836 protein-coding genes, 14 tRNA genes, 3 pseudogenes and 1 riboswitch (1 of these 854 cut by a window edge) are annotated in these 922746 nt (G+C 36.5%); of the genes and pseudogenes, 299 read left to right on the top strand and 554 right to left on the bottom strand.

Annotated elements, in window-relative coordinates; genetic code table 11:
• The first annotated feature begins 205 nt into the window (after nucleotides 1-205).
• Together EG339_RS14935 and EG339_RS14930 are read left to right on the top strand one after the other, a co-directional pair.
• Nucleotides 206-496 carry a DUF1272 domain-containing protein gene (locus EG339_RS14935; RefSeq protein ID WP_123870771.1) on the top strand — a complete coding sequence of 97 codons (291 nt, stop codon included), beginning with the start codon at nucleotides 206-208 and terminating at the stop codon, nucleotides 494-496.
• A gap of 63 nt (nucleotides 497-559) precedes the next feature.
• Nucleotides 560-1168: a hypothetical protein gene (locus EG339_RS14930; RefSeq protein WP_123870770.1), complete on the top strand. Its 609-nt coding sequence runs from the start codon at nucleotides 560-562 to the stop codon at nucleotides 1166-1168.
• 69 nt (nucleotides 1169-1237) lie between these two features.
• Here EG339_RS14930 and EG339_RS14925 read toward each other — a convergent pair whose 3' ends face one another.
• The gene (locus EG339_RS14925) at nucleotides 1238-1609 is read right to left on the bottom strand and encodes a VOC family protein (protein ID WP_123870769.1); all 372 of its coding nucleotides are present in this window, start codon (nucleotides 1607-1609) and stop codon (nucleotides 1238-1240) included.
• Between the two features lie 292 nt (nucleotides 1610-1901).
• On the opposite strand from EG339_RS14925, the gene EG339_RS14920 reads away from it, so the two are divergent.
• Nucleotides 1902-2276, top strand: coding sequence for a helix-turn-helix domain-containing protein (locus EG339_RS14920; protein WP_317125933.1), 375 nt, complete (start codon nucleotides 1902-1904; stop codon nucleotides 2274-2276).
• A gap of 631 nt (nucleotides 2277-2907) precedes the next feature.
• Here EG339_RS14920 and EG339_RS14915 read toward each other — a convergent pair.
• The 4 genes from EG339_RS14915 to holA form a co-directional block, all read right to left on the bottom strand.
• Nucleotides 2908-3792, bottom strand: coding sequence for a helix-turn-helix domain-containing protein (locus EG339_RS14915; protein WP_123870767.1), 885 nt, complete (start codon nucleotides 3790-3792; stop codon nucleotides 2908-2910).
• Between the two features lie 141 nt (nucleotides 3793-3933).
• On the bottom strand, nucleotides 3934-4311 hold the full coding sequence (locus EG339_RS14910) for a VOC family protein (protein ID WP_123870766.1): 378 nt from the start codon (nucleotides 4309-4311) through the stop codon (nucleotides 3934-3936).
• A gap of 334 nt (nucleotides 4312-4645) precedes the next feature.
• On the bottom strand, nucleotides 4646-5587 hold the full coding sequence (gene trxB / locus EG339_RS14905) for a thioredoxin-disulfide reductase (RefSeq protein WP_123870765.1): 942 nt from the start codon (nucleotides 5585-5587) through the stop codon (nucleotides 4646-4648).
• 169 nt (nucleotides 5588-5756) lie between these two features.
• Nucleotides 5757-6794 (bottom strand): DNA polymerase III subunit delta, encoded by a 1038-nt coding sequence (holA, locus tag EG339_RS14900; RefSeq protein ID WP_123870764.1) that lies wholly within the window; start codon nucleotides 6792-6794, stop codon nucleotides 5757-5759.
• 7 nt (nucleotides 6795-6801) lie between these two features.
• Here holA and EG339_RS14895 point away from each other — a divergent pair, with 7 nt between their 5' ends.
• Both EG339_RS14895 and EG339_RS14890 read left to right on the top strand, forming a co-directional pair.
• Nucleotides 6802-7233 carry a type I restriction enzyme HsdR N-terminal domain-containing protein gene (locus EG339_RS14895; protein WP_123870763.1) on the top strand — a complete coding sequence of 144 codons (432 nt, stop codon included), beginning with the start codon at nucleotides 6802-6804 and terminating at the stop codon, nucleotides 7231-7233.
• Nucleotides 7234-7462: 229 nt separating this feature from the next.
• Nucleotides 7463-8206, top strand: a complete 744-nt coding sequence (locus EG339_RS14890) for a dienelactone hydrolase family protein (protein ID WP_123870762.1) — start codon at nucleotides 7463-7465, stop codon at nucleotides 8204-8206.
• A gap of 88 nt (nucleotides 8207-8294) precedes the next feature.
• Here the strand turns inward: EG339_RS14890 and EG339_RS14885 are convergent, their stop codons facing one another.
• The 7 genes from EG339_RS14885 to EG339_RS14855 form a co-directional block, all read right to left on the bottom strand.
• The gene (locus tag EG339_RS14885) at nucleotides 8295-8681 is read right to left on the bottom strand and encodes a PEGA domain-containing protein (RefSeq protein WP_123870761.1); all 387 of its coding nucleotides are present in this window, start codon (nucleotides 8679-8681) and stop codon (nucleotides 8295-8297) included.
• A gap of 234 nt (nucleotides 8682-8915) precedes the next feature.
• Nucleotides 8916-9287 (bottom strand): cupin domain-containing protein, encoded by a 372-nt coding sequence (locus EG339_RS14880; RefSeq protein ID WP_123870760.1) that lies wholly within the window; start codon nucleotides 9285-9287, stop codon nucleotides 8916-8918.
• Nucleotides 9274-9810, bottom strand: coding sequence for a GNAT family N-acetyltransferase (locus EG339_RS14875; protein ID WP_123870759.1), 537 nt, complete (start codon nucleotides 9808-9810; stop codon nucleotides 9274-9276). Before EG339_RS14875 ends, EG339_RS14880 begins: the two co-directional genes overlap by 14 nt.
• A 2-nt stretch (nucleotides 9811-9812) precedes the next feature.
• A complete protein-coding gene (locus EG339_RS14870; RefSeq protein ID WP_123870758.1) occupies nucleotides 9813-10415 on the bottom strand; it encodes a DUF2911 domain-containing protein in 603 nt (200 codons plus the stop codon).
• 29 nt (nucleotides 10416-10444) lie between these two features.
• The gene (locus EG339_RS14865; protein WP_123870757.1) at nucleotides 10445-10957 is read right to left on the bottom strand and encodes a methylated-DNA--[protein]-cysteine S-methyltransferase; all 513 of its coding nucleotides are present in this window, start codon (nucleotides 10955-10957) and stop codon (nucleotides 10445-10447) included.
• A gap of 42 nt (nucleotides 10958-10999) precedes the next feature.
• The gene (locus tag EG339_RS14860; protein WP_123870756.1) at nucleotides 11000-11548 is read right to left on the bottom strand and encodes a DinB family protein; all 549 of its coding nucleotides are present in this window, start codon (nucleotides 11546-11548) and stop codon (nucleotides 11000-11002) included.
• A gap of 53 nt (nucleotides 11549-11601) precedes the next feature.
• Nucleotides 11602-12120, bottom strand: a complete 519-nt coding sequence (locus EG339_RS14855) for a Crp/Fnr family transcriptional regulator (protein ID WP_123870755.1) — start codon at nucleotides 12118-12120, stop codon at nucleotides 11602-11604.
• A 129-nt stretch (nucleotides 12121-12249) separates the two neighbouring features.
• Here EG339_RS14855 and EG339_RS14850 point away from each other — a divergent pair, with 129 nt between their 5' ends.
• From EG339_RS14850 to EG339_RS14830, 5 genes are all read left to right on the top strand, one after another.
• Nucleotides 12250-13254, top strand: coding sequence for a hypothetical protein (locus tag EG339_RS14850; protein WP_123870754.1), 1005 nt, complete (start codon nucleotides 12250-12252; stop codon nucleotides 13252-13254).
• 170 nt (nucleotides 13255-13424) lie between these two features.
• Nucleotides 13425-13835 carry a hypothetical protein gene (locus EG339_RS14845; RefSeq protein ID WP_123870753.1) on the top strand — a complete coding sequence of 137 codons (411 nt, stop codon included), beginning with the start codon at nucleotides 13425-13427 and terminating at the stop codon, nucleotides 13833-13835.
• A gap of 113 nt (nucleotides 13836-13948) precedes the next feature.
• Nucleotides 13949-14368 carry an SRPBCC family protein gene (locus EG339_RS14840; protein WP_123870752.1) on the top strand — a complete coding sequence of 140 codons (420 nt, stop codon included), beginning with the start codon at nucleotides 13949-13951 and terminating at the stop codon, nucleotides 14366-14368.
• The gene (locus EG339_RS14835) at nucleotides 14365-14778 is read left to right on the top strand and encodes an EVE domain-containing protein (protein WP_123870751.1); all 414 of its coding nucleotides are present in this window, start codon (nucleotides 14365-14367) and stop codon (nucleotides 14776-14778) included. Before EG339_RS14840 ends, EG339_RS14835 begins: the two co-directional genes overlap by 4 nt.
• Nucleotides 14779-15228 carry a MarR family winged helix-turn-helix transcriptional regulator gene (locus tag EG339_RS14830; protein WP_123870750.1) on the top strand — a complete coding sequence of 150 codons (450 nt, stop codon included), beginning with the start codon at nucleotides 14779-14781 and terminating at the stop codon, nucleotides 15226-15228.
• An 81-nt stretch (nucleotides 15229-15309) separates the two neighbouring features.
• Here the strand turns inward: EG339_RS14830 and EG339_RS14825 are convergent, their stop codons facing one another.
• From EG339_RS14825 to EG339_RS14785, 9 genes are all read right to left on the bottom strand, one after another.
• Nucleotides 15310-16365 carry an alpha/beta hydrolase gene (locus tag EG339_RS14825; protein WP_123870749.1) on the bottom strand — a complete coding sequence of 352 codons (1056 nt, stop codon included), beginning with the start codon at nucleotides 16363-16365 and terminating at the stop codon, nucleotides 15310-15312.
• A complete protein-coding gene (locus EG339_RS14820; RefSeq protein ID WP_123870748.1) occupies nucleotides 16349-17623 on the bottom strand; it encodes a PepSY-associated TM helix domain-containing protein in 1275 nt (424 codons plus the stop codon). Before EG339_RS14820 ends, EG339_RS14825 begins: the two co-directional genes overlap by 17 nt.
• 302 nt (nucleotides 17624-17925) lie before the next feature.
• On the bottom strand, nucleotides 17926-20097 hold the full coding sequence (locus EG339_RS14815; RefSeq protein WP_123870747.1) for a TonB-dependent siderophore receptor: 2172 nt from the start codon (nucleotides 20095-20097) through the stop codon (nucleotides 17926-17928).
• Nucleotides 20098-20300: 203 nt separating this feature from the next.
• The gene (locus EG339_RS14810; protein ID WP_123870746.1) at nucleotides 20301-20798 is read right to left on the bottom strand and encodes a hypothetical protein; all 498 of its coding nucleotides are present in this window, start codon (nucleotides 20796-20798) and stop codon (nucleotides 20301-20303) included.
• A 125-nt stretch (nucleotides 20799-20923) separates the two neighbouring features.
• Complete coding sequence (locus tag EG339_RS14805) at nucleotides 20924-21706, bottom strand: hypothetical protein (RefSeq protein WP_123870745.1); 783 nt, start codon at nucleotides 21704-21706, stop codon at nucleotides 20924-20926.
• A 447-nt stretch (nucleotides 21707-22153) separates the two neighbouring features.
• Nucleotides 22154-25333, bottom strand: coding sequence for a carbamoyl-phosphate synthase large subunit (gene carB / locus EG339_RS14800; protein ID WP_123870744.1), 3180 nt, complete (start codon nucleotides 25331-25333; stop codon nucleotides 22154-22156).
• A gap of 49 nt (nucleotides 25334-25382) precedes the next feature.
• Nucleotides 25383-25742, bottom strand: coding sequence for a four helix bundle protein (locus tag EG339_RS14795; RefSeq protein WP_123870743.1), 360 nt, complete (start codon nucleotides 25740-25742; stop codon nucleotides 25383-25385).
• An 11-nt stretch (nucleotides 25743-25753) separates the two neighbouring features.
• Nucleotides 25754-26836 (bottom strand): carbamoyl phosphate synthase small subunit, encoded by a 1083-nt coding sequence (locus EG339_RS14790; protein ID WP_123870742.1) that lies wholly within the window; start codon nucleotides 26834-26836, stop codon nucleotides 25754-25756.
• 146 nt (nucleotides 26837-26982) lie between these two features.
• Nucleotides 26983-27873 (bottom strand): aspartate carbamoyltransferase catalytic subunit, encoded by an 891-nt coding sequence (locus tag EG339_RS14785; protein WP_123870741.1) that lies wholly within the window; start codon nucleotides 27871-27873, stop codon nucleotides 26983-26985.
• A 240-nt stretch (nucleotides 27874-28113) separates the two neighbouring features.
• Here EG339_RS14785 and EG339_RS14780 point away from each other — a divergent pair, with 240 nt between their 5' ends.
• Nucleotides 28114-28575 (top strand): Lrp/AsnC family transcriptional regulator, encoded by a 462-nt coding sequence (locus EG339_RS14780; protein WP_045495405.1) that lies wholly within the window; start codon nucleotides 28114-28116, stop codon nucleotides 28573-28575.
• 184 nt (nucleotides 28576-28759) lie between these two features.
• Here EG339_RS14780 and argH read toward each other — a convergent pair whose 3' ends face one another.
• The 8 genes from argH to EG339_RS14740 all read right to left on the bottom strand — a co-directional run bounded on the left by argH (nucleotide 28760) and on the right by EG339_RS14740 (nucleotide 37548).
• On the bottom strand, nucleotides 28760-30064 hold the full coding sequence (gene argH / locus EG339_RS14775) for an argininosuccinate lyase (RefSeq protein ID WP_123870740.1): 1305 nt from the start codon (nucleotides 30062-30064) through the stop codon (nucleotides 28760-28762).
• A 313-nt stretch (nucleotides 30065-30377) separates the two neighbouring features.
• Nucleotides 30378-31460, bottom strand: a complete 1083-nt coding sequence (locus EG339_RS14770) for a M20 family metallo-hydrolase (protein ID WP_123870739.1) — start codon at nucleotides 31458-31460, stop codon at nucleotides 30378-30380.
• Nucleotides 31435-32229, bottom strand: coding sequence for an acetylglutamate kinase (gene argB / locus EG339_RS14765; RefSeq protein WP_123870738.1), 795 nt, complete (start codon nucleotides 32227-32229; stop codon nucleotides 31435-31437). The genes EG339_RS14770 and argB overlap by 26 nt, the downstream gene beginning before the upstream one ends.
• Nucleotides 32230-32346: 117 nt before the next feature.
• A complete protein-coding gene (locus tag EG339_RS14760; RefSeq protein ID WP_123870737.1) occupies nucleotides 32347-33306 on the bottom strand; it encodes a Rossmann-fold NAD(P)-binding domain-containing protein in 960 nt (319 codons plus the stop codon).
• 197 nt (nucleotides 33307-33503) lie between these two features.
• Nucleotides 33504-34649, bottom strand: a complete 1146-nt coding sequence (locus EG339_RS14755) for an aspartate aminotransferase family protein (RefSeq protein WP_123870736.1) — start codon at nucleotides 34647-34649, stop codon at nucleotides 33504-33506.
• A gap of 72 nt (nucleotides 34650-34721) precedes the next feature.
• Entirely contained in the window at nucleotides 34722-35687 is a 966-nt protein-coding gene (argC, locus tag EG339_RS14750) for an N-acetyl-gamma-glutamyl-phosphate reductase (RefSeq protein ID WP_123870735.1), read from the bottom strand.
• Between the two features lie 54 nt (nucleotides 35688-35741).
• Entirely contained in the window at nucleotides 35742-36938 is a 1197-nt protein-coding gene (gene argG, locus EG339_RS14745) for an argininosuccinate synthase (protein ID WP_123870734.1), read from the bottom strand.
• Nucleotides 36910-37548, bottom strand: a complete 639-nt coding sequence (locus EG339_RS14740) for a GNAT family N-acetyltransferase (protein WP_225717862.1) — start codon at nucleotides 37546-37548, stop codon at nucleotides 36910-36912. Before EG339_RS14740 ends, argG begins: the two co-directional genes overlap by 29 nt.
• 160 nt (nucleotides 37549-37708) lie before the next feature.
• Here EG339_RS14740 and EG339_RS14735 point away from each other — a divergent pair, with 160 nt between their 5' ends.
• The 12 genes from EG339_RS14735 (at nucleotide 37709) to nhaA (ending at nucleotide 53315) form a co-directional block, all read left to right on the top strand.
• Nucleotides 37709-38125, top strand: a complete 417-nt coding sequence (locus EG339_RS14735; protein ID WP_123870733.1) for an IS1/IS1595 family N-terminal zinc-binding domain-containing protein — start codon at nucleotides 37709-37711, stop codon at nucleotides 38123-38125.
• Nucleotides 38126-38295: 170 nt separating this feature from the next.
• Nucleotides 38296-39675, top strand: a complete 1380-nt coding sequence (locus EG339_RS14730) for a porin (protein ID WP_123870732.1) — start codon at nucleotides 38296-38298, stop codon at nucleotides 39673-39675.
• Nucleotides 39676-39778: 103 nt separating this feature from the next.
• On the top strand, nucleotides 39779-41359 hold the full coding sequence (locus EG339_RS14725; RefSeq protein ID WP_123870731.1) for an MFS transporter: 1581 nt from the start codon (nucleotides 39779-39781) through the stop codon (nucleotides 41357-41359).
• A gap of 43 nt (nucleotides 41360-41402) precedes the next feature.
• Nucleotides 41403-41630 (top strand): DUF6814 family protein, encoded by a 228-nt coding sequence (locus tag EG339_RS14720; protein WP_123870730.1) that lies wholly within the window; start codon nucleotides 41403-41405, stop codon nucleotides 41628-41630.
• Between the two features lie 166 nt (nucleotides 41631-41796).
• Nucleotides 41797-41991: a hypothetical protein gene (locus EG339_RS14715; protein WP_123870729.1), complete on the top strand. Its 195-nt coding sequence runs from the start codon at nucleotides 41797-41799 to the stop codon at nucleotides 41989-41991.
• On the top strand, nucleotides 41984-44686 hold the full coding sequence (locus EG339_RS14710; RefSeq protein ID WP_123870728.1) for an ATP-binding protein: 2703 nt from the start codon (nucleotides 41984-41986) through the stop codon (nucleotides 44684-44686). Before EG339_RS14715 ends, EG339_RS14710 begins: the two co-directional genes overlap by 8 nt.
• Nucleotides 44687-44694: 8 nt before the next feature.
• Nucleotides 44695-45054: a response regulator transcription factor gene (locus tag EG339_RS14705; protein WP_123870727.1), complete on the top strand. Its 360-nt coding sequence runs from the start codon at nucleotides 44695-44697 to the stop codon at nucleotides 45052-45054.
• A gap of 74 nt (nucleotides 45055-45128) precedes the next feature.
• Complete coding sequence (locus tag EG339_RS14700) at nucleotides 45129-47015, top strand: AMP-binding protein (protein WP_123872690.1); 1887 nt, start codon at nucleotides 45129-45131, stop codon at nucleotides 47013-47015.
• Between the two features lie 112 nt (nucleotides 47016-47127).
• Nucleotides 47128-49035 carry an acetate--CoA ligase gene (gene acs, locus EG339_RS14695; protein ID WP_123870726.1) on the top strand — a complete coding sequence of 636 codons (1908 nt, stop codon included), beginning with the start codon at nucleotides 47128-47130 and terminating at the stop codon, nucleotides 49033-49035.
• A 412-nt stretch (nucleotides 49036-49447) separates the two neighbouring features.
• Complete coding sequence (locus tag EG339_RS14690) at nucleotides 49448-49813, top strand: hypothetical protein (protein ID WP_123870725.1); 366 nt, start codon at nucleotides 49448-49450, stop codon at nucleotides 49811-49813.
• A gap of 110 nt (nucleotides 49814-49923) precedes the next feature.
• Nucleotides 49924-52134 carry a RelA/SpoT family protein gene (locus tag EG339_RS14685; protein ID WP_123870724.1) on the top strand — a complete coding sequence of 737 codons (2211 nt, stop codon included), beginning with the start codon at nucleotides 49924-49926 and terminating at the stop codon, nucleotides 52132-52134.
• A 2-nt stretch (nucleotides 52135-52136) separates the two neighbouring features.
• A complete protein-coding gene (gene nhaA / locus EG339_RS14680) occupies nucleotides 52137-53315 on the top strand; it encodes a Na+/H+ antiporter NhaA (RefSeq protein WP_123870723.1) in 1179 nt (392 codons plus the stop codon).
• Here the strand turns inward: nhaA and EG339_RS14675 are convergent.
• Nucleotides 53312-54325: a YihY/virulence factor BrkB family protein gene (locus EG339_RS14675; RefSeq protein WP_123870722.1), complete on the bottom strand. Its 1014-nt coding sequence runs from the start codon at nucleotides 54323-54325 to the stop codon at nucleotides 53312-53314. The two genes, nhaA and EG339_RS14675, sit on opposite strands and share 4 nt — an antisense overlap.
• A 205-nt stretch (nucleotides 54326-54530) precedes the next feature.
• Here EG339_RS14675 and EG339_RS14670 point away from each other — a divergent pair, with 205 nt between their 5' ends.
• The gene (locus EG339_RS14670; protein WP_123870721.1) at nucleotides 54531-55004 is read left to right on the top strand and encodes a 23S rRNA (pseudouridine(1915)-N(3))-methyltransferase RlmH; all 474 of its coding nucleotides are present in this window, start codon (nucleotides 54531-54533) and stop codon (nucleotides 55002-55004) included.
• A gap of 30 nt (nucleotides 55005-55034) precedes the next feature.
• On the opposite strand, the gene EG339_RS14665 is transcribed toward EG339_RS14670, so the two are convergent.
• The 4 genes from EG339_RS14665 to EG339_RS14650 form a co-directional block, all read right to left on the bottom strand.
• Nucleotides 55035-55490: a tRNA (cytidine(34)-2'-O)-methyltransferase gene (locus tag EG339_RS14665; RefSeq protein ID WP_123870720.1), complete on the bottom strand. Its 456-nt coding sequence runs from the start codon at nucleotides 55488-55490 to the stop codon at nucleotides 55035-55037.
• A 123-nt stretch (nucleotides 55491-55613) separates the two neighbouring features.
• Entirely contained in the window at nucleotides 55614-56426 is an 813-nt protein-coding gene (locus EG339_RS14660) for a tetratricopeptide repeat protein (protein ID WP_123870719.1), read from the bottom strand.
• A complete protein-coding gene (locus EG339_RS14655) occupies nucleotides 56423-56989 on the bottom strand; it encodes a phosphatase PAP2 family protein (protein ID WP_123870718.1) in 567 nt (188 codons plus the stop codon). The genes EG339_RS14660 and EG339_RS14655 overlap by 4 nt, the downstream gene beginning before the upstream one ends.
• Nucleotides 56990-56992: 3 nt before the next feature.
• Entirely contained in the window at nucleotides 56993-57331 is a 339-nt protein-coding gene (locus tag EG339_RS14650) for a Sec-independent protein translocase subunit TatA/TatB (RefSeq protein ID WP_123870717.1), read from the bottom strand.
• A 326-nt stretch (nucleotides 57332-57657) separates the two neighbouring features.
• Between EG339_RS14650 and EG339_RS14645 the strand changes: the two genes are divergently transcribed.
• Nucleotides 57658-58602, top strand: coding sequence for a hypothetical protein (locus tag EG339_RS14645; RefSeq protein WP_123870716.1), 945 nt, complete (start codon nucleotides 57658-57660; stop codon nucleotides 58600-58602).
• A gap of 144 nt (nucleotides 58603-58746) precedes the next feature.
• On the opposite strand, the gene arsB (EG339_RS14640) is transcribed toward EG339_RS14645, so the two are convergent.
• From arsB (EG339_RS14640) to secD, 7 genes are all read right to left on the bottom strand, one after another.
• Nucleotides 58747-59778 carry an ACR3 family arsenite efflux transporter gene (arsB, locus tag EG339_RS14640; RefSeq protein WP_123870715.1) on the bottom strand — a complete coding sequence of 344 codons (1032 nt, stop codon included), beginning with the start codon at nucleotides 59776-59778 and terminating at the stop codon, nucleotides 58747-58749.
• A 9-nt stretch (nucleotides 59779-59787) separates the two neighbouring features.
• Complete coding sequence (locus tag EG339_RS14635) at nucleotides 59788-60279, bottom strand: GNAT family N-acetyltransferase (protein WP_123870714.1); 492 nt, start codon at nucleotides 60277-60279, stop codon at nucleotides 59788-59790.
• A complete protein-coding gene (locus tag EG339_RS14630) occupies nucleotides 60260-60892 on the bottom strand; it encodes a low molecular weight phosphatase family protein (protein WP_123870713.1) in 633 nt (210 codons plus the stop codon). The genes EG339_RS14635 and EG339_RS14630 overlap by 20 nt, the downstream gene beginning before the upstream one ends.
• Nucleotides 60893-60917: 25 nt before the next feature.
• Complete coding sequence (locus EG339_RS14625) at nucleotides 60918-61391, bottom strand: DUF6428 family protein (RefSeq protein WP_123870712.1); 474 nt, start codon at nucleotides 61389-61391, stop codon at nucleotides 60918-60920.
• 56 nt (nucleotides 61392-61447) lie between these two features.
• Nucleotides 61448-61774 carry an ArsR/SmtB family transcription factor gene (locus EG339_RS14620; RefSeq protein WP_123870711.1) on the bottom strand — a complete coding sequence of 109 codons (327 nt, stop codon included), beginning with the start codon at nucleotides 61772-61774 and terminating at the stop codon, nucleotides 61448-61450.
• A 222-nt stretch (nucleotides 61775-61996) separates the two neighbouring features.
• The gene (locus tag EG339_RS14615; RefSeq protein ID WP_123870710.1) at nucleotides 61997-63217 is read right to left on the bottom strand and encodes a TCR/Tet family MFS transporter; all 1221 of its coding nucleotides are present in this window, start codon (nucleotides 63215-63217) and stop codon (nucleotides 61997-61999) included.
• Nucleotides 63218-63526: 309 nt separating this feature from the next.
• Nucleotides 63527-66421, bottom strand: coding sequence for a protein translocase subunit SecD (gene secD, locus EG339_RS14610; protein WP_123870709.1), 2895 nt, complete (start codon nucleotides 66419-66421; stop codon nucleotides 63527-63529).
• A gap of 216 nt (nucleotides 66422-66637) precedes the next feature.
• Between secD and EG339_RS14605 the strand changes: the two genes are divergently transcribed.
• The gene (locus EG339_RS14605; RefSeq protein WP_123870708.1) at nucleotides 66638-68008 is read left to right on the top strand and encodes a PQQ-dependent sugar dehydrogenase; all 1371 of its coding nucleotides are present in this window, start codon (nucleotides 66638-66640) and stop codon (nucleotides 68006-68008) included.
• A 54-nt stretch (nucleotides 68009-68062) separates the two neighbouring features.
• Here EG339_RS14605 and hemN read toward each other — a convergent pair whose 3' ends face one another.
• From hemN to EG339_RS14590, 3 genes are all read right to left on the bottom strand, one after another.
• Nucleotides 68063-69421 carry an oxygen-independent coproporphyrinogen III oxidase gene (gene hemN / locus EG339_RS14600; RefSeq protein WP_123870707.1) on the bottom strand — a complete coding sequence of 453 codons (1359 nt, stop codon included), beginning with the start codon at nucleotides 69419-69421 and terminating at the stop codon, nucleotides 68063-68065.
• 244 nt (nucleotides 69422-69665) lie between these two features.
• Entirely contained in the window at nucleotides 69666-70676 is a 1011-nt protein-coding gene (locus tag EG339_RS14595; protein WP_123870706.1) for a WD40/YVTN/BNR-like repeat-containing protein, read from the bottom strand.
• A gap of 51 nt (nucleotides 70677-70727) precedes the next feature.
• Complete coding sequence (locus tag EG339_RS14590; protein WP_123870705.1) at nucleotides 70728-72245, bottom strand: amino acid permease; 1518 nt, start codon at nucleotides 72243-72245, stop codon at nucleotides 70728-70730.
• Nucleotides 72246-72410: 165 nt separating this feature from the next.
• Here EG339_RS14590 and pnuC point away from each other — a divergent pair, with 165 nt between their 5' ends.
• The 5 genes from pnuC (at nucleotide 72411) to EG339_RS14565 (ending at nucleotide 78379) form a co-directional block, all read left to right on the top strand.
• Complete coding sequence (gene pnuC, locus EG339_RS14585; RefSeq protein WP_123870704.1) at nucleotides 72411-73082, top strand: nicotinamide riboside transporter PnuC; 672 nt, start codon at nucleotides 72411-72413, stop codon at nucleotides 73080-73082.
• A gap of 4 nt (nucleotides 73083-73086) precedes the next feature.
• Nucleotides 73087-73716: a hypothetical protein gene (locus EG339_RS14580; protein WP_123870703.1), complete on the top strand. Its 630-nt coding sequence runs from the start codon at nucleotides 73087-73089 to the stop codon at nucleotides 73714-73716.
• A 105-nt stretch (nucleotides 73717-73821) separates the two neighbouring features.
• Nucleotides 73822-74589, top strand: coding sequence for a diaminopimelate epimerase (gene dapF / locus EG339_RS14575; RefSeq protein WP_123870702.1), 768 nt, complete (start codon nucleotides 73822-73824; stop codon nucleotides 74587-74589).
• 31 nt (nucleotides 74590-74620) lie between these two features.
• On the top strand, nucleotides 74621-75646 hold the full coding sequence (gene mltG, locus EG339_RS14570; protein WP_123870701.1) for an endolytic transglycosylase MltG: 1026 nt from the start codon (nucleotides 74621-74623) through the stop codon (nucleotides 75644-75646).
• Between the two features lie 129 nt (nucleotides 75647-75775).
• A complete protein-coding gene (locus tag EG339_RS14565; RefSeq protein WP_123870700.1) occupies nucleotides 75776-78379 on the top strand; it encodes a TonB-dependent receptor domain-containing protein in 2604 nt (867 codons plus the stop codon).
• A gap of 46 nt (nucleotides 78380-78425) precedes the next feature.
• Here the strand turns inward: EG339_RS14565 and EG339_RS14560 are convergent, their stop codons facing one another.
• The 4 genes from EG339_RS14560 to EG339_RS14545 form a co-directional block, all read right to left on the bottom strand.
• Nucleotides 78426-78878 (bottom strand): adenylyltransferase/cytidyltransferase family protein, encoded by a 453-nt coding sequence (locus EG339_RS14560; RefSeq protein WP_123870699.1) that lies wholly within the window; start codon nucleotides 78876-78878, stop codon nucleotides 78426-78428.
• A 13-nt stretch (nucleotides 78879-78891) separates the two neighbouring features.
• On the bottom strand, nucleotides 78892-79656 hold the full coding sequence (locus EG339_RS14555; RefSeq protein WP_123870698.1) for a methyltransferase domain-containing protein: 765 nt from the start codon (nucleotides 79654-79656) through the stop codon (nucleotides 78892-78894).
• 19 nt (nucleotides 79657-79675) lie between these two features.
• On the bottom strand, nucleotides 79676-80695 hold the full coding sequence (gene galE / locus EG339_RS14550) for a UDP-glucose 4-epimerase GalE (RefSeq protein WP_123870697.1): 1020 nt from the start codon (nucleotides 80693-80695) through the stop codon (nucleotides 79676-79678).
• 129 nt (nucleotides 80696-80824) lie between these two features.
• The gene (locus tag EG339_RS14545) at nucleotides 80825-81949 is read right to left on the bottom strand and encodes a DegT/DnrJ/EryC1/StrS family aminotransferase (protein ID WP_123870696.1); all 1125 of its coding nucleotides are present in this window, start codon (nucleotides 81947-81949) and stop codon (nucleotides 80825-80827) included.
• 87 nt (nucleotides 81950-82036) lie between these two features.
• On the opposite strand from EG339_RS14545, the gene EG339_RS14540 reads away from it, so the two are divergent.
• Complete coding sequence (locus EG339_RS14540) at nucleotides 82037-83641, top strand: S8 family peptidase (RefSeq protein WP_123870695.1); 1605 nt, start codon at nucleotides 82037-82039, stop codon at nucleotides 83639-83641.
• Nucleotides 83642-83698: 57 nt separating this feature from the next.
• Here the strand turns inward: EG339_RS14540 and EG339_RS14535 are convergent, their stop codons facing one another.
• Nucleotides 83699-86233 (bottom strand): phosphoenolpyruvate carboxylase, encoded by a 2535-nt coding sequence (locus EG339_RS14535; protein WP_123870694.1) that lies wholly within the window; start codon nucleotides 86231-86233, stop codon nucleotides 83699-83701.
• A 230-nt stretch (nucleotides 86234-86463) separates the two neighbouring features.
• On the opposite strand from EG339_RS14535, the gene EG339_RS14530 reads away from it, so the two are divergent.
• From EG339_RS14530 to EG339_RS14515, 4 genes are all read left to right on the top strand, one after another.
• Entirely contained in the window at nucleotides 86464-87069 is a 606-nt protein-coding gene (locus EG339_RS14530) for a hypothetical protein (RefSeq protein ID WP_123870693.1), read from the top strand.
• Nucleotides 87070-87281: 212 nt separating this feature from the next.
• Entirely contained in the window at nucleotides 87282-88445 is a 1164-nt protein-coding gene (locus tag EG339_RS14525) for an iron-containing alcohol dehydrogenase (RefSeq protein WP_123870692.1), read from the top strand.
• 311 nt (nucleotides 88446-88756) lie between these two features.
• A complete protein-coding gene (locus EG339_RS14520; protein WP_123870691.1) occupies nucleotides 88757-89236 on the top strand; it encodes a lipocalin family protein in 480 nt (159 codons plus the stop codon).
• Between the two features lie 64 nt (nucleotides 89237-89300).
• On the top strand, nucleotides 89301-89957 hold the full coding sequence (locus EG339_RS14515) for a GDSL-type esterase/lipase family protein (RefSeq protein ID WP_123870690.1): 657 nt from the start codon (nucleotides 89301-89303) through the stop codon (nucleotides 89955-89957).
• Nucleotides 89958-89995: 38 nt separating this feature from the next.
• Here the strand turns inward: EG339_RS14515 and EG339_RS14510 are convergent, their stop codons facing one another.
• From EG339_RS14510 to EG339_RS14500, 3 genes are all read right to left on the bottom strand, one after another.
• Nucleotides 89996-91348: a DEAD/DEAH box helicase gene (locus tag EG339_RS14510; RefSeq protein WP_123870689.1), complete on the bottom strand. Its 1353-nt coding sequence runs from the start codon at nucleotides 91346-91348 to the stop codon at nucleotides 89996-89998.
• A 133-nt stretch (nucleotides 91349-91481) separates the two neighbouring features.
• Complete coding sequence (locus EG339_RS14505) at nucleotides 91482-91991, bottom strand: hypothetical protein (protein WP_228459621.1); 510 nt, start codon at nucleotides 91989-91991, stop codon at nucleotides 91482-91484.
• Between the two features lie 79 nt (nucleotides 91992-92070).
• A complete protein-coding gene (locus EG339_RS14500) occupies nucleotides 92071-93720 on the bottom strand; it encodes an ABC1 kinase family protein (protein WP_123870688.1) in 1650 nt (549 codons plus the stop codon).
• Nucleotides 93721-94049: 329 nt separating this feature from the next.
• Between EG339_RS14500 and EG339_RS24310 the strand changes: the two genes are divergently transcribed.
• Nucleotides 94050-94217 carry a hypothetical protein gene (locus EG339_RS24310; protein ID WP_164465470.1) on the top strand — a complete coding sequence of 56 codons (168 nt, stop codon included), beginning with the start codon at nucleotides 94050-94052 and terminating at the stop codon, nucleotides 94215-94217.
• A 56-nt stretch (nucleotides 94218-94273) separates the two neighbouring features.
• On the opposite strand, the gene EG339_RS14495 is transcribed toward EG339_RS24310, so the two are convergent.
• Complete coding sequence (locus EG339_RS14495) at nucleotides 94274-95776, bottom strand: bifunctional GNAT family N-acetyltransferase/carbon-nitrogen hydrolase family protein (RefSeq protein ID WP_123870687.1); 1503 nt, start codon at nucleotides 95774-95776, stop codon at nucleotides 94274-94276.
• Between the two features lie 90 nt (nucleotides 95777-95866).
• Between EG339_RS14495 and EG339_RS14490 the strand changes: the two genes are divergently transcribed.
• On the top strand, nucleotides 95867-96253 hold the full coding sequence (locus tag EG339_RS14490; RefSeq protein WP_123870686.1) for a hypothetical protein: 387 nt from the start codon (nucleotides 95867-95869) through the stop codon (nucleotides 96251-96253).
• A gap of 610 nt (nucleotides 96254-96863) precedes the next feature.
• On the opposite strand, the gene guaA is transcribed toward EG339_RS14490, so the two are convergent.
• The 10 genes from guaA to EG339_RS14440 all read right to left on the bottom strand — a co-directional run bounded on the left by guaA (nucleotide 96864) and on the right by EG339_RS14440 (nucleotide 108976).
• Nucleotides 96864-98393, bottom strand: a complete 1530-nt coding sequence (gene guaA, locus EG339_RS14485; protein ID WP_123870685.1) for a glutamine-hydrolyzing GMP synthase — start codon at nucleotides 98391-98393, stop codon at nucleotides 96864-96866.
• Nucleotides 98394-98555: 162 nt separating this feature from the next.
• Nucleotides 98556-99794 (bottom strand): phosphoribosylamine--glycine ligase, encoded by a 1239-nt coding sequence (gene purD / locus EG339_RS14480; RefSeq protein ID WP_123870684.1) that lies wholly within the window; start codon nucleotides 99792-99794, stop codon nucleotides 98556-98558.
• An 89-nt stretch (nucleotides 99795-99883) separates the two neighbouring features.
• Entirely contained in the window at nucleotides 99884-101401 is a 1518-nt protein-coding gene (purH, locus tag EG339_RS14475) for a bifunctional phosphoribosylaminoimidazolecarboxamide formyltransferase/IMP cyclohydrolase (protein ID WP_123870683.1), read from the bottom strand.
• A gap of 174 nt (nucleotides 101402-101575) precedes the next feature.
• Nucleotides 101576-102139 carry a phosphoribosylglycinamide formyltransferase gene (gene purN, locus EG339_RS14470; protein ID WP_123870682.1) on the bottom strand — a complete coding sequence of 188 codons (564 nt, stop codon included), beginning with the start codon at nucleotides 102137-102139 and terminating at the stop codon, nucleotides 101576-101578.
• An 83-nt stretch (nucleotides 102140-102222) separates the two neighbouring features.
• On the bottom strand, nucleotides 102223-103215 hold the full coding sequence (gene purM, locus EG339_RS14465) for a phosphoribosylformylglycinamidine cyclo-ligase (protein WP_123870681.1): 993 nt from the start codon (nucleotides 103213-103215) through the stop codon (nucleotides 102223-102225).
• Between the two features lie 303 nt (nucleotides 103216-103518).
• Nucleotides 103519-104070 carry an NADPH-dependent FMN reductase gene (locus EG339_RS14460; protein WP_123870680.1) on the bottom strand — a complete coding sequence of 184 codons (552 nt, stop codon included), beginning with the start codon at nucleotides 104068-104070 and terminating at the stop codon, nucleotides 103519-103521.
• 102 nt (nucleotides 104071-104172) lie between these two features.
• Nucleotides 104173-104901, bottom strand: coding sequence for a pirin family protein (locus EG339_RS14455; protein WP_123870679.1), 729 nt, complete (start codon nucleotides 104899-104901; stop codon nucleotides 104173-104175).
• A 284-nt stretch (nucleotides 104902-105185) separates the two neighbouring features.
• On the bottom strand, nucleotides 105186-106568 hold the full coding sequence (locus EG339_RS14450) for an MFS transporter (RefSeq protein WP_185147651.1): 1383 nt from the start codon (nucleotides 106566-106568) through the stop codon (nucleotides 105186-105188).
• Between the two features lie 14 nt (nucleotides 106569-106582).
• Complete coding sequence (locus EG339_RS14445) at nucleotides 106583-107104, bottom strand: nuclear transport factor 2 family protein (protein ID WP_123870677.1); 522 nt, start codon at nucleotides 107102-107104, stop codon at nucleotides 106583-106585.
• 9 nt (nucleotides 107105-107113) lie between these two features.
• A complete protein-coding gene (locus EG339_RS14440; protein WP_123870676.1) occupies nucleotides 107114-108976 on the bottom strand; it encodes a glycoside hydrolase family 13 protein in 1863 nt (620 codons plus the stop codon).
• A gap of 395 nt (nucleotides 108977-109371) precedes the next feature.
• Between EG339_RS14440 and EG339_RS14435 the strand changes: the two genes are divergently transcribed.
• Nucleotides 109372-110352: a sterol desaturase family protein gene (locus EG339_RS14435; RefSeq protein WP_123870675.1), complete on the top strand. Its 981-nt coding sequence runs from the start codon at nucleotides 109372-109374 to the stop codon at nucleotides 110350-110352.
• Nucleotides 110353-110416: 64 nt separating this feature from the next.
• Here the strand turns inward: EG339_RS14435 and EG339_RS14430 are convergent, their stop codons facing one another.
• The 9 genes from EG339_RS14430 to EG339_RS14390 all read right to left on the bottom strand — a co-directional run bounded on the left by EG339_RS14430 (nucleotide 110417) and on the right by EG339_RS14390 (nucleotide 122625).
• On the bottom strand, nucleotides 110417-111562 hold the full coding sequence (locus tag EG339_RS14430) for a hypothetical protein (RefSeq protein WP_228458933.1): 1146 nt from the start codon (nucleotides 111560-111562) through the stop codon (nucleotides 110417-110419).
• An 18-nt stretch (nucleotides 111563-111580) separates the two neighbouring features.
• Nucleotides 111581-112453: a hypothetical protein gene (locus EG339_RS14425; protein WP_123870674.1), complete on the bottom strand. Its 873-nt coding sequence runs from the start codon at nucleotides 112451-112453 to the stop codon at nucleotides 111581-111583.
• Nucleotides 112454-112458: 5 nt separating this feature from the next.
• On the bottom strand, nucleotides 112459-113292 hold the full coding sequence (locus EG339_RS14420) for a hypothetical protein (RefSeq protein WP_123870673.1): 834 nt from the start codon (nucleotides 113290-113292) through the stop codon (nucleotides 112459-112461).
• Nucleotides 113289-114470 (bottom strand): radical SAM protein, encoded by a 1182-nt coding sequence (locus EG339_RS14415; RefSeq protein ID WP_164466443.1) that lies wholly within the window; start codon nucleotides 114468-114470, stop codon nucleotides 113289-113291. Before EG339_RS14415 ends, EG339_RS14420 begins: the two co-directional genes overlap by 4 nt.
• Before the next feature lie 128 nt (nucleotides 114471-114598).
• Nucleotides 114599-114817: a hypothetical protein gene (locus EG339_RS14410; RefSeq protein WP_123870671.1), complete on the bottom strand. Its 219-nt coding sequence runs from the start codon at nucleotides 114815-114817 to the stop codon at nucleotides 114599-114601.
• An 85-nt stretch (nucleotides 114818-114902) separates the two neighbouring features.
• Nucleotides 114903-117056: a glycoside hydrolase family 97 protein gene (locus tag EG339_RS14405; protein WP_123870670.1), complete on the bottom strand. Its 2154-nt coding sequence runs from the start codon at nucleotides 117054-117056 to the stop codon at nucleotides 114903-114905.
• Nucleotides 117057-117141: 85 nt separating this feature from the next.
• Complete coding sequence (locus EG339_RS14400; RefSeq protein WP_123870669.1) at nucleotides 117142-118215, bottom strand: SusF/SusE family outer membrane protein; 1074 nt, start codon at nucleotides 118213-118215, stop codon at nucleotides 117142-117144.
• 19 nt (nucleotides 118216-118234) lie between these two features.
• Entirely contained in the window at nucleotides 118235-119836 is a 1602-nt protein-coding gene (locus EG339_RS14395; RefSeq protein ID WP_123870668.1) for a RagB/SusD family nutrient uptake outer membrane protein, read from the bottom strand.
• Between the two features lie 11 nt (nucleotides 119837-119847).
• On the bottom strand, nucleotides 119848-122625 hold the full coding sequence (locus EG339_RS14390; RefSeq protein WP_123870667.1) for a SusC/RagA family TonB-linked outer membrane protein: 2778 nt from the start codon (nucleotides 122623-122625) through the stop codon (nucleotides 119848-119850).
• Between the two features lie 334 nt (nucleotides 122626-122959).
• Here EG339_RS14390 and metG point away from each other — a divergent pair, with 334 nt between their 5' ends.
• Nucleotides 122960-124996, top strand: a complete 2037-nt coding sequence (gene metG / locus EG339_RS14385) for a methionine--tRNA ligase (RefSeq protein WP_123870666.1) — start codon at nucleotides 122960-122962, stop codon at nucleotides 124994-124996.
• A 46-nt stretch (nucleotides 124997-125042) separates the two neighbouring features.
• On the opposite strand, the gene EG339_RS14380 is transcribed toward metG, so the two are convergent.
• Complete coding sequence (locus tag EG339_RS14380; RefSeq protein WP_123870665.1) at nucleotides 125043-125375, bottom strand: winged helix-turn-helix transcriptional regulator; 333 nt, start codon at nucleotides 125373-125375, stop codon at nucleotides 125043-125045.
• Nucleotides 125376-125503: 128 nt separating this feature from the next.
• On the opposite strand from EG339_RS14380, the gene EG339_RS14375 reads away from it, so the two are divergent.
• The gene (locus tag EG339_RS14375) at nucleotides 125504-126046 is read left to right on the top strand and encodes a cysteine hydrolase family protein (RefSeq protein ID WP_123870664.1); all 543 of its coding nucleotides are present in this window, start codon (nucleotides 125504-125506) and stop codon (nucleotides 126044-126046) included.
• Here EG339_RS14375 and EG339_RS14370 read toward each other — a convergent pair.
• From EG339_RS14370 to EG339_RS14340, 7 genes are all read right to left on the bottom strand, one after another.
• Complete coding sequence (locus EG339_RS14370) at nucleotides 126043-126747, bottom strand: class I SAM-dependent methyltransferase (RefSeq protein WP_123870663.1); 705 nt, start codon at nucleotides 126745-126747, stop codon at nucleotides 126043-126045. The genes EG339_RS14375 and EG339_RS14370 overlap by 4 nt on opposite strands.
• Nucleotides 126748-127077: 330 nt before the next feature.
• Nucleotides 127078-127890, bottom strand: a complete 813-nt coding sequence (locus EG339_RS14365; protein ID WP_123870662.1) for a siderophore-interacting protein — start codon at nucleotides 127888-127890, stop codon at nucleotides 127078-127080.
• Between the two features lie 107 nt (nucleotides 127891-127997).
• Nucleotides 127998-130211, bottom strand: a complete 2214-nt coding sequence (locus EG339_RS14360) for a TonB-dependent receptor (RefSeq protein WP_123870661.1) — start codon at nucleotides 130209-130211, stop codon at nucleotides 127998-128000.
• A 304-nt stretch (nucleotides 130212-130515) separates the two neighbouring features.
• Nucleotides 130516-132108: an efflux MFS transporter permease gene (locus tag EG339_RS14355; RefSeq protein ID WP_123870660.1), complete on the bottom strand. Its 1593-nt coding sequence runs from the start codon at nucleotides 132106-132108 to the stop codon at nucleotides 130516-130518.
• 101 nt (nucleotides 132109-132209) lie between these two features.
• Nucleotides 132210-133328 (bottom strand): HlyD family secretion protein, encoded by a 1119-nt coding sequence (locus EG339_RS14350; protein ID WP_123870659.1) that lies wholly within the window; start codon nucleotides 133326-133328, stop codon nucleotides 132210-132212.
• A gap of 24 nt (nucleotides 133329-133352) precedes the next feature.
• Nucleotides 133353-134663 (bottom strand): TolC family protein, encoded by a 1311-nt coding sequence (locus EG339_RS14345; protein WP_123870658.1) that lies wholly within the window; start codon nucleotides 134661-134663, stop codon nucleotides 133353-133355.
• 89 nt (nucleotides 134664-134752) lie between these two features.
• Entirely contained in the window at nucleotides 134753-135598 is an 846-nt protein-coding gene (locus EG339_RS14340) for a helix-turn-helix domain-containing protein (protein WP_123870657.1), read from the bottom strand.
• A 73-nt stretch (nucleotides 135599-135671) separates the two neighbouring features.
• Between EG339_RS14340 and EG339_RS14335 the strand changes: the two genes are divergently transcribed.
• Complete coding sequence (locus EG339_RS14335; RefSeq protein ID WP_123870656.1) at nucleotides 135672-136145, top strand: Mpo1 family 2-hydroxy fatty acid dioxygenase; 474 nt, start codon at nucleotides 135672-135674, stop codon at nucleotides 136143-136145.
• An 88-nt stretch (nucleotides 136146-136233) separates the two neighbouring features.
• Nucleotides 136234-137184: a DUF4349 domain-containing protein gene (locus tag EG339_RS14330; RefSeq protein WP_123870655.1), complete on the top strand. Its 951-nt coding sequence runs from the start codon at nucleotides 136234-136236 to the stop codon at nucleotides 137182-137184.
• Here EG339_RS14330 and EG339_RS14325 read toward each other — a convergent pair.
• From EG339_RS14325 to dnaA, 6 genes are all read right to left on the bottom strand, one after another.
• Complete coding sequence (locus EG339_RS14325; protein WP_123870654.1) at nucleotides 137140-138147, bottom strand: hypothetical protein; 1008 nt, start codon at nucleotides 138145-138147, stop codon at nucleotides 137140-137142. The two genes, EG339_RS14330 and EG339_RS14325, sit on opposite strands and share 45 nt — an antisense overlap.
• 5 nt (nucleotides 138148-138152) lie before the next feature.
• The gene (locus EG339_RS14320) at nucleotides 138153-138440 is read right to left on the bottom strand and encodes a hypothetical protein (RefSeq protein WP_123870653.1); all 288 of its coding nucleotides are present in this window, start codon (nucleotides 138438-138440) and stop codon (nucleotides 138153-138155) included.
• A gap of 10 nt (nucleotides 138441-138450) precedes the next feature.
• On the bottom strand, nucleotides 138451-139149 hold the full coding sequence (locus tag EG339_RS14315) for an SAM-dependent methyltransferase (RefSeq protein WP_123870652.1): 699 nt from the start codon (nucleotides 139147-139149) through the stop codon (nucleotides 138451-138453).
• 4 nt (nucleotides 139150-139153) lie between these two features.
• Nucleotides 139154-139654 (bottom strand): nuclear transport factor 2 family protein, encoded by a 501-nt coding sequence (locus EG339_RS14310; RefSeq protein ID WP_123870651.1) that lies wholly within the window; start codon nucleotides 139652-139654, stop codon nucleotides 139154-139156.
• Nucleotides 139655-139656: 2 nt separating this feature from the next.
• Nucleotides 139657-140109: a low molecular weight protein-tyrosine-phosphatase gene (locus EG339_RS14305; RefSeq protein ID WP_123870650.1), complete on the bottom strand. Its 453-nt coding sequence runs from the start codon at nucleotides 140107-140109 to the stop codon at nucleotides 139657-139659.
• A gap of 117 nt (nucleotides 140110-140226) precedes the next feature.
• The gene (gene dnaA, locus EG339_RS14300; protein ID WP_045495212.1) at nucleotides 140227-141681 is read right to left on the bottom strand and encodes a chromosomal replication initiator protein DnaA; all 1455 of its coding nucleotides are present in this window, start codon (nucleotides 141679-141681) and stop codon (nucleotides 140227-140229) included.
• Between the two features lie 138 nt (nucleotides 141682-141819).
• Between dnaA and EG339_RS14295 the strand changes: the two genes are divergently transcribed.
• The 5 genes from EG339_RS14295 to EG339_RS14275 all read left to right on the top strand — a co-directional run bounded on the left by EG339_RS14295 (nucleotide 141820) and on the right by EG339_RS14275 (nucleotide 147178).
• A complete protein-coding gene (locus EG339_RS14295) occupies nucleotides 141820-142239 on the top strand; it encodes an acyl-CoA thioesterase (protein WP_123872687.1) in 420 nt (139 codons plus the stop codon).
• 164 nt (nucleotides 142240-142403) lie between these two features.
• Nucleotides 142404-143252, top strand: coding sequence for a prephenate dehydratase (pheA, locus tag EG339_RS14290; RefSeq protein WP_123870649.1), 849 nt, complete (start codon nucleotides 142404-142406; stop codon nucleotides 143250-143252).
• 359 nt (nucleotides 143253-143611) lie between these two features.
• Nucleotides 143612-144319: a hypothetical protein gene (locus EG339_RS14285; protein ID WP_123870648.1), complete on the top strand. Its 708-nt coding sequence runs from the start codon at nucleotides 143612-143614 to the stop codon at nucleotides 144317-144319.
• A 108-nt stretch (nucleotides 144320-144427) separates the two neighbouring features.
• Nucleotides 144428-146644 carry a DUF2339 domain-containing protein gene (locus EG339_RS14280; protein ID WP_123870647.1) on the top strand — a complete coding sequence of 739 codons (2217 nt, stop codon included), beginning with the start codon at nucleotides 144428-144430 and terminating at the stop codon, nucleotides 146642-146644.
• 114 nt (nucleotides 146645-146758) lie between these two features.
• Nucleotides 146759-147178: a hypothetical protein gene (locus tag EG339_RS14275; protein ID WP_123870646.1), complete on the top strand. Its 420-nt coding sequence runs from the start codon at nucleotides 146759-146761 to the stop codon at nucleotides 147176-147178.
• A 48-nt stretch (nucleotides 147179-147226) separates the two neighbouring features.
• On the opposite strand, the gene EG339_RS14270 is transcribed toward EG339_RS14275, so the two are convergent.
• The gene (locus EG339_RS14270; protein WP_123870645.1) at nucleotides 147227-148504 is read right to left on the bottom strand and encodes a replication-associated recombination protein A; all 1278 of its coding nucleotides are present in this window, start codon (nucleotides 148502-148504) and stop codon (nucleotides 147227-147229) included.
• 136 nt (nucleotides 148505-148640) lie between these two features.
• Between EG339_RS14270 and yidD the strand changes: the two genes are divergently transcribed.
• Both yidD and lgt (EG339_RS14260) read left to right on the top strand, forming a co-directional pair.
• The gene (gene yidD / locus EG339_RS14265; RefSeq protein ID WP_225717812.1) at nucleotides 148641-148856 is read left to right on the top strand and encodes a membrane protein insertion efficiency factor YidD; all 216 of its coding nucleotides are present in this window, start codon (nucleotides 148641-148643) and stop codon (nucleotides 148854-148856) included.
• Between the two features lie 511 nt (nucleotides 148857-149367).
• Nucleotides 149368-150156 carry a prolipoprotein diacylglyceryl transferase gene (gene lgt / locus EG339_RS14260; RefSeq protein WP_262706924.1) on the top strand — a complete coding sequence of 263 codons (789 nt, stop codon included), beginning with the start codon at nucleotides 149368-149370 and terminating at the stop codon, nucleotides 150154-150156.
• 153 nt (nucleotides 150157-150309) lie between these two features.
• On the opposite strand, the gene EG339_RS14255 is transcribed toward lgt (EG339_RS14260), so the two are convergent.
• Nucleotides 150310-151824, bottom strand: a complete 1515-nt coding sequence (locus EG339_RS14255) for an NAD(P)H-hydrate dehydratase (protein WP_123870644.1) — start codon at nucleotides 151822-151824, stop codon at nucleotides 150310-150312.
• Between the two features lie 246 nt (nucleotides 151825-152070).
• On the opposite strand from EG339_RS14255, the gene mscL reads away from it, so the two are divergent.
• Nucleotides 152071-152451, top strand: coding sequence for a large conductance mechanosensitive channel protein MscL (gene mscL, locus EG339_RS14250; protein ID WP_123870643.1), 381 nt, complete (start codon nucleotides 152071-152073; stop codon nucleotides 152449-152451).
• Nucleotides 152452-152525: 74 nt separating this feature from the next.
• On the opposite strand, the gene EG339_RS14245 is transcribed toward mscL, so the two are convergent.
• A complete protein-coding gene (locus EG339_RS14245; protein WP_123870642.1) occupies nucleotides 152526-153485 on the bottom strand; it encodes a D-2-hydroxyacid dehydrogenase in 960 nt (319 codons plus the stop codon).
• 88 nt (nucleotides 153486-153573) lie between these two features.
• Nucleotides 153574-153984, bottom strand: a complete 411-nt coding sequence (locus EG339_RS14240; protein ID WP_123870641.1) for an LNS2 domain-containing protein — start codon at nucleotides 153982-153984, stop codon at nucleotides 153574-153576.
• A 315-nt stretch (nucleotides 153985-154299) separates the two neighbouring features.
• Between EG339_RS14240 and idi the strand changes: the two genes are divergently transcribed.
• Genes idi through gcvT form a run of 3 tightly spaced genes read left to right on the top strand, consistent with a single transcriptional unit; the run spans nucleotide 154300 to nucleotide 156369 of the window.
• Nucleotides 154300-154809 carry an isopentenyl-diphosphate Delta-isomerase gene (gene idi / locus EG339_RS14235; protein WP_123870640.1) on the top strand — a complete coding sequence of 170 codons (510 nt, stop codon included), beginning with the start codon at nucleotides 154300-154302 and terminating at the stop codon, nucleotides 154807-154809.
• A 3-nt stretch (nucleotides 154810-154812) separates the two neighbouring features.
• Nucleotides 154813-155283 (top strand): hypothetical protein, encoded by a 471-nt coding sequence (locus EG339_RS14230; RefSeq protein ID WP_123870639.1) that lies wholly within the window; start codon nucleotides 154813-154815, stop codon nucleotides 155281-155283.
• Between the two features lie 9 nt (nucleotides 155284-155292).
• Nucleotides 155293-156369, top strand: a complete 1077-nt coding sequence (gene gcvT / locus EG339_RS14225) for a glycine cleavage system aminomethyltransferase GcvT (RefSeq protein ID WP_123870638.1) — start codon at nucleotides 155293-155295, stop codon at nucleotides 156367-156369.
• Between the two features lie 68 nt (nucleotides 156370-156437).
• Here gcvT and EG339_RS14220 read toward each other — a convergent pair whose 3' ends face one another.
• Entirely contained in the window at nucleotides 156438-156791 is a 354-nt protein-coding gene (locus EG339_RS14220) for an arsenate reductase family protein (protein ID WP_123870637.1), read from the bottom strand.
• A 120-nt stretch (nucleotides 156792-156911) separates the two neighbouring features.
• Between EG339_RS14220 and EG339_RS14215 the strand changes: the two genes are divergently transcribed.
• The 5 genes from EG339_RS14215 (at nucleotide 156912) to EG339_RS14195 (ending at nucleotide 162026) form a co-directional block, all read left to right on the top strand.
• Nucleotides 156912-157379, top strand: a complete 468-nt coding sequence (locus EG339_RS14215) for an acyl-CoA thioesterase (protein ID WP_066698372.1) — start codon at nucleotides 156912-156914, stop codon at nucleotides 157377-157379.
• 183 nt (nucleotides 157380-157562) lie between these two features.
• Entirely contained in the window at nucleotides 157563-158402 is an 840-nt protein-coding gene (locus EG339_RS14210; RefSeq protein WP_123870636.1) for a GLPGLI family protein, read from the top strand.
• A gap of 236 nt (nucleotides 158403-158638) precedes the next feature.
• Nucleotides 158639-158706: riboswitch (Fluoride riboswitch) on the top strand.
• Between the two features lie 31 nt (nucleotides 158707-158737).
• Complete coding sequence (locus EG339_RS14205) at nucleotides 158738-160045, top strand: voltage-gated chloride channel family protein (RefSeq protein ID WP_123870635.1); 1308 nt, start codon at nucleotides 158738-158740, stop codon at nucleotides 160043-160045.
• Between the two features lie 77 nt (nucleotides 160046-160122).
• Nucleotides 160123-160998, top strand: a complete 876-nt coding sequence (locus EG339_RS14200) for a LysR substrate-binding domain-containing protein (RefSeq protein WP_123870634.1) — start codon at nucleotides 160123-160125, stop codon at nucleotides 160996-160998.
• A gap of 92 nt (nucleotides 160999-161090) precedes the next feature.
• A complete protein-coding gene (locus tag EG339_RS14195; RefSeq protein WP_123870633.1) occupies nucleotides 161091-162026 on the top strand; it encodes a YeiH family protein in 936 nt (311 codons plus the stop codon).
• A 78-nt stretch (nucleotides 162027-162104) separates the two neighbouring features.
• Here EG339_RS14195 and EG339_RS14190 read toward each other — a convergent pair whose 3' ends face one another.
• The 8 genes from EG339_RS14190 to EG339_RS14155 all read right to left on the bottom strand — a co-directional run bounded on the left by EG339_RS14190 (nucleotide 162105) and on the right by EG339_RS14155 (nucleotide 168393).
• Nucleotides 162105-162287, bottom strand: coding sequence for a hypothetical protein (locus tag EG339_RS14190; RefSeq protein WP_073300227.1), 183 nt, complete (start codon nucleotides 162285-162287; stop codon nucleotides 162105-162107).
• 171 nt (nucleotides 162288-162458) lie between these two features.
• The gene (locus EG339_RS14185) at nucleotides 162459-163700 is read right to left on the bottom strand and encodes an MFS transporter (protein ID WP_123870632.1); all 1242 of its coding nucleotides are present in this window, start codon (nucleotides 163698-163700) and stop codon (nucleotides 162459-162461) included.
• Nucleotides 163701-163773: 73 nt separating this feature from the next.
• Nucleotides 163774-165339 (bottom strand): ribonuclease Y, encoded by a 1566-nt coding sequence (gene rny / locus EG339_RS14180; protein ID WP_185147650.1) that lies wholly within the window; start codon nucleotides 165337-165339, stop codon nucleotides 163774-163776.
• Nucleotides 165340-165570: 231 nt separating this feature from the next.
• A complete protein-coding gene (locus EG339_RS14175; RefSeq protein ID WP_066699074.1) occupies nucleotides 165571-165858 on the bottom strand; it encodes a cell division protein ZapA in 288 nt (95 codons plus the stop codon).
• The gene (locus EG339_RS14170) at nucleotides 165858-166247 is read right to left on the bottom strand and encodes a hypothetical protein (RefSeq protein WP_225717805.1); all 390 of its coding nucleotides are present in this window, start codon (nucleotides 166245-166247) and stop codon (nucleotides 165858-165860) included. The genes EG339_RS14175 and EG339_RS14170 overlap by 1 nt, the downstream gene beginning before the upstream one ends.
• A gap of 52 nt (nucleotides 166248-166299) precedes the next feature.
• Complete coding sequence (gene porT / locus EG339_RS14165) at nucleotides 166300-167085, bottom strand: type IX secretion/gliding motility protein PorT/SprT (RefSeq protein ID WP_123870630.1); 786 nt, start codon at nucleotides 167083-167085, stop codon at nucleotides 166300-166302.
• A gap of 3 nt (nucleotides 167086-167088) precedes the next feature.
• A complete protein-coding gene (gene ubiE, locus EG339_RS14160) occupies nucleotides 167089-167751 on the bottom strand; it encodes a bifunctional demethylmenaquinone methyltransferase/2-methoxy-6-polyprenyl-1,4-benzoquinol methylase UbiE (RefSeq protein WP_262706923.1) in 663 nt (220 codons plus the stop codon).
• 72 nt (nucleotides 167752-167823) lie between these two features.
• On the bottom strand, nucleotides 167824-168393 hold the full coding sequence (locus tag EG339_RS14155; protein ID WP_123870628.1) for a hypothetical protein: 570 nt from the start codon (nucleotides 168391-168393) through the stop codon (nucleotides 167824-167826).
• Nucleotides 168394-168494: 101 nt separating this feature from the next.
• Between EG339_RS14155 and EG339_RS14150 the strand changes: the two genes are divergently transcribed.
• Both EG339_RS14150 and EG339_RS14145 read left to right on the top strand, forming a co-directional pair.
• Entirely contained in the window at nucleotides 168495-169562 is a 1068-nt protein-coding gene (locus tag EG339_RS14150) for a 3-oxoacyl-ACP synthase III family protein (protein WP_123870627.1), read from the top strand.
• A gap of 69 nt (nucleotides 169563-169631) precedes the next feature.
• Complete coding sequence (locus tag EG339_RS14145) at nucleotides 169632-170837, top strand: metallophosphoesterase (protein WP_123870626.1); 1206 nt, start codon at nucleotides 169632-169634, stop codon at nucleotides 170835-170837.
• Nucleotides 170838-170895: 58 nt separating this feature from the next.
• Here EG339_RS14145 and EG339_RS14140 read toward each other — a convergent pair whose 3' ends face one another.
• The 3 genes from EG339_RS14140 to EG339_RS14130 form a co-directional block, all read right to left on the bottom strand.
• Entirely contained in the window at nucleotides 170896-171648 is a 753-nt protein-coding gene (locus EG339_RS14140) for a polysaccharide deacetylase family protein (protein ID WP_123870625.1), read from the bottom strand.
• A gap of 84 nt (nucleotides 171649-171732) precedes the next feature.
• The gene (locus tag EG339_RS14135; protein WP_123870624.1) at nucleotides 171733-172698 is read right to left on the bottom strand and encodes an NAD-dependent epimerase/dehydratase family protein; all 966 of its coding nucleotides are present in this window, start codon (nucleotides 172696-172698) and stop codon (nucleotides 171733-171735) included.
• Nucleotides 172699-172802: 104 nt separating this feature from the next.
• A complete protein-coding gene (locus tag EG339_RS14130) occupies nucleotides 172803-175715 on the bottom strand; it encodes a TonB-dependent receptor plug domain-containing protein (protein ID WP_123870623.1) in 2913 nt (970 codons plus the stop codon).
• Nucleotides 175716-175948: 233 nt separating this feature from the next.
• Here EG339_RS14130 and ggt point away from each other — a divergent pair, with 233 nt between their 5' ends.
• Nucleotides 175949-177637 carry a gamma-glutamyltransferase gene (gene ggt, locus EG339_RS14125; protein ID WP_123870622.1) on the top strand — a complete coding sequence of 563 codons (1689 nt, stop codon included), beginning with the start codon at nucleotides 175949-175951 and terminating at the stop codon, nucleotides 177635-177637.
• A gap of 161 nt (nucleotides 177638-177798) precedes the next feature.
• Nucleotides 177799-179067 (top strand): dicarboxylate/amino acid:cation symporter, encoded by a 1269-nt coding sequence (locus EG339_RS14120; protein ID WP_123870621.1) that lies wholly within the window; start codon nucleotides 177799-177801, stop codon nucleotides 179065-179067.
• 104 nt (nucleotides 179068-179171) lie between these two features.
• Here the strand turns inward: EG339_RS14120 and EG339_RS14115 are convergent, their stop codons facing one another.
• The 6 genes from EG339_RS14115 to gyrB form a co-directional block, all read right to left on the bottom strand.
• Complete coding sequence (locus EG339_RS14115) at nucleotides 179172-180023, bottom strand: diacylglycerol/lipid kinase family protein (protein ID WP_123870620.1); 852 nt, start codon at nucleotides 180021-180023, stop codon at nucleotides 179172-179174.
• 44 nt (nucleotides 180024-180067) lie between these two features.
• Nucleotides 180068-180895: an RsiV family protein gene (locus EG339_RS14110; RefSeq protein WP_123870619.1), complete on the bottom strand. Its 828-nt coding sequence runs from the start codon at nucleotides 180893-180895 to the stop codon at nucleotides 180068-180070.
• A 101-nt stretch (nucleotides 180896-180996) separates the two neighbouring features.
• Nucleotides 180997-182928 (bottom strand): transglutaminase-like domain-containing protein, encoded by a 1932-nt coding sequence (locus EG339_RS14105; protein WP_123870618.1) that lies wholly within the window; start codon nucleotides 182926-182928, stop codon nucleotides 180997-180999.
• 1 nt (nucleotide 182929) lies between these two features.
• On the bottom strand, nucleotides 182930-184822 hold the full coding sequence (locus EG339_RS14100; protein ID WP_123870617.1) for a DUF3857 domain-containing transglutaminase family protein: 1893 nt from the start codon (nucleotides 184820-184822) through the stop codon (nucleotides 182930-182932).
• Between the two features lie 242 nt (nucleotides 184823-185064).
• A complete protein-coding gene (locus tag EG339_RS14095; protein WP_123870616.1) occupies nucleotides 185065-185487 on the bottom strand; it encodes a DUF5684 domain-containing protein in 423 nt (140 codons plus the stop codon).
• A 78-nt stretch (nucleotides 185488-185565) separates the two neighbouring features.
• Nucleotides 185566-187500 (bottom strand): DNA topoisomerase (ATP-hydrolyzing) subunit B, encoded by a 1935-nt coding sequence (gene gyrB / locus EG339_RS14090; RefSeq protein ID WP_123870615.1) that lies wholly within the window; start codon nucleotides 187498-187500, stop codon nucleotides 185566-185568.
• 234 nt (nucleotides 187501-187734) lie between these two features.
• Between gyrB and EG339_RS14085 the strand changes: the two genes are divergently transcribed.
• From EG339_RS14085 to EG339_RS14075, 3 genes are read left to right on the top strand one after another with little or no spacing between them, the layout of a single operon-like run.
• Nucleotides 187735-189078 (top strand): cytochrome ubiquinol oxidase subunit I, encoded by a 1344-nt coding sequence (locus EG339_RS14085; RefSeq protein WP_123870614.1) that lies wholly within the window; start codon nucleotides 187735-187737, stop codon nucleotides 189076-189078.
• Nucleotides 189075-190079 carry a cytochrome d ubiquinol oxidase subunit II gene (locus EG339_RS14080; RefSeq protein ID WP_123870613.1) on the top strand — a complete coding sequence of 335 codons (1005 nt, stop codon included), beginning with the start codon at nucleotides 189075-189077 and terminating at the stop codon, nucleotides 190077-190079. The genes EG339_RS14085 and EG339_RS14080 overlap by 4 nt, the downstream gene beginning before the upstream one ends.
• 4 nt (nucleotides 190080-190083) lie before the next feature.
• Nucleotides 190084-190599 carry a ClbS/DfsB family four-helix bundle protein gene (locus tag EG339_RS14075; RefSeq protein WP_123870612.1) on the top strand — a complete coding sequence of 172 codons (516 nt, stop codon included), beginning with the start codon at nucleotides 190084-190086 and terminating at the stop codon, nucleotides 190597-190599.
• A gap of 170 nt (nucleotides 190600-190769) precedes the next feature.
• Here the strand turns inward: EG339_RS14075 and EG339_RS14070 are convergent, their stop codons facing one another.
• The 6 genes from EG339_RS14070 to EG339_RS14045 form a co-directional block, all read right to left on the bottom strand.
• Nucleotides 190770-192206 carry a glutamate synthase subunit beta gene (locus tag EG339_RS14070; RefSeq protein WP_123870611.1) on the bottom strand — a complete coding sequence of 479 codons (1437 nt, stop codon included), beginning with the start codon at nucleotides 192204-192206 and terminating at the stop codon, nucleotides 190770-190772.
• The gene (gene gltB, locus EG339_RS14065) at nucleotides 192206-196735 is read right to left on the bottom strand and encodes a glutamate synthase large subunit (protein WP_123870610.1); all 4530 of its coding nucleotides are present in this window, start codon (nucleotides 196733-196735) and stop codon (nucleotides 192206-192208) included. The genes EG339_RS14070 and gltB overlap by 1 nt, the downstream gene beginning before the upstream one ends.
• Nucleotides 196736-197029: 294 nt before the next feature.
• Nucleotides 197030-198727: a lysine--tRNA ligase gene (gene lysS, locus EG339_RS14060; protein WP_123870609.1), complete on the bottom strand. Its 1698-nt coding sequence runs from the start codon at nucleotides 198725-198727 to the stop codon at nucleotides 197030-197032.
• Between the two features lie 234 nt (nucleotides 198728-198961).
• On the bottom strand, nucleotides 198962-199888 hold the full coding sequence (gene rlmF / locus EG339_RS14055) for a 23S rRNA (adenine(1618)-N(6))-methyltransferase RlmF (protein ID WP_123870608.1): 927 nt from the start codon (nucleotides 199886-199888) through the stop codon (nucleotides 198962-198964).
• 3 nt (nucleotides 199889-199891) lie between these two features.
• Nucleotides 199892-200263, bottom strand: coding sequence for a c-type cytochrome (locus tag EG339_RS14050; RefSeq protein ID WP_123870607.1), 372 nt, complete (start codon nucleotides 200261-200263; stop codon nucleotides 199892-199894).
• Nucleotides 200263-200478 (bottom strand): hypothetical protein, encoded by a 216-nt coding sequence (locus tag EG339_RS14045; protein ID WP_123870606.1) that lies wholly within the window; start codon nucleotides 200476-200478, stop codon nucleotides 200263-200265. The genes EG339_RS14050 and EG339_RS14045 overlap by 1 nt, the downstream gene beginning before the upstream one ends.
• 199 nt (nucleotides 200479-200677) lie before the next feature.
• Here EG339_RS14045 and EG339_RS14040 point away from each other — a divergent pair, with 199 nt between their 5' ends.
• The 11 genes from EG339_RS14040 to lipB all read left to right on the top strand — a co-directional run bounded on the left by EG339_RS14040 (nucleotide 200678) and on the right by lipB (nucleotide 210430).
• On the top strand, nucleotides 200678-201133 hold the full coding sequence (locus tag EG339_RS14040; protein WP_123870605.1) for a cupin domain-containing protein: 456 nt from the start codon (nucleotides 200678-200680) through the stop codon (nucleotides 201131-201133).
• 183 nt (nucleotides 201134-201316) lie between these two features.
• On the top strand, nucleotides 201317-201961 hold the full coding sequence (locus EG339_RS14035) for a hypothetical protein (protein WP_123870604.1): 645 nt from the start codon (nucleotides 201317-201319) through the stop codon (nucleotides 201959-201961).
• Nucleotides 201962-202212: 251 nt separating this feature from the next.
• Nucleotides 202213-203637 carry an anthranilate synthase component I family protein gene (locus tag EG339_RS14030; protein WP_123870603.1) on the top strand — a complete coding sequence of 475 codons (1425 nt, stop codon included), beginning with the start codon at nucleotides 202213-202215 and terminating at the stop codon, nucleotides 203635-203637.
• Nucleotides 203638-203681: 44 nt separating this feature from the next.
• Complete coding sequence (locus tag EG339_RS14025) at nucleotides 203682-204284, top strand: anthranilate synthase component II (protein WP_123870602.1); 603 nt, start codon at nucleotides 203682-203684, stop codon at nucleotides 204282-204284.
• Between the two features lie 78 nt (nucleotides 204285-204362).
• Nucleotides 204363-205349 (top strand): anthranilate phosphoribosyltransferase, encoded by a 987-nt coding sequence (gene trpD, locus EG339_RS14020; RefSeq protein ID WP_123870601.1) that lies wholly within the window; start codon nucleotides 204363-204365, stop codon nucleotides 205347-205349.
• A gap of 37 nt (nucleotides 205350-205386) precedes the next feature.
• Nucleotides 205387-206160 (top strand): indole-3-glycerol phosphate synthase TrpC, encoded by a 774-nt coding sequence (gene trpC / locus EG339_RS14015; RefSeq protein ID WP_123870600.1) that lies wholly within the window; start codon nucleotides 205387-205389, stop codon nucleotides 206158-206160.
• A 53-nt stretch (nucleotides 206161-206213) separates the two neighbouring features.
• Nucleotides 206214-206897 carry a phosphoribosylanthranilate isomerase gene (locus EG339_RS14010; RefSeq protein ID WP_123870599.1) on the top strand — a complete coding sequence of 228 codons (684 nt, stop codon included), beginning with the start codon at nucleotides 206214-206216 and terminating at the stop codon, nucleotides 206895-206897.
• A gap of 158 nt (nucleotides 206898-207055) precedes the next feature.
• Entirely contained in the window at nucleotides 207056-207601 is a 546-nt protein-coding gene (locus EG339_RS14005; protein WP_123870598.1) for a GNAT family N-acetyltransferase, read from the top strand.
• 4 nt (nucleotides 207602-207605) lie between these two features.
• Nucleotides 207606-208784 carry a tryptophan synthase subunit beta gene (gene trpB, locus EG339_RS14000; RefSeq protein WP_123870597.1) on the top strand — a complete coding sequence of 393 codons (1179 nt, stop codon included), beginning with the start codon at nucleotides 207606-207608 and terminating at the stop codon, nucleotides 208782-208784.
• 151 nt (nucleotides 208785-208935) lie between these two features.
• Nucleotides 208936-209670: a tryptophan synthase subunit alpha gene (trpA, locus tag EG339_RS13995; protein ID WP_123870596.1), complete on the top strand. Its 735-nt coding sequence runs from the start codon at nucleotides 208936-208938 to the stop codon at nucleotides 209668-209670.
• Nucleotides 209671-209701: 31 nt separating this feature from the next.
• Entirely contained in the window at nucleotides 209702-210430 is a 729-nt protein-coding gene (gene lipB, locus EG339_RS13990) for a lipoyl(octanoyl) transferase LipB (RefSeq protein WP_123870595.1), read from the top strand.
• A 65-nt stretch (nucleotides 210431-210495) separates the two neighbouring features.
• Here lipB and EG339_RS13985 read toward each other — a convergent pair whose 3' ends face one another.
• A complete protein-coding gene (locus tag EG339_RS13985) occupies nucleotides 210496-211338 on the bottom strand; it encodes an IS3 family transposase (RefSeq protein ID WP_123868394.1) in 843 nt (280 codons plus the stop codon).
• Nucleotides 211326-211853: a helix-turn-helix domain-containing protein gene (locus tag EG339_RS13980; RefSeq protein ID WP_123868395.1), complete on the bottom strand. Its 528-nt coding sequence runs from the start codon at nucleotides 211851-211853 to the stop codon at nucleotides 211326-211328. Before EG339_RS13980 ends, EG339_RS13985 begins: the two co-directional genes overlap by 13 nt.
• 204 nt (nucleotides 211854-212057) lie before the next feature.
• On the opposite strand from EG339_RS13980, the gene EG339_RS13975 reads away from it, so the two are divergent.
• Both EG339_RS13975 and EG339_RS13970 read left to right on the top strand, forming a co-directional pair.
• Nucleotides 212058-213017, top strand: a complete 960-nt coding sequence (locus EG339_RS13975; RefSeq protein ID WP_123870594.1) for a protein-glutamine glutaminase — start codon at nucleotides 212058-212060, stop codon at nucleotides 213015-213017.
• A gap of 70 nt (nucleotides 213018-213087) precedes the next feature.
• Nucleotides 213088-213399, top strand: coding sequence for a hypothetical protein (locus EG339_RS13970; RefSeq protein WP_123870593.1), 312 nt, complete (start codon nucleotides 213088-213090; stop codon nucleotides 213397-213399).
• A gap of 10 nt (nucleotides 213400-213409) precedes the next feature.
• Here the strand turns inward: EG339_RS13970 and EG339_RS13965 are convergent, their stop codons facing one another.
• Nucleotides 213410-214162, bottom strand: coding sequence for an SDR family oxidoreductase (locus EG339_RS13965; protein WP_123870592.1), 753 nt, complete (start codon nucleotides 214160-214162; stop codon nucleotides 213410-213412).
• A 247-nt stretch (nucleotides 214163-214409) separates the two neighbouring features.
• On the opposite strand from EG339_RS13965, the gene EG339_RS13960 reads away from it, so the two are divergent.
• From EG339_RS13960 to EG339_RS13950, 3 genes are read left to right on the top strand one after another with little or no spacing between them, the layout of a single operon-like run.
• Nucleotides 214410-215042, top strand: a complete 633-nt coding sequence (locus EG339_RS13960) for an NAD(P)H-dependent oxidoreductase (RefSeq protein WP_123870591.1) — start codon at nucleotides 214410-214412, stop codon at nucleotides 215040-215042.
• Between the two features lie 30 nt (nucleotides 215043-215072).
• A complete protein-coding gene (locus EG339_RS13955) occupies nucleotides 215073-215510 on the top strand; it encodes a MarR family winged helix-turn-helix transcriptional regulator (RefSeq protein ID WP_123870590.1) in 438 nt (145 codons plus the stop codon).
• Entirely contained in the window at nucleotides 215507-215932 is a 426-nt protein-coding gene (locus tag EG339_RS13950) for an organic hydroperoxide resistance protein (protein ID WP_123870589.1), read from the top strand. Before EG339_RS13955 ends, EG339_RS13950 begins: the two co-directional genes overlap by 4 nt.
• 270 nt (nucleotides 215933-216202) lie before the next feature.
• Here EG339_RS13950 and EG339_RS13945 read toward each other — a convergent pair whose 3' ends face one another.
• From EG339_RS13945 to EG339_RS13905, 9 genes are all read right to left on the bottom strand, one after another.
• The gene (locus EG339_RS13945; protein ID WP_123870588.1) at nucleotides 216203-216832 is read right to left on the bottom strand and encodes a peptide deformylase; all 630 of its coding nucleotides are present in this window, start codon (nucleotides 216830-216832) and stop codon (nucleotides 216203-216205) included.
• 290 nt (nucleotides 216833-217122) lie between these two features.
• On the bottom strand, nucleotides 217123-217995 hold the full coding sequence (locus EG339_RS13940; RefSeq protein ID WP_123870587.1) for a ChaN family lipoprotein: 873 nt from the start codon (nucleotides 217993-217995) through the stop codon (nucleotides 217123-217125).
• A 137-nt stretch (nucleotides 217996-218132) separates the two neighbouring features.
• A complete protein-coding gene (locus tag EG339_RS13935; protein WP_123870586.1) occupies nucleotides 218133-219161 on the bottom strand; it encodes a hemin-degrading factor in 1029 nt (342 codons plus the stop codon).
• A gap of 4 nt (nucleotides 219162-219165) precedes the next feature.
• Nucleotides 219166-219816 carry a class I SAM-dependent methyltransferase gene (locus tag EG339_RS13930; protein WP_123870585.1) on the bottom strand — a complete coding sequence of 217 codons (651 nt, stop codon included), beginning with the start codon at nucleotides 219814-219816 and terminating at the stop codon, nucleotides 219166-219168.
• Nucleotides 219817-219818: 2 nt separating this feature from the next.
• Complete coding sequence (locus EG339_RS13925) at nucleotides 219819-220592, bottom strand: heme ABC transporter ATP-binding protein (protein WP_123870584.1); 774 nt, start codon at nucleotides 220590-220592, stop codon at nucleotides 219819-219821.
• Entirely contained in the window at nucleotides 220592-221632 is a 1041-nt protein-coding gene (locus EG339_RS13920; RefSeq protein ID WP_123870583.1) for a FecCD family ABC transporter permease, read from the bottom strand. Before EG339_RS13920 ends, EG339_RS13925 begins: the two co-directional genes overlap by 1 nt.
• A complete protein-coding gene (locus EG339_RS13915; protein ID WP_123870582.1) occupies nucleotides 221616-222494 on the bottom strand; it encodes a heme/hemin ABC transporter substrate-binding protein in 879 nt (292 codons plus the stop codon). The genes EG339_RS13920 and EG339_RS13915 overlap by 17 nt, the downstream gene beginning before the upstream one ends.
• A gap of 21 nt (nucleotides 222495-222515) precedes the next feature.
• Nucleotides 222516-223622 carry an HmuY family protein gene (locus tag EG339_RS13910; RefSeq protein ID WP_123870581.1) on the bottom strand — a complete coding sequence of 369 codons (1107 nt, stop codon included), beginning with the start codon at nucleotides 223620-223622 and terminating at the stop codon, nucleotides 222516-222518.
• Between the two features lie 10 nt (nucleotides 223623-223632).
• Complete coding sequence (locus EG339_RS13905; protein WP_123870580.1) at nucleotides 223633-225750, bottom strand: TonB-dependent receptor plug domain-containing protein; 2118 nt, start codon at nucleotides 225748-225750, stop codon at nucleotides 223633-223635.
• 95 nt (nucleotides 225751-225845) lie between these two features.
• Between EG339_RS13905 and EG339_RS13900 the strand changes: the two genes are divergently transcribed.
• Both EG339_RS13900 and EG339_RS13895 read left to right on the top strand, forming a co-directional pair.
• Entirely contained in the window at nucleotides 225846-226637 is a 792-nt protein-coding gene (locus EG339_RS13900) for a T9SS type A sorting domain-containing protein (RefSeq protein WP_123870579.1), read from the top strand.
• A gap of 170 nt (nucleotides 226638-226807) precedes the next feature.
• Nucleotides 226808-228100 carry a T9SS type A sorting domain-containing protein gene (locus EG339_RS13895; RefSeq protein WP_123870578.1) on the top strand — a complete coding sequence of 431 codons (1293 nt, stop codon included), beginning with the start codon at nucleotides 226808-226810 and terminating at the stop codon, nucleotides 228098-228100.
• 164 nt (nucleotides 228101-228264) lie between these two features.
• On the opposite strand, the gene EG339_RS13890 is transcribed toward EG339_RS13895, so the two are convergent.
• From EG339_RS13890 to EG339_RS13880, 3 genes are all read right to left on the bottom strand, one after another.
• Nucleotides 228265-228555, bottom strand: a complete 291-nt coding sequence (locus tag EG339_RS13890) for a putative quinol monooxygenase (protein ID WP_123870577.1) — start codon at nucleotides 228553-228555, stop codon at nucleotides 228265-228267.
• A gap of 89 nt (nucleotides 228556-228644) precedes the next feature.
• Nucleotides 228645-229532 (bottom strand): sulfite exporter TauE/SafE family protein, encoded by an 888-nt coding sequence (locus EG339_RS13885; RefSeq protein ID WP_123870576.1) that lies wholly within the window; start codon nucleotides 229530-229532, stop codon nucleotides 228645-228647.
• 123 nt (nucleotides 229533-229655) lie between these two features.
• The gene (locus EG339_RS13880; RefSeq protein WP_123870575.1) at nucleotides 229656-230063 is read right to left on the bottom strand and encodes an RrF2 family transcriptional regulator; all 408 of its coding nucleotides are present in this window, start codon (nucleotides 230061-230063) and stop codon (nucleotides 229656-229658) included.
• A 139-nt stretch (nucleotides 230064-230202) separates the two neighbouring features.
• Between EG339_RS13880 and EG339_RS13875 the strand changes: the two genes are divergently transcribed.
• The 3 genes from EG339_RS13875 (at nucleotide 230203) to EG339_RS13865 (ending at nucleotide 232231) form a co-directional block, all read left to right on the top strand.
• A complete protein-coding gene (locus EG339_RS13875; protein ID WP_123870574.1) occupies nucleotides 230203-230631 on the top strand; it encodes a DUF4268 domain-containing protein in 429 nt (142 codons plus the stop codon).
• Nucleotides 230632-230739: 108 nt separating this feature from the next.
• Entirely contained in the window at nucleotides 230740-231378 is a 639-nt protein-coding gene (locus EG339_RS13870; RefSeq protein WP_123870573.1) for a hypothetical protein, read from the top strand.
• A gap of 34 nt (nucleotides 231379-231412) precedes the next feature.
• Complete coding sequence (locus EG339_RS13865) at nucleotides 231413-232231, top strand: DUF2314 domain-containing protein (RefSeq protein WP_123870572.1); 819 nt, start codon at nucleotides 231413-231415, stop codon at nucleotides 232229-232231.
• A gap of 258 nt (nucleotides 232232-232489) precedes the next feature.
• On the opposite strand, the gene gldG is transcribed toward EG339_RS13865, so the two are convergent.
• The 4 genes from gldG to kbl form a co-directional block, all read right to left on the bottom strand.
• On the bottom strand, nucleotides 232490-234160 hold the full coding sequence (gene gldG / locus EG339_RS13860) for a gliding motility-associated ABC transporter substrate-binding protein GldG (RefSeq protein ID WP_123870571.1): 1671 nt from the start codon (nucleotides 234158-234160) through the stop codon (nucleotides 232490-232492).
• Between the two features lie 3 nt (nucleotides 234161-234163).
• Complete coding sequence (locus EG339_RS13855) at nucleotides 234164-234892, bottom strand: ABC transporter permease subunit (protein ID WP_123870570.1); 729 nt, start codon at nucleotides 234890-234892, stop codon at nucleotides 234164-234166.
• A 55-nt stretch (nucleotides 234893-234947) separates the two neighbouring features.
• Entirely contained in the window at nucleotides 234948-235499 is a 552-nt protein-coding gene (locus tag EG339_RS13850; RefSeq protein ID WP_123870569.1) for a CopD family protein, read from the bottom strand.
• 191 nt (nucleotides 235500-235690) lie between these two features.
• On the bottom strand, nucleotides 235691-236887 hold the full coding sequence (gene kbl, locus EG339_RS13845; protein WP_065397192.1) for a glycine C-acetyltransferase: 1197 nt from the start codon (nucleotides 236885-236887) through the stop codon (nucleotides 235691-235693).
• Nucleotides 236888-237108: 221 nt separating this feature from the next.
• Here kbl and EG339_RS13840 point away from each other — a divergent pair, with 221 nt between their 5' ends.
• Nucleotides 237109-237924: a cupin-like domain-containing protein gene (locus EG339_RS13840; RefSeq protein WP_262706866.1), complete on the top strand. Its 816-nt coding sequence runs from the start codon at nucleotides 237109-237111 to the stop codon at nucleotides 237922-237924.
• 26 nt (nucleotides 237925-237950) lie between these two features.
• Here the strand turns inward: EG339_RS13840 and EG339_RS13835 are convergent, their stop codons facing one another.
• The 3 genes from EG339_RS13835 to priA all read right to left on the bottom strand — a co-directional run bounded on the left by EG339_RS13835 (nucleotide 237951) and on the right by priA (nucleotide 244044).
• Nucleotides 237951-239879, bottom strand: a complete 1929-nt coding sequence (locus tag EG339_RS13835) for a M1 family aminopeptidase (RefSeq protein WP_123870567.1) — start codon at nucleotides 239877-239879, stop codon at nucleotides 237951-237953.
• A gap of 86 nt (nucleotides 239880-239965) precedes the next feature.
• A complete protein-coding gene (gene dacB / locus EG339_RS13830; RefSeq protein ID WP_123870566.1) occupies nucleotides 239966-241435 on the bottom strand; it encodes a D-alanyl-D-alanine carboxypeptidase/D-alanyl-D-alanine endopeptidase in 1470 nt (489 codons plus the stop codon).
• Nucleotides 241436-241596: 161 nt separating this feature from the next.
• The gene (priA, locus tag EG339_RS13825) at nucleotides 241597-244044 is read right to left on the bottom strand and encodes a replication restart helicase PriA (protein ID WP_123870565.1); all 2448 of its coding nucleotides are present in this window, start codon (nucleotides 244042-244044) and stop codon (nucleotides 241597-241599) included.
• A gap of 132 nt (nucleotides 244045-244176) precedes the next feature.
• Here priA and EG339_RS13820 point away from each other — a divergent pair, with 132 nt between their 5' ends.
• On the top strand, nucleotides 244177-244746 hold the full coding sequence (locus EG339_RS13820; protein WP_123870564.1) for a hypothetical protein: 570 nt from the start codon (nucleotides 244177-244179) through the stop codon (nucleotides 244744-244746).
• A gap of 41 nt (nucleotides 244747-244787) precedes the next feature.
• On the opposite strand, the gene EG339_RS13815 is transcribed toward EG339_RS13820, so the two are convergent.
• The 6 genes from EG339_RS13815 to EG339_RS13790 all read right to left on the bottom strand — a co-directional run bounded on the left by EG339_RS13815 (nucleotide 244788) and on the right by EG339_RS13790 (nucleotide 253208).
• Nucleotides 244788-245696, bottom strand: coding sequence for an AEC family transporter (locus EG339_RS13815; RefSeq protein WP_123870563.1), 909 nt, complete (start codon nucleotides 245694-245696; stop codon nucleotides 244788-244790).
• Between the two features lie 234 nt (nucleotides 245697-245930).
• Nucleotides 245931-248411, bottom strand: coding sequence for a beta-mannosidase (locus EG339_RS13810; RefSeq protein ID WP_123870562.1), 2481 nt, complete (start codon nucleotides 248409-248411; stop codon nucleotides 245931-245933).
• Nucleotides 248412-248539: 128 nt separating this feature from the next.
• Nucleotides 248540-249202, bottom strand: a complete 663-nt coding sequence (locus tag EG339_RS13805) for a copper homeostasis protein CutC (RefSeq protein WP_123870561.1) — start codon at nucleotides 249200-249202, stop codon at nucleotides 248540-248542.
• 12 nt (nucleotides 249203-249214) lie between these two features.
• A complete protein-coding gene (locus tag EG339_RS13800; RefSeq protein WP_123870560.1) occupies nucleotides 249215-249781 on the bottom strand; it encodes a hypothetical protein in 567 nt (188 codons plus the stop codon).
• A gap of 31 nt (nucleotides 249782-249812) precedes the next feature.
• Entirely contained in the window at nucleotides 249813-250808 is a 996-nt protein-coding gene (locus tag EG339_RS13795; protein WP_123870559.1) for an isoaspartyl peptidase/L-asparaginase family protein, read from the bottom strand.
• A gap of 141 nt (nucleotides 250809-250949) precedes the next feature.
• Nucleotides 250950-253208: a glycoside hydrolase family 20 protein gene (locus EG339_RS13790; protein WP_123870558.1), complete on the bottom strand. Its 2259-nt coding sequence runs from the start codon at nucleotides 253206-253208 to the stop codon at nucleotides 250950-250952.
• Nucleotides 253209-253505: 297 nt separating this feature from the next.
• On the opposite strand from EG339_RS13790, the gene EG339_RS13785 reads away from it, so the two are divergent.
• Nucleotides 253506-254342 carry a DUF4197 domain-containing protein gene (locus tag EG339_RS13785; RefSeq protein ID WP_123870557.1) on the top strand — a complete coding sequence of 279 codons (837 nt, stop codon included), beginning with the start codon at nucleotides 253506-253508 and terminating at the stop codon, nucleotides 254340-254342.
• Nucleotides 254343-254560: 218 nt separating this feature from the next.
• On the opposite strand, the gene EG339_RS13780 is transcribed toward EG339_RS13785, so the two are convergent.
• The gene (locus EG339_RS13780; RefSeq protein WP_066695789.1) at nucleotides 254561-255214 is read right to left on the bottom strand and encodes a CoA transferase subunit B; all 654 of its coding nucleotides are present in this window, start codon (nucleotides 255212-255214) and stop codon (nucleotides 254561-254563) included.
• Between the two features lie 257 nt (nucleotides 255215-255471).
• Here EG339_RS13780 and EG339_RS13775 point away from each other — a divergent pair, with 257 nt between their 5' ends.
• Entirely contained in the window at nucleotides 255472-257274 is a 1803-nt protein-coding gene (locus tag EG339_RS13775; protein ID WP_123870556.1) for an ABC transporter ATP-binding protein, read from the top strand.
• 109 nt (nucleotides 257275-257383) lie between these two features.
• Here the strand turns inward: EG339_RS13775 and EG339_RS13770 are convergent, their stop codons facing one another.
• Nucleotides 257384-258085: a CoA transferase subunit A gene (locus tag EG339_RS13770; protein WP_123870555.1), complete on the bottom strand. Its 702-nt coding sequence runs from the start codon at nucleotides 258083-258085 to the stop codon at nucleotides 257384-257386.
• A 381-nt stretch (nucleotides 258086-258466) separates the two neighbouring features.
• On the opposite strand from EG339_RS13770, the gene EG339_RS13765 reads away from it, so the two are divergent.
• Complete coding sequence (locus tag EG339_RS13765; RefSeq protein ID WP_123870554.1) at nucleotides 258467-260002, top strand: toxin-antitoxin system YwqK family antitoxin; 1536 nt, start codon at nucleotides 258467-258469, stop codon at nucleotides 260000-260002.
• 98 nt (nucleotides 260003-260100) lie between these two features.
• Here EG339_RS13765 and EG339_RS13760 read toward each other — a convergent pair whose 3' ends face one another.
• Complete coding sequence (locus tag EG339_RS13760; RefSeq protein WP_123870553.1) at nucleotides 260101-262848, bottom strand: fibronectin type III domain-containing protein; 2748 nt, start codon at nucleotides 262846-262848, stop codon at nucleotides 260101-260103.
• A 293-nt stretch (nucleotides 262849-263141) separates the two neighbouring features.
• Between EG339_RS13760 and rplS the strand changes: the two genes are divergently transcribed.
• Nucleotides 263142-263498, top strand: coding sequence for a 50S ribosomal protein L19 (gene rplS / locus EG339_RS13755; RefSeq protein ID WP_002980648.1), 357 nt, complete (start codon nucleotides 263142-263144; stop codon nucleotides 263496-263498).
• Nucleotides 263499-263770: 272 nt separating this feature from the next.
• Here the strand turns inward: rplS and EG339_RS13750 are convergent, their stop codons facing one another.
• Nucleotides 263771-264214, bottom strand: coding sequence for an SRPBCC family protein (locus tag EG339_RS13750; RefSeq protein WP_123870552.1), 444 nt, complete (start codon nucleotides 264212-264214; stop codon nucleotides 263771-263773).
• Between the two features lie 315 nt (nucleotides 264215-264529).
• A complete protein-coding gene (locus EG339_RS13745; protein WP_123870551.1) occupies nucleotides 264530-265312 on the bottom strand; it encodes an AraC family transcriptional regulator in 783 nt (260 codons plus the stop codon).
• A 74-nt stretch (nucleotides 265313-265386) separates the two neighbouring features.
• Between EG339_RS13745 and EG339_RS13740 the strand changes: the two genes are divergently transcribed.
• A complete protein-coding gene (locus EG339_RS13740; protein WP_123870550.1) occupies nucleotides 265387-266535 on the top strand; it encodes an MFS transporter in 1149 nt (382 codons plus the stop codon).
• 162 nt (nucleotides 266536-266697) lie between these two features.
• On the opposite strand, the gene EG339_RS13735 is transcribed toward EG339_RS13740, so the two are convergent.
• The 9 genes from EG339_RS13735 to rpsA form a co-directional block, all read right to left on the bottom strand.
• Complete coding sequence (locus EG339_RS13735; protein ID WP_123870549.1) at nucleotides 266698-267189, bottom strand: DUF3592 domain-containing protein; 492 nt, start codon at nucleotides 267187-267189, stop codon at nucleotides 266698-266700.
• A gap of 16 nt (nucleotides 267190-267205) precedes the next feature.
• Nucleotides 267206-267667, bottom strand: coding sequence for a DUF3592 domain-containing protein (locus tag EG339_RS13730; RefSeq protein ID WP_123870548.1), 462 nt, complete (start codon nucleotides 267665-267667; stop codon nucleotides 267206-267208).
• Nucleotides 267668-267670: 3 nt separating this feature from the next.
• Complete coding sequence (locus tag EG339_RS13725; RefSeq protein WP_123870547.1) at nucleotides 267671-268444, bottom strand: hypothetical protein; 774 nt, start codon at nucleotides 268442-268444, stop codon at nucleotides 267671-267673.
• 107 nt (nucleotides 268445-268551) lie between these two features.
• Nucleotides 268552-271500, bottom strand: coding sequence for a hypothetical protein (locus EG339_RS13720; protein WP_123870546.1), 2949 nt, complete (start codon nucleotides 271498-271500; stop codon nucleotides 268552-268554).
• Nucleotides 271501-271508: 8 nt separating this feature from the next.
• Nucleotides 271509-271979, bottom strand: coding sequence for a DUF4280 domain-containing protein (locus EG339_RS13715; protein WP_123870545.1), 471 nt, complete (start codon nucleotides 271977-271979; stop codon nucleotides 271509-271511).
• Nucleotides 271980-272026: 47 nt separating this feature from the next.
• On the bottom strand, nucleotides 272027-273019 hold the full coding sequence (locus EG339_RS13710) for a hypothetical protein (protein ID WP_228459620.1): 993 nt from the start codon (nucleotides 273017-273019) through the stop codon (nucleotides 272027-272029).
• 146 nt (nucleotides 273020-273165) lie between these two features.
• On the bottom strand, nucleotides 273166-274161 hold the full coding sequence (locus EG339_RS13705; protein WP_123870544.1) for an alpha/beta fold hydrolase: 996 nt from the start codon (nucleotides 274159-274161) through the stop codon (nucleotides 273166-273168).
• 88 nt (nucleotides 274162-274249) lie between these two features.
• Nucleotides 274250-275236: an EamA family transporter gene (locus tag EG339_RS13700; protein ID WP_123870543.1), complete on the bottom strand. Its 987-nt coding sequence runs from the start codon at nucleotides 275234-275236 to the stop codon at nucleotides 274250-274252.
• Nucleotides 275237-275649: 413 nt separating this feature from the next.
• Complete coding sequence (rpsA, locus tag EG339_RS13695) at nucleotides 275650-277440, bottom strand: 30S ribosomal protein S1 (protein WP_123870542.1); 1791 nt, start codon at nucleotides 277438-277440, stop codon at nucleotides 275650-275652.
• Nucleotides 277441-277843: 403 nt separating this feature from the next.
• Between rpsA and EG339_RS13690 the strand changes: the two genes are divergently transcribed.
• Nucleotides 277844-279151: a DEAD/DEAH box helicase gene (locus tag EG339_RS13690; RefSeq protein ID WP_123870541.1), complete on the top strand. Its 1308-nt coding sequence runs from the start codon at nucleotides 277844-277846 to the stop codon at nucleotides 279149-279151.
• A 191-nt stretch (nucleotides 279152-279342) separates the two neighbouring features.
• Here the strand turns inward: EG339_RS13690 and EG339_RS13685 are convergent, their stop codons facing one another.
• Nucleotides 279343-280236, bottom strand: coding sequence for an SMP-30/gluconolactonase/LRE family protein (locus EG339_RS13685; RefSeq protein ID WP_123870540.1), 894 nt, complete (start codon nucleotides 280234-280236; stop codon nucleotides 279343-279345).
• A gap of 256 nt (nucleotides 280237-280492) precedes the next feature.
• Between EG339_RS13685 and ccoG the strand changes: the two genes are divergently transcribed.
• Nucleotides 280493-281935, top strand: a complete 1443-nt coding sequence (gene ccoG / locus EG339_RS13680; protein WP_123870539.1) for a cytochrome c oxidase accessory protein CcoG — start codon at nucleotides 280493-280495, stop codon at nucleotides 281933-281935.
• A 120-nt stretch (nucleotides 281936-282055) separates the two neighbouring features.
• Here ccoG and EG339_RS13675 read toward each other — a convergent pair whose 3' ends face one another.
• The gene (locus EG339_RS13675) at nucleotides 282056-282934 is read right to left on the bottom strand and encodes an AraC family transcriptional regulator (RefSeq protein ID WP_123870538.1); all 879 of its coding nucleotides are present in this window, start codon (nucleotides 282932-282934) and stop codon (nucleotides 282056-282058) included.
• A gap of 240 nt (nucleotides 282935-283174) precedes the next feature.
• On the opposite strand from EG339_RS13675, the gene EG339_RS13670 reads away from it, so the two are divergent.
• On the top strand, nucleotides 283175-283519 hold the full coding sequence (locus tag EG339_RS13670; protein ID WP_123870537.1) for a MerR family transcriptional regulator: 345 nt from the start codon (nucleotides 283175-283177) through the stop codon (nucleotides 283517-283519).
• A 144-nt stretch (nucleotides 283520-283663) separates the two neighbouring features.
• Nucleotides 283664-284932, top strand: a complete 1269-nt coding sequence (locus EG339_RS13665; RefSeq protein ID WP_123870536.1) for a helix-hairpin-helix domain-containing protein — start codon at nucleotides 283664-283666, stop codon at nucleotides 284930-284932.
• 90 nt (nucleotides 284933-285022) lie between these two features.
• Here the strand turns inward: EG339_RS13665 and EG339_RS13660 are convergent, their stop codons facing one another.
• The 6 genes from EG339_RS13660 to EG339_RS13635 all read right to left on the bottom strand — a co-directional run bounded on the left by EG339_RS13660 (nucleotide 285023) and on the right by EG339_RS13635 (nucleotide 290021).
• Nucleotides 285023-286246 (bottom strand): YncE family protein, encoded by a 1224-nt coding sequence (locus EG339_RS13660; protein WP_123870535.1) that lies wholly within the window; start codon nucleotides 286244-286246, stop codon nucleotides 285023-285025.
• Nucleotides 286247-286424: 178 nt separating this feature from the next.
• A complete protein-coding gene (gene rluF / locus EG339_RS13655; RefSeq protein WP_123870534.1) occupies nucleotides 286425-287147 on the bottom strand; it encodes a 23S rRNA pseudouridine(2604) synthase RluF in 723 nt (240 codons plus the stop codon).
• Between the two features lie 28 nt (nucleotides 287148-287175).
• Nucleotides 287176-287874 (bottom strand): tRNA pseudouridine(55) synthase TruB, encoded by a 699-nt coding sequence (gene truB / locus EG339_RS13650; RefSeq protein WP_123870533.1) that lies wholly within the window; start codon nucleotides 287872-287874, stop codon nucleotides 287176-287178.
• A 21-nt stretch (nucleotides 287875-287895) separates the two neighbouring features.
• A complete protein-coding gene (locus EG339_RS13645) occupies nucleotides 287896-288714 on the bottom strand; it encodes an undecaprenyl-diphosphate phosphatase (RefSeq protein WP_123870532.1) in 819 nt (272 codons plus the stop codon).
• 108 nt (nucleotides 288715-288822) lie between these two features.
• Entirely contained in the window at nucleotides 288823-289119 is a 297-nt protein-coding gene (locus tag EG339_RS13640) for a DUF3098 domain-containing protein (protein WP_185147649.1), read from the bottom strand.
• A gap of 2 nt (nucleotides 289120-289121) precedes the next feature.
• Nucleotides 289122-290021 carry a cell division protein FtsX gene (locus EG339_RS13635; protein ID WP_123870531.1) on the bottom strand — a complete coding sequence of 300 codons (900 nt, stop codon included), beginning with the start codon at nucleotides 290019-290021 and terminating at the stop codon, nucleotides 289122-289124.
• A 92-nt stretch (nucleotides 290022-290113) separates the two neighbouring features.
• Here EG339_RS13635 and rsmA point away from each other — a divergent pair, with 92 nt between their 5' ends.
• Entirely contained in the window at nucleotides 290114-290884 is a 771-nt protein-coding gene (gene rsmA, locus EG339_RS13630) for a 16S rRNA (adenine(1518)-N(6)/adenine(1519)-N(6))-dimethyltransferase RsmA (protein ID WP_123870530.1), read from the top strand.
• An 81-nt stretch (nucleotides 290885-290965) separates the two neighbouring features.
• Here rsmA and EG339_RS13625 read toward each other — a convergent pair whose 3' ends face one another.
• From EG339_RS13625 to EG339_RS13590, 8 genes are all read right to left on the bottom strand, one after another.
• Nucleotides 290966-293323 carry a choice-of-anchor L domain-containing protein gene (locus EG339_RS13625; RefSeq protein ID WP_123870529.1) on the bottom strand — a complete coding sequence of 786 codons (2358 nt, stop codon included), beginning with the start codon at nucleotides 293321-293323 and terminating at the stop codon, nucleotides 290966-290968.
• Nucleotides 293324-293599: 276 nt separating this feature from the next.
• Entirely contained in the window at nucleotides 293600-297187 is a 3588-nt protein-coding gene (locus tag EG339_RS13620; RefSeq protein WP_123870528.1) for a choice-of-anchor L domain-containing protein, read from the bottom strand.
• 169 nt (nucleotides 297188-297356) lie between these two features.
• Nucleotides 297357-299681, bottom strand: a complete 2325-nt coding sequence (locus tag EG339_RS13615; protein WP_228459619.1) for a choice-of-anchor L domain-containing protein — start codon at nucleotides 299679-299681, stop codon at nucleotides 297357-297359.
• A 237-nt stretch (nucleotides 299682-299918) separates the two neighbouring features.
• The gene (locus tag EG339_RS13610) at nucleotides 299919-300473 is read right to left on the bottom strand and encodes a DUF1003 domain-containing protein (RefSeq protein WP_123870526.1); all 555 of its coding nucleotides are present in this window, start codon (nucleotides 300471-300473) and stop codon (nucleotides 299919-299921) included.
• An 11-nt stretch (nucleotides 300474-300484) separates the two neighbouring features.
• The gene (locus EG339_RS13605; protein WP_378113119.1) at nucleotides 300485-301255 is read right to left on the bottom strand and encodes a TIGR02757 family protein; all 771 of its coding nucleotides are present in this window, start codon (nucleotides 301253-301255) and stop codon (nucleotides 300485-300487) included.
• A 7-nt stretch (nucleotides 301256-301262) separates the two neighbouring features.
• The gene (locus tag EG339_RS13600) at nucleotides 301263-302177 is read right to left on the bottom strand and encodes a ribonuclease Z (protein WP_123870525.1); all 915 of its coding nucleotides are present in this window, start codon (nucleotides 302175-302177) and stop codon (nucleotides 301263-301265) included.
• Between the two features lie 136 nt (nucleotides 302178-302313).
• Nucleotides 302314-302898: an RdgB/HAM1 family non-canonical purine NTP pyrophosphatase gene (rdgB, locus tag EG339_RS13595; protein ID WP_378113117.1), complete on the bottom strand. Its 585-nt coding sequence runs from the start codon at nucleotides 302896-302898 to the stop codon at nucleotides 302314-302316.
• 28 nt (nucleotides 302899-302926) lie between these two features.
• A complete protein-coding gene (locus EG339_RS13590; protein ID WP_123870524.1) occupies nucleotides 302927-303757 on the bottom strand; it encodes a CPBP family intramembrane glutamic endopeptidase in 831 nt (276 codons plus the stop codon).
• A gap of 95 nt (nucleotides 303758-303852) precedes the next feature.
• On the opposite strand from EG339_RS13590, the gene EG339_RS13585 reads away from it, so the two are divergent.
• The 4 genes from EG339_RS13585 to EG339_RS24785 all read left to right on the top strand — a co-directional run bounded on the left by EG339_RS13585 (nucleotide 303853) and on the right by EG339_RS24785 (nucleotide 307265).
• Nucleotides 303853-304572, top strand: a complete 720-nt coding sequence (locus tag EG339_RS13585; protein WP_123870523.1) for a hypothetical protein — start codon at nucleotides 303853-303855, stop codon at nucleotides 304570-304572.
• Nucleotide 304573: 1 nt separating this feature from the next.
• Nucleotides 304574-305272: a hypothetical protein gene (locus EG339_RS13580; protein ID WP_123870522.1), complete on the top strand. Its 699-nt coding sequence runs from the start codon at nucleotides 304574-304576 to the stop codon at nucleotides 305270-305272.
• 120 nt (nucleotides 305273-305392) lie between these two features.
• Nucleotides 305393-306988 carry a peptide chain release factor 3 gene (locus tag EG339_RS13575; RefSeq protein WP_123870521.1) on the top strand — a complete coding sequence of 532 codons (1596 nt, stop codon included), beginning with the start codon at nucleotides 305393-305395 and terminating at the stop codon, nucleotides 306986-306988.
• Between the two features lie 148 nt (nucleotides 306989-307136).
• A complete protein-coding gene (locus EG339_RS24785; protein ID WP_378113113.1) occupies nucleotides 307137-307265 on the top strand; it encodes a DnaJ domain-containing protein in 129 nt (42 codons plus the stop codon).
• Here the strand turns inward: EG339_RS24785 and EG339_RS13565 are convergent.
• Together EG339_RS13565 and EG339_RS13560 are read right to left on the bottom strand one after the other, a co-directional pair.
• Entirely contained in the window at nucleotides 307249-308169 is a 921-nt protein-coding gene (locus EG339_RS13565; protein ID WP_228459756.1) for an ISAon1 family transposase, read from the bottom strand. The genes EG339_RS24785 and EG339_RS13565 overlap by 17 nt on opposite strands.
• A 37-nt stretch (nucleotides 308170-308206) precedes the next feature.
• Nucleotides 308207-308560, bottom strand: coding sequence for an ISAon1 family transposase N-terminal region protein (locus tag EG339_RS13560; RefSeq protein ID WP_123869105.1), 354 nt, complete (start codon nucleotides 308558-308560; stop codon nucleotides 308207-308209).
• 315 nt (nucleotides 308561-308875) lie between these two features.
• On the opposite strand from EG339_RS13560, the gene EG339_RS13555 reads away from it, so the two are divergent.
• From EG339_RS13555 to EG339_RS13545, 3 genes are all read left to right on the top strand, one after another.
• Nucleotides 308876-309826, top strand: coding sequence for a DUF4349 domain-containing protein (locus EG339_RS13555; protein WP_123870519.1), 951 nt, complete (start codon nucleotides 308876-308878; stop codon nucleotides 309824-309826).
• 64 nt (nucleotides 309827-309890) lie between these two features.
• Nucleotides 309891-310418 (top strand): helix-turn-helix domain-containing protein, encoded by a 528-nt coding sequence (locus EG339_RS13550; protein ID WP_123870518.1) that lies wholly within the window; start codon nucleotides 309891-309893, stop codon nucleotides 310416-310418.
• Nucleotides 310322-311245, top strand: a complete 924-nt coding sequence (locus EG339_RS13545) for an IS3 family transposase (protein ID WP_228459755.1) — start codon at nucleotides 310322-310324, stop codon at nucleotides 311243-311245. The genes EG339_RS13550 and EG339_RS13545 overlap by 97 nt, the downstream gene beginning before the upstream one ends.
• A 170-nt stretch (nucleotides 311246-311415) precedes the next feature.
• Here EG339_RS13545 and EG339_RS13540 read toward each other — a convergent pair whose 3' ends face one another.
• Both EG339_RS13540 and EG339_RS13535 read right to left on the bottom strand, forming a co-directional pair.
• Nucleotides 311416-311781: a hypothetical protein gene (locus tag EG339_RS13540; RefSeq protein WP_123870516.1), complete on the bottom strand. Its 366-nt coding sequence runs from the start codon at nucleotides 311779-311781 to the stop codon at nucleotides 311416-311418.
• A 21-nt stretch (nucleotides 311782-311802) separates the two neighbouring features.
• The gene (locus EG339_RS13535; protein WP_123870515.1) at nucleotides 311803-312942 is read right to left on the bottom strand and encodes an acyl-CoA dehydrogenase; all 1140 of its coding nucleotides are present in this window, start codon (nucleotides 312940-312942) and stop codon (nucleotides 311803-311805) included.
• A 368-nt stretch (nucleotides 312943-313310) separates the two neighbouring features.
• On the opposite strand from EG339_RS13535, the gene EG339_RS13530 reads away from it, so the two are divergent.
• Nucleotides 313311-315089 (top strand): AMP-dependent synthetase/ligase, encoded by a 1779-nt coding sequence (locus EG339_RS13530; RefSeq protein ID WP_123870514.1) that lies wholly within the window; start codon nucleotides 313311-313313, stop codon nucleotides 315087-315089.
• 228 nt (nucleotides 315090-315317) lie between these two features.
• On the opposite strand, the gene EG339_RS13525 is transcribed toward EG339_RS13530, so the two are convergent.
• From EG339_RS13525 to EG339_RS13515, 3 genes are all read right to left on the bottom strand, one after another.
• Nucleotides 315318-316094, bottom strand: coding sequence for a zinc ribbon domain-containing protein (locus EG339_RS13525; RefSeq protein ID WP_066693517.1), 777 nt, complete (start codon nucleotides 316092-316094; stop codon nucleotides 315318-315320).
• Nucleotides 316095-316096: 2 nt separating this feature from the next.
• Entirely contained in the window at nucleotides 316097-317194 is a 1098-nt protein-coding gene (locus EG339_RS13520; RefSeq protein WP_123870513.1) for a Nif3-like dinuclear metal center hexameric protein, read from the bottom strand.
• A gap of 117 nt (nucleotides 317195-317311) precedes the next feature.
• Entirely contained in the window at nucleotides 317312-318160 is an 849-nt protein-coding gene (locus EG339_RS13515) for a hypothetical protein (protein ID WP_228458925.1), read from the bottom strand.
• A 249-nt stretch (nucleotides 318161-318409) separates the two neighbouring features.
• Here EG339_RS13515 and EG339_RS13510 point away from each other — a divergent pair, with 249 nt between their 5' ends.
• A complete protein-coding gene (locus tag EG339_RS13510) occupies nucleotides 318410-319237 on the top strand; it encodes an ion transporter (RefSeq protein WP_123870512.1) in 828 nt (275 codons plus the stop codon).
• A 43-nt stretch (nucleotides 319238-319280) separates the two neighbouring features.
• On the top strand, nucleotides 319281-319439 hold the full coding sequence (locus EG339_RS24305) for a hypothetical protein (protein ID WP_164466442.1): 159 nt from the start codon (nucleotides 319281-319283) through the stop codon (nucleotides 319437-319439).
• A 160-nt stretch (nucleotides 319440-319599) separates the two neighbouring features.
• Here the strand turns inward: EG339_RS24305 and EG339_RS13505 are convergent, their stop codons facing one another.
• The 3 genes from EG339_RS13505 to dnaE all read right to left on the bottom strand — a co-directional run bounded on the left by EG339_RS13505 (nucleotide 319600) and on the right by dnaE (nucleotide 329636).
• On the bottom strand, nucleotides 319600-321561 hold the full coding sequence (locus EG339_RS13505; protein ID WP_123870511.1) for a T9SS type A sorting domain-containing protein: 1962 nt from the start codon (nucleotides 321559-321561) through the stop codon (nucleotides 319600-319602).
• A gap of 125 nt (nucleotides 321562-321686) precedes the next feature.
• A complete protein-coding gene (locus EG339_RS13500; protein ID WP_123870510.1) occupies nucleotides 321687-324623 on the bottom strand; it encodes a T9SS type A sorting domain-containing protein in 2937 nt (978 codons plus the stop codon).
• 345 nt (nucleotides 324624-324968) lie between these two features.
• Nucleotides 324969-329636 carry a DNA polymerase III subunit alpha gene (gene dnaE, locus EG339_RS13495; protein ID WP_123870509.1) on the bottom strand — a complete coding sequence of 1556 codons (4668 nt, stop codon included), beginning with the start codon at nucleotides 329634-329636 and terminating at the stop codon, nucleotides 324969-324971.
• A 268-nt stretch (nucleotides 329637-329904) separates the two neighbouring features.
• On the opposite strand from dnaE, the gene EG339_RS13490 reads away from it, so the two are divergent.
• The 3 genes from EG339_RS13490 to EG339_RS13480 all read left to right on the top strand — a co-directional run bounded on the left by EG339_RS13490 (nucleotide 329905) and on the right by EG339_RS13480 (nucleotide 335749).
• The gene (locus EG339_RS13490; RefSeq protein WP_123870508.1) at nucleotides 329905-332019 is read left to right on the top strand and encodes a S8 family peptidase; all 2115 of its coding nucleotides are present in this window, start codon (nucleotides 329905-329907) and stop codon (nucleotides 332017-332019) included.
• Between the two features lie 421 nt (nucleotides 332020-332440).
• The gene (locus tag EG339_RS13485) at nucleotides 332441-334513 is read left to right on the top strand and encodes an alpha-ketoacid dehydrogenase subunit alpha/beta (protein ID WP_123870507.1); all 2073 of its coding nucleotides are present in this window, start codon (nucleotides 332441-332443) and stop codon (nucleotides 334511-334513) included.
• 204 nt (nucleotides 334514-334717) lie between these two features.
• Nucleotides 334718-335749, top strand: coding sequence for a bestrophin family protein (locus EG339_RS13480; RefSeq protein ID WP_123870506.1), 1032 nt, complete (start codon nucleotides 334718-334720; stop codon nucleotides 335747-335749).
• Nucleotides 335750-335800: 51 nt separating this feature from the next.
• Here EG339_RS13480 and EG339_RS13475 read toward each other — a convergent pair whose 3' ends face one another.
• Complete coding sequence (locus EG339_RS13475) at nucleotides 335801-336259, bottom strand: Lrp/AsnC family transcriptional regulator (protein ID WP_123870505.1); 459 nt, start codon at nucleotides 336257-336259, stop codon at nucleotides 335801-335803.
• A gap of 157 nt (nucleotides 336260-336416) precedes the next feature.
• On the opposite strand from EG339_RS13475, the gene EG339_RS13470 reads away from it, so the two are divergent.
• Entirely contained in the window at nucleotides 336417-337643 is a 1227-nt protein-coding gene (locus tag EG339_RS13470; protein WP_123870504.1) for an aminotransferase class I/II-fold pyridoxal phosphate-dependent enzyme, read from the top strand.
• Between the two features lie 301 nt (nucleotides 337644-337944).
• On the opposite strand, the gene EG339_RS13465 is transcribed toward EG339_RS13470, so the two are convergent.
• The 3 genes from EG339_RS13465 to EG339_RS13455 form a co-directional block, all read right to left on the bottom strand.
• Nucleotides 337945-338949, bottom strand: coding sequence for a glycosyltransferase family 2 protein (locus tag EG339_RS13465; RefSeq protein WP_123870503.1), 1005 nt, complete (start codon nucleotides 338947-338949; stop codon nucleotides 337945-337947).
• 79 nt (nucleotides 338950-339028) lie between these two features.
• Nucleotides 339029-339430, bottom strand: coding sequence for a branched-chain amino acid ABC transporter substrate-binding protein (locus EG339_RS13460; RefSeq protein ID WP_123870502.1), 402 nt, complete (start codon nucleotides 339428-339430; stop codon nucleotides 339029-339031).
• Between the two features lie 14 nt (nucleotides 339431-339444).
• Nucleotides 339445-340611 (bottom strand): THUMP domain-containing class I SAM-dependent RNA methyltransferase, encoded by a 1167-nt coding sequence (locus EG339_RS13455; protein WP_123870501.1) that lies wholly within the window; start codon nucleotides 340609-340611, stop codon nucleotides 339445-339447.
• Nucleotides 340612-340748: 137 nt separating this feature from the next.
• Here EG339_RS13455 and EG339_RS13450 point away from each other — a divergent pair, with 137 nt between their 5' ends.
• Nucleotides 340749-341474, top strand: a complete 726-nt coding sequence (locus EG339_RS13450; RefSeq protein ID WP_123870500.1) for a class I SAM-dependent DNA methyltransferase — start codon at nucleotides 340749-340751, stop codon at nucleotides 341472-341474.
• A gap of 2 nt (nucleotides 341475-341476) precedes the next feature.
• Nucleotides 341477-342184 carry a ZIP family metal transporter gene (locus tag EG339_RS13445; RefSeq protein ID WP_123872678.1) on the top strand — a complete coding sequence of 236 codons (708 nt, stop codon included), beginning with the start codon at nucleotides 341477-341479 and terminating at the stop codon, nucleotides 342182-342184.
• 78 nt (nucleotides 342185-342262) lie between these two features.
• Here EG339_RS13445 and EG339_RS13440 read toward each other — a convergent pair whose 3' ends face one another.
• Nucleotides 342263-343666: an OmpP1/FadL family transporter gene (locus tag EG339_RS13440; protein WP_123870499.1), complete on the bottom strand. Its 1404-nt coding sequence runs from the start codon at nucleotides 343664-343666 to the stop codon at nucleotides 342263-342265.
• Between the two features lie 32 nt (nucleotides 343667-343698).
• Entirely contained in the window at nucleotides 343699-344754 is a 1056-nt protein-coding gene (locus EG339_RS13435; protein ID WP_164465464.1) for a prolyl-tRNA synthetase, read from the bottom strand.
• A gap of 142 nt (nucleotides 344755-344896) precedes the next feature.
• Between EG339_RS13435 and proS the strand changes: the two genes are divergently transcribed.
• The 5 genes from proS (at nucleotide 344897) to dnaJ (ending at nucleotide 351144) form a co-directional block, all read left to right on the top strand.
• Entirely contained in the window at nucleotides 344897-346372 is a 1476-nt protein-coding gene (proS, locus tag EG339_RS13430) for a proline--tRNA ligase (protein ID WP_123870498.1), read from the top strand.
• Between the two features lie 116 nt (nucleotides 346373-346488).
• On the top strand, nucleotides 346489-347811 hold the full coding sequence (locus EG339_RS13425; RefSeq protein WP_123870497.1) for an OmpA family protein: 1323 nt from the start codon (nucleotides 346489-346491) through the stop codon (nucleotides 347809-347811).
• A 113-nt stretch (nucleotides 347812-347924) separates the two neighbouring features.
• The gene (locus tag EG339_RS13420) at nucleotides 347925-349259 is read left to right on the top strand and encodes an Nramp family divalent metal transporter (protein ID WP_123870496.1); all 1335 of its coding nucleotides are present in this window, start codon (nucleotides 347925-347927) and stop codon (nucleotides 349257-349259) included.
• A gap of 125 nt (nucleotides 349260-349384) precedes the next feature.
• Nucleotides 349385-349924 (top strand): nucleotide exchange factor GrpE, encoded by a 540-nt coding sequence (locus tag EG339_RS13415; protein ID WP_185147681.1) that lies wholly within the window; start codon nucleotides 349385-349387, stop codon nucleotides 349922-349924.
• 101 nt (nucleotides 349925-350025) lie between these two features.
• On the top strand, nucleotides 350026-351144 hold the full coding sequence (gene dnaJ / locus EG339_RS13410) for a molecular chaperone DnaJ (RefSeq protein WP_123870494.1): 1119 nt from the start codon (nucleotides 350026-350028) through the stop codon (nucleotides 351142-351144).
• A 236-nt stretch (nucleotides 351145-351380) separates the two neighbouring features.
• On the opposite strand, the gene EG339_RS13405 is transcribed toward dnaJ, so the two are convergent.
• Nucleotides 351381-352262, bottom strand: a complete 882-nt coding sequence (locus EG339_RS13405) for a DUF808 domain-containing protein (protein WP_123870493.1) — start codon at nucleotides 352260-352262, stop codon at nucleotides 351381-351383.
• A gap of 145 nt (nucleotides 352263-352407) precedes the next feature.
• On the opposite strand from EG339_RS13405, the gene EG339_RS13400 reads away from it, so the two are divergent.
• Genes EG339_RS13400 through EG339_RS13385 form a run of 4 tightly spaced genes read left to right on the top strand, consistent with a single transcriptional unit; the run spans nucleotide 352408 to nucleotide 354909 of the window.
• Nucleotides 352408-352884 (top strand): tetratricopeptide repeat protein, encoded by a 477-nt coding sequence (locus tag EG339_RS13400; protein ID WP_123870492.1) that lies wholly within the window; start codon nucleotides 352408-352410, stop codon nucleotides 352882-352884.
• A gap of 11 nt (nucleotides 352885-352895) precedes the next feature.
• A complete protein-coding gene (locus EG339_RS13395) occupies nucleotides 352896-353489 on the top strand; it encodes a Crp/Fnr family transcriptional regulator (RefSeq protein WP_123870491.1) in 594 nt (197 codons plus the stop codon).
• 60 nt (nucleotides 353490-353549) lie between these two features.
• The gene (locus EG339_RS13390; RefSeq protein ID WP_123870490.1) at nucleotides 353550-353978 is read left to right on the top strand and encodes an SRPBCC domain-containing protein; all 429 of its coding nucleotides are present in this window, start codon (nucleotides 353550-353552) and stop codon (nucleotides 353976-353978) included.
• A gap of 55 nt (nucleotides 353979-354033) precedes the next feature.
• Nucleotides 354034-354909, top strand: a complete 876-nt coding sequence (locus EG339_RS13385; protein WP_123870489.1) for an alpha/beta hydrolase — start codon at nucleotides 354034-354036, stop codon at nucleotides 354907-354909.
• 130 nt (nucleotides 354910-355039) lie between these two features.
• Here the strand turns inward: EG339_RS13385 and EG339_RS13380 are convergent, their stop codons facing one another.
• From EG339_RS13380 to EG339_RS13340, 9 genes are all read right to left on the bottom strand, one after another.
• Complete coding sequence (locus EG339_RS13380) at nucleotides 355040-355735, bottom strand: DedA family protein (RefSeq protein ID WP_123870488.1); 696 nt, start codon at nucleotides 355733-355735, stop codon at nucleotides 355040-355042.
• An 85-nt stretch (nucleotides 355736-355820) separates the two neighbouring features.
• Nucleotides 355821-356933, bottom strand: coding sequence for a peptide chain release factor 2 (prfB, locus tag EG339_RS13375; protein ID WP_123870487.1), 1113 nt, complete (start codon nucleotides 356931-356933; stop codon nucleotides 355821-355823).
• A 162-nt stretch (nucleotides 356934-357095) separates the two neighbouring features.
• Nucleotides 357096-357584, bottom strand: coding sequence for a hypothetical protein (locus EG339_RS13370; RefSeq protein ID WP_123870486.1), 489 nt, complete (start codon nucleotides 357582-357584; stop codon nucleotides 357096-357098).
• An 18-nt stretch (nucleotides 357585-357602) separates the two neighbouring features.
• Nucleotides 357603-358709, bottom strand: a complete 1107-nt coding sequence (locus EG339_RS13365) for an NAD(P)/FAD-dependent oxidoreductase (RefSeq protein WP_123870485.1) — start codon at nucleotides 358707-358709, stop codon at nucleotides 357603-357605.
• Between the two features lie 151 nt (nucleotides 358710-358860).
• Entirely contained in the window at nucleotides 358861-360210 is a 1350-nt protein-coding gene (locus EG339_RS13360) for an AAA family ATPase (protein ID WP_123870484.1), read from the bottom strand.
• A 346-nt stretch (nucleotides 360211-360556) separates the two neighbouring features.
• Nucleotides 360557-361657, bottom strand: a complete 1101-nt coding sequence (gene msrB, locus EG339_RS13355) for a peptide-methionine (R)-S-oxide reductase MsrB (protein ID WP_123870483.1) — start codon at nucleotides 361655-361657, stop codon at nucleotides 360557-360559.
• A gap of 17 nt (nucleotides 361658-361674) precedes the next feature.
• Nucleotides 361675-362124, bottom strand: coding sequence for a DUF417 family protein (locus EG339_RS13350; protein ID WP_123870482.1), 450 nt, complete (start codon nucleotides 362122-362124; stop codon nucleotides 361675-361677).
• A gap of 79 nt (nucleotides 362125-362203) precedes the next feature.
• Nucleotides 362204-362473: a hypothetical protein gene (locus EG339_RS13345; RefSeq protein WP_123870481.1), complete on the bottom strand. Its 270-nt coding sequence runs from the start codon at nucleotides 362471-362473 to the stop codon at nucleotides 362204-362206.
• A gap of 2 nt (nucleotides 362474-362475) precedes the next feature.
• Nucleotides 362476-363024 (bottom strand): sigma-70 family RNA polymerase sigma factor, encoded by a 549-nt coding sequence (locus EG339_RS13340; RefSeq protein ID WP_123870480.1) that lies wholly within the window; start codon nucleotides 363022-363024, stop codon nucleotides 362476-362478.
• A gap of 246 nt (nucleotides 363025-363270) precedes the next feature.
• Between EG339_RS13340 and alaS the strand changes: the two genes are divergently transcribed.
• The 4 genes from alaS to EG339_RS13320 all read left to right on the top strand — a co-directional run bounded on the left by alaS (nucleotide 363271) and on the right by EG339_RS13320 (nucleotide 370241).
• A complete protein-coding gene (alaS, locus tag EG339_RS13335) occupies nucleotides 363271-365874 on the top strand; it encodes an alanine--tRNA ligase (RefSeq protein ID WP_123870479.1) in 2604 nt (867 codons plus the stop codon).
• Between the two features lie 215 nt (nucleotides 365875-366089).
• Nucleotides 366090-368486: a hypothetical protein gene (locus EG339_RS13330; protein WP_123870478.1), complete on the top strand. Its 2397-nt coding sequence runs from the start codon at nucleotides 366090-366092 to the stop codon at nucleotides 368484-368486.
• 42 nt (nucleotides 368487-368528) lie between these two features.
• Nucleotides 368529-368765, top strand: coding sequence for a hypothetical protein (locus EG339_RS13325; RefSeq protein ID WP_066696191.1), 237 nt, complete (start codon nucleotides 368529-368531; stop codon nucleotides 368763-368765).
• Between the two features lie 6 nt (nucleotides 368766-368771).
• The gene (locus EG339_RS13320) at nucleotides 368772-370241 is read left to right on the top strand and encodes a M20/M25/M40 family metallo-hydrolase (RefSeq protein WP_123870477.1); all 1470 of its coding nucleotides are present in this window, start codon (nucleotides 368772-368774) and stop codon (nucleotides 370239-370241) included.
• A 144-nt stretch (nucleotides 370242-370385) separates the two neighbouring features.
• Here EG339_RS13320 and ilvA read toward each other — a convergent pair whose 3' ends face one another.
• From ilvA to folP, 8 genes are all read right to left on the bottom strand, one after another.
• Nucleotides 370386-371648 (bottom strand): threonine ammonia-lyase IlvA, encoded by a 1263-nt coding sequence (ilvA, locus tag EG339_RS13315; RefSeq protein WP_123870476.1) that lies wholly within the window; start codon nucleotides 371646-371648, stop codon nucleotides 370386-370388.
• An 11-nt stretch (nucleotides 371649-371659) separates the two neighbouring features.
• Nucleotides 371660-372706, bottom strand: coding sequence for a ketol-acid reductoisomerase (gene ilvC, locus EG339_RS13310; RefSeq protein WP_123870475.1), 1047 nt, complete (start codon nucleotides 372704-372706; stop codon nucleotides 371660-371662).
• Nucleotides 372707-372968: 262 nt separating this feature from the next.
• On the bottom strand, nucleotides 372969-373250 hold the full coding sequence (locus EG339_RS13305) for an ACT domain-containing protein (RefSeq protein ID WP_052480532.1): 282 nt from the start codon (nucleotides 373248-373250) through the stop codon (nucleotides 372969-372971).
• An 11-nt stretch (nucleotides 373251-373261) separates the two neighbouring features.
• Complete coding sequence (ilvB, locus tag EG339_RS13300; RefSeq protein WP_123870474.1) at nucleotides 373262-374986, bottom strand: biosynthetic-type acetolactate synthase large subunit; 1725 nt, start codon at nucleotides 374984-374986, stop codon at nucleotides 373262-373264.
• An 11-nt stretch (nucleotides 374987-374997) separates the two neighbouring features.
• Entirely contained in the window at nucleotides 374998-376674 is a 1677-nt protein-coding gene (gene ilvD, locus EG339_RS13295) for a dihydroxy-acid dehydratase (protein ID WP_185147647.1), read from the bottom strand.
• Entirely contained in the window at nucleotides 376664-376798 is a 135-nt protein-coding gene (locus EG339_RS24655) for a hypothetical protein (protein WP_262706864.1), read from the bottom strand. The genes ilvD and EG339_RS24655 overlap by 11 nt, the downstream gene beginning before the upstream one ends.
• 55 nt (nucleotides 376799-376853) lie before the next feature.
• On the bottom strand, nucleotides 376854-377726 hold the full coding sequence (ilvE, locus tag EG339_RS13290; RefSeq protein WP_123870472.1) for a branched-chain-amino-acid transaminase: 873 nt from the start codon (nucleotides 377724-377726) through the stop codon (nucleotides 376854-376856).
• Between the two features lie 339 nt (nucleotides 377727-378065).
• A complete protein-coding gene (folP, locus tag EG339_RS13285; protein ID WP_164466441.1) occupies nucleotides 378066-378953 on the bottom strand; it encodes a dihydropteroate synthase in 888 nt (295 codons plus the stop codon).
• A gap of 226 nt (nucleotides 378954-379179) precedes the next feature.
• Here folP and EG339_RS13280 point away from each other — a divergent pair, with 226 nt between their 5' ends.
• From EG339_RS13280 to tpiA, 6 genes are all read left to right on the top strand, one after another.
• Nucleotides 379180-379746 carry a DUF1599 domain-containing protein gene (locus EG339_RS13280; protein WP_123870471.1) on the top strand — a complete coding sequence of 189 codons (567 nt, stop codon included), beginning with the start codon at nucleotides 379180-379182 and terminating at the stop codon, nucleotides 379744-379746.
• A 1-nt stretch (nucleotide 379747) separates the two neighbouring features.
• Nucleotides 379748-380857 (top strand): BT_3928 family protein, encoded by a 1110-nt coding sequence (locus EG339_RS13275; protein WP_123870470.1) that lies wholly within the window; start codon nucleotides 379748-379750, stop codon nucleotides 380855-380857.
• 14 nt (nucleotides 380858-380871) lie between these two features.
• Entirely contained in the window at nucleotides 380872-381552 is a 681-nt protein-coding gene (locus EG339_RS13270; RefSeq protein ID WP_123870469.1) for a DUF6058 family natural product biosynthesis protein, read from the top strand.
• Nucleotides 381553-381555: 3 nt separating this feature from the next.
• Nucleotides 381556-381903 carry a TerB family tellurite resistance protein gene (locus tag EG339_RS13265; RefSeq protein ID WP_123870468.1) on the top strand — a complete coding sequence of 116 codons (348 nt, stop codon included), beginning with the start codon at nucleotides 381556-381558 and terminating at the stop codon, nucleotides 381901-381903.
• Between the two features lie 24 nt (nucleotides 381904-381927).
• Complete coding sequence (locus EG339_RS13260) at nucleotides 381928-384054, top strand: S9 family peptidase (protein WP_123870467.1); 2127 nt, start codon at nucleotides 381928-381930, stop codon at nucleotides 384052-384054.
• 84 nt (nucleotides 384055-384138) lie between these two features.
• Entirely contained in the window at nucleotides 384139-384897 is a 759-nt protein-coding gene (gene tpiA / locus EG339_RS13255) for a triose-phosphate isomerase (protein WP_123870466.1), read from the top strand.
• A 192-nt stretch (nucleotides 384898-385089) separates the two neighbouring features.
• Here tpiA and EG339_RS13250 read toward each other — a convergent pair whose 3' ends face one another.
• From EG339_RS13250 to dnaG, 3 genes are all read right to left on the bottom strand, one after another.
• Entirely contained in the window at nucleotides 385090-386358 is a 1269-nt protein-coding gene (locus EG339_RS13250; RefSeq protein WP_123870465.1) for an esterase-like activity of phytase family protein, read from the bottom strand.
• A 171-nt stretch (nucleotides 386359-386529) separates the two neighbouring features.
• Nucleotides 386530-387213 (bottom strand): ATP-dependent Clp endopeptidase proteolytic subunit ClpP, encoded by a 684-nt coding sequence (gene clpP / locus EG339_RS13245; RefSeq protein WP_066697282.1) that lies wholly within the window; start codon nucleotides 387211-387213, stop codon nucleotides 386530-386532.
• Between the two features lie 112 nt (nucleotides 387214-387325).
• A complete protein-coding gene (gene dnaG, locus EG339_RS13240; RefSeq protein WP_123870464.1) occupies nucleotides 387326-389311 on the bottom strand; it encodes a DNA primase in 1986 nt (661 codons plus the stop codon).
• A 351-nt stretch (nucleotides 389312-389662) separates the two neighbouring features.
• On the opposite strand from dnaG, the gene tsaE reads away from it, so the two are divergent.
• The 8 genes from tsaE (at nucleotide 389663) to EG339_RS13200 (ending at nucleotide 396506) form a co-directional block, all read left to right on the top strand.
• On the top strand, nucleotides 389663-390070 hold the full coding sequence (gene tsaE, locus EG339_RS13235; RefSeq protein WP_123870463.1) for a tRNA (adenosine(37)-N6)-threonylcarbamoyltransferase complex ATPase subunit type 1 TsaE: 408 nt from the start codon (nucleotides 389663-389665) through the stop codon (nucleotides 390068-390070).
• 69 nt (nucleotides 390071-390139) lie between these two features.
• The gene (locus EG339_RS13230) at nucleotides 390140-391330 is read left to right on the top strand and encodes an alanine dehydrogenase (protein ID WP_123870462.1); all 1191 of its coding nucleotides are present in this window, start codon (nucleotides 390140-390142) and stop codon (nucleotides 391328-391330) included.
• Complete coding sequence (locus EG339_RS13225) at nucleotides 391331-391702, top strand: DUF4258 domain-containing protein (protein WP_123870461.1); 372 nt, start codon at nucleotides 391331-391333, stop codon at nucleotides 391700-391702.
• Nucleotides 391703-391720: 18 nt separating this feature from the next.
• Nucleotides 391721-392494, top strand: coding sequence for a sensor histidine kinase (locus EG339_RS13220; RefSeq protein ID WP_123870460.1), 774 nt, complete (start codon nucleotides 391721-391723; stop codon nucleotides 392492-392494).
• Nucleotides 392469-393179, top strand: a complete 711-nt coding sequence (locus EG339_RS13215; RefSeq protein ID WP_123870459.1) for a LytR/AlgR family response regulator transcription factor — start codon at nucleotides 392469-392471, stop codon at nucleotides 393177-393179. Before EG339_RS13220 ends, EG339_RS13215 begins: the two co-directional genes overlap by 26 nt.
• A gap of 163 nt (nucleotides 393180-393342) precedes the next feature.
• Nucleotides 393343-395625 (top strand): cation:proton antiporter, encoded by a 2283-nt coding sequence (locus EG339_RS13210; RefSeq protein WP_123870458.1) that lies wholly within the window; start codon nucleotides 393343-393345, stop codon nucleotides 395623-395625.
• A 94-nt stretch (nucleotides 395626-395719) separates the two neighbouring features.
• Complete coding sequence (locus EG339_RS13205; protein ID WP_123870457.1) at nucleotides 395720-395926, top strand: hypothetical protein; 207 nt, start codon at nucleotides 395720-395722, stop codon at nucleotides 395924-395926.
• A 43-nt stretch (nucleotides 395927-395969) separates the two neighbouring features.
• Nucleotides 395970-396506, top strand: coding sequence for a hypothetical protein (locus EG339_RS13200; protein WP_123870456.1), 537 nt, complete (start codon nucleotides 395970-395972; stop codon nucleotides 396504-396506).
• Nucleotides 396507-396661: 155 nt separating this feature from the next.
• On the opposite strand, the gene EG339_RS13195 is transcribed toward EG339_RS13200, so the two are convergent.
• Entirely contained in the window at nucleotides 396662-397312 is a 651-nt protein-coding gene (locus EG339_RS13195) for a hypothetical protein (RefSeq protein WP_123870455.1), read from the bottom strand.
• Nucleotides 397313-397507: 195 nt separating this feature from the next.
• Between EG339_RS13195 and EG339_RS13190 the strand changes: the two genes are divergently transcribed.
• From EG339_RS13190 to EG339_RS13125, 15 genes are all read left to right on the top strand, one after another.
• On the top strand, nucleotides 397508-398533 hold the full coding sequence (locus EG339_RS13190; protein ID WP_123870454.1) for a LysM peptidoglycan-binding domain-containing protein: 1026 nt from the start codon (nucleotides 397508-397510) through the stop codon (nucleotides 398531-398533).
• Between the two features lies 1 nt (nucleotide 398534).
• Nucleotides 398535-399380: a DUF4280 domain-containing protein gene (locus EG339_RS13185; protein ID WP_123870453.1), complete on the top strand. Its 846-nt coding sequence runs from the start codon at nucleotides 398535-398537 to the stop codon at nucleotides 399378-399380.
• Between the two features lie 18 nt (nucleotides 399381-399398).
• On the top strand, nucleotides 399399-402002 hold the full coding sequence (locus EG339_RS13180) for a M23 family metallopeptidase (RefSeq protein ID WP_123870452.1): 2604 nt from the start codon (nucleotides 399399-399401) through the stop codon (nucleotides 402000-402002).
• A 4-nt stretch (nucleotides 402003-402006) separates the two neighbouring features.
• The gene (locus EG339_RS13175; protein ID WP_123870451.1) at nucleotides 402007-402771 is read left to right on the top strand and encodes a hypothetical protein; all 765 of its coding nucleotides are present in this window, start codon (nucleotides 402007-402009) and stop codon (nucleotides 402769-402771) included.
• Nucleotides 402772-402853: 82 nt separating this feature from the next.
• Nucleotides 402854-403879: a DUF5675 family protein gene (locus tag EG339_RS13170; RefSeq protein WP_228459618.1), complete on the top strand. Its 1026-nt coding sequence runs from the start codon at nucleotides 402854-402856 to the stop codon at nucleotides 403877-403879.
• A complete protein-coding gene (locus tag EG339_RS13165) occupies nucleotides 403872-405113 on the top strand; it encodes an SH3 domain-containing protein (protein WP_123870449.1) in 1242 nt (413 codons plus the stop codon). The genes EG339_RS13170 and EG339_RS13165 overlap by 8 nt, the downstream gene beginning before the upstream one ends.
• Nucleotides 405114-405173: 60 nt before the next feature.
• Entirely contained in the window at nucleotides 405174-405848 is a 675-nt protein-coding gene (locus EG339_RS13160; protein ID WP_123870448.1) for a hypothetical protein, read from the top strand.
• Nucleotides 405845-406462 carry a hypothetical protein gene (locus tag EG339_RS13155; RefSeq protein WP_123870447.1) on the top strand — a complete coding sequence of 206 codons (618 nt, stop codon included), beginning with the start codon at nucleotides 405845-405847 and terminating at the stop codon, nucleotides 406460-406462. The genes EG339_RS13160 and EG339_RS13155 overlap by 4 nt, the downstream gene beginning before the upstream one ends.
• A 64-nt stretch (nucleotides 406463-406526) precedes the next feature.
• A complete protein-coding gene (locus tag EG339_RS13150; protein ID WP_123870446.1) occupies nucleotides 406527-406733 on the top strand; it encodes a hypothetical protein in 207 nt (68 codons plus the stop codon).
• An 82-nt stretch (nucleotides 406734-406815) separates the two neighbouring features.
• Nucleotides 406816-407466 carry a hypothetical protein gene (locus tag EG339_RS13145; RefSeq protein WP_123870445.1) on the top strand — a complete coding sequence of 217 codons (651 nt, stop codon included), beginning with the start codon at nucleotides 406816-406818 and terminating at the stop codon, nucleotides 407464-407466.
• A 14-nt stretch (nucleotides 407467-407480) separates the two neighbouring features.
• Nucleotides 407481-407615, top strand: coding sequence for a hypothetical protein (locus EG339_RS24650; RefSeq protein WP_262706863.1), 135 nt, complete (start codon nucleotides 407481-407483; stop codon nucleotides 407613-407615).
• Between the two features lie 165 nt (nucleotides 407616-407780).
• A complete protein-coding gene (locus EG339_RS13140; RefSeq protein WP_123870444.1) occupies nucleotides 407781-408623 on the top strand; it encodes a prephenate dehydrogenase in 843 nt (280 codons plus the stop codon).
• A 162-nt stretch (nucleotides 408624-408785) separates the two neighbouring features.
• Nucleotides 408786-409058, top strand: a complete 273-nt coding sequence (locus tag EG339_RS13135; protein WP_123870443.1) for a DUF2089 family protein — start codon at nucleotides 408786-408788, stop codon at nucleotides 409056-409058.
• A 10-nt stretch (nucleotides 409059-409068) separates the two neighbouring features.
• Nucleotides 409069-409650 (top strand): YIP1 family protein, encoded by a 582-nt coding sequence (locus EG339_RS13130; protein WP_123870442.1) that lies wholly within the window; start codon nucleotides 409069-409071, stop codon nucleotides 409648-409650.
• Nucleotides 409651-409656: 6 nt separating this feature from the next.
• Nucleotides 409657-411309, top strand: coding sequence for a serine hydrolase domain-containing protein (locus EG339_RS13125; protein WP_123870441.1), 1653 nt, complete (start codon nucleotides 409657-409659; stop codon nucleotides 411307-411309).
• Between the two features lie 57 nt (nucleotides 411310-411366).
• Here the strand turns inward: EG339_RS13125 and EG339_RS13120 are convergent, their stop codons facing one another.
• The 7 genes from EG339_RS13120 to EG339_RS13090 form a co-directional block, all read right to left on the bottom strand.
• Nucleotides 411367-412785 (bottom strand): L-serine ammonia-lyase, encoded by a 1419-nt coding sequence (locus EG339_RS13120; RefSeq protein WP_123870440.1) that lies wholly within the window; start codon nucleotides 412783-412785, stop codon nucleotides 411367-411369.
• Between the two features lie 155 nt (nucleotides 412786-412940).
• On the bottom strand, nucleotides 412941-414284 hold the full coding sequence (locus EG339_RS13115; RefSeq protein WP_123870439.1) for an ammonium transporter: 1344 nt from the start codon (nucleotides 414282-414284) through the stop codon (nucleotides 412941-412943).
• Nucleotides 414285-414385: 101 nt separating this feature from the next.
• Entirely contained in the window at nucleotides 414386-415033 is a 648-nt protein-coding gene (locus EG339_RS13110; protein WP_123870438.1) for an alpha/beta hydrolase, read from the bottom strand.
• Nucleotides 415034-415258: 225 nt separating this feature from the next.
• Nucleotides 415259-415885: a YceI family protein gene (locus tag EG339_RS13105; protein ID WP_123870437.1), complete on the bottom strand. Its 627-nt coding sequence runs from the start codon at nucleotides 415883-415885 to the stop codon at nucleotides 415259-415261.
• 78 nt (nucleotides 415886-415963) lie between these two features.
• Nucleotides 415964-416530, bottom strand: a complete 567-nt coding sequence (locus tag EG339_RS13100) for a YceI family protein (RefSeq protein ID WP_123870436.1) — start codon at nucleotides 416528-416530, stop codon at nucleotides 415964-415966.
• Between the two features lie 142 nt (nucleotides 416531-416672).
• Entirely contained in the window at nucleotides 416673-417722 is a 1050-nt protein-coding gene (locus EG339_RS13095) for a glucokinase (RefSeq protein ID WP_123870435.1), read from the bottom strand.
• A gap of 115 nt (nucleotides 417723-417837) precedes the next feature.
• A complete protein-coding gene (locus EG339_RS13090) occupies nucleotides 417838-418401 on the bottom strand; it encodes a hypothetical protein (RefSeq protein ID WP_123870434.1) in 564 nt (187 codons plus the stop codon).
• A gap of 356 nt (nucleotides 418402-418757) precedes the next feature.
• On the opposite strand from EG339_RS13090, the gene EG339_RS13085 reads away from it, so the two are divergent.
• Together EG339_RS13085 and EG339_RS13080 are read left to right on the top strand one after the other, a co-directional pair.
• On the top strand, nucleotides 418758-420137 hold the full coding sequence (locus EG339_RS13085; RefSeq protein WP_123870433.1) for a DUF1800 domain-containing protein: 1380 nt from the start codon (nucleotides 418758-418760) through the stop codon (nucleotides 420135-420137).
• A gap of 34 nt (nucleotides 420138-420171) precedes the next feature.
• Nucleotides 420172-421356 carry a DUF1501 domain-containing protein gene (locus EG339_RS13080; protein ID WP_123870432.1) on the top strand — a complete coding sequence of 395 codons (1185 nt, stop codon included), beginning with the start codon at nucleotides 420172-420174 and terminating at the stop codon, nucleotides 421354-421356.
• A 301-nt stretch (nucleotides 421357-421657) separates the two neighbouring features.
• On the opposite strand, the gene EG339_RS24300 is transcribed toward EG339_RS13080, so the two are convergent.
• The 3 genes from EG339_RS24300 to EG339_RS13070 all read right to left on the bottom strand — a co-directional run bounded on the left by EG339_RS24300 (nucleotide 421658) and on the right by EG339_RS13070 (nucleotide 423289).
• On the bottom strand, nucleotides 421658-421795 hold the full coding sequence (locus EG339_RS24300) for a hypothetical protein (RefSeq protein ID WP_164465458.1): 138 nt from the start codon (nucleotides 421793-421795) through the stop codon (nucleotides 421658-421660).
• Between the two features lie 126 nt (nucleotides 421796-421921).
• Nucleotides 421922-422932 carry a helix-turn-helix transcriptional regulator gene (locus tag EG339_RS13075; protein WP_123870431.1) on the bottom strand — a complete coding sequence of 337 codons (1011 nt, stop codon included), beginning with the start codon at nucleotides 422930-422932 and terminating at the stop codon, nucleotides 421922-421924.
• A gap of 21 nt (nucleotides 422933-422953) precedes the next feature.
• Nucleotides 422954-423289: a HopJ type III effector protein gene (locus EG339_RS13070; RefSeq protein ID WP_185146534.1), complete on the bottom strand. Its 336-nt coding sequence runs from the start codon at nucleotides 423287-423289 to the stop codon at nucleotides 422954-422956.
• A gap of 736 nt (nucleotides 423290-424025) precedes the next feature.
• On the opposite strand from EG339_RS13070, the gene EG339_RS24780 reads away from it, so the two are divergent.
• The 3 genes from EG339_RS24780 (at nucleotide 424026) to EG339_RS13060 (ending at nucleotide 427005) form a co-directional block, all read left to right on the top strand.
• The gene (locus EG339_RS24780; protein ID WP_378113674.1) at nucleotides 424026-424826 is read left to right on the top strand and encodes an RtcB family protein; all 801 of its coding nucleotides are present in this window, start codon (nucleotides 424026-424028) and stop codon (nucleotides 424824-424826) included.
• Nucleotides 424827-424948: 122 nt separating this feature from the next.
• Nucleotides 424949-425057: transfer RNA gene (locus EG339_RS24295), tRNA-OTHER, on the top strand.
• 193 nt (nucleotides 425058-425250) lie between these two features.
• Nucleotides 425251-427005 carry a hypothetical protein gene (locus EG339_RS13060; protein ID WP_123870429.1) on the top strand — a complete coding sequence of 585 codons (1755 nt, stop codon included), beginning with the start codon at nucleotides 425251-425253 and terminating at the stop codon, nucleotides 427003-427005.
• Nucleotides 427006-427221: 216 nt separating this feature from the next.
• On the opposite strand, the gene cobC is transcribed toward EG339_RS13060, so the two are convergent.
• From cobC to cobT, 3 genes are read right to left on the bottom strand one after another with little or no spacing between them, the layout of a single operon-like run.
• A complete protein-coding gene (cobC, locus tag EG339_RS13055; RefSeq protein ID WP_123870428.1) occupies nucleotides 427222-427776 on the bottom strand; it encodes an alpha-ribazole phosphatase family protein in 555 nt (184 codons plus the stop codon).
• Nucleotides 427761-428543 carry an adenosylcobinamide-GDP ribazoletransferase gene (locus EG339_RS13050; RefSeq protein WP_123870427.1) on the bottom strand — a complete coding sequence of 261 codons (783 nt, stop codon included), beginning with the start codon at nucleotides 428541-428543 and terminating at the stop codon, nucleotides 427761-427763. The genes cobC and EG339_RS13050 overlap by 16 nt, the downstream gene beginning before the upstream one ends.
• On the bottom strand, nucleotides 428544-429548 hold the full coding sequence (gene cobT / locus EG339_RS13045) for a nicotinate-nucleotide--dimethylbenzimidazole phosphoribosyltransferase (RefSeq protein WP_262706862.1): 1005 nt from the start codon (nucleotides 429546-429548) through the stop codon (nucleotides 428544-428546).
• Between the two features lie 257 nt (nucleotides 429549-429805).
• Between cobT and EG339_RS13040 the strand changes: the two genes are divergently transcribed.
• Complete coding sequence (locus EG339_RS13040) at nucleotides 429806-430582, top strand: nucleotidyltransferase domain-containing protein (RefSeq protein WP_123870426.1); 777 nt, start codon at nucleotides 429806-429808, stop codon at nucleotides 430580-430582.
• On the top strand, nucleotides 430563-431627 hold the full coding sequence (locus tag EG339_RS13035) for a nucleotidyltransferase domain-containing protein (RefSeq protein WP_123870425.1): 1065 nt from the start codon (nucleotides 430563-430565) through the stop codon (nucleotides 431625-431627). Before EG339_RS13040 ends, EG339_RS13035 begins: the two co-directional genes overlap by 20 nt.
• A 99-nt stretch (nucleotides 431628-431726) precedes the next feature.
• Here the strand turns inward: EG339_RS13035 and EG339_RS13030 are convergent, their stop codons facing one another.
• Complete coding sequence (locus EG339_RS13030) at nucleotides 431727-432071, bottom strand: TfoX/Sxy family protein (protein WP_123870424.1); 345 nt, start codon at nucleotides 432069-432071, stop codon at nucleotides 431727-431729.
• 143 nt (nucleotides 432072-432214) lie between these two features.
• Here EG339_RS13030 and EG339_RS13025 point away from each other — a divergent pair, with 143 nt between their 5' ends.
• The 4 genes from EG339_RS13025 (at nucleotide 432215) to EG339_RS13010 (ending at nucleotide 437180) form a co-directional block, all read left to right on the top strand.
• Nucleotides 432215-432730 (top strand): DUF2975 domain-containing protein, encoded by a 516-nt coding sequence (locus EG339_RS13025; protein WP_123870423.1) that lies wholly within the window; start codon nucleotides 432215-432217, stop codon nucleotides 432728-432730.
• A gap of 1 nt (nucleotide 432731) precedes the next feature.
• Nucleotides 432732-432935, top strand: coding sequence for a helix-turn-helix domain-containing protein (locus EG339_RS13020; RefSeq protein WP_123870422.1), 204 nt, complete (start codon nucleotides 432732-432734; stop codon nucleotides 432933-432935).
• Between the two features lie 199 nt (nucleotides 432936-433134).
• Nucleotides 433135-434007, top strand: a complete 873-nt coding sequence (locus tag EG339_RS13015) for an ABC transporter ATP-binding protein (RefSeq protein WP_123870421.1) — start codon at nucleotides 433135-433137, stop codon at nucleotides 434005-434007.
• A gap of 2 nt (nucleotides 434008-434009) precedes the next feature.
• A complete protein-coding gene (locus tag EG339_RS13010; RefSeq protein ID WP_123870420.1) occupies nucleotides 434010-437180 on the top strand; it encodes an ABC transporter permease/M1 family aminopeptidase in 3171 nt (1056 codons plus the stop codon).
• A gap of 11 nt (nucleotides 437181-437191) precedes the next feature.
• On the opposite strand, the gene EG339_RS13005 is transcribed toward EG339_RS13010, so the two are convergent.
• From EG339_RS13005 to EG339_RS12985, 5 genes are all read right to left on the bottom strand, one after another.
• The gene (locus tag EG339_RS13005) at nucleotides 437192-438283 is read right to left on the bottom strand and encodes an SH3 domain-containing protein (protein ID WP_123870419.1); all 1092 of its coding nucleotides are present in this window, start codon (nucleotides 438281-438283) and stop codon (nucleotides 437192-437194) included.
• A 4-nt stretch (nucleotides 438284-438287) separates the two neighbouring features.
• Nucleotides 438288-440672, bottom strand: coding sequence for a glucosaminidase domain-containing protein (locus EG339_RS13000; protein ID WP_123870418.1), 2385 nt, complete (start codon nucleotides 440670-440672; stop codon nucleotides 438288-438290).
• A gap of 63 nt (nucleotides 440673-440735) precedes the next feature.
• The gene (locus EG339_RS12995) at nucleotides 440736-440999 is read right to left on the bottom strand and encodes a hypothetical protein (RefSeq protein WP_123870417.1); all 264 of its coding nucleotides are present in this window, start codon (nucleotides 440997-440999) and stop codon (nucleotides 440736-440738) included.
• Nucleotides 441000-441011: 12 nt separating this feature from the next.
• On the bottom strand, nucleotides 441012-441515 hold the full coding sequence (locus EG339_RS12990; RefSeq protein ID WP_123870416.1) for a DUF4280 domain-containing protein: 504 nt from the start codon (nucleotides 441513-441515) through the stop codon (nucleotides 441012-441014).
• A 28-nt stretch (nucleotides 441516-441543) separates the two neighbouring features.
• Nucleotides 441544-442620, bottom strand: a complete 1077-nt coding sequence (locus EG339_RS12985) for a hypothetical protein (RefSeq protein ID WP_123870415.1) — start codon at nucleotides 442618-442620, stop codon at nucleotides 441544-441546.
• 211 nt (nucleotides 442621-442831) lie between these two features.
• Between EG339_RS12985 and EG339_RS12980 the strand changes: the two genes are divergently transcribed.
• Together EG339_RS12980 and EG339_RS12975 are read left to right on the top strand one after the other, a co-directional pair.
• Complete coding sequence (locus EG339_RS12980) at nucleotides 442832-443272, top strand: MarR family winged helix-turn-helix transcriptional regulator (RefSeq protein ID WP_123870414.1); 441 nt, start codon at nucleotides 442832-442834, stop codon at nucleotides 443270-443272.
• A gap of 6 nt (nucleotides 443273-443278) precedes the next feature.
• The gene (locus EG339_RS12975) at nucleotides 443279-445690 is read left to right on the top strand and encodes a TonB-dependent receptor domain-containing protein (RefSeq protein WP_123870413.1); all 2412 of its coding nucleotides are present in this window, start codon (nucleotides 443279-443281) and stop codon (nucleotides 445688-445690) included.
• A gap of 120 nt (nucleotides 445691-445810) precedes the next feature.
• Here EG339_RS12975 and EG339_RS12970 read toward each other — a convergent pair whose 3' ends face one another.
• Nucleotides 445811-448051 (bottom strand): polyribonucleotide nucleotidyltransferase, encoded by a 2241-nt coding sequence (locus EG339_RS12970; RefSeq protein WP_123870412.1) that lies wholly within the window; start codon nucleotides 448049-448051, stop codon nucleotides 445811-445813.
• Between the two features lie 212 nt (nucleotides 448052-448263).
• On the opposite strand from EG339_RS12970, the gene EG339_RS12965 reads away from it, so the two are divergent.
• Entirely contained in the window at nucleotides 448264-449481 is a 1218-nt protein-coding gene (locus EG339_RS12965) for a hypothetical protein (RefSeq protein ID WP_123870411.1), read from the top strand.
• A gap of 279 nt (nucleotides 449482-449760) precedes the next feature.
• Nucleotides 449761-451173 carry a sugar MFS transporter gene (locus tag EG339_RS12960; RefSeq protein WP_225717674.1) on the top strand — a complete coding sequence of 471 codons (1413 nt, stop codon included), beginning with the start codon at nucleotides 449761-449763 and terminating at the stop codon, nucleotides 451171-451173.
• Between the two features lie 281 nt (nucleotides 451174-451454).
• Here the strand turns inward: EG339_RS12960 and rpsO are convergent, their stop codons facing one another.
• Nucleotides 451455-451724 carry a 30S ribosomal protein S15 gene (gene rpsO, locus EG339_RS12955; RefSeq protein WP_045494446.1) on the bottom strand — a complete coding sequence of 90 codons (270 nt, stop codon included), beginning with the start codon at nucleotides 451722-451724 and terminating at the stop codon, nucleotides 451455-451457.
• Between the two features lie 173 nt (nucleotides 451725-451897).
• Between rpsO and EG339_RS12950 the strand changes: the two genes are divergently transcribed.
• From EG339_RS12950 to mgtE, 7 genes are all read left to right on the top strand, one after another.
• On the top strand, nucleotides 451898-452446 hold the full coding sequence (locus EG339_RS12950) for a pyruvate decarboxylase (RefSeq protein WP_123870409.1): 549 nt from the start codon (nucleotides 451898-451900) through the stop codon (nucleotides 452444-452446).
• A 416-nt stretch (nucleotides 452447-452862) separates the two neighbouring features.
• Nucleotides 452863-453009 carry a bacteriocin-like protein gene (locus EG339_RS24850; protein ID WP_410671650.1) on the top strand — a complete coding sequence of 49 codons (147 nt, stop codon included), beginning with the start codon at nucleotides 452863-452865 and terminating at the stop codon, nucleotides 453007-453009.
• Nucleotides 453010-453165: 156 nt separating this feature from the next.
• Complete coding sequence (locus tag EG339_RS24290; protein WP_164465456.1) at nucleotides 453166-453309, top strand: bacteriocin-like protein; 144 nt, start codon at nucleotides 453166-453168, stop codon at nucleotides 453307-453309.
• Between the two features lie 18 nt (nucleotides 453310-453327).
• Entirely contained in the window at nucleotides 453328-453474 is a 147-nt protein-coding gene (locus EG339_RS24845; protein ID WP_410671647.1) for a bacteriocin-like protein, read from the top strand.
• Between the two features lie 150 nt (nucleotides 453475-453624).
• Complete coding sequence (locus EG339_RS24285) at nucleotides 453625-453774, top strand: bacteriocin-like protein (protein ID WP_164465454.1); 150 nt, start codon at nucleotides 453625-453627, stop codon at nucleotides 453772-453774.
• A 17-nt stretch (nucleotides 453775-453791) separates the two neighbouring features.
• Nucleotides 453792-453953 (top strand): bacteriocin-like protein, encoded by a 162-nt coding sequence (locus EG339_RS24840; RefSeq protein ID WP_410671645.1) that lies wholly within the window; start codon nucleotides 453792-453794, stop codon nucleotides 453951-453953.
• A 163-nt stretch (nucleotides 453954-454116) separates the two neighbouring features.
• Nucleotides 454117-455439 (top strand): magnesium transporter, encoded by a 1323-nt coding sequence (gene mgtE / locus EG339_RS12945; RefSeq protein ID WP_123870408.1) that lies wholly within the window; start codon nucleotides 454117-454119, stop codon nucleotides 455437-455439.
• A 77-nt stretch (nucleotides 455440-455516) separates the two neighbouring features.
• Here mgtE and EG339_RS24280 read toward each other — a convergent pair whose 3' ends face one another.
• Nucleotides 455517-455669 carry a hypothetical protein gene (locus EG339_RS24280; protein WP_164466440.1) on the bottom strand — a complete coding sequence of 51 codons (153 nt, stop codon included), beginning with the start codon at nucleotides 455667-455669 and terminating at the stop codon, nucleotides 455517-455519.
• 197 nt (nucleotides 455670-455866) lie between these two features.
• Here EG339_RS24280 and EG339_RS12940 point away from each other — a divergent pair, with 197 nt between their 5' ends.
• Together EG339_RS12940 and EG339_RS12935 are read left to right on the top strand one after the other, a co-directional pair.
• The gene (locus EG339_RS12940; RefSeq protein WP_123870407.1) at nucleotides 455867-456607 is read left to right on the top strand and encodes an ABC transporter substrate-binding protein; all 741 of its coding nucleotides are present in this window, start codon (nucleotides 455867-455869) and stop codon (nucleotides 456605-456607) included.
• Between the two features lie 37 nt (nucleotides 456608-456644).
• A complete protein-coding gene (locus EG339_RS12935; protein ID WP_123870406.1) occupies nucleotides 456645-457112 on the top strand; it encodes a cupin domain-containing protein in 468 nt (155 codons plus the stop codon).
• Between the two features lie 54 nt (nucleotides 457113-457166).
• Here the strand turns inward: EG339_RS12935 and EG339_RS12930 are convergent, their stop codons facing one another.
• Nucleotides 457167-457616, bottom strand: coding sequence for a GAF domain-containing protein (locus EG339_RS12930; RefSeq protein WP_066695598.1), 450 nt, complete (start codon nucleotides 457614-457616; stop codon nucleotides 457167-457169).
• Between the two features lie 13 nt (nucleotides 457617-457629).
• Entirely contained in the window at nucleotides 457630-459057 is a 1428-nt protein-coding gene (locus EG339_RS12925) for a TonB-dependent receptor (RefSeq protein WP_123870405.1), read from the bottom strand.
• A gap of 54 nt (nucleotides 459058-459111) precedes the next feature.
• Here EG339_RS12925 and EG339_RS12920 point away from each other — a divergent pair, with 54 nt between their 5' ends.
• From EG339_RS12920 to EG339_RS12895, 6 genes are all read left to right on the top strand, one after another.
• Nucleotides 459112-459879, top strand: coding sequence for an MBL fold metallo-hydrolase (locus EG339_RS12920; RefSeq protein WP_123870404.1), 768 nt, complete (start codon nucleotides 459112-459114; stop codon nucleotides 459877-459879).
• Between the two features lie 92 nt (nucleotides 459880-459971).
• Nucleotides 459972-460051: transfer RNA gene (locus EG339_RS12915), tRNA-Leu, on the top strand.
• A gap of 165 nt (nucleotides 460052-460216) precedes the next feature.
• The gene (locus EG339_RS12910) at nucleotides 460217-461449 is read left to right on the top strand and encodes a DNA cytosine methyltransferase (RefSeq protein WP_123870403.1); all 1233 of its coding nucleotides are present in this window, start codon (nucleotides 460217-460219) and stop codon (nucleotides 461447-461449) included.
• Nucleotides 461436-463592, top strand: coding sequence for an ATP-binding protein (locus EG339_RS12905; RefSeq protein ID WP_123870402.1), 2157 nt, complete (start codon nucleotides 461436-461438; stop codon nucleotides 463590-463592). Before EG339_RS12910 ends, EG339_RS12905 begins: the two co-directional genes overlap by 14 nt.
• A 6-nt stretch (nucleotides 463593-463598) precedes the next feature.
• Nucleotides 463599-464963 (top strand): hypothetical protein, encoded by a 1365-nt coding sequence (locus EG339_RS12900; protein WP_123870401.1) that lies wholly within the window; start codon nucleotides 463599-463601, stop codon nucleotides 464961-464963.
• Between the two features lie 3 nt (nucleotides 464964-464966).
• A complete protein-coding gene (locus EG339_RS12895) occupies nucleotides 464967-465407 on the top strand; it encodes a very short patch repair endonuclease (protein WP_123870400.1) in 441 nt (146 codons plus the stop codon).
• 102 nt (nucleotides 465408-465509) lie between these two features.
• Here EG339_RS12895 and EG339_RS12890 read toward each other — a convergent pair whose 3' ends face one another.
• The 18 genes from EG339_RS12890 to EG339_RS12810 all read right to left on the bottom strand — a co-directional run bounded on the left by EG339_RS12890 (nucleotide 465510) and on the right by EG339_RS12810 (nucleotide 481189).
• Nucleotides 465510-465776: a hypothetical protein gene (locus tag EG339_RS12890; protein WP_123870399.1), complete on the bottom strand. Its 267-nt coding sequence runs from the start codon at nucleotides 465774-465776 to the stop codon at nucleotides 465510-465512.
• A 197-nt stretch (nucleotides 465777-465973) separates the two neighbouring features.
• Nucleotides 465974-466738: a T9SS type A sorting domain-containing protein gene (locus EG339_RS12885; protein ID WP_123870398.1), complete on the bottom strand. Its 765-nt coding sequence runs from the start codon at nucleotides 466736-466738 to the stop codon at nucleotides 465974-465976.
• Between the two features lie 186 nt (nucleotides 466739-466924).
• Nucleotides 466925-467104 carry a hypothetical protein gene (locus EG339_RS12880; protein WP_123870397.1) on the bottom strand — a complete coding sequence of 60 codons (180 nt, stop codon included), beginning with the start codon at nucleotides 467102-467104 and terminating at the stop codon, nucleotides 466925-466927.
• Between the two features lie 6 nt (nucleotides 467105-467110).
• A complete protein-coding gene (locus EG339_RS24275; protein WP_164466439.1) occupies nucleotides 467111-467284 on the bottom strand; it encodes a hypothetical protein in 174 nt (57 codons plus the stop codon).
• 5 nt (nucleotides 467285-467289) lie between these two features.
• Nucleotides 467290-468498: a DUF2130 domain-containing protein gene (locus EG339_RS12875; RefSeq protein WP_123870396.1), complete on the bottom strand. Its 1209-nt coding sequence runs from the start codon at nucleotides 468496-468498 to the stop codon at nucleotides 467290-467292.
• 35 nt (nucleotides 468499-468533) lie between these two features.
• Nucleotides 468534-470444: a type IV secretory system conjugative DNA transfer family protein gene (locus EG339_RS12870; RefSeq protein WP_123870395.1), complete on the bottom strand. Its 1911-nt coding sequence runs from the start codon at nucleotides 470442-470444 to the stop codon at nucleotides 468534-468536.
• Between the two features lie 15 nt (nucleotides 470445-470459).
• Complete coding sequence (locus tag EG339_RS12865) at nucleotides 470460-471221, bottom strand: DUF5712 family protein (RefSeq protein WP_123870394.1); 762 nt, start codon at nucleotides 471219-471221, stop codon at nucleotides 470460-470462.
• Between the two features lie 11 nt (nucleotides 471222-471232).
• Complete coding sequence (locus tag EG339_RS12860; protein WP_123870393.1) at nucleotides 471233-471637, bottom strand: BfmA/BtgA family mobilization protein; 405 nt, start codon at nucleotides 471635-471637, stop codon at nucleotides 471233-471235.
• Between the two features lie 127 nt (nucleotides 471638-471764).
• Entirely contained in the window at nucleotides 471765-472601 is an 837-nt protein-coding gene (locus tag EG339_RS12855; protein ID WP_164466438.1) for a toprim domain-containing protein, read from the bottom strand.
• Nucleotides 472602-473038: 437 nt separating this feature from the next.
• A complete protein-coding gene (locus EG339_RS12850; protein WP_228459616.1) occupies nucleotides 473039-474127 on the bottom strand; it encodes a hypothetical protein in 1089 nt (362 codons plus the stop codon).
• A gap of 270 nt (nucleotides 474128-474397) precedes the next feature.
• The gene (locus EG339_RS12845; protein ID WP_123870390.1) at nucleotides 474398-474676 is read right to left on the bottom strand and encodes a helix-turn-helix domain-containing protein; all 279 of its coding nucleotides are present in this window, start codon (nucleotides 474674-474676) and stop codon (nucleotides 474398-474400) included.
• A gap of 160 nt (nucleotides 474677-474836) precedes the next feature.
• On the bottom strand, nucleotides 474837-476153 hold the full coding sequence (locus EG339_RS12840; protein WP_123870389.1) for a hypothetical protein: 1317 nt from the start codon (nucleotides 476151-476153) through the stop codon (nucleotides 474837-474839).
• On the bottom strand, nucleotides 476144-477367 hold the full coding sequence (locus EG339_RS12835) for a site-specific integrase (RefSeq protein WP_123870388.1): 1224 nt from the start codon (nucleotides 477365-477367) through the stop codon (nucleotides 476144-476146). Before EG339_RS12835 ends, EG339_RS12840 begins: the two co-directional genes overlap by 10 nt.
• Nucleotides 477368-477658: 291 nt before the next feature.
• Entirely contained in the window at nucleotides 477659-478579 is a 921-nt protein-coding gene (locus tag EG339_RS12830; RefSeq protein WP_228459750.1) for an ISAon1 family transposase, read from the bottom strand.
• A gap of 37 nt (nucleotides 478580-478616) precedes the next feature.
• Complete coding sequence (locus EG339_RS12825; protein WP_123869105.1) at nucleotides 478617-478970, bottom strand: ISAon1 family transposase N-terminal region protein; 354 nt, start codon at nucleotides 478968-478970, stop codon at nucleotides 478617-478619.
• Between the two features lie 76 nt (nucleotides 478971-479046).
• The gene (locus tag EG339_RS12820; RefSeq protein ID WP_123870387.1) at nucleotides 479047-479505 is read right to left on the bottom strand and encodes a MaoC family dehydratase; all 459 of its coding nucleotides are present in this window, start codon (nucleotides 479503-479505) and stop codon (nucleotides 479047-479049) included.
• Nucleotides 479506-479823: 318 nt separating this feature from the next.
• The gene (locus EG339_RS12815) at nucleotides 479824-480018 is read right to left on the bottom strand and encodes a cold-shock protein (RefSeq protein ID WP_123870386.1); all 195 of its coding nucleotides are present in this window, start codon (nucleotides 480016-480018) and stop codon (nucleotides 479824-479826) included.
• A gap of 52 nt (nucleotides 480019-480070) precedes the next feature.
• On the bottom strand, nucleotides 480071-481189 hold the full coding sequence (locus EG339_RS12810) for a DEAD/DEAH box helicase (protein WP_123872673.1): 1119 nt from the start codon (nucleotides 481187-481189) through the stop codon (nucleotides 480071-480073).
• Between the two features lie 459 nt (nucleotides 481190-481648).
• Between EG339_RS12810 and EG339_RS12805 the strand changes: the two genes are divergently transcribed.
• Both EG339_RS12805 and EG339_RS12800 read left to right on the top strand, forming a co-directional pair.
• Nucleotides 481649-482602, top strand: a complete 954-nt coding sequence (locus tag EG339_RS12805) for a beta-1,6-N-acetylglucosaminyltransferase (RefSeq protein ID WP_123870385.1) — start codon at nucleotides 481649-481651, stop codon at nucleotides 482600-482602.
• A 386-nt stretch (nucleotides 482603-482988) separates the two neighbouring features.
• Nucleotides 482989-484386 carry a hypothetical protein gene (locus tag EG339_RS12800; RefSeq protein WP_123870384.1) on the top strand — a complete coding sequence of 466 codons (1398 nt, stop codon included), beginning with the start codon at nucleotides 482989-482991 and terminating at the stop codon, nucleotides 484384-484386.
• Between the two features lie 130 nt (nucleotides 484387-484516).
• Here the strand turns inward: EG339_RS12800 and EG339_RS12795 are convergent, their stop codons facing one another.
• The 21 genes and pseudogenes from EG339_RS12795 to EG339_RS12695 all read right to left on the bottom strand — a co-directional run bounded on the left by EG339_RS12795 (nucleotide 484517) and on the right by EG339_RS12695 (nucleotide 502647).
• Nucleotides 484517-485107: a hypothetical protein gene (locus tag EG339_RS12795; protein WP_123870383.1), complete on the bottom strand. Its 591-nt coding sequence runs from the start codon at nucleotides 485105-485107 to the stop codon at nucleotides 484517-484519.
• 49 nt (nucleotides 485108-485156) lie between these two features.
• Nucleotides 485157-485465, bottom strand: coding sequence for a hypothetical protein (locus EG339_RS12790; RefSeq protein WP_123870382.1), 309 nt, complete (start codon nucleotides 485463-485465; stop codon nucleotides 485157-485159).
• Nucleotides 485462-486175 (bottom strand): hypothetical protein, encoded by a 714-nt coding sequence (locus EG339_RS12785; protein WP_123870381.1) that lies wholly within the window; start codon nucleotides 486173-486175, stop codon nucleotides 485462-485464. Before EG339_RS12785 ends, EG339_RS12790 begins: the two co-directional genes overlap by 4 nt.
• Nucleotides 486168-487535 carry a glycoside hydrolase family 19 protein gene (locus tag EG339_RS12780; protein WP_123870380.1) on the bottom strand — a complete coding sequence of 456 codons (1368 nt, stop codon included), beginning with the start codon at nucleotides 487533-487535 and terminating at the stop codon, nucleotides 486168-486170. Before EG339_RS12780 ends, EG339_RS12785 begins: the two co-directional genes overlap by 8 nt.
• A complete protein-coding gene (locus EG339_RS12775; RefSeq protein WP_123870379.1) occupies nucleotides 487523-488227 on the bottom strand; it encodes a hypothetical protein in 705 nt (234 codons plus the stop codon). The genes EG339_RS12780 and EG339_RS12775 overlap by 13 nt, the downstream gene beginning before the upstream one ends.
• Nucleotides 488227-490053 (bottom strand): phospholipase effector Tle1 domain-containing protein, encoded by a 1827-nt coding sequence (locus EG339_RS12770; RefSeq protein ID WP_123870378.1) that lies wholly within the window; start codon nucleotides 490051-490053, stop codon nucleotides 488227-488229. The genes EG339_RS12775 and EG339_RS12770 overlap by 1 nt, the downstream gene beginning before the upstream one ends.
• Before the next feature lie 21 nt (nucleotides 490054-490074).
• The gene (locus EG339_RS12765) at nucleotides 490075-491079 is read right to left on the bottom strand and encodes a DUF2931 family protein (protein ID WP_228459615.1); all 1005 of its coding nucleotides are present in this window, start codon (nucleotides 491077-491079) and stop codon (nucleotides 490075-490077) included.
• Between the two features lie 135 nt (nucleotides 491080-491214).
• Entirely contained in the window at nucleotides 491215-491511 is a 297-nt protein-coding gene (locus EG339_RS12760) for a hypothetical protein (protein ID WP_123870376.1), read from the bottom strand.
• A gap of 1 nt (nucleotide 491512) precedes the next feature.
• Nucleotides 491513-493372 (bottom strand): type VI secretion system Vgr family protein, encoded by a 1860-nt coding sequence (locus tag EG339_RS12755; RefSeq protein ID WP_123870375.1) that lies wholly within the window; start codon nucleotides 493370-493372, stop codon nucleotides 491513-491515.
• 213 nt (nucleotides 493373-493585) lie between these two features.
• Nucleotides 493586-493999, bottom strand: a complete 414-nt coding sequence (gene tssD, locus EG339_RS12750; RefSeq protein ID WP_123870374.1) for a type VI secretion system tube protein TssD — start codon at nucleotides 493997-493999, stop codon at nucleotides 493586-493588.
• A 244-nt stretch (nucleotides 494000-494243) separates the two neighbouring features.
• A pseudogene (locus EG339_RS12745) lies at nucleotides 494244-494938 on the bottom strand (VIT1/CCC1 transporter family protein).
• Nucleotides 494939-495054: 116 nt separating this feature from the next.
• Complete coding sequence (locus EG339_RS12740; protein ID WP_123870373.1) at nucleotides 495055-495801, bottom strand: polysaccharide deacetylase family protein; 747 nt, start codon at nucleotides 495799-495801, stop codon at nucleotides 495055-495057.
• A gap of 37 nt (nucleotides 495802-495838) precedes the next feature.
• Nucleotides 495839-496201, bottom strand: coding sequence for a hypothetical protein (locus tag EG339_RS12735; protein ID WP_123870372.1), 363 nt, complete (start codon nucleotides 496199-496201; stop codon nucleotides 495839-495841).
• Nucleotides 496202-496218: 17 nt separating this feature from the next.
• Nucleotides 496219-497685: an alpha-amylase gene (locus EG339_RS12730; protein ID WP_123870371.1), complete on the bottom strand. Its 1467-nt coding sequence runs from the start codon at nucleotides 497683-497685 to the stop codon at nucleotides 496219-496221.
• 46 nt (nucleotides 497686-497731) lie between these two features.
• Nucleotides 497732-498130, bottom strand: a complete 399-nt coding sequence (locus tag EG339_RS12725; protein WP_123870370.1) for a low affinity iron permease family protein — start codon at nucleotides 498128-498130, stop codon at nucleotides 497732-497734.
• Nucleotides 498131-498215: 85 nt separating this feature from the next.
• Nucleotides 498216-498839 carry a Crp/Fnr family transcriptional regulator gene (locus tag EG339_RS12720; RefSeq protein ID WP_123870369.1) on the bottom strand — a complete coding sequence of 208 codons (624 nt, stop codon included), beginning with the start codon at nucleotides 498837-498839 and terminating at the stop codon, nucleotides 498216-498218.
• 37 nt (nucleotides 498840-498876) lie between these two features.
• Nucleotides 498877-499284, bottom strand: coding sequence for a cytochrome C (locus EG339_RS12715; protein WP_123870368.1), 408 nt, complete (start codon nucleotides 499282-499284; stop codon nucleotides 498877-498879).
• A gap of 5 nt (nucleotides 499285-499289) precedes the next feature.
• A complete protein-coding gene (locus tag EG339_RS12710) occupies nucleotides 499290-499562 on the bottom strand; it encodes a hypothetical protein (RefSeq protein WP_164466436.1) in 273 nt (90 codons plus the stop codon).
• Between the two features lie 2 nt (nucleotides 499563-499564).
• Nucleotides 499565-500563 carry a cbb3-type cytochrome c oxidase subunit II gene (locus tag EG339_RS12705; protein ID WP_123870367.1) on the bottom strand — a complete coding sequence of 333 codons (999 nt, stop codon included), beginning with the start codon at nucleotides 500561-500563 and terminating at the stop codon, nucleotides 499565-499567.
• Between the two features lie 11 nt (nucleotides 500564-500574).
• Nucleotides 500575-502326 (bottom strand): cbb3-type cytochrome c oxidase subunit I, encoded by a 1752-nt coding sequence (locus EG339_RS12700; protein ID WP_123870366.1) that lies wholly within the window; start codon nucleotides 502324-502326, stop codon nucleotides 500575-500577.
• Nucleotides 502327-502407: 81 nt separating this feature from the next.
• Nucleotides 502408-502647, bottom strand: a complete 240-nt coding sequence (locus tag EG339_RS12695; protein WP_123870365.1) for a hypothetical protein — start codon at nucleotides 502645-502647, stop codon at nucleotides 502408-502410.
• Nucleotides 502648-502797: 150 nt separating this feature from the next.
• Here EG339_RS12695 and lgt (EG339_RS12690) point away from each other — a divergent pair, with 150 nt between their 5' ends.
• The gene (lgt, locus tag EG339_RS12690) at nucleotides 502798-503634 is read left to right on the top strand and encodes a prolipoprotein diacylglyceryl transferase (RefSeq protein ID WP_123870364.1); all 837 of its coding nucleotides are present in this window, start codon (nucleotides 502798-502800) and stop codon (nucleotides 503632-503634) included.
• Between the two features lie 72 nt (nucleotides 503635-503706).
• On the opposite strand, the gene EG339_RS12685 is transcribed toward lgt (EG339_RS12690), so the two are convergent.
• Nucleotides 503707-504462 carry an SDR family oxidoreductase gene (locus EG339_RS12685; protein WP_123870363.1) on the bottom strand — a complete coding sequence of 252 codons (756 nt, stop codon included), beginning with the start codon at nucleotides 504460-504462 and terminating at the stop codon, nucleotides 503707-503709.
• Nucleotides 504463-505156: 694 nt separating this feature from the next.
• Here EG339_RS12685 and EG339_RS12680 point away from each other — a divergent pair.
• A complete protein-coding gene (locus EG339_RS12680; RefSeq protein ID WP_065396973.1) occupies nucleotides 505157-505585 on the top strand; it encodes a cold shock domain-containing protein in 429 nt (142 codons plus the stop codon).
• 187 nt (nucleotides 505586-505772) lie between these two features.
• Here EG339_RS12680 and EG339_RS12675 read toward each other — a convergent pair whose 3' ends face one another.
• The 7 genes from EG339_RS12675 to queG form a co-directional block, all read right to left on the bottom strand.
• A complete protein-coding gene (locus EG339_RS12675; RefSeq protein ID WP_123870362.1) occupies nucleotides 505773-507215 on the bottom strand; it encodes an efflux transporter outer membrane subunit in 1443 nt (480 codons plus the stop codon).
• On the bottom strand, nucleotides 507196-510318 hold the full coding sequence (locus EG339_RS12670; protein ID WP_123870361.1) for an efflux RND transporter permease subunit: 3123 nt from the start codon (nucleotides 510316-510318) through the stop codon (nucleotides 507196-507198). The genes EG339_RS12675 and EG339_RS12670 overlap by 20 nt, the downstream gene beginning before the upstream one ends.
• Before the next feature lie 28 nt (nucleotides 510319-510346).
• The gene (locus EG339_RS12665) at nucleotides 510347-511435 is read right to left on the bottom strand and encodes an efflux RND transporter periplasmic adaptor subunit (RefSeq protein ID WP_123870360.1); all 1089 of its coding nucleotides are present in this window, start codon (nucleotides 511433-511435) and stop codon (nucleotides 510347-510349) included.
• 60 nt (nucleotides 511436-511495) lie between these two features.
• Nucleotides 511496-511828, bottom strand: a complete 333-nt coding sequence (locus EG339_RS12660) for a hypothetical protein (protein ID WP_123870359.1) — start codon at nucleotides 511826-511828, stop codon at nucleotides 511496-511498.
• 275 nt (nucleotides 511829-512103) lie between these two features.
• Nucleotides 512104-512556 (bottom strand): SRPBCC family protein, encoded by a 453-nt coding sequence (locus EG339_RS12655; RefSeq protein WP_123870358.1) that lies wholly within the window; start codon nucleotides 512554-512556, stop codon nucleotides 512104-512106.
• 69 nt (nucleotides 512557-512625) lie between these two features.
• Complete coding sequence (locus EG339_RS12650; protein ID WP_378113301.1) at nucleotides 512626-513303, bottom strand: TIGR02117 family protein; 678 nt, start codon at nucleotides 513301-513303, stop codon at nucleotides 512626-512628.
• Between the two features lie 366 nt (nucleotides 513304-513669).
• Complete coding sequence (gene queG / locus EG339_RS12645) at nucleotides 513670-514608, bottom strand: tRNA epoxyqueuosine(34) reductase QueG (protein WP_123872671.1); 939 nt, start codon at nucleotides 514606-514608, stop codon at nucleotides 513670-513672.
• Between the two features lie 390 nt (nucleotides 514609-514998).
• Between queG and EG339_RS12640 the strand changes: the two genes are divergently transcribed.
• Together EG339_RS12640 and EG339_RS12635 are read left to right on the top strand one after the other, a co-directional pair.
• Nucleotides 514999-515298 (top strand): rhodanese-like domain-containing protein, encoded by a 300-nt coding sequence (locus tag EG339_RS12640; protein ID WP_123870356.1) that lies wholly within the window; start codon nucleotides 514999-515001, stop codon nucleotides 515296-515298.
• 24 nt (nucleotides 515299-515322) lie between these two features.
• Complete coding sequence (locus tag EG339_RS12635; protein ID WP_228459614.1) at nucleotides 515323-515943, top strand: HD domain-containing protein; 621 nt, start codon at nucleotides 515323-515325, stop codon at nucleotides 515941-515943.
• Nucleotides 515944-516404: 461 nt separating this feature from the next.
• Here the strand turns inward: EG339_RS12635 and EG339_RS12630 are convergent, their stop codons facing one another.
• The 9 genes from EG339_RS12630 to EG339_RS12590 form a co-directional block, all read right to left on the bottom strand.
• Nucleotides 516405-517175 carry an alpha/beta fold hydrolase gene (locus tag EG339_RS12630; RefSeq protein WP_123870355.1) on the bottom strand — a complete coding sequence of 257 codons (771 nt, stop codon included), beginning with the start codon at nucleotides 517173-517175 and terminating at the stop codon, nucleotides 516405-516407.
• Nucleotides 517176-517208: 33 nt separating this feature from the next.
• On the bottom strand, nucleotides 517209-518198 hold the full coding sequence (locus EG339_RS12625) for an NAD(P)H-dependent flavin oxidoreductase (RefSeq protein ID WP_225717634.1): 990 nt from the start codon (nucleotides 518196-518198) through the stop codon (nucleotides 517209-517211).
• A gap of 259 nt (nucleotides 518199-518457) precedes the next feature.
• Nucleotides 518458-519825, bottom strand: a complete 1368-nt coding sequence (locus tag EG339_RS12620; RefSeq protein ID WP_123870354.1) for a peptidylprolyl isomerase — start codon at nucleotides 519823-519825, stop codon at nucleotides 518458-518460.
• A gap of 86 nt (nucleotides 519826-519911) precedes the next feature.
• A complete protein-coding gene (locus EG339_RS12615; protein ID WP_123870353.1) occupies nucleotides 519912-520835 on the bottom strand; it encodes a PfkB family carbohydrate kinase in 924 nt (307 codons plus the stop codon).
• Nucleotides 520836-520862: 27 nt separating this feature from the next.
• Nucleotides 520863-521420 (bottom strand): gliding motility lipoprotein GldD, encoded by a 558-nt coding sequence (gene gldD, locus EG339_RS12610; protein WP_123870352.1) that lies wholly within the window; start codon nucleotides 521418-521420, stop codon nucleotides 520863-520865.
• Nucleotides 521421-521464: 44 nt separating this feature from the next.
• Complete coding sequence (gene mutY / locus EG339_RS12605) at nucleotides 521465-522499, bottom strand: A/G-specific adenine glycosylase (protein WP_123870351.1); 1035 nt, start codon at nucleotides 522497-522499, stop codon at nucleotides 521465-521467.
• Between the two features lie 76 nt (nucleotides 522500-522575).
• The gene (locus EG339_RS12600; RefSeq protein ID WP_123870350.1) at nucleotides 522576-523031 is read right to left on the bottom strand and encodes a hypothetical protein; all 456 of its coding nucleotides are present in this window, start codon (nucleotides 523029-523031) and stop codon (nucleotides 522576-522578) included.
• Nucleotides 523032-523109: 78 nt separating this feature from the next.
• The gene (locus EG339_RS12595; protein WP_123870349.1) at nucleotides 523110-524471 is read right to left on the bottom strand and encodes a DUF5458 family protein; all 1362 of its coding nucleotides are present in this window, start codon (nucleotides 524469-524471) and stop codon (nucleotides 523110-523112) included.
• Nucleotides 524472-524491: 20 nt separating this feature from the next.
• Complete coding sequence (locus EG339_RS12590) at nucleotides 524492-524938, bottom strand: type VI secretion system contractile sheath small subunit (RefSeq protein WP_123870348.1); 447 nt, start codon at nucleotides 524936-524938, stop codon at nucleotides 524492-524494.
• A gap of 347 nt (nucleotides 524939-525285) precedes the next feature.
• On the opposite strand from EG339_RS12590, the gene EG339_RS12585 reads away from it, so the two are divergent.
• The gene (locus EG339_RS12585) at nucleotides 525286-526332 is read left to right on the top strand and encodes a hypothetical protein (RefSeq protein ID WP_123870347.1); all 1047 of its coding nucleotides are present in this window, start codon (nucleotides 525286-525288) and stop codon (nucleotides 526330-526332) included.
• Nucleotides 526333-526394: 62 nt separating this feature from the next.
• Here EG339_RS12585 and EG339_RS12580 read toward each other — a convergent pair whose 3' ends face one another.
• The 4 genes from EG339_RS12580 to EG339_RS12565 all read right to left on the bottom strand — a co-directional run bounded on the left by EG339_RS12580 (nucleotide 526395) and on the right by EG339_RS12565 (nucleotide 535671).
• Complete coding sequence (locus EG339_RS12580; RefSeq protein WP_123870346.1) at nucleotides 526395-528491, bottom strand: M13 family metallopeptidase; 2097 nt, start codon at nucleotides 528489-528491, stop codon at nucleotides 526395-526397.
• 187 nt (nucleotides 528492-528678) lie between these two features.
• On the bottom strand, nucleotides 528679-530736 hold the full coding sequence (locus tag EG339_RS12575; protein WP_123870345.1) for a M13 family metallopeptidase: 2058 nt from the start codon (nucleotides 530734-530736) through the stop codon (nucleotides 528679-528681).
• Between the two features lie 197 nt (nucleotides 530737-530933).
• The gene (locus EG339_RS12570) at nucleotides 530934-534332 is read right to left on the bottom strand and encodes a polysaccharide deacetylase family protein (RefSeq protein WP_123870344.1); all 3399 of its coding nucleotides are present in this window, start codon (nucleotides 534330-534332) and stop codon (nucleotides 530934-530936) included.
• 88 nt (nucleotides 534333-534420) lie between these two features.
• On the bottom strand, nucleotides 534421-535671 hold the full coding sequence (locus EG339_RS12565) for a CinA family nicotinamide mononucleotide deamidase-related protein (protein ID WP_123870343.1): 1251 nt from the start codon (nucleotides 535669-535671) through the stop codon (nucleotides 534421-534423).
• Between the two features lie 104 nt (nucleotides 535672-535775).
• On the opposite strand from EG339_RS12565, the gene EG339_RS12560 reads away from it, so the two are divergent.
• Nucleotides 535776-536249: a DUF7832 domain-containing protein gene (locus EG339_RS12560; protein ID WP_123870342.1), complete on the top strand. Its 474-nt coding sequence runs from the start codon at nucleotides 535776-535778 to the stop codon at nucleotides 536247-536249.
• 46 nt (nucleotides 536250-536295) lie between these two features.
• Here the strand turns inward: EG339_RS12560 and EG339_RS12555 are convergent, their stop codons facing one another.
• The 4 genes from EG339_RS12555 to EG339_RS12540 form a co-directional block, all read right to left on the bottom strand.
• The gene (locus EG339_RS12555) at nucleotides 536296-536847 is read right to left on the bottom strand and encodes a lipocalin family protein (RefSeq protein WP_123870341.1); all 552 of its coding nucleotides are present in this window, start codon (nucleotides 536845-536847) and stop codon (nucleotides 536296-536298) included.
• 72 nt (nucleotides 536848-536919) lie between these two features.
• Nucleotides 536920-537654: a LytR/AlgR family response regulator transcription factor gene (locus EG339_RS12550; protein ID WP_123870340.1), complete on the bottom strand. Its 735-nt coding sequence runs from the start codon at nucleotides 537652-537654 to the stop codon at nucleotides 536920-536922.
• A gap of 33 nt (nucleotides 537655-537687) precedes the next feature.
• Nucleotides 537688-538413, bottom strand: coding sequence for a PA3715 family protein (locus EG339_RS12545; protein ID WP_123870339.1), 726 nt, complete (start codon nucleotides 538411-538413; stop codon nucleotides 537688-537690).
• A gap of 9 nt (nucleotides 538414-538422) precedes the next feature.
• Nucleotides 538423-540204 carry a tetratricopeptide repeat-containing sensor histidine kinase gene (locus EG339_RS12540; RefSeq protein ID WP_228459613.1) on the bottom strand — a complete coding sequence of 594 codons (1782 nt, stop codon included), beginning with the start codon at nucleotides 540202-540204 and terminating at the stop codon, nucleotides 538423-538425.
• Nucleotides 540205-540619: 415 nt separating this feature from the next.
• Here EG339_RS12540 and EG339_RS12535 point away from each other — a divergent pair, with 415 nt between their 5' ends.
• Nucleotides 540620-541294 (top strand): SIMPL domain-containing protein, encoded by a 675-nt coding sequence (locus tag EG339_RS12535; protein ID WP_123870338.1) that lies wholly within the window; start codon nucleotides 540620-540622, stop codon nucleotides 541292-541294.
• Nucleotides 541295-541425: 131 nt separating this feature from the next.
• Nucleotides 541426-542613, top strand: a complete 1188-nt coding sequence (locus EG339_RS12530) for a VWA domain-containing protein (protein ID WP_123870337.1) — start codon at nucleotides 541426-541428, stop codon at nucleotides 542611-542613.
• Nucleotides 542614-542736: 123 nt separating this feature from the next.
• On the opposite strand, the gene EG339_RS12525 is transcribed toward EG339_RS12530, so the two are convergent.
• Nucleotides 542737-543942, bottom strand: a complete 1206-nt coding sequence (locus tag EG339_RS12525) for an NAD(P)/FAD-dependent oxidoreductase (RefSeq protein WP_123870336.1) — start codon at nucleotides 543940-543942, stop codon at nucleotides 542737-542739.
• A gap of 114 nt (nucleotides 543943-544056) precedes the next feature.
• On the opposite strand from EG339_RS12525, the gene EG339_RS12520 reads away from it, so the two are divergent.
• Both EG339_RS12520 and EG339_RS12515 read left to right on the top strand, forming a co-directional pair.
• On the top strand, nucleotides 544057-544437 hold the full coding sequence (locus EG339_RS12520; protein WP_123870335.1) for a SpoIIAA family protein: 381 nt from the start codon (nucleotides 544057-544059) through the stop codon (nucleotides 544435-544437).
• A gap of 176 nt (nucleotides 544438-544613) precedes the next feature.
• Nucleotides 544614-544958: a mannan-binding lectin gene (locus EG339_RS12515; RefSeq protein ID WP_123870334.1), complete on the top strand. Its 345-nt coding sequence runs from the start codon at nucleotides 544614-544616 to the stop codon at nucleotides 544956-544958.
• 109 nt (nucleotides 544959-545067) lie between these two features.
• Here the strand turns inward: EG339_RS12515 and EG339_RS12510 are convergent, their stop codons facing one another.
• Nucleotides 545068-546270 (bottom strand): MFS transporter, encoded by a 1203-nt coding sequence (locus tag EG339_RS12510; protein ID WP_185146533.1) that lies wholly within the window; start codon nucleotides 546268-546270, stop codon nucleotides 545068-545070.
• Nucleotides 546271-546445: 175 nt separating this feature from the next.
• On the opposite strand from EG339_RS12510, the gene EG339_RS12505 reads away from it, so the two are divergent.
• On the top strand, nucleotides 546446-547351 hold the full coding sequence (locus EG339_RS12505; RefSeq protein ID WP_123870333.1) for an AraC family transcriptional regulator: 906 nt from the start codon (nucleotides 546446-546448) through the stop codon (nucleotides 547349-547351).
• A 265-nt stretch (nucleotides 547352-547616) separates the two neighbouring features.
• On the opposite strand, the gene lipA is transcribed toward EG339_RS12505, so the two are convergent.
• Complete coding sequence (lipA, locus tag EG339_RS12500; protein WP_066698565.1) at nucleotides 547617-548483, bottom strand: lipoyl synthase; 867 nt, start codon at nucleotides 548481-548483, stop codon at nucleotides 547617-547619.
• Nucleotides 548484-548590: 107 nt separating this feature from the next.
• Between lipA and EG339_RS12495 the strand changes: the two genes are divergently transcribed.
• The gene (locus EG339_RS12495; protein ID WP_123870332.1) at nucleotides 548591-549220 is read left to right on the top strand and encodes a hypothetical protein; all 630 of its coding nucleotides are present in this window, start codon (nucleotides 548591-548593) and stop codon (nucleotides 549218-549220) included.
• A 64-nt stretch (nucleotides 549221-549284) separates the two neighbouring features.
• On the opposite strand, the gene EG339_RS12490 is transcribed toward EG339_RS12495, so the two are convergent.
• Entirely contained in the window at nucleotides 549285-549845 is a 561-nt protein-coding gene (locus EG339_RS12490; RefSeq protein ID WP_123870331.1) for an RNA polymerase sigma factor, read from the bottom strand.
• 210 nt (nucleotides 549846-550055) lie between these two features.
• On the opposite strand from EG339_RS12490, the gene tyrS reads away from it, so the two are divergent.
• Entirely contained in the window at nucleotides 550056-551351 is a 1296-nt protein-coding gene (gene tyrS, locus EG339_RS12485) for a tyrosine--tRNA ligase (protein WP_123870330.1), read from the top strand.
• 73 nt (nucleotides 551352-551424) lie between these two features.
• On the opposite strand, the gene EG339_RS12480 is transcribed toward tyrS, so the two are convergent.
• The gene (locus EG339_RS12480) at nucleotides 551425-551847 is read right to left on the bottom strand and encodes a hypothetical protein (protein ID WP_123870329.1); all 423 of its coding nucleotides are present in this window, start codon (nucleotides 551845-551847) and stop codon (nucleotides 551425-551427) included.
• A 203-nt stretch (nucleotides 551848-552050) separates the two neighbouring features.
• Here EG339_RS12480 and EG339_RS12475 point away from each other — a divergent pair, with 203 nt between their 5' ends.
• On the top strand, nucleotides 552051-554024 hold the full coding sequence (locus tag EG339_RS12475) for a tetratricopeptide repeat-containing sensor histidine kinase (protein WP_123870328.1): 1974 nt from the start codon (nucleotides 552051-552053) through the stop codon (nucleotides 554022-554024).
• Nucleotides 554014-554652: a response regulator gene (locus EG339_RS12470; RefSeq protein ID WP_123870327.1), complete on the top strand. Its 639-nt coding sequence runs from the start codon at nucleotides 554014-554016 to the stop codon at nucleotides 554650-554652. The genes EG339_RS12475 and EG339_RS12470 overlap by 11 nt, the downstream gene beginning before the upstream one ends.
• A 46-nt stretch (nucleotides 554653-554698) precedes the next feature.
• Here EG339_RS12470 and EG339_RS12465 read toward each other — a convergent pair whose 3' ends face one another.
• Nucleotides 554699-555133, bottom strand: a complete 435-nt coding sequence (locus EG339_RS12465; RefSeq protein WP_123870326.1) for a hypothetical protein — start codon at nucleotides 555131-555133, stop codon at nucleotides 554699-554701.
• 350 nt (nucleotides 555134-555483) lie between these two features.
• Here EG339_RS12465 and EG339_RS12460 point away from each other — a divergent pair, with 350 nt between their 5' ends.
• From EG339_RS12460 to EG339_RS12450, 3 genes are all read left to right on the top strand, one after another.
• On the top strand, nucleotides 555484-556122 hold the full coding sequence (locus tag EG339_RS12460; protein ID WP_123870325.1) for an alpha/beta hydrolase: 639 nt from the start codon (nucleotides 555484-555486) through the stop codon (nucleotides 556120-556122).
• Nucleotides 556123-556245: 123 nt separating this feature from the next.
• Nucleotides 556246-557571, top strand: coding sequence for a PDZ domain-containing protein (locus tag EG339_RS12455; RefSeq protein WP_123870324.1), 1326 nt, complete (start codon nucleotides 556246-556248; stop codon nucleotides 557569-557571).
• Between the two features lie 5 nt (nucleotides 557572-557576).
• The gene (locus tag EG339_RS12450) at nucleotides 557577-558104 is read left to right on the top strand and encodes a hypothetical protein (protein ID WP_123870323.1); all 528 of its coding nucleotides are present in this window, start codon (nucleotides 557577-557579) and stop codon (nucleotides 558102-558104) included.
• Here EG339_RS12450 and EG339_RS12445 read toward each other — a convergent pair.
• From EG339_RS12445 to EG339_RS12430, 4 genes are all read right to left on the bottom strand, one after another.
• Nucleotides 558097-559140 carry a L,D-transpeptidase gene (locus EG339_RS12445; protein ID WP_185147646.1) on the bottom strand — a complete coding sequence of 348 codons (1044 nt, stop codon included), beginning with the start codon at nucleotides 559138-559140 and terminating at the stop codon, nucleotides 558097-558099. The genes EG339_RS12450 and EG339_RS12445 overlap by 8 nt on opposite strands.
• A gap of 111 nt (nucleotides 559141-559251) precedes the next feature.
• Nucleotides 559252-560010 (bottom strand): response regulator transcription factor, encoded by a 759-nt coding sequence (locus tag EG339_RS12440; protein ID WP_123870322.1) that lies wholly within the window; start codon nucleotides 560008-560010, stop codon nucleotides 559252-559254.
• Between the two features lie 650 nt (nucleotides 560011-560660).
• Complete coding sequence (locus tag EG339_RS12435; protein ID WP_123870321.1) at nucleotides 560661-561173, bottom strand: hypothetical protein; 513 nt, start codon at nucleotides 561171-561173, stop codon at nucleotides 560661-560663.
• 2 nt (nucleotides 561174-561175) lie between these two features.
• On the bottom strand, nucleotides 561176-563224 hold the full coding sequence (locus EG339_RS12430; RefSeq protein ID WP_123870320.1) for an IgGFc-binding protein: 2049 nt from the start codon (nucleotides 563222-563224) through the stop codon (nucleotides 561176-561178).
• Nucleotides 563225-563587: 363 nt separating this feature from the next.
• On the opposite strand from EG339_RS12430, the gene EG339_RS12425 reads away from it, so the two are divergent.
• Nucleotides 563588-563992: a transposase gene (locus EG339_RS12425; RefSeq protein WP_123870319.1), complete on the top strand. Its 405-nt coding sequence runs from the start codon at nucleotides 563588-563590 to the stop codon at nucleotides 563990-563992.
• An 82-nt stretch (nucleotides 563993-564074) separates the two neighbouring features.
• On the opposite strand, the gene EG339_RS12420 is transcribed toward EG339_RS12425, so the two are convergent.
• The 6 genes from EG339_RS12420 to EG339_RS24270 all read right to left on the bottom strand — a co-directional run bounded on the left by EG339_RS12420 (nucleotide 564075) and on the right by EG339_RS24270 (nucleotide 568261).
• A tRNA-Asp gene (locus EG339_RS12420) sits at nucleotides 564075-564148 on the bottom strand.
• Between the two features lie 465 nt (nucleotides 564149-564613).
• Entirely contained in the window at nucleotides 564614-565435 is an 822-nt protein-coding gene (locus EG339_RS12415) for an SMODS-associated NUDIX domain-containing protein (RefSeq protein WP_002981076.1), read from the bottom strand.
• Nucleotides 565432-566316 (bottom strand): AAA family ATPase, encoded by an 885-nt coding sequence (locus EG339_RS12410; RefSeq protein WP_002981077.1) that lies wholly within the window; start codon nucleotides 566314-566316, stop codon nucleotides 565432-565434. The genes EG339_RS12415 and EG339_RS12410 overlap by 4 nt, the downstream gene beginning before the upstream one ends.
• A gap of 2 nt (nucleotides 566317-566318) precedes the next feature.
• Nucleotides 566319-566828, bottom strand: a complete 510-nt coding sequence (locus EG339_RS12405; protein ID WP_002981078.1) for an HORMA-1 domain-containing protein — start codon at nucleotides 566826-566828, stop codon at nucleotides 566319-566321.
• An 8-nt stretch (nucleotides 566829-566836) separates the two neighbouring features.
• A complete protein-coding gene (locus EG339_RS12400) occupies nucleotides 566837-567823 on the bottom strand; it encodes a CBASS oligonucleotide cyclase (protein ID WP_002981079.1) in 987 nt (328 codons plus the stop codon).
• 261 nt (nucleotides 567824-568084) lie between these two features.
• The gene (locus EG339_RS24270) at nucleotides 568085-568261 is read right to left on the bottom strand and encodes a hypothetical protein (RefSeq protein ID WP_002981080.1); all 177 of its coding nucleotides are present in this window, start codon (nucleotides 568259-568261) and stop codon (nucleotides 568085-568087) included.
• Nucleotides 568262-568427: 166 nt separating this feature from the next.
• Between EG339_RS24270 and EG339_RS12395 the strand changes: the two genes are divergently transcribed.
• The 4 genes from EG339_RS12395 to EG339_RS12380 all read left to right on the top strand — a co-directional run bounded on the left by EG339_RS12395 (nucleotide 568428) and on the right by EG339_RS12380 (nucleotide 570823).
• Nucleotides 568428-569123, top strand: coding sequence for a hypothetical protein (locus EG339_RS12395; protein ID WP_002981081.1), 696 nt, complete (start codon nucleotides 568428-568430; stop codon nucleotides 569121-569123).
• Nucleotides 569110-569454 (top strand): hypothetical protein, encoded by a 345-nt coding sequence (locus EG339_RS12390; RefSeq protein ID WP_002981082.1) that lies wholly within the window; start codon nucleotides 569110-569112, stop codon nucleotides 569452-569454. Before EG339_RS12395 ends, EG339_RS12390 begins: the two co-directional genes overlap by 14 nt.
• The gene (locus tag EG339_RS12385) at nucleotides 569447-570247 is read left to right on the top strand and encodes an ImmA/IrrE family metallo-endopeptidase (protein WP_002981083.1); all 801 of its coding nucleotides are present in this window, start codon (nucleotides 569447-569449) and stop codon (nucleotides 570245-570247) included. Before EG339_RS12390 ends, EG339_RS12385 begins: the two co-directional genes overlap by 8 nt.
• A 354-nt stretch (nucleotides 570248-570601) precedes the next feature.
• Nucleotides 570602-570823 (top strand): hypothetical protein, encoded by a 222-nt coding sequence (locus EG339_RS12380; protein WP_027374968.1) that lies wholly within the window; start codon nucleotides 570602-570604, stop codon nucleotides 570821-570823.
• A 302-nt stretch (nucleotides 570824-571125) separates the two neighbouring features.
• On the opposite strand, the gene EG339_RS12375 is transcribed toward EG339_RS12380, so the two are convergent.
• The 57 genes from EG339_RS12375 to EG339_RS12100 all read right to left on the bottom strand — a co-directional run bounded on the left by EG339_RS12375 (nucleotide 571126) and on the right by EG339_RS12100 (nucleotide 632802).
• Entirely contained in the window at nucleotides 571126-573396 is a 2271-nt protein-coding gene (locus tag EG339_RS12375) for a multicopper oxidase family protein (protein ID WP_027374967.1), read from the bottom strand.
• Nucleotides 573397-573409: 13 nt separating this feature from the next.
• On the bottom strand, nucleotides 573410-573886 hold the full coding sequence (locus EG339_RS12370) for a heme-binding domain-containing protein (protein ID WP_002981086.1): 477 nt from the start codon (nucleotides 573884-573886) through the stop codon (nucleotides 573410-573412).
• Nucleotides 573887-573897: 11 nt separating this feature from the next.
• Entirely contained in the window at nucleotides 573898-575115 is a 1218-nt protein-coding gene (locus EG339_RS12365) for an efflux RND transporter periplasmic adaptor subunit (protein WP_002981087.1), read from the bottom strand.
• A 3-nt stretch (nucleotides 575116-575118) separates the two neighbouring features.
• On the bottom strand, nucleotides 575119-576381 hold the full coding sequence (locus EG339_RS12360; RefSeq protein WP_105603046.1) for an efflux RND transporter periplasmic adaptor subunit: 1263 nt from the start codon (nucleotides 576379-576381) through the stop codon (nucleotides 575119-575121).
• Nucleotides 576378-577625 (bottom strand): TolC family protein, encoded by a 1248-nt coding sequence (locus tag EG339_RS12355; protein WP_108721186.1) that lies wholly within the window; start codon nucleotides 577623-577625, stop codon nucleotides 576378-576380. The genes EG339_RS12360 and EG339_RS12355 overlap by 4 nt, the downstream gene beginning before the upstream one ends.
• 16 nt (nucleotides 577626-577641) lie before the next feature.
• Nucleotides 577642-579588: an efflux RND transporter permease subunit gene (locus EG339_RS24645; RefSeq protein ID WP_027374966.1), complete on the bottom strand. Its 1947-nt coding sequence runs from the start codon at nucleotides 579586-579588 to the stop codon at nucleotides 577642-577644.
• The gene (locus EG339_RS24640; protein ID WP_002981091.1) at nucleotides 579585-580877 is read right to left on the bottom strand and encodes an efflux RND transporter permease subunit; all 1293 of its coding nucleotides are present in this window, start codon (nucleotides 580875-580877) and stop codon (nucleotides 579585-579587) included. Before EG339_RS24640 ends, EG339_RS24645 begins: the two co-directional genes overlap by 4 nt.
• Before the next feature lie 15 nt (nucleotides 580878-580892).
• Nucleotides 580893-581531, bottom strand: coding sequence for a DUF3347 domain-containing protein (locus EG339_RS12340; RefSeq protein WP_024566629.1), 639 nt, complete (start codon nucleotides 581529-581531; stop codon nucleotides 580893-580895).
• Between the two features lie 6 nt (nucleotides 581532-581537).
• Nucleotides 581538-583637: a heavy metal translocating P-type ATPase gene (locus EG339_RS12335; protein ID WP_228375313.1), complete on the bottom strand. Its 2100-nt coding sequence runs from the start codon at nucleotides 583635-583637 to the stop codon at nucleotides 581538-581540.
• A gap of 39 nt (nucleotides 583638-583676) precedes the next feature.
• Nucleotides 583677-583964 (bottom strand): phosphoribosylpyrophosphate synthetase, encoded by a 288-nt coding sequence (locus EG339_RS12330; RefSeq protein ID WP_228378866.1) that lies wholly within the window; start codon nucleotides 583962-583964, stop codon nucleotides 583677-583679.
• Nucleotides 583965-583996: 32 nt separating this feature from the next.
• Nucleotides 583997-584872 carry a DUF3347 domain-containing protein gene (locus EG339_RS12325; protein ID WP_123870318.1) on the bottom strand — a complete coding sequence of 292 codons (876 nt, stop codon included), beginning with the start codon at nucleotides 584870-584872 and terminating at the stop codon, nucleotides 583997-583999.
• A gap of 268 nt (nucleotides 584873-585140) precedes the next feature.
• Nucleotides 585141-585320, bottom strand: coding sequence for a hypothetical protein (locus EG339_RS12320; RefSeq protein ID WP_123870317.1), 180 nt, complete (start codon nucleotides 585318-585320; stop codon nucleotides 585141-585143).
• Nucleotides 585321-585602: 282 nt separating this feature from the next.
• The gene (locus EG339_RS12315) at nucleotides 585603-585824 is read right to left on the bottom strand and encodes a heavy-metal-associated domain-containing protein (protein ID WP_024566625.1); all 222 of its coding nucleotides are present in this window, start codon (nucleotides 585822-585824) and stop codon (nucleotides 585603-585605) included.
• 101 nt (nucleotides 585825-585925) lie between these two features.
• Nucleotides 585926-588337 carry a heavy metal translocating P-type ATPase gene (locus tag EG339_RS12310; RefSeq protein ID WP_123870316.1) on the bottom strand — a complete coding sequence of 804 codons (2412 nt, stop codon included), beginning with the start codon at nucleotides 588335-588337 and terminating at the stop codon, nucleotides 585926-585928.
• An 88-nt stretch (nucleotides 588338-588425) separates the two neighbouring features.
• Complete coding sequence (locus tag EG339_RS12305) at nucleotides 588426-588989, bottom strand: helix-turn-helix domain-containing protein (protein ID WP_024566623.1); 564 nt, start codon at nucleotides 588987-588989, stop codon at nucleotides 588426-588428.
• Between the two features lie 115 nt (nucleotides 588990-589104).
• Nucleotides 589105-589929, bottom strand: a complete 825-nt coding sequence (locus EG339_RS12300) for an RteC domain-containing protein (RefSeq protein ID WP_002981101.1) — start codon at nucleotides 589927-589929, stop codon at nucleotides 589105-589107.
• Between the two features lie 329 nt (nucleotides 589930-590258).
• Nucleotides 590259-592304, bottom strand: coding sequence for a heavy metal translocating P-type ATPase (locus EG339_RS12295; RefSeq protein WP_123870315.1), 2046 nt, complete (start codon nucleotides 592302-592304; stop codon nucleotides 590259-590261).
• 17 nt (nucleotides 592305-592321) lie between these two features.
• Nucleotides 592322-593599, bottom strand: a complete 1278-nt coding sequence (locus tag EG339_RS12290) for an efflux RND transporter periplasmic adaptor subunit (RefSeq protein ID WP_123870314.1) — start codon at nucleotides 593597-593599, stop codon at nucleotides 592322-592324.
• 7 nt (nucleotides 593600-593606) lie between these two features.
• Nucleotides 593607-597974: a CusA/CzcA family heavy metal efflux RND transporter gene (locus EG339_RS12285; protein ID WP_123870313.1), complete on the bottom strand. Its 4368-nt coding sequence runs from the start codon at nucleotides 597972-597974 to the stop codon at nucleotides 593607-593609.
• Between the two features lie 152 nt (nucleotides 597975-598126).
• Entirely contained in the window at nucleotides 598127-598402 is a 276-nt protein-coding gene (locus EG339_RS24775) for a hypothetical protein (RefSeq protein ID WP_394343426.1), read from the bottom strand.
• 108 nt (nucleotides 598403-598510) lie between these two features.
• On the bottom strand, nucleotides 598511-598918 hold the full coding sequence (locus EG339_RS12280) for a Fur family transcriptional regulator (protein WP_123870312.1): 408 nt from the start codon (nucleotides 598916-598918) through the stop codon (nucleotides 598511-598513).
• 6 nt (nucleotides 598919-598924) lie between these two features.
• Entirely contained in the window at nucleotides 598925-599263 is a 339-nt protein-coding gene (locus EG339_RS12275) for a hypothetical protein (RefSeq protein WP_002981107.1), read from the bottom strand.
• A 79-nt stretch (nucleotides 599264-599342) separates the two neighbouring features.
• Nucleotides 599343-599549 (bottom strand): GDCCVxC domain-containing (seleno)protein, encoded by a 207-nt coding sequence (locus EG339_RS24525; RefSeq protein ID WP_081457773.1) that lies wholly within the window; start codon nucleotides 599547-599549, stop codon nucleotides 599343-599345.
• Complete coding sequence (merTP, locus tag EG339_RS12265) at nucleotides 599549-600151, bottom strand: mercuric transport protein MerTP (RefSeq protein WP_002981108.1); 603 nt, start codon at nucleotides 600149-600151, stop codon at nucleotides 599549-599551. Before merTP ends, EG339_RS24525 begins: the two co-directional genes overlap by 1 nt.
• Nucleotides 600148-600522 (bottom strand): ArsR/SmtB family transcription factor, encoded by a 375-nt coding sequence (locus tag EG339_RS12260; protein ID WP_002981109.1) that lies wholly within the window; start codon nucleotides 600520-600522, stop codon nucleotides 600148-600150. The genes merTP and EG339_RS12260 overlap by 4 nt, the downstream gene beginning before the upstream one ends.
• A 263-nt stretch (nucleotides 600523-600785) precedes the next feature.
• A complete protein-coding gene (locus tag EG339_RS12255) occupies nucleotides 600786-601064 on the bottom strand; it encodes a VOC family protein (RefSeq protein ID WP_002981110.1) in 279 nt (92 codons plus the stop codon).
• 89 nt (nucleotides 601065-601153) lie between these two features.
• Nucleotides 601154-602185 (bottom strand): ACR3 family arsenite efflux transporter, encoded by a 1032-nt coding sequence (gene arsB / locus EG339_RS12250; RefSeq protein ID WP_002981111.1) that lies wholly within the window; start codon nucleotides 602183-602185, stop codon nucleotides 601154-601156.
• A gap of 7 nt (nucleotides 602186-602192) precedes the next feature.
• A complete protein-coding gene (gene gcvH, locus EG339_RS12245; RefSeq protein ID WP_002981112.1) occupies nucleotides 602193-602570 on the bottom strand; it encodes a glycine cleavage system protein GcvH in 378 nt (125 codons plus the stop codon).
• Between the two features lie 17 nt (nucleotides 602571-602587).
• Nucleotides 602588-603361 (bottom strand): metallophosphoesterase family protein, encoded by a 774-nt coding sequence (locus EG339_RS12240; protein ID WP_123870311.1) that lies wholly within the window; start codon nucleotides 603359-603361, stop codon nucleotides 602588-602590.
• A gap of 27 nt (nucleotides 603362-603388) precedes the next feature.
• On the bottom strand, nucleotides 603389-603880 hold the full coding sequence (locus tag EG339_RS12235; protein ID WP_066439501.1) for a GNAT family N-acetyltransferase: 492 nt from the start codon (nucleotides 603878-603880) through the stop codon (nucleotides 603389-603391).
• Between the two features lie 10 nt (nucleotides 603881-603890).
• Nucleotides 603891-604364: a DUF6428 family protein gene (locus EG339_RS12230; protein WP_066439503.1), complete on the bottom strand. Its 474-nt coding sequence runs from the start codon at nucleotides 604362-604364 to the stop codon at nucleotides 603891-603893.
• Between the two features lie 56 nt (nucleotides 604365-604420).
• Nucleotides 604421-604747, bottom strand: a complete 327-nt coding sequence (locus EG339_RS12225) for an ArsR/SmtB family transcription factor (protein ID WP_002981116.1) — start codon at nucleotides 604745-604747, stop codon at nucleotides 604421-604423.
• 143 nt (nucleotides 604748-604890) lie between these two features.
• Complete coding sequence (locus EG339_RS12220; RefSeq protein ID WP_123870310.1) at nucleotides 604891-609999, bottom strand: Eco57I restriction-modification methylase domain-containing protein; 5109 nt, start codon at nucleotides 609997-609999, stop codon at nucleotides 604891-604893.
• Nucleotides 610000-610001: 2 nt separating this feature from the next.
• The gene (locus EG339_RS12215; RefSeq protein WP_002981118.1) at nucleotides 610002-610682 is read right to left on the bottom strand and encodes a hypothetical protein; all 681 of its coding nucleotides are present in this window, start codon (nucleotides 610680-610682) and stop codon (nucleotides 610002-610004) included.
• Nucleotides 610683-610757: 75 nt separating this feature from the next.
• Entirely contained in the window at nucleotides 610758-612752 is a 1995-nt protein-coding gene (locus tag EG339_RS12210) for a hypothetical protein (RefSeq protein ID WP_050791123.1), read from the bottom strand.
• Nucleotides 612753-612803: 51 nt separating this feature from the next.
• The gene (locus EG339_RS12205; protein ID WP_027374958.1) at nucleotides 612804-613502 is read right to left on the bottom strand and encodes a hypothetical protein; all 699 of its coding nucleotides are present in this window, start codon (nucleotides 613500-613502) and stop codon (nucleotides 612804-612806) included.
• A gap of 13 nt (nucleotides 613503-613515) precedes the next feature.
• On the bottom strand, nucleotides 613516-614373 hold the full coding sequence (locus EG339_RS12200; protein WP_002981121.1) for a M23 family metallopeptidase: 858 nt from the start codon (nucleotides 614371-614373) through the stop codon (nucleotides 613516-613518).
• Between the two features lie 16 nt (nucleotides 614374-614389).
• Entirely contained in the window at nucleotides 614390-616378 is a 1989-nt protein-coding gene (locus EG339_RS12195; protein WP_123870309.1) for a type IV secretion system DNA-binding domain-containing protein, read from the bottom strand.
• Between the two features lie 49 nt (nucleotides 616379-616427).
• Complete coding sequence (gene traN, locus EG339_RS12190; RefSeq protein WP_002981123.1) at nucleotides 616428-617294, bottom strand: conjugative transposon protein TraN; 867 nt, start codon at nucleotides 617292-617294, stop codon at nucleotides 616428-616430.
• Between the two features lie 5 nt (nucleotides 617295-617299).
• Complete coding sequence (gene traM / locus EG339_RS12185; RefSeq protein WP_029296697.1) at nucleotides 617300-618511, bottom strand: conjugative transposon protein TraM; 1212 nt, start codon at nucleotides 618509-618511, stop codon at nucleotides 617300-617302.
• Nucleotides 618501-618854, bottom strand: a complete 354-nt coding sequence (locus tag EG339_RS12180; protein ID WP_002981125.1) for a hypothetical protein — start codon at nucleotides 618852-618854, stop codon at nucleotides 618501-618503. Before EG339_RS12180 ends, traM (EG339_RS12185) begins: the two co-directional genes overlap by 11 nt.
• A 1-nt stretch (nucleotide 618855) precedes the next feature.
• On the bottom strand, nucleotides 618856-619470 hold the full coding sequence (gene traK, locus EG339_RS12175) for a conjugative transposon protein TraK (RefSeq protein ID WP_002981126.1): 615 nt from the start codon (nucleotides 619468-619470) through the stop codon (nucleotides 618856-618858).
• 21 nt (nucleotides 619471-619491) lie between these two features.
• On the bottom strand, nucleotides 619492-620727 hold the full coding sequence (locus tag EG339_RS12170) for a membrane protein (protein WP_029296699.1): 1236 nt from the start codon (nucleotides 620725-620727) through the stop codon (nucleotides 619492-619494).
• A gap of 1 nt (nucleotide 620728) precedes the next feature.
• Nucleotides 620729-621556, bottom strand: a complete 828-nt coding sequence (locus EG339_RS12165; protein ID WP_027374951.1) for a hypothetical protein — start codon at nucleotides 621554-621556, stop codon at nucleotides 620729-620731.
• 4 nt (nucleotides 621557-621560) lie between these two features.
• Nucleotides 621561-622226: a hypothetical protein gene (locus EG339_RS12160; protein WP_002981129.1), complete on the bottom strand. Its 666-nt coding sequence runs from the start codon at nucleotides 622224-622226 to the stop codon at nucleotides 621561-621563.
• 1 nt (nucleotide 622227) lies between these two features.
• Complete coding sequence (locus EG339_RS12155; protein WP_002981130.1) at nucleotides 622228-622908, bottom strand: hypothetical protein; 681 nt, start codon at nucleotides 622906-622908, stop codon at nucleotides 622228-622230.
• A 10-nt stretch (nucleotides 622909-622918) separates the two neighbouring features.
• Nucleotides 622919-623572: a hypothetical protein gene (locus tag EG339_RS12150; protein WP_002981132.1), complete on the bottom strand. Its 654-nt coding sequence runs from the start codon at nucleotides 623570-623572 to the stop codon at nucleotides 622919-622921.
• Nucleotides 623559-626630 carry a TraG family conjugative transposon ATPase gene (locus EG339_RS12145; protein ID WP_002981134.1) on the bottom strand — a complete coding sequence of 1024 codons (3072 nt, stop codon included), beginning with the start codon at nucleotides 626628-626630 and terminating at the stop codon, nucleotides 623559-623561. Before EG339_RS12145 ends, EG339_RS12150 begins: the two co-directional genes overlap by 14 nt.
• Nucleotides 626602-626916: a DUF4133 domain-containing protein gene (locus EG339_RS12140; protein ID WP_002981136.1), complete on the bottom strand. Its 315-nt coding sequence runs from the start codon at nucleotides 626914-626916 to the stop codon at nucleotides 626602-626604. Before EG339_RS12140 ends, EG339_RS12145 begins: the two co-directional genes overlap by 29 nt.
• 1 nt (nucleotide 626917) lies before the next feature.
• A complete protein-coding gene (locus EG339_RS12135; RefSeq protein WP_027374949.1) occupies nucleotides 626918-627238 on the bottom strand; it encodes a DUF4134 domain-containing protein in 321 nt (106 codons plus the stop codon).
• 119 nt (nucleotides 627239-627357) lie between these two features.
• On the bottom strand, nucleotides 627358-627906 hold the full coding sequence (locus EG339_RS12130; protein WP_123870308.1) for a hypothetical protein: 549 nt from the start codon (nucleotides 627904-627906) through the stop codon (nucleotides 627358-627360).
• A 27-nt stretch (nucleotides 627907-627933) separates the two neighbouring features.
• The gene (locus EG339_RS12125) at nucleotides 627934-628584 is read right to left on the bottom strand and encodes a ParA family protein (protein ID WP_002981143.1); all 651 of its coding nucleotides are present in this window, start codon (nucleotides 628582-628584) and stop codon (nucleotides 627934-627936) included.
• A 39-nt stretch (nucleotides 628585-628623) separates the two neighbouring features.
• On the bottom strand, nucleotides 628624-630081 hold the full coding sequence (locus EG339_RS12120; RefSeq protein ID WP_002981144.1) for a relaxase/mobilization nuclease domain-containing protein: 1458 nt from the start codon (nucleotides 630079-630081) through the stop codon (nucleotides 628624-628626).
• The gene (locus tag EG339_RS24520; protein ID WP_228370545.1) at nucleotides 630078-630302 is read right to left on the bottom strand and encodes a hypothetical protein; all 225 of its coding nucleotides are present in this window, start codon (nucleotides 630300-630302) and stop codon (nucleotides 630078-630080) included. The genes EG339_RS12120 and EG339_RS24520 overlap by 4 nt, the downstream gene beginning before the upstream one ends.
• 170 nt (nucleotides 630303-630472) lie before the next feature.
• Nucleotides 630473-630796, bottom strand: coding sequence for a bacteriophage spanin2 family protein (locus tag EG339_RS12110; protein ID WP_002981146.1), 324 nt, complete (start codon nucleotides 630794-630796; stop codon nucleotides 630473-630475).
• Nucleotides 630797-630834: 38 nt separating this feature from the next.
• Nucleotides 630835-631926: a hypothetical protein gene (locus tag EG339_RS12105; protein ID WP_228370546.1), complete on the bottom strand. Its 1092-nt coding sequence runs from the start codon at nucleotides 631924-631926 to the stop codon at nucleotides 630835-630837.
• A gap of 84 nt (nucleotides 631927-632010) precedes the next feature.
• On the bottom strand, nucleotides 632011-632802 hold the full coding sequence (locus tag EG339_RS12100; protein ID WP_002981148.1) for a hypothetical protein: 792 nt from the start codon (nucleotides 632800-632802) through the stop codon (nucleotides 632011-632013).
• 1385 nt (nucleotides 632803-634187) lie between these two features.
• Here EG339_RS12100 and EG339_RS12095 point away from each other — a divergent pair.
• Complete coding sequence (locus EG339_RS12095; RefSeq protein WP_123870307.1) at nucleotides 634188-635279, top strand: hypothetical protein; 1092 nt, start codon at nucleotides 634188-634190, stop codon at nucleotides 635277-635279.
• A gap of 233 nt (nucleotides 635280-635512) precedes the next feature.
• Here the strand turns inward: EG339_RS12095 and EG339_RS12090 are convergent, their stop codons facing one another.
• Both EG339_RS12090 and EG339_RS12085 read right to left on the bottom strand, forming a co-directional pair.
• Nucleotides 635513-635935 carry a hypothetical protein gene (locus EG339_RS12090; protein WP_228459746.1) on the bottom strand — a complete coding sequence of 141 codons (423 nt, stop codon included), beginning with the start codon at nucleotides 635933-635935 and terminating at the stop codon, nucleotides 635513-635515.
• A 59-nt stretch (nucleotides 635936-635994) separates the two neighbouring features.
• Nucleotides 635995-636354 (bottom strand): DUF6876 family protein, encoded by a 360-nt coding sequence (locus EG339_RS12085; protein ID WP_123870305.1) that lies wholly within the window; start codon nucleotides 636352-636354, stop codon nucleotides 635995-635997.
• A gap of 413 nt (nucleotides 636355-636767) precedes the next feature.
• Here EG339_RS12085 and EG339_RS12080 point away from each other — a divergent pair, with 413 nt between their 5' ends.
• Nucleotides 636768-637307: a transposase gene (locus EG339_RS12080; protein ID WP_123870304.1), complete on the top strand. Its 540-nt coding sequence runs from the start codon at nucleotides 636768-636770 to the stop codon at nucleotides 637305-637307.
• A 205-nt stretch (nucleotides 637308-637512) separates the two neighbouring features.
• Here the strand turns inward: EG339_RS12080 and EG339_RS12075 are convergent, their stop codons facing one another.
• From EG339_RS12075 to EG339_RS12035, 9 genes are all read right to left on the bottom strand, one after another.
• The gene (locus EG339_RS12075) at nucleotides 637513-638316 is read right to left on the bottom strand and encodes a PRTRC system ThiF family protein (protein WP_123870303.1); all 804 of its coding nucleotides are present in this window, start codon (nucleotides 638314-638316) and stop codon (nucleotides 637513-637515) included.
• Nucleotides 638313-639035: a PRTRC system protein B gene (locus EG339_RS12070; protein ID WP_123870302.1), complete on the bottom strand. Its 723-nt coding sequence runs from the start codon at nucleotides 639033-639035 to the stop codon at nucleotides 638313-638315. Before EG339_RS12070 ends, EG339_RS12075 begins: the two co-directional genes overlap by 4 nt.
• 9 nt (nucleotides 639036-639044) lie before the next feature.
• Complete coding sequence (locus EG339_RS12065) at nucleotides 639045-640208, bottom strand: hypothetical protein (RefSeq protein ID WP_123870301.1); 1164 nt, start codon at nucleotides 640206-640208, stop codon at nucleotides 639045-639047.
• 77 nt (nucleotides 640209-640285) lie between these two features.
• Nucleotides 640286-640504, bottom strand: coding sequence for a PRTRC system protein C (locus EG339_RS12060; protein ID WP_076506291.1), 219 nt, complete (start codon nucleotides 640502-640504; stop codon nucleotides 640286-640288).
• Between the two features lie 17 nt (nucleotides 640505-640521).
• Nucleotides 640522-641073 (bottom strand): PRTRC system protein E, encoded by a 552-nt coding sequence (locus tag EG339_RS12055; RefSeq protein ID WP_123870300.1) that lies wholly within the window; start codon nucleotides 641071-641073, stop codon nucleotides 640522-640524.
• A gap of 33 nt (nucleotides 641074-641106) precedes the next feature.
• Nucleotides 641107-641538 (bottom strand): hypothetical protein, encoded by a 432-nt coding sequence (locus EG339_RS12050; RefSeq protein ID WP_123870299.1) that lies wholly within the window; start codon nucleotides 641536-641538, stop codon nucleotides 641107-641109.
• Between the two features lie 56 nt (nucleotides 641539-641594).
• Nucleotides 641595-642074 (bottom strand): DUF1281 family ferredoxin-like fold protein, encoded by a 480-nt coding sequence (locus EG339_RS12045; protein WP_123870298.1) that lies wholly within the window; start codon nucleotides 642072-642074, stop codon nucleotides 641595-641597.
• 12 nt (nucleotides 642075-642086) lie between these two features.
• Nucleotides 642087-642296 (bottom strand): addiction module toxin RelE, encoded by a 210-nt coding sequence (locus EG339_RS12040; RefSeq protein WP_123870297.1) that lies wholly within the window; start codon nucleotides 642294-642296, stop codon nucleotides 642087-642089.
• A 12-nt stretch (nucleotides 642297-642308) separates the two neighbouring features.
• Nucleotides 642309-642707, bottom strand: a complete 399-nt coding sequence (locus tag EG339_RS12035; protein WP_123870296.1) for a single-stranded DNA-binding protein — start codon at nucleotides 642705-642707, stop codon at nucleotides 642309-642311.
• A 659-nt stretch (nucleotides 642708-643366) separates the two neighbouring features.
• Here EG339_RS12035 and EG339_RS12030 point away from each other — a divergent pair.
• Entirely contained in the window at nucleotides 643367-643543 is a 177-nt protein-coding gene (locus tag EG339_RS12030; protein WP_002981164.1) for a histone H1, read from the top strand.
• Nucleotides 643544-643839: 296 nt separating this feature from the next.
• Here EG339_RS12030 and EG339_RS12025 read toward each other — a convergent pair whose 3' ends face one another.
• From EG339_RS12025 to EG339_RS11985, 9 genes are all read right to left on the bottom strand, one after another.
• The gene (locus EG339_RS12025) at nucleotides 643840-644673 is read right to left on the bottom strand and encodes a toprim domain-containing protein (RefSeq protein ID WP_123870295.1); all 834 of its coding nucleotides are present in this window, start codon (nucleotides 644671-644673) and stop codon (nucleotides 643840-643842) included.
• Between the two features lie 418 nt (nucleotides 644674-645091).
• A complete protein-coding gene (locus tag EG339_RS12020; protein ID WP_123870294.1) occupies nucleotides 645092-646189 on the bottom strand; it encodes a hypothetical protein in 1098 nt (365 codons plus the stop codon).
• A 59-nt stretch (nucleotides 646190-646248) separates the two neighbouring features.
• Nucleotides 646249-646470: a hypothetical protein gene (locus EG339_RS12015; protein WP_123870293.1), complete on the bottom strand. Its 222-nt coding sequence runs from the start codon at nucleotides 646468-646470 to the stop codon at nucleotides 646249-646251.
• A 39-nt stretch (nucleotides 646471-646509) separates the two neighbouring features.
• The gene (locus EG339_RS12010) at nucleotides 646510-647145 is read right to left on the bottom strand and encodes a helix-turn-helix domain-containing protein (RefSeq protein WP_123870292.1); all 636 of its coding nucleotides are present in this window, start codon (nucleotides 647143-647145) and stop codon (nucleotides 646510-646512) included.
• Between the two features lie 3 nt (nucleotides 647146-647148).
• On the bottom strand, nucleotides 647149-647400 hold the full coding sequence (locus tag EG339_RS12005; protein WP_123870291.1) for a DUF3853 family protein: 252 nt from the start codon (nucleotides 647398-647400) through the stop codon (nucleotides 647149-647151).
• The gene (locus EG339_RS12000; RefSeq protein WP_123870290.1) at nucleotides 647397-647951 is read right to left on the bottom strand and encodes a hypothetical protein; all 555 of its coding nucleotides are present in this window, start codon (nucleotides 647949-647951) and stop codon (nucleotides 647397-647399) included. The genes EG339_RS12005 and EG339_RS12000 overlap by 4 nt, the downstream gene beginning before the upstream one ends.
• A gap of 16 nt (nucleotides 647952-647967) precedes the next feature.
• A complete protein-coding gene (locus EG339_RS11995) occupies nucleotides 647968-648231 on the bottom strand; it encodes a helix-turn-helix domain-containing protein (protein ID WP_123870289.1) in 264 nt (87 codons plus the stop codon).
• Nucleotides 648232-648832: 601 nt separating this feature from the next.
• The gene (locus EG339_RS11990; RefSeq protein ID WP_123870288.1) at nucleotides 648833-649678 is read right to left on the bottom strand and encodes an RteC domain-containing protein; all 846 of its coding nucleotides are present in this window, start codon (nucleotides 649676-649678) and stop codon (nucleotides 648833-648835) included.
• 51 nt (nucleotides 649679-649729) lie between these two features.
• Nucleotides 649730-651388 carry a helix-turn-helix transcriptional regulator gene (locus tag EG339_RS11985; protein ID WP_123870287.1) on the bottom strand — a complete coding sequence of 553 codons (1659 nt, stop codon included), beginning with the start codon at nucleotides 651386-651388 and terminating at the stop codon, nucleotides 649730-649732.
• Nucleotides 651389-651699: 311 nt separating this feature from the next.
• Between EG339_RS11985 and EG339_RS11980 the strand changes: the two genes are divergently transcribed.
• The 4 genes from EG339_RS11980 to EG339_RS11970 all read left to right on the top strand — a co-directional run bounded on the left by EG339_RS11980 (nucleotide 651700) and on the right by EG339_RS11970 (nucleotide 653184).
• Nucleotides 651700-651948: a hypothetical protein gene (locus EG339_RS11980; protein ID WP_123870286.1), complete on the top strand. Its 249-nt coding sequence runs from the start codon at nucleotides 651700-651702 to the stop codon at nucleotides 651946-651948.
• 37 nt (nucleotides 651949-651985) lie between these two features.
• Nucleotides 651986-652150 (top strand): hypothetical protein, encoded by a 165-nt coding sequence (locus EG339_RS24265; protein ID WP_164466435.1) that lies wholly within the window; start codon nucleotides 651986-651988, stop codon nucleotides 652148-652150.
• An 11-nt stretch (nucleotides 652151-652161) separates the two neighbouring features.
• The gene (locus tag EG339_RS11975; RefSeq protein WP_123870285.1) at nucleotides 652162-652590 is read left to right on the top strand and encodes a MauE/DoxX family redox-associated membrane protein; all 429 of its coding nucleotides are present in this window, start codon (nucleotides 652162-652164) and stop codon (nucleotides 652588-652590) included.
• Nucleotides 652591-652869: 279 nt separating this feature from the next.
• On the top strand, nucleotides 652870-653184 hold the full coding sequence (locus EG339_RS11970; protein ID WP_123870284.1) for a hypothetical protein: 315 nt from the start codon (nucleotides 652870-652872) through the stop codon (nucleotides 653182-653184).
• A gap of 59 nt (nucleotides 653185-653243) precedes the next feature.
• On the opposite strand, the gene EG339_RS11965 is transcribed toward EG339_RS11970, so the two are convergent.
• The 3 genes from EG339_RS11965 to EG339_RS11955 are packed head-to-tail and all read right to left on the bottom strand — an operon-like array spanning nucleotide 653244 to nucleotide 659143.
• Entirely contained in the window at nucleotides 653244-654593 is a 1350-nt protein-coding gene (locus EG339_RS11965; RefSeq protein ID WP_123870283.1) for a RagB/SusD family nutrient uptake outer membrane protein, read from the bottom strand.
• 11 nt (nucleotides 654594-654604) lie between these two features.
• Complete coding sequence (locus tag EG339_RS11960) at nucleotides 654605-657784, bottom strand: SusC/RagA family TonB-linked outer membrane protein (RefSeq protein WP_123870282.1); 3180 nt, start codon at nucleotides 657782-657784, stop codon at nucleotides 654605-654607.
• Between the two features lie 57 nt (nucleotides 657785-657841).
• A complete protein-coding gene (locus EG339_RS11955) occupies nucleotides 657842-659143 on the bottom strand; it encodes a TlpA family protein disulfide reductase (protein ID WP_123870281.1) in 1302 nt (433 codons plus the stop codon).
• 959 nt (nucleotides 659144-660102) lie between these two features.
• Here EG339_RS11955 and EG339_RS11950 point away from each other — a divergent pair.
• From EG339_RS11950 to EG339_RS11940, 3 genes are all read left to right on the top strand, one after another.
• Nucleotides 660103-660324, top strand: a complete 222-nt coding sequence (locus EG339_RS11950; RefSeq protein WP_123870280.1) for a helix-turn-helix domain-containing protein — start codon at nucleotides 660103-660105, stop codon at nucleotides 660322-660324.
• A gap of 1022 nt (nucleotides 660325-661346) precedes the next feature.
• Nucleotides 661347-661583 (top strand): hypothetical protein, encoded by a 237-nt coding sequence (locus tag EG339_RS11945; protein WP_123870279.1) that lies wholly within the window; start codon nucleotides 661347-661349, stop codon nucleotides 661581-661583.
• 548 nt (nucleotides 661584-662131) lie between these two features.
• Nucleotides 662132-663091, top strand: a complete 960-nt coding sequence (locus tag EG339_RS11940; protein ID WP_123870278.1) for an arsenic resistance protein — start codon at nucleotides 662132-662134, stop codon at nucleotides 663089-663091.
• A gap of 517 nt (nucleotides 663092-663608) precedes the next feature.
• Here EG339_RS11940 and EG339_RS11935 read toward each other — a convergent pair.
• The 46 genes from EG339_RS11935 to EG339_RS11705 form a co-directional block, all read right to left on the bottom strand.
• Nucleotides 663609-665879, bottom strand: coding sequence for a multicopper oxidase family protein (locus EG339_RS11935; protein ID WP_123870277.1), 2271 nt, complete (start codon nucleotides 665877-665879; stop codon nucleotides 663609-663611).
• 150 nt (nucleotides 665880-666029) lie between these two features.
• Nucleotides 666030-667316: an IS1182 family transposase gene (locus tag EG339_RS11930; protein WP_072996593.1), complete on the bottom strand. Its 1287-nt coding sequence runs from the start codon at nucleotides 667314-667316 to the stop codon at nucleotides 666030-666032.
• A gap of 148 nt (nucleotides 667317-667464) precedes the next feature.
• On the bottom strand, nucleotides 667465-668337 hold the full coding sequence (locus EG339_RS11925; RefSeq protein WP_072996594.1) for a DUF3347 domain-containing protein: 873 nt from the start codon (nucleotides 668335-668337) through the stop codon (nucleotides 667465-667467).
• 556 nt (nucleotides 668338-668893) lie between these two features.
• Nucleotides 668894-670114, bottom strand: coding sequence for a hypothetical protein (locus tag EG339_RS11915; protein WP_072996596.1), 1221 nt, complete (start codon nucleotides 670112-670114; stop codon nucleotides 668894-668896).
• Nucleotides 670111-670557, bottom strand: a complete 447-nt coding sequence (locus tag EG339_RS11910; RefSeq protein WP_072996597.1) for a QcrA and Rieske domain-containing protein — start codon at nucleotides 670555-670557, stop codon at nucleotides 670111-670113. The genes EG339_RS11915 and EG339_RS11910 overlap by 4 nt, the downstream gene beginning before the upstream one ends.
• A gap of 2 nt (nucleotides 670558-670559) precedes the next feature.
• Nucleotides 670560-671762 carry a di-heme oxidoredictase family protein gene (locus EG339_RS11905; protein WP_072996598.1) on the bottom strand — a complete coding sequence of 401 codons (1203 nt, stop codon included), beginning with the start codon at nucleotides 671760-671762 and terminating at the stop codon, nucleotides 670560-670562.
• A gap of 398 nt (nucleotides 671763-672160) precedes the next feature.
• Nucleotides 672161-673240, bottom strand: a complete 1080-nt coding sequence (locus tag EG339_RS11900; RefSeq protein ID WP_002981203.1) for an endonuclease — start codon at nucleotides 673238-673240, stop codon at nucleotides 672161-672163.
• Nucleotides 673241-673559: 319 nt separating this feature from the next.
• Nucleotides 673560-674357, bottom strand: a complete 798-nt coding sequence (locus EG339_RS11895; RefSeq protein WP_228459745.1) for a phosphatase PAP2 family protein — start codon at nucleotides 674355-674357, stop codon at nucleotides 673560-673562.
• 184 nt (nucleotides 674358-674541) lie between these two features.
• Nucleotides 674542-676581, bottom strand: a complete 2040-nt coding sequence (locus EG339_RS11890; protein ID WP_072996601.1) for a heavy metal translocating P-type ATPase — start codon at nucleotides 676579-676581, stop codon at nucleotides 674542-674544.
• 43 nt (nucleotides 676582-676624) lie between these two features.
• Complete coding sequence (locus EG339_RS11885; protein ID WP_084081246.1) at nucleotides 676625-677101, bottom strand: MgtC/SapB family protein; 477 nt, start codon at nucleotides 677099-677101, stop codon at nucleotides 676625-676627.
• A 5-nt stretch (nucleotides 677102-677106) separates the two neighbouring features.
• The gene (locus tag EG339_RS11880) at nucleotides 677107-679011 is read right to left on the bottom strand and encodes an LTA synthase family protein (protein WP_228459744.1); all 1905 of its coding nucleotides are present in this window, start codon (nucleotides 679009-679011) and stop codon (nucleotides 677107-677109) included.
• Nucleotides 679012-679243: 232 nt separating this feature from the next.
• Nucleotides 679244-680137 (bottom strand): cation diffusion facilitator family transporter, encoded by an 894-nt coding sequence (locus tag EG339_RS11875; protein ID WP_123870274.1) that lies wholly within the window; start codon nucleotides 680135-680137, stop codon nucleotides 679244-679246.
• 28 nt (nucleotides 680138-680165) lie between these two features.
• A complete protein-coding gene (locus EG339_RS11870; protein ID WP_072996604.1) occupies nucleotides 680166-681044 on the bottom strand; it encodes a bestrophin family protein in 879 nt (292 codons plus the stop codon).
• Between the two features lie 31 nt (nucleotides 681045-681075).
• Complete coding sequence (locus EG339_RS11865; RefSeq protein WP_072996605.1) at nucleotides 681076-681816, bottom strand: methyltransferase family protein; 741 nt, start codon at nucleotides 681814-681816, stop codon at nucleotides 681076-681078.
• Between the two features lie 60 nt (nucleotides 681817-681876).
• On the bottom strand, nucleotides 681877-683196 hold the full coding sequence (locus EG339_RS11860; RefSeq protein WP_072996606.1) for an efflux RND transporter periplasmic adaptor subunit: 1320 nt from the start codon (nucleotides 683194-683196) through the stop codon (nucleotides 681877-681879).
• A 71-nt stretch (nucleotides 683197-683267) separates the two neighbouring features.
• Entirely contained in the window at nucleotides 683268-687632 is a 4365-nt protein-coding gene (locus EG339_RS11855) for a CusA/CzcA family heavy metal efflux RND transporter (protein WP_072996607.1), read from the bottom strand.
• 155 nt (nucleotides 687633-687787) lie between these two features.
• Nucleotides 687788-688120: a DUF6660 family protein gene (locus tag EG339_RS11850; protein WP_228409064.1), complete on the bottom strand. Its 333-nt coding sequence runs from the start codon at nucleotides 688118-688120 to the stop codon at nucleotides 687788-687790.
• Nucleotides 688121-688393: 273 nt separating this feature from the next.
• On the bottom strand, nucleotides 688394-688963 hold the full coding sequence (locus tag EG339_RS11845) for a class I SAM-dependent methyltransferase (RefSeq protein ID WP_425551480.1): 570 nt from the start codon (nucleotides 688961-688963) through the stop codon (nucleotides 688394-688396).
• A gap of 84 nt (nucleotides 688964-689047) precedes the next feature.
• On the bottom strand, nucleotides 689048-690091 hold the full coding sequence (gene arsB / locus EG339_RS11840; protein ID WP_076553851.1) for an ACR3 family arsenite efflux transporter: 1044 nt from the start codon (nucleotides 690089-690091) through the stop codon (nucleotides 689048-689050).
• Nucleotides 690092-690098: 7 nt separating this feature from the next.
• Nucleotides 690099-690476: a glycine cleavage system protein GcvH gene (gene gcvH / locus EG339_RS11835; RefSeq protein ID WP_076553852.1), complete on the bottom strand. Its 378-nt coding sequence runs from the start codon at nucleotides 690474-690476 to the stop codon at nucleotides 690099-690101.
• 17 nt (nucleotides 690477-690493) lie between these two features.
• Complete coding sequence (locus EG339_RS11830) at nucleotides 690494-691267, bottom strand: metallophosphoesterase family protein (protein ID WP_076553853.1); 774 nt, start codon at nucleotides 691265-691267, stop codon at nucleotides 690494-690496.
• Between the two features lie 46 nt (nucleotides 691268-691313).
• Complete coding sequence (locus EG339_RS11825; protein ID WP_002981233.1) at nucleotides 691314-691787, bottom strand: DUF6428 family protein; 474 nt, start codon at nucleotides 691785-691787, stop codon at nucleotides 691314-691316.
• Between the two features lie 118 nt (nucleotides 691788-691905).
• The gene (locus EG339_RS11820; RefSeq protein WP_002981234.1) at nucleotides 691906-692235 is read right to left on the bottom strand and encodes an ArsR/SmtB family transcription factor; all 330 of its coding nucleotides are present in this window, start codon (nucleotides 692233-692235) and stop codon (nucleotides 691906-691908) included.
• A 715-nt stretch (nucleotides 692236-692950) separates the two neighbouring features.
• Nucleotides 692951-694174, bottom strand: a complete 1224-nt coding sequence (locus EG339_RS11815) for a site-specific integrase (RefSeq protein ID WP_072996611.1) — start codon at nucleotides 694172-694174, stop codon at nucleotides 692951-692953.
• Nucleotides 694175-694421: 247 nt separating this feature from the next.
• Nucleotides 694422-694495: transfer RNA gene (locus EG339_RS11810), tRNA-Asp, on the bottom strand.
• 33 nt (nucleotides 694496-694528) lie between these two features.
• A tRNA-Asp gene (locus tag EG339_RS11805) sits at nucleotides 694529-694602 on the bottom strand.
• A 33-nt stretch (nucleotides 694603-694635) separates the two neighbouring features.
• Nucleotides 694636-694709 (bottom strand) — tRNA-Asp (locus EG339_RS11800).
• A gap of 32 nt (nucleotides 694710-694741) precedes the next feature.
• A tRNA-Asp gene (locus EG339_RS11795) sits at nucleotides 694742-694815 on the bottom strand.
• A 131-nt stretch (nucleotides 694816-694946) separates the two neighbouring features.
• Nucleotides 694947-695264 (bottom strand): thioredoxin, encoded by a 318-nt coding sequence (gene trxA, locus EG339_RS11790; protein WP_027374941.1) that lies wholly within the window; start codon nucleotides 695262-695264, stop codon nucleotides 694947-694949.
• Nucleotides 695265-695347: 83 nt separating this feature from the next.
• Nucleotides 695348-696523 (bottom strand): cysteine desulfurase family protein, encoded by a 1176-nt coding sequence (locus EG339_RS11785; protein ID WP_123870273.1) that lies wholly within the window; start codon nucleotides 696521-696523, stop codon nucleotides 695348-695350.
• A gap of 2 nt (nucleotides 696524-696525) precedes the next feature.
• Nucleotides 696526-696999 (bottom strand): hypothetical protein, encoded by a 474-nt coding sequence (locus tag EG339_RS11780; RefSeq protein WP_123870272.1) that lies wholly within the window; start codon nucleotides 696997-696999, stop codon nucleotides 696526-696528.
• Nucleotides 697000-697023: 24 nt separating this feature from the next.
• Nucleotides 697024-697611: an HAD family hydrolase gene (locus EG339_RS11775; protein WP_123870271.1), complete on the bottom strand. Its 588-nt coding sequence runs from the start codon at nucleotides 697609-697611 to the stop codon at nucleotides 697024-697026.
• Nucleotides 697612-697616: 5 nt separating this feature from the next.
• A complete protein-coding gene (locus EG339_RS11770) occupies nucleotides 697617-698342 on the bottom strand; it encodes an SDR family NAD(P)-dependent oxidoreductase (protein WP_123870270.1) in 726 nt (241 codons plus the stop codon).
• Nucleotides 698342-699664: an FAD-binding oxidoreductase gene (locus EG339_RS11765; protein ID WP_123870269.1), complete on the bottom strand. Its 1323-nt coding sequence runs from the start codon at nucleotides 699662-699664 to the stop codon at nucleotides 698342-698344. Before EG339_RS11765 ends, EG339_RS11770 begins: the two co-directional genes overlap by 1 nt.
• The gene (locus EG339_RS11760; RefSeq protein ID WP_123870268.1) at nucleotides 699661-700548 is read right to left on the bottom strand and encodes a decaprenyl-phosphate phosphoribosyltransferase; all 888 of its coding nucleotides are present in this window, start codon (nucleotides 700546-700548) and stop codon (nucleotides 699661-699663) included. Before EG339_RS11760 ends, EG339_RS11765 begins: the two co-directional genes overlap by 4 nt.
• Before the next feature lie 108 nt (nucleotides 700549-700656).
• Nucleotides 700657-701346, bottom strand: a complete 690-nt coding sequence (locus EG339_RS11755; protein ID WP_123870267.1) for an OmpA family protein — start codon at nucleotides 701344-701346, stop codon at nucleotides 700657-700659.
• Nucleotides 701347-701370: 24 nt separating this feature from the next.
• Entirely contained in the window at nucleotides 701371-701862 is a 492-nt protein-coding gene (locus tag EG339_RS11750) for a lipocalin family protein (RefSeq protein WP_123870266.1), read from the bottom strand.
• Nucleotides 701863-702088: 226 nt separating this feature from the next.
• Nucleotides 702089-703762 carry a S8 family serine peptidase gene (locus EG339_RS11745; RefSeq protein ID WP_123870265.1) on the bottom strand — a complete coding sequence of 558 codons (1674 nt, stop codon included), beginning with the start codon at nucleotides 703760-703762 and terminating at the stop codon, nucleotides 702089-702091.
• Between the two features lie 79 nt (nucleotides 703763-703841).
• The gene (locus EG339_RS11740; protein ID WP_378113231.1) at nucleotides 703842-704459 is read right to left on the bottom strand and encodes a WbqC family protein; all 618 of its coding nucleotides are present in this window, start codon (nucleotides 704457-704459) and stop codon (nucleotides 703842-703844) included.
• 57 nt (nucleotides 704460-704516) lie between these two features.
• The gene (gene lepB / locus EG339_RS11735) at nucleotides 704517-706166 is read right to left on the bottom strand and encodes a signal peptidase I (protein ID WP_123870264.1); all 1650 of its coding nucleotides are present in this window, start codon (nucleotides 706164-706166) and stop codon (nucleotides 704517-704519) included.
• 130 nt (nucleotides 706167-706296) lie between these two features.
• A complete protein-coding gene (dapB, locus tag EG339_RS11730; RefSeq protein ID WP_123870263.1) occupies nucleotides 706297-706998 on the bottom strand; it encodes a 4-hydroxy-tetrahydrodipicolinate reductase in 702 nt (233 codons plus the stop codon).
• A gap of 59 nt (nucleotides 706999-707057) precedes the next feature.
• Nucleotides 707058-707696, bottom strand: a complete 639-nt coding sequence (locus EG339_RS11725) for a DUF5683 domain-containing protein (RefSeq protein ID WP_123870262.1) — start codon at nucleotides 707694-707696, stop codon at nucleotides 707058-707060.
• Complete coding sequence (locus tag EG339_RS11720; RefSeq protein WP_066698653.1) at nucleotides 707697-708587, bottom strand: ParB/RepB/Spo0J family partition protein; 891 nt, start codon at nucleotides 708585-708587, stop codon at nucleotides 707697-707699. It lies immediately after the preceding gene.
• Nucleotides 708588-708655: 68 nt separating this feature from the next.
• Entirely contained in the window at nucleotides 708656-709429 is a 774-nt protein-coding gene (locus tag EG339_RS11715; protein WP_123870261.1) for a ParA family protein, read from the bottom strand.
• Between the two features lie 163 nt (nucleotides 709430-709592).
• Nucleotides 709593-710438 (bottom strand): energy transducer TonB, encoded by an 846-nt coding sequence (locus EG339_RS11710; RefSeq protein ID WP_123870260.1) that lies wholly within the window; start codon nucleotides 710436-710438, stop codon nucleotides 709593-709595.
• A gap of 523 nt (nucleotides 710439-710961) precedes the next feature.
• A complete protein-coding gene (locus EG339_RS11705) occupies nucleotides 710962-712248 on the bottom strand; it encodes an adenylosuccinate synthase (RefSeq protein WP_123870259.1) in 1287 nt (428 codons plus the stop codon).
• A 179-nt stretch (nucleotides 712249-712427) separates the two neighbouring features.
• Between EG339_RS11705 and EG339_RS11700 the strand changes: the two genes are divergently transcribed.
• Entirely contained in the window at nucleotides 712428-713012 is a 585-nt protein-coding gene (locus EG339_RS11700; protein WP_123870258.1) for a hypothetical protein, read from the top strand.
• A gap of 434 nt (nucleotides 713013-713446) precedes the next feature.
• On the opposite strand, the gene EG339_RS11695 is transcribed toward EG339_RS11700, so the two are convergent.
• Nucleotides 713447-714724, bottom strand: a complete 1278-nt coding sequence (locus tag EG339_RS11695; protein WP_123870257.1) for a hypothetical protein — start codon at nucleotides 714722-714724, stop codon at nucleotides 713447-713449.
• A gap of 945 nt (nucleotides 714725-715669) precedes the next feature.
• Between EG339_RS11695 and EG339_RS24260 the strand changes: the two genes are divergently transcribed.
• Nucleotides 715670-716110 carry a helix-turn-helix domain-containing protein gene (locus EG339_RS24260; protein ID WP_164465451.1) on the top strand — a complete coding sequence of 147 codons (441 nt, stop codon included), beginning with the start codon at nucleotides 715670-715672 and terminating at the stop codon, nucleotides 716108-716110.
• A 210-nt stretch (nucleotides 716111-716320) separates the two neighbouring features.
• Here EG339_RS24260 and EG339_RS11685 read toward each other — a convergent pair whose 3' ends face one another.
• Complete coding sequence (locus tag EG339_RS11685) at nucleotides 716321-717910, bottom strand: ABC-F family ATP-binding cassette domain-containing protein (protein WP_123870255.1); 1590 nt, start codon at nucleotides 717908-717910, stop codon at nucleotides 716321-716323.
• 196 nt (nucleotides 717911-718106) lie between these two features.
• Between EG339_RS11685 and EG339_RS11680 the strand changes: the two genes are divergently transcribed.
• From EG339_RS11680 to EG339_RS11660, 6 genes are all read left to right on the top strand, one after another.
• Nucleotides 718107-718661 (top strand): phosphoribosyltransferase, encoded by a 555-nt coding sequence (locus EG339_RS11680; protein ID WP_123870254.1) that lies wholly within the window; start codon nucleotides 718107-718109, stop codon nucleotides 718659-718661.
• Nucleotides 718662-718785: 124 nt separating this feature from the next.
• On the top strand, nucleotides 718786-719364 hold the full coding sequence (locus EG339_RS11675) for an adenylate kinase (RefSeq protein WP_066698685.1): 579 nt from the start codon (nucleotides 718786-718788) through the stop codon (nucleotides 719362-719364).
• 61 nt (nucleotides 719365-719425) lie between these two features.
• On the top strand, nucleotides 719426-720409 hold the full coding sequence (gene obgE, locus EG339_RS11670) for a GTPase ObgE (protein ID WP_123870253.1): 984 nt from the start codon (nucleotides 719426-719428) through the stop codon (nucleotides 720407-720409).
• Nucleotides 720402-720746, top strand: coding sequence for a hypothetical protein (locus EG339_RS11665; protein WP_123870252.1), 345 nt, complete (start codon nucleotides 720402-720404; stop codon nucleotides 720744-720746). The genes obgE and EG339_RS11665 overlap by 8 nt, the downstream gene beginning before the upstream one ends.
• 61 nt (nucleotides 720747-720807) lie before the next feature.
• Complete coding sequence (locus EG339_RS24770; protein ID WP_378113316.1) at nucleotides 720808-720930, top strand: DUF6438 domain-containing protein; 123 nt, start codon at nucleotides 720808-720810, stop codon at nucleotides 720928-720930.
• 244 nt (nucleotides 720931-721174) lie between these two features.
• A complete protein-coding gene (locus tag EG339_RS11660) occupies nucleotides 721175-722488 on the top strand; it encodes a DEAD/DEAH box helicase (protein WP_123870251.1) in 1314 nt (437 codons plus the stop codon).
• 40 nt (nucleotides 722489-722528) lie between these two features.
• Here EG339_RS11660 and EG339_RS11655 read toward each other — a convergent pair whose 3' ends face one another.
• The 8 genes from EG339_RS11655 to EG339_RS11620 all read right to left on the bottom strand — a co-directional run bounded on the left by EG339_RS11655 (nucleotide 722529) and on the right by EG339_RS11620 (nucleotide 730229).
• The gene (locus EG339_RS11655; protein WP_123870250.1) at nucleotides 722529-723299 is read right to left on the bottom strand and encodes a TatD family hydrolase; all 771 of its coding nucleotides are present in this window, start codon (nucleotides 723297-723299) and stop codon (nucleotides 722529-722531) included.
• Nucleotides 723300-723304: 5 nt separating this feature from the next.
• A complete protein-coding gene (locus EG339_RS11650; protein ID WP_123870249.1) occupies nucleotides 723305-723826 on the bottom strand; it encodes a DUF4269 domain-containing protein in 522 nt (173 codons plus the stop codon).
• Nucleotides 723823-724776, bottom strand: coding sequence for a GSCFA domain-containing protein (locus EG339_RS11645; protein WP_123870248.1), 954 nt, complete (start codon nucleotides 724774-724776; stop codon nucleotides 723823-723825). The genes EG339_RS11650 and EG339_RS11645 overlap by 4 nt, the downstream gene beginning before the upstream one ends.
• Before the next feature lie 114 nt (nucleotides 724777-724890).
• The gene (locus tag EG339_RS11640; RefSeq protein ID WP_164466434.1) at nucleotides 724891-725502 is read right to left on the bottom strand and encodes a hypothetical protein; all 612 of its coding nucleotides are present in this window, start codon (nucleotides 725500-725502) and stop codon (nucleotides 724891-724893) included.
• Nucleotide 725503: 1 nt separating this feature from the next.
• The gene (locus EG339_RS11635) at nucleotides 725504-726475 is read right to left on the bottom strand and encodes a polyprenyl synthetase family protein (protein ID WP_123870246.1); all 972 of its coding nucleotides are present in this window, start codon (nucleotides 726473-726475) and stop codon (nucleotides 725504-725506) included.
• 103 nt (nucleotides 726476-726578) lie between these two features.
• Complete coding sequence (locus EG339_RS11630; RefSeq protein WP_123870245.1) at nucleotides 726579-727721, bottom strand: inorganic phosphate transporter; 1143 nt, start codon at nucleotides 727719-727721, stop codon at nucleotides 726579-726581.
• Between the two features lie 23 nt (nucleotides 727722-727744).
• On the bottom strand, nucleotides 727745-728383 hold the full coding sequence (locus tag EG339_RS11625) for a DUF47 domain-containing protein (RefSeq protein WP_066698712.1): 639 nt from the start codon (nucleotides 728381-728383) through the stop codon (nucleotides 727745-727747).
• Nucleotides 728384-728534: 151 nt separating this feature from the next.
• Nucleotides 728535-730229 (bottom strand): DEAD/DEAH box helicase, encoded by a 1695-nt coding sequence (locus EG339_RS11620; RefSeq protein WP_123870244.1) that lies wholly within the window; start codon nucleotides 730227-730229, stop codon nucleotides 728535-728537.
• A gap of 375 nt (nucleotides 730230-730604) precedes the next feature.
• On the opposite strand from EG339_RS11620, the gene EG339_RS11615 reads away from it, so the two are divergent.
• The 3 genes from EG339_RS11615 to EG339_RS11605 all read left to right on the top strand — a co-directional run bounded on the left by EG339_RS11615 (nucleotide 730605) and on the right by EG339_RS11605 (nucleotide 733790).
• Nucleotides 730605-731273, top strand: a complete 669-nt coding sequence (locus tag EG339_RS11615) for a DUF2461 domain-containing protein (RefSeq protein WP_123870243.1) — start codon at nucleotides 730605-730607, stop codon at nucleotides 731271-731273.
• A 234-nt stretch (nucleotides 731274-731507) separates the two neighbouring features.
• Nucleotides 731508-732302 (top strand): FkbM family methyltransferase, encoded by a 795-nt coding sequence (locus tag EG339_RS11610; protein ID WP_123870242.1) that lies wholly within the window; start codon nucleotides 731508-731510, stop codon nucleotides 732300-732302.
• A 9-nt stretch (nucleotides 732303-732311) separates the two neighbouring features.
• Nucleotides 732312-733790, top strand: coding sequence for a lipopolysaccharide biosynthesis protein (locus tag EG339_RS11605; protein ID WP_123870241.1), 1479 nt, complete (start codon nucleotides 732312-732314; stop codon nucleotides 733788-733790).
• A 13-nt stretch (nucleotides 733791-733803) separates the two neighbouring features.
• On the opposite strand, the gene EG339_RS11600 is transcribed toward EG339_RS11605, so the two are convergent.
• The 4 genes from EG339_RS11600 to EG339_RS11585 form a co-directional block, all read right to left on the bottom strand.
• Nucleotides 733804-734850, bottom strand: coding sequence for a hypothetical protein (locus tag EG339_RS11600; protein WP_123870240.1), 1047 nt, complete (start codon nucleotides 734848-734850; stop codon nucleotides 733804-733806).
• A gap of 58 nt (nucleotides 734851-734908) precedes the next feature.
• Nucleotides 734909-735763, bottom strand: coding sequence for a glycosyltransferase family 2 protein (locus EG339_RS11595; RefSeq protein WP_123870239.1), 855 nt, complete (start codon nucleotides 735761-735763; stop codon nucleotides 734909-734911).
• A 70-nt stretch (nucleotides 735764-735833) separates the two neighbouring features.
• Nucleotides 735834-737234, bottom strand: coding sequence for an aspartate ammonia-lyase (gene aspA / locus EG339_RS11590; RefSeq protein ID WP_123870238.1), 1401 nt, complete (start codon nucleotides 737232-737234; stop codon nucleotides 735834-735836).
• 72 nt (nucleotides 737235-737306) lie between these two features.
• The gene (locus tag EG339_RS11585; RefSeq protein WP_123870237.1) at nucleotides 737307-738332 is read right to left on the bottom strand and encodes an N-acetylmuramoyl-L-alanine amidase; all 1026 of its coding nucleotides are present in this window, start codon (nucleotides 738330-738332) and stop codon (nucleotides 737307-737309) included.
• Between the two features lie 135 nt (nucleotides 738333-738467).
• On the opposite strand from EG339_RS11585, the gene EG339_RS11580 reads away from it, so the two are divergent.
• From EG339_RS11580 to EG339_RS11570, 3 genes are all read left to right on the top strand, one after another.
• Nucleotides 738468-738552: transfer RNA gene (locus EG339_RS11580), tRNA-Ser, on the top strand.
• A 14-nt stretch (nucleotides 738553-738566) separates the two neighbouring features.
• A tRNA-Pro gene (locus EG339_RS11575) sits at nucleotides 738567-738641 on the top strand.
• A gap of 43 nt (nucleotides 738642-738684) precedes the next feature.
• Nucleotides 738685-738758, top strand: a tRNA-Arg gene (locus EG339_RS11570).
• Between the two features lie 622 nt (nucleotides 738759-739380).
• Here EG339_RS11570 and EG339_RS24765 read toward each other — a convergent pair.
• The 3 genes and pseudogenes from EG339_RS24765 to EG339_RS11550 form a co-directional block, all read right to left on the bottom strand.
• Nucleotides 739381-740322, bottom strand: a pseudogene (locus EG339_RS24765) (recombinase family protein); the annotation flags it as partial.
• 219 nt (nucleotides 740323-740541) lie between these two features.
• Entirely contained in the window at nucleotides 740542-740760 is a 219-nt protein-coding gene (locus EG339_RS11555) for a hypothetical protein (protein WP_078764597.1), read from the bottom strand.
• A 181-nt stretch (nucleotides 740761-740941) separates the two neighbouring features.
• Nucleotides 740942-742801 carry a PAS domain-containing sensor histidine kinase gene (locus EG339_RS11550; RefSeq protein ID WP_060868906.1) on the bottom strand — a complete coding sequence of 620 codons (1860 nt, stop codon included), beginning with the start codon at nucleotides 742799-742801 and terminating at the stop codon, nucleotides 740942-740944.
• 850 nt (nucleotides 742802-743651) lie between these two features.
• On the opposite strand from EG339_RS11550, the gene EG339_RS11545 reads away from it, so the two are divergent.
• Nucleotides 743652-744632 (top strand): phage integrase SAM-like domain-containing protein, encoded by a 981-nt coding sequence (locus tag EG339_RS11545; RefSeq protein ID WP_123870236.1) that lies wholly within the window; start codon nucleotides 743652-743654, stop codon nucleotides 744630-744632.
• A 45-nt stretch (nucleotides 744633-744677) separates the two neighbouring features.
• Here the strand turns inward: EG339_RS11545 and EG339_RS11540 are convergent, their stop codons facing one another.
• Nucleotides 744678-744959 (bottom strand): hypothetical protein, encoded by a 282-nt coding sequence (locus EG339_RS11540; protein ID WP_060868909.1) that lies wholly within the window; start codon nucleotides 744957-744959, stop codon nucleotides 744678-744680.
• A gap of 860 nt (nucleotides 744960-745819) precedes the next feature.
• On the opposite strand from EG339_RS11540, the gene EG339_RS11535 reads away from it, so the two are divergent.
• Genes EG339_RS11535 through EG339_RS11475 form a run of 13 tightly spaced genes read left to right on the top strand, consistent with a single transcriptional unit; the run spans nucleotide 745820 to nucleotide 753087 of the window.
• Nucleotides 745820-746215 carry a single-stranded DNA-binding protein gene (locus EG339_RS11535; RefSeq protein ID WP_060868910.1) on the top strand — a complete coding sequence of 132 codons (396 nt, stop codon included), beginning with the start codon at nucleotides 745820-745822 and terminating at the stop codon, nucleotides 746213-746215.
• A 51-nt stretch (nucleotides 746216-746266) separates the two neighbouring features.
• On the top strand, nucleotides 746267-747340 hold the full coding sequence (locus EG339_RS11530) for a DUF932 domain-containing protein (RefSeq protein ID WP_060868911.1): 1074 nt from the start codon (nucleotides 746267-746269) through the stop codon (nucleotides 747338-747340).
• Between the two features lie 60 nt (nucleotides 747341-747400).
• The gene (locus EG339_RS11525; protein ID WP_060868912.1) at nucleotides 747401-747817 is read left to right on the top strand and encodes a hypothetical protein; all 417 of its coding nucleotides are present in this window, start codon (nucleotides 747401-747403) and stop codon (nucleotides 747815-747817) included.
• A gap of 12 nt (nucleotides 747818-747829) precedes the next feature.
• A complete protein-coding gene (locus EG339_RS11520) occupies nucleotides 747830-748234 on the top strand; it encodes a hypothetical protein (RefSeq protein ID WP_060868913.1) in 405 nt (134 codons plus the stop codon).
• A 2-nt stretch (nucleotides 748235-748236) separates the two neighbouring features.
• Nucleotides 748237-748683 (top strand): hypothetical protein, encoded by a 447-nt coding sequence (locus EG339_RS11515; RefSeq protein ID WP_060868914.1) that lies wholly within the window; start codon nucleotides 748237-748239, stop codon nucleotides 748681-748683.
• A 4-nt stretch (nucleotides 748684-748687) separates the two neighbouring features.
• Nucleotides 748688-749044, top strand: a complete 357-nt coding sequence (locus EG339_RS11510) for a hypothetical protein (RefSeq protein WP_060868915.1) — start codon at nucleotides 748688-748690, stop codon at nucleotides 749042-749044.
• Complete coding sequence (locus EG339_RS11505) at nucleotides 749028-749237, top strand: hypothetical protein (protein WP_060868916.1); 210 nt, start codon at nucleotides 749028-749030, stop codon at nucleotides 749235-749237. The genes EG339_RS11510 and EG339_RS11505 overlap by 17 nt, the downstream gene beginning before the upstream one ends.
• 2 nt (nucleotides 749238-749239) lie before the next feature.
• The gene (locus EG339_RS11500; RefSeq protein ID WP_060868917.1) at nucleotides 749240-749608 is read left to right on the top strand and encodes a hypothetical protein; all 369 of its coding nucleotides are present in this window, start codon (nucleotides 749240-749242) and stop codon (nucleotides 749606-749608) included.
• A complete protein-coding gene (locus EG339_RS11495; protein WP_060868918.1) occupies nucleotides 749595-750149 on the top strand; it encodes a PRTRC system protein E in 555 nt (184 codons plus the stop codon). The genes EG339_RS11500 and EG339_RS11495 overlap by 14 nt, the downstream gene beginning before the upstream one ends.
• 12 nt (nucleotides 750150-750161) lie before the next feature.
• On the top strand, nucleotides 750162-750380 hold the full coding sequence (locus EG339_RS11490) for a PRTRC system protein C (protein ID WP_060868919.1): 219 nt from the start codon (nucleotides 750162-750164) through the stop codon (nucleotides 750378-750380).
• A 17-nt stretch (nucleotides 750381-750397) separates the two neighbouring features.
• Nucleotides 750398-751558, top strand: a complete 1161-nt coding sequence (locus EG339_RS11485) for a hypothetical protein (RefSeq protein WP_123870235.1) — start codon at nucleotides 750398-750400, stop codon at nucleotides 751556-751558.
• A gap of 12 nt (nucleotides 751559-751570) precedes the next feature.
• Nucleotides 751571-752278: a PRTRC system protein B gene (locus tag EG339_RS11480; protein WP_112376473.1), complete on the top strand. Its 708-nt coding sequence runs from the start codon at nucleotides 751571-751573 to the stop codon at nucleotides 752276-752278.
• On the top strand, nucleotides 752275-753087 hold the full coding sequence (locus EG339_RS11475; RefSeq protein ID WP_060868922.1) for a PRTRC system ThiF family protein: 813 nt from the start codon (nucleotides 752275-752277) through the stop codon (nucleotides 753085-753087). The genes EG339_RS11480 and EG339_RS11475 overlap by 4 nt, the downstream gene beginning before the upstream one ends.
• Before the next feature lie 296 nt (nucleotides 753088-753383).
• Here the strand turns inward: EG339_RS11475 and EG339_RS11470 are convergent, their stop codons facing one another.
• The 7 genes from EG339_RS11470 to EG339_RS11440 all read right to left on the bottom strand — a co-directional run bounded on the left by EG339_RS11470 (nucleotide 753384) and on the right by EG339_RS11440 (nucleotide 760650).
• Nucleotides 753384-754280, bottom strand: coding sequence for a hypothetical protein (locus EG339_RS11470; RefSeq protein ID WP_060868923.1), 897 nt, complete (start codon nucleotides 754278-754280; stop codon nucleotides 753384-753386).
• A 39-nt stretch (nucleotides 754281-754319) separates the two neighbouring features.
• Nucleotides 754320-755099, bottom strand: coding sequence for a tetratricopeptide repeat protein (locus tag EG339_RS11465; RefSeq protein WP_112376472.1), 780 nt, complete (start codon nucleotides 755097-755099; stop codon nucleotides 754320-754322).
• A gap of 28 nt (nucleotides 755100-755127) precedes the next feature.
• Nucleotides 755128-755847, bottom strand: a complete 720-nt coding sequence (locus EG339_RS11460; RefSeq protein ID WP_060868925.1) for a hypothetical protein — start codon at nucleotides 755845-755847, stop codon at nucleotides 755128-755130.
• 11 nt (nucleotides 755848-755858) lie between these two features.
• A complete protein-coding gene (locus EG339_RS11455) occupies nucleotides 755859-756191 on the bottom strand; it encodes a DUF4280 domain-containing protein (protein ID WP_060868926.1) in 333 nt (110 codons plus the stop codon).
• Between the two features lies 1 nt (nucleotide 756192).
• Nucleotides 756193-758298 carry a type VI secretion system Vgr family protein gene (locus tag EG339_RS11450; RefSeq protein ID WP_060868927.1) on the bottom strand — a complete coding sequence of 702 codons (2106 nt, stop codon included), beginning with the start codon at nucleotides 758296-758298 and terminating at the stop codon, nucleotides 756193-756195.
• A gap of 378 nt (nucleotides 758299-758676) precedes the next feature.
• A complete protein-coding gene (locus tag EG339_RS11445) occupies nucleotides 758677-758856 on the bottom strand; it encodes a hypothetical protein (protein ID WP_060868928.1) in 180 nt (59 codons plus the stop codon).
• Nucleotides 758857-758925: 69 nt separating this feature from the next.
• Nucleotides 758926-760650, bottom strand: a complete 1725-nt coding sequence (locus tag EG339_RS11440) for an AraC family transcriptional regulator (RefSeq protein ID WP_061083920.1) — start codon at nucleotides 760648-760650, stop codon at nucleotides 758926-758928.
• Between the two features lie 383 nt (nucleotides 760651-761033).
• On the opposite strand from EG339_RS11440, the gene EG339_RS11435 reads away from it, so the two are divergent.
• From EG339_RS11435 to EG339_RS11425, 3 genes are all read left to right on the top strand, one after another.
• Nucleotides 761034-761282, top strand: coding sequence for a hypothetical protein (locus EG339_RS11435; protein WP_061083921.1), 249 nt, complete (start codon nucleotides 761034-761036; stop codon nucleotides 761280-761282).
• A 175-nt stretch (nucleotides 761283-761457) separates the two neighbouring features.
• Nucleotides 761458-761907 (top strand): MauE/DoxX family redox-associated membrane protein, encoded by a 450-nt coding sequence (locus EG339_RS11430; RefSeq protein WP_061083922.1) that lies wholly within the window; start codon nucleotides 761458-761460, stop codon nucleotides 761905-761907.
• Between the two features lie 98 nt (nucleotides 761908-762005).
• Nucleotides 762006-762263 carry a hypothetical protein gene (locus EG339_RS11425; RefSeq protein ID WP_061083923.1) on the top strand — a complete coding sequence of 86 codons (258 nt, stop codon included), beginning with the start codon at nucleotides 762006-762008 and terminating at the stop codon, nucleotides 762261-762263.
• 48 nt (nucleotides 762264-762311) lie between these two features.
• On the opposite strand, the gene EG339_RS11420 is transcribed toward EG339_RS11425, so the two are convergent.
• From EG339_RS11420 to EG339_RS11400, 5 genes are all read right to left on the bottom strand, one after another.
• Nucleotides 762312-763754 carry a TlpA family protein disulfide reductase gene (locus EG339_RS11420; RefSeq protein WP_061083924.1) on the bottom strand — a complete coding sequence of 481 codons (1443 nt, stop codon included), beginning with the start codon at nucleotides 763752-763754 and terminating at the stop codon, nucleotides 762312-762314.
• 23 nt (nucleotides 763755-763777) lie between these two features.
• The gene (locus tag EG339_RS11415; RefSeq protein WP_061083925.1) at nucleotides 763778-765139 is read right to left on the bottom strand and encodes a RagB/SusD family nutrient uptake outer membrane protein; all 1362 of its coding nucleotides are present in this window, start codon (nucleotides 765137-765139) and stop codon (nucleotides 763778-763780) included.
• Between the two features lie 10 nt (nucleotides 765140-765149).
• Nucleotides 765150-768689: a SusC/RagA family TonB-linked outer membrane protein gene (locus EG339_RS11410; protein ID WP_082723043.1), complete on the bottom strand. Its 3540-nt coding sequence runs from the start codon at nucleotides 768687-768689 to the stop codon at nucleotides 765150-765152.
• Nucleotides 768690-768812: 123 nt separating this feature from the next.
• Nucleotides 768813-769979: a FecR family protein gene (locus tag EG339_RS11405; protein ID WP_061083927.1), complete on the bottom strand. Its 1167-nt coding sequence runs from the start codon at nucleotides 769977-769979 to the stop codon at nucleotides 768813-768815.
• A 62-nt stretch (nucleotides 769980-770041) separates the two neighbouring features.
• Complete coding sequence (locus tag EG339_RS11400) at nucleotides 770042-770623, bottom strand: RNA polymerase sigma factor (protein WP_061083928.1); 582 nt, start codon at nucleotides 770621-770623, stop codon at nucleotides 770042-770044.
• Nucleotides 770624-770863: 240 nt separating this feature from the next.
• Between EG339_RS11400 and EG339_RS11395 the strand changes: the two genes are divergently transcribed.
• From EG339_RS11395 to EG339_RS11380, 4 genes are all read left to right on the top strand, one after another.
• Nucleotides 770864-772195 carry a hypothetical protein gene (locus EG339_RS11395; protein WP_123870234.1) on the top strand — a complete coding sequence of 444 codons (1332 nt, stop codon included), beginning with the start codon at nucleotides 770864-770866 and terminating at the stop codon, nucleotides 772193-772195.
• A gap of 12 nt (nucleotides 772196-772207) precedes the next feature.
• A complete protein-coding gene (locus EG339_RS11390; RefSeq protein WP_061083930.1) occupies nucleotides 772208-772597 on the top strand; it encodes a hypothetical protein in 390 nt (129 codons plus the stop codon).
• 49 nt (nucleotides 772598-772646) lie between these two features.
• Nucleotides 772647-773027, top strand: a complete 381-nt coding sequence (locus tag EG339_RS11385) for a hypothetical protein (RefSeq protein WP_061083931.1) — start codon at nucleotides 772647-772649, stop codon at nucleotides 773025-773027.
• Nucleotides 773028-773417: 390 nt separating this feature from the next.
• Nucleotides 773418-773882: a hypothetical protein gene (locus EG339_RS11380; RefSeq protein WP_123870233.1), complete on the top strand. Its 465-nt coding sequence runs from the start codon at nucleotides 773418-773420 to the stop codon at nucleotides 773880-773882.
• 571 nt (nucleotides 773883-774453) lie between these two features.
• Here the strand turns inward: EG339_RS11380 and EG339_RS11375 are convergent.
• The 4 genes from EG339_RS11375 to dinB form a co-directional block, all read right to left on the bottom strand.
• Entirely contained in the window at nucleotides 774454-775143 is a 690-nt protein-coding gene (locus EG339_RS11375) for an O-methyltransferase (protein ID WP_061083933.1), read from the bottom strand.
• Nucleotides 775144-775419: 276 nt separating this feature from the next.
• Nucleotides 775420-775872 carry a PA2169 family four-helix-bundle protein gene (locus tag EG339_RS11370; protein WP_061083934.1) on the bottom strand — a complete coding sequence of 151 codons (453 nt, stop codon included), beginning with the start codon at nucleotides 775870-775872 and terminating at the stop codon, nucleotides 775420-775422.
• A 65-nt stretch (nucleotides 775873-775937) separates the two neighbouring features.
• Complete coding sequence (locus tag EG339_RS11365) at nucleotides 775938-778982, bottom strand: DNA polymerase III subunit alpha (protein ID WP_061083935.1); 3045 nt, start codon at nucleotides 778980-778982, stop codon at nucleotides 775938-775940.
• Nucleotides 778983-778984: 2 nt separating this feature from the next.
• On the bottom strand, nucleotides 778985-780142 hold the full coding sequence (dinB, locus tag EG339_RS11360; protein ID WP_061083936.1) for a DNA polymerase IV: 1158 nt from the start codon (nucleotides 780140-780142) through the stop codon (nucleotides 778985-778987).
• A 79-nt stretch (nucleotides 780143-780221) separates the two neighbouring features.
• Between dinB and EG339_RS11355 the strand changes: the two genes are divergently transcribed.
• A complete protein-coding gene (locus tag EG339_RS11355) occupies nucleotides 780222-781001 on the top strand; it encodes an XRE family transcriptional regulator (RefSeq protein ID WP_204991134.1) in 780 nt (259 codons plus the stop codon).
• A gap of 48 nt (nucleotides 781002-781049) precedes the next feature.
• On the opposite strand, the gene EG339_RS11350 is transcribed toward EG339_RS11355, so the two are convergent.
• The 7 genes from EG339_RS11350 to EG339_RS11320 all read right to left on the bottom strand — a co-directional run bounded on the left by EG339_RS11350 (nucleotide 781050) and on the right by EG339_RS11320 (nucleotide 787029).
• Nucleotides 781050-782075, bottom strand: a complete 1026-nt coding sequence (locus tag EG339_RS11350; RefSeq protein ID WP_061083937.1) for a hypothetical protein — start codon at nucleotides 782073-782075, stop codon at nucleotides 781050-781052.
• A gap of 26 nt (nucleotides 782076-782101) precedes the next feature.
• Nucleotides 782102-782422: a hypothetical protein gene (locus EG339_RS11345; protein WP_123870232.1), complete on the bottom strand. Its 321-nt coding sequence runs from the start codon at nucleotides 782420-782422 to the stop codon at nucleotides 782102-782104.
• Between the two features lie 19 nt (nucleotides 782423-782441).
• A complete protein-coding gene (locus EG339_RS11340) occupies nucleotides 782442-783215 on the bottom strand; it encodes a DUF2314 domain-containing protein (protein WP_112376463.1) in 774 nt (257 codons plus the stop codon).
• Entirely contained in the window at nucleotides 783209-783787 is a 579-nt protein-coding gene (locus EG339_RS11335) for a hypothetical protein (protein ID WP_123870231.1), read from the bottom strand. The genes EG339_RS11340 and EG339_RS11335 overlap by 7 nt, the downstream gene beginning before the upstream one ends.
• Nucleotides 783788-783794: 7 nt before the next feature.
• Entirely contained in the window at nucleotides 783795-784343 is a 549-nt protein-coding gene (locus EG339_RS11330) for a hypothetical protein (RefSeq protein WP_061084794.1), read from the bottom strand.
• Between the two features lie 9 nt (nucleotides 784344-784352).
• Nucleotides 784353-785468: a putative toxin gene (locus tag EG339_RS24255; RefSeq protein WP_185097493.1), complete on the bottom strand. Its 1116-nt coding sequence runs from the start codon at nucleotides 785466-785468 to the stop codon at nucleotides 784353-784355.
• Between the two features lie 61 nt (nucleotides 785469-785529).
• The gene (locus tag EG339_RS11320; protein ID WP_061084796.1) at nucleotides 785530-787029 is read right to left on the bottom strand and encodes a regulatory protein RecX; all 1500 of its coding nucleotides are present in this window, start codon (nucleotides 787027-787029) and stop codon (nucleotides 785530-785532) included.
• Nucleotides 787030-787649: 620 nt separating this feature from the next.
• Here EG339_RS11320 and EG339_RS11315 point away from each other — a divergent pair.
• The 5 genes from EG339_RS11315 to EG339_RS11295 all read left to right on the top strand — a co-directional run bounded on the left by EG339_RS11315 (nucleotide 787650) and on the right by EG339_RS11295 (nucleotide 796227).
• Nucleotides 787650-788174, top strand: a complete 525-nt coding sequence (locus EG339_RS11315; RefSeq protein WP_082723084.1) for an RNA polymerase sigma factor — start codon at nucleotides 787650-787652, stop codon at nucleotides 788172-788174.
• An 82-nt stretch (nucleotides 788175-788256) separates the two neighbouring features.
• Nucleotides 788257-789087, top strand: a complete 831-nt coding sequence (locus tag EG339_RS11310) for a FecR family protein (protein WP_061084798.1) — start codon at nucleotides 788257-788259, stop codon at nucleotides 789085-789087.
• 224 nt (nucleotides 789088-789311) lie between these two features.
• Nucleotides 789312-792320: a SusC/RagA family TonB-linked outer membrane protein gene (locus EG339_RS11305; protein ID WP_082723085.1), complete on the top strand. Its 3009-nt coding sequence runs from the start codon at nucleotides 789312-789314 to the stop codon at nucleotides 792318-792320.
• Between the two features lie 11 nt (nucleotides 792321-792331).
• On the top strand, nucleotides 792332-793696 hold the full coding sequence (locus EG339_RS11300; protein WP_061084800.1) for a RagB/SusD family nutrient uptake outer membrane protein: 1365 nt from the start codon (nucleotides 792332-792334) through the stop codon (nucleotides 793694-793696).
• Complete coding sequence (locus EG339_RS11295; RefSeq protein WP_061084801.1) at nucleotides 793696-796227, top strand: S9 family peptidase; 2532 nt, start codon at nucleotides 793696-793698, stop codon at nucleotides 796225-796227. Before EG339_RS11300 ends, EG339_RS11295 begins: the two co-directional genes overlap by 1 nt.
• A 15-nt stretch (nucleotides 796228-796242) precedes the next feature.
• On the opposite strand, the gene EG339_RS11290 is transcribed toward EG339_RS11295, so the two are convergent.
• From EG339_RS11290 to EG339_RS11215, 16 genes and pseudogenes are all read right to left on the bottom strand, one after another.
• A complete protein-coding gene (locus tag EG339_RS11290) occupies nucleotides 796243-796491 on the bottom strand; it encodes a DUF6520 family protein (protein WP_061084802.1) in 249 nt (82 codons plus the stop codon).
• 111 nt (nucleotides 796492-796602) lie between these two features.
• A complete protein-coding gene (locus EG339_RS11285) occupies nucleotides 796603-798087 on the bottom strand; it encodes a DoxX family protein (protein ID WP_204991133.1) in 1485 nt (494 codons plus the stop codon).
• A gap of 126 nt (nucleotides 798088-798213) precedes the next feature.
• On the bottom strand, nucleotides 798214-798984 hold the full coding sequence (locus EG339_RS11280) for a helix-turn-helix domain-containing protein (RefSeq protein ID WP_112376462.1): 771 nt from the start codon (nucleotides 798982-798984) through the stop codon (nucleotides 798214-798216).
• A 270-nt stretch (nucleotides 798985-799254) separates the two neighbouring features.
• Complete coding sequence (locus EG339_RS11275) at nucleotides 799255-799731, bottom strand: DUF3872 domain-containing protein (protein WP_060868797.1); 477 nt, start codon at nucleotides 799729-799731, stop codon at nucleotides 799255-799257.
• A 15-nt stretch (nucleotides 799732-799746) separates the two neighbouring features.
• On the bottom strand, nucleotides 799747-800304 hold the full coding sequence (locus tag EG339_RS11270; RefSeq protein WP_060868796.1) for a conjugal transfer protein TraO: 558 nt from the start codon (nucleotides 800302-800304) through the stop codon (nucleotides 799747-799749).
• 11 nt (nucleotides 800305-800315) lie between these two features.
• Nucleotides 800316-801200 (bottom strand): conjugative transposon protein TraN, encoded by an 885-nt coding sequence (gene traN / locus EG339_RS11265; protein WP_060868795.1) that lies wholly within the window; start codon nucleotides 801198-801200, stop codon nucleotides 800316-800318.
• A 24-nt stretch (nucleotides 801201-801224) separates the two neighbouring features.
• Nucleotides 801225-802556, bottom strand: coding sequence for a conjugative transposon protein TraM (traM, locus tag EG339_RS11260; RefSeq protein ID WP_060868794.1), 1332 nt, complete (start codon nucleotides 802554-802556; stop codon nucleotides 801225-801227).
• Nucleotides 802537-802818 carry a nitrogen regulatory IIA protein gene (locus tag EG339_RS11255; protein WP_060868793.1) on the bottom strand — a complete coding sequence of 94 codons (282 nt, stop codon included), beginning with the start codon at nucleotides 802816-802818 and terminating at the stop codon, nucleotides 802537-802539. The genes traM (EG339_RS11260) and EG339_RS11255 overlap by 20 nt, the downstream gene beginning before the upstream one ends.
• 15 nt (nucleotides 802819-802833) lie before the next feature.
• A complete protein-coding gene (locus EG339_RS11250) occupies nucleotides 802834-803256 on the bottom strand; it encodes a hypothetical protein (protein WP_060868792.1) in 423 nt (140 codons plus the stop codon).
• A gap of 12 nt (nucleotides 803257-803268) precedes the next feature.
• Nucleotides 803269-803892, bottom strand: coding sequence for a conjugative transposon protein TraK (gene traK / locus EG339_RS11245; protein ID WP_060868791.1), 624 nt, complete (start codon nucleotides 803890-803892; stop codon nucleotides 803269-803271).
• 2 nt (nucleotides 803893-803894) lie between these two features.
• Nucleotides 803895-804920, bottom strand: coding sequence for a conjugative transposon protein TraJ (gene traJ / locus EG339_RS11240; RefSeq protein WP_060868790.1), 1026 nt, complete (start codon nucleotides 804918-804920; stop codon nucleotides 803895-803897).
• Nucleotides 804921-804935: 15 nt separating this feature from the next.
• A complete protein-coding gene (locus EG339_RS11235; protein ID WP_060868789.1) occupies nucleotides 804936-805568 on the bottom strand; it encodes a DUF4141 domain-containing protein in 633 nt (210 codons plus the stop codon).
• 21 nt (nucleotides 805569-805589) lie between these two features.
• Nucleotides 805590-808165, bottom strand: a pseudogene (locus tag EG339_RS11230) (TraG family conjugative transposon ATPase).
• Entirely contained in the window at nucleotides 808162-808530 is a 369-nt protein-coding gene (locus tag EG339_RS11225; protein WP_061085371.1) for a DUF4133 domain-containing protein, read from the bottom strand. The pseudogene EG339_RS11230 and the gene EG339_RS11225 overlap by 4 nt, the downstream one beginning before the upstream one ends.
• On the bottom strand, nucleotides 808517-809356 hold the full coding sequence (locus EG339_RS11220; protein ID WP_164466433.1) for a DNA adenine methylase: 840 nt from the start codon (nucleotides 809354-809356) through the stop codon (nucleotides 808517-808519). The genes EG339_RS11225 and EG339_RS11220 overlap by 14 nt, the downstream gene beginning before the upstream one ends.
• A 41-nt stretch (nucleotides 809357-809397) precedes the next feature.
• Complete coding sequence (locus tag EG339_RS11215; RefSeq protein ID WP_061085369.1) at nucleotides 809398-809706, bottom strand: DUF4134 domain-containing protein; 309 nt, start codon at nucleotides 809704-809706, stop codon at nucleotides 809398-809400.
• A gap of 563 nt (nucleotides 809707-810269) precedes the next feature.
• Here EG339_RS11215 and EG339_RS11210 point away from each other — a divergent pair.
• Entirely contained in the window at nucleotides 810270-811469 is a 1200-nt protein-coding gene (locus tag EG339_RS11210; RefSeq protein WP_027374817.1) for an alcohol dehydrogenase catalytic domain-containing protein, read from the top strand.
• A 115-nt stretch (nucleotides 811470-811584) separates the two neighbouring features.
• Here the strand turns inward: EG339_RS11210 and EG339_RS11205 are convergent, their stop codons facing one another.
• The 12 genes from EG339_RS11205 to hxlB form a co-directional block, all read right to left on the bottom strand.
• Nucleotides 811585-812490, bottom strand: coding sequence for a helix-turn-helix domain-containing protein (locus tag EG339_RS11205; protein ID WP_034722849.1), 906 nt, complete (start codon nucleotides 812488-812490; stop codon nucleotides 811585-811587).
• 114 nt (nucleotides 812491-812604) lie between these two features.
• The gene (locus EG339_RS11200) at nucleotides 812605-812859 is read right to left on the bottom strand and encodes a SemiSWEET transporter (protein WP_027374815.1); all 255 of its coding nucleotides are present in this window, start codon (nucleotides 812857-812859) and stop codon (nucleotides 812605-812607) included.
• Nucleotides 812860-812912: 53 nt separating this feature from the next.
• Entirely contained in the window at nucleotides 812913-815477 is a 2565-nt protein-coding gene (gene uvrA / locus EG339_RS11195; RefSeq protein ID WP_123870230.1) for an excinuclease ABC subunit UvrA, read from the bottom strand.
• Nucleotides 815478-815494: 17 nt separating this feature from the next.
• Nucleotides 815495-816388: a bestrophin family protein gene (locus tag EG339_RS11190; RefSeq protein ID WP_123870229.1), complete on the bottom strand. Its 894-nt coding sequence runs from the start codon at nucleotides 816386-816388 to the stop codon at nucleotides 815495-815497.
• A 148-nt stretch (nucleotides 816389-816536) separates the two neighbouring features.
• On the bottom strand, nucleotides 816537-817688 hold the full coding sequence (locus EG339_RS11185) for an iron-containing alcohol dehydrogenase (RefSeq protein WP_061084742.1): 1152 nt from the start codon (nucleotides 817686-817688) through the stop codon (nucleotides 816537-816539).
• 291 nt (nucleotides 817689-817979) lie between these two features.
• Nucleotides 817980-819626, bottom strand: coding sequence for a glucose-6-phosphate isomerase (pgi, locus tag EG339_RS11180; RefSeq protein WP_112376459.1), 1647 nt, complete (start codon nucleotides 819624-819626; stop codon nucleotides 817980-817982).
• A 63-nt stretch (nucleotides 819627-819689) separates the two neighbouring features.
• Nucleotides 819690-820565: an AraC family transcriptional regulator gene (locus tag EG339_RS11175; RefSeq protein ID WP_061084744.1), complete on the bottom strand. Its 876-nt coding sequence runs from the start codon at nucleotides 820563-820565 to the stop codon at nucleotides 819690-819692.
• Between the two features lie 14 nt (nucleotides 820566-820579).
• Nucleotides 820580-821308, bottom strand: coding sequence for a 6-phosphogluconolactonase (gene pgl / locus EG339_RS11170; protein ID WP_061084745.1), 729 nt, complete (start codon nucleotides 821306-821308; stop codon nucleotides 820580-820582).
• A gap of 49 nt (nucleotides 821309-821357) precedes the next feature.
• Complete coding sequence (gene zwf, locus EG339_RS11165; protein ID WP_061084746.1) at nucleotides 821358-822821, bottom strand: glucose-6-phosphate dehydrogenase; 1464 nt, start codon at nucleotides 822819-822821, stop codon at nucleotides 821358-821360.
• A gap of 11 nt (nucleotides 822822-822832) precedes the next feature.
• A complete protein-coding gene (gene gndA, locus EG339_RS11160; RefSeq protein ID WP_061084747.1) occupies nucleotides 822833-824230 on the bottom strand; it encodes an NADP-dependent phosphogluconate dehydrogenase in 1398 nt (465 codons plus the stop codon).
• A gap of 131 nt (nucleotides 824231-824361) precedes the next feature.
• Nucleotides 824362-824991, bottom strand: coding sequence for a 3-hexulose-6-phosphate synthase (hxlA, locus tag EG339_RS11155; protein WP_061084748.1), 630 nt, complete (start codon nucleotides 824989-824991; stop codon nucleotides 824362-824364).
• A gap of 38 nt (nucleotides 824992-825029) precedes the next feature.
• The gene (gene hxlB, locus EG339_RS11150) at nucleotides 825030-825593 is read right to left on the bottom strand and encodes a 6-phospho-3-hexuloisomerase (RefSeq protein ID WP_112376614.1); all 564 of its coding nucleotides are present in this window, start codon (nucleotides 825591-825593) and stop codon (nucleotides 825030-825032) included.
• Nucleotides 825594-825983: 390 nt separating this feature from the next.
• Between hxlB and uvrB the strand changes: the two genes are divergently transcribed.
• From uvrB to EG339_RS11110, 8 genes are all read left to right on the top strand, one after another.
• Nucleotides 825984-827960, top strand: a complete 1977-nt coding sequence (uvrB, locus tag EG339_RS11145) for an excinuclease ABC subunit UvrB (protein WP_112376456.1) — start codon at nucleotides 825984-825986, stop codon at nucleotides 827958-827960.
• A 186-nt stretch (nucleotides 827961-828146) separates the two neighbouring features.
• Nucleotides 828147-829727 (top strand): Na+/H+ antiporter, encoded by a 1581-nt coding sequence (locus tag EG339_RS11140; protein ID WP_112376455.1) that lies wholly within the window; start codon nucleotides 828147-828149, stop codon nucleotides 829725-829727.
• Nucleotides 829728-830065: 338 nt separating this feature from the next.
• Nucleotides 830066-830677, top strand: coding sequence for an RNA polymerase sigma factor (locus EG339_RS11135; RefSeq protein WP_112376454.1), 612 nt, complete (start codon nucleotides 830066-830068; stop codon nucleotides 830675-830677).
• A 118-nt stretch (nucleotides 830678-830795) separates the two neighbouring features.
• The gene (locus EG339_RS11130) at nucleotides 830796-831953 is read left to right on the top strand and encodes a FecR family protein (RefSeq protein ID WP_123870228.1); all 1158 of its coding nucleotides are present in this window, start codon (nucleotides 830796-830798) and stop codon (nucleotides 831951-831953) included.
• A gap of 197 nt (nucleotides 831954-832150) precedes the next feature.
• On the top strand, nucleotides 832151-835408 hold the full coding sequence (locus EG339_RS11125) for a SusC/RagA family TonB-linked outer membrane protein (RefSeq protein ID WP_164466432.1): 3258 nt from the start codon (nucleotides 832151-832153) through the stop codon (nucleotides 835406-835408).
• Between the two features lie 17 nt (nucleotides 835409-835425).
• Nucleotides 835426-837147: a RagB/SusD family nutrient uptake outer membrane protein gene (locus EG339_RS11120; RefSeq protein WP_164466431.1), complete on the top strand. Its 1722-nt coding sequence runs from the start codon at nucleotides 835426-835428 to the stop codon at nucleotides 837145-837147.
• A gap of 31 nt (nucleotides 837148-837178) precedes the next feature.
• On the top strand, nucleotides 837179-838060 hold the full coding sequence (locus EG339_RS11115) for a hypothetical protein (RefSeq protein ID WP_112376450.1): 882 nt from the start codon (nucleotides 837179-837181) through the stop codon (nucleotides 838058-838060).
• Nucleotides 838061-838219: 159 nt separating this feature from the next.
• Nucleotides 838220-840043: a DUF3472 domain-containing protein gene (locus EG339_RS11110; protein WP_164466430.1), complete on the top strand. Its 1824-nt coding sequence runs from the start codon at nucleotides 838220-838222 to the stop codon at nucleotides 840041-840043.
• A 250-nt stretch (nucleotides 840044-840293) separates the two neighbouring features.
• Here EG339_RS11110 and EG339_RS11105 read toward each other — a convergent pair whose 3' ends face one another.
• From EG339_RS11105 to EG339_RS11080, 6 genes are all read right to left on the bottom strand, one after another.
• Nucleotides 840294-841091, bottom strand: coding sequence for a hypothetical protein (locus tag EG339_RS11105; RefSeq protein ID WP_123870226.1), 798 nt, complete (start codon nucleotides 841089-841091; stop codon nucleotides 840294-840296).
• Between the two features lie 136 nt (nucleotides 841092-841227).
• A complete protein-coding gene (locus EG339_RS11100; RefSeq protein ID WP_123870225.1) occupies nucleotides 841228-841629 on the bottom strand; it encodes a hypothetical protein in 402 nt (133 codons plus the stop codon).
• Nucleotides 841630-841675: 46 nt separating this feature from the next.
• Nucleotides 841676-842245 carry a hypothetical protein gene (locus tag EG339_RS11095; protein ID WP_123870224.1) on the bottom strand — a complete coding sequence of 190 codons (570 nt, stop codon included), beginning with the start codon at nucleotides 842243-842245 and terminating at the stop codon, nucleotides 841676-841678.
• Between the two features lie 49 nt (nucleotides 842246-842294).
• Nucleotides 842295-842591, bottom strand: coding sequence for a DUF3408 domain-containing protein (locus EG339_RS11090; RefSeq protein ID WP_228459743.1), 297 nt, complete (start codon nucleotides 842589-842591; stop codon nucleotides 842295-842297).
• A 1-nt stretch (nucleotide 842592) separates the two neighbouring features.
• Nucleotides 842593-843000, bottom strand: a complete 408-nt coding sequence (locus EG339_RS11085) for a DUF3408 domain-containing protein (protein ID WP_112376438.1) — start codon at nucleotides 842998-843000, stop codon at nucleotides 842593-842595.
• 1 nt (nucleotide 843001) lies between these two features.
• Nucleotides 843002-843769 carry a nucleotide-binding protein gene (locus EG339_RS11080; protein ID WP_112376437.1) on the bottom strand — a complete coding sequence of 256 codons (768 nt, stop codon included), beginning with the start codon at nucleotides 843767-843769 and terminating at the stop codon, nucleotides 843002-843004.
• A 615-nt stretch (nucleotides 843770-844384) separates the two neighbouring features.
• On the opposite strand from EG339_RS11080, the gene EG339_RS11075 reads away from it, so the two are divergent.
• From EG339_RS11075 to mobB, 4 genes are all read left to right on the top strand, one after another.
• Complete coding sequence (locus EG339_RS11075; RefSeq protein ID WP_228459742.1) at nucleotides 844385-844696, top strand: hypothetical protein; 312 nt, start codon at nucleotides 844385-844387, stop codon at nucleotides 844694-844696.
• 291 nt (nucleotides 844697-844987) lie between these two features.
• Nucleotides 844988-845350, top strand: coding sequence for a DoxX family protein (locus EG339_RS11070; protein ID WP_123870223.1), 363 nt, complete (start codon nucleotides 844988-844990; stop codon nucleotides 845348-845350).
• A 396-nt stretch (nucleotides 845351-845746) separates the two neighbouring features.
• Nucleotides 845747-846178, top strand: a complete 432-nt coding sequence (gene mobA, locus EG339_RS11065) for a conjugal transfer protein MobA (RefSeq protein ID WP_112376434.1) — start codon at nucleotides 845747-845749, stop codon at nucleotides 846176-846178.
• Nucleotides 846175-847455: a conjugal transfer protein MobB gene (mobB, locus tag EG339_RS11060; protein ID WP_112376433.1), complete on the top strand. Its 1281-nt coding sequence runs from the start codon at nucleotides 846175-846177 to the stop codon at nucleotides 847453-847455. The genes mobA and mobB overlap by 4 nt, the downstream gene beginning before the upstream one ends.
• A 20-nt stretch (nucleotides 847456-847475) precedes the next feature.
• Here mobB and EG339_RS11055 read toward each other — a convergent pair whose 3' ends face one another.
• On the bottom strand, nucleotides 847476-848372 hold the full coding sequence (locus tag EG339_RS11055; protein ID WP_112376613.1) for a helix-turn-helix domain-containing protein: 897 nt from the start codon (nucleotides 848370-848372) through the stop codon (nucleotides 847476-847478).
• A gap of 211 nt (nucleotides 848373-848583) precedes the next feature.
• Here EG339_RS11055 and EG339_RS11050 point away from each other — a divergent pair, with 211 nt between their 5' ends.
• The 9 genes from EG339_RS11050 (at nucleotide 848584) to EG339_RS11010 (ending at nucleotide 857701) form a co-directional block, all read left to right on the top strand.
• The gene (locus tag EG339_RS11050; RefSeq protein ID WP_123870222.1) at nucleotides 848584-849345 is read left to right on the top strand and encodes an SDR family NAD(P)-dependent oxidoreductase; all 762 of its coding nucleotides are present in this window, start codon (nucleotides 848584-848586) and stop codon (nucleotides 849343-849345) included.
• A gap of 28 nt (nucleotides 849346-849373) precedes the next feature.
• On the top strand, nucleotides 849374-850573 hold the full coding sequence (locus EG339_RS11045; protein ID WP_123870221.1) for an aldo/keto reductase: 1200 nt from the start codon (nucleotides 849374-849376) through the stop codon (nucleotides 850571-850573).
• Nucleotides 850574-850588: 15 nt separating this feature from the next.
• Complete coding sequence (locus EG339_RS11040; protein ID WP_123870220.1) at nucleotides 850589-851590, top strand: DUF6282 family protein; 1002 nt, start codon at nucleotides 850589-850591, stop codon at nucleotides 851588-851590.
• 18 nt (nucleotides 851591-851608) lie between these two features.
• Nucleotides 851609-853522 (top strand): pyrroloquinoline quinone-dependent dehydrogenase, encoded by a 1914-nt coding sequence (locus tag EG339_RS11035; RefSeq protein ID WP_123870219.1) that lies wholly within the window; start codon nucleotides 851609-851611, stop codon nucleotides 853520-853522.
• Between the two features lie 36 nt (nucleotides 853523-853558).
• Nucleotides 853559-854068 carry a cupin domain-containing protein gene (locus EG339_RS11030; protein ID WP_112376431.1) on the top strand — a complete coding sequence of 170 codons (510 nt, stop codon included), beginning with the start codon at nucleotides 853559-853561 and terminating at the stop codon, nucleotides 854066-854068.
• An 11-nt stretch (nucleotides 854069-854079) separates the two neighbouring features.
• Nucleotides 854080-855135, top strand: a complete 1056-nt coding sequence (locus EG339_RS11025) for a carboxymuconolactone decarboxylase family protein (RefSeq protein ID WP_112376430.1) — start codon at nucleotides 854080-854082, stop codon at nucleotides 855133-855135.
• A 3-nt stretch (nucleotides 855136-855138) separates the two neighbouring features.
• Nucleotides 855139-855528: a DUF2255 family protein gene (locus tag EG339_RS11020; RefSeq protein ID WP_112376429.1), complete on the top strand. Its 390-nt coding sequence runs from the start codon at nucleotides 855139-855141 to the stop codon at nucleotides 855526-855528.
• Between the two features lie 142 nt (nucleotides 855529-855670).
• The gene (locus EG339_RS11015) at nucleotides 855671-856732 is read left to right on the top strand and encodes an NAD(P)-dependent alcohol dehydrogenase (RefSeq protein ID WP_204991130.1); all 1062 of its coding nucleotides are present in this window, start codon (nucleotides 855671-855673) and stop codon (nucleotides 856730-856732) included.
• 180 nt (nucleotides 856733-856912) lie between these two features.
• Complete coding sequence (locus tag EG339_RS11010; protein ID WP_123870217.1) at nucleotides 856913-857701, top strand: metallophosphoesterase; 789 nt, start codon at nucleotides 856913-856915, stop codon at nucleotides 857699-857701.
• On the opposite strand, the gene EG339_RS11005 is transcribed toward EG339_RS11010, so the two are convergent.
• The 3 genes from EG339_RS11005 to EG339_RS10995 form a co-directional block, all read right to left on the bottom strand.
• Nucleotides 857702-857962, bottom strand: a complete 261-nt coding sequence (locus EG339_RS11005; RefSeq protein WP_112376428.1) for a hypothetical protein — start codon at nucleotides 857960-857962, stop codon at nucleotides 857702-857704.
• 624 nt (nucleotides 857963-858586) lie between these two features.
• Nucleotides 858587-858985 carry a low affinity iron permease family protein gene (locus EG339_RS11000; RefSeq protein WP_078764471.1) on the bottom strand — a complete coding sequence of 133 codons (399 nt, stop codon included), beginning with the start codon at nucleotides 858983-858985 and terminating at the stop codon, nucleotides 858587-858589.
• Between the two features lie 201 nt (nucleotides 858986-859186).
• Nucleotides 859187-859651, bottom strand: coding sequence for an META domain-containing protein (locus EG339_RS10995; protein ID WP_112376427.1), 465 nt, complete (start codon nucleotides 859649-859651; stop codon nucleotides 859187-859189).
• A gap of 229 nt (nucleotides 859652-859880) precedes the next feature.
• On the opposite strand from EG339_RS10995, the gene mobC reads away from it, so the two are divergent.
• Both mobC and EG339_RS10985 read left to right on the top strand, forming a co-directional pair.
• Complete coding sequence (gene mobC / locus EG339_RS10990) at nucleotides 859881-861869, top strand: conjugal transfer protein MobC (protein WP_112376612.1); 1989 nt, start codon at nucleotides 859881-859883, stop codon at nucleotides 861867-861869.
• 40 nt (nucleotides 861870-861909) lie between these two features.
• Nucleotides 861910-862773 carry an ADP-ribosyltransferase-containing protein gene (locus tag EG339_RS10985; protein ID WP_123870216.1) on the top strand — a complete coding sequence of 288 codons (864 nt, stop codon included), beginning with the start codon at nucleotides 861910-861912 and terminating at the stop codon, nucleotides 862771-862773.
• Nucleotides 862774-862777: 4 nt separating this feature from the next.
• On the opposite strand, the gene EG339_RS10980 is transcribed toward EG339_RS10985, so the two are convergent.
• The 8 genes from EG339_RS10980 to EG339_RS10945 all read right to left on the bottom strand — a co-directional run bounded on the left by EG339_RS10980 (nucleotide 862778) and on the right by EG339_RS10945 (nucleotide 876110).
• Nucleotides 862778-864010: an IS256 family transposase gene (locus EG339_RS10980; RefSeq protein WP_120334405.1), complete on the bottom strand. Its 1233-nt coding sequence runs from the start codon at nucleotides 864008-864010 to the stop codon at nucleotides 862778-862780.
• Between the two features lie 87 nt (nucleotides 864011-864097).
• On the bottom strand, nucleotides 864098-864856 hold the full coding sequence (locus tag EG339_RS10975; protein ID WP_112376425.1) for an immunity 22 family protein: 759 nt from the start codon (nucleotides 864854-864856) through the stop codon (nucleotides 864098-864100).
• Between the two features lie 238 nt (nucleotides 864857-865094).
• Nucleotides 865095-870413, bottom strand: a complete 5319-nt coding sequence (locus tag EG339_RS10970) for an N-6 DNA methylase (RefSeq protein WP_123870215.1) — start codon at nucleotides 870411-870413, stop codon at nucleotides 865095-865097.
• The gene (locus tag EG339_RS10965; protein ID WP_112376424.1) at nucleotides 870400-870837 is read right to left on the bottom strand and encodes a DUF1896 domain-containing protein; all 438 of its coding nucleotides are present in this window, start codon (nucleotides 870835-870837) and stop codon (nucleotides 870400-870402) included. The genes EG339_RS10970 and EG339_RS10965 overlap by 14 nt, the downstream gene beginning before the upstream one ends.
• Nucleotides 870838-871010: 173 nt before the next feature.
• A complete protein-coding gene (locus EG339_RS10960; protein WP_123870214.1) occupies nucleotides 871011-873095 on the bottom strand; it encodes a type IA DNA topoisomerase in 2085 nt (694 codons plus the stop codon).
• A gap of 11 nt (nucleotides 873096-873106) precedes the next feature.
• Nucleotides 873107-874495, bottom strand: coding sequence for a DUF3945 domain-containing protein (locus tag EG339_RS10955; protein ID WP_123870213.1), 1389 nt, complete (start codon nucleotides 874493-874495; stop codon nucleotides 873107-873109).
• A gap of 72 nt (nucleotides 874496-874567) precedes the next feature.
• A complete protein-coding gene (locus EG339_RS10950) occupies nucleotides 874568-874867 on the bottom strand; it encodes a helix-turn-helix domain-containing protein (protein WP_078764479.1) in 300 nt (99 codons plus the stop codon).
• Between the two features lie 400 nt (nucleotides 874868-875267).
• Complete coding sequence (locus EG339_RS10945; protein ID WP_112376611.1) at nucleotides 875268-876110, bottom strand: RteC domain-containing protein; 843 nt, start codon at nucleotides 876108-876110, stop codon at nucleotides 875268-875270.
• Between the two features lie 581 nt (nucleotides 876111-876691).
• Here EG339_RS10945 and EG339_RS10940 point away from each other — a divergent pair.
• From EG339_RS10940 to EG339_RS10930, 3 genes are all read left to right on the top strand, one after another.
• Nucleotides 876692-877303 carry a Crp/Fnr family transcriptional regulator gene (locus EG339_RS10940; RefSeq protein ID WP_112376420.1) on the top strand — a complete coding sequence of 204 codons (612 nt, stop codon included), beginning with the start codon at nucleotides 876692-876694 and terminating at the stop codon, nucleotides 877301-877303.
• A gap of 221 nt (nucleotides 877304-877524) precedes the next feature.
• On the top strand, nucleotides 877525-878670 hold the full coding sequence (locus tag EG339_RS10935; RefSeq protein WP_164466429.1) for a C10 family peptidase: 1146 nt from the start codon (nucleotides 877525-877527) through the stop codon (nucleotides 878668-878670).
• A 19-nt stretch (nucleotides 878671-878689) separates the two neighbouring features.
• Nucleotides 878690-879187 (top strand): hypothetical protein, encoded by a 498-nt coding sequence (locus EG339_RS10930; RefSeq protein WP_112376418.1) that lies wholly within the window; start codon nucleotides 878690-878692, stop codon nucleotides 879185-879187.
• Between the two features lie 1054 nt (nucleotides 879188-880241).
• On the opposite strand, the gene EG339_RS10925 is transcribed toward EG339_RS10930, so the two are convergent.
• From EG339_RS10925 to EG339_RS10910, 4 genes are all read right to left on the bottom strand, one after another.
• Nucleotides 880242-881147, bottom strand: a complete 906-nt coding sequence (locus EG339_RS10925) for a helix-turn-helix domain-containing protein (protein ID WP_123870212.1) — start codon at nucleotides 881145-881147, stop codon at nucleotides 880242-880244.
• Nucleotides 881148-881226: 79 nt separating this feature from the next.
• Complete coding sequence (locus EG339_RS10920) at nucleotides 881227-881754, bottom strand: TetR/AcrR family transcriptional regulator (RefSeq protein ID WP_123870211.1); 528 nt, start codon at nucleotides 881752-881754, stop codon at nucleotides 881227-881229.
• A gap of 42 nt (nucleotides 881755-881796) precedes the next feature.
• Nucleotides 881797-882060, bottom strand: coding sequence for a hypothetical protein (locus EG339_RS10915; protein WP_123870210.1), 264 nt, complete (start codon nucleotides 882058-882060; stop codon nucleotides 881797-881799).
• Nucleotides 882050-882481, bottom strand: coding sequence for an SRPBCC family protein (locus tag EG339_RS10910; RefSeq protein ID WP_123870209.1), 432 nt, complete (start codon nucleotides 882479-882481; stop codon nucleotides 882050-882052). The genes EG339_RS10915 and EG339_RS10910 overlap by 11 nt, the downstream gene beginning before the upstream one ends.
• 498 nt (nucleotides 882482-882979) lie before the next feature.
• Here EG339_RS10910 and EG339_RS10905 point away from each other — a divergent pair, with 498 nt between their 5' ends.
• The 3 genes from EG339_RS10905 to EG339_RS10895 all read left to right on the top strand — a co-directional run bounded on the left by EG339_RS10905 (nucleotide 882980) and on the right by EG339_RS10895 (nucleotide 888559).
• Nucleotides 882980-884020 carry an efflux RND transporter periplasmic adaptor subunit gene (locus EG339_RS10905; protein ID WP_123870208.1) on the top strand — a complete coding sequence of 347 codons (1041 nt, stop codon included), beginning with the start codon at nucleotides 882980-882982 and terminating at the stop codon, nucleotides 884018-884020.
• 20 nt (nucleotides 884021-884040) lie between these two features.
• Nucleotides 884041-887178 (top strand): efflux RND transporter permease subunit, encoded by a 3138-nt coding sequence (locus tag EG339_RS10900; RefSeq protein ID WP_185147676.1) that lies wholly within the window; start codon nucleotides 884041-884043, stop codon nucleotides 887176-887178.
• Between the two features lie 94 nt (nucleotides 887179-887272).
• A complete protein-coding gene (locus tag EG339_RS10895) occupies nucleotides 887273-888559 on the top strand; it encodes a TolC family protein (RefSeq protein ID WP_123870207.1) in 1287 nt (428 codons plus the stop codon).
• Between the two features lie 139 nt (nucleotides 888560-888698).
• Here EG339_RS10895 and EG339_RS10890 read toward each other — a convergent pair whose 3' ends face one another.
• Nucleotides 888699-890006 (bottom strand): hypothetical protein, encoded by a 1308-nt coding sequence (locus EG339_RS10890; protein ID WP_123870206.1) that lies wholly within the window; start codon nucleotides 890004-890006, stop codon nucleotides 888699-888701.
• Nucleotides 890007-890151: 145 nt separating this feature from the next.
• Nucleotides 890152-890676, bottom strand: a complete 525-nt coding sequence (locus tag EG339_RS10885; RefSeq protein WP_123870205.1) for a thermonuclease family protein — start codon at nucleotides 890674-890676, stop codon at nucleotides 890152-890154.
• Between the two features lie 326 nt (nucleotides 890677-891002).
• On the opposite strand from EG339_RS10885, the gene EG339_RS10880 reads away from it, so the two are divergent.
• From EG339_RS10880 to EG339_RS10865, 4 genes are all read left to right on the top strand, one after another.
• Nucleotides 891003-891077 (top strand) — tRNA-Pro (locus EG339_RS10880).
• 13 nt (nucleotides 891078-891090) lie between these two features.
• Nucleotides 891091-891164: transfer RNA gene (locus EG339_RS10875), tRNA-Arg, on the top strand.
• 98 nt (nucleotides 891165-891262) lie between these two features.
• Nucleotides 891263-891337: transfer RNA gene (locus tag EG339_RS10870), tRNA-Pro, on the top strand.
• An 18-nt stretch (nucleotides 891338-891355) separates the two neighbouring features.
• Nucleotides 891356-891429 (top strand) — tRNA-Arg (locus tag EG339_RS10865).
• Nucleotides 891430-891486: 57 nt separating this feature from the next.
• Here the strand turns inward: EG339_RS10865 and EG339_RS10860 are convergent.
• From EG339_RS10860 to EG339_RS10850, 3 genes are all read right to left on the bottom strand, one after another.
• Nucleotides 891487-892389 carry an alpha/beta hydrolase family protein gene (locus EG339_RS10860; protein WP_164465449.1) on the bottom strand — a complete coding sequence of 301 codons (903 nt, stop codon included), beginning with the start codon at nucleotides 892387-892389 and terminating at the stop codon, nucleotides 891487-891489.
• A 348-nt stretch (nucleotides 892390-892737) separates the two neighbouring features.
• Nucleotides 892738-893424, bottom strand: coding sequence for an MBL fold metallo-hydrolase (locus EG339_RS10855; RefSeq protein WP_123870203.1), 687 nt, complete (start codon nucleotides 893422-893424; stop codon nucleotides 892738-892740).
• A 54-nt stretch (nucleotides 893425-893478) separates the two neighbouring features.
• The gene (locus EG339_RS10850; RefSeq protein WP_123870202.1) at nucleotides 893479-894066 is read right to left on the bottom strand and encodes a Crp/Fnr family transcriptional regulator; all 588 of its coding nucleotides are present in this window, start codon (nucleotides 894064-894066) and stop codon (nucleotides 893479-893481) included.
• A 264-nt stretch (nucleotides 894067-894330) separates the two neighbouring features.
• Between EG339_RS10850 and EG339_RS10845 the strand changes: the two genes are divergently transcribed.
• Nucleotides 894331-895155 carry a 5'-nucleotidase, lipoprotein e(P4) family gene (locus tag EG339_RS10845; RefSeq protein ID WP_123870201.1) on the top strand — a complete coding sequence of 275 codons (825 nt, stop codon included), beginning with the start codon at nucleotides 894331-894333 and terminating at the stop codon, nucleotides 895153-895155.
• A 455-nt stretch (nucleotides 895156-895610) separates the two neighbouring features.
• Here the strand turns inward: EG339_RS10845 and EG339_RS10840 are convergent, their stop codons facing one another.
• From EG339_RS10840 to EG339_RS10800, 9 genes are all read right to left on the bottom strand, one after another.
• Nucleotides 895611-896456, bottom strand: a complete 846-nt coding sequence (locus tag EG339_RS10840; protein WP_123870200.1) for an SH3 domain-containing protein — start codon at nucleotides 896454-896456, stop codon at nucleotides 895611-895613.
• 15 nt (nucleotides 896457-896471) lie between these two features.
• Entirely contained in the window at nucleotides 896472-897299 is an 828-nt protein-coding gene (gene prmA, locus EG339_RS10835; RefSeq protein ID WP_123870199.1) for a 50S ribosomal protein L11 methyltransferase, read from the bottom strand.
• 328 nt (nucleotides 897300-897627) lie between these two features.
• Entirely contained in the window at nucleotides 897628-898341 is a 714-nt protein-coding gene (locus EG339_RS10830; RefSeq protein WP_123870198.1) for a 3-ketoacyl-ACP reductase, read from the bottom strand.
• Nucleotides 898342-898606: 265 nt separating this feature from the next.
• On the bottom strand, nucleotides 898607-900172 hold the full coding sequence (locus tag EG339_RS10825) for a calcineurin-like phosphoesterase C-terminal domain-containing protein (RefSeq protein WP_123872662.1): 1566 nt from the start codon (nucleotides 900170-900172) through the stop codon (nucleotides 898607-898609).
• A 52-nt stretch (nucleotides 900173-900224) separates the two neighbouring features.
• Nucleotides 900225-901679 carry a SusD/RagB family nutrient-binding outer membrane lipoprotein gene (locus EG339_RS10820; RefSeq protein ID WP_123870197.1) on the bottom strand — a complete coding sequence of 485 codons (1455 nt, stop codon included), beginning with the start codon at nucleotides 901677-901679 and terminating at the stop codon, nucleotides 900225-900227.
• A 10-nt stretch (nucleotides 901680-901689) separates the two neighbouring features.
• Nucleotides 901690-904665, bottom strand: coding sequence for a SusC/RagA family TonB-linked outer membrane protein (locus EG339_RS10815; RefSeq protein ID WP_123870196.1), 2976 nt, complete (start codon nucleotides 904663-904665; stop codon nucleotides 901690-901692).
• Between the two features lie 240 nt (nucleotides 904666-904905).
• Entirely contained in the window at nucleotides 904906-905118 is a 213-nt protein-coding gene (locus EG339_RS10810; RefSeq protein WP_123870195.1) for a hypervirulence associated TUDOR domain-containing protein, read from the bottom strand.
• 308 nt (nucleotides 905119-905426) lie between these two features.
• Nucleotides 905427-906173 (bottom strand): glycerophosphodiester phosphodiesterase, encoded by a 747-nt coding sequence (locus EG339_RS10805; protein WP_123870194.1) that lies wholly within the window; start codon nucleotides 906171-906173, stop codon nucleotides 905427-905429.
• Between the two features lie 167 nt (nucleotides 906174-906340).
• Nucleotides 906341-909436 carry a TonB-dependent receptor gene (locus EG339_RS10800; RefSeq protein ID WP_123870193.1) on the bottom strand — a complete coding sequence of 1032 codons (3096 nt, stop codon included), beginning with the start codon at nucleotides 909434-909436 and terminating at the stop codon, nucleotides 906341-906343.
• A 240-nt stretch (nucleotides 909437-909676) separates the two neighbouring features.
• Between EG339_RS10800 and ligA the strand changes: the two genes are divergently transcribed.
• On the top strand, nucleotides 909677-911683 hold the full coding sequence (ligA, locus tag EG339_RS10795; protein ID WP_123870192.1) for an NAD-dependent DNA ligase LigA: 2007 nt from the start codon (nucleotides 909677-909679) through the stop codon (nucleotides 911681-911683).
• 73 nt (nucleotides 911684-911756) lie between these two features.
• Here the strand turns inward: ligA and EG339_RS10790 are convergent, their stop codons facing one another.
• The 9 genes from EG339_RS10790 to EG339_RS10745 form a co-directional block, all read right to left on the bottom strand.
• Nucleotides 911757-912218, bottom strand: coding sequence for a hypothetical protein (locus EG339_RS10790; RefSeq protein WP_123870191.1), 462 nt, complete (start codon nucleotides 912216-912218; stop codon nucleotides 911757-911759).
• Nucleotides 912219-912273: 55 nt separating this feature from the next.
• Nucleotides 912274-912780: an STM3941 family protein gene (locus EG339_RS10785; protein ID WP_123870190.1), complete on the bottom strand. Its 507-nt coding sequence runs from the start codon at nucleotides 912778-912780 to the stop codon at nucleotides 912274-912276.
• 42 nt (nucleotides 912781-912822) lie between these two features.
• On the bottom strand, nucleotides 912823-914538 hold the full coding sequence (locus tag EG339_RS10780; RefSeq protein WP_123870189.1) for an ATP-binding protein: 1716 nt from the start codon (nucleotides 914536-914538) through the stop codon (nucleotides 912823-912825).
• 7 nt (nucleotides 914539-914545) lie between these two features.
• Complete coding sequence (locus EG339_RS10775) at nucleotides 914546-915655, bottom strand: sensor protein KdpD (protein ID WP_123870188.1); 1110 nt, start codon at nucleotides 915653-915655, stop codon at nucleotides 914546-914548.
• 45 nt (nucleotides 915656-915700) lie between these two features.
• Nucleotides 915701-916762: a porin gene (locus EG339_RS10770; RefSeq protein WP_123872661.1), complete on the bottom strand. Its 1062-nt coding sequence runs from the start codon at nucleotides 916760-916762 to the stop codon at nucleotides 915701-915703.
• Nucleotides 916763-916860: 98 nt separating this feature from the next.
• Nucleotides 916861-917418 (bottom strand): potassium-transporting ATPase subunit KdpC, encoded by a 558-nt coding sequence (gene kdpC / locus EG339_RS10765; RefSeq protein WP_123870187.1) that lies wholly within the window; start codon nucleotides 917416-917418, stop codon nucleotides 916861-916863.
• Between the two features lie 10 nt (nucleotides 917419-917428).
• Nucleotides 917429-919468 (bottom strand): potassium-transporting ATPase subunit KdpB, encoded by a 2040-nt coding sequence (gene kdpB / locus EG339_RS10760; protein WP_123870186.1) that lies wholly within the window; start codon nucleotides 919466-919468, stop codon nucleotides 917429-917431.
• Between the two features lie 179 nt (nucleotides 919469-919647).
• Nucleotides 919648-921342, bottom strand: coding sequence for a potassium-transporting ATPase subunit KdpA (kdpA, locus tag EG339_RS10755; protein ID WP_123870185.1), 1695 nt, complete (start codon nucleotides 921340-921342; stop codon nucleotides 919648-919650).
• Nucleotides 921343-921778: 436 nt separating this feature from the next.
• Nucleotides 921779-922746: the 3' portion of a sigma-54-dependent transcriptional regulator gene (locus EG339_RS10745; RefSeq protein WP_123870184.1), read on the bottom strand. Its footprint extends 358 nt past the window's final position; only the last 968 of its 1326 coding nucleotides appear in the window; its start codon lies off the right edge, out of view; its stop codon occupies nucleotides 921779-921781.

The following is a 922746-nucleotide window of genomic DNA, read 5'->3' as shown; positions in this document are numbered from 1 at the left end:
TTCCGGGTCTAACCACAAAAGTTTTAGGAAACCATGAATTTATAGATTAAGATGATCTGCCGATAAAACAAAATCTATATGGCTGTATTTGTCTATACAGCGTTACTTTTTATCAGTCTTGTAAAAGTTAACTAATCATCCCGCAAATACCTTTATCTCCCTAAAATTTAGTTAACTTCGTATCTCAAATAATTACCCTCAATACATGTTAGAAATAAGAACCAGCTGCGAAAATTGCAGGAAACCCTTACCTTATGACTCATCTGAAGCCATGATCTGTACATTTGAATGTACGTTTTGCAAAGATTGTGTTGACCGGATTTTTAAAAATGTTTGCCCCAACTGTGGAGGCGGGCTGGAAAAACGTCCCATCAGACCCAAAAGTCTTCTTGCAAAATATCCTGTAAGCACTGAAATTGTATATCAGCCCATTAATGAAGCAGAATTCAAAATTAAACAAGAAAGATTAATAGATATCCCTTTAGGTGAAAGATAAAAGGTTCTCTTTATTCAGATCACCAAAATTGCCATTAAACCAACTCCCTAGTATAAAAGAAATATGAAAAAATCATCGCTATATATTGTTTTATTCCTTCTTCTGGCAACTGTAAATGCCTATTCACAAAAAACTACTGATAAAGACCGTTTTACATTCCAGGTGCAAAATGAGGAAGGTGACCTGAATAAAGATAAGCAAAATGATAAAGTTATTGTAGAAATGGATCTGAAGGATGAAACCAGACCTCTAAGGCTGCAGATTTTCCTCTCACAACCTAATAAAAAGCTTCAGCTGGCGGTCTCTTCCACTAAAATCATTGAAAGCGAATACCCCGCCCATAAAAAAGCGGAACATAACGGAAATAATATTCCGGATTTCATCATTGAAGACGGTAACTTAAAAATGCTTACCGATAGCAATGGCCGGAAAAGTAATTATGAATTCAGGTACAACCAAAACAACTTTGAACTGATAAAAATTTCAAGAGCTTCATGGGACGGAAAAAATACTACATCAGAAACTGAAATTGATTTTCTGACGCAAACCAAATTAGAGTTCCAGCAGGAATTAGGCTCAGATAAAATAGTAAACAAAAAGACCCAGAAGATCAAAATAAAATCATTGCCCAAAATTCAGGACTTAAGCTTTTCTGATTTGGAAAAGTATTAAAATAAAGTAATTTTATTTCTCTACAAACAATAAACCTACTCATTACAGTAGGTTTTCTTTGTTTTTATCTTAGGATGGTGTTGGCTGCACATTAAAGACCGTACCTGCCGGATCCATAATCCAGTGCATGTTTTCCGGAAGTTCCTCAATTTCATCGCAGGTTTCTACGCCGTTTAATTGCAGATATCCTGTTGCTTCTTCAACATTGGGAACAGTGAGCTGAAGCCAGGTTTCTGAATGCGTGTAATTATCTACACAATCTAACCAGATGATATTGGTACCGAATTTCACTTCATGAGTTCGGGAAACAGTGGGATTATCAATCTTCTTCTCCTCTACCTGTAGTTTTAAAATATCCCTGTAAAAAGCAACGGTCTTTTCATATTTACTTTTAGGAATTTTAATGGCGATATTAATGCCTGCCTCAAATTGGATACTCATATTAATTATTTTTGTTCAGTTGGTTTTGTAAAGGTATGATATTGAATCTTCGGAAGGCTTACCTTATGACAAGATTGGATTCAGAATATTTAAAAGAAATCCATATAAGAGAAACTTATTCCGGTTTTTGTCTTTCCATTAGTTCTTTCAATATAGATAATAATGGAGGACATCACAATTTGAAGGATACTCACAACTAAAAAATAGCGGCCAGGGTTAAGAAATAATTTCCTACTCTCACCTGTTACCGCTATTTTTTCTATATTTGTAAAAACACAGTATCCCTATGACAATGGAAAAGCTAAAAAACCTAAGAAAGCAGAGAGGTTATACACAGCAACAGATTGCTGATATTCTTGCAACCGATGTCTCCAACTACAGCAGAAAAGAGAATGGAGAAGTAAAGATATTCGATGATGAATGGGAGAAACTGGCCAAAGCTCTAGATACTTCTATAGAGGATATCAGAGAAGAAAGAATTGCAAATGTTGTACAGAATCTCACCTTCAACGACAGTAGTTCTAACACAAGTAACCAATCTGGAAATTACAATCAATATTGCAGTATTCCTGACTATATGTTAGAGAGTCAGCAGGAATACATTAAGCTTTTAAGAGAACAAATTGAGATGTTGAAAGCTGAAAATGCTAAATTAAAAAAGAAATAATCTTTACAAAACATACAGAAACGGCTGCCAAATGGCAGCCGTCTTTGTTTAATAGAACTCAAAAGCCGCTACCCCGTTCCCTAACCCCCTCCAGCCCCTTCTATAAGTACCTGAAGGGAGTTCAGAACCCCCGATACCCCCTTAGGTAAGGGGGTAGATCCCCTTCTATAAGGGGCTAAAGCCAGTTCTGAAGGGCCTGGAGACCGTATAGCAACTACCTCCAGGGGCTTATGCAGGTACCTGGAGCCCGTTCACTAAGTGATTGCAGCCATTTATGCAGCCCCAGATCCATTATTTTTCAACATATATATAGAACAAAACCTGTTTCCTTCGAAACAGGTTTGTACTTTTCCGGAAAGCCACAGGTTTTTATATCAATATAATTGCCTCAGCCTTACTCCCGGTCCTGAGTTTTAAAAAGTTCTCAAGTAAGTATTCATGGTTAAAGTTTACTTTTTCGTTGAAATAATTTTCTTCAAATCCATTAAAACGGAATTACTGGTAAACAGGCTGCATTCCCTGTATCAGTTAAAAAAAATCATCATTTGCGTTTGGTAATAATAAAAATCTTTATCCGTTACTCTACAAAAAAGGCTAAAATGAATGGGAAGTATTGCTATACCCTATCTTATTACACCATTTCCGGGACAAAACTAGCAACAGAAAATGATAAAAAATTGTAAAAATGGAACATCATGAAAGATGGCAGCAAATGCCAGAAAAGTGTGTCTTCCTGTCCTAATATAGTTCCTTTAGAGAAAAAAGATTTTGGGGAATTTTTAGTGAAGTTCTTGTACGTTTTATTGAAATGAGACTGGTCATTAAAATTAAACTCGTGAGCAAGCTCTGTAAAGTTACGGTCAGGATTTTCAAAAAGTTTCTTATTGATGGTTTGCCTGAAAAGAACAATTTCATTGAATTTTTTTACAGAAACTCCTAAATGAGCCTGAAAAAGCCGGTTTAAATGCTGCCTGCTTACCCCAATTTCCTTTGAAATCTCTGCTACTGAAAAGTTTTCGTAGTGGTTAAAAATATAATCAATAGCCTTTTCAAGAATGATGTTTTCAAATTTCCTGAATCTTTTCTCCAGGCCCTTATCCAGTAAATCTGTATGAACGTCTGTATCTATGGTAGAGAAAATTTCGCTTAATTCCTGCTGAGTAAAAAACTCATAATCTGTAATATAATCTGTAAAATCTAAGTTTTTATAAAACTGATGGATTCCCAAAGGAGGAAACACCACTACAATTCTATACACCTTCCCGGATTGTTTCACATGGAGAACTTTTTCCCGGATAGGCGTGAAAATCTGACACGGTGGAGCGGTTTCATCATAAATCACCTCTTTAGTTTCTAACCGGATGTGGGATTTGTAAAGAGAAATTGAATTGTTAAAATTCGGAAAACACTCAAACTCATAGATTACATTATTATCCTTAATGTCCAGATAATAATAGTCCACATACTTTTTTACAATGGAACTTTTGGGTTTGAATGTTTTAAAAGTATCCTGCATTTCTTTTACAATGAGTTTTCTTAAGGTATTAGCTAATAATCAAATATACGCAATGGTTTATTACTTTACAACCCATTGAAATCCGGAAAAACAAAACAACTGCTTCACTCCGGAAGTTTTTATTTTATTATGCCGCAGCGGTTACGCTCCTGCCGGTTCAAATAATTCAATTTTATTTCCTTCGGGATCCATGATATGAACAAACCTGCCATATTCATACGTCGTAATTTCATCAAGGATCTTGATGCCTTCCTTTTTCAGTTCTTCTACCAAAGCTTCAATATCTGCCACATGGTAATTGATCATAAAATCTTTTTCTGAAGGTTCAAAATATTGGGTAGATTCTTTAAAAGGGCTCCATAAGGTATATCCTTTTTTATCAGAGTCTGCTTCTCTCCAGTCAAATTTAGCACCGTATGGACTGGTCTCCACACCAAGATGCGTTTTATACCAATCGTTTACCTGTTCCGGATCTTTACATTTAAAGAAAATGCCACCAATTGCGGTTACTTTTTTCATGACTTTAGTTTTTGTTAAGTTTTTATATTCAATTATTCTGAAGCTTCACAAATATATTAATGTTTTTGTTACGGTACTCTAATTTATCTGAAGGATTAGTAAGACTTGCTGAATTGGAAATCGCAAGGGCGCAAAATAAGCTAATAGTATGATGCTTTTAAGGCGCGAGGATTTTATCTCCGATAAAATTGTATGTTGCTAAAATTTCCTTTTATAATCGTTACAAATGTATATTAATTCTTTGCGCCTTCGCGTTTCCAACAAAAAATTTCGTTATTAATAACAAAAAAAGCGCACCCATTGGGTACGCTTTGTATCATTGAAAGCTGAATGATTAGTGTAATTCAGCTAAATATTTTTCTGCATCCATTGCAGCCATACATCCGCTTCCTGCAGCTGTAATAGCCTGTCTGTAGATATGATCCTGAACATCTCCTGCAGCAAAAACTCCCGGAAGATTGGTTCTTGAAGAACCTTTCTCAGTTACAATATATCCGTTTTCATCAAGATCTACCTGACCTACAAAAATATCCGTATTCGGTTTGTGGCCGATGGCGATGAAGATCCCCTCAACATCCACAGTAGAAGTCTCCTGAGTCTGGTTATTGATAATTACCGCTCTTTCTACCAGGCTGTTTTCTCCTTCAATTCCGATAAGTTCATGGTGGAATTTAACTTCAATATTCGGAGTGTTTTGTACTCTGTGTACCATTGCTTTTGAAGCTCTGAAAACGTCTTTTCTCACCAATAATGTTACTTTTCTGCATAGTTTAGCAAGATAAGTAGCTTCTTCAGCAGCTGTATCTCCTGCTCCTACTACCACTACATCTTTTCCTCTGTAGAAAAATCCGTCACATGTAGCACAAGCGGAAACTCCGCCTCCTGCATATTTTTTTTCGTCTTCAAGACCTAAATATTTTGCTGTAGCGCCTGTAGAAATAATTACCGTTTTAGCTAAAATTTCTTTATTTCCTGCATATAGTTTATGAACACCGCCAACTTCTTTTGAAAACTCAGCTTTGGTGATCATTTCATAATGCACTTTGGTTTCAAATCTTTCTGCCTGCTTCTGCAGATCCATCATCATTTCAGGACCTGTAATCCCTGCTGGATACCCTGGAAAGTTATCAACCTCAGTAGTTGTAGTTAATTGTCCGCCCGGCTCCAAACCTGTATACAATTCAGGTTTTAAGTCTGCTCTTGCTGCATAAATGGCAGCTGTGAAACCAGAAGGTCCAGATCCAACGATCACACAATCTAAAATGTTTTGCTCCATAATTTACTTGTTCGAAAAAAGATGTATTTAAATTAAGACCGCTAATTTCGTAATTTTTGCCGGCTTTTTAAAGTTATTTTAATGATAGTTGTCAATAAGAGATATGCGGATTGTCAATAACGGTAAGGATGCGAGTTCCGGGACCTAAAACTCTCCCTCAAACATAAAATCACACTTTCATTTTAATCTTATCTACATTAATGATCTTGTACACCAATTCCTTAATAAGTTCTGCTTCTCCCATATTCACAGCGCCCAGCCCTTTTCCTTTCATATCAAATTCTCTCAGAATAGAAATGACCCTTGTGGCATGTTTTAAAGGATACAGCCTCGCACTTTCTGCATAGTCTTTCACAAAATAAGGATTCACACCCATCTGAGAGGCTATGGCCTGCGGTGGCTGCCCCGCCATTGTCTGATAAATAATCACATTGGAAAAGTAATTATAAAGACTAGCCAGCATCATTACAAAAGGGTTATTCTTAGGATTTTTACCCATAAAATGGGCAATTTTAAAGGCTGCATTGGCATTCTTTGTTCCCAAGGCCTTCTGAAGTTCAAAAATATTGTACTCTTTGCTGATCCCGATATGGTTTTCAACAATAGTTCCGTCCAGCACTTCACCTTCTTTAAGGATAATCTTCAGTTTATTCAGTTCATTGGCAATTCTTGAAAGGTCGTTTCCAAGATATTCTGCCAAAAGGTGGGAAATATTAGGGGCTGTTTTAATGTTCAGCTTTGTGCATTCATCAGAAATCCATTTGGGAAGGTTGCTTTCTTTAACAGATTCACTAAGGAAAAGTGCATTGGCCTTATCCAAAGCTTTAGCCGCCTTTTTCCTGCTGTCAAGCTTTTTGTGCTTATGGGCAAAAACCAATACCGTGGAAGGAACAGGATTTTCAACATAAGCTTCCAGAATTCTGTTTTCTTCCTCATTAAACTTCAGGTCCTGGGCTTCTTTTACGATAATCACCTGCTTATCGCCCATCATCGGAAACTGTCTTGCCAGGGAAAGCACTTCCTGATAAGAGGTATCTTTCCCGTATGTAACAGTTTGGTTGAAGGCTTTTTCATCCTCCTCCAAAAAGTTGTGTTCAAGGGCTTTTACGGCAACATCAATAAAGTAGGCTTCTTCTCCGTGGAAAAAATAAATAGGTAAAACTTCTTTATTTTTAATATTTTTGAGGATTAAATCTAATTCTTTCATCTTATAAATGGAACTTCCAAAACTGAATTTTCAGGAAACTTTTGATTTTAAATTCAAGAAAGACAAAGATAAGTTTTTTATTTATGATTTGGTCCGCAAAACTTATCTTCTGCTCACTCCTGAGGAATGGGTAAGACAGCACTGGATCCATTACTATCTTACTGTAAAATCTTACTCTACATCTGCTTTAATTACTGAAAAAAAGATTATTCTTAATGGTTTAACCAAAAGAATTGACCTTTTAATTACCGAAAAAACAGAGCCTGTAATTCTGATTGAATGTAAAGCCCCACAAATTAAACTCACGGAAAAAACATTTGAACAAACCGCCCGGTACAACTCTATTATTGGAGCCAGGGAAATTGTTTTAACGAATGGGCTTCAGCATATTAATGCTTATTATGAAAATGAGCAGTATACGTTTTATAAACCGGACTAAAGTAGTCACAGCTTACATTGGAAAGATATGCGCATCTGAAGTAGGAACCTGCTCATCCGGGATTGAAACCTGATGATCTGAATTATCAATTTTTAATAATTCTCAGCTAATTAATTTTCATTAATTTAGATAAGCAGTACAGTTCATATTATAAAATAATTTATTAAGAGCTGAAACACTGTGCTGCAAGCAATTTTTAAGCTCCTAAACCATCACAAAAATAAAAAATATGATACGTTCAATTTTATTAACCGCCTCAATTATTGTCTCCGGAAGCCTTTTCAGTCAAAAGCTTAAAACAGTTTCCTATCTGGACGATTCCCAGAAACTAAATGGATTAGTGACTTCCAATGCCGGGAAAAAACTTCCCGGAGTATTAATTCTACCTGCATGGAAAGGAATTGATGATGAAGCTAAAACAGCTGCCCTTGAACTTGAAAAGCAAGGCTATATTGCTTTTATTGCAGATATCTATGGGGAAGGAAAAATTCCTGCCAATAATGAGGAAGCTTCGAAAAGCTCAGGATATTACAAGAAGAATTATGCTGAATATCAAAAAAGAATTTCACTGGCCTTAGAGCAGTTGAAAAAAAACGGAGCGATTTCTGATAAAACTGCTGTCATCGGGTATTGTTTTGGCGGAACGGGTGCGTTGGAATCTGCCAGAGGAAATTTACCTGTTGCAGGGGTAGTTTCTATTCATGGAAGCCTGGGAAGAGACCAAAGCAGAAAAAATGAAAAATTAAATGCTAAAATCCTGGTAGAAAACCCGGCAGATGATATGAGCGTAACACCTGAAGACTACAGCAACCTCATCAAAGAAATGAATGATGGAAATGCAGACTGGCAGATCATCACTTACGCCCATTCCAAGCATACTTTTACGGATCCTAAATCTCCGGATTATAATGAAACAATGGCTAAAAGAGCCTGGAACCATACATTGATGTTTCTGAAAGAAATACTGAAATAAGCTCAATATAACAATATATCAGTATAACAATGTACCAATGCTTTGATGTGAATCAGCTATTGGTACATTGTTTTTTTATATCTCTACTTTATTGTTGCTGCTTCGCTTCTAACTCAACATCATATTTCTTGGTGGAATACTTTGTCAGTGAACCGGTTGCAGCGTCAATTCCAACACCTATTGCTCCTCCAAAAAGAATATTAAGAAGGGTTACTGCATTAAATGACTTATCCAGTTTAATTTTCTGAGAATCAAAACCTTCTTTTTCAACAGTAATGAATTGTTTACCCAAAGATCTGGAAATGGGTGCAGTACAAGGTGTTGTACATTTTTCTTCTCCGTTATGAATTACTTTAGCTCCTTCCGGGCTGGAGTTGAAGGTAATCTTATCACGGGTTCCTGTAAAAATGGTTGCACAGGAAGTTGTGGAAAGTGCAGTAACCAACAACAATACAATAGATAGATTGTTTTTCATATATTTTATTAAAAAGTTAAATACGCCTACTCATTTTCGGCGCGCGAACATACAAAATAATTAGTGATAACAGGCATTTACAGGGGATAATATCCTTATCCAAAAGGTAAGTCACTGATATCTAAAATATTTTTTTCCGTGCTTTTTAATAAAAAATATGGTGTTATCCTGTTTAAAATAAAAAAGCTATCTCCGTTTTGAGACAGCTTTATGTATTTCTGTAAAGTGTAAAAATTAATCTACTCCTTCCACTTCCCTGTTCACCAGTTCCATAGAAAATGCAGGCAGACAGATGGAAAGATATTCGCAAGGTTCTGAGAACGGGTTGCTGTAACGAATTCTAGCTCCTTTTTCAATAAGAATACTGCTTCCTTTTTCAAGGGTCACAATTTCTCCATCAATTTCAAACTGTTTCTTCCCTGAAATGATGTAGGTAAACTCATCAAATTCAGGGGTCTGGTGAGGTTCGCTCCAATCTGGCGGAGCTACCATATGTGCAATGGAGACATTAGCATTGCCTGTAGAATTTCCCCAGTGTTCTTCAATCAGTTTCCCGTCTGTAGTAGGAACTACAAATGGAGACTGCTGTATTTTATACTTTTTCATACCAATCTTCTTTTTTAATTTCATATACAAAATTAGTTCGAACAGGTTCGGCAAAATATGCCACTTCTTCTTCCGCTATTTTGATGCCGCCAAGCTTTTCCAATGCTTTTTGCGAGCGGTAATTCTCTTTTCCGATATGGAAGTGAACTTTATCTACATACTGGAAGATATAATCCAGCATCAGTTTCTTGACCTTCGGATTGATGCCTTTTCCCCAGGAATTTGTTCCATAAAAAGTATAGCCGATGAAAATATGGCTGTCATTTTCATCAAAATTATAGTAACGGCTGCTTCCCAGCACATTTCCTGTTGCTTTTTCAATAATTTTAAAGGCTCCTTTGCTTTCCATTGCTCCTATAAAGAAATTTTCAAACACTTCTCTTTGGTAGCGGTCTTTGTTAGGATGTTGTTCCCATACTTTAGGATCTGATGCTACTTGGTATAAAGATTCAAAATCCCCTTGCTGTAAGGGGATTAATTTAAATTCTTCATTCTCTAAAACAGGCTGAACAGAAAAATTCATGCTTAGCCTTTTTTGTTAGAGTCTGATTCTATCTTCTGGATTTCTTTCAGCTTATCGGAGATTTTGATCACCGTATCTAATTTCGCTGGTTTCAACGGAATTTCAGCCTGATTCATATCCCATTTTATCACAAGGTTCCCAGAGTTTTCATCTGTTGGGTTCAGGGTAATTTCAAACCATTCCTGTTTATCTGCCAGCTTATTTACCGGAACTGTAACATCTACTACATCCTGTTTCGGATCATAGGTATAAGCTCCCCACTGCTGGAAATCTTTGTTCAGAATTACTTTCCATTCTTTTTCAGTTGGAACAATAAATAATCCGTAAGTTCCTGCCTGAACATTTTTTCCGCCAAAATTAACGGTCTGCCCAAATGTAATTTTTGTAGAAGAGTTAGCTCCTGCTCTCCAAACCTGGCCATAAGGAACCAGTTCTCCAAAAATCTTACGTCCTTTTACTCCCGGTCTTCCATAATCGATCGTAATTTTAGACATAGAAAACTGCTGCTCTACTCTTTGACGCGGACTTACTGCCGGTACTGAGTAATCCTGTGCTAAAGCAAATGCTGAAACTGAAATACAAACTGCTGCTAATAACTTTTTCACGTGTAAATTTTTGTTTAAAATTACAAAAATCAAAATAAAATAGCTTTCTCCAGCTCCAATAATTTTTGCTTTCTCCAGATCCCTCCGGCATAGCCCACCAGTTCTCCGTTGGAGCCGATCACCCGGTGACACGGTATTAAGATAGCGATCTTGTTGATCCCATTGGCTGTTCCTACAGCACGGATTGCTTTAGGATTTCCAAGCAGTTCAGATTGCTGCCTGTATGTTCTTATCTCACCCATCGGGATTTCACGCAGCAGCTGCCATACTTTTTCCTGAAATTCTGTTCCGGTAGTCAATAAAGGGACTTCAAACCGGGACCTGTTCCCCTCAAAATATTCTTTCAACTCCTTTTCCAATTGCTGAAAATGGATATGTTCTTTCTCTATAATTTCGGCTTTCAACTGTTTTGATAAAGCTTTTAGCTGCTTCTCAATATTCTTTCTGTCTGTAAATTCAAGCAGACAGATGCCCTGGTCTGTTGCACAGGCAATCATTTCTCCCAGTGGAGTCTGTATTGTTTTTTGGTGTATGATTTCCATTAGATTAAAATTACTATTTTTCCGGAACTCACACCCTTTCTTTTATATATTCTTTAAAATGTTCTCAATTTGAACCATATGTCTTGCATTATGATAGATAACAAAACGGAAAGTATCTCCCAGCTTCAGGGTTATTAATTTTGAAATACTGATGGCTGTTTTCGTTTTTTCAAGGTTAACATATTCTGCTTTTTTCAACAGATCAAGTAATTGCTTCTGCTGTTGTATAAACTCATTTATAACTTCTTTATTCAGTTGGCTACGAATAGGATTCATCCCTTTCAGGGTTTTCATTTTATTGAGTTTTTCTTTGGGAAGCATGCTTCCTGCAAAATAGTTTCCGAGAATTCCCGGTTTGAAATCTGCTTTTGGACTTGTTGCGGAGGAAGAAATCCTGTGTGAAATTTCAGGAATATAAAAGTTTCCGTAACGGTTAAGATGCTCCAGGCATTCCAATATGCTCCAGCTATCGGCAGCTATTCTGAAATTGAGCATATTTTCAGGTTTTAGTAAAAGAGTTCCGGCATATTGCAAATGTTTTTCAGTTCTGCCCGTCAATTCCTCTAACAATGTTGCGGTTGAAATTTTCATTACTGTTTTTCTGCAAATTTCAGGATCATTTTATTCCTAAATCTTGATTGAACTCAAGATTTTTTAAGCCTTGACAGGGTTTCCGGAGACATTCTGAGATAATTGGCAATATATTTATTCGGAATTTCCTGAAACAGCTTCGGACTACGTGTTAATACTCTTTCAAAACGTTCACCCGGAGCATTAATCAGCAAATCTTTTTCTCTTTCCAGCTGTTGCACCACCAAATCTTCCAAAGTGCTTATCCAAAATTTCATATGCTCTTCATCAGACTGAATAAATTCATAAAATTCCTTTTTGGAAGCTACTTTTACTGTTGTTTTCTTGATGGCCTGAATATAAAGCTCCGAAGGTTTTCCGGAAAGAAAAGAATCCAGACAGACAATAATATTGCCTGTATATCCGAAACGGATGATCCTTTCTTCATTTTCATCTGTCATATAAATCCGAACACTTCCTTGTTCAATAAAATAAATATGGGTATCTGTACTTCCTGAGATTTTCAGAAATTCATTTCTTTTAAATACTTTACGTTCCCAATGTATTCCGCTTTGAAGTACTTTTTCAACCATTTCACTTTATTATTTGGTGTTCCAAAGATAATGGGTAATTTTAAAGGTTGAAACACCAAACACGAATAATATTCGGGAAAGAATATTATTCTAAGTCTTACTACAAATTAAATTCAAATATTCTTAAACATGAAGATTAATACAGCTTTAGTGCTTTTATGTTCACAACTGATGATTATAAGTTGTAAAAAGGAAGACAAACAACCTGTCCAGAATAAGCAAGCCATTATAAAAGATACTGTAAAAACGGCTAAAGCAGAAGAGGAAATAGATTTTAAGAATTTCAATATTTACAATGTTTCCACTATGCAGCGAAAAGATCTTATGGATTCTTTTATCTCTGTATCCGACATTTACAATGGCAAAGATGCTATCCCTGCAGATTTTCTAAAAAAACAAAAAGAAGTTCCTTTCGAAAAGATGGCTTATATTGAGCTTCCCGCTCTTTACAGGAAGAAAATGCTGGATGGCATCCATATCACTGAAAATGATTCCCTTTATCTTTACAACTATGAAACAAATAAACTGCAAAAAATCCCTGTAAGCAAACTAAAAGCAGTGGCTTACCTCTCTCCTTATATCGTTGAAGGAGATGAAGTTGATGCAGAATCTTATATGGTGGGATTCCAGGTTGATACCCAAAAAGGAAACGACATTTTTGATAAATATATGAATGTGATTGCCTATTTCGGAAGCAAAAATCCATTTGTAGAAAATAAAATGAAAATGATTAAATGGGAAAAAGCAGATGCTGATATTCAGAAAAAATATTTTTCCGGTTCAACACTTAAATATGGCGGTACCTACCAATATAAATACGAAAACCTTACCTATTATATACAGGATCTCCTTGAAGAATATGGTCCTCAGGAACGGAAGCTGGTAGTTATTGATGACCATAATGAAAAGATATTTGAGAAAACATTTACCATTGGGGATGGTGCCGAATTTACTCCACTTCAAAAAATGCCTGATGAGGAAACGAATTATTATGCTCAATGGACAGGCAGATTGTTTAAAGGAAAAGCTCCAGTGGTCTTTAATTTCATTACTCCTTCTTTCGGATGTCATACCATTACATTCCTTGATAAAGAAAAAACTGAACTTACCATTAATTGTGATAACAGACATTAAGTTACCAACTCTGATGCAGAATTAATTCAATCACTATTATTTATCTATACTAAATTTATAAGATAATAAACTCAAAAGCAAATCTGTGAATATACAGGTTTGCTTTTTTGATGTACCCTGCTTTCGGAATCAAAAAATAATGTAATTTTGCCACCAAACACAACACAATTATGAAACAAAATATACTGCTGTTTACGCTATGCGTTTTCATCAACTTACTGATCGGCAACATCATACTAATTATTATATTTCCAAATTTACCTTTCCTATACAATATCCTTATTTCACTTTTTGTATTCATCATCTATGGAATTGTATTTTATAGGCTGGACGTTGTTCCCAAGCATTACAAACAGTGGGAAATTGCAGGAATTTCAGCAGGATTAAGCCTCTCTTCCTTATTAATTGCCTGTATTTTCACTTCCATCGCTAACCGCCTACCTACAGACTCTATAATGACTGCCGGATTAAAAGGAATTATTCCCTTATTCATTTTTGCATTAGTTTTAGCTTCCCCTTTCTGGATTCCTATAGCAATTTTTAATTTCGCCTGTCTTTATTTTATGAAAGAGGATATTTAAGCAAAAAAGCAACCTAATTTACAGCAATTTAGAAGTTAATTTAACCCAACACTCATTTTTCGATTGTAATTTAATATGTACACTTACTATATTTGCGCTTATAAAATAATATTATGTGGAAAAAATCATATTCAGTATTCACAAAAGAAGTTACAAAAGAACAGCTCTGGAAACTGACAACGGATATCAATCATTGGAAAGATTGGGATGATGCGGTTGAATACTCTAACCTTTTGGGAGCGTTTAAAGAAGGGAGCTTTTTTATTCTAAAACCTAAAGGAGGCCCAAAAGTAAAAATAAAACTTATTGAAGTGATCCCTTTCCTGAAGTTCACCGATTTAACTTCATTTCCTCTGGCAAAAATGTATGGAGAACACATTTATGAAGAAACGGAAGACGGTTTAAAGATTACGATTACTATGACCGTTAAGGGTTTATTATCTAAGCTTTGGATAAAACTGGTAGCGAATGATATTGTAAAACATCTTCCGGCAGATATTGCCAATCAAATTAAAAATGCAAAAAAATTATGATACGGTACTGGATGGCCTCTGTGTCTAAAGAGCATACTGAACGGGGAGTTGAAGGCAGCTTTATACAGGTTTGCCATGGAAAAAAAGCTCCATTACAGCGAATGAAAAAAGGAGATTATATTATTGTGTATTCTTCCAAGATAAAAATGAATAGTCCTGAGAAATTACAAAGCTTCACAGCTATAGGAAAAGTAATGGATGAAGAGGCATACTCTTTTCAGATGACGGAAACATTTATTCCGTTCAGGAGAAATATAGAATTTTATGACTGCAGGGAATGTCCTATTATTCCATTGATTGATGAACTTGATTTCATTGAGAATAAAAAATTCTGGGGCTACCCTTTTCGCTACGGACATTTTGAAATCTCTGAAAAAGACTTTAATTTAATTGCTTCAAAAATGATTTAAATGAATAAGGATAATACATTCAGTGTACAGAAAGCAGAAGACAGTTCCGGATTTTTACTGTGGCAGGTTACCAATCTCTGGCAGCGGGAAATTAAAAAAGCGTTATCACCGTTTGATCTCACTCATTCACAATTTGTTATTCTGGCCAACACTCATTGGTTATCTCTTCAAAAAACCGAAGTTACCCAGATCATACTTTCTCAGCATACCAAAATAGATCCTATGACTACTTCACAGGTATTGAGGGCCTTGCAAAAGAAGGAATTTATCAGCAGAAAAGAGCATGTGACAGATACCAGGGCCAAAACTATTGAAATAACAGCCGCCGGAAAAAAAATCATTAAAAAGGCCGTTATTGCTGTTGAGAATTTTGACCGTGAGTTCTTTTCAAAGCTTGAGAATTCACAACAGGAATTCAACAGAAACCTGCAAAGTTTATTAAAATATTGATAACTGAAAATTAAATAAAAACGGGATACATTGTCCAGCATCAATGTATCCCGTTTTCATCTTCTTTATAGTATATTTCAGTTATTTAACCTTAGGATAAAGCTTGTCTTTAAGGTTGATAAAATAGGTTTCAGATTCTTTGAAGCCATTACTTTTCATGAACTTCAGAATCACATTCAGGTAGGATTCTGAAGGATTGAACTCAGATCCCATCTTTCCTGAAAACGTTTTATATTCTGATTCCAGCAGGCCGGGATTTTTAGCAATCTGCTTAATATCTGTTCTGAAACCTTTGAAAATGAATTTTAAAGCTTCATAATTCCCAGGATAGGAAACTGTACCGTGGGTTTCGCCTTCAAAAAAGGTGTGCTTATAGTTCAAAGTTCCGTTTTTATCTGCCATACCTTTAAATTTCTCAATAGCCTGTGTCATGTCTGAATTCCAGTTTTTCTGCTGCTCTTCGTTATCTGCCTGGGAAACATATAAAGATTTGTCGGCAGGGAAGTTTTTGTTCTTTTCAAGATAATCTTTTGTTCTGGAGATCGTTATTTCATTATCCCACCATAAACTTGGATCATTGGCCACATATGCATTGAAATATTCCGGATGGGTAAGCAAAACATTGATGGCAAACAATCCTCCGAATGAATGTCCTACCAACACTGAATACTCCTGTGCCCTGTAGTTTTTACTGATAAAAGGCTTCAGTTCCTCCTGTATGAATTTTATAAAGTTTTCACTTCCGCCACTGTCTGCAAAAAGTGTTACAGCAGGATTTACGGGGCTTTTCTTTTGAGATTTTGTAGGGGTAAGATCTCTTGTACGCTCTGTATTTTTAATTCCAACCACAATACATTCAGGAATATCGGCATAGGGAGTTCTGGCAATAAAATCTGTTAATCCGGCATAGTACCCGAAATTGTTTTCGGCATCTAAAAGATAGATCACCGGATATTTTGCCGGATTAATGGTGGTATCGTTATACGTTTTAGGCAGATGGATCCAGATTTCTCTGTTTTCTCTTAAAACTTTTGAAAATAGTGTCTGCTTCTCTCCTACAGTAAGCTTTTCCTGGGCTTTACCCAATGTAAAAAATGAAAATGCAAATACGTATAAAATTTTAAACCAATTGTTCATGATGTGATTCTTTTCTGTGTTGATGAATGTTTTTAATTTCTTTTACTTTTTTTCCTGATTTATTTTTTCTTCCCCACCAAATGAGAAAACCCGTCACCGGAAGGCTGGTACAGATGATTCCGATAATGAATGTGAAAATCTTTCCGAACATTCCGCCCCAATATCCCACATGCAGATCAAAGTTCGTGTGTTCAATCTCTTCGTGCATAAGAACTTCTTTTGGATAATTAATTTCATCTCCGGTATATTTATTGACTTCCTTTTTTTCCCCGCCAATAATACTTTTCAAACCAATAAATTTAGCAGCTACCACATTGTAAACTGCTACAGAATCTTTGCGTGGAATACTCATTCTTACCTGCTGAGCCTGAGGAATTTCTTTAAAACTCCGGTCTATAAAATCTGTAAAAGGCAATGCTTTTTTATCAGGGTCATATTTCGGCTTATATTTTTCTGCAATCTTATGAGCATCCGGAACTCCCCCGAAAGCAACCTGAGTAAGATCCGTCAACACCTTATAGGCCATAATTAATCCTGTAATGGTAATAAATACGGCAGGCAGAAGTGAATAAAACCCGAAAACATTATGGAAATCGTAATTTTTCCGGCGCCATTGGGTTCCTGATTTTATTTTAAATGCCGCAGTTTTCGTTGTTTTGTTCCATTTTTTCGGCCACCAGAGGATTAAACCACTTATTAACTGAATGAAAAATATAATAGAAGCAACTCCTACTACTGTTTTTCCGAATTTTCCAGCTAGCAGCTGTGCATGAATATGGGCTACCACATAAAAAAATTCATAGCTTTTGGTAGAACCCGTAATTTTTCCGGTGTAAGGATCAAGATAATGGTAGGCAAATACCCCTCTTGGGCCATGTTCTTTTCCTTTAGTCTTTTGGACCTTTTTTTCATTCTTATCTTTTGGAGGCTTAGTGGCTGAAGCCACACGAAAAGTCCTGTCTGCCTGCCTGTAGGTATCAAAATAAAAAGCTTTTCTATCTGGAACCTGTTCATGAAATCTGACAAGCAGTTCTTCCGGTGTCATTTTTTTGGCATGAGCCGGAACGTGAATATATCTGGCACTTCCGGCACAAAGATCAACAATCTCGTCACAGAATACGAAAACTGTTCCTGAAAGTGTAACGGTAAGTACTATAATCCCGGAAACAAGCCCGAGCCACAGATGGAGCCATCCTGTAATTCTTTTGGTAAAGGATTTTCCTTGTCTTTTCCTGGGGTTAGTTTTTTTATTTTCCATATCTGAATGTGTTGCCTTTATGTGATTGCTGCTGGAAGACGCAAGGGAGCGAGGCCCTGTAACATGTTTGTGCTGTAAGAGTGTAAAGATTTTATCTTCGATATAATTATAGGCTGTACTATTATCTTTCGCAGAATATACAGATTATGCAGATGTTTCAAAACAAATGACATAATCTATTTAATCTGTAAAAATCGATGTACGGATGAGCTATTTCCTGTTGAAAACCTTGATTTTTTTACTCCTTTGCGTTTTTCCAATCAACTTTAAGGTTGAGACAATGTTTTTGTTTTTTAAAGGTATTAGAATTTAAATGCGAAGTTGGCTAAGAATTCTCTCGGTTTTTGTGGCTGCCCGTAGAAGTTCCAATAGGTTTCATTTAATGCATTGTTCATTTTCAGGCCAATTCTGTATTTTTTCTTGTCATAGAAAATGGTTGCACCCACTGTTGTATAGGCTGGTGCCAGAAAATGGTTTGTGATATTAATATATGTTTTATCTACAAAATTAAATCCTGCACCGAAGCCGAGCCCTTCATAGGTTCCATCCATAATTTTATAACTCGTCCATAGATTAGCAACGTGTTTAGGTGCCCAGGCCACTCTTTTTCCGGCATCTTTAGTTCTGTCATCATAACGGTTGTCATTGAACCCATAGCCACCTACAATATTCCATCCTTTTACCGGATTGATAACAAGATCTATTTCAAATCCCTGATTTTTGATATTGCCATCCTGTCTGCTTCCCAATCCTCCCGGATCAGCAATTACTCTGTTTTTGATTCTCATATTGTAATACGAAACCGTTGACAGTAGCTTTTTAGCGAACAGGTCCAGTTTAAAGCCGGCCTCAAACTGGTTTCCCTGTTCAGGATCCCATTGAGTAAGAATTCCATCCTGATTGGGCCCCGGAGCAATATTTTTAAATCCGTTCACATAATTAGCAAAGAATGAAATTTCATCTTTTTTAATTTCATATACTAAACCAAATTTTGGAGAAAACTGAGTTTGACTGTAGCCTTCGGTCCCGTTTACTCCATTTCTTTTAATATCATCATTTTTGTAATGATCCATTCTTAAGCTCGCCATTACAAGCAAATTATCTGTAACATTCAATACATTGGAAATATAGGCGCTGTATGTACTGTATTGGGCAATTTCATATTTTGTGGCCGTTCTTGGAAGTTTTTTTACTACATCGCGGGAAATAGGAGTCCAATCAGAAGTAGCGTTTAATTGAACAATGTCATTTCCTTTCTCTGTACCGTAAGAATCTCCAATTACCCCATTTAAAGGATAAGGAGCAAAGGCTGAGTTGGTATTTTTACCTACTGTAAATACGGGATATTGGTTTTTACCGGTTTGGTGGAAATAATCCAATCCTACAACCAATCTGTTTCTATGATTACCTATCTTAAAGTCACCAATAAAATTCTGCTGAATATTGTCTGTTGTAATTTTATAGTTATCAAAAGGGCGGATACTTCGGCTTACCCTGTTATTATCCAAATAATTTAAAACCAAAAAGATAGATTCTTTTTCATTGGCTTCTCCTCTTTGATAGGAAGTTCTGGAAATCCATTGGTCATTGAATTTATGGGTAACTTCAGCCATGGTTACAAAATGGGTTCTCTTTGATCCGACATCATTACTGGTAAATGACCTTCCATGAATGGCTTCAAGATCTTTCATAGAATGATAAGTCAATTTTTCCGACTGTCTTACATAGGCATTCAATGTTTTTTCCGGTGCGTGGAACTCTGTGTCTAAAGTTACCATAGTTTTTTCACTTACTTTATATAAAATACTTCCTGAAAAGAAAACTCCTTTGTTGTATCCTGCATCCTGGAAAGAATCCTGAGAATAAGCTGCAACATTGAATCTTGCCAATGCTGTTTTTTCTTTGTTTAAAGGGGTATTCACATCTGCAGTAATCCTGTTCATTCCCCAGCTTCCTGTAGTGTAACTGATGATTCCACCGAAGTTTTCCTGTGGTTTTTTGGTTACAATATTTACAACTCCTCCATAATTGGCCAAAGTTCCCCCAAATAATGTTCCTGATGGTCCTTTGATGACTTCTACTCTTTCAATATTGGCAATTTCCGACTGTACTCTTGGGTTCTGTATCAATCCGTTTCTAAAACTGGCATTGGAACTGAAGCCTCGCAGGAAAATATCATTACCACTGTCGTTCACACTATTGCTTACCACTACCCCTGGTGCTGATGCCATTGCCGTATTGAAATCAGTGGCATTCATTTCACTGATAATTTCTTTAGGAACAAGGTTATAAACCGTTGGGTTTTCAAGGTTTTCTAATGGAAGTCTTGCCACTGATTCTGACTTTCTGGTTCTGTAATTATGGGTTCCTTTTAAAGACACTGACTGGATCTCGGCTACTTTTAAGGTGTCGCTTTCCTGTGCTCTTAACATGGTGACTGCCAGTAATGATGCAGAAATAATAGTTTTTTTCATTTTATAATTAAGCTTAGTGCCGCAAATGTACTTTATTTTTATTAATTCTAAATAAAAACATGATGGAAATCATAAATCTCATTTGGCAAAAAAGCCTATAAATAAAGGGTTCCCGGAAACCCGAAAACCCTTTATTTCATTCACAGATGAAATGTTCATCCTATATTCTGATAGAAAAGTATGTTCTGTATTGTTTTAAGTTGTTATACAATAGCAGCCACCATCATAGACATATAATAATTGGCACAGTGTAATGAAGTAAATAACAACAGGTCTTTATTTGAAAATCCTTCAAAACTGTCGGAGGTTGCAATATGGTATTCATAGTTCATGGAACTCCATTTAAGATGGGGCTTTATTACAAAAAGTTCAATGCCCTCCTGATCTGTGAGTACGAATGCTTCTTTGAATATTCCTCTGTGCTTAAAAGCAAAACTGTCTTTTACGCCATCAAAGTAAGTTTGTATCACTATTTCACCATTCCAATTCATCCTGAATTTTAAAAGAACTTTATCCTGATCTTTCAGTTCAATGGTAGTTCCCCAAAAACCTTTTGGTTCTATAAGATAAAAATGATTTGAAGTTTCTATTTCAGCATTAAACCTGAACCAGTTTTTATAAATAAGCTTTCCTATTAACTGATCGTCCTTATTGAGTTCAAAGGATAAAGAATCATTGGATTTTGCGTAATATTCTGCCATGGTTGTTGTATAGTTTAATAAAATCAGATCAGGTAATTATAATTCTGAAATAATTTATTTATGATCCTCTAATTTACAACCTCTTGCATAAATCAGCAAAAAAAATTAAATAGTTTACTTTATGATCATTTTGTCTTGAGATATATCCCTTCAACTGTGGCATTCATTCCGAATTGTCCGCTGCATACTCCCTGTGTATACTGAACAACAGCAAATCCTTTGTAGAATTTCACATTAAATTCGCAATCATCTGTATCAGGCAATTTATAAGTAAAACCGGTTGTTTTAAGGCTGATTGTGTCATCATCTATTTGCGCAAGATTTCTTCCCGGCGCTCCTGTAACTGATGTTATTCCAAAAACAGCTTTTGAATCCGGGAATTTTCTAATTACCAAATCTCCCTGATATCCTTCTTCACTGTACTGGTAATGATAATGCCCATACAAATCCTCTAATTTTGTTTCTATTTTCTTTGAAACAAGAGCAGTATCCTTCTTTACAAGATTGAGTGCAAGCTCCTTTCTGGTTTTTGGTGAAAACCAGCTTCCTTTAAAAACGTCTTCTGCTGGTTTTCCGGTAATGACACCCGTTATATTTCCGGATTTCTCAAATTCTAAAATCCTGTAGTTATTATCACTGTCAATGGTTCCTAAAAGCGTTATTGGCAATTTATTTTTAGTATTCAGGTAGGTAATTTCGCCAACAATTATATTACCATCCAGCTGGTAGTGAATAAATACAGGAGTTTTCCCATTCAGGAATCCTTTCCAGGATATTTCTTTCCCAACTTGATTGTTTACGGATGCTAAAGTAACTGATCTTTTTGGAGTTACAGAATTTCTTTGGTCAGGTTGATTACAAGAAATAATTGTCAATAACGAAACGTAAAGTAAATATTTGTATTTCATGGTGCTGTAGATATCTATATACGAAGATACGGTTTAGATTAGTCTTATAAAATTATTTTATGCCGATGATTATCATAACAACCCAACCTAACAATTCAATGTTTTCAATCATAATGTCCAATATTCTTTTGAACAGATTCAATTCCAGTAGTATCTTTTACTACTCAGGAGACAATAAAATAAGAATTAAAGAAATCTGAAAGGTTATTTTGGCTTCAGATACAATCTAACAGGTTTTTGAAACCTGTTAGGTTTATTTTTGAACATTAATAAGAAAGTATATTTCAATATCCGGAAGAAAACAAGATCTAAGAATCTTGTGATGACTCATTATATTTTAGCTTAGATGGCTTTTGTAAAAATAATAGAATACCTTGATTTATAAGTTGCTTCCATAAAAAAATCCCGCAAGAAAACTTACGGGATTTTGAATATTGCTTTTCGAAATTACATGGTCTCCATTTTGAAGCTCATGCTTTCGATTACTTTTAGAATGGCTTCCACCGTATCCATTGAAGTTAAACAAGGAACTCCGTTTTCCACACTCATTCTTCTGATCTGGAATCCGTCTCTTTCTGCCTGTTTACCTTTTGTAGTGGTGTTTACCACATACTGCACTTTTCCTTTCTGGATCAGATCTATAAGGTTTACGTCTTCTTCTCCTATCTTGTATCCTATTTTGCAAGGGATACCTTTTTCTTCGAAGAATTTTGCTGTTCCTTCTGTAGCCCAGATCCCGAAACCAACTTCATGGAACCTTGCTGCCAGATCAGCCGCTTCTTCTTTATGCTTATCTGCTACTGTGAACAGAATAGAACCGTGCATCGGAACTTTTCTGCCAGCAGCTACCAATCCTTTGTAAAGGGCTTTTTCCAAAGTAGTATCTTTCCCCATAACCTCTCCTGTCGATTTCATTTCAGGGCCTAAAGAGATATCAACTTTTGTCAGTTTTGAGAAAGAGAATACCGGAACTTTTACAAAAACACCTTCTTTATTGGGTACCAATCCGTTTTTATAACCAAGATCTGCTAATTTCTGTCCTAAGATCGCTTTCGTTGCAAGGTTAGCCATCGGAACGTCTGTGATTTTGGATAGGAACGGAACTGTTCTTGAAGAACGTGGGTTTACTTCAATCACATATACATTTCCTTCGAAAAGAACGTACTGGATATTCATTAACCCGATTACGTTTAATCCTTTTGCCAATCTCTGGGTATAATCTACCAAGGTATCAATTTCACTCTGAGAAATATTCTGTGGCGGGTATACTGCAATAGAGTCTCCGGAGTGAACTCCTGCTCTTTCGATGTGCTCCATAATTCCTGGAATCACTACTGTTTCACCGTCACAGATGGCATCTACTTCAATTTCCTTCCCTACCATGTACTTGTCAACCAAAACCGGATGTTCAGGGCTTGCATCTACCGCATGTTCCATATAGTGAGCCAATTCTGACTCTGCGTATACAATTTCCATTGCTCTACCTCCCAAAACGTAGCTTGGACGTACCAATACCGGGTAACCAATTTCATTTGCAATCTTAATGGCTTCTTCTTTTGAAGTGGAAGTTCTTCCTTTGGGCTGAGGAATTCCCAATTCCTGAAGTGCTTTTTCGAATTTATCTCTGTTTTCAGCTCTGTCAAGGTCTTCTAATGAAGTTCCTAAAATCTGTACTCCGTGAGAAGCTAATTTATCTGCAAGGTTGATGGCAGTTTGGCCACCAAACTGTACTACTACTCCTTTTGGTTTTTCAAGTTCGATGATGTTCATTACATCTTCTTCCGTAAGTGGCTCGAAGTATAATTTATCTGAGATAGAGAAGTCTGTAGAAACAGTTTCAGGGTTATTGTTGATGATGATCGCTTCGTAACCCATTTCTTTGATTGCCCATACTGAGTGAACAGTTGCGTAGTCAAACTCAACTCCCTGCCCGATTCTGATAGGTCCTGAACCCAGAACGATGATCTTCTCCTTGTCTGAAACTACGCTTTCATTTTCTTCTTCGTAAGTTCCGTAGAAGTAAGGCGTTTCACTTTCAAACTCTGCAGCGCAGGTGTCTACCATTTTGTACACCGGCATTACTCCATTTTCTTTTCTGAAGTTGAATACCTCACGTTCTTTTACATCCCAAAGAACTGCAATATTGATATCTGCAAAACCTAATCTTTTCGCTTCAATTAGAGTTTCTTTATCAAACTTATTGGCAGCGATTACTTTTTCGAAATCAACCAGTTTTTTCAGTTTCCAAATGAAGAATTTATCAATTTTACTCCATTCTACGATTTGTTCCCAGTCGTATCCTCTTCTTAAAGCATCTCCAATGATAAATAATCTCTCATCATCACATACTCTGATTCGTCTTTCGATTTCCTCTGCTGTAAGTGCCTGAGCCTGCTTAGTTTTTAATCCTAAATGTTTGATTCCTGTTTCTAGTGAACGGATTGCTTTCTGTAAAGATTCTTCAAGGTTTCTTCCGATCGCCATTACTTCCCCGGTTGCTTTCATCTGAGTGGAAAGTCTTCTGTCTGCCGTTTCGAATTTATCGAATGGGAATCTTGGGAATTTAGTAACCACATAGTCCAGAGCCGGCTCAAAACATGCGTATGTTTTGCCTGTTACCGGGTTCATAATCTCATCCAGCGTTAATCCTACAGCAATTTTTGCTGCAATCTTCGCAATCGGGTATCCTGTTGCTTTACTTGCTAAAGCTGATGAACGGGATACTCTAGGGTTTACCTCGATGATATAGTAGTTGAATGAATGCGGGTCTAATGCTAACTGTACGTTACAACCTCCTTCAATTCCTAATGCTCTGATGATTTTTAAAGAAGCGTTTCTCAGTAACTGATACTCTCTGTCTGAAAGGGTCTGAGAAGGTGCCACTACGATAGAATCTCCTGTGTGAACTCCTACCGGGTCAATATTTTCCATGTTACAAACCACAATGGCGTTGTCGTTTGCATCACGCATTACTTCGTACTCTATTTCTTTGAAACCTGCAATTGATTTCTCGATAAGACACTGCGTAACCGGGCTGTGTTTTAGGCCCAATTCAGCAATTTCTTTTAATTCTGCTTCATTGGAAGCAATACCTCCACCTGTTCCTCCCATTGTAAAGGCAGGACGAACAATTACAGGATATCCGATCTCATCAGCGAATGATAATGCTCCTTCTACTGTGTTTACGATGTCAGATTCAGGAACCGGCTCATTCAGTTCTCTCATCAGTTCACGGAAAAGGTCTCTGTCTTCTGCTCTGTTGATGGCAGAAAGCTTAGTTCCCAATACTTCCACTTTGCATTCTTCAAGAATTCCTGATTTTTCAAGTTCTACCGCCATGTTAAGACCAGTTTGTCCTCCCAGTGTTGGTAATAATGCATCTGGACGCTCTTTTCTGATGATGTGGCTTACAAACTGTAATGAAATCGGCTCAATATATACTTTATCAGCGATTTCCACATCCGTCATGATCGTTGCAGGGTTTGAATTGATCAGAATTACTTTGTAGCCTTCTTCTTTTAAAGACAGACAAGCCTGCGTTCCTGCGTAATCAAATTCAGCTGCCTGACCGATGATGATAGGTCCTGAACCGATTACTAAAATTGTTTTTATATCGTTTCTTTTCATAGGGGTTTAAAATGTAACAATTTATCAATCTAACAGTGTAACAATGTTACTATCCGTTTTCATTTGATAAACTCGTGCTTAAAATTTTATAAATAATCTTTCCAATTTCTATAATCTGTGTTTCCAATTTTTCATCAAATGGATAACTTTGAGAATGTTTACACAGATATAACCAATATTTTGTTTCTTCAAGCTCTTTAGCAGCAATTTTAATTTTATTCACAAAATCTTTTTTACTGTATGGATTTTGTGCTTCAAAAGAATTTGCGCCAATACTCGTTTCCGAACGTAATAACTGTTTAGCAATAATAAATTTCTTCTTACTTTCCAATAATTCGCAGAATTCTATAATGTCTAATGAGAATTTAACGTTTTTTTCAATTAAAGGATTGTTTTCGAAATTGATCATTTTAATTATTGTTAAACTGGTACATTTTTAAATTGGTACATTAAATCAATGAACTCATCAAACAGGTAGTTTGCATCTTCAGGACCCGGGCTTGCTTCAGGGTGATACTGAACAGAGAAGCAAGGGTGGATTTTGTGTCTCAAACCTTCGTTCGTTCTGTCGTTTAGAGCGATATGTGTTTCTATAAGGTCTGTTCCTTTTAAACTTTCCTGATCTACTGCGTACCCGTGGTTTTGAGAAGTGATGGCCACTTTGTTTTTCTCTAAATCCAATACAGGGTGGTTTCCTCCTCTGTGTCCGAATTTTAATTTAAAGGTTTTTGCTCCACAGGCAAGACCAATTAGCTGGTGCCCTAAACAGATACCGAAGATTGGAACTTTTCCTAATAATCCACGGATCATATCTAATGCATGAGGTACATCTTCCGGGTCACCGGGACCGTTTGAAAGCATGATGCCGTCTGGATCCATCAATAGGATTTCTTCTGCTGTTGTATCCTGAGAAACCACAATGATATCACAGTTTCTTTGAGATAATTCTCTGATGATTCCTAATTTGGCACCAAAATCTACCAATACTACTTTGAAACCTCTGTTAGGATTTGCATAAGGTGTTTTAGTAGAAACCTCTTCCACCTGATTGATCGGGAAAGTGGTTGTTTTTAGCTCTGCGGCTGTAGCGGCTTCATCCGCATCGGCATTCACAATTTTTCCTTTCACAACTCCGGAGTTACGAAGAATTCTTGTTAGTCTTCTTGTATCAATTCCTGAAATTCCTGAAAGTTTTTTCTTCTTAAATAATTCATCTAAAGTAATCTGAGTACGGAAGTTAGAAGGCAAGTCGCAAAGTTCTTTTACGATAAGCCCTTTAATAGCCGGCTCAATACTTTCATAATCATCACGGTTAATACCATAATTCCCGATAAGCGGATAGGTCATACAAACTATCTGACCGCAATACGATGGGTCAGAGATCAATTCCTGATACCCTGTCATTCCGGTATTGAAAACTACTTCCCCTGCAGTTTCCAATTCTGCTCCGAAACCTTCTCCATGAAACACTTCACCGGACTCCAGTATTAATTTTTTCTTCATTTTTTTTATTTAGATTTCTTTTTTATTAACAGGTCACCCTTACAGGGGTCACAATTGTTGTCTTCTTTATCTTCCATGGTTTTACCCGTGGCTATAAGCAGGCCGCTCCTACGGAGCTCATCATCCTTTACGCTTACTCTGGCACTTTATTTAAAAGTAAACCCTTTTTCTTCCAATGCATCTTTTAAGATGGCCATTCTGGCGAAAACACCGTTTTCCATTTGCCTGAAGACTCTTGAGCGTTCGCATTCTACCAGGTCTGAGTCTATTTCCACTCCTCTGTTGATAGGTGCGGGGTGCATGATGATTGCTTCTTTTTTCATGGCATGTTCTCTTTCTTTAGTCAGTCCATATTTTTTATGATAGTCAGATGCTGTAAAGCTCATGGCGGCATCGTGTCTTTCATGTTGTATTCTCAATAGCATCAGAACATCTACTTCAGCGATCAGTTCATCTACTGAAAGGTAAGTTCCGTTAATTAATGCCCCTTCATCAAACCATTGTTCAGGTCCTGAGAAATATACTTTAGCCCCTAATCTTCTTAAAGCTTCAGCATTGGAGTTGGCCACACGGCTGTGTTTTACATCTCCTACAATTCCTACTTTCAGTCCTTCAAACTTTCCGAATTCCTGATAGATCGTCATCAGATCCAGCATACATTGTGAAGGGTGGTTTCCTGTTCCGTCTCCGCCATTGATTACAGGAATTTTAATATTTTTCAGCTCCTCAAAATACCTGTCCTTCTTATCTCTGATCACTACAAGGTTTACCCCAAGGCTTTCAATGGTCTTAACAGTATCATAAAGACTTTCTCCTTTATTTACAGAACTGTGCGAGGCATCAAAGGGAACAACCTGCAATCCTAATTTTCTTTCTGCAATATCAAAGCTTGTCTTTGTTCTTGTGCTGTCTTCAAAGAAAAGATTGGAGCAAAAAACTTCGCCTTCAATTTTAGCAGTTTTCCCATTTCTGAAAGCTAATGCTTCTGTCACTATACTGTTGATTTTCTCGGTACTTAGTTCTGTAATCGTAAACATAATCTTAATTTTTGAGCATAAAAAAAGCGAAGACAACAATCTTCGCTAATAACAATAAATATCGTAAAGAGCGCTTTCGCCCGGTAAATCTAATGATATAAATGCTTTTTTATTCATTAGGTGCAAAGATACAACAATTTTATGAACCTACAAAACCAAAGTTTAAAATAAATTAAAACCCTGAGTATTTCCTTATTCTCATTTAAAATTAATATTTTTGTTACAACACAACTTTATTCTATGGATTTAAAAGACAAAATGATTCTCAGCATTATACAGGAAGACTCTACTTTATCAGTGAAAGAAATTTCAGAAAAGATAGGTCTTACCTTTACTCCAACGTATGAAAGGATCAAACAATTGGAGAAGCAGGGGATCATTCAGAAGTATGTAGGTCTTTTAAACCGCGAAAAGTTGGGTCTGAACATTGTAGTTTACTGCAATGTACGTCTTAAAGAACAGTCTAAGAAAGTATTGGAGACTTTTGAGAAGCATATTGGAAAATATGATGAAGTACAGGAAATCATCAGCCTTTCCGGAGAGTATGATTACATGTTGAAGATTATTGCCAAAGACATCAACTCTTACAATGAGTTTGCCGTCAATGTTATTTCAAACATTCCCAATATCGGTCAGTATCACAGTTCCATCGTTCTTCATGAGGTAAAAAAATCTACCAAGTTCAAGATTGATCTTGAATAATTCAAGAACCTTTTTGGTCCTTTATTACAATCATCAAATTCAAAGAGCAAAATAAAAATCCAACCATTAAGACGGCTTAAGCAATTAAGATTTAAGGATTTCACAACGATAAAACATAGGCGATCTAAAGTAATTCAGATTGTTTATGTTCGCTTAAGCCTTTATTATCTTAATGGTTCAGATTTTAACCCAATAATTTATTCTTCAGTTTATTGAACTGGTATTCTATTTTATCCAAGCAAAGATTTCCTATACTTCCCTGGTGAGTATGATCCAAAGCGCCCGGTTCGAATTCAAACTCATTATTTTCAATCTCCTGCCCTACTTTTACATATGCATCACGGAAGGAACTTCCATTTTTCACTTCTTCATTAATCTTTTCTACACTGAACAGGTATTTATACTTTTCATCCTCAAGAATTCCATCTTTTACCTGGATATTCGGTAAGGTATAGCTTAAAATTTCCAGACATTCTTTTAATGAATCAATGGCAGGGAAAAGAATTTCCTTAGTAAGCTGCACATCTCTGTGATATCCTGACGGAAGGTTACTGGTTAACAGGATCAATTCATTCGGTAAGGCCTGGATTCTATTACAACGTGCACGAACAAGCTCAAAAATATCCGGGTTCTTTTTATGAGGCATAATACTGCTTCCTGTTGTAAATTCTTTAGGAAAGCTTATGAAATCAAAATTCTGATTCAGATAAAGACATACATCATAGGCAAACTTTCCAAGTGTTCCTGCTAAAGTTGCCATTGACATGGCCAGAAGCTTCTCTGATTTTCCACGGGTCATCTGAGCATATACCGAATTATAATTCATGGATTGAAATCCAAGATTATATGTTGTACTTTCACGGTTGATCGGGAAAGACGAACCATAACCTGCTGCTGAACCTAATGGATTCTTATTAATGATATTCTTGGTTGAAAACAACATTTCAACATCATCCAAAAGAGCTTCTGCATATGCCCCAAACCATAATCCGAAAGAAGAAGGCATAGCAATCTGCAAATGGGTATACCCAGGAAGCAATACATTTTTATGCTGATCTGCCAATTTGATCAGAATCTGGAAAAACTCATCAGTAAGCGCTGTGATCTCACGGATCTCATCCAATAAATAAAGTTTAATATCCAGTAAAACCTGATCGTTTCTTGATCTTGCCGTGTGGATTTTCTTTCCTATGTCTCCTAACTTTGTAATCAGGATGGCTTCTACCTGAGAATGGATATCCTCAGCTTCTTTATCAATTTCAAAATTGCCGTTTTCAATTTCCTGTAAAATATCGTTTAATACTGCCAGCATCTGCTCAGATTCTTCTTGAGAAATAATTCCGGTTTCTGCCAGCATTTTACAATGTGCCATGGAACCTTTGACATCATATTTCGCCAAACGTTCATCAAAGTCAAGATCCTTTCCTACGGTAAAGTTATTGACTAATATATTGGTGGCCAGGTCGTCCTTTTGCCATATTTTTTTCATAAGTAAGTTTTGATTTTCTAAGACTGTATTATCGTTTTCCGATTTCATCACAGTCCGATTTAAAATATTTAATTGATTTTGACTGGCCCAGCAAGGCGATCCTTATTACTATTAACTATAAAAAAACATTTCCTTATTATGTAAAGTCTCTTTCTAATGGTATTTTTTGCATAAATCTTTATTAAAAACGAAACTTTAATGCCTGCTGAGCGTAGTCAAAATATATTGTAAGCTGGAAGCATAAAGCTAGAGGCTGAAAGTTAATCGTAAACTATAATACCCCCTTTTCTTCTATCTTCCTACTCTCCTGTTGTTATAACACCTTTTCCAAAATCTGGATATAGATATCAATTCCTTCTTCTATTTCACTGATATAGATGAATTCATCTGCCGTATGAGAGCGCCTACTGTCACCAGGCCCCAATTTTACAGATGTGCATGGAATAATTGCCTGATCTGATGATGTTGGTGAGCCATAGGTTGTCCTTCCTATTTCCAATCCTGCTTTCACAAACGGATGATCCATTTCTATTTTGGATGAATTTAACCTGAAAGACCTTGCAGTAAGCGTTGATTTCATCTGAGACTGGATAATTTCAAAAGCTTCTTTGTTGGAATACTCATCTGTTACCCTTACATCCAATGTGAAATGGCAGGATTCCGGCACTACATTATGCTGCACCCCGGCATGAATTCCTGAAAGGGTTACTTTGACTTCTCCCAGATAATCAGAAACCTTTGGAAACTTAAAGTTCAAAATTCCCTGCAGATCCTCCATACATTTTACAATGGAGTTGTCATCATTAGGATGAGCAGCATGAGAAGGAGTTCCTTTCATCTCTCCGTCAATCACCAACAGTCCTTTTTCAGCAATTGCCAGATTCATCTGCGTGGGTTCTCCTACAATGGCAAGTTCTATATTGGGTAACTGTGGAAACAGAGCCTCAATTCCGTCAAAACCTGAAATCTCCTCCTCTGCCGTCAACGCTATCACTAAATTATATTCTAAATCTTCTTTATCATAAAAATGTAAAAAAACCTGCGCCATAGAAACCAGAGAAGCTCCGGCATCATTACTTCCCAAACCGAACAGCTTGCCATCTTTTTCAACCGGAACAAACGGATCCAGCGTATAAGCTTTATTGGGCTTTACCGTATCGTGATGTGTGTTCAGTAAAACGGATGGTTTAAACACATCAAAATTTTTATTCACCGCCCAGATATTGTTTTTAAAACGCTTGGTTGGGATCTGGTGTTTCTTGAAAAAGTTTTCAATTTCCACCGATGTATTGAATTCATCTTTACTGAATGAAGGAATTTCAATCAGCTTTTTAAGCAGCTCAACTGCATTATTCAATAATTCTTCTTTATTATAAACAGATTTCAGTTCCTGCATGATGATTCTCTATATGGTTTTTCAGCTCTGTTTCTTTAATCAGAAACACTTTATTTACATTATTCTTTATTGCTCCGAGAGCATTCTCTAATTTGGGTAAAATCCCTTTATGAAGCTTTCCTTCTTCTTTCAATGTGGCAAAATCATCTTCAGAAATACTTTTGATAAGAGATTCCGGATCATCCACATTTTCCAAAACCCCCTGCTTATCAAAACAATACAGCAGTTCCACATCATATTTCTCAGATAAAGCCTGAGCCATTACAGAAGCAATAGTATCTGCATTGGTATTGAAAAGATTCCCCTTTTTATCGTGGGTAATTGCAGAAAAAACAGGAATAAGATCCAGCTTCATCAATTTTGAGATGAGCTTTCTATTCACACTCTTCTTATTGATATCTCCTACAAATCCGAAGTCTATTTCAGGATGCTCTCTTTTCTTAGCTTTAATCAGATTCCCATCTGCTCCGGAAAACCCTATGGCATTACATTTCTTCTGCTGCAGTTTCTCAACAATGTTTTTGTTGATTCCGCCGGCATATACCATCGTTACAATATCCAATGTATCTTTATCCGTAATCCTCCTTCCATTAATCATCTTCTGCTCAATACCGAGTTTATCAGCCAGTGTTGTAGCTAACTTCCCTCCGCCATGCACAAGGATCTTCTTCTCTTTAATTTCGGAAAACTGATCTAAAAACTGATCCAGTAATCGTTCATCATCAATGAGCGCCCCGCCTATTTTTATGATGTATATTTTCTGTTTCATTTTTATTTTACATTTAGAATTAACAGGAATAAATTCCTATCTTAGGATTAAAGCGTCCCTCCGGGACTCATTGGATTATTTTCTCTGGTTAGATTTACCTTCTTTGTGACAGGATTATTAATCAGTATTTAATTCATTCAAAATTTCACTGAAAACAGCCTGTGCTGAAAAAATACGGTTCTTTGCCTGCTGGTAAATGATTGAATTTTCTCCATCCATTACTTCATCACTTAATTCTACATTACGACGAACCGGAAGACAGTGCATTACTTTTGCCTGGTTGGTATTGGCCAGTTTTTCATTAGTAAGCATCCAATCACCTTTTACTTCAGGCATTGCAGCGTAATCGTCAAAAGAAGACCAGTTTTTCACATAAATAAAGTCTGCATCTTTCAAAGCTTCCTCCTGATTGTGAATCACTTTTGTATCTTTTGTGAAAGCAGGATCCAGATCATAGCCTTCAGGGTTAGTGATTACCAACTCAACATCCATTTCCTGCATCCATTCTGCAAAAGAGTTTCCTACTGCATGAGCAATCGGCTTAATGTGCGGTGCCCAGGTTAAAACTACTTTCGGTTTATGTTCTTTCTTCCAGTTTTCTGTAATGGTAATACAATCTGCCAGGCTTTGCAGCGGGTGGCGGGTTGCTGATTCCAAAGACACAACAGGTACTTTCGCGTGTTGCTCAAACTGGCTCAGAATACTTTCATTCACATCATCTTCCTTGCTTTTCATTCCTGCAAAGCAACGTACCGCAATGATATCACAATATTGGTTTAAAACCTCAATAGCATCTTTAATGTGTTCTACCGTATCTCCATTCATTACTGCTCCATCAGCAAACTCAAGATTCCATGCTTCCTGTGCTGCGTTTAATGTCAATACATTTAAACCGAGGTTCTGCGCTGCAATCTGACTGCTCAAACGGGTTCTCAGGCTTGAATTTAAAAATACAAGTCCAATGGTTTTCCCCTTTCCTTTTTCTGTTTCTGAAAGCGGGTTCGCTTTTATTTCCAAAGCTTTTTTTATGATTTCCTGTAAGTTTTCTACATCACTTACAGCAGTGAATTTTTTCATTTTGAATTGATTTAAAGATTACTACCTATTCATTGTTAACTAACCACAAAAGTTTTATTTAAGCATACTTCAGCTCTTTATGACTTTTGTGATTTAAAGATTTTAAAAGCCTAATCACTCTGTTCAGGTCCCTGGAATAACAAATATTGTGTTAAAATTTATCTTCCTTTTATTATTTGAGGCCTGGCTTCTAACCTTTAGTCTTCAATGTTTTCCAATACTGTTTTCAAAGCATTGATAAAAAGATCCGTTTCCTCTTTTCTGATATTGAGTGCCGGAAGAATTCTCAACACGGTTTTATCATTAGAGTTTCCGGTGAAGATATGATGATCAAACAGTAAGCTTTTCCTTACTTCTGAACAGTCCCTGTCGAGTTCTATTCCGATCATCAATCCTTTCCTTCGGATAGATTTAATATGTGGTAACCCTTTAATTTCATTTTCAATATACGCTCCCATCTGTTGGGCATTTTCGATGAGATTTTCGTCCTTCATCACATCCAGAACCGCAATAGAAGCTACACAAGCTAAATGATTCCCTCCAAATGTTGTTCCCAGCAAACCATTGCTAGCCTTAAATTTAGGGTGAATTAAAACTCCGGCAACCGGAAATCCATTCCCCATTCCTTTAGCTGTAGTGATAATATCTGCTTCAATGGCAAATTCCTGATGAGCAAAGAAATACCCACTTCTTCCGTATCCTGACTGCACTTCATCCAGAATCAGAACAGCATCAAATTTCTCACACAGTTTTTTAATTTTGGATAAAAATTCCTGGGTTGGAATCATAATTCCCCCTACTCCTTGAATTCCTTCAATAATTACAGAGGAAATTTCACTTCCGTGTACGGCAAAGATTTCTTCAAGCTGCTTGATATCATTCCATTCTGATTTAATGAATCGTTCTGAAAAGTTTACCGGAGCAACAATCTTCGGATTATCCGTTACAGAAACTGCTGCGGAAGTTCTTCCGTGAAATGATCCTGAGAAATAAAGCACTTTGCTTTTTCCATTGTGAAAAGAAGCTAACTTCAATGCATTTTCATTAGCTTCTGCTCCTGAATTACACAGAAAAAGATTGTAGTCTTCATACCCTGACAGTTTTCCCAGCTTGTCAGCCAGTTCTACCTGCAGTTCATTCTGAACAGAATTAGAATAAAAGGAAATCTTCTCTAACTGTTCTTTTAATTTGTTTTGATAATGCGGATGATTGTGCCCGATAGAAATAACGGCATGACCTCCGTAAAAATCAAGATATTGTTCTCCTTTATCATCCCAAAGGAAAGACCCCAGAGCTTTAACCGGATGTATGTTGAATAATGGATATACGTTGAATAAATTCATTTTTTTGTTTTTTTATTTTTCTTTTGTCTTAAAACAAAAGTTCAAGACCTGGAAGACTGGCTTATTAATTATTTAAAATGCTATCGGTTTCAAATTCAAACCTGCATTTTCTTCCCAGCCCATTGCGATGTTCATGTTTTGTACAGCCTGCCCAGAAGCCCCTTTCAACAAATTGTCAATCGCTGAGTGAATAACGGCAACATTTCCACTCTTTTCAATCTGAATCACACAGCGATTGGTATTGACAACCTGCTTTAAATCAATTGCTTTTTCACTTACCGTAACAAAAGGTGCCTCTTCATAAAAATCCTTATACAATTGGTAAATGTCAGAAAGTCCCAAATCTGTTTTCACCGTAGAACTTGTAAAAATCCCTCTTGCAAAATCCCCTCTCCATGGAACAAAATTCAGGCTGACATTTTTATGGTTAAACAAAACTATTTGTTTCAAAATTTCGTCTACATGCTGATGAGTCAATGTTTTATAAGCCGACACATTATCATTCCTCCAGGTAAAATGGGTTGTCGGCTGTAAAGACTGCCCTGCTCCTGTGGAACCTGTAATTCCCGTAGTAAAAACCTCATCCAAAGATTCCTTTTCTGCCAATGGTAATAATGCCAACTGAATAGCTGTTGCAAAACATCCCGGATTGGCAATGCTTTTTGAACCCGACAGTTGTTTTTTATTGATTTCAGGCAGTCCGTAGATAAAATCTCTGCTTTCAAAATTTCCATCCAAACGGAAGTCATTTCCTAAATCAATAACCAGCGTTTCTTCTTTAACCGGGTTCTGAGTTAACCAGTTCTGGCTTTCTTTATGAGGAAGACATAGAAAAAGAATATCTACTTCTTCAGGCTGGTCTGTCAGCACCATTTCACAAACTGTCGTTAAATCCGGGTACAGATCCGAAATTCTTGTCCCCGAATTCGAACGACTATATAAAAAACTCAATGTCACATGGGGATGAAAAGCCAGTAAGCGTATTAATTCGCTTCCTGTATAACCGTTAGCTCCAACTATTCCTACTGTTTTCTTCATTTTTAAACTGACAGAACTGCGTCCTATCTTGCATTAAACCGTTCCTTCGGAACTTTAGTTGATATTTTTATTAATCTGATGGTATATGTTCAAGGAATTGCTTACAATTTTAGTGTATCCTTTTACATCTTCTCCCGTCCACGCTCTGTTGGCTTCTCCGTAACTTCCGAACTTGTCAGACATCAGATCGTGATCAGATTCAATTCCATTTAAAATAAATCTGTAAGGATGAAGAGTTATATATACTTTCCCACTCACTGTTTTCTGAGAATCCATTAAGAAAGATTCAATATTTCTCATTACCGGATCTAAGAAAAGCGCTTCATGAAGCCAGTTTCCATACCAGTCGGATAACTGGGATTTCATCATTTGCTGGTATTTTGAAAGCGTATGTTTTTCCAATAAATGGTGTGCCTTTATAATTACTGAGGCTGCAGCTGCTTCAAATCCAACTCTCCCTTTAATTCCTACAATAGTATCTCCCACATGGATATCACGGCCAATTCCGTAAGCAGAAGCCAATTCTTCTATTTTCTGAATAGCATATACAGAATGATTAAAACTTTCTCCATTCACCGCTACCACTTCCCCATTTTTAAACTCAATCTCCAATTCTGAAGGCTGGGTTTCCTGAACCTGAGACGGAAATGCTTCTTCCGGAAGATAATTTCTAGACGTTAAAGTCTCTTTACCGCCTACAGAAGTACCCCAAAGCCCTTTATTCACTGAATATTGTGCTTTCTGGAATTCCATTTCATATCCATGGTTTTTCAAAAACTCAATTTCTTCCTCACGGGATAAAGCCATATCACGGATAGGCGTAATGATCTCAATATTCGGACACATTACCTGAAAAATCAAATCAAAACGAACCTGGTCATTTCCCGCTCCTGTGCTTCCATGAGCAATGGCATCAGCTCCTACTTCAATGGCGTATTTTGCGATTTCCTGTGCCTGGATTGTACGCTCCGCACTTACAGAAAGAGGGTATGTGTTATTTTTCAATACATTCCCGAAAATCAAATACTTCACACAAGAATTGTAATAATCCTCCTGAGCATCTACGCACCTGTATTCTTTCACCCCAAGGTTTAAAGCTTTTCTCTCCAGTTCTTTTTCTTCTTCTTTGGAAAAACCTCCGGTATTTACAGTAACCGCATACACATCATACCCCAGTGTCTCACTAAGATATTTTGCACAGTAGGAAGTATCTAAACCTCCACTAAACGCTAAGATGACTTTCTTGTTCATTGTTATATTTAATTTCCGGTTGTGCATCCACAACACTGTTTACTTTATTATTATCAGACTGATTGTTTACAGCCTCATTCTTTTTGACGTCTTCCGGAACAAATAACATGGCTGTACATAAGCAGTTTTTTCGCTCCTTTTTCATTAAAATTTCATAGTTCACACAGTTCTTGCAACCATTCCAAAACTCTTCATCCTGAGTAAGCTCAGAATAAATAACCGGCTTGTACCCCAAATCACTGTTGATTTTCATTACCGCAAGACCTGTAGTTAATCCGAACACTTTTGCTTCCGGATATTTTTCTCTAGATAACTGGAAAACTTTATGCTTGATCTGAGTAGCCACTCCACCGTTCCTGAATTTGGGAGATACAATCAGTCCCGAATTAGCAACAAATTTCCCATGTGACCAGGTCTCTATATAACAGAAACCTACCCACTCACCGTTTTCAGTGGCAACCACAGCATTGCCTTCTGAAATCTTCTTACTCAAATATTCGATGGAACGTTTTGCGATTCCCGTTCCTCTACGCTGTGCAGAATCATACATTTCCTGCTGTATTTCACTCACATACACTAGATGTTCGCATGAGGAAATTTCTATTTCCATTTATTTATCTAAATTTTTTGGCAAATTTAAAATATAATTCCTTTAAAAACCAAATTAAAAAGATATTTTTTTTGTTTTAAAATTTTAAACAGGTAAAATTATCTTTAATTAAAAATATATATTTGCTAATTTATTATATATTTGCTAAAATAATATATTTATGGAAAATATATGCCCTAAATGCAAAAGTAACAAAGTTGTTAAAAGCGGTATTATCAACGAGAAACAAAGGTTTCACTGCAAAAATTGCAACTATTATTTTACTGTCAAAAAACTAGGAAAGCAGATTGATGACTACTATGTGACCAAAGCATTACAACTCTATCTTGAAGGATTAAGTTACCGTGAAATTGAACGGATTATCGGGGTTTCACATGTTACCATAAGCTCCTGGATTAAAAAATACAACATCACGAGACCGCCGCATTCGGAATTCCACCCTGTATATAAAATACTGAAACAAAATGAATTAATTGAATATATAGCTCAGGAAGAAAATATAAAAAATTCAGGAATCATTATTACTCAATTCGCCGATAAGTATATGCTGATTAAGTGGGAAAGATTTAAAAAGTAGAAGGCAGACAAACAGAAAATAGACGGATAGATAATAGACTTTACAGACTGTTTATTTCATTTCAGTCTATATAACTATACTATTACCACTAATATATATTAAATTTTCGTAAATAAATTATTAATTACAATTTGGCTTTCACAAAAAACAACGCCAAAAATTGATAATTTATGAAGAAATTACTTACATTTATTGGAGTAGCCTTAATTAGCGGTTCTATGTATTCGCAGGGTTCTCCTGATTACGGCAGCGGATTAAAAATAAACCTCAATCCTGAGGGAAACAAATTCATCAGATTTATTTTGTGGGATCAGCTTTGGCTAAGAAACAGCTCCCTGAATCCTGGCAGCATGGTTGGAAATGAGCCAACAGATAACACATGGAACCTGGGAAACAGGCGATTGCGTGCTTTAACGTATGCACAGATCTCCAAAAGATATATGATCCTTCTTCATTTTGGAATCAATAATCAGACTTTCATCAACGGAGGGGCTTCAGGCACCTCAGGAACAGGAGGTTACGGAAACGGCAAGAAAACCCAGATGTTTTTTCATGATGCCTGGAATGAATATGCAGTTATTTTACCTGGAGAAGCAGGAAAATTCAGTTTATCTTTAGGAGCGGGACTTCATTATTATATGGGACTTTCCCGTATGACGATGGCTTCTACGCTAAATTTTCTTACAGTAGACTCACCGGTATTCTCCTGGCCACTGATCGATAATTCGGATCAGTTCGGAAGACAAATTGGAATGTTTGCCAAAGGTAAATATGGAAAACTGGAGTATCGTTTCAGCTTAAACAAGCCTTTTGCTACGGATCTTGTGCCCGCTAATGTAACCGATCCATCTAAAGCTGTAGCAGTAGACAATAACGGAAACCCAAGTTTCTCAAAAGCAGGATATGTTGAATACCAATTCCTTGATGAGGAATCCAACACCTTACCTTTCAAAGTGGGTTCTTACCTGGGAACAAAGAAAGTCTTTAATGTTGGAGCCGGATTTTATCACCAGGCGGATGGAACCCGAACTTCTGTTAACTCAAACGTAGAAAAGCACGATATTACTCTTTTCGCCGTAGATGCTTTTGCAGACATTCCATTGGGAGAAGCAAAAAACAAAATGGCTGTTTCTGCTTATGCCGGATATTACAACTACAATTTCGGTCCAAACTACATAAGAAACCTGGGAACCATGAATATTGCAGCTTCTGATCCTAATTTTACAGGTAATAAAGCTATTGCAGGACCGGGAAATCTACAACCCACTATCGGAACAGGTAATATTATCTACGCACAGGCCGGTTTACTATTGCCCAGCCAGGCAGAAAAGCCCAAAATAAGAATACAGCCTTTTGCTGCTTATACTCACAAAAATTTTGAAGCTTTTGATAAATCATCCTCTCAGTTTGACATCGGAGCCAATTGGTTTATTGATGGGCATCACGCAAAAATCACTACCCAATATTCCACAAGACCGGTTTACACCAATCCTACCGAAAGCCCTTCTTCAAAAGGAGAATTTATTGTACAGTTCCAAATCTATTTATAACCCAACATCAAGGTAAAAAAAATATAAGATGAATTAAGTTAAGTTCTGTTATGAATAAAACTTTCACTCATCCCTTTTTCATTAACATCAAAAACTAATCAATATGAGCGATAATCATCACGAAAGCTACGAGAATATGTCCGATAGGCAGAAAAACCGCACCATTTGGAGCGTCATCACGGCATCATCCCTCGGAACCCTTATAGAATGGTATGACTTCTATATTTTTGGAAGTCTGGCTATTGTTTTAGCCACTAAATTCTTCCCGGCAGATAATCCAACAGCAGCATTCTTATCTACACTGGCCACTTTTGCGGCAGGATTCGTGGTAAGACCTTTTGGCGCTTTATTCTTCGGAAGACTAGGAGACCTCATCGGAAGAAAATATACTTTCCTGGTCACTTTACTGATTATGGGATTTTCAACTTTCCTTATTGGGTGTATCCCAAGTTATGAAACAATCGGGTTCTTTGCTCCGGTGCTGGTTTTAATACTGAGATTATTACAGGGCCTTGCTCTTGGAGGGGAATACGGAGGTGCCGCCACTTATGTTGCAGAATATGCACAACCTCACCGAAGAGGATACTGGACTTCATGGATCCAAACAACTGCCACAGCAGGTCTTTTCATTTCACTGATCGTTATTTTGATTACCAAAACTTCGCTTTCTCCTGAAGAATTCGATGGCTGGGGATGGAGAGTTCCTTTCTGGATTTCAATTTTAATGGTAGGTGTTTCTTATATTATCAGAAAAAACATGAAGGAATCTCCGCTTTTTGCAAAGGCAAAAAGTGAAGGCAAAACTTCTAAAAACCCTTTAAAGGAAAGCTTCGGAAATAAATTTAATTTCAAGTTTGTTCTGCTTGCTCTTTTTGGAGCAGCAATGGGACAAGGGGTTATTTGGTATACGGGGCAGTTCTATGCCATGAGCTTCATGCAGAAAGTAATGAATATTGACTCTACCCAGGTAGATTATCTAATGGCAACGGCGCTATTTTTAGGAACTCCATTTTTTGTATTCTTCGGCTGGTTATCAGATAAAATAGGACGAAAAGCTGTAATGATGACAGGAATGCTGATTGCTATTTTAGCCTACAGACCTATTTATGACAGCATGTTCAAAAGCGTCAGCCTTGAAAATAAGACAGTTGCTGCCAGCGGAATTACAGAAAAAAGAACGGATAAGATTCACAATGACATTGCTACAGACAGCCTTGTTACCTTCCATAAAGAAACGCTTTTTACAGATGGAACCCTCATTAAAAAAGACAGTATTGTACACTGGTCACCAAGCGGCCCGGTAATGAAGGACGGAAAAGCTGAAGAACCAAAGGTTTCACAATCTGTAAAAGTAAGTGACAGCACAAAATGGTACTTAGTATTCTTAGTATTCATTCAGGTAATCTTCGTAACCATGGTGTATGGACCTATCGCAGCCTTCCTTGTTGAAATGTTCCCGGTAAGAATCCGTTACACCTCGATGTCTTTACCTTATCACATTGGAAATGGGGTATTTGGAGGACTTCTTCCTGCTGTAGCTACTTACCTTGTAACTACCGGAAAGGAAGCAGGACATGCCACATGGTATCTTGAAGGATTATGGTATCCAATTGGAGTAGCTGGAGTCTGCCTGGTCATCGGATTAATTTATCTTAAAAATAAGAACAATAATCTTCATGATTAAGCATTGAATCACTTAAATTTTTATTAATTTTAAAACTACTAAAATGAACGGACTAAAAAAAATATTTGGCATATTCTGGATCGCAATTGCAGCGGTCGTGGGATATTTTGGAATTACGGTAATGGGAATTCCTAAAATTACTTCAGGAAAACAGGAAGACCTGGTTTTTGGTATCATCATTCTCTTTGTGCTGATGCCGATCATCTCAGGCGGAATGGCTGTTTTCGGATATTATGCATTAACAGGAGAATATTCTGACGATAAAATTTAAAGCAATATAAAAACAGATAATTGATGGATGATATATTCATCAATTATCTGTTATCAATTATAGAAAATGGACATCACAATTAAAGCAATTCTCGTCCCTCTGAAGATAAAAGAGTTATTGATCTCATCCGTAGATTAAATACTTCTCTTAAGGAACTAAAATAGTTATGAAAAAAAGACATGAACAAAAACTGATTATTCTGAGCATTGGGTTAATGATTGCTTTCAGTATTCCTGTTTCACTGCTTTTCAATAGTGAGCGGGAAGTTTTCGGATATCCCATGATTCTGATCTACCTGTTTGTTGTCTGGATGATTTCCATCGTGATTTCCCTTGTAATTGTAAAAAAGTACAATGAGTAGCTTCGCTTTATTTTTTGTGGTGTTGTTTTACCTGGCTCTTCTGTTCTTAGTTGCCCATCTGGCAGAGAAGAAAAGAAGTAAGTTCTGGATCAACAATCCTTACATTTATGCATTGTCACTGGCTGTGTATTGTACAGCATGGACTTACTACGGAAGCATTGGAGTAGCTGCTACAAGCGGACTTAACTATCTGCCGATTTATATTGGCCCTGCCATGATTATTCCTGCCTGGATTTATATCAATACCAGAATTGTAAGAATTGCCAGAGTAAATAAAATAAGCAGCCTTGCAGATTTTATCTCATTACGGTACGGAAACAGCAGAAGCATGAGCGCTATTATCACTGTTGTCTGCTTATTAGCGATTGTACCTTATATCGGATTACAGATCAAAGCAATATCCGAAACATTTCATTTGGTAACAGAAACCCCGATGTCCAAAGATATCCTGACTGATAATGCAACATTTGTTGTTATTTTAATTGCTCTATTCTCTTCTTATTATGGAACCAGGTATGTAGATGCGTCAGAAAAAAGGCTGGGAATTATCTCTGCTATTGCGCTGGAGAGCTTTTTAAAATTATTTTTCATTATTATTCTTGGGCTTTTTGTGATCTATTATGTTTTTGACGGATTCAATGATATCTACCAGAGAGCAAGTCATTTCGAAGATTTCAAAGAAAAAAATACATTCAACGGTATTGAAGGCGCAATGAACTGGATGGTTTTATGCATGATCTCTGCAACAGCCATCTGCATATTACCCAGACAGTTTCACACTGCAATTGTTGAAAACAGACAGGAAAAACATATCAGAACAGCAATATGGTTTTTCCCACTTTATTTACTGATATTTACTATATTCATTTTTCCTATTGCCTGGGGCGGAAGGCTTATCTTTGACGGTGAAAAAGTTAACCCTGAATTCTACTCTATTTTAATTCCGCAGCATTTTGACAATACTTTAATTACTGTTCTGGTTTTTCTCGGAGGGCTGAGCTCATGCATCTCCATGATTATTATTTCCGCCATTACTTTATCTATCATGCTTTCCAACAACCTTATTATTCCTTATGGACTGCTTGGAAAACTGAAGTCTGAAAACGAGACACAAAATACAAGAAGTATCACCACCATCAGAAAATTCAGCATTTTCGCACTGATTATCATGGCTTTTGTTTTCTACAAATATTTCATTTTAAAAACATCGCTGGATTCTGTTGGGCTAATCTCGTTTGTTGTGATCGCACAGCTGGCACCAGCATTTTTTGGGGCTATATTCTGGAGAAGAGGCAGTTATAAAGGTGCTGTAATTGGGTTGGCAGCCGGACTGGCGATCTGCTATTTCGGATTGATTATCCCTCAGTACTACTTTTCATATAATCAGGAATTCAAAGGTGTTTTAAGAGATATGTACAACTCTTTTGATTTTTTCACGATCTCTTATCTGGGAAGAATTCCGCAGATTTTTTTCTGGTCAATTCTTGTCAATACAGGTTTGTTCACTATTATTTCTGTAAGTACTAAAGGAAATTACCGTGAAAGAAACTTTGCTGAGCTGTATGTAGACATTGATAAATACATTCAAAATCACGAAAACGCTTTTATCTGGAGAGGAACCGCTTATATTTCCGATATCCAGAACATTCTGGAAAGATTTTTAGGTAAAAACAAGACCGAACAGGCATTGAGAATTTTCAATTTAAAATACAATATTGATTCTAAAACAGAGACTGCCGATTCAAGATTCATTAAGTTTTCAGAAAACCTTCTGGCCGGAAGAATAGGAACAGCTTCTGCTAAAATTTTAATTGAAGGCGTAACCAAAGAAGATAAAATATCTCTGAAGGAGGTTTTAAACATCCTGGAAGAATCTAAAGAAAATATCATTTTAAACAAAAAGCTTACAGAACAGTCTGAAGAATTGCAGAAACTTTCTGACGACCTCAGAACCGCTAATGAAAATCTCATCGTTAAAGACCGCCAGAAAGATGATTTTCTGGATTCTGTTGCTCATGAACTGCGGACCCCGATCACCGCTATCCGTTCAGCAGGGGAAATTCTGGCTGACGATGATGATATCCCTTTTGAAATAAAACAGGAGTTTTTAAACAATATTATTACAGAGTCTGACCGGCTCAGTGAGATCATCAATGATATCCTTTATCTTGATAAGCTTCAGCATGGGGAGATCTCTTTGAATATTCAGCAAAATAATATTCTTGACACTTATAAAAAAGCATTAAGCCCTATTTTACACCTGATACAGCAGAAAAACATCCATTTAAGTGAAGTCAATCTCCTGAACCGGGTTATATTTGAATATGATGAAGCCAGAATGATCCAGCTTCTTCAGAACATCTGGGGGAATGCTTTAAAATTCACAGATGAACAGGGAACAATACAGACTAAATTGTTTGAAAAAGAAAATCAATTGGTAATTACCATTTTCAATACCGGGAAACACATTCCTGAAGAGGATCTGGAAATGATTTTCGACAAGTTTTATCAATCCAAAAATCAAAATATATTAAAACCTACAGGAAGCGGACTTGGTCTTGCAATTTCAAAGAAAATAATACAAGCCCACAATGGAAGTATAAAAGCTGAAAACAGCGGCCTTGGAGTTACTTTTTCCATTACCCTTCCTGACAGAATACTAAACGAGATTAGAAATGAAGTTGAACACCTTTAAAAAGCCTTATGAAAAAGATAATCATTGCGGATGATGAACACAAAATACTCATGTCCCTGGAATACAGTTTTAAAAAGAACGGTTACGATGTTTATATTGCCCGTGACGGAACAGAAGTTCTGGAATTTTTAAAAACAATGGTTCCGGACGTAATTCTGCTCGATATCATGATGCCAAACCTTGATGGATACAGCACATTAGACCTCATTAAACAGGATGAAAACCTGAAAGACACAAAAGTTATCTTCCTGAGTGCAAAAAATAATCCGAAAGATATTGAAAAAGGTCTTGAAATGGGTGCTGACGCTTATGTAACAAAACCCTATTCTATTAAGAAACTGATACAGCAGATTGAAGAGATGTTTTAGAAAAAGCTATCATCCTTGTCTAGGTTTTAAATCCTGGCATGGATAACAAAAAATATAAAAACACGATTATTGATATGAATACAGATATTTTATTTAAAGAAAGCATAGAAGACAAGGAAAAGTTCTGGAAAGAACAGGCCGAAGCCATACAATGGTTTAGATTCCCGCAGCAGATCCTTTCAAACGATCCCAATGATTATCCGCAATGGTTTGCTGATGGAAAGCTTAACATGTGTTACTTGTGCATTGACAAACATATTGAAGATGGCTTTGGAGATCAGAATGCAATTGTTTATGATTCACCAGTAACAGGCCAAAAGACAATATACACTTTCCATCAGGCTAAAGAAGAAATCTCAAAATTAGCAGGTGGATTAAATTCTTTAGGATTAAAAAAAGGAGATACTGCTGTTATTTATATGCCCATGATTCCGCAAACTCTTTTTGCCATGCTCGCATGTGCCAGAATCGGAATCATCCACAATGTAGTTTTCGGCGGATTTGCACCTCATGAACTGGTGGTAAGAATTGATGACTGTAAGCCCAAAGTGCTAATCACGGCCACTGCAGGAGTAGAAATTGCCAAAAGAATCCCTTATCTCCCATTGGTAGAAAAAGCCATTGAGCTAGCTCAGGATAAAGTAGATAATATTGTTGTTTACAACAGGAAACTGGTAGATAACCAGCATGAAATGTTTGACGGACTGATTGATTATGAAGAGCTGATTCAAAAATCAGCACCTGCCGACTGTGTTTCAGTAGAATCTACCCATCCACTCTATTTACTTTACACCTCAGGAACTACAGGAAAACCTAAAGGAATTGTTCGTGATACCGGCGGCTATGCCACAGCATTAAAGTTCTCCATGAAATATATCTACGGCATTGAACCGGGAGAGACCTATTGGGCTGCATCGGATTTCGGATGGGCGGTAGGACACAGCTATTCTGTTTATGGACCGCTCCTTAATAGAAATACAACAATTATTTTTGAAGGAAAGCCTATTATGACACCTGACGCAGGAACTTTCTGGAGAATTATTTCAGAATATAAGGTTTCTGCCATGTTCACAGCTCCTACCGCCATCAGAGCCATCAAAAAGGAAGATCCCGATGGTGAGCTGGTGAAAAAATATGACCTGTCAAACTTCAAAAAACAATTTCTTGCCGGGGAACGGTGTGATGTAGCTACCCTGGATTGGTTTGCTGAACATATTGGTGTTCCGGCTATTGACCACTGGTGGCAGACAGAATCCGGATGGCCGATGTTAGGATTATTAACCTTTGACGAAAATTATAAAATCAAAAGAGCCTCTGCCGGAAAACCTATTCCAGGATACGATATCAAAATTTTTGATGAAAACGGGCTGGAGCTGGATCCACATCATGAAGGTTACTTAGTGATAAAACTTCCTCTTCCACCAGGAGCTATGCTGGGAATCTGGAAAGATTACGCCCGATTTGAAAACAGCTATTTATCACAATACAAAGGATATTATTTCTCAGGAGACGGCGCTATACAGGACGAAGACGGCTATATTTTCATTACCGGGCGGGTGGATGATGTTATTAATGTAGCCGGCCATCGGCTTTCAACCTCAGAAATGGAAGAAATTGTCTCCTCACATCCTGATGTTGCAGAATGCGCTGTTGTGGGTATTGATGATGATCTAAAAGGTCAGGTTCCTTTTGCTACGGTTGTTTTAAAGAATGGTGCCTCTATTACTGAAGAGGAATTGGAAAAGAACATCGTCCAAATGGTTCGCGAAAAGATTGGCGCTGTAGCTTTTCTGAAAAACGCAATGGTTGTCAAACGATTACCTAAAACAAGATCCGGAAAGATCTTAAGAAAACTGATCAGAACACTACTGGATGGAAAAGATTTCCAGATTCCTTCCACTATTGATGATGAAAAAATCATCGAAGAAATCCAGGAAAAGATCCGTGAATATAGGGCTTAAACAAAAAATTAAACATATATTTAAATATCATTTTGATTTAAATTATTCCCAAAACTTAAAATCAAAAACAAACTATCAATACAATTCAAATTTCAAAAAAAACAAAAGGGATATGAGAAATTACTTAATAGAAGATTTACCACAATATTTTGAAGATTATAAAAAGTCTATCAAAAATCCGAAGAAATTCTGGGACAAGGTAGCAGATCAAAACTTTGTCTGGTACCAGAGATGGAGCAAGGTTGTTAAGTACGATATGAATGAAGCTAAAATTGAATGGTTCAAAAATGCCAAACTTAATATTACCAAGAACTGTCTGGACAGGCATCTATCCATAAGAGGAGACAAAACCGCCATTATCTGGGAGCCGAATGATCCGAAAGAAGAGGCACAGCATATTTCCTATAATGAATTATACACCCGCGTCAATAAAACAGCCAATGTTTTAAGAGATATGGGTATTGAAAAAGGAGACAGAGTATGCATTTATCTTCCAATGATCCCGGAACTTGCCGTTACCATGCTGGCGTGTGCTAAACTTGGGGCCGTTCATTCCGTTATTTTCGCAGGATTTTCTGCCTCTGCGGTATCTTCAAGAGTGAATGACTGTGAGGCAAAAATGGTAATTACCTCTGATGGAAGTTACAGAGGAAGCAAAGTGCTGGATCTTAAAAGTATTGTTGATGAAGCGCTGGAGAAGACTCCAACCGTTGAAAAAGTGCTGGTAGTTAAGAGAACCCACAACAAAATCAAAATGAAAGAAGGAAGAGATTACTGGTTAGCAGACCTGTATGAAAAAGCTTCCCCTGATTTTGTAACGGTTATTATGGATTCTGAAGACCCTCTTTTCATTCTTTATACTTCCGGTTCTACCGGAAAACCTAAAGGAATGCTTCATACCTGCGCCGGATATATGGTATACACCGCCTATACCTTTAAAAATGTATTTAATTATAAGGAAAACGATATTTATTGGTGTACAGCAGATATTGGCTGGATCACCGGCCACTCCTACATTCTTTATGGACCATTGCTGAATGGGGCCACTACCGTAATTTTCGAAGGCGTTCCTACGTATCCTGAACCGGACCGTTTCTGGGAAGTGATAGAAAAACATAAGATCACCCAGTTCTATACCGCTCCTACCGCTATCCGTTCTTTAGCCAAAGAAAGCACAGAATGGGTGGACAAACATGATCTGAGCTCTTTAAAAGTAATCGGATCTGTAGGAGAGCCTATCAATGATGAAGCATGGCACTGGTTTAATGACCATGTCGGCAAGAAAAAATGTCCTATTGTTGATACCTGGTGGCAGACTGAAACAGGAGGAATTATGATTTCGCCGCTTCCTTTTGTTACTCCTACCAAACCTACTTACGCTACCCTTCCTCTCCCGGGAATTCAGCCTGTTTTGATGGATGACAAACGCAACGAAATCACTGGGAATCAGGTTACCGGGAATTTATGCATCCGTTTTCCATGGCCGGGAATTGCAAGAACCATCTGGGGCGACCATCAAAGATATAAAGAGACTTACTTTACCGCTTTCCCTGGAAAATATTTCACTGGTGACGGCGCTTTGAGAGATGAAGTGGGCTATTACAGAATTACAGGACGTGTAGATGATGTTATCATTGTTTCCGGGCATAATCTTGGAACAGCACCTATTGAAGACAGTATTAACCAACACCCTGCTGTTGCAGAATCCGCAATTGTAGGCTATCCTCACGACATCAAAGGAAATGCTTTATATGGCTTTGTGATGCTTAAAGAGACAGGAGAAAGCCGTGATAAGGAAAACCTGAAAAAGGAAATCAATCAACTGATTTCCGACCAGATCGGACCTATCGCCAAACTGGATAAAATACAGTTCGTTTCCGGACTTCCTAAAACACGTTCCGGTAAGATCATGCGTAGAATCCTTAGAAAAATTGCTGAGGGTGATTTCAGTAATTTTGGAGACATCAGTACCTTATTGAACCCTGAAATTGTAGATGAAATTAAAAACGAAAGAGTGTAATTACTTTTAAACAGCAAAATAAAGAGATCATTTCCATGTGAAGTGATCTCTTATTCTTTTATGAGAAATTTGAACTTCTGAATTGTGCTGCAAACCTTCAGATATAATCCAGTAGTTATTAAATTGGCTTAATCTGGACGAACAGCCAAAAAAAATAATCAAAAATTAGAGTTAAGTGACAAAAAAAATTCACAGTCCCCATGATCAGAAGATTTTACAAATCCTTATTATTTTTGAGAATTTGAAAAAAAATTAGTAAATCAACAAATTCAAACGCACGTTCAATAGATATTCTCAAACATTTTAACATTATATTATAGATGAAATATTAGAATATAAATTTTATTGCATTTATATAAAAAAATAAGGAAATTTTCAGTAACTTTAATCAAAACTTTAAAACCCATTAATTATGTCAAATATATTAGCTGGGCTATTTGAGCACCATAGCGATTACAAAAAGCTTGAGAGTGATCTGGAAAATTCAGGAATTCCTAGTTCAGATTACATTGTATACCTTAGCAGTGAAGCAAGTAACGCCCAATACCTGGCAAGTGTGGCGGTAAAGGACAGCAGCCAGGCGGATAGTGCCCAGAGCATCTTCAGGCAAAATGCTGTTATTAAAACTTATTTATTCGAAAATATGAGCATTGATGAGGCCAATTATGATACAATTAAAAAGTATATTGATGCCAGAAACAAAGCCGAAATCCACAACAGCCCTGATATTAAAATTAAATCCGCCAGTGACGGTATGAATTCAGAGGTAAAATTTTAATCAACATAAAACTAAATAACCGGAAATCCGTAGTGCGTACTACGGATTTTTTTATGTTTGAAAAAAGTAAAAATTTTCGTATTTTCGTCTAAATATAGGCATCTGCACAAATGAGTTACGATTTAGAACAAGAGAACAAAGAGATCCTTGCAAGATATAAGGATCTGATTTCTAATACATACAGAACACTGGATGAGGAAAACAACAAGCTTATCCGAAAAGCATTCGATATTGCATTGGATGCTCATAAAGACCAAAGGAGAAAATCCGGGGAGCCTTACATCTATCACCCTATCGCTGTAGCCAAAATTGTAGCAACGGAGATCGGTTTGGGGGCTACCTCTATTGCCTGTGCATTGCTGCATGATGTAATTGAAGATTCCGATTACACCTATGAAGACCTGAAAAAGATCTTTGGTGAAAAAATCGCCAGTATCGTGAATGGATTAACCAAAATATCCATCATGAACCATCAGAATATCTCTGTACAGTCAGAAAACTACAGAAAGTTACTGCTTACACTATCTGAAGATTTCAGGGTTATTCTGATCAAAATTGCAGACCGTCTTCACAATATGCGGACGCTGGAAAGCATGGCTCCGGACAAACAGAAAAAAATTGCGTCAGAAACAGTTTATATCTATGCTCCCATGGCACACCGTCTTGGATTGTATAACATCAAATCTGAACTGGAAGACCTTTCTTTAAAATACAATAATCCTGAAGTATATAATGAGATCACGGAGAAATTGGAACTGGCCAAGGAAAACCGTGAAAGATATATTGAGGAATTCAAAACTGAAGTTTCTGAGCGACTGAAAGAAGAAGGCTTAAATTTTACCATCAAAGGCCGTGCGAAAGCTATTTCTTCCATTTACCGAAAAATGCTGAAGCAGGGAGTTTCCTTTGAAGAGGTTTTTGATAACTACGCCATCAGAATTATTTATAAATCGGATGCCAAAAACGAAAAATTCCTGGCATGGAAGATCTATTCCATCGTTACGGATGTTTATCACAGTAATCCTTCAAGAATGCGTGACTGGATCACCCAGCCCCGCTCTACAGGATATGAAAGTCTGCACCTGACCGTTCTGGGGCCTGATAAAAAATGGATTGAAGTTCAGATCCGTTCAGAACGAATGGATGAAATTGCTGAAAAAGGGGTTGCCGCACATTACAAATATAAAGAAGGTTATAAACAGAGTTCGGATGACCGTAATTTTGAAAAATGGGTTACAGAGATCCGTGAGGTGCTTGAACAGCAGCAGAACCTTTCTACCTCTGAGCTATTGGATAATATCAAGCTGAATCTTTATTCAAAAGAAGTGTTTGTATTTACTCCAAAAGGAGAAATTAAGATCCTTCCTACCAATGCAACGGCACTGGATTTTGCTTTTTCAGTTCACTCCGACCTGGGAATGAAGTGTCTGGGCGCTAAAATTAACGGAAAGCTGGTTCCTATTTCCTATGTTCTTCAAAACGGGGACCAGGTGGATATTCTGTCTTCTCAGAATCAAAAACCGAAATCGGACTGGCTGGAATTTGTAGTAACCTCCAAGGCCAAGTCTAAGATTAAAAGCTACCTGAATTCTCAGAAAAATCAGCTGGTAGAAGATGGAAAAGAGATTTTACAGAGAAAACTCCGTCATGCAAAAATCAATTTCAATGATGATGAAATTAACAAACTGCAAAAATTCTTTAATTTAAAATCGTCCCAGGAACTGTTTCTTAAATTCCAAAGCAATGAACTGGATGCAAGCAGTTTAAGAAAATATATTGAAAGTAAGAATGTGTTTAACAACTTACTTTCCAGATTCAGAAAATCTCCGTCTAAAAATCTTCACTTCGAGGAGCCGAAAGAGCAAAACCTTGATATGATCGTATTTGGAAAAGATGAGGAAAAACTGAATTACAGCTATGCAAAATGCTGTACAGTTATTCCGGGAGATAAGATCTTCGGATTCATTACCATTTCCGACGGAATTAAAGTGCACAGTGACAACTGTCCGAATGCCATTAACCTTAGGGCTCAGTATGACTACCGTGTCATTCCTGCTAAATGGGTAAATGCAGAAAGCTTTAAGAACAGAGTAAAAATTGAGATCGAAGGCCTTGACAGAATGGGTATGATTAACGATATTACAACAGTTATCAGTGGAAGCATGGGTATGGATATGAAAAGTATGTCTATTGAATCCAACAACGGAGTTTTTACCGGAAACATCAATCTTGAAGTCAAGAATAAGGGGCAATTGGAGGAAACCTTCAAGAAGCTCAAGAGTATTAATGGAGTCTCAAGAGTGAGACGACTACAATCATAAATATGAATTTATCACTTTATTTTAAAAAATTTTTCAACAACAGCCAGGCCTCAGGAATTGTCCTTATTTTCTGTGTGCTTATTTCGTTACTTATTGCAAATTCTTCTCTTGCCGGAAGTTTTCAGAACTTTTTGGATAAGGAAGTTGGAACCCACCTGTTTCATCTGAACTATCCTGTAAGCATCTGGATCAATGATGGTCTGATGGCTATATTCTTCCTTTTAGTAGGATTGGAAATTAAAAGAGAACTCGTAGAAGGTGAACTTTCTTCTTTCAAGAATGCCTCATTGCCTATTTTTGCTGCAGTTGGCGGAATGCTGGTACCTGCAGTTATTTACAGTATCTTCAACTCCGGGACGGAATACAGCAATGGCTGGGGAATCCCGATGGCAACCGACATTGCTTTTTCTTTGGCTATTATTTCAATGTTAGGAAAGAAAATTCCCAATTCAATCAAAATATTCCTGGCAGCATTAGCCATTGTGGATGACCTGGGAGCTATTCTTGTGATTGCTATTTTTTATACTGACCAGATCCACTGGAGCTATCTCCTGCTCTCTTTTGGAGTAACAGCACTGCTGTTCATTTTAAATTTTTTAAAGGTTACCAAAACAATATTTTATATTATTCCGGGATTGTTTTTATGGTATTTTCTGCATCACTCCGGCATCCACGCAACCATTGCAGGGGTTTTATTAGCCTTTTCAATTCCTACCAATGCTTCAAATGTAGAAATATCACCATTGGAAAAACTGGAACATCAGCTTCACATTCCGGTAAGCTTCTTAATTATGCCTGTTTTTGCCTTAACGAATACCAATATTACTTTTTCAAGTGAAATGGTAGCAGGTGTTACAAGTACATTAGGATTGGGGATTATCTGCGGATTGGTTCTTGGAAAGCTGATCGGAATCAACCTGTTCTCTATGATCGCCATCAAATTAAAACTCAGTTCCCTGCCTCAAAACAGCAACTGGACTCAGATGATTGGCGTAGGTCTTCTGGCCGGAATTGGATTTACCATGTCCATTTTTATTGCCCTGTTATCATTTAAAGGAGAAATTGTAATTCAGGATGAAGCAAAATTTGCAATCCTGATTGCTTCTTTTGTTGCAGCCATTCTAGGATTTACGATATTAAGTCTAAGCTCTAAAGGAAATATGGAACCGGAAGAAGATTAATTCTTTTTCTGGTCTTCCAATTTTCTCCTGTGTTCTTCATCACTTTCAAAATCCGGCTCTGTAACAGGAGTATGATAATTAACTGCTTCCTTCTGAATTTCATCGGACAGCAGCTTTTCTATTCTAAGCTTTCTGATCGCCATATTCAGTTCATTTCCAAAGAGTAAAAGGTAGACATTCACATTCACCCAAACCATCAGCAGGATCATACTTCCAATGGAGCCATAAAGAACGTTGTAGCGGGCAATATCTTTCACATAGATCGCAAAAATATAGGTTGTAAGCACAAATAACACCGTGGTAAGAACTGCTCCCGGAACCGCCTGTCTGAATCTGGTAATTTTCACTGTTCCCAGCCAGTAAAACAAGGTTAAAAGAATAAAATAAAATAACGGAAAAGAAACAAAACCAATGATGCTGGAAAGATTATCCACCAGCCAGCTTACATCATAAGCAGGAGTAAAAAGTTTCATTACAACTTCTACATAATAGACCCCGAAAAGGGCTAAAAACACAATGGTAATAAAACCAATTGTAATAAAGAATGAAAGGATAAATTCCTTTACATCACTTAGCTTTTCTTCTGTATTTTCATTAAACCCGTTAATCAGGGAGAAAGTACCATTGGTTGCAAAAATAAGCGCCAGTACAATGGTCAGATTACTGATCCCTTTCATATTGGGGATAATACTGGTTTCAATATAGCCTCTTACATCCCCTTCCATATTGGATGGAAAAACATTATGCATCAGTACATCAAAAATATAAAACTGCAGCTTGTCATAATGCGGCATATAAGGTAATACGGAAAGCAGGAACAGGATAAAAGGGAATAAACTTATGGTAAAGCTCCAGGAAATAGCAGCGGCTTTTCGCCCTATTTTCCCTTTAAAAATCCCGGAGATATAGATCTGAAACATCTGCCAAAGCGATATTCCCAAAACAGGAATATGAATGTTATCAAAAAAATCTTGAATCTTCAGAATAAAATTAGGAACTTTTATACCCATCTATTTGCTTGTCTTTTTACAAAGGTAGGGGAATTAAATTAAATAAGTGAAAGAAAAGGAACTGTAAACCGGGGAGAAAAATGCACGAAAAGAAATGAGAACTTAGATTTGTGATTATTGAATAATATACCATCTTAAACATCGACCGGTAAACTTTAAACCTTGAACATAAAACCTTATCTTTGCCGCCTGAAACTTTCTTACAATGCGAATCAGTTTACTTTGTATCGGCAAAACGGATGATAAGGAGATTACATCCCTTATTAATTACTACTTAAACCGCCTTCCCAAGCACTGGAATTTTGAGATCACTGAGATTCCAGATGTAAAAAACGCCAAGAACCTGTCTCCGGATCTCCTTAAAAAAGAGGAAGCCAAGCTTTTTATTAATCATATTGATAAAAATGATCTGGTTGTAATTCTGGACGAAAAAGGAAAACAATTTACAAGCCGTGAATTTTCCCAGAAAATTGACAACTGGATGAATTCTTCCATAAAAAAAGTACATATCCTGATTGGGGGCGCGTATGGTTTCTCAGAAGATATGTATAGCAGGGCCAATGAAAAGATGTCATTATCTAAAATGACTTTTACCCATCAGATGATCCGTCTTTTTATTGTGGAACAGCTTTACCGTGCAGACCAGATCCTTCAGGGAAAGCCTTATCATAATGACTAAAAGCCACTTTTTTAAACTGTAAATAATAAGTTATCCTTTTAAACCTATTTGTCTTTTAGCCTCTCCTATCACAAAAGCTACAGAATTCGCAATATTAAAGCTTCTGATCAGCTTTGACATCGGAATGGTTAAATGGTTTTCAAATTGGTTTAAAACTTCTTGACTAAGCCCAACACTTTCTTTCCCGAAAACAAGCCAGTCTCCATCCTGAAAATCATTTTCCAGATAGGATTTCTCTGCATGGGAACTCATTAAAAAAACACGGGACGGATCAGGAATACTGCCTATCCATTCTTCTACATTGGCATATTCTGTAACATCAAGATGCACCCAATAATCCAATCCGGACCGCTTCAGGTTTTTATCATTAATTACAAATCCAAAGGGATGAACCAAGTGCAGTCTAGATTCCGTACCTACACATAAGCGTCCGATATTTCCTGTATTATTTGGAATTTCGGGCTCTACAAGAACAACATTTAACATCTATATTTTTTATATAAACAAAAACAGCTAAAGATAAGCATATAGCTATATCCAGCTGTTTTTTATTGATGATTAATACATTCAAAAATCCTGTTAACAGGTATTACAATAATTGAATAAGTATTATTTTTTAACGCATTTGGCATAATACTCAGCCAAAACAGCTCTTTCATACCCTAAACTAACAGCTTTGTCCAGGTTTTCACAGGCTTCTTTAGGCTTTGCCATATTAAATAAGACCAGTGCTTTCGTTACAAATGCCTGGGCAAACTTCGGATCAATAGAAATTGCTTTATTGACATCTGCAAGTGCTTCCTTATTTTTTTTCATTCTCAAGTAAACATCTGCCCTTCCGCTATACAGCAATGATTCCGGCTTTTCTGCAATGAGTTTATTATAATCTTTCAATGCATCATCCAGTTCACCATTATTCTTTTTAAGATTAGCTAATCCTGTTTTGGCAAAGATATTATCCGGTGCAAAGGTCAGGATATGATTAAGATCGGCTTTGGCCTGCTCTTTTTTATCCTGAATTTCATAGATTTTGGAACGGGTGAGGTATAAGTCAGCGCTTTTATCATCTACTTTAAGGCCACTTTCAATATACTCCAGTGCCTTTTTCTTGTCTCCTTTCTGGCTGTACAGGGAAGAAAGGTTTTCATATACAGAAACAGACATTGGATTGGTTTTTAAGGCCATATCATATGATTTAAATGCAAGATTAGTTTTTCCTAATCTTCTTTGCGCTGTTCCGAGATAATTATAATATTCTGATTGTATTTTCCGGATCTGCTCCTTTTCTGCCAGTTTGGAATATTGCTCTTCAGCACATTTATAATCTGCTTTTTTAAAACATTCTTCGGCTATTTTTTTATCCTGGGCAAGGATATTTAAAGAGAAGCTGACTGAAACCAGAACTAATAAAGTTTTTTTCATGAAGTTATATTTTGCTTGTTGATTACTTTCCTGGCGAGCGCACCAAATATCACTCCCAATAAAGATCCAACAAACGCCCCCACCAAAATATCAATTGGAAAATGCACTCCTAAATATATTCGGCTGTAGGAAACCACTATAGCCCATACAAATATAACATAAGGAAACCATTTAAGTTTATTTTTAAGTAAAATACATAAAAAGGCGGCTAAAAAAAATGTATTGGAGGCATGTGCGGAATAAAATCCGTATTGTCCACCACACTTCACAATTCTCATATAGTGTTCCAAACTGGGATCATGACACGGCCTTAACCTTGCGACTCCATATTTGAATACACTTGCCAGCTGATCTGAGACTGTTGCTCCAAGGGCTAAAAATATAAGAATAAAAACTAATGATTTTAGTTTGTAATTTTTGTATAAAAAATAAAGGAATATACTATAGAGCGGCACCCAGATCCAAGTGCTTGAAATAAGCATCCAAAACTGGTCAAAAGCCGGGTCGCCCAAATTATTAAGGTATAAGAATACCTGCTTATCTTCCTGAATAATTTCCTCCATACATTATCGGCTTACAGGTCCTTCGTAAGTTTCATCATCGGCAGGCTTTGGTTTTGGAGGTTCCTGAGTGGTAGATGCAGGCTCTGTAAGAACATCTTTTTCAATATCCTTCATTGGGTTGAAATCCTTGGCAGCATCTTTTACTTTCTCAATTTCACGCTTAATTTCAGAAACAGGGTTATCTGTTTCCTTCATGATTTCAGTTTTGATATCTTCTACTGCACCACGCATCTTTCTAACACCCGCACCTAAGTCACGTGCAATCTGAGGCAGTTTATCCGGACCGAATAATACAACGATTGCCACTGCAATCAATGCCATTTCTCCAATGCTTAATTCCATGCTGTAAAATTACGAAAGATTATACATTTATTTGCTGTAAACTAAAAATTTAAACAAATTTTAAGATTTTGAGTAAGAAGTCGATTTAAAATCTACTGGTAATAGTTCAAAATTTATTGGATACATGAGCTCCCGGCCGTTTGCGTGTTTAAGGTTTAAGGTCTGGTTCGATCCATTCAAAATCTCAAAAACTGAGTCTTTCCTCCTTCTCATATTTTTCCAACAAACAGCAAATGAATGCGAATTAATAAATAATTAATTCAAAATATTGAGAATTAAATACTATTTAAGTATATTTACTAAACACAACCAAAACTAAATATATTATGAAAAAACTAGTTACTGTCTTTAAATTTGCAGCCGTATTATCTGTACTAACACTTAGCAGCTGTAGTGATGAAAACAATGAAATTACAAAACAGGAAGCAGTTCAGACAAAAATAACCACTGCTGATTTACAAAAAGAAATCACTCCTATTTCACAAGCCGTTCCAGGTACTGTACAGATCCAGCTGGATGAATCTCAAAAAAATCTTGAAAAATATCTGAAAAGTGATTTACAGATTGCCGGCACTAGAGTTATTGGACAGATCTCAACACAAAAAGGAATTGAAATGTCAAAAAGCCTTATTTCCGAGAAAGACCAGTTTATTGCGGTGGGAAACCTTATGGATCTTTCTACAGTTAAATTAGGAAGAATTGGAGATCTTTATACAGGCGATGATCTTACGATTGCACAAACCGGATTGAAAGAAATGGTGAATGAAGAAATCAAAACAGGAACCAACGTTATGGAAGTGATCTGGAGCAATAAAAACGGAAAGTTCACCAGTCTTTGTTTCTATAATGATTCAGGAATTATCTGGGATAATGTTCTTGGAGGTCTGATTGTGATGGACACAAGAGGCGCTGTAGAAAATTCAAATGAAGCAGCTGCAAAAGTATCTTCTAAATGGTATAAGGAATGGTGGACTGCAAGCTGGCTTTGGGGATCTAAAAGAGGGGAAATGGGGTATCAGATTACGATATACTATACTGGTTCAACGGTATCTAATACCGATGTTAATGACTGGGCTAACATTAGCTTAGGAAAAGCAAAAAGTGAAAGCAGGATTACTAAAAAGACTGGTGCTTACGGACAATGTCAATACGCATTGGGACTTTGTACGCCAACCGGATCTTTAAGCTTTAATGCAAGCAAATTCTCAGTGTCATTCTCTGGATTGGGCAGTAATATGGTAAGCAATGGATACAAATCATTATATCCTTAGTTTCATAGAATATAAAATTTCAAAATGATAAAGGGAAGTCTGCTAACGTCTTCCCTTTATTATGTAATTTAATCACAGTTTGTCTATTATTTCCTGTTTCAGAACTTCAATAGCATGAAAAATATTGATTTGTAATATATTTTCTCAGGTATAATAGTTCTTTTTCAACCATAGACTTAATTTTACAAGTAATATCAAAACCGGCACTTCCACCAATGGTCCAATTACTCCAACAAATGCTTGCGGAGAATGAATTCCGAATACTGCAATAGACACTGCAATTGCTAATTCAAAGTTATTACCGGTTGCAGTAAAGGCTATGGAAGCATTTTTATCATAAGGAACTTTGAATGATCTATTTATCAGAAAACTTGCCAAAAACATCAGAACAAAGTATACAATCAACGGTACAGCTACTTTTAAAACATCTAATGGTAATTCCAGTATCTTATCCCCTTTCATACTAAACATGATTACAATCGTAAATAAAAGAGCATAAAGAGTGAGTGGAGAAACTACAGGAACAAATTTCCTGTTATACCATTCCAAACCTTTTAACCTGATTAGTAAATACCTGCTTAAAAAGCCCGCTATGAAAGGAATACCCAGATATATAAAAACACTTCTTGTAACTTCCCCCATTGATACTGTTATATTAAAATTAGCTAAACCTAATTTTTCTGGTAAAACATTAATAAAAAGCCAAACCATAAAACTATAACAAAGTACTTGAAACAGGCTATTTAAAGCTACCAATAGTGTTCCATATTCACGATTACCTTTTGCTAAATCGTTCCAGACGAGTACCATTGCGATACACCTTGCCAAGCCGATCAGAATTAAACCAATCATATAGTCAGGTTCATTTCTAAGGAAAATAATAGCCAGTACAAACATTAATACAGGGCCTATTACCCAATTTAACAACAAAGAAATTCCTATGATTTTTTTATCTGAAAAAACTTTTGGCAGTAAGGAATAATCGACCTTTGCTAATGGTGGATACATCATTACTATTAATCCAATTGCCAGAGGAATATTTGTAGTTCCAACAGATAAAGAATTGGTTAAATTTAAGATACCAGGAAAGAAATAACCTAAACCTATTCCTAAAAACATTGCTAAAAATATCCAAAGCGTAAGATATCTATCCAGAAATTTTAATTTTGGCTGCATAATATATATTTAATCTATTCCTACCACTTGGCTTCTTCTCTCCATCATTACGCTATCCCTCCATACACCCTGCAGCTTCCCTATTCTCTCCCGGTACCCGATCATTCTAAATCCAAAAGTTTTATGCAATGCTATGGTAGCCTTATTTTCAGGAAACATTCCAGATTGTAAAGTCCAGATTCCGTTTGCTTCGCTTTCTTCTATAAGTTGATGCATTAAAAATTTACCCACACCTTTTCCTCTATGGTTTTCCGATACATATACACTTACTTCAGCTACGCCTTCATAAACACAACGGCTGCTCACTTTGGATAAGGCAGCCCAGCCTAGTACAATATCCCCCTGAACAGCTATGATCCTGCTATGCAACAATTTACTTTCATTCCAGCTCTCCCATGATGGAACAGTGGTCTCAAATGTTGAAATGCCGGTGTCAATACCTTCCTGATATATTTTGGAAATATCCGGATAATGTTCCTTATTAATTGAAATTATTTTCATGCTGTTTTTTTATTTGTGAAAAGACATACAGCATCTCTGCTCCTATCTGTAAACTTTTTTCGTAATAAACCTGGTTCTGTTCAGGGGTACCGTCTGAAAGTTTAGGATCTTCAAAAGTAATGGGAATACGTTTATCTGCTCCCGGAATGAAAGGACAGCCTCCATCAGCCTGCGAGCAAGTCATAACTGCAGCAAAACCATGTTTGGGATTAAAAACATTATCATATTTTTTTGAAAAACCAATAATGGGATGCAGATTTTCATCATACCTGATAGCGTATACAGGATTTTCCGTATCTGAAATCTTTATGATCAAAAAGCCTTGCTCCCTCAACGTTTCCGCAACCTTAGGAAACATTGCAGTTTCTTCAGTTCCTCCTGAATAACAAGTTACATTGGGAATATTAAAGTATACGCTTGCTGTTTGTGCCCAAACTTGTGATAAATGGCTTCTTCTTGAGTTGTGGGTACAGATGAAATTAATATCAATTATTTTCCTGTTATCAAGTTTGTCCTGAATAAAGTCAATTAATAATTTTAATGTAGCTTTCCTGTCTTTGCTAATTTGCTGATCTTTTAATAACTCAATTGTTTCTAATAGTTTAGGGTACATCTTTAATTTTTTGAGTTATTTAAATTTAACAGCATCCTGAATTGGGTGTACAGCAAGAATTCTTGTTTGAAGAAAGCTCTGACAGGCTTACTTTCTGCTTTTCTACAGGAATGCCACAGGCGTCCTGAGCTAAACAGGCTGTTGTCTTATTTTTAAGAACAAATGTTTTTCCATTAAACTCTAAATCATATTTCCCAATGGTTGTATTTTGATATTCAACTTCAATTTCACCCTCTTCAATACCCAGCTTTTCTTCCGATAATTTAATAATATTTAAAAGCTTCCCAGGTTTTAACCTGTGTTCAAAATCATTGGCATTCCATAATTGAAAATTAACCACTTTTTCATGGCGTATGACCCCACCACAATCAATAAAATGTTTTGTTACAGTTCCTACTTCTGTAACATGAAAATGCTCAGGAACAAAAGCTCCGTTTTCTAATTGAAATTCAACATTATCCAGTGTTGACAAAATTTCTTTAATCTCAGATAATTTCATATTCTTTTTACTTATTGGTAAAACGCTATATTACGATTAATTTACGCAAAAAATTCTTAACAGCATTTCTGATTGGAAACTGTAAGTATGATTTTTGAAAAATAGTCTTTTAATATTCCAAAGGTAGTTTCATCAATACAATAACAGATGGCAGTTCCTTCAATATTTCCTTTTATCAGACCTGCATTCTTTAATTCTTTCAGATGTTGTGAAACTGTGGCTTGTGCTAATGGAAGTTCATTCACAATGTCTCCGCAGATGCAGGTATTTACTTTTAACAGATATTCAATAATAGCAACTCTGGCAGGATGGCCTAATGCTTTTGCAATGATAGCGATCCTGTTTTGCTCGTCTGTGAAATGGTCAGTTTTAGTTACTCCCATAGGTTGAATAATTATATCGCAATATTACGATAAATATTTATCAAAAAAAAGAGAAAACTATAAATTTAATTTTTAGATCTCCTAATTTTAAAAGTATATTACAAGTGAATAAACATTCCCCAGGCAACCCAGGCCAAGGATCCATTAAGCGCATTGATATATATTGGGGGAATAAATTCATATCTAAAATGATTTATTCCCCTTAATTAAAATTCAGTCTTATTAAATCTTTCTTTTTTTCTTAAAAGCAGAATAAGTAATGACTACACTAATGGCCATTAAAATAAATGCCAGGAAGAACGGAGCCCCCGAAAACTCAAATGGTGCTTCATCATGCGTAAAGAAATAGAACAGGTTCGTCATCATTGGAGGGCCAATAATTGAAGTAGCACTCATTAAACTGGTTAATGCTCCCTGAAGTTCACCCTGCTCATTGGAAGGCACGCTCTTTGTAATTACAGACTGCAAAGCAGGCCCACAGATTCCTCCTAGACAGTATGGAACTAAAAATGCAAACATCATCCAACCTTCTGAAGCAAAAGCAAATAATAATAAGCCTATAGCATACATCGCAAGACCATAATAAATACTTTTCTGTTCTCCCAACCTTGGTGTAGTCCATCTGATTAAAAGTCCCTGTACTAAACCTACAAGTAAACCTACTACTCCCAACGAAATCCCTACCATCCTTTCTGTCCAGTTAAATTTATACATTGTAAAGAAACTCCAGTTACTCTGTACGGCATGTCCTGCAATATAGATCAGTATTAATGCGGTAATAAGGCCTGAAATTTCCGGGTGCTTCCCTAAAAATTTAAAGGATCCTACGGGATTGGCGCGCTTCCAGTCAAACTCTCTTCTTTTATCTTTATCTAAACTTTCAGGAAGAATGAAATAGCCATACAGGAAATTAAGAAGACATAAACCTGCTGCTGCATAAAAAGGAACTCTTGCACCGTAATGCCCTAAAACACCTCCCAAAACAGGGCCTATAATGAAACCTAATCCAAAGGCAGCCCCTATCAGTCCAAAGTTTTTTGCTCTGTCTTCATCTGTGGAAATATCTGCAATATAAGCACTGGCAGTGGTTACACTTGCTCCGGTAATTCCCGCAATAATCCTTCCCAGAAACAGCCACCAGATACTTGGAGCCAGGGCCAGGAAAATATAATCCACCGCAAATCCGAAAAGTGATATTAGAATAATAGGTCTTCGCCCGTATTTATCACTCAGATTTCCCACCAGTGGAGAAAAGATAAACTGTGTAAATGCGTAGGCAAATCCTAACCAACCTCCATATTTTGCAGCCTCACTGATATCTGCATGAATCAACTCCTCAATTAATTTAGGAACAACAGGGATAATGATTCCCCATCCGGTAATATCAATCAGTAAAGTAATAAATATAAAGCCTATAGCCGCTTTTTTCTTTGAATTTTCCATGATGGTGCAAAATTAATCAAATCTTAAAAATAATGGTTCTAAATTGTACTCTATTAAAGAAGTATAATACTGAATACCATAATTATATTAAAAAACTCTTTGTTTTTATATTATTTCCAACAACCCGGAAGGCTGGAAATTGAATATCTGCCAATAATAAAATATAAAACATGATTTCAAATGAATATGATATACCTTATAACAGATAACTTGTGCCACAATGATTATTGCTTAAACAACTCTCAACTCAGTAGGAAATAAAAAAAGCCTTTCTTTCGAAAGGCTTTTACTAATTTATTGTAGTTTGTATTATTTTGAAGCAAGTACTTCTTTATCAGAAGTGGTTTTTCCGTGTACTTCTTCTTCTTTACCTTTCTTAAGGAAGTCATAAGCAATTGCCGATGCAATAAAGATTGATGAGTAAGTACCGAATCCAATACCGATTAACATAGCAAACATGAAACCTCTCAGGTTATCACCACCAAAGATGAAGATCGCAAGGATCACCAAAATCGTAGTGAATGAAGTGTTGAATGTTCTACCCAATGTACTTGAAATAGAGTCATCAAATAATCCAGCTAATGTTAAAGATTTTTTCTCTCTAAGGTATTCTCTAATTCTGTCGAAGATAATTACCGTGTCATTGATTGAGTATCCTAATACCGTAAGGATCGCAGCAATGAAATCCTGGTTGATCTCCATGTTAAACGGCATATATTTATGAAGTAATGAATACGTTCCTAAAATAATCACCGCATCGTGGAACAATGCTGCTACAGCTCCTAAAGAGAACTGCCATTTTCTAAATCTGAATAAGATATAGATAAAGATACCAGCCAATGCAGCAACTACCGCAAGGATACCGTGTGTCTGAATATCATCAGCAACCGTAGGACCTACTTTTTCAGATGAAATGATACCTGCATGGTCTTTGTCTGCTGATTTGAAGTCATTTAAAGTAATATTAGAAGGAAGGTCTCCTTTTAATCCTTCGTATAACTTCTGCTCAATAGTCTGGTCAGCTTTTAAAGATTCATCTTCAATAAGGTAATCTGTAGAGATTTTCAATTGCTTAGAGTTTCCGAAAGTTTTAGCTTCTACAGAAGAGTTTTTACCATCTTCAGTTTTGAATAGTTTTACTAATTTTTCTTCAACATCATTAGCGTTTACGTCCTTATCAAATCTTACTACATAGTTTCTACCTCCTGTAAAATCAATACCATATTTGAAACCGTGAGTAAACATTGATACTAAACAGATCACTGTTAATACAGCAGAGATGATGTATGCATACTTTCTCTTCCCAATGAAGTCGATCCAGGTATTTCTGAATAGGTTTTTTGTTGGCGGAGTCCATACAGAAAGGTGTTTACCTTTGTTCAGCCTGCTGAAGATCATTACTCTTGATAATAATACAGAAGTGAACAATGTCATGATAATACCGATCATCAATGTCAATGCAAAACCTTTAATAGGCCCTGTTCCAAAGAAGAACAATACAACTGCAGTTAATAACGTAGTAGAGTGACCGTCAATAATCGCACTTAATGCGTGTTTGAAACCGTCTTTATAAGCTTCTAAGATGCTCTTACCAGCGAATAGTTCTTCTTTAGTTCTTTCATAGATAATTACGTTCGTATCTACCGCCATAGCCATCGTTAATACGATACCAGCAATACCAGGAAGCGTAAGAGTGAAGTCTCCGGAATCCATAATTCCGAAAATATAGAAAAGGTTAATTACCATCGCAATTACAGCGTACACCCCTGCACCACCGTAATAGAAAATAATATAAACAATGATAATTAAGAATGCGATTGCAAATGAAATCATCCCTGCATTAATAGACTCCTGCCCTAAAGACGGACCTACCTGAGTAGCCTGAACTACTTTAGCACCTGCAGGTAATTTACCAGCCCCTAAAACGTCAACCAATTCTTTAGCTTCTTCCTGAGAGAAGTTACCAGAGATCTGAGTTCTACCGTTAGGAATGGCACTTACAACGTTAGGAGCAGTGTATACTCTGTTATCAAGTGTTACAGCTACTGGTTTTCCAACGTTTTTCTCTGTTAGGGTTTTCCATTCTTTAGCTCCTTTAGAGTCCATCTGCATGTCTACCACTACTCTTCCAAGTTCGTCGTAGCTGATGTTTGCAGTTTCTACAGCACCGTCAACCGGAGCTTTTTGGTTGATGTTACTTCTGATTGCATACAATACTAAATCATCAGGACTTGTAGCTTCAGGTTTGTAACCCCACATGAACTGTGTATATTTAATGTTTGCAGGACGTAAAGCCATACCTACTTTGCTGTTTAAGATTTTGTTTACAACAGCAGTATCAGATAATTTTACATTCGCTACACCATTACTTCTTAATTTGTCAAGCTGTAAAAGGTTCATGAAGTTCACATTCTTTGCAACTCCCATAGAATCTCCTTTTGCAGCAACCATAGTTGTTAATGTCTGGAAATAAGGTGCAATTTCAGGAACCTGCTGTACTTCCCAGAACTGTAGTTTTGCAGAAGTCTGAAGCATTTTCTTTACCTTGTCGATATCCTTCATACCAGGCATTTCTACAGAAATCCTAGCTGTACCAGGTACTCTCTGAACGTTTGGCTGGATTGCTCCAAGCTTATCAATTCTCGTTCTGATTACCTCGAAAGCCGTTCCTACAGAAAGATCAATTCTTCTTTTAACAATACTTTTTACCTGCTCATCAGTAGTATTATACTTGATTTCAGATAAGTTTGTGTTTCCGAAAAGTTCCGGATCAGCAAGCTTCAGGTTTGTTCCTTTTGCTTTGTTAACCGCATCGAACTGTTCAAAGAAGTTGTCGATGTAAGATTTTGTTGAGTTTTTCTGAGCTTCATCAGTCTTGTTTAAAGCCTCAATAAGAACAGGATTTGTAGAATAATTGGTTAAATCGTTCACCAAATCTCTCTGGTTGATTTCCAAAAGAACGTTGATCCCTCCTTTTAAGTCAAGACCCAATTTCATTTCCTTGTCTTTAGCTTTTGAATAATAAAGCTTCGTATACCCAAGATTAAGAGTATCTTCTTTGATTCGTTTGATCTCTTTCTCGTTTCCTTTCGCAGCTTCTATCTGCGATTCAATTTTGCTGGCGTACCAGGTTGGTAATAGCTCGTTTAAGCAAATCAACCCCAGGACAATAGCAACAATTGTAATAAGTCCTTTTCCTTGCATTTTGTTATAACTACGTTAAATTAAGTCGGCAAATATAATGATTTTCTTGTATTTTATGAATTTTTAACAACAGAAATGGTTTATTTTCAGATATATCAGTATTCTGATTTCTATTTAAGATTTAACAATTATTTCATGGTATCATAGTGAAGTTCTCAAAATTTAATTGGTATAAAATTTTCATTCATATTTCAACACCTTAACTATCAAAATATTATGAAAAATCTACTTTTTACCCTAAGTATCTTTTCTTCCTTAATCGTTAATGCTCAAAGCATTAATTTGGTTGAATTTGCCACCGGGCTAACCAGTCCTGTGGAGATTACAAACGCCAATGACAGCCGGTTATTCGTGGTTCAGCAGAATGGTATCATAAAAATAATTCAGCCTGATGGGACAATTAATCCCACTAATTTCCTGAATATTTCTTCAAAGATTCTTTTTAATGGTGAAAGAGGTCTTTTAGGACTTGCATTCCATCCGCAATACTCTACCAATGGGTATTTTTTTGTGTATTATAATAATACGGCCGGTAATGTTGTATTGGCAAGATATAGTGTCAATTCCACCAATCCTGATGTGGCAGACCCCAATTCTGAAAAAATATTACTGAACATTCCCAAACCATTTGCCAATCACAATGGCGGAAGCATCCACTTTGCCCCTGATGGAAAACTTTGGGTTATAACCGGTGACGGTGGAAGCGCCGGAGATCCCAACAACAATGCTCAAAATAAAAACTCATTACTGGGAAAAATGTTGAGATTAGATGTAGACGCTACCGGTCCATATAATATTCCTCCTGATAATCCTTTTGTAGGAAACACCATTGATGGTGCAGATGAAGTATGGGCCTATGGACTCCGAAATGCATGGAAATTTTCATTTGATATTACTACCGGAAATGCTATGATTGCCGATGTAGGCCAGGGAGCCATTGAGGAGATCAATAAAATGCCTATTACCCAAGCTGGAAGCAATTATGGATGGCGCTGTTATGAAGGAAATACGGCTTACAATACAACAGGATGCCCAGCGCAGTCTACAATGACATTTCCTGTTGCTGTCTATGATCACTCCGGAGGAAAATGCTCTATTACCGGCGGCTATGTCTACAGGGGAACTCAATATCCATCTCTTCAGGGGAAATATTTCTTTGCAGACTATTGCTCTAACCAGATAGGTATTCTGAATACTGATAATTCGATCACATGGACATCTGCATATAGCGGAAACGGCTTTTCTTCTTTTGGACAAGATTCCCAGAAAGAACTTTATGTAGCCGGAGTTGAAAGTGGAAAAATTTATAAAATTACAACAGGAACCTTAAATACCCATGAAAATGATTTTCCAGAAACAATAAAAATCTATCCCAACCCTGCTTCAAAACAGATTTTCATCAGTGGAGTTAAAGGCAAAAACACAACAGCAGAGATCATCAGTGCCGAAGGGCGAAAAATGTTAAAAACAGATAATATCACTAATGAAAAGGGTATTGATATTTCCGGACTTACTCCTGGAGTTTATTTTATCAATCTGAAATCAGGAGATTATAAATCTTACAGCCAGAAAATTGTTATCAAGTAAAAAGAGTAAACTTTAACCAAAACAAAAGCGGTTCAAGACCGAACCGCTTTTGTTTTATATTGTCATTGAGAATATTCTCGTTTCCGGTTTATTTCTCATCATTCTTAGATCAAAAACCATTGCTACATTTCGGGTAAAAGCCCTGCCTGCTTCTGTAATTTTAATTTCCTTACCTGAAATTTCAACCAATCCGTCATTTTCCATTTCTTTCAGCATGTCTAAAGCGTTATCAAGCTCAGCAAAAGAATTATCTGTAGTAAAAGTGGTTTCAAGCTGACACATCAGATTTAAAATATGTCTTCTTACAATCAGATCTTCTTCATTCAGAACATGACCTTTCACCACTGGAATTTTACCTTCTTCTACCATCGTCTGGTATTCTTCTACCGTTTTTACATTCTGGGCAAAAGCATACCATGAATCTGAAATGGCAGACATTCCGAGCCCTACCATCAGCTGGGTATTGCTTGAGGTGTATCCCATAAAGTTCCTGTGAAGCCTTTTATGAATCAGAGACTGGTATAAATCATCATGTTCTAAAGAAAAATGATCCATCCCTACCTCAATATATCCTAAATCCTGAAGCAATTTTTTACCATCTTCATACAAACGGCGTTTTTCTTCTCCGCTTGGAAGGTCATTTTCATCAAAACCTCTCTGCCCTACTCCTTTTACCCATGGAACGTGAGCATAAGAGTAAAATGCCAGTCTATCAGGCTTCAGCTCCATTGTTTTTCTGATGGTATTTTCCATGGCCTCCCAGGTCTGGTGCGGAAGACCGAAAACCAAATCATGACTGATTCCTCTGTAGCCAATTTCTTTAGCCCATTCCGTTACGTTCTTCACGTTCTCAAAAGGCTGAATCCTGTTAATGGCTTTTTGTACTTTAGGGTCATAGTCCTGCACCCCAAAGCTTACCCTTCTGAAGCCAAGATCATATAAAGTCTGAAGATGTTCCTTCGTAGTATTATTCGGGTGTCCTTCAAATGAAAACTCAGGGTGTTCTGCAATTTCTACTGTTGAAAAAATTCCTTCCAATAATGTTCTCAGATTTTCAGGAGAGAAAAATGTTGGAGTACCGCCCCCCAAGTGTAATTCTTTTAACTTTGGTTTTTCATTAAAAAGTCCCAGATAGAGTTTCCATTCTTTTAAAACACTTTCCAGATAAGGAATCTCAACACTATGTTGCTTCGTAATACGTTTATGACATGCGCAGAATGTACACAATGCCTCACAGAAAGGCAAATGGATATAAATAGAAATTCCCTCCTTTGCATTGCTTTCCTGAAAAGACCTTATTACACTCTCCTTCCAGCTTTCCGGTGAAAATGTAGATTCATCCCAATAAGGAACCGTAGGATAAGAAGTGTAGCGGGGTCCGGGAATATTATACTTATCTATTAAAGAATTCATTTTGAAAATAAAATTTTATAAAAGGAAGTTTAACATGATTAAAATTCCATCCTACAAAATTAACCATTAGTTATGAATTTTAACCTATGAATTATATTAGGTTATAGTTTAGAATGAGTCTAAATACACTGTTTAAACCTGTTAGGGATATAATGATAAATTCTATCAGTAACATTTATTTTATTGATACGAATTGAACAACCATTAAAAAATATAATCCCTCAATTTTTCCCATCCGCGAATCTTATTTTATTTTCATTACTAAAATTTTATCTTTACCTGCTAAAACCACACTGCTTCCATCAATCCATTGACAGACATACAGTCCCTTTTCATCAGAAATCTTCTTCCATGTCTTACCAAAGTCTGATGAATAACTGATGTGCCGGTCTCCTACCGCAATGATCTCCTTCCCTTTTGAACCCGGCTTAATTTTCACACAGGTCATATAACCTGCATTCTGGCCTGAAGCCTGGATCTGCCAGGTTTCACCACCATCTTTAGTAGTCGCAATATTATTAACATTAGCATCCTGTTTGGTATAGTCGCCTCCTACTGCAACTCCAAACTGGTCATCATAAAAATCGATGGAATACATCCCTTGTGAAGACTCTCCCTGGATAAAAGGTGTATTAAATATTTCCAGCTTTTCATTCTTAAGATTCAGCTTTATAATTCTCGAAGCCTTCCCTCCTGTGGCTATCCAGAGATTTTTTTTCGTAGAAGAAATATTGGTATTACTGGCAGCAAAAGCAGCTTCGCCTTCATTCAGCTTTACATTATTCTTAAACATTCCCCATTTACCATCTTTATAAACAGCCAGCTTTAATAGCTGGTCACTGTCTGAATCACTGAATGTATAGGCAAGTTTATCATTCACAAAATGTAAAGCATCGTAGAATGCAGTTTTTGCAGAATCTGTATAAACAATCTGCGATTTCAAATCTTTTTTATCAATTTTGAAGAAACGGGCCGGACTTACAATATTGATTGCATAAAACGAGTTCTTATCCTGTGCAAGGGTTCTGAATTCAAGCTTTTCATCAGAAAGCTTAATTTGCTTTTGATTTTTGATATCCTTAAGATCCACAAACCCGAACTTAGATTCCGAGCCGCTGTACCATACTTTGTTATCATATAATTGAAGGGCCCGGATGCTGATTTTATCATTAAGGACCACTTCAATATTCTCTACCTGTTGGGAAAATGCAGTTATTCCTACAGAAAGGAATATAATGGACAAAAACTTTTTCATATTTTCTGTTATAGGTTATTTGCAACAAAAAAACCGCCGAAGCGGTTTGTATTATAATTCATCCTGATACTTTTCAGGGTTGTTAAGTTTACTGTTTCTTTTACCATAAAGGAAATATACAATTCCACCTAACAATAACCAACCTGCAGAAAGCTCTTTTGCATGATCACTCAGGTTATAAATCAAATATAAATTGATGATCACTCCTAATCCTACTACTATTTTATAAGCAGGAACTCTGAAAGGTCTTATCAAATTAGGTTCTTTTTTTCTCATTACCCAAACAGCGATACACACCAATGTAAATGCAAACAGGGTTCCGAAGCTCGTCATATCTGCCAAAGTGGAAATTGGAGTAAATGCAGCAATAAATGCCACAATAACTCCCAATAAAATAATTCCTTTATAAGGTGTTTTTGTTTTTGGGTGAAGTTCTCCAAAGAATCTAGGAATTAAACCGTCTTTTGCCATTCCGATAAAGATTCTGGATTGGCCCATCATCATTACCATTACTACAGAAATTAAACCTACAGTAGCCGCGATGGTTACGATATTACTTGCCCAGTGTTTTCCGGCAATTTCAAATGCATAAGCTACAGGTGCTTTAATGGCATCCGGATATTTTCCGTTTGGATTAAAGTCTGTATAATGCATCATTCCTGTTAATACAAGTGATACACAGATATATAAGGCAGTACAGATCAGTAATGAAGCAATGATGGCAAACGGTACATCTTTCTTAGGATTAATGGCCTCTCCCGCCTGAGTAGAAACAGCATCAAAACCAATATAGGCAAAGAAAATAGCAGCTGCACCTGAAATAATACCTTTAATTCCATATGCGGAAACCAGATCACCTTCAGAGTTTTTGATCGGAACCTGATCCGGGATAAAAGGCTTCCAGTTTTTCACACCGTCTGCAGCACTGTACAATTCTGGATTTGAAAAAATAATATAAGTTCCTGCAATTACTACGAAGATAACGGCTGAAGTTTTTAACAATACAATCAGATTATTAGCTCCTGCTGCTTCTTTAGTTCCTTTTACCAATAAGGCTGTGATTAAAAGAACAAGAATAAATGCCGGCAGGTTCATTGAAAAACCACTTCCTGTATAACTTGCAGGATCTGAAGTAAGATAAGCGGGTAAATGAACCCCAAAAATTTTCAAAAATTTGGTGAAATAACCGGACCAGCTCACGGAAACTGCCATACTCGCCATGGCATATTCCAGAATGAGACACCAACCCATGGCCCAAGCGAAAATTTCTCCCACTGTTCCGTAAGCATAAGCATATGCTGATCCCTCAACAGGGATAATGGAAGCGAACTCCGCATAACATAATGCTGCAAAAACGCAGGCAATTCCTGCTATAATAAAAGAGATTGCAAGTGCAGGTCCTGCATGATAATAGGCTCCTGTTCCTGTAAGAACAAAGATTCCACCTCCAATGATAGCACCTACTCCTATTGCTGTTAAACTCCATTTTCCAAGGACTTTCTTCAGCTCACTTTTCTTCATATCTGCCTCATAGGCACTTAGTGGCTTTTTAACCCAAATTTTCGACATGTTTTTTATTTATTTAAGGATTCACAAAAATATAAAAAATTTAGGAACTCTCACGTTTATCGTTAAACTTTCATCATTTATTTTACATTAAAGCCTTCAAAAACACAAACAACACATTATATAATCCATTTTAAAAAGTCCATTTTTTTGCTTATTTTTGATCGCATGAATTTATATGATCTTTTTGTAAAGCCTTATGAAAGCTACGATTCTTTACAGATTATGCTGGAAGCATCGGGTGCAATTTTCGGAACTTTGAGCGTATATTTTTCCATTAAGAAAAATATATGGGTGTACCCTACCGGCATTATTTCAACCCTGATCTATGTATATATTCTTTTTAACTTCGGACTATTGGGGGATTGCCTGATTAATGTATATTACACCATAATGAGTGTCTATGGCTGGGTTCTATGGGCAAAAAATTCTAAAGATCACGTTCATGTAGACGTTTCCTGGGCCACGAAAAAAGAATGGATATATGCTATTATTCTTTTTATCCTGAGTCTGGGACTGGTTACTCTTATTTATTATTATAAACCTTATATTGACAATCATTTTTCAATGGATGGTACCAGCCTCGGATTATACCATTTGGATTGGGCCAATTGGATGGATGTTTTTACAACTTCAATATTTTTAGCAGGCATGTGGTTTATGGCCAAACAGCGCATTGAGAACTGGATTTTCTGGATTATCGGAGATTTTATTTGCATGCCTATGATGATTTTTAAGGGTCTTGGCATCACTTCGGTTCAATATTTGGTATTTACTATAATGGCTATCTTAGGATACCTCAATTGGAAAAAAAGTTTTAAAGAAAAAAAAGTACAATAAAGTTATGAAAAATTTATTCAAAATAGCAGTTAGTATCTTTGCTATAAGCACTTTAACATCTTGTCTTGCATACACAGATGGTTATGGCAGTAACGGCTATGGTTATGGTGACCCATATTATAACAACGGATATTATTATGCTCCTTCAGGATATTATGGCAGTGGCGGATATTATGGTAATGACGGATATTATTACAGAAACAATATTAATTACTACTATGATAATGGTATCCCTTACTATTATGATACTTATAATAACTCCAGAAGAAAAGTATACGTAGAAAGAAGAACTACTGTGACTTCACAGAGACCGAATAATGGCTTCCGTAATAACGGAAACAGTGGATATAATGGTGGATACAACAGAAACTCCAACAATAACAGCAGTGGCGGTTTCAGAAACTCAAACAGTGGCTATCAAAACAACCAGGGAAATCAGAATAACCAAAGCAACGGTGGGTTCAGAAACTCAAACAGCTTTGAAAACCGAGGAACCAATTCTGGTGGATTCAGAAATTCAGGGAATACAAACAGCGGAAGATCCGAATCATCAGATGGTGGATTCAGAAATAGTTCAGGCAGCAACCAAAGCTCAGGTTCAGAAAGACAACAGAGCAGCGGCGGCTTTAGATAAAGAATTATAAATAACGATTATAAATAAGGAAACGAACAGTTAACACTGTTCGTTTTTTCATTTTAAATATATTAATTTTGTTTCTTCATTTAGACAAAAAACAATATGGAATTTTATAAATATCAAGGCACGGGAAATGATTTTGTGATGGTAGATAACCGTGATCTTCAGTTTCCCAAAGATAAAAACATCATTGAAAAACTATGTGACAGACGTTTCGGGATAGGTGCCGATGGACTTATCCTTCTGGAAAACGATCCTGGTTATGATTTTAAAATGGTATACTATAATTCTGACGGAGGAGAAAGCACAATGTGTGGTAATGGAGGAAGATGCCTGGTGGCTTTTGCTTTTTTTCTGGACGTTTTTGAAGACAAATGTAAGTTCATTGCCATAGATGGTGAGCATGAAGCAGAAATTCATAATGGGATCATTAAATTAAAAATGATTGATGTAGATACTATTTCACATGATGGAAATGATGCGGTCCTGAACACCGGTTCTCCTCATTATGTAAAATATGTAGAAAATCTTGCCGATTATGATGTTTATACCCAAGGGCATAATATCAGAAATTCGGAAAATTATAAAGAAAAAGGGATCAATGTCAACTTTGTTGAAAAAATTTCAGATAATGAGATTTTTGTAAGAACCTATGAACGAGGCGTTGAGGACGAAACCTACAGCTGCGGAACAGGAGTTACGGCTTCTGCTTTAACTTTTCTACAAAAAGACAATCTAACTTCCGTAAAAGTTAAAACTTTAGGTGGTAATCTTAAGGTATATGCTGAAAAAAATGGAGGTTCTTTCTGTAACATCTGGTTAGAAGGTCCTGCAAAGCAAGTTTTTAAAGGTAAAGTAGATATTCTTTAAAATCAGAAACTTTTAATCAATATTATTAGGAATGAAAAAAACTATTCTCATTATCATACTGCTTGTTTTTGTAGTAGCAGGATTTTTTGGATTGAAATTTTATAATAAATATTTTGGAAACAATGTAGAAAAGGATGGTTATGTTCTGATCCCTCATAAGGCAAATTTTAATCAGATCCTGGATTCTATTACACCATACATTAAAGACCGTGCTTCTTTTGAGGAGGTAGCAAAAGATAAAGGTCTTGCTGCCAATTTTAAAGCAGGACGTTATCACATCCAAAGTGGGAAAGGAAATACAGACCTTGTTAATATGATTAAAGCAGGTAACCAGACTGCAAATTCATTCAGAATCGGAGATTTTGGAGATATGTACCAGATGATTGGAAAGGTTACCAAAAAAACAGAGCTGGATTCTCTTCATTTTGTAAATGACCTTGACGTGGTGGCACAGCAAAAAGGATATAAAAATGTTGAAGACCTGAAGAAATATTTCTTCATTGATACCTACAATTTTTTCTGGACTGTAAGCCCGAAAGAGTTTTTTGCAAAATTCGAGGATCAGTACAATGAGTTCTGGACCAGTGAAAGAAAAAACAAGGAACAGCAATCCGGACTTTCAAGAGAACAGATTTATGCTCTTGCGTCTATTGTATATAAAGAATCGGGAGGAAAAAAGGATGAAATGAAAACGATCGCTGGCTTATATTTGAACCGTTACAGAAAAGGTATGAAACTTCAGTCTGATCCTACTGTAATCTATGCAATCAATAAGCAGACAAATTTTAAAGAACCCATAAAAAGGGTTTTATATAAGCATCTTTCCACTCCATCCCCATATAATACTTATGCTAACGCAGGAATTCCTCCGGGCCCAATATGCGTAGTGGATAAGAACTCGGTGGATGCTGTCTTAAATGCAGAAAATAACAATTATATATTTATGTGTGCAGATCCTGCAAGATTTGGATATCACAAATTTACGGCAAGTGCGGAAGAACATGCTGTAAATGCAAAAGCTTATCAGGACTGGCTTAACTCTAAAAATATAAAGTAGGCTTAGCAGACACCAGAATTTTACAGATTAAAAACAATACATAGATCATAATATTTTGATAATCAAATAATATTGAATTTCAAAATATTAGGGGTTATCCTTTCACGATTTTATACAAAAAAATAACCTATGAAGAATAAGACAGAAATTGTCAATATTTTCACGAGAAAAACACTAGGACTTACTTTAGTACTCTCAGCTGCTGCTATGGCTTTTGCTCAGGAGAAGGCTGATGTTTCAGGAATCATTGTCAACAAGAAGAACCAACCGGTACCTTATGCTTCGGTAACCTTTAGCAACAAGGCCAACAAATCATTAAGCGATGCTGTATTGACTGATGAAAAAGGTCAGTATAAATTACAGCTTACCCCAGGAAGCTACGATATCACTGTAGAAGCTATTGATTACAAAAAGAGCACCATCAATAAAAATATAACGGGAACCGGAAATATTGGTGCACTATCTATTGAAGCTGAAGCTAGCTCTACCCTGGATGGGAAAACACAGGAACTGCAAGGGGTTGTTATTACAGCTTCCGCGGCTAAACCCTATAAGGTGGAGCTAGATAAAAAAACATACGACCCGTCACAGGATATTGTGAGCAAAGGAGGAAGTCTTCAGGATGTTTTAACGAATGTACCTTCAGTTACCGTAGATACAGATGGAACGGTTTCTATGAGAGGAAGCTCAAACGTAAAATTCCTGATCAACGGTAAGCCTTCTTCCCTATTGGGTATTGATGATGGCGCAAATGCTTTACAGAGTATTCCGGCAGATCAGATTGAAAGAATTGAAGTCATTACCAACCCTTCCTCCAAATTTGAGGCAAGCGGAACTTCCGGTATTTTAAATATTATCCTTAAAAAGAGTAAAAAAGTAGGATTTAACGGCAGTGTGGTAGGAACTTTAGGATATTATCCAAGAACCGCTCTTAATGCCAATTTAAGCTGGAGAAAAAATAACTGGACGTGGTTTGTAAATGGTGGTGGCGGTTACACTGAAAACAGAACAAAAAATAATTCGGAAACCACCTATCATAATATTGAATTTCCAAAAATACTTCCTAATGTAATACCTAATGATGTACCTGTACATCAACTGCAAAACTCTGTCAACAAAACGTATAATAAAAACTATAATGCAAGTGCAGGTTTTGTTTATGATCTTTCTGAAAAAACATCCATTAACCTAACAGGATTGGTAAGAACCTTTGAAGGAGACGGGAATGAACTTGTTGATACCTATGATACCTTATACAGGTTTTTCAGAGATTCGTCAGATCTAAGTACTACAGCTGGAAAATGGAGCTTATTAAATCCTTATGGGCTTAGAGATTCGAAAAGTGTATTCAATAATCTTGCATTCCAGGGAGATGTAGGATTAGATCACAAATTTGATGATAAGGGGCAGAACTTATCCTTATCTTTAAGTTTACAAAGAAACAGAAGCAACAACAATGCAGACATCCTTGAAACGTACGACCTTCGTCCTGATGTACAGGACATTACCAGAAGACATTCTGTAAGCAAAACTGTTATTGGGAAAGCGGATTATGAATTGCCACTAGGTGAACAATCTAAACTTGAAGCCGGATACAGATTAGACGTTAACCATAATACTTATGATAATTTTGTAAGCAGTACATCCGGAAACCCTTTTATCCCGGATTACAATAACAATACAGACTATAAAGAAATGTTCAATGCATTCTATTTACAGTTTAAAAGTAAGATCGGAAACTTTGGCTATCAGGTAGGATTAAGAGACGAAATCTCTAATGTTAAAATTAATTATATCAGCCAGAATCCTAAAGCCCTTCCATTAGATAAGACCAAGAATTACAATAATCTGTTCCCAAGTGTGTTCTTAAGTTATGATATTGCGAAAAACAACCAGATCTTAGTTAACTATTCCCGCAGAATAGACAGGCCAAGATCATTCTTTATGGTTCCTTTCCCAAACTATAGTAACAGCCAGAATATTTTTGAGGGAAATATTGATTTAAATCCATCCTACGTAGATTCTTATGAAGTAGGTTATAACCTTACAAAGAAGAAGTTTACCATTAACCCTACTTTGTATTACAGACATGCTACAGATGACACTAAAATGCTAGTCTACAGGCCGGACGAAAGAAAGACTGTTTTCTATACCAAGCCTGAGAATTTAGGTAATGACGACCGTATTGGTTTGGATCTGAACTTCACTTATGATCCTTTTGCATGGTTTAAAATTATGGGTAGTGCAGATATCTTCAGATACAAAACAACTGGAATCACTTCTTATGCAACCATAGATAAAGACGGATTGAACCAGACAAGAACATTAGACTTTACAGGAAGTGGCTTCTCAACCAGATTACGTCTTAATACAACGTTCAGACTTGACAAGACATTAAGTGTACAATTACAAGGATTCTACAGAGGAGGTCAAAAAACAGTAAGTCAGGATAGAAAAGACATGTATGCTGTAAACTTTGGTGCATCTAAAACAATCTGGAAAGGGGACGGAACCATTGCGTTCAATATTCAGGACATCTTTAACACAAGAGCTATGGAAAGCATTAGTTACAGCAACGATAATACCCGTAACAACTATATGCAGTGGCAGCCAAGACAATTTTCTATCTCTTTAACCTACAGATTTAAACAGGGTGAGAAAATAGAGCAACCTAAAAGAAAAAAAGATATTAATTCTAATGCAACCGGTGACGACCAGCAAGGTCCGATGTAATACAATAAAAACCCGAAATTTAAATTTCGGGTTTTTATTTTTATTTTTATTTTACTGATTCTTCTTTTTCTTCTTTTGCCTTCTCAGCTTCGTAAATTCTTTTTCTTAAGTCGCTGGTAGAAAACCTGTGATCTCTTTTGTTATAAAAGATCTCAATTCCTTTTTCTTCACAGTATTGCTTACCTGTAAAATCTCTGTCTATATAATCATCACCAATGATTCTTATATCAATTACAAAAGATTTTAAAATATCCAACAAATCTTCTTCTGTGTAGTAAGGCACAATTTCATCCACAGCATTTACTGCTTTTAACTGAATATAACGCTCTACAATGGTCTGGCTTGGTTTATTTTTGTTCGGACGGTCGTGAGACGGATCAATCTGCAGACCAACAATCAGATAGTCACACACTGTTTTTGCTTCTTCAAGCATTTTGATATGTCCTGCATGTAATAAATCAAATGAGGAAAAAGTAATACCTATTCTCTGTGTCTTCATATTAATATTAAAATTAAAATTTCGCTGAAATAAATGTTCTTTTAAAAGGATAAAAGACCGGTGATTCAGGGAAGATGTTTTGTAATTGTTTTTTATAATCGTTTTTAAATTCTTCTTTCATTCCATCAGGGAGCTTTTCTATATAAGGAAGCATCGCTGTTCCGGAGGCCCAGGTAAATACTGCATCTGCATCTGCAAGAACATGAGGAAATACTTTTTCAAATACAGTAATTTCTTTTCCTTTATTTTCAAATAATATCCTGGCGTAATCCTCAATGCTCAACACTGTATACTCTCTTTCCCAACCGCTATAGGCACTTTTAAAAGGCTCTGTACCGGCAATTTTTCTAAGGAGCTGATGTACTACATATTCGTGATTAGAAGGAACCTGCACCGCTAGTTGCCCGCCTTCTTTAATCTTACTGATTATTCTTGGAAAAAGTTCTTTATGGTTACTGCACCACTGGATGGCTGCATTAGAAATAACCAGATCGTAAGTATCTCCCAAATGAAGCTGCTCCTCGATACTTCTTTTTTCAAAGGTCAATCTGCTTGCCTTAAACTGAGAAGCTTTTTCAAGCATTTCTTCTGAAGAATCTATTCCTAAAACCTTTGAATCCTCTAAATAATCCAAAAGCTTTGAAGTAAGCTCTCCTGTTCCACATCCTAAATCTATAACTGATATTCCCGTTCTTGACTCTACAAGTTTTAACAGGTCAAAGAAAGGTGCTGAACGCTCTTCTTTAAATTGGTCATATACTTCAGGGTTCCAAGCCATAATAACTGAATTGATAAGTTTAGTTTCTCGAATTGAGATATTTTTGCCATTCCCAAACGGTCTTTAAAGACTCTTCCAAAGATGTGCCAGACTTCCAGCCAAGCTCTTTTTCTGCTTTAGAAGGGTCAGCATAAGCAATTGTAATATCTCCTTCTCTTCTATCACAGATCTGATAAGGGACTTCAACATTATTGGCTTTTTCAAATGCTTTCACAACTTCCAAAACAGATGATCCTTTCCCTGTTCCCAGATTATAGGTATCAATCACTGTTTCATGGGATTGATCCTCTATCAGTTTTTTTAGGGCTGCTACGTGTGCTTTGGCCAGATCTACAACATAGATATAATCACGAACTGCTGTTCCGTCTTCTGTAGGATAATCATCACCCCATACACTTAGTTTCTCACGAACTCCTGCAGCAGTCTGCATTACGTAAGGAACAAGGTTATTAGGGATTCCTATTGGCAACTCTCCAAGCTTTGCTGATGGATGGGCTCCAATCGGGTTAAAGTATCTTAGCAATGATATTTTACGGTTGTATGCTTTTGCAAAGTCAATAAGAATCTCCTCACCCATCTGCTTGGTTTTCCCATAAACACTTTCGGGCATTTTTAAAGGTGTATTTTCATCAATAGGCATCACATCAGCCTGCCCGTATACGGTACATGATGAGCTGAAAATAAAGTTTGAGATTTCTCTTTCTTTAAATTCCTGTAGAATATTAATAAGGGAAAACAGATTATTTTCATAATAATCTACAGGTTTTACCTGGCTCTCTCCTACTGCCTTAAAAGCTGCGAAATTGATACAGCCTTCAATTTTATGGGCATCAAAAACCTGGGCAAGAAGTTCCTTACGCTTCAGATCAAAAGGATAAAAAACGGGCTTCTTACCTGTAATTTCCTCTATATTATTTAAAATAAACCGCTCCGAATGGGACAGATCATCTACAATAACAACTTCAAAGCCATTATTGAGCAGTTCTACAACGGTATGAGAACCAATATATCCAAGTCCTCCTGTAACAAGTATTGCCATTTTTTAATCTTCGTGTTTTCCTATATTTTCTATTTTCATTAATTTGAAAATGCTGATATTATAAAATTAACAGGCCGGTTATTACAGCTAAGTAATAAACCAGCCTATATTTAAATATCTTTCTTTTCGTTATCCCATAAACTCAAGTACAGCATCTGTAATATACTTCAACTGCTCTTCGTCTAATTCCGTATGCATTGGTAAAGAAATTACCTGATCCAAAAGCTTATCAGTATTTACAAAGTCTGCATCATTACTTTCCTGGAAATATGCTTTTTGTTTTCTTAAGGCAACCGGATAGTAGATCATTGCCGGAATTTCCTTTTCTGCAAGGAATTTCTGCAGTTCATTTCTCTTCCCGTTCAGAATTCTCAGTGTATACTGGTGGAATACATGGGTAGAATTCTCTGACCTTTTTGGAGTTAAAATATTTTCGTGACCTGCAAATGCTTCGTCATAATAGTCAGCTGCTTTTCTTCTCGCTTCGTTGTATGAGTCCAGATGTGGCAGTTTTTTTCTTAAAACCGCAGCCTGAATACTATCCAAACGCGAGTTTACCCCAACCTCATCATGATAGTATCTTTCATACATTCCATGGTTTACAATTCCTCTTAAACGGTGTGCCAAGTCATCATTATTGGTAAAAATTGCACCTCCGTCTCCATAGCATCCAAGATTTTTGGAAGGGAAGAAAGAAGTTGTTCCTACTGTTGCCATTGTACCGGCAAACTTTGAAGTTCCGTCAGAGAATGTATATTCTGCACCAATTGCCTGTGCATTGTCTTCAATTACGTATAAATTGTGTTCTTCAGCAATTTTCAGGATTTCTTCCATATTGGCACATTGTCCGAATAAATGCACAGGAATAATAGCCTTTGTTTTGGGTGTAATAGCTTTTCTCAGAGCTTCAGTAGAAATTGTAAATGTATCATAATCAACATCAACCAAAACAGATTTTAATTTAAGCAGATGAATTACTTCTACTGTAGCAGCAAAGGTAAAATCAGCAGTAATAATTTCGTCTCCCTCCTTCAGATCCAACGCCATAAGAGCAATCTGTAATGCATCAGTTCCATTAGCACATGGAATAACATGTTTTACGTCTAAATAAGACTCCAATTCATTCTGGAAAGACTTTACTTCAGGACCGTTGATAAAAGCCGCAGAATCCATTACATTTAAAACTGCATTGTCTACATCATTCTTTATTTTGTAATACTGACTTTGCAAGTCAACCATCTGAATTTTTTTCATAAATAAATTATTTCTGTAAAAATAAGGATTTTAAAATCCTATCAAAAATTTTATTGATTTTGTTTTTATCTTTATACAAAAATTTATATGAAAAAAATTTTACTGTTTTGTTTCCTAGCAGGTTACTCCTATACCTCAGCACAAACTCAGCTTGTTTTTGTGTTCTTTAAAGATAAACCCAATAAAGCTGCATTTTTTGCCAATCCTCTTTCTGAGCTTAGCCAAAAATCACTTGACAGGCGTACAACATTAGGCATACTGCTTAATGACCAGGATGCTCCTATAGAGCCATCTTATATACAAAATCTTCAAAATCTCGGATTTACTGTTACCGATTATTCCAAATGGCTTAATGGAGCTGCTGTAAATGCAACTCCTGCCCAAATCACGCTTTTACAGACCCAGCCTTTTGTATTGTCTGTAGAAACCTTTGCCCGAAACAACACTCCTGTTGTACAGCCAGCTCCCGTTAATAAATGGAAAATACCAACAAATCACCAGAAGATTCTTACTACTTTTGAATATGGCACCAGTACAGCCCAGATAGATCAGAGTAACATAAGACCTCTTCACCTGGCTGGCTATACCGGAAACGGAGTTTCTATTGCTGTTATTGATACCGGATTTCCTACGGTAAATACCGGAGATGCATTTCTTAGGTTGCGCAACAATAACAAAATAAAGGGAGGCTATGATTTTGTTGCCAAATCCACCGATATCTATAACTCTTCCCTGAACGCACATGGCACAACCGTTTTAGGTGTTATAGGAGGCTATCTGGAAAATGTATTTGTAGGTTCAGCTCCTGATGCAGATTTCTACCTGTACCGCAGTGAAAATACAACTGCTGAAATTCCGGAGGAACAGCTCTATTGGATTGAAGCTGCTGAAGAGGCAGATAGAAAAGGGGTAGATATCATTACCACATCACTTGGATATAATATTTTTGATAATCCACAATACAGTTACACATATGCTGATATGAACGGAAGCACCTCTTTCATTGCAAGAGGAGCAGGAATTGCTGCAGAAAAAGGAATTTTTGTTCTTGCTGCTGCAGGAAATTCAGGAAATGGTTCATGGCATTACCTTCTGACACCGGCAGATAATGCCAAGGTATTTACGATTGGTGCAGTAGATTCTTCTGGGAATTCTTCAGCTTTTTCATCTTATGGCCCTAATTCACTCGGGGTTGTTAAACCAGATGGAAGCACCCGGGGAACTGCTACAGCTACTGTTTTAGGGAATACAACCTATTCTACTAACGGAACTTCCCTTGCTACCCCTATTGCTGCTGGCGGAGTTGCCTGCCTTCTTCAGGCTTTTCCTGCCATGAACAGGGACCAGCTCAAAACAAAATTAAGACAGACAGCTTCCCTTTATCCTAATCATACGGATCAGATGGGATATGGCATCCTAAATTTCGGGAGTTTATACAACAATGTGCTCAATACTTCCGAAATTGTTAAAAAAGAGAAATTTGCCCTGTTTCCCAACCCTGTTAAAAACACCTTGAATATTGCTTCAGAAAGTGAGATCAGTTCACTAGAAATTTATGATAACCTGGGAAGACTGATAAGAAAGGAAAGGAAGCAGAAGTCTGTAAAGGTTGATGATCTTTCAAAAGGAGTTTATTACCTTAAAATAATTTCAAAAGATAAGTTTTACTATGAAAAGTTCATTAAAGAATAAATAAAGCGGCAGCCTCAGATGAGGCTGCCGCTTTATTTAAGTTATTTTTTTACTTTCTTAAGCTGAGTTTCTGCTTGCATTAATGTTTCCAAATAAAGATCTTGTCACCAATTTTTCATAGGCTTCTTTATTGCCCTCTCCTTTCTGGATTTTCATCAGCGCATATTGCTGAATACTCAGCAACGGAAGCACAATCTTTTCACGAATCTTTACAGATTTTCTGGAGAGCGGATCTTCTTCCTGAAGCATCTTGAAGCCGGTAAGCTCCAGCATGATATCTCTTGAAATTTCATATTCACTGAAAAGGATATTCCAGAAAGCTCCAAACTTAGGATTGTTTTTGATGTAATAAGTCAATGGAAAATAAGACTTGTTCATACTCATCATAGAGTTTAATACCAGAGTTTTAAAGAAATCTGAGCCTTTATACAATTCTCTTACTTCATCAAACCTTCCCTGTTCCTTCATCTGCTGCATTGCATAGCCGAACCCGAAAAACCCGGGAACGTTCTGCTTCAGTTGTGACCAGGATCCTACAAATGGAATGGCTCTTAGATCTTCAAACTTCAGTTCACTTCCGTTTCCTCTTTTAGACGGGCGACTTCCGATATTGGTTTTTCCGTAATATTCCAGTGTGCTCATCTCCTGCAGATAAGGTACAAACATCGGATGGGCCTTCAGATCAGAATATTTCTGATAGCTGATATCGGCCAGTTCAATAATCAAAGCTCTTTCTTTTTCTGTGAGCTCTTTTTTAGCATTTTTGAATACATCATTTTCTACTCCGGCTGTTAAAAGCTGTTCAAAATTGTATTTTGCCTGTTCTTTATTTCCAAAAATGCTGGTAATAGTCTGCCCCTGAATAGTAAGTTCAATTTTATTATTGGCAATTGTTTTTCCTTGGGAAGCATAGAAATCGTGGGTTTTTCCACCACCTCTTGCAGGCGGCCCACCCCTGCCATCAAAAAACACAACTGTGATATTATTCTGTTCTGAAAGTTTGGTAAGAACTTCTTTAGCCTTATAAATTTCCCAGTTGGCTTTTAAATAGCCACCATCTTTGGTTCCATCAGAGAAGCCCAGCATAATCGTCTGTTGGTTCCCTCTTCTTTCAAGGTGTTTTTTATAGACAGGGTTCTGATACAGCTCATTCATCACGTGCTCAGCATTATTAAGTCCTTCCATGGTTTCAAAAAGTGGGACAATATCCATATTAATGTCTTCATCCTGATATCCACAGATTTTAAAGAATGCATAAACATTCATAACATCTTTCACCGCATCGGAATTGGAAATAATATAACGGTTCATTCCTCTTAGACCATTTAAATCCTGAATTTCAGAAACCTGAGAAACAGTCAATAAGGTATCTTTTACAATATCTTCAAAGTCATCAGCGTTTACAGGACCTGAAATATGAATCAGTTTATTGAATTTCTGTTCATAATCAGCTTCTTCACTGCCATAAACTTTTGCAAAAACCTCATCAATTACTTTCTGGTGAATTCTGCTGTCCTGACGGATGTCTAAGGTTGCAAAATGAGTCCCGAAGATCTTCACGCGATCCCTGAAATTCTCCAAAAGATCTAAAAACAAGGAGTTATGTTCATGAATTAATATTTTTTCAGCTTCCTCTGTTTTCTTTAAAATAGCTTCTGCAGTAATTGTTTTACCTGCAAAAATAGCAGCATACAATTCATCGCTCAGTGCTGTCAATACTTCAGAAACTCCCCTGAAGCTTAATCTTCTTCTGATGAATTTCAAATGGCTGTAATAAGACTTTAGAATGGCCGAACGAAGCTCTTCTGCTACTCTTTTGGTAACCTCTGCTGTTACAAAAGGGTTTCCATCGCGGTCTCCGCCTGGCCAGAAGCCAAGCTGTATAATGTCTTCATGCAGATGGAAATGTCCGTTTCCAAAAGTCTTTTTAATTTTGGTAAACAGCTCACCAATGGTATCATAGTATACATATCTCAGATAGGAAATAATACTTAAGGCTTCATCTATCGGAGTAGGTTTTTCTTTGTTAACAAAAGGAGTTTTTCCCAGTTGTTGTAAAAGCATATCGATCTGCGTAACGGAATCACTGGTAATAGCTCCTCTCAAATCCTGAATGATCCTCTGCACTGAGCTTGGATAAAACTGAGTCGGGTGCGCCGTAAACACTACCTTCACACTGAAGTCTTTCAGTTTTTCACGTACTTTTTCAATTTTATGATCCTGGAAAGAGCGTTCAAAAAGATTGATAACGGTTCCACTATCACTTTCGGAATGCAGGTTAGGAAATGCAGCATCTTCAATACTGTCGAATAAAACCACCTGCCTTTCTATATATTGGATGATCTTGAAAAGCAGTTCAAGCTTCTGTTCTTCGGTATGAAGATCGGTATGATTTTTAAAAAATTCTTCGACGATGTTTTCAGGTGTTTTTCCTGCTTCATAGCCGGTTCTGCTTTCCTCATAAAGAAATGGAAGCAGCATTCCGATATTCGTCATTTTATCATAAGGCAGGCTCATAAATAATGAATTATAGATCTGGAACTTATTCTCCACGATCTGCCTGAATTTTTCTGCGCGTTGGTCGTGTCTCATAATAACAAATGTAAGTGATTTTGGAATTAGTTGAATTGATAAATGACAAAAAATAACAACTTTATTGTAGCTAAGTCAAAACAATAATAATGATTACAGCTTAATTACGATAAAAGGTAAGGATTACATAAATCACTCCCATATATATCCTCAATGACGTTTTTATAATATTCCAGAGGCATTAAGAAGCATAAGTTATTTTTGTAAATTTGTCCTAAACATCTTTCTTTATGAAAATTATCATCATGCTTTCCCAGATCCTTTCCAGTCTGCTTCCTGCACAGATCAAGGTTCCTGATGATTATAAAAAGATCCCGGATATTCTGGACACTACCGAATATCTCTATCCTTTCGTTATTCCCAGTAAAGAATATGCTTACTGGAGAGTGCTTACCAACGATCCTGATCCTGATAAAGCTGTAATCTATGAAAGTCAGGCTCCTCTCTTTATGACAATTAATGAGCCGGTTCCGGAAAAAGGATTTTTTCAGAAATGTATTGGAGATGGTTGCTTTTCCTATATTCTGGCGTGTAAGAAGGAAAGACCTGTTTATTTCTCCAATGAACAGCAATTAAGAGATTTTATCGGAACTGTGGACAATCTTCCGGAAGCTGTTTTATTAGCTAAGACTTACGGCTACTCTATTGATACTCAAAATCGCTTTACGGGTTCTTATAAAATTGAAAATCATTCTATCTCTCTGTATGCTTTTCAATCTAAAGGCTGCCCTGTAACTAAGGAATCTTTTTTAATTAAAATCAATAGAAAGACAGGAAAACTGGAAGCTAAGAGTAATGGAGTTTATTCAAAAAGTGAAGATTGCTCTGCTTTATGACCTTTTAAACATAAAGCCACAAGAATCTTACACTATGCTTGAAACCAAAAGAAGTAAGGTATTTTGCTCATAGACAAATATTCAGCATCACTTCCGCAGTAATTCATATTTAATGATAGCTTTCATAAAATTCAGTGATAGCAATTTTAAACTTTCATTAACTTAATTTTCTTTTTTCATTCCGTAAATTTGGGTAAAATAAATTTAAGACAATGCTTAATTTCGAGTTTAAAAATCCAACCAAAATACTTTTCGGAAAAGGTGAAATCGCCAAAATTTCCAAAGAAATTCCTAAAGATGCCAAAATATTAATGATCTACGGGGGTGGAAGCATTAAAAACAACGGGGTTTATGACCAGGTAAAGGAAGCTTTAAAAGAGCATGAAGTGTATGAATTTGGAGGTGTTCCTGCCAATCCTGAATATGAGGTTTTAATTAATGCGATCAGCTTTATCAAAGAAAATAATATCAATTATCTTCTTGCTGTAGGTGGTGGTTCTGTAATTGACGGAACTAAGTTTATCTCTGCAGCAGCTAATTATGACGGTGAACCATGGGATATTCTGAGAAAGCAAGTAAGGACTTTTGAAGGGGAAGGAATGCCTTTCGGAAGCATCTTAACTCTTCCTGCAACCGGCTCTGAAATGAATTCTGGCTATGTAATTTCCAGAAGAGAAACCAATGAGAAACTGTCTTCAGGTGGTCCGGGACTTTTCCCACAATTTTCTGTTTTAGATCCCGAAGTAATCAGATCTATTCCTAAAAACCAGATCGTTAACGGTCTTACCGATGCTTATACCCATGTATTGGAACAATATATGACAGCTCCGTCTTCTGCGGATCTTCAGGAAAGAATTGCTGAAAGTATCTTAATCAGCCTTCAGGACACTGCTCCAAAAGTATTGGCTGATGAATTCAACTATGATGCTGCCGGAAACTTTATGTGGTGCTGTACTATGGCTTTAAACGGGCTGATTCAGAAGGGAGTTATTACAGACTGGGCTGTACATGCTATGGGGCACGAATTAACTGCTTATTTTGGTATTGACCACGCCAGAACACTAGCCATTATTGCGCCTTCTCACTACCGTTATAACTTCGAAGATAAAAAAGGAAAACTGGCTCAGTATGCTGAAAGAGTGTGGGGAATTAAAGAAGGAAGCATTGAAGAAAAAGCTGAACTGGGAATCAAAAAACTGGAAGAATTCTTCCACAGCCTGCATATCAAAACCAGACTTTCCGAATATACGGAAGACTATAAAGGGACTGCTGAAAGAGTGGAAAAAGCCTTTACAGAAAGAAACTGGCTGGGACTTGGTGAATACAAGAAACTGACACCTCAAGATGCATCTAAGATTGTAGAAATGAGCTACTAAAGGACTCAACGATTTTAAAGGTTAAGGCTTAAGAGGTTACTTTAAGTTTTGACTAGCGAATTCGTTTATATACCTAGGGTGGGCCTTTGGCCCACCTTTATTGATATTGATACCCGTGCCAATATTGGGTATTTAGTGAATATCTTTTATCTTTTAAGACATATTTCCCCTTTTTATCTCCAGATCTATTTAAAATCTCAAACACACTTTCAAAAATTGACTTATTTGTAAACATTCGTTTAAAAAAAGATCATTTCATCATATATATTTCAAATTTATTTATATTTTAGCATATTCTTAAATTTGTGAAAATGAAAAAACAGCTACTTTTATTTGCCTTTTCAACTCTGGCGCTTACTTCTTGTAATGATGATAACCTTGCAGCCTATGAAATGGATATTATGAAAGGGGATTGGAAAGAAGTAAAGACAGAAATTATTTCAGGAAAAGATAATAAAACTGTGCTTGAAACTACAACTCCGGAAGGATGCAGCGCTAAAAATACACTTTTCTTCAGAACAGATTATTATGTAAGTTATACGGCTTATGATGGAGATGCAGATGGAACCAATTGCCAGCTTGCAGCTAAGAACGAAGGAAAGTATACTTATGATACAGATTCTAAAGTTTTGAATATTCAACTAAAAGGAGAAGATAATGAACTTGGAAATATGAGTTTCAGAGTGGATATGCTTACGCAAACCGAATTTAGACTGGCACAGCTGGTTGGAAATTATGATAAAGACGGAGACAAAATTATAGATGTCACCTACATTACTTATAAAAGATAAACTTAAACTCCCGCTGATCGGGAGTTTTTTATTACTTTTATCTCAAATTTTAAAACTGAATATAATGAAGAAGCTCCTATCAGTATTTCTATTACTGTGTTTCACTCTTGCCTTTTCGCAGGAGAAAAAGCCTATGTTCTGGCATGACATCCAGGAATTCAAAAAACAAGATCAACAAAACCCACCACCACAGAATGCCATTTTACTAATTGGCAGCTCATCTTTTACAAAATGGACTGATGTAGCAGACTATTTCCCAACCAAGACGATCATCAACAGAGGTTTTGGAGGCTCAAGACTTACAGATCTCAATTATTTTGCAGATGATCTTTTAGCTCCTTATCAGCCTAAACAGATCATAATCTATTGTGGTGAAAACGATTTTGCTGATAACCCTCAGCTGAAAGCAGATAAAGTAGTAAAGAGATACAAAAGCTTTTATAAAAAAATACGTGCAAGATTCCCGAATATTGAAGTAGATTATATTTCTATGAAGTATTCGCCCAGCAGAGAAAAGCTTTGGCCACAGATTAAAGAAGCCAATGCCAAGATCGAAGCTTTTATGAAAAAGCAATCTAATGCTCAGTATATTGATGTAACCAAAGCAATGCAAGATGCCAACGGAAATGTAAGAAAAGATATTTTCGTAGATGATATGCTTCACTTTAAGCCTGAAGGATATCAGATCTGGGCTAAGGTAATTACGCCTTATATGAAATAAAAAAAGCGGCAGTTCTAGTAGATCTGCCGCTTTTTTTATTATTTCTTTCTCTTCGATTTAGAGATTGCTTTCTGCTGTGCTCTGTTAGCTCCATATTTCTTAGGAGCTTTTCTTTTTGATGGTCCACCCCAGTTCTCTTTTGTATTCTTCGCTTTTTTCTCATGGAAAGCTCCTCCACCCTCGTTCAGTTTTACCTGTACCGGGTTTTTCATCACTACTTCATCTTTCTCGGAAGCAATTTTGGCCGGATTGATTTTAACGCCTTCAGGGAAGTCATTAAATTGTAATTCCTTATCCATTAAAAGCTCTATATCCAGAATTAAAGGCTCTTCTTTTTTAGTTACAAAAGTGATTGCCTTACCTTCTTTATCAGCTCTACCTGTTCTACCAATTCTATGGATATACTGCTCAGGAATATCTGGGGTTTCAAAGTTGATAACATGGGTAATATTGGAAATATCAAGACCTCTTGCCATTACATCCGTTGTAATTAATCCTCTGATCTCTTCATTTTCAAATCTCTTCATTGCTTTGAGCCTGTAGTTCTGAGACTTGTTAGAGTGAATAACGTCAAACTGTTCAGGGAAAAGCTCATCTATCTTGGTAAAAAGAAGGTCTGCATGTTTTTTATTATTATTAAAGATCAATACTTTAGACATATCTGCATCATTCTTCAACAAATGTTCAAGAAGGTTGATCTTTGTATTGAAGTTTTCAACTTTGTAGGCGGTCTGCTCAATCTTTTCCAGCGGAGTTCCTGATTTTGCCAATGAAATTTCTATAGGACTGGCAAAATATTCATCCAACATTTCGTCTACTGCTTCTGTCATGGTTGCAGAGAAAAGGATGTTCTGTCTCTTCTCTCTCATCATTTCAAAAATGTGGGTTAACTGTGGTCTGAAACCAAGGTTAAGCATTTCATCAAATTCATCAATGATAAGCTTCTGAACTTCTTTTAAAGAGATGGCATTATCTATAGAAAGGTCCATTACTCGCCCCGGCGTTCCTACTAAAATGTCACAACCGTCATTGAATAAAAGCTTCTGAGTATTGATATTTTTACCACCATACACACCAATTACTCTTGCAGTAATATTCTCTGTAAGCTTTTCAAGAATTTCCGTTACCTGCACTACCAATTCTCTGGTCGGAACAAGTACCAAAACTGTTGGATTACCTGTTTTACTGTATTTCCAGGCTTTAAGAACAGGTAAAAGATAGGCCAATGTTTTCCCGGTTCCGGTTTGTGCAATTCCCATTACATCTCTCCCGGAAAGGATTGGCTTTAAACTCTTTACCTGAATAGGAGTAGGTTCAAATAATTCTAAATCTGCTAAAACATCAAGAATTTTAACCGGCAGGTCAAAATCTGCAAAAGTGAGTTTTTCCATTTTGCAAAGATAGGTATTAATATGTAGAATCTGAAATCAGGTTTTTACAGTAGTAAGACAGAGGCGTAAAATAAAAAAATGAGAATCTGAAACCAGGTTTAAAACTCTGTAACAGCAACATTCACTTAAACAATTAATTAACCTTTATGCTTTTACTGCTTATTTTAATATCATCATCTTTCCATTCACTGGTGGTGATGATTACATTTCCTTTCTTTTTAGGATCTTTTTTAATTGGAAATTTGTCTTCTTCCCATTGATTGCAATGGGTGGAGATAGGATCTACCAGCGGTTTCCATCCTGTTTTGCTTAATGTATAAGTATAAAAAGGATGCCAGCAACTTGTACACCAGTTAGGATAAAAACCAATCTCATCCTTTCCATCTCCATTAAGATCTCCCAAATTATACAAGCTACCCCCTTTGGCAGGTGAAATCACAAAAGGTTTTATATTCTTATCACTGAAATAGATTGTGGTTTCACATTTTCCGTCACACTCATCGCTGCAATCGCTCACTTTGGCATAAATATATTCTTTTGTTCCGTTACCATCAAAATCTCCCTGAAGTTTTTCTTCGCTTCCCTCCAGAGCCATGTAGAATGAGCTGAAAAGAGTTACTGTGGTTATGATTAGTTTTTTCATTGTTTTATTTTTTTAGGTGGTTCGGGTACAAGTTTTAGAGCATATATCTTATATACAATCGCCCAACCCCCTATCTCGGTTATTTTCTGGTTACTCTCAGCAAAAGTATGAATACTAAAATAACTGAGAATACAAATCCTAAAACGGCTGCTAAGGACAATTCACCTATTCTCGGGCCAGATTCTGATACAAAAACGATCGCCGTTGCAATGATATTGGCTCCTAAGATGATGGCTAAAATCAAATTGACAACGCTGGATTTTATCAGCTGATTGGTTTTTTCTATATTTTTGATCTCACTGGAAACCGTAAACTTATTTTCATCCAGTTTCTGAAGCACAGAGCGGAGTTCTTTTGGGATTTCATCTACATTATCTGTAAAATTCATCATCCTGTCCATCCCGGTTTTTAAAATATTCTGGGGGCTGATCTTTTTGGTGAATATTTTCCGGGTGTACGGATGAAGGCTTTTCACAATATCCAAATCTGGATTGATATTTCTGCCAACTCCTTCTATCAGGCTGATTCCTTTAAATAAAAGATAGAAATAATCAGGCATATACAGCCTGTTATCTTTTAAAATATCCTTCATTTTATTGATAATAACCTGAACATTGATTTCTTTTAATGAGGAACTGTGAACGAAATTCAGAATGTCTTCTACATCGTTTTCAAATCTCCTTTCATCTGGGATTTCATAGCTTATCGCCATTTTTTTGAGATAACGGACTATTTTGTGTGGATTTTTGGATACGAAACTTACGATCAGATTTTCAAGAATCTCCTTATCATTGGGCTGAATCTTTCCAACCGCACCAAAATCAATGAAAACAATTTTTCCGTCTTTTTTTACTAGAATATTTCCTGCATGCGGATCAGCATGGAAGAAACCATAGTCTAAAATCTGGGAAACAAAGAGCCTCAAGCCAGTTTCAGAAACCTTTACAGGATCAATATTATTGGCCATAAGAACAGATTTGTCTGTTACCTTAATCCCATCAATGAATTCCATACAAAGAATGTTATTGTTGCAAAATTCTTCATATACTTTGGGAACATAGGTTTCTTTATTATTTTTAAAATTGAGACGGAACTGTTGAATATTATTCCTTTCATTAATCAAAGAAACTTCTTCCAATAAAGATTTTTCAAATGTTGAGATAGCCTGTTTGAGATTAAGCTTCTCTCCTATTTCCGAATAGGCTGAAATAAGTTTTTCAATATCCTTAATGAGCAATAGATCGTCTTCAATAACAGATTGCACATCTGGTTTTCTGAGCTTTAAAATAACAGGAGTTCCATCCAGTAAAACTGCTTTATACACCTGTGCTATGGAAGCTGTAGCCAATGGCTCTTTCTGAATTTCCTGAAAATGATTTTTCACGGAGATATTAAACTCGCTTTCCAGTGCTTCTTCTACATCCATATCTACCGTTTCTACCTTATCCTGCAACTTTTGCAGTTCCTGAATCAGTTCCGGCGGCAACAGATCTTCCCTGTTACTGAATGTTTGCCCAAGCTTTACAAAAGTAGGTCCAAGCTCTTCTAAAGCCAGTCTGATCCTTTCATAAACAGTTCCTTTAGAAATAACTTCATCTGAATTACCTGAAATTTCTTCCTGCTTATTTCCGCCGTTCATTCTTGCGAGAATATCTTTAAAGCCATATTTGCTTAATACGGAAATCAGTCTTGCGGATCTTTTAAGTTTTCTTTGCTGCTTATCAAACATAGTGTATTAATAGTAAGTGCAATTTACTCCAAAAACTATTCCTAATACTATTTTCTCTTAAGCCTGGAGTAAGAAAATTAAGGTTATATGGCTGGAAGTAACTTTCAGGCATATAATTACTGTCTGTGTGATTATTAAACTCTTTTGAGTTTATCTTTAGATTATTTCACAAACATAATATCACAATCACGGGATTAAAAACATCCTCACATAATCAATATTTTACATCATTATTTCCAATCATAATGAAAAAACAATGTCATATATAATAATATTTTATATATTTACAGAGTACAAACATTAAAACAAACCAATAAAAGTATTACAACATGAAAAATTTACGCAACAGCAAACTTTCAAGAGAACAATTAAAAAATGTTTCAGGAAGCGGGATCATCATCGGTGGAAAATGTTCTTACCAGTGCTGCCCTACTGACGGACTTCCAAAATGCCCGGGATTAATTTGCCCTGCGGTAGTTTGCCCGGAGTATAAATAATTCGCTCAAAAAATTTTAGGTAAAATAAAAACAGAATGCTTTCGCATTCTGTTTTGTTATTTAAGGTAGGTTTCATACAGGTCTTTTCTCCGGTCTTTCATTACCTGAACGGAGCCGTTGTGATGGAGATCTTTCAGTAAATTCAGATCTACATCTACAATCAATGTCATTTCCGTATTAGGGGTTGCCTCTCCTTTCACAGCATTAGATGGAAACGCAAAATCTGAAGGAGTAAATACAGCTGCCTGTCCGAACTGGATATCCATATTGTTTACTTTCGGAAGATTTCCTACACAGCCTGCAATGGCTACATAACATTCGTTTTCTATAGCTCTGGCTGCGGCACAGTGACGCACTCTCATATAAGCATTCTGAGTATCGGTAAGGTAAGGTACAAACAGGATTTTCATGCCCTGGTCTGCCAGGATTCTCGGTAATTCAGGAAACTCAACGTCATAGCAAATCACAAGGCCTATTTTACCACAATCTGTATCAAAAACTTTTATTTCGTTACCGCCTTTCATTCCATAATACCGTTTTTCATTTGGAGTAATATGGATTTTTCTATATTCATCCATCCGGCCGTCACGGTGAAGAAGATAACTTACATTATAGAGTTCATTATTTTCAAAAACCGGCATACTTCCGGAAATGATATTGACATTATAACTAATTGCCAGTTCCGAGATTTTTTCCTTAATCTGTACAGTAAGCTTTGCAAGCTCAATCATACTGTCTCTTTCTGAAAGATTATTGAAAGGAGCCAGCAAAGGGGTATTGAAAAGTTCCGGAAACAGTACAAAATCTGATTTATAATCTCCCATTACATTCACAAAGAACTCTACCTGCTCATAAAAGGCTTCTATATCTTTGAAATGCCTCATCTGCCATTGTACCAGCCCCAGACGGATGATACTGTCCTGCATAGTATTTGGTCTTTTGCTGTAGTAAATATTGTTCCATTGCAGAAGAACAGCATTTTCTTTGGAAGCTTCGTCTTCCGGGAGGTATTTTCTCAGCACCCGGATTGGCAGGAAATTATTGGAAAGCTGGAAAGACAGTACCGGATCATAAATTTCCTTGTCTCTTACTTTTCGTATATATTCTCTGGGAGAAAGCTCGTGACTGTATTTGTGATAGCTCGGAATTCTTCCACCAAGAATGATGGATTTTAAGTTTAACTGTTCGCAGAGTTCTTTTCGTGCGTCATAAAGCCTCCTTCCCAACCGCAGCTCACGGAATTCAGGGTCTACGAAAACTTCAATTCCATACAGAACATTTCCGGTGGATGAATGGGTGTTGAAGGTATAGTTCCCCGTAATATCACTGTAGGTATGATCATCCCCGAATTCTTCGTAATTAACAATAATGGAAAGTGCTACTGCCGCTAATTTCCCGTCTACTGTAATACAGATCTGTCCATTAGGGAATATTCTCGTTAGTTTTTCTATACTTTTTTTAGACCATATGGATTCCGACATTTGGGGATAGGCTCTTTTCATTGTTTCTGCCAACTCATCATAATCCTGAACAGTCAGGGGTCTTGTTTCTATTTGCATTGGGTGTATTTTTACTTAAATTTAGGGAAAATATTTTACTTAAATCCTTATAGATAACTACTTCCCCAACTATTTATACAAAATTTAACAGTGGATATCACCGAAATTTTACAAGCAGCAGTTCACTCAAATAATTATTGGAAACACTCTGATTTCAGTTCTGTAATCGAGGCGCTTTCATTTCCTTATCGCACTGATATAGAAAAGGAAACAGAAAAAATTGCTATTCTAAATTTGGGAAATAAAACTGTGGGATATATCTGTCTGAATTATCCTCTGATTTTTATAGAAAAGCTATATGCTTTACAGGTAAAAAATATTCTGCATACATTTCGTGATATAGAATACATTATTGTTGATACTTTATCTAATCCGTATTTGACTGTAAATCATGATATTTACAATATTTATTTTGACTTTATGGAAAATTTGAATGCTTTTTCTGCTGAAGATTTTTATTTTTACAATGTCAATTAAAAATCATTCTCGTCCGATTAAAATTAATGTGTAATTAACAGGTCGCTCCTCTAGAGCTATAATTTTAAAACAAATATGTCCTATTAACAGTTAGCTCCCAGTGGAGCTGGATTTAATCCCGTCGGGATCTGCTGTTAATAGAAAAAAAGGAGTTCCCATAAAAATAAAGCTCCAGAGGAGCGACCTGTTAATTCATGATATAAATATTGATATTTCCAATGTATTTATACTTTTTATCGGACAATAATGATCATATTAAATTTTTATTAGCTGATGAAACCATACGCAGTAATTTTACTCATAAGCGTCACCATTATGTTTATTTTAAAAATCTTTTATGCTGATACATCAGTCAATGTTTCGCATAATTTAAACTTGTTTTCAGCATCTGAAATAAAACCCCAGGAAGCAAAAAGTTTTATTTACTTTTATTTAATAGGTACTATGTTAACAAGTTATGTCATTTTCCATAAACATATACTCTTCAAGTTGATATATTGCTTATTAATTGCTTTAAATATTTTACTGATCATTTCTTCATTGAAACAATTTTAACAAAAAAAAATCCCACCCAAACGGGCAGGATTTATATGTTAAATTCAAGCTGAAATTATTCCCACTCAATAGTTGCAGGCGGTTTGCTTGAAATATCGTAAGCTACTCTGTTGATTCCTCTTACTTCGTTGATGATTCTGCTGGAAACAGTATCCAGGAACTCGTAAGGAAGTCTGCTCCAGGTTGCCGTCATAAAGTCGATGGTATTAGCGGAACGTACTACAGCGGTGTACTCATAAGTTCTTTCGTCTCCCATTACTCCTACAGATTTTACAGGTAGAAGCACTACAAATGCCTGAGATACTTTTTCGTAAAGGTCATTTTTGTATAATTCTTCAATAAAGATATCGTCAGCCTCCTGAAGGATTCTTACTTTCTCAGCATCTACTGCTCCCAATACTCTGATCCCTAATCCAGGACCAGGGAAAGGATGTCTGTATACCAAATGGTGAGGAATTCCCAATTCTTCTCCTACTTTTCTTACTTCATCCTTGAAAAGTTCTCTTAATGGCTCCAGTAATTCGAATTCCATATCTTCAGGAAGTCCTCCAACGTTGTGGTGAGATTTGATTACTGCAGATGGCCCGTTTACAGACTGGCTTTCGATAACGTCAGGATAAATGGTCCCCTGGGCTAAGAATTTAGCACCTTCAATTTTGTGAGATTCTTCATCAAATACGTGGATAAACTCGTTTCCGATGATTTTTCTCTTTGCTTCGGGATCATCTACTCCTGCTAATTTTGAAAGGAATCTTTCTTTAGCATCTACCATTTTGATATTCATATGGAAATGCTCTCCATACTGGTCCATTACCTTTTTACCTTCATCCTTTCTCAATAATCCGGTATCTACGAAAATACAGGTTAACTGATCTCCGATCGCTTTATGGATCAAAACTGCTGCCACAGAAGAATCAACACCTCCGGAAAGGCCAAGGATTACTTTATTGTTTCCTACTTTCTCACGGATTTCTTCAACTGTTTTCTCAATATAGTTAGTCAGCTTCCAGTTTTTCTCTGCATTACAGATTCCAAATACAAAATTTTCAAGCATCTTCCCTCCTTCTTCTGTATGGGAAACTTCCGGGTGGAACTGAACACAGAAGATTTTTTTATCTTCATTGGAAATAGAAGCAATTACTCCTGATTTGGCATTGAGTTCAAACCCTGCCGGCAGCTCTCCTACCTCATCAAAGTGACTCATCCAGACTACAGAGTTCTGACTCACTCCTTTTAATAAAGAGCTCTCTTTAACGATCTCAAGATTAGCCTTTCCATATTCTCCTTTTTCTCCCTTGTTTACTTTCCCTCCTAAAAGGTGAGCGGTCATCTGCATTCCATAGCAAATACCCAACACAGGAACTCCCTGCTGGTATAGTTCTTTTTCAACAAGGTGGGCATTTTTTGCATTTACAGAACTTGGCCCTCCTGAAAGAATAATTCCTTTTGGCTGTTTTGCTAAAATATCTTGTAAAGGTGTATTGTAAGGCAGGATTTCAGAGTATACTCCCATTTCACGGATTCTTCTTCCGATAAGCTGGTTGTACTGGGATCCGAAATCTAAAATAATAATACCGTTGTTCATTTTTGATAATTGATAAATGATGAATGATTATAAGCTTTAAGCTTCAGGCTATAAGCTTTTTATACCGCAATAAGCCTGCTGCGTAGCCTAAAACCTATTGCTTATTAACTGTTTTACAAAAAAAGACTTGGAATGGCTCCAAATCTTTTTTCATGATTTTTATTAAAACTTTCCGATGTCTTCTCTGTAGAAGCCGTAATCGAAATGTACGTGACCAGCATCTTCGTAAACTTTTTTGCGGGCATCATCGAAAGTTGCTCCTGTAGCTACGATGTTCAATACTCTACCTCCATTGGAAACTACTTTATCTCCTTTTCTGATAGCTCCTGCATATAACAGTTTACTGTGTTTTACTTTGTCTTCTCCCGTAATTTCAAATCCGGTTTCAATATTTCTTGGGTAACCTCCTGAACACATTACAAGACAAATTGCTTTTTCGTCTTTAAACTTAAGCTCAATGTCTTTTCCGTCCATACAATCCTGAATTACATCTAAAAGGTTGTTTTCCATAAGAGCCATCAACACCTGAGTTTCAGGATCCCCGAATCTCATGTTGTATTCAAGAAGATAAGCACCGTTCTTGGTAACCATTAGTCCGAAGAAAATGATTCCTTTGAAACTAAACCCTTCGGCTTTAAGACCTTTAATAGTAGGCTCTAAAATATTTTGTTCAAAATCAGCGTAATGCTCCTGAGTGAATTCCGGGCTTGGAGCCACTGACCCCATTCCTCCTGTATTGGGTCCTGAATCTCCGTTTCCAGCTTTCTTATAATCTTTTGCAGCAATGCAAGGGAATAGTTTTTCACCGTTTGAGAAAGCGATAATGGATGCTTCAAACCCCTGTAAATATTCCTCGATTACCAAACGGATACCAGCATCTCCATAGATTCTTCTGATCATGAAGTCGTGGATCGTAGCTTCAGCTTCTTCAAGGTTATCGCAGATTACCACACCTTTTCCGCCTGCTAAACCACTGGCCTTAATCACTAAAGGATACTGCTGTGTCTGGATATATTCTTTTGCTTCGTTGTATGAATCAAATACTACTGCTTTAGCTGTTTTGATATCATAGGTCTGCATAAATTTCTTAGAGAAAGCCTTACTTCCCTCCAGGCTTGCTACTTTCTGAGTAGGTCCGAAAACCTTAAGATCGTGCTTTTTAAACTCATCCTTGATCCCAGCTACCAATGGTGCTTCCGGTCCTACAATGGTTAAATCAATCTTTTCTTTAATAGCGAAATCTCTAAGTTCTTTGATTTCTGATAAATGAACATTTTTCCCTATTACATCGGTAGTAGCATTCCCGCTGGCAAAAAACATTTTAGAAATTCTCGGGTCATTCTGAAGCTTTGCTGCTAAAGCAGATTCTCTACCGCCTTCACCTATGATTAATATTCTCATACTTTATTTATTATCTAGTCTTATTCTACAAATATATAATTTTGGATGCTATAAATACAATCCTCAATTATTTTTTAATTCTATTTTAATTAGTGGAAAAAGTGTCTCACCCCGGTAAACATCATTGGAATACCGTGCTCATTAGCAGCTTCTATACTGTCCTGATCTTTTACACTTCCACCAGGCTGAATAATGGCTTTGATACCTTCCTGAGCGCAGAAATCTACCACATCGCGGAAAGGGAAAAATGCATCTGATGCCAATACCAAATCTCCTGTGAATTTTTCTTTTGCTCTCTCAATAGCCTGTTGTGTTGCCCAGATTCTGTTTACCTGTCCGCCTCCGATTCCGAAAGCCTGAATTCCGTTGGAAACAACAATAGCGTTAGATTTCACATATTTTACCACTCTCTGGGAGAAAAGCAACGCTTTTTTCTGCTCTTCTGTAGGCTGGGCTTCAGTAACTACTTTGATCTCATCAGAGAAATGCAGATCATTATCCTGAACCAGGATACCGCCATCCACTTTTACCCACGTTTTCTTGTCAGAAACAGGGTTTACGATTTTGATGATTCTAAGGTTTTTCTTTTTTCTTAAAACTTCAAGAGCTTCTTCATCGAAATCCGGAGCCATTACAATCTCAAGGAATGTTTTGTTTAGCTCTTCAGCCGTTGCGGCATCGATCTTATAGTTCATAGCAACAATTCCGCCAAAGATAGAAACCGGATCACATTCGAAAGTTTTTTGGTAAGTTTCCAATGCTGAAGTTCCAATAGCAACGCCACAAGGAGTAGAGTGTTTTACGGCACAACAAGCCATTTCTTCTTTGAACTCATTGACTACTTTCCAGCAAAGGTCCATATCACGAAGGTTGTTGAAAGAAAGTTCTTTACCGCCAAGCTGTTCGAAATCCTTCATTGCTCCATTCTCGAAAGTAGAAACATAGTAAGCTGCTGACTGGTGAGGGTTTTCACCATATCTCAGATCAGAAACCTTTTTGTAGGATGCATTTAAATAGGTTGGATATTCTTCATCTAAAAGCATTCTTGAGATCGCTGCATCATAAGCTGATGTAAGGTTGAATACTTTTCCTGCAAGTTTCTTACGCGTTTCGATATAAGTATCCCCGTTTTGTTCCATTTCCAGTTTTACGGTTGTATAATCTTCTACATCGGTAATTACAGTAACAGAATCGAAGTTTTTGGCTGCAGAACGAAGCATAGACGGACCACCGATATCGATAAACTCTACTTTCTCGTGTAAAGAAATGTCTTTATTCACGTTTTCAAAGAAAGGATAAAGGTTTACGATCACCATGTCTATCAGACCAATTCCGTGTTCCTGAACGGTTTTCATATGCTCTTCGTTGTTACGAACCGCTAACAGTCCACCATGAACTTTCGGGTGTAAAGTTTTCACTCTTCCGTCCAGCATTTCAGGGAAATTGGTTACCTCATCAATCTGAATTGGATTTAAACCAGCGTCTTTCAAATGTTTGAACGTTCCTCCTGTGGAGATCAACTCATAATTCTGAGCTTCCAAAAACTGTGCGAATTCAATTAATCCACTTTTGTCAGAAACACTGATTAAAACTCTCTTTTTACTCATTACTTTCAATTTTTACTTTTCACAGTTATTTCAAACTGTATCCGGGCCTTTCAATTCCGGATTACTTTTTATTTTACTTAGATTTTTTTTCTCAATGTAACAATGTATCAATTTAGCAATGTAACAATACCCTCAACATTGGTAAACTGTTACATTGATACATTGTTATATTTATTAATTTCCCAAGACCTTATTAATGGCTAAAGGAAATATTTCATATTCAATCTGGTGAACTTTCTGGGCTAATGTCTCAGGAGTATCCTCTGCTGTTACTTCAAAAGATTTCTGAAGAATAGCCTCTCCTTCATCAATACCCGGTGTTACAAAATGTACTGTTGCCCCACTCTCTGTTTCTTTGGCTTCAATAACAGCATTGTGAACGTTCATTCCCCACATTCCTTTTCCTCCGAATTTCGGAAGCAATGCCGGATGAATATTAATTATTTTACCGTTCCATTTTTCGCAGAATTCAGGTTTTAAAATGGAAAGGAATCCTGCCAATACAATAAGATCTGTATCTTGTGGAATTACTTTAGCCAATTCGCTGCTGAAATTCTTACCCCTTGGAATGAGTATGCTTTCTATATTATGATTTTTAGCTCTCTCCAATCCGAAACACTCTCTGTCAGCTACCACCAAAGCTACTTTTGCGTTCTGAATTTCTCCAGCTTCAATGGTATCAATAATTCTCTGCAGATTGGTTCCTGAACCGGATACGAGTACAACGATGTTCTTCATATTTTGAATGTAACAATGTAGCAGTCTAGCAATATAACAATGATTTCAATTGGTATACTGATATGCTATACATTATTATATTTTTATAATGATAAATTGATTTTCTCTGCTCCTTCTGTGATTACTCCAATCTCGTAAGCATCATCTAAAAGGTGTAATACTTTTTCAGCGTGTTCAGCATCTACAACAATCACCATACCTACACCCATATTGAATGTACCATACATTTCTTCTCTTGTCACTCCGCCTCTTTTTTCCAATTCAAGCATTACACTTGGGATTCTGATCTTAGAGCTGTCAATAGAAGCGCAAAGCCCTTCCGGGATTATTCTTGGTACATTTTCGTAAAGACCTCCACCTGTAATGTGAGCAATTCCTCCTACTTTTACTTCTTCCAATACTCTGTGAATATCCTTGAAATACAATCTTGTTGGAACCAAAAGGGTTTCATATAATGGTTTTCCTTCAAACTCTTCTTCGAAGTCCGGGAATACTTTTCTTACTAAAGAGAACCCGTTTGAATGAAATCCCGAGCTTGGTAAAGCAATGATTTTGTTACCTGCTTTGATGTTAGACCCATCGATGATTTGGTCTTTTTCTACAATTCCTACGCAGAATCCGGCAACATCATAGTCTCCAGGCTGATACATCCCCGGCATTTCAGCGGTTTCTCCGCCAATTAATGCACAGTTGTTATCCTTACAAGCTTCTACCATTCCTAAAACAATTTCAGCGGCAATCTCAGAATCAAGTTTTCCGCAAGCTAAGTAATCTAAGAAGAATAAAGGTTTTGCACCGTGGCAAAGAATATCATTAGCACACATTGCGAAACAGTCTACCCCAATAGAGTCATATTTTTTAGTATCCAAAGCTACTTTAAGCTTTGTTCCTACTCCATCTGTTCCTGAAACAAGAACCGGATTTTTGTATCCTCCGATTTCATAGAAAGCCCCAAAGCTTCCCAAATGGTTCAGTACATTGGAATTGTGGGTTTCTCCAACTGCTTTTTTAATCTTGTCAACCGTTTTGTATCCTTCTTCTTTGTCTACTCCTGCTGATTTGTAAGTGTTGCTCATGCTTAATAATTTATTTAATGTAACAGTTTAACAATGTAACAATAGTCTAATTTTAAAAACCGGAAAATTGGTATATTATTGCATTGGCATACTGATGCATTTCACTTTTATATTTTACTTTTTATATTCGATTTAGAAAACAAAAAAGCCGACAATCTTTTCAGATTATCGGCCGTTATTTTATCTCAGAATTTCAGAGCCCACAATTTTCCCTTTATGAAAAAAACATTGTTTATAGGAGGTCTGAATTTTCATCTCTTTTTCTTTTTGCAAAAATAGTAATTTTAAATGAATATTCAAATTCTATTTTTCAAGGATGGTTTCAATAGCCGCAATCTTCTTTACTTTTTCCTTTAATTCACTGTCTTTCTCAGCATTAGAAATTTTTTGTTCAGCTTTATCAAAATTATCATTGAAGAATGGAAGTGAAAATGTTTCTACCACATTTCCACCGTGGAAAGGGAAACGCTTAGATGCTGCTTCCAAAACTCCAGCCCCGCCTCTGCCTCCAGGAGAGGTAGACATTAATAGCATTGGTACTTCATTCCATACAGTTCTGTCTTTGATTCTTGATACCCAGTCGAACACATTTTTGAAAGCTGTAGAATACGTTCCATTATGTTCTCCTAAAGAAACCAATAATAAGTCTGCCCCATCAATTTTAGCTGCAAAATCATGTGCCTCCTGAGGAACTCCGCCTGCTAATTCTCTTTCATGTTTGTAGATTGGCATTTCGAAAGGATTTAAATCAATCACTTCTACTTCTGCTTTATCAAATAATGTTGATGCATAAGCTACCAACTGTTTGTTCATTGATACTTCTGAATTACTTCCTGCTATTGCTAAGATTTTCATATTTCGTATTAAAGTTTAAAGTTATAAATTAAAAGAATCTCCATCCACAAGAACTTTGTTGATGGCGGTCCTGTTTTATTTTAAGAATACAAATTTAGTTTTTTATTTAAGATAAGAAGGTAATTCCATGGGCACTTCCATCAATAATATTTCGGTGTCTTCCACTGCTTCAATATTAAAGCTTTGTGTATCCCATATTCCCAATCCGTCTCTTTCATTAAGAATACGGTCTCCCACTTTTGCACTTCCTTTTAAAACAAATGCATACACTCCGTTGCTTTTTTTATTCAGCATGTAGTTTTTGCCATTCCCTTTTTTAAAGTTGGCTATATTAAACCATGCGTCCTGATGAATCCAGACTCCTTCATCATTTTTATTGGGTGATAAAATCTGTTGAAATCCGTTGATTTTTTCTCCTTCCTTAATGCTTTTCTGATCGTATCGTGGTTCTACATCCAACTCTCTCGGGAAAACCCAGATCTGTAAGAATTTTACTTCTTCGTCTTTATTTTTGTTGTATTCACTGTGCATGACTCCGGTTCCGGCACTCATGACCTGAATTTCTCCTTTTCTGATCACCGCAGTAGTTCCCATTGAATCTTTGTGTTCCAAGTCTCCTTCCAAAGGAATAGAAATAATTTCCATATCCCTGTGTGGGTGTGTTCCGAATCCCATTCCCTGAGAAACGGTGTCGTCGTTCAAAACCCTCAATACTCCAAAGTTTGTTCTGTCTCTGTTCTGATAGTTGGCAAAACTGAAAGTATGGTAAGAATTTAACCAACCATGGTTGGCATGGCCTCTTGAATCTGCTTTATGATATACTGTTTTCATTTTCTGTGATTATTTATGGTACAAATGTACGGGATGCGGAGGTGAAAAAAGTTGATATAGGATAAGAAAGGAAAACTGCTGATAAATCTATATAAGGTATTAAAATCTGTACCACCTGCAAAATCTGTGAGCCTATCATACATGAAGCATACGGGTTTTGGCCAAGCCAATTGGAATGTATTTAAAATATGAAAGCGGGCTAAAGCCCGCTTCTATTGAATTTTAATGTTATTGTTTTATCTTACAAATGTCTTATTTCTAACTTCAGTCTTCTTTTTTTCAGGCTAAAAATGAACCTGTTTAATCTCTTCTTCAATTTCTTTAGGGGTCTCATCTTCAGATTTAACAAAGATCATTGTAACCAAAGCACCGATTAACATACACGCACCGCCTACCACAACATAATCCATGGCCTGTTTTCCAAAGATGCTGCTTACAATAGGACCTCCAAACAAACCGTTAATGATCTGCGGAATTACAATAAAGAAATTGAAAATCCCCATATAAACGCCCATTTTTCTTTGTGGAATCACTTCAATCAGCATAGCATAAGGCATGGCCAGGATACTGGCCCAGGCAAATCCTAATCCGATCATTGAAATCCATAGATTGTCTACATCTTTGATAAAATACATGGAAATTAACCCTAAACCACCACATAAGAGGGCCAAAGCGTGGGTTTGCTTTTTACCGATCCATTTAGCAATAGGTGTTAATAAAAATGCAAAGGGAATGGCCCAAAGGTTATACATTCCAAAGAGCTTGCCGGTTAAATCTCCCGCATCATTGAATGCTTTTGAATGGGTATCTTCCGGAGAAAGTCCCAAATGATGAGTCGCCAAAGCACTGGTTGTAAATACCCACATGGTAAATAGTGCAAACCATGAGAAAAACTGGACAATTCCCAATTTTTTCATTTGGGCAGGAATAGCAGCAAAATCTTTGAAAATATCGGAGAATTTAGATTTTTCATGTTCTATTTCTTTTCCATCTTCAAAGGCTGCAAATTCTTCCGGAGAATATTCTTTGGTTGTAATGATGGTATAAAGAATAGAGATAATCAGCAATGTTGCCCCAATATAAAAGGAATAAATCACATTATCTGCAACAAAACCTTCAGGAGCTACGTTGGAAATCCCAAGTTTCGTTAACCAATCTGGTAAATAAGAGCCCAGTACTGCCCCAAATCCGATGAGAATGGTTTGTACTGAAAATCCTATGGTTCCCTGATGTTTTGGAAGCATATCTCCCACCAATGCTCTGAAAGGTTCCATCGCAACATTTACAGACGCATCCATCATCGCCAGGAAAATTACGGCTAATAAAAGGGCGTTAGCCGCAAACATCTGGGTTACAGAAGCGGCATTAGGCAGTAATACCAATCCTATAGCACACAGAACAGCTCCAATCAGGAAATAAGGTTTTCTTCTTCCCCACGGACTCCAGGTATTATCTCCCATGTGGCCAATAATAGGCTGAACGATGAGCCCGGTGATAGGAGCTACCAGCCAGAACCATGACAGTTCGTGAACATCTGCTCCTAAATTGGCAAGGATACGGCTTGCATTTCCATTCTGTAATCCGAATGCCATCTGGATTCCGAGGAATCCCATACTCATATTGATGATCTGAGTAAGTGAAAGTTCCGGTTTCATTTTTCCAGCCATAATTGTTTTTATGCTTATTTTGTTTTTAATTCTTTAATCAAAACGTCTTCAAGAGCTGTTTTCTCAGCTACTACTTTATCTACAACATCGTTAGGAACCGTCATAGAGAGAACGTATTGTTTTACCTTCCATTGTCCATTGATCTTTTCCACTACTCCTGAACCACGGCAGATCTTCATCTGGGTATCCAGCAACTCATCAAACCAGGCCAGTTTTCCGTCTTTACTGAAATAAATATTTCTTTTTAATGCGGTAAAATTCCAGGTTCTTTTTTTGTCAAAATGAGGTTTTGCCCACACCATAAATTCTTTTTTATTCCAGACTTCGGTAGCATCTGTTCCGATAAATGTAGATTCATCGGCAAAGAAATTGAAGTAGCCCGCGTAATCTGCTTTGGCAGCTGCTACATTGAAGGCATCCAGCATGGTGCTGATCTCTGCTTTTTCTTTTGCAAATGTTTTGTCTGATTGTGCTGAAAGCACTGTAAATCCGAATAAAAACAGAATCAATGTATGAACAGCTATTGATTTTTTCATAGGTATTATTTATTTTTCAAGTTCAATAATGAATGGGGTTTGGGCAGGAACTGTTAAGGTATTCTGTAATGAGAATTCTTTTCCTGAAATTACCTCTTTTCCTTTGGAAAATCCTTTTAATGATTCTTCAAAGTATTTCAGGTCTAACGTCTGATCTTTTATATTATTGTTGATAACCACCATCACGCTTTCTTTATCATTATACCTGAAGTAGGTAAATACTCCGTCTTTCGGAACAAAGTTTTTCGTTTTTCCGGTATGAATTACGTCTTTTCCTTTTCTCCAGTTTAATAATTTCTGAGTAAACTGATAAAATTCTTTCTGTTCGGTTGTTTGCGTTGCCGGGTTGAATGCATTTTGTTTATCAGACTTCCAGCCTCCCGGGAAATCTCTGCGGATATCGGCATCACCTCCTTTTTCTTTATTTCCACGCATTCCTACTTCTGAACCGTAATAAATCTGCGGGATTCCACGGACTGTCGAAATCAGGGTTAATCCCATTTTATAAACGCTCGGGTCTGCGTTGAAGATCTCATTCCATCTTTCAGTATCATGGTTTTCGAAGAATACCATTACATTATTGATATCCGGATAAAGGAAATCGCTGCTGAAAGAATCATAAAGCTTAATCATTCCTGTATTCCAGCTTTCTTTTTCTTTAAAAGCTTTCGGCATATCCGCAAAGAGCATGAAATCCATTACGGACGGCAGGTTTGAATTATATCCGGCCGCTTCTCCTGTTTTAGAATTTTTCTGCCATGCTGAAATTTGCCCTGCAGTATACAGCCAGGACTCGCCTACAATATTAAATTTCGGATATTCATCAGTAATGGCCTTCGCCCATTTCGCCATAGCTTCTTTATCATTGTAAGGATAGGTATCTACCCGGAAACCTCCTAAATCAGCATATTCGATCCACCAGATGGCATTTTGGGTTAAATATTTTAAAACCAAAGGATTCTTCTGGTTGAGATCCGGCATTGTTTTGTCAAACCATCCATCCAGCGCATATTTTTTATCAATATCCGAAGCGTTAGTATCAAATTGGGTGGATGTTTTGTAATTAGATCTTTTAAAGCCGTCTTCTCCTTCTTTGAACCAGTGAATCCAGTCTTTTGTAGGAAGGTCTTTCATCATCCAATGGGAAATTCCCCAGTGATTGGTAACATAATCCATCACCAGCTTCATCTTTCTTTTATTTAATTCCTGGGAAAGTTTTTTATAATCTTCATTGGTTCCGTAGCGGGCATCTATTTTATAAAGATCGGTTTGCGCATATCCGTGATAAGAATACACTTTTTCATTGTCTTCGTTTACGGGAGTTAACCAAACAGCTGTTGCACCAAGATTTTGGATATAATCAAGGTTATTGATGATACCCTGAAGGTCACCTCCATGTCTACCGTTGGGTAAACTGCGATCTGCTTTTTCAGTTAATTCCGGAACAGAATCATTTTTTTCATTCCCATTAGCAAAACGATCGGGCATAATCAGGTACATTACATCCTTTGAGGTGTAGGATTCACGGTCTGCAGATCCGGGATTCCTCTGCTTCAGTTCATAGCTATAAGAACCCAGATTTTTTTTGTCTTTTTGAATATTGATGGTAAACTTAGGAACATTGATTTCATTGGTGTTAACCGTAATAAAAACGTAGTTTGGGTTATCTACTTTCTGAATATTTTTAATTTTTGCTCCGTCTGAAAGTGAAATTTCATTGTTCGCAATTCCTTTTCCATAAACAAGGATTTGCAATTCAGGATTTTTCATTCCTTTCCACCAGAATGCCGGCTCTACTTTTTCCAGTACTTTTGATTGTGAAAAAGCCATAGCAGCAACAGAAAAGGCAAAAAACGTATATATTTTTCTCATAACTTAGTTTTAGTCTCCAATTAATTATCAGCTACTCATTATGGAATGACATTAACAACACTACTCACGATATTAAAAATCAACAAGTTACATTAACATACACAACATTTTAAGTATGAACAACCTAGCAGCAAATTACAAAAAAAACTTTAGAGTTATTACAAAATAACAAATAGAATTTCTCTTTTATCCATCAATCTTACAGAGATTTGCTGGATTGATGAAATGAGTACTGAAACAAAGTATCATTCATAACATTTTTTTAAAGAAAACAACAATATTTCACAATTTGCACCTAATTTTTTATTAAATTTTCATTAAATTATCATATAAAAAGAACATTTAAATTAAAATAAGCATTTTTTAACGGTTTTATTTTTAGATTTACAGAAAAAATGTTTGATTTCAGTAAAATGTTTCAAAGTGATGGGCCAGATATTGTTTACCCTTGGGCCATTCCTATGTTTGCGGGTATCATTTTTATAGAGATGGCCTATAGCCATTTCAATAAAGAGAAGCTTTATGAAACGAAAGATGTGGCTACCAATGTGCTTTTAGCACTTTTAAATTATAGCCTGGATATCATTATGAAAGGCTTTTCCATGCTCGTTATGATGTTTTTTTACTATCATCGTATTTTTGACTGGGAGGTTGGAGTCTGGTATTGGATTGCCGTATTCCTGGCCCAGGATTTTGCCTATTATGTTCATCATTATGTAGATCATCATTCCCGTGTGTTTTGGGCGGTACATATTACCCATCATAATTCTGATTATTTCAATATCACCACTGGATTTAGAAGTCCTGTCTTCCAGCCTTTATACAGATACCTGTTCTTCTCTCCTTTAGCATTCATTGGTTTCCATCCTCTGCACGTTATGGTGGCTTATTCTGCCATCCAGATTTATGGAACGTTTGTTCATACACAATCAATAAAAAGCATGGGCTTCCTGGAATACATTTTAGTAACGCCTTCCCATCACCGTGTACATCATGCCTGTAACATCAAATACCTGGACCGTAATATGGGAATGGGGCTTATTATATGGGACAAAATCTTCGGAACATTCGAAAAGGAAGATCCGGAAGTACCTGTTAAATATGGCATTTATCCTAAGATGAAATCTAAAGACCCTGCCACCGTTCTGTTTTATGAATGGAGGAGAATTGGCAAAGATCTGAGACAACCAGGACTATCCTTCACTGATCGTTTGAAATACCTCTTCTACTCCCCGGGATGGAGACATGATGGAACCGGAAAAACCGTAAAACAGTTTCAAAAGGAATACAAAGAAAATATAAAAAATAAGCCACTTCCCACTCAGCCAAAAAAAAAGAAGCTATTGAGCCTGAGTATAGTTCAAACTAAAGAATAAAAGTCTCTAAGCTACTTACTTAGAGACTTTTATTTATATACATTCCTACTATCGGAATAAAAACTTATTTGCTTTCAATATAAGCAGCATCAATTAATTGATTAGGCTTCAGATAGACGATGTTGTTTTGAAAGTCTAAAAATAAGTTGAATCTTTTTATGATTTCATTGCCTAAAATATTCATTCTGGAACCTGTTACCAGCCTGCTCTGAGATAAAAGCTGTGCAGGGATATCTTTTAGTTTTGTTTTTCCTAATGATAGGGTCTGAAGGTTTGAGGTCATCACAGGAATTTCATTTCCCTGGGCGCCTTTCATAATCACTTTTTTAATAACTGTCATTTTATCGGTAGGAAATCCCTGTTCCTTCAATAGTGGGCCGTCTAACATGGCTGTTCTCTGATATCCTGTATCAAACAGATACCAATCTTTGTTTTTAACTTTGTCCTGTGAAATCCCCACCTGCACCAGGAAAACATTATTAAAATACTTTATCGGGGCCGGAGCATACTCGGACTTCACATGGGATGGCAGCTGAGAATGCACCACCATTAATCCTTTATCATGATTTAATTCTACAATCATTCCATCAAATAAATCCCATCCAAACCTGCCATCTGTACCGTGGCCTGTAAGCTGTGCCGGATAAATATTAAAACCCTGGTATTCTTTTTTCCCGATCTGCAGAATATTGGTTCCTGATTTTAATGAACTCTTGATTTTATTTTTCAAAGTTTCCTGTGTAAGCACAAGATCACTTGTCCCCGTATCAAAATTAAGTAAAAGAGTATCCACTTTATTAAGGATCGTTTTTACAAATATTGTATTCTGTGCGTTCATATGAAGCTGCAGTGTATCTTTAAAGGACATCTTACTAAAGTCTTTCGGCGGCAGGGATTCAATTCTTGTTAAGGCAGAATCTTTGCCTTTAAGAAGAATAATAAAATCTTTTTTTTCTCCTTTTTTGAGATCTATAACAAGAGAATCTATATCTGTTTTTATAGTAACTCTCTTATCAGAAGCAGCTATTTTGGATACGGTATAGACATCCGGTTTAATTTTAGGATCTATATTCCAGTCTGTTTTTAAGCCATTGTCTTTTTCGTAAATAACAGCTTTAGATCCGTTTGCGTTGAGAACAGGTAATTTATGCTGCGCCTGCAAAAGGGAGGTTAAACATAAGACCATCAATAATGATAAGAAAGGCTTCATACTTCAATATTATTTAATTTATATGCAAAATTTACCCAAATATGTCATTACAACATCTATAGCTGTATTACCTATTGTGGTACCATCGTGAAAACAGTTATCTGTAGGTGCTATGTAAAACTGATACGGTTCCTGCTTCATTTTGATCACAGGATAATCAGGATAATGTTCTAGAAAATAACCTGTAATATTCTCATTAGTTATCTCAGCACTCTTAAGCTCTTCTTTTTCCTTAAGCATATTATACGCCTGTTTCATTGTAAGATTTACAAATAAAAAATAGCGGGGCTGTTCTCCTAAATTAACGGTAAATCTGTTCCCGTACTGATAACAGGTATGCAGCGTCATATCTTTAGAACTGTCTTTATGGACCCCTATAAAACGAATGTCCTTAAAAGTATAATTTTCAGGCAGCTTTCTTTTATTCAAAGAAACGACCTCACTATTGGGATAGTTGGTTGCGATGCTCATAAACCTGTAAGGCGCCAATGAAATCTCATCCAATACACCATTCAGATGAGTATTTAATTCTAAAACCAACTCTTTATTTTCAATAAATTTCTGAAATGCATCATCATCTGAAGTAGCCGAATGAAGATTCAGTTTATGGAACATTCCTTTCAATTCTTCAGGGATTTCCCCTATAAAAACCGAATTATAATCCTTCTTATTGATGTGATCTCCTTTTAGGGTATCCAATTCCTGTTCTGAAAGTCTTCTCCAGTCTCTTTTTGCAAGATGAGCATTGGGTTCATACTGTGCTTTAAACTTAATATCCCTGAATACAATTTCTACTGGCTCCTGTTTCGAATGATGAACACAGCCGGAATTGATTTCTAAAACATCCTCCAGGTTTTCCCCATATATTTTGATTCCTGATTTTAGTTTCATAATGATTAGTAATTATTAAATTCTCCCACAAATACCATGGTTATATCAAATTTTTTATTTCCCAGTGTACTTCCGTCATGAATGAAATTATCTGTTGGAGCAATATAATACTGGTAAGGTTTTATTTCTATTCTGATTACCGGATAATCAGGATACAGTGAAAAGAACAATTCTACTATATTATCTGAATTAACAGAAATATCCTGATAATGCTTCTTAACATCGTTATAAACCTGCTTCAGTGTCAGGTTTATAAAATACAGGTATCTGGATTCTTCACTGATATTAATAGAGATCCTGTTATCTGATTTATAGGCTGTATTAGGAGTAAACTTTGTGCTTTGGTCTATATGCAGACCCGTATATTTTATATGTTCTTTATTATAGAGATGAAAAGTAGTGGTATGCATATCCGGAAGACATCTTGTAATACGGTGAAAATTATATCTCCGGGTATCTGATTTCTGGTTAAGATACTGATTTAAGGCTTCATTAAGCTGTAAGGTAAGTTTTTCGTCTTCCTGAAATTTAGGCAGCACATCAAAGAGAGTTTTACATTCTTCTAACTTAATGGCTTTAAATAATGTCTTCAATTCATCCGGAATTTCTCCCAAACCTAAGGTATTGAACATTTTATTTTGTTTCCCGGAATTAGAGAGCATCTTATATTCAGATTCAGTAAGGTTCCGCCATTCACTAACAGGTAAATAAGCGTTATCAAAATACTCAATTCCTGTATTGACAGTCTTCTCTGCCACTACTCCTTTATTGATTTTAAGCTGGTTTTTCCAGTTGAAACCGGAATTTCCAACCAGATACATTCCTTTCTTCAGGTTCATGCTAAACGATAATGCATTAGTTTTTCTTTTATTTCAGATTCAATCAGAATTTCTTTGTTTTCAGATTCAAGCTCATTAACGATATCCTCATAGGAAACTTTAGACAATTCCATTTCTTCCTGTGTTTCCTGTGGAATGTCATCAATAATATCATTCTGAATATAGGTGATAAGCTTAATCATATCATGACAATAAATAGTAGGATTATCAAAACCTCTGTCATTGGAATAACGATTGCCTAAAAATCCTCCGCCACAAAAATCATAAACAGAACAGTTGAGGCATTTCTGGGATACCATGGCATGAGCATTCATGTATACATCAAAAAGTCTGTCTTTAAAAACATCGCTAATAGCATGGGTATGAATATTAATATCGTTTCTGGTAATTCCTTCATAGCAAGCTCTTATAAAATCTGCTACTTCTAAATTTCCATTGGTTTCCAGTACAGCAACTCCATTGATATTTTTTCCTAAAACCTGATCTCCTTCCTCTTCACCCACAATCAGATCAATCAATGTCTGAAAAAATCTTACGCTCACCCTGTCTTTGTCGTTCTTCCAAATCTTAAATAATTCGATGAGCCAATCTGCATAGGGAGTATAATTTTTTGTATTAACCCATTCTTTTTCCAGCCCATCAGGAAGCTGATCAAAGTGGCCATCCGGCAGAAGAATATTAAGTCCTTTCACTTTAAGCTTCTTCACTTCATCATAAAGTTCCTGAGGCGGAATTTTAATATTTATAACAGATAATATTCCATTAAGCCCATAATTCTGTCCCAGAATAATGGCATCTTTCACTTCTTCATAGGAACCTTTTCCATTATGAAAAACCCGGTATTTGTCATGATATTCTTTGGGACCGTCTATACTTATTCCTACCCTGATATCCAATTCATTAAAAAGTTGATACCATTCATCATCCAGCCCCACCCCATTGGTCTGGATCACAAAGTCGAAATAATTGTCCGGAAGTATTTTTCTGAAAATACTGATAGATTCACGATAAAATTCTTTGGATATCAATAAAGGTTCTCCTCCGTGAAAAACAATCTGTATATTATTCAAATTATTTTCCAGGCAGTATTCATTAAGTTTAACGGCAAAAGCTTTTATGGTGTCAATTGACATGAACTTAGGTTGTTTCAGATACGTTTTATCACCCAAATTATACATGTAACAATATGAGCAGTTGAGATTGCATCTGCTTGCAACCTTTAATACAAAAGATGTAATCATAATTTTTATCGGATAAAAAAATAGTTCTCCGCCATAGCGAAGAACTATACATTTTAATTTAGCAATTACAGCTTAGGAGTAGCTAATAAAAACTGATCAACTCTGTTATAAGCAGCAGATGCTCCTGATCTGGCTGTTACGCTACAATTCTCAGGTGAGATTATAACAGAATTTCCGCCACCAAAAATAGATTTGTATAAATCTACATTTTCAGAAGACTGCATCGCTTTTTTAAGGATGTTCTTTTGTTCTAAATTGCTCGTGATTTTTAATTTCTTTTTCATGATAAAATGGTTTTGGTTAATAATTATAATAATTCTCCAAATATAGATATTTTATCAAACGAAAAAAGAAACTTTTACAAAATAATTACTTTTTTTTAATAGTTATTGCAAAACCACCACTTCTAGCCATCTTAAAATTAATTTTTGATTTGCTGGTAATTGTTTTCTTATAAATATGATAACTCTGAGGATTATCAATATAGTCAGCATCTTTTCCATCTTCATAGATGGTGGCTTCATATGTTTGCCCCTTATCCAGGAATGAGAAATCTACGGTGTACTCACGTTTGTTCTCATCGGTAATCCCTCCTACAAACCAGTTCTCTGTACCTTTTGCTTTTCTTGCAGTAATTACATAATCTCCAGGTTCTGCAGATAAGATCTTTGTATCATCCCAATCAGCAGCAACATCTTTGATGAACTGGAACGCATCCATGTGCTTTTTATAGTTCTCAGGAAGGTCTGCTGCCATCTGAAGCGGCATATACATCGTTACGTATAAAGCCAGCTGTTTTGCCAGCGTGGTCTTAACAAAACGGTTGTCTCCAGGGAAGTAATAGTCTAACTTTGTCTGGAAGATTCCCGGCGTGTAATCCATAGAACCACCCATCCATCTTGTAAACGGAAGTACAGTCTGGTGATCCGGCTTATTTCCTCCGAATGCTTCATACTCTGTTCCACGTGCTGCTTCTGCAGAGATGTAGTTCGGATATGTACGGCTTTCACCTGTAGGACGTACAGACTCATGAGAATTCACCATGATTTTATAGTTGTTTGCCTTTTCAGCAATTCTATAATAATGATTGATCGTCCATTGAGAATAATGGTGCTCGCCTCTTGGAATAATATCACCTACATAACCTGTTTTTACAGCATCATAACCATATTTATTCATTGTCTGGAAAGCTTTATCTGCCCATCTTTCATAATTTGTGGCAGAACCTGAAGTTTCGTGGTGCATGATAAGTTTAATTCCTTTCGAATGAGCATAATCATTCAGCATTTTGATATCAAAATCCGGATAAGGGGTAATGAAATCAAAAACAAACTCTTTAGAGTGCCCGAACCAGTCTTCCCAACCAATGTTCCATCCTTCAATTAACAATCCCTGGAATCCATTTTCAGCAGCAAAGTCGATGTATTCTTTCACCTTGGTATTGTTTGCTGCATGCTTTCCGTTTGGTGTTAACTTCGTAAAGTCTGTTTTACCCAAATGAACATTTTCAGCAGTAGAATATGCCCACTGAGATTTTCCGATGATCATTTCCCACCATACTCCCATGTATTTTGTAGGGTGAATATAAGACGTATCTGTATATTTTGTAGGCTCGTTCAGGTTAAAGATCATTTTGGAATCTATGACCTCTTCTGCCTTTGGTGCCACGATAATTGTTCTCCAAGGCGTTACTGACGGAGTCTGGATATATCCTTTTGCTCCCTGTCTGTCTGCTGTTAAGTGTGTTTTGAACTTAAAGTTCTGCGCATCTACTTCAAGGTGCGAAGCCGGATAATCTAATACGGCAGCTTCTGCAACATTGATATAAAGAGGCGACTTCCCTTCTTTTTTAAGCATTAACGGAGACTGAACTGCATTTTTTACCAAGGTCTGCGAAGCATTGGCATCAAATGCTTTATCCCATTTTGCCGGAATTTCAGAAACTTTTGTTTCCTGGTACTGATATTCCTGGGAATCGTAATCTGCTACGATCCACCATGCTTTCATATCGGTTGGGAAATCAATTTCAGAATCTTCTTCTCTGATAACGAAATAATTTAGATTTTTTTGTTGTGGGAACTCATATCTGAATCCAAGACCGTCATTAAACAATCTGAATTTAACCACAATACTCCTGTCTGTAGAAGCCTGATTTAACGTTACCGCCAATTCATTGTAGTGATTGATATAATTTTTCTTTTCTCCTAAAACCGGCTGCCAAGTCTCGTTTTTAGAATCTCTTTTTTCATCTACCTTTGCAAAACCGTTGTTAAGGTCGTATTTTGCATCTTCTGGTTTGGCAATCTCAGAAGCAAATTTTATGGCTGTGTCTTTAAATAATCTCAATCCCAATTTTGAATCTTCTACAACCACCGCACCGTTGTATTTCAGATTATAGAAAGGAACTCCATCCTTTAACTGGAAATTCATTTCAAACTTACCGTCCGGCGATTTTAAAGATTGTGCTTTCACACCTGTAAACATCATTGAGAGCAAAAGTGCTCCAACTGTAATTTTCTTCATAATGACTATTTATTAACTTTTTAAAAATAGATAAAGTGCTGCGGTAAAGCAGCACTTTGCTTTTTTAATTTGATTTTTTATTGACTTAAAATACTGGAATTACTGAGAATTCTCCAGTGATATCATTGAAATACACATCGTATTTGAAAGCTTCACTTACAGGAATATTCCCTCCTCCAAGATCTGCCACTCCAAAAAATTCTTTAGCCACTCCCCAATTCGTTCCCCAATCGTGATTCGCTCTGAATTTAAATTCCCCGGAATTCAATGTAATATTTTTCTTTACCCAAATATGAGCATCAAAAGTTGATTTTTCCATATCCACATCTGTATTCCAATCTCCTGAAGCAGATCCAATCATTGAAATGGTAGTATATGTGGTGGTGGGAGCAGGAATTGACACGAATGTATAGCTTAACGCATTAGTATCAACGGTTAATTTATAATATCCTGCTGTAGCTACCGGAATGTTTCCAGAAGATCCGCTTGCACTTAGTATACCATCAGCACCTCCCATTCCATATTGAGCATCCCAAGATCCTGGAGTTTTGATAAGTTTAAACCCACCTTTTGCAAAATATCCTGTATATGAATATTTCCCAGCAGTAGTTGTTTTCTGTAAAGGATACAATTTTGTATTGGTTGCAGAGTTATCCCAAGCTGCAGCTGTAGCATCACCAATCAGGAAGAGATCGGTATAATTGTATACTGGCCCTAGAATATAAGGTGTTACCTGCAGTGTAATTACATTGGAGTAAAAATTGGCCCCGCCTACAGCAGTCTTAAATCTTACTTCTATTTCATTAACCACATTTGCGGTTCCTCCCATACTAAGTATTAATGTATTAAGCTGTTTATTGGTTATAGAAAAAGGAGAAGTCACAACATCGATTAACTTACTGTCTTTAAACCCTTTTCCTTTTATTCCGAACTCAATCTGCTGAGTAGATACCACAGAAATACTAAAAGCTGATTTTGCCCACTTAAAATTTACAGCGGTAGCGTCTACATTACTCTTATCAAGAACAATGGTTGTTTTATCCGCAGAAATGCTACTTTGTGAAGTTTCATTAAGAATAGCCTGATCTTCATCTTTTTCACAAGAAATAAGTGCCATTCCTATAAAAGCTATTGCTAATATTTTAAATATATTTTTCATGTTTAAGCAATATTTTAAATTAGTACCCAGGATTTTGCTTCAGGTTAGGATTTGCGATAATATCTTTTGCTGGGATTGGGAAAAGATTTCTATAGCTTTCTACCGCTTTTCCGTCTTTAACATTTCCTTTCCATGGCCACAAATAATCTCCTGTTGTAAATTTATTGAAACGGATAAGATCACTTCTTCTTGTTGATTCCCAGGATAATTCTCTAGATCTTTCATCCAAAATAAAATTAAGATTTATTGAAGATACATTTCCACTTGAATCACCATAAGCTCGCTCTCTTAATTTGTTTATGTACTCAATAGCAGTAGCCTGATTTCCACCAGAACCACCTCTGAGTACTGCTTCAGCATACATAAGGTAAATATCTGCTAAGCGATACAATGGGATATCAGCTTCAACCCAATTTGTATGTGCACCTGGAGATCCATTGCTTTTTATATTCTTATATTTTATAAATGCATAACCATCACTAAAAGATCCTAAATCATTAATCTCCAGATTCTGGCCTGATGTATAGAACCTACCTCTTTTATCACTTCCGTTTGTTGGAAATAATCCAACAAAAGATTTGGTGGTTCTTATACCTCCCCATCCTACATTAATCCCAAAATCAGAAGAAGGCATTGTTCCACCTACTGCTGCATGTACCAAAAAAGTTGTTCCACCATTTGTTTGTGTACGAAGTCCATCAAAGTTTACGCTTAAGATCTGTTCAGGATTATTTATATTATTATCTGCTAGGAATAATTCCTCATATTTTGGTTTTAAAGAGTAACCTGCTGCAATTACTTTATTGCAATAAGTAATACAATCTGTATTTCTTTGAGTGCCTGTATATACTTCAGCATTCAAGTACAATTTGGCCAGTAATGACCAAGCTGCAGCTTTATCCGCTCTACCATATTCATTGGTTCTCGGATCTTTTAACTCTCCAGCAACAGCTAATAATTCAGACTCAATAAAATTAAATAATGCTTTTCTTTCTATTCTTTGGGGTGGATTTTTTGATCCCGGCATATAAGATTCATCAACAAAAGGGACATTTCCAAACATATCAATAGCATAAAAATAGGACTGTGCTCTTAAAAACCGAGCTTCCGCTTTCATCAGCTTTGCCTCATTAAGATTATCACCAGTAATACCATTTGATGCCAGTTTCTCATCTGTAACATTTCTCAAAAATTCATTACAAAAAGCAATTTCAGTATAAATTCTGTAATACATTGCCGCAATAAATTCATTAGAAGAATCCCAGGTCATTTTATGAAGGGTATGAAGATTACCATCGTTCCAACCAATTACCGCTTCATCAGTAGTAACAACATTCAGGTTATAAAGTAGTCTTGTATATTGGGAAAAGCCACCATTAATTCCATTAATATCACTATTTGGCTGATCACCATCTCCACCAACCTGGCCTCCCATAGCATAACCTCCATACAATTTTGCCAGAATATTCTTATAGTTTGAGAAATCCTTATAAACACTGGCGGAAGTTACGTCAGTTATAGGTTCTCTTTCAAGATCTTTCACACATGAAGTGGCTGTTAATAAAAATACCGCAGAAAGAGGCAATACAATATTTTTAATTTTGATTTTATTTAGTTTCATTTTATTCTTATTTAAAATTGGAAATTAAAGCCCAAAGAATAAATTCTAGGCATTTGATAGTAACCATTATCTATCCCTCCGAAAACCTCAGGGTCAACGCCTGAATATTTGGTGATCACAAAAACATTTTGTGCCATTCCATATACTTTAAGGTTACTTCCCTTAGAGAAAATTTCTCCGAAATTATATCCGATATTGATATTATCCAATCTTAAGAATGAAGCATTCTCCACATAAATATCCGATTTATACTGAGGAACTGAAAATTTATATTGAGGTGCTGTCATAAATACATTCTGAAGATATTCATTAGTAGATGCAGACTGTAAAGAACTGTTTGACGCCGCATTATTATAGACATAATTACCTAATACTGCCCTTGCGCTTAAAGAGAAGTCCCAGTTCTTATGAGTTACTTTAGTAGAGAAGCCTAAAATGGCATCTGGTGTTGTAGATTTATAATAATACATATCTTTTGTATTAATTATACCATCCCCATTTCTATCTACATACGCTCCATCTACTGGTTTTCCATTAGCATCATACACTTGTTGATACACCCAGAATGCATTAGGAGCATATCCTACAGCATGCGCCTGAATTCTATTTCCTGCTGCTCCTTCAATACCACCAACTTCCATATTGAATGATTCATCAGCACGCTCTTTCAATTTGGTAATCACCGGCTTATAATGAGTAGCATTGAAACTCACCTCCCAAGTAGTCTTCTCAGTTTTAATTGGAACAACAGTAATACTACCTTCAATACCCTCATTCTTCATATCTCCTACATTTTGCCAGCTGGCATTACTTAATCCTCCTGCAGCTTCATCAGCATACACTAAAAGATCTTTAGTATCCTTTCTGAAGACATCAATTGATCCTGTGATTCTGTTACTATTAAATCCAAAATCCAACCCAAGATTCTTTGTTGTTGTAGTTTCCCAAGTAAGATTCGGATTATAGTTAGCAGGTCTGAACATATAGTAGTATTGATTTCCAAACTGATAACTCGCTTCCGGGTAACTTGGATTATATGATGCAAAAGCAGGATAGTTATTAGGTTTGTTTCCATCTAAAGCCGGAAGTTCCTGCTGTCCAGTTTTTCCCCACCCTGCTCTCAATTTTAAAGTACTGATTGCAGAGATGTCTTTGATAAAGCTTTCTTCGTTTAATTTCCAGGCTGCAGAAACTCCAGGGAAAACACCCCATACATTATCTCTTGTTCCGTTAAAGAACCTTGAAGATCCATCTCTACGTACCGATCCTGAAATCACATATTTATTATCTATTGTAAAAATTGCTCTTCCATAGAAAGAGATTAGAGTATTTTGGGTCTTAAAATCCAGATCCTTACTATTGATACCTGTTCCTCTATAAGTTACTGCTCCCGGAATAGTAGTTTGAAAATCCTGATAAGCGTATCCCGCTGTAATATCTACTCCTGTATTAATAGCAGATATATTCTTAACGTAGTTAAAATAAGTCTCTAATAACTTATTATTTTTTTCCATAGAATAGAAATTAGAGCTACCTTTGTCATCATAGCCTGCTTTATAATTTCCATCTTTCACTTTATGCCCTTCACTTTTTGTGTAGTCATATCCAGCATTTACATTAAATCGAAGATCTGGAAGAAAATGAAATTTATAATCTAACTGAATATTTCCTAATCCTCTGGTTACGGAAGATACATCACGAATTGCATTCAACATGGATAATGGATTTGCATTTGCATTACCATTCAGCTTATTTGTAAGGACTCCATTTTTATTTTCTGTTAAAAACCATTCATAGTAACCTCCATTGCCCGGTACAACATTAACATTATCATATATAGGTTGTGTAGGATCAAAATAAGTGGCAGCCTTAATTACTCCACCATCTACAAATCTGTTATCTGTAAATGTTCCTTTAGCATTAATGTTTACACTTAAATGATTGTCAAAGAATTTAGGGTTAATATTTAAACCTACAGAGGTTCTTTTAAATGAATTGGTCTTTACAATACCGTTTTGCTCATTATATCCTACAGATAAGCGATATGGCAAGCCTTTAATCCCTCCTGAAAAAGCAACATTATTATCTGTTCCCCAAGCTGCCTGATAAATCTGATTTTGCCAATTGGTATTTGCTGACCCTAGCCTTTTTCTATAACTTTCAGATGCATTTGCATTTACAAAACTTCTGAATTCATCTGCATTAAGTACATCTACATTTCCCATTTTTGTTGAAACTGAGGCTACCGTTGAAAAATTCACTTTAAACTTTCCTGCACTTCCTTTTTTAGTAGTAATCAAGATAACCCCATTAGAAGCCCTGTTACCATAAATTGCTGTAGCTGAAGCATCTTTTAAAATATCAAATGTTTCAATATCATTAGGGTTAATTAAAGCTAATGGATCTGAAACTCCATTTACTCCCACAAAATCTTGTGGTACCCCATCAATTACAACGAGTGGAGAATTCTCACCACTTAAAGATGATGTTCCTCTGATTCTGATTTTTGTTCCTGAACCAGGAGCTCCACTGTTATTCGTAACCTGTACCCCTGGTGTTTTACCCTGGATTAGCTGTCCGGCAGAAGTTGCCCCGCCATTAAAGTCTTTGGCTGTGACAGAAGTTATAGAACCTGTAAGGTCAGATTTCTTCTGCTTACCATACCCAATCAAGACTACCTCCTCGATTTTTTTCTCTTTAGTGGCAGAGTCTTTGATCTGCGCATGCATTACTGTACTTGCCAGTAAAAAAGCAGGCGCTATTTTTAATACTGTTGTAAAATTCTTCACAATTTTATTTTTATAGTTTCGTTTTTTCAGTCTAAATCTGGCTTGGAGCCATGCTTGCAATTTAAAAAAAAATTAGAATTATCATAATTTTAATATAAATTATAATAAAATTATGTATATTACGAAACCGTTTTTAGTTAAAATTATACACCTCAATATTTTACACGATAGTATGCTATGCATACTATTTGTCTTACATTAACAAAAAGTTAAACATTCGTTTAACTTAAATTCATATTCATTGCTGAAAAATGGTAAGCTTCATCATAATAACTCCACAAAAAGCGGTATTCAAGAGATAATTCTTATCTTTGCAGTCAAAACTTTACTATAAATGTCAAACAGAAAGATGATTACGGCAGCTTTGCCTTATGCAAACGGCCCGGTTCATATAGGACATTTGGCAGGTGTTTATATTCCTGCGGATGTTTACGCAAGATTTCAAAGAAGATCAGGAAAAGATGTAGCATTTATCTGTGGTTCGGATGAGCACGGTATTCCTATTACCATAAGAGCTAAAAAAGAGGGAGTTACTCCTCAGGATATCGTTGACAAATATCACGGGATTATTAAGAAATCTTTTGCTGATCTGGGAATTTCATTTGATGAATATTCCAGAACAACTTCTCCAAAGCATTATGAGACCAGCCAGGATTTCTTCAAGGTTCTTTATGAAAAAGGGAAATTTACGGAAGAGGTTTCTGAGCAGTATTTTGATGAGCAGGCAGGAGAATTCCTTGCAGACCGTTATATTGTAGGAACTTGTCCAAACTGCGGCAACGAGAATGCTTATGGTGACCAGTGTGAAAAATGTGGTTCAACCCTTTCTCCATCTGAACTGATTAATCCGAAATCTATGCTTAGCGGAAATATTCCTATTCTTAAAGAAACAAAGAACTGGTATCTGCCACTTAATGAATACGAGGATTTCTTAAACGAATGGATCATTGAAGGCCATAAAGATGACTGGAAACCTAACGTATACGGCCAGGTTAAATCATGGTTAAATGATGGGCTAAAGCCACGAGCAATGACCAGAGACCTAAACTGGGGTGTTCCGGTTCCGCTTCCGAATGCAGAAGGAAAAGTTCTTTATGTTTGGTTTGATGCCCCGATCGGATATATTTCTTTCACCAAGGAATGGGCTGAGAAAAACGGAAAAGACTGGAAAGATTACTGGCAAAGCGAAAACAGTGATTTAGTACACTTTATCGGAAAGGATAATATTGTGTTCCACTGCATCATCTTCCCATCAATGATGAAAGCACATGGTGATTATATTATGCCTGAAAATGTACCTGCTTTTGAATTCCTGAATCTTGAGAATGATAAAATCTCAACTTCAAGAAACTGGGCTGTTTGGGCACACGAATATGTAGAAGACTTCCCGGGACAACAGGATGTATTAAGATATGCTCTTCTTTCATCAGCTCCTGAAACTAAAGATAATAACTTTACATGGAAGGATTTCCAGACGAAGAACAATTCTGAATTGGTTGGAATCTTCGGAAACTTCATCAACAGAGTTGCGGTACTTATTCATAAATATTATGACGGAGTTGTACCTCAGGGAGATGTTAACAGTCCGGAATTAAAAGAGATCAATAAAGCAGCAAATGAAATTTCAGAATTCCTTGATAAGTATGAATTCAGAAATGCTTTATCTGCATTAATGAACCTTGCAAGATTCGGAAACCAGTATCTTCAGACTGAGGAGCCTTGGAAAACTATTAAGGATAATCCTGAGAAAGCAGCTCAGTCTTTATTTGTAGGAGCTCAGATTGCTGTTGCTTTAGCTCAACTGTGTGAGCCATTCATGCCTTTCAGCTCTGAGAAGCTACTGAACATGTTCAATGTTGAAAAGAAAGGCTGGAATGATGTTGAAACGCAATCTGTTTTAATTGAAACCGGTCACAAAATCAATGAAGCATCTCTTCTATTCTCAAAAATTGAAGACAGCGTAATTGAAGCTCAAATCCAAAAGCTTGAAGATACCAAACAAAACAATAAGAAAACAAACCCTAACGCCAACCCAATGAAAGAAGAAATCACTTTTGATGATTTTACTAAAATAGATCTTAGAACAGCAACCATTTTAGAAGCTGAAAAAGTAGAAAAAGCAGATAAATTACTTAAACTTACTGTAGATACTGGAGTAGACGTAAGAACTGTGGTTTCAGGAATTGCAGAAAGCTTCACACCTGAAGAAGTAGTTGGTAAGCAGGTAATGATCTTATTAAACCTTGCTCCAAGAAAGATCAGAGGAATTGAATCTCAGGGAATGCTATTATTAACGACTAAACCTGATGGCAAATTATCTTTTGTAACACCGGATGACAGCAATGTTGAAAACGGTATTGAGATCGGATAATTGAAATAAAGATAAAAAAGAGAGACTGCAGTTTTGCAGTCTTTTTTTATGGGTTATTCTTTTCAATCTGTTCTTCACCCCATTCTTTCATATATAAAATAAACGGAGCCATTCTCTTCCCTCCATCTGTTAGCTTATATTCTACTTTAGGTGGAACTTCTGGATACACGGTTCTTTCAATAAGGTTATCATCCTCCATTTCTTTGAGAGACAAAGTCAGAGTTTTGGTATTAATATCATTCATGGATTTTTTCAGTTCACCATACCGTAATACTCCATGATGGTAAAGTGCCCAGATAATTCTTCCTTTAAATTTACCGCCTAATCTCTTAAAGGCATAATCTATGGAACAAAGTGTTAAATTTTTATTTTCTTTCATTTTTATCTTGCTGTTTTTCAACAATACTTACCTATAGGTCTGTAAGTTACATTTCGGTACATACTTGATTTCCCTCATCAATATCTCTACCTTTGAACCTTTAATAATACAAAAATAAGTTTTACAAAATGAAAAAAGCATTAATATTAATTGACATTCAGAATGATTATTTTCCAAACGGGAATATGGAGTTGGTAAACAGTATCCAAGCCGGGCAAAATGCAAGAACTATCCTTAATAAATTCAGAAAGAACAATGATCTTGTAGTACACATCCAGCATATTGCAGCACAACCGGAAGCTACTTTCTTTATTCCGGATACTTATGGTGTAGAAATCCATGATCTGGTAAAACCTGAAGCTAATGAAAAAGTGATCATTAAGCATTACCCTAACAGCTTTCAGGAAACGGGCTTACTGGAATATTTAAAAGCCAACCATATTGAACAGCTGGTTATTGCCGGAATGATGACTCACATGTGCGTAGATGCAACGTCCAGAGCAGCAAAAGATTTTGGATTCCCAATTGAAATTATTGGTGATGCCTGTGCTACCAGAGACTTGGAGATCGATAACAAAGTAGCCAAGGCAGAAGACGTTCAGACCGCTTTTCTTTCTGCCTTGAAGTTCTATTATGCCGATATAATTAAAACAGCAAATTATCTAAATTAGTTCAAGGTAAGCTTTGCCAGATAAGAATCTTCATCCTGCAATACTTTCTCTATTTTAAATCCGTTATTTTCAGCGGCATTTTTCAAAGTATTAAAGTCCAGATAAAGCCACGTGATAGGATTTTCAGATTGCCCTTTATAATGAACAATATATTCCAGTTCTCCATAATATCCACCGGCAGGAATATATACTCCGCCATCTTTATCGCGGTCAAACATATAAAGAATATCTGTGCTGTCAATCAGAATCTGCCCGCCTTCGTTAAGTAATGTTGCCAGTTTTTGAAGATACATATCAATTCTGGATAATCCTTCAAAAATTCCGGTACCATTCATTAATAATAAAACAGTGTCAAACGTTTCACCAGAAAAATCAAGGATATTCCTACACATTGCTTTTTTAATTCCTCTTAACCGGCAAACTTCGATGGATTTTGGAGAAATATCCAAAGCTGTAACATCAAGATTCGCATCATTCTGAAGATACACTGCATGTGAACCGGCTCCGGCACCAATATCCAAAACTTTCCCTTTGGATAACTGCAATGCCTTTTGCTCAATGTCATTCATATCTTCAAAATCCCTGAACAGATAGTCTACAGGAAGTTCATCCAATTCAGAGATTGAAGTTTCCGTCTGCAGGTCTTCAGGATTTTCATCATGATAATAATCCCAGATGGCTTGGCCCATTAAATCTTTCATGCTGCAAAGATACGGCTTCAAGCGGTAAAGTTCAAAGTTGGAATGGCGAGTTTTGAGTTGTTGGATTCGGGTTACGGGTTACGAGGTTTGTATTACTTTAACTTTACTGGGATCTTCATCATATGCAATATTATAACGCAATAGATCGCAAGGTTTTTAGGATGTTCATGCTTTTTATAAGATCGCAAAGGCGTTTTCACTCAGCAATGAAACAGTGTATGTTTTAGCTACATGAAATGCCTTTGCGAACGAAAATATTTTCAAGTTTAATAAAAAACTTTGCGACCTCAGCGTTAAAAATATTGAGAAATTTTCTTACCAGGGCCCAGGTTATGCTATTGATTCTTTTTCTTCATGTCTGTCTGCCTGCGATTCATTCTCTGCTTTCCCTGCTTTCCAGTAAGAAAATGCATAGAGTTCTTTTGATGTCCAGTTTTTTTCTTTTCGCAGATAAGTGCGTATTTCTTTAACACTGGAAAATTCACAAGCTACATATCCGAATTTTGAGGTTTCAGGAATCTCAATGTTCTTTACTGCATCAGCAATTTCACTACTGATCTGAGGTTGCGGATTATGAAGCCATTTAAACTCAATATCTGCTTTAGTTTCCAATACCTGTTCATCTTCTTTGCCGTGAACTTCAATAATACAGATTCCTTTTGCTGTTTCAGGAAGGGTTTCCAGAATAGCGCTCAGAACAGGAATTGCCGTAGTATCTCCAGCCAGTAAATACCATTCTGCTTCAGGATACAGCTTTTTTCCATCCAGGCGCATCATGATACCAAGTTTTGCCCCGGCTTCTGCTTCCCTTGCCCATTTTGAAGCTGGGCCACCATCTCCATGATCTGCAAAATCAATAAACACTTCATTCTTTTCCAGATCAATTCCCCTGTGTGTATAAGTTCGGATAGAAGGAGCGACTTCTTTTGACGGATATACCCATTCATGGTTTTCATCCAGCATCGGAAAATAAACTTCATTTAATCCGGCAGGTGGAACTGCAATTTTATTATTGTCTCCGATTGTGGTATTTTTGAATAAATAAACTTCAGGAGAATACAGATATACTCTGATAAAGTGATCTGTGATGTATTCTTTTCTGGTGACTTCGGCAATAAACTGCCCTGTTGAAATTTGAGCCATAACTGAATTAATTTTTAAGTTAAAATCCGGCTTCCGATCAGTATCAGAAACCGGATTTGTAGAAAGTATTTGATCCAGACTAAGGCATGAGTACCCTAATCTTATTTTTAAAATTCGAAAGTATACGACAGATTAAATGTTCTGCCTCTTCCTTTATAGTTAAACAGGTCCGGAATTCCATAGCTTGAATATAAAACCTGGGAACGTTTGCTCCAGATGGTCTGATAATCTGTATTGAACAGATTCTGAATTCCAAGATTCAATTTTCCAAACCGGAATCGGTAACCCATCATAAGGTCCGAGGTATTGTAGCCCTCCACTACATTCTTAAGTTCATCCTCCTGCTTGAAATTCTGTAATGACTGAAATCTGAACGACCAGTTTTTCACATTATATCCAATATAGGTTACCAGTTTTGATGGTGAAGCATTATAAATTTCCTGTTTCTGCCATTCTCCTTTGTTGTCTACTTCGGATCTGATCAGTAATCCGCTGGCTCCAAAATACACTCCATTATTCATGGAATAAGAAACCTCAGCTTCAATCCCCATATTTCTTAATTTCAAATCATTGACAAGGATCTGGAATGTTTTTTTGTCCACCGTTACAGTTTTGTCAGAATTGCTTAAGAATCCGGCCATCTGTGCTCGCAATCCGTCTTTATTGATACGGTATCCTACTTCAAACTGGTTGGTTTTGATAGCTTGTAAAGGCTGGTCTTTTACATTGATACTTGAAATTACATCCCAATTTCCGTTTCCATTCAGAGCATATTTTCCTATTCCGTAGAATTTAGCCGGGTCTGCCAGACTTGCGCCCTGAGAGAATGTTCCCCAAACCTGATGCTGCTCGTTAATTTTATATAGCAATCCGGCATTCGCTAATGTTACGTTATAAGAGCTTTCTCCTCCGGGAATGGCAGAAGCAGAGGTTCCGTATCCCATAGCAATTTGCGTTTGCTGCTCAGAGCCTACAAAATCATCCATCTTTACATTGATGTGCTGGTAACGTACTCCTGCATTTAGCTGTAATTTTGGAATGATATTGTATTTTGCCTGAACATACCCTGCATAGCTTTGTGAGTGATTGGTAGGATATCTTCCAAGTCTGTATTGGGTTTCATTAATCAGTCCCCCACTCGACATTGTTTTTGTTATATCATATATAGATTGCGTTCCTTCAAATTTTTCAAAATCTATGTCTGCTCCATAGGTAACATTGAATCCCTTCCATGATTTAGATAATAATGCTTTTATTCCTGAATAATAGGTATCCTGCTGCGAAGAAGACATATAAGCAATCTTTGAAGTCTTTAAAGCTACATTACCCGGGAAAGGATAAAACCCTAATTTCTCTCCTCTTGTAGCAAGCTGGATATACAGATCCTGACCTCCCAGAATTCCGTTTCCGTTATAAGCCACAGTTGCCATATAACGTTCTGTTCCTACATTTTTATCAGAGGAAAAACCATCTCTCATTTCCAGAAGACTTCCATCTTTCTTTGTAAAAGCACTAAGGTTTTCACCCAAATACAGGCTTCTGTCACCATTGAATCTGGAATTATAATATTGAAGGGAAGCCGTTATTTTATGCTTGCTGTTGAATTGATACCCTCCTGTTGCCAGGATGTCAATAGATTGGTTGTACTGAAGATCGGTCTGGGTAATATCGGTAAACAGCTGTTTCTGATCTGCTCCATACACTCCTCCATTCTGCTGGTAAGCTACCCCTAATCTTCCGAAGAACTTATCTCCTTTTCCTGAAATGGATTGGGCTGCACGGAAATCATGATCATCTTTACCCATAAATCCTGTACGCACTCCTAATTCTGTTTCTCCGCCTATTCCTTTTTTAAATGGTGTTTTTGTAATAATATTGATAATACCCCCTGTCGCATTTCCTCCATAGATAGAACTTGCTCCGGAAAGCACCTCTATCCTTTCAATATTAAATGGGTCAATAGCATCCAGCTGACGGCTGATTGCACGGATACTGTTCAAAGAAACTCCATCAATCATCACCAAAGCGGAACGCCCTCTCATGTTCTGCCCGTAATTGGTTCTTCCCTGCGGACCGATATCCATACTTGGGATTAAAATGGATAACATTTCCTTAATTGGAACACCACTTTTGGCCTGTTCCTGAATCTTTTCTTTCTGAACAACCCAAACAGTACCTGGAATTTCGGAAATTTTGGTAGGTTTTCTGGATGCTACAATCACAACATCTTCTATGCCTTTAGAGGCTACAGAGTCTTTAAGGGTCTGGGAAAATAGTAATCCCGATGCTAAAAGACCTATGAATGCATAATGCTTTTTCATTCCTTCAAATCAAAGTTTTATAATCCCGCAAATATAATTTTTATTTAGAAACAATAAAAATAAGAAAGCATGAAATTTTTCATTTTTTTGAAAAAAGGCTGGAAGATAGAAACTGGAGGCTGGAAGTCATCGATGTCATCAGTATAGCTGAAGTAATCGTAACTTCTTTGCAATAATTTACTTACGCTGAGCCGTTACCCGTCTTTGATCACTCTCATCTTGCAGCCTCCCGCTTTCCCGCTAAAAATGCAAGATCCCAGCCCAATGAAGGACCAGGATCTTACTGTGAAAAACAAGGTATCTTTTACATCGCAGGCCCTGCCGCGTCTTTTATTTCTTCTAATAATTTTTTACGTTCACGAAGTCTTCTTCTTGCAATAACAGATTTACCTCCAAGAACTCTGATGAACCTGAAATACTGGAATCTTTTCGCTCCAAAATGATGGGTAATCACATAAAGTAAAATTCCGAAACCAATCAGAATAATAAATCCAAATATCTTTTTAGTGGCTATCAGAATAGCATTTAACTGAATACTTTTCATATTCGCCATTACATTCTGCGGAGTAACGGTCATTCCATCCATATAAACAGCAAGATCACCTATTGCTGTAACCTGAAAACGGTACTGTAACCATGAATATAAGGTTGAAAATATACCTACTGCCAAAAATGTCCTCCAAACCAATACCAATCCGATGGCCGCAAGCATTTCGTCCATTTCAAGCTTATCCAGAGTATAGAACCATACAGAAATAAACAATGAACACATTCCATACCCCTTTAAAAACATGGGAAGATACCAGCTGTCATAGCTGAACTCAAGCACCATAGAGAAATACATAATAATTGCATAACCTATCATTGCTGCAAACCCGGAAAAAATATACATTTTCAATGGTTTTTCTTTTTTAAACCAGAATATAGCAATTATCCCGGCTACAATGATTCCCGGAATCATCATCATACTCAACTTGGCATTCGTTAATGGATCATATCCCAGGACTCCGACGGCAAAAGTATTCTGAATGGAAGCTGTTCCCAGGAACATTCCCAGCCAGAACAGCATAAATAAACCATGCTGTACATTACTTTTGGTAAAAATCCTGAATGAAAGATACGGTCTCTTCAGCGTTAACTGACGAATGGAAAGCAGTGCAAAACTCACAAATGCAGCAATACTTGCATTGATAATATTCGGCGAATTCAGCCAGTCCTGTTGTCTTCCGAATGCATATACATAAGCAGAAAACATAAATGTTGAAATGAAAAGCAGGATGCTCAGCCAGTCAATATAATGCAACGGAACTTTCAATGCAAAGTATTTATCATGCATAAAGATCCAGTGTATCAACGCTAAAATAAAACATAGCACCGCAGTAAAAATGTAGAACTGCTGCCAGTTGTAAAGAAGTGCAAATTCTGCTGAATAATAAACGGCCACCTGGTTCATTACCAGAACAAATGTATAGAACACGCCATAAAACATTCCTCTGTTTCCTATCATAACCATCAATGGCAGGAAAAGCTCTATGGTAACCATCATCTTCATAAACCCGATCAGTAAAGCCGAAAATACAAAGATCATGGGTTGTAAAGTAGTGCCATTGATATAGCTAAGCAGTCCTAAAAGAACCAATAGCAGCACCATTTTATCTCTTACCTTAAACCTCATTTTGATTCTGAGAACAACAGGCATACAGGCTCCCATTCCTATTGTGGTTGCATAATTCGCCCACATAAAATATTCTGTCATAGCTCCGGTACCGCTCACAAGATAACTGATGTTCCCGGTATACACCCCGCCAATCGGCATTACTACAGCAAGCAGCAAGACAATCAGCAGAAGCTGTATGGGTTTTGGCACCCAGTCGCTATATAATCCTTTATTGTACATATTGTAGATGATAGATTTCAGATATCAGATGACAGACTTTTCAGACATTCAACCATAGCCTTTCACACTGCATATGTCTGGAATCTGATATCTTCCATCTTCTAGTCTTTATTAATATTCACGTTCATATTCATCCCTGCGCTCAGCTTCTCAAGATCTTCTTTTTTATTAGAAGCTGTGAACTCAATTCTCACAGGAATTCTCTGCTGTACTTTAATGAAGTTACCGCTAGAGTTATCTGTCGGTACACTTGAATATCTTGATCCGGTAGCTGCAGAAACAGCAGTAACCACTCCTTCAAACTGTTTTCCACCCAAAGCATCTGCTGTCATCATCATTTTCTCTCCTACTTTAATATTAGGCATCTGGCTTTCAAGGAAGTTAGCAGTTACCCATTTCTGACCATTTAATACGATGGTTGCCACTTGCTGACCCGGCTGAATCAGTTGGCCTTCGGAAATTGTTCTTCTTCCCATCACTCCGTCATAAGGCGCTGTAATAACCGTGTAAGAAAGGTTGATTCTTGCCATATCCAATGCAGATTTTGTTCTTTTGATCTCTGCATCATTGATTCCTAATCTGCTTTTGACTTCTGTAGTGGAAAGGTTTGCCGATTGTTTTTGATTCACCAATGTTTCATAGGCAGCCTTTTGGGCATCATATTCTGTTTTTACCTGATCGTACTGTTGTCTTGTTACCGCTTCTGCAGCTAAAAGATTTTTATATCGGTTAAGGTTCTGTTCTGCATTCCAAAGTCTTGCTTTTGCTCCGGCAATATTAGATTTCATTACATTAATATTGTTGGAAACGGTATTTACCGAAGAACTGGTTGCCGTTTTCTGAGCCATTGCATTCTGGTAAGCTGCTTCAGCCTGTCCTAATTGGGTAAGGATTTCACGTTCATCCAGAATAACCAGCGTATCTCCTTTTTTAACCTTTTGGTGCTCAATAAATTTTATTTCTTTGATATAAGCAGAAACCCTTGTATTAATAGGATTAATGAATTCTTCTACCTGAGCCGCTTCCGTATAGGTTTTGTTTCCGATATGAAAATATTCACGGATCAGCCAAAATAGCCCGAATCCGATCACCAGAAAAACAATGATATTGGAAATGATTGCTCTGATTTTATTTTTCTTGTTCTGCTTTTTTTTGCTGTCTGCCGCTGGTCTTGCGGGAGCAGGCGTAGTATTTTGAGTTGTTTGTTCCTTGTTTTCCATTGTGTTGATTTCAGTTTTAAAAAATTAAAGTGTTCCCGTAGCTTTCAAAAGGTTATAATATTGATACAAAACATTGATCTCTGCATTGGCATAATCCAGTTCTGACTGCAGTTTCTGGTTCTGTGCATCAATCATTTCTGCCTGCACAGCCAATTGATTCAGATATTTAGCTTCGGTAATTTTATAGTTTTCCTCTGCCAGCCTCTTGGAATCGTTTAAAATATCTGCCTGCTGAATCGCTTCCTGGTATTTGGTATAGGCCGCATTCACTCCCATATCTACATTCTGCTGTACCAAGGTCATCGCATCATTCGCCTGATTTTTCTGCAGCTCTCCTAATTTTACTTTTTCCTTTGTTTTATACAGGGTATCGATATTGTAACTAAGAGAAACACCTGTCTGCCAACCTCCTGAATACATATCCAAAACAGGGTTTCTCGTAGTAATTGGTCTTTGTAAGGTATATCCGCCAAATCCTGCTACCGTAGGCAGGTTATCGGTTTTAATAATTTCAATATTCTTATCCGCTACCGCAATATTTTTTTGTGCCGATTTCAATGCGGGATTGCTGTTGTGCGCAAGATCCATATAATAATCCATCCCGATTCCGGATGCTTTATTTTCCAGACTTTCAGTGGGAATTATTTCTGTGTCAGAAGGCAAACCTAAAGCAATATTTAAATTGTAAGTAAGGATCTTTCTATTGTTTGATAGCGTTAAAATTCCCTGATCCAGATTTTTAAGAGCAAGCTCACCGCGAATTACTTCGTTTCGGGTCACCATTCCCTGCTGATAGAACTTCTGGATATTTTTAAGACGTTCCTGGGCTAGCTTTTTATTATTCTGAAAAACTTCTTCCTGGTTAATGATCTTATACACATCCAGATAATTGGAAATCACTAAAAATTTCACATCCTGCTTATTTTTCTCCAGATCCAGTTCAGAAAGCTGTTCACGAAGCCCCGCCATTTCAATGGATTTATTCACCAGTCCTCCTTTGAAGATCAGTTGTGTGGCCTGAACCGCATACGAACTTCCGTAATGAGGCATAGGTACTTTTGTAGAATTTGAAAAGTCTTTATCAATGGCTACTGCATCCCCCAAATAGAATTGGCTTGTAGAAGCTGTTATGGTTGGAAGTTTCTGAAGCTTTGCGACATTGATATTCTGTTTGGCAATATCAATATTCTGCGCTGAAACCTTCAACTGCTGATGATTCTGAATTGCCAGTTCGGCAATCTCACCTGCGGTCATCTGTTTCACCTGTTGCGAAAAAAACAGCGCAGGAAAAGCTGCTATCAGAACTGATAGTGCTGTTTTTATTTTCTTTGTCATTTTACCTTGTTTTACGGATACAAAGTTAGGACAACAACAAAATCAATCAAATGTTTGATTTTTGGAAAAAGATGTTCAAATGTAGGATTTTAGTTTTCGAACTGATGTCTGTACTGTCTGGGGCTCACTTCCATATGCTTTTTAAAAAAGTGAGAAAATGCATACTGATCGCTAAAACCAAGGATAGACGAGATCTCTGAAACAGGTTTATTGGAAGAGTTCAGGAGTACTTTGGCTTCATTCATCACAATTAAAGCAATGATCTGGCTGGCAGACTTTCCTGTCACTTCTTTAACGACAGATGAAAGATGTCTGGTTGTAATAGACTGTCTTTCGGCATAAAACTCAACAGTTCTTTCTGTAAGATGATATTCGGCAAGGTCTGTAAGAAAAACAAAGACAATTTCTTCCTGCCTGGACATCTGATTCATAGAATTAGTATCTTCTTTCGAGATAATTCCGGCCATCTGGTAGCAGAAAACAGAGAAAAGATGTTCCACCATTTCTTTTTTGTAGAGCATATCAGTCTCAGAATCCAAAATGTATTTTAGGAAATTGACACTTTTCCATACCACCTCCATTTCATTTTCAGGAAATGGAACTCCCTTATTCATCTGCTGCCTGAAATAGCGATACGTAATCAGCCTGTTGAATTTTAAAGATAAAGCTGAGATAAATTCTCTTTTATAAGAAACCATTCTGGATTGAAAATCGTCAGTCACCGATATCACTTCATAAATGGTTTGCGGATCGGTTACCATAAACATATTGGCAGAAACTTCCAGATCACTAAAGTGCTGGCGAAGTCTTATAGTTCCTGATTTAATGAAAATAAAAGCCGGATTATCGGGACGGAAAGGCTTATCAACAGCAATTCTCTCGAAAATGTTTTTTTGCGTAAAAATTTCAACTCCGAACTTTTCTAAGGCAGACATAACACAAATGTAAGCAAACTTATCACTGATTACAAAATTTTATTATTTTAGCATCAATCCAATTCCTGTCAGTATGAGAAAGGTTGATTTATTATTTGCAGAATATAGTAAAAGCCATAGAAATGCGACCAACAAGTTCATTCATTGGTTTTGTGTACCTCTGATTTTTTGTTCTATTCTGGGGTTCATTTCCCTGATTCCTTCCCCTCACTTCTGTGTTGCCTATTTCGGATGCATCAGTATCATCAGTTTAATTGCAATTGCTCTTATCAGTTTATATTATTTACGGCTTTCTTTCCTCATTGGCCTTATTATGATCTTTATAATGCTTCTGGCTGAACATTTCATTTACCTTACCAATATTAGTATGGGCAAGAAGTCATGGCTCATTTATCTCAGTATTTTTGCCATTACATGGATTTTTCAATTGATAGACCATAAAATTGAAGGCAAAAAGCCCTCATTTCTGAAGGATATCCAGTTTCTTCTGATTGGCCCGATATGGCTGCTAGGCTTTATCCTGAAAAAAACCGGGATCAGATATTAATATATTTAGTTTATGCTTTTAAACAATTCCTGAGCATTTATTTTTCTAAGCATGGTTTTTGATAGTATTCATAAAAAATTAACTTTTCATGAGAACTTTATTTTTACCCTTACTTTTTTTCGCTCTTGTCAATTGTAGCAAGTCTAATAGTGATAAGAATTCTGCTAATGCTGCCTTTACTCCAATAATAGCAGAAGACGAAGCAACTCTGAACAAGGTCTCTTTAGTGAATGCTAAAACAGACAATACACCCTCTTCCGGATCTAACAAAATGGATAGTATATCCCGGAAAATCATCAAAAACGGGAATATGAGAATTCAAGTTGGTGAAATAAAAAAAGCGCAGACCCTCGTCAATGAAATTTTAAAAAATAACAATGCTTATATTCAAAAAGAGGAATTTCGAAATACAGATGTAGATGAAAATCTTGATTTAACCATCAGAGTACCTCATAAAAACTTCGATAAACTTATTAATTCATTTTCTGATGGTGTAGGTTCTGTATTGTCTAAAAATATTTCATCAGATGATGTTACAGAAGAATATACTGATGTATCCATAAAATTGGCTAACAAAAAAATTTATCTCGAAAAATACAGGGATATGCTTAAAAGTGCTGCCACCACAAAAGATATGCTGGAAATACAGGAAAAAATCCGCGGTCTGGAAGATGAAATTGATATAGCTGAGGGAAGACTACGCTTTATTGATGACCGTGTAAATTACAGCACTTTAGATCTAAGCTTATATAAAGAAAAAGTAAGAAGTTCCGCCACTTCAAAAATTGGTTTTGGAAGTCGCTTTGTAGACTCCCTTACAGAAGGCTGGAACAGTTTTGTAGCCTTTTTATTAGGAATTATTTCTTTCTGGCCTTTCTTTTTACTGATTCCTGCTATCGTTGCTATATGGAGAAAATGGAAAAGAAAAAGCAAAAACAGTAGGTTTTCCTTATACAATTACAAAACCGAACTTCAGAGAGGTTCGGTTTTTATTTTAATGGGCATATTTTGTAGGAAGATCCGGATAAACGTCTTTTAACAGAATTGTTTTTCCACCTTTAGAAATTTCAGCTTTCGGAAAAGCATTTTTAACCAATTTAAAAGTAATTAGCACTGGCTCATTACTCTTTATCTGATTTAAGTCTTTAAAAGCGTTCAAGATTTCCTGGCCGTCAAAAGAATAGTTACTTCCATATTTCTGCGTATTACCCCAATCAATAGAAAATCTGTTTGGAATATATCTTAACTTTGCACTCTCAAAGGTGTCGCCATCCATTCTCATTGATTTTCCATCAAAAGCATAAGCTGAAATTTCTGAAACTTTCTCAGTATTTTCAGTTTCAATTTTCACCATCCAGGTATATTTTTGAGTAAGAATATCTGAATAATCCGAAATACTTTTCAGAGAAGGGAAATCATTATATTCTTCCCTAGCATACGTTCTATATACCAGCATTTTCAACGTTCCCGGAAATTCTTCTGCCTGGAAATTTCCTATTAATACGGATCCGGCATGATGGTTTCCCACCGGTTTAATTTTCAAGGAAACCTTCCCTTTTGGCTGAACTTCCAGCCTCAAATCTGCTCCCGGACTTTTATTTTCCAAAGAATTCTGTTTTTTATCTAAAGAAAGCCTTGTATTCAGCTGATAAAACTTTTTCTCTTCAACAGAAAAGTATCTGAGGGATAAAGAATCGGGTAACAGGTCATTCTGTGACCAGAAATAGGCGGAATCGGGTCCTTTTGAAACAATTAATCTTGGAGAATTGTTATTCAGCCTATTTTCAGAATAATTGAAAGTATTGATAAAAACAGCATCTAGAATCTTCAACATACCCGCCTTTTCATCCGTTGAATTCGATCCTAAGCTTATTATTTCCGAAGACCACTTTATTTTATTGAATTCTTTTTTCTGCAGCAAAGCAATCCCATAGAGAAGAACCAGTACGATAAAAACGCCTGTAAGAAATAAATTCAGATAATCTATGACCGTTTTTCTCATATTCTTTAATGTTGATAAGCTTTTCCTAAAGCCCCTAAATAAGACAATGCCACAAATATTAAAAGGGAAGCAATCACTATAAAAAAAGTAAAATACCTGAATGATTTTTTATACCTGGACTCTCCCGTAAACAAATTAAGAATTATAGAAACGGTTGGAATAAAAAAACAAATAAAAGCAATATGCAACCCTTCCCCCCCTTCAGTTTCAAAGTCTATATAATCCAAGTATTTAATAAGCAATACCTGAATACAAAACAATAGAAGAACAGTAAGAAACGGATTATTTTTCATCGCTATTATTTTATTTTCCCAATACAAATACAGCCGGAACTTTATGAAGTTCTGGCTTTTGTTTTTGCCAGTCTTTTATGGTCTTTGTTCTGATAAATTCATGCTCGGGATCATTGATATTGGCAGCAATACAAAGCTTCGAATTGGGAGATAAGAACTTGGTAAGATCTTCAATAAGCTGATTGTTTCTGTAAGGAGTTTCCATAAAAATCTGGGAATAACCGGTTTTCTGAACCAGACTTTCCAAATGCTGAATCTGCTTCTTTTTCTCTCCTTTATCAATCGGAAGATAACCATGGAAAGTAAATTCCTGCCCGTTGAATCCACTGGATATTAAAGCCAGAATAATGGATGAAGGCCCTGAAACAGGAACTACCTGGATGTTTTTCTCATGGCACCATTTTACCATCAGGTTTCCAGGATCTGCAATACATGGCAATCCTGCCTCTGAAAGCAATCCAAAGTCCTGACCTTTCAACATCAGCTGCTGTGCTTCTTTAATATCTGCATTTTCCGTATACTTATCCAATAAAAACAGTTTCAGATCTGCCTGCTTTTTTTCGGGAGCAAAAAATTTAACGACTTTTCTGGCCGTTTTCTCATTTTCTACAAAGAAGTAATCCGTTTGCATAATATATTCTTTGATAACAGGTGCAAAATGAGTAATAGAGGTATTTTCTGATAAATAAGCAGGGAGTAAAAAAAGCATTGTTTTATTTTTTAGTTCTTTCGTTTAGTGAAGGTTGTGGGAAGTATTTTGCAAGGTCCATGGAAAAGGTAACAGAAGTGATTTTCCAGATTCCGTTAATCTTCATCAGCGTCCATATTTCTTTTCCCCAGTTTTCCATTTTACCGTCATACCAAAAACTGTAGTCGAAATTGGCGGAAGCTACTGCTCCATCTTCAACGATTTTAATATTGTCAAATTTTTCTTCAGACTTGTCATCTTTAAAGCCTTTAATAAAAGCTTTGTAATCATCAGCAAAATAATATTCAGCCTTGGGATTTTTCTCCAGACGCTTGGCCTGCGTTCTGTCTTTGTAAATCCCAGTCCAGAGTACCGGTTCCTGAAATAATGACAGATATTGAGTTTCATTCCGGGTTTTAATACTTTCCATAAAGTCATTCATAACTTTACGGATTTCTGTTTCATCTTTGGCTTGGGCAAAAGATAAATTGAAACTTAGCACAAATAATAACAGCAGTCTTTTCATGGTTATGGTATTAAGATTTGTTTGCTGATGGCATCACACCCTTTATCCAAAAGCTGAAAAACATTTTCGAAGTCTTTCATGTCTCCCCAATAAGGATCCGGAACCTCAGCATTCTTATGATCTCCCAAGACTTCCAGGAATAATGATATTTTCTGACGTTCTTCTTCATTTTTAGCTTTGGAAATAACATCTTCCATTACGTCTATATCCATACAGTAAATCTTATCAAAAGTTTCATAATCTCTTCTTGTGATGGGTCTTGATCTTTGTCTGGAAATATCAATATTGTGATGGGCAGCGGTTTTAATGGCTCTTTTATCCGGATGTTCACCTTCATGCATAGAGATCGTTCCAGCAGAATCTACCACAAAGCTTTCAGGTACTTTTGTTTTCATAATTCCTTCTGCTAAAGGGCTTCTGCATATATTTCCAAGGCAAACCATCAGGATTCTCATAGTGTGATATTTAATAATTCAACTGCAATTAACGTTTATTAGCTTCAACAAATCTAAATAAAAAATGAAGAATACAACTATTCTTCATTTTTTAATATTTCTAAGTTAAGATGGAGCTTACTGCTTTATTCTTTCAGTAAGGTCTTTAACATATTTCTTGATTTCTTTATCAATTTTGGAAACATCCTTGATGGTATCACAGGCATACATTACTGTAGAATGGTCTTTTCCGCCCATTTCTTCACCAATTTTAGTGAATGTGGAATTGGTAAACTCTTTTGAGAAATACATGGCCAATTGTCTTGGTAAAGCGATTTCTCTTTTTCTTGTTTTAGATAGAAGCTGTTCTTTTTTGATTCCAAAGTAATCGCATACCACTTCCTGAATATAAGGAATATTGATAACTTTCTTTTGATTTGCTGCAATTCTGTTGATGGTTTCCTTCAATAATTCAAGACTTAAATCTCTTTTATATACTGTAGAATAAGCAATTACAGAGTTAATAACCCCAATTAATTCTCTTACGTTTGTTTTTGTTTCAACAGCAAGGAAATCAAGCATATCTCCGGGAAGAACAATTCCGTCTCTGCTTAATTTGTCTTCAATGATCTGTCTTCTTGTGGATAAATCCGGAGATTTGATCTCTGCAGAAAGCCCCCATTTGAAACGGGAAACAATTCTGTCCTGAATATCCATGATATCTGCTGGAGCTTTATCAGAGGTAAGGATGATCTGCTTTCCATTTTGATGCAGGTGATCGAAAATATGGAAGAAGCTATCCTGAGTTGCCGATTTTCCTGATAAGAACTGAATATCATCAATAATCAATACGTCCACCATTTGGTAGAAGTTGGCAAACTCTGTCTGTTTATGTGCTTTCGCAGCAGAGATAAACTGCTGGATGAATTTTTCTGAAGATAGATAAAGAACAACTTTGTCTGGAAACTGATTCTTTACTTCAAGACCAACGGCCTGGCCCAAGTGGGTTTTTCCAACTCCATATCCTCCATATAAGAATAATGGGTTGAATGCTGTAGCTCCCGGTCTTTTAGCAATAGATCTTGCTACGGTAGCAGCAAATTTGTTGCTTTCCCCTTCTACATAACTGTCAAAAGAATAGTCTGGTTTCAGATTAGAATCAATATTTACTTTTCTGATTCCAGGTACCACAAAAGGGTTTACAATATTAGCAGAGAATCCTTGTGGCATTGTTTCCTGTGTTTTTGGAGTAGGAACACTTTGTCCCTTCATGTTCATGGTAACCGGTTTTTCTTCACCTTTCGGTCTGTTTTCCATTACAGAATACCATAATTTCACTCCTTTTCCTACATTTTTCTTCAGGGCAGCAGAAAGTAAGGACAAATAGTTATCCTCAATATATTCCTTGTAGAAATCACTCGGTACGATAAGTGTAAGGTTATTAGACACTAGTGAAAGTGGCTGTACCTTATCAAATAACATATCGAAAGATTTTTCAAGTTTTTTCAGGTCAGAATTATCTTCAGCTGCGTTCAAGTTATCGCGCATAAACTGAAGGCACTTCTGCCATATCATCATTAAGTTGTCATCCATTTTTTATGCCCTGATTAATTCTTTTGTTTGTACTGTTTTTAGAAGGGAGACAAAGGTCCAATTTTTTCTTTTTAAAAAAAAATATTGCAGGTATTGATTATTTAAAAATATATTTGTATGTATAATTTAAGACCTAAAATGATACACACAACACACTCAATACGAGTACGTTACGCAGAAACAGACCCCATGAAATATGTATACTATGGTAACTACGCTCAATACTTTGAAGTAGGCAGAGTTGAACTCTTCAGAAGCATAGGAATTTCATACGATGAAATTGAAAACCAAGGAATTTGGCTACCTGTTTCAGACTATAAAATTAAGTATATCCGCCCGGCTTTATATGATCAAAAATTAGAAATCCATACCTATGTAAAAAAAATTCCTGGGGTAAGAATAGAATTTGAATATGAAATTTACAATGAAGAGCATATTAAAATTACTGAAGCATCTACTACCCTTTTCTTTTTAGATGCCCAAACAAATAAAATTATCAAATGTCCGGATTTTCTGATGGAAATGATTGAAGCTAACTGGAAAGAGACTACAGAGTAAAAATTATAAAGGCTTGAGGGAGGTAATACAGAAAATGAAGGATCGGATCTTGATATTCCGTAACCTTACACTTTAAACGTCAAACTTTGGACACTCTTCCCTTAAACTTTGAACTATAATTCGCACCTTTGTCTTTTAATTATAACAACACCTTATATTTACTTATGAAGATTGCATTTTTGGGGCCTCATGCCAGCTTTACCCAGCTTGCTGCTGCACAGCTTTTTCCTGATGACGAGCTTTTACCACAAGCAAGCATTCTGGACTGTTTTGGAGCAGTAGAAAGCGGAGACGCCCTTAAAGCCGTTGTTCCTTTGGAAAACTCCATTGAAGGCACTGTATCAATGACGCTGGATTATCTGTATAAGACACCGTCCGTTAAAATTGAAGCTGAGGCTGTAATGCCGATTGCCCACCACCTGATGATTCATCCTGAAAATTCTATTGAGGAAATAGAAAAGATTTATTCTCATCCGCAGGCACTGGCTCAGAGCTTCCATTTTCTAGACAATCATTATAAGGAAATTCCAAAACAGGACTTTTCTTCTACTGCGGCTGCAGCTAAATTTGTTTCAGAAAACAAAGAGGTCAAAATTGCAGCAGTAGCCAATCAGTTTGCAGCCAACTTATATGGATTGAACATCGTCAACCGTAATATCCAGGATTTTGAACAAAATCACACCCGCTTTATCATTATCTCCAAACAGCAAAACAAGTATGATAACAGCCAGCTGGAAACATTAGGAGAAAAATCAGGGATGCTTATTACCCTTCCCGAAGATCATCCGGGAGGTCTCCATCAGGTATTATCTGTTTTTGCATGGAGAAAGATGAACCTCAGCAAGATTGAATCCAGAACATTGAAGACCGGATTAGGCAATTATTTCTTTTTTATTAATGTAGAAGGCCCATGGGAAGATGTACTCCACGGGAATGCGCTGAAAGAACTTGAATCCATTAACGCGGATGTTGATTTTCTTGGAAACTACAAAGAATTCCTTTTAGAGAGCTAAATTGGTTACAAATTTATTAAAAACACGGCTAAATAGCCGTGTTTTTTTTTGGATTTTACACTTAAATAAGATTTAAAATAAAAATATTTTACTACAAAATCATTCATTTACAAAACAGTATAACTCTAATAAAATAACCCACACAACTGGGATATTTTATTTTACAAAAAGCCTGACAGACACCACTTTAGAAAAATAGTAAAAAAATAATTCGTAAATAGAATATGTAATTATATACTATAAAATACAAACATATGTTTAAATATTTCATATCATAATAATACAAAAAGTAAAAATTTCACAATGTAGAGTATAATTTTTGTCGTATATTTGTTAGCAGCTAAATAAAAATCTTGATCATGAAAACTAAAATCTACAGCCTAATTGTAGCATTTGCTACTCTACCGCTATTTTCCCAAGTAGGAATTAACACTTCCACTCCAACAGCTACCTTGGATGTAAATGGAAATATGAGAGTTAGAAACACTCCTGCTGCAACTACAGTACCCGGATACCAACTTTTAGTTCAAGACAATAGCAGTACAGAAGTATTTGCTATGGATCCACAATTATTAATAGGAGCTGCCAATGTTAATTCAGGAATGTTTGCTGCTAAAAAAACAGCCGGAATCAGCCTTGTGGATGTTACATTATTTCCATCAACCTTCAGACCTGTCAATTTCCAGGCAACTGATAGAAGTATAGGATCTGCAAGTATGTTTTCTGATACGGACAGTTCTTTTATCATTCCATCTACAGGTGTTTATTTAATAGGCTATAATTTCCGATATGGAACAGGATTACAGGCTAATCTTCTTGTTAACGGTTATGGTATCGGAATAGCAAGAACAAGAAGTGGTGTAGGTACAATTATTGATACCCGACCGTTTACAGGTATTGATTTAGGACTGGTAAGCTTAACAATTTCCGAGTCAAATATAAATTCTTTGTACTCTTTCCAGGCTGGTGATAAAATAAGTTTTGGCCTTACAGGAAGTAATGTTCTGAACTTATCAATTTTAGGTTCCACCGTTTCTTCATTCTACATTTACAAAGTATCTAATTAATAAGAACATATTGTTAGTTATCTATATCGTTAACCCATCGTCCCTATCACGATGGGTTAATTTTTCAGCACCATTTTAAAATTCTTTATATTTGATAAAAACTATGTAATGAATGAGTATCTTGCGGTGATCCTGATCATAATTATTGCCATCATTTTCAGCAACCTGAACACCAAGATCCGGAAACTTGAAAAAGAGGTATCTGACCTTACTTCAAAGATCAATAAACAAACGATACATCCTGAGATCCCGCAGGAAGCAATTACGTCTGAAGAAACCATTACTTCGCCAACACCAATTCATGAATCCCACGGAAAAGCTATTCTCCCCAGCAGAAACAGAGAAGAACCGTCAAAGCTTCAAAAAGACTGGCTAGATCCTGTTTTTGAATTTTTAAAACAGAATATCCTTACTGTTATTGGAATTTTTACTTTAGTTCTCGGAATAGGCTACTTTGTAAAATACGCCATTGATAAAAACTGGATCGGAGAAACTGCGAGAGCAGGAATTGGTTTTGGTACCGGAACAATAATTATACTTACAGGACATTTTCTCCGAAAAAATTATAAAACTTTTGCTTCCATCATCACCGGAGGAGGGATTGCCGTTTTATATTTCACAACAACAATCGCTTTCAGAGAATATCATCTTTTCAGCCAGAATATTGCTTTTGTCATTACTTCAGCAATTACTGCCGCTGCCATCCTGCTTTCCTATTATTACAGAAGTGAAATTTTAATTATTTTTTCACTGATTGGCGGTTTTACAGCACCTTTAATGATTAGTACAGGAGAAAATAATTACATATTTCTTTTCACTTATATTACCTTATTAAATATAGGAATGCTGGCCGTTGCTTTCCTTCAGCAGTGGAGAAGTGTGGGATGGACAGCATATATTTTTACCAGCATATATCTTTTTTACTGGACAGCAAATCTTCCTGAGCTTTTAAGCATTACTTTTTATCTTATCAGTTATGTTATTTTCTACACTTTTGCCCTTCATCATTACTTCAGGAAAAATGAACTTGCTGTTCCGGACATCTTAATGCTCGCCCTTGTTAACTGTTCAAGTATTATAGGTCTCACTTATATCTTCAATGAATTACAATATGAACCTGTTATCATCTTCCCTTTAATTTTTGCATTGGTAAATGCCTTCCTTCTTTTCAGGGAATACAGAAAAAGAAACCTTGGTATTTCATTTTCTGTTTTTGCGGGAATAACAGTCAGCTTGATTACAATAGCTGTTGCTTTACAGTTCAAAGCCCACCTTATTACCAGTGTTTGGGCCATAGAAGCCACTTTACTTCTTTATATATGGAAAAAAACTGGCTATAAAATTTTTAAAGTATGTTTTTATGTGCTTTTCCCTTTGGTTATTTTTGCGCAGCTTATTACGTGGTGTGAATATTTCAACGCCACCAAGCTCAGCATTATATTCAATCCTGTATTTTTAACAAGCCTGGTAACTACTGTTTCCATCGGAATCAATTTATATCTATTAAAAAGCAGCAAAGAAACAGAAACAGGGACGCATACTTTTTTTGAAGACCTCATTACAGCTGCAAGCTATGGGGTTATTTATACGGCTATACTTCTTGAAATTATTTATCATATTAATAGCATGCCATGGGCTGCTATAACCAGTGTAGGGTTATTATACAGTATTTATTATATTTTCATCTTGTTATTTTTCAGAAAGAAACTGAGTATTGCCAAAGATCTTCAAACCGGACTAATCTACCTGTTATTCTTCTTTGTAATGGTCAATATTTCTGTTGCCACCACATCAGTAGTTACAGATATCATATCTAAACAGCTTCATAACAGTTTCTATATACTGCATTTACTTCAATGGATACCTTTTATATATGTATCACTAAAAATTATTCCTGATACAGCATTTCATCATTCAAAAATATCATACTGGATCATTTCTTTAGCATTCACTGTTTCCATCAGCTATGAACTCCATCACTTGTATGTATTGGCCACATCGCACAACCTAACTGATTCTTATGCCGTAAAAAATCATTTCAATATACTTTACTTGCCTATCATCTGGACTATCCTTGCGAGCCTGTTTATTTATATAGGATTAAGGAAAAACATCCAGGAATACAACAAAGTTGGCTTTGCCCTGATTGGTCTGATGGCTTTAAAACTTTACGGTTATGATGTGTGGCAAATGGATAATATTTCAAGAATCAGTGCATTCATTGCTCTTGGGATCATTTTATTGTTAAGTTCATTTACTTTTCAGCGTCTTAAAAAGATTATCAAAAATATGGTTGACACTAAAGAAAAAAAACAGGAATTATAATTGGCTTTAAAAGTTTGCATTTGTAAATAAAATGCAAAACATTTTAATATTTAATTCACATTTTACAAAAAATAACTATATTTATCACGTTTTTAACAGTTACATATTCTGATTATGAAAAAAATACTCTATTCTTTTTTAATACTGTCATCTGCAACTTTATTTGCACAAAAAAAGCTTGCTATAGCTGATAATATGATTGGAACAGAAGATCTGTTCAAGTCTGCGAAACCAAGCATGCAGGTTTTGAAAGTTTACAATACCGCAGCCAGCCTGCCTGCCAATTTGAAAAAATACAGTTCTGTTTTTTCCAGCGGGGTCACTGTATATAAACTTAGTAAAAAAAATATTCTTGATAGGATATCTTTAGCACAGCTAAATAAGCAGGTTGATATTCCTGCAGATAATTCCGTTTTTATTGATGGGTATGAATTTACCGATTCATCTACTAAAATCTTCACAGATATTATGGCAAAGACAGAAAAAAAGGATCACAACGGAAAGCCAACTTACTTTATTTACACAACGAAGTAATTTAACAATACAAAAAAAGGATAGCGTTTTTACACTATCCTTTTTTATTTAATATTTCTTTCCCCACTTTTTCTTCAGTTCTTCATAAATCTTTTTTTCTGTGGAATTGTTTCCCGGTTCATACAGTTTCACATCTTTGATTTCCTGGGGAAGAAAATCCTGATCTACAAAATTACCTTCATAAGAATGGGCATATTTATACTCCTTACCATAATCAAGATCCTTCATCAGTTTTGTAGGGGCATTTCTTAAATGAAGAGGTACAGGTAAGTTTCCTGTTTGCTTCACCAATGCCATTGCTTCATTAATAGCCATATATGCAGAATTACTCTTAGGAGAAACGGCAAGATATACAGCTGTTTCACTCAGAATAATCCTTGCTTCAGGGTTTCCGATCACATTGATAGCCTGAAAACAGTTATTGGCAATCACCAGCGCATTAGGATTGGCCAACCCTATATCCTCCGCTGCCAGAATAAGCATTCTTCTTGCAATAAACTTAATATCCTCACCTCCTACAAGCATTCTCGCCAGCCAATATACCGCTCCGTTAGGATCACTTCCGCGCATTGACTTAATGAAGGCTGAAATAATATCATAATGCTGCTCACCATTTTTATCATAAAGTGCCATTGTCTCCTGAAGAACTTCCAGCACATCTGAATTAAGAATCTCCTTCGTATCTGTATTTTTATACTGATTTAAAACCAATTCTACAGAATTAATAAGCTTTCTGGCATCTCCTCCGGAATACTGTATCAGTGCTTCTTTTTCAAGAATTTTAAAATCTGCCCCTTCGTCTTTATTATACCTTTCGGAAGCAATATCAATGAGTTCTTCAAGCTTTTCATAACTTAGAGCTTTCAGAATATACACCTGGCTTCTGGACAATAAAGCGGAAACCACCTCAAAACTTGGATTTTCGGTAGTAGCACCTATCAAAACAATCCAGCCTTTTTCTACAGCATGCAACAAAGAGTCCTGCTGAGACTTATTAAAGCGGTGAATCTCATCAATAAATAAAATGGGAGATTTCCCGGAAAATAAATTCTGTTTTTTAGCATCTTCAATTACGTCTCGAACATCTTTCACTCCTGAAGAAACGGCGGAAAGCTTATAAAATTTCCGTCCTGAGCTTTCGGAGATAATTTCTGCCAATGTGGTTTTTCCTGTTCCCGGAGGCCCCCAAAAGATCAGAGAATTCAGAGTGTTATTGTTGATCATTTTTCTGATCGTCCCTTTTTCACCGGTAAGATGCTCCTGCCCCAAAACTTCATCCAGGGTTTTAGGTCTTAATTTCTCGGCTAATGGAATATTTTGATTCAAAGTATTTTATTTTTAAGATCTATATTTCAGATTTCTATGGTCTGAAACTTCTAACAAAATTAAACTAATTTTCATTTTTTTACCCTATTTTTGCATTGTTTTGAAACTTACATTTAATAAAATCATTACGTTTCCTATGGTAATTTTGATAAAATTTTACCAATGGTTTATCTCGCCCTTACTTCCTAAAAATTGCCGTTACGAGCCTACCTGCTCTCATTATATGATAGAATCTTTGCAGGTTCATGGTATATTTAAAGGGTTCTGGCTGGGATTGAAAAGGATTTTACGATGTCATCCATGGGGAGGAAGCGGCTACGATCCTGTTCCACCAAAACATAAACATCAATAAAAAAACAACAAACTATTAAATCAATAGAAAAATGAGTAATATTTTTTTCAGAATTTACCTTGTTATATTTGCATTGGTTACTCAGTGCCTTTTCGCACAGGAATATCCCGGAGGTTTATCTGACGGAACTTTAGATATCAATGGAAATGATGTCCCCGTGAAGATCTATTCCACTACAGAAATGGGAGACCTGGCTGCTTTTCCGGACAGAGGTATTAAAGATAATGTTCTTGTTATCCTGAACGAATCCAATTTTGAACCTGCTTACTATAACTACGGTGTTTCCATACTGGCAAGATTCAAGGATTCGCAATACCAATTTCTGGATAAAAGCTTCAAGTTAATAGATACAGCCCCTACAAAAGATAACATCACCACATTCAAATATGCAGTAAAGTCTGCAAAACCGATCTCTGATGCTGATAAAGTAGAACTTAAAACATCTTTTAAAATCTGGGATCCTTCAAAAGGTATTCATATCGGAATATTTACGTTACACTTCTATAGTTTAATGTTCGTCTTTGCATTTGGTTTTGGATATGTTTTAATGACCAGAATCTTTAAAATTGATCATGTTAACCAGAAATATCTTGAACCTCTTTTCACATGGACATTAATAGGAACTATTCTTGGAGCAAGATTAGGACATGTTATTTTCTATCAGCCAGAACTGTTTAAAGAAGACTTCTGGAGTGTATTTTTACCAATCAGCACTAAAAACGGTATCAAATTCACCGGATTTTCCGGACTGGCAAGCCATGGAGCAACGATAGCATTGATCCTTACCACGCTTTATTATTCCTATAAAATTATCAAGAAAAATCCTTTCTGGGTATACGACAGATTAGGGATCGTAGTAGCTTTAGGAGGCGCATTTGTAAGAATGGGGAACTTTTTCAATTCTGAAATTGTAGGAAAACCAGCTGATCCTAATTCACCTTTTGCACTGCTTTTCCCACAGCAAAGCAGCGAATATGGACTTACAGTTCCGCGTTATCCGAGCCAGCTATTTGAAGCTGCAGGATATGTTGCCCTATTCATTTTATTATGGATTCTTTACAGAAAAACAGATAAAAAATACCAGCAAGGATGGCTATTCGGATTATTTTTTATCATTCTTTGGGCGATCAGATTCTTTGTTGAGTTCCTTAAAGAGCCTCAAGGCGATGAATTTATTCAGATCGGAGGTTTAAATACCGGCCAGGTTCTTTCTATTCCATTTATGATTGCCGGAGTTATCATTATGGTTGTTTCCAAGAAGTTTAAAATTACGGAAGCAGAAAACGCAAAACCTGAATAATAAGACTATACAGTCCATTAAAAAATATAAAAAGGCAGATTTGTAACAAATCTGCCTTTTTTCGTTTAGATTTAAATAACTTTATACCATCCTTATTGAGATTAAAAAAAACTGTTTATTAAACTTAATTTATTTAATTTCTACCTGCTTTAATTATAAATTCCTTTCTGTTCTCCTATTTAGTTCATTAAAAACATTTCCCAGCTCATCAATTACATCTGTAGGAAGCATAGACTCTTTTGAATGCTTTTCTGCGGCAAAATCAGCAGCTTTTCCATGTAGCCATACTCCCACGATGCAGGAATGTTTTGCAGAATATCCCTGGGCTAAAAGCGAAGTCAGAATTCCGGTCAGAATATCTCCGCTTCCGCCTTTAGCCAGCCCGGCATTGCCCGTCAGATTGTAGTAAACATTCCCTTCAGGGGTCACCACCTGTGTATGGTGATCTTTTAATACAATATAAATACTGAATTCTTTTGCTTTTTCCTTTGCCAATTCCAATCTTTCAAATGAATTTTCCGTTTTGCCGAACAGCCTTTCAAACTCTTTGGGATGAGGAGTAATAATTGAATGCCTTGGAATAAGCTGAAAATCTTTCTCCCCAGCAATAATATTTAATGCATCTGCATCCAATACCAATGGATTTTGATAATCTTTAAGGAAAGTGAAAAGAGCTTTTTGAGTGTCTCTATGAATGCCCAAACCCGGACCAATTCCAATGGTTGCATCATTGTCAATCTCAAAATGAGTAATGAACCGGTCTCCGCCTTCCATAAACATGGCTTCCGGACAAGAGGTCTGCAACACGTTATACCCACATTGAGGAGCCAATGTAAAAGTAAGCCCTGCCCCCGTTTTCAAAGCAGATTTCGTGGCTAATACCGCTGCTCCGGTCTTTCCATAACTTCCCCCTGCAATAACCGCTTTACCATAATTTCCTTTGTGAGCAAAATCATTTCTTGGGATAAAGAGTGATCCCGCAAAGGAATCATCAGTCGAAAAATAGCTGGTTTCTGTTGCTTCCTTATACTTTTCACTAAGTCCGATATCTAAAATGATTACTTTACCGGTATACTTTCCAGTTTCCGGATGGAGAAAACTCCTTTTCCAGCTTTGAAAACTTAGTGTATAATCTGCTTTTAGGACACTAGAATTACCATCAAACAGTCCGTCAGCAGAAAGCCCGGACGGAACATCTACCGCTATTTTAAGATGATCTTTTTCATTGATCCTATCTACCAATACTTTATACTCATCAGCTAGGGGTCTTGATAATCCGGTTCCGAAAAGAGCATCAATAATAATTGTTTTATCATCAAAACTATATTGTTCAATCTGGCTGAAGGTTCGCACTGAAACCCCTGAAATCTCCCTTAATCTTTTAAAATTCAATGCTGCATCTTCTGAGAATTTCCCTTTGGGATCATTAACAAATACATCAATGTCAAAACCTTTCATATACAGCATTCTCGCTATGGCAAATCCGTCACCACCATTATTTCCGTTTCCACAAAGAACAACGGCTTTTCTGCGAACTTTACAATGTTCTGATATCCAATTGGCAACAGTTGCTGAAGCCCTTTCCATCAATTGAATGGAAGATATGGGTTCCCGGGATATGGTAAACTGATCCCAGCTTCTGATTTGTGCGGCAGTAAAAATTTTCATGTGTGAATCTGACGTTTAAATAAATTATAAAAGATATTTCATTACAGTGAAGCCTCGGCAACAAAAATACAAGGACATCATTAATGAGATAAAATATAAGATTAAAGTTACGATTTCTATTAAAACAGATAGTATCGATTTACAACAAAAATCCGTGTTTTATGGATAAAAAACTACAAAAAGTAGCGTTTTTTAAATTTTTTAATTATATTTTTGTGTATATACTAATTAAAAAAAATATAAATTATGGGATTTGTTAAGGAATTTAAAGAGTTTGCCTTTAAAGGAAATGTTCTCGATCTTGCTGTTGGTGTAATCATTGGTGCAGCATTTGGTAAAATTGTTTCGTCTCTAGTGGAAGACGTTATAACCCCTTTGATCTTAAACCCTGCGCTTAAAGCAGCCGGTGCAGAAAATATCGCTAAACTTACCTGGAATGGTGTTGCCTATGGAAACTTCCTTTCTGCCATAATCAGCTTCCTGTGTATTGCTATGGTTCTTTTCTGGATCATTAAGGGTGCTAACAAGATCAACAAAAAAGAAGCTCCTGCTCCAGCTGGACCTACAGATGATCAGAAGCTACTGGCTGAGATCAGAGATTTATTGAAAAGCAGAAGCAACATATAATCTGTCATTAACAGTTTAAAAATATAAAAGCACCTTTTTGAAGGTGCTTTTACTTTTTTATAATATTATTCCAATTACTGGATCTGTAAAATGCTTGAAATCTGATCTGCCAGAGAAAGCCCGATTCTATCCTGAGCTTCAAGTGTAGAAGCACCAGTGTGGGGTGTCAGAGAGATTTTAGAATGGGTAAGGATTTCTTTAGAAGGTGTTGGCTCGTTTATGAAAACATCCAATCCTGCAAATTTCACTTTACCGGAATCCAAAGCTTCAATTAAAGCTGTTTCATCAATCACACCACCTCTGGAACAGTTTACAATTGCTACTCCATCCTTCATCATTTCAAACTCATTCTTACCAATCATATATCCGTCTTTCTGAGCAGGAACGTGAAGGGTAATAAAATCTGAATGTTTTAAAACATCCTGTAAAGGTTCAGTTTCGATATCTACGTTGATGAACTGATTGTTATAGAATTTCACTTTAATGCTTGCTCTTCCTACATTATTATCAGCTGCAATCACTCTCATTCCCAGTCCAAGAGCAATTCTTGCTACTTCCTGGCCTATTCTTCCCATCCCGATAATTCCGATGGTCTTTCCTCTCAATTCAATTCCTGCAGCATATGCTTTTTTAAGCCCTGCAAACTCTGTATCTCCTACCAAAGGCATTTTTCTGTTAGAGTCCTGAAGAAATCTCGCTCCGGAAAATAAATGAGCAAAAACCAGCTCAGCAACGGATTCTGAAGAAGCAGCCGGTGTGTTGATCACATGAATACCCTTTTCTCTTGCATAATCTACATCAATATTATCCATTCCTACACCGCCTCTTCCGATGATCTCCAATGATGGGCAGTTGTCAATAATATCTTTTCTTACCTGTGTAGCACTTCTCACCAGTAAAGTACGCACCTGATGCTCGTTAATATAATCTACTAAAAATTCCTGTGGAACTTTTGCAGTAATCACCTCGAATCCTTTTTCTGTTAATGCATCAATTCCAGATTGGTCCAGGCCGTCATTAGCTAAAACTTTCATAAATACAACTATGTTTTAAAAGTTGAAAGATTTAAAAATTAAAGGATACACTCCATTCAATTTTTAAATCTTTCTTTATATTATAAATTTATTCTCCGTCTTCTTTGAACACTTCTATAGTTACTTGTTTTTCTACCAGGTCTGTAAATCTTCCCTTGTATCTGGTAGCGCGTACCAGGTGATTATCGATCCAGTGATAATTCCCTCCTCTTGGTTTTCCACAAAGTACACTATGGTATTTGAAACCGTGTTTATCCAGCCAATCGATAGTGATTTGTTTCAGGTTTTCGGTTCTTGAGGTGAAAAAACAGATCTGATGCCCTTCATCATACCATTTATTAATGGTTTCCAAGGCGTCAGGATATGGTTCACAGGTAACCATTCTTTCGGGTTCTTCATTAGGAACGTCCTCTGTAATGGTTCCGTCTATATCAATTAAGTAATTTTTAACTCCATCCTTGAGAATAGGACTGATGTGCTCTATGTATTCTAATTCCATCACGAAAATTTGAGTAACAAAGTTACGGTTTTTATAACTATCAGATGTATTAATCTTAGTTTATATTAAAAACTTACTATAAAAACATTTATTTAATAAATAATATAAACATTTTATTCATGTTTTAAGGTCTTCTGATTAAAATTTTTCTTTTTTAATTTTAGTTTAGAAATCGAAATAGGGAATTTTTTGTGTTTTCGGTGAATCTTACTTACTTTCAAAATTTCATCTCTATTCTCTGCGCTATTCATTCAAAAGATATAATGTTTTCCTAAAAATTTCCAAAATACATTTATTACGCTTACATTTGTAGAAATGGAAGAATTAGTAGTTTTAGTAAATCCTGATGATGTGGTTCTGGGCTTGATGGAAAAACAGCAAGCTCATGTTAATGGCCTGTTACACCGTGCTTTTTCTGTATTTCTATTCAACAGTAAGGGCGAAATGCTTCTTCAGAAAAGAGCACCAGGAAAATACCATTCTCCCAATCAGTGGACCAATGCTGTGTGTTCACACCCAAGAATCGGGGAAACTTATCTTGCCGGAGCCCAACGAAGACTGAAAGAGGAATTGGGAATAGAGGCGGAACTTTCAGAAAAATTCAAATTTATTTACAAAGCAGATGTAGGGGGCGGCTTGTGGGAACATGAACTGGACCATGTTTTTGTAGGAAACTATGAATCTGAATTTAACCTGAATAAAAACGAAGTGGCAGAAGTAAGATTTATTTCTCCCGAAGAACTATATAAGGAGATCTCTGAAAACCCCAAACACTTTACAGAATGGTTCAAGATTATCCTTGAAGAATATAAACACCATTTTTAAACGATGAAAAAACTCCTTCTTTTTACTGGCATATTATCAGGAAGCCTGTTTTTTGCACAAAAAGCAACCACTTACGACAGTCCAAATTACTCTATCAACGTTCCTGAAGGCTGGAGATCAACCAATGACAGTGATATCATCAATATTTTTCCAACCAATGAAATCGGAGCCATCACCATTTCCGAATATCATGATCTGAATCTTCCCAAAACCGAAACGAAGAAATTCATTCTGGCTCTTTATAAATCTGAAGATGCTGAAAAAAAGGTAAAGGAAAGCAGAGGTAAAAAAGGATATACAGAATATTTCTACGAATATTTTGACGAAAAAGAAAAACTTTTCTGGATCACAAGGGCTTTTCAAAAAGATAAGGATCTTTATCTGGTCACCATTAACTGTGGCCAAAAGTTCTGGAACGGAAACTATATGACCCTATTTAATGAGACTTTTAACAGTTTTAAAATAAAGAAATAAAAATTAAATATGAAGAAAACAGCTTTGTACGACAAGCACGTTTCATTAGGAGCTAAGATCGTACCTTTCGCAGGTTTTGAAATGCCTGTGCAATATTCAGGAGTAACAGAGGAGCATTTTGCAGTAAGAGAAAAAGCGGGATTGTTTGATGTTTCCCACATGGGGCAGTTTTTCATCGAAGGTCCGGGATCTAAAGATCTTTTACAATTCGTAACCACTAACAATGTAGATACTCTTGAAAATGGGAAAGCTCAGTACTCATGTCTTCCGAACGAGAACGGAGGTATTGTAGACGACCTTATCGTTTACAAAATGGAGGATGACAAATACTTTGTAGTAGTAAATGCGTCCAATATTGATAAAGACTGGAACCATATCTCAAAATACAATACTTTTGGAGCAAAAATGACGAATGCTTCTGATGACATGTCATTATTAGCAGTTCAGGGTCCTAAAGCTACTGAAATCCTTCAGAAACTTACTGATGTAAATCTTTCTGAAATTCCTTACTATCATTTTACTGTAGGAAGTGTTGCGGGAGTAAATGATGTTATCATTTCCAACACAGGATATACAGGAAGCGGAGGTTTTGAAATCTATTTTAAAAATGAAAGTGCTGAAAAACTTTGGGATGAAGTAATGAAAGCTGGTGAAACAGAAGGAATTATTCCTTGCGGACTGGCTGCCAGAGATACTTTAAGACTTGAAAAAGGATTCTGTCTTTACGGAAACGATATTGATGATACCACTTCTCCAATTGAAGCCGGCCTGGGATGGATCACGAAATTTGATAAAGACTTTGTTTCTAAAGAAGTTTTCGCAAAACAGAAAGAAGAAGGTGTAACAAGAAAGTTAGTTGGGTTTGAGCTTCAGGATAAAGGAGTTCCAAGACACGACTACCCTGTTGTGGATGCTGAAGGAAATGTAATTGGGAAAGTAACTTCCGGAACCCAGTCTCCAATGAAAAAAATCGGTTTAGGTCTTGCGTATGTAGACAAGCCTCACTTCAAATTAGGTTCTGATATCTTCATCCAGGTAAGAAATAAGAACATCCCTGCAAAAGTGGTGAAAGCTCCTTTTGTATAACTGTTCAAAAAATATTTAAAAAATCAGCCTTGTAAAAATTACGAGGCTGATTTTTTTCTTAGATAAAATTATATCACACCGAAGAACTTCTGTAGCTCCTCAACATTATTTTTATCATTTCCTACAAAAATCTCTTTGTCTGTCATAAAAACAGGACGTTTTAAGAAGGTGTAATGATCCAGTAACAACTCTTTAAAGTCTTTTTCTCCCAAAGATTTCACATCCAGCCCTCTCAACTTGATCTGAGTAGATTTTCTGCTGAACAAAGCATCATATGATTTTGTCAGTTTATGCATTTCTGCTAATTCTTCTTTGGTAATAGGCTGCTTTTTAATCTCACGAAGCTCCCAGTCTGTAAGGTCAAATTGAGCTAAAATTTTTCTACAGGTATCGCAGGTGTTCAGGTAAAATACTTTCTTCATTGTTATTCTTAATTCTTTTATTGGTTAAAATTCCACTTCATTATTATTTCGCGTTTCAAAAGTAGGATTTAATCTAAAACTTTCGAAATTATTAAATAACTTTATTCAAATTTTATAAAGATGCAGAACAAACCTATTACTTTTCAGTTTATTTCAGAACCTTCAGATGTTAATTACGGTGGAAATGTACACGGCGGAAGCGTTATGAAATGGATTGATCAGGCAGGCTATGCGTGTGCCACCACGTGGAGTGGAAATTATTCTGTGACAGTATACGTGGGTGGAATCCGTTTTTATGAACCTATTAAAATTGGTGAAGTGGTAAAAGTAGATGCTCAGGTGATCTATACAGGAAGCTCAAGCATGCACATTGCTATCAATGTTTTTTCCAGGAACCTGAAACAGCCTACTTTTGATAAGAAGACCCACTGCATCATTGTATTTGTTGCCGTAGATGAAAATGGCAAGAAGCTTCCCGTTCCGAAATGGATCCCTGAAACCGAAGAGGAAAAACAACAGGAACAATATGCCAAGCGACTAATGGAGCTGAGAACGCAGATTGAGGATGAAATGAAGCCTTTTTTATAGAAGAATGAAATGCTTTAGAGCATAAAGTACTGAAAAATATGGTGCAAGGGTTCCATGTTTTAATTATATAAAGGAATAAGATTCATAGCTGCCATTATAAATTCATGAACATACTTTTTTCATATGATATTGCACAGCAAATTAGGATTAACTAATTTAGTATCAATCCATTTAAAGTATAATATGAAAAATATTTTTACAATTAGCGCAATTCTGTTGATAATTTTTCTTCAGGCGCAAACACATAGATTTATTTATGAGCTTCAGTATAAAATGGACTCTACTGAAGCCGGATATGAAAAAGCGAATATGATCCTGGATATCGCCCCAAAAGAGGTGAAATTCTATGGAAGGGATCTCGCCATCAGAGACTCTCTGAATAAAAAATTCGGAACGAATTTCAGCTATACTGATATGACCGGACAAGTGGTTAAAAGAAAGATCAATTCTTTTGATAATGAAAATTTCATCAACATTAAAAATGGATATTATACATTTAAAACTACGGATAAGATCAATTGGGTGATTGCTGATGAGATTAAAAAGGTAGAAAATTACACCTTGCAAAAGGCCACTACGAAATTTGGAGGGAGAAGCTGGACCGCGTGGTTCTGCAAGGATATTCCATTTAATGAAGGCCCTTTTAAACTGCGTGGGTTGCCCGGCTTGATCTTTGAGCTGTCAGATGCTAAGAAAAATTTCCTTTATACTCTTGTAAAAAGCAGAGAACTTCCGGAGGACTACTCCACTTCAGATTTCCTGGAGTCCAGTTTTGGTAACAAAGCAATTCCCATCAACGAAAAGCAAAAGCATAAGCTGATGATGGAGTTTTACAATGATCCTTTCGCCTTTGAAAGAAATAATATCAGCAAATCTAATAATGATCTCAGAATTAATATTAACGGAAAGGAAATTCATAATGTGGATGAACTGAACACTCAAACCAAGAGCATGCAGGAGGTTATCAGAAAATATAATAACCCCATTGAAATTGATAAGGCAATGCATTATCCGATATATTAAACACAATATCATCAATATCTCTCGCTTTGTTTTTAAATAAAGACATCTGATTTTAGGTTTTCTCTAAGCCAATGGAATGTGATGACTATTTATTTGGCCGGACTTCCTTCGTCTAGCCCGCCCCTATTGATGTTGCTATCTGCATGAATAAAAAAGTTATTTAACAACAAGATCTTTTATCTTTTATCTTTTATCTTTTATCTTTTATCTTTTATCTTTAATTATTATATTTGCAATATCAAAAAGGAAATGGTGTTCTTCCTTCCCCAACCGCTTTACATAAGCTGATGACGCCTGATTGAGAGATTATTAACCAATAACTAATCAGGATTATTATGTCAAAAAGTCAACGAACACTAGGTCAGAAAACAGTTTTTCATACTCAGTTTTTCTTCAGAAAGTTTCCGGCAGTTCCATATATTTTTAAATGGCTTATTATCTGCCTTATTATTGGTATTCTGACAGGAAGTGCCTCTGCGGGATTTCTTCAGTCATTGGAATGGGCGACGAATTTCAGGGAAAATCATCTATGGCTTATTGCTTTACTTCCTATTGCCGGTTTTTTAATTGGACTTTTGTATTATTATTGGGGAAAGGATGTTGAAGCGGGAAATAACCTTCTGATTGACAATATTCACGATCCTAAAGGGATTATTCCGTTCAAAATGGCTCCGTTTGTTTATTTAGGAACTATTGCCACGCATTTTTTTGGCGGTTCGGCAGGGCGTGAAGGAACGGCGCTTCAGATGGCGGGGGCTATTGCAGATCAGCTTAGCAGACCTTTTAAGCTTGATAAAAATGAAAGAAGAATATTAATTATTTCGGCCATTGCTGCAGGATTCGGCTCTGTTTTTGGAACTCCTTTAGCCGGAGCCGTATTTGGACTTGAGGTTTTCCTGATCGGAAGAATACGCTATAATGCCATATTCCCAGCTTTTACATCTGCCATACTTGCCGATTGGACTACAAACCTATGGAATGTAAAACATACTCATTATCATATTGATTTCGTTCCAAAGCTGGAGCTTTTACCGGTTCTTTACAGTATTTTAGCCGGTATTGTTTTTGGAATCTGTGCAGCAGCTTTCAGTAAGATCATTCATTGGACAGGCTCTTTTTTCAAATCAAAAATTAAATATCCGCCATTTCGCCCTGTTGTTGGAGGGACTATCATTGCTCTTGCTGTTCTGCTAATGGGAACAACACGGTACATAGGTCTTGGGGTACCTGTTATTGTGGGGTCTTTCGAAAAACAGCTTCCCCTATATGATTTTGCTTTAAAAATGGGTTTTACTATTATTACTCTTTCTGCCGGATTCAAAGGAGGTGAAGTTACTCCCTTATTCTTTATCGGAGCTACGCTGGGAAGTGCATTATCGCTGTTTATTCCGCTGCCCTTTGGATTATTGGCAGGAATGGGATTTGTTGCTGTATTTGCAGGAGCTACCAATACCCCACTGGCCTGCATGTTGATGGGCATTGAACTATTCGGAGCGGAATGTGGCGTTTATATTGCTATAGCCTGTGTTGTTTCCTATCTTCTTTCAGGTCATAACAGTATTTACACCAAACAGAAGATTGGAGAGGCAAAAAACAGAAGATATGAAAACCAGCAGGACAGAACGATCTCTGATTTTTTATAAGGGGTTATGGCATTAAACTCTTCACTCCCAAACTCGCTCCACTTCCCATTTCCAACTATAATTCGTAATTTTACCCCATGTTCGATTACAGGTTAAAGGTTTTCCATACGGTAGCTTCCAGATTAAGCTTTACCAAGGCTTCAGAAGAGCTTCACATTTCGCAGCCGGCAGTTACCAAACACATCAAAGAAACTGAGGTGCAGCTGGGCACAAAATTATTTGACAGAAAAGGAACTTCCATACAGCTGACCCAAAGCGGTAAAATCCTGTTTGAATATGCTGAAAAAATCAGAAATATCTACCGTGACCTGGAATTTGAAATCAACCAGGTTAACCAGCAGCACAAAGGAAAACTTATTATCGGAGCCAGCACAACCATTGCCCAGTATATCCTACCTGAAATCCTTGCCAAGTTCAATGCTTACTACAAAGATATTAAGATAGAACTTCTGACAGGGAATACAGAAGCCATTTCCTCTCTTTTAAAGGATGAAAAGATAGACCTGGGGATTATTGAAGGAGAATCCCAGTCTTCTTATTTTGATTACAAGGCGTTTAAACCTGATGAAATTGTTCTCACAGCTAAATCAGATCATCCTTTAGCTCATAAAACAATTAACGTTAAAGACCTGTATCAGCTTAATCTTATTTTCCGGGAACAGGGTTCAGGAACTCTTGAATTCATCCAAAACCGGTTAAAGGAAAAGGGCATTAATATTAATGAGCTAAATACTGTTATCCAACTTGGAAGCAGCGAAAGTATCAAAAACTATCTTCTTCATTCGGATTGTATGGCATTTCTTTCTATCAGCACCATTCTGAATGAACTGAAAAATAATATCCTTACTGTTATTGACATTAAAAACTTCAGTATTGAAAGGGATTTTCATTTTATCCTTCCTAAAGGAGGGCAGTCTGAACTGATAGAATTATTCTTGAGGTTTGCAGAGTAATTATAACTTATAGTTATCCAGCATAACAAAATGCGATTTACTTCGTAATAACATATTGTCGAATTTTGATTCCGATTTTAAAAGTTCACAATATGAAATATTTCATTCAAAATGAAAGAACACGAAAGGTAATTTTTATTGGACTGGCAGTGTTGTGCCTTACTCCATTTATTTCTTCTCCCATTGCCCTGGCCTTAGGTTTTGTCCTGGCAGTTTTTATGGGAAATCCATTTGAAAAACATTTGCATCAATATATTCATCTGCTGTTGCAGGTCTCTATTGTTGGGTTAGGTTTCGGATTAAAACTTGATGAAGCGCTGCATGCCGGAAAAACGGGATTAATGCTAACTGTTGTGAGCATCATCAGTGTAATGGTTTTGGGATATTTTCTGGGAAAGATCTTTAAGCTTGAAAGGCCTTTATCTTATCTTCTTTCTGCCGGAACAGCTATTTGCGGAGGAAGTGCCATTGCAGCGGTTTCACCCATTATCAAACCCAGTACAAAGCAGATCTCTTTGGCACTAGCTATTGTTTTCACCTTAAACTCGATTGCTTTATTTGTTTATCCCGCTATCGGACATCTTTTGAATCTTACCCAGGAACAGTTCGGGCTATGGTGTGCAGTCGGGATTCATGATACAAGCTCTGTTGTAGGAGCTGCCAGCAAATATGGCAATGAAGCTTTAAAAATCGCAACCACGGTTAAATTAGCCCGTGCGTTGTGGATTATTCCTGTTTCCCTGATTACCATGTTCATTTTTAAAAGTAAGGATTCAAAAATTAAAATTCCATGGTTTATTGGTTACTTCATTCTGGCCATTCTGCTGAACACTTACTTTCCTTTCATGAATCAGTTCAGCACAGCTATCACCTCTTTTGCCAAATCAGGGCTTAATCTGACTTTATTCTTTATTGGATCCACCCTTTCCATCCAGACTTTAAAAACGATAGGTTTTAAGCCGCTGTTTACCGCTGTATTGCTTTGGGTAACTATCAGTATCGGAAGTTTACTTTATATTATTCACTAAAAGCAGCAGCACCCTTCTGAAACCAGTAGGGTGCTGCCTATTAAATGTGGAAATGTTTATTTCATAATTCAATAACTTCTATACCTGTCCACAGTTATAAACCTGTGGGCAACCCATATATATGGAGCAATAATCCGGACCCGTAACAGCTCCTGAGCAGCTGCATCCGCAAAGAGACAGATCTGGTTTACCGCTTATTCCTCCTGTAATACTTTTAAGATCCTGTTTTTTTAGCTTTTTAGCATTTTTAATAATGTTCATGTGATTTGTTTTTGGATTAAACAATATAGTTTTAGTTACCTCCCAAAGTTAAACAAATATTAATTATCTGCAACAAAATTATATTCAAATTTCAATAATTTATTGATTTAAATATAATTATGATACCACAAAACAAGACAAACCTATTTTAGTTTTTTAAACAGCTTTAAATCACTCTGTAAATTCAAGGTCTTTATTATGCGTCTCTGCAATCGTTAGTGAAGAATAAAACGCTAATCCAAATACAACTACTCCTACAATAGCAGCACTTTCGATTACTGAAAAACTACCTTTAAGACAATCAAAAGCAAGAATCATTACAGGTACTAATCCCCGTACCATATTCGGAACAGTTGTGGTTGCCGTATTTCTGATATTGGTTCCGAACTGCTCTGCCGCAAGGGTTACAAACATCGCCCAATACCCTGTACCGAAGCCCAGCCATATGCAGAACAAGTAATATTTTGTCTCGGTATTGGTATTTCCAAACAGCATAATTCCTACCCCAGCCAAGGTGAAAAGCAGCATGTAGAAAATGGCCATTTTACGCGATTTCAAAGCATGGGAGATAAAACCACTCATGAGGTCTCCTGCAGAAATGCCTACATAAGCCCACATAATTGCTTTTCCGGGGCTGATATCTTTAATTCCGAATTCAGGAGCAAATTGGTTGGCTAAAACTGCAAGAATCCCTATACAATACCAGGTAGGCAATCCTACTGCAATGCATTTCAGATAACGGATCAGCCTGTCCTTATTGGTGAAAAAGGAAAGAAAATTCCCTTTGGAAACGTTTTTATGCTCAAGATTTTTATAGATCCCGGATTCTGAGACACTTATTCTCAAGAGTAATAACAGAATTCCCATTATTCCACCAATGATATAGGAAATATTCCATCCTCCCGCTAATTCTACTGTTAACTGAGCAACAACAGCCCCCATTAATCCAAAACCGGCAACCACAGAGGTACCAATTGCTCTCAGATTCTTCGGCAGACTCTCAGAAACCAGTGTAATTCCGGCTCCAAGCTCTCCGGCGAGGCCAACACCCGCTACAAACCTTAAAGCAGCATACTGGTATACTAAATGTCCTTTTGGGAAATAGGGTAAAAATCCACAGGCGATATTCGCCAGAGAATATACAAGAATAGAACCAAAGAGTACGGAAAGTCTTCCTTTCTTATCTCCGAAAATGCCCCAGAATACTCCGCCAAGAAGAAGCCCTACCATCTGGCAGTTCAAAATAAAGGTTCCGTCAGCATCCGGGTTAAGCCCTAGTGCTTTTAAACTGGGAATCCTTACAATCCCAAAAAGAAGAAGGTCATAAATGTCTACAAAGTAGCCTAGCGCCGAGATAATAACAGGAATAGAGAAAATGTACTTCAGTTTTGAAGACAGAGATAGTTCTTGCATTGTTAAGTTTTGATAAAAATAAAAAACCTTTCAATTTCTTGAAAGGTTTTTATAAAATATCTTGCTGTGATTATTATCTTGCAATGTTCACTGCTCTTGTTTCTCTGATTACGGTTACTTTCACCTGTCCAGGGTAAGTAAGCTCATTCTGGATCTTTTCAGAGATATCGTAAGACAGTTGAGAAGCTACTTCATCGTTCACTTTTCCACTTTCTACCATTACTCTCAGCTCTCTACCTGCCTGGATTGCATAGGCGCTGGATACTCCATCGAAGCTTAATGCTGCAGATTCAAGATCTTTCAGTCTCTGGATATAAGATTCCAATACCTGTCTTCTTGCACCTGGTCTTGCACCTGAGATAGCATCGGCTACCTGAATGATTGGAGACAACAGAGACTTCATTTCAATTTCGTCGTGGTGAGCACCAATAGCGTTTACCACTTCAGGGTTTTCACCGTATTTCTCAGCCCACTGCATTCCTAATAGCGCGTGAGGTAATTCTGATTCCTGCTCAGGAACTTTACCGATATCGTGTAAAAGACCCGCTCTCTTCGCTAGCTTAACGTTTAATCCTAATTCTGCAGCCATAGTTGCAGCAATGTTAGCTACTTCTCTTGAGTGCTGTAACAGGTTCTGTCCGTAAGAAGAACGGTATTTCATTCTACCAACGATCTTGATTAACTCAGGGTGTAATCCGTGGATTCCTAAATCAATAATCGTTCTCTTTCCTACTTCAATAATTTCCTCTTCAATTTGTTTTCTTGTTTTTTCTACAACTTCTTCGATTCTTGCCGGGTGAATTCTACCATCGGTAACCAATCTGTGAAGTGATAATCTTGCGATCTCTCTTCTTACCGGATCAAAGCATGAAAGCAGGATGGCTTCAGGGGTATCATCAACGATGATCTCAACTCCTGTTACGGCTTCTAAAGCACGGATATTTCTACCTTCTCTACCGATGATTCTACCTTTTACTTCATCAGATTCAATGTTGAATACTGATACGGAATTTTCGATAGCCTGTTCTGTACCGATTCTCTGAATGGTTTGGATAACAATCTTTCTCGCTTCATTCTTAGCATTCATCTGAGCTTCCTCCATAATGCTCTGAACGTGTGCCTGAGCTCTGGTTTTAGCTTCTGCTTTCATGGTTTCTACCAATTCTGCTTTAGCTTCTTCAGCGGTATAGTTTGATATCTTTTCAAGAATTTCAACTTTTTTAGCTGTAGCAGTATCCAATTCGTGCTGCTTCTTCTCCAAAATTTCATTTTTCTTAGAATAATCAGCAATCTGTCTGTCTAAATCTTTTTCAAGTTTTCCAATCTTGCTAAGCTCATCATTAAGCTTATGCTCCTTGTCTTTAGTTCTTTTTTCAATCTCCTGCATTTTCTTTTCGCGGGACTGGATGTCAGCATCATGCTGTGATTTCAGTTCAAGGAACTTTTCTTTAGCCTGCAGGTTCTTTTCCTTCTTTATGGATTCAGCCTGTACGTTGGCTTTTTCTATAAGATTTTCGGCGTTTTTCTTTGCATCATCTATAATAAATTTTGCCTTAGTATTCAGAGAACTCCTGGAGAAAAACATTCCCACGGCCGCTCCGATTACCAAACAAACAACACCGACTATAAGTTCTATCATAATGTATATTGAGTTTTAATTGTATTCATATCCTTTTAAAATAAAATAGCCTACAATAATCCAGAGATTGAGAGTAAACTCCTAATCAACACGATTTGAACTGATTTCCACTGTCTGTAATCCGGAAGACCGGCACGCCATTCAGAGGACATTTGTTCGGTAATTGTTTAGCGTTGAGTTTACCTTTAATGTGTTAGAATTATTGTAGGCAGCTTGTTCAGGAAAAAAAATCTATTTCCCGATTTCATTCAACGATTGATTGATCTGTTGTAATCTTTCGTTGGTAGAATTAATATTTTTCTCGTAGTTAAGAGAAACAACTTCTGCATTGGTTCCCAGTTTAAGGGCACACATTGCCAAAGCATCCTGTTTATCTCTTACATCGAAGTTCTGTTCAAAATCTTTAATCATATTCTCGATCTGCTTCCCTACCTTACGCAACGTTTCTTCTTCTGCTGCCGGTACGTTCAGCGGATACACTCTTCCTGCAATGTTGATGGTTATTCTCCTTACCTCCATTATAATCCACTGTTTTGAAGCTGAGCAATACAGAAATCAATTTCTTTCACTAATCTGTTGATGTGGTTTTTCATTAACCTATTGTGTTCAGGATTTCCTGATATTGCTGAATAAAGTTTTATATTTTTTTGCTCTTCTGCTAATACCTGATTTCTTCTTCTTTCCTCATCATATTTCACCTTCAGCTCTTCATGCTCACTAGTCAATTCTGATAACTTTTCAGTAAGATTTTTATAATTCTTTTGCAGAGCCAAAATTTTTCTCTCTAATTCTGAAAAATTGTTTTCTAAATCTTGAAGCATTTCAGGTTTGTATATTCTAACTTGTAGCAAAAATAAAAAAATATTAACACTAACAAAAATAAATAGTCCTATATTTTGATCTGCCAACAAAAAAGGAGACGCAAAAGCATCTCCTGAGTATTTTTAGTATAATAATTTCTTATTCGAATTTCAGTACGAACATTACAGCTCTGGTCTGTAATGTAGAAATTGCAGAAGCCCAATAAGGAGGTGTAGTAGCATTATCTGCCACTTTCTCATTATTCATGAAGAATGTACCTCTGATGGCAGGAGTCAGTTTAAATTTATTGAAATAAAACTGGATTCCCATTTCTGCAGACCACGCGAAATTGTGGGTAGTAGTTCTGAAAATCTGCTGCATATTGTCATCTGTAGAACTGGAGTTAGACTGTAGGTTCACTACGTAGTTTACCCCGGCAGCAACGTATGGTCTTGAGTTATACCATCTTCTTCCATGAAGCTCCAAAAGTACCGGAATGTCAACCAATGTGGATTTAATATCCCTTACTTTATCTTTTTCCTGTAAAGGGATCGGCGTAAAAGGAGGATTAGTTACAGATCCGCCTGCATACGCATCATTGGATTGAGTATCAAAAGTCAGCTGTCTTTGTGCAAACTGTAACCCCGGCTCTACTCTTACATCCAGATAATCATTCAGTCTCCATTTGGCAATAAGCCCTGCACCGAAGCTGTAACTTTCTTTAGTGCTGGTCACAAGATTCTGATTATCTTTCATCCCATAGGTTGGATGCAATACGATTCGGTAGTCCAGTTTATTCCCGTTCAAATAAAAACCCCAACTGAATTTCTGTTCGTCGAAATCTTCCAACTTATCCATTCTGTTTCGGGTTCTAAACTGCGCGTTTGCAAAAACGGCAACATTTACTGAGGTTAAAACCAGTGCTTTTAATAGAAATTTATTCATAGGTTACTTTGTTGCTTTATAAATTGTGGCTATACCTAAACTTAGTTTTTTATATTCAACTTTCTTAAATCCCGTATCTAAAAGAATTTGCTTCATCTTCTCCCCAAAAGGAAAAGCATTTACAGAATCCGGAAGGTATGTATACGCCCTATTATCTTTGGAAACCAGCCTGCCTATTGCAGGTAATATGTTTCTGAAATAAAACATATACAATGGTCCCATGAAACCCTCAACCTTTGAAAACTCCAGTATATAAACACTCTTGTTATCTTTAACTACTCTTCTTAACTCTGCCAAACCTTTGGTAAGGTTCTCAAAATTCCTTACTCCAAATGCAACGGAAACAGCATCAAATCTATTGTCCTCGAAAGGTAAATTTTCTGCATCACCTTTTTGCATGGAAATTTTGCCGTCTAATTTAAGTTTTTTTATTTTAATAACGCCAACATTGAGCATTTGTTGTGATAAATCTAAACCAACTACTTTTGAACCGGTTCCTTTTTCAATCGTAATTGCCAGATCTCCCGTTCCTGTAGCCACATCCAGCACTTCCTGCGGATTATCATTTTTCATCCATTTTACCAGTTTATTTCTCCATAAAACATCAATTTTCATGGATAAAACATGGTTCAAAAGGTCATACTTCGGCGCAATATTGTCGAACATATCCTCTACCTGGCTTTTCTTGGTAGCCTCAGAATTGTAGGGAGTAACTTTAGTGATATCTTTTGTCAAAACTTAAAACTTGTAATATTCTTTATAATAATTTAGGTAATCCTGCTTTCTGAAGATTTTTGATCTCGATTCCACTTTCTGGACATTTTTGATCACTTTGTCATAGTCTTCATCTACATTGTAGTAAAAATCTTCTGTGTAAAGCTTATTGAAACGCTTTGCTCCTCCGTAGTAATCCTTTCCGTCAATAACGGTTTTATCAAGAGCCGTCAATAACGAATCTTTTTTAAGGTTATACCCGTAGTACTGGTCATTCACGTAGTAATCCTGATGCGCAATATTAAGCAGACCACGAAGTTTGTTTACTTCAAATGCTGAATCATAAAGCATTTTTTTATTCTGATCGAAAACCTGAATAGAGTTTTTCCCTTTATTCAAATCCACATGCACATACTGCCCCGCCGATATAATTCCTTCAGAACCGTTATTGATTTTAAAGTAATACGTGTTAGGGGTAGGATTATCTACAACATAATAATTCTTCTTGGCTAAAAAAAGGAAGTAGATCCCAAAGGCAACGATAAACGCCACACCTGCAATAAGTAAGCCTTTTAAGGATGGGTTGTTTTTCATAGATTGTAAAGTACAATTTTTGCAAATTTAATAATATTTTTAATTCTCCGTTATTAATATTAATTATTAACTTTGCATCTTTAAAAAAATCATATAAACGAATGCCGAATACGATCATTATTGGCTCTGGATGTTATATTCCGAACAGAGTTATTGGTAGAGATTACTTCATGAATTCCGAGTTTTATACTGAAGACGGAGTAAAGATTGAAAAGCCTGTGGAAGAGACCATTGCGAAGTTTGTAGAAATTACAGAAATCGAAAACAGGAGGTTTATTGAGGATCATCTTTCCAATTCACAGATCGGTTATGAAGCCGCAAAAATTGCCCTTGAAGATGCAAAAGTAGACGGCGAAGAACTGGATTATATTATTTACGCAAGCAATTTCGGGGAAGTTACTGAGAACGGATATGCAGACTTTATGCCTACAATGGCAGCGAGAGTAAAAAATAAGCTGGGAATTAAAAACAGAAAATGTGTAACCTATGACATGATCTTCGGTTGCCCGGGATGGGTAGAAGGTATGATTTTAGCAGACAACCTGATTAAAGCTAAAGTTGCTAAAACTATTCTTGTTATTGGGGCTGAAACATTAAGCCGCGTAACTGATCCGCACGACAGAAACAGGATGATCTTTGCCGATGGTGCCGGAGCTGTAGTAGTAAAAGCAACAGATGAAGAAAATGTAGGAATTATTGCCCATAATACAATCTGCGACAACGGACCTGAGTTAAATTATCTTGAAAACCAACCTTCTATCAACAAAGAAATAGATCAGAAACGTCTTTATGTAAGAATGCTAGGAAGAAAAATCTACGAATACGCTCTTAAAAATGTTCCTGTAGCGATCAAAGATACGATTACTGATGCAGGACTTTCTATTGAAGACATCGACAAAATTCTTATCCACCAGGCTAACGCTAAAATGGACTATGCTATGATTGAAAGACTTCACAGACTTTATGATGTGAAAGAATATGATCATGCTATTTCTCCTATGACAATCCAGGACCTTGGAAATACATCTGTTGCAACCATTCCAACTATGTATGATTTAATAATTAAAGGAAAAATGGAAGGTCAATCGTTTAAAGAAAAAGGTAACATTGTAATGACTTCGGTAGGTGCCGGAATGAACATCAATGCTATCGTTTACAGATTTCCTTAAGAATAATTTTAATTAAAACAGATAAAAGCACAAAGGAAGTCTTCTTTTGTGCTTTTTTTGAATCAGAATATGCCAAAGAATCTTTTAATTACCGCCGGAATCTTCCTGTTTTTGGAGATTTACATCTACCAGGCCATCAGAACCCTTACAGATAACTTCTGGATAAGAACAGGATATTGGGTAATATCTTTAATTGTATATGCAATCTTCGCTTATGAAGTCACTCATTACCAGAGATCAGACCGAAGCATGCTGAGGGCCCAGATCATGATTTCAGTATTTCTGGTCTTTATCCTTCCCAAAATCTTTATCGTTTTATTTTTATTAATTGATGATATTGTAAGAACAGGAGGTTATTTGGTAGGCTTTGCCAAACCATCTGAAAATTTCTTTCCGGAGAGAAGAAAATTCCTGAGCCTTGTAGGATTAGGGATAAGCGGTGTACTTTCAGCCCTGTTCATTGATGGTATTACATTCGGGAAATACCGTCATAAGGTACGAAGAGTAAAAGTTAAACTCCCTGATCTTCCGATAAGTTTTAAAGGATATAAAATCATTCAGATCTCTGATGTTCATAGTGGAAGTTTCTCTGATCCCAGCAAGCTGCAACATGCTGTTGATCTTATTAACGAGCAAAAACCAGATCTTGTTTTATTCACCGGAGACATGGTTAATAATGTAGCAGATGAGTTTAGGCCATTTATTCCTTTGTTTTCAAAAATTAAGGCTAAAGACGGTAAGTTTGCAGTCTTAGGGAACCACGATTACGGAGATTATGTAACATGGCCATCACCTGCAGCTAAGAAAGAAAATCTTGATACTTTAATCCGTTATGAAAACCAAGCGGGATTTGATATGCTCAGAAACGAACACAGGATTATTGAAAAAAACGGAGAAAAACTCTATATACTAGGTGTTGAGAACTGGGGATTAAAGCCATTCCCTCAGTTCGGCAAAATTGATAACGCCTTAAAAGGAGTTCCCGAATCTGCCACAAAGATCCTGATGAGCCATGACCCAACCCATTTTGATCATGTAGTAAAAAAACATCCTGGAAACATTCATCTAACCCTTTCAGGGCATACCCATGGAATGCAGTTTGGCCTGGATCTTAAAAATGTAAAATGGTCACCGGTACAATACAAATACCCTAAGTGGGCAGATTTATATGAAAGCGAAGGAAAACTTCTGTATGTCAACAGAGGGTTCGGAGTATTGGGATATCCGGGAAGAGTCGGTGTTTTACCGGAGATTACTCTTTTTGAACTTAGTTAGTAAAGGGATTCAGGTTTTGAAATTTCGAGTTAATCTCGAATTACACTACCCCGAAATTCTAGAAAATATAATCTTTCATACGGGAAGTAGCCATATCCTTCTCGTTAAGAAAAGTAAGGAGGGCATCTAATTTGTCCTCCATTTTTTTGCCCGAAAATAAGCTTCGGTAAAAAGGAATATCAAAACGGTATTTTTTAAAATCCGTAAACTGCCATGCATTAAGATAAATCAGAACAAATTCTTCATTCTGTAATGTTTCCAGTACCATATTCTGATAATATTTCATCGGTAAGATCTGAAAGACAAAATCATTATAAGGCAACTGGCTGTATGGAGAGATACTTTCCGGCACAATACTCAGCCCATCTTCTTCTGTAATTTCAGTATTTCTTTTCAGACGTTTGAATGGAAAAAGGATATTAGCATTGTCAATATTTGAAACATAATTAAACTCCAGAAGTTTTAAATTTTCCTGAGCAATTTTCACATCTTTCTGACGAATTCCCCTGATCTGTTTTTCTAAAAGATCCTCGATATTCTTCTTAGCGATTTCAATTTCTTCAAGATTTGAGCCTTGATTATAAAAAGCAATTTCATGCCCTTTGGATGAAATTGCTTTTATAAGATTCTGCAGTTTTTCTGTGAGAGAAACTTCTACAAAAAAACTTGCTTTTATATCATGAATATCTAAAATTCTAAGAATCGCTTTTGTATTCTCTTCAGTAATTTTCAACCTTTCATCACGGGTAATCTGAGAGCCTTTTTTGGCTTCAGCTGCAATATTCGTAATGTTAAAAGTCAATAATACCATTTAAATAAAATTTTAGATAAAATTTATAATAGATTAAAAATCAGATGTTAAATCAATATCCAAATAAAGTAATACTTTATATTATTAATTCTTAGCTAATTTTACTTTCAGATTCTTAATCATGTCTTTCGTCATTTCAGAAATTCCGAAATCATAAGTCAGCCCCCAATCTTTTTTAGCTACAGAATCATCAATAGAAGCCGGCCAGGAATCTGCAATGGCCTGTCTGAAATCCGGGTTATAATCAATGCTGAAATCCGGGATTTCTTTCTTGATTTCTTCTGCTAATTCTTTTGGAGTAAATGACATTCCTCCTAAATTATAAGATGAACGAACAGTTAATCTTTCCTTTGGAGCATCCATTAATTTCAGAGTAGCATTGATGGCATCATCCATATACAACATCGGCATTCCGGTGTTCTCTGAAATGAAACTTGTATACTTACCGTCTTCAATAGCTTTATAGAAAATCTCAACAGCATAATCGGTTGTACCACCACCTGCCGGAGTTTTCCATGAAATTAATCCAGGATATCTGATACTTCTTACATCCACTCCATATTTATCAAAATAATATTCGCACCACTTCTCCCCTGCCATTTTAGAGATTCCATAAACGGTTGTTGGGTTCAACACCACATCCTGCCCTACATCATGTTTTGGAATTCCTTTTCCAAATACTGCAATGGAACTCGGCCAGAAGATCTTTTTAATAAGCCCCTCTTTCGCCATTTCACAAAAATGAAGAAGAGGCTCAAGATTTAGTTTCCACGCAAAAATTGGCTGCTTTTCCGAAGTTCCGGACAGAAGCGATGCAAGGTGATACACTGTAGTGATATCATAATCTTTAATCACCTGTCTCACTAATTGAGTATTGGTAACGTCCATTCTTTCATAATGCCCTGCAGAGGTAATTCCCTCCTGCCATCTGTCAAGACCTGAAGCTACAACATTGTCCGCTCCGTGAATTTCAACAAGTCTGTTAGTAAGTTCGGTGCCGATTTGTCCCAAGGCACCTGTAATCAGTATTCTTTCCGTATAGGATTCCATTTTCAGATTTTTTTAGAATTGTACAAAAGTAAAAAAAACATACTAACCATAATAAAAAAGGTATACTTTCGTATACCTTTTATTTGTCACCAAAACAATAGTGATTAAAAATTAAGATTCACTCTGGCAAAAAGAAACCTTCCATTCATTCCAAACTGAGAAACATTTCTTGAGTATACAAACTGATTCTGATTAGAAAGATCAATAGCAGGAGCATCCACATATACAAGATTCCCGGATGCATTCAGAGAAGGTGTTTTCACCATTGTCGGACCATAGTTTTTATCCGGATAAATATCAAACAAATTATTAGCTCCGATTGTCAGTTTAAAATTCTTAGTAAACATATAGCCCACAGATAAATCTGTAATTATTTTTCCTCCCCAAACCGGATGTTCTGTAGCAACAGCCTGCCCGTTGATGATTTCTCCACTTACAATTCCATCCCCGTTAGCATCCATTGTATTAGGGTCTGTAACTTTCCCGAAATAAACATTTCTTAACAAAACACTGAATTTATTAATTTCCAATGCATTATTGAGAGAAGCCTTGAATCTTGGGATCGCTTCTTCAAGATAAACACGGCTGGATTCCGAATAATATCTGTTGATTTGCCCGGCATTGATCAAAACATCGGAACCATGGATATCACCTACCCTGTTTGTTTTTGACACCGTAACTGCAAAATCAGAATTCAGGGCTAGTGTCTGAGAAAATCTTGCTCTGTGCGAAATAACACCTTCTATACCTTTTGTCTGAGTATCAATAGCATTAGCAAAGAAAGTAGCAGCATTCGCATTAGCCTTGTCAAAAGCGGCCTGTAATTTACCAAGATCACTATCCGCAGGATAAGTTCCTGACGGTCTTGAAAACTGATCAGTCAAAACCACCCTGTTTTTGATTTTAATATAATAACCATCTACTGTAAAAGTTAGATTTGCCTGTGGGATCTTAGCTGTAAAACCAACAGAATAACTCTTTGATTCCTCTTGCTTCAATTGTGGAATTCCTAAATATTTGGCTGCATCAGAATCATTAGAAAATGTTCCCACTTCATATGGCACTCCACCTACAAACTGTGTAGCTGTAGCATTAAAATAAATCTGCTGTAAAGAAGGCGCTCTAAATCCTGTAGAATGGGCTGCCCGTATATTAATATTGTCCGTAAGCTTATATCTTGTGGCAACTTTATAATTGAAAGTAGACCCAAAATCTGAGTAATTTTCAAACCTAAGTGCAGCACTCAGCAACCATCTGTCAGTTACATCCAGTTCCGTATCCGCATAAACAGCAACGGAATGCCTTCCCTTATTAAGAGCATTCTCAGGACGAAAACCTGGAAATACCTGCGCACCTCCCGGCCTGGTACTAGTAGTTGACCCTTGATTATTTGGGCCAATTGGAAAATCAGGATTTGGAGGAGTATAAACTCCAAAAAAATCTGTAGGTTTCAAGAGAGGATTTGTCCCTGGAGTCTGTATATTTCCGTTAATATCATAAAGAGCCCATGAAGCTTCTTCCCCTTTTTCTATTTTGTATTTTTCAAATCTCATCTCTCCTCCAAAAGCAACATTAAACCCTTTCAGCCAATCGATCTTAGTATCAAAGTCTGCATTAATAGTATTTTGAGAAAAACCAAGCCCTCCTGCATTGAATTCCTTTTTACTGGGATATAACATTGATGCATTGGCCGTATTTTTTATTGTGTAGTCAAAAGTATTTCTCCCGAAAGTGTTGCTGATATCGTAATTAATATTTCCTAATTTTCCTTTAAATCCTGCGGCAAAAGAGAGATCAATAACATCAGAAGCAATTTCCGGCAGGAAACCATTAGGATATATTGATGTAGAAGTTCTGTTTTGATTGGGTCTCCTGTAAAAACCTGCTGCATTCCCTGATCTGTAGGATATTCCCCCAAAAGCATATCCACGGATCGTTGAAGACAGATCAAATTCTGAGTTCATAAAAAACTGACCCGACCCTAGTCTGGACTGCCCAACCCTCATATTAAAATCATCTCTTGTTAATCCTCTGTAGGCAAGTTCATTTTCAGTAACATCAGCCTTGAGAAGATTCTGCAATGCGGTAATTGTATTCGCAGACTGAATACTAGCCTGCTGTGCTGCTGTAAAATAGCTTACATCCTGAGCATACTGATGTATATAGTTGACGATTTGCTGTGTATTGGATGTATTGTTGATATTCCCAAAAAGAGAAGAAATATTAACCCCTTTTTCTAATGCTCTCTGCTCAATAGCATTATAAGCATTAAAAATATCACCTGCCGCTGATTTTGCTCTCCTTGTATCATTTCTATGCAGTAAGCTTGCTGTAAAATTGATGAATCCATTACTACCAATTTTAGTTCCATAGTTCAGATCCAGCTGATATTTATCCCCATCCCAGCCTCCATGATGGTCATTAGCTCCTTTTGAATTAAAGCCTCCTCCCGTAATGGCCGCGGTAAAGGCATTCGTATTTTTCTTCATGATGACATTAATAACTCCGGCAATAGCATCAGAACCATACTGTGCCGATGCACCATCCCTCAATACTTCCAGCCTTTCAATAGCAAAAGCGGGAATAGCATTAAGATCCGTCCCTACAGATCCTCTTCCTGGAGAACCATTGATATTAACCAAGGATGAGGTATGTCTTCTCTTTCCATTAAGCAAAACAAGCACCTGATCCGGCCCTAGTCCTCTCAATTGTGCGGGATCAACGTGGTCTGTACCATCTGCCACAGTTGTTGAGTTGGACGTAAATGATGGTGCGGCATAATTCAAAATCTGGTTTAGATCAGTTTGTGGGCTTAATACAGACTGTGATCCGATATTGATAACATCCACGGGAACCGGCGTATCAGTTGCAACGCGGCTTTTATTCCTGGACCCAACAGTTATCTTTACTTCATCTACTGATTTTACTTTTATGGAATCTTTTACTTGCGCATATGCATTTGCTGACACAAAGAACAAGGTTCCTAAAAAGATAATTTTCTGGTAATTTTTTTTCATGTATTTTTTTTTTCAAATGTAGCAATTCAAATCATAAAAAATGAATGAAAAATCATAAAAAATCTAAATAAATTAAATATTAATCAAAGCAATTAAATAATAAAAGAATTAATTACAAATAAATTTAAAATATATTAATAATTATGAAAAACAAAAGATAATTTTCACATTCCTAATAATAGCAGCCATTTACCAAAAAAATCAATAATTTTGTTTCAAGAAAAAACAATCATATGAAGAAGATTTTAATTGCTTCGGTTATATTAGCCAGCCAGCTTAGCTGGGCCCAGTTTACAGACATCAATATTGTAAAAGAGGTAAAGGTTAAGAATAAAGGTGTGGTAGTTTCTGCACATCCACTTGCAAGTGAAGCAGGAGCAAAAATCCTGAGAATGGGCGGAAATGCCTATGATGCCATTACAGCTACCCAGTATGCACTAGCTGTAGTGTATCCACAGGCAGGAAACATTGGCGGAGGCGGATTTCTGGTGGGCGTAAAAAATAATGGGGAGAAATTTACTTTGGATTACCGAGAAACTGCTCCTAAAAAAGCTTCCAGAGACATGTATCTCGATAAAAACGGAAAAGCCAATACTGATCTATCTCAAAATGGGCGCCTTGCAGTAGGTATCCCTGGCAGTGTAGCAGGTTTTTTTGCTACATTGAAACACTGTAAACTTCCAATGGAAAAAATCATTCAGCCTGCTATTGATCTGGCAGAACAAGGATTTGCCATTACTGAACAGGAAGCAGAAATGCTTAACAATAATCAGGAACATTTTAAGAAACATAATAAATCAGCTATCGTTTTTGTAAAAGACACTCCATGGAAAGCAGGAGATCTTTTGGTACAGAAAGATCTGGCAGAAACTTTAAAACTGATCCAAAAACTAGGTGCAAAAGGTTTCTATGAAGGTAAAACAGCAGATCTTCTGATCGCTGAAATGAAAAGAGGAAACGGAATCATTACTTTGGAAGACCTTAAAAATTATAAGGTTGCAGAAAGAAAAGCCCTGGAATTTGAATATAAAGGCAACCATGTAGTCTCGATGCCTTTACCTTCCAGCGGAGGTTTACTTCTTGCTCAGATGCTGAGAATGGCCAGCTTTGAAAACCTTGAAAAATATCAGCAAAACTCTGCACAGGCTGTACAGATCATGACAGAGGCTGAAAGAAGGGCTTTTGCAGACAGAGCAGAATATATGGGAGATCCGGATTTTATCCAGGATAAAACATCTTATCTGATCTCCGACGAATATTTAAAGGGCAGATGGAAAAGCTTCAGCTTTAATAAAGCCACTCCTAGTTCTGAAGTTGGAAAAATTATAGAACAACCTAAAGAGTCTACTCAAACCACTCACATTTCCGTGCTTGATAAGGATGGAAATGCAGCATCTGTAACAACCACTCTTAATGGTTATTATGGAAGCAAAGTTCTTGTTTCCGGAGCCGGCTTCTTTTTAAACAATGAAATGGATGATTTCTCCATTAAACCAGGAGTTCCGAATATGTTCGGAGCTGTAGGCGGAGAAGCAAACTCTATCCAGCCGAATAAAAGAATGCTTTCTTCCATGACGCCTACGATTCTGCTTAAGAACGGAAAACCTTACATGGTAGTGGGAACTCCGGGAGGAACTACCATCCCAACCTCTGTATACCAATCTATTGTAAACGTAGTTGATTTTAAGCAAAACGCCAATATTGCGGTAAACGCTCCTAAATTCCATCATCAGTGGCTTCCAGAAACCATAAAAGTGGAAAATAACTTCCCGGAAAGCACTATAGCTGATCTGAAAAAGAAAAACTATACCTTTGAAAAGGTAAAACAAATCGGAAAAACAGAAGTAATAGTCCTGGATGAAAATGGAAACATTCACGCTGTTGCAGACGGACGCGGAGACGATTCTGTAGCAATAGAATAAATATTTATTCCACTAACAATATAGCTTCGGCTTCATTCTTTGAATGAAGCCGATTTTTTTATCCTTAATCAGAGAGAAGTAGATTAATTTCTATGACTTTTGTCAGTTTTTCAGATGAAAAATTCTTAATTTTCGGCCTTAAAAAAACAAACGACTGTTCATTGAAAGCAAAAAAAATATACAATCAGCTTTATTTCCAGGTTATCATCGCTATAACTGCAGGTATTTTTCTTGGAAACTTTTATCCCGAACTGGGAGAAAAAATGAAACCATTAGGAGATGGTTTTATCAAATTGGTAAAAATGATTATCGCTCCGGTCATCTTTATTACCCTTACCCTTGGAATTGCCCATATGACCGATCTCAAAAAAGTAGGAAGAATTGCAGTGAAGGCAATGATCTATTTTTTCACCTTCTCTACCCTTGCTCTTATTATTGGTCTGATAGTTGGGAATCTTTTACAGCCTGGCCATGGTTTGAATATTGATCCTACAACCCTTTCAGGAGATGTATCAGAGTATCAGGAGAAAGCTCACGAATCTACACTCACAGGGTTTATTATGAATATTATTCCGGAAACACTATTCAGCCCTTTGGTAGGCGATAATATTCTTCAGGTACTTCTTGTTGCTATTTTAATGGGGGTTGCATTGGTTTTAACAAAGGAAAAAAGTCAGAAAGTAACTGATTTCCTTCAGGACCTCTCAGCTCCGGTATTCAAGATCGTTCATATCCTGATGAAGCTTGCTCCTGTAGGAGCTTTTGGAGCAATGGCCTTTACCATAGGAAAATACGGACTTCATTCGGTTTTGAATCTTATATTCCTGGTAGCAACATTCTATATTACCTCTTTCCTTTTTGTGGTCTTGGTTTTAGGCACTGTGGCGTGGTATAACGGGTTTAATATTTTCAAGCTGTTATTTTATCTTAAAGAAGAGCTTCTTCTGGTGTTAGGAACAAGTTCTTCGGAATCTGCTCTTCCGGGAATCATGGAAAAAATGGAAAAAGCAGGCTGCTCCCGAACAATAGTTGGCCTTGTAGTTCCTACAGGTTATTCTTTCAATCTTGACGGAACTAATATCTACATGACACTTGCCTCTCTGTTTATAGCCCAGGCCCTTAATATTCATCTTCCCATTGAGAAACAGCTGATGCTTCTGTTGGTGGCCATGTTAAGCTCAAAAGGGGCAGCCGGTGTTACTGGTGCAGGTTTTGTGACATTGGCTGCAACACTGGCAGTTGTACCCGAAATCCCGATTGCCGGAATGACACTTATCTTAGGAATTGATAAATTTATGAGTGAATGCCGTGCCTTAACGAATGTTATTGGAAACTCTGTAGCTACTGTTGTTGTAGCTAACTGGGAAAAGCAACTGGATAAAGAGCAGTTACACTATTGCCTGAATAATTCTTACCAGATTGAAAAATGATTTTCAGGTAAAAAAATAGATAATATATCACTAATCAATTTTACTTCGCAAGTGAATAATGAATGCAAAGCGGATGATTACACGACAAATTTAAACCTTGAACTTTAAATTAAAATACTCAAACTCGCCGGCTGTACCTTCACGTGAACCGGTGATTCTATCTTATTGAACTCACCATCAAGGTGCCAGTTTTTAGTATTTACTTTGAATGAAATTTCCGAAACAGGAAGATAGGTTACATATTCATCATCCTTTAGCCTCTTGGTGAACATCCTGAAAGCGAACAATGCAGAATACGTAAGAGGGAATTTTTTAACCAAAACCATATCTACCAATCCATCACTTTTACTTGCTTTGGGTGCGATATAGGCATTATTCCCGAACTGCCGGGTATTGGCAATATTGAGCATGAGGTATCTGCCATTATACTGCTTATATTCTTCATCAAAGAAGGTAACCTTAATTGGTTTATAGTTAAAGAAGGTCTTCAGTGAAACTTTAATATAGTTTTTAAAACCACGGCTGGTCTTTTCAAACTCTTTCACCACTTTTCCGTCAAATCCTGTTCCTGAAACGTTGATGGAAAGTCTTCCGTTTACAGTAAAAGTATCTATTTTTCTGGACTGCTTTGCGTTTATTTTCTCTAAAAGCTCATCAAGATTCTTACTGAAACGGGTTTCATTAGAAAAGCCATTTCCTGAACCAGCTGGAAAGATTGCTAATATCTTATCGGTAGAAATCAGATTTTTAGCTACGGTAGAGATTGTTCCATCGCCGCCAATCGCGACAAAGATATCCACTTCATCAAAATGTGTCTTGATGAATTCGTCTGTTCCCGGAATGGATTCGGAAACATAATACAAAGGATTACCGACCTTATTTTTAAGTTCATTCAGAAACGGCTGATAATTCTTTTTGGCCGAAAAAGGATTGATGATAAAAGCTACTTTTTCCATTACCGCAAAAATAGAAAATGCTTCCTGAACCCGGAAGCATTAAGCTATTTAATTTTCATTCTTTCTTTAAATTCCGGATTTAATGTACCCTTCAGCTCCTCCCATGAAATTGGAATGGTGATATCTCCTGCTGCAAATGCGGCAATTTCATATGGACTATAGTGGAAATACAGATTTTTGTCATCAAAATAGAAGTTGTTTGAAGCTGGAATCTTTTCCACCAATAACATTTCTGAGTTTTTTACACTTCCGTCACCATCCATCGTACCACTGTTAATATTATCAATGTTCTTCATCAGCATCGCTTCAAGTTTTGCTTTTGGAGTGGAAGTAATATCTTTTAATTCTAATTTCTTATTATTTTTAAGATCAAAAATTCTTTCCGAAAAACCATAATTATCATGTGCTCCGCCTTCATAGCCGCTTCCGGTGTACTGAATATGCATGTAGCCATTACTATTGGACACAAGATTCATATGAGAACTTGAATACCAGTCCTGAGCATAAGTGATATCTGAAGCCCAATCCTTGCTGTCCTTTTTTACAGAATTGAAGTAATTATTTTTTTCATTTTCCAGATAAGCCTGCAAACCAGCCTTGGAAAAATCTTTTATTTTATCATTCTGGAAGTAGATACTATCTAAAAGTTTTTTATCTTTTATTGTTGGGAATACCAGTAGTTTGGAGGTATAAGTAAGCTTCAGCGAGTCAGTAATTTTTGTAGAATCTTTTACTATTACAGAATCTACTACAAATTCTTCGGACTTTTTATTTTCTGTTTTCTCTATTGATGTTGCTGCTGTTTCATTTTTTTTACAGGCAGTAAAAACAAAGAACGAAGAAAGTGCAATAATAGTTATCGTATTTTTCATAATTCTAATTTTGGGTAGTCAATACAAAAACCATTCAAAAAATGAATGGTTTTAAAAATTTATTCAAAAAAAATGAAATTGAAACTATAAACAGCCTTCCATTATTTCTTTACTAAGCTGATAACCTGATTTTCTTGTTTAGATGCTACTTCCCAAATTTGTTTGAATGCCGGATAATATTCTTTGGGATAATCAGCACTTGAAACTTTTGTAGTAGAAGTTACTTCCAGTTTATTTCCTTTTTGCTCAATATTGTAACTGTATGAAATCTCTTTATCTTCCGTAACAATCTTTTTACTCTTAGGCATTTCTTCAATCACATATCCTTCTGGAATTTCCAGGATTACTTTTTTTACTTTTGTAGTAGGTGCTCCGAAATCAATAGGATATTTTCGGGCATCAACCTGGTCAAATTCATTAGAAGTTTTGCTTAAAAATAACATCGGATTGATGATCAGTTTCTTTCCTACCCTGTCTATTAAATTAGATGATGAAAATTTCATTGTACTTTCAAACTCACCATTATCAAGTACCTTGGAGTCAATTCCTGTAAAATCTATAGAGAAGTTATCTTTATATTGCTTCTTATATTTTTCAGGGTTTTCATCGTAGCTATCTTTTACATACATTGCAAACGCTCCTGTATCTTTATCTGAATAAGATCCGGAAATACTTCCATCATCATTTAGCTTGGCATCAACCGTCAGAAATGTACTGCTTACCTTCATATTTTCCATCTGGATCTGTACTGCTTTAGTCTTGGTTACCAAAACTGCATACTGATTCCAGTTTCTTAAAGGTAATTCATCAATGGAGGATTGCTTGGAAGTTGCATCATAAATATGATAAATTCCATTAATATTTACTGACGCCAGTACAAAATTCATATTGGAAACATTAGGTGAAACCAGATTAATCAGTCCATTTTCTACAGTTGAAATCACCACCGGATCTGCTTTAATCCCTGCTTCCCTCAGAAGCATAACCAAATACAGATTAATTTCTGCAGCATTACCCACTTTAGTATCCAGCATTTTTTTGATTCCATTATCTGTATAAATCCCTTTGTCTTTACTCCAAGTAAACGTTTTTTGAACATAATCAAATAAAGCATTCGCTTTTTCAAGATCGGTTTTCATCTGCAATATATTTTCCGGCATATTGTCTTTGGCCAATCTGGTTTTCTTTAATTCTTCGCCAAAATCATCACTTTCATAAAGTCTTTTACCGATCTGATCCCAAGAAGACGAATAAAGCTTTAATTCTTTAAAATTGGTAGAATGAAGCTCTGCACTTACTTTTGTTCTATAATTCCTATCATTTCTTACAAATTTTTCTGTTTTGAAACCTTTTATATTTTCAAATCCAAATCTATATGTTTTGTATTGAGAACCATACAAAGTCTGCTCTTCCACAAATCTATGTTTTGGAGCCAAAGCTCCTGTATAATTAATATTATATGAGATGTTGATAGGGGTATCCAAAACATATTCTGTATAAAGAGAAGGTGTATCTGACTCAATTAAAAACTCCGGAATGTTGTATAAAAATGGAGATACAATTTCATACTGATATTCAAGTACAGAGCCATTTTTCACATTAGGAAAAGCAAACTTCGTTACGTTTACATATTTACTTTCCTTACTTTTATACTGCGAACTCTTCTCAACTTTTACAGGAACAGCAGCTCCGTTTTCAAGATTGTAGGTAAAGGCTTTGAATTTTCCTAACGTTTCTTTATTGGTTCCATACTGATAAAGGGGCACTTCCAAGTTCAGCCAGTCTTCAGCTTTATCCTTATCATAGATTTTAATCCTATAAAAATATTTTTTATTCAGATTTCCTGTAGAATTATCAACCATAAAATGCACAGATTTATACAGAATCTCAGCAGGTGCGTTTTCATCTAATAATGACTTTGGTTTGGAAAGATCTGCATCAGAAAATTTAGGTGGGTTCAAAAACTCATGTTTCTGAGCTTTAACCACCATTACATTGACTGAACATATCAGTATTAATACTATTTTTTTCATCTTATATTTTTGTAATTAAAATTTTTGAGTTATCCATATTGAGTATTTTTTTTCTGAATCCTACATAATCGTTGTATTTCTCCTTAGGGTAAGTTCCTTTATTAACCTGAATTTTTCTGCTCACCTTTATCTCTTCCCCATTTTTCACAAAACTCAGTTTATAATTTCCAAATTCAGAATTAATAGTGATATCATTAGGTGTTTCATCGGTTTTATAACCCTTAGGAATTATAAAACTGATCTCATATTCATCTTCAAATGACTGTCTGATTTCAAAAGGAAGTTCACGGCTCTCGTCTGATTTATAAACATTATCAGAGAAAATAGGAACAGCTCTGAAAATAAGGCTGCTCCCCGCATTCTTACAATAATTGTTGGTTTTAAAATCTATATCGTAAGTAATAACAGCTTTGTCTTTATCGTTGACAAAATTTTTCATTTCGACTTTCTCAAAGTTTAAGACATCAAATCTTTTTTTTAGAGCGTCATTCTTTTCTTTTGGACTAAGGCTTACAAAGCCTAAATTGTAGTCATATTGATTTCCAGTGTAGAAAAAATTACCTTCTCCTGTAATACTGTTATCCTCTCCTATCTTTATTTTCAGTTTTTGTTTTTCTTTATTCTGATCTGCTGAATATACCGGAGTATTAATCAATTCTATTCCATTTTTCCTTATAGAAAGCACATTTCTATCGGTAGTACTAAATCCTAAATGGTTAAATGCTGTCTGTTGTGAGGTATTTTCAAGCCAGATATTTCCATTTTCTGTAGGAACCATCAGAATTGCGTGATTACCGCCCATTTTAGGAAAATCCGGATCAAAGGACACCTGTGAAAGACCTGAGTTAATTACACAATAATAAGAAGGAATTCCAGCTTCATCCAGTAAGGTTTTCATATAATTGGTAAGACCTTTACAGTCTCCATATCCCTTCTTATGAACCTCATCCGGCATCATAGGAAGCCAACCTCCAATTCCCAATCCTACATATATATATCTGGTTTTGGTCTGCATATACTGATAAATCTTTCTTACCTTGTCTTCTACAGAACCCTGGAGTTGTAAAGCGGCAATTTCAGCTTTAATTGCAGGAGTTGATACCGCTACCGGATCAATAAGATTGTTATAGTACCAGGTTCCAAAATCTGCCCAGTTATTTAATGTGCCCTGCTTGCCTGCCAGATTGAATTTAGCAAGTGCAAAACTTACACTAGGCAATATTTTAACAGGCTCCGGAATAAGTACCGCATCATCAATTGCCGGTACATTTTTGTAAGAATAATTTTTTTCATTCCCATTACTGCTCTCAACTACTGAAGCATAATTATACTTTGAGGGGTAAACTTTGGAACGAAGATCAATTCCAGAGGTATTAATGATCTTCATCTGCGCATCTTCCAAAGACGTATTGGTAGAATAAAACGGAACAAAATCAGGAATAAAAACAGTATTTTTATCTTGAGATTGATAAGAAAAATCGATAGTATACGGATATTGAACAGGTGTATATGAAAATACCATTACCCTGTTATCGGAATAAAATACGCCCTGTCTGTTATTGGCAAAATCACTAAAATCAGATTTGGAATAACTTTTTACTTTCTTTCCGGATTCATCATACACAGTAACCTTTACATCAGAAATACTTCTTGATTTATCATAAGGAATATAAACAACAGCCTTTTCATCACCATCTTTATTTAAAACGGTGGTTACCGTATTGTATTGATATCTTATTTCATCAATTTTATTAATCTGAACTGTTGTAAGGTCTTTTCTGACCACAACATTAGCATTTTTCTTTAAGTTTTCAGGAATTGAAGATACCGGATAGATTTGGGCAAAATACATTGAGGCAGTAGACAGGGCCCCAAGAAATAATATTTTCATCATGGTTATTAAAATTAGACAAAAATAATAAAATCTTAATAACTGTTAAAAAAATAAATATTAAAAAATTAAAATAAAAAAACAGCGCTTATAAAAACATGATTTACAAAGCATTGCAACTTATAATTTTCTCAAACTGATGAAATAAAAAAGCTGTATATAACGGAAATCATATAATTCTAAAAACCAAAATCTGCCAAAAAAAAGACTTCATTTCTGAAGTCTTTATTCTTTATCATGTTTCTTTAGTCATTGGGAATTCTTTTACTGTCATAAGTATCACTTCCAAGCCCTAACACAGGAATAAAAATAAACCCTAGGAAAAACAGTAAGATTGTATAAAGAGGGGTTTCTTTTGCAAAGCCTTTAGCTAACCGGTCATTAACTACCCACGCTGCATAAAGGTTTACGAATGGTATTAAGAATAAAATGATCCACCAAATTGGTTTTTTCACAATATCCAGCATGACAACAGCATTATAGATAGGAATGAAAGCTGCCCATGCATCTTCTCTGCCTGCCTTTTTAAAGATTTTGAACATACAGTATCCATAGAACAGATACAACAATAAGCTCATAAACATTGAGCCAATCCCAAGTCCTGCAGCGGCTGCACCGGAAACCGCGTCTACCCCATTGTAGGGGTCTGTTTGTAAAAGAGTTAACATATTATTATTTTTTGGTTTGTCCAAATATAAAAAAAGCTTCTAAATAATTAGAAGCTTTTTTTAATATTTTAAAAAGGTTTATGCATCAATTTTTGCATATTTTGCATTTTTCTCAATAAATTCTCTTCTTGGTGGAACTTCATCTCCCATCAGCATTGAGAAAACACTGTCTGCTTCTACTGCATTATCAATAGTCACCTGTTTCAGAATTCTGTGTTCCGGATTAAGAGTTGTTTCCCAAAGCTGCTCCGGGTTCATTTCTCCAAGACCTTTATAACGTTGTACCTCTACTCCTTTTCCATCCGGAGACATTTCCAGAGTAAACTCTTCACGCTCTTTCTCATTGTAAGCATATACTTTTTTGTTTCCTTTTTTTAGCAGATATAAAGGAGGCTGAGCAATATAAATATATCCGTTCTCTATAAGTTCCTTCATATATCTGAAGAAGAAAGTAAGGATCAAGGTAGAAATGTGGGATCCATCAATATCGGCATCGGTCATGATAACGATTTTATGATATCTTAGCTTAGCCATGTTCAATGCTTTGCTATCTTCTTCTGTTCCTACGGAAACTCCAAGGGCTGTATAGATATTTCTAATCTCTTCGTTATCATATACTTTATGAAGCATAGACTTTTCTACGTTCAAAATTTTACCTCTTAACGGAAGAATCGCCTGGAAATGTCTGTCACGTCCCTGTTTCGCTGTTCCACCCGCGGAATCTCCCTCCACAAGGAAGATTTCAGATTCTGCCGGATCTTTGGATGAACAGTCGGATAGTTTTCCCGGAAGCCCTGAACCTCCCATAGGAGATTTTCTCTGAACCATTTCACGGGCTTTTTTAGCGGCTTGTCTTGCTTTCGCGGCTAAAACAACTTTCTGAACAATTTGTTTTGCTTCGTTCGGATTTTCTTCAAGGAAATTGGTTAACATTTCCCCTACAATTTTATCTACAGCCCCGGAAACTTCAGAGTTTCCAAGTTTTGTTTTGGTCTGTCCTTCAAACTGAGGTTCCATTACTTTTACAGAAACTACGGCTGTTAATCCTTCACGGAAGTCATCCCCTGTAATCTCTACTTTTTCTTTTTGAGGAATTCCTAAATCATCAGCATATTTCTTAAGGGTTCTTGTTAAGGCACGTCTAAAACCGGCTAAGTGAGTTCCCCCTTCATGAGTGTTGATGTTATTTACATATGAGTGAAGATTCTCATTGAAAGAAGTGTTGTAACGCATTGCTACTTCTACCGGAATATTATCCCTCTCTCCTTCCATGAAAATTACATGTTCCATAATAGATTCACGGTTTCCATCTATGTAAGCAACAAACTCTTTTAATCCTCCCTCAGAATGGAAAACTTCTGATCTGAAAGAACCATCTTCCAGTTTCTCTCTTTCGTCTGTAAGGGTAATGGTAATACCTTTATTAAGATAAGAAAGCTCTCTTAAACGATTTGCTAAAGTATCGTAGTTGTAAACTAATTCTGTAAAAATAGTATCATCCGGCTGGAAAAACTGCTTTGTTCCTCTTTTTTCACTATGCCCGATTTCTTCAACACCAGTTTGAGCTTTTCCTTTTGAATATATCTGTTGGTAAACGTTCCCGTCTCTGTAAACAGTAGTGATCATTTCATTAGAAAGGGCGTTCACACATGATACCCCAACTCCGTGAAGACCTCCTGAAACTTTGTAAGAATCTTTATCAAACTTACCTCCGGCTCCAATTTTCGTCATTACAACTTCAAGAGCAGATTTTTGTTCTTTTTCGTGGAAATCAACCGGAATACCTCTACCGTTATCACTAACCTCTATTCCATTTCCTTCTTTAATCGCAACAAAGATCGTGTCACAGAATCCTGCCAACGCTTCGTCGATAGAGTTATCTACTACTTCATAAACCAAATGATGGAGACCTCTAACTCCCACATCACCAATGTACATTGAAGGACGCATACGTACGTGCTCCATTCCTTCCAATGCCTGAATACTACTAGCTGTATATTGTTTTTGACTCATATTAAATATTAAAAATTCTGCTATATGCAAAGACTCACAAATATCGTGATTTTTTTCGAGGTACGAAAGTTAAAAAGTGTCAAAAAAATGTAGAGTTTTCTTAGAAATAGTATAAGGAACAGCAAACTTATAAAAGATTCAAAATTAAAGGGTATTGTTGAAATAATAACTGTTTTAAATCATACTCAACATCAATAATTTATGCGTAAATTTATTTACTGAAAAGTTGATATTATGGATGATTTTATAGCTGCCCGTGCCCAGATGGCGCTCTCTTTGGGCTTCCATATCATATTCTCCTGTGTGGGAATGGTAATGCCTTTCTTAATGGCTTTTGCCCATTGGAAGTATCTAAAAACCAATAATGAAGTGTATAAAGGTCTTACCAAAGCATGGAGTAAAGGGGTTGCGATCCTATTTGCTACCGGTGCTGTTTCAGGAACGATGCTTTCCTTTGAGCTGGGACTTTTATGGCCCGGATTTATGAAACATGCAGGTCCTATCTTTGGAATGCCATTCTCACTGGAAGGCACTGCCTTTTTTATTGAAGCCATCGCTATCGGCTTCTTTTTGTATGGATGGGATAAGTTCAATAAGTGGTTTCACTGGTTCTGCGGTTTTCTTGTAGGTGTAAGCGGACTGGCATCAGGGATCCTGGTGGTAGCTGCCAACTCCTGGATGAATTCTCCTACCGGTTTTGATTATATTAACGGACAATATCTTAATATAGACCCTATTAAAGCGATGTTCAATGATGCCTGGTTTCCACAGGCGCTTCACATGACGGTTGCAGCGTTTTGCGCAACAGGATTTGCGGTAGCCGGAGTGCATGCTTTTTTAATTATGCGGAGAAAGAATGTGGAGTTTCATACCAAAGCGTTCAGGATTGCGGTAGGTTTTGCCTTAATTGGAGCATTTGGAGCACCTTTAAGCGGGGATGTAGCAGCAAAATCTGTTGCAGAAAGACAGCCTATTAAATTAGCAGCTATGGAAGCCCACTTTGAAACAGAAAAAGGAGCCTCATTTGTAATTGGTGGAATCCCAGATGAGAAAAATGAAGAAATAAAATATGCCATTAAAATACCAAAGGTGTTAAGTTTTCTTGTAAGCAACGACTTTAATGCTGAAGTAAAAGGACTTAAAGACTTTCCAAAAGATGAATGGCCTCCGATAGCGGTTACCCACTATGCCTTTCAGATCATGATATTCTTTGGAGTGATAATGATCTGCATTGGAGCGGTATACCTTTATGCATTCTTCTTTAAAAAGGAATGGCTGATTAAAAACTGGTTATTAAAAACATTCCTTATCGCCACTCCTTTCGGATATATTGCTTTGGAAGCAGGATGGACTGTTACTGAAGTAGGAAGACAGCCATGGATTATTTATGGAGTGATGAAAACAATAGATGCGGTAACCCCAATGCCGGGAATACAATATTCTTTCTACTTCTTCACTGCCATCTTTATATCATTATCATTAATCCTTGTATTCCTTTTAAGAAGACAGGTACAAATGGTTCCGAAACTTTATGACCCAACAGACCCACAGTTTAACGATAAAAATAAAAAATCATGATCTACATTGTTATAGGTTTTCTCTGGCTTTCCATCTGTCTTTATATTATTCTGGGGGGAGCTGACTTTGGAGCAGGTATTGTAGAAATGTTCACCAATAAAAAAGCCCGCCATAAAACCCATGAGATTATGTATGAATCTATTGCTCCTGTTTGGGAAGCCAATCACATGTGGCTGATTATTGCCATCGTTATCCTTTTTGTTGGCTTTCCGGAGATTTATACCACTATGTCTACTTATCTTCATATTCCTTTAGTCTTAATGCTTTTAGGAATTATTGCAAGAGGAACAGCTTTTACGTTCAGGCATTATGATGCTGTGAAAGACAATTGGCAGGTTTTATATACGCAGATATTTTATTATGCGAGCCTTTTGACTCCCTTCTTTTTGGGGTTAATTGCAGCTGCAACGGTTTCCCACTCTATTAATCCTGATGCAACAGGTTTTCTTGATCTGTATGTTTACAGCTGGCTTAACTGGTTTGGAGTGTCTGTAGGACTTTTTACTGTAGCGTTGTGTGCTTATCTTGCGTCTATTTTTTCATTAAGAGAAACCCGTGGGAAAGAAGAATTGCTATTAATGATAAGAAAATCAAAACAAACAATGATATTTGTTGTGATTACAGGAATTCTGGTATTTGCCACTGCTTACCTTTCAGATATTCCTCTTTTGATGTGGGTATTTTCAAAGCCTTTGGGAATTATGGCTATTGCTTTTGCTACGGTTGCTTTACTGCTTATTTTAAGAGCACTGAATACCCAAAAATTACTTCCAGTGAGAGCTCTTGCAGGCTTTCAGATGGTGATGATTCTTGTGGCCGCTACTTATCAGCATAACCCGGATATTATACTGTTAGGTAACGGACAGCATCTTTCATTGTTAGAGCATATGGCACCGCCTAAAACTATTGCTGCATTAGGCTGGGCATTGATGCTGGGATCTTTATTTATTCTGCCTTTTTTATTTTATTTGATGGCTTCTTTCAGTAAGCTTAGAAAATAACACTATGAAAGGTTATAAAGACAAAACTGAACTTATTGAAGAAATTAAAAAAAGGTTCCTTCTCTACAACAAGGAATTCGATGATATTAAAGAAAATGAAAAAGATTGGCTAAAAGTAGGGGTTGACAAAACACCATCCCAAAATATATCCTATCAGATTGGCTGGACCCAACTGCTCCTACAGTGGGAAGCTGATGAAAAGAAAGGAAAGGAAGTAAAAACACCTACCCCTGAATATAAATGGAATAATTTAAAAGGATTATATCAGTCTTTCTATGAGCAATATAGCTCCTATAGTCTGGCAGAACAAAGAGGTCTCTTACAAAAGCAAGTCGATGAAATTATAAAATGGATTGAAGACCTTGATGATAAAATCCTGTTTGAACCTAAACAAAGGAAATGGGCAACAACGCCCGCTAAATGGCCCGTATGGAAATGGATACATATCAACACAGTTGCTCCTTTTAAAAATTTTAGAATACAACTCCGGAAATGGAAAAAAGAAAAAAGTACAGAATAACTCTGTACCTTCTATTTTTATTTCTTTATGAATTTTGTCTGGTGCCTCATTTGGTCATTGAAGAAAATAAATTCGGGACTAAAGGCTCGAAGCTGTATAAAATTACCTACATACTACTTTCAGCTGCCCATCTAATTTTCTTGAATAACATAATCAGGAGTCAGATTATTTCATGATTTATTTTTAAAAAATTCATCAATTTTCTCTGCGCATTGTCTGCCTTCCGCAATAGCCCATACTACAAGGCTTTGTCCTTTTCGGGCATCACCACAGGTGAAAATTTTATCCTGATTGGTTTTATATTCTTTATTATTTCCGATTAAGTTTCCTTTTGGATCCAGGTGAATATCTAATGCTTCCACCAGCCCTTTATGCTCAACATGCGTATATCCTAAGGCAATAAAAATAATATCACATTCGAGTACAAATTCAGATGCTGGTTTTTCAGTATATAAGTTCCATTTTCCTTCATCAGAATCTTTAGTCCATTCTGCTTCCACCAGGCGAATTCCCTTTAGGTTTCCATTTTCATCTTTCACAAATTCTTTTGAATTCACAGACCACATACGATCACACCCCTCCTCATGGGAGGAAGTAATCTGCAGTAGAGCAGGATAAGTGGGCCATGGCATCGTTTCATCCCGTTCTGTTGGTTGCATAGGTTTATAATAAATCTGATATACAATTTCTGCTCCCTGGCGGTTAGAAGTTCCTATACAATCGGACCCTGTATCTCCACCTCCTATGACCACTACTTTTTTTCCTTTCGTATTAATTTCTTCTTCTTCAAAAGGAATCCCGCTTACTTTTTTATTACTTTGTTTAAGAAAATCCATAGCGAAATAAATACCTTTTGCATCCCGGTTGGGAATGACCAGATCTTTGGGAACAGTACTTCCTGTTGCTAATACAATTGCATCAAAATTGCGGTTCAATTCTTCTACAGCATAATTTACACCTACGTTAATTCCAGTACAAAATTCAACTCCTTCTTCCTTCATCCATTGAACTCTGCGTTCTACAATATTTTTATCCAATTTAAAATCCGGTATTCCAAACCTTAATAATCCTCCTATTTCAGGATCTCTTTCAAAAACTGTAATAGTATATCCCATCTGATTCAATTGATATGCTGCCGCCAACCCGGCAGGTCCGGAACCTACTACCGCAACCTTTTTATCTGTTTTCAGCTTGGGAAGTCTTGGCTTGGCAAAACCTTTCTCGAAAGCTATTTCTATAATATTCTTTTCTATTTCCTCAATGGTAACGGCCTTATCGTTAATTCCCAAAACACATGCACTTTCGCAGGGAGCAGGACAAATTCTTCCGGTAAACTCAGGAAAATTATTGGTAGATATTAAAATCTGATATGCTTTTTGCCATTGTTTTTTATATACGGCTTCATTAAACTCAGGAATGAGATTTCCCAGCGGGCAACCACTCTGGCAAAACGGAACTCCGCAATCCATACATCTTGCCGATTGACAATTCAACTGCTGATCAGAAGGCTTCTGAATAAATTCTTTATAATCCTTAAGTCTCTTTTCAACATCCAGTTTAGAAGGAAGTTCCCTCTCATATAATAAAAATCCATCTATCTTCCCCATTACGTAATATTATTTATCTGGTTTTCAATCACTTTCTTATATTCTCTCGGATACACTTTCGTAAAATGTTTACAGCTGTTATCCCAATCACTTATTATATATTCTGCCAATGTGCTTCCTGTATTTTCAAAATGTTCCCTGATCAGATTAAAGATCGATTCTTTATCATCCTCTGTAATAGATTCCAGATCCGCCATATCAGGATTAAAATGATATTCTAAGGTTTTATTTACATCCCATACATAAGCAATACCTCCGCTCATTCCTGCGCCAAAATTTCTTCCGACTCCTCCCAGAACAATAACTTTCCCTCCAGTCATATATTCACATCCATGATCGCCAATTCCTTCCACAACTGCAGTAGCTCCGGAATTCCGAACGGCAAAACGCTCTCCTGCTATGCCACTGATAAATACCTTTCCGGAAGTGGCTCCATATAAAGCAACATTTCCAACAATACTATTTTCATTGGCACGGATAATAGCCTCTTTATGCGGAAAAATAATCAGCTGAGCACCAGAAAGCCCTTTCCCTAAATAGTCATTAGCGTCTCCTTCCAGACGCATAGTAATCCCTTTATTACAAAATGCTCCAAAGCTTTGCCCTGCGGTTCCTTTAAAATTAAATAGTAATGAATGCTCATTCATTCCCTCAGACTTATAAATTTTGGTTAATTCATGGGAAAGAATAGTACCAACTGTACGATCCGTATTTTTTATATCAAATTCGGCTTCCATCGATGTATTATTTTGAAGGGCGTATTGAGCCGCTTCAACCATTTTCCAGGAAATAGAATGATCCAGCCCCACATCCTGTTCTTCAGATTTAATTACCGGCAAATCGGTTTCTATTTTATAAAGAATCCTGCTTAGGTCTATCCTTTGATGTTTCCAGAAGGTAATATCTGTTTTTCTTTCAAGACATTGAGATTGCCCTACCATTTCATCAATGGTCCTGAAACCTAAATTAGCCATAATCTCACGAACTTCCATCGCAAGAAATTTAAAATAATTCACCAGGTGTTCAGCTTTTCCCTTGAATTTTTTTCTTAATTCTTCCTTTTGAGTGGCAATTCCTACAGGACAAGTATTCAAATGACATTTCCTCATCAGTATGCAGCCTTCAACAATGAGCGCAGAAGTAGCAATTCCCCACTCTTCTGCCCCTAGCAAAGTAGCTATAGCCAAATCGCGTCCTGTTTTCATCTGCCCATCAACCTGCAGAGTAACTCTTTGTCTCAGTTTATTTTTAATCAAAGTCTGATGGGTTTCAGCCAATCCAAGCTCCCAAGGCAAACCGGTATGACGGATTGAGCCTAAAGGTGATGCACCTGTACCTCCATCATATCCCGAAATCAGAATATGATCTGCTTTTGCCTTTGCAACCCCCGAAGCTATAGTTCCTACTCCTGCTTTTGAAACTAACTTCACCGATAACCGGGCATGGCGATTAGCATTTTTTAAATCAAAGATAAGCTGGGCTAAATCTTCAATAGAATAAATATCATGATGTGGCGGTGGAGAAATCAGTCCAACGCCAGGTGTCGAGTGTCTCGTTTTACCAATCCATGAATCCACTTTATCCCCCGATAATTGCCCGCCTTCTCCCGGCTTAGCACCCTGAGCCATTTTTATTTGAATTTCATCTGCTTCCGCAAGGTATCTGGCAGTAACCCCAAATCTTCCGGAAGCAACCTGTTTAATGGAAGAACGCAGGTTATCTCCATTCTTGTCAGGTGTATACCTAGCTTCATCCTCTCCTCCTTCTCCTGTATTACTTTTTGCCCCTATCCTATTCATTGCAATTGCCAAGGTGGTATGTGCCTCCCACGAAATAGACCCAAAAGACATTGCTCCTGTTGCGAAACGTTTCATTATGTTTTCTATGGGCTCAACTTCTTCCAACGAAATGGGCTCTCTGTCATTTTTAAATTCCAGTAACCCCCTCAATAGAGATGCTTTACCCATTTGCTGATTGACAAGTCTTGAATATTTTTTAAAAATACCATAGTCATTGTTCCAAGCGGACTGTTGAAGTAAGTGAATGGACTGTGGATTAAACTGATGATATTCATTATTACTTCTCCACCGGTAAATACCTCCTGTATCCAGTAAAGAGTTTTCCATATCCTCCTTGAATGCATCCTGATGTTTTATCAAAGCTTCCTTCGCAATTTCATCAAATCCAATACCTTCAATTCTGGAAACAGCTCCCGTAAAGCACGTATTGACCACAAGTTTATTCAACCCTATAATTTCAAAAATTTGTGCTCCATGATAAGATTGCAAAGTGGAAACTCCCATTTTAGAAAATATCTTTAAAAGCCCATCTCCTACTGCCTTTTTATAATTATCTTTTAGCCTTGGTAAATCCTCTTCTTCAAATTCTCCATCATCAAACATTTGTCTGATACTTGCCAATGCCAGATAAGGATTAATTGCCGTTGCTCCAAATCCTAATAACGTTGCAAAGTGATGAACCTCCCAAACATCTCCTACCTCCATTACCAAACCGATCTTTCTACGGATACCTTTTCTGATCAAATGATGGTGTACCGCCGAACATGCCAGTAATGAAGGAATAGATGCATGCTGAGAATCCAGTGACCGATCCGAAAGTATTATTACTTCAAACCCATCATCTACTGCATCTACCGCATACCTGCAAATCCTGTCGATCGCTTTTTTCAGTTCACCTTCTTTCCCTCTTGCATTAAAATAAGTATAAATCGTCTTGGCTTGAAATCTACCTGTATCAACACTTCTTAATTTTTCAAGCTGATTATTATTAATAACAGGGTTGTCCAGTCTGATAGAATGTGCAAAGTTTTTATCCTCTTCTAAAAGATTGCCATTTCCTCCTATAATTGTAGTCAAAGACATCACCAGTTTTTCCCTTATCGGATCTATCGGTGGATTGGTTACCTGGGCAAATAACTGTTTGAAATATGAGCTTAAGTGCTGTGGCTTCTCACTCAATACAGCTAAAGGAGCATCAAACCCCATTGACCCAATTGGTTCTTTACCGTGAGACGCCATTTCTTTAATCACTCCATCCAGATCTTCTCTGGAATATCCGAATGCCTTCTGATACTTAAAAATATCTTCTGTCTGAAGTTTATTGAACCGGATTTTAGGGTTGGGTAATTCGGTGATATTAATCCTCATACTGTCCAACCATTCACGGTAGGGTTTTGAGGTACATATTTCTTTTTTTAATTCATCATCACTGATGATTGCTCCTTTTTTCATGTCTACAAGAAACATTTTACCCGGCTGAAGATGTCCTCTCTTAATTATTTTTTGGGGATCTACAGATAATGCTCCTGATTCGGATGCCATAATGACCAAATCATCCGATGTAATACAATATCGTGAGGGGCGAAGCCCGTTTCTATCCAGCGTAGCTCCTATCATATCGCCATCTGTAAAGGAAATGGAAGCTGGCCCATCCCAGGGCTCCATCAGGCAGGCATGAAACTCATAGAAATCTTTTTTGTAATGTTCCATCTGCTCATGTCCATCCCATGCTTCAGGAATCAGCATCATCATTGTATGAGGAAGCGACCGTCCCGAATGGTACAACAGCTCTACCATATTATCGAGATATGAAGAATCTGACTGTCCCGGTTTTGTTAAAGGGAGAAGCATATCCATTTCCTGAGGGGTAAAAAATCGGCTTTGGAACATCTTTTCAGAAGATCTTAACCAATTAAGATTTCCCCCTAAGGTGTTGATTTCACCATTATGCGCCAAAAATCTAAATGGCTGTGCCAAGCTCCATGTAGGTGAAGTATTGGTGGCAAAACGGGAGTGTACCATTCCAAATGCAGAACGAATTTTAGGATTGGTAAGGTCTTTAAAATAATTCCGAACCTGAATACTTCTCAACTGACCTTTATAAATAAGCTTTTTACAGGAGAAGGAAGCTACATAAAACCCAATAGGATCATTATTTGTAATACTGGTCATCTGATGAGAAATATAATTTTTAAAAATAAATAGCTTTCTCTCAAAATCTTTTTCAGTATCTACATCGAAAGGACGCTCTATAAAAAGCATCTCCATCACTGGTTCTACACTCTTTGCCAAATCTCCAAGATCAATATTACTCACCGGAACAGGCCGATATCCTAATATTTTAAGATGTAACTTGTCTGCAGACTGTGCAATGACCTCTTTACATTCTTCCCGAATAAAATTATTCTGAGAAAAAAATAACATTCCAACACCGTAATACCCAGATTCTGGTAAATCTATTCCGACGTTTAATGCCTCATCATATAAAAGCTCATGTGGGATCTGGATTTGTATCCCTGCACCATCCCCGGTATTACTTTCATATCCGGTAGCGCCACGATGCTCCATGTTCTCCAGCATGGTAATAGCATCACTTACAATCTTATAACTTTTTACTCCTTTAATATTCGCTACAAAACCAACTCCGCAGGAATCAAATTCAAATTCAGGTTCATAAAGACCCTGATTTTTTTTAAAATTATCTGGATTTTTTTTTCGTGTTGTATTCATCTACATGTTCATTTTCATATCAAATGTAATAAAAAGAACAATCTTAAAGAATTTAAATTACATTTATTTTATCAAAAAGCATTCAAAACATAGTTTTATCTTAAAAAAACAAAACAATAAATAAACATAATATCAAGAATAAAACAAAAACATAAATATTAGATAATAAAGCATATTTCTTTATTGAGTCTAACACTGGACAATTACCGGATTACTTTCAGGAATTACTGCTGGAAAAAAGAAAAAGGTACAGCATAGCACTGTACCTTTTTTATTTATATTTTCTGAGAAATCCTAAGCTAATTTCATCAAAAGATTTTCGTCAATTTTCTCAACTTTTACAATATTGTTCTTTGTCAAAGTTTTGGAAGCTTTATCCCATTTTTTACCGGACAGCTGGCTTCTTTGTTTTACTTCAGCCAAAGCCATCGGCTCTTCCTGAGAATTAAGGATTTCAAGGATTACTTTTTCATCTTCTCCCAATTCAATCTGCGGAGCAGCTTTTTCCGGTCTCATCTGAGGGAAGAATAATACTTCCTGAATCGATGCATTATTGGTTAAGAACATGATCAATCTGTCCATTCCGATTCCTAATCCTGAAGTTGGCGGCATACCGTATTCCAATGCTCTCAGGAAGTCCTGGTCGATGAACATTGCTTCATCATCACCTCTTTCAGATAAAGCCATCTGTGCTTCAAAACGCTCTCTCTGGTCAATAGGATCATTAAGCTCTGAATACGCGTTTGCGATTTCTTTACCGCACACCATTAATTCAAAACGTTCTGTTAAGCCTTCTTTGCTTCTGTGTTTCTTTGTTAATGGAGACATTTCAATCGGATAATCTGTAATGAAAGTCGGCTGAATGAAGTTTCCTTCACATTTTTCACCGAAAATCTCATCAATCAGTTTTCCTTTACCCATAGTTTCATTCACTTCAATACCGATAGACTTTGCGAAATCGTATAATTCCTGTTCAGTTTTTCCAGTGATATCAAAACCTGTAAATTTCAGGATTGCTTCTGTCATAGAAACTCTTGGGTAAGGTGCTTTAAAATCTACTTCATGCTCCCCGAAAGTTGCCTTTGTAGTTCCGTTTACCTGAATAGCACAGAATTCTAATAGCTTTTCTGTGAAATCCATCATCCAGTTGTAGTCTTTATAAGCTACATAGATCTCCATTGCAGTAAATTCCGGATTGTGGGTTCTGTCCATTCCTTCGTTTCTGAAGTTTTTAGAGAACTCATATACTCCGTCAAAACCACCTACGATCAGTCTTTTCAGATATAATTCGTTGGCAATTCTTAAATATAATGGAATGTCCAATGCATTGTGGTGCGTGATAAACGGTTTTGCTGCTGCTCCCCCTGGAATCGACTGCAGGATTGGTGTTTCCACTTCAAAATACCCAGCATCGTTGAAGAAAGTTCTCATGGCATTGAACAGTTTTGTTCTCTTCACGAAAATTTCTTTTACCTGTGGGTTTACCGTTAAATCTACATAACGCTGTCTGTATCTTAATTCCGGATCGGTGAACCCGTCGTGTACAACTCCATTTTCATCAGTTCTTGGTTGAGGAAGTGGACGAAGAGATTTAGTAAGAAGTACAAAATTTTTCACTAAAACCGTCTTCTCTCCTACCTGAGTAGTAAACAATTCTCCTTCAATACCGATGATATCACCAATATCCAAAAGGTGTTTGTATACTTCGTTATACAGTTCTTTATCTTCACCCGGACAGATCTCATCCCTGTTGAAATAAACCTGGATTTTTCCTTTAGAATCCTGCAATTCTGCGAAAGAAGCTTTCCCCTGAATTCTGCGGGACATTAATCTACCAGCGATCTTCACCTGTTTACTTTCAGAAAAGTCCTGTTTTATAGATTCTGTAGTATCTGTAATTGTATACTCATCCGCAGGGAACGCATTAATCCCCATTTCAGTAAGCTTATTCAGCTTTTCTCTTCTAATGATTTCTTGTTCTGATAATTGCATTTCTTATTTTTCTAAAAGCGTACAAATTTAGGCATTTTTGAGTTGACCGTCAATTGATTTTTTCAGAAATTTTAAAATGAAGATGGTGAACAGGAAAAACTATAGCCCTATAGAGGTTAAAGCGAGGATTGAAGATGATAAGTGTAATATGAAATAAGGTGAATAGTGAATTATCAAATAATATAATATCATTCGCTATTGACTTGTGCAGCAAAACTGGCTATTAAATATAAACTATATCCAATCCTTTCGTTTCTGCTGAGGAACAAACGTCCAAACCAATATTCGGCTCACTTTCTGGCCCTGAGCCATATCAATTGTTTTGAAATCTACTGCCTTTACTTTCTTTAAAAGCGTTGTCAGTTTATAAAGATTGTCTTTTTTAGAAACCAGACAGGTAAACCAAAGAATCTGGGATGAATACTGAACACTTTCAGTAATCATATTGGTAATGAATGCCAGCTCGCCTCCCTCGCACCATAATTCTGACTGCTGTCCTCCAAAATTAAGTAATGTTTTCTGTGTCTTTCCCTTATTTAAATTCTTTGTTTTTCTAAGATTTCCTTTTATCATTGATTCTTTTGAATCATGAAAAGGAGGGTTACACATAGAAAATGTGAATCTATCTTCAGGAGCTAGGATTCCCTTAAATATATGATGAGAATTGGGCTGGTGTTGTAATTGAATTGACGATGACAGATCTGGGTTCTGATCCAGAATATGCCGGGCATTTTTTAAAGAATCTTCACTGATATCCGTTCCCAACATCTTCCAACCGTAGGATTTATGGGCAATTAAAGGGTAAACAAGATTTGCTCCTACTCCAACATCCAATCCTTTCACAGAATTTCCTGTTGGAATTTCACTTTTCTGTTCTGCCAGCAAATCAGCAATATAATGTACATAATCTGCCCTTCCCGGAATGGGTGGACATAGATTAGCCTCAGGAATATCCCAATTCCTGACATTATAAAAATGTAACAGTAAAGCCTTGTTAAGTAATTTTACAGCCTCAGGAATGCTGAAATTAATAGTTGCTGTCCCGTGAACATTCACAAAGACATAATGTTTCAGTTCTGGCACACAAGAAATAAGCAGATCAAAATCATAGGGATTACGATGCAGATTTCTTGTGTGCAGACTGGATTTTTCTGTGGACATCTTTTATTTTTTCTGGCTTAGAATATACTCCACCATTTTTTTAGCATCTTCTTTAGACACCTGTGGATGAGCAGCCATAGGGACTCCGCCCCAAACTCCACTTCCGCCTTCTATAATCTTGGAGGCCAACAGTTCAATATCTTTATCCGAATATTTAGCCGCGATCTCCTGATAAGAAGGTCCTATCATTCTCTCATTAACAGAGTGACACCCAGAACAATCCAATGTTTCCATGATCTGATCACCGGAAAGATTGGATTGAGCCGGAGCGGACACTGATGCAGCATCCGAAGATGCTACTTCTGTTGTATTTTCTTTTTTAGAACAGGAAAAGATCAAAAGACCCAAAGTTCCCGCCAAAAATATTTTTTTCATTATTTCTTCGCTGTAGAATCTGTTTTAGCAGCTTCAGGAGCAGGTGTAGTTGCAGCAGGAGCAGGAGTAGCAGGCTTAGCTGTTGAATCTACAACTGTAGTTGCTGCCGGCTCTTCAAGCATCGTGTTGCTGTCCTGTAATGAGTGATCTGCTTTTTTAGAGCAGCTTGCCAATAATAAACCTCCAATAAATGCGATAGCTAGTACTTTTTTCATTTTTTTCTAATTTGAAAGCAAAAATATAAAAAATAAACGTTTCAGCTTATGACAAATGTTTCTTTGAAAAAGTTTTTTACAATTTATAATATTTAATATTTTCAACTAAAAACAATTCAATTAACAGTGAGAATTTAAATTAGGTTATTATTTTTGTATAAGAGATCACATATAAATACAAACTATTAATCTACAATGTATGACTTTTAAAAATTTATTCAGTACAGCTCTTTTACTAACACTACTCTATTTTCCTTTATCCTGCCACACCTCTGAGGACGAGCAGCCCAAATCAGAATATTCAGATAAAATTGAATCCGTAACGTTATTGAAGACCACAAAATCATGGGACGGAACTCTGTATGGCAGCTATCCGACCGGGCAGCCGGAAATCTCCATTCTTAAAATCTCCGTTCCCCCTAATAAAGCATTGGATTGGCATAAACATCCTGTTATTAATGCAGCTTATGTAGAGAAAGGAGAAATTCAGATAGAAAGAAAAGAAGACGGTAAAACACAATGGGTAAAAAAGGGTCAGGTTCTCCCTGAAATGGTTAATATCGCCCACAGAGGAAAAACCGGAGATAAGGGAGCTACTCTGATTGTTTTTTACAGCGGAGCAACGGACATTCCTCTTTCTGAACCCGTACATTAAGCCATATAACACAGGGTTTGTGAAATCATAAACAAAAAATTTCAAAAGCCCTGATGTTTAATATCCATGAAAACCTTTATACAACTCCTTTTCCGTAATAAAATAAATAAAACATGGTTTCATTTGTTTTTTTTGATAAGTTTAAACTAATTTTAGGTCAAAGAAATCATTATAAAATCAGCTATGGTCTTAATCTCGAAAATACTGTTTTTCACCAGTCATCATGGTTTTTATACGGTGATCCTTCTTTTCCTGATCTTAGGATTACTATCTTATTTCACCAAAAAAGTATGGTTTGTTATTCTTGCCATACCGCTCTCTATTTTAAACGGATTTGGCGGACAGTTTCTGAATGCCTGGTTTCTGAACAAATATGGAGTGGAAAGCACCGCGATCATTACTTCTGATGAGGAAACCAATTCAACATTAAATGACATGTATATTCATGATTATGAAGCCATTGTCAAAAAGCAGGATGGTAAATACATTTCAACCTACTTCTCTACTACATCAGCAACTATTTATCCTATTGAAAATGCCATCAGAATACCCCGGATGGAAATAAGCTTCCCCGTAAAATATATTCCGGGATATGAAAAAAATATTGTGATTCTCTACAATGAATCTGAGGAAGGAAAAGCAGTACTTAAATACACAAAACTAGCTCCGGTAAATTCTGCAAGAATTAAATATGAAGCAGACAGAACCAATAAAGTATTCATTGCAGAATACATCAAAGCCCTGGAAAACTATACAGCATCTTATGATGAGGAAAGCTATAAAAGAAAACTAGAAGAACTCAAAGAAGAGCTTAAACAACTGAAATAAAAGCCTTTCAATATTAAGTTTTTCATTTTTTTTGTTTTTTTTGTTTTTTGTATTAAAAAAATTTCTACATTTGCCTCATGTTTACAATGAGCAACAATATTTGGTGGTGGCTTTCAAACTCTTCGTCGGGTCTGAAAGTATTGTCATGTTGCTAACCCAGCATCAGATATAAACAAAACAATATACAAGGCTTTGACGGATTCCGTTGAAGCCTTTTTTATTCCTAAACCTTACAAAAAATAAAACAGAAGATGTTTACACAGAAAATAAAAATAAAAACCGTTTCGAAAAAAACTCTTGGAGATCTTCATACTCCAATGAATATTTACCTTAAGATCAGGGACAAGTTCAGAGACACTATTCTACTGGAAAGCTCAGATTCAAAAAGTATTGATAACAATTTCTCTTTTATCGCAATCAACGCTGTTGCCGGAATTGAAGTAAAAAATTTAAATGAGTTTGAAATTAAATTTCCTGACTCCGCTCCGGCAAAACAGTTCATTATGGAACGTAATATCACCGATATATTTGAAGACTTCCGCAATGTCTTTGACTGTGAAAAAACCAATGATCCTATTGAGCAGACTGCACAAAGCCTATTTGGGTATACAAGTTTTGAAGCGGTACAGTTCTTTGAAAACATCAATTTAAAAGCACAAAGCCCGGAAGTAGAAATTCCGATTCTCAGATACAGATTATACCAATATGTAATTGCCATCAACCATTTTAATGATGAAATGCATATTATTGAAAACCAAATGGAAGGCGTAAAATCTGAACTTCATCTTTTAGAAAACCTCATCAAAAACCAAAACACTCCAGTCTATCCATTTGAAAAAAATGGGCAGGAAACCTCGAATATTACGGATGAAGAATATATTGAGCTGGTAAAAACAGCCCAAAAGCACTGTATGAGAGGTGATGTTTTCCAACTGGTACTGAGCAGAAGATTTGAACAGAAATTTACAGGGGATGAGTTTAATGTGTATCGTGCTTTAAGGAATATCAACCCTTCTCCTTACCTGTTTTATTTTGATTATGGAAACTACAAATTATTCGGATCCAGCCCTGAAAGCCAGTTAATCATTAAAGATCACAAAGCTGTTATCCATCCGATTGCCGGAACTTCTAAAAGAACAGGGAACCTTGAAGCTGATCTTCAAGCCATTGAAGTCTTAAAAAATGATCCCAAAGAAAATGCAGAGCATACCATGCTGGTAGACCTTGCCCGTAACGATCTTGGGAAATTGGGTAAAAATGTAACGGTTACCAAGCTGAAAGAAATTCAGCTTTTCTCTCACGTGATCCATATGGTAAGTGAAGTAACAGCAGATCTTCCGGAGCAGATCAATCCTCTTGAGATGATCTCTGCCACTTTCCCCCAGGGAACTTTGAGCGGCGCTCCTAAACATAAAGCCCTTCAGCTTATTAATCAATATGAAAAAGATTCCCGCGGATACTATGGCGGATGTATTGGGATTGTTGGTTTAAACGGCACATGCAACCAGGCGATTATGATCAGAACCTTTTTAAGCAAAAACAACACTTTATATTATCAGGCCGGGGCCGGCCTTGTTGCGAAATCAGTTCCTGAAAATGAACTGCAGGAAGTAAATAACAAATTAAATGCGCTGAAAAAAGCAGTTGAGAAAGCAGAAAAAATAGTAGGAAATTAAAAACCACATCAACCCTTCACCCATTAATACTACAAAAGAAAGAAATGAACAACAATACAAACTCTCAACAGTCACAGCCTAAAGTTCTGGTTTTTGATAACTATGACAGCTTTACTTATAACCTTGTCCAGATCATTGAAAGAATACTGAATCAAAAAGTAGATGTTGTAAGAAACGACCAGATCACTTTGGAAGAAGTTGGAAAATATGACAAGATCATCCTTTCTCCAGGCCCTGGAATTCCTGAAGAAGCCGGAATTTTATTGGAACTGATTAAAGAATATGCTCCTACAAAAAGTATTTTAGGGGTATGTTTAGGACAACAAGCCATTGCAGAAGCTTTTGGTGGAAGCCTCATCAACCTGTCTGAAATCTTCCACGGAGTGGCTACTACTACTGAATTAGTAAAGGAAAACACTAAGCTTTTCAAAGATTTAGCATCAGGACTTGAAGTTGGAAGATACCACAGCTGGGCTGTGAATCCTGAAAACTTTCCTGATGAACTGGAAATTACAGCCGTTGATAAAGATGGGATGATTATGGCTCTTCAGCATAAGACCTATGATGTACATGCGGTACAGTTTCACCCGGAAAGTATTTTAACTCCTGAAGGAGAAGTAATTATCCGTAACTTTTTAAATCAGTAGAAATTTCTGTTGAAAGTTTAATGAAGTAAGCTCAATATGAAAACAAAACAAGATCCATCAACCATAAAAACACCTCAAATGAAAGAAATTTTGCAATATATGTTCAATCACAATACTTTATCAAAGTCTGAGGCAAAAGCCATGATGATTGAAATAGCCCAAAACAAGTTCAATGCAGCAGAAGTAACAGCTTTCATCAGTGTTTTCCTGATGCGGAATATTACCCTGAAAGAATTGGAAGGATTTAGAGAAGCACTATTACAAATGGCGGTTCCAATACATATTAATGCCAGCGATGCCATTGATATCGTAGGAACAGGCGGTGACGGAAAAAACACAATCAACATATCAACATTGGCCAGCTTTGTGGTGGCCGGAGCCGGGCAGAAGGTAACTAAACATGGAAATTATGGAGCTTCAACCACTACAGGCTCATCCAATGTACTGGAAGAATTGGGATACCAGTTCAAGAACAGTTCGGAACAGCTGAATGAAGATCTTGAAAGAGCTAATATCTGCTTTTTACATGCTCCTTACTTCCATCCTGCTCTACAATCTGTTGGATTATTAAGAAAATCTTTGGGATTAAGAACCTTCTTTAATCTTCTTGGACCTTTGGTAAATCCTGCAAAACCTCAATATTCAATGATTGGAGTGTATAACCTTGAAATTGCAAGAATCTATCAATACCTTTTACAAAAAGAGGCACAGGAATTTATCCTGGTTCACGGATTGGATGGGTATGATGAGATCAGCCTTACCCATGACAGTAAAATTATTACCAAAAAAGGAGAAGAAATATATTCTGCAGAAGATCTTGGCTTCAATCCTGTAACTTTAGAAGATATTAAAGCAGGAAATACCACCAAAGAAACGGCAAAAATCTTTATGAACATTCTGGAAGGAAATGGAACAGAACAGCAAAACTCTGTGGTTCTGGCCAATGCATCTGTAGCTCTTTACCATACTCATAAATTCGGAACATATGATGATTGCTTACTGTTGGCACAGGAAAGTTTGGAAAGTGGAAAAGCATTAAAAACATTTGACCTTTTAATTAATTAAGAATTTAAAGCCATCTATAACATTCTAATCTTTACCCATGACCATACTAGATAAAATTATTGAAAGAAAAAAAGAAGAAATAACGGTTTCAAAAGCAGCTGTTTCGGTTGATGAGCTAAAAAACTCTGAGTTTTTTAAAAGGAAAAGTTCATCATTGAGAGAATCTATTAAAAATAAAAGTGGAATTATTGCTGAGTTTAAAAGACAGTCTCCATCTAAAGGAATCATTAATAACAGTGTTCAGCCTTTAGATGTCACTTCAGCTTATGAAAAATTCGGAGCCAGCGGAGTTTCCATTCTTACAGATACAGATTTTTTCGGTGGAAATTTCAAGGATATCTTGAATGTAAGAAAGCATATTAACATTCCTATTCTGCGTAAAGACTTTATGATTGATGAATATCAGTTTTATGAAGCGAAAAGCATGGGTGCCGATGTTATTTTACTGATAGCTTCCTGTCTTTCTCCCAATCAGGTTCAGGAGTTCACTGAGCTGGCACATGAACTGGATCTGGAAGTTTTATTGGAAATTCATACGGAAGAAGAGTTGAAACATTTTAATTCCAATATCGATTTGGTTGGAATTAACAACAGAAACCTGAAAGATTTCAAAGTGGATTTACAGCATTCCGTTCAGCTAAAAGACCAACTTCCTATGGATACTTTATCCGTTGCAGAAAGTGGCATTTATAGTCTTGAAGATTTTAAATATTTAAAAGAAAAAGGATTTGACGGTTTTCTGATGGGAGAATATTTTATGAGAAATTCAGATCCAGCAAAAGCATTTGAAGAATTTTCTGTATTGATTTGAACATAAGCTTATCACCGGATCATCAAAAAATCCACAACAATCCATTAACTATCATGAACCAACAGCCAACAACCAATATCCTCCCATCTCTTAAAGTCTGTGGCCTGACAAAGCAAGATCAGATTCAGGAACTGATCTCTATCAATGTAGATTTTCTAGGTTTTATTTTCTATAAAAAATCGCCGCGATATGTTCTGAATCATTTGAGTCTGGAAGATATTGCCCAGATTAACCATCAGGGAAAAGTTGGAGTTTTTGTCAATGAAAAAGTTGAAGCCATTGTTGAAATTGCTGTAAAAGGAAAACTAAATTTGATTCAGCTACATGGTGATGAGGATCATCATTTTATTATTGAATTAAAAAAACAACTAAATCCTGATGTTAAAATAATCAAGGTAATAAGAATAGGAAACGATATCACTGAAAACAAAAATAAAATAACACAGACTTTCAATAGCAGCCTTGAACCCCAAAATCTGCAACCTATTTCCTATTACCTGTTTGATACAGACAGTAATGCATTCGGAGGAACAGGCCAACAATTTGACTGGAGTGTATTAAATGAATTTGAAATCCCACTCCCCTATTTTCTGAGCGGCGGTATTTCAGAGGAGAATATTAAGAATATTGAAGAATTGAAGCAAAAACCTTTCGCACTAGATATCAATTCAAAATTTGAAAAAGCGCCGGGGGATAAAAATACAGACAAAATAAAAAAATTGAAAACATCAATATGAGTCTCAACGGGAAGATTTAACCCAAAATTGAAAACATCCCAATTAATACAAACCACCAATGATGATTTCGAAAGCTATGCATGATTATAAATTTCATCCTCTGCTGTGATTAAACCGTCCCTTCGGGATTCTTATAAAATTTGATTATATTAAAACTCATGAAATATCATATTAAACAAACCAACGAATTAACAGACAGTGATATTGAACATATCCTCCGGCTTTGGGACATTTCTGCATGGAATACCATGAAGTCTGCCTACTTCCGCGCTTTTTTTAAAGATTCGGAATTTCATTTCCTGTTGGATTCTCACTCAGAAATTCTGGCAGTTTTCCGTCTCAATTTTGATTTTGTATTGGAAATTTCAGGAACACAATATGTTTTTGCAGAAGCCGTAGGACTGGTTGCAGCCCATAAGAAAAAAGGATATGGGGCTATGCTGGTACAGCAATTTAAGGAAAATGTTACCCAGAGAAATCTGGAGACTATTGGTTTCTGCCATGCTGACCTTCGTCCGTTTTATGAAAAATGCAATATTGAAATCCTTTACGATAAGGCAAAAGCGATTAAGGAACAGGCGGACTCAGAATGGATCAATTCAGAAGATGATGATATATTAATTTTTAATGTCTCACACAAAATAAAAGAACAGCTCAATACATTAAGTGAACAAAACAACGCTTATTTAATTACTAAAGAATAAAGAAATGAATTATAAAAACCCAGATGAACACGGATATTATGGAGAATTTGGCGGAGCTTTTATCCCTGAAATGCTTTATCCGAATGTAGAAGAACTTCAAAAGAATTATCTTGAGATTATTGAGTCCGAAGACTTTCAGAATGAATACCAGGATCTGCTTAAAAATTATGTAGGCAGGGTGACACCACTGTACTTTGCTAAAAATTTAAGTGAAAAATACAATACTCAGATCTATTTAAAACGCGAAGATCTTAATCATACCGGAGCTCATAAGATCAATAATGCTTTAGGGCAGGTTCTTTTGGCAAAACGTCTTGGAAAAACAAGAATCATTGCAGAAACCGGTGCCGGACAACACGGCGTAGCCACTGCAACAGCCTGTGCATTGCTTGGTCTTGAATGTATTGTTTATATGGGTGAAATTGATATCCAGAGACAGGCACCGAATGTAGCGAGAATGAAAATGCTGGGTGCAGAAGTTATAGCAGCCACATCAGGATCAAAAACCCTTAAAGATGCCGTAAATGAAGCTTTAAGAGACTGGATCAACAATCCTGTTACCACTCATTATGTAATTGGAAGTGTAGTTGGACCTCATCCTTTCCCGGATCTGGTGGCAAGATTCCAAAGCATTATTTCAAAAGAAATCAAGGAACAGCTTAAAGAAAAAATCGGAAGAGTAAATCCTGACTATGTTATTGCATGTGTAGGTGGTGGAAGCAATGCAGCCGGAACATTCTATCATTTCGTAGATGAAAAAGAAGTTAAAATCATCGCAGCTGAAGCCGGCGGCCTTGGCGTTGATTCAGGAAAATCTGCAGCTACTACATTCCTGGGAACCCTTGGAGTACTTCACGGAAGCAAAAGTTTGGTAATGCAAACAGAAGACGGGCAGGTTATTGAACCCCACTCCATATCCGCCGGACTTGATTATCCGGGGATCGGACCCTTTCATGCCAACTTATTCAAGGAAAAAAGAGCAGAATTTTTCAGCATTAATGATGACGAGGCTTTGAAATGTGCTTTTGAGCTGACAAAATTAGAAGGTATTATTCCTGCCCTGGAAAGTTCCCATGCTCTTGCTGTTTTAAACAAGAAGAAATTTAAGGAAGATGAGATTGTTGTTATTTGTTTAAGCGGCCGCGGAGACAAGGATATGGAAACGTATCTCAAAAATCTGTAAAATGTCGGATGTAAAATGTCGGATGTAAAATGTCGGATGTAAAATGTACAATGTATTTTCTCCGCTGACTAATGCCTATTTTATGCATTGTATCTGGTACACTATACTTTATACATTGTACTTTGTACATTATACTTTAATACAATAAAAAATGAAAAAACTAAATATATACTTCACCGCAGGAATTCCGGAACTGGAAAGCACTACAGACATTATACAACTGATTCAGGACTCCGGAGCAGACATGATTGAAATCGGGATGCCTTATTCTGATCCCGTAGCAGACGGTCCTGTGATTCAAAAAGCCCATGAACTGGCTCTCCAAAACGGAATGACTATTGAAAAGCTTTTTTCTCAGTTAAAAACAATAAAAGATGAAATAAAAATTCCGGTCATTTTAATGGGTTATATTAATCCCGTATTAAGCTTTGGCTTTGAAAAATTCTGTAAGGAATGCTCAGAAAGTGGAGTTTCAGGACTTATTCTTCCTGACCTTCCTCCTATTGAATTTGAAAAAAATTATCAGCATATTTTAAAAAAATATAATCTCAATTTTACATTTCTGGTAACTCCGGAAACTTCGGATGAAAGAATACAGTACCTGGATTCATTAAGTTCCGGATTTCTGTATGCCGTAAGCTCTTCATCCACTACCGGAAACGAAAATACAGTTATAAAGAATGAAAACTACCTGACAAGACTGGCTGATCTTCCTCTTAAAAACCCAGTAATGATCGGATTCGGAATAAAATCAAAACAGGATTTTGAAAATGTGACTGAAAAAGCTGATGGCGGAATCATCGGAACAGCCTTTGTGAATGTTTTGCTTCAGGATAAAGATTGGAAGAAAAATGCCATAGATTTTATCCATTCCATAAAAGCTTAAAATTCACTAAATTTGTATATCAAAAATTAAAATGAATACAAATCAAAATAAAGCAGTAGAATTTGAAGATTTAGGAATTAAGGAATATCAGCCCGCATGGGATTATCAGGAGAAACTGATGAAGGATATTATTGATACTAAAATCAAGAATCGCGACCTGCCTGCAGAACAGCATATCACTACCCCGAACCATCTTCTTTTTGTAGAACATCCTCATGTATACACACTGGGAAAAAGCGGGCACGAAGAAAATTTGCTTGCAGGAATGGATAAACTGAAGGAAATTGAAGCTACCTATGTAAAAACCAATCGTGGTGGAGATATTACTTACCATGGTTATGGCCAGATTGTAGGTTATCCTGTTCTTGACCTTGAGAATTTTTTTACAGATATTCATTTATATATGAGAAATCTTGAAGAAGTGATTATCAGAACCATTGGTGAATATGGATTGAAAGGAGAACGTTCCCAGGGAGAAACAGGTGTCTGGCTGGATGTTGGAAAACCTTATGCCAGAAAGATCTGTGCTATGGGAGTAAAAGCTTCCCGATGGGTAACCTTACACGGTTTTGCATTGAATGTGAATACCGATATGCGTTACTTTGAATATATTATTCCGTGCGGAATTAAAGACAAACAGGTTACTTCTTTAAAAAGAGAACTTGAGAGAGAGCTCACTCCGGAAGAAATGGAAGAGGTAAAAGCAAAGATCAGAAAACATTTCGCTGATGTATTTCAGGCCGAACTGATTTACAAATAAAATTAATTTAAAATATTAAAATCCCTATGTAGCCGATTAGACTGCACCCAAAAGTTTAGACAAAATTAAACAATATTATTATATGAAAGAGTTCGGTACTGTACCGGACTCTTTCCTTTTAGATTAAGTCTTATTCTGTCGTTATTATAGTAATTGATATACTTCTTTATTTCTTTTTTGAGTTCATCAATGGTTTTAAATTTCTTAATATAGAACATTTCAGATTTTAAAGTTCCAAAGAAGTTTTCTATTACCGCATTATCAAGGCAGTTTCCTTTGCGGGACATACTTTGGATAATGCCTTTTTCTTTTAACATGTGCTGATAGGTTTTCATTTGATATTGCCAGCCTTGATCAGAGTGGATAATGAGGTTTTCAGTATTCTTAATCTTTCTAAACCCTTTTTTGAGCATATTCATAACCTGCGCAAAGACAGGCCTTTCCGAGAGATCATAACTGATAATCTCGCCATTGTAAAGGTCAATTATCGGCGAAAGATACAATTTACTGCCTGATACGTTAAACTCTGTCACATCAGTGGCCCATTTTCTGTTTGGCTGATCTGCCTTAAAGTTCCTCTCCAGAATATTTGGTGCTATCCTGCCTTGCTCTCCCCGGTAAGATCTGTATTTCTTAACCCTAATGATACTTTTCAATCCCAGTGCCTTCATTAGTCTTAAGACCGTTTTATGATTAATTACAATTCCTTGCTGTTTCATCATCAAAGTAATACGACGGTATCCAAATCGACCTTTATGCCTATGATAAATCTGTTTGATCAAAGTTTTTACTTTTCCATACTTATCCTTTTTATTAAGAGCTTTCTGATGGTAATAGAAACTACTTCTGGCCATACCTGTACAATCCAGCAGGAGCGACAGATTATATTTTCGCCTTAATCCTTCGATGGCCTCTGCTTGTTCTTTTTGAGAGTTAAGGCGTCTAACTTTTTTAGAAAATCAATTTCAGCTCGCAATCTTTCGTTTTCCAATAAAAGTTCTTCTTCTCTGGTCAATGGCTTATCAGACTTTCTTTTTTTACGCTTGTAATCACTCATAATACAGGGCCTTCCTTTAGGTTTATTCTTTAATCCTAAAATACCACTTTTTTCGTAATCCCTTTGCCAATTCAGCACGGTAGATTGAGCTGCGATATCAAATCGGATACATGCTTCTCTTTGTGAGATATGTTCTATTTCGATAGTTTTTAAAACTTTAACCTTGAAATTCACAGAATAGATCTTATTTCTTCTTGGTTGTAAACCCGAGATTCCGTACTTATTATAAAAGCCCATCCACTTGCGTAGATTACTTTCGTTAAATCCTTTCTCTGTTGCTATAGATCCAATTGAACGATGAGAATTTTTGTGGAGGTTAATACATTCTAATTTGAAAGCAACGCTAAATTTTTCTTTTCTATACATAAAAAAATGCCCCTAAAAAGTGTCTAACTTTTTGGGGGCAGTCCAGATACATAGGGATTTTTTTATAAGCAATTTTTAAATATTGATTATTTTTTGAAAAAAATTACTTGCATATATTTGAATTTTTCATAATTTTAATATCACTAAATAGTGAATAACAAAATACTGTTTAGAAAAATCATTAACCACCAAAATATGAGAACTATGAAAAAATTTTTGCTATCCATGATGGTATTTATATCAGTACTGTCCATCAACTCCTGTTCAGATTCCAACGCGAATCAGGAAACCGTAAATCCGCAATCCAAAGAAATTGCTATGAAAGAGTTCGGAAGAACTGTTCCGGTAGGAATCAATAAAGAAGGAACAAGCTATAAAGTTTCCTTTATCCTTTCCGCACAGCCTTACGAAATTAAAGACACTAAGGAAAACGAAGCTTACATTTCCATGATCAGTGAGGCCGTGAAAAATGAATCTCCGGTTCATATTTTTCTTAAAGCTAACTCCAATGAAATTGCTAAAGTAGACAGCCCTACACTGGAAGACATCCGTTTCTTTAAATCTTCTTTAACCAAAGAAATAAAAACAGAAGATGGGGCAAACAGAAAATTGGCCAGTGTTATACCGGATTTGGCTACTTTAAACAGTTTATTTACTCAAATCAAAAACCAGTCTTGCGGAACTTCTACAGCTTCTTCTCCATGCATCACATTCAGATACCCTGTAGACGGGTGCTATGCAAGAGCTCACAAAATGAGACAGATCTTAAACAATGCCGGATATGAGTGTGAAAAGCAATTTGTATATGGTAATTTAAGAGCTTCTACCGGTACCTGCTGTGTGTCATGGGTATATCATGTTGCCGTATTGGTAAGCTTTAAAAATGCTTCAGGTATTGTTGAAAAAAGAATTATTGACCCTTCTCTCAATTCAACAGGTCCTATCACCGATACTGCATGGAGAGCTGCCTGTACCAATTCTACCTGTGGTTCTACTTCTGTTTCTTCTTATGCCAATACGGCAGGGAATGTTTATTACAGAAGTCCATCGGGATCTTTACTATATGATAACAATCTGGTAAATACCAATTGTACTTTAACGGCATTCTCAGCTCTTTCAGGCTGTTCTGCTCCGGTACCTAGTACTGCACATTGTGGATTCTAACTAACTTTTTTATAGAGCTCCTGCAATTATTTATATATTGCAGGAGCTTTTTACTCAACAATTTATTATTATGAAAGCCTGGACTTATTTATTATTAGTGTTTGTCATGATTACATCCTGTTCTTCCCATTCAGAATCCCAGAAATTAACCTGGTACAATAACGCTACCATCACTAATATCCTTGAAGATCCTGATAGACCGGACGAAGTTGTTCGTGTGGCCATTGGAATAAGCGCACAGGTTTTTTACCTGTCAAAAAAATCTTCTGACTATAAAACGTTGATGGAAAAGGTTAATCTAAGTTTTAAAAAAGGTAACATTTATAATATAGGTGTTGAAAATAAAACCAATATGATCAAAGAGATCAATGAAGTGAAATAATTCTGCCCGATTATCTTATAACAGATATTCCGGCATCCACCTTCACTTCCGCACCATGAATATAGGATGCTTCTTCTGAAGCAAGAAATAGAACTACACTGGCAATTTCCTCAGGATTCCCCTGCCTTTTAAAAGGTATTGTAGGAATAATATCCTGAACCGCCACTTCAATCTGCTCAGGAGCAAGCCCTGTATTGTTAAAAATATTGGTCTTGATATGTCCCGGGCTTACTCCGTTCACACGGATTCCCCGCTCTGTAAGTTCTACTGCAAATGTTTTAATGAATGACTGCACCGCAGATTTAGCTGCTGAATATACTGAAAAACTATTCATAGCAATCTCTGTAGCAATAGAAGTATTAAAAATAACTGAGCTTCCTGCTTTCATTAATGGTAATAACTGCTGAACGGTAAAAAAAGAACCTTTTGCCAATACATTAAAGAGTTCATCAAAATGGTTCTCATCAACGTTTTCAACAGGAGCAAATTTACCATAGCCTGCATTGGCGAAAATAACATCAATTTGATCAGTATATTTTCTTACCTCTTCTTGTAAACCCAATAAGTCCTTCATATTCCCTGCATCAGAAATAATTCCAAAAGCGTTCCCCCCTAATTCTTCCAAAGCATTATTAACTGTTTGTTCACTTCTGCCGGTAATAATAACACGGCCACCTTCTTCTATAAATTTCTGAGCGGTAGCTAAACCCATTCCGTTAGTTCCACCTGTAATAACTGCTGTTTTGTCTTTAAATCTCTGCATTATTTTTTAGTTTTAAAATTCTGTTACAAAGATTGGAATCCTCATGGCAAAAAAAAATCCGAATCATGCTGAAAACAGATTATCCATTCCACTCATTTTTTATAAAATAAATAATAGTCATCAATAAAATCTTTCAAAATTAAATTGCGCGCAATTTAATTGCTTGTATATTTGCATAGTTAAATGATCACAAAATAAAATTTGGAACTCAATAATTGCAAACAGTTTAATTTTAAAATAAAAGAAAATGTCATTAATAGAAGACCTTAACTGGAGACACGCTGTAAAAGCTTATGACCCATCTAAAAAAGTATCTAACGAAGATTTAAATACCATTCTGGAAGCAGCAAGACTTGCTCCTACTTCATCCGGTTTACAGCCTTTCCGTATTATTGTTGTGGAAAATCAGGAATTAAAAGATAAAATGGTTGCCGGAGCTCTGAACCCTGAAGTAATGAGAGATTCTTCTCATGTTTTAGTTTTTGCTGCATGGGACAGCTACTCCAATGAAAAAATTGACAAAGTATATGATTACCATACGGATGTAAGGGATCTTCCAAGAGGACGTTTTGGAAGCTATACAGATAAAATTAAAGAGATGTATGGTGCCCAAACTCCTGAACAGCACTTTGCACACACTGCCCGCCAGACATATATTGCCTTAGGAATTGCTCTCGCTCAGGCTGCCGAACTTAAAATTGACAGTACTCCAGCAGAAGGATTCAGCAATGAACTTGTGGATGAAATACTGGGATTAAAAGAATTAGGCTTGAAAAGTGTGAGTTTATTATACCTTGGATACCGCGATGAAGCCAATGACTGGTTATCTTCTATGAAGAAAGTCCGTATTCCAATGGATGAGTTTATCATTAAAAAGTAATACCTTCACGAATCTTTCGTACTTCAGCTTATGGAACTTTCAAATACCCCCAAACTGGAAAACCAGATCTGTTTCCCATTGTATGTAATTGCTAAGGAAATCACCGGATTATACCGTCCTTTTCTTGATGAACTGGATATTACCTATCCACAATACCTTGTGATGATGGTATTATGGAATGGTGACGGACTTACAGTAAGCCATATCGGAGAAAAACTGTTTCTGGATAGCGGAACGCTTACTCCTCTTCTCAAAAGGCTGGAGACTAAGGGTTTTATCATAAGAAAACGTAAAAAAGAGGATGAAAGAGTTGTTGAAGTGTTTTTAGCCGAAGCCGGCAGGCAGCTTCAGAAAAAAGCCTGTGAAATTCCGGGTAAGATCCAGAAAAAAATCGGGATACAGCCTGAAGAACTGTTGGAACTCAAAGAAACAGTTTTAAAAATACTAAACAAAATAGAAAATAAATGAAAACTTTATATACAACAAAAGTTACTGCTACAGGCGGAAGAAATGGCCATGTAAAAAGTGAAAACGGAGTCCTTGATCTTGAAGTAAAGATGCCAAAGGCTTTAGGAGGCGCAAATGATAACTTTACCAATCCTGAAATGCTTTTTGCAGCCGGATATTCTGCATGCTTTGACAGTGCTTTGAACAGAGTAATCAGTCTGGGTAAAGTAAAAACAGGTGAAACTACGGTTGCTGCCCAGGTAAGCATAGGACAGATTGAAAACGGTGGTTTTGGATTGGCCGTAAAATTAGATGTAAATATCCCTGGAGTTTCTATTGAAGAAGCACAGTCTTTAACAGAAAAAGCGCATCAGATTTGCCCCTATTCAAATGCAACAAGAAACAATATTGAGGTTACGCTTTCTGTAACGAACAATGACTAATCCAATTTTTTTTATAATTATATTTGAAATGAGCTGTTTTTTGAGATAAAAACAGCTCATTTTTATTTTTAATCGCAGATTTTCTCAGATAATCAAGCTTGATTATGGATAGTTTGGAGAAATAATTTGTGAGCTAAGAATTAGTATGATTCGTATTTTCTTAGACGCAAAGATTTATTTTGACTATTCTTTATTTTGAGTAAGCAAAGGCTTAATCGATACATCAATTGGATGAAGCGATCTTTTTAGCCGGTACGTCATTACTCATTACTATCTCTTATTGAGATCACTTTTCTGGTAGGCGTCTACTTTTTTGTATGAATCATTTTTCTCTTTTTCCTTTTTGTCTGAGATCAGAATTCCGAACAGGTGGTCAATTTCATGCTGGAAGATCACCGCTGTGAAACCTTCTACAATTTCTGAATATTTCTGCCCTTTTAAATCCACATATTCCAGCTGAATGACTTTACTTCTGTAAAACTGATCTCTGAAATCAGGAATTGAAAGATCTCCTTCAGGTCCCAGGTTCTGCAAATCAGATCTCCATACAATGACCGGATTGATAAAGTATTCCAAAGGAGTTCCCTCTTTATCAAAACGCTGTACCCAAATTACTTTTCTGTTGATTCCTACCTGCGGAGCCGCAATACCTACTCCACCATCGGTTGAGAAAAGAGACTCTTTCATTCTTTTTACCAAAACAGCGGTATTGGGATCAGTTGGGTTGATTTCCGAAGAAAGGCTCAGTAATGTTTTATGCTGATGAGCATCAGTAGTCTGATAGATTGGCAATGCTGAATTTACATCTCCCTGATTGATGATAGAAAGTTCATCAGAAGTTAATTTCTGGGCATTAAGCAACCCAACAAAAAGTACAAATAGAATGGATATTTTTTTCATATAAACAGATGTACTACAAATGTAGAAATTGTTGGATAAAAATGGGTAATTATGTTGGAGTTTTAAGGCGGAAAGCCGGAAGACTGGAAATTATTATTGACCGTTAAATATCTATACATGTTTCATTATCAAGTTTTGGCTAAAGCCATTGGAATGTTTATATAAATAAAGAACGGGCTAAAGCCCGTTCCTATTGAATTTGATATCTCTATGTTGATTAATCCTATAAGTAGAATATCACATTCCAAAGTTAAAAATCTGCGAAATCTGTGGGATTTGTGGGAAGAAAATTAAAAAGTCTTCGTCATATCACTTGGAATAACCAGGTTGAACTCCGTTGGGGTATAGTCTTTTGAAGGAATTCTCAGTTCAGGGTCTTCTGATTCAAAAACAGAAATCACCGCTATTTTTAAGTTTGGATTTTTCTGTTTGATGTACCAATAGGTTCCGCCAAATTCTTTACTGTGATAATTGCCATTATAATGAATAAACGTCTTTCCTGCCTGAATGTTTTTAAGGATAGATTCAGCCATGGTAGCATCTTTTACAGCCTGTGCCGAGATAAAGTTCATCACTTTGGTTCCTTCTGCATGATCGCCCATCATCGCTTTCATTTCAGGATAGCCCGGTGTATCAAGAGTAACTTTGATGGGCAACTGAGCAATATATGTTTTTTCCTGATCACTTAATTTATTCAAGGATTCAATTCCTTCTTTGGCTGTTTGTGAGGCATATCTCCTGGGAATATTCGTTGCAATGAAATTCAGCTTTTTATTTTTAGCAAAATCTACCAGCGGTTTGTAATCTGTTGCATAATTGCTCCATAAACGGGCAGAATCTTTCAGTATTTTTGCATCAAACTTTCCGTTTAAATACTGGTTCAGCTGACGCTGATTATCTCTTTCAAACATTTCTGCCCCCAGAATAAGCTGTCCGTTTTTCTTTTCAAACAAAGCTTCTGTTATTTTAAGCTGAAGCCAGTGATTGATGGAACTGTTATGATTTTCACCAAAGAAAACAACATCATAGCCAGCCAATTCCTTCACCAATTTATCCGTTTTTATTTCTTTGCCTTTTTGATCATAAAACTGATAGGCTTTAAAGTTCTGTGCGCTGAGTGAGCAAAAACCTGCCAGCAAAATCACTATGAAAATATTTTTCATTTTTATATCTCTCTATTTTAATTTAACCCTAAATTACATTATATTTTGGTGCTTTTCATAATGCTTTCCAAAATCCAAAAGAAAAAGACCGCTTTGAATTTACATACAAAACGGCCTCTCTTAAAATCATCTAATTATTATTGTTCAAGAGTTGCTACAAGATCTTTCCATTCCTGAAGTTCAGGAATTCCAGGTTTTCTTTTGCCAAAAAACTGAACGATGAAGTCTCCTTCTTTGTTGAAAACTTCAATAGCCGTTACTTCTCCGTCTTCAGTTGGTTTTTTCACAATCCATGCTTCTGCAATTTTGGTAACATCCAGGTGTAAATTGAAATCAGGATCCATTACATTGAACCATTGCTGGTGCCAAAGGGTTTTCTTCACGTTTCCGGTGTGAATCTGGATAATTCCTCTGTTTCCGACGAAAACCATGATAGGAGTTCCTTTTTCAGAAGCTTCTTCAAGGATATTCACTACTTTCGAGTTATCAATTTTCTGAGCAAATCCTTCCGGAGCCAGTCTTAAAGCCTGAGTCCTGCTTACCCCGAATTTTCTGGTCATCATGAAGAAATCGTGTGTATCTTTTAATTCTGTCCATGCTTTTTTAAATCCTTCAACATCTATTTCAGTATCTGGTTTTTCTGCCTGTTTTGGAGCTACTGCTTCAAAATTGAAAGCCTGATTTTGCTCTTCAGTCTTAAATTTTTCTACAATAGCATCGAAAGCAGCCTCCTCACTGTTTTTAGTCAGGTAGATTTTATGCAATGCCAATCCGTCTTTTCCAAAGAACTGAAGACTTTTTTTATCTCCTTCCACTACTGCAAATGCAAACTTCCAATGGTTAAGGAAAATTCTAAGATCGATATCTTCCCCCACGAACAGCTGAGCATGCGGACTGCTGAAATCTCCGTTCTGATAAATTCCTTTTCTTTCATGAACACACTCATCATTACGGGTAAGCGCCATTACTTTTCCCAGTTTTTCTGCTTCCGTAAGAATTCCCGGAAAGTCCGGGTTCAGAACTGTAACGCCTTCTCCGATGCTTGTTGCCAATAGCTCAGCCTCACTTACTCCAAACTGTGCTGCGGCATTTCTTATTCTTACATGTGGATTTTCAGCTTTCAGGGCTTCCCATTTTTCCTTTAAATCATTCACTAATATGCTCATTATTTTATTTTTTTATGGTTAAAATTGTATAGATTCTTTGTATTGTTTCGTTTCCTGTTTTACTTTTTATTTCTTCTTCTCTTTCTGAAGTTTTCATTCTTTTGAATTGGCTTTTGGAAACCAGTTCTTCCATTTCGTCATTATTATAAAGCTTAAAATTATATGCTGTAAACGGAAGTTTCTCCATGAAATCTCTTTGCCCGAAGGTTAAAACAAAAGTTCCCTCATCTTTTAAAACCCTGTAAATCTCATTTAAAAAACCAACAGGATTTTCCCAGAAATACACGGTGTTGACTGTAAATATTTTATCGAAAGTCTCATCCTGAAAAGGAAGCTTTTTTCCTTCGTACAACACAAATTCTGCCTGACTTTCAAATTCTTTATTGAGCTTTTTGGCTTCATTGTGCATAGTTTCAGAAATATCAATTCCTGTGTACCTGAGGTTTTTGGCAAGATTCATTATACCTTTAAGATGTCCGGCGTTTCCGTGCCCTATTTCAAGGATTTGCTGACCGTCATCTATCGAAAGGGTTCTGATACTTTCTAACGTCATACCGATGTTAGTAGCATTCATCATTTCACCGATCTCTATACCTTTTTCTCCCTGCGGGTTGGCAAGATGCTGTGCGAGGTTTTTCAATTCTTCGTTTTCCATGGTTATCCAAAAATGATCATTGGGTTATTGGTAATAGGATGTTCGCAAATGGTGCATGGGAAATTATAAGCACTACTGATATTTTTTGCTGTAAAAACTTCCTGTGGAGTTCCATATGCAGACACCTGTCCGGATTTCATTAATAAAATTTTATCTGCAAACTGAGCAGCAAGATTCAGATCATGAAGCACAACAACAGCGCTGTTCGCTTTCTGAGTAAAATTTTTGATGATTTCCAGTGCTTTGTACTGATGTTTAATATCCAGGTTATTCAGAGGTTCATCCAGAAAGACCAGTTTATGGGCAACATTGTTCTCCAGCTGGGCCATTACTCTTGAAAGGTGTACCCTTTGTTTCTCTCCACCTGAAAGAGAGTTGTATTCTCTGTCTTTAAGATGAAAAATGTCTGTTTCGTACATCTTATTGTTCATGGCTTCGAGGTCTTCTTTTCCCGGCTGTGCATCAAAATAAGGATATCTTCCCATCATCACAACATCTTTTACTTCAAGAGGAATATCATTGCTGTTATGCTGTGAAAACTTGGCCTTATGGATAGAAAGATCTTTTACATTCCAGTCTTCAATGGGTTTATCTTTAAATAAGACTTTTCGCTTTTCAGATTTCACTTCGTGGGCCAGCACACTTAAAAGGCTTGACTTCCCTGCTCCGTTAGGGCCTACAATGGCTAAAAATTCCCCATATTCCAACGAAACATCTACTCCATCCAGAATCCTGAATTCTTTATGCTTATAATTAATTTGATGTGCCCTGATCATTACAGTGATTTTTTAAATTTAACCAAAATAGCAATAAAAATAGGTCCTCCCATTAAAGCGGTCAGAATTCCGATCGGTAATTCTGACGGTTCTACAATGCTTCTGCTGAATGTATCTGCCGTAAGAAGTAAAATACTTCCGCACACAGCTGATAAAGGCAGAATAAATGTATAATTGGACTTGAATAACAGTCTTAAAATATAAGGTACAATAAGCCCAACAAAACCAATAGTCCCCGAAAAAGCAACACAGCTTCCTACCATCAAGGCAACAATAATAATAATCTGCTTTTTCAGCCTTTCTACATTCACTCCTAAATGCTGTGCATCTTTCTCTCCCAACATCATTGCATTCAAAGCTTTTCCCTTAGGCAGTAAAATAATATAGGCAACAATCATTACAATGGCAAGAATGATATTCTTTGTCCACGTTGCTGCAGCTAAACTTCCTAAATTCCAGAAGGTAAGATCTCTCAGCTGTTCATCTTTTGATATATAAATCAAAAAACCGGTGATGGAAAAGCCAATTGCTGTAATGGCAACTCCTGTTAACAGCATCATGACCACATTGGTCTTCCCTCCGCTTGTAGAGATCCTGTACACCAGCATCATGGATAAAAAAGATCCAATGAATGCAGATATGCCTACCAGCGAGAACTGTATGGCTTCAGGAAGGTATTGCTTAAAATGTCCTCCTAAAACAATTGCAATAGCAGCCAACAGTGTTGCGCCTGATGTAAGGCCTATTAAATCTCCTGTTGCCAGAGGATTCTTAAAAAGTCCCTGCAGGCTCGTTCCTGAAACGGCCAACATACTTCCTATTAAAACAGCCATTATAATTCTGGCGGCCCTTACATCCCAGACTACATATTTATCACTTAATGACAACCCGGAATCTCCCTGTATTACTTTTCCTAAAACTTTAAATGCAGATTTACCACCAAAATCGTAAACCCCTGTATTAATAGACCATACCGCTATACTTATAAGCAGTATGGTACTTATTGTTATATAAAAGTATAATTTACTTTGTGCTTTCAATTAAAAGTTTGTTTAATCCAACTGCTGCTTCTCCTAGCCTAGGTCCGAATCCTGAAACCAGCCCTCCATCCATTGCGATGATCTTTTTATTTTTCCCAGCACTGGTTTGGGAAACTCCGGGCATCTTCAACGCTCCCTCGTTTCCTCCTGCCCCCTGTAGTCCTGTTTCAAAGAAGAACAGTACATCAGGATTAGCTTTTACAACCGCTTCCGGAGTTAATGGCTTGAAATCCTCAAAATCGTTCACCGCATTTTCTCCGCCTGCAAGATTGATTAAAGAGGCCATTGGTGTGTTTTTACCGGCTACCATCAGCATATTTCCTCTGGCGTAGATGAATAATACTTTCGGCTTTTTAGTAAGAGGCTGAACCTTCTTTAAATCAGCATCTATTTTATCATTTAACTTCTGATAATCTGTATTTCCAACTGCTTCAGCAACCTCTTCAATCAGTTTTTTTGTTCCTTCCACAGTATATTCCTGTTTGAAAACTTCAGCTTTGATTCCTGATGATTTTATCTTACCCAGTAATTCAGGATTGATATCTTTATCCGAAGCCAGAATTAAAGTAGGATTTACAGCCATAATAGGCTCAATAGTCATTGATCTTACATGCCCAAGATCCTTCGCTGTAGCTTTTAAACTTGCCGGATATGTACTGGTAACATCTGTTCCTACGATTTCTTTCTCGTGGCCTAAAGCCGTTACGATTTCTGTAATTCCACCGCTCAGGGTTACGATTTTATTGTTGCTTTTGGGAGCTTCAGAAGTTGCTTCCGTTGTATTTTCTTTTTGGCCACCTTCTTCTTTTTTGCAGGAATACACTGCTATAAGAACAGAAACTGCCAGGATAAATTTCTTCATGATATACTATTATTTGATTTATTACAAGGCTTTATACATAAATGTTGGGTTTCCTCTTTCTCCTTTTTCATTAACAATTTTCACGAATCTTATTTTGTAATAAGCTCCTGATGCATCTTTAATGATATAAAAGATATCTCCTTTTACTTTTGATCCTTCGGGGCCAACTTCTCTCCAGTTGCCTCCGATTACCCTCTGATCATTGTATACAAATCTGGAATCATCCACATCCTCTTTTTTAAACTTATTAAAGGTATCAACCATTGTTCCTGATGCTACTTTAACTTCATAAGCTCCTACATTTCCTATATTATTGGTAGTTACAAAATCTGCATTAATATAGCTTCCTACACTTGGAATGATATTGGTAAATACTGTAAAACAAATGTCCCACTTACTTTTTTCAGGCTGAATAATCACTTCTTTATTCTTTTTTAAACTAAAAAAAGTATAATTGTAAGCTTTGTTTTTCTTCACTTCAACTTCTTTAATGGCAGCCCCGGTAGCATTAAGCTCTCCATATTTCACTTTATAGCCATCTCCCATTCTTACTATCTGCACTTTCATCCAGCCTCTATCCTCCCCTCCTGTGATGGTAGAACCTGTAGCAATTGTCCCGGTATAAAGCTCTTTACCCAGATTAACAAGATAAACTGCATTTTCAGATGCATTGGCTCTTATTTCTTCTATAGCTGTAGCTCCAGAGGGAAAGTTCCCTTTCACATCGTCAATATACTGTACATTATCAGGGTTAAAATTAGCGACCTGTACATCATCTTTTAAAGCCTTTACATCAGACTCTTTTACGTTTTCAATATTAACAGCATTTTGAATTTTGGCAGCAGCCATCATAATAGAAGTGTTTAAAACCACTTTAAATTCATTCCCAGAATAAAATGCAAGATCCCAGTCTGTTCTGTTGGTAACAGTTTGCTTAGGCTGCCCACTTAGCGCATCTATATCACTTAAGTCTATCCATACCTGATTAGGCTGCGCGGATCCGTTTACAAAAGGATTTACAGAAGCTCCTTCTGAAGGAATAACCGAAACCGGATCTTCATTGGGATTCATACAGGATTGAGCAATAAATGATGTTCCTACTAAAAGATAGAATAGTATTTTTTTCATTGTTAGAATTTTAAAAATTGTAGCTTAACCTCGCAAAGAAGCTTCTGCCGTAAAACAGATTAATTTTCGGGTCTGCAGTACTATGTGCATTTCCAGTAAGGGTTGTATCCTTTACAGAGGTTACATCAAAAATATTCTTTACTCCAAGGCTGGCCTCCAGATGCTGGTTGAAGAAAGGCTGTGTAATAATGAAGTTCATCATATGAAAATCCCCTCTTTCTCCAAGTTCATAAGTTGGATTCTTAAGATCAGCAGATAAGGCAAACTGTTGTGTTGTTCCTGTATATTTATAGAATAATGATAAGGTTGTACTGATATGGGGCACCACATAATTCACCATTGCACTGGCCTCCAAGGTATAGAAAAAGTCATCAGGTGAAGTGATAAAACCATCTGTAAGTTCTTTTGAGATTCCATAATATGCAATATTAGCGGCTAGAGAAAGCTGTTCTTTTTGTGCTTTAAAATTGGCTTCAAACAGATAAGATTTATATTTATCCAGGTTAAGATACTGGTATTTCAAAGGCTGCCTGCTTACCGTTACAGATTCAATTCTGTCTTTTACATGCAAATAAGTGGCGCTTGCTCCCAGGCCTAAATTCCATCCTGAGACAGTTGTGAAAGTCTTTTCTCCGTTTAAAGAAGCTGTCATGCCCGTTTCAGGAATAAGATTTTCATTTCCCTTGATATCATGGTTGCTGTCTACCATATAAGTATACAGTTCATCAAAGTTCGGGAAACGGTTTGCGCTTCCTATTACCAATCTGAAATTATCGTTATCTGTAACTTTAGCCCTTGCTGTCAGGGAATAATTATGCTGTGTATCAAACTTATCACTCAAAGCCAGGCGATATCCGGGACGTAGTGATAGCCAATCTGCAGCATTCCATTCAACAGACATAAAATTGGCATAATTGAAAATTTTTCTTTTTACATTATCTGTTCCCTTGAAGCTTCCCGCAATATTCCCTGCAAATCCTGAAGTATGATCCAGTTCATAACCTAACTGGAAATCAATCTTTTTATTATCTAAAAAATTACTGAAAACACCTCTTGAATAAAAGACGTCCGCTTTATTGTAAGATTCATATTCATTTTTATCACCAATTACCTTTCTGTTCGGGATATCATACTTAAAGTCTCTGTACTTCCTGTCCTGGGTCTGATAAGAGAAATCCCCGGTATAATTTACAGTTCCTAATCTGGTCTGTACATTAAGCTGGTGCAGATACCTGGTTGTATAGTAATCTCTGTCATCAGAAGCATAGGTTCTGTTTTTTACATCATAAAAATGCTCATTAACAATAGGATTATAATAGTTCAGTTTTTCATTAACGAAACCGAATTTATAGAATATTGAAGTTTTATTTTTAGTATATCTTACAACTCCATCAGCATTTATAACATCCTTAGGCTGCCACAGATATCCTCTTTTACCATCTTGTTCAAAATATTTATATCCTTCCTGTGATCCCTTGAATCCCTGGAAGTCATTATGATTAATATGAGCGCCTATATACCAATTTTCATTAATATTATAACCTATATTTAGGGTCTGGATATGTCTGCCTTCCCCCTTTTTCTTACTATCATATTCTTTTCCTACTGTTTCTTCCTGTACTGAAGCATTTAATGTTATCCTTTTCCGGCTGTTCTTTTTTGTAATAATATTAATAACCCCAGCTACTGCATTGCTTCCATAATCAACACCCATGGAGCCTCTTACCACTTCTATCCTTTCCACATTATTAATATTGAGTTTAGTAAGATCAATATTATTTCCCAGGCCTATATCTCCCACTACCGGAATATTATCTATTAAGATTTTAGTATATTCCCCGCCAAGTCCCATTAAGCTTGCTGTAGAATTCCCAGAATTACGATCAGAAGTAATCAATACATTAAGACTTTGATTCAGAACATCTGCAACATTGGTTGCAGCCATATTTTTAATCTGAGCAGCATTAATTACTTCAACTTTATAGATAGATTTATTGATGGACTGTTGTGTATACTGCCCTGTAACAACCACTTCTTCTATTTTTTTCTGTTTAAGAGAATCCTGTTCCTGTGCACTAATCCAGCAGATTGCAGATAATGATAGTATTGAAAGCACCTTCTTCTTCATAGGGGAAAAAAATTTTCGACAAATATAATACTTTATTTAGAACAATTAAAAATAAATATATATTTTTGTATAATAATTCTAAATAAATATAGATCATGAAAATAAGATTACTCCTTGGTACTTTATTGTTTACAGCAGCTACAGCAAATGCCCAGCTAGCAACTATTAATGAAGACTTTCAGACATTTACTGCAGGAAATACAGCTCCCTGGCCCCAAAACAATTGGTCAAATATCCAAAATACAACATCCGGCCCCTGGGTTTATGCATCCGGAACAACCAATAAATTTATACAGTATTATAGTTTCTCAGCAGCAAATACTGCAGGGTATCTGATTACTCCACAAATTATTGCCCCTGACGGCAATAAAACTTTAACTTTTAAAGCAGCTCTCACCACAGGTTCTGCCTCTGGTGCTACAGGAACAATAGAAATAGGCTTGGTAGATAATACTACTGATATGAGTACATTTACAGCTATTGGCAATAGTATTAACCTCACTGCCGGCATTGTACAGTATTCAGTACCGGTACCGCCTTCATCCAAGCAGTATATTGCATTTAAAATCACCGGGAGCAATATGCATACTGCCATTCAGATTGATGATGTAGTTTATAACAGCTCTTCTTCTTTAGGAATAAAAGAAAATACAACATCAAGGGATGATATTAGATTTTCTTTAAACACAGATAATACAGCTTTACTATTCTTCACGAAAAAACAGCTTAGGAATATTCAGATCCATTCGGCTTCAGGACAAATGGTAGCAGAAGGAAAGCCTAATGGGGATTCATTCTCAATTAATAAACTTCAGACAGGATTGTATTATATTTCTATTGAAACAGTAGATGGCAGGATTATCCCATCAAAATTCATTAAAAAGTAAGTTGAGCAGACTATTATTGCCTTCATAGAGCCGAGAGGAAGTTTCCTTTCGGCTTTTTTGTTACTGAATAAAAGAGTAAACCAGATAAAAATCATGTTTTTATTTAGACTGATTAAAAATAATTACATACTTTTGTTGAATCATTCTAAATAATTATTTGAAAATAAACTATGAGAGCAAAACTATTATTGGCTTCAGTACTTGCTTTTACTGTTCAACAGACAGTTTTAGCACAGACAGATGCACTAGGATATACACAGGCAAATATGACACTGGGAAACGGATACCAGAATCGTTCATTCTTTAATTTTTCTGATGGAAATATTGTTTCCCAGCCTGCAAACACCTGGGATATTGCATTTTACAGAGTTTCTCCGTACGCAACAGGAACAAGAATTAATGATGCTAAAAACATTGAGGTATACACAGCTGCAACCAGCTTAGCAGAATGGGATAATATCAATATCAGTAACGAAGATTCCTGGGGTGAACCCCTTTATAATCCTGACCAGATCACGGATTGGAGCCAGGGAGCTTTCGAACAGGGGCCTATTACCTCTTCTAATCCTAATATTCCTTCTACGGGCTGGGGTGTTTACAATCCTGTAAGCCATCATATTCAGGGCAAAGCAATCTTTGTTTTAAAATATGCTTCGGGAGCCTACATTAAATTTGCAATTGAAGATGCTTTTTCAGGATACACCTTCAGATACTCTAAATGGAATGGTACAGCATGGGGACCCACAGAAACAAGAACTGTAGCAAACGGAACAGATGATGCTTTCTTCAACTATTTCTCGTTTGATACAGGAGCAAAAGTTCCTGATATGGAACCTTCCAGAAGTGCATGGGATTTAGTATTTACAAAATATTTTACTTTCTATAATGGAATTCAGATGTATCCTGTTGCAGGCGCTATTCAGAGCCCGGGACTGAAAGTAGCCATGGCAGATCCGGAAACCCAGCAGGTAGCTAATGGTACAATTCCCCCGGCTAACAGTTTCTCGTCCAACATCACAACCATTGGCCATTCATGGAAAAGCATTACTACTTTAAAGAATAATGTTGTTTATTATGTGAAAAAAGATAATGACTATTACAGGATGTACTTCACACAAAGCGATGGCTCCAGTACAGGAAATATGTTTTTTAAGTATAAAAAGATTACAGGATCATTGGGAATTACGGAAGTAAGTAAAAAAGCTGCTTTCGGCATTTATCCTAACCCTACAACTGCAGATAAAAAGGTAACTGTTTTATTTGATGTTAAAGAAAAAGCAAGCAATAAAGGGAGTGTAGAAGTATTTGACCTTACCGGAAAAAAGGTATATGCTGCTGAATTAACTAATGAAACTGGATTCTACAAACAAGACCTGAACCTGTCTCAACTTCCTTCAGGAAATTATATGGTAAAGATTACCTATGGTGGAACTTCAGAAACTAAAAAAATTATCGTGAAATAATATTTTACTCACAATACTTTCTATTTTTTCTAATAAAAAGGCGGTTTTCAGAGTACTGAAGCCGCCTTTTATTTCATTATATATTTAAGTAAATAGGAGTTCGGGTTTTTCTCTTCCAATATTCAGACTTCAAACTAAATCTCCTTATCCCAAACTTAGGTTAATTAGTATATTTTAAATCCTTTGTAAACCTCCACTGTACGTTCCATCATTTTGGAAGCATCTTTACGGAAGTCCAGCAGGTGATCCTGTCCGTTATGTCTGTTGTGATGGTCAACACTTTCCCAAAGTTCAATCAGGAAGAATGTTCCTTTGTTGTCTTTATCTTCAATAAGGTCATACTGCAGGCAGCCTTCTTCTTTCCTTGTTTCCTTTACCAGGTTTTGAAAAAGCTCTACCGCTTCCATCAGATAGTTTTCATTAAACTTAAACAGTGCAATGATATGTAAGTTCATATTCTAATATTTATTGATGTAAAAGTAAAATATTTTCAAAATCAAATTTATGTTTGAAGCTTTTATTTTTAAACATCAAAGCATATTTTTTAACTGAATACTGATTTATAAATAGTTATAGAACTCATCACAATAACTAAAGTTCCAATTATCACAAACATTTTCTTCACCGGAAGCCTTGCTGTAAGCATGGCAGAGAAAGGTGCAGTAATAATGCCCCCGATTAAGAGCCCGAGAATAATATTCCAGTGCTGAATTCCAAGAGTAAAGAAAAAGGTAACCGCAGCTGTAATTGTAAGGATAAACTTGGCAACAGTAGAGCTTCCAACAGCAAATCTAGGGGTAAAGGCATTTTTGATAAGAGTTCCGGTTACCAAAGGCCCCCATCCGCCACCCGCAAAAGAGTCTATGAATCCTCCAATTAATCCGAGTCTTGTAAGATTGGTTTTTCTTTTAAGCGCTTTACTCTGTTTATCTTTAAAAGCATTGGAAAGGATCTGGAATCCAAGATATAAGGTATAAAAAGCAATCAGTGTTTTGGTAATTTTTGCATAATATTCTCCGAAATAAGTTAAACTGACTGCTCCGATAATAGCTCCAATAACTGCAGGAACAGCTAATTTCTTCACGAGGCTCTTACTTACATTTTTAAGCTTAACATGGCTTACACTTCCTGCGGCCGTAGTAAAACTTTCTGCGGAGTGAATACTGGCACTTACAATATGAGGAGGAATATTCAGAAACATCAAAGTAGTGGTGCAGATCACTCCATAGCCCATTCCCATTGAACCGGCAACAATTTCTGCAAACACTCCCACCAGAAGCATCCAGTAAAAAATATAATGATCCTTAGCCAGAATTTGTTGCAGCTCATCAAAGTATCCCAGTTCATAGAGGGAAAAAACAACTATTGACAACAAGACAATCGTTACAAACAATACGTTGAGCCTTATCTGAATCTTTCTTGTAATTACCATAGTCCTGCAATTGTAAGTTTATTCAACATCTCTTCTAATTTATTCTTTGAAGTCTTGCAAATATCCAATAAAAATATTATCCTACAAAATAAGTAGACTATAATTTCAAAAAAAAGGATCAGGTCAGTCAACCAGATCCATTAAAGTTTTTTTCTCAAGAATGTTCAGTGATGCATCCCTTACTTCTATCAAAACATCATGCAACCCACAGTGTTCTTCATTGCAGTCTTCACATTTTTCATAGAAGTTCAGACTTACGCAGGGCAGCATGGCAATGGGGCCATTCACAAGACGGATAATTTTGGCCAGTTTCACTTCTTCAGGGTTTTCTCTCAGGAAGTATCCGCCTCCTTTTCCTTTTTTACTGTCAAGGATATCTGCCTTTTTCAGTTCAAGCAGGATATTTTCCAAAAACTTTAAAGGTATCTTTTTATGTTCCGCAATTTCGGAAATAAGAACCGGCCCTTCATTTCTTTTTTCTACAAGATATGAAAGTGCCTTAAACGCATATTGAGATTTTTTTGATAGCATTACAGCAAAAATAAGAAAATTGTTTAATATTTTTAAACGAAAAGACAAAATTACAAAAGAGCTCATCAATAGGCAGTTTTTTAACTTTATGGTACTTCATTTTTTGCCTTTTTCCTATTAAATTGTTATGTTTGCCCTTATGTTCAGCAAACAAGAAGCACAACAACTCAAAAAGGAATTTTGGACAGCTTTCGGGAAATCATTTCCAAGAAAATGGATCCTGTATGACACTAAGATCAAGGATATGTCATTTAAATTCTCTGCAGATAATAAAAAAGCAGAAGTTTCTCTTGACATCGAAATGAAAGATGAGATCTTCCGTAATGCTTATTATGAAAAAATATGGTCTCTGGAAGATATTTTAAAAGATTTTATAGGAGATTTTCAGAAAGAGGAATATTTTACACTGGAAAATGGTAAGGTCATCAGCAGGATTTGGGTGGAAAAACACGGGGTTTCAGTTTTCAACAGAAATACCTGGCGTGAAATTTTTGAATTCTTCGTTGAAAAAATGGATGGATTTGAAAGATTTTATTACGAATATGAGGATTTTATAAAGGACATCTGAAATAATTACGAAATAAATACCGTTATACACTTTAGGTTAAGATAAAAAAGAAAACTATCTTTGCTCTATACCACTTAAACTAATAGATGAAACTAAACATGATTAACAATGAGAAAAGTGTACAAAAACATTTTTGGAGAAATTATCTCCAAAAGCAAAGCCACGAAGCTAGATGAATATCATCTCTATTATTACGAAAGTGATTCTGATATACTGAAAGAAATTGAGTTCATCAATGAAGAAAGTATATACAACATCAATTATTTCTTAGATGAAGGAGACAATGAAGATGAAGTTCTGGAATACCTGAAAGAAAAATCTGATTTTTTTGATATCGAAAAAAAGGAAATTACCGAAGGATTTATTATTACTACCAATAAGCTCTATTCACTCTCTGTAGACGATCAGCCTCTGATATCCAAAACCGTTTTTAAAACCGATGATCCTGAAAATTTTATATGCTCCCAGGTTATTGACAATGAAACTCAGAAACCACAGCTTGAAAGAACGGTAAAATGCTGGTATACTACGGATACTAACGGAGAAAAGTATGCAGCTATAGAATGCAGCTATGAGGAAGACGGAAAGCTTGAACTGGCTGTAGATAAAACTTCAGACCCTGATAATGAACAGAACTGGGCTCATTATGATTATGAAACATTTCATGAGCTTCAGGAAAAATTCCCGGTGGATTTAAGTTATTATAAAACAGCAGCATTGCTTCCAAAAGAGGCATATCAGAACTAATTTTTTAATACATCAATAAACTACAAAATTTTATATGGAAGACAATCCTATTTTTTGGGCAGACGGAAGTGACCCGCAAATGATTGAGGCCTACAAAAAAGCACAAGAAACTTTTAAATATTTCTGGCGTGAGCAATCCTGGGAATACAGAAGAATTATCCCTGGGCTAAATGTTTCCTGTGTAAAAGCAATGTTTTCTGAAGAAACAGAAACAGGAGAAACCAATGTGGAACATATGTGGATGAATGAAATTGGCTTTGATGGTGACCGTGTAACAGGATATCTTATTAACGAGGCTAATACATTAAAGAATGTTCAGGTTGGAGATTTTATTGATATTCCCCTTACTGAAATCAGCGACTGGCTTTTTGCCATTACTCCAAGTGTAAAGAAGCCTAAAGGTCTTTCAAAACTATTTTCTTCATCTGCAGAACCCCTTCCGAAGGCTTATGGTGGATTTACCATCCAAAAAATGCGTTCAGACATGTCTGCTTCAGAAAGAAAAGACCATGATAACGCCTGGCAGTTGGATTTCGGAGATTTTAATGATATTCTGGTTGTTAATCACCAAAAGGAAGAACCTGAAAACCTCATTGAGCATCCGATGAGCAGAAATATGAAAGACGAGTTCGCCAAGTTCTTACAGGAATATCCTGATGAAATCAAGCTAATTGATGATAACGGGCAAACCCTTCTTCACAGAGAAACCATTGCAGGAAACCTAACTACCGTAAAGGCTGCACTGGAAGCCGGTGCTGATAAAAATATCCAATCCAGAGCAGGAAAAACAGCACTGGATTATGCCAAACAGCTGAATTGGGAACATCTTATTCCGGTTTTGGAAAATCATTAACAAATCAAGAAGTAAAAAATTTAAAAGAATAAAAAGTTAAAAGAGAAGCTGCAGGGTTTCTCTTTTTCTATATAGTCACAAAAGCCTTTTATAACACTAAAAGCACTTAAGCTTTTTAGAAGAGTTTGAAAAAAGCTTATGAAAAGTTGCTTGGTTTCAAGAGAAAAAGTAATAATGAAATTGTTATTATGAGGGATAATAAAATTATAAAAGTAAACCACAAATAAAAAGAGAAGCATTCTGCTTCTCTTTTATATATTATTCAAATTTCTTCTTTCTCAGCCAGAAGAACAGTCCTCCTATAAGACCAATGATGACCAATGGAAGTAATAGATTCAGCCATTGCCAATTGGTTTTCTCTTCTTCTATCCTTCGTCTGTCCAGAAGCCTTTCTTCAATGTTTCTGTTTCTCAGTTCCATCAGATTACTGTCATCTAACAGATAATCTAAAGCGTTTCTCAGGAACTGCTCATTTCCGAACTGTTCATTTGTCAGCATGTCTACTCCTAATGGAAGCGGTTTTCCTTTAATGACTTTATTTCGTCCTATATCTCCATCTGCAATTACGATCATTTTATTTTCAGGACTTGCTGCCTTAAAGCCTGGATAAGATTTTCTTTCAATTCTTGAAGCATAGGCAGAATTAAATTTTCCTTCCAGTGCTACAGCAAAGATCTTCGGAGTACTTGGTTTTTCCATTTGCCCCAAGCTGTCTACACTTGCTATTTCCTTAAGATCCACATAGTTGGGAACCTGTTTCAGCAAAGTTCTTTCACTGGATTCGAAAAGCACTTTAGTCTTAATATTTTTTCTTCCACCCAAGGTATCAATAGATGTTGGGAATTCGAACTTTACAGGATTAATGTTTCTGGTGATCGGATTATTATTTTCAGCAATTCCAAGAGGATAATACGGCCAGGGCAGACTTGTAAACTGAGGGTTTCCGCTGACTTCTCCAGTCACTAATTTCAACAATGCAAATTTCTTTACATCTTTCACCAAGGCATTATTGATTCTTAAGCCGTAATTGAAGAAAAAATCGGTCATATTGATATCAATGGGAAAAGGCATTACCTTTTTAGATCTTGTCAGCGTATCCATTTCTGCATTCACAGCATCAATCATCCAAAGGGTTTTCCCGCCATTCATGATATATTGGTCAAGGATTACTTTCTCATTATCTGTAAAAGCTTTTCTTGGCTTTGCAATAACAAGAGCGCTCATCTGCTTTAATAAAGGTACATCCTCAAGGGTAAGTTCTGTTTGATTCTTAGGAATAATAGGGCCTGCATCATAATTTTCCAATGCCAGCTGCATGAATCCCTGGAATTCATCCGGGCTTAATTCATCCTGATTAATCAAGACGCCTACTTTTTTCCTTTTATCAGTAGCAATGTTCTTAATATTTGAAACAAGATTGTATTCCAGCCCCTCAATAGACCTTGTAAGCTGCTGATCGGCATCTATCCCTGTCTGCTGTACAATTAAAGGAATAGAAACTCCTGTTTTATCATACCTGATCACTGCATACGGATAAATCGTGATTTGAGTAAATTTTCCGTCCTTGGAATCTGGCAGGAATGAAGCCTGCATCCCCATAGCAGCCAAGCTGTCTTCCGGGATTTTGGGTCTCAAAGGATCAATAAATTTAAAATCGATCTTAGGATTTATTTTTCTGAATTCCTCCAGCATAAACTTCGTTTCCCCCTGAAGCTGTTTAAAGCTGGCCGGAAAATCACCTTCAAGGTAAACTTCCACCATTAAAGGTTTTTTAACGGATTCTAATACTTTAATGGTACTTTCGGAAAGAGTATATCTTTTTTCTTTTGTTAAGTCGAGTCTTATTCCTGAATAGGTAAGAATAATAACCAAAGGGATAATTGCAATTAAGAAAATTCCCAACGGAGATTTAGCATTGATCTTCTTCATAACCTACTTCTTTTTGTTAATAAAATGATTAGACAATACTAATGATGCACTGATGACAAGAATGAAATAAGCAACATCCTTGAGATCTATTAGTCCTCTTGTAAATCCAAGAAAATGCTGGTAAAAACCAATATTTTGAAGGATATAATCTGCTCCGCCCAAAAGTTTATAGCTTGCCAGCTGTTCAATTCCAAAGTACATGATAAAGCACATGAAAACGCCTAACAGATAAGCCATGATCTGATTCTGTGATAATGAAGAAGCTAAAATTCCGATTCCCGAGAAGGCAGCGATTAAAATAATCAGCCCAATATAACTTCCGAAAGTCATTCCAAGGTCTACATTACCTTCGGGAACTCCCAAAACATATACGGTATAAAGGTAAATTAATGAGGGAATCAGGCATAAAATCCCAACAATCCATACAGATAGGAATTTTCCTGTTACCAGTTCTGAAACCTTCAGCGGCTGTGAAAATAACCAGTTCAGGGTTCCTGTCTGCTGTTCCTCAGCAAAAGTTTTCATGGAAAGCGCCGGAATAATGAACATTAAAAGCCATGGAACCAACACAAAATAGCTCTGCAGCGAGGCTGCGCCGATCTCAAAAATATTGGAATCGTTGTCGAAAAAGAACAGAAAAAGAGTTCCTATTAAACTGAAAGCGGCAATAATTACCCATGCACTCCAGTTTCCAAAGTAACTCCAAAGTTCTTTCTTTAAAATTGCAATCATAGTTTTTTAGTAAAATGTAAAAAGCAAAGAGACCACCTGGCCCCTGCCCAAACAATTATTTCTTTTTTTTATTCTTATTAACGAGTTTAACGGTCATCATAATCAGAAATACAAGAACGAAAAATCCTGCAATTAATTGCCACCAATATTCAATTACCATCGATTTCAAAATTACAGTGAACACCACCAGAAATAAAATGAAGGTTGCAATTTCATTGGCCTGTCTTAGTTTGATATTAGCCGTTCCCAGAGTATTTCCGTTTAATTCTTTTAATTTCAGCACTTTTTTCCAGCACCAGTAATGATAGATAGCAAGCCCGATCAGGAAAGTGAGTTTTAAATGGAACCATCCCATCTTCATAAGCCCAGGATTTAAAAAAATCATAACCAATCCGCATACTGCCATGATTACTCCGGCAGGAACGGTGATAATATTCCACAGCCTTCTGGCCATAAACGTGTACTGCTCCCTTAGAATTTTCTTTTTTTCTTCTGGAAATTCATCGGTATCCTTATAGTAAACAAAGATCCTCACGAGATAAAAAATTCCCGCAAAATAGCTTACCATAAAAATAATGTGCAGCGCTTTGATGATTGTATAAAGCATTCAGAAAAAATTAACAGCAAAGATAAGCTTATTATATAATTTTTAAAAATAATTTTCTTTTGATCAGGAAAAGCTAATATTCCGGCCAAAAGTTATTAAATAGTACATCTATAAAAAAAATACTTCGGCTCGGGCGGCTTTGCCGCCCCGAGCCGAAGATTGTATTTCATTGATTTTATTCAATTTAAAAATTAAGAGATCACTCCCAATTCTTTTCCTACCTTTTCAAAAGCAGCAATTGCTTTGTCCAGATGTTCTTTTGTATGTGCAGCAGACAACTGAACTCTGATTCTCGCTTTTCCTTTTGGTACTACAGGATAGAAGAATCCGATTACATAGATTCCTTCATCCATTAACTTTTCAGCCATTTTCTGAGAAAGCGGAGCATCATAAAGCATTACCGGAACAATTGCGGCATCACCATCAGGAATATCAAAACCTTTAGCTTTCATTTCTGTTCTGAAGTAGTCTGCATTTTCCATTACCTTATCACGAAGCGTAGTATCATCAGAAATCATATCCAATACCTTCAAAGCAGCTCCTACAATTCCTGGCGCTAATGAATTGGAGAATAAATAAGGACGGGAACGCTGTCTCAACATATCAATGATCTCTTTTTTACCGGAAGTAAATCCTCCTAAAGCACCACCTAACGCCTTTCCTAAGGTAGAAGTAATAATATCTACTCTGCCCATTACTTCATTAGCCTCATGAGTTCCTCTACCGGTTTTTCCGATAAATCCTGTTGCGTGAGAATCATCAACCATTACCAAGGCATCATACTTATCAGCAAGATCACAGACTCCTTTCAGGTCTGCAACAATTCCGTCCATAGAAAAAACGCCATCGGTTACAATGATTTTGAAACGGTGATTTTTTTCAGAAGCAGCAATTAACTGTGCTTCAAGATCAGCCATATCATTGTTTTTATAACGGTATCTTGCCGCTTTACAAAGACGCACTCCATCAATGATGGAAGCATGGTTCAGTTCATCAGAAATAATAGCATCCTCTTCAGTAAATAATGGTTCGAAAACCCCTCCATTCGCGTCAAAAGCAGCTGCATAAAGAATTGTATCTTCAAGTCCCAGGAAATCAGCGATTTTTTTCTCTAATTCTTTGTGTATATCCTGGGTTCCACAGATGAAACGTACCGATGACATTCCGTAGCCGTGAGACTGGATCATATCCTGAGAAGCTTTCATTACCTCCGGATTGTTAGATAATCCAAGATAATTATTGGCACAGAAGTTCAAAAGCTTCTTTCCGTTCGCTTCAATTTCTGCACTTTGTTGGGAAGTGATGATTCTTTCTCTTTTATAAAGTCCGTCGTTCTCAATATTTTGAAGTTCGTTCTGTAAATGTTGAAGGTATTTTTCAGAAATCATTTTTAGTAATTTTTTAGATGTGCTAATTTACTAAAAAGGCAGTAAAATAAAACCTTTTGTAGGTTTTATTCTAAAATTTGATCTTCAGGCAATTTTTTAACATTATTAGTCTACTAATTTAGTAGGATAATATTTATATTTGTTTAAAATTTCTGAATATGCAATTGATTCCAGTAAATAAGACTAAGAAACTATTTCCAAGAAACTTTATAAACAACCACATGAAACCCCGGATACCTGTCATTATAGAAGACTTTGTAGATTCTGAAAGTCCGGCATTCAAAAAGTGGAACTATGAATATTTCAAAGAAATAGCAGGAGATCAAAAGGTAGATATATATGGAAGTGAAATGGATTCTATGGACAGAGTGGCCAGCCAGCCTATTGCTCAGACTACTTTTTCTGAATATCTTGATCTGATCAGCTCCACTCCTACTGAGCACCGGTTGTTCCTTTTTAATCTTCTGAACATAAAGCCTGAACTTAAAGATGATATTATTTATAATGATGTTACCAATGGTAAAATATTAAAATGGCTTCCATTTATGTTTTTTGGCGGTGAAGGTTCTGCTACCCGGAATCATATTGATATTGATATGTCCCATGTTTTCATTACACAATTTGAAGGAATTAAACGGATCTGGCTTTTCCCTTGGGAGCAATCTGACCTGATGTATAAATTACCTTATAATTTCCATAGTTTAGCCAATATAAAAAATCCGGATTACAGGCAATATCCCGGGCTACTTTACTTAAATGGTTATGAAGCCCTTCTTCATCCGGGTGATACACTATATATCCCATCGGGATGGTGGCATTATATACAGTACGAAACCGGTGGATATTCTGTATCTGTGAGAGCCTTACCTTCAAGTCTTCTTGAAAAATGGCGTGGTTTTAAGAACCTGGTCGTTACAAGGAACTTTGATAATATCATGCGAAATATCTTTAAAGAAAAATGGTTCAGATATAAGGTAAAAGCAGCTAAAAGAAGAGGTACAACAGCTTTCAGAAAACAAAAAAGCTTTCTGATCTGAAAGCTTTTCTATTCTGTTCTATGCAATTAATGTTTAATAAATTTAATATGCCTTTCTTTCACGGTCATCATATAGGCTCCCGGAACAAGTTCCCCAATCTGTATTGCCCGGCCAGGCTTGCATGTTGATCTTCTGATCAGCTTACCATCCAACGCATGAATAGAATATTCTGTTTCTTTATCTAAACCTCTGAGATAAAGTTCATTTTTGGCAGGATTAGGATATAAGCCAAAATTTTCCTTTTCTACGGAAGATACACTTAAAGTATTATCCTGAACAACCGTTGAATTTTTTTCAACAATCTGATATTCATAATTAAACTGAACATTCGCTACAGTAAACGGTATATTTTCAGTAAAATATTGGTTATTGGAATTATTATTCAGGACTAAATAAGCAGTCTGTCCGCCTGTACCGGTTACTTTTACAGGAAGAGGCATCTCGAAAAAGCTTACGGTAGCGCTGCTTTGTGTCTGGGAAACTTTAAATGTAATCTGGTTCCCAACTTGCATCCATTTTATTGCATAGGTGGGATACCCTTCCCCATAGATCCAGTCGTTAAAAAACTCTGTAAAATCCTTTCCTGTAGATTGAAGTAAAGAAGCCTTAAAATCTGCTGTATTCACATAATTGTATGCCAGTGCCGGCCGCTGATGATAATCTTTCAGGGCCTGATAAAAAACATCATCACCTAAGATCCATTTTAACATTCTTAAGACATAACCTCCTTTGGCATACGTTAACCTGCTGTCAAAAATCCTGTTTATGTTGCTAAGTTGTGCATCCGGAACATAAACCGCTCCTCCAGCACTGCTAGTAATATAATTAATCTGCCCCACCAGATAATTCATAAATTCATCATTGGACATGATGAGTTTTTCATTTGCCACATGCTCGCCAAAATTGGCAAAACCTTCATTCAGCCATATATCATTCCATTTTGCACAGGTTACTTTATCTCCGAACCATTGATGGGCAAGCTCATGGGCAATAAGATATTTAGGCCATCCAATCATTGATGACATTGTCTGATGCTCCATTCCACCACCATTAATGTATTCCATATGCCCATATTTTTCGTTACGGAATGGATAAGGCCCGAAATATGTTTCAAAAACATCCATTATCTGTCCGGTCCATTGAATATTAGCTATTTTTTCGGCATCACCTGCTGTTGCCGGATAAATATAATTTACAAATGGAAATGGAGGGTTTCCGATGGTACTGTTCATCTTGGCGAAATTCGTAATAGACAAAGCAATAAGATATGCAGCTGTAGGATACATTGTTCTCCAAAAAGTAAGCTTCTGCCCTGTAGTTGGCGAAATAATTTCAGACATCAGCTTTCCATTGGCCGCTACGCTGTATTGAGAAGGAGTAGTGATTTTAAAATCAAATCTTTCTATTTTATCATTAAGGCTTTGCTTGGTAGGAAACCAGTCCTGTGCACCATAAGGCTCACTTAAAGTAGAAAAAATGGGTATATTAGGCCCCTGAGTTCCCACCATTACAGTATTACCTGCCGGAGCACCGGAATAATGAATTGTCAAAGAATCTAAAACATTAGCTGGCAGGGAAGCCGGAAAATCTATTTTAATCTCCTGGGTAGAGAGCTGCTGAAATGGAAGGTTGCCGCCATGGTATTGCACCTGGGAAACCGTCAGAAGATTGGTTAGATCAAAGTAAATACTTCCCATATCCTGGTTAGGTTTGAAATGTGAAGTCACAGATCCGGAAACAAAATAAACAGCAGGGTTAATATTCAGGTCCATTCTCTGATACTGCAGGTCATAATTCAGGGTATTGGGGTTTATATTTCCCGCACCCATTTTTTGAGTAAAAGATTTCATTTCCTTTTCTGCCCATTCTTTCATCTCAACATTATGGTTTCCATTTTGTCCGTAAAACTGCTGAACAATAAAAATGCCCAGCACCAGAAGATAGAATTTTCTCATAGTAGGAGTATTATAGTATTCAAATATAAAAAAAACCTCTTAATCATTGATTAAAAGGTTTTTATAATATATAAAATAAACTGTTTTTACAGGTCCAATGCCGGTTCAAGAATCTTTTCCATTCTTTTCTTCACCATATCTACTGATCCTGAATAGTTATTCACCATCAGAGAGAAGACTAAGGTTTTACCGGAATTTGTTTTCAGATAACCTGCAAGGGTTTTTACTTTATTTAAAGTTCCTGTTTTTGCAAAAACCTGACCGTTTCCGGTACCAAGGAACATTCTTTTCAAAGTTCCGGACTGTCCGCCAACAGGTAGAGACGTTAAATAAGATCTGTAATATTTTTCATCCATTAAGGAAGTTAAAAATTTCACCTGAGAAATTGGGGTTACGTTATTGCTTCTTGAAAGTCCGCTTCCATCCATGTAAGTAAGCCCCATCATATCAAAACCGGCATTCTTCAAGTGCTCCGTCACTACAATTCTTCCTGATTCTGAAGTCTGGTCTCCCAATTTCTGGAATCCTACTGTTCTTAATAAAGCTTCTGCCAAAGAGTTATCACTGTGCTGATTGGTATAGTATACAATATCAGCCAGGGTCGGCGATTTGTAAGCAGAAATCATTTTTCTGTTCTCCGGAGCAGGATCGGTCATTTTTGAGACAACTTTTCCGGTAACAGGAATTCCGCTTTTCACCAGGGTAGTTCTGAAAGAATTGGCCAGATAAGCTGGTGCATCAGGAAGTTTTGTTGTTAAAACACCATCTCCATCATACTTTTCTGCATATACCATCTGATGAGCATAAGGAGAAACATAGAAAAATTTCTTTTCTGTAGAGAAACCGGATTTCTTTACGATCAGCTTCTCATTAGCCGGATTAATCGCTCGTGTAGTTCCTGCAGGCAGATAGTAATTATTGTTTTCCAGCCATACAACATTTTCCGGAAGCATTGCAATATTGCCTTTGAAAAGCGCTGTCTGAATGATAATATCACCATTTACCTTTCTGATCCCCTCACGAGAAAGCCCACCTATGAAATCTGAAATAATGTCTCTGTAAGATCCCGCTCCTGCTTTGTTTGTTCCTAACGATGGATCTCCACTTCCCACTACATAAAGGTTTCCGTTTAACGTTCCGTTTTCATCTACCGTTCCTGCATATTCCAGCTGCGTAATCCAGCGGTAGTTCTCCCCTAAAAGGTTTAATGCTGTTTCCGTGGTCAGCAATTTCGTAGTAGAAGCCGGGACCAACGGAGAATTTTCATTATACGAAGAAATTACTTTTTTCGTTTTCGGATCATACACTACGAATCCCCAGTTTGCATTTTTCAGCACAGGATCCGCCATCATTGTGTTTACATTAATGTCTACAAGTTCTTTAGCCGACAAAACGCTTTTCTCCACCATCGAACTTACGGGCGACGGAAGGTTTAAGCTGTTTTTCTGATTGTCGTAATTCTGAGAGTAAAGAACAGTAGAAACGGTAGACTGAGCCAGGAAAAGACCGGAAGCCAACACCGCTGCACTTGAAATATATTTTCTGAAATTTACCATCTATCCTTTTTTTGTTTCTATAGTTTGAGCCTGTAGAAAATGATAAGTTAAATCATTCAATAAAAAAGCCAAACACTTAATCAACGACCAAAAGTAGAAATTATTGTTATAAAACGGGTTACCAACGTCTTATAAAAGAGTGTAAAGTTTGTTAAAAATTGTTAAAAATCCACAAAAACATCTTTTTTAATGCTTTGATAAGCAGTAATTTCGTCAAATTCTTTCAAACTTATTAAAACCATGTTTTTAAACTTTTCGTAGTTTTTACCACGGGGTAATTTCAGTAAAATCTGGAACTGATATAAATTATTCAACCTTGCAATCTGAGCTTTTTCCGGGCCCAGAACGCATTCTTCAGGGAGGTATTTCCTCAGGATAGACCCCAGAAACTGCGAGGCACGATCTGCCTTATCTTCCCTCCTGTGTTTCAGCTCTATCATAATCAGCTTGGTAAACGGAGGATAATGGAACTTCTGGCGCTCTGTAAGGATATATTTATAGATCTTCGCAGGATTATTCATTTTAATCAGCTGAAAGACGGAATGATCGGGATTATAAGTCTGAATCAGTATTTTCCCTTTTCCGGAAACTCTTCCCGCTCTCCCGGAAACCTGTGTAATCAACTGGTAAGCACGTTCTTCAGCTCTGAAATCCTGTACATATAATAAGGAATCGGCTTTGGGAATAGCAACCAATTCTATATGGTCAAAATCAAGGCCTTTGGAAATCATCTGTGTTCCTACTACAATATCGGTTTCGCCCTCTTCAATCTTCTCATACAGTTTTTCGTAGGCAAATTTCTTACGCATAGAGTCTACATCCATTCTGTCTACCTCATTTTCAGGAAACAGTTTGGAGACCTCCTCGTGAATCTGCTCTACTCCTACTCCCCTTTCGTTAAGGTTTTCAGAATTACATTTCGGGCAGGTTCTGGGCTTTGAAGCTCTTTGCCCGCAGTAGTGGCATTTCATTTCATTGGCTGCCTTATGGTAGGTCATTACCACATCACAATTAGAACAGTAATTCACATAACCGCAGGTTTCACACTCAACTACATTGGCATACCCGCGCCTGTTATGAAGAACGATAACCTGGTTCTTTTCGTCAATCGTATGCCTGATAGCATCAATAAGCCTAGTAGAAAAATTTCCGGATACATTTTTAGACTCCTGAGCTTCTTTAAAATTAATCAACTCATATTCAGGCAGATCCACATTCCCGAACCTTTCATTCAGGAAAATGTATTTCATCTTATCTTTTCTGGCCCTGTAATAGCTTTCAACAGAAGGTGTTGCAGATCCCAGAATCACTCCTGCATTATATAAACCACCTAAAACCAGAGCGGCATCTTTCGCATTAAAATAAGGGGAGACTTCTCTTGGTTTATATGCAGAATCATGTTCTTCATCCACTACCAGCAGCCCCAGGTTCTGATAGGGTAAAAACAGTGCATTTCTGGTTCCTATAAGAATACGGATATCATTCTGCTTAATTCTCCGCCAAACTTCTACTCTTTCAAAATCAGTCAGTTTCTGATGATAAAAGCCTAATTGCCTGCCATATTTTTTTTCCAGCCTTTGGGTAATCTGTTTGGTTAATGAAATTTCAGGAAGCAGAAACAGGACATTCTTTCCTTCCTGGATGCATTCCTCAATTTTTTCCAGATAAATATGGGTCTTTCCGGATGATGTTACCCCGTGAAGCAGAACGTTTTTTCCTTTTTCAAAAGCTTCATCGATCTCAGACTTTGCAATTTTCTGTTCTTCGGAAAGTTCTTCGATCTCCTCAATTTCGCCTTCATAACTTTCAAGTCTGTCTTTCTGCATATAATATTCCTCAACAAGACCTTTTTCTGCCAATGCCTTGAAATGGGAACTTCCAAAATAACCGTCTTCAAACAGTTCAGATTTTTTGATATAAAGATCAGGCTTTTCTGTCTGCTTTTCCAGAATAAGGAGGAACAGATCTTTTTGCTTAGGAGCTTTATTTAATTTTAAAAGAATTTCTGTAAGATTCTGATTGCTTAAAACCTCATCATTAATTTTTACATAGGCAACTTCCTTAGCTTTATATTTTTCCGCAATTTTCTCATCTATCTCAATATATTGCAGATCGATGAGTGAATTGATGGTTTTAATAATCTCTTTCTTCGGAATAAAAGCTTCAATGTCTGTAAGATTGACAAGCTGCCTTACTTCCAATGCCTGGATCAGGTACATTTCGTTAACATCAAGATTCTCAAAGTCAACAACTACATCAGGCTTCAGTTTTAAATAGGTTTCACTTTCCAACTTTAAGGAAGATGGAAAAGCAAGCCTGTAAATTTCTCCGAGATTACACAGGTAATAATCGGAAAGCCAGTTCCAGAAACGAATCTGCTCGTCAGGAAGTATTGGTTTTTCATCCAAAATACTAATAATCTCCTTTGCTACAAAGTTATCCGGAGTATTATCATGAAGTTCAAAAACAATTCCTGTATAGATCTTTTTCCCGCCAAATGGTACCAAAACCCGCATTCCGGGCTGAATTTCAGACATCAGTTCTTCCGGAACCTTATATGTAAAAGATCCTTTTAAATTCAGTGGTAAAACAATTTGAGCGTATTGCAAGGGAAATATTTAAAGTGTAAAATTAGATGTTTCTGGAGAAAACTGCAAAATTATATCTTATTTCATACTTGTTCTTTCTCAATCTTGGATTATTTTATATTTTTTCTTTACTTAGTGAAAAAATTTAATTCCATGAAAAAACTAGTATTACTACTATCATTTTCACTAATGATTACATCATGTCATCATGAAGTGGCTGAAGATGTTTCTTTAGAAAATCATTCCAGTTTAACATCATCAAAAAAAACTGTACAGAAAACAGCTTCAAATAATACCATTGTAACTTTAAGTATGGATCCTATACTTCCTGTTTGTTATAATTCTTTAGTTGATAACAGGAATGTTCAATTACATATTTCCCAGCCTGCTCCATATGATATTCAATTTAAGTTGACTTTGAAACAGAAAAATGAAAATGGTAATTATTTATCCGTACCTAATCCCTGGGCAATTGTTATTATTCCTAAGGGAGAAACATGGGCTACATTAGATACTGCTTGTCAATTGGAGAGTTTCATCCCTTGCGGAAAATATACTGAAATAAAAAAAGGAAACTTCAGACTAACGATTACAAGTGCAGCCTATTTGTTAGCCCCTGGAGAAACATTTAACTACGAATTCAACAATGGAGTGAATACTTATGATTTTGCCCATCAGGTCTCATGTGTAGGCGGAGGCTGGAATCCCAACGAACCTAAATAAAATAACATACAGAGGTGAACACTTTTGTTCACCTTTATTTATCAAAAAAGAAGCTGGGTAACCTCGTACCACATGGCAGAGGTTAAAAATCCTACAATAATGCTAACTCCAATAATCAGGTTAGTAAGTTTTGTATTCAGTCTGAATTGTTCTGCAATAATACTTGAAGTCACTAATGTTGGCATGGCCGCTTCAAAAACTGTAATTTTAGCTACATCTCCTTTTATTCCCAACAACAAAGCCATTACCAATACAATTGCCGGCGCCAGGATCAGTTTATACAGCATGGAAGCAGACATCTGAGGAATCAGTTTTTTCCAGCCGTTAAACTTCAGCTGTAGCCCGACAGAAAATAAAGCCAATGGACTTACCGTAGCAGCTAATTTATCAAAAAGAGGCTCTGCAAAGGTCAAATCGATAAATTGAGATATTACTAATGCAGAAATACACCCTATTAATGGAGGAAATGTAATTAGGCGCTTAAAAATAAATGCAGCACTTACTTTTCCTGATTTGCTGCCTCCTTTCACAGCAGCAATAATTCCTAATGTTGAAAGAGCAAAAAACATGGTCTGGTCACATATAATTGCAATACTCAGAAGACCTTCACCGTAGAAAGCACTAATGAGGGGAAAACCAATGAAAGATGTATTACTGTAACCGCTTGCCAATTCGAGAGTACTTCTTGAACGCCTTGAATATCCCCGGCTTTTACTGTAAAACATGACATAAAAGAAGCAGAATACAGAGATTAGAAAAGTAGCGGCAATCGGAAAAAGCATTTCCGTTGTCCATTGTACTTTAGGCAGATATTTGAATGAAACTGCCGGCAGAGCAAGATAAAGAATCCAGGTATTGATCCCCTTATGGGCATCCGGGTGGATAGATTTTGTTGCTTTGAATACCATTCCTGCAATAATACATACTGCAATCAGAACAAAATTTACCATAACTGTAAAGAAATAATGTGGTGCAAAGTTACGGCTGATTTTTGAAGTGAGAATAGAAAAATTTCTTTTTTTGATAATAAGTTACATTTATTGCCTCCTATTCTACTGAAATGAAATCTTCAAAATAAAAATTATACACAGCTTATGTTCTGAGGAAAAGCTCACTCCAACTGTTTTTAAAATTCATTTCCATCAAGAATTCTTATGATTTCTATTTCGCATCGTCTGGTTATTTTATTCTTGAAAAGTATCAAACAAACTCATTACCTCAACTTTATCCAAAGTTCTGGAAAGAGTAATTCTTTTTGAAGTTCCTGGTAACAGATCAAAAAAGTTATCACTGAAATGGGTATCTCCAATAAGATATACGTCTTTTGCCAAAACATCTGTTGAGACCTCAATTTCTGTCGGTGATATTTTTTTAACGGTGATATTGGGTTTTAAAAGCTTTAAATCTTTAGGTCTTTCCGGAAAGAAAAGCTTTTCAAATTCTGCATCCTCACTGCCTGAACTTATTTTTAAAACAGCTTTAGATAAATCAAATTTTGCCCAGTCGGTTTTGTTGATGCTAAGAATATTTTCACTTACATCAGCCTTCAGGTTCCTGATAACATTGGATTTCCATAAAAGTTTTCCTTCAAAATCAATAAGCTCAAATTTAACATCCGCTTTTATTTCCTTCAATACATCGCTAATCAGATAGATTTCATAAGCCTTTTTGTTTTCTGTAACTGAAACTATTACTGGCTCAAAGCTTCTTTTTGACTGATAGTGAAATGCTTTCCAGTTTCCTGAATAATCAATGGACGACCATGAAACCACCGGCCAGCAGTCATTAAGCTGCCAATACAATGTTCCCATATTATAAGGTTTGGCACGACGATGAGCTTCTATCGCGATCTTCATTCCTCTTGCCTGCAACAATTGGGAAACATAATTGTATTTCACAAAACCTTTTGGGATTTTATAGTCCCGTTCCATATATTTATTGATGATTTCCCAGCCTCTTGCATGTTTTTCATGAGCTTTAATGGTTGGATTCTGTAAATCCAGATCGGAAATTCCGGAGAACATTGATTTTGTTGTTGCTAATGTTGGCATTCCCTGGAATCCATATTCAGACATAAAACGGCCTGTTTTTTCATTATAGATTTCAAAAGGCTGCTCACCCCACCAAACACCCCAGTAATGAGAATCTCCTTCTGTAAGGCTTTCTTTATGGCCCCACCCTATTGACGGAGAGCTTGGCCAATACAGATTTCTGTCCGGAGTAAGGTTTTGCTTCATCGTATTGGGTATAACTTCATGAAAAAGCTTCTTATAATCTTTCCAAACCTGTAATGAATCTTCTTTTGAATATTTAAATTGCTTCTGATATCCCCAATTGACAATAGCTTCATCAATTTCATTATTCCCGCACCATAATGCAATGGAAGGGTGATTTTGAAGCCTGTTGATCTGGTCTTTTACTTCTTCCTTCACATTATCCAGAAACTCATTATCTGCAGGATAAAAACTTCCGGCGAACATAAAATCCTGCCAAACTAAAATTCCGTTTTCGTCACAGGCTCTATAGAATTCTTCATCTTCATAGATACCGCCACCCCAGATACGGATCATATTCATATTAGCTTCTTTGGCAGCTTTAATCAGTTTCTGATATTTTTCTTTGGTAATTCTTGGAGAAAAACTGTCTGCGGGAATCCAGTTAGTTCCTTTAATGTATAAAGGATTTCCATTAACTTTAAAGTAGAATGATTTTCCTTTTTCATCTTTCTCCTGAATAAGTTCAATATCTCTTAACCCATACGTTACGTTGATATCCCGAATAATCCGCCCCCCTTTTTTATACAGGGAAATCTTTGTTGTATATAAAGCAGGGTTTCCTCTTCCGTTAGGCTGCCATTTCTTGGGCTCTTTAATTTTATAGGGAAGTATAATGGTATTAAATCCTTTATTGAGGTGGAATTTGTGCATTCCCCTGTTTAAGTTGAACCAAGTATAATATTCTCCTTCTTCCTCAGCAAAAATGCTCATATTGAATGATACCTCAGCCTGTGCATCAGAGAGAGCTTTTTGTTGAACCTGAATATTTTTAACCTTTGCATTTCTCCAGAACTCCAGCTTTACGTCTTTCCATATTCCTGCTGTTACCAGTCTTGGACCCCAATCCCAGCCAAACTGATACTGTGCTTTTCTTACAAAGCTTCGCGGTGATTCAGGCATGGTAAACGGAATTTTTTTGGCGAGTTTTGTCCCTTCATTAACCGCTGATTTAAATTTTAGCTGTAAAAGATTGGTCCCCTGCTTCAAATATTCTTTCACAGGGATTTCCCATGTTCTGAACATATTATCTGTTTTCTTCAGTAATCTACCATTAAGATAAATCTCTGAAAATGTATCCAGTCCATTAAAAACAAGATCAATATTATCGTAATCGAATTCTTTAAATGAAATTTCAAAACTGGTCTGATAATCCCAATCCTCATTTTCTACCCATTGAACCTGTTTTTCATTTTCATCTTTGAAAGGATCCGGAATAAGTTTGTTAGCCATCAGGTCAAGATGAACCGTCCCTGGGACCTTGGCAGGCAACCAGTTTTTATCTTTTGAATTTTTGAACTGCCAGTTTTCAGAAGAGAGGCTTCTTTCCGAATATTGAGCAAAAAGAACATTCTGAATGAGAAGGAAGGCAAAAAATAAAGTTTTATGCATCAATAATTTTGTTTACAATTCTGTGAATTCCGTGCTTAAATAGTTTTGTCATTCCAAGGAACGAAGAATTCCTACAATGTGTTGAAATTCTTCGCTACGCTCAGAATGATAAGTTGGTTATTTAGTAATTATTTGTTCTTCAAAGCTACCACCTCATCAGGGTTTGCAAAGGAGCCTCCATCTGTAATGGCTGAAGAATGGAAGTAACCGGCTTTTGTAGCTTCTATGATATCCTCAATATTTGAGGAGCGCAGACCGCCTCCTACAAGAATTTCAATTCTTCCATTGGAAAGAGCTACTAATTTTTTCAGGTTTTCTTTTCCCTCAGATACATTAGGTTTCTGCCCCGAAGTAAGAATGGTTGTAAAGCCGCATTCAATTACTTTTTCCAAAGATTCTTCCAATCCTTTCGCCCTGTCGAAGGCACGGTGGAAAGTACATGGAAGTGGTGAAGCCAGCTCTACCAAAGCTTTATTTTGTGCCATATTCACCTCATCATTTTCATCCAGAATACCGAATACAAAACCATCAATATTCAATGATTTTAAGGCAGTCAAATCTGATTTCATCTGTTCAAATTCAGCATCTGAATAGGTAAAATCGCCACCTCTCGGACGGATCATGACAAAGATGGGGATGTTTATCTTAGCTCTTAAATCTTTTGTATATTCAAAATCGGGAGTTGTTCCTCCTTCGCTTAATCCGGCACATAATTCTATTCTGTCTGCTCCGTTTTCAAAAGCAATCATTGCCGATTCCGGGTTAAAGCATGCTATTTCTATTTTTGACATTGTTTTTATCTTTTAATTTAATTCAGGAACGTCCTGTAAGACATCGGCAATTAAAAAGGAACTGTTTTCTTTAATTACTTTTACTTTAATTGGATAGACTTCTTTTGGTTGTTTATCAGTAAGCACAACATCAAACAGGTAGCTCCCTGCATTTTCAGAGATCAGCTGGCATTTTGTTACTTCTATTTTAGACCAGTCCTGACCTGCGATTAAGAATCCAATGCCGATACCTGCTTTTTTAGGATCAAATTTTCCTTTCCATTTATCATTGAATTCTTTTTCTGTAAGACTTCCGTCTACATCCATATCCACGTTCATAGCATCTTCCTTATAATCATAATAATCCCCGGTTGTCATTTTCTGCATGTTCTTATCAAGGTTATCAAGATCTGATGCGAAGTAGTCTCCGATACTTTTTTCCAGCCATCTTTTCGCTTCTTCCGCTTCATTTACCTGAGGCTTAGTTTCCTGAACTATATTTTCTTTCACTTCAGGTTCCTGCGGGGCAGCTAATGCTTCTTTCTTTTCTTCTTTACATCCTATTATTAAAAACAGGGAAGCGATAATCGTTCTTTTCATATACTATTTATCGGTTTATCTTTTGTGTGTATTATTTCAGTGCAAATTCAGGTTTTTCAAGGCGGTTTCCTTTCTGGTCGTATACTGCGAAGTTAAATCCGTCCTGAATACAGTAAGCGCCATATTCTCCTTTTTTATTGATGGCAATAAAGCCTACCTGAATGTCTTTCAGGTTTTTATTTCTTCTCTGATTGATCTTTACAATTCTGTCTACAGCTTCCTTGCAGGCTTGTTGTGGTGTTCTACCCTGCCTCATTAATTCTACCACAAGATGGGTTCCCACTGTTCTTATTACTTCTTCCCCATGTCCTGTTGCTGTAGCCGCTCCTACTTCATTGTCTACAAATAAGCCTGCCCCGATAATAGGGGAATCTCCTACTCTTCCATGCATTTTAAAAGCCATTCCACTGGTTGTACAGGCACCGGAAAGGTTTCCATGGGCATCCAGGGCGATCATTCCTATGGTATCATGATTTTCAATATTGGCAATAGGCTTATACTGGCTTGTTTTAAGCCATTCTTTCCATTCTTTTTCAGATTCTTCGGTAAGAAGATTTTCTTTTTTGAAACCCTGAGAAAGAGCAAACTGTAATGCTCCGTCTCCTACCAGCATTACATGGGGTGTTTTTTCCATTACAGCCCTGGCTACGGAAATGGGATTTTTAATATGTTCCAGACCCGCCACTGAGCCAATATTATAGTTATCATCCATGATGCAGGCATCTAAAGTTACCCTTCCATCTCTGTCAGGCCGGCCGCCATACCCTACACTTCTTTCTTTTGGATCCAATTCCACCAGCCGGACTCCTTTTTCAACAGCATCCAGTGCTTTACCTCCTTTTCCAAGAATTGTCCACGCTTCTTCATTGGCTTTGATACCGAAATTCCAGGTTGAAAGAACAATAGGTTTATTTGTAACGATATTATTCTCAAGTAATTCTTTTGCCATCAGATCCAAAGGATTTACAGCCAATGCCGCAGTTGCGATTCCCAGTTTTTTGATAAAACTTCTTCGGTTATTGTTCATTATATATCAAAATTATAGTATTAACAAGTCTAAAATCTTTAACAGCATTTCATCTAAAAATAATATATCTTTCACCGGATTCTGGTGATAAGGAAAGTTGTTAGAAAGTATGGTATCCTCCATTTGTTAAATTGAGTAAGGCTAATTGACGCTAATTTCATCAACAAACAGCCATGCTTTTGAATCAGCACCGGGATTTCCGGCCGGAATAATGCCTGCATTTTCAATCATGACCTTCAGATATTTTGCACTTTGTTTCCCCAGCTTCAATTGTATTTTTCCGTTAGCATTTTGAATATCCTCTTTTCCTATTTCTTTGATAATTTTAAATTCTTTATTGTCGTCAGAAATATAAATTTTTGCAGATTTTGCAAGATGGATCCAGCTTCCTTTATTTTCCAGGGTATTAAAATAGATTTCTGAAAAGTCGGTTTTCTTACCAAAATCAATGGTTGCGATTACATCTTTCCCCTGAAACCCTAACCATGTTTTACCCAGCTTCTTCACATTTCCGATAATACCGTCTACCAAGGTAAAAGCGCCACCAAAAGAATAGTTTTCACTTGGCTGCTGCTCTAGTGTGATCGTTTTTCCCGTTGATTTTGATACTGTAAATTCTTGCGACGAAACAGCACTTTTAAGTTGTCCGTCTTCAAAATAAGCAGATTTAACCGTTAAAGAACCCGGAATGGCAACAGGAACCTGATACTCCTGAGATTTTATTGTTGGAGTACTTCCGTCCAGTGTATATCTGATCCCGTTTGGGTTTTGTGAAGTAGAAAGCTCGTAGGCAATTCCATTATTTAAAGGAATTACTTTTCCTAAAATATTGTAAATGCTTTTTGCATAGTTAACGTTCATTTTATCCAGTATTTTGAAATGGCTGATCACTCTGTTTTCAAAATTTTTATAATTTTTAGGATCTGAAGTTCCCCATCCCACTTCGGAGAGCGCCATCAGCCTTGGGAAAATCATATATTGTACCTGTTTGAAATCCAGGATATATTCAGTCCATAGATTAGCCTGAACACCCAGAATATACTGAGCCTGTTCAGCGTTTAACTCTGCAGGGATAGGATTATAGGAATATACTTTATCCAATGGGGTAAATCCGCCAAACGCATTAGGTTCAGACTGTGGATCTCCCTGATAATGGTCAAAATAGCAATAGGATCCCGGTGTCATCACAGCAAAATGTTTTGCTTTTGCTGCTTCAATTCCTCCGTTTACTCCTGTCCAGCTCATTACAGCAGCATTAGGAGCCAATCCGCCTTCCAGGATTTCATCCCAACCAATAATTTTTCTTCCTTTGCTGTTGATATACTTTTCAATTCTTTGAATGAAATAGCTTTGCAGCCCATGTTCATCCTTCAGATTATTCTTTTTAATCAATTCCTGGCAATGGGCACATTCTTTCCATCTTGTTTTAGGGCATTCGTCACCTCCGATATGAATATACTGAGACGGAAACAACTTCATCACCTCATCCAAAACATTCTCCAGAAATGTAAAAGTTTCTTCTTTAGGACAGAAAACATCATCAAAAACACCCCATTTGGTAGCAGGTTCAAAAGGTCCTTTGGTACAGGCTAATTCCGGATATGCAGATAAAGCAGCCAGGGCATGACCAGGCATTTCAATTTCCGGAACTACTGTTATATGTCTTTCCTTGGCATATTTCACAACATCTTTGATCTGTTCCTGAGTATAGAAATAAGGGCCATACGGTTTCCCATCGAAAGTATTGTCCACATAGGCCCCAATCATAGATTCTTTACGTTTGGAACCAAGTTGTGTGAGCTTCGGATATTTTTTGATTTCAATTCTCCATCCCTGGTCATCGGTTAAATGCCAATGGAAAGTGTTCAGTTTATACATCGCAAGATAATCAATGTATTGTTTCACCTCATCTACCGTGAAAAAATGACGGCAGACATCCAAATGCATTCCTCTCCACGTAAACTTGGGCTGGTCTTCAATTTTCATCATCGGAATTTTCTCAGTATCCTTATACTGATCAATAATCTGAATTAAAGTTTGCAGCGCCAGAAAATATCCTTGCCTTGTATAGGACTTAATATGAATTTGCTTTGGTGAAATTTCTAATGAATAATATTCTTTTTTCTGTTCAGCATCTATTCCGGAAGGAATTACAGAATTCGTTAAGTGGATGTCACCACCTTTCTGAGTATATTGAAATTCTAACTGAGAACCCATTCGTTTTTTGAAATATTCTGTCTCCTCTTTCGGCAGACTACTACTTAATACAAAAGTATGTGGGATTGCAAATTCTCCCTGTAAAAACTCGACTTTCTGAGGGTAAGGAATAACATTCAATTGATTTTGGGCAAACATTAGGTTTGAAAGCAATATAAAAAATACTAAAAAGGTTCGTACCATTAGATGGGGTAAAAGTTTTAGCTAATATACTTATTTTCCAAAACTTTTAATAGTCCAGATTATAAGGAAAAATCATTGTTCAGTTATCTAAAAATCATAAAGCTTCTACTAAAAGGCTCCTCAATATTTTGAAATCAGGATACAGAACTTATTTAACATTAAAATAAATTAACTATCAAACCCATAAATCAGTAAATACCATCTTTCTTTTCTACCTCCAGAAAAAATATGGTTTATTTTTTGATAAGCTTAGATCACTTAAAAGATTAAAAATCTAAATTTGTAAAAAAAAACACAATGAAAAAAAACATTTTTATTGCAGCCGGATTATTCCTTTCAATTTCTACACAGGCACAGCTGCTTGATATCTTAAAGTCAACAGTTAAAGACAAAACAGGAATTGACCTCAACAATCCACAGGCCACTAAAGGTTCCACAACTGCAACAACAGGCACGAAGACAACCACAACAATTCTCACCTCTGCTTCAACCCAAACCTCTCCTCTGAATGTTGGGAATCTTACTTCAAGCCAGATCTCTTCCGGACTAAAGGAAGCTTTAAGCATCGGAGTAACGGATGGAGTGAAAAAACTGGCATTAACGGATGGTTTTTTGAAAAACGAAGCCGTAAAAATCTTAATGCCTGAAAAATTAAGAAAAGTTGATATGACACTTCGTTCTGTAGGATTAGGCAGTCTTGCTGACGAAGGCGTAAAATTATTGAACAGAGCGGCAGAAGACGCTGTAACAGAAGCCGCACCTATTTTCACCAACGCGATTACGTCTATGACAATAACGGATGCTAAAAATATTCTGTTGGGAAGTAATAATGCAGCAACAAACTATTTACAGAGTAAAACTCAGTCCCAGCTCTTCACTGCCTTCCAGCCAAAAGTAAAAGCTTCTTTAGGAAAAGTGGGTGCTGATGCGGTATGGAAGAATCTGATTTCAAAATATAACACATTTACCGGACAGTCTGTAACCACTGACCTTAATGAATATGTGACTACTGAAACCATCAACGGAGTATTCAAAATGGTGGCAGATAAGGAAAACGGGATCAGAAATACACCGGCTATGAGAACCACAAGCATATTGCAGAAGGTTTTCGGAGCACAGGATGCGAATAGGTAATTAAAATTAAATAGAATATAAAAGGTTGTTTCACAATGAAACAGCCTTTTTTAATATTTTGCTTTGAAATCTAAGTTTTGTACAGTCAAAGAGAAATATAAGTAAAAATAAACATTCCGTTCTCCGTATTGACTATATTTTTGAAGAAGAAATATAATTTTGATATTTTATATTATATGCAATAAAAAACCTTGCTGTGGGCAAGGTTTGTATTGTATTTAGAATTGCATTTCAGGAATTTCACCTTCAATAATAAGGTCTGCTTCCGTTGCTTTGATAATGTCTTCTACCGAAACACCTGGTGCTCTTTCCAGCAATTTAAAACCTTTTGGAGTAACTTCCAGTACAGCTAATTCTGTAACTACTTTTTTAACACAGTTTACACCTGTTAACGGAAGGGTACACTTTTTAAGGATTTTACTCTCTCCGGCTTTGTTTACATGCATCATAGCAACGATAATATTTTCTGCAGAAGCTACCAGATCCATTGCTCCCCCCATTCCTTTCACCATTTTTCCCGGAATTTTCCAGTTGGCAATATCTCCGTTCTCTGAAACCTCCATTGCTCCAAGGATGGTAAGATCCACTTTCTGTCCGCGGATCATCCCGAAACTAAAAGCTGAATCGAAGAATGAACCTCCATCTAAAATGGTAATGGTCTGTTTTCCGGCATTGATGATATCTGCATCTTCCTCTCCTTCAAAAGGAAAAGGCCCCATTCCCAAGACTCCGTTTTCACTCTGGAATTCTACGGAAATTCCTTCCGGAACATAGTTGGCAACCAAAGTAGGAATTCCGATTCCCAGGTTTACATAATAACGATCTCTCAGTTCTTTTGAAATTCTTTTGGCAATTTGTTCTTTTGTAAGCATAATAAAAACTTAGACTGCAATTTAATTATTTTCACCCGAATACAAAAGGGCTTTCGAAGCTGGACGTTGGAAGAGAAAAGCCGGAAGTGTGTTTTAGTTGAAAAAATAACAGGCTACTCTATGATTACTGATAGGCTTTACAACTATCTTTCTCCGGGGGCTGGGTTCAAATCTTCCTCAACAACAGATCATTGTCATTCATAATTAACATCGTTAGTAAAAATAATATCATTAATTTTGCATCATTATTTACTAGAATGAAAATACTTTTAAGATACCTTAAACCTTACCAATGGCTGATTATTATTTCTTTGCTGCTGGCTACCATTAACCAGGTTTTCTCTTTATTTGCACCTGCTATTACAGGAAATATTCTGGATCAGTTGGTTACCCATCCCAATTTCTTTGACAAGGAAAAGCTTTTACCCAGAAATATAGATGAATACCTTTACGGAACCTCCGTATATCACGGAGCTTTCTATTTCCTGGGCTTACTGATCGGAACAGCGATGGTGAGCAGAATTGCCAAAGCTTTTCAGGATTATGTGGTGAGCGTTATTACCCAAAAATTCGGTGCAAAAATTTTTACGGATGGGTTGAAACATTCAATGGCACTGCCTTATCAGGAATTTGAAGACCAAAGAAGTGGCGAGACTTTATCTATTTTAACCAAAGTAAGGGAAGACTCGGTTAAGTTTATTACCAACTTCATTAATATTTTCTTTGGGATCCTGGTAAGTATTATTTTCGTTTCAGTGTATGCAATACGCCTGCATTGGTCAATTATGCCGGTGTATATCTGTGGGATTTTTCTGATTGCTTTTATCACGAATTTATTGAGTAAAAGAATCAAAGTTATCCAGAAGAATATTGTTTCAGAAACCACAGCATTAGCAGGAAGTACAACAGAAAGCCTCAGAAATATAGAAATCGTTAAGAGTTTAGGCTTAACGAACCAGGAAGTGATCCGTCTGAACAACAATACGTATAAAATACTGGGACTTGAACTCAGAAAGGTAAAAAGCATCCGTTCTTTAAGCTTTATCCAGGGAACGATGGTGAATTTTCTTCAACAGATGATTACCCTTACGCTTTTGTACCTGATCTTTAAAAATATTGTTACGCCAGGACAATATCTTTCCCTTATGTTTTATGGGTTCTTTATTTTCGGGCCTATGCAGGAGATCGGGAACATTATTATCTCTTACCGGGAAGCAGAAGCCTCCCTTCAGAATTTTGACCGTTTAATGAAAAAAGAAGTGGAGGAAAAACCTCTTCATCCGAAACAAATTGGTGAAATTGAAGAATTGGAATTCAAACATGTTTCTTTCAAACACCAGTCGGCACAGTATAAAGCATTGAATAATATTTCTTTTGATGTTAAAAATGGGGAAACCATTGCTTTTGTGGGACCAAGCGGATCTGGCAAAAGCACACTGGTAAAGTTATTGGTTGGGCTCTACAGACCTCAGGAAGGGAATATTTTTTATAATGGCATTAACGGAAAGGAATTTGATTTTGATGAACTGAGAAATCAGATTGGTTTTGTTACCCAGGATACTCAGCTTTTTGCGGGAACGATCAAAGAAAATCTTCTCTTTGTAAACCCTAAAGCTACTGAACAGGAACTTGCTATGGCTTTGCAGAAATCGAGCTGTACAGCCTTACTGGAAAGAGCTGAAAAAGGTATTGATACCGTTATTGGGGAAGGCGGGCTGAAATTAAGCGGTGGTGAAAAGCAAAGAATTGCCATTGCCAGAGCACTTTTAAGAAAACCTCATCTGTTGATTTTTGATGAAGCTACTTCTGCTTTAGACAGCATTACCGAGGAAGAAATTACTTCTACCATAAAAAACATTTCAGAGGAAAGAGAACAGATTACGGTTTTGATCGCCCACCGATTAAGCACGATAATGCACGCAGACAAAATCTATGTATTGGAACGCGGACAAATTGTAGAAACAGGTTCCCATGATCATCTTATTGCTGAAAAAGGGCTTTATTATGCCATGTGGAGACAGCAGATTGGAGAAAGGAAAACCACTATTCCACAATCATAAAATAATAATACGATTTACCTCTATATTTTTAAGAGTTAGGTTACTTCATAAAGAAAGCGCTGAACATTTTCAGCGCTTTTTTATTCTCAATAACTGTATTCTTCAGAAATTATTCTCTGGTTCTAACCGTTCTTTGCTCGATTCTCTTTTCGAATTTTTCACCCTGGAAAATTCTCTGAACCATAATACCCGGAATATGAATCTCATTAGGATCTAATTCTCCCGGTTCTACCAATTCTTCTACCTCAGCAATGGTAATTTTTCCTGCCCCTGCCATCGGGTGGTTAAAGTTTCTGGCAGACCCTTTGAAAATAAGATTTCCTGCATAATCTCCTTTCCAGGCTTTTACAATAGAAAAATCTGCATCAAAAGCATGTTCCAGAATATGAGGCTTTCCTTTGAACTCTTTTACTTCTTTTCCTTCAGCTACTTCAGTTCCATATCCCGCCGGTGTATAGAAAGCCGGAATACCTGCCTGAGCGGCCCTGCATTTTTCAGCTAAAGTTCCCTGTGGAGTAAGTTCAACTTCAAGTTCTCCTGAAAGCATCTGTCTTTCAAACTCAGCATTTTCTCCCACATAAGAAGAGATCATCTTTTTGATCTGTCTTTTATGAAGCAGTAATCCCAGCCCAAAGTCATCTACTCCGGCATTGTTCGATATACAGGTAAGATCTTTCACATCACTTTCCACCAGGGCATTGATTGAATTTTCAGGGATTCCGCAAAGTCCAAATCCGCCCAGCATCAGCGTCATTCCATCTTTAATCCCTTCGATGGCTTCCTTTGCATTTTTTACTCTTTTATCTATCATGAAATATTAGATTTTTCTATTGGCTAAATTTAATAAAAATTTATTGTATCTGCGACTGCTGGAAAAAGATCCCGAATTCTATTCCATCTTGAATATCTATTTCTTTATATTAAAAAATTAAGAATCATATTTTTACAAGAAAAAGTGAACAAATCTGTCCATTTTTTCTATCAATCTCATAAAATAGATTTATATTTGGGGCTTAAATTTAAAAACACCATTTATTTTTTTTAATCTTCGGATATAAATGATATAAACACAATCTTAATGTAAAAAATTATTTCTGACAGCTAAACTGCTGTCCTTATCAATGCTTTTACCTTCTCTTTATGGTATCCCAAGCAAATGCTCCAAATTTAAAATCAGAACTTAATATAAAACATGAAAAAACTATTTACGTCAGCGTTACTTGCATTAGTACTCAGCATCAACGTATATGCACAGGAGAAAACTTATTTTGATGAAAACTGGGAAAAGACTACCCAGGAAAACATGGAATACTACCGTGAAACAACTCCTAAAGGCAAGCTTACTCTCATCAAAGACTTTTATAAAAACGGAACGCTTCAAATGGAAGGCCTGGCTTCTGATACCACTCCAAGCAATGAAGTTTTTGAAGGTAAAGTAACATGGTATACCCCCGAAGGAAAAGTGATGAGTGTGGTAAACTATGCTAACGGTAAACAGGTTGGAGTCTCACAATCTTATGATGCAAAAGGCAGACTGATAGAAGACATGGTTTATAAGGCCGATGGTACTTTCTCCGGAAAAATGATCAGCTATAAAGATCCGGAAAATGAGTACTACTATAATACCCTTACCATATATGAGAATTCCTCTCCTGCCCAAACCATTATTTATGATGAAGATATCAAAGGGATCAGAAGTGAGACCATTACCGGAAAAGATGGCAACTACGTAAATAAATACTACGGTGAAAAGGGTAAGTTTATTGGAAGTCTTAGCTCTGAATCTAATAACGACGGAACTCTGGTAGACTATTACTACAATCCGATGAGAGTTTCAAAAATTGAAAAATATAAAAGCGACGGTACCGTTAAAGAAGGAGTTATCTATTCTAAAAACGGAAAAATTCTTCAGGAACAGAAAAGAGGTAAAAAAGATGGTTCCAAAACAACTTATGATGAAACCGGAAAGATTGTAGCAAACCTGACGTATCTGTATGATAAAGAAAACGACACTTATAAACCTATGGATGGTGAGGATTATCAGTTGAGTTATGATTATAGTTATGTTTCAGCCATAGATGTTTATAAAGGAGGCTCACAGATTCTTAACAAGGAGTTTGACGAAGCAGGAAAACTTACTACTGAAAAAACTCTAAAGGATGGGTTAACGCAGGAGATTAAATATTATGCTCCGGATGGAAAACTAAAATCTACATTAACGTATAAGGAAGACATGCCTTATAATGGTACAGCCTACGAAGGGCTTACCGAAATGCAATACAAGGACGGTGTTCTGGTTAATACAAAAAACTACTCTGAAGAAAATAAGCTGAAGTTTGAAAAGAAACTGAATACTAAACAAAATGCTTACGATGCAACAGTCTACGACAATAAGGGAGCTATTTTGTATACGTATAACCAACCTGTAAATGAAGACGAATACAACTACAGTTTCACAGGGCAGATTGTACAGTATGTAAAAGGGAAGCCTGTTAATAAATGTTCCGTAAAAGATGGCCTTCTCCAAAGCGGAAAAATCCGAATAAAAAATTACGCCGGAGCAAGGGAACTTGAACGCAGTGGAAAATGGATCTTACTAAAAGTCTACAATGGGGATGGAAAGCTTGTTCAGGACTCCAAAATTCTGGCAGACAGTAGTGATGATACTCTGTCTATAGACAGTCAGACATTTATTCAGGAAGATCAGTTGCACAGTGATTTTGAATAATGAATTGTGAAAAATCTGCGTGATCTGTATGATCTGCGAGAAAAAAACAGGCTGTCATTTCTGACAGCCTGTTTAATTTTTATTATGTTGTTGATTGATTACTGGATAATCAATTTCAAAGTAAATAGCTTTCTTGCATGAACTTTTACAAAATACACTCCTTTCGGAAGGTTTTCATTCACTAAGGAAAAACGCTGGTTATGAATATTCTTTGATTCATACAATAATTCTCCTGCTGCTGATACCAATTCAATTTTCTCAATGGGATAATCACTCTTAATGAACGTTGGTTCACCAGGTTTTGTAGGGTTTGGATACAGGATTACATTTTTCTCTGTACTCTTTGCCTCTTCTACTCCCAAAGACCCTGAGGTTACCTGGAACTGTACCCTGTTTGAAACTTCAGTATAAGAATCGTTGGTAAACATCACCATATAATAATTACCTGGTGCGGTTGGTACGCCGTTTACATTTCCTGTAACGGTTTTGCTGCCCTGGGTTACCCCATCAAAATAAGTATAGGAAACAAAGTTATCATCCGGGGTTTGAATATTCTGAGGATAAATTCCTAACCAGTCTTTAATAATTCCCGGAGAATCTGTCCATGATGCAGTAATATTTTCCCCCAATGAATATACAGGTTTGTTGATCCATAATTCGGTAACGATATCACCTACTTTAAAGAACACTTTATCTCCAATTCCATTATAACCATCTTCAAGCAAATACTGAGCATAATAATATCCTTTTGGAAGCCCTGTAAAATTAAGGGTTCCGGATGCTGATGTTACATAACTCCATTTTATGGATGCTGTGGTTCCCGGAGTCTGTCCCATTTTATAAATTCCGATCCAGTCTTTTTGTAAACCTGGAGCATTCGTAAAGTTAATGGTTACAGTTCCGCCTACCGGATATGTATCTGCAGTTGCCTGCAATTGTACTTTCGGACCTACATAAAAGCTTTTTCTTGAAGTAATATCTGTATATCCGTTATTAGCAAAGAATCCTGCAAAATATTGCCCTTTATTAGGTAAACCATTATTGAAAGTAGCTGTGCCTGCTGTTTGTCCGTTAGTGTAAACATAAGTCTGTGCAGTTGCCCCTCCTCCCGGAGTCTGCCCTTTTTTATAAATTCCTACCCAATCCTGCTGATTTCCAGGACCGCCGGTAAAAGTAGCCACAATAGGTTCGTTTTGAGCATATTCTGTCTTATCTAAAGTAAAGGTAGGATTTGAAACCACACTTCCGGTAATTTCAAACTGTTTTACATCACTCCAGTCGCTCCACTCAAGGTTTCTGTCTCTGTAACGGGTTTTTACGTAATAAGTACCGTTTGGAATTGAATTCGCTGCTAAAGTTGCTTTTGTAATATCTACTCCGTCATTTAAGTTCTTAGTTTTATCCGGGTTTCCGTTTCCGTCTTTTCCGAACCAGTTTTCAAAATCACGGTAAAATTCTTTTTCAATTACAGAGAAGTCTCCAGCTTTACTGATTAAGAACTGGGTGGTGTTTAAAAGTTCACCGTTAGATGATGAGAAAGCGCTTCCGTTCAATGTTAAAGGTAATGTAATTGGTCCGGAAAATATATTGGTGATGGATGGTTTTGCTGGTTTTGGCTGATTTTTATACCTGTGGAATGAATCTATGAGTTCATTATTTTTCTTGGTATACTTTCCACCTATTGAGTAACATTCTATATCTACTTTTCCGGTTGGGATATCTACCTCAACAATCTGATAAGTCCAGTCCGTTAATGTTTTCTGAACATCATCAAAGTCCTGTTCAGTAGACATTCCCCAATACTGATCCCAAGCCGTTCCTCCAGAAATGATCTGATAATTAGGACTGTTCTTTAGCTGTCCTCTGTGATACAAGTGATGGTGTGCTCCAACATGCATCAGATATTTGTCAGATGTTACCAAAAGTGGAACCGCATTGTTTCTTACCCATGTTGAAATATCCCCTACGTATTGTTCTGCCTGATAAGGTCTATGGCTTAATGAGATAATCCAGTCTACTGTAGGATCATTATTCGCTTCATTTAAAATCTGCTGAAGCCATATTTGCTGTGCAGAACCCGTATGTTCAGAACTTAAGCTTATAAACAATACGTTCCCTGCCTGTTGGGCATAGTAATTCTCGTTTCCTGAAGAAATTCCTTTATATCTGATCTCATCAATATAGAAATGAGCATAGTAAGAATTCATTCCTAAAGTTCCATACGTTTCATGGTTTCCTACAGTGGTCTGAATAGGCAGATAAGGTGACAACTTGATATTCTTTTTAAAATGAACATTCTCATAGTGATCCAATGTTCCTACATCCACCTGGTCTCCTACCATGAAAGTAAGGGCAATATTATCGGATGGATCTGAATTGGCACCGAACTTTTCTTTTAATTTTTTAAAAGCATTTAATGTAAGACTGTCATACCTTGGCTCTGCCTTAATCTGGTTATCTCCCATAATCAGGAAACGAATCTTTCCATTAGCTGTTACAGGCTGCCCTGGTAAAGGAAGAGTCCTGAAATTATACACCGCAGATTCATTAGTTCCGGTTTTAATTTTGTAATAATACTTGGTGTTTGGCTGCAGATTAGCAATTTTGGCTGTGTGATAATAGTAATTATTGTTGTAGCCTGTATCTGAAAAAATGTTGGTAGTACCAGTTACCGTAACATTCAGGTTTGTTGGGGAATCCCCGTAAATCACGGTGGTTTCGTTATCGGAAGCAGTCTTCCAATTGACGATCATGGAATTCGGAGTGGGATTTTGCAGATATGGGAACAAAACCTGCCCGAATGTCATCTGGACCGCGAAAAAGAAAAAGAAGAAATAGTGTTTCATAATCGCTTAATTTAAATTGAGATCTAGAGTTTTTATTTGTGAATCAATAATTTAAAAAATCAATACTCTAGTTTTTATTTCGGGCAAAAGTAGAAGTCCCATATAAACTCTGTCTGATGGAATCTTAAAGAATGTGTTAATTTTTTGATGAAATCTGAATGAAAAAATTATAGTTTTTTACATCTTAAATATTTGGTGTATTCAAAAACTATTTTGTACATTTGCAACCTGTTATTCAACCTCTGACGATAAACGTGTAAGTTGCTTAGCTTTAACATTTTATTTTATTAATAATGGATTTATTAAAGTACGTACAAGACAAGTACATTGCGAAAAAAGAATTCCCTGAATTCAAAGCAGGTGATACCATTACTGTGTATTACGAAATTAAAGAAGGACAAAAGACCAGAACTCAGTTCTTCAAAGGAACAGTTATCCAATTAAGAGGTACTGGTTCTACTAAAACTTTCACAATCAGAAAAATGTCTGGTGATGTAGGTGTAGAAAGAGTATTCCCTATCAACATGCCTGCACTTCAGAAAATTGAAGTTGACAGAAGAGGTAGAGTTAGAAGAGCTAGAATCTACTACTTTAGAGATCTTAGAGGTAAAAAAGCGAGAATTAAAGACGCTGCTTACAAGAAGAAATAATTCAGACAACAATAAATGCAAAAGGAAGCTGTTTACGAGTAAACAGCTTCCTTTTTTATGGGTAATTGATCATGTTCTTGATTGAAGTTGAAGACTGGAATTATCCGCTAAAAAATTTCCAAACTTACATGGATTATCCGATTCTGCTTCGATTCAAATAGAAATCATTCTCAAACAGTGATTTTTTTAATGCTCCCAACTACTAAGTAACTAAATTCCATTTATATCTGACATTAACGGTTCATTCTATATTCCGAAGAATTTAAAGTATGCTATTCTCTGTATGGAGTTCCTTTCCCGGTTTCCAGGAAAAGCTTCAGGCTGCCAAGAAATTGCACCCAGCCATTGGAACAGATATCATAGCATTCAATATCCGGGCTTAGGCCAAGATGGGTAATTTTTATCTTAGCATTTTCTCCGTTTTGTTCTATTTCCCAAACAATGGTTGTTCCAATCCATTCTTTCTGGTTCTTTAATTCAGGAAGAGCAATTAAAGAGTCTTCCACATGCCAGATCATTTTCGTATCAGGAATTGCTTCTTTCACCCGCATTGTTTTGTGAATATCAGCTCCGAATCGTATTGTAAATACATCTTCAGTTTGAGCTGAAGATCCTTCAAACATTTCTGACCACCAGAGGGAAATCTTATGGGATAAGGCGTTGAACACCTTTTCTGCAGTGGCTTTTACTTCTATTGTATTGGTATAATTGTCCATGGTATCTATTTTAGTTTGGTTATACAATTTTATGTAAATTAAATACCAACAGACTTTGCATAGGGCAAGAAATAGATTGAAAGACAATTTAATACTAAGGTTATTTTATTTGAAACATTCATAAGAATAATATGTTAAACTTTGCTACATATAAAATCTTTGGTTTTCCTTGACTTTTCTTTCCTCATAAAGTTTCTTAATGGTTCAAATGAGGTTACTTTATAAATTAATCCTCAAAAATCAAGAGAATTGCCACCATTCCGGGGAAGGGGAATATTTAGCCTTTCAGCTGGAGTATTAAGACAGATGGAAGAATTACTCGTTTTTTATGAGATACTGTAATGGAGTGGATCCGGTATGTTTTTTAAAGAATTCAATAAAGGCACTGTCTGAGGAGAAGTCTAAACAATGGGAAACCTCTCCTATTGAACTGCCATCCACTAAAAGTTCTATAGAACGCTGAAGGCGCCATTGCTGCCTCCATTCCTGATAAGAAAGATTGGTTTCTCTTTTAAAAATTCGGGTGATTGTTTTTTCTACTGCTCCGGTTTCTTCTGCTAAATTTTTCAGCATGGGCGGCATGGAAGAACGCATTGTCCATTCTTCTACTATTCTCTTAAGACGCCTGTCAACAGGCATTTTAAGCTCCAACTTTTCTTCAGGAGCCTTCCCTATTTCGTCCCAGAATACCTTTAAAATATTTTTCTGGGCAGGATGCAAAGGCAACCATTCCCAAAAGCAGATTCTTTCAATAATTTCTTTTAACAGAGAATTCACATGTAGAACCTTAAGGCTTGAACTTATATATTTTTCAGCATATTTACTGTCAAAATAAACCGATCTGTATGCCACAACATTCCGGAAATTGACCCGGTGAATTTCATTAGCCGGAATCCATAGCATTCTGAATGGCGGCAATACAAACTGCCGGTTAGAAGTCGTCACCGTCATACAGCCTGAAGGGGCATAAAGCAACTGTGCCTTGGTTTTATGGTCGTGAAATCCGGAGTCGTGCATCACCATATCAGAAGCAATTCCGATCACTTTTTCTTTGAGAGCATCTGCATCAAATTCCTCATTCTGTTCTAGCACAGCCATGTCCTATTTTTGATATTTTTTGTTTTTATACCATTATAAATATACATGTAATTTTTCAAAACTTTGCATAAAAAATGAAAAAGACAAATCCGCTTTGGCTACTGACGCTCCTTGTCATGCTTCCTCAGTTTGTAGAAACCATTTACAGCCCGGTTTTGCCAATGGTTCAGGAAACGTTTGGTGTGAATGAAGAATCTACAACCTTAACAATAAGTCTGTATTTTATTGCTTTTGCTTTGGGAGTTGCATTTTGGGGTGTTCAATGTGACAGAATCGGCAGAAAAAAATCGTTGGAATACGGACTGATTACTTATGGAATTGGAACTTTTGCTGCCATTTTTGCTTCTGATTTTATGATTTTACTGGCGGCCAGAGTTATTTCAGCTTTTGGAATTGCTGTAGGCTCCATCGTTACCCAAACCATTTTACGGGATACTTATGATAAAGACCATATCAACAAAGTATTTTCATGGATTGGGATTGGCTTGTCCATCAGTCCGATTATAGGAATGACCACGGGTTCGGTACTGGCTGCTTTAGCTGGTCATCAAGGGGTTTTTATTACTTTATATCTGGTAGCAGTTCTATTTTACGTTCTTTCCAGAAAAAATATTTCTGAGACGTACCATTCCGGAAAAGAGATCAATTTTCAGGTACTGTCGGGTTTATTGAATCGGATGCTCAGAGACCGTGAAATCATCAGATGCTGTTTATTGGTTATGAGCTTTAATGTTTTGCTGTTTTCTTATTATTCGCTGGCGCCTTTTATTTTTAAAGAACAGCAGTATTCATCTTATATTTTTGGATACAGCAGTATTATATTGGCTGCCGGAACCTTTATAGGGGCAAAGCTGAACAGATATCTCCTTTTAAGAAATATTGCTCCTAAGGTTTTAATAACCGCAAGTGTGATAGGTTCATTTGCCGCTTCTTTTTTAGTTTGGTTCTTAACCGGATATGGAATTTATTTTCTGATTCCTTACTTCTTTATTGTGATGGCATTCAGTATGGCTATCCCAAATATTCTGAGCACCGCATTAATCCATTATAAAAACGAAACCGGAAGCGCCGGAGCTTTGCTGGGACTCATTTATTATGTGCTGATAGGAAGCGGGCTGGTAAGTATAGGCTTTATTCAGAACCTGGGGATTTCATGCCTCATATTTTCAGGAATTGGAATTCTTACTTTGTTGATTTTCCAAGACAAAGAAAAGACCGTTTAAGTTATAAACGGTTTTTTCTTTTTCAAAATATATGAAATTGACTGGAAATCGCCATATATCAATAAAGCTAAAGGTTATTTTCTTTAAGGAAAGGATTTTCAAGGATTAAAAAATGGTCTTCTGCATAGAATTTATAAAACATAAGCTAACGGTTAATAATAACTATAATTTAAAAATTTTCTTCACGAACTTTTTTATTGCAACGAATACCGGTTGTCCTAAATAACAACCTACAGATAAAATTAATACTGAGATCCCCAATATTAAAAAAGGCCAGAAAAAGAGATTTAGAAAGCCTCCTCTTGTTGCTTTTTGCGGCTTTTCAGCGCTGTAATACATGGTTACCTCATCATCATTTTCCTGACTACTGCTGCTGTAATCGGAATGATATTCTCTTACAATTCCTCTATTATCCTTGTATTGTATGAGCGGTGAATGCATTTTTGTGGAACCGCCTTTGCTATTAGTGGAATAACTTCCTTCATACCCTATGATTTTACCCTTTGTTCTGTTTCCGAAAACAATCAAATTAAAGTTTTTCCCTAATTTCTGCACACTGTAAAATATTCCCCCAGTCCCCAAGGTAATAAGGATAAAGATAAAAGAAATGAAAAATACGGTAATAAAAAAACCTGAACTCTTATTGTTTCCCATGCTATAACATAACTTATTATTTCTTACCCATCATCAGTCTGATATTATATTTAAACAGATATAATCCCAAGCCAAACGGAATCAAAGACAGACATAATACGACAAATGGAGAAAACCATAAATACCAAAATCCACCCCGAATGGCTTTTGAAGGAATATCTTTATCATAGTAGATGGTTACTTCATTTGACCATTCTTTACTGTTACTGCTATAATCGGCGTACAGTGTATAAGACCTGTTGGCTGTGTCATAATAGCTAATGACAGGAGAATAGAATCTTGTATATTTATTCTTCTCTTGTTTTTTGCTTTCTGTATAGCTTGTAATATGTCCTTCTGTTTTTGACCCATTCAATACCAAACTGGCATGTTTATAAAATCTACCTATGCTGTAATAAAGACCTTTTCCTCCAAAGCCAAGAAACAAAAGCATCAATACAAGGGAGAAGAAACTTACCCAGAAGCTATTATTTTTCATGGTTTAATACACTTCCAGTTTTCCTGTTTTTGAGGAACGATAAAGCTGTAAGCTGAAAAATTTAATTTTTCTCTTATCATCAATTGAATAAAGTACCGGCTTACCTTTACTGGATGTTAATTCTACAATTTTATTATTAGGATTAATATTAATTTTATATCCTTCAATAGGTTTCATAAAGCCCTTACTTGCAATTACCCTACTTTTTAAGTTATTTATATATTTTTGAGTCTCATTAGCATCCAGATACATGGAAGTAGTTTCTCTTTTGAAAGAATCCTTATATATTTCACTGTATTTATTGGCATCACCTGAATTAATAATAGATAAAACTTCGTTGTATTTATTCAATACATCTTCACTCAATTTGTGAATATCTTCTTTTGCCAAGTCACTTGCCGAATGTAATGGATTTTCATTTTCATAATCTACATCTGCGTTGAATGACCATGTTTCAAATACCATTGACTGGTTTTCATTATAAGGTTTCAAGGTAAAATCCTTCACTAATACCAAATCTCCTTCATCTCCATTTTCACTAAAATAAAGAGATATCTTTACTCCTTTTAAATATTCCGGAGACAAAACATTACCATCAGAACTATTTATTTTTATACTGACAGTCTGTATTCCCTTACCTGAGATTAGTGGATTCAAATATTCTGATGCAGTAGCAGCACCATCCTGATCTGTATATTCGGATAAAGAAATCCCGTTGCAAAAAACTTCATAATTTCCACGTAAGGTGTAATATAAATAATATGTTTTCTTTTTCATCTGTATAGATGTTTGATTTAGTTTATTAGATGTTTGATTTAACTTGTCAGACTTTCCGCAGCCAGACATACATATAAAGGATAAAAGAAGTACTACAATTTTCATAATTAAAACTCGATTGGTTTAGTTATATCTATATGAGGAATTATCTTTTCTGAATAATCAGGATCACCGTCTGTATTTTTAGAACTATATGATGCCCTAAACCAAACTTCAACTTTAATTCCTGAGAAATAAAAATCAACATCAAGATTACCTTTCTCATTTAATTCAAAAGGGCATGATAAGGAAACATAAGAACTTCCCTGAACTCCCACGCTTAGTTCTGCTTTTTTATTCTTTTTATCTTCCAGAGGTTGATTATTCATATTTTTAGCCTTTGCCTGTATAAGTATCTTTAAGCTAACTTCAATCTCACCTTTTATAATACCTTGTAATCCGCCTTCAAAATGAAGTTTTTTATCTTTTAAATTATATTTCAGATGGGCCTCAGGTGCATATTTCTTTTCATTAGTTTTGGGATCCTTACTTATTTGCTTACCTATCAGTTTCACTTCAGCAGTAAATCTAACTTCAATTTTGTAATCTATTTCTACATGCCCACCACTGAGAACATTTGCCGCCCAAGAAACGATATCCAAAGCATCAATAATAACTCCAAAAGGTTTAAATTTACTTCCTAAAGCAAGAATATCCAACTTAACTTCCGCTCCTATGATAGGATTCGCCTTAATTCTACCGTCTAACTCGTAAGTAATTTCACCATTTTTTGATGAAGCATATCCTATACCTAAACCTACTCCTAAACTTGGTGGCTTAAGCTCAAAACTCATAGGAAGTTTATTCAAGCGGGCTAATAATCCGGGATTGCGACTTGTTCTAATTCTGTGTTCCTCATTTCTTGCCTCCGGAAGTCCAAAACTATTATCCAAAGTATTAACCATCCATAAAAAAGGATAGATCATTTTACGATACTTTTCAGCAAAATCCTTCCCTAATTTAAAAACATCTTTTTCCCCGTTTACTTCACATTCAACAGATAACCCAAAGCTGGTCTTTCTACCTACATAAGGCTGCAAGATATTGGTAACATTACTATCTTGTATTTCTCTTCTGCGGCTGCTATTAGCTGTAGTAATATCCCGTCCTTCATTAAAGCCACTATAATAAGTTTCTAAAGCAGTAGTAGATTTATAATAAATCGGAGTTTCAATATTATAATTAAAATTAAATACCCATTTCATATCAGGAAAAACCCTGATTTTGGCAATTTGATTGGGATAACGGCATGTACTAACCGGAACAAAATAAAGCTGTTCAAGAGAATCATTTTTTATCCATCTCAGTAGGTAACCAACAACCCAGATATTTTTATAATTATCATCTAAAGCTCCCTTCTTAAAATATTCCTGCTCACCATAAAGATAGTTTAGGATTCTATTATCATAAGATTTATTATATCTGTACTGAAGCTGTAATGTAATGGAATCATCAGCTGTATTTATAGTATAATCGTCTTTTGTTAACCCTTGAATAGCTGCTACAGTTACAAATTCATATTTTTTCTGATTTTCTTTTGAAGCTGGGATACCTTTAGCTTCCTGATCAGGCTTCGCCTTTGCTGAAGCTATGATGGGTGCAGATAAAGCATTAGATGGATGATAATAATTAGGACTTATATTAGCTTTAATTTTGTCTAAAAAATTACTCATCCATACCTGAGGGTCCTGTGATGGCACCCATTGCCCAAGAATCCAGCCCATTTTGAAAACATCTTCCAAAGTAGAATGCTTATGACCATTATTTAAAATCATTTCACAAGCATTGCCATTCTTAATCGCTATAGGTTTCGATTCTTTACTCTCTAAAAATTTAGCGGTTACTTTTACAGCTTTCTTTTCTTTATCTCCGGCAACTATATCAACAAATCTTTTAGTATTATCACTTACTGTTTTAATCGGTTTATATTCATTGAATATCTCTATATCTTTTTCACCATCATTAACAGTTATCATAGAATACGCACAAGGGTTATTTTCCTTTACGCTGTATTCTATATCTCCGATATACTGTATCATATTGTTCTTTTCCACTTCATACCGACTTAAAAGATCACTCATAGTATCGAAAGGAACCAGCAATTCGTTTGAAGTATCATATACCCATTTTCCCCGTTCCAGCCTTTTCCAAGAAGAGGTTTGCTTTTCTGAATCATAATCTCCGGATGGAGCTACATAATCTGAAGCAACGACAACAGGACCAGTATATCCAATATTTCCTTTTAATCTGAGATAAAATTTTTCATCAATCTTTTTATTGGAGTGCTTTTTCTGCCATTCCGGGTCAATAACAAATTTTAAAATTTTAGTTGGATTATAATCAAAAGCGCCAAGCTCACTGTTTAGTATTTCTTGCTTTTCTAATTTAGCAACCGCTTCTCCTTTATTGATAAGCTCAACATCAAAGACAAATTTGTCAGAACCGTTTCTGTAATCCGGCAGCAAATGTGTATACACCTCAACTTCTACTGTTTGACCATAAGTCGCTTTCTTATCATTATTTTCCAATGGGATATACCCACCTTTAGGAAATTTGAAATTACAATATAAAACCTGAGGTTTATCTAAAAGTACAGCCTGCAACGGCACTGTTTGGTCTGTTTCAGGAAATACACTATAAGGAATTATTAAATAAATAACCCCAATATCACCAACTCTGCCATCATTAAAAGTGCTGGCATCTACCAATAAGTTATTCCCCTCAAAGGTTTTAAAATCCTTCTCTTCAGTTGTTAATTTTGTAAAAAAATCACTTGGACTGAGTTTAGGATATGTACGTTTATAGCTAGACCAAACATGTTCTCTTACCAAAAACCACTTTACATCTTTAATTGTTGTCTCTGGATTTTCAGTTCCAGGTCCCAAACAGGATTTATCAATATAAGCGGTAAAAGAACTTTGCCCGTGTCCCAATTCTACAAGAAAGCTGTTATTATATGGTTTTGCATTCTGTCTGGCATCTTTAATTAATGCTTTTTTAATCCCTGCTGTTCCCATAGTTCTCTTTAAAAATTAGTTTTATAAGCCTCTTTTTCATCGTAATTCTTCATATCCATCACAGGACTCACATGCGACTGTAATTCACTATCCGCGTTCTGAAGATTCTTTTTAGTAGGTTCGCCCATTTGTCCGGATTTAATGATAGAAATACAGTCTTTACCTCCAATAGGACAGGTTGCTTTGCTGTCTTGCAACAGAATATAGCCTCCGGGTGGATCGTAGAGTTCTTTTTCGTAATAGTCGCTCCATTGGGTTACTACGGCAGAGCATGGGGTATTGTTCTTTTTGGAGCATGAACCGAAAGTGTTCTTCTCAAAGGTAGCTCCGATATCTTTATGGGTAGCGGCAAGCTTACTGCTGGCTGCATTGTCATTCACATAATATTTGGTTTGTGTAAGTACTTTCAGTTTGTCCGGAGCGGAACCAAATTTGCATTGGCAGATTGCTCCCTGTACTACTTTTTCTTTTAGTGACATTATGGTGTTTTGTGTAAAAATAAGTCTTTTTGCTGAACCGATAAATTTTACCAGTCATTTTCTATCCTTTCGAAATTATCAAATCCCCATTTATTAGGCGGAACTTTTACAAGCCCCCCTGTAATAAAGGGACTGCTTTCATCCAATACCTTGTTTTTATACTCTTCTGAACCTAATTGATATTGAGTATAATGGATCTTTTTCACAAATACTTTTGCCCCTGACCAATCTTTGGTAAATACTTCAAAATAAGCTCTTGTATACATGGGGAAATGATGATACAGATCATGATCGAAAATCACTTTAAGCGTCATATAAAGGGAGCTGCCATCATGATGACCCTCGGGATAAAAATAACGAGGAGCCAATAGTTCTTCGCTTTCAAATTCTATGACAAAAGAATGGTAATCCGTAGGAAATTTATCGATAGTCTGTACCCCGGAAAATTTCAACGGTCCACGATAAGGAATCACGGAAAGATACAGATCTCTTTCAACTTTTCTGGTATCTCCGTAATCAATAAATTTAGGATGAAAAAACAGGTTCCAGAACCAGTCATTGTGCAGGCTTTTTTCAATAACAGTTTTATTTTGAAGCTTATTTTCAAAATTATCAATAAAAATATCCAGTTCTTTACTGCTGTATTTATCAGCTATTTTTGATTTCTGAATCTTCCATCTTTCCAACATTTTATCATGATTGATAATCTCGCCTGTTCCTGTTCCTTTTTCATTAAGATCGACTTCCACAGGGTAAATGGTGGCAGATAATGCTGATGAAAGAATTTCACTGATCTTATCCGGCTCATGCTGGTTGTAAAAAATATCTTCTTTATTAATGCTTAATGATCCCTTGCCATACTCAACATTCAAATTGGCAGCTACCGTATAATCTATTCTTTTGGAAGGCATTTCTTCATTACCGGAATAGTATTTTACAGATACACCATACCTTCTCCCCTGCAGTCCGGAAGGTTTTATTTTGATTGTATTTAGCCTATGTAGAATTTGTTTTTTAGATAATCTGATCTCCGACATCATTAACTCATTTCGTCTTTAGTGTGTTCCCAAAGTTAACAAATTTCTGTTTATCACCAGTTTTGGATAAATAGAAATCCACACAGCCTTCTTAATTCATTGTTACAGCCAGATTACATAACAATCATTTCGGTAAAAACGGGTTCAGCTTACTTAATAAAGTTATATAAAGCTTCAAAAAACTGAGGATAAACTTCAATATGCGGAAGATGGCCTACGTTTTCAAGTTCCACCAATTGGGACCCAGCAATTTCACGCTGGGTTTTCTTCCCTAATTCCTGATACTGTCCCATTTTAGGTTGAAGCTCCTTTGGAGCCCTGTCTTTTCCTATGGCAGTTCTATCTCTTGTTCCAATGATGAGTAAAGTAGGTACTTTTATATTTTTAAATTCATAACAAACAGGTTGATTATAGATCATATCAGAAGTCAATGCTGCGTCCCAAGCTACCTGTGGATAATCTTTATGCAGAGTCCAGCCGGCAATAAGATCTAACCAAGGCTGGTATTCTGCCTTCCATTTGTTGTCATAATAGAATTTCAGCTGATAATTCTTGTAAGTTTCTGCTGTATTCTTAAGCTCCGACTGGTAGGCCTGATCTATATTCTGATAAGATGCAAACGTTTTATAATCTTCAAGTCCGATAGGATTTTCAAGGATGAGTTTCTGAACTTTTTCAGGATATAGCAAAGTAAACCTTGAAGCTACCATCCCACCCATTGAATGCCCCAGAACAATGGTTTTATCAATTCCCAGTTCATCCAGAACAGCTTTTGTATTTTCGGCAAGCTGTGAAAAAGAAAACTGATAACGGTGAGGTTTTGAGGATTTTCCAAACCCAATCTGATCCGGAATAATGACCCTGAATCCTTTTTCTGAGAGATCTTTGGCCGTTCTTGCCCAATAGGCACCGTTAAAGTTTTTCCCATGGAGCAACATAATGGTTTTCCCATTGGCTTTTTGAGGCTTTACATCCATATAAGCCATCTTCAGATCATTATCCTGGGATTTTAAATCTTTAAAATGTACTTCATAAGGATATTGATAATCAGACAACATTGCATCCAAAGGTTTTATCTGTGAAGACAGGATTCCTGATCCGGTTATTAATATTACAGCAGTGGCTATATTTCTGAAACATCTCATGGGTACTCTATTTTAAGTTTTTAAAATTAAAAAAACCGCTCCAAAAGGAACGGTTTTTAACTGTTATTTTTAGTTAAATAATATTTTTTTAAGATAATTCTGCTATAGAAACTTCTTTTTCTTTTTTGGATGGAAGGTTCATTAAAACAATAGCGAAAAGAATCAAAGCAATTCCTACCCATTGTATTAGAAATACTTTTTCACCCAATAAAACAAAAGCCATGGTAACGGAAACCGGAAGTTCCAGTGAGGAAACAATACTTCCCAGTCCTAATCCTGCGTTCGGAAAACCGATATTGAACAGAATTGGCGGAATAATGGTTCCAAACAAAGCAAGAACCGCTCCATATGTCCAGAATATTGAATAATTGAAAGGATGGATATGTTCTGTATTGTCTGTAAAGTTAAGATAGAAAGCTTTTAATCCGTCAAAATACATAGGCCCTATCTGAGCAAAGAACAGGAATGCAAAAATAACAACAGAACCACCTGCCAGCATAATAATACTTTTTCTGAAAACAGGCAGATGGGTAGCCAGTGTGTTGGATGTAAACATCGTTAATGTATATGAAGCCGCAGCCATCAATCCCCAGAAGACACCATGCCAATCCAGCTCGATTTCCATATTAATAAGGTTGGTAGCCAAAACGGTTCCCAGCAATACAATAATTACCGCCACAATTTTTCTTGCATTCGGCAGTTTCTTGGTGATAATACTTTCTACCACAACACTGAACCATACCGACTGCATCAGCAACACAATTGCAATGGAAACATTGATATACTGAACCGCGATATAATAAAATAAACTTGTTCCTCCCAATGAGGTTCCGGCAAGCATCAGCATTCTGACCTCCCTGGAGCTTGGCTTTGATAATTTCTTTTTTGAGGTTAGGGTTTGAATCAAATTCAGGATCAAAAGCCCGGTTAACCCTAATACAAATTGAGAGGTAGTTACTTCAGATGTTGTAAAACCATCATGATAAGCCATTTTTACAAAAGTGGCCAACATTCCGTATATACTAGCACCAATCCCTACAAATAAAACACCTTTTAGTATATTTTTCTTCTTCATAATTTTTTTAACAGCCTGCAAAGGTACAACATATAAATTAAAATATCCTGTGATGTAGCTATAATAGATAAATAAGATCACAGCAAGCCTTGCCTTCAGCTGTTTCCCGATTGATTATAAACAGTTATTTCCTTTAGAATTGACTGCTCAAAATCCTTAATATTCACTATAAATACTATTTACCGACTGTTTGAAATCGATTTTTATACCACCATAAATAAAATTGTTTACGGTAATATTTTGTAGGGCTAATTCCGCCGCCTGTCATTGGTTGCCCGAGCCAGAAAATGGTTTAGGAATTGGATTTGATGATGTGTAGATTATGAGTGGATAGCGGGAGAAATCTCCTGAAAATGAGAATACAAAAAAAGCCGCTCAAATGAGCGGCTCCTTATTTATCAATGGTTCAAAGATTATTTACCTTCTTCCATTTTTCTTTTCAACTCTGCTAATGCATCGATGTCTCCAAGAGTAGATCTTTCTTCGTTGTTAGAAGAAGAAGATACGTTTCTAGAAGAAGCTTCTTTTACGTTTTTCTTCTCTTCGTCTCTGAAGATACCTGTGTGAGATACTACTACTCTCTTGAATTCTTTGTTGAATTCGATTACTTTGAATTCAGCTTCTTCACCTTTTTTGATTTTAGATCCATCTTCTTTCTCTAATAATCTTGAAGGGCAGAATGCTTCAACCTCAGCATCTTCAAACTGTACAGAAGCTCCTTTATCGTGAACTTCTACAGCTTTACCAGCGTGGATAGTTCCTTCAGCATATTTAGTTTCGAATTTATCCCATGGGTTTTCAGTCAATTGCTTGTGACCTAGAGATAATCTTCTAGCCTGGATATCTAATTCAAGAACTACAACATCTAATTTATCACCTACTGCACAGAACTCAGATGGGTGCTTGATTTTCTTAGTCCAAGAAAGATCAGAGATGTAGATTAATCCGTCGATACCTTCTTCTAACTCTACGAATACACCAAAGTTAGTGAAGTTTCTTACAGTTCCTACATGCTGAGATCCTACCGGATACTTAGCTTCGATGTTTTCCCATGGATCTTTAGATAATTGCTTGATACCAAGAGAAATTTTTCTTTCTTCTCTGTCTAAAGTTAATACTTCAGCTTCCACTTCATCACCTACTTTTACGAAATCTCCAGCAGATCTTAAGTGAGTAGACCAAGACATTTCAGAAACGTGGATTAATCCTTCAACACCTGGAGCGATTTCTACGAATGCACCATAGTCAGCAAGAACTACTACTTTTCCTTTTACTTTGTCACCAACTTTTAAGTCAGCAGAAAGAGCATCCCAAGGATGAGCTTCTAATTGCTTCATACCTAATTGGATTCTTGTTTTCTCATCATCGAAATCAAGGATAACCACTTTCACAGTTTGTCCGTCCTCAAGGATTTCAGATGGGTGGTTCACTCTAGACCAAGAAAGGTCTGTAATGTGGATCAATCCATCTACACCACCTAGGTCAATGAATACACCGTAAGAAGTGATATTCTTAACAGTACCTTCAAGAACTTGTCCTTTTTCAAGCTGAGCGATGATTTCTTTTTTCTGACCTTCGATATCTGCTTCGATCAATGCTTTGTGAGAAACTACTACGTTTTTGAACTCTGGGTTGATTTTCACAACTTTGAACTCCATAGTTTTTCCTACGAACTGATCGTAATCTTTAATTGGCTTAACGTCAATTTGAGAACCAGGTAAGAATGCTTCGATTCCGTGAACGTCAACGATCATACCACCTTTAGTTCTAGACTTAACAAAACCGTTAACGATTTCACCAGTTTCGTGAAGTTCGTTTACTTTATCCCAAGCTTTAAGTGTTCTAGCTTTTCTGTGAGATAATTGTAGCTGACCAGTTTTGTCTTCTCTCTTGTCTACCATTACTTCTACTTCATCACCTACCTTAAGACCTTGGTTGTAACGGAATTCGTTAAGAGAGATAACACCTTCAGATTTGAAGTTGATGTCTACGATAGCTTCTTTATCAGTTAATCTTACAACTTTACCAATTAGAACGTCGTTATCGTCTAAGTTGTTTAATGATCCGTTGTAGATTTCTTCTAAATCGCTTTTCTCTTTTCTAGCATCAGCATCAAGACCAGATTCGAAAGAATCCCAGTCAAATTGTTCAGGTGCTACGTTTTGGTTTAATAATAATTCTGCTGAATTTGTCTCTTTTGACATAATTCTAAATAAATTTGTATTCCTTCTCTTTCAACGGTCTTAATCAATGTGATTGAAAAATACGGAAGTTATTAATATTTAATATTTTACTTTCTTAGACCTTTATCACAAAAAGTGGGTGCAAATATACGCATTTTATTTGATCTAAGCAATAGATTTTACAATCTTTAAAATTCATATAACTCAATGACAATCAATTGTCACCTATTTCATTTTTCCTAAAAACAGCCAGAGATTCTTCACTTCTCTATGCTTCATTCAGAATGACAGCAACACCAAACTACAATTAACCGTTATTCTCAAGCTTTTCCATTAACAACTCTCCAACCCTCTTACCCTGAAACTCTATTCCAGGATTCTCCATTCTAAATCCTCAAACTCCAAAATTCACTACCTTTGCAGCATGGAACTACAATCAATTTATCAAAAGCTGCAGATTCAGGATATGAATCAGATGCAGAAATCTACTTATAAAGCCTCTGAAAACAATACGGATATTGTACTGCTCTCTCCTACCGGATCAGGGAAAACCCTTGCTTTTTTATTTCCGGTTCTCAGAAATCTGAAAAAGGATGTTCAGGGCGTTCAGGCATTAATATTAGTTCCTGCCAGAGAATTGGCCTTGCAGATTGAGCAGGTTTTCAAATCGATGGGAACTGATTTTAAGGTTTCCGTTTGCTATGGCGGACATGATAAAAAGATTGAAGTCAATAATTTAATTGAAGCTCCGGCTGTTTTAATCGGAACTCCGGGAAGGGTTACTTATCATATAAGAAATAATAATTTCGATCCGAAGACTGTTAAGACCTTAGTTTTAGATGAATTTGACAAGGCTTTGGAACTAGGTTTCCATGATGATATGGAATTTATCTGTAATTCTTTAAAAGGCCTTTCACAAAGAGTTTTAACGTCTGCAACAGCAATGGACGAGATCCCGGCATTTACAGGATTAAAAGATGAAAAAATCATCAGCTTCCTTAAAGAAAATGATGTGAAGCCTGATCTCCAACTGAGAAGAGTAATGACAATTCCGGAAGAAAAACTGGATACCTTATTTAATCTGGTTTGTAAAATCGGAAATAAAAGAACGCTGATATTCTGTAATCACCGTGATGCCGTAGACCGCATCTCTGAGCTTCTCCATCAGATGGGAATAGACAGGGAAACCTTCCATGGCGGAATGGAACAGGATGAAAGAGAGCGTGCCCTGCTGAAATTCAGAAATGATTCTGCAAGAATTCTTATTACAACTGATCTGGCAGCCCGCGGACTTGATATTCCCGAAGTGGAATCTATTGTACATTATCAGCTCCCTCCAAAAGAAGATGCTTTCATCCACAGAAACGGACGTACTGCAAGGATGAATGCCAAAGGCTTCGTTTACCTGATTATGACGGAAGAAGAAAACTTCCCTTTCATCAAAAATGATACTCCGGAAGAAAGTGTTGCCGGATTTACCAAGGTTCCGCAAAAAACACCGTTCCAGACAATTTACATCAGTGCCGGAAAAAAAGACAAGGTGAATAAAGTGGATATTGTAGGTTACCTGCTTAAAAAAGGAGAACTGCAAAAAGAAGACGTTGGGGTAATTGAAGTAAAAGACACAACCTCTTATGTTGCCGTCTCCAGAAATAAGGTGAATGCTGTTCTGAGAAAGCTTCAGAATGAAAAACTGAAAGGAAAAAAAGTGAAAATGGAAGTTGCTTACTAAGGCCTGAACTCAAACATTGTCATTGCGAACGAAGTACATCTAAACTACATCGTTTGCAAATCACAAATGATTTAAACACTTAAATTTTTAAGTTAAACTTCTTGCAGATATAAAATACATACAATATGACAAAGGCTCAAAAGTTTTTAAGAACAAACTTTTGAGCCTTTTTTATTATAATCTTTTATTAATTATTTTATTCCTCTTACCCGCATTGGAAAAGTATACACCGATTTTGAAGCGGTAATAAATAATACATCATTATTTTTTCCCCCGAAAGTTACATTGGATGTCCATTTTTCAGGAATGGAAATATGATAGATTTTTTTTCCGTCTTTGTTAAAAACATGTACTCCATCACCGGTTAAATAAAGGTTGCCATGTTTATCCAGTGTCATTCCATCTGAGCCCATTTCACAGAATAGTTTTCTATCAGATAGTTTTCCTTCTCCCAGAATATCATAAACATAGGTTTTCCCTGCATCAATGTCTGAAAGGTATAATTTTTTCAGTTTTTCACTTCCTACGATTCCGTTAGGCTGGGTAAAAGTATCTAATTTAATGATCTTCCCATCCTTATTCCTGTAATAAAGGCTTTTATCAGGAATTTCCTGTTTGAAGTCTGTCCAGTAATCTCTTTCATACAAAGGATCTGTAAAATACATCCCGCCAAAAGCATCATTCCAGACATCATTAGGACCATTCAGTCTTTTGCCTTCAAAACCTTTGAATAAAATTTCTACTTTCTTATCTTTTGAGATCTTCCACATCTCTCCGTTATCATCTGAGCAGGTAATCAGGAAACCGTCTTTATCAAAGTGAGTTCCGTTGGCTCTTCCTGTTTTATCCAGGAATTCTATCACCTGATTTGTTTTCCAGTCCCAGTAATAGATCTTATCATTAGGCTGATCAGTAAAAAAGACATTGCCTTCTTTATCAGCTGATGGGCCCTCTGTAAAACTAAACTTATTAGAAACCATTTGGGGTTTTACTCCTTCATAAAACATTTTACTACTATTTACGGATTGACAGTTTACCAATGCGAAAACCAAACCAATCAGACCTGCTTTACTGATATTCTTCATTATTCATTTTTAGATCTGCAATTTACAACATGCTTTATCGGTTTCAAAAATATTTTCTCATTTTGATCTATTATTCCTCAAAATATAAAATGTCCCAATTGTCCTATTTTTGAAGTAGATCATATTAGGAATTGAAAGATATGATGCGGAGCTTTGCAATAGAGAATCAATACCATTTATCTATAGTAATTCAGCATGGTAAAAGGTAGTGATCCGGATGAAAAATATTACCAAAATACTTTTATAGCATACGATAATGAGCGCAGAGTCCAACAACATCAAATCCCTGGAAATTGAAAATGAAGATTTCAGAAATTCTGTAGGAACAATGGATGAGACCGGAAAAAGAAAATGGATCTTCCCCAGAAAACCTAAAGGAAAATATACCAATTACAGGAATTACACCAGCTATGTTTTACTTGCTATTTTCTTTGGATTACCTTTCATAAAGATCAATAATAATCCGTTCTTACTGATTAATGTAATTGACAGAAGATTCTTTATTCTTGGACAGCCGTTTTACCTCCAGGACTTTTTTATTCTGGCTTTGGGAGCAGTTACTTCTGTGATCTTCGTGATGCTGTTCACTGTGGTTTTCGGAAGAATATTCTGCGGCTGGCTTTGCCCGCAAACCTTATTCATGGAGATGGTATTCCGTAAAATAGAATACTGGATTGAAGGGGATAGAAACAAACAAATGAAGCTGGACAGACAGCAATGGGATGCTGAAAAAATAAGAAAAAGACTTACCAAATGGTCTGTATTTATCCTGATCTCTCTCATTATCTCAACCTTCATGTTCATGTATATTGTAGGCTATGAACAGGTATTTCAGATTATGATTGAGGGACCTTCGGAACATCCTTTAAAGTTCATTACGATGATCTTTTTTACAATGGCTTTTTATTTTGTGTTTACATGGCTTCGTGAACAGGTATGTACCTTAGTTTGTCCCTATGGAAGACTTCAGGGGGTTTTAATAGATAAACAGACAATTAACGTATACTATGATTTTAAAAGAGGGGAAGGCCGTTCAAAATGGAGAAATAATGAAGACCGAAAAGCGGCTGGCAAAGGAGATTGTATAGATTGTAATCAATGCGTGGTAGTTTGCCCTACAGGAATTGACATCAGAAACGGGCAACAATTGGAATGCGTTAACTGTACGGCATGTATTGATGCCTGTGATGAGATCATGGATAAAGTAGGCTTACCTAAAGGGCTGATCCGCTATGCTACAGAATCTGAAATTGAAAATCAGGAGAAATTCAAATTTACTTCAAGAATGAAGGCTACAACAGTAATTCTGGCTCTGCTGATCGGATTCCTTGGCTTTTTAATGTATGACCGTGGTTCAATGGAAGCTAAATTTATTAAACCTGCAGGCTCTACTTTCTTTATTAAAAATGGTAAAATTACCAACACTTTCATTTATACTCTTCTGAATAAATCGAATGAGAAAAAAATTCTCACCATTAGGGTAATCAGCCCTGAAGATGCTGAAATTACTTATTTCGGATCTGAAAGAATTATCCTGAAGGGAGATCAGATCTTAAAAGGGAATATCAATATATCTTTTCCTGAAGATAAAATCAAATTCTCTAAACAAAATATGATCATCGGTGTTTTTGATGAAGAAGGAAAAATGGTAGATTCATTTGAAACTACTTTTGAAGGACCATTCAAACTTGTGTTGTAGAAGCAGGTAACAAAATGAGGTAATGTTTGTTGTACAATCAACATTAACATTAAAAGGGTAAAGTCTGAACAGATATTAAAATTATTAATGGATACCCATCATTATAAACTTTAAACTAGCTTAGGCCTTATATTTCCTCATAAACGGAGTAGGAGTCATTCCGGAATTCTTCCGGAATACTCTCACGAAGTAAGAGTATTCTTCATAACCCAGCCGGAAAGCAATCTCAACAAGGTTTTCATTGAGATACATCAGCATCCTTTTGGCTTCCAGTACTACTCTTTCTGTAATCACTTCCGTAGCTGTTTTCTGTACTACTGCCTGTACGGTTCTATTCAGGTGCTTTGATGAAATACCTAATAGAGAAGCATAATACGCAGTTGATTTGTGTTCCATAAAATGCTGTTCAACAAGACTTTCAAAATCCTGATAATGTTTAAAATAAGAAAGTCCGGCAGAAGAACTCAGCGTATCAAAATCCTTTGAAAAAAGCCGGGTTGAATTGATGAAAATCTGAGACATTAATGATAGAATAAGTCCGTTTTTCATCAGATGATTAGATTGATGCTCTCTTCCCAGTTCCTGAAACAGATGAATGTTCTTCTCCAGTTCTGCTGCATCTAGCTGCAATTTTCTGGTAAAGGACACTGATCCGAAAAAAGGAAAATTTCTCAGTTTCTGATTCACATAATGCATTTCATAAAACTCCTGGGAACAAAAGAAAATATACCCGTCTATATCATCTGAAAGCTCCCAACTGTGAATTTGCCCCGGAGAAAGAAAAAACAGGCTTCCTTCCGAAACTTCATAGCGTTGAAAATCTATTTCATGAATACCGTTTCCCTGAGTAAACAGAACAGCAGCATAAAAATTATGCCTATGGGGCTTTTCTATATGCTGATGACCAACAATCAGATGTTTTTTCAGGGTGTTAAAATAAAAATCTGAAGGATTCTTACCCTGAAAAAGATCAATATGAAGAACGGAAATAGAATTCATCCTGTAAATAAATGGAGGATAAAAATACTATAAATAAAGCCAAGCCCCAAATCCAATACAAAACCGATTCACTACTCTCCATATTGTTTTTTTTAACAATTATTATTTTAACCAATTTACGGTTTATACTTCCTCAGAGGAGCTGATCTTATTAAAAATTCAGGTTATAGCAGGACTTTGCAAGATATATTTGGATGAAACTTTAAAAAATTTTTATCTTTGAGGTTTAGGAGCCGTAAAATGAAAATAAACTTACCTGATAAACTGTATTATTCCATAGGAGAAGTCGCTAAAGCATTCGATGTAAACACTTCATTAATACGCTATTGGGAACAGGAATTTCCTATCATCAAACCTAAAAAGAATAAAAAGGGAAACCGCTACTTCACTCCTGAGGATATCAAGAATCTGCAGATGATCTATCATTTAGTAAAAGAAAAGGGATATACATTGGATGGAGCCCGTGTTGCTCTGACTACCAACAGTAAAATTTCAGAAACCATCACCATTATTGACCGTCTTGAGTTTGTAAAAGCTGAGCTTTTAAAGCTGAAAGAATCATTGGGTGACAGGGAGCCTGAATAATCTGTTCAGCTTTTCTTTAAATCATTCTACGCCAAAAGAATACAAGATCTTTGTTTTTAACAGATTACATCTTTTTGTATTCTAATATCAACCATTTCAACATCTGCTATTGCTATGTGTGGTTTTTATCAATATGTTTATAGCATGATGAGAAAAAACTATTACCACAAACTGGCTTTTATGGTCATTTTACTGGCCGTCCTATTAGCTTTTCAGAAATACACCAGCAGGGATAAGGAACCTTTTCCCGAGATAAAATTTATTGCCAATACCTCAATTACGGCTAACATTACGGATTTCGATCCTAATATTTTAACAGCGGAACAATGGCAAAGATTTGGCTTTTCAGCAAAACAGGCGTCTACCATTCTTAAATATAAAGATATTGTAGGGGGAACTTTTACGTCAAAAGAGCAATTGAAAAAGTGTTATGCAATTTCTGATGAGAAATTTGAAGAACTAAAACCATTCATTCTTCTTCCCGAGGCTTCTGCAGAAAATAATTCCAAGAATGCCAACAGTTTTGAAAAAAAAGAAATTACAGTTACCGGAAAGTTCAATCCTGATCTTAAAACCTCTCATGACTGGGTCAAAATGGGATTCAGCGAAAGACAGGCGGAAGCTATTTTAAAATATAAGAATTATCTAGGCGGAAGCTTTATCAGCAAGGAAAAATTCAGAGAATGCTTTATCATTTCCCAAGAAAATTACAATAAACTTGAGCCCTATCTGCTGTTACCTGCAAAAGCGCCGGAGAATTTTAAAGCAGCCCATAAAGCTAAGATACAATATTATAGTTTTGATCCTAACCTTCTGGATATTGAGGGATGGGAAGCGTTTGGCTTCACTGAAAAACAGGCTTTTACTATTGTCAGTTACCGCAATAAAAATCTTCGAGGCAGTTTTAAAAACCTGGATGATATTCAAAAATGTTTTGTGATCTCGGCAGAGAAATTTCAGGAAATGAAACCTTTTATTAAAATCAATCCGGAAGCTATAAAGAAAGCAGAAATACAGCAGGAAAAAACTGATTTTACTAAAACAGACCTTAATGCTATTACATTCAGGCAGCTTATAGAATTTGGATTGGATGAAAAAAGTGCCGGTTCTATTATTGGCTTTAGAAAAAAACTGAGAGGTTTTATAAACAAACAGCAGATTATGGACACTTATAATATTGATAAAGAATTGGTCCAGAAATTAATATCCATTGCTCCGCTGGATGCTTCCAATGTTCCTAAATATACCTTAACTGAAGCTCCGGAAGATTGGCTGAAAGATCATCCTTATTTCAGGTATTCTGCAGATAAAATCATTTTCTACAGAACAACCTATCCTGATGATAAGAAAATTCTAAAGCTCCTGAAACTAAAACCAGAATATGAAGAAAGAATGAAATTATATTTAAAATAAGCAGATACCAGAGAAGTTTTTCAATAAATACAAAACTCCCTGAAACACAGTATTTGTTTCGGGGAGTTTAATCTGAAAAAATGGTTTATATCAGTGATGCATATAATTGCTAGGGCCATTGGTCCCTTCAATGGATTCAGGGAGTATTCCGTATTTGGAACGTAAATTAACAGTTCCCAGCGTTTTCCCGGTTTCAATTTCAATAACGCTAATGGTTCCGGAATTTAAATTAGGCAGATTAAGCAGATTATTCTGTACTGCAACAACTTCTTTTCCTTTTTTGGTTTTAAAGAAAACCATATGATGTGCACCTTTATCTGCGGTAAGTGTTTTCAAAAGTTTTAAATTGGGAAGATTACTGATGTCAAATACCAGCACTTTTCCAGGATCTGCAAAACTTACATAGAGCCTGTTGTTATCATCAATATACATTTCGAGTGTCCATCCTAATCCTTGGGTGCTTCCGTCAAATATTTTGGTAAAAGCATCATATTTTTTGGTTGTTGCATTGTATGGAGCGATCCATATATCCCCACCAAGCATTGTAGTGGCAAGGGCATATTGTGGAAACTTTCCACGAAGCAGCAAGACTTCGACAGGACTGGATAAATCCGCCGGTGAATCTGCAACCTGGTAGGTTTCTTTTAATTCATAAGTATTCAGATCTATTAAGGTACAGGTGTTTCCAAATCCACTGGTAAGATCCGGATGAATAGTTGAAGTGACCATCATCAGCCCTTTTTCTTCATTCACAGAAATGCCATGCGGGTACATAATAAATTTATTGGGATTGTCCTGAATTGGAGCCTTAATGGTTTTAATAAGCTGGTTATTATTAGCATTAAAAACACCTACACTTCCATCTTTCAGGCCTCCTGCTCCACCCATAAAGGTCATAAAAAATCTTCCGTCATTAGTGAAGAATAAATTTTCTCCTACTGTATTCTCACCTGTATCAATAGGTGTTGCACTTACTAATCTGGGCTGCCCTATTTTATCTTTTTCAGTTTTTATCTGATAGAGATAGCTGCCTCCCAAAGCTGTTGTATACAATTTGTTCGCACTCTGGTTATAATAGAGGTGATGCGGCAGAACGCCAATACCTAATTCAAGTTTATTGCTGATATTTCCAAAATCAGGGGCATCAGGATCAAGCTCTATTACAGCTATACCATCCGGCTGTCCGGTGAGGCTTCTATAGTCAATAAAAAAAGCAGTGTCATGCGGAATTTCTGGATGATTATCGTTCTGACAATTAGAGAATATCATTAGAATAATGACGAATAAGGGAACTAGATTAAATTTTAATTTCATGGTTTTCAGTTGTTTAGTTATTCACCTTATAAATATAATATAATTTCATTAAAAAATAGAAAATATAACACTAATAAGTGAATATTTTGAAATAATAATTATACTTTTCCCTTTAATCAGATAAAAAAATAAGCAGGAAAAATTCCTGCTTATTTTTAATTTATTTACCTATATAATTTTAATCTATTGTTTTACTGGAGTCTGTAAGCAAATCATTTAATGTATTCAGCTCATCTTCCGTTAGATCTCTCCATTTGCCGATAGGAAGATCAAGCTTGATATTCATGATACGGATTCTTTTCAGCTTTTTTACTTCATAACCCAAATATTCGCACATTCTTCGGATCTGTCTGTTTAGGCCTTGTGTAAGGATAATCCTGAAATTCATTTCATCAATCTTCTCCACCTCACATTTTCTGGTAACGGTATCCAAAATTGGAACTCCATTTCTCATTTTTTCAAGAAACCTTGGAGTAATCGGCTTGTCTACGCGTACCAGATATTCCTTTTCGTGATTATTTCTTGCCCGAAGGATCTTATTAACAATATCACCGTCACTGGTTAAAAGAATAAGACCTTCACTGGGTTTATCCAGCCTTCCGATCGGGAATATTCTTTTGGGATGATTGATATAATCTACAATATTGTTCTTTTCACGCTTGGTATCTGTAGTACATACAATGCCTACAGGTTTATTGAAAGCAATATAAACAGGTTTTTCCTGTGGTTCTCTGATAGGTTTTCCATCCACTTCCACAAGATCTTCATCAGAAACTTTGGTTCCCAGTTCAGGAACTTTACCGTTAATCTTTATTCTCCCTTCCTCCAACAGCTTATCTGCTGCTCTTCTTGAGCAATATCCTACTTCTGATAAATATTTATTAATACGTGTCTTTTCCATTAGTTTATACCGTAGTTGGCTTCATTTTTCATTCGCTTTGAAATCTAAAATCATTGTTTAAAAACTGATCTGTAGCATCTTCAATTTTATAATCTCCGATTTTTGTTCTTCTCAATTGAGTTAAATAAGCACCTACTCCAAGTTCCTGACCAATATCGTGGGCAAGACTCCTTATATAAGTTCCTTTTGAACATCCCACTGTAAAACTTACCAGAGGAAACTCTATTTTGATATCCTTAAGATAATGAATTGTTGTTTTTCTGGATTTCATTTCCACTTCCTCTCCTGCTCTGGCCAGATTATAGGCTCTTTCACCATCAATCTTTATTGCAGAATACACTGGTGGTTTCTGTTCAATCTCTCCAACAAATTTTCCCAGTACCTCTTTTACGTGCTCTTCAGTGATATTCGAAATATCCTGATGAAGGATTTCCGGTTTTTCAGTATCGTAGGATTCTGTCTGTACTCCTATTTTGATCTCCGTCCAGTATTCTTTCGGTGCATCCTGGATCTCGGGAATCTTTTTGGTAAATTTCCCGCAGCAGACAATCAGAAGTCCTGTAGCTCTTGGATCAAGGGTACCTGCGTGTCCGATTTTAAATTTTTTCGGAAGATCAAACTCCCTTTTCAATTTATATTTCATTTTATTGACAGCCTGGAAGGAAGTCCAGTCCAGAGGTTTGTCCAATAAAAATATGTATCCTGATTTCAGTTCTTCCGCCGTCATGAATGGATATATGAATATTTTTTATTTAAAGAAATAAAAATAGATTAATAAAGCAACTCCAACAAAAATACGGTACCATCCCCAAGGCTTGAAACCATATTTATTAAGTACTCCAATAAAGGCTTTAATGGCGATAAGTGCTACAACAAATGCCACAACGTTTCCAATGACGAAGATCATAATGTGATCCTGTGAAGCCATAATCATTTCGTATCCTTTCTGAGGATTAGGAGTTTCTTTTCCCCATGTTTTTACAAAAACCGAATATACTGTTACAGCCAGCATGGTAGGTACTGCAAGGAAAAAAGAGAATTCTGCAGCAGCTTTTCTGGTAAGCCCCTGAGCCATCCCACCAATAATGGAAGCTGCACTACGGCTTGTTCCCGGCATCATTGCCAGACACTGCCAGAATCCTATGGTTACCGCATTTCTTATCGTAATCCCCTTTTCATCGTTAATCTTAGGATTTTTAAACCATTTGTCAGCAAATAATAAAACCACTCCGCCTAAAACCAATACTGATGAGATAGCAATCTGGTTTCCAAGAACAGCCTCAATTTTATCATCAAATAAATATCCAAGAACCAAAGCAGGAACTACAGCAAAGGCCAGTTTAAAATAAAACTGGATGTTATTCAGGTCAAAAAACTTTTTCCAATAGGCCACTACCACTGATAGGATAGCTCCAAACTGGATGGAAACCTGAAACATTTTTAAAAATTCATCATCGGGCATTCCCAATAGGTTGGCTGTGAATCCCATATGTGCTGTAGAAGAAATCGGAAGGTATTCCGTAAGCCCTTCTACGATGGCAATAATAATTGCTTTGATTAAATCCATATTCTTTTAAAAAATTAAAAAGATTAAAAGATTTAAGAATTAAAAAACAGCTCATTAGCTTACATCTTTCAATTCTTAAATTTTTTAATCCTTAAATAAAATTATTATTTATTTTCTTTTTAAGATTGCGTAGACTTCTATAACAAAACCTATCACAACAAATAACGGAGCAATTCTGATCCTTCTGATGGAAAAGATATCGTCATTCCATGAGTTGGGATCAAATTTACCATCTACGGTATTGGCATCAGGTCCCATCATCAAAAGAAACCCAACCACAATAAATGCCAGCCCGATCAGCATCCATTTAAAGTTCTGCTGTCCGAAATAGAATGCATTTTCCTGTGGTACTTCTGCCTCACTTCCGAAGTCTGCTGCAGAAATTTTATTTGTTTTTTTGCTCATTTTTAAGAGTAATATAAATCGTCAACGTTTGATTTTAAGAATCTCCAGGTAGCAAATATAGTACTTAGTACGGAAATAAAAATTCCTACACCCAATACTAAGATCACTAACCAGAAATACTGATTATTATCCTGTACGAAAGCTGATCCGATCTGACTTGTGAAATAATACCAAACTCCTCCCAAAGCAAGAAGACCAATAACAGAACCAATAGCACCTAAAATAATTGCTTCAATGATGAACGGCTTAAGAATAAATCTTCTTTTTGCCCCTACCAGCTGCATGGTTTTAATGATAAATCTCTTGGAGAAAATTTTAAGACGGATGGAGTTGTTAATTAACACTACAGCCAATACAAGGAACAGTAATGAAAACCCGAAAATCCATTTTAGAATTCTGCTCAGGTTATTGTATACATCTACCATCAAAGTACTGTCATTCTTCACATCAATGATGCCGGGAACGGATTTTATGACTTTGATTGCCTCATCAATTTTTGCAGGATCTACATATTCTGGTTTTAAAGCCACTTCAATAGAGGATGGGAAGATGTTTTCCTCAAACAATGCATCACTATCAATTCCCATACTTTTCTTCGCTTCAGCAGCCGCCATACTTCTTGAAATGTAGGTTGCTTTTTTTACAGGAGCTAACGTCTGTACCTTTTTAAAAGTTTCTTCTTCCAGTTTTGCAATTTTTACAGAATCTTTAGCGTCATAATTTTCATCAAAGTAGGCGTTCACCACCAACTGTTCTTTGATATAGTCAGAATACTTCTGGGCATTAATTAAAATAAGCCCCATTAATCCTAACAAAAATAACACTAAGGCAATACTTATCACTACTGTAATATTGCTGGACCGAAGCCTTTTCTTATTAAACTCATCTACAGATTTAGCCATTAATATTAAAATTTTTGGCTAAAATAGAAAAAATCTTCCGAAATTTGGGAACGAAAAAGAGAAAATCACTGTTAATAAAATCATAAAAAGCATTGAGTGTAAAAGCAAAAAAGCATCTTGGTCAACACTTTTTGACGGATGAAAACATCGCAAGAAAAATTGTAGAAGGTCTTAGTTTTGAGAACTATAATAACATCATGGAAGTAGGGCCCGGAATGGGAGTTCTTACCAAATATCTTCTTGAAAAAGATCAGAACATTTATCTTGCCGAAATTGATACGGAATCTATAGAATATCTTAAAAACAACTATTCTAAGGTTACGGAAAATACTTTTGTAGGAGATTTCCTGAAACAGGATTTTAATTTTATCAAAGATGAGCAGATTGCTATTATCGGAAACTTCCCGTATAATATTTCGTCTCAGATATTATTCCAGATTGTTGACCACTATGAGCTGATTCCTGAAATGGTGGGAATGTTCCAGAAAGAGGTAGCAGAAAGAACAGCAGCCGTTCCAAGAACTAAAGATTATGGAATTCTTTCTGTTCTCATTCAGGCTTATTATGATGTATCATATATGTTTACTGTACATGAAAATGTCTTTAACCCGCCTCCAAAAGTAAAATCCGGTGTTATCCGTATTACAAGAAATCCTAAAGAAGGCCTTGCCGGTAATGAGGTTCTTTTCAAACAAATTGTAAAGACCGGCTTCAACCAAAGAAGAAAAAAGCTTTCCAATGCTTTGAAAACATTAAATATTCCTGAAGCTTTAAAAGGTCATGAGTTTTTAGATAAAAGAGCGGAAGAACTGAGTGTATCTGATTTCATTCACTTCGCCAACCTTTGGAAAGAAAATCAGTAATATATATAAGTTCCATTAATGGAAGAACTTTATGAGTAAAAAAAAAGAAAGCCTTTCAGATGAAAGACTTTCTTTTTTTTATTATTCCCTGTTTTTCAACATGATCCAGCCGGACCAGTTCATCTGGGTTTTAGATTTAGGATATTCGTAAGTGAATTTATACCAATAGGTTGCGGTAGGCAATCTCTTACCAAGTAAAGTTCCGTCCCAGATTGGAGTTTCTTTTGTAAATCTGAACATCTCTACCCCAAATCTGTCATAAACAGAACCAGTGAAATTTTTAAACTGACCTAACGCTTTCAGATCCAGTACATCATTAACCCCATCATTATTAGGAGTGATAAAATTATTGATCTGTAAAGTAAAGAAGTCGAAAGTTCCTATACAATGAGTTCCTACTCTTCTCACCAGTATGGTATAATTGGTATTATCTAAAAGTCCTGTAAATACATTGGAATCCTGCCATGTAATTCCCTCATCAATAGAATACTCAAGACTGCTTGGTGTATTATTCATTGGAGGGTTTACTGCGGTAACTGTCAGTGTCTTTTTAGATGTTTGATAATCTATTCCTGTCACATAAGGAATAGCAGCTCCCATTACCTGAGCAGAGAAGATTTTTTTACAGTATCCGTTATCAATTTCAACGGTATAGATTCCCCATTTATCTACTTCTATCTTTTGGGTAGTAGCTCCTGTACTCCACTTATATTTATAATTTTTTCCTGCGCCTGCATCCAGGGTTACACGGTCTCCATCACATATTTCAACATCTTTTAACAGACTTTTAATTTCAGGAACCACTTCAATTCTTATGGTGGCAGGGTTAAGAGATTTACATCCCTTTGCTCCAATTGCATATACCGTAAATATGGTTGTCTGATGCAATGTAACTGTCTGTATATTGCCTGTTCCCGGGAAATTATCCCAAAGATAAGTGTCTCCTCCTTCGGCTGTAAGTGTTACAGTTTCTCCCGGGCATATTTGTATAGCGGATGTTTTCAGTTTAGCAACCGGTGTTTCTTCTTTAAATAATTTCAGCTCAACCAATTTGCTACAGAAACCTCCGTTGGAAACAACAACATATAATGTCTGATTGTCATTCCCATTATAATTCAGAATGTTCTGGATATAATTATTATTTTCAGCAACTGCATCTGCCTTATTCTCATAAAACTTGAATATAGCTCCCGGTGTTGTGCTGATTGTTGGCTTAATGCTGCTTAAATCAAAAGTAGTGATATCCGGTGTGCTACAAAGCAATAACGTAGCATCATGCGCAACAGGTGTGGTTCCCCCGTGAATTTCTATGGAAGCTTTACCCGGACAAGGGTTTCCGGGAACGCTTACTTCAATAGTATAAGTTCCCGGCTGTGTAGCAGTAACAACATTGGTTGTAGCATTAGGAATCAGAACTCCGTTATGGTACCATTGATATAATAAATTGGGATCATTTACAGAGGCGGTAAGCACCTGAGGGACGTTATCACATACATTAATATCACTAGGTAATTTTGTACCTCCAGGGCCTAAAAGGTCTACCCCGATATTAAAGGAACCTCCTTCCAGAAATACCGCGGAATCGTAACTGTGGTCAAGATAATCTGCAATAACCATTTTAAAATGATATTCCTGTCCCGCTACTACATCTGCTACAGCTGTAAGCGGAACTGTTCTTCCGTTAAAGTTTGTCTCAATATTGGCATTATTGTATCCTCCAAAATACTGTTCATTAACAGCTCCGCAAGAAGTTCCTATTGCCGGGTGAATATTGGTGATACTTACAGGCCCGGCTCCTCCAGGCAGTATTGCCATATTTGTATAAGGGCCTCCTGATGTAGGCTTCAATAATATAATAAATGCATCTGCATATTTACAGGGAAATGTACTTGTATATTCATCAGAGGCAATCAAATAATTAAATTTAATTTGAGAAGTTGTAGGAACAAAGTCAAATTCCAAAAGCACTGCATCATTCAGTTCATTTGCTGGTACACCAATAACCTGTGCAAGATCACTGTCAGTTCCTCCTCCATTGGTATCACTGTTACTGGCTTCAAAACTATTACCGGCCTTTCTGGCATACCCTGTAGAAAGCACAATCCCATCTTTAAAAGGGAAGTTAGTGGTTCCTTTATGGAAGTATCCCCAGGCTCTGTTGGCATCTCCTACAGCATGATTAGGAGTAATTTTCACATTGGTAACATTAGGAGTAATACAAGTATTTGTTCCTGATGAAATCAATACATCTTTCACCAATTTGTCTATTGTAAAACTGGATTCAGGATATCCAGGAGCATTCACATCAATAAAAGCGCCTGCCTTTTTAGACTGGGCAGATGCCTGCTTTTTTACGGACTGTCTGGGCTGTTGATTTTGAGAAAACGAAAAATTCGAGATAAATAAAAAAAACAAACAAAGCGGTAGGTATCTTGTCATAATATTTTTGTTTCAACAAATTTAATTTTTTTTTAAATATACAATACACATATTTGCGTTTTTTATAAAAAAACTATAACATTTTCATCAACAATTAGCAATTAAAAACAATACCGATACTTTTAACAGAATGATAATTAAAATTCAAAATATAATTTACAAAATTCACTATTAATCGAGAAAAAATACTGAAATACGATTAACATACACTATAATAAACAGTAAATCCCTTCACTTATGAAGGGATTTACTGTTTATTACACATTATTAAATGATTTAATTTCTGTTTTTCAACAAGATCCAGCCTGAGCGCTGTTCTAATTTCTTATTTGCAGGATTTTCCCATTGAACTTTATACCAATAAGTTCCTGTAGGCAAATTGATTCCCTTTAGAGATCCTCGCCATATCACATCTCCTTTGGATGCCTTGAAGACCTCAGCTCCATATCTATCGAAAATAGAAGCCGCAAAATCTTTATACCCACTGATTCCGCTAAAGTCTATCGTATCATTTTTCCCATCCATATTAGGTGTAATAGCATTGCTCAGTACGAAGGTGAAATAATCTATTGAAGTTCCACATTTTGCATTTTTCACCCTAACCATCAAATGATACATTGTATTATCCAAAACACCACCAAATACATTTGAGTCCTGCCAGGTTAATCCCTTATCTATAGAATATTCCAGAGTTCCTCCCGTTGGATTACTTGCTGTAAGGGTAAGTGTATTCTTATTATGTACCACATTGGTAATCTCAGGAAGGGCCGGATTGATAAGCTGTGCTGTAAACACTTTAGAACACACTCCGTTACTGATGGTTACAGAGTAAGTTCCCGGAGTTTTTGTAGTAATTGTCTGTGTAGTAGCTCCTGTACTCCACAGATATGTATAATTAAGTCCCGGTCCTGCATCAAGAATTCCATCATCTCCTGCACATACATATACATCTTTCAATGTAGAAACAATAGCAGGAACTACTTCAATTTTTATTTTGGCTGGATCAAGAGAACTACATCCGTTTCCTCCCAATGCATATACAGAATACTCTGTTGTTACTGCAGGTGTTACTACCTGCGTATCTCCATTTCCTGTAAGACCTACCCAATTATAGGTAATTCCCCCTGTAGCAGTAAGCGTAACGGATTCGCCAGCACATATTTTCATTTTATCTGCAGAGACCCCGGCTATTGGAGGTCCTACCTGAACAACAACAGTTGCTGGTGTAGCAGAGGCACATCCGTTAGCTCCAACAGCAGTTACCGTATATGTTGTAGTAACCGTGGGAGATACAGTTTGTGTATTTCCAGTACCTGTAAGTCCATTGCCCCAAACATAGGTAGTTCCGCCAGAGGCAGTCAATGTTACGGATTCCCCCTCACATATACGAGACTGGGATGATACAAGTGCCGCAATTGGTTTTACAGTATCCTGATTTACAGTTACTGTTGAAGTATATGAACAATTAAGATTTCCGGGCTGGAATACATTGGTAACAGTTAATGTATAGGTACCGCCTGCATTAACTACAGGGGTAAGAGTGTTAGCTCCGGACACGATATTTCCCCCTGCTGTAGTCCAGGTAATAGTAGACCCGGACGGTATTACAGAAGCAGATGCATTAAGCGTAATTTGAGGAGTTGTACAGGTAACAGTCTGCGGAGCAGCTATTGTTAAGGTTGTTTCTGCAGTTCTCAGTAATTGAAGCGAAACTACATAACTACATCCTCCATTACTGACTCTTACATAGATTATCTGGTTTGCTGAAAGCGGTGAATATGTTGTAGGAGCTACAATAAAATTACCATTACCGGCATTAGCATCATTCTGATCTATATAATAGGTAAACGTAACCCCTGTTGCCGTAGTGATCTGTCCTTCTGATTCTTTAAGATTATAGGTTAGTCCCGGCTGATAACACTTATGCAGAATAGCATTTTGTGCTGTAAATGGCTCTGAAACTTCAATCGTGATAGTGGCCGGATTTTGAGAGGCACATCCATTAGCACCCACAGCAGTTACAGTATATGTTGTAGTAACCGTAGGAGATACAGTTTGTGTATTTCCATTCCCGGGAAGACCACCGCCCCAATTATAGGTAGCTCCTCCTGATGCTGTAAGCGTTACAGATTCTCCTTTACAAATTTTTAATTTAGAAGCTGTAAGAGATGTATTAGGCGGCGCACTGTTTCCTGTCACTGTTACTGTTGCCGCTGCTGTACAACTAATATTTCCAGGTTGGTATATCTGTGATATCGTTAGAGTATATGTTCCCGGTGCATTAATAACAGGATTTAGAGTATTACCTCCTGAAACAATATTTCCCCCTGTGGTAGTCCAGTTAAAAGTTGCTCCGGCAGGATAAACTGAAGCTGAAGCATCCAGTGTAATCTGAGAATTAGCACAAGTAAGTACCGCTGGCGGAACAATAGAACCTGTCATTTGAGGAGCTTTCACCAGGGTCAACTCTGATACCTTAGCACAAAAGCCATTCATAACTCTTACATACACCTTTCCTCCCGCACTCTGATAAGCCCCCGGATTAGGAATTGTACTGGCATTTCCAGCATCTGCATCTGCCTGTGTTGTATAATAAGCAAAGGTTGCACCCGGTGTTGTACTTATTGCAGGCTGTGCAGCAGGTAAATTGAATGTAGCATTTCCCGCAACATAGCAGGCTGTTAATGTAGCATTCTGTACTGTTGGGGAAGTTCCTCCCACAACAGTAATACTTGCTTCTCCCGGACACGAACTTCCCTGTATATACACTTTAACAGTATATACTCCAGGTTGTGTTGCTGTATAGCTGGCATTGGTTGCCCCTGCAATAGGATTGTTATTCAAGAACCATTGGTAGGTCACATTAGGTACCTGAACAGAGGCTGTAAATGTTTGTGGTGCATTATCACACATATTGACCGAGTTTGGAAGCTTCACTCCGCCCGGACCAAGAATATTTACTCCTAAATCAAATGATCCTGCATCTAAAAATACAGCTGAATCATAGTTGGCATCCTGGAAATCGGCTAATACCATTTTAAAATGGTAGGTCTGTCCGGGAACCACAGTTGCTTTCGCAGTTAAGGGAATAGTTCGACCCTCAAAATTAGTTTCAATTTTAGGGTTGCTATTTGTACCACCATAATAAGCTTCATTCTTAGGTGAGCAATTCGGATATCCTGGACGAATATTCGTTACACTCACTGGTCCGGCTCCACCTGGAAGTACAGCCAAATTGGTATAGGTAGGATCTCCAACTTTCTTCAAAAACAGAGCAAAACCATCTGTAATATTACATGGGAAATTATCCTGATACTCTTTAGATGCAAATAAATATTTAAAAGTAATTTCTGTGGAAATAGCAACAAAATCAAACTCTATATAAGTAGCATTATTCAGTTTATCCGGAGGAATACCTAAAGCTCCAGCAAGATCATTATCACCACTTGGGCCCAGATCATCATTAAGATCTGCCACAGGAAAATTCCCTGCGTTTTTTGCAAATCCTGTGGAAAGAATAATCCCTTTACTGAATGGAAAATTGGTAGTTGCCTTATTAAAATATCCCCAGCTTCTGTTTTGATTAGATGGTGGTAAATTGGGAAACACCACTACATTGCTTACATTGTTGCTGGCACATCCTCCGCCTGAGATGAGGACATCCTTTACAAGCTGAGTAATACTATAAGAAGACTCAGGATAATTGGAAGTGTTTATATCTATAAAAGCTCCGGATTTGGCAGTGGCACCATTGCTTTTAGGAAGCACACTTTTTTTAACCACCCTGTTCTGGGCAAAAATAAAGCTTCCCATAAAAACAAAAAATAACACTAAAAATAAACTTCCTTTCCTCCTATTTAACATTTTATATTATTTTAAACAAAAATACTATTTTTTTTGATTGAAATTCAATTTAACATTATTTACATTATTACTAATTCAAGTTTATTTATCGTAGAATATCAACTTTATTTATTTTAATCTCACAAAAAAAGACTGACAAAACAGTCAGCCTTTCAATTATCATTTTAAATTATTCTATATTCTTTAGCAGGATCCAGCCCGTTTTCACTGTTGGCAATTTGCTTGCAGGATCTTCAAAGGTAACCTGGTACCAATATGATGAGGACGGAAGTCGTTTCCCCTGGAAGAAGCCATCCCAATACGGCCTTACTTTTTCAGCCCTGAACACTTCTTTCCCGTAACGGTCAAAGATCATACCACTGAAATTCTTATATCCGATTATTCCCCTGAAATCAATAATATCATTAATGTTATCACCGTTTGGAGTAATTACATTTTTCATCACAAAAGTAAAATATTCAATAAAACCTACACAACTTGTGTTCTTCACTCTGACACGAATAGAAATGATTTCATTTTTAGGGACATTCGTAAATGTATTAGAAGCCTGCCATGTAAGCCCGTTATCTACAGAGTATTCCAATATTCCGTTACTAGGATTACTTGCGGTAAGAATCATTGTTCCTCTGTCATTATAATTTACATTGATAATTTCAGGAACAACAGCTTTTATAACCTGTGTTTTAAATTCTTTGGAACACACTCCATTACTGATGGTTACAGTATATTCTCCCGGTTTATTCACTGAAATAGACTGTGTTGTGTCACCGGTATTCCACTCATATGTATATCCCGAGCCTGAACCTGCATCTAAGGTAATTCTATCTCCTTCACAGATATGCCCCCCCTTTAATGTAGAAACAATAGCAGGCACTACCTCTACAGTAACTTCTGCAGGCTTTGCAGACTTACATCCCTGGGCTCCGATAGCATATACAGAATATGTTGTTGTTTTGGTTGGGCTCACCGTTCTGGTTCCATCTGTAATGGAAGCAGTATCTTTCCATTGATAGGTTACCCCGCCGGTTGCTGTCATCAATACAGATTCTCCTACACAGATCTTCAGTTTTTCAACATTAAGGCCGGCAGTAGGTGTTGCTTCCTTATGCAGGGTTAACGTTGCCATTCTACTACAAAATCCTCCATTTGTAACAAGAACATGCAATACCTGACCATCTGTTCCGTCATAGGTAGTCAGATTTTTAATATAGTTGTTATTTTGAGCCTGTGCATCCGCCAGAGTGGTATAAAAGCGGGTTACAGCTCCTGCCGTTGTAGTAATCATTGGTATTGCAGCCTCCAAATTAAAAGTAGTGACGGTAGGAGTTGTACAAAGGCTGAGCACAGCATCCTGTACGGTAGGGCTTGTACCGCCTACAACGGTTATTTTAGCTTCTCCCGGACACTGGCTTCCCGGAACCATTACTTTTATGGAATACACTCCAGGTTCAGTAGCCACATAGGCAGCATTGGTTGCTCCTGGAATTAAAACCCCGTCTTTATACCATTGGAAAGTCATCCCAGGAACCGGATCCAATTGGGCTTTTAATGTTTTAGGAGCATTATCACACATATTAATTGTAGACGGCAGGCTTGCCCCGGTTTCATCTACAATTTTAACTCCAATATCAAATGATCCTCCTTCCAGGAAAACAGCAGAATCTAAGCTGTGGTCTTTAGCATCTGCAATAACCATTTTGAAATGATAAGTTTCACCAGGAATTACAGTTGCAACAGCAGTTAAAGGAATAGTTCTCCCTGCATAATTGATTCCCACGTGCGGAGTATTAATTCCTCCGAAATAAGCCTCATTGATTGGGCCACAAGAAAAGTTAGGCCCGGTGGGAACAATATTCGTAGCACTCACAGGTCCGGCACCTCCCGGCAGAACTGCTAAATTTGTATAAGTAGGATCCCCTACTTTTTTCAGCAAAAGAGCGAAAGCATCTGAGAAACCTGTACATGGATAACCTCCGGAATATTCCTCGGAAGCAAATATATAATTGAATTTTACCTGGGTAGAATTAGGAACAAAATCAAATTCAAGGGCTACTGCATCTTTCAATTCTACAGTAGCATTAGTAGCAGCTACAAGATCAGGATCACTCCCTGAACCAGGCTCTTTACTCATATCATCATTAAAGCTGTTTCCTGCATCTTTTGCATAACCGGTAGTTAAAACAATTCCGTCTTTAAAAGGAAAATTTGCAGTTCCTCTGTTAAAATACCCCCAAAATCTATTGTTATCAAATATGGTATGGTTAGGAGATACTGTAACATTGGTAATATTGGCTGTGGTACAGGTACTTCCCCCGTTAATCAGAATGTCTTTTACCAGCTGTTCCGGAAAATAACCTGTTGCCGGATAGGGAGCAACATTTACATCTATAAAATTTCCGGCCTTCAAACTTGCCCCTGTAGGTTTTATCTTCACAGGCTTTCTGCTAGGACCAACCTGTGAGAAAACAGAAGCAGAAGTCAGTAAAAAAGCCAAAAGAAAAAAGTAGTGTTTAAATCTATAATGCAACATTTTAATTTGATTTTGTTCAAATGTAGCAAAAATAACAATATCAAATCAGCATTTCAGACACTTATTACCCACTTTTTCATAAAAATTCACAATAAATACATTTTATTTTTAACTAATTGTAAATAAAAAATATTTAATCATAAAAAAACAGATCAATAAAATTAATCTGTTCTTATTTTTAACGGAGCTTTTTATGAACCTTTATTCGTCTTTTTTTAATTCATCAATCTCATTACGAAGCTGGGCAATAATGTCTTTCAAAGCTTTTATTTCATTTTTATTTGAACTTACATTGCTTTTCAGGATTACATTTTTGGCCTTTTCATTGTGATCTTCTTCATCTTCTTCATCATTAATTTCTTCAATATCTTCCTGAATGTCTTCTATATCTTCATTAATTTCTTCAATATCCTCACTGATCTCTTCAATGTCTTCACTGATTTCTTCAATATCTTCCTGAATATCTTCAATATCTTCACTAATTTCTTCAATATCCTCCTGGATATCTTCAATTTTTTCATGACTCTTATTTACAGACATCTGAATGAAGATGGCCAGATAAATAGCTTCCAGGGAAAGTACTGTAGTGAGAATCAGAAGCATTTTATCAAAATCAACAATATTCAGCATCGGAAGTAAAAAGGAAGTGATAAAAAGCAGGGTATGCACTATCAGAGACTGAATAGATCCTATCCAAGAGGTAATACTGTCTGCTATTTTTTCCAGAACTTCTGTTTTTTCGTTATATTTTTTCATCCTTTTAATTTTTACAACAGTTCTTTGGTTACTCCTAATCCAAACAGGGCAAAATCATATTTTGCAGGATCTTTATCATCAAATTTTCTGATGGCTGTATCCAGTTCTTCCACCGTTTTCCAGTCATTCTGAGTTCTTTCCAGCAATCCCAGCTTTCTTGAGATATTTCCGGTATGTACATCCAATGGAATAGACAGGTATTTCTGATCAATATCTTTCCAGATCCCGAAATCCACTCCACGTTTATCTTTACGCACCATCCATCTCAGAAACATGATGATTCTTTTGGCTGAAGAATTTTTATAAGGTGAACTGATATGCTTGTGGCTTCTATGTTTTCCGGTCTCCAGAAAACTGTTTCTGAACCTTTCTATTGCATGCTGAAAATTGGTTTCAGCAGTTTTGACTTTGAACAGCTCTTCCAGACTTTGATTTTCTTTATAAATCCTGTTAAACTGCCTTATAAAATAAGAAAAGTCTTCTCCGTTAAAGGTTCTGTGAATGCTTTTATCCTGAATATCCTTCAAATCTTTTTCAGAATGGTTCAATACAAAATCATAGGGTGAATTCCCCATAATATCCAGCATTTTATTTGCTGAATTGATAATGGACTTCCTGTTTCCCCACGAAATAGTGGCTGCCAGAAAACCGGCAATTTCAATATCCTGTTTTAAAGAGAAACGATGCGGGATCTGTATCGGGTCATTTTCTATAAAATCAGGAGCATTATACTGGTCTGCCTTTTCGTCCAGAAAACCTCTAAGCTCTTCAATCTTCAACATAATTCTTTTAAATTTTTACACTTTCCAAAGCTTTTGGCAGAAATGAATTAGGGAAAATGTTTCTTGCTTCATCCGTGAATACTGTTAAATCTGCATATCTGTTGGAAAAATGCCCAAGGATGAGTTTTCCAACCTGTGCTTTCTGTGCAATGGTTGCTGCTTCCAGGGCTGTGGTATGCCCTGTATAATCTGCCATTTCCTTCAGATCATGCAGGAAAGTAGATTCATGATACAGAACCGTAGCATTTTTAATAATAGGAATAACACTTTCAAGGTAGCGGGTATCACTACAGAATGCATATGATACTGACGGAGCCGGATCAATGGTTAACACCTCGTTTTTAAGGACATAACCATCACTTAGCACAAAATCTTTTCCTGCTTTTATGTTGTGATAATCACATGATTCAATTTCGCTATACTTAGCAATTTCCTTCATATTCAAGTGCCTGTCTTTGGGTTTTTCTTTAAAAAGATACCCGTTACAGTAGATTCTGTGGTCCAAAGGAATGGTATATACTTCTACCCTATTATCTTCATAGATTTTTTCTGAATAATCTTTGTCCAGTTCATGGTAAACCACCTCAAAACCACGATAGGTTTCTGTGATCTGAAAAATAGTTTCCAGCATCTTTTTGATTCCTTTCGGGCCATAAACATGCAATGGATTTTCTCTTCCCAAAAGACGGAAGGAGGCAATAAGTCCCGGAAGACCAAAACAATGATCTCCGTGAAGGTGGGAAATAAAAATATGGTTGATTTTTGAAAATCTGGCTTTTGCTTTTCTCAGCTGTACCTGCGTTCCTTCTCCACAATCAATCAGGAAGTGTCTTTCTTCCATTTCCAGCAGCTGGGCTGTGGGCGAGGAATTGATAGTCGGAATCGCTGAATTAAAACCTAATATTGTTAAATAAGTACTCAAATCAATAGTTTCTTGTAACAAATGTACGACAGAAATTTTAAAACATATATTTTACCTTTAAATTTCAACAGGAAATACATAAAAAAAGCCACTTTTCCATGATAGAAAAATGGCTCTAATTTATCTGTATGATCAATTACTTTACTTTTAAAAAATCCATAAACAGGTCTAATGCCTGCTTACGGTGGCTGATCTTATTTTTATCTTCCGGTTCCATTTCAGCAAAGGTTCTCTCATATCCTTCAGGAACGAAGATAGGATCATATCCGAATCCTTTGAAACCTTTATTTTCAGTTAATAGATTACCGTGAACTCTTCCTTCAAAATACTGGGCTCCGTTTTCATCATAATAGCATAGAACGGTAACGAAGTAAGCTTTTCTATTCTCTATTCCCTGCATTTCTTCCAATACTTTTTCAATATTTTTAGCGAAATCGTGATCTCCTGCATAACGGGCAGAAAATATTCCTGGTCTTCCGTCTAAAGATTCTACAACAAGTCCACTGTCATCGCCCAAACTTGGAACCCCTGTCTTTTCAAAACAGTATTTAGCTTTAATTAAGGCATTGGCATGAAAAGAATCTCCGTCTTCTACAATCTCTTCGTGGATATTATAATCTGTAAGGCTTTTAACAATACAGTCATTTCCTAAAATCTGCTGAATCTCTTCTTTTTTATGCTCGTTGTGTGTAGCAACCAATAATTCCATTTCTATATTCATTTTCAATTTTACTTTTTACTGCTGTTGATTACATTTCAGCATAATGTACTTTATATTTCTTCATAAAAAGGTAGTAGAACAAAGAGAAAAGCACAATTCCTACGGCTAAGATCAACCATTCTGAAACATTAAACACTTTTGCAAAACTTTCATCCTTACCGTACAGCACCAGTAATGACAGTGTAAGGTTATTAAATGCATGTAATAATATTGGCATCAGTAAAGATTTTGTTTTATGATATACCAGTCCCAATACACAGCCCAGCATTACAGCACTGATAAACTGCCAGGGATTTCCGTGAACAATGCCGAAAATAATGGAAGCATATAAAATAGCTTTCCATGGTTCCACTCCTTTATTGATTAATCCCTTCTGAATAATCCCTCTGAAGATAATTTCTTCAAAGATAGGCGCCATAATTACCGTCATGATAATCATTACAACAGGATTATCGGTCAGCTGGCTCATAAGCTGGGTGAAATACTCATAAAAACCTCCAAAAAAAGGACCTGTTGTAGGAATAAGTGTTGTGGTAAACTCTGAAATAAACATCATCCCAGCCATCATTGGAAAAATAAGAAGATAAGTATAGAAGTTGACAGATGAAAGATTAAAGCTCAGTTTCTTTTGAGTTGTTCTTCTTACAATGAAAAAATCGAAGAAAGCAATTGCTGTAACAAATCCTACAGAATTGGCTACCATGAGAAACCAGTCTTTAAGTTCAAGATTTTCTTTGAACACCACTTTCCAAAAAGTACTGAATAAAGATACAGCCATCGTTCCCACAAACAATCCAACCACTAAAGTAACAGCGCCAAGCCATGTGAAAGTAAACTTCGGATACCTGCTATTTTCCATTCTTTTTCTCTGTAAAAGTTTATGGAAACAAAGATAATTTTTTTGAATGCCACAGGCAACTAAAAAAGAAAATACTTAAATTAGCCCCAGTTGCCATGAATATTGCAAAAACAAATACAGAAATCTCTTTTCCCGGCCTTGAATCTAAAATTAACTGGTGGGTTACTTCTATCCTGCAGATAACTTTCTTCGGAATCTTTCTGTTCTTCTTCTGTCTTTTTGTTCTTGGCCCTATATATGGGATCTACAAAAGAGGATGGGAACCTATGCTTTCAGCTGCCTTGGCATGCTGGGCTATTTCACTGGTGATTTTGATTCCTGTTATCCGGTATTATATTATAAAAAGAAAAAAGATAGCCAATAAAATTGTGATCAACAGCTCCGGACTTTTATTTTATAATTCAAAAAATGAAATTACAGAACAGATATTATACACTGAACTTCGTTCTTCAAACCAAAATTTTGATATTTATACATTTACTCCAATAGGTTCAGGCATGGTTCCCTTGTTGGAAATCACTATACAACAAGAAAAAAAAGAAGAAACCAGACGTATTGATATAAATCTTCCTCTTTATGCTGTGAAGAATAAAGCCGCCCTATATGCTCATTTCATACATGGAATCTCGATTTTCCGTTCTGATTTAAAAATAGACCCCATGGTATTGAGAACGTTTTCTATCGACCTGAATACATGGGAAATTAACAAAATTAAGAAAGTTTCAATAGGCAACTGGTTTTTTATTTTAGCAGTGATTGTTACTGTCTGTATCATTATTGGAGCTACATTTCTAATCATTGAAATTAAAAACTAAAATGACAGAAAAGTTCCAAACTGTTGTTTCTAAAGTGAACAAGCCAATCACCTATCTTCTGACAGGAATTTTGTGGCTGGTCATCATCATTATTCTGATCGTCATGGGAGTAATTTCCGAAAATATCTATAGCCATTTCAGACGCTATATAGAAGATGATCCCGGTACTTTTTTCATCCTTATTTTTACCCAACTTTTATTACTATTTTGTGGTATAGCTCTAATGATGTCTTTAACCTATCAAAAAAAAGAAAAGATCCGGAAGGCTGTTATTGATGAAAAAGGAGTTACTTTTTATAACAGGCAGGACCATGTAATGCATATCGTTTTATATAGTGAACTCCAAAAGGCTAAGAACTCATCAGGTGATGCTTTTATGTATACTACCACAGGAAAATATGCTAAATCCTATCTGAAAATTTATCTTAAAAACAAAACAGGGCAAATTATACTAACAAGCATAGATTTCAACTTTGAGTATGTTATCCTGAGCAATCAATTCGAAATGTACCGGCAGTTTTTAAGGGGTATCCAATGCTTCCGTCCGGATCTTACGGTAAGCCGACAAACCATTGAAGAATACAGACTCGATCAGGACTTCCAGCCAGTAAAAAATTTTGGAACATTTGAGTATATTATAGCTACCCTCTTCACACTTACTATCCTTGGGTTGATTTATGCCGTTTCCTTGCTCTTTTAACTTCTACTTCAGGATAATCATGTCTTTCTTTAATTTCTATTGCCATACGATCCATATTGTATGAATTTAAATTTGAAAACCTCATAAAAAATCACGATTTTTGCAACTTCAAAATACGATATGTCAGACTTAATCAAAGAAATACAAAAAAGAAAGACCTTCGGGATCATTTCCCACCCGGATGCCGGAAAAACTACTCTTACTGAAAAACTCCTTCTTTTCGGAGGCGCAATCCAGGAAGCGGGTGCGGTAAAATCCAACAAAATAAAAAAAGGAGCTACTTCCGACTTTATGGAAATTGAAAGACAGAGAGGGATCTCTGTAGCCACTTCCGTATTGGCATTTGAATATAGAGACCATAAAATCAACATTCTGGATACTCCGGGTCACAAGGACTTTGCTGAAGATACCTACAGAACTTTAACGGCTGTAGATTCGGTAATTGTTGTAATTGACGTTGCAAAAGGGGTTGAGGAACAAACTGAAAAACTGGTTCAGGTATGTAGAATGAGAAATATTCCGATGCTGGTATTCATTAACAAGCTTGACCGTGAGGGAAAAGATGCCTTTGATCTTTTGGATGAAGTAGAACAGAAATTAGGTTTAACCGTTTGTCCGCTTTCTCTGCCAATTGGTATGGGAAGTGATTTCCAGGGAATTTACAATATCTGGGAAAACAACATCCAGTTATTCCTGGAAGAGAAAAAACAGAAAGTTGGAGACTCTATTAAGTTTGATGATATTAACGATACTTCAATAGACGAAGTCATTGGTGAAAAAGCGGCCAATACTTTAAGAGAAGAACTTGACCTGATCCAGTCTGTTTATCCTGAGTTTAATCGTGAAGATTATATGAAAGGGGATTTACAGCCGGTATTCTTCGGTTCTGCATTGAACAATTTTGGAGTTCGTGAGCTACTGGATGCATTCATAGATATTGCTCCGATGCCACAGCCTAAAGAAAGTGATACCCGCTTGGTAAAACCTGAAGAAAGTGCTTTTACAGGATTTGTATTTAAAATCCACGCGAATATGGATCCTAAACACAGAGACAGATTAGCCTTCGTAAAAATTGTTTCCGGAACCTTCAGAAGAAACGAAAACTATTTACTGGTAAGAGAAGGTAAAAAGATGAAATTCTCTTCCCCAAATGCTTTCTTTGCAGATAAAAAAGAGGTAGTAGAGGAAAGTTTCCCAGGAGATATTGTTGGCCTTCATGATACAGGAAGTTTCAGAATCGGTGATACTTTGACTGGTGGTGAAAAACTGAGCTTCAAAGGAATCCCAAGTTTCTCTCCGGAACATTTCCGTTATATCAACAACAATGATCCGCTTAAAGCTAAGCAACTGGCTAAAGGTATCGATCAGCTGATGGACGAAGGAGTTGCCCAGTTGTTTACTCTGGAAATGAACGGAAGAAAGATCATCGGAACTGTAGGTGCCCTTCAGTACGAGGTTATTCAATACCGTCTGGAGCATGAATATGGTGCAAAATGTACCTATGAACCTCTTTCAATGCACAAAGCCTGTTGGGTAGAAGCAGATGAGAAATCTGAAGAATTCAAGGAGTTTGCAAGATTAAAGCAGAGATTCCTTGCCAGAGATAAATACAATCAATTGGTATTTTTAGCGGATTCTTCTTTCACTATTCACATGACACAGGAGAAATTTCCAAATGTGAAGCTTCATTTTATCAGTGAATTCAGAGAAAGCTAATTAAAACTAGCTTGATAATATATATCCGCAGAAGTTTTCTGCGGATTTTTTTGTTCATTAAAAATATCAATTGGTTTTAAGATACTATTTGTTAAACTTTAGAAACTTTTTATATTTGAACGTTTTACAATAATTCATTAAACAAATCATGAAAAACTTTTATCAAATTCTGGGCGTTCCCACTGATGCTACAAATGAAGAAATTAGAATTGCTTACAGAAAACTTGCAACTAAATTGGATCAAGCGCAAAAGTTGGGGACTAGGCAAAAAGTTTAGCTAATCTGAAGATAAAAAAGGTTCTGTCTTTTACTCCTCTGAGCTGCATTCTGAAGTTTTTTATTTTCGCATTGAAAGATTCAGCAGCAGCATTGGTGCTTCTTTGATCAAAATAGTTGAGAATATTTCTATAATGATTCATTATTGTTTTTCTTAAGGTAGAAAAAGATTTAAACTCTGCTTCTTCCACATTTCTAAACCAATGGGCCAGTTTAGTCATGGCTACAGATTTCGAAATATTCTGGTTATAAATTTTTCTAAGTCCATCAGTCAATTCATATGCCTGTTCCAGATCAGGATACTGGGTAAAAAGGATCGAAGCTCTTTGTTTCTGGGACAGAGTCCATTTCTCACGGCTTTTATATAGTAAATACCTGCTTCTTGCCAGGAGCTGTTTCCGGGTATCTCCATTTGTAAAAACTTCTGTTTCAGCTGAGTGACTGTTAAGAGGATTGTTTTCCATTTCAATAGCCTCCCAGCGATTCCTGATCCTGATCTCCTGAAGGGCCTCTATGGACAGCTTCTGAACATGAAAACGATCAATAACCTGTACTGCATCAGGAAAGCAGCGTTGGGCAATACGCTTCATGGAACCCGCCATATCCAATGTAATTTCGTTTACCTTCATCCGAAGTTTTTTGCTGATCTTCAAAAGATGTGTGATGACAAAATCACTTTGGGTACCTTTTATCATAGCAACAATACTTCCTTTTCTCCCTTTTGCTTTTTTGGAGGTAAGAACGGTATAAAGTTCTCCATCAGATAATGCTACTTCGTCTAAAGATAAGGAGGCTGAGACATTTTCAGGGTAAATGATCCAGTCCTCTGCGTGCGGTTTTTGTTCCCAGCTATGATATTCGCTGAGATTATTCTTGTATTGCCTCTGGAAGGTCTTGCCTTTGATCCCGAAAAATTCTGCTATAACTTTTAGGGGAAGAGCTTTAGTGTCTGCTAATTTTTTTTAAGAAGACTGCCAAATCCTTTGTCATCCGTGTGCCTTTCGCTACAAGCTGCCAGTCTCTCTGAAGGATCTCACCGGAGGATTTATCTGTCCATCTTCTTCTTTTCACATGGAGCTTTACGATTTTACCCCGTAATGGATAATCATCTACAATGATTTCAGGTAAAAAGCCCTTGGATTCAAGTCTCCTTTCTTTAAATTCATGGGGAATACTATTTCTTTCTTCAAAATAAATATGAAGTTCTGCATCATGAGTTTCTGCTTTGAGGATATCAAAGTGTTCAACTAAAAATTCCGGAAGTAATAATTTAAGAAGGTCGTGATCGCTTAACATGATGCAAAGATAAAACTACTTAACATTCCCCCCAACTTTTGAGACTGAGCCACTAAATTCCACCCTGATAAGAATTTTGGCGATAAATATTTTGAAGATCGCTTTAAAGAAATCAATCTTTTTTAAATTATTGAAATGGTTGATTTTTTATTTGTTTTACTTAATTACTACTAAAAAAAAATTGTAAAACAAGTTATTTTTATTTTACAAAACGTTGAAATTCTAATAATTAAATATTTACATAATCAAAACAATTCCTTTACAAACTTTACAAAAACTTCCCTCCTAATTTTACTTCATCAAAAAAATAATGGTATGAAAAAGTATATATTACTCGTTGCAATATCAGGTGCTTTTATTGCATGCAGCCAAAAAGGTGAAGTTTCCCAGTCTAAAATTGAAGAAGTTATACATAGTGCAGACAGTGCTGCTACTGTTGCTTCAGAAGCTATTGATCAAGCAGGTAAAACAGCTGATCAGGCTCTTGATTCAGCAAGTATCAGAATAAAGGATATTGAAGGCGCTAAAAACGATATCCAGGATAAAATAGAAAGTACTTCCAGAATGGTGGATTCATTATCCGATAAGATTGCTTCTACAAAACTGGAATCAAAGATTGAGAAAAAGGATTCTGCAACTAAGAAGCCTGAGAGAACAGCAACACATGTTCCAGCTCCTAAAGTGATTAAAGAAACCAAGATCATTTACAAGGAAAAACCGCAGAACGACAGCTACGAACTGAGTATGTCCAAAGATAAAATGGTGAAGACGGGATATCTTGTAGTGCGGGCAGATCATGCTGAAACGGTAAAGGAAATCATCAGAGAAGAGGCCATTAAAAACAATGGGTATGTTAAAAGTGAGAATCAGTCTTATATTGAAGCAGCAAATCCGCGTGATGAAAACCAAAAGATTTACAGCCTGAACATCAAAGTTCCTATCCAGCATTTTGATGGCTTAATGGAAGCTTTAAACAGCAATATAGGAGATATTGAGACCAGAGACATTCAGGTTACAGGACGTAATTATGCAGATAATACCATCTGCAGCATCGATGTCAATATCACAGATAAAACTGAAGCTGAAAAAGAACCTAAAACTTTTGGAGGAAAATCATTAGCCGCCATTGAATCCGGCTGGGATGTAATTACTTCGATCTTTCTTTTTCTACTTCCACTATGGCCGGTATTTCTGATTGGCGGTATTGGATACTATTTTTATAAAAAGAAAAAAAACAGTAATATTCCTCATCAGGATTCTCATTAGAATCTCAAAATCCATCCTTTGGACTGCCCCCAAAAAGTTAGACACTTTTTAGGGGCATTTTTTTATGGAAAGGAAAGGAAAATTTAGCGTTGCTTTCAAATTGGAATGTATAGAACTTCATCAGAATTCTTATCATTCGATTGAATCTATAGCAACAGAAAAAGGATTTAACGAGAGTAATCTTCGCAAGTGGATCGGTTTTTATAACAAGTACGGAATATCGGGATTACAACCGAGAAAAAACAAAAGCTATTCCGTAAGGTTTAAGCTTAAAGTGTTGAAAGCCATCAATACGGAGTTCATCTCACAAAGAGAAGCGTGTGTCAGGTTTGATATCCCTGCCCAGTCTACCGTCTTGAATTGGCAGCGTGATTACGAAAAAAGTGGTATTTTAGGTTTGGAAAACAAACCTATAGGAAGACCCAAAAAAATGAGTGATTACAAGCGTAAGAAAAGGAAGTCTGACAAGCCATTGACAAGGGAAGAAGAACTTTTATTGGAGAACGAAAGGCTGCGTGCCGAGAACGATTTTCTAAAAAAGCTAGACGCCTTAACTCTCAAAAAGAACAAGCAGAGGCCATCGAAGAATTAAGGCAAAAATATGACCTGTCAGTCCTGCTGGATTGTACAGGTATGGCCAGGAGCAGTTTCTATTACCATCAGAAAATGCTTCAGAAGAATGATAAATATTCAGACATCAAGACCCTGATAAGGCAGATCTATCACAAGCACAAAGGACGTTTTGGATACCGTCGCATCACTTTGGTAATGAAAGAAAAAGGAATTATCATCAATCACAAGACAGTCATGAAACTAATGAAAGTTCTGGGACTCAAAAGCATCATAAGGGTCAGGAAATACAAGTCCTATAGAGGCGAACAAGGCAGTATAGCACCGAATGTTTTGGAGAGGAACTTCAAGACAGACCAACCTAACAGGAAATGGGCAACTGATGTGACGGAGTTCAATGTCTCTGGAAACAAACTGTACCTATCCCCGATAATTGACCTTTATAACGGAGAGATCATCAGTTACGATATATCGGAGAGACCTGTCTTTATTCAGGTTATTAATATGTTAAAGAAAAGCTTCAGTAAAATCAAAAATACAGAAAACATCATTCTCCACTCGGATCAAGGCTGGCAATATCAGATGAAAGCCTATCAGATGCTTTTGAAAGAAAAAGGAATCATCCAAAGTATGTCCAGAAAAGGAAACTGCCTGGACAATGCTGTGATAGAGAATTTCTTCGGGACGTTAAAATCTGAGATGTTCTACACCAAGAAATTTAGAACAATTGATGAACTTAAAAAAGAAATAAAAGAATACATTAATTATTACAACCACGACAGGATAAGACTCAATCTAAAAGGAAAGAGCCCGGTAATGTACCGAACTCTTTATTATAATATTGTTTAATTTTGTCTAAACTTTTGGGTGCAGTCTACTTAAGGGTGGATTTTTGTTTTAACTACAGATTTTTTGTGAAGAGAAATGTATTGAAACTGTTTAATAAAAATACCCGTATTGAGACTTACATCCATCATTCATTACTCATAAAAAAGGCCTCCAAACGGAAGCCTTTTATATTATTTCATGTTCACTACTCTGTCTACGACAAATTTTGTGTTTCCTCTCCACGGAAGAGCGCCATTGTATTCTTTATAATGGAGGTCAAAGGTTTTGCCACTGTTGTTTTCCAATTGCTTGAAAACTTCAGGGTCATCTACAGAGAACTCAAACTCATAGCTTGTAATACCGCCTGTTTTTCCTTTTCCAAAACCTTCCTGAATCAGTTTACCTTCATACGTCTTGAAGATATAGCCTTTTTTCATGGCATAATTCAGGTATCCGGATTTTACGCCTTCTCCAAATACAAAGAAGAACTTATACCATACAAATACTCCTAACAATAGCAGTACGACACCGAGGGTGATCCACAAAGATTTTTTCATAGTGTGTGTTTTGTTAATTTTTTATTTTGCGATACTTCTTGAGATCACGATTTTCTGAATTTCAGACGTTCCTTCGTAGATCTGAGTGATTTTCGCATCTCTCATTAGTCTTTCTACGTGGTATTCTTTCACATATCCGTATCCACCATGGATCTGTACTGCTTCAATAGTAGTATCCATTGCTACCTGAGAAGAGTATAGTTTTGCCATAGCTCCGCTTTCAGAGATATCTTTTCCGGCATCTTTCTCACAAGCTGCTTTGAAACATAACATTCTTGCCGCAGTGATCTGAGTTGCCATATCAGCTAATTTGAATGCGATAGCCTGGTGGTTGATGATCTCAGTTTTGAATGCTTTTCTTGTTTTAGCATATTTCAAAGCCAATTCGTAAGCTCCAGAAGCAATACCTAATGCCTGAGAAGCGATACCAATTCTACCACCGTTCAGTACAGCCATTGCAAAATTGAAACCAAAACCATCTGCACCAATTCTGTTTTCTTTCGGCACTTTTACATTGTTGAAGATCAAAGAGTGTGTATCACTTCCTCTGATTCCCAGTTTATCTTCTTTTGGTCCGATTTCAAAACCTTCCCAACCTCTTTCTACAATGAAAGCATTGATTCCTTTATGTTTTTTCTCAGGATCAGTCTGTGCAATTACGATATAGTAAGTAGCAGTTCCACCGTTAGTAATCCAGTTTTTAATACCATTTAAAAGATAGTAATCTCCTTTGTCTTCAGCAGTAGTTTTCTGAGACGTTGCATCAGAACCTGCTTCCGGCTCAGATAAAGCGAATGCTCCAATAACCTGTCCGCTTGCCAATGGAGTAAGATATTTTACTTTTTGCTCTTCGGAAGCAAATTTTTCAAGACCTGCACAAACCAATGAATTGTTTACAGACATTACAACCGCTGCAGAAGCGTCTACTTTTGCAATTTCTTCCATTGCCAGCACATAAGAAACGCTGTCCATACCTGCACCACCGTATTTAGGATCCACCATCATTCCCAAAAGCCCCATTTCTCCCATTTTTTTCACCTGCTCTACAGGGAATTTCTGGTCGCGGTCTCTTTCAATAACTCCAGGTAATAGTTCATTCTGTGCAAAGTCTCTTGCCGCCTGCTGAATCATCAGCTGTTCTTCCGATAAATTAAAGTCCATAAAAAAAATAATTAGATAGCCGTAAATTTACACTTTTTAAGCAAATCTGAAAAAATAAATTAAAAGCAGGAAAAAGGCTGACAGAAAGGGAGATGTGAGAGGTTCGGGACGCAGAGTCCGGCAAGCTATATTTTACGATATTACAGCCTGTAAAATGATTATTGGAGTTCCCGGCAAAATCTGTTAATAAAGAATGAATATTTCTGGTGTGGCAGGATTGTGATAATCCGCTTATATGGCTTCCAGAGCCGTTTTCAACAAAAACTGTTATGGTACACATTCAACTTATCTCCAATTATCTGTTTCAGATGTATACAATTAAAAAAAATGCTTATATTTAGATTTCTTTATAAATTATTTAAAAAATCATGACGATCAAGAGATTATTCGATATTCCGCACTACGCTTTAGAAAAATATCCTAAAACGGATATGTTTGCAACGAAATATCATGGTGAATGGAAAAAAACTTCTACACAGGAGTTTATTAATGAAGGAAATAAGATATCCAGAGGGTTACTGAAGTTAGGTATAAAACCGGGTGATAAGATCGCTTTGATTACCACCAATTCCCGTACAGAGTGGGCAATAATGGATTTCGGGCTTTCCCAGATTGGTGTTGTTTCGGTACCGGTTTATCCAAGTATTTCTCCGGAAGATTATGAATTTATCTTCAATAATGCAGAAATACAATATTGTTTTGTTTCAGATAAAGAGTTACTCAATAAGGTAATGAAGGTAAAGCACAACATTCCAACTTTACAGGGAATCTTTACTTTTGATAAAATAAGCGGTGCTGCCAACTGGAGTGAAATTCTTGATCTTGGCGAGGATGAATCTACCCAAATTGAAGTGGAAGATCTTTCCAATGCTATTAATACGGAAGATTTAGCTACCATTATTTACACTTCAGGAACTACAGGAAGACCTAAAGGAGTAATGCTTACCCATAATAATATAGTTTCCAATGTCCTGGGATCTATCCCAAGGATTCCCAAGAAAAAGAGCCTTGATTATAAGGAAACAAGAGCGTTAAGCTTCCTTCCTATCTGTCACATTTTTGAAAGAATGCTATTCTATCTTTATCAATACAACGGTTTTTCTATTTACTTCGCTGAAAGTATTGAAAAAATGGGTGAAAATGTAAAAGAAGTGAAACCTCATTACATGACAGTAGTACCCAGACTGGTAGAAAAAGTATATGATAAGATCTACAATACCGGTTCTTCTGCCGGAGGTTTAAAATCAAAAATATTCTTCTGGGCTTTAAATTTAATTACTAAAAAGAAGTCTGTCTCCAAACCATCGGGCATTCAGGAACTGATAGCCGACAAGCTGGTATTCTCAAAATGGAGAGAAGGGCTGGGTGGCGAAATCATCACTTTGGTTTCCGGATCTGCAGCCTTGTCTACAAGACTGAACTTAATGTTCCAGAACGCGGGAGTCCCTATTTTAGAGGGATATGGCTTAACAGAAACCTCACCTGTAATTTCTGTAAACAGCTTTGAAAAAATGAAAGTGGGAACTGTTGGAATTCCTTTGGATAACTTACAGGTAAAGATTCAGGAAGACGGTGAAATTACAGTAAAAGGACCTTCAGTGTTTAAAGGTTATTTCCAGAATGAAGAAATGACCAAAGAAGCATTTACTGAAGACGGTTTCTTTAAGACAGGAGATATCGGGCACATTGACAGCGATGGTTTCCTACAGATTACTGACCGTAAAAAAGAAATGTTCAAAACATCCGGTGGAAAATATATTGCACCTCAAACCATTGAAAACTTAGCTAAAGCTTCAAAATTCATTGAGCAGATCATGGTAGTAGGTGATGGTGAGAAAATGCCATGTGCTCTGGTACAGCCTGATTTTGAGTTCGCAAAAAGCTGGGCGATGAGAAATAACCTCAACATTGGCTCTACTCCTGAAGAAATTGCTAAAAGTCAGGAACTGAAGCAGAGAATTGAAAAAGAGATTAATGGAATTAATGAACACCTTGGAAACTGGGAGAAAATTAAAAAGATTGAGCTGACTCCCGAAGTTTGGAGCATTGAATCCGGACTTCTGACTCCCACACTGAAACTGAAGAGAAAAGCGATAAAAGAAAAATTTATTGCCCTCTATAATAAAATGTATGATCATCAGAATTAGAAAAATAAAAGCCGCTCCAATAAAGCGGCTTTTTTGTGTGTTTTAATCATCATGGATAGATGGCTTAACAGAAACCTGTTTCTATTAAATTTTACCCTCACGGATTTCAGATTACGCAAATTTTTCTAATGTAATCTTTTCAATTGCCGTAGATAAGTGGTATTCGTGTTTACATAAAAAAAGCTGCCTCAAAATGAAACAGCTTTTTGTATTGTTGAAAATCAATAATTAGAATTTAATTACAGATTTCATTTTTTCGTTTTCTTCCATTACCAACTCATCGTCAACAAGAATTTTCCCGGAATGCTCATCAATAATGATTTTCTTTCTCTGGGCAATTTCCATTTGCTTTTGTGGTGGAATAGTGAAGAAAGATCCTTTTGGAGCTCCTCTCTCTAATCCTACTACAGCAAGACCATTGATTGAGTTTGTTCTGATTCTGTTATAAGAAGCTAATAATCTTTCATCAATCTTACCTGCGAATTCTTTAGACTGCTCTAATAAGTATTCTTCTTCTTTTTGAGTTTCAGAAATAAGACCTTCTAACTCTTCTTTCTTGAATTTCAGGTGGTTTTTCAAATCGTTGATCTTTGCATTCAACTCGCTTAAAGTTTCGTTTTTGTGAGCAATTTTAGCTCCGAATTCTTTAATTCTTTTTTCAGCAAGCTGAATTTCCAGATCCTGGAATTCCATTTCTTTTCCTAATGCTTCAAACTCTTTATTGTTTCTTACATTATCCTGCTGAGATTTGTATTTCTCAATTAAAGTTTTTGCATGGTTAATCACTTCATGCTTTGTTTTGATCTGATCTTCCTGATCTTTGATGTCTGCATGAAATTTTTCAGCTCTCTTTTCAAGACCTTCAATTTCAATTTCAAGATCTTCAACTTCAATTGGCAATTCTCCTCTAGTATTTCGGATTTCATCCAATCTTGAATCAATGATCTGTAAATCGTATAAAGCTCTTAATTTTTCTTCAACTGAAATATCGTTGGTTTTTGCCATATTTAAATGAAATAATTTACTGGGTTTGTTTTTTCAATAGATTTTGAAATTGCAAATGTACTAAATTTTTGTGATAAAATTTCAAATAATTGTTGAGTTACAAATTGTTCTGATTCATAATGCCCTATATCACAGATCAGCATTTTGGACTCGGCTAAAAAATAGTCATGGTATTTCAGATCTCCGGTAAGGTAAGCATCACATTTTTTGGAAACTGCAGAACGTATTCCACTGGCTCCGGAACCACCCAGTACCCCTACTCTTTTAATTTTTTTGTTATTAAAAGCGGAATGTTTAATGACTTCTAGACCGAATTTCTCTTTTACAAATCTTAAGAAATCTTTTTCATCCATTTCTTCTTCCAGTTCACCATACATTCCCAAACCAACATGATGATTTTTATTATCGAGACTGTATATCTGATGAGCAACTTCTTCATATGGATGTGCCGTTTTCATTGCGCTTACGATCTGGCCCTGTTTAAATCCTTCAAAAATAACGGAAATCATATCCTCATCGGCATTTTCCCTGATGTTCTGTTGTCCGGAAAACGGATTTGAACCTTCAACAGGTCTGAATGTACCCTTTCCGTTAACAGTAAAACTGCATTCGTCATAAAATCCTATACTTCCGGCTCCGGCAGAGAACATTGCTTCTTTTACCTTTTCCGAATAATCTTTAGGGACAAAAACAGTCAGTTGCTTGAGGTTATTTTCTTTAGGCTGAAGAATTTTCATATTCTTTAATCCCAGCTGACGGCAAATACCATGATTTACTCCAAAGAAATCATTATCAAAAGCCGTATGAATGGCATAAATGGCAATTTTATTTTCAATAGCTTTTAAAACAGCTCTTTCTACATAATTTTTCCCGGTTAAAGATTTCAGCCCCGAAAAAATAATAGGATGAAAACATACGATCAGGTTGCAGTTTTTCTTTATAGCTTCATCCACCACATTTTCCAATGCATCATGGCAAACGAGAATTCCGGACACATCACGATCGGGAACTCCACACAAAAGCCCAACGTTATCAAAATCTTCTGCCTGTCTGATACTTATTTCCTCTTCTATCTTTGAAATTACAGTTCTTAGCTTCATTTGTCTATATTTTACAATTACAGCGAAGATATTAATTTTAGAAAGATTCAGAAAAATTCTACCCAACAAAAAAGCCGGCAGATAAAGACCGGCTTTAGCATAAAAGAGTAATATAATTTAATCTTTAAACATGGATACTCTCGTAAAGGATTCTATCTGCACGTCACAGTTTATATCTGACTCCATAAAGAGCTGATACCCTCGTCCGGGATCAAGACTTGCAGGGTCAGCAATGGTATAGAAATAAAAGGTAAGAAGATTACCTATTCCATTAGAGCCACTTGGTACAAGCTGAATAGAGTTAACTTCAAATCCTGAATCAGGGTTTTTGAATGTTGCTTTTACAGATCCTAAAGAATTGGAATTGGGCATAATATTAGCAATCAGCCTCCAGACATGAACCTGGCCATAGATTTCATTTTCTCTCCACTTATTGGTAGCAGCGATATAGATATTTGAAGTAACACCGGGAAACGGAACTGTAGTTTCCGGCCAGCTTGTAGTAGGACTGGATGCAAAGACCAACGGGGTGGTATACACTACCTGTTGTCTTGTTCCATATCCATTTCCTGATGCTACTAAGTTAAGCGTAGGTTTTACATTTGCGTTTCCAGAATTCACCTTAACGACACCGTCATTACCAGCCTGGGAAGATGTGGGAACAAAAAGCTGTCTCCAGAGGGTACCATCCCAATACTGGAAATTATTGGTTGTCTTATTAAAAATTAGAGTTCCTGCAACGAGGTTAGCATTCACAACGCCTGCAGGGGGCACTGTTGATGCAATATTATCAGCCAAATATGTATCCCTGTCTGTATCTGTAAGCCGGGGAATGAGAATACCTTTCTGATTAGAAACAATATCCAATACTGCTCCTCCATTTGGAGTGGTAGTATTAATACCAACCTGTCCACATACAAAACCATATATGAACATTGGCATTAACGAAGTTAATATTCTTATCATGATCGTAGGTTTTGTAAAATAAAATTACAAACTAAAACCAAAAATATGTTAAAAAATAAATTTTTATATGTCATATTTTATTCGTATTTTATTAAATACAAACAATTGAAAAACAGTATTTTAAATACATATAATTCACTTTTTAATGAAAGAAAATTCATTAACATTTGTATGTTTCTTTTAACAATCCTATCTTTACCCGCTACTTGACAGAAATTATTAACTTCACCGTGAAATAAAACCATTAAAATGGAAAGAGAACACAACCTTGTTCCTGAGGACAATTTATGGAAAAGATATCTTTACCGAATTATTTACCGCTCCGATACCAGGCTCGGAAAACTGTTCGATATCACTTTACTCTCTTTAATTCTTGTGAGTACAGCCATTATAATGATGGAAAGTGTACCTAAGCTTGACAAAAGGTTTCATTACACATTCCTGGTTCTTGAATGGGTTATTTCTATTTTCTTTACAGCGGAATATTCTATGCGGATTGCTGTAGTAAAAAATAAAAAGCATTATATCTTCAGCTTCTTCGGGATCATAGATTTTCTGGCACTGGTTCCGTTTTATCTTAGTTTTTTCTTTCCGATAACCAAATATTTTCTGATCTTCAGAATGCTCAGAATGTTGCGAATCTTCAGGATCTTTAATTTACTGGATTTTATGAATGATGGCTATCTTATTGTAAGGGCCTTAAAAAACAGCTCCAGAAAGATTTATATATTCCTTTTATTCCTGATCATATTCTCAGTGATTGTAGGTTCTCTTATGTTCATGGTGGAAGGTGGACGGCAGGGTTTTGAAACCATTCCGCAATCTATTTACTGGGCTGTAGTAACGGTAACTACCGTGGGCTATGGTGATGTATCCCCTATTACCCCGATGGGAAAATTTTTTGCTGTTGTACTGATGCTTGCCGGTTACTCCATTATTGCCGTTCCTACAGGAATTGTAACGGCTGAAATGAGAAACAAAAGGCAAAATCTGGAAAAGGTATGTGACCGTTGTGGTAATGAAGATATTGATGATGATGCAAGGTACTGCAAACAGTGTGGCAAGAAATTAGCTTGATAGTGGATATTAGTTTAATCTATTCACCAAATACCACAAAATCATGGAACCAACAAAGAAAAACAAGCCGAATAGTTTAGTAATTATTCTTTTTGCATTAGTAGTGCTGATGATTGTTATTTATTTTATTCTTGTAACATTCTTCCCAACTGTTTTCGACATGATGAATACGGGAGACATACAGCCAGTACCGGACAAATAATGAGGAATAAGTGATAGATCATTAAAATAAAAAGATGGGTGAAAATTTCGCTCATCTTTTTTGAATATATAGAGTTGAGTTATATTTAACACTGTAAAATCAACCATTAATAAAAAAGACGAACCGTCAGGTTCGTCTTTTCTGTTCATAGATTGATTAATTATTTCTTAATTGCTTTTACGGTCTGTTTGCTTCCATCTTTCATATTCAAAATCACTACATACAGACCTTGCTTCAATTCGTTTAAATGAAGGATTGAGGAAGGGTTTTCAATAGTCTTCACTAATCTGCCTGAAATATCCATAACAGAGACTGATTTCACCTGATCTGCTTTTGCAATATTCAGTATATCAGCAAATGGGTTCGGATATACTCTAATTTCATTCTTAGCTTTAGAGACTTCTGAAGTCGCAAGAGTTCCTTTATTAATAGTAATGGTGAATGTTCCTTCTAAGTAATCCGTATAGCCACTATAATGCCCTACATTTACATAGTAGGTAGTTCCTGCAACAGTTGGTACAGAAATTTCTTCTGCGTTGCCTGCGCTATTACTGTCAATAGTACTTTCACATGCAAGACTATCACAAGCACCACTAAATACTCCTATCTGCGGATCAAAATCACTTCCTGCCGGCATTGAAACTTTAATATGATGCATAGTACCATCTCCCGTAAATTTAAACCAGGTACCATCATTCATACTATTGGAGCAGATTTCAACAAAACCGCTATTATTAGTAGCTCCTGCAGCATCAGATTGTGTATATGTATAAGGGAATGTTGAAGCAGTTAATGCCCCTGAGCAGTCATCATTTACTGGTGTTGGAGGAAGTGTTCCTATACAAATATCAAAGCTTTGAGCCTCACCTGCTCCTCCGTCTGTATATACTCTTATATAATAGGTTGCCCCCACCGTAAGGCCAGAAACCACCTTAAGTTCATCATAATCTGAGCATACAACATTTGCCAGGGTACTGCAATCGCCACTTAAAACCTGAAACTGAAGAGAATAACTATCTTCAGAACCTATAGAAACCATATTACTCAATGAAACTATATGAGATGCTGAAGTTGCAGTGAATTTGTACCATACATCATCATCAGCTTCCCCATAGCAAGGATCTACCGGCAAACTGGAATCAGTAGCTCCAAAGGTATGCCCAAATGTTTTACTTGCACAGTTCATATCCGGATTTACTGTTAAAGTAACTGCTGTAGCGCATTCATCATTCAAAGGAGAAGAGAGTGTTGTTGTAAATTTTGTTTCGGCACATCCTGAAGATTCTCCTCCTGCTCCCACTGCTGTAACTTTTACATAATAAGTGGTATCTAAAGAAAGAGGAGATGATGGTGTAAAACTCGTAGTAGTTACTGTTTGCTGATTCACGATATTAGAACCGCCCGGGGTGGTTCCTATAGATATTTTATAGCTTGTAGCTCCGGGTGACGGATACCAGCTAATATCAGAAGTTAATGGTACCATAACAGCATTATTTGCCGGCGACATTACAGAAGTACAGGCTGGTAATGCATTAGCTGTTAATCCCATAAAACTGACAACAGATCTGTAATCAAATAAACTGCCATAGCCAGGATCTGAAGGATCGATATCTGAAAAGCCTATAATCCCAATAGAGTTTTTAGGTACATTATTAAGATGATGTACATAAAATACACGTTCATCATCATAAGCCGGATTATTTTCATCTACTGCAATCACCAGGTTCTGTGTATTATTATAAGGAAAAGGAGTAGCAAAAGTGAGTTCTACCATTCCGTTTACATTACTAACTGTACCGGCATATACTTCTGTAAGGTCTGAAACAGGAACCCAATCTGTATCAGAGGTAAATTCAGTTTTAGAAGTATGCCCTAAATACACTACCCAGTCTGATGAGTTCGTTATAATTCCGGCAGGATCAAGATAAAATTTGAGACCTGTAATGTTTCCTGCTGCATTAGCATTGATTTCCTGTTTTGTAAATATTTGTTGAGAATAAGAATATTCCCAATAGCTGTCGACCGGAACTTTCCCAACAACAGTACTTCCCTGGCCTAAAGTAATTTGGGCACTTATAAGCATGTTTACCATCAGTAAACACAAGAGTAAGATTTTCTTCATATACAATTTTTTAAGGTGTTAATCTACTTACCAAATTAATAATAATTTTAATACAATATTAAAAAAAAATTAAAAAAAAGCAGTAACTATTAAGTCACTGCTTTAAATTATTATATTAATTGATTTTATTTCTTAATTGACTTAACCACTTGTCTTGATCCGTCCTTCATATGTAATACAATTAAATACATGCCTTGTTTCAGGTCTGCCAAATGAAGCTCAGAAGATGGCTTTCCAATAGTTTTTACCACTCTTCCCGCAAGATCTACAACAGAAACAGACTGTACTTTGGAAATTTCAGAAATGTTCAGGATATCAGTAAATGGATTAGGATACACTTTGATTTCTTTTATTTTCTCAGCAACTATTTCAGATGTAGATAATGTGCTGCTTGTAATACTCAGGTCAAAATTTCCTTCTGTTAGGTCTTCTGATGAAGAATAATATGCAACATTTACATAATATACAGCACCCGCAACAGAATTAAAGGTAAGTGTTTCAATACTACCAACACTTGAAAGTTCTGAATCTTTAGTTCCTACACAGGTAAGAGCACCACAGCTTCCAGTGTATACAGAAACTTTATGATCCCAACTTGTAGTATTCTTAGCAGCTACAGTAATCTCGCTACCGTTTCCGGTAAATTTAAACCACATTCCATCATTACTTCCAGAAGAACATGCTGTAATAAAACCGGTTCCATTGGTAGAACCTGCTCCATCAGTCTGCGAATAGGTATATGGAAAAGATGTTGCAACCAATGCTCCTGAACAGTTATCATTAGCTGGTGCCGGGTTTGAATTCACTGTAAGTGTCCTTTCAGTACAAGCTGTTGAGGTATCGGTATTTACTTTATAATAATATTTAGTTCCTAATGTTAATGGAGTTGCAACGGTATATGAAGTAACATTTCCAATATTAACATTATTCATAATATCAGATCCGCCAGCCGTTGTCCCAATAGTTAGGGTATAATAAGCAGCTGTCGGCATTGCATTCCATTTTATTGTAGGTGTTACCGACTGAAGTGTTGCAGCAGCTGCAGGATATGTTACAACCGGACATACTCCTTGAGTAGTAAAGTTATTTACAGTACAACTAGTTCCTGTAAGTGCTCCGCTATACGCTGTTACTGTATAATAATATTTCGTTGTAAATGCTAAAGGAGTAGAAACAGTATATGAAGTAACATTCCCCACATCAACATTATTTAAGATATCAGTTCCTCCTGAAGTAGTTCCCATGGATATTCTATATCCGGTAACTCCTGTAATTGCTCCCCATGTAATAGTAGGGGCTAGAGATACTCCAGTTGCGCCTGAACTCGGTGATGAAATTGAAGGACATAAAGTACTTGTTGTAAAATTTCTTTCTGTACAGGCTGTTCCTACTGTACTTCCCGAATAGGCAATCACTTTATAATAGTACTTAGTAGCAAATGACAAAGGTGTAGTTAATGTATAAGTTGTTACATTTCCTACATCCACATTATCCATAATATCATTTCCACCAGCAGTAGTACCCATAGTAATTCTATATCCGGTAACTCCGGTTATTGCTCCCCATGTAATGGTAGGCAATATTGAAACTCCGGTTGCTGATGAACTTGGCGCTGAAACAGACGGGCATAAAGCAGCTGTTGTAAAATTCCTTTCAGTACAGGTTGTTCCCTCTGTACTTCCTGAATAAGCTATTACCTTATAATAATATTTGGTATTAAATGCTAAAGGTGTTGTAAGTGTATAAGTAGCAACATTTCCAACATCCACATTATTCATAATATCACTTCCGCCAGCGGTAGTTCCCATAGTAATTCTATATCCTGTAGCTCCGGTTATTGCTGTCCAGCTGATAGTAGGAAGCACTGATACTCCAGTTGCTGATGAACTTGGAGCACTTACTGATGGACAAAGAAGTGCCGTAGTAAAATTCCTCTCCGTACAACCTGAACTTACAGAAGTAGGACTGTAAGAATTAACGGTATAATAATATTTTGTATTGAACAACAATTGTGTTGTAAGAGCATAACTCGTCACATTTCCTACATCTACATTGTTCAAGATATCTGTTCCGCCCGCGGTAGTCCCCATGGATATTCTATATCCTGTAGCACCAGAAATTGAAGACCAACTAATGGTAGGAAGAACCGAAACTCCAACTGCTGCTGAACTCGGTGCACTTACCGACGGGCAACCAATGTTCAGAGTAGTGAAAGAACTTTCCTCACATGTCGTATTATTTCCAATATTATTGGTTGGAGTTACTTTAGCATAGTAAGTTTTTGAATAATTAAGTGCACTTGCTGCCGGAACAGTATAACTGAGAGCACCTCCCACATTTACATTATTCATTATGTCTGTACCTCCAGGGGTTGTTCCTATACTCAACAGATATTCGGAAGCGGAAGATGCGGCATTCCATTTAAGCGTTGGAGTTCTGGATACAGCAGTTGCTCCTGTTGCAGGCACTGTTAATGTAGCACATCCGGGAAGTGTTGTTGCAGGCTGTAGCAGCTTAATTTCATCAAATCCTATATAAAAATCGGAAGGCGAGCTGTAGTTTGAAACAATCCTGAATTTAAAATCCGCCCCTACAGGAATAGCCCCTGCCGGAATAGTCCCGGAAAGAGTTGTACAAGGAATCGGAGAAGAATTTGGACTGTCAAGATTAACTGGAGCCACCAATGTATTCCAGTTAGCTCCACCATCTATAGAATATTCTGCCGTAAAGTTTCCTTTAATAGCTCCTGTTGTTGAAAAGCCTTTGGCCGCGTATTGGAATGAATAATTCAAAGCCAGGCCATTTGAAGTAGTAGAAGAGTAAATCAGGCTTTGAGAAGTTACACTGTTATAAAGGTTTCTGTAAACCATATTAGACCCTGCGCAGGCCGTCCCACCTGACCACATTGAAATTGTAGGTGACTGTGTGGCAGTTGAAGGCAATGCAGATGAGGTCCATCCCGCAGGCAAAGAAGTCATGCCCTCGAATCCTTCATTAACGATAATTTGCGCTGACGCTCCTATACTAAGAGCCGTCATACACATCAGTAGAATTCTTTTCATAAATTAGTAATAATAAAAGTTAGGGCGGTAAAAGTAAAAAATATTTAGATAAATATCATAAAATATTAAAAAACATTAATCAGTGAATTATTAAAACCGTGTTTTTTTAAGAAAAATTAAACAATAATTTAATTTTAGCAATTAATCATCAAATTAAAATATACATTTTAACACACTGATTTACAATTAATTAAATTTAAATAAATAAAACCCTACCTGTAAAAAAATTCAAACTTAACATAAAATAATATTTTTTCATTTAAATTAATTAATATCAATTATTTAGCTTCCCTAAACAAAAAAAGTGGCCAAAAAGCCACTTTTCAAATCCAAATATTCTATTTTTTAGTTCAGATAGAATTCATATTTATTCAGTAATTGTATTTCTTTGATAAAATCTCCGTTCAGATCTACAGAATGTTTCATAGACTGAACTTCAATATGAGAATCATCATCAATATTTTTGATAAAGAACTTCAGTTTCTGATTTCCTTTATTCCTATCTAATACATTCCTGAAAAAATCCAGATCCTCACGTCTCACATCCATCACGTCCATCACTAATGAAATACTCTTGGCAAATCTTTCAAATGCTTCCTGAAGCTCAATCACATCATTTACATTCACAAATACTCTTCCGTCTTTTACCTGGGCAAATTTGATTTTAAAGATAACAAACCTCTGCACTTCAAGCTTCTCCTTCAATCTCATGTAATCTCTGTCTCCCAATCTGAAAGAATAGGAACCGGAATAGTCTTCCAACGTCACAAAAGCTACTTTTTCACCGCTTCTGAAACCATCCTGAACCCTATATTCTGTGATGAGACCTGCTACGGTATATTCTTTTCCACCGCCTCCGTTCTCTCTCTCTTTCTGAAGGGTTTTCCAATCTTTCTTTTTTTCTTCAAACAGCTCATCCTGCTTATTGGCAAAAGCCTGTTCTTTGTAAGCATCCACCTCATCAAGGTTTAAGAATAAGAAGTTTCCTTTGGGTTCAGCTTTTTTGGTTGTTTCTTCAATAATTTCTTCGTCTCCAACAGATAATTCATCAGAAATAATCTCAGTAAGGTCAGTAGTTTCATCTACTGAATCCTGCTCCAGAACAGGAGCTTCATCAGTGGTCACCTTTACCTCCTCCTCTTTTTCCAGAACTGATTTCTTGGAAAGCCTTCCCTGCATAAACTGGAACTGATATTTAAACTCATCTAATGGATGTGCAGAAAGATAGAATCCAATGGTTTCCTTTTCCTTATTCAACTTATGCATATTGGGCCATTCGGGGCAAGGAGCTAGTTTTGGCTGCTCAATCTGAACCTCATCTGCAAAATCAGCAAACAGAGAATACTCCATTTCGTTTTTACTTTCCTGGAAGCTTTGTCCGTATCTAATCAATCGCTCAAGATTAGTTTTTCCAGCCATATCAATATCAAAATACTGACCTCTGTGGAAGGTATCAAGTTCATCAAAAGCACCCGCAACCACTAAACTTTCCGCAACTCTCTTATTCATCTGGGACGGTAGTATTCTCTCAAAAAAGTCATAGACATTTTTAAATCTTCCATTTTCCCTTTCTCTTGTAATGGCCTCACTTGGGCCTTCTCCGATTCCTTTGATTGCTCCTAAACCAAAACGGATCTGACCTTTTTCGTTTACGGAGAATTTATATTGAGATTCATTCACATCAGGTCCCAAAACATCCACTCCCATACTTTTACAATCCTCCATGAACATGGTAATTGAATCCGTATTGTTAATGTTATTACTCATCACACTTGCCATATATTCTGCCGGATAATTAGCTTTTAAATAAGCTGTCTGATAAGCAATAAAAGCATAACAGGTTGAGTGCGATTTATTGAAGGCATATTCTGCAAAGGCTTTCCAGTCATTCCAGATCTTCTCTAATCTTTCTTCATTAAGGTTATTTTTTCTGCCACCTTCAATGAATTTAGGATACATTTTGTTAAGAACATCAATCTGTTTCTTACCCATTGCTTTTCTCAGGGTATCAGCCTCACCTTTTGTAAAGTTGGCCAGTTTCTGGGAAAGAAGCATTACCTGCTCCTGGTAAACGGTAATCCCGTAAGTTTCCTTTAAATATTCTTCTGTTTCCGGTAAATCATAAACAATTTCTTCAATACCGTGCTTTCTGTTAATAAAGTTCGGGATATATTTAATAGGACCCGGACGGTACAGTGCGTTCATGGCAATAAGATCGGCAAAAACAGTAGGCTTAAGCTCTCTCATGTATTTTTGCATCCCGGGACTTTCATACTGGAAAATACCAACCGTTCTACCTTCTTTAAATAACTGATAGGTTTTAGCATCATCCAATGGGATCTGGTCCGGATCAATATCTACTCCATGCCTTGCCTTCACAAGTTTTAATGCATCTTTAATGATTGTCAGTGTCCTAAGCCCCAGGAAGTCCATTTTCAGAAGTCCGGCACTTTCTGCCACTGAGTTATCAAACTGGGATACCAGAATGTCAGCATCTTTGGCGGCAATGGTTACCGGAACAAGATTACTCACATCTTCCGGTGTAATGATAACACCACAGGCATGGATTCCGGTATTCCTGATACATCCTTCCATCTTTTTAGCACTTGCCAGTACTCCGTGGCGGGAATCATCAGGACTTTCCAGAACATACCTCATCTCATCAACAAGCATTTGTTCCTCCGGCTTTAATTTATCATATTTTGCTAATGCTTTTGCAATGTTCATCCCCGGTGTAGAAGGAATAAGCTTAGCAATATTGTTCGTATCAGGAATAGGAACATCCAGTACCCTTCCGGCATCTTTAATGGCAGATTTCCCTCCCAATACGGAATACGTGATAATCTGTGCCACCTGGCTCTGGCCATATTTTTCAATTACCCACTTGATAACCCGGTCTCTACCTTCATCATCAAAATCGATATCAATATCAGGCATCGAAACCCTCTCAGGATTCAGGAATCTCTCAAAAAGGAGATCATATTTTATAGGATCAACATTGGTAATTCCAATACAATAAGCCACAGCAGATCCTGCAGCAGATCCTCTTCCCGGACCTACCCAGACTCCCATATTACGGGCTTCATTACAAAAGTCCTGAACAATAAGGAAGTACCCCGGATATCCGGTATTGGCAATTACTTCCAACTCAAAATCCAGACGTTCCTTTATTTCATCTGTAATACCTGTCTCAACATATCTCCTTTTGGCTCCTTCGTAAGTAAGATGGGTAAGATAGGCCATTTCCCCTCTTTTCCCGCCATCTAATTCATCTTCAGGATGGATAAATTCTTCAGGAATATCAAACTTCGGAAGGAGAACATCTCTTTTTAAAGTATAAGGCTTAAACTTTGCAAAGAACTCTTCATATGCTTCAAAGGCATCAGGATAAGCAAGAAAAGCTTCCTTTAGCTCATCCGAGTTTTTTATATAATACTCCCCTGTAGCAAGTCCTCTCCTTTTTCCAAATCCTTTTCCGATAGGGGTTGTAAGCTTTTCTCCATCTTTAATACAGCTAACAATATCCTGGATATTGGCATCATCTTTATTAGTATAGAAAGTTTCGTTCTGAGCGAGAATTTTAACGTTATATTTATCTGCCAGATATAACAGAACTTCATTTAAGTGTTCCTCTTCAGGCAGTTTATGGTTTTGAAGCTGAACATAGAAATCATCCCCAAAAGTATCACTCCACCATTTGAAAAGCTCCTCCCCTTTTTGCTCACCGGTATTTAAGATCGCATCAGGAATATCTCCGTGAATCCCGGAAGTCAAAGCAATTATACCTTCTTTATATTCAGCGATCAATTCCCTGCTAATCCTTGGAACTCCAAAATAGAACCCCTTTAAGAAACCGATACTTGAAAGTTTTGCCAGGTTTTTATATCCGTTAAAGTTTTTTGCCAGAAGCACTACCTGAGTTCTCCTGTCCGGATCGTCTTTGGTAAACTGCTTCTGTTCATAGCGGTCGGAAATATAAAATTCACAACCAACAACAGGAATCAATGGTTCAGAAACCGGTTCTTCTTCATTAAATTCCGTTCCGTTTTGTTCTGCTTCCTCTCTTCTTGCTAAATATTCTTTATGCTTTTTAGCTCTGTCTGCATTGGCACCTTCCACTGCGGAAACAAATTTAAAAGCACCCATCATATTCCCAAGATCTACCATTCCAACAGCCGGGAAGTTCTCATCAGAAGCTTTTTTTATCAGATCATTAATACTTGAAGTAGCTGTAAGCGTTGAGAAAACACTATGATTATCAAAGTTGAAATATTTACCCAGATCAATTTCATCAATACTCCCGAAATCCTGCTGTTTCTTCTTATTATGAAAATCTGCAACCTGTCTTCTGATAACAATATTGAAGGGTTTTATCGGATCAGGATAAAGACTTTTGAAATAGGCTAATTGATCCTCTGAAATCTTTAATGTTTCAGCAGGAACAACACCAATTCTTACCATTTCGAAGAATGCTCTGGCTGTAGCATTTACGTCGGCAGCAGCATTATGGGCTTCATCAAACTTACTCCCGTAAAGCTTTTCATAAAGTTCTTCCAGTTTTGGAGGCTTAAAACGGCCTCCACGACCTCCGCCCAGCTGGCAGAAATCGGTCCCGAGAATCATTGTGTCTGCTCTGGGCTTCTCCTGAAGATTATCTTTTATATTTTTTCTATAAAATTCTGCACCTACAATGTTGTAATCAAATTCAACATTGTGTCCGGACACAACTCTTATCTTTTCAAGAACCTTAGAAAACTCTTCCAAAATCTCCTGCAGATCACGACCTTCTTCATTCGCAATTTTCGTAGTAATCCCGTGGATTCTGGCGGCATTAAAGGGGATATCATATCCTTCAGGCTTTATTATATAATCCTGATTTTCAATTAAATTACCATCATCATCATGCACCTGCCATGCAATCTGAACCATTCTTGGCCAGTTTTCTGAATCCGAAAGCGGAGCATTGAAGTTTTTTGGTAATCCTGTTGTTTCTGTGTCAAAAATTAAATACATATAATTTTCTAACTTTTTATAAAAAAGAGAATGTAAAGTTACTTCATTTTTTCCAATTTACTTCTTTAAGGTCCCAATATCCACATTATGATATTTTAAAATCTTAAAACAAACCCACATTAGCGAATCAAGTATATTTTATTGAAAACCCTATAAAACATTAATTAAAAGATGTAAAAAAATAATTTTTATTTATTCAAAATAGCAATCTATAAATATTTTGCCTTATATTTGGACCTGTTACAATTTTTAATATTTACTAATCATTATGAAGAAACATTTACTTTTGGTCAGCACTTTAGCTATTTCAATGCTAAGTGCGCAAAACAATGAAGGATTAAAAAGAGAGTTTGAGAGACAAAACAAAGAGAACAGCGCTAAGTTTGATTCTTATGTTGCCAAAAAGTATGGAAGCACTGCAAAATCTGCTGACATTCAGAAAAAAATCGAAGAAGAAAAAGCTAACCTTGCCGGATTTACTCCAAGTGGTAAACCTTATTTTTACAAAGACCACGATACAAGACAAATTTCTAATGCCAATGCTGATGCCCTTAATACTGCAGGAGGAGTCACTGGTTTAGCCGGTGCTTTTAAAGGTGAAGGAATAAAATTTACTGTTTTTGATGGTGGAAGAGTATACGCAGCTCACCCGGCTTTTGATAATGCAGCCAATAGAATAACCAATAAAGAAGCCGCAACTAACAATTACAGTGGACACTCCACCGGAGTTGCTGGATTTATCGGAAGTAGAAGTATTAATATTAGTGGTGGTGGCTTATCTGGCAACATTCAAGGTATAGCAATTAATTCTACTATTGATTCTTATAGATTTGCCAGCACTATTTTACCTGGAAATACAACGACAAGTTCAGTTTTCCAAAAAATAATCACAGCTGCACCAAAAATCTCAAACCACTCTTATGGAGCTAGCGTAGGATGGAATTATGATGAGGTTAATGGAGCGCCTGCATGGGTTTGGGGTGGTATTTTTGTAAGCCCTAATACAACACTGGATTTACAAGGCAGTTATTTAGGAGAAGATCAAAATTATGATAATATTGTTTATGCCAATCCTACCTATGTAATTGTAAAATCTGCAGGTAATTCTTATGGTGATGGTCCTGATTATCCAGGCACTTCAACTCTTCCAAAATATTATACTGATGATAATGATGTTCCAGTTCTATTCACAAGTACAGATACATTACCACAGACAAACTGTGCACAAGGTTTTGATTGTATAGGGCCAGGATCACTTGCTAAAAATATTATTGTAGTAGGAGCTACAGATGTAATCACTACTAATAATTTCAAATATAATGCAGCTTCAGACGTGGTACACTCCAGCTACAGTAGCGCAGGCCCAAGAGATGACGGAGGTATAAAACCAGACATCTCTACTACAGGAACAAATGTATTCCTTGCATCTACTGCAGAAGATACTATAGGAAGTACAACATACGATTATGGTAGTGGTACCTCGTATTCTGCCCCAGTTGTTACAGGAGTAATTGGACTATGGATGCAGATCTACAAACAATTGTTTAACAATGCAGACATGAATGCTGCTGCTGCTAAAACATTAATGATCCATTCTGCACTTGAAGCAGGAACCGTAGGTCCGGATCCACTTTTCGGATGGGGATATATTGATGCTAAAAAAGGAGCTGAACTTTTGGTAGGAAAATCTAACAACTCTGTTATCTTTAATAATGAAACCTTAAATAACGAAGCTACTAATACAAAAACTGTTAAAGCTTCGGGATCTACTCCTCTAAAAGTTACTATTTCATGGATTGATCCTGCATTTAATACAGCTGGGACAACATGGGCAACTGCTTATAACAACAGAAATTCAAGGCTAGTAAATGATCTAGATTTAAGAATAACAGATGTAGAAACAGGTACGGTTTATTTACCTTGGAAACTGAATGCTACAAGCCCAATGGTAGCTCAAAAAGGAGACAATACAGTAGACAATGTTGAACAGGTTATAGTAGACGCTCCAATTGCAGGTAAAAACTACAAGATTGAAGTTAAGCACAAAGGCACTTTAAAAAATAACACAGGTGCTACAGCTCCACAAAACTATTCAATCATCGTAACAGGATATACTGAAGTATTAGGAACTAAAGAAAGTGCAAAAGAGGCCTTAAACAGCCTTACTGTTGTCCCTTCAATTACTAAAGATGTTACAAATATCTTGAATGCACCTAAAAAATCAACATTCACGATTTATGATATGTCTGGTAAGAAGTTACAAAGCGGAAGTATCAACAGTGAAAAAGAAGCAATTAATTTATCTGCTCATCCAAAAGGAATTTATATCGTTGAAGTAAAAACCGAAAAAGATACAGTAGCTAAAAAAGTGATTAAGGAGTAATCTTAACACAATATAAGTTTATTGAGGATACTGACAAATAATGTTAGTATCCTTTTTATTTTTCCACAAAAATGATCTTCTTCGAGGTAATAATAAAGTATTAGGAGCCCAACACCCTAAAGCGGGAATTTTAAACAGCATAGCTATTACATTTTCCGTTACAAAAGACATAATAAACATCAAGAAAGCCCATAGAAAATCTACCTTTACAATTTATGATGTATTGAAAAAAACGTATAACAACACCATCGAAAGTAATTGATTTATCGACTTATACAAAAAGTTCACATCATTGAAGTAAAAACCGAAAAAGATATTATTTCTAAAAAAATCATTAAGGAATAATCAATGGATCCATATTTTTTTTGCAAAATACTAACAGTTGTTAGTATTTTATTTTTTTTATATATATTTGCTTCCTATGGAAAATACACTTCACGAAAAAGTTTCTCAGGATATTTTACTTAAAGCGTACAATCATATGATGCTTGCCAAAGCAATGGCTGACATTTATGAAGAAAACAGAAACATCTGTAAATATGTTCATAGTACATCAAGAGGCCACGAAGCCATCCAATTAGCAACCGCATACCAACTGAAAAAGGAAGACTGGGTTTCCCCTTATTATAGAGACGAAAGCATTCTTTTAGGTATCGGATTCGAACCTTACCAATTGATGCTTCAATTACTGGCTAAAGCTGATGACCCCTTTTCCGGAGGCAGATCCTATTACTCCCACCCTTCAAGCAGAGATGAAAATAAACCAAAGATCATTCACCAGAGCTCTGCTACGGGAATGCAGACTATTCCCACAACAGGTGTTGCCCAGGGAATAAAATATATTCAGGATTTTAATCTTCAGCAGTTTGAAAACGATCCTGTAGTAATTTGTAGCCTTGGTGATAACTCTGTAACAGAAGGTGAAGTAAGTGAGGCATTACAATTCGCTGCGTTACACCAGCTTCCTATTATTTTTCTTGTTCAGGATAATGAATGGGGAATTTCTGTAACTAAAGAAGAGGCAAGAACCTGCGATGCTTACGATTTTGTAGCAGGATTTACAGGATTAAGCAGAATGAGAGTTGACGGAACTGATTTCGTGGAAAGTTTCGAAGCTATGAAAAAAGCTGTAGATTTTGTAAGAACAGAGAGAAAACCTTTGGTTGTTTGTGCAAAAACAGTATTGATTGGGCATCACACTTCAGGAGTAAGAAGAGAATTCTATAGAGATGAAGAAGATTTAACAAAACATAGAGCCAAAGATCCGGGAGAAATCCTTAGAAAGCATTTACTTGAAACAGGTGCAGACGAAGATCTTTTAAAGCAAATCACAAAAAAAGCCCGTCTTGAAGCCGAAGAAGCTTTTGAAAAAGCTAAAAATGCCGAAGATCCAAAGCCCGAGACTGTAATGCAGCATGTATTTGCTCCTACTCCGATTACAGAAGAAACAGGAACCCGTGAACCTGCCAACGGAGAAAAGATCGTAATGGTAGACGCAGCTATCCACGCTATTCAGGAATTAATGTGGAAGCATCCTGAAGCTCTTCTTTATGGCCAGGACGTAGGAGAAAGAATCGGCGGTGTTTTCCGTGAAACAGTAACCCTTGGAAAAAAATTCGGAAGCAAAAGAGTGTTCAACACGGCAATTCAGGAAGCATATATTATCGGTTCTACAACAGGAATGAGTGCTGTAGGGCTGAAACCAATTGTTGAGGTTCAGTTTGCGGATTATATCTATCCTGGAATTAACCAATTAATTACAGAAATATCAAAATCCAGCTATTTAAGTGGCGGAAAATTCCCCGTGAGCAATATTATCCGTGTCCCTATCGGAGCTTATGGCGGCGGCGGACCTTACCACAGTGGAAGCGTTGAAAGTATTCTTGCTAACATTAAAGGTATTAAAATAGCATATCCAAGCAACGCGGCAGATTTTAAAGGATTATTAAAAGCAGCTTATTACGACCCGAACCCAGTGGTAATGTTAGAGCATAAAGGATTATACTGGAGTAAAGTTCCGGGAACTGAAGATGCTAAAACCATTGAGCCTGCTGAGGATTATATTTTACCGTTCGGAAAAGGAAAAATTATCATAGAAGCAGATAAGAATGAAACGGAAAAAGGTAGAACATTATTGGTTGTAACCTACGGAATGGGGATTTATTGGGCCAAAGAAGCCGCTAAAAACTTTAATGGAAAAGTTGAAGTGATAGACTTAAGAACTTTAATTCCACTGGATGAAGAGCTTGTATTTGAAAGAGTAAAAGCCCACGGAAAATGCATCGTTCTTACGGAAGAGCAGCTTAACAACTCTTTTGCAGAAGCATTCGCACACAGAATCTCTAAAAACTGCTTTAAATATTTAGATGCTCCGGTGGAAACCATGGGAGCATTGGATGTACCTGCAGTTCCTATTAATCTGGTTTTAGAAAAGGAAATGCTTCCCAACGCAGAGAAACTTTCCAGAAAGATCGAAGAAATGCTGCAATATTAAATTAGTATAAAATGAAACCTCTAAAATTATTTAGAGGTTTTTTTATGTATTTTTTTCATTACTTTTATTTAGGATTACAAACTCAATCCGAGAACATTATCCTAAGCAAAAACTGAAAATTAAATTAATAACAGACATTCCCTCCTAAACTTTTAAAAAGTTTGGTATTTATTTTGTCTGTACACGCAAAACACATTCATCTTTATGATCACAACCAAATACGTCAATTATAAACAGGTTCTCAATCTATCCGGTATACATCTTATCTTAATCTCTATCTGGTGTACCCTGATTGCTATCCTGTTCTATTTTTTCAACTGGCATTGGATGACTATTCCATGGGTTCCGGTAGCGCTTATTGGTACTGCAGAAGCCTTTTTGGTAGGTTTCAAAAACAACCAGGCTTATGACCGACTTTGGGAAGCCCGGAAAATATGGGGTGGAATTGTGAACTCCAGCCGTTCATTTGCATCCATGATACAAGCCTTCGATACCAAAAACGAAGCAATAGGCGTTTTTGATCTTGAAGACCGTAAAAAAAAGATTATCAACCGTCATATTGCCTGGTTGTACACTTTCCGTGAGCAGCTTTTAATTCCTACAGAATGGGAACATATCAGCAGTGAAAATAATAAATTCGGGAATATCAATCTCAGAAGAAACAGATTGATTAAAGCAGGCTTTCCGGATTATGGAAGAGCTCCTATTTTCTTACATAAATATCTTTCGGAAGAAGAATATGAACTGAAAAATGAATATAAAAACTTTGCTACCTATCTGATTTCACAACAGGCTAAAGATATAAATGATTTAAAAAATATGAATGCCATCACAGATTTTAATCAGACACAGCTACAAGCTTCTCTGAATGAATTCTACGGTTTTCAGGGACAGGCAGAAAGAATAAAAAAATTCCCATCTCCAAGACAGTTCGCCAGTACAGCATTTGTCTTTAATATCCTTTTCATCACCCTACTCCCTCTTGGATTAGTAAATGAATTTGCAAAATTAGGAGATTGGGGAATCTGGACATCCATTCCTTTCTGTATTATTATCGGGTGGATTTATATTATTATGGAACTGGTGGGAGATTACTCTGAAAACCCTTTTGCAGGATTAATGTTTGATGTTCCTATGCTCTCTATCTGCAGAACTATAGAAATTGATCTTCTTCAAATGATGGGAGAAACAGAATTACCGGACCCGATCGCTTCTAAAAACGGAGTTCTGGTCTAATGTTGGCAAAGAGCAATCAGTAATGAATAACAGTAAAATTCATCAATATCATTAAAGAGCAATTGCTGTTGTATTTTTAACTTCAGAAATCATAAATGAGCTGTGCGTGCTTGCGATGTGCTGAAGCGTCGTAAGCTTTGTCAGCATAAAATTCCGATAGTCCTCAATATCCTTTACTCCTATTTTAAGGATATAATCGTAATCTCCGCTAACATGGAAACATTCTGTTACTTCCTGAAGATTCATTACCTCTTTTTCAAACTGCAAGACAAATTCTTTCTTATGCTGTGTTAATTTCACATGGCACAGAACAATAAACTCACGTTTCACCTTTTTCCTGTCTAATAACGCTACATATTTGGAAATTACACCGGCATTTTCCAGCTTTTTAATCCGCTCATAAACAGCTGTAACCGAAAGCCCAAGCTTTCCGGATAGTTCTTTGGTGGTTTGTTTACAGTCTTCCTGCAAAAAAAAGAGCAGTTTTTTATCAATATCATCAAGTTCCATAGATAATTTTTTGGTAAAAATTTAATATTTACGAATATAGCAATTATATTTTCTATATAATAAATATTTTACAGTTTTATATTCTATAAATTCAAATTTATATTGTAATAATTAAGAAAATAGTGCAAATTAGGCTGGTAAAATAAAAACAAAGCTTATGGAAAACTTTAACGCAGCCAACGAGATTCAGGATCTCCAGTATTTCGGTGAATTCGGAGGTGTAAACCCTTCTATTTCTGACAGCTCTACCTATACTTTTCTTTCTGCAAAGACTATGTTCGATACCTTTGAAGGAAATGCAGAAGGATGCTACCTGTACTCCAGGCATTCTTCACCTATGAATCTTTATCTGGCACAGGCTCTGGCAAAAATGGAAAATACAGAGTCGGCGAACGTTACAGCATCCGGAATGGGAGCTATTACTTCGGTTTTGATGCAGATATGCAAAAGCGGAGATCATATTATTTCCAGCAGAACTATTTATGGTGGTACCTACGCCTTCCTCAAAAACTTTTTACCTCAATTTAATGTAGCAACTACTTTTGTAGATATTAATAATTTTGAAGCTATTGAAAATGCAATCACACCCAATACAAAACTAATTTACTGTGAAAGTGTAAGCAACCCTTTATTGGAAGTAGCAGACCTTAGAAAGCTTTCTGAAATCTGTAAAAAGAACAATTTAAAACTGATTGTAGACAATACATTTTCACCACTTTCCATTTCCCCACAATTATTTGGAGCAGATGTGGTGATTCATAGCTTAACGAAATTCATCAACGGAAGCAGTGATACCGTGGGCGGTGTATATTGCAGCACCCAGGCATTTATTGATGATACTAAAAATGTAAACTCAGGAGCATGTATGCTGCTAGGACCTACTATGGACAGCTTAAGGGCTTCAAGCATTTTGAAAAATCTGAGAACCCTGCATATCAGAATTAAACAACATAGCCATAATGCAATGTATCTTGCTGAGAGATTTGAACAAGATGGCTTAAAAGTATCTTACCCAGGCTTACCATCACATAAAAATCATGAACTGATGAAGAGCATGATTGATAAAGAATACGGATTTGGTGGGTTATTAACACTGGATGCCGGAAGTACAGAAAAAGCCAATGAGCTAATGGAAATGATGCAGACCGAAAATCTCGGCTATCTGGCTGTGAGCTTAGGTTTCTATAAAACACTGTTCTCCTGCTCAGGAAAATCCACTTCATCCGAGATCCCTGAAGAAGAACGTGCTTCTATCGGTATTTCCGATGGATTAATCAGATTTTCCATTGGTTTGGATCATGATATCAAAAGAACTTACCATAAAATGAAAGAATGCATGCTGAAAGTAGGGGTTCTTAACCATGAAAACATTTCTATATCCTAAATTCTATTGTACAAAGAATGCTGTTTCACTTGAAACAGCATTCTTTATTTTTATTTAAAATTTTCACTACCAGTTTTGCAAAACCAGATACTTTAGCTTTTGGCTAAAACCAATGGAATTTATATCTATTTCCAAACCGGCTAAAGCCCATTTTTATTGAACATTCTTCCAATCAGTTTAATTGGTGTCATCTGCTAAATCAGCGGGAAAATCTAACCATCATCAATTTTACCGGAGACAAAAGTCTTGGTGACTTAGCGCTTCCAACAAAAATTGATAGATACTCAGAACAGGCGGATAGTTATTTCTTATAATAATGATGTGGAAATGCATCCTCAGGCTTCATTCTGAAAATATTCAGCAAAATCCAGGATTTAAGAAATCCATATCCGTAAGAAAACATCTGAATATAGGTTGAAATCACTGCCATCCCTGCAATACTGATGTTTTTAGTCAATAGTAAGGCATGGAAAAACACCAGAAATGTATATAAACCGTAAAAAGACAGAATAAATCCTTTTCCAAGCATAAAATACTCAATAAACCCCATCACATATCCTAACAAAAATAAAGTAGGGAATGCAAAGGATATTTTTACATAATTAGGATGCCTCTGGTTAAGAATAGGCCTTGCACAGCCAAACTGATATACCTGCTTAGAGAATTTACCAAAATCTACTCTACGCTTATGATACACTGCAATATCATCAAAAAAGGCAGTTGTAAATCCATTTTCCCAAAGCGTCATCGACAAATCCGGGTCTTCTCCAATTCTCATTTCAGAAAAGCCTCCCACTTTTTCAAAGACTGCTTTTTTTACCCCCATATTAAAACTTCTGGGCTGAAATTTTGAAACCGCTTTTTTACTTCCTCTGATTCCTCCCGTAGTAAAAACAGAAGTCATGGAATAAGAAATCGCTTTCTGCATCAGATTAAAGCCTTTGTGTGCCTTGTCAGCACCTCCAAACGCATCACAGGGAATTGTCAGAATATCTTTTTTAATATGTTCAATATAATCCTTTTCAACTATCACATCACTGTCTGCAAATACCAGCCAATCATTAGCAGCTCTGTGCGCTCCATAATTTCTCGTCAATCCTGGTCCTGAATTATCTTTTCTGAAATATTTAATATCCAGGATCTCTTCAAAATTCCTTATCGTAGGCTTAAGATCAATGATTGAACCATCATCCACAATAATAATTTCAAACTCTTTATCGGTTTGTTGGGTGAAAGAAGTCAGCAACTCGAAAAGTTCGTCCTTTCGGTTGTAAATAGCGACAATAATGGAAATACTAGGATTCAAATTGAAAATTTTTCAAAATTACTTATTCACGGAGGAATCTACAAACAGTTTAACAGCTTAGAATTAATTTTTAACTCTATTAAATAAATATTCCCAACTTATAATAGATGCACATTACCAGAGCCACAAAAAATGCAATCACAGAACAGCTGAAAAGAAGCAGTTTGAAAATGCTTTTGAAATAGTAAAGCTCCATAAGATTCAGAAGAAAAAACAGTAAAGCTGAAATGGCTGTTCCTATTAATGAAGCAACAATTAAAGCCGTTGTTTGATCTCCTACTGGCAGAGGTTTATGAAAAACGACAAAAAAGAGAACTACAGACGCAAGAATAAATCCTGCGCTGACTTTCTCTGTAAAATATTTATTTTCTTTCTTACTTTTCTTACTGCTTCCGGATACTCTCATTGAGCTACTGCCACTGCTCACATTAGAGATTATATCCACTGCTGCTCCCAAAACCTCTAAAACATTAAAAGACATAAATAAAACTGTAATTAAGATTTATCCTCTAATTTATGGACCCTCTTTGTACCTTCATACATCTCATACTGCAGGAACCTTGTCTCCAGCTTTCCATTGAAAAGCTTGATCTTTCTCGAAGGGCGTAAACCTATCTTTTTCACCGCTTCAAGGTCAGATGAAATTAACCAAGCAAGGGTGTTTGGATAATTTGTTTTAAATGTATCCCCTATCTTTTTGTAGAAATCATCATCGTTGATGGAAATTCTCTCATCATATGGCGGATTGAATACCATCAATAATGGGAAAAGATCCTTTTTAGAATCAAAGAAATTCTGTTTTCTGATCTCAATTACATCTTCCATTTCAGCAGCTTCTACATTCATTCTGGCAGCGTTCAGCATTCTTGCATCAATATCATACCCTACAATTTTACCATCAAACTGTCTCACTCTGTTGATTCTGAATTCTTTAATTTTAGAGAACAAATCAGCATCATAATTTTTCCAGTTCTGGAAGCCGAATCTTTTTCTGAAAATCTGGGCAGGAAGATCCATTGCAATCATTGCTGCTTCAATCAATAGTGTTCCGGAACCGCACATTGGATCAAGGAAATTTCCCTTTCCGTCCCAGCCTGCCAATTGCAGCATTCCACTTGCCAGAACCTCATTAATCGGAGCCTCGCCCTGTTCTCTCCGGTAACCTCTTTTAAATAAAGGATCACCGGAAGAGTCCAAAGAGATCATCACCAATTCCCTGTCAATATGAAGATGGAATTTCATATCCGGATTTCGGGTCTCTACATTAGGACGTCTTTTATATTTTTCCTGAAAATAGTCTACAATGGCATCCTTCATTTTTAAAGTTACAAACTGAGAATGCTTGAAGGTTTCAGAATTTACAGTGGCATCAATGGAAAAAGACTGATCTACATCCATAAACTCATCCCATTCAAATTTAAACAGCCTGTCGTAAAACTGATGCTGGTTGAAAGCCTTGAACTGGTGAATAGGAACCAGGATTTTTAATGCTGTTCTTGCAGAATAATTGATCTTATAAAGAAAACCAAGATCTCCTTCGCAGTTAACCGCTCTGTTTTTCACTTCAACCTTTCTTCCGCCTAATTTCTTGATTTCTTCCGCCAGAATCTGCTCTAATCCGAAGAATGTTTTGATCTGTATTTGTAGATTTTCTATGTCCATAATTTTGAATTAAAAGTTTTAAAGCATTAATAGTTAAAAGATTAACTATCCAATTTATCAATCAATTGAATTTTTCAATCTTTCCATGTTGTAAAATACTTTGCTTTTAAGACCACAAATTTAGTTATTTTTGCATTATGGAATGGTTTGAATCTTGGTTTGATACCCCTTATTATCATTTGCTTTATAGCAACAGAGACTATACTGAAGCAGAAAACTTCATTACAAAACTTACTGCGGATCTACAGCTTCCGCCTCAATCCAGGATTATTGATCTTGCCTGTGGAAAAGGAAGACACTCTGTTTTCCTGAACAAATTGGGATATGATGTTTTAGGTCTGGACCTTTCAAGACAGAGTATTGAATCTGATAAACAGTATGAAAATCAAACCCTGATTTTCCAGGTTCACGATATGCGAAACCCCATTGATGCAGATCCTATGGATGCTGTTTTCAATCTGTTTACCAGTTTTGGTTATTTTGACAATGAAAATGATGATAAAAAAGTATTCCAGTCTGTATACAATGTTTTAAAGCCGGGCGGATATTTTGTTCTGGATTATCTGAACGAAGAATATGTGAGAAATACATTGGTTCCTGAGACTGTGATTACCCGCGGGGATATTGATTTTAAGATCCTTAAAAAAATCGAAGGCAGACATGTTATTAAAGATATCCGTTTTGAAACAGAAGGACAATCTTTTCATTTCTTTGAAAAAGTAAAACTTCACACATTGGAAGCCATTCATGCCTATGCTTCAGAATGTGGTTTTGAAAGAATAAAAATCTGGGGAGATTATCAGCTGAATGAATTTAATAAAGAAAGTTCCCCGCGTTGTATCAATTTATTTAAGAAAAAATAATGATAACAGTACTTTTGCTGATTTTTAGTGTAATAGCCGGAGTTTTTCTGGGAAAGCACTTTGGTAAAAAGGAAAGACTGGCTAAAAATCTGTTGATATTAAGTGCAGGTTTCCTGATTACGATCTGCCTGAACGAAGTTTTCCCTGAGGTGTATACTTCTTCTGCAGGCAGCAGTCTGGGAATATTCGTTATTGCAGGAGTTCTTCTGCAAATGATCCTGGAAGCACTTACCAAAGGTTTTGAGCACGGCCATTTCCATCATCACAGTGAGCATAATATCCTGCCTGTAGCTTTAATGGTAGGACTTTTCATTCATGCTTTTATTGAAGGTATTCCGCTGGCCAATGAAGAGCATGAATTATCTCCTTATCTTTTAGGGATTGTCTTTCATAATCTTCCGATTTCATTCATCCTGGGAGCATTTTTGTTCAACAGAAAAGGAGAATCAAAGAGTTCATCATCATATCCTTCTCTGCTGATTGTAGCTCTTTTTGCACTGGCCTCTCCTATGGGAATGCTATTAGGGAATTATTTTAACCCGAATCTTCAGCCGTATTTTCTGGCTATTGTAGGAGGGATTTTCCTTCATATTTCATCGGTAATTATTTTTGAAAGCAATAAAAACCATAATATTGACTGGGTTAAAATAGGACTCGTTGTATTAGGGGTTTCACTTGCTCTTATCATGCATCTTTTCCACCATCACTAAAGCCTTATTTTAAACATAAAAAAGCTCTGAATTTTAAAATTCAGAGCTTTTTATTTTATTTCATTACCTAATTGGAATTTAGAATTTCCAGCCAACGGTAAGGAAGAAATTATTTCTGCTGTTTTTAACCTCACTTACTGCATATGCATCATTTTCATAGATAGATTTTGAATCCAGTGAATAATAAGCGCTGTCATAATCGTTTCCAATAACAGCTCTCATAAAAGGATTGCTATACTTTGACGTTACATTTTGATAGGATGCATCAATATAGAACGATTTGAAATCATATCCAATACCGAATGAAAGCAAATTTCTGTCGCTCAGCATAAGATTACTGTAAGACTGGTCACCTACATTACCTGCATTATCAAATCTGCTAATGGTAAGCGCATCAATCGGATTGGATAAATAAGAATATCCTCCTCTTAATCTTAACTGCTGCACTCTATATTCTGCTCCTACTCTTACTTCTGACATATTTTTATAGTTGTCTTTAAAGAAAGAATTCAGGTCTCTTTCAATATTACCATATACTTTATAATCAGGCTTTGTAAAACCTAATGTATAGTCTACGTTCAATGAAAAGTTTTTACTGGCAACAAATGCTGCACTTACCGTTGCTTTAAAAGGAGAAGTCAGTTTTCTGCTTTCAGTACCTACCCCATTTCCATAGGTTGGATTATTATAGAAGCTAAAATCACGGTCTATATTCCAGAATGTTGGTGTTTCAAGAGATGCTCCTAACCTGAAATTAGGACTTAATTTTCCAATTACCCCAACTGAAGCAGAGAATCCCGAAGATCTTTCTGAATAAGGAGTATCCTGCCTGTCAAAAACATCAACAAAATTATTCTTATTCATTTGAAATCCTAATCTGTCATATTGATCTACAGAAGCATTAAAAAAGTTCAGTCCGGCTCCTACATAGAAATTATGATTGTAGTTGGCTCCAACACCAAAACTCATCTTTGATAAATTCCCATACCTTGAATAGGCGTGCGCAGCTAATGTAGCAGCTCCATCAGGTAAAGTTGCTGTTATATTAGCATTTCCTGGGGTCTGTATAACATTGTCAAGTGTTTGGTTTGAAAAGTTAACCCCAATATTAATAAATTTCCAGGCAGACTGAGTCATTAGCGGAAAAGCAATTACCCCGCCTGCATTTCCTAAATCTCCTTTCGTTTTGTTATAATCTATTGTCTGGCCTCCAAAAGAAGTCTTGTTCTTATTATCCATAACAGATAAAGTGGCAGAAACCTCTCCTGAAATAGCAACTCCTAAACCTGCCGGGTTAGTAAGCAAAGAGTTCGCATCACCTCCCAATGCTCCATTAGCACCCGCCATTGCATTAAACTTGGCAGATCCCACCATAGGAGTACTTGAATAAACATCTACAGTATTTCTTATTAATGAAACATCCTGAGCCTGCGCATAAAATGCAGCGGCAATACCCATTAATACTAAAGATTTTTTTAACATTATTTTTTTAATAGTTTTTATGAAGTTGAATATTATCTGAAGCCACCGGATCTGAATCCACCACCACCGGATGAACCACCTCTAAAGCTGCCGCCGCCAGATGAACCACCGGATCTGAAACCACCACCGGAATTATTAAATCCGCCGCTATTTCTAAATCCACCGGAATCACCGGATCTGAAACCTCCGTTATTGTATCTTGGCTGTGATTGAGGCATGGAATTACGGAAACCGCCTGAATCTGAATTTCTAAATCCTCCGTTTGAGTTTCTGAAGCCACCAGAATTTCCGTTTCTGAATCCTCCATTTGAATTTCCGTTTCTGAAGCCACCGGAATTCTGATCTCGGAAACCACCATTAGAGCTGTTTCTAAATCCATTGTTATTTCTGGCAGTATTTGTTCTGTATACGGCATTTCCTAAACCGGAACCACTATTACCGCTTCTCATATAAACTCTGTTGTATCCACCCCAGTAGCCTCCGTAGCCCCAGTAAGGATTACCATAATAACCACCCCAGAACGGATCATAGTATCCACCCCAGTAAGGAGAATATCCATAACCCCAGTACGGGCTTCCCCAGCCCCAGCCTATAGAGCCACCCCAGCCCCAGCCGAAGGATCCGCCCCAACCCCAGGATAGGCCGGCACCCCAGCCCCAGCCACGGTTCCAGCCCCAATATGGATTATAACCTCCATACCAAGGATATCCCCAGCCCCAGGAATTATCGTAGTAATTGGTTTGAGAACCTGCATACATTCCCCAGTCTGAGTCTGTTGCATTGGAATTCCATCCTGTTCCGCTCCACTCGTTATATTTATTTTGCTGTTCTCGGGAATTCGCCTGTGCATTCTGAATCACGTTGGAATCCTGATAGTAGTCGTAGTATTCTCCTACTCTGTTTCCGCCACCATTAATGATAACTCCTTCGGGCAGCGTATCCTTATTGGGGTCATAATATACCCCATCTGTCTCGCTATACCCTCCCATCTGAGCACCACAAGACATAAGCAATAATCCACCTGATACCGCCAATATCCCTTTGGATTTTAGCAGACCAAGCAAATTTTTATGTATATTTCTTTTCATGATAACGTAAAAATTTTTAATTTAAATTATATTTGCAATCTGTACCAAAAATGTACCAATACTGATTAAAAAATCTATCAAAAATAGATTTTTATTTTTAGATAACAATAATGTGCAAAAGTTAAAAAAATTTTAAAAGATAATGGCAAAATTAACCTCAAGAAGCGAAGATTACAGCAAATGGTATAACGAGCTGGTTGTAAAAGCTGATTTAGCTGAAAACTCAGGAGTGCGTGGATGTATGGTAATCAAACCATATGGCTATGCAATCTGGGAAAAAATGCGTGATGAAATGGATAAAAAATTCAAAGAAACAGGTCACGTTAACGCATATTTCCCGCTTTTTGTGCCCAAGAGCTTATTTGAGGCTGAAGAAAAAAATGCAGAAGGTTTTGCAAAAGAATGTGCCGTAGTTACCCACTACCGATTAAAAACAGATCCTGATAATCCTTCTAAACTGATTGTAGATCCGGATGCAAAGCTGGAAGAAGAACTTATTGTTCGTCCTACTTCTGAAGCAATTATCTGGAATACTTATAAAAACTGGATCCAGTCTTACAGAGATCTTCCTATCCTTATCAACCAATGGGCAAATGTTGTACGTTGGGAGATGAGAACCCGTCTGTTCCTTAGAACGGCAGAGTTCTTGTGGCAGGAAGGGCACACTGCCCATGCTACAAGAGAAGAAGCTGTAGAAGAGGCTGAAAAAATGAATAAAGTGTACGCAGATTTTGCAGAAAACTTCATGGCTATTCCTGTAATTCAGGGACTGAAAACGCCTTCTGAAAGATTTGCAGGGGCAGATGAAACTTATTGTATTGAAGCATTAATGCAGGATGGAAAAGCCCTTCAGGCAGGAACATCTCACTTCCTAGGTCAGAACTTTGCAAAAGCATTTGATGTAAAATTTACCAACAAAGAAGGAAAAATTGAACATGCCTGGGCTACATCATGGGGAACCTCTACCCGTTTGATGGGAGCTTTAATTATGACCCATTCTGATGACTTCGGATTGGTATTGCCTCCAACCCTGGCTCCAATTCAGGTTGTGATTGTTCCAATCTTTAAAGGAGAAGAACAATTGGCACAGATTAGTGAAGTGGCTTTAGATATTCAGGCTAAATTAAGAGCTAAGGGTATTTCTGTGAAATTTGATAACGATACCCAGAACAAACCGGGATGGAAATTTGCAGAATATGAATTAAAAGGTGTTCCGGTAAGAATTGCCATGGGACCAAGAGATCTCGAAAACAATTCTGTGGAAATTGCAAGAAGAGATAATCTTACTAAAGAAGTTCGTTCTATTGAAGGTTTAGATACTTATATTGAGGAGTTATTGAAAACAATTCAGCAGGATATCTATAACAAAGCATTTGAATTCAGAAAGAATAACATCACCAAAGTTGATACTTACGAAGAATTCAAGACTGTTCTTGAAGAAAAAGGAGGATTTATCTATGCACACTGGGATGGTACTGCTGAAGAAGAAGAGCAGATTAAAGACGAAACTAAGGCTACCATCAGATGTATTCCTTTAGATGATGATATTGAAGAAGGGGTTTCTTTAATTTCCGGAAAACCTTCTAAGAGACGTGTATTATTCGCAAAAGCGTATTAATAATTTTAACGATTTCAGGAAATTTCGTTAATTTTTCAACAATTATTGAAAAAAAAATGACATTCAGACGGATTTTTGTTTAAATTTATCTCAACATTAATCTAAAAAAATTTATTATGTCTTTAAATGTCATTGATTTAATTAAAGGACAATTAGGTCCCGCTTTGGTTTCACAGGCTGCTTCACAGTTTGGAGAAAGCGAATCCGGAATTTCTAAAGCAATTGGTGGTTTATTACCTGCAGTAGTAGGTGGATTAGCCAATAACGCAGACAACCCTGGTGTTGTGGATGCTATTACGAAAGCCTCTTCAAGCGGAATTTTAGGAAACTTATTAGGTGGATCATCTAATAACCCTATCATTACCTCTTTATTATCTTCTCTTTTTGGAGATAAAATTGGCGGATTAGTGAATTCCATTGCCAGTTTTTCAGGAATCAGCAACAATTCTGCAGGTTCTTTGTTAAACCTGGTTACCGGGGCAACAGTAGGAACAGTAGGAAAATATGCAGCAGACAATAATTTGGGTGCTTCAGGTATTTCCAGCTTACTGAATGATCAGAAAGGCATTATTTCTTCTTTACTTCCGGCAGGTCTTTCTTTGGCTTCCTTTGGATTAGGAGCTGAGAACTGGTTCGGCCAGGCAAAAGAAACCGTTTCTTCAGTAACCTCTACTGCTAAAGACAACATCGCTGAAGGTGTTGCCACAGCAAGAGAAAACGTGAGTGAAGGAGCAAGAGAAATAAGAGAACAATTTGAAAATAACAACAATAATCAAGGCGGAGGTTCAATCTGGAAATGGTTGCTTCCGCTTTTATTATTAATAGCAGCCGGATATTTCCTTTGGAAGCAGTGTGAGAAAAAACAAACCACTACTACCATGACATCTACATCAGACTCAACAGGAACATCTTCAGATACAGCTACCACATCCACACCAGCTGCCACAGCTGCCCCTGCCGCTAAAACCGATGAAAATATTGATCTTAACGGGGTAATGCTGAAAGGATACAAAGGTGGTATGGAAGACCAGATGATTTCATTCCTGAAAACTGACGGATACAAAAATGCAGCAGATGATTCAGCATTGAAAGACAAATGGTATGATTTCGATCACGTTAACTTTAAAATGGGTAGCTCTACAGAATTAGAAGCTGGTTCACAGGGACAGCTTGATAATCTGGTAGCTATTCTTAAGGCTTTCCCTGATGCAAAAATCAAAATTGGCGGATATACTGATAAAACAGGAAACGAAGCTTCTAACGTAAAATTATCCCAGGCAAGAGCAGATTTCATTAAAGCTGCTTTAGCTAAAGCAGGTGTGGGGGCTCAGGTACTTGGAGCAGAAGGCTACGGAAGCAAATTTGCTAAAGTAGATGCTAAAGCGTCTGATGCAGAAAGAGCTGCTGACAGAAAAATGTCTGTAAGATTTGCTAAATAATCTTTAGAATCAATAAAAATTGAATCCCGGAATGTTATTTCCGGGATTTTTTTATGTCATGATTTTTGTGTTTACATATATTTAATTAAATTTGTTAGTCATTTCTAACATTTATGAATTTCAATTTAAAAAGCGCGTGGCGAAAAGATAAAACATCCCATTCTTTATCAGAAGTTTATTCTTCTATTAAAGTTCCTAAAAAAGCAAGTTTCTGGAGAAAGTACCTTGCTTTTGCCGGACCTGGATTGATGATTGCGGTAGGATATATGGATCCCGGAAACTGGGCAACGGATATTGCCGGAGGTGCCCAATTTGGGTATACTCTGCTATCAGTTATTCTCATTTCCAATATTTTTGCGGTGGTTTTACAGCATTTATCCGTTAAACTTGGTGTAGTAGCCGAAAGAGATCTGGCACAGGCCTGCAGAGATCATTTCAGCCCTGCCACCAATTTCATTCTCTGGATATTTTGCGAAATAGCCATTGCCGCCTGTGATCTCGCCGAAGTTATTGGTTCTGCAATAGCCTTAAACCTTCTGTTCCACATTCCGCTGACGTGGGGAATTGTGATTACAACTGTAGACGTACTGGTCATTCTTCTCCTCCAGGCAAAAGGCTTCCGATGGATTGAAAGTATTGTAGGCGGTCTTATTTTTGTGATTCTTGCCTGTTTTGTATATGAAATTGTGATTTCCAAACCTGCTTTTAATGAAATTCTGGGTGGATTGGTACCGCAAAAAGAAATTATTCAGAATCCGGCAATGCTTTACATAGCCATCGGTATTTTGGGAGCTACTGTAATGCCACATAACCTATATCTTCACAGCAGTATTGTACAGACCAGAGATTACACCCGCGATACGGAAGGAAAAAAAGAGGCTATCAAATTTGCGACGTTAGACAGTACAGTATCTTTGATGCTGGCATTTTTTATCAATGCAGCCATTTTAATTCTGGCTGCCGCTACTTTCCATACTACCGGAAACCAACATGTAGGAGACATTCATGATGCTTACCAGATGCTGACACCAATTTTGGGAGCATCAATGGCAAGTATTGCATTCGCGATCGCGTTATTGGCTTCCGGGCAAAACTCTACCCTGACAGGAACTCTGGCTGGTCAGATCGTCATGGAAGGCTTCTTAAACATTAAATTAAAACCATGGTTAAGAAGACTTATTACGAGACTTATAGCTGTTATTCCTGCGTTAATTGTTGCTATTATTTATGGAGAGCAGGGAACAACAGAATTATTGGTTTTAAGCCAGGTTATTTTGTCTATGCAGCTAAGCTTTGCGGTTGTCCCGCTGGTTATGTTTACCAATGATAAGGCTAAAATGGGAGAATTTGTCAACAAACCCTTCCTAAAGGTTTGTGTATGGATTATTTCAATTATTATCATTGTTTTAAATGCATATCTGTTATATCAGACATTTACAGGAGAATAATGAGGTTTAAAAAGGCTTTAGTTTCCTAAACTCTTCAAAAAACAATCACATTATTTTTCTGCCTTAATGTCCTGTTTTTTCCTTTGGCAGAATCTTTGCGAATCATTCCTGTAAATAAATATTGAATTATGGAAAACCAGGATATTAACGAAGAAAGCATCAATAATCAGGAAGATAACAATATTCAGAATGAGGCAACGTCTCAGGACAATGTGACAGCTACTCCTTCTGCTGAGGAACTTTTGGCAGAAGAAAAAGACCGTTACATCAGATTATATGCTGAATTCGAAAACTATAAAAAAAGAACTTCTAAGGAGAAAATGGAATTTTTCCAATATGCCAATCAGGATATGATGGTATCTATGCTGGGGGTTTTAGATGATTTTGAAAGAGCATTAAAAGAAATCGCTAAAAACGGAAATCCGGCAGATCTTCAAGGGGTTGAACTTATCTATCAGAAATTCAAAAATAAACTTACTGAAAAAGGATTAAAAGCTATGGAAGTGAATGCTGGTGACAGCTTTAATGTAGATTTCCATGAGGCTATTACTCAAATTCCTGCTCCATCTGAGGATCTGAAAGGGAAAATCGTGGATGTCATTGAAACAGGATATACTTTGAACGATAAGGTAATCCGTTTTGCAAAAGTAGTAACAGGAAACTAAAATTCATAAATGATAAATGATGAGTGATAATTGATGAATGTTTCACTCATTAGCTTTACAATATCTTTTATCATTTATCAACAATCAATTATTCAATTGTCATGTCAAAAAGAGATTATTACGAGGTACTTGAGATCAGCAAATCTGCATCTGCCGACGAAATAAAAAAAGCATACCGCAAAATGGCCATCAAATATCACCCGGATAAAAATCCAGGAGATAAGGAGGCTGAAGAAAAATTCAAAGAAGCTGCTGAGGCTTACGAAGTATTAAGCGACGATCAGAAACGTGCCAGATATGACCAGTTCGGTCACGCCGGAATGGGTGGAAATGGTGGTTTCGGAGGCGGAGGCTTCGGAGGCGGAATGAACATGGAGGATATTTTCAGCCAGTTTGGAGATATTTTCGGAGGTGGTTTCGGAGGATTCGGCGGTGGCGGCGGTGGTCGTCAGCAGGTAAAAGGTTCTAATTTAAGAATCAGAATCAAGCTGAATCTTGAGGAAATGGTAAACGGAACCCATAAAACCATTAAAGTTAAAAAAATGAAGATGGCAGAAGGGGCCACTTCAAAAACATGTCCTACCTGTAACGGTTCCGGTGTTCAGCTGAAAGTAATGAACACTATGTTTGGTCAAATGCAGACCCAGACTACCTGCAGCACCTGCCAGGGAATCGGAAAGGTTGCGGATAAAATTCCTGCCGGAGCTAATGCCCAAGGTCTTGTAAAAGATGAGGAAGAAATCACGATCAATATTCCTGCAGGAGCAAGAGACGGAATCCAGCTTAATGTGAGAGGAAAAGGAAACGATGCTCCATTTGGAGGAACTCCGGGTGATTTATTGGTTATCATTGAAGAGGAAGTAGATCAAACAATTAAGAGAGAGGGAGACAATCTTCACCAGGAATTATATGTTTCATTTGCTGAAGCTGCTTTAGGAACAAAAAAAGAAATTCCTACAGTAGGCGGAAAAGTGAAAATTACCGTTGATCCGGGAACCCAATCCGGAAAAATCTTAAGATTAGCTGGAAAAGGTCTTCCAAGCATAGACAGCTACGGTAAAGGAGATATGTTTATTCATATCAACGTATGGACACCACAAAAGCTTACCAAGGAGCAAAAAGACTTCTTTGAAAAGCAGATGTCCAGCGGAGAAATGGTTGCAGAACCATCCGGAAAGGAAAAAACTTTTTTTGATAAAGTAAAAGATTTATTCAATTAATATAAAAGAGGCTTAGGCCTCTTTTTTTATGTAAAGTTTAGGACTTAACCGTTATCAGAAAACAGGTATCCTGTGTTCTACTGTCAATTTCCTACATTCAACCCAGCAGAATAAAATATAAAGCCAGATTTCCATGAACTGGCCAAGTAATTATAAGATTTTCATTTGAATTAAATCCATAAAAAAATCCTGCATCATAATGATGTAGGATTTTCTTTTACTCTATTTTACTTTAACTATTTTTTTGCAGCTAAGGAATAGATCGCTTTTCCTAAGGTAAAAACTGCTACTGCAGCAAGCCCTCCTACAATTCCAAATGTGAATTCTTTCAGCATAGACGGCCAAGTTGGTAATAACTCATGCAGGTAATGAATATTGTGGGAAAAAATACCTCCCGAAACTAAGATCAGGGCAATTGTTCCTACAACTCCTAAAAGTTTGATAATGATTGGTAGTGCCTTAACCAATAAATGTCCAAGTTTGGAAAAGAATCCCTTATCATGGCTCTTTTTAATCAGGCTGAAACCTGCATCATCCATTCTTACGATCAATGCAACAATTCCATATACTCCTACCGTTGCAATAAATGATACAAAAGTTACTGTTAAAATCTGTGTAAGAAGCGGATGCTCCTGTTGGATAACGGTTCCTAAGGCGATAATTACAATCTCAATAGAAAGGATAAAATCTGTTCTGATGGCTGAGTTTATTTTTGCTTTTTCAGAAACTTCGGAGTTTTCTTCTTCGTCACTTTCTTTGATAACTTCATGTCCTTTTTTGGAACGGTGAAACAGAAATTCTATAATCTTTTCCACTCCTTCAAAAGCAAGATATATCCCTCCTAAAATAAGAATCATCTCAATAGCGGGCTTATACAGCCAATTGAGCAGAAAAGCAATAGGAAGAATTATCAGTTTATTAATAAATGAACCTTTGGTAATAGCCCACAGAACCGGAAGTTCTCTGGAAGAAAGAAAGCCGGTGGCTTTTTCCGCATTTACAGCCAGATCGTCTCCTAAAATTCCTGCTGTCTTCTGTGTAGCAATCTTACTGGTAACCGCTACATCATCCATCAATGCTGCAATATCATCCAAAATTGCAAAAAAGCCTGACGCCATATTTTAATGTTTTTTTAATCTTTGTTAAGTCCAACAAAAATAAATATTTATTCGGTTTTCTAATTCATAACATGATAATTATTTTAAGAATTATGAAGCAGTCTCTCGCTTTCAATATTTTATATCTTTGTTCAAAATCTATATAATGGATGAAAACTGGGAAAATCAATTACAGAACATCTGGCAGAAACTGGGAACAATAAGCAATGAAGAATTTATTCTACAAATCAAGAATCATGTAAGCCTGATGACAGATTCTCATGCGATTGCAGATTTTGAAATGGCCTGTGCTTACGATTCTACCGGATATGAAGCCAAGGCAGAACCTCTGTACAGGTCTGCACTGGATAAGGGACTAACCGGTTTACGGAGAAGAAGAGCAAGAATTCAACTGGCGAGTACATTAAGAAATAACGGAAAAACAGAAGAAAGCATCTCTATCTTAAGAGAAGAAAAAGCCAATTATTCGGATGAACTGAATGATGCTGTTGATTCTTTTTTAGCTCTTTCACTCTCCACTGCCGGAGAACATAAAGAAGCCCTATCTCTGGTATTAAAAGCAATTTCAAAACATTTACCGAGATACAATAACTCGCTGAACAGATATGCTGAAAACTTATAATTTCTGAAACTATGATTGAAATACATGATGATTTTAAACAATGCCTTAATTCATATTTTGCAGATATTGACCCTAATGATTTAAATACGATCGTTTCATTTTTTAAGCCCGAAATTCTTAAAAAGAATGATATTTTCCTAAAAGCAGGGAAGAAAAGCACAAAGTTAAGTTTTATAAAATCCGGGCTTTTAAGAATTTTTTCGGAAACAGAGAAGAAAGAAATTACCCAATGGATTTCAACTCCCGGATATTTTGTAACGGATCTTTCAAGTTTTATGACTGATATACCTGCAAGATGGGATATTCAAGCCCTTACAGATACTGAATTATATACCATCCATAAGGCTGATTATGAAACGCTTCAGAATAAAATTCCCCAATGGCACATTTTAGAAAAAAAATTCATTGTTCATTGCTTTATAACCATTGAAACAAGGGTTCATAGCCATTTATCGATGAATGCCGAAGAAAGGTATTTGTCTTTCTTTAATGAAAATCCACAGTTGTTTAATCAGGTTCCTTTGCAATATATTGCCTCCATGCTTGGGATGACTTCCGAAACTTTCAGCAGAATCAGAAATAAGATTGCCACAGGAAATTTTTGATTTTTGTCAAGTAGATTTCAATTCCTCTGACCGAACTTTGTGCCTATAAAATCATTACTCATGTCAAAGAAAATTGAAACAGAAATTACCATTCATGCCACTCCCGAAAAAATATGGAAAATATTATCCAATTTTCATGAATATCCAGACTGGAACCCCTTCATTACTGAGATCCAGGGATCTGTAGAAGTAGGAAATCAGATACAGGTTAAAATAAAGCCGCAGGGAGGAAAAATAATGATTTTCAAACCTGTAGTTTTATTAAAAAAAGAGAATAAAGAACTACAATGGCTGGGAAAACTGCTATTTAAGGGATTATTTGACGGAGAGCACCACTTTGAGCTGATTGATAATAAAAACGGCACTACTCGATTTATCCAGTCAGAAAGATTTTCGGGTCTGCTGGTCCCGTTCTTTAATTTTGATACTACCACTGCCAGCTTCCATATTATGAACCGGAAATTAAAGGAGTTAGCAGAAAAGAACTAAATAAATAACAATTCCGAACAATTCATAAATCCCTTATTTTCCTTACATTTGATGTATGAAAAAACTCATTCTCAGGTATCATTTCTTCATTATGGGATGCATCAGTTTTGTGCTGCAGTCCTGTAATACGAAATTCAGAGTTTGGGTAGGCCCGGGAGGGCAACAGAAAATCTATAATTTAAAATACGGGGAACATAAAAGGCAGAAAATGGATGTTTTTCTCCCTAAAGACTATGCTAACAATTCTCCTGTGATTCTTATTATACATGGCGGAGGCTGGACTTTGGGCAAGAAGGAACACATGATCCAGATCCAAAAAATGCTCTTCCAGAACAGGATTCCAAGCATCAATATGAACTACCGGTTGGTATCCCGAAAGAAAAAGATCACTTATAAGCAACAGCTTGAAGATATTGGTGCTGTGATTGAAAAGTTTAATTCTTTAGCTGAAAAAGCAGAGCTTCTCCCTGACAATTATGTTATTCTTGGGGAGAGTGCCGGTGGACATCTGGCTTTATTGTATGGTTACCGACATCCTGACCAGATTAAAAAGATTATTTCCCTAAGTGGCCCTACCGATTTTTACAGCCCTGAATATCTGAATTCATTTTATTCTAAATATACTTCACCCACCATTCAAAAAGTTGTAGGTACTCAATTTAACCGTAAAAATCTTTCAGAAGCTTTTAAAGAAGCAAGCCCTATTGCCAATATCACCCATGTTCCTACTCTGCTGTTTCAGGGTAATCATGATTTTTTAGTGAATCAGCATCAGGGAATTGCTATGGATTCTGCATTAACCAATATGAATGTTCCACATAAATTTGTCTTCATGGACAAAACAGGTCATGCACCAAGATTTTTCAGTAAAAGAAAGAGAGACAGCATTATTTATCCGAATATTCTGGATTGGATAAGAATGGACCATTAAGTTTTGTAGGGGTTAAGAAGGAATTAAGTATACTAAAGCGGCTATAAAACTACCTTCTCATCCTGAATGCTCATAAAAAAGGCTATCTCTAAATGAGACAGCCTTGTATATTTTTCAGAAGATTTGAATTCTATTCAAAATCTTTGTTTTCGTATTTAGAAAAGTCTTCTTTCTTGCCGAACATGAATTTGATAATCACCGGAAGTGTTGTTATCAATACAATGACAATGATAATGTATTCCAGTTTTTCTTTCAGATTTATATTAAACTGGTCCATGAAAAGTTTATCAAGATAATGTCCTGCAAAGATCAGAATAAAAGACCACAGCACCGCACCGATAATATTATCTCTTAAGAATTCTTTTTTATCCATCTTCACAATTCCTGCAACAATTGGGGTAAAAGTTCTCACTACAGGTAAGAATCTCGCCATAATAACTGCCAATGCTCCGTGTTTTTCAAAGAAATCATGAGCCTGATAAAGATATTTCTTCTTGAAAAGCATTGAATCCGGTCTTTTGTATAAAGCAGGCCCTGTTTTTCTACCGAAATAATAGCCTACTTCATTTCCTATTACAGCAGCAAGTGCTACTCCGGAGGCAAGAAGTGTTGTATCCAGAAAATCACTTCCTGTAGAACCAAAAGTCTCTTTGATGATTTCAACGGCATAAATTCCTGAAACGAACAGTAGTGAATCTCCGGGCAGGAAAAACCCTACAAAAAGACCTGTTTCAGCAAACACAATAAATAAAATAAGCCAAAACCCTCCCATTTTAATATAAAATTCCGGGTTTAATAAATCCTTCCAGCTATTGAAATCTTCCATATATATCGATGAACAACAAAAATAAGTCTAAAATGTCTGAAACAAAAATTAATTATAAGATTTTAACTAAAATTTCACATGATATTTACAGGTCGAGATCATCATCGGAAACTGCGGTACCATCGGCCATCAGAAATGCTTTAAGGAAAGGTGTGATATTTCCGTTCATTACGGCGTCCACATCTGACGTCTCATGGCCTGAGCGTACATCTTTTACCAATTTATAAGGATGCATCACGTAATTTCTGATCTGGCTTCCCCACTCAATCTTCATTTTATTGGCTTCAATCTCATTTCTGGCTTTCATACGCTCTTCCAATTCCATTTCATATAACCTGGAACGTAGGAGCTGCATTGCTTTTTCTTTGTTCTGAAGCTGCGAACGGGATTCTGAATTTTCAATAATAATTCCGGTTGGAGCGTGACGAAGACGTACCGCTGTTTCTACCTTGTTTACGTTCTGACCTCCGGCTCCGGAAGATCTCATCGTTTCAAAAGATATATCGGCAGGGTTAATATTAATTTCAATGGTATCATCTACTAAAGGATAAACATATACAGAAACAAAGCTGGTATGGCGTTTTGCATTACTGTCAAAAGGTGAAATTCTTACCAATCTATGAACTCCGTTTTCCCCTCTCAAATAACCGAAAGCAAATTCACCTTCTATTTCAAGGGTAACGGTTTTCACGCCTGCTACATCCCCTTCCTGGAAGTTCAGTTCGCGAATCTTATACCCTTGTTTTTCTGCCCACATGGTGTACATTCTCATCAGCATAGATGCCCAGTCGCAGCTTTCTGTTCCGCCGGCACCGGCTGTGATCTGAAGAACCGCAGATAATTCATCCCCTTCATTGGAAAGCATATTCTTGAACTCAAGGTCTTCTATTTTTTCTATCAGTTGCGGAAATGTTTCATCCAGTTCTTTTTCAGAGTCAGGATCTTCTTTAGCAAAGTCAGCTAATACCTGTAAATCTTCAAATTGGGTATGAATTTCATCATAGCTTTCCACCCATTTTTTCTTGGATCGAAGCTGCTTCAGAAAAGCTTCCGCAGTCTTAGGATTATCCCAAAATTCAGGAGCCGCTGTTTTTTCATCATCATTGGCTATTTCGATCTTCTTTTTTTCAATCTGTAAATATCTGTATAAGTCTTCAATCCTGGATTGAGCTTCTTTTATCTGGTCGTTATTAATCACGATTTTTTCTTTTATGCAAAAATAAGGAATTCTTTTAGAGTGGAAAGCTAAGAGTTCAAGGTTTAATGTTCATGGTCTAAAGTTCTCGATAAGGAAGAATTCATCTTTTAGTCTTTTGAAACTTTTCTTTATTCCACATCTATTATCTCTTCGTCTCTTATCTCATTCTATTCTTATTTCTGCTTCAAAGGCTTTTCTCAGATATTCTTTTGACTTTTTACTTTCTATTTTGAAACCAGCCATGGTCATTCCATACATAAATAACAGCATTATGAGAGGAATTAAAAAAAATCCTGTTATTTTTTGATCTTCTATTTCTTTTATCAATATCATCATAAAGAAAGATGATGCCATTAAACACCATACTATTAAAAAGAAAAATGTAAATATATGTAGCTTCATGGTCACTTGTATCTGTGTTCCGTAATTATTTTTTTGAATACTACCGCTTATTTGGGGAAGAAAGGAATTTCTGTATTTAATGACCCTGCTGATATCAAAACTGTTCGTATCTACAGATCCTTCATAATCTTTTATATGTTTCCAGCTAAAGAACTTTTTCGGTTCAACAAAGTCTAACAGTCTGGTCATGACTTCCTGCTCAGGCAAATTGGTATTGAAAATAATACGTTCAAAGGGTAAATATTTCATTGAATTTAATTCTTTAATTTACATCAGATTAGCGATTACCTCACCAATCTTTGGAGCCAGTGCCACTCCCATTCCGGAAAGTCTTACGGCACAAAACTGTCTGTTTGAAACCTGCTTCACAATAGGTGTTTTTTCTGCCCCCATGGCCATAATTCCTGACCAGCGAAGAGCAATCTTACATTCCTGATCAGGCAGAATGACTTCTTTTAAAAAGTTTTCTAAATGATTTTGTAAAAATTCTGTGGTTTCAAAAGCTGTAGTTTCTTCCATTTTAAAGTCCTGATTTCTTCCGCCTCCCAGTAAAATACGGTTTCCTAAGTTTCGAAAGTAATAAAATCCTTCATCATAGTGAAAAGTTCCTTTCAATTTTAAATTTTCTATAGGTTCCGTCAGGAGAATTTGTCCCCGTGCCGGCACTATATTTTCCTTTTCAAGAAGTTTAGAGCTGAATGCATTGGTGCAATGGATTATTTGACCGGATTTTATTGAAACATCCTTCGAAAAATAAATATTCACACCATCAGAAGTTTCTTCTATATTATTAATTTCAGTTCCGAATAAAAACTCAACCTTCAACTCATAACATTTTTCCAGAAGCTTCTGCAACAATTTTCCAGAATGCAGGCTTCCCTCGCAAGGATTTCCAATCAAGAATTGAGATTTACCTAAACCAAATTCCTGTATTTTATTCTGTTGTAAAGAATATGTTTCTTCACGTCCGGTGATGGGCTTAAGCTTTTCATTCACTTCATTGAGGAATAATAAAGGCTCATCATTGTTTAAAATTTCATATCCTCCGCTAAGTTCAAAGTCTATTTCATCATTTTTAAAATAATGTCTGATCTTCCGGAGTCCTTCAAATCTCATTCTGACAAGATCCAATGTTTTTTCCCAACCCATTTTTTGAGAATCAGCAATGACTTCTGTAAGGCTTCCAAAGCAGGCAAAGCCGGCATTTCGTGTTGAAGCTCCCAATGGAACTGCATTTCTTTCAATGATGAGTACAGATTTCTCAGGGGATTTTTCTTTAATGGAAATAGCAGCCCAAAGTCCGGAAAATCCAGCCCCAATGATGATAATATCTCTTTTGCGGTAAAAGGTTTCCTGTTCCCAGATGCTGGTCATAAGTAATAAGTGATGGGTAATGGATGATAAAGACAGCTTGAGCTGAAAAAAATAGACGAAGAGACAAGAAACAAAGACATTGAAAAAGTAACTATTGAATATTCCCAGTTTTAGTTTCTAATATCTGCCTTATTCCAAGCCCGAATCTTTTCTACTTTTCTTTCTCTCCGTTGTGATGAAAACCGATTGCTCTTCTTGGTTCTTCCACTACTTGATAGGTTTCAAGTTCTTTTTTCAGGGCCTGAATCCTAAAACGGAATTCGTCGAAGTTATTGATGATAACATCTGCAAGAAAACGGGCTACCTGATCAAGATATTCTTCGGTAAGTTTTGCAGCAGCATCTCTTAAGGCTCCATTAATGAGATTCTGATCAATTTTAAGCTTTTCATTCCGGGTTCTCTGATAAAGGTCTTTGATCCTTTTCTTTAAGCTTTGCGTAAAATCAATCAGCATGGTATTGCTGAAGGCTTTCATCCTGGAGGCAACGTCATGCCAGAAAGGAACTTTATCTGCCTTATTATTTTTAAGAATCTTATACAATAAAGAGTCTTCTTCAAGTCCTCTCGTCATTGCATATAAGATAATCTCTGAGCGTTCTGATGCATTAGGTGGAAATATAGGAATCATCACATCAAACCTTCCCGGAGCCAGGATTTCTTCATCAATTTCTGAAACAGAATTAGCTGAACCCACCATGAGGACTCCTTCTTTTTCAAATTTACCGATATAATGGAGAATAAGTTCCTGAGCTTCCAGATTACAGGATGCAATATCATTATCGGCCTTTCTTTGCATCATAATTTCATCAAAATCATCAAGGAAAAGCAGCATTTTATTCTCTTTCATCATGGCTAAAAGAAAGTCACTGAAATTGATTTGATTCCCATCAATTAACGAGGTTCCCAGATAGTGCTTTTTCACTTCCTTAAATTGATACCCTATGATTTCAGCAATTTTATTGGCCCAGAAAATCTTGCCGCTTCCGGGAGGCCCGTAAAGAATAATTCCTGCAGGTTTATTAATCCCCCAATCTTTGATCTGTTGCGGATTTAAAAAGGGTTCAAGAACCGCCGAGGTATAAAAAAACAGATCCCTGTATCCTATAAAATCCCTCTGTTGCAGGCTGGTTTTGTGCCCAAAATAATCGTATACAAACTGATAATTTCCGCCCAGTTTGTTATCAATACCATAACTTGAAATGGAAGATTTGAAAAAACCATTATCAAAAATATTAAGGTTATTATCCTTTATCGCTTTTTCAACTTTATCTTTTGGCTGATTGATGACTTCAGCAATCTGTTCCAAGGTCTTATTCTTATCCAGATCCTTTTCATACAGTCTTAAAAAGTCTACATTTTCTCGGGCAAACTTTTCAAAGTCCTCCTTTACTTCAAAGTTGGTACTGATACAGTCTACCAGCTCAAGATCAAAATCCTGAATAAACTGTTTGATGGCTTCTGCAGATACCTTCAGTTCTTCTGCCAGTTCAATTAACTTCATAATTCCCTATTAGTTCTATCAAATTTAATATTTTAATCTCGAAAATCTATCAATTGATTTCACTTAATATCATTTTAACTTGATTTTTATGAATGTCCTTATGTTTGAATACAATTGTATTAAAAAAGGAAATTCAAAGCTATATCATTTTGCACTTGTCTATTATTTTTATTTTTATCCAAAAACTAAGCAAGTGAAAGAATATATTAAACCCCGGGGCTTATCAGTGCTAGATGATGTAGGCTGAGAATCGTTTAAACGAAAACCTTTCTCGTACAGGGAAACATGAAAATTTCACAAAAAAGGCCGTTTTCACGAGTTGTGAGACGGCCTCTTTTCTTTCAATTTACTTTTTATCTAACAACGGAAGGTATTTTCCGTATCCTTTTGTTTCCATCTCCGCTTTTGGAATAAACTTCAGGGAAGCACTGTTGATGCAGTAACGGAGTCCACCTTTATCCTCAGGGCCGTCTGTAAAAACGTGTCCTAAATGGGCATCTCCGGTTTTACTTCTTACTTCTACCCTTGTCATTCCATGGGTACGGTCCAGTTTTTCATCAATCAGACCTTTGGTGATGGGTTTTGAGAAACTTGGCCATCCACAGCCGGATTCAAATTTATCGGTAGAAACAAACAATGGTTCTCCTGTTGTGATGTCTACATAAATTCCCTCACGGGTCTCATTCCAGTATTCATTTTGGAATGGTCTTTCTGTTCCGTTTTCCTGGGTGACATTGTATTGTTCTGCTGTCAGTTTTTCCTTTAAAACTTTTTTATCCTGTTTTTGATAAGCGGTTGTTTTAGGAAGGGGATTCGCTTTTTTCGCCATTTCAAAAAGTCCTGGTTCAATATGGCAGTATCCGCCCGGATTTTTATCTAAATAGTCCTGATGATAGTCTTCCGCTCTGTAGAAATTTTTCAAAGGAATAGTTTCTACTACAACCGGTTTGCTATATCCTTTTGCCAGCTTCTGAACTTCATTTTTCACAACGGCTTCATCTGCTTTATCTGTATAGTAAATTCCTGTTCTGTATTGGTCTCCCCTGTCATTTCCCTGCTGATTAAGACTTGTAGGATCAATGGTTTTAAAATAAAGATCAATCAATAGTTTCAAATCTACCTGCTCAGGATCATATTTTACTTTCACCGTTTCTGCAAAACCCGTAGTATGGCTTACCACTTCTTCATAAGTTGGATTCTGAGTTTTTCCGTTGGCATACCCTACTTCAGTTCCCACTACACCTCGAATCTGCTGAAAAAAATGTTCTGTTCCCCAAAAACATCCCCCTGCAAAATAAATTTCTCTGACGTTTTTATTATCCATAATTTCTTGTTTTTCTTTTTTTACGTTCGTTTCAATAGGCTTATTCTTTTTAAAAAGCCCGCTTTCTGCAGCAAAAACTGCGATACCCAGTATAATTCCGAGTACAATCAATATATTTTTCATATTTACCTTTTTATTCATTATTTCTTGTTTTGTAAAATCATTAATCCAAATCCTAAAAACATCAGGTCTTTTAAGATAAAAAAGTCTGTTACAGGTATACCGTCTACCACTTTCCATATTCCCGGAGTGGTAAAGAGGTAACTTAACGTCACCATAAAAGTTATGGTCATCCCTATTCCTGCATATCTCCTTAGCACAGCAAATTTCGCACTAAATACCAGTAATACAGCAATGATAATTTCTATCGCTCCGATAAGGTTTGACACTGCCTGAATGCTCATGACTTTATATACGAAAAAAGTTAAAAAATGGTTTTCCAATAAAGGTTTTATTGCCGAAGCTTCTGTTGGAGTAAACTTGAAAACCCCGATCCAAAGCAATATGAGCGCTGCTCCGAAAAGAGAAATATAATATCCCAGGGTATATGTTGATTGATTTTTACCAGATGTTTGGGCTGTTCCTGTCATTTTTTTAAATTTTGAATTGATACTTTATTGTTTTCAAAAGTATAGTCGGAACCGTTTCAAAATCCTGACAAAATTTATCTCAGAAATTTAATTTATTGATCATTTTATCTTTAAAGTCCTGAATTTCAGACTCATTTATTTCAGTGGTTTTTTCAGCAAATGTTTTTCTAAAGATGTTATCCAACAGCTTCATCTTTTCATTATATGCCTTACACCATTTGCAGATAGAGATATGAAAGTTTAATCTTCTGTTTTCTCTGGCAGAGATGGTTTGCGCATTGCGTTTTTCCATCAGTAAAGTGGCTTCACTGCATGGCAGGAACAATATATGTAGGATTTTTCTTATCATCACTATATTTTTGAAAACCAGTTAAACTCCAGACATTCCCTAAGCTGCATACGGCTTCTCTGGAGGATCTTCCAGAGATTAGTCGTAGAAACATTCAATTCCTGACTCACATCGGGTGCTTTTTTTTCTTCGATGTAATACATTTTCAATAAGATCTTCCATCTGGCAGGCAATTCTTCAATACATTCTTCGAGGGTTTTATTAAATTCCTTATTATCCAGAAGTTCAGATTCTGTTGAAATATTCCAATCCCTCAAAACATCATTATTTTTCCAGGAGCCTGTTTCGTCAAAAAAATGATCCAGTTTTACATTGGGTTCCGATTTATATTTTTTACGGTAGAAATCTGCAATTTTCCTATTCAGAATAGCCATCAGCCAGGTCAGGGGCTGGCTTTTCCCTTCAAAAGAGTCATAATTGGAAAAGGCTGCAATAAAAACTTCCTGAACAACATCCTGAGCATCCTCTTTATTGGAAAGCATATATAAAGCTTTCTTCAGCAGCAATCCGGAATATTGCTCTATCCAGCTTTTCAGAATTTCATTTTTCATGATGGGAGGTCTATTTTGTCTTATTTCAGATCTTAACGAAGGTAATAAGTTAAATGGAAATGAGCAAAACTTCCTGAGTGTGTTCCCCAAAAATATCGTCAATAAATTTATGGCTGTAAGAAACTATTATGTCTGACATTTGACAAATCAGTCTTGAAAATATCAAATAGTAGATATTAAATCGCCTAAAAATCTTAAATTTGCATCTTATCAAAATTTGATATTAAAAAAAGCAAAAGCAATACTATGACATCACAAGAGATACGTCAAAAATTTTTAGACTATTTTAAAAGTAAGGAACACCTTATCGTTCCTTCAGCTCCTATTGTGCTGAAAGACGACCCTACCCTTATGTTTTCCAACTCAGGAATGACACAGTTCAAGGATTTTTTCCTTGGCTACAAAACACCTACGGCCCCAAGAATAGCCGATACCCAAAAGTGTTTGAGAGTTTCAGGAAAACATAATGACCTGGATGATGTAGGTAGAGATACTTACCACCACACCATGTTTGAAATGTTGGGGAACTGGTCTTTCGGGGATTACTTCAAAAAGGAGGCTATTGCTTTTGCCTGGGAATTACTGACTGAAGTATACGGAATACCAAAGGAGAATTTATATGTAACGATTTTTGAAGGCGATGCTTCTGAAAACCTACAGAGAGACCAGGATGCTTATGATTTCTGGAAGTCTCACATTTCAGAAGACAGAATCATCAACGGAAATAAAAAGGATAACTTTTGGGAAATGGGTGAAAGCGGACCTTGCGGACCTTGCTCAGAGATCCATATCGACCTTAGAACGGCTGAAGAGAAAGCAGCAGTTCCGGGAATTTCATTAGTTAACCAAGACCATCCACAGGTAGTGGAAGTATGGAACCTGGTTTTCATGGAATTCAACAGAAAGGCTGATAAATCTCTGGAAAAGCTTCCAGCTCAGCACGTTGATACCGGAATGGGCTTTGAACGTCTTTGTATGGCGCTTCAGGGAAAATCTTCCAATTATGACACAGACGTTTTCACACCACTGATTTCTAAAGTTGAAGAACTTTCAGGAAAGAAATATACCGGAATTTTAGAGGACGAAAAAGATATTGCCATCCGTGTGGTAGTAGACCATATCAGAGCGGTTTCTTTTGCCATTGCAGACGGGCAGCTTCCATCTAACGGCGGTGCCGGATATGTGATCAGAAGAATTTTAAGAAGAGGGATTTCTTATTCTTACAGATTCTTAGGGATGAAAGAGCCCTTCCTTTATAAATTAGTTGCTGTATTACAGGAACAGATGGGACCTTTCTTCCCAGAAATTGAAAAGCAGGGTAAACTGGTTGCTGAGGTTATCAAAAGTGAAGAAGATTCATTCTTAAAAACTATTGAGAATGGTCTGATCAGAGTTGAAAAGCTGATTCAGCAGACAATTGCCGATAACCTGAAAGTATTGCCAAGTGAGGAGGTCTTTGAATTGTATGACACTTACGGTTTCCCTGATGATTTAACAAGAATTATTGCTGAGGAAAAAGGATTAACCATTGATGAAAAAGGATTTGAAGCTGAAATGGAGAAGCAAAAGCTCCGTTCCAAAGCAGATTCTGCCCAGAAGGTTTATGACTGGGTTGTTTTAGAAGAAAAACCTGAATCATTCGTTGGTTATGACCAGATTGAATCTGAAACCTATATTACAAGATACAGAAAGGTTGAAAATAAAGACGGGGAATTTTACCAGGTGGTATTAAGCAGCTCTCCATTCTACCCTGAAGGTGGTGGACAGGTTGGAGATAAAGGTGTTCTTGAAAATGCTGCTGAAAGCTTCGAAGTATTGGAAACTAAAAAGGAAAATGGTCTTATCATTTCTTTAATTAATGGACTTCCAAAAGATGCCGGTGCTGTTTTCTATGCTAAAGTAAATGCCACTGACAGAAAGAACTCTCAGGCAAACCACTCTGTAACTCACCTTTTACATGAGGCATTAAGAGATGTTCTGGGAACTCACGTAGAACAAAAAGGTTCTTACGTAGGTCCTGATTATCTGCGTTTCGACTTCTCTCATTTTAATAAAATGACTGAAGAAGAAATTGCTTTAATTGAAGAAAAAGTGAACAAGAAGATCAAAGAAAGCATTGCACTGCAGGAATTCAGAAGCATCCCAATCAAAGAAGCTTTGGAAAAAGGGGCAATGGCTTTATTTGGCGAGAAATATGGTGACAATGTAAGAATGATCCAGTTCGGAAGTTCTAAGGAACTTTGCGGGGGAACACACGTAAAAAACACCAGTGAGATCGGTCATTTCAAAATTACTTCCGAAGGTTCTGCAGCTGCAGGAATCAGAAGAATTGAAGCAATTTCAGGAGACAAATCTGAAGAATACTTCAAGAATCTTGAAAAACAGATCATTGAGCTTTCCCAATTGCTGAAATCTAAAGATGTTGTAAGATCCATCGAGAAATTAATTGAGGAAAATACTTCATTAAAATCTGAAGTAGACGCTCTTAAAAAAGAAAAAGCAAAAGGAGAAATCAGTGACTGGAAAAATGCTTACGAACAGAAAGGCAACAAACAGTTATTAGTGAAAAAGACCTCTTTAGACGCTGGTTCTGTTAAAGATATTGTATTCCAGCTGAAGAGAGAGATCCCAACTTCGGTAACGATCATTCTTTCTGATGCAGATGGAAAGCCAATGATTACTGTGGGGGTTTCTGATGATCTGGCTGCAGAGTATCAGGCTGGAGCTATTGTAAAAGATCTGGCTAAAGAAATCCAGGGCGGTGGCGGCGGAAATCCTGGTTTTGCTACTGCTGGTGGTAAAAACCTTGACGGATTGGAAAATGCTTATCAAAAGGCTCTGAATATTTAAAAAGTATTCTAATAGATCAAAACTCCTGAACAGAATCTGTTCAGGAGTTTTTTATTGCGAAAATCAGGAACTGCAGAAAGATCATCTGTCTGCAAAATATAAACCTGATCTTTTTAAGAAACATTCATACTTATCTTAGATTAAATCAATATTATACTGTGTTAAAAACTTTTCTACCACAATAAATATTATTAATTTTGGCGTAGTTTTTTTACATGAAAAGGGGTTTACAGTTATTTTTTTTTCTGATATGCTTTTTGGGGTATTCACAGCTTAAAATTAAAGTTGTTGATGCCGCCAGCCAAAAGCCTGTCTCCAAAGCTAAAATTTTTTGTGGCAGTACAATTTTTGGTTATACCAACACGCAGGGAATTCTGGAATTTAAAGCAGAGTGCAAAAATATAGAGGTTGAAGCAGATTCCTATCAAAAGGAAACTACAACTGTAGAAAGCAGTATGGAAGTTTTCCTGATAAAAAAACCTTTAAAAACCACCAATATTGAGACGGTAATCATTGAAGACAAAAGTGATCCGAGAGCTTTGGAGATCCTTAAAAAAGTGAATAAACTCTTCAATGAAAACTCTCCTAAAAGCTTAGGTTCCTACGCTTATAAATCTTACGAAAAAATTTCCCTTGATATTGATGAGGACAGCCTTACCCAGTTCAATCAGTATTTTAATGACCTGAATTTCTTCAAGAAAAAGAGAGAGAAAGACTCTTTGAATAACATCAGTGCCAGAAAGATATTTGCTAAAAGTAAACTCTTCCTCTGGGAAAGGGCCCAGGAATTTTTATATTCCAAAAAGTATGGTGAAAAGATCAATATCCTGGATAACAGGATTTCAGGTCTGAAACAGCCGGTTTACGAAATGATCGCTCTTCAGCAAAGTAACAGGGATATTGTTCCCGAGCAGGTAAAGCCTGAAAACAGAGGTCTTTACAGGTATTTCCTATCTGATACTATAGAACTTGACGGAAGAAAAAACTTCGTGATCCGTTTCCGTGAGGTAAACTATAAGAACCCTGATAAAAAAAGAAAGTATACTGGAGCCATCTATATTGATACTGAGACCTACGGAATTAAAAAAATTGAGAATTTCAGTAAAAATAAAAACGACGGGATCATTACCAGTACATGGATCTTTTATAACAACAAATGGTTCCTAGCTCATGAAACCACCAAACTTAAAATGGGGAAAATGGCTATGGATGACAAGGAACACGCTGATAAAAAGGATAAAAGGAGTTTTGGGACCTATGCCTTCCTTACTTCCAAATATTTTGATTTCAAGTCTCCTATTGAAGAAAGACCTAAAGATTTTAAAGGGTATACTTTTGACGTAAAAAGTATTGACGGACATTCTTTGGATCAGTACAGAACAGAACCTCTTACTGAAAGGGAACAGAATACCTATAAGACGATTGACAGCCTTGGTAAAAAATATAAAATCGACAGCAAAGCACAGATCATTTCAGGGCTGCTTAACGGGCAGATCAGAGTAGGTATTGTGGATTTTGCTGTGGATGAAATTGTCAACTATAACTCGTATGAAGGTTTCAGACTGGGATTAAAGGCGAAAATTAATGAAAATTTTAATCCTTATTTCTCTCCTGATTATTATTTTGCTTATGGAGTAAAAGACAGAAGATGGAAATACGGAATGGGAATAGATATTAAAACAACTTTAGAAAAGAACTCATTCTTCAGATTTGATTTTTATGATGATGTAACGGCTTCAGGAGAATTTTACAGAAGGTTATGGAATTTCAAAATGAGAATGATGAATTTCGGAAATAACCTGAACAATGATAAGTATTTCCACTTCAAAGGAGCTTCATTATCTTATTTAAATGATGTTACCAACGGCCTTACCCTTGCCCTCGCTGTAAGAAGAAATATTGAGGAAGCTCAGTTTGATTACCAGTTCAGAGACGGTGGTTCTTCCTTCAAGAACTTCAACACTTTATTTACGTTAAAATACTCACCGAATTCAACCAATATTATGACCCCACAGGGAAAATCCCTGATTGATCAGAAATATCCGGAACTGTATTTCAACTATGAACAGAGTTATAAAATGGCAGGCGGAAGTTTCAATTACTCCCGTTTTGATGCCCTTTTTGTTCATAATTTTAAAACCCCGATCGGAACAACAGGTTTCAGATTATATGGAGGTGTTGTTTTAGGAGAAGCTCCGATATGGAAGAATTTTACAATGAACGGGCTTGCCTCTCCGGGTAAAGACTTCAACTTTAACCTTACATCCTTCCTTGGTTTTGCTACTTTGGAAGGGGGGAAATATTACAACGATAAATTTGTTGCCTATTATTTCACCCATAAACTGCCTTTATATTTTAAAAGTTTCGGACACAATGTTTCCAGCTTTGATTTTGTACTGCGCGGAACCATTGGAGATATGAAACATCCTGAATACCACCAGTTCAGGTTTAAAAAACTGGACCACCTGTATCAGGAAGTAGGTTTGGAGTGGAATAACTTCCTTTCCAGCTATTTCAACCTGGGATTATTTTACAGAGTGGGATATTATGCGACTCCGCACTTTAAGCAGAATTTCGCTATTCAGTTTAAGCTAAAGTTCCTTGAATTTTAATAGCTTATCGTTAGTTAAAACATATATTATACCTATAAGAATATGCAAAGAATAGAAATAAAAGCGGAAGGCTTTTTTGAATTATTGAAATTAAAAGATACTTCCATGTGGGCTATTTTCTCACAAATGATTGACGGAAATGAAAAAGAAATCATATTTTTAGATAACGAAGATAAAATCCTTTTCAACTATATTTTACCGGCAGATGCAGAAAAACTGGAAGAAGACCGGAAAGAGTTCTCCAAACAGTTTGCTGATAAGCTTGGCAGCCTAAATTAAAAGCTAATGAATAAGAATTATCTTTTTTCCTTACTGGGTCTTTTTTTGTTCAGTATCGGAAATGCTCAAAGCTATAAAAAACCTTTGGTATCGGCCATTAAAGAGGCTGATCTCAGAAAAGATATGTATGAATTGGCAGCAGACCAGTTCTGGGGCCGTGAAGCAGGAACCTTAGATGAGTTAAAAGTATCGATGTGGCTGGCAGATAAGGCCAAAGAAGCCGGGATGAAACCTGCAGGCGATAATGGTACTTTTTTCCAGTTTTTTGATATGTACAGGCATCAGACAACTCCACAAAGCAGTCTGAAAATCGGAGATACCTCCTTGAAATTATGGAAAGATTTCCTTGTTGCTGAACCTGTAAATGCTGCTATAGATGCAGAAATTGTATATGCTGGAAATACTGAACCTGAAGATCTAGCCCAACTGAACCTTAAAGGAAAAGTGCTGGCTGTAAATGCTTCTGACAAGAATATTGATAAGGAAATGACTCTTTTCGTAAGAAGATATCCCGGATTTGTCAGAACAAAATATTACAATAAAGCGAACGAACTGGGAGCAAAGGCAATCATTTTCATTACTGATGATATTTCTGAACAGAGCTGGGCGGAAGTACTTCCTCAAATGACAAGAGGAACTTATGGAGTGGAAGGATTAAGAGAAAAGATCACCAATAATATTCCTGTTCTCTGGATCAAAAGAGAGCATGCAGGCTGGGTAAAAAATAACCCTAAAGTTTCTCTAAACCTGATGACTGAAACCTATAAATATCCTTCAGTAAACATCATCGGGAAAATTGAGGGAACAGACCCTGTTCTTAAAAAAGAATACGTTTTACTGAGCGGACACCAGGATCACGATGGAATCAGACATCCTGTAAAGAATGACACCATCTACAACGGTGCTGATGATAATGCCAGTACATGTGTTGCAATGCTGGCTATGGCAAGAGCTTACAAAAAGCAACCAGGGAAAAGAAGCATTCTGTTTGTATTCCATGGTGCTGAAGAAAGAGGCTTGCTCGGTTCAAGATGGCATGCAGCTCACCCGGTAGTTCCTAAAGAGGATATTGTAGCAGTACTGAATGGTGATATGATTGGAAGAAATGACAACAATGAAGCCGCTTTATTAGGAGGAAATGCTCCGCACAAAAACTCCGAGGAACTTGTAAAAATGGCTGAAGATGCCAATAATGAAAGTACAAAGTTCAAGTATTTAAAAGATTGGGATTCCCCGAATCATGCTGAATATTTTTACTTCCGGAGCGACCACCTTCCGTATGCAAAAGCAGGTATTCCGGCAGTGTTCTTCACTAGTGTACTGCATGACCAATACCACACTCCACAGGATGAATCTGAAAACATCAATTACAAAAAGCTGTATAAAATGACAGAATGGATGTACAGAACATCATGGAAAGTAGCCAATGAAGCTGAACGTCCGAAAGTAATTTCGAATTTTACGCTTGAAAGATAAATGACCAACTCCGGCTCACATTCGTGAGCCGGAGTTTCTTTTCATCCTGCTATGAATAATTCGGATAATGGTATGCCCGAATTGACATTGGTCTTGTTGAATAAATACAAGGATTAATTACAATCATTATTTATTGCCTATTAACTAAATCAGCAGATTCATCAAAGACGGATCGTTGTTCAGATAGTTAACAAAAAAATCCTGCTTTTTCATATTCTCTATCAATGGGGTGAAATCTTCTTTTTGTTTCAGGGCAATTCCCACTACTGCAATTCCTTTTTCTTTTGAATTTTTCTGAGTGTATTCAAAAAAAGTAATATCGTCATTCGGTCCGAGTACATCCATCACAAAGGTTTTCAATGCTCCGGGCCGCTGTGGAAACCTTACCAGGAAATAATGTTTTAAGTTGGCATACAACAAAGCTTTCTCTTTGATCTCTTCCATTCTGGTAATATCATTATTGCTTCCACTGATGATACAAACTACATTTTTTCCTTCTATATGCTCTTTATATTTTTCTAAAGCAGCTACGGAAAGGGCTCCTGCCGGTTCCACCACAATAGCATCTTTATTATATAAGGAAAGAATGGTTTCACAAACAAGTCCCTCCTCTAGTGTCACTACATCATACAATGTATTTTTACACAGTTCAAACGTCAGATTTCCTACCTGCTGCACGGCAGCACCGTCTACAAATCGGCTGATCTTCTCAAGATGAACGGGTTTACCATTTTCCAGAGCCTTTTTCATGCTTGCTGCTGCTGAAGGTTCTACTCCAATAATTTTGGTTTGGGGAGATAATTCTTTAAAAACTGAACAGACACCTGCGGCCAGGCCGCCTCCGCCTATCGGTACAAAAAGATAATCGATGGGTTCGTCTGCCTGCTCAAGAATCTCCAATGCCGTTGTTGCCTGTCCTTCAATAATTGCAGGATCATCAAAAGGATGAATGAAGGTGCCGTTATTTTCGTTACAAAACCTCATCGCAGCATCTTTTGCTTCATCAAAGGTATCTCCAAACAAAACAATATCAATGTAATCCCCGCCAAACATCCTAACCTGTTCCAGCTTTTGTCCCGGCGTAGGTAAAGGCATAAAAATGGTTCCTTTCACCTTCATTGTATTGCATGCAAATGCAACTCCCTGAGCATGATTCCCTGCGCTCGCACAAACAATTCCTCTGGAAATGTCTTCTTTTGGCATGGTTGACATTTTGTTATAAGCTCCACGAATTTTATAAGATCTTACCCTTTGCAGGTCTTCTCTTTTAAAAAGTACCTTTGCATTATAAACTCCCGACAAATTGTTGTTAACAGCCAATGGTGTTCTGACGCACACATTTTTAAGTCTTTCCGCAGCGTTGTAAACAGTATCCAATACGGACAAATAGGTTTCTCCCGTCTTCATTTTTCTTTTTGTTAATTATTCTCCGGTCTCAGGCTTCTTACAGTTTTCCCTGCCTTCCACATTTCACTTTCTCTCAACTCTGTTAATTCTGCTTCCAGCTTTTCTCTGTAATCAGGCTTACTGTTACTGTCAATGGATCTTTGAGCCTCATTTCCTTTGGCAACATTATCATACAGTTCCTCAAATAAAGGAGAAGTAGCATCCCTGAAACGCTTCCACCAGTCTAAAGCTCCTCTTTGTGCAGTGGTACTGCAGTTCGCATACATCCAGTCCATTCCGTTTTCTGCTACCAGAGGCATTAATGATTGGGTAAGTTCTTCCACCGTTTCGTTGAATGCTTCTGACGGACTGTGCCCATTCTTTCTCAATACATCATATTGTGCAGCGAATATTCCCTGTACGGCACCCATTAATGTTCCTCTTTCTCCGGCAAGATCGCTGTATACTTCTTTTTTAAAGTCTGTTTCAAACAAATATCCGCTTCCTATGGCAATTCCCAGAGCTGTTACTCTTTCTCTTGCTTTCCCTGTTGCATCCTGATAAACGGCAAAACTGCTGTTTAACCCCCTGTTTTGAAGAAACATCCTTCTCAATGAAGTTCCAGATCCCTTCGGAGCTACAAGAAAAACATCTACATCAGCCGGAGGAACAATTCCTGTACGTTCATTAAAGGTAATTCCAAAACCGTGAGAGAAATACAATGCTTTTCCGGGAGTTAGATGCTGTTTTACTTTTGGCCAATATTCTATTTGTGCAGCATCACTCAGAAGATAACAGATAATAGTTCCCTTTTCCAGAGCTTCTTCTATTTCGAATAAAGTTTCTCCCGGTACAAATCCATCTGCTACAGCCTTATCCCAGGATTTAGAATTCTTTCTCTGCCCCACAATAACATTAATTCCATTGTCCTTCTGGTTCAGCGCCTGCCCCGGTCCCTGTACTCCGTAGCCAATTACAGCCACTACTTCATCCTTTAATACTTCCTGCGCTTTTTTTAATGGGAATTCTTCTCTTGTTACTACGTTTTCTTCTACTCCTCCGAAATTTAATTTTGCCATTTTCTATAATTTTATTTTGTTATTTATACTATTGATTAATAAAAACTTACATGCGTTATCAAATAAATATGTAAGTCAAAAAGAATTTTATTTTAACACTTAAGCCCACTTTAGTAAGTTTAAATAAGGCTGTATATAAAGTTCACATAAGATGAAAATCAGGGATTTTCGAAAAACTGAAGTATACCTAATATACATCAGGCCTGTGACTTAAAACACCTTAAGCCTTATTTCAGTCTTTCACTTAGCTGATTTATTGTACTTAGCTGGCGTACTCTATTGCTGTGAGATATGGATTCTTATGATAATGAACCTCTAAGACATCTACCTGTTTTTCCATCTGCCGGGTAATCTTCTGAACAGATTCTTCCGTTTCTCTGATGGTAATGACAAACTTTTTTATATTTTCTGTTTCAGACGGCCCCATATTAAAATGGGTTATAGAAATTCTCCGTCTTGAAAAAATAGCATTGATTCTGCTCATCAATCCCAAACAATCCTCTGTATAGGCTGTTATGGTATATTCTTTATTTTCTGTTCTCATTTTTGTTGATTTTATGATTTATGATTCAATACAATTTCTGAAACACTTTTCCCTTGGGGGATCATAGGAAATACATTATGCTTTTTTCCTGTCATCACCTCCAGCAGGAATGCTCCTTTATGAGTAAGCATTTCCTCAAGGGCTTCCTTCAAATCTTCTCTCTGACTAACTTTTTTTCCCGGAATATGATATCCGCTTGCCACCTGTACAAACTCCGGGCTTTGAATGTCCACAGAAGAATATCTTTCTTCATGAAAAAGTTCCTGCCACTGCCTTACCATTCCCAGATAGCTGTTATTCAGGATTAAAATTTTAACCTCGGGATGATACTGCATCACTGTTCCCAGCTCTTGAATGTTCATCTGAGCTCCTCCATCTCCCATTACTGCAATAACAGGCAGATTACGTTCTCCATAAGCCGCTCCTATTGCAGCGGGGAGGCAGAAGCCCATTGTTCCCAATCCGCCACTGGTAATATTGGTCCGAGAATGCCTAAAGTTAGAATACCTGCAGGTTACCATCTGATGTTGTCCAACATCCGTCACAATCACAGCTTCTCCTTTTGTCATTTCATTAAGACATCTGATAACCTCTCCCATTGTGATCTCTTCTTCATCCGGAAACAGTTCATCATTAATAAGGTTGATACTTTCTACTTCAAGGCAATCTTTAAACCTTTGACGCCATTCCAGATGTTCTCTTTTCTGAATTAATCCGGTAAGAATCGGTAAGGTTTCTTTACAGTTTCCAAGAACCGGAACATCTGCTTTTACATTTTTATTGATTTCAGATCGGTCAATATCAAAATGAATAATCTTTGCCTGTTTCGCATATTGATCCAACCTTCCGGTCACACGGTCATCAAATCGCATTCCTACAGCCATCAGTACATCACATTGATTAGTGAGAATATTAGGCCCATAATTTCCGTGCATTCCTACCATTCCTACAGCCTGTGGATGATCTGTAGGGAGAACTCCCATTCCCAAAACAGTCCATGCTACCGGAATTCCTGATTTTTCAGCCAATTCCAGAAATTCTTTCTCTGCTTTACCAAGCATAATTCCCTGCCCGGCAATAATGAACGGCCGTTCTGCCTTGTTAATAAGCTCTGCAGCCTGTTCGATACTTTCCAGTGATGGAACAGGATCCGGTTTGTAGCTTCTTAAAGAATGACAAGGGAAATATCCTTTGTATGTAACTTTCTGCAGCTGGGCATTTTTTGTAATATCAACGAGAACAGGCCCAGGACGCCCTGACTTTGCAATATAAAATGCTTTAGCAAGAACTTCAGGAAGCTCATTGGCATCTGTAACCTGATAATTCCATTTGGTAACGGGACTTGTGATATTCATAACATCTATTTCCTGAAAAGCGTCTGTTCCTAAAAGATGGTCAAATACCTGCCCGGTAATGCAAACTAATGGGGTATTATCCAGTAAAGCGTCTGCTAATCCTGTCACCAGATTAGTGGCTCCCGGACCACTTGTAGCCATAACCACTCCTACTTTCCCGGAAACCCTGGCCAATCCCTGCGCAGCATGTACAGCTGCCTGCTCATGGCGGACAAGGATATGTTCCAGCTGATTTTTGTAATCATAAAGGGCATCATAAATGGGAATGATAGCACCACCGGGATAGCCAAAAACCGTTTTCACACCTTCCTTAAGAAAAGCTTCAAGGATAATGCGGCTTCCGCTCAGTTCTGTAGCTGTTGATTGATTTAAATTCTTCATAATGTCTGATTTTAAATTTCATCCGTTACACAGCCTTCAGCGGCGGATGATACAGTTAATGCATATTTATAAAGCAATCCTTTCTTCACTTTTAAAGCAGGTTTTTGCCAGCCTTGCTTTCTTTTTTCAATCTCATCGTCTGAAACTTTGAGCTGTATAGTATTGTTTACAGCATCAATTTCAATCAGGTCATTATCTTCTACAAAGGCGATCAGTCCGCCTTCATGAGCTTCGGGGGTAATGTGCCCCACTACAAACCCATGGGTTCCCCCACTGAATCTGCCATCTGTAATTAAGGCAACACTGCTTCCCAATCCTGCACCAATTAGGGCGCTCGTAGGTTTCAGCATTTCCGGCATTCCGGGAGCTCCTTTTGGTCCCTCATTACGGATCACAATTACATCTCCATGCTGTACGGTTCCATCTTCAATTCCCTTGATGAGATTTTTTTCGCCGTCAAATACACGGGCTTTTCCTACAAACCGTTCTCCTTCTTTACCGGTTATCTTGGCAACACTTCCTTTTTCTGCAAGGTTTCCGTACAGGATTCTCAAATGTCCCGTAGGTTTTACCGGATTTGATAATGGCTTTATGATCTTCTGGGTATTGAAATCCAATGATGGAACATTTTCTAAATTTTCAGCTAATGTTTTTCCGGTTACCGTTAAACAGTCTCCGTGTAATAATCCCTGCTCCAACAGGTATTTCATTACAGCAGGTGTACCGCCATGTTCATGTAAATCCTGCATCAGATATTTCCCGCTTGGTTTAAGATCTGCCAGAACAGGGGTGCAATCGCTCATTTTTTGAAAATCATCCTGAGTAAGAGATACTCCAACGCTTTTGGCCATTGCTATAAAATGAAGAACTGCATTGGTGCTTCCTCCTAATACAACAATCAAACGGAGTGCATTTTCAAATGCTTCTCTTGTCATGATATCTGAAGGTTTAATATCTTTTTCAAGGAGGATCTTCATGTATTTTCCTGCTTCAAGACATTCATTTTGTTTTTCTTTGCTTAATGCAGGATTGGATGAGGAATACGGAAGGCTCATTCCTAATGCTTCAATTGCAGATGCCATTGTGTTTGCAGTATACATTCCTCCACAGGCACCAGCTCCGGGACAGGAATTTTTGACTACTCCATCAAAATCCTCTTCTGAAATCTCTCCTGCGATTTTCTTACCCAAAGCTTCGAAAGCAGAAACAATATTCAAAGTTTCTCCCTTGTAACATCCGGGGGCAATGGTTCCGCCATACACCATCAAAGAAGGCCTGTTCAGTCTCCCCATGGCGATGATGGTTCCCGGCATATTTTTATCACAACCGGGTAAAGCAATGAGTCCGTCATAATACTGGGCTCCACAAATGGCTTCAATACTGTCTGCAATCACGTCCCGGCTTACCAGTGAATAGCGCATCCCATCCGTTCCGTTGCTCATTCCGTCACTTACTCCAATGGTATTAAAGATCAGCCCTGCCAATCCATGCTGCCATGTTCCTTCTTTAACAACTTTGGCAAGATCGTTGAGGTGCATGTTACAGGTATTTCCATCGTATCCCATACTTGCAATTCCGATCTGTGCCTTGTGCATATCTTCTTCTGTAAAACCAATCCCGTACAGCATTGCCTTTGCGGCCGGCTGTTCACTGTTTTGCGTGAATGTTTTTGAATATTTATTTAACATATTTTCCTGCATTTGCTGTTCTTCCAGTCTTTTTAAATGATTGTTTTTTTATTGAATTTTTGTTCAAAACTACAGTTTGTAATATTTTTCCAATGTTCAGTTTTTCTGAAACTACAATATCCAATTGTTTAAAAACAGATTATAAAACATTGATAATCAAATATTTAAATTTTAAAAATTTACAATGACAGAACTCTCACTAATTTTAAATAAGCCTTTTGTACTTTTTCACTTGCTGTATCTTCCCATTGCTTTGTGAAAGGAACATCGTCCAAGGAATCCAGTGCAACGATTTCAGCGGCCGTCCCACAGAAAAAAGCTGCATCTGCGCCTCTCATTTCCTCAGGTTTGAAAAAGGTTTCTTTAACCGGGATATTCAGTTCACTGCATATTTCAAAAACAGTCTGGCGGGTAATTCCGGGAAGAATGCTTCCTTTTGCAGGGGTAAATAATGTTCCGTCTTTTTCGTAAAACACATTGGCTCCTGAACTTTCTGCCACATATCCGTTTTCATCCAGCACCAAGGCCTCATCATACCCTTTATCTTTTGCCTCCTGACAAGCCAGAATAGAGTTCACATAATGTCCGCCCACTTTGGCTTCTACTTTGAAGGCTTTCGGGTTGGGACGCTGAAATCCTGAGGTCATGATCTTCATTTTATCTGCCAGATACCCGTTATTCCATTCCCAGGCTAAGAGGGATAAATAAGATTCTTTACCTTTTGAAAGAGACATATTGGGAGAACAGGTTACCAAAGGGCGGATATAAGCATCTGTAAAACCGTTCCGTTCCAATAACTCATAAGTAAGCTCTGTAAGCTGATCTACTGAATATCCGAAAGGAATATGCATCAGCTCTGCAGATCTTTTCAATCTTTCATAATGTTCTTTAGCTTTAAAAATCCTCGTTCCATGGGCTGTGCTGTAAGATTTGATTCCTTCAAAAACTGAATATCCGTAGTGAAGGGATTGCCCGTAAAGGTTGGTTCCTGCGTCTTTAGCTTTCATGAAGTTTCCATCAAAATAGATGACCGTGTCGTCGTTGTAATACATGTTATAATGGGTTAAAATTTAAGAAATGGGAATAAAAAAGCCCTCTCACAGTGTGAGAGGGCTCAATATATGTACAGTCATACATCTTCCGTCTCACACACGTAAGGGAATAATAATGACGATAATAATTACTGCGAATAACTGATACATAATTGTACTCTAAAAAATTAAAACAAAAAAGCCGCTTCAAAATGAAACGGCTTATATAATTTAAATAAAAATCTATTTTAAAATGCCGTTTCCTGACTGTTGTAAATGACAACAGCTGCAATAGAAATGACAATAATATTTTTCTGATTCGTAAAATTCATACTGCAAATGTATAAACTTTTTAAAAACCTACAAGTTTTTTTTAACATTTTTTATTTTTTGTGTAAAAAGGTTCAGGGTTTCCTTTGCTTCAGCCACATCATGAACCCTCAAAATTTTAGCTCCCTGTTCCAGAACTTTCATATGTAATTTCTGTGTTTCTTCATTGATATCAAGCGGGGATTTCCCCAGCGGTTTATAGATAAATGACTTCCTTGAGATCCCTATCAGCAAAGGAAATTTTCCAAAACCGAGATATTCAACCTCATTGATCATCTTCATCTGATCTTCCACTGTTTTTCCAAAGCCAAAACCAGGGTCCAGAATGATATCTTTTATCCCCCTTTGGAGCAGTTCATTGGTCTTTTTAGAAAAATACCGGTTCACCTGCAGAGTAATATCTTCAAACTTAATCTTATCATGCATGGTTTCATAGGATGGATTCACATGCATTAAAATGTATGGCAGTCCGGTTTCTGCTGCTGTATCAAACATTTTTTCATCATATTGTCCTCCTGAAATGTCATTTATCATATCTATTCCTTCGTTGAATCCGAATCTTACGGTTTCTGCATAGAAAGTATCCAGAGAAATCAATGCTTCTGGAAATTCTTTCTTGACCTTAGAAATGATATTTCCAATTCTTTTGATCTCTTCTTCACTGCTTAAAAATTCAGCATTGGGACGGGTAGACTGCGGACCGATATCAAGAATTTCCGCTCCCTCTTTCAGCAGTTTTTCAGCATGTGCCAATGCCAGTTTTTCATCATTAAATTTTCCGCCATCTGAAAAAGAATCCGGGGTAAGATTGAGAATTCCCATGATTTTTGGAGTATCCAGCTGTACCAGCCTGCCGTTGCAGTTGATGGAATAGGTTTGAGAGTTTGAGAGTTTGAGAGTTTGAGAATTTGAGTGCATAGGAGTTTATCAGTAATAAATGATGAGTAATGAGTAAATTACATACTGCAAAATTAGTGATTTATACCTTGAATTAAATGACTACAGGTAAAACAATCATCCTTTTCCTTCTCTAATAGACTTCTACTATAGAACTCTCCTACTCTACAAGATACGAACATGATTCAAGTCAAACTCATTTCATAAACAAAACCGAATTCGTATATTTGGAAGATTAAGAAATTTTATGTCAAAAACATCAGTACAGTTCGAGAAAGTTATCAGTCAGTGCCGTGATCTTTTCAGTAAAAAGTTACAGGATTACGGGCCTGCGTGGAGGGTTTTAAGGCCAAGTTCCATTACGGATCAGATTTATATCAAAGTTAACAGAATCCGTACGCTGCAAATGACTGATGTAAAAATGGTGGATGAAAGTGAGGAAGATGAATTTATCGCAATTGTCAACTATTCTATCATTGGGCTTATTCAGCTTGAAAAAGGGCTTTCCAATGATTTTAATGAAAATAAGGAAGAAATTTTAAGTCTGTATGACAAATATTCCCATGAAGCACAGTCTTTAATGGAAAGAAAAAACCATGATTATGGGGAAGCATGGAGAGACATGAGAATTTCTTCGATTACAGATTTAATCTATCAGAAAGTATTAAGAACCAAGCAGATTGAGGATAATCAGGGAAAGACCATTGTATCTGAAGGACTTGATGCCAACTATTTCGATATGCTGAATTATGCTGTTTTCTGCCTGATTAAATTCTCTGAACAAAAGACTCAATTCGAACCCAAAACTATTTAATATGATCAAAGGTTTATTACGCTTTATTATCGCGGTTATTTTTATCCTTTCAGGTTTTGTAAAAGCTGTGGATCTCGTAGGATTCTCCTTTAAAATGGAGGAATATTTTTCACCTGCTGTTTTCAATATGCCGTTTTTTGAAAAATTTGCCCTGCTGTTTTCAATTATTGTTGTTGTGCTGGAACTTTTCTTAGGATTTATGCTGCTGCTGAAAATGAAGCTTAAATTTACCTTATCAGCTTTAATTGCGCTTTGTGTGTTCTTTGGTTTCCTTACCTTCTATTCCGCCTATTTTAATGTGGTTACAGATTGCGGATGCTTCGGAGATGCTATTAAATTTACACCCTGGCAGAGTTTCTTTAAAGATGTGGCTCTTCTTGCAGGCCTTATTCTTCTGTTTGTCCTTTACAGAAAAGATTTCCGTAAAACGGATGAGTACGGCAGTAGCAGAAAAGAATCTACAGGAAAATTCAAATACATTCTTTTTGCTGTGTTTTCTTTGGGAATGATCTACATTATGGCACAGGGAATTATGCATGAACCGATCATCGATTTCCGTGATTACAAAATCGGGACAGACATTAAAGGAGAGAAAGACAAAATAAATAAAAACCCATCAGAATATAAGACTTTTTATTCCTTAAAAAATCAAAAGACCGGTGAAGTTTTAAAGGTAAATCAGGACGATTACATCAAGGAGACAAAATATTGGGCAGAGGGTTCTCCCTGGAAAATTGAAGAAGGAAAAAATGAATCTGTACTTGTAAAAGAAGGATATAAATCTGAGATTGTAAAATTCAAGATTGAAGATCCTACAGGAATGGAACTTACAGAGGAAATCATCAAAGCACCAAAAGCTATTTTAGTATTCTCTTACCATCCGAAAGAGGTTTCTGCTGATCTTCTTCAAAAAGTAGAAGCAAAAGTAAATGCTCAGAAAGGAGCGCTTATCTACGGGGTTTCAACAGACCAGAATACTTTTAAAACTATCAAAAATGCTATGATGGATGGTACTGCCATTAAAACTATTGCAAGAAGTAATCCTTTTGTACTAATTCTTCAAAACGGAAAAATCGTAGACAAGCAGCCTGCAAAGGACTATATCAACTAATTACTTCAACACTAATGGACCAAAATTTCAATTATATTAATGAACATTATATTACAGAAGATGAATTATGTAATATAACAAATATCAACAAGGATGAATTGGCTGTACTTATTCAAAATCAATTAGTTCCGCAGCACTCTTATACGGTTTCCCGGACTATTAGAATAACTTCACCTCTTAACGATGAATTTGAAAATGAGATTACAGAGAAATATTTCAGTAAAAACTGTATTTCATTGATTAAAAAGAATAAAGATTTAAAAGATATTCATCAATACAAGGAAGAGTTTAAAGGAAATTTCATCCAACATCTGATCAACCATCCTCATAAAAACTTTGCTTATGATGGTATGCTCAAAACCTCTTTTCCGGAACAGGAAAAACTAGATGAAATATTTGAAAGTGAATGGGCCGCCTATTGTAACGGGATATATGGGATTTGTACATTGCATTCTACGGAAGAGGAAATTGTAAAAAAGGAAATTGCAGTAAAAAAACTGATTCATTTCAACACCCAACTATCTGATAAAAAACTTACCGATGATGAATCAGAAGAACTGATAAAGCTGAGTGAAGAGTTTAACGAAGTAGCTCAAAAATTCGCTCCTTATCAAAGAAAATCAAGCAGCAGAGGAAAATATCTTGATAAAATTTTAGAAGAAAATAACTTAGACTATCTAGTAAAAAAATATTAAAACATGCAAAAATCAAATAAATCTATCGCCGGTTACCACTTATTAATGATCCTTTCTTCTGTAGACGGAGAGTTTGCTCCTGAAGAAGGAATGCTGGTACAGCAATATCTGGCAGATGAATTTCCGTTCAGAATGAATCTTGACAATGAACTTGAGACACTGGCTCTTTTACAGCCTGAAGAATGGAAAGACCACTTTGAATTCCATGCAAGATGCTTCCATGAGGATTCTACAGAGGATGAGCGCGTAAAATTTGTTCAGTTTGCCAAGTCTCTCATTAAAGCAGACAATAAGGTAACTGAAGAAGAGCACACCTTCTATGTTCTGCTGAAAAACTTATGGGGATTGTAATTCTCATTGAAATAAAAAACTATCATGAAAAAAATTTATCTAGGATTATTAGTAATGAGTGCATCCACATTTCAATCTCAGAAATTTCCGGATTTGAAAGCTCCTGTTGCAGAAAAGCAGGAACACATCAGAGAAATCCATGGTGATAAGGTTAATGATCCTTATTACTGGATGATCGATTATTTTAAAAAAGGAAAAGACTCTACCAAAGTTGTTGATTATTTAAAGGCTGAAAACACCTATTGGGAAAACATGATGAAAGATACAGAACCTTTCAGAGAAAAGCTTTTCCAGGAAATGAAGGCCAGAATTAAGGAAAAAGACGAGTCTGTTCCGGTTTTTAAAAACGGATATTATTATTACACCCGTACAGAAACAGGAAAACAATATTTTAAATACTGTAGGAAAAAAGGCAGTCTTACTGCTCCTGAAGAGATTCTTCTGGATGTAGATAAACAGGCTGAAGGTCATTCCTACTATTCTGCTTCAGGTTTCAGTATCAGCCCGGATAATACGAAAATGATTTATGGTGTGGATGATGTATCCCGAAGACAGTATAAATTATTTTTAAAGGATCTGTCTACAGGAAAAACCATTGATCTCGGTATTAAAAATACAACCGGAACAGCCACATGGGCGAATGATAACAAAACGATATTTTATACTTCAAAAAACCCGGAAACTCTTTTAACGGAAAAGATTTTCAGACATACTTTGGGAACTGATTCTTCAAAGGATGCTCTTGTATATGAGGAAAAAGATAAAACCAACTATATTGGTGTAGGAAAATCCAAGAATGAGAAATTCATTATGATTTATTCCCAGGCTACCACTTCTTCTGAAACAAGATATCTAGATGCTAATGACCCTAACGGAACATTTAAAGTTTTTCAGCCTAGAATAAAAGATGTCCTATATGATGTTACTCCACTTGAGGATAAATTTTTAATCACCACTAATAAGGATGCTCTTAATTTTAAAATTGTAGAAACTCCTTTAAACAAGACAGATGTTGAGAACTGGAAAGATTTTATTCCACACAGAAAAGATGTTCTGATGGAAGGAATTACTGAATTTAAGAATTATCTGGTATTCAGCGAAAGACAAAACGGGCTTTCTCAATTGGTAATCTATGACAGAAAAACCGGTAAAAAAGATTTTCTGAAATTTGATGAAGCGGCTTACACTGTTTATCCATCAGGAAATCCCGAATATAATACCGATAACTTCCGTTTCGGATATACTTCTATGATTACGCCAAGCTCTCAATATGAGCAGGACCTGAAAACAGGAAAAAGAATCCTTCTGAAACAACAGGAAGTTTTAGGTGGTTATAATAAAGAAAACTATATTACCGAAAGGCTTTTTGCTACAGCCAAGGATGGAACGAAGATTCCGATTTCCATAGTTTATAAAAAGGGATTTAAAAAAGATGGAAGCAATCCGTTATTACTGTATGCTTACGGCTCGTACGGCAACTCTATGGATGCTACATTCAGCAGCACAAGACTGAGTCTTCTGGACAGAGGCTTTGCCTATGCTATTGCTCACATCCGCGGCGGCCAGGAAATGGGAAGACAGTGGTATGAAGACGGGAAAATGATGAAAAAGAAAAATACATTTACCGATTTTATTGATTCCGGAGAATATCTGGTGAAAGAAAAATATACATCGCCAAAGCACTTATATGCCCAGGGTGGAAGTGCCGGAGGTTTATTGATGGGAGCCGTTGTTAATATGAGTCCTAATCTTTGGAATGGTGTTATTTCACAGGTCCCTTTTGTAGATGTTGTCAATACTATGCTTGATGCCAGTATTCCTTTAACAACCAACGAATATGACGAATGGGGTAATCCTAGCAATAAGGAGGCTTATTTCTACATGAAATCTTACTCTCCTTACGAAAATATCGAAAAGAAAAATTATCCGAATCTTCTGGTAACTACCGGTTTACACGATTCTCAGGTTCAGTATTTTGAACCTGCCAAATGGGTAGCCAAACTGAGAGATATGAAAACAGATAAGAACGTTTTGTTATTAAAAACAGACATGGATTATGGCCATGGCGGAGCTTCCGGAAGATTTGATTATCTGAAGGATCTTGCTTTGGTGTATGCTTTCATGTTTAAATTAGAAGGAATTAACAAATAATAAAAACTCTCGCAGGTTTTGCAGATAACGCAGATTTAAAATGCGGGATTAATTAAAAAGTAAAATAAAATCAATATAAATCTTATGAGAAGAAAAATAGTTGCAGGCAACTGGAAAATGAACAAAAATGTAATTGATGCACAACAATTAATGATTCAGTTACTAAGCTATAAAAACAATAATGCTACCAACTGTGAAGTTTGGATTGCTCCACCATCTTTATACTTAATGATGGCTAAAGACATTTTTGAAAAGGATGAAATTGGAGTATTCTCTCAGGATATGAGTGAGCATGAAAGCGGTGCGTATACAGGAGAAATTTCTGCTGATATGCTGGAATCTATTGATGCAACAGGTTCTTTAATCGGGCATTCTGAAAGAAGACAGTACCATGGAGAAACAGATTCTCACTGTAACAGAAAAGTAAAATTAGCTCTTGATAAAGGTCTAATTCCTGTTTATTGTAATGGAGAAACCCTTGAACAAAGAAAGGCCGGACAACACCTTGAAGTAGTGAAAAACCAGACTGAAGTAGCTCTTTTCACGCTTTCTGCTGAAGAAATCAAAAAGGTAGTAATCGCTTACGAACCGGTTTGGGCTATCGGAACAGGAGAAACGGCAACTCCGGAGCAGGCTCAGGAAATTCACGCACATATCAGAAATATCATTGCTGCTAAATATGGCCAGGAAGTTGCTGATGAGGTTTCTATCCTTTACGGAGGTTCAGTAAAACCGGATAATGCGAAGGAAATTTTCTCTCAGCCTGATATTGACGGTGGTCTTATTGGCGGTGCTGCTTTAAAATTAGAGGATTTCTCTAAAATTATTGAAGCATTCAATTAATTGAGAAGAATATAGAAAATAAAACCCTTGGAGTAATCTTCAAGGGTTTTATTATAGTTTTTTTGGGCTAAAGCGACTGGAATTTATATCTATTTTACAAACGGGCTAAAGCCCATTTCCATTGAATTATTCAATGTCTGTACATAAAAAACGGCGGAATAAATTCCGCCGTTTTCCGTTAAAAAAATCTAATTATTGAATATCGACTACGTACATAGTTCCTTTGTCAACCTTCCCTGTTTTAGGAAGGATTTTAGCTTTAGGGTTTCCGTTACCATCATCTACTACTCCAAAATCATCATCATTGAAAACAGCCAGTTTATTATTTCCTAAATAAACAATCCCCTCAAATTTATCATGTTCATATCCTATTTTAGCAACCAGGTCAACCGCTAATTTTTTAGAAACAGGCTTAATTCCTGCATTAGCAAGTTCATCCCAGCTGCACTGTTCAAGGGCTTTTTCGTTCACCTTCATTCCGTCTACGGCTGCAAGGTCAGTTCCCGTTACATCCGTTGCATCATTTAAACTGATCCTATATACCTTTTTAATTCCGCCCTGTGTTCCGAAGTTACCGTCTCTTTCAATCACCAGGAATTCATTATTACTTAATGCTGTAATGTCACAAACAGAGTCGGAAGCTCCGCCATCCTGTTTATAAAGATATTGTTTGGTTTTTCCGGTGGTGATATCGAAAGTTACTATTCTTGTTAAAGTTTTATTTGTTGCCAAGGCTTTTGATGGGACAAACATCATTGACTGCATTGTTCCTACCAATGTCTTTCCGTCCGGAGTTATACAAAGACCTTCCATTCCTCTGTTGGCTCTTCTTTTCGCTAACACAGCAGGTAACTTTCTATTTCCTGTATTTACTCCAATCGGGCTTATTCTTTCCAGCTCCACTCCCTCGGCACTGTAATGAACTATGTGTGGGCCGTATTCATCAGAAACCCAGAAAGTACCATCGGGTGCTGCCACAATACTTTCACTGTCTAACCCATATTTATCATTCCCAAGTTCATTTCCTGCAGCATCATAAGCCACCTCACCTGTACTTCCCAGTCCTGCAGGATTGGGAAGCCCCGTAATAGGTTGTCCGGATGGGTTTTTAAGTTTAATATATTTAATCACTTCCACCTTTCCTTCTGCATTAATTTTAAAATGCATAATGGTAGGAGTAAAATTAGGGATTAAGAATTTCTTTCCACTTTTATAATCAGTATTCGGGCCACGGTCTGTGATAACATAAAACTCTCCTTTTCTTGTTGGATGTGCTGCCGCTCCGGAACCGAATCCGCCATTAATTACCTCTGCTCCGTTTACTGTTGCCAGCGTTGTAAAAGGAAACTCCTGAGGAAATTTAGAGTAATTAATATCCTGGTTATTTATAGTGTTGTCATCATCTTTACTGCATGACCATACTACAGATATCATCAAAATAGATAATAGTAATCTTTTCATATAAACTTTTATGGCGCGAAAGTATAAATTGATTATAAACTGATCTTGAATGCAATGATAATTGTATTTTAACAATAACCCCTGAAAGTGAATGCAATAATAATGAACATTGGTGGCCAACAAAAAAACGCATCCAAGTTGGATGCGTTTTTCAATATGATGTACAATCAATTATTTTTTCTCTGCTCTCTGAAGAACTTCATCTACCATTCCGTAACTCTTAGCTTCTTCAGAAGTCATCCAGTAATCTCTGTCAGAAGATTTCTCTACCCACTCATAAGTTTGTCCTGAATGGTGAGCAATGATGTCATAAAGCTCCTGCTTTAATTTCAGCATCTCTCTTAAGTTGATCTCCATATCAGAAGCTACTCCCTGAGCACCACCTGAAGGCTGGTGAATCATCACTCTTGAGTGCTTCAGCGCAGAACGTTTTCCTTTTTCTCCTGCCACCAATAATACAGCTCCCATTGAAGCGGCCATACCAGTACAGATTGTTGCTACATCAGGCTTAATGATCTGCATTGTGTCATAAATACCTAAACCGGCATATACACTACCACCAGGAGAGTTGATATAGATCTGAATATCTTTAGACGGATCTGCACTTTCTAAGAATAAAAGCTGAGCAGTAACAATATTCGCTACCTGATCGTCAATTCCTGTTCCAAGGAAGATAATTCTGTCCATCATCAGACGGGAGAAAACGTCCATCTGAGCAACGTTTAATCTTCTTTCTTCCATGATGTACGGAGTTAAATTCGTTGGGCCATACATTCCCATATACTGATCGGTAACCAAACCGTTATTTCCTAAATGTTTTACAGAGAAATCTCTGAATTCCTTTTTAATGTCCATATTTATATTATGTATTATTTTAAAAATATTTTCAAAGTTTAAATTACAATATTTATTCCTAAAATTTTATAGGACTTTTTGTCACAGAATACTGAATCCTTTTGTCTTTACATTATCTTTTCCTATCCACATAGATGCCCTTGATGGGCGAATACTCAATGATATTACTTAATCTGATGGAAGCCTGCTTCAACAGGGTTATCTTTTTAATCAGTTCATAATACTTTGCTTCATCAGTGGTACTATATTGATCCAGTTCTTTTGCTGTTTCCTTAATCAGATAATCAATATATCTGTATTTATGTAGCAAGATATCTCCTTTGATCTGGTCTGCCACTTTATCTCCATAATTGGGCGGATAAATATTTCTGGAAGCCCAGTTTTCCAGTTCATCCAAAGGAATCAGTGCATCCACTACCTTTGTGGTTATTTCTTCATCCATAAAAGATACAAAAAAGTTTCCACTTCTCAATTCATCTTTCTGAATTCCTTCTTTCACCTGGTTGATGATAATCTCATTTTCTTTGACTAAAAATGTATACTGTTCCTCTTCAAAGTGATGAAGGATTTCTTCAATGACCGTGATCTGATATTCTTCATTATTCTCATCTCTTCTTTTCAGTACAACATCTCCAAACATCAGCATATGATCTACCAGCTTATTTTCCATAAACAGTACATCAAACAGAAAAGGATCTTCCTTTTCCTTATCCAGAGGAACAATCTCCAGCTTGGGAGCAGCTTTTTCCTTCTGTTGCTGCTGAACATGATGAGTCTGGTTCTGCGTAATCTGTTTCTGGACATCCAGCTCGTTGAAAAGACTCTGTTCAGAAAGTCCGAATTTATTGGATACCTCCTTCAGGTATACTTCCCTTTTCAGCGCGTTCTGTACAAAGGACACCGATTTTACAATATCACGGATGGCCTCTGCTTTTTTAATAGGATCATTTCCTACATCCCTCAACAGAATTTCCGCTTTAAAGTCGATGAAATCCATCGCTTCATTCTCAATATACTTTTCTACATATTCCTGCGGATGTTTTCTGGCAAAAGAATCCGGGTCATCACCATCAGGAAAAAGCAGAACACGAATGTTCATTCCTTCCGTCAAAAGCATATCAATGCTTCGGAAACTGGCTTTTATACCTGCATTATCACCATCGAAGAGAATTGTTACATTTTCCGTAAGCCTCTTAATCAGCTTGATCTGCTCAGTGGTAAGTGAAGTTCCGGAACTTGCCACAACATTTTCAATACCGGACATGTGGAGTGAGATCACATCCATATACCCTTCCACCAAAAGACAGCCATTCTTTCTTGAAATAGCCTGCTTACTTTGGTTTAATCCGTAAAGAACATTGGATTTATGGTAGATCTCCGTTTCCGGTGAGTTGAGATATTTTGCTGTTTTTGCATTATTCTTAAGAATTCTGGCACCGAAACCTAAAACCCTTCCGGAAAAGCTATGGATTGGGAAAATTACCCTTTCACGGAATCGGTCAACTCCAGCTGGCGTGTTTTCCGGGAAAATAGATAGTCCTGATTTTTCAAGAATCTCTTTAGAATATCCTTTTTCTAAAGCATATGCTGTAAACGCATTCTTTTGCTCAGGAGAATATCCAAGCTGGAATTTCTTAATAATGTCATCTCTAAGCTCTCTTTCTTTAAAGTAGGATAATCCTATGCTTCTACCTTCTTCATTATCCCAAAGGACTTCCTGAAAATAGGTATTGGCCACTTCATGAATTTTATACAGCAGATCTTTTTCCGTCTGGGCATGTTTGGCTTCTTCGGAAATTTCACGCTGATCTTCTTCAATTTCAATTCCGTATTTCTTGGCAGCATGACGCAGGGCTTCGGGATAGGTAAAGTTCTCAATTTCCATCAGGAAAGAGATGGCAGTTCCTCCTTTTCCGGTGGAGAAATCTTTCCAGATCTGCTTGCTGGCAGACACCACAAAACTGGGAGTCTTCTCATCGTGAAACGGGCTGAGTCCTTTATAATTAGACCCCGCTCTTTTCAACTGAACGTACTCTCCCACTATCTCTTCTACCCGTATCGTTGAGAAAATTTTGTCTATTGTCTGCTTAGAAATCATGCTGCAAAATTAAGTATTTTATCCAAGTTGGAAAATTTGAGGAAAGAGTTGTATTGTAATTCTTATGAGTAAAAATAATAAAATTACATTCCCACCAGCGTTAAATTATTAAGAAAAACAGAATCTAATTAAGTCAAGACTCATCAAGATGAATAAGAAATACCGCTTCATCAATAGCTTTAGTTATATTCTTAACTCTTCTTATCCCCTGAAAAGCCTTAATAGCTCAAAAATTTTAAAAACAATGTTTTCCCACTCTCTCACTCTAAAACACCCATACCCTCCCACTCTATTCCCCCAAAAAGCTTCCACTCTAAAACTTATTCATTATTTTTGCAGACAAATCAGCCTATGCAGTTCACTATACATACAATTGAAGACTGGCAGGAAGTTGTTGACAGCATTCTTCCTCAATTACAACATAATATCCTTTTATTAAAAGGAAATCTGGGTGCAGGAAAGACCACTTTCTCCCAAATCTTACTTAAAAATCTGGGAAGTACGGATGAAGTAAGCTCTCCTACTTATTCCATCGTTAATGAATACAATACTCCCAAAGGGAAAGTATTCCATTTTGATCTTTACCGCTTAAAAAACATCGAAGAAGTGTATGATATTGGTATTGAAGAATATCTTGACAATTCTTTTTTGTGCATCATTGAGTGGCCGGAAGTATATGAGGAAGAGCTCTACGGGCTCAACTACCACACAATGAGTATTGTGAATACGGGTGAAAACAGAGAAGTTTCATTCGAGTAAATATTATGTATCTTTGCTTATTAATTCAGTATTAAAATAACAATCTGTAAGACATAATTTAATTTAAGGATGAGTACAAATATTTTTACTCCTTTCACAGAAGAAGAATTGATGCCGAAAGAGGAAAAATTGGAGGTTATAAAGAAAGGAAAACAATTCAGTATTGGAATTCCTAAGGAGACCTGTCTTAACGAAAGGAGAACCTGCATTACTCCGGACGCCGTACAGGTATTGGTAGAGCACGGCCATGAGATTATCATAGAATCCGGGGCCGGACAGGGTTCATTTTTTACAGATTTACAATATTCCGAATCTGGGGCAAAAATTACCAATGATCCTAAAGAAGCATTCGGGCAGGATCTGATCCTGAAGATCAACCCTCCTACTCTGGATGAAATAGATTATATGAAGCCTAATACATATATGGTTTCAGCACTTCAGATCAACCTCAGAGACAAGGAATACTTCCTTAAACTTGCAGAGAAAAAAATAAATGCCATTGCCTTTGAATTTATCGTGGATGAATACAAACAGCTTGCATTGGTAAGATTAATCGGTGAAATTGCAGGAACTGTTTCTATTTTATATGCTTCAGAATTATTAGCGCTTTCCAATGGGTTAATGCTTGGTGGAATTACAGGGGTAAGACCTGCTGAAGTAGTGGTCCTTGGAGCTGGGATTGTAGGTGAATTCGCCACCAAAGCCGCTATCGGTTTAGGGGCAAGTGTAAAAGTTTTCGACAACTCATTATCAAAATTAAGAAGGCTTCATACCATGGTAGACAGCCGTGTGCCTACTTCCATCATCGATCCTAAAGAACTCAGCAAAAGCTTAAGACGTGCTGATGTAGTGATTGGAGCGCTTCCAAGATTAAATATGACCCCTATTGTGACTGAGGATATGGTGATGAAAATGAAAAAAGGCAGTGTTATTATCGATATTACCATAGACAACGGCAAGGTTATTGAAACCTCGGAGTTAACCACCATGGAAGATCCTTATGTTATCAAGCATGGTGTAATCCACTGCGGACTTCCGAATCTTACTTCAAGAATGCCGAGAACCACTACAAAGGCTATCTCAAATTTCTTCCTTTCCTATATTTTAAATTATGACGAAGAGGGCGGCTTTGAAAACATGCTGATCCGCAAAAATGAAATGAAGCAGAGCTTATATATGTATAAAGGAAGACATACTAAAAAGATCATCTGTGACCGTTTCGGACTTACGTACCACGATATCAATCTTTTAATTTTCTAAATGAAAAAACTTAAATTTTATGCAATAGGCTTCGTTCCGGGGCTGCTTATCGTATTTTTTATATTAAACAAAAAAGGCGCAAGCTGCAGTGGTTATCTACCTAACAGCAGAGTAATTGCTGAATCTCTTTCTAAAGAATTCAAATATTCTGATGAAGCTAAAGCTGCTATGGCTACTTATAAAATTGATGAAAAGTTTGTAAAAGACAGCATCATCACCAACGGGAAAGTGGATTTCGACAGAAGTCATGCACAAAAGAAGCCATGTCCTGACTATCTTCTGACGTATCCTGAAAAAAATCCGTCTTACGAGATCACTTTTGAAAAGTGTGAGGAAACCGTAACGATAAACGCACTTAAGAAGCTAAGATAGTTTCAAAAAAACAAGTATATGGAAGGCAATTACTACATGATTCATGATTATCTGATATTCATCGGAGTGTTTGCCATTTTCTTTTTCCTTACAACAGGTATTTATCTGTTTAGTCAAAACCAGAAGCTTAAACAGAAAAATACCAAGCTTTCAGAAGCCAACAAAATTATAGAACAAAGACTGAATGAGGTCCGTCTGGAGCATATAGGAACCAAACTGAATCCGCATCTTTTTAAAAATATCCTTAACTCTGTTCAGTCCCACGCTTATCAGACCTATATGTCTCTGGATAAGCTGGCGAATGTGCTGGATTATATTTTATACGAAAGCAACAATAAATACGTAAGCCCAAAAGAAGAACTCAACTTCGCATTAAGCCTTATTGAGATCAATAAAATTAAGGTGAATCCTCTCTTCGACTTCAGGATCAAATTCAAGATCGATAAAACGGATTCTATCTATGAAGAAAAGGTTTTTGCCCCGCTTATTTCCGTTGATCTTATTGAAAATGCTTTTAAACATACTGATTTTCTGGCTCAGGATTCCTTCATTTCCATTTTTATAGAACTGGAAAGCAGAGTATTTACCATGAAAGTAAGCAATAAAGCTTCTTTAAAAAATAGTCTGGAAAAGGAAAAAAGCGGTTTTGGAAGCCAGTCTCTGGATCAAAGATTAAAAATGATCTACAACAGCCATTACCACCTGGAAAAAAGTTCAAAAAACGGTATCTTCACTGCAGAATTAAAAATCAATTTAGGAGAATTCTATGATAAAATGCGTTATTCTGGATGATGAATTATTAGCCATCAGCTATTTGAAACTTCTATGCGAACAGATTGACGATGTAGAAGTGATAAAAGCATTCAATGATCCTAAAATCTTCCTGAATGAAATTGATTCCCTGGACTGTAATCTATGCATCCTGGACATTGAAATGCCGGGAATGACTGGGCTTCAGGTCGCAGAAATCATCTCCGGTTCCAAAAAAATCATCTTCACTACCGCTTATAAAGAATATGCGGCAGAAGCCTTCGACCTGAATGTGGTTGATTATGTACGAAAGCCGGTCAAAAAAGAGCGCCTGATCCAGGCTTTTGAAAAGGCCAAGGAACAGATCAGTACCACTCAGAAGAAACCCTTTATTGAGTGGAACAGCAACATCGGGAAAACCGTTATTTTAACGGAACAAATTGCTTACATCAAAACTTCAGAAATTGACAGCCGCGATAAGGATATTATTCTCAATGACGGAACCACGATCGTTTTAAAGAATCTTAATTTTAAAACCCTTCTGGAAATGCTTCCATCCAAAGATTTTGCACAGGTTAATAAAAAAGAGATCATTGCATTATCTTCCATTAAGGTATTGGGAACCAACGAAATTATTACTACTATTCCTGCTGAAGATGATCATTTCCTTAAGCTCCAGATTGGTGATGCTTACAAAAGTTCATTAATGGAGCTGTTTACAAAATAGCATTGATAAATCTATAAAAATCTGCGTTATCTGCACAATCTGCGAGAGTTTTTTCTCTATTGAGATTTTTATTACATTTTTTACCATATTCATTACATTTTAAAAAGAAGGTATTTTAATCTCAATTTATTCTTACCAACTTTGCATCAAAATATTAGGAATCATGAATTGGGGGAAATACAGAAATTTAATTTTCTACATTATTACCATAGCGGTCTTTTCCTGTCTGATGTACTTCTTTATTATTGAAGGGCAGACATTGGAGATCAAGGAGAATATTGTTACTAAAACAAGTACCGGATCTACCTGGGACAACTTCCAGGAATCATTTAAAACGAATCTCCACCACCCTTTAGCATTATTACTGGCGCAGATTGTTACCATTATTCTCACAGCAAGGCTGTTCGGATGGATCTGTATGAAGATCAAACAGCCTTCTGTAATTGGAGAAATGATTGCGGGGATTGTTTTGGGACCTTCTCTTGTAGGAATGTATTTTCCTGAATTTTCAGCATTTCTTTTTCCTAAAGAATCATTAGGAAACTTACAGTTCCTGAGCCAGATAGGACTCATTCTATTCATGTACATTGTAGGAATGGAGCTGGATCTGAGTGTTTTAAGAAAGAAAGCACATGATGCTGTAGTGATAAGCCATGCCAGCATCATCATTCCTTTTGCTCTCGGAATCGGATTATCTTATTTTATTTATCAGGAATTTTCACCTGCGGGTATTCAGTTTACTTCTTTTGCTTTATTTATAGCCATTTCTATGAGTATTACGGCCTTTCCGGTATTGGCAAGAATCGTTCAGGAAAGAAATCTTCAGAAAACCAAGCTTGGAACCATCGTTATTACCTGTGCTGCGGCAGATGATATTACGGCCTGGTGTATTCTTGCAGCTGTAATTGCTATCGTAAAAGCAGGTTCTTTTACAAGTTCCATCTATGTTATCATTATGGCAGTTGCTTATGTATTTCTGATGATTAAAATCGTAAGACCGTTCCTGAAAAGAATCGGGGATCTTCAGGCTGGAAAAAGTACGATCAGCAAACCGATGGTGGCTATTTTCTTCCTGACCTTGATCTTGTCATCGTATATTACCGAGGTAATCGGAATCCACGCTTTATTCGGAGCGTTTATGGCTGGAGCCATCATGCCGGAAAATACTAAATTCCGTACTTTGTTTATTGATAAAGTAGAAGATGTGGCATTAGTACTCCTCCTTCCTTTATTCTTTGTTTTTACGGGACTTCGTACTCAAATCGGCTTACTGAATGACAGCCACCTCTGGATGACCGCCGGATTTATTATTCTAACGGCCGTTATTGGAAAATTTGCAGGAAGCGCCCTCACCGCAAAGTTTGTCGGAATAAACTGGAAAGACAGCTTAACTATAGGTGCTCTCATGAATACCAGAGGTTTAATGGAGCTTATCGTCCTGAATATTGGATATGACCTTGGGGTATTAGGCCCTGAAATCTTTGCAATGCTTGTAATTATGGCCTTGTTCACTACTTTTATGACAGGTCCGGCTTTAGATTTTATTAATTTTATTTTCAAATCTAAAAAGGATGAAGGGGAACCCGTTGATCCTGCCAACGATTCGAAATACAGGGTATTGCTATCTTTTGACAAACCGGAATCCGGAAGTACACTATTGAAACTGGCACATGATTTCACGCATAAAATGAATGGGAATAAAAGCATCACCGCTATGAATATTGCTCCGGTAAATGAGCTGCATGCCTATGATATGAATGAATATGAAGAATCCCAGTTCCAGAATGTCATTGAGAAATCGCATGAACTCAACCTGGAAGTCACAACCCTTTTTAAAGCCTCTACTGATATAGAAAATGATCTTACCAGCATTACCAACAAAGGTCATTATGATCTCCTGCTTATTATGCTTGGAAAATCTATGTATGAAGGAAGTTTATTAGGAAGATTATTAGGTTTTACCACCAAGATTATTAACCCTGAAAAACTTTTGAACACGGTAAAAGGAAAAGGAAATATCTTCAACAACTCCCCTTTTGACGATTTTACCTTACAGATCCTGGATAAAACCAATATTCCTGTGGGTGTGCTGGTAGAAAAGGATTTTACAGCTGCAGATAAGGTATTTGTTCCGATCTTTAATCTGAGTGATTTTTATCTTCTTGAATATGCAAAAAGACTGATTAACAACAATAATTCTCAGATCATTATTTTGGATGCTGCAGGACAGATCCGTAACAATATTGAAGTGAAAGAGCTGATCCGAAGCATTGAACAGGTTGCACCTAACCACATCACTTTATATAACGAGAAAAAAATTGAAAAAGAATTTCTGAATTCTCAGGATCTGATGCTCATCAGCAGCAAAAGCTGGAAAAACCTGATCGATACGAAGAGTCTATGGCTCTCTGATATTCCATCAACATTAATTATATCCAATCCGTAACACCGATATTTTCTATTTCTACTGGAAGCTGTAAATTTTATTCGTTGTCTGTAAAGAAAAAACGGGTATATTTATAGCTTCAATTTTTGTGAATATGCTGGTTAACAATGAAAATGGAACTCTGAAATTGATTGGCTTCGATACTCAGCTGTACAAAGGATTACTGCTGAATCAGCTGAAAGAGACTGATTTTTATAAAGAAAAATATCAAAATAGGTGGGATGTGAAAACCGGATATTTTTGGTATTATTTCAAGGCAATAGAAGTTGAAGTCCAGCAGCTTTATGGGGTTCAGCTATGAGGAAGAAAAATAATTAATAACTACAAAAAACAAAAGATTAACTATGTGCCGATATGCCATGATGGTTTACAAATGTCATTATGCCTGTTTCAACTGTCAGAAAACCTTCAAACGTCGTGTTTTAAAAGATGTAGACAGAGAAGCCCAGGTTTCCGTAGAAGCCAAGTGCCCCGAATGTGGCAATCTGATGGCCAATATGGGGCTGGACTTTGAATCGCCGGCAAAAAATGACCATAAACAGTGGGCACATATCCGGGATCTTTATACTGTAGGAATTACTTTTCATTCATGTGGCTGTTCCGGGCCAGGATACATTCCGCAGGACCGCAAAGCCATTATTCAATATCTTGAAAAAATACGGGCAGAATATATGCGCTCATTAGTCTATTGGAGATACCGTATAGAGCCGGAAACGAAAAGAGAACGTGAAATTGAATATCAAAGAAATGGCTCCAAACTATGGACTGTTAACCGCAATGCCTTTAAAGAAACGGTGACAAATCAGGAAGGTATCAATTACTGGATCAATAAGATTAAAGAGGTTGAAGAACGTCTTTCCCTTATTAAAGAGGCAAAATAAACCCAATTCTTAACCAAAAGATTTAAATATTTAAGTTTAATAAGATGGAAGCTGGAAGTTACTTTTAGTTTTTATTATTACTTAAAACCGTAGCAATGTAATTCACTTTATAATTTAAAATATATCGATGTGATTATACAGTGAGATAAAAATAATTACTTTTCTTTCTCAAGCTTAAGAAGCCTTTTAAAATCATCTTTTAAGCTTTTATCCTGCTCTTTCATATAATTTCTGCTGAAAGGAGCTCCACAATCCTGACTGTTAACAATATGCAGCAGGGATCCGCCTTCAAAATAATTTCTGGTTTCAGTGATCTCTGATTTTTCAAAATCAAAAGCTTCCGTATCATTATTTTCCTTCATGGCCTTAGCATCATAGAAAAGCGGACGATTATACTGGTAATCTTTTTCAAAAACAAAAGATAGCTTTCCGTTGAGCAGGTAGTATTCAATCAGAGACTGCCCGGTTTCTCCGTAATGTCTGGCCATAATCTTTTCCAGACGGTTATTTTTATAATAATAGGTTGCCTCCCCGCCTTCGGCAGACTCTCCTTCAATACTTTTCTTTTTGATGGAAGTCCATTTAGCTATAGAATTGATTCTCTTAAAATTAGCCTGAATAGGTTTCAACCGGTCTTTCAGATATTCATTAGCTTCAATATCTTCCTCATTAAGGCTTTCCTTAATCCTTACCGTATCCTTTTTTATTACAGGAAATTCTGAATTTTGATGAAAGAACTTTGCGGCATATCCCAAATGGGAAGTTAACAATATCATCAGGGAAATCTGTAAACATTTATTTTTCATACCATTATGTTTAGAGTGGAAAGCTTAGCATCATTTAGGCATTTCATTCCCACAAAATTATTAAATCTTTTCATAGACTGAAATCAAATCCTGAAGAATCCTTTGTCGTAGTTTTACTACAATTTTTAAAATTTAATCCTGAAAATTAATTTCAATTTTAGTTTTTTTATAGCTTTATACTATAATTCACTCTGGATGGAAATTGATTTTTTAGAATATAAGGTTCGTAACGGTGATACCCTGAATTCCATTGCTTCCCGGTTAGGCATAACGGGAGAAGAACTTAAACTATTTCATAATTCCCATTGTCAAAAAATAGACCGGATATGGTTTGAGCATCTTAATGAAGTGAAAAGCATTTTTGTTCCCATCCATATTACAACCGAAAAACAAAAGGATTATGAAAGAAGAAATACACTTCCCCCTTTACGGCTGTCAGCTTCATTTTTTGCAAAGACCTATCAGGTCTCTGAAACTTTTGAAAGCCCGTTTGAAAAATCTTTAACAATAGATTATAGGATTAGTCTTGATTTTCGTAAAGACCAAAATAAAAATATTTATACCACTTCTTACCGTCAGGATCATTTCAAAACCAATGGTGAAACTCCGGAAAGTAAAATAAGTGAGCTTTCCCTTGCCTGCATGAAAAGCATCATGCCAATTGATTTTACCCTAAGTGATTCAGGTAAAATTACCGGGCTTGCAGATCATAAAAAGATAACGGAGACATTTGCTGAAAACCGTAAGGGCCTTGAAGACTTCTTTATCGGACAAATATCCGAAAAATACATGGATACTTTCGAAAGGAATATTGCAGATGAGCAGTTTTTCCTGCAACAGTTCCGGAGTACCTTGTTATTTCAGACCTTATTTCCTAAAATGGATTGGTTTCATAAGAAAACGAACTGGACAGAATCATTTTATTTTCTATCCAACTCCTTTTCGGTCTCATGCAATATGGAAATTGAGCATGAAAATGAAGATCAAGATCATATCATAACCACCTTAACAGGAAACAATATAGAATTTTACAGTCTGCAGGAACTCAAAACAGGATATAAAAATAACCAACCGCCTGAAAACCCTGTTTCAGGAGAAATTATCATTAAATACACCACCCACAGGAAAAATAAAAATCTTATTCGCGCCTACGGCAGTATAAACCTCTCGCGTGAAGCAGAATCAGTTCAACAACACACCATCACAATAACACAAGGATAATATGAAAAATTATATCATACAGCAGGGTGATAGCTTCAGTTCACTTGCTCAGCAGTTTAAGCTGAAAAACGAAGACATCCTAAAAACCTATCATAATCTCCACTGCGCACAGGAAGATGTTATGCAGGAACCTGTTCCGGGAAAGAAAATTATCATTCCGGAAGATTCTCAGTTTATGGCTGAAGAAAAGGAATCCCAATCCTCCCCTGCTGCTTTCCCGGAAGAAACTACAGATGAGGTAATGAACGAAGGATCTTCTTCAGAAGAACAACCCGGTGAAAGTCCGTCAACAGGAAAAGCAGAACAAAAACAGGAAAAAAAAGAAGAAAAGGAAGATAAAGATGATGAGGGCAGTTCCGGTCCTCATGAAGGAAAATACTTTGTTATCCAGAAAGGAACCGTGCAATGCAACCAGGGTTTCAAATTCCCTAAATTCAAGGTAACCAGCCAGCAAAAACATTATTGGAATAATAAGGAAGGTGAGGCAGACTATCTTGCCGTAACGGAAGATGATATACAGCTTGATCCTCCTGCTCAGCCTTTTGGACAGTGTAAGCTTAAGCCTACTGCCGGCGGATATCTTCCCTGTGCTTATGCAGCTGCAGGAAAATGGCAAAAGCCTTATGAAAAGGTAAAAATCCTGGGAAAAAGCTGCCTGACTGAAATCTCTGAACTGATGTGTACCACAGGCGGAAAAATTACCATCCTGAAACACGGGCAGCAGAGCGAAGCTGGCAAAAGCCAGGTGAATAGTGCAGATGCTAAAGAACAGCAGGTTTATAATCCTGTTGTCAACTTTGAAAAATTCCAGGCAGAAACTGATGAAGAGGGGGCCGAAGCGTGGTAACCCTAAAAACTAAAGATCATGGCGAAAAAAGGCGTTTTAAGAATCACTGGCAATACAGCTCCCAAAACAGGAGAAAAAGCATTTTATAAAGTTACTGAATGGTATCCCGATACTCCGGCTAACGAACGAAATGAATCCCTTATTACCTGGGAACTGTTCAGAAAGAGAGAGAATGGTAAATTTACCACAACTCATATCAAGAAAAAAGTTGGCGAATTTACATTTGGTAAAGATGCGTGGCAGTATACCTATAGAGTTGAAGGATATCTCGATAAACCTGAAGGTAAAGAACCAATGTCTATCATTGTACAGCCTCAAAAGAATAAGCAGCAGGCTCCCCAAAAAGAAAAAGATATTCTTGGTGTAAAGCTTACGTTTCAGGATGGAACTCCTGTTAATAAAAAATTAAGCTATAGGGACCGCCTGTGGGCTACTGCAAAATGCCAGGGGCTGGAAGGCGAGCCTATTGTCTTCACACTCTGGGAAGATGATGAAAAGGGAGACGGCCATAATAAAAAGAATCAATCTGTCGTAAAATCTCCGCCTGTTCTGGTAGACAGCCAGGGGTATGCCCGTTGGAATTTTACACTGCTTAATACCTATATCGCTATCGCCAACCAGAGGGAAGACGATAAAAAACAGCATGAGTACTATGTTACCGCGGAATACAACGGAAAGATTAAAGCATCTGATAATGCCAATGCCGATAATCCAGAATATAAAGCTCCTTCCACTCCCCATAAACCTGCAGGAGGCGCTAAGCCACAACCTAACCCGGATTCTCCAAAGGGGTCTACAAGACCTCACTCCCCTAATAACCAACCGGATAAAAAAGGAGTAATTACCCAGGTAAAACTGACCGATAAAAACGGCAAAGAATTTACAAAAAACCCTAAATTTGGGGAAACCATAATTGTTCATATAGAGTCTAAAAATCTGGTGGGCAAAAAATATATCCTTAAAATATGGGAACATGATATGGTAGGAAATAATGATCTGCTATACAACCATGAACATACTTTCCTGGCAGACAAAATAAATCTTTCCATGCCACTCACTCCTGCTATGCAAAAAACCGGAGAATTAGGAAATGATAAAAAGAACCCGGATAGCGGAGAATACTGGAAAGGCGGACAACAGGAAATCTTTGCGGAAGTGATCTTTCTGAATATATCATCTAAGTCTCAGACTATTGATGTGGATATTTTGGAAACTCCGAGACCGCAGAATAATGGGAATACAGCGACTGGGGTGAAGAATCAGCCGAAGCCGGAACAAAAATCAACTTGTATTTGTCAGGAACAGTATAAAGATTTAGTATGGGGCGGAAAAGTGAGTTGTGAATTTAGAAAAAAAGTAGTGCAAATATGTGCTGAATTATGGGGAGAAAATAGAAAAATTGAAATGGCCAATGGATTAATGGCTGTGATGAACGTTGAAACAGCAAGTTCATTTAAAGCACATCAGATAATGGGTAAATCTTTACAAGATATAAACTCAATCACAAAGGATGATTTCTGGTTATATAAAAAGGACAAAACAGGAAAAATAGTTTCAAAAAGTTCTAGAGCTGTTGGCCTCATTCAGTTTACTCAAGATGCATTAGAATCAATAGAAGAATTTGCATCAGGAAGTGGATTTGATAAATTGCATGAAGTGAAATTGAAGTTTGCAAAAATGGGTGAAGTAAAACAATTAGACTATGTAAAAAAATACTTCGAAAAATCTAAAGCTAAAATTAAATCACCAGAAGATATTTATTTACATGTTTTTGCCCCAAAAGGTGTTGGAAAAAAAGATGATTATGTTTTATATGATAAAGATATAGATGGTGAAAAATATAGACAGAACAAGAGTGTGGATGAAGAAAATAACAATGACAAAAAGATTCAAAGAAATGAAATATTAGGTAGATATAATATTAGTTTTAGCCAAGGTTTAGGTAATAAACCAAAAATATTCAAATGTGAAAGTAATGCAACAATTCCTCAAAGTTCTCCTCCTAAAAGCACTAAATGGCATGACCCTGTTGACAATCCAATGTTATGCCTATATACTCAAAATGGGAACTACAGGCCTAGATATAATGTTTTCGGAACAGTTAGAAAGGAAAGAAGTAATCACAACCACCAAGGAATAGACTTTCTTGCCTTACCAGGATCAAATGCTTATGCATGTGTTGATGCATATGTAGAATTTATAAGTATCCAATCAGGATATGGAAATGTAATTTGTTTGAAAGTAAAAGATCCTAAAGAATTTTTAAAAAGAAAAAGAGATTTCAATTTACAATATTCGAACATGGGGGAAATACAGAGCGGACCAGGTTTTAGCTTTAATGGAGATTTTTATCTATTTTATGCTCATTTACAAGAGATAGAAAAATCGTTAAAAGCCAAGCAAGAAATTAGCTGTGGGACAATCATTGGCAAAAATGGTACAAGTGGTTATGGACAAACTAAAGACCCACACTTACATTTTGAAATTAGAAGTTCTGCCACGGGTGGTGGATTAACTAATCGATGTCATCCAGGTATTTTTGTTTATTACAAAGATGAAAACACAATGTCACAAAAAGAAAAAGATTATCAAAAAGAAATAGCACAAAAGTTTTGGGATTAATAATATGAAAAAGATAATAACAATTCTAATTTCGTTCTTTCTATTATCCTGTCAAGGACAGAAAAAAGAAGAAGAAAAAATCATTAAAAAAGAAACATCAACAGCCGAAGTTTCAAGCAAATCAGATAACACTAAAAACTTACTCCAATTAGCTAAAATTAATTGTAATGAAGAAAGTACTGAAACAGGAAATTATTATTTACACTGTAAAAATTTCTCTGTATCAAATACACTTATTGAAGGAAGTGATCAAAACAAATATGAACTTATAACATTTGTTTTCGATGACATAGAAAAAGCTATAATTAGGAAAATAAATAATGAAGATTTAGAAACCTCTTCTCCTATAATATACTTTTCAAATACCTCTAAAAACTATATTATCTTTTTTCCCATAAATGGTGAAAATCATTTTGGGTGGAAATTGTACCTATACAAAAATAAAGTTTTGTATCCATTAGGACAACGAGTGATGTATTGGAACTCTGATTACGAAGAAACTAATACTAGTTACTCTGAAATATTAAATGTTTTTGAAACTAAAGATAGCGTTATAGTTGAGATTCCTAGTAAATATATCATTAAAGACGATAATGACTATAAGAATTATCCGAATTATTTAGATGGAAAATACTATGAGGATCAAGGTAAATCATATTATGAGTTTTCAACATCGAAAATAGAATATTACAAAAAGTATAAAAATGGACTTTTTGAAGGAGATTATAATAAAATGATTAATAATAAAATAATTGATCTTATAAAATAAGGAAGCTATAACCATAGAAAAACTACGTATTCAAATAAATGCTATTTTCAATCGTTATGAAATCAACACTTGCCTTAGAAAGTTGCATTTTTTATCACAAATTTATCATGAAACTGATCGTCTACGAACTGCGAAAGAATACGCTGATGGAGTTAAATATGACCCTGGAAAACACCCAGATGCAATTAAAAGTGGAAATACAATAAAAGGAGATGGTGAAAAATATAAAGGCAGAGGATTAATGCAGTTAACATGGAAAAACAATTATAAAATCTATAAATCTTATTCTGGAATTGATGTTGTTACAAACTTTCAAAATGTTTCTGATATTTTATCAAATGCCTGTGAATCTGCCGGTTGGTATTGGAAACAAGGAAAAATATTAAGTGTTGGCACAAGATGGAAAGGCCCAGCTGACGCTCCTTCCTATATAAAAATTCACAAGCCTGACTATCCTAAAAATACAATTACATGGGAAGATAATGGCAAAAAAAAGGAATATGGAACAGTAAATATGGGATTAATAGCTGATGATGATAAAGTAGATTTGATAAGTTATTTAGTAAATGGAGGAGCAAATGGCCTACAAGAAAGAAGGACCTATGTAATTACATTGAAAACATTATTTGAATATCCTCAAAAATGTATAAATAAAGCCCAAGCTTCACCAACTCCTAGTAATGGACCGGCTAGTTCAGTAACAATAAGATTAGTTAGAAAATGGCAAACTAAAAAATCAACAATTGGAGAGTTCACAATTGACAATACTCAGATCAAAGGATTCATTCTTGAAGAAAAGGGACCTGATACTACGGATTCAGGCAAAGAACAACGTGTTCCTATTGGAACTTACAATCTAGAATGGCATTCTGGTACAAAAATAAAAAAAGAACTAAAGCTATTCAACGATGTTGTATCTAAGGACAGAGCAATCTTAATCCATTCTGGTAATACTGCAGATGATACTGAAGGATGCTTACTACCTGGAACAACTAAATCTACAGATTTTGTTGGTGGCAGTAAAGATAAACTAAAAGAAATCTTTACCTATGTGGAAGAAATAGGAATTAAAAATGCTAAAATTATAATTACCCAAGCGTATGAATAAATTACTTTTATTAATACTTGCTATATTAATATCATGCAAGAGCCCTTCACAAGAAGGGAATAAAAACATTAATATTACAAATCTTGAACAATCTTTTATAAATAAGAAAGAAAAAGAATTCTTAGACAATTTCCCAAAGGATTTTCAAACTTTCAAAAATACATTTGGCTGGAACGATGAAAAAGATTCAGCTCAAATTCTTTATAAAGATTCTAACTCTTATATTGATTATTGGTTTTCACTAATTCAAAAGCCTCAATATAATAAATATGAAACCTCAATAATAGAAATTTCTAAAAATGGGAAATGGGAAGCTGATGCTGTAAATTATTTTAAAATAAAATCAATAGAATATATTAAAACAAATAAAAAGTACGATCTAATAAACTCTTTATCAAAAAATGATGCAGAATCAGTTTTAAATTTTTTATTACATTCTGCCCATCCAAAACCAGATGAAGTATTATTAGCTAATCTAACAATTGAAAAACAAAATATAGCCAAAGAAATATTATCATTAAATACTTCAAATGAAACTAAAAGAAGTTCATTCGAAACCTATATCAATAATGAAGATTATTTCATAAAAACTTTTGATGTCAACAAAGATGGTATCTCTGACAAAATTGTAAGTAATAAACCTTATCAGGGAGAAAATTTGTTTATCTTTTTTGGTGATAAGCAGGGAAAATATTCATTAGCGCTGGAAACAAGAAATTTTTCCGAAGATGGAGGTAATATTATTAGTGATATCCTTCCAATCTCTGGTAATAAAGGATTTACTATAAAAACATCCTTTCCTGATCGTGGATGTTATGAAAAAGAATATAATATTATCCTCCAGAATAATATTTGGCTCCTTAAAAATATTATCTATAAAACAATGTCGGATGTTTCTCTGGATGCAGTAAAATATATTTGTGATGTGCCTCAGAATATTGATATACAAAAATCAGGATGGACTGATAAAATAATACCTATTCCTGAAGAAAATGTGAGAGATAAAAAATGTAGAGTAGAGAAAAATCAAAATACAAAAAGCTCTTATCACATCCAAGATGCTGACGGCTATACTAATCTAAGAAAGGATAAAAGTTCTTCTTCTCCAATCCTGCAAAAAATAAACACAGGAGAAAAAATTGAAGTTTTAGATCAAAACGGAGACTGGTGGCTGGTAGTTTCTAAAGATGGAAAAAAAGGATATGTTCATAAAAGCAGGATAAAAACTGAATAAAGATATATCCAGAACGCCATAAAGAGTTAAAGACAGGATGAAGTAAAAATGTAAACACAGATGAAAAACATATTTTTAGTATGTATGATGACTGCAAATATTTCATGTAAAAAAAGCACTACTATACGGGATAATAACACTCAATCAACACTAAGCAAAACTGATACGACTTTTCAATTTAAACCGATAGGTTTAGAGACTATAAAAGATTATTCATTTCCAAAAGAATGGAAAGTTAATACATATAGTGAAGAGAATGTATCACTTAACAATGACGACATTAATGCTCAGACTAAACTTGAAAAAATAGATTACTTTAATACAATTAAAGGAACAAAAAACGAATACACGAATCCAGATTATTTCAATTTCATAAAGCAAGACAGCATATTAAAGCTATCAAAAATAGATTCTTTATTTATTACTGATTCTACAAATTTACATGATGGTAGAAAATTATTAACATTTAAAACTGTAGCAACATTAGATAGTGATGAATATGAATTCCCTGTAAAGATTTTTAAGGTAGATCTTGCAATTGTTAAAGATAAGAATATCCTTCAGAGTGAAAATATATTTTCTGAAATTGATTATCCATATGCAACTAAACAAAATATATGTTATCTGGATAAAAACGGAAATCTAGAGTGTAAAAAATTTAATATTGATGAAGACAAAGTTTATTTTGAAGGATCATATAAAAAAAATCTAAAAAAAATATTTAATATCAAATGATAACCATAAAAAAAACATATAGCTATTTCGCTTTATTTTTAATAATATTGATAAGTATTTGCTGTAAACAGGCAGTAGATACTTCATCAAAAAATGCTTTACATAATAAAAACTATTTTGTTGGAGATTCTATTCTCGCGAAAGCAAATTATTTCAATTCCCTAAAGAATAGAAAAGGAGATTTAGTATTAAAGAATCAAAATGAAGAGTATTTAAAACAATATTCTCTATCTGAAAACGATGAACTTTATATTACTTTAAAAGATAATGTTTCAATTAAACTTGTCAACAAAAAACAAACTGATAGAAGTATAGTAAAAGTAAACCTCTTTACTTACGTCAATAATAAAAAAACAGACTCAATACAATTTTACAGAAATATTTCAGGAGCTGGTTTTGGAAACTACAATTGCCTATCCTATTTCAATAAAAAGACGAATAAAATTTGGCAAATAAAATATTTCCCATTAAATCCTTTAAGAGGAAACTCAATAGGTATTGTTTCTTATACAGAAAGCAGCATAAGTGTTGATGGTACAATCAAATCCGATTCTTTACATTATCTGGATGAATCCTTGGATGTTGAAATGGAGAATTATAATCTTTATTATTAGAAGCTTGTATAGAGTGCTGTAATTTTATAGTTAAAGACAAAATGAAGGAAAAAATGAAGCACAAATGAAAAACTTTTTAACCTTAACCATATTTATATTTCTTTCCTGCTCAGGTGCAAACAACCAAAATAAAGAAACTAAAATAATTGAAAAATATTTCAACAGTCATAAATTCACGAACTCAAAAGAGAATTTCAATAAAATTAATGTAGATCTACTTGGTATTAAATCTGAGAAGCTCCAAGATGGATATAATGATTTTTTAGCCTAAAGAAGGTAAAAAAGGATATGTTCATAAAAGCAGGATACAATCCAAATAGTATATTTACATCTGTTTCTTTATATAATATCTCATGAAAAAAATACTTCCCACCCTTACTTTAATAAGCCTGTGTATGCTTTCCTGTAAGGACAAGAAAGCAACAAAGCTTTCCAAACCTGATTCCAATAAAGAGAAATATGTGATGTCTCCTACAGAAAAGAAAGATGAAAAAGAAGACAAAGGGTTTATCGTCTTAAAAAACACTTACCAGCAAAAGGACTGGCTCAAACTTTATAATGAAGATCATTCGGAATGGAAATCCTTTCAACTGACAGATACTTTCAATGATGATGATATTATCCCTTATATGATAAAGCCTGATTACAGTCTTTTGATTTTTAAATTCTTAGGCAAAGAAAACGGATTTTATAAAGTATTGGTGAATGAAAATGAAAATACCATAAAATATATAAAAGAATCAGATCCGCAGTTTTTATACCGGACTGTTGAGGAGCATATTTTATCTGTCTTCTCTGTGGGTTTCAATGAAAAAGAAAACCCCTTAAGAACAGCACCTGATAATAAAGCCTCTTCACAACCACTGGATGATGACAGCTTTTATTATCCTGTTAAAATTACTGGAAATTGGTTAATGGTACGGGATGACCATGAAAAAAACTTCTGGATAAAATGGTGTGATGAAAAAGGACATTTGATACTGGAACTTTACTACGATGCCTAAATGAAGGTGACCTAATGAACAACCACACTCCTACCGATACTCTTGCTGTTGTATACAGGAAAGATGGAAAATATGATCTTCGAAGTGAAGTGGTTCCCAGCAAGGACTGGCAGTACAATACTCCCATTATTCTCAAAAAGAAATCATAAAAAGTGATCAGGTTTAAAAAATATTTTATAATTTCGCTTTGTGAATTTTAACAACGGAACATATTATTACAGAATTTTTACCTCAGATCTGGGATAGGGATTCTTATGAACATAACTTAAACCTCGTCCTGGGACGAGGTTTTTTTATTTAAAAAATTTAGAAAGATGAAAATAAGTATTATCGGAGTAGGATTAATCGGAGGTTCAATGGCCCTGAAATTAAGAGAAAAAAACATCGCCAGCTTCATCTACGGAATCGATAACAGCCAACAGCATATCAGCGAAGCATTGGATTTGAAAATCATTGATGCCGGAGCAGGTCTGGAGCAGGGAATCAAAGGTTCAGACCTTATTATTCTTGCCATTCCGGTAGATGCTGCAAGAAAACTGTTACCTTCTGTGTTGGATCTTGTATCTGATCAGCAAACCGTTATGGATGCCGGTTCTACCAAAGCAGGAATTGTAGCTGCCGTTAAGAACCATCCGAAACGCTCAAGGTTTGTAGCTTTTCACCCGATGTGGGGTACTGAAAACAATGGTCCTAAATCTGCCATTGCTGAAAGTTTTGCAGGCAAGGCAGGAGTCATCTGCAATAAAGAAGAATCGGCAGAAGATGCATTGAATGTAGTTGAAAACATTGTTAATGCCCTTGAAATGCACACCATTTACATGAACGCAGAGGATCATGATATCCATACCGCTTACATTTCCCATATTTCGCATATTACCTCATATGCCCTTGCCAATACCGTTCTGGAAAAGGAACGTGAAGAAGAAACCATCTTTCAGCTTGCCAGCTCCGGATTTTCAAGTACGGTACGTCTTGCCAAGTCCCATCCTGAAATGTGGGTTCCAATCTTCAAGCAGAACAAAGAAAATGTCCTGGATGTATTGAATGAGCATATTACCCAGCTCAGAAAATTCAAGTCTGCTCTGGAAAAAGAAAACTTTGAATACCTGGAAGAACTGATTACCAATGCCAACAGAATCAGAGGTATATTGAGATAAACTATCGGGAATCAGCATAAAATTTATTAAAAAAAGATATCATTAACCACAGAAAGACCTTTTGTGGTTATTTTTTGCTTATTCTTAAAAGAAAATTTTAATAAAATTAAAAAACATTTTAATTTTATTAAAAAATGTATTATTTTTGTAAAAAATAAATGCATGAAGTTACCAATTATCTGTCCAAGCTGTGATCATACGCTTAATGTAAGCCAAATGAAATGCCCAAGCTGTAAAACAGAGGTAAGCGGAGATTATGAGCTTCCGGTCCTTCTTAAACTGAACCGTGATGAGCAGGATTTTGTCCTTAATTTTTTCCTTTCCAGCGGAAGCATCAAAGAAATGGCCAAGCAGGCAGGGCTATCCTATCCTACCATGAGAAATAAAATGGATGATCTGATCACCAAGATTGAACAACTAAAAAATAACCTGTAAACACATTACAATGAACTGGAAAACTATTTTTAATCCGTTTGAAAGATTTGATGAAAAGCAGCTTCTACTGGCCGGGATTCTGGCTGTTATTCTTTCCATTGCTGCAGGATATTGGACAGGTACTACTTTCATCAGCATATACAGGATCAGTACTATAGAAAATATTTCATTTCAAAATATAGCAATCCCTACTCTATTAAGCTTCCTTAGTGCAATTGCAGTTCTTTTTATTTTAGGCAGAATCCTGAACAGTAAAACAAGGGTCATTGATATTGTCAATACCGTTTTAATCTCCCAGCTTGTCCTGATTCTGTTTCAATACATCGGAAAAATACCATACATTAAACTTGCAGGGGAAAATGTCATTCAATATGAGTCTGATCCTTCAGGAACATTTCCTTTTCTGGATTTTCTGATCCTGATCTCCGTATCCTGTATTTCCATTATTACGCTTATTTACAGCATTACCCTTTTTTATAACGGATTCAAAACAGCCACCAATATCAAGAAATGGCAGCATATTGTACTCTTTTGTATTGTTTCATTGGTCAGCACTTTAGTCTGCCAGATTCTAATCAATAAAATTATTTAAAATACCATGAAAATCAGATTATTATTGGTGCTGGCATGCCTGGCACAGCTTTGTAACGCCCAAATTGAAGGGACCTGGAACGGCGAACTGGATACCCAGAACATGAAACTGCCGGTTATTTTTAAAATATCAAAAAAAACAAAAGCCTACACCTCAATCCTGGTAAGCCCTAAACAAAGTTCAAGGGAAATTCCCGTAGAGAAAACAGACTTTAACAATAATGAGCTTAGCCTTGAAATAGGAAGTATTAATGCAGGATACAGAGGTACCTATAAAACAGATCATTTTGAAGGCAGCCTTACCCAGAATGGCAGAATCATTCCTTTGAACCTTTACAAGGACAGCAGACCGGACATATCTGATATCCCTAATCTTGGAGTCAAAACCATCAACACTCAAAAAATTGATGACTTTTTAAATTATATGGTTCAGAACAATCAGGAAATCGGTAGTATTTCTATTTTCAGAAACGGAGCTGAGGTTTATAAGAGGAATTTTGGGCAAAACCTTCTGCCTGCCAATACAGTCTATGACCAAAATACCGGCTATCAGATAGGTTCTATCAGTAAGCTTATTACCGCAGTAATGCTTTTTCAACTCATAGAACAGGGAACGCTCAATCTTAATGATCCTCTTTCAAAATTCTATCCCGAGATACCCAATGCTGAAAAAATTACCATCCAAACCATGCTTAACCATACCAGCGGATTAGGGGATTATGTAGGAAAAGCCATCGAAAATAATTGGCTTTTCAAAGGTCCGGTAGGTGATAAAGCTATTATTGAAGTGATCAAAAAAGAGGGTGTACAATCTCAGCCCGGAGAAAAACTGAAGTATTCCAACTCTGCTTATTTTTTACTGAGCAGAATATTGGAAAAGCTCCACAATAAACCTTATAACGAGATCTTAAAAGAAAACATTCTTAGTAAAGCTCCAATGCCACATACTTTTTCTGTTCTTGACGGCCCGAAGAATATTTTCAAATCATATGAATTAATAAAAGGGAGCTGGACAGAAATAAAAGATTTCGATTTTCATAATTGTATTGGATTGGGAGACATCACCTCAACTCCGGAAGATCTGAACATCTTTATTAATGCATTATTCAATGGTAAATTTATAAAGAAGGAAACTCTTGACATGATGATTTCCAATGAAAAGGAAAAAGTATTTGGGCCTGGAATCATGAAAGTTCCATTCTATAACATTATTTCATACGGACATGGTGGAGATACGGCAGGAAGCCACTCCATACTCGCTTTTGAACCTACAGATCAATTATCTTATGCAGTTACCATTAATGGCCAAAATTTTCCTCATAACAGCTTCTACATCGCACTGATGAATCTTATATATGGCAGAGATTATCAGTATCCTGTATTTAACAATACTAAAATTCCTGTTGCAGATCTGGAAAAATATATAGGCGATTATACTTCAAAAGCTATTGATTTAGGCTTAAAAATATTTGTTAAAGAAGAAGTTTTATATGCTCAGGCTACGAATCAGGCAGAGTTTCCACTAACTGTTGCGGAAAAAGATCAGTTTACTTTTGAAAAAGCAGGTATAAAGATCACCTTTAATCCTGAAAACAAACAGCTTACCCTAATACAAGGCGGAAAGAATTATTTATTCAGCAAAAAAAGCTCTGACAAATAATTTCAGCAAAAAACCTTAGAAAACATCTAAGGTTTTTATATTATACAATATTTTAAATTAACATTCCGGAACGTTCACAGCAATGGCTAATCCTCCTTCAGAAGTCTCTTTAAAGCGGTCGTTCATAGAAAGAGCAGTTTCCCACATTGTCTGTATTACCTCATCCAAAGTTACCTTTGCTTTGGCAGGGTCGCTTTCCAATGCGATATTGGCAGCTGTAATAGCCTTCATTGCGCCCATTGTATTTCTTTCAATACATGGAATCTGTACCAAACCTCTGATAGGATCGCAGGTTAACCCAAGATGGTGTTCCATCGCAATTTCTGCAGCCATCAATACCTGTCCTACACTACCACCTAAGATTTCTGTAAGCCCGGCTGCTGCCATGGCAGATGAAACCCCGATTTCAGCCTGGCATCCTCCCATTGCTGCAGAAATTGTTGCATTTTTCTTAAATAATGTCCCAATTTCTCCTGCTACCAACAAGAAACGAATGATATCATCTTCACTGATAGAATCTGTAAAGGCCTGAGAGTACATCAGAACTGCGGGAATTACACCGCTTGCCCCATTAGTAGGTGCGGTAATAATTCTTCCGAAACTGGCGTTTTCCTCATTCACTGCCAGCGCAAAACAGGCAATCCATTTATTGATATTGGTGAAATTTTCTTCGGCATCAACAACCTGCTGAAACCATTCATCTTTATTCTTATATATTTTGTCTCCCAGCAGCTTTCTGTTGATTCCGGCTGCCCTTCTGGAAACATTTAGTCCTCCCGGAAGAATACCTTCCTTATTTACCCCCTTGTAAATACATTCCTTAATTTGCTGCCAGATATACAATGCTTCTGCCTTCGTCTCTTCCTGGGTTCTCCAGCTTTCTTCGTTGATGAAAATTAAATCTGACATTTTGCTAAGCCCCAGTTTTTTACAATATTTTGCAATATCTGACGCTTTATGGCAAGGGTACAGTGTACGTACACATTGTTTTTGAATTGAGTTTTTCTCCTGACTGGCAATAAAACCTCCTCCTACAGAATAAAAATCCTGAACAAGTTCAGTTCCGTCTTCAAATACAGCTCTGAAGATCATTCCGTTCGGGTGAAAATCAAGGGATTTTTTCATATTCAGGATCAAATGATGTCCATAAATAAACGGAATCACCTTTTCTCCCCCAAGGTTAATAGTTTGAGTACTTTTAATGTAATCTATTTTTTCATCAATTTTGGTAGTATCAATGGTTTTGTAATCTTCACCGTTCAGGCCAAGCATTCCGGCAATGTCTGTTCCATGCCCGATTCCTGTTTTGGCAAGTGAGCCAAAGAATTCAAGAAAGACCTCTTTCACATCTTCTATTGATCTTTCTCTTTTTATAATCCTGATAAATGCAGATGCTGCATTCCACGGTCCCATTGTATGCGAACTGGATGGGCCTATTCCTACTTTAATAATCTCAAAAACCGATATTGATTCCATAAATGCTTCTTCTCAAAGCAAAGATACATGATATATCCTATAATATGCATAATAAAGCCACACAATTAACAGCTCTTCATCATGTAACTTTTATCTGTTTCAGCTTCATTAATCAACCTTTCTTTAAATTATTTTGAAAGAGAACAATATTGTACTTAATTAAAGCGCTCCTGATGTTGGGAAAGATCAAGCCCCATGTTTTCAGATTCTTCCGAAACCCTTAATGTAATCATTGCATTGGTTATTTTATATAACAATAAAGACCCGAAGAAAGTAAAAACAGACACCAGGAATAATGCAGCCAGATGATGAAGGAACACCTCTAATCCGCCATGAAGCAGGCTTGCTTTTTCACCGTGCGCAAAAATAGCAGTCAGGATCATTCCCATAATACCCCCTACTCCATGACATGCGAAAACATCCAGTGTATCATCCACCCTTTTTAAAGCTTTCCAGTTAACCATCAGATTAGAAACAATTGCAGAAATAAACCCTATAAAAAGACTCTCCTGAATATTGACAAACCCACATCCTGGTGTAATGGCCACAAGACCTACCACTGCACCAATGCAGGCCCCTAAAGCAGATACGCTCCTTCCGTTGATCCTGTCAAAAAATATCCAGGTCATCATGGCAGAAGCTGAAGCAATGGTAGTAGTTCCGAAGGCAGTAGCCGCAGATGCAGAAGCGCTCAGGGCAGATCCTGCATTAAATCCAAACCACCCAAACCACAGCATTCCTGTTCCCAAAAGCACATACGGAATATTAGAAGGTTCATGATGAGGGTTTTTCCGTTTTCCCAATACCAAAGCACCGGCAAGTGCTGCGAAACCGGCACTCATGTGTACTACCGTTCCACCGGCAAAGTCTTTTACTCCGAAATATTTGTTTAAAAGCCCATCAGGGTGCCATACCATATGACACAATGGTGTATAAATGAAAATACTGAAAAGAACAATAAATAAAAGATAAGAAATAAAACGAACCCTCTCTGCAAAAGATCCGGTAATGATAGCAGGAGTAATAACAGCAAATTTCATCTGGAATAAAGCAAACAGAATAAAAGGAATCGTAGGGGCCATCATGCTATGCGGCAGATTTCCAACTCCACTGAAAAAGGGGTAACTCAACGGGTTTCCAATAATTCCATAATGTTTTCCGGCAATGGTAATTCCTAAGGATTCTCCAAAAGATAATGAAAAACCAACAACCACCCAAACCATAGAGATCACCCCTAAAGCAATAAAACTCTGCAGCATGGTAGAAATTACATTTTTACGCCCTACCATTCCTCCATAGAAAAAGGATAATCCCGGTGTCATCAGTAATACAAGTCCTGCTGCAGCCAGAATCCAGGCTACATCAGCTCCTACAATTTTATCTTCAGTTAAAAACGCTCCCTGAGCAGAAATATCTGTAACCGGAGTCCAGAACAGACCTCCAATGGCAACCAAGGCAATAATAGAGAACGAAACGATCCATTTTAAACCTACTTTCATAAAATTCACATTTAACCCTATCAAAATTAAACATAAATCCCATACAAAACCATAAATTTAACACAACACCCCTAAAAAAACTATTCAGTTAATAATACTTTTTAGTTTTCACTAAATATTTCATTCAGAATTTTAGAAACCTCTTTGGCTTTAGTGGCAGGAAACAGATGGGTTCCGCCTTTAATTACATAATCCGGCTTTGAGTTCCTGATAGGAAAAACAATATCCTTATCACCCAGGATCTGAATCACATTCGGGTTCTCCTCAAATTTCCATTCAGCAACCTTTTCCACAGACCATTTCAAATAATAAGGATCTCTTACTCTGAAATACTGAAGAAGTCTTGGGTTTTTGGGATCAAACAATTTTCTGAGTACGGCATATACATTGGCAGCTCTTGTATTAAACAGACCTACAGGCAGTATTTTCGGTATTTTTGTTACTTCTCCCGTTTTTATGAATCTGGATTTTTCTTTATCAGATTTAATACTTCCCAGGATCACAACCTTTTCAGCTGGTTTCAGGCGATTGATCTCCTGTACCATAATACCGCCAAAAGAATATCCTACCAGACAAAATGGTTCTGAAGTATCTATTTTCTCTGCCATCCTTTTTACATAAGCCTGAAAAGATTCATTTTTTTCAGGGATGAGCCAATCTATAAAAATAAGTTCACAATGCTTGGGAAACTGTAATCTTTCAAGTACCTTGAAGTCTGCTCCAAGACCGCTTACAACATAAATTTTCATCTTACTAATTTATAAAAAAAGCAGAAGACCAACCATTGTATTAAAAAAATTAACCTGTAAAACTTTAAAATAATCCTTCTTTTTTAAACTGCTGTAGTACTCTTTCAAATGAGAAAAAATTCAGTATACAGTTATTATAAAAACAACAAACGGAAACATCACATCATAATGCCACAAAAAAAGCAGCTCCTCAGAACTGCTCTTTTATCAACATTACATTTAATTTTATTTCTTCTTTACAGGAACTCTATTTTCATTATCCAACTTTTCAGTAGATACCTTAAACTGAATATCCATTTCGTTCTTGATGAAGTAGTCTTTCAGAGAAGACTGGTAGAATACTTTAAAGTCTCTTCTGTTCAGAGAGAACTTCGCAGATTCAATAACTACGGTAAACTGGGTAACATATACATTCGCCGGGAAAGTAATGGTCTTTCTCACACCTTTAAGGGTAAGATCTCCGTATACGGTAGAGTTATACTCACTGTTTGCTAAAGGAATGATTTTAGTTAAGTGGAATTTCGCAACCGGAAACTTCTTTACTTCGAAGAAATTGGTGCTTTTCAGGTCATTGGTAAGTTTAATCTGGTCCTCATCAGAAACATCACCAGCCATCATACTTCTCATATCTATTACAAATTCACCATCTACCAATACAGTATGATCGAAATTGAATTTTCCACTTTTTAATTTTATCGTTCCTGAATGGGAGGAAGCCTCAGTTTTTACAACCTTATATCCCCACCACCTGATCTCTGATGAAGTTACTTTCGAAACCTTATCAAATTTTCTTTGGGCAGAAACAAATGATATACTTGCGCACACCATAGCAAACAATAGTAATCTTTTCATTCTTTTTTATTTACAATTCAACAAAAATAAAAAAAAGTGTAGAACTTCTACACTTTTAATAATCTTTTTTTGATTAAATTATTGAGCAGTTACCTTTACTACCATATCGATATCATCTTTCACAAAAACATCCTGCATGGTAGATTTGTAAGCAACATCAAATTTCTGTCTGTCGAAAGAGAATTTATTAGATACTAAACTTACCACTCCTTTGCTGTAAGAAATTTTAGCAGGGAAAGTAACAGCGTTTGTTTTTCCTTTCACAGTAAGGTTTCCTGTTACTAAAGAGTTGTAGATCTTATCGTTGTTTTTCTTTACTCCTGTAATTTTGAAAGTAGCAGTCGGGAATTTTTCAACTTCAAAGAAGTCACCATTCTTAAGGTGCCCGTTCAGCTTCTGCTGATATTCTCCTGTAAGGTCTGTAGAGTTAATAGAAGTCATATCCAATACGAAGCTTCCTCCTACAAGCTGGTTACCCTTCATTACCATATCTCCTGATTTTACTTTTACAGTTCCATCGTGAGAACTTGCTTCAGATTTTGCTACTTTGTATCCCCACCAGTGAATGTCAGATGCTACAACTTTTTTAGATTGTCCGAAAGCTAAACCACCCGCTAATACTGCTAATAAAAATATTTTTTTCATTGTTTAGAATTATTTTAATTAAGTTTAGCGCAAAGGTAACCATCTTATTTCATAGATTTCATTGATGTATATCAAGATTCTCAATTATTTTCATGAATAATATCATCCCATAAAAAAACTCCGAATTTCTTCGGAGTTTCTCTTATTGCTGATAATAGGCAGTGTACAGAGCCACTCCTTTTAATGCTGTATGATTTTGCTTGACCAGATAGATCGGGATATTTTTAAGCATTCCCTCCATTTTATCACTGATCTTGAATTTTTCATAGAATTTATCCTTATCAATATATTCTCTTACCATCTGAGGAATATCACCTGCTATGAGAAGACCTCCTGTTGCTTTCAGCTTCAAAGTAAGGTTATTCGCCTCTCTGGCCAGGAACTCAAGGAAAGTATCCAAAGCAATTCTACAGATAAGTACATTATCTTCTACTGCGGCTTTGTAAAGTTCCTCAACAAAATTACCATTGGCAAGACGTTCTCCTAACCATTCAGGCTCCGGATGTCTTTTTACATCTCTCAGGAAACGATAAATATTGAATAGTCCTGACTTGGACAATACATTTTCCCAGCTTACAATACCATAGATATTATTAAGGAACTGGTAAAATTCAACCTCAACATTCGTTCTTGGTGAGAATTCGGAATGCCCACCTTCTGTTGCGAAAGGTCTCAGGTTTTTTCCGTCAAAGAAATACCCGGCTTCTCCCAGCCCGTTTCCTGGAGCAAGGATTGCTACGTTTCCTTTTTCAAGGTGACCGCTGGTATAGATGGCTTCAAGATCATTATCCTCAAGAAGAGCCATTCCGTAAGCAGAAGCTTCCAGGTCATTCAGCATTTCTACTTTTTCAAAACCAAAGTCTCTTTTATATTCTTCAACGTCTAAGTTCCAGCCCAATCTTGCGGGGCTGCTTTTTCCGTCAATCACTGGGCCTGGCACTGCCATTCCCAAACGCTTTACATTTTCCAACTGATTATCCTGGATAAACTTCCTTAATATATCATTAAAAGAAGGATATTCCTTAGTAGAATATGTATTTTGCAGTTTAATCTCAAGACCTCCGCTACCGGAAACAAAATAGCCTAAGATCGTTATATCTTCACGGAGACTTGCTCCAATGATGGAAACATTATCATTATTACTGTTCTCTACTCCTGGTAAATAAAGTGGAAATTTTGGATTTAGAATCATAACCTCAAATTTTACCAAATATAATAATTGTTTTCGTAAATCCTGCACAGAACGAAAAAACCTTTTCACTTTCGTGAAAAGGTTTGGTTAATAATTGTTTATATATTAAATCTAACTACTTTCCTAATGGAATATTATAACCGAATCCAACTCCGATATTCCCCACATTATAGTCCTGACCAGCCAAATCTCCTTTGGTTCCTACAAAAACCTTCTGGTATTGTACGAAAAAGTTCCAGTCTCTGTTGTGGTATCCGATTTCCGGTTTGATGTAGAAACCACCGCTTGCTCTTTCCACATTAGTGTTAGAAGCAACAGCTTTATCTCCTACCAAGAAACCATATCCCAGGTCTGTTCCGAAATAGAAACCAGTTTGTTTAGGATAAATTCTTACTAAAGCAGCTACAGGAACTACTCCTACATCATTATTTTTATAACCGTTGTTATCTTTTCCAAAATAGTGAGTATATCCTGATGCGATACCCAATCCAAATCCAGGTGTAATAAGGTTCTGGTAAGATACATCTACTCCAACTGCAGCAGAAAGGTTATCCGCAGGAACTGCTAAACCAACATTTGCGCCCACTTTGATCATATTATTCATTTGTGAACTTTGTGCGCTTGCTATACCTGCTGTCAAAATCCCAGCCAGCAATATTGCCTGTTTAAACATTTTCATAACTCTAATTTTTAAATTTTACTAAACAAGAGGATGTAAAAATCGTGCCAAGCAAAGCTACTCTTCTCTTTTTAACACTCTAAAAAATCACAATAATATGATTATCAATTATTTATTTTAGTTAAATTTTAAATGATTGTTTAACAATTTTTATAAAAAACAAGCCCTGAAATGTGAAATAAGTCTAAAAAGTTAAAAAAATAAGATTGAGAAAGCCTACATATTTGATGCAAATAGATTCTGCTGTTGAAAAATGTAAAGCAGACTCATTACTTATCATAATATTAACAAACCTTAACCCGTTATAATTTTAACCTTTTTTCTTCACAACCATCAAAAAAATAAATGCTCTCACCATGGCTGATTCCTTATTAAAAAACAAACATCTTCTCTGGCGCGCAGGTTTCGGCGTCGGAATTAATCAAATTGATGATTTGAAAAATAAAAACCCTAAAGCGCTCATTAATGAATTATTTAAAGAAGAAGGTTTTACAGAGGTCAATTATAATACCCCGGATATAGATCTTGCTGGAGATTATATGAATAGTACAACTCCCGCCGAGCAAAAGAAAGAAATGCAACGGATTTACAGAGCACAGAATGAAGAACTAAATCTTAATTTTCTGGATAAAATGGTGAACAGTAAAGAGCAGATAAGAGAAAAAATGGCTTTCTTTTGGCACGGACATTTTGCATCAAGAGTTCTTAATCCCAAATTTAACAGACAGCTCTTAAATACCATCCGGAAGAATGCGCTGGGCAACTTCAAAGATTTGCTTTTCGAAGTAAGCCAGTCTCCGGCGATGCTTAACTTCCTGAATAATCAGCAAAACAAAAAAGATCATCCGAATGAGAATTTCGCCCGTGAAGTGATGGAACTTTTCACCATGGGAAGAGGAAATTATACGGAAAAGGATGTTAGAGAGGGCGCCAGGGCATTTACAGGATGGAGCTACGATAAAGAGGGAAACTTTAAGGAAAGGAAAAATCAGCATGATGAAGGAATTAAAACCTTTTTAGGAAAAACAGGCAATTTTAATGGGGCTGACGCATTGAATATCATCCTGGAGCAAAAAGCAACTGCAAAATTTATCACAGCCAAGATCTATAAGTTTTTTGTTAATGAAAATGTAGACCAGAACATTGTGAACTCTCTAAGCAACAGTTTCTACAACTCAGGTTATGACATAAAAAAATTGATGACTGATATCTTTACAAGCTCATGGTTTTATGATCAGAAAAATATCGGCAACAGAATAAAATCTCCCATAGAACTGATGGCTGGCATGATGCGGATACTTCCGATGCAGATTCAGAATCCTGAAAATCTCATCGTGTATCAAAAGCTGCTGGGACAAATGCTGCTTTATCCGCCTAATGTTGCAGGGTGGCCTAATGGCAGGTCCTGGATTGACAGTTCTACCTTGATGTTAAGGCTTCAGGTACCACAGATCTGGTCTGGCCTGCGTCCATTGGAATACAGTCCGCGGCAGGATGATGATATTGATATGGGACTAAAATCTAAAGAGACTGCTTTGAATAAAAGCTTTAAAAATCCCAATATTACCATAGACTGGAACCGTGTAGATCAGATTTTCGCCCATAAAAACTGTGAAGATTACCTGATTCAAAACCCAAAGAGTCTGGACATCAATACTGTGAATAATTTTTCTGATAAGAGCACGAAAATGACCATTATCAATCTGATGTCAACTCCTGAATACCAATTAATGTAAAACCTACTTTCCTGTAACCTAAACTTAAATCACTATGTTAATCAAAAGAAGAGAATTCCTCAAAATAAGTTCACTGGCTACAGCGTCTATGCTGATGCCCAATTTCCTAAAGGCTTTGACGCTGGATGAAGCGCTGAATCCCAATCAGAATATTCTGGTTGTACTTCAGTTTACAGGGGGCAATGATGGTCTTAACACCATTATCCCGGCCAAAAACGATATTTATTTCAGGGAAAGGAAAACATTGGCAGTTCAGGATTCTCTGCCTCTTACAGACGAAGCGGGAATCAACCCTTCCCTGCCTTATTTTAAAGAGCTTTTTGATAGCGGAGAACTTTCTGTGATGAATAATGTGGGGTATCCCAATCCGGATAAATCTCATTTCCGAAGCATGGATATCTGGCAGTCTGCATGCAGAAGTGATGAATTTCTGGATACTGGCTGGCTGGGCCGCTTCTTAGATGAGGAATGTTACCGTTGTGATCATCCAACCCAGGCACTTGAAGTGGATGATATGCTCAGTCTTGCCCTGAAAGGGAAAAACAATAAAGCTTTTGCCTTTAAAGATCCAAAAAGATTATATCAAACCAGTCAGGAAAAATATTTTAAGTCCCTGTATGATCATCATCATGACGATGAAACGGTTTCGTACCTTTACCAGACTTTAGGTTCTACTATTAATAACGCAGGGTATATCTTTGATAAAAGTAAAGCGAAAAAAACGGAGCAGACCTATCCTAATTCTCAGTTGGGAAAAGATTTTAAAACCGTTGCCTCCTTAATCAAATCTGACATCAATACCCAGGTTTATTACCTTTCCATTGGCAGTTTTGATACCCATGTGAACCAAAATGACCGCCAGAAAAAACTGTTCAGTGATATTAATGAAGCAGTGAAGTCTTTTGTTGCTGACATGAAAACCAATGGTCTATTCAATAATATTCTTTTGATGACCTTCTCTGAGTTTGGCCGCCGTGTCGCCCAGAATGCCAGTAATGGAACAGACCACGGAACCGCTAACCAGATGTTTTTCATCAGTGGAAATCTGAAGAAGAAAGGTTTACTGAACAGCCTTCCCGATTTGCAAAACCTGAATGAAGGTGATCTGATCTACACAGAAGATTTCAGGAAAGTATATGCCACAATCCTTAAAAACTGGCTAAAAGCAGATTCTTCCAAGGTTTTGGGATGGAAAAACGGGATTTATGATTTTATATAATCTAAATCTTATTTTTAGACTCAAAAGTTTTAACACTTAAGTTATTTTCAAGTTACTACTAACTGTTTTAGAAGTACAATTAAGTTTTTGAAAATCTACGATTTCCTGAATATTATAACGAATATTTCAGTTGAAGGGCTGCACATTTCCCTCCTCGGAGGGGTGGCAAAAATTCAAAGAATTTTTGACGTGGTAGTCAACAGAATTCTCACGCTCCCAGCTTTCTTGTTTACAATAAAAAAAGAGACCATTCATAATGACAGTCTCTTTTCAATAATTTTAAATTTTACCTACTTTTACGTTAAGCAGTAATCTGCTTTGGCTCTTTCTCTTTCTGATCTTCTTTTTTATCAAGTTTCTCAGATATTTTTTTAACGATATACTCAATCGCTATAGGTGCTATAATGGCAATAATTGCTTTAAATATTCTTGATTTCATAGTGTGATTTTGTACCTAGTGACTGCAATTACCAAGCCAAGATAAAATTCCGCAGGATATTTTAATTAATTATTTACATAAAAACCAGCAGATTTAATACATATACAACCCATGAAACCTTTTATTTCAGGAAATTATAAGTTCCTGATAATTTTTACTTCCTGCTTTAAACTTTTCCTCCATCCTCAATCTTAATTTCTGAGGTTTATGCACTACAAGAGAATCTCCAAAGCCCAACAGTAATCTTTCCAATTCATAATTGATCTGTACACTTATCTTAAATAAAGTTCCTTCTTTGGTTTCACTGATGATTTCCTGGCTTTTATGCAATGGCTTCGTTTTTACATAAGGAGCATTAGCTGCATCTACAAAGAAAACTACGTTTCGGGGAGCCATTGATTCTGCAACGGTAACCCCTACAATATCTTTAAAATACTCATCACCATCCAGATTCTTATCAATATAGGAGGATTTTTCGTCCACTTCAATATTTTCCATCCTGTCTAATGCCAGGTTATACATTTTCTGTTTGTAAAGACATATCAGAAACCAACGGTTGTTGTACTCTTTCAGCAGCTGCGGATGAACTGTATACACACTGGATTCTCTTGCTGTAAAGCTTTTGTATAAAATCTTCAGTACTTTTTTATTAAGCACACTTTCATATAGAATATCAATATGTTCCAATCCTTTCAGCTGCTCATTTTTATCTAAATGAATAATTGATTTCTGGCTGGTAGAATGAATAGAATCCTCCAGTTTCTGAATGACACCATTCATTTCCTTGAACATGGAAAAGTCTTTAAACTGCTTGAGAATCTGAACCGCATTATTCATGGCTTTCAGATCGCTTTCATTCACGGAAATATTATGAATGCTGTACTCCGGATCGCTGTAACGGTAATATTTTCTTTCATAAACCTCAATGGGAGCCTCATACCCGAACTTTTCACTTCGCATATTCTGAAGATCCAGCTGAATGGTTCTTTTACTTACATAAGACTCTTTGCCTTCAAATTCAAATAAAGCTTCGGAACACTCATCAATAAGGTCTTCCAGCGTATACTTCCGGTATTTGTTTTTGAGGCATTTATCTAATGTTTTATAACGGATCAGGGCGTTTTTATTGGATGACATGGTTATTCTTTTTATCTAAACCTATTTCTCTCTTAACGGATTTCCTTCAAAGATCAATCCGTCCCATCCAAACTCCATGAAGTTTCTGATATTCTGATGATCTGTTCCATCAGGGTTTTTAAGAACATCTTCTCTGTAAAATTCCCCGAAAAGCGGAAGCGTTTCCTCTTTTGTAAGACCATGATAAGAGGCAAAACCGAATATTTTGCATGAACCGTTGTTCTGCCCTTCTTCATTTCTTGTATTTCCGTTTTTGAATGCAGTAGGTGTAAAATCGTAGTGAGCATCTATATATGAAATCACATCATTGAATTGAACGGTTTCAGGAAAATGCTTTAGCTGTTCTAATAATATCATAGTTTTAAGTTTATTTAATAAGGTCAAAACGCAAATTTCAAATAACTAAATTGACCTTTTATATATTTTTTGTAAAAATAATCAAAAATATTTTATCTACGCAAAACTATTGCGCAACAACGTTATTACTTTGCATCATCAAAATGACAAAACAATGGAATTTAACGGAAATCACTTAATCGAATTGGGATATAGACCAGCCAAATGGTTTAAAGATGCCATTGCACATATTAATGAAAATCATCTGGATGAAATTCAGATCAAAGAATATCTGGAACAGTTCAAACAGCCTGAACTTATTCCGCTTCATGAAACTGCTCCTGAGTTTATTATTAACATCAGGGCTGAACATGAAAATGAGAATGATAATGTAGAAAAAGTAATCAGGACTATGAATAAGCTGATGAAAACACCTACCCTAACCGCCGGAGCTTTAATGCCTGATGCCTGTCCAACAGGTCCTGAAGGTCAGATTCCTGTTGGAGGTGTAGTTGTAGCAAAAAATGCCATCCACCCTGGATTTCATAGTGCAGATATCTGCTGTTCTGTAATGCTGACTGATTTTGGAAAGGTAAATCCTAAAGATATTCTGGATGCTGCTCATTCTGTGACGCATTTCGGATATGGAGGAAGACCAAGAGGAGAACAGATGCCTATGTCTCAGGAACTGATGGATGCTTTCAGAGAAAATGAATTTTTAAATGATGAAAAACTGATCAGCATTGCCCGTTCTCATATGGGAACGCAGGGAGACGGAAATCATTTCCTTTTTGTTGGAGTTTCTAAAAATACAGGAAATACAATGTTAGTTACACATCATGGATCAAGAGCTCCGGGTGCAGCACTTTATGATAAAGGAATGAAAGTGGCCAACCGTTTCAGACAGGATATTTCTCCTGAAACATTAAGGGAAAACGCCTGGATTCCTTATGATACGGATGAAGGAAAAGCCTATTGGGAAGCGCTTCAGCTTATCAGAACATGGACAAAAGAAAACCATACTTCTATTCATGATGCGGTTTTAAATAAACTGGAAATTGAAAAAGAAAACAGATATTGGAATGAGCATAACTTTGTTTTCAAAGATGGCGACCTGTTTTATCATGCTAAGGGAGCTACTCCACTGGATGATAAGTTTATGCCAGATATCACTGGTCCAAGATTAATTCCGCTGAATATGGCAGAACCGGTACTGATTGTTCAGGGAAAAACGAATGAGAGAAACCTTGGTTTTGCCCCACACGGAGCTGGAAGAAATTTCAGCAGAAGCCAGCATAAAAAATCTCTGGCCCATAAAACCACTGAAGAGATCTTCAATGAGGAAACTGCGGGATTGGATATCAGATTCTATTCCAACGAAATTGATATTTCTGAGCTGCCAAGTGCATATAAAAGTGCAGCCAATGTAAGAGCACAGATTGAAGAATACGGACTTTGTGAAGTACTGGATGAAGTGATGCCTTACGGATGTATTATGGCCGGTGATGTTCAGAAAAATGCACCATGGAAGAAAAAGAAGAAATACAGAAAAGCATAATTTTAATAATAAACCTTATACGTTTTGATAATCAGTAATGTTTACAAAATAACCAAAACTAATAACCAAACCTTATGGGCGTAAAAGCCTATAAGGTTCATGAAAACTTTTTTCATAAGGCAGGGGCAGTAGCTCAGATGGCAGAGCAACAAAATTACTTTTCGCTGCAGGCAAAATAAAGTTCCTATGAACCCCAATTGTGTGTCACAGGTTCGAGTCCTGTCTGCTCCTCAAAAAAATTTCAGGCAAAGAAAGTTCCTATATGTTAGAAATACTTTCCGCCTTTTTACAATGATAAGGCAAAGGGAGTTCCTATATTTTGGATTAATTACTCCCCGCTTTATAAAACTATAGGTAAAAGGAGTTCCTATACCCTTCACTTTTAATGAACATACTCCTCACTTATTTTTTTAAATTAAAAACAATGAAAACACTAGAATTATTCAATGCTGTATTAGCCAAAGAATCAAATGCAGAGCCATTTATTTCGAATAACGGTTTTATTATTGAACCTCATGCAGTTTGGGCAAAAAAAGAGATTATTTCCTATTATTCAAAAGCAAAACTGAATGGAAATGATCTGAATAAAACATTCCATAAATCCTGGGAGAAAATAAAGAATACTTCCAGAACTGATTTATTTTTTGAACAGATCCAGCATTATATTTCAACCTATGGAAGTGATTTCCAGAGTGAGATCTATATTCCTGAAGAAATATTGAATGTTCCGGATACAAAGCTGATCTTTAAAGTAATAAAAGCTTATACCGTAGAAGAAATGCAGGAAAAATGCCTTTCTCTTCTGCAATCCGGAATCGCTTTGAAAGAAGAAACGATTGATGATTTACTGCATATTCTACATACGGAACTGGAATATGATTTTACAGGAAAAGAAAATATCAGAAATAAGGAAGCCATTATAAAAATAGCTGACCAATACGATGCTTATCCTGAAAATCCTGTTGAATTTTTCCGTTATGTGATCTATAAGACCATCCAAACGACGCTTTTAATTAAAAATGATGAATTGATTGATTTAATCAAGCAAAGTAAGTTCAACCCAACTTATCTGTTTGAAAGCTTTGGTATGGAAAAACTGGCAGAAATTTTCAACAGATTTAAGCCGTTATTCCTTGCTTATAAAAACAGAGCTCCGAAAGCCATTAATAAAATTTCGAAGCTGTCTAAAGTCAATCATAAGCCATTAATTTCCAACCCACTGAATAATGCTACCAATACATTGCTGGAAAACAGCGATTGGCATTGGCTGGAAAATGCGACACCGTTTGCATTATTTAAAGCCCTGTCAGCGTGTTATTCAAGAATGTATGGTCAGGATACTTTTGTCTACAGAGTCAGAAATGGAAAATCGTGGGTTAAAAAAGGTAAGGAAACTGATGTAAATCAATTCAATTATGAATTTATTTTAGATTTTCTGAAACTGAAATATGAAAATATTTCCGGAAAGAAATTCTATTTCCCTGAGAATATCGAGTTTGCCCTGCCAACTTCTGAAAAAATGTTTGTTGGAAATATTCCTACCGGAACCCGTTTTTATGGTGATAGATTAGCCGTTGGTATTTATTGGGAAGATAAATGGGGGGCCCGTGACCTGGATCTTTCAGGATTGAATATTGCCGGAAAAATAGGTTGGAATGCTGCTTATAATTATGCTGACGGACAATTGATGTATTCCGGAGATATGACTTCTGCTCCTAACGGTGCCGTTGAATATCTTTATGCCAATAAAGGCCTGAGTACTCCAACACTTGTGATGAACAATGTTTTCACCGGAGATGCCAACTGTGGGTATAAAATCGTCATCGGTAAAGGAGATAACATTTCCTATAACTATATGATGAATCCTAACCAACTCTTTGCAGAAGCCAGATGTAACTCTGTACAGAAGCAAATGATTCTGGGAATGCTGCTACCAAAAAACGAAAAACAATGTTTCGTCCTGTTGAATTTCGGAGCGGGCCATTCTCATGTTTCAGGAAATACGGAAATATCTGCTATGGCAACTCATGCATTGTATCAGCAATGGTATGAAGCGATGTCCTTTAATGAGCTTATCAAAGAGCTTGGAGGAGAGATTACCACAGAAAAAGCGGAAGCTGATTTTGATTTCTCTCTGGAAACGCTGGAAAAAGATAGCTTTATTAAAGTCTTTAAATAAAAATACGCTGTTCAAAATTTTTGAATGGCGTTTTTTCTTTTAGCAGATGATCTTATCTTAGATTTTTATTCTCGCAAGTTGATCAGATGTCACATAAACATTTTTGCGACTTTTGAGATCTGTGGGAGCATTTATTCCCACAGATAGCTCAGATTTAACGGATTCTTACTCTCGCTGATTTTGCAGATAACGCAGATTTATTTTTAAATTAAATAGTCATACATTTAATTTTTTAATGGAAAAATAGCCTTCGTTAACATCAACAATTACTTTCTTTCCGTAATCAATCTGAATATTGAACATATTGTCTAACGGAAACTTCAGTACTGCCTGAAGAATCAAACGAATTACGCCAGCGTGAGCAATAATCAGAACTTTTTGAATATCTTTTTCAGCAATCAATTCATTCCAGAAGCTGAGGACTCGGGTTTGCATTTCAAGGAGATTTTCTCCACCAGAAGCCTTTACATGAATAAAATCTTCATACCATGGATTAATTTCTTGCTCAGGAATTTCTGTCCATTTTTTCAGCTCCCAGTTTCCGAAATTCATTTCCCGAAGTCTTTCATCGGTTGAATAATCCAGCTTAAAATATTCTGCCAGAAGACGGCACCGTTGCGCCGGACTTGAAATTATCACATCAAAATCTTCATCCAGATTTAAGCTTTCAAAATCCTGCTGATATTCTTTTCGAAGAGGCATTTCGGCAAATCCATAGCACAGATTTTCCGGATTATCTACTACGGTATGGCGAATCAGATGAATTTCCATACGATCATTGTTCCTAAGTAAAACAACACCTCAGCCACCTGCTGTACAGCTCCCAGACAGTCTCCGGTATAACCGCCGATATGTTTTTTAAAGTACCAGCCCATGCAGATCTTTCCTAAATAAGCTAAGGCAAAAACCAGTCCCAGGCGCCAGTCCGGAATCAAAATAAACGAAAGCAGAACACTCATAAATCCAACCAGCAAAGCCATTGCATCCAAAGGTTTATTGGCCAGAGGTTTTGATTTGCTGACGTCAATATCCGTCACATACTGATGGGTGTAGATCATGGTTCCTGAAATAAAACGGCTTGAAGTATGGGCAAAAATGATAATTCCCAGGGTTTTCATCAGGTCAGCTGTCCCCAAAGCCTGAATACTGAAGAATTTTAAAGCCAACAATAAAATAATTCCAATGGTTCCATAGGCTCCCACTCTACTGTCTTTCATGATGGTAAGGATCTTCTCTTTTCCGTATCCGCCACCGAAACTGTCGCACATATCTGTAAAACCATCTTCGTGAAAAGCTCCGGTCAGAAGAACGCTGCTGATCATCATCAGAACAATTCCTATTTCCAGATTAAAAAGTTGAGCAGACAAGTATAAAATACCAGCATTAATCAACCCTACCAATAATCCAATCCATGCGAAATATTTTTGGGATTTGTTCATGATCTCACTGGAATAAGGAACGGTGAAGGGAACGGGAATTCTGGTGAAAAACATCAATGCCGTTGCAAAGTAGATCAGTTCATTCTTTATGGTTTTCATTTATTCTTTATTTGAAACATGGGCATCCTCAAAACTTGACATTTCATTCAGGAAGTTTACTGCACTTTGAATCAGCGGATATGCCAATGCACAGCCTGTTCCTTCTCCCAACCTCAAATTAAGGTTCAGCAAAGCTTTCTGTCCCAATAAATCCAGAAGCTGAAGATGGGCATTTTCATCACTTACATGGCAGAATATACAGTTTTTCAGGATATCAGGATTCTTTTTCCATACAGTGGCTATAGCAACAGTAGCAATAAATCCATCTATCATAATCAGCATATTCTGACGGAATGCTTCTTCCATCGCTCCCATCATCTGAACAATTTCCAATCCACCAAAAGTCTGTGCAATTTTGTCCGGAGTTTTAATACCCGGATATTTTTCTATTGCTGCTGATAAAATATTGATCTTATTCTGCAGCTGATCGTCATTCAAACCTGTTCCACGACCAATACATCTTACAACAGGAAGGTCAAACAATTGGCTCATCATCAGAGAAGAAGCGGAAGTATTTCCGATTCCCATTTCACCAAATCCAATGATATTACAGCCCGTTTCAGCAATCTCTGCCACCACCGAACTTCCATTTTGTAAAGCTTGCTGATATTCTTCAGAAGTCATCGCCGGTTCATCCAGAATATTACGACTGGATTTTCTGACTTTCTTATCCATTAAATCCAAACCTTCCGGGAAATCGAAATTAACCCCTGCATCTACAATTTTAATATGGATTCCATGCTGCCTGCAGAATACATTGATGGCAGCTCCGCCGCCTAAGAAATTCATTACCATCTGATAGGTTACTTCCTGCGGATAGGCACTTACCCCTGCCGTTGCAATCCCGTGATCGGCAGCAAAAACTACCATATGAGGATTTGAAAGCTGTGGAGATACCGTTTTCTGAACCATTCCTATTTTGTGGGCAAGAGGTTCCAGATATCCCAATGCGCCAAGAGGTTTTGTTTTGAAATCAATTTTATGCTGTAAATCAGTTGTCAACATGGTTGTAAAAATAGTTATGTTAAATAGAGAAAGTGCAATATTAGTGAAATAAGGAGTATTATGGGTAATGTTTGTGCAATGGATTGATGATGGATAGAGAGAAAATAGATAACGGACGAAGAGATCACGTCTTAAAAGGAAGCCAGGACCTGCTATTAAAAAACCTGCAATATTCAACCTTAAACTTAGAAACTCCACAAACCCACGCAATAACATTGCGCACCACTCTTTTTACTTTGCATTATAAAATTAAAACAATGACGCCAAAAATAGTAGAAAAGATAAAAGAAGTAGAAGCTGCACAGGGTGTAGAAATACTTCTTGCCGTTGAATCCGGAAGCAGAGCCTGGGGTTTTGCCTCACCGGACAGCGATTATGACATACGTTTTATATACCGTCACGAAAAAGACTGGTATCTTTCCCCTTGGGATAAGGATGAAACAATAGAATTTATGACCGAAGATGATCTGGATGGTTCCGGATGGGACCTCCGAAAGACTTTTCATCTCTTACTGAAATCGAATGCTGCTTTACTGAGCTGGTTCTACTCTCCTATCGTCTATAAGGAAAATGCAAAGTTTGTAGAGCTTTTCAGGCCATTGGCTGATGCCTGTTTTTCACCGGTAGCCGTTTCCTATCATTACTTAAGCATGAGCAAAAAATACCTGGAAGCCTGCAGAGCCGATGAAGTGAAACTAAAGAGCTATTTTTACTGTCTGAGAACTGCATTAACCGGAAAATGGATCATAGAAAAAGGAACGGTTCCGCCAGTATTATTTAGTGAACTGCTTGTTTTTGTAAACCACGAAACCAGAATAAAAATAGAAAACCTTATAGCCTTAAAAGCCACCAAAGGAGAAGCTTATTACCATCCGAATGATTGGGAATTGTTTGAGTTTTTGGAGAAAACCATTGCTTATAATGAGGAAAAATCGAAGGGTTTGAGAGGTGGAAATGTTGATAAAAAGGAAATGGAAAGGGTTTTTAGAGAAATATTAAATAAAAAAAACTATTATGTCCATCCAAGACCTTAAAACTCGTAGCCTCCTCCTCTTCGAAGCCATATCCGGAAGCCGTGCTTTCGGGCTGGCAACGGAAACTTCGGATACGGATATCCGTGGAGTGTGTTATCTGCCGAAGGAAGATTTCTTTGGGCTGAACTACATTCCGCAGATTTCTAATGAGACGAATGATATTACTTATTATGAAATCGGGAGATTTGTGGAGCTGTTGCAAAAGAACAACCCTAATATTCTGGAAGTTTTGGCAAGTCCTGAAGATTGTATCCTGTACAAACACCCGTTGATAGATCTGTTGAAACCGGAAGATTTTCTCTCCAAATTATGCAAAGATACCTTTGCCGGATATGCTGTTTCCCAAATTAAAAAAGCGAAAGGTCTTCATAAAAAGATTTTAAATCCTATAGACAAGGAAAGAAAATCTGTTCTTGATTTTTGCTTTATTCTGGACGGTCAAGGTTCTGTTGCATTGAAAAAATGGCTTTCGGAGAAAGGAAAAATTCAGGAGAAATGTGGATTGACCGCTATTGACCATACCAAAGGAATGTTTGCGTTATTTTATGATGATTCAAAAACATTGAACTATAAAGGAATTATCCAGCATGAAGAAGCGAACCAGGTTTCGGTATCTTCTGTTTCCAAAAAAGAAAAACCCTGTGCTTATCTGTTCTGCAATCTGGATGCCTACTCTACTTACTGCAAAGATTACAGGGAATATTGGAAATGGGTAGAAGAACGTAATGAAGACCGGTACAATGTCAATCAGAAGCATGGACAAAACTACGACAGTAAAAATATAATGCATACCATCCGTTTGCTGCAATCCTGTGAACAGATTTTCAAAAGCAATTCTCTTCAGATCCGTGTAGAGAATAAGGATGAATTACTGGATATCAAAGCCGGAAACTGGTCTTATGAAGCAGTGATGGAAAAAGCAGAAAACCTCATTGAATCTATTGAGCATCATCATTCCGTTTCCCTACTTCCCGAATCGCCCGATCTGGAGAAAACAACCAAAATCCTGATTCAGATAAGAGAACAATTATACGGAAAATCATAAGCAATGAGTAATAAATAATGAGTAATGAATAGTGGGAAGCTACAACAGTGGTCACCCACTGTCATACTCTCATACTCTCCCACTCTAAAACCATCAAACTTACTTCTTCTTTGATGCTTTTGCAATGTTGTTGTACTCAAGACAAAGTCTCATCCAATATTCAAAATCCTCAGGTTTCTGAAAACCAATGGGTTCTACATAACAATATTCCTTTAACTGTTTCCCTCTCATAATCATGGGAAGAAAACCATTTTTCTCTGCTACTTCCTCTTCTCTGTCAGGATTATAGCGGCACATCAGGTTGTCGTGGCTGATATTGATACACATTTTATCATTCACCAGAAATGCCAGTCCGCCGAACATTTTCTTTTCTTCTATCTTAATATCGTGTATATTGGCCAGCCATTCGCGAACCTTATCTGCCAATTCAATATTATAAGCCATGATGATATATTTTATATTAAAGATAAGGATTAATACAATTTCTTTAGAGATGAAATCAATCTTATAAATAAAACTTTATTTAAATAAATTATTGTTTTACGATAATTTATTATACATTTGCAATATTAATTAATGATCGTGATATGAATCAGACCAAAATTATTTCCAGGATTTTATTTTATATCTGCTCAATTTTATCTGCCGGATATTTGATCACCTCATTGTATGCGCTGCTTTGCCTTACCACAGGGTTCTCGGTAACCCCATATGGAAACGGCAAATATTTACACATTAACTATCCATTTACCCAACAGCCATTTCTGAATATAGAAGATAATTATCCCTATATCATTTTTTCATTTATGCTGGTTTTAATTCCTTATGGGATCTTTTTCTGGCTATCAGCAAAAGTTTTCAGGGTATTTTTTCAACCAAAGCTTTTTACAAAAGACCATATCCTGCAACTTATGAGATTTTACCTTTTTAATATTTTCATCCCGCTTCCACTGGTTATTATCGCGAGTTTCTTTGTAGAAGTGGAAAATATTATCTGGGGACTGGTGTTTATTCACTTTATGCTTGGAATTTTCTGTCTGTTTCTTGCGAATATCTTTAAGCAAGGGCTACATTTGCAAAACGAACAAGACCTAATTATTTAACATGCCAATTATAGTCAATTTAGATGTGATGCTGGCCAAGCGAAAAATGCAGAGTAAAGAATTGGCAGAAAAACTGGGAATTACTCCCGTTAATTTATCCATCCTTAAAACCGGAAAGGCCAAAGGTGTACGTTTCGATACCCTGGAAGCTATCTGCAAAGTTCTGGAATGTCAGCCAGGAGATATTCTGGAGTACAAAGAGTAAACTTCGTAGCATTTAAAGTATAAAGTTCATCGTTTAAGGTTATCATCCTTTCAATCGTTTGATGTTTGAAAGCTGGAAGTCTTATAATTTGTTTCTCTACTCTTGCCTCTGATCTCTTCGCCTGTTATCAATCCGTCTCTTTAAACAACAGTAGTCCCCAACCGGATTACCTACCCTCTTATTCCCCAAACTCACTATTATGAATACCTTATCCATCAATAATCTTAATCTTACCTATAAAAATGGTTATCAGGCCATTGATAACATATCCTTAGAAATCAGCAACGGAATGTTTGGGCTTTTAGGTCCGAATGGAGCCGGGAAATCATCCCTGATGAAAACCATTGTAGGATTACAGAAGCCCAGTTCAGGAAACATTTCTTTCAATGATATTGATATTATTAAAAAACCTGAATTCATCAAACAAAACTTAGGATTTCTGCCTCAGGATTTTGGAGTATATCCTAAAGTTTCTGCATATGATCTTTTAGAACATATTGCTGTACTGAAAGGGATTACAGACCGTAACAGCCGGAAAAAACAAATTCTGGATCTGCTTGAGAAAGTAAACCTTTCCGATTTCCAAAAGAAAGAAGTTCACACTTTTTCCGGTGGGATGAAGCAGCGCTTCGGAGTAGCCCAGGCATTATTGGGAAATCCCAGGATTGTTATTGCAGATGAGCCTACAGCTGGATTAGATCCTGAAGAGCGCAACCGTTTCAATATTCTTTTAAATGATATCAGCCAGGACATTATTGTCATCCTTTCCACTCATCTGGTGGAAGATGTGAAAAATCTGTGTTCAGAAATTGCAGTCATGAACCATGGAAAAATCCTTAGAAAAGGAAAACCAAAGCAGTTAATGGCTGAATTAGAGAACAAAATATGGTCCCGCTCTATTGATAACAATGACCTGGAAAATTATTATTCTCATTATGAAGTTATCAGCAGACAATTAATAGAAAGAAAACATCATATCACTATTTTTTCAGAAAAGCATCCTGAAAATTTCAATGCTGTAAATCCTTTACTGGAGCACTTTTACTTTTATACCTTAACGCAAAAACCTTAGCCATGAATGCTATATTTTCTTTTGAAGTCAGACGCAACACCAAACACTGGCTTACATATTCTATTGCCTTAATTCTTGTGTTTCTGGGTATTTTCTGTGGGAATCAGTTCAATCTTTCTGCAGGAGAAGGAATCTATTTAAATTCACCTTACACCATTGGATTTATGACCGGAATACTGAGTCTTTCCATCATTTTTTTTGCCACTATTTATGCCTTACAGTTTTTGTTTAAAGAAAAAGACTCAAGGTTTGATACAGTTTTATTTTCATTCCCTCTTTCAAAGCAAAGCTACCTGAAAGAAAAATTCCTGATCTATTTTCTACAGACATTCCTAAGCTTTTCATCTCTGATCTCCGGGTTTATCATTGGCCAAAACCTGCGCACAGGAAGTGAAATGCAAGAGGGTTTTTCTATAGTTTACTACCTTTATCCTTTATTGATATTCGGTTTCATCAATACATTTTTGGTAGGCAGTTTTCTGTTTTCTATAACTTTTATTTTAAGGAAAAAACTGTTGGTTGTGATTGGTGGCTTATTATTATATATTTTCTACATGGTTATCTTATTATTTTCCAATTCACCATTCATGGCGGGAGCTATGCCACAATCTTTGGAAGCCCAGCAGATCTCAGCGATCCTTGATCCTTTTGGGCTATCTTCTTACTTTCTAAATGCAAGATTGCTTACTGTTGAACAAAAAAACATTCAGTTTGTCCCTATGACGGGTTATTTGCTTTTCAACAGAATCTTCTGTTTAATTATATCTATTCTTTTTCTATGGTTGACTGTAAAAAAATTCTCCTTTTCAAATATTTCAAAACAAAAGGCAAAAAAAGCATCGCCCAAAGATGATTCTCAACCAAAATTTTTCAAATCCGGATATGCTTCGGTACAACCTCATTATGGAAGAATTCCTGCTATACAATCCACATTATCTTTTGCCAAAATAGACCTGATTTACCTGTTCAAAAGCATTACGGTTCCCGCAGTTTCTATTCTCCTGGTATTTGCTATAGGTATGGAAATGTATGCAGAAATTGAAAAAGGCATCCGGCTTCCACAGAAATATGCCAGTTCCGGCCTTATGGCAGCCACCATATCTGAAAATTTTCACTTGCTTGGGTTAATCATCTCAGCCTATTTTCTTAATGACCTGTATTGGAGATCGGAATCATTCGGATTTTCGATGATTGAAAACAGTACTTTTTTCTCTAATAAAAAGTTAACCGGACATTTCATTTCCATAAGTATCCTGTTGTTCTTCTTTACAGGAATTTTAATTGGAGAGGGTATTATTTTTCAGGCTGCTTATCAGTATTTTCATGTTGATTGGAGTGCTTATCTTGGTGTTTTTCTTTTCAATACATTTCCATTGATCTTATTTTCCGGATTTATCCTGGTTATCAATGACAGAATTCCGAACAAATTTATCGCGTTGGGAATATCTGTTCTGGCTGTTTTTGTACTTGCTGGGCCAGTTTCCGGTAAGATTCTTTCTTATCCTGTTTTAAGGATATTTTCAGATTTTAAAGGAAGCTACAGCGATTTCAACGGGTATGGGATCTATGAAAAAGCTTTTGGACAAAGACTTTTATTGGGAACCGGAATCATTGCCTTATTATGGCTGATAAATACCTTTATTAAGTTCAAAAAAGTTTCTGCTCTTCAGTATGCCCTCACCATTATCCTGTTCATTTCAGGAATGATTTCCGGAAACTATTTTATGAGAGGATATATTCCTAAAGATCATGAAAAAGATATTTTGAATTCTGTTCAATATGAAAAGGATTTCCGGAAGTATGAAAGTCTTCCAAAGCCTGATATAACGGATGTGAAAACGGAAATCAGTCTGTATCCATCCCAAAACTCCTATGAAATTGTTGGCCATTATATTCTTAAAAACCAAACAAAAGAGCCAATCCATAAAATCCTGATCAACTTTAATCCTGATCTTAAGCTGAAAAACGCTGTTTTTAAAACAGGTTCCGAAATCATTAGTGTTACAGGAAATACTTCCGAGGTTTCATTAAAAAATGCTTTAAAGCCTAATGACACAGCTACTCTTGATTTCAAAATATCCTATCAATGGTTTGCTGTAAACGGGCATCAATCTTTTAATGCCATTATTGAAAACGGATCTTTTATGAGAATCAGCAAATATTATCCAAACATTGGTTATCAGAGTGATTATGAAATTCAGGACAAGAAGATACGCAGCCAATACGCATTGGGAAAATTTCGAAAAATAAAGAATCCTGAAGCTCCGGAGATGTTCAAGAAAGATTTTATTAACCTTGATATGACCTTTTCCACAGAAAAGCATCAGACTGCTGTAGGAACAGGTGATCTCATCAAGAAATGGACTCAGTCAGACCGTAATTATTTCAAGTATCAAGCAACAAATATTCCTTTCCGTTTTGCTGTTTCCTCAGCGGAATATGAACTGAAAACTCTCAATTATAAAGGGATCATCATTACTATTTTTTACCATAAAAATCATTTTGAAAATATAGAGCATCTTATGAAAAACGTTCAGCTTACATTGGATTACTGCCAGCAGAATTTTGGAAAATATCCTTTCAAAACCATCAATTTTGCAGAAATATCCTCTTTTACAAGAGGTTTTGCAGCAACAGCCTACCCTTCTGCTGTTTTTATGCCTGAAAACATGGTCTTTCATGCGAATATTCATTCAGATCAGAAACAGGATGTGATTAATGAACTGGCAGGCCATGAACTCTCCCATCTCTGGTGGGGAAACAGCCGGATTGATCCCGATGACAGAGAAGGCTCTGTAATGCTCACCGAAACCCTTGCCATGTACACAGAAATGATGTTGTATAAAAAAATGCATGGTAAAGCAAAAATGATGGAAAGATTAAAAGTTCACCAACAGATCTACGACGGTGAAAAGGGATTATCCCAAAATATTCCTATCTACAGGGCAACTGGAGACATTCCTCATATTTCGTATTCCAAAGGGGCTGTTGCGATGGTAACATTAAGTGATTTAATAGGTGAAAACAAAGTAAATACTGCATTGAAGGCCTTTCTTAATCATAATCAATATCCTAAAAAGCCAAGTTCTTTAGATCTTCTACAGGAGTTCTATAAAGTTTGTCCGAATGATGTCAGCAGAAAAGAAATTGATCGGTTATTTAAAAATCTATGATCTCCGAAGTCTTATGACTTTGGAAATTTTATCCTGCTTTTATGAATATAGCCTTCTTTTCCTTCTTTAGTTTTTACTAAAAACCAATCACCTGTATTATCTAAAACCTCAATATGTTCTCCTGATTTTACTTTTTGTAGAATTTCCGAAGTTGGTGTTTTATCTTTTCTAAGATTTGTATAGCCATCACTGTCTTGAATATGATTCTCTTTATATTCTTCAGTAATAAAAGCTAATATGTCATCTATTTTAGAATAAGCAGGATCATAATAATTCTCTGTATCTAACTTGCCATGTAAGGAATTTTTATATTCTCTTTTTGCTTCAGATTGTTTAATCTGTTGTAATGAAAAAATATAATACTTACTTAATATCTTTACAGCAGAAAAATCCTCTTTTTCCATTGCTTGATCCATAAGTTGCTTAATAATATTTTGTTTAATTGGATACTTGTTAATAAAATAGTTTAGCCAACTACTATCAATATATCTCTCATTATTACTGAATGTTTCGTCATTTATCAGTAAAGATAAATTATCAATATTAAATTCTTCGGTTTTAAAATTATTTGATTCAAAGTTCGATAATTTGAATTTAAACTCTTTTATTTCAGGGGTATCTAGATTGAGATCTTTTGGGGTAAATTTAATATTGCTCCCTTCATTAAAGAGATCTGAAAACTCTACATTATCTGCTGAATTATTTAATATAATCATTTTATTTTTTTTATTTAAATTTCTCCACTTCTCTAATGTAATAATGTCACCTGAGATTGTTTCATCAACCATTACACTTTTACAATTATTTTTATCAACGTAAAAAATAGTATAGGTTTCCCAATGAAATTGGCCACTGAAACCTGTTTTAATTCTGTAATATTGTTTATTATTATATTTTATCGTGTCTGTCATAAACGATAAATGTTGTCTGTTTTTTGATAAAGAATCCACAAATTTACTCTGTTTTTGAACTTCAGGTAATGAGTTGATGGTCTTTATAGCATTGTCAACTGAACATGTGCTGTTTTTTGATTTTTGTCCATCACAGCTTGTGAAACAAAATAAAAAACTATATAAAAAAAAGAATATTTTGATAGTCTGCATGTATTTATTTAAGCTTATTAAGTAATTCTATATCTTTTTTGATTTTATTTTTCCCTTCCTCTAATTTTTCCTTACAAAGTCTATAATTCAAAATTTCTTTATAATCTTTAACAACACCATTGAATATCCCTTTAATGGAAGTTTTATAATTAGGATCGGTTGCATATGCTCCTTTTTTTCCTGTATCTTGCATTCCAGACAAAAAATCATCAATTGTTTTGCTGTCATCAAGTATAGCAGTATAAGCATCATTAAAATTACGATTAAGTAATTTTAAATATCCCTCAAATCCTTTTTCAACACTGGAAAACTTACCAAATCCATCATTTATATATACTTCTTTCCCATTAAAAACTTCCTTTGTATACAAGTCGGATTTACCTAGATCACCACTATCTTTGATATTCATGGGATTATTGTTAGGTACCGTTAAACTAAGTCCATTTTCTTGTCTTCTTTGTGCAATAATATACAGACCTTTAAATTTATTTGATTTCTTCTGATTTTCCACCATTTTTATTGCAGATTCTCCAAATTCATCATAGAATTTTTCTCTGCCATCTTTTTTTAGATTCAGTTTACAATTATTCAATTCAGGTAATAAATCTGTTAAAACAAAAACTTTAACTTCTTCTTCATATCTAGAAGCTACCACAGCTACTTTACCATTGCTGGAATATCCTCGTCTTCCATATACACCAGTTAGCTCAGGAATTATTGTTTCTAAATAATTATTTAATGCATGGTATATAAATTTATAATTTTCCTTATCCTGATTAGGATATTCTTTTTCACAACTTGAATGAACTTTTCCATCTGAATTTCTTATTCCTATACATCCAATTAAACCTGCCGAACTCCACGGGTCAATAGATATTGAGCCCCTATTCCCCAACGACATCGCCCCACTTGAAACCTCTTTTTTTGTGTCATTTAAAGGCTTCATATTAGAAGTATTATCGCTTACAATTCTATATCTAAAACTTTCCTTTTTTGCATGATTCCAAGCTTGCATATACCGAATCCTATAAAGGGTCGTTATTGTATTAGGCGGTAACGGACCTTCTGACCCGTAATTTTTATTATTGGTTTGCGCATGTCTTGCGACAGTTAAAACCGTAGTTTCTGCATTTTCATGAGTCTTATTCTCAATATCTTGTTTTAGTTTTTGAACGGCTTCACCTGTTTTATTTCCCCTATAAATATACATTTTATACAATGGAAATGCACTTTTCCCATTAGCTAATTTTTTAGTGTATATTTTATTTCCTTCTTTATATTCATTCATCCCATTATATCCTCCATAATCAGGATAAGAGGTTATTTTACCATTTTTATCAACAGTTATTTCTGTTGCAATTTCACTTGTTATATGTAAAATAGCTTCTTTTCCTAGACCTACAACTTTATCAAATTTCAATTTTGTTTTTTTAACAGCCGTTGCACTATCCCCACTCTCAACCCTTGTAGGCTCCGCATCCACACTTACAGGCATCACAACAGATTTTACAGACGTATCATTATGGATCACTTCTATAAAATAATCCTGTTTTGCGCTATCACTGCCTCCATCATTGGCTTTATCAAACATTTGCTTTGTAAGTTGTACATTATTGAGGTAATTGTTGTCACCAATTAAGATACAATCGTTCTCGAAAATCATATCATGAGTCCATTTGATATTATCTTCCTCCCATATTTTCACCTTGACTTTTTTACCTTTCATCTCCTTTGCAACAATCTTTATTCTTACAGTAGTTCCTACTTTCGAGGAATGAAGCCTGTTTCCAGCTTTATCAACAAATTCAGCACTCAGGATCTTTCCTTGTGGATCATCACTCTTTTTCCCGCCCGTGGTGACTGGGAATTTTGCTGAATTCCCATCAGGTTTAGGTTTGGGTTTCTCTAGAGCAGGAGTTGTTTTAGGTTTTGCTGGTGAGGGAGTATGCCCTTTAGGAACCTCTCTTTTTCTTGGAGGTTCTGGATTATGAGTAGGATTAACTACATTAACGTTTGGACTTGCTTTTTGTATATGTTTACTAACCACATCAGCCGTTACATAATATTCGTGGGTGGCTCCCTCGCTCTTGTCACCTGATGCAGTGTGTGCATTGGCAATTAGTACAGCCATTGTGTAAAAAGGTAATCTGAAAACAGCTTCTGCCATTCCTTTTTCATTCACTCTGCTAAGAACAGGGACAGGGTTTATTTTATTCAGAGCATTTACTGTGGGGTTATGTCCTTCTCCCTGGGCATCATCTTCCCAAAGGGTAAAAGCAATATTCATCCCGAACATCTCTACACAATAGGCTCTTGCAATAATGGTGTCTTTGTAGCTCAGCTTTTTACCTTTTGGAATAGGTTTATAATTGGCATCCAGAAGTTCCACCCTGGTTATTTTTGGTTCTTTAGCCCGTTGCGGATGGACAATAAGTTCTCCCTTATCGTTACCTTACTGTACAACAATTTTGATTCCTTTGTGCAATAAGCTTTTCTGTCCGAACATATAAGGAACTACTTGACCTTCTTTATCGCTTCCGCCTTTTCTCCAGCCTGTTTTGGTCTGGACCATCACTTCCCAATGTGCTTGGGGTACTTGCAAAGGGTTTTTAATAGGTTGTAAAGGATTCAGCCAGCCATTTATCGCAGCAACAGAATACATTTCCTGTTTTCCGATTACAGGTTTATCGTTTCCAATGATTGTTAATTTTCCCATATTTGTGTGTTTTTAATTACAGATGTTTAGATCTTCTTCCTGTTCATCCTGAAATTCTTTGTAGTCAAGCAATGGGTTAATATTCTGCTGCTGTTTTGGATCTGCATTCCTGACATTTTGTTGGGTTATCTCTGCAGTTTGCCCATGTTCTTTTATGGTTATTTTTCCACCTGTTGCGCACATAAGCTCAGAAAGCTCTGTAATACAGCTTTTATTCATAATCTTTACTTTCTCATAGGCTTTTTGCCATTTTCCTGCCGGAGCAAATGCACAAGGCAAATAACCGCCTGAACTTGGTTTTAGCTTGCATTGCCCAAAACTGGGACCTGGCGGGGTGAATTGCACATCATCTTCTGTAACGGCTAAATAATCCGCTTGTCCTTCTTTATTATTCCAATAATGTTTCTCGTGTGAGGTTACTTTAAACTGTGGAAACTGATTCCCTTGATTACACAGGGCTTTTCCTTTTTGAATCACGAAATATTTACCATCGTGAGGGGAAGTATTTTCTGACATCGTATTGTGATTTTGGTGTTTTTCAAATCTAATAATTATCTGTAATTCTTTCTAATAAAAAATCTTCTCTTTGGGTATTTTCATGCCCGAAATATTGAAATCCTGCTTCAATTTTATACACTGACAAATTTTCCCGGTTAAAAAAATATTCAGCAAAATGTTCACAATCTATCGGCTCTTTTCCTATATCTGTCTTATCATCAAACCTGGAATCCGTAAAGTATAGGCCTTCCAGATTTCGATTATCCGAAGAAATTCCTTTTTGCTGAATTCTTACCCGTTTATCATCTAAAATATCTTTTGCCAGCAAGGTATTTTGGAATTCAAAACGTATTGGCTGAGCATCAAAGATCCAGGGATAAAAATCATAGTAAATATTTGAAGTAATCCAATCTCCTAATTGAGCTCTGTAGAATGCCCCAAACATAAAAGAGTTGAATAACGTATTTCTAAACTTCTGTAAAATGATTTCCGAGCTTTTTACAATATCTTTCATCTTTTCAACATAATCAGAGGAATATTGATCTGGAAAGAAGTTTTTTATCGAGTCTAGTTCAGAAACAATATCTTCTGTTTTCTTTGTCAGTACAATATCAATAAGTTTTCCTTCAGGATCTATACGATATCGGATTGGATAGATAACCTCTATGCACATTTTTGCAAGGGTATCCACTTTGGTATCTGAAGTATCCTCATTTTTTCTGAAATCAAATGCTGAAAAGAGAAAGTGATAATACCCATCTTTAATTCCTTCAAACTCTAATTTTACTTTGTTTTCATATTTTGCGAGCATTGTATCGTCAGAATAGGCAGTCTGGGTAATTTGATACTTTCCTTCCCAAAGCTTAAAGTCAAAAGAGAATTTTCCATTAGCTGGAAAATCATAAAAACTCTGGTTATCGTCTCTGATTTTTTTGTTGAGCTCAAGGATTTCAGATGATGATGGAATATACAATTTCATTCCCTGAACAATATCACCATCAAAGCGCTCCGATAAAGAGCAGCGCAGATTGTGATAGTCCTTTAAATATTCAGGATTTTCAAGTTGTATCTCATTACAGAGGTCAGTAAGGGACTGCCCAGGTTTGGTGAAATAAAGAATCATTGAATTTGTGTTTTTATGATGACAAGTATACTTAAAATTATTTAAAAGTCATATAGGTATTTTCCCTATAGTTTGAATTAATATTTTTCAAATTCAACTATCATTTTCAATTCATTCATAAGTTTTTTTCAAAAAGTTGTAACAAAATAAAAATCCCATCAACAAATTAATTGACATATCAATAATTGATAAATCATTTTAATCTGAAAGTATGGAAAAATTAAATTCAATCATATTCTACAACATAGATAAAGCCATCAGAGCCTATAGAAACTATGCACAGCGCCAACTGAAAGCCCATGGTTTTAGCATAACCATTGATCAGTGGCTGATCATCAAAGCAATTCTGGAAAACCCGGGAATTACCCAGAATGAAATTGGTGATCTTGTTTTCAAGGACAATGCTTCTGTGACGAGAATTATTGATTTAATGGTAAAGTCCGAATATATTATAAGACACGCTCATCCTGATGACCGCAGAAAAACAAACCTTGAAGTCACAGATTCTGGTAAAAAAGTTATCCGAGAAGTACAGAATATTGTGGAAATTAACCGTGAAGCTGCATTGAAAGGGGTTTCAAAAGATGAGCTTGAAATGATGTATTCCGCTTTACTCAAAATTTCAGAAAACTGTCTCAACCCTAAAAAGTAAAACACTATGACCAGAATACTTTCGCTCATTTATTTGTGGCTGCTGCTGTTCACCAGCTTGCTATCAGCCCAAACAATACAGAATTTTTCCCTGTCGGGCAGTATTAAATCTGACAAGGTACAACAGATGGAGATCAGCCTTTTAGATGCTGACAATAAACTGATAAAAACAGAAATTGCAGATTCCAATGGAAAATTTGGGTTCAGTGATCTTAAAAGCGGTGCCTATCACTTAAAAATCAGCAGAAACGGATCTGAGGTTTACCACTCAGACAATATTTCATTAGCAGATAATACTACCCTTCCTTCTATTGATCTTACTATAAAATCTATTGAGGGAGTTACGATTACCAAAGCCAGGCCCATGATTGAAAGGCAGGATGGCAAGATGATTATGAATGTAGAAAACAGCATTGCCAGCACTGGAAATTCAGCTTTTGAAGTTTTGGAAAAGGCTCCGGGAATCAATATTGATAACAATGACAATATCAGCCTCCGCGGAAAAGGAAATCTGCTGATCCAGATTGATGGAAAAAATACTCCCATGACAGGAAGTGATCTTGCCAACTATCTTAAAGGAATCCCTTCCTCTACCATTGATAAAATAGAATTCATCACCAATCCTTCTTCAAAATATGATGCAGCAGGATCTTCCATTATTAATATCAAACTTAAAAAAGAACAGAGAAAAGGCACCAACGGAAGTATTTCCACCTCTTTAGGAACCGGAAAATATGTAAAGAACAACAATAGCTTCAGCATCAATCACAGAAATAAAAAGATCAATATTTTCGGGAACTACAGTTTTGCTTACAGGGAAGCCTATAACGGATTGGTACTGGATAGAAATTTTTATGAGAACAACAATTTCAGGAAAGCATATATACAGGATAATTATCTGAAATTCAAGTTCAACAGTCATGTAGCCAAAGCAGGAATGGATTATTATCTGGATGATAAAAACGTACTTGGCTTTTCTGTAGGATTGGTGTCTAACAAGTTCAATATCAACGGTGATAATTCCAATGTAACCCTGGGAAGCAATCATCTTCCGGAAAGCACTTTCACTACTGTAAATGCCTCAAACGACCGCTGGACGAACCTTTCTTTCAATCTTAACCACAAATACACAATTGACTCCTTAGGTTCTGAAATTTCTACTGATTTTGACTATATTAATTATGTTAATTCTTCACTGCAAAGTTTTGATACAAGAACTCATGAAATAGCCGATGGAACGGATAACCTGGATATTATCAAAGGGGATATGGACGGAAAACTGAACATTTATTCCTTAAAATCTGATCTGAATAAAAACTTTAAAAATGATTGGAAACTGGAAACGGGAATTAAAACCAGCTTTGTAAAAACAGATAACGATCTGAAATTCTTCAATGCCAGTTCCGGAGTGCTTATCCCCGACCTTTCCAAAACCAACCATTTTATTTATGAAGAAAATATTAATGCATTGTATGGGAATGTCTCAAAAAAATGGGATAAATTCAAAGCCACGACAGGCTTAAGAATGGAAAACACCAATGTAAAAGGAACCCAGCTTACCACCAACCAGATCAATAAAAGAAATTATACACAATTATTTCCAAGTGCTGTTTTTTCTTATGATATCACGGATAAAAGCAACCTTGAGGTCAATTTCAGCAGAAGAATCACAAGACCAAGCTATAACCAGCTTAATCCTTTTAAATTCTACCTTGATCCCACCACTCTGAAAGCCGGAAACCCTGACCTGAATGCCCAGACCACAATGAATTATGAGCTAACCTACAGCCTTAGCAACAAATATTTCGCCACATTAAGCTACAGCAAAACCTCAGACAATATTACAGATATCCTTAAACCTGTAGTGGAAAACGGACAGATCATTACAGTACAGACCATTGAAAACCTCAATTCTGCGTCTAACTTCGGCCTGTATCTCATTGTCCCGGTAAAAGTGACCAAATGGTGGGATATGAACAACAGTGCTAATTTTTACTATGGTTCCTATACCGGAAATGTTTCCGGAACACAAATCAATAATAAAGGAAACTTCACCTTTAATATCAATAGCATCAATTCATTCAAGCTTGGCAACGGTTACACTGCAGAACTTACAGGAAATTATAAAGCAAGAGAAGTGTATGCCTATCTGGATATGAGTCCGGTCTGGTATCTGAATATTGGAGCTCAGAAGAAATTTAAAAACAACAGCATACTGAAATTCTCTTTCACGGATATGTTCTTTACAAGCAATATAAAAGGGCAGACTGTTTATAATGATTATTTAGAAAACTTTGCAGTAAAGAGAGATACACGTGTGGTAACCCTTTCTTACACCTATAATTTTGGTTCTTCTAAAAATGGCCAGCCCAGAAAGACAGGAGGAGCAGATGATCTTAAGCAGAGAGTGGGAAGTTAGATCCTGAAGAGCTGTTGGATACTATATTAGAAACACAATGATTTCCAACAAAAACAAACCTATACAAAAACAAAAATCCCTCAAAATTGAGGGATTTTCTTTTATCTCTAAGAATAATTCTTATGCTTCAGCAGAAGGCTCCTGGCTAGCGGCTGGTTTCTCACCTTGTAGCTTTTGTCCTTCAGGTCTTCTTTGCCCGTCAGGTTTTCCTTGTCCTTCCGGTCTTGGTTTACCTTCTGGTCTTGGAGGTCTTGGTAAAAGAACTTTACGGGAAAGTTTCATTTTCTTACGATCATCGTAACCCATAAATTTAACTTCTACTTCATCACCTTCAGCATAAGGAACTTTGTCTAAACGAGCCCATTCAATTTCTGAAATGTGAAGTAAACCTTCTGTTCCTTTAGCAATTGCAACGAAAGCTCCGAAGTCCATTACTTTCACTACTTTACCTTTGTAAACTTCACCTACAACCGGTACGAAAGTAATTTCATTGATCTTAGCAATAGCAGCATTGATCTTTTCTCTGTCTGTTCCTGCAATTTCGATACGTCCGATTTCTCCGATCTCTTCAATAGCAATAACAGTATCAGTATCTTTTTGTAATTGTTGGATAATTTTTCCACCAGGCCCGATTACTGCTCCAATGAAGTCTTTAGCGATCTCCATTACTACCATTTTCGGAGCGTGAGGTTTCACGTCTGCTCTTGGCTGAGCAATTGTTTCTGTGATTTTGTTCAGGATGTGTAATCTTCCGTCTTTAGCCTGCATCAAAGCTTTCTCCATGATATCCATAGATAATCCCTGGATTTTGATATCCATCTGGCAAGCAGTGATACCGTCTGCAGTACCTGTTACTTTGAAGTCCATATCTCCAAGGTGATCTTCATCTCCTAAGATATCAGAAAGTACAGTCCATTTTCCTGATTTCTTATCAGTAATCAATCCCATTGCAATACCGGAAACCGGTTTTGTAATCTGAACTCCGGCATCCATCAATGCCAATGTACCAGCACAAACTGTTGCCATTGAAGATGAACCGTTAGATTCAAGGATATCAGAAACGATTCTGATAGTATATGGGTTTTCTGCCGGAATAACAGCTGTTAAAGCTCTCTGAGCTAAGTTTCCGTGTCCTACTTCTCTTCTTGAAGTACCTCTCAAAGGTCTTGCTTCACCGGTTGAGAACGGAGGGAAGTTATAGTGTAGGAAAAATCTTTCGTCGTGCTGCGTAATTACGCTGTCGATCATATTGGCGTCCTTTACGGAACCTAAAGTTACAGCCGTTAAAGACTGAGTCTCTCCTCTTGTGAAGATTGCTGAACCGTGAGCTCCCGGAAGGTAATCGATTTCTGACCAGATTGGACGGATCGTTTGCGGATCACGGCCATCAAGACGGATATTATCTTCAAGGATCATCTGACGCATCGCTTCTTTCTCTACGTCATGGTAATATACTTTAACGAAAGGTGTTACTCTTGCTAATTCTTCTTCATTATCAGCATATTGAGCTAAGAACTCTTCAAGAACCGCTTTGAATTTCTCTCCTCTTTCTTCTTTGTTAGATGGAGTTTTTGCTACTTCATATACTTTATCATAGCACTCTTTCCATACTTTTTCACGAATTTCTTCGTCGTGCTCTTCGTGGCTGTATTCTCTCTTAGGGAAAGCTTTCCCTACTTTAGCCGCTAATCTCTCCTGAGCTTCAATCTGCTTTTTGATCTCCACATGAGCGAAGTTGATCGCTTCAAGCATTTCCTGCTCAGAAATTTCTTTCATTTCCCCTTCTACCATTACGATGGAGTCTTTAGTTGCTCCAACCATGATATCAATATCAGCTTTTAATAAGTTTTCATAGCTTGGGTTAACGGATAATTCTCCGTCAATTCTTACTACTCTCGCTTCAGACATTGGCCCATCAAAAGGAATATCTGTAATTGCGATTGCTGCAGAAGCTGCCAGACCTGCTAAAGCTTCAGGCATTACTGCTTTATCGTAAGAAATCAATGAGATCATCACCTGAACTTCCGCGTGGAAATCTTCAGGGAAAAGAGGACGTAATACTCTGTCCACCAATCTCATTGTAAGCACTTCATCATCAGATGGTTTTGCTTCTCTACGGAAGAAATTTCCAGGAATTCTTCCACCTGCATAGAACTTTTCTCTGTAATCTACCGTTAATGGTAAAAAATCTACACCAGGATTTGCTTCTTTGTTGGCTACAACAGTTGCTAAAAGCATTGTTCCACCACATTTAACCACCACGGATCCGTCGGCCTGCTTAGCCAGCTTCCCCGTTTCAATAGTGATTTCCCTGCCGTCTGCAAGGATAACCGTTTCTGTAAACGCTTGAGGTATACTCATATAATTTGCTTCTTTATACTCCGTATTGAGTATGATTAATATTTAAACTCTTTAAATTTTCGTCTGCAAAGGTAATATTTAATAATGATATATTAAATTTTCATATGAATAAATAATGCGTCAAGTTCTGACGTATTGACCCATTACTTTTGTTTCATAGATAAAACTTCTCTAGAAAACTTCACTATTTATATTATCCAAAAAACAAAATTATGACTTTTACCGATGTCTTTTTTTCAACAGCAAATACTAATACCGACAGCCTGGTACAACTTATTGATAGCTATACCAATGAAAATGTAAACTTTAAACAAACCAATGTATGGATTGACGGAACAGCAATGGACGATACCAAAGTTGATAACATTATTTACAGAAAAAAAACGAATCTTTCCGATAATCCCTTTTATTATGTAAGAACTGATGTTTTAAATGGTGATTTAGATGTAAGAATATTTGGAGTAAAAGCTGATGATATTCAAGATGACACTTCAGCATTACAGGCAGCATTCAATACAGCTTGCAAACTGGGACTTAACATTATTCTTCCTTCCGGAACCATGAAAACAACCCAAGGACTGATTTTAGATTTTTCATTACAAGAAACTATATTCAGCCGTATTCAGATCATTGGAAAAGGGGTAGGAAATTCTATAATTACAAACTCAGGACCTACTTCTATTGCCTTGTTGATTAAAGGACCAGCAGACCCTTCTAAGCCTCCCTATTTTTCTATCAGCGACCTTACAATCACTAAACCAGTAGGACAAACTCGTTATGGAGCCGGACTGCTAATTCAGGATTTTGTGGGTGCCAATGTTAACAATATTGAAATTTCTGTATTTGATATCGGTTTTCAACTGATTAATACCTGCAATGCTCAGATTTCTTTTTTGGTTTCCAAGTATTGTAATTATGGTATGTACAATGAAATAACTAAAATCCCTAAGGGATTCACTTACCCCAACCTGCTTAATTTCCGTAATTGTACTTTTTTAGGTAATGTGATGTATGGTGCTGTCATTATTTCCGGACACGCTGTGAAATTTGATTCTTGTGGTTTTGAAGGTAACCTCGGAGTAGGTCTGCAATTTACATTTGCTGGTTATAATGGCCGTGAAGCTCTAAGTTTGGTAAATAACTATTTTGAAAGCAACGCCAATCACGATCTTTATTTTGAAACTTCGTCAATGACCGCTCTATCTTTAATTTCCAATACATTTAACAAAAATATTGTGGGTAGAACCAATGATGTAGTTATTAATAACTTATACAACAATCAGGTATATATGAGCTCGTTAAGTAATTCTTTTGGTTATTACAATGCATATATTCCATCTGCGTCCTCCAAAAACATTTTTTATATGGGAGATCCTTCAAAATTTCATTTGCTAAATAACGATATGCACCAATCAAGTTTAGAAAGCTAATTGATTTTTTATCAATCATTATAAACAGCCTAAAAAGGCTGTTTCTTTATTTTAAATAGTATTGTTTAATTTTTTATTGTCCCAAAAAAAGAAAATAGTATTTTTATCTTCCCAAAAGATATACATGTCATTATAAAAAATAGTAAAACCATTGCAGAAACATAGGCTGATCCTTATATTTGCCCTACTTCACAAATTAATATGTTGTTGGCAAAAAATAAGGATAATTCCTTACAAAAGACAGAGCCTCATCAGCTCTCCTATATTAAATAAATGTTTATGAATAAAGAAGTACAATCGCAAAGCAGGAATTATACGGTTCCATTGATTACCATTACCCTGCTTTTTTTTATGTGGGGATTCATTACCTGCATGAATGATATCCTGATCCCCTATCTGAAACAGCTTTTCAAGCTCACTTTTTTCGAATCCATGTTGGTACAGTTCTGTTTTTTTGGAGCTTACTTTATCGGTTCATTAATTTATTTCCTGATTTCCATTTCAAAGGGTGACCCTATTAACAAAGTGGGATATAAAAAAGGAATCCTGTTCGGAATCGGTTTGGCCGCATTGGGCTGTATCCTGTTTTATCCGGCAGCCACATTCTCTTATTACCCACTATTCCTGGGAGCTTTATTTATCCTTGGACTAGGCTTCACCGTATTACAAATCACCGCCAATGCCTATGTTTCCCTGCTTGGTTCAGAAGAATCTGCATCCAGCCGGTTGAATATGACCCAGGCTTTCAATGCTTTCGGAACTACGATTGCACCGGTATTGGGTGGACACTTGATTTTTGAATTATTTTCTGAACCCGACGGAACTTTCAGTGCGGTGGCAACCAGAATTCCTTATTTAATTTTTGCTGCTATCCTTTTATTGGTAGGGCTATTAATTTCAAGAGTAAAACTCCCTTCTTTTCAAACGGAAACTGAAGAAACCGTACAAGGCTGGGGTGCTTTGAAATTCAGCCACTTAAAATTTGGAGTTTTTGCTATGTTTTGTTACGTGGGAGGTGAAGTAGCCGTAGGAAGTTTCATCATCAGTTTCCTTGAAGAAACCATGAAGTTCAATGAAGCCATCAGTAAAAATTATCTTTCTTTATATTGGGGCGGAGCCATGATCGGGCGTTTCCTAGGAGCAATTTCATTAAACCAATCCATTAGCCAGGCAAAAAAAGCTGTTTTTATGCTGGGTGCGGCAACCTTGGTTTTCCTGGTTATTTTCAGTATTGTAAATCTTAGTTTTGAGCAGATCAGCTTTTTCTTAGTCTTCATACTACTGAATTTCGCAGCATTCTTTGTAGGTAAAGCAGCTCCGGCTAGAACCCTTTCTATTTTTGCAGCCATCAACGTTATCTTACTGATTTCTACAATGGTTAGCCATGGAGAAATGGCAATGTACAGCGTTTTAGGAATCGGGATTTTCAACTCCATCATGTTCTCTAATATTTATACATTAGCAATTTCAGGATTGGGAAAATATACAAGCCAAGGTTCATCTTTAGTGGTAATGGCCATTCTGGGAGGAGCTATTGTTCCTATTTTCCAGGGTTATCTTGCCGATCAGTTCGGCGTACAGCATTCATTCATTATTCCTGTATTCTGTTATCTCATCATCCTAATTTTTGGAGCTTACTGTACCAAATATCTTGGGCATGTAGAAGCCACTGAGGCCAAATCAGGACATTAAATAATGCACATATCAAAAAACAGGCTGCTTCACTTTTGAAGCAGCCTGTTTCTTTTTTAAGACTTCATTCATGTTCCTATACGGTAACAAATAAAAATCTTATTATTAAGGATATATTGAGTAATAACCAGGCGTTAACTTATTGGTAGCTTTCATCCGTAACTTTGTTTCTGAACTCTCCACCTAAAGCCTCTCTATTCAACTTATTTCAGGATGGGACACATGCACAATAAAAAAAGCAACCTCTTTCGAAGTTGCTTTATTTTGAAAATCTTTATAGATTATTTTCTTAAACCTAATGCAGCAATAATAGCTCTGTATCTTGCGATATCTTTCTTTTTAAGGTAATCTAGTAAACTTTTTCTCTTACCTACCAATTTCACTAGAGATCTCTCTGTGTTGAAATCATGACGGTTAGCCTTTAAGTGCTGAGATAAGTGGTTGATTCTGAAAGTGAAAAGAGCGATTTGTCCTTCTGCGCTTCCTGTGTCCTGTGCAGATTTTCCATGTTGTGCGAAAATTTCCTGCTTTTTGTCTGTTGTTAAGTACATTCCAATATTATTTAATGATTATTATGTAACGGGTGCAAAATTACGATTATTTTTTGATTCCACAAACATTATTGATTTCATGAATCAAAATTGATAGAAAAAAATGTTAAAAATTTCTTAATAAATTTCACAAAATTCAACGAAAAGGCAGTAATTTTGCATTCGAATTACAAATGAGAAAATTTATATTCTTTACAGCAGTTACTACTTTTTTATTTATTGGCTTTACTTCAGTAAAAGCACAAAGAAACGCTGATGATAAAATAAAAAAAGTTCTATACTTCAATCCCGAGGTAGAACCCGATATTGATGAAATTAAGGAACCTACCAATAATGCATTCTTTGATGCCGTTTCCGATAATTTCAGTGGAAGAAGAAATAAAATGCTTCGTGCAGAAGTTCAGGTTCCTTTTGATAGTATAGACAAACAGACCATCATGGATTACTGTTCCAATAATGATGCAGATTTTGCTATTGTTTCTAAAGTGCGTTATTTTAAGGTAGGTTTTGGAAAATATGTTTTCTCTAATCAGGTGGTAGTAAGCATGAAGCTTTTTGGAGCTGACGGAAATCTGGTTACAGAAACAGATCATGATACCTACCGCAAAAATATGCGTCTACTGGGATCTACAGTAAATTCTGTAAAAATAGGTACAGAAGGAGCTATTAAAGGAATCATTAAAAAACTGAGAAAACTGAAACCAACGGAAGCGGAATTGTAAAGTTCAAGGTTTTAGGTTTAAAGTTCAGTCAGAAATATTACCATTGGTGGAATTTTCATTAGTCAATTTGCTTAGCAGGTAAATCATCGATGATGGTCCGAATTCTATTTTCTCCTTTATTTTCAATCATCAAAATAAGAACATGGCAGGCAGGCAATATCTGCTCATAACCCTTTATTCTTATATATAGTTATTATTTACATTACTACTCCTCTTTCATTACTTTTAGGTTGACATAATTATCCAGAATTATAATCCTTTTTGCCTCCAATTCATCATGCCTGTTTATCATAAGCAGTTTTTTCTATTTTCAAAAAGAAAACAACAAACAACTGATATCTAATTAATTATTTTCACCAAATAATGAATAATTGAAAAAAATTATTATTTTAGACTAACATTAAAACCAAAAATCTATGAAAAATTTAAAAAAAATCAACAGAGAAGCAGCAAAGCAAATCAATGGAGGAGCTATTGCAAGATGTAGCAATACAAGACCATGTACAATAGGATGGTGTTGTGATGGTGTTTGTAGTCCCTACATATGCCCTATATTAGATTAGAAAATAAAAATGCACTTAGCATCTGCTTCAGCAGATGCTTTTTTATAACAGAAATCAAAAAAAACAAAATATTGATTATCAGAATATTACCATGGTAAAATAATGGCTAATTTAAAAACCATCACTATTTAGACTTACATTAAAAACCAAAAATCTATGAAAAATTTAAAAAAAATCAGCAGAGAAACCGCAAAACAAATTAATGGCGGAAAGATGGAAAGATGTAATGAAAACAATCCGTGCCCGGTGGGATGGTGCTGTAATGGAATTTGCTCACCATTTATTTGCCTGGAATACTAACCTTTATATACAGATAATATGAAAAATTTAAAAAAACTCAGCAGACAAGTACAAAAGAAAATCAAAGGCAGCGGGCCTTTCAAAAGATGTACAGAGCATTATGAGTGCCCAGGCGGATCATGCTGCCACAATACCTGTGTTATTAATCCATGTCCCCTGGAATAACATACAATCATTACAGACACCTATATTCGTAAATATTTTCATTTAAGACATCAATAAATCATTGATTGACAATAAAATATTTTCACATACAAATGAATAATATAGAAATATTTACTATTTTAGTCTAACATTAATCTAAACTATAACTATATGAAAAATCTAAAAAAACTCAGCAGAAAAGCTGCTAAACAAATTAATGGCGGTATAGGACTGTTCAGATGCAGTGCAACAAGACCTTGTTCCGTTGGATATTGCTGTAATGGAGAATGCCTTGATCATGACTGTGTGATAGAGCCTTAATTAAATAGTCATACTTTATGAAGAATTTAAAGCTTAAGAAGCTCAGCAGGCCGGAACAAAAAAACATTAAAGGAAGTGGAATAAAAAAGTGTGGTGACAATTCAGATTGCGGACCATACCAATGCTGTACAAATGCTGTCTGTATATATATTCCCACCTCAGAATGCGAACCAATTTAAAGAATATTGGAATTTAAAATTTAATTTTTGCACATCCGCTTCGGCGGGTGTTTTTTTTGCCCTTATACTGAAGTAATAAACTTTAATTAATCCTTAATTTTACCAGTTTATTGCTCAGTCTTAAAAATTTGAATTATTTTTGCATATCCTAAAATTTCACGTTTTGAACTCTAGAGACGAACTTATCTTCAACCCTGCCGATATTGCCGAAACTCTCAGCGAACTTCCAGCTGATGAACGGCTGCTCGCGTTCCTGAAGGTTCCTAAAGAGTACAAAGCAGAAGTTTTTTCCCATCTTGATCCGGATTTTCAGGAAGATACGATCAGAAGTATCGGAAGCGACGAGGTTTCCGAAATTCTGAATGCCATGACTCCTGATGACAGGACTGCTCTTTTTGAAGACTTTCCTGATGAACTGATTAAGTATTCTATCAATCACCTTAATCCACAGGAAAGAAGAATTGCCTTAAAACTATTGGGTTACAACTCTGATTCTATTGCCCGTCTGATGACGCCTTATTATATCCAGATCCGTAAGGAATGGACTGTAAAAAGATGTCTGCAGCAGATCAAAAAGGTAGGTAGAAAAGTGGAAACCATGAACTACCTGTATGTAGTGGATGAAAGAAACCGCCTGATTGATGACCTTGCAATCGGTACCTTACTATTGGAAGAGGAGGATACTCTGGTTTCGGATATGACAGACAATCATTTTGTAGCCATCACCACCACAACATCTAAAGAGGATGCAGTAACATATTTCGAAAAATATGACCGCGGTGCTCTTCCTATTATAACAGAGGCTGGTGTTCTGGTGGGAATTGTAACAATTGATGATATCCTTGACCAGATTGAACAGCAAAATACCGAGGACATTCAGAAGTTCGGGGGATTGGAAGCATTAGATCTTCCCTATACTCAAACTTCGTGGACAGAAATGATTAAGAAAAGGGCAACATGGCTTATTATTTTATTTGTTTCTGAAATGCTGACTGCTTCAGCAATGGGCTATTTTGATAAGGAAATTGAAAAAGCAGTTGTTCTTGCCCTGTTTGTTCCATTGATTATTTCAAGTGGAGGAAACTCTGGATCCCAGGCTGCAACCTTGATTATCCGTGCTATGGCGCTTCAGGAGATCAATCTTAAAGACTGGTGGTACGTTATGAGAAAGGAAATCATCTCCGGTTTGTGTTTGGGAGCTATTTTGGGAGTAATTGGCTTTATCCGAATTATGCTTTGGCAAAAAATCGGGCTTTTCGACTATGGCCAATATTGGGTGTATGTAGGATTGAGTGTTTCCGTTTCCCTGATTGCTATTGTACTATGGGGAACTTTATCCGGTTCTATGATTCCTTTTGTTTTAAAGAAGTTAAAGCTTGACCCTGCCACATCTTCTGCTCCATTTGTAGCCACATTGGTAGATGTTACAGGATTAATCATCTATTTTACGGTAGCCGGTTTATTTCTAACAGGAAAATTACTTTAGAGGTATCTGACCTAAATACATATTGAATAAACCCTCCATAACCCTATTCAGGATTATGAAGAGCTAATGGTTATTGTCTAGGGTTGTGGACAAAATATACTCATTAAATCACATGGTACATGAGTTCCTGTAATTTCACAAAACATTGTACACTCGCCTTTTGGTGGTATTTTTTCACCACCTTTAATTTTTTTCAGCTCTTTTCTCTCAATACTTTTTAAATTTTTCATGTTTAAAATCGTTTTTAATTAATCCCCCTACTCTATTAGCTTTTCAGGTACCGCTGTTTTCATTGAACCAAAATAACAAATTAATCAACATGAATCACCAGTAAGGGAAAATTTAAACACAATAGTTAAAAAAACACTACTTTACAGATTAACCACCATTATTATCTCAAGTTTATATATTTTCTTATCTTTAAGAGATGAAAGTGATCTCTCTAGTACCATCCATCACAGAGGCATTATTTGATTTAGGCCTTACCGAAAATGAAATTATCGGGAGAACGAAATTCTGTATTCATCCCAAAGAAAAGGTAAAAAATGTTCCTATTATTGGTGGAACAAAAAATATTAATATTGATAAAATAAAGGCGCTGCAACCGGATATCATTCTTGCCAATAAAGAGGAAAATATCAAAGAACAGGTAGAAGCTTTAATGGATAACTTCAAGGTTATGGTAACCAATGTAGAAACCATTGAAGATAATTATTACCTGCTTAAAAACCTTGGAAAAATGCTGGGTAAGGAAGAAAGGGCACAACTCTTCAATCTTAAGATCTACGAGATTCTTAATCAGACTAAACTTGAATTCCCGGTAAAAGCGGCTTATCTTATCTGGAAAAATCCGTATATGACCATTGGTTCAGATACGTTCATTCATAAAATACTTACGGAAATAGGTTTTGAAAATATTTTTAAAGATAAAATCAGGTATCCGGAAATTACCGCTGAAGACCTGGGTAAAGCAGAGGTGATTATGCTGTCTTCCGAACCATTCCCTTTCAAAGAAAAGCATATTGAAGAGCTAAGAGCTTTTTATCCCGATAAAAAGATCATGATTGTGGATGGTGAAGCATTTTCCTGGTATGGAACCCATATCGCAAAGTGTGAGAACTATTTTAAAGAATTGCTGGCAGAAATACATGCCATGCAGCAAAGCTGATTTTTTCATTATAAACTCTAAACATTAAACTTTTTATATGTCCGGTACTGTTATATTATCTGAGGGAACAGAATTCAATCATGTTATACAGGAGGTTTCGAAATACATTCACCTGTATGTAATGCCATTTGGAAAAAATGAACGAACTTTCATACGTATTGATAAACGTGAAAATATGTATGGTGGAAAGGGAATTGTACATATGATACAGATGTTCGATCAGAACGAACTGGCTAATAACCGGCTGGCGGCTTATATGGTTTTATTGAACAAAGGTGACGAGTCCGGATTTCATACTCATAATGTAAGAAATGAAGAAGAATTGTATGTGGTTGTACATGGAACAGGTGAATACCGGGAAAGAACCGGAACAGAGGGGGCCATCCGTACAAAAACGCTTCAAAAAGGAGATATTACAGCCATAAGTTCTATAGGGTATCACTCTATTGAAAATACGGGTGATGAGCCTTTAATCATGTTTGTTATTACAACCAACAATCCATAAAAATAAAAACTCCGACCTTATGGCCGGAGTTTTTTATATTCTTATTAAATTTACTTACAAAATCTTGGAAACTTCATTACAAAGCCATTCCAACAATTCACGGTCTTCAGCCGTAAAAGGATCAATAGTGTGAGAATCAATATCAATTTGCCCGATGTTTTTTCCGTCTTTAAATATCGGGACTACAATTTCAGCTTTGGTATCAATTGAACAGCTTAAATAATTGCTTTCTTCATGTACATCAGGCACTACAAAGGTTTCATTGGAAACAGCTACCTGTCCACAAATCCCCTTTCCGTAAGGAATGATGGTATGATCCGTTGGGGCTCCCACATAAGGTCCTAAGATCAACTCATCCTTATCTCCGTTTTTAAAATAGAAACCTGTCCAGTTGAAATAAGAGATTTCCTGGTCTAACAGGTGGCAAACTTTTTCAAGCTTCTCTTCTGTATTATGTTTTGGACTTTCTAGAATAGAGGAAAGTCTTTTTTTTAATTCTGACATTATATTAATATTTTTAAGAGAATTGTTTTAAAGGAAGTTCTTCTTTATAACCGAACATTCCGCGCTCTTTAATCATTTCCGCTACGCCTTCCGGAACCTGAGTTTCCCAGCCTTTAACGCAACAAGCTATTTTTCTTAAAATCTCCCTTGAATAAATTTCCAAAAACTCAGGATTGTAATCTGTAATATCTACAATACGGTTGTTTCGCATGAAATATTTATACAATTCCTTAAGGTTTTCCTCTACTTTAAGATTGGTAGAGTTCAGTAGCTGATGGGTCTCAGGATCTTTATAAGGGTACAGGTATACTCTCATCCCGTTTCGGAAGAACTTACCGAATGCTTCAAGGATTCCTCCTGAAAGGTCTTTATAATATTTTTCATCAAATACCATCAATAGGTTATTTACACCCATTGCTACTCCGATATTTCCACCCGTGTAAGACGCAAAATAATCAATAAGCCTATAGTATTCTGAGAAGTTTGAAATAATAACAGTATATCCTAATTTACCTAGAATATCTACTCTATCCAGGAAGTCTCTTTCATCAATATCTCCATCTGCTCTGAGGTTGGAAATGGTAATTTCGATAAGCACCTCTGTTTCTTCGTGAGTGCAGATGGCATCTTTCAGGAACATATCCATCCCTTTCTGAAGCATATCAATATTTACTTTGGTTACCGGTCTGAAGCTTCCCCTTACTGCAAAAATATTTTTCTTGTAAAGAACATCTGCCGGAAGCATATTGCTCCCCTGAGAGTTAAAGATCACCGCATCAGTCATTCCGTTCTTCACCAACTGAAGAGACATCAGTCTGTTATCAACATAAGCAAAAGCAGGCCCGCTGAAATCAATCATATCAATTTCAAGATTATCTTTTGCAATATCATCATATAGAGATTCTACTAAAGTTCTTGGATTATCAGAGTAATGAAAAGCCCCAAAAATAAGATTTACTCCAAGGTTCCCCAAGGTTTCCTGCTGAAGAGTAGCATCATTTTCTTTGAACTTCACATGGATTACAATTTCGTTGTAATCTTCATTTTCTTTAGTCTGAAAACGGATTCCCACCCAGCCGTGGCCTCTTACTGTTTTATCGAAGTTGATGGTGGTTACTGTATTGGCATAGGAAAAGAACTTTCTGTCCGGGTTATTATCCCTTGAAATTCTCTCTTCGATCAATGCTACTTCATAACGGAGCATTTTGCGAAGTCTGTTCTGGGTAACATACCTGTTTTTTACTTCTTTTCCGTAGATGGCATCACTAAAATCTTTGTCGTAAGCAGACATCGCTTTAGCAATCGTACCGGAAGCTCCCCCTGCTCTAAAAAAATGACGAACAGTCTCCTGCCCTGCTCCAATTTCTGCGAAAGTACCATAAATAGTAGGATCTAGATTAATTGTTAATGCTTTTTGTTTAGGAGTTAGTTTCTGATACATTAGGACATTAAATTTTTTGTAAATTTACCAAAATTAAACCAACCTCAAAACAAAATGAAGTTGAAATTTTTAGGAACCGGTACTTCCCAGGGCGTGCCCGTTATTGGCTGCACCTGTGAGGTGTGTATTTCCGAAAATCCCAAAGACAAGCGTCTTCGCTCTTCCGTAATGGTAACTACGGATGAAAATAAAAAAATACTTATTGATTGCGGTCCGGATTTCAGGCAGCAAATGCTTACCAACCACGAACATACTGTGGATCTGGCACTCATTACTCATGAACATAATGATCATGTGATTGGACTTGATGATATGCGTCCACTCATTTTTAAAAGTGGAAAGGACGTTCCGCTCTACTGCTATTCAAGAGTTGCCCATGAAATCAAAAACCGTTTTCCTTACGCTTTTGCTGATGTAAGATACCCTGGTGCACCGGCTTTTGAGCTTCATGAGATCGAGAATAAACCGTTCAGGGTTTTAGATACGGATATCACTCCTATTGAAGTAATTCACTTTAAAATAAGCGTGTTTGGATATAAATTTAAAAACCTTGCTTATATTACAGATGCAGGCTTTATTTCTGATACGGAAAAGAAAAAGTTAAAGAATCTGGATGTGCTAATTTTAAATTGCATCAGGAAATTTGATCCGCATCCGGCCCATTTTATCCTTCCTGATGTAATCAAACTGTTTGAAGAGCTAAAACCTAAAAAATTATTTTTAACCCATATCAGTCATCATCTGGGGCTTCATGATATTGAAGATAAACAGCTTCCGGATGGAATACATCTTGCCTACGATGGTTTGGAGATTAATTTTTAAAAAAATTATGGAAAAAGCTTTTGAACATTGAAAAAAGTTCCTATATTTGCACACCAATTTGAAACAAACATCACGTTTGAAGTAAACATCAAGCCCAGGTGGCGGAATTGGTAGACGCGCTGGTCTCAAACACCAGTTCTTAGGAGTACCGGTTCGATCCCGGTCCTGGGTACAAAAATCCCCTGAAATCATTTGATTTTCAGGGGATTTTACTTTTTAGGGTGGTCAAAAGGGTGGCTAAAATTTATTTCATTATTGTTGTACAGACGCAAAGAAATATTTAATTTTATTACCGATTGACTATTCTATAATTTAGAGAAAGATAATTACATTAGAAATGATTAAAACTAATCAACCCACTTTTATAGATTTGTTCGCTGGTGCATCAGGAATGTCAGAAGGCTTTATTAAGGCAGGCTTTACACCTATTGCACATATCGAAATGAATACAGACGCTTGTTATACAATTAAAACAAGGGCTGCTTATCATTATTTAAAATCTAATAAAAATCTCAATCTATATTATGAATATATTAAGGGAAATATTACTCGTAATAATTTTTACGAACAAATTCCTAAAGACATCCTTAATTCTGTTATTAATGTTGAAATTACAGATAACTCAATCAAAGACATTTTTGAAAATATAACATCTAAAAATCAATCAGTAGATATCATAATTGGGGGACCACCATGTCAAGCTTATTCTTTGCTGGGAAGACATAAAGAAAACATGGAAAATGATCCAAGAAATAAGCTGTATATTCAGTATGGCAGATTTTTAAAAAAATATAACCCCAAAGCTTTTGTATTCGAAAATGTTCCCGGATTATTGAGTGCCAATAAAGGTCAACATTTTAAAAATCTCAAAGCCTACTTTAGAAAGCTTGGCTATGAAGTATATCATGAAACATTGGATGCTTCCGATTATGGTGTAGTTCAAGCTAGAAAAAGAATAATTATTGTAGGCTGGAAAAAAGAAATTAACCTAGGATTTCCTGATTTTAAAAAAACAATAAAAAAACACTCTGTAAATGATGCTTTTAGCGATTTACCTCAATTATATCCTGGAGAAGGATTTAAATATATCAAATATATTTCTGAAAGGAATAACTATTTAAAAACATCAGGAATAAGAAACGGTATTGACTTTGTAACTCAACATATTTCTAGGCCTCATAATGAAAGAGATCTAGCAATATATAAAATTGCTATTCAAAAATGGAATCATGAAAAAATAAGACTTAAATATCCTGATTTACCAGAAGAATTAAAGAACCATAAAAACGAATCTTCATTTATTGATAGATTTAAGGTTGTAGACGGTTCTAGTGTTTCGCATACAGTTGTTGCACATATAGCTAAAGACGGACATTATTATATACATCCTGATGAGAATCAATGTCGTTCTATTTCGGTTAGGGAGGCTGCAAGACTGCAGTCATTTCCCGATGACTTTTATTTTGAAGGCTCAAGATCTGCAGCTTTTAAACAAATAGGAAATGCAGTTCCACCATTAATGGCTTATGCAATTGCAAAAAAAATGAAAGAAATTTATGAGCAATTATAATACACATAAAATAAAAGCAAAGAGTCATATTTTATCTTTGCTTGGGGACGAATTAATTGGAAGTGATAGCTTAGCTATTTTTGAATTAGTTAAGAACGCTTATGATGCAGATGCAACTAAAGTTAAAGTTTCATTTATCAACTTAAATCAACCTAATCAGAGAATAATAATAGAAGATAACGGTAATGGCATGTCTTCACAGATTATTCAGGACGTTTGGTTAACAATTGGAACAGATTTTAAAAGAGGTAAAAACAGAAAAGAAAGCCCTATCTTAAAAAGAGTTTCATTTGGTAATAAGGGAGTGGGAAGACTTGCGGTTCATAAATTAGCTAAAACTATTACTTTAGAAACTCAGGCTAGAAATAGTTTACATCCAAGTCGTTTACAAATAGATTGGCCAAAACTAATAAATTCTAAAGAATTTATTCAAGATTTAGAAGTTGAGATCGAATTAGCAGAAAATTCATTATTTGAAAACGGTCATGGTACGCGGATTATTCTGGATAATTTGACAACAAAAATTTGGAGTAAGAAAACTCTCAAAGATTTAGTTAGAAAAATCAATAATATAAAAAATCCTTTTTCTTCAAATAACAATTTTGAAATTACTGTAGAAGCAAATGACTTCCATGATGAATGGATAAAGGAAGTTAAGGATACTATGGATGTTTTAGAAGACTCACTTTATCAGTTTAAATTTGAATTAAACAATTTTAATAATGACAATGATTTTGTATTGATAAAATTTCATTATTATTTTAATCCACCATCACAAACGGGCTTACAAAAAAAAGAGAAGATTATAGAACAGGAATTTCATATAGGAACAATCTTTAAGGATATTGATACGGATAACATAAATCACTTTTTAAGAAATAATGATCTAGATGGTATTGGTCCATTGAGAGGTCAATTTTATGTTTTTAATCAAAACTCTAATCTACTAAAAATGCATTTTGGAGGACAAATTAATGCTATCAAACAATTTATAAAAGACAATTGTGGGGTAAAAATCTTTCGAGACAATATTAGAGTATATAATTACGGTGAACCTTTTGATGACTGGTTAGGATTAGATTTAGACAAAATTCAACGAGCCGGAGATCATTTTGGAAAAAAAGTTACAGTTGGTGCCATAGAACTAAATCTGCAAAAAAGTAATGATGGACTTATTGAGAAAACAAATCGTGAAGGATTTATTGAGAATCAAGTTTTTGAAAAATTCAGATTAATAACAAAAGAAGTTTTTTACTTATTTGAAAAAGAGTCTGAAAATGATAAAGATAAAATTGAAGAATATTTGGAAGGCACCAAGCCTATGAAAAAAATAGGCTTTAAAGACACTATTCAAGAACTTGAAGAAAGTTTAAAAATAAAAAACTTAGATAAGGAACTTTCACCACTATTGAAAAGAATTGACAATGATTATACAGTCATGCGTGATATAATGGTTAACTCTGGTATGACAGGGTTAAATTTAGGCATTGCATTTCATGAAGTAGATAGGGAAGTTCGTATTATTAATCAAGAATTAAACATTGAAGGAGAAAATGTAGATATACATACTATTAAAGATAAAATAAAAAATTTAGTTCACATCTTAGAAAGTTTGTCTCCTCTTTTACGTCAGAATCAAACCTCTTTAACATCTGCTAAAAAAATTATAGAAATAGCCGTTAAAAGGAACATTAATAGATTTAAATATCATAAAATAGTATTTTCAAGTCCATTACTGAGTGGTGAAAATTCTGATATTTCATTTAAAGTGCCTTCAAATTTACTAATATCATCAATATCTAATATAATAGATAATTCAATATATTGGACAAAATCAAAAGCAGATATTACAAATATTAATAATGAAACCTTTAAACCAGCTATATATATTGGCACAGACATGACCTCCTTTGAAGGTCCTGCAATAATTATTGCAGACAACGGTTTAGGATTTTCAGTAGAACCCGAAGTTATGACTCAACCATTTAAAACTAAAAAAAATGGAGGAATGGGACTAGGTTTATATTTTACAGACGTTGTTATGAATATGGTAGGAGGAAAATTAATTTTCCCAGATGCCCTTGATTTAGAAATACCAAAAGCTTATGATGGAGCATGTATAGCTCTAGTTTTTCCAAAATAAATAACCATGATTGAAAAACAAAATAGAATAATTATTGTAGACGACTCTGAACAAGAATTAAAAAGATTAGGAAATGCATTTTTAGAAACAGGGATAGGATGCAGAACATTTCTGTATACCCAAGACTATGATAATGAAGCATTAAAAAATGTTAGAATAGCATTCTTCGACATAAATTTGGCTAACCTTGCCGAGATTGTAGGTACTGAAAATAAGGAAGAACTAAAAAAAAACAACTCTAAGGTTTTCAATGATCTATCAACTGCTATATCTCAATTTATTTCCCCTGACAATGGTCCTTATATTTTAATTTTCTGGACAAAAAATCAGGGTTTAGTTGATGTTTTTAAAGAATATGTGAATGAAAGAAAAATTGATATTCTAAACCCTCTTCAAATTTATAGCATTGATAAATTTGAATTTGAAGGAGAAAAAATAAACACATTACCAGATAAAATATTAGAAATAATTAATTCTAATGAAAAAATAAAATTTTTATTTGATTTGCAGGAAAACTCTCGTAAAGCAGGAGAAGAAACTATTAACAGATTGTTTAAAATAATACCAAAAGATGAATTGTGGGGAGAAAGCAGTATTTTCTTTGAAAATCTTGATATGGTATTATCAAAAATAGCATCTTCAACTTTAGGTTGTGAACATGCAAAAGAAAACAAACAAAAAGCAGTTTATGAAGGTCTTTTACCTATTATTAATTATGAACTAATAAATAGCAAAACTGCACTAGATTGGGATCAGATTTTAGCAAAATTACATACATCTACCGATTGCAGAAATATAGTTATTTCAGATAATTCCATTCAAAATAAATTAAACTCCTTATATCATATTGAAGAAATTATTGATCAAAAAAAGGATGCCCGAGGTAGTTTAATTGAAATTGATAAAAACTCTATTGAACCATTAAAATCGTTTAATATTGAAGATGCAAATAAGTGGATGATGAAAACAATTCCATTTAGAGATCAAAGCAATTCAACTATTCAAAAGAGAACATTAGAGATATTAAGTAATTCTAAAATAATAGCCATAGAAATAAGTGCAGCATGTGACTTTTCTAATAAAAAATCAAGAATCAATAAATATATTTTAGGTACCCTATCTACAAACCTAAATGATAAAGATTTAAATTTAAAAAGTAAACCAGAAAACTGTTATCTCCTTGGTGGATGTAGCTTTTATTATGAGGAAAACCCCTGTCATATATGGATTAATTTTAATTATGTTTTTAGTGCAAAACCGAATGATCCAAGATTTGGTGAAAAATTATTTGTCTTAAAAAAGGAAATTATGGATATGTTAGGACATAGGTACGCCAGTCATATATCCCGTATCGGAATTACAAGCTTATAGTTTATGGATGTCCATACTCCAGAGCAACGCTCAACAAATATGCGAGCAATTAAAGCTACAGGAACTAAAGATGAAGTTCGCCTGGCAAAAGCTTTATGGAGTTTAGGATATCGATATAGAAAGAATAATAAAAAAGTATTTGGAAAGCCTGACCTTACGTTTCAGAAATATAAGTTAGCAGTTTTTGTTGATAGTGAGTTTTTTCATGGTAAAAATTGGGAAACTGAAAAACACAGAATTAAATCAAATACAGAGTTCTGGCACAAAAAAATTGAGAGAAATATTCAAAGAGATGAAGAAGTAAACACTTTTCTCCTCGAAAGCGGATGGAATATTTTGAGGTTCTGGAGTAAGGATGTAAAGAAAAACTTAGATGATTGCATAGAAAAAATACTGTACTACCTAGATAATCACAAAAATATTAAAAACAGAAGTTCATTCTGAATTAGTCAATACTTAATCTGTTTTAAAGTTATTCGATTTGTTGATAACTACTAGATTAAGTATTGACTAATTAAGTAATTGATACAGCACCTTAGACAAAGTTTATATATTATCTTTTTCTAGATCCAGATCCTGTTCAAGTTCGGATTCAAATAAAACTGGTTGTTTTTTAATATCCGATAAAATCTTTTCTAGATCATTTCTTAATTCTTCTGGATTCCCATAATTATCTAAAGCAACCGGATCTTCTGTCCACGAAATAGTTTTTCCAGTTTTTTCGTTGAAATAAACTTCATGCACTCCATAAAAAGGAGCTTCCTTTGTTCCTGTATTGATAATTTGATAACGCCAAAAAATTATATTTTCCATTGATATTTATTTTCTTAAAAAATTATGCTTACTTTTAACAACGAAAAAACAGGGTAAATAAAATCTGAACAGTTTAATGGCAGGATTTCTAAAATCTGAACAGTTTTTTCTTTTTAAGTTAAAAAGAAACTTATAAAAATCCATCTCAAACAATTTTGAAGATGGATTTTTGTCTTAAAGATGTACAATTCACATGATTAATTAACTATAAATTTATGGGTCGTATTTTCTGTTTTAAGAAAATACATACCTTTCAATAGATCATTTATTAATATTGAATTGCTTTTTAAATTTGATTTCTTAATTAGTCTTCCTTCAATATTATAAATAAGAATTTCATTTACCTTTTCATTAAGATTTAGATATTCACCATTTTTAATTGGATTAGGATAAATTGGAAGCTGACCTGACTTAGTGCTTTCATTAACTCCTAAACTTGAGTAACATGTCCAGGATAAATCATCAATTGCAATTCGCTGTCCTGTATTGGGGTTCAAAATTTTAATTACAAAATCACCGGTTACATTCAAATTATCAATAGTAGTCACAGTTGCAATGGAACTGAAAGGTATTGTCCCAACCGGAATATCATTTATTTCTACCATAAGTTCACCAGAGTTTCCAGCAAATTTCAGTTGTGTAGTCATAGTAAGACTTTTAATACCTCCATTAATTGTAGAACTCATTAAATTACCATTCCGGATAGTAATTGCTTTACCATTAATAGATTGATCAGTTCTTGAGTCAGAAGCTGTCCAGGTAATATTATTGTTAATCCAAGTATTTGTTTCAAAAGAACCGGAACCTATAGGAATATTTTCAAAACTTTCTGATCCACCACAGGTAAAAGCAGTTTTTAGCAAAGGCTTTTCTTCGATGAATACATAAGATCCACAATAAAGCATATTAAAGCTAATTAAACATAACGTATTTATTATTAGTATATAAATTCTGTTTTTCATTTTAAATAATTTAAAAAAGTTAATATTGTTTTGTTATTTGTAAGTCATTGTCAGCCTACATGAATTTCCCTACTCTTGGTATACTCCAAAAGTTTCAGTAGGTTTTCGGCAATTGACTAGATTTTAGGAAAGGATTAGGAAAAGAAAAACAAATCTGATCTTCTCCTTTTAGTAGTTATGTAGCAACTACTTTTTTAATAGTATTTGGGAAATTACTTTTGTTTTGTCTCCAACAAAATGTATAAAGGCTTGCAATTTTTTATGAGTTACACTTTCATCAAATTGTTTTCTTTTATCTTTCCCTTTGTATGTGACTGCACCTTTTTTGCCAGAGCTTTCGATAAGCTGTTTTATTTTTTTTCTCATTTGATGCTAATCATTTTTTTGTCCGGAAAGAATTTTATCCAGCTCCGGGTAATCTGTCTTAAAAGTATCAACTGGCTTTGGTGTAGTACGTTTGATAGCAATACATACTAAAATAACCATTACTAAATTCAGGAATAAAATTCCATAGATTGCATACTGCTTGCTGTTTGTTGTTTTCATAATTATTAATTTAAATTTTCAGTTGGAAGTTCTAATTGTTGAATAGGTTTTATTACATTTCCGGCAATTCCCTTGATTGAGTTATACATATAGTTCGTCCCTGTTAAAACTTTTTCTATCCTTATCTCTCGTCTTTTCCATATTCCCTGCATAGAGCGCTTTTCTCCATCTAATTCTTCCTTCAGTTCTATAAATGCAGTTATGATCGTTTCAATATGATTTCTGAAAGTTTCGCTTACTAAATAATCATACAACATGACCATTTTATCTCCCTTATTTTCCTGAGCATTCAAAACAGCTGATATTTGTATTATTTGTTGTCTCAGAACAAAGCATAGTGATTTAAACTCAGAATAAGTACAAACCCAAATCCCATCAATCTGTGTCATTCTTTCGCATCCTTTTGGCAATACATCAGTCACTAAAACCCCAATATTGGCATTTTGTTCCCTCATATCATCTTTAAATTTACTGATCCAACTTGCCTGGAATTCTTTAGTTCTCTTGCTTTCATAATAAATGGTTCCACAATTTTGAGCTGTATAAGTATTTATTGTTTGAAGGCAATCAGCTCCTCTTTTTCCGTTTTTAACTCCATTTATAAGATCTAAGGAAAAATTTGATTTTAACCAATCTTCAATAGCCAGTTCCTGAACTTCACCTTGTAATTGAACGGAACCTTGTTCAGCTCTTCTTTGAGCTTCGGAAAGTTGTTTGCTCAAATCATCTATGATTTTTTGACTTTCTGAAAATTTTAATTCAAATTTCTCATACTCTTTTTTTGCAATTTTCTCTCTTTCACTATTCAGGCTTTCATTCAGCTCCAGTTCTATTTCAGTTCTCATATTATCATTCTTACGCTGAAGCTTTAAAACCTCAGATTTAAGAGAATTATATTCTTTGAGCTTCTCATTCTGATCGTCAAGCTCTTTCTGCATACTTGCAAAACTTTCTGAACTTTGATTTTCTAATTTTTTCTTTAACTCTGATTCCTTTTCTTCGTATAGCTTTTCATACTTTTTTTGCAAATCAGCTTCATTCCTTAGCATGTTTTCAGCTATTTTCAATTTTGCATCTTCTAATTCCTTAAATTTTGCATCATACTCGTTGCGTGTTTTTAGTTCAACTTTTTGATAAAGAATCTGATCCACATCAATTTCTTTTGAACAATGCGGGCAGCAAACTTTTGCTGTTTCTTTGTTTTCTGTATTCATAGATTTAAAGTTTTATAATTATTAATAGATTACACTTATAAGCTCCTTCCGGAAAAACTTGTAAAATTCCTTTCATTCTCATCGTAGATGCCTGAAGTACCAGTTTCTTCCTCCTCAATTATTTTGATACCATTAAATTCTTCAGATCCATTATCTGAATTCGGATCCATCTGCCTGGTTCTGGACTGTACATTTTGATTATTGCCAATATTGCTTTTGAAAAGAGAAATAATTTCGTTCACATCATCCCTTACTTTTTCATAGTAGTCTGTCACAACAAAATCAGGTTGATTCTTGAATTTACTACCGATATCGTAAGTCAATTTTTTTCGTTTAACCGGTAAAAATTTTTCATGAATAAATGCTTCAGTACTCTCCGCTACCCTACCAATAAACACCCCCACCGGAAGTTCCATAAAAGTTGAATTCCGGAAAACATCCCTCTCCTGAACAGAATGACTTCTTCCAACGTTCTTTTTGAAAGGATTCAGGAAATGTCTGGAAGTATTATTGCTTTCAAAATATTGATCTGTTTTACCAAATTGCTTACTTAAAACATCTGAAGTGTGGCTACTGGAGACCTGCCCGTAAAAATGATTAAGACAGCTCGCAAATAGAACATCTGCTTTCTCTTTTGTATAACCATCAGTAAGCTGTGAAAGATCCTGACAAAAGAACATACTGGCAACTTTATTACTTCGCCCTGTATTTGGAAGCGTTTGGATATCATTAATAAAAACTGTTGGAAATTCATCCAATAAAACAAATGAATGGTGCTTGCCTGGTTGATTCAATTGCTTCGACGCCACTGAAATTACAAGAGAACATAAAGGAGCCAGGGTTGTTGCAATAGATGGATTATTTCCAACCGTTAAAACTATTGGGTTCTCCGGATTGTTAATGTTCAAATCAAAATCCTCCCCTCCAAAAATATACATGAACTCAGGAGTATTTATTTGTGCTACAGCTCCCTGTAACGAACCTACTACTCCAGCCAATTGCGAATTTGCTTCGCTTTCTAATGCTGTAGCCAATGAAAGAATCATAGCCTTTGTTTCGGTATTTGAAGATAATAATGCGATCAGATCTGTATGATTAGTTGCTATGAGTGCTAAAGTATGTGGCAGATCACAATACTCCGGATATTCTTTTTTTAAAAACCATATACAGGCTGTTAGCAGATCAGTGGCAGATCTGGACCAAAAATCTTCTTTTTTTATAGATTCTTTCATCAGATTCTTGGTAATGGCAGAAGCATACTCTCTTGCATAAGCAGAATGTGGAAGGTATTTAGGGTTTAAAGGATTGCATCTATTACTTTTGAGCACATCATTAAAGTTCAATACATAATGTTTAATAGTCGTTCCTGAATAAAAAAGTTCCACATCATTTGCCAGTGATGGATATTTAAAATCATAACAGATTCCTGAAAATTGTTTTTCAGCCAATTCCCTTAAAAACGGAACAGCAAAACTTTCAGATTTTCCGGCTCCAGGTCCCCCGATTACTAAAATCCCCCGAAAAGGATTAGGAATTTCAACTTTTCTTTTAGTTGTCTTAAGAGTTAAAGTTTGAGATTTTGTCTTTGTAAAATTTCCGAAAATTTTAATATCCTGAAGTTTCTCTTTCCCTAATACAAATGGATAAAGTATAAGTTTTCGGTAAAAATAGAATATACCTTTTAGCGGTGGGATCAGGGTTTTGACTACCCAAAACTGAACAAGAATATATAAAAGTTCTGCATATCCAAATACAATCCCGGTAATTAAAAATTTAAGTCTGGATAAAAACGGCACATCCGGGGATAATAACATGGTAAATCCTTGTTTAGAAATACCGTATAAAAATGAGTTAAAGCCGATTACTTTCACACCCAACATATATAGGGCGAATAAGGCCATTGAGACAATGATAAATTTTACCATTAAGATTGGATCTTTTTCCATAATTATTATTTTTAGTTAAAGGCTTAAACCTTGGTTAGTTTTCTTAGTCTGTTCGACGGCTTTTTTAATTTCTATTTTTTTGGATGATTCTTGCTTTATTGCTTTTTCAATAGCATTTCTTCTGTCCTGAAGTGTTCCGTTTTTCATTGAATTACAATACTCAAAACTCTGTTTATAGTTTCTTTGAAAGCCAAACTTTGTATCAAATGCTTCTTCTGATTTCTGAATAAAATTTTTACGATCAAAACCTCCTTTTACCTGCCCTTTCGTGGTATTTCTATGGTTCGTCATTGGAGAAAGCTTCATCTTTTTATCCAAGGACTTTCTACTTACTACTATATGAACATGCATATCAATTTCATTCTTCATATTTCGCTCATGATGAACCTTTCCATAGTACATGATATCTTTTGCCTGAAGACCTTTACCAAAATTTTCAGCATATTTTTGCATTACTTCGTTTCTGATGTAATTTTTTAAAGCATCACTCCTTTCCTGGGGAGTTTTACCAATCTGCTGTAATTCTTTTTCTGAAGGGCTTACCGTTATGACAAAAAACTTAGCATCTTCTTTCATCAGTTTTTGCTTATTATTGTCAATCGCTTTAATTACTTCAGCCGAAGAAACTTTATCCTGATCATGAGAGAAAAAATGTTCTATTGCTTTCCCATCCTTCAGCCTGTCCATATCTTCATGCTCCAGATAATTAACAAGGTTTGTTGAACTTCCGGAATTGGAATACTTTCCGTTTTCTCCACCTTGAATTTTGATATTCATTCTTCTTAAGCTTAATTCTTATGGTTGATTGACTGCAGAGAATTTTTAGTTTCCATCGCAAAGGCATTGAATCCTTTTATAAAGTCATTGAAGTGCTCTATTTTCAGAATCTTTGAAAGATCATTTTTTATTCTTTCCTCACTCGATACAATTGCTTCAAAACTTGGCCTTAAAGTTTCCTTTTCCTGTGTCTTAATAAAAGCAATTACCTGGTCTATCCTTTTAAGTACTTTTTCCAATTCTGCTTTTGGTGATTCATGTTTGCTTGGATCAAGACCGGTTCGCTCAAAAAAGTCTAGAGAAATGGTAATAAAATCTTTTTTTGAAATTCCTTTTTTTTTCACGAAGCCCTCTAATCGTTTTAGATCTTGTTGTGAAATTGCAATGGTAGTATTTGGCTTTTTATTGAGTTCCATTATATTGATTTATATATAATTACTTCGATGAATAAAGCTTTTCAAAAGATTTATATATCATCGATATATTGTTTCAAAATGCTTTCAAAATGTAATTTATTGACGGGCAGCATTTTCCCCGAAGGGGCTAGATAAAGCAGTGGCTCTGCCCAGCTTCATCTAGCTGGATAAATCCACGCTTAACAGCCACCAAAAATTCATTGAAATCTTTATTATCATTATACAGAAAACTGTAATCTATTGCATTAGGAAATGAAGATATCAGATCATCATTTGTCTTCTTTCCGGCTAGATCATTATCTAAAAAAAGAAGAATTTCTGAGTAGTTTTGGAGATAACTTTTTGCCTTATTTAACATCGAAATTGAATTCAAGATCAAGATATCTTCTTTCAGGTTTTCCTGAAGTTCTATATAAGAAAGCGCATCAAAAAAACCTTCAAAAACAACAATTCTATCGCTATCATTTTTAATTATGGAAATATCTTTTTTTAGAAGTGAACCTTTGTAAAATGAATTTCTTAATTCCCATCCTCCGGATAAATTTTCAAATCCAACAGCATACAATTTTTTATTATTGATTGTAAATTTTATCTCCTTTAAAAATTTGAAGGATCTCTGGGTAAGACCTCTTTCAAATAAATATTTTTTAAGGTTCCAATTTTGAATTTCCGCAACTTCAGTAATGTTATAATTTGGCTTCTCATTTTCCATCTGCTGATGAAAAGAAGAAAAACTTTTCTCTGATGCCCACGATAGAATTTCATTGATTGAATAATTATAATACTTCTTTAAAAAATCGATGTTGTTTCCGCCAACACCTTCTGAAAATAAATACCACTGATTTTTCCTTTTATTTAATTTAAAAGAAGCTTTTGTTTCGCTTCCAAACGGATTTAGATACCAGGCTTCATTTTCATTTTCTTTATTTGGAAAGCATCCAAGAGAACAGAGGATTTCTTCCAATCGTATAGAATTGATCTGTTTACAATTTTTCATTTTTTTTTGATTAGCAAAAATTCCTTTTAATAAAAAAGAAAACTTTTAAATACTTTTAATATATATTTTAGTAATTCCTGCAAACCCTTTGCAGGTGGTCGTTTGAGTTTAAAATGACAGGAGTGCAATACCGCAATTGACAGGAGCGCAATACCGCAAAAACAAGAGTGCAATACCGCAAAAACATCAATTATGTCCGAGCGCAATACCGCAAACAATTGGTGAATTCACCAAGATTTTTCCTAATTGCTGCTTTTCAGCTAAAAATTTGATGTAGAAAAGAGCGCAATACCGCAAACGTGACGGTAAAAACTAAAATTTTAACATTTTCTTAACTTCAGAGAGTGCAATACCGCAATTGGAGAGAGCGCAATACCGCAAACACAGGAGTGCAATACCGCAAACTATATAATGACTGGATATGCATCCGGATATCTTTTTCCGGTTTCTGATTCCCGGTAAACTTCAATAAGAAATTCTTGTAATTTCTGAAGAAAATAGATTCCTTTAATATTGGTAGAAGTTTTTCCTCTAATCCTATTTTCTTTAATAAATCTTTTGTAAGCTTCTTCAATCTGAAGCCTTATTTTTAAAATATTGGAATAACTATACATGAATCTGGTTAAGTCAACATTTTCTAAATAATACCGCTGTCTAAAATATCTTATTCTGCGATTTATAAGCCTAACATCATTAGCCTTCTCTGTTAAGAGTCCTTCTTCAATATTCTTATTTAAATACGGAATAATTGAAATTGCATCATGTTCGTATTTATAATTGAATGATAAATGATTTAATTTATTGAGGTTTAATCTAATTGGCCTCAAAAACTTAATACAGAAATCATTTGAATTTTTATAATTAAGATTAAACTTCTGATTAAAAGTTGAAAGTTTCAAAGTCGTACCGTTCTCAGGAATCTTCGATAACCATATTGCAAACAAAACGTGTTTGTTATTTCTTATTTTATAAACCAATTCATACATTATATGATTATATTCAGTTAAGACAATCAATTTTTTAAGCCAAAAACTACTTATTAAAAAAGATGTATATCCTCTTTCTTCATAGGTAGGTAAAGAGATAAGCCCTCCAAAGGTTTTGATATCCTTACCTGCCATATTCTTTGAAGTATACCAACCCATTCTGAACTTTGTAAGATATTCATATGCTTCAACAATTTGTTTACTAGATCTTTTTTCTGAAATCCTTTTATTTCTAATTTTCATTGAGATAAAAACATTATTTTCAGTTTCGAATTCTTCATCAAAAAGAGCAAGTTGTCTCACCTGCTTTTCAGGCATAAACTGATCATTTCTAAGAATCGAGATTATGTTGAAAATAATTCTTAAGGCATTTATGGGTATATCCGTTGCTTTATTATCCTGGAACAAAAAGTCATCGGCAAATTGGTTACTTATCCTTATAAACTCAGCTTTCTCAATATCGTTATAATTTTTCCTAATAATTTTCTTATTTTGATTGGAAATCATATGTACCATTTTTTAAATTCCATTAATCTTTTTGAAATATTGAAACTACTTTTGAAAAAATTATCTTCAACATTTCGTTAAAATTTATTCTATAGTATTTTTCCACAAAATTGTCCTGAACCAGAATATTACAAGCTAATCTCTTAGGATGATGTCTTGGCAGTTCCGGGTCTCTTTGAATGGAATTCAAAAAAACTTTTCTAGCTGTATTATTAGGGAGAGAATCTAGCTTTTTAATCAACTCGTGTAATTCGTTCATTACAAGTCTGATTATTTACGATTTCTTCTACCGTATTCCAGAAGCTCTTTTTTAGAATAATAAAAACGTCCACTGAAATTATAGTAAGGAAGACTCTTATTTTTTCTCCAGTCTATGATTGTAGGGATAGAAACATGTAGGTATTTTGAAGCCTCGGTTTGAGATATGAGGTCTTCGGGTTGGTTTTCTTCGTTTTTTGAAGGTACAATGAAACCTTGGGCTTTGTTGAGAATAATCTCAACTGCTTTTTCTAAATCATTCTTAGAATGTGAATAAAGTTGTACTGACATTTTTATAAATTTTAGTTAAATGCAACTATCTTTAATTGCATTACAAAGATTTATAAAAATTCATTCGACTATTTTAAGATATCTATATTAGCACATAACACACTATTAATCAATAAAATAAAATTAAAAATTTAAAAATAGAAAATCTATTTTTAAATTTTTAATTATTATTACTTATCTTTTCTTTAATAGTATTAACTTCATATCCCATCTCCGGAAATTCGTCAAAAATAATATTTGCTAGTAGCGCTTTCTGTAGATCAAATTTTGTTATTAATTTTGATATAGCAATATAGAATTCATCTCTATTTTCAATAAAAAATCCCTTATTTATATATTTTGCTATTCTTGCAGGTTGTTTATTGGAATGATTTCTAAACCTATCTTTTACAAACTTTTCAATATCTTTCCTATTTTCTGGAAGAAGTTCTATTTTTTGAGTTATTATAAAAGAATTAATTAAAGTTGTAATAATATCTTTGATCAGAAATTTTTCCCCTAATTTATAAGTCTTATAGTTAATTGGGGACTGTATTGTTTTTTGTATTTCAGCAACTGTTTCTTCCAGCATAACCAAAATATTGTTATTTGTTGATATAGTATGATAATTATTCTCAAGTACCATTTGAATATTTTCTAGCGAATTATTAACAACAGCTAAACCCTTTTCAACATTTAAATCATCATATTCAGTATTTAAAAGTCTCTCAACCTCCAAATCAATAAGATTAATATCATAATGTAACCCTTGATTATCATCAAACCTTAGCAATTTAATATTTAGAAATATAGAAATTATATCTTTGTAATTACGGTCAATAGATTCTAGTCCATTTGTAATCTTGTTAATACGACTTAGTATTTCTAATAAATTTCTGTTAAATTTTGAGTAAAACAGTACCCCTGTAGTATGGTCTGAAATTGAATTATATAGTTTAGCATCAAAGTATTCAAATGATATTAAATTTTCAATATTTAATAAATAATCATTTATTAGAATTCTGTTATATTCATCATTATCAATAGTATTAAAAGTTATCCTCTTTATTCTGTCAATAATTGAATTGTAGCATTTTACTTTATATTCTTGAGATTGATTATTATAATAAGAGACTTTGGTAGTATATTTCTGAAATTCAAAATTTTCTTTTATACTTAATTTATTATTCTTAGTCACCTTATACATTTTCACTAACAAAAAAATTGTTATACCTAAACATATATATCCTAAATATTTTAATTCATTATCATAAATAAGCGATAAACAAATAAATATATAAAGTATTATAAATGCATATAAAAGCATAATGGGAATTAAATAAGATCTAAATACGGTTTTTTGTAAAACCCATGTCATTTCATGATGAAAATGTTTATCCATACTGTAAATAAATATCTTAAATCCAATAAGGAGCATAATACCCATTAATCCTATGACTAGTAAAAATAACTTCCAATTGTTTATTATTAATTCCATGCTTTATCCATTTGATTATCCGTAAACGCTTCAGTAACTTTCATATATTTATCCAAAACAGCATCTTTTTTAATGTTAGCTATTTTCTTGATTGCTTTTGGCTCCATGCCCAGCAGGAGAGAATTGGTTATAAATGTTTTCCTAGCTGTATGACTTGTAATAAGTTCATATTTTGGAACTGTCTTTGAAACTTTCTTTGTACCTACAAACCAATTTATTGTTGTTAAAGTATCTATTTCAGCCAGCTCACAACATTCTTTGATATAGTCATTAAATTTTTGAGAAGAAATAATTGGTAACGGTTCGTATATTGTTCCTTTATATTTCTCTAAAATTGCCTTTGCATATTTATTAAGCTTAATAGCGTGGTTTTGTGTTTTGGTCTTCTGTAAAGACAACATGATATGTTCATTCGAGATATTCGCCAGGTGAAGTTTTGAAAGATCAGAAAATCTTAATCCTGTAAAGCAACCCATACAGTAAAAATCTTTCACATGATTTAATCTGTCTGTCTTAAACTCATATTCATACAGTTTCATCAGTTCTTCAAAAGTCAGATAAATAATATCAATATCATGTTCTGAAGCTTTAAAATCTTCAAAGTTTCTATTATCTGTATAACCTTTCTTAATAGACCATCGCAACATTGTTTTTAAGACAGCAACGATCTTTGCGAAATAATTATTCTTTATTTCCTTATCAATAAAACAATATCTGGATAGCTCTTCAAAAAAGTGATCGTTTAGCGAATCAAATTCGATTAAATAGTCTCTATCTTTCTGAAAATCCTGAAGAAAATTCTTGACTGTATTTTGAGCCTTAGTTGTATTATATGCTTTTGAAAGTTTTCCAACTTCTACAAATTCTTTAAAACACTCGAAAAAATCGAAAGTTATTTTTGCCACTTCTTCCTCACTTTCAAACTTTTTTAAAAACAATTCTTTTGAAAATTCTAATTTATTGGCTCTGAAAAAGAAAAAAATATCATTAATTCTTTCTTCTGCTTTCTGCAATTTGTCATTAATAAACTGGTAATTATTACTTGGCTCTCTTTTAGAGTTTGGTTTTACTCTGGATCCGTCCCAATATTTTTCAAGAACCGATGCCCCAATATTTTTTCTGATGCGGGAACCTTCAGCTCTGACAACAAACTGGATTGGTATTAATCCATTTGCATTCATTTTCTCTTTTCTTAATTCAAAACTTACTTTCATTACAATTCAAATTGCATTAAATAAATAAAAGGGTGGCTAAAAAGGTGGTTTATTTTAAAATTAAGTGAATGAAAGATCAGACAAAATTATATTTCAAAATTCCACATATCCCAAATGTACTGATATATAAAGAGTTTAAGAATAGAAAAATTAACGAAAAATAAATTGTAGTTCGGTCCTGGGTACAAAAAACCTCTGAAATCATTTGATTTTCAGAGGTTTTTAAATTTATAAATGAATTATTTACTCAATCCATTATACAGATTTGGGATCAAGCGCAAAAGTTGGGGGCTAGGCAAAAAGTTTAGCTAATCTGAAGATAAAAAAGGTTCTGTCTTTTACTCCTCTGAGCTGCATTCTGAAGTTTTTTATTTTCGCATTGAAAGATTCAGCAGCAGCATTGGTGCTTCTTTGATCAAAGTAGTTGAGAATATTTCTATAATGATTCATTATTGTTTTTCTTAAGGTAGAAAAAGATTTAAACTCTGCTTCTTCCACATTTCTAAACCAATGGGCCAGTTTAGTCATGGCTACAGATTTCGAAATATTCTGGTTATAAATTTTTCTAAGTCCATCAGTCAATTCATATGCCTGTTCCAGATCAGGATACTGGGTAAAAAGGATCGAAGCTCTTTGTTTCTGGGACAGAGTCCATTTCTCACGGCTTTTATATAGTAAATACCTGCTTCTTACCAAGAGCTGTTTCCGGGTATCTCCATTTGCAAAAACTTCTGTTTCAGCTGAGTGACTGTTAAAAGGATTGTTTTCCATTTCAATGGCTTCCCAGCGATGCCTGATCCTGATCTCCTGAAGGGCCTCTATGGACAGCTTCTGAACATGAAAACGATCAATAACCTGTACTGCATCAGGAAAGCAGCGTTGGGCAATACGCTTCATGGAACCCGCCATATCCAATGTAATTTCGTTTACCTTCATCCGAAGTTTTCTGCTGATCTTCAAAAGATGTGTGATGACAAAATCACTCTGGGTACCTTTTATCATAGCAACAATACTTCCTTTTCTCCCTTTTGCTTTTTTGGAGGTAAGAACGGTATAAAGTTCTCCATCAGATAATGCTACTTCGTCTAAAGATAAGGAGGCTGAGACATTTTCAGGGTAAATGATCCAGTCCTCTGCGTGCGGTTTTTGTTCCCAGCTATGATATTCGCTGAGATTATTCTTGTATTGCCTCTGGAAGGTCTTGCCTTTGATCCCGAAAAATTCTGCTATAACTTTTAGGGGAAGAGCTTTAGTGTCTGCTAATTTTTTTTAAGAAGACTGCCAAATCCTTTGTCATCCGTGTGCCTTTCGCTACAAGCTGCCAGTCTCTCTGAAGGATCTCACCGGAGGATTTATCTGTCCATCTCCTTCTTTTAACATGGAGCTTTACGATTTTACCCCGTAATGGATAATCATCTACAATGATTTCAGGTAAAAAGCCCTTGGATTCAAGTCTCCTTTCTTTAAATTCATGGGGAATACTGTTTCTTTCTTCAAAATAAATATGAAGTTCTGCATCATGAGTTTCTGCTTTGAGGATATCAAAGTGCTCTACTAAAAATTCCGGAAGTAATAATTTAAGAAGGTCGTGATCGCTTAACATGATGCAAAGATAAAACTACTTAACATTCCCCCCAACTTTTGAGACTGAGCCCAGATTTGGTTTTATTTTATGTACCTCATAAAAAATGATAGAGAAAGATCACATCTCCTGTATAAGCGGTCTTTAATTGATTCTTAATCAGTAATTTTGCCTGAACAATTACTTTTACGGTTCCTTTAAGATTAGTCACTGATTTGACAGTAGCCTGCAGCCTGACCTCATTATTTACCGGCACAGCTTGTTCAAACCTGAAATTTTCTATTCCATAATTGATTTCCATCTTTACATTTTTCACATCAGCAATCTGCTTCCATAGATAGGGAATTAGGGATAGCAACAGATAACCGTGAGCTATCGTAGACTTAAAGGGTCCTTCATTTTCTGCTCTTACCGTATCGGTATGAATCCACTGGTAATCCAATGTGGCATCCGCAAATCGGTTGATCTGATCCTGATCTATAAGATGCCATTCTGAAGTTCCGATCATTTGACCTTCGAAAGACTTATACTCATTAAAGTTATTGATGACGATCATAGTATTTTGCGGCCTTTCCGGCCCTTTATAATTTGTGAATGGCTATTGAGAAGATATATGCATTAACAATATCGGCAATAAAAGATCATCCTATCTTTTTACCTCAGTTTCAACAGTCTCATTTTAATCCTTTAAAACCTCTCACCAAAAGCGAGAGGTTTATGAACATCATGGAAAATAAAAAGTAATCTAACTTACATTAATGTCCTTTCAAACAATATATCCAGCTGCCAAAAGGTTTATGGATTTTACATTGTAAAAAAAATATAAAAAATATGATACTGAAAATTATCTATTCCTGATGCATATGAGGTTTCATTACGCCAACTTTACGTTGATCGCATTTAACCCCTTTTCACCTTTTTGTACATCGAAAACTACTTTATCATTTTCACGGATTACACGGGTGTCTAATCCTGAAGAATGTACAAATATATCTTTACTCCCATCTGTAGGAGAAATAAATCCGAAGCCTTTTGCTTCATTGAAAAATTTTACTGTGCCTTGTTGCATTGTAACTGTTATTAAAAATTATATGTATTAAAATCTGTAAACTTTACAGGTTCTATTTTTGAAATAATCTGACAGGCATTGTAAATCCTATCAGCTTCTGAATATTTTTCAGATCCGGACGTTCATCCGAATCACAAAATGAAATGGCTGTACCCTGTGCTCCTGCCCTGCCTGTTCTTCCAATCCTGTGAACATAGGTTTCAGGAATATTGGGAAGTTCATAATTGACCACATGCGGAAGGTCATCTATATCAATACCTCTTGCCGCAATATCTGTTGCTACCAATACTTTAATTTTACTGCTTTTAAAGTCATCAAGGGCATTCTGTCTTGCGGTCTGCGATTTATTTCCATGAATGGCAGCGGCAAAAATCCCTACGCTCTCCAATTGCTGAACAAGTTTGTTGGCAACATGTTTGGTACGGGTAAAAACCAATGACCGTTTCATATTTTCATTTTGTAAAATATCAATCAGCAAACCTGTTTTGTCTCTTTTCTCTACAAAATAGACAGACTGCTGAATGCTGTTAGCCGTTGAAGAAATGGGATTCACGGAAACTTCCACAGGATGATGCAGGATAGTGTCTGCAAACTTTCTGATATTTCCAGGCATGGTAGCAGAAAAAAACAATGTCTGTCTTTTCTGAGGAATAAGGTTCAGAACTTTTTTTATATCATTCACAAATCCCATATCAAGCATTCTGTCAGCTTCATCCAAAACAAAAATTTCTATTTTGGAAAGATCAATATGTCTCTGATTAACTAAATCCAGTAATCTTCCCGGTGTTGCTATCAGAATATCCACTCTTTTTCTCAAGGCTGCAAGCTGCCCCCCAATGGAAACACCACCAAAAATTGAAAGTTGGGATAATGGTAAATATTTACTGTAAATGGAAAAATTCTCTTCAATCTGTAGAGCCAGTTCGCGGGTTGGGGTAAGGATTAAAGTTCTTATTTCTTTATGTTCTGGGGTATACCTTTTTAAGAGCTGCAGAATAGGCATTGCAAATGCAGCGGTCTTTCCGGTGCCGGTTTGTGCACATCCTATAAGGTCTTTTCCGGCAAGGATATAAGGTATTGCAGAACTCTGTATTTCAGTAGGTTTTGAATATCCTGCTTCTGTTACAGCACGGATAATCGGATTAATTAAATTTAAATTTTTAAAACTCATCATAAATTTCGGGAATCCCGGTATTTTATATACAAATCCATTTTACAGAACTTGAATTGGGGTATTGTAAGGATAAACAAATAAGAATTTTCTTTTCTATTCATCATTCTGATTTGCTTAACTTTTACAATAACTATCCACGATGAAAATAGTACTGATAAGCCTGCAATAACGTATCACTCTAAAATAAAAAGAACCTTTAAAAACATCAATTCTTATTATTTGGAATTAGATTGATAATCGGGCAGCTGAAAAAGCAAAAACTGAAAGAAAAAATGTGATTTTAAACTATTACAGAGTAGCAAAGGCAGAAACCTGTTTTATAAATGCACTGCAAAGCTACAATAAATTAACCTAATAAAATCCAATTTAATTAACTGATTATCAAAAATATATTCGTAGCTTTCGCACACAACTAAATTGTTTGCACACTGCGGATGATTTTTAAATTCAATCCCTATGCAAACTCCGGACCCCATAACACATCCCCTGCCCCAGACTTCCGGTACCCGTACCCAATCTTCACCTCATGTAAGAATTGCGTATTTTATTATGATCCATCATCAACCGGAGGTATTTAAAGAAATGTTTCAGAAAATATACACAAGAGATCAATTCTACCTTATTCATATTGACCGTAAGGCCAATGCAGAAATGACAGAAGAAATACAGCTGTATTTAGTACATTTCCCTAACGTATATATACTGGAAAGCATGAATATTGTTTCCGGAGGATTCAGTGTGATCCAGGCGGAACTCAATGCTATGGAGTACCTGCTCAATGTAAGCCTGGAATGGGACTATTTCATTAATTTAAGCGGTGAAGATTACCCGCTCAAATCACAAAATATTATACGCAGATTCCTTACAGCCAATAAAGGAAGAAATTATATTTTCTATTATGATCAGAAGTTCTACAGACCTGATACCCTTCAGAGAATACAAAACCATTTTACGGAACTAACGCATAAAGTATCTTCTCTTATCTATAAAAGAGAATTTATGAAAGGCGTTATACCTTATATTGGTGGCAAATGGTTCATTTTTACAAGAGAAACATGCGCATTTATGACCAATAACAAGAGGGTCATGGATTTTGAAGACTATTATCTCCATACTCTTTTGCCTGCCGAATCATTTTTTCAGACTGTTCTCATGAATACGGCCTTTAATGATATCATTGTAAATGACGATAAAAGAGCAATCATTGAAAAAGCTTTTTTTAACAAAGAACAGTATAATGATCATTTAATCGAATTACTGAGGTCCGGCAATCATCTTTTTATCAGAAAGGTAAATAATAAAACACATAAAAATATTCTTCAATATATTCATGACAGTTATCTTCTTCCTCTACCCGAAATTGACGAGGTAGAAAGAGAGCTTAAGAGAAACAGCCGTCAAAATAACTGATCAAAAATTCTTACAATTCATAATTCCCTTTATCTATTGCTTTTATTTATTTTAATATACTGTATATCTGCATAACTCGCTAGGGAATGATTTCAAAATACAATAATCTTTTTCTGAATCACCTTTACCGCAGATCTGCGACGCATGTCCCGTTCCCGCCTCCTCTTCTATTCAAGCCACTCCCAGCAGCAGTACTTTGTAGATTTTGTTTTATAAAAAAAAGCAGTATTTCTACTGATCGGATACAATATAAAATTAAAATAAATTTGTATCTCTGATTTACAGTGACTTGCTCAATATAAAATAATATCTCAGTAGGTTAAAATTAAAAATATTAATGATTTGAGAAGTCAGTACAGAAAAGTTAAAAGCTAAATAACCACGATATGAAAATGAATCAATTTTATCCCCTGATCGCACTATGTGCCGCAACAGCAGGCATACAGGCACAGGTAGGGATCAATACAACAAATCCACAGGCAACTTTAGATGTTGCAGGAAGTACCAATACGAGTATGAGAGATGGCATTCTGCCTCCCAGAGTTTCAAAGCAGCAGTTGGCGTCTAAAGATGTCGGAATCTACGGAAGTGCCCAGACAGGCACCATCGTCTATGTCACAGACGCAGCTACGCCTACCGGCACAACACCAAGTATAGCAGAGGTTGGCAGCATTGATAACATCGGATATTATTATTTTACCGGATTTCAATGGGTTCCTTTTGCCATGAATATTTATAATACGGACGGAAGTCTTTCAGGAAACAGAGTTGTGACCCAAAATGCCAATACTCTGGCGTTTACAACTACGGCAACCAATGGTTTTTCTGTTGATGGAGCTTCACTTTCGGTAGATGGGGCCAATCACAGAATCGGGTTGGGAACTAGCACTCCGGAAACAAAATTCCATGTAGTTTCCACCACTCCTGCTTCAAACCGGTATAATCTGATTGACGCTACAGCCAGCAACAACCAATACGGAATTGTTGCTTTAAGAAATACTTCTGCTTTGGCCACAGGAAATTTTTCATTGCTTAGCTTTACCAATAACGGACCTTCTTCAGGAGGTGGAAACTGGGCGTTAGGATCCGTTCGTACAGGATCTACAATGATGAATGGTTCAGAAGAGGACTTTTATATCGGAAATTCTACCGGTGGCGGTTTAATTGAAAGAATGAGGATCAACCCTATAACAGGAAATGTGGGAATCGGGACATCTATTGCGACAAATAAACTTCATGTCAATGCGACAAATCCTCTGAGACTGGAAGGGCTACAAAATGCTTCGGGAACTTCAGGAAGCCTAACGGTAAACAGTAACGGAGTTGTACAGTTAAAAAACTCAGCAAGCATCAGTGCAGCAAGAGGTACCGGAACAGTAATCATTACAACAAACAATACCTTTGTAAATACAGTACCTTCAACAAAGACTTTTGACAATCTTACTGAAATGAGCGGTAATACTTTTACCGCTACCTCAACAGGATTATATAAGGTTGATTTTACCATTAATTATCCCCAAAGAGCAGCATCAGAAGATGACGGAGACGGATATTTAGGATATGCACAGGTCAGCCTGAACGGTATCCAGCAGTCATTCACCAATACTAAAGTTACTTTACCGGAAGCATCCGGAGCCCCTTCATTTGTCACCTGCAGCAATTCTACTTTTATAAAAATGAATGCCGGCCAGATTCTTTCATTTCAGGCACTTACTTTCGGATCAACGCCAAACACTACCAATATTGCAGCTCCCTTTACCATCAATGTTGTTCGTATTGATTAATAAACTAAAATTAAAACAGGTAAAATTCCTTTTTACCTGTTTAGGCAAATTCTATTAACACAAATATCAAGAGCACTTACCTGGGGGTAGGTGTTCTTTTATTTTAATAATCTGTTATCTTAGAAATACTTTATTTTGATGAATTTATTTTAGCAATACTCGCTGAATTTAATCTAAATACCTTGGTTGGAAATGTTTTATAAGAAATCTGTTTAATTTCATATCGGGTTTCTTTTCCTAATCCTGTCTGCAATGAAGTTACTTTTTCGTCATAGATACTTTTATCAGGATGTATAAGAATTTTGCTATCCGTAATAAGCCTGTTTTCTATATTGACATGTTTTGCATATGTAAAAAAACCTTTATTAGATGAAATTATTTTTTTTTCTATTTCCTGATCTCCTTCCGTAGACTCTTTTAACATATATTTCTGTATACCGGCATCATTATATAAGAATTTAAGATTCCATTTATTAAGATAATCACTCGCCTGGGTTCTGTAAGACTCCATATATCCCTTTAGTATCTTAAAGCCCTTATGTCTATATTTTTCATATGATGAAATATATTTTAGATCATCAAGATTATATCCTATCAGGAAATCTTCCAAAAAATCAATAAGATCGGGAATGTTTAAATCCTTACCTACATTTTTCTGTAAATAGGTATAATAAGGGCTGTCTAAATAAAATACATCTTTATCTCCAACTAAAACAGACATATCTTTATCATTTAACACAATTTTAAGTTGGTTGATATAGCTTTCATTCTTAGAAATTAACAAAAGGATATTTTCTTTTTTTGTCAGGGTATATAAATCCGGCACCTTCTTTTCTGATACCTCCGAGTCCGTAAATCTGTAAAAAGCGACACTGTCTTTTTTTTGGACTTAATAAGTAAATAAGATGGCTTGTAGTTATCTTGTCATTTTTATCAATCCTTTTATCATCAACATATTCTCCATTGTCAATAGTTTTATTAACAATATGGGTAATACTATATGATTTAGATGCCTGTGCACAGGCGTTTGTATAAAACACCGTAAAAATGAATAATATAGTAAACAGATATTGTATCATTTTATTCTCTTTCCAACATATTTCGGTACTTTATTAAGATCTTTTTTTTGAGATTTCATTAAAGAAAGGTATTCTTTATAATTAAGACTTGCTTCCTCTTTTTCCCCAGCTATCCAAAGACTATCAGCCAAGTTTAAATAAGCGACAGTTCTATGGGGATATTTTTTAATTATTTCTTTTAATATAATGATAGCAAACTGATTCCCGTTTTTAGTTTTAGCTAAATAATATGCAAGATTATTATATTGATCTATATTATTGTCTTTTACCGGAATTTCAATAATCATTTTCTCAATATCAGATAATTTACAAGAAACAACAAAATCTGAAAGATTTTTCTGACAGGACAATAATGAGTATAAATTATCGAAATAACTTTTTTTAACCAAATGGATGTACATTTCATTACATTCTTTAAAATGTGTATACTTATTCATTGAATTACCAGAATTTTGTATAGAGATTGTGTCATTTGCATACATACCTGATATACCATCTGTAAAATCAAGATAAGTTACATTGCTGTCTTTAAATACCTTTAAAAATCCTTTATTCTTTACTTTTCCAACACTAAAAGTAAAAGTATTATCATCATTTATTTTTAAATTTAGTTTACATTTTGATTCTACAGGTGAATAATTGCCTGCAATATCCTGAGAAAACACAAAGTGGGAAGTGAAAAAAATAAAAAATATAAATGGTTTAATCATCAAGTTTCTCAATTTTAGCCTTATTATTTTTGCCCCATTTGAGGTTTTTAATATCGCTTGTTTCATATTTATATGTACCTATTGATTTTAATTTATTTGTTTTACAATCCTGCTCAATTTTCATTAATTTAATAATGGATTTTACATTACTTTTCCTATGATCAAAACCGTTTAAACCTCCATTTATTCTAACAGAAATAAAAATAAGATCATCTTTATCTGCATAACCACCAAGCTGTCTATCATCCCAGAACCAAGCTGCAGAATCACAAGTGTATGTTAAATCATTTGCAACAACCTCTGGTGTATCAATTAAGTCTTTTTTACCGATATGTTTAAAATACTTTTCGTAGGTATCTTTCCATGTTAATTGTATCAATCCTTTTCCTTTATATTTTGGTCCATAACCTTTAACATTATGTCCGTGCTTTATACATTCATTATATCTATTATAAGCTCTTTGGATTTGTTTAATTTGCTGAGCATTAAATTTTTTATGAAGTTCTGCACTTAACTTTTTATCTTTCTTATAATTAGCGTAAGGTTTAAAGCTGTCATACCCTTCCTGATGGGTAGAATGATCATAATCCCATCCTGAAGCATATTCCATAGTTGTATTCAGTCTATCAGACTCTGTTTCAATCTGAGCTAGAAAATGAGCTTTTCTAAGGCATGTATTTATATTATTATCTTTCATTGCTTTATTCAGAGCATTTGTAAAAGCCTTATATGTTTTCATTTCCTCAGGTAAAGGACAATTTTTTGCAGTAAATAATTTCTTAGATTTATAGAAAGATTTTATATCATCTTCTGTAAATTCTTTCTCACAAAAACATTTTTTATCATCCTTCTCTTCCGGTACCGGTGCTCCCTTCGGATCAATTTTTTCCGGAGCATTTACTTGTCCGGAGGTTACAAATTCTATTTTCCCTGACTCAGGTGGTATATTGCCCGGCATTTTTCCTATTCCTGGTAAAGTAGATTTTTTTAGCAGCACGAAGTTTTCCTGCACTTTTGCAGTTCCAAAATCCTGCCATTCCGTAAGGGAAATCATCTGAAAACCATCATCAAAGATAAAATTGGGTATTTGCTTTTCTACGACAGTTCCTGTAAGCTTATCTTGTGTTGTCGGCACATTATTCAATACTTTAAACTTTCCCAAATGGGCATTGAATTTTATTTTTGCCCCATCTATTGCCAATAATAAACCTTCATCTTTTTTGTCTTTTTCATCATTTTCGGCTCGTTTGTCATCCATCTTCTGCTTATTATCAGCCTTTATTTTGTCGTTATCCTGTGCCGTATTCTGATTCTGGGTTTCCGGAGTATTACCTTCTCCTTCGTTCTTTAGCCTATCCATAATAATGAATGTTTTAAGTGAGAATTCTGTTTTTTTATTTCTACAAAACCTTCTTCATAGTGTTTTCCTTTACAGATAAATATTCCTCTGAAATCATCAATCCCCGCCCGTTCCAGATTTTGGGCAGAGACTTTTAAAATCATTTTCTCTCCATCTTTTTCAGGTGTTATGATTTCTGTAAATCCTTCCGGAGAAATTCTTTTTCTTGGGGTGTCAAATGATTGTAGCAAACCGTTGAAGAGCAATCCAAACATATTATATTCTGTCAAAAAATCAATCAGTCGGCTTTCATCTTCCAATAGGCTGCTGATCTGACTGAAATAGCTATCTATGGCTTCCCCTTTATGGTTTTTTGATAATTCAGCCTGCAATTTCCCCCATCTCAGCCGAAGAAAAAGCAGGTTATCTACTGCTGTAAGATTGCCTTCATGATCAACCCTGCATTCCAGTTCGTCAAACAGATAACTGATCTTTTTTATCAATCTCCCCATAGCCGTATCGTTATCCGAAAAATCGAAGTCAATCACCAGAATCTGAAACAGGTGCTCTTCCCCGGCCTTTCCAATATAATAGATCTCAATCTGCCGGGCATAGCTTTTGGTGACCGCATAAACAGGATTCCGCTGCTCAGTTACGATTGTTTCCAGCCTGTAGGTTTTCCGATGAAGATTTTCCAATACAGTAATCATCATTAAGGGTATATTCTTCTTTGGTAATCATTATTGGGATCCATACCCATCCAGTCCCTGTTTGCCGACCAATGAAGGTATTTATTACGTATAATTCTCAACAATGTCTGAGGGGGATAAGCCGTAACCACCACCTCCTGCAGAGTCTTTGTTTTAATTATATTACCGTCTTTATCTACCACTTCATCAGGTATTGGCTCCTGTACCGGCTCCGGATTTTCTAACCTTGCTCTTGCTCTTTCCTGTCTTTCTTTTTCCACTACTTCATCCGGTTTAAAATTCCATTTTTCTCCGCCGTCAAAGACATAATGATGCAAAATATCTTTTGCCTGATTCAGGTAATTATCGTGCTCTATAGAATAAGTGGTTTCTGTTTTTATGTTCAACTGGTGATCATACAGATTTTTTCCAAGTTCTTCCATAAACTGCAAAGGAATATAGCTGTATTCTTTTCTCAGAAAGCGGATCCCGGTAATCTTCCGGTATACGGCCCCCATCGTTAAAACATTCAGGAAACTGTTATTAATTTCTATCTGATCTTTATTAAACCAATGTTCATCAATCAGTTGCTGTCTGCGCTTATTTAGGAACCACACCGGCTTATGATTGGATGTTTCTATTTCATCTACCGTTTCTTTTCCGCTTTCATAAGCACCACCAATGTCACAATGAACTCCTGGAAATTCTTTTTCAATACTGCCCGGGAACCTTGTTAACGAAAAATTTTCACGATGTTCATTTTCTGCTGTAAAATGAACTGCTTTAAAGTAAGACCCGGGATTCAATAACTGTAACTGCTCCACATCATCTCCAAAATTATATTTGGGACCTAAAACAGAATGTTTCATTCCTTCCCATCCTACACGTCTCATTCCTCCCATATCACCATATTCTTCATATGATGAAACGGTATCATATACCCCGATAAAACGAACATCCAGCTCTAAATCTTCCAGTTCCTCTTTTGTCAGAATATCTTTACTTAAAAGGTAATATCCAAGAAAACCAAATTTCGGCAGTTTACCATCTATGATATACTGAGGGTCTACTTCAGTATCATCTTTATCCAGCCAGATATCACCATATTCAGGAACCATCACCGGGCCTTCAGGAGAGTTGAACTGGGTATAGCCAACCACTTTTCTTGATTTTCTGATCTCCACATCTTTGGCTCTTTTCTTTCCGTTGATCTCATAGGCAAAATTCCTTGCAGCTGCGGCTCCACGGCTGAAACCGAAGGTATCAATATATATTTTTGTAAATTGTTTATCCGCATTTAAGCTATTTCTAATGATGACTTTAATTCTATCTGCCAGTTTTTCACATCCTTTTCTTACTTTTCCTCTTACCCCTGTGATACCGGACCCGTATTGGAAGCCGTCATCTACATCCCTGCGATTATCCAACGTTCCAATACCTTCTATATAAATAGCATAAGTATTCTGTTCACAACACTTATATAACCGTGCAACATTGGTAAAGTCATTACTAAAACTGTTGTCAACCCCCATTTTATCTAAGCGGCTTCTGTGAATCGCTTTAAGATACTGGTCATACTCGGAACCCGCATCCGGTTTTTTTTTATGATCTAAATTATCATATTCTTTTTCCTGCTGCTTAGTGGCAGCTTCTATAGCTTCTTCTTTTTTTGCAACTACTTCATCAGAATCTGTGCTTTCAATTTTGTTTTTACCGTCCTTATATTTTTGACGGAGCTCAGTATTTTTAAGATTATTTAAAGTTCCATCAAAGAAAACACCTATCTCCAAATGCAGCTCATCAATTGGTGGTGTATTATTTCCTGTATTATACACAAATGTTTTTCCCATAATCTTAAATTTTGAAACTTCTTAATTTTTCTTTTTCGATTTAAACATTTCTAAACTATCTGTCTTAATAAAAGCTTCTTTACCATTTTCCCCTTTTAGTTTTACCGTAAAAAAGCTAAATGCTTCGTTCACTTTTATAACTAATTCGGCTTTGGTACTCTTGGGATCATCTCCGAAAACTTTATTGAAAGCGTCAAAGCTGGATTTGGTATCCAAATTACATCCTGCCCCATATCTGTTATTATCTTTATCTAATACTGACATTGAAATTGAACTGGGAATTGCTCTCAAAACATAATCCGACAAAGGATTTTTTGCTGCATCAAATTGTTCTTTTTCACCATTTATCATATCGATTCCAACATCTCTAAAAGGGTTTAACTTTGAATTTTCCGGAAGTTCAAAAATGACTTTCCAGCTAAATCTTGTCCTATAAACATCCCATAGCCCCAGTGGTATAGGTTTTCCAGTATTTTCTTCCTGTATTTTTTTGGGGATAATCTGTTCTCTTGTATGCACCATATCCAAATAGTCCTTTCGCCAAAACCGATTTTCGTGACTATCCAGTTTAGCAATTTCTGATTCCGGAATGGTTATTTTTTTCCCCAGATATCTTCCTATTTCTTTTTGCCATCCAACCCCGGCCACCCAAACAACTACTACTCCTCCCGGTGCCATACCAACTGCGATAACATTATAGTTTAAATGTTGTACTTTTCCACTCGCTCCTTTTATTTCAAATCCCTCACTAAAATATTTTCTTATTTTTTCTGTATCAATATCCGTATCTATCTGGTAAAACTGGTTTTCCATATAAGACATCCAGACGAAATCCAGTCGGGTCGGAAGACTTTTAAATCCATTATCCATTCCATGGTTGATTGAGCCCCAGGCATTACTGCCAGGTACAATGCCAAATCCTAAACCTACCCATTCTCCTCCTTCACATTCTATTCCTCCTTTGTATACTTCCATAGGATATCCTAAGGGAGCTGAAGTTCCTTCTGTCCATTCATATTTTGTCATAGTCTTAGTTTTTTGATCTTCTTTTTTTTCCTGACACGAGATCTGGGTGAAAAATAAAAAGCTTAGCAGGTATTTTATTATTTTATTCATTATAAACATCTTACAACCTTAAAAATAGTTTAGTGGCGGTTATTCTTATGCCAGCAAAGGAAGAATAATTATTAAAATCAATGATATCACGATAAAGCATATTCCAAAAGAGTAAAAACAGTACAAAACAAAGTCTCTTATTTCATTTTTCTTATTGATGGAAGTCAGGAAGAACGGCAGGGCAAACAGTACCGGAAAAAATGCCAAAATCAGCCATAGGGCAACCCATGCATAATCTCCATTTCGAAACTGTGTCATATCTATGAAACTTAATTCAATAATGACAAGTAGCACTACAGCCAGCAAAGATGAAACGAAAGAGATCAATGATTTTTTTAACATATTACCCTTTATTCACTTTAGCATCTATTTTACCCAACATTTTGGCGACTCCTGAGCTTTGCAGTACAATATCGCCATTTTTTGCTTTATGCGTAGTTGTGGACGTCGTTTCCTTTAAATCACCGGTCACATTAATTGTTTTGTTTTCGTTAATGGTCTGCTTGTAATTTTTGGAGGTAAAATTATGATTGTTGATAATATTAACAGCATTGTCGTTGCCAACACTTGTTTTCATATCCTTTCCTACATTAATATTGAGGTTTTCCCCTGCATTGAACGTCATATTTTTAGGAGCAGTCACTACAATATTGCCTTTCCCATCCATGAAATAATTATTCCCGCTCGCGTCTATAATATTCACACTTCCCTCAGCATCATTCATTAAAATCCGGATTCCACTTCTGGTTTGTATTGATTTTAAATGATTATCAGCCCCGCCTCCAAGAGCAGTGCCTCCGTGAAACATCCCACCCATTACGAAAGGGCGGTCCGGATGATTGTGAACAAAACCTACCATTACCTGATCTCCCACTTCCGGTATGGCCACATATCCTCTGTTTTGAGTGATCTGATCTGTGCCGCCGGCATCCGGAGCCATCATTCTGATGAAATTGGTTGTATCATGCAGCTGCCAGTCGAACCTCACGGTAACTCTTCCCTGCCCCAGCGGATCCGTGTTGGATATTACAGTGGCAATCTGTGGCTGTGCAATAGGTATGGTAAACTCCGGTGTCGGAATATATCCTGTATCTGAAGCGATAGCCTTAAAGCTTCCTTTATAATGTCCTAGAGTATCCACCTCGTGAATAACTTCCGTCACCATCAGTTTGGTGAAATAAGCTGTTTTATTGGTGTCAGTCTTCCGCATATTGATATCAGCTACACACCCTGGATATAAGAACGGAATTGTAGTTCCTCCTGAAACGGTAAATACTTCCACAGCCCTGCTTCCCGCAAGACTCGTCTGGGAAATAACGACATCCATATCAGTGGCTGCTTTTATAGGTGCCACCTGCAAAGAAGGTGTTTTGAATATTCCTTCATTTTTTTTATAGGCATTCTGGGCAAGGTTACCTACATGTTTTATAGGTGTTTCACCGGAAATCAATTTAGCATTGGCGCTGCTGTTATAGCCGTAAAACTGGGGTTTTATATGTACCGCGCTCAGCTCTACATTCACATCGGAAACATTGCTTCCGTATATCAGTTCCAGAGATTTGTTCTGAGGAGGCATATTCCCGAAATGCAGGATTTCCCCATCATAATAGAACTGCTCTCCATAAGCCTCTGCCATTCTGCAGAGATAATTATAATGGGTTTCATTATACTGGGCACTGTAAAAGATCTGAGATGATGCCTTTGCATTGACCTTCACATCATACTTACTGCTTTCTATTCCCTGCCTGATAACCTCTTCAGCAATAATGCCCATATTTACGGATTTTTCCCCGCCAAAGCTTTGGGTATGCGGTGCCGCATCCAGTAAAATGGTAGGGCTGTATCCTTTCAATACAACATTTCCCAGGCTATGGTTTTCCTGGCTGAACCCTACTTTAGTGATCACCCCTACAAAAGTTCTTTCCGGGCTGCCTTCTACATCTTTATATTTAAAAACAACGGTGAGTCGTTTTCCTAAAAACTGCTGAGCTTCTTCCAGATCATGATTCTGTACTCCGTCTAAAGTATCATGGGCTAATGTAAGCTCGAAATGATGGTGATTTTTTACACTTTGCTGTAAACGGAAATGCTTGAAGTGTTTGATTATTTTACCTTCAATGACAATATCCAGTTTCACCACACGGTTGATTCCAGGGATATGATTCTCTGAAATCTTTTCGGAATTCGAGATATTTTTATTCATATTATGTGGGTCTTTGGTGAATTTTTTTATTTCAGAAAAAATCTAAAATAAATTACATTTCTATAAATTATAAATTTTCCACAATTCACATTATCAGCTTTATTTTTTTAAATCTTAGTGAGGCGAGTATCTTTACAGGTGAGTGTTGACAAAAAAACAGAACAGCATCCTGATGTACCATTCTGTTTTATACCTGTGCGATCATTAACAAATTTATCCTTGAGACGAAGGCCATCCTCCGTCATAAGAAGAATTTCCAAGATCAATTTGCTCTGCACTTACTACAAAACTGATGTACATACTGTTTTCATCTACCGCATCGAAATCTACTTCATGCTGGATAACATAACCGTTTGTCCACTTCAATGTTGTTAAAGTTCCTTCTTCGTGGGATTTGTTGAAAGTAACTTCTCCTACAGTAGGCTTATACTTTCCGTTCAGTAAACTTTCCAGGATGTCTGACTTTTCAGTAGCTTCTACTGTAATTTTGATCAATGCATTGGAAGGATCTGATGCTACACGTCCGGATACGTCTGTTGCTCTTGATACACTATAATTCAGCTTTAATAATTTTTGTCCTTCTCCGTTGTTGAATTTTAAAATTCCTCTTGAATTTCTTTCTGCCATGATTGTAAATTTTAACCGTTAATATTTTGTGATTTGATGTTTGTTATATCACCAAATTTAGAAGTATTAAGCGAAACAACATACAATTCATGCATAAATGTGAAAAAGTGTAGTACTTTTACGACTAACACTTGTTAGGCGATCTATCAGCTGTAAACCAACACATTACCCTGAATAAAGCAAAAACCAATAGTGTATTACCCCTGGATACAATGTCTGTATCACATAAAATTAAGCATAGTTTTCACGAAACATTAACTCCGAAGACATGTCCTACAAGTGCTGTAATTCCCATGGCAACGGTTCCCCAGAAACAGATTCTCAATACAGCTATTTTTATACCGGAACCTCCTGCTTTGGCAGAAATTGCCCCTAAAAGCATCAAAAATACGATCGCAAACCCATATTGGAAGTATACCATTTGCTTAAGGGGAGCCACAAGGGAAACCGTAAACGGCAACAATGCTCCCACAGCAAAAGAACTGAAAGATGCCATCGCTGCCTGCAAAGGCTTAGCCTGTGTTATTTCGTTTATCCCCAATTCATCCCGGGCATGGGCTCCCAATGCATCATGTTGGGTAAGTTCAATTGCGACCTGCATTGCTGTTTCTTTTGTACAGCCTCTTTTTTCATACACTTTGGCAAGTTCTCTCAGTCTATTTCCGGCATTTCTTCTAGTTCACGCTGTTCGCGGATCAGGTCTGCCTTTTCTGTATCTTCTTGTGAACTTACCGATACATATTCTCCGGCCGCCATAGACATTGCTCCTGCAATCATTCCGGCAAGAGCAGCCAGAATAATGATATGTCTTTCCGGTTCTGCTGCAGCAATTCCAATAACAATACTAGTTGTAGACAACAATCCGTCATTTGCTCCCAATACGGCAGCCCGAAGCCAGCCCGCCCTGTTTATATAATGCTTTTCAAGTTGATGATGCATATCAAGAATATTTTATTGATTAAGCTATGATTAAGCTTGGAATCTGGAATTTAATAAAGTATAAAGCTCACATTAAAGGTATAAAATATTCATCAAGAATCATTTTTAATTATATTCTATTGCGGATAAAACCTCATTTGTTCAAAACTAAAACCGGGGTTTGCCCTCAGGAGATCAATTAATCCTTTTAATTCCGATTCTTCCCAGCTTTTCTGGAACATTTCATCGTGGAGTAATATAACCACATTGTTTTTTGTAAATGTCTTGTCTGAACTGCAAAATTTCTGAACGGAAGTATACATTTCATTGACGGTCTGGACAGGTGTCCCATCAGCCGGACGATGCTGCCATTCCACATCCCAGCCAACCACTTTATAACCTAAAGCTGCTAACTGGTCTGCTGTCTGTATTCCATTGGTAACATCATTCTTTGACCTTCCATCCAGTCTCCAGATATTCCTTCCCGGAAGGCGTACGATCTTATAGGGCAATTTTAATACACTCTGATTATAAACGATGTCCTTAACGGATTTGCCTACATTATTATAAAATGCTTCATAATGATTATTGGCATGGGTGAAACTATGGTTATATTCATCAATATATGGATTCTCATCATAATATTTTGCATAGGTATCCATCTGTTTATCTTTAATCACATGCTCTCCTACCATGAAAACACTGATCTTGATTTTCTCCTTCAGTACAATATCATTGATGTTTTCACTTCCGTTAAGCGGACCATCGTCAAATGTCAGGTAAATATGGCATTTGACGGATGGCTGAAGAGTTGCTTTCTGTGAATAAAGAAAATTACCCAGTATTAAAAAAGTAGTTGTAAGTGAGATCAACAGTTGGTTCATAATAATCAGTTTATCACAAAGATAAGAAAGCTGAAAATTATTTTTTTGTATTCATTTTAATATAAAATATCCAGTACATTACAAAAATTAATTCCAGGATGAAGTCTATAAGATAAACCCACCGAATAACCCCTTTCAGATAATAATAAAGATCAATACCTGCCAGTCCCAGACAGCCCAATATAATGGTTACTGTAATCAGAGGACTATATCTTACATGCATGATATACAGAATAAGAAAGGTATAAGGAAAGAGCAGGAGACTTACTGTTTTTACAAGCCATATATCGGTTTTAGGTCCTGTGACTGCAAAAAAACTTTCAAGGTGAACAAATGGCCATATTGCAGTAAGCAGATAGTAAAAAAGCTGGCTGTAAGGTAGTATTTTATCTGTTTTCATAATAAATGCATTATAACTTACTTCATTACCCAGATACTTGATGATCTTTCTGCTACATAAAAAATTCCTTTCCCGTTTTCATCCAGAACAACTTCTTCTTTCCTATTCTGCAAAAAATCATAAAATACGGAACCCTTCAGGGCAATATCCACTTCAATTTCTTTATTTCCTTCTTCATTATTAGAGATCATAACAATACATTTCTGATGTACCTCATCTCCCTTCCGGAGCCACGCTATGCAATTGGGATGATCAAAATAACTGATCTGTTCACCATAGGCAAACCGTTTTCTAGCCTCTAATAACCTGGTAAGGATACTTACTTTTGGCATCACGATCTTTATTTCTTTGTTATCTTGTATTTCTACATATTCCACTCCAAAAAGATCGGGATAGAAAACACACGGATAGGCATTTTCAGACATCAGGATAATGGTATATGCAATAGGCTTGAACCAGTCTTTCACCGCAGATTCCAATGCCTGGAGTTTTTGCGTGTCATGATTTTCAACAAAAGAAACGGAGGACATGGGTTTCCATTCCAGGAAAGTATTTTTTACGATGTTTCTCATGTCATAGTTCTTTCCTTCTTTGGAAGCCTGAAAAAAGTTATAGTGAAGCGGCACATCAAAAAAAGAAATGAGATCATCCATCTCATCAGAGAAATCAGAGATTTTTTCTACTTTATCTTTCCAGAATTCTCCTATCATAAAGCAATCTTTCACTTCTGCTTTAATATAGGAGATCCAATCTTTTAAAAATTCAGATGAAATGTGCTTAAGGGCATCCAGACGAAGCCCGTCAATATTGGTTGTTTCAATATACCATCTGATCCAGTCTTTCATTTCCTGCACAACATAGGGATTACGGTATTCTATATCATTCCCCATTAGATAATCATAATTTCCGAACTGGCTGCTTACTGATGAATTCCAATCCTGTCCATATTCATTATAGATTTTAAAAACACCTTTTATTTCTTTATCTCCTTGATGAATACTATCAATTCCGCTGAAGCACTGGTAATCCCAAATAAATTCTGAATATTTTTTCTTTCTTCCCGGAAAAGTAAATCTTGTGAATGCCAATGCGGAAAAAGGCTCTCCAATTATCTCATTCCTGTTTTCTTCCTTTACCTGATGTACAATGATCTGTTCTTTTTCATCACCACCCATTCTGTGGTTCAAAACAATATCTGCATAAACAGACATTCCCAGTTCATGCGCTTTTTCTATAGCCCTGATATATTCTTCCCTGGTTCCGTATCTGGTGGCAATACTTCCTTTCTGATCAAATTCCCCGAGATCATAATGATCGTACACATCATACCCCCTCCCGTCCACACCTAATACGCATTTGGAGGCAGGAGGAAACCAGACTGCAGAAAAGCCCATTTCTTTTAAATCCGTTGCTTTTTCTATAAACTCGAGCCAGAGATTGCCTGGATGATACCAATGAAAAAACTGGATAATAACTCCGTTCATATCTTTTATTTTTAAACCAATAATTACTTATACCTACGGTTAGAGTTTATCTCTTCTGATATTCGCTATCAGGCACAGATTTCTTTTCACGCTGTTTTCCGAGGTTTTCATAAAACTTGTGCAGCTGGTCCAGTTCTTCTTCCGTAAGATCCTCAATATCCACAATGCGGTTGCTTGCTTTTTTACTTGCTGCAATCAGTTCATTTAACTTGATCTGAATAGCTTTCGAATCTTTATTCTGTGCTTTCTGGATCAGAAAAACCATTAAAAATGTAATGATTGTTGTTCCTGTATTGATGATCATCTGCCATGTTTCTGAAAAACGGAAAAGCGGACCTGTAGCCGCCCATATCAAAACCAACGCTGCCGCACCTAAGAATGCCCATGGGCTGCCGGTAAAATAAGCTGCCCAATCAGCAAATCTGTCAAAAAAGTTTTTTTTCATACGAATTGATTTTTTATTACACATGCTTTAAAAACAAGTCATACGAAAATGATCCGTACGACTTGTCTAACATTAATCATACTAATTAAAAGAATATCTTTCTGTTTTTAATTTTCACTATATTTTCTCTTTCCATAAATTTTATGGTGCGGATGGCGGTCTCTACACAAATACCGGTGAGATTAGCCAGTTGTTGCCGGGTAAAGGGTATTTTAAAAGAAAAGGGTTCTTTTTCTTTCTGAAAACTTTTAAGATAAACCATTATTCCCATCAGGCGTTCGGCAGGATGCAGGGATGAATTTTTCTGCATCATAATGTACTGATAGTATAAGGAACCGGACATTGCCTTACATACATTAAGATACAAATGAGGATAAAGCCTGAGCATACTGAAAAAATTATTTTTACATAACCTTAACACCGTACATTCCGTAAGCGCTATAGCATCCATGGGATAAGAGCGTTCCAGAAAAAGTAAAGAATCTCCTATACTTTGCCCTTCTGATAATATATTCTGAATAAATTCTTTACCATCTTCATTACTGTTATTAAGTTTTACTTTACCTTTAATAATCTGATAATAGTATAACGGACTGGCTCCTTCATGAAAAATAAATTCTCCCTGACTGTATTCTTTTATTTCTGCACCTGCAGAACTTAAAATCTTATCATTAATAATCATATTGTCTTTTTTAAGTTCCCTCTTCATTATTTTATACCAATGAAAATTTCATTGGGTATGACAATTACTGAACATTGTAACTTGTTATTTCGTAATAAATTGCCCACGCTGCAAATACAATAACAATGATCCATATCCAGAACGGAATAGTCTGCGGCGTTTCACTTCCATTAATCAAAAAGCTCTTCTGATTTCCTTTATCATAAGCATTAATCATTAAGGAAAGTGTTCCGTCTACCACATCTTTATTTTTAAGTCCTTCTATTCTGATAGCCGGGCCGTTGGCTACAGTAAAATGGATTTTTCTTATTCCTTCTCTTCCGGAAGGTGAATGGCTTACTATTCTGAGGATATGCTCGCCATCTGTCATTTTTTTAGTATCCAGATCAAAGACAATTGGAGTTTCCAGCTCAGCAATGGGAGCCGGATCATCGTCAATAAACAAAAAAACTTTACTTCTATCTTTTGTCATGATATTCAATTTTCACCTGAAAACAGAGAATACTTGATATGGTTTTTATCTTTCTCTCCCGGCTTAATAAGGTATTTGGCAGAAAGTACAAAAGCAAGCACAGTTATCAATATGACAACGCCCACAATAAACCAGTCCCAATTACTTTCAGGGCCAGTTCCGTGGGTAAAATTTCTCGTCACTTTGGGCTGTTGAAGTTTACAAGCATCACAGGCATATGCATACACACTAAAGAGTACACCAGCCAATACGGTTATATTTTTTAAAAGGCTTTTCATTGTTATTTTATTTTATCCATTATTGTTTTTACTTCTTCCACGGTCACTTTTTTTGCGTTATTCCCCCAGCTTGATCTTTCATGATTCATAATTGCTGTTACATCTTCAGGTGTAAAATTGGCATTGGTTCCTACAGCCGGCATAGTAGCAAATTCCGGCCTTGGGTCATATCCCTTCATGATGATGGTAACATATAGCTCCAGGTCGCCGCCTGTTACTACGGGGCTTCCCTTCAGAGGAGGGAAAGCCCCGGGAACTCCTTCCCCATTGGCTTGATGGCAGCTTGCACAGTTAGCTGTAAAAAGTGCTTCCCCATCGGGCAAATTTGAATTTCCCCCGCCTTGTGCTGCTCCTTCTTCTTTTTTCTGTTTGTATAAAAAAGCGGGTACAATAGATTTATCAGTATAATCTGTCTGCTTCAGCGATTTTAAATAGGCTACCAGCAAAAGTGCATCAGGGCCTGCAACAATTTTCTTTGACTTATTTTTGATAAACTTCTCGGGGACCTTTACTTCTATATCCCCCGGCTGAAGATAATCACGCTCTATGAAAAGCCACGGATAAGCAGGCATAACAGATTGCTCTACAGCTGCTCTTGGCTGGTACAAATGAATCAGGTGCCACTCTGCACTAGGCTGCCGCTCTCCGATATTGGTAAGATCCGGCCCTGTTCTCTGCGTTCCCATCAGATTAGCAGTATTTCTCCAAAAATCAGTTCTTGTATTAATGGCAAAATCAGCAGGAATACTTGGTCTTTTCCCAAAAACATTATCCATTTCTACATTTCTTACCTGTTGGGTATGGCATGCTATACACCCATTCGCGATGTAAACCATTTTTCCTGCTTTTTCTTCTTTGGTAAGCATTCTGGACTGTTTCGGCAGCGGCTTATTAATACGTTGATTGTCCAAAGCCGGCAAAACAGCAATATAAAGTGTCAGGAAAACAAAAAGACAGAGTGCTGACCCAAAAAGAATCCTATGATCATTTAAAAATATCATTTTGTTAAATTTTAAGTATTAAACTCAGTATTCCCGAATTGCTTTTTAGCTGCTAAAATTTGTGCAGGAGTTTTCGGAACTTTTATTTCGTCACTCTTTTTCACCATGTTATAAAAATTATAGGCAAAAATGAGATGAGAAACCCACATCAGAGATCCACCGATAGCCCTCCATAACCAGAAAGGAGCCATATTGATTACTCCTTCTATGAAAGGTTTTTTCTTAATCCAAAGCTGCCCGGTCTGTGTTCCGCCAATCATCAGAGAAATAACATAAAACAGTAATCCTATCAGAGCCAGCCAGAAGTGAATTCCTACCCATATTTTAGGAGGTTCTTTTCCGGTAAGCTTTGGTACTAATGTATACGTAAACCCCCAAAGCATGAAAGTAATGATCCCATACATCGTAAGGTGGGAATGGGCAACTGTGAAATCTGTAAAATGCCAAAGCAGATTGGTATATCTGAATGCTTCCACGGTTCCCTGAAATGATCCTGTGAAATAAAATATGATAGACATAAAATAGAAAGGAAGTGTATAGCTTGTCTTAAGCTGATACCAGGCTCCGTTAAATGTCAGAAGAAAATTAGCTGTTCCTGCTGCTACAGGGATTAACATCCCGACGCTTGCAATAATTGCCGTTGTCTGCAGCCGCCAGGGAATAGCACTGAAAATAAAATGATGAGTCCCAATTAATGTATAAAATAAGGTATGAGTCCAAAATGCCAGCACACCTAAACTATATGAATAAATAGGTTTATTGAGCTGTTGGGGAAGAAAACAATACATTAATCCAAGATTAATCATCATGAACCACATTCCTATTGCCTGATGCATATAATACCCCTGAATAATGGTTTCTCCAACACCATCCTGCCATATCGGGATATAGGCAATCACTATAACGAGAACAATAAACATTGTTCCGGATACAATATACCAATTGGAAAGGTAAATTTCTTTGGTAGTCCGATGAACAATAGGCTTAAAAAAATTATGCAGTGAAAGAGCAACCCCAATTCCGAAGGTTATCATAATAGGCCAGATATATTCCCTGTATTTCCCTCCTCCGTTATTTACACCGGAAAGAACACTTATTGTTCCTGTAAGAACTGCCAAATTCACTAAAATAAGAGAGGCATACCCTTGCCTGATATTAAATTTTTCAACATTACTTACCCTGGGAATGACATAGTGTGCTAATCCTAACATTGCCAATGATGCCCATCCCCAGAATACTGCATTGGTGTGACCAGGTCTCAGCCTTCCATAGCTGAACCAACTTGTATGCTCAACATCCGGAGCTACAAGCTTAATACCTGCATACAAGCCAAAAGTTGTTCCCAGAACCAGCCAGAAAATAGCGGTCCCCAGGAAATAAAGAATAAGCCGGCTCAACTCAGGAGAGATATATTTCCGGAAGGAAGATGTCCTTCTTTTAGTAGGAAATACCCTTAATTCTTCTACTGAATTTATATTCTGAATAACTCCTTTGGTATCTGCAGGAGGTAAAGTCCCCGACAGGTCATTTTCAGGGGGCGTAAAGTTCAATTCTTTTTCCCTCTGTTCATAAGCCGCAATCTCTTCGGGAGAAAGATGTTCTATTTCTTTTTTAACCTCAGCGGATTCTTTTCGCTTTAATATTTTACCATAAATAGATAAAAATTTAAGAACCACAACGATAAGCCCGGCTATAATAACCATTAATGTGAGCAATAAGGTAATCTGTATCCCGGTTTCTTTAAATAATGCAATATCTGCCATAACAGTATTATTATGGATTAATGAATGATGCGTACTCCTGATGTATGTCTTCAACAGGTTATTGATGTTTTTCGAAAAAGGTTACCCCACCTTTTCTGAAATATGTTGCTTTCTGCTTTTTTTAATAGAATCCACATCATAGGATGTGCTGTCTACAGTAGCTGTATTATCTGCTGAATCCGGTGAGATCTGGGCTGAGCCGGAAGTGAGGCTGTCGGAAGCCATGATGGTATCCGTATTCGTCCGTTGGGCCTGAGGCTCTTTTTTGCAGCTGACTACAAAAAAGCTTGCCAGTAGGGTGAATGTTACAATAGATTTCATATAATAAATTTTGTGGTGTGTGATATCAAAAGTAGAAAACATGACTTTAAAACTTTATGACTCAGGTCATAGGACTTAGCAGATGCCCTGTTTTCACGAGAAAATCCTATTTTCTTATCTTTGCATCCGTAAAATCCGATAACAATATCAATGAGTTTATTATATATCAACTGGGATGTGAATCCCGAAATCGTCAATATTTTAGGTGTTCCTATTAAATACTATGGCCTGCTGTTCCTTTCAGGACTTGTATTATGTTTTAACATTTTAAAAAGCATCTATAAAAAAGAAAAATTAAGTGTACAGGCGCATGATGCCCTGTTTTCATATGCGCTTATCGGAATATTAGCCGGTGCAAGATTAGGACATTGTATCTTTTATGATTTCGATTATTATTCCCAGCATCCGTTAGAAATTTTCCTACCGATCCAGAGAGGTCCGGATGGTGCTTACCACTTTACCGGTTATGCAGGACTTGCAAGCCATGGAGGCGGAATTGGACTGATGATTATGCTGCTGATCTATTCCAGGAAGTTTAAAATTTCATTAATGACGGTATTAGATGCTATCGCGATTGTATTACCATTGGGAGGTGTTTTTATCAGGCTTGCCAATCTTATGAATTCGGAAATCATCGGAACCCCTACTAATGTTCCATGGGCTTTTATTTTTCGTCAGGTAGATAATCTTCCGAGACATCCTGCACAGCTTTATGAGGCAATTTCTTATTTTATTATATTCCTCCTTGTCTATCTTATTTACAAGAAAGATATCTTCAGGATCGGGAAAGGATTTTATTTCGGAATCAGTATTCTTTTAATCTTTATCATGAGAATCCTGATTGAGTTTATAAAGGTAGACCAGGTAGAATTTGAACATGGAATGAGCCTAAATATGGGACAGCTTTTAAGTATTCCATTTGTTCTTCTGGGACTTTTCTTCATTATCAAAAGCGTATTGGAAAAAGGAAAGATGAAAACAGTATAATTCTTTCCAAAAATAAATAAAAAACTCACTGAAAGTTGTTTTCAGTGAGTTTTTTTTTAAATACGTTTCAGATTATCTTGTTGTATAACCGCCATTGGCAAAAATTGTTTGTCCGGTGATCCACCAACCGTCAGTTACCAGGAACTCTACCAATGGAGCGATGTCCTTGATATCGGTAAGTCCGCCCAATGCAGATGCTGATTTGTGATAAGCTACGGCATCATCTGTTTCCTGCCCATAGAAGAACGGAGTATCCATTGGACCGGGCGCTACAGCCGTTACGGAAATTCCTCTGGCTCCAAACTCTTTAGAGGCAGCTCTTGTAAAATGCTCTACCGGTGCTTTTGCTCCCGCATAAGTGGAATACAATCCTGTATAGGCAGCCAGTAGTGAAGTTACAATGGTACAGATCTTCCCGTGGTTATTTATCTTTTTACCCGCTTCCTGTAAAAAGAAATATGCTGATTTTGAATTCACATTAAACATGGTATCATATTCTGCTTCTGTAGTTTCTGAAAATGGCTTTTTCAGTACCATTCCTACCGTATTGATCGCAATATCCACTCCGCCAAAACGGGAAATAGTTTCATCAAAAAACTTGGCAATATTATCTACTTTGGTAAGATCTCCCTGAAATAAAAATGCTTCAGCTCCCAATGCCTGAACTTCGGCCAGCGTTTTTTCACTTTCTGCTCTGGAACTTTCACTATTGTAATGTATAGCCAGTTTAGCTCCTTTTGCAGCAAAATCTCTGCTTAATAATCCGCCAAGGTTTTTACCTCCTCCGGCAATTAAAACAACTTTTCCGTTTACATCTTGTGTTGACATTATTTTTAATTTTTAATTGTTGATGAAGCAAAGATGAATAATAAAAGTGGTCTCAACATGGTGAAATTTTCGGGAATTTAACTAAAGTTTCGGAGGAGGCTGAGTTTTTGGGATGAAAAAATATTAAAAATTTATATAAACATATTAATTCCAATATCCTGTTATCTTCCAAGCAGATAGAGTTTACATCCTGTTTATTTAATTAAACACATGCTTAACTTTTCCAGCTTAAGTGAATTTTAGGCACAGCATTTGATGCTCTCCCACCCGTATTAACACACACCATTTCATTCTTAATATATTTTTTTTAATCCTCAGCTTACTGGGGATTTTTTGTGAAAAATATTCAAGGCTGCTTTATCCCTCTGTAAATAAGAACATACGGATAAAACCATTTCTGATAATCAATCATTTAAAAACAGTTTTATTCATTTTATTATTGTATATTTGCATATTATTAACCAAAGTCACTACTTTGTTTTCTGTAACGACTCAGAATATACGTATTCAGTCTTTGCTTTTTGAGCAGCCATATTTTTAACTTTTATTCTTCTACCCAGAACAATACTTGTCGGAATTTTAAAGCTCTGTATGATTAGGAAACCCAGAACAGGAAACATCGACGGGCTTTAAGGTCTAAGACAGGCCGGAGTGAACAATACAATTAATAGAAACTAAATACTAAAAATAATTTATGGCAGATTCTTTTTCTAAAAAGGAAAATTTCAAGAAAAAAATTCAAAAGCAAAAAGAAAAAGCGCTAAGACGCGAAGAACGTAAAACGAACAACAACAAAGGTAAGGACATGGAGGATGTCTTCATGTACGTAGATGAATTCGGAAGATTAACATCTACTCCGCCAGAACAAAGACAGGAAGTAAATCTTGATGACATTCAGTTGGGGGCAGCTCCTATTATTGAGGAAGATCCAAGAAAAACAGGGATTGTTACCTTCCTTAGCGAAAAAGGATATGGTTTCATTACTGAAGATAACACCAAAGAAAATATCTTCTTCCACAATAACAACTGTGCAGAACCCGTAAAGAAAGGAAACAAAGTTTCTTTTGAGAAAGAAAAATCTCCGAAAGGATTTTCTGCAGTTGAGATCCAGATTGTTAAATAAGATCAACATATTCTGCAGTGTTTTGCAGATATGTTTTTAAACTATACAGAGACCGTCTTAATGATGGTCTCTTTTTTTATCAATAATCATCAGAATCAAAAAGAAGCTGCCTCACACCGAGACAGCCCCTTTTTCATCGTAAAAATAAAATGACCGGTTCAAAAAACCGAAAAAATTCTGCTTATTTCTAATTCAGGTTTCCTCCTAAGGCTTTAAACAAAAGAACATTATTTCTGGTATTCTGATGCTGGAACTGTAACAGATCAAGTTCAGCCGTCAGTTTACTTTTCTGTGAGTTAATCAGTTCAAAATAATTCGCGTACCCTGTCAGATACAAATCATTGGAAACCTCAACCCCACGGTCCAGAAAGCCTACTTCTTCTGATTTTAATTTTAAAACCCTTTCATAGATCCTAGTCTGTTTCAAAATAGACTGCAATTCATTGAAAGCTGTGGTAATGCTCTTCTGATAATTTAAAAAAGCAATCTCCTGTTCTTTACTGGCAACTTTAAACTCATATTTCAGCTGGCCCTTATTAAAAACAGGAACCATTAATCCACCTAATAGCTGTCCTGCCAATGAACTTGGTTTGAAAAGTGTTTCTACAGAGAAAGAATTTATCCCTATTCCGGCTCCAAGGTCAATTTTAGGATAAAAAGCAGCTCTTGCAGCCTTTGCATCTGCCTGCGAAGCTTCCAACACATAATAATTGGCTGCCACATCCGGCCTCGCATGGATAACTGCTTCTACATTGATAGTTTTGTTTAAAACGTCCATATTGGTAGGCATTAGCGTTTTACCACGTTTTACCTCTCCACCATAACTTCCCGTTAAAGTTGTAATAGCCTGTTCAACAGTTACAATTTCAACTTTAATATGCTCTATTTCTGCCAGCCAGTTGTTATTCTGAGCTTTGAACTGTTGTACTGCAAGTTCTGTTGCTTTTCCCACTTCACGTTGAGCCAGGACAATTTCAAAGGCTCTCTGCTGAAGGTTATAGTTCTTCTGATAAATTGCCAGGCGGTTATCTAAGGCTACCAGCTGATAATAAAGGTTCGCAATATCTGTGAAAAGCTCTACCTGAAGCAATCGCAATCCTTCTGTAGAGGCCAGATATTTCTTCTGGGCAGCAATTTTCTTGTTCTTTAGCTTGCCCCATGCATCAATTTCCCAGCTGCTTCTTGCTCCAAGCCAATAATTAGGAGTAAAATCACGGTTGATCTTCTGTTCTTCCGTGATATTGGGGGAAAGATTGGTGTCATAGTTCCCCACTCCCTCCATCGTATATTTTCCATAGCGGTTTCCTGTGGCTTCTGCCCCTACTTCAAGGGAAGGCAAAAGATCCATCTTTGATCTCTGCAAGAAACTGTTGGCAATTTCCACTCTCTGCTGTGCGATCTGAAAATCCGGATTAGCCTGTACCACTTTATCAAAAAGCTCAAGCAGGTGTGCATCGGTAAAATAGGCTTTCAGGTTCAATTGCTGAAATTCTTCCGAGCTGGCTGCTCTGGCCGGTATTTCCGGAAGCGTCTGAGCTTTTTTAATATCAGCAACCTTTGGAACAGCACATGAAACCAAGCTTAAGGCAGCTATACCGTATAATATATATTTATGATTTAATCTTTTCATCTTTCTTCTTATTTTCAAGTTTTGCAAAGAATATATACAGCCCCGGAATTATGACCAGTCCGAAAACAGTTCCTATAAGCATTCCTCCTGCTGCTGCCGTACCAATGGAACGGTTACCGATGGCTCCAGCTCCTGATGCAATGCATAATGGAATCAACCCTGCTACAAAAGCAAATGAGGTCATCAGAATAGGTCTAAGACGCTGCCTTGCTCCTTCAATAGCTGCGGGAATAATATCATAGCCCTGTTTATTTCTGGCTACGGCAAATTCTACGATAAGAATTGCATTTTTTGCTAAAAGCCCGATCAGCATGACTAAAGCTACCTGTGCATAGATATTATTATCCAATCCGGCCATTACCAATGCGATATAAGAACCAAAAATTCCTGTTGGAAGACTCAATAGTACAGGCATCGGAAGAAGGAAGCTCTCATATTGAGCCGCTAATAACAGATATACGAAAAGCAAACAGATCAGGAAAATATATACGGTCTGATTTCCTGATAAGATTTCTTCTCTTGTCATCCCCGACCATTCAATATCAAAACCTCTCGGAAGGCTTTCTTTAGCTACACGTTCTACAGCTGCAATAGCATCCCCAGAACTGTAACCTTCTGCGGGTTCTCCGTTAATCATAGCTGACATATACATATTGTACCTCGTTAATACTTCAGGCCCATATACTTTTTCAATGGTGATAAATGTTGAAAATGGAACTATTTCCCCTTTATCGTTTTTCAGGTATAAATTCAAAATACTTTCAGGAGTATCCCTGTGTTCCGGACTTGCCTGAACCATTACTTTATACATCTGGCTGAAACGGATAAAATTGGTTGCATAATAAGAGCCCAGCATCGTTTGTAATGTGGACATGGCATTGTCTACAGATACTCCTTTCTTTGCAGCCATATCATAATCTACATTAATCATGTATTGCGGAAATGTAGCATCAAAGCTGGTAAAGTTATTCTGCAACTCTGGGGCTTCATTCAGTTTTTTAACAAAGTCTTTGGTGATTTTATCAGTATTTTCGATAGATCCGCCTGTTCTGTCCAGTAAACGCAATTCAAAACCGCTTGTATTTCCGAATCCCGGAACGGTGGGTGGAGCAAAGATTTCGATCTGGGCATCGGCAATTCCTTTTGTTTTCTCTGATAGTTCTGTAATCAGCTCGTCAACTGAAATAGATCTTTCTTTCCAGTCTTTAAGGTTAATCATCGCCATTCCGTAAGATGAGCCGGCGATTTCCGTTACAATACTGTATCCAGCCAAAGTTGTCACGTTTTCTACTCCGTTTATTTTCTTGGCTATTACCGTTACTTCATCCAATACCTTTTCTGTTCTTTCAACCGTTGCTCCCTGAGGAGTGGTTACACTTACATATACCATTCCCTGGTCTTCCATCGGTATAAATCCGGTTGGAAGGAACTTACTCGTCACAAAAGTTAATCCGATAAACAGGAATAGCAAGCCAAAGGTAACAGTAGTCCTTGTCGCAAATTTTGATAAAATCCCAACATAGCCATTCGTTAGTCTCTCAAAACCTGTATTGAAGCTCTGGAAAGCCCTGTCAATGACTGTTTTCTTTTTATTGTGATCATGAGGTTTTAAAATAATGGCACATAATGCAGGAGTAAGCGTTAATGCATTTACCCCGGAAATCACAATACTAATAGCCAGCGTTAATGAAAACTGGCGGTAAAATACTCCCACCGGGCCATCCAGGAAAGCCACCGGAATAAATACAGCAGACATTACAATAGTGATAGCCACTACTGCTCCTGCGATTTCTTTTGTAGCACTGATGGTTGCATCCATAGCATTCATGCCTTCTTCCATCTTTACATGGACGGCTTCTACAACAACAATGGCATTATCCACCACAATACCGATAGCCAGTACCAGGGCAAATAGTGTTAATAAGTTAACTGAAAAATCCAGCATATTCATAAAGGCAAAGGTTCCTACTAACGCAACAGGAACAGCCAATACAGGAATTAATGTGGAACGCCAGTCCTGAAGGAAGATAAATACCACGATTCCTACCAGAATAAAGGCTTCAATAAGAGTTGTTAATACCGCACTGATAGAAGCATCAAGGAATCTGGAAACATCATAGGCCATGTTATATTCCATTCCCGGAGGGAAGGACGTGACTTTCAATTCTTCCATTTTTGCCTTCACACTTTCAATTACTTCAGAAGCGTTGGAACCCGGACGCTGCTTCATCATGATGGAGGCAGAGGGTCTTCCGTCTGTTTTGGAAACCATTCCATAATTCATTGCCCCGAATTCCACCTTGGCAATATCTTTAAGTTTCAGGATTGTTCCGTCTACATCTGATCTGATCGGAACTTCTTCGTATTGTTTAGGTTCAAAGAATTTCCCTTTATATTTGATAACATACTGAAGCTGGCTGGAAGTTTTTCCTGAGGTTTCCCCTACTTTTCCCGGTGCTGCCGAAATATTCTGTTTCTGCAGCGAAGTAATAACCTCATCTGCCGAAATATTATAGGCTGCCATCTTCTGCGGATCAAGCCATACCCTCATGGAGTATTCTTTCTGTCCCATGATTTCGGCACGTCCTACTCCATCAATACGTTTCAGTTCCTGAAGAACGTTAATATCCGTAAAGTTATAGATGAACTGTTCATCCTGACTTGGGTCTGTACTCGTAATGTTGAGGTACATCAGCATGCTGTTCACCTCCTTTTCAGTAGTTACCCCGGCACGGATCACTTCTTCAGGAAGTTCATCAAGAATGGTTGTTACCCTGTTCTGCACGTTTACTGCCGCTACATCAGGATCTGTTCCCACTTCAAAGAAAACCTGGATAAGGGTAAGCCCGTCATTGGAAGTCACTGTTGACATATATGTCATTCCCGGTACTCCGTTGATGGCACGTTCCAATGGCAATGCAACTGCATTGGCAGATACTTCGGCATTGGCACCGGTATATTTTGCGGTTACCGTTACTGAAGGCGGTACAATATCCGGGAACTGGGTAATCGGCATCTTTAATAACGCCATAATTCCCAGCAATACAAATAATATAGAAATAACCAACGAAAGAACCTTTCGTCTTATAAACATCTCTACCATAATAAGTTGATTTAAAGATTATGAAAGGTTAATATTTCTTTTTAATTTTAATGATATCCCCATCCTTTAAGGACTGAGTACCTTCATAAATGATTAAATCTCCCTTTTTAAGGCCGCTTTCCACCATATAGGAATCTCTTAATGTAGTTCCGATCTTAATGTTTGTCATTTTCACCTTATTCTTCTTATCCACTACAAAAACATAGGTTTTATCCTGAATAGAGAAAGTTGATTTTTGCGGAATAAGAATCGCGTTATCCTGATTTTCGGAAATAATCAGTTTTCCTGACGTACCATGTTTAATCAGACGGTCCGGATTCGGGAAAAGAGCTTTGTACCGGATAGATCCCGTAGTTCTGTCAATTTCTCCTTCAGCAGTCTTTAAAGCTCCATTAAACTGATAATTCACTCCATTTGGCAGGGTTAATTCAATCTTCTGATGATTTCCTATCTTATCATTGGCTAAAAGCTCAAAATACAGGTTTTCCGGAATTGAAAAATAAGCGTACACTTCATTGAGCTGAGATAAGGTTGTGAGTAAAGTTCCGTTTTCCACCAGACTTCCGTCTTTATGAGGTATCACGTCAATTACACCATCAAAAGGGGCAGTAATCTTTGTAAAACTTATTTTCTGCAGTACTGCTCTTCTTTCTGCATCTGCAAAAGCATGTTTAGCCTGAGCAGATGAAAGCTTTGCCTTCACCATTTCCAGCTCGTTATTGGCAACAAATTTTTTAGCATGAAGACTCTGGATCTGTTTCAGTTCTACTTCAGCAATACGGACATCGGCCTGAGACTGTTTCAAAGCTGCATTGGCTTTTAGAAGCTCCATCTGTAATTCGGCATCATTGATCTTAAATAAAGGCTGTCCCTGATGAACAAACTGACCTTCATTCACATAGATATGCTGAATAATTCCCCCAATCCTGGAACGTATCTCCACGTTTTTCTTAGCCTGAATATCCGTCACAAACTGATTGCTTACCAAGGTATCTTTTTCCTTGATTTCCAATACGGGAACTTCTTTTTCTTTTTGATTGTTTTTTTTCTTGTCTTTATTGCATGACACTGCGAATAATATTGCAAAGCTGCAAATTATTACATTTTTAAAATACATTTCTGAATGTTTAGGTTATAAAATCTTCGTTAAAACAAATTGGAATTCAACAACTTAAACCTAATACAACTGGAGGAGATGGAGAAAAGACTTTACTCCACAAATAATGGAAACGGCAATGTCAGGAAGTGTGATTTTCGGAGCAATTTTTAAAGCTGCTGAGAAATTTCCGGTTGCAGCATCATCTTTACGAAGTGAATGCTTTACAATTTTAGAAGCAGCAGGCAATGCATGCGTGTTCATATCTGCTTCCTCGTAAACATCCAGCAACTGGATATTGTTTACATGCGGAATGTGAGGTATATTCTGCAATGACTTTTCTGCCCAATTCGAATTGAATAGGGTAAAGACGAGCAGGATATAGAAATAGAAAAATGACCTCAGACTTGCCATGTCAACAGAATACTTAGTTTTTCAGTAAAAACGATAGTGGTGCAAAAATAAGAAATTTTGATGGAGTTACCGTTCTTTAACTGTTAAAAAAACTTAAACAATGCTTATAAAATCATGTTTGTTTTGATAAATAATGAGATTCTTTCTCCGTCAGAATAACAAAGAAGCTCTTTATTTGTTATCTCACTGATTTAGCTGATATGGCAGATCGTAAATTATAAATATGTGGGCTATGCGGGAAATACTTTTGTCCACCAAACAACACCTTAGTTTTTTTAAAATACTTTACTCAGTACCCTGAAACGATAATCAAAGATATAATCCAGTTTCTTTTTCACGAATAAAGAATGGGCAATTTCTCCCAGGAAGCCCATTGGCAGTTCATAATCTGTAGTATCTCTCATTAAAACGCCTTCATCGTTGGGAATAAACTCATGATGATGTTTCCATAATTTGTAAGGCCCTTTTTTTTGGAAATCTATAAAACTTTTCTGAAAATCTATATGCGTAATTTCAGTCTGCCATTTCATTTTAATTCCAAATAATGGTGAAACATAGTAATCAATGAGCATTCCTTCATAAATTTCATCATCTTCCATTTCTGTTACTAATGTGAATCCCATATCTTTTGGAGTTATTTCCGAAAGGTTATTGGCTGAGGAAAAAAACTTCCATGCGGTTTTTAGATCACAGTTCAGTTGCTGTTCACGGAAAAGCTTATGTTTCATCTTACGTCTTTAATTATATCTACTTTTTTCTTTTAACAATAAGTAATAGCGTAAAAATAGATTTAATACCTATTTATAATGCTGGAAAATTCCAAAGTCTGACGGTGTCCAAAGAGCAGCTTTCTGTCCTGCAGCTTTCAGTGCATTATTTGTCCAAGTGTTACAGGTATAAAGAAAGCTATAGGTTCCTTTGGCATCATAAAATGCATCATTATCTCCATACACAGCATTGGTAGGAATTAATATGAACTTCCCGTTCGGGTCTCTGTCAAACTTATCTTCTACAAATTTGATTAGATTCTCATACTGGCTTCTGCTGATCATGATCATTTTACAGTCTTCCCCTTCTTTCATCTCATAATAATAAGTGCAGTGCATAGCCGAATCACTTAGCCAAAATGCGGCTTTTACAGCTGTTGAAAACTTCAGGTCTGCCCAGGTTGGAGTATCGAGGTAAAAGCCTTTGTCTCCCCATCCTATTCCGATATATTGATAATCTGTTTTCTTGGATTTTGTGTTTGCAAAAGGAATCATAAGACTCCAGTCTTTGAGATCGTTCTTTACTGGCATTACAATATCCGTATGCACGCCGTTGGTATAAATATAAACAGGAATATCTTTCTGTTCACCATCATCTTTGGCAGAAACCGGAATGAAAGGGATCAGTAATCCGAGGAGAATATAAACAATTACAATTCCTAAAATAATACCTACAATTTTCAGAATCAATATTAATATAGTTTTCACAGTCATGTTTTTGAATAAAATTTAATATATAATTTTTCGTAAAAGTATTTGTTTTAATCGAAAAAATGGCTATATTTAATTACGAAATATTCACAAATATGCGTAAAAATACAAAGTCACAGAAAAGATTTAAAATAAGAGTAAAAACTGCTCCAAAAAGAATACAAAAAAGACGTTGATTTTCGGTGAGATTTTGATCTCCTGAAAATCAATTTTTCTTTTAGGAAAAAACTTTTTAGACAGTTTGTCCGGTTAAATCAAAGCCTCTTTAGCATTGAAAATCTAAGGAATGGTCATTTGTCAGCTTTTGTTTGGAACTTGAAAAATTTCCAAAGTGGGAATTGTCACCAAAAGTTCAGACAAAAATCAGTCTGAAGACCGATCTAAAAATTCAATATTTCTCTTTAAACCTGCAAATTTGGTTCTTTTCACGGGTGATTTTCTGAAGATCTCGGAGAAAATTTCCTGGGTAAGTTCTTTCCATTCTCCTTTTTTGAAATTTTTCAGGGCTTCATTGGGTTTAAATCTGCTTTGCTTATGAGGAGCCGCAAAACGGTTCCAGGGACATACATCCTGGCAGATATCACAGCCAAACATCCAGTCTTCCATTTTATTTTTGAAATGATCCGGAATTTCGTTTTTCAATTCTATAGTAGCGTAAGAGATACAACGGCTTCCATCAATGATCTTTTCAGAAACAATAGCATCTGTGGGGCACGCATCAATGCATTTTCTGCAGGTACCACAGTGATCTGTTGTTTCATGATCGACAATAAGCTCAAGGTCACAGATAATTTCGGCTAAGAAATAGAAGGATCCGTTCTGTTTGGTAATCAGATTTGCATTTTTCCCCACCCAGCCGATTCCTGATTTTCTTGCCCAGCTTCTCTCCAGCACCGGTGCAGAATCTACAAAAACCCTGAACCCGAACTCTCCTATTTCTTCCTGCAGTTCAGCAACCATTTCACGAAGGATTTCCTTGATAACTTCATGGTAATCCTCAGCATAAGCATATTTTGAGATTTTAAAATTCTCCAGAACAGAGATTTTTTCTTCAGGAAAATAATTGTAAGAAAGTGAAATTACAGATTTAGAGCCTTCTACCAGTAATCTAGGATCAAGTCTTTTATCGAAATGATTCTCCATATATTTCATTTCCCCGTTAAAATTGTTTTTCAACCATTTTTCAAGGTGTGGAGCATCTTCCTCTAAAAAATCTGCTTTAGATATGCCACAATTCTGGAAGCCAAAGCTTTTAGCCTTGGATTTTATCAGTTCGGAATATTTTTCAGCACCAGCATTCATTAATTTCACAGTGCAAAATTAAGATTATTTTATAAATTTGTCATTTTTTAAAACTTTACGCTTAAAAGCAAAAAACTTTAAATAATGCCGATTATGCAATTGGTGTTAATTTAAATTCTTCCTTAAAATTCAACCGGGAAGAATTAGAAGTTGCTTCCGCATATAATTTTGTTTTTGGAGCCGGATATAAGTACAATGATAAGTTCAGTGCTGAAGTTAGAGTTGGAACATCCAGAAATCTGCTCCGAAATTATATAAGTATAGATTCTGATTATAAGACTGTATCTCTAATTTTAGGATACACACTATTTTAAATAGTGGAAACAAGAAGTTTTTCAAAAAAAAATTACGTAATTTCGTCTGTAATTTAATGTTTAAAAACAAACAAATATGTCTTTAATAGAAGTAATACAATCTGGAAACTATGAACTGATCGACGTTCGTGAGCCTATGGAGCTTGAAATGGACGGAAATATAGATGGTGCCAAAAATATTCCACTGGGTGAAGTAGAAGAAAGACAGGATGAAATCCTTTCTATCGAAAAACCGGTGATCTTGTTCTGCAGAAGCGGAAACAGAAGTGGAAAAGCATTGGAATATCTTAACACTCAAGGATTAAAGGACGGTTACAACGGCGGAGGCTGGGCTGAACTGAAAGCTGTTCTTGAAGCAAACAGAGGAACTTTTTAAAAGTTCCTTTTTTTATACCATTCCATGATGAGTCTGAGAAATCAATTTGAGCAGCTCTGTTTACTTTTCAATAAAGATATGGGCTTAATCAATACCCTATGGAGAGAGATTGAAGCAAAATATACTGAAAGAGGCAGACATTATCACAATCTTCTTCATCTTGAAAACATGTTCAAAGAATTAGATTCCGTAAAAAGTGATATTGCTGATTTTACCGCAATTTCTTTTTCTGTTTTCTATCATGATATTATTTATAATGCGAGCTCTAAATCCAATGAGGAAAACAGTGCTTTAAAGGCTGTGGAAAGGCTGCCTGAAATTGGTTTACAGCAAAATACCATAATCTCTGTTTCTAACCAGATTCTGGCTACCAAATTTCATCAGAAATCAGAAGATGGGGATACCAATTATCTTTTGGATGCCGATCTTTCAATTCTGGGAAAGGATCTTGATACCTATCTGGCCTATACCAAAATGATCAGAAAAGAATATTCCATCTATCCTGACTTTCTTTATAAACCAGGCAGAAAAAAGGTGCTTAAACATTTTCTGGACCTTGAAAACATCTTTAAAACAGATTATTTTAAAGAGAAGTATGAAATACAGGCAAGATCAAACATTGCGGCTGAAATTCAGTTATTATAATATCTTAAAAACAAAGAGATGCAAAAATTGCATCTCTTCACACATTCACATCAAACAAAACACTTAATGATTCGCATCATTCATTTTGGTTCTACTAATAAATTATTTTCAAAGATAAAGAATACTATATCTCTTTAATGTGATATTTATTGTAAGTTTATTGTAAATTTAATCCAGTATGAACATCTTAAACACATATTAAAATCATTCACACTTTTAGAAAATCAGATATATTTTGTTATACTTAATTTTATAACTCAGAAAAAATAATTGAGATACTTTTTTATCAGATTAAAATACATGCTATATAATCTGAGTTTAATTAAGATACATATTGTACAAAATCTCTGAAAATATGTAAATTAACCAGTAAATAAGCATACAGAATATTGTAAGAATAATAAAAGCCACCTCAAAAATTGAGACAGCTTTATGTTTTATTCCGTTAAATTTATTTAGAATTAAAAATTATTCCTGATAAATCCTACTGCTTTTTGCAATACCAACTCCGGAACTTCTTTATGGGGTGTATGCCCTACATCCGGAATAATATATCTCTCTGCGCTGCCGCTAACCTGGGTAACGGTTTTCTCCACCTGATCCAAAGTACCATACTCATCTTTTTCTCCCTGAATAAACAAAAGCGGACAGGTAATATCCTTCAAAAGATATTCTATATTCCACGATCTGTAATCATCGCGTGTCCAGGTTTCTGTCCATGCTTTGAATAATGTATCAACTTTATCGCCATGGTATTTCTGAAGTCTTTCAGGCAGACTAGTGGTTTTATAAGCCTCCCAGGCATCATAAACACCTTTTAAAGTAACATCTTCCACAAAGATATGTCCTGCTTCGCAAATGACTGATACTACTCTTTCCGGGTATTTTGCTGCGGTGATTAAAGCAATGGTACCACCATCACTATGGCCGAACAGAACAGCATTGTCTATATTGAGTTCCAACAGCAAATCATTCAATAAATCTGCTTCCAGCTCCATATAGTTCACAGGTCTTACATGAGTAGGCATAGGATTAGATTTCCCATATCCTAAACGGTCATATACAAGAATATTGCACTTTGCAGCTTCTGAAAGCCTGACCGGGAAATCTCTCCAAAGCTGTACCGATCCCAGAGAATCATGCAGGAAGACAATAGTTGGATTACCTTCAAATGAGCTGTAGTATTCTGTGTATAGTTGTTTTCCCTTTACATCAATAATTCTTCCCTCCATCAAGTCAAATTATAATATGATCTCATGCAATTTTTAAAAAGAAGGCATTTTTGTTTCTTCAAATTCTTTCAGTAAATGATTAAATACTGTTTCAACCGGAAGGATATCATCAATAAGTGCTGAAACCTGTCCTATTTCCAGTTCACCGTCTTCCATATCCCCTTCAAACATTCCTTTTTTTGCTCTGGCCCTTCCTAATGATGCAATAAGAGCTTCTTTGTTCCTTCCGGACTGGTAGATCTCTTCCAGTTCATTAAAGAATTTATTTTTAACCATCCTTACGGGAGCCAGTTCTTTCAGGGTAAGATGAGTATCTCCTTCCTGCAGCTCTGTAATCTTCTTTTTCCAGTTTTCATGAGCACTTGCTTCTGTAGTTGCTGCAAAACGGGACCCGATCTGTACTCCGTCAGCTCCAAGGATCATAGCCGCTTTCATCTGCGAACCTAAAGCAATTCCTCCAGCTGCAATTAACGGTTTTGAAATATGTTTCTTAACATTTGGAATAAGGCAGAATGTTGTAGTTTCATCTCTTCCGTTATGGCCACCGGCTTCAAAGCCTTCTGCCACCACCGCATCTACTCCTGCATCTTCACATTTTACAGCAAATTTTGTAGAGGAAACTACGTGAGCTACTTTCAAGCCTTCTTTCTGTAAGATTTCTGTATAAGTTTTAGGATTCCCGGCTGAAGTGAATACGATTTTAACTCCTTCTTCCAGTATAATCTGAATGATTTCCTCAATGTTGGGATACAACATAGGAACATTCACCCCAAAAGGTTTATCGGTAGCCAGCTTACACTTCTGAATATTCTCCCTAAGGATATCAGGGTACATACTTCCCGCACCTATTAAACCTAATCCCCCACAATTAGAAACGGCTGATGCCAGTCTCCATCCGGAATGCCAGATCATCCCTGCCTGGATAATCGGATATTTAATATTAAAAAGTTCTGAAATTCTATTTTGGCTGGCCTGCATATTGTGTAATTTTTTTGCCGAATTGAAATCTATAAAATTGCTCATGTTGTAAAAATACTAAAAACAAAGGTTTTACGGGAATAATTTTGGATTGAAATAGCTGGAAAATAATCTATGATTAAATTTTGATAACATCTTCTATGAAGATTCTTCCTTCGTCAGAAATCGAAGTTTCGATGTAGTCAATGATAAATACAACGCTTGTTTTAAATGAATTGTTTATAAGACTTTTATTTTATGTTAAAGATCTCCTTTACTAATTTTCAGACATAAAAAAACCTTCAGAAATTCTGAAGGTTTAATTTTATTTTTTGATTGATTCTTTCTTCCAGTTCGATTTGAAATTACAGTTATCGTAACGTCCGTCTATGGAGATGAAAGTGGTTGGCAACTTAGAGTTGACAAATTTCTCAACCATTTCATTTTTCTTTTTATTGAGAGCCATCTGCTTGATTCGGCTGAAATCTGTTTCCAGAGTAATCTGGTGTGCAGGAATTACGTCTTCCACTTTAATGATTTTAACAGCTTTTCTTCTGTTGTCTTCATCTTCAAAAGCAGTAGTGATATCTCCTTTATTCAGACCTGCCAACTCGTAACTGATTGTTCCGGGGATGCTTTCTCTTTCAATTTTATCAGAACCGTCTCCACCAGGAATAATACCTGCATTGAATTTAGTTCTTTTATCATCTGAGAACTTGAATGCTGCATCTTTAAACGTCATCTTCCCGTCTATAATAAGACCCCTGATGCTGTCCAGCTTAGCTTTCGCTGTTTTAAGCTCTTCATCTGTAGGAGTAGCTTTCAGTAGGATGTGTCTTGCATCATATACTTTCCCTGATCTCTTCAATAGCTGAATAATGTGGTATCCGAATTCAGATTCAACAGGATCTGAGATTTCATTTTCCTGAAGGTTTAATGCTGCAGCCTCAAATGGCTTCACCATCTGTCCTTTATTGATGTTTTTATATAATCCACCATTGGAAGCTGAACCTTCATCTTCAGAGTAGATTCTTGCCTGGCTTTCAAAAGTTTCCCCGCCAAGAATATCCTGCTTGATTTTTTTAAGTCTGTTAATAAGATCCTGCTTATGGGCTTCCGTTAATTTAGGATACATCATGATCTGCGCTAAAGTAACTTCGTCTTTTACCTGTGGCAGCTGCATTTTATACATATTATAAAAATCAGTTACTTCATTAGGGGTAACGTCTGCTTTTTCTGTAACTCTCTGATATTTTGCCTGACCATAATACTGATCCGTATCGATTTTCTCGATAGCGTTTTTCATTTCATAAGAATTCCTGAACTTATAAGCAGCTAATAATGTTTTTTCATCCGGAAATTGAGAAAGCAACTGACGGTATTTCTGATTAGCCTGTTCTTTGATCGCTGCGGAACGGTTTTCAATTAGCGTATCCTTTTTTGCTTCGTATACAAGAAGTTTATTGTTGATGAGGCTTTCAAGGAACTCACATTTGTCTGTGTTGGTAGCTCCCTGTTGTTTTCCATAATTCATCTGCTCTGTAACATCAGATTCCAAAACAATTTCATTTCCGATTACAGCAGCAATACCATCCACTAAATCTCCCGGTTTTAGCTGGGCATTCATCATATTGGATGAAAATATCATGATGAAAATCCCAAGAAGATAAGTGATTTTTAGTTTATTTGTCATTTTACTATTTTAACAAGTTGCAAATTTAGAATTCTTAACGAATTTCACTCAATTTTTTATTATAAATATTTCTTAAAAAGACTTATTTACTGCAGTTCAACATCAAATGTCGTCAATTCCTTAAATTGTCTCAATCTGCTGAACATATCAGATTCCTGTACTTCCTGGATTCTTTCTGTTCCGAATTTCTCTACAGTGAATGAAGCCATTGCAGATCCTACGATTAATGCAGACTTCATGGTATCGAAATCAATTTTTCCTTTTTTAGCAAGGTAAGCGGCAAAACCTCCGGCGAAAGTATCTCCGGCTCCTGTTGGATCAAAAACATCTTCTAACGGAAGTGCAGGGATTGCAAATACTTTATTATCGTGGAAAAGTAAAGCTCCATGCTCTCCTTTCTTGATGATTACATATTCAGGACCCATTGTGTGGATCTTTTTAGCTGCTTTCACTAAAGAATATTCTCCTGAAAGTTGTCTTGCTTCCTCATCATTAATGGTGATTACATCTGTTTTAGCAATCATATCCATCAGAACATCCAATGCGCAATCCATCCAGAAATTCATGGTATCCAGGATAACAAGCTTAGGGCGGTTGTTCATTTTCTCCAATACGGATAACTGAACTCCAGGGTGTAGGTTTCCAAGTAATAAAATTTCGGCATCCTGCATTGAATCAGGAATTTTAGGATCGAAATTCTCCAATACGTTTACTTCTGTAGCCAAAGTATCTCTGGTATTCAAATCATTATGATATTTTCCTGACCAGAAGAATGTTTTTCCTTCTTTTACGATTTCAATTCCTTCGATATTGACATCTCTGTCTGTAAACATATCAAGGTGTTCCTGTGGAAAGTCTCCTCCTACTACAGAAACAATACCGGATTTAACGCCTAAAATAGATGAAGTGATCCCAATATAAGTAGCAGCTCCGCCTAAAATTTTGTCCGTTTTACCAAATGGTGTTTCAATTGCATCAAATGCAACACTTCCTACAACTAAAAGTTTCATATATTTTTCAATGTATATTAAAAGTAATTATTTTTTCCATTCAAAAGAGTCCAGCAGGTGTTTCATATCATTCTTGATATAGTTTACTGCAGGAGCCAGAGAGTCCGGTTTCGGTCTCGTATTAAAGTATAAGTAAGCAGTCACAAAGTGTTTTGTGCTGTCTGTAATGTAAAACTGAAGATTGGAAGCACTCTGTCCTTTCAGTTCATAGAAGTTCCCGTATACCTTCTTTTCGGGGTATTCAAAGGATTTCGTGTCTATAGAACTGGCTTTGATGGTATGCTCATATACCATTTTTTCTGCTTCCTTGATGTGTTGAGCAAAGTCATTCTGTATCGGATAGTAGGTTACGAAAACCTTTGCCTTCATTTTAGGATAGTTCAGGTAATACCAGCAAGGTTTTTTCGCAGCTGTAATATTGGCAAAATCCGAATATTCGAAAGTATAGGCACAGTTGTTTTCAAACTTTTGATATTTCGGAGCCGGATATTCCAGACGCAGCTCTCCGTACGGTTTCGGAACCGGGTCTTTTCCACATGAAATTAAAAGCAGTGATACAAAAATAAAAATGACTTTTTTAATCATTTTGCAAAAGTACAAATTAGATTTCAGATTTCGGAAGACAAATTTCAGTCTTTCAATGAGTTTTGAATGTAATTTTCCAGAGGCTTTGGAAATGATTTTTCATGAGAGCCTTCAACATCCGTAATCTGGTATTGATTTTCAGCTATAAAACGATTCCAGATATCTTCTGAAGTTACCTCAACATTCACTATTTCAATGCTTAAATTCTTGTGTGTGAGTTTATGGGAAATTATTTTTGAACCTGTAATAAAAGGCTCCATATCATTAGAAATAGCTGTAGGAAATTCAAACAGTTTTTTCCAGATAAAATCATCTGTTCGCTGACGGATCAGGAATTCTCCGCTTCTGTGAACAAAATAATAGGTTAAAGCAAGATCTTCTGCTTTTATTTTTTTTGTTTTAACAGGATAATCAGAGGTCTTCTGAAGGGAAAAAGCCAGACAGCCTTCATTGATAGGACATTCACCGCACAAAGGATTTTTAGGTTTGCAAATCTCTGAACCGATGTCCATCATTGCCTGATTAAAATCTCCAACATTATCCGGCATGACCAAGGTTGCCAGTTCTGAGAAATAAATAAATGCTTTTGAATTTGAAATATCAAAATCATCTGCAAAGAAACGGCTGAGAACACGATAAAAGTTTCCGTCTACCGCCGGAATTTTTCCACCAAAACAGATACTTGAAATAGCGGCTGCAGTATACTTCCCAATGCCTTTCAGCTTTAAAATTTCTTCATACTGATTGGGAAATACACCATCATAATCATTCATGATCTGCTGGGCAGCCTTATGAATATTGATGGCTCTTGAATAATAGCCTAACCCTTTCCAATACAGCAACACTTCATTTTCCTCAGCTTCGGCCAAAGTTTTTACATCCGGAAATCTTTTAATGAAATTATTATAGTGATTAAGCCCCTGATTGATTCTTGTCTGCTGAAATACGATTTCGCAGATCCAGATTTTATAAGGATCCTTTGTCTGTCTGAAAGGCAGATCTCTTGCATTATTCCGATACCATTCCAAAAGCCTGTTTCCTATATGAAGAAATTCTGTGGCTGTACTATTCTTTTCCAAAAACCAATCTGTTTAGAGTCCTGAAGGGAATTTAGCCTCTTCAGCATTATTTAAAGACCACAAAGATAGGTTTATTTTATTTTTTCTTCACAGAATATACGGATGCGCCTCTTAACCATTGGTATTTCAGATTTCTGTCTTTAGCAATAAAACGGTATCCTTCCAGTTTTTTAAGGTATAAGTACATAGAATCTTCTTTCAGTTTCAGCTTGTGCGGTGATAAAAACATCATTGGCATTTCCACAGCAGAATCCCTTACTGTTTTCAAAACTTTTCCTGATCTTACTTTATAAAGGAAAAATGCTTTTCCACGGCCCTTTGAACTGTCTGACAGCTTTACTTCTGAGCTTGCCAGAACCAGCTCACTGCCATCAAAACATTCTTCTTCATTCATAATATAGGCTTTTCCCTCCTGACGTTCGTCTGCAAAAAGATCTTCTTCGTATTGCCCGGGACTTTGGTATTTTTTTTCACAGCTTACCAAAAGAGCCATTAATAATGCAGGCAGACTAATGATAAGTTTACTTTTCATTTTAATATTCATAGATATTGGTAGAAAAAAACCGATGTAAAAAATGCATCGGTTTTTATGATTAAAAATAAGGTGTTATTATTCCTGAGCGTATTCTGCATCCCATTCGTTACCATCATCTCCTTTGTGTCCGTCTAGCTTAATAACGAAACTTTTTGTAGGGAAATAAGGGGTCATGCGGATATCAAGCCACACTCTGTCTTTGTTTACTCTATCCTGCTCGAAACGTACGATCTTGAATTTCTCGATCAACTTGTCTGGTCCTTTGATATTGTCAAGGAATGTTACAATTTGTCTTCTCAAATCGTCTTCGTTTTTCGCATTCCAGTTTTCGAATGCTCTTCTGTTCAGGAAGTCCAGTAATACTTTAGTTACATAGTCGAATACACGAACTACGGAATAGGTCTGAAGACCGATATTGTCTCCTGTAAATAGTGTCTTTGCAGAGAAAGCCATAATTTTACCATATTCGTTCACCATTGGTACAAGACCCATTTTTTCCAATTGAGAGATTTCACTTTTCTTCAATTCGAATTTTACAGCATCTACCTCGTTGATGTTACCATGTTTTTTACCTGCTGCTACCTGAGACATCAGTGTTTTATGGATTTTTCCTGCTAATGAAGTGGAAGGTGGAAGCTCTACGTTTTCTTCTTCTCCTACTTCTTCAGCTTTTCCACGTCCTACCAGCCAGTTACACGTCATGATAACGTTACTTCTGTGAAGTTCACCACCTGTAAGGTTTGCAGAATGGAATAAGTCTACTACATCATCCGGTTTATCAAGATTGGCAAAGTCTGTAACCATCATTACTTTGTTCTCGTTACAGATTTTAGCCCACTTTTCAATCACTTTATTAGATCCCAAATATCCAGGGATAGCAAGGATTGAGTAGTTATCTCTAAGGTCTAAACGGTCGTAGTAATTTTTGAATTCTTCAGCAATGGCATCAATAAATAAAGGATTGTCTAAGTCTGAAACCTGTTCAAGACTTGCATTAACAATACTTACATTATCTACTTTATCCAGTTCTGTATTTTTGTAGAATTGGGCTACCGTTCTGTAGTTCGTTTCCAACAGACGAACTGCATCCAGTGTATTTTTAAGGTTTTTCTTTAAATTCTGATCAGCCTGTTGTGCTTTATTTTTGCAAGTTTCAGCCATTTTATCAGCAGATTCATTACCTTCTAAAAGGCTTACCCAAAGATTGATCTTCTGAAGAAGTTCTTTTCTTTCTTCTGCTTTATTGCTATCGTTAAGGAAGATCTCTTTCCTTGCTTTTCTTGTAGGGTTCATATTGGCGATACCGTCTACAACGGATTCAACAAAGCCAAAACCTCCTATTTTATTGAGCTCTGCAAGCGGGTTACCCTTCGGCTGCCCTGCACGTTGCTGCTGTCCCTGCTGCTGGCTTTCTTGCGCCTGTAATTTGCTATCCATGATTTAATGTAAGTCTTTAATTATTTTTCAAGTTCTTGTGCTACTTCTTTCAATACTTCAATGAACGCCGCTCTGGTTTGGTCGTTCTCCAGCATATTACGAAGAATTTTATTGGTTTTCAACTGACGTACAATTTTGTTGTACTGCTCCTGCTCCATGCTCAGCTGCTGAAGATAGTCAGATTTCTGAGTAAGGCTTTTAGGAGTAAAGTCTCCAAGATTCTGAAAACGGAATTCTTCATCAACTACTCCTCCATCTTCTGTTTCATGCTGTACCGACACAGAAGGCTGGAAGTGTTTGAACACATCTTCTACTGTTTTTAATCCTGTTACAATTTCAGGGGTATAAGATTCTTCTGTTGTAAGCTGGCTTACTATCAGTGATTTATTTTCCTGTATTTCCTGAATAGCTTCATTAGCGTCTACTTTTACTTCGTTTCCGCCAACACCATAATTAAACATTGCCATATTATTATTATTTTGAGATTTACTATTTTGGTTTGGATCTGTCTTTTAGCAATTTATACATGGATCTTATAAATTACAAATCCAAGGTTTAAATTTAAAAAAAAACTGTAACATACAAAATTTTGTCAAGATTTTTCTTAAATTATTTAAATTTATTTGTATTTATTTAGCATAAAATCACTATTTTACGATATCACTAAGCTATGAAAAAAAATAATAAAACCAACCATAGAAAGATAAAATAAAATCCTGGCTTTCAGTTTATAAAAAAACTGCCATGTGTTAAATAAGATTTCTGTGATGTGAGGAAAAATATTCTTTATATTTAAATAAAGTAAACACAAACAATGAAAGATGTAAAGATCGCGTTCAGAAAACCCATATATCCTGTTTCAGAAGCATTACAGCAGTATCTGGAAAAACATAACAGAACCACTAAGATCCAGTTTCTGTATGAAGATCTGCTAAGATTCAGTGACAGTGTGAGTATTCTTGATAAAGAGGGTAAAGATACTTTATGGCTTGGTGTGATGTATCCTGAATTTGAGTTTAAAGAAATAGAGGCTAATTTAAATAAAATCTACACCCTTCTTCATTCTGACGGAGATGAAGCTACTCTGCCTTATCTCACTGTGGATACTATCGATTTCTGTACTTTCGGTAACTCTAAACCTTTCCGAATCCGGGTAAGGAATATTCTGAATGACAATTATACCAACTTTTATATTAAACAGGCCGACGCTTCCCGCATCTATGGGCTGGAGCTTGAAGACCTTCTTTCTCCCAACCGGATTAACTTTCTGATTTACAAAAACACTTTAATAGAAGAACATATTTTAGGAATTCCCGGAGATGTATTTATTGAGAAACACATGCCTAACTGTACAGAGCTGGAAAAGGCACAGATTTCCAAAGAATTTGTGAAGTTCAATGAACGCTGTCTTATTGGATTACTGGGTGATATGCGTTCTTATAATTATGTTGTTATACCAATTCATGATTTTGACCAGGTTATTTACAGGATCCGCCCCATCGATTTTGATCAGCAAAGCTATGAAGGAAATCTGAAAGTTTATCTTCCCCAGTATTTCAAAGAAAACAATCCAATGGTTACGATGGTGCTGGAAAAGCTGAAGCCTAATTCTATAGAACAGTATCGCAAGGAAGTACGTTCCCAAATTGTAAAAAGGGTAACCAGCAGTAAAAACAGATTTGATGAACTCATTTCTATTATGAAAAAGGAAGAAATTGCACCGGAAGCCAATGTTACAGAACTAAAAACAGCTTTGCAGAAGCTTACCTACGATGTAAACTTCAAATATTGCAAAACCATGGGTGATATTATAGAAACGGGAATAAAGTTTGTCATCCGGAATTATAAAAAAGCATATTAAAAGGGAATCCACCTCATATTTGAGATGGATTCTTACTTTTTCTAACAATTTTTCTGGAATGTTTACCAGATTTTTATTCTGTCTGCAGGAGCTTTATACATTTTATCTCCCGGTTTGATATCAAATGCTTTGATAAATGAATCCTGATTCACCAGCGGGCCAAAAGCTCTGTACATACCCGGAGAGTGAGGATCTGTTTTTACCTGGTTAATCATATATTCATTGGTTGCTTTTGTTCTCCAAACAGTAGCCCAGCTCATAAAGAATCTCTGATCCTGCGTGAATCCGCTGATCTTTCCTGGATTTCCTTTATCTTTAAGGTACATTTGAAGGGCATCGTAAGCAACCGCTACCCCTCCTAAATCACCGATATTTTCTCCACTTGTAAATTTTCCATTCACAAAGCTTCCTTTTACGGGTTCATAAGCACTGTACTGAGCGGCTAACTGAGCCACTTTTGCATCAAAGTTCTTACGGTCAGCATCCGTCCACCAGTTGTTAAGATTTCCATCACCATCGAAACGGGAACCACTGTCATCAAAACCGTGAGAGATCTCGTGACCGATTACTGCACCAATTCCTCCGAAATTAACTGCAGCATCAGCCTTAGGGTTGTAGAAAGGAGGCTGAAGGATTGCTGCCGGGAATACGATTTCGTTGTTTGATCCACTATAGTAGGCATTCACTGTTTGCGGAGACATTCCCCATTCTGTTTTATCTACCGGTTTCCCTACTTTATCCAGATTTCTCTGATATTGCCAAGCGGATACATTTTGTAAGTTGGCATATAATGACCCTCCTTGTTTTGGAGATTCTACTTTTAGCTGGCTATAATCTTTCCATTTATCAGGATACGCAATCTTTACCGTAAACTTGGATAGTTTTTCCTGAGCTTTCACTTTGGTCTCAGGAGACATCCAATCAATATTATCGATATGGGCTTTAAATGATTTTAAAAGATAATCAATATAGGTTTCCATCTGTTGTTTTGCTTCAGGAGTGAAGTATTTTTCTACATATAATTTCCCGAAAGCTTCACCAAGAACACCGTTTACAAGGGTTAAACCTCTTTTGTTCATAGGACGCTGTTCTTTTTGCCCCTGTAAATCTTTAGCATAGAAATCAAATCTGATCTGTTCAAGATTCTCATCCAGGTTACTTGCATTCCCGTTAATCAGGTGATATTTCAGATAGTCTTTTAATAAAGGTAGATTTTTCTGTGTAATGAACTGATCCATATTCTGGTAGTACTTCAGTTCTCCTATAATTACTCTGTCTGTATTTACTCCTGCCTCTTTAAGGTATTTAGCAAGGTCTACGTTTTTCACTAAACCGGATAATTCAGAAACATTTTTAGGGTTGTATCTTAAATTGGCATCTCTGTTCTGTTCCAAAGTCAGTAGGTAATTCGCCAGCTGTTTTTCAAAATCAACTACATTCTGTGCTGCCTGAGTTGAATTCTTATATCCTAAAACGCCGAATAATTTTCCTACATAAGCCTGATATTGCCCTAATGTTTTGGTATTGGCTTCATTTACTTTCTGATAATAATCTCTTCCTAATCCAAGATCGGGGCCTCCTAGATACACGGCATTCATCTTAGAGTTTTTCATATCTGCTCCTGCTCTCCATCCATAAAAAGAATTATCTCCCAGTTTTGTAGCTTCTAAGAGGTACTTCTGAAGATCATTAAGGTTTTTAATAGCATCAATTTTTGCCAGATCTGCCTTGATAGGATTCAGTCCATCCGCATTTCTTTTGGCTGTATCCATAAAAGATGCATAAAGACTCTGGATTTTCTGTCCTTCAGAACCTTCAGGATATGTTTCAGTGAGGATTTTGTTCAAAATATCCAATGAAGCGTCATCCACATTTTCTCTCAAAGCATTGAAAGAACCCCAATTGGCTTTATCTGACGGAATCTGTGTAGTTTTCACCCAGTTTCCGTTCACATAGCTAAAAAAGTCATCCTGCGGGCGTACAGCTGTATCCATATATGATAGATTGATCCCCTCCTCTTTCATTTCTTCTTTTACCGGCGTTCCAACTTTAGCTGTAGCCTCTGTTTTTGTCTCTGTCCCTGCAGTCTTTGCTGCACCACACGAATTAAGCAATACTATACCCGAAAAGGCAAGTATCCCAATATTTAGCTTTTTCATTGAAGATAATTTTTGATTATACACAAACTTACCAAATATACAAACTTTAATGATAAGTGATGAGAATAATGTGATTTTGGAGTTTAAAGTGATTCAGGTTAAATAGGCTTTTTACTATTCTGACCTATTCTCTATTATCTACCATCAAAAAACAAAAAACCGCCCATTACTGAGCAGTTTGTTTATTTTACCAGATTTTAATTCTGTCTTCCGGAGCTTTGTATAATTTGTCTCCTTTTTTCACATCGAATGCTTTGTAGAAGGCATCAACGTTAATTAGCGGACCGAAACTTCTGAAGTAACCCGGAGAGTGTGGATCTGTCTTCACCTGGTTAATCATATATTTTTCACTTGATAAAGTTCTCCAAACGGTTGCCCAGCTTAGGAAGAATCTCTGATCCTGCGTGAATCCGCTGATTTTTCCTGGGTTCCCTTTATCTTTTAAGTACATTTGAAGGGCATCATAAGCGATATTCACTCCACCTAAGTCGGCAATGTTTTCACCGTTTGTGAAGGTACCATTTACGAATGTTCCTTTTACAGGCTCATATTTATCATATTGAGCTGCTAAAGCTTTTGTAGCCTTTTCAAAATTAGCTTTATCTTCCGGAGTCCACCAGTCTACTAAGTTACCGTCTGCGTCAAACTGAGCTCCTGAATCATCAAATCCGTGGCTCATTTCATGACCGATAACTGCCCCAATTCCTCCGAAGTTCACTGCCGCATCAGCCTTAGGATTGAAGAAAGGCGGCTGAAGGATGGCTGCAGGGAATACGATTTCGTTATATACAGGGTTGTAGTAAGCATTTACAGTTTGTGGAGTCATTCCCCATTCTGTTTTGTCTACCGGTTTTCCGATTTTAGCCAATTCTCTGTTGTACTGCCATTCACCAACACGCTGCAGGTTGCTGTACAATGTACCTCCTTTAGCTTCCGGAACGATCTCTAATTTTGAGTAATCTTTCCATTTATCAGGATAAGCTACTTTTACTGTGAACTTATTCAGCTTCTTAAGTGCTTTTTCCTTTGTAGTAGCAGACATCCATGATAAATTGTTGATATGAACTACGAAACTTTTCTTTAAGTAGTCAATCAATTCTACCATCTGGGCTTTAGCTTCAGCCGGGAAGTATTTATCAACATATAGTTTACCGAAAGCTTCCCCTAAGTTTCTGTTAATTAATTCGAATCCTCTCTTGTTCAATGCTCTTTGCTCCTGCTGCCCATTTAAGTATTTTCCGAAGAAAGCGAACTTCATGTCTCCAAGCTTTTCACTTAGATAAGAAGCACTTCCGTTAAGCATGTGGAATTTTAAATAATCTTTAATGATCGGAAGATTCTGAGCATTTACCAGTTTGTCGAAGTTTTTATAGTAGTTCAATTCTCCAATAATCACTCTGTCTGTATTTACCCCAACTTTTTTAAGGTAGGCAGGAAGATCTACCCCTTTTACCAAAGTTGAAAGCTCAGCCATTGTCTGAGGGTTATACTGAAGGGTATTATCACGGCTCTGCTCATTGGTTAAAAGCGTCTGTGCAATACTTTTTTCATAGGTAACGATATTTTTTGCCGCATCATCAGCATTTTTATATCCTAATTCCTTCAACATAGAAGCTACATATTTCTGATATTCAGCAATAGCTTCTGTATTTTTTTCATTTACTTTCTGGTAGTAGTCTCTTCCTAATCCAAGAGTTGCATCTCCTAAGTAAACGGCATTCATATTAGAATCCTTTAAATCAGCATATACTCCCCATCCATAGAAAAGGTTTTCACCTTCTTTTGTTACAGAAGTTAAATAGTTCTGAAGATCAGCCATATTTTTGATGGCATCAATTTTATTCAGATTATCCTGAATAGGTTTAATTCCGTCAGCATTTCTCTTCTGCATATTCATGTAAGAAGCATAAAGATCCTGGATTTTTTTCCCTTCACTGCCTTCTGCAAATTTATCTTTTAAAAGAGAATTCAGGATCGTCATGGAATTGTTATCCGTATCCTCCCTCAATTTATTAAAGCTTCCCCAACTTGGTTTATCAGCTGGAATTTTAGCTGTTTTCATCCAGGTTCCACTCACATAATTATAAAAATCATCCTGTGGACGCACTGATGTATCCATTAGGCTAAGGTCTAAACCTTTATCTGTGTTATTTACTGCTACTTTAGCAGCTGTACCTTGTGCACTCACTGTATTTTGAGAGCAGATCCCTGCTATGAGAAACAAAGAAAGCGTTAGTTTTTTCATTATGATAACAATTTATACAATATGTATGATTTATTTCTTATTTGTTACTTTTTTGTGAAACAAATTTAAACAAATACCAATAGAGTATAAATAGGAATTTATAATTCAGCAAGGTTAGAAGCTGGATGATGGAAGCTGGAAGTTATTTTCTTTATGACTTTCATTACCTCCAGCTACCATCATCCGGTCTCCGTTCTTTAAGATGTTACGATCTCTTTTACATTTCCTGTTCGTTTCAGGAAGCCCCAGGACTGCATTTCGCCTTTCAATGCTTTTCTTAAACTTTTAAACAATACGATATACATCAACCATCTGTATCCAAATCTTTGCGGAATAATATAGAACAGATTTATTAATTTTTCCCGTTGCATAATGAATGCTACCAAAGCCAGTGATGCATCTACCAGAAGAAAGATCAGATAATAGCTGAATATTTTACTTCCATTCCCTGATACAATTCCAAAAAACATAATCACATCTGCCAATGGAGAGAAGAATGGAATAATGTATTGGAACAATAAAATATTCGGCATGGCCCAAAGCCCCAATCCTTTATATTTGGGGTTAAGGAAGGTTTGTCTCTGTTTCCAGAACATCTGCATGATTCCGTACGTCCAGCGGAAACGTTGTTTCAGGAACTGTTTTACGGTTTCCGGAGCTTCTGTTACGGCAATAGCTCTGTTTTCATTGGCAACAGTATAACCTGCTTTCAGAATTTTCACTGTAATATCACAATCTTCAGCAAGAGTATCTGATGAATAGCCACCTACTTCCAGAACTACAGATCTGCTAAATGCACCAATAGCACCCGGAATAACTGTAATTGCATTGATGTTTGCATAGGCCAGTCTGTCAAAATTCTGACTGGTTGTATATTCTATTGCCTGCCATTTGGTGAGCCAGTTTACGGTATTTCCTACTTTTACATTTCCTGCTACTGCAGCTATCTTTTCTTCTGAACCAGCATTCAGGAATCTTGCAATCAGGTATTTCACTGCGTCCTGCTGCAGTTTGGTATCTGCATCTATACACACTACATATTCAGCATCAGTCTGTGAAATTCCAAAATTTAAAGCTGTAGCTTTACCACCATTTGTTTTGGTGAATATTTCAAGTTTAGGATGATTGGGAAATGCTTTTTTAGCCTTTTCATAGGTTGAATCTTTACTTCCGTCATCCACCATGATGATGTTAAAATTAGGATAGGTTTGTTTCAGCAGATTGTTCAGTGAGGAGACAATATTCACTTCCTCATTATAAGCTGGTACAATGATAGACACTTTTGGATAAGATGCCAAAAGTGGAAATTCACCCAGTTTTTTTTCTTTTCTTCTTTCTTTGAAAGCCCAGTAAGCCATCAACAATAATCTTATCAGCCCCAGTACAATGAAAATGGTAAACAAAGCCACCAAAAAGTGACTCACTCCATAGATCACGGTTGCCAGTACTAAATTGAGCTGCATGATATAATAAGATCTGGTCTTAGGAACTTCAGGCATCAGCTCATTTCTGCTTTTATGCAGAATATTGGTCAGGTTAGTAAAATGATACCCTTGTTTCTGAAGAGTTGGAATTAAGATCTTCAGCGCTTTTACGGTTTCTTCTCTTGTATCGCCACCGGCATCGTGAAGCAATATGATATTTCCTCTTTCCTTTTTGATTCCATCCATTACACGTTTTATGATTTCATCTGCTTTTATTCCAGGCTGCCAGTCTTCAGGATCAATATTTTCACCGATATCCAGATAATTCTGCTGTCTTGCCAGTGCCACCGGAATAATCTCTTCCGAAGTGGTAGGCTCAGAGTCTGCGTTATAAGGAGCACGGAAAAGAATGGTGCTGTGTCCTGTTACACATTCTATCAGAAGTCTTGTGAGTTTCAGTTCAAGCAAAGCTCTTTCCGGGCTTACTTTCGCTACATTTTCATGGGTAAAGGTGTGATTTCCTATTTCATGACCTTCACGGTAGATTCTTTTTACCAGCGGAAGATTCTTCTCTGCATTTAAGCCAACTAAAAAGAACGCTGCAGGAACATGGTATTTGGACAATACATCTAATATCTGGGGAGTGTAGGTTTCATCCGGTCCGTCATCAAATGTAAGTACCAGTTCCTTTTGAGGGGCACTTCCATATTTTTTTACTTCATAGGAACTTGGATAGGTTACATAATTTTCATCTGTTATAATTTTTTCTTTCGGGTCTATTTCCAGTGCAATTTTTCCGTCATGAGGAGTATTCAAAACATCAAGAACTTCCCCGTCTCCGATGTAGTCTACCATGGTCTGTCCTTTTACATTCTCCAGTGTTTTCAGATTCAGTTTGGAGAGTCCTGCGAAGGTAAGATCCTTATCATAAAAGTTCCAGATCCTGCTGTCTTCGCTTCCTAATCTCCAAAGTGCTGTTCCTGCTAATGGATATTCGGATGAAAAACGCATGGTGTTAAAAATGGAAGCAGCATCATTAAAAAATACGGTGTGGGTGTTACTTTTAGAGTCTGTATAAGAATAATTCAGGTTAAAAGTATTGTCATTAAAGTCAATTACAGCCTTACTGGCACTGGCTTTAGTAATGGCCTGCATATATGTTACGGAAGTGTTATCATCCTTATTGGAGCTCCAGTCGTATCCGTAAGCCCCCAACCCCAGAATAATTTTATGAGGAGAAGTTTGCTTCACTATTTTTCCAGTCTGGGCTTCAATCCATTTTTGTGAAGAAACAGGCCCTGCATCGCTGCTTGCGGAATATTCATCATAAGCCATCAAAACAAAGTAATCCACATACGGATCTAATCTTGGGACATTATAATCATCATTATCCGTCATAATATCCATTGTTACCAGCAGCTGGTTCTGTCTGAATGTTCCTGAAAGCTCTTTCATAAAAGCAATCAGGTTCTCATCAGAATTCAGGTTCATATCTTCAAAGTCGATATTGATCCCTTTAAAATGGTATTTCAGACACTGCTGAGTCAGTTTTTGGATAAGAGCAGTTCTTTTTTGAGGATCATTCAGGACTTTACCAAGTCCTTCGGAACGGAATTCCTGGTTAGAGTTATTACTCAGAATAGGCATGGCTGCTACCCCTGTTCTTTTGATTATTTTATAGCCTTCAGGGTCAACATTGGTTTTCAGATCTCCTGATTTAGGATCAAGGAAAAACCATTCAGGAAACACAAGATTAATGTGTCTGATGTTTCGCTTCAAAGACATCAGGGACTGTGGATCCCAAGCCACATAGAAGGCAGAACGGATTCCACCCGGAAACTGTGCCCAGCTTCTGTTTTGATTTTTAAGTCTTTCCGCTCTTGCTTTTTCGATCTTGGAAAGATTGGTATGCATTGTTTTTTCAGAAATAAAACTTCTGAACCCTTTATATTCTTTAGAGATTTTGTTTTCCTGAAGATAAGGCTTATTGGCTGTAATAACAGCTTTATAGTCTTCTTTAAAAGGTATTTTCGGACTTCTGTCCACGGCCATCATCAGACCCAAAGCCAAAAACAGGAGCACCGCAATAAAAATAAAGAAGCGGCTGCTCCATTGGACACTTTTCCAGCGTTTTTTGCTGTTAGTCTGAAAAATCTGTTTGGAATTTTCCACGATTTAAAATTTTAATGAATGCTTTTCAAAAAGTGTGAAAAAGCATATTAAAATTAATTAAAAAAAAATTAAAAAATCAATGTTTCTTTTATTGATTTATCAAAAGCCCTACAAGGTCCTGAATTACCTTCTGGGAAACGAAGTTCATAAAGTCGACTCTTTCCAGATGAGGCATATATAATTTTGAGGTTACTTCCTGATCTTTAATTCTTATGGTATAGAAAACTGTCCCCACATCTTTGCCGTCTTCTCCTTTTCCAGGGCCTGCCACTCCAGTGGTAGAGAGGGAAATATCGGTATCAAATAATTCCTGGCAACCTTTTGCCATTTCCTGGGCTACCTGCTCACTGACTACGGTAAACTGATCTACTGTCTCTTGGGAGACATTCAAAATTCTTATTTTTTTATCTGTGGCATAAGCTACCATTCCCCCGAGAAAATATTTTGAACTTCCGGAAACAGAAGTTATCATTTTTGCCAATTCTCCTCCTGTACAGCTTTCCGCTGTAGAAATGGTCAGCTTTCTTTCGGTAAGAATTTCTGCCAGGATGTTTTCGATTTTATCTTCAGACACCGCAATCACATTGCCACTGATGAGTGGAAGTAATTTTTGGATCTCGTCCTCAGTCTGTTTTTTTAAGGCTTCTTCATTATTACCTGATGCTGTTATTCTCAACTTTACCCTTGTTCCTACCGGAAGATAAGACAATGAAATATTGCCAGGAAGGGCAAGTTCCCAGTCTTCAATGGTATCTGCAAGAATACTCTCCGGAATTCCAACTACGGAAACAATCCTTGAGTGAATATAATTAAGGTTAAATTTTTCCTGTAGATAAGGAATAATCTGATCTTTGATTAATGGCTTTACTTCATAGGGAACTCCCGGCAAACTGTAGCTCAGCTTTCCATCCAGCTCCATCATCATGCAGGGGGCAGTTCCGAAATGGTTTTGAAAAACAATAGATTTTGTTGGCACAAAAGCCTGCTCTTTATTTCTCTCGAGGATATCTGCTCTCCCACGTCTTTCCATGTATCCTTTCAGATGATTAAAAGTGACCTCATCCAACGCAATTTCGTCATTGAAAAATTCCGCAAGCGCTTTTTTGGTTTTATCATCCCTTGTAGGCCCTAATCCTCCTGTTGTAATGATTAGATCACCTAATTGAAAGGCTTCAGTTAATGTATTCTTAATGATTTCTATTTCGTCTGAAATAGTAAAGATCTGCACAACCTTTATCCCGATGTTCTTCAATTCAGAGGCAATAAAATTGGAATTGGTATCTACCGTATTTCCGGAAAGGATTTCGTCACCAATAGTGATGAGGACTGCTTTTTCCATATATGAGATTCTTGAAAAAAATTCTCCTGCAAATGACGGAAAAATATGCGGCCGCGGCAATATAAATTGATTTTTTCTATTTTTGACGAAAATTAGTTAAACTTATGTCTAAATATGATGATGCTTCATGGCATTATGGTGGTGATTTTCCTGAAGGACTCCCTCAAAAAAACGGAGCAACACATACCGGTATGTTCCTGAACTGGTGTATCCATAATAACCTGATATCCGATGAACTGAAAGAAGATCATGAAGAGGAAATTGAAAAACTAAAACGAAGAGAAATTACAGGTGCAGAATTTATCATGGATTCCTGTGACGGAAAGTTCTCTGAATATGACCTGAACGATCTTGGAAACAGCTTTGCAAAGGATTACTATGCAGATGACACTGATTTTGGAAACAGATACAGTTCTTTTGCCGATGACTATGTAAATCTTTTTGATGCCAAAGCTGAAGAAAATGATTACGAATATGAAACCTTCTACCACATTGAAGATACCTACGAAAACTATGATCTGATGAAACAGGTCATTGATTACCGCTTTGAGGAGTGGAAGGAATATATAAAAGGATAAAAAATAATAGGGCGAAAGGTGAATTTACCATAGCGTGATTTTGCCTTTATACCTTATCATTGTTATGTATTACCCAAATGAGCTCATCTGTATTATAACCAATTTTCCTGGCTTTTTCAATGAAACGCTGCCGGATGCTTTCCGGAATGGTTGTGGTTCGGGATAGGATCCAAAGATATTTTAAACTGCTTCCGGCAACCAGGGCATATTGATAGTCTTCATCAATATCAATCACATTATAACCTGCCCAGATGGGTTTAAAAAAAGAGACTTTCAGCCTTGCTTCAAGAGTATTTTTAACAAATTTAGCTTCCCCAATGGATTCATTCCATATTTTTTTGATATAATCGTACCCTTTATTTCTAACCTGGATACTGCCGTTAGGATTCTCCGAATACTCTGCAGTAACGTTATCCATATTTTTCTCGAATTTATAATCAAAACGGGCAATTTCATACCATCTTCCGAGATATTTTTTAATATCAAAATTCTTTACTGCTACAGCTCCCCTCGGAATTCCTACAGAATAAGAATGAAAAGCCATATAGGCCAAAGCCCCCAATGACACGGGAAGGATTATTTTGTGAAAAGTCTTCATAACAGAAATATTTGTGTGATGTAATAAAAACGTCAAAAATAATGCCTTAAGGCTGTTAAGGAACAATAATTTCTAGGAAAAGACCTTCAGAAAATTGTCTTTAAAGCTTCCTGAAACCTCTATTTCCATGTCATCGGCAAGCATTACTGTTCCGCTTTTATGGTAAGATTTTACAAATGATGTATTGATGATATGAGAACGGTGTACCCTTACAAAGGGATTTTCCAGAAGATCATCAAAATGTTTCAAAAACCTGCACACCATTTTCTTTGAGCCATCCGTAAGATAAACCTGGGTAAAGTTTCCGTCTGCCTGAAGCCTTATTATATCTTCTGTTTTTACCACGTCAAATCCCTGCAATGTTGGAAGGATAAGCTGTTGTTTTTCAGGTTTTAATTTTAAGTTTTCCAACAGAATTTTATTCCGGTTGAGTTCTTCCTGTTTTTCTATGCTTTCTGCAACTTTGTTAACTGCCAGAATGAGTTCCTGAATATCAATAGGTTTTAGAATATAATAACTTGCAGACTTATTTAAAGCCTGTAAAGAGTATTGCGAAAATGCAGTAATGAAAATCGTTTCATAGGAAAATTCTTTGGTAGCTTCCAAGACATCAAAAGCATTTCCAAAAGGCATTTCTACGTCTAAAAAAACCAATTGAGGCTGCTTTTCAGCAATTAAAGGGACAGCTTCTTTAATATTTTCCGCTTCTCCCAGAATTTCTACCTGTGGGCAGTATTTGGTGAGATAGCTTCTCAAGACTTCTCTTGCGATCAGTTCATCATCTACAATTACGGCTTTGATCTTCATTGGATTTTAATATTAATAAGTTACAGCTATGTACTATTGGTATTTCCCGTTTTTAAACTTCAATGTCTTATAAGTTGTCTTTGAGGTTTCTTTAGTATTACATTCCTCTTTTATTTCTTCGTTTATTATGGTTACAGAGACGGTCTTTATTTTAAGATCAGTAAAATTATTGGTTTTGGAAGAATCCATCATAATATAGGAATGGTTGTCTTCGAACTCCCCGTTACAACGGGTATCCCACTCACCTCTTGAAGAATCCAGTTCAAACTGGTCAAGAATTTTTTTAAGGGTTTTCCCTTCTGCGTAATACATTGAGATTGTACCCGAAGCATAAGGATTGGGCTTACTGTTTCCTACGAAATCTGCCTTTACTCCGAATGCCCTGATGCCCGCACTGATATTGTACAATCCGGTATCAATGGCAAAACTTCTCAGATAAACAGCATCAGAATTCAGTTCTGTTGGGTCTAAATATTTATTCTTGATGTTTCCATTGATATCTGTAATGAGAATATAGTTCTGAACGGTAAAAACATAATCTTCCTGATCCTGATTTACAACCACAGGGATAACCGCAATATAAGAATCTTCCGCATTGGGCATTTTCTTTTCCACGCAGAGTTCCTCTCTTATCTTTGTTTTATCAATCTTCAGGCTTTTCAGAATATGAGTTAATCTGATACTGTCAATATCCTGAGCGGATATAAATCCGGAAAACAGGCTCATCATCAGGGTAAACAGAAATATACTTCTTTTCATGGTATTCTTTTATGCCAGATTAATTTGAATGGTAACCAAAACGCCACTGTTATTCTCTTTATCTTTTACAGAGCAGGTAATATTTTTTTTGTACAGATCATTCAGCAGCTGAATCCTTTCCAGGGTATTTTTCATTCCTCTCCCCTCGCGGGTTTTCTGATGCCGGGTTTTCTGTTTTTTACTTTCTTCAATTCCTATTCCATTATCTTCAATGGTAATTTTCAGATATTGTTCGCTTTTCTCAAAGCTTAATTTTAAAAATCCTTTTTCTGTCCTGTAACGCAATCCGTGCCAGATAGCATTTTCCAGGAAAGGCTGTACAAGCATCCCCGGAACCTGCAGGCTTTGAAGATTCAAGCTTTCATCTACATCAATTTCATAATCAAATTTATCTGCAAAACGTGTTTTTTCCAATGCCAGATAGTTCTGTAAGAGATCCAGCTCCTGTTGGAAAGGAATAAAATCATCCGTAGAGTTTTCCATTACTCCCCGCATCAGCTTTGAAAACCTTGTAAGATACTGGTTAGCTTCCAATTCATTATTAGTAGCAATAAAGTGATTGACACTGTTTAAACTGTTAAAAATAAAGTGTGGGTTCATCTCCCGCCTGAGCGACTGGAGCGCTATTTTTTTATTTTTAACCTGAACCTTCTTTAAAGTCCTGAAAATAAAAACAATGAGACCAGTCAGTAAGATCAGAACACCTATTAGACCATAGTTGAAGATATTTTTCTTGCGGATAAGCTCATCTTTTAATTCTTTCTCCTTTTCCAGCTGGGAAATCCTCTGTTCCGTATCTTCCAAAATCTTATTGTCAACCAAACTTCTGTCTTTAGAAACCAGACTGGGAAGTTTACTCAAAAAGTCTCTGTACAGCTGCACTGAAGCATCAACATTTCCTGAAATAGCATATAAGCTGTCCAGTTTTTTTACACTCTTCTGAGCTTCCAGCGTATGGCCTTTATCCAAAGCAATACCATATGCGTTTTTTAAAAGGTCCACTGCTTCTTTAGGATTATTCTTTTTAATATAAATATCGGCCAGTTCCTGAATCTGATTAACTTTCTCCTGTGAATTTTCCTTTACAAAATTTTCCTTTAAGACTTTCTTTTTGGCTTCAATAGCTTTATCAAAGTTTTTATTTTCAACATAAAGATCTGCCAGTTTCTGATTAATTGCCAACGCCTGCTGTGGTGCTTCTTTTTTTGAAATCTGATAGGCATTATTCAGGTTTTCCTCTGCTTTGTAAATATCTTTCTGCTGTATATTAACATCTGCCAGCTGACTGTATCCTTCTGCTACATTGCCCTGATCATTTTCTTTTTTACTTATATTGATATTATTCCGGATAGCTTCTGCCCGAAGTTCCGGTGTAGGAGAAGAAAGCCTGGCCACATCATTGGAATTAACGGTTTTACTTTTCTCACTGTAGCTCATCTGTGCTGCCATACTGTAATTGCTGAGTGCAGGAGCTATTTTGTTTTGCTTTTCTTGTGACTGAGCTAATTTCCGGGTAACTGTTTCAAGGCTTTTTTTGTCGTTAAGCTTTTGATACAAAGCTTTGGCTTTAACCAGATATTCTTCACTCTTTGCATAATTTCCCTGGTTGTAGTAATCAGTGCCCATTGTTACATAAGTGTCGGCAACTCCTTTGTCATCATTTTTATCTACTGCTTTTCTCAATTTTGCGACAGATCTCACAGCCTGGGAAACTTTTGCAGTATCCTGTGCTGAGAAATTATTTCCCACCATCAATATTAAAATAAACAGTATTTTAAAAACTAATTTCACGGATTCCGAATCTTTACTGCAAAGTAAGTAAAACTTTATCGATCAGTCTCTATACTTCACCAAGTCAAAATATAATTTCACCAAGTTGGCTATCATTAATTTTTTTTGAGCTGATAATATTTAAACGTATAGTTTCGAAGATATTTATAAGTTATACTTAGAGTCGTTCGCAAGGACGTTAACACTCAGCAAGTGAAAACGAACAATGTGCTTTGCTGAGAATGAAATGGCTCTGCGAAAGAAAATATCCAGCATTACTTTTCCTCTAGCCTTTGCATATTCTTAGCGTTAATTAAATAAAGTTCCGTTTTTTTCCAACTCACCAAGTGAAAGTTCCATTTCACCAAGTCTCCCGTTTTTTTGCTTGAGATCGAACTAATTTTACATCAGAATTTAAAAGTAAAAACAAGAAATTATGAAATTGAAACATTTTTTATTAGCCGGAATTTTAACACTGGGAAGTTTTGTAAATGCCCAGGAAATAAAGAAAAATGCAATTGAAGTAACAGGTGTTGCTGAAATGGAAGTGGAACCGGATGAAGTTACCTTCAGTATCGGAATAAAAGGAGATAACAAAAATGATCTGGCAGACAATGAAAAGAAGATGTTCGATATCCTTAAGAATGCAGGAATAAAGAACGAGGATATCAAGTTTAAGTCTTCATACCAGAACATTTACGCTAAAAACGGAAAGTTTTCCAAGAACTATGTGTTTAAAGCGAATGCAAAATCAAATCTCAGCAAGGTTTTTGAAGACCTGAACCAGAAATGGGTAAGCAGCCTGAGCATCTCAGAAGTAAAGAGCACCAAGATCGCAGATTTCAGAAAAGCAGTAAAGATTAATGCTTTAAAAGCGGCAAAAGAAAAGGCAGATTATCTGCTGGAAAGTATGGGTAAAAAAGTGGGCAATGTTCTTGAAATCGTAGAAATTGAAGATTATACCAGTGATACGGTAATGCCAGTTGCCTACAAAAGCAGAATGAGCAATGTACAGCTTGAAATGGCAGATGCTCCCGTAGATTTTTCTTTTGACAATATTGAAAATATTAAGCTGAAATACAGTATTAAAACGAGATTCGAGATCCTTTAAAATAAAAGACTCAAACTCGAAGATAAGGCTGCCCTGATTCAATAAATGGAAGCGGAAGCTTACTTTCAAAGTATTCCGAAAGATAATGCAGATTCAATGGTACAGCAGTTAATCCAATAAAAAATAATAATATGACAACTTTAAAAATTTTAGCCATTGGAGCAGCTTTTTTAAACTCCGGTATCAATCCGGCTGTCCGCTGCTCGAAAAGTGATTCCCACCTCACTGAGTTAACGGTACAAAATGCATCCGTTTCCCCTGTAAACACTACATCCAAGGATAATAAGATCCAGGTTGCTCTTTTACTTGATACTTCTAACAGTATGGATGGATTAATTGAACAGGCAAAATCCAGGCTCTGGAACATCGTCAATACATTAACCTCATTAAAGTATAACGGCCAGACTCCACAAGTTGAAATTGCTCTTTATGAATATGGAAACGATGGTATTCGTGATGAAAACTATATCCGTCAGGTTACTCCGCTTACTCAGGATCTTGATCTGGTTTCTGAAAAATTATTCGCCTTAAGGACTAATGGAGGAAGTGAATATTGTGGCGCTGTTATCCGTGATGCTTCTGCCAACCTGAACTGGGACAGCAATGAAAAAAGTATGAAACTGATCTATATTGCGGGGAATGAACCATTCAACCAGGGAAAGGTTGACTATCGAGAAGTTATCTCAAAAGCAAAAAATAAAAATATTTATACCAATACCATTTATTGCGGAAGCCGGGAAGAAGGAATTCAGGACTTATGGCAAAATGGGGCCACAACAGGATGTGGAAAATATTTCAACATAGACAGTGATAAAAGGGTGATCTATATTGAAACACCCTATGATACAAGAATTTCCGAGTGTAACACTAAACTGAATGACACTTATATTTATTACGGAAACCATGGTTCTGAATATAAGATGAAACAAATTACCCAGGATAAAAATGCAGAAGTACAATCGGTTTCTAGCCTGGTAGAAAGAACGGTTTCCAAATCAAAAAAGAATGCTTATAAAAATGAGCATTGGGATCTGGTAGACAAAGCTGAAAAGGATGAAAGTTTCATTACCAATATGAAACCAGGTGAGCTTCCAGACGAACTGAAAGGAAAAAGCAAAGAGGAAATAAAAAAAGCAGTGTCTATAAAATCAGCAGAGCGTGAAAAGATTCAGAAAGAGATTGAAGAGCTCTCTAAGAAACGTCAGATCTACATTAATGATGAAATGAAAAAAAGAGGAACTGATGACTCTGATGATCTTGGAAAAGCAATCGAAAACTCTATACAGGAACTGGCGAAGAAAAATGGCTATAGTCTGTAAAACTTTGACTGCAAGAGTGGGTAAAAATATTCTTAAACCGAAAACCTTATGAAATAAACTACACTTAAGCTTGGAATTTTTATTTTCCGGCTTAAGTGTACTTATTTTTGTTAAAGATCTTTCCTATCTTCCAAACCTAAAATATGGGGACAACAGATGCTTCTTACCTTTCATAAACAAAGAGGACATTTCCATTCCGGTTACTGAAAAAGTAATCCCATTCCCACCAAAACCTAATACAAAATAAGAATTTTTAAATTTTGGATGTTCTCCAATATAGGGTAATCCATCTTTTGTTTCTCCAAAAGTCCCGGCCCAGACAAAATCTGGATAAAAATGATAATCAGGCTTTATTTTCTTCAAGTTTTTTAAAATTTCCCTTTCTTTTTTGCTGAGAATAGCATCCCGTTTTTCAGCATCATAAAAATCCTCATCCCCGCCACCTATCAATACTCTGCCATCATCAGTAGTGCGCATATAGAGATAAGGATCGTCTGTATTCCATACCAGGGTTCTTGTAATATTTTTAAATTTGTCTTTATCTACTTCGGAGACTACAGCATATGTGCTTTTCAGATTAACAAAATTTTCTTTCAGTAAAGTTTTACTTTCGTAGCCAATACAGTAGATTATTTTCTTTGCTCTGATCTGAAAACCACTATCTACTTTAACATTATTAAAGCCTTTGTGATATTCCACTTCTGTCATTTCAGTTTTATCAAAAATTTTCAACCCCTTCCTTATATTATGCTTAAACAGTTCATGAGCAAACTGAAAAGCATCAATACTGGCTCCCTGTCTGGATAAAATGCCTCCATAAGTATTTTCAAATCCAAATCTTTCATAAACCTGATCTGCATTGAGCCATTTAACTTCAAATCCTGCATTTTTCCTGGCTTCATATTCTTTCTTTAACCATTCCGCATCTTTCTTTTTTGATGCGAAATACAATGATTTTTTACGCTTAAACCCTGCCTCAGAGTGTATTTTTCCGACAAGATTTTCAATGGTATCAATAGCATCTGAACATGCTTTATAGCTGGCAACAGCACCTTTTTCCCCTATTATTTCTGTTAATTCATAAAGAGGAACATCTATTTCATACTGCAGCATTGAAGTGGTGGCAGAGGTACTTCCATTACAAAGTTCACGCTTATCAATGAGTATTGTTTCATAGCCGTCCTTTATCATTTGATGGGCTATAAGACTTCCTGTAATTCCGCCTCCTATAATTAAAACATCACATTTTTCATCTGATTTTAAAGAAGGATAAGTAGCAATCAGCCCGTTTTTTATAAGCCAAAAAGGTTCATTAGATTTGAGATCCATATTAATATTTTACACTAAAAATAACAATATTTATACCTATTTTAACAATTTCAACTGAATTTGTGGTTCAATTATTGTTGCTTTATTAATTCCAATCACCATAAAATATTTACTATGATAACAATTATTCCAGAAGCTCCGGAGAATGTTGCGGCATTCAATGCGACAGGAGAAGTGACTAAAGAAGATTTTGAAAAACTGGTAATTCCGCGCGTAAAAGAGAAAGTAGACCAATTTGGTGAGCTGAATTACTTGCTGTATTTGGATACCGATCTGGATAAGTTTACCATGGGAGCATGGCTTGAAGATCTCTTGCTGGGATTAAAAAATCTAGCAAAATGGAATCGGACAGCTATTGTTACAGACAAAGAAGGCGTACAGAACTTTACGGATATCTTCAGTGTTCTGATGCCGGGAGAGTTTAAATCTTTCCCAAAAGAAAATTTATACAATGCCCTTTACTGGTGCAAAAACGGGAATGAGGTAGAAGCTTAGTCTGCCTTATGAAATAATGAAAGACTGTCTCAAAAAGGCAGTCTTTTTTATTACCTACCAATCATTATCAGATAAATACGTAAAAACACCTAATAATAAATTTGGTACATTCCACTGTAATTATATCCCAAAATGGTGATTAAATTTGTAATGTTAAACCAATAAAAATTAATACCATGTCAACATTCAAAACAAACATTATTGCAGGACCACTTTGGAGTAATGACGAAGCACAAAAATTAGGACCACGTATTGCTGCGGCACATCTAGGAAAATTTACCGGACAATGGAGTACTATTGTACAGGGACAAATGAGCGTTATAGAAGTTGAGTTGAATACTGAACCAACCGGCAGTACGGAATATACTTTAAACGTTTTAGCCGGCCCAATCTGGAGCGATGAAGACGCTAAAGCGATTTGTCCCTCTATCTGTGCATCCTATGGAGGTACATGGAACGGACAATGGACAACAGTTGTAGAAGGCAAAATGAGCGTTTGCAGCTGTGTCTTTAAATTCTAGTCTGAAAAATAATAATGTATTAATTTAAAAAGCTGTCTCAAAGCCTACCATTGACTTTAAGACAGCCTTTTATATATTTCAGATTCTGGTTTCTGTAATTATATTATTGCTATTTATCACATGAAACACATTCTGCTACGGCTTCATCATCATTTGTTGTCGGTGAACCATACAGATACATGTATCTTATACTGATTACAAATCCTATAAAAGTCATCCCCACTCCCACTAACGACGGGTAGTTAAATGACAACCCATATTCCAAAGGAATTCCCCCCAGGAAGGCTCCCATTGCATTGGCAATGTTAAATCCTGCCTGCATAAAAGCAGCAGCCATCATTTCACTTTTCGGAGCTGCTTTCATCATCATAATATTAATAGGTGCAGCAATTGACATTGATAAGGCACCACACATAAAGGTTAATATGAAAGCAATATTCTGGTGTTCGGAAAGTAAAAATACTCCAACAAGAGAAATCATCATTAAGAAAATCAGAAGTGCACAGGTTTTTTCCGGTCCTAATTTATCTGAAACAATACCTCCTGCAAGGTTACCAACCACCATTCCGGCTCCTGCAAGAACCATTACATAGGCCATATTACTGCTTTCAACTCCGGAAATTACAGTCATTAAAGGGGTAATGTAGCTCAACCATGTAAAAAGACCACCAAATCCAATTGCTGTAATAGCTAATACCAGCCATGACTGTTTCTTTTTCAGGAATTTCAGTTCTTCCAGGAAATGGGTATTCTGATTGGCCTCCATTGAAGGCAGCCATAGCTTTAAAAATAACAGGGCGAAAACTCCAATCAAAGCAACAATAGCAAAATACAATCTCCAATGGAAGGTATGCCCAATGTAGGTTACTAAAGGAACCATCACCAGATTGGCTATGGTGAGCCCTGTAAACATCATCGATATATAAAATGCTTCCTTCCCTTTTCCTGCCATTTTAGCTGCCACTACAGTTCCTACTCCAAAGAAAGCTCCGTGAGGAAGCCCGGACATGAATCGGATGATTAACATTGTTCCGTAATTGGGTGCAATAGCAGAAAGCGCATTAAATAAAGTAAACAGGATCATAAAAGCGATCAATACTTTTTTAGGTGGATATTTTACAGAGTATCCGATTAGAATGGGTGCTCCAATTACCACTCCCATAGCATAGGCAGAAATCAGGTGCCCTGCCTGCGGAATACTGATTTCCAGTGTTTTTGCGATATCTGGCAATAGCCCCATTACGGTAAACTCTGTAGTTCCTATTCCCAAGCCGCCAATAGCCAGCGGTATTATTCTTTTATCAATCTTCATTGTATTTTCTTTTCTGAATTAACCTATTGAATTAAAAATGGTTGCCCATGTTGATTTTGAAAGTGCAAAATTCGAAAGAAAGATTGGATTCCACACCTCTTCGAATGATAAAAATTTGCTCCATATTAACCTTTTTGTTTAATTTTAACTCAACAAACAATCAAAACAGGATAAAATGAAGATCCAGAAAGAAACGATAGAATTTGAAAAAGGAAAGTCTTTCAAGATATTTGCTCCCAGTCTGAAAAACTGCTTTTTCTGGCATTACCATCCTGAAATAGAATTGGTATATGTAGAAGCATCCAATGGAATCCGGCATGTGGGAAAGAATATTTCGGGTTTTACAGACAGTGAACTTCTGTTGATTGGAGCTAATGTTCCCCATCTTAATTTTGATTATGGGATTCAGACCGAATGTAAGCAGCTGGTATTGCAAATGCGGGAGAATTTTCTTCAGGATATTATTCTTCCGATTCCTGAATTTGAAAATATTAAAAGTCTTCTGGAGCAATCGTATCTTGGATTGTCTTTCTTTGGAGAAACTAAAAATATTGTTGTTGAGAAACTTAAGATCATTAAGGAAAAAAATTCTTTTGAATCCTTAATGGGACTTATTGAGATTTTACAGATTCTTGCCAACTCTACAGAAGTATATGAACTTAACAAGGAAGATACAAGAATCAAATGGTTTCTGAATGATAAGATACGGATGGGAACCATCTACGATTATATCCATGAAAATCATGATAAAAAACCTAATGTAAATGAGGTTGCCCAGATCGTCAGTTTAAGTACGCCTGCTTTCTGTCGTTATTTTAAAAAGCAAACGAATATGACATTTACGGATTTTGTTAATAATTACAGGATCAACCAGGCTAAAATTTATCTGTTAAAAGATTCTTCAGTTACAGAAGTTTGTTTTCAGGTGGGGTTTGAAAGTCTTTCTTATTTTAATAAACTGTTTAAACAGCATACAGGGGAAACTCCTTCAGAATTTAAGAAAAAACATTTTAAGCCTATTGAAATCAATGGACGGATAGGGGTGATTAATAGAGAGTCTTCTTGTCATAAATCGTTTTGATATTTATCATGTAGATTTATATTTTAGAGGTTAGATGGCTGCTTTTATTTTTCCTACAGATAGCGATGATTTACAGGCATTTGGTTACATATATTCAATTAAAACCATTCCGTTAAAAATTCAAAGGGTTTTAACACCCACTCTGTAGAAGGGAAATGATGAAATCCATTCCTTATTGGTTTGGGTTAAAATAGCTTTAAGTGCCAATCTATTATCCATATCTATCCCAAAAAAATAACCGCCCATTGCTGAGCGGTCTGTTATTTTAATGAATATGTTTTTCTGCGTGATAAGAACTTCTTACTAGAGGTGAACTTTCAACATGTCTGAAACCTAAGCTTCTTGCAAAGTCTCCCAGTTCATCAAATTCTTCCGGAGTAATAAATCTCTTTACAGGAAGGTGTTTTTTGGTTGGCTGCAGGTATTGTCCTAGAGTAATAACGTCTACATTCGCATTTCTGATATCTTCGATTGTCTGGAAAACCTCATCTTTCGTTTCTCCTAAACCAAGCATAACTCCGGTTTTGGTTCTTCTTTGTCCGGCTTCTTTTAAATATCTTAAAACCTCAAGGCTTCTTTCATATTTAGCCTGGATTCTCACTTCTCTGGTTAAACGTTTTACCGTTTCCATATTGTGGGAGATCACTTCCGGGGCAACATCCACCAATCTGTCAATATGTTTGGTGATTCCCTGGAAATCCGGAATTAAAGTTTCCATTGTTGTACCTGGGGAAATTCTTCTTACAGCATTTACAGTTTCTGCCCAAAGAATAGAACCCATATCTTTCAGATCATCACGGTCTACAGAAGTAAGAACAGCGTGCTTAATTTTCATTAATTTGATAGAGCGTGCCACTTTTTCAGGTTCATCCCAGTTTACATCAAGCGGTTTTCCTGTCTTTACTCCACAGAATCCACAGCTTCTTGTACAGATATTTCCTAAAATCATGAACGTTGCCGTACCTTCTCCCCAGCACTCACCCATATTCGGGCAGCTTCCGCTTTGGCAAATGGTGTTTAATTTATATTTATCAACCAAAGTCCTTAATTCTCTGTAGTTCTTTCCGGTAGGAAGTTTTACACGAATCCATTTTGGTTTCTGAACGGTAGTATCTTGAACTAAATTTTCCATTTATTTCTCAAATTGAGGTTCAAAGTTAGTGATTTTTTTATCGAAACAATCAAAGACAGACATTGATGAAACATATAATTTTGTAATTTCAGAACTCAAAATATGTAATGAAGACAATATTCTGTATCCTATCATTGATTTCCGGTACCTTTTGTTGGGCTCAAAAAGAATTTCAGCCAAAAGGCTCTACCATACTGCAAACTATAGATGGAGACCTGGATGGAGATAATATTCCTGAAAAAGTCATGGTCTACAATACAAAAGACCCGGGCGAACTTGGTGACCTCCGTGAAATTCAGATCCTGAAAAAGATAAATGGTGAATGGAAAATCCTTGAAAAATCTATACATGCTATTCTTGATAGTGAATCCGGCGGGATTATGGGTGACCCTTATTCAGGAACGACTATAGAAAAAGGTATTTTAATTATCAATCACTTCGGCGGCAGCAGCTGGAAATGGGCTTATACTGATAAATACAGGTTCCAGAACGGTCATTTTGAACTGATAGGACATACTTCAAGTTCGGGAAGACCGGGAGATTATATCAGAACTGTAGATTTCAACCTTTCCACAGGACAGATTCATTTTAAGAATGATGTTGATAATATTAAAGAATATGGACCTTCCCAAAAAGAAACATACATTAAAAAGGGTATCAAAATTAAGCTTCAGAATAGAAATGACAAAAGTATAAAGATTATACTTCCTAAAACCAAAGCTGAAATTTTTATATAATTTACCGCCTTAAAGCACAGTATAATTTCTAACTTCCCGTCTCTTCGTATTTTCCAACAACAGTCTAGTTATCTTCAAACTCATTATTTTTAAGCAGCTCAGCAAGAACTTTTTTAGCCCGCATTACACGAACTTTTGTATTGGCTACAGAAATTCCCAATTCTTCGGCTATTTCCTTGATGCTTTTTTCCTCAAAAAACCTTAGCTTGATGATATCCTGATAATTGGCATCCAGGGATTCAATGGTTTTGATGATTTTCTTTTGCTCTTCTTCGGAAATTAAAAGCTCTTCAGGGGATTTTGCATATTGATTTTTTACCTCATCAAGATTTTCAATGGCATCTTCATTTTCACGGTTTTTCTTTCTCCAAAAATCAATAACAGTATTCTGGGCAATGGTTAGAATCCAGGTTTTAAACTGAAAATGCGGGTCGAACATATCCAATTTTGATAATACTTTGGAAAAAACATTCACGGTGATCTCATCGGCATCATTTTCATCTTTCACCTTTTTCATGACAAATGAAAATACATCCACCCAAAAAACATTGATGAGTTTAGTCTGAGCCTTCTGGTCTTTGTCCTTGGCCTTTTGAATGAGCAGAAATAGCTGTTCGTCTTTCATTAATAACAAATATAGATTATTTGGGTTGAAAATGCAAAGCGGGATCGGCTGTTAATGGTGATTTTTGCTTGGCAAGAAAGCATTAAGGAAATAAAATATCTGTTTTATTTACTCTATCAATCTTTTTTGCTATTTTACTTTTGCCGGCTTTTGACTTTATACTTCTGAATTTATTATCTTTGCACGGTAAAATTTTAAAGAAAAAAATCAATGAATTCCTTTATAGAAGAACTGAAATGGCGTGGTCTTTTTGCTGATATGATGCCCGGAACCGAAGAACAACTGAATAAAGAGGTAACAACTGCATATATTGGTTTTGATCCAACGGCCGATTCTTTACATATCGGAAGTCTTATTCAGATAAAAATTTTAGCCCACTTCCAGCAGCATGGCCACAAGCCAATTGCCTTGGTAGGAGGAGCTACGGGAATGATTGGTGATCCATCCGGAAAATCTGCAGAGAGAAACCTTTTGGACGAGGAAACGCTTTTACACTATGTAGACTGTCTGAAAAACCAGCTTTCAAGATTCCTTGATTTTGCAGGCAATGAGCCTAATAAAGCGGAATTAGTAAACAACTACGACTGGATGAAGAATATTTCTTTCCTTGATTTTGCTAAAAATGTGGGGAAGAACATCACAGTGAACTACATGATGGCCAAAGACTCCGTAAAGAAGAGATTTTCTGGAGAGTCTGGCGCAGATGGAATGAGTTTTACAGAGTTTACGTATCAACTGATTCAGGGATATGATTTCCTTCACCTATATCAAAATAACAATGTGAAGCTTCAGATGGGAGGTTCTGACCAGTGGGGAAATATTACCACGGGAACAGAATTAATCCGTAGAAAAGCTCAGGGTGAGGCATTTGCTCTAACCGTTCCTTTGATTACAAAAGCGGATGGTTCCAAATTCGGGAAGTCTGAAAGCGGAGAAAACTATTGGTTAGATAAAAAGAAAACTTCACCATACAAATTCTACCAGTTCTGGCTGAATGCTACCGATGAAGATGCTGAAAGATTTATTAAATTCTATACATTCCTTGGGAAAGAAGAAATTGAAACTTTAATTGAAGAGCACAAAACAGCAGCCCATGAAAGAAAACTTCAGAAAAAATTGGCTGAAGAAGTTACAGTTTGGGTACATGGAAGAGAAGAATATGAAAAGGCGCTTAAAGCTTCTGAAATTCTTTTCGGACGTTCTACTGCTGAAGACCTGGTAAGTCTTGATGAAGAAACTTTCCTTGAAGTTTTTGACGGTGTTCCACAAAAAGAAATAGCAAAAGCCGATGTATTGGGTATCAGCATTGTTGATCTTCTTTCTGAAAAATCAGGATTCCTGAAATCTAAGAGTGAAGCACAGAGAGAAATCAAAGGAAATGCAATCTCTGTTAACAAGCAAAAAGTAAATGATACTTTTACAGCAAATGAAACTGATCTTATTGATGGTAAGTTCTTATTACTTCAAAAAGGTAAAAAAAGCTATTTCATTGTAAAAGTTATTTAATTTAAAAAGAATATAAAAAGTGGCGCCGGGATGAATCCCGGCGCCACTTTTTATTTTGAAGGTATTAGTTATTTTAAAATGTATATGATGCAGAAGCTGATAAATACTGCCCGCTTGAAGTTCCTTCTTTTTTAAGCTCACCATCTACCCAGATCTGAACCTTTAAAGTAGAAGAAGCGTTGGGGCCTATAGCATTTACAACCACATTCGCATTATAAGACCCTTTTTCTGCAGTAACTTCAGGACTTGACCATGTTGTTCCGCTAAGGCTGGAAGCAGTTGTAGCATTACTATCAATTCCGTATACAGCCCCATCAATATCAGCTCCCGCAGAAGCAATAGCCTTAAAAACTACTTTGTGGCTCTTCCCTGCTCCTATCACGTTATTATCATCGTCATCATCTTTACTGCAAGAGGATACAAAACCCATTAATACAGTTGCAAGCAGCACGACGAATGTACCTTTCAGAAGCTGGTTTATTCTCGTTTTTTTCATAATCTTTTTGTTTAAATTTTAGTTACTTTATTTGATATTCTATGATTAGTGATTTCGCTTCTGCAAAGCTATTAGAGTCATGAAACTTTATCAATCCTGAAAATTGTGTAATTTTTTCTACCTAAATTCAGGTATTTTTTATGCTGAAATTTTTAATTAAATTGAGCGTTTTTTAAAAATAAATTCTCCAGAACTGATACCTGATGAAGAGATTACTGATCCTATTCAACATATTACTGGCTTTCAGCGTACAATCACAACAACTGATTCCGCTTAATGAAAAGCCCTACTTAGACAGTTTACAAAACATTCTTAGAAGTAATGGAACTACAAAAGCAAAAGCAAATACCAATTTCCTTTTGTCGAATTATTACAGGAATATGGATTCCGTTTTAAGTAAAAGATATCTGCAAAACGGTAAGGCATTTATTAAAAATGATCCTTTTCTCTCTGCCAAATATGATTTCTACGAAGCGCAATATAATCTGGACAGAAATAAAGGAAAAGCTGCCATCGCTTATCAAAAGGCTATTAAAGCATTATCACAATTCAAAAATGAAGAATCTCATCTCCTTCAGGCAGCTGCCTGGTATAGCTATGGAGTAACCCAGAAAGACAAAGAAGGCTACCCTTTTTTAGTAAAGACCATTCTTGAAAAAAGTATTCCATTGGCTAAAAAATATGAGAATAGCAGCAATCTTGGGCTTTTGTATACCCAGCTTGCCGTTATTCTTACTTACAATGCAGAGTTCAAAAAATCTGAAGATTATAATACTAAAGCATTAAAAATTCTTGAAAAGCATTATCCCCATTCTCCTGAACTATTTTTTACTTACTTAAATCTGGCTAATAATTTTTGCTATCAGGCCAAAGGAGATGAAGCTAAAAAGTTTTTGGATAAGGCAGAAATACTCATCAGCCCTTATCCGGATTCTTCCGTTAACGCTTTCTACTATTATAGCAAAACGCTTTATTTTATTACCAGACAAAAGAATCCTGAAGCATTACCTGTTATTGAAAAGGGACTTTTTTATGCTAAAAGATTTAATCAGAATCTACTGGCACAGATGTTTTATTTCAATAAATATGATATTTTAAGGAAACTGAAAAGATATAACGAAGCTAAGGGTGCGTTAGAAGATGTTTTAACAGAAAAATCACTTGCTCTTGACCTTAATAACAGAAAAACCATTTATAAACAGCTTTCCTCTTTAAATGAAGAGATGGAAAATACAAAGGAAGCTTTGGTTTGGGAACAGAAATATTCTAAACTTAACGACAGCCTGAATACTGAAAATGTAAAACTTGAGATCAATAAAATTGAGGCTAAATATAATGCTGCGGAAAAGGAAAGAAAAATAGCTACATTAAATGCGGAAAAGAATCAGAAAGAACTTGAGGTAAATAAGAAAAACTCTTATTTATGGGGGCTAAGCCTTATTTTATTATTGGTTATAAGCCTTCTGGTCTTCCTGTATATCATTTTTAGAAAAAATAAAAAGATTTCTGAGCAAAAGATTAACGATATCAGACAAAAGGAAGAACTCTCATTAACAAAGGCTATTCTTGAGGGAGAAGAAAGGGAAAGAGAGCGTATTGCAAGAGATCTTCACGATGGCTTAGGCGGAATGCTGGCCGGAGTAAAAATTAATTTTTCAACGTGGTCTGCCAGCCATCTGGATGCTGCAAAAGATCAGGAGTTCTACAAAATTTTGGGGCAGCTTGATAATTCTGTAAGTGAACTTCGGCACGTAGCAAGAAATCTTATGCCTGAATCCTTGCTTAATTTTGGGCTGGAGACCGCTCTGAACGACCTTTGTGAATTTTACAACAGAAAAGATATAGACATAGACTTCCAGGCGATCAATATTGAAAAAAAACTGCCTTTAAATATCCAGCTTAATATTTACAGGATTGCACAGGAGCTATTAGCTAATGCCATCAAGCATTCTGAAGCCACCAGTATTTTATTACAATGCTCTCAATCTGAAAAAGATTTTTTCATAACTATTGAAGACAATGGAAAAGGGTTTGAAAGCACTAAAGCACAAAAAACAAAGAGCATGGGACTCCGCAATCTGAAGAACAGGGTTGATTACCTGAAAGGAACCATGGAAATAAGTTCAGACAGCCAAGGTACAACCATTAATATAGAACTCAACATCGATGGAGAATGAAAAAATAAATATTGTTATCGTAGACGACCACCCTATCGTCATTGAAGGATTGAAAATGATGCTGAAAAGCCAGCCTTCTTTCAATATTCCTGAAACATTCATTTCCGGTTCGGAAATTATCCGCTTCATTGGCAGCAATAAGGCAGATATTATTCTTTTGGATATCGCTCTGCCTGATGCCAATGGCACGGAATTATGCAGGGAAATCAAGAAAATATCTCCTGAAACCTCAGTCATTATGTTCAGTAACCGGTCTGAAAGAAGCATCATTATGCAGGCTATTCAAAATGGAGCCAGCGGGTATCTCCTTAAAAACACCTCCATTGAAGAATTGGTGATATGCATCCAGGGAGCGTTATCCGGAGACATCGTTTTTTGTAATGAAACCAAACAGATCATCAGCAGGCCTTCTCAAAATGACATTCCTATTCCCAGACTGACCAAAAGGGAAAAACAGATCCTCCATCTTGTAGCACAGGGTAAAACAAGCAATATGATCGCAGAAGAGCTTTTCTTAAGTCCACTTACTGTAGATACCCACCGTAAGAACCTGCTTCAGAAATTCCAGGCTAAGAACTCAACGGAACTGGTAAATCAGGCTATAGAATATAATCTGATTGAAAAATAAAAAAACCGCTCCAAGAGCGGTTTCTATTTTATATAGTAATTTTTATTTACGGTTCAAGGAAGCTGTAAGCAACTTTTACAACCTGATTGTCGCCTTTTCCTGTAACTTTAGCTGTTCTGGCAACTTCACCATCTATTAAAAGAGTAATTGTAAGTTCAGAATTTGCTTGTGGCAACATTGCATTAGCAGCAAAATTGATCTGGGCCTGGCTGGAATTAACCCACATTTCTCCGCTGGTCCAACCTTCTTTTAAAGGAGCAGTAGGAGTACTGTAGATAGTATTCTGGGCAGTTCCTACCTGAGTTACCACAGAGATGAGTTCTGATCCTGTAGTAGCTTTTGCTACAAACTGAACCACGTGATCCTGAAATTCATCTTCGTCATCTTTTTTACACGAGTTAACAACAGTAATCACTGAAAATAACAAAACGAATAAAGAAGAAAGTCTAAGTAAACTTTTTAAATTGTAAAATTGCTTCATTTCTCCAAATAGATTTTTTAATGTTCCAAATATAGGTTTTTTATTAATATAAAAATATCTTTAATAAAAATTTTACAACATTTTTTTATAAAAAATATCAAATCAGCAAAAACAAAATAAGCTTAAAAAACTCAATAATACAACGTAATTCTTTAATTATTAAACATGAAACATCTTTATCTCCAGAATTATTTTAATCCTTATAAAAGGCAAACAATACCCACAATGGAACTCTCGTGTTTTTATTAAAAAGCAGCTCTTAATTTTAACTTATGAAATGATTGTATACTCCTTTACGGCAAACATAAAAGTTAGGATTTACAATCTAATTTATTAATTATATTTGCTGTATGAATTTAGATTACATAGTAAGAGAGCCGGAAAATATAACCTCTTCTACTCCTATACTTTTTATGCTTCACGGCTACGGCAGCAATGAGCAGGACCTCTTCAGCTTTAGAGAAACCCTTCCGAAGGATTGGATTATTATCAGTTTCAGAGCCCCAAGAGATACTCAGTTTGAAGGATATTCATGGTTTGATATCAATTTCAATGATCCTGAAAATTATATCGACGTTCCTCAGGCTAAGGAATCTTTAAATGCTGTATTGGAAAGTATCTTAAAAATAGTAAATAATTACGGGCTTACCGAAAGCAAAGTACATTTATGTGGATTCAGCCAGGGAGGAATATTATGTTATGCACTGGCATTGAAATATCCCGAATTATTTACATATGTTGCCTGCCTGAGTGCTTATACGGAAGAGAAAATCCTGGACGGAATTGTGAGGGACAAAAAGAAACTGGAAAAACTCAGGTTCTTTATATCCCACGGTACAGATGACGCTGTTATCCCGATTGATTGGGGTAGAAAGGCTGCTGAACTGCTTTATGACCTTAACTGCTATTTCACATTCAGAGAATATATGAGCGGGCACGGTGTCAATCAGAAAAACTACATGGATTTAATGGATTTTTTCTCAAAATAATCTTCTGTTTCAATTTTGAAACAAATTCAACAGAAATAAAACATCTGTTGTTCTTTATACAAACATTCCTGCTTTTGGAATGTTTTTTTATTACAATAAAGATAAATTCAGTAAATTCAGTAAATGAAACTGAAGCTACTTTTACTGGGTTTATTATTGAGCATTGTTGTCCATGCCCAGAACTCTTTCCGGCTGATCAATACCCCAAAAGCAGTCATTCCTTTTCAGCTTATCAACAATCTTATTTTCATTCCCATCAATATAAATGGAGCTAACCTTACTTTTATGGTGGATACCGGAGTAGCGGAAACCATTTTATTCAGTTTGGAAAACAAGGAGCTTCAATTGGGAAATGTTGAAAAAATAAAATTTTCCGGGCTTGGAGGAAGCTTAAGTATAGACGGATTAAAATCGGACCGTAATCTGGGAAGAATTGGTGATAATATCATCAATAATTCTATGTCTCTCTATGTAATTCTTGATGAAGAATTTAATATATCATCCCATGTGGGAATTCCTGTAAACGGCGTTATCGGGTATCACTTTTTCAAAGATCATCCTATTGCTATTGACTATATTTCTAAAAAAATAACAGTCTATGAAAATATAGATGCTTTACAAAGAAAAAGAAGAAAATTTGATGAAATGCCGATCAGCATTGAAAATAATAAGCCATATATTAATGCCGACGTAGAAATGACCCGTGAAAAGAAAGAATCTAAACTTCTGATTGATCTTGGAAACAGTGATGCTATCTGGCTATTCCCTACCCTTATTAAAGATTTTGTTTATAACAGACCTAATATTGATGATTTTCTTGGCCGTGGATTCAATGGAGACATTTATGGTAAAAGAAGCAGGATCCATAATTTTTATCTTGGTGATTTTAGATTTGAGAAACCTCTTACCGCAATGCCTGACGAATACTCTATTCAGCATGTAAACCTGGTAAAAGACAGGAAAGGCTCTGTAGGCGGTGAAATAATGAGACGGTTTTATCTCATTTTTGATTATGCTAACAATAAACTATATTTGAAAAAAAACAGGAATTTTGATGATCCTTTTCACTTTAATATGAGTGGACTGGATTTCAAACAGGATGGATTGGAATGGCAGCAGGATAGGGTTAAAATTGAAACTCAGCCCATGTCTGGCACAACTAACGCAAATGAAGTGTATAAAGACGCATTTCAATATAAATTTAGCCTGAAGCCTATATTTTCAATTGCAGGCGTGAGGAAAGATTCACCAGCTTATGAAGCAGGTTTAAAGAAGGATGATAAGATTATCAGCATCAATGGTGATAAAACATCAGACATGACGCTTGAGAAAATTCTTGAAATTATGAAATCATCAGAAGGGCGAACAATCACCATGGTAATTCAAAGACAAGAAGAAACACTGACTTTCCGCTTTAATTTGGAAGATCCGATTCCTTATCAAGAATAAATAATATGACAACTGAAGAAACAACCTTAGACAGAATAAGAACAAGGCCAAGATTTAAGATGTTTACCCATCTTACCAAAGAAGAGTATGCACAAAATCTGAAAAAATACCTTGCTGAACATAAAAAAGAATTTTCCGGCAACATCAATAAGGAGGTTGCTACCATCTGGGTGGAAACAGAATATGACAATTACTGGAAACCCCGTCTTGCTTTACGTGTTGAAATAGAAGATGAGGAAACGGTAATACGAGGCGTTTTTGGCCCCAGTTCTGCAGTCTGGACATTTTTTATGTTCCTTTATTTTTCCTTTTCTATTCTTTGGATGACCTTCTTTACCATGTATTATGTGGAAAAACAAATAAAAAGCGCTGAATACCCTTGGGCACTGAGCGCTTCTTTTGTCATGCTATTTTTTATTCTTCTCACTTATGTTGCTGCAAGATTCGGACAGCATAAAGGGAAAGATGAAATGCTTAAATTAAGACAATTTGCTGAAGAATCCACTTTACAGTTTGAGAAGAAAATTATTTAGATAAAGTATCTGTAGCCCTTTCATTCTGAATGGGAGCTGCCATTGCTTTAGCTGTTTTAATAGAATCAGCTACTTTTTCCCTGTTGGCCTGCTCTTTCAGCATTTTTGGAACATCCGGTTCTAATAATTTTGTTAATTCTTCTACAGATATATTATTGGCATTAGGATCATCAAGAAGCTTTTTCCATGGTTTTCTTCCTCCCCAGTTATAATCACCAAATACCATTACTGCAGTACCTCTTGCCTTTGTGGTAGCACCACCAGGATTCAGAATCCAGGTATCAGCATAAGAATACAGCCATTGGGCATCTTTTCTCAATAATCTTAAACAAGAGTGGGATGCAGGATATCCCGGAAGTGTATATTCATGCCATCCGATACCGCCTATATTATGGATATTGAAGTTGTAGGGAAGCTTCCATTCACTGCTCACTGTAGAAATAGACAGTTTCTTTTTCCAATTGGCAAAAGTTAGCCCTCTTGTGGTCTGTGCAGACTTTTTTCCCATACTTGTTGGCCCCCATTTAACAAGGCTTCCATTAGAGTACACCGCATAGGCCTGAATAGGATATGAAAAGATCACAAATTTCTTTACGCCACTTAATACATCAAGCTGCATAGGAAATGGTGAATACGCCATCAAAGTAGTGTCTATTTTGGCTGGCACCACCAAGGTATCAGCATTCCATTTACTTTTAGAATCCAGCCTGTTTAACGCTAAAATAGCGGTACGCTCCTGCTCGTTATACTTTTTACTGAATTCCGCATATACAGAATCCCGCAGTTTTTTATCTTTCGGAATAACAAAGGCATTATAAAAACCATTCTCCTGCATCATTGGCGGTACTGATTCTTTTTTCACCACAGGCACTGAATCTTTCTTTACAGTGTCTTTTTCTGTTTCCGGGATTTCGGAAGCAGACACTGTGTCTTTAAAAGTATCGCTGATTTTTTCTATTTCTTTCTTACATGAAGTAAGCAATACTGCACATAAACAGGCATATAGAAATGTTTTTTTCACAAATATGTTCTTCATAAATAAAATAGGTCATTTAGTTTGGCTACCCAGTACAAATATCAGACCTAAATTTGAATCCTAAAAGACATTCTGAAAAATACCGTAAAAAAACGGTAATTCTATATTTTTTTAAAGCAGTTTATTGGTTTTAGCGTAAGATAAAGCTTCAGCAATATTGCTGACTTCAATTTTTTCAAAAAGTTTTTTACGGTGGAATTTTACAGTATCAGCTGTAATAAAAAGCTTCTCAGCTATTTCACTGATCGTTAGACCACTGGCATACAGACTCAGGATCTCATGTTCTCTGGAGGAGAGTTTTACTCTTTCATCCTTCTCCCATTTATCTGCTGTAAGATCGTATCTCCAGATTTCATCAGAACCTTCCTTACTGAGTACTACGTTTCCGGAAGAGGTATTATTGGATAATGAAACTGCGCACAGTGCTTTCCATACCTGACCATCTTCTGTAAGGAACATAGGGGTGAGTTTATGGTTCACCAGAATCATATTTTTCTGGCCATTGATCAGATAGAAATCATAGGAAATATAGTACAGTTTCCTATCCTCTACCGGAATTTTATCATAAAATTTAAAACCAGCCTCATTAATTTTAATCAGCATCTCTACGTCCTCCGGCTTCACATTCTGAAAATAAAATGCATACCCAAGGTTCTTTACCTCTGCTGAGGTTTTTCCGCATAAAAAAAGAGGATTTTCTGATACATATTCAAATCCTTTTGTCTGATAATTGATAACATACAGACTCTGGTAAGTGGTTCTGGCAAGAGCTTTTACAGCTTCAAGATATTCTCCGTCCTGGCTGAAATCTATATCAGCATCTTTACTGACCTCATTTTTTTCGTTAAAAAACCTTTTAATTTGTTCCATAGTTTAGAAAAGCTCTTTCGCTACTACACTAAAGTATAGTTTTTAGCTTCAATACCACAAATCTACACAAAAGTGTAGCAATCTTCAAAATACCGTGATATACATTTGCAAATGATTTGCATGATTGTACCTTTTCAGGAAAACGTTAGGATAAATCTGAAAGCAATCAGAAAAATACACCAACAATGTTATCAATAACCATGATATAGAAGTTGCCAGAAATTCGGTCCAAATAAGTTGATTCGTCAAGTTTTTATCGTAAAATAACTCAGACAATGACACCTAATTCAGACTAAATATTAAATAATTGACCGAATTAAAAGCAACATCAACGATCAGCCTTTTAAAAGCATAAATCTCTGCTTACAAACTGATCACCCACCATATCACTGATTTTTACTATTACTGTCCTACAAGGCAGTAATTTTTTTATTCTTATATTACATTACGTAAACATATATTTTTTTGCTTAGCCCCAACTTTTACGCTTGATCCGAGATTTGAGACTTTGAATATAACTTGGAAAAGCCCGCATTATCAGGCTTTTTCTTTTGGTTTCTCAGAAAAATAAAAGTTTAAACAGGTTTATTGTCTAATTTTATATCAACCTGTTTTAGGCAGACTCAATATTATAATTGTATAAATTTACGCTAATCAATATTTCCCCAGAAAGCCCACGAGGTGCCATTATAAAAACAGACTAACTTCAATACAGGATCGTAGCACATCATACCTGGACTTGGTGATTTTACGTTGGTTGCCGGATCTATTACTTTTGGTAAAATTAAAGCTTTGTCCTGAGATTCAAGAATCAACACCCCTTTTGCATCAGAATCAGAAGCTCCAATTATTATCCCTTTAGATTGGTTGTTCTCTGCGCCGGGAAGTAATGTTCTTGAAGTCCCTGTTTGGCCGGTTAACTCAATCCAGGTTATCCCATTATAATATTTTACTCTTGAAGTTGTACCATCAAAAATAAATGTTCCTTCAGAAACATCTGTCATACTAGTATTATCAGCAACCTGTGGAAGTATAATTCCTTTTGTGGTCCCAATAGGAAAATCTATCAATCCGCTACCATCAATAATAGTTTTTTCAAATCCTATTTGGGCTTTTATTGGAGAGGATAAAATTATCAGTAAAAATAAAATTATTGCTTTCATAATTAGTTACATGTTTGGTTAATACATCCCCATTTTGTTCCATCGTAGATTTTAAGACATATATCATCAGTATCAAAAACAATCATCCCGTCAATAGGATTTGTAATTGATGTTTCGGGATCAGAAACCCTAGTGATAACAACACCTTTATCATTTGATTCTAAAGCAATAAAGCCGTTATTAATATCTGCTGGCCAATTTGCTGTACTTTTGGAAGCTCTTGTTGAAATACCAATTTTTGTAATTTCAGGAGTTCCTGTTGCTCCTGGTTTATAACAAGGGCATGCATAGGATCTTACTACATTTGAATAAAGGACACAACCTCCAGGAACTGTTATTATAACATTATAATCTGCTGAGGTAGTATCTCCGGCAGGTATTGCATAACTATTCGTGGTTGCTCCAGCAATCAGTGTATTGTTTTTGTACCATTGATAGCTTCCTAATCCTGAGCTTACAGATAATGATGAATTCCCAGTATTTCCTGTACATGGCCTTATAGTAGGACTGTTTGATACTGATATATTTACAATTGGAGATGTTCCGAATCCTGAGTAATATCCTCCAAATCCAGCATTTCCACTAGCTCCTATTAGTTCAGCCTGTATCGTTGCAGCAGAGCTGACCCTTAAATTTTTAACAGTCGCTGTTCCACCTGCTGCATTAGCAATATCATATCTGTAACTTCTCCAGTTAGGATTTCCCGGTACAGCAGTACCTCCTGCTACTATAGGAGCTATGGCAGCACTACCTGATACTGTTACTACAGGAGCGTTTGCGGCCCCGCTTGCTGCCAGCACGGCAAGTTCTGTATTCGGATAAACAGTACTACCAATCTGCTTGGCATCGGGTATCATATTCACTGAGGTTTGCCCAAAACATGAAATAGGAGGGATAAACATAAAGCTATTTGTAGCAAGAGAACTGCTTCCAAAAATCTTATGAAATACATAAACGGCTTTATTGGTTTTTATATACATGTTTTTATTAGTAAAAAAAGTAGCAGGTACTATTGCATAATCCCCAACATTAGCTAATGTATAACTTGGATTAGTATTAGCATTCATTGTTATTGTAGTATTGGATTCTGTAGCAATAACAATGACCCTTTCATAAACTCCTCCATTGCCTTGCATCACGATATATTCGTTTCCTAATTGATCCACGGGCACTAATTGGTCTACAGCAAAATCACGGCTGTCTGATACTGTTCCTGTATCTACACTGCCCTGCTGCATTAATCCTCCTACAGTAACCGCAATATTCTTATCTGATGATATTTTGGCTCCTAACCATCCTTTATCCTGTAAACTGAATGTATTTATCTTCACTTTAGCATACAATATGAAAGATTGCCCTTTTTGAAGTGTTCTGGTAAAAGTAGTCCCTGTAAGAGGGGTTGCGTTAGCTCCGTTAATGAATTCTGTTCCCGAATCGATATTATTAATAGTAATTATTGTATTATCTTCTGTTGCCATTATAGACACCATGTTTCCTACCTCAGGAACTTGAGTGGTAAATTCATTCGGTGTTCCGCCCCAAAAGAAGTTTTTCCCCAGTGCAACCTTACCTTTTGTAAGTGAGGATCCGGCTTGAGACGGATCTGCTCCCCTGTAATTGACAAAAAAGTCAGATGTCGACTGGAAAATCATTCCCCCGACATTAGCAGGAATAATAGTTCCTGCCCTGGTAGTTGCAACTGTCATGGGTGATGTTCCTGGCGCTAAAACAACATTTGAAGCATTGATAACTGATAGCCTTAGCGGAGAGGTGTTGGAAAATGTAACAACACCATTAGTAACAATACTACTGGTAGCAGCATTAATATTGTAGACCGATAATCTTGGGATAGTCGTTCCATCAGCCATTCTTATCGTTACAGATATATTACTTGCCGATGGAGTAGACAAATAGATATATTCTTCACTAATAGTTGCTGCAGTTGAACCATATGCCCCGAACACGATAGGCTGTAGATAATGTGTATTATCCAGTTGGCAATAAAAAAATTGTGTAATAAAAAAAACTATTAAGAAATAAAATTTATTCATTAATTTATAAATATTACCAAAAATAATAAATAAAATATAATTTATTATATATTTATATAAACATTATTTTAAATTTTAATTAATATAATTATTTTTTAATTATAAATTTCAAAAAAATGAATGAATTAAAACACTGATTTTGATAAATTCATTATCTAAAGTAATGTAATTTAGTTATTTACATATTCTACTGAATACATGAGGGATTATTATAAACTTTTACTCAAAAATTTTATAATAAAAAATTAAGTGATTGATATAGATCAGGCATCGCTGGGAGGCTATTGAAATGGAAACAATCCTTTTAACAGTCACTCAGCTGAAACAGAAGTTTTTGCAAACGGAGATACCCGGAAACAGCTCCTGGCAAGAAGCAGGTATTTACTATATAAAAGCCGTGAGAAATGGACTCTGTCCCAGAAACAAAGAGCTTCGATCCTTTTTACCCAGTATCCTGATCTGGAACAGGCATATGGGTTGACTGATGGACTTAGAAAAATTTATAACCAAAATATTTCGAAATCTGTAGCCATGACTAAACTGGCCCATTGGTTTAGAAATGTGGAAGAAGCAGATTTTAAATCTTTTTCTACCTTAAGAAAAACAATAATGAATCGTTATAGAAATATTCTCAACTACTTTGATCAAAGAAGCACCAATGCTGCTGCTGAATCTTTCAATGCGAAAATAAAAAACTTTAGAATGCAGCTCAGAGGAGTAAAAGACAGAACCTTTTTTATCTTCAGATTAGCTAAACTTTTTGCCTAGTCCCCAACTTTTGCGCTTGATCTACTGAAAATTGCTTTGAATTGTTAATAAAAAAAGCCTTCTATTTCTAGAAGACTTTATGCGATCCGGACGGGACTCGAACCCGCGACCTCCGCCGTGACAGGGCGGCATTCTAACCAGCTGAACTACCGGATCAATTTTTTTAAAAAGAAATTGAGAAAAACTTTTGCGATCCGGACGGGACTTGTTCTTATTTGAAAAACTCCCTATCCATAAGCTTTATATCGTTCTCTTATTTTTAGGTCACCGAATAGGTCACTTTTTTAAATAAGTTTAAGATTGTTTGTTTTTACTGGTGCAAATATATGTCTTTTTTTAGTTTTTCCAAATAAAAGACCATTTTTGATCACTAATTTTTACTAAAACACAGACTTTCAAAGACAAAAAATTCCTCTCCATATTTTTCACTCTTAAAATAATAATCATGATAACAAAATTGTCAATTATATATTTGAATAAACGACATTAAAAAACTACGAAATTACTTTTGTGCTAATCTGGTTTATATTTGATAAATTGTAAAATTTTAATAAAGTAAATTCAATGCAAATTATCTCCTAATGATAACGTACTATGTCATAAAAATCAACAATTGATGTTTTATTTACTCCATTTTAAGTTTTGTGCATACTTTGTATGTGGTCCAATTTCATGTGGAAAAGATTTCGAACCGGTCTCATGACCTAATGTTTGAATAACTTCATCCGTAACCCAGATGTAATTTTCAGATGTTTTATTCTTTAAATCTTTAAGTAATGGCATTTGCTCATCATTAATTACTAAATCAAAAACTTCATAAATAAAAAGACCTTTACCTCCCATATCCAAATCAATTATAGGTGATTGAATTTTTTTCTTAAATCTATAGTCGATGTATCTAAAAGGCCGCCAGGTTAAAATTTCTGTTGCAATTAATTCTTCACAAAATTCTCTCCAAGGCGAAATCTCACGATCCTCCTTTGAATCAAACCATTTAAGAAATTCAATTAGATTTTTACCTTTTACATGAACACGCAGATCATTTTTTGCAATTCCCTTTTCAGTTTCAAATTTTCTATCAGGTCTAACATCTAATTCTTCGAATTTTCTTTCACAGCCAGGTAATGTTTTATAACAACCACCCACAGGCTGAAAATATTTTCTTGTTCTGCTTTTAACAAGCAAGTATTCATTTTCAACTTTTATTCTATACAGATATGAAATAGAAACACGAACATCAGTATTTTTTAACAAAACCTTTGACTGGAAATAAAACCCAAGTCTATTGTAGTTTTCATATACAAAAGTTACAATGAAGGTAAGTAATGTGATATATCCCGTAGTGGAATATTTAGATTCTGTCCAGTTTCCTTTTTCGATGTATCCTCCAACGATTAGAATAACAGACAGAATTATTTGTAGAAAGATAGGTCCTTTTTTCATACAATTTTAGGGCTTGGATTAAGTTTTTTAATTGTCTCGGCGACAGTTTCAAAATCTAAAGCTTTATCCGGGAAACATTTTGCAACAGCTTCTGGCAATATTCTTAATCTTATATCTGAAAAAGAAAAAGAAAGTCCATTGTTCGATTCCTCTCCTGACAGGTTAGCCAATTCCTCTAACTGCTTATCTGTAATTTCAACACCAGCGAGAGAGGTTTTAAAAAGAAGCACTCTTTCCTCAAAGGTGGGACGCTCAAATTCTAAAATAATTGCCGCCCTTCTCACAATAGCTTCATCAAGAAAATGCAATCTGTTTGTCGACATAAACAATATTGCTCGCCCATTTAGTTCACGAATTTCATCAATTTTTTGAATTAATGTATTTACAGCTGCTTTTTCTTCCTGATGCATCTGCATGGTAGATCTTGTCGAAGCAATTGCATCAGCTTCGTCAATTAGTAAAAATGCTATTCGTTTCTTACCTGCTTGAGTTTTTAGTTCAGCAAATGCATCATTTACTAAATTCCCCATTTGACCATGAAGACCTTCTCCTCTAACTCTTGTACTCAGTTTTAGAAAAAAACCTTCCTTTTTTAATTCCCTAAGCATTCTGTCCGCAATGGCCTCGGCAGAAACAGTTTTGCCTGTTCCTGCGTCACCTGCCAATATAATTAATGGATATTTTTCTTTCAGTTGTGAAATTACTGGAAGTTCTGTTTTATGAAATTTTTTGCTCCACTCAACAAGACCTTCTTGATCCAGCAAGAGCTTTAAGTTCGAAAGTATCCTATTATATTTGTTTTCAAAACCAATTAAGTGTTTAGCTCTTTCGGCAATTTCTCTACTAGGAAGTTCTGTTATATTATCAAAAATTGTACTCATATTTATTTAAAATTCTTTTTTTGTAATTCATATCCATTACTTGCATACAACTGTGCATCTGACTGTTGCAGATGCGGAAAATTAGTATTAATATCTGTACTACCCCAACTGAGTTTTAATTCCTTTTGAAAATTTGTTTTCTCTTCAGAAGTTAGGTTCCTCCATTTCTGAGTATGAGATAATATAATTGATAGTGAAGTGTTATCAGTATCTGGCCAATCATTATTTTTCCCAGCGCGTTCGCTGTCGGTTGCATCACCTAAATCATTTACAATAAATTTAGCTGCTTTCACTGGCAAACCCGTATTGGTATTGATCAAGGTTATGCTTACTGATTGTAAATAATATTTTTCTGCATATTTGAGCACATCATGGAAAACCTTATCTACGTATTCCATTGTCCACTTATTAGTGCGTCTGGCAATTGTTCTGATATCTGCCTCACAGCTTTCAAATGTTTTTCTTATATCAAGGACCGTATAAGTATTTGTTTTTGTATTTGTTCCGTACATAGTTTAATTTATTTAATGTTAAAGGTTGGACCGAAAACACTTTTCCATTCTTGTATAGTATCTCCTTCATTATTTCTTGCTTGAGCAAAGTTCAAAGTATCAAATGCCTCTTCAGCCTCTTCAATAATTTCGGCCCATCTTGGTTTGGTCATTCTCTTTGCAACATTATTTTCTTTATTAGTATTGTCAGCAACATAGATTGCTGAATCGTACTGTGTCGGAACACTACGAATGGAATCTTGAAAAATAATTTCTGGAAATTCAGTAGAACTTACAAATTCAAAAAAACGAATGATTCCTTCTTCGATATTTGTTTGGATTCCTTTATTTATGTCAAGATAGGCAACAATCAATTCAATCGTAAAAGAAGATAATCCTGGTTCATTATCAGAAGGTTTTAATTCTTTGTAATTTCTCCACCATTTTATAGCTCTTACAATTGAAGTGTAAGCAGAATTTTCTTGTCTTCTGTTAAGTGAAAAACTTAACTGCTTGGAAATACTGGTAATATACTTTTTACCATTTCCATGTCTGCTGGGTTGCCATACATAATCCTTTGGTGTGCTTAATGGGACTACAGGAACAATATCAACGCTTAGTCCGGAACCTGAAAAATAAATGGTTACCGACTTTGTGTTTCCAGCAGCATCCACATCTTTAGAAATGTCTTTTTGTGGATAAATTTCTTCCAAATATTCTACAATAAAATCAAAAAGCTTCCCAATGTCATTATGAATATCTTCATCACCAGTAACAAAAAGTACAAGATCAATATCTATGGGATGGTCTCCCGTAGGTTTCAAAATCGTATGTTTTTTCCACGAACCAGCGAGAAGATATTTCTCAACCTTTAATCCATGTCTGTCATCTTCAGCAATTTTTTTGTCTAATTTTTCTTTCAGGTTGTTTACCTGATCTCTATACTTGCCCATGTTTTCAGGCTGCAGTTTGATTTTACTAATAAAAAACTGTAAATCTTTGTCTGATAATTTCATTTTTTTTGTTTATTAAATTTATTACATCAAACTTTTCTCCTACAATAGCAGTAATGACAAACTGTCATAAAAGTCTGATTTTAATATAAATAGAGCCAAATGTAATTTTATTTTTCAAAAATATATTACGGAAATCCGTAAGCATATTATAATCTTTTAAAGAACCTCAAAAAACTACTAGCTCTTTCTCATTTATATAATGATATTAAAAATTGGTAAACTCCAAGTATCATTTTTAGGATACCTGGAGTTTAAATGGAGTTACTTTTCCTTGGTAACTCCTTTGAAGGGAGTGTTACTAGAAGTTTTTACATCCATAAATCTACCTGTAGCAGTATCGCGTTTCACCCAAGAATCTGTTTGTGGATTGTAGGTTTGTGAACGCCCTTTAACTGCTCCATTTCTGTGACCGTCTCCAGTCGGTTTGTTAGTTGCCATAATTAGTAAGCATTTTTTCCTTTAACATTCTAGGCCATAAAGGAATTGACCATTGAACAAACTTCAATCATATACTAATTCCATTAGAAAGATTTTTTTAACTTTGAAGTATATGAGCCTATCCACTCATATACTAATTCCATTAGTAATGCATTTTGGTATATAGATGAATGTAGAACAAAAAAAAACCGATGAAATAGTTTTTGAGACATTACCCAGTGATGAGCTTATAGATTATATTTCTTTTAAAGAAGAATATCCTGAAGAAGCTGCTGCAGCGTTTACCGAGTTTTGTAGTAGGTTTGAAAGAGATATTTTGCAAAAAGCAGAAATATATTGTAATAAATTTAATTACAGTGAGGTTGTTGCACTTGAAATAGCAACTTGTGCTTTTGCCCGCGTTTGGAAATATCACTCTTTTAATAAAAGTAAAGCCAAGTATCCGGATGATATTGATCGGTCGATTTTGTTATGGCTTTATCCAATAGTATATACTCAATTGGTAAAATATGGAGATTTAAATACCTGTGCGGAACCTGATGAAGACGATTTATCAATTGTAGAGAATATTGATGATCTAATTTCGTTAACAGTAGGAGACGATGATATACAAAAGAAAAGAGAGCTGAAAATTAGATTAGAAATCATTGAGAGAGCTATGCTTGGTCTATCTGAAAAACATAAGATTGTGTATCTTACATATAAAGCTTACGAAAATACCGGAAAAAAAAATATACCAAGGTCAGTGGGTAAAAAATTGAGAGACAGATTGAATTTAGTTCAAAATTCAATTCAGGTTTATAAAAAAGAAGCTAATGATCACATTAATAACTATCTAAAAGCTTTCAATGGGAATAGATAAAAAATATATAGGAAAGGTTACAGAGACTAACCTTGATGATTGGTTACATTCAACAGGTTTTTTATTTCCTCAGAATAAAACTCAGATAGAGAGGTTTAATAAACTTTATGAAGATTATGATTTTAAGTTGAAAAACACAGGTATTAATGTCAAATCAATTATTGATGGTTCTTTTTGCGTTGAAAAAGAATCAAAAATTATATCAATTGACACAAACTTAAGTCATGAAATAGAAAGTTTGAAAATGGTCGCCAGAAAAGGGCAAAGCAATATTTCTCAAAGCGTCTTTGACAAAATGAAACAGAATCAGAAAAAGAAGAAAGGTGATTGATAGCAGTTCCTTATCAAAAATTAAAAAGCTTGCTGGATCCATTAGTGGAAATTTCAATACTGAAAAAATAATTCCATTACATCTTATTGCAGAATCTGAGGACATTGAGGTATTTTATGATCATTATGACAAAGGGACTTTTGATGGAATGACTGTTTATGATGATAATGAATTTTATATTCATATTAATATAGATAATCATAATAGGTTTAATTCTCCGCGTTCTAGATTTACACTAGCCCACGAACTTGGGCACTATTTTATAGACACACATCGCGTTGGACTCAAACTGGGAATTTTAGAACCTCATCCCTCGAAAATTGACAGGGTTCAATTCGATAAAATTGAAAGAGAAGCAGATTATTTTGCGGCTTGTCTCTTAATGCCAGAAGAATCTTTTCAACGAAATTTATGGAAGAGAAAAAAATTTAGTTTTAAAGTGATTGATGAGTTAAGCAAGGAATATAATGTGAGTAAAACTTCATGTGCACTCAGATTTGCAGAAATAGGAAATCATCCTATCAAAATAGTTTATGCTGAGAATGGATTTGTGAAATGGCAAAAAAACAGTCAGGGCTTCCCTTTCTGGAACTTACTTAATGATAAAAAAGTTCCTGAAGGTTTAGCTATGGCTGATTATTTTAAAAATGTAAAAACTTCAATTGAAAATCCAGAAGAAATTTTTGCTATTGATTGCTTTGAAAATGTAAAATCCGAAGACTCCAGAAGAATTTTCTATGAACATTGTATAGTGTATGAAAATTGTGCACTAAGTATTATTTGGGAAGATTAAATATTCCTTAAATTGAAAAATCTAATCTAAATATGCTTTATACATTATGGTAAATATTCAAAATTTTAATCTAAAGTAAATTGAGTGACCTATATATTTGGAAGTAAAATATTATATTTTAATAAAAATCAACTCAATCATTTTTATAGAATTAAACTGGATAGAGTATAATAATATTTGGCGACTACATCCAAGTATATAACAACCTTATTTCAATTATCTAACGATGCTGTGTAAAAACTTCCCTTTCCCTTTTGATTTTAATGGTTTTATATATGATTAGAAAAATAAAAAGGAAAATAGGTATTTTGATATCTTAACAAGAGAAAAAATAATTAAAATATCTGATTTACTATGAGCGAAATGTCCGATTTTAAAAAGAATTATTTTAAGCATCTTGAAGAAGAAGTCACAGCAATATTAAAGGAAAATCAAAATATTGTATCTGTATTTATCAACTTTGCACAATCAAAGAATATTAATTTGATTGAACAGGAATTGAAATATGCTCAAATGTCAGGAATAACAGTTAACTCAAAAGATTTATTTTTAAAACTTAACGAGGATATTCTGTAGTGTATAAAACGAGAAATGGATATTTTACCTCTCTTAGTAGTACAACACTCCAAATCAATAGTTGATAATCGTGAATTCATTACAGATTACTATAAAATTATCAAGATATGCAATCCTTAAAATCAGATTTCATCTCCTTTTAAGGACTTTTTGTTTTAAAGGCAGATAGGTTGCTTCTTTTCGTAAAATATAGTTAATAAACAAATACAGATATGAATACATATCTGTATTTGTTTGAAAAGAATCAAGATGAATCGTGTATACTTCTTTAAACCTCTGATAGGGTTGTTGAATTTATAATTTTAATAATTAAGAGATAAGCCAACACCAAATCCCATATCACTATCATAATGGGTACGTATACCCACATTTTTATTAATGATATATCTGAGTTCAGTCATATATTCCATATCGGTGTTGACCATAAACCCTGCTCTCAATCGTTTTGTAATAGGAATATCTTCTCGCATTAAAGAAAGGCGTACAATACCATCATGATATACTTCTGCCTGGAAATTTACTAACATTGGCAATGTGTACATAAAACCTAAGCTAATTGCCCTACGTGTATCTTTTTCATTTCTCTGTCCGAATAAATTGGTTTCGTGTTCATCTATTCCCATTTTTCGGTAACGCCAATCAAAACCGATGAAGGGCATAAACCATTGCATCTTTCCGATGTATCTTCCCAAATGAGTTTCTACTTCGTAGCCGTGCATATCGTTGTAGCCTAAACGCCACTCTGTACCCAAACTCCATCTCGCATTTTGAAACATTGCATCCCCATCGTTACCATTGGTTGCAAAATCGTTCTGTGCCATAAAGTGCGACATATTGCTCTCTCTTTGCAATTTATTGTAGGCTTGCTTTTTATTGGGTAAATATGGATTTTGGTAGTCATCAACTGCAAAAACCCTGTTCATACCAGACATCATATGATAGAGGATATGACAATGAAAAAACCAATCTCCTTCCTCGTTCGCTAAAAACTCAATGGTATCGGTTTCCATTGGCATTATATCCAACACATTCTTCAATGGTGATTTTTCTCCTTTACCATTGATTACTCTGAAATCAAAGCCGTGCAAATGCATTGGATGGCGCATCATTGAGTTATTGTAAATGGTAATGCGCAAAATTTCCCCTTTCTTTACAGGTATTTTATCGGTTTCAGAAAGTATTTTATTATCCATACTCCACACGTAGCGGTTCATATTTCCGGTAAGGGTAAACTTTAATTCTTTTACAGGTGCGTCTTTAGGAAGTGTGGTATTGTATGGGGATTGTAACATAGCATAATTCAATGTTTTGATATCGCCTAAAGCATTTGCATTGTAACGATTGGGGTCATTATCCATATTCATATTGTGCTGACTGTGGTCTTGCTTTTGCTTAGCATCTCCAGTAATTTCAGGATACATTACCACATTCATGTCCATTTGGTTCAGGCTCATTTTCATTCCCATATCATCTAAATCACCATTCATTTTCATCATATCGTTCATCATTTTCATTCCTTCAAAATATTTCAATTTTGGAAGTGGAGAAATAAGTTGCTTGATACCATTACCTACAAAATAACTTGCAGATTGTGTTCTGTCTTCGGTAGTTGCTAAAAATTCGTAAGAAACACCATCTTCAGGAATGGTTACTACAATATCGTAAGTTTCGGAAACTGCAATGATTAACCTATCAACTTCTACAGGTTCTACATCATTACCATCATTGGCTACTACAGTAATTTTACCGCCTGCATATCGTAACCAAAAATAGGATGAAGCTCCACCGTTTGACACTCTTAATCTTACTTTATCTCCCGCTTTTAGTGTTTTGCCATCAACTGATTTTAAATCTGTGGTATGATTGCCGTTGATTAATATTTTGTCATAATATACATCGCTTACATCCATCGCCAACATTCGTTTCCATTCGTTTTTAATCTTTGTTTTAAAGTAACCTTCCTTGATGGCTTCTGCATAAGATTGGGTAGCATTTTTTTTGATGGCTGCCCAATCATTCGCATTATGCAACATTCTGTTAATGTTATCAGGGTTAAGGTTTGTCCATTCGCTTAAAATGATGGGTACGGTTGGTAAATCATCAATTCCTTTTCTAAATGTTCTATCGTTATCGCGCTTTTTCATTACAAAGCTGCCATACATTCCAATCTGCTCCTGCAATCCTGAGTGGGAATGGTACCAGTGCGTACCATGCTGGATAATCGGAAAACGGTAGGTGTAGGTTGTGCCCGGTGCGATGGGTTTTTGTGTAAGCCAGGGCACACCGTCTTCTTTATTGGGCAGGAACACACCATGCCAGTGAAGTGATGTGCTTTCTTTCAATTGGTTGTGCACCACTATTTCGGCAGTGTCGCCCTCGGTAAAGGTAAGGGTGGGCATGGGGATTTGCCCGTTTACGGCAATCGCCCGCTTTTGCTTACCTGCATAGTTGACAAGGGTATCTTTTACATACAGGTCGTAATGCACTACTTTCTGTGCAAACAACGTTTGGGTGCAAAGCAGTATCAGCACTGTTTGCAGTATTCTTATGGGTATTTTTTTATATCTGTTCATTCGTTGAAAAATTTTATTTAATGCTGTCTTCCATTGTGCCAAACCACGCCATCAAAACCTGCTTATCCTCCGGTGATAATACTGCATTGCGATGGATGAGTGTGTATGACGACAAAGGCATTTCCCCGTCCTTGACCTGCCCCGCCATAGCCCTGAACTTGTTACGCTGCCTGCGGGCAGAATATTCGCCAAATTCGCTAAAGTTGAGTTCCTCTTTCCCCTTTTTTATATGCTCTGCCATGTACCATGCTCCGGGCTGGATACGACTGTACCACGGATAGCGGGTATTGTTGCTATGGCAGTCGTAGCAGGACTGGGCAAGGATAGTCTTTACATTTTGGGGTACGGTGTACACCCTTTCAATATGGGTGGCTGGCACTACATCTGATTGGTTACGTAACGGCTGGATAAACTGGATACAGATTGAAATAATTATCAATATCCCAACAGCTATATTGAACGGTTTTAGTTTTCTTAATTTATTATTCATTTGAATTAGTTTTACATACTGCTCATGTCGTGTCCTGCCATCGGGTCTGCTCCATTCCTAAAAATGTATTCGCTGTTTAAAAGATAAGCACCTGAAACAACTACAATATCTCCATCTACTAATCCTGAAACGATTTCTATTCTGTTATCTATTTCCGTTCCCGTTTTTACCATTCTACTTTTAAATGTCTTTTCTCCTGTTTGTACCCATACGGTTTCACTTTTACCATTTCTTATTACAGCATCTACCGGCATGGTTATGCCTTTAGTCTTCGGCGTTTCAAGAAAAACATATACAGGCATTCCGGGCTTCAAATCTTTATTTGGATTAGGTACTGTAATTCGTATCAAATTAATTCTTGAAGACGGATTAAGCTCGGGGTTGCTAAAGTCTATTTTGCCAGTAATAACTTTGTTATTCAGGTCAGGAATTTGTACTGTTGCTGTTTTTGTTTGGTTGATAAGTGACATTTGGGAGGAATAAGCCTGTGCTTCTGCCCAAATTGTAGATAGGTCAGCCAAGTCTACTATCGTGCCGCCTTCTGCCACATAACCGCCCTCTACAACCTGCAAACTTGTGATGTAACCCGAAGCCGTACTATAAAATGTAGTTGTTGCCGAAATTTTGCCAGCACTTTGTAAAGCCCTAACCTGATTATCCGTCATACCCCACAATAACAATTTGTTCTTTGAACTTTGTATAAGCTGGTCAAAATCTATTGAATTAATATTTCCAAAAGTTTTCTTCTTTTCCAGTGCCAGTAAATATTCCTGTTTTGCATTGTTCAGTTCTTCACTATATATTTCCATTAACGGGGAACCTTTGGTTACAAAGTCACCAACGTTTTTATAATGCAGTTTTTCTACCCGTCCCATAACTCTGGAGCTTACGGATTGCATATTGTACTGATTGAAATTTAATACACCTGTAAGTATTACTCTATCCCCCAAAAGACCATCTTTTAAGGTGTCTGTTTTTATGTTGCCCAACTTAATCTGTTCGCTATTCAGTTGAATGGTATTGGGGTCTGCTTGTTTGCTTTTCTCAACCCGAACAAGCTCCATGTGACATATAGGACAGTGACCGGGTTTGTCTGATACAACCTGTGGGTGCATGGAACAGGTATAGTAACTACCATCATTATTACCTGCATGGTCATGTTTATTGTCTTTACAAGACAACAAAACCGACATAAGGAGGGCAATTGTTATGACTAAATAATATTTCATATTCTAATTATTTTTTGTTCTTACAAAACTTTCACTATCCATAAGGTACTGTGCGTTTCCTGCAATCTCTTCCACGGGTAACAGCCCCTGCAATACTTCTATATATCCGTTCGCTTCATTACCTGTTTCAATTTTATTCACGATAAACCCTCTATCTACTTTTTTCAAAATGACTTTGGTTAATCCAAGGGAAATGACAGCTTCTTTAGGTATCCAATTGCCGGAAATTCCAGCCGTTGATATTTCAGATTTAACCTGACTTCCGATTGGTAACTGCATACGGTTATTATCAAAATAGACACGCACGGATAACGTTTTACTTCCGGGTCTGAAAAATGGTTCTATAAACCCAATAGTTCCTATAAATTTCTTCTCCGGAGCTACTTCCGGTATAATACTTACTGTTTGACCTGTCTTTACAAGCGGTACATCCTCGGGGAAAATATTTAACAACACCCACGATTTTCCCGGGTTAAATACATTAAAAATAGTTTGTCCTTTTTGAACATACATACCTTCTTTCAGGCTAAGTTCAGAAGATGTTTCAGATATTTCTCCCATCGAATTTGAGGGTGATGTACTACTGCCCATTGACCCGGCTGTGCCGGTTTCGTGAATATGTCCGGCATAGTTACTGTAAACAGATACGGATAAATCAGGCTTTCCTTTTTGGATGATACTCTGCAATTGGTTTTCGCTCATTCCAAGTAATAGCAATTTTTGCTTAGCCGCATTTATCATCATATTGTTCGTAGCATCATTTTTTAATAGAAACAATAAATTCACTTGCGCTTCCATCAGTTCGGGGCTATAAATATCCATCACTTTCTGCCCCTTTGCTATTTTTTGGAATTTATAACGTATATAAAGCTTTTCAATCCTGCCGGATATTCTGGCGGATATATTTCCCGTTTGTCGGGTATCATAAGCAATATTTCCAAGAGCCTGTACGGTTATGTCTTTATGCTCTGACTGCATCCTAATAGTAGGAATGTCTGATATAACAAATTCATTAGTCGGCTTAAGCAGTGTATTCAACTCAATACTTTCCGTTTCATTTGTATTTACTGTTTTTTGCACCAATTCCATTCCGCACTTGGGGCATTTACCGGGCTTGTTGCTGGTAACTTCGGGGTGCATGGGGCAGGTATATGTCGGGCTATTTTTAGCAGTGTGACTGTTGTCGGGATGACTGGTCTTGTCTGTATTGTTGTTACAACTATACAGTACAAGAATAATCATCAAAAAACAAATTATATATTTCATTTTCTTTCAATTAAACGGTCTATTGTTATTTGCATCTCAAATGCTTTTGATAAAATATCGAGGTATTCCAGTTGTGTCATGTTCAGTTTTTCCCATGCATCATACAGCATAAATAATTCCTCGGTATTTTGCTCGTAACCGAGCTGCATTGTTTTGAAATTATTTTTCAAAGCCGGAATGATGTCATCCCTATAAAGACTAAGCTGATTTTTTTTGAGGTCGAACTCATTTCTCATGCCATATGCCATACCACTGTATTCATTTATCATCATGTTTTTTTGAGAACTAAGGGCATCTGCTTTCCACTTCAAACTTGCAATATTAGCTTTGCTCATCTTTGAAGCCCAATTGACAAAAGGCAGTTTTACCATTGCCATTGCTGTGTATTGCATGGGCTGTCCTCCAAAGCCATACATATTTTCAAATCGAACACCAAATTCAGGTTTCAGGCTTTGTCGCTCTGTTTCCTGTTTCAGAGTTGTTAACCGTATCTGCTGGTCTAATGATTTCAGGTCACTCCGGTTTTTGTTGAACAGTGCAGTATCAAATACCATATCCGAATAATCGTTGAATGAAAATATTGTATCAATTTCAAAAGGAGCCATAGGGTTTCGCCCCATAAGGGTATTTAATCTGATGCGTTTTTCCTTGATATCATTTTCATACATAATCTGCATATTATGGGTGCTTCCGAGCGCTGCTTTAGCTTTATAATATGCACCTATTTTACCTACTCCGTTCTTATACCGTATTTCTGCATTCTTAATCATGAAGTTGAGCATCTTTTCGTTTTCGGCAACTACATCCAGTCGTTTCAGTAACACAATCCATTCGGAGTATAAGAGTTTGGCATCCTGTATAATTTCATTTATGCCCGCTCCTTTATTTTCTTTTTCTACGGATGACATTGCGTTCATATATGCTTCTTCAGCATCCAACTTTTTCTTATTGGGTATCATCTGTTCTATCGACAGCATAGCCGAACCCATTCCTTTCATCTCACCATCTCTTTTCCAAAGGTTCACGTTGTAAGGTGTCATAAACTGTCCAACACCAATTGTTGGCGGCATCCAGCTTCGTGCGCCTTTTGCTGCTTCATCCATAGAACGAATTTCATTGTCGTACATCTTCACAATGGGATGATTGGTTTGTATGCTGTCTATAACATTTTGGAGGCTTATAACCTGTGCATTTATATTGGTAAAAAGACATACTATAAATGCTGTAAAAATTATCTTTTTCATTTCTGATTTTTTGATTTTAATGTGCTGCATCTAATACGTCAATCTTTCCGAATTTTTTCAGCTCATATTCTTTTTGCATCAGGAAGATAATTGGTGTAACCAGCAGAATATGGATTGCTGAAGTAAATACGCCTCCAACCATCGGCAATACGATTGGTTTCATCATATCACTGCCTACGCCGGTACTCCATAATATGGGAACCAGCCCGAACAGGGTTACACACACGGTCATTATTTTTGGACGTAAGCGTTTTGCCGCACCGTGTATTACGTATTCTCTAAGGTCTTCGTTTGTAATGGTTTCACGACTATTTCCTTTTAATAGCACCAATTGTTGCATGGCATCATTGAGGTAGATGACCATAACAATTCCTGTTTCGACAGCAAGGCCAAACAGGGCAATAAATCCAACAGCTACAGCTACAGAAAGGTTTACACCCCATAGACTAATCATAAATACTCCTCCAATCAGAGCGAATGGAATACTGATGAGATTGAAGAAAGCCTCTCTCATAGAATGAAAAGCAAAATACATAGACAGAAATATGATAACTAATACAATGGGCATAATCCATTTCAGTGTTTGTTCGCCCCTTATAAGGTTTTCATATTGTCCACTCCACTCTAAAAAATATCCCTGAGGCATTTTAAGCATCATATTATTCAGCTTGGCTTTAGCTTCTTCTACTGTGCTGCCAAGGTCTCTTTCCCTAACGTTGAACAGAACTGTACCTCTTAACATTGCATTTTCAGAGTTAATCATTGGAGCCCCCTCTGATAGCTTAACTTCTGCAACACTTCCTAATGGAATAGAGCCAAAATCCATTGTTTGAACGGGCAGGCGTTTAAGTGCTTCAATATTATTTCTGAAATCCTGTCCGTAACGGGCATTTACAGAGAAGCGCTGCCTTCCCTCAATGGTAGTGGTCAATTTCATACCGCCCAACGCGCTTTCAACCAAATTGTTTACATCGTCTATGCTTATATTGTATCGGGCAATTTCATCTCGGTTTATAACAATATCAACATATTTACCTCCCGTTATTGGTTCTACATACATATCTTTAATACCTGCCACGCCATCAAGCTCCGTTTTAATTTTTTGCGATAATGAATAGATGCTATCGAGATTTTGACCATAAACTTTTATGCCGACATCGGTACGGATGCCGGTTGATAACATATTGATGCGGTTTATAATGGGCATTGTCCAACCATTTGTTACTCCGGGCATTTGAAGTTTCGCATTTAGTTCATTAATGATGTCATTCTTTTTTATTCCGTCCCGCCATTCATTTTGTGGTTTTAACAAAATGATAGTTTCAATCATACTGATTGGAGAATTATCTGTAGCAGTATTCGCCCTGCCAGCTTTACCTAAAACGTGCGCTACTTCCGGTACAGATTTAATAATCTTATCCTGAACCTGCAATATTCGTTTGGCTTCTGAATTAGAAACATCGGGTAATGTAACGGGCATAAATAACAATGAACCCTCATCGAGTGGTGGCATAAATTCCCTCCCAAGATTTAATATCATTGGAATACTTATAATAAGTGCAGCGATGTTGATACCCAATACGGTTTTTCGCCATTTTACACACCATTTTATAACAGGCTCATACAGCTTTTCCAAGCCCCGGTTTATTGGGTTTGAATGCTCACTTTTAAACTTGCCTTTCATAAAGAAAGAAATCAGCACCGGCGCAAGCGTAAGTACCAATAAAGCATCCACGACCAATATAAACGTTTTGGTATAAGCAAGCGGATGGAAAAGTTTGCCTTCCTGCCCTGTGAGTAGGAATACAGGTAAAAATGAAGTTATAATGATAATCGTTGAAAAAAATACGCCTCTTGAAACCTGCTTGCATGATTTCTCAATGATACTAAGTCGTACTTCCTCTGGAATTTTTTCGTAGCCAACATTTTTATTGGCTTTCTTTTTAAACCATTTTATTTTCATGATGGGTCGGATGTTTTTTGTTTACGCTCATTTTGCCAAACGGAAAGATTTCTATAAGAGTTCTCTGACATTATAATTCCGTTATCTACAATTACCCCGATTGCCAGCGCAATTCCGGTAAGGGACATAATATTGGATGATAACCCAAAAGCGTTCAATATGATAAAACTGATGGCAACGGTAACTGGAATTTGAATAATGATACTTAATGCACTCCGCCAGTGGAACAGGAAAAGAATTACAATAAAGGCGACTGCAATAATTTCCTCTGCGAGCTTATGTTTGATATTTTCGATAGCTGCTTCGATTAATGTACTTCTGTCATAAGAAGTTTTTAATGTTACGCCAGCCGGTAAACCTTTTTCAACATCTTTGATTTTTTCTTTAACGGCTTTTATCACTTGGTCTGCATTTTCGCCATAGCGCATTACTACAATTCCTCCCACAACTTCTCCTTCTCCATTTTGGTCAAATATACCCAGCCGCAAATCTCCGCCCATTTGTACGCTTCCGATGTCTTTTACTCTTACCGGAATGCCATTATAGTTGCCTACTGCAATTTTTTCAATATCAGCAGTATTCTTTATATACCCCAAACCTCGTATAATGTAAGCCATATCTGCCATTTCAAATTTGCGACCACCAACATCATTGTTGTTTGCTTTTACTTTATTCATTACATCCATAAGGGAGATATTGTAATACTGGAGCTTTACGGGGTCAACGACTAACTGATATTGTTTTTCATATCCTCCAAAGGAGGCTACTTCTGCAACACCTGGTACAGTTTGCAGTGCTAACTTGATATACCAATCCTGCAATGCGCGCTGCTCTCCAAGTTCCATCTGCGGTGCATCCAAATGATACCAGTATATATGACCAACGCCTGTCCCATCAGGACCAAGCGTTGGTACAACCTCCTGTGGCAATAGCCTTTGAGCATAATTAAGTCTTTCCATGACTCGTGTACGAGCCCAATAAACATCAACATCGTCATCGAAGATGATATACACGAAACTCATTCCGAACATTGATGTGCCTCTTACGTTCTTTACTTTGGGTATTCCCTGTAAGTTGCTTACTAAAGGGTAGGTTACTTGGTCTTCGATAGTCTGTGGACTGCGTCCCATCCATTCAGTGAAAACTATTACTTGGTTTTCACTTAGGTCAGGAATTGCATCTATCGGATTTTTCTTAACTGCTGAAATGCCCCAAACAAGTAAACCGGCTGCTATAAGCAGCACGATATACCTGTTTTTCAAGGACAGTTCTATTATTTTTTGTACCATGATTTATTTTTCATTTTAATACTGCTTTTTTACAGAACCACAGCTAATCATTTTTGAACCGTAGTAAGGATTTTTGATTTCCTTTGTTTCGCTTAACCAAACAGCACCCTTACCTTCATTGAACATTGGGCAATGGTCTTGATACAATGTTTGTGATGTACCGAACAAATCAATCAGGTCTTTCAAATCTTCGCCAAGTGAGGCTAAATGTTCCCGCTGGTGGTGGATATTACCAACATTTTCGCCAATATGTTCTGCATGCTCTTTTGCATCGTCTGCTATGTCCATGTACTTTTTGTGTTTATCGGCAGGAATGGATTTCATATCCATTTTGTTCAACGTAGCTAACAGTTTTTTCCCTGCACTGGCGGCAGCTTTGTCATCGTCCGAAACAAGAGCATTCTTTAATGATAGATAATCGGTAACTATAGGTGCAATAGAAAAGTTTTTAGCTTCTGCATCCTGACCGCTCGGTGTACCGCTAACGTCGGGGGTAGTTGCAGTGTCATCCCCTTTTAAGTGGGAAGCAGGATGTTCTTGTGATACAACAGTAGTATCTTTTGAAGACTGCTCGTTTTTGTTGGATGCCTGATTGCATGATACTGTTACAAATGCCATGATAACAGCAATGATTGATAATGTTAGATTTTTCATTTTTATTTATTTTTTGATTTTTAAAAAACTTGCGTTAATAGCCACTACAATGGTGCTTACACTCATCAGCACAGCACCCATAGCGGGACTTAAAACAAAATTCGGATAGAGTACGCCTGCCGCAAGCGGTATTGCCACCACGTTGTAGCCAACCGCCCATATCAGGTTCTGTACCATCTTTTTGTAGGTAAGTTTGCCGAAGTCAATCAGTTTGACCACATCCCTCGGGTCGCTGTCTACCAATATGATATCCGCTGTTTCGGCAGCCACGTCCGTACCGGAACCCACGGCAATGCCCACATCTGCCTGTGCCAGTGCAGGTGCATCATTTACACCATCACCAGTCATTGCTACGATTTCGCCTTTTGCCTGAAACTCCTTTACTTTCTCCTGCTTGTTGTGCGGAAGCACATTAGCCAAATACCCGTCCATACCCAATTTTCCGGCTACGGCAGCAGCAATCCTGTCGTTGTCCCCGGTGAGCAGAAAGGACTTGATGCCCATTTTTTTGAGTTCCTCAATCGCCTGTGCCGACCCCTCACGGATGCTGTCTGCCAAAGTAATGAGGCCGATTACCCGGTCATCAATGAGGACAAAGTTGACCGTTTCTGCTTCCTGATTGATTTCGTTTGGAATTTCAGGCAGGGAAAGGTGGTTTTCGGTGAAATAATTCGGGCCGCCAGCTACGACATTTTTCCCGTTCACAACACCTTTAACACCTATGCCCTGCATATAGCTGAAGTTTTCAGACTTCCATAAGGCAAGGCTCTTTTCTTTCAATGTAGCCATAATGCCTTTGGCGATATGGTGTTCCGAATTTTGCTGTACTGCGGCAGCATACTGGATAACCTCATCGGCATTATATTCGTCTGTTAACGGTATAACCTTTTCTACGGCATGGGAACCTTTGGTGAGCGTTCCGGTCTTATCAAAAATGACAGTGGAAAGTTTTCGGGTGGTTTCAAATGCTGTGCGGTTGCGGATGAGCAGACCATTGGTCGCCGATAGCGTTGTGGAAATGGCGACCACCAACGGGATAGCCACGCCCAATGCGTGCGGGCAGGCCGTTACCATTACCGTTACCATTCTTTCAAGCGCAAAGGCAATATCTCCACTGCTTGCATACCAATAGGCAAATGTGCCTATGCCAACGGCAATGGCAATAAAGGTGAGCCATTTGGCAACTTTGTCCGCAAGGTTTTGCGTATTGGACTTAGTAGCTTGTGCCTCCTGCACAAGATTGATAACCCTGTTCAGGTAGCTGTCTTTTCCAACGGCTGTTACCTTAACTTTCAGCGCACCATCGCCATTGATAGAGCCTGCGATGACCTTTCCGTCCTTTTCCTTTTTCACGGGAATACTTTCTCCGGTAAGCATACTCTCGTTGATATACGAAAGCCCCTCCAGTACCAATCCATCGGCTGGAATTTTTTCTCCCGGTTTTATGATAGCCGTTTCACCGCTTTGCAGGTCTTCGAGCTTTATCTTTACAGCTTCTCCGCCACGTTCCACGGTAACATCGTTGGGCAGCAAAGCCACCAATGACTGTAATGCCCGTGAAGCAGCCATTTGGGAACGCATTTCCAGCCAATGCCCTAACAGCATGATGTCAATTAGGGTTGCCAGTTCCCAAAAGAAGTCCATACCCTGCAAGCCAAATACAACGGCTACGGAATAAACATAGGCTACGGATATGGCAATGGCAACAAGTGTCATCATCCCTATGGCTTTGGCTTTCACCTCGCCAATCATTCCCTTTAGGAACGGTAAGCCTCCATAGCAATAAATCACCGTACCCAATGCCAGCAGCACATATTTATCGCCATTGAAAGCAAGGGAGAAACCCAACCATTGCTGTATCATGTGTGACAGGAGCAGGATAGGGATTGTAATGACAAGGCTTATCCAAAAACGTGTGAGGAAATCGCCTGTATGATGCCCCTCATGTTTATTAAAGTTTTCGTCAGCATGGCCATGTTGAGAATGCCCGGAATGCCCATGTCCTGATGTGTGTTCATGAGAAGCTGACGCACCGCCAACGGGAACCAATGCCATGCCACAGAGCGGGCATTTTCCCGGTTCGTCTTTTAGCACCTGTGGGTGCATAGGACACGTGTATTTTTTCATAATAAGGGGTTTTAAAAGTTATGTTGCACTTAATTTTTTTGCCATCTCATGGGTCATTTCTTCGGCATAAGCACCATAGGCATCCACAAGTACGCCTTTATTCTTACCATCATTGGACGATATGGCATAAATCACGGCATTGTTATCAGGACTGCTGTCGAGGCTTTCAAACCTATGGGTTTCCGTAACCGTAAAATCCTCCGGTTTTAGTTTCAGGCTCCTTGACGCACAGTACAGGCAGTCCGGCAACAGACTAAAGTCCATACTGTATCCACGCTGTCTTAGGTCTTTAAGCGCCTGCACCATGTCATTGTACTGTACCATAGCTTTCAGACCTGTTATTTAATGGTTTCAACGGTACTGCCGCAGGTAAGCATCTGTGAGCCGTAATATGGATTTTTAACCGCATTCTCTTTACTTAGCCAATTGGCTCCCTTACCTCCATTGTACATAGGGCAGTGCTGGTAATAAACGGGGGTGTCCTGTTTAGAAACTTTGGCAAGTGTGTAGATGCTTTCCGAAAGTGCCGCAAAAGCACTTCTTTGTTTTGCAACATCTTTTGATTTTGAAATGCTTTCCGCATTGGCCGTCAAGTCCTGCATCACTTTCATCCAAGCCGTATGTTCCTCTGCCGATAGCTTATTCATATCGACTGCTTTAAGGGATGCAGCCAATTCAGCGGCTTTGGCAGATGCGGTCGCCGCATCGGTTTTTATCAAAGCATCTTTCACTGAAAAGTAGTTGTCAAATACAGCCTTTAGCTGTGATTGGTTTTGGGCTGCATCTTTGTTAGCTGCCATTTGGCTATGGTCGTGATTGCCATGTCCGGCATTCATGTCCATTCCCGCCTCCTTGTTTTTGGCAACCGTCTTCACTGGTCTATCATACTGGCAGCAACCAGCCAGTTTAGCATATACGTCATCCGGCGCACGGAACTTCTCACTGTCATAACCAGCCAAAGCGATACGTTTCAGGATTTCATCCTGATTTGTTTTGTCGCCGTCATAGGTGAGCGTAGCCATCTTGGTATCTTTGTTCCAGTCAACACTGGCTACCTTTTTTACGTTACCTGCTTTTTCGATGGTGGTTTTGCACATACCACAATTGCCGTAAATCTTTACGGTTTCTGTTTTCGCATTCTTGATTTGTGCGAAGCCGTTTATTGATGATAGTAACACGGCGATTACCATCACTATTTTTGATAATGATTTCATAATAATTACATTTTGAGAAACGGGGGATTGATAAACCCGTTTCTGTTTTAAATTTTAAGTAAATGATATAAATAGGGGATTTGCAAAAGCCGGAACAGCTTCTGACAGGACACACCTATGGCTATCAGGCCATAGTTTTAGCTTATTTTAGGCGGTAGCCAAATGGAGAAAAAGCCCGAAGAATAGTAGGCTTCTTTGAAACCGAATTTTTGCTTTTTAGCTGCTGCTAAGTGATTTTTTGCCTTTAATTCGATTATGGTTGGGACATTTAGGGAAGTGGTTGAAGCACCGCACCTGCAAGAGCTGTGTGAACAGCCGCCCCCGCATTTGTCACTTTTGCATTTTTTACAGGATTTGCCCTTGCAACCTTTTTTATGTTCTGATTTTTTGGATTTCTCCTTTGAGCAGGAAGACTGCTCGGTCTTTGTTGAATTTTTGGAACAAGCATAGCTCTGACTTGGTATCATAAAGAAAACCAGACAGAAGAGTGTCAAAATGCCTATATGTATTCTATAATTTTTCAACTCAACAAAGTTACAAATAAGATTGGTTTTTTATATTGTTTTTACAATTTTTTTTGCTATATAGGCAAAATTTCTCTATACAAACAAACAATGTTACGACCACAACAAGACATCCTCTTTCTTCAGGATTTGATGAAATGCCTTTTTTAGCAACCCAACCTTCAGAAAATTCGGTCGGAAAAAGGACATTTCAAAATGTAGTTGGCTTAGGCATTCAAAGGTTCTATTTTGAAGCCTGCCTTTTGTACGGTCGATATTACTTCCTGCTCGGTAATGCCCTCGGACTTCACTGTAAGTACCTTGTCCTTGTTGGCCGTGTCCACTTCCCAATGGCATATGCCCTCTGCCTTGTCCAAGTGCGGCTTTACAGATGCGATACAACCGCCACAATTGATGTTCGTCTTGAATTGAAATTGTTTATTTTCCATTGTTTTAAAAATTTAGAATGTTATTTAATACTGCAAATTTCAGTATAATGCTGTTCGCCTTTATTGCGTTATTTATTGTTTGATTTGTGAGATTTACTGTTTTATTTCTTCCACTTCAACCGCAGGCTGTTACTGACCACGCTCACGCTGCTCAATGCCATTGCCGCACCTGCAATCATCGGGTTGAGCAGAAAGCCGTTAACAGGGTAAAGGATGCCTGCCGCTACCGGAATGCCGATTACGTTGTAGATAAACGCCCAGAACAGGTTTTGCTTGATGGTGGCTGCGGTCTGTTTGGACAAGCGTATTGCCTGCGGTATCTTGGTCAGGTCGGACGAAATGATGGTCATCTTGGCTACGTCCATTGCGATGTCTGAACCTTTTCCCATTGCTATACTTACATCGGCTGTTGCCAAAGCTGTACTGTCATTGATACCGTCCCCAACCATTGCAACTACTTTACCTTTACGCTGTAACTCTTTTACAAAATCGGCTTTGTGCTGTGGCAAAACTTCGGCTTTGTAATGCTTGATGCCTGTCTGCTCCGCAATGGCTTTAGCGGTAGCTTCATTATCTCCGGTCAGCATATACAGGTCAATGCCCATTTCCTGCATTTCTTTGATTGCCTGTACCGATGTTTCTTTTACTTTGTCGGATATGGCTATTACTGCAAGTGCTTGTTTACTGTCTGCAAACCAAATAATGGTTTTAGGCTGTAAGCCCCATTCATCGGCTTGTTGTTGTAATTGTTCGGGAATACTGACATTGTTTTCTGCCAACAGTTTTTTATTGCCTACAAAATAGGTTTCGTTATTGTAATCGGCTTTTGCTCCTTTACCTGTAATGCTCTCGAATTGTGTTAAAGCTGTGTTTACCGTTCCGTCAAGATGCTTTACTACGGCTTCGGCTAATGGGTGTTCCGATTTTTTTTCGATACTTACTAAAATGCCTTTGGTGGTATCGTCATTGTTGAGCCATTGAATACCTGTTACCTCTGGTCTGCCCTCTGTAATCGTTCCTGTTTTGTCTAATATAATGGCTTCTACTTTTTTGGCTAATTCCAAACTTTCAGCATCTTTTATTAAAATGCCTTTTTCAGCACCTTTGCCCACTCCGACCATAATTGCCGTAGGTGTAGCCAATCCCAAAGCACAAGGACAAGCAATAACCAATACCGTAACTGCCGCCAATAATCCCTGCACAACTCCGTTATCGCCACCCAATACCAACCATAAAACAAATGTGAGTATTGAAATTCCTATGACAACAGGCACAAAAATCCCTGCAATCTTATCTACCAACTTTTGTACGGGTGCTTTACTGCCTTGTGCATCTTGTACCATTTTGATGATTTGGGCAAGCATTGTTTCTTTGCCTACCTTAACGGCTCGGAATTGAAAACTTCCTTTTTGGTTAATCGTACCCGCAAATACCTTTTCGTTTTCTTTTTTTAGTACAGGTACAGGTTCGCCACTCAACATACTTTCATCAACGTAAGAACTGCCCGAAGTAACCATACCGTCCACTGCAATTTTTTCGCCTGATTTTACAAGAATAATATCGCCTGCGTTTACATCTTCAATGGCGGTTTGTTTTTCCATTCCGTCTGCTTGTATTACGATAACGGTTTTAGGCTGTAAGCCCATTAACTTTTTAATGGCTGATGAAGTATTGCCTTTGGCTTTTTCTTCTAATAATTTGCCTAACAGAATGAATGCGATAATGACGGCTGCTGCTTCAAAATAAACGTGGGCGTGTAAACCTCTTTGATGCCAAAAATCGGCAAACAGCATATTGAACACACTAAAAAGGTATGCAATACCTGTACTCAATGCTACCAATGTATCCATATTCGCAGAACGGTGCTGGGCTTGTTTCCACGCATTTACAAAAAAATCCCTGCCCAACCACACTACAACAGGTGTAGAGAATGCCCACATAATTTCATTGCCGTAAGGCATATCCATAAAGAACATTCCTATGATTACCACGGGCAGGGAAAGGATAATTGCCCAAATGGTCTTGTTTTTCAAGGTTCGGAATTTCTTTTCGTGGATGGCTTCGAGCGTTTCCTGCTGCTTGGTTTCGTCTTCAATCAATAGGTCGTAACCTACTCCCTGAACCGCTTTTTGCAGGGTGGAGGCATCGGTCATATTGGGCAGATATTCCACGGTAAGATTGCCCGTTGCAAAGTTCACGGAAGCATTAACTACTCCCGGTTGGTATTTCACAATGCTTTCGGCACTGCCCGCACAGGATGCACAGGTCATGCCCAATACCGGAAAAGCACTTTTAACCGTAGGAACTCCGTAACCTAAATCTTTAATTGCCTTAACAGCCTCGCCTACGGTTTCATTGCTATCTACTGTAATCGCTGCCCTTCGGTTGTTCAGCTCTACTTTATGGGTTTCTACGCCTTTTACCTGTGCCAATCCCTTTTCAACGATTAATGCACAGTGTTCGCTTTCTACATCCTCCAATGGAATGTATATATTTTCTCTGTTTGTCGCCATATTTGCCTGCTTTAATTTACAATACAAAATTGGCTATTATATTTATGGGTACTGGTGTGAAATTTTGGATTTGATTTGTAAGATTTACTTACACTTTATCCAACGGTTTTCTTTTATCCTCTTTAATCTGTTTGAAATGGCTTGGTGTTAGCCCGGTAACTTTTTTAAACTGGTTACTCAAATATGCCACGCTCGAATAATTTAGGCGGTTCGCAATCTCACTTAATGACAACTCATCATACACCAACAATTCTTTGACTTTCTCCACCTTTTGGGCGATAAAGTATTTTTCAATGGTTGTACCCTCTACCTCTGAAAACAGATTGGACAGGTAATTGTAATCGTGATGCAATTTGTCACTCAATACATCGGAAAGGTTGGTTTTTACATCACTATCCTGATGGTGTACCAGGTCAATGATAATGTTCTTTATCTTTTCTATTATCCTGCCTTTTTTATCGTCAATTACTTCAAATCCTAATGGCTCTAAAGTTTTGGACAAATTCTCTTTTTCCAGAGATGTTATTTCTTTGGAAAGAATAACTTCGCCCAGTTTTATATTTTTAGCATCTAATCCCAGTTTTTCCAATTCGTTTTGTACCACCATAATGCAACGGTCGCAAACCATATTTTTAATAAAGATTGTATTCATATTTATTTACTGACTACGTTTAGTATTTAATACATAAGCAATAAACAAATTTACAATTTAAGTTTAATTACTCTGACTTCTTGCCAAGAGGAATAAAGCCTGTGTACATATATACTTACTGTTTTTCATCTTGTTCGTCCATTTTCTTTATCAGTGCTTCACACAGCCTGTCGAGGAATTTCGTTCGGTTTATTTTGCGGGCTTTAAGTTCCATAAACGTATGGTAAAAGTCGCCTAACTCAATATTGAAGGCATCTTCAAACGTTTTGGCTATCAATTTTATTTCTGTATTCCCATTGTTAAATGCACCGTGGGAGTACAGTGCATAAATGAGTTCCGTGAGTGCAGTTTTGCTTGCTGTCCATATCAACGAATTATCTGAAACCTTTTTAACGTTGATGTTATTTAACCTGTCTTCCAAATATACCTGTATCAGGTCATTAGCAATTATCTTGGCAACCTTATAATCGTGCGAAGTAGAAAAGCGATGGTCTGCCTCAAAATAAAAAGTGTCTAACCATAGTCTTATATCGTGCTTGCCACGTACAAAAAATTGTTCGTCAAAGAAAGAATTATTGCTACGGTAATACTTATAAAAATCAAGGTTATTTTCAAAGAACCTTTTTAGCTTTTTCAGTTCTTTGACAAAATATTTCTTGGTACGCTTATTTCCATACGGTCTTCTCGTTTCGATTTTATAGATGGCATTATAATAGATGAGCTTTGAAACGATAATTGGCTTTTGATATTTAAAAAAGCGAATTTCTTCATCAACATTCTTAAATCCTCTTTTTAAAATATATTTTTTTACGTCGAATAAACATTTGATAATAAGTTGTATAACTGCTTCAATGCGTTCTATCGAACAGTCTGCTTCAATCTCAAATTCTTTGATTTCGTTTTCCAGCTTAGCCAGCGTTTCGTTATAAAATTTATCCATCCGTTATCCTAAATCTATTTTTTAAACAATAATAGAGAAGCCCAAATACTGTCATATTTGAAAGAAATTTGCATTTTCGGGTTTCTCTTTTGGAACTTTGGTTTTTGCTCGATACAGAACTAATAAGTCCATTTTTAGTGATAGGGATAGATATAATAGTGTCTAGTTTTATGTATATCAAAGCAATAAGACACAGAGCTAAAAAATATCCCAAAAAGTATCATAAAGAGCGAAGGTCTTTTCTTCTTCTCCTTCGACAAATTGACATTTGATAACTTTTGCCTTTCTTACGAATTGTCTGTTTTATTCATCATTAGGATGTTCTAATCTTAAAATTTCATCCGCTGTATCCTTACTGCGTTTAGTATAGCTAATAAGGCAACCCCAACATCGGCAAAAACAGCTTCCCACATAGTCGCTAAGCCCCCAGCTCCCAAAACTAGTACAATAGCTTTTACTCCGAATGCTAAAGCTATATTTTGCCAAACGATTTTCTTTGTCTGCTTGCCTATATTGATTGCCATAGGTATTTTACTCGGTTTGTCGTCTTGTATTACCACATCTGCCGTTTCAATGGTCGCATCGCTTCCCAAACCGCCCATTGCAATACCCGCATCGCTCAAAGCCACAACAGGCGCATCGTTTACACCGTCGCCAACAAAAGCAACGCTTCCGCCTTTGGCTTTAATTTCTTTAACTCTGTTTACTTTATCTTCAGGCAATAAATCTCCGAAAGCATTATCTATCCCCAACTGTTCCGCTACATACTTTACAACCGTACTTTTATCTCCGCTAAGCATAGTAGCTTTAACATTGAGCTTATGCAATAGATTTATGGTTTCCTGTGCGTCTTCTTTTATGCTGTCCGCAATGGTAATGTAACCAACAAACTTTCTATCATAAGCCACTGCGATTACCGTGTAGGCAATGCTGTTCGGGTCTATGTCATAAGTAATAGAAAATTTATCCATCAGCTTAAAATTCCCTACCAATAATTCTTTCCCATTTACATTAGCCTTTAGTCCGTGTCCTGCAATTTCCTCTATATTTTCTAATGGGATATTGTGGTTTACATCGCCTACATATTCTTGAATGGCAGTTGCTACGGGGTGGCTACTATGGCTTTCCAAAGCATTGACCATTTCTAAAATTTCTTTCTCATCAAATGCCTTGTCAAATACAACTTCCTGAACTTTAAATACGCCCTCCGTCATTGTACCTGTCTTATCCATTACTACATTTTGTATGCTGGCAAGAACATCCAAAAAGTTGCTTCCCTTAACCAATATTCCATTTTTACTCGCTGCCCCAATTCCGCCAAAGTAGCCTAAAGGAATACTTATTACCAATGCACAAGGGCAAGAGATAACAAGGAATACCAAAGCACGATACAACCATTGGCTGAACACATAATTTTCTACAAAGAAGTAGGGCAATGCTGTAATTAGAATAGCTAACAGTACAACTATCGGTGTGTATATTTTTGCAAACTTTCTAATGAATAATTCTGTCGGTGCTTTTTGAGCAGTAGCATTTTGCACCAATTCTAAAATTTTACTCAGCTTGCTATCAGTATATGCAGTTGTCACTTTTACCTGTGAAACGGTATTTAAGTTTATCATCCCTGCCAGTACCGTTTCACCTTTTGATTTCGTGTCAGGCTTGCTCTCACCCGTAAGAGCTGCTGTATTGAAAGATGCAGTTTCGGACAATAATTCTCCGTCCAATCCTAACTTTTCTCCAGGCTTCAATTGTATTATCTCTCCAATAGTAACTGTTTCAGCTTTTACAACTTTTGTTTGAGTGCCTTGTAAAATGGTTACTTCATTAGGACGTTGGTCGAGTAAAGATTTGATATTTGTTTTAGCTCTCTTTACTGCTAATGACTGAAAGACTTCACCAACAGCATAAAACAGCATTACAGCAACACCCTCGGGGTATTCACCAATGGTAAAGGCTCCAATAGTAGCAATACTCATCAGCAAAAATTCTGAAAAAACATCGCCTTTACCAATACTTTCAAAAGCTTCTTTAATTACAGGAAATCCGACTGGTGCATAAGCTATTATATACCAAACAGTTCTTACCCAACCTTGAAACCATTCAGGTTTCAAGACATTGTCTAAGTAAATAGCAATTAGCAATAGTACCAAAGAAATAATTCCTGGTAAAAACATTTTTACAACGCTGTTTTTATCAACAGCTTCACTTCGTTCATTGCTCTTTTGATTAACTTTTTCATCCGTTGAGCAACAAACATTATCAGTACTCTGCCCTGTATTTGTTTGGGCATCGTTTTTGTTCTCCTCCGTGCAGCAGAGTTGCTTGCCCTGCGCATCATAAATATGCTTGTGATTTTTATCTGTATTTATCATCGTTTAGTTATTATTGGTTAATCTTCGTCTTCTCCTGCATTAGATAATTTTGCGTTTACAAAAAATGCTCCTTTTACAACGATTTTGGCATTGACAGGAATTTGCTTGACAAAAGTTATTGCGGTATACCCCATATCAGATACCCCTTTCAATACTTCTACTTTTTCAAAATTTATACTTGCCTTATCTTCTTTTTCATTTTTATCTCCCTCTTTATGATTTTCTTCTTCTTTACCTTCTTCGTGATGCTCTTCTGCTTTTTTATCGGTTTGTACGAAAATATAATATTTACCATCAGTATTTACGATGGCATCATTGGGAACAGCAGGTGTAGTTACATTGCTTAAGCTTACAACCCCTGTTATGTTCATTCCATCAATTAAACCAATTTTACTACCTTTTATACGACAACGTACAGCAATAGTTTTACTCTCGTTTTGAAAAGATGAACCGATATTGAAAACCGTAGCCTCATATTCTGTGGTTGGATTATTTGTCAATCTAAAATGAATAGTTTGCCCGATTTTTATTTGTGGTAAATCTTTTTCGAATACTTGTAAATCCAAATGTAATGAGCTGTTATCTACTATTTCAATTACCGGCGAAGAAACATCTACATAACTTCCAATTTTAGCGTAAACATTACTTACTGTGCCATTTAAAGGACTAATTACTGTCAGAGCAGATTTCAAATTACTGTTTGATAAGGTGCTGGGATTGATGCCCATTAATTGTAGTTGTTGATGTAAAGACGCTTTTCGAGTACGAAGGCTGTTCAATTCGGCTGTTGCACTTTGTAAATTTTTCTTTGCGCCAGCATTTCCTTCATTTAACTCTTTTTGTCTTGATAGCTCTTGCTCGGCAAAAGTTATCTTACTTACTACACTCAAATATTCTTCCTGTAATTGTATAAACTGCGGATTGGCAATAGTTGCTATTATTTCACCCTTTCTAACATAATCCCCAATTTGAACTTTCAATGTTCTTATCACTCCACCATATAAAATTGTAGCGTTGGCTTTGTTGTTATTAGGAACATTCAGATTTCCATTTGCTTTGATAGTTGCAGACAGCTCTCTTTGTTCTATTGTGCCTATTTTTATTCCAACTATCTTTAATTGTTCCTCTGAAAGAGTGGCAATGGTTGGTACTTCTTCCTCGGCTTCTTCTCTTTGAATTTCTTTTGCTTCCTGGTTCTGCCCATTTCCATCTTTCTGATTATTGCAAGCGGAAAATGCAAATATTAAAACAGTTATCACTGTTACAATTGTGATTTTATTTATGTTGAATTTCATTTTTTACTTATTGATTAATGAGAGAATAAATATTGATTACAGACTGGTTTACCTGCTGAATACTTTTCAGATAATTTAATTGAATGTCGGTTGCGGTTTGCAATGCAAAAAGATATTCCACATAGCTAATTTCTCCTGTTTTATACCCTAATTGTGCCGCTGATACTATTTCTTTGGCATTAGGCAATGCTTCTTGCTGAAAATAATTAAACTGTTGCATATCCTGTTGGTATTGCTGCAAAGCATTTTGTAATTGTGTTGTTAATGCTTGCTGCTGCTGCTGAGCATTGGCTTCGGAAGCCTGTTTTCTGAAGTCCAAAGATTTTATCCTTGCTTTGGTAGCACCATAAGTGATAGGAATTGCAATGCCAATATTTACAGAATTGAAACGGTTACCAGAATTAAAATATTTTTCCATACCATTTACTGTGTGAAAACCTATTAAAGATTGATTTGTAAAACCAATTGTAAAATCAGGTAAACCTTGGGAACGTTCTACCTTTTTGGTCTGTTCTGCAATAACAGCATCCTGATACAAGGATTGAATGGCGGGATGACTTGCTACTACATCATTATCCAATAAATTGCTGATTTGTAAAGGTTGAAAAATTCCATTTTCTGCAATGAGAAAATCCTCTCTTCTATTCATCAAAGTTTTCAGACTGGCAACAGCATTATTTAAAAACACTTTATTCTGTTTTAACAATAAATTGATTTCCCCTTTCTTAGCTTCTGCCGTACTGATGTCCACTTTTTTTGTATCGCCGGTTTTATAACGAAGCTGTGCTATTTCTATAAAATCGCTGTACAGACTATCTAACTGTTGTAATTGCTTTTGGTTATGTTGCAAATATAGGATTTGATAATAGTAAGTTCTGACCTGCGTTTTTAACTCTAGTACGGTAAGATTTTTCTGTAATTCTTTCCCTTTTATTTCGGCATTAATCAATTGTTTTTTTGCTCCGAATAATGTAGGAAAAGGAATAGTTTGTGCCACTTCAAAAGACTGGTCGAATTTTGTACTGTTGTACTGCCCCAATTGTGCATTAAAACCTAATTTTGGTAATTCTCCGGCAGTTTTTTTCAAGGCTTTACTTGCATCAATTTCTAAATCTGAAGCCTTTATGGTTTGATTATTTTTCAGCGCGATGTTTATTGCTTCATCAACACTGGATAAATCTTTCGTTTGTGCGTTTGCTGTAAAACCTACCAATGATAGCAGTAACACAACGATAGTTGTAATGGGTTTCACTTTAAATTTTCTTTTTAAATTAATTTTTGAATTGAAGATGATATACAATAGAGGCAGTACGAATAGGGTAAGGAATGTTGCAGTTACCAAACCACCGATAACAACTGTAGCCAATGGTTTTTGTACCTCTGCGCCTGCACTACTGCTCAAAGCCATTGGCAGAAATCCTAAACTGGCTACTGTTGCAGTCATCAAAACTGGTCTCAAACGGATTTTAGTTCCTTCGATTACCCGTTTCAATACATCTTTTTCTCCTTCTTTTTCTAATTGATTGAAAATACCTATCAGTACAATTCCGTTTAGGACAGCAACGCCAAACAATGCAATAAATCCAATACCTGCGCTGATGCTAAAAGGCATTCCTCGAAGTAACAAAGCTAGTATTCCTCCAATTGCACTCATTGGGATGGCTGTAAAAATTAATCCTGCCTGTTTAAAGGAACTGAAAGTAAAGTAAAGCAGTACAAATATCAATATTAAAGAAACTGGAACAGCTATCAGTAATCTATTGCTTGCTTCCTGTAAATTTTCAAACTGTCCTCCATAAGTGAAATAATACCCTGATGGTAATTTTACTTGGTTGTTCAACTTTTTTTGAATTTCTTCTACCACACTTTGTACATCTCTGCCTGCAACATTAAAACCAATTACAATTCTTCTCTTTCCAGCTTCACGGCTTATCTGCGCAGGTCCTAATTTATAGTCAATTGTAGCCACCTGTGATAGAGGAATTTGACTGCCTGTGCTAGTTGGTATCATCATATTGTTTACATCTTCAATACTACCTCTATAGGTACTATCTAAACGCACAACTAAATCAAATCGCCTTTCATTCTCAAAAACCACACCTGCACTTTTTCCTGCAAAAGCAGTACTTACAACATTATTTACATCTTCTACATTTACTCCATAATTGGCTAAACGAGTTCGGTCGTATTCAATATTAATTTGAGGTAACCCGCTTACCAGTTCTACCTGAGGCACTGTAACTCCCTTTACTGTTTGTATAACTTTGCTAACCTTATCGGCATTTAACGCTAGTGTGTCTAAATTTTCTCCGAAAATCTTAATTGCAACATCTTGTTTTACCCCTGTCATAAGTTCGTTAAAGCGCATTTGAATGGGTTGGCTTTTTTCGACAATAATGCCAGGTATTACGGCTATTTTTTCTTCTATTGCATCGCCTAATTCATCGTATGTCCTTCCGGATTTCCATTCACTTTCAGGCTTAAGAATAATTATTAAATCTGTTGCACTTGGAGGCATTGGGTCAGTAGGTACTTCACCAGCTCCAGTTCTACCTACCACCATTTTTACTTCATCAAATTGTTTGGCAATTCTCGAAGCAAGCATCGAAGTTTCTATACTTTGTGATAATGAGGTTTCAATAGGCATTTTAAATTCAAACGCATATTCTCCTTCTTGTAGTTGGGGTATAAATTCTCCTCCCATTCGGCTAAACAAGAAAATACTAATTGCAAATATGGCAATGGCGATACCAACGAACCAATACTTTATGCTAATCGCTTTTTCAAGCAAAGGCTGATATTTTCTTTGTAACCAATTCATCATTCTATCGGAAAAGGTTTCTTTATGTGAAGGCTTTTTGGATAAGAACAAAGCACACATCATAGGTATGTATGTTAAGGATAAAATCAAAGCTCCAAAAATGGCAAAACCTACAGTCTGTGCCATCGGACGGAACATTTTGCCTTCTACGCCCACTAACGTAAGAATAGGAATGTAAACAATTAGTATAATGATTTCACCAAATGCTGCACTACTACGAATTTTGGAGGCAGACAGAAAAACTTCCTCATCCATTTCAGTTTGTGTAAGCCTTTGTTTAGATTTTCGTAAGCCTAAATGATGCAATGTGGCTTCCACAACAATTACTGCCCCATCTACAATCAACCCAAAATCTATGGCTCCCAAACTCATTAAGTTGGCGCTTACACCAAACACATTCATCATCGCCAAGGCAAACAGCATTGCTAAGGGAATAGCGGAAGCTACAATTAATCCTGCTCTAAAATTTCCTAAAAAAAGTACCAATACAAAGATTACAATCAATGCACCTTCTATCAGGTTTTTTTCTACGGTACTCATTGCCTTGTCAACTAAAACTGAACGGTCTATATAGGGCTCAATAATAATATCATCAGGTAATGACTTTTGTATAGTAGGAAGCTTTTCTTTTATTTTTTCAATTACATTATTGGCGTTTTCGCCTTTTAACATCATCACAACACCACCTACTGCATCAACATCTCCATTATATGTCATTGCTCCATATCTTACAGCATTACCAAATCGTACATCCGCCACATCTTTTATAAAAATTGGAACACTGCCAGGATTATTCTTTACACTAATGTTTTTTATATCATCTAATGATGTAACCATACCAATACCTCTAACAAAATAAGCACTTGGTTTCTTATCAATATATGCTCCCCCTGTATTTTGGTTGTTTCTTTCAAGAGCGTTGAAAATATCGGTAATACTTACATCCATAGCCTTTAAGCGACTAGGATTAACAGCTACTTCATATTGTTTTAGCTCGCCGCCAAAACTATTTACTTCTGCAATTCCGGGAGTACCATACAGTTGCCTTGCTACAATCCAGTCCTGCATTGTACGTAGGTCTTTGGCATTGTATTTATTTTCACTTCCCTTTTTGGGATGTATTATATATTCGTATATCTGACCAAGTCCTGTACTTACCGGAGCCAGTTCCGGCGTTCCTATTCCATTCGGAATTTTTTCTTCTGCTTCTTTCAGTTTTTCGTTAATGAGCTGTCGGGCAAAATAAATATCTACTTTTTCCTTGAATACAACTGTAATTACGGACAAACCAAACCTCGAAATACTTCTGGTTTCTTCTAAATCGGGAATATTAGCAATGCTTTGCTCTATGGGAAAGGTAACTAATTGTTCTACTTCCTGAGCTGCCAATGTTGGGCAAACCGTAATTATTTGTACCTGATTATTTGTAATATCGGGTACGGCATCAATGGGTAATTTTGTGGCACTCCACACTCCCCAAATAATGAGTAACAATGTCATTATTCCGATGACAAGTTTGTTCTTTATACTAAATTTTATGATACTGTCTAACACAATTCATATGATTAAAGATTAATAAATAGTGGATATAAATTCTTCCACTCCATATATGTGAAATGAATAGCTAAATGCTCGACTGAGGGGGTACGTTATTTAATAGTGAATGGATGCCCATACACCGACAATAAAATACAGTCGCTAAAAATTTAGGCATTAATCTTTGGCGGCTGCCAAATATTTCCGTGGTAGTTGGAATTGAACCCGAAATCCCAAAGTGGGAATTTTTGTATTTTGTCGAAACTAGACTTAGCTTCGCCTATTTTGAAAGTTTGAAATGTAAAAACAGCAACAGTGTGACAAGTGGCACAGGAGCAAAAAGGGCTACATACGTCAATGCTATTTTCTTGACCATCACCCGCTTGTATAAATTCTGATTTTGTAGTATTGTTTATGCTAATATCGCACGCATCAGTACACGGCATTACCGATAATGCCATAAAGTATATACTGAATAGGATTACAAATATTTTCATCAGACTACAAATGTAAAATATAATTAGTGCAATTGAATTGCAAAGTTTAAAGGTGTATTAACTACAGCTTGAGCATTTCCCCTTGAGAACCAAATTAGCTCCTTCTAATTTAAAGTTTTGAGGAATTTTGATGTTTGGAATTTCAGTTTCCGTAAGACAAAAGGTATGTTTGCAGTCGGTGCAATAAAAATGTGTGTGTAGTTCTGATAAATTGCAATTACATCCAGATTGACATAGTGCGTATTTTACAACTCCACTTCCATCATCAATGGTGTGGATGAGTTTGTGTTCCAGAAATATTTTGAATGTTCTGAATAAGGTAACACTATCTGCTTTCTCAAACTGTTCTGCCAGCTCTTTATGGCTTACTGCGTATTGTTGTTTTAATAGCTTTTCTACCACCAACAAACGCATAGCGGTAGGCTTTATGCCTTTTTGGTTTAAAATTTTTTCTAATTCTGTCATTCTAATTCAAATTTCTTTTGTCCAATCATTGTTATCATCTTCGTTAACTGCTATTTGCTCTATGATGCTATTTGCTACACTGTCGGAGTACGTGCCATAGCCATTTACGAAAATACCTTTTGCTCCGTCTTTTTGGTTTCTCATTGCATACAAGATAGCTTCATCTTCCAAGTCATTCAGCCCTGTAAAACGATAAATTTTATCAATAACTATGTCACTTAAATTGACCTTTTCACCTCCTGTTTTATATGAGATATTTTCTTCCAATAGGTTAAAATCTTCAGTATAACCTCTTAGTCTTAATATTTCAATTACCTCTGATAATGTTTTTTCTGTTGATGCCATAAGTTATTCTTACAATTGTTTAAAAATAATTAGTAAAACCTACCGATTTTTTATGTGATTTATATAAAATGCGTTCTATTTAGCAACATTTTTTTTCTTTTTGTATTGGTGGACAAGGAACACTGGCATAACTACAATACACACAGCAGTCGCCTTGTAGTGGTTTTAACCTTGTTTTGCAATTTTTACATTCATAAAAATACTGACAAGTATCAGTTGGCATTGTTTCCTCTTTTTTGTGCCCACATTTTGGGCAAGTTATTATTGATTGTAATTTAATTTCCATTATGATATAACTTTACTTTTTAGTGATTTATAACCTGTCGAATTGATAGCTTTTTCGATTTCAGCAATACTGGTTTGCTTATTATCAAACTTGACAATAGCGTTGCTTTTCTCATAGGAAACGACAACTTCGATAATTCCTTTTAGTTTGCTAATCTCTGTTTTAATATGATGTTCACAACCTGAACAAGTCATTCCTTTAATTGTAAACTCAACTTTCTGAATTTTGGAACTTTGGGTAATAATTGTTTTGTTTTCGGGCTTTGGAAAAAAGATGTGAGCGTAAATTGGAAATGATAAAAGTAAAGCCGCCATAACGGTAATAATTCCTAAAAATGATTTTGTTTGCATAAAATTGGGTTTTTCAGTTATTTTACATTTACAGTCAATTTGCTTTTTGGGTTTCAACTTTTGAAACCAAGTAAAACCAAGCACTAAAATTGTCAAGCCAATAAAATATGGTCGGAAAGGTTCGAGCCAAGAAAATGTTGAAGCAACCCCGCTTGTTCCTACTATGAGAGCCAAAACAGGTGTAATGCAACATAATGAAGCAGCAATTGCCGTAAAAAGACCAGTACCGATTAGTTTGTTGTCCGTTTTCATATAGTTTCTAAAATTTTATTATCATTAAGTATTTCAAAAAATGGGGTCAGCATTTTTTCATACTCTTTTGTTAATGAATAAAAAATAGTTTGTGCTTTTCTTTCAGTTTCAATTAGTTTACGGTCTTTGAGTTTTCGTAAATGTTGAGAAATTGCAGAAATTGTCATACCGAGAATATCGCTTAAATCACAAACGCAAAGTTTTCGTTCTTCATAAATAAGAAACAGGATTTTCAGTCTTACATTGTTTCCCGCCAATTCCAGTCCGTTAGATAAATAGTCAAACGAACCTTGGAGTTCCGAAACTCGTTCTTTACAGCGATTGATTTGTTTAATGTCTGCCTGTTGTCTAATGCAAGAAATACTATCCATGGTGCAAATATAGCTAATTTGTTTATTTTAGCGTTTGCTTAAATAAACAATTTAACTTTCATTGTCTTGTTCTTTACAGTTTTAACAAGGCTCTTTTATACACTAACTCTTTCTATAATTATTTTTCACGCTATATCATATCCTCATAAAAAGTTATCAAATTCCTATACAAGTCTAATGTTGCAAATTCTCTTGTACCATAATATGTGCTTTTTATTTTCGTTTTTGTGTAAAACTTCTTTTTCTTTTAGTTCTTTATACAGTTAGTCAATGCCTTTTACTTCAATCCTGCAACTGTGTGTACCTGCCAAAAAACTTTCTGCTCCGCTACTAATCGGTTTTAGAAATAAAAAAACACTTTTCCATTTCCAACTGTAATTACAGGAAGCCCACAAATGCAGCTCTATACCACCCCTAACTAATATTGCAAAAGTTTCTTCCTGATGTCTGCATTCAAAACCAAATCGAGCTTTATAAAACTTAACTGCCTTATTAATTTTCCGTACAAGAAATGCGGGAATGGGTTTAATTAGTTCTATCATTTTGTACGCTTGTTTTAATTATTGAACCCTATATTTTTTGCACATCGGTTGAAATCCTATTGTCGTTTCATAACTTCTATTACTTATTTCTAACTGTAATATTTTTTCTTCAACCACAAACTTGCACGTACTAAAAGTATCAGTACCGGAACTTCTACTAAAGGTCCAATAACGCCTACAAATGCCTGTGGGGAATGAATACCGAAAACTGCTATAGCAACAGCGATTGCCAATTCAAAGTTGTTTCCTGTTGCTGTAAATGCGATGGATGCGTTTTTGTCGTAAGGTACTTTTAGAGATTTATTGATAAAGAAGCTGACAAAAAACATCAGTACAAAATAGATGATTAATGGTATGGCTACTTTTACTACATCCATTGGCAACTCTAATATTTTATCACCTTTCAGGCTGAACATTAAAACTATCGTAAACAGTAAAGCGTACAATGTAATGGGCGATATTTTGGGTACAAATTTTCGATTATACCATTCTGTACCTTTTGATTTAATAAGGAAGTAACGGCTAACGAATCCTGCTAAGAATGGAATACCTAAGTATATCAATACGCTTTCTGTAACATCTTTCATTGATACGCTTACATTGAAATTAGCTAATCCTAATTTTGAAGGTAAAACATTGATAAATAACCAAACTAAGAAACTGTAAGAAAGTACCTGGAAGATGCTGTTTAACGCAACCAACATAGCTGTATATTCTCTGTTTGCTTTAGCTAAATCGGTCCATACGATTACCATTGCTATACATCTTGCCAAACCTATCAGTATTAACCCTGTCATATAATCGGGTTCATTGCGTAAAAACAAAACGGCTAATCCGAACATCAATAAAGTACCAATGACCCAATTCAGCAATAATGACAGACCGATTACTTTTTTATCCTTAAATGCTTGGGGCAATAATGAATAATCAACCTTTGCCAATGGTGGGTACATCATTAATATTAAACCTATAGCCAATGGAATATTTGTAGTTCCAATGGATAAAGTATTTGTAATTTTTGATATTCCCGGAAAGAAATGTCCTAAACCTATACCTATTGCCATTGCAAGGAATATCCATAAGGTTAGGTAACGGTCAAGAAATTTTAGTTTTGGCTGCATTGTGTGTCTAATTTGTAAGTTCTCTATATTGGTTTGATGTCAATAATTTTTCTAATTCTGTAATATCTTTGATTTCAATTTTTATCAGCCAACCGTTTCCAAAAGATTCTGAATTGATTAGTGTTGGCTCTTCTAATAAGAGTTGGTTCGTTTCAATGATTTTACCCGATACTGGCATAAATAAATCACTGACCGTTTTAACCGCTTCAACAGAACCGAATACTTCGTCCTGCTGAAAACTATATCCAATGTTTGGTAAATTTGCATATACGATTTCGCCCAATTCACTTTGTGCAAATTCTGTGATACCTATTGTACCTGTGTTGTCCTGTATGCTTATCCACGTATGTTCTTTTGAATATTTTAAATCATTTGGAAATTCCATTTTTTAGATTTTTTAGATTAATAGCCACGTCTTAGATTCTCTGCGTACTCGTTTGGAAGAGGGCTGTCTTCCACAGCCTTTGCAGCTTTTTCAAAGTCATAGTCGAAACGGATAAATTCTACACTGATGCTTTCTTTGTTCAAAACAGAACTGTTTTCATTAATTGTCAACATCGCATAACCACCTCTTATATCGTTGTCTTTTGGCTTACCAACGGAACCGATATTCACTGCGTGGCGGAAATGATTTTCACCATCAACACCCGAATTTAAAACTCTGTGATAGGGCTTGTGCGTATGTCCGAAACACATAATGTCGGCATCGGCTTGTTCCATAATACGAAGCATACTTTTTTCCTCACGGTCTTCGAAGAGATATTCGTTAATTTTTCTCGGACTCCCGTGTACCAAAAGCAGATTTAGCTTGTCTTCGTTCAATTGAAATTCTACTTTGATATGGGCTGGAAGTGTACGCAGGTAAGCACGTTCCTCATCTTTCATCAAAGAATTGGTAAAAGAAATGGAAATATTGCCGTTGTCCTTCTCAGCGTCTGTTTTGTAGGCGCAACCGCATTCATTACTCATTCTCCCAATGCCAAAATCGTAGTTGCCTGCAATAGTTGGTATTTTTCTTTTACGGATTTCATTGACCACTTCGTTTGGCCAGATATTGTAACCTACTAAATCTCCCAAGCAATAAATGCTGTCGGGATTTCTTTTTTCAACATCTGCAAAGAATGCTTCCAATGCAGGGAGATTAGCGTGAATGTCGCTGAATAATGCAATTTTCATTTTTTATTGATTTATAATTTTTATTTTTTAATCTATTCCGATAATTTTACTCCTGCATTCCATCAAGACAGTGTCTTTCCAAACCCCATTCTTTCTTCCAATTTTTTCCCTATAACCGACGATCCTGAAACCACATTTCTCGTGTAATCTTATGCTATTTTGGTTTTCTGCAAATATCCCGGATTGTAAAGTCCATATTTCACTTGACTCACTTTGTCTAATCAATTCATTCAACAACATTTTACCAATCCCTTTTCCTCTTGCAATTGTTGCTACATAAACACTTACTTCTGCTACACCCGAATAAACACATCTGCTGGAGACAGGAGATAATGCAGCCCAACCAAGCATTTCGTTATTTTCATAAATACTGATTCTGCAAAAATTAAGGTGTCCTTTATCCCAATCTTCCCATATTGGTAAATCATTTTGAAAAGTGGCAATATTGGTAGCTAATCCCTGACCATAGATCTCTACCAAATCTGCAAAATTGTCTTTGGTAATCGGCTTTATTTCCATAGCAATTGAATTAGCAACATCCAGAATTTGGCGTACAAGAATTGTTTTGGTTTACACCAAGTTCAATTAGATTCTTTTTTTCTTTTTCTGATGGGATTCCACAAGCGTCCTGTGCTAAGCAAGCTGTAGTCTTATTTTTTAGAATAAATGTTTTCCCGTTAAATTCCAGATCATATTTTCCAATAGTATTACTTTGATATTCAACTTCAATATCAAAATCCTCGATTCCTAATTTATCCTCAGAAAGTTTGATAATGTTGAGTAATTTTTTAGGCTTCAAACGATGTTCAAAATCGTCTGCATTCCAAAGCTGAAAGTTCACAACCTTCTCTGAACGGATCACACCGCCACAATCAATAAAGTTTTTATTAATCATTCCTACTTCTGTAACGTGAAAATGTTCTGGAACAAAAGCTCCATTTTCTAATTGGAATTCAACATTTTCTAATGTTGGCAAAATTTGTTTTACTTCTGATAATTTCATAATTGAATCTTTATAGCTTAAATGCAATATTGCGATATATTAAGGTAAAAAAATACTTAACAGCATTTTGATTTGGTCACAGTTTGTACTATAGCTGAAAAATAAGTGTTTAGAATTTCTATTGTCTTTTCGTCTATACAATAGCAGATAGCGTTTCCAGAAATGTTACCTTTTATAATTCCTGCGTTTTTCAATTCTTTTAAATGCTGAGAAACTGTTGGTTGGGCTAAAGGCAATTCGTTCACGATATCTCCACAGATGCACTCATTGACTTTCATCAAATACTCGATAATTGCTATTCGCGCAGGATGTCCTAATGCTTTTGCAATTGTTGCAATTTGGTTTTGTTTGTCCGTAAAATGCTCAGTCTTAGTTGCCCCCATATTTCATTATTTTATATTGCAATATTACGATGTACTTTTGAAATACAAAATAAAAATCATTTAATTTTTTATTGATTTTAAGTTGAGCCTAATTTTATAGATAATTAATATGTTATGATAATCATAGAATTTTAAAGGTTTCTTTACCTCTTTCTGTTTATGACAGAAACCTTTTCAACATTATTATTGGAGCTTACTGCTAAGAAACTATTATACAAAATACGATTATCAATGGTTCTTTCTCTTACATAGTCTCTATGCTTATTAATTTTCATTTGTTCCTCTTTTTCAATTTTGTATTGAATTACCAATTTACTTCTAATTTCAGGAAGATTTTCAAGTTTCTTATCAAACTCTACAATTTTATCTTCTGTACTTTTGGATTGAACTTCTATTTCTGCAACATTAACTCCTTTTTCAGCTAATAATTCTACTGTTTTTTGAACTTCAGCTTTAGCCAAGTCAATCGTTTTCTGATAAGATGGAAGTTGATTTTTCCAGTAATCAGTATTTCCATCAACATTTTTAGAATAACCTAAGATTCTGTTATATGACTCTTCAGCTTTGGTGACCATCTCCTTTACTTTTAGGAAGTCATTGTGTTTTCTGAGTACAAATGCAATGTCTGCAAGATGTTTATTTTTTTCAATTTCAATTTTCTTCTTTAAGAGTTCTATTTCAATATTTGCTCTCGTTTCCGGATCAGTAATAATAGAGGTCTTGAGTTCTTGGGTACTTATGTCAGAAATATCTAATACATTCGCTCCTTTCTTCATCGCTTCTAAATATCTTGCTTGTTTAGACTGTAACTTTTGTAGCATAAACACATCGATACTATCATTAGTGAGCATAAAATTGATTCTCACGTTTTCAAACTTGTTGCCCTGTCTCCAAGCACGACCTTCAACTTGTCTCAAGGTTGTAAAATTATAGGGAAGAGAAAGCATATACAGATCGGTCGTATTTTCCTGAAGGTTCATTCCTTCCTGAATGGCTTCACTGCCAATGATGATTTTAATTTTTCCGGAATTAAAATCATCCTGAATTTTCAATCTGTTTGGTTTGCTCGTTGCTCCTGTAATGACACCCACTTCTTCTGGTTTATAACCAACTTCTATTACAAGATACTCCTTAATTTTAGGGAACTCTGAAACTGCTAACTCAGAATAAATGATCTGGCCTGCATCGGGAATATCATTTCTATTCTGCCGTATCAGATTCATTGTATCAATAAGCTTTGGAGAATTTTCAATAAATTCTTTTACTGAAGGTAATTCTCCATCATAATATGGTGACAGATATGGTGAAATTGCAATAAGCCTCGCATTTAGTATGTGAGTTAAAATTGCTCCCTTTTGAGTTTCTTCAAAATTTTCTTTCAGTAAATCATACTGTTCTTGAGTTAAATCATTCTGCTCAATTTTATACTCTTTATTGATTTTCGTAGGACGAATCAGTTCAGGGTTATCATCTTCTCCTTTTATATCAATAAACTCAGACAAAAGCTGTTGAAACAAAGAATTATTTTTAAACCTCCGAACATTGGCCTTGAACTTTACATCTCCTCTAGCATCAATTTCCATATCAGTATCCGCCTCCATAAAGGTTTCAAAGAAGTTGTTGACATTAAAGTAGCCAGATTCTTCCAACCTCTTATTGGCAATCAATGAAAGAATTGAATAATACTCCAGAGGCTTATTGGTAAAAGGCGTAGCTGAAAGTAACGTAACATTTCTGCCATTGTATTTATCCTGTATATATTGCGAAGCCATCCAAGTATTGATCCCAAGTTTGGAAGTCTGTTGATTTTGGCTTCTAAAATCGGATGCAAATCTTCGATCCTCAATTCTTACTTTTCCCACAATATGATTGGCGTTGTGAACTTCATCAAAAGTTAGATGATCAAAACCAAAATCTTCCCAGTCGTGGATTTTTCCACGTTTCATTTTGCCCTCCAGCTCCCTCTCTTTTTCTAATTCTATCTGAAAATCTCGCTCGCTGATGGAGTTCACACTTCTTAGTTCACTCTCTGAGATGTACGAAAACTTTGCGGCTAAATCTTGAGTAATATTTTCTGAAAAACCAATATTGTTAAAACCTTCATAAGTAACGATTGTGATTTCTCCATCTCTGTTATCAAATTTGGAAAGATCATAATCCTTTCCAAGATTGCCCAGCACATTTAGTTTTGCCTTCGGAACAGTTTCAAAAATTGTTTCTATCCATTGTTTTAAAATACTGTCGTTGGGTACAACAATCAAAGGTCTTTTAGCGTTTCCACGCTCCATCGCTTCGTGCATTGACAATATTCCAGAAAGTGTTTTTCCAAAACCAACTTCGTGAGCAAGCAACCCAACTCCCTTTGTTGTTAATCTTCCGATTCCCGCTTTTTGAACTTCAGTCAATCTAAGTTCTTTTCCTTTAAAATTCTGATAGATTTTCGAAAACAATGGGAATTTGGAATAATCCGGAACGTAAATGCTATTGAAGTTTCTATTAAATTCTTTTACAAAACGTTCTCTCAATTCATCAGATAATTCTTCACGAATGAATTTTTGAAACAGATCATTAGCTGCAGCTTTACGCCTTTCACGAACCAAAGCATTTCGTTCCTTGTCACTTCCAGTAACTGTTTCATTATCTACGAAACTTTTGACCTCCCAAGCTGAAGAACCTGCAAACGCATCACTTGATAAATCTCCTACAAAATCTTTAAACTTTTCTGCAAGATTGTAATCTACAATTACAGTTTCGACCAGTTTTGAATTTGGGTTATATTTCTCTTTTTCTACTTGACCAAGTGCAAACTTGTGTACAAATTCGTGATTGGGACTAATGGATATGTCATCCAAAGATTTAGGAATTGGTACAACACTAAGAAGCAGATTCATTTGCTTATCATACTGATCTTCTGTTCCGCCAACAGCATACTTATCAGCAAAATCTTTTTCTAACTGCTCCAGCTTTGCATAAATATTTCCTTCTGCATAATAAAAATCGTGCATCCACTTTCCATCAATAAAATTGGCAAATTGATAGTGTTTACCATAATTATTCAAAATCCCGTCATAATTGGTATCACGAAAAGCATCAATTTGTTCTTTGGAAATTGAACTGCTATTTTGAAGAGAAGTATTTAGAACTTCATCAGATTTGAAAAACAGATATTTTAAAACCCCTTTTTTGATTTCCGGTTTTGTCTGAGTTCTATATTCTGAGTCTTTCCTTTTTTGAGTTTGAATTATTTTTTCGGATTTATCAAAAACCTCCTTTAGCTCTTTGGAATTAAAAGATTGAGCATCTTTTTCTATCTGTTCTTTGAGCTTGGAATATTTCTCAATTTCTTTGACAATAGCCGGAGATTTAAATTTGATTTCCTTTAAGGATGAAAGAACTTCAGTGATTTTGTCTGTAACATCATTCAGTGCTACTCCGCTTTCGGTTTCATTATCTATTTCCGTTTTATCATTGACTGTATTTTTGTTTTCCGGTTCAGTATTCTCTGGAATAAAATCTTCAAACAGATTTCCAATTCTTTCTGTCTCATTTTTGTTTTGAAGCCGGTGCAGAATATGTAAAGCATTATCCAAATTGCCGTGGACATATTGCTCCATTCTCCCAAAACGATTGCTTTTTTTCCGAATTTCTCCTAAGATATTTTCTGGGTTCTTTTCAAAATAATCAGATATATCCTGAGTGATTTTTACCGATGATTTTTTAAGGATAATAATGTCAGTTTCGATCTGAGTTCCGGCAAAAGCCCCTGAAGGTAATCTGTAGGCTTTCATAATCTCTACATTTTCTAATTTCTTCTGCCTGTTCAGCCAACCTGAAGGAAGTACCATTGCCAAAACACCATTTAATTTCAAAGAATCTAAAGAACGTTTGAAAAAATAATCTTCGTACTTACTAATTTTGGGTTCTTCCCCTAATCCTTTGTATAGACCTCGATGTTCTCCATAAGGCGGATTCCCAATAACCAAGTCATACTTTTCATTATAGTCATTTGCGTCAGTTTTTTGACCTTTTTCATTAATAAATTCAGTTTCAAACGAGCGCAGATTGATGTCAGCTTCAGGATGGAAAATTTTGGCAATTTTAGCTGTAGTATCATTGATTTCAAAAGCTGTAACATTTATTTTTACAGAGAGATCTTTTATAGCATAAAGAAAACTTCCGGTTCCTACGCTTGGCTCTAGAGCTGAAATCTCTTTTTGATTTTTGAATTGGTCTTTTATAAGATTGCGAATTGCCTCCACAATCTTTGAATCCGTGTAATATTCATCAAGGATTCCACGCCCTTCCTTCGCAGTACCACCACTTTTGTATTGATTGCAAATATTTTTTACATCGTCAGAAATCTCAACATTTGGATGTAAAGTAATTTTTCTATCCTCGGAAACAAAACAAGCTGCAGAAACTACTTCTGCAACTTGTTCATTGGTCAGTTTTTGACCTTTATATTTTGAAATAAGAGAATTTAATTCCTCAATATTTTTGGAATCATCTACTCTTCTTTCGATTCTATCGGATACAATTCTCCCGGATAGGATTCCGTCCAAGGAATGTTTTCTGTCTTCATTTTCTTCAACATTTTCAGGTTGTGCTCTGTCAATGGATTCTCTTCCTGTGTTTCCAAGATCGTTCCGTTCTGACTTTTCAAGTCCATTTCCAGCATCGTTGCTGCCCAAAGTTTGTCCTCCTGAGTAATCTCCGTTTTGTTCGGATTGGCTTCTTTGGAGAGACTCTCCAGAATTTCGTTCAGAAAATTTGGATCCCAAGTGCTGAGTGTCGGAAATTCTTGTTGGTCTAATGATAACTTCTGCATCCTCTGATTTTTTTGGTTCAACTAAATTAATATTTTTATTCTGAAGATTTAATTTGTTTTGTAGATATTCATTCAGATTCTTATTTGCGGTTTGGGATACCTCATACATACTTCGGATATCTTTAATATTCTTATTCTTCAGCTTCAATTCCATTAAAATTTTAAGCGTTGCAGCATCCCCTATTCTGCTTGCTTCCAAACATAAAAATATTTTCCCATCAAAATCTTTAAATCGGTTGAGAAATTTATTAGTATTACTCGCAGAATTAAGTGTAACAAGAGTTCTGTTATTGTTTTGATTATTCAACTTCAATAATTCGAGAAATGAGAGCGTATCAGTTTCCTTTTCAAATACAACAAGCTCATTCTTGCTTCCATTGATAACAGAAATATCATCTTTAAAATTTGAAGAATCCAATGACATACTCAATTGTTTTTTCTGCTTGTTACGAAGTTGTTGAACTCAAATAATTCTTTTGCCTGATCATCCCATTTTTTTCTGGGTAGCAGCTGAAGGGTTACGAAAATGTCGCTCTTCTTATTATAAGAATCAATGCGCTCCAGTCTACCATGGTAGTCTTTTTCGGCGTGTCTGTAAAAGGAATATGGTAAAATAGTATCTGTAGGATAAATGTAAAAACGCGTATAATTCCAAGGAGAGTTGATTTCAAAGCGTTTAAATTTTTTTTTGAATAATACTGTATCAGACAAATTTCTTCTGTTTCTGTAGTTGAGAATCCAATCCTTGGAAAATATAGCACCTACTTTTTTGTCCCAAACCGATAATGGTCTTTGTTTTTGAGAAACTGCTGAAAATATGATATTATTCTCTGATGGATCTACCTGGAAGTACAATGAATCTTTAATGTAGTAAGTTTGTTTATTAATTTCCGGAAACGAAGTATCGGGAACCAATTCTATCAAATGATTTTGAGAATAGTTTATTTTAGATAGATGAAAGCTTTCCATTTGGTCCAAACCTTTCGAAGCATCAAAATAGACATTGGAAATAAGATCAATCCCTCCACTTTCAGAAACGATTTCCTTGTGACAAGAACTTACTGTAAATAGAATTGCATTAAGTAGAAATATTAATTTTAGTTTCATTTCAATTGAGTTTATAAAAAAGCGGCAAATCATATTGACTTACCGCTTCCGATGGTATTATGGTAAGTAAAATTTTTATCTTTTGATGCTTTGTTCCCTAACATTGGCTTTATCGTTCTTGTTATCTTGCTCCAGGCCTTCTAAAGGTTTGTTAGTATTAAGCCTGTTCATTTCATTGTCATAAAGTTTAAGATTTCGATTTTGAGGATCCAGAACTGCTTTTCCTTCTATGACCTGATCATTCTCTTTGAATTTTACTTTTAATACATTCCCTTTTTCTAGAGATTTTATTGCGCTTTCTTTCCATTCAGGTCTGTCAAATACGAGATTAGATTTGTCAACAATCTTAGCCGTATTGACACCATAGTTTTTGTAGAAATTTTGGAAGTAATAATTTCCCTTCTCGGTCTTCGGTTCGTTGAAGTTAAATTGAACAAAAGCAGGTTCGACTTGTTGACTCTTTGGATTGAGAAACTCAATTTTCACGCTACGTCCCTCCAAAAGATTGACCGCTTCTTTTGCTGTAAAACTATTATCCCGGCTAACAGGAAAATTATGAGAGATCTCCTCACTGTTGTCATTAGTCAATTTTGCATTGTAGGAATTAAGAAAAACACCTCCGCTTTCACTTTTATTGAATTTTAATATAAAATCAACCTTATTTGCGGGTAAGGTTTTATCTGAGCTAGTCTTAATTTCAAACTCTTGCTTTTTTGAGTTGATACCTTTTTCTAAATCTTTGTGAAGTTTTTCCTCTTCTCCAAAACCGAGATATTTCATTTGGTCTTTAAGATATTTTACTTGGTCAAAGTCTTGTTGTTTTTCCATAATATTTGGGTTTTGATTGTTAAAATTTATATCATTGACTGTTAATATTCTGAATATTGATAAGTTATCTTCATCGAGATAAGTTTTTAAAATTTCTCCATTTTGTAATAATTTATAGGATTCGCCATTCCCTTGTCTTTCCAATAAGCCAAAAGCCAAGGCGTATTTATCATTCTTTGATAAGTGATGTCCGTCAAGTACATCCGGAATTTTCTCTAATTGTTTATTTGTTAATGTGTAATCTCCCTCCGTCGTTCCAAATTCTACTTTTTCTGAAAAACTCTTTCTTTGCTTATCTGTTAAGTGCAGATTTTCTAGGATAAATTCATTTTCTTTATTAATAAGTACGTAATTGAGCAGATTATTTTTTTCATCTTCAGAAAGCTTAGGGGTAAGATTATTTTGAGGTGCTTTTCCCTTCAGGTCATTTTCCACATAGGTTTTGAATTCGTTCAAACTTTTCGGTCGATCATAAAGATCTTTCATATCAGTCCAACCATTGCCAAATGAGGATGACTTATATTCTTGGGTTTGTATATCATAACTATAATAAATATTACCAGTTGGACTTTTCAGAGAACCGCTCCCATCATCGTACTCGCGCCAAATCCATCCTTCAGGAAGACCAGATGCAGGAACCAAACTTTCATCAAAGTCATCTTTTGAAAACAGGTCATCAAATTCGAAACTGTCTTCTTCCCAATCAAGTTGACTACTATTTTCCCAGCTCTTGTGAAGTTCCTCAGTGAGTGGATTAATTTCTATTCCCAATTTTCCTGCTTCAATCTCATAATTCCGGTAATGGTGGGCCTGTTGTTCATCAATTTGTGTATTGGTCATCCCCAAACTTAAATCTGTTCTTTTCTCCAATTCTTTTGCCCAAGAATCTGAAAGAAATTTTTGCTTTGAAGCTTCATCGCTAATAGTTACTTCTTTAAAGGAAGTATTATCTTGTACTATTAAAAATCTGTCATCGATTCTCTGTTTATCAAGGAATCTTACAGCTTCACTAAAGCTTTTAAAGTTTGTTTTAATCAATGCTTTACTATCTGAATTAAAAATGGAATTCACAGTAAAAGCAGATCCCTGAATCATTTGACTTTCTCTGGATTTATAGATTTGCATAAATCTTTTTTCCTGATTGGAAAACCTTCTTTCTCCATCTCTAAAAAAATTTTCGGGAGCTGTATTTTTTATTTCTTTTTCAAAATCTTTATAAGTTTTGGTTTTTGGAGTAATCACTCTGTCGAACCAGGATAATTTATTCTCCACAATTTTTAATTATTTGAGATTTTATCTTCTGAATCCTCTTCTTTTCTCCTGTTCCTCAGATTGTTCTTCCTGCTCCTTCCTGTTTCTGTTAGCATCTTCATACATATCTCTATCATTCACATTCAGTTGAATATCTGAATCACCTCCTTTTGAAAGTTGTTTTTCAGTTTCAGTAATGTGACTTACAGCGTCAATCTCTCTCGAAACAATGTTTACATCGTTTGTGATTTCCTTTGCTATTTCAGGATATTGGTCGACTTTATCTTGTAGAAAGCCTTTAAGTTTTAGCAATTCGTTTTTATAACGATTAAGTTCCTGCGCATCCTTTTTATCAGCAATGATAGCAGTAAGCTCTGTCGCATTTTTGATGAAATCAAACTCTACAACTTTTCCTGTTTCACTATCGAATACAAAAGCCTTCTTTTCAAGTGAAGGAAATTCATTTGAAAGCTCTTTAATGTCCGTATATTGAACTTTCTCTTTACTATTTTCAAGAAGTTTAGTTAGGCTTTTATCTCGTTCAAGAAAGATGACCTTCAGTTTTGTATTATCTTCTGTGAGCTGAAAAGTGGCTCTATTCTTATCATTGTCGGCAACGATGGTATATCCTTGAAGAAATTTCTGAATATCATCTTCGCTTAGCTTTTTGGAAAATGTAAAATCGTCATTGATAATTCCAAAGTTTTTAAGTTCGTCCGTTGGTAAATTGTGATTTTGCATAATGTTTAGAAGTTTAATGTTGGTTGTATGAGTTTGCTCGTGATTCATAGTAGTTGGCAATTAAATTATTGGCATTAATAAGATCATTTAGAAATCGGATGGGGTTAATGTATTTTCCATTTTCTGTCACTGAAAAATGAAGATGCGCGCCGGTAGAATTTCCGGTATTCCCACTTTTTGCAATGATGAATCCGGCTTTTACAAATTCTCCAGCTTTGTAATACATTTCTGAAAGGTGAAGATATGAGGTTATAAATGAATTAGAATGCCTGATTTTAATATAATTCCCTCCTCCACCTAAATCCCAACCCGATGCAATTACAACTCCATCTAAAACAGCATATACATTTTCATAGTTGGCTTTAAAATCTGCACCGTTGTGTAATTTATTAGCTCCAAAAATAGGATGAACCCGCCATCCGAAAGGAGAAGTAACCATCATCCTATTGTTAAGTGGCATACTTATTTTTGAGATAGATTCCTCTTCATTAACGAAATCAAACTTTTTAATACGCTTTTCTGTATTTGAATTTTCCAGATTTGTTGATTGCTTTTTATAGTTTTGTAAGAGTGAGTCATTATCGATTTTTGAGTCTGCCTTACTTTCCTCAATTCTTGATACATTGTAACGAAGCATTAATGTCTTCAGAGAATCAATCTCCTTTTTCAGATTTTTTTTAGTTGGAGCATTGAAAAGTCTGTTAATAATGCTTTTTTGCTCCTTTTCTATTTTGAAGGTAGATTGCTTCTGAAAACTTTGTTGTTCTTTAAGAATCTCGTTGGATGTAACCTTTTTAGGAGTCAGTGTATTGAACTGTGTAAAAACCAACGAATAGCAACCTAAAAACAGCACTGTTATTATATTTTTCATTTTTAATCCCACTGTATTAATCTTTAATATTTTCGTTTACGATGAGTTCCACCTCTCTATTTATTTTTCTAAAATTGGTCATCAGAACTTCTTCTTTACGATTATTGCCCTTTTTATCGACGAATGAATAGTAATTAGGCATAGCTACATAGTTTTGTTCTTCCTCCTTGATAGCTTTCATATCAAGATTGATTTTTCCTCTTATTGCAGAAGTTTTATATTCCTCACTACTGTTCTCTTCTCCTTGCGCAATCATTCCAACCATTTCACCGGTTTTGAGTGCAGCAATTTTTCCTGCAGGAATCATAAAGTCCATTTTTTCATTGATGCTGGTCGATGTTCCTTGCTGCGAAATAGATTGGGAGTAAGACTTTTGTTTAATTTTTCCGAACAATTTTTCAAGCCAATCCAAGGTATTTTTATCTCTTACAGAACCGGAAAGAACATTTCCGACAATCGCTGAAATAGTATCCGCGACTTCCTTTTTATAAAACTGTCGAAGCTGTGGAATTTCCTGAAGCCCTAATAAAACAGCTATCTTGTTACTTCTTGCTGTTGCTATTATATTGTCAATTTTATGAATGTATATTGTTGGGAATTCATCGCCAATAATTCCACCAGGTAAATTATGTTTAGAATTGATTTGGCGTAAGGTCCTATTAAGAATTGAAGAGTATAAGGCTGAATTAATGTCCTGTGTGCTCGGATCAGAAGCTAAAATCAGAATTGAAGGATTTTGCTTATCTGTTATTTTAAGCTCAACTTCATCTCCTGAGAATACCCAAAAACTCTCTTTAGTTGCCAATCGGGAAAGAAAGATTTTCAAAGTTCCAATTTGTCCTTCCAACTGATCAAAAGCCTTGTTGTCATAGGCTGTTTTGAATGGTGAAAGCAAGGAAAGAATCTCTTCATTGGTAAAAAGTGTATCAAAGATCTCTTTATAACTGCGGTTCATAAAAGATAGAATATGCGGCAGATCTGAATATTTCCCATTTTCCAACGTAGCAAAAAAGTAGACACAAGATGAAAGAAAGTTAATTGCCGATTGAGTAAAAAAAGCTTCGGAACCTCCTCCTGAGCTGGATCCTCCTTTTTGCAATGAAGAAACCATAGATTCAGCCATTTCCTGAGCTTCAGCCAATGTTTGAATGTACTTTTTATGGAACGGATTTACTCTTCTTGATTTTTCTACTTCATTAAGATTAATAATATGAAAACTGTAATTGTAATCTGATTCTCTACTTTTTTTCAATAAGTAATGATAATAAGCAATTTGCGCCAGGTCAGGAAACTTAAAATCGTAAATGCAAAGACAAAATCCTTTAGCAATCATTTGTCTAATAGATGGATTAATAACCCCAAATGATTTTCCAGAGCCAGGTACTCCGATTACAATTGTTCCTCTAAAAGGGTCGATATTAATATAGCCTTCATAGGTTTTGTTATTATATCTAAAAATATAAGGGATATTGATAGAAGTATCCGTGTTTACAAGTTCTTTGTTTTGATCAAAAGATTCTTCTTCAACATTCCATCGGTCTTTTCCCATTTTCTGCTGCATCAATTTAGAAATACTGTCTGCTCCCATCTGAAGAATAACTGCTCCTAAAAAAGAAAGAACTGCATAGATGATTTGATAAAAATTAAGCCCCGGAAAGATATGCGGAAGCTCTCTATTTCCAGCTTCATCCTGCCAGATCAAGGATGAGAAAATCATCAATAACCCTAACACTATTGGAATTCCAATCTTTGTGTATATATTAAGGTCTCTCTTCTTCTTAGCTTTTGTTCCAACAGCAACCAATCCAATCAAAACCACCGTGGCAAATTTTGCATTGATGGGAGGATAAATGAAACTCATTTTAGAGAAGTTCTTCAATAAATTGGAAACTACAGGAACATCAGCATTCAGATAAAACAGCGAAGCACAATCCAATGCAACTACAGCATAGACCACCTTTTGCAGGAATCCATAGATTTTAATTTGATGTTGTTGTTCTTGCATAGCAGTTTATTATAGTTTCATATTAATTAATGGTAAGCGGAACTTCCGCCTAGAAAGTATCAGCTTTTAGAATGTCAGAATAATTAACTTTCATTTCAATGGTTCTACCCGACAGCTGTTCTTCAATCAACCTTATCATCATTACCTTAGAATTCGGGTAAGTGAACTTTTTGAACACAAAAATATTTCTGAAATTCTTCTTGAAATGTTTTTGAGGATTCAACTGAAAAAGTGGCGTCATCTCGATGCTTTGGCTATTTGTAGCCTTATGGATTTTTTTATCCTCTATGGAAAATTTTAACGCCTCAATATCATAGCTCAGATTAGAGTTATTTTTAAAGGTCATATCAAGAAAGATGTAATCACTAATGACATACACATTGTTGAGCTGGAAACTAAGTTTGAGATTTTTCTCTTCCCTGATTGGATTACCTTCAGATTTCTTCTGAATAATTCCCATTGCAAATTTTCTGAGTTCAAGGTTAGAGAACACCATTTTATCAAATTCAATGGGCTGCATCGCTTCTGGCTGAATATGTATATTGGTAATTGTATTTAAGTTTTCAGAATGTCTGTAAACCGCTTTATACTGTGCAATAAAAGATTGCCCCACAACGGTAATAATTCCGACTTGATTTCCATTAAAAAAGATGGAGGTCTTTTTCTTTTTATCTTTTTCTTCAGATGTTTGGCTGTCTGTAATTTTGATTCTTGCAATATTGGTCGTCGGTAAATCTCCTGTCAGTTTTTCTGTAGACAGATCAACGTACTGGATAGGTTCCGGAGAAATAATATGCAGATTGACTCCCTCTGTGATTTCTATTTCTGGCAGGTCAGAAATAATTTGTTCTTTTGTTGCTGTCTGTGCATTGAGTGTAACAGTAAATAGTAAAAGTGTATATAAAAATGATTTCATTGCTTTTAAGGTTTTGGTTGGTTTTGTGACTCTTTCAATTGTTTTTCGTCAATCAGAAATACATAAGAGTTGTATTTCAATTTGGCTTTGTTGGTTTTAATGAGATTCGCAATCGATTTGGAGGTGGACGTAAATAATTTGGAACCAATGGTGGTAAAAAATCCTTCTCCTCCCATATCCATCTGTGTTCCTTGCACAGAATTGCTTCCCATTTCACGGATCATATCTCTAAAAACACTTTGTGGAACATACAATCCTTTCATACCATCAACATCGTAGATAGATAGGTTGATTGGAAAGATCTCTCCCTTAGCAAATACCGAAATGATTTTCAAGTCAACTCGCTGCATTGTAAATCCAGAAATCTGACCATATAAAATGGAACCTTTACTGATCTTTCTGTTTCCAACAAAGATGTCTTCCAGCAACCTGAATCTAATCCTGCTTCCTAAAAATCCTTTGTTGTTTTCATCGATAACAGCCTTGATAAAACTATTTTCCTTGTCTTTATAAATGGCGTTGAAGTCATTATTGATACCAGACTTACTGACGTTGAAAGTAGAGTTAAGGAACTCGTCCATCTTTTCTTTATTGGCTTTTAACTTTTGTTCAGCCGCCAGCTTGCTTTGATACTCGGGATCTCTTGCTTTCTCTAAAGAATCCATCACCAGCATTTGCTGCTTTAGATATTTTACAGGATCTTGCTGTGTATTTTGTTCTTTTGTTTTAGGCTTTATAATCTGAATATTATCTTCTGCTTTTCCGTAGGATTTGTCATTTAGCATTTTAATAATCTCAGTTGATCTTTTATAGTCCTGATCTTCTTTACCCTGCTTAGGATCATAATAGGATGATGGATTTCCTGTGGTCTCATATTGACTCTGCCTTGAATTGACAGCTTTTAAAGAATCAATCCTTCTTTTCTGAGCTAACGACAATTGGTCGTCATAGCTTAGCAGACTATCCTGTTCCTTGTCCAATCCTCCAAGCATTGTTCTGTTATCCTCCTTTTTAAAGAATGCATCATACGCATCATTTTTGGTCATAATGGAATCCTGAGATTCACCAAGTGACATAGAAAGCTCTTTCGGTTTGTCTGCAGGTTTATCTTCTTTCATAAATTGAGCACCTACATATGCAAAAAGACAAACGAACGGCAGAGCAAGGAGTGGCAGAACATATTTCTTTTCTTTAAAGTTGATTTTATTAATGTCCATTTTTTAAGTGTTGGTATTGGTTAAACAGATATTCTATTCTAAGGCTGTCATCTTTCCGTAGTTTTTGCTGATCTCTTTTTACTTTGAGTGACTGGAGTTCAACCACTATTTTTTTCATTTCCTTATCATTACTTTTTAAAGTATTTTGACCTACCGAACTTTTGGAATAAAGCACAGGAGGCTTGATTTTAAATGTCATATCAGAAGGAAAGAATATTCCTTGCACAATTGATATGATGAAGGAAACTGATAGGAAAGCCATCGAATACATAAAAAATTCCTTAGGGTTTTTGACTGTCCAGGCAAACCATTTCTGCCCAATCTTTTTAACAAAAGCATTCATTTTAATAAGAGTTTTTATTTTGGTTAGAGAGTTCTTCGTTATTGATGATCCGCCAGTTTTTAAGAAGAACACCGTGCGGATTGTTGGGACTTCGTATAATGTCATCAAAGAAACCTTCAGTAAATAATTTTCGGGTAATGACAGAAGATTTTCTGGTGATCATCTGTTTTCCGAAATACTGGAATTTCTTGTTTTCCATATTCAGAGTAATAGAATCAGTATGAATGCTGACCATTGAGCTGGAAGCAACGATCTGATTGTAAAATCCCTTTTCCCTTAGATTGGTGTATTCTTTTTTTCCACTATCATCAATGAGGTATAATGATTTTTGGATATTTTCCTTGATATAGGAGTCGTCAGGAGCCAGCGTAAAAAATAATCTGTGGAATAATTCGATTTGGGCTTTATATTCCACAGGTCTGTTCAGAAGCACATCGGTCTGCTTGGCAAGTACCGGAACTCCGTTATCAAGAATATAAATTGACTTTCTTGAATCCTGAATCATTTTGTAGGCAAATAAAAACCCTGCAATAATGATAAAGACAGCAAATACAATCGCTCCCAATGAAACCACCTTGTTGATCTTAATTCTTTGTTCTATATTTTTTATAAGCATTCTCGAATTTTTTTAGTCTGATTACTTTTTATTTTTCATTGCATCATTTACCCTCCCTGATGCAGAAGCAGCCGCCGCAGACTTCACTGCGGATGCTCCGCCTGTCTTGACCGCCAAAACCGCTGTTTTTGCACCGCTTGCAATTCTGCCTGCTGCACTTTTCATTTTGGTCATCGCCCCTGCTCCACCTGCAGTAACAATTGTGTCGGCAATGGTTGGGGTCATCAGAACTCCAATGCCTGTGACGATATAAGCCACACAGGTAAAGAGTTGATTGTAGATCATTCCGGAATTTGACACGTAAACCATTAAAGCATCCAAATTGGTAATAATTCCATTGGTTAAAAGCGTATCATATCGTTCAATCTCCATTGTATAGCCTGATGCGATCAGCTGTTGTCCAATATTGATAATAGTATAGGCAACAAAAGTGTACAGGTTGATATTGATGAATTTTGAAACCCAACTGTATAAAGAATTTTCAAATCCGGGAATCATTGACATTCCCACTGCAATAGGGCCAAGAATTATTAATATATATGCCCATATTTTTTGGATAAAGAAGATGAGATAAACACAAATTCTTAGTATGGATAAACATATAAACTCAATGACTTCTGCCACTAATTTTTGTAATTGAAACTCCATTCGGATCTGCCATTCCTTGATAGGTTGCAACAGTTTATCAATGCCTTCGCTGATATCATACCACGAATCGTCCACATCCTCGCTGGTATTATTGATTACTTCCTGCTTGGCATCCTCTTCAGCATTTAACCTGATGACTGCATCCAACAATTGCTGTTGTTTTTTGAACCTTTCAATTCTCAAATCGTTTACCTCAGATTCGATGTCACTAAAGATGGCTATCCCCGGTTCTGCAATGGCTTCAAAAGGTGCCTGAATTAGATTGACAAATCCAGTCCAGTAAATCAGTGTGAATCCAATTAAAATAGGTTTTAGCATTGGTACAATTTCCCATTCGCGATCTCCGGCTGCCATCTGCCATCCCATATATCCTAGATACATCAATGCTCCCAATCCGCCTATAGCCCGTCCTACCAAAGCTGAACCTTCCGCACTATCCTGTACACTGTTGTCCAATTTAGTAAACACCTCCATAAACCATTTTTCAAAAGCACCGTCGCCTTTTAAAAACTGCAACAGATTGCTGTAATCACTATCGGTCTGGGCAAAGCCCATTATTGGTAATCCTATTGCAAAGAGGCAAAAAAAGTATGTCAATTTTCTATTCATATTAGTATCTGTGTTTGTATTGCTGCATCACATTTTGAACAATCTGTCTATCTGAAGCAGGTGCCCATTGCGTCGGTAAAGCTGTGGGTAAATGGCTATTCAGTATATTTTTGTAATCCAGAAGCAAAGTCGTTTTGTTATTATGCTTTCTTAATTCCTGAACAAATTTTCTCCATTTCATAAGCGTTTCGTGATACATTACAAAGCGTTTTCCTCTTGGCATATCCATTGAGCGGGACATAGAATACTTATCTTTAATGAGATCAAGTTCTTCCTGCAGTCTTTTCAATGTACCAGTCGTATTGAGTGTTTCATAAGTCTGCTGATCTTTCAGTCTCCATTCAATAAAATTCTGTGGTGTGTCTGGAAACTCTGTGATGGGTTTCAGCATTCGCTTGTAGTATAAAAGCCAGAGCGGGTCTGCATCGACCGTAGCAGAAGTCCAATGGGCAAGATCCTGAACACTTCTCTTATAAATTGTATCGGAAGCAGCTTTGATCTTCTTCGCTTCTTCTTCCTGAAATTTCAGTTGAGCAAATCGTATATTCTGTTCTCCGGTTGGTTTCAGAGGTCTTATATCATCACCATCTTTATAATCCCTGTTAATTTTAGGAGCCCACATTCCCCAAACTGTTGCATAAGCAAAATTGGTTTGAATACCCAGAAAATATTTAGGATAAGGACGCCAATCACCCCAGCTTTCAAAAGTCATCCTTTTATGCTGCGCAACAATTGCAGGGTCATTCAATCTTTTCACACTTTGTCCAAAGCCATTTACCGCAACTAGTAGTAAGAGAAAAAGTTTTCCTTTTTTAAGTAGATTTTCCATAGTTTTAGTTGAATAGGTGTTTGTATTTTTGAATAATATCACCGACAATCGCCTTATCGACATTGAGGTAATTTCTTAGTACAGGGACTTGGAACAGATATGGGATTTTCTTGGCATTCTCTAATCGTAAAATGATATAAAGGATATTCCCATTGATATTTCTTACCCTTGTAAAAACTTTCTCAATCAGCATTTCTCTGTCCATTGCATCCATCAGGAAATCTTTGTCTTCGTTCAAGACATCTTGGGTAACTTCCTGTTGGAGTTTAATAACCTGTTTACCAATTTCAGTATAGTACTTTGAAACCAGAACTGCATATTCAGGATGTTGTGCCGACAGATCCAGCATCTTGTTGGAATTGGTAGCAATCTTTCCTAAATACTGATACAGATAGATTAATTTCTTGCTTTGTGTAAGCGCTGAATTGACATTTTTAAGCTGCTGATAGATGTATTCCTGAATCGCAATAATTTGAGTTGTCTTGTTGTTGATTTCGTCATACAGCTCCTTTTGTTTTTCATAGGAATCCAAAAAAGCCTGCTCACTTGCCAGTCGAACACCGTGATTAAGCGTGATTTGTGATAACAGTTTATCATTGATAACAATCTGCTGGCTTTTTACTAAAATACTAGATAACGCAACGACTCCAAGTATTAATATTTTTTTCATTTTAAAAAGATTTGATGTTATTCATTATACTTTCCACAACTTGTTTATCTCTGTTGACATAGTACTGGAATGCTCTTTTGTTACGTAAGACCTTTGCTTTGATGTCCCTTATCTTTAAAAGCATATGGGTAGAGTTTCTACTTATTGCTTTGACTTCATCCAATGCATAATCCAGCAAAATTTTTCGTTCCGATTTTTCCATTTGGTTGATTGCCCCATAAGACAGGATGATTCCTGTAATTAATCGAGTGACCATTTGGAGGTCATCCACAAACTGTACTTGCGATGGCAGAACAGTTATGATTGAATATGGTGCAGTAATGATTTCATTAATAATAGTGGTCTGATTATCCGTAATCTTCGTTATCTCTCTGCTCATAGCGATTCCTGTTGGTATTGCCTGAACAGCAAATGATACAATTCGTAACCTGTCCTGTACTTTGGTAATCTTATCCTTGAAATCTTTCCATTGTGATTGATTAACTGTTTCCACAGTGGCATTTGCAGTCTGCTTCTGTCTCATTTCTTTTTGTCGGTCGTGTTCTTTCATCGCTGCATTGATCTCCAGATCCATCATTGGAAAAGAAACATTTTCCTGTTGCCACGCAGGTGTAGAACCACCGCTTGAAGAAGTGATTAAGATGTAAATAGGAATGGTCAGCATTAGAAAAATCTTTTTCATTTTTTGACTTTTAAAAATTTCTCTTGTACTTATTCATTATGTTCTCCACAATGCCTTTATCGGTATTGATGTATCCAGCAAAAGGATTGATGGAATTCCAAAATCCCAATCGATTGGCTTTTTCCAGTCTTAGCTTTATTGCCAAAAGCCATAGTTTCAGATTTTTTACATTTCCTGAGATATTATGCAGGATTTTATATCGATCTCCTGCAGTAGCCAGATTCAGTTCTCCAGATGCCAGAATATCCGTAATATCGGTGACTATTTTCAGACTTTGCTCATAGGTTTTTTGTGAAGCTTTGGTACCGAATATGGCATATTGCGGATGCTGCGAAGCCAATTGGACAACCTGAGCAGAATAATCGTAGCATTTGTTCAACTCAGTGTAGATCTGTTGTACCTGAATACCGTTTTGTAGTGTTCCGGAAACTTCTTTCAAACCTTTTAATATTTTATTCTGAATATCATTGGCGGCTACCATTTGGGTTCCGACCCAGGTTTGTGCATCCTTTAATTTTGATGTTTCTTCGATAACCTCGTTCTGCTTGGCTTTCAGATTTTCTGAATACAGAATCATTGCAGCCGTTACCGTAGGATCGATGTAGGTATTCTGTGCAAATAAAAAACTACTGAATCCTAGAAATAGGAGACTAAACTTTTTCATACAGATAATTTTTATTGATTAATTCTGAAAAACTGATTTGATGATCTTCAAGCTCCTGTGAAATGACCTTGAAAACATTTTTGCCTTTGTTCTCATTTTTCATCCTGTTGTAATAGGAAACAATCTTTTGGTCTAGAGGATTCTGATACAGATTGACCAGTGAAACAAGATTTTCAAGGTTGTCTCCAAAAATTTTTAAATCAAATACAATTTTAATAAGGGCTTCATCATAGCTTCCGTACTTCTGCACATAATACTCTACTGCTGACTTTTCAGGCTTCTCTGTTGTATAGGTAAGGTACTGCTCTATTGAAACTTCATTACCGTAAACTTCTCCTTTGGAACCACGTTTCAGATAAAATTCTTTGAATCTGCTACGTCCGAATTTGTTGTTAAGGTTGTTAATTGTGAATATCTTGTTCTGCTCCACCTTATTTAATGAAAGCAAAGCTGCAATACGGTCAAAGTTGTCCTTGAACTTGGTCTGATCAAGAAGAATAAATGTATCCGAATTGTTGATGATACTGTCTTTTACAACAGCATTGCCAATAATGTCATCCAACTCCTGTGTTACCACCACCGCTTCTCCCCAAAATTTTCTTACTGTTTTATAGAGATACAAAATATATCCACCCATCAGTTTACTTGCAATGGCTTTCCACGCTTCTTCAATGATCAGAGCTTTTCTGCGGTCTTTTCTGAGTCTCATTTTTTGGATGAACGTGTCCATTATGATGAGTGTCACGATTGGAAAAAGCTTGGGATTATCCTTAACATTATCAATCTCGAAAACGATAAATGACTCATCAAATAAAGTATTATCTGCATTTTCATTGAGCGTTGTTCCATAACGTCCACCTTTGTAAAAATCCCTCAGAACGAATAGAAAAGTTCTCAGGTTAAATTCTCTTTCTGTGATGCTGTGTTTCTTATTATTCAGATAAAGAGGAAGAAATTTGTCGCAATAGTCATAGAAACCATTAAAGGAAAGTTCTTTTGCATCCAACTTCTCTTCAAGTTCTTTGATTTTTATGATAATGGCTTTCCTAAATGATTCATCCCAGTTTTCTTCCGTTTTGTCCTTTTTGATGATTTCATTGGATCTGATAAGAATCAATTGGGTTTCATTGTAAATTCTTCTTCTCTCTTCATCACCCAGCGTTTCATAAGCTTCATAAACTGTATAAAATTTTTCATTGTCATAATCAGGATTATTGATGTTCTTGTCAGGATGATAGAATTTTAATAGTCTTCTTCCTGCATCCTTGATCTCTTCAGTACTTGCATTGAAGGCAATTCCTAAAACATCGTAGTATGTCCGCCGTTCATTAACATTACTCTCATACTGAGCGTAAATATCTTCTTCGTGAATGTTGTATTTATTCAAATAAAGAATTAACTCTTCTGAAGTTTTATTCTCATACCATTCACTTCCCGAATTAAAATATTGATGATAATAGGACATCAGCACATTGTCCAATATTGATTTCTGGGCAGATGACATTGACGCATCCGGACCTTGCCAGATAAGGAAGATCAGATTGGTCAAAAATTCTATTTTCTCAATATTGAATTCTTTCTTATCCATCAGAAAAGGATTCATTGTGATCGGCTTTTCTTCAGTGTACTGAATGTATCTCCCACCTTTGTATTTGCAGGTTCCTGAATAAGAATCTCCGGTATCGACGATGACGACATCATAATTATAGGTAAGGTACTGCTCAATTATATTATTCATTAAGAAACTCTTTCCTGAACCACTTGGTCCTAAAACAAATTTGTTTCGATTGTTAATTCTGCCAATTTTCATCGGTACGTCAGCAGGATCAACTTTTAATGGAACTCCTTGTCTGTCTGTAAACCTCAAATAGAAATTGGATTCTTCATTCAGGGGGTAACTCTCTTTAAAAAAAAAACACAAGGCCGCTTCGCTTGTCGTCATAAAAAGATCGTATTCCCTGAGCTCTGTGGCATTCCCTGGAATGGCAGACCGGAAGAGTTCCAGTTGATTGTAGGCATTCTTGGAAACGATGATCCCTTTCGTGAATAGCTTATTTTCAATCAGGGATTGTGTTCCCTCCATTTTTTCCAATGTGTCTGTTGAAAATAGTAGGGAAAAATGCGCATTGACAACCAATTGCCCATCGATAGCGATGTTATGCAGAAGAGTTTGTATTTCTTCCGCTATAATGGCATTGGAAGGAGAATTATTGGCTGCACCTTCGTGCTTTTTCTTTTTCTTGTCGAGTTCTCTCTGTTGTTGTGCCTGAAGAGGAATCGTAATTACCTGATTGTAAATGATGGTTTCGTAATCCTCCAAATCATTGATGAATGTGAAATTATCAACAGCCGTTTCTGCAGCTGCGCCATTTCCACCAAGTATGGAATAAGGCTCTATCTCAGAAGGCAGATCAATGTTTTCAACATCGACATATGAAATATTCTTAACGAACTTATTTCCTATCTGCAGATATTCATTGGTTGATTTAATATTATCAAAAGTGGGAACATCTGAAAACTGCATCGACAATACGCCGGATATATAATGTTCAAACTCCTTTTCAAATAAAAATTCTGGTTCGCAATCGCTTTGCTTCAAAAGCATAAATACCTTTTGACATTTATCACGAAGCTCTTTATAACTCTTGTCAGAGAAATGGTAGTGCTTCATTTTCTTTTTCAGCTTATCATCGACAATATCTGTGAAGAAAAGTATGGTTTCAATAGTTTTGAAAAGCCTCCCCTCAAAATGCTCCGAATACTTCTGTTGCAGAAATTGATTGGATTGTTCGGCTGTATATCTCTTTTTTGAAAAAATATCAAGCTTTTGTACGATTCTACTCTCTCCTATAATAGATACAACCTGATTTAAAACCGTGTGGAAATTCAGATAATTGTCAGGATCTGCCGAATATTGCTCAACAGGATTTTTTATTTTGATTCCGATGATAGGATTTCCGTACTGCCCAAATAAAACATCAAAGTCCCATCCGAAATCTTTTCCAATATCAAAACCGATAAAAGGAATATCAAATGCTTGTTTCTTTATTTTGGACATAACCTAAAAGTGTTTTATTGTTTATTTTTTTGGGGAAAATCAAAACTTGATCGAAGTTTTTGGTCTTAGCGTACAGACCATATTTATCCTGTCTTTTGAAGATGAAATAGACGCCTCCTCCTGTACCTGCGAGTCCTAAAAGAGAACCCAGCAATCCGAATTTGGATAATATGAGTGCTGCGATGACACCGACTCCAATGACTCCTACTGCATAAAAGATGTATTTGCCTTTAAGCCCGAAGAATACAAGGGGTTTTTTAAGCCCCTTGTAGAGATAGAACCCCATATTAAGCAAAGAATGCTGTTACGAATTCCGGAACTACCAATAAGAAGATCATAGCACCTCCGTAGCCCAAGATCTCTTTGTTGACATCCTGATCGCCATTTGTCCATTTGTTGTACACTCTCAGACCTCCGATGAAACCGACCAATCCTCCGACAGCTTTGAGGATAAGCTTGATCGGATCCCAATAATCTTTGATGTCATTGGCTGCATTGGAAATTGCTGTTGCACCACCCTGTGCAAATGCTGGGGTTACAGCAAGGAGGATTACACAAGCAGTCAATAACTTTTTAAACAGCTTGTAATGTTTCGATTTGTAGTTCATAATGATTAAGGATTTATGTTTAGAATTGTGTTTATTTAGCTTAGAATTATGCATAAGGGGTGTGCTATCCGCCTTTTATAGGCGGATCATTTTAGTAGTGAAAAGTTTTGATTAACCTCTTAGATCATTGATTGATAGACCTTATGTCCATCTTGGTTTAGAATAACCTGAACGCTTGTTTCGGCGAGATTTAGAAAGTCTTTAAACTGTTTATGTAAGGCGTCGAGGTTTGGGGATGGAATCTCTTTTTTTTCTTGCTCTTGAATAATGTTTTCCTGTTGGGAATCAAGTGAAACAGTTTCCTTTTGTTCTTTTTCATTTGGCTTTTCTTGTATTTCGGGAACGTTATAAAAATCATCAATATTCTGCTCAGACTCAAACTTCTTTCGAAAGTGATCAAGGTCACGGCTTTCATCTTGTTGCTCTTCCTGATTAGCCCGAAATAGCTCTTTCTTGTTAAAAGAATTAGGAGTATTGATATTTTCTACATCATCGATCTCTATTCTTTGTACTTCGTTTTTGTTCTCTTCTGAAAATTCCGTTAAAGAATACTCTTCAGTTTCATCCGTTTTTTTTGAACTGTCTTTTTTCAAAAAAAGATCATACAATACATTCCCTACATAATAAAGCAGATAAATGGCTATGATAGAGGTAATTATTTTAATCATATTTTGTAATGAGTTTATAGTGATCCGTTATAATGTAATTTCAAGGCATTTGTTAATGTGGTCAATTAATTCGTTGAATGATTTCTCCACAGCATATCTCTGATGATTCGTTAATTTTCTGGTATCAAGAATTTGTAGACAATTTCTTTTGAATACAGGATTCTTCAATAGCAGTCCATACCTGCTGATTTCGGCGTCCATTCCTTCTTGATTCTGGTATACATAGCCTTTATCAAATCGTGAGCGAATGAATACCCTTTCTGCCTGACTTTCCAACAATCCCAAAAAATTAATGAAGACCAAAGTTGATTTTGCTGAGACATTTGAATATTCAAAGGGAATGACAATAAAATCACTGTAAATAAGAAGGTCGCTGTACTTTACATCCAATGTTCCTGCAAGGTCGAATATGTTTATCTCTTCACTTTCTTTCAATGCTATCAAACTATCAAAATCCGTGAAGGGTTCTTCATTCTCTTCATCAATGATTTCAACATCATATATTTTTGGAATTTCCAGCAATTCATCTTCTTTCCATTTGTGGTAAAACGATTTTTGAAAATCGAAATCGAAGACCTTGATCATTCTTTTAGAATGAGCAGAAACATAATTGGCAAAAGCAATTGCAAGCGTTGTTTTACCTGTTCCTCCTTTCTGCGTTGCAAATGTGATTATCATAATTTTACATTGATTACAGGTTCTTGAAAGCCAGTCATTTCAGCGACCTTTCTTTTTCCTCCTCTTCTTCAATTCATTTTCTGCCGGGTCTTTAGAATTGGCTGAGCTTCTCATCAGTTCAAAAAACATCTCATTGACTGCTTTTTTCAATTCATTTCCTTCTTTATTTTCCTTGGTACTTTCTAATTGAGGATTTAGGAATTCCTGGTATTGCTTTTCTCCAATCATCGGTTTCAATTCTCCGATGTAGTGAAGTCTCGAATAAATGACGTAATATTTTCCTTCCTCCGACTTAATTATATTAACATCTTTATTATTTTGGATTTTCACGTATTCTTTTACATCGTTTCTGATAGCTGTGAATGTGTCCTTATTTTTCAGCTTTTTATTCTCAAAAAGCATAAAGTATTGTATTTCATTTTTTGGGTTTCTATCTTTCAAAAACCTTTGCAGTACTGCTTTAGTTTCATCATTTGGAATATTGTAATCCTTGAGACTTTCAAACAGTTTCTTGTCCATTTTCGCCGAAGTGAATTCAAACAACTCATTCATTTTCATTAGTTCGCTTCCTTTACAAACTGCGCCTGTTTTATGATCAATTACAGTATAGCCAAAAGGTTGAAATTCATCTTTATGGTGGAAAACCAAGTCAATCCCAAAAACATCTCTTAGCTTCTTCTGAAGTTCACTTTCAAATTCAATTTTCGGTGTCCAATCAGCTTTTTGCTTTTCTTCAGGAAGCATCGCTTCCTGCTTTCTAAAATCCTCAACTTTGAAAACCTTGTTGGAATAAATCTCTTTATACTTGGAAAAAATGGCTTTCAGTTGTTTTGTTCTTCTTTCATTCTTTCTATTATCATAAACAATCTGGTCTCCTGATAATGTTCGCTGGATTACTCCGTTTTTTAAAATGGTCAAAGATTTCGCATCATTTGTGTTTTTGCCCAGTTTATAGCCATTTCTGTTAAGTAAAGTTTCAAACTGATGGAGGGAACTCATTTTGTAGTTCAACAGTTTGTTCAATACTTCCTCCGGTTTGATTCCGTAAAGTTTTTCGAGAGTATTAGCTAAAGCTTTTTGAGCTTTTAACTTTTCGTAACTGTCATTAATCTTCTTTCCAGTCTGTTTATCTACTCGAGTCGTAACAATATGAATGTGATTGTTCTCTGTGTCATTATGGAAAGCCACAATAAATGGTTGCTTTCCATATCCCAATTCATCCATAAAGTCATCAGCAATTTTTGTAAGTTCTTCTTTGGAATGCTCCCTGAACTTGGTTGAAATTGTTGCGTGAAATTGAGGCTTAATTACTCTTTTATTTCCAGCCGAAATAGCTTTTAAATAATCTCTTACCTGTTGCTTATTGCTATGTTCATTAATGAAGGACGGAAAGTTTTTCATCATCATCAACTCCCCTTTTCCTTTGTCTATTTTTTTATCATTGTAATTAACTCCTGGAAAGTCGGATCCTGCTGGATTCATTATCTTAACAATCATTTAGATAGCAAAGAATAAATGTTTTCAAATATTTTGTTCTGCTCTTTTTTTAGAATTATTACTTCTGAAAGCTTTTCAGAAAAAACTTTTAAATCCTCAGAACTAATGAATTTTTGGGCATTTACAATCTTGGCAACTTGATTGATATTGGTTTCGATCTTTACAAAAACATTATCTTGTTTTTCAATGAATTCCAGAACTTTTCTTCTTTCATCTTCCAAAATTCTGTTTTCGACAGAATTGATGATTAAACTTGTAAGAGAAATATTTCTTGTGTCGCATATTTTTTTCCACTTTTCTTTTTTCTGATTACTGATTCTAAAAATGATAGTCTTATTCTCGGTTTCAATCGGACTCATTTGAAATAGTAAATAGTTTCATTCTGGTATATCTAAATTGGAATAAAAATTAGAGCAGCAATTGCTAAAGCGCCAACAAAAACAGAATTCAATACTTTCCATTTCTTCATTTGCCTAATGCCTGCTTTCTCAAGGCTAATCTGTTCTTTCTTAGCTGAAATTCCATAGATACAATCTTTATCAAATCCCGTTATTTTTAGATTAAGTACTTTTGCATTAAAATCTTGAACTTCATAGCTTCTGCCAACTTCTATTGAACTTTCAATTAATGGTTTCCCAGGATTAGCTACTATGGTTTTGCAGGAGGTCAATGAAATACATAATAACAGAATTAAAAATATTTGGTAATTTTTCATCACTCTATTTTTTTAAGTTCAATTAAATTTGCAATGCATTAAAGTGCTTCCCAGTTTGCCACACCATTTACACTCTTTAGAACATACGTTCCTACAGGTGGTGGTTGAGGAATTAATTCAGTAGCAAAACCAAATGATCCATCAGATTTAGCCACCACTCTTTTCGTATATGAAGAATCGTTATCTGCATTTGGCATTTGTGAAGGAGTGACACTTAATTTTCCATTGATATTGAGCCATCTTTCAGAAAAATCCCCCGAAATCAACGCGAATTTGTAATCAGTATAATTATTTGTGATACTATCCCAGAAGTTGGTTGAACTTGTTGTAACGGGGGTTGAATGTATAGCTAATTTATTGCTGACGCTTCTATTTCCAGAAGCTGGACTACCTGCTCCAACACCAATAAATACATTGTTTGAACCTGTTCGGTTTCCTGTACCTGACAAATATCCTATCGATATATTATCATTTCCGGAAGTGATGTATGACATTGCTCCTGCTCCGATTCCAATATTTCTGTTTCCTGAAATTATTCCGTTTGCAATTCCATTTAGTGCTGATACACCTGCTCCATAGTTTAACTTACCGGTTATTTCTCCCTGAGACATTGCGTAAAAACTAGCAGAATTTCCTTTTCCTGAAGTGATCTTCGAATCTGTTGCAACGATGGAATTATACTCGCCTGTAATTTGACTTCGGGAATTTCCAAGTGTATAATTTTCCTTACTATCAAAATCAAGATGGAGATTACTTTTGACAACGAGTTCGACAGTTGAGGAGTTTCCTCTGAGAGCAACGTTATTTAGAGGGTCTTCCTGAATAAAAGGTATCCACGCACTACCATCAAAATAATATAAACCTGATTTTGTAATATGAATGACTTGGCCAACTAAATTTGTAGCAGGTAATGTGACAAAGACTATTGTTCCCTTTTTCGCAGTTGAATAAGTTTTTGTTGCCAGTTGCTCTCCCGTGATACGTGGTGGAATAATTCCATCATAATGATTAGTATCATTGGGTTTGCCTACAACTTCTAATGTTGCTTCTGGTGTTTGGGTATTGATTCCGACTTGAGCGTGAACCGCTATACCAAAAAAGGACAAAAAAAGATAAATAAGTGTTTTCATTTTATTATTGTTTTTATTTAAATTCATTTGGTTATAGAATCGCTTTCTTTCATCACTTGTATCAGAATTTCAATTTTGAAAATTCTATTTTAGATATGGCTTCCTCCAGTTAGAATAACTTTGCACTTCTCCATATGTATAAAATGAGGGTGACATTGAACTTAAAGTGCTTTGCGGAATTTGAAAACCATAATTTTCAAGCAAGGCTGGAAAATATTGTGTTGAATTTTCTCGATGCAGTAGGGCGATTTGATACGGAACAAACCCTAAATCACTGCATATATCTCCAATGTTTATGAAAGTATTTCCTGTGATTGGTTCACTATCTAATCTGTATAACTGAAAACGGATATTGACAATACCATTAATTTTTTTAAAAGATATATTTCCATTTAATCCTCCAAAATTTTTTGTTCCTACAGAGTAAGATTTCGATGAAGTCAAATATGCGTTTGTATTACCCCACTGATTTCTCGGAGTTGACCAAGTTGATGTTGCAGTAAGACCTGCAGTACTGGTTGGGTCGAATGTCAGTAAAATGAAATATTCGATTGGATCTTTATCTTGTAAAAGTAGCTGCCAAAAACTTCCATCAAAACAGTATAATCCTGTTTCAACAACAGACTTAACCTGACCGACTAAATTGGTCGCAGGAGATGTCACAAAAACGATAGCACCCTTTTTACCTGAAGTATATACCTTAGCAGATAACTGGTCGCCTGTAATACGAGGAGGAATTACGCCATCATAATGATTAGAATCACTTGGTTTTCCTACAACATCCAAAGTAGCTTCTGGTAATTTGGTATTGATTCCGACTTGCCCTCGCATAGTTATCACAGTAAATAGCAGAAAAAAATAAAAAGGTATTCTCATTTCGTTTTTTGGTTAACATTTCTTCTGCAAAGTTGGGACATCAAAACCTTGAAAACAATAGTGTTAATGGGAGCTGGGCTAAATAAGATGAATTTGGATGATTCTGGAATCTCTGGAGATTAAAAAAGAATAATCTGGATTAATCTGGAATCTTAAACCTAATTTCACAGAAAACAAAAAAACAAGTTCCGCAGTTTTTTACCCTTTTTGAAGAAAAGGCAAGAGAGTCTTTGTGTATCAAACTTGAAAAGTTTGTATATACAAAGACACATCTTGCTGTATAAGGAATTTACTTTTTTCAGAGCTCCAAAAAACAAACTATTAGTCTAATTATCAACTTCTTGTACTAAAATTGCTTTTGAAATAAAAAAGATTAGAAAGAAACTATTTTGAGAATGTACAATTTCTGTACATTATTAATGAATTGTGGGTAATAATTTGTACACTTTTAAGAATTGAGTGTATAAAATTTAAACACCCCTTTTATTTGAGTGTGCAAATTTTATACAGGTAGCAAAATAAATAGAAGAACATTATAAGTACGCAAGAAATTAAATTACCTTTCGTAAACTTACTTGAAAGAAGAATAAAAAACGAAAATAGTCGGGAATTTTTCTTATCGAACAATAAAAATAAGCATCCTATAATTACTGTAACGCCTAATTATTGATTGTAAAAAGTTTAAAAATAAATTATTTTTAGATTTCACCGGTAATTCAAATTTAAAAAATTCGCAAATTTTTGCGTATATTTGGGTAGTAACCATACTCAAATTTATAATCATTATGAACTTAATAATTGTCGATAACAGCACTAAACAATTCGACTATTTTATGCACGCCTCTTTGGATATTCAAAACCACATTATTGCAAACATCTTAAAAATTAACAAAAAGAATAATACTTGTCTAACTGTAATTACAGAGACAGAAACAAATTATTATGAAGATCTAGGATATATTATTAATCAAGGACTTTATGATAATTTAGTCTTTGAGTACAACTCGAATTTGGTAGAGGGAGAAAAGGAATTGATTAGATGGATAAACAAATAAAAATATATGCATAAAACTACAGAAAACACATCCACAGTAATTGATTTAGTTAATAAGACTAGAATAATAAATACAGACTTAGGTTTGTATGTTGAACACTTTTTAAACGATGACTTTAATTACTCGGTTAGATTAAACAATAATTATGGAATAAAAATATCACGTACTTTGGTACAAGACGTTAGTGTAATGCCCAGCATTTTGTCTGAATCTGATGTAATCAAAATTTCTGAAAGCGCGTGGAAGCTCTGTTAATAACTTATTTAATGATAAGCAAACACAGAATATTTGACTTTTAGATTTTCATTTTAAAACTAATAACATCTTCTAATGAAAGCAGGCAATATTAAAGGAGCTTTACTAGAGTACATTGTTCGACAGCTATTGAAAAATTGTGGATTCACCAATGTGCAAGCCCAAGAATTTTTTTCTTTTGAAAGAGGAGGGCTATTTTTTATAAATGGCAAAGGAGCTGCACACGATGCCGATATCATAATGAATCCTCCAATTCAGATGCCCTTTGCCTATCCAACTCAATTACTCTTTGAGTGCAAAGCTTACGGATCAGTTACAAGTCTAACAATTGTAAGGAATGCTGCTGGCTTAAGAAATGATTTGAATGATTTTGAAATTGTAACAAGAGAAAGTATCTTAGAAAGGCAAAATAATAGAAGAGCTTCTTACGCAATAGATACCAGAACCCGTTTTTTGTATCAGGTAGGCGTTGCGTCAGTGAATGACTTTAGTAAACCTGCTGTAGAATTCGCATCAAATAACAAAATACCTTTGTTATCTCTAAGCTGGTTTTTAGGTCCACGTACAATAGATAATTTTAATGGAATTACTCAAAGGCTTATTGACAGTTTCAATCAAGATGATATTCAAAACTTGTATAACTTTTTAAAAGATAGAGATGGTGATTTATCGAATTTTAATTACCGACGAGCATATAACTTTTTGAGTGATGATAACATCATTGGGGATATTGTTACTTTTTCTAACACAGTTTTGAGATATTCTTATGTAGGATTATTGGAAACTGGTGATATGGTTTTTTTATTCTCACGAACGAGAACCGAAGACAACATTTTAAATAGGCAGAATAATTACGGAATCTTTTACACTTTAAAAGCAGAAATACATTGGACAGAAGATAATCCTAACATCTGGACACTAACTGTTTACAACCCACAAAATCGGACTCAATCGACAGATTTTGAATTTTATGTACCAAAACGAATCTTTAGCCACTGGAAATCCTTTAATCTAAACAAGTCAGTAGCACTTGGCATAAAACAGGATTTTTTCTCCAAGATTTTTGTATTTAATCAAAGAAACAATCCTGAAGCTCCTTTCACCATCATTAACATTGATAAAGAATGGTTGGAGCGTTCAAGACTACGGTTGGCTGAAGAAGAATAAAATAATTCCGCTTTAAAATTTAATGATGGTTTCATATAAACATCCACTAAAATTATTTATCTATAAACTCTTTTCAAAATCATTGGTAAGTTTTGACCTGAGATATTTTTAAAATGGTTGCTCTATATTTCGCAAAAATGTATTTTCGACCAAAGAGAAGAAATGCATTTTTGCGAATCTTTTATAAAAAAAGCCAATTGGAAAATACTTCCAATTGGCTTTATAATCACTAACTAAATTTTAGTCTGCAATAATCTTTGAAGATTTTTAGATTTTCTGAAATTAATCAACTTTTTAAATTCCGGAGTTTTTGAAAATTCCTGAAGAGACCTAATAGTATCTATGTCTTTTTCGGAAATACTTGAGATTTTAATGCAGACAGTTCCTATATCTCCAAAACAATTTCCTGCTCCGAAAATAAGAGAATAGTAAGTTTCTTTGGAAATAGGGCGTTTAAAATGTGGTAAATTAGAAAATCCCTCCTTTTCTTCATTCATATATCGTAAATCTTCATCAAACATCTCTTGCGAAAAGAATAGACCATACTCTATTCCATTGTAAGTTTCATATTTTAGGTTGTATTTTTCTTTAAGAAGTTCATTAATCTCTTTAGCATTTTCTGGTTTTTTCAGATATATTATTGAATATGTTCCCATTGTAATAATTTTTAAGTTAAAAAAATACGATTGCCTGTACATCGTGAGGTTCTTTGTGATTAATGTTCACTTGGTAGGAGTAAAACATTATCTTCTTTCCAGATTGTAAACTCATTAAAGAAGAAATCAGAAAACTCAATATCTTGTGTAGCCAGAACATTATCATTTCCGTCAGTCGCAGAAAGGTTGAATCTATTCTCTTCAATTCTTTCGATTTTCCAGACTTGGAATTCTTCTTTTTGAAATTTTTCTGAAAATTGGTAGGATGCGATGCAGTCAAGAAACCAGAAACAAGATTCTTCCCGAGCTATAGTTATGACACCATCTGTTAATAACAGTTTTCCTATATAGGAGTAATAAGATTCTGTTCCCATAAAATTGTCATAAAAATCATTGGCTGAAATGTTTGGATTTTTCATAATTGAAATTTTAAAAATGTTTGTATTTTGTTTTATTTTTTGGAAAAGTCACAGATTGCTGTGCTTTAATTTTTTCTGACTATTGAGTTGTTTTTCATTGCTTTTTGACGATAGAAATCCAGTTTCAGTCAAAACCGAAATGGAAGAATGAAATGAAGGCTTCGAAATCTTTTTGTCCGAAGGATTTAGGAGTGTCTGAACAAATTATTGAAGCGAAGTGGAAAGATTTTTTTAGAAACCCAAAAAGATTTTTTTGAGCAGAAACAGGATTTATATTTTTGCAAACTGAAAACAACCTATGTAGTCAGAAAAAAAGCATAAGAATTAGAACCTTTTTTCAATTGTAAAACAGGAAATAGAAATCAATAATCGTATATTTGAATATCAAACAAACACATTATTAAAGAGGGTTTATGAAAAAACTAATTACTTTATCAGTACTTTCAATTGCAATATCAGGATTTGGCCAAACAAACTGTGAAGCTATAAAAAAAGAAAACGAAGCTTTGCAATCAACCAATAAAGTTTTGACTTCTGAAAACGATTATCTAAAAAAAGTGCTTGACATCAATAAGCCAATTCTCGAAACAGAAACAGAAAATTCTTCTTATAGAATCACAAAAGTTACAGGTAATAGAGCTGGGAAAAACATTGAAATAAGTTTCATTATTGAGTCCAAGGATGAGAATAAAAAAATGACAATCGAAGATATTAGTATTGTAGATATTGAAGGTAATGAACACAAAATTGACTTGTATAAATCCAGCAAAACCTTTCCTGAATTGGCCAAAAATGTTCCTTTGAAACTAAATTTTTCATTTAAAGATATACAAGGTGAACCCTTATTTATCAAAATATTTAAATTCAAAACTACCTCACAGCCAGAGAGAAATACGTTTGAGAAAACTAAAACAAACTTAGAATTTAAAGATTTAAAAGTTGTTTGGAACTAAGATGACTGAACAAGATTTTTTGAATCTACTTGATTTTAATAATTCAAAAAAATAAAATACTCCGCAACTTTTTTTCAAAAACATCCAAAGTTCACGCACGGAGATGTTTTTGAAATGGGGTTGCTTCTTATTTTGCAAAAATGCGTTTCCGACCCCAAGGGAGGAATTGCATTTTTGCCGCCCGACTTTCATCGGACAGCAAAATCTACAATTTAATCGCTTGAGAATGGAAGTTCTTTAGATTAAGAAAAAAACCTCTGTTCTCAGTTAATCCATCACAGAACAAATTCCACAAAAGCGAACATCCCATTTGAGCCAAAGTTGAATTGATAAATAAATCTTGCTTTGCCAATGCTTCCGCGAGACTGCAACTTGGTGTATCATCTTCTGTTTCGGATTGTTTTAGCAGGTCTCCAAATTCCTCAGTAATAAATGGAAGATGACCTCTTGTTTCATATTTCTCGGATTTGGGTTGTCCTAAATTTCCTACAGTAGATAACAAGACCTGACCTGTATGTTTACCATTCCCAAAGTCAATCCAATACTTCGGTTGATTGCTAAAACTTTTGTAATCATCTTTCTCTTTTAAAATTTCTGCAACACCAAACCTTGCCTGTACATTATCTACGCAGGTCATCGTAATCGTTGCTTTAGCATCTACTGAAAATCTGCCGAAACTATCTTTTTCAAACTTTTGGGTTTCGGCTTTCCAATTGGTTCCTGCCCATCGATTGATACGGTTGATTAATGCAACGGATTTATACAATCCTCTTTCACATTCCGCAAACCGTTGTCTTCCTATATTGGCACTTGTGATAATATCATCGTCCCAAAGACGAACTTGTAATCCTGCGTGTCCTAATTCAATAAGACTGTGATTCATTTCCATTAAAGCGGTCAAGACTTTTGAACCTGTTCCCCCACCACCGATAAGATTAACTGAAATCGGATTCGTTGGACTAAGCAAAGAATTGTCCACAAAATGAACGGTTGGTTTTGTTGTAATCATCGCAATAAATTTTTAAGGGTTTTGTTGTTCTTTTTTAATATTTCATTGGGAAACGCTTCATTTGATTTGAGCAATTTCTTCCAAAGGTTTACTAAGTTCCCATCAATAGGATTATGACCTCCTACCAAATGGCTGAAATAAGAATTGAAAAAATAGCTCTCCCATTGTTCTATAAATTCCTCTACCGAAGTTGAATTTTGAATTTTTATATCGACATTTCCCATACAAACATCACCATCGTTATAAACATTGAAGAATGGAGCGTAATGTAATGTTGTGTTTTCTGTTGGTCTTTTATCGTTTGATAATGCAAAAACAGAAAGGTTTTCTTTATCCGCAATCCAAAGCATAGCAGGAACTTTTGCTTTTCCGCTGGGTATTTCCAGATTTTTCACAAAATACATTTGTCGTTCTTGTGCTTTGGTGTACCAAATCACTGAACCTTTTTGGCTTGGGTTAATATGCAAAATGTTATTGGCTAAGATTCCTTTAGACTTTAAAAAGGCTTTCTCGATTTCTTTATCAATGACTAAAGATTTTGCTAACGTTTTTGCTTCGTTTACAGTTAACGGATGTGCATTGATTGGATTTCCATTTCTGTCCATATCAAAGTGTTCAACATACATTTCATTTTTATATAAGGACTCGTAAAAAACCAATGCAGATTTTGGTTCGTACAGCATTCCTAAATATTTATTGGTATCAATTACATTATTCATTCTAATTTTTTAATAGGTTAACACTTGATGTAATTCTTCCATTAAAGTGAATAATCGATTTTCAAAATCAAAATCCGCTTTTGGAATTTCTGTTCCATTAATAGGTAGGTAAATAGTTGGCTCTTCAATGCTTCCGTATTCATTGAACTCCGCATTAATGCTATCTTCAATATTATTGTACAAACAGCCTTTGGTATTAGCTACAAATGAAATGTACATATCCATTGATATAGCTTTATTGGAATAATCGTCATCGTATGGGTTTTCTTCAGATGATGGTTTATTTCTGAAAATTGTTGTATTTGGATATTCTGAATAAAGAGCAAAAGCTTCGAAAGCAACTTTGTGGCAAATGATGTCAAATTCATTTTGGATTTTAAAACAATTCAAACGCTGTTCAAAAAAATCCAAATTTTTTAGATTGAATAATTTTTTTTCAATTTTGTCACCTATATTCTTGGACATTTTAAATTCTCGCCAATAATTCTGTGAATCCTCTCTTGCTTCCTCCTCTTCCTGTTCCATCCACTCTTCGTGCATTTCGTATATCCAATAGAGATAACTATCCTGTTGTCTGTAATACGGAACGTTGGCAATATGATAGAGATAGCTAAAAACAGAAAGTAGAAGTTGGGCATTCTTTTTATAATTTTTGTCGTGAAGCATTTTAAAAAGTGGCACAACTGGAATAAAATGTAGTGATGTATTAGTGCAGAACTGTTCTTCTTTTGCAAAATGAAACTTTTCGTTAGTTCGTATGAGTTTGAATTGATTCCAATCTGCATTAGCCTGTTTCATTTTCGTTTCAATATCCCATATTGCCAAAGCCAAATTATATGGAAAACCAAAGTCTTTGGTTTGCATTGGCTCTACTCCATACTGTTTGGAAAATTTAGAAAGGGACTTATAAAAGTCCCTTTCTGTGTTAAGTATTTTCTTGCTATCTTGAAAATGTGATACTTCTTCTTGTTTAGGAAGAAACTTACATCTTAGAAAACCATTGGAAGCATTGTTATTGGTACAGATTTCTGTCTGTCTTTCCGAATTTCGTTCAAGGTCTTTGGTTTTTGAAGCCAATGAGCGAACCTGCCCAATTGTTGATGTAACTTTTCTTGTTGTCTTTCTTCGGGCAACTTTATTTTTCCCGATATAATTTTTCTTTGTTGCATTCATTTTTATTTTGTTGTTGGTTGCTGAAAAAGGAGGACTGGCTTTAAATTAATTTGCTCTTAACAAGTAGCAATATTTATCTATCCCTTAGTCCCCATTACACTTTCAAATTTGTACTGTATAGTATCATCTTTAATCTGCGGTGCTGAAACTTTTGCAGTGGTTAATATTGGGTAAGTATTGGCGTAAAAATTCATCACAGCTTCTACACTCCATTTAGGTTCGGGGTCTGTAAGTTTTATTTCGTGTCCATTGTCTTTCAAAACAAAAACTCTTTCTAATAGTGTTGCAAGTAACATTTTTAAAATTTTTTAGGTTAGATAGTTTCAATTGGCACATTTTCGTCGCTAGCTTCGGTAAAAAGATTTGGGGCGAGATGTTTTGAGTATTCGTCTTGTTTACTGCGTATGATTTCTGCGAAGTCGGGATACTCAGAAGCTTTTGGAAGTGCTGTCCAAGCATCTTTATATTTCCCCTCCTTTTCAAGTTCTTCGGCTTTTTGCAATGCTTCTTTATACTTTTTCTCTTTAGCATCTTTTTCCTTTTTATCCTTGTCACTCTTTTCTTTTTCCATTGCCGATTTCTTTTTGACTTCTTCAAGTTGCTTCATAAAAGCCTCCATATCCACCATCAATCCCGAAGCGGTTTGCAATGGTGTCGTTATTTGTTCAAAAAAACCGTTATCAAGTTCCTCCGCCGTTCCACGAAGATTAAGAGGTGGAATTAATTTCCTTGCTTCGTCTCCACACCGCTCATTGTTGAGCAGTATGGAAAGAACAAAGCAATTTTCAGTCGTCGGACGAAGTGTGATTTGCAAATCTCCCGTTAAGTCCATTTTTGCGATATGTCTGAAAAAATTGGTCTGCATAATTGTTATGATTTGTGATTTTGATTCTTTAATTTATTTTATGAGTTCCACCAATGAAAATTGTTCTGTGAAAAATTCTTCACTTGTGTGTTTTCCGAATGCGTTGTAGATGGCATTTCCACTTCTAAAGACTTGCATTTGATGGTTGTGCAAATCGTGTTCGGGCTGTAAAAGTTGTTTCAAATCATCTTTTTCCAATACGACGAAAAATTGATTTTTCTCCGAAAGCCATTCTTCAATTTGAGGGTAGTTTTCTTTAGAGAATTTGAAAAACTCAACATTGACATCTTCATAGTTGAGCCATTTCAAATCGGAATCATTTTCAACAATTTTCACAACTTTCAATCTATTCTTTTGGATTTTTTTCCATTCTTCGGAGATATGTATAATTGCAAAATCACAGTCGTCCCATTCGCTCTTTGCTTTTATTAATAAATATTCGGTTGGTTTGATTGATTTTTTCATTTTTTTATTTGTTATAAAAAACTACCACTATCGAAAGTGGTAGTTTGTATTAATTATTAAGATTGTCCGAAAGCTATTTTCCTTCCTAAAAGGATTTTCATTATTTCATCTTTGTACTCATAGATATTGCCCTCAAACTGATAGTTATTTTCTTCCTCATTGTAGCTACAATCTTGAAAGTCACTTTGGTTTAAACAATAATCTTTCAAAATCTCATTTTCATAAAAGGTCTTGCCTAAAAGCATACATCCCGATTCCTCATAGCTTAACACGAATTCGACATCAAAATGATTTGCAATCGTCCACAACACCTCAATGTTTGGACTCCATCTTGTATCATAATGAAAAGAGCATTCTTCTGTTTCGTCTTTATAGATTTCAGAAAAATATCCGTACTCGCTTTGAATGAAATCGGGTAATTGACCTATTTTTCCTTTACTTTCATTATCTATCATTGTGCGAAACAAATCCGATACTTGATTCAAACTTGCTTGATTTCCTTTAAATGTTACCTTATTGTTGCATCTGTTAGCCATATTTTTCTAATTTTAGTTGTTTTCATAGATATAAGTTCCACTTGTTCTAAAAGGTTCTTTACCTTGTGTCAATCGAATTTCCGACTTGAAAATTTTGGAAATATTTCTTGCGTATCGTATTGCTGTGATTCTGTCGCAATTGGTTACATAATAGACTTCGATGTCCTCCCATTCTCTTTCATCTTTTTTCTGCTTTATCTGAAAATTAAATTGTGCTTCCATAATTTTGAGTAATTAAAATGGTAAATCGTCGTCTGTATCTTCTGCAAATGTTTTTTTGTCTTGTGCTTTTTCTGTCACAAAGTTTTGTACACCTTCTCGTTTTCCTCCTCCGTGAAACTTTATGTTTGAAGTATGGAAGTTTAATCCAGACCTTATCTCTCCATCCTTACCTATCCACGCATTTGAACTCGTTCTGCCTGATAGTTCTACCAAAGTCCCTTTAGTTAAAGATTTTGCGACATTAGGACTTTGCCAATATGCGCAATTATAATAAGTGGTCTGCTCCACCTTTTCTCCTTGTTTATTTTTGTAGCTGTCATTAATAGCTACTGAAAAATTAACTACTTGTTTGTCATTTTTTAAAATGCTGATTTCTGCGTTTTTGGTAACTCTACCGATAATTGTACTCATAATGTTTCGATTTATTTTGTTAAAATTTTGTTGATAATTCTTGATTGTTTTAATTTTAAATTCTGAGTGATTTGATTTGGTATCGAGGACACTCGGCTCTCTTTTTTATATTTAAGTTTTGAAAAACAGTATATTCTGTTGTTTTTCCATTTGTTTTTTCGTTGATGTCAAAGAACGTCTTGAGTTGAATTGATTCGTATAACTGAGGTTCCGGCTTTTTCTTTGCCGATGATTATAGGAAAGCATCAGGCACACAAAACCCGATTCACTTCCCGTAGTGGATTACAGTGTTGAATCGGGCTTGAAATCTTTTTGTCCGAAGGATTTAGGAGTGTCTGGAAAAATTATTGGAGCATAGTGGAAAGAATTTTTGTAGAAACCCAAAAAGATTTTTTTGAGTGAATGATGCTGTCCTACATTTGCAATAGTAAAAAGCACAAACCACAGTGATGAATTGGTTCAATGACGTTTTTGTCAACGGAAAACAAAGGAAAATCCATTAAAAAAATCCGTTTTTTACAGTCTCATTTTTCTAAAATGAAATTCAAGTCGTTTAATCATTTATGATTCTATAAAAATTTACAAATAGGCTTAAAAGTGCTTATAGAAAGGAATAAAAATTTATATTTGCGGACTTATTAAATATATAAACATACCTTATGAAAGAACTTATCGAAAAAATCAACGCAGAATTTGAGGCGTTCACTACAGAAGCAAACCAACAAGTTGAAAAAGGAAACAAAGCAGCCGGAACTAGAGCAAGAAAATCTGCTTTGGAACTGAGTAAATTATTTAAAGACTTTAGAAAAATCTCTGTTGAAGAATCTAAGAAATAATTGATAAAAAATAAATCCCAGCTTTTCAGTTGGGATTTGTTTTTACTACTTGGAATCTCCGGGTTTGTGCGTATGCGGCTTCAAATCCGGATGCTTCGGTTGGTTTGGTGGAGTTACCCGAGGTCTTCTATCGGGCGTTCCATCTTCTTTTTTAGGTTTTGGACCTGGCTTAATAGCCTTAACTGTTTCCATAAAAGTATTTTTTTTTGTTAAACAGTTTTAAAGGTCATCATTAATATTCTAATTGCATTACGGAAAACCGTATCGAAAATATTTCTTTTTTGATTAAACAATCTCTATTTTCGTTCGCAATACCATTTATTCAAATCTTCAAAACCGTTGTAAATCAAAGAACAGTCTTCCACATTCTTATATTGATTTTCGATTTTCGTTTTGACAGATTTTCCGTTGGAATCATTATCTAAAAACAATGAGATTTTATCATACTTCTTCAATTCGTTTTCAATTTTAAAAAGCATTGACGTAGAGTTGAGAATAAGATAATCTGTGCTTTGTTCTTTTTCCATATTTCTGTAAGTCAGGTAATCGAAAAAGCCTTCAAAGATTGCAATTTCATCAAAGTTGTTTTGAGTTTTTATCAATGTAACATCTTTCTTACCCAAACAGATTTTAGAATATTTGTTTCGTATTTCAAAACCACCAGAGTCGTTTAAAAAGCCTATTCCAAAATACTTTTTGCCATTCATTTTGTAATGAACCTCTTTGACCAAATCCTTTTGCTCATAAACTCTACGTGATGTTAAATACTGAACTAATGCAAAGTGCCTAATTTCACTCGTTTTTAAGATTTCGTATTCCACTTCTTGATTAGACTCCACTTTCTGAATATCATTCCGGAGAAAAAAGTCAAACTTTGCCAAGTATTTCAAAGCATCAGAAACAGAACATTGATTAATTTGCTGCACAATTGAAATCACATCATAACTTTTGCCGGTCCCGAAATCAAATGCCTTATTTTTTACAAAATCAACAGATAAACTTGGTGTCCTCTCCTCTCTGTCAATTGCAAAGTAAAAAGCTGTTCTTCGGTTTTCTTTGGATGGAAATAAGTTGAACGACTCCAAAACTGTTCTGATTCCTATTTTTTGTTTTATTTCTTCGCAATTCATTTTTTTTCTTTTTAAAGCAAATTTTTCATCTTCATTTTCCTTTTAGATAAAAAAAACCTTTTATCATCTTTTAATATACTTTTAGTAAATCGCTATATCGTCTTACCACAAAGGATTTCAAGTATTTTTCGAATGAGTGCAATTCCGAATTTAAAATGAGTACAATTCCGAAATCGAAATGAGCGCAATTCCGAGAAAACCCACATTTTGGAATGAGTGCAATTCCGAAATGCCTTTTTTAATTGCTTATAAATTCTCGCAGTTCTTCACGATTTTATGATTAGCTATCACTTTTAGTGGTATTTAATATTTTGGAATGAGCGCAATTCCGAAAACAATAACTGAAAATTTCATATTTTAAGATTTTTTTAACTTCAGCTACCGCAATTCCGAAATCAGAATGAGCGCAATTCCGAATTCACAGTATTATCGGATAACCATTGGGAATTAATTTTCCAGTTCTACTCTCCTGATATATTTCTATAACAAGCTTCTGAATTTCCTGTAAAAAGGCTATCCCCCGAAATGTGACAGACTGTATTTTTTTTAATCTGCAGATTTTAATGAACCTAGTAAAAGCTTTCTCTATTAATATTCGGGTTTGGGGAATATTTCTGTATTGATGAAAGAATTGATTCATTTCATTTTCCTGTAAGCCAAATCTTTTCCGGAAATAGCTTAATCTTTTAGTGATTTTAGGTGTTTTTTTTGAGTTTTCGGACATTAAAACATCTGAACTCATTTTGGTTTTGTAAGGAAATATAAAGATAGAATCCCCTTTGTACTGGTAGTTGAAAGACAAACTATTATATTTATCCAAGCTGATTCTTGCAAGTTTTAGAAACTTAAAACAGAAATCATTGGCTGTTTTATAGTTAAGTCCAAATTTTTTGTTCAATGTCGATAACTTTAGAACTGTTCCACTTTCAGGTATTTTTGAAAGCCAGATGGCAAAAATAATATGCTTATTGTTTCTTACACTGTAAACCAAATTATATAAAATGTAGTTGTATTCAGGAATGACTAACAGCTGCTTAAGCCAATAACTGCTGACTAAAAATGTAGTATAACCTCGTTTGTCATAACTGGGTGCAGAAATCAATCCACCGAAAGTTTTAATTTCTTTCCCTTTCGAGTTCAAAGATTTATACCAACCCATTTTGAATCGTGCAAGAAACTCATATGCATCAACGACCTGTTGTGTTGAACCACTTGGTGAAATTTTACTGTTTCTTATTCTAATGGAAGCAAAAATATTGTTATCCGTTTCAAACTCTTCATCAAAAAGCGATAGTTGCTTAGGTCGGTCTTCCGGACGAAACTGTTCATTGCTGATAATTGAAATAATATTGAAAATAACACGTAACGCATTAATTGGAATATCCGCAGCTTCGTTATCATCGAAAATAAAATCATCAACAAAACGATTTCCAACCCGTATTCTTTCCTGAACGATTTCATTCTTGATTTCAAATTTGTTACGGATTAATCGAAAATCCTTATCTGGATTAGCCATTCTATTGTTTAAGATATTTTATGATTTAATCTAACTATATTTCAAATTGACTGGCAGGACTAAATCAATTTAATTTTTTCACTTTTAAGCGTTTTCGAGCCATCAGCTAAGCTGTAATATTTAAAAATATTAACTTCTTCTCCTTTAAAAACTCTTTTGTCAGCTTTACCCAAATTGAAAATTCGCACTTTTTGGATGCCTTTATATTCTGCAAGCATACCATTGATACAAACCTTTTGTCCAGGTTTTAAATCGGATATTGTAACTTCTTTTTTACTCATTACTTTTTGAAATTTGATTTAATGATTATTAATTCTGAGTTAGGGGTGCTTTATATTTGGAATGTCTTTTAGTGAAATTGGATTGTCTACATTTGAATTATTCATATAAGGCAGTGCACTTTTTAGTGTTGCTTTCCAATTACTGATTGGACGATTAAATGCATTTTTCCATCCTTTATCTACCCAGCTTTTATATTTTTTTTCAATGGAAAAATCCAATTGAGATTCGTAGCTTTCCAATGCCTTTGCATAACTCATAAATTCCTGCAAAGAAGGGATTATGCTACTTTCATTGGCTACGTCTTCAATTATCGGAGAAATTTCTAAAGATGCCGCTTCTAGGAGATTTTCAGTGTCAGTGCCTTTTTTTTCTTCTTTTGTTTCCGGTTCAGTCTGAAAAGAATAGTCTAATAGCAAACGGTAGTAACAAGGAAGCCCATTGCTGGTCTGAAATTGTATTAATCCTCTATTTTTGAGCTTCTCTTTTGAAGATTTGATGGTAACTCTGGTCAAGCCCAACTCTTTTGCTAATTCTACATCAGAGGTTTTAAAATCATAGCGGTCCTTTTCATAACCAATTTTAAGCAGATACAAATACACAGCAATCTCAGTAGGACTTATTTTGGCAATCCGATTAAAGTCCCAAAACCGTTGTATTAATTCTAGGTAATACATCTCTTACTTCTGCGCAAAAAGCTTCAAAGCCTTTTCCTTATCAATGATGATTATATTGCCCTTTTGAATAATCGCCTTATCCAAAATTCCCGAAGATTTTATTTCAGAAGCTTTTGAAATTGAGCATCCAAGAATTTTAGCTAACCCTTTTAGCCCGTATTCGTATTTCTGTTCTGCTACCACATTCTTTAATATTTCTAAGAATTCTCCAACAGTCAAATCGCAGATTGGGGTTTTAAGATTAATCACTTTCATAGATTCTGGTTTTGATTAATGTTTTTGATTTTAGAAATCCAATTTCTTGCAGCTGATTTCCAGCATTTCATTGGATTACTATTTGTCAATCTCCAATCCTTAGATTGATACAATGAATAAAATTGGTACGCTTCTTCAGATACTACATCCCGTTCATTGAAATACATTTCAATCTCATAAAGCATCGGTATTGAAAAATTAATTTTTTCCTCTTGTAGGTTTTTTTCTTCCAAGCTTATTTCATTTTTGTTCTTATCTACAGTTTCAAAATCAATAATTTCAATCGAGCTTCCTTCGTAAGAATTGTAGCTCGGCGAATAATTAATAAATCCGGCATTATGTATCTCATTAATACATTTATGGTAGGTCGCAAAAGATTTAATTTTACTTAGCTTCATTAATTCTTCGCGACAGATACGAAAGGGATTTTGAAATTTGTTCGAACTCCACAATTGGAAAAGCGAAACATATAAGCTGATATGTGAAGGATACATCCGGCTGTCCTGAATAAAAGAGCCAAAGAAACTGATGATATTTTTAGATTGCTTCATAACTGTTGACTATCAATTAATGTTTGAAATCTTTCAATAGTTTCTCAATATCCTTGTAATTGTAATACAACGTCCCTCCAATTTTACTATAAGATAGTGTACCATTAATTCTTAGGTTTTGTAATGTGCCTGAAGAGATATTAAGCATCTTCTTGACCTCAGAGGTGCGAAGCCACAATTTTTGTTCTGTAGTATTACCTTGTAATAGTTCTTTGATAGCTTCCAGCAATTCAATTTTAAATTGCTGAAGATCCTCCTTGGTGATAATAGATATTGCCATTTGTCAATTATTTTGTTTGACAAAATTTCAAAATCACGCTTAATATCTTTCGGTAGTTTCTCGGTACTACCGAAAGATTCTCTTATACATCCTTTGAGTATGGAGTTTTAGATCAATGGTTAATGGTGATTAAACTGTTTTTTTTTGAAATTGTGAAAAAAACATACAATGCATTGCGATAAGCAACACTTTTATTAGATTATCATTCAATATTTATATAAATTTTTTATTTCTTGCCATTAAGACTATAGTTTTCACAACATTTTTAAGAATTATCTTGATCGAATTCAAATTAGCTTGAAAAACTTTTAACTACAGTCTTAATAGCAATCTCGTTGGTAATGTTGTGTATAAAGCTGCTTTATTAGTAAATCGCAAAGAAGATCTTTCGGTAGCTCATCGATACTACCGAAAGATTTACAATTACAATTCCTGTAAAACACTATTTTCATAGGTCAATCGTTAGAATTATAAACGATAATAGCTCTGAAGCGACAGACCGTCGATATTAAAACAGCTTAAGGTGTTATATGTTATTACTGGTAAAAATAGAATATGATCCTATTTGAAATTGGAGAATTTTGTGTAGAAACTAGTTCTCCTACAGGTCTAAGTCATCCAAATACTGATTAAAATTATGCTGAAGCAATGACAAAAATTTTGTTCTATCCGTTTTTCTTAACCGTATTTCACTGAATGTTTTGTGATAATTCCCTAGACCAATATTTAGTGAATTTTCTGCCCAGCGGAATATTTCCGCAAGATCTGAATGACCTCCATTAAAGCACTTCGTTTGATGAACTGCATACAACAACTCAATAAGGGCAACTTTCGGAGCCGTCCATTCCAGATTCTTAATATGGTTAATAGAGTTTTCTCTACTCTCTTTTGAATCAATTTTATTTGTTAAATATTGTTCTAAAAGATCATTTGCTATAATTTGGGATACAATATGGTCGTGAGATGTGGAAAATTCCTCATCATAACTGTACAGTTCCGGACTGAGCTTCAACTTAAAATCAAATTTGAGCCGAACGAAATATTTTTTGTCAAGATATGTCGATTTACGACGATAATAACTGATGAAGTCCCTTTGCTCATTATAGAAATATAAAAGATTGGATCTCTCGTTTTCATAATACGATCTTAACGCTTGCGAATCTGCGTAGGGTTTTGAGGCTTCAATGGCTAAAACTTTGGAATAGTAGATATATACTGCTACGAACTGTGGTTTGGTGTTTTTAAAGAAATATATTTCATTACTCCAGTCCGGAAACTGATATTGGCGCAATAGGTCTTTCAATTGTCTTATAGAAGCGTCTGTTTCCATCAGAATTTCTTCTGTGCGAATCACAATATCATTCTCACTTCTGTTGATTTGATCTACTGCTGTTGAAAGATCTTTCCAAAGTTGATCAACTTTTTTTTTAAAATTTTGTCCGTTCATACGTTTTTCAATTTATTGTTAACGTAAAAATCGGGCTAAAAAATAAAAAAGTCAGGTCTTCTTTAATTCTTCCTGTCTCATTCTGATAAAATCTCTAGGCCTGATACTGTTGATCTCAAGAAAGTGTGCTGAGAAGATCTGCCTGTTCGCCATCCCGCATATTTTGGCGAGTGTTTCAATTTTATAACTAAGATATTTAGTATCCTCTACAAGCAAATTGGTGATATATCTGATTCTTAAAGCTTTAAGATATGTTGGAAATGTTACATCAAAGTGTACATTGAGTACATATGATAAATGGGTGCGGTTGCTTCCAATCATTTTGCCAACAATTTCAAGTGTTAAATTCGGCTGAAGAAATTGTTTTTCGTCTTCAAAAATCTTTAGATTTGTTTTGATGTCTTCGATAATTTCTGAACTGTATAAGTCTAAATTGTCTTCATCAGATGAAGCGGGTGGTATGACGTCGAAACTAATGGTTTCTTTTGAGCTATTTAATTTTTCAAGCACTTCCTGATACCTGGCATTCAATTCTTTTTCTCTTTTCCTGAACCTCCAAATTAAAAAAAACAATATTACCAGTCCCGCACCAATGAAAGAATATAAAATAACTTGATGACCTCTGATCATCTGCTTCTTCTCTTCTATTAAATTGTCTGTATCATACTCGCTATAAATTTTGTCCGTGAGCATCACAAAGTCAGCATTAATAATGGAGTCGGCCTTTAACAACTTTTCAGAGTAGTACATCTTCCGTTCAGAATTCCTATTTTTTTTAGCATCATCAATCAGATACAGATAAGTTGATCTGATCTCAGGGGTAATAAACCAAAATTTATTGACCAGCGAATCAACTTTATTAAAATATTTTAACGATTCAGCTCTGTTTCCCTTTGATCTATATAGTTTCCCTATATAAAAATAGACGCTCGTCAATGAAGCGTAATCCTGATTACTGCTTAGAATATCTTGAGACACTTTAAAGTGCTTCAATGCTTCATCTGCTCTTCCCTTTCTAAGTAACTGCACTCCCCTTCCTTTCTGGAAGTACCCAAACTCAATCACTTGCTCGCTGTTGTTATGAAGTTTTTCTAGCCCAATATTTATGAGGGAGTCTTCCTTATTATATAATTTTAGATTTCTATAACAAGTGCTTAAGCGATAAATACTGTTATAATAACCTGATTCATTATTGAACCTGATGTTCCTATCTAAACTCTCTTTGGCATTTTTTTCAAAAAAATCAGCTGTCTCTTCAAAATGTACGGCTGCATATTTATAGTATCCCAAATAGCTTTTGATCATTCCCAAATGATAGATGATCTTATTCTTAAGGTAACCATCTTTTGAATTTTTTGAATATTTGAATGCTATTAAATATTCTTTTAAAGCTTTTTTATATTGTCTTAGATTATAGTAATAAATAATTCCTTTTCCTGCGTAGGCTCTTGCGATCTGATCCTGGTCGTTTAATTTTGATGCAGAGGTAATGGCACTGTCAGCGTAAGATAATTTCCTGCCGGTTTCTTTGCTGTAGTAGATAGCTTCTTCGTAACCTCGGATCTGTTTTTTAAGGTTATGGTCATTTTTTGCTTTGTCAATGTACATTTTTACAAAAACCATTGCTCTTTCGTCATTCTCTGAGTATGAATCTATCAATCGGGAGATCTCCTTGTAAGATTGTTGCTGTATCTCTTGACCTTGTGTCATAAGCACAAACAAAGTAAACAACATTGGTAAAATTCTACTACAATAATACATTATGATAAGATATTTGCAAATTTAATGAAAAACTCGCAATTAAGAGCCCGTTCAATATTTCAAATGATAACAAAAAAACTGATTTTCAATACATTACAATCATTTTTTTTGTTGGTAGAATTGATCAATAATTACATTGAATGTATCAATTGATGCAACAATAGTTTTTTTTAATTCCCTAACCCTCCTAATTTCGACATCAGAATTCTAATCAATATCAACAACCGGCCGGGATAACTTTTAAAACCATTATAAAAAAAATGAAAAAGTATATCTCACTTTTAAGTCTAACAGCTGCATTCTTAATGCAGTCTTGTGAAAGAACCGATTCTGTCTCTGAAATAACAGAACAGAAACAACAAAGCATTGAAATTCCAAACAATAAAGAATCTTCAAAGAATGCAGACGGATCCTCAGAAACAAATGGCTCCAATAATTTTAAGACGGGTGATGACGATGAGCCTAAAAAAGATAAGCAGCACTGGAGGATAGTGCAGGATACGATCTGATAAATATGACCTCTACTAAACTGAACAGTTTCAAAAAATGGAAAATCAGAAAGTGATCTTAAGCACCGGAAAGAAATGTACCGAAAGTGGAGAATGGGAGATTGAAGGAAGAATAAGCACTGTAGTTTACGTTTCAAAAGGCGAAGTAATGCCCACCTACTGCGGGAAAAACGTAAAATGGATTTTAGTTAGAAAAGGATAAAAACTAATATTATGAAAACTTTTAAAACAGGAATAATAGAATTCATCAGCTACTTTTTTATACTGCTGTTTTGTTATGCAGCAATGGGTAAACTAATGGATTTTGATGAATTTCAAACTCGGATTTCAGAATCTCCTTTGTTGAATAGGTTTTCGCAGTTCCTTCCCTACACCATAATCATTGCTGAGTTTTTCATTGCAGGATTATTATGCTATCGAAAAACAAGAAATATAGGACTGATTGGTAGTCTTATTTTGATGCTCGTCTTCACAGGATATATAGCTTTAATAATAAGTACAAGCGATAATCTTCCTTGTTCCTGTGGAGGAATTTTGGAGAAAATGAGCTGGCATCAGCATCTGTATTTTAATATAGGCTGTGTTATTCTTTCTGTTATTGCTTTAGGTTTAAATCTAAGATACAGCAGGCCTGCTGAGTGAGTATGTTACCGTAATTGTTTACGGATGTTTATGATTGGAATTTGTTATTAATGTTTAACCTTAAAATTAGACAGCTGAAAGCTGTTTAACAATCAAGATTTTTAAAATGAATTTATCAACAAAAATTTGTTTGGGAATATGTAGAATGGGATATTTTGGTACGACAAGATTTGTTAATCTATGGGTATAATTAATTTTTCAACCTACTCTTCGTACTTCTCAGACAGGTTTCTAAAGTTTTTAAGGTAATCTTTTTTGATGTATAAAAAGACCATAACAATGAAAATTAATCAATTTTTGAAAATCAACGCAGTAGCGATAGCTGCCATTATGTTTACAGGTGCTCTTATGTCGTTTAAAATCGTAGAAAAAAAAGCAGCCGACAAACAGTTCTATTACAATAGTACCAGTACTTCTGCAGGTGCATTCGCTAATGTAGCCAACTGGGCAGAAGGAGCAGGTTCATCTTGTCTTACAACAGGAAACAAACCTTGTACAATTGCAGTTCCTGAAGGGCAAGACTTGGTTGACGTGATTGGAGGAATGACCAATGCGCAGGTCCTTGCTATTCATCCAAGTGAAAGAAGACAATAATAGTCCTTTCAATCAGTATTAAAAAGTAGGGTTGACAATAATTTGTCAACCCTATTATTTTATCTTGGATTTTGTGGCATCCCCGTAAGCGAAATAATATCTTCAGGAATAGCAATGGCATATCGCAGATCATTGGGAGGTAAAGTGTAGCTTTGCCCATTAACCGTTCTTGTCAATGTAATATTTGCCCCGTCACGATTGTATCTTTTTAAATCAGACCATCTTAGTCCACGAATCAAAAGCTCTTTTCTTCTTTCCTTTAAAATAATATTCAGAGCATCTATTTGTGAGCCGACTGTTATCGGAACAAAAGTTCCTGTTTTCCATCTTTTGACAAGCAGGTTATTGAGATAACCCATACCTTCCTGAATCTTGTTCAGTCTTGCATTGCATTCGGCAGCCATCAAATACAGTTCATCAGTTGCCACGCTCACTATCGGCCCATTGACATTGTTGTAATACCCTTTGAATAAAACTTCATTATCTGCATTCTTATTAAAAAACACGGTTTTGCGTAAGTCATCATTATCATACATCTGATAAATATTGTCTGGAATCTTAGCTGGCATTAAGTGAGATTCGTAGGCTATAGCTGTCCACAAAAGGACTTCCTTATTCATTTCCTCAATGGGATAATCATCATTGGGATTCAGCGTATTAAAATCCATCAGGTCATTATTGATACTGAGTGCCTGCTGAGTATTATGTAGCGCGTTGGTATAATCTCCCATAAAAAGATAAGTGCGAGCCAACAAACCATAAGCAGCCGCTCTTGATATGCGCATCCCTGAAATCTGTTTTGGTAATAGCAGTGGTATTGCAGTTTGCAGGTCACTGATGATCTGGTCATAGGTCTGCTTGACTGTTGAACGTACCGATGGAATATTCATATCAGGGTCAAGTCTTAGTGGAAGCCCTAAATCTGTTCCAGCAGTCTGAGGATTGTAAGCCTTACACCATATCTGAGCGGCATCCAGATATCGGAAAGCACGAAGTGCCAACGCCTGTCCTCTGATATTGTCTGCCTGCTCACCTGTAAAATTCTTATCCTGCATATTGAACAAAACGGCATTGCAGATATAGATACTTCTATAGCAGGTAGACCAATCGTTTCCTGATTCAATGGGAGGGGCTACAATATCCGGCATCCAGGTGTAAAGACGTTTGGATTCTTCGAAGCTTAAGCCATCATAATCAGCATCTGTAAGATAGTAGTCATCCGAACTCGTTTCTCCACTTGAAGCAAACTCCACATTGAGGAAACCATAATTGTTCAGAAGCATCTGGTTGTCCTCCAATCTGTCTGGAGTCGCCAATTTCAGGTCAGACTTCTCGTCTAAAAAATCACTGCATCCAAAGGAAATCAGAATTAATGATAATGATATTAAAAGTATTTTAGTTTTTCTCATATCTATCCATTTTAAAATTTAGCTTTTAATCCTAAGGTAAAGGTCATAGGAGGTTTTAAGGTATTGTTTCCCAAATTGAAATCAGGGTCGATTCCACTTTTGCTCTCTTGCCAGAGTATTCCGAGATTACTCACATTGGCATACAGTTGAAGACTTTTGAGCGGCAAACTTTGCCATTGTCTTTTGCTGATCTCATATGCAAGATTGATGTACTGCAGACGAACGTGGTCGCCTTTTTCAATGAGAGCAGCCGAACCTGCATAGAATGCATCTCTGTTGGAATTTGTCTGATAAAGGTTGGAAGGCACATTGGTAAAAGCTTCATCACCCGGTTTCTGCCATCTTTGTTCATAATCGCTGTGACCGTTCCATTCCCTGAATAAGCTCGTGTAGTTAATGGATGGTTTTCTGAAATAATACCCCAGTTTATAAGTAATTCCTACATCAAGGCTTAATTGCTTGTAAACAAATGTATTCGTGAAAGAACCATAAACAGTAGGTACAGCAGAACCGAAATACTGCAGATCTTTGACATCACCTCCCATTATATTGGCGTAATCTTTACTGACCTCTCCATTAAGATAACCTCTTGGGTCACCCGTCTGGGGATCAAGCCCTGCCCATTGATAGCCAAAAATAGAATAGACAGGCAAGCCTTCAATTCCAGATATGGGAACAGAAGCAAGTACGAAGTTCCTTGCCATCGTACTGCTCGGATAGTATTTCGTCACTTTATCTTTGTAGGTACTGAAGTTAAGTGTGGTCAACCATCTAAAAGATTTGTTGATATTGATGGTCTTAAGTTCAACATCAACACCTTTTCCTTCTATTCCTGCAACATTCCATACAAGACTGCTTATTCCAATAGTATAGTCCAACGGAACCTGTCCGAAAAGATTTTCTCCTTTTTTCTGGAAATACTCCACAGAACCTGAGATTCTGTTGTTTTTGGTTGCAAAATCCAATCCTGCATTGATCATTCTGACCGTTTCCCACCGAAGTTGGGGATTGTAGTAATTGTCAAATCTCGCCATCTGCTCCTGCGTGTATGTTGAAACACCGAGTAATGCCATTGTTGTTACGGCAACCATTGCAGGATTGATATTTCCATTGAAACCATAAGAACCTCTTAGCTTCAGATTCGGAAGCCAGCTTATAGCATAAAATTTCTCATTGGCTACATTCCACGAAAGTCCTGCCGACCAAAAGGGATTCCATTGGTCATTGGTTTTTAGACCGAACAAGTTGCTGGCATCACGACGGGCGCTTCCCGATATGGTATATCGGTTATCATAGGTGTAGGCTGCATTGCCATAGACTGATACAAAACGATTGGTCGATTCTCTCAAAGAATTCAGATTATCGATAAAAGCTGTACCTCCTGCAATGATTGGGAATCTCTTGCTGAGGTCGACCATTCCAAAGGAAAGATTGTTGGGGTCATAACCATAATATCGATTATTGCTCGACTGTGAATTGGAATCTCTTACTTCACTTCCCAAAATAGCCGACACCTGATGTTTGCCAAAACCTCTGTTGAAATTGAGCTGTCCTCGAAAATTGTTGATGTGCAATTGCGAGTTGGTCTTATCCAGTATTGCACCTTTGGGTACATTGTAGGTCAGACTGCCATCGGAATTAATGACTGTGAACCTATTTACATAATCTCTTACAAAGTAACTTCCCTCAACATACATTGTATTGGAAAGTCCTGCGGTTATCTGATACTGATATTTAATATCAACATCCAATCCTTTTAGTAGTTTATAGTTCAATCCTGCGTTGAGAATGATCTCCGAGCTTTTGCTTTTGGCTGTATTGTGCTCCCAATCGTTTAGCGGATAATAATTCCAGTCCAATAATTTCCCGTTGCCTAATGCTGATTTATAACCCTGCTCATAAGATTTTGAAACTGCTAACGGATTTCCGAATGCGTCTGCCATTTCCATATAGGGAACAGCATTGGTTTTCATAATAATACTTCCAAAGGCACTGCGTCCGCTTTGAGTTGCTGAGTGCGTGAAAAAGATTCCTGTATTCAGTGTAAGGTTCTTTAGAGGTTGCCAGGTATTCTGAAAGCGGAGGTTTACACGTTCGTATTTTTCTCCTAAGTTTCCGGTATTGTCATCGTACCCTAAAGATGAAGTCCAAGAAAACTGAGGAGCACCACCCGCCATACTCAGTGAATACTGCCTGTTCTCCAAAGGCTGGTACATATACTTACGGTATTGGTCACGGGAATCAATCGTCTTCAGGCGTTCTATTTCGTTTCTTACATATTCAGGTGAAAGCAGTCCTTTCTTTTCCTTGTTCAGAAGGTCAACCACTGGAGATAATACAGGATGACTTGTGGAATTGATATCGGTGTTGTAAAAATTCTTCTTGAATAGTTCCTGTTCAACATCAATGAAGTCTGCACTTGACATTGTTTTCAGATAATTAAAATCAGGCTTGGGACTGGTCATTAAGTAAGTGTTGAAATTAACCGTCACAGGCTGATTGTATTTTGCCGTTTTGGTAGTTATAACAATTACACCGTTGGCGGCTCTTGCTCCCCAGATGCTCGAAGCGGCGGCATCTTTGAGAACGGTAATGCTTTCAACAATGTTGGGGTCAATATTGCTGATATCACCATCGTAGGGAAAGTTATCAACCACAATCAAAGGCGATTTAGGTCCCTGAATCGTACTCAGACCTCTGACCATAATTTGTGATCCGCCTTGAGATGTCCCTTTGTTGATGACGATTCCATTAGCTGTGGCAGCTAAACGGTCAAGGATATTGGTGGAAACCTGTGTATTTAAGGCTGAATTACTCACCGATGAAAAAGAACCAGTGGAACGTTCTTTAGGGATTTTCTGATAACCTGTTGTAAGTACTACCTCATCAATTTGGGCTACCTTTTCAGAGAGATTGATTTTTAAGGGTTCTTTTAAAGGAAGCTCCAAAACAATGATCTGTTCTTCATAACCTCTTCCAAGTATCACAAGATTAATCTTTTTGTTATTGGTGGTAAGACTGAAGTTTCCATATCTGTCCGTAGTCGTAACCATTTTTGAGTTTTGAATGGCGATGGTTGCGCCTGATACGGGTAAGCGGGTTGTTTCGTCGATAACGCTTCCCGTGAACATCTGCTGTGCCATTATTGGCACACAATAGCATAGGACGGGAAGCACTAATAATTTCTTCATAGTCTGATATAGTTTTGCATTAATGTAAATTCAATGATTGTTCATGCGTGGGAATGTTTATTTCCGCGAGTCTTTGATGACCATCATCAAAACCTGACGCTCTTGAGGTATCAGGTCAAGGTCGTATTTCTGAAGCTCTTTTTTTAAGGTGGCAATATCTTTGACTCCCGAAACCTCCAGGTCTACATTCCCTGTGTATCCTGTCTCATCGATAAACAATTCCTTGATGGGAATCTCGCCGTTGAGCATATTGACCATATTTTTAAGAGGTACATTTTTAAGGATGGATGGGGTTTGTGGAAATGTGGAGCGTTTTTCTCCTCCTTTGGTTGCCAGTTTGTCTTTCGTGCTTGTTCTTACTAATACAAAACATTGTACAGGTCTTTTCTCAAGGGTCACGGTATAGCCGGAATAACGATTCAAATCTTCAAGCATATAATTGTATAGAGAATCAGACTTTTGTTCTGGGATAATGAATTCGTAATTATAAAGGTTTGCTCCATCATTTGAGCCGTCTGCTTTTTCTATCGACATTAATTGTTTAGGTTCCTTGACATCGATAATTATCCTTTTTTCCGTGAAAGATATTTTATCTTGCTGTTTGATAAGCTCGTATCCTATAGGATAATATATATCCCATAATGACAGATTGGTAAACTGTCTTCCGTGAATTTTGCCTGATGCTGTTTTGCGATACGTTCCTCCTGCACCAATATCAGGGATTTGTCCTTTGGCAAAAAATGAATAATTGAGGAGTTCGACATTTCTTTGACGGTCGTAATCTTCTGAAAGCATCAATGGTCTTGCTCTGTCCATTTGGATAATGGTCTGCAAAGACGACTTATCACCGTTCAAAACTTCAGTGATAGTCTGTTCAGTAAGCTGTCCTGCATCGGTGGAGTTGAATAGTTTTCCATCTTTTATCCAAATGATGAATGGAACACCTGCGTGTGGGAATAGTTCGTGAAGCTTTTTGTCTTCATACGTAGACGTCATACTTTTGTACTTCTTTCCATTGGATGAAGAGAAGAATTTATCCAAAGCAGCTTTATCCTGACTGCTTACAGGAAGTATTTTTACTTTGTTTCCAAACTTTTGCTGTAAGGCTTCAATTTTAGGGAGGCTCATCAGACAGCCACTGCACCAAGTCGTCCAAAAATCAATCAGTATTAATTTGTTCTTTTCCTCTGAAAGATTGATGGTTTTCTGAGGATGGTTGACAACCTGTAAAGGTGTTGTCCAAAAACTTTCAGGAAGGGAATCTCCAATTTTAAGAGACTTGTTCTGGGCAAAGGATGTGGTTGCCACCACAAGTGTAAAAGTAAGGGACATAGATCCCCTGCAAAAAATATTTTTCATATTTTTGAATAGGTTTTTAATGATTATTAATGACTCTTATGCTCTTTCCTGTGGTCTGCAAACTGAGGAAAGGGCTTTTTCTTTTTCTAAGGGTTGCTGTAAATTATCTGTGTCTTATATCTGTTTTAGTTGTTGCTTGAAATGATATGCTTGAGTGGAGGCATCCGTGGTGGTGGAAAACCTCCTACCCAAACAATCATAAAAAATTAATATGAATGAAAATTGTGTTTCGTTAAAGCCTGTTAAGCCGCAATGAGTTGTACACCTCATTGTAAAATGTCATAAGTGAGAAATATATTTTACCACAAATAAAAACAGCTCTCCCATTTAGCAATGTACTTTTGTATTAAATTCCCTTCGTTCTGAAAAATAATTTGGAAAATTAAAAGAAAGCAAGTACTTTTAAAGTGTGAGTTTAAAGTGTAGTCTGGCTTCCTCTAACTATTAAGGGAATTTCGGAGTGTGTCGGATATATATTAGTGGGGCTTTTATTCCTCACCTAATTTTATTGGGCTAAAATGATATATATAGAGCAGTAATTTTTTCTACAATGCTCACCAGCTACTCTGGTGGACAAATAAGCAGAATCGTTGAAAAGATCGTTCTCATAAATATAGTTTTATATATATCGGGAACAATGTGTGAATGTAAGATAGCTGTGCCACAAAAAGCAAGGAGCGGTCTCACACTTTCAATCCGAGGGTGTCCTACGACCCTAACAATAAAATATTGTTTGCAAATGAAAGCTTGCGTGAAGACCGCTCGCATGCCGTATGCAAAAGTAGAAAACTTTTCGACATGGAGCGATTTCACGATACTCTCGTCTGCTAATAGGACTTTACGGAACGAGAAACATCGTTACATGGTTAAATTTTAACCAGTTATATTTTATAATCGCTTGAGCAAATATAGTAATAATTATTAAATGTGGCAATATAACCACAAAAAAAATAAAAAAAATGAGTGATAATTTCACAGCTACCTATAAAGCAATAGGTAAAGCTTTAAAGAATAAAAGAATTGAAAAGAGTTTAACACAAGAACAGTTGGCTGATAAGGCGAAGGTTGATCGTTCTAAAATCAGTGACATGGAAAATGGTAAAGAGGATTTTCAATTTTCTACGCTATTAAAGTTGTGTAAGCAATTGGATTTAAATGTTGCTGAAATTTTTAAAGATTGAAAATCCTAAAGAATAGTTTATTTTATATGAGTATTACTTCATCAAGTCTTATTCAAAATCCCTAAATAACAAGGGATAAAAACTAATAACAATGGAAACCCAAATAGATTGAGAATCATTGCAAATATATTTTGTTTACTTCGAAATAGCTATTTCTTTATAATAGCGATCTGAACATTGTTGTAGAACCTCCTCGGTTTCTTTATATTCTTTTTTGACTTTAATATAGTCTTGGTGGGTTTGATAAATACCAATTGATAATACAATAACTGCAGGATGCAATATTCTTTAGTATATCAAATTACTAAAAATATCGATGTTCTGAACAATGTGATTTTTATCAATTATAATGAGCGTTCTCAAAATCCTAATCAACGGAGCATAGCCTTCGTAATAAGATCTCCATTTCAGAATCGATTGCACAGTAGATATATTTATCTTTGAGTCTGAAAAATACAATGGCTTTATAAGCTTTATAAAGGAAATAGACCATTGTAGCAACTGCCATCAAAAAAAATTAAATCCGAGCTCCTTTATCACTAAAGTATCTTAAAATCTTATTTACTATCTTTACAGTCAAATGAAATTTTTAGCGTTTATAACAAGTTTTTATATAATAAGTCTTATTGCCACTCCGACAGTTAGTATTGTTTATGCAAAATTTTAATCTGAACAATGTGCTAAGTCCTGTTCAAAACCTACAAATGCTAAAAAGAAAAAAGACAAGTGCAAGGAGCAAAGTTGTTCTTCGTTTACTTGTTGTTTTAAATTAAACATATTGATTTCTGATATATTAAAGCAGAGTCACTCAATAACAAATTTAGTAAGCAAAAATAACTTTGGCTTAAATCAATGTTACCTTTTATTAGGAAATTGTGATATTTGGCATCCTCCAAAATTTTATGTTAAATTTCAATTTAAAATCTAAGATTTAAATTTTATACCCCTCTAGATTTATCAAAAGATAAGGAAGTGAGAGTTTTGTTATATCTAGAATTTTTTAACAATTAAATACAATAAATATGAAAAGTATAATCGCTGTATTATTGCTTACTTTAACTATAAATGTAAATGCTCAACAAACAGAGCCAAAAGTGAAAAACGCAGAAAAAACTTCTGTATCGAAAAAAAAGTCCAATACTTCAAAATCGAAGAAAGAACCTTCTTGTAAGATTGATGAAAATTCCACGACATCTAATGAGAAGAAGTCATGCAATGCTGATGGTTCTTGCTGTGGTGGCAACAAAAAGAAAGCATAGTAATTTAAATATGAACGCCTCTACTGAGGCGTTCTTTTTGATTAACAATTAGAAGACTAGGACAGTTTTCATTTGATTTTTTCAGCGCTACTTCCTGTATCATTCTCCCATTTTTCCCCAAGTCAACAATTGGGTTCAGACAGCTTTAGTTCATTGATTCTTTGATTGATTTACAAGTTTTTTTTCAATCTTGTTAAAGCATTCGTTTTTATTGTATTTGTTATCATCATATTAAACGGTGCAACCAAAAACAAGATTAGTAAAAAATAAATCAGAAAAAATATTCTGCAAATTATTAAGAAAAAGAAACGGTTATTGCCAACCTGAAAATCATAATTATTGAGAGGAGAGAACTAAAAAAAGTTTTTGCATATAAATTCCTTGGAACATACAAAGTTACTAAACTGAATAGAATGCTTTGATTTTTATACTTTTGCAATATCTGTCAGTGGATGAAAAGGTAAAACTTAATTAAAAACTAAAGTTGTTGACGGTATTAAAATAGAATTGGATTTTAGTATTCAATCTAAAAAAATTTGCTATAACTAATGATTACTAAAGAAATACTCGAAAAAAGACAGATTGGTATATATATAGTCACACTTTTAATAAGTGCTATTATTGGACTGAATTGGGGTAATAGCAAAATTCTTGAGCATACAATTGAACCAGTTATTGGAATTTTGCTTTATAGTATGTTTTGTCAGATACCATTTTTGAAACTAAAAAAAACATTTCAAAATCCTTCTTTTTTTAAAGCTCTTTTAGTTGGAAATTTCATACTTATACCATTACTTGTTTGGGTTTTAATAAGCATATTTCCTGTAACAATTTTAATTAGTGTTGGCGTTCTTTTAGTTCTTTTAACACCTTGTATAGATTATGTAATTGTATTTACGTACTTAGGAAAAGGTGATTCTCAATCTGTCTTAGCTTCAACACCCTTATTATTTATCATTCAGATGTTGTTGTTACCCTTATTTCTATGGATTTTTTTGGGAAGAGAAATAATCAACATAATTCAAGTTACTCCTTTTGTCAAATCTTTTATTTACTTGATAATTATACCTTTTATATTATCAGTTTTAACGCAAACCGCTTCGAAATCTAATAATAAAATAGGAAATACAATAATGGACTTTTCGAGCTGGTTGCCTGTTCCATTTATGGCGTTGACATTTTTTGTTGTTACTGCGTCTCAAATTTCATCACTTTACAATAATCCTGAACCTATTTTAACTGTTATTCCTATTTATATTGCATTTGCCATATGTGCGCCATTTATTGGTATGCTATCATCCAAAATATTTAAGGTAAATCTTTATGGAACGAGGGCAATAGCTTTTTCTACAAGTACGCGAAATTCATTAGTTGTTTTACCTTTAGGACTTTCTCTACCTGCTCCCGATAATCAATTAGTTGGAGTGGTAATTGTAACTCAGACCATTGTAGAAATTATATTTGAACTGATTTATATCAAAATCATTCCTTACATTATAAGAGGATAATCGAATTAGCTTTGCAGTTAATTTGAAATCTTATTATATTTTAAAAAACGAGTTAAGAAGTTTCTTTGCATTCTATGCAAAAAACAAGGTCGCTTTGATTGTAAAAATTTAGATGTTTGTATAAAAAAACGATCTTGTCTTAAAAGACTATCAATTTTTCAGAGCTCTAGATAAAAAACATCACAAAGTAATGATATCAAAACGCTAATACATATTTTGTTTTTATATCTATACTTAATTTACTTATATACAACCTAAATCTCTTTTACTCAAACTAAGAAACAGTCTTCAGCTATCAATCTCGATAATTCTGTTTCTAATTTTGCAATATTTAACTATGAAATCAATTAATTTAGTTCCGAAACATTGATGTTTTTTTAAATCAAACAATGCACACAGATTAGAAGTTTTTTTAAAACTGTTATTTGTTCTGAAAATAACTATGCATTGTTTGAATTAGTATAATTAAGGTTCTGTTATTATAAACATTTTAATAGTTCATTTTTCCAACTGCTATTTAGTATGTAAATGCCATTCCTACACCAAAACCCATATCACTATCATAATGTGTACGGATACCAATGTTTTTGGTAATGATATATCTAAGTTCTGCCATATATTCCATATCAGTATTTACCATAAAGCCCGCTCTTAATCTCTTAGAGATAGGAATATCTTCACGCATTAATGACAGACGTACAATGCCATCGTGATATACTTCTGCCTGAAAATTAACCAACATTGGCAAAGTGTACATAAAACCTAGACTAAAAGCTCTGCGTGTATCTTTTTCATTTTTCTGTCCAAATAAATTTGTTTCGTGCTCATCCATACCCATTTTTCGGTAACGCCAATCAAAACCGATGAATGGCATAAACCATTGCATTTTACCAATGTATCTACCTAAGTGTGTTTCTACTTCATAACCGTGCATATCATTATAACCTAGACGCCATTCTGTACCTAAATTCCATCTTGCGTTCTGAAGCATCGCGTCACCATCATTTCCATTGGTTGCAAAATCATTCTGTGCCATAAAGTGAGGCATATTGCTTTCTCTCTGCAATTTATTGTATGCTTGTTTTTTGTTGGGTAAATATGGATTTTGATAATCATCCACTGCAAAAACCCTGTTCATCCCTGACATCATATGATAGAGGATATGACAGTGGAAAAACCAATCTCCTTCTGCGTTTGCCAAAAACTCAATGGTATCCGTTTCCATTGGCATTATATCCACTACATTTTTAAGGGGAGATTTTTCGCCCTTGCCATTTATTACCCTAAAATCGAAACCGTGCAGATGCATTGGATGGCGCATCATCGAATTATTGTAAATGGTGATGCGTAAAATTTCTCCTTTCTTTACAGGAATTTTATCGGTTTCAGAAAGTATTTTATTATCCATACTCCACACATAGCGGTTCATATTTCCCGTAAGGGTAAACTTTAATTCTTTAACAGGAGCATCTTTGGGTAGTGAGGTATTATTCGGCGATTGTAGCATTGCATAATTCAGTGTTTTGATTTCTCCTAAAGCATTTGCATTGTAACGGTTGGGGTCATTATCCATATTCATATTGTGCTGGCTATGGTCTTGCTTTTGCTTTGCTTCTCCTGTAATTTCGGGATACATCACTACATTCATATCCATTTGGTTAAGGCTCATTTTCATACCCATATCATCCAAATCGCCATTCATCTTCATCATATAATTCATCATTTTCATTCCCTCAAAATATTTCAATCGTGGGAGCGGAGAAATCAATTGCTTGATACCGTTACCTACAAAATAGCTTGCAGATTGTGTTCTGTCTTCAGTTGTGGCTAAAAACTCATAAGCAACGCCATCATCAGGAATGGTTACTACGATATCATACGTTTCGGAAACTGCAATGATTAATCTATCAACTTCTACTGGCTCTATATTATTACCATCATTGGCAACCATTGTAATTCTACCTCCTGCATATCGTAACCAAAAATAGGATGAGGCTCCGCCGTTTGACACCCTTAATCTTACTTTATCTCCGGCTTTTAGTGTTTTTCCATCAACGGTTTTTAAATCGGTAGTATGATTACCGTTGATTAATATTTTATCATAATAAACATCGCTTACGTCCATTGCCAACATACGTTTCCATTCATTGGTTAATTTTGTTTTAAAATACCCTTCTCTAATAGCTTCTGCATAAGATTGTGTTGCTCCTTTTTTGATAGCCGCCCAATCATTTGCATTATGCAGCATCCGGTTAATGTTATCTGGATTTAGATTTGTCCATTCGCTTAAAATAATGGGTACGGTAGGCAAATCATCTATCCCTTTTCTAAAGGTTTTATCGTCATTACGCTTTTTCATTACAAAACTGCCGTACATACCAATCTGTTCCTGCAAACCTGAATGGGAATGATACCAATGTGTTCCGTTTTGAATAATTGGGAAACGATAGGTGTAACTTGAACCTGCTTCAATTGGCTTTTGTGTAAGCCAAGGCACACCATCTTCTTTGTTGGGCAAAAATACGCCGTGCCAATGTAATGATGTGCTTTCCTTTAATTGGTTATGCACTACAATCTCGGCAGTATCGCCTTCTGTAAATGTGAGCGTTGGCATCGGTATTTGACCGTTTACGGCAATGGCTCTTTTTTCTTTTCCTGCGTAGTTTACAAGCGTATCTTTTACATACAGCTCGTATCGCACTACTTTTTGGGCGTAAATTATTTGAGTTGCCAATAGTAATATTACTATTGGCAACAGTTTTTTATAAATATTTTTTTGAATAACCATTTTAGAAATTTCAATTTTATAATTACTAAAAAGAGGCTGTCTCAAAAGGACAGTCTTTTTTTGTGCTTTGTTTAAAAATCCGATTTTTGAAGTTTTCTATTTTTGATTTTTTGAAAAACAAAGCTAAAAAAGTCAAAAAAACAGTCTATTTCAGGCTGCTTTTGCCATTTTTTTGAGATTATGGGCAATGGCGAGAATGCCGATTTCTACTTCGACCTTAGTTTTTCCTCGAAGCATAAAACGTTTAAAATTTTTGTTGTGTTTGAGCTCTGCAAAAACAGGTTCAACATCGTGACATCGCTGTTTTCGGAGTTTGATGCCTTTTTTGGTATTGAGAAGTTTGAAAACCCTTTCCCTGATTTTTGCCAGCTTCGGATTGTTTTGAGAAGTGGTTATTTGTCCCGATTTTTGATCTTTTCTGAAGTAATTGTATTTAACATAAGATTTTATTTTCTTGTTTTTCAGTAGGTTATAGTTTTCTTCCGAACCGTAGCCTGCATCGGCAACGAGCTCTTTCGGAACTTTATGATAGCTGTCTTCAAAACCTTTTAAATGAGACTCCAATGTTTTGGTATCCGTAGGATTGGGATGAATGGAATAATGTAAAATAAATTGTTTATTCGTAGAAATCTGTAGATTATAGGCCGCTTTGAGTTGTCCGTTTCGCATATGATCCTCTTTCATCCGCATAAAAGTAGCATCTGTATCGGTCTTGGAATAAGAGTTTCTGGCTTGTAAAATCGCCTGTTGTTTTTTGTATTTATCCAAATTGTTTGCCCAGTTTTTATTGGCATAATTCAGTTTCTGGCGAACTTTCGAAGGTATTTTTTTATCCTTCAACACCTCGTTGATCTTGTCGATGGTTTGTGTTACTTTTTCTGAATCAATCTCTTTAAAATCGATGTTTTCAGTGTTTTGAAGCTCTTCTTTTGCCACACTTTCTGCATAATTCCAAAGTTCTTCCAGTTGCTCTGCAATTCTTAGCTGATGCTTCTTGATGGCTCTTCCCCAAACAAAAGTATAGCGGTTGGCATTGGCCTCTATCTTGGTCCCATCTACAAAAGTGGTTTCCAGGCTTACCAAACCTTCCTTCTCCAAAAGCAAAACAATTTGTGTAAAGATGGCTTTTACTTCACCCTTTAATCGCTCGCTTCGAAACCTGTTCAAAGTATTATGATCAGGACGGCTCATCGCCGAAAGCCACATAAAATGGATGTTTTCCTTCAATGCCTGTTCCATTTTCCGGCTTGAATAAATGTTACTCAAATAACCATAAATCAATACTTTCAAAAGCATTTTCGGATGGTAAGACGATGTTCCTCCCGGTTTGTAGGTTTTGATTAAGTTTTTAATATCCAAACCATCGATAATGTTTGAAACTATTTTCACAGGATGCTTGTCATCAATCAACTCCGACAAATTCGGAGGAAAAAGCAAATTTTCTTTGGGATTGTAATCTTTAAAGACTACCTTTTAATTAATTAACACACAGCAATTTACAAAATTTGCTACAATTAGGAAAGCCTCGGCTTTCCTTTTTTGCATAAAAAAGGCTATCTCGCTTTTGAGACAGCCTCCTTTGTTTTTAATTTATCATTTCTACTACCTTACCACAGGTTAGCATTTGAGAACCGTAATATGGATTTTTAACAGCTTCTTCCTTGCTCAGCCAATTTGCTCCTTTCCCGTTATTATACATTGGGCAATGCTGATAATATACAGGAATCTCCTGCTTTGATACCTTAGCCAACTCATACATATTATTAGAAAGCAAAACGAATGTTTCCCTTTGTTGGGCAACATTTTTTGAAGCAGCAATCTTTTCGGCATTTGCAGTCAAGTCTTTCATCACTTTCATCCAAACGCTATGCTCCTTGGTAGAAAGTTTTGCCATTTCTACCGCTTTGATGGCTTTCACTAAATCGGCAGCTTTTGTGGATGAAGTGCCTGCATCAGTTTTTACCAAAGCATCTTTCACTGAAAAATAATTGTCAAAAACAGTTTTCAATTGTGGTAAATTTTGGGCATCGGTAGTTTTTGTTGTTGCCATTTCGTTGTGATTTGCGTGTTGATTTTTCATATCCATACCTGCGTCATTAGATTTTGCGACCGGCTTTAATTCCCTGCTGTATTGACAACATCCTGAAAGTTTGGCATACACATCATCTGGAGCTAAAAACTTCTCGCTGTCATAGCCTGCCAAAGCGATACGTTTCAATATTTCGTCCTGATTGGTCTTACCGCTATCATAAGTGAGTGTAGCCATTTTAGTGTCTTTATTCCATTCTACACTGGCTATCTTGTTCAAGTTGCCTGCTTTTTCGATAGTGGCTTTACACATACCGCAATTGCCGTAAATTTTTACGGTTTCTGTTTTCGCATTCTTGATTTGTGCGAAACTGTTTATTGATGATAGTAATACGGTAATTACCATCACTATTTTTGATAATGATTTCATTTTGAAAATTTTTAATTTAATTAGAAATACAAAAGGGGTGCGAAAACCGGATTTGGTTTTCGACAAGACATAACTTTGGCTGTAAAGCTTCCGTTTTAGCTTATTTTAGGCGGTTGCCAAATGGATGAGTAGCCTAAAGAATAGTAGGCTTGTTCAAACCCGAATTTTTGCTTTTTGTTTTCAGCAAAAGGGTCTGTTATATTTAAATCAATTGGTATTAATAAGCTGACAAAAGATGAAGAAGTACTGCATCTGCAAGAGCTGTGTTTACAATTGCCATCGCAGTCGTTACCATCGTTACATTTTTTATCTGACTTGTGCTTGCAACTGTCTTTGTCGTGCAATTTATCAGATTTTTCTTCTGAGCAGGACTTTTTTTCAGTGCTTGTTGATTTTTTGGAACAGGCATAGCTTTGAATAGGTATCAAAAAGAAACCCAAACAAAATAGTGTTATCACACTCGTATATATTCTTAAATTTGTCAACACAACAAATTTACAAATAAAAATATATTTTCAACAGCTTAGCTATATATATTTCAATTTCTTAGTAAAAATTAAAAATAGGTAGAAATTCCAAAACTGAAGCCTGTCGTAGTTGATGAAGGATTTGCAAAAACATCTCTTTGTTTCTGAAATCTGTAATTAATTCTAAAAACAGTCTGTGCATTTGGTCTTAAACTAATTGCAGGCATTACACTCCATAGGTCATCTCCAATTTTGTTGTTATTTTCTCTAAAGTGGCCTACATTCCAGTCTATATATTCAAAACGGCATGCAACATTAACAACGGCTTTTTCCCAACCTAGAATTTTTCTTTTAACTATGGGTTGCACAATATCAAGAAATCCTCCATATTGTCTATCCCCATATTGCTGTGTATAAGTTTCAGGAACATCTACTTTTACCCATGCCCATTCCGCAGTAATAAAAGTTCCCAAATTTGGAAGTGTATTATTATAATCCAATGCAAATACTCTTACTCTTCTCTTATCATCGATCTGGAGACCATCATCCTGAAATTTATTGTAAATACCTCCCATATAAGAAACTCCAATCTCTCCTGCTTTTTTATGTCTTGTAGCAATTTTGGCGGTTAAAAGAGGGATGCCGCTATTGATTCCTTCAAAACGTTCGGGATTACTTTTGGCAGCGGGCAAATAAGTTTTGTTCTGACTATTATCAATAATTGAATTATCAAAATTTCCGGAAAGATAGGCTTCATAGCCAATCATCCAATCTGCTTTATACATTTTTCCATATAACCCAAAGCCGGCGTTGCTAAATGTTGCAGGCAACATTTGTGTTGCTGATATAGGACGATCAGTAAATTCCCATTTCGGACCATCATGATTTTGGTTGAAAGCCCCAATTGGATTCATGATAATTCCTCCTCGCAAATTAAGCAGGGGATTAAGCTCCACATCAATGGCAGCAAATTCAATATTAATCTCTTTACCACCTTCTTCCAATTCTATTTCACTAAGAAATTTTATTTTGGACGAAATTGAAGAAGATACGAAAAGTGTCATTCTTCGTAATTGAAATTGATGTCCTTCTGATACGCCGTCGGTACTGATGTGCTGCCAGTTGAGTTCTGCATAGCCTCCGATAGAGACAGGTACTTTTCCTAGGCCTAAGAAAGGGCGTGTGTAGACAGCATCCATATTTAAAGATTGGGCGCTGTCTATAGGAATTCTTTTTAATAGCTCAGTATCGACCTGTGCTATGGTTGTTTGAAATATTAAAAATACAGTAAGGTAGAGGATTTTTTTCATACGGGTTTCTTTAAAGAAATTTTCAAAAAATCGGATTCTATGTACAGCGGAAATTTTCTTAGTGCCCTATCAGCAGGACCGTTTTGTACATGCCCTTTATTGGTAAATTCGCTACCGTGTGCAGGACATTGGAGCTTGTCTCCAAACACTTGCAATTGGCTTCCCTGATGGCTACATTGCATCCATAATGCCTCGTATTGGGTTTCTGAAAAACGAAATACGCAGATAGGATATTTCAGGATATCATTTTGAATGATGACATAAGAACGTTTTTTATCTGGATATTTTGCTTCCACAAAATCTACCAAAGGCAATATAATGTAATCTTCTTCAATTGTTCCAGCAACTATTTTATTGCTTATACACCCTGAAAGAACGATAGGAAGTGCTGTAATCCCCAAACAGGCAAAACCACATTTTTTTATAAATTCAAGTCTATCCACTTTTATAATGATTTTAAAAATTTAATAATAGCTTCTTTCTCCTGAGATAATAACTGCATGTATTTATTTTTGCTATTTGTAGCTTCTCCACCATGCAGTTGTATAGCTTCCTCTATACTTTTTGCTCTACCATCATGCATTAGGGAATATTGCCCCCCTTGTGATTTTGGTGATAAACCCAGTCCCCACAATGCAGGAGTACGCCATTCATAGGTCTTTGCAGATCCTTCTGTATATCCATCATCCAAAGCATTGCCCATATCATGAAGCAATAGATCTGTGTATGGGTAAAACTTTTTATTTGATAATGCTGAAATTGAAGATGATGAAGTTTTTAATTCCGAGACATGGCATTTAATGCAACTTATTTGGGTAAATAGAGCCTGCCCCTGCTTAACACTATTGTTTTCTGGATCTCGTTGAATCGGCGTTTTTAATGTACGCAGATAAAATACGACATCTGCAATGGTTTTGTCAGAGACCTCTGGGTCAATGTTCATTCCTGAATAAACATCTTGAGGATTAAATGTTGAAGCAATGCCCATATCTTGATTATAGGCATTAACAGTCTGTTGATGTAAACTGTATGTGGATGCTTTTTTACCAAATCGTCCGATATACTTCCCTCCTTTTGGGATCGCAAAAGGAAATGGCGCTTGATATGCTGGAAGCACTATGTAATTTGGAACTCCTGAAATCCCATCATTATCTGCATCAAAAGGATCAGCCATTGCCAAGATATCTGTATCGGACACCAATTCAATAAAACCCAATCCTGTATTTGCAGGCGGAGTAAATTTGGAAAATGTCGCTCCGAAAGGAATTGTCTCCGGAGTATAACCCGGTATCGCTCTATTCTGTAATTGGGGACCACCTAAATGTAAAAATAAATTACCCGTTTCGTCAACCTGACCAAAACGAGTCAGCGTAGAAAAAGGCGTGCCCTTTCCGTCACCGGCATGGCAACTGCCGCAACTTGTTGCTACAAATGTAGGCCCAAGCCCTTTTTCAACTGTGAAAATTTCATCATTAAAAGCAATATCTCCTTTCAAAAATTGCTGGTTTTCAGCGTAGGACAAACCCTCAATCGGACCGTCTAATAATTCGCCTTCGTCTATTGCTTCCGGATGGAGGTTATCACAAGCCTGCACGATAATAAAAACAAGATAGCAAAGTACAACAACAGATAAATATCTTTTACTCACGATTATTTTTTTTTCAAATATAAACAAATTGTTAGACTAATCTAACAATTTGTTTATATTAATCTAATTTTATTGTAATATTTAATCTGGATTTCGGTTTTTGAACTTTTATCTTATTTAACACATAGTCATATTCCAAAAATTTTAAAAGAGTTCTACTCAGAGTAATCGTAATAGAAGATTTTTATAGTGTAAGAAACGGAGGTATAATTCTGTCCAAACTTTTTTTGGCGACGCATACAATTAATTACTAGATTAAAAAAGCAAAGAGGCTGTCCGAAAAGTTTGGACAGCCTCAATTTTTGCTGGTTTTATTTGTGCCCCAATACAGGAGGAGTATATGAATATTTGATTCTCAGAAGGTTTATCTGACTTTTAGGACACTTCCTTTTGCTTTTTTAATCTTCTATAATAAATTTTGTATTGCTATTATCTAATTTAAGAAAATAAACTCCTTTTGGTAGATTTTTCAAATTAACTGTATTCCCATTCTCAAATGGTTTTTCAATTGTTTGAACATTTTGTCCAGCAGAATTAATAATTAATGCAATTTTAAATTTTTTCAAATCTTTTTCGCCAGTTACTCTTAAGACATTTCCTCTAACTGGATTTGGAACAATGGTTAGATTTTTAGATATTGATGAAACATCATCTACACCCATATAAGCTCCCCAAATCAGCGCAACAAATTCAGGGCGGTCTATATATGGATTCCTATTTCCCTGATATGTGAAAGCTGCATTATTTCGTGCTATTTCAAAAGCTGAGACTGGATCTCCATCATTCCACGCAAGTAATTGTTTGAGTTCCCAAGTTTGAAGACCTGGAAATGCCACAGAGCCTAAAATGTTTCCATTGCTGAAACCAGAAAGTTGTGTTTCATATCTTGTTACAAAATATAAAATCATTCTTGCAATATCTCCCTTAAATTCATCTATTGGTTCAAAAACAGTACCTGCGTAGCCTGCGGAAGCCGAACTTCCTAATTTTGAGCCATTTAATGAAGTAAAAGAAACCGTTCCTACTTTTCCAAATGGGTAATTTGATCGCATTCCGTTTACTTTGCCATCAGTTGGTGTCACAAAATGGACATCAGATCTCATTGGTAAGTTTTGATTAAATAAGCTTTGTGGTACTACGTGCTCCCTGTTATAACAATCTCCTTCACTGCTGTAATTACCACACTGGTTAGAACCGTGGTTATAGTTGTATGGATCTGATCCAAGTGGATTTTCTGAATACATATCCATTACAGTTCCGTCGTTTTCATAAAAATAATCTCGGTCTGTAGTTTGAAATGCATTTAATAATCCTGCATACCCTTTGTCTTGGTGCCCATTGGTAATTATTGTTTTAAGTTTTGATTTTAGGGTTGCTCCAGAAAGACCTGCTGTTCCGTCATAATAATTCGTTGGTGCTTGTGCAGAGATTGTACAAAATACAAAGCCCGTCAAAAGATTTAGTAATAATTTTTTCATGCTAATGTTAAAAAATAAAAGGTTAATAAAAGTTGTTTGAATGAATTTTTGTTTGGAAAATATTGTTTGGAGAATACTTAAGTATTATTCAGAAAATGATACATTGTATTTTAACTATTTAGAGTGTGTTTGATGGTTAGATGGTCTGGGATGAATTTTTGTATACTTAACACTAAATTTATAAGTCTGATGTATTATTAGCAAAAGAAAAAAAAGGGCACAACATATCAGATAAAAGATATCCTTTGAGGAAACCCTATGTTTACTATTACGTATTGCTTTTCTTTTTAATGTCCTTTTAAAACTCATTATATTACTTTTAAAAGGACAATTGATAGTTTAGCCCCATCATATTCGTTTTATCAAATTTTTGATAAAATGGCGAAATCATCGAAGCAGACTTACCCTTGCTGATGTTAAACAAAGAATTGATTTTGGGATATAACCAATAAGCTAGTTCTGTTGACAATATCCCAACTCCAGCACCTGCAAATACATCAGTTACCCAATGTTTGTTATTGATTACCCGGTATACACTTGTAAAAACCGCAAATGAATATCCCGATATTCCAAGCCAGTAATTGGTGTCCTTATATTCACGGAATAAAAAGTGGGCAGTCGAAAAGGCAACAGCAGCATGTCCCGAAGGAAACGACATATTATTGGATTTATCAGGTCGCTCTTCTCCGATTAATTTCTTACTTGGAAGTACAATAGCCGCTGTCAAAGCCTGGCTGGTTGCAAAAATAATTGTTCTTTCTTTAAAATTATGTTTACCCTTCATCCCTGCTAAATTCAAGGCATACACCATTGCAGCAGGGACGTACTGTGTATAATTATCCAGTTTTGAATTGGACAAATTATGTTCATTCACTTCTCCCCTAACATCACGATCTATTTCTTTCATCTCAGGAACAACAAAACTGATGGCACCGACTGTAATCAAGCTTGCCGGGATAATTAATTTCTTGTAACTTAATTGATGATGTTTCAGATCAGATACTTCTAAAGAATCATAGTAATCTAGAGTATTTAACTTCAGACTGTCTTGTGCTGAGGCTAAACAACAAATCTGCATCAATATTATGAGCATATATTTTTTGAAAAAATTTGTCATGGGAATATGCATTTTGATTTAATTCAGTGGTTATTTTCGAACATAGTTATTGATGTTCCGATATAAAACCGGAATAAAAACAATAGAATTATATTGATTTAAAGATTAGTTAGATATTGGAGGTTGCTTTAAAAACTTCATTTTATTTATTGAATTGCAATGTTTAAAAAAATCTGAAAAGTAATTATTCAAATTTCATTTTCTGAATTCTTACGGCATTCAGAATAGCAATAAGTGAAACTCCTACATCAGCAAAAACAGCTTCCCACATGGTTGCTAAACCACCAGCTCCAAGAATAAGCACAATTGCTTTCACTACAAATGCTAGGATGATATTCTGCCAAACAATCTTTTTTGTTTTTTTACCGATATTGATTGCCATGGGAATTTTTGAAGGTTTATCATCCTGAATTACGACATCGGCTGTTTCAATAGTCGCATCACTTCCTAATCCACCCATAGCAATTCCTACGTCACTCAATGCAACCACTGGTGCATCATTTACCCCGTCACCAACAAATGCGACGCTCTCTTTTCTTGCTTTAATCTCTTTAACTTTATTGACTTTGTCTTCTGGAAGTAAATCACCAAAAGCATTATCAATTCCTATCTCGTCCGCAACATATTTAACCACACTACTTTTATCCCCACTGAGCATAGTCACCTTAACATTAAGATTATGAAGTTTTTTGATTGTAATCCCTGCATCTTCTTTTATACTGTCTGCAATAGTAATAAGGCCAGCAAATTTTCCTTCATATGCTATTGCGATGATAGTATAAATAATTGTGGAAGGGTCAATATCATATTTAATATTGAATTTATCCATTAGCTTAAAATTACCCACCAGCAAATCTTTTCCGTTCACAGTCGCTTTAAGACCGTGACCTGCAATTTCTTCAGTATTATCAAGATTGATAGAATTATCAATTTCTCCAACATACTCATGAATAGCGGTTGCGACAGGATGCGTTGACTTACTCTCCAGCGTATTTACAAGTTTAAGAATTTCATCCTGGTCAAAACCTGGTTCAATTTTAACTTCCTGAACTTTAAAAACACCTTCAGTCATTGTTCCGGTTTTGTCCATTACAACGTTTTGTATCTCAGCAATTTTATCGAGAAAATTACTTCCTTTAAATAAAATCCCATTTCTGCTTGCGGCACCAATCCCTCCGAAATATCCTAAAGGAATCGATATTACCAATGCACAAGGGCATGAGATCACTAAAAATACCAGCGCACGATACAACCAATCTCTAAATACATAATCATCAACAATGAAATATGGTACAACGCAGATTAAAATTGCCAATAAGACGACTATAGGTGTATATATACGAGCAAATTTTCTGATAAAAAGTTCTGTAGGGGCTTTTTGTGATGTGGCATTCTGTACCAATTCCAAAATCTTACTTAATTTACTGTCTTCGTAAGCAGTAGTGATCTTTACTTGTGCGACGCTCGTCAGATTGATCATTCCTGCTAAAACTGACTCCCCTTTGCTTTTCGTATCTGGTTTACTTTCGCCTGTTAAAGCAGCGGTGTTGAAGGATGCCGAATCACTTAGCAATTCACCGTCCAACGCTAATTTTTCACCAGGTTTCAATTGAATAATCTCTCCTATTTTAGCTTGTGCAGCTTTTATAGTTTTAGGAATATTATTCTCCAAAATTGTAACCTCATCTGGTCGCTGGTCAAGTAAAGCTTTAATATTACTCTTAGCCCTTGTAACTGCGAGAGTTTGAAAGGTCTCTCCTACAGCATAGAACAACATTACAGCAACACCTTCAGGATATTCTGCGATAACAAATGCGCCGACAGTAGCAATGGTCATCAGTAAAAATTCCGAAAAAACATCACCTTTTACGATACTTTCAATAGCTTCTTTTATAACAGGAAGGCCAACAGGAGCATAAGCAGCCACATACCATATTGTCCTAATCCATCCATCAAACCATTCAATTTTAACGTAATTATCAAATACAATTCCCGTTAATAGAAGCACAAGTGATATTACTGATGGTAAAAACATTTGAAAAATAGTTTTATCCGTGCTTCCGTGGTCGTGTCCGTCTTCATCGCTATGATCATGATCATGCCCGTCGTTCGCTGTATGTTTCGATTTTTTCAGGAGATTATCAGCCTTTTTATCAATCTTTTCCTCTTGTGCAGAGCAGCAGAGCTGTTTGCCCTCTGCGTCATACTTGTGAATGTGTTCCATAATATTTTGATTAAATGTTTACATTTTTAAATCTTAAAGTAAGCTAAACGTTGTTTCCTTCATCATGATTACTTTTGTTTGAAATATTACTTTTTATTATCTTTCTAAACCATGTGAATTTATTAAGAGATAATAATATGTAAATTAAAACGGTAGAAAATATGGCCAGTACATACATATTGAGAGCAACTGCAGAGCCGACTGCAGCCGTAGCCCATAAGGCAGATGACGTTGTTAGCCCCATAAGACCGTTGCCTTTATCCTTAAAGCTCAAACCTGCGCCGATAAAGCCGAGTCCCGTTGCTATCGCAGCGAGCATTCGTGCAATAGCAGATTTATCATCTGTAAGGTGAGATGCAATTGCAACAAACAGACACGAAGCCAAGGTAATTGCACCAAAAGTTCTGATTCCCGCATCTTTATGGGATGTTTCCCTCTCAAAACCTATAATACAACCTAATACTATTGACAAAAAGAGTTTAGCTGCAATAATTAACTCAAAGCGGAGATCCATATTCATATCAATTATTTTTTTTGATTCTGCTTCAAACCATTATTTTTATAAAGGTAATAGGCTGTTTGATAATTCGCAATTGCCCTTCTTACTATTTCCGGCTTAGGTAATACAGCAATCTGATCGTTTTTTCCTTGTATATATTTAAAAGTCTCAACTTTTTGTTGGGGTGAAAGGATGACGAGATCATCATTCTCCATATAGGCAAGTTTTTGGTAAGTCCCAACAAATATTCTGGGAATATAGTTGTCGCTAAGTACATTTTTTCCATACAGATTGCTTGTATATTTCCATCCTAAAAAGTTAAATAAAGTAGGATACAAATCAATTTGAGAACACATTTTATCGATTTTCAAAGACTGCTTGTCTTGAAGATTTACAATCATCGCGGGAATATGGTATTTTGATATATCAATTTCATTTTTCCCAGCGCTGCTGGCACAGTGGTCTGCAACAATAACAATAACAGTATTTTTATACCATGGCTTATTTTTTATCTTTTTCAGAAATGCTCCTATTGCATAATCTGTATATTTAACTGCTCCTTCTCTTCCTGAACCAGAGGGAATATCAATTTTTCCATCCGGATAGGTGAACGGTCGGTGATTTGACGTAGTCATAACAAAGTCGTAGAAGGGTTTGCCACTTTTATATTGCTGATCTGATTTTCTGATTACCTCATTGTAAAGATCCTCGTCACATATACCCCATGCGTTTTCGAAAGTAATATTTCTATCATCGATTGAAGTTCTTGGCGCAAGATAGTTTTCCTTTGCAAATGCATTTCTGTTTCTATCAATAATGTTATATCCGTTATTCCCAAAATACTTGTTCATATTATCAAAATATCCGTCCCCTCCATAAAAAAAACTTGTATCATAACCCTGCTGACTGAAAATTGATCCTATTGTTGTCAGCTGGTCATTATTTTTTCGTCTGACGATACTATTACCTGGTGTAGGGGGTATTGCAAGAGAAAGAGCTTCCATTCCTCGAACCGTTCTCGTACCTGTAGCATACATATTTGTAAATAAAACACTTTCTTTTGCAAGCGAATCCAATACCGGAGTTATACCCTGATTATTTCCAAAAGTTTTCATGAAATCTGCACTGAAACTTTCCATTGTAATCATAATTACATTAGGTCTTTGTACAGTTGCTGTGGTGGGTTTAATTTTTCTTTCGATTGAGAAACTGTTCTGCAGAAATATAGAACTGCTGTCTTTCAAATCATTTTTAATAATCTTAAAAGCATCCTTATTATCCATAAGTTGATAAAAATGATCGTAATTAATTTCATTATTATTATAAGCAGAAAAGAATGAATAGATTCCTGATTTTGACAATTCATTTTGATAGCGGTTGGTACTCAAATCCGCAAAATTGTTTTCGACTAAGAAAGCATAAACAAGAGTTGCTACAAAAATTCCAACCGTTATTTTCAGCCTTGAAAAAAATCTGGTAGTGCCTTTGAAAGTATCAAAAAAATATTTTTTTCGGATACAGAAAAAAATTACAAAAAATGTGAGAATTATCATCACTGCAATTAATATTGGCAGGGGATAAGACTCATTGATATTATTAATTACTTCGTAAGTGTAAATAAGATAGTCTACAGCGATAAAATTAAACCGGCTTTCAAATTCCTGCCAAAAAGTTATTTCAGCAAAAAAGGAAAAAAACAGAATCAATACAACAAGAGAAAAAGAAAAGTAGGTAATGATTTTATTTAATCTAGAATCTACCAATCGTTGGGGCAAAATCAACAAATAAAGGCTATATGGAAATATGAAAAACAAACCTACCCCTATGTCATATATAAGTCCTAATAAAAATACTCTAATAAAAGCTACTGCAGAAAACTCAGCCTTAGGAAATGAGGACAATACAAATCCCAGCCTTAGTAAAAAAGACATTATGATAAATAATAGAAAAAATCTGGTAAGCAATGCATAGCTGCTCTTAAAAAGACTTTTAGGTTTCATACCGAGAATAGATTTATTTTAAAGTTAAATGTGGATAGCGATCCCATGAACCGCCAAGGAAGCTTCCTGAAGTGATTGATAATACGTGGGCCAGAGCCAATAATTATGACATCAAATCTGTTTTCCATATTCCAATATTTTTGATTATTAATATTGTAAATCTTTAAAGATGTGCTTCGCCTTCTTTGTGTCCTTCTGTTTCAATTTGAAAAGTAGTATGTGAAATTTTAAAATCAGTAGTAGCTTTTTCTGTAAGTGTTTTTAGTAGAATATTCATATCCTCACTACGGTCAGCAATGACATGTGAACTCATTGCATTTACACCTGAAGTAAGAGACCAAACATGCAGGTCATGTATTTTTTTGACTCCATTTATGGATTCAAGAGATTTCCGTAAATCTTCTATGTTGACATCATTTGGTGTACCTTCTAAGAGGACATTTATAGCCTCCTTCAACAGTTTCCAAGTCCTTGGAAATATTAAAAGACCTATTGCAGCAGAAATTAATGGATCAGCATAATACCAACCTGTTGTTAACATTATTATTCCTGCAATCATTACTCCTATCGATGTTAATCCATCGGAAAGAACTTCAAAATAAGCGCCCTTCATATTTAGACTCTCGGAAGAATCTTTACGGATAATTATGATCCCTATGATATTTACCACTAAACCAATCCCAGCTACAATCAACATAGGAGTACTTTGTACCTCTGGAGGATTATTAAATCTCTGATATGCTTCAAACAAAACATATATAGAAATACCTAATAAAACAACCGCATTAATAACGGCAGCCAATATTTCTGTTCTATAGTAACCAAAAGTTTTCTGAGAAGTTGCTTTTCTTTCACCTATCTTGATAGCAACGAATGCTAAAAATAGCCCTACCACATCTGTCAACATGTGTGCTGCGTCAGCTAACAACGCGAGACTCTTTGTTGTAATACCTCCTATTACCTCTGCAATCATATATGTGCCACTTAAGCACAGTACAATCAATAGATTTTTTTTGTGCTTTGATGAGGCTGAAAGATTTTTATTATCGTTATTCATAATTTCTAGATGTTATCTTATATCCAAACTACATTTCAAAATAGGAATCATTCTCTTTTTTAGCGGGAATATTTTTCTCACCAATCATTTGAAGTAGGTTGATTTCAATCGTCTGAGCCAAAGCTGTCATTGGTGTATCAACAGGAGTATTCTCAAAAGGATCCTGCATGATAATAGCTGTTTTCTCTATCGTAATAAATATAATAGGGACAATAATAGTAGTGACTATTTCGACAGTCAACTGAGAATCTTCCAAACCAAAAGGCAATAAAAAAGCAAAAACATAAATCAATGTATGCAGCAGGATACTGTAAGCTCTTGGAAATACTGTATTTTTCAATCGCTCGCATTTTCCCATGCTGTCGCATAATCTCATAAGAACCTCATTTAACTGAACTTCTTTAAAATCAGAAATATGACCTTCCGCAGCAATTTTTCTAATCTGTTCGGAATGCTTATCCAAAATTGCATTAGGAATATTTGTTCCTGTAATGTTATGGGACTGCAGATAATTCTTCACTTTATCTGAAAATACCTGTTTTCTCAATGCTTCACCCAAGGCATACACCCACACAATCTGTCTTTCTGCAACTAGCCTGCTCTCCTCGGGTAGTTCAGGAACAAACTGTCTTACTAATCTTATAAAAGATCTTGAATCATTGACGATAGCGCCCCATACGGTTCTTGCCTCCCACCATCTTTCATATGACTGTGCTGTTCTGAATGCCAGAAGTAATGACACTGCCGTTCCCAGCAATGCGGGGATACTTAATGGAATAGATATTTTTTTAAATAGAGATATATCATCCAAAAAACCTATAAAAAAAGCAAAAAATACAATCAATATGATCTGGTACTTAATCTGACGGACAAAATATCCTATCGAAATTCTTTTGTTGAGTAACATCGCTTTTTTGTATTTGATATTTATATTTTTTCTACTTGTTAATTTCTAGGGAGAACCCTTTATTTCTTTTTATTATTTTCAAAACAACATATAACAGCATAGTCACTATGCAACCTATAATAAAAACATTATTGAAATGAAGATGGTTATTCATAACTTCTGCCGAAATATCAAATACAGTAAAAATCAGAAAGATGGCAAAAAGTCCGTTTTTTTCTTTAAGCAAAACTTTTCTGATACTGAACCTCAGCTGATTACTTTTGAACAATGAAAAATTAGGTATAAACGGAGGTACTCTTTCAGTCCACCTGATATAATAATCCCCAAATTTTCTTTCAAGAAATTGCTCCTCAGCAAATATGATTCTTTCATAATAGATCCAATAAAAAAGGACGAATGAAACTATAAACCATATGCTTTCAGTCAACAGAGCTAAACCAAGCCACATAAAGAAATTTCCGAGATACAGTGGATTTCTGACAATACTGTAAATTCCTGTCGTATTTAATTCATCAGCTACCTGACCCGCTTTTGTGTTTCTGCCTGATGTATTTTTTGGAGTAAAGCCAACTGTGTAAATCCTTATGCTTAATCCGAAAATACTTATAAGGAGGCAAAACAATTCATAATAAACATTACATTCAGAGATACTTCTGTTCCAATTGGTCTCAATAAAAACTGCTAAACCAATGAAAAGAATGATGAGCGGTAAAAAACTTCTGTATCTGAATAGCCAGTTACCTTGTTTTTCAAGTTCTTGTTTTAAGGCCATAATCATTAAATTTTAAATAAGAGTGAAACACCTTAAGGTTAATTTCACTCTTTTAGTTTACTAATGTCCGTGATCTCCGGCATTTGATAATTTAGCATTCACGAAAAAAGCTCCTTTCACTACAATTTTTGAATCTTTTGGTATTTCAACGACAGGAGTAATAGCAGTATATCCCATTTCAGATGAGCCTTTGGCTACTTCCACTTTCTCAAAATTCATTTTCTTTCCCTGCTCCTTTGCATGATTACCAGCTTCCTGTTCATTTTTGTGACCGTGTTCAGCTTCTCCTTCATCATGTCCATGTCCATGATCATCATCTGCCTTCTCTAGAGCTTCATGCTCCTCAGCTTTTTTGTCTGTCTGTACAAATACATAGAACTTACCGTCAGCCTCTACAATTGCCTCATCGGGAACTGCAGGCGTTGTCGCACTCTCAAGATTAATTACACCTGTGATATTCATTCCGTCGATCAACCCCACTTTATTTCCTGTAACATTGGCATGAACAGAAATGGTCTTGCTTTCATTTTCAAAAGAAGAACCGATACTGTAAACCGTTGCATTATAAAATATTTCAGGATTATTGGTTAATTTAAACTGTACTTTCTGACCTACTTTCATTTTAGGTAAGTCTCTTTCAAATACCTGAAGATCCAAGTGAATTGAACTGTTATCTATCATTTCCAAAACCGGTGATGAAACATCTACATAACTTCCTATTTGTGCATTGATATTACTAATTACACCACTGATAGGAGCAGTAATAACCAATCCTGAACGGAGATTTCCATTGTTGACTCTTCCTGGGCTTATGCCCATCAGCTGAAGTTGTCTCTGTAAAGATGCTCTTTGTGTTCTCAGACTCTTCAGTTCGGCATCAGAACTCTGTAGATTCTTTTTGGCTCCTGCATCATTGTCAAATAGCTCTTTCTGCCTTCTGAATTCCTGCTCTGCAAAAGATATTCGACTGTTTACGGTTAAATATTGCTCCTGCAGCTGAATGTATTCTGGATTACTGATGCTTGCCAACACCTGCCCTTTTCTTACATAATCACCAATCTGAAAATTAATGGTCTTAATAACACCTCCATATAAAGAGGTCACTGTAGCTTTTTTATCATTAGGAACCCTCAACAATCCGTTGGCTTTTATGGTTGACGTTAGGTCTTTCATTTCAACTTGTCCCAGTAAGACTCCTACAGATTTCATTTGTTCTTCTGTAAGTTCAGCAATAGTTTTCGGTCCTTCTTCGTGAGCACCCTCTTCAGCTTGTTCTGTTTTGGGTTTTTCTGTTGTTGCTTCCGCTGTATCTTTCTTTCCGCAACTAACAGCAAAAAGTGAAATTAAAGCTAGAGATACAATACTATATTTGATTTTCATCTTTATAAATTTATTTGTCAGATGAAGTACCTGTAATACTGATTAATTAATAGCATTACAGGCATTTCATTTTATTGATTGATTATTGAATTAATGATAATGACAGATTCATTGACCTGCTGAATGGATTGCAGATATTTCAACTGAATATTGGTAGAAGTCTGCAAAGCAAAAAGATATTCCACATATGATATTTCCCCTGTTTTATATCCCAACTGCCCTGCTTTTGTAATCTTCTCAGCATTTGGAATAGCCTGATTGACATAGTAATCATACTGTTTTATATTTTGCTGATATTGGTTCAAAGCATTTTCAAGCTGTGCTTCCAATTGTTTTTGCTGAAACTTCGCATTGGACTCCGCCATTTGCTTTTGATAATCCAGTGAACGAATTCTCGCCTTGGTTGCACCAAAAGTTAATGGAATAGAAACTCCAATTGTTGCAGAATGAAATCTGTTTCCTCCGTTAAAATATTGATCCATTCCATTTACAGTCTGAAAACCAATCAGTGACTGATTTGTATAACCTATTGTGAAATCCGGTAAACCTAGGGACTTTTCAACCTTTTTGTTTTTCTCAGCAATCTCCATATCCTGATAAAAAGCCCTTACCGTAGGATGTCTTGCAACAACAGTACTGTCCAGAACATAATCCGCTTTCAGAGGATGATAATTCTCATCATATAATATGGTAAAATCCTCAGAAGTATTTAAAAGTGCCTTTAGGTTTTTGTAAGCATTAATCAAATACACCCAATTTTGTTTGAGTAACAGATTAATTTCTCCTTTCTGCGTTTCAGCGGTATTAATTTCAATTTTTTTAACATCTCCCGCTTTAAACCTAACTGTTGCAATTCTAATAAAATCGGTATATAAGCTGTCCAGGTTTTGAAGTTTTGTCTGATTGTACTGCAAGTACTCAATCTGATAATAATATGTTCTAACCTGTTTAGCGAGTTCATTTGCAGACACCTCTTTACTTATTTGTTTACCTTTCACCTGCTCGTTAATAAGGTCTTTTTTGGCTTTAAATAAGCTGGGAAATGGAATTGTCTGAGAAATGGAAAACATTTGATCAAACTTTTTCGAGTTATACTGTCCCAATTGCATATCTGCATTCATTTTAGGAAGTTCTTTGGCGGTAGGCAATAATGCTTCCGTGGCCTTAATATCCAGATCTTTTGACTTCATCAGGTTATTGTTGGTTAGCGCCATCTTGGTAGCCTCCTCAAGACTCAACGGATTACCCTGCTGTGCTTTAAAAGTCTGACCTAAAAATAAGAATCCTAATATCACAAGTGTTGCAACTGATTTATTACCTATTTTCTTTATGTTGATTTTTGTATTAAAAATAATATAAAGCATAGGCAATACAAATAATGTCAGGAATGTAGCTGTTACCAAACCTCCAATAACAACTGTTGCCAGTGGTTTCTGAACTTCTGCTCCTGCTCCCGTAGAAATTGCCATTGGCAAAAATCCTAATGAAGCCACCGTCGCTGTCATCAAAACGGGTCTCAACCTCGTTTTGGTACCTACCAATACGCGCTTTAGAATATCGGTTTCGCCTTCTTTTTCCAGTTGGTTGAAAGTGCCTATCAAAACAATTCCGTTCAAAACCGCAACTCCAAATAAAGCAATAAATCCAATTCCTGCACTGATACTGAATGGCATATCTCTTAATATTAAAGCGAAAACACCACCAATAGCACTCATTGGAATGGCTGTAAAAATTAGCGCAGCCTGTTTAAAAGAGTGAAATGTAAAATATAAAAGCATAAAGATCAGTAGCAACGACACAGGAACAGCAATCATCAACCTTGCGCTCGCCGCCTTTAGATTTTCAAACTGACCACCATAGGTGAAATAATATCCCGACGGAAGTTTAACCTGTTGATCCAGCTTTTTCTGAATATCTTCCACAACGCTTTCAACATCTCTGCCTTTGACATTGAAACCGATAACAATTCTTCTTTTTCCTGCCTCACGACTGATTTGTGCGGGACCTAATTTATAACTGACATTTGCCACCTGTGAAAGAGGAACCTGCACTCCGGAATTGGTGGAGATCATCAGGTTATTTACATCATCGATATTAGTTCTGTTCAGACTGTCTAAACGGACAACAAGATCGAATCTTCTTTCATTTTCGAAAACCTGTCCTGCTGCCTGTCCCGCAAATGCAGTACTTACAGCACTGTTGACATCCTGAATATTCAGTCCATAATTGGCCATTCTTGTTCTGTCGTATTCTACATTAATCTGCGGCAGTCCACTAACACGTTCTATTTGTGGGGAAGTTGCTCCCTGAACCGATTGAATAACTTTTGCTGTTTTATCTGCATAAATTGCCAATGAATCTAAATTCTCACCAAATATCTTCACCGCAACGTCCTGTCTGATACCGGTCATTAGTTCATTAAAACGCATTTGGATTGGCTGGTTTTTTTCAAAGAAAACTCCTGGAATGGTCTCCAGTTTTTCAGAAATTTCGTCGGCTAATTGTTCATAAGATTTCTTGGTTTTCCACTCATCCTGTGGTTTTAGTACGACAATCATATCCGTGGCTTCCGGCGGCATAGGATCAGTAGGGACTTCTGCAGCTCCTGTTTTTCCGACAACCATTTTTACCTCATCGAATTGCTTGATAATTCTTGAAGCCTGCATAGAAGTTTCTATACTTTGACTTAAAGAACTTCCTTGTGGTAAAATACAGTGAAAAGCAAAATCTCCTTCTTGTAACTGAGGAATAAATTCTCCTCCCATTCTACCAAAAATCAAAACTGCAATGGCAAATATGGCAATTGTCACTCCTACAAGCCAATATTTAATTTTCAGGGCTTTTTCCAGAAGTGGCTGATAGATTTTTTGGAGTCTGTTCATCATCTTATCTGAGAAAGTCTCTTTATGAGATGGCTTTTTTGACAAGATTAAGGCGCTCATCATAGGAATATAAGTCAGTGACAAAATAAAAGCTCCTAGAATTGCAAATCCTACTGTCTTAGCCATTGGTGTGAACATTTTACCTTCAACACCCACTAAAGTTAGAATCGGAATATAAACGATTAAAATAATGATCTCTCCGAATGCAGCACTGCTTCTAATCTTTGACGCAGAAAGGAAAACCTCTTCATCCATTTCATTTTGAGTCATTACCTTCATACTTTTTCTCATTCCAAGATGATGAAGGGTGGCTTCGACAATAATCACTGCACCATCTACAATCAAACCAAAATCAATAGCTCCTAAACTCATCAGGTTGGCGCTTACCCCAAAAACATTCATCATTCCTAAAGCAAATAGCAATGAAAGGGGAATTGCTGAAGCTACAATCAAACCAGCTCTTAAATTTCCAAGGAAAATAACCAAGACAAAGATTACGATCAATGCTCCTTCAATCAGGTTTTTTTCTACAGTACTGATTGCTCTTCCTACCAGATCTGTTCTGTCCAAAAATGGCTCAATCACAACATCTGCCGGAAGCGATTTCTGAATGGTAGGAATTTTTTCTTTAACTCTTTGAACGACTTCATTACTATTGGCGCCTTTCAGCATCATAATTACACCTCCCACTGCATCTACTTCGCCATTATAAGTCAAAGCTCCATAACGGACTGCGTGGCCTAAGCCAACATTGGCTACATCTTTAATGAAAATCGGAACACTACCCGTTTCATTTTTGACAGCTATATTTTTTACATCTTCAATCGAAGTAACGATTCCGATTCCACGAATAAAATAGGCATTCGGCTTTTTATCAATATAAGCACCTCCGGTGTTTTGATTGTTTTTCTCTAAAGCAGTAAATATATCTGTAATACTTACTCCCATTGCTTTTAGACGGTTTGGATTTACTGCAACTTCATACTGTTTCAACTCTCCTCCAAAGCTGTTAATTTCCGCAACACCAGGAGTTCCGTTAAGCTGTCTGCGGACAATCCAGTCCTGCATTGTTCTTAGCTCCTTACTGCTGTATTTTTTCTCACTGCCTTTTTTAGGGTGAAGAATATATTGATAGACTTCGCCCAAACCTGTACTTACAGGAGCCATTTCAGGTGTTCCCACACCTTTCGGAATTTCTTCGGCAGCTCTTTTTAATTGTTCGCTGATTAACTGACGGGCAAAATAAACGTCTACATCTTCTTTGAAAACAACGGTAATAACTGATAGCCCAAACCTTGAAATACTTCTTGTTTCTTCAATATTTGGGACATTGGCAATACTTTGCTCGATTGGAAAAGTAACGAGTTGCTCCACTTCCTGTCCTGCAAGCGTCGGGCAAACTGTAATAATCTGTACCTGATTGTTGGTGATGTCCGGTACGGCATCAATAGGTAATTTTGTGGCGCTCCAAGCACCCCAAATGACTAACATCAAAGTCATCAAGCCTATGATGATTTTATTTTTGATGCTAAATCTTATGATATTATCTAACATTGGATTTAAATTTTATTGAATGTCGAGCTCATTTCATCAAAAAAAAAGGATGAATTATGAACGACAAAGATGAGCGGAAACACGATGCAATGATATTGCAAAGTTTCCACGACAAAATGATGAAAGACACACGTCTTACATTAAATCAATAAAAATTAAATTTTAGGGGGTTGCCAAATCTGGTCATACACCAAATGAGCAAAATCATTTTTTTGAAAATGAATTTTTTTTGAGAAATATTCGGTTACCTTTTGTGATAAAGGCATTAAAGGCTCTATTTTAGAAGATGCTACTGTTATCTGACAACAGTTACAGGTACATAATGGAGAACAAATATCTCCTTTGTCTTTAGAATGAGAATCTTCAGAATTGCTAATAGTACTGTAAGAATCTTTAGAATTATTTGGAGACTGCGCATGGATATCACTACAAGGCACTACGGCAAGCACCATGAAATAAATAATTAAAAAGAACTTAACTAATCTCACTTTACAAATATAAATATATTTTTCAAAGTTTAACTAAATATTCTAAAAACTTTTAAAATAAAAATTCTTGAAAAACAAAAACTTATTATTAATAAACTTTTTAAATTTCGCAACTATTAACAAACGACAATCAAATGTAGATTTTTCATCTGTTTTATTTTTGACTAATGATACTGTGAAGCTGTCTGTCTACTATATCAACAAACTAAAATGAATGGTGAAACTTTGATAAGATCTGCCATTTCATTTTTTTATCGATATTTTTATTCCAACTCATCTTTTTCTTCTAAAACTGCAAAACACAAAGTTCTGATTGGTATTAAAAGGTGTTCTGTGGTCTACGGTAAAGCATTCTATTTTATTTAAATGTTCCTTAAAGCGACTTTCCAATGAACTTTCAGAATACTGTTTGATTTCAATACCACTACATTTTATCGGACCTTGTTCTGAAAAGCTCCCGATTACCAAAATTCCTGTTGGTTTAATGTTCTGTTTAACCGTATCGATGTAGCTTTCAATTTCATTATCCTCTGTCAAAAAATGAAAAGCAGCCCTGTCGTGCCAAAAATCATATTGTTCTGTGGGTTTAAATGTACCGGCATCTTCAACTATCCATTTTACACGGTTTGACTTTTCGCCAAGTCGTTGCTTAGCTTTACTAAGTGCTGTCTCTGATATGTCTAAAACTGTAATGTCCTGATAACCCAAGTCAAGCAAGTGATCAACAAAAAAACTATCTCCTCCGCCAATATCAATTATTTTGGCCGTTTTTGATACATTGAATTCTTTAATAAATGCTAATGACGTTTCGGGTGTAGGCTGATACCAGCTTACTTCTTCCAAAGCTTTGGTATTGTATATTTTTTTCCCAATGATTTTTTCTATCAGATAATGACATATCTCTTTAATTTTTTGTACTATTCAAATTTAACTCATTTTTTTTTTACTATATCTCACGTTTAACCACAAACTTACCTTTACCAATAGTATCAAGACGGGAACTTCTACCAACGGTCCAATAACTCCCACAAATGCTTGTGGGGAATGGATACCGAAAATAGATATTGCTACTGCTATAGCCAATTCAAAATTGTTTCCTGTGGCTGTAAATGCGATGGATGCGTTTTTGTCGTAAGGAACTTTTAAGGCTTTATTGATAAAGAAACTAACGAAAAACATTAGTATAAAATAGATAATTAGTGGTATGGCTACTTTTATTACATCCATTGGTAACTCTAATATTTTATCGCCTTTCAAGCTGAACATTAAAACAATAGTAAACAGTAAAGCATATAATGTAATGGGCGATATTTTGGGTACAAATTTCCTGTTATACCATTCTATCCCTTTTGATTTTACTAATGCATAACGGCTTATAAAACCTGCTAAGAATGGAATGCCTAAATATATCAATACGCTTGTTGTAACATCTTTCATTGATACACTTACATTGAAATTTGTCAATCCTAATTTACTCGGTAACACGTTGATGAATAGCCAAACTAAAAAATTGTAACTTATTATCTGAAAGATACTGTTTAATGCAACTAACATAGCTGTATATTCCCTGCTTGCCTTAGCTAAGTCGCTCCATACGATTACCATTGCGATACATCTTGCCAAACCTATCAGTATCAAGCCTGTCATATAATCGGGTTCATTGTGTAAAAACAAAACCGCTAATCCGAACATCAATACTGTACCGATAACCCAATTGAGCAATAATGATATCCCTATTACTTTTTTATCCTTAAATGCTTGGGGCAATAATGAATAATCCACTTTTGCCAATGGCGGGTACATCATCAGTATTAAACCTATTGCCAACGGAATATTTGTAGTGCCTGCGGATAGGGTATCTGTAATTTTTGAGATACCCGGAAAGAAATGTCCCAATCCTATACCTACCGCCATTGCAAGGAATATCCATAAGGTAAGGTAACGGTCAAGAAATTTTAGTTTTGGTTGCATAGCGTTGCTAATTTGTAAGTTCTTTATATTGGTTTGCTGTCAATAAGTTTTCTAATTCTGTAAGGTCTTTGATTTCAATTTTTATCAACCAACCATCTTTATAAGGGTTGTCATTGATTAGTGTAGGTACTTTCAATAGTATGTCGTTCGTTTCAATGATTTTACCCGATACAGGCATAAATAAATCGCTGACCGTTTTAACCGCTTCAACAGAGCCGAATACTTCATCCTGCTGAAAATTATATCCAACATTCGATAAGTCTGCATACACAATTTCGCCCAATTCACTTTGTGCAAATTCTGTGATGCCTATTGTACCTATGTTATCCTGTACGCTTATCCACGTATGTTCTTTTGAATATTTTAAATCGTTTGGAAATTCCATTTTTCTGATTTTTTAGATTAATAACCTCTCCTTAAATTTTCTGCGTATTCGTTTGGTAATGGGCTTTCTTCAATTGCTTTTGCTGCTTTTTCAATATCATAATCAAAGCGTATAAATTCTACTTTGATACTGTCTTTATCCAATACTGAACTATCTTCATTGATTGTAAGCATTACATAACCACCTCTTACATCGCTGTCTTTTGGTTTACCTACTGAACCTATATTTATGGCGTGTCTAAAATGATTTTGTCCGTCAATACCGGAGTTTAAAATACGGTGGTATGGCTTGTGTGTATGCCCAAAACACATAACGTCTGCATCAGCTTGTTCCATTATCCTAAGCATACTTTTTTCTTCCCTATCCTCAAATAAGTATTCGTTTATTTTTCTTGGACTTCCGTGTACTAATAATAAATTGAGCTTATCTTCATTCAATTGAAATTCTACTTTGATATGTACAGGAAGTGTACGCAAATAGGCTCTTTCTTCATCTTTCATAATAGAGTTGGTAAATGAAATAGAGATTTTCCCATTATCTTTTTCCCCGTCTGTTTTGTACGCACATCCACAATCGTTGCTCATACGCCCGATGCCAAAATCATAATTTCCTGCAATGGTTGGTATTTTCCTTTTACGGATTTCGTTTACAACTTCATTTGCCCAAATATTATAACCTACCAAATCGCCTAAGCAATAAATACTGTCGGGGTTTCTTTTTTCTACATCTTCAAAGAATGCTTCTAAGGCAGGTAGATTGGCGTGAATGTCGCTGAATAATGCAATTTTCATTTTTATTGATTTTTATGTTTTGAATTTTGTTTTACTTATTAAGATATTAACAACAACCACCTCCTGGCGTACAAGCGTTTGAATTGTTTACAGATAATTCAGTCAAATTTTTCTTTTGTTTCTCTGAAGGAATGCCACAAGCATCCTGAGCCAAACACGCAGTCGTTTTATTTTTTAGTACAAATGTTTTCCCGTTAAACTCCAAATCGTACTTGCCAATTGTTCCGCTTTGATATTCTACTTCTATCTCAGCATCTTCCATTCCCAATTTTTCTTCAGATAACTTGATGATGTTTAATAGTTTGGTCGGCTTTAATCTATGCTCGTAATCATCTGCATTCCATAATTGAAAGTTGACCACTTTTTCATTTCTGATTGTTCCACCACAATCGATGAAATTCTTTGTAATTACACCCACTTCTGTAACGTGAAAGTGTTCTGGTACAAATATTCCGTTCTCTAATTGAAATTCAACATTATCTAATGTTGGTAAGATTTCTTTGATGTCTGATAGTTTCATAAATCTTCTATTTTATTATGATATTTTTCTATACTTTGGAATTCTATTTTTTATATACAAATTTAATCGATACATAATATTGCAATATAACGATATTAAGGAATGTAAAAAAATGCCTTTAACAGCATTGATTTACTTTTACTTCCTGTTCAAAGAATTGATTGAAATACTCTTGTATCTCTTTCCATTTCTTTTCTTCTATACAATAACAAACTGATTTTCCATCTATTGTACCCTGTATAATACCCATATATTTCAACTCTTTTAAATGCTGCGAGATTGTCGCTTGCGCCAAACCTAATTTATCCACCAAATCATTGCAAATGCAGGATTTTTGATTGATAATATATTGAAGTATAGCTACCCTTGCAGGATGTCCAAAAACTTTAAACAAAGAAGCTAATTTATTTTGTTCATCTGAAAACATATCTGATTTTGTAAGCCCCATACTTAATTATTTAATATCGCAATATTACGATATTAAATTTGAAATACAAAAAGATTTAATAGCTTTTTACAAATTATATTTAAAAAAGGTATCAGGATATAACTTCTATTTTTTATAAAATTATATTTTGAACTTGTTACCATCTTTGAGACAAAATCATACACATTATTAATAATTTTCTAAAATTTTTTCTTTACAACTTTTAAAGACAATCTTCTCGCATAAATCCAGTGATAAATGAATGTGAAGCTCTCATTCCTTTTGTTTCTAATTATTAGACACTAAGAAGGATGCTATATCTCTCACAACTTTACTTATAAATACAGGATATCTCTGGAAAAAAATGTTTTTCTTTCTGATCATTAAGCTGGATTTCTTTTTCAATAAAAAATACTCCGCTAACCTCACACAACTCCCTACAGGAAAAATATTAGGATGTTTTTTGCTAAATTCAAATCTTACGATCTCTCTTGGAAATCGAAAGATATATAAATAAAAAATATATGAAGATTATTAACAAAAGATGACTAGCAGCTTTTTTAGGATGTCGAACTTAAGTTTTGTCTTCTTCAAGACATTTTTGAAATCTTAACAGACAAATTTCAATATCTTTTTAAAAAAACTGTATCATTACTTTACAAGGCATATCAACTTCGAATATAGATCCTCTATACAACTATCTTTGTCTGATAATTTAATTATCTCAGAAATCTTTTTACATTCTTTTGTCAAGATATTTTTGTTTAAGTAACATCATGTCCTCACTAACTTTGCTATCTAATATCTTCGCATAATGCTGCGTAGTTTTAATACTTTTATGACCTAGCATTTTACTTACACTTTCAATAGAGACCCCGTTAGATAAAGTAACGGTTGTTGCAAAAGTGTGGCGTGCAATATGGTAAGTTAATTCCTTATTGATACCGCACAGATCTGCAATTTCTTTCAAATAGGCATTCATCTTTTGATTACTAAGAATAGGCAGAAGTTTTCCACTATTAAGGCAAGCCGGATGATTTTTGTATTTTTTAATAATTTTCTCTGTTTGAGAAAGTATGGGAATATTAGAAGTAGTTTTAGTTTTCTGACGTTTGGTATAAATCCATTGAGAGCCATCAAGACCTAAATTGATATTTTGATATGTTAGTTTTTGGGTATCAATGTACGCCAGTCCGGTGAAACAGCTGAACAGAAAAATATCTCTAACCAAAGACAATCTCTCATTTGTAAAATCTTTGGTAAAAAGCACTTCAATTTCCTGTTCATTAAGAAACATTCTCGTCACTTCATTAAACTTAGAATGATAGTTCATAAAAGGGTCTCGCTCTATCCATCCATTCGCAAGACAAATACGAACAATCTTACCAAAATTCTTAATATACTTAACAGCAGAATTATTGTTGCAGGATCTCTCGGTTCTTAAAAAAAATTCAAAATCATTTAGAAAAGCATAATCAATCTTTTTAATTTCAATGTCGGTAATACTATATTTCCATTTCAAGAAATCTTTTGTATGTTTGAGACATGTTTTATAACGTGTCAATGTTCCTTGTGCAAATTCTTTTTCAATCAGTTTCTCCATTCGATCATTATGATCCTGAAAAATAGGAATGAGCATTCTGGTCAATTTACCTTTACCAACTAACTTATTTTTAAGAGTCTCACAAGTTACTGTTTCCTTATCTCTGATTAATTCGTGATAGGCATCATAAACTTTCTGCTCAAAAGTTTTCAAATAAAAATTAAGTGATCTAAATTCTTCAGAAGAGCCACTAACCTTCTGCATTGCAGAATTCCATTTTGAAGCCTTTACTGTACGTTTTGTGCTTATCTCGAATATCTTGCCATCAATTGTAATTCGTAAGTAAATAGGAGACTCTCCTAAAGAATTGATTTTAGCTTTTTTTACATAGAAAAGTAAATTGAATGTCTTGTTCATTTCGTAAAGGGTTTGAGATTTAAAATTAATCTTAGCAAAAACTTATCACAAGATATTCAGTTCCTGAACTAGCTACTGAACAGGGTTTGTTGAATTTTCAGTGACCTTTTTAAACCTATTTTAACAGGTCACTGAATAGGTCACTTTCAAATTGTGCTTTTTTAACTTTCTTTGAATAGACATAAAACGAAAAAAGCTTTAAAACATATGTTTTAAAGCTTTTTGCACTACTTTGATATTGTAGTTGCGATCCGGACGGGACTCGAACCCGCGACCTCCGCCGTGACAGGGCGGCATTCTAACCAGCTGAACTACCGGATCAATTTTTTTAAAAAGAAATTGAGAAAACTTCTGCGATCCGGACGGGACTCGAACCCGCGACCTCCGCCGTGACAGGGCGGCATTCTAACCAGCTGAACTACCGGATCAATTTTTTTAAAAGAAATTGAGAAAAACTTTTGCGATCCGGACGGGACTCGAACCCGCGACCTCCGCCGTGACAGGGCGGCATTCTAACCAGCTGAACTACCGGATCAATTTTTTAAAAAGTAATTGAAAAACTTTATGCGATCCGGACGGGACTCGAACCCGCGACCTCCGCCGTGACAGGGCGGCATTCTAACCAGCTGAACTACCGGATCATTGTTTTGTGTGAAAGAACTTCGTTTCTTTTTCGTGGTTGCAAAATTACACCTTTTTTTATTACCTGCAAATTATTTTCAAAAAAAAAGCCTCCCAATGGTGGAAGGCATTCATTATCAAACTTATTTTTTTATAAGTGTGCGCTTAATTTTTCAGCGATTACCTCTTTAGGAGCTACACCTACTAATTTATCCACTACTTCTCCGTTCTTAAAGATAAGAACAGTAGGAATATTTCTGATGCCATACTGCATTGAAATTTCCTGGTTGTTGTCTACATCCACTTTCCCTACTACTGCCTTTCCTTCAAAGTCTGAAGCTACTTCTTCGATGATTGGTCCTAATGTTCTGCAAGGCCCACACCATACTGCCCAGAAGTCAACTAAAACTGGTTTGTCAGATTTTAAAACCGTATCCTGGAATGAGCTGTCTGTAATTTCTAAAGCCATTTTTGTTTCTTTTATTTTAATTAATATTATTTTCTTCTTTACGTCTATCGAGTGTTCAAAATTACGACTTTTACATCATAAGACTATCTATGCTCAACATTAGTTTTTTCTATAGTATAGTCTTTTGAAATTTCTTTAAGGGCATTTACCAATGCATCTATATCAGTTTTCGTTGTTAAATGACTGAAAGAGATGCGTAGCGGTGTACAGTGCTCCATTTCATCCTCAGAAAGCACCATCATCATCACCATAGAAGGTTTAGATGCGCCGGAAGAGCATGCGCTTCCCTGGGAGATAGCAATTCCTTTCATATCCAGCTGAAGACCTATTAATGGGTTTTTATAAGGAAGCAATGCACTTAAAACAGTATAAAGACTGTTTTCTTTCTCAGCACTTCTTCCGTTAAATTTTATTCCTTTAATTTCAGCAGATAACTTTTCAATAGCATAATCTTTAATTTCCTGCATATGCTGAGTATATTCATTCATATGATTCAGGGAAATCTCCAATGCTTTTCCAAGCCCTACGATACCACAAACATTCTCTGTTCCGGCTCTAAGACTTCTTTCCTGAGGTCCTCCGGTAATAATACCTTTTAAACCCGTTGATTTTCTGATGTATGCAAAACCTGAACCTTTTGGCCCGTGAAACTTATGTGCACTGCATGAAGCGAAATCTACAGGGATATCTGAGAAATCAAGGTTCATGTGAGCCATCGTCTGTACAGTATCTGAATGGAAAAGAGCGTTATACTTCTTGCAAAGTTCAGCAGTTTTTTTAAGATCCATCAGGTTTCCGATTTCGTTATTGGCATGCATTAGGCTTACCAATGTTTTTTTATCTGAGGACTTTAATAATTCTTCTAATTTATTAAGGTCAATATCTCCTTTTTCGTTGGGGCGGATATAATTTACTTCTACTCCTTTTCTCGCTTTCATATCCAGGATACTTTCAGAAACACATTTATGTTCTAAAGGCGAACTGATGATTCTTTCTACTCCAAGGTGCTCTACCGAAGATTTGATAATCATATTGTTGGATTCTGTTCCACAGGAAGTGAAAATGATCTCAGCAGGAGTTACATGAAGATACTCTGCAACCTGTCTTCTTACATTTTCAATAAGGATTTTGGCTTCCTGTCCAAAGCTATGAGTTGAAGATGGGTTTCCGAAGTTCATCTTCATCGTATCAACCATTGCATCTATAACTTCTTCTGCAAGCGGAGTGGTTGCGGCATTATCTAAATATATTTTATCCATTATTATTTTGAATATTTTAATTCTACGGAAGTAAACTGGTAATCTGCAGGAACAGCAAAAACGAACCAAGGATTGGAAAGCACCTGAATTTCCATTCCGCCGGAAGGTTCTCCAGCCGGAACTTCTACATACAGTACATTATTCTTTACAGATACGCCTTTAATCTCATTGATGGTATGGCTGCCTGATCTGAAGCCTCCCAGATTGTATACAACAACTTTCTTATCTTTTGGAAATTTCGGATAATGAGAGGCAGGATCTTTTCCATCCTCTACAAACTGAAAACCACTTTTTCCTAAAGCAAGGTATTCTTTTTCATCTTTAATAATCCTGAAACCCGGTCTTTCGGCACCTCCCTGAGAGCTGGTTACAAGAAGTTCTGCTTTCTGCTCCATATCAGACAATTTTTGTTGAGATGATGTTGTACTTGCACAGCTCATCAGAATGGCTGCAGATGCAATTAACAGACTTTTCATTTTTTACACTTTTATCACCCAAAATTAGTGAAAAAATTGGTAATGTCCCTCATTGGCCCATTTCAACATTGGCCTATCTCCGGAAGTATCACCAAATGCAATAATTTTATCATACTTGGAATTATGTATTTCTTCCTTTATTCGAACCAGTTTTTCTTTCCCGTTACAGTTTTTTCCGATAAAGTTTCCCGTGAAGACACCGTTTTTGAACTCTGCCCGCGTAGAAACAAGCTGCATTTTCAGCACTTCGGCAAAAGGTTTCACCCAGATATCCAGAGAAGCAGTTACCAATAAACTCTGTGTATTATTCCTATCGATATTTTGAATAAAATCCAGAGCATTTTCCCTTACTATTTTAGGGTAATGTGTCTCAAAGAACTGTTTGGATTTCAGTTCTATTTTTTCCTGAGTCTGCCCTTTTAAAATAGATCCGATAAAGCTTTTTTTCACTTTTTCAGTTTCTGCCAGCTTAAGTTTTAGGAGAATGAAAAGTGGTACATGTTTTAAAAATTGTATTCTATATTTTGTAGGATCGTAGAATTTAAGATACATAAACATAGTATCTTTATACGTCAGGGTTCCGTCAAAATCAAAACAATACAACTTTTTCATTTTTTTTAAAGCTTTAACTTTTTAAATATAAATTCAGGGATATTCCTGATGATCATCATAATAATACTCCAAATAGGCAAAACATAAGCCACATCCTTTTGCTTTTTGAACGCTTTATAAATACAAGCCGCTGCCTGTTTAGGAGTTGCTGTTAATTTAGGATTCAAAGGCAGCCCTTCTGTCATTTTAGTTGCCATAAACCCGGGCTTCACGGTTAATACATGCACTTTTTTACTGAAAAGGTAATTTCTGAGACCACTCAGGTATGCTGTAAAAGCGGCCTTTGCACTTCCGTAAATCAAATTACTCTGTCTTCCTCTGTCTCCTGCCACTGATGAAAGGCCAATGATCGTTCCGGATCTTCTGCTTTCAAATTTATGGGCAAAATAATTCATTACCGGAATCAGTTTAGAGTAATTAATATTAATAATGCGTTCTGTATTCTTATTATCATACAGCCCTTCTTCGGTTCCTTCTCCTAAATATCCTACGGCACAAAATAATACATTTGAATTGATATAATCAAATCTGTTATAATCTATTTCTTTCATTAAGTCCAGTTCAATCACTTCGGACTGTTGCAGAAATTTTACATCAATATGTCTTGCAAATCTTTCTGTAGTTTCTTTATTTGAGGTAAAAAGATAGATTTTTTCATACTTTTCTCCTTCCTGAAGCGCTTTTTCCACAAAAGCCTGTGCCACTTCAGATGTACTTCCCAGAACTATCATTATGAGTTGTTATTGTTTAAGATTCTTTTGTGCTGTAAAGACACAAATTTAGGACTTCTAATATTTTTCAGGTAATTGGTTAATGAGGACCTGCTCATGCTGTCTTTGGTAAGATAAATTCTTCCTCCAAACTCCTGAACAATACTATCCAGCTCGTCTACCAATTTTTTCAGCTTTGAATTTACTTTAAAATCTAATGCCAGCGTATACCCTTCTACAGGGAAAGAATTGTAGGCTTGCGGATTATTCTTCCCGAAAAGCTTTAACACTGCTAAGAATGAGCCGTTCCCACTGTTAGCAATCGTTTCAAGAATTCTTTTCATTCCTTCTTTTCCTGATTCTTTTGGAATTACCATCTGATATTGTATAAATCCTGATTTCCCGTAGATCTTATTCCATTCATTAATGGCATCCAAAGGATAGAAGAATGTTTCGTAATCAATAAAATTCTTAACTTCTTTTTTGGATTGTTTTTTATAATAGAGCCAATTGAAAATTTTTACTGTAAGGGCATTCAATACAAATCCCGGAAAGTAAAAAGGAACAGTGGGTTGTAATTTTTTCTTCAGCCTTAAAGGTGTTTTTGCCATAGCCTGGGGTAATTCATGCTGGAAAGCATGTTCTCCTCTCATCAGAATACTTCTTCCGATATTTTTCCCTTTCTGAAGACAATCAATCCAAGCTACCGTATAAGTCCAGCTTTCACTTTCATCAAACAGCCTAAAGATTTCATCAAGATTATCTGCTTTGATGCTTTCCTGACGGATATAGGCGGATTCAATATTTTTAAGCTTAAATTTCGCAGTCAGAATAATTCCTGTCAATCCCATTCCACCTATAGTAGCCCAGAACTTTTCTGAATTTTCTTCTCTTGAACAGGTAATGATTTCACCGTTCTCAATCATCAGTTTGAATTCGATGACATATTCTGAGAAGCAACCTTCTGCATGGTGATTTTTTCCATGTACATCAGAAGCAATAGCTCCTCCTACAGAAACGAACTTGGTTCCCGGAGTTACATATAGGAAGTACCCCTGTGGAACTGATATTTCAAGCACTTCCGAAAGCAATACTCCGGATTCACATTCTATAACCCCGTTCAGACGGTCAAAACTGATGAATTTATTTAATTTTTTGGTAGAAAATATGCTTTCTCCCAATGAAGCATCTCCATAGCACCTTCCGTTTCCTCTGGCAATAACTTCATTGTGGCTGAGGACGAATTCTTTTATGTTTTTGAAGCTGTCCTCAGATCTCATTTCTTTTTCCACTACCGGGAAATTACCCCAGTTTGTAACTTTCTGTGTGAAATTCGGCTTCATTTCTTAAAGTAAATTTGAATTAAAAATGTGGCCACCCAAAGTAATAAAGTAACCTGTATATAACGGTCTCTGTACACAATTTTTGTAGGAGATTCTGTTCTGTTGTACACCAGTGTCTGCTGCAGATATCTTAAAAGAGCAAATACAACAAAAACTACCGTATAAAATACTCTTTCATGGAATCTTGCCTGCACTTCAGGTGAAAGGGTAAACATCAGATAACAAACAATTGCCAGGGTGATAGAGATAGACAATGCAATATCTGCAAACTGTACATTATAACCATCCAGAGCTTTTCTTGTTTTTCCTGAAACCTGTGCATTGATAAGCTCTCCTCTCCTTTTCCCGATAGCCAGTACCAATGCCAGAACAAAAGTCAGTAAGATTGCCCATTGCGAAATGCTGATCCCGGTAATATAGCCGCCTGCCAGCACCCTCAGTACAAATCCTATGGCAATGATAAAAATATCAATAATCGGAACATGCTTTAATCTGAAGGTATATGCAAGATTCATTACCACATAAAAAGCGATAATGGTAGCAAATTTCCATAGCGGCTGCTGAAAATACAGCTGGGCAAACCCTACAAAAGCAATATCTGCAATTACAAGCCCAATAAGAATTGCTATTGCAGTTGATTTTGAGATAGCACCACTCGCCAGTGGACGTCTTCTTTTTTCAGGATGTTTCCTGTCTGCTTCAATATCATTATAATCGTTAAGAATATAAACAACACTGGCAGCGAATGAAAAGATGATAAAAGCAAAGATACTTTTGGTAAGTAAATCAAGGTTGGTAATATTACCAGAGAAGAATAGAGGAACAAATACAAAAAGGTTCTTCACCCATTGCTCTACACGGAGCAGTTTTAAATATTTTTTCATTTATGTTATTTCAATTACAAAAATAATAAATTAAAAATTGATAGGCATAAAAATACAAAAAAAACCGCCGAGGCGGTCTTTTACGAAAATATTTATATATTAAATTAATTACTGCCCTTGCTTGGCATCGTTAATCATTTTTTCATTTGCAGTAATAGCGAATTCAACTCTTCTGTTTTTAGCTCTTCCTTCATCTGTATCGTTGCTTGCAACCGGCATATTTTTACCTTCACCTTTAGTGAACATTCTGCTTCCTGCAATTCCTTTTCCTACTAAGTAAGCTTTCACAGCATCAGCTCTTCTCTGAGAAAGGGCCATATTGTATGCGTCTTTACCTACGCTGTCTGTATGACCATAGATATTGATATTAGTATCAGGATTGTCAGCCAACACCTTCGCTAATTTATCCAAGTTACCCTGAGCAACAGAAGTAAGGTTAGATGAGTCGAAAGCAAAGTTTACAATACTTTCATTCATCGTCACTTTAATACCGTCTCCTACTCTTTCTACCTGAGCACCTGGCAAAGTTTCTTTAATATCCCTGGCCTGCTTATCCATTTTGTTACCGATAACGTTACCAGCAACACCTCCGATAATACCTCCTAATACAGCACCAATAGCACCGTTTCCTCCTTTTCCTACGTTGTTTCCAAGGATACCACCCAGTACAGCTCCTGAAGCAGCTCCTACAGCAGTACCTCTTTGTTGGTGATTTGAATTCTGAACGGCTTCACAACTTGTCAATAATAATGCTGATGACAAGAAAAGAGCTCCTACGTATGTTTTTGTAAATTTCATTTTTTAATCTTTTATGTTATTTAATTATTTCATTCCGGTTCTTTCGAAGTTGTAAACTACTTTTACACTTCCTCCTTCAAACGGAACGTCTTGCTGAAGAGAAAACTGATCTGTGGTTTGGTTAATTACCGATAAAGTATAACCTGCAACGTTTTGTTTTGCTTTTGTACCTGCAAGAACTTTTTTAAACATAAATGTATCACCATTCTTAATTTCAAACTTGATAGGCTGTGTAATTGCCGGGCAGCTTCCACCTCCATTCAGAGTGTAAGCACCTGTCCAGTTGTTAGGAATTAATCTCCAGTGGCTTCCAACGAAACACTGCGCATCTGCCCCCTCATCAAAAGGCTTAATTTTATATCCTTTATCGTAGTCTATGCTCACAATCTGCCAGTCCCCTTTTAATTTAAGAAAATCTGCTCTTTGATTCTGAGATGTAGCTGCGTTATTCACAGAGGAACAAGACACTGCAAAAAGTGATGTTCCTAACATCCCTGCAAGTAGTAACTTTTTCATTTTGTTGTTTATTATTTTGTTACCAATAAAGTTACAAAAAACCGTGCCAAAATTGTAATTAAAAAATAAAAAAGTCCGAAAAATTTCGGACTTTTTTATTAGATATTTAAAAGTGAATATTTTACATGTTTTTTTGAAGATAACAAAACAGCGTTGTATTACGGTTTATCTCTTTTATCTACAAGTTCTCATTCACAAAACGAATATCAAAATCATTTATAAATAATTATTTTTTCACAGCTTTAGTTGCTTTTTTAACAACGGGAGCTTTACTTTCTTTATAGAAGTTATTATAAGCATATTCAGCGGCTTTTTTCACATCTATTACTCCTCCGGCTGCAGAAAAATCTGCAAATCCATTAGCTGTACTAGGATTGCTTGATTTTTTCAATGATTCAATAATCTGGTCTGGCTTAAGACTAGGCATATAAGCTAACAGAACAGCTGCTGCCCCGGCCACTACAGGAGAAGCCATGGATGTTCCATCCAGATATTCATACTTACTTCCTTTAACTGTTGAGTAAATTCTTTCTCCCGGTGCAAAAACATCCACCATTTTTTTATTGAAATTGGAAAAGCTTGCTCTAAGGGCATTATTATCATTGGTACTGGCTCCTACTACGATAACATTATTAACAAACGGTTTTTCATCGTTAACATTTTTATAATTGGTAGGATATGCCAAATGCTCTGCTACATCTTCGTTTTCATTACCTGCTGCTTTTACTAAAAGAACTCCTTTATCTTCAGCATATTTAAAAGCATCCCAAACTACATTTTTACCTGGAGAAACCGGCTTCCCAAAACTCATGTTAAGGATTTTAGCTCCGTTGTCTACGGCATATCTGATTGCATTGGCAACGTCTTTATCTCTTTCATCTCCATTAGGTACTGCTCTTACCGTCATAATTTTAGCAACCTTGGAAGCAATACCATGTTGTATTTCTTTCCCTTGCGGAAGCCCGGCAATAATTCCGGCTACGTGGGTTCCGTGCTCAGCATCTGGTCCTTCGTAGTGGTTGTTTCCATAATTTTTTTCAGAATAGTCATCGTAGTTATCTCCTACAATTTCTTTTCTCGGGTCATAGGAAAGGTCATATTGCTTGGCAGCCGGTGCATAATGATCGATGGCTTCCTTCATGTCCTTTTTCATCTTTTCTTCAAATTCTGCAGAGGATTTTCCTTTAAAATCCGGGCTTTGAGAAACCTGGCTTAAAACTTCCAGAGCAACAGCATCTCTTTGATCTGTAGGTTTTTTAATAGACGCAATATTTTCTGCAGTTACCGGTTTTCCTGCCAATAATTTTACCATATTCGGGATCAGCTCATTGATCATAGAATATGTTCTGAAGTTTTGCTGAGATTCAATACTTTTCTTTGTGAAAAGATCTTTAGCTTTCATATACATGGCAAAGTCTTCCGGCATTTTAGCCTGATTGTCTTTGTTCTTCACAGAATCTTCTCCTTCAAACAGAGGTTTATATTTGGCAACAACTCTGGTTACTTCCATATTATCGATATCAATATCACCATTTTTCCCTCCTATGAAGTTCCATCCGTGAATATCATCGATATATCCGTTTCCATCGTCATCTTTACCATTTCCAGGTACTTCATTAGGATTTGTCCACATATTTTTAACCAATCCGGGGTGATCTACCTGTACTCCACTATCCAAAACTCCTACGATTACCGTTTTAGGCTTTAATCCTTTTGATTCCAGATATTTATATGCATTTTCTGTATTAACGCCATACACTTTTGAAGTGGCAAAATCTTTATGATACCACATCATTAGGTTTTTATCTTCTTTTGGGTCAGTACTTTTAGTTTTTGACTCCTGTGCAAAGGAGAATCCAAAACCTGTTAAAAAAACTGCTGCTAATAATACCTTTTTCATATATTGATATTTGTTTTAAAGTCGTATATAGCCGTCATCCGTTTTATTCGTATTGAAATCCGATAGTGACGACCTTCTATTAATGTTTTATATTTTTTATATAAGCAAGCGATTCAGGGCCTTTATTACAGATAAGATCCAGAACCGACAAATCTTCTAAAAATCCGAATTTATCTGAGAAGGTCTGATAATAACTTTCCATTTGAAATTCTGAAGGCTGCTTTGCAGAGAATTTTTCTCTGAAACTGATCCCTTCCGGATTTTTGATATATTCTTTATTCAAAGAGTGTGCCTTTTCTGTCTTCAGTATCTGTTGGATGATTTCTAACCCTTTAAGGTTAAAATCCAGAAGAAACTTTTCTTTCAGGTCAAAAATCTTTCTGAACTTATCTTCATAATATTCAAAGTAAGGCGAGCTTTGATACGCTGTTTGTATTGATTTCCAGTGAAGTGTTCTCCAATCTTCCCTGTAAGAAATCTCGATATCTTTAAATTCTCTTTTCCCGTTATGATTGATGGGAATAATAAGTGATAATTTTCCGTTAGCCCCATAGATATTAGCCCTGTTTCTATAGGTTTGCTTCGGAAAGTTTTCAAACTGCTCCAATACTATTTCATTTTCAGCATCTAAAAACACTGAAAACCATGAGACCGGTGGCATATAAAATACCGGCAATAAAACATTCTTCATATTCATAATGCAAAAATGAAGTATTTTTTCAAATACTTCATTCTATTTTAAGTTTAATTTTATTTATAGTTCGTCTTCTGTTTTTTTCTTTCTGAATAACTTCACGAAATACTCCCAACCGAAGAATAATATTAAAATCATAGCTGCAATCCACCAGTATGAAGTCTTATTGGCTTCTCCTGTGTTTGTTGCCTTAAACATCCTGTCCCAACGGATCTTGAATGGCGCCTGATAGCTAGAACTGCTGTCTGCAAAAGCTCCCTGAAGGCTCATCCATGTAAACATAGGCTTTCCAACAATATTTTCTTCCGGTACGAAACCAAAGAATCTTGCATCTAATGAAGCATCTCTGTTATCCCCCACCATCATATAATAATCCTGCTGAATGGTATATTGGTTAGCTTCTTTTCCGTTGATGAAGATCTTTCCGTTTTTCTTTTCCAGACTGTTATGCTCATATTCGGAAATGATCCACTGGAACATTGGAAGAGTTTCATTATTGATGGCTACCACATCTCCTTTTTTAGGAATTCTTACCGGGCCATACCAATCCTGATTCCAAGGTTTGTTAACAGGAAAAATAGACTGCGTTGTATCAATTCTGGTTTTTGCTTCGTCTCTATAAGCTATGGCAGCTTCTCCCTTCACCGAAACATCTTCTTTCATGTCGATTACATGAGGAAGTTCTTTAATGTCTTTCGCAATCTTATCTGTTAACCCCTGAAAGCCATAAATAAAGCCTCCATTATTCTGCTGTATTTCCTGAACCGGTAAAAATCCATATGCTTTATATAAGGTTGGAATATCTAACTGACTGTCGGTTGTTACAATATATCTGTGCTGTACTTCCTGGTCTCCCAGAACGGTTTCCGGCTTTCCGTTCACGAAAAGTCTTCCGGCTCTCATTTCAAAAGTATCACCTGCTGTAGCCACACATCTTTTTACATAGGGATCTTTTCTGTCGATTGCTGTATGAACTGAATCCTGTGGATAGTTGAAAACTACAACATCGTTTTTCTGTGGCTTATTGAACTGTAAAATTCTTGTATAAGGCAGTTTTACTCCGTCTACATAAGATTTAGGGTCATCTTTTGGATTTCCCTTCTCTCCTGTATCCATGATTGTTCCCTGAAGGAAAGGTATGGCTAAAGGACGCATCGGAAGTCTGTATCCATAGCTCCATTTATTTACGAAAAGGAAATCTCCTACTAATAAGGTTCTCTCCATAGATCCGGTAGGAATTCCGAACGGCTGTGTTACAAAAACGTGAATAATGGTTGCAAATACTACTGCGAAAGTAATAGACCCCAAAAATGTATCTTTCTTTTTTGCTTCTTTTTCTTCATCAGTAAGAAACAGGTCATTTGCATTTTCATCTTCCAGCTCTACATCTTTGGAATAGTTAATGGTTGCCATATAGATAAATGGAAGAATCACGGTAAGGATCTGATCCTTAAAAAGTGTTTTTCCGAATTTCTTCACTAAATAAAGATGGAAAACAGACATCATGATTGGACCCACAATCGGAAGATAGGAAAGAATAGCCCACCATTTTGGATGTTTTGTTTCTTTCAGAATAATAAAATAATTATAGAAAGGTATAAATGCAAATAAAGGGCTATAGCCCATTTTCTTAAATAACTTCCATGTTGAAATCCCCATTAATACGGATAAAATGAGGACATACACTGTATACGTTAAAAAATAATTCATAATTTTTTGTGCCTGTTCTTATGATATAAATGATAAATGATGAGTAATCAATGATAACAGCTGTTCCGCTATTGACAATTCACTATTCATCATTTTCATATTGGTCTGCAATTTACAGAATTTGTTACAATTAAAGCCCTAAAACGTCTTTCATTCCGAAGTTCCCTTTTTTATCTTTAATCCATTCAGCAGCTACCACTGCTCCCAATGCAAAGCCATTTCGGTTGAATGCGGTATGCTTGATCTCAATTTCATCCACTCCGCTTCTGTAGAAAACACTATGGGTTCCGGGAACTTCATCTTCACGAACTGCGAAAATTCCCAGTTGTTTACCTTCTGTTTCTTCCAGTTTCCAGGCATCAAATTTCGGATTGTTATTGATAATCCCTTCTGCTATAGAAATTGCGGTTCCGCTTGGGGCATCTTTTTTATGGATGTGGTGAATTTCTTCCAGCTGACATGAATATTCGTCTACATTCTTCATCAGATCAGCTAGTTTTTCATTCAGAGCAAAGAATAAATTAACCCCTAAACTGAAGTTTGAGCCATATAGAAATGCTGTACCGTTATCTACAGCCAGTTTTTCTATTTCAGCTTTTTTATCCAGCCACCCTGTTGTTCCGCAGATTACCGGGATTTTATTTTCAAGACATGCTTTGATGTTGTCATAAGCAACTTCGGGCAAGGAAAATTCTATAACAACATCAGGATTGTTAAGATTTTCAGCAGTTGGAGTTTCCTTCAGGCGGGCAACAACTTCATGACCTCTTTTCTGTGCGATCTCATCTATGATCTTACCCATTTTACCGTAACCAACTAATGCTATTTTCATGTAATTTTTTTATTTCATTTATAACATTCCACCTTTCGGTTTTATGTATGTATTATCTATTAAAATCTATAACTTAAAGCGAATCCTGTTTTTGGGGCATCAAATCCATACTGATCCTGAATTACTGATGGCTTAAAGGTCAAATCAGGATCATGGCGGCTTTCATAAAGGTGTGCATCCACTACAGCGTCTACAATATTCAATATATAGATCAATCCTGTAATGGCGATGGCATAATCCCTTTGTCTTTTTGCTCTGTCCTGAGCATTCCCTAACGCTTTTTTATCTAACCAGGGACGGGCATCCACAAATTCATTGGGCGTACCGTTTAACTTGGCAATATAGTATTCGCGATACTTCTTATATTGATTATCATTCCATATCGCAATACCTACTCCTGCTCCCACAGCTCCCCAAACGATTGGAATTTTCCAGTATTTTTTATTGTAAAACTGTCCTAAACCCGGTAGTACTGCCGAATATAAACCGGCCCTGGTTGGATTCAGTTTTACTGTAACCTTTGTTGGCCCATTGGCTTTTTCAAGATCTTCAATAATTTTAGCCTCCGTTTTGGTTGGTTTTACCACAGGAAGTTCCTCTTTCGGAGGGGTCTGTATCCGAACTGTATCAATGGGTGCAACTTGTGAATAAGCCCATGCAGCAATACACAAGAAAAATGTGAAAAATATTTTCTTCATTTATTTAATATGGGATAAAATATATTCCAGCTCTTCTTCATTCTTGAAGTCCAGAACAATTTTACCTTTTTTACCATTTCCAGAAGCCTTGATTTCCACTTTTACATCCAGGATGTCAGCGATAGTCTTCTGGGCTCTTTTATAGTTATTGGAAAGTTCTGCTTTTGCTTTTTTAGCCGCTGCAGACTTTGGATTCTTTAATGCTGCCGCAGCCTGTTCAGCCTGGCGAACATTTAATTTTTCTTTAATGATGAGATCGAATAAAACCTGTTGATCTTCTTCACTTTCAACACTGATAATAGCTCTACCGTGTCCCGCAGAAATTTCACCGCTTCTGATGGCATTCTGAATATCAGGATTCAATCTTAAAAGCCTTATTGAATTGGTAATGGTACTTCTGTCTTTTCCTATTCTCTGGCTAAGATTTTCCTGAGTAAGACCAATTTCTTCCAAAAGTCTGTGATAAGTAAGGGCAATTTCAATCGCATCCAGATCTTCTCTCTGAATGTTTTCAACAAGAGCCATCTCAAGAAGCTCCTGGTCGTTTACCAAACGGATATAAGCCGGAACTGTAGTTAAACCTGCAATTTTACTTGCCCTGTAACGTCTTTCCCCGGATATAATCTCGAATTTTTCACCGTCTTTTCTTAGAGTAATCGGCTGAATGATCCCTAAGTTTTTAATAGACTGTGCTAATTCTTCTAATGCTTTTTCATCAAAATAAGTTCTCGGCTGCGTTGGGTTCGGATATATATCTTCAAGCGCAACTTCTACAATATTTCCCACAAACTTGTCTGCTCCCTCATCTGTAGCGGAGTTGACAGTTGCTTTGGATTCTGCACTTAAAATGGCGCCCAAGCCGCGTCCCATAGCTCTTTTTTTGTCCTTCATAGATATAATTGATAAATGATGTTTGTTAAGTGATGGCTAGCATTCACTCAGTGCCATTTATTATTAATTTAATTCTTTACTAAGTTTTCGTTCTTTAAAAGAACTTCTTCAGCTAACTGAATATACTGAACTGCTCCTTTGCTTTCTGCGTCATAGTTCAGGATACTTTCTCCGAAACTTGGCGCTTCGCTCAATCTTACGTTTCTGCTGATGATGGTTTCAAAAACCATTTCAGGAAAGTGAAGATTTACTTCTTCCACTACCTGATTAGACAGCCTTAATCTGCTGTCGTACATCGTAAGAAGAAGACCTTCTATTCCAAGATCTTTGTTATGGATCTTCTGAACATTTTTAACGGTATTCAGAAGTTTTCCAAGTCCTTCTAATGCGAAATACTCACACTGGATCGGGATAATTACAGAATCTGCTGCCGTAAGGGCATTCACGGTAATTAGACCTAAACTCGGAGCACAATCAATGATAATATAGTCATAATCATCTCTTACACTGGCCAAAGCTTTTTTCAGCATATATTCACGATCTTCTTTGTCTACCAATTCAATCTCTGCTGCTACCAGGTCAATATGTGATGGAATAATATCCAGATTCGGCGTTGCCGTTCTTTTGATACAGGCTTTTGTATCTGCACTATGCTCCAGTAGATTATATGTGGAATACTGAACATCTTCTACTCCCAACCCAGATGTAGCATTGGCCTGAGGGTCAGCGTCAATAATCAATATTCTTTTTTCCAATACTCCTAATGCTGCTGCTAAGTTTACAGCTGTAGTAGTTTTTCCTACTCCACCTTTTTGATTAGCAATACCTATGATTTTTGCCATTATTAGAACTTTAAGTTTCAAAAATACACTTTTTTCTTTGCTCCCGATAGATGGGGAAAATCAAAATTGAGTTAAAATATTGTTAATAAGCAATTTAACGATAAAAAAAATTATCCACAAAAAAAATTCTTTGTGGATAACTATTAAAAATTGATTTTTGATATTAATTATCAAACTTCATGGAGATTGGAAACTTGAAGTAACTTCTTACAAATTCACCTTTTTTGTTTTTGGCAGGAATCCAGGTTCCTTTGTTTGAAATTGCCTTCACTGTTCTGATGGCCTCATTGTTAAAATCGGCATTGGTTCCGTTAGCTTTTACCCCTGAAATTGTTCCATCCATTTCTACAATGAATGTAACCATAGTTTTTAGTATTTCTTCTGATTCGAAACCTGAACCATCGAAGCTGTTCATTACTTTGTTTCTGAAAGAATCTATTCCGCCTTTAAAATTGGCTTCTACACCAAGCTCTCCTGCTTCTACAATTTTATTCTTATCAACAGGTTCCTGAATTGTTGGTGGTGGCGTATTGATTACCGGCCCTGTAGGTGCGGTTGTTGGTACATACGTATTTTGAGGTACTACATTGCCTTTAAAATCATTTTTAAAGCCAGCTACAGCGTCATCCGGAACAGGATCATTTTTTACATTGTCCTGAGCTTTGCGTGATGGTGTTGGAACTGTGCTGTCAAATGTTTTTGCATCTGGAGCAGTGGCTGGTTTTACAGTTTCAATTGGTGGTATCACTTCTGGTGTATCTACATTTTTGATATCAATTGGTCCAAAATCACAAGCAATAATCTGCTCTGTAATACTTGGCCCTTTTAAAGCAGAAATTACAGCTGGTGTAATAGAAACTGCAGCCATTAGGCTTACTCCTATAAAAAGTGCTTTGGTTAATATTCTATCTGATTCGTTTCTTAATACATAGGCCCCGTATTCTTTGTTGCGGTGCTCAAAAAGAACTTCGTTAAAACGAAATTCCTGGTTCTGATTATGGTGTTTCATCACTATTACTATTTAAACTGTTAAAAAATGTGATTATTAGTTTTATTAGTTCTTATCGATAAGCAATGTTTCAATATCAAAAGATTTGCCATAATTTTACCAAAACAACATAATATTATAAAATTTTATGAAAATGTTTAAAATTTAACATTTCAAACAGTAAAAATATACAGACAAATTCCACCAAAGTATTGAATTATGTAAAAATCATCAGCAGTATAATTAATGGTACTAATAATCCCACTGCATTAATAATGATGAGAATAACAGAACTGATTTTTGCTCTTTTATAACTTTTACCAGCAAAATAAATAGCAGCAATACTAAATAACAGGCTACAAACAATAAATAGCTTCAGCAGGAAATTATTATGAATATTTATAGGTAATCCTAAATAAATAAACAACAATACCATTGTTTTCCATTTGATTATATATAAAAGTTAAATATAAGAGTTTCAATAAATCAAAAAAAAGAGACTACCAAAATGATAGTCTCCCTGTTATTATATAGTCTAAGAATATTAGAATAATTCTTTTCTGATGATGTTCTGGCTTCTTTCTGGGCCTACAGAAACTAAATAAACGTTAATTCCCAAGTATTTCTCAATAAATTCGATATATTTCTGAGCGTTTGCAGGAAGTTCATCATAGCTTCTCGCCTTTGTAATATCTTCCTCCCAACCTGGTAAATCCTGGTAAATTGGCTCATAATCATACAGTTTTGTAGTAGAAGAAGTGAAGTAATCGATGATCTTTCCATCTTCTGTTTTGTAATGAGTAACAATTTTCAGGTTTTCAATGCCTGTAAGTACGTCAAGTTTTGTAATCACAAGATTGTTGATTCCGTTAATCATACAAGCATGCTTTAAAGAAACAAGGTCTAACCAACCTGTTCTTCTTGGTCTGCCTGTAGTAGCTCCGAATTCACCACCGATTTGTCTAATCTTTTCCCCTAACTCGTTGTCTAATTCAGAAGGGAAAGGGCCGTTTCCTACTCTTGTACAATATGCTTTTGCAACCCCGATAAGATTCTGAAGTGAAGTTGGCGGTACTCCTGCTCCTGTACAAACTCCTCCTGTAGATGGAGAAGACGAAGTAACGTATGGATAAGTACCAAAATCAATGTCAAGCATTAAAGCCTGTGCTCCTTCGAACAACACATTCTTTCCTTCATGAATAGCTTCATTCAGTTCAAGTTCCGTATCTACAATTCTGTCCTGAAGCTGTTTTCCGATCTCTAAAAATTCATTGTAGATTTCCTCAACATCTAAAGCTGGTTTTCCATAATATTTTTCAAAAAGAGAGTTTTTAACTTTTAAGTTTTTCTCAATTTTTTCTCTTAAAATCTCAGGATTTAATAGGTCAACCATTCTGATTCCGACCCTTGCGATTTTATCTTCATAACAAGGTCCGATTCCTTTTTTGGTTGTTCCGATCTGAGTTCCACCGTGTTCCTCTTCACGGTAAGTATCCAAAAGGATGTGGTAAGGCATAATAACATGCGCTCTTCTGCTGATAAAAATATGGTCTGTTCTCAAGCCTTTGCTTTCGATCTGACCAACTTCTTTAATAAAAGACTTAGGGTTTACCACTACTCCGTTTGCAATGATACATTTCCCTTTGCATTGAAGAACTCCTGAAGGAAGAAGGTGCAGAACGAATTTTTCATCACCAACGTATACCGTGTGACCTGCGTTGTCTCCACCCTGGAAGCGCACCACATAGTCTGATTTTGCTGATAAAACATCCGTGATTTTACCTTTGCCTTCATCTCCGTACTGAAGACCTACAACTACATAAGTTGACATATTTTACTTTTGTTTTAAGATTCGTGCAAAATTACTTTTAAAAAAAATGACAGCCAAATTATATGGAAATTTATTTTGGGGTTGGGGTGAAAATCATGAGGTTGGATATCATTTCATTGCTATATTTTTCCTTTCACCTCTATACAAAATGAATTATATTTACTATAAAAATTACACAAATGAAAATTAAAGTTTGGGCTCTACTTTTAATAGTTCCTATTTTTTCCCTGAAAGCTCAAAATAAAAATAAGACTCATGATTACTTAAATATACCAGATCCCATTAAATTGAATCTAAAAGAATATAATCTCGTTTGGAGTTCACATCCTAATGACAATTATTTCAAACAGGAATATTTAAGTTCAGATGAAGATATAGATAAGTATAACAGCATGGTTTTAATTGAATTTATAAAAGGCGATTTTAATCTTAAAGATGTTATTGATCAAAAGGTAGCTGAACTTCAGGAAATAAAGAAAAGCAACCCGATTGTTAATTATGAGATTTTTGAAAGTAACAACGGAGAATATATTTTGGACTTTCTTGTTAGTAAAAATTCAAAAGACGGACAAAAGATACTCATTGCAGAAAGAAATATTTACCGTTACATCCTTATCAAAAATAAAGGTGTACTTCTTTTTGCCTTAAGTGAAAGAGGATATGAGAAAAACATGGAGGATTTTTTTAAAGATCTAAAAGCTAATTCTTTTAAATTAGTTGAGTTTGTTGGAATTTATAAACTGCCTGACATTGAGATAAAGTAATATCCATTCAGTTATTTATGGGCTGTCATAAAACTCATCATTATTGGCTTGTATTATAAATAATAAAAAAAGAGATTATTTCCATAGATATAAAATAATCTCTTTACATTAAATCTCTCTAAACTCTGTTAAAAATAGAGAAAAGTTTTTCCATTTTGTAACCGTATTCGGTTTAGCTTAAAATGGATTGCCAATTGGCTATTATTACACTTGTGTTTCTTTTGATAATCTGATTTATATAAGATCAGTGACTTGGCTAAATACATAAATTATTGAAAAACAAACAATAAACTCGCTGTGCATTTAAGAAGAATTGTAATTTAATGAGAATATGATGAATGATTTTACTTATAAGGCATTATATCGCCTATATAAGCAGAAACCGAATTTTAAGTAGACTAAATTCAAAATGCACAACGGTTTATAGCTTAATCCTATTTTAATCTTTGTACAGAGATTGCTACTTTTCTGATGTCATCTGTTAAGGTGGTTGTATTGTTATTATCTACAACAGGGAAATAGGTAGCTCTGTACCAATGGTTATTTACCCATACATCAACCGTTTCAATTTCAATCACATCTCCTCTGGTAGTCGCAAGGCTTGATGGAGTACTGCTTGTAGTTGAATTTAGCCCAACCCCGTCATATATACCATCATCTAAATTGATAAACTGCCCGTTCGCTAAATATATATTAGCTTCATTGTAATTCTGCAAAGAGGAAAAAGCGGACCAGGTTACCATCATATTGCTTCCTGATACATTTACCATACGTGGAATTCCCGAGATAGAACCGTAAGTTCCTGTAGGTGTAATAGCATAATAATCGAATCTTATCCCATCAATGATTGGAACCTGATTGGTTGAAGTCTGATAATTACTCAAATAATTATCTGCCACAGAGGTTGCTGCATTTGCTCCACCTGAACCTACATTACCCGGCATTTGTCCGTACCAATATCTTGCCTGTCCCTGTGATAATCCGCCGCCTACTTGCGCATCACAGGTTTGCCCTCCGATATTTAAAGCGAAATGAGCTATATTGGGACTTGTTGCATTTGGTGTTCCTGATACGGTATATGTTACAGTTCCTGAACCCACAGCAAAACTTCCCGCAGATAGAGTCGCAGTAAGACCAGTAACCCCTGTTGAAGTAATGGTCTGTGCAGGATAAATTCCTCCGTTACCTCCGGTATATGCTACGCTCATAGTCCCATTATAAGGAGTTCCGTTAGCATAATTATCAGGTGTAAGCGCTACCTGGTCACAAAGTATTGCTCCGATTGTTCCCGGGGCAAGAGAACTGCCACTAAATGTTCTCCATTCTGTACCGTTCCAGAAAACATATCCTACATAAGTAAGTGCTGCAGTACCGGTATTAAAAACTAATAAGCCAGTTGCCGGTGAAGGAATTGTAGTGTTATCTGTATTAGATATGAGTGCTACTCTCGGGGCAAGTAACCCTTTGCTGACCGAGGTAATATCCAACATTGCAGAAGGGTCCGGAAGGGTTGTTCCAATCCCTACGCTTCCATCGGCTCTTACAGCAAAATCATCTGTTTGCTGGGCAGCAGTTGGCACCCCTGTTGCTGCGTTGTTTTTTCCTCCATCTACATTAAATATTCCCTGGGGATTTTGGGTATTAATGCCTACCTGCGAGAAAGCTAACGAACAAAAAGAGAGCAGTCCCAATAGTGATAATTTTTTTTTCATTTTGTTAATTTTAAATATTTTATTTTTTCTCTTTTGTATTTCTGTATAGCCAAACTCTTTTCAATATTTGAAAAAAAATAACAGGTTAATTATGATTGCTCCTGAGGGTTTAGACCCCAAATTTTTCCCTTTCATTGAATTCTATGACTTCAAAAAAACTACCATCAAGCCTTATTTTTGTTTTTACCAAAAATTTAAATTTTAATTAGTAAATCTGCATCCAGATTATATAACTTTGCAGCATAATGCAATGATTGGATTGTTTTTTTCAAAGATAGATATTGATAAAACAGGTTATATCTCTATTTAAATGAAATATCAACAAATCATTTATTTAACACAAATATTTAATTTTCAACAACTTACATAAGTCATATTCAATAAATAACTAGTAACAGTAAAATCATGATTAATATTGTCTATAAAAAAGGGATAGAAATAGAAAAAAGAAACTTAGTTATCAACTATATGAGGTCGATGATAGCTGCACTGATATTGTATATAATCCTATTTAAACTCTTCATTCCTGATCGTTTTATAGTAAAATACGCACTTGTCGGATTCGTTTTGACTTCAAGTATATTACTAATCATAAAAAAAAATAATAATATTTCAGTACTGGTAAGGCTTTACATGTTTATAGCTCCATTATATTCTCTTTTTTTACTGATTATTTTTTGGAAATATACAATAGTGAATATTACATGGTTTCTTCCGATACCTCTGGCTGCTCATATTTTTCTTACTAAAAAAGATGTGTATTTATACAGCATTTATATAATCATCCTGATATCTATTGCAATTGCCATCAATGGTGTTGTTCAATTTAACATGAGAAATTATTCCCGCAATGAGATCGTTATATCAGATCTTCTGGTATATACGGTAAATTTATGGGTGATTGTTTTATTACTGTATTATCGGGAAAAAATAAAAAAAATAGAAATGTTTAATATATTAGAGCTATTAAACAGTAATCAGATCCCTACTGTAAAAAACTATAAAGAAATATCACTTGATGACCAGTTACTTGAAGGGTTATTTATCAAAATTGATGAAGAAATTAAAGTGAAAGAGCTTTTTAAAGATTCCGATTTCAGCCTTTCCAAATTATCTGCCGTTGTAGGAGTAAATCCTTCCTACATATCTAAAGCAATTCATTATAATAACTATAATAATTTTAATCATTATATCAATACATTAAGAATAGAGTATATCAAAAATAAAATGAGCAACGTGGATCTGAAAAAAGTTACTTTACTCTATATTTATTCAGATGCCGGATTTTCTAATCAATCTACATTTAACCGCTGTTTTAAACAAATACAAGGAGTCACACCCCGAGAGTATATTAATTCTATCAATAAGATTTCTGAAAGTAATTAAGGCTTATACAATCTTAACATGACAGTGATCTTCCCCTACTATTAATTGTTTTTAATAATTTATGAAAGTATACAAACTGAAATGTTATTCATCTGCTCCAATACAATATTTAATTTGACTGGACATTATCCAAAATTAAATAATTATCATTCCACAGAAACCTTTTGGATTTCTGCGGAATGACAAACAGGACGAAATCTTCATTATTTTTTACCCTAATGAAACCTCACTACTCACCCCAATCTCCTCCAGAAAAATTACATCATGGGAAATCACCAATAAAGTTCCATGATAATCTTTGATGGAACTGGTAAGAATTTCCACATTCTGTAAATCCAGGTTATTGGTTGGTTCATCCAGGATTATCATATCAGGGGCTTTATTACTGACGGAAAGCCCGCACAGAAGCAGCCTCAGCCTTTCTCCACCGCTTAAAGCCGCACATTTTTTATCCCATGTATGCTTACTGAATAAAAACCTTGACAGCAATGTCTTCACTTCTGATTCTTGTAAAACGCTATCATTAAATGTTTGTACAAAATCATACAAGGTCTGTTCATTATCAATTAATGAATATTCCTGGTCAATATAAATACTATTGAATTCAGCAATGTTGATGTTTCCTACAGAAGGCTGTATCTTTCCCAGCAAAAGTTTGATAAGGGTTGTTTTTCCTGAACCATTGGATCCTTTAATGGAGATCCTGTCTCCACTTCTTATTTCAATATCGAGATTTTCTTTCCAGATTTTGTCTTCACCGTAGCTAAAGTTAATATCCTTTGCTGTAATTAAAACCTTTCCGGAATGTAAACCGGAATCGTTGAAATTTACTTTCATCTGATCTGAATTCCTGACAGAGGAACGTAAGTATCTTAAATCTCCCGAAATTCCACTGATTTTTTCAGCATGTACACTTTTCAGTCTTGAGGTATTTTTTTCGGCATTATTCCGAAGAGTATTCATCATAATTCTGGCTACTCCGGACTTTTCCTGTTTCTGTTTTCCTCTGGCATCAAGCTTCTGTTTACGTTCTATGGTTTCACGTTCCTTCTCTTTTGCTTTTTTCAATGCCCGTTCTTTCGCATGAATATCATTCTGTAAAGCTTCATCTTCAATTTCTTTCTGTTCAGCATAAAAGTCGTAATTTCCGCCATATGCAGCAATTCCCTGATTGCTTAATTCAAAAATCGTATCTACAAGATTAAGTAATACCCTGTCATGGCTTACGATCACAACGGTAGCACTGATCTTTTCAATAAGGTCGTAAAGCAATTTTCTTCCTTCCAGATCAAGATGATTGGTAGGTTCATCCAAAAGAATAATATTGGGTTGATTAATCTGAATTCCAGCAAGGAACACTTTGGTCTTTTGCCCACCGCTTAATCCTTCCAGTTTTTGGTTTAAATCAAAATCCTGGAGATTCCAATACTGTAATGTATTCTGGCAGCGTTCTTCAATATCCCAATCGTCATTCAAAGTTTCAAAATAATGTTCATCCACTTCCCCACTCGTAATTTTTTCAAGGGCTAAAAGCTTTTGATCGATGTTCAGGCACTCTGCGATGGTTAAATGATTAAAATTTCCGAATATTTGAGGCACATAGAAAATTTCACCCTGGATATTTACAGTTCCTTCCAGTGGCTGTAGTTTGTTTGCTATGATCTTCAGCAGGGTTGATTTTCCCATGCCGTTGCTTCCTGCCAAAGCTGATTGGGTATGAGATGGTATTGTTAAATTGATATGATTGAAAAGGAGATCCCCTCCCGGAAACCCAAAGGATATATTTTGCAGTAAAATCATGATTTCTTTCTTAATAAAGGTTAAACACCGGTAACTCTTTGGTTACCGCTTCATTGAATCTGAAAGAAATTATATCCTACATGTCTGTATTTATGGGTTTTGAAAGAACAAATATAGCACAAATCCATGATTAAACACAAAAAGATTTTAATGAAAAATCAAAAATCCGTAACTTTGCCTCCTACTAAAAATTTTTATGGAAAGTATTAAAGTTCACGACAAAACTTTCGTTCCTTATTTAAAGGATGCCGAAATTCAGGAAATTGTAAAAGAGACAGCATTAAGAATTTATGAAGATTACAAAGACGAAGTTCCTGTTTTCATTGGTGTTTTGAATGGGGTTATCATGTTCTTCTCAGATCTTTTAAAATATTATCCTGGGGAATGCGAAATCGCTTTCCTTCAAATGAGTTCTTACGTAGGAACTGAATCTACAGGGATTGTTTACCAGAAAATGGAACTTACAAAAGATGTGAAAGACCGTCACATTATTCTTGTAGAAGACATCGTTGATACAGGAAATACAGTTGAAAGTCTTTTCAAATATTTCCAGGAAACACAACGTCCCAGATCTGTAAAATTAGCAAGTTTCTTATTGAAACCTGAGGTTTACAAGAAAGATTTCAAACTGGATTATATTGGAAAAGAGATTCCAAATAAATTTGTTCTCGGGTATGGATTGGATTATGATGAATTGGGAAGAAACCTACCTAATCTGTACCAATTAGAAGAAGGACAAATCAATCATTAAAATGCCTATAGCTATTAGCTACTGGCTTTTAGCTTTAAATATTAAATCGAAATAAAGTAAAATATTAACTAAATAAAGCTAAAAGCAAGAAGCAGCAGCCAATTGCCGGAAGCGAAACAACATTATGATAAACATTGTTCTGTTCGGCCCTCCAGGAAGTGGAAAAGGAACACAAGCTCAGAATCTAATCGAGAAATTCAATCTAAAGCAGATTTCAACAGGTGATCTTTTCAGATACAATATGAAAAATGACACTGAACTTGGAAAACTAGCTAAGTCTTACATCGATAAGGGAGAATTGGTTCCGGATCAGGTAACGACAGATATGCTGATTGATGAGATCAGAAAGCCTACCGATACCAATGGTTTTATCTTTGATGGATATCCAAGAACTACTGCTCAGACAGAAGCATTGGAAAAAATCGTTAAAGAGGAGCTTAATGATGAGATTGATATCTGTCTTTCATTAATTGTAGAAGATAAAATTTTGGTAGAAAGACTTCTGAAAAGAGGAGAAACCAGCGGTAGATCAGACGACAGCAATGTTGAGATCATCGAAAACAGAATTAAAGAATATTATACTAAAACAGCAGAAGTAGCCGAACTTTATAAGCAGCAGGGTAAGTATGTTGAAGTAAACGGTGTGGGAGAAATTGATGAGATTGCCCAGAAACTTTTTGCTGAAGTTGAAAAAATTAAATAATCGAGATTCGGGATACGGGATTCGTATTTTCCCGTAGCTCGCAACTCGTAACAAATACTATATGTCTAACTTTGTAGATTACGTAAAGATCCATTGTAAAAGCGGACACGGAGGTGCTGGTTCTGCCCACCTTCGCCGTGAAAAGTATATTCCTAAAGGGGGTCCCGATGGTGGTGACGGAGGCCGTGGCGGCCACGTTATCATGAGAGGAAATGCTCAGGAATGGACTTTACTTCCGCTTCGATACACCCGCCATATTAAAGCAGAGCGTGGTGAAAACGGAGCAAAAAACCAGCTGACCGGTGCTGACGGCTCTGATATTTATATTGATGTTCCCATCGGAACTATCGCTAAAAATGAAGATGGAGAAATTATCGGTGAGATCCTTGAAGACAAACAGGAAATTATCTTAATGGAAGGTGGAAAAGGTGGAAAAGGAAATGAACACTTCAAATCCTCTACCAACCAGACTCCAAGATATGCCCAGCCAGGAATGGATGGGCAGGAAGGATATGTGGTCTTTGAGCTTAAAATTTTAGCTGATGTAGGATTGGTTGGGTTTCCAAATGCAGGAAAATCTACTCTTCTGGCTTCTGTTTCTGCGGCAAAACCTAAAATTGCCAACTATGCCTTCACAACTTTAACTCCTAACCTTGGTATCGTGGATTACAGAAATTACAAATCATTTGTAATGGCTGATATTCCGGGAATCATTGAAGGTGCAGCAGAAGGAAAAGGATTGGGACACCGATTCCTGAGACATATTGAAAGAAACTCTATCCTGTTGTTTTTAATTCCTGCAGATTCTGAAGATCACTTCCAGGAGTTTAAAATTCTGGAAAATGAATTAAAGGAATACAATCCTGAACTTTTAGATAAAGACTTTATTATTTCCGTTTCAAAATCGGATCTTCTGGATGATGAACTGAAAAAAGAAATTGCTGCTGAATTCCCAGAGAATAAACAGCCTTTATTCTTTTCAGGAGTTACAGGAGAAGGTCTTACAGAATTAAAGGATGCTATCTGGAAACAACTACATGGGTAAAAGAATAATTACCGTTTTACTTTTTGTAATTCATCAGTATTACTTCTCACAAAGTAACACATCAAAAATAGACAGCCTCGGAACCATTTCCGAGGTTGAGTCTTTTATAAGATCCTGTTCTAAAAGCAAGGATGATTTCCTCTCTGAATTTACATTGAAAACGATTGAAGATTTTGATGATAAAATTATTTCTTCAAAAATTAAGCTTAAAGCAAAAGCCCTAGGGGTTGATGGCAAAACTGATCTTCTTTTTATAGGTGATAATAAAAGCTGCGTACAATCTTCTATAGAACCCCAAAAAGAAATTTCCTGTGATACAAGTGTAAATGTAATTTGACCAAGACCCGGAAGCAAAAACAAAGGCTTTAAAAAATTTAAATAAAGGTAAAAAAGAAGGCATCTTTAAAAGCAAAATAAAAATATCTGATTTTAATACAATTGAAGAGTTACTCAATTACATTAATTTTTCAAAGTTAAAAGATTTCTATTCGGTATCTTCAACAGATAATCCAACTTCATAAGTAACCATAACATATGGCAATGGAAAAACAAAAAAGATCCAGGATTATGAATTAGTGTGCACTTATGGATTAAAAAAACTTTATGATTTGTTATTTGATTTAAGATTAATCAGGACTGGAAAAGGATAGAATAATATCTTTGAAGATTCCATAATAAAATTCTTAAAAATATTTAGAGTACCTTTGCAGGATGTAATTCTTTCAGACAGAGGGAATTTTTATTTAAAATTTTAAAATAATTCATTTGAATTTTACAGACTTAAACTTAATAGAACCTATTGCCAAGGCAATTCAGGAACAGGGATATACCACTCCAACACCCATTCAGGAAAGATCTATTCCTGAAATTTTACAAGGCAGAGACTTTTTAGGCTGTGCACAAACCGGAACAGGAAAAACAGCAGCTTTTGCTATTCCCATACTGCAGAACCTATCTAAAAATAAGATACCTAACAAAAATATTAAAGCTTTAATCCTTACGCCTACAAGAGAATTGGCTATTCAGATTGAAGAAAATATTCATGCTTATGGTAAATATCTTCCCTTAAAAGAACTTGTTATTTTCGGTGGGGTTAAACAGGGAAATCAGGAAGCTGCACTAAAAAAAGGGGTTGACATTTTGGTTGCCACACCAGGAAGGCTTCTTGACTTCATTGCCCAAGGCATCATCAGCTTAAAAAATCTTGAAATATTTGTTCTTGATGAAGCAGACAGGATGCTTGATATGGGATTTGTGCATGATGTAAAAAGAATCATCAAGCTTTTGCCACAAAAAAGGCAGACATTATTCTTCTCTGCAACGATGCCGGGAGAAATCCAGAAACTTGCTAATTCTATCCTGAACAATCCTGTAAAGGTAGAAGTTACGCCTGTGTCCTCTACCGCTGATACTATTCAGCAATCTGTTTATTTTGTAGAAAAAGAAAACAAACTGAATCTGTTATCCCATATTCTTCAAAATGATATTTCAGATTCTGTATTGGTATTTGCCAGAACAAAACACGGTGCCGATAAAATTGCCAGAAAGCTTCAGAAAGATAATATCTCTGCAGAAGCTATTCATGGAAACAAATCTCAGAATGCAAGACAGAATGCCCTTAATAACTTTAAATCAGGAAAAACAAGGGTTCTTGTAGCTACTGATATTGCTGCAAGAGGAATTGACATTGATGAACTAAAATTTGTCATCAATTTTGAACTGTCTGATGTTTCTGAAACTTATGTACACAGAATAGGAAGAACAGGCAGAGCCGGCGCAGAAGGAACTTCCATTTCTTTTGTTGACGGATTGGATCTTCTTAATCTGAAGAATACAGAAAAGCTGATTGGAAAGAAAATCCCTGTGATCAAAAACCATCCGTTCCATACAGATGATCTTGTAGTACAGAAAAGAGATTCTAATAATAAACCGGTTCCTGCAGGTGCCGAGAGATCACAGAAACCGAGTAACAGCTCCAGACCTAATAACAACAGAAACAAAAAGAAACCAAAACCTTCTGAAACTCCTTCTACTGGATTTAAAAAGCCAAAGAATAAGAATTTTACCAGAAAAAAATAAAAAATTCCTCTCATTTTTTGAGAGGAATTTTCTTTACTTATCATTTAATACTGATAAACATTTTTCTTGCGTTCTCAGTGGTAATTCTATCGATTTCAGAAAATTCTTTACCATAAATATCCACCAGTTTTCCGGCTACAAGATCAAGGTATGAACTTTCATTTCTTTTTCCTCTGTGAGGAACAGGTGCCAGATAAGGAGAATCTGTTTCTAATACAATTTTGTCTAAAGGAACTTCGCTCAAAAACTGGTCTATTTTGCCATTTTTAAAGGTCACTACTCCACCAATTCCTAAAATAAAGTTCAGGTCAATGGCATGCTGCGCCTGCTCCAGATTCCCGGAAAAACAATGAAAGATCCCTCTTAATTTCGGGTGCTTTTTTCTTTCCAATACCTCGAATGTTTCATCAAAGCTTTCTCTGGTATGGATTACAATCGGAAGATCTTTTTCTATGGCCCAATCAATCTGCTGCTCAAAAGCTTTTACCTGGATATCTAAAGTTGTTTTATCCCAGTACAGATCAATCCCGATCTCTCCTATCGCAGGAAAATGTCTGTGGTCTAAATAATTTTTAACAATCTCCAGCTCTTTTTCCCAGGATTCCGGCTTTACATAGCAAGGATGAAGTCCCATCATTGAAAAAACCTGTCCCGGATATTCTTTTTCCAGCTCCAGCATTTTCTCATGGGATTCCGAATCAATAGCGGGGAGATAAAATTCCGAAATTCCTTTGTCTAAAGCCCTTTGTATAGCTTCTTTTCTGTCTTCATCAAATTCTTCTGCGTATAAATGGGTATGTGTATCAATCATTTTATTTACAATTTCAATAGGTCTTCATAAGGGTTTTCAAGTCCCAGTAACCTTCCGAAAGCCGGTTCTGTTTTCATTCCCTGTTTTTTAAGCTCTATTATTTTATTTTTAAACTCTTCTCCTTTTTCCTGTAATATTTTGTGTTCAGCAACCATATGAAGATAAGCGTTCTGCTGGACCGTTGGCTTATTCTGTCCGAAAATTTCAATAGGAAGTCCTTCGAGCATAAAGTTTAACGTAATGCATCTTTCTCCGTTTATGATGGGATATTCCATTTCCACACCGTAAGGAATAAAATTACTGAACATTAAATCATTGATAAACTTTTCTTTATATCTTAAATCTACCTCAAAAATAAGATCCAGGTCACTTCCTTCTATATCAATTTCAATAGGTATAGTTCCTGCTAAAATTGGTGAATAATATTTTAACTTTTCAAAAATACGATGTTTTGTAAGAACTTCGTAAGCTCTTATCTGTCTTTCGTTCCCCTTTTTCAGATAGTCAATCCTAGTAAAATCAATCATTTGAAAATGGTATGCTTTACTTTTTTCCGTTGATTTTCTATTCTTTGATCCAATTTTTCTCTGAACTCTATAAATTTAGGATCTTTTACATCATTAGTTCTGTGTTCCAAAGCTCTCATAATCTTAAAGTTTTCCTTGATAAATTCCTTGGTCTCATCTGAAAAATATGAATCCCCAAACTTATCAAAAATATAATTAACAGCCTGAGTACTTGGGTGTATCATATCTTCTTTGTAGAAGCGGTAATCTCTGAGGTCATCCATCAAAATCTCATAAACCGGCAAATAATGGCAGTCTTCAAATAAAGAAATAGATTCATGAATAGCTGTAATTAACTTAGATTTACTCAACTGGTTTTCAACCATTCCATCTTTGGTATGCCTCACCGGAGAAACAGAAAATAAAATCTGAACTCCTTCCTTACATATATCTTTTAGTTCCAGAATGGTATTGTATATAGAGCCTGTAAGCTCCTGGTGTGATAATAATCTCTTCTCAAAGAATTTCTGTGGAATTTTATGACAGTTTGCTACCAGTTTTTGCTTTGGAAGAAACTCATAAATAAAGGAGGATCCGTAGGTAATAATGATCCAGTCGGCCTCCTGAAGGAAAGCATTTCCTGATTCAATAGCCTCATTAATCTTGTCTAATGTCTGATGAATATATCTTGTATCAAAACTGGTGTGGTGATCTAAAGAAATATATTCTTCATTATAGATAATCAACTCATCTTCTGTATAAAACTCCGAATCATGAAGTCTTTTTACCGCATTGTTGATGGAAAACGGATTAAATATTGTTCCAAAGGGATTATTGAGAGTTTGAAGCTGTCCGTCTTTCAATAATTCTGTCATTTCTGAGGCAAAACAGGATCCGATTGAAAATATCCGGTCTTCAATTTCTATTTTTTTCTCCGATTTCGATATATCAACTTCTGTTCTGAACTTCATTGTGCAGGTCCCTGGTAGTAGGTAATAGGTTGCCCGGAAACCATTTTTACCCGCAGCCTATTATTATTGTTATCTATATTTTATTTTTCTTTTTCAGGTTTATTTTATTGGCTATTATCCGATATTTTCAAGTTCTTTGTATCTTTTAAAAACAGTTTCAAAATGTCTTTTTGTGGCTTCGTTTTCATATAAATACAGATCATACAGTAAAATCGGAAACAGAAGTGGAATATGCTGATCGGTATATGTTCCGCTTTTCATCACATCCTTCCAGTTTGCTCCAAAATGTTCCCTGAAGGAACGGATAAACCCTGATTGAACATTATAAGCTGCTGTTTGTCCTAAAAATTTCGGAAGCGCATTAATGTATACAGATCTACTAAGCAGTTCCCTTATCTGCCTGTCTTTTCTTGTATAAGAATCAAACAGGAAATACACCAGCAAATTAATCGCCAGCACCACCAATAAAAGCTTTTCAAACGGCATTTCGTCATAATCCGATCCCTTCAAGTATTTAATGAAAAGATAGAATACTGAAATCATGATAAAGTAAACCTTCACCGCCTGTTTCCAATATAAATCTACCTCCATTGTTCGGCCGGTATCTTTAAAGATGTAAAAGCTCTGTACCGGAATTAACGGAATTCCCACTATCACAAATCTAGTCCCCAATCCCTGGTTCTTAAATTTACGATAGGTGCGGATTACATAATGCCCAATGATCATCTTAACTCTCTCTTCTTAAAAGATAGTTCGCCAACTCAATGAATGGTTTTTTCTTTTCGTCCGGAATATCAATTTTCTGAAGGTAGCTCTGCCCGATCTCGTTGTGTTTTTCGATCAGACGAAGTGCTTTTTCATCCACTTTTGTTCTTCTGAAGATCTTTTCAACTCCGTAGATCTTATCAATATTTTCTGTTTTTTTAGAATACCAGTAATCCAGTTCCTTTCTTTCTTCATCTGTGGCATGTTCTCTTGCCAGCAGGTACAGAACTGTTTTCTTATTTTCATAGATATCTCCGGCATGTTTTTTACCAAACTGCGCCTGATCACCGAATACATCAAGATAATCATCCATAATCTGGAATGCGATACCGATATGTTTCCCGAAGTTGAAGATCGCTTTGGCATCCTTAAAGTCCGCTTTTGCAATCAGGGCTCCAATCTCAAAAGAAGAAGCACTTAATACTCCTGTTTTATAAGTAATCATTCTGATATAATCATCAAAAGTCACATTTTCCTGTGTTTCGAAATTAATATCATATTGCTGTCCTTCACATAAAAGAAGTCCTGTATGGGTAAATATTCTGATACAAGCTTTGAAAATTTCCGGTTCAAGATCTTCAAAGAATTTATATGCTTTAAGCATTAATCCGTCTCCGGAAAGAATTCCCACATTGATACCGTGTAAAGTGTGGATCGTAGGTTTATTTCTTCTTAAAGGGGCTTCATCCATAATATCATCATGGATCAGGGTGAAGTTATGGAAAAATTCTATTGCCAAAGCGGGTTTTATTGCCTGCTTCAGGTCTCCGCCAAACAGATCACAGGCCATCAGCACCATAATGGGACGAAGACGTTTTCCACCATGGGAAATAATATAATTCATCGGCTCATATAACTCTGTAGGCTTATCCTTAAAAGTGTACTTATTGATGGCGTCCCCAACAATCTGCTGGTATCTGTCTAAAAATTCCATAAAATCTTATAATTTGAACAAAAATACAATTTTTCGGGGCTTTATAAAACAAAAAACTTTGCCCAAACGGACAAAGTTTATATGATAATTGTGATTTTTTATCTTAAGAAAAGAAAGTTACAATAAGATAAGTGATACCAGCTACTAAAGCTGAAATCGGAATAGTTAATACCCAAGCCCAAAGTAAGCTTACTGTAATACCCCATCTTACCGCTGAAACTCTTTTCGTTAATCCTACCCCAATGATAGAACCTGTAATGGTGTGTGTTGTAGATACAGGGATACCAAAGTGATCTGTGATGAATAAAGTAATTGCTCCTGCAGTTTCTGCACTTACCCCTTCTAATGAAGTTACTTTAGTGATCTTGGTTCCCATTGTTTTGATAATCTTCCAACCACCACTCATTGTTCCTAATGCAATGGCAATAAAGGAAACCAAAGGTACCCAGATATAATGCTGTGCAAAGTAGTCAAAACGTTCCGCAGAAGGAATATTCAAATATTGTACATCCTGAAGCATATTTACGTGATAATAAATTACTGCAGCTCCAATGATCCCCATTACTTTCTGAGCATCATTCAAACCGTGTCCTAAGCTGAATAAAGCTGAAGAAGCTAACTGAAGTCTTTTGAAAGACTGGTCTGCTTTGTGCGGGTTTGATCTTTTATAAAGGTGTATAATTATCAGTGTAATGATAACAGAAATAACCATCCCTATGATTGGTGCCATGAAAATGAACAGGAAAATAGGAATTACTTTATCAAACTTTACAACACTCTGGTGTGTTACCTGACTTAAGGCTTCTTTAGCCGTACCCCAGAACCCAAGTCCTGGCTGTGCTGCTGCCACATCATGGTAGTCCATCATAAAAGCATGCATTAATGCTGCCCCCAGGAACCCTCCAATCAGGGTGTGTGATGATGAGGAAGGAATTCCAAACCACCATGTCAAAAGATTCCAGGCAATGGCTGCCACCAAACCGGAAAATATAACTTCAAGCGTGATAAAGTTCTCATTAACTGTTTTGGCAATTGTATTACCAATTTTGAATTCTCCAATAATGTAAGCAGCAATAAAGAACGCTGCAAAGTTCCAAAGTGCCGCCCAAAGTACAGCCTGGAATGGAGTTAAAACTTTTGTAGATACGATAGTTGCAATCGAGTTGGCTGCATCATGGAAACCATTGATATAATCAAAAATTAACGCCAACGCAATAATAACTACAAGTAAAATCGGAAATTCCATTTTTTGCTATGTATTGTTATCTTTTAGGCGTATTTAATCATGATGTTCTCAATTGTATTGGCAACATCTTCTGCTTTATCTGTTACGATTTCAAGATAGTTCAATACCGATGAAACTTTAATAATGTTAATTGCATCATTCGTTTCAAATAAATCTACCATTGAGTTAGAAAGCAGGTCATCTGCAATATTTTCAATAGAGTTTACTTTAATACAAGCTTCTTTCACCTGCTCCATATTCTTGAACCCTTTAAGGTTTTTCATGGCATTCTGTATTTCAAGACATGCTTTGTGGATCAGCAGAGAGAAATCTGAATAAGCTTTCATCTCAGGAGATTTGTATAAGAAGATATATTTTGTAGAAGCATAGATATAGTCAGCGATATCATCTAATCCTGTTGCCAATGTGTGAATATCTTCACGGTCAAAAGGAGTAATGAAATTTTTCCCCAGTTCTACGAAGATTTCGTGAGTAAGCTCGTCATTCTTATGCTCGAAGTCACTCATTTTTTTCAGCATTGAATCGTCATTAAGATCGAAATCCTTAATTCCAGCGTTGAATTCTTCAGACATTGCAACTAGGTTTTCAGTTACCTTCTCAAAAAGTACAAAGAAGATTTTATCTTTTGGTTGAAAAGCGTGGAAAATATTACCAATTCCCATTTTTTAGTATTTATAATTCGTGTGCAAATTTCTTAAAAAAGGATTGTACCTGAAACTATATAACATTAAGTTTTGTTAACATTCGCTTATGCGCTGATTACCAAATAAAAAAACCGGCATTACTGCCGGTTTTGTATGGTATAGAAAGAGATTAGTTAGCTACTTCAGCTCTCATATCTTTTCCTTTAAATTTCATAGATTGAATGTTACTTAAAACATTGTCTTTGAATGATTTTTCAACTTCAAAGAAAGAGAATTTCTCAAGAATCTCGATATCTCCGATTTCAGCTCTTTTCTTGGTTTTTCCACCAGCAGTAGCCTTATTGATAATATCTAAAACATCAAGTTTCTTTAAATGGTCTTTCTTACCAAGATTGAAGAAGAATCTTACCATGTTTTCATCTTTTCTTCTTGGTTTTCCACCACGATCTCTGTCTCTTCGATCTCCTCTATCTCTGTCGCGACCTCTATCTCTGTCTCTATCACGTCCACGGTCTCTTCTTGAGTAATCATCATCTCTGCTGCTTAACTTCTGCTCAACAAGATCGTGTTTGTCTTTGTAATATAACGCAAGATCTTTCAGTTGGAATTGTAACAGCTGATGTACTAATTCTTCTTTTGTGAAGTTGCTTAGATCCGGGATTAAGCTATCATCAAATTCGAAAAGATCTTCGTGTTCTGTGAAAAGTTTTTCAAAAACACCTCCAACCTGAGCCTTAATAATCTGGTCTCCTGTAGGAATTGTTCTTTCGTGGATTTCAATTTTAGTAGCAGATTTGATCTGTTTCAGCTTTCTGCTTTCTTCGGGCTTAATTAAAGCCATTGAAATACCGTCTTTACCAGCTCTACCTGTTCTTCCGCTTCTGTGAACAAATACTTCAGGATCATCAGGTAAAGAGAAATGGATAACGTGAGTAAGAGAGTTTACATCTAATCCTCTTGCTGCAACGTCTGTTGCTACAAGGATATCGATATTTTTCAATCTGAATTTCTTCATAACCGTATCTCTCTGCGCCTGAGAAAGGTCTCCGTGAAGGGCATCAGCTGCATAACCGTTCTGCATTAAGAAATCTGCAACCTCCTGAGTTTCCATTCTTGTTCTGCAGAAAATGATGGAATACTGGTTAGGGTTAGCATCAATTAATCTTTTTAATGCTTCTTTTTTCTGACGGTATCCTACCACATAGTATTCGTGGGTAATGTTCTTCTTCACTTCATTGATAGAACCTACTGAAATACGGTGTGGTTTTGTAAGATAGTTTTTGGAAATCCTTTCCACTTCTTTATTCATCGTAGCCGAGAATAAGAAAGTTTGTTTCGTTTCCGGGGTTTCGCTTAGAATGGTTTCCAATTCATCCTTGAATCCCATAGAAAGCATTTCATCAGCTTCGTCTAATACTAACCAATGAATCGCAGAAAAGTCTAATGCTTTTCTGTTGATAAGGTCAATTACCCTACCTGGCGTTCCCACAATAATCTGTGGTTTCTCTTTTAAAGATCTCATTTGCTCTACAATACTGCTTCCACCATAAACTGCAGTAGTTTTGATGTTCATGTATTTAGAGTAATTCTTTATGTCTTTAGAAATCTGAAGACATAATTCCCGTGTCGGACAAAGCACCAATAATTGGATTTTGCGACTCGTATCGTCAATCATATCCAAAATCGGAAGCGAAAACGCTGCTGTTTTGCCTGTCCCTGTCTGCGCAAGTGCGATCAAATCGCGAATATCTGAAAGAATAAAAGGGATAGTCTGTTTTTGGATTTCTGTTGGGCTTTCGTAACCCAGTTCGCCAATTGCCTTAAGGATATCAGGACTTAAATTGGTTTCCGTAAATAAATTCATTAACTATTTTAAAATTTTTGCAAAGATACAATAAATATTTGATTTGTTTTTGAATAAATTTTTAAATATGCAAACTTAAATTCACAATCCTTTAATATATCTTCGATTTTTAGAAAATTAAATATAAAAAAATATGCTTCAAATTAAAAAATTATTAAATATTATTTTTTTTTATTAAATTGGATTGATTTTTTCCGTGTTATTTATGAATTTTCGAAAATAATACCGTGAAAAATATTTTTTTTAACATTTTCCCTGTCTGTTTAAACACATTACTGAGATATTAATAGTTTTTGTACATTTGAATTATAAGTTTCGAGTTTCAGGTTTTGAGATTCGTGGTTTAGCAACAACAAAATAAACACCTTATACAATATGTCTGCAAGCATTTCTTCCAAGACGTTTGATTTTTTGAAAAAATTAAATAAAAACAACAACCGCGAATGGTTTAATGAGAACAAAAATCTTTACACGGAAGCTCAGCAAAATGTAGTTTCATTTTTAGATGAACTGATTAAAAAAATGTCCGGTTTTGATGAAGAACTTGCAAAAATAGACAGCAAAAAAGCGCTGTTCAGAATTTACAGAGACACCCGTTTCTCTAAAGATAAATCTCCTTATAAAACCAACTTCGGGGCCTCTCTGGGAATGGGAAAAGGAAATCAGAAAGGCGGATACTATCTTCATATGGAACCTGGTAAATCTTTTCTGGCCGGAGGAATCTATATGCCTGAATCTTCGGTATTGAAAGAAGTGCGAAAGGAAATCTCCCTGTATGGTGAAGATTTTCTTAAAATCCTGAATCAAAAAGATTTCAAAAAACATTTTCCGGAGCTTGACCAGGATGATAAACTGAAAAAGGTTCCTCAGGGCTTTGATAAGGAAGATCCTATGGCTGAATATTTAAAACTTAAAAACTTTATTGTCCTGTACCATCTGAAAGACGAAGAGGTACTGGATAAAAATGCAGTGAAGAATATGAGTAAGATTTTTAAGCTGATGAAGCCTTTCAATGATTTTCTGAATATGCCATTCTTTGTGTAGATACGTCCAATCTATGGTTATTAATTTTATGAGATGTTTTAATATATTCTATAATTCTGAAAAAATCTATGGATCAGGGGTGGGTCTGTAATACACTTAAAATATATTAAAGTTCAAGCAATTACAAAACAGAGCACAAAGTCTATCAACTGAAAATCAACCCATTATATTTAACATTTTTTAAGAGAAGTTTTACTTTTTTGTTTATCTTTGCTGTTCGTCAAAAAGCTAAGGATGTCTTTATACCAAAAAATTGCAGAAAAACTACAATATATAAGTCCGGATTTTTATAAGAAAAGATATTTTAAGACCTTAAACAATCTTAATAAAGATAATTTTTCGGAGCGCAATGTAGAACCGGAACTGGTATGGATCAAAGAATACCTTCCAAAGAATGCTGTAATACTGGATATTGGTGCCAATGTAGGAACTTTCCTGTATCAGTTGGAAGATAAGCTGGATCATGAACATATTTATGCTTTTGAGCCCAACAAAAAGCTTTATACCAGACTGAAAAGGTTATTTCCCCACATGCGTGTGCTTCCTCTGGCGCTTTCTGATGAAAATACAATTGCGGAATTCAAAGTTCCCGTTATTAATGGAAAAACCATTGCTTCGCGTGGTACCTTAAATACGGCCTACAAAGAAAAAGGCGAAGAGAAAAGCTATACTGAGAAAGTAAAGGTTATAAAGCTTGACGAATGGGCCGCTTTGGAACATTTTAACAGACTTGATTTTATCAAGATTGATGTTGAAGGCAATGAAATAAAGACTCTTTCGGGAGCTAAGGAAACCATCAGACAGTTTATGCCTACCTTAATGGTTGAGATGGAACAAAGGCATCACCAAACACCTATATGGAATGAAATTTCTGAAGTGCAAAGCTGGGGATATGAAGTAAAATACCTGAACAGGAACAGCTTCACTCTGGAAATCCTTACAGAAGACATTCTTTTACAAAATACAAACGACGAAAAAAATAAAACTCAGTATATCAACAATATTATTTTTATACCTAAAAACCCTTAAAACAACTTTATGAGCGTAGTAGCGAGACAAGGCTTCAAATATTCCATTATCGGTTATATAGGTTTTTTGCTGGGCACAGTTTCTGCAATATTCATCTTTCCAAATGACTTCGAATTTTATGGAAAACTGCGCTACAGTATGCAGACTGCAGAAATGCTTGTTCCTTTTGTTGTTTTTGGAATTTCCTATGCCAATGTAAAGTTTTTTCATTCTTTACAGAAAGAGGGTAAAAACCAGAACATGCTTTCATTATCGTTTGTTACTGTCTTAATTAACTTTCTTATATTTTCTGTTGTATTTTTTGTTCTCCCCTACTTCTATCCTAAATTCATCCGTTCGGAAGCCTGGAAAATCAAAGGAATTATCTTACCTCTTATTTTAGTTTTATCCCTTTGTGCAATTTTCAATAAATACACTTCTAATTATAAAAGAATTGTTGTTTCTAATATTTTTGACAACCTGTTTCCGAAAATAGCCAATCTAGGAGCATTCTGCCTCTTTTTTTATTTTTCCCTATCTCAGAATATTGCGTTAGCATTCTTCTTCGGAATATTTGCACTGATGCTTTTCGGATATATTTATTACACCAATAAGCTTGAGAAAATCCATTTTGATATCAGCACAGATTATTTCAAGAAGGATAATTTCTGGAAAGAATTTTTAAACTACAGTTTTTTCGGTTTCCTAGGAACATTTGGAAACTATCTGGCGATCAACAGCTTTATGATCGGAGAATTCATGGGAATGGAAGAAAATGGTATCTATTCTGTGCTGTATGCACTCATTTCCCTGATCTCTATTCCTCAGTTGGGGTTATTCAATATTTCAGCACCTATCATCAGTAAGCACCTTGCTGACGGAGATATGGAAGGACTGGATAAGTTTCACAAAAAAACTTCATTAACTTTATATTTCCTTGGGGCAGTATTATTTTCCTGTATTATGGTAGGGTTTCCTTATCTGACTCAATTTATGCCTAAAAACGGGGTAATGCTCAGAGAATATGAACCGGTTGTATGGATCTGGGGATCTGCCGTTTTAATTGACCTTGCCACAGGATTCAATGGGAACATCATCTCCCTTTCAAAATATTACAGATTTAACATTCTGGTGATGCTTTTATTAGCCGGTTTAACAATTGGGCTGAATTTTTATTTCATCAAAAACACAGACCTGAAACTGATCGGAATTGCTTTATCCACAGCTATTTCACTTACGATTTATAATGTTGTTAAGATTTTATTCAACTACATTGTTTTCAAAGTATCCCCATTAACTATTGAGATGATCTTTATTTCTATCATCTGTACTTTAGCGATTACTGTAGCGATTGTTTTACCTAATTTTGACAGTAACTTTATCAACCTGATCTATAAACCTGCTGTAGTACTGGCACTAATCTATGTCGGAAATTATTTTACAAAGATTTTCCCGATAGAAGACTATCTGAATGCAAAGTTTATCAAGAGTATTTTTAAGTTTAAATAAAGACAACAGGCTTTTAACCGGCAATAAGGCCGTTTAGTACCTGTTCTAAACATTTTTGAACCTCTTCCCTGCTGTAGTTTTTTTGAAAATCGAAATAAGTTTGGGTAATTTCATTTAACTGTTGGAAGATATTTTCTTTTTCAGGTAAAATAAACTTTAGTGCTGATGAGTAATTCTTTGGAAAAACAGCTATTTTTCCATAGGAAATGGAATCGCCAAGGTTTCCTGTCATCTTGGTTTTCCCATATATTTCCTTTATGCTGAAAAATTCTGTTTCCTGCTGAATAGGGCACCAAAGCACATCTGCTTTCCGCATCCACACTTCAAAGTCTTCTGCAGAAACTCTATCCGAAAAATAAGTCACAGAAATATTCTCCGGCAAGTTTGAAGATAATTTTTCAAGTTGCTTCAATTCCCTGTTTTTTGCCTTTCCAAGAAAAATAAATTCACATTTACGGTCTGATTGTATTTTCTGAATGGTCGTAAAAATGTGATTATAATCTCTCCTTTTCTGCGAAACACCGCCAGGAATAACAATTATCAGACTTTCATTCTCAGATCGGGCAAAATTTCTGGTATAAAAAAGAGGCAGGAACTGATATCTGTCTGAAATCAAAGCCTCATCCAACACTACCAGAGATTTTGATTTTTGATACACTTTACCGGAATACAGCAATCCTTCTTTCCACCACAGCTTTAATCTGTAAATAACATCACCTTTGAACACACTTTTTATTAAATCAAATTTTGAAGCTCTGGTAAAATTGAGATTATGGGTAATAATTGTAGTATTATATTTCTTTGTTATCGCTAAAAATGTATTAAAATAGCGATGAACTGTTCCAATAATCACCAAATCATATTCTTTGCTTTTTAACTGATCTAAAATCATAGAACTGTCAGACAGAAAAACGTTTGATTCTGTTTCAGCAACCTGATCTTTGATCCGCTTAGAGAAATAATAATCTACACTGAAATGTAGGGACCCTTCCATAATATTCATGAAAGCCTGTGCTATTTCTGCATGGGTATCTATTTCTATGTAAGCTATTTTTTTCACTGACTGGAATTATTTTCAGGTTTGGCTAAATCTATTGTTTTTTGATTTATATCTATTATCACATTTTCAGCCACTTTTTCTTCAGCATTCTCCAACGCTGATCATTGACTGCTCTTTGTTCTTCTTGTGTGATTTTAAGCTCCAGCTTTTTAGACTTACAGCCTTCATAAGCCTTCACAATATCAAAGAAAAATGATGGAGACTTACTTTTCATCGCTTCCTTTGAGGCTGCAATATAGGCCAGAAATCTGCTTAATCCTAAAAAATAGAAATAACGTCCGTAATAATCGGCTGGCCTTATGGTATAATCTGCTCCTTTTACTTTGATTAGTTTTACATGAAGCTCAGGCAAGACCACTTCTTTCCAGCCAAGATGCTCCAATAAAATAGAATCGATATTATCCCAGCCTAATGTTTCTCTTAAACCTCCTATCTGAACAAAACATTCTTTCCTGTAGGCTTTCATAGGTCCTCTTACATGGTGTTTATTGGAATTCCCCTCATATATCCAATTCCCTTCTTTCTCTACATACAGCAAGCCACCTACCAATCCATATCCTGGATTATTGACAAAAGCTTTTTCTACCGTCTCCAGATAGTTTTCGGGGAGAATGATATCAGCATCAAATTTACAGATAATATCAAACTCATCTACAGATTGTGTCTGCAGGCCATTTTTAAAGGCATGAACCACTTTTGAACCGGGTTGGTGTTCTGATTTCTGGAGATTAATGGTTTCAAAACGGGAGTCTGTCTCTGTATATTTCCTGATCACATCAGGAGTACTGTCTGTAGAGCCATCATTAACGACCACTACTTTAAAATCCTTACCACTTTGCTGCTGTAAAGAATCCAGAGTAAATGAGAGGTTCTGCTCTTCATTGTGGGCAGGAATAATAATTAAAAACCTCACGGAGTATTTTATAAGTGATGAAGATAAGTGATAAATGATGAAAACACCATTTATCACTTACTGTTTTATTTTATTTGTTGTGTGGCTTCAGCATGTTTTTCGGATCAAGGATTTCGTCCAGTTTTTCCTGTGAAAGAATTCCTTTCTCTAAAACAAGGTTATAAACACTTTTTCCGGTTTCCAGAGCTTCTTTTGCAATCTGTGTAGATTGTTTGTAACCAATATAAGGGTTCAGTGCCGTTACAATTCCGATGCTGTGTTTTACCATATTCAGACATACTTCTTTGTTGGCAGTAATTCCTACTACACACTTATCACGAAGGGTATCTAATGCATTGCAAAGGAAATTGATATTTTCCATGATGGCATGAGAAAGCACCGGTTCCATTACATTAAGCTGTAATTGCCCTGCTTCGGCTGCAAAAGTTACTGTTAAATCATTTCCGATTACTTTAAAACACACCTGGTTTACTACTTCCGGGATAACAGGATTTACTTTCCCTGGCATAATAGATGACCCCGGCTGCATTGGCGGAAGGTTGATTTCAAAAAGCCCCGCTCTTGGTCCTGATGAAAGTAATCTTAGGTCGTTACAGATCTTTGACAATTTCACTGCAAGGCGTTTCATTGCTGAAGAATAGATTACATAAGATCCTGTATCAGGGGTAGCTTCTACCAGGTCAGGCGCTGAAACAATAGGGAATCCTGTTATCTGGGCTAAATTTTTAGCACAAAGGGTTGCATATCCAACCGGAGCATTTAATCCTGTTCCGATAGCAGTAGCTCCCATATTTACTTCTACAAAAAGGCTTGCATTATTGTTCAGCTTAGAAATATCTTCTTCCAAAGTAGCAGCATACGCCTCAAATTCCTGCCCCAATGTCATAGGAACCGCATCCTGAAGCTGTGTACGTCCCATTTTAATAACATCCTGAAATTCTTGTCCTTTTGCACGGAAGGCAGCTATAATTTTTTCCAGCCTTTCCACCAACCCGGTATTCATCTGCAACAGTCCCATTTTGATGGCGGTAGGATAAGCATCGTTGGTTGATTGTGAAAGGTTGATATGGTCGTTAGGGGAACAGAATTCATACTCTCCCTTATTTTTTCCTAATTTTTCCAATACTATATTGGCAATTACTTCATTGGCATTCATATTGATTGAAGTTCCTGCACCACCCTGGATCATATCTACCGGAAACTGGTCGTGATACTTTCCTGCTACAATCTCATCACATGCTTCTACTATTCTGAAATATAGATTTTCATCAAGAAGACCTAATTCATAATTGGTTTTTGCAGCTGCTTTTTTTACAAAGGCGAGCCCTTTGATAAAATCCGGATAAGAAGACAAAAGCTGTCCCGAAATTTTGAAATTGTTGATTGCTCTTTGTGTCTGCACTCCATAATAAGCATCTAAAGGTACATTCAGTTCACCTAATAGATCACTTTCTTTTCTGAAATTTTCCATTACAGATATTTTACTGTTTTTGATCGTTTAAAGATAACAAAAACGCATCGATCCGATGCGTTTTAATTTGAATTATTTTCCTGAATATTTTACATTCAAAGCTTGTAATATTGCCCATGTTTCAGCATCCATAATTCCGTCATAATTCTGAGGACGGAAATGATACTGAAAGGCTTCAATTGTTTTCTTAGTAGCATCATCCCATGTCCCACTAGGATCTATTCCATAGCCGAATTTCTGCAAAGCAGCCTGAATAGAAAAGATAAACGAAGAATCATTATATTTTAAAGCAAACTCTTCCTCTGCAAGACTCTGATAATTTGCCTTCATTGCCTCATCATACCACATCCCTATCTGGTATTCATCATATAATCTTTTCCATGGGAACATTGGGCCAGGGTCCTGTTTTCTTGTAGGAGCAATATCCGCATGTCCAATTACGTTAGTTGCCGGAATCTGGTATCTTGTAACAATATCTTTTGCCAACGCAGCTACTTTTCTTATCTGAGCGTCACTGAAGGGAGCGAAAACTCTTTTACCTGAAGCATCAGTAGTAAAACCGGGGTTTACAATTTCAATACCTATAGAGGTATCATTAAGATTCTTATCTGCCTTCCATGAGCTTATCCCGGCATGGTATGCTCTTTTATTTTCATCTACCAACTGATAGATTTCATTATCTCCTGTATTGTTTACCAAATAATGAGCACTTACTCCCGGTTGGGTAAGAACGGTAATAGACTTGTCATCAGGAAGCACTGTATAATGCATAATCAAATAACGCTGTCTGAAGTTCTGTGCCAGAGCAGGAAAATATGTTTTCACCACTTTATATCCTGCAGGTTTTGCAGATACAATAGAACCATAACTTGCCGTATTATCATTTTTTGTTGGGTCTGCTATATTAGTAGTAAAAAAGTCTACTCCATGATCGCTTACCACTTTTGGTTTTGAAACTTCCGGAGCCTGAGTTTTTACCACTGGTTTTGGCTGTGCCACGGGGGTTTTCGGCTGGTACTTATTTTTTTTTACATTTTTCTGAGAAGTACATGAAAAAACTAAAATACTTAATCCGATGATATATAATGTCTTACGCATCCGTTTGGTTTTTTATCAAATTATTACCTCAAAAATACACAAAAATTTCTTGAATTTTATTTGGTAAATAAAGAAATCTGTTCTATATTTGCACTCGCAATAACGGAACAACGATCATTAAAAAATAAACAAAAAGGAGGGTTGCCGGAGTGGTTAACGGAGCAGTTTGCTAAACTGTCGACGCGAAAGTGTCGCAAGGGTTCGAATCCCTTACCCTCCGCTCTCTTATATATTCGGGGCGTAGCGTAGTCCGGTCATCGCGCCTGGTTTGGGACCAGGAGGTCGCAGGTTCGAATCCTGCCGCCCCGACTTTTTTTAATGTGCTTATTACTAAGCGAGAATCAACTTCTAAGGGTGCGTAGCTCAGCTGGATAGAGCATCTGCCTTCTAAGCAGACGGTCAAAGGTTCGAATCCTTTCGCGCTCACTTCATCGTCATCAGAGTTTTTACAGCTTTGATGACGATTTTTTTTATCACCTAACCCCCTCTTACTCAGTCTAATTAGATTCAAAAATGCATTTGATTTTGGGGTTCGAAAGTTCTTGCCGTCAAACTCTAATTTATGGTAGTAAAGTGAACTGGCGATCTTTCTTTTATCTTCCACACATGAATCATTGTACCTCTGTGCTATATTAGCGATACTTTCGATAGCTAATGAAAGTTTACCAGGCACATCTTGATCCTTGCTAGCCTTTGTTAAACTTTTCAAACTCTCATCAAGTTCATCGCTTCTTTTTTTACATTCGACCTTTACTTCATTATAATCATCCTCGTCTAATCGATCTGATAAAAATAAATTTCTGGCTTTACTAAGTTTTTGATTAACATTCTCCATTTCCTCAACAACAGCTTTTCTCTCATCATCAACATTACCACAATGCTTTTTGTAATTTTTTAAAACAACTATCTTTAACGTGTCTCTGTACTCGGGAAGAATTTCAAACTCTCGAAGAGTTTCAACAAACTTATTATTGACTATATCAGAGTTATGGCGGAAACCACATTTTGAATTACAATGATAATAGTTGTAACGCTTCGTATTGCCTTGCGATGTACTTGCTGTCAACGTTTTACCACAACGTGGACAAATCAAGACGCCACGCAATGGAAAATTCTCATTCTGCAAAACCCGATTTTCTCCGTGCTCAGATTTGCTTTTCCTACCTTTACCATCTAAAACGATCTGCACCTTTTCAAAAAGCTCCTCCGTAATTAAAGGTAGATGCTTTCCTTTAACAAAATGGGCTTCCTCATTTTCAAATTCGGGGATGAAAACCTTTCCAGTGTACACAGGATTTCTGACAGCTACCATAAAAGCATTTCTTGTCAGATCCTTCCCTTCTCTTTTATTCATAAGCAAACGAATATGCTCAGAAGGTAATTCTCCTTTTGCGATTTCCTCAAATGCCCACACTATATTATCTGCTTCCGGATGTCTGACACCTATGTATTTCGCACCGTCTTCGGTACACCTATTAATATAACCATAAGGCGGAATACCCATAATACGCCCTTCCTTTCGCGCACGTCTCATCCCATAAAATACATTTAAAGCCCTACGATCATTTTCTACTTCAGGTGTTGAAAGGTATATAGCTAACACAATCTTATTTTCAGGAATTTTTAGATCTAAAGGTTGCTCTATAGCTTGTGTCTCTACCTCCAAACCTTCGAGAACACTGATCATGTGATAAGCCTCACCGACATTTCTACTAAACCTGTCCCACTTAGTAAATAGAACTAATCGAGGCTCCCTGTCTCTTTTATTTCTTTTTTTAAGATTTTTCAGGTATTTGCTCCATTCAGGACGATCAAAGTTTTTTGCAGAGTGATCTTCGAAAAAAACGTTATCTACGGCTATATCGTATTTCGCACAATATGCCTGCAAACGCTCCGCCTGATCTCGTTGTGAATATCCTTTGTCTGCCTGTTCATCTGTCGATACACGAATATAAAGATCCGCTATCTTACTGCTAAAATTCTTCTTCATAAGCATATATTAAGTTTAAAATTTTTGAATTGAAAACAGAGATTTGTAAATCCCAATTGGTAGGAAATCTAATACGAATATTAGCCCTCATTAAAATTGAAGTCTTTCTCATCAGAAAAAATTTTTGAAAATTATACTTGGTTAAGCTGATGCAACAATTCACTGGATATCAAATTGTTCAATCATCAGTCACAATTATACAAAGCTACAAAAAATAGATTAATCGGGGGAGAAGAACTGTTTTATTGTAATTCTTGCTAAAGTATATAAAATCTCAAGCATTTCCTTTGCTTCCTCTTCGCTAACAACCCGGCCGGTGCTACGAACGGTTTCTAAAAATTGTTCAAAAGGTATTTCTTCCAACTCAATGAATGTAGAATGTTTTAACATCTCTGCATTGATTGATTTTTTCTTTTTTGCAGATGTAAATTTTCCCATAGCCCTACAAATTTTAAAGATTTTACTGTTATACCATCGAAGGTATACCGGATGTCTTTAACTTGTTTTTCATTGGACTTTTGAGGTAATAACTATCCTACATTTTCCTATTTCAAAACTTATGATAACCTAGCAAAAAAGAGTAATTGAAAGAAATTGAAAAACACCTTTTAATTTTCATTTAGTTCCTATTTTCCAGTACAAACTGAAATGTAGAACCTGCACCTTCCTCACTTTCCACACTTATAACGGAATTATGATAATGCAATATCTCCGCTACAATATACAGACCGATACCGAATCCTGAAATATTGGCTAATTCCTTCCTTTCAACCCTAAAAAACCTTTTGAAAAGTTCTTTCTGGTCCGTTTTACTTATTCCGACCCCTTCGTCACTGACATAGATCCTTAATGAACCGTTATGGAGCTTCTCGCAACCTAATACAATAGTTCCACCTTCAGGAGAATATTTTATAGCATTGGTCAAAAGATTTATTAATACCTGACCAATTTTATCACGGTCGGCGAGAACTTCATGGGAGGAATCACATTGAATCTGAATGATATGCTTTCTGCTAAGAAATTTAGCCTGCTCTACAATCTCGTCCATTAGACCTAAAAGTTGAAAATATTCAAAGCGCATGCGGATTTTGCCTTCTTCGATCTTTGCAAGGTTCAGAAAATCCTGAATCATCGAGGTCATCCGTTTCGCCTGACCTTCAATCCCAACGGAAAGATTTTTTGCTATTTCCAGGTTATTGTTCTTAAAACCTTTTTGCATGGCCTGCGAACTTAATAATATCGAAGTAAGCGGTGTTTTTAGTTCATGGCTTACCATTGAAACAAAATCATTTTTCCGCCTTTCTTCCTGTTTCTTTTCAGAAATGTCTCTCGCAATTTTGGATATCCCCATTATTTCACCATTTCCGTTCTTTATTGGGGATATTGTCAAGGATACATCCAAAAGTTTACCTGATTTTGTGAGCCTCTGGGTTTCAAAATGATTTATAGATTCCCCAGCCCTGAGTTTTTCCAATATATAATCTTCTTCCCCAAGGCGTTCTTCCGGAATTATTTTGATAATCGGCTGACCGATCATTTCATCTGCACTGTAACCGAATATCGTTTCAGCAGAACTGTTCCAGGTACTGACTACTCCATTCAATGTTTTACTTATTATGGCATCAAAAGAAGAGTTGACAATCGCTACAAGTTTTGAATGGTATTCCTCTGAATTCTTTAGATCGGTGATATCAAGGACGCACCCAACTACCCTATGTAAACCTTCTATTACCTGTTTCTGTATAATTCCCTGAACTCTGATCCAGACAGGAAAATTTTTGGATTTTAAAAATCTAAAAATAAAATCAAACTCACCCTTATCCTTATATTTCAAATCGGAAATATAGGATTCCACTTTTTCTTTATCTTCATGGTAAATATAATCTGAAAGCAGGCATCCAATATCAAGATCCAGAGGTAATTCCAACATTTTTCGCAATTCAACTGAGATCTGGACACTTCCGGTCATCAAATCTAATTCCCAAATCCCCATATTAGATGCGGAAATCGCAAGCTGTAACCGTTCTGCACTTTCCTTAAGTAGATGGTGGAGTTCATTCTTGCGTTTTTCTTCTTTGACCAATTCTGTCACATCTCTTGTGAAACATCGTGTATGGATAAATTTTCCATCTTCTAAAAGCACATTTGAACTGATTCTTACGTACTTTATATCCCCATTTTTTGACAGTAGCCTGGCTGGAAAATCCTGTATAGTTTCATTATTGGAAAGTTTAACCAATAGGTCCGAAATTACCTCACTATCCGCATGAAAATTCTCGATCGGAAAACCTACGTACTCTTCTTTGAGATATCCCAGAAGATCAAGTTCAGCCTGGTTGGCCCAAATAATAATACCGTGTTCATTTACCCAGTGAAGGGGCATACTCCCGTTTTCGATAAAATCGGTCAGCTCTTTCACACGATGTTTTAGTAGTTGTAATTCGATTTTCAGATCCTCTATATTTTCTGGCTCAGCCATAGCGATTAACTTTGAATATTTATACTAAGTAAATTTATCAATTATACAAATATATAGCGCAATAATCATTGATTTACCCTACGTGGTACGGTCACTTTGCAAAGTAGGTAAATATCAATATTATAGGAATGAAATAACAGTGAGACAATAATTTGTATTTATTAGAAGGTGAAATCAAAAAAGAGGCTGGGCAATATACCCAGCCAAAACGTTACTAATCGTATTAATGGGAGCGAGTACATTTAAAACAAATAATGACATCAAATGTTTGGCAATTCTTATAATTTTTAAGCCAAAAACACTAGGTATCAGTGGCATGGCTACCCAATCAAAAAATGATATTATACCTATCATTGGGATGGCAAGTTTTAATAGAATGTCCATAACCTAAAATCACGTAGAATAAACCTTACAGATGAACAGCTCCTGTTTTTGCACAGTACCTTTTTAAATAGGCCGATTAAAAACAATTACAGGCTTGAACATTTAAATCAATAATTCCATCTTCAATTTAATAGACCAGAGAAAAGGCTATTGTATTTTTTCTTTTTCAGAAGGAATATCAGAATTAAATTTTATTTTAGTGTTATCTTCCTCCTTAGAAGGTAATCAAAATTTAGTGAAGCACCGGACTCTCTCTCGGTGCTTTTCTTTTACTAGAGTGTTTGCCTAATAAGTCAGACTACCTTTTTATCCTCTCCAAATTTTATTGTCCCATTTTCAATGATTAATACTTTGATTACAAGCTGATTAATATCAGTTTATATGCTTTGCATAACAATCTTAAAACTGATAAATTCGGTGACTTAAAATTATACAGGATAAATCCTGTAAAATAAAGGAAATCAATATGGAAGAATGCTTTTTAGAGCACTGCGATAAAGTAATAGCAGATATGGGTGCTGGCTTAGTAAAAAAGAAGGATGGTGACCTCTACAGTGATACAACAATTCGTACAATGAAACAGAACATAAAACTTATTCGTTCGTTTGTGTCAATAAAAGCAGAGACCCTCAAAATGAAGGACGTTGATAAAAACTTTGTTGATGCTTTCCATCAGTTTTTATTGGATAAAAATTTAGCAAAAAATACCATTTCAGGAAAACTTGATGGGCTAAGGTTCTGGATCAAACGTTTTCATGTGGAAAAATTGATGGATTACAAAGGAGAAGTCGGGAAATACCCCAGTGAAATCACAACAGCAATTTCTTTGAGTATCGAGGAATTACAGGCATTGTATGTTATGAAACTACCTGAAGGCCAGCGAAAGGTACTGGACATATTCATCTGCCAGTCTTTTTTAGGGCTTCGTGTAGGTGATATGTTTAAGTTTCTACAAAATATCAACTGCCGTAAACGCACGCTTGAAGAACAGGTGTTTTTTGAGGTTCACACAGGGAAAAAGTGTTATCCTGTTGTCATTCCAGCGGCTACAATTGTTATGACCATCATTGAAAAGTACGGAAATTCATTACAAAAAGGTTTCTCAGAATCACATTATAATATAACGCTAAAAAAGATTGTCGCCAAATCAACTATTGACCGAGAGGTTGCTTTTTTTAGAACAGAGGGAGGAAGAAAAACCGAAAAAATTGTACAGCTTTCTTCATTGATCAGTAGCCATACAGCAAGAAGGACTTTTGCCACAAATGGTTATCTTTCTGGTATATCACCATTTGATCTCATGAAGATTACCGGACATAGATCGCTCCAGTCATTCTTTAGGTATATGAGATGTGAAAATATAGCAGTGGCATTTAAGATATCAAGCCACAAATTTTTTCGTATCAAATTTTCAGAACCTGACGTATTGGACGAAGAGCTCATTTAGAGTTAAAATTAATCTCTTATCAAAAAAACATATAAATGGAAATGCTTAATATTCCGAATACTTTTTCTCCACTTTCCATATGTTTTCTTCCAATTTTTTAAGTAGCCAGGTTTTCTCCCCGATTTCTGTTCCCGAAGCTGTACTATATCCTTGGACATTTAGGATCAGTTCCCTGTCATTCAGAACTTCCATATCACCCTTTGCTACTATTCCATCACTAAATTCAATATCTATTTCAAGATATGCGCTACGGGAAGAGATAGGAAACAATATCTTCCCTATTGAACCGGCATACAGATGACTATTGTCAAACATTATTTTTCTCATAATTAGGACCGTTTGGATAGATTTAAATTCCACGAAGTAAACACCTAAATTAAATTACTTAATGTTATTCATTTCTAATGTAATTCTACATACAAGTTATGAATAATTATTTGTGTACCAGTAAGTGATAAAATATTCTCGTAAGGTATAGCATTAATTTATAGGCATTAAAAAATGAATCGCAGACTATTAAATTTTATTGCGAATATTAGTTCAACTTTATAGGATAAAAACTCTATAAACAGATCCACTTTATCACACTTACCAGGCCCGAGATATGAAAGGTAAAACCATGTTTTTCAATCTATCTTTTCCCTCGCCAAAGAATGCTGTTTCAATCACTCATTCATAGTCATATTTCTTACATATACAGATCTCTTTTAAAAGGATAACTTCTTTCCCCTTCAAAGGCAAAGCACATTTACTCCGCCGCTTTCCCCGATCCGTAAAAGAGCTTTCTGCCCCCCATACATAGCAAATTGCAAGCTGCCCTCGCTGTTCTTCCACAATCATCTCGCAATTCCCTATGAAATAACAATGTTTTCAGGCCCATAAATCTTCGGATAGATAAGATTGGGGGAATCATTTTTTACAAAAGAAAATCAGTCGAAAAAGACATTCAAAAGTACATAGGGCAGCCAGCCCACATCCCGCAAAAGACTACGGCATAAACACATGCCGTCGCACGCACCCATCCTTTATTCCGTTTCCTTTTGCCTTACCGCAATTACCCTATGTCCGGATTGACTTTCTTTTTTTTCCTTTTTTTTCTTTGAAAAAATGATTTGGGGCGAAGCCTCAGCAGGACTGAAAAGGGAACAAACGTAACAAGATTGTAAAACAACTTAAAAACAAAAGTTATGAACATTTTCGGAAGGCTGACAGCAAACGCAACAGTCAGCAAAACAACAGAAGGTAAAGAAGTGGTAAACTTCATGGTAGCAGTAATTGACGGCTACAAAAACAAACAAGGTCAGTGGGTAGACAATGACGCATTTATTCAGTGCGCCTACTGGCGCACAGCGAAAGTAGCTCCGTGGCTCAAAAAAGGGCTGTGCGTAGAATTGACAGGACAGATCAGCGCAAGAGCGTGGCAGGGAAAAGACGGAACGCTCAATGCGGGACTGAACTTCAACACCTCCTATATTAAACCATATTGGGGAACGGCTTCAAAAGATGATGCTGTACAGGCTACTAAAGCTCAAGAAACTAACAGTACTGCAAAAGAGGACGAAAATGACGACCTCCCATTCTAGGCAGGACAGTACAAAATCCAAAACATTTAACCCATTTAAAAAATAGAAATCATGGGACATAATTTAAATTACAATAACAGAACTGGTAGATATTCATTTTTCAGCGTAAAGGAAAAGGCATGGCACGGGCTCGGACAGATCGTGCAGGACTACCCGACAAGTGCCGAAGCAATCAGACACGCAGGTCTTGATTATGAAGTACAAAAAAGCCCTTTGTTTACCAAAGGTTCGGGCATAGTGGAAATTTCGGACGGTATAGTAATCGAGGACACTGAAATCGAAGTACCTAACTATTTCGCTAATATCCGTACGGATAACAATACCGTGCTTGGAGTGGTGGGCAAAGATTACCACATCGTACAAAATAAAGACGCTTTTACATTTTTTGATTCTATTGTAGGTGGTGGAAGCGGTATTCTATACGAAACCGCAGGGGCATTGGGTCAGGGAGAACGCATATTTATTACCGCCAAACTCCCAAACTATATCCGTATTGGCAATTCTGATGATGTGATTGAAAAATACATATTTCTGACCACAAGCCATGACGGAAGCGGAAGCATAACTGCAGCCTTTACCCCTATCCGAATCGTATGCCAAAACACCCTGAACGCATCACTCCGCAATATGAGCAATGTGGTACGTATAAAGCACACCGCAGGAGCAAAACAGCGTCTGAGCGATGCGCACAAAGTAATGGGACTGGCAAACAACATGACAACACAGATGGACGGAATTTTTAACCACTGGGCAACCATAAAAATCAAGGACAGCGAAGTTAAAAAGCTCATACAACTTGCCTTATGCCCAAATACAGAAGCTTATAACCTACTTAAAAAAGGTGCTGAGGATGAACTTTCGACCATGTTCAAAAACACAGTTGACGATGCCTTTGCATACGCCATGATGAACGACACACAGCAACTGGAAACAACCAAAGGCACACTCTTCGGGGCTTATAATGCCGTCACTGGCTACTTTCAGAACGTGCGAAACTACAAGGATAACGAAGCGAAGTTACAGAGCATTGTACTTGGAGGTACTGCACAGCTTAAATCACAAAAAGCATTTGAGCTATGCACATCATTCGAGAAGATAGGAACCGATATTTTCCAATTGAATTAAGCTAAATACAAAAGGTGGCAGGCTTGTAGAGAACTGCCACCTTATAAAAATCAAAATATCATGAAATCATTACAAGAAATGAACAATACCGAAAGGGCATTTGCCGTTGCAAGGCTCTTTCCGGATCAGCTCGGAACGTTGACCGACTTTATTAAAACCGAAATAGCTCACTTACGGGAGAAAGAGGAGGATATTAGAAAAGCTTGGTCATCAAACTGCATTGTCACAGCCGATTATTGGTATAGCCTTGTGCAAAATGCTGAGCAGATAATCGAAAAATTTGGCGTTCTGATGTACCGCAATCCACGAATTTTTGCAGATCAATTATTCTATCAGGACAACAGCGTTTTTGGTATTCACTGCCTGATAAGATTTGCAGGTTCACAACTGACCCCCACAATGCTGAGACTGGCAATAGAACTCTATTTCGGTGACGATAAGGTCGTAACCATTGATTTTAGAAAGAACCAACCCTAAAATTAAAAAGATATGAAAACCTTACATCACATGAACAACCTTGATAGAGCCTATCTGCTCGCAAGACTGTTTCCCGAAGAACTCAAAGCACTGACCGAATTCATCAGAAAGGAAGCAGAACTATGGGATAGACATAGACCTGAGATTGAAGAAAATTGGACAGAAAAAAATATAGACGTCAATCTATGGTATGAATTCATAACCAATTTTAATCGCAGATACATTAGAAACGGTACAAGACTGTACAGAAATAAAAAAACGTTCAGAGATCAGCTTTTTGATGGTTACGATGCGCTTTTTGCCATTAATGCAACTATATACTATACCGAGCAGGAAGGGTGTAGCCAAGAGTTTAAATACGCCATTTATATGTTGTTCGGCAGTAGGAAAATTGTAGCCCCAAACTTAAATCTTTAGTCATGAAAAAATCAGATAAAATGACTGATGTCATGATAATCAAGGCATTTAGCGAAGTGGGTCGCAATAACTATGAGGTAGCCATTATCCCCCTTTGGGGGGACTGGCTCAAAAAGTCGCTCGAAACAACCGACCTGCTCGAAATCCTCAATGTAACTTCCTATTCGGGATATATCGCACGTAAAGAACACGGTATTTCTTTCCTGCTGTGCAGGACTGCAAAAGTACCATTCTACGAGCAGTGGCTCGGTGAAAAAGAAATCGCTTTTTTGGATGCCAGAGCAGAGGAAATAGAACAGTTATGCAGGCACTTTGACTGCATAAAAAGCGATGCCCTCATAGTACATCCCGATGGAATGGCAAATTACGAAGCATTTGAAGATGTCAAATTCAGAACTGCCGATTTCGACCTCAAACTGATACAGGAAATTTTAACCTCTAAAAATTAAAAAAATGACACGATCTAATTTATATATCACCTTATCAAACGGACAGCAGATTGTCTGCGTTGCCGACAGTACGAGTGCGCCTGAACAGGGCTATATCGTAGAAGAAGTATTCACCCCTCTTCTCAACTTCAATAACTCCATCATGGAAATGGACTTTCTCAAAAAGCACTGTACAATGGATGAAAAACGTGCAAACGCCATGTACCGATATTATATCGACCTGAAAACCAAAGTAGTCACCATGTATGAAGAACATTTTAACTACACCACTGAAAAGTTTAGAAAAGGTAAAGATATAACGTATCGCTATACAAGCTACGTTGAAAACTTAAATAACCAAGATAATGAAGAATCAAATTGATACTGAACTGAACGCACTTAACACCATTGCTGAAATGGTGCTGAAATTCGGACAGCTTTACGTTCTGAATATTCGGGAAGAAGACTGGAAACAACTGCACATAGTAAGGCAATGCCTTGAAAAAGTAATTCATGACAATGGCTATCGCATGAACTATGATAAAAACTTAAGTAACAAACTCATAAAGATTTAAAAATGGATATACTGGCAAAATATAAGTTCGCAGACTGGCTCTATAACAGGTTTGTCGAAAATTATAAAAATCAAAACATCGTGGAAGCTTTCATTTTCTTGGATATTCTTTCACGTTACCAAATGTTCGCAATGGAAGTCCGAAAACTTTCCGATCAGCGAAGACATATAAAAGAACTATACAGGGATATTAACAAGGCTCTGAAAAACGGAACCGCTCATAAACTCTTTCTCACAGGAGAGGAAGGTACAGCGGAATTTAAAAGGGAAATGAAAGCTTATGAAGACTACCTACGGGAACAGGGCTTTTCAGAATCCTATATTACTCAATGCGTAAGCGACAAAGCAATGAATTATTATGGAAACAGCTAATTTTTTCAGACAGATTGCACAGATGGACATAAACAGCAAAATTACGCTATCCATTACAAAGGCAACCGAAAACAGGATACTCGTATCTATCTTGATTGAGAACGACAGTTGCGGAGATAAGGCGAAGAATATCATTCCCCCTCTTAATCTGAAAGGAAGTCCCGAAGAACTTGACAACGGATTCTTTGAGCATATCAAAAAACCCATAAAGACAGCGGACGTACTGATTTCAAATATGCAGAATTTTCTTAAAGGTCTGGAAACGGCTCAGGCTAATTCTGCAATGGAAAAACAGAAATCTGATAAGGATAAAGCAAAGGGTAAAAAATATAGCGAAGCCATGCTAAAAGCCGATGCTCTTGCAAAAGCAGGTAAATACAAAGATGCATGGACGGCACTGCCAAAAGTGGGCGATTATCCTGAGCGTAAAGAAGACATCAGAAAGAAACAGGATGAGTACGAAAAGCAATTTGTTCCCGATCTCTGGTCAGCTTCCGAGCCAAAATCAGAACAGGTCGATCAGCAGGAATATAACCCCTAAAAAAGTAATATTATGTTAGTAGCAACAGAACTCCAAAGAGTGTTTATTCTCAAAGAAAAAGAACACGAAATCAGGCTAGATGATCCCGAACCAAAGTGGAACCTGCAGGCAGTACTGAATTTCTATTCAAACAACTACCCTGCCCTGACCACAGCGAAAATTTCAAGACCTACGATTGTAGATGACATCGTAGAATACCGTTTTGAAACAGTTATAGGAACTAAAGGTTAATGAAAAATTCAAAACCCATGAACAATGCAAAAGAAATATCCAAAAACCGTAAAACTACCCACAGCAGTAAGCCAGTCACTACTTCACCGCCAGTTGGGAGAGTTCGCAAAATGGATGCAACGTCCCAAAGATGCGGGCGAACTAAGAAAGGACAAACGGCAGTCAGTACCACACACGATGTTGCCAATGCCTTTTTAGCGATGCAATTCTATCCAAGATTGCAGGAACCTGATATTGGTGAAAATGAAGATAGTTCAAAATTTGAGAGGGAATTTTTTAAATCCCTCTCAAATATCTCAAAAAAACTGAATATCACTAAACTGGATTGTAGAGGTATGCCATACCCTTACAATATTTCGGAATCTTTGGTACATCTGCAAACACAGCTTAAACTTAGTATGTACGACTGGAAAGAAGTCAGATTGGTCAACGATGGAAAAAGTACGTTTTTCGCCAAAGAAGACCGATACGACACAGGGTGTACACTGTACTATATACCGATAATTCCACTTTACACAATCCTGCACAATAGAAAAACAGCAAAAGTCAGTAAACTATTGGTATCCGTGTATGCCTATATCTATCAGGTACTTGGTGTACCTTATTATAGAAATGAAGATTGTTATCTGAACTCCATGTATGAAATGCTAGAAAATTCATACTTGGAAGACGAAGATGCAGATTTGGACGATGAAGAAGGATTAACCGAGTTCAATGATGCTGTCATTTTGGGAGATTATATAAAAGAATTGATAACAGACCCAAAAAATCTAACATCTTTTAAAAAGCTACTACACGGCTTTAAACCAAAAAATGATTTTGAAAAAGACGTTCTTTTGATCGCTACATCATTTTACGAGCTTTTTAGTTCTTATCCGAATGTGCGCATAGATCGGAAATTTTTCCCTATTCGTTACAGGGAAATAGCTGATGAATCAGACCGTCCTGTCACACTAGACAACTACGTTTCTTTTTGTTCGTCCATTAAAGGAAGGCTTTTTGACATCCTCTGCCAGTTTGTAAACTGTGAACTGCAGGAATATTCTGAGATAGACGAGCCTACACGCTTTATACCTTTTGATAGAAGAAAGATCGAAAACAATGATTTTGATTTTGAAACAAAGGTTTTCGATACGATTGACAATCTCATTCGATTGTGGCAGGAGCATAATTATTAAAAAATAGAACTCATGGAAGATATTACAAACAGCTTTGGAACTTATTTTGACCCGATTTCTGCATTGGTATTTTATAGGGGTAATAGAGGTTATAATGAAACTTATGTCGAATGTTTCGACATGGAAAACGGTATACCAGTCAATCCGCATCCCCTTACCGTGAATGAGGGCAAAAGGCTCGCCAAAGCATTGCAGGTGGATGAAGAAAATCTTAACCTGCTAAAATCGGACGGTATCGTAAATAGCAATCTGCTGTCTTTCGATGCTAAATCGGCAACCATTGTATGGCACACAAGGGCACAGTTTCGGGAACTGTTCTTTAATAACCATCTTGGAATAAAGTCGGGAAAAGCGCATACCCCGCCAATGGTTTGGGTTGCGGATAGGGAAAAACTGAAAGTTTTCGCACTTTCTACATCGAGGAAACCAACAATAAATACTCCGCTATACAATGCTCCATACTTTAATGTCTACGTGGATGGCTCCGTTTGCATGGGTACAGTCGATATTTCCACAACAGAAACTGGTTCTGTTGACCAACTGATGAAATTATGGGAAAACTACTTTTTCAATAGTTACTTCTCCCACCTCATGTACGACCATAATCCTGTTAACGGAAATTGTGTAATGCTTTGGGAAAACTTGATTGACAACGGTAAATTATTTCCCACTGAAATGCTGGTGAAGACATCTAAAAAACTTAAAGATATTTTATTATGAGAACGCCAAAGAAAAATATCCACTTCTTGGACAATTATCTGTTAAGTCCAACAAATCCCATCCGTATAAATGTAATTGGTGCAGGCGGAACAGGCTCTAAATTTATGACTGCGCTTATGGAAATCAATCATAGTTTACTGGAACTTGACCACCCAGGATTGGACGTACACCTATGGGACGATGATATTATTACCTCTTCCAATATTGGACGGCAACGGTTTGCTGATTCAGAAAGAAATCTTTATAAATCTCAGGCAATCGTAAATAGGCTTAACCGTTGGGCAGGGGTAAATTGGAAAGCTGAAACAAGAAAATTTCAGCGTGAAGCTGATGGTAGAATACCAAATGGTGCAGGGGCTTCTATTTATGTATCCTGTACAGATACGGTAGCTTCAAGAATAGAAATCTCTGAAATAATTCACAAACTCAATGAACAAGATAGATTCCATAGAGACAAAGGAAAGTATTGGCTCGATATGGGCAACACAAAATTTGCAGGGCAGGGAATACTTTCGACTATTGGAAAGATAGACCAACCAGCCTCCAAAAAATTTAAAACATTTGAAAAGTTACCGTCTATTATTGAGGAATTTGGTACAGCTATGCAAAATTCGGAGCAAAAAGATGACACGCCAAGTTGTTCACTTGCAGAATCGCTTTCAAAACAGGATCTTTTTATTAATAGCACAATTGCACAGTTAGGAGCCTGTCTTTTATGGAACCTGCTAAAAGACGGTATGACGGAAAATAGAGGATTTTTTCTCAACCTTAAAAATTTTAGATCACAGCCCATCACCGTCGGCAGTTGAAAAAACTGCCGGCGGCCAAAAGCCTTTGGCTTTTGGCGCGAAAATCGGCTGCAACGGCTGTCTCCCTCTTCACTATCCCCGCTTCGACCACCGCTGCGGGCTATTTGTGGGATACATAGTATCCCAGTTAGCTTCGCAGATATATTTTAATGTTTTTTATATTCTTTGTAAATGGGTATTTCTTTTAAAATCCATTGTATCTAAAAGTAGTGTTATCATTCATTATATTAAAATCAATAGTCGTTTCAGCTCTTTTCTCAAGTCCTTGAAACGTAACATGGTATTTCCCATTTATACTACTGTTCACCATATAATAAATTGAAGTTGCGCCCCGGCTTTTTACGTTCACGTTCGTATTCTTCCCACTGTTCCAAAGTAAATTTCATACCCTCATGGATTTTATGTATTCCATCTTTGTAGCTATCAAAATCAGAAATTACGGTATAGTTTATCTCTTCCAAAAGATCCTGCTCACCCTTTATGGATAATTTAAATATGATCTTCTTGATGATATTAGCATAAGAATCTATCAGAACAATAATTTCTGAATCAACTGCAAAATCACGGGAAATATGATAATCTTTTGCTTTCGCCCTAAACCCTTGATCCATAAGTAATGAATCCAGATCCTGTTCCTTTAAAGTTAGCCAGCCCTCAAGATGAGTTTCTTTTTCGTTATACTCCTTACATTCAAAAATAGTTTCCAATGGCAGATTCAACGGCATAGCAAGGTAATCCAGCCCTTTGTAATACTTTCCAACTTCATAAGTTCCATCGGAATCTATAAAAAAAGGTAAATAAACGCCATTCGAAAAGGTGTCATGTTCCATACCCAATGGTGAATTGAAATATAATTTCTCAATGACCATCAATAGAACCCTGTTTGATGGATTGCGATGTTTATCCCTAAAACGGTTCCACTTGGGTTTAAAATTCTTTTTATTTATAATTGCAGCAATCCCTAAATCCCGTGAATATTTCCACTCAATGGGACTGAACAATAAAGGATCGTTCGTGTTGCTACTCTTATAACTAAGATTGGTAAAGGTAAAATTGGATTCTGCTGTATCAGCATCCACCTTTTCCAAAGTGAATGTTCCAGAGGATTCTATATTAAATAACGATTTACCTTTGTAAGAACTCTTTTTGTGAAATGAAAATCTATATTCCACTGCGTTCAATAGATCGGACATGATTTAACGGTGGATGATGACCATCCTATAATTTACTGTTTATACGGCATAATTTTCGGGGTTTGCACTTTCCAAATACCCTTGCTGTGCATCTTTCTTCATCGAATCAATCATACTTTCAGGAACCATATAGTGGTTTAGCATCTTTTCTTCCATTTCCTTCATCTTTTCTTCATCGTTTAAGGCAAGGTACAGTTTAAACAATATCTCATCTTCGGTAAGGAACTGATATGGATCTTTTACATAGTTAGCTCTGAAAGCGATAAATTCTTTGATTCTAATAGCTGCCTTCTCATATTGACCAATTCGTATAAGGGACGAATAGAGCTTATTGTAAGCAAATGATAGCCACTGGGCAAAAATTTGACGTTGCTCATCAGCCGAATATTCATTCCTACCTATATCAAAATTGTCAAGCAGATATTCAGCTTCCTTTATTGCATCATCATATTTTCCCAGTTTATAATATAATAATACAAGCCGAAGATGCCCCATCTTAAAAGGAATGCCTGTTGAAATGGATTGTTTATAATATTTTTCCGCCTGCTCATCATCACCCTTTTTCTCTTCAATAAGACCTTTAAGTTCAAATGCCTCAGCATAATTAGGATCTATTTCCAGTGCCTTTGCGCAATATTCCTCCGCCACGTCAATAGAATCGGCATCAAGATAAGAACTTGCCAAAAGTGCCAAGTACTTTTTTTCCTTCGGGAACTCATTATTTAAAATATGTAAGCCAGCGATAGCCTTTTCAGTTTCACCAAACATTTTCTGATTGCTTATTTTCTGCAATAACTTCTCAATTTCTTGCTCATTCATTATTCAAATTTTATAATTGTATAAAAAACTAACCCCTAAAAGTGTTACCAGGAGGTAGCTTACCATGCGTTGCTGCGTATGCATCGATCAAAGATACTTCCTCAGCGTTGGCTGTCGCATAGTTGACATTCTGTAAATACCACTCATAAGGTAATAATTTTCCAGAAGATAGATTATTTAAAATATATTCATCTTTATCACCATGATATAATTGGAAAATTACTAAATATCTTGCATAAACCGACTTAAAAGAAGTTAATCCATATTTCCAGATTGCTCCACTCATCATAAATTGATTTACGAATCCCGCTCCAAACGTGTAATTGCGCATTAGCCCAGGAGTTCCAACGTGCAGGTCATAAACATTGTATATATCTTTCTCACGCCTTCTCGTTCTAGGCTTGACCTGTGGAACCGTAATCGGCGGTGCTATCGGGACTGTAATGGGTTCATCAAGGGGTATATCTACTGGCGGAGGTACTGGTTTTGGCAGATCCTCATCTATTGCTGGGGGCGGAGCAGGTATAGCTGGACTGGAAACAAATTCCCAGATCACTTTTGCTGTTTCCGCAATGGCATTGCCGACCGCCGAGAAAAAATCACATATATCGTCCCAAAAATACCAGATTGCAGCAATCGCAACAACCGCCAAAATTATCCATCCAATGGGATTCCACGACATCGAAGTTCCTGCAGTGGTTGCACTAGCAAAAAAACCACTTGCTCCACCCGCTATTGCTAACTCCATAATTTATTTTTTTATAGTTGTCCTGAGTTCTTACAGCTTATAATACCACCATACGGACATATACATTTCGATACATCAGATAATGGTTTTTTATCCAATATTTTGATCTTAGGTACAGGCTTGATCCATGTCAATGGAACACCTAAAAGTTCAAGATTTAAACGGCAGATTCCTTTCAATGCGCACAATCCAAAATGAGGGATATTCAATCCTCCAACATTGTCTTTATCAGTTGCAAACTTTCCCTCACGGAGCTTGATCTTTGGATTGGACGTAACAATCAACGTTGATGTCAGTAACCCCTTGTCGCAATCCAGTATCGCCTGGTCTTTTAAATATTCCATTTTAGGTCAATTTTACTTCAATTCCACCTTTCACATGTATGTTCTTGTCATTGCTGATCGTAATATCACCTCCTTTCGCAGTGATGTCGATCGTGCCTGAACCTCCTCCCTTTTCAGATGGCGTGGCATTTATTGCCAGATTGTTGCTTCCGGTAACAGTGATGTCCTTTCCGGTCAAGCTGATCGTACCATCTTCTGTCATTTTCAGCGAACTGCCACCGATAGTGATCGTCAGGCTCTTTTTTCCCTTAAAATTGATGTTTCCCTCATTGTCCATTTCAAAAACCGAAGTTGCAGGAATGTTTTCTTTTGCCCCTACATTGATAGAACTTTTACTGCCGGCATTGACTACATGATTCAAATTTGCATCTGTGGTGGCATTGCCCGCACCGTCAAAATGCATATTTGCACCTCCTTTGTCTTTTAAGTTCATAGAACCTGCACCATTGTCATATTTTAGTTCCGCTCCGCTCCTTCCACTGAAAGACATAGTATTGTTACCTGTTCCACCGCCAGCTCCAGTGCCACCGTGGAAAAGTCCACCCATCACAAACGGTCGGTCAGGATGCTGATAAACGAAATTTACCATTACCTGATCACCAACCTCCGGAACTGACATAAAGCCCCTATTCGTTTTCACATCATCACTGCTGCCCGCATCCGGTGACATTACCCGTATGAACTCTGAGCTAGCTGTCCCCTGCTGCCAGTCGAATTGAACCTGAACTCTTCCTTGGTTTAATGGATCGGTATTGGATACTACCTTTCCAAATTGTGGTTCAGCTTTAGGAGTAATAAATTCTGGTCGGGGGATATAACCCGAATCAGCTGCAATAGCCTCAAATCGTCCGCTATAATAGCCCCTTGCATCAACTTCATGGTAGACCTCCGTTAATAACAGTCGGGTAAAATATGAAGTATCGTTGCTTTCAGCTTTTCGCATTTCCATGTCCGCAATACAGCCCGGATATAGGAACGGTACAGTGGATATACCAGTTGTTACAAATACCTCCGCAGCTTTACTACCCGCCGTACCCTTCTGTGAAGCTTCAACATCCAAAAATGAATTTGCCTTTATTGGAGCTATACGTAATGAAGGAGTTTTAAAAGTGTTAGCAGAGATTTCATAGGCTCGCTGGGCAATATCCGATGTATGTTTGATAGCGGTGTCTCCTCCTGTCAATTTCTCATTCTTACGGCTATTGTAACCATAGAAGGAAGGCTTTACATGCTGGGCTTTCATCCTTATTTTCACATCACTAAGGTTTCTTCCATATACTAGCTTGATAGGATTTTCAGCAGGTGGGAGTTTTCCAAAATGCAATACCTCCCCATCATAGAAAAACTGTTCTCCATAAGCCTCTGCCATCCGCCCAAGATAGTTATAATGCGTTTCTTCATACTGCGAACTGTAACTTACATTCCCGTAGTTAGCATCAACTCTGAAATCAAATTTATGCGGATCAAGTCCTTCGCTTATTACCTGCTGTGCAATACTATTGAGACTAATTTCCTGAGCTCCCCCAAAACTTTGGGTATGGGGTGCGGCATCCAACAAAATTGTCGGGCTTTCGCCAATAAGGACTATATTACCCAAACTTCCCTGATCCTGACTGAAACCAACCTCAGTCACAACCCCTACAAAATTTCTTTCAGGACCTTCTTCTACGTCTTTATATCTGAAAACTACGGTAATCCGTTTCCCAAGAAAATTTTGGGCCTCCTCTAAATTGTGGTTTTCAGCATCTCCTAACGTATCGTGCGCTAAAGTCAACTCAAAGGTATGATGCTTTACGGCACTCTGTGCAAGCTTGAAATGCTTGAAGAATCGAATTGAAGTACCTTCAACAAAAATTTCAAGTTTTACCAACCTGTTTAGCCCATTGACTTCGTTTTCTGAAATTGCACCCGCATTATAAATTTTTGAAGTAGGCTGGTTTTTCCATAACTTCCCTTTAGTAAGTGATCGTTCGTTATTCTGCATAGGCTTATCCAAAAAAGTCTTTGCCCCTGCATTTTCAGGCTGTGAAGAAAAAATATCGGAAGAACTGCTACTTTCCCCTACTCCTGTTGACGAATCTATATGATCCATGTCTTTCTGAAACATACATATCTATTTTTTTCATTTATGTAATTACGCTGATATTCTACCTGTATTCGGTGAGACTGTTATTTCATGTACATAGTCGGAATGATAAATCTCCTTATTTGGGTTAAAGGAATTTAATGACTGTACTGAGAAGAATTCGTAAAAATTTCAATAAAATCGAAACTCTTTTTCTAAGTGCCGGGTTGCACGTCTATACTATATAAATCTATATTCTTTTTCATAAATTAATGTGATTTTGGTTTTGCAATATAGCATATTGAAAAATCACGGCAAAATGATTCACCCACTTTTTTAAAAAGTGTCGTATTTCTACTATCCCCTAACTATCAATGATTTCACTCTAAAATATTAGAGTTAATTTGCAGGAGCTCCTGCCTATAAAGGTCTATACTGAAAGGGCTCATTGTCCCTTTCTATTTTTTCAACCCTGTATACATAAACTTTAATGGGCTCTCCATTTTCATCCGTTCCTATATATTCAAAAAGTTCAAAATGACGGGGTATTGGTTCCTTCACAACACGACCTGTCCATGTGATAGTGCATTGATCTTTCATAAAAGGCTAAATATATTATATATAATATAAGGATAATTACGGAAATCCGTATTGTGAAGTAAAAATTTATTATTCTGGAACCACTATAGTCTTTAATTCTCTTTTCCTTTTATTTACGAATTGTGTAAAATTTATCCCATTGAGCTGCTTAAAGACTTTTGAAAAATTAGTGCGGGAAGAGAATCCACACTCCTCGGCAATCGTTTTACTGGTATACTTTAAATACGCTTCATCAGTATTGAGTTTCTCTGTAGCGTAGGAAATACGTAGTTTACAGAGGTACATCTGGAAGCTTGCTCCGCGATGTTCCTGAATAATTTCTTGAAGATATTTTTGATTTATACCAAACTTTTTGGCTAAAGATTTAAGCGTAACCCCTTTTTTGAGAAATTCCCTATTTGATTCAAACTCCCTTAATTTATGCAGCGCATTCTGAACAATATTATAGCTAATACCGCTGCTTTTATAGGTTCTCACCTCAAATTCACGTTCGCCCGAACTATTCAATGTACCTCCCGCAAGGTTGATCCCTAAAATTTTATTCTGTCCGAGTACCTTCCTCCTCGATCTGATCCGCAAAAGCATATAAAAAATACCGACAGAAATTAAAATCAAACCGATCACATACACACCTATTTTAATCCAGAAATTCCTTTGCAGAATATTTTGCTTCTGCAATAATCGATCTGCATCATATTCACGATGGATCTTTGTGGATAGATACACAAAGTCAGTCTCTAAAACCGAATCGACCTTAATGAGCTGTCCTGTATAGTACAGGGTTTTGGCAGTGTTATCTTGATTACCATAATAATTTATAAGATCTTCATAAATATGCCGAACCTCCGGCAGAACAAATTTATGTTTAAGAAATATAGAATCTATTTTTTCAAAATACTTGATTGCCGCACTGGTATTTCCCTGTTCCCAATAGGATCTACCCAAATAAGAATAAGATACTGTTAACCATGCGAAATCATCAATATTGCTGATTGCCGGTAATGAACTTTGTAATGCTTTGATAGCACCACCGTAATCCTTTCCCCGAAATTTACGGATACCTTCTTCCTTAAGAAAGTAACTATATTCCTGTCTGAATTGAGGATTTTTCCATGTTCTGGAAAGCCCAAGAGCAATAAGTGAATCCGCTTTTTGATACTGGCCCAGTTTGCGATAACACACGCCCATTTGATGGATCGTATTCAGATAACCTCTTTGGTTGCCGAACATTGAATTGGGATGCAGGTTCTTCTGGATCTCACCTTCGAAAAATTCTCGCGCTTCTTGAAAATCACTGAGCGCCTCATCATAATAACCAATGTAACTTTTGACAACCCCTATATGGTAATTGATCTTATTGCTATAATAGGGATCTTTATTGTTTTTGTTTTTCTCAAAAGCCTTTAAATATTCATCAAGTGCAAGCTTGTATTTTTTCAGGTTAAAATAATAGACTACACCCTTACTCAGATAGGCACTGCTCAAGAGACTATCGTTCTTCTTAAGCTTAGCAACATAAATGGCACTGTCAGCGTACTTTAATTTGATCAGTGGATCTCGGGAATAATAACGCGCATCCTTGTAACCCAGAAACAGCTGCATCTGATTATTTTCAAGTTTCGCCTTCCTGATAAGTTTATCAACAAGAGGAAGTGCCGCGGAATCATTTTCAGCCAGGTTATCATATTGCCTCTGTATGAGATAAAAATCGCTCAGCTTTTCTTGCTGTGCAAACAGCATTTCGCACAGAAAAAGTAATATGATTGCTAAAAGAGGAATTTTTGGAAGGTTCATGGCTAAGAATTACTATAAAATTAAGAAAATTTCCCCAATACCACATTATTGCATCCTAAGCAAACCTAAAAAACCATTTTACAAATAAGGACACTGTATTTCAATACCTTAAAAAATAAAGTATCAAATTCATAATGTGTGGATTCCATTTGTGAGACAGTGGAGTTTTTTTGGCACAGCACAAAAAAGCCCACCTTCTCAATATTTTTTTCAAAAAATATAAGGTGACTTTTTTTCAATTATTTACATCAGCCAAAGGGAGTGCTTTTTGAGTGTGGATGCTATTTGTGAGACCACAAGTTTTTTTTATCTATCCCAAAGACTGATAATTTGGACTTCAGAAATCAACAGCATCTCGGCCGAGATAATCTAAAAATTTTACAATGAAAAAAACAACGGTTATCTCAATATCGGTAATCCTCTTCACCCTTTCTACAATGCATTCTTGTAGACAGGATGAAATGGACCAGCGACCAGAAAGTAACAGTCTGGCAGAAAAAGAAAATCAGCAGAAGCTTTATCTGAAAACAGAAAAAGACACCATGCAAACAACCTCAAATTTACATTTCGACGAAAATGGAAATGAGATAAAAGATCCGCCTCCAAAAGACAAGGATCAGTGGAAATATTAACATGTGCAGATTTTAAATACAGTGTGCATTCCATTAATGAGACCACAAGTTCTTGCTTTTGACAGAAAATGCATTCTAAATTTGATGAAATAGAAATTTCGAAAAGAGATTTTTAAATCCTCGAAAATGCAAGTGACCAAATAGGCATTTATGACAACCACCAAATAACCACATCATGAGATTTAAGAACATCATTTCAGAACTGATCATATTTATCCTCATTCTTGTATGGGCGTACACATTCGCCAGTAAAATCTTTGATTTCGACACATTCAATAGACAGATAAAAGGTGCTTACCTGCTATCTGCAGGAGGATCTGTCCTACCTTATGTTTTACAGGCTGTACACCTCGGGATTGTCGTACTACTGATAAACAACAACTGGCGAAGATTGGGGCTATTAACCTCCCTTTCTGTCCTGATCCTTTATACTGCTTATCTCATTTACATTTTAAAATTTGCACCAAGCATTCCGTGCTCATGTATTGCAGTTTTTAAAGGTATGAACTGGCACGACCAACTGTATTTTAATTTCATTGCCCTTGCAATCAACATTATTGGTCTGATCACTTTTTTTTCGCTAAGGCGAGCCCCACACAATAGTGTTCAGACCACTTATAACTAAACTAATAACCAAACAGGAGAAGCCGAAAACCTGAAACAAAGAGTAGGCAAAAAACTAACTAAAGTTTAGCTTTTTGATTTATAAAAGCACCAAACATCATGAAATCACTAAGAATTACATTAGGAGTTGCAGCAATTGCAATCGGAAGTTTCGCAGCTTTCTCTTTTGCTCCGGCAAACAGTAATGACCAAGACACTGGTATTTTTTACAGAAACCCTACTGATGGATCTATGGGCGACCCATATAATCCATCCTTACATCCATGTCAAGGATCTTCAAACGTGTGCGCACAAGAATATGATCTGGAGACAGAACAACCAACTGGACAGAATGTAATTCCAGGAGTTAAACAATAACCATTATTGTACAAATGAAAATAGAGCATGTAATCATGCTCTATTTTCTTATAAACATTTCATTATATATTCTTTAAAACCCTTTGGATCTTTCATAGGGTGTGGTGGAATTCCAACAATCCTTCCCTCCTTATCAAGAACAATAAGTGTAGGAAACGCACTGATTTTTCCAAACTTTATAATTGGATGATTATATCTTTTACCCTCGGTGTAAAGTTGCACTGAACTCCCCACAGAATACGTTCCTATTCCGCGCTTCCAGACAGGTACTGTTTGATCGACACTAATAGAAACAAACTGGATCTGATCGCTCTTTAATTCGCTTTCTATCTTTGCAAGCTCTGGTACAAGAGTTTTACAAGCACCACAGCCAGTAAACCAAAAATCTAAGATGACAACCTTCCCTTTGAATTCTTTTAAGCTATGGTACACTCCATTAGTGTCAGGTAAATTAAAGTTAAAAAAAGGTTTTCCAGTTTTTTGAAAATCTTTAAGAAGTCTAAATTCATTTGCCACAGTCCTAAAATGAGCATCTTTTTTATTTACATTCTTAACATACATCTTATATGTATCTTTAGATATTTGATTATACCAGTTGAAGCGAAAAATACTAATCGCATTGTCTGCATGAAGATAATCTTTCACAAAAGGAAGGTGTGCGAATTCTCGCTCAACTAAAGACGCATATTCCAATGGATGATTATATCGAAATTGATCATATCTATCTCCTATTTGATCCATATTCGATAAATAAATATAAGCAGGTAGAACGTGAAATCCGCCAAAATAATCTATTGTCAAAGTGTCTAGTAGCGGGTTGATCCGGTTTTTATTTACAATAAACTTCTTAAATAATTTTGCCACAGAATCATCGTATCTATCTACAGATTGCAATATAATTGGGTCAAGAGTTTGATCAACCAATTGCGCTTTTGCTAACCGAAAATCTCTAGTGTGCTTTTGAGGATTTATATTAAACATTGAATCAATTATATCAAGCGACCTATCCATCTCCATATATCTTTCAGTAATATTTTGCAATCGATAAGGTTTTGTAAATAAATGATTTGAATTCATTCTTTTTGTCACTTCCTTAATAATAATTAACTTTTCAGATCCTTTGCCCGTGATTTCCATGTTAGTTAACCCTAATTTATTGTCCTGAAGGGCAAAATTTAAACTATCGCCAGGATTGACTAGAATGGAAAAAGTTCCGGGAACCGTTATGACACTACCTACAATACTTGAGTATATTGTTATCAAGGCAGTTTCATTCAGAGGAAAATCAAAATGGAAATGTCCATCATTTCTCTTTGAGATATATTCATTTATGGACTCCTGCGCAAACTTTCCATCGGCAACTGGAATTGACAGCCTTATTACTGAATCTTTAAAATTTTCAAAATTTATATTTAGTACAGTTCTTTTTTGAGCGATAGATAATTGTGCTATAAGTAAATACAGCAACGTAAGGAATAGTAATTTTCTCATTGTTTCTGAATTAATAAAGGGGATTAGTTCTGCTCTATTCCATTATAATTGATAATGTATTGCGGAATTGGAAGTATGTACCGTTTATCATTCGGTGGTAAGGTATATGTTTTATCGCCAACAGTTCTTGTCAGAGTTTTCGCATAACGTTGATCTTTATTCAGTCGTTTTAAGTCCTGCAAACGTAATCCTCTCTTTAATAATTCCTTCCTTCTTTCAATAAGTATTTTATCTAGAGCGTCAGAATCGGTAGTTGCTGTAATAGGAATAAATGTTCCCGTTTTATACCTTTTTACCAACAGCGTATTAAGCAATTCTAAGGCTTTTACTCTATTTCCCATTCTGGCAGCACACTCTGCTGCAATTAGAAAATTTTCGTCCGTTGCAGTACCACCAAGATTATTCCCCAGTGGTGATCCTCGCCAAACATTTTTTCCATCCTGACTTCTAAAATATAATTGCTTTCTGAGATCATTTTCACTATATAGTTGAAACAGTTCTTGGGGAATTGAAGAAGATAGTCCAACTGCTGTTTCATATGCTGTGACTGATTCGATCATTATATGTACTTCCTTACTTTTTGCCAGGAAAGGACGCGCATCAGTAGGATTAAAACTATTGTAGTCATCCAGAACAGAATATAATTTTAAGGAACTTTGGGCTGCGTCATAGGCCTTATCATAAACATTCATATACAAATACGTACGAGCGAGTAAAGCAAACGCGCCAGCATTAGTAATGTGGGTAGCAGACAATGCGTTCTGAGGTAATAACGTAGCAGCTAAACTAAGATCTTCTGTTATTCTTTGATAGGTCTGTTTCAATGAGCTCCTAAAAATGGGTTCGTTTATATCTTCCTCTATTTTCAGTGGAATTCCGAGATCGGTCTCAGCGGTTGAGGCATCATAATACTTACAAAAGGTCATAGCAAGATTTAAAAAAGCCCGTGACCGATGATAAAGTGCGGTCCCTTTTACACGATCATATAACTCTGAATTGCTTGATGTTCTATTTATTTTATCTAGTGCCTTTAATGTTACGTTACAGACTTGAACTTGATTATAAGGCAGTTCCCATTCTTCTTGGATAGTGCCATTTCCTAACTTTGGAAATATATCCACGGTCCAAGTCAATAATTTCCGTTCAAAATCAGTACTTAATGAATTAAATTGTTCTAGTGACACCTCAAGATCATCACAAGAGACCTCCATTGCCCCTCTCCCGTCATAAAGGAACTGACTTGAATTCATTAATAGGCTCAGATCATTAAGTGTTGTAGGAACAACAAGTTTTATATCCTGCTTTTCCTCAAGCCAATCCTTAGAACACGATGGCATAAGAAACAGGAGAGCGATTGGTAATAGTAATTTGATTTTCTTTTTCATAGCAATGCAATTAAAGGTTACAATTAAGCCCCAAAGTAAAAGTCCGTATCGGCCTTGATGTTGGGAAATCAGGATCTAAATTGTCTTTGTTAGCCTTCCAGATCATAGCAACATTATTTACGTAACCAAATAGACGTAAATTCTTAAGGTGAAGTTTTTGTGATAATTTCGAATCAAGATTGTATGCAAGGTTTATATCCTGAAGCCTGATATGATCACCTTTACTTACCAGTACTTCTGAATTAATATAATACTGATCCGCAACATTAACGCCCGGATAGACCATTGCCGGAACATTCGTGCTCAGTTCATCTCCCGGTTTTTGCCACCTTTTATAATAATCTCCATGCAAACCATAATTATTATAAAGCGCAGTATACATAATCGAATTTCTTTTAAAATAGTACCCGAAACGATAGGTGATATTAAAAGAAAGATCAAATCCTTTATAACTAACCATGTTTCGTAATGCACCAAAATAAGGTGCAAGAGCATTACCATGATAAATTAGCCTATTTTCAGGATCTTCCGTTAGTTGTTGAGTAATCTGTGCATATTGTACAGACGGTTGCCCATCCAGATAACCTCTGGCCTGTCCAGTTTGAGGATCTAACCCCGCCCAGGGATAGCTATAAATTCCGAACAATGATCTTCCGACAACAGGATTGTATAATGATGCATTTCTTATAATACTGTTATCCGTAACAAAATTGCTTAGGCTTGTCGGTCGCTTGTAGGCGGTAATAACATCTTTAGCATAAGAAAAAATTGCTGTTGTTTTCCAATTAAAAGATTGGGACTGAATATTTATAGAATTCAACTCAACATCTATACCTTTTCCGCTCATATTGGCGACATTTCCACGAAATGACGCAAATCCGGTAGTGGGATCTATATCACCATTGCCAATGAGATCTTTTCCATTGCGGTTAAAATATTCTATCGAACCCGAAAGTCGGTTGTTCTTTAATACAAAGTCTGCCCCAATATTAAACATTCTATTACGTTCCCAACGGAGTTCATTATTGGGAGGTGTCACAAGATCAGCATTTGGTAAATTATTATAATAATTTTTAGAAATCCGCGCAGTTGTATAAGCAGTGGTTGTTCTGTCAATATTTCCACTATATCCATAAGTCGATCTAAGACTTAATTGCGATAGCCAGTCCAAATGATAGAAATTCTCCTTATTTATATTCCATTTAAATCCTGTTGACCATAATGGAACAGATTTTTGATTGGTTTTTACCCCAAAAAGATTTGATTGATCAATCCTTGCACTAGCAGAAATTACATATTTCAGATCATAATTATATGCTCCATTTATATAATAAGAGCGAATTCTATCTATGGTACCTGTATAATTATCATAATTTGATATTGTAGCAGTACCGCCTTTACCATATTGAGAAAAGCGCGTAATATAGTCTACAAAAATACTTGAACCAACATTGGGATCAAAACCATATTGTCTTGAGCTAATACTGTTTGCTTTTGTTTCTCTAACTTCAACTCCAGCTATTGCATTAACCTGATGTTTGTTCCATTTTTGATCATAATTTAATTGAAAACGTCCATTTAGTGCATTTAATTCTGAATTGGTGTTGTCTAGTCTTCCGCCAATTGGAATATTTCGGGTCATAACACCATTAGTAACAGAAGTAAAGCGATTGATCTGGTCTCGCATCAAATAGCTATCCTGATCATAATAATTTCTTCTTCTTCCTTGTTGATTTTCATACTGGAATCTTACTTCTGCCGATAAAATTGGAAGAAAATTGTATTTGATTGCAGTATTTAGGCGCATTTCAGCTTGTTTGAACTTATTATTTTGGTAATTCAATTCTTCAAGAGGAACAAAATCCCAATTTAGTAAACCAGCTGTTATTGCTTTATCTTTCAATACACTACTGACATCCTTAATAACGATAGCAGGATCTCCATTGTCATTTACTAATCTAGCATAAGGGTACATCAATTCTGTCCCCATATTATTAAGCATGGAAATAACATTCGACTTAGATTGATTATTTTGATTATATGACAGTCCCGCAGAAATCTCCAGTTTTTCTATCGGGCGGAAAACCTGATTACTATTGATACTTATCCTATTGAAGCCTTCACCTTTCTCAGAATCTCTATTTTTATCAAAGCCGGAAGAAAAATAATAGTTATATTTTTTGCTCCCACCACTGAGGTTCAAAGCATATTGTTGCTTAACCGCATTTTGATATAGGTATTTAGACATATCATCACGCAATTCATACTTTCTTAAACCATCAATTTGAATACTTGCTTCCTCCGATGTAATAAGTCCATTCTTTTGATTATTCAAAATTTGAACAACGGGTGAATAAGGTCTATTTGCAGTCGTATTGCTGATAATCGTATTATAATATCCTTTATCAAATAACATCTTCTCGATATCAATAAAATCTGTAGATGCTATCTTAGGCAAATAATAAAGATCCGGTTTCTCTCCTATAGTGATATTAGAAGTAAAACCAATATTCATCGGCTGGTCTGCTCGTCCTTTTTTAGTTTTAATCACGATCACACCATTACCAGCACGTACTCCCCAAATCGAAGCGGCTGCCGCATCTTTCAAAATATCAATATCCTCAATATCGTTCGGATTGATATTGTTGATATCCCCTTCATACGGGAAATTATCAACAACAATTAACGGTTGATCGTTACCAAAGATCGTAGCCTGTCCCCTGATCGTTAACTTCGGAGAACCTGAACGTTCGTCAAACAATATAGATGGCGCTATACCCTTTAATCTGCTGATAACATCAGTTGAAACCTGACGGTTAAAAGTCGCATTATCGACTTTGGAAAATGACCCCGTAGCCCTTTCCTTTGGAATGGACTGATACCCGCTGGCTACAACACTCACCTCCTCGATCCGGTTGTTATTCGCAGTAAGGACGATTCTTTCCGCGTTCCTTGCTGCTACTTCAATCTGTGAAAATCCCAAATAAGATATTCGCAGGTTGGATTCAGAGAATTCATCGGGAAGTTCAAAAGCCCCTGTTCCATCAGAAGTTGTGGTAAAGTTGGTTCCCTTTACTTGGATCGTCGCCCCTGAAAGAGGATTACCGCTTTCATCAACGATTCTTCCCTTTATTGTTTCTTTTTTTTTAGAAATGGGAACATTCTTCTGATTAGATGTTCTCCGCTCTTTTAAGATGATCACACCATCTGCGATTTGAAATTCAATAGGCTGATTCCAGAAGAGTGAACTGAGAGTTTCTTCTAAAGTCGCGTTTTTTAAATCAACGCTGATAGGACCGACCTTTTTTAACAGGGCATCATTATACGTAAAATCATACTTGGTAGCTTTACGAAGTTCCGAAATGGCGGTTTTAAGGGGAGCATTTTGTAATGTGAGGCTAATGCGTTGCGCCTTGATTGCAGTGCCACCGCCTGCAAGTAGCATAAAGAACAGACTGCTCCTTATGCCAATGCGCAGTAGATTTCTCCTCGAAAACATATCCAATGACATGGGTATGTTTTCCCTATGGGAAAAATGATCTTTTTTCATAGATTTGTGTAGGGTTTAATAGTATTTTAGTTGCTCAAAACTTTGATGTAGACCCAATCGCCGGAGTGCGCTAACACTCCGGCATCTTTTCTTGGGCCAACATATGAAACAGTAATTCTTATTTTATTGGATAATGACAACCCTCCTTCCATTCTTTACGTCAAACTGTAAATTTGTGATCTGTTCCAGTGCATAGATAACAGTGGATAGTTTCTTGTCCCTGCTTATCGTACCATGTACTTTTATATTTGGCATTTTGCTATAATCAACATCAATGTCATACCAGCGCTCAAGCTGTTTAAAAACTTCTTTTAGTGGAGTACCGTCAAATTGAAAATCATTTCTTGTCCATGCGGTAAAAGGTTCGGTATCTACATCAATGACCAAAAACAGTGGAGAGAGAGAACTAAGCTGACTTTGTTGCCCAGGTGATAATTTTGTGGGCATATCCTCCCGCAAAGTGCTGACCTGAACGCTGCCGCTGACCAATGTTGTCAAAATTGCAGGTTCATTCTCATAAGCATTGATGTTAAACTTTGTGCCCAGTACCTTAACCTGTTGCCCTCTGGAAGAAACAAAAAAAGGTTTTGACTTATCGTGAGCCACCTCAAAGTATCCTTCTCCTATTAGCTCAACGAGCCTTACATTACCTGTGAACTGTGTAGGGAATTTCAACGAAGATTCCGCATTCAGCCATACCTTTGTACCATCAGGCAAAGTCATTTTATATTGTCCTTTTCTCGGGGTGGAAAGTGTGGCATATTGAACCGTATTCGCTGCTATTGAAGTGCCATCTGTATAAAAAGTACCGTGGACATCCGTCCTGATCGGCTTACCTTTTAGATCCACAGTTTTACCATCCTGAAAAGTTAATGTAGCCTGATCTTTTCCCGGACTGACATCCGCAGTCGTGATCAATATATTATCCTGTAACTCATCTTTAGACTTGAAATAATAGTGGATTGCGGCGACCATCCCAAAAGCAAAAATAACCGCAACCGCAGTCCGCCAATACATTCCGATTCTTTCTCTGGAATTACGTTTTGTTAATTTCGTTCTTAATTTTTGAAGTGCCTCTGTATTGTCTGATTCTATGCTACTGAAATCAACCATATCTTTTGCCAATTGCTCTTCATTCTTTAACTGCTCGAAAATCTCCCTATTGGATTTACTTGCACCGATCCAGATTTCAATTGTTTTAGTTTCCAATACAGTCAGTTCCTCACCACGGACGAACCTCGTTAGTATAGGTACAATAGTTAGTTCTTCAAAAATTTTATGCTCGTCCATTGGTCGCTGTTTAATATAAAAACAGGAAATGACCAGCGTTTGTCCAAAAGAAATTGAAAAAATTATAAATAAAATAGTAATAATGCCATTCCTGAGCTTGAAAGGGTCTTTTTGAGTAAAGAAATCGCCCGGGATTTTTGGCTATTGACTGTACTGATGCTAATGTCTAGCTCCACAGAAACCTCCTTCGGACTTTTGCCCTCCATCAGCTTCTCCATAATCGCCCTGCATTGGACGGGTAAAAGTTCAATTGCCTGTTGAAGTTCCTGATATAATTCCGCCTGCACAATCTTGCTCAGCACATTGTCTTCAAACTCCTCGATATTCTGCGCGTAGGTATCGAACCTCCGCAATCGTACCTTTTCTTTTTCAATGGCATTCAGGCAGCCATTTTTTACAGATATATAAAGGAATGCTTTTATACTGGATAAAGAAACAACCGATTCTCTACGGTCATATAATTTAAGAAAAGTATCCAGCACAATTTCCTGAGAATTCGCCTGATCATAATTTAAGAGAAGCCTATTGGCAAAGAACGTCAGAGCGCTATTATGTAAGAGGAAAATACGTTCAAATGCCTGCTGATCACCGCTTCGAAATTCCTCTAGCAGTGCCCTTTCGTCGATCAAATTCCGGGATATCATAATAGGGCCATTGGTAACTCTTGAGTAAAGTTAGAGAATTTTAATTTTATTCAGAAATCTTTATTTACAGATATCCCTGTGATATAGCTTTTCAAACCTTGCCAATTAATACAGATCCCCTTACTACCTGTATAGATTTTTTGCCTTTTGTCAAAAGAATTAAGCTTTTATACCCTTAACTTAGTATAATTAATTCATTCAATGAAGAAATAGAACTACACTAACCTAAAACCACATAACATGTTAACAACTATTTTCAGAAAACTAATTTGTGCAGTATTTGCAATTATGCTGCTGCAGTCTTGTGAAAGGGATATGGAAAACTATCCACAAAACGATGAAACCTCACTGGCCAAAAAATGGTATGAGGACAATGGGAAACCTTTTCCCTTAGATTGGTCAAAATCACAGCTCATTAACGGAAATAATAATACGCAGCTTGTGGTTCCCGTGCAGAACGGTACAACACTTGGTCCCGATAGTTCCATGCAACAAAACCTTGTGTTTACTATAGAAGGAAATAAAGTAACAAACGCGAATAAAGTAAATCTCTTTTCTGACACCCGTTCAGTGTCTGAATTTTCAGGGGAGGCTATTACTAATTTCGTAAAAAAACAGGTGTATCGTACCAAGGATCTGGGAAAAGTATATTATATGGTATATGATTTAAATGATACGTTATTGTACAGCCAATCACTTGATGCAAGTGGCCTTAAACAGATAAACCTGCAATTGAAGATTAAGGACGACAACATCAATGTAACAAAAGAAAACGGTAAACCTGACACAAGTAAAAATATACCCGTTGTATGCAGCGAGTGGTATCTGGTACAGTACTTCGATGATGGTACCGAACTTTGGACCTATCTATACACCACCTGCAGCGGCACCGCAACCGGTGGTGGCGGAGGTGGTGGTGGCGGAAATAATCATGGAGGTGGCAGTGGCGCGCCTGCCTCAACTTATTACAACTCTCCGGCTGAACCAATTAATATCCAAGAGCTTATAAATTGCTTCAATAACATCCCTTCTAATGCCCAAACAACCTACAAGGTAACGATCCATACGCATCTTGCCAATCCAAACAACGCATATCAGGTGTACAATGTTTCGGACAATGATCCTGGACATGCTTACATAACCATGCAAAAAACCAATGGCTCAGTTACCCGTTCGCTAACCTTTGGGTTCTATCCCCAAGCAGGAACTTGGATGACGGGGGTGAAAAATGCCGAAAACTCTGCAATTGGACAAGAAGTTCCCGGAACACGCAGAAGCGATGGCAGTTATACAATAAGCGTATCTGAGGCTGCTTTTAATAACGCACGAAATACCGCCCTGACCGGAAGTACAAAAAAATACGATCTTAATGATTTTAACTGTACGAATTATGCCTTAGGTGTTTTTAATGCAGCACTAGGTGGAACGGGATTACAGGTTCCCAATAGCCCAATCGGCTATAAGACACCTTCAAGTTTGTACCTAAAGCTGAGTGATATGAAAACAGCGGGAACTGCTGGTATTTCCCTTACACCAAGTATGGCCCCGACCAGCACCACTCCATGCAACTAAAAAAAAATAGATATGAAGAAGAAAAATATGAAGAAAGCAATAATCGTAGTGGTCGGCACTATTCTCTTGATTCCCAATCTACCTTTTATTGGTAAGGATATTCATCACTGGTTAGACGAGGGATACTTTAAATATTCCAATTTAGATGGATCATATTATCTTACGCAAGATTTTAATTTTAAAAGTCCTGGATTCTCAACCTTTGGTTTTGAATACTTCGTAAAAAACACCTCCCCCGCAAAAGAAAACCGGAAGCTTTACAGATTATATAAGATTAATCCGCTATGTTTTTGGCGATGGAGCTACTATCTGCGGCACAGTATTCATTTAGATTATATGGACCCTGGTGTTATCGAAAAGAATATGGAGAAAAAAAAGGTCGATACTAATAAAGTAATGTAGCATTAGGTCGTATAGTTTCGCCAGCTAGCACGAATGATCAGAAAAGGATATGAAGAGAAAACTCATTAAAGGAATTGTACTATTTGTATTGGTTATTCCCAATACACCGATTATCGGTACGGAAATATTGAAGTCCATTGATGGTGACCATTTTCGGTATTCAAATGCAAATGCTGCTTTTACAGGCATTGAGTATATTGATATTTTTGCCCCTTGGATGAGCAAGTGGACAACTTATGGATTTATCTATGATACGAGACCGGAAATGACCAATATGGAAATTTTTAGACTTTATAGAATCAACCCGTTGTGTTTTTGGCGTTGGCGTTATTATTTAACTGTCAGCAGACATTTCGCGTATCGGGACTGGGAAAAAATAGAGCCAAACAGAGTTCCCTTCGAACCATCTAATAGATGGCAGGATTTCTGATTTTTTCTTAAACTGCACACTTGGAAAAACTCTCATTTTATGGGAGTTTTTCTAATAAAACCCTGCAAAGCAATATCATGCAATAAAAAGTTCAACGGACCTTCATACCTCAAATAATACTGACCTCAAGCAACTGAACAAAAATATATGAAGAGGAAAACAATTATTGTGGTACTCAGCGCTATTCTCGTGATTCCCAATATCCCACTTATTGTTGAGGAAATTGCTCATCGGTTAGATGAGGGATACTTTAGATATTCTAATTTAGCTGTAGCATTTCGTAGTCCATAATCGTTCACTAAAAAAACAATCCTGAACTAATACTAAATAGATCAAACATGCCAATTCAGTCAGGAATGCAAACTTATTACACACTTTTAATTTATGACCGTGAAATTCTTAAAATCAATATCAACTTTAATTGTTACGTCTTCTTTTTTTTTCGGGTGCTCAAAAAGCAATGATGAAAAAATAGGATGTACCTTTCAGATTACACCCGTATTTCTAGATTTTAATGTCGTAGGTGCGGCATCGGGCAAAGACTTATTTTTCTCTGCTGATCCCACCTATCAAATTAAGGATATCTATTTCTTTAAGGTAAAAGACACCGCTAAAAAAGATACTATACGGCCTTCAGTTGAGGGAACAGGAACTGAAAGAATTTTTAAAATCTCACCGGATAATAAACTTTTGGCAGATACACTCATGATGCATATCGGTGAGACCCCAGTGGATAAATTGGTCGTGAAAATGAAAAATTCCGATGGCCCATGTTCCAATCCTATTCTTGGCGAAGTATTTCTTAATGATGTTAAATTGAATTATGATCAAGGAAAAGTCCGAATTGTGAAATAATTTTTTAACCAAATAAGTCAAAATAATTATGGAAACTTTATCAGAACTATTAAACGAAACACAGGGAATATTATTACAACGGAAAAAGGTTCTATATAAAAAAACGCACCTTTAAAAGATGCGTTTAAAAACTAATAACCATGAAACGTATTAAACCATAAGTAGAATTATACGTGTATTTGAAATATACTATATTTTTTATGTTGACCGATACTATTATCCCTTAATCGAATTATGACAAGGTTCACAATTTTCAGGTGCAAATTTAAGGAATAATTTCAGACCCGCCTACGGGTTTCCGTAATCTGATTAAAATTATTCTCGTATTGATAGACCTTAAAACATCTTTTTTCTGGGAAGCCCAATCTCACTTTCCTGCGGATGAGGAGCCTTAAAGGTCATACTGACATCTTCCTTTTCCACAAATCCTCTCCTAAAAGATAGAGTGCCTTGCATTCAGTATCATCATGTCGCGTACTGACAGACAAAGTGAAAAAAAAAGACTAATCTTACGACTAGTCTACAATATACTATTAAGATGGTTAGTTAACACATAACCAATATACGATATTTAAAGCTTAATCGTAAATTCCATCGCTTTTTTTGGATATACGGTTGTTGAAAGATACCCATTTTCGGGATTGCGTACATAATCAAAATAGTCCTTCATGGAAGGTTGAAATCCCTGAACATCATCCACAAAGATCACTGCACCTTTTTTCAACTTCGGTTCTATGAGCTTGAATACCGCATATACCATGTCCGGCCAACCATCAAGAAGGACAAAATCCCATTCCACATCCAGATCCTTTAAAGTCTGCATCGCATCCCCCTCCAAAATCTCAACATGCTCGTTGACACCTGCTTCAATAAGATTCTGTCGGGCAATTTTAACCTTATGGGCTAAGTACTCCGTAGAAATAACTTTACCTCCATTGTCCTTCGCCGCTTTTGCTAGATAGATTGTAGAAATTCCAAAAGACGTTCCAAATTCGAGGATATTTTTCGCATTCAGTGCTCTCGCTTGCATATAGATAAAGGTACCCTGATAAGGTAGTATTGGTATATATTTATCCTCATAAAAGCTTTCATTTTCTGTTTTCCAGTCTATTCCTTTACCAAAGAACTTAAATGCTTTGGGCATGAAATGAAAAACCATCGACCAGCCCTGCTTGAGAGCTTCCTTATACAGCCTAGCCAATGTATTTTCAGCTCTGCTATCGTGTAGAACTTCAAAAAGTTCTGGGGTTACTTTGGGCATATCACTTCCTTAAATTAAGTTATTAAGAACTATTCTAAATAATAAAAGTAAGAAATATAATGCAGATAATGCTTATATACCCTAAAAAGTCCTTCTAATCCGCTTACATCATCATTTGGGGCTGAAATAGATCGATTGTTGCTGTGTTCTATTTGCGGTAACATTAACTCTCTAATACACGCAATTATATTCTGTATAATCTCCTAAAAGAAAAAGCTGTGTTAGTAAATCAACACAGCTTTTCAACCATTTTCTATACAATCTAATCCTTATTTTTTATTTGCTCAAATCTCTGAGAGCTTTGACTGCATCATGGCTCGCCTGGATACCATCCTGTTGTTTTAATAAAACTTCACGAACATCTTCTCCGAGCTCATTTTCCTGCAGTGCGTCTTTGTATGCCTTTTTAATCGCATCTTCCCCACGTTCACATTCTTCCAGGATACTGTGACGGTCACTACCGCCAAAAGTTGCCTTTATATCGATCCAAGCGCGATGTAATGCTCCAAGGACCGTATTCCCATCTTCGGGAACTTCACCCTTGCTTCCCACAAGTCCCGCAAGCTCTGTAATATTGCTTCGGCTTTGTGAAGCGAATTTTTCAAAGGCAGCTTTAAGATCTATGTTTTCGGCGTTAATGTCCCTGATAGCTTTTTCAAAGCCTTCAGCTCTATCGTTGTTGATCTCTATTAAATCATTTAAGACTTCGACAATTTTGTGATTTTCCATTTCCTATCTGTTTTTCTAAATAACCGATCCCCAGAACAATTTGTTTAAAATTTCTTCAAAAGAATCTAAAAACGTTTTCTGGGAAGTCCTATTTCATGTTCCTGCGGATAAGGGGCCCTGAAAGTCATACTGACATCTTCCCGAATCCGCTGTTGCGCTTCATATTTCTTCTCTTCATCATGGGAATACCGCGGGTCAGGTATAAATGGCATCTTTGCCATTTTGGTGATCGTTATTGTCGGAAAATGGAAATCAACTTCCACAATCCCCAATAATAGATAGCATCCCCCACCCTGAAATGGATATTTTTCAAGGCAGTCAGCAAAATGAGCAGTGTCAAAATAGTTGCCCTCAACATCTATCCATGTACCAAAGTACATTGTTCCCCTTTTTGTAGGAACATGTTTCCTTGAAATCAGATAGGCAAGCATCTTCACCTCTTTTTTGTGATGATCCGTAAGATCTTTGGCCATAACCGTACCTCGATACTTCGTCTGCAGCAGATCAAATGGTGTACACGAAACTGGAAAGCTCAATATCTCAATTTCATCGAAGGCATCTTCAAAAACATTACGTTTCAATTCTGGAAACTTGTATTCTTTTATAGGTTCTTCAAACAGTGTCTGAAACCTTTTCTCAGGTTTAAACTCTCCCAATAAAAGCCTAGCTTTGAGTAAAAGTTCATTCTTGGGTATTCCAGTAAACCGAAACGCTCCGATAAAGATTAACGTCTGTAAAGTCTCAATACCGATTGGAATCCTTTTTATAAAATCCTCAATAGATTTATACGCTCCATTCGCCCTCCGTTCTTTCGGGATAAGCTGAGCGAGTTTCGATTCCACTTTTTCAAGTAGCATCAAGCCCAGGTAAATTTCCTCACCATATATTGTTGTCTCATATTCACTTTTATTCACGCATGGATTAAGGATCGTTCCTCCGGACATCCTTGCTTCGTGAACATACACTTCCGTTCTGTAAAATCCGCCCATATTGTTTATGGCGGAAACCATAAATTCCAAAGGATAGTAGACTTTCAGATACAGGCTCTGATAGCTTTCCACCGCATAGGAAGCTGAGTGGGCTTTACAAAACGAATACCCCGCAAACGATTCTATCTGTCTGTAAATTTCCCTGCTCAGCTCCTCTGGGTGTCCTTGGTTGCTGCAAGATGCAAAAAAATACTCCTTAACTTTTTGGAGTGCACTTAATGACCTACTTTTTCCGCTCATAGCCCTTCTAAGGATATCGCCATCGGCAGCAGACACCCCGCCATAATGAAGCGCAATTTTTATAACATCTTCTTGATATACCATGATACCATATGTCTCTCCCAGCTGCTTCTCAAAGACAGGATGGAAATATTCAAACTGGTCAGGATTGTTATGTCTAAAAATATACTCGTGCATCATTCCGGACTGAGCGACACCTGGTCTGATAATGGATGAAGCAGCCACCAACACTTTATAGTTATCACACTTTAGCCTTCTGAGCAATCCCCGCATAGCAGGCGATTCGATATAGAAGCAACCTATCGTTCGCCCCTGACTTAGATAGTCATTACACTTTACCTCATCTTTAGATAGTGTGGTATCTTTAATATTAACCTTGATCCCCCTTTTTTCTTCAAGTAGCCTTACGGTATCATTGATCGTACCTAGCCCCCTTTGCGATAAAATGTCAAATTTTTCAAAACCGATCTCCTCAGCTGTATGCATGTCCCATTGTACAATCGGAAATCCTTTTGGGGGCATTTCAAGAGCCGTAAAGTTTATGAGTGGTTCTTCAGAGATTAGAATGCCACAAGAATGCATTGACCGTTGGTTCGGAAATTTCTCCAGCAGCTTACCATACTTCTGTACCTGCTTCACAATATCATCCCGAAAAACTCTTTCGGGATTTTTACTCAGTTCGTCAAGCTCCTCCTTTGGTAAACCAAAAGCCTTTCCTACCTCCCTGATAATCGACTTATATTTGAATTCAACATTCGTCCCACAAAATGCGACATATTCTTTCCCATACCGATTGAATATATAATCGAGTATAATATCTCTTTCCTGCCAGCTCCAATCGATATCAAAGTCGGGCGGACTTTTCCGGTTAAGATTCAGGAATCTTTCAAAATAAAGATCCAGTTCAATAGGGCATATATCGGTAATGCCCAAACAGTATGCAACAATTGAATTGGCTCCGCTCCCACGTCCCACATGCATAAAGCCCATGCTATTACTGTATCGGATGATATCCCATGTAATTAGAAAATAACCACTAAAGTTTAGTTCATCAATTACCTTTAATTCCTTTTCGATCCGCTTAGTTGCTATCTCGTGATTTCTACCATAACGACGTTCCAGTCCAGCATAAGCCAATCGCGTGAGCAGCTTCAGGTCATCGGCCTTGGTACCCGTATAATGTTTTCTATTTCTGGGTGTCGAAAATGCAAATTCAAAACTGCATTGTGAAAGTAATTTTTGCGTATTCTCAATAATTTCAGGATAATGACGATAGATTTTGCATACTGAATCCACAGAACGAAAATATTCAGATTTCCGGCACACTTCTTTTTCCGCAAGTTTGGAAAGCAGGGTATTGTTATCAATGGCACGTAAAATCCGATGAAGGTTATATTCTTTTTTTGTGCTGAAAGTAATGGGACAAAGAATAACCATTTTGGGAAACAGCTTTTTATACTCCGACCTTATCAAAAGATTAAGTTCATCCTCATAGATTCCCACATATTCATTTTCTCCGAGGTTTTTTGGAATATTGCTCAGAGGATATATAATAAAATTGTGGATTAATTCAGGCTGCAATGGTAACTCTATATTATCGCAATTGTACGAAGTGAGCATTTTGTTTACTTCGGCAAGCCCACTAAACTCTTTTGCAATTGCTATATAGTATAATTCACTTCCGTTGCGCACCTCAACACCAACAATCGGGCGGATATTATTTTCTTCGCATTTCTTTTTAAATTCATACACTCCGGTCACCGTATTAATATCGGTTAGAACAAGTTCCTTTATCCCCAGTGCTAAAGCCTGATAAATAAGGTCGTCTATGGAAAGTGTTCCATAGCGGAGACTGTGAAAGGAATGACAGTTTAAAAACATACCTACAAATGCTTCCGTGAAAAATTGAATCCAACAGCCCGACCAACCGCATCTTTACCGAAACGGTTTTTAATATTATCCATCGCCTGGTACAAGCTGATAAGCTCCGCGTTATCTTCAAAAAGATTCATCTGATAACTGCCGTGAACAAGATCGGTAAATCGCAGGCCAACCAAACGAAGCCGCATACGTCTTGTATAAATCTTATCAAATAGTTCCAGTGCAACTCTTGCTAAGGTATGGTCAGAAGAAGTATAACTCACCCGGCATTGTTTGGATTCGGTATCAAAGTTCGAGTATCTGATCTTGATCACTACGGTTGACGTCAGCCATTTCTCCTGCCGGAGCTGATGGGCAAGCTGCTCTGCCATTCCTGATATCAGACCTTTTACCTCATAGGTATCCATTGTATCGCTGCTAAATGTCCTTTCCTTGGAAATGCCCTTCCTTTCAGTATATGGAATGACAGGAGTTTCATCGATACCGTTTGCTTTCTTCCATAAATCGGCACCATTTTTACCGATCATCTGCTGCAGGACCTCCACAGGCATTTCAGAAAGTGTCCCTATGGTTCTGATACCTACTCGTGAGAATAATTGAAAAGTAGCATTTCCCACCATAGGCATTTTTTTGATCGACAATGGATTTAAAAATGACTGAACACCAAAAGATGGTATCTCCCGGTGTCCGTGCGGTTTGGATTCCCCAGTTCCTATTTTGCTTACGGTTTTGTTGGTAGATAGTGCATAACTTATCGGTAAACCAGTTTCCTTTTCGATCTTTGCCCCAAGCTCATTTGTCCATTTGTAAGCGCCGAAAAACTTATCCATCCCCGTTAGATCCAGGTAAAATTCATCGATAGAAGCTTTTTCCATTACGGGTGCACTTTCTTCTATCACCTCAGTCACCATATGGGACATTTTGGAGTAAAGCTCCATATCTCCTTTTACAACCTTTGCCTGTGGACAGAGGCGAAGCGCCATTTTCATGGGCATAGCTGATCTTACCCCAAAGGTGCGTGCCTCATAGCTACATGAAGAAACTACACCTCTATCCCCACCACCAATGATCAGTGGAATCCCGTTAAAACCGGAATTTACCAATCTCTCACAGGACACGAAAAACGTATCCAGATCCAAATGCACAATCGATCGCTCCATTTTGTTACTAAATTATTTAGCAAATCTGGTAAGTTTTATCACAATTTACATTACATTTGCTGTGATAAATTATCACAAAATGTCAACAATCAATCTCCTAGCAGATAACATAAGGTATTTACGTCTTAAGCAGGAACCGAATCTTTCGCAAGAAAAAATTGCTGAGAAATTACTGATTTCCAGAGATTCATATGCAAAATATGAGACAGCGAAATATACTCCTCCATTAGATGTTCTATTAGCAATTTCACGATATTATCATATCAGTACTGACCTGTTATTGACTGTAGATCTAAGAAAATATAAGCTGGAAGAAATGCTCAGTCTACCAGACAATAGAATTTTACTGCCCATAAAAACAGATTCAATAGGTGAAAATAAAATTGAGATTATTCCCTACAAAGCATCAATGGGTTATTTGGCAGGATATTCCGATCCTGAGTATATTGAAAATCTCCAAACGATGTCCCTACCCTTTCTTCACAATGGAAAATATAGAGCCTTTCCTGCAGAAGGTGATTCAATGCCACCTTATCAGGACGGCACCTATGTAGTAGGCAGATATGTTGAAAGCATAAATGATATTAAAGTGGGCAAAACCCATGTGCTTATAACCCGATCAGGATTTACCTTTAAACGAATTGAAAGTATAAACAATAATTCGATAACCGTAAGATCCGACAATACATTTTATGATAGTTACCATATTCCCTTTAGTGATATTTGGGAAGCTTGGCAGTATGCAGGTAGTTTTTCCAGTGAGGAAATGGAAATAATTGACTTTGCAAATGAGGACGTAAAATCGATGCTTATAAAGTTGATGCAGGAAGTTCGGGAACTTAAAAACAAAGTTAGCTAAAACACCGTCTTAGCTAACTTTTCCATGAACCAAAAATTACTCAGAAACTCAATTTTTCAATCTAACATCCTCATATTTTTTTCTTTCGCTTTTTAATGACGTTAACCATTCCAAATACATTCCTTCTGGCATATTTCTATACCCGATCTGATGGATACGCTTATACTCTTTGTTTAAAGATGCGAGTAGCTCTTTCGCTTTCGGATCAGAATGCTCCATTTTCCGATATTGTTCTTTGTGGGTCTCCGCCTGTAATAATAAAGCTGTGACTAAATACGGGCTTACCTGCAATGCCCTTTCTGCGCACTTTAGGGCAAAACTTCCATCATTTTCAGGAAATGCTCGTTTGTATGCATTTGCCAGATCAACCAAACATAAGCCAAGGCTATCGCGATTGTCAAGTGCTTTCATATAAACTCCATTTTCAATAGCGTTTAAATGGATAAATCCCGACGCCATCAACCAGGCATCCTGTGGAAAGATACCACTTGTCAGCTCTGTATTATACCAACCGATGGATTTTATATTGTGCTTAATATAAATATGATTCGGAGCCAATGCAAGATTAGCTTCCACACCTAATTCCTCTGCAAGAATTTTATATAGGTAAGGTAACGAATTACAATTACCTTTATGGGTATTCACCAGTTTGGATACAAAAAGGCTTGTCAGATCTTTATGCCCGAAAACGTCTTCAAAATCATAGGAAAATGGTTTATATTTTATTGTGTCCTGATCTATTAAAATTGGAGTTTCTTCGCAAATTACCGAAAAGATTGCAGCATATTTACTTACTGTTTCTTTATCTTTTTCATTATAGGTCAGATCGCGGTTACGAACAATAGTTTTACAGAAGTTAGCCATAAATTTTATTTTCCTGTCAACTTCCGTTGTATCCAATTTCCCCTGATAATATGCGTTTTCTACATTCAATACTGCTGTTTTAAAACTGTATTTCTGTTTATCGTTAAGCATATTATCAATAGTCAGATAAGCATCATCATAAAATCGGTTTTGCTGCGATTTCATCTGACCTGCAAAAAAGAAAGATAAAAAGATATAAAAGTGTTTCATAATCTGGTACCCCAAAATGGGTAAATTTAAAAATTTGGATTATCTAAATGATCGATGATATCTATTGCAAGTATATCATCTGTCTTTCGGTCATACTGAGAAAGATAATAATTTATCAAAAAGCTTAGCTCTTTAAGCGAACAAAGGCGTTCGTAGGTCATTTCACCATCTTTGACTATTTTTCCCAGTCCCTTTTTGGACTTAAAAAACCTGTATATAGTATCAACTCCCACCGTGAACTCCGCATATAGGATTATTTTCTCATAATCAATATCATTAAATTTTTCACCGAGTAAATCATTAATTGTATTTCTTCTGATCGCTTTTATAATTTCATTTAATTTCATGGTTACCTGCATTTTAATTTTAGTCTACTAGATTTAATACTTTCCATCCATCATTCTCTGTCAAACCAACCCAGAATTTATTAACTGTCACAAATCCATCCGCATAAATGAGCTTTTCTTCAATAAGTTCCTGCTCTCCTCTTCTTTCTAAAAGATTGAATACCCGTTCAATCGCCTCAAAATTTGGAAAAGCTTTATTTCCAAGATCTTCTTGTAACGAAACTTTCAATACGTTTGCCAGCTGTAGACGGGTCTTTGGGTCGAAAATCATTGCATGCTCCAACATTACATTTTCAGCCTCCCAATAAAAATCTTTACAGGATAGAATACCGTCCCAATTCCTGTCATTATAAAAGTTTTCCAGTGTCATGAGTGCACCTTCAGGTGTCGAACGGTCCGCCTTAAAAAAATCATTACCATGATCAATACAACATCCACAATAATTTTCAAAACTTAGTTGTTCATCCCTAGTTAGCGTATCGTAATAATGACGTATGGTATAAGCCCCTATCATTCTTTCATTATCAATTATCATCCAGTCGGCAGCATCATTTCGGGAAATGATGTGCGGTTGACCATTTTCAACTAAAGTTCCTTTATAATATTTACCGTCAGTTTCTACATTTTCTAACCAAACGAAGACTTCATTTTCATTTTTGAACTTTATAGAATTATATCCTTCAAATCCATTATCAATTACATGATCAAAATACCATATCGTGCTTTTTGCCTTGTATAAATTATATAGATATTCATCGTTTACATCAATTGTTATATGATTATCCGTCACCATTTTAGGATTTTTGGAGGCAGCTGTTTCTGAGGAAGGTAAAAATTTATTCTTTCTTGTTTAAGTATATCTCGTTTGATGCTTACAAAATCGATATTAAATCGAGAAATTTTATTTGAATCACTTTGTTTAAAAACTTTATCTTCCAGCATCATCATCGCATCATTAAAATCTTTATCCATAAAAGGCTTGATAAAACAGATTTTATCCTCATCATTCCCTAACTTAAGTCCTAAAAAATTAGAACTACCAGCATATCCAATACCTTGATCAAGTTGTTTTCTAATAACAAAATCCTCCAACTTCTTAGATGAGAATATACTTAGCTTTTCTATTTCATTAGCTGACAGTTGATATTTATAATAAGCAGAATCTTTTGAACGTTTTAAAAACACCCATAGAACACCTTTCTTATCTATTTTTGAAAATGAACCAATTTCTACACCCTCACCCGAATGCTCGTAAGTAATAAACCTAAAATCATCGTATTTTACACCTTTACTACCTTTACTTATGCTGAAAAGAACAACTAATACAAGCATACATATCAAAACGAGCGCTATTTTTCTTTTCATATTCATTTTATTCTTTCAATAGTGGTTCAATATCTTTATGAAATATTTTAACAAAATCATCCACGGAAATTTTTCTGTTTTCAATAAATACTCGTAATAAACTCATAAACGGCTCCTCGTTCCCCTGTTCTGTTGAGAGTTTTTTAGCAGTTTTTGATTTTAAAATATTATAAATAGATAGTAATATCGCATCCTTAACTCCTTTATCGTTTGTATCACAATAGGCTCTGAGTAGAAGCTGAGCAACACCTACCCCTGCTTCCCTAACACCTAGTGCTCTAATTATTCCTTCCTTATTTTTGTTATGATAATCTTTTGTGAGGTGCGCTGTTAAAATGTCAATTACTTCCGGATATGGCGACCTAGTATTTACTAAATCCCATATATTACTTGCCTTTACACCTTTCAATTCGATCTCTTGCAGCAAAGCTTGTGTTTCAAGATTCAGTTCTTTTTCAAATTCCACTCGCGCGTTTTGCATTTCAGAAAATTCATCGTCTGTCTTTACTGGTTTCTGTAATAATGTAACGAATATCTGTTCCCAATTTGGTTTCATACTTAAATTTTATTGTGGTATAAATTTATGAGTTATTTGATTTGCTTCAATAGCCTTGCGCAAAGGACCACTAAGTGTAGTATTTGGCCTCGTATATAATATCATTTCTCTATTCGTTGATTGAGAATAATTTAGATAGTCACGTAACTGACGTGTAAAGCTCTGACTTTTTACATTCTTTACCTCCTCCAATGTAGTTGCTGTTAAACGGTCTGGAAATCTCATCTTACCACCTATATCTACACCAACCTTCGGTCCTGATATTCCAACAGCTTCTTCTCCGGCCTGCCCTAATCTTCTTGCCTCACTTAATGCCGACACACCTTCTTTCACAGCGAAGGCCCTTCTAAATGCATTGAAAGTTCCCCCTGTCAATAAACCTATTGCCGCCTCCTGTACCAAAGGATTTTCAGAGACAAGCATTTGAATATCGGTTTTTCCTCTTGAATCTGGTATACCGCTTATGGTAGGACCGTTAGGATCTCCAAATGCTGCCATACTTAACCCAGGTGCCATATCCCCTGCATGAATAAGGGGATCAAGATTGGTCATTACACCCAATGGGGCCAAAAGAGAATTATTGGTATAAGAACCGTTGGCATTTAATGCGGTGGTTGATCCATTTTCAGTAGTGTATGTACCGGACTTTCCTAAATAAGTTTCATTGGCACCAGCGGTTGATTGACTTGTTGCATTATTATTCCAATATATACTATTTGTCTCCCTATTGTGTACCCAATCAAAAGCAGCTCTACCGTCAGGATCAATATTTTTAATAGGATTATTAAACGCATAATTGTAAGGTGTCCAACTTGAAAACTCCTCACTCAATGGGTCGGGACTCATCCACCTGCCATGTGTATCACCAATTGGCTGTGCGTCCGGATCATTAAGATCGATCTCAATGAAATCAACGATTTCCCCTTTTTTAACATTAAACCTTACCGATCCAATCGTGACGATACTATCCTGGTCATGAAATTCCAGATACTTTCCTTTGCTCAGCGTGGCTACTTTCGGATAGTATCCATACTTTTTGAATGGGTTTCCCGCCTCAATGTTTTTTCGCCTTCTTTCTGCTTCGGAAGGACTTAGGCTGTCTCTGGTTTTGAGAACTTCGCCCATATAGGGACGTGATCTTTCCTCCTTCGTAAGCCTAACTGGATTGACCCATTCCTTTTTTTTATTAGATTTTATCTTCTGATTTACCTGCGCATGGGAAAAACTTAGCAGGAACAACAGCAGAAAAAATAAGTACTTTCTCATAATTTGTTTGTTTTTCGTTAATGGTTAATAATTCTCTAAGTATCCTATAATCTTTGGGTTTCTCTTTTTTTGGAGGGGATGGTTTTGGTTGTTTCTTCGCCTTTCTAAGTTTCTCTGCATTTAATATTTTAATACGTTCGGCGATTTCATCACTTTTTTGTTTGTTTTCTGTGCCCTTTAAAGAGCCAAGCCATTGTTCATACTGTTCCGCAGGCATTTGTGCAAAACCGGACTGGTCTATATAGTCAAACCCGGCCTTTATTTCCAGAAATTGATTTTCCAGTGGAGGATAATTCCTGATCTTTTGCAACTGTTCCTTATTTTCAGGATCAATATTTACCCGGTTACATGCCTGCATAAACCTCATTTGATCTGTGTTACTTTTCCATAAGGTTGCGTTAATATTATTCGGATTGAGCTCCAGTGCCTTTCCTAAAACTTTAGCTACGAACTCATCATAGCCAAACTTGTGGATATACCCGCTCGCAAGGTCAACGTAAGTCTGTGAAAGGACTTCCTTTTTCGTCATATTTTGCATATAAAGCTTATTCTTAAGGGCTTCAGCTTTTATATAGCCGGAGTTTAATACGAAAGAGTTTGCGGAAAACATTCCATTGGTCAGCTCCACGCTGAGATCTTCCCCATCATCGTCCTTGAAACGTATATAAGAATGATTGGGTGACACAACAAGAAAAGCCTCGGCACCGATCTGTTCAGCCAATATCAGATAAAGTAGCGGCATAGAATGACATTGACCGGTATTTGTTTTCATCAATTTGGAAACAAACATCTTACTGTAATCCTTTGTGCCCATATAATCTTCAAAATCATATTTGACGGCCTTATGGACTACTTTTCCATTCTGCTTTGTATCTTGTGAAAAGTATCTAAATATTGAAAGGTTTTTAGCAACATTATCAGAATCTTCTATTCCATTTTGCTTGAGCTGCTGTCTGATAATGTTAGTAGCTTTCTGAATCTGCGTTTGATAGGCTGCCTGAAAGTTCCGGTCATTGTTGTTATATGCATTCTCAACCAAAAAAACAGCATCTGTAATGGAGTAGTTTTCAGGGTCAAACTTCGTTAGGTTGTCATAAGCCCGATAATAAGAATCGGTCCCTTTTCGATCAGATAAAGAACTAAGCATATAATTTTTCGCATGGGATTCCTCCCTGATCATAGCCATCTGCCGTTCAACCTCTTTATTTATCTCTTCCTGATCGTCTCGGGGTGTAACGTTCTTATAAGGATTTGAATTGGAATAAATATTTGGAGAGGCGGATCTATGTGTAGGTTGATTATTAAGACTTTCTGGTACACTATAAAGATTAGAAATACCTGGTTTTTGCGGCAGATTTGGGATCTGTCCATATATATAATGATAGCTTAAAAATAAACTAAATAATAATATTTGTCTCATCTCAAAGGTGTGTTTTTCAAGGTTAATTTTGGCTTCGCAATTTATTTTATTTTTAACAACTAGACATCCGTATTTTCACGGAAATTTGAATAAAATACGCTGCCTAGATATTTATTATCAATGAATTAAAAGCGAAATTAAACTGTCAAAACGTCAAAACCTGTCGTATAATAACTTAAATTATTAAGGTTTTGCACTGATGTATTCTTGGGTAAATACAAAAGGCATGGAACCAGATACGCCATCTTTGAGAGGTACTGCGAAGAACCCATAACCTAATGACGACCTAGCCCATGCCCATATTTTGAGACACAGGCGTAAGTCTGTCAATAGTCAGGTTATTTGGAAGTTTCGCAGTTTTCTCAAAACCTTTTTGACAGCTTACGCTTTTTTTTACGATAAAATTAGGGTGCTAATATATAAATATTTTTACAAACGAAAATTATTATCACTAAAATATGATATAAAATCTTTAATTAAATTATAAACGAAATATACTACAATTTTGCATAATATACTTTAATTTTTATATCGCAACAATGCAAATATATTGCTAAAATAAACATATTTAACAAATTATACGTAAATTTGTGTACTGCGAATTATCCTAAAAACCTTAAATGTCATTATTTTCACGCAATAAAAACAGCTATGATATTATGTTTCAGAAAATATATGAAACATATCGCAAACGTGTTTTTGATATTGCGATTGCCAAAGTAAAAGACAGGGATGACGCACTCGATATAATGCAGAACGTCTTTTTTCATGTATGGAAATATAAAGCATCCCTCACATCAGCAAATACTGAAAGCATAATCATAAAAACATGCAACCAGGAAATCTCTAATTTCGCTTCCCGAAAAAAGAAACAACCGTTTCTATTAGAAATATCAGATCTTCAATTACAGGATGATTCATCCGATGCCTTAGAAACACAGCTAGAAAAAGAAGAAATGTTAAATGCTGTACATCTTAGTATAGAACTCCTACCAACTGCAAGAAAACAAATTTTTAAGCTGAATAAACTTGATGGCATTAAACAAGAAAAAATTGCAGACCACCTTCATCTTTCGACAAAAGCCGTGGAAAACCAAGTTTATAAGGCAATGTCATTTTTACGAAACTATCATAAAAAATCTTAATTTAAGTTAAAAATAGTTAATTTTTACTATTTATAGGGAGGACTTTTGCCTATTCTCAGGTATATATAATAAAGCCCATCCTATGAACAATGAAAAAAACGAAATTGAGCCCCTTACGGATCAGGAATCAAAAGAGGTATGGGAGAAATTAACCTCTCGTATTAAAGATTATGAATTAAAGAAACAGAAAAGGAAAATGATCCGTTTCACTTCTTTGATGGTTGCAGCCATATTGGTACTGATCGGTAGTATAGTTTCGTATCGATCTTTATACATTCCAGATGTATATCAGGCAACTCAGAATGTTTTGACCATAACCTTAAAAGATGGCTCCATAGTTACATTATCCAAAGGTGCAAAATTAACAGTCGAAAAATCGTTCCCGTCAGATACCAGAGATGTCCTTCTTGAAGGTGATGCCATATTTAATGTCAGCAAATCAAAAACTCATCCTTTCATTGTCCATGCAGGAAATTATCAGGCTAAAGTACTGGGAACGATATTTAAGGTTGTGCAAAGTGGATCAAACTTAAATATAGACCTATATGAAGGTAAAGTTCAGGTCACACAGAATGAAAGGATAAAAGAATCATATGTGATTCATCCAAATGAAACTTTTTCGAATCTCGGAGATACAAAGGTTGCAGTGATTACCCCTACAAAAAAAGAAACCTCAGAAAAAACAGCGTCAAAGGTCAGCATCTCATTTAGAGACTATGATTTACAACAAGCCATAAGCACAATTGAAAAGATCTATGGAATAAAAATTATTTTCCCTGAAAATAGAAGTTATTCTAAAATATCTATCGTCGCTCCCGAGGAAACGGCCGATAAACTCCTTGAAAGGGTCGCAATACAATTAAACCTAAACATAGAAAAAGTCAATGAGAACACATTTCAACTGGAGGAGTAAAATCCGCTCCATGATTACAGTGGGCACGATCCCAGACACCTAAAAAAATGGGTTAGAAATAAATAGACCGACGGGCGCAACCGTCGGTCCCGTATCTAACTAATAAAACTTAACGGAATCATTAATTTTTAAATACATGCAAAAATATGAAAATTTTATGCACGGCCACCGTATTTCTATTATTCGGCTGGCAGGGATTTCATGCCCAACAAAACCTTTCACAAATGAAGGTAAATTTTGAAACTGGAAAAACTTCTGCACCTGAAGCAGTTGAAAAGTTTCTAAACGAAAATATCGCACGCTATAATTATTCAAATGATGATCTAAAAAATTATATCGTTCAACCTCTGAAATGTAAAAACGAGCCAGTTTTGGACTGTTTAAATAAACTATTGAAGGACATTCCTGTAGAAGCCTTAATTTATGAAAACAGCATTATTATCAGACCAAAAAAAATCAAACAAACAACAAATATCCAAGCATCTACGGTCAATTTAGCCAAAGTCGATACTATAAAGAATATCACAGATACACATGCAATAGAGGAAGTTGTTTTGAATGCGGGTTATTATAAGGTGACCGATAAAAAGCGAACAGGGAGTATTGCAAAGGTCACTGCAAAAGACATAGAGAATCAACCTGTAACCAACGTATTATCAACAGTTCAAGGACGCATGGCAGGAGTAAATATTATCCAAAACAGCGGTATTCCTGGAGGAGGCTTTGAAATTCAGATCAGGGGACAGAATAGTTTACGCACAGGATCTTTCACAGATCCAAATGGAAATGTTCCTCTTTATGTTGTAGATGGAGTACCATTTAGCGAGATATCAGCTCAAAAGTCACAAATTTCTTCCACAACTTTTCCGGGAGGAAATATAAATCCTTTAAATAGCATTAACCCAAATGATATAGAAAGTATTGAAGTATTGAAAGACGCTGATGCAACAGCTATTTATGGTTCCAGAGGTGCAAACGGAGTTATAATTGTCACTACAAAAAAAGGAAAAACGGGTAGAGTAAGTCTAAACTTTTCATCAAATTACGGGATCAGTGAAGCTGTTTCTAACCTTAAATTATTGAGCAAAGATCAATATTTAAAAATGCGATACACTGCATATAAAAATGACGGAATTACAACTATTCCCACAAATGCATATGATATTAATGGCACATGGGATCAAAATAATGAAACAAATTGGGTTAAAACTCTAATTGGCAAAAAAGCAACCCTGAATAATACGCAGCTTTCATTAAGCGGAGGTAGTGAAACTACAAACTTCATCTTAAGTCTCGGACATAATGAACAGACTACAGTGTTTGGACAAGGATTTAAATATAATAGCAATACAATCAATTCCAATATCTCGCATCGCTCAACTGATAGACGGTTTCTAATTAGTATCTCAAATATGTTTACGCAACAAAAGAATAATGTCTTAATGAACGATGTGACCAGAAATGCATATCTGTTGGCACCTGTTTCCCCTAAGCTATATAATGAGGACGGCTCTTTAAATTGGGCAAACAATACCTTTACAAATCCCTTAGCTGGTTATAATGCTTCCTATATCAACGACACAAAACTCCTCCAGAGCAATTTTAATATAGAGTATCGCCTTTTTGAAGATTTCAAAATTAAAGTAAACACCGGCATAAATTATACGACAATCGATGAAATGACTTTATCTCCAAACACTATCTATAGTCCATATTTAGCATCAGGACAGTCAAGTGCAAGTTCACAAACTGATAAAAAATCCCAACAAATTTTCTCTTTCATCTTAGAACCACAGCTGAACTGGCAGAAAAAGTGGGGCAATCATAATTTAGAAGCTCTTGTCGGAGGAAGTTTCCAAAGTAGCCAGAGAAATGTAGATGAAAGGTTAGGATTTGGCTTTGAGAGCAACCAGTTTATCACCAACATTGGAGCTGCCAAAAGTATTATGACCTTGGAAAACTCCGATATAGAATATCGTTATGCAGCGCTTTTTGGAAGGATTAACTATCAGTTTCAGGATAAATATATTATAAATCTTACCGGAAGACGTGATGGGAGCAGTAGGTTTGGACCAAATAATCGATTTGCGAATTTTGGTGCCATTGGTGCAGCTTGGCTATTCTCAAATGAAAATCTCTTCAAAAGAGTTGCTTGGCTGAGTTTCGGAAAGATACGAGCAAGTTATGGCGCTGCGGGCAGTGATAACATAGGGGATTTCCAGTACCTTAATAATTATACAGTATCATCATCATTAAATTATAACAACACAACAGGTCTTTCTCCATCCCGACTTTACAACCCTGATTATAGTTGGGAAGTTACCAAAAAACTTGAAGCAGCTTTAGACCTTGGCTTTTTCAAAAATAGGCTAAATCTTACTACAGCTTGGTACAAAAATCGCTCTTCGAACCAACTTGTCGGATACCAACTTTCATCGGTTACTGGCTTTACCAGTGTAATTGCAAACCTTGCAGCTACAATAGAGAATAGAGGTCTCGAAATAGAAATTTCAGGACGTCCTTTAGTTAGCAAAAATATACAGTGGGAATCTAGTTTCAACATTAGTTTTCCAAAAAATAAACTTTTATCATTTCCCGGTCTGGAAGGTTCTTCCTACGCAAATCAGTATGTAATAGGACAGCCTACAAATATTGTAAAACTTTACCAGCTAGAAGGTATTAATCCCGCAACAGGACAATATCAATTCAAAGACTTTAATGGTGACGGGAAAATTTCTGCGGCAGATGACCGACAGGTCGTTGAAAATATTGCCGTCAAGTATTTTGGAGGATGGAATAACACAATAACATATAAAAACTGGAGCCTTTCAGCACTATTTCAGTTTGTTAAAAAGAAAGGTATAAATTATAATTCATTGATGTCGATGCCAGGATTGATGAACAATCAACCAACAGAAGTCCTTAACGTTTGGTCAGCTGACAATCCCAATGGATTTTACATGCCTTACAGCACGATAAATTCGACTAGTCATACTTTATTTCGCAGCAGCACCGCGATTGTTTCTGACGCTTCATTTATCAGACTAAAGAATCTGCAGGTATCTTACCGAATTCCTTTAAGGGGCGAATTTCTTAAAAATGTTACCATATACTTCCAAGGGCAAAACTTATGGACATGGACAAAATTTTTCGGAGTAGACCCCGAAGCAGCAACACTCGGATACTTGCCTCCATTGAGAACTTATTCATTTGGTGCCCAAATTAACCTTTAAAAATTAAAAAAATGAAAATAATAAATCATATCATACTTGTTGCTACATCAATCATTGTGGCAGTTTCATGCGAGAAATTAATTGATGTCGATATCCCTAATAACCAGATTGACCGGGAAACAGTTTTCAAGGATGTACAGACAGCAAATGCTGCACTGGCAGCCATGTATGCCGATGTGTTGAAGAATTCTCCCATTGCCGGCGGCACCCTCGAAACATATTTAAGTGCATACACTGATGAACTTGATAATTATACGACCGTTGCATCCGATAGTAGAGACCTCTTTCTGAATCAACAAATTGATACCAACACTCTAATTTATAATGTTTGGTCAAGTGCCTATAAGCAAGTTTATGCAGCAAATTCTATTTTAGAAGGTGTACAGCAATCGACATCGATTTCCGCCCCAGATAAAAAATATTTAAAAGGCGAAGCACTACTCGTAAGAACAATAATGTTTTATTACCTAAACCAACTATACGGTGATATCCCCTATCCTGAAACCACAGACTACAAAATAAATAACATACTTCCGAAAACGTCTTCGCAACAGGTTCTACTAAAGATCGAAAGTGATTTATCAGAGACGTTGACACTTCTCAATGACGAGTATAGAAACACGGAAAGAATTTATCCAAATAAGATGGTGGCTCGTTTGCTTCTCGCAAAAGTATATATGGCAAAACAAGAATGGAATAAAGCTGAAATTATTCTTAAAGAAATTTCACAAAGTCCTTTATATCAAATGGAAAACGATATCACCAAGGTTTTTCAAAAAACAGGAAAACACATAATATGGCAACTAAAACCAAACAATAATCAATCATTATCACAAGCTTCAATATATTATTTTACGAACGCCGCACCTTCAACTTACGCCCTGTCAGAAGGATTAGTTACTTCTTTTGCAAATAGCGATCTCCGAAAACAACAATGGATGGCACCAGTAACATTTAATGGAAAAATATATTATAGAGCAGAAAAATATAAAAATAGAGGTGGTAACAATATGACTGAATATTCCGTAGTATTTAGATTAGAAGAAGTGTATTTATTGTTGGCCGAAGCACTTACTCAACAAGATAAAATTGGTGAAGCACTGCCATTTGTAAATGCCACAAGACTACGTGCACAACTTAGCCCCCTAAACTTGCCGATAACTAAAAATTTATTGCTGGAACAAGTCCTACTGGAAAATAGACGAGAATACTTTACGGAAATGGGGCATAGATTCCTTGATTTAAAAAGAACCGGAAACCTCAATATCCTTACTGCGACCAAGCCAAATTGGAAGGATTACCATAAACTTTGGCCAGTTCCTCAAAAGGAGATTCTACTAAATGCAAACTTAAAACCTCAAAATACAGGATACTAATGATTAAAAATATTTCAATATTATTATTTCTGCTATCCACATATTTTCTTGTACCCTCACAAATAAGAGAAGACACAATACTTAACTGGAAAAAGCAATTTGCAACCTTGGGCGGTGTACCATATATTTCCAATGAGGGAAGCTGGATCGGAATTAATAAGTATAACGCAGCTTTAAGAGATTCGTCCTATATTGTTAACACTCAAAATAATCAGGTACATAAGATTTTTGGAACTGGTCCGCTAGTTTTTATGAACGGAACAGGAGTATTAAGTAGAAAAGATAATAAAGTACAATTCCTCAATTTAATAACAGGCTCGACATACAGATACGATAAGGTTTTAAAATTCTGCCCGTTAGATAAACTTAATAGATACGCGATCCTAACAACCGACAAGCACATTCGTATTTACAGTTCTTTCGGGCAGCAGCTATTGGATATAAGTAATGTGGAAGACATAGCTTTCAGTGAATCGCTAAAAAGTATGTTTCTAAAAAGGAACAATTCAGGTAGGACAGAAATACTTGAAACATCTGGGGAAGTGACTAAAGTCATACATTTTACTGAAGGAGCAATTAAAAAAATGGAGCTCATATTATCCGCAAAATTAATCTCATTTACTGAAACTACAGTTAACAATGACCAGAGTGACAGATTAGTGGTCATGGATATACAAAGTACACCAAAAAACATATTGAATTTGGATATTCCAAAAAATTCGTCGGTAAAGTTTTCTGAAATACTTGATGGTAAAGCCCTGTTGATTAGTGCAAGAAAAAATTTAGACGAGCACAAAGATTCAATGGTTGAACTGTGGTACGGCAATGATCCATATATTAATGAACACGACCGAATTGTCTCTACTAGAAAATTTTGGTTATTCAATCCAGCAAATGCAGATTTGCAGAAAATTACGGTACCAGAAAATATTGAGGTCAATTCCATCAATAGTAGCCGGTATTTCTTAACCTATACGCCGCGGGCGAAGTATAATTACGTCACCAGTAACCCTGAGTTAAATGGAACCCAAATATTTGATCTAAAGAAAAATACTTACATCAATATTGGTGATTTGAAAGTAATTAAGCAATACTCACGAAGAAGTAGCAGAACTAAAGATTTAATTTCGGAAATCTTTGCCTCACCTGATGGCAGGTGGTTCATAGCTAGTCTTGATGGATTAAAATGGACATTATTTAAGGCAAATGGACAGAAAGAGTCATTGCTAGATGCCCAAGGATTAGGACAGCCCACATTCTCCCAAAATAGAAAAAACATCTATTTCGAGAGCAGCAATGGACTATGGATTTACGATATTTATCACCATAATCTACGTCATTCAAGTATTGGCATAGGTAAAGTGACAAAAATAAAAAATTGCACCATAAAACCAAGTGATCAGTACAAGACTTCAATCTCTTCTCTCAAAACAGAAGAAATTTTAGTCGAAATATATGATACAGATGAGAACATAGTTTCATACCAATTATTCAGGGACGGGAAATGGCAAGAGTTAATACCACCTACTAAAAATCGAATTGACAGCAACAATATGATTTTTAACACAGACATGACTACATTTTATACCGTTGAAGAAAATTATAACTTACCTCCTGCAATTTATACTTACAATATAAAACACCAAAATCATTTACTTTTTGATGGAAATATAAAGGATGTGCATGCAAAAAAATTGAAACAGGAGATCTATACTTATTCAGCCGTTGGTAGAAGACTTAATGGTATTCTCTATTATCCGCTAAACTTTGATCCTCGAAAAAAATATCCGATGGTCGTACATATTTACGAAATGCAAAGGGAAACATCCAATGAATATCTTTCCCCGAATAATCTGATGCCCGTCGGATTCCAAATTAGAACACTTATGGAAAGGGGTTATTTCGTGTATTTACCAGATATTGCCTTCGGTGAGCGAGGAACTGGTCTTTCGGCTTTGGAATGTGTTAATAATGCACTAGATCAGGTTCTTGTGAACCCTAATATTGATAAACAAAAAATCGGATTGATAGGTCATTCGCATGGTGGTTATGAAACAAATTTTATTGCGACTAATTCCTCCAGATTTACTACCTATATTTCTGGTGCAGGTAATAGTGATTTAATCAGATCGTACTATTCTTATAATACACAGTTCGTTAAACCTTTTTATTTCCAATTTGAAACAGGTCAATATGATATGAGGGTTCCAATTGTTGAGAATAAAAACCTTTATTTGCAAAATAGTCCGATTTTAAATGTTGAAAAAGTTAATGCCCCCATCCTTCTTTGGGCAGGAAAGAAAGATACAAACATACAGTGGGATCAGGTCATGGAATTCTACATAGGATTAAGACGCTATAATAAAAATGTAATTGCTCTCTTTTATCCAAATGGCGGACACGATTTAGTATTTGAACCTAAGGAAGCAGAAGATAGAAACAGAAGAATTTTGCAATGGTGGGACTATTTTTTGAAAGATCGAAAAGACGTTGCATGGATAAATAAACAAATAAGAAAGGATACCGAATAGGTATCCTTTTTTGAATTAAAGACTTCTGTGAAGTGCTGAAGAACAGGTTGTTTCATCAGGGCTTTGGAATTTGTACAATTGATTTATACCATCATCGTTCCAAGTACAAACTACATCACCTTGCTCATCACATTCTTGCTCCACCTGTATACACTGGCTTCCCTCGATACGATAAGTAGGCATTGCTTTACTTGCCTTACTACCTGCATAAGCACCACCAAATCCCATTGCTACAATAAGAGTTGGTAATAATATTTTTTTCATGCTATCATAATTTAATTGGTTATTGCCTAATCTGTTTCGGGGTTTTCGGCTAATTCCCTATATATCCTGATCCACCGGAAGTTCCTCGAACTACCGATTTCATTTTGAGTTCTATTTAAAAGCACCTTCTCTAATTTTATACCTCTGAATCTCATTGTCAACAAGTGCGTAAATATTACGGCCATCCGATACCAGAGAAGACATCCCCTTTCCATTTTTATTTCGGATGTAAAAGCTTCCTATATACCTTTGTTCGTCTGTTCTATAAACATCAATAATCGATGAATTTCTCCATGTACTTGAAGGTTCATATTTTCCCTTAAGGTTGGAACGGTTGAAGATAAGATTTCCAAACAGAGCAAAACCTCTGTTTACACTAAAAGGTGGAGCGTTCATTTTAGTCCTTCCATCAGATAACCTAGTCACTGAGATATTGGCAGTTCTTGTAGTATCGATAGTATTAAACCTATTTTTTATATTAAACTTACTGTCAAGTACAATAAATTGATTGCGATAAAAATATGTATAAACCATATTCCCCGATTCAGGATCTGAAATAAGTAAGCCATCAACATCAAAAACACCATCTATCTGCTTTTGAAGAACCTCATTTTTTAATTCAGCTTTTGGCTCTCTATTTAAATCAAGTGAAGCGATTGTATACTGATTATCAAGTTTTCTTTGTGTTCTAACTCCAAACTTCGCTGAATCCAGAACAGTTAACTGGTTGAAAAAAGCATCGCCATAACTAATAGTATGTGCAACAGAATCCCCAAGTTTGCCCCTGTAAATAACAGGAACATTACCATCATACAGATAGAAATACGGAGATTTAATTTTTAGCTGTAAGCTTTTAAAAGCATGGTCTGTGTTATCAAGTTTAATTTTTATTCGAGTAAAACTCTGCAGTCCACTATCAATTTTTGAAATAAAAAGTGGTGCTGTAACATTTCCCAAATATATGTTTCCATCAGCCATACCTGCAAAATAGTAGGAATTTACTCCTAGATCAAGCACACCATTCTCAAATATAGGGTGCTGCAAAAATCTACGCGTAAAGTTGTTTTCTTTTTTAATAATGTTCTCTGACGAAAGAAACATAAGGATAACAATGAGACAGCTTATTATAGTCGTGGTACCGGATAATAATAAAGTCTTTAATGTTTTGCCGCCACCCTTTCTGCTAAGTACAAAAATTCCAGTACCAGTTATTAAAAAGAAGAAAATATTAAATAGCAAATGTTCCTCCCAGCCAAGCTTTTCAAGAATACCTCCACAACTACAGGGTACAAAATCACTAAATTTCAAAATTAGAAAAATATAAATAGTAAAGGCTGCCAGTAGGCCAAGTGACGCATACAGACCAAATACTCTTGTGCTATCGATACAAAGCAAAATAGCCACAAAAATTTCTATTGCAATTACACCATAAGAGATAATTCCGGAATATGCACTTAACAAGGGAGACTGAGCAAGCTGGACCTGAAAGTTCTCGAAGTCGAGTAACTTACTACCAGCAGCATATACAAAAAGTAAGGCCAAAAGAATGCTGACTATGGTTACGAAATGCGTTCTTATAAATCTTACAACTATCATAATTATCAGTATTGATTAATAACAAAGTTATAATCCATACCAATACCTATAATTACAATCTTATGTCTTAATAAATAAAAAATATATTAAAAAGTTTTAATTCCATCGATAATAAAAATATGTAACTTAATGGTTCGCCAATCGTGGAATATCAGATAAACTAATTCCATAACTTAAAAATGTTCTATGCATGTTTATATAATTACTAAATTTATTACGAAACGCTATTTCTTTCAAGGTGAGCCTAGTAAAAATAATATCCCCAACAGCTTCGATCATTTTAATTTTATTAAAGAAACTATAAAAAGTATCTCCCCAATAAATTTTAGAATCTTTTTGAACGCGATTATAATTCAGACCTTTTTTAGCAACTATCTCACGGATAGAACTCATTTCGGTCGGATCAAACTCATTTAATATTTCAACCAAATACGAAAGATGAGAAGGAGCCATATTAATAGCCTGTTTGGGCATAGAAAATTCGGATAAATGGATCATTACTTTCTTCCCATTTTCTGTCCAGGAGAAACCACTTGCTAAATAGAGGTTGGTCGAATCAAAATAGCGTACATGGATAGGTACAATATTTTCGGCATTTTGTAAATCTTCCTTCGTAAAACAATATAAAACTTCTTTAACCATAGGATCATTGTCTCGGAGCTCATAAAAAAAATCATAAGTCCCTGTAAGGCTCCTTCTACTATATTGAACATTGTCAGGTAAAAGCCCGATTTTTTGCAGAAACGTTACATAAAAGTCGCTTAATTGCTTAACCTCGTCTGTCAGTAAATTGATATTATCTGCACATATCAAAGATTTTACCAATGGTAATCGTGAAAAACTATGCATATTCTGCATGGCCATGTCATTAAACAGTGTAATTATGTGTGTATTCATCTTTAGTCTGTTTTAGTTAAGAAAATAGACCAGTGGCGGGATAGGGCAATTAATATTTTCGTATAGTGTAATTTATAGTCTACAGTATTATAAATCTAACATTTTTACCCTAATAAAGAAATATTTCAATGTAATAATACTATCTCACTTTCTTAAGTGTACATTTTCATATTATTTGTAACAAAAAAAGGACAGCCACTGGCTGTCCTAACGAGCATGCTCTCACTCTGGTAGTGTAAGGCATTACCCCATAAAAATCTAATTGTGATATTATCTAACCGGCCCGATAATGATCGGACCTAATTTTTTGTTATTGAACTGAAAAGAAATTTGCTTTTCATTACCAAAACTATCCACGATCCAAACGTCAAATTGCTGTGAAACTAAAGATTGTGACGTATAATACAATCGAAATTCTTTTTCGGTCAGCGGATAAAGATCGTTAGGTAAGTAAGGTTTATAACCTGAATAATTTAAACTACCTTCTCCATCGTTCTGAAAATAACGTATCCTGTAGGTATTACCTGAATAATTTCCATTTGAAATTATTGAAAATCTGATTTCAACACTTTCACCCATCCCGATTTCCTTCGGCACCGGCATAACTTTCACCTCAAAAGGAAAAACTTCCTGCACATCCAGAACCTCTTTATCACAGCCTGAAAGTAACCCTACGCCTAAAATAGCAATAAATCCAAGAAAAACCGATCCTATCGACATTTTCCACTTATCTAATATATTTTTCATAATATTTTCTGATTTTCAAAAGTTAAAACGTAAGCCTACGCCGGTGGAGGGTCTGAATTTCTCAAGATCAGTACCCCACAATACCCTGATACGTCCTTGTAACATGAATACGATCCGGTCTGAAAGATAGGTTTCCAGCGACAATCTCCCGCCAGTCCCAAAAACAAATCCATTATTGTTTTTTAGCAGGCCTCCATCAAAAAGGACGCTATCGCCTCTATTGACGGATTCATAGCCAGCAACTCCTGTTACACCTCCATTCAGCGTAATAAATTTCCTTGAATCCGAGAGAAGCTTAACACTATACCCTATCTCTCCAAGAAAGTCCTCCAAAGGGATTTCCGAGTTTTTATAGTCTACGGTCTTTCTTTGATATTCCAGTCCCCAGATCCAGTAGTTGCCATGTTTTGCAAAACTGTTCAGTGTCAGATTTAGATAGAAATTTTTGCCTACCCCCTCTGTATTTAGAAGTCCCGAGTTAATTTCCAAAGATTTCTGCTTATACACCATTCTCTGAGCATGTAATTTGATACTCAAAATGGCCAGTACCAAAAAGATGATATATTTTTTCATAATTCGCTGCTTTATTGAGTGACTTTAATCTTCATTTCAGATACAGGCTTTGCGGCAACCAGATCCGAATTTTCAATTTCCAGAACCTGGTTCCTTGCACCATTCCTTTCAAAAATTTCAATTCTGAGCACCTGTTCATCGGTGATTGTGAACTGATCCAGAAGTATGACGTTGCCAGCGACTGAATTATCCGAAATGACTTCAAGACCGGGATACTGTCTTACCGGAACCAATTGCTTTTCCTCAGACACCGTTCTTTTCGCAATCTGTTTATCTACGATCTTGTACGTGCAAAAATCCACTACAAATGGCACATTTGATCTGTTCTTCGCTTCAAGATGAAAATAAAACTTTCCATTGTGGACATAAATCCCTTTCAGTATTGACTGAATGCCATAGGATCTTGCAGCGATGTGCCGTACATATCTTTTATTCTGCTGATAGATGGTTTTCAGTACAACTTCTGTCAAAGAGGGTGGATTAAAACCAAGTTCTTCAAACTGAACGTTTCGTCCTTCGCTGCGCTCAACATCTTTTTTCATTTTCTTTAGATCATAGCTTAAGGTAGATGGATCAGCATTATAAATAACATTAAAGCTATAAAATTGCCCATCCTCGGTAATGACACTAAAGTTGGTTTCCTCAGCGAAATCCTTGACTGCGGCCTTTATACGCAGCACGTTCTGTGCATCCTCAGCTTTTTCCGCAATCAGATAATTCGATCCCAGATCCGTGTACCTGATCGCAACCGGAAAAATCAGGTGGCAGGTTTTATTATAGGTAACTTCCAACCTATAAGGTTCGACCCTTCCCGCTTCAAGTGACTGCTGCCCAAAAGTCTTGATAAACAGTCCTACAAAAAGCAGGATCATAAGGATATTTTTTTTTGATATCATAGTATGATTATTATTGTTATTATATTACTTTTTTGTCAACAGCAGTACCGGATGACCTGATCGTACTGTTACCTTAACAGCTCTCAGCTTCTTAGAAAAAAAGCCGGAAACTCCCTGTATCAAGCCCCTACTCAGATCACTGGCCACCTGTTGTCCCGCTGAACGCGACATCGAAATATTCATTCCGGAACTTTGGCTCATGTTAGCCGCTATTTCTCCTGCGGCATTGATCTCATCTGTTCGTGGGACAAGTAGCCCAAGCTGACCGTCCGTGCCATAGACTAGAATCTCAACCGGAATTATATTTCCGGATACTTCAACTGCGCTGATCTTTAGCTGCAACCTGTTTCCCTGAAATTTGGTATCGGCAACAAGCTCGGTTCCTTTGGGAACATGAAAACCACCAATGGTAGCATTTTCGGATAACCTCAACTTCAGTGACCCGTCGCCTGATAATGTTTTTGTTTCCATCACCATTGCACGTATACTATTCCTGACAATATCGCTTTGGGCAACTTGTCCGGGCGTGATAAAGCCCATGTTACGCTCTGCGATCCCATTTAAAATTTCCGATGCGTCCTCTTCCCGGTACAAGGCTGATACCACACTCTTTTTAACACCCTTCAAACTTTCGGTTTTCTCTCTCGTGCTAGGCAAAGAAACTTTTTTAATCCATATTGAATCCATATTTTGACCGATGTTAACTGCAGGAGCACCGTGACCGGTACTAGCCGACGGTAGGTATCGGGAAGCCATTTCATATGACTTTTCCATAAGTACCAGTTGATCTTTGTAAGTGGGTGCCTGCGGAACATTTTTTTCTGAAAGGCGATCTTTGAGTTCATCAACCTGTTTCCGCAACGCCAGCTTTTCGCTGTCATCGTCACGATAAAAGGAGCCCAGGGTTTGCTGTGCATTCTGATAGCTGCTCAAAGAACTATTCTGTGCACCACTCTTCCCATATCCCCCAGAGTTGTCTGCAATAACCTTTGAAACTGCAGCTTCACCGTTAACCGATGTATCACTACGATCCCAATAATCCGACAATGACATCAGGGAATTTCGCTTCGCAGCTTCTCTCTCCTCAACCATTTCCTTCTCATAAGCTTTCTGTTTATCGGCCTGCAAACCCTTGTCCGTAGCTTCGGGGACAGCATTCTTTAAACCTTTGTCTTTATTTTCCTCAACACCATTTTTAGGCTTAAATATTAAGTAAAGACAGGCGATAAAAACGATTGCCATTAGACCAAAGATGATCGGCTTTTTAAGCTTTTCCCTACTTGTCTTTTCCTTTTCACTTTTTTCAGAATCATCATCCACAATCAGGCTGATCCTCTTATTCTCTTTCTCTTCCATTGTATATAGTTTTAGGATTTCTAACAGAATCTTTCATAGAAGATTCATTATGAATTACTGCGGGCACCTCGATATGGCTTATATCGATTTTGTCCCCTTTTCCCAGATTATAAAATACCTTCACCAATACACCTACGCCCATAAGCAAGTAGAATGCGAATAGATAAAGTACGTATCTGATCTGCTTTTTGACGGGTAAATTCCGCCATCTCAGATCGAGCTTCTCAAGCTCATTATCAATTGTTGTTCTAATATTTTTCATTATGTCAATTTTGAACTAAAAACGTCTACCTCTTTTAAGGGTAGAACTTATTTTCCTAACCTCTTCACAGACCATTTTGATAGCCTGATCCCTGGTTGGCAGTGCATCAATCGCAATGTCCATAAGTTTTTTTTCGCTGATACATTTTCCAAAACGATCCTTATGGATAATCTCCATGATATCAATAGCAAATTTGCCATTGTCATTTTCTAACGATATCAAACACTGAATACTCGGTTTATTTTCACCGTTCCAGTCTAAGTAGGTTTCGAGTAAAACATTCTGATCAAAACCAAATTCAGGATCAAGGCTTTCCAGAAATCCTCCCAAACTGTCCGCTAGTTTTCCAGGATAGCCCGCCTGTGTCATAAAATATCCATTGTAGCCCTTATCCGTAAGAATCTTAATAAACTCTTCCAAATCACAATTTTTCTTCATAAGTCAGTACATCTATCGCTCGATTACTTCCTCATCCTTATTGGAAAGGACTGAGAACTTCAAAATCTGAAAACCCTGTGGATTACTGTCAGATCGTACACTATTCAATAAGTTGCAGGAGGTGACAAGACTTCTTCGGGTAAGATTGCTCGATCTGATGATGAACTGTTTAGCATAGGTGGTTACAGAATATGGATACGTATTAAAATCACAGACCACACTATCCACTTCAATTCGTTGCTGAATGTTTCCTGAAATAATCCTGTTATAATACCCCTTTTCTGAAAGATCCCTGTAATAATCAAATGCACTTTTGTCTGCCAGATCGAATGCCCGTTTCATATTGCTTTCAATCGCAGCCTTATCTGGTGCCAACGTGAAAAAGAGTTCATGAAATCTCCTGACGTGCTCGCGGGCTTCAACAGGTCGATTGATTGCGGCATCCTGGGAAAGTGCCAACATAAGTGATTTTCCGTTGTCCAATACGTAAATCTTTTCACGTTGCAATGCAGCGAAAGAATAAGACTTCCAAACCGCAAATGCTGTTATACTCAGGCACATTACTGCAAAGACAATCGCGTACAGCCGGATCTGCTTGAAACTATTTTCGATGTTTCTTAAAGTTTTGAATTCCATAATCAATTGCTTTTTTGTCCTTGTCCACTACTCTTATTATCCAGTAGTTCGCCACCAATATTTCCCACTGCTGCTCCAGCCGCAGCTGCACCAACATTTCCCGTACGCATGGCCGCTTGGCTGACATTGCGGGTAAAGTTTCCGGCCCCGCCAGCCTGAATAATCCAGCTTGTCACAGTTGGAATGGTAAAGTATCCAACAATTCCGATGATCATAAAAATCAGGTAAACACTATTCTCGGGATCTGGAACAAATGAGGGATCACTTAACAGTTCTATATCCCGCTGTACACTCATGGCGTTTATTTTCGCAAGCATGGCACTGAAAAGATCGGCCACAGGCAGCCACAGATAAACGCTTATATATCTGCTGAGCCATTGGGTAAGAGTGCTCTGAAATCCATCCCAGACGGAGATGGCAAATGCAATCGGCCCCAGTATCGAAAGAACGATTAAAAAGAAAGTCCGAATAGTATCCACGACCAGTGCCGCAGCCTGAAAAAGTAGTTCAAGTATTTCCCTTAATTCTTTTTTGATTTCCTGCTTGATATTGTATACAGCCTGATCCCGGTACATACTGACCATCGTTGCGATATCATCAAATGACCATCCCAGATCATCGAGCTTTTTGTCAAACTCCTCATCGGAGACCAGATAGGCAGTAGCAGGATTCCGTAACATCGCTTCCTTTTCCAGTACATCTTTTTGCTGTTGCAAGGTATTAAGATCCAGCACCTGACCTTCAAGCATAGAATGTGTCCCCTTAACAATTGGGCTAAGTACCCCGTTAATTGTCCCTAAAACTATTGTAGGGAAAAACATAATGCACATGCCTATGGCAAATGGTCTTAACAGTGGAAAAACATCTATTGGCTCTGCCCTACTTAATGCCTGCCAGACTTTTAATGCCACATAGAACAGAGCTCCCAGACCAGCCACTCCTTTTGCTACCACAGCCATCGTTTCCGAAAGGGGCATCATTTCATCGTAGAGACCTCTTAGGATCTCATGTAAATTGTTAAATTCCATAACTTTGAGAATTTATTACCAATATTTTTGACTAGCAGTTCCATATAGATCCATGACGCGCTTGGTGTCATTTTGCTTTTTAGCTCGTAAGATGCTGACAGAGATATTTTTATTGGTGTAATATCTTACCAGGCTATGGTATTCTTTAACCTCTTTATACACACGGTCAATAATCTCCATACGCTCCTTATCATTCAGTGATAAGCTGCTTGAACTAACAATCTGCTTTAATTCTTTAAGCAGTTCGGTACTCTCGTTTAGCAGTGATGAATAACCGTTTCCAATTGCCACCAGCTCTGCGGCAGAGAAATTTTTGTCGTTCAGCATGCGGGAAAAATTATTCACGTACATATTACTGACATCACCAACCAATAAAACTGTCTGTTGAACTTTTCTTGCATCCTTGACAAGATTGTTGACTGCTTTTAGTTTGTCGTAATATTCTTTTCCCTGGTCATACACCTTTTTGACTTCGTTAAAATTCTTCACCACATTACTTACAGTATTTGAGGTCTGTACAATTTCGTTTGCACTGTTCAGAACCCCTGAAATCAGATTTCCTGGATCTGTTACTACCCATTGTGCATTTGCTTTGTGTGATAGGGTAATTGCCATTACCATAAACACGGTCATTAATAAATTTTTCATTTTTTAAAATTTTTAGGATTTTTATTTATTCTGATGGTCCAAGAGTGATAAACCCTTGATCTTTTTCAGTGATATTTTTTTGATGGCGGCTTCAACATCCCCGCCCATTTCATGCGCTAGATCCATCACTTCCATTTTCTCCGATTCCTCCGTGGTGTATGCCAAATACTCCTGCTCGCTCACTTCTGTCGCATAGACCGCTGAATGCGTTCCTCCAAGTCCTATCCATACTTCCTTATACTTGCGCTTTGGGTCATTGTCCTGATTGATCGAAAGTATCTGCGATTTTTCCCGTTCTGTAAGCCCGAGCATATTCTGGATCTCGTCAAATTTATTGGCGTATTTCCGCTGGTCGAGTAGTATCTTGCAGTCACTGTTGTTGATGATTGTTTCCTTGACTATGGGAGACTGTATGATATCATCCACTTCCTGCGTAACCACAATCGCCTCACCGAAAAATTTCCTGACGGTTTTAAACAAATATTTTAAATATTCTGCCATCCCCTCTTTAGCAATGGCCTTCCAAGCCTCCTCTATGAGTATCATCTTACGGATACCTTTTAACCGACGCATCTTATTGATAAAGACCTCCATAATGATGATCGTAACCACAGGGAACAGTATTTTGTGATCTTTGATCGCATCAATTTCAAAGACAATAAATCTCTTATTAAGCAAATCGAGCTCTTTTTCTGAGTTTAGTAAGTAATCGTATTCACCACCTTTGTAATAGGGTTCCAGCACATTTAAAAAGTTCGCCAGATCAAAATCTTTCTCACGTACTTCTTTGTCCTGAAGAATCTTTTTGTAGTCCCCTTTGATATATTCGTAGAAAGCATTGAAACAAGGTCTTTCAGAACTATTCTTAATTCTTTCGATATATCCTGCGACTGCATTGGAGAGTGCCACTTCCTCACTACGTTTAGGAGCTTCGTCGTCCCTTTTCCATAATGTGAGGATCAAGGTCTTAATGCTTTCTCTTTTCTCGATATCGAAGACATTATCTTCGGTAAAAAAAGGATTGAATGAGATCGGGTTTTCCTCGGTATAGGTGAAATAAACCCCGTCTTTTCCCTTAGTCTTACCTTTGATCAGTTCGCAAAGACCCTGATAAGAGTTACCCGTATCAACTAATAGCACATGAGTTCCTTGCTCATAATACTGTCTCACCATATGATTGGTGAAGAATGATTTTCCACTTCCATTTTTTGGGTGGGCTGGCGGGCTACTCAATTAAGAATAGCCCGCCAACCCCCAGATGGCCCTAAGATGAAACGGTTTCTATTCGTGATAATCCCCTTTTTCATGGGAAGATCACTGATATCCAAATGCACCGGTTTCCCAGTCAGCCTGTCCGCAAGCTTGATCCCAAAAGGAGAAAGTGAATTCTGATAGTTGGTCTCCTGCGTAAAAAAACACAATGCCGGTTCGATGAAAGTGTAAAAGGATTCTTCGGCAGGAAAATCTCCGGCATTGCCCGGAATTCCCGCCCAATATAAAGTGGCAGCATCTACGGTATTATGACGGGGCTTACATTCCATTAACGCAAGCGCACTTCCGACATCATTTTTCAGGTTGCGTAGCTCCTGGCGGTCTTCACTCCACGCAAATACATTATAATGAGCCCGGATCGATGGTGAACCGTGGGAGTGTGCTTCATTCAGATAACGCTCTATCCATTCTTTATTGATCTGGTTCGCCCGGCTATAACGTGCCAATGAGTGCATATTTCTGGCGGACTTCTCAAATTTCTTAAGGTTTTCAGAACTATTATCGATGAACAGGTACTGGTTATAGATGTGGTCACAGCTCAGCATCAGCCCCACAGGACTGGCAAAAGACAACATACAATCACTGCGATCTGTGGAAAGCCTATCATAGCGATTGCAGTCTGAAACAGCTCCCGGAAGATCGTCTGTACTGGATAAGGTATGAAGTACCATCCTCTTACTTCCTATCCTAAGTTCCTCTGCTCCCAGAGCCATATCCTGCAGAACGGGATTGGCATCACGTGACAGTGTAAAATACTGTTCAAGGATTCCGGTTTTCCCTTCGCTCCCCAATATTTCAGCTTCACCCAGCTGATCCATTGTTATATGACCACTGTCATTGATGATACGCTGGAACTGGCTTACCGATTCCAAGAAACGCCGCATTCCTTCCTTATCCCTTATTTCTTTTGGAACAAGATTGCCCCTGCACAAACTGCTAAAATTGCTCTGGGACTGCATCCTTGCTTTTGTGGTCTTTGTAAGGAAAATATAACAGTAGTGGTTCAGAAACGGCCGCTCATTAAAATGCAGCTGGAAAGAACGCGACAAAAAACTATGTTCAATTCTTTCAAGATCCGGCTGATAGTTTTCCTTTAAATACCAGTCCTGTTTGTGCAGGATACTATAATCAGGCAAAGTCTTGATCGCTTTACTCCATGAGGAATGAATGGATTCGTATACATCCGTGCCCACCGTAAAAATTTCCGGTAGCCTTACACGGAAACACACCGTAAGGTCTCCTTCTTTCGATATAATACAATCGTTCTCAATTGCAAGGAGGGGAAAACGGCTTTCTAACGTAGTTGTTTTAGAGATATTTCTCATGATAGCCTTGAAGATTTAGTGTTAAAATTTTGGATTTTCTCACCTTTTGCAACCGAGTATTTAAGGTAAGATTGTACAGGTTTACGGGTGATGATAAATTGTGGATGCTTTCTTTTCGCACCTAGCTTCATCAGCCCATGTTCACCGTACTTGTTGTTCAGACTGAAAGTTTTCCAAACAATCAGCGATGCAGAAATACAGCCGACCGAAAGGCAGATATACATATTTACGTCAGCCATGTACAGCACCATAACCAGGATCAGGACCAATAACAATCCTCCGGCAAATCCGAAGAGATACTGCGCTTTCAACCCTTTAAATTCGACTGTACAGCCGATACCTTTATTGATGTTATAGGTTTTCATGTTCTTGGGATTTAAAGTTTAGGGTCCCCTGCACGATAGCAAGGTCATAGTTGGCGGTCAGCACTTCGATCTTTTTCTTGGGTACTTTTCCGGAATGTTTATCGACCAGTACATCTTTCTGCATTTTGACAGTGTGCCAATTAAGATCCCGGCTAAATTTGTTCAGGAGATCACTGGGATAACTGCTCAATAGAAATTTGCCTTTTGCACGGGACAGGCATAATAGAAGAGATTCAAAATCATGTTTGCTGTACCCGTCGTAATGACCGCAGTCACTGTTAAAATAAGGCGGATCACAATAGTGAAAAGCCTTTTCATGATCTCTTGAATTAATAATCCGAATAGCATCCGTATTTTCGATCTGAACATTCTGAAGTCGTATAGCATATTCCTCGGAGAATGATGCTCGCTTATTACTCAATCTTCTAGTGGAAGTCTGATCCCGAACATCATAACCCCATGAATCACCGATCTTTGCGCTGAAAGACTGATTGCATAGAACCCAGACTGCCCAGGCTCGTTGTAATCTGTCAAAGAGATGGGGATTGTTATAGATCACCAGCGCATCGCTATGAAGGGATCTACTGTGAAGCGTTATTCGGATCATTTTTTCCAGTTCAACAAACTGATTTTTGACCATCTCGTAAAAATTGATCAGCTCACGGTTGTAATCGTTGATCACCTCAACCTCAGACCTTGGTTTTGACCAGAATATCGCTCCTCCCCCAACAAACGGTTCAACGTAGGTATAATGGGGTGGAATAAGCGGTATAATGATCTTGGCCAGCTGTTGCTTTCCGCCATAATACGTCAGTGGCGTAACCATCTTATTTTTTGCCATAATTGAAAAAAATTAATCGGGTTAGCCTAAAGGAAAAATGATCGCAAAATGGTCGCAGCGACAATCAGGAATATACAGGCGCCGAACCAGCTCGCCGCTGTCTTTGAAGTGTCAGGGTCACCCGAACTGAATTTGTTGTACACTTTAACACCTCCGATCAGTCCGACCACAGCACCGATAGCATAGATCAGCTTTGTTGCCGGATCAAAATAGCTTGTAACCATCTGCGTGGCTTCCTGGATACCTGCAGCACCATTTCCCTGCGCAAAAGTCCCATTGCTGATAAGCGAAATAAACAGCAACGCCAGCAGAATTTTTTGTCTTGATTTTTTCATGTTTCATTACATTTTAAGTTTGTAATACCCGCCTATGCGGGCTTGGAAACAAAGGTGTTGCAGATAGTATCAGAGTTGGGGGCTGGTGGTATGAGAGGTACTAAGTTTGCCGTTGTTTTCCTAATGTGAGTACCGGGAAACAAAAAAACCGTCAGGCTTTAGAAGCTGGCGGTTATGCATTTTTTTGAAAATGATTCCAGTAATTTCTTTTACTGATTCATATCTTACTTATTCGCGTTTAGTATTCATTACAGATTTGGTTTATCCCAAAAATAAAATTCTGGTAAGTCATTATTCCCAAACATTACTGGATAAATTTTATACTAAAATCTTACAAAAATAGGTCTCGCTCCATAAATTATAAGTGCTTTAAAAAGCAAGGTTTCTACTATTCTCATCATAACTGGATCACAGAACAATAGAACGATCCTTGATATTAGAATAAGCATTCTCCGTTACTGAGTTCAACATGTTTTATCGGACTAAATATTGCTTAATTTTAATATATAATCCTCACAGAATGAGGGAATACAAACATTTATAAACCATCAAAATAAAACATTATGGCTAGTAACAGAGGAGTGGTCTACAAAGGCCCATGGAACTTAGAAGTAAATGAAATTGCCTATCCCACATTCCAGAACCCCAAGGGAAAGGACATTCATCATGCGGTAATCATTAAAGTGGTCTCCACAAATATTTGTGGCAGTGACCAGCACATTTTTAGGGGACGTTTCTCAGTACCTGTGGGACACGTATTGGGTCATGAAATCACAGGCGAAGTAGTTGAAATTGGAAAAGACGTAGAATTCATCAAGGTAGGTGACATCGTTTCAGTCCCTTTCAACGTTTCCTGCGGACGGTGCAGAAACTGTAAAAATGGAAATACCGACGTCTGCGAGACCGTTAATCCGGATGCTCCTGTTGGCGCTTATGGGTTTGACCTGGGAGGCTGGTTAGGTGGCCAATCTGAATATTGTCTTATCCCCTATGCTGACTTTCAGCTCCTTAAGTTTCCAGATAGAGAACAAGCGCTGGAAAAGATTTTAGATCTCACATTAGTATCTGACATTCTCCCAACAGGATATCATGGCGCGTATGCTGCTGGTGTTACAACAGGATCTACTGTTTATATTGCTGGTGCTGGACCAGTGGGACGCTGTGCTGCAGAATCAGCAAAGCTTCTTGGAGCTTCCTGCGTTATTGTGGGAGATATGAACAAGGAGCGGTTGGAACTTGTCAAACAGGCGGGAATGGAAACTGTTGATCTTACCCTTGATGCCAGTGTAGCAGAACAGATCGAACAGATTCTCGGAGTACCGGAAGTGGATGCCGGTGTGGATGCCGTAGGTTATGAGGCACATGGACATGGTGATGAAGACTACAAAAAAGAAAATCCCAATGCAGTTATCAATGATCTTTTCGATGTTGTCCGCGCAAGCGGAGGTATAGGGATTCCAGGTATCTATACTCCTTCTGACCCAGGAGGACGTGATGAGAACGCTAAGCACGGTAAACTGACTGTCGACTGGGGAAAAGGTTGGCTTAAGTCATTGCATATTCAAACGGGAATGGCTCCAATTGGACGTTACAACTATCAAATTATGCAGGCCATTCTATGGGGCCGTATCTCGATGAAAACGATCATGAACCCGCAGGTTATCAGTCTTGACGAAGCACCACAAGCCTATAAAGACTTTTCGGATGGTTCAAGCAAAAAGTTTATTATCGATCCACATGGCATGATAAAAAACCGTTCGTAAACTCATGTAGAGCGAAAATAAAAAGTAAAGGTGGGGCATCGAATAAATGTCCCACCTTTTTTTAATTTCTCAGCTTAACCAATTACATACCTATTTAACGCGCACTTTGCGTTAATCAGTGTCTATATTGGCCCGGAGAAAGCCCCTCAAGCCTTTTAAAAATTTTAATGAAATGATTCACATTATTAAAACCTGATGCATAACAGGCTTCGGTCACAGTAACGGAACTGTCAGCCATTATTTTTTTTGCATGGTCTATGCGTGTACGCAGAACAAATTCCAGTGGAGTTATGCCCAGTATATTTTTAAAATATTGATAAAAAGATGATTGGCTCAAACAGCATTCTCTTGCCATCTTTTCAACAGTTATTTTTTCCGTAAGATGCTTATGCACATAATTGATTGCCGGTTGAATTCGATTGTCATACATTGATTGATTGCTGTTCACTGACAAACGGTTCTGGGTCTGAAGAAGCCTTAATAGAAGTACTTTAAGAGACAGGTCCGCAATTGCCTCTTTTGCAAAACCTTCCTCCATACTAAGGTTAACAAGCTTATTGAGACTTGCTACCAGCTCCATGCTATTCTCGAAATGCTGATGCGAAAAATCAAGTTTCCATTCAAAAGGTGCCTGATGATTTGAATATCTCTCATTTAGATAGTCAAGATTTTTGTGAACAGTATTCCAGTCCAGTGTAAGAGTGATACATTGCACGGGACGATTTTCATCTGCGTCTGGAAAACCTACATTCATGGTTAGTCCGTCAGGAAGGATCACACTTTGACCGGGCAGAAAGTCAAATGCCTCCTGACCCTCCACGGACATCACTTTTTTACCTCTCATCATACTTGAAACCACCAATCCACCACTATATGAAAGTATTACATTGTCACTTTTATGAAATGTTTCAAATATGTTGAGCTCACAGTTCGGAAGATTAAAAGTCCTCCGGTGCTCCAGTCTGGAATCCAATTTAGAACTGTCGCTTAAATTTACGGGAGTTATCCGATAAGATTTCATACTTAAGTCTTTATATATTTACTATTGACCAAATAAAATTTACTTAATCCCAATTTTCGCAGCCGCCAGATTTGATCGCAGTGTGCCATACATTTCGGATCTGCACCTGTTAAATCACTTTCTGGAAATAATACAGTAAGCCAGGAGGGATAAATTGACCAGAACGGCAAAGGCATTCGATAGGATGATCTGCCAATCTTGTTTCATGATTCCATACCAGACCCACAGGGAAAGGCCTGAAAGTAAAACAATAAGTGTTAAGATTGAAATGTCATCCGCATTTCTGGTTCTTATCACCTTTATCAATTGGGGCATCATTGCAAATGAAGTTAAGACACCTGCAATGAGTCCAATTACGTCTGTATTCATACGACATATTTATTTTGTTAATAGCGGACATTTCGTCCTTTAATTTTCATTTTTTAAACATAGGCAGCCAAATATTTAGCTGTTTTGCTTTGCTTATTCTTAGCTACATCCCTGGGAGCTCCTTCAGCAATTATCTTTCCGCCATCTTTACCCGCACCGGGTCCCAGATCTATAACCCAGTCACTGGAAGCCACAACATGCATATCATGTTCAACCGTAATCACCGTATTTCCGGCATCAACCAAAAAATTCAGCTGACCTATCAATTTTTCCACATCAGACGGATGCAGTCCTGTCGTTGGTTCGTCCAAAACGTACAAGGTTTTCCCTTTTTGCGTACGCTGCAGTTCCGATGCCAATTTGATACGCTGTGCTTCTCCCCCGGATAATTCTGTGGCTGGCTGTCCAAGACGTATATAACCCAAACCGACCTGTCTGAGGACTTCAAGACTTTGCCTTAAAGACCTGTCGCTGCTGAAAAAATCCCAGGCCTGATCCACAGTCATGTCCAAAACTTCGGCAATATTTTTATCGTCATACTTTACTTCCAGTGTTTTGTCATTATACCGGGTTCCCTTACAGGTCGGACATGGTGTATAAACACTGGGAAGGAATAACAGTTCTACCATAACAAATCCTTCTCCTTTGCAGTGTGCACATCGTCCCTTGGCTACATTAAAAGAAAAACGTCCCACATCATACTTCCTTTTTTTGGCTAGCTCAGTTTCAGCAAATAATTGCCTTACCCTGTCAAACAGCCCCGTATAAGTTGCCAGATTTGAACGTGGTGTTCTGCCAATTGGCTTTTGGTCAACTCGTACCAGCCGTTTGATGTGTTCCATGCCGGTTGTGATAACGCCTGAAGTATGAATATTGGTTTCCTGTGATAGTTCAGGCTGTTCATCACTACTTTCCTCCATATCCTGTCCCAAATAATCCGATATCAGCTCTACCAGTGCCTGACTTACCAGACTGCTTTTACCTGACCCTGAAGTACCTGTAATACTGGTGAGAACGCCCAAGGGAATTGACACGTCCAGGTTTTGGATATTATTTCTGGTGACATTGATCGCACGCAGCCAGTGTTCAGCTTTCCTGACAACCTCTTTGGTGACAGGAACCGGATCAATATAATGACGGGTTACCGACCTTTCTACAGATTGCAGTCCTTCCAGGGGACCGCTATATAATATTTCCCCGCCATTGGCTCCCGCCTGTGGCCCAACATCCACAACCCAGTCACAATGCCGGATAATGTCCACCTCATGCTCTACGATAAACATTGAATTGCCTGCATCTTTCAATTTTATCAAAACAGCCAACAAGGCTTCTGTATCTGCAGGATGAAGACCCGCAGAGGGTTCATCCAGAACGTAAATTACGCCAAACAGATTTGAGTGTACCTGTGTCGCCAGCCTTAACCGCTGTAACTCGCCGGGGGAAATACTTGGCGTGCTCCGCTCCAGCGAAAGATACCCCAGACCGAGATCAATCATGATTTTTAGCCGTGCAACGAGATCGATCGCAATATTTTGGGCAACGATAGCTTTCTCAGGATGTTTATCCTTATCTTTAGATAAAAATCTACCTTCCGCATATGGGGTAAAAATGGCCATCAGCTGAGATAACGACTGATTGGATAGATCAGCGATGTCGAATCCCTCAAATTTTACAGCCAAAGATTCTTTTTTTAATCTCTTTCCGTGACATTCCGAACATTCCGTATTCAGCATATACTGTGATACCCGCCTCTTCATCATCTGACTGTTGGTATTTGCAAATGTTTGCAGAACATAGCGTTTGGCACCGGTAAAAGTTCCCATATAACTTGGCGGCAATTTCATTTTCACTGCCCGGTTTACCTCCGCTGCAGACAGCCCTGAATAAACGGGTACTGTAGGTGTTTCATCGGTAAACAGGATCCAGTCCCGTTCTTTTTTCGGCAGATCCTTCCACGGCTTATCGACATCAAATCCTAAAGTCATCAAAATCTCCCGGAGATTTTGCCCTTGCCAAGCCGAAGGCCAGGCAGCCACAGCCCGTTCACGTATTGTCAGGGAATCATCCGGTACCATCGATTTTTCTGTGACATCGTAGATGCGTCCGATACCATGGCATACAGGACATGCTCCTTCCGGCGTGTTGGGAGAAAATCCTTCTGCATAGATGATAGACTGTTTGGGCGGATAATCCCCTGCCCGGGAATATAACATCCTCAATAAATTGGAAATAGTCGTTACACTTCCCACTGTAGAGCGGACGGTAGTTCCTCCCCTGCTCTGTTGCAGGGCAACAGCCGGGGGAAGTCCATGAATGGCACTGACTTCCGGAACATTCATTTGATTAAATAAACGTCTTGCATAGGGTGAAACTGATTCCAGATATCTTCGCTGTGCTTCCGCATAGATCGTACCGAATGCAAGAGAAGATTTACCGGAACCCGATATCCCCGTAAACACGACAAGTTTATTTCTCGGAATATCGACATCAACATCTTTTAGATTGTGTTCCTTGGCTCCCCTGACACGTACAAAACCCTCGAAATTCTGTTCGCTTGGACTTTGATCTGAAAGGCCTCTCTTATTAGAGCCTTCTGTATTTTTACCAAAAATTTTCATAAAATAATGCTTTAAGGTTACATAAGATAAAATCCCTGCGGCTCAATCGGATCTGGGATTTCCTTCTCATTTAATAGTTGACGGATATTGATCTCTATCGTTCGTGAAAGTGCGGTCATAGGCGTATCCGTAGGGCTGTTGCTGAAAGGATCCTGAAGCCTATGCGCTAGCATTTCCAAGAAAAAAAACATCATCGAAACCGAAATAAGAATGACAACCTGCAGCACAATGTTTAAGTGGAACGAGGATGACAGACTCAGAAAAACGGCAAACAAATAGATGGCGGCATGCAATATCTGTCCAAATGTGGGTGGAAAAACGGTATTTTTAATCCGCTCTGCCCTCCCCATCGATGCTACCAGATCATTTAATGTTTTTTCTATCTGAAGCAGAGCAAATTCATTCAGCAGCTTTTCATCATAAAGTTTTTTCAAGCATCCATTCTGTAATTGACTGATCGCAAGGGGAACATTTGAATGTTCTTGGAGCTTTTTAATTTCCTCTTCGCTGAGCAAATCTTCCAGAACAGGCCAAATATCCTGCCGCCTCAATGATCTTTCTAAGGCTCTGCACCAGCCAATCTGATAATGGGAAATTTTAGCCACATCTACGTTTTCAGTTTTCACATAAAGCTGGAGCTGCAGGATCAGAGAACGGCTGTCATTTACGATTGCTCCCCAGATGGTACGGGCTTCCCACCACCGGTTATAGGACTGGTTGATTTTATACGATAACAGAATCGAGATCGCAATACCCAATGTTGTCGCTATCTGAATGGAAATATCCGGCGCATAATCTGGTAAATAATATGGTAATAGACCAAAAGTAACCCCCAGAAGGGCAACTGTAAACAATTGTACCTTAATTTCATTTAATAGAAATTTAAATGGAACTCTGCGGTTTATAATCATGGGATTTTCTATTTAACATTATTATTACTATACAATTCAAAATAAGAATTTCCGATTCCAATTTAATAAATATAACTCCAAAATATCAAATGGAGGAAAGTGATCCACCCTAAATTAAAGGGTAAACCACTTTCTTTATCAATCTTGTTTAATTCTGATAGATATCACCTTCAAAAGAAGCATTGTAAAGATCTTTTAAGTCCTGTAAAGTCGGTTTACGCGGATTGAAACCTGTACATGGATCTTCTAAAGCATTTTTGCTGATGAAATCCAGATTTTTCTCCCAGTCTTCACGGGAAATACCGAATGCTTTAAGTGAACCTATGTTATTGACAGACGCTCTAAGTTTCTCAATTTCCTGAGCCAGCTCCTCTGCTGATGTCCTGCCAACAATTTTGGCCAGATCAGGGTATCTGCTTGTTGCTGTCTGATTGTAACGGATCACATTTGGAAGGAATATCGCGTTGGCTGCACCATGGGGAATACCATAAAGGGCGCCAACTTGATGCGATAATGAGTGTACAATACCCAACCACGCATTATTAAAAGCTAAACCTCCCATAAATGAAGCATCGTGCATGTTTTGACGGGCCTTGATATTGCCCGGATTATTCACCGCTTCTTCCAGATTCTGAAAAACAATTTCCAGACCTCCTTTTGCCAGTACATCTGCATAGTTATCTTCAATATTCGACACATAGGCTTCCACACAATGTGTCAAAGCATCCAGACCCGTATTTGATGTGATGTGAGCCGGCATTGAAGCACATATTTCTCCATCTACAATTGCAATATCCGGAGTTAACTCATAAGAAACGATCGGATACTTCACCCCTTTTTCTCTATCAGTGATAACCGCCAGACCTGTTGTTTCTGTTCCTGTACCACTTGTAGAAGGAATCGCTACAAATTTAGCCTTCTGGCGTAATGTCGGAACAGTGAAAGGCTTTGTCATTGCCTCAAAATCGGCATCGGGATATTCATAGAAGACCCACATCATTTTTGCCGCATCGATTGCAGAACAGCCCCCAAGACCAACAATCCAGTCCGGTTCAAAATCACGCATCACTGCAGCTCCCTTAAGACTTGTTTCCGAAGACGGATCTTCTTCAACACCGTCAAAAACAGCAGTTTCAAGTCCTGCTTCGTTTAAATAGGAAAGTGCTCTATCTAAGGTCCCACTTCTTTTCATTGATTGTCCACCAGTTACAATGATCGCTTTCTTTCCTGAAAGGTTCTTTAATTCTGATAAACTTCCAGCTCCGTGAAATACTTCGCTGGCAACAAATAACTTACTCATATTTTTATTTTAAATTTCTTATACAAAATTACTGCAATGGCAGACGCTGATGTTATACATTGAATATTATATGATATACATTTGCTCCCTTATAAATAAACAACTGAAATTAAAACAAAAAGGCAGACATAAACCATTATACTATTGAAAATCAAACACTTCACACTGAACACAACATTCATTGTTATACATTTAATCACTGACATACAGCATATATGGTACTGTATTAAGTATAAAAAGCAGAAGTAATAAACTTCTGCTTTTTATACTCGGAGTAAAACCTATCCTGAATCAGCGCCAGGACTTATATTGATTGATCAACCCATTGGTAGATGAGTCGTGGCCCTGAACCTGGTGATCCTCCTGAAGTTCAGGTAAGATAGCATTAGCTAATTGTTTACCAAGTTCAACGCCCCATTGATCAAAGCTGAAAATGTTCCAGATGACCCCTTGCACAAAAATTTTATGTTCATAAAGAGCGATCAGTTTACCCAATGATTTTGGCGTTATCTTTTTCAGCAAAAATGAATTTGTCGGACGGTTTCCCTGAAATACCTTGTATTTACGCTGCTGCTCGATTTCGTCAGTTGATTTTCCAGATCCCTGCAGTTCGGTTATCACTTCCTCCGCCGATTTTCCGTTCATCAGTGCTTCGGTCTGCGCAAAAAAATTGGACAATAGTATTTTATGATGTTCTCCCAGCGGATTTAAACTCTGAGCAGGCGCGATGAAATCCGCAGGTATCAGCTTCGTCCCCTGATGAAGTAACTGATAAAACGCATGCTGTCCATTGGTGCCAGGTTCGCCCCAGACTATAGGTCCTGTCTGATAATCAACCATATGACCGTTACGGTCGATATATTTACCATTGCTTTCCATATCCCCCTGTTGAAAATAGGCAGCAAAACGGTGCAGGTATTGATCATACGAAAAAATACCCAAGGTCTCAGCACCATAAAAATTGATATACCAGATCCCCAAAAGAGCCATGATCACGGGAATATTCTTTTCAAAGGGAATATGCTGAAAATGCTCGTCGGCCTCATGGGCACCCTCCAATAACGCCTGGAAATTAGCATATCCTATTCCAAGACTGATGGACAGTCCTATTGAGGACCATAATGAATATCTTCCCCCTACCCAGTCCCAGAACACAAACATATTACGCGTATTGATTCCGAACTTTTCCACCTCAGCTTCATTCGTGCTCAGCGCAACAAAATGTTTTTCGATATCTTTTATTTCAGCCCCCGCCTCAAGCAGCCAAGAACGCGCACTATGGGCATTGGCCATGGTTTCCTGGGTGGTAAATGTTTTGGAAGCAATAAGAAAAAGTGTGGTTTCAGGATTCACTTGCTTGAAGACCTCAGAAATGTGCGTACCATCGACATTCGATACAAAATGCAGATTCAGAGGCGTTTTATATGCTTTTAAAGCCTCCGTTACCATGACGGGGCCGAGATCTGACCCACCGATCCCAATATTGACAACATCAGTTATCGCCTTTCCCGTATATCCAGTCCAGCTTCCCGAAAGTACATCCTGTGTGAAATTTTTCATCTGGTCCAATACTTCATGAACCTGGGGTATGATATTCACTCCATCAACAGTAACTACCGCATTTTTTGGCTGGCGCAGTGCTGTATGCAGAACAGGCCTGCCCTCCGTTGCATTGATCTTGTCTCCAGCGAACATTTTATCAATCGCCTGGTCTAGTTTCACCTCTTTTGCCAGCTCCAGCAAAAGATTCAGCGTCTCTTCTGTAATTCTGTTTTTTGAATAATCAAACAGTATATCGCCCCATTGCACTGAAAACGTGGAGAACCGATGGGGATCTTCTATAAATAAATTGCGGATCTGCACATCTTTTATCATCTGGAAATGTGCTGTAAGCTTCTGAAAAGCCGCTGTATTTTTTAAATTAACCGTTGGTAACATATGTTTAAGATTTATGTTACAAACCTAGTTCAATTCTCCGGCGGTCACGCAACCAACTTATACCTATGTCTTATACATTTGCGCCAATTGCTGCTGCAGGTCCGTGGGTGTTTCATCAAGCTTAGCCTTAACAAACTTGTTAAGTGCAGCAGGTGAGTTGAAGCCAAGTTCGAAAGCAATTTCCTTATGGGAATAGCTGGAGAGCAGCAACAGCTGCTTGATCTCATTCATGATCCTTGCGTGGATGGTTTCGATCGAGGTCAGCCCCGCGGTTTTCTTGGTGATCTCATTTAATTTTTTTGGTGAAATAAGCAATTTTTCCGCATACCAGCTTACTGTACGTTCTGTCTTGTAATGCCGCTCCAGTAATTCTAAAAATTTCCCATAGAGTTTTGTATTTTCATTGGTCAGTTTATTCTTGTCCCACTTCGTGTGGACAAACTCGACTAGTTTAAGTAACGTTATCTTGATGTAAAACCGTGCCTGTTCTTTCTTTACCGATGTCAGGTCATGGTATAATTTTTCTATCTGATCCAACAGCAACTCTACTTCCTTGGTCTCCGCTACGGGCAGTTCAATATGATTGAGTTTGACAGAAATGTTGTGATTGTAAATACTCAGCTCATTTTTAAGGATATCCGAACAGAACAGCACTTCATCAAACAGGATCATCTTGCCCTCAAAGTTGCTGCTGATCTGTTCTTTTGATGATAGCTGTCCAGGAAATATAACACAGATGTTATTTTCGGTCACATCGTACCGGCGGTCCTCCACCTGCATTTTCATTTTGCCTTTTTTAACAAATAATAGACAAAAATGGTCTTTTGTATGCGGTTCCCTATATTCCTCCAGTGCATTCCTGTCCAATTCAAAAATATGAAAGGGCGTGATTGCCCTTTCAGAATTATGCTGAATATCTTTCAGATGATGTGTGATCATATTTATTTTTTATATTAAATATTGCCGTGCAAATATTTTGCTGCTTTTTTGTCTACCAAAAATAATAATTCTCCCTGAGATGGCGCAAGCAATTGTGCCGGGTATATTCTGGGGTTATAAGGCCCCTCGATAACCTCTTTGAGAGCTTCTGCCTTCGTTTCTCCAAAAGCGATCACGAGCAGTTTTCGTGCCCTGTTAAGAAAAGGGGCCGTCAGTGTAATCCGGTACATCTGCTGCTGTTCCAGATAATACGCAGTGACCCAATTTTCTGTTTCATCCAGCGCCACGGTTCCCGGAAACAACGAGGCAGTATGCCCATCTTGTCCCATTCCAAGAAGGATGAGATCCATTCTGCCATCACTTCCCAGCATTTCTTTTAATAATACATTATATACAGCAGCGAAATCCTCTGCTGTTATACCGTCCCGGTACATGGGAAAGACATTGACCGGCCGAACAGGCACTCTGTCCAAGAGCTGCTCATAGGACATCCTGGCATTGCTCAGGTCATTGTCAAGTGGCACCCACCTTTCATCTCCCCAGAAGATCAGTACTTTGGTCCAGTCGATCTGGTTTTTATACTGATCTTCCGATAATAACCTATACAGGCCTTCCGGTGAAGATCCGCCCGTCAGTGCAACAGCAAAATATCCTTTCTGCATAATCGCTTCATTTGCAGAACTGATAAAAACCGCTGCGGCTTCTTTGAAAATTTCTTCTGTGGTCGCAAATATATTAAGCATCTTGTTCCTTTTTAAATTTTTCGGCAGAAGTAGATAACCAGTGATGCCCCTATCTCTTCAATAAATCATCCGCAGCTGCAGGCCCCGCACTTCCAGCAGCATACGTGTCCATCTTTGGCGAATTTCCGCTTTCCCAGGCGGTCTGAATATTGGAGATAACATCCCAGGCCTCCTCCACCTGATCCGAACGCATAAAAAGAGTAGAATCCCCGTCAAGAGCATCCAAGAGTAAAGTTTCATAAGCTTCTGGAGTTTCCGATGAACATTCAAAATAGTCGAATACCATTTCAGCCGGTTTCAGCTTCATGTCCAGACCTGGTTTTTTGGTCATGAACGACAGCCTGACGTCCATTTCTGGTTGGATATTGATCACCAGCTTATTGGGGAACAGCATATTCAGATCATCTCGAAATGTCGTGCACGGGACGTCTTTGAAACTGATCACGATGGAAGATTTTTTTTCCTGCATGCGCTTGCCCGTCCGCATATAGAACGGTACCCCGCGCCAGCGCTCATTGTCAATGTAAAACTTCATCGCAACATATGTTTCGGTATTTGAGTTTGGATTCACTCCGGGTTCTTCCAAATAGCCAGCTTTCTTTTTACCGTCAATCTCTCCCTCGGTATACTGTGCTCTTACCGTATAATGTCCGATATCCTCAAGATTGATCCTTCTGACACTTTTGAGCACGTCTACTTTACGGTCCCTGATCTCTGACGATTCAAATGCAGCCGGAGCTTCCATGGCAATCATGCAGAGAATCTGCATCAAATGGTTCTGGATCATATCACGGAGAGCCCCTGACCCATCATAGTATCCGCCCCGGTCTTCAACGCCGACAGTCTCCGCAACGGTAATCTGTACAGAATCGATATAATTATTATTCCACAATGGCTCAAAAATGGTATTTCCAAAACGGAAAGCCAGGATATTCTGTACATTCTCTTTTCCAAGGTAATGATCGATCCGGTAGATCTGCTCTTCCTTAAAAGTCTGCGAAAGGAGCTTATTGAGCGCTACGGCCGAAGCCTTATCATACCCAAAAGGTTTTTCAATGATCATCCTGTCCTGATCAACATTCTCGGTCAGACCTGCATTTTTTAAGCTATTCGATACCGTTTCAATAAAACTGGGTGCCACTGAAAGGTAAAACAGACGGTTGGATCTGATCCCCAAGTTTACATCAATGGTATCAAGTTCATTTTTCAACCGGATAAAAGATTCCTCCTGTGTTATATCAAATCTGATAAATTTAATTTTCTCACTGAAATTATTCCATTGTTCCTGGGAGAATTTTTGGATTCTTGAAAATGTCCTGATATTTTCAAGGATATAATTCCTGAATTCTTCCTGTGTCTGTTCCGTTCTTCCCAGTGAAAGAATTTCAAATTCCTCGGGCAACCAACCCTCCAGGAACAGATTGAAAAATGCAGGAAATAATTTTCTTTTCGCCAAATCTCCTGTTGCCCCAAAAACTACGATCGAGGTTGGCTTTTTATCATTATTTTTCATTTTATTTAATTTTAAGATTCCCAACGGGTATGGAATACGCCTTCCTTATCAGTTCTTTCATAAGTATGCGCGCCAAAAAAATCCCGCTGTGCCTGAATAAGGTTCGTAGGCAAATTTTCTGCACGGTAAGAATCGAAATATGACAGTGCATTCATCCATGCCGAAACAGGTGTACCATTCTGAATGGCATCCCGAATGATAGACCGGATACCCGCCTGTGATGCATTTAACTTAGCAGCAATCTCCCTATCAAGCAGAATATTTGCAAGATCCGGCTGTAAAGCGAACGCCTTTCGGAAGTCTTCCAGAAGTGTCGCACGGATGATACAGCCCCCACGCCAGATTTTACACACGGTCTCCAGATTCAGTCCATAACCATAGGTATCAGATGCTATCCTAAGCTGGGCAAGCCCCTGTGCGTATGTGCTAATAATGGCGAAATAAAGACCGGCCTTCAGATGTTCCAGATCAACAGGATCAACTTTTGACGTATTTTGCCAGGTCAGCAGCTTCGATGCCTGAATCCTTTCCAATTTATATTTGGACATGTCCCGCATATTCACAGCAGCGTCGATCACAGGTACGGGCACCTGAAGATCCATTGCATTTTGAGATGTCCATTTACCTGTCCCTTTGGATTTAGCCCAGTCTGAAATCAGATCCACCAGGAAAGTATTCTCTTCTTTTCGCTTTAGAATAGCTCCGGTAATTTCAATGAGAAAGGAATTCAGTTCTTCCCTGTTCCACTGTTCAAATGATTCCTGTATCACTTCATGCTCCAGATGATAGACATTCTTCATTATATCATAGGTCTCTGCAATAAGCTGCATAATTCCATATTCTATACCGTTATGAACCATCTTCACATAGTTGCCCGCTGAGCCGTTACCCAAAAATTCAACGCATGGTGCATCATCAACTTTTGCAGCAATTGCTTCAAAAATGGGGCGTAATCGCTCATAAGCTACCTTATCACCTCCGGGCATCATACTCGGCCCCCTTCTGGCCCCGCTCTCACCACCTGAGATTCCCATACCAAAAAAGTGGATTCCCTTTGACGAAAGTTCCTGATACCTCCTGTCGGTATCAGAAAAATAGGTATTGCCCCCATCGATTATTATATCGCCCTCATCCAGCAAGGGAAGTAAAGTTCCTATTGCCCCGTCAACAGCAGAACCCGCAGGAACAAGGAGCATTATTGCTCTCGGACTTTCCAGAGATTTAACAAAGGATTCCGGATCAACGGTTGCAAAAATCTGATGGTCTTTCTGTGCTTCATTCTGCAATGAACCTGCCTTCTCCTGATCCATATCCAGCCCAGCCACAGCAAATCCATGATCCGCCATATTGAGCAATAAATTTCGGCCCATCACACCCAGGCCTACTATACCAAAATTATATGTCTTCATTTTCTAAATCTTTAAATATTCTATTTATATCATTCTTCACTACAGTTAAAAATTGAGCAGATTAGATTCGCAGAATAAAGTCTTCCCTGTTAGTACAGAGAAGACTTCGAAGGATAATCCGACTTTCTGATTTATGCTGTGATGGCTTCTTTCAGGGCTTTAGCTGCTGCAGCTGGATCCTGGGCACCATAGATGGCTCCTCCGGCAACAGCTACTGCTGCACCAGCAGCCACGACATCTTTAATCGTGTCAAGATTTACACCACCGGCAATCGAAAAAGGAACCTGTGCCTCGCGGCCCTCACCGATAAGTTTTTGCACGTTATAACCCGGCTGCGCTTGTTCATCAAGGCCAGCATGCAATTCAACAAATGCCACACCAAAGGCTGTAACTTCTTTGGCACGTTGTACACGGTCTTTTACACCGATCGTATCAACTACTACTTTTTTACCGGCTTTTTTTGCTGCTTCTACCGCACCTTTGATCGTGGAATCATCAACAGCACCCATTACGGTTACCAGATCCGCACCTGCATTGAATGCCATTTCTGCTTCTAATGCACCTGTATCAGCTGTTTTCAGATCCGCAAAGACCAATTTATCGGGATGCGCGGATTTCATTGCGGTGATCACTTTTAGACCTTCAGCTTTGATTAAAGGTGTTCCCAGCTCGATGATATCCACATAAGGTGATACTTTTGCAGCCAAATCAAGGGCTGCTTCTGTAGTCAATAAGTCAATCGCTACTTGTAACTTAGTCATAATATAAAATTTTAATATTTATTTAATTGTATTTCTCGTTATTCAAGATTGGCATGTTTCGGCCAGAGTTCCTCTTTTGTCAGGCCTGAATCTCTCCACAGTGTCATAAATACAGCATCAAGGACCAAAAGGACAGACTGTTCAAAGAGACTTCCGGCATACTGACGGGACGCTGATTCTCCAAAGTCCGTCTTCACCGCCGCGTTAACAAGCACCACATGGTCTGAAAGGCTAGCAATTTTGCTATTCGAATCCGCTGTAATGCCAATAACAGTTGCATGTTGTTTTTTTGCCTTTTCAGCGGCGATTACAAGTGTCGGCGTGCTTCCAGAACCGGAGCCTACCAGCAGAAGATCGTCCTTTAAGATGGCGGGCGTAGTTGTTTCACCCACAACATATACATTTAAGCCTAGATGCATAAATCTCATGGCAGCCATCTTCAGTGCTAAACCGGTACGTCCGGCACCTGCAAAAAATATACGGTCCGCTTTCTTTAAATTGTCCTCCAGTGTCTGTAGCGATACCGGATTCAGTACTGATGAAATCGCTTTAATTTCATCCAGGATTATATTTAAATTGTTTATTGAACTATTCTCTTCCATTTTCTGTAGTAAGGATATTTTATCACCAGATCCTCTGATTTGATAATACAAAGTTATGCTGCCTGAGACGCCTGATATTATACATATAACATTATATAATATACATTTGCGACCTTCCTGACCACTGTAAAAGAGCGGGTTATATTTTAATAATACTGTATTGTATAGGGAGTGGTGTCGCTGAACCCAGAAAAAAGGTAACTGTGCCTGATCAATAACAGTCCAACGCACATTATGGCCTTACCAAACTATTTTACACCTGCTGGTCAAACATTAAATTCCGGAGGTTTAGTTTGCGGATAAATGAAACATTGATTTTCCCGGAACACCGGCAAACCGTGAATCAGTTTTTTAATTATATTTGTGTTACAACCAACTAACAGGAAACTTATGTCAAAAGGCCTTTTTATATTGCACTCAAAGTATATTCCAGCAGGAGACCAGCCGGATGCTATCGCAAGACTTGTTTCGGGAATTGAATCTGGAGCGACCCACCAGACACTCAAAGGTATCACAGGTTCAGGAAAGACCTTTACAATGGCCAACATTATCCATCAGCTAAAGCGTCCGACCTTGATTCTTGCACCTAACAAGACCTTGACTGCTCAGCTATATGATGAAATGAAGCAATTTTTCCCAGAGAATGCTGTTGAGTTTTTTGTCTCATATTACGATTATTTTCAGCCTGAGATGTATCTGCCCGGCAGTGACCGTTTCGTTGAAAAAGACTCTTCCATCAACGAGCATTTGGAAAGACTCCGCCTTTCCACCACAAAATCCCTTATTGAACGCAGGGATACTATTGTGGTCGCATCGGTTTCGTCCATTTATGGGCTTGGAGCACCCAGCGATTATAGCGCATTACAGGTTCGCCTGTCGCTGGGAATGACAGTTCAGATAGACCAGCTGGAGCAGGGCCTGGCACATTTACAGTACAGCCGTACGGAACGTGCCCTGAAACGTGGTAACTACCGGATCGAAGGAGATATCATAAAAATTTTTCCCGCTGATTCAGAATACAGGGCCATACAAATCGTTCTTAGTTACGGGATAATCACTTCACTAAAGTTTATTGATGCCGCTTCAGGCAAAGAGCTTGAAGATATAACAGCGTATTCAGTGTCGCCCAAAACTCTATTTGCACCTTCAAAAATACAGGCAACAGCAGCAGCGGACCAGATTATGACCGAACTTGATGAGCGTGTTGCACAGCTCAACAACGAAAATAGACTGGAAGAAGCTGACCGTCTTTACCAGCGTATTACCGATGATGTGGAAATGCTCCGTACTGCCGGATACTGTTCTGGTATGGAGAACTACGCAAGCTTTTTTAGTGGCCGTGATCCCAAACTGCCACCCGTTACCCTTCTGGATTATTTACCGAAGGATGGCCTTCTGTTTATAGATGAATCACACGTCATGATTCCGCAGATTTCGGCAATGTACAAGGGCGATCAGGCACGTAAAGATACCCTGATAGATTATGGTTTTAGACTTCCTTCATCAAAAAACAACCATCCCCTTAGTTTTGAAGAATTTGAGAAGATCAAACCGCAGACTATATTTGTTTCGGCCACCCCCGGTAATTATGAGCTGAAAGTTTCAGAGGACCGCGTTGTTGAACAGGTTGTCAGACCCACTGGACTTCTCGATCCCATTGTGGAGGTACGGCCATCAGCAAATGATATTGACGATCTGCTGGGCGAAATAAAAAAATGTGTGGATTCGGGCAACCGTGTTTTGATCACCACGCTGACAAAAGCCGCCGCCGAAGAACTCAGTGGCTATATCCAGAGCGAAGGTTTCCGCGTGAGATATCTACACTCGGATTTTAAGACCTTAGAAAGAACTGAAATTCTCAATGATCTCAGAGCCGGAGAATTCGACATCCTGATAGGTATCAGTCTGTTGCGGGAGGGACTCGACATTCCGGAGGCTTCACTGATTGCAATACTTGATGCTGACAGGGCTGGATTTCTGCGGTCAGCAAGTGCACTTATACAGATGATTGGCCGTGTAGCACGTAATGTCAACGGAAAAGCTATTATGTATGCCGACAAGATCACCCCGGCAATGAAGGCAGCTATTGACGAAACCGAAAGTCGCCGTAAACGCCAGATTGCTTTCAACGAAGAAAATCATGTTTCTCCCGTTTCCTCCAGCCGTAGACCAAATGCGGAGGAACCCCGCGAAGGAAAAAACTTCACCCACACAGAAGCTTTTTGTAAGAATCTTGAGGAGCTCTGCGAAAGGATAACTGAACTGGAACGTCAGCTTGTTGCTGCATCAGACGATCATGATGAAAAACTGACAGATGAAATCCGCCTTCAATTAGACGGTCTCTATAGACAGTTCATCTATATCTAAGTATTCGCATCCGATAGTTTTTAACGATACTGAGGGGCTTAGATCCCGCTAAATATATCATACAAAGATGCAATAACGCTGCACTATATAGAATTGCACATTATTTTAATGTGCAATTCTATATAGTGTCGAATTAGTTGTAGGATACTTCTACACGATCAAGTTTAGGAATATTATTTTTGCAAAATGGAAGAAAAATTTATTTTTTATCTGATCCTTGCAGTATTGATTACTCTTTTGATTATTCTGGCAAGAAAGATCAGGATCGCTTATCCTATTTTACTGGTATTGGCAGGATTAGCTGTTAGCTTCATTCCCAGTGTCCCGGTTATAACAATTGATCCCGAGCTAATTTTCATTATATTCCTACCTCCCCTGCTCTACGAATCAGCATGGAATATTTCATGGAAAGAGCTGTGGAAATGGCGCAGGATTATCAGCAGTTTTGCCTTTTTGGTTGTATTCTTCACTGCCTTCGCAGTTGGAGTTACCGCTTGGTATTTTATTCCCGGTTTTACCCTGGCCCTGGGTTTTTTATTGGGTGGAATTGTATCGCCGCCGGATGCCGTAAGTGCGGGGGCAATTCTTAAAAATGTGAAAATACCCAAAAGTTCCGCCGCTATCCTGGAGGGCGAAAGCCTACTGAATGATGCTTCGTCATTGATCATATTTCATTTTGCCATAGCCGCAGTAATGACCGGACATTTTGTTTGGTATGAAGCTTTGGGAAGCTTTTTCTGGATGGTGATCGGTGGCGTGGGAATTGGTATTCTGACAGGAAAAATCTTTATGGAAGTACATAAAAAACTGGATACAGATGTTAATATAGATACCATTTTAACGCTCATTGCTCCCTACATTATGTACCTTGCGGCTGAAGAAACTCACGCTTCCGGTGTATTGTCTGTTGTATCGGGAGGACTGTTTCTGTCCTATAACCAGCATAAGTTTTTGAGCAGTTCTTCCAGATTACGGACAATAAGTGTCTGGAACTGCCTGGGCTTTATACTAAACGGTACAGTCTTCATGATGATCGGTCTTGACCTTCCCCAGATTATTGCAGAGCTTGAAAATGTAAGCATTTCAAAAGCTATCGGATATGGTGTCTTGATTACCGGCGTTGTAATACTTATCCGGTTTATCTCTTCTTATGCCGCCGTAATTGCGACATTCATTGCAAGAAAATTTATGACGGTCGCAGCTGCCCAGAACCACGGATGGCAATTCCCGGTTTTCTTTGGCTGGTCAGGGATGCGCGGAGTGGTTTCTTTAGCTGCAGCACTTTCTATTCCGGTTTATATGGATAACGGTCAGCTTTTCCCGGAAAGAAGCCTCATTTTATTTGTCACTTTTGTAGTCATCCTATTAACTCTTGTTGTTCAGGGATTAACTCTCCCCCTTCTCATTAAAAAACTGAACTTACCTTCCGAAGAAAACGAAATGTCCGAAGAACAGATCAGCGCCAGTCTTTTTAAGGAAATGACAGTGGAAACTGTCCATTACCTCCAGGACAAATACGGTGATAAAATCCAGGATTATCCCCATGTCATGAACATGGTAGCAAAGTGGGAGAAAAAATATAATGATGTCGAAAATGTATGCCGAACTGCTCCGTCCAAAAATCTCTATATAGATCTTTTGGAATTTCAAAGACGATGGCTGCTGAAAAAAAATGCAGAATACAAAGATCTGGATGAGGATATAATAAAAAAACATCTGATGCGTCTTGATCTTGAAGAAGAAAGACTACAATATTCATCTTTCTAGGATTGTAGTATAGTATTTCTTATTTATTGATCTTCTTAATTACAGGAATCAGTGTCGCACTGATTCCTGATAAGTTGCCGTCCACGGTTTTAACATCTTCAACTTACTGGGAAACTAGTTTGTCAGTACCTGTGACCATCTTTGTTTATTAAGAGAACTATCTTCATTATCCAACATACCAACTACTAAATTCAAAAAGTTTTCAACAGGATAAAGCATTATCGGAAAATATTGTACAAAAGAGAACGGTAAACATTAACACGCAGAAAAGAAAAATCAGGCAATAGCAGTTTTCCGTTATTTATTTTTTAACTTCGTTCTTGAAAAACTGACCAAATATGAAAACTATCCCACCTATAGATGAAAAGGGATTACTTTTGAGGCTTCATAAAGGAGATAGATACGCTTTTGAGCAATTATATAATGCGTATAAAAAAAACATCCTTGGTCATTTACTTTTTCTATTTAAATCCGAAGAACTAGCGCAGGATATCGCTCAGGAAACATTTATGGCTGTTTGGGAAAGTTGCCGGCAGATCGATCCTGATAAAAACTTTAAATCCTACCTTTATACGATTGCTACCAATAAAGCATATGATCTATTTCGGAAGGCCAATTCTGATAAATCTCTTTACGATACGTTGGCTGTGGTTACCGAACAAAGCGACAATCACGTCTATGATAACATTATCAAAAAGGAACGTTCTGAACAGCTACACCAGATATTATCCAAAATGCCCGCACAACAGCGACTTGTATTCCGAATGGCAAAGTTAGAAGGATATAGTTATGAGGAAATCGCGAAACAAGTCGGTATCACCCGCCATACTGTCAACACCCATATAAAACGTGCAAACGCTTTTCTGAAAGAACAAGTTATCAAGAATCCTGAATTATTTCTACTTCTCATGGTATTGAGCTGTACTACCCAAGCAAACAAGCTGCATTAGATATAAAAAAATATTCAGCTGTATATCAGTATTTTAAATATTTTATCAATATAATTTTATATTGTTGTACCTCATTTTTCTTTTTGATCCGTATAACTCTATAAAAGCAGGAGGATTCTTGAAACCTAAAGATATAACTATATTATTTGAGAAATATTTGGCCGGATCTGTGACGCCGGAGGAGTTAGCAAAACTGTTGAGTTACTTTGAATTGGACGAACATAGTGATAAGCTTAAGGAATGTATCCTTTCCCAGCTTGAAAAACCTATTCCAGATATTATTTCACAGGATAAAATTGATCGATTGGCTCAACAGCTGGACAGTACTATCCTATTATCTCAGCCTATTAGGAAAGGTCCCGCCCGCATGCATAGATTAATCCGATGGTTACCTGCCGCTATGTTAATTGCGGTTGGAGCAATCTCTTATCTGTTGTGGACAAAAAAGGATGGAACATCTCAGCACAATATTGTCAGAACAGAGATACTTTCTGGCACAAATCGAGCTACTCTTACACTAGATGGAGGTAAACCTATACATCTAAGCGAATCGGAGGCAGTCCTTACAAATGGGAAAGGTTTTATCGGTTACGGCGATGGTAGATCACTTATTGCTTCTGATACGGTTAAATGGGTGACCGTAACCACACCAAGGGCCGGACAATATCAGCTGGTATTAGAAGATGGCACCCGCATCTGGCTTAATGCAGATTCAAGAGTAAGGTATCCTGCTCGATTTACCGGTAATGAGCGGCGTATATCAGTCAGTGGTGAAGTATATCTGGAAGTTGCCAAAAGCCAGGTTCGCCATTCTTTTATTGTTGAAACCAGCAGGCAGATTATCCAGGTATTGGGTACCAAGTTTAATGTGAAAGCATATCCCGAAAGTGAAATCCAATCAACTACGCTATTGGAAGGTGCTGTAAAAGTGAAAAGCAAGAAATATAGCAAAATACAGATTTTAAAGCCCGGTCAACAGTTAAAAACATCCATTGATGGACTAACATCGCTACAGCAAGTGGATGCCGAAGATTATGCTGGGTGGACAAATGGGCAAATTATGCTGAATAGCCTGACGCTGAGCGAAGTGACCCGAGAATTGGAACGCTGGTATGATGTGCAATTTGAGGCAATACCAGATGGTATTGCGCAGAAAAAAGTATTTGGATCACTCAAACGTAACCTACCTCTAAAAGATGTGTTAAAAGCCTTGGAAGTAAACTATAATATAGCATTTGCAGTAAATGAAAGGAGGGTATATATAAAAAGAAAATAAGATTAAATAGAGGAACGGCCCTCTGTCAGAAACAGAGCTGTGGTGCTCGAACACCACAACTCCGCAGTAGGCCAAAATGTAATAAAATGAACTGATTTATGACAAGTAACCTTAACAAATGTATGGATAAATTTATTCATGCCAAAGGATGGTATTCCAATTTACTGTCCCGAGGTGTTTTCTTTAAAATCCTGAGTATGAAACTAACGATACTTCTATCTTTGTTTTTTTGCTTACAGGTGACCGGAAAAACGGCAGCCCAAATTATTAACCTAAACGTGAAATCAGCTTCAATGAAGTCAGTTTTGCGTAATATCCAAAAACAGACAGATTATTCGTTTGTGGTTCAGGAAGAACTTTTGGAAAAAGCCAATCCCATCACCATTAAGATTGAAGGGAAGCTTCTAGGAGAAGCTTTATCTCTTCTTTTTGCCAGTCAGCCACTTGACTATGATATCTCGAATAAAGTTATCACCCTGACAGAAAAGAATAGTGTCGTAACGGATAAAAACCTAAACCTGTCGAATAAGATATTGCAACAGGAGATCTTTCGGGGACGTGTGACCGATGAGAAAGGACAACCTCTGCCCGGAGCTACGGTCAAGGTTAAAGGCAGTAAAATTATGGCTGTAACTGATCAGGGTGGCTGGTTCGAACTCACAGTATCTCAAGGCAACGCTATAGTGGAAATCGTCTATGTCGGTTACCAGACACAGGAGTTACGCATCCGCGAATTGAAAGGCCCTGTCGTTCTTCGACCGAAAGAATCTATGCTCGACGAAGTGGTTACTGTAGCATATGGTACACAAAAGAAAAGTTCGGTTACCGGATCCATAACAACGCTAAAGGCGAAGGAACTAACCACAGTAACTTCTCCTAATGTCAATGGCATGCTACAGGGTAAAGTCGCGGGGGTACAGGTATTAAATACGTCCGGTAGACCGGGCGATCCTGCTGTAATCCGTATCCGTGGAAAAAGTTCGCTAGGCGGAGATAATACCATCGAACCACTATGGGTAATAGATGGGGTAGTTTCGGGAACAGGAGCACAATTAAATCCCAATGAAATCGAGAGTATCTCCATCTTGAAAGATGCTTCGGCTACGGCATTATATGGATCGCGTGCCACAAATGGTGTCGTGCTTGTAACGACCAAAAGTGGTCGTACGGGAGAAAATACCATTGCTGCAAGCTCCAAATTTGGTATAGCCACACAAAATCTCGGAAATTTCCACTTAATGGATGGTCCTGAACTGTATGCATATTCAATCGCAATGAAGAACGCTCTAAAGGATTATCCCTGGTTAAGCGACAAGGACGCATTGCTTTCCCATAATACGAACTGGTTTAATTTTGCCACACAAACCGGTACGACACAAAACCATACAGTTTCACATACTTTAGGAACAGAAAAAGTACGCAATTTCTTGTCTTTCGATTACTATAAAGAATCGGGAACGGTAAGAGACTATACATTCGACCGTATAAGCTTTAGGGATAATATAGATTATTCATTCAACGACAAGCTGAAAGTTTATCTTAAAGTTGCCGGAAACTATAGGACTACGGACGACAGGCAGCAGAGTATCTATAGCGCAATGACTTATTTACCTTGGGATTATCCATTTAATCCCGATGGATCTGTACGTACCGGGAAAGAGACCGGAATGGGAACAGCATTGGACTGGCATGGCCGGGATATGGACAATTATCTTTATAACAACCAGTTTAATTATGAAAAAAATAAACAGATCGGTATCAACGGCAATTTTGGATTTGATTACCGGCTAACGGATTGGCTGACCTTCGAGTCGAATAACAGTATTGGGTTTCGCTTTTCCCGCGGTATGGTTTATACCGATCCGCGTGCGATCGGTTCGGAAGCAACCGGTGGAGCTATCGAAAATAAGGAAGATCTGGCGACAACACGATATACAAATCAACTGTTGCGTTTTTCTCGTGTTTTTGAAACAGTACACAGCATAAACGCTTTCCTGGGCTACGAATACAGTGATTATTTGTATGAAAATACAAATGCAATCGGACAGTCTATACCAATAAATAGTGAAGTCCTTGACGTGGCGGCAAAAGCTTATAGCGTGAAAGGCACCAAATATGAAAATGCAACCCGATCAATGTATTTTAATACAAATTATGTCTATGATAATAAGTATAGCGCACAATTTTCTTTTCGCCGCGATGGTTCTTCAAAATTTGGGCCCCAAAATAGATACGGCAATTTTTGGACCGTCGGAGCTGCCTGGTCAATGGAAAAAGAAGATTTTATAAAATCCCTGTCTTTTGTAGATCTTCTTAAATTAAGATTCAGCTATGGTTCCATCGGTAACTCATCCAGCTTAGGAAACTATTCTTACCTGAGTGTCTATGCGCTCAACCGCAACTATGTAGGTATTCCAGCGGCATTCCCAAATGTACTTGGAAACTCTGGCCTCGCATGGGAAAAGGCATACGAAACAAATTTTGCTGTTGATGCGAGTTTATTCAAACGTTTAAATCTTACTGCTGAATATTATGTCAAAAACACTTCGGATCTCCTGTATTCACGCAAGCTAAGTGCGCTGACAGGCTACAATAGCCGTTATGAAAATATCGGGGCATTAAGAAATGACGGGATCGAAGTAAGTCTTTCAGGCGATATTATTTTGACAGATCGATGGAAATGGTCTCTAGGCACAAATTTTGGCTACAATAAAAATCGAATTACGGAGCTGGCGAATGGGAATGCCGATCAGTTTCCCGATGATACGAGTAACAAAATTTTTCGCGTAGGTGAAGACCGGGATACATATTATCTGCCGGAATGGGCGGGAGTAGATGTTTACACCGGAGCACCGCTTTGGTATGCTTATGATCCGCAAACTGGCGCCCGCTCGGTTGTAACTGATCGTGCAAAGGCGACCCGGGTACTGGCAGGATCATCTACACCTAAATTTACAGGTGGCATAAATTCAAGCTTATCCTATAAGCACCTTACACTATCCGCAATAGGTGTTTTCGCTTCAGGAAACAAGATTTATCATGCCGCTCGTCAATTTTATGACAATGATGGTGCTTATCCCACATACAATGCCATGAGTCTTTCTTCCAATAAAGATTGGGTGAGATGGCAGCAACCCGGAGATATCGCTACGCATCCCCAGGCTGTGTCAGGGGGAAACAGTAGTTCCAATGAATTGTCTACCCGCTATCTTGAAGATGGCAGCTATTTCCGATTATCAAATGTCACTTTAGCTTACGATGTATCTTCAGCATTATTGCAGAAAATCCGTTTGAAAAATGCACGATTTTATGTGACTGGAGAAAATCTGTGGACATTGACCAAATTCTCGGGAGCAGATGTAGAAGCCGGCATAGGCAAAAGCAATGGAACCTATGCGACTGATATCTACCCAACAGTACGTCGATTTTCGTTGGGCGTCAACTTTAGTTTTTAATTATGAAATATATCCAGATGAGACTTAACATAAAAAATATAAAAGTAGGATTCGCGGGATTACTTGCTGTCGTTTTATTGGATGGATGCAAAAAACTCGACAGGTTTCCTTATGATTCGATCTCCGATGATAATATCTCGGTCGGCAGTGCAGAATCGATTACACGCGGTACCTATGCGAAGATGAAAGAAGAGTACTATTACAAGACGATCCATCAGATAGGTGAATATGGCGGCGACAATGTATCGCTTTCTGGGACCACTTCCGATGAGCTGTTCAATTTTTATCGTTACACACGCAGTGCAAATAGTTATTACACGGCACGCGTGTGGCTTTTTACTTACCAGATGATAGGTAGCATAAATTCATTGTTACCGGTATTGGAAAACTATGCGGCTCCTGAGGCAGAGAAGGAATCTATCAATCATCTGATCGGCGAAAATCTGTTGCTCCGTGCGTCGGCATATTTCAATTGTAACAATATCTTCGGCCGTCAATATCTGGATGCCGGAGGTGCCAATAACAACCTAGGTATTCCTATCAAAACAACCAATGATATCGATTATTTCCCGCCAAGGAGTACCGTAGCGCAGGTCTATGACCAAATTTTGAGCGATGCAACGCGGGCAGCGTCCTATATGAAAAGATCAGGTTCGACACTCCCCAAAAATAACAACTACGCTTCTCAGGAGGTTGCCTGGGCTTTCTTGTCACGGATCTATTTGTATATGGGCGATTGGGAAAAGGCCGGGCTGTATGCAGATTCTGTAATTAATTCAGGCAGGTATTCATTATTACAGGGAGAGGCATACCAAAAATATGCACAACATGTCCCAGAGGCAAATTCGGAAACTATCTGGTGTATTCGGATGGTGAAAGATGCTGATTTCAAAGATTATTTTATGGATGAATATTCAGTGGGTGCTATGTATTCGACAATCGATCAAGTGGGCTGGGGTGAAATGTACCCTTCCGAATCGTATCTTAATTTATTGCGCCGAAATCCAAATGATCTTCGCTTTAGTTTTATCAGTAATCAGCCCCAAAGCGGCCAGGACCTGTGGATGATCTATGTTGTCGGTAATGAGACAGCCAAGACATATAATTACGTATGGAAGAAGGTTCAGAGATCGGGCAATGATTATACCATTGTACAGGATGCTAACCAGTATAGTAGCCCTACCGTACAGAAAGAAACCACCGCAGAAGGAAATACACAGTATTATGTCATGTCTGGCGGTACACGCTATAATGTATGGATAGAACCAGCGCTGATCGATAGAAATGGTTATCCTAAAAGATATATTATGAAATGCTCATACCAGGAGCAGCAATCCCAGCTATATTCCCCGGTATTGTTCCGTCTGGCAGAGATGTACCTGACACGTGCCGAGGCAAAGTGGCATCGCAACGATTTTTCAGGAGCCGTGGCTGATCTGAATGTGATTCGTACGCGGGCAAATGTGCCGCTGAAAACTGTCGCGCAAGCAGGTACTAATGCGGAGATACTACAGTGGATACTGAACGAGCGCCGGCTGGAACTTGCATGGGAAGCGCAGCGAAAATATGATATATTGCGAAATCAGCAAGTCATCGATAGACGCTATCCAGGATCACACCTGACAGGCACAAACTATCCACTTGAGATTCTGCCAACAGATCCGCGCGTTGTGGAATATATACCGCAAAGTGAGATTGACGCGTATCCGATTCCGCTGACACAAAATCCTGTCAATTAAGACATTTATAGACTTATTAACAAGACCTTATATGAAGAAGATATTTTTATTGGCTGTTATCTTTACGCTATTATTTTCATGTAGCAAAGACCGTATCGCTATCCCACCGAGCGTAATGGTTGAAGAGGCGGACCTGACCTTTGTCGGGGATGGCGAAACTTATCTCAATCGGGTGTACAGCACCGTATATCCGTTAGAAGTAGAAATTCCCGAGGTTGCCCGCGAATGGCTTTCCATTAATGTCAAAGACAAATATTTGGAGATTACTACGCAACGTAATAGTTCGATCAGTCCGAGATCAACAGTCATTACACTCAAGGTTCCCGGACGGAGTACAACCATGCAGATAAAACAAAGTGGCTTACCTACCCGCAAACTGCCTATTACAAGTGCTGTGGCTTCATCCGAGCAACCGGATGGACCGGCATCCTGGACGATCGATGGGGATTATGTTTCAATGTGGCATAGCCGGTATTCGACAAACAGCACACAAGGACAAAATCATACAATTTCATTTTCATTAGAACCGGGTGCAGAAAACCTGGATATGATTGTGCTCTACCCCAGAACAGAACCAAGGAAAAGTAACGGTCGTTGGGGACAATATCTTATCTATGTAAAAGGAGATGGTACTGATACAAATAGTACAGTGCCCGGAAACGATGATATCTGGAAAGAGAATAGCCTGGGATCGGTGGATTCAGAAGGTTACAAATTGATGTATAAAGGTGATGAAACCCCTTATTTTGCCCTGCCGCATGTAAGCAGTATTGTCTTGCCCGTATCTGTGAAAAATCCGACCAATGTAAAGATTGTAATCAAAGGTGAGAATTATCTCGACCCGAACGCAGGTGCCTCTGTTGGTGGGTTTGCAGCATTGGCGGAAATAGAGCTTTTTGGAAAAATAAATTAAGTTTTGAACATATCTAAAAATAACATGAAGATATTTAGATTCCATTGCATTATAGTGTTGGTATTATGTATCCTATCCATTGGACTGGGAAGCTGTAAAAGGCTTACATACCCCGACCTCGACAAACCGGATCCAAACCGCCCCGGTATAAACGATATTGTGGCTTTCAATATTGATATAACTCAGTTTCCCGAATATAAAGATGGAGATAAGGTCGAGACGAATATTGTACCCGATAAAGATTCTGTCTATGTGATGGTTCCTTGGTATGTGGGTAAATTGCTTCGTCCCAATATTGAAGTCTCTTCCAACGCAACTGTTGCCCCTATTTCGGGCAGTGTGACGGATTTTTCGCAGGAAAATATTGTCTATACAGTACGCGCAGCAAATGGTAACAAAAAAGAATGGAAAATAGCATTAAAATGGTTGGAAGAACCTGAGCCGTTTCCACGAAATGAGACGCAACGCCGGTTTGAAGGTGAAACACCCAAATATAAACCCATTAAGTTTGGCCTCTGGGGAAATGCTTATAGTTCAGGTTCAGGTTTAGGTCTCAGCCGTAGTGGGAACGCGACAACCGGCTACATTCAAAATAATAACAGCGGACCTGATCCTACCGGGGTACATACGATCTACTTTGTCGCACGTCATGCTGGAGAATTGCAGCTTGCGTTAGCAGGCCGTACCGGTAGCGGTGGTACCTCGCCGAACGGCGAACAGATCAATGTAAAGGCATATATCAATGGGTTGCCTGCAAAGGATGATAATGGGACAACTGATTACAATCATAGCTACCGTTTGATTGGCAAGACAACCGCTACTGATACAGTGACTCTACATCGTATCATTATCCCTGAAATTCCTGCAGGAAACGTCGGGGTACAGGTAAAATTGGAGATTCGTGGGGTAGGTTTACGCCCAGGTAGTGGAAATAGTTCATATTACTATCGCTTTTATGAACTTTGGCTCAACGGATGGGCTACCAGAGGAGATCAGGGTGCACTATTTAATGGCAAAAAGACCGGAATTAGTTTCTCTTATGCTACACCAAGAGACGGAATTGCTGCGCCATCCATCCACATGAATATGACCGCACCGACAGGCAATATGGAATATTTCTATACTGAAGTCACGGTACCTCCAGGAGGAGATCCATTATATACATATTATATGACCTCCGGCAATGGACAGGGATACGCTGGTATACAGACCAACTCGGCAACAGAGCGTCGGTTCCTGTTCTCGATATGGGCGGCAATAGAGGAGTCTGATCCTTCTGCATTAAAAGTTAAGTATAATCCCAAAATTGTTCGGGTATGTAATCAGCCACAGTATAGACCTGGTATTACATATTCGGTGTTTGGCGGTGAAGGTACCGGCGGGCAGAGTTATCTGAATGTTAAGTGGGAAACTGGTAAAACTTATAAAGTTTTACTTCGTATCCGCCCCCATCCTGACCAGGTACGATTTCCTAATTCAACTTTGTATAAGGCTTGGTTTCACAACGGTACCGAATGGATCTTTATGTGCGAATGGAGACGGCAGGAAGTACTACCTGGAGATAAAGGAGTCACACAATCGACAGTTAAGGGACCATACTGGTATACAAGCGCGGGGCATTTTATAGAGGATTTTAACGGACAGATGGGAGCCGCTGAGCATAAAGCTTACTTTACAAATCATTGGTTTATCACCGATCAGGGGCAATACGTTGAGCCTATTAACTATATCTTCACCGGAGACCAGGCGCAAGGAAGAGCCGATGTTGCTGGTGGTGTGATTTCATCCGGTGAATATGCCAATGCTATATATATGAGATCGGGTGGTTATTTTACCGACTACACCTCTTTTACCAATCCTTTTACTAAGCCTTCCCCTGCTATTAAGCCACAATTGGATCTGATAGCGTTGAATGCAATGGGAACCGATGACCCAAGTGTCGATAGTAAAATATCCCCTGGAGAACGATATACCGAAAAATAGACCATCTATCCGAAAAACGAAATGTTAGGATATTTATAATAACTTCTCAGAAGGAAGCGATACGCGATGTATCGCTTCCTTCTCATTAACTTAAGTCCAACAGTAGAATCTTTCGTAGCAAAAGTTTTTAAAAAAATCCAAATTTCCCATTCACGGATCTTTAACTAAAGGAATTCGTACATCACCGTTATCTAATTAGTTGTTAACCAAGTTTATAAACTCTTAGCATAAAGCTATATCCTTAAAGATTCTATAATTTCCGCCCCTTTTTATTTTCTTTCCTTTTATCTCTTTCTTTAACTGCTTCCCTGATAGGTTGTTTAATCCTGTTTTCCCATATCAGTTTATCGATTCCAGACTTATTCCAGGGGACCAGCTCGGCTTTAAAGTCAAGTTTCAGGCCTGTTTCTTTTAGATCTTCTATTTCACGCCAGCCATGTCTTCTGTTCCATCCCACAGGATCAAGTGTCCTCACATGAGGAATTTCAACAAAAATTAAATCTGTGGGATAATCCAATATTTTATCCCACTCCCGATCACCTATTTTATAATTTTTGGGATCGTAAGGAAAGGCATAGACATTTTTATCCTCAACATACCAATCCTCCAGATCGTCAAAACGTATACCCACTGATGAAAAATCGTCCTTGGGCCTTAAAAGATCGATACGTGCATCTGCGTAAAAGATGTGGTCGCCAATTTTAATCGTGGGAAGTTCACCATACTTAATTCGTCTTGTCAGTACCTCCTGATCGACCATAAGTTCAAAATCGGTCAGCAAAAGAATTTCCTCAACAGCTTTATTATATTTCTCTGCCATCTGCTGTGGAGCCAGCGTAACAAATTGAGGAGGCTTTATACAAATGGTCATCCCTGTTGATTTATCGAAATGATCAAAAAAGTATCCTTCTTCACCCAGATCACTTATATCCTCTAATGTGTAACGATTGTCAGGGTTGGCTCTTTCTCGAAATTCGAATTTCTGTATATCAACAATAAACTCGATTCCATAATCGGGATCTGTGTAGATCGGTAGTTCTTTTTCCATAGCTCAGCGTTTATCATTTTTATTAATTTTATTGCTGAGCTAAATTCAGCGTGAAATCGCCGACTTTTGAAGACGACAAACAATCGCGACACTATTATTCCGAACATTTCCTATCCAATTTCCGAAATTGAGAGGTTCAAATCCCCCTACCCTTTTTTCGGGATTTAATTGGGGACTGTGCCTCTTTATTTTCCAACCTTTTCAATGCGACCTCAGATAAAATCTGGCCAACCACTTCTTTTATCGGTAAGGGAACAGAAACTGACCGATCTTGCTGTATGCCTTTTTTATTGGTCACTTCTGATAGCCAATCAATATAATTTCTGGCATCTTCCATATTAACAGGTTCCATTTTCCGGTAGCCTATGTTTTTTGAATCATCAAGTCCGATGTAAAATCCATAATCGGGAAAATCAAGCTTATCATAAACAATGATAATATTGTCCATTGATTTTTGTGACACATTACTTTTATGACTGGCTATTATCCGGCCTTTGTATTCTTCTATTATATAGTCAGGATCATCCTTTGCTATCATAGCTGCTTTTTTTATTATTACTAATTAGTGCATTAAAAATTCAGTATCAGATAAAGTCCCCGATATCAAAATTGTCCAGGGCATTATTCTGGTTCTCTTTTGGAATAACATTATGTTTTTCAGATAACGACTTATCTAAAAGTCTGGCAATCTTCTGAGAAGCCCCATCAATGGACTGTTGCATCATCGCTAGAAACTCCGTTCCCTCAATTTTTTGGATAATGTCACTTGTTTCCTTTTCCTGGGCTGCATCCAGATTCTCCTGCTGCAACAGGTTTCCAACTTTTGTCAGTTCATTTAAAGAGACTGCCTGTCCAAACCGATCATCATCCGCTGGAATATTATCGATATCGTCAGGTTCCTCATTATTAAAGTTTGAGGCACTTTCTTCTTCCCGTTCATTTCCGGTTGAATCATTGTTTTCCTGATCCGCCTTTTTTGCTAACATCTGTTCGATTAACTTTTTCCTGTTGGCAAGCCACACCGGTCCTTTTTCTTTTTCAGGAATTGTGACCTTCCCAATGACATCGGGTTCCGCTTCCTGCTCAACATTCCGATCTATTTTGCGCTGAGGATTGATGAACCTAACCTTGTCAACCAACAACAGTATAATCACGATAATTAGGCAGAACAATATTACAATCTGTATTAAAGCTTCCATGATCTTAAAAAAGTGGCTTAGATTTGTCGTTAAACTCTTTGACGAGCATTTCTTCAAAAAGCGTGAAATGATGCCTCAAAATATTATCCAGTAGCGCATACAACGGTATTCTATCCTCACCGATCACATTGGCGATCCTGGCTAATCTGGTATGATGCTCGCTGCTGACATAGATGCTCTTATCGCCACGTTTATCCATCAAAATATCTGACAGGAAAAGTGATTCGTAATTCACATTTTCATAAGTTACCTGCTGATGTACTTTTACAGTAACTTCAACCTTTTTCTGTTGCTTTTTCATCTTATAAAATGGGTTTAAATTTTTTATTGAAATAATCGGTAATCTCATCACCATATTCTCTAAAATGATTTTCCAGTATATTATCTATATAGGAATACAGAGTGATTTTGTCCTCACGGGTCAACTGAACTATGCGCAGGAGCCGTTCGTGATATTCAGACCGTATATAGACAACCTTTCCACTCCTGCCGGTTGGAAAACGGTTGACAAGGAACAAATCTTCGTAATCCATTTTTTTACCGGATCTTGGTCTGGACTTCTCAACTTTAGCCGTGGGCATTATATCTTTATCGGTGCTTTTCTCCGGATCTGCCGCTGGCAAAGGCTCATCGCCACTCATAATGCTCATCAGGTACTCCTCATCTATGATGGGTTTCTCAAATTCTTTACGATCTTTCTTTATTGCCATCTCAGATATGAATTATTTTTAAAAATTCTTTAACAAATTCATCTACACGCGTAGCTTTCAAAATCTGTAAGTCGGCAGGCAGCAGTGTGGACTTGAAAACATAGCTTCCTGTGTCATCAATTTCTTTCCGAAACCGCTTACTGTCCATGATCCTTGTTGCCATACTCTTCAGTGATAATCCCTCTATTACAGTTTGATAAGAATCATAAAGACCTGTCTTTTCCCTCCCGTCAACCTGGTTCCAGAATAGGAATAAGGATTGCTCAATGACATTTTTATTCTGCGCCGGAAGTTTCAGGAAAACCTCACTGAATGCCAGTGTACTCTCAACGACCAGTCGGTCTGCAGTAATTGGCGAAAAAATGTAGTTCATGCCCTTTAAAGCACCGATAACGCCCTGTGTATTGGCAGTTCCGGGGAGATCGAAAAAAATAATATCCGGCCTAACAGAGCTTGTCTCACAATAATCAAAAGCTTTTTCAAGCGCATTTTCCGCCTTACACTTTATGATCGGATAAGCCTTCTTATTTATGCTATGGAATTGTTTAACAGCCAGTTTTTTATGGAAATCACTTTCCATAATGCTACGCTTATCTCTTTCACGCATACCGAGAAGGCTGTGCTGCGGAAAATCGCAATCCAGTACCACGATATTATATCCAAGACGATAATGCAAAACGCTCGCAAGAAGAATCGTCATTGTCGATTTACCAACTCCGCCCTTTTGCGCATAAATGCTTACCTTTAAGGTTTCTTTCTTTTTTTCCATATTATATCATTTTATAGCTTCCTAATTTTAAAGTTGTATCAAAGAGCAACTGCCTAACTTTACAGATGCATCGTAAAATATGTGTTTAGTCAGTTATAAGGATTTATAAAGGCCCTTACATATAGACTTACATCTTACTTGTAAATCATTCATACTTCTTAGAATTTCGTAGGCTGGTAAACGATCTTCCAATATTTATGACTTCAAATTTTACCGTTTCTATGCTTTTACGCTTTTATAGTTTTATGCTTTTATAGTTGCAAAACCTAACACTTTTATGCTTTTATAATTAATTGCTTTGCAAGTGGGTAAATTAACCATAGTTCCTTCCCACATGCTCTATACAAAAGAAGGCAACTGTATGGGCAGTAAAGCAGAAGCTTTACTACCTTTCCTCCTTTTACCTACGGTTTCCGAGAACTCTTTATGATTCGAGCTTTATTCTACACTTTCTCATATCTGTTCCCAAGAACAGAGCAAGTTGTGTTTTGAGTGCCTCAAAACTCGTTTTGTGCCCCAAAACTACTTGCTCTGCCGAGGACTGAAAACGCTCTCCAAAGTCGAGGGTTTTTGTGAATTAAAATTGATTTGTGATTACTGAGCTGTATTTACGGAATGACATTTGTAGACCACAAAAATCTGAAACGATATGGAACGGCTCAACCTAAGCAAAGGAACCGTCATCAAAAAACTTTTAATGACTATGGGAACAATAACATGAAGCCCGATATTAAGGAACCAGCTGGATTACAACCCAAACTATCTACATCAAATGATCCAGATCTTCCTGCGAAAGAAACAAATCATTTGTTCGACTTCTTAACTACGGATAAACGTGGAGACAGTTTGATTGAAGTACTGGGCGGTTCACTGCACGAAGCCCAGAGCGAAGATTACGAAAAACAAGATTTTGCCTATGATGAATAGGAAGCACAAACGCAGAAGAGAATAGATATAACTTAAAATCATCAATCTACAATTCAGTTAACAGCATCACTTTTTATTATATTTGCATATTCTAGCACAAATAGAACCATCAATGGAAGATATCAATCTTTGGTTAGACCAACCTAAAAAGGGTTAACCAGTAATTAGGAAATATAGGATTTTGTCACTCAAAATCATTTGGGGAGCATCCTTGATTTTTCAAGGCTTCTTGTTATGCTCATCCATTAAAGTTTTCAATAGCATATTTTTTTAATTACTTAAAGACCAAAAATGAATACAATTTTGTGGATAATACAGGGACTTCTATCTCTATTTTTTATAATGCCGGGCTTTGGAAAAATTACCGGAAGTAAAGAAAAACATGTCGCAGATGGACATTTAAAATCCGAGAGTTCAATCATACCAATCCGAATATTAGGAGTTCTTGAATGGTTAGGCTGTATCGGCATTATAATCCCGTGGCTTATAGATTTTGCACCGATACTGACACCTATGTCAGCAACGGGCTTTTGTTTAATTATGATAGCAGGTATGGTTGTTCATACTAAAAAACAAGAATACAAAATGCTCCCCATGTTGATTGTGGTTTTTATACTGTCAGCAATTGTGGCATACTTTAGGTTTACAGTATAGTCATCGCAATTAAAAATATCAACAGGTTATTGAGCTTACGGAAGTGCAATTAATACCTATTAGCACTTCCGTTTATGACAAATTGTAAAATCAAAATAAAGGTAGGGTCACAAGGAATTTAACAGTTACTTTTAAGAAAGAATATAGACAAAATCAATTTATAATAAGGTTGTAAAGGTAGCAAATTGCTACCTTTTCATTTTATACTAATCAGCCAGATGGAACCACAAAACAAATTAAAGAGAAAAAATTTATTTAGCTAAAGGATTTCATAAACGGACCTGTAAAAGGGAAAAATTGATTGTTTCAATTTATGAATTAATAGGATCAATTAGGAAATTATTGGAATACTTCCAACTTTAAATTTTTAAATGGCCTACTTTTTTAAAAAAAAAGATGGCTACAACAATTCATAGAGGAGGTCGAAAACCTAAAATAGAAAAAGCTATACATCGTTATGCTTTCCGCCTTACGGATGCAGAAAACGCGAGATTTTTAGCATTATTGGATCAATCAGGGCTTGACAATAAAGCTAAATTTATTGTATCCCTATTGTTTGAAAGGAAGATAAATTCAGTTGTCCTAGATAAAGGAGCTATGGATTACTGCACGAAATTAACGCAGTTTTTTAGCCAATTCAGGGCAATCGGGGTAAACTATAACCAGATCGTAAAGATCCTGCACACAAATTTCGGTGATAAAAAAACAGTCTTTTATATAGGAAAACTTGAAGCACTGACCATAGAACTAGCTACGATCTGCCGGGAAATTTTGATCTTAAGCAAAAAATTTGAAACCGAACACCTTGCTAAAAAACAACATTTATGATCGCAAAAATAGGTCGTGGCTCAAAAATATATGGTGCATTGCTATATAATCATAACAAAGTTTTACGGGATAACGGTCAGATATTACACATGAACAATATGCTTGAAACGCCTGATGGAAACTATACGACAGGACAATTATTGGCTTCATTCGTCCCGAACCTTGCAGCAAATAAGAACACAGAAAAAACTGCAATCCATATTTCGATAAATCCAGATCCGCATGATATTGTATCGGATGACGACTTCATCAACATTGCAAATGAGTACATGACCAGAATGGGCTATGGCAATCAACCCTATGTGGTTTTTAAGCACAACGATATCGATAGAACACACATCCACATTGTATCAACAACAGTAGATGAAAACGGAATAAAAATATCTGATGTTTTTGAGAAGAAAAAATCAATGGAAATCTGCCGACAGATTGAAAAAAAATACAAATTAATTCCAGCAGATCAAAAGATAAGTTCTGATGAGCGTTTTACCTTTACCCCTGTCGATCATAACAAAGGAAATATTAAAAGTCAGATTGCGTCGATTGTACGTTACCTACCTGCCTATTATAACTTTCAAAACCTGGGCAGTTACAATGCTCTTCTTTCACTTTTCAATATTACCGCCGAACATATAAAAAAAGATTATAGAGGCGAGATCAAAGAAGGATTAGTTTATAGCGCTGTTGATGCTGGCGGAACTAAAATAGGTAATCCGTTTAAAGCATCCCTCTTCGGAAAACAGGCGGGCCTTATAGCCCTTCGATCACATTTTGAAAAGAGTAAAATAGTACGTCCCGAAATTAAAGAGAAAACCAGTCTGATTATTTCTGAGGCCTTAACAATAACCAGCAATGAAAAGGAGTTTACCACTTATTTAATAGAGCACGGAATAAATACAGTCATTAGAAGAAATGAACAGGAAAGATTGTATGGAATTACCTTTATAGATCACAATACCGGTCATGTATTCAACGGTTCACATTTGGGAAAACAATTCTCTGCTAACGTATTCCAAAAGCTTTTTGCCGACAACAAACTCAGTGAAACGCCTAGCAACAAACGAACCACGCCTCCAAATCACACGAATATAAATACGACATCTCTTAAAGATGAACTTCATCCGCTATTCGATTTTATGATAAACAGCGGAAATTTATTAAGTGAATGGGGATTGTTGGATTCACTTTTGCTAGATGGAATGTACGAAGATCCAGAGGAACAGATATTTGAGTTCAACATGAAAAAAAAGAAAAAAAGAAAGAGAAACCTAAATTAACACCTTTTCTATCAACTTTTTCAATTCAAAGACCTGTATTCTATCGGCGTTGTTCCAGTTATCTTTTTAAATGTACGTGTAAAGTGGGCAGGATACTTAAAACCTAATTCATAGGCTATCTCATTTATGGTCTTTTTATTGTCCAGTATCTTCTGTTTAGCCAAAGCCATTATTTTCAATTGGATATATTCCAAAGCCGTCTTGCCAGTTTCCTTTTTTATCAGGTCACCGAAATAATTGGTAGAAAGATTGAGTTGCTGCGCACAATAGGTAACAGAAAGCAAGCCTATTGTCTGCGGTTTCTCCGATTGATAATATTCACCCAACAGCTTTTCAAACTGGATTAAAATATCATTGTTTGCCTCATTACGTGTAATGAACTGGCGTTCATAAAACCGTACACAGTAATTCAGGAACAGTTCAATGTTGGAAGCAATCAGCATCCTGCTATGCTTGTCCATACCCCGTTCCAGTTCGTACTCGACTTTGTCGAAACAGTCCAGTACAATCTTTCTTTCCCTTTCGGATAGATGCAACGCTTCGTTCGACTGGTAGGAAAAGAACGTATATTCATCTATATGCCTGCCCAGGGATGTGCCACGTATCAGGTCGGGATGGAACAGTAGTGCGTAGCCCTGCGGTTTGTAGTCCTTGTTGATATCCACGTTGATGATCTGCCCCGGAGCAACAAAGACCAATGTCCTATCCTGATAGTCATAGGTATGTTTCCCGTATTTCATATCGCCGCACATCACCTCCTTTAAATACACCGCATAAAAACCAAAATTCATTTTGGAAGCATAGATCTCCGGCACTCTGCCGTCAAAATCCATTATGCTTACCAGCGGATGTAAATTCTCCTTATGATAGAAAGCATCGTGCTGGCTAACCGTATCAATTCTTAAAATATCGTCCATTTCAATTGCGTTTAAAATCAATACAAATTTATCCATTATTTCTTCCCCTATATGCAAATTGGTGCAAATCAGTGAAAATGGTAGCACAATCCGTGGTTTGTATATGCTATATGTTTTAGGAAGATAGGAACTTTGTATTACAAACTTACGTGAGGTAAATCACGTTAAACAAAATAGAATTTTAAAATTAACATTGGACAAAAATTTGATTATGAAACTGATGGAAGACAAAGTTGTTCTTATTACGGGAGCGGCACAGGGTATAGGATTTGCCACTGCAAAAGCATTCGCAGAGGCAGGGGGATTAGTAGCATTGGCTGATTATGATGAGGATTTGGTCAACCAAGCGGCAGACCAGTTAATTGCAGCCGGACATAAAGCACTCGCTATCGTCTGTGATGTTTCGGATGACACGCAAGTAAAGGCGATGGTCGATAAAACAGTGGCAACATTCGGAAGACTGGATGCAGCCTATAACAATGCAGGTATCCAAAATGTACTGGCAGATGCAGCAGACCAGACGATGGAAGATTTTGACCGGGTTACGGGCGTAAATTTCCGTGGCGTGTGGAGCTGTATGAAATACGAATTGCAGCAGATGCGTAAGCAGGGAAGCGGAGCAATTGTAAACTGTTCATCCATCGGCGGCATTTTAGGTGGTGCGCAAAGGGGAACCTACCACGGAGCGAAACACGGTGTAATCGGGCTTACCAAAAGTGCAGCATTGGAATATGCTCCACAGGGAATACGCATCAATTCCATTTGTCCCGGTCTTATCCATACCCCGATGGCGGACAAAATGGTGGAAGGGGGCCAGCGGGATGCACTGGATGCGATGTTGGCAGCCGTACCTGTCGGTCGTCTCGGTCGTCCCGAAGAAATAGCCAATGCCGTGGTATTCCTGTGCAGTGATGCGGCAAGCCTTATCGTAGGTCATACGTTGGTGGTAGACGGCGGTTACAGCATCCAGTAAATTGATTTGTAAACTAAAAGATAAAGATATGAGTAACGAAAAAGAATTTCAGAATAACGGGAACAGCAACCCGTCCAACCGCCGGGATTTCTTAAAAAGTGCCGCTCTTTTCGGAGCGGCTGCCTGCGTTCCTACCGTATTGGTATCAAGCTGTACAGGTACAGAACAGAAAACAGCATCTTCAAACGAAAATCAAAACAAAAATAATATGCCTATTATTACCGCCCGCCGTACTTTGGGGAAAGGTACTGCCGCAATGGAAGTTTCGGCATTGGGCTTTGGTGTCATGGGAATGAATTACCATCGTGGCGCACATCCCGATGAAAAAGCCATGATAAAGCTGGCTCATGAAGTGGTGGAGCGTGGCGTTACCCTTTTTGACACGGCAGAAACCTATGGCCCATTCATCAACGAAGAACTGGCAGGTAAGGCTCTTGCCGGGTTTAAGGATAAGATTGCTATTACCACAAAATTCGGCTTCAACTATGCAGGAAACAAAAAGAACGAGATGCCTGCAGGCCCAAACAGTAAGCCCGAACGCATCCGTGAAATGGTGGAAGCATCATTGAAACGCCTGAATATTGATGTGATTGAATTATTGTACCAGCACCGTTTAGACCCCAACGTCCCCATTGAAGATGTGGCGGGAACGGTGAAAGACCTCATTGCCGAGGGAAAGGTAAAGCACTTTGGTATGTGCGAGGTCGGGGCAGAAACCATCCGCAAGGCACACGCCGTACAGCCCGTTACCGCCATACAGAGCGAATACCATCTGATGTGGCGTGAAGTGGAAAAAGAAGTACTGCCCGTGTGTGAGGAACTGGGTATTGGTTTTGTACCATACAGCCCATTAAACAGGGGTTTCCTTACAGGAGCCATCAATGAATACACCAATTTCAGTTCCGGCAACGACAACCGTAATATCCTGCCACGGTTTACCCCCGAAGCCATACGGTCAAACCTCAAAATTGTGGAAGAACTGAACAAATTCGGACGTACAAGAGGTATCACTATTGCGCAGGTAGCATTGGGATGGTTGCTGCAAAAAGCACCGTTCATCGTTCCCATTCCCGGAACGACTAAACTCGCCCATTTGGAGGAAAACCTAAGAACGTTGGATTTCAGTTTTAGCGCGCAGGAATGGACCGAACTGGAAGCAGCAGTAGCAAACATTACCATTGTTGGCGACCGTTATCCTGCTTCCGAGCAAAAACAGGTACAGAGTTAAAGAAACGGAATAAGTATGGAACGCAGACGTTTTTTTAAAGTAGCAGCTATGGGCGGAGGTTCAATAATGGTTTCAGGATTAGCCCCTGTAGAGAGCTTAGCTAATTTATCAAATAGCACATTGGACAATCAACCCGATGAAGCACCTACACAAAGGACTTCGTTGCTGAAAGGTGTCTGCGATATACATATCCATGCCTCACCCGACAGCAAGCCACGGCTGATAGATGAACTTAGCTTTGCCCGTGATGCACATAAGGCGGGTTATCGTTCGATTATGTACAAGAGCAATGATTTCAGTTGCCATGACCGTGTGTACCTCATCCGTCAGGAACTGCCCGACTTTGAGGTATTCGGCAGCTTGGTGATGAACCGTGTACACGGCGATAAGGTCAATGTAAGGGCTGCCGAAAAGGCAGTGGAAACGACAGGCAATTACTGCCGTTGTATATGGATGCCCACGGGCGATGCCCAGTACCCGCTCAAACGGGCGAACAGCAAAGAGAAAGCTATTCCTGTATTGGGCAGTGATGGAAAGGTATTACCCGAGGTGGTACGGGTAATGGAAGTATGTGGCGAGGCGGACATCATGTTTGCCACAGGTCATTCATCGCCCGAAGAGGCACTCGTACTGGCTCGCAAAGCCCATGAGGTAGGCGTAAAGAAATTCGTTGTCACCCATGCCAATAGCGGCATTTGGACGATGACAAAAGATCAAATAAATCGAAGCATTGATCTAGGTGCATTCATTGAATACTGTTACATCACCAACCTTTGGGGACCAGGAACCGGACTGCCGGATTTCACACGTGTGAGCGATGAGGAATTTTTATCCTTTGCCCGCATCAATCCGCAGCGCAGTTTTATCACGAGCGATTTGGGGCAGGTAGGTATGCCCCATCCGATTGACGGGATGAACACGTGTATCCGTGCCTTGCAGACAGGTGGTGTTCCGGAAAAAGATATTGATTTGTTGCTTCGTCGCAATCCGGCGATGCTGGTGGGTTTGACAGACTAATTCTAAAATTTAAAAAATATGAAAAATCGTACAATCGTTAAAACAACCTGTGGCATGCTGAGCCTAACGGCATTGCTGGCACTCGGAGGTTGCGGACAGTCGCACAACAAAGACCGTACATGGTCGGTCTACAAAGCGGATGAAAGCAGTTCCAATTATTCTCCCCTAAATAAGTTAACTGTTGAGAATGTAGGTCAGTTGCAGCACGCATGGACATTTGCTATGAACGACATGCAGAACGGTGAGCAGCCCGGCAAAAGCGAATGCAATCCCATTATTGTCGATGGTGTCATGTATGCCTCGTCAGCCAATCAATGGGCTTATGCCATAGATGCCGCAACCGGGAAACAGCTATGGTCTTATAACCCGTTGGACGGAAAGGGAACCGGGGAAGTGAACAGGGGGCTGACCTATTGGGAAGATGGCAATGACAAGCGCATACTGATGTCTGCAAACAATTTCCTGATCGCCCTTGATGCCAAAACCGGGAAGCCGATACCTGAATTTGGAAATAACGGTAAAATAGATTTAAAAATCGGGTTGCGTGATGCTGATAAGAATTTTTATGTATCACTCACATCACCCGGCGGCATTTATAAAAATCTTATTATCATAGGTTGCCGTGTACCCGATACTTACGGTTCCCAACCCGGTTACATTAGGGCTTATAACTGCGTTACGGGAAAATTGGAATGGACATTCCATACCGTCCCCAATCCTGGGGAACCGGGTCACGAGACCTGGGACCCCGAAGCCTATAAAGTTGTCGGGGGCGCAAACAACTGGGCAGGGCTTAGTATAGACAATAAACGTGGAATGGTATTTTTATCGCTGGGTTCAGCATCGTATGATTTTTGGGGAGCAGACAGAAAAGGCGACAATCTGTACAGCAATTGTGTCCTGGCATTGGATGCGGCAACCGGAAAACATATATGGCATTTTCAGACCGTCCATCACGATATGTGGGATTACGATTTGCCCGCACCTCCGGCATTGATAACGATAAATAATAATGGTAAGAAAACCGATGCTGTGGCACAGATTACCAAGCAGGGTTTTGTATTTGTATTGGACAGGGAAACGGGCAAATCGCTATTCCCGATTGAAGAGAGAAAAGTTCCGGTAAGCAATCTGCCCGGAGAACACTCTTCACCCACCCAGCCTTTTCCGCTAAAACCCAAACCGTTTGCAAGGCAGCATATCACAGAGGCAGACCTGACAAACTTTTCTCCCGAAGACCATGAGGCATTGGTAAAACAGTTCCGTTCGATGCGCTATGAGGGATTGTACACGCCACCTGACTTAAAAGGAACCATCCAGCTTCCGGGAACAAGGGGTGGCGGTGAATGGGGCGGTGCTGCCTACGACCCTGCTACCAATTTATTGTATGTCAAATCGAACGATGCGCCGGACTTGATTACCATCACCACCGGAACAAAACAGCCTTCGGAAATGGATGTTCAGGAAAGTTCCAGCCAACTGACAACCGCCGACAGAAGCGCACGTCCCGACCAGTATGTAAACAGTACAGGTTACAAAACGTGGAAAGACCCAAGCGGTAATCCGGCAATTACACCGCCGTGGGGAACGCTTAGTGCCATCAATATGGCTACCGGGGACTATGCGTGGCAGATACCGTTGGGCAATGACAGCCTGCGGCAACAAAAAGGCGCACCTGAAACCGGGCAAGAAGGAAAAGCTGGCCCTGTTGTAACGGCAGGTGGCTTGATTTTCATAAGCGGAACGGAAGACAGGAAACTGCGGGCTTTGGATAAGGCGACAGGGAAATTGCTTTGGCAGACTACGCTCCCTGCCCTTGCGAACGCTACGGCATGTACCTATCAGGTAAACGGCAAACAATACGTGGCAATTTCGGTGGGCGGAACCAAAGATAATCCTTCGGGTTCAATCATGGCGTTCGCAATACCTTAACATATTAAGATTGGATAACGTTTAAAATCAGCATATATGACAAAGACAATAACAATTGCAACGATAACAGCACTATTCCTGCTGTTTTCCTGCAACAATTCAAAAGATAAAAATATGGAAACAACAACACCGAAAAAAGTAAGTGATTTTCCTGTAGGCGAGCCAAACACCGCCTATGAAAAATATTTCAGTGGAAAATCTTGGAATGCTCCGCTTACCTCTAACAAAGAATTGAATGTGCCAATGGCGAATATCACTTTTGAGCCGGGCTGTCGCAACAATTGGCATTTGCACACTGGTGGGCAAATTTTAGTTTGTGTTGGCGGTGTGGGTTATTACCAGGAACGTGGCAAACCTGCCCGCCGTCTAAATCCCGGAGATATAGTGGAAATCGCACCCAATGTTGAGCATTGGCACGGTGCAGCTCCCGATAGTTGGTTTTCCCACATTGGAGTGACCTGCAACCCACAGACCAATGAAAACAAATGGCTCGAACCTGTCGGCGATCAGGAATATAAAAAAGCCGTAAATGAAGCCACAAAATAATCCTTAGAACTATGGACAGAAGCAAGATTGTAAAATGGATATTGTTTTTTGTTCTCACTCTTAACGTACATACAATGAATGCACAGAATAATGCTGATAGCCTCAATGCACAGCAACAAAGTATGGTCACGATTTCGGCATTGACGGCGGCAGGAGATTTGGAAAACCTGAAACCCCAATTAAGTGCAGCATTGGATGCAGGAGTTACAATCAACGAAATCAAAGAAGCTTTGGTACAGCTCTATGCCTACTGTGGTTTTCCGAGAAGTTTAAATGCACTCGGTATATTTCAGACCGTTTTGGATGAGAGGAAGACAAAGGGCATAAAAGATAGGGATGGAAAGAAGATTGTAGTTGAGAACAATGTTACCGATAAATACGAGCAGGGCAGAAAAGTCTTGGAAACTTTGACCAAAACAAAGCAGGCTAAACCCGCACCGGGTTTTGGAGCGTTTGCCCCTCGTATTGATGCCTTTCTGAAAGAACATCTGTTTGCCGATATTTTCGTAAGTGATGTCCTTAGCTTTCAGCAAAGGGAATTGGTAACTATTTCTGCACTGGCTGCAATGCCCGGAGTGGAAAGCCAGTTAAAATCCCATATAAGTATGGGCGTTAACACAGGTATCACAAACAGCCAATTGGAACAGATTGCCGGATTGATAGAAAAACATATCAGCAGGACGCAGGCAAACTCGGTAAGAAAATCAATTTCAACATCAATCGTTCCCGTTGTGGAACCGGATATAATGGTACGCATTTCTGAAGTAGAAATCCTGCCTGAATATCTGGACGAATACAACGCCATCCTGAAAGAAGAGGCATCGGCTTCCGTAAAAAAAGAGCCGGGTGTGATTGCCATCTTCCCAATGTATCAACAGGAGAACCCCACGCAGGTAAGGATTGTGGAAATGTACGCCAACAAGGAAGCGTATCAATCCCATTTGCAAACGCCCCACTTTCAGCACTATAAGACCACTACCCTTAAAATGATAAAATCATTAAAACTGGTAGATATGAGCAGTCCTGATAAAGAGGCTATGGTAGAGATTTTTAAAAAATTGAAGTAGGATATGAGTAATACAGGTTATCAATTCTCACCCGAAGAATTACAAAGTATAGTCAGGGCAGACGACCTGAAAATTGCCCCATTTCGGGCTGACGGCGTTACTTATGGTACGCCTACCTGGATTTGGTCAGTGGTAGTGGACAATGACCTATACGTTCGTGCCTATAACGGGCAAAATTCACGTTGGTATCAATCCGCCATCGAACAGAAAGCAGGTCGTATTCACGCCGCAGGAATGATTAAGGACGTTTTATTTGAAACGGTAAATGGCAACATCAATGAGCAAATTGATGAAGCCTATCGCAAAAAATATGGTAACAGCCCCTACCTCAATGCAATGATTAATAAACAGGCAAAGGCAGCTACAATAAAAATAACCTCGAAAGAATTATAACCATCAAATCGTTTTTGCTATGGAAGAAAATAACAAACAACCATCGAGAAGAAAATTTATTCAGCAAACGGCGTTGGCGAGTGCAGGCATAATGCTTGCAAGCCCTTTACACATTTTTTCACAAACAGATAAATCCAAAATTATGAGTAAGAATATAAAATCAAAAGGATACGCCGGAAAAGGCGAAAAAGGGAAACTGGAATTATGGAGCTTTGAGCGCAGACCAGTTGGCGACAACGATATTCTAATTGAAATCAAATACTCCGGTGTCTGCCATTCTGATATTCATACTATCAGAGGACATTGGGGAAAACAGCAGTACCCACAAGTGCCTGGACACGAAATAGCGGGTATAGTTAGCGCAGTCGGTAAAAACGTGACCAAATTCAAAGTTGGCGACAAAGCGGGCGTAGGCTGTATGGTAGATAGCTGTATGCACTGCGATAGCTGTAAAAAAGGAGAAGAACACCATTGTGAAACTACCGGAATGGTAGGTACATACGGCGTACCCGAAAAATCATCGCCCACTGGGATAACACAGGGAGGCTATGCCGATAATATCGTGGTGACAGAACATTTTGCCATCAAAATTCCTGATAATATACACCTGCAATATGCAGCACCGTTGCTTTGCGCAGGGATTACCACCTATTCGCCACTGATGAGAGCCAAATTCAAAAAAGGCGATAAGGTAGGTATTGCAGGTATTGGCGGTTTAGGACATATAGCTATCAAATTAGCAGTTTCAAAAGGTGCGGAAGTGTACGCATTTACCACATCGCCATCCAAAGTAAACGATATTAAAGGTTTCGGAGCAAAAGAAGTTATCGTAGTGGACAGCATTGATAAATTACAACCTTATCTGGGTAAGCTGGATTATATGCTTTCCACTATTCCCTATGCTTTTGACCTTTCAAGCTATGCCGCTTGTGTGAAGCCTTATGGTTTCTTTACGCAGGTTGGACAACCAATTGGAGGCTTATTTACCGTTGATAACGGCAAGTTTATGTTTGACCGTGTGAATTATAATTCTTCGCTCATTGGCGGTATTCCCGAAACACAGGAGGTAATGGACTATTGTGCAGAAAACAAAATCTATCCGCAAATCCAGATTATCAAAGCTGAAGAAGTAAACGAGGCTTGGGAGAAAGTGGTAAATAAAGAAGCCCGTTATAGGTATGTAATTGATGTTGAAACGATATAGTACTTATTGACAAATTGATCTCTACCACAAAAAAGAACCGAACTTACATTCGGTGCTTTTTGCTTTATTTGATGAACTCCTATAGGGACAGGGAGTACACTAAATTAAGGATTAAACGGAAAATTCAAACAATAAAAAAATAAATTTTCATATATTTAATTGAGCAGTGAAAGGCTAGAAATGAAAGATAGGAAATCAAGAAAATTTGTAATGGGCGACATTCATGGAGCTTACAAAGCGTTGGTACAATGTTTACAAAGGTCCGGATTTAACTATCAAAATGATACCTTAATTCAGCTCGGTGATATAGCCGATGGCCATAACGAAGTCTACGAATGTGTCGAGGAACTTTTAAAAATTAAAAATCTGATAGCGATTAAGGGAAACCATGACGCATGGTTCCAAGAGTTTATCCAGACTGATTTTCATCCTGTATCATGGAATTATGGTGGAAAAGGAACAATAGAATCTTATCTGAAATACAAAGATGGTCCAAAGGTGTGCTTTTCCAAAGGATCAGGATTTAAAACTTCATTAAACTCTTCTGATATCCCACCATTGCATCGGCAGTTTTTTCAGAAACAGAAGCTTTTTTATATTTTAGAAAATATATGCTTTGTTCATGCTGGTTTTGATCGATACCTCGATTTCCATGAGCAGTCAGAAAAAAATTACTATTGGGATCGCAGGCTATGGACTGAAGCCCTAAGCCATGCAGATGAAGGAAAAAAAGTCGATACCTTTGAAATGATTACTCATTTTAAAAGCATCTACATAGGTCATACATCTACCCTAAATTGGGATACTGTTCAACCAATGACGGCTTTAAATATTACCAATTTGGATACAGGAGCGGGATCGAATGGAAAATTGACTATGTTAAATATTGATACGAAACAAATTTGGCAATCAGATCCGCTAGATACACTTTACAAAGATTGCAAATGCATCGCACACATAAACAAATAATTACGAGAAAATTCGATACCGTAATGAAATAGCACGCCAGATATCATTTGCAAGCTCGCGGTCATCACCATGTTCAAACTGCCACTTACCCTCCTCTTTAATCATTTTCTGAACTAAACCGTCTAATAGTATATTTATCTCCTTGAGATCTTTTTTAAGGTCCTTTTTAAGTAGAATTACCTGATAATCCTTCAACTTGTAAGTTACCCTGAATACCTGTTTGTCAAAATGCTCCTCATATTTGCCAATTGTGTCTTGCATAGAAAAAAATTACATATGAAATTCTCCCTAATAATATGAATTTTACTGCAAAATCTAAATACTTTTCTCAATCAATCACTGCTTTGAAAAATTATATTTTCTAACTGGAAGTCTAATATATAAACACAACAAGCCGTGTCTTCGCACACTTAGGTATCTAAGGAATTAGCACATTAAATAACTAATATGGTATGCTATTAAATGTTTCTGTATACAAAAAATGATAGTAAAATTTATTATAGTAAGAATGCCCTATACTTTCGCATAAATGAGAAATACAAAATTTCTAATAGGGAGTATTCATCCTTTCTTGGATTTTAATTAAAAGGCTCCTACATTCATCCAATGCTTTTTCGATTTTACTATATCTACCATAACTTTCATAAATGGTTATTTGGACTTCCAGTGCTTTTTCTATTAATTGTAATTCAGAATATGTCAGATTCATTACGTAATTTAAATTTCGAATGCAATTATAAACATTTGTAACTATTTAAAAAATAATTAACAAGTTTCCCATTAAATAACGTTATTATGACATCTTATTTAAATAATTTCTCTAAAATCCTAGCCGGTGCTTACAAGCTGTTCTTATAGCACCGTAAACTATTTCAAAGTTTTTGTTCAGTTCAAATCTTTAGACTGATTTTTTTCCTCTTTAGATTTAGCAACTTTTTCATATTGTTGATGAAGACGGTCGAGCTCTTCTTCTGTAAGATCTTCAATATCAACAAGCCTATTGTTAGCTTCCTTATTAGCAGAGATCAATTCGTTTAACTTTATCTGGATGGCTTTTGAATCCTTATTTTGTGCTTTCTGTATTAGAAATACCATTAAAAAAGTAATAATGGTTGTTCCCGTATTAATTACCATTTGCCACGTATCAGAATACTTAAAGATTGGCCCTGTAATAGCCCATACAATAACTAAAATGCTAGAGCCAACAAATGCGCCTGCACTTCCTGTGAAACATACTGCCCAATCCGCAAAGCGATCAAACAGATTTTTATGTTTATTTTCCATAAAGTAATCGATGAATTAAAGCTTAGACAATTATCTATATATATTGTTTCATTAAGATATTTAAATCTTTTTTCAATTATTACAAGCATTATACCATTCAAACAAAAACCCCATGAAACTGTCTTTATGTATCATACAAAAAAAAGCAATTCGAGATCACTCTACGAATTGCTCAGATATATATGGTATTTAACGGACTGATTACTTAACTTCTAATTTAGCTGTTATTTTTTGATCTTTATCTTTTAATTCAAGAGTATTACCGCTTAGGCTATAATGCTTACTTTGCTTTAAGATATCTAAAAATTTTGTCTCGACTTCAAGGTTAGGACACGACATCATCGTTGCTCCGGTCAGAGATATTTCAATACCATCATTCCCTTCCGTCTTAAAGCTTCCTCCAAATCCATTACATCCTCCATTACCATTTAACTGGTTATTGTCCTTATTAAAAGTAATCATGGGCTCTTTTTTGAAAGCGGTATCAATTTTAATCGGTGCATTATTAAGTTCTATAAGTTTCCATTCCTTGCCAAATAAATCAGGGGTCTGAGCTACTTCTTCGGGCTGGCTGACTGAATCGTTTTTAGCACTCGTACTTTTTTGACCATTGTTACAACCTATCACAAGAATTCCAAGTGAAAGGATAATTAAGGCTTTTTTCATAATTTCTATTTTAAATTGTTTCTTCTTTTATTTACAAATCTCGATCCAAACTGTTCAGCACAAAGACGTTATTTTTAATTAAGATCTTCGCTATTTATATGAAATAATAATCACTTGTTTAATAATTCACTAACTCCAACACTCCGGAAAATATCGGTCAATCTAGGATTCTGAAAACCACCTTTGAAAATAATCATTGCCATCCCTATATCTATGCTAAAAACAGTTGATTATGCAAGAAGACGATTTACGTGGATTGGCCAAAATTATGGCATTCATGCGCGCAGTAAGTATTTTACTGGTGCTAATGAATTTTTATTGGTTCTGCTATTCCTTTTTTCACGACCAGGGATGGACACTTGAAGTTTTGGAACGAATACTAAAGAATTTTCAAAGAACCTCCGGGCTGTTCTCTCATCCCCTATATACCAAGTTATTTGCCCTGATTTTATTGGCTCTAAGCTGTTTGGGCACAAAGGGAGTAAAAAATGAAAAGATAAGATGGAGAAATATCAATACTTGCCTTATCATAGGCTCAATCCTTTACTTCTTAAATTTCCCTATTATCCAAATTTCCACTTCACTCTACATGCTTACGACTTCCGTTGGGTTTATCCTAATTATGGTTGCCGGATTATGGATGAGCAGATTGCTGAAAAGCAGATTACTGGATGATCCATTTAACAACGAAAATGAGAGTTTCATGCAGGAAACCCGTCTGATCGAAAATGAATTCTCAGTTAACCTACCTACAAAATTCTACTATAAGGGTAAATGGAACGATGGGTATATTAATGTCGTTAATCCTTTTCGTGCAACAATAGTTGCTGGCACGCCAGGATCTGGAAAAAGTTGGGCAATCATAAACAACTATATCAAGCAACACATTGAACTTGGATTTTCAATGTATGTCTTCGACTTTAAGTTTGATGATCTTTCTGTTATCGTATATAACCATTTATTAAAACATACAGATAAATACAAGGTAAAGCCAAAGTTCTATGTGATCAACTTTGATGACCCACGTCGAAGTCACCGATGTAACCCTCTAAGCCCATCATTTCTGACAGATATATCTGATGCATACGAATCAGCATATACCATAATGTTAAACTTAAACAGAACATGGATTCAGAAACAAGGTGATTTTTTTGTAGAATCCCCCATCATTCTCCTTGCATCGATTATCTGGTTTCTTAAAATATACCAAGGGGGTAAATACTGTACATTTCCACACGCCATTGAGCTTTTGAACAAAAAATACGCCGATCTTTTCACCATCCTTACCAGTTATCCTGAACTGGAAAACTATCTAAGTCCCTTCCTTGATGCGTGGGAAGGCGGAGCACAGGATCAGCTTCAGGGTCAGATCGCGTCGGCTAAAATACCATTGTCAAGAATTATATCCCCTAAACTATACTGGGTAATGAGCGGTGATGACTTTAGTCTTGACATAAATAATCCGGATGAACCAAAGATTCTTTGTGTAGGAAGTAATCCAGATAGACAGAACATATATTCGGCAGCACTAGGCTTATACAATTCAAGAATAGTACGATTGATCAATAAAAAGAAGCAATTAAAGTGCTCTTTAATCATAGACGAATTGCCACAATTTTTTTTCCGGGGCCTCGATAATCTGATAGCCAGTGCCAGATCCAATTTAATTTCTGTATGCCTGGGACTCCAGGATTACTCAATGTTGACGCGGGATTATGGTGATAAAGAGAGCAAAGTAATTCAAAATATTGTCGGCAATATTTTCGCTGGACAGGTCGTTGGAGATACCGCAAAAACACTTTCAGAAAGATTTGGTAAAATAGTACAAAAAAGACAGTCCATCAGCATAAACAGAAATGATACCAGTTCCTCTATTTCCACCCAGCTTGATAGCCTTATTCCTGCATCAAAGATCTCTACATTAAGCCAAGGTATGTTTGTTGGTGCCGTTGCAGATAATTTTGACGAAAAGATAGACCAGAAAATTTTTCATTGTCAAATTGTAGTCGATAATGAAAAAGTAAAAAATGAAATGAAACATTATAAGCCCATCCCACAGATTCGTTCTTTTCTTTCTGAGACCGGTGAAGATGTCATGGAAAAAGAAATTGATGCAAATTACCGTCAGATAAAACTTGATGTGTCAATTATCATTGCAAACGAACTGGAAAGAATCAAAAATGATCCCGAGCTAGCCCACTTAGTGCATCAGGGATAATAATAAAACATCCAACAACATAGTAATAAAAAAAACAAATATGGATATAAGACCAATTTTACAGCCTAGTACGCATACCTTATATCATGGTACAAATAGTGACTTTAATGAATTTTCCCTGGAATATCTAGGTCAGAATACACATTGGGATAATTGCCATCGGGGGATTCATTTCACCCAAGAAATTAATATGGCTCAACTCTTCGGAGAAAAAGTTTTAGAGTGCCATGTTAATTTAAAAAAACCATTGAATTTGAATGAAGTGTTTGATTTCGCGGATCAAGCACCCGATATTGTAAATATTATATTTGAGGAAAATATCTCAGATACAGGGGAAGCTTTGGAATTTATTGATGAAAGTATTGGAATGGGCGAATATATGGAGTTTATGGAAGCCTTTAACTCCGAAGATAATCTAAGACAATTTAAAGAACGTGGTTATGACCACATTATCTCAAGATTCTCGCGCGATAAAGTTGAATTTTGTGTTTTCGACCCAGCTAACATTACCATTGTAAACAAAAACATTATGTCTCTCTTTCCAGAGAGTGAATATCTTTCTATTCTTCCGGCAAATTCCCGACAGATCGATAATATTATCAGGGCATTACATTCCAATGAACCCAGAGAAATCGATAATCTTTGCAGACAATTGCGCAAGAATATTGATAGTATTCCTAATATCATTGATGGTTTTGACATAGATAAAATGAAAAAGCTACAGATCCTTGCAGGAATAGATAATACCCCCGGCTACTTATCTTACTCTATAAATAAGGGAAAACTATATAGAGAATTGTCAGAATATTTAGATAGAAAATCTCCTGTGTTGAAATTGTCAGCAGAGAAGGCTAAAAATCAGGGTCTAAGAGGGAGTGTAACTCAAACTGTGTCATTGGATTAGCATCTTAAAAACCTCTTTCTAATTTGAGTCTATCCCCAAATCTAATATAAAGTTGGGATATGGTCAAGCCCCAGTTATGCATTGGCATCGTCCATTTTTTTGCAATATCTTTAATAATTAAATACATCAATTTCATGAGCGCCTGTTCAGAGCTGAAAGCTCCTTTAGACTTAATAATTTTTCGTATCTGACGGTGCATTCCCTCGATCGGATTTGTGGTGTATATAATCTTGCGAACCTGATCCTCGTACTCAAAGAAAGTAGAAAGATTGGTCCAATTATCCATCCAGGATTTGGCAGCAAGCGGATATTTCTTACCCCATTTTTCTTCGAAAGACAAGAGGTTCTCATAACCTATTTCTTCGTTCACGGCTTTATAGACTGGCTTTAAATCCTCCATAACAAGCTTTTTATCTTTCTCAGTTACATAGCGCATACTTGTTCTGATTTGGTGAACAATACACAACTGGATCTTTGTTTTTGGAAAAATAGCTTCTATGGCCTCAGGAAACCCTTTTAGACCATCAATACAAGCAATAAGGATGTCTTCAACACCACGTTGCTTTAGATCCGTAAGAACTGAAAGCCAGAACTTAGCTCCCTCATTTTCTGAGCTATAAAGACCGATCAGATCTTTTCTACCATCCATACCAACTCCCAGTATGTTATAAATAGCTCTTGATTCAACAGTTCCATTCTGGCGAACTTTAATGTGCATGCAGTCCAGGAATACAAAGGGATAAACAGCTTCAAGAGGCCTACTACGCCATTCATTTACAGCTGGAAGTACACTTTCGGTAATACGCGATATTTCTGTGGCAGAGATCTCCATAGCATACATTTCGCGAATAAACTCACTTATCGCCCGTGTGCTCATTCCTTTGGCATACATGCTCAGCACGTGTCCCTCAAGCTGTTCAGTAATGATTAATTGCCTTTTAGGTACTACCTTAGGCTCGAATGTGCCGGATCTATCACGGCCTGTTTCCAGTTCAAATGTCCCAGTGTTAAGGCCTCGGACAGTCTTTTTTGTCTTGCCATTTCGCCGGTTGCTATTGCCCGAAGCTTTCTCTTCGTTCAAATGGTTTTCCAGTTCTCCATCCATCATTGATTCCAACAGATGCTTCATTAACGGCGCTAGGACGCCATCATTGGGAGACAAACTTTTACCTTCGTAAAGACCTTGCATGGCTTCTGCCTTGAAGCGTTCAAAGTCGAATGGGTCTTTTTCTTTCATGACCGTGTCGTTTGAATAATTGAATATAAATAATCTTATTGAATTATTCCTCTGACACAGTTCAGGTTACAGTCTCGTCTAAGAATTTCACGCTAGATCATCCGTATCAAACTTTCCGATATATTTCATATTTAGCAAGTTGCCGATCTGTTCACCGTCTAAATTAATAGCACCTTTAACTATTAAATCTAGTATCGAATTGGCAGTATGGAGGTTTAATTCATCAACTTTTAAAATCATTTTCTCAGCAACATTATAGTCCTCGATTTGAAGGATTAAAACTTCATCAAGTTTTCCTTTTTTCGCAGTATGGAAGTAATTCACTTTTACCACACTCTTTTTATCAATGGCAGCTTGTTTAAGGATATTGTTCTTATCTATTTTATGGTCCCCTATCCATAAATAATGAATCTTAACATCAGTAGCTGCTTCAATCGAAACTTGTGGAACCTTCCCAATGTACTTAACTGTTTTGGACCCAGAGGCATCTTTTTCAGCTAAGTCATTGCTCTGATATGCTACTACTGAGTTAAAGTCATTGATTTTATGTTTCTTACACAATATTTCAAGTTCTCTTTTGTCAATAAGGATATCATTAGCTACAGTGTTGATATCAATAGATTCATTATAATATTTCATTATCATAGCATCTTCATCATAGATATCAAAATCAACTTCTTTACAAAAATCACAACGCAATTCTTCGCTAGGTTCACCATCTTCATTTCCAGTTGGTGGCTCACAATCATAAACAGCCCATGCCCTTAAATATTCCTTCTGATCCAAATATTTTTCTAGTTCTTTCTCAGATTTAAAATTCCCAAGCCATATATGCAATTTACTCATCACGTTGTATTTATTTTTAAGCTCTTTTACCTATCAGATGTTCTTGTTTAAGCTCTTTCTAATATAATCTTAATAACTCATACAGAAAACTGAATTTTAGTCCTAATATAACTATCTATTAAAACATAATTAAACGTAAGTTTCAGAAACGTCTCAAATTAAATTGCTGCATACGTTGTGAAAGATAAAATGCATTCAGTTCTTAGGTCTGAATGCATTTTATCTTTTATTTGTCGTTCTACATTTTGGGACCGATGGATTTTTTCTTGACTTCACCGTCAGTACTTACCTCAGTCTCGGTTTTCTTTTCCTCATCCAAAGAAAACTGAATTTTTCGCTCAACTGAGGCTAGTTCTGTTTTCAATGTAGCTAACTGTTTTTCCTTATTCCAGCTTCCCTTGACAATATCGTTAAGCACAACCTGGTCATCTTTTAGTAGCTTCAATTTTTTATCCTCTTCCTCGATAAGTCCGGGAAGTTTCTGCAGCGCATTAAGAAAGTTCAGACTTGCCCTTTCGGGATCACTGGCCATGATACCATTGTTATGCGTGTATTTGATATTTCCTTCTCCACAGATAAAAAACCTGTTATCTCGTTCAACGAGGCTAGAACTGTCTTTCTGCGTCATTTCCGTCTTAACAAGTAGCCGAAAACCATATAGAGACCCTATTTCTTCATAATCTCCCCCAGTTCTTGAAACAGCAGCCAGCTTACTCAACTTAGCACCAATTTCCTTCACACCAGCATCTGTAGACACCCCATCCAAAAGTATTGGATTTAACATATTTCCATCCTTCGACCTTTGGACCCGCTTCTGAAAATTGTTCCAGTCGGCATTAAGCCTTTCTAACCGGGAGGATCTTGTTTCAAGTTCTTCGGTCAGGTTCTCAAGTTTAGATGAAGAACTCCATTTTGATCGGAGAAAAGCATGTTTCTCGCTTTCTAAAACAGATATTTTCTTTTCAACCTTCGCCTTCTCCAGAAGATCGGTATTGCCGGAAAGTAAAGCTACATATTCCGAAAAGTTCATTCCTGAAACTTCGTCCATACCTCCTTCGTCAAGTGTTCTAACCGCAACCGTATTACTTTTTAATTGGCCGATAAACCGTTGCTTATTCGCCAGCGTATTGAACTTATAGGCATCGAGGGATTTTTCGACAGCATAAATAAAGACATCAACCTTATTTCCAGCAAAAAATTTAGCAATCTCATTCCCTTTTCGTACCGCACGGCCATCCCGCTGTTCAAGATCCGACGGCCTCCAGGGAATGTCAAGATGATGTACGGCAACTGCCCTTTTCTGTGCGTTTACACCTGTTCCCAGCATTTCAGTAGATCCAAATAGAACTCTGATTTTACCTTCATTGGTCGCCTTTATCAGCTCCTTACGCTGATCTTCGGTCTTTGCCTGCTGGATAAAACGGATCTCATCCGCAGGTATCCCATGATCTAGTACAAGCTTTCTTTTAATCTCACTGTAGATGTTCCATTCGTCCGATTTATAGGTCCCAAGATCTGAGAAAACAAACTGCGTTCCTTTTTGCGCATTATATTTCCTATAATATTTTGCAATATTGTCTGCACAGACAGAAGCTTTGTTTCCGGGATCATCGGTATATTTTGGAGAGATAAGACGCATGTCCAAAGACATTTTTCTTGCGTAATCAGTTGCTATAAGCATCTTCGCTTTCTGCTCAGTCGGTGACAGAGGTGGTCTTCCCAATAACTCAGCATTACCTGTCTTTGCAAATTCCATGAGTTTTTTGATAAAGATTTCCTGTTCTGCCGTTGGAGGAATATTGTACAGGATTTCATTTTTTATGGGGCGGTCTATGCCAATATCTGCTGCTGTACGATAATCAGTAATTTCGGTATAGAACTGCGACAGTTCAGGGACCTTGATAAAATGCCTGAACCTCTCCTTTTGAACAATATTGTTCGCTACCGAGAATTCATAATCTATCGATTTACGGGCATAGATCGCTGCCCATGCATCAAAGCAGTTTATACCCTGTCGTTCCAATGCCTTTGGGCGCAAATATTTAAATAAACAATAAAGCTCAGTCAATGAATTGGAAATTGTCGTTCCCGAAAGAAAGGTCGCTCCTAGATCTTTTCCGGTTCTTTCCTGAATCGTACGTATCGCAAAAAGAAGATTGAGCGCTTTTTGGCTTCCCTGTACATTTCCAAGTCCTGCGACACGCTCATGCCTGGTATTAAACATGAGATTCTTGAATTTATGACTTTCGTCAACAAAAAGGTGATCGATTCCCATCATCTTAAAGTCCACAACATCATCTTTCCGGTTTTCAATATCATGTTCCAGCGTCTTTAATTTTACATTCAGGTTCTTCTTTCTAATTTCTACACCTTTTAGCATAGCACCGGAGACATCTTTTCCCTGATTGCGCAGGGCATCGAGATTCTGTTCCACAGAATGAAGTTCTGCCTCCAAAATTTCTTTCTGTAACTCGGGAGACTGCGGAATCATACCAAACTGGTCATGCGTTAAGATGATACAGTCCCAGTCATTATTTTTAATATCACCAAAGATTTTTAGCCTTTTCTGTGGTGTAAAATCTTTTTTTCCGGGATACAAAATTTTTGCAAAAGGATACGCCTTCCGATAGGTTTCTGCTATTTCATGGATATTGGCTTTCAGCGCGATGATCATCGGTTTGTGAACAAGTCCCAGTCTTTTCATTTCTTGTGCACCCCCTACCATAATAAGTGTCTTTCCGGCTCCCACTTCATGGTCGCAGATACCTCCATTGTTGCTTTTCAGCATATAGATGGCATCTTTCTGGCTATCATAAAGATCCTCGATATCAAGTGCTGCACGGTCCAGTCCTGGAAAAGTCTGATGACTGCCGTCATAATAAGGCCTTACATGACAGTTAAAGAGATCGTTGTAGCGTGCTGTCAGCTCATTTTTAAACCCCTCATCCTGCTGATATAACCAGTCCGTAAACTCATTCCGTATCTCGTCAATTTTTCCGTTAGCCATCTGGATAGCGTCCATATCTTTGACTTTTATGGCAGTTCCGTCTGCGAGATATTCTGTTTTGGTAATATCGGGAGTTGTATTGACCAGGGCATGACGCAGTAGATTCAGTCCGTCAAATGTTCTGCTCTCCGACTTTATCGCATATTTTTCAGTGATTTTTATGTTGCTGGATTTCGCATTGACCGAAAAGTCATCACTGCTTTCCGAATAGTAAATTTTGATTTCGCTATCAAAAAGGTGGCTTGCAAACCTGTTGTAAATATCACATCCGATCCAACGTTCTCCCAGGTTAAAATCCAGCTCGTCAAATTTTATAGGCTCAGGCCTCGCTTTTTCAAGCGCTTCAAGGCTTTTTAGGGCTTCTGTGTCTTCTGGATGTGCGGAAATATATTCTTTTAGTTGGCGGGCTTTTAAAACAACATTCCCCGCCAAAAACTTTTGGGAAACCTCCATGTTGCCCGAAAGTGGATTGAAGAATATCTGACCCTGTAAATTTTCACGCAATTCACTTTCAGTAAACCCGCTGATCTCTTCCATAAACCCCAGATCAACACTATCCGACAAATTAAGCGAGGCAGATAGAGCTTCAGAAGCACTGTTTACCGTGACTTCTCTTGTCGAAAAGCTGACCGGATGGTCAAAAATATCGGACTTATGTATTACACCACCAACCACCCGCTCCAGATAGGGAATTTCATTCCCCGAAGCATCCATTTTTATAAATTTAATGTTCTCTGCTGTGTTTAAATTTCCAAAACGAGCCACAAAATCATCATACGTCCCGTTTAAAAGTTTTCTGGCCTCTACATCCTCCTGCCTGTTATTGGCTTCAAAATCATAAAGCAGTTGATAACTGTCCCGTAGCTTAATATAACTTTGGATACGTTTATTGTCAGTTACGGATAATTCAATCGGCTGAAAAATAAAAGCTCTGTCCCGGCGGTTCATTTGTAGTTTACCTACCCTGCCTTTTGAAACAATCAGCGTATTCTCCCGATAAGAAGATTTTACTTCTCCTGCAAAAGTTTCCGGTTCATTTTTGCAAACCTTACTATCGTCGATTTCATGGAACAACGAAAGAGATTCAACTTTTTTCTTTGAGGAATTGGACGAATGTTTTTGAATATTGGCTTTCTTTTCATTCTGATTCAATTCAGTATTCAGTTTATCTTTCTGATCCACCGTGCCGATTTCTCCGGAATCAAAAAAGGAAAGCTGTTTAAATTTTGTAATCTTGCTTTGAGACGTCTTTTTACCTCTTCTCTTGGTCTTTTTAACAGACATTTCTCCTAGCACTTGATCGGAAAAAAGATCGAGTTGTATAGCTTTTTCAGCACCACCGTTATGAATGATATTTTTCTCAGGAATGGTAACAGCAGGCTTTGATAAAACTTTAGTGCCAATCGAGGTTACTTTATGTTCAGTAAACAATTTAAGGTCAAAATACTGCTGAAAATCCTCAGAAAGCTTTTGATGAAGACTTTCTGCGATTCTTTCAATCCCACCATCATGTATATGAATGGTAGTTGCCTTGCCATATTGGTCAGTATCCTGGAAAGATCGTGTCGCAACGATGTGATTGGGGTTGTTAAATAGCAGATTACAATTTTCACTGGTTCCCGTAAAATCAAGTGCCCGTCTGGACAATGACCGTGACCCGCTGCTCTTCTGCAACACAATCAGGTCTGTTCCTACAGATGTTCCACTTTCTTCGAAAAGATTATTGGGTAAACGTAATGCAGAAACCAGGCGGTGCTCCTTCATTAGTGCCTCACGGATAGGAAAGTTGGACTGACTGTTTAGAACTCCCTGCGATGTTATAAATGCAAGGAGCCCACCTTCCCTTAACTTATCAGTTGCCTTTAAAAAGAAATAATTGTGCACGCTCTGTGCAGCAAATTTTCGTGCTTCGTCTTTTCCTCTTGAATAAGAAAGATCAAAAATAGAAGTAGTTCCAAAAGGAATATTACCTATGATCAGGTCGTATCCTGTATCTTCTTCGTGTATATTTTCAAAGCTATCAATCCGGATATCAGCATTGGAGCCATAAAGATTTTTCAGGATTTTCCCGGTTAGTAAATCCTGTTCAAAGGCGCATATTCCGCGCCCGCCGGTGCCAGTAAATGGTTCGATAAATGCTCCCACCCCAGCCGAAGGTTCAAGTATGCTTGATATAGAAATTCCTGTGTCTGTAATTGCTGCTGCAATACTCTGAGTGATTTCCGTAGGTGTGTAAAACGCATCGAGGATAGAACCTCTAATTTTGGATATATATTCCCTATAACTGTTTTCACTTTCAGAATTGTCCTTAATGAGCGAAAACAATTCCTGTGTAAGCGGAAAATAAGGCATATCGGAAGCCTTCCACTGATTTATATCGTCCGCCTGCCCTACTGGATTCAAGATGAACTTTAAGCCCCCAAATCCTGAATATTGCTTTAGTATGGATATTTCATCGTCTGTTGCTGATCTTCCTTCTTTTTCAATGGAGAAAACCGTCCGGATCGCTTCAATGTTCTGGCGGATGCTCCGCTTCTTATCGAATGCCATTTTGCTCAATCCAGATGGCGATGAAACCGGTTAGCTCCGTATACAGCAGATCATAGTCAGTTGTATATGCAAAATCATCAGTCAGCTCATAATGACCAAAGATCTCCTCACATTTTGGAAGGACCTTTAATGCAAAATCACGATAATCAAGTTCATCGAAAACATCCGAAAATTCATAGGTCAGCACTTCAAATAGTGTATCAAATCTGGAAAAATGCAGTCCTTCGTAAAGAATGTAATCAGCAATCTCATTACATTTAATGATCGGATTACCTGAGCGGAAAGCACCCTCATAAGCATTTGCGGCCCACCTTGCACGCTGGCTGATAAATTTAACGTCCCCTGATCTCTCGGGAAAACTGGAATCAATGTGATCCTGCAACTTTAGCTGGTAGTAGGAAAAGTCCTGGCTATGATTTTTCATATCGCTATATTTTTTATTAAAACTTTATAGCGGTAAACCTAATCAGCTAGAGGAGCAAAGTTTGATTTGGTACCTAACCTTTCCTATTCTTACCTTGATATTCCCATTACACAAAAAAAGCCCGGAACCATTCGCGGTCCCGGACTTCACTAACCAAAAAATCACATCATGAACTATTTGTATTTACCTTTATTTTTTTGTTCAAACTCAAAGGATGTCGAGCCGGACCCATCCAACAGGATATAAGCATTGAATGCTTTCTTATTTCTGCCGACCATCTTTTTAATCAATGGACTTCTACCTTTTTTTAGAAGGGCATCAATTTCCTTATAACTAAGTTGTACACCGCAGATATTGCGAAATAAAACCCACCCACAGCCTTCATCTGTACATTTAACAACTTTTTCCCGTAGAACCACCTTACCCCTACATTTCGGACAGTACAGATCCATACTATCCGTAGAAGCCCTTCTTACGTTCAGTAATTCACTGGTTATTTCATGTACTGCAAGCTCAACCTCCGCATGAAAAAGTTCAGCATCAATCTCTCCATTCTCAATTTTCTCAAATGCAATCTCCCACTGCGCGGTCATTGCGGCATCAGCAATTTTCTTGTCCCCAACAATTTCATAAACGAGCATGCCTTTATCGGTGGGAACAATACTCTTTTTCTCCCGAACGATATATCCCCTGTCAAAAAGAGTTTCGATAATGGCGGCCCGTGTGGCAGGTGTGCCGATACCGATGTTTTTCAGGATTTTTCGTTCTTCCTCATTTTCAACTGTGCTGCCTACATTTTCCATTGTCGCAAGCAGGTCCGCTTCCGTATAGAGCATCGGGGGTTTTGTTTTCTTCGCAAGTACGTTTACAGCATCAATGTTCAGCTGCATTCCGGTTTGGAGATCAGGAAAAGCAGTGACAAGATCCTCACCTTCCTGCTCAAAATTTCCATTGATCACCTTCCAGCCAGCAGAAGTAATCCTGATCGCTTTCAGTTTAAAATTATAATGCAGAACTGCGATTTTTATATCTGTAATTTCCCTATGACATGCGGGTGAAACTGATTCAAGAAGACGTTTTGCAATCATGTCATATAGAGCATCTTCACTTGCTTCCAGTCTGGTAGGGATATTTTCGGTAATCAATATTCCGTGATGGTCGGTAACCTTCACATCATTTACAATATGCTTATTATAGCGTTCCCACTTGATTTGATCAACAGCTTCCTTGCATGAACTCCGGTAACCTAAAGCGAGGATTAATGAAGGTATTTCAGCCCAGATATCCTCCGGTATATATTTAGAACCCGTTCTTGGATAGGTTATAAATTTCTTTTCATAAAGTTTCTGGGCAATCTCAAGTGTCCGTTCGGCAGAATAACCCAGCTTTTTATTCGCCTCTTTCTGCAATCCCGTCAGGTCAAAAAGCAGTGGAGCCTGGATCGTACCCGATTTTTTTTCAACCTCCTTTATCTCTGCAACGCCACAGCGTTCAAGCGTACGCAGGATAGATTCGGCCTTTTCTTTATCATGCCATTTATCCTCGGATTGGCTTCTGAAACTTATTCCTTCTTTTATCAAGGATAGTTCCAGCTGAAAATAATCTTTGACCTCAAATGCTTTATGTGCAAGGAAACGCTTACAGATAAGCGCAAGTGTAGGTGTCTGCACTCTTCCCAGCGAAAATAGACCATCACCCATCGCAATGGTAAGCGACTGGGTTGCATTGATTCCTACGAGCCAGTCACATTCCGACCGTTCCCTACCAGCTTCAAAAAGACCGTTAAATTCACTTCCCTGTTTTAGATTTTGAAATCCGTGGATAATTGCCTTTTCGGTCAGGCTGTTGATCCACAACCGCTCAAAAGGTTTGCTGCACCCGAGATATTGATAGATGAACCGAAAAATCACTTCACCTTCCCTCCCGGCATCCGTAGCAACAATAATACTACCACACTTCTTAAATACGGAGCCTATTATTTCAAGCTGTCTTTTTGAACCCTCATCATACACATACCCATTACCAGATTTCACCTTTCTGCCATTCAGTTTGAATTCAGAAGGAATGATGGGGAGGGATTCTTTATTGAATCCCTTAATCCCATAATCCTCCGGCATCGCCAGTCCAACAAGGTGTCCAAATGCCCAGGTCACAAGAAACCCTCCGCCCTCAAAATAACCGTCCCTCTTCTCTGTAGCCCCTACAATTCTTGCCAGTTCATAGGCCACCGAGGGCTTCTCTGCTATGATCGCTTTCATAAGGTAAGGATTTAATGTATTTTCGGCCCTCTGGCATTTTCCTTTTTAGGAGCATTTTTCTGCGCGTTATTGGCTGTAGCATCCTGTTTTGTTGCCTGTCCCTGAACAGTTCCCTGAGTTTCGGACTGTTTCTGAGCTTTCTCCTGCTGAGGGTTGTCAAAATCGAAGTCCAGCTTACCGGTTTCCTTATTTTGCCAGACGTACCCTGAATAAAGCTTCGTTCCTTCTAGGTTAACAATATCTTTCATAAAAATGACTTCACCATTCTCTAAACGTTTTTTATCCTTCTCCTCCAGCACCTTACCTCTAAATTCAGGCGGAATGGCATAGTTCTGCCCCTGCTGTTGTCCTTCACTCTGTCCCGCAAACACCAGCTTTTTGGCATCTGCGCTATATTGCAGTTGCTGATTAAAAACTTCACCTGTCTTTGTATTGACCATGCCTTCAACAAGAACTGGTCTTCCTTCCAGTAGTTCGGCTTTCTGTTCTGCATTTAACCTAACTCCACCAAACTTTTCACTGATTTTAATGAGATCTACCGGAAAAGATACGACCTCATTCGTAAGTTTATCGATGCTGATCAGCGATTTTACTTTTGTCCCGTCAGAATAGTTTGTAAGTTCGGCAACCCGCCCCATGTTTCCTGTCTTTTTTAAATTGTCTTTATCTTCCGCAGTAAAAACATGGCCGTAAAACTGATTTTTTAGATCCGGTTCGAGACGGACACCATGTGCCATCACCACGACCTGATCACTATCTTTTGGTTTTCTCAGTGAAAGCCGTGCATCTCCTTTCATGACTATACCATCGAAATTTCCTTCAATCCTGTAAATTCCGTCAGATTTGTACCCCTTTAGCAGCTTATCCAGCTGGCCGTTCTTTTCAAGAAGCGCACGGTTCAGGTTTAGTTTTTCAAGGGAGGTCCAGTCTATCTCCTCCACTTTATACTTGTAAGCTGATTTGGTTTCATTTGTTGGCGCTGCGCCTTCCGATGTTTGATTTGTTTCCATATTTTTTTGATTTAATTTGTTGTCATACTTAATCTCAAGTGCATCCAGAAGCTTGTTACCTTCCGGCGTAGGATGGTCTATCGCTTTCTGTAATTTTTTGGCAACTTCATTCAGGTCGATCTCCGGGCCCCTGAAAAAACGGAATGATATGGGGTCATTAAGCCTGCGCCAGAAATTCGAAAAGAAATTGCTCAAGGCATCTCCCTTATCAACACGCATAAAATCCAGTAAATTTGACTTTTTGGGGTCTGCTGTTTGGAGATTACCCTCTTCATCTACCCCTTTGACCGCTTCAATACGGTTTTTCTTCTTGTCAAGCACTAAAAGGATATCTGATAATGCTTCCAGTTCTTGCGGCTGGTTTTCTTTAGAAATAGTTTGTTCGCTCATAATAAAAAGTTTTTACGTTGATCGAATCTATACTTTGTTGGGTGCTTCGTCAGGTGGCTATCCGATGTTTTCCTACTTAGGCGTATATTTACCACCATGATAACTGTCACGGATAAACTGCTGGACATCGGAACTTTTGTAGAACACCTTACCGCTTACGGTAAAGTATTTGATCTTTCCGATTGTGCGGTAGCGTTGAAGGCAGCGATAGGTTATTTTTAGCATCTGCAGGACATCCTGATTATCCAGCAATTCTTCGCCGTCTACGCTTAGTCTTTTCTTTTCCCTGTTTTCAAGATCACCCGAAAGGATATCTAAGCGCTTCATGATTCGCTCCATCCAATTCAAAAATTCTATTCTGTCGATATTCATAGCATTCGCTGTTTGGTTTACAGATCCAAAATTGACCTAGTTTTTCCGGCTATTTCTACCAGCGTGGTTAGTCATATCTAGCCATAAAGGATTTTTTTTCACTTTTTTATGACCCAATAATCATTAGCGGCAATGTTCTTAGGCTGACTTAATGGGTAGCCCATGACTGAACATGACTAAAGAAAGGCATAGTGTAAAACAGTAAAAGTTTCTCTTAATTTGGTTGTTTGGGGATTAATAAGTTGGGATCTCTATTAACAAAAAGAGACGGTCTAAAAAAGACCATCTCTTTATATCTAAAATGACATTTAATTCCAATTATAATTCAATTATGTCCAGCAGTTTCATAATGCTGTAAAAACATCCGATGAATATTACGAGCAGATCTACCAAAATTTTATCAATCGTTATCCATATACTGTTCAAGTGAATTTTTTAGGAAATGAAGGTACCGTGCTCGCTGACCGGCCCTGAATTTCATCTGATAAAATGCATGATGAATATCGCCAAGGCTAACCTCAAATATATCCTCAAACATTTGGCATATCTTCCGGATACCTGCTCTTCCGTTGGAAACACTTCGTGAGATATGAAGTGCATAAATAAGTTCAATAAGCGCATTTTTTGAATCCGTCCAGGAAAATTCACTATCCTCATTTATATCTACCAGCTCATCTTTATGGTTGTGCTCCACCCTAATGAATTTTCCACTAAGATAGGAATGATAGAGATCATAAGCATTGATCTGCGCGACCTTATAATCATAATAGGTTGAAAAGTCCCTATCAACCTCAAAGAAAAAGCTGTCAACTCCATCAAAGTAATTGATGTTTCCGAGCCGATAATAATATTCATCTTTGTCTGATCGTCCGGCACGGTAGTAACTGTAAAAATCGGATGAGGATATATGCTTCTTAAAATCCTTATTTAGCAACTTCATCTGTTCACTGTAATATGATTCGATAAGTTCAGAATTCAAAGGACTAAAGGCTTCTATTTTTATAACTTTATTGTAAAACATAAGCCGTCCCAGTATCTCAGGTTTCACACGTTTAAAAAAAATAATTTCATCAAGAATACTGTCAAATCCTTTAATATTGATTTGCCCTTTTAATTCTGTTAAAGTTTTGTCAAGAAAAGAGACCATGTGATAAGCTTCATCAATAGCACTTTTCTTGCTTCTTGATACACTTATCTCTTCTTTCTCGATAGATAATAAAATGTTTTTATATGCCTGTTTCATATGATTATTTTTTAAAGTGATAATGCCCCACACTTTAAAATATATCCCATCTTATTGAGATAAAACAAAATTAAATATACACTATAATTTATTTCACATCCATTGACTATAAGGGTGTTTAATTATTTGTAGCAACATAATTGGTATCCGCTGGCATTTAATAAAAATCTGACTTTACCAATAAGTTTAATTATTACCACATGGGAATTGATAGCTTTAAATAAAAAAATATTAATACTACAAGGAAATTAGACTAATCTTTTATTAAAAGTAATGACATAACTATTGCTTAGCTTTCCCATGATAATTCTGGACTATACTACTTTGTTAAAGTCCTTTCAACAAAAATCTAAAACTTCTTCCATTTACTAGATAGGTCAAAGGGAACTCTAGTTTGTTTAATAAATGTACCTCTTTTCATAGATCAACCTTCTGTAATATGGCTTTCAGAATAACAAATTAACCACTATTTATACTGAATATTTTTGATAAAAGGCAAAAAAGAGCATGTTTAATTAAAATTTTTCACGTATATTCCAGTATCATTACTAACTACACATTTAATCTTTCCGAAAATAAGAATGAGAAATATTGTAAGTACAGAGGAAGAGAATATAGCTAAGGAATCCTTATTGGGCTTTCTCGGAAGTATTCATTCGATGTCGCCGGAACTGCGTGCTGCCTTATTCTCAAATACATATTTGCAAAAAGTAAATAAGAAGCATATTCTACTCGATATAGATGAAATCCAAAAATCTCTTTTTTTTATTGTTAAAGGAGTAGTTAGGTCTTACTATCTCGATAGCTTTGGTAAAGACACAACTTCATGGATACTTTTTGAGGGGGATCTTGCAATCTCCGTATATAGTTTCTTTAGTCAGAAGAGGTCTTTTGAGGTATTGGAGACTGTAGAAGATTCAAGTCTTTTGGTGCTTAGCCATGAAAAATTAATGGAGCTTTATCATTCGTTTCCAGAATTCAATTATATTGGTAGGATTCTAACTGAAACTTATTACATTAAAGCCGAAGAAAAGGCAAACGAATTACGTGTCTTTAGTGCAACAGAGCGCTATCTGCATCTACTTGAAAAATACCCTAATATTATTGCACGTATTCCTTTAGGTATGATCTCTTCATATCTTGGAATAACTCAATCTACATTAAGCAGAATTCGGGCTAAAAAAGAATTTTAAATATATTTTCAGTTTTTCTTAAATTATTTATCTGTAAATCTCAAAAAAACTCTCTAAGATTACACAAAAGTGTAGTTTTCAAACCTTAATGCAGAGTAGGTTAATATTTTATTTAACTTAGAAAATAAATAAAATCTAAACTAACAACCATTATGAAAGTACTCAAGTACATTTTGCTGGGCATCACCTCTCTAGGCATCCTTTCCTGCCAAAGAGATGACATGTCAATTACTAAGAAAGACAAATACAACGTTACTACCACCGAAGCGAGAGATTTGGCAGGTCTCGCCAGCCAAGTATCCTCCAAAACATCAAAGCAGGCAAGTGGAAAGACGGGAGAATCAAAACAACGAATTGTGAAAGAAGTGATTGCTTATCCCAACGACGAATCTCCCTCTTTTTATATTATAAATTATGTCGATGAGGGTGGATTCATCCTTTTGGCGGCAGATAAGAGATCAGTTCCGGTAATTGCGTCTTCTGCTCATGGAAATTTTATTTTCAATGATAAAACAAGTCCGGAGCTAAAAAGTTGGGTAGATGCTACCGCGGAGTATATCCAGAATATTGAAAAAGACAAATCAAATCGGGCAGTAAATTCCTCGACCGTAAATCCACTGTGGGACGGGCCATGTCCTGATGCCATATTCAGGGGCATAGATCCTGAGTTCGGGATCAATACCGTTTGCGAAATGGAACCTTGTAATTATCAAGATGTTGAAATTGCACCTAAAATAAATACTACATGGGGGCAAGGTGTGGGATACAATGACCAGCTGATAAATATGTCATGCACCAACTATAGCAATGGCCGTCCTCCCGTGGGTTGTGTTGCGACAGCTATGGGACAGGTGATGAAGTACTATAATTATCCAACATCGTATAATTGGAGCGCAGTGCCACTTACATACCCTACTTCTGAAACCGCAAAATTAATGAAGAACATTGGTCAGGCAGTCAGCATGGACTGGCAATGCAATGGATCAGGTGCCGATACGCAAAACGATGTTGCTACAGCGTTCAGGAACAATTTCGGCTACTCATCTGCAAAATATATGAATTTTGATTCTTATAAAATGATAACTGAACTACAGGCCGGAAGGGTGCTAATCATGAGAGGCGGGCAAAATGTGAACGGTAACTACGCAAACGGACATGCATGGGTAGTAGAAGGCGGCAGAATGACCTGGACCTGCGATTGGAACTGGGAAACCGGTCAGGTAATAGGCGCATATAGTAACACCTACGGCTATATGAACTGGGGCTGGAGCGGTATTGACAATGGCTATTATCAGACCGAGCACCTGAACAACTCAGGCGGTTCTTTTAATTATAAAACAGGAATGGTTTACGATATCCGTCCATAATTTACTTAAATTAGAAAATATGAAATTAATATGTCTGGTAGCTGTCTTCTTAACATTGGGTTCTTGTAAGAAAACGGAAAATAATGGCGGATCGGTAGTTGTAGACCAATATTTAAAGGTCTCTTTTGTAAGCTCCGAAAAAAATGATCTTTTAAAAGAACTAGGTAATACAAATATTTCCAAGCTTAGACTGTATTATCTTAAGGAAGGTAAGAAAACCATGTACTATAATCCCAATCTTAGTGATCCTTATGGAATCCAATTAATAGTGCCTAATGAACAAACAAATCCGTCCCCTTATCAGCTACAACTTTTGCTGAACAATATAGGAACACTGGGTGAAAATGTCAGTTCGACTACCTATTTAGACTGGGGAAACGGTAAAGAAGACACGATTGTAGGCTATTTCTTTAATGATGCAGATAACCGAATTCTCACAAAATTCAAATTCAATGAACTAGAAGGAGGACTAAAAGAAAAGCTTGGATTGGTTATTGTCAGAGACAAAATCAATTAAATAATCTTTGTGTATGATTATCCTACCTTAATAATGAGGTGGTTTCTTATAAGGAACCACCTCATTATTTTTTATATCCTTTTTTTAATACCTTCTATTAATTGGCTCAATCTGTTCATCTTGTATTTACATGTCGTATGATTAGGAAAGCGTAGGAAAAAATACGTCACGAATTCTTTAAGCTTATTTATTTTTCAAAAAGTTCTCGATTTTTGTTCAATCAAGGTAGTTGGTATGATCATATATTTAATAAAGTCCTCCGGATATTTTTTCTAAAAAACCAAATATTAATTATACTAAAATTGTTTTAAGATAAATTTTGAAATTACTCAATATAGAAGAATGAACGAATAAATTAAAGCTCCCAAAATCAATTAATATTTCTGTTCATTCGTAAAACCAAATTTATAAACATATAAAATTAAGAAGATGAAAGAAAAATCGAAAAGACCACCTCCAACTTTGCAATCATTAAAAATAGTAAGCAAAACCTACAATTCAGCCCCACAAAAATTGTTAGGAATTTGCTATAACTTAAAGTGAACAAACAATTATAAGTAAATAAAATCTATGGATAATTCTCTTAAAATATCATCCAGTAATTTTGACCATAAAACAAAAATAGAGTTGGCAATTTGCCAACTCTACAATATCTATTTTAAGAAAAATAATGAAGTAAACACGTATGCTCGCAGGATTCGAACTGATCATTTGATTCATAACTCATTATTTTTCAATAAAATAGAATCAACAAATAGAAAATTGAAGCAAGAAAAGTTCGAAAATAAAATCCTTTATAGATATATCAATGAGATTCGAACTTTTTTCACAAAAATACAATCTATTATTTTTCAGACAGTTATACGTAAAATCCAGTTCAAATCTTGCACCAAATGGTTCAATGACAATCCTTGCAAGTTCACTTAAAGAGGCAACTATTTGATAGGTGCCTCTTTTTTTATACCAATATCTCCTCCTGAAAGATAATTATTAATAGACCGTAAATATATTTATAAAACAATTTTAGAAGTTTAGATTATTTCGGAAATTGTTCTTATTTCATTTTTGTCCTGAACATCTTGGGAGACATTTTCATTTTCTTCTTAAAAAATTTACCAAAGAAAGACTGGTCACTGAAATTCAGTTTATCAGCAATCTGAGTGATTGAAAGGTTTGAATGTAATAGCATGTCACGAGCCTCAATGATGACGGAGTTGGTGATAATGTTACGGGTTGATTCCCCGGAGGCCTCTTTCACGATACGCGTCAGGTAGCTCGGGGTTACAAAAAGTTTCTCAGCATAAAATTCAACGGTTCTTTCTTTTTTGGAATGCTCAGAAAGCAGAACAAGAAACTGATTGAGAAGATCCTTCTTTCTTGACGTTTTAGGATCGATAATCCTCACATCACTACACCGGTATAATACCATCAACTCAAGAAGCAGCGCATTAAAATAATGGTTAATCATGTCTTTTGAGTAATAACCGTCCTGCGCTTCTGCCAGACCAATCTTATCAATCAGGAACCCTAAGGTTTCCCTTTCATTAAATCCGGGATGCAGAATCGGGGTATTTCTTTCTGAAAAAAAGATAACCTCATTGATATAATTCATATGACGGATATTCTTCTGAACAAAAGAATCATTGAAAACAATCCCCTTTGCCCTGACGTAAGAACCCTTACTGGCCGGATGAAGAATTGAATTGGGGGTAATAATAATAAGATCATCCTTTTTGATATTTATTTGTTCAAAATTGATCTGCATACTTCCTTCCCCTTCTGTAATCAGCATAATGGCGCAATTGTCTGTTCTAAAAGGGTATTTGTAAGAGTTTTCATCAAGATCATGCGATTCCCGGATGATGAAAAAATCATTGTTGCTTTTTTGATCATCGGCATTCTTATCGATCATTTTAAACAGATCGTGCAGATTATGAAAAACAATATCTTTATAAGTCATAACTTTAATAGGAATGTTAGTAAAGGTAATAATTAAGGCTCAGGATTAGGCTATATATCCGAAAATTCATCCATATAACTTACTTTAAAAATAAATTTATAATTCTTTCAGCTCGTTGATGATAGAAAGATGATGACAATACAATATCTGATTTTTTCCTAAGAAAATCAACAGAGACATGAAAGCCCGAAACCATAGAAACCAGATCAGTAAGAAACTGCAAAGGGCTGCTGTAATTTGTTTTCCCTTCACTGATGCAGACCGAAATCTCGGGAATCATTTCAGTGAGTGGGAAAAATAATTTCTGTCCGAATTCTGAAAATTCATTCTGAGTAATGATATAAATATCCAGATAAGGATATTTATTATTTTTTTCAGTATTATAATTAATATATCTTTCAAGCTTCTGCTTCAGTGAGAGATCTTTAATATCATTCCAGGAGGGAGCAGGAAATTCATTAATTATCTCATTAATGATGATGTACACAAGATAGGCTTTCGTACGGAAATAATAATGTATTACTGTTCTGTCTATACCCACGCTTTGTGCAATCTGCTGTGTTGTGGCATATAACCTGCCTTCCACAAAAAGCAGATATTTGGCCATTTCCTTTATTTTTTCTTCAGTATTCAAGATCTTGCCGGTGAATTATGGATTTCCGGATATGATATGACCCATCCCTGCTTTTGAGATATTCCGTCCGATAATAGAGAACTCTGTTTTATACAATTCAAATACCGGTTTAAGCTCATTTTCGGAAAATAAAGTTTCAGAAGATACACTCAATAGCCTGAAATTATTGTCGAGATATTCGCATTGGCAGTTGGGAATTGTTTCAAGAATATCTTCCCTAAGCCAGAAAGCATCTATAATTTTTTTGAATTTTGTTTTAAAAAGCACATTATTTTTCATATCTGTTTTTTATCTGTTCAACGATTATCGTAAGATCTTCCGGAGTATCTCTCACAATTCTTTTCATTACCAACAAACTCCACAACCCAGCTAAAAAACCTGAAACAGAAGTAATAATGGTTATTTTCAATCCCTCCTCTGTATCTTCCATCAAATATTTTCTGTACAGTTGGGCTCCGGCAAGCCTGATTCGGAATGTGAAGTGTTCAGAAGGTATAAATTCCTCTATAACACCTTTCGCTGTCAGAAAATTACGATGCTTTACTTTAAACAGGCTTAGTTTCCCGACTTTCGGTGCAATACATTCTGAACGTTCAATATTGAAATCCCATTCACTCCAGTGGTCAATATCTGTAATCAGTTCCCAAACTTCTTTTTTATCAATCAGTCTGCTGGTAACAGATACAGCAAGGCTTTTCATCCATTTCCTTTTATATTGGTTAATAATGCAAATTTCTGCAGTGAAATACGAATATAAAAGGTCTGAATTCGCTGTAAACTGGTCAAAATCTGAACAAGATCATGAACTGTAACTATTTCTTGAGTTTTTATTGTCCGGCAAAGAATATTTAGAACACTTAGAATTTTCAGGGAAACACCTTTTGAATACTCATAAAAAGACATTTTTACCAGAACTAAAAGGAATGAATTCGATACTGCGTTGTATCCTTTTTACTATACCAGCATAAAGACTCATGAACGCATTTGGGATATCAGGCAAATATCAATCTTTATGACCCTTAAAAATTCTTGAAAAAAGAAGTGATTTGTATTTAATACCCGGATACCCTTAATAAATGGTTTCGGTTTAGACCAATATCAGACAAAAACAGACCTTTTACCATGTATTTCCTTACCTCAAATTTGCATCGTGAACCAATTTACAATTGAATTCTCTTTAATAGTTAAAATTTATTTTATGATAGTTAAAAAAAAGAAAAGTCTTTTTTTATTAGGAAGTCTGTTATTACTTTCAGCATGTGGTGGAAAAGAGCAGCCAACAGTTAAAGCTGAGCCTATAAAGGTTGATGTTCAAAAAATAGAGTTGGTTTCCCGGCCGGAAACATTCTCTTACAGTGGGAATATTCTGGCAGACAATAGTGTAAACATTGGTTTTGGTGTTTCCGGCCGTGTGACTGCAGTGTATGTTGAGGAGGGTCAGCGCGTATCTAAAGGCCAGCTTTTGGCAGCCATTGAAACCAGTACCTATCAGAATGCCTTGGCCGTTGCCGGTGCAGGAATGGAGCAGGCTCAGGACAATTTCAACCGTCTCAACCAGCTTTATCTAAAAAAAAGTTTACCGGAAAGAGATTATATTGCCGCAAAAGTAGCACTGGCGCAATCTAAAGCCAATAGGGATATTGCCATGAAAAATCTTAGAGATACCAAACTATATGCGTCTTTTTCAGGTATCATTTCCCAAAAGCTTACCGAGGCCGGTGCCACGGCAGCACCCGGTGTTCCTGCATTTACTATCGTAAAAACCGATAAGGTATATGCAGCTGCATCCATTACAGAGAACGAGATCAGCTCCCTAAAAACAGGAGATCCTGTAGAGGTTTCCATTCCAAGTCTCAATCGTACAATTCACGGAAATATCACGATCATTAATCCTCAGGCGGATAATAATTCCAGAACATACACTATAAAGATACGTCTCGACAATCCCGGAGGCCAGATACTTCCAGGGATGATCACAGATATCAACATCAATACCGGCAAAAGCAAAGATGCAATTATCCTGCCTGCTCAGGCAATACTTAAAAATCCTGATGGTTCAAGCTATGTGTATAGCGTAAAAACCGCTAAAAACATTGCCACAGCATTTAAAAAGAGAGTGGAAATGCAGAACATGGCAGGCACCAGCGATGTAACCATCAAAAGCGGACTGGCCCCGGATGACCAGGTAGTTATTTCCGGGCAGACGCGTCTGGAAGATGGCAAACCTGTTAAGTTTTAATTCAAAAAGAAATGAAAGAAATGACGAATAAAAAAGTGCATTTTCTGGAAGCTGCAATGAAGCATAAGCAGGTGGTGATTGTACTGGTGATCTTGTTGATGGTGATGGGAATCAATTCTCTTATGAATATGCCCCGAAGCGAAAATCCTCGTATCGATATGCCTGTTGCTGCAGTATATGCCTTTTATCCCGGAGCTGATGAACACCAGGTAGAAGAAGAAGTAGCAAAAAAAATAGAACAGTATCTTTTCTCTTTTGAAGAGATTAAAAAGAAAAAAGTAAAAGCTGAAGTCAAGGAAGGACAGGTATTCTTTACTGTAGAAATGAATGCTGATGTCAAAGACCGTAAGAAGTTTTGGCACACCCTCCAGCTTGACATGGATGCCAATCTCCGTCCAAAGCTTCCTACCGGTGTTGTAGGGCCATTTATCAACAGTAATTTTGCGAATGTAACAGCAATGATCATCTCAGTGTCTTCCAAAGAAAGATCCTACGCTGAGATCGAGAGCTATGTTGATAAGCTGGAAGACGGATTAAAGGTAATACCTATGGTCTCCAAGATCAACAGATCCGGGGGACAGAGACAGCAGATTTACATTAAGATCAATGACCAGAAACTACAGCAATACGGTTTTGGAGTCAATACATTGGTTAGTGCGATACAACAGCAGAATGTAACAGGATACAATGGAGAAATATCCGGCGGTTCCAATGCCATCATCCCGGTGTATACCAACAGCCGATATAAGAATATCTCCGATATTGCCGAACAGATCGTCTATACAACACCAGCAGGAAATGTGGTACGCCTTAAAGATGTGGCTGATCTTGAAAGACGTTTTGAAGAGCCTTCTTCATTCGTAAGGGTCGGTGATGAAAAGGCAATGGTTCTGACCGTTGACATGCAGCCTGGAAACAATATCGTAGCCTTCGGGAAAGAAGTGGAGAAAAAGATTGAAGACATTCAGAAAGATTTCCCGCCGGATATTCATATGAAAACGATTGTGAATCAGCCGGAGACGGTGGGAGAAAGCATCAGTCATTTTATGGTAGAGTTTGCGATGGCAATAGGTTCTGTGGTGCTTGTTGTAATGCTATTGCTTCCTATACGTGTAGCCGGAGTGGCTTCAGCAGCAGCTCCCATCTCTATCGTTATTACTTTTGGACTCATGCAGATCGTAGGACTGGAGCTCCACCAGGTGACCCTTGCTGCTTTAATCATCGTCCTCGGAATGGTAGTGGATAATGCCATTGTAGTTGTCGACAACTATATTGAAAAGCTGGACGAAGGATTGCCACCATGGACAGCCGCTTGGCAGGCAGCCCAGCAGCTGTCACTTCCGATCTTTACGGCTACTATGGCTATTATATTTGCATTTGCTCCATTAGCTTTATTTATGGAAGGAATTGCGAAAGATTTTATGTTTTCTTTACCGATTACCGTGGCTATTGCATTAATCACCTCGATGATGGTTGCTCTGTTCCTTACCCCGTATACATGCTATGTATTCATTAAAAAAGGATTAAAACATAAAATAAGTGACAGGCCTCCGAAGAAAAACATGCTGGATCATCTTCAGACAGCGTTTGACAACGGGGTTGGAGTGGCTTTTAAATGGCCGAAAACAACAATGTTCATTGGTATGCTGTCTATTGTTAGTGCCGTGTTTATTGCAACCAAAGTAGATCCTGAGTTTTTTCCGCTCAGCGAAAGAAACCAGTTTAATATGGAAGTCTGGATGCCTAACGGAACATCGCTGGAGAAAACTGAAGTTAAGGTAAAGGAACTTGAAAAAATTCTTAAAAAAGACAATCGGGTATCGGATGTTACCAGCTTTGTAGGGATGAGTTCACCACGTTTCCATACTACCTATGCTCCGGAATCTCCTAAAAAATATTTTGCACAGGTTTTCATTACAACAGTCAGCAACGATGCCACTAATGAAATGGCAAAGGAATATCTGGAAAAACTGAAAAACTTTATGCCTGATGGCTACATTAAAGTGAAGCAGCTCAGCTTTCAGGAAGGTTCTCCAATTGAGATCCGTGTGGTAAGTGACAATGAAGCCGACCAGCGAAAAGTGGCCCTTGAGGTGAAAAAGATCCTTGAAAACACGCCGGGAACCAATAATGTACGTCTTGGGAGCGAATACGATTATATGGGGGTAAAGCTGAATGTGGATGATGTAAAGGCCAGCCGTCTTGGAATCACCAACCAGGCTATTACCCAGACACTCGGAGCCGGATTGAAAGGATATTCCGTATCAACCTTATGGGAAGGTGATAAGCCGGTGGACATCTTCCTGAGATATGATTCCATAAGCAGAAAAGATATGAATGCCCTGGAAAACCTTCACATACAGTCTTATTTCGGAGGAAAAATTCCGCTGAAAGAAGTCGCAACATTACAACCGGAATGGCATACAGGAGTAATTTTAAGAAAGAACGGAATTAAATACGCCAGCGTTTTTGCAGAAGCCCAGCTAGGGCCAAAGCCATCACGAATCCTGAAAGAAGCCCAGCCGAAAATTGATGCGCTTGCATTACCTGTGGGAACGACGATTCAATATGGTGGTGACGCAGAATCAACGGCTGAAAACACTCCGGGAATGATGCTTTCGCTCTCTGTGAGTCTTATCCTGATTTTCCTTACGCTGCTGTTCCAGTTCAAGAGTCTTGGGAAAGCACTCATTATCCTTTGTACTTTCCTTCTGAGTCTTTTCGGAGCTTTTTTCGGGCTTTTCATTACCGGAAACCCATTAGGAATGACAGGCTTTATGGGAATCATCAGCCTGATCGGTATTGTGGTAAGAAACGGAATTATCCTGGTAGATTATGCTGATGAGTTGATTCGTGAACATGGATATGCACACAAAGCAGCTGCTATGGCGGCAGCTAAACGAAGAATGCGTCCTATATTCCTTACTTCAGCTGCTGCGGCCGTAGGGGTAGTTCCAATGATCCTGGGTAAATCTCCTATGTGGGCACCTTTGGGAAGCGTATTGGCCTTCGGGCTTATTTTCTCAATGATCTTTACGCTTTTCATTGTCCCGGTGATGTATTATAAGCTGCTGAAAGATCCCATCCCTAAAGATGAAACACCTGAAGATCAATTGGAAGATGAGGTTATTTTATATAGACCCAAACCTCATCATTAATAATTATAATATCAATTTTTTAACCGGTTGTCCTGTAAACTCTATTCATAAGCTCCTTCGTTGATTGCTGCAGGGCAACCTTTATGTAAAAAAAATGAAAATAATATACGATACAATATCAAAAATAGTTCTGGTGCTGACGTTCACAGCTGCAATAGGTTTTCAGGCACAGGAACGTGTGATTTCTATGGATGAAGCGAGAAAGCTGGCATTAGAGAACAATAAAAAGATCAAAAAAGCACAACAGAATATAGAAGCAGCCAAAGCTGCCAGAACAGCTGCAGAAGCAGGAGGAAAGCCTACAGTAGACGGAAGCGTGGGGGGATATTATTTTTCCAAACCGCTTTCCAACCTGATACCGGAAGTATTGGGAACTGCCAACCTTAACGTTACCCAGGTTCTCTATGCCGGCAGGAAAGTAGAAACAGGAAAAAAGATTTCTTCAACGGCTGTAGACCTGCAGATGGCACAGAAAGACCTTACCAAAGAAGAGGTAAAGCTGTCAGCAGAGACCATGTATTGGCAAATTGTAAATGCTAAGGAGAAAATAGGATTGGCAAAAGAATACATTAAACTCCTGAATCAGCTGCATACTAATGTGAAGAATTCGTTTGATGCCGGCCTGACCTATAAAAATGATCTGTTGAAAGTGGAAGTTCAGCAGAATGAGGCACAACTCAATCTGAAGCGTGCAGAAGATGGTCTTAGCATTGCCAAATTAAACCTTGCCCAGATAGCAGGACTTTCCAGTTTCGATTTTGATGTGGAAGATTCTGTAAATGGTAGCTTTGCCGGTATTTTAACAGATAGCCAGGTGCTGCCGGCGAATCGGCCTGAGCTATCCATTCTTGCTAAAGCGGTGGAAATAAATGAGCTTCAGGAGAAGCTGCTGGATGGCGACCGTAAGCCTACCGTTGCACTTTCAGGAATTGGTTTCTCTAGTTTTGGTAAAAATGTTAATCCTATCAACAGGAAAAATGATATGCAGGGATTTGTAGGAATGCTTTCTGTGAATATTCCGATTTATGACTGGGGGGCAAGAAAGGAGAAAGTAAAAGAACAGCAGTATAAAACCAATGCTCAAAAACTTGAAATGGAAGAAACAAAGGAACTTCTGGTGCTGGAAGTTCAGAATGCCGTCATGCAGCTCAATCAGTCTGTTAAACGCATTGAACTTGCTGAGAAATCTCTTGTTCAGGCCACAGAAAATTTACGTCTTAATCAGGACAGATATGATGCAGGAACCGTTGTGGCAGAAGAAGTATTGAAAGCCCAGGTTCTTTGGCAGCAGGCCAAATCGGAGATTCTTGATGCAAAGGCAGAATATAAGATCAACGAAGCTAAGTATAAAAAAGCTTCAGGAATAAATGGTGAACTTTAAGTGTTTTTAGAAAGGAAAAATCTCATTCCACTGAACCGGTTGTTTGTATGCAGCCGGTTCTTTTAAAATTAAACAATTTATCGTGGTAAGTTACAAAACCTCATTGTACCTATGATAAGACTCTTTAAACTATCCTATTTTAAGGAATAACTTTCTTAACCAATACATAATTTCCATTAGCATCGCTCTTCTTTATTTCATACCCATCAGCCAATTCAAGGATCCAGCCGTCACCTGATATCTTCTTTTCTCCTATCTGTGTAGGATTGGATATTGAAATTTCATCCCATCTTGAGCTCATCAACGCTGCTTTTTCAACGGTTAAAACTCCCCATTTATCTGTAACCCTGATATTAGGATAAATTGTTCCTTTATCTTCAATCGGCATGATATTCCTTGGGTCGAAAGAAACATTCATCTTTTCAAATTTTATTTCAAAATGAGGCTGATCAATAAATTTAAATTTATATTCTGCTATAAGGCTTTTTATTTTTTCTTCCCTCTTAGTCTCTTCCTTAATTATAGCTGTACCATTATAATCATGAGCTAGGCTTTTAACAACTTTATCTAAATCAGCCGGGATATTAACATTGAAGTTTTTGATAAAATAATCGGTAAGATCTGTTTTTGATATAATTCTCTTATTCCAGTTTTTATCTTTATCATACAGTAGATATCCATAAACAGGAGCAGTATGGTAAGCAAATGAACGAACAAATGTTGGGTTATTAAAAAATTCATCAATTCCATTAACTAAAGAGGACATTGTTTGTTCTTTATTTCTGCCACTTACGATTATTCCTGTAAACTCTGCTATGCCTTCATTTAACTCCAAAAGATTTTCTTTTAACCCGGAATCTTTGTAAAGGCTATGTCTATATTTTCTGAAAGCAAAAGCATTAGTAAGATGTTTCTGCAGCTCTTTTTGGGAAACAGACTTCACTGCTTTTTTCAAAGCTTCAAGCTCCAAACGGAGATAGACCCTACCCTCTTTCTGATCAAGGTGATTATTTTCCTCATTACTTAGATCAAAGCCTAATGAGGGCTGTATCCGATGAAAGGATTCATGGGCCAATAACCCAAGTCTTTCATTTTTATCCTGAGAAAGAGGAAGCATAATCATCGCCCATCTTTTTCCGCTCCAGTTCACTGCAGTATTGGCAATATTTATCTTTTCAGGCAAAACGCCAGTGTAAATATTGTTTCCATCTGCTTTTAACATTCCATTTTCATCAGGTTCATTCGCAAAAATTGCTCTTGTCTTTGGATTGATTAAAAGTATCGGGCCATAAAGATCCTTATTCCAAAGATCGATATGCTTTTGAGATTCTTTTTTAAACTCGTCGTAATATATAGAGATACTATCTGAAGAAACTATCTTTCCTTGTCCTGTTATATAATTTCCGAACAGAGAAAACAGTATGATGAAAATAAAAGACTGCTTCATGGCTACGTTTTTCAATTGTACAGACAATGGTTTATTACGTTTATTTATAGTGTCTGTATCACAAATATAATAAATTAAGCTATCATTCTTTTTATTACTATATAATTATAAAAGCCTCAGAATTATTTCTGAGGCCATTGTTTTTTTAAACCGTTTCTTTTATTTTCAATTGAACTTTAGCTGCTTCTATTTTTTTATTCTTCGCTTGTTCACGTTTCATTTTTCTGTATTCCCAGGGTGCAATAGCGTTGATATCCTGCCAGAGGCCAATTTTATTCTGCTGAGCCTTTTCCTGCAGCTTCCCTAAAGAATCATCTTTGGAATAAGAAAAGTACCACCATCCCATTCCGGCTTTTATTACCTCTTTGGAAAGGTATTTATCATTATCATAATATATTTGGGCAATAGAACGTCCATAACGGTCCGTACTGGTTTCTATGAACTTAACTGTTTTCCCAAATACCTGTGCAGAGGTGAACTGTTTGGCATTTTTTCCGAAAGCCTGTCCATTTTCCGGACAATCTACTTCTGCAAGTCTGAGCTTCTTTTGTTTATTTCCTTTTAAAAGGACTGTAATGGTATCACCATCTGAAATTTTGATTACTTTTCCGCTTGTCTGTGAAAATAGGATTGCCGGGAAAAGTAAGCTCAACAACATTAATCGTTTCATGCTACAAATATAGGAATTAAAGGGAATGAAGAAGAATTATTTTAATTGCTCAAAGTGGGGACTTTGTGCAGTAAAGTGAAAGAAGAAAGTTAACTTATTGAAAACAGAAATCTAAGAATTTCTCAGAGTCATGTGGTTTTAGCCGTAAAAAACATAAAATTTTTCCACCAGTGTAAATCCATGGTTATTAATCAAGTAAAGTTAATAAAAAAGTTTTGCAGAAATTTAATTAAAAATTATCCCATAATTTATTTTTTTATTTCAAAAAGTATTGTACCTTTGCAACCGCAAAAACGAAATAAAATTCGTTATTAATGACCTTTAATCGGGGCGTAGCGTAGTCCGGTCATCGCGCCTGGTTTGGGACCAGGAGGTCGCAGGTTCGAATCCTGCCGCCCCGACTTTTCAAATTAAGGGTGCGTAGCTCAGCTGGATAGAGCATCTGCCTTCTAAGCAGACGGTCAAAGGTTCGAATCCTTTCGCGCTCACAAAAACTCATATTCTGTTTGAGTATATTTTAATTTTCGAAAGTATTTTGCTTTTAAAAATTAGAATTATGAAGTAAAATTCATTAAGGATGACCTCTCGGGGCGTAGCGTAGTCCGGTCATCGCGCCTGGTTTGGGACCAGGAGGTCGCAGGTTCGAATCCTGCCGCCCCGACTTTTTTCAAAATTTTAAGGGTGCGTAGCTCAGCTGGATAGAGCATCTGCCTTCTAAGCAGACGGTCAAAGGTTCGAATCCTTTCGCGCTCACAAAAAAACTCATCATTTTATGGTGAGTTTTTTGTTTTCATAGGAATCTCTTACCTTTTATAGGCTATTGTTCAGAAACTCTATTATCATTCTGCCAGTTTCCTGATGTATTAATGTTCTGTCAATACCTGGCGGGTCTTCGAAAAAAACGGTCTCATCGGGATTGTATTTTTTGATTTTTGGCAGAAAGACATAATGTCCCGGATTTCCATTAAGCATTTTAATCTTTGAGGATGGGATAAGCCGATGATATTTCATAGCATTGCTTTTTATTGGAGTAATTGAATCACCACGAGACGCTATTATCAGGACCGGCGACTCAATTGTATACTGCAGTTTGGGAGTAAAACCCAAGCCCAGGGCCGGTGAAAGCGCAACAAATGCCTTGATTCTATCATCTTTCAGCTTCTCTGGTATCTCTTTACAGTCAATATGATCTATGAGTTGAGTAAGATCCCCTATTTCAGGAATATTCAGTTCTCTTTTCCCCTGTTTACTTTTGGTGGCTTTTTTAAGCAGAGAGCAGTCTAATTTTGCACCTGCCAAAGCCAGGGAAGTGTATCCTCCCAGGGAAAATCCCACAACGGACAATTTATCGTGATTTATTTTTGCAGAGAGATCCGGATCTTTCAGAAGCTGATCCAATACAAAAGAAATATCGAGGGGCCGTTCCCAGTATCTGACAAAATATTCAGGTATCCTGTTATCGGTTGTATTTCCAAAATGGTCTACTGATGCCACTATAAAACCTTCTCCTGCCAATATTTTTGCAAGCCACATTAAACTGAATCTGTTTCCTCCGGTGCCATGGGATAATAAAACCAACGGATACTTCTGAGTAACCGCTTTAGAAACAGCAAATGCACTGTTTTTTTCTTCAGCTGGCAATTCTTTCGGATACCAGATCTCTGTAAGGACCAAACGGTGTCCTCTTGAATTATCAACATATTCTTTGGACATCTGGTGTACATTTTTGATTTGTGCCGGTAAAAGGGAACTGATAAAAAATAATATTAGTAAATGAACAATTCTTCTCATACAGTTATTTATATAATACAGACAAGCCAAAAGCTATTTTTATTACTTTGAAAAAGCTTTTTAATAAAGAATTAAAATATTACTGTCCAAATCATCATGACTGCCTTTACAAATATTATACGAGGTAATCTTGTAATCTCCTAGAGACAGACTATGAAACTCGTCTTAATTTATCAAATTTCCATTGGCTTTATAATCTGGTTACATGATATACAAATTAAAGAAGACGTTTAAAAATACCTCTTCTTTAATCCATACTTATAACAGGTTCTACTTAATCTCGCTACTGCATTTAGCTACAAACTGTTCAAACTTGCGATCTGTATTTCGCAGAACCGGCCCATGTCCGAAGCAGATAACGGAAGGGTTCAGCTCTGCTAATTTCTGAAGCGATTTGATGTTGCGCTTCTGATCGGTAGTGAATATGTGTGGCGGAAGCTGAAGACCGGTTACTGTAGTGATGAGATTCATATTTACGGCAGCATCTCCGATGATGAGTACTCCATCGCGCTCACGGAATAAAGAAATATGACCAGCCGAATGTCCGGGTGTCTCTATAACCCGGAAGTTCCCAATCATATCATTTTCAACAATTGTCTTGTCTACTTTATGCCCCTGACCTGCCCAGTATTTTTGCTGAAGTTTTGCCAACCAAAGTCCCGGATTTGGATAGTCATTGGTTACCATACCTGTTTCGGTCCTGAAAACTTCGTTGGGATGACATAGTAAGGGAATGTCGAACTCTGCGCATATCTGATCACTGCACCCCTGGTGGTCAGCATGTGCATGTGTCAGTACATGTTGATGAACAGCAATTTTCTGTATAACTTTCTTTATAGTGGTATATGAGCTCCTTATTCCGCAATCTACCAATACACCTTCGATAATATAGCTGTTGATACTGTTTCTCGGCATCAGTGGAATCTGGAATACTTCGGTAGTAATTTGACGTAACATAATTTTTTGTGCAAATCTACGTCGCTGATCCAGGGCTGAATGAGGACATTTGTCCTATAATACATCAGGTTTAAATATTTGTCCCTTTGCCCTTGTAAGGGACCGTTGTGTTATTCCCAGGTATGATGCCAGGTCCTGAGTTGTGATACGCCTGACAAGCATCGGTTCATTAGCCAGAACATGACGGTATTTATCCACGGCCGACCTATTATTATAATTCAGCAGATAAAGCTCCTTTTGGATATATTCCTGCTCCATCACCGATTTTATCACTCCATTCCAGGCAATCACCTGGCTAAGCAAGTGCTGATAATCCGCGAAGTTTATCCTATAGATTACACTATCTTCTATAGCTCTGATATTTCTTCTGGATTTTTCCTGCGCCACAAACTCCGGAAACGAGGTTGCAAACTCATGTTCAAACTTGAAACAGGTTATATTTTCCTGGCCTTCTGTATCAATGGCGTATGCCTTTACAGCGCCAATGGCGATAAACCCAATATAGCGGCATGTTTCATTTTCCCGAATAAAAAAATCACCTTTTTTTAAGCTGACAGGTTTGAAAAACTGCGCTGAAAAGCGAATCTCTTCAGCTGATAGCCCTCCTGTTGAGGATAAGTAATTTTCAAATATGTCAGTCATTTCTCAATTTTGTTTCCTTTTATTTTTTCTTAACTGTCTATGAGTCATACCTAAATCCAGTATCCAAATCTAACAATTATTGTATAGCCAAAATTAGCAATTATTATATATTCAAAAAAGTTCCTCTACAGCCTTTTTTAGCTCATATTATTTCCTCATTCCGGATATCAACTTTCCTTTACCAATTCCTGCCTGTATATTTGTTATAGAATAGTTGCCATCCCAATCAAATTGTTATAATTTTGCACTCTCTATTTTAATTCAATGAAAAATTTCAAGTTCATTATCGCAAGCTGTGCCTTTGCTTTGACACTGTCATGCAAAACAGCAACTCCGGTTACAAACACTTCTATTCAAGACACACCTTATCAGAATCTTGGACGTGACGGGAAAATATATGCTGCATTTTATCAACAAAGAGCAGCAGAGTATCAGGCTCTTTGCCTTCAGGCTTACAATATTGCAAAACTTCGTCTGGATGAAGCCTTAGCCCAAAAATCAGCTAAACCGCTAGCCATTATTTCGGATATTGACGAAACTTTTCTGGATAATTCCTATTACGCTGTTGAACGTTCTAAAATGGGAAAAGATTACGACCAGAAAACATGGGAAGAATGGACTGCTAAAGGCATTGCAACACCACTTACGGGTTCTCAGGAATTCTATCAGTATGCCGCCAGTAAAGGAGTACAGGTATTTTATGTTACCAACCGTTTAGAGCAGGAACGCGCTGGAACTTTGAAAAACCTGAAAAAATACAATTTCCCGCTTCAGAATGATGCCAATCTTATTCTTCGGTCTAAGGAAAGCAGCAAGGAAAACAGACGTCTGGATATTGCTAAAAATTATAATATTGTTTTACTATTAGGTGATAACCTTGCCGATTTCTCCAATCTATTTGATAAAAAAACAGAAACAGAAAGATCTGCAGCAGTGAAGAATGCAGCCAACGAGTTTGGTAAAAAATTCATTATTATTCCTAATGTCGGATATGGAGACTGGGAATCTTCGTTTTATCAATATAAATATGACTACACCCATCAGAAGAAAGATTCTCTGATGTACAATGCGGTGAAGGCTAATCCTTAGGATAAGAGCATCAGCAAACGTATAAAATACTTATGAACCCTCTCAGCAAGAACTGTGAGGGTTTTTATTATGCAGTTTGCCGCTCGATAAGCCTATGAGTACCTCTTCAACCTGAAAATTGCCACATACGTTTCACAATATAAAAATTACGTTTCACCAGCTTATTTTGCCGAGTCAACCTAACTTTTCCATAGGTCAACTTTAATTCGTGGTACTTTTACAGTATAAGCTTTTACCGGGAAGCCGCTATAAAAGTTAGTTTTAATTATTATTTAAGGAACATTGATTAAGCTTCAATAAAAATCTTTTTGTGCAAATTATTCCTTATAGCCATTTATGGCTAAACTATACACTTAATCATGTTTGGTAGGGCTGGTTTTCCAGTCCTATTTTTGTTGTATCCTGTATAAAAAAACCGCTGTACATAACAACGGTTTCATTTATTTAAAAATTTACTATTTAAGTTTATAAGAACTTCCATTCCAAAGGTAAGTTTTGGAAGAATGTGTTTTCTTCTCCCGGTCTTTATCATCGGTTTCCATATCTTCTACCTTCAGGATAAAAGCATTAGGAATACCTCCTTTATCATTAGGAAAAACATATTGTTCACTGTGATAATATACTCCTGCATCTCCTACATTCATTAACTGGGGAAGGGCAATGAGTTTCTTATCCTTATAAAGGACGTATTGGTCATAAGTTCCAATACCGCACGCTTCCCCGGATACCATTGCCTTTAAAGTAAACTCTATATCCTGAAGTTTGTGGTTGCTTTCGATAGTAAAGGAAGCTGTACTCAGTTCTTCACCTTTTCCTGTGTCAAAGTAGATTTCTTCAATCAACGTATTTCCTTCCATTACTTTTATTCCTGCAATATTCTGTTTTACGATCTCATTCAGTGAATTGTTTTTTCTATCCACTGTTTTTGAAAGTCCGAAAAGGAAGTCGTAACCATTTTTATTACGGTAACCTACACAGAGGTTACCTCCCCAAATGTAGCCCTCACCCATTGTTTCTCCTTTCTGATAAGAAATTTTATACCAATTGGCTCTTCTTTCTCCCAATTGCAAAACCGGTACACTTTCTTCTTTTTTAAGGATCATAATCTGCTGATTGCTCTGCAGTGAATCCAGAATCTGGGCATTAACTCCAGGTTCTTTTCTGACTCTTGTCCAATCTGTAAATATCTTCTGGTTTTTGTTTTCAGTAAAATTAAAAACACCATCTGCATACACTTCATTCTCCTGAGCTGTAAAAAGCTGTACAGTCAGTAAAAGCAAAGCTGTCCATAAAGTTTTCATATTCTGTCCGGTTTTTTATTTTTCAAGCAGTAAGCTTACCCATTCTTCTCTCTGCAGCTGTTTTTTCAGGGTAAGACCACTTTCTTTGCATACTTCCAGAATATCATCCACATCGAAGAAACAAAGCCCTGAAAGCAATAATTTTCCACCTTCATTCAGTACAGATACGTAAGTTGGAATATCCGAGATCAGGATATTTCTGTTGATATTGGCTAAAATGATATCAAAATTTTCGTTTCCTAAGTTTTCTGCTGTTCCCTGCTCAATTTCCAATTCAACATTGTTTCTTACTGCATTTTCTTTTGAGTTTTCTACAGACCATTCATCAATATCAATAGCTTTTGTATCCCCAGCGCCCTGCTGTTTTGCATAGATGGCCAATACGGAGGTTCCGCATCCCATATCCAGAACTTTCTTACCGTTGAAATCAATATCCATCATCTGTTGGATCATCAGGTGTGTAGTGGGGTGATGCCCTGTTCCGAATGACATTTTAGGCTGGATGATAATTTCGTGCATCCCAGGAACAGACTCATGAAATTCTGCTCTGATCAATACTTTGTCATCAATATTGATGGGTGAAAAATTCTTTTCCCACTCTTCGTTCCAGTTGATATTCGGCATTTCTGCAAAGGAATACTCTATTTTTACATTTTCATTTTCAAAGATCGGAAGGGCTTTAAGCTGATCTTCGTTAAATAAATCAGTCTGGATATATCCTAAAATTCCGTGAATTTCTTCTGTAAAGCTGTCAAAACCTATTTCAATAAGTTCTGCCATTAATATCTCGTTCCAGGGCTGCAATGGAGAAATCCTGAAATTGAATTCTAAATAATTTTGCATGTGAATAATTTGCTGCAAAAATACTAATGTTATTACGGTTAAAAAAATGGAAAGGGTAAGTTTTAGTTAAAGCAGCCGGATTTTATGGTATTGGATGCACTAAAGCTTGTTTTTATTGAATTTTATTTCCCGCAGATCTCACGGATTATGCAGATCATAAATACATCAGAAGTTAATACAACACGAAACTAAAGCTGTTGCAATTAGAATATTATAAACAAAGCGGGCTAAAAACCCGCTTCTATTGAATTTTTCATTTAAAAACAGATATCCGGTTGTTTTCCGACAACTATAAACCTTGAATTTTAAACTTTAAATATTAAATCTTTTAAGGATTTGTAGAGAAAATAGAACCATTAGCAATTAATGCTCTTCTGTTCATTTTCAGGATATCTCTTACCCATTCTGCAAAATCTTCAGGCTGTAATACTTTGTCAGGATTTCCGTCTGTAAGTCCGCCCTGGATGCTCATATCAGAGGCAATGGTGCTTGGCGTTAATGTAATCACACGGATGTTTTGTTTTCTCCATTCCGCCATCATCGATTGAGACAGAGAAACTACAGCAGCTTTTGAAGCGGCGTATGCTGACATATTAGGTCCCCCTTTTAAACCTGCAGTAGAGGCAACGTTCACGATATCTCCTTCTCCTTTAGCTTTCATAAATGGATGAACGGCTTTTGCGGCATAATACACTCCAAATAAATTGGTTTTGATCACCTGTTCCCAGGTTTCAGAAGGCATTTCTTCAATACTTCCGAAATCACCGATTCCTGCATTGTTCACAAGAATGTCAACTCCGCCTAATTTTTCAGCTAATGTTTCAATTCCTGATTTTACAGCTGCTTCATCATCAATAGAGAATACTGCATATGCAGAATTTACTCCTAACTTTTGAATTTCTTCAACTGTATTTTTAAGATTCTCTTCGTTTCTTCCTGTAATGGCAACGTTTACTCCCTCATTTGCTAAAGCCAGAGCTACAGCTTTTCCTAATCCTCTTCCTCCACCTGTTACGATGGCATTTTTTCCGTTTATATTCATAGTGTAATACTTTTCGTAAGACAAAGTTACGAAAGAACATTTTTATGGGAGGGGAAGAAAGGATATTTAATAGTTTTTTAATGGTTTCAAAATAAATATTGAAAACGTTTATTTTACTAAAACTACAAAAGGCTTAAAAGTTTTAAGTGTTAAAAATATTCTCTTGTGGCTCTTTTGGTTAGTAAATTCTCACCTCAGCAAAAAATAAAACCGGTTCGTAAACCGGTTTATAAATCTAAAAAAAGTATAGTAAAAAATGAAAAGCTTAAGGAATCTGGATGCCATTCTGCACTTCAAACTCTTCTGAAGCGGAGAACTGGTTCCCGTACATATCTGCAGCTCTAACCTCAACTTTATGTTTTCCTAAGGTTAGCTTTCTAGGAAAATCTGCTTCCCAGATATGTTTTGACATTTCAGGATTGGAAGGCCTTCTTCCCTGCAGAATTTTATCTGTGGTATCCCATTTGAAAACAGAAAGGGCAAAGTTCGGGTCTATGGTTTCATCGTATTCCATTTCTTCCCACTTTCCATCGTCTATTCTATACTCCACTTTATCTTTTTTACTTCCCATGAAGAAGTTGGCCAAGACTTTTGCAGAGGTTTTTGATGGGAACGGGATGACTTTTGGAACATATAATTTGATTTGATAATCCTCCGGTTTTCCGGCTGTTTTGTATTTTACTTTATATTGATTATCGATAAAACTGATGAAAGAATATCCTTTTGCCGTTCCGTCTCTCATGGTTGAAGTAGGAAGTCCTGCTTCATCTGCGGTTCCGGAATACCAGTCGCCACAAGTGGTTCCCACGTTATATTCATGCAGTTCTTTAATACCATTCCAACCTGCTTTTTTTCCATAGAAAATCTGCTGCTGGATGTGAGTATGGGCTGATAAGAGCAATACATTCTGGAAAGGATTCAGGAAATCGAATAATTTCTGACGGTCAGCATTCCTGAAACTGTCTTCATTGTTATGCTCCAGCGGAATATGGAAAGATACTACAATCAGTTTGTTTTTATCAACCAGTTTAAGATCGTTTTCAATGAACTGGAGATGATCTTCACGGAAACCACCCCAGTAGCCTTTTCCGTCTCTTGGATCAGGATAAAGAATATCATCCAGAATGATAAAATGTACATTTCCATAATTGAATGAGTAGTTCGCAGGACCGAAATTGGATTCAAAAGTTTCGTCTGAAAGCTTATCGTCTTTGGCGTCGTAGTTCATGTCATGATTTCCCATTACATTATACCAAGGTAACCCTACTTCTTTCATTACATCAGCATAAGGTTTCTGAAGACTTAGATTATCGCCTACCAAATCTCCTAGACTGATTCCTAAAACTGCATTTTTCTTGGTATTTTTCACCTCATTTACAATTCCTCTTTTGAAGTAATCCAATTCTTTTTCTGTATAAGGCTGTGGATCTCCGAAAACCAGAATATCAAAGTTTTTGTTTTCATTCTGCCTGTAAAGCGGGAAATTTAATTCTTTTGGAAGTTCACCTGTTGGTACCACTCCTTTGTATTTAAAATCTGCAGGAGAGCCTTTGGGTTTATGATGGTAATAAAACTGCGGCAGATTATTACTGTTTAAAGCAGTCTGGTACCCTGAAGGCTTGATGACAAAAATGGTCTGATCTTCCTGAACCGGCAGGCTGTAACGCCCGTTTTTATCTGTTAATACTACCTGAACACCATTCGAAACGGCTACTCCTTCAATTCCTTTTTCGCGGTTTTCTTTCTTTTGATTTTTGTTACTGTCTTCGTACACATACCCTGAAATGGAAGACTGGGAAAAAGCCATTGCTGAGATCAGCATGCAAGGCATTAAGAGTTTTATATTGATACTCATATTTTTATTTTTTTTTGTTTATACTTATTTATTTACTCCACCACACTTTTACATTGATATCATCTCCGCCCATCTGCTGAACTGCTGCCTGATAGTTTTCTTTATTCAGTACTCTTGTATTTGTTGGATACATTAACCTCTGAGGAAGTTTTCCATCATTTAAAAGACCGCCGTTATTTGGTAATTCCGGGAAGCCGGTTCTTCTTTTTTCAAACCACTGCTGCTGATCTACAAAGAATAGGGCAATATATTTCTGAAGCATAATTTTTTTCATATCCCCGGTTCCAAATGCTACAGCAGGATTATCAAAGTAATTAGAGGGAACCACAGCACCCCACTGTTCTATAGTTGCTTTTACTCCATTTTCATAATAGGTTTTTGCATTTCCCTGGATAATACCTTTCAATGCAAGCTCTGATAAGGTAAACTGAAGTTCTGCGTACGGATAAACCAAGAGTTTTAAAGGTGCTTTTGCCAGATTCTGGTTAAGGTTGGATGGCTGGTAATTGAATACCGTTCCAAATGTGTACCCTGACGGTGCCCCAACATATCCTAGATTAGCATTAGTTTTCGGATCTTTTGCCTGAGAGAAAAACATTGCTAAACGTGGGTCATTATTGGCTTTCAGTGTTTCTACAAAGAATTCTGATGCAGCTCTGCCTGTTGTAAAGTCCTGAGGCCTTGCAATAGGCGGCATCAAAGGAAAAATTCCCGTTATATCTACTTTTACCCCATCTGCATTGCTTTGAAAAAGAGGATATATTGTAGGATTATTTATGATCTCCTGAATCCTCTCTCTAACATTTACTTCACCTTCTTTGCTTAATATTCTGGTCAGCAACCTTAAAGAAAGAGAGTTGCAGAATTTTTTCCAGCCGAGAATTCCGTTGGCTGCATCTGAATCTGCTTTAAAGAACAGGTCTCCTCCGGTAAGCGCTTTATTACTCACAAAAAGAGAGTTGGCTGCTTTCAGATCATCCAATAATTTTACATAAATGTCTTTTTGCCTGTCAAACTTCGGATACATCACTTTGTCATCCAGTTGTGATGCTTCAGAAAACGGAACATCTCCATAAGTATCGGTAAGATTGGAATAGATCCATGCGTTCAATACCATTGCAATGGCCTGGTAGTTTTTATCTCCTTCAGCAATGGCAGCTTTCTTAAGGTCATCTACCTGTTTCAGCCACCGGTAAGAGTTATCCCAGAAACCGTTCCCTGTTTTCTCTGTTAAATAGTAACGGCTTAATGAATTTCCTTCATTTGGAAAATCCAGAGAAACCTGCATAATATCAAAGGTAAAATCGTTGGCTCTGTTGTACCCTACCACAGACATATTGTATTGGATAGGAACCAGCAATGCACTGGCAACAGGTACATTGATCCTGCTTGTATCTTTATTGATCTCATCAAGGTTTCTGTCGCAAGAAACAGTACTTCCTACAAGAGCAAGAAATGAACATATATAGATTATTTTTTTCATTTTTCTGATTTTAAAATTTAACATTTAACTGAAATCCTATGGTTCTGGCCTGTGGCAGCTGCCCCATTTCAATACCCGGTGTAATGGTGGAATCATCCAGTGTAGCCGCTTCCGGGTCAAACAACGGGAACTTTGTCCACATCCAAAGGTTTCTTCCGAATACGGCAAGGGTAATATCTGTAAGTTTTAAAGGTTCCACTATCGATTTGGGGAAAGAATAAGAAATTCTGGCATCTCTCAGCTTAAGGAATGAGGTATCGAAGGAATTGGTTTCCACGTTTGCTCTTCTGTAATAATCTCCGTAATAAGAAGAAACAGAAACTCCTTTGGTGTTAGGAGAAAAGGTTCCGTCAGGATTCTGGATAACTCCCTGCCCAACAATTAATCCACCAGGATTATCTCTTCCCACAAGGGTATGGGTAAGTTTCCCCTGTTCAGACATTTTGTGATGTGACTGGGAATAAGCTATTCCTTTGTACTGTCCATCAAATGAGAAGCTCACTGTAATATTTTTGTATCTGAATTCATTCTGAAGACCTGCCCTCCACTTCGGATAAGCATTTCCTATTTTTTTCATTTCCGTTGACTTGGCTGTTAAACCGTCTTTTGCATCATAAATTACCTGCCCGTCCGGTGAATACAGTAACCCTGCTCCATACATATCTCCTAAAGAACCACCCACCACAGCATCATAGAATACTACTCCGCCTACACTTCCCATTGTATAAGGTTTTCCCTGATATTCTTCAGGCAGAGAAAGTATCTTATTCCGGTTCATAGACCAGTTGGCGCTCACATTCCAAGAGAAGTTTTTATTCTTGATGGGATATGCATTTAAAGTCATTTCAATCCCTCTGTTTCTCAGCTCACCTGCGTTGATAATTCTTTTATTATATCCTGTCTCAAGCAGCATCGGAATGATAATTGACTGATCCTTAGAGTTATTCTGATAGGCCGTAAAGTTGAATGTCAATCTGTTTTTCAGAAGGGTAAAATCCATACCTCCTTCAATATTGGTGATCATTTCCGGTTTCAGATTCGGGTTCGGATACAGTAACGGAGATTCTACTGAACCTACAAAGGCACTGTTTTCATAGTATTTGTCAAGCATGTAGGTATAGGTATCGTTTCCTACTTTAGACCATGATAATCTCAGTTTCCAGAAATTTAAATTATCTGATTTTAATTTAAAGATATCTGATAATATGAAAGATGATGATACAGACGGATAAAAATAAGACCTGTTGTGGGCCGGAAGTGTACTGCTCCAGTCATTTCTTGCTGTCACATCCAGAAAGATCATATCCTTATAGCTGAAGTTGGCCAAAGCATATACACTGTTTACCTGGTTATCATTAGGTTTTGGCAGCTTATATTCTACCTGGATGGCATTTGAAAGCTGGTAAAGGCCTGCTTTATTTAATCCGTTTCCTCTGTAATCATTCATGGTATATTCATGATACCTGATGTTTCCTCCGGCTGAAGCTGTGAGCCCAAAGTTTCCGAATTTATTTTTATAGGTGAATAAAACATCATTATTCAGATCCATGTATCTGATATACTGTTCCCTGTAATATCCTTTTGCATAATTGGCAGAGCTCCATGGCCTTCTTTGGGTACGGAACTCATTGTTCCATTCCAACCCGGTTTTATAGGCTACATCAAGGTTCTTGGCCAGTTGGTAACTGATATTGATATTCCCCGTAATTGTTTTTTTATTGGTTCCATTCAGGTTTTCATAAGCAATCAGGTAAGGATTGTCAATATAAGAGCTGAAAGGATGAATCTGATCTATCTGCTCCTGCTCTTTCTTCCAGATAGGTCTGTACCAGGCAAGATCTACGTTGGGATTCTGGAAAATCATGAAATAGGAAATCGATTGATTGTTATAACCCGTTGCCGGAAGATTATCACTTTTTGTCTGGCTAAAGTTAATTTTAGTTCCTATTTTCAACCTGCTGTTCAGTTTATGATCTAAGGATAAAGCGGCATTGAATCTGTTTAATCCTGTATTGGGCATCATCCATTCATTTTTCAGGTAGCTGAGTGATGTTCTGAAAGCTGTGGTTTCATTGGAATGCTCTATAGACAGGCTGTTTGAATAATTGGATCCTACCTGCCAGAAGTCTTTGATATTATTTTTATAGGGTCTCCAAAGCTGCCTTTCCAGGCTCTGCCCTTCTACGTTTGGATCGTACTGGAAGTAATACTGCCCGGCAAACTTGGGCCCGAAGGCGCTGCTCGTAGAACCGGTGTTTACTCCGTCGGCAGAAGCTCCGTAAGAATAGTAATAGTTTCCGTTTTTATCTTTCAGCTGAGTTCCCTGCCCGTACTCATACTGATAATCCGGCCATTTTAATACAGAATCATAGCTTGAATAGGAGTTAAAGGCAACCTGAACTTTTCCTTTTCTGCTTTTTCCTGATTTTGTAGTAATCATAATGGCTCCTCTTGAACCCCGTGAACCGTACAGCGCTGACGCAGTAGGCCCTTTAAGGATAGAGATGGATTCAATATCATCAGGATTGATGCTGTTGAAACTGTCTCCGTAATCAATAGGAAGGTCACCTCCCGAACCTGCACCGTAAGCTGCCGTTCCGGTACCCGTTTTTTTTCCACTCAAAGGAACGCCATCCACAACAATCAAAGCATCATTATTCCCCATATTCATGGAGATGTCTCCACGAAGTGTGATACGGCTTGTACCCAAAGGTCCTGCACCCGCAGTCTGAATCTTTAATCCGGCTACTTTACCTTCCAGAGCCTGTGCCCAGTTGTTATTCTGAGTTCTTAAAATTTCCTCAGAGTTAACAGTCTGGGTAGAGTATCCTAAAGACTTATCGTGCCTTTTGATTCCCAAAGCAGTTACCACTACCTCATCGAGTCCTTTAATAGTGTCTTTTTTAGCTTTCTGCTGAGCCGTCAGACTGGCGCTGAATAATCCTAACAGCGACAAAACCAACAACTTTTGTGTCTCTTTACGCATATCCTTTTTGTTTGCGCAAAATTAAAACGACATTATGAGTATGATTTTAACAAGGTTTTAACGTTTATTAAATGTTTATTGAATACTATATTAATTATTTCTTAATAACATTAGACAAAATACTAATTAACAAACACTTAGCAAATTAAGAATTTTTAACACTATTTTCAGGTTATGCTTATTTGTGTATCTTTATTGTCTTGCCCTGAGATAATAATAGAAAATGTAAGGAAAAACGGCTTAGCTTATTTTCGTAAGCGCAGAACCTTTGTGGGCAGCAATATGATCCGTTTTGTCACTTTTTATTTCATATTGCGGACTCTTTTCTGTAGCATGATGAGTATATCCTTTGTAATCAAAGTCTTTTACATGGATTTTGATAATGGTTCCGGATACTCTTCCTGCTTCTGAATTCCAGCTTACTTTATCTCCTATTTTGAACTTTGTTTCCATAACTTTATATTTAAGCAATTAGAATAAAGTTACAATAAATACTGCTGATTGTTTATGAGCCTGATGAGGTTAAAATTAGCCATATTATGATTCTTTGAACGTAGTGATCGCAAATATTTCAATCCCTTTACGAACAGAAATAAACGTAATCAAATATAGTTTTAGACTCGCTAAGTTTATAAAAGACACTTATTTCTTGCCACTAATGCACGAATTATTATTTGATCTTACTTAAGAATTCTATAAAATAAAAGCCCGTCCTTACAAGGACAGACTTTGGAAAATTATTGGTTGTTGTTTGCCTGGTATTATTTATTTTTCAGCTGCTCAGGAATGTTTGTAGTTACAAATCCTATTCCCTGCTTTTTCAGCTCATCATATACAGCAACATCATTTACCGTCCATGAATTGGTAATAAGCCCTAAAGCTTTTGCTTCTGCAATCCAGGTTGGGTTTTTCTGGAAAACACTGTAATGATAATCCATTCCATCCAATCCTTCTTTTTTGATCTGTTCCGGTGATAATTCCCCGTTCAGGTACTGAACTTTAAATGATGGGGCGAGCTTTTTGATCTCTTTGCAGATATTCAGACTGAAAGAAATGAATTCACTCTGGGATTCCAGTTTCATATCCTTAATCATTTTGATCGTCTTCTGAGTAATCTCCTTTTCGATCTCCGGAGTTTTCGCAGGTTTGATCTCTACAATCAGTTTTACAAAACTATCTTTTTTCCCTTGTTTTAAATAATCTTTTAAAGTAGGGAATTTTTCTCCGTTTGATAATTTCAAAGCTTCCAATTCCTTGAACGATGTTTCAGAGATTTCCATTTTACCGTGGTGCTCATCGTGATTAATGACCAATACTCCGTCTTTTGTCATTCTTACATCAAATTCAGAGCCGTAAACTTTTAATTTCTGAGCATTTTCTAATGATGCAATGGAGTTTTCCGTTGTTGGAGGCTGAGCCTGGAAATATCCTCTATGGGCAATGATCTGGGTTTGTGCTTTCATCAAAACTGTACTTAAAACTGCTAACCCTAAGATAAAATTTTTCATAATATAATTTAGATAATTAAGACAAAGTCCTGAAACTTTTGATAAAGATAGTTATTATAGGACTTATTGAGAAATATAAAACCACAAAAGAAAGGTCTTAACACCGTATTTGCTAATACTTTTTGTTGAGGATCTTATCTTTTGTGGCTGCTAACTATAACTATTGATTAAAAACTGTACTTCGCTCCAATCTGAATCTGGTAAGGGTTTCCTGATAAAGGTGCCAAACCGCTGCCACTGATGTTTTTCGTATACTCAAACTGTTTTTTCACAGGATCAAAACTTTTAATCTTGTACATAGCAGTATTTCCATACGATTCATTTACTCCCCATTCTTTATTAAGCAGGTTCGCCACATTGAAGATATCTACAGAAAGTTCAAAGGCCCCCACTTTATCAAATTTTATTTTTTTAGCAATACGTAAATCCCAAACTCCATAGAATCCGTTCTTCCCTCCGTTACGTTCTGCAATTTTCCCGTTGTATTCATTCACATAATCTTTCAGTGCTTTTCCTACATTAGGATCATCCAGAATAGATTGCGCTATATTAGGGAAAATATAAGCAAGATCATTGCTGTCTACAAAATCGCCATTAATATTTCCCCCTGCCGTCATAGAGAAACGCGTTCCCCCAATTCCTGAATACCTGATTCCTAATGTAAACCCTGCAATAGTTGGTGAATTACCATAAATAACCACTTTATTACGGAACTGGTTGTCAGAATAGGTCATTCTCAGGTCTCTCGGATCTCCCTGCACCATTGTGGACAGTGTTGCAGAATTCGCTACATTTCCGTTGTATGAAGTATTGTCTTTAATATCAGACCAGGTATAACTTGCTGTGATTTCCCCGTCTTTCCAGTAACGGTAGCTGGTATCCACTACAAATGAGAACTGATTTACTTTACCATCACTTACCAGCTCCAGCACTCTTCCGAAATTATTATTGATTCTTCCCTTTTTCCAGTCGATTTTTGCACCGTCTATTGCTGAAGTAGGAACAAATACTCCTCTTCCGCCTTCATTATCCAATGTAAAGAACGGGTTAGCTACCATGTTTCTGTCGTAGTAATAGTAGTTATTTCTCCCCAGCGCCATATAAGCTGCCAATCCGGCTCTGAACCTGTCATTAAAGAAGTGTGTATAAGAAATATTCGCCTTGTAAACGATTGGAATCTTAGCATCTTTACCGGTATAGTTAATTGTAGGAATCTGCTCTTTAGCAAGTGTAGGAACTGTACCGTAATTATTTCTGTAACTGTTGAAATCCGGTGTGAGACCAACTGTTGCAGGATCTACATCTACTGTAGCCAAATGCTTTCCGTCAAACACCAGATTGTTGATGATCATATAATTGTTGATATCCGAAGAGAATATCCCAGCCCCAAACTTCAGGAAATCTTTATTCTGCTCATTGATATTCCATTCAAACTGGAATCTCGGCTGAATCACAAAAGACTTGATCTTATTATCTGTTCTGATTCCCATTTCATCAAGTAATTTCTGGTTGAGCTCCGCTTTTGGATAACCACCGTAGTCTAATCTTAAACCAGCCATCAAATCTAATCCTTTTGCAATCTTAGTCTGGAACTGTCCGTAAATACCGATGTTCCAGATATTAGACCTTACTGACGGATCATCCATTAAAGGAACTTCCCTGTAAAATCTGTAAGGAGTAAGGTTATTAAAATTATCAAGACTGCTTAGCTTTTTTACAGGATCTTCCTTGAAGTGAAACCTTCCGTTAACTTCACTTCCGTAAACCGATTTTGAAGTAGTATACATCAAATCTGCACCAAAAGTATATTTCACCTTATCTGTATTGTAATACAGGTTATCTACAATCTGGAATACATTATTTTTAAAGCTTTCCTGGGCAAAGCGGTGTCCTCCGATCTGGATATTAGTAGATCCGGCACTTGATGCTACGCCTTCAACAATAGCTCTTGGTACAGGTCTTCCTAATTCATCATTCTGATAACTGTTCTGGAAGGTGTATAAATACTGGGCTTTCAATTCATTGGTTACATTAGATTTAAGATTTGATCTTAATGTCAGTAACAAACTGTTGTCAAGGTTCTTATCATTCCCGTAAGATTCAAAAAAATTGATATTGGTATTATCACCTAGCCCATTTTTATTAAGATCATAGGTAAAATTGTTTCTTAAGGTCAATAAATGTTTTTCATTGATCTGCCAGTCTAAACGTAAGAATGCGGCATCAGAATTTCTTACTTTATCAAAACTACCAAATTGAGGAGTATTTCCTACTCCATATTTGGCTCTTGCAATATCTAAAAACTTATTAAGTGTTTCCGTTGTGGTATTAAATCTTTTTTCATCTTCCTTAGACCTGATATCAGCAATAATTAAAGGTCTTGAATCTAACTGATGATCCCATGCTACGAAGAAATGAAGCTTATTTTTAATAATTGGCCCTCCCAAAGAAAATCCGAACTGAGAAGTGGAGAAATCATTCTGTCTTTTATTTCCTCTAATGTCATAAGGGCTGGAAAGCCAGTTGGCTCTTAAATATTCCCATGCACTTCCGGAAAATTTATTGGTACCTGATTTCGTAACAGCGCTTACCGTTCCGCCACCACTTCTTCCCAAGGTAACATCATATTGGTTGGTGGTGATTTTGAATTCACGTACGGCTTCAATAGAAATAGAGAAAGGGGCACCACTTCGGCTGGTAGTTGCTCCGGCAGAAGTTGGGTTTTTAGCAGTCATCCCGTCAATAGTAAAGTTTGTAGAAGAACCTAACTGTCCGGAAAGATTTCCTCCTTTTCCGCTTAAAGGTGACAGCTCTGTAAGATTGTTAAAGTTTCTTCCATTTACCGGAAGTATTCCGATATTTTTGGCAGAGATTGCAGTTGCAGCCCCCAGGTTTCCGATTTTGTTTTTAAGATTTCCGGTAATTTTTACTTCTTCAATATGCTTCTCGCCACCCAAATCCATGTTAACGGTTACCTGATCTCCAAAGTTTACGTTATAACCTTCTTTTTTATCGTCGTTTACAATTACCGTATAAGGCCCTCCCAAAGGAATTTCTTTAAAGATATATTCTCCTTTTGAGTTCGTTTCTGTTTCCGTTCTGAATCCTGTAGATTCATTAATAATGGTAACTTTCACTTTTTCCTGAGCCGTACTTCCCGGCCCGGTTACTTTTCCTGTGATGGAAGCCTGCGTAGTCTGTGCATACGCCATTGTTCCCAACCCTAAAAACAATAACCCCAGTACAATCTTTACTTTTCTCATGTCTTCAAATTAGATGTGCAAAGGTATTTTTACTTTAAGAGCCTTCTGTTTAAGGGAGTTTTAACATTTTTTTAATTAAACTGAAACGATATGTTAAATTACTTTAAACATTTGTTTTATTTTCTACAGAGCCAGTGCATTGAAGCATGTTACAGATTATTAATTTTCCTGTAATATTTAATTGTCTTATTTTTTAAATGAAATTACTTTAGTTATTTTTGCTCAAAAGAGATAAACCCGATGTCTGAAAACATTCAACAAAAAATAGAACAGCTCCGCAAAGAGCTGCATCAGCATAACGAAAGCTATTACCTAATGGATACTCCTACCATTTCAGATTACGAATTTGATATGTTATTAGAGGAGCTTCAGGACCTTGAAGCCAAATATCCTGAATTTTATGATGAAAACTCTCCTACCATGCGTGTTGGAGGCAGTATTACAAAGGTATTCCCAACAATTCAGCATAAGTTCAGAATGTATTCTCTGGACAATTCTTATGATTTTGATGATCTGGAAGACTGGGAAAAGAGAATTATCAAAACTATTGATGAGCCTGTAGAATTTGTAGCCGAGTTAAAATATGACGGGGCTTCAATTTCTATCCTTTATGAAAACGGAAAGCTTACACAGGCTGTAACCCGAGGAGATGGTTTCCAAGGGGATGAGATTACTCCGAATGTGCGTACGATTTCTGATATTCCATTAACATTAAAAGGTGATTTTCCCTCGCAATTCTTTATGCGTGGCGAAATTTATTTAACCAGAAAAAATTTTGACAAGATCAATAAACTTCGTGAAGAAGAAGGCCTGGATCCGTTCATGAATCCAAGAAATACGGCAAGTGGGAGTTTAAAGATGCAGGATAGCGGTGAGGTGAGAAAACGAGGACTTTCTTCTGTATTATATCAATTCATTTCTGATGAAATTCCTGCCGAAACTCATTGGGACCTTCTTCAGAAAGCCCAAAGCTGGGGATTCAAGACATCCCAGCAGGTAAAACTTTGCAAAACGCTGGATGAGGTAAAGGAATTCATTACTTTCTGGGATACGGGACGTCATAACCTGCCTTTCGAAATTGATGGAATTGTATTAAAAGTAAATTCCCTGCAACAGCAGAGACAGCTTGGATATACAGCAAAATCTCCACGCTGGGCTATGGCTTATAAATTTAAGGCTGAAAAGGTGGAAACTGAGCTTCAAAGTGTTTCTTACCAGGTAGGAAGAACCGGAGCAATTACTCCCGTTGCCAACCTGAAACCTATTCTGCTGGCCGGAACCATTGTAAAAAGGGCCTCGCTGCATAATGAAGATATCATCAAAAAGCTTGACCTTCATGAAAATGACTTTGTTTATGTAGAAAAAGGAGGCGAAATCATTCCAAAAATTGTTGGGGTAAATACAGAGAAAAGGACTGAGGACAGCAGAGAAATAGAATACATCAAACATTGTCCGGAATGTGGAACTGAGCTGGTAAAAATTGAAGACCAGGCCATTCATTTCTGCCCTAACGAACTTCACTGCCCGCCACAGGTGGTTGGAAGAATGATTCACTATGTTTCAAGAAAAGCTTTGAATATCGACAATCTGGGAAGTGAAACTATTGAACAGCTGTACAGGGAAAGATTGATTGAAAATCCTGCAGATTTCTATACTCTAACCAAAGAACAGCTTCTCCCGCTGGAAAGAATGGCGGAAAAATCTGCACAGAATATCATTACAGGAATTGAAAAATCAAAGGAAATCCCATTTGAAAAAGTATTGTACGGAATAGGAATCAAGCATGTTGGGGAAACGGTTGCCAAAAAACTAGTGAAAAACTTCCCTACGATTGAAGAATTAAAAGCCGCTACTGTTGAAGAACTTTGTCAGGTAGAAGATATTGGGGCTAAAATTGCCGTAAGCATTGTAGAGTTCTTCCAGAATTCTGAAAACATATTAATGATCGAACGTTTGAAATCTTATGGAGTTCAGCTTGAAAAAGGAGAAAGTACCAATGAGGTATTATCTAATGTTTTAGAAGGAAAAACCTTCCTTTTCACTGGTAAATTATCCCTATTCACCAGAGAAGCTGCCGAAGAAATGGTAGAGAAACACGGTGGAAAGAATATTTCTGCAGTTTCTAAAAACCTTAACTATCTTGTGGTAGGGGAAAAAGCAGGAAGTAAGCTGAAAAAAGCTCAGGATATTGGAACGATTAATATACTGGACGAGCAACAGTTTCTGGATTTGATTGAACAACAGTAATTTTAAAATTATTCTCAATTAGAAAGGCTGCGAAAATTATTCGCAGCCTTTTATATTTTAATACTGTCTATGTTCATTTAAAAACAAGAATTGTATAAGGATTGTTGTCTCCCGCTTTAGGGGTAACCAATCTGATGTGTGCTTTATCTTTATAATAATCTACATAAGATTCTTTGGTGATGGTCTTCCCTTTTTCGATCTCTTTATACCCCGAGGTCAAAATGATCTTAACATATTGATCGTATTCTTTTTTAGTTTTAAATTCATATTCAATTCTGTCTTCTGAGTGGTCTTCGTATTCAAACTTTCCGATTTTAGATTGGTAATCAGGAGATTCATATTCGGATAGAACAAATCCTAATCCTTCTGTTTTGTCATAAAACCTGTAATTAAGGCTTTTTATTTCTTTTTTAAAATCTGCCATTCCAAGTTTATTGAAATCTGCAAACTGTTCTAAAGAAAAGGTTTGTGCAGAAAGCTGGATGCTTATAGTTATACAGAATACTACAGTTAATAAGCTTACGATTTTCTTCATTTTATTGATTTGACCACAAATTTAAAAATCATTAGTTAAAATCAGGTTGTTAAATCTACAGATTATAAGGTCTGATTTTACTATTCAATAGCTCCAGTAAAACCTTTGCTTTCACATTCAGGATATCAGTCTGAATACTGTAACGAATTCCTTCTAACTGAGGAAATACTGCTGAAGAAACCTTATCAATGACATTTGGGTTTTCCTTCGGCTTCTTCATGATAACACAAATGTATTCTGAGGTTTTAATTCCATGATGCCGCATATCTGATATAAAAAATAAAGCTACATCATCAAAACGGATGAATGTAGGCTTTCTTAATATACTATAAACAATAATCTGCTTATCAGTTACCGTCAGTAAAGGTTCGGTACGTACCAACAGCAGGATCGAATACAATATTCCAAAGGAAAAAAGAGTAATTCCAAGAGAGAGAATCACAATGATAAGTAGATTTTTGTCTCCGAAATCAATATAAGAAAGAACTATTGTAAAAGTACACGAAATGATAAGCAGTATCAGGCTTTTAATTTTACTGGAATAAAAATGATGCTCTTTCATATGCTTTAGTCTCTATTTGACAGGAATCAAATATATGAAACTTTAAGCAATGGGAAGTTTGAAGAAGAAGGTACTTCCATTATTCAAAGAGCTTTTAACTCCAATTTCTCCATGTTGCTTCTCTATGAAATTCTTTGAAATGGCTAGCCCAAGACCTGTTCCGTTCTGATGTTCCCCTGGAACCTGAAAATATCGGTCAAAGATCTGACGGTGATACTTTTCATCAATTCCACTTCCCGTATCAATAATACTAAACTGGATAAAATCCTCTACCCTTTCCACAAAAACTTTAATTTCCTCATCCTGAAAGGAATGTTTTACGGCATTGGTGAGGAAGTTATTCATCACCCAAACGGTTTTATCAAAATCTGCTGTTACCCAGTCAGTATCTTCCAGCTGATATTCGGTACGGATTAAAATATTCTTCTGCTCTGCCAGCTTTTCCACATTTTTCACGGCAGTCTGTACAATTTCTTTAGGAGAACATTTTTCAACAGTTAATCTGATGTTTCCGGATTCCACCTGCGAAAGATTAAGGAGCTCTCCGGTAATATCCAATAAACGCTGCCCGTCTTCATTGATGCTCTTCAGCAATTCCTGCTGCTGTTCATTCAACTCACCGAATTTCTGGTTTCCAAGTAGCTGTACGCCCATTTTTATAGCAGAAATCGGTGTTTTCAGCTCATGGGAAATGGTTGCTATAAAATTGGTTTTGGCAAAATCCAGTTCTTTGAAAGGGGTAATATTTCGCAGTAAAATTACTTTCCCGATATATTTTTTCTCCTTCTCTCCCGTTTTTACAATATTAATAGGAACGATATCCTGTTCAAAGTAGTTTTCTTTATTATCTCTAACAATCTTAATAGGATCTTTTACAGGATGATCTATATTTTTGAGCAGTTCCCGCATCAGATCATTATTAATGGCAACCTCATGGGCTGTTTTTCCTATAATATCCTCTTTATGAAGATTGGTGATTTTTAAAGCCTCATCATTAATCATGTAGATAAAATTATTCTCATCCAGACCAATTACAGCATCATGCATATTATTCACCAGTGTTTCAATCCTTTTCTTCTCCATAAGCTGTTTGGAAAGGTTGCTGCTTTCATACTCCTGCAGTTTTTCTGCCATTACGTTAAAAGAGTCTGCAAGACTGTTAAATTCTTCACTCCCTTTAAAATGTACCCTTTCGCTGTAGTTTTTATCGGCAATCTGCCTGATACTGAAAGTTAGCTGATTGATGGGCTCTGCAATGGTCTGAGGCAGATTAAAAAGCAAAATAAAAGCAATCAGAAAACAAACCGTTCCCAGACTGACGATCCAGAAAGTAGCATTTCCGGCTGTAATAATGGCAATATCACTTTTACGTTCAATCCCTTTCATATTTAAAGACATGATTCTGGCCAGATCTTCCCGGATCAGCTTCTCTTTATTGGCGGTAGGCTCTTTTAAATAGCTATTGAAATGCAGATTCAGATTTTGAGTTGCTTCTTTTTCTCCAAATTCCGTAAGGTTTTTTTCCTGCAGCTTATTGTTCTTCTGAAAATCTGCTATGGCCACCACACTGTCTGTACTGATATGATCCAGTGCCAGGAGCATATTTTTAGAAAATTCTAGGCTGTTATAATTAGCCGTAAGAATTTTTTCTGTATCAGATTTCAGCTTATTAATATATACAGAACCTATTACTGAAAGCAGAACGATCAGTAGAAATAAAAGGCCGACACCTAAGGTAAGTTTTGTTTTAAGTTTCATATTACTTTTAAGATAAAATAATAATATCTATCTGTCTTTCATTCAGCCTGTTCATCAATGTATAAATCCAGCTGTAACCGAACAGACGCTGCCAGAGCTTTGCATGGGGTTTCCCTATACAGACTGTGGTGATGTTATGGGCAATCACATATTCAAGGATGCCGTTATGAACACTGCTTTCCTTGATCCTGACAACTTTGGCTCCCAATTCCTGTGCTAAATTAAAATTATTAATCAAATACCGCTGCTTGTCCAGCGCTATTTTTTCAGGATTTTCTGAAGGTTTCTGAATATAGAGAACCGTCCATGGGCTGTTATAATAGCTTGCCAGCCTGGCTGTTTTCCTGATAATGGTTTTAGCAATCTTTTCATTACTGCTGATGCAAGCCAGGAATTTGATAGGTTTAAAATTCTCTGTTTTAATTTCAGTTTCTACCTTCCTCTCCACGTGAGTTGCCACTTCTTTTAAAGCAAGCTCACGGAGCTGAAGAATATGACCGCTCTGGAAAAAATTGCTTAAGGCCGTATGAATTTTCTCCTTCTTATAGATTTTTCCTTCTTTTAACCGGGTGAGCAGCTCATCAGCTGTAAGATCAATATTAACAACTTCATCAGCTAAGGCTAAAATTTTGTCCGGTACACGCTCAGCAACTTCAACACCTGTAATCTTTTTTACTTCTTCATTCAGGCTTTCGATATGCTGTATATTCATAGCACTGATAACGTTAATTCCATTGTCTAGGATCTCCAGCACATCCTGCCATCTCTTTTTATTTTTGGATCCTTCCACATTGGTATGAGCCAGCTCATCCACAAGAACTACTTCCGGGTGCTCATTGATAATAGCCTGGAGGTCCATTTCCTCCAGGTTTTTACCTTTATAAAAGACTGATTTCCTTTCAATTTCCGGAATTCCATCTACCAACGCTACCGTTTCTTCACGGCCGTGGGTTTCTATATAACCAATCTTCACATCAATGCCGTTCCGTAAGAGAGAATGGGCTTCCTGCAGCATTCGGAAAGTTTTCCCAACACCGGCACTCATTCCTATGTAAATTTTGAACTTCCCTTTCCGGGACTTTTGAATGAGTTCTAAAAAATGTTTTGCTGATGACATTGATTTGATTCTTTTAAGTTTTATTTTGAACACTTTTTTTCCTGGTTAAAACCAAACTGCCAAACTTGTTGTTACAAAGAAGTTTCCTTTTCTGAAATCATCATTTTTCGCAAAAATCGCATCCTTAGAAGTAAATCCTCTTGCTTCAGTACGAAAAACTACATTTTTAAATATAGCATAATCTACATTCAATGAATATCCGAAAGTTTGAAAACCGTTAGGTGTTCCCGTACTGATAATCACTCCATTTTTATCATTGTAATATTCCAGTCTTCCGGCCAGCGCCCATTTGCTGTCAACCTGATATTTCATCTGTATGTTCGGACTATACCAGATGTTATACTGTTCACTTCCTTTAGTCTTCTGCTCAGCTCCGATATCAAATCCTAACAAAGCTGAAAACTGATCTGTGAGCTGAAAAGTTCCATACAAATCATGGAAATAACGCATTCTTTTCTCATCTTTAGCTTTATCATTTCCTATAAATGAACTGCTGTTTAAAGTTACTTTATCATTCGGTTTGTAGGTTACCTGATGCCCAAAAGAAATACTCTGGTTTCCTTTCACTTTTGCAATGCGCTGCCAGCCATTCAGAACCAATCCGCTTACAAACCATTTTCCATTATCTGAAGTATAGGAAACCTTGGCGCCCGTCTCAAAATAAGGCGAATTTTCAGCGGCAAAGCTTCTTGTCAGGTTGATATTATCTCTTCCTATGGCACTTTCCCAACCAATATGAGAAGGCATGATCCCGGCATCAATCCAAAGGTTTTTATTTTTAGATATTTTGATTCCTATGTTCGCTTCGTTGATATATCGTAAAGCTTCCTGTTCTGCCGCCATATTGTCCTGTGCATAAGTTCCGCCCATTAATGCAAGGTTGGCTCTGATATTCTCACTCTGATAATTGGCTTTTATCAATCCTAAATTAAGATTTACTTCATTATGCCTGTTGTAGGAGTATAAAAAATTTTGGCGGAGATGATTTCCCGGTTCATTAAAATCATAGGTATAAAAGAGCTCTGCATATGCCGAAAATGTAACTTTAGGCTCCGTTTTTAATGAGTCTGATGACTGTGCTTTTGAGAAAAAAATTCCCAATAACATTCCTATAACTGTATATTTTTTCACGTTAATTGTAAAGTATTACTTGTAAACCATGTCAAGGTTTAAAATCCTGACATGGTTTATTCAAGATTATTAGATTATTTTATTTGATCTAAAGCAATATTAAGCTTTAGCACATTCACTTTTGAAGGTCCAAAAAGCCCTAAAAACGGCTTCTGAGTCTGATCTTTAATTAAAGTATTGATCTTCTCAACAGAAAGATTCCTGATTTTGGCAATTCTTTTGGCCTGGTATAAAGCTCCTTCTTCCGAAATATCAGGATCCAGTCCGCTTCCGCTTGCCGTAACGAGCTCTACAGGTACTTTAGCGCTTGCCATTTCCGGATTCTGTAGTTTTAATGTATCTATTCTTTTCTGTACAGTTTCCAGATATTCTTCATTGCTAGGTCCTTTATTGCTGCCTCCGCTTCCCGCTGCATTATAATTAACAGAAGATGGGCGGCCCTGGAAGTATTTTTCAGATTTAAATTCCTGGCCAACATTGGCATAGAACTTTTGCCCTTTATAATTAATGATCTCCGCATTTCCCTGATTAGGCAATATCTTTGATCCTCCGTACACAACAATCAGATAAATCCCTACAACTGCCAGCATTACCAAAGTGAGTCTGAATGCTGAAACGATATGATTTTTCATTTTTAAAATTTTAATAGAATAAACTAATCACTATATCAATAATTTTGATTCCGATGAAAGGGACAATAACACCTCCCAAGCCATAGATCAAAAGATTCCTTCTCAACAAGGCACTTGCACCAATCGGTTTGTATGCCACCCCTTTTAAAGCTAATGGGATCAGGAAAGGAATAATCACCGCATTGAAAATAACCGCTGATAAAATGGCTGTTTCCGGGCTGTGAAGATTCATGATATTCAATTTCTGCAATGACGGAATAAAAGTAATAAACAGAGCCGGAATAATGGCAAAGTATTTCGCAACGTCATTGGCAATACTGAAGGTCGTTAAGGTTCCACGGGTCATCAATAGCTGCTTACCAATCTCTACGATCTCAATAAGTTTGGTTGGGTCATTATCAAGGTCTACCATGTTTCCCGCTTCTTTTGCTGCTTGAGTTCCGCTGTTCATTGCAACCCCCACATCAGCCTGAGCTAATGCCGGAGCATCATTCGTACCATCACCCATCATTGCTACCAGCTTTCCTTCCTGCTGTTCCTTTTTGATGTAGTTCATTTTATCTTCCGGCTTCGCTTCGGCAATAAAATCATCTACACCTGCTTTTTCTGCAATAAATTTAGCTGTTAAAGGGTTATCTCCGGTTACCATTACCGTTTTTACCCCCATTTTTCTCAATCTTTGGAAACGTTCCTGGATTCCGGTTTTGATGATATCCTGAAGCTCAATAACGCCCCATACTTTTTCGTTAACGGCTACTACCAGTGGAGTTCCGCCGTTTTCAGAAATTTTGGTTACCGCATCCTGGGTTTCCTGTGGGAAAAGATTCCCGGCTTTTTCAGTCAGTTTTTTTATGGTGTCATAAGCTCCTTTTCTGATTCTGGTTTCCTCAAAATCTATCCCTGAAGTTCTGGTTTCAGCAGTAAAATCGATATATGCTGGGTTGGAAACCAGCAGATCTTCCGGTTTCAGCTGGCTCAATTCTATGATAGATTTACCCTCAGGCGTTTCATCTGCTACTGAGCTCAGGGCAGAAGCTTTGATAAAGTCTTCAAGCTTTATTCCGTTGGCCGGATGAAATTGAGTGGCTTTACGGTTCCCAATAGTGATGGTCCCGGTTTTATCAAGTAGCAACACATCAATATCCCCTGCAGTTTCTACTGCTTTCCCACTTTTTGTGATAACATTGGCTCTCAATGCTCTATCCATTCCCGCAATCCCGATTGCAGAAAGCAGGCCTCCAATGGTTGTCGGGATAAGACAAACGAAAAGTGAGATAAATGCTGCAATGGTAATTGGAGTCTGCGCATAATCTGCAAAAGGCTTTAAGGTTAGGGTTACAATAATAAAAGTAAGGGTAAACCCGGCTAATAGTATAGTTAATGCAATTTCGTTAGGTGTTTTCTGTCTTGATGCCCCTTCTACAAGAGCAATCATTTTATCCAAAAAGGATTCTCCCGGTTTAGTAGTTACCTTTACCTTAATTCTGTCTGAAAGTACTTTCGTACCTCCTGTTACTGAACTTTTGTCTCCGCCCGCTTCACGGATCACTGGTGCGCTTTCTCCGGTAATGGCAGATTCATCAATGGTTGCTAATCCCTCAATGATTTCTCCATCCATCGGAATCTGATCTCCTGCTTCACAAAGGAAAATATCCCCAAGCTTCATTTCCGCAGACATTTTTAAAGCAGTTTCCACCTGGAATCCCTGTTTATTGTCTATAACAAGTTTAGCAGGTGTTTCTTCACGGGTTTTTCTAAGCGTATCAGCCTGTGCCTTTCCTCTTGCTTCTGCAATAGCTTCTGCAAAATTGGCAAATAAGACCGTAAAAAATAAGATAATGAATACTAAGAAATTATAGGAGAAGCTTCCCTGGGTTTTATCCCCGGTTAAGCTGAACATGCTTACTATAAACATGACCACTGTTCCGATCTCCACCAGGAACATCACCGGATTTTTAAACATAATTTTCGGATTCAGTTTCACGAAAGACTGCTTAACTGCTTCGTTTACCAAATCTCTTTGAAACAATGTTTGTGATTGATTTTTCATTTTTTTGAAAGAGTTTTATCATTATAAATCAATAATAACCATCAAGAGAAACTAAATTATAAGGATTAGAAATGGATAATATTATGTAGTGAACGTTTCGGTAAGTTTTAGATTGGTTTCCTAAACAATTCAGCATCCTTAATGGTTGACTATTGATTTTAATTTTTAATGTTCACAATTTATTTTGAGAAATACTGTATCTGTTCTGCAATAGGCCCAAGAGTGAGTGCCGGGAAGAAAGACAATGCCGCAATAAGCAGGATCACTGCTAAGGTCATAAAACCAAATGTTGCTGTATCTGTCTTCAATGTTCCTGAGCTTTCCGGAATGAATTTTTTCTGGGCCAGTAAACCCGCAATGGCTACCGGGCCAATGATTGGGATAAATCTGGATAACAACAATACAATTCCTGTTGAAATATTCCACCAGGGAGTGTTATCTCCCAATCCTTCGAATCCTGATCCGTTATTGGCTGAAGAAGAAGTAAATTCATACAGCATTTCACTGAAACCATGGAATCCTGGATTGTTTAATGTTTTCGCTCCAAATTCCGGTAAATAAGCCGTTAAAGCAGTTCCTACAAGAATTAAAAACGGATGGAACAAAGCAACGATCATAGCAATCTTCATTTCCTTAGCTTCGATCTTTTTCCCCATGAACTCAGGAGTTCTCCCCACCATCAAACCACTGATAAACACAGCGAGAATGATAAAAATAAAGTAGTTCAGAATGCCTACTCCACAGCCACCGTAGAAGCAGTTTATCATCATCGCAAGAAGTTCGTTCATTCCTGAAAGAGGCATGGTACTGTCATGCATTGAGTTTACAGAACCTGTGGAAATCACCGTAGTGGCAATACTCCAATAGGCTGATGCAGCACTTCCGAAGCGGATCTCTTTTCCTTCCATTGCTCCAAGGCTGCTATCTGCCCCCATTTTTGTAATCAGAGGATTTCCTCCTGTCTCATTAACAATATTGGGAACGGTAAGCGCTAAGAAACCAACGGTCATCACAGTAAATATAACCCATGATAATTTTCTTTTCTTTAAATAAAAACCTAATGCAAAGACCAATGCAAATGGAATGATCATCTGAGTGACCATCTCTGTCATATTCGTAATGTAATTAGGATTTTCAAGCGGATGGGCAGAATTGGCTCCGAAGAAGCCACCACCATTGGTTCCCAGGTGCTTAATCGCAACAAAAGCGGCTACAGGCCCTCTGGAAACATCTATTTTCTGCCCTTCAAGGGTTGTAATATGATCTTTTCCTTCAAAAGTCATCGGACTTCCGTTAATAGAAAGAATTAAAGCAACCAACACACTGATCGGAAGTAAAATTCTAATCATTGACTTGGTGAAATAGTCATAAAAATTTCCAAGTTCTGTAGCTGTTTTTTCTTTGAAAGCTTTAAAAAGAACAGCCATAGCAGCCATTCCCGTTGCTGCTGTTACAAACTGTAAGAACATCAGATAAAGCTGGCTCAGGTAGCTTACTCCCGTTTCTCCTGAATAGTGCTGTAAATTACAATTTACTAAAAATGAAATGGTTGTATTGAAAGCCAGATCGGGTGACATATTCGGGTTTCCATCGGGGTTTAAAGGTAACCAGGCCTGAGTCATCAAAAGAATAAAGCCTATGATAAACCAAACCAGATTAATCGCCAGCATCGCATACATATTCTGCTTCCAGTTCATCTGGCGATTGGGATTGATTCCCGATATTTTATAAATTAACTTTTCAATCGGCTGAAAAACCGGATCTAAAAAGGTTTTCTTGTATCCATAAACATTAGCAATATATTTACCTAAAAATATTCCGATAACTAATGTAATAGCAAACATGGCTATGATGCCTAAAATTTCTGTATTCATCGTCTTTAAAATTTTTCAGGTTTCATTAAAACATAACAGATATACGCAAAGGCAAGTATTGAAAGGAAAAATAAACTCCACATAATTTTATATTCTATCAAAAAATTCAACTGATTTATATAGCAGCCAGAACAATACTGCAAAGAGCAGAATTAAACTTATCAGCATCATATCTTTATTATTAGAGTTAAAAGAGTAAACAATACGTACGATACAATCAGCAGACTAAAAGTAGTATGCTCCCGTTTTTTAAACGTTTTTCTTGAAATTGTCATTTTTAAATATTTTATTCAGAGACTATATGCCAAAAGAAGGTCCAATTCTCCACAAAACAAAACAACTCACTATAAAACAACAAGTTAACATTAAAATACTGCGTCTATAAAAACAGAAAAGCCTATCAAAATGATAGGCTCTTTATTAAAATGATAAAGACTTATTTCAGTCCGTATTCATCGAGTTTACGATATAGTGTAGCAATTCCGATCTCAAGGAGTCTGGCCGCTTCTGCCTTATTCCCTTTTGTGTATTGCAGAACTTTTTGGATATGAACTTTTTCCAGTGATCTCATACTCAAAGAATCACTCTCCTGAACAGGCTTTTCTGAGTAATGAGGAAGACTTTCTGCATCCAGGATATTGTCATTCATCAGGATCAGACTGCGTTCTACAGCATTTCTCAGTTCTCTGATATTTCCTTTCCAGTCATTCTTTTCAAGCGCTTTATAATACTCCGGTAAAACCTGGATAGATGGCAGATGCAGTTTATTTGAAAATAAATCAACAAAATTTTTTGCCAGCATTTTCAGATCTTCTTTTCTTTCTCTTAAGGCCGGAAGTGTAATTTCAAAAACATTCAGTCTGAAATAAAGATCCTCTCTGAAGTTACCCTGTCTTATTTCATCTTCCAGATTTCTATTGGTAGCGGCGATCAGCCTGAAATCAGATTTGGAGACCTTGGTTTCTCCCATTTTAATAAACTCTCCTGTTTCCAGCACTCTAAGCAGCTTAGCCTGAAGTTCTATAGGCATTTCACCAATCTCATCAAGGAACAGAGTCCCGCCATTGGCTTCTTCAATTAAACCTTTCTTATCTTTTAAAGCTCCTGTAAAAGCTCCCTGTTTATGGCCAAAAAGCTCACTTTCCAGGATTTCTTTACTAAAAGCAGAGCAGTTAATAGCCACGAAAGTATGTTTCTTCCTTTCGCTTCCTTCATGGATGGCATTGGCAAAAACTTCTTTGCCCGTTCCTGTTTCGCCCGTTAAAAGTACTGCAGCATCTGTTAATGCCACTTTTTCGGCCAGCTTCTTAGCATGCAGGATTAATGGAGAATTTCCTATAATCTGTCCAAAACCTTTTACTGCTCCACTTGGCTGAACAGTTCTTGTTCTGTTGTCTTTTACCT

It is taken from the genome of Chryseobacterium bernardetii (assembly GCF_003815975.1).
Lineage (GTDB): Bacteria > Bacteroidota > Bacteroidia > Flavobacteriales > Weeksellaceae > Chryseobacterium > Chryseobacterium bernardetii.
Note: the sequence above shows the minus strand (reverse complement) of the source record. Positions and strands in the feature narration are given on the sequence as shown.

Bases quoted from the DNA above. Each gene is read 5' to 3' on its own strand.
- EG339_RS13215 (WP_123870459.1), top strand. From the start codon at position 392,469: ATGATAAAATGCGTTATTCTGGATGATGAATTATTAGCCATCAGCTAT.
- holA (WP_123870764.1), bottom strand. From the start codon at position 6,794: ATGAAAGAATTAGATTTAATCCTCAAAAATATTAAAAATAAAGAAGTT.
- EG339_RS14190 (WP_073300227.1), bottom strand. From the start codon at position 162,287: ATGAACATTATTAAAAATGCTAAAAAGCTAAAAAAACAGGATCTTAAA.
- EG339_RS12150 (WP_002981132.1), bottom strand. From the start codon at position 623,572: ATGAAAAAGTTTAGTCTCCTATTTCTAGGATTCAGTAGTTTTTTATTT.
- EG339_RS24285 (WP_164465454.1), top strand. From the start codon at position 453,625: ATGAAAAATCTAAAAAAACTCAGCAGAAAAGCTGCTAAACAAATTAAT.
- EG339_RS12975 (WP_123870413.1), top strand. From the start codon at position 443,279: ATGACCAGAATACTTTCGCTCATTTATTTGTGGCTGCTGCTGTTCACC.
- EG339_RS11280 (WP_112376462.1), bottom strand. From the start codon at position 798,984: ATGAATACACACATAATTACACTGTTTAATGACATGGCCATGCAGAAT.
- tpiA (WP_123870466.1), top strand. From the start codon at position 384,139: ATGAGAAGAAAAATAGTTGCAGGCAACTGGAAAATGAACAAAAATGTA.
- EG339_RS14720 (WP_123870730.1), top strand. From the start codon at position 41,403: ATGAACGGACTAAAAAAAATATTTGGCATATTCTGGATCGCAATTGCA.
- EG339_RS11645 (WP_123870248.1), bottom strand. From the start codon at position 724,776: ATGAAGTTCAGAACAGAAGTTGATATATCGAAATCGGAGAAAAAAATA.
- EG339_RS13165 (WP_123870449.1), top strand. From the start codon at position 403,872: ATGAATAAATTACTTTTATTAATACTTGCTATATTAATATCATGCAAG.
- EG339_RS13690 (WP_123870541.1), top strand. From the start codon at position 277,844: ATGGAACTACAATCAATTTATCAAAAGCTGCAGATTCAGGATATGAAT.
- EG339_RS14645 (WP_123870716.1), top strand. From the start codon at position 57,658: ATGAAAAAACTAGTTACTGTCTTTAAATTTGCAGCCGTATTATCTGTA.
- EG339_RS12105 (WP_228370546.1), bottom strand. From the start codon at position 631,926: ATGAAAACACTTATTTATCTTTTTTTGTCCTTTTTTGGTATAGCGGTT.
- proS (WP_123870498.1), top strand. From the start codon at position 344,897: ATGGCAAAATTAACCTCAAGAAGCGAAGATTACAGCAAATGGTATAAC.
- EG339_RS13710 (WP_228459620.1), bottom strand. From the start codon at position 273,019: ATGATGTCGGAGATCAGATTATCTAAAAAACAAATTCTACATAGGCTA.
- EG339_RS12365 (WP_002981087.1), bottom strand. From the start codon at position 575,115: ATGAAATATTATTTAGTCATAACAATTGCCCTCCTTATGTCGGTTTTG.
- EG339_RS12165 (WP_027374951.1), bottom strand. From the start codon at position 621,556: ATGGAAAATCTACTTAAAAAAGGAAAACTTTTTCTCTTACTACTAGTT.
- EG339_RS12050 (WP_123870299.1), bottom strand. From the start codon at position 641,538: ATGAAAAAATCAATCAAACCAACCGAATATTTATTAATAAAAGCAAAG.
- EG339_RS11785 (WP_123870273.1), bottom strand. From the start codon at position 696,523: ATGGATAAAATATATTTAGATAATGCCGCAACCACTCCGCTTGCAGAA.
- EG339_RS14280 (WP_123870647.1), top strand. From the start codon at position 144,428: ATGAATGAGTATCTTGCGGTGATCCTGATCATAATTATTGCCATCATT.
- EG339_RS11460 (WP_060868925.1), bottom strand. From the start codon at position 755,847: ATGGAGTTAGCAATAGCGGGTGGAGCAAGTGGTTTTTTTGCTAGTGCA.
- EG339_RS12470 (WP_123870327.1), top strand. From the start codon at position 554,014: ATGGAGAATGAAAAAATAAATATTGTTATCGTAGACGACCACCCTATC.
- ligA (WP_123870192.1), top strand. From the start codon at position 909,677: ATGTCTGAAAACATTCAACAAAAAATAGAACAGCTCCGCAAAGAGCTG.
- EG339_RS13140 (WP_123870444.1), top strand. From the start codon at position 407,781: ATGAAAATAAGTATTATCGGAGTAGGATTAATCGGAGGTTCAATGGCC.
- EG339_RS13450 (WP_123870500.1), top strand. From the start codon at position 340,749: ATGGAATGGTTTGAATCTTGGTTTGATACCCCTTATTATCATTTGCTT.
- EG339_RS14040 (WP_123870605.1), top strand. From the start codon at position 200,678: ATGACTTTTAAAAATTTATTCAGTACAGCTCTTTTACTAACACTACTC.
- EG339_RS12700 (WP_123870366.1), bottom strand. From the start codon at position 502,326: ATGGCAGATATTGCATTATTTAAAGAAACCGGGATACAGATTACCTTA.
- EG339_RS13455 (WP_123870501.1), bottom strand. From the start codon at position 340,611: ATGGACATAGAAAATCTACAAATACAGATCAAAACATTCTTCGGATTA.
- EG339_RS11875 (WP_123870274.1), bottom strand. From the start codon at position 680,137: ATGAATAACGATAATAAAAATCTTTCAGCCTCATCAAAGCACAAAAAA.
- EG339_RS14795 (WP_123870743.1), bottom strand. From the start codon at position 25,742: ATGATCAATTTCGAAAACAATCCTTTAATTGAAAAAAACGTTAAATTC.
- EG339_RS13575 (WP_123870521.1), top strand. From the start codon at position 305,393: ATGTCAGACTTAATCAAAGAAATACAAAAAAGAAAGACCTTCGGGATC.
- EG339_RS12445 (WP_185147646.1), bottom strand. From the start codon at position 559,140: ATGAAGAACATATTTGTGAAAAAAACATTTCTATATGCCTGTTTATGT.
- EG339_RS12380 (WP_027374968.1), top strand. From the start codon at position 570,602: ATGAGCGAAATGTCCGATTTTAAAAAGAATTATTTTAAGCATCTTGAA.
- EG339_RS13745 (WP_123870551.1), bottom strand. From the start codon at position 265,312: ATGGCTGTGCTAGAACAGAATGAGGAATTTGATGCAGATGCTCTCAAA.
- EG339_RS11555 (WP_078764597.1), bottom strand. From the start codon at position 740,760: ATGGGAAAATTTACATCTGCAAAAAAGAAAAAATCAATCAATGCAGAG.
- EG339_RS14025 (WP_123870602.1), top strand. From the start codon at position 203,682: ATGAACAACAATACAAACTCTCAACAGTCACAGCCTAAAGTTCTGGTT.
- EG339_RS11440 (WP_061083920.1), bottom strand. From the start codon at position 760,650: ATGAACCTTCCAAAAATTCCTCTTTTAGCAATCATATTACTTTTTCTG.
- traM (WP_029296697.1), bottom strand. From the start codon at position 618,511: ATGGACATTAATAAAATCAACTTTAAAGAAAAGAAATATGTTCTGCCA.
- EG339_RS13790 (WP_123870558.1), bottom strand. From the start codon at position 253,208: ATGGTACGAACCTTTTTAGTATTTTTTATATTGCTTTCAAACCTAATG.
- EG339_RS12510 (WP_185146533.1), bottom strand. From the start codon at position 546,270: ATGAAGATTGATAAAAGAATAATACCGCTGGCTATTGGCGGCTTGGGA.
- EG339_RS12760 (WP_123870376.1), bottom strand. From the start codon at position 491,511: ATGTTAAAAAAATCATTGATCTCTTTCGTTTCATCTTTGCTGGCTGTA.
- EG339_RS14435 (WP_123870675.1), top strand. From the start codon at position 109,372: ATGTTTGATTTCAGTAAAATGTTTCAAAGTGATGGGCCAGATATTGTT.
- EG339_RS24775 (WP_394343426.1), bottom strand. From the start codon at position 598,402: ATGCCGTGTACTGATGCGTGCGATATTAGCATAAACAATACTACAAAA.
- EG339_RS11200 (WP_027374815.1), bottom strand. From the start codon at position 812,859: ATGAATACAGACGTAATTGGACTCATTGCAGGTGTCTTAACTTCATTT.
- EG339_RS13820 (WP_123870564.1), top strand. From the start codon at position 244,177: ATGAAAAAACTAGTATTACTACTATCATTTTCACTAATGATTACATCA.
- EG339_RS12685 (WP_123870363.1), bottom strand. From the start codon at position 504,462: ATGTCAACACAAGATGTAAACGGAAAAGTTGTTTTAATTGCCGGAGGA.
- EG339_RS11705 (WP_123870259.1), bottom strand. From the start codon at position 712,248: ATGTCAACTTATGTAGTTGTAGGTCTTCAGTACGGAGATGAAGGCAAA.
- EG339_RS24270 (WP_002981080.1), bottom strand. From the start codon at position 568,261: ATGGCAACTAACAAACCGACTGGAGACGGTCACAGAAATGGAGCAGTT.
- EG339_RS11225 (WP_061085371.1), bottom strand. From the start codon at position 808,530: ATGAAAACCTATAACATCAATAAAGGTATCGGCTGTACAGTCGAATTT.
- EG339_RS13435 (WP_164465464.1), bottom strand. From the start codon at position 344,754: ATGAAAAGAAATATACATAAAAATTTGCTTGGTCTGCTAAAATCCAAA.
- EG339_RS13810 (WP_123870562.1), bottom strand. From the start codon at position 248,411: ATGCATAAAACTTTATTTTTTGCCTTCCTTCTCATTCAGAATGTTCTT.
- EG339_RS11480 (WP_112376473.1), top strand. From the start codon at position 751,571: ATGGAAGATATTACAAACAGCTTTGGAACTTATTTTGACCCGATTTCT.
- EG339_RS11435 (WP_061083921.1), top strand. From the start codon at position 761,034: ATGAAAAAAACAACGGTTATCTCAATATCGGTAATCCTCTTCACCCTT.
- EG339_RS11310 (WP_061084798.1), top strand. From the start codon at position 788,257: ATGAACAATGAAAAAAACGAAATTGAGCCCCTTACGGATCAGGAATCA.
- ilvD (WP_185147647.1), bottom strand. From the start codon at position 376,674: ATGTTAAATAAATATTCAAAAACATTCACGCAAAACAGTGAACAGCCG.
- EG339_RS13720 (WP_123870546.1), bottom strand. From the start codon at position 271,500: ATGGGAACAGCAGGGATTAAAAAAGCATTAATTAAAGATGCCAGACAG.
- EG339_RS13835 (WP_123870567.1), bottom strand. From the start codon at position 239,879: ATGAGAAAATTCTATCTTCTGGTGCTGGGCATTTTTATTGTTCAGCAG.
- EG339_RS14325 (WP_123870654.1), bottom strand. From the start codon at position 138,147: ATGAGAAAAACGGTCATAGATTATCTGAATTTATTTCTTACAGGCGTT.
- EG339_RS11235 (WP_060868789.1), bottom strand. From the start codon at position 805,568: ATGAAAAATTTATTAATGACCGTGTTTATGGTAATGGCAATTACCCTA.
- EG339_RS24260 (WP_164465451.1), top strand. From the start codon at position 715,670: ATGTTTAATATATTAGAGCTATTAAACAGTAATCAGATCCCTACTGTA.
- EG339_RS11550 (WP_060868906.1), bottom strand. From the start codon at position 742,801: ATGGCTGAGCCAGAAAATATAGAGGATCTGAAAATCGAATTACAACTA.
- EG339_RS11340 (WP_112376463.1), bottom strand. From the start codon at position 783,215: ATGGTGACGGATAATCATATAACAATTGATGTAAACGATGAATATCTA.
- EG339_RS10960 (WP_123870214.1), bottom strand. From the start codon at position 873,095: ATGAAAGCGATCATAGCAGAGAAGCCCTCGGTGGCCTATGAACTGGCA.
- EG339_RS14685 (WP_123870724.1), top strand. From the start codon at position 49,924: ATGAGTTACGATTTAGAACAAGAGAACAAAGAGATCCTTGCAAGATAT.
- EG339_RS11125 (WP_164466432.1), top strand. From the start codon at position 832,151: ATGAAACTAACGATACTTCTATCTTTGTTTTTTTGCTTACAGGTGACC.
- EG339_RS11055 (WP_112376613.1), bottom strand. From the start codon at position 848,372: ATGGACGATATTTTAAGAATTGATACGGTTAGCCAGCACGATGCTTTC.
- EG339_RS11750 (WP_123870266.1), bottom strand. From the start codon at position 701,862: ATGAAAAAGTTACTACTTGCAGGGATGTTAGGAACATCACTTTTTGCA.
- EG339_RS14715 (WP_123870729.1), top strand. From the start codon at position 41,797: ATGAAAAAAAGACATGAACAAAAACTGATTATTCTGAGCATTGGGTTA.
- EG339_RS13470 (WP_123870504.1), top strand. From the start codon at position 336,417: ATGGAAAACTTTAACGCAGCCAACGAGATTCAGGATCTCCAGTATTTC.
- EG339_RS13405 (WP_123870493.1), bottom strand. From the start codon at position 352,262: ATGGCGTCAGGCTTTTTTGCAATTTTGGATGATATTGCAGCATTGATG.
- EG339_RS12640 (WP_123870356.1), top strand. From the start codon at position 514,999: ATGTCTTTAATAGAAGTAATACAATCTGGAAACTATGAACTGATCGAC.
- EG339_RS13960 (WP_123870591.1), top strand. From the start codon at position 214,410: ATGTCATTAATAGAAGACCTTAACTGGAGACACGCTGTAAAAGCTTAT.
- EG339_RS13535 (WP_123870515.1), bottom strand. From the start codon at position 312,942: ATGGACTTTAATTTATCGGAAGAACAGCTGATGATTCAGCAGGCGGCA.
- EG339_RS10810 (WP_123870195.1), bottom strand. From the start codon at position 905,118: ATGGAAACAAAGTTCAAAATAGGAGATAAAGTAAGCTGGAATTCAGAA.
- EG339_RS10775 (WP_123870188.1), bottom strand. From the start codon at position 915,655: ATGTCATCAGCAAAACATTTTTTAGAACTCATTCAAAAGTCCCGGAAA.
- pheA (WP_123870649.1), top strand. From the start codon at position 142,404: ATGAAGATTGCATTTTTGGGGCCTCATGCCAGCTTTACCCAGCTTGCT.
- EG339_RS13540 (WP_123870516.1), bottom strand. From the start codon at position 311,781: ATGAAAAAATCTTTGTGGATCACCCTCGGTGTCGTACTGCTATTGTTA.
- EG339_RS11700 (WP_123870258.1), top strand. From the start codon at position 712,428: ATGAAAATTAAAGTTTGGGCTCTACTTTTAATAGTTCCTATTTTTTCC.
- traK (WP_002981126.1), bottom strand. From the start codon at position 619,470: ATGCTTATAAAAAATATAGAACAAAGAATTAAGATCAACAAGGTGGTT.
- lipA (WP_066698565.1), bottom strand. From the start codon at position 548,483: ATGGAAAATTTAGTTCAAGATACTACCGTTCAGAAACCAAAATGGATT.
- EG339_RS10910 (WP_123870209.1), bottom strand. From the start codon at position 882,481: ATGAAAAGCCTTGCTGTATCTGTTACCAGCAGACTGATTGATAAAAAA.
- EG339_RS13520 (WP_123870513.1), bottom strand. From the start codon at position 317,194: ATGAAGCTAAGAACTGTAATTTCAAAGATAGAAGAGGAAATAAGTATC.
- EG339_RS11370 (WP_061083934.1), bottom strand. From the start codon at position 775,872: ATGGAAAATCACAAAATTGTCGAAGTCTTAAATGATTTAATAGAGATC.
- obgE (WP_123870253.1), top strand. From the start codon at position 719,426: ATGTCTAACTTTGTAGATTACGTAAAGATCCATTGTAAAAGCGGACAC.
- galE (WP_123870697.1), bottom strand. From the start codon at position 80,695: ATGGCAATACTTGTTACAGGAGGACTTGGATATATTGGTTCTCATACC.
- EG339_RS13380 (WP_123870488.1), bottom strand. From the start codon at position 355,735: ATGGAAGATTTCAATAGCTGGAAGGATTTATTAAACCCGGAATTTTAT.
- EG339_RS12010 (WP_123870292.1), bottom strand. From the start codon at position 647,145: ATGTATTACCTAGAATTAATACAACGGTTTTGGGACTTTAATCGGATT.
- EG339_RS13605 (WP_378113119.1), bottom strand. From the start codon at position 301,255: ATGTTGAAGATTGAAGAGCTTAGAGGTTTTCTGGACGAAAAGGCAGAC.
- EG339_RS14660 (WP_123870719.1), bottom strand. From the start codon at position 56,426: ATGAAAAAAACTTTATTAGTTCTGGTTTCAGTCAGCTTCTCTTTAAAT.
- argG (WP_123870734.1), bottom strand. From the start codon at position 36,938: ATGAACAAGAAAGTCATCTTAGCGTTTAGTGGAGGTTTAGATACTTCC.
- EG339_RS12565 (WP_123870343.1), bottom strand. From the start codon at position 535,671: ATGGAAAAAGCAGTCCTCATCACTATTGGTGACGAAATCCTTTCCGGA.
- EG339_RS14175 (WP_066699074.1), bottom strand. From the start codon at position 165,858: ATGGAGGTAAGGAGAATAACCATCAACATTGCAGGAAGAGTGTATCCG.
- EG339_RS14790 (WP_123870742.1), bottom strand. From the start codon at position 26,836: ATGAAGAAAAAATTAATACTGGAGTCCGGTGAAGTGTTTCATGGAGAA.
- EG339_RS12730 (WP_123870371.1), bottom strand. From the start codon at position 497,685: ATGAACGGAGTTATTATCCAGTTTTTTCATTGGTATCATCCAGGCAAT.
- EG339_RS12675 (WP_123870362.1), bottom strand. From the start codon at position 507,215: ATGAAAAGATTAAATCATAAATATATATTATACGGTATAGCTGCCTTA.
- EG339_RS11005 (WP_112376428.1), bottom strand. From the start codon at position 857,962: ATGCAAGACACAATTGGCAAATATGAGGAGCATTTTGACAAACAGGTA.
- gldD (WP_123870352.1), bottom strand. From the start codon at position 521,420: ATGATTAAAAAAGTCATTTTTATTTTTGTATCACTGCTTTTAATTTCA.
- EG339_RS12340 (WP_024566629.1), bottom strand. From the start codon at position 581,531: ATGAAAAATCTAACATTATCAATCATTGCTGTTATCATGGCATTTGTA.
- dnaA (WP_045495212.1), bottom strand. From the start codon at position 141,681: ATGGATGACAACTTAATGATGATATGGCAGAAGTGCCTTCAGTTTATG.
- kdpB (WP_123870186.1), bottom strand. From the start codon at position 919,468: ATGAAAAATCAATCACAAACATTGTTTCAAAGAGATTTGGTAAACGAA.
- EG339_RS14005 (WP_123870598.1), top strand. From the start codon at position 207,056: ATGAAATATCATATTAAACAAACCAACGAATTAACAGACAGTGATATT.
- EG339_RS24650 (WP_262706863.1), top strand. From the start codon at position 407,481: ATGAACAACCACACTCCTACCGATACTCTTGCTGTTGTATACAGGAAA.
- EG339_RS11345 (WP_123870232.1), bottom strand. From the start codon at position 782,422: ATGAAATTAAATGAAATTATAAAAGCGATCAGAAGAAATACAATTAAT.
- EG339_RS12310 (WP_123870316.1), bottom strand. From the start codon at position 588,337: ATGGCGACAAACAGAGAAAATATATACATTCCATTGGAGGATGTAGAA.
- EG339_RS12065 (WP_123870301.1), bottom strand. From the start codon at position 640,208: ATGAATGCAACAAAGAAAAATTATATCGGGAAAAATAAAGTTGCCCGA.
- EG339_RS24645 (WP_027374966.1), bottom strand. From the start codon at position 579,588: ATGAAAATAAAATGGTTTAAAAAGAAAGCCAATAAAAATGTTGGCTAC.
- EG339_RS13675 (WP_123870538.1), bottom strand. From the start codon at position 282,934: ATGAATTCTATTTCCGTTCTTCATATTGATCTTTTTCAGGGTAAGAAT.
- EG339_RS10935 (WP_164466429.1), top strand. From the start codon at position 877,525: ATGTCAATTACTAAGAAAGACAAATACAACGTTACTACCACCGAAGCG.
- EG339_RS12145 (WP_002981134.1), bottom strand. From the start codon at position 626,630: ATGTCCAAAATAAAGAAACAAGCATTTGATATTCCTTTTATCGGTTTT.
- EG339_RS11085 (WP_112376438.1), bottom strand. From the start codon at position 843,000: ATGGCAATAAAGAAAGATCGTAAAGAATTTGAGAAACCCATCATAGAT.
- EG339_RS11335 (WP_123870231.1), bottom strand. From the start codon at position 783,787: ATGAAAAGAAAAATAGCGCTCGTTTTGATATGTATGCTTGTATTAGTT.
- EG339_RS24280 (WP_164466440.1), bottom strand. From the start codon at position 455,669: ATGAAAAATTTAAAAAGTATTGAGAGAAAAGAGCTGAAAAAAATTAAA.
- EG339_RS13220 (WP_123870460.1), top strand. From the start codon at position 391,721: ATGGAAGGCAATTACTACATGATTCATGATTATCTGATATTCATCGGA.
- EG339_RS12765 (WP_228459615.1), bottom strand. From the start codon at position 491,079: ATGACAAAATATGAATGGACAGAAGGAACTTCAGCTCCCTTAGGATAT.
- EG339_RS11455 (WP_060868926.1), bottom strand. From the start codon at position 756,191: ATGGAATATTTAAAAGACCAGGCGATACTGGATTGCGACAAGGGGTTA.
- EG339_RS11490 (WP_060868919.1), top strand. From the start codon at position 750,162: ATGTTAGTAGCAACAGAACTCCAAAGAGTGTTTATTCTCAAAGAAAAA.
- EG339_RS11545 (WP_123870236.1), top strand. From the start codon at position 743,652: ATGGAAGAATGCTTTTTAGAGCACTGCGATAAAGTAATAGCAGATATG.
- EG339_RS13080 (WP_123870432.1), top strand. From the start codon at position 420,172: ATGTTAATCAAAAGAAGAGAATTCCTCAAAATAAGTTCACTGGCTACA.
- EG339_RS14505 (WP_228459621.1), bottom strand. From the start codon at position 91,991: ATGAAAAAACTAATCATAACCACAGTAACTCTTTTCAGCTCATTCTAC.
- EG339_RS14705 (WP_123870727.1), top strand. From the start codon at position 44,695: ATGAAAAAGATAATCATTGCGGATGATGAACACAAAATACTCATGTCC.
- EG339_RS12820 (WP_123870387.1), bottom strand. From the start codon at position 479,505: ATGATCGTCATCAATAACTTTAATGAGTATAAGTCTTTCGAAGGTCAA.
- EG339_RS10925 (WP_123870212.1), bottom strand. From the start codon at position 881,147: ATGACTTATAAAGATATTGTTTTTCATAATCTGCACGATCTGTTTAAA.
- EG339_RS14075 (WP_123870612.1), top strand. From the start codon at position 190,084: ATGAAAGGTTATAAAGACAAAACTGAACTTATTGAAGAAATTAAAAAA.
- EG339_RS11090 (WP_228459743.1), bottom strand. From the start codon at position 842,591: ATGAAAAAGCAACAGAAAAAGGTTGAAGTTACTGTAAAAGTACATCAG.
- rny (WP_185147650.1), bottom strand. From the start codon at position 165,339: ATGATAGAACTTATAGTCGGTGTTGTTTGTTTGGTAATCGGAGCGGCC.
- EG339_RS11140 (WP_112376455.1), top strand. From the start codon at position 828,147: ATGGAAGAAAAATTTATTTTTTATCTGATCCTTGCAGTATTGATTACT.
- EG339_RS11270 (WP_060868796.1), bottom strand. From the start codon at position 800,304: ATGAAAAAATATATCATCTTTTTGGTACTGGCCATTTTGAGTATCAAA.
- EG339_RS12135 (WP_027374949.1), bottom strand. From the start codon at position 627,238: ATGAACTACAAATCGAAACATTACAAGCTGTTTAAAAAGTTATTGACT.
- EG339_RS14560 (WP_123870699.1), bottom strand. From the start codon at position 78,878: ATGAAGACACAGAGAATAGGTATTACTTTTTCCTCATTTGATTTATTA.
- EG339_RS14630 (WP_123870713.1), bottom strand. From the start codon at position 60,892: ATGTACCCTAAACTATTAGAAACAATTGAGTTATTAAAAGATCAGCAA.
- EG339_RS10930 (WP_112376418.1), top strand. From the start codon at position 878,690: ATGAAATTAATATGTCTGGTAGCTGTCTTCTTAACATTGGGTTCTTGT.
- EG339_RS12795 (WP_123870383.1), bottom strand. From the start codon at position 485,107: ATGTCTGTTTTAGTTGGAGATAAAGATGTATTTTATTTAGACAGCCCT.
- EG339_RS13185 (WP_123870453.1), top strand. From the start codon at position 398,535: ATGAAAAATTATATCATACAGCAGGGTGATAGCTTCAGTTCACTTGCT.
- EG339_RS14200 (WP_123870634.1), top strand. From the start codon at position 160,123: ATGTTCGATTACAGGTTAAAGGTTTTCCATACGGTAGCTTCCAGATTA.
- EG339_RS12095 (WP_123870307.1), top strand. From the start codon at position 634,188: ATGAAAGCAGGCAATATTAAAGGAGCTTTACTAGAGTACATTGTTCGA.
- EG339_RS14865 (WP_123870757.1), bottom strand. From the start codon at position 10,957: ATGGAAATCATACACCAAAAAACAATACAGACTCCACTGGGAGAAATG.
- EG339_RS14320 (WP_123870653.1), bottom strand. From the start codon at position 138,440: ATGAAAAATAATCCGTTTCTTACTGTTCTTCTATTGTTTTGTATTCAG.
- EG339_RS10790 (WP_123870191.1), bottom strand. From the start codon at position 912,218: ATGAAGAAAATCGTAAGCTTATTAACTGTAGTATTCTGTATAACTATA.
- rpsA (WP_123870542.1), bottom strand. From the start codon at position 277,440: ATGTCAAAAGAGACAAATTCAGCAGAATTATTATTAAACCAAAACGTA.
- EG339_RS11050 (WP_123870222.1), top strand. From the start codon at position 848,584: ATGAAACTGATGGAAGACAAAGTTGTTCTTATTACGGGAGCGGCACAG.
- EG339_RS13110 (WP_123870438.1), bottom strand. From the start codon at position 415,033: ATGAAAATTTATGTTGTAAGCGGTCTTGGAGCAGACTTCAAGGTACTT.
- EG339_RS14885 (WP_123870761.1), bottom strand. From the start codon at position 8,681: ATGAAAAACAATCTATCTATTGTATTGTTGTTGGTTACTGCACTTTCC.
- trpA (WP_123870596.1), top strand. From the start codon at position 208,936: ATGAAAAAACTAAATATATACTTCACCGCAGGAATTCCGGAACTGGAA.
- EG339_RS14875 (WP_123870759.1), bottom strand. From the start codon at position 9,810: ATGAATTTTTCTGTTCAGCCTGTTTTAGAGAATGAAGAATTTAAATTA.
- EG339_RS12580 (WP_123870346.1), bottom strand. From the start codon at position 528,491: ATGAAAAAGCTAAATATTGGGATACTTGCCTTTTCGGGTATAGTATTG.
- EG339_RS12825 (WP_123869105.1), bottom strand. From the start codon at position 478,970: ATGTTAAGCGATCACGACCTTCTTAAATTATTACTTCCGGAATTTTTA.
- EG339_RS13935 (WP_123870586.1), bottom strand. From the start codon at position 219,161: ATGAGCATATTAGTGAATGATTTAAAGGAAAAATGGGAAGCCCTGAAA.
- EG339_RS13515 (WP_228458925.1), bottom strand. From the start codon at position 318,160: ATGATAAGAATATTAACTTCGTTAATGCCAATGTTCATATATGGTTTT.
- EG339_RS11365 (WP_061083935.1), bottom strand. From the start codon at position 778,982: ATGTTTTTAAACTGTCATTCCTTTCACAGTCTCCGCTATGGAACACTT.
- EG339_RS12910 (WP_123870403.1), top strand. From the start codon at position 460,217: ATGATTAAAACTAATCAACCCACTTTTATAGATTTGTTCGCTGGTGCA.
- EG339_RS11775 (WP_123870271.1), bottom strand. From the start codon at position 697,611: ATGAAAAAGTTGTATTGTTTTGATTTTGACGGAACCCTGACGTATAAA.
- EG339_RS12155 (WP_002981130.1), bottom strand. From the start codon at position 622,908: ATGAAAAAGATTTTTCTAATGCTGACCATTCCTATTTACATCTTAATC.
- tsaE (WP_123870463.1), top strand. From the start codon at position 389,663: ATGCAGTTCACTATACATACAATTGAAGACTGGCAGGAAGTTGTTGAC.
- EG339_RS11990 (WP_123870288.1), bottom strand. From the start codon at position 649,678: ATGAACGGACAAAATTTTAAAAAAAAAGTTGATCAACTTTGGAAAGAT.
- EG339_RS14095 (WP_123870616.1), bottom strand. From the start codon at position 185,487: ATGTTAACTCTTTTACAAACAGACCCCTACAATGGGGTAGACGCGGTT.
- EG339_RS11330 (WP_061084794.1), bottom strand. From the start codon at position 784,343: ATGAAACCAAATTGGGAACAGATATTCGTTACATTATTACAGAAACCA.
- EG339_RS12705 (WP_123870367.1), bottom strand. From the start codon at position 500,563: ATGATATTTTTAAATGATCATAGGATTCTTTTTGGGTCAGCACTCTGT.
- EG339_RS13230 (WP_123870462.1), top strand. From the start codon at position 390,140: ATGAGTACAAATATTTTTACTCCTTTCACAGAAGAAGAATTGATGCCG.
- EG339_RS13895 (WP_123870578.1), top strand. From the start codon at position 226,808: ATGAGAGCAAAACTATTATTGGCTTCAGTACTTGCTTTTACTGTTCAA.
- EG339_RS13560 (WP_123869105.1), bottom strand. From the start codon at position 308,560: ATGTTAAGCGATCACGACCTTCTTAAATTATTACTTCCGGAATTTTTA.
- EG339_RS14675 (WP_123870722.1), bottom strand. From the start codon at position 54,325: ATGGGTATAAAAGTTCCTAATTTTATTCTGAAGATTCAAGATTTTTTT.
- EG339_RS12360 (WP_105603046.1), bottom strand. From the start codon at position 576,381: ATGAAATATATAATTTGTTTTTTGATGATTATTCTTGTACTGTATAGT.
- EG339_RS11495 (WP_060868918.1), top strand. From the start codon at position 749,595: ATGGAAACAGCTAATTTTTTCAGACAGATTGCACAGATGGACATAAAC.
- EG339_RS13260 (WP_123870467.1), top strand. From the start codon at position 381,928: ATGAAAAAAATTTATCTAGGATTATTAGTAATGAGTGCATCCACATTT.
- EG339_RS10780 (WP_123870189.1), bottom strand. From the start codon at position 914,538: ATGAAACTTAAAACAAAACTTACCTTAGGTGTCGGCCTTTTATTTCTA.
- EG339_RS11970 (WP_123870284.1), top strand. From the start codon at position 652,870: ATGAAAATTAATCAATTTTTGAAAATCAACGCAGTAGCGATAGCTGCC.
- EG339_RS13370 (WP_123870486.1), bottom strand. From the start codon at position 357,584: ATGAAATATTTACCCTTTGAACGTATTATTTTCAATACCAATTTGCCT.
- EG339_RS14115 (WP_123870620.1), bottom strand. From the start codon at position 180,023: ATGGAAAAAGTAGCTTTTATCATCAATCCTTTTTCGGCCAAAAAGAAT.
- EG339_RS14890 (WP_123870762.1), top strand. From the start codon at position 7,463: ATGATACGTTCAATTTTATTAACCGCCTCAATTATTGTCTCCGGAAGC.
- EG339_RS24850 (WP_410671650.1), top strand. From the start codon at position 452,863: ATGAAAAATTTAAAAAAAATCAACAGAGAAGCAGCAAAGCAAATCAAT.
- EG339_RS14295 (WP_123872687.1), top strand. From the start codon at position 141,820: ATGATACACACAACACACTCAATACGAGTACGTTACGCAGAAACAGAC.
- EG339_RS12400 (WP_002981079.1), bottom strand. From the start codon at position 567,823: ATGAAATTATCAGACAAAGATTTACAGTTTTTTATTAGTAAAATCAAA.
- argH (WP_123870740.1), bottom strand. From the start codon at position 30,064: ATGAAAAAAATATGGCAAAAGGACGACCTGGCCACCAATATATTAGTC.
- EG339_RS14080 (WP_123870613.1), top strand. From the start codon at position 189,075: ATGATCTACATTGTTATAGGTTTTCTCTGGCTTTCCATCTGTCTTTAT.
- EG339_RS11605 (WP_123870241.1), top strand. From the start codon at position 732,312: ATGAGCGTAGTAGCGAGACAAGGCTTCAAATATTCCATTATCGGTTAT.
- trpC (WP_123870600.1), top strand. From the start codon at position 205,387: ATGACCATACTAGATAAAATTATTGAAAGAAAAAAAGAAGAAATAACG.
- EG339_RS12680 (WP_065396973.1), top strand. From the start codon at position 505,157: ATGGCAGATTCTTTTTCTAAAAAGGAAAATTTCAAGAAAAAAATTCAA.
- EG339_RS14130 (WP_123870623.1), bottom strand. From the start codon at position 175,715: ATGAAAAAAAATTACCAGAAAATTATCTTTTTAGGAACCTTGTTCTTT.
- EG339_RS12110 (WP_002981146.1), bottom strand. From the start codon at position 630,796: ATGAAAAATTACCAAATATTTTTAATTCTGTTATTATGTATTTCATTG.
- EG339_RS11630 (WP_123870245.1), bottom strand. From the start codon at position 727,721: ATGGAATTTCCGATTTTACTTGTAGTTATTATTGCGTTGGCGTTAATT.
- yidD (WP_225717812.1), top strand. From the start codon at position 148,641: ATGGTAATTTTGATAAAATTTTACCAATGGTTTATCTCGCCCTTACTT.
- EG339_RS11520 (WP_060868913.1), top strand. From the start codon at position 747,830: ATGAAAACCTTACATCACATGAACAACCTTGATAGAGCCTATCTGCTC.
- EG339_RS10950 (WP_078764479.1), bottom strand. From the start codon at position 874,867: ATGAATATCGACAGAATAGAATTTTTGAATTGGATGGAGCGAATCATG.
- EG339_RS11030 (WP_112376431.1), top strand. From the start codon at position 853,559: ATGACAAAGACAATAACAATTGCAACGATAACAGCACTATTCCTGCTG.
- EG339_RS14580 (WP_123870703.1), top strand. From the start codon at position 73,087: ATGAAAAATTTATTCAAAATAGCAGTTAGTATCTTTGCTATAAGCACT.
- EG339_RS14545 (WP_123870696.1), bottom strand. From the start codon at position 81,949: ATGAAAAAAATTCAGATGGTTGACTTGCAAAGTCAGTATTACAAAATA.
- EG339_RS12200 (WP_002981121.1), bottom strand. From the start codon at position 614,373: ATGAAAAATATAATAACAGTGCTGTTTTTAGGTTGCTATTCGTTGGTT.
- EG339_RS12390 (WP_002981082.1), top strand. From the start codon at position 569,110: ATGGGAATAGATAAAAAATATATAGGAAAGGTTACAGAGACTAACCTT.
- EG339_RS12295 (WP_123870315.1), bottom strand. From the start codon at position 592,304: ATGATAAATACAGATAAAAATCACAAGCATATTTATGATGCGCAGGGC.
- EG339_RS12770 (WP_123870378.1), bottom strand. From the start codon at position 490,053: ATGGGAAAAACATTTGTGTATAATACAGGAAATAATACACCACCAATT.
- gcvH (WP_076553852.1), bottom strand. From the start codon at position 690,476: ATGGAATTTCCAAACGATTTAAAATATTCAAAAGAACATACGTGGATA.
- EG339_RS13480 (WP_123870506.1), top strand. From the start codon at position 334,718: ATGATCACAACCAAATACGTCAATTATAAACAGGTTCTCAATCTATCC.
- EG339_RS11765 (WP_123870269.1), bottom strand. From the start codon at position 699,664: ATGAAGCCGAATTTCACACAGAAAGTTACAAACTGGGGTAATTTCCCG.
- EG339_RS14350 (WP_123870659.1), bottom strand. From the start codon at position 133,328: ATGGAAAACAAGGAACAAACAACTCAAAATACTACGCCTGCTCCCGCA.
- purM (WP_123870681.1), bottom strand. From the start codon at position 103,215: ATGAGCAACACTTACAAATCAGCAGGAGTAGACAAAGAAGAAGGATAC.
- EG339_RS13385 (WP_123870489.1), top strand. From the start codon at position 354,034: ATGAAAAAACTCATTCTCAGGTATCATTTCTTCATTATGGGATGCATC.
- EG339_RS11505 (WP_060868916.1), top strand. From the start codon at position 749,028: ATGAAGAATCAAATTGATACTGAACTGAACGCACTTAACACCATTGCT.
- EG339_RS24255 (WP_185097493.1), bottom strand. From the start codon at position 785,468: ATGGGCGAAGTTCTCAAAACCAGAGACAGCCTAAGTCCTTCCGAAGCA.
- EG339_RS11870 (WP_072996604.1), bottom strand. From the start codon at position 681,044: ATGTTACTCAACAAAAGAATTTCGATAGGATATTTTGTCCGTCAGATT.
- EG339_RS12625 (WP_225717634.1), bottom strand. From the start codon at position 518,198: ATGAGCAATTTTATAGATTTCAATTCGGCAAAAAAATTACACAATATG.
- EG339_RS12755 (WP_123870375.1), bottom strand. From the start codon at position 493,372: ATGAATAAAAATATCTCGAATTCCGAAAAGATTTCAGAGAATCATATC.
- EG339_RS12715 (WP_123870368.1), bottom strand. From the start codon at position 499,284: ATGACAAAAGATAGAAGTAAAGTTTTTTTGTTTATTGACGATGATCCG.
- EG339_RS13840 (WP_262706866.1), top strand. From the start codon at position 237,109: ATGAAACCCCGGATACCTGTCATTATAGAAGACTTTGTAGATTCTGAA.
- EG339_RS12985 (WP_123870415.1), bottom strand. From the start codon at position 442,620: ATGATTCTTTATTTCACCAAACCTGGGCAGTCCCTTACTGACCTCTGT.
- EG339_RS12560 (WP_123870342.1), top strand. From the start codon at position 535,776: ATGTCTAAATATGATGATGCTTCATGGCATTATGGTGGTGATTTTCCT.
- EG339_RS12330 (WP_228378866.1), bottom strand. From the start codon at position 583,964: ATGGTGCAGGCGCTTAAAGACCTAAGACAGCGTGGATACAGTATGGAC.
- EG339_RS13400 (WP_123870492.1), top strand. From the start codon at position 352,408: ATGGATGAAAACTGGGAAAATCAATTACAGAACATCTGGCAGAAACTG.
- EG339_RS14030 (WP_123870603.1), top strand. From the start codon at position 202,213: ATGTTTACACAGAAAATAAAAATAAAAACCGTTTCGAAAAAAACTCTT.
- traK (WP_060868791.1), bottom strand. From the start codon at position 803,892: ATGGAATTCAAAACTTTAAGAAACATCGAAAATAGTTTCAAGCAGATC.
- EG339_RS11390 (WP_061083930.1), top strand. From the start codon at position 772,208: ATGAAGAAGAAAAATATGAAGAAAGCAATAATCGTAGTGGTCGGCACT.
- EG339_RS11400 (WP_061083928.1), bottom strand. From the start codon at position 770,623: ATGATATCCCGGAATTTGATCGACGAAAGGGCACTGCTAGAGGAATTT.
- EG339_RS13925 (WP_123870584.1), bottom strand. From the start codon at position 220,592: ATGATCAGGGCACATCAAATTAATTATAAGCATAAAGAATTCAGGATT.
- EG339_RS11640 (WP_164466434.1), bottom strand. From the start codon at position 725,502: ATGATCATTGGGCATTATGTAATCCGCACCTATCGTAAATTTAAGAAC.
- EG339_RS12875 (WP_123870396.1), bottom strand. From the start codon at position 468,498: ATGAATACAGAAAACAAAGAAACAGCAAAAGTTTGCTGCCCGCATTGT.
- EG339_RS13955 (WP_123870590.1), top strand. From the start codon at position 215,073: ATGGAACTTTCAAATACCCCCAAACTGGAAAACCAGATCTGTTTCCCA.
- EG339_RS13795 (WP_123870559.1), bottom strand. From the start codon at position 250,808: ATGAACAATAACCGAAGAAGTTTTATCAAAAAACTGGGAATCGCAACT.
- EG339_RS12180 (WP_002981125.1), bottom strand. From the start codon at position 618,854: ATGAATGCTTTTGTTAAAAAGATTGGGCAGAAATGGTTTGCCTGGACA.
- purD (WP_123870684.1), bottom strand. From the start codon at position 99,794: ATGAGAATATTAATCATAGGTGAAGGCGGTAGAGAATCTGCTTTAGCA.
- truB (WP_123870533.1), bottom strand. From the start codon at position 287,874: ATGACGGCGGAAGAACTGAAATCAGGATACATATTTTTATTGGACAAA.
- EG339_RS13420 (WP_123870496.1), top strand. From the start codon at position 347,925: ATGAATTTCAATTTAAAAAGCGCGTGGCGAAAAGATAAAACATCCCAT.
- EG339_RS12845 (WP_123870390.1), bottom strand. From the start codon at position 474,676: ATGTCAGTACAACTTTATTCACATTCTAAGAATGATTTAGAAAAAGCA.
- EG339_RS11820 (WP_002981234.1), bottom strand. From the start codon at position 692,235: ATGGGGCTTACAAAATCAGATATGTTTTCAGATGAACAAAATAAATTA.
- EG339_RS13155 (WP_123870447.1), top strand. From the start codon at position 405,845: ATGATAACCATAAAAAAAACATATAGCTATTTCGCTTTATTTTTAATA.
- EG339_RS13275 (WP_123870470.1), top strand. From the start codon at position 379,748: ATGATCAAAGGTTTATTACGCTTTATTATCGCGGTTATTTTTATCCTT.
- EG339_RS12125 (WP_002981143.1), bottom strand. From the start codon at position 628,584: ATGATAATCACATTTGCAACGCAGAAAGGAGGAACAGGTAAAACAACG.
- EG339_RS14880 (WP_123870760.1), bottom strand. From the start codon at position 9,287: ATGAAAAAGTATAAAATACAGCAGTCTCCATTTGTAGTTCCTACTACA.
- EG339_RS12655 (WP_123870358.1), bottom strand. From the start codon at position 512,556: ATGAAACATAAGCTTTTCCGTGAACAGCAACTGAACTGTGATCTAAAA.
- EG339_RS11425 (WP_061083923.1), top strand. From the start codon at position 762,006: ATGAAATCACTAAGAATTACATTAGGAGTTGCAGCAATTGCAATCGGA.
- EG339_RS11995 (WP_123870289.1), bottom strand. From the start codon at position 648,231: ATGGCAATATCTATTATCACCAAGGAGGATCTTCAGCAATTTAAAATT.
- EG339_RS10895 (WP_123870207.1), top strand. From the start codon at position 887,273: ATGAAAATAATATACGATACAATATCAAAAATAGTTCTGGTGCTGACG.
- EG339_RS14725 (WP_123870731.1), top strand. From the start codon at position 39,779: ATGAGCGATAATCATCACGAAAGCTACGAGAATATGTCCGATAGGCAG.
- EG339_RS10890 (WP_123870206.1), bottom strand. From the start codon at position 890,006: ATGAAGCAGTCTTTTATTTTCATCATACTGTTTTCTCTGTTCGGAAAT.
- EG339_RS12720 (WP_123870369.1), bottom strand. From the start codon at position 498,839: ATGAAGAGGGAACTTAAAAAAGACAATATGATTATTAATGATAAGATT.
- EG339_RS13780 (WP_066695789.1), bottom strand. From the start codon at position 255,214: ATGCTTACAAAAGAACAAATTGCCAAAAGAATTTCAAAAGAACTGAGA.
- EG339_RS12800 (WP_123870384.1), top strand. From the start codon at position 482,989: ATGAAAATGAATCAATTTTATCCCCTGATCGCACTATGTGCCGCAACA.
- EG339_RS12790 (WP_123870382.1), bottom strand. From the start codon at position 485,465: ATGATACAATATCTGTTTACTATATTATTCATTTTTACGGTGTTTTAT.
- EG339_RS24525 (WP_081457773.1), bottom strand. From the start codon at position 599,549: ATGGAAATTAAATTACAATCAATAATAACTTGCCCAAAATGTGGGCAC.
- EG339_RS11035 (WP_123870219.1), top strand. From the start codon at position 851,609: ATGAAAAATCGTACAATCGTTAAAACAACCTGTGGCATGCTGAGCCTA.
- EG339_RS12220 (WP_123870310.1), bottom strand. From the start codon at position 609,999: ATGTCATTGGATTCTTCAAATTTTAAAGATGATATTTCTGTTATCAAT.
- EG339_RS14230 (WP_123870639.1), top strand. From the start codon at position 154,813: ATGAAAAAACTCCTTCTTTTTACTGGCATATTATCAGGAAGCCTGTTT.
- EG339_RS11720 (WP_066698653.1), bottom strand. From the start codon at position 708,587: ATGAAGGACAAAAAAAGAGCTATGGGACGCGGCTTGGGCGCCATTTTA.
- EG339_RS13150 (WP_123870446.1), top strand. From the start codon at position 406,527: ATGAAAAACTTTTTAACCTTAACCATATTTATATTTCTTTCCTGCTCA.
- EG339_RS13040 (WP_123870426.1), top strand. From the start codon at position 429,806: ATGACGCCAAAAATAGTAGAAAAGATAAAAGAAGTAGAAGCTGCACAG.
- EG339_RS13850 (WP_123870569.1), bottom strand. From the start codon at position 235,499: ATGCTTTATACAATCATCAAAGCGCTGCACATTATTTTTATGGTAAGC.
- EG339_RS12320 (WP_123870317.1), bottom strand. From the start codon at position 585,320: ATGCTTGTTCCAAAAATTCAACAAAGACCGAGCAGTCTTCCTGCTCAA.
- EG339_RS14335 (WP_123870656.1), top strand. From the start codon at position 135,672: ATGAGAAAGGTTGATTTATTATTTGCAGAATATAGTAAAAGCCATAGA.
- EG339_RS12615 (WP_123870353.1), bottom strand. From the start codon at position 520,835: ATGAAACTTTTAGTTGTAGGAAGTGTTGCATTTGATGCAATTGAAACA.
- dapF (WP_123870702.1), top strand. From the start codon at position 73,822: ATGGAATTTTATAAATATCAAGGCACGGGAAATGATTTTGTGATGGTA.
- EG339_RS12635 (WP_228459614.1), top strand. From the start codon at position 515,323: ATGATGAGTCTGAGAAATCAATTTGAGCAGCTCTGTTTACTTTTCAAT.
- EG339_RS14365 (WP_123870662.1), bottom strand. From the start codon at position 127,890: ATGGCTCAAATTTCAACAGGGCAGTTTATTGCCGAAGTCACCAGAAAA.
- EG339_RS11215 (WP_061085369.1), bottom strand. From the start codon at position 809,706: ATGAAAAAATCAAGACAAAAAATTCTGCTGGCGTTGCTGTTTATTTCG.
- EG339_RS12490 (WP_123870331.1), bottom strand. From the start codon at position 549,845: ATGAAAGACGAACAGCTATTTCTGCTCATTCAAAAGGCCAAGGACAAA.
- uvrB (WP_112376456.1), top strand. From the start codon at position 825,984: ATGTCAAAAGGCCTTTTTATATTGCACTCAAAGTATATTCCAGCAGGA.
- EG339_RS14275 (WP_123870646.1), top strand. From the start codon at position 146,759: ATGAAAAAAATACTCTATTCTTTTTTAATACTGTCATCTGCAACTTTA.
- cobT (WP_262706862.1), bottom strand. From the start codon at position 429,548: ATGTTGACAACTGATTTACAGCATAAAATTGATTTCAAAACAAAACCT.
- EG339_RS11410 (WP_082723043.1), bottom strand. From the start codon at position 768,689: ATGAAAAAAGATCATTTTTCCCATAGGGAAAACATACCCATGTCATTG.
- EG339_RS14070 (WP_123870611.1), bottom strand. From the start codon at position 192,206: ATGGGGAAGATAGATGGATTTTTATTATATGAGAGGGAACTTCCTTCT.
- EG339_RS14045 (WP_123870606.1), bottom strand. From the start codon at position 200,478: ATGAAAAAAGTACTAGCTATCGCATTTATTGGAGGTTTATTATTGGCA.
- EG339_RS11955 (WP_123870281.1), bottom strand. From the start codon at position 659,143: ATGAAAAATATTTTTTGCAGGGGATCTATGTCCCTTACTTTTACACTT.
- EG339_RS12215 (WP_002981118.1), bottom strand. From the start codon at position 610,682: ATGAAACTAAAATTAATATTTCTACTTAATGCAATTCTATTTACAGTA.
- EG339_RS13175 (WP_123870451.1), top strand. From the start codon at position 402,007: ATGAAAAAGATAATAACAATTCTAATTTCGTTCTTTCTATTATCCTGT.
- EG339_RS14375 (WP_123870664.1), top strand. From the start codon at position 125,504: ATGAAAAAAGCATTAATATTAATTGACATTCAGAATGATTATTTTCCA.
- EG339_RS12890 (WP_123870399.1), bottom strand. From the start codon at position 465,776: ATGGAAAATATAATTTTTTGGCGTTATCAAATTATCAATACAGGAACA.
- EG339_RS12805 (WP_123870385.1), top strand. From the start codon at position 481,649: ATGCAAACTCCGGACCCCATAACACATCCCCTGCCCCAGACTTCCGGT.
- EG339_RS12070 (WP_123870302.1), bottom strand. From the start codon at position 639,035: ATGAATAATGTAATTGATACCAATAAATATTTAGGAATGCTGTACGAA.
- EG339_RS11105 (WP_123870226.1), bottom strand. From the start codon at position 841,091: ATGGAAAAAGAACTACCGATCTACACAGATCCCGATTATGGAATCGAG.
- EG339_RS14855 (WP_123870755.1), bottom strand. From the start codon at position 12,120: ATGGTTGAAAAAGTACTTCAAAGCGGAATACATTGGGAACGTAAAGTA.
- EG339_RS12140 (WP_002981136.1), bottom strand. From the start codon at position 626,916: ATGGGGTTCTATCTCTACAAGGGGCTTAAAAAACCCCTTGTATTCTTC.
- merTP (WP_002981108.1), bottom strand. From the start codon at position 600,151: ATGAAAACGGACAACAAACTAATCGGTACTGGTCTTTTTACGGCAATT.
- EG339_RS13880 (WP_123870575.1), bottom strand. From the start codon at position 230,063: ATGCTATCAAAAAAATCTCAATATGCGTTTAAGGCACTTTCATATCTT.
- EG339_RS12020 (WP_123870294.1), bottom strand. From the start codon at position 646,189: ATGGCTAATCCAGATAAGGATTTTCGATTAATCCGTAACAAATTTGAA.
- EG339_RS11000 (WP_078764471.1), bottom strand. From the start codon at position 858,985: ATGGAAAATAAACATAAAAATCTGTTTGATCGCTTTGCGGATTGGGCA.
- EG339_RS12900 (WP_123870401.1), top strand. From the start codon at position 463,599: ATGATTGAAAAACAAAATAGAATAATTATTGTAGACGACTCTGAACAA.
- traN (WP_002981123.1), bottom strand. From the start codon at position 617,294: ATGAAATCATTTTTATATACACTTTTACTATTTACTGTTACACTCAAT.
- EG339_RS14380 (WP_123870665.1), bottom strand. From the start codon at position 125,375: ATGAAAGAAAATAAAAATTTAACACTTTGTTCCATAGATTATGCCTTT.
- EG339_RS13900 (WP_123870579.1), top strand. From the start codon at position 225,846: ATGAAAATAAGATTACTCCTTGGTACTTTATTGTTTACAGCAGCTACA.
- EG339_RS10805 (WP_123870194.1), bottom strand. From the start codon at position 906,173: ATGAAAAATTTTATCTTAGGGTTAGCAGTTTTAAGTACAGTTTTGATG.
- EG339_RS14330 (WP_123870655.1), top strand. From the start codon at position 136,234: ATGAGAACTTTATTTTTACCCTTACTTTTTTTCGCTCTTGTCAATTGT.
- EG339_RS11320 (WP_061084796.1), bottom strand. From the start codon at position 787,029: ATGAGACAAATATTATTATTTAGTTTATTTTTAAGCTATCATTATATA.
- EG339_RS13705 (WP_123870544.1), bottom strand. From the start codon at position 274,161: ATGAGATGTTTCAGAAATATAGCCACTGCTGTAATATTAATAACCGGA.
- EG339_RS14910 (WP_123870766.1), bottom strand. From the start codon at position 4,311: ATGAAAAAAGTAACCGCAATTGGTGGCATTTTCTTTAAATGTAAAGAT.
- EG339_RS10955 (WP_123870213.1), bottom strand. From the start codon at position 874,495: ATGAGCGAACAAACTATTTCTAAAGAAAACCAGCCGCAAGAACTGGAA.
- EG339_RS13685 (WP_123870540.1), bottom strand. From the start codon at position 280,236: ATGAAGAATATCAGTAAAGCAGGTCTGATTGGTTTGGTTTTCGCATTG.
- EG339_RS13425 (WP_123870497.1), top strand. From the start codon at position 346,489: ATGTCTTTAAATGTCATTGATTTAATTAAAGGACAATTAGGTCCCGCT.
- EG339_RS13130 (WP_123870442.1), top strand. From the start codon at position 409,069: ATGAACTGGAAAACTATTTTTAATCCGTTTGAAAGATTTGATGAAAAG.
- EG339_RS13120 (WP_123870440.1), bottom strand. From the start codon at position 412,785: ATGGAATCAATATCGGTTTTTGAGATTATTAAAGTAGGAATAGGCCCA.
- EG339_RS12280 (WP_123870312.1), bottom strand. From the start codon at position 598,918: ATGACAGAATTAGAAAAAATTTTAAACCAAAAAGGCATAAAGCCTACC.
- EG339_RS13875 (WP_123870574.1), top strand. From the start codon at position 230,203: ATGTTCAGCAAACAAGAAGCACAACAACTCAAAAAGGAATTTTGGACA.
- EG339_RS12465 (WP_123870326.1), bottom strand. From the start codon at position 555,133: ATGAAGCAATTTTACAATTTAAAAAGTTTACTTAGACTTTCTTCTTTA.
- EG339_RS13640 (WP_185147649.1), bottom strand. From the start codon at position 289,119: ATGAGCAAAAAAACAAATAAAATTTCTGCAGCAGACTTCGGAAGTGAG.
- EG339_RS11625 (WP_066698712.1), bottom strand. From the start codon at position 728,383: ATGGGAATTGGTAATATTTTCCACGCTTTTCAACCAAAAGATAAAATC.
- EG339_RS11275 (WP_060868797.1), bottom strand. From the start codon at position 799,731: ATGAAAAATATATTAGATAAGTGGAAAATGTCGATAGGATCGGTTTTT.
- EG339_RS13485 (WP_123870507.1), top strand. From the start codon at position 332,441: ATGGAAAATACACTTCACGAAAAAGTTTCTCAGGATATTTTACTTAAA.
- EG339_RS24310 (WP_164465470.1), top strand. From the start codon at position 94,050: ATGAAAAATTTACGCAACAGCAAACTTTCAAGAGAACAATTAAAAAAT.
- EG339_RS14755 (WP_123870736.1), bottom strand. From the start codon at position 34,649: ATGAATTTATTCAACGTATATCCATTATTCAACATACATCCGGTTAAA.
- EG339_RS14700 (WP_123872690.1), top strand. From the start codon at position 45,129: ATGAATACAGATATTTTATTTAAAGAAAGCATAGAAGACAAGGAAAAG.
- traN (WP_060868795.1), bottom strand. From the start codon at position 801,200: ATGATATCAAAAAAAAATATCCTTATGATCCTGCTTTTTGTAGGACTG.
- uvrA (WP_123870230.1), bottom strand. From the start codon at position 815,477: ATGAAAATTTTTGGTAAAAATACAGAAGGCTCTAATAAGAGAGGCCTT.
- EG339_RS14395 (WP_123870668.1), bottom strand. From the start codon at position 119,836: ATGAAACTAAATAAAATCAAAATTAAAAATATTGTATTGCCTCTTTCT.
- EG339_RS12120 (WP_002981144.1), bottom strand. From the start codon at position 630,081: ATGATTGTTAAGATAATGAATCCAGCAGGATCCGACTTTCCAGGAGTT.
- EG339_RS14710 (WP_123870728.1), top strand. From the start codon at position 41,984: ATGAGTAGCTTCGCTTTATTTTTTGTGGTGTTGTTTTACCTGGCTCTT.
- idi (WP_123870640.1), top strand. From the start codon at position 154,300: ATGGAAGAATTAGTAGTTTTAGTAAATCCTGATGATGTGGTTCTGGGC.
- EG339_RS14245 (WP_123870642.1), bottom strand. From the start codon at position 153,485: ATGAAAGTTTTAGCTAATGACGGCCTGGACCAATCTGGAATTGATGCA.
- gldG (WP_123870571.1), bottom strand. From the start codon at position 234,160: ATGAAGAAGATCAATGCTAAATCTCCGTTGGGAATTTTCTTAATTGCA.
- EG339_RS14240 (WP_123870641.1), bottom strand. From the start codon at position 153,984: ATGGAATTAGAATACATAGAGCACATCAGTCCTATTCTCAAGGATGGA.
- EG339_RS13160 (WP_123870448.1), top strand. From the start codon at position 405,174: ATGAAAAACATATTTTTAGTATGTATGATGACTGCAAATATTTCATGT.
- EG339_RS11615 (WP_123870243.1), top strand. From the start codon at position 730,605: ATGTCTGCAAGCATTTCTTCCAAGACGTTTGATTTTTTGAAAAAATTA.
- EG339_RS10820 (WP_123870197.1), bottom strand. From the start codon at position 901,679: ATGAAAAAAATAATCTATATATGTTCATTTCTTGCTCTTGTAGGAAGT.
- tssD (WP_123870374.1), bottom strand. From the start codon at position 493,999: ATGGCAGAAAGAAATTCAAGAGGAATTTTAAAATTCAACAACGGAGAA.
- trpB (WP_123870597.1), top strand. From the start codon at position 207,606: ATGAATTATAAAAACCCAGATGAACACGGATATTATGGAGAATTTGGC.
- EG339_RS14820 (WP_123870748.1), bottom strand. From the start codon at position 17,623: ATGGAAAATAAAAAAACTAACCCCAGGAAAAGACAAGGAAAATCCTTT.
- EG339_RS14930 (WP_123870770.1), top strand. From the start codon at position 560: ATGAAAAAATCATCGCTATATATTGTTTTATTCCTTCTTCTGGCAACT.
- EG339_RS10985 (WP_123870216.1), top strand. From the start codon at position 861,910: ATGGATATAAGACCAATTTTACAGCCTAGTACGCATACCTTATATCAT.
- EG339_RS11685 (WP_123870255.1), bottom strand. From the start codon at position 717,910: ATGATTTTACTGCAAAATATATCCTTTGGGTTTCCGGGAGGGGATCTC.
- EG339_RS13530 (WP_123870514.1), top strand. From the start codon at position 313,311: ATGACGATCAAGAGATTATTCGATATTCCGCACTACGCTTTAGAAAAA.
- EG339_RS12040 (WP_123870297.1), bottom strand. From the start codon at position 642,296: ATGGAAGCACAATTTAATTTTCAGATAAAGCAGAAAAAAGATGAAAGA.
- EG339_RS12950 (WP_123870409.1), top strand. From the start codon at position 451,898: ATGAGAAAATTTATATTCTTTACAGCAGTTACTACTTTTTTATTTATT.
- EG339_RS14770 (WP_123870739.1), bottom strand. From the start codon at position 31,460: ATGCAGGAACTGAAATCTGTTTATAATAAAGAAGAATTATTGAATAAT.
- EG339_RS11475 (WP_060868922.1), top strand. From the start codon at position 752,275: ATGAGAACGCCAAAGAAAAATATCCACTTCTTGGACAATTATCTGTTA.
- EG339_RS12055 (WP_123870300.1), bottom strand. From the start codon at position 641,073: ATGCAGACCAATTTTTTCAGACATATCGCAAAAATGGACTTAACGGGA.
- EG339_RS11665 (WP_123870252.1), top strand. From the start codon at position 720,402: ATGGGTAAAAGAATAATTACCGTTTTACTTTTTGTAATTCATCAGTAT.
- EG339_RS14615 (WP_123870710.1), bottom strand. From the start codon at position 63,217: ATGGAAAATTCAAAGAAAAAAGCGGCTATAGGCTTTATATTTATTACT.
- EG339_RS14455 (WP_123870679.1), bottom strand. From the start codon at position 104,901: ATGAAAACAGTATATCATAAAGCAGATTCAAGAGGCCATGCCAACCAT.
- EG339_RS12585 (WP_123870347.1), top strand. From the start codon at position 525,286: ATGAAAGATGTAAAGATCGCGTTCAGAAAACCCATATATCCTGTTTCA.
- EG339_RS12695 (WP_123870365.1), bottom strand. From the start codon at position 502,647: ATGAAATCTATTGTAACATTCACCCTACTGGCAAGCTTTTTTGTAGTC.
- EG339_RS24305 (WP_164466442.1), top strand. From the start codon at position 319,281: ATGGAACCAACAAAGAAAAACAAGCCGAATAGTTTAGTAATTATTCTT.
- EG339_RS14530 (WP_123870693.1), top strand. From the start codon at position 86,464: ATGAAAATTATCATCATGCTTTCCCAGATCCTTTCCAGTCTGCTTCCT.
- EG339_RS13020 (WP_123870422.1), top strand. From the start codon at position 432,732: ATGCCAATTATAGTCAATTTAGATGTGATGCTGGCCAAGCGAAAAATG.
- ilvC (WP_123870475.1), bottom strand. From the start codon at position 372,706: ATGGCAAAATTAAATTTCGGAGGAGTAGAAGAAAACGTAGTAACAAGA.
- EG339_RS11205 (WP_034722849.1), bottom strand. From the start codon at position 812,490: ATGAAATCTTATCGGATAACTCCCGTAAATTTAAGCGACAGTTCTAAA.
- EG339_RS13145 (WP_123870445.1), top strand. From the start codon at position 406,816: ATGAAAAAAATACTTCCCACCCTTACTTTAATAAGCCTGTGTATGCTT.
- EG339_RS13210 (WP_123870458.1), top strand. From the start codon at position 393,343: ATGAATTGGGGGAAATACAGAAATTTAATTTTCTACATTATTACCATA.
- EG339_RS11740 (WP_378113231.1), bottom strand. From the start codon at position 704,459: ATGAATATGAAGAATGTTTTATTGCCGGTATTTTATATGCCACCGGTC.
- EG339_RS13785 (WP_123870557.1), top strand. From the start codon at position 253,506: ATGAAAAAAAACATTTTTATTGCAGCCGGATTATTCCTTTCAATTTCT.
- EG339_RS13340 (WP_123870480.1), bottom strand. From the start codon at position 363,024: ATGAAAAATGAAATTCTGAAAAGCTGGATAGAGCAATATTCCGGATTG.
- EG339_RS12555 (WP_123870341.1), bottom strand. From the start codon at position 536,847: ATGAAGACTTTTCACAAAATAATCCTTCCCGTGTCATTGGGGGCTTTG.
- EG339_RS12595 (WP_123870349.1), bottom strand. From the start codon at position 524,471: ATGGATAGCAAATTACAGGCGCAAGAAAGCCAGCAGCAGGGACAGCAG.
- aspA (WP_123870238.1), bottom strand. From the start codon at position 737,234: ATGGAAAATTTCAGAAAAGAAAGTGATCTATTAGGTGAACTGAATGTA.
- EG339_RS14035 (WP_123870604.1), top strand. From the start codon at position 201,317: ATGGTCTTAATCTCGAAAATACTGTTTTTCACCAGTCATCATGGTTTT.
- EG339_RS12335 (WP_228375313.1), bottom strand. From the start codon at position 583,637: ATGCACCCACAGGTGCTAAAAGACGAACCGGGAAAATGCCCGCTCTGT.
- gyrB (WP_123870615.1), bottom strand. From the start codon at position 187,500: ATGAGTCAAAAACAATATACAGCTAGTAGTATTCAGGCATTGGAAGGA.
- EG339_RS10815 (WP_123870196.1), bottom strand. From the start codon at position 904,665: ATGCGTAAAGAGACACAAAAGTTGTTGGTTTTGTCGCTGTTAGGATTA.
- cobC (WP_123870428.1), bottom strand. From the start codon at position 427,776: ATGGAAATTCATCTGATTCGCCATACCGTAGTAGATAATCCGGAAAAT.
- EG339_RS14625 (WP_123870712.1), bottom strand. From the start codon at position 61,391: ATGAAATTATCTGAGATTAAAGAAATTTTGTCAACACTGGATAATGTT.
- EG339_RS12435 (WP_123870321.1), bottom strand. From the start codon at position 561,173: ATGAAAGCAATAATTTTATTTTTACTGATAATTTTATCCTCTCCAATA.
- EG339_RS12535 (WP_123870338.1), top strand. From the start codon at position 540,620: ATGAAATTGAAACATTTTTTATTAGCCGGAATTTTAACACTGGGAAGT.
- EG339_RS11355 (WP_204991134.1), top strand. From the start codon at position 780,222: ATGTCAACAATCAATCTCCTAGCAGATAACATAAGGTATTTACGTCTT.
- EG339_RS13360 (WP_123870484.1), bottom strand. From the start codon at position 360,210: ATGAAGTTAATTGAACTGGCAGAAGAACTGAAGGTATCTGCAGAAGCC.
- EG339_RS11285 (WP_204991133.1), bottom strand. From the start codon at position 798,087: ATGATAGTTGTAAGATTTATAAGAACGCATTTCGTAACCATAGTCAGC.
- EG339_RS14740 (WP_225717862.1), bottom strand. From the start codon at position 37,548: ATGGAAATAGAAATTTCCTCATGCGAACATCTAGTGTATGTGAGTGAA.
- EG339_RS13775 (WP_123870556.1), top strand. From the start codon at position 255,472: ATGAAAATACTTTTAAGATACCTTAAACCTTACCAATGGCTGATTATT.
- EG339_RS12665 (WP_123870360.1), bottom strand. From the start codon at position 511,435: ATGTATTTTAAAAATGTAATAATTTGCAGCTTTGCAATATTATTCGCA.
- EG339_RS12670 (WP_123870361.1), bottom strand. From the start codon at position 510,318: ATGGTAGAGATGTTTATAAGACGAAAGGTTCTTTCGTTGGTTATTTCT.
- EG339_RS14850 (WP_123870754.1), top strand. From the start codon at position 12,250: ATGAAGATTAATACAGCTTTAGTGCTTTTATGTTCACAACTGATGATT.
- EG339_RS14810 (WP_123870746.1), bottom strand. From the start codon at position 20,798: ATGGCAGAATATTACGCAAAATCCAATGATTCTTTATCCTTTGAACTC.
- EG339_RS13115 (WP_123870439.1), bottom strand. From the start codon at position 414,284: ATGAAAGTAGGTTTAAAATGGATCGTTTCGTTCTCTATTATTGCCTTG.
- EG339_RS13025 (WP_123870423.1), top strand. From the start codon at position 432,215: ATGAATCAGACCAAAATTATTTCCAGGATTTTATTTTATATCTGCTCA.
- lysS (WP_123870609.1), bottom strand. From the start codon at position 198,727: ATGCAATTATCAGAACAAGAAATCATTAGAAGAGAAAAGCTGAATAAG.
- EG339_RS12775 (WP_123870379.1), bottom strand. From the start codon at position 488,227: ATGATGATTACTGTATTGGAAAATCTTCATCGGAAAACCTACAGGCTG.
- EG339_RS12810 (WP_123872673.1), bottom strand. From the start codon at position 481,189: ATGAGTTTTAAAAATTTAAATTTAATTAATCCGATTATCCGTGCTGTA.
- EG339_RS11015 (WP_204991130.1), top strand. From the start codon at position 855,671: ATGAGTAAGAATATAAAATCAAAAGGATACGCCGGAAAAGGCGAAAAA.
- prmA (WP_123870199.1), bottom strand. From the start codon at position 897,299: ATGCAAAATTATTTAGAATTCAATTTCAGGATTTCTCCATTGCAGCCC.
- EG339_RS14345 (WP_123870658.1), bottom strand. From the start codon at position 134,663: ATGACAAAGAAAATAAAAACAGCACTATCAGTTCTGATAGCAGCTTTT.
- EG339_RS12205 (WP_027374958.1), bottom strand. From the start codon at position 613,502: ATGCAAAATCACAATTTACCAACGGACGAACTTAAAAACTTTGGAATT.
- EG339_RS11250 (WP_060868792.1), bottom strand. From the start codon at position 803,256: ATGAAGAAAAATTGTGATTTGGAAGAGTTTATTAAGATTCTTACGGAT.
- EG339_RS11075 (WP_228459742.1), top strand. From the start codon at position 844,385: ATGACATTTGTAGACCACAAAAATCTGAAACGATATGGAACGGCTCAA.
- EG339_RS14050 (WP_123870607.1), bottom strand. From the start codon at position 200,263: ATGAAAAAAATATTTTTGGCGGGAACTTTGGGTCTTTTGATCTTTTCC.
- EG339_RS10900 (WP_185147676.1), top strand. From the start codon at position 884,041: ATGACGAATAAAAAAGTGCATTTTCTGGAAGCTGCAATGAAGCATAAG.
- EG339_RS13580 (WP_123870522.1), top strand. From the start codon at position 304,574: ATGACAGAAAAGTTCCAAACTGTTGTTTCTAAAGTGAACAAGCCAATC.
- EG339_RS12475 (WP_123870328.1), top strand. From the start codon at position 552,051: ATGAAGAGATTACTGATCCTATTCAACATATTACTGGCTTTCAGCGTA.
- ggt (WP_123870622.1), top strand. From the start codon at position 175,949: ATGAAGAAGATTTTAATTGCTTCGGTTATATTAGCCAGCCAGCTTAGC.
- EG339_RS13525 (WP_066693517.1), bottom strand. From the start codon at position 316,094: ATGGCAAAAACCAACGATATTTCAGTTGAAGAAAAATTAAGAGCTTTA.
- EG339_RS13050 (WP_123870427.1), bottom strand. From the start codon at position 428,543: ATGAAAACCATAAAGAATGAACTGATCTACTTTGCAACGGCATTGATG.
- EG339_RS11350 (WP_061083937.1), bottom strand. From the start codon at position 782,075: ATGAAACACTTTTATATCTTTTTATCTTTCTTTTTTGCAGGTCAGATG.
- EG339_RS11210 (WP_027374817.1), top strand. From the start codon at position 810,270: ATGGCTAGTAACAGAGGAGTGGTCTACAAAGGCCCATGGAACTTAGAA.
- EG339_RS13940 (WP_123870587.1), bottom strand. From the start codon at position 217,995: ATGAAAAATATTTTCATAGTGATTTTGCTGGCAGGTTTTTGCTCACTC.
- EG339_RS12835 (WP_123870388.1), bottom strand. From the start codon at position 477,367: ATGAAAGTAAGTTTTGAATTAAGAAAAGAGAAAATGAATGCAAATGGA.
- EG339_RS14760 (WP_123870737.1), bottom strand. From the start codon at position 33,306: ATGAAAAAATTCACTGCTGTAAGTGATGTAGAAAACTTACAGGAAATC.
- EG339_RS12080 (WP_123870304.1), top strand. From the start codon at position 636,768: ATGAAAAAACTAATTACTTTATCAGTACTTTCAATTGCAATATCAGGA.
- EG339_RS12870 (WP_123870395.1), bottom strand. From the start codon at position 470,444: ATGGAAAAAGATCCAATCTTAATGGTAAAATTTATCATTGTCTCAATG.
- EG339_RS14400 (WP_123870669.1), bottom strand. From the start codon at position 118,215: ATGAAAAATATATTTAAAATATTAGCAATAGCTTTTATAGGAATGGCA.
- EG339_RS11375 (WP_061083933.1), bottom strand. From the start codon at position 775,143: ATGCCCAAAGTAACCCCAGAACTTTTTGAAGTTCTACACGATAGCAGA.
- EG339_RS12030 (WP_002981164.1), top strand. From the start codon at position 643,367: ATGAAAGAACTTATCGAAAAAATCAACGCAGAATTTGAGGCGTTCACT.
- EG339_RS12895 (WP_123870400.1), top strand. From the start codon at position 464,967: ATGGATGTCCATACTCCAGAGCAACGCTCAACAAATATGCGAGCAATT.
- EG339_RS14145 (WP_123870626.1), top strand. From the start codon at position 169,632: ATGCCAAAGAATCTTTTAATTACCGCCGGAATCTTCCTGTTTTTGGAG.
- EG339_RS13180 (WP_123870452.1), top strand. From the start codon at position 399,399: ATGGCGAAAAAAGGCGTTTTAAGAATCACTGGCAATACAGCTCCCAAA.
- EG339_RS14410 (WP_123870671.1), bottom strand. From the start codon at position 114,817: ATGAAAAAGAAATTAAAAATCACGAGCAATTTAGAACAAAAGAACATC.
- EG339_RS11305 (WP_082723085.1), top strand. From the start codon at position 789,312: ATGAAGGTAAATTTTGAAACTGGAAAAACTTCTGCACCTGAAGCAGTT.
- EG339_RS11485 (WP_123870235.1), top strand. From the start codon at position 750,398: ATGAACAATGCAAAAGAAATATCCAAAAACCGTAAAACTACCCACAGC.
- EG339_RS13305 (WP_052480532.1), bottom strand. From the start codon at position 373,250: ATGAGAACAGAAAATAAAGAATATACCATAACAGCCTATACAGAGGAT.
- EG339_RS14315 (WP_123870652.1), bottom strand. From the start codon at position 139,149: ATGCTTTTTTTACTCCCTGCTTATTTATCAGAAAATACCTCTATTACT.
- EG339_RS13060 (WP_123870429.1), top strand. From the start codon at position 425,251: ATGAAAACACTAGAATTATTCAATGCTGTATTAGCCAAAGAATCAAAT.
- gltB (WP_123870610.1), bottom strand. From the start codon at position 196,735: ATGAATACAACACGAAAAAAAAATCCAGATAATTTTAAAAAAAATCAG.
- kdpA (WP_123870185.1), bottom strand. From the start codon at position 921,342: ATGAATACAGAAATTTTAGGCATCATAGCCATGTTTGCTATTACATTA.
- argC (WP_123870735.1), bottom strand. From the start codon at position 35,687: ATGAAGAAAACAGTAGGAATAGTTGGAGCTAACGGTTATACAGGAAGC.
- EG339_RS12885 (WP_123870398.1), bottom strand. From the start codon at position 466,738: ATGAAAAACAGAATTTATATACTAATAATAAATACGTTATGTTTAATT.
- EG339_RS11445 (WP_060868928.1), bottom strand. From the start codon at position 758,856: ATGAAAGATCAATGCACTATCACATGGACAGGTCGTGTTGTGAAGGAA.
- EG339_RS11950 (WP_123870280.1), top strand. From the start codon at position 660,103: ATGAGTGATAATTTCACAGCTACCTATAAAGCAATAGGTAAAGCTTTA.
- EG339_RS12410 (WP_002981077.1), bottom strand. From the start codon at position 566,316: ATGAGTACAATTTTTGATAATATAACAGAACTTCCTAGTAGAGAAATT.
- EG339_RS13725 (WP_123870547.1), bottom strand. From the start codon at position 268,444: ATGAAAAAGAAAACATATTATTTATATTACACCTTACGTGGAAATTAT.
- EG339_RS13890 (WP_123870577.1), bottom strand. From the start codon at position 228,555: ATGAACTTACATATCATTGCACTGTTTAAGTTTAATGAAAACTATCTG.
- EG339_RS12860 (WP_123870393.1), bottom strand. From the start codon at position 471,637: ATGGAACTCAATAAAAAGCCAAATACTACCATTGCAATTTCACAACAA.
- EG339_RS14665 (WP_123870720.1), bottom strand. From the start codon at position 55,490: ATGTTAAATGTTGTTCTTGTAGAGCCCGAAATTCCAAATAATACAGGA.
- EG339_RS11395 (WP_123870234.1), top strand. From the start codon at position 770,864: ATGTTAACAACTATTTTCAGAAAACTAATTTGTGCAGTATTTGCAATT.
- clpP (WP_066697282.1), bottom strand. From the start codon at position 387,213: ATGGACATTAAAAAGGAATTCAGAGATTTCTCTGTAAAACATTTAGGA.
- EG339_RS24780 (WP_378113674.1), top strand. From the start codon at position 424,026: ATGGGAACGCAGGGAGACGGAAATCATTTCCTTTTTGTTGGAGTTTCT.
- EG339_RS13620 (WP_123870528.1), bottom strand. From the start codon at position 297,187: ATGTTAAATAGGAGGAAAGGAAGTTTATTTTTAGTGTTATTTTTTGTT.
- porT (WP_123870630.1), bottom strand. From the start codon at position 167,085: ATGAATAAATTTCTATTAAAAGCACTGGTTTTAACCTCAGTAAATGTT.
- EG339_RS11980 (WP_123870286.1), top strand. From the start codon at position 651,700: ATGAAAAAGTATATCTCACTTTTAAGTCTAACAGCTGCATTCTTAATG.
- EG339_RS11315 (WP_082723084.1), top strand. From the start codon at position 787,650: ATGTCATTATTTTCACGCAATAAAAACAGCTATGATATTATGTTTCAG.
- EG339_RS24785 (WP_378113113.1), top strand. From the start codon at position 307,137: ATGAAAAACTTTTATCAAATTCTGGGCGTTCCCACTGATGCTACAAAT.
- EG339_RS14085 (WP_123870614.1), top strand. From the start codon at position 187,735: ATGGATGATTTTATAGCTGCCCGTGCCCAGATGGCGCTCTCTTTGGGC.
- EG339_RS13670 (WP_123870537.1), top strand. From the start codon at position 283,175: ATGAAAATAAACTTACCTGATAAACTGTATTATTCCATAGGAGAAGTC.
- EG339_RS14655 (WP_123870718.1), bottom strand. From the start codon at position 56,989: ATGGAGGAAATTATTCAGGAAGATAAGCAGGTATTCTTATACCTTAAT.
- EG339_RS13135 (WP_123870443.1), top strand. From the start codon at position 408,786: ATGAAGTTACCAATTATCTGTCCAAGCTGTGATCATACGCTTAATGTA.
- EG339_RS12195 (WP_123870309.1), bottom strand. From the start codon at position 616,378: ATGCAAGAACAACAACATCAAATTAAAATCTATGGATTCCTGCAAAAG.
- EG339_RS11985 (WP_123870287.1), bottom strand. From the start codon at position 651,388: ATGACACAAGGTCAAGAGATACAGCAACAATCTTACAAGGAGATCTCC.
- EG339_RS14605 (WP_123870708.1), top strand. From the start codon at position 66,638: ATGAAAAATCTACTTTTTACCCTAAGTATCTTTTCTTCCTTAATCGTT.
- EG339_RS14355 (WP_123870660.1), bottom strand. From the start codon at position 132,108: ATGTACAATAAAGGATTATATAGCGACTGGGTGCCAAAACCCATACAG.
- folP (WP_164466441.1), bottom strand. From the start codon at position 378,953: ATGCACTCAAATTCTCAAACTCTCAAACTCTCAAACTCTCAAACCTAT.
- EG339_RS12375 (WP_027374967.1), bottom strand. From the start codon at position 573,396: ATGAACAGATATAAAAAAATACCCATAAGAATACTGCAAACAGTGCTG.
- lgt (WP_123870364.1), top strand. From the start codon at position 502,798: ATGAGTTTATTATATATCAACTGGGATGTGAATCCCGAAATCGTCAAT.
- EG339_RS11855 (WP_072996607.1), bottom strand. From the start codon at position 687,632: ATGTTAGATAATATCATAAGATTTAGCATCAAAAATAAAATCATCATA.
- EG339_RS13365 (WP_123870485.1), bottom strand. From the start codon at position 358,709: ATGACCAGCATCTGGGAACAGGAAACCTTTTACCGCAAAAGAGATATT.
- EG339_RS13475 (WP_123870505.1), bottom strand. From the start codon at position 336,259: ATGGAACTTGATGATATTGATAAAAAACTGCTCTTTTTTTTGCAGGAA.
- EG339_RS12935 (WP_123870406.1), top strand. From the start codon at position 456,645: ATGTCCGGTACTGTTATATTATCTGAGGGAACAGAATTCAATCATGTT.
- EG339_RS14650 (WP_123870717.1), bottom strand. From the start codon at position 57,331: ATGGAATTAAGCATTGGAGAAATGGCATTGATTGCAGTGGCAATCGTT.
- EG339_RS11880 (WP_228459744.1), bottom strand. From the start codon at position 679,011: ATGTCTTTTTTACTAAGGCTGGGATTTGTATTGTCCTCATTTCCTAAG.
- EG339_RS12990 (WP_123870416.1), bottom strand. From the start codon at position 441,515: ATGTCAGAAAATACTTCCCCTCACGATGGTAAATATTTCGTGATTCAA.
- arsB (WP_123870715.1), bottom strand. From the start codon at position 59,778: ATGCAGCCAAAATTAAAATTTCTGGATAGATATCTTACGCTTTGGATA.
- EG339_RS13265 (WP_123870468.1), top strand. From the start codon at position 381,556: ATGCAAAAATCAAATAAATCTATCGCCGGTTACCACTTATTAATGATC.
- traJ (WP_060868790.1), bottom strand. From the start codon at position 804,920: ATGGAATTTAACAATTTACATGAGATCCTAAGAGGTCTCTACGATGAA.
- EG339_RS11010 (WP_123870217.1), top strand. From the start codon at position 856,913: ATGAAAGATAGGAAATCAAGAAAATTTGTAATGGGCGACATTCATGGA.
- EG339_RS12290 (WP_123870314.1), bottom strand. From the start codon at position 593,599: ATGAAATTCAACATAAATAAAATCACAATTGTAACAGTGATAACTGTT.
- rlmF (WP_123870608.1), bottom strand. From the start codon at position 199,888: ATGTCCACAGAAAAATCCAGTCTGCACACAAGAAATCTGCATCGTAAT.
- EG339_RS10945 (WP_112376611.1), bottom strand. From the start codon at position 876,110: ATGAAACAGGCATATAAAAACATTTTATTATCTATCGAGAAAGAAGAG.
- EG339_RS11675 (WP_066698685.1), top strand. From the start codon at position 718,786: ATGATAAACATTGTTCTGTTCGGCCCTCCAGGAAGTGGAAAAGGAACA.
- hxlB (WP_112376614.1), bottom strand. From the start codon at position 825,593: ATGGAAGAGAATAGTTCAATAAACAATTTAAATATAATCCTGGATGAA.
- arsB (WP_002981111.1), bottom strand. From the start codon at position 602,185: ATGCAGCCAAAACTAAAATTTCTTGACCGTTACCTAACCTTATGGATA.
- EG339_RS10845 (WP_123870201.1), top strand. From the start codon at position 894,331: ATGAAAAATTTCAAGTTCATTATCGCAAGCTGTGCCTTTGCTTTGACA.
- EG339_RS14460 (WP_123870680.1), bottom strand. From the start codon at position 104,070: ATGAAAATCTTAGCAATAGCAGGAAGTAATTCAGAAGTATCAATGAAC.
- EG339_RS11915 (WP_072996596.1), bottom strand. From the start codon at position 670,114: ATGAAAAAAATCCTCTACCTTACTGTATTTTTAATATTTCAAACAACC.
- EG339_RS12015 (WP_123870293.1), bottom strand. From the start codon at position 646,470: ATGAGTAAAAAAGAAGTTACAATATCCGATTTAAAACCTGGACAAAAG.
- EG339_RS13555 (WP_123870519.1), top strand. From the start codon at position 308,876: ATGAAAAAGTATATATTACTCGTTGCAATATCAGGTGCTTTTATTGCA.
- EG339_RS11510 (WP_060868915.1), top strand. From the start codon at position 748,688: ATGACACGATCTAATTTATATATCACCTTATCAAACGGACAGCAGATT.
- EG339_RS13350 (WP_123870482.1), bottom strand. From the start codon at position 362,124: ATGACAGGAACAGCCCAAACATCTGGTAAAAATCAATCAACATATACC.
- EG339_RS13980 (WP_123868395.1), bottom strand. From the start codon at position 211,853: ATGTATAGAAAAGAAAAATTTAGCGTTGCTTTCAAATTAGAATGTATT.
- EG339_RS13740 (WP_123870550.1), top strand. From the start codon at position 265,387: ATGAAAAAGACAAATCCGCTTTGGCTACTGACGCTCCTTGTCATGCTT.
- EG339_RS13635 (WP_123870531.1), bottom strand. From the start codon at position 290,021: ATGGCTAAATCTGTAGATGAGTTTAATAAGAAAAGGCTTCGGTCCAGC.
- EG339_RS13005 (WP_123870419.1), bottom strand. From the start codon at position 438,283: ATGCAGACTATCAAAATATTCTTTTTTTTATATAGTTTTTTATTTTGT.
- rplS (WP_002980648.1), top strand. From the start codon at position 263,142: ATGGATTTATTAAAGTACGTACAAGACAAGTACATTGCGAAAAAAGAA.
- EG339_RS14525 (WP_123870692.1), top strand. From the start codon at position 87,282: ATGCTTAATTTCGAGTTTAAAAATCCAACCAAAATACTTTTCGGAAAA.
- EG339_RS13390 (WP_123870490.1), top strand. From the start codon at position 353,550: ATGTCAAAGAAAATTGAAACAGAAATTACCATTCATGCCACTCCCGAA.
- EG339_RS12240 (WP_123870311.1), bottom strand. From the start codon at position 603,361: ATGAAAATTGCATTATTCAGCGACATTCACGCTAATCTCCCTGCATTG.
- EG339_RS13760 (WP_123870553.1), bottom strand. From the start codon at position 262,848: ATGAAACACTATTTCTTCTTTTTCTTTTTCGCGGTCCAGATGACATTC.
- EG339_RS14495 (WP_123870687.1), bottom strand. From the start codon at position 95,776: ATGCAAATAGAAACAAGACCCCTGACTGTTCAGGATTATGATGAGTTG.
- arsB (WP_076553851.1), bottom strand. From the start codon at position 690,091: ATGCAACCAAAACTAAAATTTCTTGACCGTTACCTTACCTTATGGATA.
- EG339_RS13750 (WP_123870552.1), bottom strand. From the start codon at position 264,214: ATGGACAATTATACCAATACAATAGAAGTAAAAGCCACTGCAGAAAAG.
- EG339_RS11975 (WP_123870285.1), top strand. From the start codon at position 652,162: ATGAAAACTTTTAAAACAGGAATAATAGAATTCATCAGCTACTTTTTT.
- EG339_RS12525 (WP_123870336.1), bottom strand. From the start codon at position 543,942: ATGGATCTCAAATCTAATGAACCTTTTTGGCTTATAAAAAACGGGCTG.
- EG339_RS11120 (WP_164466431.1), top strand. From the start codon at position 835,426: ATGAGACTTAACATAAAAAATATAAAAGTAGGATTCGCGGGATTACTT.
- EG339_RS13660 (WP_123870535.1), bottom strand. From the start codon at position 286,246: ATGAAATTAAAATTTAATCTAGTTCCCTTATTCGTCATTATTCTAATG.
- EG339_RS24275 (WP_164466439.1), bottom strand. From the start codon at position 467,284: ATGAAAACAACAAACAGCAAGCAGTATGCAATCTATGGAATTTTATTC.
- EG339_RS11815 (WP_072996611.1), bottom strand. From the start codon at position 694,174: ATGAACAAGACATTCAATTTACTTTTCTATGTAAAAAAAGCTAAAATC.
- EG339_RS11655 (WP_123870250.1), bottom strand. From the start codon at position 723,299: ATGATTGATACACATACCCATTTATACGCAGAAGAATTTGATGAAGAC.
- EG339_RS13460 (WP_123870502.1), bottom strand. From the start codon at position 339,430: ATGTCTTTTAATGTTTTAGAGGTTTTGGGAGCAGCAGTGGATATAATC.
- EG339_RS12315 (WP_024566625.1), bottom strand. From the start codon at position 585,824: ATGGAAAATAAACAATTTCAATTCAAGACGAACATCAATTGTGGCGGT.
- EG339_RS24840 (WP_410671645.1), top strand. From the start codon at position 453,792: ATGAAGAATTTAAAGCTTAAGAAGCTCAGCAGGCCGGAACAAAAAAAC.
- EG339_RS14845 (WP_123870753.1), top strand. From the start codon at position 13,425: ATGAAACAAAATATACTGCTGTTTACGCTATGCGTTTTCATCAACTTA.
- kdpC (WP_123870187.1), bottom strand. From the start codon at position 917,418: ATGAAAAATCATATCGTTTCAGCATTCAGACTCACTTTGGTAATGCTG.
- EG339_RS12515 (WP_123870334.1), top strand. From the start codon at position 544,614: ATGTCAACATTCAAAACAAACATTATTGCAGGACCACTTTGGAGTAAT.
- EG339_RS11830 (WP_076553853.1), bottom strand. From the start codon at position 691,267: ATGAAAATTGCATTATTCAGCGACATTCACGCCAATCTACCTGCCTTA.
- EG339_RS14895 (WP_123870763.1), top strand. From the start codon at position 6,802: ATGGAACTTCCAAAACTGAATTTTCAGGAAACTTTTGATTTTAAATTC.
- EG339_RS13270 (WP_123870469.1), top strand. From the start codon at position 380,872: ATGGACCAAAATTTCAATTATATTAATGAACATTATATTACAGAAGAT.
- EG339_RS14620 (WP_123870711.1), bottom strand. From the start codon at position 61,774: ATGGGAGTAACTAAAACTGACCATTTCACAGACGAGCAAAACAGGATC.
- EG339_RS13815 (WP_123870563.1), bottom strand. From the start codon at position 245,696: ATGGTAAATTTTGTTCTGATTGCAGTATGTATTATTGCAGGAATGGTA.
- queG (WP_123872671.1), bottom strand. From the start codon at position 514,608: ATGAATGCTGGTGCTGAAAAATATTCCGAACTGATAAAATCCAAGGCT.
- EG339_RS14565 (WP_123870700.1), top strand. From the start codon at position 75,776: ATGAAGAATAAGACAGAAATTGTCAATATTTTCACGAGAAAAACACTA.
- EG339_RS14210 (WP_123870636.1), top strand. From the start codon at position 157,563: ATGAAAAATATTTTTACAATTAGCGCAATTCTGTTGATAATTTTTCTT.
- EG339_RS13970 (WP_123870593.1), top strand. From the start codon at position 213,088: ATGAAAGCCTGGACTTATTTATTATTAGTGTTTGTCATGATTACATCC.
- EG339_RS10860 (WP_164465449.1), bottom strand. From the start codon at position 892,389: ATGTCCAAAGAATATGTTGATAATTCAAGAGGACACCGTTTGGTCCTT.
- traM (WP_060868794.1), bottom strand. From the start codon at position 802,556: ATGGAAGAGAAAGAGAATAAGAGGATCAGCCTGATTGTGGATGATGAT.
- EG339_RS14220 (WP_123870637.1), bottom strand. From the start codon at position 156,791: ATGAAGAAAGTATTTTACCTGAACACCTGCGATACCTGTAGAAAAATT.
- EG339_RS12600 (WP_123870350.1), bottom strand. From the start codon at position 523,031: ATGAAAAGTAAACTTATCATTAGTCTGCCTGCATTATTAATGGCTCTT.
- EG339_RS10850 (WP_123870202.1), bottom strand. From the start codon at position 894,066: ATGACTGACATATTTGAAAATTACTTATCCTCAACAGGAGGGCTATCA.
- EG339_RS11080 (WP_112376437.1), bottom strand. From the start codon at position 843,769: ATGGAAAAAAAGAAAGAAACCTTAAAGGTAAGCATTTATGCGCAAAAG.
- lipB (WP_123870595.1), top strand. From the start codon at position 209,702: ATGAATACAAATCAAAATAAAGCAGTAGAATTTGAAGATTTAGGAATT.
- gndA (WP_061084747.1), bottom strand. From the start codon at position 824,230: ATGAAGACATATAATTTTGGTATAGTAGGCCTGGGTGTGATGGGCCGA.
- EG339_RS13330 (WP_123870478.1), top strand. From the start codon at position 366,090: ATGAAAAGGGGTTTACAGTTATTTTTTTTTCTGATATGCTTTTTGGGG.
- EG339_RS10965 (WP_112376424.1), bottom strand. From the start codon at position 870,837: ATGAAAAATCATAGCCAGGACTTTTCCTACTACCAGCTAAAGTTGCAG.
- EG339_RS13225 (WP_123870461.1), top strand. From the start codon at position 391,331: ATGAAAAAACTTAAATTTTATGCAATAGGCTTCGTTCCGGGGCTGCTT.
- ubiE (WP_262706923.1), bottom strand. From the start codon at position 167,751: ATGTTCGACAATATTGCGCCGAAGTATGACCTTTTGAACCATGTTTTA.
- EG339_RS14425 (WP_123870674.1), bottom strand. From the start codon at position 112,453: ATGAAACTAAAATCAGGAATCAAAATATATGGGGAAAACCTGGAGGAT.
- EG339_RS12405 (WP_002981078.1), bottom strand. From the start codon at position 566,828: ATGTACGGAACAAATACAAAAACAAATACTTATACGGTCCTTGATATA.
- EG339_RS14860 (WP_123870756.1), bottom strand. From the start codon at position 11,548: ATGAAAATTTCAACCGCAACATTGTTAGAGGAATTGACGGGCAGAACT.
- EG339_RS12710 (WP_164466436.1), bottom strand. From the start codon at position 499,562: ATGAAAAGCCTTTTAAAAAATATAACCGTATTGGCTGGTGTACTCTTT.
- EG339_RS24300 (WP_164465458.1), bottom strand. From the start codon at position 421,795: ATGAAATCAAGAATATTTAAAGCAATTATTGCCATTATAGCACCTATA.
- EG339_RS11255 (WP_060868793.1), bottom strand. From the start codon at position 802,818: ATGAAAAATATTAGAACAACAATTGATAATGAGCTTGAGAAGCTCGAT.
- EG339_RS12300 (WP_002981101.1), bottom strand. From the start codon at position 589,929: ATGGATAAATTTTATAACGAAACGCTGGCTAAGCTGGAAAACGAAATC.
- EG339_RS11760 (WP_123870268.1), bottom strand. From the start codon at position 700,548: ATGAAAAAATATTTAAAACTGCTCCGTGTAGAGCAATGGGTGAAGAAC.
- EG339_RS12925 (WP_123870405.1), bottom strand. From the start codon at position 459,057: ATGTATCAGAAACTAACTCCTAAACAAAAAGCATTAACAATTAATCTA.
- EG339_RS12725 (WP_123870370.1), bottom strand. From the start codon at position 498,130: ATGAAAAAAAACTTTTTTGACAGATTTGCTGATTGGGCAGCTTATTTT.
- EG339_RS11220 (WP_164466433.1), bottom strand. From the start codon at position 809,356: ATGGTTACGCCACTGACGTATTATGGCGGAAAGCAACAGCTGGCCAAG.
- mobB (WP_112376433.1), top strand. From the start codon at position 846,175: ATGATCGCAAAAATAGGTCGTGGCTCAAAAATATATGGTGCATTGCTA.
- EG339_RS13325 (WP_066696191.1), top strand. From the start codon at position 368,529: ATGCAAAGAATAGAAATAAAAGCGGAAGGCTTTTTTGAATTATTGAAA.
- hemN (WP_123870707.1), bottom strand. From the start codon at position 69,421: ATGAATTCTTTAATAGATAAGTATAATATTCCCGGACCCCGCTACACT.
- EG339_RS13610 (WP_123870526.1), bottom strand. From the start codon at position 300,473: ATGAAAAAATATAACGAAAAAACAGAAGTTCTGGAAAAAATAGCAGAC.
- EG339_RS11895 (WP_228459745.1), bottom strand. From the start codon at position 674,357: ATGACAAATTTTTTCAAAAAATATATGCTCATAATATTGATGCAGATT.
- EG339_RS13965 (WP_123870592.1), bottom strand. From the start codon at position 214,162: ATGCAGAGATTTAAAGACAAAACAGCAGTTATTACAGGTGGAACTAAC.
- EG339_RS13195 (WP_123870455.1), bottom strand. From the start codon at position 397,312: ATGAAAAATAAATGTTTACAGATTTCCCTGATGATATTGTTAACTTCC.
- EG339_RS11500 (WP_060868917.1), top strand. From the start codon at position 749,240: ATGGATATACTGGCAAAATATAAGTTCGCAGACTGGCTCTATAACAGG.
- EG339_RS11415 (WP_061083925.1), bottom strand. From the start codon at position 765,139: ATGAAAAAGAAAATCAAATTACTATTACCAATCGCTCTCCTGTTTCTT.
- EG339_RS14445 (WP_123870677.1), bottom strand. From the start codon at position 107,104: ATGAAAAAATCAATAGCTGTTCATACATTGATTCTGTTTTTATTCGGA.
- EG339_RS13090 (WP_123870434.1), bottom strand. From the start codon at position 418,401: ATGAAAATGTTTAAACAGGCAATATTGCTGGCTGGGATTTTGACAGCA.
- EG339_RS12225 (WP_002981116.1), bottom strand. From the start codon at position 604,747: ATGGGGGCAACTAAGACTGAGCATTTTACGGACAAACAAAACCAAATT.
- EG339_RS12275 (WP_002981107.1), bottom strand. From the start codon at position 599,263: ATGGCATCAACAGAAAAAACATTATCAGAGGTAATTGAAATATTAAGA.
- pgl (WP_061084745.1), bottom strand. From the start codon at position 821,308: ATGCTTAATATATTTGCGACCACAGAAGAAATTTTCAAAGAAGCCGCA.
- EG339_RS10840 (WP_123870200.1), bottom strand. From the start codon at position 896,456: ATGAAAACTTTATGGACAGCTTTGCTTTTACTGACTGTACAGCTTTTT.
- ilvA (WP_123870476.1), bottom strand. From the start codon at position 371,648: ATGAAGACGGGAGAAACCTATTTGTCCGTATTGGATACTGTTTACAAC.
- EG339_RS14915 (WP_123870767.1), bottom strand. From the start codon at position 3,792: ATGCAGGATACTTTTAAAACATTCAAACCCAAAAGTTCCATTGTAAAA.
- EG339_RS10800 (WP_123870193.1), bottom strand. From the start codon at position 909,436: ATGAGAAAAGTAAAGATTGTACTGGGGTTATTGTTTTTAGGGTTGGGA.
- EG339_RS14285 (WP_123870648.1), top strand. From the start codon at position 143,612: ATGAAAACTAAAATCTACAGCCTAATTGTAGCATTTGCTACTCTACCG.
- nhaA (WP_123870723.1), top strand. From the start codon at position 52,137: ATGAATTTATCACTTTATTTTAAAAAATTTTTCAACAACAGCCAGGCC.
- zwf (WP_061084746.1), bottom strand. From the start codon at position 822,821: ATGAAAAATAATGATAAAAAGCCAACCTCGATCGTAGTTTTTGGGGCA.
- EG339_RS13015 (WP_123870421.1), top strand. From the start codon at position 433,135: ATGAATACCTTATCCATCAATAATCTTAATCTTACCTATAAAAATGGT.
- EG339_RS14515 (WP_123870690.1), top strand. From the start codon at position 89,301: ATGAAGAAGCTCCTATCAGTATTTCTATTACTGTGTTTCACTCTTGCC.
- EG339_RS12550 (WP_123870340.1), bottom strand. From the start codon at position 537,654: ATGAAGATCAAAGCCGTAATTGTAGATGATGAACTGATCGCAAGAGAA.
- EG339_RS12520 (WP_123870335.1), top strand. From the start codon at position 544,057: ATGATAACAATTATTCCAGAAGCTCCGGAGAATGTTGCGGCATTCAAT.
- ccoG (WP_123870539.1), top strand. From the start codon at position 280,493: ATGAGCGCAGAGTCCAACAACATCAAATCCCTGGAAATTGAAAATGAA.
- EG339_RS13870 (WP_123870573.1), top strand. From the start codon at position 230,740: ATGAGAAAAGTGTACAAAAACATTTTTGGAGAAATTATCTCCAAAAGC.
- EG339_RS10995 (WP_112376427.1), bottom strand. From the start codon at position 859,651: ATGAAAAAAGCCTTAATTATCCTTTCACTTGGAATTCTTGTGATAGGT.
- EG339_RS11185 (WP_061084742.1), bottom strand. From the start codon at position 817,688: ATGAGTAAGTTATTTGTTGCCAGCGAAGTATTTCACGGAGCTGGAAGT.
- EG339_RS11530 (WP_060868911.1), top strand. From the start codon at position 746,267: ATGGGACATAATTTAAATTACAATAACAGAACTGGTAGATATTCATTT.
- EG339_RS13930 (WP_123870585.1), bottom strand. From the start codon at position 219,816: ATGGAAAACGAAGAATTGAAAAACCTCGCACAGCATCTTGCCAACCCG.
- EG339_RS13280 (WP_123870471.1), top strand. From the start codon at position 379,180: ATGTCAAAAACATCAGTACAGTTCGAGAAAGTTATCAGTCAGTGCCGT.
- EG339_RS11770 (WP_123870270.1), bottom strand. From the start codon at position 698,342: ATGATAGTTCTGGGAAGTACATCTGAAGTGGCACAGGCTTTTGTGGAA.
- EG339_RS10915 (WP_123870210.1), bottom strand. From the start codon at position 882,060: ATGAAAAATAATGTGCTTTTTAAAACAAAATTCAAAAAAATTATAGAT.
- EG339_RS13550 (WP_123870518.1), top strand. From the start codon at position 309,891: ATGGAAAGGAAAGGAAAATTTAGCGTTGCTTTCAAATTGGAATGTATA.
- EG339_RS11780 (WP_123870272.1), bottom strand. From the start codon at position 696,999: ATGAAAAGTCTGTTAATTGCATCTGCAGCCATTCTGATGAGCTGTGCA.
- EG339_RS11430 (WP_061083922.1), top strand. From the start codon at position 761,458: ATGAGATTTAAGAACATCATTTCAGAACTGATCATATTTATCCTCATT.
- EG339_RS12260 (WP_002981109.1), bottom strand. From the start codon at position 600,522: ATGGATAGTATTTCTTGCATTAGACAACAGGCAGACATTAAACAAATC.
- EG339_RS12880 (WP_123870397.1), bottom strand. From the start codon at position 467,104: ATGAGAAAAAAAATAAAACAGCTTATCGAAAGCTCTGGCAAAAAAGGT.
- EG339_RS12395 (WP_002981081.1), top strand. From the start codon at position 568,428: ATGAATGTAGAACAAAAAAAAACCGATGAAATAGTTTTTGAGACATTA.
- EG339_RS14590 (WP_123870705.1), bottom strand. From the start codon at position 72,245: ATGTCGAAAATTTGGGTTAAAAAGCCACTAAGTGCCTATGAGGCAGAT.
- EG339_RS13505 (WP_123870511.1), bottom strand. From the start codon at position 321,561: ATGAAGAAAATCTTACTCTTGTGTTTACTGATGGTAAACATGCTTATA.
- pnuC (WP_123870704.1), top strand. From the start codon at position 72,411: ATGAATTTATATGATCTTTTTGTAAAGCCTTATGAAAGCTACGATTCT.
- EG339_RS13035 (WP_123870425.1), top strand. From the start codon at position 430,563: ATGTCCATCCAAGACCTTAAAACTCGTAGCCTCCTCCTCTTCGAAGCC.
- EG339_RS11945 (WP_123870279.1), top strand. From the start codon at position 661,347: ATGAAAAGTATAATCGCTGTATTATTGCTTACTTTAACTATAAATGTA.
- EG339_RS14150 (WP_123870627.1), top strand. From the start codon at position 168,495: ATGCCGAATACGATCATTATTGGCTCTGGATGTTATATTCCGAACAGA.
- tyrS (WP_123870330.1), top strand. From the start codon at position 550,056: ATGAATTCCTTTATAGAAGAACTGAAATGGCGTGGTCTTTTTGCTGAT.
- EG339_RS11470 (WP_060868923.1), bottom strand. From the start codon at position 754,280: ATGTCCGATCTATTGAACGCAGTGGAATATAGATTTTCATTTCACAAA.
- EG339_RS10980 (WP_120334405.1), bottom strand. From the start codon at position 864,010: ATGAAAGAAAAAGACCCATTCGACTTTGAACGCTTCAAGGCAGAAGCC.
- mobA (WP_112376434.1), top strand. From the start codon at position 845,747: ATGGCTACAACAATTCATAGAGGAGGTCGAAAACCTAAAATAGAAAAA.
- EG339_RS12590 (WP_123870348.1), bottom strand. From the start codon at position 524,938: ATGGCAATGTTTAATTATGGTGTTGGCGGAAACGAAGTAAAAGTAGAC.
- EG339_RS12005 (WP_123870291.1), bottom strand. From the start codon at position 647,400: ATGAAAGTGATTAATCTTAAAACCCCAATCTGCGATTTGACTGTTGGA.
- EG339_RS10855 (WP_123870203.1), bottom strand. From the start codon at position 893,424: ATGTTACGTCAAATTACTACCGAAGTATTCCAGATTCCACTGATGCCG.
- purN (WP_123870682.1), bottom strand. From the start codon at position 102,139: ATGAAGAACATCGTTGTACTCGTATCCGGTTCAGGAACCAATCTGCAG.
- EG339_RS14405 (WP_123870670.1), bottom strand. From the start codon at position 117,056: ATGAAGAAAATTACAGTTGGAGCACTTTTGCTCTCAATGATGTTTACA.
- EG339_RS13805 (WP_123870561.1), bottom strand. From the start codon at position 249,202: ATGTCAAAAATAGAAATAGCATGCTTTAACCCGGAATCGGCAATGATT.
- EG339_RS11860 (WP_072996606.1), bottom strand. From the start codon at position 683,196: ATGAAAATCAAATATAGTATTGTATCTCTAGCTTTAATTTCACTTTTT.
- EG339_RS14920 (WP_317125933.1), top strand. From the start codon at position 1,902: ATGGAAAAGCTAAAAAACCTAAGAAAGCAGAGAGGTTATACACAGCAA.
- EG339_RS11070 (WP_123870223.1), top strand. From the start codon at position 844,988: ATGAATACAATTTTGTGGATAATACAGGGACTTCTATCTCTATTTTTT.
- EG339_RS13910 (WP_123870581.1), bottom strand. From the start codon at position 223,622: ATGAAAAAAATACTATTCTATCTTTTAGTAGGAACATCATTTATTGCT.
- EG339_RS12815 (WP_123870386.1), bottom strand. From the start codon at position 480,018: ATGCAACAAGGCACAGTAAAATTTTTCAATGAAGCAAAAGGCTTCGGA.
- EG339_RS14110 (WP_123870619.1), bottom strand. From the start codon at position 180,895: ATGAAAAATACGATAACTATTATTGCACTTTCTTCGTTCTTTGTTTTT.
- trxA (WP_027374941.1), bottom strand. From the start codon at position 695,264: ATGGCTTTAGAAATTACAGACAGCTCATTCCAGGATACGGTTTTAAAA.
- EG339_RS14415 (WP_164466443.1), bottom strand. From the start codon at position 114,470: ATGTATAATTTGGGTGATAAAACGTATCTGAAACAACCTAAGTTCATG.
- EG339_RS12075 (WP_123870303.1), bottom strand. From the start codon at position 638,316: ATGATTACAACAAAACCAACCGTTCATTTTGTGGACAATTCTTTGCTT.
- dnaJ (WP_123870494.1), top strand. From the start codon at position 350,026: ATGTCAAAAAGAGATTATTACGAGGTACTTGAGATCAGCAAATCTGCA.
- EG339_RS10770 (WP_123872661.1), bottom strand. From the start codon at position 916,762: ATGTTATTGGGAATTTTTTTCTCAAAAGCACAGTCATCAGACTCATTA.
- EG339_RS12495 (WP_123870332.1), top strand. From the start codon at position 548,591: ATGAAGACAATATTCTGTATCCTATCATTGATTTCCGGTACCTTTTGT.
- EG339_RS13070 (WP_185146534.1), bottom strand. From the start codon at position 423,289: ATGATATTATTAGAACAGCTAAAGCATTTTCCTGAAACCGTTCAATTC.
- EG339_RS14010 (WP_123870599.1), top strand. From the start codon at position 206,214: ATGAACCAACAGCCAACAACCAATATCCTCCCATCTCTTAAAGTCTGT.
- EG339_RS12160 (WP_002981129.1), bottom strand. From the start codon at position 622,226: ATGAAAAAAATATTAATACTTGGAGTCGTTGCGTTATCTAGTATTTTA.
- EG339_RS12920 (WP_123870404.1), top strand. From the start codon at position 459,112: ATGAAGTTGAAATTTTTAGGAACCGGTACTTCCCAGGGCGTGCCCGTT.
- EG339_RS14535 (WP_123870694.1), bottom strand. From the start codon at position 86,233: ATGAGACACGACCAACGCGCAGAAAAATTCAGGCAGATCGTGGAGAAT.
- EG339_RS12035 (WP_123870296.1), bottom strand. From the start codon at position 642,707: ATGAGTACAATTATCGGTAGAGTTACCAAAAACGCAGAAATCAGCATT.
- EG339_RS11825 (WP_002981233.1), bottom strand. From the start codon at position 691,787: ATGAAACTATCAGACATCAAAGAAATCTTACCAACATTAGATAATGTT.
- EG339_RS13200 (WP_123870456.1), top strand. From the start codon at position 395,970: ATGTGCCGATATGCCATGATGGTTTACAAATGTCATTATGCCTGTTTC.
- EG339_RS10825 (WP_123872662.1), bottom strand. From the start codon at position 900,172: ATGCCTTGCATGCTGATCTCAGCAATGGCTTTTTCCCAGTCTTCCATT.
- EG339_RS12735 (WP_123870372.1), bottom strand. From the start codon at position 496,201: ATGAAAACAGATAAAATACTACCTTACAGCCAGCTTTTTTACTATCTG.
- EG339_RS14105 (WP_123870618.1), bottom strand. From the start codon at position 182,928: ATGAAAAAAATAGTATTAATACTGATATGTTCAGTCAATGTAATGGTG.
- EG339_RS11420 (WP_061083924.1), bottom strand. From the start codon at position 763,754: ATGAGAAAATTACTATTCCTTACGTTGCTGTATTTACTTATAGCACAA.
- EG339_RS13855 (WP_123870570.1), bottom strand. From the start codon at position 234,892: ATGATTGCAATTTTAAAGAAAGAACTTTGGAGTTACTTTGGAAACTGG.
- EG339_RS14450 (WP_185147651.1), bottom strand. From the start codon at position 106,568: ATGGCTGGAAAAATGAAACCGGAACTTTCACTTACTCAGATCATCAAT.
- EG339_RS14370 (WP_123870663.1), bottom strand. From the start codon at position 126,747: ATGAAAGATTTAATGGGCCAAGCCATCTGGGATTATTATCATGATGAA.
- kbl (WP_065397192.1), bottom strand. From the start codon at position 236,887: ATGATTTCTGAAAAATACCTTCAACATTTACAGAACGAACTTCAAAAT.
- EG339_RS14140 (WP_123870625.1), bottom strand. From the start codon at position 171,648: ATGGTATTATTGACTTTTAACATTACGAATATTGCAGCTGAAGCCAAA.
- EG339_RS14255 (WP_123870644.1), bottom strand. From the start codon at position 151,824: ATGAAAATTTTTACTGCCGCACAAATCAGAAGCTGGGATCAGTTTACC.
- EG339_RS12865 (WP_123870394.1), bottom strand. From the start codon at position 471,221: ATGAATATCAAAATTCAAGGTGGAGAAAACGGAAAGTATTCCAATTCC.
- rdgB (WP_378113117.1), bottom strand. From the start codon at position 302,898: ATGAATATAGAAATGGAATTATTGGTTGCTACACACAACGAGCATAAA.
- EG339_RS11960 (WP_123870282.1), bottom strand. From the start codon at position 657,784: ATGAAGAAATTATTAGTGCTTCCCGTCCTATGCTATTGTGTGCCAATA.
- EG339_RS13500 (WP_123870510.1), bottom strand. From the start codon at position 324,623: ATGAAAAGAATTCTACTGATGTGTATGACGGCTCTTAGTATAGGAGCG.
- EG339_RS12480 (WP_123870329.1), bottom strand. From the start codon at position 551,847: ATGAAAAAAACGAGAATAAACCAGCTTCTGAAAGGTACATTCGTCGTG.
- dnaG (WP_123870464.1), bottom strand. From the start codon at position 389,311: ATGATTTCTAAGCAGACAATAGACAAAATTTTCTCAACGATACGGGTA.
- EG339_RS12090 (WP_228459746.1), bottom strand. From the start codon at position 635,935: ATGGGAACATATTCAATAATATATCTGAAAAAACCAGAAAATGCTAAA.
- EG339_RS14785 (WP_123870741.1), bottom strand. From the start codon at position 27,873: ATGTTTACGATTACAGAACTAAGTACCGAGAAAATCAACAGTATAGTG.
- EG339_RS13105 (WP_123870437.1), bottom strand. From the start codon at position 415,885: ATGAAAAGATTACTATTGTTTGCTATGGTGTGCGCAAGTATATCATTT.
- EG339_RS14205 (WP_123870635.1), top strand. From the start codon at position 158,738: ATGTCAAAAAGTCAACGAACACTAGGTCAGAAAACAGTTTTTCATACT.
- EG339_RS13625 (WP_123870529.1), bottom strand. From the start codon at position 293,323: ATGACAAGATACCTACCGCTTTGTTTGTTTTTTTTATTTATCTCGAAT.
- EG339_RS12230 (WP_066439503.1), bottom strand. From the start codon at position 604,364: ATGAAATTATCAGAAGTAAAACAAATTTTGCCAACATTAGAAAATGTT.
- EG339_RS12430 (WP_123870320.1), bottom strand. From the start codon at position 563,224: ATGAATAAATTTTATTTCTTAATAGTTTTTTTTATTACACAATTTTTT.
- EG339_RS13765 (WP_123870554.1), top strand. From the start codon at position 258,467: ATGAAAAAACTATTTACGTCAGCGTTACTTGCATTAGTACTCAGCATC.
- EG339_RS11650 (WP_123870249.1), bottom strand. From the start codon at position 723,826: ATGATTGATTTTACTAGGATTGACTATCTGAAAAAGGGGAACGAAAGA.
- EG339_RS14520 (WP_123870691.1), top strand. From the start codon at position 88,757: ATGAAAAAACAGCTACTTTTATTTGCCTTTTCAACTCTGGCGCTTACT.
- EG339_RS14510 (WP_123870689.1), bottom strand. From the start codon at position 91,348: ATGGAAAAACTCACTTTTGCAGATTTTGACCTGCCGGTTAAAATTCTT.
- EG339_RS11725 (WP_123870262.1), bottom strand. From the start codon at position 707,696: ATGAAGAAAATATTTTTCACATTTTTCTTGTGTATTGCTGCATGGGCT.
- EG339_RS13730 (WP_123870548.1), bottom strand. From the start codon at position 267,667: ATGAAAAATAATAGCTTCTGGGTAAGTTTCTTCTCCCTTGTATTGATG.
- EG339_RS12440 (WP_123870322.1), bottom strand. From the start codon at position 560,010: ATGGAACAAATTAAAAGGTTTTTTAACGAAAAAAATGAGGTCAGTAAA.
- EG339_RS13125 (WP_123870441.1), top strand. From the start codon at position 409,657: ATGAAAATCAGATTATTATTGGTGCTGGCATGCCTGGCACAGCTTTGT.
- EG339_RS12660 (WP_123870359.1), bottom strand. From the start codon at position 511,828: ATGGCAAGTCTGAGGTCATTTTTCTATTTCTATATCCTGCTCGTCTTT.
- EG339_RS11610 (WP_123870242.1), top strand. From the start codon at position 731,508: ATGTCTTTATACCAAAAAATTGCAGAAAAACTACAATATATAAGTCCG.
- EG339_RS13770 (WP_123870555.1), bottom strand. From the start codon at position 258,085: ATGATAGATAAAAGAGTAAAAAATGCAAAGGAAGCCATCGAAGGGATT.
- EG339_RS14670 (WP_123870721.1), top strand. From the start codon at position 54,531: ATGCGAATCAGTTTACTTTGTATCGGCAAAACGGATGATAAGGAGATT.
- trxB (WP_123870765.1), bottom strand. From the start codon at position 5,587: ATGGAGCAAAACATTTTAGATTGTGTGATCGTTGGATCTGGACCTTCT.
- EG339_RS12025 (WP_123870295.1), bottom strand. From the start codon at position 644,673: ATGAATTGCGAAGAAATAAAACAAAAAATAGGAATCAGAACAGTTTTG.
- EG339_RS14595 (WP_123870706.1), bottom strand. From the start codon at position 70,676: ATGAAAAAGTTTTTGTCCATTATATTCCTTTCTGTAGGAATAACTGCA.
- EG339_RS10830 (WP_123870198.1), bottom strand. From the start codon at position 898,341: ATGAATATAAACGGAAAAAATGCCATCGTAACAGGTGGAGGAAGAGGA.
- argB (WP_123870738.1), bottom strand. From the start codon at position 32,229: ATGAAACAGAAAATATACATCATAAAAATAGGCGGGGCGCTCATTGAT.
- EG339_RS11680 (WP_123870254.1), top strand. From the start codon at position 718,107: ATGGAAAGTATTAAAGTTCACGACAAAACTTTCGTTCCTTATTTAAAG.
- EG339_RS11935 (WP_123870277.1), bottom strand. From the start codon at position 665,879: ATGGTTATTCAAAAAAATATTTATAAAAAACTGTTGCCAATAGTAATA.
- EG339_RS13700 (WP_123870543.1), bottom strand. From the start codon at position 275,236: ATGAAGAAGAAAAATATACTAAAAGGTGTTTTATTTGTAGGGATTGGT.
- EG339_RS12960 (WP_225717674.1), top strand. From the start codon at position 449,761: ATGAATAAAGAAGTACAATCGCAAAGCAGGAATTATACGGTTCCATTG.
- EG339_RS12575 (WP_123870345.1), bottom strand. From the start codon at position 530,736: ATGAAAAAACTAACGCTTTCTTTGTTTCTCATAGCAGGGATCTGCTCT.
- EG339_RS12255 (WP_002981110.1), bottom strand. From the start codon at position 601,064: ATGATAGAACTAATTAAACCCATTCCCGCATTTCTTGTACGGAAAATT.
- EG339_RS12785 (WP_123870381.1), bottom strand. From the start codon at position 486,175: ATGATTAAACCATTTATATTTTTTATTTTTTTCACTTCCCACTTTGTG.
- EG339_RS12965 (WP_123870411.1), top strand. From the start codon at position 448,264: ATGACTTTTACCGATGTCTTTTTTTCAACAGCAAATACTAATACCGAC.
- EG339_RS13100 (WP_123870436.1), bottom strand. From the start codon at position 416,530: ATGAAAAAAATATTTTTATTAGCAGTATTAGCGGGTGGTTTAGCTTTC.
- EG339_RS11135 (WP_112376454.1), top strand. From the start codon at position 830,066: ATGAAAACTATCCCACCTATAGATGAAAAGGGATTACTTTTGAGGCTT.
- EG339_RS11020 (WP_112376429.1), top strand. From the start codon at position 855,139: ATGAGTAATACAGGTTATCAATTCTCACCCGAAGAATTACAAAGTATA.
- EG339_RS11290 (WP_061084802.1), bottom strand. From the start codon at position 796,491: ATGAAAAAAATATTATTACCAACTCTTATTGTAGCAATGGGATTTGGT.
- EG339_RS12170 (WP_029296699.1), bottom strand. From the start codon at position 620,727: ATGAATAGAAAATTGACATACTTTTTTTGCCTCTTTGCAATAGGATTA.
- EG339_RS14935 (WP_123870771.1), top strand. From the start codon at position 206: ATGTTAGAAATAAGAACCAGCTGCGAAAATTGCAGGAAACCCTTACCT.
- EG339_RS14155 (WP_123870628.1), bottom strand. From the start codon at position 168,393: ATGAAAAACAACCCATCCTTAAAAGGCTTACTTATTGCAGGTGTGGCG.
- EG339_RS11540 (WP_060868909.1), bottom strand. From the start codon at position 744,959: ATGAGAAAAATAATGTTTGACAATAGTCATCTGTATGCCGGTTCAATA.
- EG339_RS11465 (WP_112376472.1), bottom strand. From the start codon at position 755,099: ATGAATGAGCAAGAAATTGAGAAGTTATTGCAGAAAATAAGCAATCAG.
- EG339_RS11405 (WP_061083927.1), bottom strand. From the start codon at position 769,979: ATGGACGAGCATAAAATTTTTGAAGAACTAACTATTGTACCTATACTA.
- EG339_RS11865 (WP_072996605.1), bottom strand. From the start codon at position 681,816: ATGGCCTTAAAACAAGAACTTGAAAAACAAGGTAACTGGCTATTCAGA.
- EG339_RS12980 (WP_123870414.1), top strand. From the start codon at position 442,832: ATGGAAAAATTAAATTCAATCATATTCTACAACATAGATAAAGCCATC.
- EG339_RS13510 (WP_123870512.1), top strand. From the start codon at position 318,410: ATGGAAAGAGAACACAACCTTGTTCCTGAGGACAATTTATGGAAAAGA.
- EG339_RS14805 (WP_123870745.1), bottom strand. From the start codon at position 21,706: ATGAAATACAAATATTTACTTTACGTTTCGTTATTGACAATTATTTCT.
- EG339_RS13075 (WP_123870431.1), bottom strand. From the start codon at position 422,932: ATGTCATCCAATAAAAACGCCCTGATCCGTTATAAAACATTAGATAAA.
- EG339_RS10970 (WP_123870215.1), bottom strand. From the start codon at position 870,413: ATGGCATTCGATAAGAAGCGGAGCATCCGCCAGAACATTGAAGCGATC.
- EG339_RS13030 (WP_123870424.1), bottom strand. From the start codon at position 432,071: ATGGCTTATAATATTGAATTGGCAGATAAGGTTCGCGAATGGCTGGCC.
- EG339_RS13735 (WP_123870549.1), bottom strand. From the start codon at position 267,189: ATGGGAAACAATAAGAGTTCAGGTTTTTTTATTACCGTATTTTTCATT.
- EG339_RS13345 (WP_123870481.1), bottom strand. From the start codon at position 362,473: ATGATAAGAAAAATCCTACATATATTGTTCCTGCCATGCAGTGAAGCC.
- EG339_RS13095 (WP_123870435.1), bottom strand. From the start codon at position 417,722: ATGATTCTAAATCCAAAATTTCCACTTTATTTACCAGGAGTAGAGAAC.
- EG339_RS12130 (WP_123870308.1), bottom strand. From the start codon at position 627,906: ATGATTAAAATAATTACCTCTATCATAGCCATTTATCTGCTTTATTAT.
- EG339_RS14340 (WP_123870657.1), bottom strand. From the start codon at position 135,598: ATGTCTGCCTTAGAAAAGTTCGGAGTTGAAATTTTTACGCAAAAAAAC.
- ilvB (WP_123870474.1), bottom strand. From the start codon at position 374,986: ATGAAGAATTTAAATCAATCAACAGCTACAGAACTGAGCGGAAGCCGC.
- EG339_RS11715 (WP_123870261.1), bottom strand. From the start codon at position 709,429: ATGGCAAAAATCATAGGTATTGCTAATCAAAAAGGTGGAGTAGGAAAA.
- EG339_RS14815 (WP_123870747.1), bottom strand. From the start codon at position 20,097: ATGAAAAAAACTATTATTTCTGCATCATTACTGGCAGTCACCATGTTA.
- rluF (WP_123870534.1), bottom strand. From the start codon at position 287,147: ATGGAAAAGACACGTATTAATAAATATTTATCAGAAGTAGGATATTGC.
- EG339_RS13205 (WP_123870457.1), top strand. From the start codon at position 395,720: ATGCTGGTTAACAATGAAAATGGAACTCTGAAATTGATTGGCTTCGAT.
- hxlA (WP_061084748.1), bottom strand. From the start codon at position 824,991: ATGACTAAGTTACAAGTAGCGATTGACTTATTGACTACAGAAGCAGCC.
- EG339_RS14360 (WP_123870661.1), bottom strand. From the start codon at position 130,211: ATGAAAAAGCATTATGCATTCATAGGTCTTTTAGCATCGGGATTACTA.
- EG339_RS13320 (WP_123870477.1), top strand. From the start codon at position 368,772: ATGAATAAGAATTATCTTTTTTCCTTACTGGGTCTTTTTTTGTTCAGT.
- EG339_RS12455 (WP_123870324.1), top strand. From the start codon at position 556,246: ATGAAACTGAAGCTACTTTTACTGGGTTTATTATTGAGCATTGTTGTC.
- EG339_RS11695 (WP_123870257.1), bottom strand. From the start codon at position 714,724: ATGAAAAAAAAATTATCACTATTGGGACTGCTCTCTTTTTGTTCGTTA.
- EG339_RS11295 (WP_061084801.1), top strand. From the start codon at position 793,696: ATGATTAAAAATATTTCAATATTATTATTTCTGCTATCCACATATTTT.
- EG339_RS12530 (WP_123870337.1), top strand. From the start codon at position 541,426: ATGACAACTTTAAAAATTTTAGCCATTGGAGCAGCTTTTTTAAACTCC.
- trpD (WP_123870601.1), top strand. From the start codon at position 204,363: ATGAAAGAAATTTTGCAATATATGTTCAATCACAATACTTTATCAAAG.
- EG339_RS11115 (WP_112376450.1), top strand. From the start codon at position 837,179: ATGAAGAAGATATTTTTATTGGCTGTTATCTTTACGCTATTATTTTCA.
- EG339_RS13715 (WP_123870545.1), bottom strand. From the start codon at position 271,979: ATGTCACTAAAAGAAAAAGTAGTACAGGGAGCAATCTGCCAATGCAAA.
- EG339_RS11515 (WP_060868914.1), top strand. From the start codon at position 748,237: ATGAAAAAATCAGATAAAATGACTGATGTCATGATAATCAAGGCATTT.
- EG339_RS10920 (WP_123870211.1), bottom strand. From the start codon at position 881,754: ATGGCCAAATATCTGCTTTTTGTGGAAGGCAGGTTATATGCCACAACA.
- lgt (WP_262706924.1), top strand. From the start codon at position 149,368: ATGTTCGTCTTTGCATTTGGTTTTGGATATGTTTTAATGACCAGAATC.
- EG339_RS11585 (WP_123870237.1), bottom strand. From the start codon at position 738,332: ATGCGTAAGACATTATATATCATCGGATTAAGTATTTTAGTTTTTTCA.
- EG339_RS10975 (WP_112376425.1), bottom strand. From the start codon at position 864,856: ATGAGTAAATTGCATATATGGCTTGGGAATTTTAAATCTGAGAAAGAA.
- acs (WP_123870726.1), top strand. From the start codon at position 47,128: ATGAGAAATTACTTAATAGAAGATTTACCACAATATTTTGAAGATTAT.
- EG339_RS12740 (WP_123870373.1), bottom strand. From the start codon at position 495,801: ATGAACCAACTGTTGATCTCACTTACAACTACTTTTTTAATACTGGGT.
- EG339_RS14555 (WP_123870698.1), bottom strand. From the start codon at position 79,656: ATGGCTTGGAACCCTGAAGTATATGACCAATTTAAAGAAGAGCGTTCA.
- EG339_RS14735 (WP_123870733.1), top strand. From the start codon at position 37,709: ATGGAAAATATATGCCCTAAATGCAAAAGTAACAAAGTTGTTAAAAGC.
- EG339_RS12085 (WP_123870305.1), bottom strand. From the start codon at position 636,354: ATGAAAAATCCAAACATTTCAGCCAATGATTTTTATGACAATTTTATG.
- EG339_RS11190 (WP_123870229.1), bottom strand. From the start codon at position 816,388: ATGATTATAAACCGCAGAGTTCCATTTAAATTTCTATTAAATGAAATT.
- EG339_RS13665 (WP_123870536.1), top strand. From the start codon at position 283,664: ATGATGAGAAAAAACTATTACCACAAACTGGCTTTTATGGTCATTTTA.
- EG339_RS14835 (WP_123870751.1), top strand. From the start codon at position 14,365: ATGATACGGTACTGGATGGCCTCTGTGTCTAAAGAGCATACTGAACGG.
- gcvH (WP_002981112.1), bottom strand. From the start codon at position 602,570: ATGGAATTTCCAAATGATTTAAAATATTCAAAAGAACATACGTGGATA.
- EG339_RS11300 (WP_061084800.1), top strand. From the start codon at position 792,332: ATGAAAATAATAAATCATATCATACTTGTTGCTACATCAATCATTGTG.
- EG339_RS12970 (WP_123870412.1), bottom strand. From the start codon at position 448,051: ATGAGTATACCTCAAGCGTTTACAGAAACGGTTATCCTTGCAGACGGC.
- EG339_RS13800 (WP_123870560.1), bottom strand. From the start codon at position 249,781: ATGAAAAGAACGATTATCGCTTCCCTGTTTTTAATAATAGGATGTAAA.
- EG339_RS14500 (WP_123870688.1), bottom strand. From the start codon at position 93,720: ATGTTTGATAAGCAGCAAAGAAAACTTAAAAGATCCGCAAGACTGATT.
- EG339_RS14430 (WP_228458933.1), bottom strand. From the start codon at position 111,562: ATGAAGCCTTTCTTATCATTATTGATGGTCTTATGTTTAACCTCCCTT.
- EG339_RS12325 (WP_123870318.1), bottom strand. From the start codon at position 584,872: ATGAAATCATTATCAAAAATAGTGATGGTAATCGCCGTGTTACTATCA.
- dinB (WP_061083936.1), bottom strand. From the start codon at position 780,142: ATGGAGCGATCGATTGTGCATTTGGATCTGGATACGTTTTTCGTGTCC.
- EG339_RS13645 (WP_123870532.1), bottom strand. From the start codon at position 288,714: ATGGATTTAATCAAAGCAATTATTATTGCCATCGTAGAAGGGCTTACG.
- EG339_RS11535 (WP_060868910.1), top strand. From the start codon at position 745,820: ATGAACATTTTCGGAAGGCTGACAGCAAACGCAACAGTCAGCAAAACA.
- dnaE (WP_123870509.1), bottom strand. From the start codon at position 329,636: ATGTATTTAATTTTTGACACAGAAACAACAGGATTACCAAAAAACTTC.
- EG339_RS13250 (WP_123870465.1), bottom strand. From the start codon at position 386,358: ATGAAAAGATTACTATTATCTATTTTGATGATATCTGTAGTATGGTCA.
- EG339_RS14825 (WP_123870749.1), bottom strand. From the start codon at position 16,365: ATGAACAATTGGTTTAAAATTTTATACGTATTTGCATTTTCATTTTTT.
- EG339_RS11525 (WP_060868912.1), top strand. From the start codon at position 747,401: ATGAAATCATTACAAGAAATGAACAATACCGAAAGGGCATTTGCCGTT.
- rpsO (WP_045494446.1), bottom strand. From the start codon at position 451,724: ATGTACTTAACAACAGACAAAAAGCAGGAAATTTTCGCACAACATGGA.
- EG339_RS12630 (WP_123870355.1), bottom strand. From the start codon at position 517,175: ATGGAGGGAAGAATTATTGATGTAAAGGGAAAACAACTATACACAGAA.
- EG339_RS12840 (WP_123870389.1), bottom strand. From the start codon at position 476,153: ATGGAATTAATAATAAACAATTGGAAGTTATTTTTACTAGTCATAGGA.
- EG339_RS14540 (WP_123870695.1), top strand. From the start codon at position 82,037: ATGAAAAAAATTTTACTGTTTTGTTTCCTAGCAGGTTACTCCTATACC.
- ilvE (WP_123870472.1), bottom strand. From the start codon at position 377,726: ATGTATTACAACGACGACACGGTCATCTATTTTGATGGAAACTTCATG.
- mltG (WP_123870701.1), top strand. From the start codon at position 74,621: ATGAAAAAAACTATTCTCATTATCATACTGCTTGTTTTTGTAGTAGCA.
- EG339_RS14305 (WP_123870650.1), bottom strand. From the start codon at position 140,109: ATGAGAATCCTGATGGTTTGCCTTGGAAATATATGCAGAAGCCCTTTA.
- EG339_RS11045 (WP_123870221.1), top strand. From the start codon at position 849,374: ATGAGTAACGAAAAAGAATTTCAGAATAACGGGAACAGCAACCCGTCC.
- EG339_RS11755 (WP_123870267.1), bottom strand. From the start codon at position 701,346: ATGAAATTTACAAAAACATACGTAGGAGCTCTTTTCTTGTCATCAGCA.
- EG339_RS14690 (WP_123870725.1), top strand. From the start codon at position 49,448: ATGTCAAATATATTAGCTGGGCTATTTGAGCACCATAGCGATTACAAA.
- lepB (WP_123870264.1), bottom strand. From the start codon at position 706,166: ATGAATTATTTTTTAACGTATACAGTGTATGTCCTCATTTTATCCGTA.
- metG (WP_123870666.1), top strand. From the start codon at position 122,960: ATGTCAAACAGAAAGATGATTACGGCAGCTTTGCCTTATGCAAACGGC.
- EG339_RS13585 (WP_123870523.1), top strand. From the start codon at position 303,853: ATGAATATTGCAAAAACAAATACAGAAATCTCTTTTCCCGGCCTTGAA.
- EG339_RS14215 (WP_066698372.1), top strand. From the start codon at position 156,912: ATGCAGAACAAACCTATTACTTTTCAGTTTATTTCAGAACCTTCAGAT.
- EG339_RS10885 (WP_123870205.1), bottom strand. From the start codon at position 890,676: ATGAAACGATTAATGTTGTTGAGCTTACTTTTCCCGGCAATCCTATTT.
- EG339_RS13085 (WP_123870433.1), top strand. From the start codon at position 418,758: ATGGCTGATTCCTTATTAAAAAACAAACATCTTCTCTGGCGCGCAGGT.
- EG339_RS12780 (WP_123870380.1), bottom strand. From the start codon at position 487,535: ATGGATAGGCTAAAGAACGAAGGAGAAGGTAATACTCCGGAAACCCAG.
- EG339_RS13885 (WP_123870576.1), bottom strand. From the start codon at position 229,532: ATGGTAATTACAAGAAAGATTCAGATAAGGCTCAACGTATTGTTTGTA.
- EG339_RS13190 (WP_123870454.1), top strand. From the start codon at position 397,508: ATGGAAATTGATTTTTTAGAATATAAGGTTCGTAACGGTGATACCCTG.
- EG339_RS11620 (WP_123870244.1), bottom strand. From the start codon at position 730,229: ATGAATTTATTTACGGAAACCAATTTAAGTCCTGATATCCTTAAGGCA.
- EG339_RS24845 (WP_410671647.1), top strand. From the start codon at position 453,328: ATGAAAAATTTAAAAAAACTCAGCAGACAAGTACAAAAGAAAATCAAA.
- EG339_RS13010 (WP_123870420.1), top strand. From the start codon at position 434,010: ATGAATGCTATATTTTCTTTTGAAGTCAGACGCAACACCAAACACTGG.
- EG339_RS12620 (WP_123870354.1), bottom strand. From the start codon at position 519,825: ATGACAAATAAACTAAAAATCACTTATCTTCTTGGGATTTTCATCATG.
- EG339_RS24265 (WP_164466435.1), top strand. From the start codon at position 651,986: ATGGAAAATCAGAAAGTGATCTTAAGCACCGGAAAGAAATGTACCGAA.
- EG339_RS11040 (WP_123870220.1), top strand. From the start codon at position 850,589: ATGGAACGCAGACGTTTTTTTAAAGTAGCAGCTATGGGCGGAGGTTCA.
- EG339_RS14440 (WP_123870676.1), bottom strand. From the start codon at position 108,976: ATGAGAAAAATATATACGTTTTTTGCCTTTTCTGTTGCTGCTATGGCT.
- EG339_RS13490 (WP_123870508.1), top strand. From the start codon at position 329,905: ATGAAGAAACATTTACTTTTGGTCAGCACTTTAGCTATTTCAATGCTA.
- EG339_RS10940 (WP_112376420.1), top strand. From the start codon at position 876,692: ATGAGAAATATTGTAAGTACAGAGGAAGAGAATATAGCTAAGGAATCC.
- secD (WP_123870709.1), bottom strand. From the start codon at position 66,421: ATGCAAGGAAAAGGACTTATTACAATTGTTGCTATTGTCCTGGGGTTG.
- EG339_RS14635 (WP_123870714.1), bottom strand. From the start codon at position 60,279: ATGAAAATAATTTCAATTAATAAGGAACATTATCCGGATATTTCCAAA.
- EG339_RS12505 (WP_123870333.1), top strand. From the start codon at position 546,446: ATGAAGATCCAGAAAGAAACGATAGAATTTGAAAAAGGAAAGTCTTTC.
- mscL (WP_123870643.1), top strand. From the start codon at position 152,071: ATGGGATTTGTTAAGGAATTTAAAGAGTTTGCCTTTAAAGGAAATGTT.
- EG339_RS12305 (WP_024566623.1), bottom strand. From the start codon at position 588,989: ATGAATACAATCTTTATTAAAAATATGGTTTGCGACCGTTGCATTATG.
- EG339_RS14310 (WP_123870651.1), bottom strand. From the start codon at position 139,654: ATGAAAAGACTGCTGTTATTATTTGTGCTAAGTTTCAATTTATCTTTT.
- EG339_RS12060 (WP_076506291.1), bottom strand. From the start codon at position 640,504: ATGTTACTTGCAACACTATTAGAAAGAGTTTTTGTTTTGAAAGACAAT.
- dacB (WP_123870566.1), bottom strand. From the start codon at position 241,435: ATGGTAAATTTCAGAAAATATATTTCAAGTGCAGCGGTGTTGGCTTCC.
- EG339_RS11965 (WP_123870283.1), bottom strand. From the start codon at position 654,593: ATGAGAAAAACTAAAATACTTTTAATATCATTATCATTAATTCTGATT.
- EG339_RS14420 (WP_123870673.1), bottom strand. From the start codon at position 113,292: ATGAACCTGAAGAAAGGAATGTATCTGGTTGGAAATTCCGGTTTCAAC.
- EG339_RS11900 (WP_002981203.1), bottom strand. From the start codon at position 673,240: ATGAAAAAATTATTACTAAATCTTTTGACGGGCTTTGTATTTTGTACA.
- EG339_RS11450 (WP_060868927.1), bottom strand. From the start codon at position 758,298: ATGTTTCAGAAAGACATGGATCATATAGATTCGTCAACAGGAGTAGGG.
- EG339_RS24640 (WP_002981091.1), bottom strand. From the start codon at position 580,877: ATGGTACAAAAAATAATAGAACTGTCCTTGAAAAACAGGTATATCGTG.
- EG339_RS12940 (WP_123870407.1), top strand. From the start codon at position 455,867: ATGAAAGTGATCTCTCTAGTACCATCCATCACAGAGGCATTATTTGAT.
- EG339_RS11710 (WP_123870260.1), bottom strand. From the start codon at position 710,438: ATGAAACACCATAATCAGAACCAGGAATTTCGTTTTAACGAAGTTCTT.
- purH (WP_123870683.1), bottom strand. From the start codon at position 101,401: ATGAGTAAAAAGAGAGTTTTAATCAGTGTTTCTGACAAAAGTGGATTA.
- EG339_RS12235 (WP_066439501.1), bottom strand. From the start codon at position 603,880: ATGGAAATAAAGCCGATTACCAAAGACAATTTTGCAGATTTGGTAGAG.
- EG339_RS11925 (WP_072996594.1), bottom strand. From the start codon at position 668,337: ATGAAATCATTATCAAAAATAGTGATGGTAATTACCGTATTACTATCA.
- EG339_RS24290 (WP_164465456.1), top strand. From the start codon at position 453,166: ATGAAAAATTTAAAAAAAATCAGCAGAGAAACCGCAAAACAAATTAAT.
- EG339_RS11745 (WP_123870265.1), bottom strand. From the start codon at position 703,762: ATGAAAAAGGTATTATTAGCAGCAGTTTTTTTAACAGGTTTTGGATTC.
- dapB (WP_123870263.1), bottom strand. From the start codon at position 706,998: ATGAAAATAGCATTAGTTGGTTACGGTAAAATGGGTAAGATCATAGAT.
- EG339_RS13395 (WP_123870491.1), top strand. From the start codon at position 352,896: ATGATTGAAATACATGATGATTTTAAACAATGCCTTAATTCATATTTT.
- EG339_RS12460 (WP_123870325.1), top strand. From the start codon at position 555,484: ATGAATTTAGATTACATAGTAAGAGAGCCGGAAAATATAACCTCTTCT.
- EG339_RS11175 (WP_061084744.1), bottom strand. From the start codon at position 820,565: ATGATCACACATCATCTGAAAGATATTCAGCATAATTCTGAAAGGGCA.
- EG339_RS12995 (WP_123870417.1), bottom strand. From the start codon at position 440,999: ATGGGAAAATTAACAATCATTGGAAACGATAAACCTGTAATCGGAAAA.
- EG339_RS11100 (WP_123870225.1), bottom strand. From the start codon at position 841,629: ATGATAGCAAAGGATGATCCTGACTATATAATAGAAGAATACAAAGGC.
- EG339_RS11025 (WP_112376430.1), top strand. From the start codon at position 854,080: ATGGACAGAAGCAAGATTGTAAAATGGATATTGTTTTTTGTTCTCACT.
- EG339_RS13915 (WP_123870582.1), bottom strand. From the start codon at position 222,494: ATGAAGAAATTTATCCTGGCAGTTTCTGTTCTTATAGCAGTGTATTCC.
- EG339_RS14730 (WP_123870732.1), top strand. From the start codon at position 38,296: ATGAAGAAATTACTTACATTTATTGGAGTAGCCTTAATTAGCGGTTCT.
- EG339_RS13865 (WP_123870572.1), top strand. From the start codon at position 231,413: ATGGAAGACAATCCTATTTTTTGGGCAGACGGAAGTGACCCGCAAATG.
- EG339_RS14135 (WP_123870624.1), bottom strand. From the start codon at position 172,698: ATGGAATCCTATACGGAAAGAATACTGATTACAGGTGCCTTGGGACAA.
- EG339_RS13905 (WP_123870580.1), bottom strand. From the start codon at position 225,750: ATGAAGAAGAAGGTGCTTTCAATACTATCATTATCTGCAATCTGCTGG.
- EG339_RS14925 (WP_123870769.1), bottom strand. From the start codon at position 1,609: ATGAGTATCCAATTTGAGGCAGGCATTAATATCGCCATTAAAATTCCT.
- EG339_RS12850 (WP_228459616.1), bottom strand. From the start codon at position 474,127: ATGATTTCCAATCAAAATAAGAAAATTATTAGGAAAAATTATAACGAT.
- EG339_RS11890 (WP_072996601.1), bottom strand. From the start codon at position 676,581: ATGGAACACATTCACAAGTATGACGCAGAGGGCAAACAGCTCTGCTGC.
- EG339_RS11635 (WP_123870246.1), bottom strand. From the start codon at position 726,475: ATGGAATTTTTAGACAGATACCAGCAGATTGTTGGGGACGCCATCAAT.
- EG339_RS14840 (WP_123870752.1), top strand. From the start codon at position 13,949: ATGTGGAAAAAATCATATTCAGTATTCACAAAAGAAGTTACAAAAGAA.
- EG339_RS12545 (WP_123870339.1), bottom strand. From the start codon at position 538,413: ATGAAAAGAAGTATATTTCTGTTTACCCTGATGATGAGCCTGTTTTCC.
- EG339_RS13590 (WP_123870524.1), bottom strand. From the start codon at position 303,757: ATGGAAAATAGCAGGTATCCGAAGTTTACTTTCACATGGCTTGGCGCT.
- EG339_RS14185 (WP_123870632.1), bottom strand. From the start codon at position 163,700: ATGCAAGAACTATCTCTGTCTTCAAAACTGAAGTACATTTTCTCTATT.
- pgi (WP_112376459.1), bottom strand. From the start codon at position 819,626: ATGTTACCAACGGTTAATTTAAAAAATACAGCGGCTTTTCAGAAGCTT.
- EG339_RS10785 (WP_123870190.1), bottom strand. From the start codon at position 912,780: ATGAAAGAGCATCATTTTTATTCCAGTAAAATTAAAAGCCTGATACTG.
- EG339_RS12045 (WP_123870298.1), bottom strand. From the start codon at position 642,074: ATGGCTAACAGATGCAACAATAAGGTAACATTTAAAGGAAATCAAGCA.
- EG339_RS13440 (WP_123870499.1), bottom strand. From the start codon at position 343,666: ATGTTAAAAAAATCTTTAGTATTAATGGGTATTGCCGCTGCATTTTAT.
- guaA (WP_123870685.1), bottom strand. From the start codon at position 98,393: ATGAACAACGGTATTATTATTTTAGATTTCGGATCCCAGTACAACCAG.
- msrB (WP_123870483.1), bottom strand. From the start codon at position 361,657: ATGAAAAATATATTGATTGTACTCGGAATTATACTGGGTATCGCAGTT.
- EG339_RS12355 (WP_108721186.1), bottom strand. From the start codon at position 577,625: ATGAAAAAGATAATTTTTACAGCATTTATAGTATGTCTTTTTACCAAT.
- EG339_RS12415 (WP_002981076.1), bottom strand. From the start codon at position 565,435: ATGAAAAAAGGACCTATCTTTCTACAAATAATTCTGTCTGTTATTCTA.
- EG339_RS11385 (WP_061083931.1), top strand. From the start codon at position 772,647: ATGAAGAGAAAACTCATTAAAGGAATTGTACTATTTGTATTGGTTATT.
- carB (WP_123870744.1), bottom strand. From the start codon at position 25,333: ATGAAAAGAAACGATATAAAAACAATTTTAGTAATCGGTTCAGGACCT.
- EG339_RS12450 (WP_123870323.1), top strand. From the start codon at position 557,577: ATGACAACTGAAGAAACAACCTTAGACAGAATAAGAACAAGGCCAAGA.
- EG339_RS13950 (WP_123870589.1), top strand. From the start codon at position 215,507: ATGAAAACTTTATATACAACAAAAGTTACTGCTACAGGCGGAAGAAAT.
- gcvT (WP_123870638.1), top strand. From the start codon at position 155,293: ATGAAGAAAACAGCTTTGTACGACAAGCACGTTTCATTAGGAGCTAAG.
- EG339_RS10905 (WP_123870208.1), top strand. From the start codon at position 882,980: ATGATAGTTAAAAAAAAGAAAAGTCTTTTTTTATTAGGAAGTCTGTTA.
- EG339_RS11885 (WP_084081246.1), bottom strand. From the start codon at position 677,101: ATGAATATGGATCTCCGCTTTGAGTTAATTATTGCAGCTAAACTCTTT.
- EG339_RS14100 (WP_123870617.1), bottom strand. From the start codon at position 184,822: ATGATGAAAATATTATTTCTTGGGGCCCTGTCTACTGCCTCAATGTAT.
- EG339_RS14195 (WP_123870633.1), top strand. From the start codon at position 161,091: ATGAAATATTTCATTCAAAATGAAAGAACACGAAAGGTAATTTTTATT.
- EG339_RS12370 (WP_002981086.1), bottom strand. From the start codon at position 573,886: ATGAATAATAAATTAAGAAAACTAAAACCGTTCAATATAGCTGTTGGG.
- EG339_RS12000 (WP_123870290.1), bottom strand. From the start codon at position 647,951: ATGAAGCAATCTAAAAATATCATCAGTTTCTTTGGCTCTTTTATTCAG.
- EG339_RS14780 (WP_045495405.1), top strand. From the start codon at position 28,114: ATGGATTTAAAAGACAAAATGATTCTCAGCATTATACAGGAAGACTCT.
- EG339_RS12930 (WP_066695598.1), bottom strand. From the start codon at position 457,616: ATGTCAGAATTAAAAAAAAGACTTTCCTCTATTCTAGAAAGTCCAAAA.
- EG339_RS13975 (WP_123870594.1), top strand. From the start codon at position 212,058: ATGAAAAAATTTTTGCTATCCATGATGGTATTTATATCAGTACTGTCC.
- alaS (WP_123870479.1), top strand. From the start codon at position 363,271: ATGACATCACAAGAGATACGTCAAAAATTTTTAGACTATTTTAAAAGT.
- EG339_RS13945 (WP_123870588.1), bottom strand. From the start codon at position 216,832: ATGAAAAAAATATCCATTCTATTTGTACTTTTTGTTGGGTTGCTTAAT.
- EG339_RS11940 (WP_123870278.1), top strand. From the start codon at position 662,132: ATGATTACTAAAGAAATACTCGAAAAAAGACAGATTGGTATATATATA.
- EG339_RS14830 (WP_123870750.1), top strand. From the start codon at position 14,779: ATGAATAAGGATAATACATTCAGTGTACAGAAAGCAGAAGACAGTTCC.
- EG339_RS12905 (WP_123870402.1), top strand. From the start codon at position 461,436: ATGAGCAATTATAATACACATAAAATAAAAGCAAAGAGTCATATTTTA.
- EG339_RS12100 (WP_002981148.1), bottom strand. From the start codon at position 632,802: ATGAGAATACCTTTTTATTTTTTTCTGCTATTTACTGTGATAACTATG.